Genomic DNA, 907,267 nt, shown 5'->3' on the forward strand with positions numbered 1-907,267 from the left:
GTCCTTGCTGCGGTAGATCGGCGTGTCGGCAAAGGTGTCGGTCGGACACAGGCCCGTCACGCTCTGGCCGGGGTACAGGCTTGCGCCATCGGGCGGACGGTTCATGTCGACCACGAAGCGCGAATGCGTCGCCACCAGGGTGGAGGCGCCGATCTCCTCGGCAAAGGCGTACAGGATGGGCAGGTGCCAGTCGGTGTCGTGCACCTCGCGCGCATCGGGCATGAAGCGCTCGGCCAGCGCAGGTGGCACGTAGGTGCCGACGTGCGGGAAGGAGATCAGGACAGGCGCGGTTCCCTGGCGGAATTCAAACGCCGGACGATCGGTTTCGAAATGCATATGTGGCTCCTTCTTTCTTTCCGTGCCTTGGCTGTTCATCAAAAAATGAGCTGTTGGCGCTTATCTGTATTAATTTTCAGAATGTTTTATATCTGAAAATCAATAAAACAATACGCCTAAAGCTATGCTTTTTACCTAGGCAAGCAGTTCGCTACGCGCAGCGACAAACGCCTGCTGCGCACTGCGGTGCAGGGCGTGGCGGCCTTGTTCCACCTGGCACTGCCCTGCCACCCAGACGCTGGCCACCGCGCTGCTGCGGCTGCTGGCAAAGACGTGCGAATCAAGTTGCTCGGCCACCGGCAGCCCGGCGAGTGCAAAGTGCTCGCCATCGAGCACAACGCAATCGGCCTGCTGCCCCACGGCAAGGCCCGCCACGTTGCGACCTGCGGCCTGCGCGCCCCCCTGCACGGCAGCGAGCATCATGTGGCTGGCCACGTGCGGCTGCTGCACACTGGCGGCCACATTGCGCTGCTGCGACTGCAGGCGTTGGCTGTATTCGAGCACCATCAATTCTTCCGCTGCATTCACACCGATGTGGCTGTCCGAGCCAATACCCCAGCGGCCCGCACCGGCTTGCCAGCGCGGCAGGTCGAAAATGCCGTCGCCCAGGTTGGCCTCGGTCAGCGGGCACAGGCCTGCCACGGCCTCGGAGGCGGCGGCGGCGGCGTATTCCGCATCGTCCATGTGCGTGGCATGCACCAGGCACCAGCGGGCGTCCACCGGCATGTGATCCAGCAGCCAGGCCACCGGGCGCTGGCCGCTCCACTGCAGGCAGGCATTCACCTCGGCCATCTGCTCGGCGATGTGGATATGAACAGGCGCCCGTGCATTCAATGCATGCAGGCCTTGCACGGCCTCTTTCAGGGCATCGGGTGCCACGGCGCGCAGCGAGTGCGGCGCCAGGCCCAGCGCGGCGCCCTGGGCAGTGCAGGCGGGTGCCAGGGCTTCGAGCAGGCGCAGCATGTTGTCGGTGCTGCGGATGAAGCGCTTCTGGCCGTCGCCGGGCGGCAAGCCGCCAAAGCCGCTGTTCTGGTAGAGCACGGGCAGCAAGGTGATGCCGATGCCCGCCGTTTGCGCGGCGCGCAGCAGGGCCAGGCTCAATTCGCTGTCTGGCGCATAGGGCTGGCCGTCCGGCTGGTGGTGCAGGTAGTGAAACTCGCACACGCTGGTGTAGCCCGCCTCCAGCATTTCGATATACAGCCAGGTGGCAATGGCCTCCAGGTGCTGCGGCGACAGGCGCGCGGCAAAGCGGTACATCAGGTTGCGCCAGCTCCAGAAGCTGTCCTGCGCCTGGCCACGAAACTCCGACAGGCCCGCAAATCCGCGCTGAAAGGCGTGCGAGTGCAGGTTGGGCATGCCCGGCAGTACCGGGCCTGCAGCCTGCATGGCACCCTGCGGCGCCTCTGCATCGGCCTGCACCAATGTGAAACGCCCTTGCGCATCCCAGCGCAGCAATACGTTCTGCGCCCAGCCGCCGGGCAGCAGCGCATGGGCGGCAAACAAACTGTTTTCTTGGTTCATGGTTCGCATGGCAGGCGCATCAGGCGCCGATTGCCACCTTGTTCAAAGCCACGGCAATCAGGATGGCGTCATCGCTTGCCGCGCTTGCCTCCACCGCCGCGCCGCTGTGCGCGGCCCAGTACACGCCATCGTGCACGCCGGCCTGCAGCGCAGCGCCCCCTTGTAGCTGCCATTGGCCAGCACGCGCCAGCAGCAGACCATGGGGCGACGCCAACTGCACGCTGCCACCGTGATGAATGCTGACCACGGCGTGCGCCACGCCACGGCGCGTCATCACATTGAAGTCGTACGAAGGGCCGCCCAGCAGGTCGCAGTCCAACGCCACATCGCCCGAAAAGGCAAAGGGCTGCAGGGCCTGGCCCAGCCGGTGGTTGATGGCGCCGTCCGGCGAATGCAGGTGCACGCCGTCGCCCGACAGCAGGGTGATCACGCGATCAATACCTGCAAAGGCCGAAAACGGCCCGCTCCTGGCAATCTGCGCGATGCTGATGCGCCACTCAAAGCTGTCGAGGCCCGCGCCCTGCGGCCAGCACACCACTTCCTGCGTGGTGCCGCCGCCGTTCTTCCATGGCGTAGCGGGCAGCGACTGGCTGCTGAAAAAATGCATGCTCATCCAGCGGCTCGCTTATTGCTTGGTCAGTACCGCCTGCAGGAAGCTGCGCGTGCGCTCCTTGGTCGGGTTGCTGAAGATGGTGTTGGGGTCGCCAGCTTCGATGATGCCGCCACCATCCATCACCACCACCACGTCGGCCACTTCCTTGGCAAAGCCCATTTCGTGGGTCACCACCATCATGGTCATGCCTTCGGAGGCAAGCATCTTCATCACCTGCAGCACCTCGCCCACCAGCTCGGGGTCCAACGCAGACGTTGGCTCGTCGAACAGCATGACCTTGGGGCGCATGGCCAGCGCGCGGGCAATCGCCACGCGCTGCTTCTGGCCGCCCGAGAGGCTTGCCGGCATGGCGTCGGCCTTGTGGCCCAGGCCCACTTTCTTGAGCAGGTCGTGCGCCAGGGCGTCTGCGTCCTTGCGGCTCATGCCGTGCAGCTTGCGCGGGCCGAGGGTGACGTTGTCGATCACCGACAGATGCGGAAACAGGTTGAAGGACTGGAACACCATGCCCACTTCTTCGCGCAGCGCGTTCAGCTCCTTGTCGGACAGCATGCGGCCTTCGTCGACCAGCGTGCGGCCGCAGATGTCGATGCGGCCACCCTGGGGCTCTTCCAGGCCGTTGCAGCAGCGCAGAAAGGTGCTTTTTCCCGAGCCGCTGGGGCCGATGACCACCACCACCTGCTGGGGCTTCACATCAAAATCGATGCCGTTGAGCACCACGTGATCGCCATAGGCCTTGCGCAGGCCGCGAATGCGGATCATCGATTCCGGGTTGGGGGTTGCAGCACTCATTGCACCATGCCTCCAGCGCGCATGCGCTTCTCAAAATGGCGCAGCAGCAAGGTCGTCACGCCCGTCAATACAAAATAGATCACGGCAATCGCCAGGTACACCTCCAGCGAACGGTAGGAGACGCTGATGATCTTCTGGCCTTCGTGCATCACGTCATGAATAGTGAGCAGCGACACCAGAGCCGAATTCTTGATCAGCGCGATGAATTCGTTGCCGAGCGGCGGAATCATGCGCACGATGGCTTGCGGCAGAATGACCGAGGTCATGGCCTGGCCGGACGACATGCCAATGGAGCGCGCCGCCTCCATCTGGCCCTTATCGATGGACTGGATGGCGCCGCGCACCACTTCGGAAACATACGCACCCGAGTAGATGCCCAGGCCCAGCACGCCGCAGGCAAAGGCCGGCAGCATGATGCCGAACTGCGGCAGGCCAAAGAACAGGATGAACAGCTGCACCAGCAGCGGCGTGCCACGTATGGCTGCCACATAGGCCGTGCAGATGCCATAGACAATTCTGCGCTTGGGGTTCAAGCGGCCAATACCGATCAGCAGGCCCATCACACAGCCCAGCAGCAGCGCGCAGGCGGTGATCTCCACCGTCACCGCAGCGCCACGCAGAAGCTCCGGCCATCCAGCCCAGACGGGCGAAAAATCCAATTCCATAATCTATCCTGTCGTGTCGGCACAGCACGCGGCACCCGCCACGCGCTGCGGACATCACTGCTTCACATTACTTGCTGGGGAACCACTTGTTGACGATGGCCTGGTAGCCGCCATCGGCCTTGAGCTGTTCCAGCGCCTTGTTGACGGCCACGGTCAGTTCGGGCGTGTCCTTGCGGATGGCCATGCCGTATTCCTCGGTCGTGAGCTGCTCGGGCAGCACCTTCATGCCGCCACGGGTGCGGATGTACTGGAATGCGGCGGGCTTGCCGGTGACGGCGGCATCGGCGCGGCCAATGTCCACCAGATTGAACATCTCCTGGTTCTTTTCCACCTCGACGCGCTGCACCTTGGGGTAGTGCTCGGTCAGAAAGCCCACCGACTTGGTGCCCACCTGCACCGACACCTTCTTGCCGTTCAGATCAGTCAGCTTGGCAATCGGGCTGCCTTCCTTGACCATGGCAACCAGGCCGCCGGCGTAGTACGGCTGGGTGAAATCCACCACCTTCTTGCGCTCTTCGGTGATGTAGATGGCCGATACCGCCATGTCGTAGCGCTTGGCGATGAGGCCGGGCACCAGGCCCTTGAAGTCGATATCGACCCATTCCACCTTCTTGCCCATCTTGGCGGCAACGGCTTCCACCAGCTCCACGTCAAATCCGGTCTTCTTGCCGTTTTCGACAAACTCCATGGGCGGGAAGGTGGCATCGGTGGCCACGCGCAACACATTCGACTGGGCAAACGCGCCTGCGCCTGCACCCAGGGCCATGGCAAGCACAGCGGTCTTCAAAACGATACGACGGAAGTTCATGGGGAAGTCCTTTCGGGGGGAAATTGGAAAAATGGAATCAATCACTCAGCCAGAATGCGGGAAATGCGCGCCGCAGCCGCCAGGGTGGCCTGCACCAGCTGCGCCTCCTGCTGCAGCACGCGCTGGTGCGGCGCCATCAGCGTGATCGCAGCCAACGCGCGGCGGCCGCTGCCAAAAAGCGGTGTGCTGCAGCCCCATACACCGGCATCGACTTCGCCGACGGTGGTGATGTAGCCCCGCTCGCGCAGCGCAGCCAGCTCGGCAGCCGCCTCGTTGTACGCCGCCGTGTCGCGGCCATGGTGCTGGCTGAGCAATGCGTCGCGCTGCACGGCGGGCAGGTAGGCCAGCACGCATTTGGCCGAAGCGCCCACCCGCAGGGGCACGCTGCTGCCCTTGACGAAAGAGCAGCGCAGCGACTGCGGGCTCTCCACCATGTCCAGACACACGGCCTGGCCATTGGCGGCGACCAGCAGGCCTGCGCTTTCGCGGGTCTGCTCGGTCAGCTGCACCAGAATAGGCCGTGCCACCTGCACCAGGTGCGAGCCGTCATCAAAACCACGGGCCAGCTGCAAACCCAGCGGCCCGGGCGCGTAGCTGCCACCATGCTCGACCACAAAGCCAAAGCGCTTGAGCCGCGCCAGTTGCCGGTACAGGCTGCTGCGCGGCAGGCCGGTGCGCTGCATCAGGTCTGCCGCAGACAACGCGCAGTCTGCACAGGCCAGCACTGCCAGCACCTGCAGCACACGGTCGGCAGCCGAAATCTCGGCAGCCGGTGCAGCAGGGTCTTGGGCAGTCGCAAAGCGCTCGGGGGCATTCATTCTTTAATTCCCATATTTTGGGATCGAAAAATCACAACCTGAAACAGGTTTCATGCCGGAATTTTCATTTCTCCCTCTGTAGAGGCTCTTAGTAAAAACCCTTGATTACGTCAGAATGCAAATTGCATATCCCATTTAATGGGAATTTAAATTGTAAAACTGGGATGGCTCTGCGGATTCACGCCACCCATGAGCGGTCTCAGAACGTGTTTACGATCTCTACGCAGCCGCGTTGGAGTGCAATCGGGATGAGTTCGAAGCGATAGGCCGCAGCTTGCACCGGGGTGCAAGCAAGGGTCAGCGCGCAGAAATCGCCCGATTTCACTCCAACCCATAGGGACAGTGGGTTTGCGGGCGGTCTGCGTCGTTGCAAATCCTCGCAATAGCATGGCTATTGCTGCGGTATTGCGCCTAGCAGCCCATCCCGCAAAGCCACTGTCGCGGCGCGAGGAGATCGTAAACACGTTCTCAACCGGCACGGCTGATGGCACAGACCTGCAGCCCGCCGCAGAAGATGAAAGCAAGGATGATGCCGCGTGCACGGCGGTGTACCGATGCGCACCAGGAGGCGCCAGAGGGCGCCCATGGAGTGAGCTTGCCGATCGGCTAGAGGGAGGCGCCCGCCAGGGCCTTGCCCTGCTCCACGCTCATCTCACGCGGCAGGGCGACACCGTTCTTGACGGCCAGTATCTCGGCCATGATGCTGACGGCGATCTCCGCCGGGGTCTTGCTGCCGATGTACAGGCCCACCGGGCCGTGCAGGCGCGCCAGGCTCGCCTCGGTCTCGCCGAAATGGGTTTTGAGCCGGTCCTTGCGGCTGTCGGTATTGCGGCGCGACCCAATGGCGCCCACATAGAACGCCGGGCTGCGCAGGGCTTCTAGCAGGGCGAGGTCATCGAGCTTGGGGTCGTGGCTCAGGGCCACGATACAGCTGCGCGGGTCAGGGGCAAAGGCCAGCACCGCGTCGTCGGGCATGTCGTGCCACAGCCGCACGCCGGGCAAGCTGAGCGCGCCCCAGTACTCTTCGCGCGGGTCGCACACCGTCACGGCAAAACCGGAAAACTGCGCCATCGTGGCCAGGTACTGCGCCATGGCGCCTGCCCCGATCAGCAACATGCGCCAGGCAGGGCCCAGCACATTGCGCATGGTGTCGCCGTCCCACTGCAGGTCGATGGCCTGGAGGGCAGGCGCCAGCGAGGTAACACCCGTGCGGCCATCGACAATCCGCTCCACCAGCAGGCCGCGCGAGAGGCGCTCCACCAGATCGCACAGCACCGGCAAGGGGGGTGCAAACTCCAGCAGCAACTCCAGGGTGCCGCCGCACGGCAGCCCGAAGCGATGCGCCTCATCGGCTGTGACCCCATAGCGCACCAGCTGGGTGGGCTGGCCACCCACGGCCGCGGCGCGCTGCGGCCCCGAAAAGCGCTGGATCAGGTCGTCCTCAATGCAACCACCCGATACCGAGCCGACCGCCTGGCCATCGCCGCGCAAGGCCATCATGGCCCCTTCCGGCCTGGGCGACGAGCCCCAGGTGCGTACCACCGTGGCCAGCAGCGCCGGGTGGCCGGCTTCGAGCCAGTCCTTCAGGGTTCGCAGCACCAGGGCGTCCATGTCTTCCATCGCAGCTCCTCACATCCTCATTCCATGGCAGCTGGCACCGCCGCAAGGCGCGCCAGCCGCTGCAGATCTTCGAGCGTATCCACGTCGCTCACCACGCCGGCATCCTGCACCGGCGCATCCTGCACCTGCCGCGCCGCGCGCAGGGCCTGCACCACACTGGCAGCCCCCTGCTCGCCGCTGAGCTGGCTCAGCGCCGGGTAGCAAAGGGCATCAAACACCACCGGATGGCCCCGCTGGCCGTCGTAATGGGGCACCACGCAGCGAATGCCCCGAGGCCTTGCATCTTGCAATTGCTGCGCCAAAGACACCAGGGTAGCGGCCTGCACCAGAGGCAGATCACCCGGCAGTACCAGCCAGGCACTGGCCTGCGACGTGGCGCGCACCCCGGCTGCAATGGAGTCGCCCATACCGGTGCCCGCTGGCATGGCATCCACCACATGCCAGGGCAGGCCGCTGGCCTGCACGGCAGCCAATACGTGGTCCAGCACGGCGCGCCCCTTGAGCTGTGCCTGCAGTTTGCTGCCGCTGCCACCCGATTGCACAAAACGACGCCCCTGCCCGGCTGCAAGCACGACGACAACGGCGTCTTCAAAGCGTTGATCGGAAGAAGGTGCGGCGGCAGGCATGTTCGTGAGCATCATTCGTCGCCGCTGCCTTCCATGTAGGACAGCAGGCCGTGATGCGCGCGAGACGTTGACGCGCCGGGCGTTTCTACGCAAATTCATGTGGCGCTTCCCTCCTCCCCACGATCCAAAACAGACAAGACCCCCATGGCGACACTATCCATCAACGGTACGCAGCAAACCGTGCAAGCTGCGGACGACACCCCACTGCTGTGGGTGCTGCGCGACGAACTGGGCATGACCGGCACCAAATTTGGCTGCGGCATGGCGATGTGCGGTGCCTGCACCGTGCATGTCGACGGCCAGCCGACCCGCTCGTGCGTCACCCCCATCTCTGCGCTGCAAGGCGTGCAGGTGGCAACGATCGAGCACCAGGAGGCCGATGCCATCGGCCGCGCGGTACAGGCCGCCTGGGTGGAACTGAGCGTGGCCCAGTGCGGTTATTGCCAGGCCGGGCAGATCATGTCGGCCATCGGCCTGCTCAAGAGCAACAAGAGCCCGTCGGACCAGGAGATCCGTGATGCGATGAGCGGCAACCTCTGCCGCTGCGGCGCTTATCTGCGCATCCATGCCGCCATCCAGCTGGCGGCCAAGAATCTGGCCAAGGCAGGGACGGGAGCTCCATCATGAATGCACGCGACAAGAACCTCAGCGGCCTCTCGCGCCGCCAGTTGCTGCAGGCCGGCGTTGCCGGGCTGACCCTGGCAGTCACCGCGCAAGGCAAGGTGTGGGCCGCCACACCGGCAGAAGCCAAGAAATACGGAGCCGATTCCATGCCTGGCGGCACGGTGGATGATCCGTTGGTCTTCGTCTCCATCGCGGACAGCGGAGTGGTCACCATCATCGCCCACCGCGTGGAAATGGGCACCGGCGTGCGCACCAGCCTTCCGATGGTCGTGGCCGACGAGATGGAAGCCAAGTGGGACATGGTGCAGGTGCAGCAGGCCGAAGCCAACGAAGCCCGCTATGGAAACCAGAACGTGGACGGCTCGCGCAGCATGCGCCACTTTTTCATGCCCATGCGCCGCGTGGGCGCCGCCGCACGCCAGATGCTGGAAGCGGCCGCTGCCGCCCAGTGGGGCGTGCCGGTGGCACAGGTGAAGGCCGTGCAGCACGAGGTGGTGCACAGCGCCAGCGGCAGGCGCCTGGGATACGGAGCGCTCGCACAGGCGGCAGCCAAGCTGGCAGTGCCATCCGAGAGCCAGCGCCGCCTCAAGAAGGAATCGGAGTTCCGCTACATCGGCAAGAGCCAGGTGCGCATGGTGGATCTGGAAGCCATCGGCAAGGGCCAGGCCAAATACGGCATGGACCAGCACATGCCGGGCATGGTGTACGCCGTGGTTGCGCGCCCTGGGGTGCTGGGCGTCAAGCTGCGCAGCTTCAATGGCGACAAGGCCATGCAGGTGCCGGGTGTTCTCAAGCTGGTCGAGATACCCATGTACCAGGGCGCCCCTGCGTTCAGCCCCCTGGGCGGGGTTGCCGTGGTGGCCTGCAATACCTGGGCGGCCATGCAGGGCCGCAAGGCGCTGGAGCTGACCTGGGAAGACAGCCCGCACACTCAGTATGACTCGACCAGCTACCGCCAGACCCTGGAGAAGGCGGCCCGCTCGCCCGGTAAATCGGTGCGCAACGAAGGCGATGTGGCCGCCGTGTGGGGCAAGGCCAAACCGGCGCAGCGCATCACCGCCGAGTACTACATCCCCACGCTGGCGCATGCGTCCATGGAACCCCCCGTGGCCACCGCCCTGGTCAAGGATGGTCAGTGCGAGATCTGGACATCCAGCCAGGACCCGCAGACCGCGCTGAACTACGTGGCCAAGGCCCTGGGCCTGCCGCCCGAGAAAGTGAAGGTCCAATGCGGGCTGCTGGGTGGCGGGTTTGGCCGCAAATCCAAGTGCGACTATGTGGTGGAAGCCGCGCTGGTGGCCAAGGCCATGCCCGGCACGCCGGTCAAGCTGGTATGGACGCGCGAGGACGACATCCAGCACGACTACTACCACGCCGTAGCGGTGGAGCACCTGGAAGCGGCCATCGGCAAGAAAGGCCTGCCGGACAGCTGGCTGCACCGCACGGTCTCGCCCACCATCAGCTCCCTGTTCGACCCCAATGCGCAAGGCGAAAGCCCGATGGAGTTGGGCATGGGCGCCATCAACATGCCCTACCGGATACCGAACGTGCGCATTGAAACGGGCAATGTGCCCGCCCACTCACGCATCGGCTGGTTCCGCTCGGTCTACAACATTCCGCATGCGTTCGCCACCCAGTGCTTCATTGCCGAGCTGGCCCACCATGCAGGCAAGGACCACAAGCAGTACGCGCTGGACCTGATCGGCCCGGCCAGAAAGCTCAATCCGGAAAAGGCCTTGGCCGACGCCTGGAACTACAGCGAAGACCCCGAACGCTACCCCTACGACACCGGGCGCCTGCGCGATGTGATCGAAGCGGCCACACGCGGCGCTGGCTGGGGGCGCAAGCGGCCCAAGGGACGCGGCCTGGGGCTGGCGTTTTCCTACAGCTTTGTGACCTATGCGGCCACCGTGGTCGAGGTCGAGGTGGATGACAAAGGCCAGGTCAAGGTGCTGGCCGTGGACATGGCGCTCGACTGCGGCCCGCAGGTCAACCCCGAACGCATCCGCTCACAGATGGAAGGCTCGGCCGTCATGGGCATCGGCATTGCGTTGATGAGCGAGATCAGCTTTGACAAGGGCCAATGCAGGCAAAGCAACTTCCACGACTACGAAGTGCTGCGCCACAACGCATCGCCGCCGGTCATCCGCACCCACCTGGTCAACAACCACCTGCTCACGCCCCCCGGCGGGGTGGGCGAGCCGCCGTTGCCCCCTGTGGCGCCTGCCGTGTGCAACGCCATCTTTGCGGCAACCGGCGTGCGCGTGCGGGATCTGCCGGTACGGCAAGTCAAGCGCAGCTGAGCGCCGAGCGCCGCGTTTACAGCGTTACAGCGCGGCGAGGTAGGCCAGCGCCGCCAGGGGAGCCGTCTCGGCGCGCAGCACCCGCGCGCCCAGGGTGACCGGGGCAAAGCCGTGGGTACGGGCCAACGCTTCTTCGGCGGGGCTCAGGCCCCCCTCGGGGCCGGAGAGGAACACCACTGGCTGCGTTGCCGCGCGTGCCTGCAAGGCCACGGGCAGCGGCTGTGTGCCCTCGGCCAGCGACAGCACCAGACGCTGGGCACCCGCCAGCGCATCTGCCCGGCTCCACTGCGCCAGATCGACCGGCGCATGGATGACCGGCACCTGGTTGCGACCGCACTGTTCGCAGGCGCTGGCCGCAATGGCCTGCCAGCGCTCCTGGCGCTTCGTCGCCCGGTCGCCCTTGAGGCGCGTCACGGAGCGCTCTGCCTCCAGCGGCGTGATGCTGGCTACGCCCAGTTCGGTGGCCTTTTCCACCAGCCACTCCATGCGCTCGCCTGCCGTGATACCAGCCAGCAGATGCACCGCCACAGCTGCCTCGCGCTCGACGGCGGCATGGCTGTCGATGCGTACGGTGACATGGTTGCGGCCCATCTGCATGATCGTGGCCGCATATTCACCCGCAGGCACCCCCGCCGTACCATTGAACAGGGTAATGCCGTCGCCCGGCTGCATGCGAAACACCTGCACATGGCGCGCAGCCTCGGCGGGGAGATCCAGCTCGGCGCCAGTGCGCAGTTCCACAGGGCAATAAAAACGGGGCATGTTTCAGGCCAGAAATACTATAATTTTAATAGCTGCTGGCGCTTGATGGTCGGGCGCCAGAGTTCGATTTCTCATTAATTGCTGCCGCGCATCAGCCGCGACCGATCACCCAACCGCCCTGCTCCTCGATGCCTTCGATCTCCTGCACCAGGCGCAGCAGGGGTTTGAGTTCGCGGTAACGCGCAGCCGTGGCGCAGATGTACTGGATGAAGCGCGGCGTGTCAGCCAGGTACCGGGGCTTGCCATCGCGCAAGGTCAGGCGGGCGAAGATGCCTGCCACTTTCAGGTGGCGCTGAATGCCCATCCACTCCACCGCACGGTAGAAATCGCCAAAATCCTCGCCAAATCCGCTGGCGCTCTGGGCGCCCAGCAGGCCGGCCTTGCGGGCCTTTTCCCAGTAGCGGATGGTGATGTCGATGACGAAATCCTCGTCCCAGCTGATGAAGGCATCGCGCAGCAGGCTGGCAATGTCATAGGTGATGGGGCCATGAAGTGCGTCCTGGAAATCCAGCACGCCCAGGGCGCCGACCGGCTGGGCTGACGCGGCCGCATCCCACGGCACCATCAGGTTGCGCATCATGAAGTCGCGGTGCACGAACACGCGCGGCACCGACAGGTTCTGTGCCACGATGGCGTCAAACGCGCCCTGCAGCACGGCCTGCTGCTTGTCGTTCAGCACCACGCCCCGGTGCTTGGCGATGTACCAGTCGGGAAACAGTTGCAGCTCGCGGCGCAGCACGGCTTCGTCGTACGGGGGCAGCACGCCTTCTTGCGATGCCTTCTGCCAGTCCACCAGAATATCGACGGCCTGCATATACCAGGCGTGGGCGGCATTGGGGTCCGCAGGGTTGAGCTTTTCAATCACCGTCTGCGTGCCCAGGTCCGACAGCAGCAGGAAGCCGTTGGCAGCATCCCAATCCAGGATCTGGGGCGCATTCAAGCCCGCCTGCGCCAGCAGGGCCTGCACCTTCACGAAAGGCTCGCTGTTTTCCTTGTCGGGCGGCGCGTCCATGATGATGCGCGTGCCACCTTGACTGTCATCAACTCTCAGGTAGCGGCGAAAGCTGGCGTCGGCAGAAGCCAGGCGCACGCTGGCTGGCAAGAGGCCATGCTTGTCCGCCACGGCCTGCAGCCAACCCGCAAACAGGGCTTCGCGGACAGGATCGGCCCAGGCGACAGCCGTAACGACCGGTAAAGATTGCGCGGCAGTGTCAGATGGAGCAGGCGCTGCAGAATTTGCAGCAATAAGGTCAGACATGGGGGAAATAGAATGGCTCATGGATAATGCAGATTCTACAAAGCCCCGCCGCCCCGACGGGGCGCAGACCCGCCTGCATGCGCTGCATGATGTACAGGCCAGTGGCAATTTCCCATGGATATTCACGTTTTGACCGATGTGGCACCCCGCTCATCCCGCCCTGCACGCCGCGCAGCCGGCGGTGCGCAGCGCATGGCAGCGGCATCCACACGCTTTTCCACCACGGCCATCGCCAGCCTGTGCATGGCCATGCTGTGGACGGCCCCGGCCATAGGCCAGACCGCGCCCGCAGCAGCCACTGACGATGCGGGCCTGGTGTTGCGCAGCAGCCCCCGCCTGCAAGAAGCCCTGAGCTCCAACCAGCGCGGTCAGATGCCGGTGTTCATAGAGGGCGACGATCTGACCGGGCAGACCGCCGATATGACCACCGTCACCGGAAATGCCATGCTGCGCCGCGCTGACACCATGATCCGCGCCGACCGCCTGCGCTACTACGAACCCACCGACACGGCCTATGCCGACGGCAACGTACACATCAACCGCGCAGGCAGCGTGTTCGATGGCACCGAGTTGCAACTGCAGCTCGATTCTTTCGAGGGCTACTTCAAGGACGCCAACTACCGCCTGCTCCAGAACAACGCCTATGGCGTGGCCTCGCAGGTGGATTTCATCGACCGCGACCGCTCGGTGGTGCACCAGGGCACCTACACCACCTGCCAGCGCAATGATGAAGCCACCTGGACGCCGGACTGGATGATCCGCGCCGACAAGATCAGCATCGACACCCTCGAAGAAGTGGGCGTGGCCGAAAACGCCGTGCTCGAATTCAAGGGCGTGCCGATCCTGCCCGTGCCGCGCATGAGCTTTCCGCTGTCGGAAAAGCGCAAGTCCGGCCTGCTGCCGCCCACCATGTCCCTGGACAGCGACAGCGGCTTCACCTATTCGCAGCCCTATTACTGGAACATCGCCCCCAACCGCGACGCTACCATCACGCCGACGGTCATGCTCAAGCGCGGCGCGGCGCTTGCCGGTGAGTTCCGCTACCTGGAGCCGACCTACAGAGGCACCTTGGCCGGTCTGTACATGCCCGGCGACAAGCTGCGCGACCGGGACCGCTGGTCGTGGCTGTGGCAGCACACCAGCAGCCTCGATTCGCCCATCGGCGGCCTGGGCCTGAACATCAACCTCAAGCGCGTCAGCGACTCGGACTACTGGCACGATTTCCAGAGCAATGGCTACAAGCTCAACGAGCGCCTGCTCAACAGCGAAGCCTCTGTCAGCTGGTCGCGCGACGACCACAGCCTGCTGCTGCGTGCGCAGAAGTGGCAGACGCTGCAGGATCCGCTCTCGCCGATCGTGCCGCCGTATGACCGCATGCCGCAGTTGCAGTACCGCTACACCCCGCAGAACCTGCCGTTCGGCCTGGAAGCCACCATCGAAGCCGATGCAACCCGTTTCCGCGCCGACGAAAACCTGCTGCGCCAGCCCAATGCCGACCGCGGCTACGTGCAGGCCGAAATCAGCCGCCCCTTCGTGGCGCCCCAGGGCTTCATCACGCCCAAGCTGATGCTCAACTCGCGCCACTACGGTTTCGACAACTCGCTCTACAGCACCGTGAGCAGCAAGAGCCTGACGATTCCCACCGTCAGCCTCGACAGCGGCCTGGTGTTCGAGCGCAATACGCAGCTGTTTGGCCGCAACCTGATCCAGACGCTGGAGCCCCGCGCCTTCTACACCTACACGCCCTACCGCGACCAGAGCATGGTGCCGGTGTACGACACGGCGCCGTACGACTTCAGCTTTGCCACCATCTTCAGCTCCAATTCGTTCAGCGGCTACGACCGCATTGCCGACAACAACATGCTGACCGTGGGTGCCACCACCCGCTTTCTGGACGCCGATACCGGCGCAGAAGCCGCGCGCTTCGGCATTGCCCAACGCCTGCGCTTTTCCGACCAGAAGGTTGTCATGCCCGGCGCCAGCCCTGCAAACGAGCGCTGGTCGGACATCATGCTGGGTGCCGGCATCAACTGGACGCCGAAATGGGGCTTTGACACCACCGTGCAGTTCAACCCGGATGATGGCCGCTCGGTGCGCTCCACGATGTCTGCCCGCTACAAGCCAGGCGATTACAAGACCCTGGCCGTGGCCTACCGCTTCCAGGCACAGACCAGCGAGCAGTGGGACGTTGGCTGGCAGTGGCCGGTCGACCAGATCTTCAGCGACGGCGGCAAAAAGGCCAAGGGCGAAGGCCGCTGGTACACTGTCGGCCGCCTGAACTACAGCATGCGCGACAAGAAGCTGGTGGATTCGGTCATCGGCCTGGAATATGCCGGTTGCTGCTGGAGCAGCCGTGTCGTGCTGCAGCGCCTGCAGAATTCGCTGGTGCAAGCCAACACCAAGCTGCTGTTCCAGATCGAGTTCACCGGCTTGACCCGTCTCACCCTGGGTTCCGACCCGCTGGTCAGCATGCGCGACAACGTGCCCGGCTACCAAATGCTGCCCACCGGCAAGGGAGCAGCCGTTCCCAGCCGCTTCAGCAATTACGATTGATGCATTCGAACATGAAACAACGCATTCTTACCTGGAGCGCAGCCTGCAGCCTGGCGCTGCTGGCCACGGCCACCTCGGCACAGGGGTTCAAGCAGGCCAATGACAAGGGAGCGGGCGGCATGCGCCTCAAGGAAACAGCAGGCGCCAGCGCGCCGGCAAGCTCCCGCAGCACGCAACTGACGCCCCGCTCGGCGGACTTCATCGTCGCCGTCGTCAATTCCGAGCCCATCACCAATGTCGAAGTGCAGCAGCAGTACGACCGCATGGTGGCGCAGGCCGACAGCAGCAACGCGCTCTCTCCTTCCGCCATGCGCCGCCAGGCCCTGGAAATGCTGATCGCGCAGAAGATCCAGCTGCAGATGGCTGCCGAGCGCAACATCTCGGTGGACAGCTTCGCCATCCAGCAGGCCGAGGAAAACGTCGCCCGCCAGAACAGCCTGACCATGCCGCAACTGCAGGAACGCCTGCAGCGCGAAGGCATCGCACCCGCCCAGTTCCGCGCCGATCTGAAGAAGCAGTTGACGATCCAGAAACTGCGCGAAGTGGAAGTTGACGCCAAGGTCAAGGTCAACGACCTGGAAGTGGACCAGTACCTGCGCGAACAGAAGGCCAAGGCCGGTGTGGCCGATTCGGCGGTGCAACTGAACCTGGGCCACATCCTGGTGGCGGTGCCGGAAAACGCCAGCCCCGATGAAGTGCAGAAGCTCCAGGCCAAAGCCCAGGCTGCAGTGGACAAGATTCGCGGCGGCGAAAGCTTTGACAGCGCCGTGCGCGAATTCTCGGACGTACCCGACGGCAAGGGCGGCGGCGCCATGGGCCTGCGCCCTGCCGACCGCTACCCCGAGCTGTTCGTCAACGCCACCAAGTCCACGGCTGTTGGCGGCATTGCCGGGCCGATACGCTCGCCTGCAGGTTTTCACGTGCTCAAGGTGCTGGAGAAGAACACTGGCGAAGTACCCGCCATCGTCACCCAGAGCCATGTCCGCCACATCCTGCTGCGCCCCGGCCCCAAGCTGACCGAAGCGCAGGCGGTGGAGCGCCTCGAAGACTATCGCCGCCGTGTGATGGACCGCCAGGACACGTTTGAAGAGCTGGCGCGCCGCTACTCGGAAGACGGCAGCGCCAAGAGCGGCGGCGACCTGGGCTGGACCAACCCACACCAGTTCGTGCCCGAGTTCGAAGAAGCCATGAATGCCTTGCAGCCCGGCGATATCAGCCAGCCCATCGCTTCACGCTTTGGCATCCACCTGATCCAGCTGGAAGGCCGCCGCGAAGCCAAGCTGAACCAGCGCGAGCAGCGCGACCTGGTACGCAACATCGTGCGCGAGAAAAAGCTGGAGCAATCCTTCAACACCTGGGCGCAGGAAGCGCGTGCCCGCGCCTATGTGGAATACCGCGATCCGCCACAGTAACCAGCCTGGATGACCCTGCCTGCTGCTGTGACAGTGCGGCGGTGTCATCATCGATAAAGGCCGCAGGTCTTCCCTTATTTTTCAGGCGGTGCTTTGGCACCGCTTTGTCATTGCATGAAACACATTCCCCGCAAACGCTTTGGCCAGAACTTCCTGACCGACGGCGGCATCATCGACTCCATCGTCCAGGCCATCCACCCGCAGCCCGGCCAGCCCATGGTCGAGATCGGCCCTGGCCTCATGGCGCTCACCCAGCCCCTCGTCGAACGCCTGGGCAAGCTCACCGTGATCGAGCTGGACCGCGATCTGGCCGTGCGTCTGCGCCTGCGGCCCGAGCTCGATGTCGTCGAATCCGACGTGCTCAAGGTAGACTTTCGCGCCATCGCCCAGCACCTGGGCGTGCCCAAGCTGCGCGTGGTTGGCAACCTGCCCTACAACATCTCCAGCCCCATCCTGTTTCACCTGCTCGAACAGGTGGATGTGGTGCAGGACCAGCACTTCATGCTGCAAAAAGAGGTGATCGACCGCATGGTGGCCCGGCCCGCTACATCCGACTACGGGCGCCTCACCGTGATGCTCCAATGGCGTTACGCCATGGAGAACGTGCTGTTTGTGCCGCCAGAGAGCTTTGACCCGCCCCCCAAGGTGGACAGTGCCGTGGTGCGCATGGTGCCGCGCGAGCAGCCTGCGCAGCTCAACCCCAAGGTGCTCGAAGAGATGGTACAGGTCGCCTTCAGCCAGCGGCGCAAGATTCTGCGCAACACCCTGGGCAAATGGCTGGAGCAAAAAGGCTTTGCTGGCGATTTCGACCTGCAGCGCCGTGCCGAAGAAGTACCCGTGGCCGAGTACGAAGCGCTGGCGGCCCATTTCTCGTGATTGAAAATGGATAGCAAAATGCGCTTGCCAGCTGTACGCTGGCAGCGTATTTCTCCCAAATAAAAACGCCCGGCTTGACCGGGCGTTCTTGCAGGTGAAATCGTACCGTTCTACAGAAACGAGTAAAAGCAGCGAAACGGAATCTTGCGCTCTGCCCAGTACTCGGCCGCGTCCATGAAAACGTCGAGCAGCTGTTCGCGCGCCTCCCGGTCAAACTTCATGGCGGTTGGAATCTGGTCCAGCACCACGACAAAGCCAGGTTGCGGGCCACTTTTGTGCAGCGGATCGGTCAGGCAGTCGTACAGCGCATCAAAGTTCTTGCCATAGTGCGGCGGGAAGTAGAACTGCATGCCGATCAGCTCCAGCACATCGGCCTTTGACAAGGCATGCGCCAGATTGGCATACAAAAAATGCTGGCCCAGTGCCTGGGCCGCATCCCGCAGATCTTCCAGGCGGTAGGCGCGGATGGCCTGCACGATGTTCGGTCGCACAAAGCGCAGCGGCGTATCCTGTACCTGACGAAGTGGAGCGTCCATCTCCGTAGCTCTTTCCATTAGCATCTTGAAAAACCATGCCCCATCAGGGGTTCCATTGGCATTGTTGACCTACCCGATCCCTCAGCGCAAGCCGTTTCTTGCGGAAAAGCGACATAGGACGGTTCTGACTCACTCATTCACAATACGGCGAAAGCTGCTGTAGTGGTCGCTGGTGTAATAGCAGGTGTCCGGCACCGTGGGCACCTGGCCGCCGCAGACAATGCGGCGCGCGCCTCGGTCACGTGAGCCAGGGGTTTTCACGGTGTATTCGCGGTAATAGCCCCGTTTTTGCCGGGGCAAAATACGTTCGCGGTTACCAAATACCACCCCATCCTTGTCGTGCGGAAAAGGGCCGCCGTCCAGAATCAATGCATAGGTCTTGCGGCCCTGAGCGGGCAGATCTGCCAGCACCACGGTATCCAGTCCATCACCGGAAAACATCCCACCGCGCGCCTGCGCCAAGCCCGGCGCCAGCATGACACCGGCGCTCGCCACACACACCATCACAGACCGGCGGGCTATCGAAGCCAGTGCATTCAGCATTCACGACACCTTTCAGAATTACGGGTTATCCCGAAAATTCAGCCAGCCAGTGTGACGGATTACCCCCCAAAATGCAAGAAGCCTGCCCAAAATTTGAGCAGGCATCTCAGACTTTCACCATTCAGCGGACCTGAGGCAGGCCACTGAGTGGTGTCAAATCGTTGCTATCAGCGTGCAAAATTCGCATCTGCCACTGCAATTGCCGTCATATTGACGATGCGGCGTACCGTGGCGCTTGGCGTCATGATGTGCACCGGCTGGGCAGCACCCAGCAGGATGGGGCCAATCGCGATATTGCCGCCAGCGGCCGTCTTGAGCAGGTTGTAACTGATGTTGGCCGCATCAATATTGGGCAGCACCAGCAGATTGGCGCTGCCTGTCAGCGGGCTGTTAGGCATCACGTTGGCGCGTTGCTTGGGGTCCAGCGCCACATCGCCATGCATTTCGCCATCCACTTCCAGCCAAGGCGCCTGTACCCGGAGCAGGTCCAGCACCTGGCGCATCTTGACGGCGCTGGGCTGGTTGGACGAGCCAAAGTTGCTGTGCGACAACAAGGCCGCCTTGGGCTTGATGCCAAAGCGCGTCAACTCCTCGGCCGCCATGATGGTGATTTCGGCCAGTTGCTCGGCAGTCGGGTCGTAGTTGACGTGCGTGTCCACCAGAAACACCTGACGGTCCGGCAGCAGCAGGCCATTCATGCAGGCAAAGGTGTCCACACCCGCGCGGCGGCCGATCACCTGCTCGATGTACTGCAGGTGATGCATGGTCTGGCCCCAGGTGCCGCAGATCAGGCCGTCCACTTCGCCCTTGTGCAGCATCATGCTGCCGATCAGGCTCAGGCGGCGGCGCATCTCGATCTTGGCAATCGGCACGGTCACGCCCTTGCGTTCCGTCATCTGATGGTAAGTTTGCCAAAAATCACGGTAACGGTGGTCTTGTTCCACGTTCACGATGTCGTAGTCCACGCCTTCCCGCAGGCGCAGACCGAATTTCTCGATGCGCTGGGCAATGATGGCGGGGCGACCGATCAGCGTGGGGCGGGCGACGCGCTCGTCCACCACGATCTGCGCTGCACGCAAGATACGCTCTTCCTCGCCTTCCGCGTAGGCAATGCGCTTTCTGGCGGCCTTCTTGGCTGCCATGAAGATGGGTTTCATGGCCGTGCCGGACGCGTAGACAAAGGTCTGCAGATGCTGGCGGTAGGCATCCATGTCCTGGATCGGGCGCTCCGCCACGCCACATGCAGCAGCGGCCTCGGCCACGGCCGGGGCGATCTTCATCATCAGGCGCGGGTCAAACGGCTTGGGGATCAGGTATTCTGGACCGAAGGACAGATCCTGGCCCGCATAGGCATTGGCCACTTCCTCGGTCTGCTCTGCCTGTGCCAGATCGGCAATGGCGTGCACCGTGGCAATTTCCATCTCGGTGGTGATGGTGGTGGCGCCGCAGTCGAGCGCACCACGGAAGATGTAGGGGAAGCACAGGACGTTGTTGACCTGGTTCGGGTAGTCCGAGCGACCGGTGGCCATGATGATGTCGTCGCGCACCGCCTTGGCGTCTTCTGGCGTGATTTCGGGGTTGGGGTTGGCCAGCGCAAAGATGATGGGGCGCGCTGCCATGCGCTGCACCATGTCCGGCTTGAGCACGCCGCCTGCAGACAGGCCCAGGAACACGTCTGCGCCGTCGATCACCTGCGACAGCGTGCGCTTGTCGGTATCTTGCGCAAAAAGCACCTTATCTTCATCCATCAGCTCGGTACGGCCCTTGTAGACCACGCCAGCGATGTCGGTGACCATAACGTTCTCACGCTTGAGACCGATCTCCAGCAGCAGGTTCAGACAAGCCAGCGCTGCAGCACCTGCTCCCGAAGCCACCAGCTTCACCTCGTCAATCTTCTTGCCCGCCACCTTGAGCGCGTTGACCATGGCCGCAGCCACGGTGATGGCTGTGCCATGCTGGTCGTCGTGGAAGACCGGGATGTTCAGGCGCTTGCGCAGTTCGCGCTCCACAAAGAAGCACTCGGGCGCCTTGATGTCTTCCAGGTTGATGGCGCCAAAGGTGGGTTCGAGCGCGGCAATCACATCCACCAGCTTTTGTGGGTCTTTTTCGTTGATTTCAATGTCAAAGACGTCAACACCAGCGAATTTCTTGAACAGAACGCCCTTGCCTTCCATCACCGGCTTGGAAGCCAAGGCGCCGATGTCGCCCAGGCCCAGCACTGCCGTGCCGTTGGAGATGACGGCCACCAGATTGCCTCGGCTGGTGTACTTGAAGGCCGCAGCGGGGTCCTTGACGATTTCCTCACAAGGGGCAGCGACGCCGGGCGAGTAGGCCAGCGCCAGATCGTGCTGGTTGGCCATGGGCTTGGTGGCCGCAATCGCCACCTTGCCGGGGCGGGGAAACTGGTGATACTCCAGTGCGGACTGGCGCAACAGGGCACGTTTATCCACCGCGGTCGGTGTTGAATTCTTATCAGTCATAGCGATCTCCGGCATCACTCAGCATTCAGCAATCACAAACAAGGCAGCTGACGGGGATATGCACTCAAGGCCGGAACAAGATGGAGCGATGCCGGCAGCACCGCCGTTACGAGGCAGGCATTCCCGGCAAACCATCCACCGACGGTTGAAGGCAAATCCGTAAACAGGCCGCAAAGCCTTGCGGTCTGTACACAGCGCCACTGCAGGCCATTGTAGGCGCAGGCCTCATCATGCCGCATTGCGAAAGCCGCCAAGTCCCATGAAAAAGAGTTATGACCTTTTGTGATGGACTCGCTGCACTGCAACAAAACGCAGTGCCTCCAGAGTGCGATTCCATTTCTTAAACCGCCACGAAACACATGCTAGGCCGCACGGCAGGAGCCTGCTGCCGATAGAATGCATATTTGCGCTATTTCTGGCCGCTTGGGCCCACCTGTCATGGATTTGTTGCTACTGGTTCTTCTTATTTTGGTCGTGAGCTTTGTGCTGCGCACCAAGGCCCAAAAGCAGCGTATTGCCGTGCTGGCGCATTTTTTGCGTAATTACGACATTGAAAAGCTGATGGAGCGCCTGGTGGGCAGCTACATGCGCGCGCTCGATGAAAAGGATCCCGCGCGCCAGCAGCAGATCTGGGAGCTGCAGCAGCCGGTGGAAAACAGCCTGGCAAGCCAGTTCGGCAATTTTGCCGACGCGCTGGCCAAGGCGCCCGAGCCTGCCAATGGCGCCACTTTCCGCATCGGCACCCAGGCGCTGGGCTTTCCGTTTGCCCGGCTGATCGAAAAACTGCAGGGCGACCGGGGCAGTTTTGACCTGCGCACGGCCATTCGCATCCATGCGGACGGCATTGCCGCCGTGGTGGCCAATGCCGAGGGGCGCAGCCCCAAGGAGCGCGCCTACACCTTGCTGGCCGAGATGTACCTAATGCAGCACACCTGCCACTGGTACTGCAAATCCAAGGCAGTAGCCTCCGCGCGCATGCAGCTGCGCAACCAGACCACCTACGAGCAGGTGGTGCAGAGCGTATCGCCCGCCACGCGCAATGCCTATCTGGCACTCACGGGCCAGCGTTAAGCATCCATCGAAAGCCCCGTTTCACCCGCAATCCTGCGTGCAATTGCCGCCATCGGCTGACAACGCAATGGCCCCCGCCCCTGCACAATGGCTCTACCAAGCGTTTGCCGCAGGCACGCCTGTTGACTGGAAAAAGGGGGAACACATGCCACTATCTTCGCAAACGGCCCTGGTGGCCCTGCTGCTGTCCAGCGCCGCACTGTTGAGCGCCTGCGACCAGGCGCATTCCGTCCATGCCTCGGCACCGCCGGGCACGGTGGCGGCACAGATACAGCCCGTACCTGACAAGCCCCTTTTCAACGACCCCATCGTCAAGTCGCACGACGTGCTTCCGCACGCCAAGGCCGATACCCAGGAGCCCTTGCCACCTGCGGTTGCACTGGCATCGGCCACGGCCCCCAGCGCGAGCGCAACCCCCACTGATGCACAGGGCGGAGGCGTCAACCCCGCCGCAGGCATGGGCGCTGCCATCACCGACAGCAAGGGCGCACAGCATGACGGGGACGGAAAATAGACCATGCGGCGCAACGCGGCGCGGCTGACCACACCAAAGGAAATAAAAGCTATTATTTTGATAGCTATAGGCGCTTAATGGGTAGGTGCTGAGAGCCAATAACACCATACCTGCATACCAGCACCATGGATCACAAATGTAAACCGATCACGCCTGCACCCACCATGACAAAGGGCGCCCATTGGCGCCCTTGTGGTTTCTTGCTGGGCCAGACGGCGATCAGCGGCTGCTGGGGAAACTGAACACCGCGCCTTCGCGCACACCTGCCGAGGGCCAGCGCTGGGTGATCGTCTTGCGCTTGGTGTAAAAGCGCACGGCATCGGGGCCGTAGGCGTGCAGATCGCCGAACAGGCTGCGCTTCCAGCCACCGAAGGAATGGTAGGCCACGGGCACTGGCAGGGGCACGTTCACGCCCACCATGCCAACCTGGATGTGGTCGGTGAAGTAGCGCGCAGCCTCGCCATCGCGGGTGAAGATGCAGGTGCCGTTGCCGTATTCGTGGTCGTCGATGAGCTGCATTGCTTCCTGCAGCGTCTTCACGCGCACGATGCCGAGCACGGGGCCAAAAATTTCCTCCTGGTAGATCTTCATGCCGGGCTTGACGCCATCAAACAGGCAGGGGCCGAGGAAGTAGCCTTCTTCGTGGCCCGCCACCTTGAGCGTGCGGCCGTCGATCAGCAGTTGCGCGCCCTCGGCAACACCGCTGTCTACATACGCCTTCACCTTCTCGAAATGCGGTTTGGTGACCAGCGGGCCCATGTCGTTGGCGTTGTCGGTGCCTGGGCCGACCTTCATCTTGGCGATTTCGGTCTTGAGGCCGGCAATCATCTTTTCGGCGACCTCGTCGCCCACACAGACGATCAGCGGCACCGCCATGCAGCGCTCGCCGCAGGAGCCATAGGCAGCACCCATCATGGCGTTCACCGCGTTGGCGACATCGGCATCGGGCATGACCACGGCGTGGTTCTTGGCGCCACCCAGGGCCTGCACGCGCTTGCCGCTCTTGCAGCCTTCGCCATAGATGTATTCGGCAATCGGGGTCGATCCGACAAAGCTCACGGCCTTGACGCGCGGGTCGTGCAGCAGCGTGTCCACCGCTTCCTTGTCGCCGTTGACCACGTTCAGCACGCCGGGCGGCAGGCCCGCTTCCAGCGCCAGCTGGGCAATGAACAGGGCGCTGGTGGGGTCGCGCTCGGAGGGCTTCAGGACAAAGCTGTTGCCGCAGGCCACGGCCATGGGCCACATCCACAGCGGCACCATGGCTGGAAAGTTGAATGGCGTGATGCCTGCCGTGACGCCCAGCGCCTGAAACTCGCTCCAGCTGTCGATATTGGGGCCCACGTTGCGGCTGTGTTCGCCCTTGAGCAGCTCAGGCGCGTAGCTGGCAAATTCCACGTTCTCGATACCGCGCTGCAGCTCGCCATGTGCGTCGGCCAGCACCTTGCCGTGTTCGGCGGTGATCATGGCGGCAATCTTGTCGGCGTTTTCTTCCAGCAGCACCTTGAGCTTGCTCATCACACGTGCGCGCTTGAGCGGCGGCGTATTGCGCCACGCAGGGAAAGCCTTTTCGCCCGAGGCGATGGCCGCTTCCACCGTGGCCTTGCTGGCCAGCTCGACGCTCACAGTCGACTGTCCAGTGGCGGGGTTGAACACGGGCTGGGTGCGGCCGCCATCGTGCACGATCTTGCCGTCGATCAAGTGGCCAACGGTGGCGGTCACATTCTTGTCGTGGTTCATCACAATCTCTCTTGGATTCAAATCAAAAACGGCGCCAGCGCCCTACACAAGAGCGCCAGCAGCTATTGGTTTTATAGTAATTTAGTTCACTTCCGCCAGCGCATCGCCCAGGGCGTTGATCAGGCGGTCGATTTCGGCCTTTTCGCTGATGAAGGGTGGCGCCAGCTGGATGGTGTCGCCGCCATAGCGCACGTAGAAGCCTTTTTCCCAGCACTTCATCGCGATCTCATAAGGGCGCTTGGCAGGCTCGCCTGGCACCGGCGCAATGGTAAAGCCCGCTGCCAGCCCATAGTTGCGGATGTCGACGATGTGCTTGGCACCCTTCAAGCTGTGCACGGCATTCTCGAAGTAAGGCGCCAGCGCCTTCACGCGGCCGGGCATGTCTTCCTTCTCCAGAATGTCCATCACCGCCACGCCCGCTGCGCAGGCCACAGGGTGGGCCGAGTAGGTGTAGCCGTGGGCAAACTCCAGCATGTATTCCGGCCCGCCAGCGGCCATGAAGGTGTCGTAGATTTCCTTGGTGACCACGCAGCCACCCAGCGGTTGCGCGCCGTTGGTCACCTGCTTGGCAAAGTTCAGGATATCGGGCACCACGCCAAAGGCTTCCGAACCCGTCCAGGCGCCGCAGCGGCCAAAACCGGTGATGACTTCATCAAAAATCAGCAGGATGTTGTTCTGCGTGCAGATCTCGCGGATACGCTCCAGATAGCCCTTGGGCGGAATCACCACGCCTGCCGAGCCGGAGAAGGGCTCGACGATCACGGCTGCGATGTTGCTCGCGTCGTGCAGGGCGATGACGTCGAGCAGCTTGTCGGCCAGCGCGCGGCCACCGTCTTCAGCCATGCCCTTCTGGAAGGTGCCTGCGGGTGGCTGGGTGTGGGGCAGATGGTCTGCCGCAATGCCCTGACCAAACATCTTGCGGTTGCCGCCGATACCGCCCACCGAGATGCCGCCGTAGTTGACGCCGTGGTAGCCCTTTTCGCGGCCGATCAGCACCGTCTTGCTGGCCTGCCCCTTGAGGCGCCAGTATGCGCGCACCATTTTCAGCGAGGTGTCGGCAGCTTCCGAGCCCGAGCCGGTGAAGAACACGTGATCCAGCCCGGCGGGCGTGTGTTCCTTGATCTTGTTGGCCAGTGCGAACGAGGCAGGATGGCCGAACTGGAAGGCGGGGGCGTAATCAAGCTGCAGCGCAGCCTTGCCGATGGCTTCTGCCACTTCCTTGCGGCCATGGCCAATGCCCGAACACCACAGGCCCGACAGCCCGTCAAAAATCTTGCGGCCTTCACCATCGGTGTAGTAGGCACCCTGGCCGCCCACGATCATGCGCGGCTTGGCCTTGAAGTTGCGGTTGCCGGTGAACGGCATCCAATGCGCCTCCAGCCAGGCGGCGTCGGTGCGCAGCGCGGCGCCTGCGGTCTTTTCGTCGATCTGCACAAAGCTCATGGGTTTCTCCTTGGAACGGCGGCGTCCTGTGTTTTCCAGTGTGGATGTGGCATTGTGGGCCGGTTTTTTTCTTATTCAAATATTGACATATCAAAGCTCACTTGCGGTTTTTTGCAAGTAAAAAAGGTGGCAAAACCGGCGAAAACGCCCCAGGGAGCCGCAGGCATGCGGCACCACTCGCACGTTTTTCAGCTATCAATAATGCAGCTATTAGTGTGCATGCAGAAAGCGCCAAAGCATTGTTTTATGCTTCATCACGGCGTCACACGGCAAGGCTAAGGTGGCGGCTTTGCTGCCACCGATAAAACCGACATGTCCTCCCACGATCCATCCGCCCGCCGCCGCTTTCTGCTCTCGTCCACCGCCATGGCAGGCACCAGCTTGCTGCCGGGCATTCTGCGCGCGCAGACGGCGCCTGCTGCCATTACACAGGATGCCGCACGGCCCCTGCTGCTGTCAGGCCTGCAAAGCGGCGATGTGCTGGCCAACAGCGCCATCGTCTGGGCCCGCGCCAGCCGCGAGGCGCGCATGCGGGTGGAATGGTCCACCACCAGCAGCTTTGCCCAGAGCACCCTGGTGCGCGGCCCCGACCTGCTGCCCGATACCGACGGCACCGGCCGCGTCGATCTGCAGGGCCTGCCCGCCGGGCAGGACATCTTCTACCGCGTGGTGCTCGATGACCTGGCAAGCAGCAACACCCGCGCACCTGCCGTGCAGGGGCATTTCCGCACGCCGCTCGCAAGCCAGGGTCCGGCCACGCGCCCTTTCCGTCTGGTGTGGAGCGGCGATACGGTGGGCCAGGGCTACGGCATCAATGAAGGCATTGGCGGAATGCGCATCTATGACGAAATGCGCAAGACCAACCCCGATGTCTTTCTGCACAGCGGCGACACCATCTACGCCGACGGCCCCATCTCCGAGACCGTCGCCCTGCCCGATGGCAGCACCTGGAAGAACCTGGTGACGCCCCAGGTGGCCAAGGTGGCCGAAACGCTCGACGAGTACCGGGGCCGTTACCGCTACAACCTGATGGACCGCAACGTGCGTGCGCTGGGCAGCGAGGTCGCACAGATCTGGCAGTGGGATGACCACGAGGTCACCAATAACTATTCGGACAGCAAGAGCGTTGCGAACGACAAGCGCTACACCGAAAAGAACGTGCACCTGCTCACCGCCCGGGGCCGCCGCGCCTTCATGGAATACGCCCCCATGCGCCCCTTCGGCGCCGCCGAGCAGCAGCGCGTATACCGCCACCTGCCCCAAGGCCCGCTGGCCGACCTCTTTGTGCTGGACATGCGCACCTACCGTGGCCCCAACACCCACAACCTGCAGACGGTGGAAAGCGCGGAGACCGACTTCCTCGGCCGGCCCCAGCTCGACTGGCTGCTGGCGGGCCTCAAGGCCAGCACCGCCACCTGGAAGCTGATTGCCGCCGATATGCCGATCGGCCTGTTCGTGCCCGATGGCAAGGACGCCGAAGGACGCGACCAGTGGGAGGCGATTGCCAACGGCGAGCACGGCGTGCCCAAGGGGCGCGAGCTGGAGATGGCGCGCCTCTTGAAGGGCATCAAGGACGCAGGCATTCACAACGTGGTGTGGCTCACGGCCGATGTGCACTACACCGCCGCCCACCACTACAGCCCCGAGCGCGCGCAGTTCAAGGATTTTGCGCCGTTCTGGGAGTTCGTCTCCGGCCCCCTCAATGCAGGCGGCTTTGGGCCAAACGAGGTGGACAAGACCTTCGGCCTTGATGTCGTCTTCCACAAGGCACCGCCCAAGGCCAACTCGGCCCCGAGCGAGGGCTTCCAGTTCTTCGGCCAGCTCGATATCGACCACAAAAGCCGTGCGCTCACCGTGGTGCTCAAGGATTTGAACGGTGCCTCGCTCTATACCAAGACGCTGGAGCCGCAGCAGGCCTGAGCGCCGCCCGCCCGCCACCGACACGCCTTTCAGGAAAGCCGCAGATGCCTCGGGCGCTGCGGCTTTTCCTTTTACGCCGCCGTCACCACAGGCACAACTTGCACGACTGGCGCCAGCACGCCAGTCGCTCAAACGACAAGCGCCGCGCCTGACCGTCTCTATTCTCGTCAGCATCCCCGCACAGGAGACAAGTCCATGGCAACTGCACAGCACACATCCGAGCATGTGGATGTGCTCATCATCGGCGCAGGCGTTTCGGGCATCGGCTCGGCCTACCACCTGAAGGAACAGCACCCCGGGCGCAGCTTTGCCGTGCTCGAGCGCAACCCCGGCCATGGCGGCACCTGGTGGACGCACCGCTACCCGGGCGCACGCTCGGACAGCGACCTCTTCACCTATGGCTACCGCTTCAAGCCCTGGCGCGGCACGGCCATCGCCACCGCTGATGAGATCCGAAAGTACTTGACCGATGTCATCGAAGAAAACCAGCTGGCGCCCTATATCCGCTACCGGCACCAGATGACGGCCGCCAGCTGGTCCGCGCAGGAGCAGCAGTGGACGGTGACGGTGCGGCTGCTGGACAGCGGCGCCGAAAAAACCATCACCACCCGGTTCCTCTGGCTGTGCCAGGGCTATTACGACCATGAAAAGCCTTTCACCCCGCACTGGCCGGGGCTGGAGAACTTCCAGGGCCGGATCGTGCACCCGCAGCTGTGGCCGCAGGACCTGGACTACCATGGCAAGCGCGTCGTGGTGATCGGCTCGGGGGCGACGGCGGCCACGCTGATTCCAGCCATGGCGCCCGATGCAGGCCATGTCACCATGCTGCAGCGCACACCGACCTTCTTCCTCTCGCGCCCGCGCAGCCACCCGCTGGAGGCGCCGCTGCGCGAGCTGGATCTCCCCGACGAGTGGGTGCACGAGATCCTGCGCCGCGCCCACATCTCCCAATCGACCAAGTTTGCGCACATGGGCAAGGAAGACCCCGAAGCCCTGCGCAAGCGCCTGCTCGACGACATCCGCGCACGCCTGCCCGACGGCTTTGATGTGGAAAAGCATTTCAACCCGGCCTACCGCCCCTGGCAGCAGCGCATCGCCGTGGTGCCCGACGGCGACATGTTCGACGCCATCAACACCGGCAAGGCCTCGGTGGTGACCGATGGCATCGAGAATTTCGACGCCCGGGGCATCGTGCTCACTTCGGGCGAGCGGCTCGATGCCGACATCGTCGTCAGCGCCACGGGCTTCAACCTCAAGCTGTTTGACGATGTGCCTTTCACCGTCGACGGCGAGCGCGTCGATTTCAGCCAGCGCGTGCCGTACCGGGGCGTCATGATCAATGGCCTGCCCAACATGGCCTACGTAATGGGCTACTTCCGCTTTGGCTGGACCTTGCGGGTCGAGCTGGTGAGCGACTGGGTATGCCGCATGCTCGCGCACCTCGACCGGACGGGCAAGCGCTCGGTCACCGCCACCCTGCGCCCGCAGGATGCGGACATGGCGCTGCAGCCCTGGTGCGATGCCAGCAACTTCAACCCCGGCTACATCACCCGCTCGCAGCATCTGATGCACCGCAGCGGAGACCGCGAGCCCTGGACGCACCTGCACGACTATGACCAGGACCGCGACACCCTGCCCCAGGTCAGCCTGCAGGAAGACGTGCTCGTCTACCGCTGAGCCCCCGCGCTCCCCCTCCACCGCCGACAAGGACACCCCAGCCATGCCCCTCGAACCCGGAATTGCCGCCATCGTGCAGATGGTCAAGGACGCCAATGCCAAACCCCGGTGGGAAGGCACGCCGCAGGAAGGCCGCGACAGCTACCTCGCCTTCACCCATGGCACCCGCACGCCCGAGCAGACCGTGCCCGTCTCCCGGGTGGAGGACATCCACATCCCCGGGCCAGCGGGTATCCTGAAGGCCCGCATCTACCGCCCCAGAGGCACCGGGCCTTTTCCGACCATTGCGTACTTTCACGGTGGCGGCTGGGTGATTGGCGATCTGGACACGCACGACAACATCTGCCGCTCGCTGTGCAAGGGCAGCGCTGCCGTGGTCGTCTCGGTGGACTACCGCCTGGCGCCGGAGCACCCCTTTCCCGCAGCGGTGGAAGATGCCGTGACCGCCACGCGGTGGATACAGGCCCAGACTGCTGGCCTGGGCGGCAACCGTGCCGTGGGCATTGCGGGCGACAGTGCAGGCGGCAACCTCGCAGCCGCCGTCTGCCAGTTGTTGCGCGGCACAGCGCCCGCCCTGCAGGCCCAGTTCCTGATCTACCCGGCGCTCGACCATCTGCAGGCAGGCCACCGCTCCATCGACGAGAACGGCACCGGCTACCTGCTCGAAAAACGCAGCATGGAATGGTTCTACGGCCACTATGCCGGGGACGGCACCAGCAGCGACGATGCGCGCCTGTTTCCGCTGCAGGCAAGAGATCTGTCAGGCCTGCCGCCTGCCCTGATCGTGACTGCCGAATACGACCCGCTGCGCGACGAGGGCGAAGCCTACGGCCGTGCCCTGCAGGCTGCCGGTGTGCCCGTGGACACGCGGCGCTATGACGGCATGATCCATGCATTCTTCGACATGGGCCGCTGGTCGACGGGCGCGCAACAGGCCATCGATGAAAGCACCGCGCAGTTTGGGCGCATGTTGCGGCCCTGAGAACGTAAACACGTTCTGAGTGAATTCCCAGAAGAAAACCGTATGCCCCCCACTACCGAAACCCTGGTCGACGCCATCGACCACCTGGTGCTCACCGTGCACAGTATCCCGCGCAGCATTGCCTTTTACGAGCGGGTTCTGGGCATGAGGGCGAGAGAGTTCAAGCCCGGCCGCCACGCGCTGCACTTTGGCAGGCAAAAGATCAACCTGCACGAAGTCGATAAGGTTGTCGACCCGAACGTGAAACATGCCACGCCAGGTTCTGCCGATCTGTGCTTTCTCACCCGCATGCCGCTGGCCGATTTCATCGCGCACCTGCAGCGCGAACAGGTTGCCGTCGTGCAGGGGCCGGTGCGTGCCACGGGCGCACAGGCAGTGCTGCAATCCGTCTATTTCTACGACCCCGATGAGAACCTGATCGAGGTGTCCAACGAAGTGGACTGAAAGCCGCTAACCCGAGAGCCTACGCCCGCCTGACGGCGGCATCGCACCAGCGCTGCACCACGGCGGGCGAGGTCATGCACACCACATCGAGCGTCTTGGTCGTCACCGCACGCTCCAGCAGCTGGATATCGGCCTCATGCTGGCGGGCCACATGCGGGTCTTCAAAAAAGATGGCGCGCTGGCAGCGGCCTTCCAGCACCAGATCGGCAATCTGCGCGTCGCCCCCCAGCGGGCCGCTGTTGTAGCGATCCACCCAGGGTGTGCCGGCGGGCCAGCCCTTGCTCCAGGCCATCTCGTTGAGCTTCTGGCCCGTGGTGCCCGTGCCCACGCGGCGGCTGTAGCGCGAGAGCAGTTCGAAATTCGCCGCCGCAAACTCCAGCATGGCGGGTTTCATCGCATCATGGGCAATCAGCGCCAGGGTCTGCGATGCATAGCTGTGCAGGCTGTCTGCATGGCGGTCACGCGGCAGGCCTGCGTGGATGCGCTCCATCTCCACCCAGTCGCGCGCACTCGCCACGGTCGAGATGAAGGGCTTGCCGTGGATCACGCACTGGCGCTTGAGGGCCAACGCCTCGGGGAAGATGGACGAGGGATCGACCGGATCGGTCAGGTAGATGGCGCCGTCCAGCACCCGGCCTTCGCCGGGCATGCCCACCACTTCGGCCACCAGCTTCATCAGCCCGCCTTCACGCCCGTAGGGGTAGCGCACCAGGCCTTTGTGGCCCTTGAGCATTTCGGCGGCAGCAATCGCGTCATAGGTGCGGCCCACGGCGTGAAAGCCGATATTCAGCTCGCGAATGCCCTGCTCGCAAGCGCGCAAAAAGGTGAACAGCGCCGCATCATCGCTGCGGTGGTGCAAACGGTTGGCAGCAAGGCCCAAAAGCATGGTCAGTCCCGTGGTGTGGCAAGTGAGGGGAAAGCATAGCGCCAAAACCACGCCAGGGCTGTGACGGCAGCAGCGGAGACGCCCTTCAATACTACTGAATTAATAGCTATATGCGCTTACCTGTATTGTGCAAAAAGGCATTTTTTATGGATTACTGGCTGCACTATTCGCCCACTGCTGCGCCGTCTGCAGGCGCGCACGCGGGCCAAAGCTGCTGGTGGTGCTGAGGGTGATGTTGTGGTGCGCAATCACCTGCTGCGGGGTGACGGCGGCATTGCCGCAGGTGGTGTGTGCATCTTCCACCAGCACCACCGGGTAGCCGTGGCGCAGCGCGGCGCGAGTGGTCACATCCACGCAGTACTCGGTGTGCATGCCGCAGATCACCAGCTCGTGCACACCCAGGCCCTGCAGCGTGGGCAGCAGATCGGTTTTCCAGAAGGCATCGCCCGTGGTCTTGTTGCTGCGCAGATCGGCGCCCTCCACCTGCAGGCCCAGCGCCAGCTGCCAGCCAAGCGTGCCGGCTTCAAGCCCCGGCTCTGCGTGCTGCACCCAGATGACGGGCATGCCAGCCGCCCGTGCCGCTGCGGTTACTTGGTTGATGCGGGCAATCAGGCCTGCGCAATCCCAGGCAGCCCCGGGGCCATCGCACAGCCCTTGCTGCACATCAATGACGAGAACGGCGGTGTGGGGCATGGCATTCCTATGGGTGGGTGGTACAAGCAGCCTGGATTCTAGGGATCCGCCGTAAACCCCTCGCCAGACGGGATGGACGCGGGCCTGCACCGCAAGCTGTTGCCCCGGCGCAAAGCCGCTAAGCTATGCACATGGCCGCCAACCCCCCTGTTTCCGCCCCCCTGCCCCATCCACCGGCAGCAGCGCGCCGCGCGCGCGCGGTGCTTGGGCAGCTTAGCGACATGGATCTGCGGCTGCTGCAGGTCTTCAAGAGCGTGGTGGAATGCGGCGGCATGTCGGCTGCCGAGCTGGAGCTGAACATCGGCACCTCCACCCTCAGCCGCCACATGAAAGACCTGGAGACCCGGCTGGGCATGGTGCTGTGCAGACGCGGGCGCGCAGGCTTTGCGCTCACCCCCGAGGGCCACCAGGTGTACGAAGCCACCTTGCAGCTGCTGGGCGGGGTTGATCTGTTTCGCAGCCGCATCGACGACATCCACGCGCGCATGGGCGGCAATCTGGAAATCGCCGTGTTCGACAAGACGGTGAGCAACCCGCAGGCGCAGATTCACCGCGCGATTGCCCGGTTTCGCACGGTGGCACCCGATGTGAACCTGCAGCTGCATGTCAGCTCCATCAACGCCATCGAACGCGGGCTGATGGATGGGCGCTTTCATGTTGGCATCATCCCCGCGCACCGCAGCTCGGCCAGCCTGGTGTACCGCGACCTGTTTGGCGAAACCATGCAGCTGTACTGCGCCGCCGGGCATGACCTGTGGCACAAGCCCCATGACCGCCTCGACTGGGAGGCCCTGCGCCACTACCCCTTTGCCGGACTGGGCTACCACTCGCCCAACATGGAGCTCTCGCACAGCGTGCGCCTGCCCCGCGCCGCCACGGGTTTTGACCAGGAATCGATTGCAACCCTGATTCTGTCCGGGTGTTTTCTGGGCTTTCTGCCCGACCACTACGCCGCCCGGTTTGAAGAGCAGGGCCTGATGCAGGCGGTGGGCCCCGACCGCTTCCACTACCAGTGCCAATTCGTCGCCATGTGGCGCCTCTCGCCCGCCCCCAGCCGCGTGGCGCAGGCCTTTATCGACTGCCTGCTCCAGGCCCACACAACGCCTGCGTAAGCTGCTATCAAATTAACTTATCCACAGAAGTGCGCTTCCCGGTGTGTATTTTTTTCTCCGAGGGAGATCAAAGGGAGTTGATCCCGCAACGGCCCGAACATTGCACAAAATTATCCACAGGCTGATTGCGCGTCTTGGGCTGCGCGAGGCTGGCCGTTTTTTGGGCCCTCATTGATGCAGCGAATATTCCCACTGTGGCACAGCAGTTGCATGAAGTTGGGAGCGTGGCCCGCAAATTGGGGATGGAGAGCACTTTTAGACTTCGGGGTGGGCATGGCTGCTTTCGGCCATGAGCGGTCGCTGATGAAATCAAAAAGCAGACATTCAACGTGTGACATAAGCTGCAAGATCCGGCTTGCTGGGGCATGTCAGCTCGATGGAAGGGTTAGGTATCATCGAACTCTGTACTTGAAGCTGTGACCGTATCGGCCCATCTGGGTGCCAGCAAAGAATTGTTCGCCGACATTGAATAGACGAGGAAGCTGGAGTAACTCGCCGTTCGCGGCTTCCTGCTCATAGAGATGCAACACCGCAACAAACAGCCCCCCAACTGCGTTAAGGCAGTTCTTCAGCGTGGCTCGCTTGAAATGTTGGTCGCGCTGATGCTTTACCTTGTTGTGATCTGACCACCAAAGTGGAGGTTGATTTGCTGTCCAGTTAACCCACGGCTGATGAGTTACGCCATAGCGAGGAAGCTGAGTCTCGAAGTCGATGAAGGTTGGGCAATTCGCACTCACCTCCGCGTGATACATGCCGATGGAAGAGGCAGCGCTGTTTGGATTGAATCTCTTACAAAGAAGCTTCAGAACAACATCGACCTCGGCGCTAGCGCCGAGTAGGAGGCGGGCAATCTCAAGTGAATAGGCGTCATCGTTTCCTGAGAAATCGACATATCTAGACAAACGGTCTAGATCCTCTTCTAACGCGAGGAAATAGTTCCAATGTACATAAGCCACGGCGCGATGAATTGTCACTATTTCTCCTGTGATGCTTAACGAACAAGGTAAGCGGCCGGCCGGAGGCCAGTCTGCTTAACCAGCCAGTTAGGTGCTTTCTCGCGGATCACGCTGGAACTCGCGTAAGAAAGTCTCGAATTCCAGCAATCATTAGCAATACTTGATCTGCTTTGAATTCGGAATACTTTCCGTGCGCGGCCTTGTTTCGTAGATCAAGCCATGCAGTAATGCTTTTTTGATCAAGCTTTGAATAAACATTTGCACTTGCGAGGTCAGAGTTCATTGCATCAGCCTTCTTTGGCACTAAGCCCCCATCGGGTTTAGTGAGTTCCGTTGGAACACCCGCCTTCACGCAAAGCATACGAATATGCGACTCAAGTGCCGAACCAGCAATGACACCTGCGGCGTCCTTATAGCCAGCATCAATCAGATGCTGGGCCATTTCCAAGAAGTCCGCGAAGGTGGCTGCATGAACAAGCTCAATAAGCGTCTGGAGGTGCCCAGCATTTACATCAGCCCGCAATGCTTTGACCACACCGATGATCGGAGCCAAGTGCAAATGAAGATGCGGAAGCTGTTTCAGGACACGCTTGACCTCATTGGCATATGAGGAGTTTTCTCCGGAGATCCGGGCAATCGCAGCGACCGCTCTAGTAACGACAGCTTGGCGAGAATATTCGGGAAGGTCACTGAGATCGCTGTGAATAGATCTATGCGTCAAAGTTTCGTATTCCAAAACGATGCCATCGAGTTGCTGGGCGAGCGATTGAATGTTCATACGTATTGAGGCGCCTAACGTAGTCTAGACCGCGCCATGTAGCAGACGATATCTGGCGCTTGCGGTCTAAATGGATACAAATGAAATGCGGCAAGGAGCTGGTAGCCTGCCTCGAAGGCGGGTATGCCGCATGAAATTACATTGCTAAATTCAGCCAAGAAACCCGCATCCCTTCCTGTGCTGTGCGCTAAACGGTTGCTGGACTAGGTCCGCGAGCGAAGTCGCTATAACACTATAGCCTACGCACTGAGAGGCTTACGTGCAATGGGCGCGCATGTTCGTGAAATGGCACGGCTTGCGGCATCTTCGAGACATGGAGCAATTGGAACGCGAGCGCTTTCTGGGTAGGTTTCCCTGGCACTAGTAGCCCGGCTGAATAACGGCTTTTGAGCGTTTACCTGTATGGCTGCTCTGGGTCGAAAGCAGCCTTTTGCCAAAGCCAACAATGGGCCCGCGCATGAGCCTATCCCTATTGATGGACTTGGCAAAACCAATGAGACCCCATCACTTTTGATGCGCGTGCCGCTCCCCGAGCCTCCTATTCGGCGCTACCATCGCAGCCGAGGCATACACCGTTGCCCCTCCGTCCCTTTTCGGGGTTTTGGCCGTTTATCAATCTAGGAGCTGTTGGCGCTTGCTGGTGTTGGGTTTTGGCTATTTTCTGGCTTTAAATTCAATAAGGATGTGCGCTGGCAGCTATGGTTTTTTTGGATACCGCTGTGTCTGATTCCGTGCAACGCCCCGCTTCGTCTCCGCCACGCCCCAAGGCCCGTGCCACGATTGCCGATGTGGCGCAGGCGGCGCAGGTCTCCAAGGCTTCGGTGTCGCGCTACCTCAATGGCCGCATCGACATCCTGGCACCCGACATGGCCGAGCGCGTGCAGCAGGCGATTGCCCAGCTCAATTACCGGCCCAGCCCCATGGCGCAGGCGCTCAAGCATGGGCGCACGCGCCTTATCGGGTTGGCGGTGGCCGATGTGACCAACCCGTTCTCGGTGGCGGTGCTGCAGGGGGCCGAGAAGGCCTGCCAGGCTGCGGGCTACCTGCTGGTGCTGTTCAACCTGGGCAATGAGGCTGGCCGCGAGCGCGATGCCATGCACGCGCTGTCGGCCTACCAGCTCGACGGCATGATCCTCAACCGCGTCGAAACCAGCGCCCAGCTGTGGCACGACGCGCAGCTGCACGGCAAACCCATCGTGCTGGTGGACCGTTTCATGGAAGGCATGGATGCCGATTTCGTGACGGTGGACAACCCCGGCGTCATCCAGCTCGCGCTCGACCATCTGCAGGCCCAGGGTTTTGACGAGGTTTTGCTGGTGACTGAGCCGATTGCAGGCGTCAGCTCCCGTACTGCCCGCCAGCAGGCGTTTTTGCGCTACTTAAGCCGTAGCAAGATGCTGCAGGGATCGGTGTGGGAGAGTACGGCCCACAATGGCCCACAACTGCAGCAGCAGCTGGCGCAATGGCGGCAGGCCGCTGTGCAGGCGGGCCGCAGGCCTGCGGTGCTGGCTGGCAATGGCGTTGCCAGCCTGCGGGCGGCGAGCGCCATCCATGCGCTGGGCTGGGTGCCCGGGCAGGAGCTGGGCGTGATCGGCATCGACGAAACCGACTGGGCACCGCTGGTGGGCCCGGGCCTCTCCACGGTGGCCCAGCCTACCGATGCGCTGGGCCAGGCCGCCGCCCAGTGCCTGATCGAGCGCATTCAGGGCAAGCACAGCCCCGCGAGGAAGATCGAGTTACCGGGCACCATCATTGTGCGCGGCTCCACCGCGTCACCAAAGCGTTGATTTTTATCAACTTCTGAAACTGTTACGTAGCATCCTAGGAAAAACCCTAGTAACCAAACCGTAACCTGCGATTACACTCCGCGCACTGAAACCGGTTTCAAAGCGACGCATCGCCATGAACTACACGTTCCAATTCGACCAGGTGCTGGCCGCCTGGCCCCAGCTTTTGCAGGGCACCTGGGTCACGATCCAGTTGTCCTTTCTGGCCATGGCCATGGGCCTCGCGGTCGCCATCGTCTGTGCGTGGGGCAAGACCTCGGGCCCGGCGCCGCTGCGCTTTGTGATCAACGCCTATATCGAGCTGATCCGCAACACGCCGTTTCTGGTGCAGCTGTTTTTCTTCTTCTTTGCGCTGCCCGCCATCGGCCTGCGCTGGTCGCCACAGACCGCCGCGCTCGTGGCGATGGTGGTGAACCTGGGCGCGTACGCGACCGAGATCATCCGCGCCGGTATCGAGTCGATTCCCAAGGGGCAGATTGAGGCAGGACTGGCGCTGGATCTCAAGCGCTGGGAGATTTTTCGCTTCGTCATCTTGAAGCCCGCGCTCAAGACGATCTACCCAGCGCTCACCAGCCAGTTCATTTTGCTGATGCTGAGCTCAGCCGTGGTGTCGGTGATCTCGGCGGATGACCTGACCTCGGTCGCCGCCAACATCCAGTCCGAAACCTTCCGCAGTTTCGAGGTGTACATCGTCGTCGCCATCATCTATCTGGCGCTGTCGCTGGCCTTCAACCTGCTGTTCAAGCTCATCTACCAGATGTTCCTGAACTACCCCGACCGTCGCTGAGGAATACAAACATGCGTACTTTTGGTTGGTCTGAGCTGTGGTTCATCGTGGAAGCGGCCAAGTGGACGGTTGCGCTGTCTGCCATCGCCTTCATCGGTGGGGCACTCGTGGGCCTTATCGTGGCGCTCTCGCGCACGTCTGACAACCGTCTGGCGCGCGGCGTCGCCACGTTCTTTACCCAGATTTTTCAGGGCACGCCGCTGCTGCTGCAGCTGTTTCTGGTGTTCTTCGGTGCGCCGATCCTGGGTTTTGAGATCAACCCCTGGGTGGCAGCTGCCGCCGCGCTGATTCTCAACAGCGGCGCGTTCCTGGGCGAAATCTGGCGCGGCTGTATCCAGGCTGTGCCGCGCGGCCAGTGGGAAGCGGCCGATGCGCTGTCCCTGTCGTACTACTGGCGCATGCGCGCCGTGGTGTTGCCGCAGGCCATGAAGATTGCCGTAGCGCCCACCGTGGGCTATCTGGTGCAGATCATCAAGGGCACGTCGCTCGCCGCCATCATCGGCTTTACCGAGGTGACGCGCGCCGGCCAGATCATCAACAACGCCACCTTCCAGCCGATGCTGGTGTTCGGGGTTGTAGGCGCCGTCTATTTCATTCTGTGCTGGCCCCTGTCGCTGTGGGCTGGCCGCCTGGAAAAGCGCCAGGCCAAGGCTCTGGCCCGGTGATTCTGCCTTCCCCTTTTTTCCTTTCCCGTTGCGTTATCCAACCCATAGGAGACATGAACATGCAACTCTCGCGCCGCACTTTCACCACCGCCGCTGCCGCCCTGGCTGCCAGCGCCCTCCTGCCCCTCAGCGCTTCGGCGCAGTCGCTGGCCGATCTCAAGAAAAAAGGCAAGATCACCATCGGCATGCTGGTGGATTTCCCTCCCTACGGCATTCTGAACAGCAGCAACCAGCCTGACGGCTACGACGCCGATGTGGCCAAGCTGCTGGCCAAGGAGTGGGGCGTGACGGCCGACATCGTGCCCGTGACCGGCCCCAACCGCATTCCCTTCCTGCTGACCAACAAGGTCGACATGCTGATCGCATCGCTGGCCATCACGCCCGAGCGCGCCAAGCAGGTGCTGTTCTCCAAGCCCTACTCGGCCGCCTCGATCGTGCTGTTCGGCAACACCAAGACCGCCATCAAGGGCCCGGAAAACCTCAAAGGCCTGCGCGTGGGCGTGGCCCGTGCCTCGACGCAGGACGTGGCCGTGACCAAGGTGGCCCCGGAAGGCACGCAGATCCGCCGCTTTGATGACGATGCCTCGGCCATGCAGGCGCTGCTGTCCGGCCAGGTGGATGCCATTGGCTGCTCCATCACCGTGGCGGCCCAGATCGCCAAGCGCGCGCCTGCTGGCCAGTTTGAGAGCAAGTTCCAGCTGCTGCAGCAGAACATGGCCGTTGCCCTGCGCCCCGGCCAGGACGAAGTGGCCAATGCCGTCAACGATTTCATCGCCAGGAACACCGCCAACGGCGAGCTGAACAAGCTGTACCAGAAGTGGCTGGGCGCTGACTTGCCAAAACTGGACTAACCCCAAAACGGACCACCCCCTGAGGCGCTGTGCGCCTTCCCCCCTGAAAGGGGGACGACAGCAACGCTGCGGGGCGGCCCTTGCTGGCTGTCTCTTATCTTGGGCGTGCCAGTGCCGCGATCATCTTAAAAAACGACTGCTTTATGACCACCTCGCAAGATCCCATCATTCGCCTGCAAGGCGTGGAGAAATGGTATGGCAACTTTCAGGTGTTGACCGATATCAACCTCGACGTGCGCGCCGGGGAACGTATCGTCATCTGCGGGCCTTCTGGGTCGGGCAAATCGACGATGATCCGCTGCATCAACCGGCTCGAAGCCATCCAGAAGGGCAGGATCACCGTTGACGGCACCGATCTGACCGGCGACAGCAAGGCGATCGACACCGTCCGCAAGGAAGTGGGCATGGTGTTCCAGCAGTTCAACCTGTTTCCACACCTGACCATTCTGGAAAACTGCATGCTGGCGCCGATGCGCTCGCGCGGCCTTTCCAAGGAGGAGGCGCAGGAGCGCGCGATGAAATACCTCACACGCGTGCGCATCCCCGACCAGGCAGGCAAGTACCCCAGCCAGCTCTCGGGCGGCCAGCAGCAGCGTGTGGCAATTGCCCGCGCGCTGTGCATGGCGCCCAAGATCATGCTGTTTGACGAGCCCACCTCGGCGCTCGACCCCGAAATGGTCAAGGAAGTGCTCGACACCATGATCGGCCTGGCCGACGACGGCATGACCATGCTGTGCGTCACCCACGAAATGGGCTTTGCCCGCAGCGTGGCCGACCGCGTGATCTTCATGGCCGACGGCAAGATCATCGAGCAGGGCCCGCCCGCCGAGTTCTTTGACAACCCCAAGCACCCCAAGACCCAGCAGTTCCTGGGCCAGATCCTCAGCAACCATTGACACCCCCTGTGGCGCTGCGGGGCGCCCTTGCCCGGTGTGCGCCGATGGGCCACGCCAGTGCCTGAGAACGTGCGAAGTTTCTGCCGACTTTTTGCTCACTTATAGATAGCTGCTAGCGCTTGATGGACGAGCGCAAACGGCCAAAATCACCAAAAACCATGGCCTTGTCTGTGCACAACGCTGGCGCGCCAGCCCTCATCTCCCTCACCTCATTCGGCAATGCCGAAGTGCGCCGCCACGGCCAGCTGTACTTTGCCCGGCTCTCCCACGCCGCTGGCGCGAGCGGGGTGGAGGTACGCGAAGAGCTGCTGATCGACGCCGCTGACGAGCTGCCCGCCATTGCCGTCTATGTGCGTGCGCAGGGCCTGGACGTCGTCTACTCCTGCCCGCAGCCGTTGTTTGCGATGGACGGCGCACTCGATACCGCCGTGCTGCAGCACGCCATTGCGGCCGCCCAGACCCTGGGCGCCAGCTGGCTCAAGATGTCGATTGGCGGCTTTGCCCGGCAATCGGTGGCGCATTCGGCCACCGGGTTTGCCGCGCTCAAAGCCGCCATTGCAGAGGCTGGCATCACCTTGCTGATCGAGAACGACCAGACCGTGGGCGCGGGCACCGTGCAGGCCTTGCAGCGCTTTTTTGCCGCTGCCGATGCGGCGGGCCTATCCCTGCCCATGACTTTTGACATGGGCAACTGGCACTACCTGGGCGAATGCGCCTTGCAAGCCGCCCAGCTGTTTGCCAGCCGCGTGGCCTATGTGCATGCCAAGGGCGTGCAGCGCCTGCCTGCGAAATGGGTGGCCGTGCCGCTGGCCGAATCAGCCGCCGCCTGGCGCGCCATTCTGCGCGCCCTGCCCGGCGATGTGCCGCGCGCCATCGAATACCCGCTGATCGGCGACGACCTGCAGGCCGTCACCCGGCACGAGTTGGCCGTGCTGCGCGACGCCACCGCCCTGCAAAACCACTGAACCGCGAAAAAACCACAAGAGACACGGCCATGACCACCAAAACCTTCGACATCGCGACCTTCGGCGAAGCCATGATGCTGCTGATTGCCGACCGCCCTGGCCCGCTGGAGCAGGCCGAGTTCTTTACCAAGCGCATTGCAGGCGCCGAGATCAATGTGGCCACCGGGCTGGCACGCCTGGGTTTCAACACCCACTGGGCCAGCCGCCTGGGCGCCGACTCGATGGCCCGCTACCTCATCAACCAGATGAAGGGCGAAGGTGTGCATTGCGAGCATGTGGTGCTGGACCCTGCGCAGAAAACCGGCTTTCAGATCAAGGGCCGCACCGACGACGGCAGCGACCCGCAGGTGGAATACCACCGCAAGGGCTCGGCCGCGAGCCTGATGACGCCTGCCGACATCGACGAGCCCTGGCTTGCCGCAGCGCGCCACCTGCATGCCACCGGCGTGTTTGCCGCCATCTCCGATACCAGCCTGGCCACGGCCAAGCGCACGCTGGAAGTTGCGCGCGCATCTGGCAGCACCATCTCGTTCGATCCCAACCTGCGCCCCACGTTGTGGAAGGACGAAGCCACGATGCGCCGCGAGATCAATGCACTGGCTGCAGGGGCCGACTGGGTCTTTCCGGGCCTGGCCGAAGGCGAGCTGCTCACCGGCCACAAGACACCCGAAGCCATTGCACAGTTCTACCGCAGCCAGGGCGCACGCCTCGTCGTCGTCAAACTCGGCGAAGCAGGCGCTTACTTTGATGATGCGAAAGCAGGCACCGGCTATGTGGAAGGTTGCCCGGTCGACAAGGTGGTGGACACCGTGGGCGCGGGCGACGCCTTTGCCGTGGGGGTGATCAGCGGTCTGCTCGATGGCCACACCGTGCCGCAAGCCGTCAAGCGCGGCTGCTGGATTGGCGCGCTGCAGGTGCAGGTGCTCGGTGATTCGGAGGGCCTGCCCACCCGCGCCGCGTTGACAGCCGCCGGTTACTGAACCCACTCCGACGCCCAGGAGCTGCCATGACCCCATCCACACGCCGCCAGGTACTGGCTTTCCGCGAACTGCCCGACGACCAGCTCGCCCGCCTGCAAGCCGCGCATGCGGTGACGGTTGCCAACCCCCGCGTACCGGGCGAGCGCGATGCCTTTTTTGACGCCCTGCCGCAGGCCGAGGCGCTGATCGGCTCCAGCTACCCCATCACCGATGCCCTGCTCGACAGCGCGCCGCATCTGCAGGCCATCTCCAGCATCTCGGTGGGTGTGGACAACTACCCCCTGGCCAGCCTGCAGCAACGCGGCATTGCGCTGTGCCACACGCCGGGCGTGCTCACCGAGACCACCGCCGACACCATCTTCGCGCTGCTGATGGCCACCAGCCGCCGCATCCCCGAGCTGGCGCTGTTCGTGCGCTCGGGGCAGTGGCAGCGCAATATCGGCGAAGACCTGTTTGGCTGGGACGTGCATGGCAAGACAGTGGGTATTCTGGGCATGGGCCGCATTGGCCTGGCCCTGGCCCGCCGCGCGGCGCTGGGCTTTGGCATGCCCGTCATCTACAACAACCGCAGCACCGTACCCGAAGCCGAGCTGGGCGCCCTCGCCGGCCATGTGCGCTTTGTGGAGCGCGAGGCACTGCTGCGCGAGGCCGATTTCATCGTCTCGATGCTGCCCTCCACCCCAGAGACCCGCCACCTGCTGAACGCCGACGCCTTTGCACTGATGAAGCCCAGCGCCATCGTCATCAACGGCTCTCGCGGCGCCATCATCGACGAAGCCGCCCTGCTGCACGCGCTGGATGCCGACCAGATCCGCGCCGCAGGCCTGGACGTATTCGCCACCGAGCCGCTGCCGGTGGAATCGCCCCTGCGCACCCACCCCAAGGTGGTGGCGCTGCCGCACATCGGCTCGGCCACCCACGAAACGCGCTACGCGATGGCAGAGATGGCAGTGACGAATCTGCTACAGGTGCTGGAGGGTGAAAAGCCCGCAGGATGGTTTGATTTGGGCAAAGCCTGAATCCGAACAGCGCTTACTGCCCCACAGGGTCGCAGCGCACCTGGTTCATGTAGATGCTGCAGTTGTACTTGTTGCCCTGAAATGTGGCCTGGTAGCGCGTTGACTCACGGCGGCGGTCAAAGCCAAACACCTGTACATGCGCCTCGGTACTGCTGAAATAATCGGCAGTCCTGTCGGCGATGGCCTGGTCCGACAGGACGGCGTTGCTGCTGATCGGGCCCACCACATCGCAGCCCGAAAGCGCCAGCACCAGGGCGCAGGCGGCAGCCAGGCAGCCCAGACGAAGGGATGTCGCACGCATGGGGTTTCCTTGGATCGAGTTCATGGCAGATGCGCAACTGTCGCACAAACCCCGGGCCAGCAGCTGCAAACAAAGGTATCCGGGGGCCGCTCGCATGCGGCCCCAATCCCCTACGCCACCTGTGCCATAACCGCCAGCCGTTGCAGCGCCCACGCCCGCCAGGCTGGCTGCCCGCCTGCAGGTGCCTGCTTACGCCGCATGGGACAGCCCTGCGTTGGTGGCTGCGGCCTGCTTGCGGACATTCCAGCGCTGCCAGGCCTTTTCGTGAAAGAAGAAGGCAAACGCCTGTACCGTGGGTTCGAGCAGACTGAGTGTGAGCGACGCAATCAGGTTGCCGGTGACGGCATAGGCCACCATGGCCGCCACCGTGATATGGATGACGTAATAGCTGGCGGTCTTGCTGAGCGTCTGGCGGTTGTTGTGGAGGAGGCTGCGGAACTTAGACATGGCGTGCTTTCTGGATGGGTGGGCTATCAGTGTTTTTTGATGATAATTATTCTTATTTGCACAGTCCAATGAATCATGGCTACGGCGCGCATAGCCGGACCTTATGGCGGTCGCAATACCGCTATGATGCTCGGCAGCCGGCCAGCCCTGTGAGGGACAGGGGCCTGCTGCAATAGATCCATTGCGCGCACCACATACACAACAAGCCATGACCACGGACCAGCAACGCAGCTACACCGCACCCTGCCCGGGTTGTGGCGCACCTGTCGAATTTGCCAGCGCGCAAGCGGCCTACGCGGTATGCCCGTACTGCCAAAGCTCCATCGTCCGCGAAGGCGATGTGCTCCAGCGCATCGGCAAGATGGCCGAAATCTTCAACGACTACAGCCCCCTGAAGCTGGGCCAGACCGGCCAGTTCCAGAAGGGCAAGGACGGCAAGCCCGAAGGCTTTCGCCTGATCGGGCGGCTGCAGTACAAGGGCGATACCGGAAGCTGGAACGAATGGCTGGCGCTGACCGACGGCAACGAGATGGCCGTGGTGAGCGAGGACAACGGCCAGTTTGTGCTCGCCCGCGCCAGCGACGTTCCCGCGCGCAACCTGCCCGACGAGAGCCGCTGGCGCCCGGGCCAGAACGTGGCCATCAGCGGCGTGCAGTACAGCGTGACCAGCGTGGTGCACGCCCAGTTGATGGCCGCCGAGGGCGAAATGCCCAAAAAGCCAGAGCTGGGCAAGCCCTTTACCGTGGTGGAGCTTCGCTCGCAGGACGACCGCGTGCTGTCCATCGACTACAGCGAAGCACCGCCCTCCATCTACCTGGGCGAGCCGGTCAGGCTGACAGATCTGAAGATTGCCGGGCTCAAGGACACCTCGGCCAAGAAGGACAAGGGGCGGCACTTCAACTGCCCGCGCTGCGCGGCGCGGGTCGAGATCAAGCTGCAAACCACGCAGAGCCTCACCTGCCCGAGCTGCGGCAGCATCATCGATGTGTCGCAGGGCATTGGTGGCGAGCTGCGCGCTGCGCTGCAGGACGAGCCGGTGCAGCCGCTCATCCCGCTGGGCAAGCTAGGCACCTTTGCGGGCAGCAAATGGCAGGTGGTGGGTTTTCAGCACCGCATGGGCGTGGAGCCGGGCGACGACGAACACTTTGGCTGGGACGAGTACCTGCTCTACCACAGCAAGCAGGGTTTCCAGTTTCTGGTGAACAGCAGCGACGGCTGGAGCCTGGTCAAGACCCTGACGGGCGCGCCCAACTACCGTGCAGGCGCCAGCACCGCCACCTGGAACAAGCAGACCTACGAAAAGCAGTACAGCTACCTGGCGGAAACCACTTATGTGCAGGGCGAGTTCTACTGGCCGGTGGTGCGCGGCGACAAGACCGACAATGTGGACTTCGCGCGCGGCCAGGATGGCGTGCAGCTGCTCAACCTGGAGCAGGGCCGGCGCGAGGTGAACTGGTCGATGGGCCGCAAGCTGGCACCCGAGACCGTGGCAGCCGCCTTCGGCATGACCGACCAGCTGGCGCTGTTCAAGCCGACGAGCAGCTCGTTTTCCATGCCCAAGCTCGGCTGCATGCCGATCATCATCGGCCTGATCATTCTGTTCTTTCTGCTGATCTGGCTGTGGCCCAGCGGCTGCAACGCCGCCGACGAGCGGCGCAAGCTGGCGGCCGACCCCACCTACGTCAGCAAGTGCAGCACGGGCAGCAGCAGGTCTTCGGGCGGATCGTGGGGCGGCTACAGCTCTGGCGGAAGCCACAAATAGCGGGGCGCGCCCAGCTCAGCCGCAGGGCAAGGGCAAGCGGGCCCCTGGTTTTGATACCGGCAGACCACGCCATGGTGCGCATGGCCTGCCTTGATAGAGGAGTGTTGTGATGAATCTCGATTGGTTTCACCCGAATGCGTTCTTTGGCTCCATCCTGTTTGCCCTGGTGGGCGTGGTGGTGTTCTGGATCTGCTTTCTCATCATCGACAAGCTCACCCCGGTGGACATGTGGGGCGAGATTGTCGAAAAGCAGAACCTCGCCCTGGGCGTGGTGGTAGCTGCCATGTGCCTGGGCATCAGCATCATCGTGGCGGCAGCCATCGGCTAGCCGCCATATTTACTATCAAATAAATAGCTATAGGCGCTTTCTAGTAGGGCGCCACTGGCTACTTCGACCTCTATCCCTGCAGCCCGCAGGCATCTCGCCCCGTGTCTTCTTCTCCCCCCGCCGAAACCGCCGCTACCGACCCGCACGACGCGCTGGACTTCGGCCCCGGCATCGCTGCCAATCCGCAGGATTTGCCCCGCCGCGCCAGCCCGCTGGAAATCGCCATGCTGTTCAGCGTGTTCGTCGTCGCAGCCTGCGGCCTGCTGTACGAGCTGGCTGCCGCCGCGCTGGCGTCTTACCTGCTGGGCGATTCGGTGCTGCAGTTCTCCACCATCATCGGCACCTACCTGTTTGCCATGGGCATCGGCTCGTGGCTCTCGCGCTACCTGGTGCGCGAGCTGCCGGCGCACTTTCTGCGCATCGAGCTGATGGTAGCCCTGGTGGGCGGCGCGCTGCCCGCCGTGCTTTCGCTCGTCAACGCCTACGTGCCCACGGCTTTCCACTGGATGCTGTACGGCACGGTGCTCGTGGTGGGTACGCTCGTGGGGCTGGAGATTCCGCTGGTCATGCGCATCTTGAAGCGCAACGTGGTGCTGCGCGATCTCGTCTCCAAGGTGCTGACCTTTGACTACCTGGGCGCGCTGGCCGTGTCGCTGGCGTTTCCGCTGCTGCTGGTGCCGCACCTGGGGCTGATCCGTACCGGCCTGGTGTTCGGCCTGCTGAATGCGCTGGTGGCTGTGTGGGCGCTGTTTCTCTTCAAGGATGAGCTGCGCCGCTTTGCCAGCCATGTGCTGGCGTGCCTGCTGGTGATCGGCGCGCTGATCGGCGGCCTGGCGGGTGCGGACAAGATCACCTCGCTCACCGAAGATCACTTCTACCAGGAACCCATCGTGCTGGCGCGCAGCACGCCCTACCAGCGCATCGTCGTCACCCAGGGCAAGCGCGGCACGCGCCTGTACCTCAACGGCAACCTCCAGTTTGCGCAGAGCGACGAATACCGCTATCACGAAGCCCTGGTGCACCCCGTGATGAGCCGTTTTGGCGCGCCGCGCAAGGTGGCCGTTCTGGGCGGCGGCGACGGCATGGCCGTGCGCGAAGTGCTCAAGTACCCCTCTGTCGAATCGGTGACCCTGGTGGAGCTGGACCCGGCCATGACCGACCTGTTCAAGAACGTGCCCAGCATGCAGGCACTCAACAGCAATGCGCTGAACAACCCCAAGGTCACCATCATCAACACCGACGCCTTTCAGTGGGCGCAGCAGACCGAAGAGGTGTTTGACGTCATCATCGTGGACTTTCCCGATCCCACCAACTTTGCCGTGGGCAAGCTGTTCACCAACAGCTTCTACTCCATGCTCAGCCAGCACCTGGCCGCCAGCGGCTTTGCAGTCATCCAGACCACCTCGCCGCTGATTGCGCGCCAGAGCTTCTGGACTGTGGTGAACACCGTCGAATCGGTAGGCCTGACAGCCACGCCCTACCACGCCCATGTGCCCAGCTTTGGCGAATGGGGCTTCGTGATTGCCAGCCGCCGCCCCTGGAGCCTGCCCTCTACCCTGCCCGTCGGCATGCGCTTTTTGAGCCTGCCCAGCCTGCCACTGCTGTTCGATTTTCCGCCCGACATGGCGCGTGTGCCGACCGAAGTCAACCGCCTCTCCAACCAGGTGCTGGTACACACCTACGAGCGCGAATGGGGGAAGGTGGCGCATTGATGGTGGAACACCCCCCTGAGGCGCTGCGGGGCGGATGGCCCGTATGACAGCCATGCAACGCCGCACCGTGTTGAAAGGCGCCGCCGCACTGGCGGCCAGCACGGCCCTGCCCGGCTGCAAACCCCTGGCGCCCTCCACCAGCGCCGCCCACATCACCGGTGGTTTTATCGGCCAATCGTGGGACCGAGGCCATGCCATGCGCGACCGCCTGCGGCAAGGCCTGCCCCTGCCCGCGCCCAGCCACACCCACCGCGTGCAGGTGCTGATTGCAGGCGGCGGCATTGCCGCACTGTCGGCGGCGCGCGCGCTGCGCCATGCAGGCGTGAGCGACGTGGCCCTGCTGGAGCTGGAAGACACTGCCGGTGGCAACAGCCGCGGTGGCAGCATGGAAGGCCTGCGCTGCCCGCTGGGCGCCCACTACCTGCCCGTACCTGGCGACGATGCCCCCGAAGTGCAGGATCTGCTCGAAGAACTCGGGGTGCGCGAACGCGTGGCGGGCCGCTGGCAGTACCGCGACGAATACCTGTGCTTCAGCCCCCAGGAGCGCCTGTTCATCCATGGCGAATGGGTCGAGGGCCTGCTGCCCACCCACGAAGTGCCCGCCAGCACCCTGGCCCAGTACCAGCGCTTTGCGCAACTGGTGGCCAGTGCCATGCAGGCGCAGCGCTTCACCATGCCGGTCGCGCATAGCTGGCAACAAAATAAAGGGCTAACGTCCGCCCATAAAGCGCTGGATGCTATTACTTTTGACGCATGGCTCGCCCAGCACCAATTGGACGACGCCCACCTGCGCTGGTACCTCGACTACGCCTGTCTGGACGACTTTGGTGCAGGCTGCAGGCATGTCTCCGCCTGGGCCGGCCTGCACTACTTTGCCAGCCGCCACGGCTTTCAGGCCCCCGGCCCCGCAGATACGGCCACCGAAGAGCAGCACGACGCCGTGCTCACCTGGCCGCAGGGCAACGGCTGGCTGGCCGAGCAACTGGCAGCGCCCACAGCGCAAGCGGGCTGGCTGCACACGGGCCATACCGTGCTGCGCATTGCCGAAGAACCTGGCGGCGTCACCATCGACAGCTACAACAGCGCCACGCAGAACATCGAGCGCTGGCAGGCGGCGCACTGCATCGTGGCGCTGCCCACCTTCATCGCCGCGCGCGTGGTGCGGAATGCGCCAGATTTTCTGCACGCCGCCGTGCAGGCGCTCGACTGGGCGCCCTGGCTCGTCACCAACATCCACATCCGCGAGCCGCTGGCCGACCGCCCCGGCGCCGAACTGGCCTGGGACAATGTTTTGTACGACGATGTGGCGCGCGGTGGCCTCGGCTACGTCAACGCCGGCCACCAGCGCCTCAATGCCCTGCAGCAGCTGCCCACGGTACTGACCTGCTACCGCGCCCTGGGCGGCATGGCAGCCGCAGACACCCCACGCGCCGCGCGCCAGCAACTGCTGGATGCACCATGGGAAAACGTGCGCGACCAGACCCTCGCCACCCTGGCCCGCGCCCATGCGGACATCTACGAAAAAGCCACCCGCATTGACGTGATGCGCTACGGCCACGCCATGGCCATCCCCAAGCCCGGCGCGCAAACCATTTTGAGCCAGATCGGCCACTGGCGCACAACAGGCGCGCGCCATTCGCTATCAAATGCAAAGTACCCCACCCCCAGCACCGCCCGCCTGCACTTCGCCCACAGCGACTGGTCGGGCTACTCGGTATTTGAAGAGGCTTTCACGCGTGGGTGGTATGCGGGGTTAGGCGCTGCCCTCGCATCCGGTTTGTAAGGTTCGCCCATCCATCCAGCGGCTGAAAGTTGGGGTTGGTGTCTTCCGTCACATTGCCCCAGACGTCATAGCTCAACTGCTGTTTGACTTCATTTGTGACAGTGGTACAAAACATTCTCGCTCTACTCAGTGAATTGAAATCATTTATTGAACACTATATAAAATATACATACGAGATAAATTATATAAATAATGGTTGAATATTTCAATATAGACAAAGATGATTTAATCTTCTCATTTTCAACTTTACCAAAGAAAACCATCTTCCAGAATTTCGGAACATTTTTCAAATTATCATTTGAAAATATAGAAAAATTACCAAAATTCATCCACAATGATAAATCCTCTTTCTTCATCAATCTCACAATATATTCTACATAGAAATTTAAAAACAATGCAAAGAAAAAGCCAATACTGGAAAGTATAAAGTCGGGGTCATTCATCTAAATTTTCTTCCAAATATAGTTCTTTGCAGTCGCTCTGTTCATCTCTATGCCTTAATCCTGAGCTTGAGCTAAGTAAGAGTTGTTGCTGGATGGCAGAGCCCTTCATGAAATTGAACTACCAAAAAATCAAGATCAGTTCACCGCTCTCTATGCACTAAGCATTTTCATTTTTAGACATTCTGGGCGTAACAAATCGACGAGCAATCCATACATCAAGCAGCCAAGCAGGGGGAATGAGCAACGCATATGAGATGATTCCCGTAGCATCATCCAACGCTAAGCGCAAAGTAGTTGCAAACAGCCAAAAAATGGGTGCGGCCAAACAAGCTTCAATTATTCTTATTGCCCGTATATCAGTGTATACATCAACATGGCATGCAGGGCATACTGAATGCGATTTGCTATACAAAGCTAAATACATAAGGCCACAGCCAGGGCACCCTGATGGTCTATAGCCTTTTTGAAATCGATCCTTCATATTTTTAGCATCCACATTGATACGCAATTGTCTATTTTTTGTAAAATTCGACAGTATTCAATTGAATTGAAGAATGAGCTCATGATTCAAAAATTTTCACCCATTGAAGAGTAGAAGCCAAATTGCAAATTAACATTATGTTGCACTAGCAATTCTGCAAGTTCCGATGTAATTAATGGGCCCCCACCAGTACCATTACTCTCCCAATAAAACTGCAATAGAAACTCAAAGCCTAGGTTTCGCAATCTAGTCAGAGAAAATTCAGGATTAATTTGATCCAGCACCCAAGAAATATGTTTGTAAACATCGAATCCATCAACAGCCCCTTCGCTGCTAAAAACCCAATGGTATTGAGGCAAATCTTTTCTTTTGAATACACCTTTGGTAGCCAAGCGATCAAAACTCGCTATTCGCTCTGGCGATTCATCGTCCGTGAAAATTATCTCCAATTTTCTCTTCAGAAAATTTCTTGGTAACTCAGATTTAATATCGGATCTGATATGAAGTGTGCAGTAATCTTTCATATCAAATTACTCCTCGCTACCGCCACGCATACCACCTCGTGCACCCCCGCGAAGTAACTCATTGGTTTTTGGTTTTCCTTTGGTTTGATCTCTGCGATTTGAGAATTCATTTTTGAATATTTTCTTATATAAATTCTTAATAAAAGCAATGTATCCAATTATAAATATTGGCAGCAAGGCCAACGTCCCCACAAATCTTGGAATATGACCCGAAGGATTTTGAATCATTAAAGAATCAGCTGAAGGATTAATTAGGATTGATACCAAACCCAAAACTGCCAGCAAGCCGATGACAAACGAAATAAGTAGAAATATTTCTCTCATAATTCATCGAAGCCCAATTATTATTTCACATAAAAAACACTCCTTACCCTTGTCGCAAACTCCTTTTCTTGTATTAATTTATTTTTCCTTTTCATAGATTTTTTTATTATTCTTTATTTTTTCTCTATATTTTTTAAATTCTTTATATATTCCAATTCCCCCTACAATAATTGCAACCAATAACACTGGAGCCATGCCCATAAGCACTACTACTGGAGATGTAGTTAGTACTTCTTTTGAATATGCATCAAAAGAGCAAATATAAAAAATAACGAATACGATAAAATTCATAGCTTTGACATAGATGGACCACAGTGAAGTCTGCACCCCTCATCTTTAGTGCACATGTTTTTCTCGCTTTTTCCCCAGCAAATAAATTGGCATGATTGCCCCGACAGGGGTGCTCCTGTTGGGCCCGCCAAAAAACCAGGGGCGCTTGTTTCTATAGAAGGATATCTATTCTGACCAGTTATAGAGTTTATTAAATTCCCTGCAGGCTCGCTTAATCCATTTACTATCTCTGTGGTTGAAGGCGATCTGATGACCGCACTCGGAGGGAGGGGATTTAGCTCAGGATTTCTTCTTAATTCACGACTGCTCGGAGTAGTCTGGGGACGCCCAAATGGTGATCCGAATGAAAGACCTCTTTGCAGTCCGTTCAAATCAATAAAATTAACCGGGTCCTGTAGTACATACCCGTACAAATTGGGATCCCCACCCTCGAAAAGAATCGGGTCTTTTGCAGTCCAACGCCCAGTCTCAGCATCGTAATCCCGAGCCCCGAATCGCGTCAGGCCCGTATCTGGGTCGTACAGCCCCCCAGCAAACCCAAAGGGCTGGAAGTTGGGGTTGGTGTCTTCCGTTACATGGCCCCAAGCCGCTGTCAACTCAATGTATCTGACCATCTTCCGGTCTTGGTCGTAGGCCATCCGCCAATATTTTCATTAACATTCAGTGCCCCCACCCCAACCGAGTAGGCATACCGCCATTCCTGAATAAATCAGCAGCATCACGCCGACTACAAGTATTAGGAAGCCAGCTAGCATTGCACCCCAGCCATTAAGATAAAAAGATGGTTCTCTTCCTTCAGTTCCCACCGGTACTGACCGTTGACACATCCACAATAGACCAGTTGCAATGCAAGCAACACCAAGCACTTTCACCGCTGCTTTTATACCGAACATAAAATGCGCGGCGATAAAGGCGATGAAAAAGGCAAGCCCCGTAAACCATTCAATTTGATGACGCTTTTCAGAGTTCATTTCTTGCCAGAATAAATGGTGATCTGCACACCGACGTGTCATTATTAAAGTTGCGCGCCCACTTTTGTGGCAAAAATATCAAAATCCTTCGATAAATATAATTAGCAAAAATAAAGCCATATATAGTATAGTCAAGTATTTGAGCATGAAAATCAATTTTTTCAACTTCTTATTTTTTATAGTCGACCCCAAAAATACGATTCTCCAGAAAATATATATTTTACCATTCTGACTATTTTCATATGAATTAACAGATGGCATTCCTATTTCCATCCACAGTAATGGATCTTCTTTTTTTATAATTGAAAAAATATACTCAGTAAAAATCAACATTAATGCGGCAAAAATTGCCATCATAATAATTATTGCTACTGAGTAATTCATTAATTTCTCCACCCAAATGTGACAGAGGCCGATTGCCCGATATTACCTACGCCAACATTGGCCGAACTAGTGCTTCCAGAAACACCATACGCAGATGTTCCGCTCAATCCATAAACACCATTACCAAATGATCCGTTAATTTGAACTACAGGTCCATGCGCGCCGTCACCTGTAGTGATTGTTGGCAAAGGTTTTGTGATGGTACATCTTAGTCCCGCCCCCACACCAAATCCCAAATAGGTTAAACCTTTTGTTGAGTTCACACTTATAGAAACCACCGGAGATAGGCCACTTTTGAATGGAATAGTAACCGACATGTTTACTCCGTCCCCCGTAAAAACTTCAGTTGTTGGCAAACTAAGTCTATTAGAAGGATCCGAATTCAATAAATTAATTTCATTAAATGGTATTTGACTTTGACCAAATCCCGATTTTCCATTTGGATCTATGTAATTTATCGGGTCAGAAAATGTATACCCATACAGATTCGTATCCCCGCCCTCGAATAGAATCGGATCCTTCGCAGTCCATCTCCCCGTCTCCGCATCGTAATCCCGAGCCCCGAATCGCGTCAGGCCCGTATCAGGGTCGTACAGCCCTCCAGCAAACCCAAAGGGCTGGAAGTTGGGGTTGGTGTCTTCCATCACATTGCCCCAGACGTCGTAGCTCAACTGCTGCTTGACTTCACCCGTTGCGGTGTCGATGACCACACGCACGCTGCCCAGGTGATCGGTAATGATCCGGTAGGTTTTGCCATCCTTGAGCATGGCCGATGAGGCGCTTGCTCTTTCTCCGTAAAGAAACACGCTGCGAATGGAGCCATCCGGCCCAGTCTGCGCAATAGGGCTGAGCTGGTTTTGGTAGATCAGCCCATATTGCATGACCCCATTCTTTTGCTTGCCGATGCGGTGGTTTTGCAATTCAATAATATATCCAGCAGAACTTCATAGAAGGAGAGATATTATCAACTAGCTTACCTAGCAATAAATATTACATTCGCAGAAATATTGATTACTATCCTATATGAAATCATTCCACCCTCTTCAATAATTCTTTAAATTTTGAAATATCTCTTTCGTCGTATATTTCAAATTTATTTGAAATACATTTTTCAATTCTTTTTTTGAAAATTTCTTCTATTGCACTCTTTCTTATTTGATTCATATTGAAATTAATTACATATTCTCCCGTGCGAAGAAGCAAGGTATATATGGAGTTATGCATATTTACAAAAATTGCTTCACCCTCTATCCCCAAACATTTATCTACTATATTCTCTTGAATTTCATATAATCCATCAATTGTATGGAGATTTTGCTCAAATTTAATAATCTTCATATCTATGACTGAAGGCCATTCTCGAATAGCTGCATGGAAAAAATCTTCAAAAGACAGTGTATTCATGATAATTATTTCCTAATTCTGCCATCAGGCCAAATACTATTTGGCGTATTACCCTTTTCCTATGATTTTTTATCGGGCCAGCTTACGCATTTAGAAGCAAGTTGCAAATAGTACCTTCTGACCCTATCTACGCTTTTGATAAGACTAACGACTCGGTAAAATCCACCTAGCGGAAATTCCTCAGCATAAGCCGATCTCACTGCATTTTCTTATTAAATTGATCATTCAATTACTCGAGCTTTTACAAAATAATTTACAACTATCAAGTGAAACAAAAAAGTGATCGGAGTTAATAATATATATGAAAATACACCCTCTTCATCATGAAGATAAATGCGCAACCAGGTGGCAAACAACCACAAAACTGGAGTTCCGATCAGCGACTCAACTAAACTCACAAATCTCAGATCAGTTTCAATATTAGAACTACAAAAGGGACATTTCGATCGAACTCGGAAATAAAGCCACGCATATTTATGACCACAGGCAGGGCATGCTAAATTGTGTGTTCTATTTTTCATTTGCATATTGATGAACAAATCTCTTTTTTCACATATATTCCCAAGCCAGTTCCAATTACCCCACCGCCCGCTATTGCATTACATGCAGCAACAGGAGGAGATAATACGATTGTGCAAATAAGCTTGCACTGACCATACTCAACTTCTTTTTGGCTTCTATTTTCACTTGGTGCTGGTAGTAAACCCGCAGCACATTCCGCTGTAGCACAGTTTCTGTTCGGCTGTTTAGGTTGTGCCCACTCAGGCCAACCCGGCCTTCTCGGACGAGCATCGCTTTGCAGTCCTTCAGGATCAATGTAATTCACTGGATCTTGCAAAACATAACCATAGAGATTCGTATCCCCACCCTCGAATAGGATCGGATCCTTGGCAGTCCATCTCCCCGTCTCCGCGTCATAATCCCGAGCCCCGAATCGCGTCAGGCCCGTATCTGGGTCGTACAGCCCGCCAGCAAACCCAAAGGGCTGGAAGTTGGGGTTGGTGTCTTCCGTCACATTGCCCCAGATGTCATAGCTCAACTGCTGCTTGACTTCACCTGTTGCGGTGTCGATGACCACACGCACGCTGCCCAGGTGATCGGAGATGATCCGGTAGGTTTTGCCATCCTTGAGCATGCCCGATGGGGCATTCGATCTCTCCCCATATAGAAACACGCTGCGAATGGTGCCATCCGGCCCTGTCTGCGCAATAGGCCTGAGCTGGTTTTGGTAGATCAGCCCATATTGCATGACACCGTTCTTTTGCTTGCCGATGCGGCGGTTTTGCGGATCGATCACATAGGCAATATTGACTCCGCCAGGCAGGCCCACACTGCGAAGATTGCCCAGGCTGTCGTATTGGTAGCTCGTTGCTCCTGCTGCCGTGGTCTTGGCCTGCAGATCACCTGCTGCGTTGTACTGGTAGGTGTTGCCCTTCCAGGTTTGCAGCCGGTCTTCGCTGTCGTAGGTGGCGATGAGGGTGCCGTTTTCATGGGTGCGATTGCCATTGGCGTCATAGCCCCACGCAGTGGAGGTTGTGCCGCTACCGCCTTCTTCTGCGGTGTGGGTGATAAGGCGCCCTGCGCTGTCGTACACATAGCTATGCGCGCGTGCAGCACCAAGAACACGTTCTTGCTGCTTGGCAATGCGGCCCAACAGATCCCGCTCGTAGCTGAATTTGGCAGGGAAGGCATAGCGGTAGTTGGCTTGCTGGAGGTCATCAAGCAGCTGTAGCACTTCAGCATACAGACCCGTGACCGCCGCAGTGTTGTAGCTGCTGCTATCAGTAATTACACCTGCATCTGGGCGATTGTTGCCAAGTGCAGATACTGCTACCGCCCCTGATGCTGTCGTCGTGCGCAGCGCAATGGTTTGGTCTTTGGCGCCGCTTGCCCAACTGTAGTTAGGACTGCTACTCGATGCTTGCGCCTCAATATCGGCAAGTTGACTGCGAACCACCTCCAGACAGTAATCAGGGTTGCGGGGTTGCGCCGCGCCATAGGTGGAGATCAACTCATTGCGCTTGGGGGCATCAAGCCCTGGGGTGTCATAGGTCCAGACCCATTCCCACACCTCTCCTCCATAGAAGGAGGTAAGGATCGGCCAGCCACGCAGACGGCAAGTATCACGCCGGGAGATTTCTGCCAGCAATTCGCCAGAGAGGCTGCGTATTTTTTGCAGCAGCAATACGCGGGTAGCATCGTCTTCGGGGCTGGAGGGCGCATTGCCGGTGTAGCTCATGCCCACAACTTCACCGAACGCGTTGTAGTCGAAGCTGCTAGCGTAGTTGCCTATATAGCCCCCTGCTACCTGGTTTTTTTCGCTGGCATGCACGATAGACAAGGGACCCATTGTCTTGATTCGGTTTGCCGTGTCATAAATGACTGGCACCGTGATAGGCGCCGCAGTTCCCGCGCTCAGGCTGATCTTGTTAGGCCTGCCGTAGCTATCTACGCTGGTCGAGTAGCTCGCATTGAGGCCGCCGCTCCACTCAAAGCCGGTCACAACCGAATCGGTACGCAGGTAGGTCAGGCGTGTCCCATTCGCCTCCTGACTGGCCAATTGACCCACTGTGTCGTATTGAACGGCGGTAGAGCCAGCATCACTGCCGATGGTGGACAACCGCGCAGCGGCGTCATACCCAAAGGTAATGGTTTGGCCGCCTGGCCTGCGGATTTGCGTGGGCTGCCTATCGCGGTTGTATGTCCAGGTGGTGCTGGTATCAGGGGCGTTGTAGTTGGCCAGTTGCTGAGCTGCCGTATAACCAAAGCGGTGGCTGGAGCCCGAAGGGGTGACCAGCTGTGTCAAATTGCCCATGGCGTCGTAGTTATACACGGCGCTACGGCCATCAGGCAGTGTGACCCGGCTTGCCCGGCCTGCTGCATCGTAGCTGTACAGCGTGGTTTGGCCCAAGGCATTGGTCATTTGCGATACCTGGCCTCCGCCGTTACTACCATAGGGGTGGTATTGCCATTTGGTGGTACGGGTGGGCTCGTTATAGGCGTAGGTGTTGATTTCCTGCAGCAGCCCCTTCTGGTTATATTCAAGATTGAAATCGGCACCAAATGGGACTGTTACGCGAACTGGCTGCATCAATTCGTTTAAATCTGCAAAGGTGCGATCGCCTGCGGGGCTGATGGAGGTTAATCTAGGGCCGTAACTCTGATTTTCAAATCGAGTCACCCACGAAATATTATTCTGTGTGCTGGTTGAGATCCAATTCTTGAAATTGCGGTCACCCCATATTCCTGCGCGCCGCTCTGAAAAACTGTTAAGCAGGTTTCCATTTTTAAGGGTGTAACTAGGCATCGAAGCCACTGAGCCAAACTGGTAGTCTGGGTAACTGCTTCCATCAATAGATGTTCCATTGGGAAGGTTTCTAACAGAGGCCCCAGTAATGAGATTATCCCTATATGAGGTCTGTCCTCCATCAAATCCAATGGAAGTTTTTTCTATCGTACTGCCTTGAGCCAGCTGCTTGACAGACTTGCTTCTACCCTCTGCCGTGGTTGCAGTAATGGTGTTGGTCTTATTGTCGCGCGTAAGCCGCCATCCGCTACCATCTGGCGCATTATTGGAAACCAATTTTCCAGTGCCATCGTAGCTGTATCGATCTACCCCGCCCGATGGATCGTGATACTCAGTCAGCAATCCTTGGCCGTTATAGACCATCTTATGGGTAGCGCCCCCAGGCTCCGTGACGCTCGCCAACTGCCCTTGGCTGTTGTATGCCAATAGCGTTTCTTGCCCATCCGTGCCGATGACTTTGGTCGCACGATCATTGCTGTCGCGCTGCCAAGTGGCTACATTGCCAAAACCATCAGTGACAGATGTCAGATAGCCCTGAGCGTTATATTGATATGTCGCCAAAGCCTCTCCAGTAAACGCACTGTTATAAGTTACTGGACGTCCATCGGCTTCAAAAATCTCATAACCTTTACCATCTGGCTTACCAACGCGATACACTCCCTGGTCCAAATATGGCATTCCCGCAGAGAGCCTTCCAATTCGCCCTTGGTAGTCCATACCCATTACGCCCAAATCCTGATTGAAGCCAATCATATTTGAGAAAAAATTGCCGCTAGAAGCATCTCTTTTGGAGATGAGGCGGATTTTCCCGTTTGGATCAAGAGTTGAGATTTCGTCATCCATCTGCATGAGCAAATTGGAAGCCGGTCCAGATGCTGCATTCAGATATGAAGGGAGTACGGCCACATACTCCAGTGCCCCCGCTTGGGTATATCGATAGACATTGATACTCGGGTTAGCTGTTACCAAGACCCATGCTTGCCCATTGGTTGATCCAACAACCTTGGCAGGACCCGACACATCCAGGCGAATCAACATCCCGCTAGGTGTCAGCCGCGCGAGTTCACCCAATCCGGTTGTCAGCAGCACACTCATATCTGGCAGTGGAGCCATGGACCGGACTGTGATCGCCGCGTCCACTGCCCGCACAGGTACACCCAATGGTAGGCTGACATCACTGCCTCCATTACCCGCAATGGTGTTGATGATTCCGTTTGGTGAAACGCGTCGCAACCGACGATTGCCAATATCTGCAATGTAAATGCTGCCGTCCGCTGCCTCAGCGGTCGCGCCAACGGAGTTGAATTTGGCATCAATAGCAGGCCCCCCATCGCCAGAGTATCCTGCCTCGCTCTGCCCCGCGAATACACTGGGCGGCGATGATGCATTGTTCAAATCGTGCTGCATCAATACCCGATGCCCTTCTGACATCAGAATGCCTCCATCACTCAACAGCCTCAGCTGCGAGCTATAGGGTAATTTGGTATCCGATACCGACTGAACAGCTACAGCCATCTTGGATGCAGCCTGCAACTGCCCCCCAGCTTCATGCAGTATCTGCTTGTCTGGGTCGTACAGCCGCAGTCCTCGCAAAGACCAGCCTCCCATGTTTGCCTGAGATACATCAAAACTATTTTCAGGAGGCGCCTTGATCGATTTCGCTGCCCTGGTGCTCTGGATCTCAATGGTCGGATCTTGTCCGCCTCCTCGAGAGAACGAAACACTAGATGCAGATTTAGCAGTATCAAATGCGCGAGCGAAGTCTGCAGGACTGCTGTAGTACACCGCCGCATAACCATATTTCACCAAGGACCGTAGAGTAGCTACCCCGCCGGTAACTCGACGACCATATATATCTTTTCCATCCCAACTGCTTTCGTCAAACTGTGGGGTAGAGGCAAACTCCGCAGCACTCCTCGCTCTGACGATCCTGCGGCCCGCAAAAGAAAAATCCGTCTGTGCATAGCGCAACGCAGAATTCGGCACCCACGCAGCCGATTTAATGCGCGTTCTAATCTTGGTTGGAGCAACAACGGGTTGCCCAATGTCAAGGCGCTTGTCACTCCGATAATAAAGATCAAAAGGTGTTCCGCGCAAGGCAATGGATTGCCCCACCGCACGCTGCTTTACATAGATGTCGCATCCGCATTCAATGTCTTCCTCCAATCCAGGCGGAGGCTCTTCATTGTCCGGATTGTCCGGATCTGGCGGATTGTCATCGGGCGGCGTGGTGGGCGGAGGACCATCACTTGGAGGCTCGTCATCAGGCGGAGGTGGCGCATCAGGTGGAGGGCCCCAGGGCCAGTTGCAATCCCATGGCGTGAAATGTGTCATGGGAGTACGCCACAACTGCGTGCCCACTGGATACATTTGCGCAAGCGCTTTCAGCTCGTCAGCAGTAATGCCAAGCTGCGCAAGTTCTGCGCTGGTGGCGGCACGATCAGCCTCGGTGATTCGAAGTACTGCCTGGCCTGCCTCGATGGACAGAATTTGAACTACACGTCCGTTATCCGAGCCAATCCACGCCGTACGCTCAAAGTCATACCAGCCCGCCGGAACCGCTGTACCGACAGGGGCTTGAATGAAGTTATTGGTGTATGTATGGACTGGTTGGTTGAAGCGGACATGCTTGGCACCAAGCGCCTGTGCCTCATCTGCCGAGAAGTTGGCTGCCCAGGTGTAGCCCACGGTGGTGGGCAATTCCCCTGGCATGGTTTGCGGGCCGTTTTCACCAATGGTGTATTCGGAAACGCGGACAGTGAGCTGCTCCAGATTCTGGGTTGAGCCATCCGCCATTTCTGCCACGGCCTTGGTGCCAGCGGGAAAGACGATGGTCGTGCGACGTGCGCCTCGGTAGTCCGTGTTCTCCCCTCCCCAATAGGTCTGCAGCTCGTTACGGGTGAGGTCAATCTGGCTGTACTGGTTATCAAAGGGGATAAGCACCACATCATCGGCAAAGGCCCAATCGCGCCACGGCGTGTTCACTTTGCGCTGTGCAGAGAGATAGCCCGTCTTTTCAACATGCACAGTGAGCCAGCCACCACCATTGACAGCCATGTCAAACCAGCCATCAACGCGGGTTTGCGTGTAGCCGTACTCTGGATGGCCCTGGATTTTGATGGTCGCCCCTGCCAGTGGGTTGCCATTCTTGTCCAATATTCTGCCGCGCAGGACCGCTGCCCGGATGGGGTCTATGGTTCCTGCAGCGACGTCCTTTTGAATGGGGTCTGTATCGTCATAGAGGAATTTGGTGCTGTCTTTAAAAGACGTCAGCACATTGGGCGGAAGTGGCGTGGCGCGTGTCTTGGGGTCTGGCGGAAGCTTGCCGTCGTCATTGACCCCCAAGAGAAACTGCTGGGTTTGTGTCTTGCCATTCCCGTCTCGCGCAAGCAGGGTAATGCGGTGCATACCTGTGTTGGAAGGTGCCCAACGTACCATTTGTTCAGGCGCCGCCCCCGAGATCGTGACACCCGCAGGGGTACTGGCACCGACAACTTCAACAGTGACGGGAGTTCCGTGGCTGTCCACAGCCCGCACCTGGTACTTCCAGTCAGCATTGACTTGCGCGGTCAAGCCGGGAACGCTCACAAAGCGTGGCAGGTCGGAGGCTTTCTCGAATGGAGACACGTCACGGTTGCCGGAGACTATGGGCCCGCCGCCATCCGTGCGCCCTGCATTGGCGTCAATTCGGATGAACAGCTGTCCATCGCTGATCACGCCGTAGAGTGCCATCAGATCCGGGGTGTTGAGAACATTGTCACCTTCGGAGTCAGTGGCGAGTGCCGATATACCGGCCCAGTCCGCAATGCTGGTGTCGTGGATGCTGAGTTTGGAGAGTGCATTGGCCGCGCTGACAACGCCGGTGACCAAGGCAGAAGATGCCAGCACGATGGTGCAGATCGCCACAACGGCGTTGCCTTTGATGCGGCCTGTTTTGATGCCCCACCACCCAGCCACAGCCATGGCGGCGGCAAGTGCCGCAATGAGTGCTGCGCTCATCAGTGGCACTGGTGTGGCGCTGCTGGCTTGAGGGTTTGGTACCGTGAGACCGATGGAGCCATTCCCCTGCCCGCTCACAGGGCTGATGAGGTAATCGCCCGAGGCACCCACGTTGAGCGTCAGGTACTGGCCTGGCTTGACGCCCAGTTGCGCCATGGGAATGGCCGCTTCAATGTGCTCGGTGACTTTTCCTGCAGCTGTTGTGCTGGGGAGCTTGCGGGCGCCGGACTCTACCGGAGCGGGGCTGCCCCAGGCATTGTTGCTGCAGGAGGCAAGGGTAACCGCGTTGACGGTTGCGCCCGCAGCGTCCTGGGTGGTGTCGATATGGACCTGGTAGTCAATGCCGGAGAGGCTTTGCGAGCCCGAGGCATCTTGAACCGTGGCAGAGCAGCCGGTAGTGCCACTATTTGCGCCACCATCCGTATCGATATACAAGGTGTAGCGCTGGCTTCCGATGGTTTGTGCAAAAGTAGTGGAGGGAAAGCATGCATAGAGCGCAATGGCAATCGCCAGAAGCTGCAAAACCCATAGGCGAATGAATCGTTCGCTTCTTTGGCCAATCCAATCAAGAATGGCGCTGATAGGGGTGGTCTGGCCTTGGGGCATTGCCGTCTCCTCTGATTTTTAAAATAGCTTTTGGCAAGTCAACTTCCTTAAACAATTGTTTGAAACTATTTCCAGGTCGTCATTGCGCTTTATCAAGTAGGTGTTCGCACCGCAGCCTCTATGCAACAAAGCGCGGGAATTGGAATAGGAATCTGGGCCTTGCCCCGTCTCCATCGCAGGTTCTGCCTCAACCAAGATGCCAAACGGATGCGGAGCGGCATATGTCACCTCACGGGGTGTTCCTGCCATGAATCTTTCGACTTCGCCTCATAGCGGGGGAGGCGAATCTCTCTGCGAAAAATGACGCCATGACCATTCTTCTCATGGGGGTGAAACGGCTTGCCCGAAGACAATAATAATTCTCATTTATTATTAAGATATATCTTAATTACCCAATGAGCTGTCCATGACCTTGCAACTGAGCCTGCCTCCCCCGCCTTCTGCCGAGCTGCTGGCTGCCCGTGCGCCGCAGCGCGTGCGCCATGACATTCAACTGCGCCGCACCACGGTTCAATCCGTTCGTCGCATCACGCCACACATGCTGCGCATCACCCTCCAGGGCAGCGATCTGGCCGGGTTTGCCAGCCAGGGCTTTGACGACCACGTGAAGCTGCTTTTTCCCGATGCCAGCGGCCAGTTGCAGGTGCCGCCCATGGAATCCGACGGCCTGCCCCCGGCGTTGCGCGCCTCGATGCGCGATTACACGCCGCACTCGTATGACGCGGATGCCCAGCAGCTGTCCATCGACTTTGCCGTGCACGAGGCAGGCCCCGCCACTGCGTGGGCGCTGCAGGCCAGCCCTGGCCAGCAGTTGGGCATTGCCGGGCCGCGCGGCTCCTTCATCATTCCGGCTGCGTTTGACGGCCACCTGCTGATTGGCGACGACACCGCCCTGCCCGCCATTGCCCGCCGCCTGCAGGAGCTGCCCGCAGGCACGCGCGTGGTTGCGGTGGTGGAAGTGGACAGCGCCGCCGACGAGCAGGACCTGCCCAGTGCGGCCCAGGCGCAGATTCACTGGGTACACCGCAATGGCCGCCCTGCGGGCGACGCGGAAGGCATTTTGCAAGCCCTGTCGCAGCTGAATGCACCTGCAGGCGACTATTACTGCTGGGTGGCACTGGAGTCCACGGCTGCCAAGACGCTGCGCCACGCGCTCGTCACCCAGTACGGTGCCCACCCCAAATGGACCAAGGCGGCCGCCTACTGGAAGCGCGGCAGCCAGGGTGTGCATGAGGTGATCGAGGAATAAGCAGAGAACCTCACGCAAAGGGCGTAGCCCTGGCGCTGGGCTCCAGATACCGGGCGATGCGCCAGCACCCCGGCAAATGCCTCCGCAGACGCCCTAGCGAACCACTTCGCCCGCAGAAATACCGGCCTCGCCCGTCTGGGACTGGGGAAGCGGTTGTGCCGACGCGGGCGTAGCGCGGCGCCACACCACATCGCCGCCTGCCGAAGGCTGCTGCGCGGGCACCCCGGAGTTGACGGGAGACACGACCACGCCGCGCTCGATGGGCGGCGGGTTGCCGCGCGGGGCAGGGGCCGTGCCGCCGAGCGAGGGCGCGGGAGCCGCCTGTGCGCCGTCATTGCCGCCCGCTGCACCCGGCCCGGGTACCACCACGCCCGGCTGGGGGCGTACCGGGTCATTGGGGCGCGGAGCCTGGGGCTGCACCACTTCGCCATTGAAGGCGGGGTAATCGCCTTCGCCGCTGGGGCCCCGAGTGCCGTAGTCGGGCTGGGCAGGCGTGCCAATAGGGCGCGCTTCCGGGTCGTCCACCACAGGCGGGCGGTGGTCGCCACCGTTGTTTGCAGGGCCTTGCACGGCGGGAGGCTGCTCGAAGGGGTCCACCGGCTCCTTGCTGGTGCCAAAGCCCAGCATCCAGCTGCGCAGGCGCTGTACAAAGGTGTTGTTCTCGGCTGGCTGCTCAAAGCGGGCTGCGGCATCGACCAGTTTGGTTCGCTGCGCGGCAGCGGCAATGTCGGCCACGATGGGCAGTGCGCTGTGCGCGCCTTGGCCCCAGTAGTCGTTCAAGGTGACGCGGCTGTCGTTGAAGCCGACCCAGGCCCCGGCCACGAGGTCGGAATGCATGAGCATGAACCAGCCATCGGCGTTGTCCTGTGTGGTGCCGGTCTTGCCAGCCCAGTCGCCTGTTACACTGTAGCGCGCCACGCCTCTGCCAGTGCCTTTGCTGATGACGCCGCGCATCATGTCCACCAGCGCATAGGTCACACCGCTGTCAAGTGCCAGCTCGGTCGGCTGTGGCTCGAACTCGGCCAGCACCTTGCCTTCGCGGTTGGTGATGCGGGTAACCATGACGGGGGCCCGGTAACCGCCGCCGTTGGCCAGCGTGGCATAGCTGGTCACCATTTCCTGCAGGGTCACGGGGCTGGTGCCCAGCGCCAGCGACATCACCTCGTCAAGCTTGCTGTCGCGCACGCCCAGCGCGCGGGCCAGTTTGGCTACCTTGGCGGGGCCGACCTTGGCCATCACCTGCGCGGTGATGGTGTTCTTGGAGTAGGCCAGGCCATCGGCCAGCGTCATCGGCTGGTTCGAAGGCGGGCCGCCGTCGGTGGGGCGCCAGTGCTGGCCGCCAGGCAAGGCAATGTCCACCGCTTCGTCCATCAATTGGTCGCTGGGCACGGCGCCGTTGAGCAAGGCCGCGCCATACACAAAGGGCTTGAAGGTGGAGCCGGGCTGGCGGCGCGCCTGGGAGACATGGTCAAACGGGTCGATGGCAAAGTCGCGGCTGCCCACCCAGGCCAGCACATGGGCGTTGCGCGGGTCCATGGCCATGAAACCGGCCTGCACGCGCACCTTGTCCTGGCGCAGGTCGGCCATGAAGTCGGCGTCGGCCAGCAGGCGCTTCAAGGCCTCGTCCTTGTCTTCGCCGCCCTCCACCGCCTGGCGGTAGGCCTTGCTTTCGCGCACAAAGCTTTGCACCAGCGGGTTCTTGGCCGAAAAGGCCGCGCGCGGGCTCCACAGCCCGTTGGCAGTCACCTGCAACTGGCGGCCATGGCGCGCAACAGCCTGGTTGGCCCATTGCTGGATGCGCGAGTCGATGGTGGTCTGCACCACCAGGCCGTCGGCATAGAGGTTGTAGTCGTTGGCGTCGGCCCAGTCGATGAGCCATTTGCGCAGCGCCTGGGCAAAGTGCGGCGCCATGCCAACGGCTTCGTCCTGGCGCTCGAAGTCGAGCTGAATGGGGCGCTTTTTCAGCGCCTCGAATTCCTTGTCGCCCAGCTTGTCGTGCTTGTGCATCTGCGCCAGCACGGTGTTGCGGCGCGATACGGCGCGCTCGGGGTTGCTGACCGGGTTGTAGTAGCTGGTGCCCTTGAGCATGCCCACCAGAGTGGCGGCCTCGATCACGCTGAGCTTGCTGGCCGGCTTGTCAAAGTACGTGCGGGCCGCCATCTCGATGCCAAACGCGTTGTAGAGAAACGGTACGGTGTTCAGGTAGGTCTCCAGGATCTCGTCCTTGGTGTAGGCCGATTCGATCTTGTAGGCGGTCACCGCCTCCTTGAGCTTGCGATTGAGCGAACGCGCACGGCCGATTTCTTCAGGGAACATATTGCGCGCCAGCTGCTGGGTGATCGTCGATCCGCCCTGTGGCCGCCCCATGGCCGTGTGGATGACCGAGCCGAAGGTGCGGCGCCAGTCCAGTCCCCCGTGCTCATAGAAACGGTGGTCTTCGGTAGAGATGAGCGCGTTGATGACGTTGGGCGAAATGTCCTTGAGCGCCACCCATTCGCGGTTGGACCGCTTGTACTGCGCCAGCACCTTCCCGTCCGCCGACATCAGCTGCGTGGGCGCCTCCACCTTGGCTTTTTGGATATCGCTGATCGACGGCGTCAGCGGTATCAGGAGCAGCACGTACAGCAGCAAGGCCACCGGCAGGGCCAGTACGGCCATCAGCCATTGCTTCCTGCTGCGGGAAGCCACCCAGGCGCGCAAGCGGGCAGCTTGGGGGGCAAGGGCATGGGCCACGCGGATGGCCGTATTTTTGAGTGCGGAAAAAAGAGGCATCGCCTGGGTATCTCATCTGCAGAACGGGGCTTGCCGGGGTGCTTCAATCTCGCATGCCCGCAAGCGAATCGCACATTGTCGGGCAGGAGCAGTGGTACGGTAGCCCCCTGTGCCAATACTGCCGCAGGCGCTGTAACAGGCACGCAAAGGGGTATCTACCCGCCCTTACTCTTGTTTTGATAGCTGCCTGCGCTTTACCTCTGTACACCAAAGGCGTTTTTCACCGCTGTTTTGGCAATGCATACCCTGCAATGGCCGCCCATGCAGTTGCAACGGCAGCACGAAGGCTTTACGTTTGGCCATAAAAGCCATGGCAGCGGGCTCTTTGGCGGCCATACCGCTGCGGGCCCCGAAGCGGCCCACGCATCAACGCATGGAGGCAGGGAAAACAGGGCGCTTTGCGCCCTGTTGCGATCCAGCCATTTGCCGGGTTACTGCATGAACCAGCCGTGGCTCACCACCATCGACTGGCCGGTCAGCGCATTGGTCGGGAAGGCTGCAAAAAACAGCGCCACGCGCGCCACATCGTCCAGCGTGGTGAACTCACCGTCCACCGTCTCCTTCAGCATCACGTTCTTGATCACTTCCTCTTCAGAAATCCCCAGCTCCTGGGCCTGCTCCGGAATCTGCTTGTCCACCAGCGGCGTGCGCACATAGCCCGGGCAGATGACGTTGGCCCGCACACCCTGCGGCCCGCCCTCTTTCGCCACCACCTTGGCCAGACCTTCGAGCCCGTGCTTGGCCGTGACATACGGTGCTTTCAGCCGCGAGGCCTCCTTGGAATGCACCGAACCGGTGTAGATGATGCTGCCGCCCCGCCCCTGTGCATACATATGCTTGATGCAGGCGCGCGTTGTGAGGAAGGCGCCATCCAGCTGGATCGCCAGCATCTTCTGCCATTCGCCCAGCGAAAAATCCTGCACCGGCTTGACGATCTGGATCCCTGCATTGCTGACCAGGATGTCGATGCCGCCATAGGCCCGGACCGCCGCCTCCACCGAGGCGTCGACTTGCGCCTCCTGCGTCACATCCACAGCCACGCCCATTGCCGTGCCGCCCCTGCTTTGGATATCCTGGGCCGCGGCATCGGCCGCTTCCTGCTTCAGATCTGCAATCACCACCTTGGCACCTTCCTGTGCATACAGATCGGCAATTGCCTTGCCAATGCCACTGGCGGCGCCTGTCACATACGCCACCTTGCCTGCGAGTTGCTGAGCCATTGTTCATGTCCTTTCGATAGAAAACAGATATCGCCGGGCCATGCTGCGCCGGCCGGGGTGCACCTGTCGTAGGAGCACAGGCCATTTGCACAAGTACACAGAGCCGGACTTGCAGCGGATGGGCAGTTGAGACCGCCATCGCTTTATCAGCCAATCTGCTGCGCTTCAAAATCAGGATGGCGACCGACGCCCTGGTTCGCAGACGCCAGCAGCGCGGCAATGCGTTGTGCAAGGCTTCGCACCAGCCTCTACACTTGCACTTTTGCCAGATTGCATGACACCACCATGAACATCACCAAAGACAGCGCCGTCACCATCCAGTACAAAGTGACCGACGACAAGGGCAAGCCGCTCGACAGCGGCAACCTGGCCTACCTGCACGGCGGCTATGAAAACATCTTCCCCAAGGTGGAAGCTGCTTTTGAAGGCCAGTCCGCAGGCTTCAGCACCACCGTCGATCTGGCCGTGGAAGACGCCTTTGGCGCCCGCGACGAAAGCCTGGTGCGAACCATCCCCAAGGCCGAGTTCCCGCCCGGAGTGAAGGTGGGTGGCCAGTTGCAGGGTGCCAACGACAAGGGCGAACCCCAGGTCTATTACGTCAAGAAAATCAAGGGCCCCGAGGTGCACCTGGATGGCAATCACCCGTTGGCAGGGCTTGCACTGCGCTTCAGCGGCAAGGTGATCGATGTGCGCGCCGCCAGCGCAGAAGAAATTGCCCATCGCCACGTGCATGGCGCGCACGGCCACCACCATTGAAGCCCTCGGGGGCGCTGACATCCGGTGCGGGCGCCCCTGCACCTGAAGCAAACAAGCGGCTGGCGCGCATCCTTTTGTGCACCAGCCGCTCTTTTTTGGATAGCAAAACCATGTCAACTGCGCTGATCGAACCCCGCACCGCCCGCCTGCAGCTGCGCCAGTGGCGTGCACAGGACCGCGAGGCATTCGCTGCCATGGTCGTCGACCCGGAAGTGATGCGCTATTTTCCGGCCCCGCTGACGCGCGCGCAAAGCGATGCCATGGCAGACAAATGCGAGGCACTGATCGCCGAACGCGGCTGGGGCATATGGGCGGTGGAGCGTCTGGCCGACCAGCAGTTCATCGGCTTGGTGGGCCTGCATGTGCCGCAGCCCGATCTGCCGTTTTCGCCCTGTGTGGAAATCGCCTGGCGTCTTGTACAGCACGCCTGGCACCAAGGTTTTGCCACGGAAGCCGCGCGGGCGGCTCTCACCGTCGGCTTTGGCCCGCTGCAACTGGCCGAAATCGTCGCCTTCACCACGCAAACCAACACCCCGTCACAGGCGGTGATGCAGCGCCTGGGAATGGAACGCGACAGCGCTGGCGATTTTGACCACCCTGCCCTGCCTGCGGGCCATCCCCTGCGCCCCCATGTGCTCTATCGACTGCGTGCGGCACATTTTGGCGAGCCGGCCGAGCGCCAAGCGCCTCTAGCGCCCCTGTAGGACGATTGATATTTCTCAGGGCTTTTACCGATAAGCCGAGGTATACGGTCAACGCTCCACATTTGCGCGCTACGATGGTACGCAACCTGGTGTAGCAATGCATCGCCATTGCGCCACCCCGTTGCAATGGCCGGGCGGGGGCCCGGCAGGTTCGAGAAAGGAGCACATCTATGCAAGTTCAAGTGCACGCTGGCGACAATGTCCAAGGCGGTGAATCCCTGGCGCAATGGGCGCAGACCGAAGTACAGGACAAGCTCTCACGCTTTCGCGAATATGTGACACGCGTCGAGGTCTACCTGACCGATGTGGATGCACTGAAAGACGGCGGCAAAGGCAAGCGCTGCGTGATGGAAACCCGTGCCACTGGCCGCCAGCCCCTGGCTGTGAACGCCGAAGCCGAGAAAGTGGCGGAAGCATTCAACGCTGCCCTTGAAAAATTGCACCGCGCGCTGGACACCGACATCGCCAAGATGCGCGACAAGAGCAACCGCGACACCATCCGCTCCGGCAATGAACTGGACAGCGAAGCCTGATTCCAGCCTCTCCATTCAGCTTCCAGCAAAAGCACCGCCCAGCGGTGCTTTTTTATTGCCAATGGGCTGGCAAAGCTGCTTCAGGCAGCAACCACTGCGCCACCACCACTGGGTTCCTTCATGGGCTGCCTACATGCAAACGCCCATGACAAGGACAGAACCTGCCCCCCAGGGACTTGCGGCGATTCCTGCAGGCACTGAAGAGCAATGCCACCCTGCACCCGTACCAGATAGCCATCAGTTCTGGTCCTTTCACTGACAGGGCAAACGTTTTTACGAACCCTCTGCCCTGCGCTCCATTGCGCCATATGCCTGTGCCGTGAAGCTGCCCGGTCTCCGGTGGCCAGCCCGCTGCGCCGATAAACACCGCTCCACACGGTCAGGCCCCGCAGATCACATGCGCTGGTGCTTCTTCAGCCGATCAGCGTTCATGTCCATCCGAGCCATCAAAACATGTATCCACAAGTCTCTATGGGCCACGGCATCCGCCTGCCGCTCACGGAGGTCACGCGTCCCGGAAATGGCTCGTCAACGCGCCACGGGCAAGGCATCGCCGCTTCTTTGCGAAAAACCTCTATTTAATAACAGGTTATCAACTTATCAACACCAAGGCGCACAAACGTTAGATTTCATCAATGTTATCAACAGATGCATGAACACTATGATTTCCATCAAAAGCCTCTGAAATTCCATCAAATACTGCCTATCTGTCGACTTTGTCTATAATTTTTTCACTTTTTCATTGCCGTTGATAGAGTTTTTATCCACTGAAATTTTCTTTTAAACTCAACAGCATGTGCATAACATGGTGTGTCATATTGACCATCATGCTTATCATCTTTTTTTGTTGATATCTTTGTATATCATTGGTTCAACTAAAAAATTTCGAAGTACGCTGTTGAAAACATAGGTTCATCGCATGCCGGAAGGACGTTCTGGCGCTTATTCACATAGCAAATTGGGAAATTGTGCATAAACGATATGGCTGTTACACCTGCTCATTTTTTTGTTGATAACCTCTACATAACTTCTGCAAGATTGCCAAACTTCATTTGAGAGCCCTTGTGGTTTCATTGTGAATAAAATTGAATTTGCTCGGACGCTTCCATTTGGCATTTTTTGTGGAATGAAAGTTATCCACTGATAGCCATGGTATAAATTGTGCATGAATCAGGCCCATCCATTGGTAAAAAATGCTTGTTTTTTAAGCATTCAGTGGCTGTCCGTGGTTCTAATCCATTCATCCAGAATTGCATATGACTTCCACCTTAATTCAATTTTTTTGAATTCTATTTTCAAAAAAATGCCTTTCCAGGCTCGAAGCTGAATTGTCGATTTTGAAAAAAGGCGGCGACAAGAGAGAGCGCAAGCACACTTTCCTGCGTAGCCAGCGAATACCGATGGCCCTGACTTGTGCAGCATTTCGTTGCGAAATGGGAAATCGCCCAATGACGAGAAGCTGCGCACCGATGGGTGGATGAGAGGCGATAGCAGGAGTCACCAGCGTGGCTCCTCATGGCCGAATCCCGTTCCACGCGCCATACAGATACTTACGGATAACCAGGTGGCAAGTTCGTGCAACTGAAGGCCGATGGCCTCGTCGAAGTCCGCTCCACTTGTGCCCCCCAAGGCGCCAACCCCGAGGCACGCGAGAGGCCTCTGCAACACCTGGTACACAAGCCGCATTCGGCCAGGTCAAGCCACACCAAATTCCTTTGAAGACTTGCTCTGGATCCTTCCTGCAAAGGTTGCGGTGCAGCTTTCCATCCATCGAAACAAGAGATCCGGCGCCCTCCTCCCTCATTCTCACCAAGGAAGACACGTGCGCGCGTAGGCTTCTGTTCTGTTGTGAATATTTCTGTGCATAAGTCCCCTCTGCAGAAAGATTGCCCACACCAATGAGAGACTGCACATTGTTGTCCCGGCCTATCCCTTGTACCTGGCGGGCCAGCCCACATGCCTATTTATTCTTATCTGTTTGATTTTTATAGAAAAATGGATTTATGCACAGGCATGCCTCATTTTTTAAGCCATTTCTTTTGTGGGTAACTCTCATGGCCGCCGTGGAATATCTGCTGCGGAAAGTGAAGCATGCACTCACTCCTTGTCGAAACATAGCTTCAATTGATTAATAATTAAGCAATAGATCTGCTGCTCAATAAATTTTCACGAAATATCATAAGGTTATACTTCGCCGCACCGCTGGCGTTATCTGTGGGTAACCATATGGTCCACAATAACTTATTCACAGAGGCGGAGCTTCCAGGCTACTTATCCACTTTGGAGTGACAGCAGCAGCAGTGACCCACACACAGGGTTGAAGAAAACGGAAGCCATTGAGAAAAAATGCGAATTGCAAGTTATCCACAAAAAGAAGCGCCTTCTACTACTACCTACTATTCTTTTAAACCTCTTAAAAGAAAAACAAAAAAGCAGTTTGGCAAGATTTCAAGATGCGGAAAATTTCACAATGCAGAAGAGAAATACAGATCTCGCTGCTTCGTGAATCCATGGAAGACGGAACCACACAGCAGTCAGCACCCTGGTTTCATCCACTGCACTGGCAGGCATTCCCATTTCTGTGGAAAACCATGTCTGTGTTCATGCGCTGTAGGTACTGGTCACCATGCTGCAGTTGTGCAAACATGCACATTCACGCATAGGATGTGCCTATGCTCCGGTTCGGCCAAAAGGCCGGACGCCCTCCTGTTGGCTTTCGGGTCTGTTCAATGTGTCCGTGCACAAGGCTTTCGCTGGCAATAAGGGGGAAGAGGCGGTATATGCGATGCCCAGCCCATGCACTGCTTGGAAGGTATTCACGACGGCATCTGCATTGGAGCGGAGCATGCGGAGGCACGACGGGCCAGACAAGGCTCTGGCATACGCCTATGGGCCCTTCAGGCCGCTTTGCAGGGCCTGGGAAGGTCGTCCCCCTGGGATGGGGTGCCGAGGGTTGCGGAGGCGATTGCAGCAGGCTGCAAGCAAGGGTGAGTGCGAAGAGATCGCCCGATTTCACTCCAACCCACTGTTGCAGCGCGAGGCGCTCGTAAACACGTTCTTAGGTGGCAAAGAGGCGTGAACCTGCATGCCCAAGGATTGCGGATAAAAAAACCGCCAGGCAGTGCTGGCGGCATGTTTTGAGAGAAGGGCTTGAGGGCAGGGGCCTTGTGCCTAGAAATGGCGCGCATAGCGCAGCTGTATGAAGTTTTCTCCAGGGTTGGGCCGTTTGATTGAAGCATTGGAGAAGTGCTCGATGCGCAGCATCCATTCGTTTTCACGCTTCATGCCGGTGAAATAGCCCAGGCCCAGATGCGAGCCGAAGTTGAACGCCGTGGAGAACCGCTTGTCGCGATTCTCGTAGAGGTGGTTGGAAACATAGCCACCAATGCCTGCTTCCACGAACCAGGGATACTGGCTTTTGCTGTGGAATCGCAGAACGGGCGTGAGGCCAAGGACAGCGATGTTGCGCCGGCCAGCCTGGTTGTCGCGTTCGGCATTCCACATACCCACGCTCAGATCCCAGTGGGCCGTGACCGCGTTGCCCCACCAGTAGGTGCGCCATTGCATGGGAATGGTGGAGCCAACGGTCACGGAGCGTCCATTGCTCTCGGCCAGGCCACCTTGCAGGTAGAGGGTTGGGCTTTGGCGCATGTCAGCAAACTGCGCATGCGCTGCTGCACTGGCACCGAAAAGGGCGCATGCACCCATAACAGAGATCAAGGTTCGATATGACATGACGTTGATGTTACATGCTGTCAAGCGAGCTGCCTGTCAGTGGAAGCTGTGTGTTGGCGGCGGTGTACGAGCCAGGCAACAGGCGCAGATGGAAGGCGCAGAAAAACGCCCTCCGGCCGTGGGGCGAGAGGGCGTTCCAGTGCCTGCGCAGGCCCGTGCCTGTTGGCTGGCAGCGCAGAGGAAGAGGGTGTGGTTCTATTTGCTGTCGGCTGCTGGAACAGTCTGTTCTGCATTTGCACCTTGACGATGGCCACGCCGCTCGTGCTGGCCTTTGCCACCAGGGCCATGGCGGTCGTGCATCTTCAGCGTTTCGGCATCAAATGTCTTTTGCTGCTCGGGCGTCAGTGCGGCATAGAAAGTCTTGGTGGCCTGGTGGCGCTGGTCCATCGCTGCCTGGCGTTTGGCGTGCATGGCCTGCATGGCGTCGATGCGCTCGGGGGTCGTCATGGCGGCAAAGGCCTTGCGGTCCGGATGGGCCGGGCGCTCTCCATGCATGGGGGGCTGCAAGGCTGCCACGTAGCTGTTCCACGCGCCTTCCTGGCTGGCGTTGAGCTTGAGCGCGGTTTTGAGTGCCTGCATGCGCTGCTCCATGCGCGCTTTGCGGGCCTGTGGGTCAGGGCGGTGGTGCTTTCCATGGGGCGCAGCCTGGGCGGTGGTGGCCGCCGGTGCATCGGCAGGGGAGGGTTGCGCGAACGCGGGTACCGACAAGGCGGCAAACATGGCGGTCACGATGGCGCTGCGTTGCAGGAGGGACATGGTGGTTTCCTTTCTTGTTGGGAAGGGCGGTGGCGGCGCCACTGCGATGGATGCAGTGTCCCGTGCAGATGTAAGAGTGCCGTGCCTGCTTGGTATGGCTGTGTAAAGAATTGCCAATTTGTTTGATGTCTCAGCACCGCTGCGTTTCAGTAAAAATGGCCGATAGCGCCCGTCAGGTGGGCGGTAATCTATCAAAAAACATAGCAATTGAGCCGCTTAGCAATGCTTCCCGGAGCCACACCCACGCACGCAGGCCGGAGCCTGTCGGATTCGCGGCACAATGGGTGGCAGATGAATGCGGCTGGTGACGGCCGCTTGTGTTTTTCAAGGCTGGCGCCTGCAGGCGGTCAGTCTCCCGAACAAAGGAATTGCATGTTCAAGAACATGATCTTCTACCGCATCTCCGAAGCCTGGCAGCCGGACTGGACCCAGCTGGATGAAGCGCTAGCCAAGCAGCAGTTTGAAGAGTGCGGCGCGACGCAGGAAAAATCTGTGGGCTGGGTGCCTCCGCGCGGCGAGGACAACGGTGCCATGGTCGAATCCGTAGGCGGCCAATGGATCATGCGACTGATGAGCGAGAGCAAGATGCTGCCCGCCAGCGTGCTCAACCGCAAGCTGGGTGACAAGCTGGCCCAGATCGAGGCCAAGGAAGGCCGCAAGCCAGGCAAGAAGGAAAAGCAGGAGCTCAAGGACGAATGCAAGCTCGACCTGCTGCCCATGGCTTTCACCAAGCAGGGCGGCCTGTGGGTCTGGATCGATCCGCAAGCGCGTCTGTTGGTGCTGGATACCGGCAGCCAGGGCAGGGCGGATGAGGTGGTGACCATGCTGGTGGAGGCGTCACCTGGCTTTGCAGTGGCTCTGATCGATACGCAGACCAGCCCGCAGGCGGCCATGGCAGGCTGGTTGCACAGCCATGATGCGCCAGCAGGCTTCACCATCGACCGTGAGTGCGAACTCAAGAGCGCCGATGAATCCAAGGCTGTGGTGCGCTATGCGCGCCATCCGCTCGATATCGACGAGATCCGCGAGCACATCGACCAGGGAAAGATGCCCACCAAGCTGGCCATGACCTGGGATGACCGTGTGAGCTTTGTGCTGACCGAAGGCCTGCAGCTCAAGAAGGTGGCCTTGCTGGATGTGGTGATGGAAGGCCAGGGCCAGGACGATGCGGGCTTTGACGCCGATGTAGCGATTGCCACGGGCGAGTTCAGCCAGCTGATTCCAGACCTGATCCAGGCGTTGGGCGGAGAAGGCCGTACCGAGCTTGGCCAGTTGCCCGATCGAGGTGACCGGGGAGATGCCAAAGGCCCGGTAGGCGGCGAAAACAGCGCTACAGCGGCTGAAAAGGCGGCAGGGCAGGGTGCAGGTGCCACGCAGACCAATAATGCGTCTGGCAACGATTTTGCGCGCCGTGCAGCCAGTGGTGGTGCCCATACAGGGCCGAGGCAGGCGCCGGTCGATGAAGACCCGGCCACTGCGCCGTTCTGATTCCCTGGGCCACTCCTGCACGCTGTAGGGCCCGGATGTGAGCACCTGGCGAAGAGGGAGTGACATTTCCCTGGTTGTCTGCCAAAGTGACTCGTCCTGTCATAGGTTGACACCTATTCGCGACTAATCTCCAGCCCAAGCTGGTTGGCGAGAGACGCCCGATGTACTGCATCGGGCGTTTTGTATTTTAGGGACAGGTGCGGCCGACGCTCGTTGTACAGCCGTACCGATTCGCCCACCATGGTGCGGGCTTGCGAGAGATCGGCAGGTCGTTGCAACAAGTATTCCATCTTGAGGATTCCATTGACCCGCTCAGCCAGAGCGTTTTGGTAGCAATCGTAGCCATCGGTCATGGAGCAGGTGATGCGGTTGCGTGCATGGATGCGCTGGTATTGAGCCGAGCAGTACTGAACACCTCTATCAGAGTGGTGTACGAGCGGCTGATCTGTTCGCCGCTGACGCAGTGCCATCTTCAACGCTTGGCTGACCTGCTTGGTCTCCAGACTATCGTGCACGTGCCAGCCCACGATCTTGCGCGAGTAGGCATCGGTCACCAGGCTCAGATAGGCAGTCTTCTCCTTGGTGGGTAGATACGTGATGTCAGCGACCCATAGCTGCTCACAACCACTTGCCACTGTTTTGGTCGGGCCCTCCTTGAGTAGATTGGGGTGCCTGCGGTAGTGATGATGGCTATTGGTGGTCTTGTGGTACGCATGCCGTGGCAGTACCAGCATGCGTGCTTGGCGCAGGACAATGAACAGTGCATCGCGCCCGATCTGGATTCCCGCCTGTTCAAGCGGCGGCTTGAGCAAGTGCAGCAGTTTGCGCGTGCCAATGCGTGGCTGATGGCGCCTCTCTTCACTGGCCAACTCCACCACCGCCTTGTCCCGCTCGCTGCGTGCACGCTGGCAGACCAGGCGCTTGTAGTGCGCTTGGCGGCTGATTCCCATGTAGCGGCAAGCCCTCGTGACGCTTAACCCTTTGACGAGCTTTTGCGTGAGGACTTGCCCGCAGGCTTTTTTGTGACTTGGACTCCGTAGTCGCGCTTGAGCACGTTCACTACCGCTTCAAAGAAGGCCGCTTTCTCGCGGGCTTCTTTCAGCTGCACTTCCAGCTCCTTGATGCGCTGCTCTGGAGTCAGCAGCTTGGGCGATTCAGGCATCTTCTGTAATCCTTTGCCCCTTGATGATGCAGCTTTCCAGTCCTGCCGTCCGTGCTTGCGAAGCCACACCAGTACAGTTGAGGCGCCCTGGATTCCGTACCGCTCATGGGCCTGCCGGTAGGTCAGCTCACCTCTTTCGACTTGATCGACTACCGCGAGTTTAAAAGCCAGCGTGTAGTCCCGTTGCGTTCTCTTAACCCACTGTTCCATTTGACTTTCCTTTCTGTTCTTCAGAAAGGTGTCAACCCAATTCAGGACGGGTCAAAGAAAAGAAAAAGAGCATCACGATGGATGCTCTTTTTTTATGAGCGCAGACAGTGCTTTCAATGGCAGCAGCCGGAGCTACCGTCAGTGGCGGGATCGGCCAGATTGTCCAGGATCGGGCAGTCGGGCCGGTGATCGCCATGGCAACTGTGTACCAGCTGCTGCAGCGATCGCTGCATGGACTGCATGGCAGCAATCCGTTCGCTGAGGACCTCGATATGCTTTTGCGCAATCTCCTTGACGGAACTGCTGGCGCGCTGCTTGTCGTTCCACAGGTTCAGCAGGGTTTCGATCTCCTCCATGGAAAAACCCAGATCGCGACTGCGGCGAATGAAGCGCAGCGTATGCACATCTGCTTCGCTGTAGAGCCGGTAGCCGCTGTCGGTGCGGCCCACATGGGGCAGCAGGTTCAACGATTCGTAGTGCCGCGCCATGCGGGCAGAAATACCTGCCAGCTGCGCAGCCTTGCTGATGGACACGGGCCATGCAATCGATGCGGCACCGGTTGCCTTGTGCAAACCAGATGCCAGTGGTGCTGCGCTGCTGTGAGCCATGTTCATTGCACCTGGTAGCCTTCAGCAGCAATGGCTGCTGCGATGGAATTGGCGGGCTGCACGGAATCCACGACCACCTTGCCCTGGGCGCGATCGATCTGCACCTTGGCGTTGGCATCCAGCGCTTTGACCGCATTGGTCACGGAACGCTCGCAGTGGCCGCAGGTCATGCCCTGTACGTGGAAGGTGTTCTGCATGGTGTTTCCTTTCAGTGGAAGTTGTTGATGTGCTTATGTTGAAAGTTAACACGATGTGAAGGTCAAGCGTGGGGGCATCTTTTTGATGGAGGTCAGAAACAAGGCTGCCCGCCCAAGAAAAAAAGCCTGTTTCACGTGAAACAGGCCTTGTGATGGGTGGAAGAAAAGCAGTTATTGCTTTTCGTCGGCAATCGCCTTTTGCACGGATGGGCGGGCACCCACACGTTCCAGGAACTTGCCAAGATTGGCCAGGCCCGAAACATCGACGCCTACGAACTTGGTCCAGCCGCACACCGTGAACAGATAACCATCGGCCACGGTGAACTGGGCACCCGTCAGATAGTCCTTGCCGGCGAGCTGCGAATCCACCCACGTCAGGCGCTTGAGGATCTGCGCACGGAACAGCTCCTTGGCGGCATCCGGCATGTTGGGGTTGAAGAGGGGCGAGAAGGTCTTGTGGATCTCCGTGCCGATGAAGGTCAGCCATTCCTGCAACTGGTAGCGCTCCCAGGTACCGTTGGCAGGTGCAAGCTTGGAGGCTGGCGCCTGATCGGCAATGTATTGCACGATGGCAGGGCCTTCGCGCAGCCGCTGACCGTTGTCCAGTTCCAGCACCGGCACATAGCCCAAGGGGTTGATGGTGTAGAAATCGGTGCCATCTTTGAGCTGGTGCGTTTTGGTGCTGGCCAACTCCAGGGTGAAGGGCAGGCCGGATTCCAGCAATGCGATGTGGGGCGACAGCGAGCAGGCGCCGGGAGAGAAATACAGCTTCATCTACATTCTCCTGTACAGGGTAAAAAGCCAAATGATGCTAGCGTGTTTCATAAAGCTTTGCAGGCCGGGTTCATCGGCACTGTTTCACGTGAAACAGCAATAACACGGCCCGCAGCGTGAAAACCCTCAAGTCATTAAAATACCAAGCCAATCCCCGCATATTCGCCACTTTTGCCCAAGGGCTGCAGAAGGGCATGAAACTGGCAGAGCGCATGCTTTGCGAGCCCTGGAATGAGGCTGTATGAGCCAGACCCCCTCTTATATCTATCCGCAAGAATTTGATGTCATCGTCGTTGGCGGCGGTCATGCCGGCACCGAAGCTGCGCTGGCTGCTGCACGCATGGGTTGCAAGACGCTGCTGCTGTCCCACAATATCGAAACCCTGGGGCAGATGAGCTGCAACCCTTCCATTGGCGGTATTGGCAAGGGCCACCTGGTCAAGGAAGTGGATGCGCTGGGCGGAGCCATGGCATTGGCTACCGACAAGGGTGGAATCCAGTTCCGTACGCTCAATAGCTCCAAGGGGCCCGCCGTGCGTGCCACGCGTGCCCAGGCAGACCGCATTCTCTACAAGGCCGCCATTCGCGAGGTGTTGGAGAACCAGCCCAACCTGTGGCTGTTTCAGCAGGCAGTGGATGACTTGATGGTGGAGGGCGACCGCGTGGTCGGCGCCGTCACCCAGGTTGGCATCCGTTTTCGCAGCCGTACCGTGGTGCTGACTGCAGGGACGTTCCTCGACGGCAAGATCCATGTGGGACTGAACAACTATGCGGCTGGCCGCGCGGGAGACCCGCCAGCAGTCAGCCTGTCTGGTCGCCTCAAGGAACTGAAGCTGCCGCAAGGACGCCTGAAGACCGGCACGCCGCCGCGTATCGATGGCCGCAGCATTGATTTCAGCCAGTGCGAAGAGCAACCCGGTGACGGCATGCCCGGTGGTGTGAACGAGGGCCATGTGCCAGTGTTCAGCTTCATGGGCAACACCGCCATGCACCCACGCCAGGTTCCGTGCTGGATCACGCACACCAATGCACGCACCCACGAGATCATCCGCAGCGGCTTTGACCGCAGCCCCATGTTCACAGGCAAGATCGAGGGTGTGGGGCCGCGATACTGCCCCAGTGTGGAAGACAAGATCAACCGCTTTGCCGACAAGGAAAGCCACCAGATCTTCCTGGAGCCCGAAGGCCTGACCACCCACGAGTTCTACCCCAACGGCATCTCTACCAGCTTGCCGTTCGATATTCAGTACGAACTGGTGCGCTCGATGAAAGGCTTGGAGAACGCCCACATCCTGCGTCCCGGCTACGCCATTGAATACGACTACTTCGATCCACGCTCGCTCAAGAGCAGCTTCGAGACCAAACAGATCCAGGGCCTGTTCTTTGCCGGACAGATCAACGGTACGACGGGCTATGAAGAGGCGGCGGCCCAGGGCCTGTTTGCGGGCCTGAATGCTGCCCTGCAATGCCGGGGCGAAGGCCCCTGGATGCCGGGGCGCGACGAGGCGTATCTGGGTGTTCTGGTGGACGATCTGATCACCAAGGGCGTGACCGAGCCCTACCGCATGTTCACCAGCCGCGCGGAGTTCCGCCTGCAGTTGCGTGAAGACAATGCCGATATGCGCCTGACCGAAGTGGGTCGCAAGATGGGCCTGATAGATGATGCGCGTTGGGATGCCTTCAGCCGCAAGCGCGATGCTGTTTCACGTGAAACAGAACGCCTGAAGACTACCTGGGTGAATCCGCGCATCGTGGCTGCCCAAGAAGCAGAGCGTGTACTGGGCAAGGCCATGGAACGTGAATACAACCTGTTTGACCTGCTCCGCCGCCCGGGGGTGGATTACGCCACGTTGATGAGCATGAACGAGGGGGCCTACCGCTCGGACGCTGTTTCACGTGAAACACTGGGCGAGCTGGGTGATTCGGTGGTGGAGCAGGTGGAGATCGGTGCCAAGTACTCGGGCTATATCGACCGCCAGAAGGACGAGGTGGAACGTGCGGCCCATTACGAGAAACTGCGCCTCCCGGCTGAACTGGACTATATGCAGGTGACGGCCTTGTCCTTTGAAGTGCGCCAGAAGCTTCAGACACACCGGCCCGAAACACTGGGTCAGGCATCGCGTATTTCCGGTGTCACGCCTGCCGCCATTTCTCTGTTGATGGTGCACTTGAAGAAGGGCGGCTTCAAAGGATTCTCAGCAACCGAAGAGGCAAGCATCGCATGAGCGCCGCATTGGAAAACAAGCTGCGTGACGGAGTGCTGCAGCTGGGATTGGCGCTGGATGATGGCCAGATCGGGCTGCTGATGGCTTTTCTGGACTTGCTGCAGAAATGGAACAAGGTCTACAACCTGACCTCGGTGCGAGATCCGCAGGAGATGCTGACCCACCATTTGCTCGACAGCCTGGCAGCCGTTGTGCCCTTGCAGCGTTATCTGGCAGGCAAGGCATTGGTGGAACCCAAGCTGCTGGATGTGGGCTCGGGCGGTGGATTGCCGGCCGTGGTGTTTGCGATCTGCCTGCCGCAGCTCGATGTGAGCTGTGTGGACACCGTGGGCAAGAAGATCGCTTTCATTCAGCAGGTGGCAGCCAATCTGCGGCTGCGCAATCTGCGCGGTATCCAGTCGCGAGTCGAGAACCTGGCGCAGCAGTACGACGTGGTCAGCTGCCGTGCCTTTGCTGCGCTGCAGGATTTCACGGCCTGGTCGCAGCAGACCTTGAAGGCTTCCGGCATCTGGCTGGCCATGAAGGCCAAGCGTCCCGATGATGAACTGGCATTGCTGCCTGCCGGTGTGCAGGTGCTGCAGATCGAGCCACTCGTGGTGCCGGGACTCGATGCCGAACGCTGCATTGTATGGATGCAGAAAACGCCAGCTGCTGCATAAGCCGCTGAAAACCAATGTGAACAAGGCCCCGGTTTCGGGGCTTTTTGCTGACGTTTCGGGCCGTAACGGCGCGCTTTTGCTGGCTGGAAGGCGAGGGTGTCGTTTACACTCAGGGTTTCATCGCAGCAGGTGGGATATGTTTGGCATTTCCGACTACGGTGCATTCGTGGTGGCCGTAATCCTTTTCTTGATGATTCCGGGACCGGGCAATCTGGCGCTGATCACCTCCACCGGCAAGGGTGGAATCTGGGCTGGGATGGCCGTATGCCTGGGCTGCATGGCCGCCGATCAGGTGCTGATGTGGCTGGCAGTGGCCGGTGTGGCTGCAGTGATGACGGCCTACCCTGCGGCTTTCCAGGCTGTGCAGTGGATAGGGGCGGTCTACCTGGCATGGATCGGCTACAAGCTGATCACCGCCAAGCCAGGCGATCAGCCGGTCATCAGGATTGAGCCGCGCCACTATTTCAAGCAAGGCTTCCTCATCACCTTGATGAACCCCAAGGCCATTGTTTTTTACATGGCGTTCTTTCCGCTGTTTGTCGATCCGGCAACGCATCGCGGCATTCCGACGTTTGCCCTGATGGCGGCGACGGTGGCGGTGATCAGTCTGGTGTACTGCACGATCGTTGTGGTGATCACCAAGACCCTGGCCGAACGTTTGCGCGCCAATCCGTCGGTCGTCAAATGGCTGGAGAAGACCGCCGGTGTGTTTTTGATTGGTTTCGGCCTGAAGCTGGCCCTCACCAAGTAAGTATTGGATTGAAGCGAACTTTCATGGCAAAAATCTTTTGTATCGCCAACCAGAAGGGCGGCGTGGGCAAGACGACCACGGCAGTCAATCTGGCTGCAGGCCTGGCCAAGGTGAAGCAGCGGGTGCTGCTGGTGGATCTCGATCCGCAGGGCAATGCCACCATGGGTTCGGGCATTGACAAGCGCGCACTCGAAACCTCGGTCTACGATGTGCTGCTGGAGTCGAACACCATCAAGGAAGCGGCAGTGTACTCAGACAAGTGCGGCTACTGGGTGCTGGGAGCCAACCGTGAGCTGTCAGGTGCCGAGGTGGAACTGGTGGAGCTGGAGCGCCGTGAAAAGCGCCTGAAGGCTGCGCTTGACGCCGCCAATGGTGACTTTGATTTCGTGCTGATCGATTGCCCGCCCAGCCTGTCGATGCTGACCCTGAACGGCCTTTGCTCGGCCCATGGCGTGATCGTTCCGATGCAGTGCGAGTACTTCGCGCTCGAAGGCCTGACCGATCTGGTCAACACCATCAAGCAGGTGCATGCCAACCTCAACAAAGATCTGGAGATCATCGGCCTGCTGCGCGTGATGTTTGATCCGCGCATCACCTTGCAGCAGCAGGTGAGCGACCAGCTCAAGGACCATTTTGGCGACAAGGTGTTCGACACCGTCATTCCGCGCAATGTACGCCTGGCCGAGGCACCCAGCTATGGCCTGCCCGGTGTGGTATTTGACCCGTCTGCCAAGGGCAGCAAGGCATTCGTCGAGTTTGCCAAAGAGATGGTCAAGCGCATCAAATCGATGAAATGAGCCAGCCCTGCTTGCCAGGGAAACGGGCCTCCACATGCATCGCATGGGAGGCCTTTTTGTTGGCAAGTGTGGCGGCGCATTGCAGCGGGCAGACAATCAGGCACAATAAGCGCTTGATATTTTGAAAGAAATTGGCCTGTAGCGCATATCTGTAAAGCGCTGATAGCTATAAAAAAGAGAGTATGCAATTCTTGTCCGTCAAACTGCTGCCAGGCTGGCAAAACAGCGGCCCGGGCCACTGGCAAACCGTGTGGGAAGAAGAATTTGGCTACGAACGCGTACAGCAGCACGATTGGATGCGCCCCAAGCGCGGGGATTGGACCGCACGGCTGCAGGAAGTGATCGTGGATGCGCCAGAGCCCGTGGTGCTGGTGGCGCACAGCCTGGGCTGCATTCTGACCGCTTGGTGGGCCGCGCATTCGCCGCAGGCGGCGCACAAGGTGCGTGGCGCACTGCTGGTGGCGCCTGGTGATGTAGATCGGCCGGATCTGGCCGAGTTGATTCCCGGTTGGTCGCCCATTGCACTGCAAAGGCTGCCGTTCCCCTCCATCCTGGTGGGCAGCCAGAACGATCCGTACTGCAGCGCAGAGCGCGCCAGGCTGCTGGCAGACAGCTGGGGTGCCCGCTGGGTGGACCAGGGCAACTGCGGCCACATCAACGCGGAATCCGAGCTGGGCAACTGGCCACTGGGGCAAGGCCTGCTGGCCGAACTGAGCGCCGTTGCGGCAGCCAAAAACCAAAGGTGAACAAAACCATGGCAACCAAAAAACCCAAGGGCCTGGGACGCGGCCTCGAAGCATTGCTCGGCCCCAAGGTGGAAGCAGCGCCGCAGACCACAGAAGACAAGGGCCACAACCCCCACCAGCTCGCGCTGGAAGACATGGTGCCCGGCATCTACCAGCCGCGCACGCGCATGGATGAAGGGGCGCTGTACGAGCTGGCCGAAAGCATCAAGGCCCAGGGCATCATGCAGCCGATTCTGGTGCGCAGGCTCACGCAGGGCGAGCATGCGGGCAAGTACGAAATCATTGCTGGCGAGCGGCGCTTTCGTGCGGCGCGCATTGCAGGCCTCGCTGAGGTGCCGGTGCTGGTGCGCGAAGTGCCTGACGAGGCAGCCGCTGCCATGGCACTGATTGAAAACATCCAGCGCGAAGACCTCAATCCGCTGGAAGAAGCACAAGGCCTCTCGCGTCTGGTGGGCGAATTCAACATGACGCATGAGCAGGCCGCGCAAGCCGTTGGCCGCTCGCGTTCGGCTGCATCCAACCTGCTGCGCCTCTTGAATCTGGCCGAGCCGGTGCAGACCATGCTGATGGCTGGTGACCTGGACATGGGCCATGCCCGTGCCCTGCTGGTGCTGGACCGTGCCGCGCAGATCACTGCAGCCAACCAGATCAATGCGCGCAAGCTGAGTGTGCGCGAGGCTGAGAGTCTGGTCAAAAAGGTGAGCGCAGAGTTCTCGGGAGAAACCCCGGTCAAGGCCAAACCAGCCAAATCGCGCGATTTGAAGCGTGTGGAAGAAGAGCTCTCCGACCTATTGATGGCAGAGGTGGAGGTGCGCGTGAAAAAGCGCGTCAAACGTGCTGGCAAGGTGGAGGAGATGGGGGAGCTCGTGATCCAGTTCGGCTCGCTCGATGCCCTTAATGGATTAATTGATAAATTACGCGGATAATTCTGGCTCTGCGTAATTTGCAAAATTGTTTGTCTTTGCAACATTTTGTCGCAATTTACGCGCCGTTGCCACCTTGATCGAGAGCAAATCTTGATGCCATTTGGCGAGGGATTTTCTACAATTGACGGCGTTTATCGGACCGATAGTGGTGGTTTGAACCCAGGCAGTGCTCCTGGGTTTCTTTGTAAAAGTAATTGAAAACTTGCGGGAGCTACACATGAAGAAACTGGCATTGGCGGCACTGGCCGTATTGGCATTGGCAGGCTGCGAATCCACGGGCATGAAGCTGGGCGGCGGCACCAACAACACCGTGACCGGTGGCGCCGCAGGCGGCAGCAGCCAGGGCGAGAACAGCCAGTTGGAAAAGTGCGACTCTCCCGTGGGCACCGTCTCGCTGGTGGAGAACCAGCAAGCGGGCTGGTACACCATCCTGCGCAACGAATACCGCCTGCCTCCCACCGCCAATCTGCTGCGCGTGCTGATCCAGCAATCGAACTGCTTCGTAGTGGTGGAGCGCAGCGCTGCCGGCATGAACGCGATGAACCGCGAGCGCGCCATGATGGACAACGGCGAAATGCGCAAGGGCAGCAACTTCGGCAAGGGCCAGGTGGTGGCTTCGGACTACGGTCTGACGCCTGAAGTGACCTTCAGCGAAGACAACGCAGGTGGCTTTGGTGCTGCCCTGGGCGGTATTCTGGGTGGCCGTGGTGGCAGCGCCCTGGGTGGCGTTGCCGCCAACAGCAAGACGCGCGAGGCCTCGGCCATGTTGACCCTGGTGGACAACCGCTCGGGCGTGCAGGTGTCGTCCTCCACCGGTAACGCCAGCAACACCGACTGGGGTGGCTTTGGCACCCTGTTCGGTGGCTCGGCGGGCGCCAGCATCGGCGGTTACTCCAACACCTCGCAAGGCAAGGTGGTGTCGGCCGCGTTTGTCGACGCCTACAACCAGATGGTGCGCGCGCTGCGCAACTACAAGGCACAGGCTGTCAAGGGTCAGGGCCTGGGCGGCGGCGGCCGCCTGTCGGTGGACGGCTCGGCAGCGCCCAGCCAGACGTCGGCCCCCGGCGCCAAGACCAATGTGCGCATGACCATGAAGCAGGCCCAGCAGCGTTTGAACGAATTGGGCTTTGATGTGGGCACGCCCGATGGCGCCGCAGGCCCGCGTACGCAGAATGCACTGCGCACCTTCCAGCAGGATCAGGGTCTGCCCGTGACCGGCCGCCTGGATCAGGCCACGATGCGTCAACTGTCGGAATAACATTTTCCGCGCCTGCAGACACAGGCCTCCAAAACCCGCTCAGGCGGGTTTTTTCACGTCTGGGCTACCCATGGGTGCATTTGGACGCTGAGGCGCACCAAGTAACTTCTGGAGCGCTTGGCGAGGCATGGAATGGTGGGAGAGTGGGGAGAGGGTAGCAGCAGCAATCTCGCACCCTTTGCGTGCGAATTGTGCGCTGGGCTACCCTCAATGGCTTTGTCATTGGAGCGGCCAGACACAGGCCGCGCACAAGGAGAGAGAGCCATGCTGACCGCTATGCCGCCCTTCTGGGCATCCTGGCTGTACCGGCCGGTGGAATTGCGCATCGATGTGAGCCCGATTCCACCCAAGCAACTGGAAGGCGAATGCGCCTCCATCCATGATCGCATCAACACCCCGGGTGATTGCCTGCACGGGATTGCTGAAATTCCGCTGTCCGATCCCCGTTTCGCCATCCGCTACCGCGCGGCCGATGGTGAGTTTTACGTCTACGTTGAAGACCTGCAGGCGCACCGTATTGCAGGTTTCACCGTGTTCAACCGCCTGATCGAGCTGGACAAGCGCGCCGACCGCATCATTCGCGGCCCCCATTCCAAATTCGATGTGGCCTACCAGCGCAAGGGACTGGCATCGTGCATCTACCGCTGGGCCCTGGATGCCGGGCTGTGCCTCGTCACCGGTGCCCGCCAGTCGCCTGGCGCCCACGCGCTGTGGCATAAGCTGGCGCGCGATTACCGGCTCGGCTATGTCGATATCGCCGACAAGAAAATGCGGTACCTGGGCAACAGCGTCGAGCCGCAGGTGCTGAACCACCTGAACACCCGCATGTTCCTGCTGGGCAAGGGCTGGAGCCTGGGCAGTTTTGCCGCTGCTGCACGCATGCAGATCGACTGAATTCGATGCGCCTTCAGGCGCGCCATGCATGCCGAAGCAGTACCGGTAGGAGGCGCATCAGCGTGGCCGCATCATCACCCGCTTGCCTGCTTCGCTGATCGTGAAATAGTCGCCCGGCCCGCCGCCGCGCAGCAGGGGCTGGCCTGCGGCCGTCTGGTAGATGCCATCCTTTAGCAGCCGCTCGTCGATATGCACCATCACTACCTCGCCCAACACCAGCCAAGTGGGTACCTGCACGCCATCGGCGCCCTGCAGCTGGATGATCTGCGTGCAGCGGCATTCCATGGACACCGGACTGGCCTGCACGCGCGGCGGCTTCACCTTGACGGAAGACTCGGCCGCAAGCCCCGCCAGTTCAAACTCGTCGACCTCTGGTGCCACGGCGGCGCAGCTCTGGTTCATGGGCACGGCCAGCGGCTCGCTCGCCAGGTTCCAGACGAATTCGCGTGTGGCTTCGATGTTGGCCAGGGTGTCCTTGCGGCCAATGCTGGCAAAGCCGACGATGGGCGGAACATAGTTGAACGCGTTGAAAAAGCTGTAAGGCGCCAGATTGCGCACGCCAGTGCTGCTCAGGCTGGAGATCCAGCCAATCGGGCGCGGGCCGACAATCGCGTTGAAAGGGTCATGCGGCAGGCGGTGGCCCAGGCGGGGATCGTAGCTGTGGAGTGGCATGGATTTGCTATAAAAAATAGAGCTATCTGCGCAATATGGATGAGCGCAAAGGGCCGGTTATTTCATAAATTCTGCAGGCAGGATAACGCAGCAGGGCATTTCTACTGCCAGCCTGCACAAGTACTTGCGCGGCCATCAGCGGCGTTGCATGCCCAGAAAACGCGCAGGCGGCAGACCGACGGCGCGTTGCACCATGGCACTGAAGGCGCTGGGCGTGTAGCCCAGCTCCACGGCAATCTGCCCCATGGCCAGGCCACTGGCGCCCAGTTGCACAGCCTTGGCCAGAATCACCTGCTGGCGCCATTGCTGGTAGGTACAACCCAGCTCCTGCCGAAAGAGGCGCGCCACGGTGCGCAGGCTGGCGCCGCTGTTGCTGGCAAATGCCTGCAGGCTGTCATGCGCCAGCGGATCCCGCAGAACGGTCTGGCACAGGGTGTGCAGGCGTTTGTCGCGCGGCATGTCGATGCGCAGGTCCAGTTGCGTGGCGCGCCCCAGCTCATCGAGCAGCAGGGCGCTGACATGGCGCTCGCGTGCCAACTGCGCCGGGGTGGGTGGCTCGCCTGCGTCGGAGTTCGTGGACAGGTCACGCACCAGCGCCTGCAGCAGATCCGATACTTCGAGCACGCGGCAGCGCTGCCAGCGTGCACTGGACGCATCGTCTGCAATGGGCCCGCACTGGCCTGGTGCCTGGTAGATGTAGAGCGTGCGCAGCTCGGCCGTCTCCACCATGGTGACGGCGTGCTCCACCTGGGGCGGAATCCACAGCGCCCGCCCGGGCGGCACCACAAAGGTGGCGTGGGGCACGCGCAGATGCAGGGTTCCGGTGGTGGATACCGCCAGCTGCGCCCACTGGTGGTGGTGCGGCAGTACCTGCGTATCGCGCTGCAGCACCCGCTGCTTGGCGCGCACAGGCCGCTGTGGTGTGGGCACGAACAGATGCGGGGTGAGCGAATCCACGTACTCCCAGGCACGCGCGCCGGTGGCCAGCGATACCGCTGGCACCGCGGTGATTAGCGGCCCGCTGGCGCGGCGGCGCGAGGAGGGTATGGCTTGGCTTGGCATGTTGGCGATAGTAATTGGCTTGCTATCGCATACAAGACGGCAGGGCTTTGGCTACCATGCCGGGTATGACAACGAATACCAATGCCTCCGCTGCTGGTGCCGACCAGATCGGCAGCCTGCGCCAGGACAGCCGCACCATCGGTCTCATCGGCCTTGCCCATGGCTCGTCCCACTTCTTTCATCTGTTGCTGCCGCCGCTGTTTCCGTGGCTGATCCAGGATTTCGGCTTCAGCTACTCGGAGCTGAGCGTGCTGGTGTCGGTGTTCTTCATCGTCTCCGGCGTTGGTCAGGCCCTGGCGGGCTTTGTGGTGGATCGCTTCGGTGCCCGTCCCATCCTCTTTGCGGCGCTCGGCAGCTTTGCCGTGGCCGGGGTGATTGCGGGCACGGCGCACAGCTATGTGCAGCTGATGCTGGCCGCCGTCTTTGCGGGTCTGGGCAATGCGCCTTTCCATCCGGTGGATTTCACCATCCTCAACAAGCGCCTGTCGCCACAGCGTCTGGGCCATGGTTTCTCGGTGCATGGCCTGTCGGGCAACCTGGGGTGGGCGGCTGCACCGGTGTTCATGGCGGGTATCACCTCGGCCACCGGTTCTTGGCGCCTGGCCTGTCTGTGCGGCGCTGCGCTGGCAGCCATCATTCTGGCCATCATGGTCATCAACCGCGATGCGCTGGACGACCGCGTGACGGTAGCGGGCGCCGCCAATGGCCCGGCAAAGGCGGCTACCGCATCTGCAGCGCTGGAGCACCCGCTGGCTTTCCTGAAGCTGCCATCGGTGTGGCTGTGCTTCTCGTTCTTCTTCTGGACCACCTGCGCCATGAGCGCCATCCAGTCCTTTGCCAGCCCGGCATTGCAGCAACTGTATGGCCTGCCCGCCAGCATCACCGCCTATGTGGTGACGGGGTACATGCTGTTTGGCGCGGCGGGCATGGTGGTGGGCGGCTTTCTGGTCGGCCGGGTGGAGCGCCTGGAGAAAACGATTTCCGCCTGCCTGCTGTTCTCTGGTGGGCTGCTGGCGCTGGTGGCCACTGGGTGGCTGCCCGGCTATGCAGCGCTGGGCGTGGCGGCGCTGGCGGGTGTGGGAACCGGCCTGGCAGGCCCGTCGCGCGACATGCTGGTCAAGCGCGCAGCACCGCCCGGTGCCACGGGCCGGGTGTACGGCATGGTGTATTCGGGGCTGGATCTGGGTTTCTGCCTGGCCGCACCGGTGTTTGGCTACATGCTCGATCACCACATGAACGCAGGCGTGTTCTATGGGGCTGCAGTGGGCATGGTGCTCAGCGTGGTCTCTGCCGGCTTTGTGGGTGCAGGCGTGGCGGCGCGCAAGGCACAACTGGGGGCTGCCAAGCCGGCCTGATGGAGCCATGGCCGAGGGGCGCAATTGCAGCTCCTCACCAACAAAGCCCGCGCAGCATGGCTCGCGGGCTTTGTCTTTGGTGCGGCGCGCTACACGGCCAACTGAAAGATCTTGCCCGGGTTCAGAATGTTCTTTGGGTCCAGTGCCTGCTTGATGGCTCTCATCATGGCCACCCCGCCGTCACCTGCTTCTTCCGCGAGAAAGCCTTGCTTGTGGATGCCGATGCCATGCTCACCGGTGCAGGTGCCACCCAGGGCGATGGCGCGCTCCACAAGCTGGTGGTTCAATTGCTCGGCCTGCTGGCGCTGGATGTCATTGTCGGGGTCGATCAGGTAGCCGAAGTGAAAGTTGCCGTCGCCCACATGGCCCACCAGGAAGTAGGGAATCCCGCTGGCGTCGGCCTCGTTCACGCAGTCGAGCAGCGCATCGGCCAGGCGGCTGATGGGCACGCACGCATCGGTGGTGATGCAGCGGCAGCCGGGCACGCTCGCCACGGCGGCAAAGTAGGCGTTGTGGCGCGCGGTAAACAGGCGGGTGCGGTCCTCGGGGCGCTCGGCCCACTCAAAGGCATTGCCGCCAAACTCGCTGGCGATGTCCTGCACCATCTCGGCCTGCTCCTTCACGCCGGTAGGCGATCCGTGGAATTCCATCAGCAGCATGGGCTCCTCGCGCAGGCTGAGCTTGCTGTAGGCATTGACCATGCGGATGGCGTTCACATCGATCAGTTCCACGCGGGCGATGGGAACACCCATCTGGATGGTCTGGATCACGGTGCGAACGGCGGCCTCGATGCTGGGGAAGGAACAGATGGCAGCGCTCACCGCTTCGGGCAGTGGGTAGATGCGCAGCGTGATCTCGGTAAAGATGCCCAGCGTGCCCTCGCTGCCCACGAGCAGGCGTGTCAGGTCGTAGCCCGCCGCGCTCTTCTTGGCCCGGTTGCCGGTGCGCATGCGCTCGCCACTGGCGGTCACCACCTCCAGTGCCAGCACGTTTTCGCGCATGGTGCCATAACGCACGGCATTGGTGCCGCTGGCGCGGGTGGAGGCCATGCCGCCGATCGACGCATCCGCGCCGGGGTCGATGGGAAAGAAGAAACCGGTGTCCTTGATCGCCTCATTGAGTGCCTTGCGCGTGATGCCCGGCTGCACGGTGATGGTCAGGTCTTCGGTATTGACCGAGAGTACCTGGTTCATGCGGCTCACATCCAGCGTGATGCCGCCCTGCACGGCCAGCAGGTGGCCTTCCAGCGACGAGCCCGCGCCATAGGCAATCACCGGCACGCTGTATTCGGCGCACAGCCACACGGCATCCTGCACGTCCTCGGCGGATTCGGCAAACACCACGGCGGCGGGTGGCGGCGCAGCAATGGAGCCTTCGTCGCGGCCATGCTGTTCACGCACGGCCTGCGCGGTGGAACACTGCGCGTCAAAGCGGGCTGCGAGTTTTTGCAGGAAGGCGTCGGGAACAGACCGCAGTTCGGCCTGCAACTGGTGGGTGGATACAGGTGCATTCATGAGGAGTCTCCAGACTGAACTTCAGAATAGCACCGCATCTGTACCAGCGCTGTCTGCTGCGCGAAGCCAAAAAAAACCCGCCGAGGCGGGGAGGGGGAGAGTCCGGAGAGAGGAAAAGGGCGTTACATGTTCTTTTTGACCGGCTGGCGCACCTGGTGGCGGCGAGGGTCGCTGGCGCTCAGGTTGCGTTCGGCCTGGACAATACGGTGCGCGCTGGCGCCTTGGGTCAGGCGTTGCGCTGCGCTGCCTGTCGCAGGCTGGGCGTGGGCCATGGCCGATGTCACGGCGATGGATGCAAACAGCATCACGCTGCGGGCATCAAAGGGATGGGTGAAAAATTTTGCAGGCATCTGCACCTCCTTATAGGATTCAGACATGGGGCCTATTGCACCCCATATGACTGCCAAGCGCTATCATTTTTGCTTGCTGTTGCTTCCGCTACAAATTACGGGAGGCAGGTAACAGAAAATAGGCCCCAGTACACAAGCTTCACAAGGATTACCAATGGGCAACCGACTCTCCCAGATTGCGACCAGAACCGGTGATGATGGCACCACCGGCCTGGGCGACAACAGCCGCGTCTCCAAGGCCAGCGGCCGGCCTCACGCGATGGGGGATGTGGACGAACTCAATTCGCACATCGGCCTGCTGCTGTGCGAGCCGCTGCCCTCGGATGTGCGCGAGCTGCTGATCGATATCCAGCACCAGCTGTTCAACCTGGGAGGCGAGCTGTCGATGCCTGGCTACGAACTGCTCAAGGACGATGCCCTGCTGCAGCTGGACGATGCGCTCGTGCGCTACAACGCGCAACTGCCCCGGCTGGCTGAGTTCATCCTGCCCGCAGGTACGCGCGCGGCATCGCAGGCCCATGTGTGCCGCACTGTTGCACGCCGTGCAGAGCGCATGGTGGTGGCCCTGCAGGAAGCAGAGGCCATGCGCCCTGCGCCGCGCCAGTACCTCAACCGCCTGTCCGATCTGCTGTTCGTTCTGGCGCGGGTGCTCAATCGCGTGGATGGCGGTGACGATGTGTACTGGAAGAGCGAGCGCCTCGCGCGCATGCAGGCCGAAGATGCCGGCCAGTGACGTGGCGAAGGGCTGAGCAATGCGGTTGCGCCATATCGAAGTGTTCAATGCGGTGATGCATACGGGCAGCGTGAGCGCGGCCGCGCGGCTCATCAACATCTCGCAGCCCGCTGTCAGCCGCACCTTGCAGCATGCAGAGCTGCAGCTGGGCTTTGCGCTCTTTCAGCGCAGCAAGGGGCGCCTTGCACCGACCAGTGAAGCGCTGGCCCTGCTGCCCCACATGGAAAAGCTGTTTGCCCAGCTTGAAGACGTACAGCGCCTGGCAGACAGCCTGCGCAAGGGCCGTGCCACTGATGAGTTGCGCATTGCCAGCGTGCTGGCGCTCAGCCACGAAGTGTTGCCACGCGCACTGGCGCAGTTCAAGCAGAAACACCCCAATGTCACTGTCACTCTGCAGTCGCTGCACTCTCCGCAGATCGTGTCGGCGCTCATGATGCAGGAAGCTGATGTGGGTTTTGTACTGAGCAATGTGCAGCAGCCCACCTTGCTGCAGGAAAACCTGGCCCGCGTGCCCATGATGTGCATCGTGCCCAAGGGCATGCTGCCCCCGTTCAAGCTGCGCGCGGGCACTCTGTCGCAGGAAGATCTGGCGGGCGTGCCCCTCATCTGCCTGGATGCGCAGGACCCTGTGGGTATGCTGCTGAACCAGCTGGGCCGCGAATCAGGCGCAGGCCAGAACCATTTTGTGACGGTGCAGACCTATCACACGGCCCTGGCCATGGCCCACCATGGTTTGGGCGTGGCGATGGTGGATGGCTGCACGGCCTTGTCGGCCGACCGGAGCAAGGTGGAAGTGCTGCCGCTGGCCCCCGAGTTGCAGGTGCCGGTCAATGCCATCCGCGCGGCCGCGCAGCCGCATTCACTGCTGGTCAAAGCCATCACGCGCGAAATGCAGAAGGTGCTGGCGGCGCAGCGCTAGCCAGGAGCTGCACTGGCTGTTCTCAGAACTGGTTCAAAGTCTCTGCAATCCTTGCGATAAGATGGATGGCGTGCGCGGCCCGCGCCTCCTCCCTCCGTTTGGGGAAGCATTGTTTGTGCAGGGCATACCTTTAGCCCAACCTGCTTGTTGGCGATGTGCATAAGGAGGGATTGCTCAGCTGCCTTGAACAGGAGGTTGACCATGGGATCCATTCCCCTTTCCGCGCCGTTGTACGCGCTCAAACGCCAGGCGAGGCTGAGGGCTCGCCAGCACGGCATGCCCCTGCATGAAGCGCTCGATGACATCGCCAGGGAAAACGGCTTTGCGCAATGGAGCCTGCTGATGGCCCGGCACGCTTCACCAGATGCGCTGACCCAGTTGTCTCGCCAGCTGCGGCCAGGCCAATTGCTGCTGCTCGCCGCACGCCCCCTGCAGGGCAAAACCCGCCTGGGTTTTGCATTGATGGCACGCGCCTTGCGAGCGGGACAACATGCGGCTTTCTTCTCGCTCGATTGCACTCCTGCACAGGTACGCACCATGGCGGCTGCAGCCGATACCGATGGGGCGCTGTGGGGCACCCGTTTTCGGTGGGATTGTTCGGACGATGTGTGCGCCGCGCATGTGGCCGCACAGCTGCACGATGCACCACCGGCGACCGTCGTCGTCATCGACTATCTGCAGCTGCTGGATCAGCGGCGCGACCTGCCCCCGGTCATGCAGCAGGTGCAGGTTTTGCGAAACCTTGCGCGCGAGCGGCAATTCACTGTGGTGGTGATTGCGCAGATCCAGCGTCGGTTTGACGAAGCCCGGCGGGGCATGCCGGGCTGGAGCGATGTACGCCTGCCCAACCCCTTGGATGCGAGCCTTTTTGACCACCGGTGTTTCGTACACCAGGGCCAGATAGCCATTCAGTAGATAAACGCCTTCCGGTGCTCATGGATTAGGCGATAAATGCTATTGATTTTGTAGTAAATCAGGCAACCTTGCCCAACTGCTGCGCAAGTTGTGCGGCGGTGCCAAAGGCCAGGGTGAACCCGAGCGCGCCATGACCGGTGTTGAGCCAGAGATTGCTGGCGCCGGCCTGCCTTGCAATGGGGACTGCCGTGGGCGTGGCGGGGCGCAGGCCGGCCCAGGGGTTCACTGCGGCGAAATCGCTGCAGCCCGGGAAGACGGCCTGCGTGGAATCGCACAGGCTCCGGATCTTGTCCTGTGGAATGCGCAGATCGTTGCCCACCAACTCCACCATGCCTGCCACGCGCAGGCGATTGCCAAGGCGGGCAAAGACGACTTTGCGCGCACTGTCGGTAATGCTGACGCGCGGCGCCTTGTCGCTGGCGGCTGCGACATCCAGGGTGAGGCTGTAGCCTTTGAGCGGATACACCGGCAGGTCGATGCCCAGGGGCTTGCACAGCGCCACACTGTCAAAGGCAAGGGCGACCATGTAGTGGTCGGCGGTGATATCGCCCTGGCTCGTGCGCACGGCAACGATTCTGCCGCCTTCGCGGCGCAAGCTTTGAACGGCGGTGTTCATGACGAACTTCACCCCATTGCGCTGCAGCCAGGCCTGCAGCTGCTGCGCCACCTGGTAGCAATCGGCGGCGCACTCGCTCGGGGTGTGCACGGCGCCTGCAAACTGCGGCTGGTACGCCGCAAGGGCGGGCTCCAGTGCCACGGCTTCGTCGGGCGATACGATGCGCTGCGGCGCGCTGCCGAGTCTGCTTTGCACATCGAGCTGGTTGCGGGCCGACTCCACCCCCGCCTGGGTGGGGTAGAGCACCAGTTTCCCGGTAGTGGAGTAATCCCATTGGCCCTGCACATGCTGCTGCATGGCTTCAAAGTGCTGGCGACTGGTGGCGGCCAATTGCAGCAATTCGCGCGTACTGGTGGCTGAGCGCTTGGCATTGCAGGCGGCCAGAAACTGCAGGCCCCATTTCCACTGGTGCGGATCGGCCTGCAGGCGAAACTTGAGCGGCGAGTCTTCATTGAACAGCAGCTTGGGCAGCTGCTTCCAGATCGAGGGGTCGGCCAGCGGCTGCACGTAGCTGTAGCTCAGCTGCGCGCCATTGCCCATGCTGGTGCCCATGCCGGCGTGCGATGCCTTGTCGATGACGGTGACCTCGTGTCCCGCTTGTTGCAGCTCATACGCCGCTGCCAAACCCACAATACCTGCGCCGAGAATGCAAACGTGCATAGCCACCCCCTGAAAACCCTTAAATATAGGCGCTTGCATTGCGGCTGAGGCATAGCAATATACGCATCAGGCATACCGTTTGCTTATAGGGGGTGCGGGTACGCACAATCCCTGTGCACCTGGTGCCATAACCGGGCGTTATGGGTTTGTCCCAAAAAGGCATTGTTGGGACAAATCATCGGTTTCTACACTGTCAACATCGATTGATTCAAGGAGGTTTCGATATGAAGTTTGTTACGTCGCTGGTCTGCGCTGCCGCCGCCATTGCCTGCCTGCCTGCCGCGCACGCCGATGTGCTGGCCAAGGCCAAGGAATCGGGCGAGATCACCTTCGCCTACCGCGAATCGTCGGTGCCATTCAGCTACCTGGCTGGTGGCCAGAACGCCATCGGCTTCTCGGTCGATATCTCCAACGCGGTGGCCGATGTCGTGCGCAAGGAAATCGGCAAGCCCGACCTGAAGGTGAAGTGGCAGCCGGTCACCTCGGCCAACCGCATTCCGCTGATCCAGAACGGTACCGTGGCGCTGGAGTGCGGCTCCACCACCAACAACTCTGCTCGCAACAAGGATGTGGATTTCGCGATCAACTACTTCTACACCGGCACCCGCGTGGCAGTGAAGAAGAGCGCCGGCATCAAGAACTGGGCCGATCTGAAGGGCAAGACGCTGGCAATCACCACCGGTACGACCAACCTGCCCGTGGTGCGCAAGTACAGCGCCGACCAGAAGCTAGACATCAACATCACCCTGGCCAAGGACCATGCGGACGGTTTCCTGCTGATGGAAAACGACCGTGCATCGGGCTTTGCAATGGATGACATTCTGCTGTTCGGCCTGAAGGCCAACTCCAAGGATCCTGCGGCCTACGAAGTGGTGGCCGATGCCCTGCAGGTGGAGCCCTATGCCTGCATGCTGCCCAAGGGAGATGCAGCATTCAAGAAGATCGTCGACGGCGTGATCGGCGGCATGATGAAATCGGGCGAATTCACCAAGCTGTACGACAAGTGGTTCATGCAGCCCATTCCGCCGAAGAACCAGGCGCTGGGTCTGCCGATGAACCAGGAGCTGAAGGATAATCTGGGCGCGCAAAGCGACAAGCCAGCTATCTAAAGCATCGCTGTCTGCGTTTTGGCATGGCCCGGTAACGGGCCATTTTCTATTGCCATGGAGCCTTCCATGGCGAAGGGGGCCGGCGCTGGCAGCGAGGTACGCAATCGCTTGGCAAGGTTTTTTAGATGGGAAAATGGGCAATGAGCACGAAAACCGTAGGCATCCTGGGCGGCATGGGACCGGCAGCGGGCGCTGATTTTGCACGTCTGTTTGTGCAGGCCTGTGCAGAGCAACTCAAGGCCGGCGGTGCAGCCGTGGCTGACCAGGCTTATCCAGAGCACTGGCTGGCGCAACTGCCCATTCCTGACCGCAGTGCAGCATTGCTGGCGCCTGAAGCTGCCGAAGACCCCTTTCCGATGATGTGCACCGCAATGGACAAATTGCAGGCCGTGGGCTCCACCGCTGTGGCCATGGCCTGCAATACCGCCCATGCCTGGCATGAGCGCCTGCAGCAGGCCTACCCACGCCTGCAGTTGCTGCACATTGCCCGCGTGGTGGCAGAGAGCCTGCAACAACAAGGCCACCGCGCCTGTGTGTTGCTGGCCACGCAAGGCACCTACCGCATCGGCCTGTACGACGAGGCACTGGCGGCCTGCGGCATCACCGTGCACCTGCCGCAAGACGCCGAGCGAGAGCTGCTGATGCAAGGCATCTACCAAGGGGTGAAAGCGGACAGGCTGGACTTGGCACGCGCCTGCTTCTCTCAGGTGGCGCGCGCCATGCGGCTGCGCCATGGCGATGTGCCGTTGATCATGGGATGCACCGAAATCCCGCTGGCGCTGCCGGGCGCTCCGGAGGTGGAAGGTCTGCCCCTTGTGGACCCGGCCTGGGAGCTGGCCCAAGCCTTGGCGCGTGTGGCTTACGGCCGGTAATTAGAGAAAAAGAACCGCCAGCGCAAGCCCGCCAAGCGCTGGGATATCAAAAACAATAGCGTCTGAGCGCTGGTCAGAGCAGTCAGGGCATCTTGTCCATGACCAGCAGACAGGCTTCACCCACCACCCTGCTGCGATGGGACATGCCGGGTTCTACACGGTAGAACATCCCTGGTGTGAGCGTGACAGGGCCTGCCTCGGTATCCACCACCACTTCGCCACTGAGTACAAGAAAGCACTCTGGCGAATCGTCGTGCACGTGAAAAGACGCAACGGTGTCGCGTATCACCCGATAGCGCAGGTTCACACCGTCAATGGAAGTCAGCGTCTGTGCGAACCATGGCTGCGGATGCGAGACCTTGATTTCGTTGGTATCCAGTGCCTGGAGAGGTGTCATGAGGGCTTTGGAATCACGGATTGGCGAGACTCAGCCTTCCTGCAGCATTGCCATGGTGATGCGCGACACGCAAGTCAGCTTGCCTTCGTCGTTCACCATGTCGATCTGCCAGACCTGGGTGGTGCGGCCAATGTGCACCGGGCGTGCCGTACCGGTGACCCAGCCGCTTTTCACGCCACGAATATGGTTGGCATTGATGTCGAGGCCCACGCAGCGCCAATCAGGCGGTGAGGAGAACATGGCACCGACGGAGCCCAGGGTCTCGGCCAGTACCACGCTCACGCCGCCGTGCAGCAAGCCATAGGGTTGGTGCGTGCGGTGGTCCACAGGCACACGGCCCACAAGATAGTCGTCACCGATTTCCAGGTATTCGATGCCCAGGTGCTCGATCGCGGTGTTGCGCGCGGCGGCACGCAGGGCGTCCAATGAGAAGGGCTTTTTCCAGATGGCAGTCATGGCAGGCTTTCAGCGTTCATGCGGGGTATGAGGCACAGCATAGCGGCGCCCGGCTGGGCTGGCTACCGCCTGCAAGACTGTGCTTTGATGGTTCACACGGTTGCGACCAGATTGGCAGCTTTGGCAACGCCCAGCCTTGCTCTTCATGGTGTGCCGCCACGATGCACCGTCAGTTGCTGGTGGGGATGTCGTTATCCAGACCATCTGCATCGTCGGCGACGATACCGTCTTCAACCAGCAGCTCGACCAGCTCACGGGCAAACGAAGGCAGCGATTCGAGGTTGCGCACCACGATCTGCATTTCGCGGTTGGACCATTCGTCGGACAGCTGGATGATGCGGATGTCCATGATCTTGGCATGGCGCCGTGCGGCCGATTCCGGCAGGATGCCGATGCCCACGCCTGCTTCGATCATGCGGCAGGCCGCTTCAAAATTGCCTACCTGGATACGCTGCTTGATCGGGCGGTGCAGCAAGTCGCTGTGCTGGCGCAGGAAAGCGTGGATGGCGCTGGATTCGTGCAGGCCCACATAGTCGAAATCCAGCGTGTCGCCAAAGGCGACGGATTTGCGCTTGGCCAGCGGATGCTCGGGGTTGACGACGAGGATCAGGTGATCGCGGCGGTAGGGCATCGAGACCAGGCTTTCGGTACGCACCTGACCGGCCACGATGCCAATGTCGGTCTGGCCTTCGCCCACAGCACGGATGATGTCGTTGGACAGGCGCTCGCGCAGGTCGATGTCCACATCCGGGTGCTTGCGCAGGTAGGTGCGCAGAACGGGTGGCAAAAACTCGCCCAGCGCCGTGGTGTTGGCAAACACACGTACGTGGCCCTTGATGCCGCGGGCGTATTCCTGCATGTCGCCGCGCAGGTGCTCGATCTGGCCGAGAACGGTGCGGGCATGCTGTACAAAGGCCTGTCCGGGCAGGGTCAGGGTCACGCCCTGGCTGGTGCGATAGAGCAGCTTCACGCCCATGCTCTCTTCGAGGTTCTTGATGCGGGTGCTGGCGGCGGGCAGGGAGATGAACGACAGTTCGGCCCCTCGCGTCATGCTGTTCGCGTCTGCCACGTGCACCATCAGGCGCAGGTCTACCAAATCAAAATGCATTGCCATGGCGAGGATTGTAGAGGGTAGGCTGGTTGCACATGGGTGCGGTGGTTCAGCACTCGACGATGTGCACGGCCAGCCCACCCAGCGATGTTTCCTTGTACTTGCTCATCATGTCGGCACCTGTGGCACGCATGGTCTCGATCACCTTGTCCAGGCTCACGACATGCGATCCATCTCCGCGCAGTGCCATGCGGGCCGCGTTGATGGCCTTGACGGCGGCCAGCGCATTGCGCTCGATGCAGGGCACCTGCACCAGGCCTGCCACAGGGTCGCAGGTCAGGCCCAGGTGGTGCTCCATGCCAATCTCGGCGGCGTTTTCAACCTGCTCCGGTGTACCGCCCATCACGGCACACAGGCCCGCAGCCGCCATGGAGCAGGCCACGCCCACCTCGCCCTGGCAGCCCACTTCGGCACCGGAGATGGAGGCGTTTTCCTTGTACAGAATACCGATCGCTCCCGCAGTCAGTAGGAAGTCGATGATGCCCGCTTCGGTAGCGCCTGGCACAAAGCGCCAGTAGTAGTGCAGCACGGCGGGTACGATGCCTGCCGCACCATTGGTGGGCGCGGTCACCACGCGCCCGCCAGCGGCGTTTTCTTCGTTGACGGCCAGCGCGAACAGGTTCACCCAGTCGATCACCTGCAGCGGATCGGTGGAGGGGCTGTCCGCATGCTGGGTGAGACCCTCGTAAAAGCCAGCAGCGCGGCGCTTGACATTCAGGCCCCCCGGCAAACGGCCTTGCGTGGTGCAGCCGCGCTGCACGCAATCCTGCATGGCCTGCCAGATCTTGAGCAGGCCACTGTCGATGTCGGCATCGCTGCGCCAATGGCGCTCGTTGGTGCGCATGATCTGTGCAATGGGCTGCTGGTGGTCATGTGCCTGTTGCAGCAGCTGTGCGGCGCTGTGAAATGGCAGGGGAAGCACCTCGGTATCCGGTGCAATCACTTGCTGGCGCTCGGCATCGTGGGCCGCCTCTTCGCTGACGATGAAGCCGCCGCCGACCGAGTAGTAGGCCTGTGCGTCCAGCAGTTCATGCTGCGCATCCCAGGCTTCGAAACGCATGCCATTGGGGTGGAACGGCAGGCTCACATCGCCGATCAGCAGCAGATCGATAGCAGGCTCAAACACAATGGTGTGTTCGCCATTCAGCGGCAGTTGTTGCGTGCTGTGTACCTGCGCGATGATGGCTTCGACGGCGTTCACATCCACTGTATCGGGCGCATGGCCCGCGAGGCCCTGCATGACGGCGCGGTCGCTGGCGTGACCAATGCCGGTGGCACCCAAGGAGCCAAACAGCTGGCAGCGCAAGCGTGCCACCTTTGCCAGCATGCCTTGCCGTTGCAGGCGCTGCACAAAGGCATGTGCAGCGCGCATGGGCCCTACGGTGTGCGAGCTGCTGGGCCCGATACCGATCTTGAACAAATCAAACACGCTGACTGCCATGGCTGCCTTCCATTCATTCCTGCAGATGCAAACTGGCGCCGAGGATAGCGGCGATCTGCGCCTTGGCAAGGGGAGAAGCACCAATCACACCCATGCTGCAGTCCGCGCTGAGGCGGCTGGCCACAAAGGCATCGGCGCGGGTACTGTCCGCATACTGCCGCATGAGGCCCGCCTGTGTCACCAGCACGAGCTGCTGCACCCATTGGCGTGCCTGCGCCTGCTGTGCCCAGGCGTCGTGCTCGAAGGTGTGCCACTGGCGTTGCAAGCGCTGCAGGGCCTGTTGAACAGGTACGTCATCCGCTGCCATGGTCTGCAATGCATTCCATAGCGCATCGCGCTGATCGGGTGAGCGCTGCAGGGCTTTGAGCACATCCAGGCACATCACATTGCCCGAGCCTTCCCAGATCGAATTGACCGGTGTTTCGCGGTAGAGGCGTGCCAGCGCGGAGCTTTCGATATAGCCGTTGCCGCCCAGTACTTCCATGGCCTCGGCGCTGCAGGTGATGGCGCGTTTGCAGACCCAGAACTTGGCCGCTGGCGTCATGATGCGCTGCCAGGCCTGCGCGGCTGGTTTGTCGGGGACGCTGCTGTCTTCAAATGCCTGCGCCAGTTGCATGGCCAGCAGCAGCGCGGCTTCGCTCTCCAGCGCCAGGTCTGCCAGCACCGATTGCATCAACGGCTGCTCGACCAGCGCCGCGCCAAATGCCTGCCTGTGCCGGGTGGACCACAGCGCCTGCGCCGTGGCCTGGCGCAGCAGGGCGCTGCTGCCCAGAACGCAGCACAGCCGTGTGATCGTGGCCATCTCCATGATGGTGGCAATGCCTCGGCCTTCCTCACCCACCAGCACCCCATAGGCATCGTCAAACACCACTTCGCTGCTGGCGTTGCTGCGGTTGCCCACCTTGTCTTTAAGGCGTTGCACCAGCACGATGTTGCGCGTGCCATCAGGCCGCCAGCGCGGTACCCAGAAACAGGCCAGCGGCGCGTGCAGGGCACCGGCATCGCCCGGGCCGTCTGCCATGCGCGCCACCACCAGGTGCGCATCGGCCGTCGGGACCGAATAGAACCATTTGTGGCCCTGCAGCCGGTACGCCGCACCACGTCCGCCGTGCCCCGATTCATTCATGGGGTAGGCGACTGTGGTGTTGCTGCGCACGTCCGAACCGCCTTGCTTTTCGGTCATGCCCATGCCCACCCACAGCGCGGTCTTCTCGGCCAGTGGCGCATCGCGTTCGTCATGGCGGGTGCTGGTGATGCCGCGCTCTATCTGAGCCCATAGCGCTGGCTCTTTGCGCAGCACGGGGATGGCGGCTGTCGTCATGGTGGCGGGGCACAGGCTGCCGGCTTCGGCCTGGCCGTGCAGGTAAAAGCCTGCGGCCCAGGCACTCCAGCGGCCGCGCAGCCCATCAGCGGACGACTCGCCGGAAAACGGCATGTCGATCAGCTGTTGCGATCGGTAGTGGGCCAGCACACGGTGCCATGCGGGGTGGAACTCCACCTGATCAATCCGCCGTCCACGTGCATCCCACTGCTGCAATTGCGGTGTGTGGCGGTTGGCCTGGCTGGCCCATTGTGCAAACTCCGTGCTGCCCACGGTACGTGCGTGCTGCTGCAGGCCCGGCAGCCAGGCTTGTGCCTGAGCGCGCTCCAGGGCAGCTTGCAACGCAGGATCGCTGCCCAGCGGATCGTAGTCGACCAGCTCATCTACCAGGTTGTCCGTGTCGCGCTGTGCCATGGCTGCTCTCCAGATGCGATGACCCCATTCTAGGAACCACGTTGCCTTATGGCAAAGCGCAAAGCCCGTCAGGCGTTGGGGTGCAGGCGGTCCAGGCGCAGACGCTGGCGGTCATCGCCCAGGGGGCGTGTGGCAAGCAGCACACTCCCTGCCGCTGCCAAACCGCCCGCAAAGGTCAGCAGAAACAGAAGCAAGATCTGGTACTTGGCGGCTTCCAGCGGGTCCATGCCGCCCAGAATCTGGCCCGTCATGATGCCGGGCAAGGTGATCAGGCCAGCAGCCGTCATCTGGTTGATGATGGGAATCAGCCCCCGGCGAATGGCGGCACGGGTATGTGGCGCCATGGCGCGGCGAAACGGCACGCCTAGCGCGAGCTGCGCTTCAATGGAAGCACGGCCCTGGCGCACGCCATCGAAAAAACTGTCCAGCCCCAGGCTTGCCGCGTTGAGTACGCTGCCCAGCACGATGCCCATCAGCGGAATGGCATAGCGCGCATCGAACCAGGGTTCGGGTCGCACTGCCGTCAGCAGCGCGAGGATGACGGTGGACAGGCTCGACAACGCCACCACAAGCCCGGCAATCTGGTAGTTGCCACCTCGGGACAGTCGCTGGTGCGGGCGCACGGCCACTTCACGCGCCGCTGCGGCAATCATCACGCAGACCACCACCAAGGTCGCGGCAGGCGACGCGTGCTGGAACACGAGGCGCAGCACATAGCCCACCAGCAGCAACTGCACCACCATGCGCAGCGAGGCCCACATTACCTGACGCTCCAGCTGCAGCCGCATGGCCCATGATGCACCGGTGGCCAGTAGCACCAGCAACGCTCCCACCAGCAGATCGGTGGCTTGCAATTGGATTGCCTGGTTCATTGGACAGTCTCCATGGGCGTCAGCTGCCGCTCATGCAGTCGCAGGCAGCGGCTTGCCACCCGTGATGCCTGGGGATGCGAGTGCGTCACCCATACTACGCTCAGGCCTTGTTGTTGGTGGCTGCGCAGCAGTTGCTCGACGGCGAGGATGGAATCTTCGTCCAGTGCTGCGGTGGGCTCATCCAGCAGCAGCACCTGCGGTTTGCGCACCAGCCCGCGCAGCAGCGCCAGCCGTTGGCGCTCGCCGGTCGAGAGTTGCGCAACAGGAATGTCGATGAACCCATGGCGCAGACCCAACTGCGCCGCCAGTTGCAGCAATTGTGCTTGGCTATCTGGCGGAAAATGCGCCATCACAGATTCCGCCCACCAGGCGGGCTCTGCTGCCAGATACATCACCTGCTGGCGCCAGGCCGGTCCGCTGAACTGGCTGCGAGGCTGTCCATTGAGCAGCACCTGCCCGCTACCAGGATCCAGATCGGCAATCAGCCGCAGCAGGACCGACTTGCCAGCGCCCGATGCGCCCATGATGGCGAGGCATTCCCCGGCTTGCAGATCCAGTGTGCAGGGGCCTGCGATGGGGCTTTGCAGTGCCCGCAGTGACAGTCGGGGCGGTATGAGGGCATAACCAGTAGGCATGGTTACTGAGTGTATGCCTAGCTTTGCACTACCTTCAACACAGCCTCTCCATACGCTTCCAGCTTTTTCACACCAATGCCGCTGATACCATGCAGTTCGTCCAGGGATTGCGGGTTGCGCTGGGCAATGGCGGCCAGCGTGGCGTCGGCGAAAACGACGTAGGCCGGAACATTGTGTTCCTTGGCGATTTCAGTGCGCCAGGCCTTGAGGTTGATGAAGCGCACCTGCTCATCGGGCCCCAGGTTCTGGGCTGCGGCGGCGGGGTTGGTGCTGCGCGTGCGGCTGCGGCTGGTCTTGGCGGCACTGGCTTCGCGCAGTTGCACGGCTTGCTCGCCGCGCAGCACGGCGCGTGAGCCGTCGCACAGGGTCAGGGTTTCAAAGCTGTAGCCGGCGTCGGTGTGCACCTTCTGGGTGGCGAGGGCGCCAACCGCCAGCAGCTGGCGCAGCACGCCTCGCAGCTGGCTTTCGCTGTACATGTCGCCCAGGCCGTAGGTCGACAGTTTGTCGTGGCCGAACTGGCGCACCTTGTCGGTGTCCTTGCCGCGCACGATGTCGATGATGTGGCTGGTGCCGAAGGTGATGTCACTGGCCTCGTGTGCGCGGTAGATGGTGGACAGCAGCTTGCGTGCGGCGTCGGTGCCGTCCCAGGTCTTGGGTGGCTGGATGCAGTTGTCGCAACTGCCACACGTGTAGCGCGGTGCCTTGTCCGAGGTGGCAGCAGCCAGTTCCGGATGCGCGGAATCGCGGTCACCGCCGGTGCCGTACTGTTCTCCGAAATAGGCGAGCAGGCGCACACGGCGGCAGTCGGTGGCTTCGGCCAGGGCGAGCAGGGCATCGAGTTTGCCGCGCATCACCTGCTTGAAGGTGTCATCTGCCGGGCTGTCGTCGATCATGCGACGCTGGTTGACCACATCCTGCAGGCCATAGGCCATCCAGGCGTCTGCTGGCAGGCCGTCGCGGCCGCCGCGACCGGTTTCCTGGTAATAGCTTTCGATGTTCTTGGGCATGTCCACATGGGCCACAAACCGCACATCGGGCTTGTTGATGCCCATGCCGAAGGCGATGGTGGCCACCATGACGATGCCGTCTTCGCGCAGAAAGCGGTGCTGGTGCAGTTGGCGCGTTTCGGGTGGCAGGCCGGCATGGTAGGGCAGGGCGCTGATGCCCGCCTGGTTCAATGCGTCTGCCAGCTCTTCCACCTTGCGGCGCGACTGGCAGTACACCACACCGGCTTCTCCGTCGTGCTCATGCTCGATGAAGCGCAGCAGCTGTGTCGTCGCGTCCTTTTTTTCGACGATGGTGTAGCGGATGTTGGGCCGGTCAAAGCTGCTGATGAACTGCCGGGCGTCTTCGAGCTGCAGGCGCTCGACGATATCGGCACGCGTCAGCGAATCGGCGGTGGCGGTAAGCGCGATGCGCGGCACACCGGCATAGCGCTCGTGCAGCACCGTGAGTTCGCGGTATTCGGGGCGAAAGTCGTGGCCCCACTGGCTCACGCAATGCGCTTCGTCGATGGCAAACAGTGCCAGCTTGCCCATGGCGTGCAGCTCGTCCAGCAGGCCCAAAAAGCGCGGTGTGTTCAGGCGTTCGGGCGCCACGTACAGCAAGGTATAGCCGCCCGACAGCAACTGCATCTCGACATCGCGTGTCTGGTCGTAATCCAGCGTGGAATTGAGGAAGGCAGCCTCCACTCCCACCTCGTGCATGCTGCTGACCTGGTCCTGCATCAGCGCAATCAGCGGCGAGATGACGATGGTCGTGCCCTGGTCCTTCTGCTGGCGCACGATGGCCGGAATCTGGTAGCACAGGCTTTTGCCGCCGCCCGTGGGCATCAGCACCAGCGCATCACCACCACCGATCACGTGCTCGACGATGGCCTGCTGTGATCCACGGAAATGCTCATAACCAAAGGCGTCCTGCAGGACGGTGTGGGCAAGGGACAAGGTATTCTCAAAAATGATAGCTACTTGCGCTTACCAGTTGTGCGCCAAATGCTAAAAAGACTCAGATTCTGGCGATCATGCCAGCCACCGGCATTGTAGGTGCTTGGACCCGATGGCCTGCGGCGCGAGAAGGCCAACCGTACAATTGCTGCCATGCAACAGCCAGCCTACACCCGCGCAAAAGAACTGCCCGCCACCCTTGCCAAGCGCCTTGTCATCCTCGACGGCGCGATGGGAACCATGATTCAGCGTTTCAAGCTGGGTGAAGTACAGTACCGAGGTGAAGGCTACCGCGGCGCTGAAGGTGCAGGTGAGCGCTTCCAGGACTTTGCCCACGATGTGAAGGGCAACAATGAGCTGCTGTCGATCACCCGCCCCGATGTGATTCGTGACATCCACGAAAAGTACCTGGCCGCTGGTGCCGACCTGATTGAGACCAACACCTTTGGCGCAACCACGATTGCGCAAGAGGATTACCACATGGCCGATCTGGCCTATGAGATGAATCTCAAGAGCGCCCGGCTGGCGCGGGCCGCCTGCGACAAATACAGCACGCCAGACCATCCGCGATACGTGGCAGGTGCCCTGGGCCCTACGCCCAAGACGGCGTCGATCAGCCCCGATGTAAACGACCCCGGTGCGCGCAACGTTACCTTCGAAGCCCTGCGCCAGGCCTATCTCGAGCAGACACTGGCGCTGATCGAAGGCGGTGCCGATGTGATCCTGGTCGAGACGATTTTCGACACCCTCAACGCCAAGGCCGCGCTGTTTGCGGTGGACGAAGCGTTTGAGCAGACCGGCGAGCGCCTACCCATCATGATCAGCGGCACGGTGACCGATGCCTCGGGCCGAATTCTCTCCGGGCAGACCGTGACGGCCTTCTGGCACAGCGTGCGTCACGCCAATCCGCTTTCGGTGGGCCTGAACTGCGCATTGGGTGCCACCTTGATGCGCCCCTACGTGCAAGAGCTGGCCAAGGCTGCGCCTGATACCTTCATCAGCTGCTATCCCAATGCAGGCCTGCCCAACCCCATGAGCGACACCGGCTTTGACGAAACGCCGGAGATCACGAGCCGCCTGGTGCACGAGTTTGCTGCTGAAGGCCTGGTCAACATCGTGGGTGGCTGCTGCGGCACTACGCCTGACCACATTGGCGCCATTGCCAAGGCGGTACAGGCAACGACTACGCGCCGCCTGTTTTATCCGGCAGAGGCTTGATCAGCGTGCGCTGCCACTGACCGGCGCATATTCCGCAGGTACCCAGCGGTAGGCCTTGCCGTCACGGCCCACGTGCCCGATGCCGGGGAAGGGCAGGTGCGCGCCTGCCAGCCACCAACGGTGTGCGGCAGCCTGCTCCAGGAGCTGGCGGCGGCTGCGCACGGACTGCGCGTAGTTCTGGTCCGGCTCATAGGTGGCCTGGGGATCGGCAAACTGCACCGCGTGGTAGTGCACCACATCACCCCACAGCAGCAACTGCTGGCGAGGGTCGGTTGCGCCAGGGGCATTGCCGTCCACTACAAATGCGCTGTGACCTACGGTATGGCCCGCGGCAGGCAGGTAGCGCACGCCATCGGGCAGCGCATCGCTGCTGCCAAAGGTGCGGACACGCCCCGCTTGCTGGTACGGCGCCAGCGCGCGATGCGCCATGCCAAACAATGGTTTGAAGAAGTCCGTGGCTTTGGCCTCGACCGCAGGGTCCTGCCAGTAGGCCAGTTCTTCCTGCTGGATCCAGACCCGGGCATTGGGGTAGGCCATCTGGCCATCCGCATCGAGCAGACCGCACAGATGGTCGGGGTGCGCATGCGTCAGCAGAACGTCCTGCACTGCAGCGGGTGATATGCCTGCTGCCTTCATATGGGTCAGCACCTGGCCCAATTGGGGCCCGAAGCATTGCGCGGTGCCGGTATCTACCAGCAAGGTTTGCGTGCCACGTTGCACCAGATAGGCGTTGACGGCAGTCTGCAGGCCCTCGGGGGCTTCCGGTACATAGTGCTGCTGCAGCAACCGGTTTGCCCGTGCTGGCGCAATCTGCTTGAGCTGCTGCCGGGGCAGTGGGACGACTCCGTCGAACAGCGCCAGCACCTGCATCTGGCCGATATTCTGCACATAGTAGCCCGGTGCCTGTGCAAGCGGTGGTGCGGCTTGGGCCCATGTGCAGGCACCGCCACCGGCCAGGGCGGTCCATAGAGCGGCGTTGCGCAGTGTGCGAGAGAAGGGAGAAAGGAATGGCATCAATGGCTCCTGATAAGCCTTGATGGTGCCCGGTGCGGCGTATTTCAGGCGCTCAAGCTGTGGCGCATGGCGCTCACGCAAACCAATCCTGAACGGCCGCTGCAGGTGTTGCTGGGCCAAGGCATGCGCCTGCGGCTCAACACCTCAGTGGTTGCCGATATCTGCAGGACGCAACTGGTAACGCGCCTCAAATTGGCGGCTGAAGCTTTGCACGGACTGGTAGCCCGCACGCGCCGCCACGGCCTTGATAGGCAAGGCTGTGGTGTAGAGCAACTCCAGCGCATGGCCCATGCGCGCGTCGCGCAGCACTTGCGATAGCGATGTTCCTTCGGCTGCCAGATGGCGGCGCAGACTGGCGCCACTGAGGTGAAGCGCGGTCTCCACATCTCTAGACAGCCAGGGGCGGGCCGGAGCCGCTGCGATCAACTGGCGCACGCTATCGGCAAGGCGAGGTGGGGGCGGCGCGAGCAAGGCATGGTGGCCCTGGCGGCACAGCCAGATCACCATCTGCACCAGGGCGGCGCGGGCCTGTTCATAGTGCCCCTGGAGCAGCGCGTTGCTCCAGGCATGCAGCGCATCGGCCAGAGAGCCGGCTGGCAGCGCAATCAGCTGTGTATCGTCAGACCGCAAAGGCTGCGCCCACAGGATGCGGGCCGCATGCAGCACCTCGTCGCACAGGTTCAAGGTGATGGCCAGATAGCGCTGGCTGACCGGGTCTGGCGCGTTGTGGGCATCGATATGGCAGCGGCCCGTCACCAGGAACACATCTCCCGCTTGCAACTGCACGGTTTGCCGAGTGGTCGACAGGCGTTTGGCGCCATGCAGCACCAGCCCGAAAATGGGACGATCCACCTGCACGGATTTGACCGTGTGCGGCAATTGGGCCTTGATATGCAGGCATTCACCGGCAAGCGGACAGTCAGCCAGGGCCTCCAGCTGAGCCATCAGGGCGGCGGATGCTGCCGTGCTATCCATGACGGGCTTACAGCTCCATCCCTGCATCGCTCATGCGCCGTGCATATACGCTCAGCACCACGCGCTCGGAATGGGTGAGGTAGTCATGCATCATTTCCGCGGCACGCTTCATGTCGCCGGCTTCAAAACGCTCCAGCATGGAGGCATTCATGTCGATATAGGGGGCGTGCAGAAACTCGGCATCGCTCAACATGCCAAAAGCCAGGCGCAGCTCCACCAACAGGTGCGAGAACAGCGTGTTGAGCCGCTCGCTGTCGGCCAGGGCCACCACGCCTTTGTGAAAGCGCATGTTTGCGGTGCCCACTTCCACCCACTTGCCTGCGGCCCGCAGTGCGCGCTGCGCATCCACTGCCTCGCGCATTTCCTTGCGCGCCGGGTGCTGCGGAATCGCCTGCGCCAATGCCTGGCATTCGATCATGCGGCGCACGCGGTAGATGTCCATGATCGATGCCATGGAGGGGATGGCCACGAACACGCCCCGGTTGGGCACATGGCGCAGCAGGCCTTCCTTGCTCAACAGGCGGAAGACTTCGCGCAAAGTGTTGCGCGAGATATCGAGGCTCTCGCTCAGCGCCACCTCGGACAGCCTGGCTCCGGGCTGGAATTCGCCGCGCACGATGCGCTCTCGGATCTGGTCCGCAACGCGGTCGTTGAGCGACAGGGAAGGCGCAGCAGTGGTCATGGCAGGGCGAGGGTTGGTAGAAGTCGTTGCCAATGATGATAGCGGCGCCAGGGCGGGTGAAACGGCTTGAGGGACCGGAGCTGGATGTCGCCGGTATGCACAAAGGCGTGTAAATCCTCTCAATGAGGCCATGCTGTCACACAAAGATACGGGTTTACCCGGTCAATGGTCTGTGTTTTGTTTGGCTAAACTTTTAAATTGTTCAACAAACATGAATTTGGTAATGCCTATGTTCTTTGGTTGTTGAACAAAAAAGTGGTGCCCATTTGATGCTTCAGGCGGGTGCCGAACACATAACAAATCTGTGGGTTCTCTATGGACAGCACTATCGTCAACCTCTGGCCCCTTCTCGGGGTGGCCGTCATCATCGCGGGATTCATCCTGCGGTTCAATCCCTTCGTCGTGGTCGTGGTGACTGCGCTGGTCACGGCCGCAGTGGCCGGATTTCCGGTGCAGAAAATCCTGGCGGCTCTGGGGTCGGGTTTTGTCAAAACCCGCAATCTGCCGCTCATCCTGGTATTGCCGCTGGCAGTGATCGGTTTGCTGGAGCGCCATGGCCTGCGCCAGCACGCACAGAACTGGATCAGTCGCATCAAGTCGGCCACCGCAGGCCGTCTGCTGATCGTCTACCTGGCAGCGCGTGAGCTGACGGCTGCCGCAGGTCTGACGAGCCTGGGTGGTCATCCGCAGATGGTGCGCCCGCTTCTGGCGCCCATGGCTGAAGGTGCGACCGAAACACGCTATGGCAAGCTGCCCGAAACCCTGCGCCATCGCTTGCGTGCCTTCAGTGCGGCGACGGACAACGTCGGATTGTTCTTTGGCGAAGACATTTTCGTGGCCTTCGGCGCCATTGTGCTGATGACCACTTTCCTGCATGAAGCTGGCATCGATGTAGAGCCCATCCATGTGGCACTGTGGGGCATTCCTACTGCCATCTGCGCCTTCATCATCCACTCCTACCGTCTGTACCGCCTTGACCATTCGATTGCCAGGGAAATGGCGGGTGCAGGTGCTGCCCAGGCTGGCAATGCCCAGTCCCAAGGAGGTGCAGCATGATTTTCAGCATCACCCAGGTGTACTGGCTGGCCGGTCTCATCATGGCCTGTGCCGCCGTCTTCAACTTTCTCGATGCCTCCAACCCCAAGCGTTGGACGACAGGCCTGTTCTGGGGCGTGTATGCCATCATGTTCCTGCTGGGCGACAAGATGCCGCCCGAGGTGGTGGGGGTGGGCGTGATCGTGCTGGCGCTGATCGTGCTGGTCAAGGGCGTAGGCGGTGGCAAGCCGCAGATGCGTACCGAGGCGCAGAACCAGGAAAGCGCACTGCGTCTGGGCAACAAGCTGTTCATTCCGGCGCTGGCAATCCCTGTCGTCACCGTGATCGGCAGTGTGCTGCTCAAGGATTTCAAGATCGCCGGTGATTTTCTGATCGACCCGAAAAATGCCACCCTGGTGAGCCTGGCGCTGGGCTGCATCATCGGCCTTGTGCTGGTGTGCTGGATGACACGTGAGACGCCCGCCCAGGGCCTGCGCGAATCGCGCCGCCTGATCGACGCCATGGGCTGGGCCCTGGTGCTGCCGCAGATGCTGGGCATGCTGGGTCTGGTGTTCTCCGATGCAGGTGTGGGCAAGGCTGTGGCACACGTCACCACCACCTACATCAACATGGATTTGCGCTTTGTGGCCGTAGCGGTGTACGTGCTGGGCATGGCTTTGTTCACCATCATCATGGGCAACGGATTTGCCGCCTTCCCGGTGATGACGGGTGGTGTGGGCGTTCCGATCCTGGTGAATGTGTACCACGGCGATCCCGCCGTGATGGCGGCCATCGGCATGTTCTCGGGTTACTGCGGCACCTTGATGACGCCAATGGCGGCTAACTTCAATATCGTGCCTGCTGCGCTGCTGGAGCTGCCCGACCGCAATGCCGTGATCAAGGCCCAGATTCCTACCGCCCTGGGCATCCTGATTTGCAACGTCTTCTTGCTCTATTTCCTGATGTTCCGTTAAAAGAGCATGGTTTACAGAACCTGGCGCATGATCCCCACGGGCAGGACCTGCTGATCGGCGCCGGTCAACCTCCAATAAAAGACTGAAAGGAAACGCGATGTCCCTGACCATGGATTTGAACAGTGACCTGGGAGAGAGCCTTGGCGCCTGGACCATGGGCGATGATGCTGCCATGCTCTCCATCGTCAGCAGCGCCAACGTGGCCTGTGGCTTTCATGCAGGCGACGCCGCCGGTATTCTGGAAACCCTGAAGAAGGCCAAGGCCAACAACGTGGTGGTGGGCGCGCACGTTGCCTACCGCGATCTGGTAGGCTTTGGCCGCCGCAACATGGATGTGGCCCATGCCGATCTGGTGGCCGATGTGATCTACCAGATTGGCGCCCTGCAAGGCCTTGCAGCCGCCGCAGGCACCACGGTGCGCTACGTCAAGCCACACGGCGCCCTCTACAACACCATTGCACAGGACAGAAAGCAGGCTGCTGCCGTCATCGAGGCCATGCAAGCCGTCGGCGACCACCTGGCGCTGGTGGTGCTGGCGGGATCGCCCCTGACCCAGTGGGCACAGGACGCGGGGCTCACCACGATTGCCGAAGCCTTTGCCGACCGTGGCTACACGCCGCAAGGCACGCTGGTGTCTCGCCGTGAACCCGGTGCCGTGCTGCACGATCCTACGCTGGTGGCGCAACGCATGCTGCAACTGGTGCAGCAAGGCACCGTGCAGGCCAACGATGGCTCGGTGGTGCAGGTGCAGGCAGATTCGATCTGTGTGCACGGCGACAGCCCGGGCGCTGTGGCCATGGCGCGCGCGGTGCGAGAGCGCCTCGAAGCATCCGGCGTGCAGATTCGCTCCTTCATGGAAAAGGCGGCCGCATGAGCGTATCGGCCATTGCCACGCGCAGCATGCGCTTTCTGCCGGTGAGCGATCAGAGCCTGCTGGTGGAGTTGCAGGACCTGGCGCACACCCTCGATCTGTTGGCTGCACTGCAGGCTCAGGTGCCCGCTGGCGTGCGGGAACTGGTGCCCGCCGCGCGCACCATCCTGATCGAGTTTGACCGGTGGCAGACCAGCGCCGCGGCGCTGCGCCACCATATCGATGCGCTTCAGCTGGGCCAGCAGGATCTGGTGGCCGGCCGACGCGTTGAAATTCCCGTGCATTACGACGGCGAAGACCTTGCCGAAGTTGCCCAATTGCTGGGCATTGACGTGCCCGAGCTGATTCGCCGCCACAGCGGTGAAGACTACAGCGTAGCCTTCTGCGGCTTCGCCCCCGGCTTTGCCTACCTGACCGGTGGCGATGCCAGTCTTCAAGTGCCGCGCCGCAGTACGCCTCGCACCAAGGTGCCAGCGGGCTCGGTGGCCATTGCGGGCACGTTCAGCGCTGTATACCCCAACGACACGCCAGGCGGCTGGCAGTTGCTGGGTCGCACCGAGGTGCCGATGTGGGATCTGCAGCGCGATCCACCCGCGCTTCTTCAGCCCGGCATGCGCGTTCGCTTCGTCGATGCCGCTACACAAAATGAAGCTGGTGGCGCACCATCTGCAAACCATGCAGATAAAAAGACCTCTGATGAGGGCGCTGGGAAAGCGCTCGCTGCCAGCAAAAGCCATGCAGCCATGCAGGTGCGCGCAGCGGGGTTGCAGACCCTGGTGCAAGACGCAGGCCGTGCTGGCCAGGCGGGCCAGGGCGTGTCGGCCGCAGGTGCTCTGGACCAGGGCGCCATGCGCCGTGCCAACCGCTTGCTGGGCAATGATGCCCGTCTGCCCGTGCTCGAATCCGTGGCCGGTGGCCTGCAATTGCAGAGCGTTGGCGCCACTGTGCTTGCCGTGACGGGCGCGACCGGACCGCTCACCGTCAAGCCCCGCGACGGCTCGGCATGGCAGGCTGCGCGCAATGCGGCCATTGCCTTGAACGACGGCGATGTGATCCACCTGGGCGAGCCCGACACCGGTCTGCGCAGCTATGTGGCCGTGCGCGGTGGCTGGCTGGTGGAGCAGGTGCTTGGCAGTGCCAGTACGGACACCCTGGCCCGCATTGGTCCGCCTGCGCTGGCCACCAGCATGCAACTGGCCATTGGCGATGCGCAGCACAACGATGTGGTACAGGTACCCGATATGGCACCGCCCATGCTGCCTCAAAGCGGCGACACCGTCGTGCTGGATGTGGTGATGGGTCCGCGCACCGACTGGTTCACCGCAGAGGCGGTAGCGCGCTTTGCGGCGCAACGCTGGCAGGTCACACCGCAGTCCAACCGCGTGGGCTTGCGCCTTGCTGGCGATGAAGCGCTCGCCCGCAGCATTACGCAGGAACTGCCCAGCGAAGGCACGGCACTCGGCGCGATCCAGGTACCCGCCAGTGGCCAACCGGTGCTGTTTCTGGCAGACCATCCGTTGACAGGCGGCTACCCCGTGATCGCCTGCGTAGCCTCGCACCATCTCGACCTGGCAGGCCAGGTACCCGTGGGTGCATGGCTGCAGTTCAATGTGCTGCAGCCATTTGAAGAAATACAAGGATAAAGCCATGAAGAAAGTTTTGATTGCCAACCGTGGCGAAAACAATCGCGTAGCGGACGTTTCTGCAAATTGCAGTGTCTGCGTAGCAGGCAACGGCGATTTCGCCCTCCCTTGCTCGCTTGGTGCGAAAGGCTGAAGCCATGAAAAAAGTTCTGATTGCCAACCGTGGCGAAATCGCCGTCCGCATCATCCGTGCCTGTGCCGACCACGGCCTGCAAAGTGTGGCCGTGTATGCCGACGACGATATCGATGCGCTGCATGTGCGTATGGCCGATGAAGCCTATGCACTGCAAGGCCAACGCCCGGCAGATACCTATCTCGACATTGCCAAGCTCATCGCCGTGGCCCGCCAAAGCGGGGCAGACGCTGTGCACCCCGGCTATGGCTTTCTGTCCGAAAACGCAGGCTTTGCCCGCGCCGTGATCGATGCGGGCCTGACCTGGGTGGGCCCACCGCCTTCGGCCATCGAACAGCTGGGCGACAAGGTGCAGGCCCGCAAGCTGGCGCTCAGCGTAGGCGCTCCACTGGTGGCTGGCACGCCTGAGCCCGTCAAGGATGTGGCGGAGGTGCATGCCTTTGCGCGCGAGCACGGTCTGCCGATTGCCGTCAAGGCGGCGTTTGGCGGCGGCGGCCGTGGCCTCAAGGTGGTGTGGAAGGCCGAAGACATTGATGAGCTGTACGGCGCTGCCGTGCGTGAGGCGGTGACAGCCTTTGGCCGTGGCGAATGCTTTGTCGAGCAGTTCCTCGACAAGCCGCGCCATATCGAAGCCCAGGTGATGGCCGACCAGCATGGCAATGTGCGGGTGCTGGGTACGCGCGATTGCTCGCTGCAGCGCCGCAACCAGAAGCTGGTGGAGGAGGCCCCCGCGCCGTTTCTGACCGACGCGCAACGCGAACGTATCCACCAGTCGGCACGCGAGATCTGCCAGGCCGCAGGCTATGTAGGTGCGGGCACGGTGGAATACCTGCTCAGCCAGAACGGCGCCATCTCCTTCCTCGAAGTCAACACCCGTCTGCAGGTGGAGCACCCCGTGACGGAGGAGACCACCGGCACCGACCTGGTGCGCCTGCAGTTCCGCGTGGCCGAAGGCGAGGTGCTGGCAGACACCAGCGTGCCTGTTCCCTATGGGCATGCGTTTGAGTTTCGCATCAACGCTGAAGACGTGGGCCGCGGCTTCTTGCCCGCGCCTGGCCTGGTGACGCGCTTTGATGCCCCCTCGGGGCCTGGCGTGCGGGTGGACAGTGGCGTGCAAAGCGGATCGATGGTGGCAGGCCAGTTTGATTCCATGCTGGCCAAGCTCATCGTCTGGGGGCCGACGCGTGAAGTGGCCGTGCAGCGTGCGCGCCGCGCGCTCAAGGAGTTCAAGATCGAGGGCGTGCCCACGGTGCTTCCTTTCCACGAGGCGGTGATGGCACACGACGATTTCGTGAATGGCCAGCACATGGGCGTGCACACCCGTTGGATCGAAACCCAGCTGATGCCACAGTGGGATGCCCAGCCCGAGTCGCGGCCACAGCCCGTGCAAAGCAGCGGTCTGCAGCGCATGGCGATCGAGCTGGATGGCCGCCGCGTGATGCTGGGTCTGCCTGCATCACTGCTGTCGGGTCTGTCTGCTGCCGGACATGCTGCAGCCGCCTCGCCTGCCCAACAGGAAGAGGCCGATGCCAATGCGGTGACCGCTGTCTCTGCTGGCACCTTGACGGCCTGGAAGGTCGCCGATGGTGCCACCGTGCAGCAAGGCGATCTGATCGCGGTGATGGAAGCGATGAAGATGGAAATGCAGGTCAACGCACCTCGCGCGGGCCGCATCAGCCTCAAGACCGAGGCGGGCAGCTACCAGGCGGCTGGCGCGGTCATTGCGCGCATCGACTGAGCGCTAGCCTGATGGTTGGGCCTGTTCACACAGAGGGTGTGGACAGGCCCTTGTTTTTGGAAAGCACCTGCGTCAGTCGGTGGCGCTGGATGTGGCGATGGTGGGGGTGGAGCGACTGAAGCACGGCGAACCGGCAGCCTCAGACCCATGGCCGTTGCATTGGGCTAGTGCTGCCCGATTGCTGCGCCGCTTGGCAAGCCACGCCACCTGCGGGTGGTCTTACCGCGAGCGCTGCACCAGCCGTGCCTTGACTGTTGCGGTGTAGGTGCGGCCGACCCGCACCATGGTGCCGTCGGATAGCACGACGGTCAGCGATGAGAAGGGGCCTACGCCCACGCGGGTGACAGCATCGATGCGCACCATGGTGCTGCGATGGACGCGGATGAAATCCTGTTGTGGCAATTCGCGTTCCAGCTCGGTCAGGCTGGCGTTGTACAAAAACTCCCGCCCATCCGCATGGATGCGGGAATAGTCCCGCTCGGCCTGTATCCGCAGGATGCTGGCCGCCGCTATCCGCACATACTGGCCCTGGGTCTTGACCCAGAGCTCGGTCAGGCCCTGCGGAGGAGGGGCGGCTGCCCGGCGAAGGTTTGCAATGACTTCTTCCAGCTCTGCAATTCTTTGCGCACTGCTGCGCAATTCGCTCGCCTTGCGGGCGCGTTCCATTGCAAGGTGAAAACGCCCCGGCTCAATGGGCTTGGTGACATAGTCGATCGCGCTGGCATCAAAGGCCCGGCAGGCCTGGTCATCAAAGGCGGTGACGAAGACAACGGCCGGCGGCGGATCGATCTCGTCGGGCAACTGCCGCAGCAAGTCGAATCCGCTGCCGCCAGGCATCTGGATATCGAGCAACACGATATGCGCCGGTGCCTGCGCCAGGCGATCCAGGGCCTGGGAAACGGAGGCCGCTTCCTCGATGGTTCCGACCCACGACAACTGACGCAGCATGCGCTGGAGCCGGCGTCGGGCCAGTGGCTCGTCGTCCACTACCAGTACATCAAACTGCCTCATGCGACTCTCCAGGGCAGTTCAATCTCGACGCGAAAGCGCGTGCTATCGGCGGTGTCAATGCGGAAAGCGCCTTCCTTGCCGAAACGCATCCGGATGCGCTCGGCCACATTGCGCAGCCCGATCCCGAACCCGGTTGTTGTTTGCCGGCATGCAGTGCCGGGATGCACGTCATTTTCCACAGCCAGCCAAAGATTTTCCTGGCGGCGCCGAGCCACGATATGGATCCGTGTGTGCTCGAGTGTCTGGCCGACGCCGTGCTTGATGGCGTTTTCGATCAGCGGCTGTATCAGCAGGCTGGGAACCAGGGCCTGTCGCAGATCGAAGGGAACGTCGACGGTGAAATCCATCCGGTCGGCATACCGTTCGCGTTCGATGGCGAGATAGTCCTGCTGCAGGCGCAACTCTTCTGCCAGTGCCACGTCATGCATCGGGTCCAACGCCAGTGTGGTGCGCAGAAAGGTGGAAAGCGACAGCACCATGCGCTCGGCCCGTGTCGCAGCCCCTTCCTCGATCAGGCCGGCGATGGAGTTGAGAGTGTTGAAAAGGAAGTGCGGATTCACCTGGTAGCGCAACGCACGCATCTGCGCCATCAAGGCCTCCTCCCGCACCAGTGCCAGACGCCGTTCGCGGTCGCGGACTTCGAAGTTATAGAGCAGTGCCATGAACAGGCAACTCCATCCAAACAGCATGGAAGCGCCTTCGAGCAGCATGTAGCCGGCGTACAGCGGATCGAAGGATACCGGCTCGGGGTACTCGCAGAGCATGTAGTTCAGAAAGTCGATGGCGGTGAAGACGGGCGCTGCCACCGCCGTCATGCCAAAGCACAGCAATGCCTTGTGCGTGAACGAGAGGTGCCGAAGGCGGAACAGCACTCGCGACATGCCATAGGTCATCAGCGCGCTGGCGCCGAACAACACGAACTTGAGTGGAGCGGATTCGACCGGATCGATACGGATGAAATAGCCCAGCACACTGTCTGCCACGAACATGCAGCTCCAGTACAACAGGCTCAGGCGCAACGTGGCCTGCCGCAGAGCCTTGCCAAAACGCTCTCTCAGATGGTTTGCCGGGTCCATGTCTTTCCTTTGCAAAAGTATGACAAGGCGATGCAACGACGGATGAAGGGCCTCTGGAACGCTTTGGCCTAGGGACGCACGCTAAAGATTGCCATTGTGTGAATGTCAAGCGTTGAATGGCTCGTGGTCATCGGGCCGTGCCAGAGCTGGATATACCCAGATGCATCCAGCAGTTGACGGAGTGATGAAGTGATCGAGAAGCCAAATTAGAAGATACGTCACAGGGCGCTCGTCGGCGTTTTTCAGTCGTTCGTCGAAATCACTTGCCCTCCATCACCCTGCGTCAGCGGCTGGCATATCGGGTGCCCCATGCACCTGGCAAAGCCTCCTATGCTTTCGGAGAACACCCATTTTCGAGCCATTTTTGGAGACACAGCCTGTGCGCCTTTCGATCCCCTTTTCTCGACCCATTTTCGCCGTCCTGCGGCCCAGTACGAGGCCGGCTCTGAGGTCCCCGGAAAAACGCGCGGCAGACTCGCTCACTGTGCGGAGCGCCTATCCTCATGCCCTGGCGTCGCTTGCGCGCCGTTCTGTAGCGGGTGTGCTGCTGCTCGCACCGACCCTGTTGCCAGCTCTTGCCACTGCCGCAGCGACACCGTCGGTCACCATTGCCGGCTCGCCACTGCAGATCAGGGTGGGTGAAGACAACTCGTTCCAGGTCACCAGCAGCGAGATACCGGGAAGAGGTCTGGTTCAGCCGTACACCGTAGTGGACGGAACGGCCGACATGGGCTTCATCGTTGCGTGGCCTGACGCGCTGTTCAAGCCGGACTTCGCACAACATCTGGCTTCGCACATCACCGATTTCACGCTCACAGGGACTCCCTACACGCCGAAATCATTGAGCGGGGTCTCCGGTAGCGGTACAGTCGCCGATCCGTTCACTGTGACCGTGAAAAGCGCCCTGGGCAATACCGGCGTCACGGCAACGCTCACTGTGCAGTATGTCAATGGCAGCCGCCAGTTCACCAAGGCCTTCACGCTCGACAATGCGGCCGGCATTGGCACTACGCGGGCTGCGCAGATCATGTTGGGGGCGGCCCTGGCATCGCCAACGGGCGAAGGCAAGACGAAACCTTATTTTGAAGCCGCCACCACCAGCGCTGGCGGGCAGGGCGCAAGCACGGCTGGCGGCGCCAGTGGCTGCCCCGTAGCGAGTGCCGCACCGCATACGATGGTGCTGACACCGCAAACGGCGCCTGATGCCTATTTTGCAGGCTATTTCAATTCCATATGGCGGCAGATCGATCGCGCGCAACTCGAAAACCGTGTGGATACCAACTGTGATGAAAACGGTGGCGCACTGCAATGGTCGCGGGCCCTGGCTCCCGGCAATTCCGTTACCGTCAGTACGAGCATGTCGGTCGGCGAGATCGCAGCGCCAAGCCGCTACACCCTGGGGGGATCCGTCTCCGGCCTGACGGGCACCGGCCTGGTGCTGGGTGAGAGCCACAGTGCGCAAACCTTGCCTGTCAGCGCCAATGGCAGCATCGCCTTTGCAGCTCCGCTTGCCGACGCTGCTGCCTATGCGGTCACCGTATTGGCGCAGCCCACGTCACCAGCGCAGACATGCACGGTGGCCCAAGGCAGTGGTACGGTCAGCGGTGCGAATGTCACGAACATCGCTGTGTCCTGCTCCGCTGTTGCCCAGGCACCCACCATGCTGACGTTGGCCGCAACGCCCAATCCGGTCGTCGTGGGCCAGCCTCTGACCTTGAGCGCCACGGTTGCAGCCAAGCCCAAGAACGCGCTGGCAGCCGAAAACAAGGCAGCTGAAATTAAAGCAACTGCCACCGGCACAGTCACTTTCATGGACAACGGCACGCCAATCGGCAGCGTGCCGCTGGGAGCCGACGGCTCTGCGAACCTGGCGATCAGCAGTTTGACCGTGGGCGCCCATGCACTGACCGCACGCTATGCAGGCGACACGGAGAATGCACCCAGCGAAACACTGACGCCTTTGAGCGTGGTGGTGCAGGATGGCTCTGCGCAGCCTGCGCCAGTGGGCGTTCCAGCGCTATCTGCATGGGCTCTTGCGGTACTGAGCGTGATCGCAGGCCTCATGGGGCTGGGGGCGTGGCGCCGCAGAACCTGAGTATTTGAGCAAGCTATGGCCGATTGCTGACACGGCAGAGCAGGGCTGTCGCGTCAGAATCGGGGGATGCACGATTCGTCCCCAACGGCCTGGCAGCAATTTTCCAGGCGCTTTCATCCGCTTCAGCCTTTCTACAATGCAGTCCAACTTTGGCTGGGGGCCGATGGCCTGCGCATGAGTGCGGCCATGTCGTTTTACGGCATGCTCAGCCTGGCACCGCTGCTGTTGCTGATCGTGGGTTTGCTGGGCTGGTGGCTGGACCGCTCGTACATCGAATCCACGCTGATCCACCAGGTGGAATCGGTCATGGGCACCCAGGTGGCTGGGGTGGTGCGTGGCGCACTGCAGAGCGCACAGACCAAATCGCAGGGCCTCATCGCATCGGCGGTGGGCTTTGTGATGCTGCTTTCAGGCGCCACTGGTGTGTTTGTAGAGTTGCAGACATCGCTGGAGCGCCTGTGGAACCATGGGCAGGATGTGGACAAGAGCGGCACGCCCTGGTGGTATTCGCTGATGCAGCGGTTGCGTGGCCTGGGCTACATCCTGGTGCTGGGCTTCTTGATGCTGATTTCGCTGGTGATCACCACCATGCTCAGCGTCACCACCAAATGGGCAGGCACGGTGCTGCACATGCAGGCGCCCAGCCTGCTGATGGGGGTGGTCAATGAGGCGGTGTCGTTCGTCATCACCGTCACCCTGTTCGTTGGCATGATGCGCATTGGCACGGGCGACAAACCCAGGTTGCGTTACCTGATTGCAGGCGCAGGCATAGGCGCGCTCCTGTTCACCGTTGGCAAGCAGGTATTGGCATGGTACTTGTCCACTGCCGCAGTGGTGTCTGCGTACGGTGCGGCCGGTTCGTTGGTGGTGTTGCTGATGTGGATCTATTTTTCATCCGCGATCCTGCTGTTCGGGGCCAGCTGCGCGCGTGCCTTGGACAACGCGGATATTGCACTGCATGGTAAGGCGGGCGCTGCGGACGATACCCCAGGTGTCTTGCGTCCACCCGCCGGTCAGGCAGCGACCGTGGACTTTCAGATCTAGAACTGCTCCGTGCATGAAAAGGCCCCGCGTTAAGCACACGGGGCCTGTTGGACCAGGAAGCAGGGTCAGGCTGCTTTCATCGTTCCTGTGTCCAGATAACGCTGGTGCCACGACAGGGCCTCGGTCAGGATGTGCGGCGTGTGCAGGCCGGCCGACTGCTTCATGGCGCGGTCGAGATAGTCGTGCAGCATGGGGCGGTAGTCCGGGTGGGCGCACTGGTCGATGATGACCTTGGCGCGTTGCTTGGGCGAGAGGCCGCGCAGGTCGGCAAGGCCCTGCTCGGTAACGATGATCTGCGTGTCGTGCTCGGTGTGGTCCACATGAGAGCACATGGGTACGATGCAGGAGATGCTGCCGTCCTTGGCGACCGATGGTGTCACGAAGAACGAAAGGTAGCCATTGCGGGCAAAGTCACCGCTGCCGCCGATGCCGTTCATCATGCTTGAGCCCATCACATGGGTCGAGTTGATGTTGCCGTAGATGTCGGCCTCGATCATCGAATTCATGGCAATCACCCCCAGGCGGCGCACCAGTTCTGGGTGGTTGGAGATTTCCTGGGGACGCAGGATGATGCGGTCCCGGTAGAAATCGATGTTGTCCTCGAAATCCTGGTACGCGCTGCTCGACAGGGAAATCGCCGTGGCGGAGGCCCGGCTCATCTTGCCGGCACGCAGAAGGTCCAGCATGCCGTCCTGCAGCACCTCGGTAAAGCCCAGCAAGTTGTCGAAAGGCCCCGTGAGCAGTCCTGCCAGAACGGCATTGGCCACATTGCCGACACCGGACTGGATGGGCAGCATCTCCTTGGGCAGCCGGCCCATCTTCATCTCGTGGGAAAGAAAATCGATGATGGAAGCGGCAATGGTGTTGGAGTTGACATCGGGCGCGGCAAACACGTTGTCGCGGTCTCCCTTGTGCGTTTCCACCACGGCGATCACCTTGTCCGGGTCCACCTTCAGATAGGGCTGGCCAATGCGGTCATCCGCATGCGTCATGTTGATCGGCACGCGGCGCGGCGGAATGGCCGTGCCGTAATAGACATCGTGCATGCCTTCCATCCTGGCAGACGGCTTGGTGTTCACTTCCAGGATCACCTTGTCTGCAATCTCCAGCCAGGTCTTGTTGTTGCCTATCGCAGTGGACGGAATCAGCAGGCCATCGGCGGTGATACCCAGTACTTCGACCACGGCGACATCCATGTGCCCCAGAAAGCCGAACCATGCATGCTGCGCCACATGCGAAAGATGCATATCGATGAAGTCGATTTCCCCGGCGTTGATGGCCTTTCGCGCGGTCGGATCGGTGTTGAATGGCAGGCGCTGGCCCAGTGCATGGGCGCTGGCCAAAGCTCCATCGCATTCGGCAGCGGTGGAGGCGCCTGTCCATACATTGAGCTTGTAGGGCCTGCCAGCCGCATGCTCGGCCTTGGCGTGGGCGGCGATGGCCTGTGGCAGTGCCTTGGGGTAGCCTGCGCCGGTGAAGCCGCTCATGCCCACATTGGCTCCTGCGGGTATCAGGGCGGCTGCCTGTTCGGCCGACATGATGCGGGCATGCAGGGCGCCGTAGCGCACACGGTCATTCAACGACATGGGATCTCCAATGCGGTGTTTTAGTTTTCTGGGTATATCACGGGCAAGGTGCCGCGAAAAACGCGCAAATCTTAGCAGTCGTTGCCTATGAAACGATTATTCGGGCAAATACCCGACTGCTAAAAATGCGATAACTGGGGTGTGGCGATAGCTGCCTGCCTTGCTCGGCTGCAACCTCGGCGATGCACGATGCATGAATCCCATAAAAAAGAAGCCCGGGCATGACCGGGCTTCCTGGAACACGAATTCATGGAGCAGCGCACTATCAGCGCTTGCTTCCCAGATTGAGCAATTGGTAGAGGATGATGGCGCCAAAGGTTGCGGTACCGATACCACCCAGGGCAAAGCTGCCGAACTTGAGCGTGAAGTCACCGGTGCCGATGATCAGGGTAATGGCCGCCACGATCAGGTTCTGGTTCTGCGAGAAATCGACCCGGTTGTCGACCCAGATCTTGGCACCCGCCACCGCAATCAGACCGAACACCACAATCGACACGCCACCCATGATGGGCAACGGAATGGCCTGGATGAGCGCACCGAACTTGGGCGAGAAGCCCAGCAGCAGTGCGATGACGCCAGCCACCATGAAGACGGCGGTCGAGTAGATGCGGGTGGCGGCCATCACGCCGATATTCTCTGCATAGGTGGTGACGCCGGTGCCTCCCACGCTGCCGCTGACCATGGTGGCAACACCGTCGCCGATGAAGGCACGGCCCATGTAGCGGTCCAGATCCTTGCCGGTCATGGCGGTGACGGCCTTGATATGGCCCAGGTTTTCCACCACCAGGATGATCACGACGGGAACGATCATGAAAACTGCCTGCGCACTGAACTGCGGCGCCGCAAAGTTCGGCATACCGATCCACGCCGCATTGGCAACGCCGGATAGGTCGACCGGCTTGCCCATTCCCATGCCGTTGGTGAGCACGGCGTAGATGATAGATGCCGCGATCAGCCCTACCAGTATCAACAGGCGCTGCACCATGCCGCGCGTCACGACAGCCACCATGCCTACGCAGACAAAGGTCAGTGCCTGCATCCAGCTTTCGAAGTTGTTGGAGGCCATGTTCTTGATGGGCACGGCCGCCAGGTTCAAGCCGATTACCGCAACAATGGCGCCAGTGACGACAGGGGGCATGAAGCGCTCGATCCAGCGGGTGCCGATGGCCTGGACCAGAAAGCCGACCAGGGTATAGACCAGACCGCAGGCAATGATGCCCCCCAAGGCCATGCCGATGTTGGCATTGGGGCCGGAGCCGCCATAGCCGGTTGCCGCAATCACCACCCCGATGAAGGCAAAGCTGGAGCCCAGGTAGCTGGGCACCCGCCCTCCAGTCAATAGGAAAAAGATGAGCGTGCCCACGCCGCTCATCAAAATGGCGACATTCGGGTCAAAGCCCATCAGGATCGGCGCCAGAATGGTGGAGCCGAACATGGCGATGACATGCTGCACACCCATGACCGAGGTCTGCGGCCAGGGCAGACGCTCGTCGGGCGCGACAACATCATCGGTGCCAGGACGCACTTCGCGCCAGCGGGGGAGAAAGGATTCGGACATGGTCGATGAAGAGGCAGCCCGCTGCACAAGCCATGCCTGCACGCTGCCAAAAGTAAAAAAGGTGCTGCATCATAGTGAATTTGGCAGCGCCTGTAGAGAGAGGGAAACTCTTTAAAAGCTGCAGCAGGGCATATCCTTGCGCCAGACCGAGACCGCCTTTGCAACTGTGGATCTACCCAGTAGCGGGCCCTGCCTTTGCCCGCATGCGCGGCCACTGCTGGCATCATGCGGTCTGGGAATGGATAATGAAACTGACATTGAAAACTAATATGGTGTGCCGTTTGCAACGGCATACCGGTTTTGGAGGGCGTACCCATGGACTGTGTGCAATGCGGAGAAGAATTGCCGGCAAGTGCCAAATTCTGCAAAAAATGCGGCTGCAAGATAGAGGCAGCTGTACCTACTTCTGCGCCAGCAGCAGTGAGCAGAGGCATGCCTGCTGCTCCTGCCCCGGCATACACCACCTGTCCCGATTGCGGGGCACTGTGCAAGGGCGATGCCCGGTTTTGCGGCAAGTGCGGCTGCCGGTTTGAGCAGGCTCCCAACTTTGAAGAGACCCGGCGTGACAATGAAGACCCTCTATCGCCAGAAGAGGAAAAGGCCATCCTGGTATTTGGCAATGTGCAGGACAGCAGCGAGCCTGCGCCCGAACGCAATGGCGAGCGCATCGATACCAGCCCGGCCATGGTGATTGGCGGCAGCGCCGCCAGTGCGGTTGCCGCCGCTCCCAGCCTGCGCACGGCTGCAACCGACGAAGGCAAGCTGGGCAATGACTGGCTGGTGACCGGCAAGGCGACAGCGCCTGCTGCGACCGTTGTAACGGCGCCACCGGCCCAGCCTGTCGAGAAGACTGTCAAACCTGCTGCCAACAGCACCCCGGAGGCCCGGCCCCGCAGAACTGCCACGGAACGCAACCCCATGCCACAGGCGCCTGAGGCCGGTGGTGGAGCAGGCAAGTGGATTGCCTTGGGAGGGTTGGCGCTGGCTTTGCTGGCTGGCGGTGGTGCCTGGTGGTGGAAGAGTCAGCAGCAGCGCAAGGCGGTCCCTGTGGACAAACCCGCCATCAGTGCGCCAGCTGCTGCACCGATCGAGCCTACCCCCGCTCCGGCTGCGCTGCCCGTTGAGGCCGTACTGGCCCCGAACGAATCCATTGCCCCGCCACAGGCGGAGGCCGTGCCCGCAGCAGATGCAGCCGTCGCCATGCCGACAGAAGCAGCTCCTGCCACCATGGCGGAGCCGGCGCCCGCGCGTTCTGCACCGCGCAAGCCTGCGCGCAAGCAGACCCTGGATGATTTGTTGAATTGAAGGAGAGAGTTGTGAAGTTCATGTTCAAAATTTCCGCATTGATGTCTGCCGTGCTGCTGGCAGGCTGTGTAGCTCCGCCACAGGAAGCGCCGCCGTCAGCAACCCAGGGCGCTGTTCAGGTGGAGTGCGGCGTGGCGTCGCCCCCTGGCTGCCGGGAACCGGCTGTACCACCGGTGTTTACCGAGTGGGAGCAGAAGATGCAGGCGGAGACTTCCAGCGCCGATGAATTGCGTCAACGTGCGGTGGAGGCCATGGCTACCTTGCCCGTCAAGCAGCGCATCGGTGCGAGTGAGACGGTGACGACCGAGCAGGTTTTCAAGTCCAGCCAGACGAGTGGCACCCGCAATATCAAGGTGCTCGACTCGGTGGTGATCGATCTTCCCTGGGCTGCCAAGGCTACCCAGGAGCACAAGGATGCGATGACGGCCATCAAGGACATTGCCACGTTGATGGCGGACAACCGTGGGGGCGCCACGATATATGTCACCGTCTCCCCCCGTGACCTGCGGGCCAAGAAGGTGAACCTGAAGTCCGGCACTGCGCCCACCGAAGCCGGCAACCCGGTGGAAGTGAAGAAATCGGCTGACAAAAACGTGCCGGCAGGGATTGAGCATTTCGTGATCCAGGCCAGGCCCTGGGTCAGCACGATCAACTGACGCTCGCTTTGCATGAATGGCCTGGCCGCGCGTGTGCGGCCTGCCATGGATACAGTTCGCAGCAGTGCTGCATAGCAGGAGGCCGCAGTGCGCATGGCACGGTGGCCGCTCAAGTAGAAAAAGGAGAATTGCATGTCTTCCACCAAATCCATGCTCAAGTCGATTGACTTTGGCCAATTGATGCGGGCGGCCGAGGGGCTGACGCAATGGCGCGTGCTCGGTCTGTCGTTTCTGACCTGGCTGGCCGGCGGGCTGGTGCTGATGGGCGGCCAGATGCTGGCCACCCGCATGGGCAGCGTGTTCCTGGCTTTCCTCTTTTTTGTTGCGGCCCTCATTGTGTTCTGGGCAGGTACATCGGCGGTGGGCATCCTGCTGCAGGACAAGGCCAAGGATGTGGAAGAGCGCAGCATTGCCGACGCCTTGAGGGCGGGGCTGTTGTGCGTACCCAAATTCATCCTGTTTGGTCTGCTGGTGCTGGCCCTGGTGCTGGCGCTGTGTCTGGTGGGGGCTCTGGTCTACTTCATCTGCAAGATACCCTTCATCGGGCCGATCCTGCTGTTCTTTGCCCATCCGGCAATGGTCATCATTGCATCGGTGTTCTTCATCGCCTTGTACTGGGTGGCTGCGCCTTTGTTGGCCCCAGCCATCTGGGATGGCCGCAGCCTCAAGGGCGCGGTGTCGCTGGTGGTGTCGGTGGTGCGTACACGCCTGGTGCCGCTGGTGCTGATGCTGCTGGCGCTGTATGTGGTGGTCGGCATCATTGCGCTGGTGCTGTTCAGCGGCTTCGTGCCGGGCTTTGCATACATGACGGCCCTGGCCAGCGGCATCATCGGCCCTACCATGCTGGGCGGTTTTGGCGGAGGTGCATTTGGCCCGATGGCATTCAATGGCCATCTGGTCGCGGGCACCCTGTCCACCGTCATCCTGTTTGCAGTGCTGATGGCCCTGACCATGCAGGTCATGATCATGGGCATGAACATCATCTACCTGATGGTGACGGATGGCCTGGATGAAAAGGCCACCGAAGAAAGCCTGCAGGCCGGCATTGCCCTGGCGCGCGAAAAGGCCCGCCAGGCGCAGGACATGGCCCGTGAAGCCGCCGACAAGGTGCGCCATGCCACCCATACGGAGACACATGCTCCTCAAGCAGGAGCACCATCCACCGGTATGCCGGGTACTGCTGGTCAGAACAGCAGGCCATCATCTGCCGCCAACCCGGCGGACATCTTTGCCGCAAGTCCCGCAGCAACACCGGCTGCCAACAGTGCGGCGGCTGGCCTGGGGGCTACCGTGGCAACCGCCGCCCATGTGGCAGTGCAGGCAGCGCATGCCCCGACGGCTCAAGGCTCTCAAGGTCCGGCAGTGACCCCTGTCGCCCCGGCCGCCACGGAGGCATCTGCGCCAGCGCCGCAACCAGCCAAGGCCGCCGTGGAATCCGTACCGCCGGTGCAAGCACTAGCACCTGTGGCGCCCGTCTCGCCGCCAGCCCCGGTAGCCACGCCTTCTGGCGCTGCTGTACCCGGGGCGACGTCCACGGCAACGCCAGCACAGTCAGCCACCCAGGCGCCTTTGCCGCGCTGCAGCAACTGCTTTGAAGTGGTTGCCGACGACGACATGTTCTGCGGGCACTGTGGACACAAGCTGCACTGAGCGTATAAAACGCAGCAAGAGGCGCCTTGGCGCCTCTTTTTTTATTCAAATGCTGGTAATTAGCGGTAATTGACCGTGTTTGGTCTGCAGGATTGGTAAAAGAGTGTTGCCGCAATGGCGCTTTGGCCTTAAAACCGGTGGGACGCAGCGGCGATTCGCTGCATGGCAGGTTACACTTTGCCGATTCATGTCCAGTCCATAGATCGGCTACTACATCCATGTCAGGTGAAACGACGCAGCGCAGCGGTTTTGATATGAAAAGCGCCCAGTTGCCGGTGGTCGCATTTGCGTTGCGGTCGACAGATGCCGAGCAGCTGGCGCGCGAGTTTTCTGAGCGCTTCGGCAGTGACTCGGAGCTGTTCGACAACGATCCCGTGCTGATTGACCTGGTGCAGGTGCGCGATGCAGAGACGCCCATCGACTTCGAGGCGCTGATGGCCTTGCTGCGCCAGTACCGCACCATGCCGGTGGCCGTGCGCGGCGGCAATGCGCAGCAGATGCAGGCCGCCCGTGCGGCTGGCCTCACTGCCGCGCCCGAGGCGCCACCGGTGCGCGCAACCGCTGCGGAAGAGCCCGCAGTGCGCGAGGTGATCCACGAGGTGGAAGTGGTCAAGGAAGTGCAATTGCCGGCCAAGACCACGGTGCGGGTGGACAAACCCATGCGCTCGGGCCAGCAGGTCTATGCGGCAGGCAGCGATGTGGTGGTCAATGCGGTTGTCAGTTTTGGTGCCGAAGTGATTGCCGACGGAAATGTGCACGTGTATGGCCCATTGCGCGGACGGGCCGTGGCCGGTGCGCGGGGCGATACGTCGGCCCGCATCTATTGCACCTGTTTTGAGCCGCAACTGGTATCGATTGCCGGTATCTACCGTACGGTTGAATCGGACTTGCCGCCGGATGTGGCGGGCAAGCCTGCGATGGTGCGCCTGGATGGCGAAAAACTGCTGATTGAGCCGCTATAGGCGGCCTGGAATGGTGAGCTCTGGAGACGGCCCACCGGGGCATTGAACAATTGAGGACGTAAAGAGAACGGATCATAAGATGGCAAAAATCGTCGTTGTAACTTCCGGCAAAGGCGGAGTTGGCAAAACCACCACCAGTGCAAGCTTTGCGGCTGGTCTGGCATTGCAGGGCCACAAAACGGCCGTGATCGACTTTGACGTCGGCCTGCGCAATCTCGATCTGATCATGGGTTGCGAGCGCCGCGTGGTGTACGACCTGATCAATGTGATCCAGGGCGAGGCCAACCTGAACCAGGCATTGATCAAGGACAAGCAGCTGGAAAACCTCTACATCCTGGCAGCGTCGCAGACCCGTGACAAGGATGCGCTGACGCAGGATGGCGTCGAGAAGATTCTCAAGGATCTGGCGGAGATGGATTTTGACTACATCGTCTGCGATTCGCCCGCCGGTATCGAAAGCGGTGCCTTGATGGCCATGCACTTTGCAGACGAAGCGCTGGTGGTGACCAACCCCGAGGTCTCATCCGTGCGAGATTCCGACCGCATCCTGGGCATGCTCAGCTCCAAGACGAAACGTGCCATCGACGGTGGCGACCCGATCAAGGAACACCTGCTCATCACCCGCTACAACCCCAACCGTGTACAGGATGGCCAGATGCTGTCGCTGGAGGACATCCAGGACATTCTGCGCATCAAGCTGATTGGCGTGATCCCCGAGTCCGAATCGGTGCTGCAGGCATCCAACCAGGGTACGCCTGCGATCAACCTGCCTGAAACGGATGTGTCGGAAGCCTACAAGGATGTGGTGTCGCGCTTTCTGGGCGAAGACAAGCCGATGCGCTTCATCGAAGCGCAAAAGCCTGGCTTCTTCAAACGTATTTTCGGGAGGTAAGCGCCATGTCCTTGCTGTCCCTGTTCCTGGGTGAAAAGAAGAAGACGGCCTCGGTTGCGAAAGAGCGCCTGCAGATCATTCTGGCGCACGAGCGCACCGGCCGCAGCAACAACCAGCCCGACTACCTGCCTGCGCTGCAAAAAGAGCTGATGGCCGTGATCGCCAAGTACGTTTCGGTCAATCCAGACGATGTCCGCGTCAATCTGGAGCGCCAGGACAACCTGGAAGTGCTGGAAGTCAAGATCGAGCTGCCAGACGCCAAGTAAGCCCGGCGCCAATAGGTCAGGTAGCCTGTGAATAAACGAACGCGACCCAAGGGTCGCGTTTTTCATGTGGATAACGATGGTTTCAATCGCTGCTGCCGCAAGATGGATAAGTGCTGGCGGCCTATTTATCCACAAATCCTTGCTTTATGCACTGCTTTCGGAGGACTTGTCATAGGCATGCGCCTTCCAGTACTTGAAGGTGCCCTGTGCGGTGGCCAGAATGCGGCGCTCCGAATCATAGATATTGGCCTGGCACGTGCACAGCGAGCGGCCCTGGTTGATGACCCAGCCTTCAGCCACCAACGGGCCGCGCCCTGGATAGATGAAGCGTGACGACATCTCCACCGTCACTGCGGTGCTCGATGGCGCTCCGGGCGCCAGTACGGCCGCACGTGACATGGCTACATCCAGCAAGGTCATCAGAATGCCGCCATGCGCGGCGGGTAGTTGATTGCACAGGTCCTCGCGCAGATCCGACAGGTGCACGCGCACAATGCCGTCCTCAAAGTTCGGGTCTTGCCTGGCGCCAATGAGGCGCAGGAAAGGCACGCGGCTGTTCATGTCCTCGATGCTCATGTGATGGCGATCTACCGTGCTCATCGGGCCGTCTCCATGATTGGCGCCACCAAGTGCAGCTCGAACTCGCCGGTCATGCGTTGGCCCTCGCTTCGCGCACCATGTTGCGCGCGATGATGATCTGCTGGATCTGCGTGGTGCCCTCGTATAGGCGGAACAGACGCACATCGCGGTAGAAGCGCTCGATGCCGTATTCGGCCATGTAGCCCGCTCCGCCGAGGATCTGCACAGCACGGTCGGCCACGCAGCCACACATTTCGGTGGCAAACATCTTGGCGCTCGACGCCTCGGTGGACACGTTCTGGCCATCGTCACGCCGACGGGCTGCGTCGATGGTCATGCACTCGGCGGCATACAGCTCTGCCTGGCTGTCGGCCAGCATGGCCTGCACCAGCTGAAAATCGCAGATCGCCTGGCCGAACTGCTTGCGCTCCAGCGAATACTGCAACGCATCGCGCAGAATGCGCTTGGCGCAGCCCACGGCCACGGCGGCAATGTGGATGCGGCCCTTTTCCAGCACCTTCATCGCGGTCTTGAAGCCCCGGCCCTCCTGCAGGCCAATCAGGTTTGCGGCAGGCACTTTCACGTTGTCAAAGATCACGTCGCAGGTGTGCGCGCCCCGCTGGCCCATCTTCTTGTCGTATTTGCCAAAGCTGATGCCGGGCGTCTTTGCGTCAACGATGAAGGACGACACGCCGCCCGCGCCCTTGTCGGCCGGGTTGGTGCGCGCCATCAGCGTGAACATTCCGGCGTGCGGTGCATTGGTGATGAAGCGCTTGGTGCCGTTGACGATGTAGTGGTCGCCTTGCTTGATGGCTGTGGTGCGCAGCGATGCGGCATCCGATCCAGCTTCGGGCTCGGTCAGTGCAAACGAGGCGATCACCTCGCCGGTGGCCAGCTTGGGCAGCCACTGGGCCTTCTGCGTATCGGTGCCGTCCATCAGAATGCCTTGCGAGCCGATGCCCACGGTGGTGCCAATCACCGAGCGGAAGGCGGGCGAGGTCTGGCACAGTTCCAGCAGCACGCGCACCTCCTCTTCCATCGTCAGCTCCAGGCCACCGAACTGCTCGGGGATAGTGAGGCCGAACAAGCCCAGCTCGCGCATTTCCTGCACGATGGACTCGGGGATCTCATCGGTCTCGGCCACTTCGTTTTCGGCCGGTACCAGGCGCTCACGCACAAAGCGTCGTACGCTGTCGAGCAGCGCTTCCAGGGTTTCGTTATCGCGGATCATGTCTGCAGTCCTGTCACAAAGTTGCGGCCGTGCCGAGGATCGCCGTGGCCTGGCTGGACAGCGTGCCGCCGTTGCCATGGGCCAGGGCCAGCTGGGCGCCTGCGATCTGGCGTTCGCCACAATTGCCGCGCAATTGGCGCACGGCTTCGATCAATGCAAAGATGCCATACATGCCCGGGTGCACGCACGACAGTCCCCCACCGTTGGTGTTGACCGGCAGGCTGCCGCCGGGCGCAATCGCGCCGCTGGCAACAAAGGCACCGGCCTCACCCTTTCTGACAAAGCCCAGGTCCTCCAGAAAGAGCAGGGTGTTGATCGTGAAGGCGTCATACAGCTCCACGACATCCATGTCCGCAGCCTGCAATCCGGCCATTGCAAAGGCCTGCGCGCCCGATTGGCTGGCGGCGGTCACCGTCAGGTCGGGCATCGACGAGATCTGGCGGTTCCAGCAGGCCGTGGCGTTGCCCAGCACATAGATGGGGGCGTTCGGGGCGTTTTTGGCGTCTTCGGCGCGGCTCAGCACAAAGGCGCCGGCGCCGTCGGTGACCAGGCAGCAATCGCGCACGGTGAACGGGTCTGCAATCATGCGAGCGCCCAATACCTCTTCAATGGTCAGCGGGTCGCGCATGAAGGCTTCGGGGTTCTTCTGTGCCCATTGGCGGGCTGACACCGCCACGGCGGCCAGCTGCTCGCGCGTGGTGCCGTACTGGTGCATATGGCGCGCAGCGGCCATGGCATAGGCGGCCACCGGCATCACGGGCTCGAAGGGGTGTTCGAAAAGCTGCGGATCCATGAACTTGCGTGCGGCAGTCGATTCCTTGCGGCCAAAGGCGGCAGAGCGCTGCGCGCTGCCGTAGCACACCAGCACATGCTTGCACTGGCCCGCTTCAAGCGCCATGATCGAGGGCAGCAGGTGAGCGATGAAGCTCGACCCACCCACCATGGTGCCATTGATGTAATTGGGGTTGATACCCAGGTGTTCGATGACCGGCATGGGCCACATGGTGGCATTGACGCTGCAGGTCGCCAGTCCGTCGATGTCCTGCATGGTCAGGCCTGCATCGGCCACGGCCGCATGCGCGGCGCGCGCCAGCAGCATCATGTCGTCAGAGCCGGGAGTCTCGCCGCAGCCGTAGGTGGCAACGCCGGTGATGGCCGCCTTGCCGCGCAGCGCGCGCAGGCCGGAGCTGGTGTGTACTTGTGCCATGTGCTTGTCCTTTTCGTTCTTATGCGGCCTTGAATACCACCAAGCCCTTGCCGTTGTGCTGCACCACTTGTGCGCGCACCGCCATGCCGATCTTCACATCGGCTGGCGCCATGCCTTCGACGCGGCTCATCATGCGCGGGCCTTCGGCCAGATCGACCAGTGCCACGTTGTAGTCGCCCCCGGCCTCGGCCTTGCGGCGGATGACCGTGGTCGAGTACACCGTACCCTGGCCGGAGGGCTGTTCCCAGGCCAGTTGGTCACTGCCGCAATGCGGACACAGTTCGCGAGGATAGAAGATGGCCTTGTGGCAGGCCGTGCAGCGCTGGATCTGGAAGCTGCCTGCATCGAGCGCGGCCTGGTATTGGCTTGACATCGAAGGTGTCATTGCGTTGTCTTTCTCGGTATTGCGGTATCGGGCGGATGGTGGAGCATGGGCGATTTCATCCCGGCACGCAATTATTGGTTGCGGAAGAGGGGGTTTGGCGCGACTTGATCAACGCAGGCGACAACCTGAAACAGACGCCAGATCACAAACACGTTCTTTGAGCAGGTTCTTAGGGTTTTCAAGGCTTTGGCACAGGCTAAGGCACGGCTTTGCAAAGGCAAAAGCTGCTGCGCCATAAAGCTCTAGCATCAGGGGCTCAATAAGAATCGGAGACAAGAACATGAGGAAAACCACACTGGGGCTGGCTGCCGCATTGGCGTGCCTTGCAGCGCAGGCGCAGGGCATCTCGGGAGATGTCGTGAAGATCGCAGTGCTCAGCGACATGTCGAGCCTGTATGCCGACACGGCGGGAAAAGGTTCGGTGGAAGCCGCCAGGATGGCCATCGCCGACTTCGGCGGCACCGTGCTGGGCAAGAAGATCGAGCTGGTCTCGGCTGACCACCAGAACAAGGCAGACGTGGCTGCGACCAAGGCGCGCCAGTGGTTCGACAGCGACGGTGTGGACATGGTCATGAACATGAACAACTCCGCAGTCGCCATCGCGGTCAACGGCCTGGCACGCGAGCGGAACAAGATGGTGATGAACACCGGCGCCGTCTCGACTGCATTGACCAATGAGCATTGCGGCGCCACCCTGGTGCACTACACCTATGACACCTACGCCATGACCAACGCCGCAGTCAAAGGCGTGCTGGCGCAAGGCAAGAAGGACTGGTTCATCATTTCGGTCGACTACGCAGCAGGCAAGGCCATGGCGGCCACGGCGACAGAGTTTGTGGAAGCGGGCGGTGGCAAGATCACCGGTCAGGTGGCGCACCCGCTCAATGCCAGCGATTTCTCCTCATACGTCACGCAGGCGCAGGCCTCCAAGGCGCAGGTGGTGACGCTGGCCAATGCAACCAACGACACGGTCAACACCATCAAGGCGGCGTACGACTTTGGCCTGACGAAGAACCAGGTACTGGTGCCGCAGCTGATGTTCATCAACGACATCCATGGCCTGGGTCTCAAATACGGTCAGGGCATGACCTTCGCCACCGCCTTCTATTGGGACCGCACGCCCGAATCGCGGGCATGGGCCAAGCGTTATTTCGAACGCATGAAGAAGATGCCGTCGATGGTGCAGGCGGGTGATTATTCCGCCGTGATGACTTACCTGCAGGCCATCAAGGAGGCGGGTACCGACGATGGAGTGGCCGTGGCGGCGCAGCTCAGGAAGATGAAGATCAACGACGCCTTCTCGCAGAACGGCTACGTGCGTGAGGACGGCCGCATGGTGCACGACATGTATGTGGTGCAGGTGAAAAAGCCCGAGGAATCGAAGGCGCCCTGGGATTACTACAAGGTCGTGTCCACCATTCCCGGCGAAGAGGCCTTCCGTCCTCTGTCCAAGAGCACCTGCTCGCTGGTGAAGAAATCCTGATCACAGACCGCTGATTCATTGCCGACATCCAGGAGACAAGCCATGAAACATTTGACAGCCATCGCCACACTTGCAGCCACTGTTACCGCAGCCGCACTACCCGTTCAGGCCCAGGCCATCTCGGGTGATGTGGTGAAGATCGCAGTGCTCAGCGATATGTCCGGCCCCTATGCCGACACGGCCGGACGAGGTTCGGTCGAGGCCACGAAGATGGCGGTCGAGGATTTTGGTGGGACGGTGGCAGGAAAGAAGATCGAGGTGGTCTTTGCCGACCACCAGGGCAAGGCCGACGTGGGGGCGAGCCGCGCGCGCACCTGGTTCGACACCGAAGGTGTGGACGTGGTGGTGGACCTGAACAACTCTGCCGTCGCCATGGCGGTCTACAACCTCGCCAAGGAACGTAACAAGCTCATCCTCACCTCGGGAGGCGCTTCGGACGCGCTGACCAGCGAGGCTTGCATTCCCACCGCCATTCACTACACCTACGATACCTATGCAATGGCCAGCGGCGTGGCACATGCCATGCTGGAAAAGGGCAAGAAGGACTGGTACATCATGGCGGTGGACTATGCCTTTGGGAAAGCAGGGGCCGAGACGGTGACCAACATCGTCAGCAAGGGCGGAGGCAAGATCGTAGGACGCACCAACTTCCCACTCAATGCCAGCGACTTCTCCTCGTTTGTATTGCAGGCGCAGGAGTCCAAGGCACCTGTCGTTACGCTGGTGAGTGCGGGCAACGACACCATCAACGCGATCAAGTCGGCCAACCAGTTCGGGCTGATGAAGAACCAGACCGTGGCGCCGCAGTTCATGTTCATCCAGGATGTGCACTCCCTCGGCCTCAAGACCGCCCAGGGCCTGACATTTGCCACCGCCTTCTACTGGGACCGCACCCCCGAGACGCGCGCCTTCTCGCAGCGCTTTTTTGAGCGCATGGGCAAGAAAACCATGCCGTCCATGGTGCATGCAGGCACATATTCGGCGGTAACCCAATACCTGAAGGCGGTTGCAGCTATCAATTCTGATGATGGACCGGCGGTAACCAAGTACCTCAAGTCCAACAAGCTCGAAGACTTCTTCAGCCAGAACGGCCATGTGCGAGAAGATGGTCGCATGGTGCACGACCTGTACCTGGCCCAGGTCAAGTCGCCCGATGAATCGAAGGGCCCGTGGGATTACTACAAGATCCTTGCCACCATCCCCGGCGACAAGGCCTTCCGCCCCATGGCCGATGGCAAATGTGCACTGGTGAAGAAATAGGCACAGGCTTATCCACAACACAGCGCGGTCTTCCTTTTTGGATGGATCGTCTCATGCACTAAAGACACCCGCAGGAGCCAACCATGTCCCATGCTTATCCACAATTGCAGCTGTTTATCAACGGCCAATGGCTACCCCCCGAGGGGCGCAAGAGCGAGCCGGTGTTCAACCCTGTGGACGAATCGGTGTTGGGCGATCTTCCCCACGCCAGCCAGGCCGATCTGCAGGCTGCATTGCAGGCTGCCAGTGCTGCCTTTGAAGGCTGGAAACGCATATCGCCGCTTGCGCGCTCCGACATCCTGCGCAAGGCTGCCAGCCTGATCCGCGAACGTGCCACCCATATTGCCACCTGCATGACGCTGGAGCAGGGCAAGCCTTTGCGCGAAGCAAGGCTCGAAGTACTGGCCGCCGCCGACACCTATGACTGGTACGCCGAAGAAGGCCGCCGCAACTATGGTCGACTGGTACCCGGCAAGACGCCTACCCAGCGCATTGCCGTGCACCATGAGCCGGTCGGTGTCTGCGCCGCCTTTGCACCATGGAATTTTCCCGCCATCACTCCCGCTCGCAAGATCGCAGGGGCGCTGGCTGCGGGCTGTACGCTGATCCTCAAACCTGCAGAAGAAACCCCGGCCACTGCGCAGGAGCTGGTGCGCGTGCTGCACGACGCCGGGCTGCCCGCTGGTGTGCTGAACATGGTGTTTGGCGTGCCAGCAGAAGTATCAGGCTACCTGCTCGATCAGCCCGAAGTTGCAAAATTCTCGTTCACCGGCTCCACTGCGGTGGGCAAGATGCTTGCCTCGCAGGCCGCCAGGAGCATGAAGCGCGCCACGCTGGAGCTGGGTGGCCACGCACCCGTCATTGTCTGGAAGGACGCAGACGTGGCCAAGGCCGCTGATACGCTGGTTGCGGGCAAGTTCCGTAATGCAGGGCAGGTCTGCATTTCGCCCACGCGCTTTTATGTGCACCGCGAGGTGTTCGACAGCTTTGTAGAGGCGTTTGTGGGGCGCACAAAGCAGCTCAAGGTGGGCAATGGCCTGGAAGAGGCCAGCACCATGGGGCCTTTGGCCAACCCGCGTCGCATTGAAGCATTGACGCGCCTGATCGCCGACGCGCAAAAACGCGGAGCCACCTTGCATACAGGCGGCAAGCGCATGCCGGGCGCGGGCTTCTTCTGGGAGCCCACGGTGCTCAGCCATGTCGATGAAGACGCAGGCCTGATGAACGAGGAACCGTTTGGCCCGGTGGCGCTCATCAATCCTGTGGACAACATGGAAGAGGCACTGCGCCGCGCCAACCGCCTGCAGTATGGCCTGGCGGCCTACGCCTTCACGCAGGACAGCGGCGTGCGCCAGCAGCTGGCCAACGGCGTGCAAACCGGCATGCTGGGCATCAACACCTTGAACATCTCGATGGCCGAGGCGCCGTTCGGTGGCATCAAGGAAAGCGGCTGGGGATCCGAGTGTGGCATTGAAGGGCTGCAGGCGTATTGCAACATCAAGCTGGTGAGCGAGGACCAGTAAGCCAGCTGCCATTGATGGAAAGATGAGCTGGTGATGCCTGGGACGGCTTTATCCGGGCATCACCAAAGGGCTACCCGGCGGCCGAAGCTCTCAAGGCTGCGTTGAAGCGGCTCAACGCGGCTTCACAAATTGCGCGATCCGGACTCTGTGCGACATCCATCTGCATTCCATCAGCGGTGGTCAGTCTGATGGAGTAGTACAGATCGCCCTCTGAATCTTTGGTCTCCACAAGCGCTGCTCCGGCAAGGTCTGCCGCGTGAATGATCTGGGATTCTGTCCTGAGTGGATAGCGCCTGAGAATATGCACGGACCCGGAAGTGTCAACCCTTGCCTCGATACAAGGGATGCCCATCAGATACCAGGCTGCGCCAAGCCCGGCAGCCCAGAACACCGCAAGTACGGTTGGCATGAGCCATGGCAGGGCGTGGTCGAATGCGGATGGTGAATCAGTCTGCACATGCGAGAGGCCATCGCGAATGAGGATGTATGTAAACATGGCGCACATCAGCAAAAAGCATGCAGAGAACCACCATCCGAATCGAGCTGCCTTGTTGCTGAGCTTCATGATTTCTGTGCTCCATTCAATGGACGATGGGTCGGGCCCCTGCCCGCTGCTTTGGCAAATGAGTCTGCACACTATATATGGCCGCCGAACATGGTGAAATCCTGGGGCAGCTAGTTACTTGCGCTGCGCTTGCGGGGAACCAATGGCGGGCCGGGCACTCCGACAGTGGATACACAGGTGCTGCAGATGACCTCTGCAGCCCTTTTTTTCTGATTGGAAAGAGAACATTCATGAGCGCCAGTTTGCAGGTTGGGCCGTTTGCGCTGCCCTGGGGTTTGCTGGTCTTGCTGCTGGCGTTTCTGGCGGCTGACCAGTTGTATACGCGTTGGGCACGCAAGCTAGGGTTGACCATCGCACCCCATGTCTGGCTGTTGCCGCTGTTGGCCCTGGTGGCCGCACGCGCAGGTTTTGTGGCTCGCTATGCCGACGAATACCTGGCGCAGCCGCTGTCCATCATCAATATCCGTGACGGTGGCTGGGAGCCCTGGGCCGCATTGGCGGTGGCGATCATATACATCTGGTGGCTGTGGTTGCGCAAGCAGGCCGTCTTTCAGCCATTGGCCGGTGCTGCGGTTCTGTTTGGCGCAGTATGGCTGGGCGGCAATGCGCTGGTGCAGCAATTGTCGGGCAGCGACAAGGCCCTGCCGACACTGCAACTGGTAGCGCTGGACGCGAAGACGCACGCACTCGATCAGTTCAAAGGCAAGCCCGTGGTAATCAATCTGTGGGCCAGCTGGTGCACGCCTTGCGTGCGTGAAATGCCTGCGCTGCTTGAAGCACAGCGGCGTTATCCGCAGGTGCAGTTCCTGTGGGTCAACCAGCAGGAAAAGCCCGAGGTGGCACTGGCTGCCGCACGCGGCTTTGGTTTGCCGGAAGCGCAGGTGCTGCTGGATCCGAGGAATGCCATGACCGAGGTGGCTGGCAGCCGCGCCTTGCCGACGACCCTGTTCTACGATGCCAATGGCCGGTTGCAGGGCATGCGTGTGGGCGAACTGTCGGCAGCGAGCCTGAATGAATTCATGGAAAAAATAGCGCCCGCGCCCCGTTAGAAAGCACAAAATGCTATTTTTTTGATAGTTCAGGATGACTCCAGGCGAGCCTGCAGTTCGCGCTTCATGACCTTGCCGTTGGCGTTGACGGGCAGGTCGTCGATGGCAATGATGCGCGCAGGGCGCTTGTAGGGCGCCAGGTGTTCGCGCAGGTGCGCCTGCAGCGCATCGGCATCTGGCGGATGCCTGGCATCCTGCACGATGAAGGCGATCACCGCCTCGTTGCCGTCAGCCTCTTTCTGGCCCACTACGGCGGCGCGCTGGATACCGGGGAAGCTGTTCAGCGCATGCTCGACCTCGCTGGGGTAGACGTTGAAGCCCGAGCGGATGATCATCTCCTTGAGGCGCCCCACCACAAACAGTGCGCCATCAGCATGCAGCTCGCCCAGGTCGCCTGTGGCGTACCAGCCGCCGTCGCGCAGTGCGGTCGCTGTGGCCTCGGCATCGCGGAAATAGCCGGGCATCAGGCCTGTGCCGCGAACCCATATTTCACCCCGCTCACCGCATGGCTGGGTGGCGCCGGTGTTCGGATCCACAATCTTCAGTTCGGCCCCTTCGATGCAATAGCCTGCGCTGGTGTCGCTGCGGGCTTCTTCCATGCGTGTCAGGTGCAGCGAGCCCGCGTATTCGCTCATGGCATAGCCATGGTGCAGCGTCTGGCCGAACAGGGCTTCCACCTTCTGCTTGAGGGCCAGATCAAGCGGCCCCGCACCGGTGTACAGATAGCGCAGTTGGGGGGCTGCGGGGCGGGTGATTCCCTGCTGCTCGCAATACTGCAGCAGGCGTGCAAACAGAGTGGGTGGGCCTTGCAGCTGGGTGATACCGTGGTGGGCCAGCGCATCCATCAGGTCGGCGGGCTCGAACTGGCTGCGCATCTCAAGCGCCGCGCCTGCATGCAGCGACGCCAGCAGCACGGTGCCCAGGCCAAAGATATGCGTCATCGGCACAAAGGCGTAGACCTTGTCCTGTGGCCCCAGCTGGCGCGATTGCGCCGATACGCGCGCGAAGTGCGCCACGCCACGGTGGCTCATCATCACGCCCTTGGGCGCGCCGGTGGTGCCGGATGTGAAGATGATGGCCGCCACCGGGTTGCCCATTGGCTCGGGCTCAGGCCGGGCATCGGCAAACACGGCGCTGTGCGCCAGACCCGGCACGCACGAAGGCGTGGCGCCAAAGCGCTCGCCATGCGCGGCTGCGGCTTTGGAGACGCGGTCGGTAAAGTAGATGATGCGGGCGTCGGCCTTGTCGGCAAAGGCGCGCACCTCACCCGGTGCCATGCGCGCATTCACGCCGCAGGCCCAGGCACCCACGCGGCTGGCAGCCAGCAGCAGGGCGGCATGCTCGGGGCAGTTTTCCGCCACAACCAGAACGCGGTCACCAGGGCGTACCTGCTGGCTGCGCAGCTCGGCTTCCAGCGCGTCCACCAGTTTGCCGAGATCGGCGTAGCTCAGGACACGATCAGGCAGATGGATGAAAGGGCGGTCGGGCGCCTCCTGCAGCCAGCGGTCCAGCAGTTCGTGAATACGGTCAACCATCAGTTCTTCTCATTTCTCTCAGCGTCTGCAAGGGGCCGCACGGCCCGCAATTGAAAGCACGACAGTGCCCTGCAAAGCGCGATCAGTCAATCACAATGCCCTGGGTTACGGTGGACCACATCTGGCGCTCCTGCGCGGCGCGCTCGGCCAGCTTTTGCGGGCTGCCCACCCACTCGTCATAGCCCAGCTCCTTGTACTTGGCCTTGAGCTCGGGCTGCGCCAGCGCTGCGTTGATGGACTTGTTGAGCTTGGCGGTCAGATCCGCAGGCATGTTCTTGGGGCCATATACCCCGTACCAGCCGCCCACATCAAAGCCTTTGAGGCCCTCGATGCCGCTCTCGGCAAACGTGGGAACGTTGGGGAGCGAGGGGTTGCGCTGCGGCGAGGTGACGGCAATGGCGCGCACCTTGCCGCTGTGGATGTAGGTGCTGGCGGTGCTGATGATGTCGAGCATCATGTTGATCTGGCCGCCGATCACATCAGTCATCGCGGGGGCATTGCCTTTGTAGGGCACGTGGTTCATCTCAATGCCGCTGCGCTTGGCAAACAGCAGCGCGCCCAGGTGGTTGGAGCCGCCAACGCCGGCCGACGCATAGTTGAGCTTGCCGGGGTGGGACTTGGCATACGCAACCAGCTCCTGCGTATTCTTGAAAGGTTGGTCGTTGTTGACGACGAGCACGTTGTAGTAGCTCAGAACCGGCGCAATAGGCGTCAGATCCTTGGCAGGATCGAACTGCATCTTGCTCATCACATTGGGGCTGATGGTGATGGTGGGGCTGGCGGCAAACCACAGGGTCAGGCCGTCAGGCTTGGCGCGCACCACTTCGCTGCCTGCCAGGGTGGCGTTGGCGCCAGTCTTGTTCTCGACGACCACGGTCTGGCCGAGCTCCTTGGACAGCGCAATGGCAAAAAGGCGAGCCCCCTGGTCCACCGGTCCGCCCGCAGAGTAGCCTACGAGCAGGCGCACGGGCGCCCCCGAGCCTTGGGCGCGCGCAACGCCACAGACGGCAAATGCAGCACAGGCGATAGCGGTAGCGGCCAGCAGGCTGCGGCGATTGAAAGTGGTCATGTTTTGTCTCCTAAAGTCTGCTCCCTCGTGCAAGGCTGGTATCGCACCGGGTCTTGAACGCTGGTCTGTTTTGCGAAAGAGGCGTGCTGCGCCGCAGGGTCAATACCTCTCGAACACTGCAGCAATGCCCTGGCCGCCGCCGATGCACATGGTCTCGAGCCCGTAGCGGCCCTTGCGGCGTTCCAGTTCATGCAGCAAGGTGGCCAGAATGCGCACACCTGTTGCACCGATGGGGTGGCCCAGCGAGATGCCTGAGCCATTCACGTTCAGGCGTTCGGGGTCATCCCATTCCAGTCCTTGCAGCACGGCCAGCACCTGGCAGGCAAAGGCTTCGTTGATCTCGACCAGGTCCATGTCGTGCATGGACAGCCCCAGTTTGGCCAGCAGTTTCTTGACGGCAGGCACCGGGCCAATGCCCATGCGCGATGGCTCGCAACCTGCGGCGGCCCAACCCACCAGGCTGGCCATGGGGGTCAGGTTCAGTTCCTTGAGCTTGTCTTCCGCCACGATCAGGCAGGCCGCAGAAGCATCGTTCTGCTGGCTGGCATTGCCCGCAGTGACGGTGCCGCCCTTCATCAGTGCGCGCAGTTTGCCCAGGCTGTCCATCGATGCGTCTGCACGGAAGCCCTCATCGCATTCAAACAGCGTGGGATCGCCTTTTTTCTGCGGCACGCTCACGGCAACCACCTCGGCGTTGAAGCGGCCCGCTTCCCAGGCAGCTGCGGCGCGCTGGTGGCTGCGCACGGCAAACGCATCGGCGGCCTCCCGGCTGATGCCATAGTCGCGCGCCAGATTCTCGGCGGTTTCGATCATGCCGGAGATGACACCGAAGCGTTCTGTCGGCTGCGAGCGTTCGCGGCCCCGGTCCAGGCGGTCATACATGGTCACACTGCCCGCGCGCTTGCCCCAGCGCAGGTCGGTGGTGTAGTACTCGATGTTGCTCATGCTTTCCACACCGCCCGCAATCACCACATCGGCAGTGCCACTCTGCACCATCATGCAGGCGGTCACCACGGCCTGCAGGCCGCCGCCGCATCGGCGGTCCAGCTGCATGCCCGGCACCTCTACCGGCAGGCCTGCCTGCAATGCGGCCCAGCGGCCCACGCAGGGCGTTTCGCTGCTCGCGTACGACTGGGCAAACACCACGTCATCGATACGGCTGGGGTCGATACCGCTTCTGTTCACCACGGCGCGCACCGTAGTGGCGGCTAGTTCTTCCACCGATACGGGGCGCAGACTGCCGCCGTAGGTGCCGACGGGGGTTCGCAAGGGGGTCACGATGGCTGCTCTGCGCATGCTTGTCTCCTCAATTCTGATAGCGTTAGGCGTAATACTGTCGAGCGCTCGCGCTCAATGTGTCTCTGTGTTCTGGCGCTGCAATGGCCAGCATGGCCTGCATGCGCCCGGAAAGGCTCAGGCCGCGCAGATCGGCCACGCCGTGCTCGGTGACGATCAAGCCGGCATCGGCGCGTGGCGTCGATACCGGACCGGATAGCCGAGCGACGATGCGCGACTGCCCACGTGCAGTGGCAGGCAGTGCCACGATGGGCAACCCGCCGGGGCTGATGGCGGCAGCGCGCAAGAAATCCATGGCGCCGCCCACGGCACCCAGGTACTGGCCAGCTACCACCTCGGCGTTGATCTGACCGGTCAGGTCCACCTCGATCGCGGCGTTGATGGCCACCAGCTTGTTGAGCTGCCCCAGCACGCGGGCACTGTGGGTGTATTCGGTACCGGCAATGCGCAGCGCGGGATTGCGGTGGGCCCAGCGGCGGGTGCGTGCGGTCCCCATCAGCAGCCCGGTCACACTCACACCGGCGTCGATGCCCTTGTGGGTGTTGGTAATGACGCCAGCCTCTGCCAGGTCAGCCGCGCGGTCACCGATGATGCCGCTGTGCAGGCCCAGGTTGCGGTGCCCATGCAGCGCCTGCAGCACCGCATCGGGCAGGTTGCCAATGCCAAGCTGCAGGGTAGCTCCGTCCTCAATGCGGCTGGCGATATGCCGGGCAATGGCGGTTTCGGCGTCACCGGATTTGCCTGCGGGCACGTCCACCACGGGCTGGTCGCTCTGAACCCAGGCATCGACCTCATCGAGGCGCAACGTTGCGCCATGCACCCAGGGTACATCGGCATTGACCTCGGCAATCACGCAGCGAGCACTGCGCATGGCTGCAGCCATGTAGTCGTGTGCCAGGCCCAGACTGCACTCGCCAGCATCGTTGGGGGGCGATACCTGTACAAATACGACATCCACCGCAATACTGCGGCTGGCGATCAGAAGCGGAATCTGCGAGTAGTGGCAGGGCACGGGATCGAGCACGCCCGCCATGCCCAGGGGACGGTGCGAGCCGCCTGCGGCATAGCCTGTCATGTCGATGGCATCGGCATGCTCGGGATGCAGGGTGGCGCTGCCGCCAATGCCCAGAAACACCCGTGTTCGGGCAAAGCGATGGCGCTGTGCAACATAGGCCTGCATCAGCGACAGCGGCTCGGCGGCCGACTGTCCCCAGACGATGGTGTCTCCGGCGCGGATGAACTGCGCCAGATCCAGGTCTGCCAGCGCAAGGTGCCGACCTTGGGCAGAGGGCGACGAGAGCATCAGGCCACGCTGCCATTGCCATGGCTGAGCACAACGATGTTGCGCTCCACCACCAGCGCGCGGAACTGCAATGACTTGCCGTTCTGCCAGATCTCGGTGCGCAGTGTCTCGCCCGGGTAGACGGGGGACGAGAAGCGTGCATGGATGCTGCGCAACTGGCTGGCATCGCCGCCGCAGGCGGTCATCACCAGGGCGTGGCCAACCATGCCGTAGGTGGCCAGGCCGTGCAGAATCGGTTTTTCAAACCCTGCGGCCTGGGCCACGCGGGGATCGGCGTGCAACGGGTTGTAGTCGCCCATCAGGCGGTAGAGCAGGGCCGCTTCTGGGCGGATGCGGTGCTCGAACGTCCACTGTGCAGCGGTATCAGGCGTGGCTGCAAGGGCGGGCAGCGATTCGTCGCTGGGCTGGCCACCCAATTCCTGGCTGTAGCCGCCGTCACCACGGCAGAAGGTAACCTGCTCCAGCGTAGCGTAGCGTGTGCCGTCCTCGCCTTCGAGGCTGCGCTCGCTCACCACGATGGCACCCTTGCCAGCGCCCTTGTCGATGATGCGTGTGACCCGCGTCCTGCCTACCACCTTGGCTTCCACCGGTACGGGCTGGTGGATGGTGGTGCGCTGCTCGCCATGCACCAGCTTGACCCAGTCGATGCCGCTGTCCTCCTGCTTCATCCAGAAGCCGGGGTAGCCCAGTACCGAGCTCATCGTGGGTAGGGCTTGCAGTGGCTGGTCCATGCCTTCGTATACCAGCAGCAGATTTTTCGTGTCGAGCGGGTGGTTGCCTACGCCCAGGCTCAGTGCGTAGAGCATGGTGTCGCGCTGGGTGTAGTTCTGGCGCACTGGCTCGAACGCCCGGCTCTTGAGTTGCTGGTAGTGGATGGCCATGGTGCTTGTCTCTCTGGTTGTTATGGTGCGTTACACCGACGGGAGCGGTGCAACGTGGCTGGAGCGAGGGGGCTCAGATGGGATCCCAGCTGAAGACTTCCGGCGAACGCTCCATGGGCACAAAGGACGATTTCAGCGCAGGTATGGCGTGGCTGGCGATGTCTTCGGGTGTCCAGCCCTCGCCCTGGTGCACCGAACGCAACGGGCGCGGCTGGCTCATCAGGAAGATTTCGTTATTGCGCACGGCAAATACCTGCGCGTTCACGTCCCTGGCATGGTCGCTCAGCAGGTACACGGCCAGCGGCGCGATCTTGTTGGGCGTCATCTGCTTCAACTTGTCCACACGGGCCTGCTGCTCTGGCGTGTCGGTGGGGATCGAGCCGATCATGCGGCTCCAGGCAAAGGGCGAGATGCAATTGCTGCGCACGTTGAACTTGGCCATGTCGAGCGCAATGCTCTTGGACAGTGCCACGATGCCCAGCTTGGCGGCTGCATAGTTGGACTGCCCCAGGTTGCCGATGAGGCCCGAGGTGGACGTCATGTGCACCATGGCGCCGCTTTCCTGTTCCTTGAAGTGGTTGGCCGCAGCGCGTGCCACGTAGTAGCTGCCGTACAGGTGCACCTTGATCACGGCGTCCCATTCATCGACGCTCATCTTGTGAAAGAAGCGGTCGCGCAGAATGCCGGCGTTGTTGACGATGCCGTCCACCCTGCCAAAGGTGTCGACCGCGCACTGCACGATGCGGGCTGCGGCGTTGGCGTCGGAGACGCTGTCGGTGTTAGCCACGGCCTCGCCACCAGCGGCCTTGATCTCGTTGACCACCTTTTGCGCGGGGCCGTCGTCATGGCCTTCGCCACTGGTCGAGGTGCCGATGTCGTTGATCACGACCTTCGCGCCTTCCTTGGCCATGGCCAGAGCCATATCGCGACCAATGCCGCCGCCGGAGCCGGTGACGATGACGACTTTGCCTTCGAGCATTTGGGACATGTCTGTTTCCTTGGATCTGTGTTTATGGAGTGCCTCCGAGGATGCTCTCCAAAAACCGACTTGCCAATTCGCAAATCCAGAGGAAGCCCTTAGGCAAACTGAAACCGTGGGCTCGAAAATGAGCGGACGCGCTCGCGCACGGTATGACGGTGTGCAGCGGCTGTCTTTCGAGAGCGGCTCTTCCACCTGGGGCTGGCAGGTGAGGCGAATGCGGGCTAACCCTTCGTCTTCGTGGCCGCAAAAGGATGCGTTTCAATTTCTGTGATTGCTTTGGCCCGCAGAGCCTGCGACAGTGCCACCATGTCGCAAACCCTCTCATCCGCTGCCGCGCTGACGCCTGCGCAGGTGGCGCACCTGCAAAGCTGGATTGGTAAATCCGAATCCCTGCACGACCTGATTGCTGCCGTACCGGTGGCTGGCCTGTCGGCCACCCTGGACCGCGATGACGCGGCGCCCCAGGCCGGCGACCCTCTGCCGCCGCTGTGGCACTGGGCGAATTTTCTGCCCATGGCCCGACAAAGCCTGCTCGGGCCCGACGGCCACCCGGCGCGCGGCGGCTTTCTGCCACCGGTGCCGCTGCCGCGCCGCATGTGGGCGGGCGGGCGCTTGCAGTGGAATGCCGACAACCCGATCCAGATTGGCCAGAACGTGGAGCGCATCTCGCGCATTGCATCGGTGGACCACAAGGTGGGCCGCTCCGGGGAGCTGCTGTTCGTGCTGGTGCAGCACGAATACCGCAATGAACGCGGTGTGGCGCTGACCGAAGCGCATGACATCGTCTACCGTGCAGCGGCACTGCCGACCGATCCGGTGCCGCAACCTACCGTTGCCGAAACCGTAGCGGCCTGGAAGCGCGAGATCAACACCGATCCGGTGATGCTGTTCCGCTATTCGGCGCTCACCTTCAACGGCCACCGCATCCATTACGACCGCTCTTATGTGACGCAGGAGGAAGGCTATCCCGGTCTCATCGTGCATGGCCCGCTGATTGCAACCTTGCTGGTTGATCTGCTGCGCCGCAATGCGCCTGACGCAGTATTGACCGATTTTTCATTCAAGGCGGTCCGCCCGACCTTTGACCTGCACCCCTTCACCGTGCTGGGCCAGCCGCAGCCCGATGGCAAGACCATCAAGCTGTGGGCGCATGACCACGAAGGATGGCTCACCATGCAGGCGACCGCCACGGTCCGCTGACGAAGATGTTTCGCAAACACTCCTGAAAAAAGAGCTGCCAGCGCTTGCTGGTAGCACACAGAAGGCCTTTTTGATTCAAAAGATTGATTCCATGATCGAACACACCAGCTCCAACAATTTTCACGAAATCCGCGATGCCATCCGTGCGCTGTGTGCCGAGTTTCCCGATGAATATTTCCGCAAGGTGGACGAGGCGCGCGCCTACCCAGAGGCGTTTGTGGACGCACTCACCAAGGCGGGCTGGCTGGCGGCGCTGATTCCGCAGGAATACGGTGGCTCGGGCCTGGGCCTTACCGAGGCTTCGGTCATCATGGAAGAGATCAACCGCTGTGGCGGCAACTCGGGCGCGTGCCACGGCCAGATGTACAACATGGGCACCCTGCTGCGCCACGGCAGCGCTACGCAAAAGGAGAAGTACCTGCCCAAGATTGCCAGCGGTGAATGGCGCCTGCAATCGATGGGTGTGACCGAGCCCACCACGGGCACCGATACCACCAAGATCAAGACCACGGCGGTGAAGAAGGGCGACAAGTACGTCATCAACGGCCAGAAGGTGTGGATCAGCCGCATCCAGCACAGCGACTTCATGATCCTGCTGGCGCGTACCACGCCGCTGGCCGAGGTCAGGAAGAAGAGCGAAGGCATGTCGATCTTCATGGTGGACCTGCGCGAGGCCGAGAAGAAGGGCCTGACGGTGCGCCCGATCCTGAACATGGTCAACCACGAGACCAATGAGCTGTTCTTCGAGAACCTGGAGATACCCGAAGAGAACCTGATCGGGGAGGAAGGCAAGGGCTTCAAGTACATCCTCGATGGTCTGAATGCAGAGCGCACCTTGATTGCAGCCGAGTGCATTGGCGATGGCTACTGGTTCCTCGATCGCGTGACCAAGTACGTGAGCGAGCGCGAGGTGTTTGGCCGCCCGATTGGCCAGAACCAGGGCGTGCAGTTTCCGATTGCCGATGCCTTCATCGAGGTGGAAGCCGCCAACCTGATGCGCTGGAAGGCCTGCGAGCTGTTCGACCAGCACGAACCCATGGGCACCCAGGCCAACATGGCCAAGTACCTAGCGGCCAAGGCGAGCTGGGAGGCAGCCAATGCCTGCCTGCAGTTCCATGGCGGTTTTGGCTTTGCCTGTGAATACGACGTGGAACGCAAGTTCCGCGAGACGCGCCTGTACCAGGTGGCGCCGATTTCGACCAACCTGATTTACTCGTATGTGGCCGAGCACATCCTGGGCCTGCCACGTTCGTTCTGATTTAAAAAAGTGAGCTGATTGCGCGCACCACACAAGCATTTCAAACAAATTTTGTACTGAATTCTTGTGAGGCCAGCGCCGCTGGCTATTCAATGGACACTGAATCAAGAAACCCCGCCATGACACGACCTTTGGATGGGATCACCGTCGTCTCGCTGGAACACGCGGTTGCAGCGCCTTTCTGCGCGCGCCAACTGGCCGACCTGGGTGCCCGCGTCATCAAGGTGGAGCGGCCCGGCAGCGGCGATTTTGCACGCGGCTACGACAGCCGGGTGCGCGGCCAGTCATCGCACTTCACCTGGCTCAACCGCAACAAGGAGAGCCTGGCGCTCGATCTGAAGGACGCGGCATCGCTCGCCGCGCTGAAACAACTGCTGGGCTCGGCCGATGTATTGCTGCAGAACCTGGCGCCCGGCGCGGCCGCGCGCATGGGGCTGTCGTACGAGGCGCTGCATGCCGAGTTTCCGCAACTCATCGTCTGCGATATCAGCGGTTATGGAGAAGACGGCCCGTACCGCGACAAAAAGGCCTATGACCTGCTGATCCAGAGCGAGGCGGGATTTCTCTCCGTCACCGGTACACCCGAGACGCCGAGCAAATCAGGTATCTCGGTGGCTGATATCGCCGCTGGCATGTACGCCTACACCAACATCCTGTCCGCCTTGCTGCTGCGGGGCAAGACGGGCGAGGGCAGCCACATTGACGTATCCATGCTCGAAGCGCTGGGCGAATGGATGGGCTACCCGCTGTATTACGCATTCGAAGGCGCTGCGCCGCCGCCGCGCACCGGCGCATCGCACGCGAGCATCTACCCCTACGGCCCGTTTGTGGCGGGTGATGGCGGCACGGTGATGCTGGGTTTGCAGAACGAGCGCGAATGGAAGATTTTCTGTGATCAGGTGCTGCTTGCGCCGCAACTGGCCACCGATCCGCGCTTTGACAGCAATGCCCGGCGCAACACCAACCGCGAAGCATTGCAGGCCGAGATCCTGCGCATCTTCGGCGCCCTCAAGGCGAATGAGGTCGTGCAGCGACTGGACGATGCCGGTATCGCCAACGCGCACGTCAACGACATGGCGGGCCTGTGGACGCACCCGCAGCTTATCGCCCGTCAGCGCTTTGCCGATGTGGCAACACCTGTGGGCGCCGTGCCCGCCTTGCTGCCGCCCGGCCGCAACAACCAGTACAGCTACCGCATGGACCCGGTGCCTGCAGTAGGCGAACACACCGCAGCGATTCTGCAGGAGTTGCAATTGACACCCGATGCACTGGCTGCAGTGCACAAGGCATCCGGCATCTGATGCCCGTTGGAGATACAAGAACCATGACAACAACACCCGCAACACCTACCCCCGCAGCCCAGTTGGCGCACTTTGCCGCCGAGTTGAAATACAGCGACATTCCCGAGGCAGTCATCCAGAAGACTGAAGACCTGTGGGTGGACTGGTTTGGCTCTGCGGTTGCAGGTCACAATGCGCGGCCGGTGGCCAGCATCACCCGCTTTGCACTGGCCATGGGCCCGCAGCAAGGGCCGTCTGAAGTGATCGGCCCGCAAGGCGCCACCAGCAGCCCCTACCTGGCCGCCATGGCCAATGCGGCTGCATCGCACGTGGCAGAGCAGGATGATGTGCACAACGGCTCGGTGTTCCATCCGGCGGCCGTGGTGTTTCCGCCTGCAGTGGCCGTTGCGCAGGCGCTGGGAAAATCGGGCAAGGATCTGCTCACTGCCTGCGTGGCGGGGTACGAGGTGGGCATCCGTGTGGGCGAGTTTCTGGGCCGCTCGCACTACAAGATCTTTCACACCACGGGCACGGCGGGCACCCTGGCGGCTGCGGCGGCCGTTGGCCATCTGCTGGGGCTCAATGCGGCGCAGATGCTGCACGCCTTCGGCTCTGCAGGTACGCAGTCGGCGGGCTTGTGGGAATTTCTGCGCACGGCGGCCGACAGCAAGCAGCTGCACACTGCGCATGCGGCTGGCGCGGGCCTGATGGCGGCCTATCTGGCACGCGATGGCTTTACGGGCGCGGCAGACATTTTCTGCGGGCCGCAGGGCATGGCAGCGGGCATGTCCACCGATAGCGACCCGGCCCGGCTGATCGACGGCCTGGGAACACGCTGGGCCACGGCGGAGACATCGTTCAAGTGGCATGCGTCCTGCCGCCATACCCACCCTGCCGCAGACGCGCTGCTGCAGGTGATGCGTGAGCACCAGCTGAAGGTGCCCGACATTGCGGGCGTGGTGACCCATGTGCACCAGGCTGCCATCGATGTGCTGGGGCCCGTGGTTGATCCGAGCACGGTGCACCAGAGCAAATTCTCGATGGGAACGGTGTTGGCCCTGGCTGCGCGCCATGGCTTTGCGGGCCTGACCGAATTCGACAACGACTACCGCGCGCAGGACACCATGGCGCTGCGCGACAAGGTCAGCATGGTGCTGGATACCGAAGTGGACTCCGCCTACCCCCGGCGCTGGATCGGCAAGGTGACGGTGACCACCGCCGATGGCCGCACGCTGCACGGCCGTGTCGACGAGCCCAAGGGCGACCCGGGCAATACCCTGAGCCGCGAGGAACTGACCGACAAGGCGCTGCGCCTGGGCGCGTTCTGCAAGGAGGTGCCTGCTGCAAAGATGCAAAACGCCGTACACAAATTGTGGAAAGTACGGGATTGGACCAGGGTCGAAACCTTGCTGCAAGCCGTATAAGACAACAAGCAGGCCATGTACCTGCCACACCCGATAACCGAGGAGACAAGATGCGCTATTCGTTGCTGAAGAAAACTGCAGGCGCGGCCCTGCTGGCCTGTGCGGGCCTTGCCATTCACAGTCAGGCCCTGGCCGAAGACTGGCCGACCAAGCCGGTGGTGATGGTGGTGCCGTATTCCGCCGGGGGCCCGACCGATGTGGTGGCGCGCATGCTGGCCATTCCCATGGGCAAATCGCTGGGCCAGACGGTGGTGGTGGAAAACACCGTGGGTGCAGGTGGCACGATTGCCCCCGCCCGTGTGGCCCGTGCCAAGAACGACGGCTATACCATCCTGATTCACCACATGGGCATGGCTACGGCGCCTGCGCTGTACAAGAAGCTGCCCTATGACCCGCTCAAGGATTTCGAATACATCGGGCAGGTGCTCGATGTGCCGATGACCTTGCTCTCGCGCAAGGACTTTCCGGCCAGCAACTTCCAGGAACTGCTCGCTTACGTGAAAGCCAACCAGGACAAGGTCTCCCTGGCCAATGCGGGCATCGGAGCCGTCTCACAGTTGTGCGGTATGTTGTTCATGCACCAGATCGGTGTGAAGCTCACCACCGTGCCCTACAAGGGAGCCGGCCCCGCGATGAATGACCTGATGGGCGGGCAGGTGGATTTGCTGTGCGACCAGACCACGCAGACTGCCCCCGTCATCAAGGATGGCAATCGCGTCAAGGTGTTCGGCGTGACCACGCCGCAACGGCTGTCGACGATGCCCAATGTTCCCACGCTGGACGAGCAAGGCCTCAAAGGCTTTGATGTGAAGGTGTGGCACGGCATGTATGCGCCCAAGGGCACGCCTGCCGAAGTGATCAAGAAGATCAATGCGGCGCTCAATGTGGCCTTGAAGGATCCGGTGGTGGTGCAGCGCATTGCTGACCTGAGCAGCGAACTGGTGACACCCGACCGCGCTATGCCGCAGAGCCTGAAAACCTTGCTCGAATCCGAAGTGAAGCGCTGGAACACGGTGATCCGCGCTGCAGGGGTGACTGCGGAGTGAGCGGATTTTGATCGCCAGTCGCCGGGGTAGCCTGGGGCTGCCTCTTCGATCCGAATCTGCGTATGGTGCGGGTTGTGAAATGTTGGTTTGCTATGAAATTTGAGAATCACCCCTTGGCCAGTGCCACATCGTGGCTGTTCGTTCCGGCCAGCCGTCCCGAACGTATTGGCAAGGCCCTGGCCAGCGGTGCCGATGCCGTGATCGTAGATCTGGAGGATGCGGTGGCGCCTGCCGACAAGGATGCGGCACGGGATGCATTGCTGGGAGCGATGCAGACCTTGGCTGCTCCGCAGCGTGCGCGGGTGCTGGTACGCATCAACGCGCCAGGTACCCAGTGGTTTGATGGCGATGTACGGGCGCTGCGCGAGCTATGCCAGCAGGGTTGTGCAGGCGTCGTGCTGCCCAAAGCCGAGGAGGCTGCTGCACTGGAGTTGCTGGCTGATGCGGTGGGCGATGGTGGCGTGGTGGTGCCCATCATCGAATCGGTGTGGGGGTTGCATTGCATCGACACCATCGCACAGGCGCCCAAGGTGCTGCGGCTGGCATTTGGTCATCTGGATTTTCAGGTGGACGCAGGCATGGCCTGTGCCGCTGATGAAACCGAGTTGGTGCCAGTGCGGCTTGCGGTGGTGCTGGCATCGCGCCGTGCGCAATTGCCCGCGCCGATCGATGGTGTCACGGTCAACACGCAGGACGGCAGCGTGGTGCGGACTGACGCCGAGCGCGCCGTGCGCGGCGGTTTTGGTGGCAAGTTATGTATCCATCCGATGCAGGTGGCCGAAGTGAATGCCGCCTATACCCCAAGCGGCGCACAGCTGCAATCGGCGCAACAGGTGCTGGCCGCGGCAGAGGCTGCGCAAGGCGGCGTCTGTGTAGTGAATGGCCGCATGGTGGATGCGCCGGTGATTGCACTGGCTCGCAAGACGGTTCTTCGTCACCAACTGGCGACACGCCGCGCTGAAACGGTCTGACACGTTCTGCCTGCAACCCGCCGATATACTCGCTGCAAGATGGCACTGTGACTTGGCAGTGCCGAAAACGCAGGAGTGAAACATGTTCAAACACACCATTACCGCTGCCGCACTGGCTGTGACCGGCATGGCCCATGCATTTGTGCCCCAGGGAGGCACCTGGATCATCAGTGATGAGTTGAACGGTGCACCTGGCCGAGGTTTTGCCATCGATGTGCAAAACGACACGGTGGTGATGCAGGTCTATGCATACGAACGCAACGGCCAGCCGACGTTCTACATGGCTACTGGCCATCTGGGCGATAACAATATCGTGGACGCCCGCCTGGGCCGCTATGAAGGTGGCCGTCATCTGGGTAGCGGCCCGCAAAGCGGCGTTGAGCGAGGGAGCCCGGGCAATGTGCGTATCCGTTTCATCAGCGGTACCCAAGGCTTCATCACCCTGCCGGGTGAGCCTGAAAAGGAACTGAAGCGCTTTCAGTTTGGCTATGACAACAGCCCGGAGGCATTGTTGGGCCTGTGGAGCGCCGTCTATGCCAACACGGCAGGGCTGATCGAGCATGACCCCATTGAGCTGACGCGTGTGACGCAGGGTTCGTCGTACAGCACCGGGATGGCCGTGTCGTATAACGGCTTGTTTGCCTGCGAGCAGATGATCCGGGGCACCGATGCTGGCAAGACGCAGTGCGTCAAATTCCGCAGCAGCACATCGAGCGATACAGTGCGCTCGTTTGTGATGACCTGGAGCGTGAACCAGGGAGAAGGCAGCTGGCGCTTCAGCAATGGCTCGGACGAGGGCGCAGTCTATGCCAACCGTCTGACGCAGGGATCGGGGCGCATCACCGGTATTGTGCGCAAGGTGTCTGTCGAGGCCGCGCCAGAGCAGGCAAACAATGACGCCGCACTGCGCGCAGCACTGGAAGCGTTGGCCGCTTCGCGCTGAAAATCGCCTTCCATGCCAAGCCCCAGCCCTGCCGGGGCTTTTTTCATGGTGCGGTGGTTCTGCCTGGGGCAGCTACGCAGCGGCCGCCGTCGGTCGCGCTGAGTGCGATGCGGGGAATAGTCCTGGCCGCTACAATAACGGCCTCATTATTTGTCGTCCCAATGGGTTCCCTCACCCCCATTCACCAAAAAGGATTGTCATGACACCCGTTCAGGCATCGCCATCGCGCATGCCGCATTATCTTCCCCTCCTGGTGGCGTTCCATATCGCCATCGTCATCGCCAGCAACTACCTGGTGCAGTTGCCCATCACGCTGCTGGGATTTCACAGCACCTGGGGAGCATTCAGCTTTCCATTCATCTTTCTCGCGACGGATCTGACCGTGCGCCTCATTGGCAAGGGGCCGGCACGGCGCGTCATCGCGCAGGCCATGCTGCCTGCGTTGGTGGTTTCCTACGTTGTCGGTGTGCTGTTTCATGAGGGGCGCTTCAACGGAATGGATGCCCTTTTCGATTTCAACAGCTTTGTCTTTCGGATTGCGTTTGCCAGCTTTGCCGCCTATGTGTTGGGGCAACTGATGGACATTCAGGTATTTGACCGCATCCGCCAGCAAAGCCGTGCTTGGTGGCTGGCGCCTGCTGCTGCTTCGGTGTTCGGGCAGGCGCTGGATACGGTGGCGTTTTTCTTCATCGCTTTCTGGCGCAGTGACAACGCTTTCATGGCGGCCAACTGGGTGGAGATCGCCATGGTCGACTACGTCATCAAGCTTGCCGTGAGCCTGCTGCTTTTCGTGCCTGCCTACGGCGTGCTGCTGGCGGCCATCGTCCGCAACATGCGGCAGGGTACCGTACCTGCGGTGGCAGCGCCATGAATTCGTCACGACGAGCGCTGGTGCTGTTTTCGGGCGGGCAGGATTCGGCCACCTGCCTCGCATGGGCTTTGTCGCGCTATGGGCATGTGGAAACCCTGGGCTTCGATTACGGCCAGCGCCATCGTGTCGAGCTGGACTGCCGCACCAAGCTGCGCGAGGGGTTGCTGGCCATGCAGGCACAGTGGACAGGGCGACTGGGCGATGACCATCTGCTGCATGTGGATGTGCTGGGCCAACTGGGCGCCAGTGCCATGACGGATGACGTGGCCATCGCCATGCAGGCCGACGGTCTGCCCAACACCTTTGTACCAGGGCGCAATCTGCTGTTCTTCACCCTGGCTGCGGCACTGGCGTATCGACGTGGGCTGGACGTACTGGTCGGCGGTATGTCGCAGACGGATTATTCGGGCTATCCGGATTGCCGCGACAACACCCTCAAGGCGCTGCAGGTGGCATTGAGCCTGGGCGTGGACCGGCCGTTGACCCTGGAAACCCCGCTGATGTGGATCGACAAGGCGGAGACCTGGGCGCTCACGCACGCGCTGGGTGGCAATGCACTGGTGGAACTGGTGCGACGCGACTCGCATTCCTGCTACCTGGGGCAGCGAGAGCAGCTGCACAGCTGGGGTTATGGTTGTGGTGCGTGCCCCGCCTGCCAGTTGCGCGCCCGGGGGTGGGAGCAGTGGAGCGAGCTGTCTTGAGCGGGAAGCTGCGAGGCGGAAATCTGCAGTTTTCTGTGCCTGCTGTGAATGGATGCAAAGACGCCCTGTGTAGAAACAGGGCGTTTTTCTTTTGCGGGATACGCAGTCGTTCAGTCGACCCGCGCGCCCGTGGCCTTGACCACGGCTGCCCACCGGTCGATTTCGCGCTGAATGTGTGCGTCCAGCTCCTGCGGCGTGGAGCCCACAGGCTCATAGCCGCTGGCCGCCAGCTGCGTCTGTACCTGCGGGTTCTTCAGCGCCTTGGCAATTTCCTGGCTCAGTTTGGCAGTGATGTCGGCGGGTGTACCCGCAGGGGCAATCACGGCATACCAGCCGGTGATATCGAAGTCCTTCAGGCCCTGCTCCTGCACCGTCGGCACTTCGGGTGCCAGCACAGACCGCTTGGCACTGGTGACTGCCAAGGCATGCAGCTTGCCGCTGCGTACATGCGGAATGGAGGTGGAGATGCTGTCGAAGGTCAGGTCGATATCGCCCGCCAGCATGGCGTTGACCACGCCGGCGCTGCCCTTGTAGGGCACATGCGTCATCTTGATGCCTGCGGCGCTGGCAAAAAGCTCACCCGCCAGATGCCCCGTATTGCCGTTGCCAGCCGAGCCGAAGGTCAGCTTTCCTGGTGCTGCCTGCGCGGCCTGGATCAGCGCAGGGATGTTCTTTGCTGGCAGTTTGCTGCTGCCCACCACGATCATCGGCAGATTGGCAACCAGCGAGACCGGTGCAAAATCCTTGCGCGTGTCGTACGGCAGTTTGGGGTAGAGGCTGTCGTTGATGGCATGGGCGGCCAGCACCATCAGCACGGTGTAGCCGTCAGGCTTGGCACGCGCCACATACTGCGATGCCAGGGTGCCGCCTGCGCCAGGTTTGTATTCCAGCACCACCGACTGACCCAGCTGCTGCTGCAATTGCATGGCCAACGGCCGACCCAGCAGGTCGGCGCTGCCGCCGGGCGGATAGGGAATGACCAGCTGTATGGGCTTGCTGGGCCAGTCCGCAGCATGGCCCAGGCCGGGCTGCAGCGAGCAGGCGGCGAATGCCAGGCTGGCGAGCAGTGCGCGGCGCATGGTGGAAGGGCGGGGGTGGTGCATCCGTGTCTCCTGGGCCATCATCAATTAAGGGGTCATGCAGCGCTGGTGTGCGTGCGGGCGTACAGGTCACGCAACTCGCGCTTCAGTACTTTGCCGATCTCGCTGCGGGGCAGTTGTTCGGCCAGTACCACGTCAGCCACACGCTGGGTCTTGCCGACGCGGCTGTTGAGCCAATCCTGCAGCGCCTGTGCCGCAGGCACTGTGCCTGGCTGCGCCACCACATAGGCCACGGGCGTCTCACCCCAGGCGTCCGAAGGCACGCCGACCACGGCGCATTCGCGTACCTCGGGGTGCTGCAGCAGTACGCTTTCGATGTCGCTTGGGTAGACGTTGAAGCCGCCAGTGATGATCATGTCCTTCTTGCGGTCGCCCAGCACGATGAAGCCGTCTTCATCCAGCTGGCCCACGTCGCCGCTGCGTATGAAGCGCTCGCCGCTGGCGCTGAACCACTCGGCTTCGCGGGTCTTGTCCGGCAGGCGGTAGTAGCCCGTCATCATGCCCGCAGAGGCGCCGACGATTTCTCCCTGAGCGCCGGGCGGGAGCTCGTTGCCTTGCTCGTCGATGAAGCGGATATCGGCACCGGGGCCGGCGCGCCCCACGGTGTGCAGCTTGTCCGGAAAATCGTGGCAATGCAGCTCGCAGCGCACGCCGCCTTCGGTCATGCCGTAGTACTCGATCAGCTTGCCAGGCCAGCGGCGCAGCACCTCGGCCTTGAGTGTTGCCTTGAACGGCGCACTGGTGCAGAACTTGCTCTGCAGGCGGCTCAGATCGGCTGCATCGAATGCCGGGCAATCGAGCAGGCGTTGGTACTGCACCGGAACCAGCATGGTGTGGGTGGCATGGTGCTGCTGGGCCAGTTGCAGGTACTGGGTCGCGTCAAACTTGCGCATCAGCACCAGGGTGCCGCCCAATGCGAGCGTGGGCAGCGCTGCCACCAGCGTGGTGTTGGAATACAGTGGCGTGGCGCACAGCGAGATGGCGTCAGGCCCGTAGCCGTTGGTGACGGCGCGCTGCACATGCGACCAGCGCATGCCCCAGCTTTGCACGATGCCCTTGGGCACACCGGTAGTGCCCGATGAGTAAATCAGGTTGAAGGGCCAGTCTGGTTGCGGCGCAATGGTTGCGGGCTGTGCATCGGCGGCAATGCCATGGAGCCATGCAGACCAGGGCGTGCCTGCCTCTGGCGCATCGTCCAGCGCAATGCACTGCACCTGGGCATTTTCCTGCACGGGCCATTGCGCTGCCACTTCGGCATCGCGAAGCACCAGCCGGGCCTCAGAGTTGGCGAGCATCGCGCTCAGATGCGCAGCCGTGGCGGAAGGCGCCAGCGGCGCCACGACCACACCGGCGCACAGGGCTCCCAGGTAGGCCAGCACATAGCGGGGTGAGCTGCTGGCGCAGATGGCGACGACATCGCCCGGCTGCAGGCCCTGGCGTTGCAAGGCGCATGCCACTTGGCGCATGCCTTGCGTCACCTGCGCGTAGTTGAGCTGGGTGTCGCCCAGGACCAGGGCGGTATGGTTCGGGCGCTCTTTGGCGTTGGCCTCCACCATGGCGGGAATGGAGCCAAAGGCCTGGGCCAGTTGTTCGGATACGGAAGCAGTCATGACAGCAGAAGAAGAATAGAGGGAAGGGTCAGTCCAGCGAGAGGTTGGCGGCCTTGACGATCTGCGCCCAGTTCTTGCGCTCCTGCGCAATGAAGGCGTCATGCTCGGCAGCGCTTTCGCCGCCGGGAACACCGCCCAGCTCGGCAAACTTGCTGCGGATCTCTACGGTCTGCATGGCGTCGTGTGCCACCTGCTGGATGCGGTGAACGATAGCGTCCGGCGTCCCTGCGGGTGCCAGCAGGTCGAACCACGCCGTCACGTCCATCGGCACCCCGGCTTCGCGCATGGTGGGAACATCTGGCAACTGGGGCGAGCGCTCCTTGCTGGTGATGGCCAAGGCGCGGAACCTGCCCGATTTGATGTGCGGGATGGAGCTGGGCATGTTGTCGATCATGAAATCCGTCTGCTTGCCCAGCAGAGCGGTCACAGCAGGTGCTGCGCCGCTGTGTGGCACCAGGGTCACGTCCAGCCCGGCTTTCTGACGGAACATTTCCGTGGACATGTGTGGTGACTGCCCGATACCCGAAGTGGCCGCGGTCAGTGGCTTTTGCTTGCCCCAGGCAATCAGCTCCTGCACGTTCTTGACGGGCGTGTCAGCGTTGACGACCAGGATGTTGGGCACCGAGATCACATTGGTGATGCCACGCAGGTCCGTCTCCTTGTACTGCAGCTTCTTGTACAGGCTGAAATTGATGGCCACCGGGCCGATATTGCCCATCAGCAGAGTGTAGCCATCGGGCTTGGCGCGGGCGACGAATGCAGTGCCGATGCTGCCACCGCCGCCGGCCTTGTTTTCCACGATCACACTGGTTTTGAGGGCAGAGCCCATCTTCTCTGCCAACACGCGGGCAGCGATGTCGGTCGTGCCGCCTGCGGCTGCCGGCACGACGATGGTGATGGGGCGTTCGGGCCAACTGGCCGCCAGGGCCATCAGTGGCGACAGCAGCAGGGCTCCAAGGGCGTGGCGGCGCAGTATGCGCATGGCAGTCTCCATAATTCTCGGTATGGACTCACCATACGGAACCTGGCACTGATGCGTGATGGGGTTTGCCTGCAAAACCACACCCAGAGGCTTCGCACTTGCGAAAGCCATGCTTCAAGCGACTGGAAGCAGCGCTTGAGTTCAGCTGTAGCAAGCTCTCATTTCTGTGGGCTGCATGGCTGCAACGAAAAAGCGGCCCGAAGGCCGCTCTGCTGTATTGGAAAACCCCTTGCTTTATGGGTACAGGCCGCGCATTTCGCGTGCGTGCAGAATGCGGCGGCAGGCGATGATGAAGGTCGCAGTACGCAGCGATACCTTGTTCTCCTGGGCCACTTGCCACACGGCGGCGAATGCCTCCTGCATGATGCGTACCAGGCGCGCGTTGATCTCGTCCTCGCTCCAGAAGAAGCTGGAGAAATCCTGCACCCATTCAAAGTAGCTCACCGTCACGCCACCGGCGTTGGCGATCACGTCCGGCAGCACCAGCACGCCCTTGTCGGTCAGGATGTCGTCGGCCTCGGGGGTCGTCGGGCCGTTGGCGCCTTCGATCACCAGTTTGGCTTTGATCTTGCCTGCGTTTTTGGCGTTGATCTGGCCTTCCAGTGCGGCGGGGATCAGGATTTCGCAGTCCACGGCCCAGAAATCTTCATTGGCCATCTTGTCGGCGCCCTTGAAGCCGCCCACGCCGCCGGTATTGGCCACGTGCTCCAGCACGGCTGGCACATCCAGGCCCTTGGCGTTGAAGATGGTACCGGTATGGTCCTGCACGGCCACCACGATGGCGCCAGCTTCGGCAAACAGCTTGCCTGCGGTGCCACCCACGTTACCAAAGCCCTGCACGGCAACACGAGCGCCCTGCAGTGCCAGGCCGGAGAGCTTGGCGGCTTCCACGCCTACGGTGAACACGCCACGGCCGGTCGCTTCTACGCGGCCGAGCGAGCCGCCCAGGTCGATGGGCTTGCCGGTGACCACGCCGGTTGCGGTGGCGCCGGTGTTCATCGAGTAGGTGTCCATCATCCAGGCCATGATCTGGCCGTTGGTGTTCACGTCTGGCGCAGGAATGTCCTTGGAGGGGCCAATGAACAGACCAATTTCGCTGGTGTAGCGGCGGGTCAGGCGTTCGAGTTCGCCCTTAGACAAGGTCTTGGGATCGACACGGATGCCGCCCTTGGCACCGCCGTAAGGCACGTTCACGGCGGCGTTCTTGATCGACATCCAGGCAGACAGGGCCATCACTTCGGACAACGTCACATCCTGGTGGAAGCGCACGCCACCCTTGCCAGGACCACGGCTGAGGTTGTGCTGCACGCGGTAGCCTTCAAAGTGTGCAATGGTGCCGTTGTCCATTTCAATCGGCACATCCACGATCAACGCGCGCTTGGGGCGCTTGAGGGTTTCGACCCAGCGGGCCAGCGAGCCCAGGTAAGGAGTGACGCGATCGACCTGTTGCAGGTAGATGCCCCAGGGGCCCAGGTGCTTGGGATCCAGGTACGAAGGCAGCGGATGGTTGGATGCTGCTGCGGGGGTGCTGTTGGATGTCATACGATCCATGCGGTTGAAAAGGTATGCATAGCTTAAATTCTCTCCCCCGGTCTTGTCCAAGGCCGGATGATAGGCATGAAATGCAACATATGCATAACTATGATTAAAAAATAATCATCAAAAACAAGAGCTATCAGTCCCTACGATATATGGGATTGAAGCCTGTTTGATTGATATTTCAAAGTGGCGTTCGCAACCATATAGTTTTGAAAGCTTTCCTCACCATGCCGCACTTCGATTCGCCTCTCGCTTTTGTACCGACCGATCTGGCGCATGCCTTGCAACATGCTACCGCCTCGGGCCTTGCGCTGGATGCTGCCGTATGGCCGCAGGTACAGTCCGCTGCCGATGTGCTGGGCGTGCACCAGGCGCGGGCGCATATGTGGGGTGACGCGGAGCGTGCGCCTCTGCACTGGAAGAGCGGCGGTGCAAACCGCAGCCAGCCGTTGACTCATGCACCGCTGCCTCCTCAAGGCGTACGTGGCACGGGCGTGGATCTCGGAGACATCCCTTTCCTGCTGCGTGGGGTGGAAGCGGAGATAGCTCTGCGCATAGGCTGCGATGTGGATGCCGACGCTGCAGCGCGCCTGGGCGAAGCAGACGCCGATGCGCTGGTGGATGCAATGGCGGTCAGCATCGAGATCGTCGATTCGCGCTGGCAACAGCAATTGCAGGCGCCCGAAGCACTCAAGGCGGCCGATCTGCTATGCCATGGTGCCCTGGTGCTGGGCGAATGGCAGCCCTATCGCGCGCGGAATTGGGCGTTGCAGCGCTGCTCCGTGCAGGTGGGCAGACAGCCACTGGTGGAGCGCCAGGGCAGCCATTCGCTGCAGGACCCTGCCTGGCTGCTTTCGCAGTGGCTGCGTCATGCCACCCGCCATTTTGGAACCGTGCAGGCTGGCACGGTGGTGACGACCGGCAGTTGGTGCGGTTTGCTGCTGGCGGCAAAAGGGGATGCCATCCGCGTGCGCTTTGATGGCATTGGCGAAGCGGCCTTACAGCTATGAAAAAGCACGGATTACCGAAGCGGTCTGAGGGGCTGTACCTGGATTGGTAGCTTCGGGTGCTGAATGCGCTGGTCCGTTGCAGCGGGGTGCTCAATAGTCCGGCGAGGGTGCGAGGCTCATGAACAGTCCGTAAATGCCCAACTGCCCCACAATCTGCGGCAGAAAGCTGAACAGCATGTACAAAGGCACCGCCACCAGCAGACTGCATTGCTGTGCCAGCCAGGCCAGGGAGGCTGCCTGCAGCGGAATACTGACGACCAGGAACAGCATCCCTGCGAGCGTGGCACCTATCTTGTACAGCACCGGCATCGGAAAGATATACAGCACCAGGGCATGCACGGCCGGCAACAGCCACAGCATGGCCAGGCCCATGTCCAGGATGTTGTCTGCCAGCAGGCGATTGACATCACTCACGGCGAGGGCCGGGAAGAACTCATAGGACAACAGGCCGACGATGGCCAGAACGGCAACGATGCGCAGGCCGTAGATCAGTGGCAGGCGCTCTCGGGACAGGAGCAGCGATATGGCCATCAGGGCGGCGGATATACCGGCCCCCAGCCACCATTGCAGGAGACTGGGCGGCGGCACATAGAAACGCGTGCGCACCACTTCGACGGACAGCCCCAGGAAGGACACGACAGAGGCCTGCACATCTCTCGCATCCCCCAGACCCAGGTGCGGCCACGCCCATGCCAACACCTGCGACCACACCTGCACCGCCAGCGACGCACCCCACCACAGCACCAGCCAGAAAACGGCCAGCAGCAGCACAAGCTGGATGGCGTGCTGCCAGGTCCAGATATAGCTTCTGAGCCCGCGATGCTGACGGGTCATGCGAAGGTGTGGCACGTTGCTGGGTCCTAGAAATCAAAGAAAAGCGCGGCGCTCAGTCCCTTGCGGTTGTAGTAGGGATTGCGATAGAACTGCCCGCCCACGACGTATCCCCAATCCTTTGCCAGCCACTGGCGCCACTGCAGGCTGAGTTCGGTGGATTGAAAGCCGACATGGTTGCCGCTGTCGGCGATGGCGCCGGTGGGCAGATAGCCTTCCTTGCCATGGTCGATGCGCGCCGTGAAATAGTGCTGCTTCTCGGTGCCCAGGGTCAGCGCTGCAAAGCCGCGAAAGCCATCGACCGCACCGGGGTTGGACTTGTTGTAGACCACGCCGCCTTCGGCAACCCATGCATTGGTGGAGTAGTACGCCACCGATGCGGTGACGCCGGTGTCGCGATGGACGCCGTCGCGGCTGGCAGATTTCATCAACGCCAGGCCGGTAACCCACTGCTGGGTGTCGGTCCATTTGCGGTAGATGGCAATGTCGCCCCGGTACTTGTTCTGAAAATCGGCAGAGCCCGCGCTGGCGCCGACGGACATGTACCACCAGGGCGACAGGGTATGGGTCAGTGACAGGGCGCCGACTGTGCCACGCTCGTCGAAGTGGCGCTGGCTGGACAGATCCCAGTTCAAGGTGGTTCCGGGCTTGAGTCCTATATGGCCACGGACGAACTGGTCGTTCCAATTGCTGTTGCCACCCGTCAGCGTGGAATACCCCATGCCGACGTCCATCCGGCCACGGCGCCCGGGCTCGAAATCAGCGGATGGTGCTGGCGCTGGCGCCGCTTCGGGCGCCGTGGCTGTGGGCGCCGCAGCTTCGCCTTCTGCGGTCTGGGCGGATGAGATGCCGGGCATCCACAGACTGGCTGCGCTCAGTCCCACGAATGCAAGGGTGGTGAGATGCTTCATAGTGATCGGGTGTTGGGGGTTGCGGCAGGAACGTCGTGCAGATGTCTGTGCAGGACGGCGGCAATCTGGGCACCGCTGGTTCCGTCGCCAAAGGGGTTGGCCTGCCCATGGGTGGAGGCAAGGCCGGGCAGGCGGCCATCGGCCAGAACGCTGGTTGCAGCCGATACGATGCGCTGCGGGTCGGTACCGACCAGCAATCCGCCGCCACAGGTAATGACTTCCGGGCGCTCAGTGACATCGCGCATAACCAGCAAGGGCTTGTGCAGAGACAGCCCTTCCTCCTGGATGCCTCCCGAGTCGGTGAGCAGCAGGTCGGCAGCATCCATGATTTCCACCATGGGGGGATAGTCGAGCGGCGCGGCGAGGCGCCAGCGTTGCTGAATATCGGGCGTGCTGGCGGCATGGACGGCGCGCACGCTCTGCTGTACCAGAGGGTTCAGGTGCAGGGGCCAGATGACGGCGGCATCCGGGCATTGCTGGAGCAGAGTGGCCACCGCACTGGCGATCTGTTCCATGGGCGCGCCCCAGTTTTCGCGCCGGTGGGCGGTGACCAGAACGAGCTTGCGCAAGCCGCTGTCCAGAAACCACTGGAAGTCCGGGTTGGCGATGGGCTGGCCCGCCAGACGCTGGGCACGTACATGCTGTGCCGCCAGCAGCACGGCATCTACCACGGTGTTGCCGACAATGGAGATCGTGCCCGGTACATTTTCCTTTTCCAGGTTGCTGCTGGCCTGGGCAGTAGGTGCAAAGTGCCAGTGGCTGACGCGGCCGATCAGGCTGCGGTTGATTTCTTCGGGAAAGGGCTCATCCATGCGTCCCGAACGCAGACCCGCTTCCACATGGCCCACGGGAATCTGTAAGAACGCGGCGGCCAGCGCCCCCATGGCAGCGCTGCTGGTGTCACCGTGGACCAAGGCAGCTGCGGGCTGCAGGCGGGAGAGCTGGGTGCCGATGGCCGACATCAACTCGCTTGCCAGGGCCGGCAAGGTGGGTACTTCGCGCTTGAGACGGATGATTTCCTCCGGCTGGATACCGAAGAATTCATACAGCGGCCAGGCCATCTCTTCGTGCTGCCCGGTATGCAGCACATGGGTCAGTATGCCCTGTTCGCGCAGTGCGAGGACAACAGGTGCCATCTTGATGATTTCAGGGCGGGTGCCCATGATGGCGACAACGGATGAACGGGTGGATGATGTCATGGACGACGGTGCAATACCATTATGAGTTGTTGGCCGGCTTTTGCGCGCACCAGCCAGGTCTGGTCTGTGCCTTGCACATTCGCCTCCCCGGACTGTATCTGGACGCCGGAATACCGGGCTTTGGGAATCGACCAGGCCATGGAGGCGAGGGATTGGGGGTGGGAGGCTGTCAGGACGTCGTCGTCGCCCTGCTCCTGCAATGACCACTGCACCTGCGCCCGGCTGCTGAGAAAGTCGGCGGCCTCGGTCATCGATATGAACTGGCATTGCGCGCGGTCCGCACAGCCTTGCATGGTCTCTATATACGCCTTGACGGCCGGCAGGTAGCTGACGGCGCCGATGGGGTGAAAATAACTCAGCCGGATGGTTCGTGTCTGTTCAATGAACCGGGCAAGCTGCTGCAGCCATTGCCCGAATTCATCGACGGACATGTGCTGGAATGAGGCCTCTTCGGCTGACGCCACCTGGCCATAGGTCAGCACGGGGAATGCCCAGGCATCGGCGACCTGTCGAAACCCCAGCCACAGGCGTGTCGGAGGCATGCCCACGCTGCCGGAGGTGTAGTAGGCCTTCACCCCATGTGCAGACATCCAGTCATACACCCACAGGGGCTGGTTGCCTGTTGGTGCAGAGTATTCCTTGGGCTCCTGGCCGCCGTTGGCTTTGGTCACGGCCTGGTTGTTCAGATCCAGATATTGTTCGAAGTCGTCACCATTGCTGTCGTTGGCATTGGCGCCGAAATAGTTGTGGATCCATCCGCCATGGTTGCCGATGGTGTGGCCCTGGCTGCGCAACTTCTGAACCATCTCCTGCGCGTCAGGGTTGTGATCGAGGTCCATGCCCAGCCCGTCGCCTTCACGGTTCACATCGGGGCCGGCAGTGAAATGCATGGACTGGTGGCCATGGTCAAAGATGCCTTCGTCCTGCAGGGTATGCAGAAAGCCGATGGCCTTGCGGTCATCGTTGTGCCAGTTCAGGACCAGGGCGCCGATGCCATCGGGCGTAGCCAGCAGTGACGGCTGCCTGACCATCTCGCTGGAGAAGTAGGCCAGGAATCCATGAAGAAAAATACCGTCGGTACGTTCGAGCAGGTAGGTGAGGGGAAGGTTGACGAACATCGCCTCGCCCTGGCCCCAGCGGTGGATGCTTGCCACCACGTTGCCGTCGGCAGACTGGAGCAGGATGCGTGGTGTCGCAGGGCGGTCTGTCTTCAGGACCGCAAAGCGCTGGGAATCCTTGGTATAGCCCGCCACAAAGCTGTCGAACTCCGGGTTGGCGCGCGCCAGGTCGGATGCGGCAATCGATGTCAGGCTGGCCGCCGCCTTGGCATTGAGATAGCGGCCTGGCGGTATACCCAGGGCTTCCATGGTGGAGGCAGAGCCCATGATTTCGTCGTAGTCGGACAGGTTCTCCTTGTACTGGTCGTAGTCGCCATAGCGCACGCCCAGCATGGCGGAAAAGCGCGCCTGCCCAGGGCTGTAGTAACCGCGTTCGTCCAGCAGGCCTCCATCCTGCACCACCATGGCCTTGCCACCGGCGTGCACCACGTCCATCAGCGTCTGCGCGGCGGCGTCGGATATGCGGCGGTGGAATGTATCCGGAATGATGACGGCTTGCTGAGCGGCCTTGGCGCCATAGTTCACCCCACGCATCCAGGTGCTGATGGACAGCGGTGTCAGAAGCACGCCGCGCTCTGCGGCCGCCTGTGTCCAGATGCTGACTTCGGGCGCATCCATGGCCATGGAGTCGGGGATCAGCAGGGTGAGGCTGCCATAGCGCTCACTGGCATGGCGGCTGGACATCTGGTGCCAGGCAATCGCTGCCAGTACACAGAGCACGGCGACGGAGGCTGCCAGCCATTGTTTCCAGGACAGGGATTTCGTCATCGGCTATGCGCTCATGGAGCAGCTGCAGGCAGCGCACTGGCGCATTGCTTGGCAATGCCCAGGTGTGCCAGGGACAGATCGACCATCGCATCCAGAACGGTCCAGCCGGTCTTTTCCTGAAACGGCCGCAGGGACGCGCGCCAGCATGCGGCTTGCAGAGGTGCAGACTGGCGCATGTTCCATGCAACCAACCCCCAGGCATAGCGATCACCGCTGCGTGCAAGCCAGGTATCGCGGTGCTGAGCCAGCCACTGGGCGGTTGCGTTGTCGGATTCCCTGACGGACAGGATGCCGGTGTTCCACAGGTAGGCGCTGGCCAGCGTATGGGGATAGAACTGGACCTGGGCATATTCCGGAATGGCGGGCTTCCATTGCTGGCCTGTCCAGAACTGCTTGCGGATGGCCGCCGCAAGCTGGTTGGCAGGCCCTGCGGCGTGAATGTCCGACCGCAATGCCTCATACACCTCGATGTTGTCCATCAGGTAGTACAGCTCGGTACCCGGGAAGACCCTGTATAGCTGGCTCTGCGGGTTGCGCAGGCTGGCCAGCAGCCGCTGGCTGGCCGCAATGGCCTGAGCTGCTGCCCGTCGCTGGAGGGCTGGAACCCACGCCTTTTGCAACCCCATGTTCAACATCTGGATCGTGGTGGCTGCCATGGAGTCGTCGGCATCGGCCGCCATGCAGTTGCGCCATGTCTTGTCCGCCTCGCGGCAGAAACGGTCAAAGCCGCCATCCTTGCGCTGCCTGGGAAGCAGCCATTGAATCCATTGCGCAAATTCGGCCTGCAGCGGCGCGCTGGCCTGCATGGAAATGATGAAGCTCTTGTTGATGAAGTAGGGGTCTACCACCGGGCTGCCCAGTGTGGTGTAGTAGGCACCGTCACCGGTCGCAAAGGCGCAGAGGGCCGGTGGCTCCTCCGCGCAGGCCATGCCTGCCGCCCCCATGGCAATGCCAAGAGCGACGGAAGTGCGGGCGAACAATGCATGCAACGGCTTCATAACACCACCTGACCTGAGCGTACGGCAGACATGCTGCCATAGACGCGAACGGATGCCAGCAGCGCAATCGACCATGCGGACACACTGCATGGCACCTGCTTGCTGCCGACCTGGCTGTTGGGCCCCAGTTGCAGGTGCTTGCCTGCACACAACGGGCCCTCGATATAGTTGTTGCCCAGCGTATCAATGTTGTCCAGTGCGAACAAGGCACCTTTGACGCAAGCTCCTTTGGCCAGGGTGACGCTTCCATGCACCTTGACATGGCCCGTCACCACCGCCATTTCCTCGACCCGCAGGTTGCCGGTGACCACCAGTCCGCCTTGAACCACGGTGCCCGCCGGTATCTGCAGGTCGCCATGGTGGCGTTGCTGAACGACAGTCAGGGGCATGCCATCGCCCAGGCTGTCCAGCGGAAAACCTAGGGACCGCTTCAGCGGCCAGGTGAAGATGCAGGTGGCCGACAGGCGCTGGAAGCGGCTGCCGGGCGAGAGAACGATATTGCGTACGGCGCTGCTCAGGCGTGCCAGATGCACCGGCCCCAGGCAATGGATGTTGTTGGCATGGAGAAAGTGCAGCACCATGCTGTTGGCCTGCAGCTCCACCGTATCGCTGGAGACCAGCGCCTTGATCTGAGCGCGAAACCCCAGTACCACCGAGCGCATGGTTTTTGCCATCAGGCGCGTCTGCCCGCGCGGAATGACCAGTTGCCCACGGTCGTCCTGCTGCCACTGCGCAGTGCGTGGCATCTCTTCCAGCACAGGCAGTTGATCGACCATGCGCAACGCAGCATAGTCGGTGCGGCCATTGTCGAGATGGTCGATTTCCAGAGCGCCGGCGTCGCTGCGCGAATACAACTCCCGCAGCGCGGGGTACAGCGGAATCAGGAAGACCGCCGCTGTAACGAGTAGCCATGTGACGCCAAACAGCCAGGAGTACGGAACCTCACTCACTGGTTGCCTCTTGCAGCGGCGTTGGCGAGGTTTGTCGGTAGCGCACGGTCTTGTCCCATTTGAACTGCCGCTTCAAGAGTCTGTCGAGCACCAGCCCGTCGAGCGTGGCCTTGGACACTGCAATCATGCTGACGACAAAGCCGGTCAGCAGCAGGGGCAGCAGGCGCAGGCGCCGCTGATGGCCATCCAGGTGCACGGCGGCGGCCACTTCGAAAAAGGCCGCAAAATTACCCACGCATGCAAAGCCGGTGGTGATCAGCAGCATCAGCAAGGCGATATTGACATTGGCATTGATGCTGTAGCCCGTGACCGTCACGATCAACGCCAGTACCCAGCCGATCAGCAGGATGGGCGACATCAGGAACACCCCGAGCAAAGCCAGGCCGTCGACGCGCTCCATCATCGTCAGGCTCTTGCGTGTGACCATCTGCTGCCAGAATTTGGCCAGCACCTGGTTGTGGCCCTTGGCCCAGCGGCCAATCTGACGAAATCGCACCGCCCAGCTCTCCGGTACTTCCTCGTAACATTCGGCATAGCCCAGGTACGCGGTTTGCCAGCCTTTGAGCAGCAGGCGGTAGGTGAGATCGGTGTCCTCGGCCAGCACATTGGGCGTCCAGCCGCCAACCTCTTTCAGCGCACTGAGGCGGATGCCGCCGACGGTGCCGCCATACTGTGCGACCGCGCCAATGTTGTAGCGCGCCTGCTGATCGACCTGGTAGCCGCCGGAGCGCTCCAGATCGAGCAACCGCGTCAGCAGGTTGACACCTGCATTCTGTGGCACCACCCGGCCCATGACGGCGCCGATTTCGGGGTCCAGGAAAGGGGCGACCAGCTGCTTGATGATCTTCTTGCCGGGCAGATAGTCCGCATCGAAGATCACGATCAGCTCGGACTGGCCCTGGGCCTGAACGATGCTGGTGGCATCGGCCAGCGCTGCCGCCTTGCCGGGGGGGCCGTCCTGGCGGTGGAAAAGCTGCAGGCGGCCTGGGTTGCGGTCTGCATAGCTGTCGATGATCTGGCGCGTTCCATCGGTGGAGCGGTCGTTGACCGGCATGATGGTCAGGCGATCGCGCGGGTAGTCCACGTTCAGCAGCGCCTCGATGCAGCCGGAGATGACGGCTTCTTCGTTGTGCGCAGCAATGAAAACGGTGATGTGCGGCCAGTTGGCCTGCTCGATCCCGGCGTAGATGGGTCGCTGACGCGCGAACAAGCGGTTCAGTGTGAAGGCGTAGTGCCGAAAGGTGTAGAGCGCCTCCAGCGCCACGATGACGAACAGTGCGGCCAGGCACAGGCCCAGCACCCACCCCAGCCAGTCGTAGCTTTGACCCGCTGCCCAAGGTTGGGCGTGGGCCAGTACCGGCAGCCCTCCCACGGCAAATGCGAGGACTTTGCCTACTTCAAATTTTGTTGCTTGATGTTTCAGCACGGCATTGATAGATTAAATCACTTCAAACGAGTGAGTCAATTCTATCAATCGAATGTTAAAAATAAATAGCTATTTCCTAAATTCCATAGGAAGTTTGCTTTTATTGACATTAGTTCTCTGCAAAAAACATCCGCAAAAGGTGTTCGAATATTGTTACAGTTTGATTCCTGCCTGTGCAATGATCTTCGCGTTGGCCGTGCTTTCCTTGCGCAGCAGCTCCGTGAACTCGGCGGGGCTCATCTTGAGTGGCACGTTGTCGGTGCTGCGCATCAGCTCCTGGATGCCGGGCTCGTCGAGCTGGGTCTGTATGGCCCTGGCGAGCTGGGCCACGATGGCAGGCGGCGTCTTGCCGGGCGCCATGAAGCCGAACAGCGATGTCAGATTGGCCTCGGGCACGCCCAGTTCCGCCAATGTCCTGGCCTGGGGCTGGTTGGGTGCGCGCTGGGGCCCGGTGGTGGCCAGCAGACGCAGGGTGCCTTGCTGGAGCAGGCCGTTGATGGTGCCAAAGGGATTGCCCAGCATGATCTCGAAGTGCCCGCCCACGGCATCGTTCACGGTCTGGCCTACACCTTTGTAAGGTACATGGATCATCTTTGCGCCTGTCCGAGCCTGGATCTGCTCGAGCATGATGTGGCCTACCGAGCCGATGCCGGACGTGGCAAAGCGGATCGTTTCCGGCTTGGCCTTGGCCTGCGCGATCAGGTCTTCCCAGCTTTTGCCGCTGAAGGCCGGCGTAGCCAGCACGTAGACGGGCGAGTACATCATGGGTGCCACGGCGGCGATCGAGGTGGCCGGGTCATAGGCCAGCTTCATCAGATGCGGCGACAAGGTGAGCGGGCTGATGGCCGACAGCGCCAGGGTGTAGCCGTCGGCTGGCGCACGGGCCACATCGCCCATGCCCAGAGTGCCGCCGGCGCCGGCCTTGTTGTCCACCACCAAGGCCTGGCCCAGGGCCTTGCCCAGGTTTTCGCACAGTTTGCGGCCCACGCTGTCGGTCACGCCGCCTGCGGCGTAGGGAATGACCACGCGGATCGGCTTGGTGGGGTAGGCATCGACAGCGAAGCCAAGGCTTGGCGCTGCGCCAAAGGCGCCGAGCGCGGAGAGGGAGAGAAAGTGGCGGCGTTGCATGGATCGTCCTTTCGGGAAAGCAAAAACCTGCGCGGCAATGCGCTGCGCAGGTTTTCGTGGTGGTTGTGTTGAAATGCTATTGTTTGTATAGCTACTTGCGCAATCCGTGTTTGCGCTAGTGCGATATTGAGCGTTAGTGTTTGCCGCCAAAACTCGCCATGTAGGCCTGGGGCTCGCCGGTCTTGAAGGCATTGGCGAACTCCTGCACGCTGTCGTCAATGGCTGCGTCGATGGACTGTTTTTCCCATGCGCGCAACATGCGCTTTTGCTGGCGCAGGGCCTGGGGGCCATAGCCAGCCAGTTGCCTGGCAAGGCGCTCCACTTCTTCGTCCAGGCGATCGGGCGCCACCACATGGTCGAGCAGGCCCCACTGCAGCGATTGCGCGGCATCGATGTTGTCGCCGGTCAGCAGCAGCCACTGCGTGCGGGCAGCGCCAATCAGGCGGGGCAGCAATGCTGCGTGGATGACGGAAGGAATGCCCACCTTCACCTCGGGCATGCCGCATTGCACCCGGTTGCTGGCCACGCGGATGTCGCAGGCGCAGGCGAGTTCCAGCCCGCCGCCCAGCGTCCAACCCGGAAGGCGTGCAATGACGGGTGTGGGAAACTGGCGTGCGGCCTCGCACACCGTGCGCAGGCGCGTGATGAAGGCGGCTGCGTTGTCGGCATTCAGGCTGCGCATCTCCTTGATGTCGGCTCCGGCGACAAAGGCCTTGTCGCCGCTGCCACGCAGCACCAGCACGCGGATTCGCTCATCTTTTGATAGCGCTTCGAAAGCTTGCGCCAGATCGGTCAACACCGGTGACGACAGGATGTTGAGGCTGCCCGCATTGCGGAAGGTGAGGGTGGCAACGCCATTGTCCTCAAGGGTGGCGTGGGCGTGGTGGAGATCGATCAGGCTCATGCTGGCATTGTGCAAATGCAGCGAGCCAGCGGCCGTCCCGCCAGGGACATGGGAGTACTCACCACGTACGGGCTGCTCGAAGGGGAGATACTTCAATGCTCAGATCCGGTGCATTGATTTTCATGAAGTCAATGCAAAGCGCTGCGGGGTGATTTCCACTTCACCGCTGCTGGTGCAGGCTGCCAAACGATTCAGGATACCAAGGGATGCGAGGTCGCCCGCCACCGGCCGCAGGCGGCTCCTGAATCCCTGGCGAAAAGCCGGTGGCTTACCGATACACTGTGCCGATGCGAGCTCCCTTTCCGTCGATTCCAGCCCGATTGCGTCTGCCGCACACTGCAACGCGCCGCTCATGGGTACTGTATGTGCTGCTGGTGCTGTGCACATGGCTGCTGCCCCTGTCTGGCGGCTCGGCGCAAACCTTGCCTTCACTGGGAGGGTTGGCCATGGGCAAGGCAGGCAGCAGTGGCTCGGAGGAGGAGCGCGCCATCCAGGCCCAGCGGGATGCGACCAAGACCGCCGAGCAGGAAGCCGATGCGCTGGCACAGTCATTGGAGCGCCTGCGCAGCCGTGTACAGGCACCCGCCCCGGCGTTGCCAGCGCCGCTGAGCGACATGGAGCTGGGCCAGATGCTGGCGCGTTGGGAAGAGCGTGTTCCTGCCAACGCCAGCCAGGAAGTGCTGGAGCGCCTGCTGACCGACGAGCGGGAAGCCATTGCTGCGCTCAAGACCGGCATCGAGAAAACGGCAGCCGAGCAGGCCAACCTGGTGACGCAACCTGGCACGGGCCGCACCGATCTGGCCACATTGCAGCAGCGGGTGCAGGACAGCGCCCTTCCCGTGACGGCTGAACCCGGCGAATCGCCTGCGCTGACCCAGGCGCGCCAGCTTCGGCGCAGTGCCGAGCACCGGCGTGACACGCAGGAGCTGGCCTTGCGCCAGGAGGAACAGGCCACCATCGAGACCCGGCAGCGCCTGCTGGATGCACAACTGCAGGCGCAGCGCCGGGAGCTGCTGGAGCGCACGCCGCGCGTGGCCTGGCTGAACCAGCGCATTGCCGAGCGCAGTCGCCAGCAGCTGGAGCAGCAGGTGCAGCAAGCGCAGGCAGCCGAAAGCAATGCCGCAGATGCAGCGCCTGCCATCCGCGAACTGGCCCAGCAAAACAGCAGCCTGGCGGCCCAGATTCTGGAGCACACCAACAGCCTGGTGCAGGAGCGCCAGGCACTGGCCGCCGACGAATACCGCCAAGGCCAGCTGGCATCGGCGCTGCGCGATACGCAGGCGCGGCTGCGCCTGGGCGGTAGCGCATCGGTGGGGCAGTGGTTGTGGAAGCAACGGGTAGCACTGCCTACGGCCAACACCATCCAGGCGCGGCGCAAGGCCACGCAGCGGGAGCTGGCCGAGTTACGCCTGTCGCTGTTCAATGCGAGCGAGTGGCGCTTCAATCTCAATGGCATGGCGGCCAGTTCTGGCGGCGCTGGCGCGGGTGCGAGCGCAGGCAGCATTGCCCAGCGTTCGGCCCTGTGGATCAAGCAGGCGGCGCTGATCGACCAGCTTCAGCCGCTGCTGTTGCGGCGCATTGCGGTACTGGAGCAGACCGACGCCGCGCTGCAGGCCACGCTGCGCAGCGGCAGTGCGCTGCGGCAGGTCATGGACAAGGAGCTGTTGTGGTTTCCGAGCCATCAGGCCATGGACCGTGCCTGGCTGGGGGAATGGCGCACCGTGCTGCGGGGCGCGGAAGACGTTGGCGTGGACCAGGCGGGAAGCGCGTCACCGTGGAATACGGCGCGCGTGCTGGGCGCAAGCATTCTCCGCAATCTCTGGGTGTACGCCGGTATCTTTGCGGGCGTGCTGGCGCTGCTGGGCCTGCGCCGCTATGCGTTGCGGCAGCTGCAGGCCATTGCGCTGCGGGTGGACGATTTCTCGCAGGACCATTTCGGACTGACCTTGATTGCGCTGGGCTGGAGCCTGCTGTACGCGCTGCCCTGGAGTTTTGCCACTGCCGCGCTGGGCGTGCTGCTGCAGTCGGCTGGCGCGCCGGTGGCGCTGGAGCCACTGGGCCAGGCGCTGGAGCAGTTGAGCGATTTCGTCTTTCTGGTCACCTTGCTCCATGTGCTGTTCCGTCCCGGCGGGCTGGCGCTGGCGCACTTTGGCTGGCATCGGGAGCGCGTGCAGGATTTGCGCCAGATGGTTTTGCGGGCCACCTGGCTGATTGTGCCGATCGAGCTGCTGGGCGGCATGGCATTCTTCAGCCACGACGATTCGGCCATCAGTACCTGGGGGCGGCTGTGCCTGCTGGTGCTGACAGTGGGGCTGGCGTGGATTGCCTTCCGGTACCTGCGGCAAAGCATCCGGAAGCGGCGTACGGGCCTGCGCTGGGGTCAGGTGGTGAGTGTCGCGGTGCTGCTGGTGCTGGCGGGCACGCTGGCCGGGCTGGTGCTGGGTTACGTCTACACCGCCACGGAAGTCATCCAGGCCTTGCTGAGCAGCTTTGTGTTCCTGGCTGCGGCGGAAGTGCTGGTCAGTCTGCTGCGGCGCTGGCTGCTGCTGGGCGAGCGGCGGCTGGCGCTGAACCGGCTGCGTGCCGCGGCCGTCCAGACACACGCGGGCGGCACGGTGACTGCGGCCGACACTCCGGGCAAGGCGCCTTCCGATGAGCAAAGCCAGATGGCCCTGGTCACGGTGAGCACGCAGGCGCATCGGCTGCTGGGCCTGCTGCAGCGGGTGCTGGTGGCGCTCAGCCTGGTATACGCCTGGTCGCCGGTGCTGCCCGCGCTGCTGCGGTTCGAAGGCGTGGTGCTCTGGTACACCACCAACACCGAGGCGGGCGGTGTCACCCGCTCCGCTCCCGTGAGTTTGATGGATCTGCTGCTCGGCATGCTGATCCTGCTGTTGACGTTCAGCCTGACGCGCAACCTCCCAGGCCTGGTGGAAGTGGCGTTCTCGGCCTCGCTGCGCCTCAGCAGCTCCGCCCGCTACACCATGGCCACGCTGGCGCGCTATGCCATCACCATTGCAGGGACGGTCAGTGCGCTGACATTGCTGGGGCTGCGCTGGAGCCAGCTGCAGTGGATGGCCGCCGCGTTGACCGTGGGCCTGGGTTTCGGCCTGCAGGAGATCTTTGCCAACTTTGTCTCGGGGCTCATTCTGCTGGTGGAGCGGCCTTTCCGCGTGGGCGACATCATCACCATCAACCAGCACACCGGCACGGTGACGCGCATCCGCACCCGGGCCACCACGGTGCTGGATTTCGACAACCAGGAAATCGTCATTCCCAACAAGACCTTCATCACCGGCCAGGTGACGAACTGGACGCTCAGCGACGATGTGACACGCCTGGTCATCGATGTGGGTGTGGCCCACGGCAGCGACCCGGCCCAGGTGCAGAGCCTGCTGCTGTCCATCGCGGCCGAGCACTCCCTGGTGCTGCGCGAGCCGGAGCCCAACTGCTGGTTCATGGCGCTGGAAGGGCAGGGCCAGAAGTTCGAGCTGCGTGTCTACGTGGGCGCGGTGGGCGACCGGTTGCAGGTGCGCAACGACCTCAACCGCAGCATCAATACCAAGCTGGCGGCAGCAGGCATTGCGATTGCATTTCCGCAGATGGACATCCATGTACGCGACGTACCTCCAGGGGCCGTGGAGGGCGCGAAAGGGGCGTAGCGATTCGTTGGCTGGCCTGTTCCACCTGGTCTCTTAAAAAAGAATAGCTGTCTGCGCTGATCGTTATTGGGTTGAAGGCATAAAACCCATGAAATCCATGACCATTCCGCGCTGACTGCTCACTTTTTTGAAGCCCATCTCAGGCATCCGCAAGAGCTGCCGCCTGCACCAGGGCCACAAAGCGTTTGGCAGCAAGGCCCAGGGGGTGCTCTTTGGACCAGACCACATCCACACATAGCTGGTTGCCATTGCTCAGGTTGGCAAATTCCATCGCTACCAGCGCACCCGACTGCAGCTGCGGCGCCACCAGCTTGCGTGGCAGCCAGCCCCAGCCGATACCGGCGCTGATCATGCGCAGCGCGGCCACATGGTTGTCCGTGCGCCATACATCGCGGGCATAGACCAGACGCTCGTCGTTCAGGCTCCAGTCGCGGCTGGCCACGACGATCTGGCGTGTGTTGGTGAGGTGGTGCTCGCGCAGCTGCGGCGCCTTCTGGTCCTTTTCGTGGCGCGCTGTCTGCATCACCGGGTGGGCGGGTGCGATCACCGCCAGCAGGGTCTCGCTGGCCACTTCCTGAAAGCCTTCACGGCCATCCAGGCTGGGGCGTTCAAACACCAGCGCCAGCTGCGCGCGGCCGGTGTGCAGCATGGTCAGCGCATCGGCCTGCGGAGCTGTCAGCACCTCGACCGCCAATTGCGGATATTCCTGCGCCAAGGTGGCCAGCGGTTCTGCCCACGGGGCCGACAGCAACTCGGGTGCGATGGCTACCGTCAGGCGTGTCTCCAGGCCCCGTTCCAGAGCGAGCGCATGGGCATTGAGCTGCTGCAACTGGGCGGCCAGCAGGCGTGCCTGAGGTTCGAGCGCCAGCGCAGCGGGCAGTGGTGTGGGCTCGCGCCCGCTGCGGGCAAACAGCGGCATGTTCAGTGCCGCTTCCAGCTGCGCAATCTGCATGCTGACAGCGGACGGCACCTTGCCCAGTGCGCGGGCGGCGGCAGAAAAGCTGCCGTGGTCCAGCACCGCCAGCAAGGTCTGGATGGCGTCGGAATCAAAAGGGGCAAAGGTGGCTGGCGACTCGGTCATGGGCAAATCGATGGCGGCGCCGGCAGGTGCAGCCCGGCTGGAGGTTCAGGTTTCGTGTCTTTTTACAGTGACCTGTCATTTTTTCTGAAAGATTCTGACTTATGTTATCAGTACAAGGCACATACCATGGCGACCCATATGTCAGTTCAAAAAATTCAAAGCAGCCCCTGGTCGCTGCAAGGGCCGTTGCGCCGCGTCACGTATGTGGGTTTGTATGAGGCCATTGCCATCGTTGCGGCAACGGCGGGCCTGTCCGCACTGTCGGGCCAGGGAGCTGCACATTCGGGTGTGGTGGCGGTGGTCTCGTCGGTCATCGCCATCTGCTGGAACGTGGTGTGGAACCACCTGTTCGAGATGTGGGAGGCGCGGCAGGCCACGCGCGGCCGAGGCATTGGCCGCCGCATTGCCCATGCCATCGGCATGGAGGGGGGCCTGGTCTTCATGCTGGTGCCGCTGTTTGCCTGGTGGTTCAAGGTCAGCCTGTGGGAAGCGCTGGTGATGGACATCGGCCTGCTGCTGTTCTTCCTGGTCTACACCTTCGTCTTCAACTGGAGCTTTGACCGCATCTTTGGCCTGCCGCGCTCCGCGCAGTGAGGGTCTGAAGCGATACTGCAGACAAGCATTCAAAAAGGCATTGACTCGTCCTGTCATAGGTTGACACCTATTCGCGACTAATCTCCAGCCCAAGCTGGTTGGCGAGAGACGCCCGATGTACTGCATCGGGCGTTTTGTATTTTAGGGACAGGTGCGGCCGGCGCTCGTTGTACAGCCGTACCGATTCGCCCACCATGGTGCGGGCCTGCGAGAGATCGGCAGGTCGTTGCAACAAGTATTCCATCTTGAGGATTCCATTGACCCGCTCAGCCAGAGCGTTTTGGTAGCAATCGTAGCCATCGGTCATGGAGCAGGTGATGCGGTGGCGTGCATGGATGCGCTGGTATTGAGCCGAGCAGTACTGAACACCTCTATCAGAGTGGTGTACGAGCGGCTGATCTGTTCGCCGCTGACGCAGTGCCATCTTCAACGCTTGGCTGACCTGCTTGGTCTCCAGACTATCGTGCACGTGCCAGCCCACGATCTTGCGCGAGTAGGCATCGGTCACCAGGCTCAGATAGGCAGTCTTCTCCTTGGTGGGTAGATACGTGATGTCAGCGACCCATAGCTGCTCACAACCACTTGCCACTGTTTTGGTCGGGCCCTCCTTGAGTAGATTGGGGTGCCTGCGGTAGTGATGATGGCTATTGGTGGTCTTGTGGTACGCATGCCGTGGCAGCACCAGCATGCGTGCTTGGCGCAGGACAACGAACAGTGCATCGCGCCCGATCTGGATTCCCGCCTGTTCAAGCGGCGGCTTGAGCAAGTGCAGCAGTTTGCGCGTGCCAATGCGTGGCTGATGGCGCCTCTCTTCACTGGCCAACTCCACCACCGCCTTGTCCCGCTCGCTGCGTGCACGCTGGCAGACCAGGCGCTTGTAGTGCGCTTGGCGGCTGATTCCCATGTAGCGGCAAGCCCTCGTGACGCTTAACCCTTTGACGAGCTTTTGCGTGAGGACTTGCCCGCAGGCTTTTTTGTGACTTGGACTCCGTAGTCGCGCTTGAGCACGTTCACTACCGCTTCAAAGAAGGCCGCTTTCTCGCGGGCTTCTTTCAGTTGCACTTCCAGCTCCTTGATGCGCTGCTCTGGAGTCAGCAGCTTGGGCGATTCAGGCATCTTCTGTAATCCTTTGCCCCTTGATGATGCAGCTTTCCAGTCCTGCCGTCCGTGCTTGCGAAGCCACACCAGTACAGTTGAGGCGCCCTGGATTCCGTACCGCTCATGGGCCTGCCGGTAGGTCAGCTCACCTCTTTCTACTTGATCGACTACTGCGAGTTTAAAAGCCAGCGTGTAGTCCCGTTGCGTTCTCTTAACCCACTGTTCCATTTGACTTTCCTTTCTGTTCTTCAGAAAGGTGTCAACCCAATTCAGGACGGGTCACATTCAAAAAAAGAAGCTGCCAGCGCCTGATGGACGGGGTTTTCAGAAGAAAAATGATCTGAAACCTTTATCCATCAAGCGCTGGCAGCTATTTATTTTTTAGATACCTCAGCGCAGCAGGGCAATCATCATCTGCAGCACAAAGGCGTTGATGATGTCGATGAAAAAGGCGCCCACCAACGGAACGATGAGAAAAGCCTTGTGCGACGGACCGTACTGGTTGGTGATGGCCTGCATGTTGGCCACGGCCGTGGGCGTGGCGCCCATGCCGAAGCCACAGTGGCCGGCCGCCAGCACGGCAGCGTCGTAATTGCGGCCCATGACGCGGAAGGTCACAAAGGCCGCAAACAGCGCCAGTGTCAGGGTCTGCGCCGCCAGGATGATCATCAGAGGGCCCGCCAGGTCGGTCAGCTCCCAGAGCTTGAGCGAGAGCAAGGCGATCGCCAGATAGATCGACAGGCCAGCGTTGCCGAACACGTCGATGGCGCGGTCGAACACCTTGAAGCCAAAGGCATAGTCCAGCACGTTGCGGATGACCACGCCGCCACCCAGCGCCCAGACGAAGGTCGGCAACTGTACGGCGGTGCCCTGGGTGACGCCGGTCATGAACTCGGCAAAGGCCAGGCACCCGGCAAACAGGGCCAGGGTTTCGATGGCGGCCTCGGCGGTGATCAGGCGCGGCGCTGTGTTGGGCGATTCGAAATTGGCCACATCGCTGCCTTCGCTCACGGTGGCGCGGTCGCTTTGCTGCTGCTCTGCATTGGTGCGCGGGCGTGCCAGCTGGTGGCGGGTGATCAGGCGCTTGGCCAGCGGCCCGCCCAGCAGGCCGCCAATGACGAGGCCGAAGGTGGCGCAGGCAATGCCCAGGGCGGTGGCGCCGCTCAGGCCATATTGCTGCTCCAGCACCGCACCCCAGGCGCCGGCCGTGCCGTGGCCGCCCAGCAAGGTGATGGAGCCGGCCACGAGGCCAATCAGCGGATCCAGCCCCAGCAGGGTGGCCAGGCCCACGCCCACGCCGTTCTGCACGACGATGAACGCCACGATCACGCCCAGGAAGATGATGAGCCCCATGCCGCCTTCGCGCAGCTTGGCAAAGTTGGCACTGAGGCCAATGGACGAGAAGAACACCAGCATGAAGGCCGACTGCAGCCCGGATTCAAAGGACAGGGTGAGCCCGGTGAGCTGGTGCAGCGCAAAGATCACGGCCGCCACGACCAACCCGCCCGAGACAGGCTCGGGGATGTTGAAATCGCGCAGGAAACGGATGTGCCGGGTCAGCAATTTGCCCAGCAACAGCACGAGAACGGCCATGATCAGGGTGTAATAAGCACTGAAGCTCAGGTGCAAGGTTTTCTCCTCAGGTGCAGGCCTTGGGCCTGATTGGATACAAAAGTGCAGGTGTTCTCTGCTGATCGGCATATTTTGCCGACAAAACCGCGCAATATGCTCGAAATGCGATGGCAGCGTTCTCGAACGGCGATATAACCCGGGCGGGTAGCGGCATTTGCGGCTGCCATGGCCCTCATGCGTGCTATAGAGCAGCGCTTGGCGTACTGGCTTAAAATGGCTGGCCTTGTCCCAAGGAGCGCTGCAGCAGGCCGGTGGTATGACCATCTCGGGCCTGTCAGGCTTGGGCAGGTGGCTGGGTATGCTTTGCGCTGCCCGCAGCAACGGCGCTCACCTGTTCTATCGTGTGTTTCTGGTTTTCACAGGTGAGCCCCATGTCCGCGTCTGCTTCTCCCATTTCCGTCCCACCCATGCGCCTGTCGGGCCTGGAGCCCGTCTTCATCGGCGAGGGCACGCTGTTCGTCAACGTGGGCGAGCGCACCAACGTCACCGGCTCCAAGGCTTTCGCGCGCATGATCCTCAATGAGCAGTATGAGGAGGCGCTGTCGGTGGCACGCCAGCAGGTGGAAAACGGCGCCCAGGTCATCGATGTGAACATGGACGAGGCCATGCTCGACAGCAAGGCCGCCATGGTGCGCTTTCTGAACCTGATTGCTTCCGAACCCGACATTGCCAAGGTGCCGGTGATGGTCGATTCGTCCAAGTGGGAGGTCATCGAGGCCGGCCTGCGCTGCCTGCAGGGCAAGGGCATCGTCAATTCCATCTCCATGAAGGAGGGGGTGGACAAGTTCAAGCACGAGGCCAAGCTCATCAAGCGCTACGGCGCAGCCGCCGTGGTCATGGCCTTCGATGAGAAAGGCCAGGCAGACACCTACCAGCGCAAGGTCGAGATCTGCGAGCGCGCCTACCGCGTGCTGGTCGATGAAGTGGGATTTCCGCCTGAAGACATCATCTTCGACCCCAATATCTTTGCCGTCGCCACCGGGATCGAGGAGCACAACAACTACGCGGTCGAGTTCATCGAGGCCACGCGCTGGATCAAGCAGAACCTGCCTGGCGCCAAGGTGAGCGGTGGCGTGTCCAACGTGAGCTTTTCCTTCCGCGGCAATGACCCGGTGCGCGAGGCCATCCACACTGTGTTCCTCTACCACGCCATCCAGGCGGGCATGGACATGGGCATCGTCAATGCCGGCATGGTGGGCGTCTACGACGACCTGGAGCCGCAACTGCGCGAGCGCGTGGAAGACGTGGTGCTCAACCGCCGCCCCGACGCCGCCGAGCGCCTGCTGGAGATCGCCGAAGCCGCCAAGGGCGCAGCCAAGGACGATAGCAAGAAGCTCGAATGGCGCGGCACGCCCGAGCACCCCAAGACCGTGGGCGAGCGCCTGTCGCATGCGCTGGTGCACGGCATCACCGATTTCATCGTCGCCGATACCGAAGAGGCCTACCAGCAGATCGTGGTGCAAGGGGGCGGACGCCCGCTGCACGTGATCGAAGGCCCGCTGATGGACGGCATGAACATCGTGGGCGACCTCTTCGGCGCGGGCAAGATGTTCCTGCCCCAGGTGGTCAAGAGTGCGCGGGTGATGAAACAGGCCGTGGCCCACCTCATTCCCTATATCGAAGAAGAAAAGCGCCAGCAGGAAGCAGCGGGCCTGGACGTATCGAGCAAGGGCAAGATCGTCATCGCCACCGTCAAGGGCGATGTGCACGACATCGGCAAGAACATCGTCACCGTGGTGTTGCAGTGCAACAACTTCGAGGTCATCAACATGGGCGTGATGGTGCCCTGCCACGAGATCCTGGCCCGCGCCAAGGCCGAGGGCGCAGACATCATCGGCCTGTCAGGCCTGATCACCCCCAGCCTCGAAGAGATGCAGTACGTGGCGGGCGAGATGGACAAGGACGACTACTTCCGCATCAAGAAGATTCCGCTCCTGATCGGCGGGGCCACCTGCTCGCGCGTGCACACGGCCGTCAAGATTGCGCCCAAGTACGACGGCCCCGTGGTCTACGTGCCTGATGCCTCGCGCAGCGTGAGCGTGGCGCAAAGCCTGCTGGGCGAAGGCAAGCAGGCCTACCTGAGCGAGCTGGAGGCCGATTACGACAAGGTGCGCCACCAGCACGCCAACAAGAAGAAGACGCCACTGTGGCCCCTGGAGAAGGCACGCGCCAACGCCACGCCCATGGATTTTGCCGCCCACCCGCCTGTGGTGCCGCGCGCACTGGGCCGCCGCGTGTTCAAGAATTTCGACCTGGCCGAGATCGCCCGCTATATCGACTGGGCACCGTTCTTCCAGACCTGGGACCTGGCTGGGTCCTACCCCGCCATTCTTGACGACGAGGTGGTGGGCGAGGAAGCGCGCAAGGTGCTGGCCGATGCGCAGGCCATGCTCAAGAAGATCATCGAGGGCCGCTGGCTCACCGCCAATGGCGTGATGGCGCTGTACCCCGCCAACCGCGTGGGCGATGACATCGTGTTCTACAGCGATGAATCGCGCACGGCGGAACTGATGACCTGGTATGGCATGCGCCAGCAGACCGAAAAGCAGGTGATCGATGGCCCGGATGGCCGGCCCCTGATGCGCCCCAGCCGCTGCCTGTCGGATTTCGTAGCCACCAAGGAATCGGGCATTGCAGACTACGCGGGCCTGTTTGCCGTGACGGCCGGCATCGGCGCCGAGAAGAAGGACAAGGAGTTCCAGGACGCGCTGGACGACTACTCGGGCATCATGTTCAAGGCCCTGGCCGACCGCCTGGCCGAGGCCTTTGCCGAATGCCTGCACGAGCGCGTGCGCAAGGACCTGTGGGGTTACGCCGCAGATGAGGCCTTGAGCAACGAGCAGCTCATCAAGGAGCAGTACAAGGGCATCCGCCCCGCGCCCGGTTACCCGGCCTGCCCCGATCACACGGCCAAGATCGACCTGTTCCAGCTGCTGGACGCCAAGGACATCGGCATGGAGCTGACCGACAGCCTGGCCATGTTCCCCGCATCGAGCGTGAGCGGCTTCTACCTGGGAAGCCCCGAGGCCACCTACTTCAACGTGGGCCAGATCGGCGAAGACCAGCTGGCCGACATGGCCGAGCGCCGGGGCATGGACATCGAGGAGCTGCGGCGCAAGCTGGCGCCCAATCTGGGGTGATGGCATAGCGGACAAAACGCTGGTTGTACATGCGAAATCTACATATCGATTGAATGAAAACGTCGTTGCCTGACGACGGTTCGGCTTTCTACACTGACTTCACTGTGCTGCGGCCCGAGGGGCTGCACACGGGTTTGTTCAAGAAAGCATCGATATGAAAAACAAGACACTGGCGCTGGTCGCCACCGCTGCGCTGGCAGCACTGGCATCGGGCGCCGCCTGGGCGGATCGCCTGCAGGACATCAAGCAGGCAGGGGTGCTGCGCGTGGCGGCGTTTGATGCCAATCCGCCCTTCGGCTTCGTCGACCCCAAGACCCGCAAGATCGTGGGCCTGGACGTGGACTATGCGCAGGAGTTCGCCAAACGCCTGGGCGTGAAGCTGCAACTGGTGCCGACCAATCCGGCCAACCGCGTGCCGCTTTTGCTGGCGGGCAAGGTTGATCTGGTGTTGGCCAACTTCACCATCACCGAAGAGCGCGCCAGGCAGGTGGGCTTCAGCATTCCGTACTTTGCTTCGGGCACGCAGTTCATCGCACCCAAGGGCACATTGACCACGCCGCAGCAATTGAGTGCGCTGCGCATTGGCGTGGACAAGGGCACGACCAACGAGATCGTGCTGCGCGAAAAGTATCCCCAGGCCACCCTGGTGGCCTATGACGACACGCCGTTTGCCTTTACCGCGTTGCGCAATGGCAATGTGCAGGCCATTTCGCAGGATGGCCCCAAGCTGGTGGGCCTGCTGGCCACCATCAAGGACAAGCAGGAGCGCGACAAGTGGGAGGTTCCGGCCTTCACGATCTCCAGCGACTACATCGGCGTGGGCATTCCCAGGGGCGAGGCTGCTCTGACCGATTTCGTCAACACTGCCTTGCAGGAGCTGGAAGTCAATGGCGGGGCCGGCAAGATCTACGACACCTGGTTCGGTCCGCAAAGCGCGACACCACTGGTGCGCAATTTCAAGATTGGCGACAAGCGCTGAGGCCTGCCATCGGCCATAGCCATCGCCATGGCACCTGCCTGATCCCGGCCTGCGCCGGGACTCGGGTTTTGTGCGCTGACAGACATGCATCCTCTTCTTCTCTGGCTCGATCCGATCTGGCAGCACCTGCTGGCCGGTAAATACTGGCACTGGCTGCTCGGCGGCTGGTGCGTCACCATGCTGACCTCGCTGCTGGTCATTGCCGCAGCCACGGTGCTGGGCATTGGTTTTGCCCTGGCACGCAATTCCGGGCTGGCGCCGGTGCGCGGGCTGGCCCTGGCCTATCTGTCGGTGTTCCGCAATACGCCGCTGCTGGTTCAGCTGTTCTTCTGGTACTTCGGGGCGCCCAGCCTGCTGCCAGCCGAGTGGATGGCCTGGCTCAACAGGCCGCACCCGCTGGGCGGAGGCTGGTTCAGCCTGGGCTGGCCTTCCTTCGAGTTCATCTCGGCAGCGGTCGGCCTGGTGTTCTATTCCACGGCCTATGTGGGCGAGGAGGTGCGTGCAGGCATCCGTAGTGTGGCGCCCAACCAGGTTCAGGCAGCGCGCTCGCTGGGCATGACGGGCTGGCAGGTGCAGCGCCACATTGTGCTGCCGCAGGCGCTGGCCACCATTACCTCGCCGCTGCTGGGGCAGTACATGAACATCATCAAGAACACGTCGCTGGGCATGACCATAGGCTTGGTCGAGCTGTCCTACCGCGCGCGCCAGGCCGAGGCGGAGACCTTCCAGTCCTTCCAAGTGTATGGCATCACCACACTGCTGTACATCATGCTGATTCTCGCGCTGGAAGTGCTTGGCCAGCACCTGGAACGTCGGCGCCGCTGGGGCCGGGTACAGCCGGGGCGGGCATGAACTTTTCCGCATTGGAAGACGATTGGCTCTACCTGCTGGTGGGGACCTTCCCCGAGGGGCCGCCTGGCGGCGCGCTGCTGACACTGATTCTGAGCGCCAGCTCGGGCCTGCTGTCCGCCGTGCTGGGCCTGGTGCTTGGTGTGGCCCTGGTGATGGGAGTCGGGCCGTGGGCCCGGTGGTTGCGCACTGTGCTGGGTTTTTTGCGCGCGATTCCGGTGCTGCTGCTGATCTTCTGGATCTACTTTCTGCTGCCGGTGCTCTTCCATATGGATGTGCCCGGCAGCGTCTCGGTGGTCTGCGCGCTGTCGCTGGTCAGCGGTGCCTACCTGGCGCACGGGGTGGCAGCGGGCATCGGCGCGGTCGGGCAAGGCCAGTGGGATGCGGGGGCCGCGCTGGGCCTGACACGCTGGCAGGTGCTGCGCAGCCTGATCCTGCCCCAGGCCTTGCCGGTGATGCTGCCGTCGTTCGTGAACCAGTGGGTCACCTTGATCAAGGACAGCTCGCTCGCCTACATCGTCGGAGTGGGCGAGCTGTCCTTTCTGTCCACCCAGGTCAATGCGCGGCTGATGGTGCATCCTGCCGAGGTGTTTTTGCTGGTGGGCGCCATCTACTGGTTGCTGTGCTCGCTGCTCAACCTGCTGGCCTGGGCGGTGGAGCGCAGGGGCAGGGCGGGCTGGGCCCATGCGTAGGCAACAAAAAAGGACGCATGGCGTCCTTTTGCACTTTGAAGGTGAGGGCTTGCGGGCTTACTTGCCCTTCAGCTCGGCAATGTAGGCGTCGCGCGCCTTCACGCCGGTCGGGGTGAAGTCGGTGAAAACGCCATCGATGCCCAGGCGGTAGTAGGCGAGGAACTCCTGTACCGGGTCTCCCTTGTAGATACCGGCAAGGCGCCCTGCCTCGTTGCGGAAGGTGAAGCTGTGCACCACCAGGCCAGCCTTGTGCGCGTTGGCAATCAGGCCGGTGTCCTTGAGGGTGTTCACGTCCTTGAGGCCCGCGCCTTCCTTGTACGGCACCACCGAGTGGGCCAGCACCTGGGGTTTCCAGGGGCCGATGCCGTCGGCATAGGTCTTGATTTCGGCGAGGCCCGCCGGGGTCTGCATGACGGCGAAGGTGCGCGCATCACCGGCCAGCGTCCAGCTGTAGGGGCGGCCGCTGATGAAGGTCCACTCATCGGTGGTGATGTAGACCATCGAGCCATCCTTGAGGTCGAAATCGTTGCCGTCGATCAGCTGCACGCCCTTGGCCTTCATGCCGGCTTTGCGCAGGTATTTCAGGCTTTCGGGGTCAAAGCTCTGGATGTAGATGGGGGCATCCTTGCTGTTGAGCTTGTTCTTCTCCAGCAGGGCCAGGGTGGCGTCTTCCAGTGGGTGGCTGCCGGGCGCGCCGCAGCCGTTGGCGATGGCCTGCTGGTTGTTCCAGTAGGGGTTCTTGGTTTCGGCATAGACCGGGATGGTGCGGCCCACCGCCTTGCCCTTGGCCGTGGCGATGTCGATTACATCCTGCGCGCTGATGAGCGGCAGCTTGCCGTTCCATTCGGTGGGGCGGTCGGCACGGTTGTCCAGGGTGGTGCCGCCGATCCAGTCGCGCAGCTCCTGCATTGTGAAGTCGCTGATCGACCAGTCGTTGCTGTGGTCTTCGCCGTCGACCACCAGGGCCTTGAGCACCGACTTGGGGTCGCTGGGGTTGATCTGGTCGCTCAGGTATTGCGCGGGGCCGTTGGCGGGAATGGCGGGGTATTTCACATCCACCAGCACGCCCTTGGCCGTGCGCTTGCGGGCGGCTACGGCGGCGTTGGTCTTGGCAACGTCGGCGATGTTGGTGCTGTCCCCCAGCCACGCATTGTGGCGTGCCACCAGCTGGCAGTCGCGCGTCAGGTGCATGTCCAGCTCGATCATGTCGGCACCGGCGTCGATGGCCTTCTCATAGGCCATGCGTGTCTGCTCGGGATACATGCCGGAGTAGCCGCGGTGCGCGATCACCTGGGGCTGGTAGCCGTCCAGGGTGAGGAAGCGCACACCATCATCGCCGCCGCCACCGCCGCAGGCAGTCAGCAGCAGGGCGCCGCACAGGGCCGTGCCCAGCGCTGTCAGGTGGAACTTGGGGGTACGTGTTGTCATAGGAATCGACCAAGGGTTGAGAAAGCGAAAGGTGGGTGGATGCTGCGGGCGCCGTATGACTGTGGTGTGACAGTGTGCCCGGCCGTCAGCCTGCGCCAACGGCAACGCCGCCATGTGGCAGTCCGCTTGCGCAAACTGCTGCATGGCAGCGTACGGGATTGCGTGCGCTTTACCCAGAACTTTCGATATTGCGGCGCAGCAAATGTGGCGTAAACACTTTCTCGACTTTCTCAGGCGCGTTGCAGCAGCCAGACCAGCACCAGCGCCAGCGCAGCGGGCACGGCAAAGTTGAGCAGCAGGATGGGCAGCTCCTGCGCCACGGTGTAGCCTGCCTTGCTCACACCCACCCACATATTGGCCAGGGTCATCGCCAGCCATACAGGGATGAACGCCTTGGCGCCGGTCGCCATGCTGGCTGCATCGGCCCCCCACAGCTTGCCCAGCAGCACGAAAACGGCGAGCTGCAGCACGCCCGTCACCATCACCAGCAGCATGTGCATGGCGGTCTCCTCTTGGTTGAAAACAATGCGGCCTGCCGCTGGTGCAGGCCGTGTCTGCTTATTTTGTCGTGTAGCCGCCGTTGATCAAGATGGTTTGTCCGGTAATCCACCAGCCGTCGCTCACCAGGTGGCGCACAAAGGGCACCACGTCTTCGATATCGGTGAGCCCTGTCTGGCTGAAGGGCGAGAGGGCCGCTGCGCTCTTGTGGTAGGCCTGGGCATCGGTGCTTTCCTGGCCGTAGAAGAACGGCGTATCCATCGGGCCGGGGCCCACGGCGGTCACCGAGATGCCGCGTGCGCCGAATTCCTTGGCGGCGGCGCGGGTGTAGTGTTCGACCGGTGCCTTGGTGCCGGCGTACGACGAATAGAACGGCGTAAACGCTCCGAGCAGCGACGTCACCAGTGTGCAGACCTTGCCACCATCGTTCACATGCTTGCCCGCTTCCTTCAGAAAGAAGAAGGCAGCCTTGTTGTTGACGGCATCCATTTCGTCAAATTCGGCCTCGCTGATCTCGGCCATGGGTTTCTTAAGCACCTTGCCCACGGTGTTGATGGCGATGTCCGGGCGGCCCACGGCGGCAACGGCGTCGGCAAACAGCTTTTCCACCGCCGCTGCCGTCGTCAGGTCGCCCTGCAGGATGACAGCCTTGGCGCCGAGCTTTTGCACGGCAGCCAGGGTCTGTTCGGCATCGGCCTTGCTGGCCGCGCTGTTGTAGTGAATGGCAATGGCCTTGGCGCCGTGCTGGGCGAAATCCGTGGCGAGCAGGCCGCCCAGGTTCTTGGCGCCGCCAGCGATCAATACGGTCTTGCCCTGCAGGCTGTGTTTGGAGGAAGAAGACATGAACGAATACTCCTGTGCATGAATCAGAGGTGCCCAGCGTAATTGGTTATAAATCAAAGATAAATATAGAATTTAGTCCATATTTATTCAGAATTTACTAACAATCTACGCCTGCTCTGCGCACCATGGACCGTATTGACCTGCTCCAGATTTTTCTGCGCGTGGCCGCAACTGGCAGCTTTTCGCAAGCGGCCGATCAGCTGTCGCTGCCCCGGCCCACGGTGTCGCTCGCCGTGCAGCAGCTGGAGGCGCGTCTGGGCACACGGTTGCTGCATCGCACCACGCGCAAGGTGGCGCTCACACTCGATGGCCATGCCCTGGTGGAGCGCGCCAGCAGCCTGGTGGACGAGATGCAGGACCTGGAGCAGCGCTTTCGCCCCAACCACCATGCGGTGGCGGGTCGGCTGCGCATCGATGTGCCCAGCCGCGTGGCACGCCTGCTCATCGCGCCGGCCCTGCCTGACTTGCTGGCGCAGCACCCGGGGCTGGAGGTGGATCTGGGCTCCAGCGACCGCGCGGTCGATCTGGTGCTCGAACACGTGGACTGCGCGCTGCGCGTGGGGCCGCTTGCCGACAGCAGCCTGGTGGCCAAGCCCCTGGGCAGCATGCGTCTCATCAATTGCGCAAGCCCCGCCTATCTGGCGCAGCATGGCACCCCCCAGGCCCCGGCCGATCTGGTGGCGCACCAGGTGGTGCGCTACAACTCGCCTACCACTGGCCGCGCCGCGCCCTGGGAATGGGTGGAGGGCGGGAGCGAACACAGCCGGGTGGTGCCAGGCGCCGTGGGCGCCAACCATGTGGAGAGCTATATCGCCTGCGCCCTGGCCGGGCTGGGGCTCATCCAGATTCCGCAGTACGACGTGCGCGGCCACCTGCAAGCGGGTGAGCTGGTGGAGGTGCTGCACGATTACCCACCACCTGCCTTGCCGGTGCATGTGCTCTACCCGCACCGCACGCACCTCTCGCGCCGGGTGCGTGTGTTCATCGACTGGGTGGCGCAGCTGCTGGCGCAGGCGGGGGCAGTGGAAGATGCTATTTAATAAATGTCTTGAAAATCAACGCGCGCCAGCGGCGGTCAGCATTTTTTCCATGGCCTGGTAGCCCCGCTGCCTGGCATGGGTCAACGGCGTCACGCCGTCCTTGTCGGCCAGGTTCACATGGGCCTTGGCATCGATCAGCAATTGCACGATCTGCTGGTGGCGCGGGCCACCGTCCGACAGGATGATGGCTTCGAGCAGGCCCGTCCATCCCAGGCGGTTGACATGGTTCACGTCGGCGCCTGCGGCGATGAGGGTACGCACGGTCTCGACATGGCCGCGCTCGCAGGCGGGGATGAGCGCGGTGCCACCGTAGCGGTTGGTGCTGCGCAGATCGGCCCCATGGGCCAGGGTCATTTTCAGAATTTCCAGATGGCCGCGCGCACCGGCGTACAGGTACGGACTGTCCTGCATGTCGTCCTTGGCGTTCACATCGGCACCCGCCTCGATCAGCGCCCTGGCCGCATCCACATGGTTGCCATGGGTGGCCACCAGCAAGGCAGTGCGGCCCTGCGCGTCACGGGCGTCAATGGCGGCACCTTCCCTGATGCGCTGGCGGATCGTGGAGACATCATTGGCCGCAGCGGCCTGGTGCAAGCGGAGGCTGGTCATGGCAGGGGGGGATGGACGGGTTTGTGCGTTTGTGGTGGCCTGGGCATGGGCCGTTACTGCCCATGGCGCGCTGAGAGCGCCCATCAGGCAGAGTGCGAGAAAACGGTGCAAGGCTTTCCTCCTGGTCGTAGGGCGTGAGGAGATCATGTGGTGAAAGCGAAAGGTCTTGGAGATCGTAGCATTGCCCGAACCCATATACTCACAAATTAATAGCTGCTGGCGCACAACTGGTGAGCGCCAGCAGGTGATTTATATCGATATCGATGCTGACCGAATAAGGTGCGGCGACCTGTCATCCCTCCAAAACATGCTGAAAAATGCCGCACGCGCACACCGTTGCCGCGCAAAGTGCTATCAAAAACAAAGTGGAAACGCAGCGCTGCTGGGCCTGGGCTGGTGCGTGATGGCGGTGCTGGCGCTGGTGATGCTGTGGCTGCTGGCGCCGCTGCTCATCGGTATCGTGGTGGGCCTGGGGGTGACCGTGCTGCTGTGCCAGAGCATTCGCATCGGACGGGCGTGGCAGGCCAAGTCGCTCGGGAGTGCAGAGGCTGCCGAGGTGGCGGCGCGCACGCCGCGCTGGGTGCCGTTTGCGGCAATGCTGTTCACGTTGATCGGCGGCGCAACGGGCTGGCTCACCCTGTTCTGGCTGCCCGAGGGCCTGCATCCGGAACAGGTGCTCCCCCTGGGCACGGCGCTGCTTTGCGCGCTGGTGGTGTTCGTGCTGGTGTGGCTGGTGGGCCAGTTGTCCACCGGCTGGGGCCATCTGCGACAGGGCGAGGCCTGGAATGCAGCCCCCATGTCTTCGGATTGGTGGGTCTGGGCGCTGTTGTGGGCCCTGCCTACCGGGGTGGTGGTGGGGCTTGCGGCGCCGAACCAGGCAAGCCAGAAGGCCTGGGGTGAACAATGGCGTGGGTACTACAGCGTGCCCATTCGCATTGCGCTGGCACCTGTGGGCAACAGCGCATCACGCCAGCAACGCGATGCTGCCCTGCTGCAATTGGTGGGCCCCTTGCTGGAACAAGGCAGCCGCCGGGTGGAGGCCCGCCTTCGCACCCGCAACGGCACTACGGTCATGACAGCTGCCATTCCGGCGCGCTACCGTTGGACGGATGATGCGCTGGAGATTCGGCTGGCTGGCGAGCTGGAACCCCAAGCGCTGGCCTTGCACATGCAGGCGATGCAAGGGGCCACCCATGGCGATGCGGGAGCGTGGATGCTGCTGGGCATGGCGCAATGCCAGCCAGTTCCCAGCGCGCTGGCAGCGCTGAGCATGGCGCACCGCCGCACGCAGTGGCAGCGCACGCAGGCCTGCGCGAGGGAGCGGGGCGCTGAAATTCAGCGCCTGGCGGCTGTATTGCAGGGCCAGATCAGCGCCGTTGAGGTGTTGCCGGGCGTTCGCTTTCGCCCCTGGCCGCTGCGGCGTGGCTGGCGTGCGGTGGATTTACCCTCTGGCCAAGCGCTGGAAGCAGTACCTTTGCTGGCACGTTAACCCGTTTTTGAGAGACCCTGGGCCAAAGGCTGCAGGCAGTCTGCCCATTCACCCGGGTGCAAGCCATCCAGCGTATAAGGCCCGATGGCCATGCGTACCAGCCGCAAGGTAGGGTGGCCGATGGCAGCAGTCATGCGGCGCACCTGGCGGTTCTTGCCTTCGCGGATGATGAGCTCGATCCAGCAATCGGGAATGCTCTGCCGCACCCGGATCGGCGGGTTGCGCGGCCACATATCGGGTTGCGGGTCGAGCAGGCGCACCTGCGCGGGCAGCGTCTTGCCGTCTTTGAGCACCACGCCCTCGCGCAGTTGCTGCAATGCAGCATCGGTGGGAATACCTTCCACCTGCACCCAGTAGGTCTTGGCCATCTTGTGGCGCGGGTCCGCGATGCGTGCCTGCAGTCCGCCGTCATTGGTCAGCAGCAGCAGGCCTTCGCTGTCGGCGTCCAGGCGGCCTGCCACGTACACACCGGGCACGTCGATCCAGTCCTTGAGCGCCGTCCAACGCCCTTCGGGGGTGAACTGGCTGAGCACGCCATAGGGCTTGTGAAAGCGCAGCAGGCGCGGCGCGGCGGCTGGCGGGGGCTGGCGCCTGTTCATCGCAGCACCGGAGCCAGGGTGGCACGCAGGCGTTCGCTGGGTGCGGGTTCCGGCTCAGGCGGGGGCGGTGCGATCTCCAGCGCCTCTTCCACCTGGCCGATGTGCGCCAGCATCAGGGCGCGGGCCTGGGCGGTATCGCCGCGCTCCAGCGCCGCAACAATGCTGGCATGGTCGGTGCAGGATTGCTCGGCGCTGTGCTGCGACTGGTAGAGCGTGGCGGCCAGCGTGGTGCGGGCGGTCAGGTCGCGCAGGGTATTGGCCAGCAGGCGGTGGCCCATCTGCTCGGCCAGGCACACGTGAAAGTCGGCCAGCAAAAAGGCGCGGGTGGCGGCATCGGCGCCCCGAATGGCGCGCTCTTCCTCGCCGATGTGCTGGCGCAGCTGCCCGATCACCTTCTGCATCGGGCGCCCGGCCGCATCGATGATGCCCGATTCGATGATGCGGCGCGCGGCAAAGGCATCGCGCGCATCTTCGGCGCTGGGTTGCACCACATACCAGCCGCGTCGCGGCTGCACCTGCACGAAGCCACGCGCCTGCAACTGCATCAGGGCTTCGCGCACCACGGTGCGGCTCACGGCAAAGTTATCCGCCAGTTCCTGCTCCCCCAGCCGTTCTCCGGGCGAGAGCTTCTGCGCCAGGATGGCTTCGACAACGCGCTCGGCGATGGAGGTGGGGGTGACAGGAGACATGGACTCAGGCGTGGGATTTGGACGTACCCGATTGTGCCGCCGATTGGGGTGCATCTTCGGCGATGCGCTCGCCATTGAGCACGCGATGGGCACGTTCGCGGTCGATATCGCCTTCCCAGGCGGCGATGGCTACCGTGGCCACGCAGTTGCCGATCAGGTTGCCCAGCGCACGGGCGATACCCATGAACCAGTCCACCGACAGCACCAGCACCAGCCCAATGGCGGGAATCGCGGGGATCGCATGCAAGGTGGCTGCCAGCACCACGATGGCCGAGCCCGGCACGCCGTGTGCGCCCTTGGATGTGACCAGCGCAATGGCCAGTATGGTCAGCAGGTCGGACATGCTGATGGGCGTGTTGGTGGCCTGGGCGATGAAGACCGCCGCCAGCGTGATGTAGATGGAGAATGCATCGAGGTTGAACGAGTAGCCGGTGGGAATCACCAGGCCCACGGTGGAATCGCGCACGCCCATGTTGCGCAGCTTGGCCATCACCTGCGGCAGCACGCTGTCGGACGAGGTGGTGGCGAACACGATGGTCAGCTCTTCACGCAGGTAGCGCAGCAGCTTGATGAGGCTGAAGCCGGACAGGCGCATCACCAGGCCCAGCACCACGAATACGAAGAACAGCACCGCCACGTAGAACAGGCCCACCAGCATGCCCAGCTGCTTGAGCGAGCCGATGCCGTACTTGCCCACGGTGAAGGCAATGGCGCCCAGCACGCCCAGCGGTGCCAGCTTGATGATGATGCCCATGATCTTGAACAGCGCGAGTGCCGTCATGTCCACCAGATCGGCCAGCGGCTTGACGCGGTCGCCCAACAGCGTGAGCGCACAGCCGAACAGCACCGCAAACAGCAGCACCTGCAGCACATCGCCCTTGGCAAAGGCGTCCACCACTGTTGTGGGGATGAGTTTCATCAGGAAATCCACCGTGCCGCCGCTGGTCAGCTTGTCGGCGTTGCTGGCGTAAGCCGCCATGGCCGCCGGATCGAGCTGGCTGACATCCACGTTCATGCCCACGCCAGGCTCGAACACAAAGGCCAGCACCAGCCCCATGGCCAGCGCGATGGTTGTGAGCACTTCAAAGTAGATCAGCGATTTGACCCCCACGCGGCCCACGCGCTTCAAGTCGCCCGCCCCGGCAATGCCGTGCACGACCACGCAGAACACCAACACGGGGATGATCATCTTGATCAGCTTGATGAAGCCGTCGCCCAGCGGCTTGAGCTTGACGGCGTATTCAGGCGTCAGCAGGCCAACGATCACACCCACAATGAGTGCGATCACCACCTGCCCGAAGAGGGATTTGACAAAGCGGCGCATGGAATGGATTCCTTGAAATGTATTTGCATACAAGATTTATTCATCTTGTGCACAAGAATGTACTCAAGGAGTTTGCGGCGCATGCAGCGGGTATTCCCGGTATGCGCGGCAGGTGCCTCAAAAGCCAAAAGGCATGCCCATGGAGCGTTTCCATGGACATGCCTTTCGGTGGACGGCGCTTTGGCGGCCTGCAGGCCTGCGCCTGCGCATAACAGTTATTCCGGGCGAGGAATGGTTCAGCGGGCCGATTCCACAGCCGCCACCACCACCACCTCGATCTTGTAGGCGGGGTTGGCCAGCTGGGCCTGCACGGTGGCCCGGGGCGGGGTGTGGCCAGCGGCGACCCAGGCGTCCCAGACTTCGTTCATCTGGCCGATTTCGCTGATATCGGTCAGGTAGATCTGGCATTGCAGGATGCTTTGCTTGCTGGAGCCGGCTTCGCCCAGCAGGCGGTCAATGTGGCCCAGCACCTCCTGCGTCTGTGTCTTGATGTCCGCGCCGGGGCTGTTTTCCGGAATCTGGCCTGCCAGATACACGGTGCCGTTGTAGATGGCGGTTTCGGACAGGCGGGCGCCCACATGGCGGCGGTCAATGGCAGAGGTCATGCGTGTCTTTCTGTGGAGGAAACGGTTTTCAAAAATCATAGCGCATGGCGCCCACTGGTGGAGCGCCTAGGGCTGTTTTGGTGCAGATGCGGCACAATGGTGTTCTTACCGCGCAGAAGCCTGCGCCCACGAGACCATGCCATGAGCCAACGATTTTCCGAGTCCCTCAAAGAACTGAACCGCACGCCGTGGCAGGCCTGCACCCAGCACCGCTTCATCAACGAAATGTTCGCAGGAACCCTGGACGACGCCGTGCTGCACCGCTACCTCGTGCAGGATTACCAGTTCATCAACCAGTTTGTCGCCCTGCTGGGCGCGGCCATTGCCAGTGCCGACCACTTTGCGCCGCGCGTCACCCTGTCGCAGTTTGTGGCCATGATCACGAGCGACGAAAACACCTATTTCATCCGCAGCTTTGACGCGCTGGGCGTGGCCGAATCCGACCGCCACCTGCCGCAGCTGAGCCTGCCCACGGTACAGTTCCAGGCGCTGATGCTGGAGGCCGCGCGCAGCCAGAAATACGCCAACTGCCTGGCCGTGCTGTGCGTGGCAGAAGGCCTGTACCTGGATGCATTCGACCGCGATGGCGCTGTACTGCCGCCCCGCTTCGAGCATGCCGAATGGATCCATCTGCACGCCAATGACTTCTTCCGCGGCTTTGTTGGCTGGCTGCGCGCCGAGCTGGACCGCGTGGGCGAGGGCCTCGATCCGCAGGCCCGGGCCGACGCGGCAGATTTTTTTGCCCGCGCCGTTGCGCTGGAGCAGAACTTCTTCGACCATGTTTATGCCGTCTAGCGCTTACTGACAGGGCAACACACTATCAAAAAAAAGAGCAAAACGGCCCGTGCCTCATGACACGCATATCGCTTGCAGGCGCGCCCCTTCTTCCTGACAATGCCATCCACCATGCTCAGCATCCAAGACATTCGCGCTGCCGCGCAGCGCATCCAAGGCAAGGTTGAACGCACGCCTTGCCTGTATTCACACACCCTGTCGAACATCGTCGGCGCCAAGGTGTACCTCAAGTTCGAGAACCTGCAGTTCACGGCGGCCTTCAAGGAGCGCGGTGCCTGCAACAAGCTGATGCAGCTGACCGGCGAGCAGCGTTTGCGTGGCGTGATCGCCATGAGCGCAGGCAACCATGCGCAGGGCGTGGCCTACCACGCCCAGCAGCTGGGCATCCGCGCCGTCATCGTGATGCCGCGCTTCACGCCTGGGGTGAAGGTGGAGCGCACGCGCAGCTTTGGGGCGGAAGTCGTGCTGCATGGCGACACGCTGGAGGAAGCACGCATCCACGCCTACGCGTTGGCCGACGCGCAGCAACTGGTGTTTGTGCACCCGTTTGACGATGAGGACATTGCCGCCGGCCAGGGAACGCTGGCGCTGGAGATGCTCGAAGACCATCCCGATCTGGACGCCCTGCTGGTGGCCGTGGGTGGCGGCGGCTTGATTGCCGGGATTGCCACGGCGGCCAAGGCCATCCAACCCGGGATCGAGGTGGTGGGGGTGCAGACATCACGCTTTCCCAGCATGCTCAACGCCGTGCAGCATAAGGACTTGCCCGTCGGCGTCTCCACCATGGCAGAAGGCATTGCAGTGGCGACGGCAGGCATGATCACCCGCCAGATCGTGGCCGAGACAGTGGACGATCTGGTGCTGGTGGAAGAGGGCGATATCGAGCAGGCCGTGCTGATGCTGCTGGAGATCGAGAAGACCCTGGTGGAAGGCGCGGGCTCGGTGGGCCTGGCAGCGCTGCTGCGCTATCCGGACCGCTTCAAGGGCAAGAAGGTGGGACTGATCCTCTCGGGCGGCAACATCGATCCGCTGCTGCTCGCCTCCATCATCCAGCGGGGCATGGTGCGTTCCGGGCGGCTGGCGCGCTTGCGCATCAGCTCGCGCGACGTGCCGGGCATGCTGGCGCGCATCACGGCCATCGTTGCCGAGGCGGGTGCCAATATCGAAGAGGTGCACCACCAGCGCGCCTTCACCAAACTGGCCGCACAGAACACCGAGATTGACATCGTGCTGCAGACCCGCAGCAATGTGCATATCCAGGAAGTGATGGACAAGCTGCGCGCAGCAGGCATGCAGGTCGAGCTGGCCTGATGCAACGCTGGCGCTGACGACGCCCCATACGGGCGCCGTCGGCACGCCGCATGGGTCAAGGGCGTTTTCCGCGCAGAGCGGCTCTGCCAAAGTGGCGAAAAACCTTTCACTTTGCTTGCTAGATGGCACTGTGCATTTGACGCAGATCATGCATTTGAAGGGTTTATGGCGCAGTAGTTCTTCAGAACGATGGCATGGCGGCGGCCATCGTTCTTCTGGCGCGGCGTGATGCACTAACAGGTGGATGGTGCAGCGCGGCCTGGCGCGCGACAGTGGGGGCAGATTCAACAACATCTGCCCCACCATGGATTCCGCCTCTGCACCACCCGCTGTCTCCCGCCAGGCCTGGAGCGTTCTCGCCGTCAGCACGCTGGCCTTCACCGTCTGCTTCATGGTGTGGATGATGTTTGGCGTCATCGGCATTCCGCTCAAGAAGCAGCTGGGCCTGAATGCCACCGAGTTCGGCCTGCTCACCGCCATGCCTGTGCTCTCGGGCTCGCTGGTGCGGGTGCCGCTGGGCATCTGGACGGACCGCTATGGCGGCCGCATTGTGATGACCATATTGATGGCCGTCACTGTGCCAGCCATCTGGCTCATGGCCTATGCCACGCAGTACTGGCAGTTTCTGGTCATCGGCCTGTTTGTCGGTCTGGCTGGCGGCTCGTTCTCGGTAGGCACGCCTTACGTTGCACGCTGGTTCCCCAAGAGCCGCCAGGGCATGGCGATGGGTGTGTACGGCGCCGGCAACTCGGGCTCGGCGGTCAACAAGTTCCTCGCACCCGCACTGCTGGTGGTGGGCGGCTGGGTGCTGGTGCCCCAGGTCTATGCCGCCATCCTGGCGGGCACCGTGGTGCTGTTCTGGATGTTCAGTTCGCACGATCCACGGCATCTGGTGGCCAGCAATGTGCGTTTTGTCGACCAGCTCAAGGCGTTGAAAGACCCGCGTGTGCTCAAGTACTGCCAGTACTACAGCATCGTGTTCGGTGGCTATGTGGCGCTCGCACTGTGGATGGTGCAGTACTACGTGGGCGAATACGGCCTCGATATCCGCGTGGCTGCGCTCCTGGCGGCCTGCTTTTCGTTGCCTGGCGGTGTGCTGCGCGCCATCGGCGGCGTGCTGTCAGACAAATATGGCGCCCACAAGGTCACCTGGTGGGTGATGTGGGTGAGCTGGATCTGCCTGTTCCTGCTGAGCTATCCGCAAACCGATTTCACCATTGCCACCATCAACGGCCCCAGGACATTCCACATCGGGCTGAACGTCTACACCTTCACTGCGCTGATGGGCGTGCTGGGCGTGGCTTTCGCCTTCGGCAAGGCCAGTGTCTTCAAGTACATCGGCGACGACTACCCCGACAACATCGGCGCCATCAGCGGCATCGTCGGACTGGCTGGCGGCCTGGGTGGCTTTGTGCTGCCCATCATGTTCGGCGCCTTGCTGGATATGACCGGCGTGCGCGCCAGCGCTTTCATGCTGCTGTACGGCGTGGTCTGGGTTTCTCTCATCTGGATGTACTGGACCGAGGTGCGCCACACCGACCTGATGGGCAGCACCCCCGCCAAGAAGGCTTGAAGGCCGCGTGAATATCTTCTGGAAAGAATCTCCATGAACACTACAACCACCACTGCGCCGCGCCGCGGCAGCACCTTGAAAATCTGGACCCCGGAGGACAAGGCCTTCTGGGAAAAAGAGGGCGAAGCCATCGCCAAGCTCAATCTGTGGATTTCGGTACCCGCCCTCTTTCTGGCCTTTGCTGTCTGGCAGGTCTGGAGTGTGGTTGCCGTCAGCCTGCCGAGTCTGGGCTTCCAGTACTCGACCAACCAGCTCTTCTGGCTGGCGGCGGCGCCCGCGCTGTCCGGCGCCACGCTGCGCATCTTCTACTCCTTCATGGTGCCCCTGGTCGGCGGACGCCGCTGGACGGCGATCTCCACCGCCAGCCTGCTGATCCCGGCCATCGGCATCGGTATTGCGGTGCAGGACCCGAGCACGCCCTATCCCACGATGCTGATCCTGGCCCTGCTGTGCGGGCTGGGAGGCGGCAATTTCAGCTCCAGCATGGCCAATATCAGCTACTTCTTCCCCAAGGACCGCAAAGGCTCGGCGCTGGGCGTGAACGCTGGCCTGGGCAACCTGGGGGTGTCGGTGGTGCAATTCCTCAGTCCCATCGTCGTCACGGCAGGGCTGCTGGGTGTGTTCGGTGGCGATCCGCAGACCATCACCAAGGGCGGCGCCCAGGTGCAGGTCTGGATGCAGAACGCCGCCTTCATCTGGGTGCCATGGATCGTGCTTGCCTCGGTTGCAGCGTGGTTCGGCATGAATGATGTGGCCGACGCCAAGGCCTCGGTGGCAGCACAGGCGGCCATCTTCGTGCAGCCGCACAACTGGATCATGTGTGTGCTGTACCTGGGCACCTTCGGCTCCTTCATCGGCTTTGCTGCGGGCTTTCCCCTGCTGATCAAGAGCCAGTTTCCCGCCGTCAACCCCTTGACCTATGCGTGGCTTGGCCCGCTGGTGGGCGCCGTGATCCGTCCCTTTGGCGGCTGGCTTGCCGACAAGGTCGGCGGTGGCGTGGTCACTATGTGGAACTTCCTGGTGATGGCTTTGGCCGTGCTGGGCGTGCTGTATTTCCTGCCCAAGGGCGCGAGTGCGCTGGCGCTTTCAATCGGGCCTGCCGAGGGCAATTTCACTGGCTTCTTTCTGATGTTCCTGCTGCTGTTTGTCACCACCGGCATCGGCAATGGATCGACCTTCCGGATGATTCCCATCATCTTCAACCAGCTCGCCCTGCGCCAGGCCGGCAAGGACGCAGCGGCGCAGGCTTCCGCAATCAAGGAAGGCAATGTGCTGGGCGCTGCTGCGGTCGGCTTTGCCGGTGCGTTTGGCGCCTACGGCGGCTTCTTCATTCCCAAGAGCTACGGCACTTCCATCGCTGCCACCGGCGGCCCGGAGGCAGCGCTGTGGGTCTTTGCCGCCTTCTACCTGCTGTGTGTGGTCATCACCTGGTGGTGCTATGGGCGCCGCCAAGCCTCCATGCCCTGCTGAACCTTCACGAGAAAACGAGAACCACCATGAGTCATTTCCTCGACCGCCTCACCCACTTTCGCCTGCCCAAGGAAAGCTTTGCCGACGGCCACGGCCGTACCACGGGCGAAGACCGCACCTGGGAAGACGCCTACCGCGCCCGCTGGTCGCATGACAAGATCGTGCGCAGCACGCATGGCGTGAACTGCACCGGCTCGTGCTCCTGGAAGATCTATGTCAAGGGCGGCATCGTCACCTGGGAAACCCAGCAGACCGACTACCCCCGCACCCGCTGGGACATGCCCAACCACGAGCCACGTGGCTGCGCGCGCGGCGCCAGCTACAGCTGGTACCTGTACAGCGCCAACCGCGTGAAATATCCGATGGTGCGCGGCCGGCTGCTGGAGCGCTGGCGCGCTGCGCTGGCCGTGGCCAAAACACCCGTGGATGCCTGGGCCCTGATCGTGCAGGACGATGCTGCGCGGCGCGACTACCAGAGCGTGCGCGGCATGGGCGGATTCGTGCGCAGCAGCTGGGACGAGGTCAACCAGCTGGTAGCTGCAGCCAACGTCTACACCATCAAGCAACACGGGCCCGACCGCATCATCGGCTTCTCGCCCATTCCTGCGATGAGCATGGTCAGCTATGCGGCGGGCAGCCGCTACCTGAGCCTGATTGGCGGCGTGTGCATGAGCTTCTACGACTGGTACTGCGACCTGCCGCCAGCCAGCCCGCAGGTATGGGGCGAGCAGACCGACGTGCCTGAATCGGCCGACTGGTACAACAGCAGCTACATCATCGCCTGGGGCTCCAACGTGCCGCAGACGCGCACACCCGATGCCCACTTCTTCACCGAGGTGCGCTACAAGGGTGCAAAGACCGTTGCCGTGACGCCCGACTACAGCGAGGTGGCCAAGCTCTCCGATGTCTGGCTGCATCCCACGCAGGGCACCGACGCGGCGCTGGCCATGGCCATGGGCCATGTGGCGTTCAAGGAGTTCTACTTCGACCGGCGCAGCGAATACTTCGACGACTACGCACGCCGCTACACCGATCTGCCCATGCTGGTGCTGCTGGAAAGCCAAACCCTGCCCGACGGCAGCGTGGTGCAAGTTCCGGGCCGCTACCTGCGCGCCAGCGACTTCAACGGCAAGCTCGGGCAGCAGAACAACCCGGAGTGGAAGACCATGGCCTTCGACAGCGATGGCCGCGCCGTGCTGCCGCACGGCTCCATCGGTTTCCGCTGGGGGGCCGAGGACCGCGACGACGCCGGCAAATGGAACCTGGAGGCCAAGGAGGCACGCCACGGCGCCGAGGTGAAACTCAAGCTCTCGGTGCTGGAAGACGGCAGCCAGGCGCATGAGGTTGTCGATGTGGGCTTTCCTTACTTTGGCGGCATTGCCACGCCGCATTTCACGGCCAACGAACAGCAGGGCAATGTGAACCGCGCCCGTGTGCCGGCTGTGCGCCTGCGCCTGGATTGTGATGGTGAATACAGCGAGGCGCTGGTTGCCACCGTGTTCGACCTGCAGGCCGCGCAGTACGGCATCGACCGTGGTTTGGGCAGTGGTGCTGCCAGCTACGACGACAACGCACCGTACACCCCGGCATGGGCCGAGCAGATCACCGGCGTGCCGCGCCAGCAGATCATCACCGTGGCGCGCGAATTTGCAGACAACGCGGACAAGACGCGCGGCAAGTCCATGGTCATCATCGGTGCGGCGATGAACCACTGGTACCACTGCGACATGAACTACCGTGGCGTCATCAATCTGCTGATGCTGTGCGGCTGCATTGGCCAGAGCGGCGGCGGCTGGTCGCACTACGTGGGCCAGGAAAAGCTGCGCCCGCAGACCGGATGGACGGCGCTGGCCTTCGCACTCGATTGGGCACGGCCACCACGCCAGCAGAACAGCACCAGCTTTTTCTACGCGCACACCGACCAGTGGCGCTACGAGAAACTGGGCATGGAAGAAATCGTCAGCCCCTTGGCCGATCGGAGCCAGTACGGTGGCAGCATGATCGACTACAACGTGCGCGCCGAGCGCATGGGCTGGTTGCCGAGCGCCCCGCAGCTCAAGACCAATCCGCTGTCGATTGCTGCGCAGGCCGATACGGCGGGCTTGGCGCCACGCGATTATGTGGCCCAGGGCCTCAAGAGCGGCAGCCTCACGATGAGCTGCGAAGACCCGGACGCCCCCGAGAACTGGCCGCGCAACCTTTTCGTGTGGCGCAGCAACCTGCTGGGCTCCAGCGGCAAGGGGCACGAGTACTTCTGCAAACACCTGCTGGGCACCGACAACGGCGTGCAAGGTAAGGACCTCGGCCCGCAGGATGCCAAGCCCGAAGAGGTGACCTGGCATGCCCAGGCGCCCCAGGGCAAGCTGGATCTGCTGGTTACGCTCGACTTCCGCATGAGTACCACCTGCCTCTACTCCGATGTGGTGCTGCCCACGGCCAGCTGGTACGAGAAAAACGATCTCAACACCAGTGACATGCATCCCTTTATCCACCCACTGTCGGCTGCGGTCGATCCGGTGTGGGAGTCGCGTTCCGACTGGGAAATCTACAAGGGCTTTGCCAAGGCTTTCAGTGAGGTCTGCGTGGGCCATCTGGGCGTGGAGCGCGATACCGTGCTCACGCCGCTGATGCACGACACCCCCGCCGAGCTGGCGCAGCCCTACGGCGTGGCCGAGTGGAAAAAAGGCGAGTGCGACCTTATCCCCGGCAAGACGGCGCCACAGGTCACGGTGGTGGAGCGCGACTACCCCAACACCTACAAGCGCTTTACCGCGCTGGGCCCGCTGATGGACAAGCTGGGCAACGGCGGCAAGGGCATCAACTGGAAAACCGGCACCGAGGTGGAACAACTGGGCCAGTTGAATGGCCTGACCACCGAGCCCGGCGTGACCGAAGGCCGCCCACGCATCGTCAGCGACATCGACGCCTGCGAAGTCATCCTGCAGCTGGCTCCCGAGACCAATGGCCACGTGGCTGTGAAGGCATGGGAGGCGCTGGAAAAAGCCACGGGCCGCGAACACAAACACCTGGCCCTGTACCGCGAGGACGAAAAGATCCGCTATCGCGACATTCAGGCGCAGCCGCGCAAGATCATCAGCTCGCCCACCTGGAGCGGCATCGAGAGCGAAACGGTGAGCTACAACGCGGGCTATACCAATGTGCACGAGCTGATTCCATGGCGCACGCTCACCGGCCGCCAGCAGTTCTACCAGGATCACCCCTGGATGGTGGCCTTCGGCGAGGGCTTCTCCAGCTACCGTCCGCCGGTCGACATGAAGGCCACGGCTGGCATGCAGGGCATCAAACCCAATGGGCACCCCGAGATCCAGCTCAACTTCATCACGCCGCACCAGAAGTGGGGCATCCACAGCACGTACACCGACAACCTGCTGATGCTTACGCTCAACCGTGGCGGCCCTGTGGCGTGGATCAGCGAGGAGGACGCCAAGCGCGCCGGTATCGAAGACAACGACTGGATGGAGATGTTCAACCTCAATGGTGCAGTCGCCGTGCGCGCGGTGGTAAGCCAGCGCGTCAATCCCGGCATGGTGCTGATGTACCACGCGCAGGAAAAGATCATCAACACACCCGGCAGTGAGATCACCGGCGTGCGTGGTGGTATCCACAACTCGGTCACGCGCATCGTGCTCAAACCCACGCACATGATCGGTGGCTACGCGCAGTACAGCTACGGCTTCAACTACTACGGAACCATCGGCACCAACCGCGACGAATTCGTCGTCGTGCGCAAGATGGCCAAGGTGGACTGGCTGGACACGCCGCGCGATGACCACCTGGCTGGTGCTTACCAGTCGCAGGGCGAGAACCCCTGATTCCGATCAGAAAGAACAAGGAAACCGCGATGAAAGTACGTGCACAGATCGGCATGGTGCTGAACCTGGACAAATGCATCGGCTGCCATACCTGCAGCGTGACCTGCAAGAACGTCTGGACCAGCCGCCCCGGCGTGGAATACGCCTGGTTCAACAACGTCGAGACCAAGCCCGGCATTGGCTACCCCAAGGAGTGGGAAAACCAGGAGCGCTGGAATGGCGGCTGGACCCGCAAGGCTGATGGCTCCATCGTGCCGCGCCAGGGCGGCAAATGGCAGCTGCTGATGAAGATCTTCGCCAACCCCAACCTGCCGGAGATCGACGACTACTACGAGCCCTTCACCTTCGACTACGACCACCTGCAGAGTGCCAAGGAGATGAAGGCAGCGCCTACGGCCCGTCCGCGCAGCCTCATTACCGGCCAGCGCATGGAGAAGATCGAGTGGGGCCCGAACTGGGAGGAAATTCTGGGCGGTGAATTCAGCAAGCGCAGCCGGGACAAGAATTTTGACGAGGTGCAGAAGGACATCTATGGCCAGTTCGAGAACACCTTCATGATGTACCTGCCGCGTCTGTGCGAGCACTGCCTCAACCCCGCCTGCGTGGCAAGCTGCCCGAGCGGTTCGATCTACAAGCGCGAGGAAGACGGCATCGTGCTGATCGACCAGGACAAGTGCCGCGGCTGGCGCATGTGCGTCTCGGGCTGCCCCTACAAGAAGATTTACTACAACTGGAAGAGCGGCAAGGCCGAAAAGTGCATCTTCTGCTACCCACGCATCGAAGCCGGGCAGCCCACCGTGTGCTCGGAAACCTGCGTCGGCCGTATCCGTTATCTGGGTGTGCTGCTCTACGATGCCGACCGCATCGAACAGGCTGCCAGCGTCGAAAAGGACAAGGACCTGTACCAGGCCCAGCTGGACGTCTTCCTCGACCCGAACGACCCGGCGGTGATCGAGCAGGCCCGCCGCGACGGTATCCCCGAGGCCTGGCTGATCGCTGCGCGCAACAGCCCCGTCTACAAGATGGCGGTGGACTGGAAGGTTGCACTGCCGCTGCATCCCGAGTACCGCACGCTGCCCATGGTCTGGTACGTGCCACCGCTGTCGCCCATTACTGCAGCGGCCCAGGCCGGCCACGTGAGCGCCAACGGCGAGTTGCCGGATGTGAACCAGCTGCGCATTCCTGTCAAATACCTGGCCAACCTGCTCACCGCAGGCGACACCGTGCCGGTGGTGCGGGCGCTGGAACGTATGCTGGCCATGCGCGCCTACCAGCGCGGCAAACATGTGGAAGGTATGCCCAACCAAGCGGCACTGCAACAGGCGCAGCTGTCTGTGGCCGAAGCTGAAGAGATGTACCGGATCATGGCCATTGCCAATTACGAAGACCGCTTTGTGATCCCTACCACGCACCGCGAATACGCCGAAAACGCCTTCAATGTGCGCGGCGGCTGCGGGTTCTCCTTTGGCAACGGCTGCAGCGAGGGCGAGACCGAAACCAGCCTGTTTGGCAGCGAGAAGAAGCGCACCATCCCCATCAAGGCGACGCTGTGAGGAGAGAAGACATGAAAGACAGTATCAGCTTCACCCTGCGCGCACTGGCCCACCTGCTGCGCTACCCGGATGCCGACATGCGTGGCCACCTGGTGGACATCCATACCGCGTTGAACGCCGAAAACGCGCTGGGCAATGTGCGCCGCACTGAACTCGACGCCCTGATGGATCGCCTGCTGGCAGAAGGCATGGATGCCGAAGCCAGCTATGTAGACCTGTTTGACCGTGGACGCGGCACTGCACTGCACTTATTCGAGCATGTGCACGGCGATTCGCGTGACCGCGGGCCGGCGATGGTCGATCTGGTGAAAACCTACGAGCGGGCTGGCCTGCTGCTGGACCCTGCCGAACTGCCAGACCACCTGACTGTGCTGCTGGAGTTCGCCTCCACCCAGCCGACGCAGGAGGCGCGTGCCTTCATTGGAGAGTTTGCGCACATTCTGCAATCCATCGCCGCTGCCCTGGTGCGCCGCCAAAGCGACTATGCCGCCGTGGTGTCTGCCGTGCTTGACCTGGCAGGCCAGCCGGTGGTGGCAGATGCGCCAGCCGCTTCCTTGCCCGCTGATGAGTCATTGGATGCAAGCTGGGAAGAGCCAGCAGCATTTGGCGGCTGCAACAGCCAAGGGCAGGCAGCACCCGGCACCCCGCAACCCATCCACATCATGCGGCGCCAGCCACCGGCCGGCGCCGCCCGCTGAATCCCGAGGAGCCCGCCATGCCACTTGCATTGCACAACTTCCTGTTTGTCGTCTACCCCTACATTTGCCTGGCCGTCTTCCTGATGGGCAGCCTCGCGCGCTTCGACCGCGACCAGTACACCTGGAAAAGCGATTCGTCGCAGCTGCTGCGCTCCGGCCAGCTGCGCTGGGGCAGCAACCTGTTCCATATCGGCATTCTGTTTCTGCTGTTCGGCCATACCGTGGGCCTGCTCACGCCGCATTTCATGTACGAGTGGCTGATCACCGCGCCACAAAAGCAGATGCTGGCCATCGTCTCCGGTGGCGTTGCCGGTGTGGTGTGCTTCATCGGCCTGACGTTGCTGCTGCACCGGCGCATTGCCGATCCGCGCATCCGCCGCACCAGCCACCGCACCGATCTGGCCATCCTCATCATCCTGTGGGTGCAACTGGTGCTGGGCCTGGCGACTTTGCCGGCATCGTTTTCGCACCGGGCTGACGCCAGCGCCATGCTGGTGCTGGCCGACTGGGCGCAGCGCATCGTCACCTTCCGCCCCGACGCTGCAGGTCTGGTGGCGCTGGACTGGCCGTTCAAGGTGCACATGGTGCTGGGCATGACCATCTTCCTGCTGTTCCCCTTCAGCCGTCTGGTGCATGTATGGAGCGGTCTGGCTTCGGTGGCCTACCTGGCGCGCCCCTACCAATTGGTGCGCTCGCGCCGATTGAACCTGCCAGAAAACCGTGAAGGAGGCCGGTCATGAGCGACCACCTGCACGTTGGCGCAGGTGGCTGCGGCAGCCACGCCTGCACTTGTCAGGAGAGTGAGACAACCGGCATGCCGCGTATCGAGGCGCCGTTGGATGCTCCGCGCTCCACCTTTCCTGTTCCGCAGGTGAACGGCATTGCCTTGTGCGACACAAATGAGCTGCTGGATGCGATGGAACTGCGCCAGCGTGCCTGCACTGAGTTGCTGCGCCAGGCTGCGATGGAGCAAGGGCTCTTGGCGGCTGATGACCCAGTGCCCAGCGCCGGCGCGATCAGCGAAGCAGCGGGAGATGCCATTGAGCACCTGCTGGACAGGGAACTCCACTTGCCAGAACCCGGCGACGAGGCGGGTCGCCGCCACTATCAGGCGCATGCGGCGCGCTATGCCTGTGGAGCGCGGGTATTGGCGCGCCACGTGCTTTTTGCCGTGACGCCCGGGGTGGATGTGAATGCACTGCGTCAGCGCGCCGAAGCCTGCCTGCTTGATGTGCGCAGCGCCACGCCGGAAGAACAGGCTGCGGGCGACCGCTTTGCTGCCGCCGCACGGGCCAGCAGCAATTGCCCCAGCGGAGCGGATGGCGGAAAGCTGGGATGGTTAAGCGCCGAGGACTGTGCGCCCGAGTTCGGCCGAGAGTTGTTCGGCCACTCAGAGATTGGTGTGCTGCCGCGCCTGGTGCACAGCCGCTTCGGCCTGCATGTTGTTGAAGTGCTGGAGCGCGAGAGTGGCACCGTTCCCCCTTACGAGCAGGTGCGCGCTGCGGTACTGCAACAACTGCACCAGCAAAGCTATGCAACAGCCCTGTCGCAGTATTTGCGTTTGCTGGCCGGGCGTGCACGCGTGGTTGGTGTGGATCTGGATGCTGTGCAGACGCCGCTGGTGCAGTGAATGCCAGACGACGACCTGCTCCAGCGCCTGCGCCGCTTCCGCGACCATGCCTTTCCGCTGCATGAAGAGCAGTTTCGTGTGTTGGTGGACCATGGCCAGCATCCCGCTACGCTGTTCATCGGTTGCAGCGACTCGCGGTTGGTGCCGTACATGCTGACCGGCACCGGGCCGGGAGAATTGTTTCTGGTGCGCAATGTGGGGGCCTTCGTGCCTCCCTATGACGGGAGCTGGGGCTACCACGGGACTTCGGCTGCCATCGAGTTTGCAGTCCTGAATCTGCAGGTGCGTCGCATCATCGTCTGTGGCCACAGCCATTGCGGCGGTATTCGTGCGCTGTATGGCGGCGTGCCGGATGCGGCACGCAATCTGGCAGCCTGGCTGGAGCTGGGCCGTGAAGCGGCACTGCCGGTGGCGGAGCCGGGAGCCGATGTGCTGCGCCGTACGGAGCAGCGGGCCGTGGTTCTGCAGCTGGAGCGGCTGATGGATTACCCCATGGTGCGCGAACAGGTCGAGGCAGGCACGCTCAGCCTGCATGGATGGCACTACGTGATCGAAGACGGCGAAGTGCATGTTTTCGATGTGGCAAGCGATAGCTTCATTGCCGCTGCCGAGGCGAGCCATGCGGGAACCGGGCCTTACGAGCCCTATGCAGAGTCTCCGGCTTGATGCGGAGGAGGCTCTGGCTTGGTCTTCTCCTCCTTAAGCTCCAACGCATTCCATTGCGACCAGTTAGGTCCAAAAAGCTCAGCGGGGTGTTGCGACCGCTCCGACCCATTGCCACAGGCCATGTCGGATGCAGCACAGTAACGGTCGCAGCCCCAGCAGGTGCGCTCAGGATGTGCAGGGTTGTTCGGAAAGCGTTTGGCCATGAATGCGAGGGGGAGGACAATTCCACTATGTGCGACAACTTGACACAAGAAATTGACATAAATCATTAACAGCGCGCACCATGCGGTGACGCCATCGACCGGCAGCGACAATTCATGGCTGTGACCCTGCAATTGCACACCCTCCCTTCAGCAGGCTTCGACGAGCCGTTTGGCATGCTGCATGCTTGCCACGGCCGGGTGGAGCGCACGTTGGCGCTGCTTTCCCGTTTGGGCGAGTACCTCGCCGCGCAGGGGGGCGGGGTGCCCGATGAGCAGGCTCGCGATGCAGCCGCCGATGTACAACGCTATTTCGACCTGGCCGCGCCATTGCACCACCAGGATGAAGAGTTGCATGTGTTCCCGGTGCTGCGCGCATCGGGGGCGAAGGCGCTGGCCGATGCCCTGCAAGCCGAGCATGAAAGGATGGAGACTTTGTGGCAGCCTATTCGGGCGGATTTGCAGGCCGTGCACGCTGGAAACGCTCTGAGCAGTGAGGAAATGGCCGAGGCGCGCGTTCGCTGGGCTGATTTTGCGGCTTTGTATGCACGTCACATCGCGGCGGAAGAGGAACTGGCCTATCCTCAGGCCCAAACGTGCCTTGGTTTGCATGAACAGTTCGCCATGGGCAGAGACATGGCGCAGCGCCGCGGCGTTCGCTATCCGGATTCCACGACATGAATCCGCCCACTGAAGCTGCCCAAAGTGGATCGCGCCGCGATGCACAGCAAGGAGGTGATCGCATGAATCAGGAGGGCGCGGAGGCATCGGGCCGCCCGCTGGCCGTCAAGATTGGCGCCATTGGCTGCGCGTTGCTGTTGATGGCACTCATTGCCATCGGACTGACGCTGCGGCTTACCTGGTCACTTGAAGGAGGGGCTGCCGCGATCAACGAAGCTGGGCGCATGCGCATGCAGACCTGGCGGTTGGCGCAGGCTTTGCCTGGTGCCGATTCACAGCGGGTTGCCTTGCTGATGGGGCAGTTTGACGCGAGCCTGGCTTTGTTGCAGCGAGGCGATGCCACCCGTCCGCTGTCTGTGCCGCGCAATGAGGATTCTCGCGCGGCATTGAAGGTTGTACAGCAAAGCTGGCAGGAGCTTCGCAAGGAGTGGCAGCAGCCGCTTGCGGACGGCAATGCAGCACAGAATACTGTCATTGCGCGGCAGGCCGAGGACTTCGTTGGTGGCGTTGATCGCCTGGTGGGCACCATTGAGCAGCAACTTGCGCGCTGGACCACCCTGCTCAACGTAGCGCAGTTTGTAATGATGGCATTGGCCATCGCTGCGGCACTGGCGCTCATGTATTCTGCGCAACTGCTGGTGTTCGGTCCGCTTTCACGGCTGCAGGCCGCGTTGGCAAGCGTCGAGGCGGGCGATTTGTCGGCCCGGGTGGCTAGCGAAGGTGGCGATGAATTCGGTGCCGTGGCCCGGGGCTTCAACCGCATGGCAGTGCGGCTGCAGGATTTGTACTCCAGCCTGGAGCGCCGTGTGCAGCAGAAGACCGAACATTTGCAGACCGAGCGCGCACGGTTGGCGGCCCTGTACGAAGGCGCGGCTCTGGTCGCCCAGGCTGATTCATTGCAGGCGCTGGCCCAGGGCTTTGCAGCCCAGACGCGCAAGATCGTGCAAGCCGATGCCGTGGCAGTGCGCTGGTCGGATGAAGACAATCGTCGCTATGTGCTGCTCGCCTCGGAGGGATTGCCCGACGAAATGGTCGATGCCGAACACTGTGTCCCCACGGGAGACTGTTTCTGTGGCCAACCCAAGGCCCAGGCGGAGACGCAACTGGTGGTGCTGCAGGACTGGCGCGGAGGCGCTTCCTCGCGGGCAGGCCGGGTGGATGCCGGACAGTGCAGCCGGGCTGGATTTGCCTATGTGCTGAGTGTCCCCGTGCGGCTGCATGAACGCATGGTCGGCGAGGTTGACCTGTTCTTCCGCCATCCAACCGAGCTCGGTGCTGACGACCAGGCACTGCTGGATGCATTGGCAAGCCACCTGGCGGGTGGCATGGAGGGGTTGCGCGCCGATGCGCTTCAGCGAGAGGCTGCAGTTGCGGATGAGCGCGGTCTATTGGCGCGCGAGCTGCATGATTCCATTGCGCAGAGCCTGGCATTTCTGAAGATTCAGGCAGCATTGCTGCGCGACGAAATCGCTCGGGAGCCGCCGGATGGCGACCGTGTGCAAGCAACCTTGGCGGAATTGGATGCGGGCATACGCGAAAGCCTGTCTGATGTGCGCGAGTTGCTGGTGCATTTCCGTACCCGAACCAACGCAGAGGATATTGGACCCGCGCTGCGTACCACGTTGACCAAGTTCGAGCACCAGACGGGCCTGCCCGCACATCTGAGTATCGAGGGCGAAGGCATGGCGCTGCCGCCTGATGTGCAGGTGCAGGTGCTGCACGTGGTGCAGGAAGCGTTGTCCAATGTGCGCAAGCATGCGCAGGCACATGCCGTATGGGTAGATGTACAACAGGCGCCGCAGTGGGTGGTGGAAGTGCGCGACGATGGCCGAGGTATGGAGAATGCGTCGCCTGCGCTGGACGAGACGCATGTCGGCCTGCGCATCATGCGCGAGCGTGCTGCAAGCATCGGCGCAACACTGGAGATCACCTCCGTAGTGGGGGCGGGCACCTGCGTGGCGCTGACCTTGCCGCGCCTACTGCCCACAACCGAAACATTTGAAGCGGAAAGGAGCCTGCCATGAGCGCGGAGCAAACCCAGCGCACCCCGATTCGGTTGCTGGTGGTCGATGACCATCCGCTTTTCCGGCGAGGCGTCACAGCGCTTTTGGCGACCCAGCCGCAGCTGCAGGTGGTGGGCGAAGCTGCAGATGCTGGAGAGGCGCTGCGCCGTGCAGAGCAATTGCAGCCCGATGTGGTGCTGCTGGACCACCACATGCCCGGTGTCAGCGGCGTGGATCTGCTGCCCGGTTTGCGAGAGGCTGCACCATCGGCGCGGGTGCTGATGCTTACCGTCAGTGAGGATGCAGACACGCTGGCGCTGGCATTGCAGCGTGGAGCGCATGGCTACCTGCTCAAAACGGCGGACAGTGAGGTGCTGGTTGCGGCCATTGAGCGCGCGCTGCGCGGCCAATCCACGGTGAGCATGGAAATGACGGACAAGCTTGTGAGCGCATTGCAAGCCCAGCAGCCGCGGATGCCTGCACCGTCTGTGCCACCCGTTGTTGTCGGGCCGGTTGATCCGCTCGAGCAGTTGTCACCACGCGAGTTCGAGATTCTGCGCGAGATTGCGGCGGGGGCCAGCAACAAGGAAATTGCACGCAGCCTGGCAATTGCCGAAACTACGGTGAAGATTCATGTTCAGCACATTCTGCGCAAGCTGGGCCTTTCATCAAGGGTGCAGGCAGCAGTGCTGTTGACTGAGGGGCGTGGGCGCGCCAGTGGGTGATGGGGTGTACCGGCGCGCCGTGATGCCTTTGCCGTGAGAGGGGAACGTTACTTGGCCAGGGCGAGAGTGCCCTTCATGATTCCGGAATGGCCGGGGAACGAGCAGAACCAGGCATAGCTCTCGCCGCTTTTGAGTTTGGCTACGTCAAAGGTCACAGATGTGGATTCACCGCCGCCAATGACCTTGGTGTATGCGACCACGCGGCTGTCGCCAGGTTTCACATAGTCCTTGTCCGCTCCGGCGGAGATGCCATCGGTCGCTGCCGCTTGCAGGTCGGCAGCCTTGCTCAGCACCCAGTTATGCCCCATGGCAGTCTTGGGCAGTTTGCCCGTGTGCTTGAGGTTCACGGTGAACTGCTTGCAGCTGGCAGGTACGGCAATGCTGGACTTGTTGAACTGCATGGCGTCGTTGGCTTCGATGGCGATATCGCAGCCAGCGGCAGCCATGGCCGGTGCAGCGATCAGGGTACCGAGCAGCAGGGCAAGTTTGGTTCGAGCTTTCATCATTTTCTCCGAGGTTGAAAAACAAGCTGAGAAGCAGTTTGCCAAGCTGCAGATGAAAGGGATTCGATGTGGATCAAAGCCGCGCGCCTTCGGCCCGCAGAGCGCCCGCCGTACCGGGTTTCGCAGGCAATGGCCGTTGTACAAAAGCTGAAACAGGCGCCCCTCGGCAAGCTCCAGCCATGTCGGCCTTGGATTGCGTGGGGCGCCGTGGCCTGAGCGGCGCGCGTCAGGCGAAGGTGTTCACACCCTTGGCGTGCATGCGCTGCTGAAGCTCGTCAAATTGTCCCGCCCAGAAGCATTCGGCGAAATCGGCCATGTCGCCAACAGCATGCAGTTCGGTGCTCAGGCCGACCATTTTCTTCTTGAACAGGCCTGCCTTGATCCGCTGAAAGAACATCAGCTGGTAGTAATCCACATCATCGTGGCAAATGCGGCTCACGCTCAAGGTGGCGCTGTTTTTGGTGTGTTGCAGCACGTAGGCGGGAAGAGGTGCCTCCTGCGTCTCCAGCCAGCGGCCCATGATGGTCGTCCAGTCCGTGGCCTCCAGAACTTCAAGGAATGCCTGCACGGTCGGTGCGGACTGCGGTTGATCGTCATGGGCGCCGATCTTGATGCTGGTGTATGCGTACACGTCGAGGGTCCTGGTTCTGTCTGATCTTCGGTGGACGAACTTGTACCATGGATCGACAATTTCTAATATGGTTAGTTATTGAGGGAGGCGCACTGGCTGCCGATCAAACAGGACGGTGGCGTCTGAGCAGCAACGCCAGCGTCTGCCACGCCGCAGGTTGTTCTGCCATGGCTACCGAGATCCGCAGCAGGGTCGAGGGTGCCTGGCGTGGTGAGAACAGCACGCCTGGCGCCAGCAGCAGCCCGTACTCTGCCGCCTGGCGGGCCAGCAGCTCGGAATCCATGCCGCAGTCCACCCAGGCAAAGGTTCCTGCCACGGGCTCGTGCACGGCCTGGCAGCCCAGTGCTTCCAGCTGGCGCAGGCAGCGGTGGCGCGCCTTGTCCACGCGCTCGCGCAGCCGGTCTACATGCTTGCGGTAGCTGCCATCGGCCAGGATGCGGTGCACGATCTGCTCGCTGGGCAGGGCCGATGTCAGGCCGCCCAGTAGTTTCAGGTCGGTGAGGCGGTGGATGAATTCGGGGCGCGCTGCCACATAGCCCACGCGCAGCCCGCCCGAGAGGGTCTTGGAGTAGCCGCCGACCAGCAGCACGCGCTGCAACCGGTCCATGGCGGCCAGGCGCAGCGGCATGTTGCCCAGGTACTCGGAGTAGGTGTCGTCCTCCACCAGCAGGAAATCGTGCCGCTCGGCGATGCGCAGCACTTCGTGTGCCACGCCGGCCGACAGGCTCAGGCCGGTAGGGTTGTGCACGGCGGTGTTCAGGATGAAGAGCTTGGGCCGGTGCTGTTCTGCCAGGGCTTGCAGTGCCTGCACGTCAGGGCCGCCCGGCAGACGCGGTACGCCCACGACATTGACGCCCATGGTGTTGAGGCGGCCGAAGATCAGGAACCAGCCCGGGTCCTCGACCAGCACCGTGTCACCGGGTTGCAGAAAGCCGCGCACGATCAGATCGAGCCCATGGGTGACGCCGCTCACCGTCATCAGGTGCGTCTCGGGGTGGGCTGGTACCTCCTGCGCCTGCAGGGTGGATGCGATCTGCCGGCGCAGCGGTGCAAAACCCTGGGGTAGGCCATAGCCCAGCAGGCCCAGCTCCGCACGCGCGCCCTGCTTGAGGATGGCGCGCATCGCACCGCTGATCAAGCCCTCGTCCATCCAGCTGGCGGGCAGGCAGCCCGCGCTGCCGGTGTGGCCAGAGCCATCAGCATCCTCGCGGAAGATGCCGCGCAGCAGGTAGGTGGTGTCGAAGGCCACACCCTGAGCCAGCGCAGCTGCAGGTGCAGGCGGGGTGGCTGACACCGCGCGCCGGGCGCAGACGAAAAAGCCCGCACCACGGCGCGACTGCACCAGGCCCTGGGCGGCCAGCCGGTCGTAGGCCTGCACCACGGTGTCGCGGCTCACGCCGGCCTGCTCGGCCAGCGCGCGCACGGACGGCAGACGCATGCCGGCGCGCAGCCCATGGTTGCGGATGCGGTTTCCAAAATGCTCCACCAGTTGCTCGACCAGGGATGCGCTGCCGGTGCGCACCGGCTGCCACCCCCAAGTGGCGGCAGAGACCTGGGCGGAGAACGCAATGTCAGGGGCGGGTGAAAGTGTCTGGGTCATGGAGGCAGGCCAATTCTTGAAGTGGCCAGATAAAGTGTACTGGCACTGTACTGATTTTCAAAGCTAGCATGTTCGTACATCTCCTTTTTTGCTTTTCTTCTCTCCTTTCCTGCCCGCTGCCATGTCCTTTCTGCCTGAAACATCCGCCTTTGTTCTGCCGCTGGCCTTGTTCACCTTCGTCAGCTCCGTCACGCCGGGCCCCAACAATGTGATGCTCACAGCTTCCGGTGCCACTTTCGGCTATCGCCGCACCGTGCCGCATATGCTGGGCATCAGCCTGGGCGTGGTGGTCATGCTGCTGCTGGTGGGGCTCGGGTTGGGTGCGGCGTTCGAGCGCGAGCCCCGGCTGTACACCTTGCTCAAGTACCTGGGCGCGGCCTACCTGCTGTGGTTGGCCTGGAAGATAGCCCGCTCGGGGCAGGTGGACGCGGGCCAGGCGGGGCCCCGGCCTTTTGGCTTCTGGCAGGCAGCGGCCTTCCAGTGGGTCAATCCCAAAGCCTGGATCATGGCCATCGGCATTGTTGCTACCTACACGCCGCGCGATGGCTATGCGGGCAACCTGCTGCTGGCGGCACTGGTGCTGGGCCTCGTGAACTACCCCAGTGTCAGCGTCTGGACGCTGTTCGGCAGTGCAGTGGGACGCGCCCTGCGCACGCCCCGGGCCCTGCAGCGCTTCAACTGGGGCATGGCGGCACTGCTGGTGCTGTCGCTCTACCCGGTGCTGGAAGGCTGAATATCTCAATGAAAATGGCCTGCAGTGCAGGCCATGAAATCGCCATAAGCTATATTATTTATAGCAATCCGAGGCGATTCGAGGCAATTCAGGATGGCTCCTGCCCCATGGCCGGGTCGCTGATCGAGTGCTCGCCGGTCTCCACCCGTCCGGCAAAGCGGCGCCGGTAGCTGGCATCGGCATTGCTCGTTACCTCAAAGTCGTACCAGCAGCCGCTGTCGTCGAGCTTCCAGTGCTTCTTGCGGCTCTGGCCGCGCTTGAGCTTGAACGACCATACGTCGTCGCCCAGGTAGGCCAGGGGCTTGACGGTGATCACACATTCGCCGCGTCCCTGGTTGTTCACTTCCAGTTCCACGCGGCCGTGCTTGGTGTCGTAGCCCACGCTGATCTCCGGCAGCGGCGTACCGGCTGCGCCTTGCAGGCGCATGTCACCGGCAAAGTGGCGGTGAAAGCCGTTGGGGCCGAGCACCCACAGGTCGTAACGGTCTTGGCTGTCCTGGGTGCTCCACACGTCATCCAGCGACAGGCCCGGCTGCACCATGTAGCGGCGCGGCAGGCGATCGAGGTGCAACTTGTCGTACACATGGAACACCGCAGCAGCACGGCCAGTGTTGCTGAACTCCAGGCGCACGGTATGGCCATTGGCATCGGCCGATGCGTTCACATGCAGCGCATACGGCAGTGCGCGTGATGGGCGCACGCCCGCTTCCTGAACAGGAAAAACGCGGTCTGTAGCGGGCACCACCTGGGGCAGGGCCTGCTGCTGGGCGCGCAGCGCATCGGCCTGGGCCTTGTTGATGCGGCCGGCGAGCGGCGGCAGGGCTTCGTTGTTGGGCCGGGCAAAGTTGAAGGCGCTGGTCAGGTCTCCGCAGACCGCACGGCGGAAGGGCGAGATGTTCGTCTCCGGCACACCAAAGCGCGCTTCAATGAAGCGCAGCACCGAGGTGTGATCGAACACCTGCGAGTTGACCCAGCCGCCCCGGCTCCAGGGCGAGATCACGTACATGGGCACGCGCACGCCCGGGCCGTACACGCGGCCATCGGGCTGGGGCTGGCTGGAGGTGCCAGGCGGCTTGGGGTGGGTGAAGCGCTCCACCGCCAGATCGGCCTGCGGCAAGGTGGTCTTGCCCGCCCAGGTTCCGTCAGGGTTGATGGAGGGCGCAGCCGGCGAGGGAACATGATCGAAGTAGCCGTCGTTCTCGTCAAAGTTGACGATGAACACCGTCTTGCTCCACACATCGGGGCGGGCGGTCAGGGCGTCCAGCACTTCCTGCGTGTACCAGGCGCCCTGCACGGGGCTGGATGGCCCGGGGTGCTCGGAATACACCTGCGGCGCCACGATCCACGACACCTGCGGCAGCTTGCCGCCCAGCACATCCTGCTTGAAGCTGGCCAGAAAGCCGTCGTCGGCCATGGTGTTGGCAATGCCTTTGTAGAGCGGATTGCCTGCATCGTCGGCCTCGTCGTAGGCGGGGGAGGGCACATGCTCGTCGTGGCTGACCGGCTTGCCCGATGCTTCGTTGGCCTTGCGGTACTGCTTGAAGCCGGCCAAAGGGTTGTCGGTGTAGTTGTCGGGCATGTTCTGGTACACCTTCCAGCGCACGCCGGCTGCCTGCAGACGCTCTGGGTAGGTGGTCCAACTGTAGCCGGTGGCGGATGGCCCGATGCCGTCCCATTCGTTGACGACGGCTGCCACGCCCGCACCGGTGGGGCCGTTGGTGCCCGTCCAGTGGAACATGCGGTTGGGGTTGGTGCCCGCGTGCATGGCGCAGTGGTAGGCATCGCACAGGGTGAATGCATTGGCCAGGGCAAACTGGAAAGGCAGCTCCTGTGCCTTGAAGTAGCCCATTGAGGCCGTGGTCTTGTAGCGCGGCCACTGGTAGAGGCGCCCGCCGTCCCAGGCGTTCTGGCCATCGTTCCACGAGTGCGGCGTGCCGTTCACGCGCTGGGCGTTGCCCTTCTGGCTGTCCAGGTGGTAGGGCAGCACGGTGGTGCCGGTGGCATTGCGTTGCTCCCAGACGGATCTGCCCTCTGGCAGTGGAATGGTGAAGCGGTCTCCAAAGCCGCGCACGCCGTGCAGAGTACCGAAGTAGTTGTCGAATGAGCGGTTTTCCTGCATCAGGATCACGATGTGCTCCACATCACGGATCGTGCCTGTCTGGTTGTTGGCAGGAATGGCCAGCGCCCGGCGGATGCTGGGCGGAAAGGCTGCCAGCGTGGCCGCGGCGATGCCGGTGGTCACCGTGCCTTGCAGAAATTGGCGGCGTGAGTTCATGGGGATTTTCGGATGTTGTGGATGGGAGGTGCTGGCGCAACCAGCCAGAGGACTCTAAAAATCCGCCATGACAGACCCATGAAACATGAGGAATCGCAATGCCCAAAGGCAGGTAAGCGATGTAAGAAACTGTGCTGGTCTGCGGGTGTTACGCCCTGCGCCTGGGGCAATGGCGGGCTCAGGGTTTTTGCCCGGGGCCGGGAGTTGGAGGCTGTGGCTACAATGGATTCACTGCCTTATCCCGCGATTTTTCGGAGAACCCCATGTCCAGCCATCACGACGACAGCGAACACCAGCCCAACGATGCCGTGGAAGCGATTGTTCCGCTCGTGCCCGTGGTGCTGCCGGTGGTCGGCGCGCTGATGATGTTCTTGCTGGCATTCATTGCAGTCCACATGGCCTGACGGAGCACTGCCCTCCACACAACCAGCCCGCTTGCAGCGGGCTTTTTTGTTGCCTTTTGCGGCTGTTGGAGCGGGGGGCTGTCATCTGCATGGCGGCCTGCAACCCTGGTGACAGTGCTTTTCGCAAAGAAACCGGTATCAAATAATAAATGCATATATCAATGCATCAAATGCATAGATATTGGATGGACGCATCGCCGTTTTGGGGGCCGACTGCTAAAATTGCGCTCCCGACACGCTGTATTCATGCGGGCTCAAAGGCCAAGCCACTGAGTGCAGCGTAGCGAGGAAACGGTTTTTCAAAGCCCGCAGCTTTTTGAACAGGTTCTTGGGAGCAGCGGTTTTTGATGAACCGTTTTACAACTTTAGAAAGTCCTCCCATGAACGCAAACGTCAATACCGGCGTGGCCATTCAGGCTCCCGACTACGTCAAGAACCCCAAGCTCATCGCCTGGGTGGCCGATATGGCTGCACTGTGCAAGCCCGATCGCGTCTACTGGTGCGACGGCAGCCAGGAAGAATACGACCGCCTGTGCCAGCAACTGGTCGATGCAGGCACTTTCAAGAAGCTCAATCCCGCCAAGCGCCCCGGCAGCTACCTGGCCTGGTCCGACCCATCGGACGTGGCCCGCGTGGAAGACCGTACCTACATCTGCTCGGCCAACAAGGACGACGCCGGCCCCACCAACAACTGGATGGAGCCTGCCGAGATGCGTTCGACTCTACAGCCGCTCTTTGACGGTTGTATGAAGGGCCGCACCATGTATGTGGTGCCATTCAGCATGGGTCCGCTGGGCTCGCCGATCGCCCATGTGGGCATCGAGCTGTCCGACAGCGCCTATGTTGCCGTCAACATGAAGATCATGACCCGCATGGGCAAGGCCGTGTACGACGTGATCGGCACCGACGGCGAATTCGTACCCTGCGTGCACACCATCGGCGCACCGCTGCAGCCCGGCGAAAAGGACACCACCAGCTGGCCTTGCAACAAGACCAAGTACATCGTGCACTACCCCGAGACGCGCGAAATCTGGTCGTACGGCTCTGGCTACGGTGGCAATGCGCTGCTGGGCAAGAAATGCTTTGCGCTGCGTATCGCCTCCACCATGGGCAAGGACCAGGGCTGGCTGGCCGAGCACATGCTCATCCTGGGCGTGCAGAACCCCGAAGGCCGCAAGTACCACGTGGCCGCCGCTTTCCCATCGGCCTGCGGCAAGACCAACTTCTCGATGCTGGTGCCGCCTACTGGCTTTGATGGCTGGAAAGTCACCACCATCGGCGACGACATCGCCTGGATCAAGCCACAAGCTGACGGCAGCCTGCGCGCCATCAACCCCGAAGCGGGCTACTTTGGCGTGGCACCTGGCACCAACTACCACACCAACCCCAACTGCATGGCCAGCCTCGACAAGGACGTGATCTTCACGAACGTCGCACTGACCGATGACGGCGACGTCTGGTGGGAAGGCATGGAAAAGGACAGCGGCAAGCTGCCCGATCACCTGATCGACTGGCAAGGCAAGGACTGGACGCCACAGATCGCCAAGGAAACAGGCGCCAAGGCCGCGCACCCCAACGCCCGCTTCACCGTGGCAGCCACCAACAACCCGGCGCTGGACGACGCCTGGGACGACCCCAAGGGCGTGAAGATCGATGCCTTCATCTTCGGTGGCCGCCGCTCCACCACTGTGCCGCTGGTGACCGAGGCGCGCAACTGGAACGAAGGCGTCTACATGGCTGCCACCATGGGCTCGGAAACCACCGCCGCCGCCTTTGGCGCGCAAGGCGTGGTGCGCCGCGATCCGTTTGCCATGCTGCCCTTCATGGGCTACAACATGAGCGACTATTTCGGCCACTGGCTGAACCTGGGCAAGAAGCTGCAGGCCTCGGGCGCGACCCTGCCCAAGATCTACACCACCAACTGGTTTCGCAAGGACGAAGCGGGCAAGTTCGTCTGGCCCGGCTATGGAGAGAACATGCGTGTGCTCAAGTGGATGCTGGACCGCCTCGAAGGCAAGGCCCAGGGCGAGCAGACTGCCTTTGGCGTGGCACCGCAGTACGCCGAAATCAACTGGACCGGCCTGCAGTTCAGCGCTGACCAGTTCAAGACCGTCACCAACATCGACACCAAGATCTGGACCGAAGAGCTGGCCTCGCACCAGGCGCACTTCGACAAGCTGGCCCAACGCCTGCCGCAAGAATTGCTCGACATCAAGGCCGATCTGGAAAAGCGCCTCGTCGAAGCCTGACCATCGCATTGCCCGGCTTGCTGCCGGGCAGGCTGAAACAGCAAGCCCCGCATGCCTTGGCACGCGGGGTTTTTTGTTTTTGATGTGACTCGTTCTGAATAGGGACAGGACGGGCCATGCTCGACATCCGGCAGCTGAAAGTCAGGGGTAGCCGCCTTGGGGCCGCTTGATCCTTGGCTTCATCTCACCTGCCTTTCTTTGGAAGTTCTTGGCGCCAACGCTATTCAGGATGGGCCACTCCCATGAAAAAAGCCACGGCATGCCGTGGCTTTTTTGTTATTTTGATAGCTGCTGGCGCTTATTGGGTGTACGCTAAGGGCTGTTTTTATCAGTAGTTCTTGTGGTAGAACGACACAGCGGCGTCGCTCATTGCACGGTTCAGGTCGGCCATGACGCGGCTGTCGCGCAGGGCAGCTTCCCAAGTCTTTTCGTCTTCTGCTGCGCGGCGGTGCTCTTGCGACCATGTGGTGCCGAGGGCACGCAGGCTGCTGCTCAGGTTGCGGGCAGGAGCGGCCAGCAGGGCGATGGCGACGAAGGCCACAGCCCACAGCAGGGCCCAGCCAGCAATCCAGTGGCTGCCGCCGGCGACGGAGTCGATCAGACGGTTGGCGCCCACCAGCACGGCAGCCACGATGGCGGCCAGCACCAGCGACTGGCCTACGCCCTTGCCGCTGAAGGTGGATTTCAGATTCTCAGCAGCTGCTTCCACACGCAGAACGCCCGTGTGTTCGGTAGCCATGTCGGTGTGCACAAAACTGTTGGTCATGATGGATGTCTTTGTTTTCCAATGCTTCTTTGAAGCGATGGATGAAGTATAGGGTTTACCCCAGGGTCTCTCAAATTTATATTTTGAATCTGTATCATTCATGCCAGTGATGTATTGCCGGCCCCTCGCTGGCGCAGGAGGGCCGCATGCAGGCACACCAATTTCGCCACTTGGATCTGAACCTGCTCCGCGTATTTGACGAGGTGATGACGGAGCGCAGCCTGACGCGGGCGGCCGACAAGCTGGCCATCACGCAGCCGGCTGTAAGCAACGCCATGCGCCGCCTGCGCGAGGCGCTGGGTGATGAGCTGCTGGTGCGCAGCGGCCAGGGCGTGGAGCCTACGCCGCTGGCCCAGGCCCTGTGGCCAGCGGTGCGCGAATCGCTGGCGCGATTGCAGAACACCTTTGCCCCCGAACGCTTTGACGCCGCCAAGGCCACCCAGGCCTTTGTGGTGGCCATGGCCGATGCGACGGCAGCCACCTTGCTGCCCAGCCTGATGCACATTCTGGAAACCGAGGCTCCCGGCGTCTCAGTGCATGTGCAACCGCTCACTACGCGTGATCCGCGCGAGGTGCTGGACGACGAGACTGCCGATCTGGCCGTTGGTTACTTTCCCTTTGTAGTGGCCGAGATGACGGCGCGTGCGCAGTCGGGCGCATTGGTGGATTTTGAGAGCCGACGCCTCTATGACGGCGAATACCTGTGCGTGATGCGCAAGGGTCATCCCCTGAGTGAGAGCTTGCTCACATTGGACAGGTACTGCGAAGCGCGGCACATGCTGGTCAGCTTCTCGGGCCAGCCATTCGGCTTTCTGGACGAGGCGCTGGCGTCTATCGGCCGCAAGCGCCGGGTGGTGCTGACGGTGAACCAGTACTTCACCGCCGCGCGCGTGGTGGCGCGCACCGATCTGCTGACCGTGCTGCCGCGCCACTTTGTTCCTGCCACGGGCATCGAGGATCAGCTCGCCTTTCAGCCGCTGCCGCTGCGGGTGGAGTCGGTGCATGTGGATGCGCTCTGGCCCAGCCGTGCGGGGCATATTCCACATTCGGCGCTGGAGTGGCTGCTGCATGCACTGGAGCGTTCGGCTCGCGCGGCTTTTCCTGACCAGGAATTGCCGCTGTAATGCGAGAGGGTGCTTACCGGTGGAGCGCATGGTAGGCTTTGGCCATGCACCTGCAAATTCTTTCCGATCTGCACCTGGAGACCCACCCGAATTTCCACGCCCAGCCCGCGCCTGGCGCCAAACTGCTGGTGCTGGCGGGCGATATCGGCTCATACCAGAATGGATCCATGCTGCCAGACGAGGACTTCGGCCTTGCCCAGTTCAGCCCGCAGCAAGCGGGCGGGCACTGGCCGGAGCCGGTGATCCTGGTGCCCGGCAACCATGAATTCGACGCGCAGGATTTTGATACCGCCCGCGCCCGGCTGCGCGCCAGCTGCAACCGGCTGGGCATTGTCATGCTGGACTGCGAGACCGTGGTGATGGACAGCGTGCGCTTTGTCGGCACCACCTTGTGGACCGATTACGACGCCATTGCCTTGCACAACGGCGTGACCGAATTGGGCGCGCTGATGAAACAGCGCGAAAAGGCCTACAAGGCAGCCAATTTCTACCTCACCAAGGCGGAGATGATGCGGGATGGCCAGCCCTTTCTGGCCGCCGAAATGCGTGAAGAAGCCCTGCGCTGTCAGGCTTGGCTGCGTGCTGCATTGGCCGAGCCTTTTGATGGCAAGACTGTCGTCATCACCCACTTTGCCCCGAGTCTCAGAAGCGCCGATCCGCGCTACGGTCTCACCCCGGGCACTGCTGGCTTTTGCAATGCGCTCGATGATCTGCTGCCCTGTGCAGACCTGTGGATCCACGGCCACCTGCACGCGCCCAGTGATTACATGGCAAGCGGTACGCATGCCGACGGCAGGGCCTGGCAGTGCCGCGTGGTAGCCAACCCTCTGGGCTATGCCCGCAAAGGGGAACAGGAGACATTCAATCCGCACTGTGTGGTGGCAGTCTGAGAGCGGTGGCCGGAACTTTGGTGGCGCTCTGGCGTCAAGCCATGACATAAGTCAATACTTGTTGCGCAGTAAACCTCTACAGTGGCGTGTAGGGGCGGTTTGAACGCGTTTCCCGCGTATGCCCGGTTGGCATGCCTCTTGAGCGTGAATACGTTCTTATTTCAGGAGTTCAGATATGCGGATTCTATTGGCCGTCGATGGCAGCCCCTTTACCCAGAAGATGCTGGATTACCTGGCTACGCACGCGGAGTGGCTCGGGGCTTCGCACAGCTACACCGCCCTCACCGTACAGCCACTGCTGCCCCCCCGCGCGGCCAAGGCGCTGGGCAAGGAACTCGTGAGCGACTATTACGCAGAGGAAGCGCAGAAGGTGCTCAACCCGGTGCACCAGTTTCTGGACCAGCACAAGGTCAATGCGCAGCTCGAAAGCAAGACCGGCCATATCGCCGAAACCATTGCCGAGACCGCCGATAGCGGTGGCTACGACCTTCTGATCATGGGCACTCGCGGACATGGCGCACTGGCCAAGCTGGTGATGGGTTCGGTGGCGACGCAGGTGCTGGCGCAAAGCAGGATTCCGGTGCTGCTGATCCGTTGATCGCAGCCAGGTCGGTCGGGTGGTTACCACTATGACCGCTCTGTCATTTGCTATTCACACCATAGCAATACTTGGCGCAGACAATGCGCCAATGCCTCATCAGGCTAGCAAGGGAGGGAGGCGGCTGGCAATACAGATGCCAGTGAGGCTCCAGGAGCTGCTTGCATTCCGTGCGCGGAATGCAAGCAGCTTTTTTCTTTCTTCCTCATTCTTTCTCTTTCGCCTTCCTCCTTCGTCCTTTTCACGAGGCAGCCCATTGCAGGAGGCAAGGGCAGTGCGCCTCATGCCGAAGCAGTGGCGCGCGCCGCAGGGGTGGCTGGCGCCAGGCTGGCCTTGGCGGTGCGCAGCATGGCATCCGTCAACTGGCTCAGCAGGGCGGACTGCAGGTTCCAGCAGTGCCAGTACAGGTCGACACGCAGCACCTGCGATTCGGCGACGTTGACGAGGCGCCCATCCGCGAGAAAGGGACGTGCCAGCAGCTCGGGCACCACGCCGATGCCCCAGCCGGCTGCCACCGCGCGCACCTGGGCTTCCGAATTGGGTACGAACAGCTGGTGCAGGCCCACCGTCTTGAGACCCATGGCTCTTGCGACGAACACGCGCTGCATGTCGTCCTTGCGGTTGTAGCTGAGAAACGGCAGGTTCTTGAAATTGCTGCGGTTCAGGCCCGAGGGCACGTGCTGCTGGGCAAAACCGGGTGCGGCCACCGCCATGTAGTGCATGGCCCCCAGCGCCGCCACGCGGCAGCCGCGCAGGGCCTGCGGCATGGTGGTGACACAGCCGAGCACTTCGCCCGTGCGCAGCAGCTCCAGCGTGTGGTCCTGGTCGTCGGTGATGATTTCCAGCGGCAACTGCTGCAGGGCAATGTCCTGCAGGGCATCGATGGCCCAGGTGGCAATGCTGTCGGCGTTGATGGCGATGCTGATGGCCTCGTCATGCGCCGTGCGGCGCGCAGAATGTGGCATCAGGCTGTGCAGTTCCTGCTCCAGGTCGGTGCGCAGCAGGCGCAGCTGCTGGGTGTGCTTGAGGAGCAACTGCCCGGCCGCCGTGGGCCGCAGCGGCCGGCTGCGCACCACCAGCACCGAGCCCACCTGCGCTTCCAGCGCACGCAGGCGCTGCGAGACGGCCGATTGCGTCACGTTCAGGCGGGTGGCGGCTTTTTCGAAGCCACCCTCTTCAATCACTGCGGCAAGGCACTCCAGCGCGATCGGGTCCAGGTTGTTCATGGCAGCAAGGGGCTTGTATTAGTAAATCTGATGATTCTTGAAGAAGTTTAATTGCACTTTATGTAACAGCCAAACTGGCAGACACTGCAAGGCATGAAAATCATCATCCTCGGCGCCGGCATCATCGGCACCAGCACAGCCTGGCATCTGCTGCAACTGGGTCACGACGTCACCGTGGTGGACCGCCAACCCGATGCTGCGCTGGAGACCAGCTATGCCAATGCGGCGCAGATCTCGGTCAGCTATTGCGAGCCCTGGGCCAACAAGCACGCACCGATGAAGGCGCTCAAGTGGATGTTCGACAAGGAAGCGCCGCTGCTGCTGCGCCCGCACGTCGATCCGCAGCAGTGGAGCTGGCTGACCAAGTTCCTAGCCGAGTGCAACGACCGCTCCTTTGCCCGCAACGTGCAGCAGATCGTGGCGCTGGGCGCCTACAGCCACACAGCGCTGAAAGACGTGGTGGCGCAGACCGGCATCCAGTTCAACCGCCTCGAACGCGGCATTGCCCATTTCTTCACCAGCGACGCGGCGGTGGAAGACGCGCAGCAGGCTGTTGACTTGATGCGCCAGTACGGCGTGAACCGCCGCATGGTCAGCACCGAAGAGTTCCTCCAGATCGAGCCCGCCTTCAAGCCCTATGCTGCGCAGATCAAGGGTGGCACCTTCACCGAAAGCGATGAGAGCGGCGATGCCCGCGTCTTCACGCAAAAGCTCGCCCAGCTGTGCGCCCAGGGCGGCGTCCAGTTTCTCTACAACCACAGCGTCCAGCGCTTGAACATGGCGGGTGGCGCTATTGAATCCGTAGCTGTTCGCGCGCATTCATCGGGCATTGCAGCCGGTTTTGATGCACAAGAGCAGGTGCTGAAGGGCGACGCCGTCATCGTTGCCTGCGGCAGCTACACCGCGCCGCTGTTGCGCACCGTGGGCGTGAACGTGGCCATCTATCCTGGCAAGGGCTACAGCGCCACCTTGCCGATCCTGCGGCCCGAGGCGGCGCCTTTCGTCAGCTGCATCGACGACGGCAACAAGCTGGCCATGAGCCGCCTGGGCAACCAGCTGCGCGTGGCGGGCACCATCGAACTCAACGGTTTCGATACATCGCTGGATTCTCCGCTCGCCAAGGCGCGGTGCCACATGCTGGCGCGCCGCGTCGAAGAGTTGATGCCCGGCGTGTGCGACACCCGCCTGCCCGAGCAAGGCGGCAACCCGCAGTTCTGGACGGGCCTGCGCCCCGCAACACCCACCAACATCCCCTACATCGGTCGTACCAAGGTGGGCAAGCTGTGGATCAACGCGGGCCACGGCACCCTGGGTTGGACCCATGGCGCCGGCAGCGGCAAGGCCATGGCCGAGCTGATCAGCGGCCGCATGCCCGAGATGCCGTTTGGCTTCTACGGCTTTGAAGGCACCGGTGCCCGGCAGGCGGCATTCGCATCCTGAGCCCTGGTGGAGCGAAAAAGGCCGCACAGTGTGCGGCCTTTTTGCTGGAGCGGTGGGAATCAGGCGAGGCGAACCAGCCAGCCGTGGCGGTCTGGCGCGCGGCCATACTGGATGTCGGTCAGCTCCTTGCGCAGGGCCAGCGTGATTTCGCCAGCCGGTGCATTGAGGTCGCCCACCGAGAAGCCGTTGCCCTTGAGCTGGCCGATCGGTGTGATGACGGCCGCCGTGCCGCAGGCAAAGATTTCGGTGATGTCGCCCGAGGCCACGCCCTGCTTCCATTCGTCTGCCGAGACCTTGCGCTCTTCCACCACCATGCCGCGGTCGCGCGCCAGTTGCAGGATGGAGTCACGCGTGATGCCTTCCAGAATACTGCCCGACAACGCGGGCGTCACCAGCTTGTTTTCCTTGCCGTACACCAGGAAGACGTTCATGCCGCCCAGCTCTTCGAGGTATTTGCCCTCGGCAGGGTCGAGGAACAGCACCTGCGAGCAGCCATTGGCGTAGGCCTGCTCCTGGGGCAGCAGCGACGCGGCATAGTTGCCGCCGCACTTGGCAGCGCCCGTGCCGCCCTTGGCTGCGCGCGCGTAGTCGGTCGACAGCCAGATGGCAACCGGTGCCACGCCCTTGGCAAAGTAGGGGCCGGCGGGGCTGGCGATGACGTAGTAGCTGGCCTTGTGGGCGCTGCGCACGCCGAGGAAAACTTCATCGCCAATGATGAAGGGGCGCAGGTACAGGCTGGCTTCTTCGCCGCCGGGAACCCATTCCTGATCCACGGCGATCAGCTGCTTGAGCGATTCCACGAAGATCTCGACCGGCAGCTCGGGCAGGGCCAGGCGACGGGCAGAGCGCTGCATGCGCTCGGCGTTGGCGGTGGGGCGGAAGGTCCAGACCGAGCCATCGGCGTGGCGGTAGGCCTTGATGCCTTCAAAGATTTCCTGGCCGTAGTGCAGCACGGCAGCGGCCGGGTCCAGCGAAATCGGGCCGTAGGGCATGACCTGCGCGTCGTGCCAGCCGGTGTCCTTTTCCCAGCGCACGGCCACCATGTGGTCGGTGAAATGCAGGCCAAATCCGGGCTTTTCCAGGATTTTGGCGCGGTCTTCAGCGCTGCGTGGGTGGCTCGAACGGGTGAGCGCAAAGCTTGGGGAAGAGGGGGACACGGGACTTTCCTTCCAGATGGCAACAGGGAGCCGGCGGATCAGGCCGCCAGGCTGTACGTGGGGGCTGCCACAGTGGCGCAAATGCCGCTGTGCTGCATGCCAGACCCCGTAGCATGCCATTTTTTTGGCCCGGTGTGCCGCAAATCCGACATTCAGCCCAAGCCAATGGTCAGGCACCAGGCCGTGTTTCGCGAAGGGAAGGGGCGCTGCGCGCAGCGTTTTCTCAATGCACCGTGGCGCGCTGCTGGGCCAGAAAATCCAGCAGCAGGGACTCGAAGGCATCCGGGCTCTCCAGCTGGGGCCAGTGGCCGACACCGGGCAGGCTGTGGTGTACGGCATGTGGCAGCAGGTCGGCGAGGGCCTGCATGCGCTGCGGCGGCATGCATACGTCCTGCGCGCCGCTCACCAGCAGGCTGCGCTGGCCCAGGTGTGGCAGTCGCTCGGCCAGGGTATTGGGACCGGCCAGCATGTCCAGGGCGCGGCCATAGGCCAGCGGCTGAACCTGCGTGATCGCATGGCGCGCCAGCTGCAATCCTTCGGGCAAGGCATTTTGGCCCGCCTGCAGCTGCACCAGCTGCTGGGCAAAGCGCTGCAGTTGCACGGGCTCCGGGCAGGCTTGTTGCTGGCATTCGGCCAGCAGGCGCTGGCGTGTTGCCACCCAGTGCTCCTGCTCACCAGCACCCAGCGCAGGGCCGCCAGCCACCAGGGTCAGGCTGCGCACGCGGGTGGGGTTGCGCAGGGCGATTTCGGCCGCCACCATGGCACCCAGGCCGTGGCCTACGATGTGGGCACGGCCGATCTTCATGACCTCGAGCAGGCGGTCGGCAGTCGCTGCCAGCGCTGCCAGACTGTAGCCGCCGTAGGGGGGCGGGTTGCCGTGGTAGCCCGGCATGTCCCAGGCAATGGCACGGTAGCCCTGGCTGGCCAGCAGCTCCACCTGCGGGGCAAAGCCGAGGTGATCGGTGTCGGCATCGTGCAGCATCAGCACCGAGGGGCCGCTGCCGAGCATGGCGAAATTGGGGATCAGGGACATACCTTGGAGTTACCTGCGCTGATGTTTCACGTTATCCACAAGATGCGGGCGGCCGTGCGAAAAATCAACGCCTGCGCGGCCCGCATTGCATCTTCCATGAAAAAGGCCAGCGCAAGGCTGGCCCGGGCAGTGGTTGGGGAACACGATTCTTAATCGGCCGCACGCGCCTTGCGGCGGCGCGTGGCAATCGCCAGTGCGCCCAGGGCGGCAGACAGCGCTGCCAGCGCACCGGCGCCCAGGGTGGGTACGGGCGCGGCGCCATTGACGGGCGGCACTGACCCCTGCGCGGTGATGCTGGTTTGCGCGGTGTTGTTGAGCAGCGCAGCGTCCACCTCACCGGTCACGCCCGTTACGACTGCATCCACGCTGTAGGTGCCAGGCGCTGAAACGGTCACGGGGATGTTCAATGGTCCCAGGCTGGCGCCGGGTGCAACCGGGCCGCCCGCAAGCGCCAGGTTACAGGCAATCTGCTGGGGCGTTGTCGCCGTGCAGCCAGCAGGCAGGCTGGCGCCTCCGGTCACCTGCACATTGGCGGGTAGCGTGACGGTAAGCGTGCCATCAGTCACATCGCCAGCAGCGCCGTTGTTGGCGACCTGTACCGCCAGCACCTGGGGTGTGCCCACGCCAAAGGGCGCTGCAGGCCCGCTGATGGCAGGGACGGCGTCCGGCGCCAGGGCCAGCGCGGTGATGCTGGTCTGGGCCGTGTTGTTGAGCAAGGCGGCGCCGGTCTCGCCGGTCACGCCCGCCACGGTCACATCCACGTTGTAGGTGCCGGGGGCCGAAACAGTGACGGGAATGCTCAGCGGTCCCAGGTTGGCGCCAGGGGCAACCGGGCCCATGCCTGCGGCAGCCAGGTCGCAATTGATCTGCTGTGGTGATACGGCGGTACAGGCGGCTGGCAGGCCGCTGCCCGCCTGCACATTGGCAGGCAGGGTGATGGTGAGTGTGCCGTCGGCCACATTGCCGCTGCCGCCCTGGTTGGACAGGTTGACCGCCAGTGTCTGCGGGGTGCCTACATAGAAGGGGGCAGTAGGTCCGCTGACTGCGGGAACGGCGTCGGGTGCCAGCGGTTTGGCGCAGCCGGCCACGGTCTGGGGCAGGCCCCATACGCTGTTTGCGCCTGCGGGTAGCGTGATGTTGCCCAGGGCAAAGCCGATGTTGGCAACCAGGGCTTCTTCCGGCGCCGCAATGCGGGTGAGGGAGTTGCCGGTGGTGTTGTCGCGATTGGCGACCCACATGGCACCATCTGCGCCTCGGCGCACGTGGCCGCCTCCGTTGGAGCCGCCGGTTATGCCAATGTACTGCTCACTGGCCTTGATGGTTGTCGCATCGCCAGAGCTCACGTCATACCGGTACAGCTGGCCAGGATAGATGTTGGAGACGTACAGGTATTTGCCGCTGGGCGAAAAATCCGCAGCGTACGCGGAGCCTAGCGCTCCCCCGCGCCAGCTGGCGATTTCGGTGGCCTGCCCGGTCTGTGCGTTGAAGCGCATCGTCCGGATGACGTTGCTGGCGTTGGAGCCCTGGACACTGGTGGCCACAGCGAACTGTGTCAGATCCTTGTTGAAATAGATGCTGCCAAAGAGGTTGCCGACGTTTTCGGACAGCGTGGATATTACCGGGGCGCCGACCGGGCCATTGCTGTCGAACTGCTGCGCAACCAGGTTCCTGGTGCCATAGCTGGTGGTGAGCACCCAGTAGCCGGTGCCGTCGTTATTGGGCACGGCAGAAAGGGTTTCGTTGCTGGAGATGCCGCCGGGAACGGTGATGTTCTTGCTGGTGACCGCACCCAGGCCGCCATTGGCGGTCATGTCCACCACCGAGTACAGCAAGGTGCCCGGGTTACCGGCTGCCAGCCCCGACGTAGACACCACGAAGTATTTACCGGGCACATCAGGGGCCGCAAAGGCCACCACGACTTGCACAGCACTTTGGTTGCCGACGATGCCATTGCCATTGCTCATGACGACCTGGTCACGGTTGTAGACGTTGCCCTGACCTACCCAGAACTGCAAGGTGCCATTGCTGTCCGTGACAACCGTGGTTCCTTCATCCACCCAGGGGATGGTTGCCGGATTTGCCGTGATGGTGGGCAGCGCAGTGCCGGACACACCGAAATCCATTGCGATCTTGTTGCCGGCAAACCAGTAGCGCTCTGTTGCGCGCACCTGGGTGGGCGTGCAGTTCTGCAAGGGGTTGGTGTTGGTCTGGGCCCATGCCTGCGTGGCGGCCAGGCCCAGCAGCGCCAGTGGCAGGACTTTGTGCAAAAGCTTCATCGGATTCCTCTCTCTCGTTGTGTGGTGCACCTGCGCCAGGGACGCAATGCGGGCAGCGCTTCCTTTGTTGGGCAAAGTATTGGATCGCTTAATAATTTTAACTTATCAATCAATAATAGCAATTTAATTGATTATTTGTATTGAGATGTCCGATGCCCCACCCACCGGCGTGAGCCCAGGCGCCATGCACCTACGCAGGCAGGGGTCGCATGGGCTGGCCGATAATTGATGCAGTTGCCTTATGCATGCATGCCGTTTCCCGGCCATGCAGCCTGTCTGTCCCGTGAACCGCTCCTTGTCGCCTGAACACTTCCACCCCGCTGCTGCGCCGTTTTCCGAGCGCGACTTTCGTGACGCGCTGGGTCGCTTTGCCACCGGCGTGGCGGTAGTGACGGCGCTGGCGCCTGACGGCGCGAAGGTGGGGCTGACGATCAGTTCGTTCAACTCGGCATCGCTGACACCGCCCCTGGTGCTGTGGAGCCTGATGAAGACGGCCACCTCGATGCCGGTGTTCGAGGCCGTGAGCCACTATGTGGTGAATGTGCTGGGCGCACCGCAAAAGGAGTTGGCGCTGCAGTTCAGCCGCAAGGGTGTGGACCGCTGGGCGGGTGTGGACTGGCAGCAGGGCGCCAGCGGCCTGCCCTTGCTCGATGGCGCCATTGCCACGTTTGAATGCAGAAGCCGCAGCCGCCACGATGCGGGCGACCATGTGATTCTGGTGGGCGAAGTCGAGCACTGCAGCTACCGGACCGGTGTGGCGCCGCTGCTCTACCATGGCGGGCAGTTCTATACCGAGCAGCTGCTCTGACGATTCCGCATCTAGGCATTTCAAAAACAAAACCCGCAGGCGGTGACCGCTGCGGGTTTTGGTGTTTTTGGCCTCTGGTGCTCTACTAGTGGGCGCTATGCGCTACCAAAACGATAGTTATTTTTCGACAAAGGCGCGTTCGACGACGAAGTCGCCAGGGGTGGAGGTGTTGCCTTCCTTGAAGCCGCGCGACTCGAGCAGTTCCTTGAGCTCGGCCAGCATGGCAGGGCTGCCGCAGAGCATGACGCGGTCGGTGTCGGGGTTCAACTCGGGCAGGCCGATGTTCTGGGGGAAGGTGCCAGCATTGATCTGGTTGGAGATGCGGCCCTGGTTGCGGAAAGGCTCGCGCGTGACCGTGGGGTAGTAGATGAGCTTGTCCTTGACGATTTCGCCCAGGAATTCGTGGTTGGGCAGCTCTTCCTCCAGCAGCTGCTGGTAGGCGAGCTCCTGCACCTGGCGCACGCCGTGCACGACGACCACTTTCTCGAAGCGCTCATAGGTTTCGGGGTCGCGCGCCACCGACAGCCAGGGCGCCAGGCCTGTGCCCGTGCCGATCAGGTACAGATTCTTGCCGGGCAGCAGGTAATCCACCAGCAGGGTGCCGGTGGGCTTCTTGCCGACGATGATGGTGTCGCCCACCTGGATGTGCTGCAGCTTGCTGGTGAGTGGGCCGTTGTCCACCTTGATCGACAGGAACTCGAGGTGCTCTTCGTAGTTGGGGCTGGCGATGGAGTAGGCGCGCAGCAGGTTCTTGCCGTCGACCTTGAGGCCGATCATGGTGAAGTGGCCGCTGGAGAAGCGCAGCGCCGGGTCGCGCGTGGTGGTGAAGGAAAAGAGGCGATCGGTCCAGTGGTGGACGGAGAGGACACGTTCTTCGAGAAAAGCGCTCATGACAATGCAGGTTCAAAAATGGCTGCTGCAAAGGGCGCGGAAATGGCGCTGCGGCAGTCTGGGTTGGTCTTGGAGCGTGCGGAAGATCTTCTGGCGCCAATGCTGAGATCGAAAACACGCTCCTGTATATCTATAAACGCTATTGTTCACTATTCATACAACTTAAACGTCATATGGGCATATCGTCGTGTTCATATCAGGGGTATCGGCCCTCTGGGCACGGGGGATGCGCAGCTGTCTGCGGGCCGTGCAGGGGTGCTTGGCTGTGGAATTTTCCGCACACCCCGCCGCTGGCTGGCACTTGCGGCGAAAATAGCCCGCCAAAGGCGTGCCCGACGTAAACACGTTCTAAGAGCCGCTAACACAACCCAGCAAATCGTAGATTTGCGGTTGAGACGAGGCGCGAAGCCGCAGGCAGTACAGACGTACGACAAGGCGAAGCAACGACGTATCAAGGGTTGTGTTAACGGCTCTAAGAGGTGGCACAGGACCGGTTCTTTGAGTTCAGGAGACTTATCCCATGACAACCCGTTTGGCAATGCGTGCTGTGGCCTGGTCAGCAGCCCTGGTGTGTTCGGCTGGTGCCCATGCAGAAGGCACCATCAAGATCGGCGAGATCAACAGCTACAAGAGTCAGCCTGCGTTTCTGGAGCCCTACAAGCGCGGCATGGAGCTGGCGATTGACGAGGTGAACAAGGCAGGCGGCGTAGGTGGCAAAAAGCTGGAGCTGATCACCCGTGACGACAACGCCAACCCCGGCGATACCGTGCGCGTGGCCGAGGAGCTGATCGCGCGTGAGAAGGTCGATGTGCTGGCGGGCGGCTTTCTGTCGAACACCGGCATGGCGCTGACCGATTTCGCCAAGCAGAAGAAGTTCTTCTACCTGGCCACCGAGCCGCTCACCGACAAGATGGTGTGGAGCAACGGCAATGCCTATACCTTCCGCCTGCGGCCATCGACCTATATGCAGGTGTCGATGCTGGTGGAGGAGGCCTTGAAGCTGAAGAAGAAGCGCTGGGCACTGGTCTACCCCAACTACGAATACGGCCAGTCGTCGGTCGCCACCTTCAAGGCCAAGATGAAGGCGGCGCAGCCCGATATTGAATTCGTGACCGAGCAGGCCACGGTGCAGGGCAAGGTCGACGCGGGCAGCGTGGTGCAGGCGCTGGCCGACGCCAAGCCCGACGCCATCTTCAACGTGCTGTTTGCCACCGACCTGACCAAGTTCGTGCGCGAAGGCAATACGCGCGGCCTGTTCAAGGGCCGCCCGGTGGTGAGCGTGCTGAGCGGCGAGCCTGAGTACCTGGATGCCTTGAAGAGTGAAACGCCCGATGGCTGGATCGTGACGGGCTACCCGGTGCACACGCTCAAGACGCCCGAGCACAAGGCTTTCTTCGACGCCTACCAGGCCAGGTACAAGGATTACCCGCGCCAGGGATCGGTGGTGGGCTACGCGGGCATCAAGTCGCTGGCCGAAGGCATCAAAAAAGCGGGTAGCACCGAGACCGAAGCGCTGGTCAAGGCCTTTGAGGGGCTGGAGGTGGTTTCGCCCTTTGGCAAGATCACCTGGCGCGCCCAGGATCACCAGTCGACCATGGGCGCCTTTGTGGGCCGGCTCAAGAAAGTCAAGGGCAAGGGCGAGCTGGTGGACTATGTGTACCGCGATGGCAAGGATTACCTGCCCTCGGATGATGAGGTGAAAAAGCTGCGGCCGAATCCATGACGCACCCCCTGTGCCGCTGCGCGGCGGCGCTTCTTCGCCGTCTCGCAGAGCGTGAAATATCCTCCCCCTGTGGCGCTGCACGCCTTCCTGCCCCTGCGCCGCACAGCGTTGCGCGGAAACGGACGCCATGAGTTTTTCCGGCCTGTTGGTTCAACTGCTGGGGGGCCTGGCGGGGGCTTCGTCGCTGTTTCTGGTGGCGGCGGGTCTGTCGCTGATCTTTGGCGTGTGCCGCATCGTCAACTTTGCCCATGGCTCGTTCTACATGGTGGGGCTGTATGCGGCCTATGCCATTGCCGAGGCGTTGCTGCCGCTGGCAACCTGGGGCGAAGGCTGGGCGTTCTGGCTGTCGATTCCGCTCGCCGCCCTCGGTGTGGGGATGCTGGGTGCGGTGGTGGAGGTGCTGCTGCTGCGCCGCATCTACAAGGCGCCAGAGCTTTTTCAGCTGCTGGCCACGTTTGCGCTGGTGCTGGTCATCAAGGACGCGGTGCTGTGGCTGTGCGGGCCTGATGAACTGCTGGGCCCGCGCGCGCCGGGGCTGGGCGGCGCGGTCGATATCCTGGGGCGCGCGTTTCCTTCTTATGATCTATTTTTGATAGCAGCTGGCCCTCTGGTGTTGGGCGCTACCTGGCTTTTATTGCACAAGACACGCTTTGGCATGCTGGTGCGCGCTGCCACCCAGGACCGCGAGATGGTGGGCGCGCTGGGCGTGCGCCAGGCCTGGCTGTTCACCGCAGTGTTTGCCTTGGGCGCGGCGCTGGCAGGCCTGGGCGGCGCGCTGCAACTGCCGCGCGAGCCCGCCACGCTGGAGCTGGATCTGCAGACCATCGGCTCGGCCTTCGTCGTGGTGGTGGTGGGCGGCATGGGGTCGCTCACCGGCGCCTTCGTGGCCGCGCTCCTGGTGTCGGTGGTCAAGGCCGTCTGCGTGTGGCTGGGCGTGGTACAGATTGCCGGGGTGGATGTGGCCTTTCCGCAGCTGACCCTGATGGTGGATTTTCTGGTGATGGCCGTGGTGCTGGTGGTACGGCCCTGGGGCCTCTTTGGCAAGCCGCAGGCGGCCAGCCGCACGCAGGGCCTGCGCGAACAACCCCTGCACCCGCTGCAGCCGGCGTTCTGGGCCGCGGGCGGGGTGCTGCTGCTGGGCTTGCTGGCGCTGCCGTGGGTGGTGGGGGCCGATTCGTACACGCTGGTGCTGCTGGTCGATCTGCTGATTGCAGCGCTGTTTGCCGCGAGCCTGCATTTCCTCATGGGTCCTGCGGGTCTGTATTCGTTTGGCCACGCGGCCTACTTTGGCCTGGGCGCCTATGGCGCGGCCCTGCTGCTGTCGGCGCTGCATTTGCCCATGGAACTGGCGCTGCTGCTGGCGCCCCTGGCCGCTGCCGCGGGCGGCCTGTTGTTTGGCTGGTTTGCCGTGCGGCTGACCGGGGTGTACTTTTCCATGCTGACCCTGGCCTTTGCGCAGATCACCTGGGCCACCACCTTCCAGTGGGATTCCGTCACTGGCGGCAGCAATGGCCTGACGGGTGTGTGGCCTGCCGCCTGGCTGGAAGACAAGCGCTGGTTCTACCTGCTGACACTGGCGCTGGTGACCGCAGGCGTGCTGTGGCTGTGGCGCGTGCTGTACGCCCCGCTGGGCTATGCACTGCGGGCCGGGCGCGATTCACCACTGCGGGCCGAGGCGATCGGTATTCCGGTTGCCAAGGTGCAATGGCTGGGCTTTGTGCTGGCGTCCGGGGTGGCCGGTCTGGCGGGCGCGCTGTTTGCTTTTTCCAAGGGCAGCATTTCGCCGGAAACCATGTCGGTGGCCAAATCCGTTGATGGGCTGGTGATGGTGCTGCTCGGGGGTGTGCAGACCCTGGTGGGCCCGGTGGTGGGCGCGTTCAGCTTCACCTGGCTGCACGATGCGCTGGCGCGCAATACCGATTACTGGCGCGCGGCGCTGGGCGGCGTGATTTTGCTGCTGGTGCTGATCTTCCCGCAGGGCATTGCAGGCTACGCCGCGCAGTGGAGCGCCTGGTGGAAAGCGCGGGGCGAGGCCCGGCTTCCCCGTTAGCTAGCGGGGCTGAAGCTTCACCAGGGCCAGATTGGCGATACCCGCAGCCGCTGGCGTAGCCCGGCCATGGGCCACCTGGGCGAACAGCTCTGTAGCCATCCGCCCCACGCAGCGGCCCGCTTGCCATACGGGCATGGCAAGCGGCAGCAAGGTGATGTTCTGCCGCGCCTGCGCCATGAAGGGGTCGGCCGACGCGACGCGCTCCACGCGCCATTGCGCATCCACGTACACGGCGTCGGCGGCAGCGGGCTCCACTGGGATGACATCCGTCAATTGCAGCATCTGGTAGCGGGCAGGGTGCCCCGTTTGGTCCAGCACGGCGCGCAGCATGCTTTGCACACATTCCGCCACCGCCGGTGCGGGCTGGATGGCATTGTGCAGAAATGCAAAGCCAGCCTGCGCCTCATCCGTGCTGTGCCATAGGCCTGCGCCTGTATCGCCGCGCTGCTGCACGCGCGCACTGTTGCCGCAGCCGATCTGGCCCAGTGCATTGATGGCGATCAAGCCTGCATCGGCCTGGGGGTGGGCGGCCAGCACCTGATCGACGGCTGCCTGGGGGGGTATGCCGGTGGCCAGCAGGGCGAGCACGCGCTGGTTCAGCGGCTCCTGGTGAATGGCGCCGGGGCGGTTGGGCAGGCGGTGGCCGGTGACCAGGCCCACACCGTCGCGCCCCGGCAGAAATTGCATGAGTGGCTCGGGCCGCTCGGGCCCGCTGGTGATGACTGCGGCGTGCGTGGCTGCCAGCCATACAGGTGGAATCTGCAGCGCCGTGATGCCGCCCTGCTGGCCCCAGCAATGGTGCACCTGGCCAGCTGCATCGATGACTGCAAACACCGCAAAGCCGCCGATCTCGCCCCGGCCCAGCAGTTCCGCCGCGATCACCGCCTGGCGCACGGCGGCGCCCGCCTGTGGCCCGTGGGCCGCGATTCCTAAAGTCATTCCACCCCTGCTCTGGTGTGTGCAAAGCGCAGATCATCGCAAAGAACGGCGGGGCTGAACAGCAGGCGCTGCCCTTAGAACGTGTTTACATGTGCCGAGGCCAGAAAAAACGCCCTGGGCGTATGGCCGCAGGGCGCTGGTGGGGTTCGGGAAGGGGGAGCCGGGAGCGACTCAGGCGCTGCAGGCCTTGCTGCCCTTGGCAGCGTGCATGCCCTTGGCCTTGGCGTCGGCCTCGCTCATGTATTCGCCATTCTTGGTGGTGCCGTAGTAGCGGTCGCCCTGGCAGTGGTAGACCTTGGTGTTGTTGTTGGCCCAGACCTTGCCTGCGCCGCCGCCAGGGGCTGCGGTCTTGGCGGGCGCCGGTACTGCTCCTGCTTTGGGAGCGGCTGCCGCAGGTGCAGCGGCTGCTGGTACTGCTTTTGACTCTGCTGCGGGTGCAGCGCTGGCGCCGCCGCTCTTGTCAATGCCCTTGTGGCCCTTGCATGCGCCCTTGGAGGTTTCTGCCTGCACGCTGGTGCCATCCTTGCACAGGAAGGTCTGCATGGCAGCAGCGGGTTTGGCGGCGGCGGGCGCCGCAGCGGCGGCTGGGGTTTGTGCAAAGGCGGCGGCGGTGCCGCACAGGGCGACGGTGGCGATCCAAGCTTTCCATGTATTGCGCATAAAGCACTCCTGTTATCGGTGTGAAGGCTGTTAATTGCCAGGTGCTGGGCAACTGCTGCACCCAAAGGCCATGCCATGCTGCGCCTGCGGCATGCAAAAAACAAGTGCAAGCGCGGTGTGCGTCGACAGGCGGCTGTCAGTTGTTTGCACTTGGCGACACCGGGGGCACGTCGGCAAGGCCTGGATACAGGGTCTGCAGCGCCTGCTGCAGGCATTCGCCCAGCAGGAGCTGCAGCGATTGAAGGTGAGCGTTGCGGGTGGCATCGGCCATGGGCGCATCCTTTTCCTGCGCGCCGATGGCCGCCCACAGCGCCTGCCACTGGCTGGCATGGGCCTGCACGGCAGCCTGCACAGCGTCGTTCCACTGCACGGGTGCGCCGGGGCTGGTATAGCGACCACGCCCCCGGCCAAAATGCGATATCACCACGTACTTGAGTAGCGCCTGGTTGGCCAGCGCCGTCAGATAGTCGGGCGACAGGCGAAAGCGCTGCTCCTCCTGGTCAAATACCTTGTTGGCGCCCCAGGCGGCGCCAGCAAAGGTGATGGCGCCCACCAGCGCGCCAACGAGTGCACCGGCGCCCAGCGTCATGCCGCCGGCCACCATGTCGGCGCCCAGGCCGGTGGCAGCACCCGCCGTGACTGCGCCCCACAGGCTGGCGCTTTGCGGGTCGATGGGCGTGCTGATCTTGAGTTGGTCCTTGAGCTGCTGCTGGATCTGGCTGGCGGCCTGGCCGTCGAGGTGGTGCAGTGCAAGCAGGGTTTGCGTGCTGGCAATGTCGGCCTGCTGCAGGGATTGCGTGAGCCGCTGCATGGCAGCAGCCTGCTGCGGGCTGATGGCGTCGTCGGCGGCGGGTTTGCCGCGCACCGCTTGGGTGACCTGGGTCAAGGTATTGCCGAGCTTGCCCCAGGCCCGCTGCCACAGCTTGCTGTCTTCGGCCTCGGCCACTTCCTGCGCGGTTGCGGCATGCAGCAATTGTTCGGCCAGCGCCTGCAGGCTGGCGGATTCGCGCTGTCGCTGGGCGCTGGCGCGCTCGTGCAGCAGGCGCAGGTAGGCGGGTTGCTTGGCATCGGGCAGCAGCGGTGTGATCCGCTCCAGCACCTGCTTTTCGTGCCACCAGCTGCGGGTGAAGGCGTCGAGCACCTGCACGCCTTTGACGGTGCCTGCAAACTCGGTCGTCGCCGCGCGCCAGCGTTGCAGGTCGGCGGCCGTCTGCGTGGCAGAGGTGTCGCTGCCGATCTGGTTGAGCAGCACCAGCACGGGTTTGTCCATCCACTGAAGGATGCGCATTTCGCTGGCCCAGTAGCCGGCGTCCTGCGGGTCCTCGGCAGCATTCACCAGGTAGAGCATCACATCGGCATGGTCGCGCGCGGCCAGCAGGGCGCGCTGGCTCATGTAGAAGGGCTTGTCGCGCCAGCGGTCCCACACATTCGACAGGAACCAGCCCAGCGGGTTGCCTTGCTGGCGCAGGCGGTTGTAGAGGCGCAGAGAATCGCCAAAGCCCGGCGTGTCCCACAGCCACAGCGTGTCGCCTTGGGCCGTGCGCTGCAGCAGGTAGCGCTGCGATTCGCTGGTGACGTGGGCGGCATCCTGGATTTCGCCCACATCGCCTTCCACCAACGTGCGGGCGAGCGTGGTCTTGCCAATGTTGGTGTGCGACAGCAGGCACCACTGGATGGACTGATCGTTGTTGGCGGAGGAGGGCGTTGCGGTATCTGCTGTCATGGATGAATACTACAAAATCAGGAGCTGGCGGCGCTTACCAGGTGCGCGGTAAAGCCGTTCTGGCTTGCAAAATCGTGCCACAGGGCTTCGCGCTCCTGCAGGCGCCGGGGAGCGCCGCTGTTGCGCGCGGCGAAGTCGGCGGTCCACAGCCATAGCTGGCTGCTGCTGCCATGCCGCTTATGCAGCTGGGCCAGCAGCTCGGCGTGGATTTCGGCCTCGGGCGTGGCGGCCAGGTTGACCAGCAGCACCGTTTGGGCGGGTGATACTGCGGCCATGTCGGGCAGCGCAGCGCCGTAGGCGAGGCTGGGGCGCCAGGTGATGCCGGCCCCTGCTCCGTAAAGCGTTGCGGCATGGTGTTCCACGGCAGCCTTGCGCTCGGGGGTGATCTCCATGCTGTAGGGCACGATCACCAGTTGCGTGGCCAGGCCGCCAAAATCACGCTGCAGGCTGGCAAAGTAGGGCTGGTTCAGCGGCAATGCCATGTGGCTGACCAGCCAGCGCCAGCGCAGGCCCTGCCACAGCGCCAGCAAGAGGCGCGGCACGATCACCAGCACGGCCAGCAGCGCGGTATAGGCCCAGACCCAGCGCTCGCCAACGCCCATGGCTGGCAGCTGTGCCCCGGTGGCAGCCGGGCGGTCATTGGCCACCCAGCCCTGCAGGGGCTGGATATCGGACAGGCTCCAGGGGCTGGTCAGCTGCAGCCATTGCGTAGGGGCAAACAGAGCGTTCAGCCATTGCTGCACCTGGCCGGCAGACAGGAAAGTGCTCTCCCAGCCCACCTGGTACTCCCGCGTCAGCCCGGTGATCCACAGCGATGCGAGCGCCCCTGCGGCCATGGCCGCCGCACCCAGGTGCAGCCACAGCAGCCACTGCGCATGGCGTGCGGGCCGACTGATCTGCCACCAGTTGCGCTCAAAGGCCAGCGCCATCAGGCGCAGGGCTGTGCCGCGCAGCCCCGGCATGGCCTTGCCGCGCAGGCGCTGCAGCCAGCCGGGCGGGCCGTCGCCGGGCGTGTCAGTGGCTGCAGGGGCGCTTTGAGAGGGCTGCAGAACCGCGATCGCCTGGCGGCGCGGCCGGGCCAGGCGCAGCGTGCCGTGCAGCACCGTCCACAGATACACCAGCAGATTCCACAGCACGATGCCCAGGAGCGAGAGCGACAGCAGATCGACCCGGTGCGGATCGGTGATGCGGTGGCTGACGAAACCCGCCACCAGCGCCCCCATCAGGATGGCGGCAGGCGCCCAGCGCGCCATGGCGGGAGGCGCCTGCCACAACTGCCGTACATCGGCGGGCAGGTTGCTGGCGGCAATGATGTGCGCTGCCCGCGTCTGCAGGAACTGCCCGAACGCGGCCTGGCCGGCCCGGCCTTCGGTGGCGGGCTGGCCCAGCGCATGCAGCACCTCCTGCGTGATGGCCTCGCGCCGTGCGGCATCGGGCAGGGCGTCGCTTGGGGCAGCGGTTTCCATGGCGTGGGCAAAAACGATGTCGCGAACGGCGTCAGCTTTCATGGGCCTATTGTGGCATCGGGAAAACCTGCAAGGTTTTGGCCTTTGCGCTGTGGTATCAACGATGGTTAACCCAGCCATTTCCACCAACGAGAGAGACAAAGGATGACGACCATGCAATTTGCGCCCATGCCCGATGCAGACGGTTTTTTTGGCAACTACGGCGGCCAGTTGGTGCCGCCGCACCTGAAGCAGGCGATGGACGACATCTCCCAGGCCTACGACAAGATCGTGCAGCGCCAGGATTTTCAGGATGAGCTGCAGCACCTGTTCCAGGATTACGTGGGCCGGCCCAGCCCCATCTTCCACGCCCGGCGCATGTCCGAGCAGCTGGGTGGCGCGCAGATCCACTTGAAGCGCGAAGACCTCAACCACACCGGCGCCCACAAGATCAACCATTGCCTGGGCGAGGCGCTGCTGGCCAGGTTCATGGGCAAGACCAAGGTGATTGCCGAAACCGGCGCGGGCCAGCATGGCGTGGCGCTGGCCACTGCCTGCGCGCTGGTCGGCATTCCATGCGAAATCCACATGGGGCAGGTCGATATCGAAAAAGAGCACCCCAATGTCACCAAGATGCGCATCCTGGGCTGCAAGCTGGTGGCGGTAACGCGTGGGCAGGCCACCTTGAAGGACGCGGTGGACAGCGCGTTTGAAGAGTACCTGAAGGACCCGACCAACTTTCTGTATGCGATCGGCTCGGTCGTCGGCCCGCACCCCTTTCCCAAGATGGTGCGCGATTTCCAGTCTATTGTGGGCCGCGAGGCGCGCGAGCAGTTCCAGGCCAGGCACGGCAAGCTGCCTGATTATGTGGCGGCCTGCGTGGGCGGAGGCTCCAACGCCATGGGTATCTTCACCGCGTTCCTCGATGACGCGGAGGTTCAGCTCGTTGGCGTGGAGCCTGCAGGCGAGGGTGTGGACAAGCCCGGCAAGCATGCCGCCACCCTGTCGGTGGGCAAGCCCGGCGAAATCCACGGCATGAAATGCTACGTGCTGGAAAACGCCGACGGCTCGCCCGCTGCCGTGCACAGCATTGCCTCGGGCCTCGATTACCCGGGTGTCGGGCCGCAGCACAGCTACCTCAAGGACATTGGTCGTGTCGACTACCAGGCGGTGGACGACAAGGAGTGCCTGAATGCCTTCATGACACTCTCCCGCGTCGAAGGCATCATTCCTGCGCTGGAAAGCTCCCACGCGGTGGCCTGGGCCATGCGCATGGCGCCCACGCTGGGCAAGGGCGCGAACATCCTGGTCAACCTGTCCGGGCGGGGTGACAAGGACGCGGACTACGTCGCCCAGAAGCTGGGGTTGTAACGGCGGCAGCGCAGAGCGCTGTATACAGAACACCGATGATGGGGAGCCGAAAGGCTCCCTTTTTCATGGCCCGTCTGTCGCGGACGCTACAGCAAATACACAAGAGGTATTTGGATATGTGAAATTAGTATTTGTATTATGCATACTGAAGGCTTCAAAATTCATTTTTTGCATTCAACACGATGGAACTCCGTCAGCTCGAGGCTTTTGCAGCCGTGATCTCCACCGGTAGCGTGACTGCCGCAGGGCGCTTGCTGGGTCGCTCGCAGCCCGCCATCAGCCGCCTGGTACAGGAGCTGGAGCAGGAGATCGGCTACGCACTTTTCAGCCGCAACGGCCCGCGCGTCACGCCGACCGAGCAGGGTTTTCTGCTGTATGAGGATGTTGCCCATGCGCTGCAGAGCCTGCAGCACATCCGCCAGCGCGCCAGCGAGATCGCGCAGGGCAGCCAGCGGCCCCTGAACCTTCTGGCCACGCCAGCCCTGGCTGCGGGCCTGGTGCCGCAAGCGCTGGCGCAGATGGAGGCAGAAGCTGCAGACAGCATCTCGCACATCCGGATGCGCAGCGCTTCGCCCGAGCAGGTGGCGCACGGCGTGCTCACTGGTGCTGCCCAGATGGGCGTGAGCAGCCTGCCACTGGAGCATCGCGGTCTGCAGGTGCACTGGATCGGCCGTGCCGCCTGCGTGGCCGTGCTCCCGCAGGACGACCCGCTGGCAGACTTGGCGGTGGTGCCTCTGGCGGCCCTGGCCGAGCGCCGGCTCATCACCATGACCAACCCCTACCGCTTGCGCGGCCGGCTGGACGATGCCTTTGCGGCAGCGCGCCCGGGCGAGCAGCGCGGCAAGACCCAGTTCATGGAAACCAATGCCTCGGTCAACGCCATTGCTGCCGTGCGTGCGGGCCTGGGCGTATCGGTGCTGGAGCCGGTCACTGCGCTGGGCCTGCCGCTGCAAGGCGTGGTGGTACGCCCGCTCGATACCGAGATTCCCTTTCTATTCGGCGTGGTCACCCAGCAGGCCGCGCCCTGCACACCGGCGATGGATGCGCTCTGCCAGACCCTGACCGATGTGGCGCAGCGCCTGCTGCCGGGTTTTGTATTGCACGACGCGCGCGATCACGCAGCGCTGCTGGAAGAAATGCTGCCGCCCGGCCAGCCGCCAGCGCCTGCCGCCCACGAATCCTCTGAGAACCACGAATGACCCACGACACCATACTGCCGCCCCAGGGGCTGGACGCGCTCGAAGCCCGGGTGCGTCAGGACCTGGCCTGGCTTGACCTGCCCGCCAAGGACTGGGTGCCCGAGACCACGTTGAATGGCGAACCCGTACTGCCCGTAGCCATCATCGGCGGCGGCATGTCCGGCATGGCTGCCTGCGCGGCGCTGCGCTTCATGGGCGTGCAGGCTGAGATATTCGACCAGTCGCCTGCAGGCTTTGAAGGCCCCTGGGCCATCACGGCGCGCATGGAAACCCTGCGCTCGCCCAAGCAGCTCACCGGCCCGGCGCTGGGCAAGCCTTCGCTCACCTTCCGCGCCTGGTTCGAGTCGCAGTTCGGGTTGGAGGCCTGGGACGCGCTCGACAAGATTCCGCGCCTGCAGTGGATGGACTACCTGCGCTGGTTCCGCAAGGTGCTGGCGCTGCCCGTGCACAACGAGCACCGCGTGCTGGCCGTGCGCCCGCGCGGTGATGGCGTGGTGCAGCTCGATCTGCACAGCCCCGAAGGTGAGCGCACTGTGTTTGCCCGCCACGTGGTGCTGGCCACCGGGCGCGACGGCCTGGGCGGTGCCTATGTGCCTGCGTTTGCAGGCGACCTGCCGCGCGAGCGCTGGGCGCATTCGTCCGACACGATGGACTACCACCAGCTCGCCGGCAAGCGCGTGGGCGTGGTGGGGGCGGGTGCCTCGGCCATGGACAGCGCCGCCACGGCGCTGGAGAGCGGTGCAGCCAGTGTGGAACTGCTGATCCGCCGCAGCGACATTCCGCGCGTGAACAAGGGCAAGGGTGCGGGCAGTCCCGGCCTCACCCACGGCCACCTGCGCCTGCCAGACGCATGGAAATGGAAGATTCGCCACTACATCAATGTGCAGCAGGTGCCTCCGCCACGTGGCAGCACGCTGCGCGTATCCCGCAACGCCCATGCCCACTTCAACCTGGGTACAGCCATTGAGCGCATGGAGTGGACAGGCGAGGAGATTCGCGTGCACACCTCCAAGGGGGTGTTCCACCTGGATTTCGTGATCTTTTCCACCGGATTTCGCATCGACTGGACATCGCGCAGCGAATTTGCGCCGTTTGCCGCCCATGTGCGTAACTGGAGCGACCGCTTCGAGCACCCGCAAGGGGAAGACGACCAGGAACTGGCCGACTCGCCCGACCTCGGGTCTGCCTTCGAGCTGCAGCCCAAAACGCCAGGCGCCTGCCCGGGCCTGGAACGCATCCACGCGTTCTCTTACCCTGCTGCGCTCACGCACGGCACGGTCTCGGGAGACATTCCGGCCATCAGCGTGGGCGCAGAGCGCCTCGCGCAAGGCATTGCGAGCACGCTCTACGCCGAGGATGTGGAGTGGCACTTCGAAAAGCTGCAGGCTTTCAGTGAGCCGGAGGTGTTTGGCGACGAGTGGACGGCCGCACTGCCGCCCGCGCAGCGCACCGTGGAAGAGAGCGCGTCATGATCGGCTGGCTGCTGCGCCGTGTTGCGCAGGCCCTGGTGGTGGTGCTGTTGATGACGGTGATCGTCTTTGTGGGCCTGCACGCCATCGGCAACCCGGTGGACATCCTCATCGGCCAGGATGTGGACCAGGTCGAGCGCGCGCGCATCATTGCCGAGCTCGGTTTTGACCAGCCGTTGTGGCGCCAGTACCTGGGCTTTCTGAATGGTGCGCTGCACGGCAATCTGGGCGCGAGCTTCGTCTACAGCGTGCCGGCCATCGAACTCATCCTGCAGCGCCTGCCCGCTACGCTGGAGCTGGCCGTTGCGGCGCTGATACTGGCCGTGCTGCTGGGCGTGCCACTCGGCCTCTTCGCCGGGCTGTATCCGGAGAACTGGTTTTCCAAATCCGTCATGGCGGGCAGCATCGTGGGCTTTTCGCTGCCCACGTTCTGGGTCGGCCTGATGCTGATCATGACCTTCAGCGTGTCGCTGGGCATGCTGCCCTCCAGCGGGCGCGGCCAGACCGTGGAGTTTCTGGGTGCGCAGTGGTCGTTCCTCACGCTCGATGGCCTGCGGCACATGCTGCTGCCGGCCATCAACCTGTCGCTGTTCAAGATTTCGCTGGTGATCCGCCTCACACGCGCCGGCGTGCGCGAAGTGCTGCCGCAGGACTGGGTGAAGTTTGCGCGCGCCAAAGGCCTCTCGCCGATGCGCGTGGTGGGCATGCACGTGCTGCGCAACACGCTGATTCCGCTGGTGACGGTGCTGGGCCTGGAGTTGGGCTCCACCATCGCCTTTGCCGTGGTCACCGAAAACATCTTTTCCTGGCCCGGGGCCGGCAAGCTCATTCTCGACAGCATCAACGCACTGGACCGCCCCGTGATCGTTTCCTACCTCGTGGTGGTGGTGTGCCTCTTTGTCACGCTCAACCTGATCGTGGACATCCTCTACAAGGTGCTCGACCCGCGCGTGCGCCTGGAGACCGTCGCATGAGCCGCAGTGCCAACCTCTCTTCTGCTGCCGCCCCCGTGCGCCAGCCCTCGCCGTGGCGCGAGCACATGGCCGATTTCATGGCATCGCGCCTGGCGGTGTTCGGCCTGGTGGTGGCTGTGGTGCTGATTCTGGCTGCGCTCGTGGCGCCCTGGATCACGCCGCAGAACCCCTATGACCTGCAGCAGCTCGATGTGCTCGACGCCCGCCTGCCACCGGGCTCGCCCAACGGCCTGGACACCTTCCGCTACATGCTGGGAACCGACGGCCAGGGCCGCGATCTGTATTCCGCCATTCTGTACGGCCTGCGCATCAGCCTGATGGTGGGCGTGGGCTCCGCGCTCATCGCGGGCGTCGTGGGCACGCTGCTGGGCCTGCTGGCCGCCTACGCCGGCGGGCGGACGGACACCATCATCATGCGGCTGGTCGACCTGATCCTCTCGTTCCCCTCCATACTGGTGGCGATGATGATCCTGGCCTACCTCGGCAAGGGCGTGGGCAACGTGGTGCTCACGCTGGTGATCCTGGAGTGGGCCTACTATGCCCGCACGGCACGCGGTCAGGCGTTGGTGGAGCGCAGGCGCGAATATGTGGAAGCCGCGCGCTGCCAGGACATTCCCGGCTGGCGCATCATGGTGCGCCACATTCTGCCCAACTGCCTGCCGCCGCTGATCGTCATCGGCACGCTGCAGATTGCCCGCGCCATCACGCTGGAGGCCACGCTGAGCTTTCTGGGCCTGGGCGTTCCGGTGACCGAACCCTCGCTCGGCCTGCTCATCTCCAACGGCTACCAGTTCATGCTGTCGGGCCAGTACTGGATCAGCTTCTATCCGGGCATTGCCCTGCTGGTCACCATCGTCGCCATCAACCTGGTGGGTGACCGCCTGCGCGACGTGCTCAACCCGAGGAACACACGATGAGCAGCACGCCCACCCTGCAGGTGCGCAACCTGCGCACCGAATTCGACACCCGCGCCGGGGTGCTGCGCGCGGTGAACGATGTGTCGTTCACGCTGGAGCGTGGCCGTATCCTGGGCCTTGTGGGCGAGTCCGGCTCGGGCAAGTCCGTGACGGGCTTTTCCATCATGGGCCTGGTCGATGCCCCGGGCCGCGTGAGCGGTGGCGAGGTGCTCTTTCAAGGCCGCGACATCACCAGGCTGCCTGCACGCGAACTGCGCGCCCTGCAGGGCAATCGCATCGCGATGATCTTTCAGGACCCGATGATGACGCTCAACCCCGTGTTGCGCGTGGACACGCAGATGATCGAGGCCGTACGCGCGCACACCAGCGTGAGCCGGGCGCAGGCCCGCGAGCGCGCCCGCGAGACGCTGGCCATGATGGGCATTCCCAGCCCCGATGAGCGCTTGCAGGCCTACCCGCACCAGCTCTCAGGCGGCATGCGCCAGCGCGTGGCCATTGCGATTGCCATGCTGCACCGGCCGGATCTGATCATTGCGGACGAACCCACCACGGCGCTGGATGTGACCATTCAGGCACAGATACTCTCTGAAGTGCAGAAGCTCGCGCGCCAGCACGGCACCTCGCTGATCTGGATCACGCACGACCTGTCGGTGGTGGCGGGCCTTGCCGACGAAGTGGCTGTGATGTACGCAGGCCGCATTGTTGAGCAGGGCGATGTGGACGCGGTACTCGACCGGCCTCTGCACCCTTACACCGCAGGCCTCATCGGCAGCCTGCCTGCCAACAACCGGCGCGGCACACGCCTGCAGCAGATCCCTGGCATGACCCCCAACCTGTTGCATCTACCGCCCGGCTGTGCATTCGCCGCCCGCTGTGCAAGGGCCACCGGTGCCTGCACGGTGCAGCCCGAGCAGACCGAGCCGGTCGCAGGCCGCCTGGTGCGCTGCTTCCATCCGGCGCTGGAGCAGCACGCATGAATACCACTGTGACGAACTCCCCCCTACCTGCCACTGCGCCCGTGGTGGAGCTGCGCCAGATCAGCAAGCGCTTTGGCGAGCAGCCACCGGGCTTGGCAGGGCGCGTGCTGCAAGGCCTGGGGCTGGAAAAGCCCCACCCTGTGACGCGTGCGGTCGACCATGTCGACCTCATCGTGCGCCCTGGCGAAGTGGTAGGCCTCGTTGGTGAATCGGGTTGTGGCAAATCCACGCTGGGCCGCATTGCGGCGGGCCTGCTGCCCGCTTCGGATGGCGAGGTGCTGTTCGATGGCAAACCCATCAGCAGCATGAGTGCGCAGGAGCGCCACGCGGTGCGTCTGAAGATCCAGATGATTTTTCAGGACCCCTATGCCAGCCTCAACCCGCGCCTGCGTGTGGACGAGATCGTGGGCGAGGGCGCGCGTATTCACGGCCTGGTCGACAAGGCGGGCTTTGATGACTATGTGTGCGCGCAAATGGAGCGCGCCGGGCTCGACCCGGCCCTGCGCAGCCGCTATCCGCACCAGTTCAGCGGTGGCCAGCGTCAGCGCATCGGCATTGCACGCGCGCTGGCCGTGCAGCCCACCATGCTGGTGTGCGACGAGGCCGTGGCCGCGCTGGATGTGTCGATCCAGGCGCAGATCCTGAACCTGTTCATGGATCTGCGCGAGCAGCTGCATCTCACCTATCTGTTCATCAGCCACGATCTGGGCGTGGTCGAGCATATCTCCGACCGCGTGGTGGTGATGTACCTCGGCCGTGTGATCGAGTCGGCGCCCGTCGAAGAACTCTTTGCGCGGCCCAACCATCCGTACACCCAGGCCCTGCTGGCGGAGGTGCCCAACATGAATGCGCGGCATCGCACCTATTCGGCCATCCAGGGAGAAATCCCCAGCCCGCTCAACCCGCCCGGTGGCTGCCACTTTCACCCCCGCTGCCCGCGCGCCATGGCGCGCTGCAAGGTGGAGGCGCCGCAGCTCAAGGGCGTTGCCATCCAGCACCTGAGCGCCTGCCACCTCAACGACGCGGCCTGAAGGCCGCCTGCAGCGCCCCTCGCCATTCCGTTCCACACCGCCAACGCCTTTTTCCGATTTCAACAGGAGCCCGCCATGAAACGCATCGTCCTCTCCTCCCTCACCGCTGCCTTGCTGTCTGCAGGCCTGGCCGTCCATGCACAGACCCTGAACATCGGCTTTGCCGACCCGGTCTCGTCGATGGACCCGCAACTCAACAACCACGCGGGCGACCGCTCGGTGGACCTGCACTTCTGGGATCTGCTGGTGCAGAACAACCACAACAAGCTGCAGCCAGGCCTGGCCGCCAGCTGGAAGAACCTCGACCCCAAGACCTGGGAGTTCAAGCTGCGCACCGATGTGAAATGGCAGGACGGCAAGCCTTTCACCGCCGATGACGTGATCTTCTCCTACCAGCGCGCGCGCTCGGTGCCCGGCAGCGTGGCTACGTTCGCGGGCTACCTTCGCACCGTGGAATCGGTGACGGCCAAGGATGCGCACACGCTCGTCATCAAGACCAACATCCCCAACCCCGATCTGCCGCTGAACCTGGCTTCCGTGCACATCGTGAGCAAGCATGTGGGCGAGAAGGCCTCCACCGAAGACTACAACTCCGGCAAGGCAATGGTGGGCTCGGGCCCGTACAAATGGGTCTCCTACACACCGGGCGACCGCGTCGTGATGCAGCGCAGCGAAGGCTACTGGGGCGACAAGCCCCAGTGGGAAAAGGTGAACTACCGCTACATCAACAACGCCGCATCGCGCACCGCTGCGCTGCTGGCGGGCGATGTGGATGTAATCGACAAGGTCTCCGTCTCTGACCTGGCACGCCTCAAGAGCGCGCCCAATGTCACGGTCTACCCTTACGACGGCCTGCGCGTGATGCTGCTGCAGCCGAGCTTCAACCCGGCACCCAACCCCTTCATCACCGACAACGCGGGCAAGCCCCTGGCCAAGAACCCGCTGCTCGACCAGCGCGTGCGCCAGGCCTTGAACCTGGCCATCAACCGCGGGGCCATCGTGGACCGCATCCTGCAGGACGCCGCCACCGAAGCCAACCAGTGGATGCCCAAGAACACCTATGGCTACAACCCGGATATCAAGAACATCCCGTTCGATGCCGCGCGCGCCAAGAAGCTGCTGGCCGATGCCGGTTTCCCCGAGGGCTTCAAGCTCACCATGCATGTGCCCAACGACCGTTATCCGCAGGGCCCGGAAACCGCGCAGGTGGTGGCGCAGTTCTGGACGCGTATTGGCGTGAAGACCCAGGTGGAGGTGGTGCCATGGGCAGTCTACTCCGGCCGCGCCAACAAGAACGAGTACGCCATGAGCATGCTCGCCTGGGGCAATGGCACGGGTGAGGCCAGCTATGCGCTGGTGAATGTGCTGGCTTCGGTGGACATCAAGAAGGGTCTGGGCGCCTCGAACTGGGGCCACTACAGCAACCCCGCTGTGGACAAGGCGCTCACCGATTCCACCGAGGAGTTCGACACGGCCAAGCGCGAGGCGATCCTGCGCCAGTCGGCCAAGACTGTCTCTGACGATGTGGGCATCATTCCGCTCTTCCACTATCGCAACATCTGGGCGGCGAAGAAGGGCCTGAAGGTCACGCCGGTGAGCAGCGACCGCACCACGGCTGCCATGGTCACCAAGGCAGACAAGTGATGCCTGCGCTGCAAGTCACGGTAGACGAGGCCGATGGCCTCATCGATCTGCCCCGGCGCATCGCGGTCCGGCACGCAGCACCTGGCGAAGCGGTGGAGATCACCGCCGAAACATTGCGCAGCGGCGTGCTGTGGCGCGCGAGCGCGGTTTTTCTGGCGGATACTGACGGAACGGTCGACCTCTCTCGCGATGCGCCGCAATCGGGCAGCTATGCGGGTGCGGACGGCATGGGCCTGATCTGGTCGCAAAGCCCGGCGGATTCCAGCAGCCGCGAGCTGTTCAACCAGCCTGTGGCCGAGCCGCTGGTCACGCAGCTCATGGCACGCACCGCTGGAGCGCAGGCGCAGGCCGCGTTTACCCAGCAGCTCGCCGGTCCGGGGGTGACGCGCCGCGAGGTGCGCGAAGAAGGCCTGGTGGGCACGCTGTACCTGCCCGCAGGCCTGGGGCCGCATCCGGCGGTGCTGATTCTCAACGGCTCGGGCGGCGGCATCAACGAGCCGCGTGCGGCGCTGTACGCATCGCACGGCTATGCGGCCTTGGCGCTCGCGTACTTCAAGGCGCCAGGTCTGTCGGATTACATCTCCAACACGCCGCTGGAATACTTTCAGCGCGGCCTGCAATGGCTGCGCCGCACGGTGCGGCCCGCGCATGATTTTGTGGCGCTGAGCGGCCAGTCGCGTGGCGGTGAGCTGGTGCTGCTGCTGGGTGCAACCTTCCCGCAGGAGGTCTCAGCTGTTGTGGGCTATGTACCCAGTGCCTTTGTGCACAGCGGCCAGAATGCCTGCGACCCGAAGATCGGCCGCGAGGGCCCGACATGGCTTCTGGGCGGCAAGCCGCTCACGCATCTGTGGGAGAACAACCGCAGTGCCAGTTGGGCACCGTACGACGATGGCCCCGAGCCGCGCCGCCATGACCTGGCCATGCGCACCGCGCTGCAAGACCCGGAGGCGCTGGCGCGTGCACGCATTCACGTGGAAGACATCGCGGGGCCGGTGATGCTGCTGTCGGGCACCGACGACGGCTCCTGGCCTTCGAGCATCTACGCAGGCATCGTGCGCGACAAGCTCGCCGAGGTGCAGCATCCGCACGATGTGCAGTGGCTGGATTTCGAGCGCGCCGGCCACGCAATTCTCTTTCCCTATGTGCCGACCACGCAGCTGGTCTACGCCCACCCGGTGTCGGGCAAGGTCAGCACCGGCGGCGGCAACCCGGCCGATAACGCCCATGCCGATGCGGCGTCGTGGCAAGGGGTGCTCCGCTTTCTCGAACGCGCGGTGCAGGCACGTGCCAATGTTGCCCAAGCATCAGCCACCCATTCATAAATCCAAGGAGTCCTGTATGACCACCCCTGTCACCGATGACCTGATCGACCAGTTGGTTGGCCTGGCACCTGGCAGCCGTACCTATGCGGCGCGTCACCAGCGCGAGAAGGTTGCCGCCGCCACCCAGGGCAGCTACAACGCGTTGTTCGATCCGGCACTGCCCGATCTCACGCTCACCGAGCGTCTGCTGGTGGCGCTGTACGCCAGCCGCCTGACGCCTGCGCCCGAACTGGCCGCGCATTACCGGGAGCGCCTGCAGCAGGCGCAGGCCGATGCCGCACTCATCCAGGTGGCTGAGGCCGGCGAGCCGCAAGATGCCCAGCGCCTGAACCAGCCGCGGCTGGCCGCCATCCTCTCCTTCACCCGCACGCTGATCGAAAAGCCGGTGGAAGGCGACAAGGCCGTCTTGCTGGCTTTGCCTGCAGCGGGCATCAGCACACCCGCCGTGGTGGCGCTGTCGCAGCTGATTGCCTTTCTTTCCTACCAGGTGCGGCTCGTGGCCGGCCTCAAAGCCATGAAAGCATCCGAGGAGGCACACGCATGAGCACGCCCGCTACTTTCCAGCCCGCCACGGTCATCCGCTCCCACGGCTTCACCAACGAGTCGCTCGAATGGAAGGCCTGGCTGGATGTGGTTCAACTGGGCGAGGCCACGCCCGATCAGATGGCCGTTCTGGAAGAAAGCCATCCCAAGGCCAAGACTTCGGACTACTACCTCTTTCTGGTGCACCAGCCGCACATCCTGCGTGAGCGCTCCACCGCTTTCAACGCCATCATGTATGCACCGGGTGGCCTCTCGCGCGCCGAGCGGGAGCTGGGGGCCACGGTGGTCTCGCGCATCAATGGCTGCGTGTACTGCGGCTCGGTGCATGCCCAGCGTTTTGAGCAGCTTGCCAAGCGCAGCGACACCATTGCGCAGGTGTTTGAGCAACCTGAGACCGCAGGCACTACGGCCCGCGAAAAGGCGATCGTGCAGTTCTCCATCAAGATCACCGAGCAGCCCGCAGCGCTGGATGCGGGAGACATTGATGCGCTCCAGGCCGAAGGCCTGAACGAAGGCGAGATTCTTGACCTGCTGCATTCCGACGCCATCTTCGCCTGGGCCAACCGCCTGATGCTGAACCTGGGCGAGCCGCTGCTGCCTGCCTGAAGCGCATTTTTGATCGTGTAATCACCCGGCTGCGCTGAGCAAGGCGCGCCGGTACTGAATGGCTTCGGCCACATGGGCAGGAGTGACCGCCTTGGATTGCGCCAGGTCGGCAATCGAGCGGGCCACGCGCAGCGCGCGGTGCACGCCGCGTGCCGACCAGCCAAGCTTGGCTGCCGCGTTCTGCAGCAGTTGCAGTGCGGCTGGCTCGGCCTGGGCGTGTGCATCGAGTGCCTGGCCCTGCAGTTGCTGGTTGAGCGTGCCTTGCCGCGCAAGCGCCATGGCGCGGGCAGCCGCCACCCGCTCGCGGATGGCGGCCGAGGGCTCGGCGGGCGGGGCGGTCAGCAGTTCATCCGCAGGCAGCGGCGTCACCTCGATATGCAGGTCGATACGGTCGAGCAAAGGGCCACTGATGCGGGACTGGTAGCGGCTGACCTGATCGGGCGTGCAGCGGCAGGCGCGCTGGCGCGAGCCGCGAAACCCGCAGGGGCAGGGGTTCATCGCGGCAATCAGTGTGAATCGGGCGGGAAAGCTCGCCTGCTGCGCGGCCCGGGCAATGGTGATGTGGCCTGTCTCCAGCGGCTCGCGCAGGGCTTCGAGCGCGGCGCGCGGAAACTCCGGAAACTCGTCCAGAAAAAGAATTCCATGGTGCGCGAGAGAGATGGCGCCGGGTTTGGGTGGACTGCCGCCGCCCACCAGGGCAACTGCACTGGCAGTGTGGTGTGGCGCCATCGTGGTGCGCTGGCCCCAGTGGCGTGCATCAAAACGGCCCACCAGGCTGTGCAGGGCGGCGTTTTCCAGGGCTTCGGCAATCTGCAGCGGTGGCAGCAGCCCGGCAAAGCGCTGGGCCAGCATGGATTTGCCCGCGCCGGGAGACCCGAGCATCAGCACATTGTGTCCGCCGCTCGCTGCAATCTCAAGGGCGCGCTTGCTGGCCGCCTGGCCTTTGACGTCGCGCATGTCGAAGGCGTCCGCATCGGGCCGCTGGGTCTGCGGGGGCACGCGGCTCCACTGGCTGCGTGCTGCATCTTGCGCACCAGCGCTGGCCGGGGCAAAGTGCTGCACCACGTCCAGCAGGTGTTCGGCGCGGTAGACCTCGGCGTCAGGTACCAACGCAGCCTCTTCGGCACTGCCCGGCGGAAGGACCTGGCGCACCTGCTGGCCGCGCTGGTGCAGGTCCATGCTGGCGGCCAGGGCTCCGCGCACCGGGCGCAGCGCGCCGGACAGCGACAGCTCGCCGGCAAATTCGTAGTGTGCGAGCTGGCTGGCGTCGATCACGCCCGAGGCGGCGAGGATACCGACGGCAATTGCCAGATCGAAACGGCCCGATTCCTTGGGCAGATCGGCAGGCGCAAGGTTGACGGTGATGCGCTTGTTGTGGGGAAACTCCAGCCCACTGTTCTGCAGCGCCGAGCGCACGCGCTCGCGGGCTTCCTTCACTTCCAGGTCGGCCAGACCCACCAGCGTGAAGCTGGGCAGGCCATTGGCCAGATGCACTTCGACAGCAACGGCATGGGCGGTCAAACCCACCAGTGCACGGCTGTGCACCACGGCGAGACTCATGGGGATCATCCTTTGCACCAAATTGGTGCGATTTCCCGCCTCTGAGACGGACAGGGCTGCTTTGAGCATGGCGAAAGCCGTTATTTCGGGCAAGCGGTAGCCGCCAGGAGGTGCGGATGCGTCGCCCGGGCGATACAGGCGGCAGCCAACTGCCTGCCGGAAGGCGCCACACTTTCAAAAACCATAGCGCACGGCGCTTTCTGGATCAGCACAAGAGGGTGATGAACTTTGAAGCTGGCACGCTCTGTGCATTGCATCGGCCATACGAGATCACCAATAAGGAGTGTGGCAATGGCTGAAAGCAAGCGGGGTTGGGCGGTATGGATCGGGGCTGTGTGCGTGGTGCTGCCGATGGCAGCCAGTGCGCAGCTGACGGCCAATGTGGGTCTGACGACCAACTACAAGTTCCGTGGGCAGGATCAAAAGACATCGAGCGCCCGCTGGGTCAAGCCGGCGCTGCAGGGAGGGGTGGATTACACGTTCGGCGAATCCGGCTTCTACGTGGGTAACTGGAATTCGACCGTGCAATGGCTGGACGGCAACCGCGTGGAAATGGATTTCTACGGTGGCTACAAGTTCAAGGCGGCCGATGTGGATTGGGACGTGGGTCTGCTGACCTATGTGTACCCCGGCAATACCACCGGCAACACGACCGAACTGTATGGCGCGGGCACCTATGGTCCGGTGACGGTGAAATACTCGCACACCGTGTCGAAGGATTACTTTGGCTGGGCGGGCAACAAGATCGACGGATCGATGAAAGGCCGCAACACCGGCTACCTGAATGTGGCGTTTGCGCAGGAAGTGGCGCCCAAGACGACGCTGAAGGTGTCTGTGGGCTACACGCGGTTTTCCAGCGATATCAAGGACCTTGGGGTGCCCAACTACCTGGATTACAGCGTGGGCGGCAGCTATGACCTGGGAGATGGCCTGTCGCTCAGCGCCGCCTGGGTGGGGGCCAACAAGACCGGTGATTTCGGGTTCGTGAACAAGGGCCGTGCGATTGTCAGCCTGGCCAAGACGTTTTGATGCTGCACCGCTGCAGCGCATGAGAAGGAGTAGCTATGAACATGAAACTGGTAGTGGCGGTGATCAAGCCCTTCAAGCTCGATGAAGTGCGAGAGGCGCTGTCCGACATTGGGGTGCAAGGCATCACGGTCAGCGAAGTCAAGGGCTTTGGTCGCCAGAAAGGCCACACCGAGTTGTACCGCGGCGCCGAGTACGTGGTTGATTTCTTGCCCAAGGTCAAGCTGGAAATCGCGGTTGGCGAAGACCTGGTGGACCGGGTGATCGAAGCGATTGAAAACGCGGCGCGCACCGGCAAGATTGGCGACGGCAAGATTTTTGTGTCGCCGCTGGAGCAGGTGGTGCGCATCCGTACCGGCGAAACCGGAACGAATGCTCTCTAAAAGATAGCTAATTGCGCTTGATGGATAAGCGCTAGAGGCCAATTTATCTAAAAGGTGTGAATAACATGCGACGACTACTTTCTCTGGCAGGAGCAGCGGCAGCGGCGGTTGCCGCTGGCAGCGCCATGGCAGCCGATGCGGCGCCTGCACTCAACAGCGGCGATACGGCGTGGATGCTGACATCCACCATGCTGGTGATCCTGATGGTGATCCCGGGCCTGGCGCTGTTCTACGGCGGCCTGGTGCGCAGCAAGAACATGCTGTCGGTGCTGGCGCAGGTGTTCGTGATCTTTTCGCTGATCACGGTGCTGTGGGCGGTGTACGGCTACTCGCTCGCCTTTGCGGGAGAAGGCAACTTCTTCGGCGGCTTCGACAAGGCCTTCCTCGCGGGCATCAAGCCCGACACCTTGTCGGCGGCGCTGGCAACCATTCCTGAGTTCGTGTTCGTCTCGTTCCAGTCCACCTTCGCTGCCATCACCGTGGCGCTGATCGTGGGTGCATTTGCCGAGCGCATCAAGTTCTCTGCCGTTCTCCTGTTCTCGGTGCTGTGGTTCACCTTCAGCTACATCCCCATGGCGCACATGGTGTGGGGTGGTGGCCTGCTGGCCAAGGACGGCGCGCTCGACTTTGCGGGCGGCACCGTGGTGCACATCAACGCTGCCGTTGCTGGCCTGGTGGGTTCGTACATGGTGGGCAAGCGCATCGGCTTTGGCCGCGAAGCGCTGGCACCGCACAGCCTGACGCTGACCATGGTGGGCGCATCGCTGCTGTGGGTGGGCTGGTTTGGCTTCAATGCGGGCTCGGCGGGGGCTGCCAACGGCATTGCCGGTCTGGCGTTCATCAACACCATTTTGGCCACGGGCGCCGCAGCGATGGGCTGGATTGCCGCCGAAGCACTGCACAAGGGCAAGGCCTCGATGCTGGGCGCCGCATCGGGCGCAGTGGCCGGGCTGGTCTGCATCACGCCTGCTGCGGGTCTGGTGGGGCCCATGGGCTCGATCATCATGGGCGCCATCGCCGGGCCGCTGTGCCTGTGGGGCGTGTCGGGACTCAAGCGCATGCTCAAGGCCGACGACACCTGCGACGTGTTCGGCGTGCACGGCGTGGGCGGTATTCTGGGCGCGATCCTGACGGGGGTGTTCTGTGCATCCAGCCTGGGCGGTGTGGAGCCGGAAGGCTACAACATGGCCCACCAGGTGTGGGTGCAGGTCAAGAGCGTGCTGATGACCCTGGCGTGGTCTGGCGTGGTGGCAGCGGTGTCGTTTGCCGTCTGCAAGTACACCATCGGGCTGCGGGTGTCGGAAGAGGCCGAGCGCGAAGGCCTGGACATCAGCACGCACGGCGAGGTGGCCTACAGCCGCTGATCGTTCCTCATACTCCTTGGGAGGCCGGACGGGCGAAGAGCCTGGCCGGCTTTTTTTTACTTGCGCTGCTGGCGCTGCAGCTGTGCGGCACCGTGCCGAGGAAGGTGCTTATTCCGTTGCGGTTGCAGGCTCGGGCCACAGGGCCAGGCCTCCTGCCAAACTGAAGGCCTGGTGGTGCCCCAGGCGCCGCAGCGCACGGGCGGCTTGGGCGCTGCGGTTGCCGCTGCGGCAGTAGAACACCACGGGCGTCTCGGCAGGCAGTGCCAGCCATTGGGGCAGTGCATTGAGCAGGCCGGACAGCGGCACCGCCTGGACGCGGTCGTCTCCTTCCAGCCCGGGTGCGCTGCCCAGCTGCTGCTCATAGGGCTCGCGCACATCGACCAGCAGCGGTGGGGTGCCTGCCTGCCGCAATGCCTGGGCCTGCTCCATGGGCAGCTCGACATGCATCGACTGCGTACAGGCATCCACGCGGGCGCCGCAGGCCATGGTCTGGTACGCGGTAGGTGCCAGGTCGCGCTCCAGCGCCTCCTTGGCGGCGGCAAAGGCCGCTGCATCCAACTGGCCCTGCAACACGCCAGCCAGCAGCGGTTGGGCCGTGCATTCCACGCCCAGCGTGCAGGCAAAACGGTCTTCGTAGTCGTGCCCCGGCAGCAGCAGCGTGTGCGGGCCAACGGCCTGCTCCAGCGTGCGCAGCGAACTGGCGTAGGCGAGCGGCTCGCTCTGGGCAAAGTCGCTGCGGCCCAAGGCGCCGGGCATCACGGTGTCGCCCACGAAGGCAAGGCGCAGCGTATCGCCCTCGTGCAGCAGGTATGCGGTGGAATCGGCTGTGTGGCCCGGCAGCGCCAGGCGCGTGAGGCGATGAGCGCCCAGCGCGATCTGCGCAGCGCCCTCAGGCCAGCCCAGCGCATCTGTGGCGCCTTCTGCCTGCAACTGGTGTGGCAGGGCTGCGCGCAGCTCGGGTGCGGAGGATTGGTGGTCGCCGTGGCTGTGGGTGTCGACAACCGCAGCCACCGTGAATTCCCGGCAGCGCACCCATTGGGCGAGGCGGTCCACCAGCTCAGGCAGCGGATCAATCACCACGCAGCGCTGGCTGGCGGCGTCGGCCAGCAGATAGCAGCAGGCGCCGTCAACGACAAAGCGGGTCAGCAATGGAACAGCGCCATGTTCGGTAGCCTGTGGGGCTTCCATGATGCAGTTGGTGCGCAGTGCGGCGCCACAGGCGCGGATACGGGCGCAGGCTTCGTCGATCATCGCGGTGGAGTCTGCTGCGCCGAAGGACATGCGCACGGCAGCGGCCGTCTGCCATGCGGGCAGGCCCATGGCTTCGAGCACATAGCTGGGCTGCGCCTTGGATGCGCTGCAGGCCGAACCTCCGCTCACGCGCAGGCCTGCGGCGTCAAACAGATCGAGCAGCAGCTTGGAGCTGAGCCCGGGCACCGCAAAATTCAGCGTGGTGGGCAGGCTCAGCGCGGGCGGTGCGTTGAACACCAGGCCGGCAAACGCCTCGTTCAAGGCTGAAGCCAGCCGGCTGCGGTGATCGGCAAGTGTGGCGGAATTGGCAAACGTAGCGTCATCCTGCAGCGCCTGCAGCACTGCGCCCAGCGCCGCGATGCCGGCCATGTTCTCGGTGCCCGCGCGAAGTGCGCCTTCCTGGCCACCACCGGCCAGCAGCGGGGTAAATGGCGCGCCTTCACGCACATAGAGCATGCCCACGCCCTTGGGCGCATAGAGCTTGTGGCCGGAGAAGGGCGCGTAGTCGATGCCGCGCTCCAGGGGCTTGAGCGCCAGCTTGCCCAGTGCCTGCACACCATCCACCAGCCACAGTGCGGGGCTGCCCTGCAGTGCGCCTGCTATGGCGTCCAGGTCGCTCACAACACCTGTCTCGTTGTTGGCTGCCATGGTGCAGACCAGGCCTGCAGTGGGCGCTTGCGCGCGCAGCCAGTCCAGGTCATGGCGCCCATCCGTGCCCACCGGAATGGCCTGGATCGGCAGGTGCAGGCCCAGCACCGCGTTCCAGTGCTTGAGTGCCTCGGGTACGGCCTTGTGCTCGGTGGCGCCGTACAGCAATTGCAGCGTGGCCGTGTCGCCAGCATCCTTGCGCTGGCGCAGTGCGGTCAGCGCTGACAGCACGGCGGTCTGAATGCCCTCGGTCGCGCCGCTGGTGAACAGCAACTGTCCGGTGGGCACACCCAGCACGCGGCGCGCGGCAGCGCGCACTTCGTCCAGCAGTGCGCGGGCCTTGAGTCCGCTGCCGTGAATGCTGCTGGGGTTGCCGTAGGCATCGCCCATCACGGCCATGGCGGCGGCGCGGGCTTGCGGGAGCACGGGGGTGGTGGCGTTGGCGTCGAGGTAGATTTCCATACGCAAATTGTCGGGCCCAGCCCAGGGCATACATATGCGAATTCAGCTGTTTGTGGCACTATATTTGGAAGTAAATTCCAATAATCATGCAAAAGATAAAACTGGATTCCATTGATCGCAAGCTGCTGGAGTTGCTGCAGGCTGACGCCGAGATTCAGGTCGCCGATCTCGCAGCCCAGGTGGGCCTGTCGGCCACGCCATGCTGGCGCCGTGTTCAGCGGCTCAAGGAGGCCGGCGTCATCAAGCGCCAGGTGGTGCTGGTGGACCGCGAAAAGGTGAACGTGGGCGTCACCGTTTTCGTTGCGGTGCGCACCAGCACGCACAGCCAGGAATGGTTCGAGCGCTTTCGGGGCGCGGTGCAGGCCATTCCCGAGGTGGTGGAGTTCTACCGCATGAGCGGCGATGTGGATTACCTGCTGCGCGTGGTGGTACCCGACATTGCCGCCTATGACAAGGTCTACAAGCGACTGATTGCCGACACCCAGCTGTTCGATGTGTCGTCCAGCTTTGCGATGGAGGAGCTGAAGTTCACCACCGCGCTGCCGCTGTCCTATATTCCCTGAACAGGTGCGGTGGCACAGAAAATGCAAGGCAGGCCCATGTTTCAAGTTTTTTCCGAAGGAACGCCATGATCTGGCATACCGTGATCAGCCAGCCGTTTGCGTTGGGAGAATCTCCTTTCTGGCAGGCCAGTGGGGGTGTGCTGTATGGGGTGGATGTGGCGGGCAGAAAGCTGTGGCGTACCATGCCCGGATCGGGCTACCTTGACCGCTGGGACATGCCCGCCGAGCCCGGCTGCATTGCCCCGGCGCGCAGCGGTGGCGTGCTCGATGGCTGGATCGTGGTGCTGCGCGACCGCATCTGCCGCGCCACCGACTGGGGTGGCACCCTGCACGACATTGCCCGCCTGCCGATCGACCAGGCTACCGAGCGCGGCAATGATGGCCGCTGCGATGCGCAAGGCCGCCTGTGGGTGGGCACCATCCACGAGCCAGCCAGCGGCCCGCGCCAACCGGTGGGGGCGCTGTACTGTGTGGATGCCAGTGGAGGCACCACAACGGTGCGCAAGGTGCTGGGTGGTGTGGCCAACGCCAATGGCCTGGCATGGTCGCCCGACCGGCGCACCATGTACTGGGCCGATACGCCCACGCACACCGTCAGGCGCTACGCCTGCGACGTGAACGGCAACCCGCAAGGAGAAGGGGAGGTATTCATCCAGTTCGATGGCAAACCCGAAGGCTGGACGCCAGGCGAGCCCGGCTACGGCGGGCGGCCCGATGGCGCTGCAGTGGATGTGGAAGGCAATTACTGGTGCGCCATGTACGAAGGCGGGCGTGTGCTGCAGATATCGCCGCGCGGCGACATTCTGGCCAGCCACACCACGCCCATGCTCTGCCCCACCATGCCCTGCTTTGGCGGCAGTGACGGTCGCACGCTCTACCTGACATCGGCGCGCCATGGCCGCAGCCCGCAGGAGCTGGCCCAACTGCCGCTGTCGGGCTGCGTGTTTGCCATGCGCGTGGGCGTGGCTGGGTTGCCTGCACAGCCTTGGCGCGAGCTGGAGCACGGCTTTTAGGCGAATTTCCGCTGCTGCGCTTTCTTGAGCGGGCGACAGCCCTTGCAACTGCGGCTACCATCGGGCCATGGACCAAGCTGTGGCTGCCTCTCATCACCCCACCGTGCTCGACTGGCAGGAGCGCGTTCGATCTGCCCATGCCCACAAGGCACCGCTGCGCATCCGTGGCGGCGGCAGCAAGGATTTTTACGGCGTTCGCCTGGGTGGCGAGCTGCTGGATACGCGCAGCTATGGCGGCATCGTCAGCTACGAGCCGAGCGAGCTGGTCGTCACCGTGCGCAGCGGCACGCCGCTGGCCGAGCTGGAACAGGTGCTGGCCGAACGTGGCCAATGCCTCGCGTTCGAGCCCCCGCACCTGGGTGCCGGTGTCACCCAGGCTACAGTGGGCGGCATGGTGGCGGCAGGCCTGTCGGGGCCTGCGCGCGTGTCGGCCGGTGCCGTGCGCGACTACATCCTCGGCCTGTCGATGATCAACGGCGTGGGCGAACACCTCACCTTTGGCGGTCAGGTGATGAAGAACGTAGCGGGCTACGACGTATCGCGCCTCATGGCGGGCGCCTGGGGCACGCTGGGCCTGCTCACCGACATCAGCATCAAGGTGCTGCCCATGCAGCGGGCCCAGGCCACCCTGTATTACGAATGCAGCCAGCAGCAGGCCATCGACATGCTGGCGGGCTGGCGTGCACAGCCGTTGCCGATCAACGCCAGCCTGTGGCAGTCGGACGGCAGCAGCGACAGCGGCCACCTGCTGGTGCGCCTGCGCGGCGCCATGGCCGCCGTCGAGGCCGCGCTCAGCCACATGGGCGGCACCATGCTCGACCACGCCCAGGCCGATGGCGCCTGGCTGGCCTGCCGCGAGCAGCAGCTGCCCTGGTTCACGCAGATGGAAGCCGACCACGCGCTGTGGCGGTTGTCGGTGCCGGCCACCACACCGGCGCTGCCCTGCACCGAACAGGCCATTCAACCGCTGATGGAGTGGGGCGGTGCGCTGCGCTGGGTGCAGGCACCCATGCAGCATGCCGCTGCCTTGCACGCCATGGCAGCCAGCGTAGGCGGCAGCGCGGTGTGCTTTCGGCCCGGCGAGGCCGTGCGCTGGGCGTCGTCCGACGATTTTGGCTACACGCCCACGTCCCCGGCGCTGCGCCAGGTGCAGCAGCGGCTCAAGCAGGCGTTTGATCCGAACGGCATCTTCAACCCCGGCCGCCTGGGCGACTGGGCCATCAGCTGAATCCGCTAATCCAGGTACCCCTGCACCATGCAAACCCAATTAGCCCCCGAGTTCAAGAACACGCCCGAAGGCCAGGAGGCCGAAGCCATCCTGCGCAAGTGCGTGCACTGCGGCTTCTGCACCGCCACCTGCCCCACCTACCAATTGCTGGGCGACGAGCTGGACGGCCCGCGCGGCCGCATCTACCTGATCAAGCAGGTGCTCGAAGGCCAGGAGCCCACCCGCAAGACGCAGGAGCACCTGGACAGGTGCCTGACCTGCCGCAACTGCGAATCCACCTGCCCCAGCGGCGTGCAATACGGAAAGCTGCTGGACATCGGTCGCCACATCGTCGATGAGAAGGTGGAGCGCCCACTGGGCGAGCGCGCCGCCCGCTGGGCGCTGCGCACAGGCATGACATCGAAGGCCTTTGGCGCGGCAGTGGCGCTGGGCCGCATCGCCAGGCCCCTGCTGCCTGGCGGCTTGAAGGACAAGCTGCCCAAGGCACCGAGCGCGGGCCGTTGGCCGTCGCGCGAGCATGACCGTAAGGTGATGATGCTGGCCGGCTGTGTGCAGCCTGCCATGTTGCCCAACATCAATGCCGCCACCGCGCGCGTGCTCGATGCCGTAGGCATCCAGACGCTGGTGACGCCCGCTGCCAAATGCTGCGGCGCCGTGCAGCAACACCTGAGCGACCCACAGGGCGCACTGGAGCAGGCGCGCGCCAATATCGACGCCTGGTGGCCCTGGGTGGCCAAACAGCAGATCGAAGCCATCATCAGCACGGCTTCGGGCTGCGGTGTCATGGTCAAGGACTACGGCCATCTGCTGCGGCATGACAAGGAATACGCTGAGCGCGCCGTCACCATCAGCGCGCTGGCGCGCGATTTGAGCGAGCTGCTGCCCGCCATGCTGCCGGAGCTGGAGCAGCGCCTGCAAGGCAGGCTGCAGGTGCCCGATGCCCCGCTGGCCTACCATCCGCCCTGCACCCTGCAGCACGGCCAGAAGCTGCGCGGTGGCGTCGAATCCAGCCTGCGGGCCCTGGGGTTCGATATTCGCGTCTCGCGCGTCGAATCGCACCTGTGCTGTGGCTCGGCGGGCACCTACTCGCTGCTGCAGCCCGAAATTTCGCACCAGCTGCGCGATCGCAAGATCAATACCCTGAACGAGGCCTGCAGCCAGGAAACACCGCCTGCCGCCATTCTGTCGGCCAACATCGGCTGCATCACCCACCTGCAGGCGGGCACCGAGGTGCCGGTGCGCCACTGGATCGAGGTGATCGACGATGCGCTGCAGGCGGCGCAGACCGCTCGCTAACCAATAACCGTACCTGCGGTCGCCGCCTCAGGGCTTGGCCCTTGCGAAGGGGTCGCAAATACAGGTTGCGCTACTGCCGGTCAACGGCCAGGGCCATGCCGTCCTTGCGCGGGTCGGAGGCGCCGCAAAGCCGCCCATCCGGCAGACGGACGATGCACTGCGCGCCGCCAAAATCGCTGCGCCCGCCCAGCTCACCCTCGCTGCCCGGTTCGCGGTAGCCTGCTGCGCGCAGGGCGGCGGTGACTGCTTCTGGCGTGCCGGCCTCCACGGCCAATACCCGCTGCCCTTCCAGTCGCCAGCGTGACCGGTTCAGTGCAGCCTGCGGGGCTTCGCCACCCGCCAGCATGCGGGCGAGCAATTGCACCTGGCCTTGCGGCTGCATGGCGCCGCCCACCACGCCGATGACGGCGAGGAACTGGCCGTTACGGGTCACCGCGCCCGGCACCACTGTGTGGTAGGGGCGTTTGCCCGGCGCAGGCCCATTGATATGGCCGGGTTGCGCAAAGCCATGGCCCCGGTTTTGCAGCACAAAGCCACCTTCTGCCACGGCAAGGCCGGATCCAAAGCGTTTGAAGATGCTGCTCATCAAGGTGATGGCAAAGCCGTCGCCATCGACCACGGTGGTACAGACGGTGTTGCCCGCCGGGTCGGCCACGGTCTGCTTGGCATATTCCATGGCCGCTTCCATGGCCTGCACCATGCGCACGGCGTCTTCGGGCTGGTCGGCCTGTGGTGGCTGGCTCTCCAGGGCCTGCAGGGCATGGAGCACGGCCACGCCATGGGTGTTGGGCGGGCATTCATGCACCCGGGCGCCGCAGAAATCGGTGCTGACCGGCGTGCAGAAGTGGCCATGGTGCGCCGCAAAGTCGGCAGCGGTCAGCACGCCGCCGTGGTGCTGCATGGCGCGCTCGGCGGCCTGGGGAATGCGGCCCTGGTAGAAGGCGCTGGGCCCCTGCGCGGCAATCTCGTCCAGCAACCGGGCCAGTGCAGGGTTCTCAAAACGCTCACCGGCCTGGGGCGGGTGCTGCGCGCGGTAGAGTGCGGCGCTGGCGGGGTCGCTGGCGATCACCTGCTGAAACAGGGTCCACTCGCGTGCAGCCACGGGCGCCACCGCAAAGCCATGGCGCGCAGCATCGACGGCTGCATCGAACAGGCTGGCCCAGGGGCGCTTGCCATAGCGTTGGTGCAGATCCCACCAGCCCTGCACGGCGCCGGGCGTGGTGACGGAGAGCGGATGGCGCTCGGGAATCTTCTGGCCGGGCAAGGCCTCGACCATGGCTGCAGTCAGGCCGAGCGGTGCGCGGCCCGTGCCGTTATAGCTGATGGGCGCCTGCCCTGGGGGCACCAGCATGGCAAGCAGGTCGCCGCCCACGCCGGTGGCCATGGGCTCGACCACGCCAAGCACCGCATCGGCAGCAATGGCGGCGTCCACTGCCGAGCCGCCCGCCAGCAACTGGGCCTGCGCGGCCTGGGCGGCGAGCGGGTGGCCGGTCGCCACCATGGCGCCGCTGCCCACCACCCCCAGCAATGATTCGCCAGCCATCTCAGGCACCCCAGAGCGCCACGGCGGTGAACACGGCGGCAATCAGGCCCAGCACCACCGGGATGAGCAGGGCGCGGGCCAGCTCCAGCACATTGACCCGCGCAAACCCGGCCACGGCGATCAGTGACGACCAGGCGATCAAGGTGCCGCCGCCCGTCCATACCGCGCCCATCTGGCCCAGGGCCGCCAGGGCAGAGACATCCATGCCCGAGGCCGGGCCCAGCGCGCCGGACAGGGTGCCGGTCAGCGGCAGGCCCGCGAAGCCGGAGCCGTCGATTCCGGTAATCATGCCCATGATCAGCACACCAAACGACACCAGCAACTGGCTGTCGGGAATCAGGTGCTGGCTCGCCTTCACCAGCTCGAACAGCAGGTCTGGCACCGGCTGACCGGGCGCAATGCCCAGGATGGGGCCTGCGGTCTCGTGCGAACCGATGAAGAAGAAGCCGGCAATCGGCAGCACTGCGCCCATGGCCTTGAAGGCAAAGACGAAGCCGTCGGTGATGTGGTCGGCGGCGGTGTCGAGCATTTTGCGAAAACCGTTACGTGCCGTGGTGGCCCAGATCATCAGCAAGGCCGCCACGCCGCCGATCAGCATGGCCGCATCGCCGCCTTTGAGGTCAGGTGCACCCTGGATGAACTTGGGGCCGAGCATGACCAGAATCACGATGAGGAAGGCGAGCGGTGTGATGACCGCAAACAATTTGGAGGCACCCTCGGTACTCCTGGTCTTCTTGAGGGCTGCTTCCAGCTCCGAATTGGTGCCCAGGTCGGTGTCGTGTGCCGTGCCCTGGGCGATCTCGGCCTTGTTGAAGGTGCCACCGCCTTCCACCTGGGCGTTGATGCCGACGGGGTTCAGCTCCCAGCGCTCCAGCAAGGCGTTGTTGCCCGGCACGATGTATTTGCGGATCTTGAAGTACGACAGGAAGAGGGCGATCATGCCCACCACCCAGGACAGCAGCAGCGCCTTGTCGCCCACGGCCACCGCGCTGATGCCGCCTGCAGCCTTGGCGCTGATGCCGGGCGCCACGCCGATCACATAGTCGGACGACAGTGCCATGCCCTGGCCGGCAATGGCGATAGCCATGGCCCCTGCTATCGGTGGCAGGCCTGCGGCAATGGCAGCGGGCAGCAGCACGGCGGCCACCAGCGGCACGGCCGGGGTGGGCCAGAAGAACAGCGAGATCAGGTAGGTGACCAGTGCCAGTATGAAATAGGCCGTGTGGCCGTTTTTCATGACTGCGCGAAACGGCTTGACCATGCGGATGTCCGAGCCCAGATCCTTGAGGGAATTGAGCAGCGCCGTCATCAGCGCAATGATCAGGAAGATGTTGAACAGCTCTTTGGCTGCAACCATGCTGGCACTGAAAATGCTACCAATGCCGGTGATGGCACTGCCGCTCCAGGCAAAGGCCACCACGATGGTGGCAATCAGCGAAGGCACCACCACGTTTGCGCGGAAGGCCATGGTAAGAATGATGACCAGCACCCCGGCCAGATAGGCCCAGTGCGCGGCACCGATTGAAACTGACGGATCCATCGTGGCTACTCCTTGGTATGATTCAACAGCCAATTTGTATACTAAATACAAAAAAGCAAAAAATCATCAGGGAATACCAGAGATGTTGCGCTGCATCATGGAATTAGCCCGGGTTTAAATGCTGTTTCTTGCATTCTTGGTATACAAAATTGAATGATTGGCACGGTGCTTCATTCCACCCAAAGCCTTGTATGTGCCATGCCTTGTGATTTAGCTGAAAAATTTGTCTTGGAAATTTTCTTTAAAAACAATGCATTGATTGTTCATGCAAGCAAGCATGGATAGGAAGGGGTTATTGCCGTGGCCGTTGTTCTTGTATTCGTACATTGGATACACTAGGGTTAACACCAGGAACACAAGGGCATCGAGCTATGAAATCCGCATCTCTTCCCATCACCTCCCGCGAAGCCGCCATGCAACAGCTGACCGCTGTGGTGCAGCCAGCGCTGCCTGCCTCGGTGTCGCTGCTCTCGCGCATCGAGACTGCTTTCGTCAACTGGCAGGCCAAGCGCCTGGCCGAGATACCTGCTGAGCGCCTGTGGGCACAGGCCATGCAGGACACCCGTTCGTTCGCAGAAATTCGCCGCTCTGCCCGCTGATCCGGCGAAGGCAGCAGGCAGCACATCGCGCGAGTTTCTGAATCTTCGTCAAAACGAGGTGGTTGAGTTGTATCCAAAGCCGGTGGAGTGCCGCCCGGGCATGTAAACTGATGCGCGGCCTCAGCCTCGGCGGTGGCGCGCTGCCGGTGTATCGTGCCGGGTGCGTGCGCCGTGCTGCTGCCATCGGCCTGCCATGGCGGATGCACACCTGCCTGCCCTACCAGGGCTGGCGGGGGCTGGGGAACACCACGTATCGATCGGACCGACTTTCATGCCCATTGCCACCGGAGACAAAAAAACAGGACTCAACCACTCGCCGCTGACGCAGCAGTTGGTGGAAGCGCTGCGCGAAAAGATCATGTCGGGCGAGCTGGCCTCGGGCGAGCGCCTGGTGGAGGAGCGCCTGTCTGAGGAATTTGCGGTATCGCGCATGCCCGTGCGCGAAGCGCTGCGCCAGCTGGCCTCCAGCGGCCTGGTGATCATCGAGCCGCGCCGGGGTGCTTCGGTGGCCCAATTCCATGGCGATCTGCTGCGTGAACTGGTCGAGGTGCGCGCCACGCTTGAAGCGCTCAATGCGCGCCTGGCCGCCAAGCGCCACGACCCCCAGCAGATTGCGGAGCTGGAGGCCCTGCTCGCCGAAGGCGTGAAAAACGCCCATTCCGGCGACGACGAGGTGCTGGCCACACTGAACCAGAAATTTCACTCCGCGCTGGGCAAGGTGGCAGCCAATTCGGTGCTGCAAGAGGTGATGCTGTCCCTGCGCGACCGCACTGCCGTGCTGTTTGCACCGCGCAGCCGCGAGCGTGCGCCGCAGAACTGGGAAGAGCATGCCGCCATCCTGCGCGCCGTGATCAAGGGCGACCCCGAGCTGGCGGGCCTGCTGGCCGCGCGCCATATCTACAACGCGGCGGGCATCGAGCCTTGATATAGTTTTGTAGAAAACTGGGCCTTGGCGCCCACCCAGAGCGCGCTAGGCGCTCTTTTTTTGATAGTTCTGGTGGTTTTGGTAGGCAAGACCGGCCAGCGCGATGTCTTCCAGACCCACGCCTACGGCCTTGTAGAGGCGAATGCCCGCGCCGCCGCGCGCGCTGGCCTGCTTGCCGCAGACGATATCGCCCAGCTCCACCACCTTGCTGGCCACCTGCAGCGCCGGGTCTGCCAGCACCAGGTCGCCCGCCTCGACCAGCGCCTGCTTTTTCCACTCCACGGCGATCTGTGAAGCGCGCGCCAGGGCGGCGTCGTCGAGCTCCCGCGTATGCGGCAGGCTGGAGCCAATCGCCGCCACAAAGGCGCCTTCTGCAATGCGCTCCCCGGCAAACAGCGGGTCCTTGGAGCGCGAGGCGGTGACGACGATCTCGGCATCGGCCACGCCATCGGTATCGTGCACGCGGGTGACCTGGGCTCCGGTCAGGTGCGCGAGGCGCTCAGCCAGGTCGTCTGCTGCATAAGGGTCGAACACCGCTATGCGCCGCAGGCCCAGGCGGCGCACCAGTTGCTGCGCATGGGCCATGCCCTGCACACCCGCGCCGCACAGAAACAGCTGCTGCGGTTGGGCAGGAGCCAGGTGCTCGGCTGCCAGCACCGTGGTTGCGGCGGTGCGCAGGCGGGTGATGGCATTGGCCTCCATCGTGGCAAGAGGCGCGCCGGTCTCGGTGGAGAACAGCAGGATCACAAAATTGAACTGGCCCGCGATCGTGGTGTAGACCTTGGCGCCGGTCACGCCCAGCGAGGGAATCACCGCCCCCAGCGTAGAGAGCTTGACGCCTCCGGCATCGGTGCGTTCGCGCGCCTGCATCGCAGCCTCGCCCTTGCCAAAGGCGGTAAAGGCGGTGCGCATGGCGGCAAGGGCTTCGTCGGCGGACACCAGTGTGTCCACCATGGCGTCGGTAATGTGCAGCATGGTGTGTATGGTTCAGAGTGGGAAAGAGGTGGGGTTGGCAGGCGTCTGGAGGTGCGTTCCTAGGGAACCTCTGCAAAACTCCCTGCCGTGGTCTGAACGCGGTCTCGGGCGATCCGCTGCGTTATCTTTCTCGGCAATAGCTACGGCTATTGCCTTCAAAAGACGCCTTGCGCCTCATCCCGATCCGCGTCCATTCCATCTGGCGAGGGTTTTGCAGAGGCTCCCTAGAGCCAGACCTTGAGCAGAATGACGCAGGCGCTTACCGCAGCCGTGCCTAACAGCCATTGGCGAATGGCGGTCTTGGAGACATGGCGCGCCAGCCGGTTGGATGCGAAAAATCCCACCAGCATCCACGGCAGCAGCACGGCGAAGTACAGCCACTCCTGCGCGCCCATCTTGCCGACCCAGGCGAGAGCCGTGATCGAGACGATGGTGCCTGCGAAAAACACCACGCCCAGCGTGGAGCGCATGGTGGGTGGCGCCAGGTGCTGCATCGCAATGGCAAACGGCGGGCCACCCGCTGCCGTTATCGTGCCCATGATGCCGCTGGCGACCCCGGCAATCGACAGGTTGGCCGTTGTGGGTTGCACCCGCCAGCCGATGGTGCTGAGGGTGACTGCTATCAAAATAAGAACGGCAAACAAGATGGAGAGGGCGCTGGCGCTGAAATACACCAACAGGCCCGTCGCCGCAAAGGTGCCGATGACGCGGCCTGCCAGCGTGGCAGCCGCCACATGGCCGTTGAGCGCATCGCGCTCGCGCAGGTAGGCCAGCAGGGCCAGCGGCGCGCCCACGGCCAGCAGCGGGCCGGGCACCAGCTCCGGAAAGAAAATGGCAGCCAGCGGCGCGCAGAACATCGCGTAGCCCAGGCCGCCCACGCCCTGCATGGCGGCACCGGCCAGCACCATCAGGCCCATGGCCAGGTAGCGGCCTGCGCCCAGCTGCTCGGCAAAGCTTGCCCAGGCCATCATGCGGGCAGCTGCCAGCTCACGCTGATGTCGCCATTCACAAAGGTCTGGCAGGCCAGCCGGTGGCCTTGGGCGAACTGCTCTTCAGTGAAGTGCTTGCGCTCCTTGGGCTTGACGGCGTCGGTGTTGGCCAGGCCTTCGACGATCCTGCACTTGCAGGTGCCGCACAGGCCGCCGCCGCATTTGAAGGGGATGCCGCCTTTTTCGCGCAGCGATACGCGCAGCAGATTGCTGTTGTCCGGGGCCTCGACGGCCTTGTTGTCATTGGTGACGAAGGTGATGGTGGGCATGTGTGGATTCCGGCAGTCAGGCAGAGGTTGCGGCTTGCGGCAGGGGAACGGAGATCAGCTGGGCGTCGAGCGAGCCGAAGTTGCACAGGTGCTGCAACTCGGCGTGCGCCTGTGCAAGCGTGTCAAAACGCTCCAGAAACTTGGAGGGCACGGCGTTGACGGTGCCCGAGGCATCCTCTTCAATCACCTGCACCTTGGTCTCGCGCAGGAGTCTGCCGAGCACGAACTGGGCCAGCACGCGGCCATAGAACTGGTAGTTCCAGGCTTCCAGCAATTCAATGTCGGCGCTTGGCACGGTGCGGTACTGGCCGGGCTTGCTGGTGAGGATGACAAACATGGTGCGGGCTCCTCGGTTCAGGCGGCAGATACGGCAGGGGCGGCAGCCAGCGGGATCTGCTCCAGCTCCAGGTCATGTTCCAGCCACAGCTGGCAGGCCAGGCGGTAGCCCTGGTCCAGACGGTCGCCGAGCTGTTTCTTTTCCTTCCAGTTCGGGGGCGGCAGGTTTTCGGCGCCCGCAATGATCCTGCAGGCGCAGGTGGCGCACTTGCCCATGCCGCACTGGTAGGCCAGGTGGGGATACGGGTACTGCTTGATGCCTGCGCGCACCACCAGGTTGGAGCCGGCCTTGACCTCGTCCTGGAAGGTCTGGCCGTTCTTGTGAAACGTGATCAGGGGCATGGGACATCCTCGTTAGTTCTATTGCGTATACTGTATACAAATAAGAAATTTTGAGCAATAGGGATAACGTGAGGAGCGCATTGGCGCAAGCGTTCTGCTGGAGTGTCTGTTTTTCATTCTGCAGAGGAGAAATACAGAATTCCAGTGAGGTGATCGGGGTGAATTGGCTGTGCCAGTCAGGGAAACTACCGGGGTGAGAAATTTCTGGAAATGGTTGACCTGGTATGTTGTATACAGTATTCTAACTCCGTCGCTTGGCTCGGTTTGATTCAGCGACGCACCCACCATCCATAGAGGAGTCGCCATGACGAACAAACTGCTGAACCGCGACGAATTCCGCGCCGCACTGGAAAACGCCATCAAGGGCAAGAGCGCCAACAAGGCCCCTTTCAGCGTGGCCTGGGCCACCGGTCGCCTGAGCCGCGAGCATCTGGCTCGCTGGGCCGAGAACCATTACCACTACGTCGGCCCATTTGCCGATTACCTGGGCTACCTGTATGCCCGCACGCCAGACCACATGACCGAGGCCAAGGACTTCCTGCTGGCCAACATGTATGAAGAGGAAATCGGTGGCGACCGCCATACCGATCTGCTGATCCGCTTTGCCGAGGCCTGTGGCACCACCCGCGAGCGCGTGGTCAACCCCGACAACATGTCGCCCACTACCCGTGGCCTGCAGTCATGGTGCTATGCCGTGGCGATGCGCGAAGACCCGGTAGTGGCGGTTGCGGGCCTCGTGGTCGGCCTCGAATCGCAGGTGCCCTCCATCTACCGCAAGCAGACCCCGACGCTGCGCGAGAAATACGGCTTCTCCGACGAGGATGTCGAGTTCTTCGACCTGCACATCGTCTCGGACGAAATCCATGGCGAGCGTGGCTACCAGATCGTGCTGGAGCACGCCAATACGCCGGAGCTGCAAGCCAAGTGCCTGCGCATCTGCGAAATCGGCGCCCAGATGCGCTTGCTCTACACCACGGCGCTCTACCACGACTACGTGGCCAAGGATCTGCAGATTCCCGCAGAAGAGCTGCTGGCTGCCTGATTCGTCTCTTTCTCCATCTGACTGCAACCCTTCCGGCCGCGCAGCACCTGCGCGTGCCCGGCGGATGGAGAGACGGCATGCACCTTGGCCATCGGCGGGCCCAGGCCCGAACTCCACTGCCTGCAGTGGCCCACTTCTCCACATCACACAAAAACAACCACCATGGCTGACACAGTCCACACGTTTTTGAACTACATCGACGGCGCCTGGGTGCCTTGCCTTCTGGGCAGCACCTTTGACAACCTCAACCCTGCCGATACCCGTGATGTGGTCGGCCGCTTCCAGGCTTCGGGCCCCGCCGACGCCGAAGCTGCCGTTCAGGCTGCGCAAAAGGCCTTTGATGGCTGGCGCAGGACGCCGATTGGCAAACGCGCCAAGATCCTCAATGACGCGGCGGCCTACCTGGAGCAGAACGCCGTGCAGTTCGCCAAGGACCTGACGCGCGAGGAAGGCAAGCAGTTTGCCCAGGCCAAGGACGAGTTTCTGCGCAGCGCGCAGACCTTCCGCTTCTACGCCACCGAAGGCCAGACTTACGGCGGCGAGACCTACCCGCAGGACGACCCGAACATGCATGTGTTCAGCCACCGCGAGCCGCTGGGCGTGGTCACGGTCATCTCGCCGTGGAACTTTCCCGCCTCGATTCCTGCGCGCAAGCTGGCTCCGGCGCTGATCACCGGCAATACCGTGGTGTTCAAGCCTTCGTCCGATGCGCCGCTCTCGGGCATCCGCCTGGTGGAAGCGCTGGAGAAGGCGGGCATTCCTGCAGGCGTGGTCAACTGCGTCACCGGGCGCGCTGGCGAGGTGGGGCCGGTCATCACCAATTCCAGCAATATCCGCGCGATCTCGTTCACGGGCTCGACCACGGCGGGCGCGCAGATCCACCGCACCGTGCACCTGACGACCCGCCTGCAAATGGAGCTGGGCGGCAAGAACCCGCTGCTCGTGATGGAAGACGCCGATCTGGACCTGGCCGTTGACCTGGCGGTCAAGGGCGGTTTCTCGCTCACCGGCCAGGCCTGCACCGGCACCAGCCGCATTCTGGTGGTGCCCAGCGTCAAGGCGGCCTTTACCGAGAAACTGCTCGCCCGCGTGGCGGCGCTCAAGATCGGTGACGGCATGGAGTCGGGCATGGACCTGGGGCCGCTGGCGACCGAAAAGCAGTTGCAGACCGTACTCCGGTACATCGCCATCGGCAAGGGCGAAGCGCGCCTGCTGTGCGGCGGCGATCGCCTGACGGGCCCGGCGTTCGAGCATGGCTACTACGTCTCGCCTGCCGTGTTCACCGATGTGAAAAACAGCATGCGCATCGCCCAGGAAGAAATCTTCGGCCCGGTGCTGGCCATCATCGAGGTGGCCGATTTCAATGAAGCCCTGGCCACGGCCAATGACACCGAATACGGCCTGTCGGCCAGCATCGTGACGAACAACCCGCGCTATATGCACGTGTTCACGAACGAGATCCAGTCCGGCACCGTCAAGATCAACCGCACCACCACCGGCAACCTGGTGAATGCGCCCTTTGGCGGGCTGAAGAACTCCAGCACATCGACCTTCCGCGAGTCGGGCCGTGCCGGGCTGGAGTTCTTCACCCAGGTCAAGACCGTGTACCGCGGCGTCTGAGCGGCGCGACAGCCATCCCAAGAAAAGGAATACACCCATGAAATCCGCACTGAAACTCGAACTGGAAGAAGCCCGCGTGATGGCCCGCGCAGCCCTGGCCAAGGCCCAGGAGATCGGCGTGCCCGAATCCGTCTGCATCACCGATGAAGGCGGCTTTCCGCTGGTGCTCGAACGCATGGACGGCGCCCGTGTCACCGGCCCGCAGATTGCGTGGAACAAGGCCTTCACCGCTGCCGGCCACAAGCGCTCGACGCATCTGTTCAACACGGCACCCAACGGCCCCGCCCTGCCGGGCAACGAAGCCTTCGGCATTCAGTGGAGCTTTGAAGGCAAGTTTGCGGTCTTTGTCGGGGGCTACCCCATCGTCGTCAATGGCGAAGTGATCGGCGGCGTGGGCCTGTCGGGCGGCAACGGCGAGCAGGACACCGCCTGCGGTGTGGCGGCCTTGCAGGCGCTGCGCGAGCACCTGGGCGCCGCTGCCGACGTGGTGGTACAGGCTGATATCAAAAAGTGAGCTAATAGCGCTTGCCAGTTGGGCGCTAGAGCCATATTGAACCAATGGAGCGCGGGGTGTGCAATGAACTACCACGTACTGTGGCTGCAGACGCAGCAATCGTTTGAGGTGGGCGCGGACGAGTCGGTGCTGGACGCCGCCACGCGCCAGGGCGTGAGCCTGCCGCACGACTGCACCTTTGGCGGCTGCGGCACCTGTCGCATGAAGGTGGAAGAGGGCCGTTTTGCCTATGCCGACGGCGAATTGCCGCTGGCCATGGCGGAGGAAGAGCATGCGCAGGGCTACGCACTGGCCTGCCAGGCGCGTGCGCAGTCGGACCTGGTCATCAGCGTGGAAACCGGCCCGGCCTGCTCGCCGCCGACTATGCTGCGCGCCACGGTGGCCGAGCTGCGCATGCACACGCCCGATATCTACCACCTGGCGCTCGACCTTCCCGAAGGCCATGGTGTGCAGTATGCGGCCGGGCAGTACCTCAACATCTGCCTAGCTGATGGCGAGCACCGCAGCTTTTCGATGGCGACGCCGCCGCAGGGCAACCGCGTCACGCTGCAGATACGCAAGATTGCGGGTGGCCGCTTTACCGAAGGCGTGCTGGCCAGCGCCCAGCCCGGCGATGTGTTCGATGTAGAGCTGCCGCACGGCACCTTCTGCTACCACGCAAGCGACTACCAGCCCATGGTGTTTGCCGCCACCGGCACCGGCTTTGCGCCGATCAAGGCCATACTGGAGTCGCTGCTGGACGATGAGGATTGCCCGCCTATCCACTTCTACTGGGGCATGCGCTGTGAAGCCGATCTGTACCTCCTGGATGAAATCGAGGCCTGGGCGGGCCGCCTGTACGAGTTCACGTTTGTACCCGTGCTCTCGCGGGCATCGGACCGTTGGACGGGTCGCCGGGGCTATGTGCAGGATGCGATTGCCGAAGATTTCGGCGACCTGTCCGAGCATTCGATCTACCTGTGCGGATCGCCCCACATGATCGCTGACGCCAAGGCCGTGGTGGCGCTGTCGGGGGCGGCCATGGACAGGATATACAGCGACAGCTTCATCTTCCAGAACGAAGCGGCCACGGTGGCTGAAATGAACGAGGAGTGAGCATGGATCTGGGACTGAGCGGTAAATCCGCACTGGTATGGGGCGGCAGCAAGGGCATGGGCTATGCGGCAGCGCGCCGCCTTGCGTTGGAAGGGGCGGATGTGGTGATTGCTGCGCGCACCGAGGCCACCTTGCAGGGCGCTGCGCAGGCGCTGTCGCAGGATTGCGGGCGCACCGTGCGCTACGTGGTGGCAGACATCACCAGCAACGCCGGGCGCGAAGCCGCGCTGGCAGCCTGCCCGCAGCCCGATATCCTGGTGAACAACTCCGACGGCTACCCGCCCGGGGATTTTCGCGAATGGACGCAGGAGACCTGGCACCAGGCGCTGGACATGATGATGGTCGGCCCCATCGACATGATCCGCCGCGTGGTTGATGGCATGCAGGAGCGCCGCTATGGCCGCATCATCAACATCGTCTCGCGCAGCGTGAAGGCCGCGCATGCGGAGCTGGGCCTGTCCAACGGCGCGCGTTCGGGCCTGGTGGGCTTCGTGGCGGGCCTGGCGCGCCAGACGGTGCGCCACAACGTCACCATTAATAACGTGCTGCCCGGTGCATTCGATACCGATGCCCAGGCGCGCCACATCGACAAGCTCGCCCGGCAGACCGGAAAACCAGCGGAAGAGGTGCGCAGAAGCCGCGAGGCCGGCAACCCCGCAGGCCGCTTTGGCAGGCCCGACGAGGTGGGCGCGCTGATTGCCTACCTCGCATCCGCCCATACCGGGTACATCACCGGCCAAAGCTGGCTGATCGACGGCGGAGAGTACCCGGGCACGTATTGACGCGCCGACGGCCCGCTGGCGGGTCGCCACAAACCCCTCTCAAGTTTGCAGCTGCTTACTTGGTGACAATAGTGATTCGTTATACTTGCAGTCCTGCCTTGGGTGACCAAGGCGTTTTGCTTTAGAACGTGTTTACGATCTTATACCAGTGCAGCCGCTGATGGCGGGTCTGCACTTTTTTCTGTGCAAGCCCTGTTGATATGACCGAACCGACCTCCAACACCCCTTCTGATGCCTCCGCACCGGCGCAAGCAGCTCCGGCGGCGCCCGCAGCGGGCGGTGATACGCGTCACCAGGGCCAACGCAAACAAGAGCGCCGCGAGCCGCGCGCCGACCGCCCCGCAGGTGGCAAGCAACTGCTGAATTCCGCCATGGCAGATGCGCTGCGCGCTGCCACCAAGGGCCATGCCCTCGAAGTGGCAGAAGCGCCTGCAGAGGCTGAAGCCCCCGCTGCGGCCCCCCGCCAGGAGCGCGCTGCAGGCGAGCGCCCTGCGCGCACCGGCCAACGCCACGAGCAGCCACGCCGCAGCAACAAGCCCGGCAACGGTGCCCGCCGCGATGGCGCAGGCCAAGGCCCCCGTGGCCCACGCCGCGATGCGGCCCCTGCCGCGCCCAAGGCGCCTCCCCGCCCACGCCACCCGGTGGTCGAAAAGCTGGCTGGCATGTACCCGGCGCTCTTTGGCGAGCAGCCGCTGCCGCTCAAGCGCGGCATCTTTCAGGATCTGATGGCTGCCCACCCCGACGCGTTCGACAAGAACGAGCTGAAGGTGGCGCTGGGCCTGCACACGCGCTCCACGCGCTACCTGAACGCCGTGGCCATGGGCCAGCCGCGCCACGATCTGCAAGGCAATGTGGTGGAAGCCATGGCGCCAGAGCACGTGTTCCACGCGCTGGTCGAGGCTTTCCGCCGCCGCAAGCCGCGTGACGGTGAAGACCTGCAGGTCAAGCTGCGTCGCCGTATGGGCATGGCCTACATCGCCTCCAACCTGTCGCGCGATGCCTTCCTGGAGCGTGTGCAGGTGAAGGACGAAGCCACCCAGGCTCTGCTTGGCGCTGCCATGCAGGAAGTGGCCGAATTCGATGCCAAGGCCGAGGCGCTGGCTACTGCCCACGCTGCCAGCGGCAAGAGCGTGGCCGAGTTTGCCGACATGTACGGCATGCACCCAGCCGCTGCCGAGCGCCACCTGCAACGCGCTGCCCAGATCAAGGCCATTGCCGCGGCGCCTGCTGCAGCCCCTGTGGCAGCCGAGCCCGCAGAAGACGGCGAAGCCGCTGCCGAATAAGCAGCACACACAATAGACAGCAAAGCGTCTATTGCTCCAAAAATAATAGCTGCTGGCGCTCTACCAATGAGCACCAGCAGCTATTTTCATATCAAAAACACGCTTGATGCAGTGGTTGCTGCCGCGTACACTGGCAGCAACCAGGAGAAGCCTATGTCCCCCACCCCCTCCCGTCGCCGTTGGCTGCGCAAGTTCTGGGGCGCGGTGTGCGTGATTGTCGGCCTCGTCAGTATCGCGGCAGGCCTGGAGTCGGTGATTCTGGAATAGAGGCCAGACACAGGGCGCTTTCGCGCCTTGTGCTTCATGTCGTGCCTCAGCGGGCCGACAGCGCCCGCTCAATCGCCGCCTGCAGCCTGGCGGGTTTGGTCATTGGTGCAAAGCGCTGCACAGTGCGGCCATCGCGTCCCACCAGAAACTTGGTGAAGTTCCACAGAATGCGGCCACCCAGCACCCCCGGCGCCTGGGCCTTGAGCCAGGCAAACAGTGCATCGGTGTGCGGGCCATTCACTTCCACCTTGGCCAGGCTGGGAAAGCTGGTTGCAAAGCGAACCTCGCAAAACTGCGCAATCTCGGCATTGCTGCCCGGCGCCTGTGCGCCAAACTGGTTGCACGGCACACCCAATACCTGCAGGCCCTGGGCGCCGTATTGCTGCTGCAGCGCCTCCAGCCCCGCCAGTTGCGGCGTGAAGCCGCAGGCTGTGGCAGTGTTGACGATCAGCAGGACCTGATTTTGATAGCGCGACAGCGGCACAGGCTGTGCGCTGGCATCATGCAGAACAAAATCTTTGACGGAGTGGGTGGTGTTGGGCGCCATGCCCGCATGTTACGGCAGCTTGGATTCAATGGCTGCAATCAGCGATGCCGACAGCACCAGCGCGCCGCCCAGCAGCAGGCGGCCCGAGAGCACGGCGCCTTCGATCAGCACGTTCGACGCGCTGGCAAATACCACTTCGGACAGCATCACCACGGCCGCCGTGGTGGCAGCAAGGCGCGAAGCGCCGTATTGCAGCGTCCAGTTGCTGAGCATGATGAGCACGGCCACCACCAGCACCATCAGCGGCCAGCCCCATTGCAACGCAGGCAGAGGCGAAATGCGGCCCAGGTAGAGACCCAGGAGCGACATCAGCCCGGCCGCGATCACGCCGCCAAAGAACATGGCAAGCATGCGCGCCTCACCCGGCACCTTGTACTGGCTGCGCAGGACGACATTGGTTCCGGCAAAGGTAAAGCCGCCTGCAATGGCCAGCAGGTCGGGCAGGGAGAGGTTGGCCGTCAGGCTCGCCCAGGTGGCGCCGGGCGGAATCATCACGATCAGCACGCCGCTGAAGGCAAGGAAGAGGCGCAGGATAGAGTACTTGTTGGGTTTTTCACCCAGAAAGTACCAGGCCAGCAAGACCGACCAGGCGGGCATCAGATAGAACAGCAGCACCACGCGCACCACATCGCCCGTGGTGGCCGCCCAGTTGAACAGCACATTGGTGGTGCCCGAGGTGAAGGCGAGCAGCAGCAGCAAGGGGTGGCGTCGCGCAATGCCTGCCGCATGGGGCTTGAGCAGCAGCAGGCCGCAGAACAGGATGAGATACACCAGCGCCGTGCCCAGCACCGGGTGCACGCCCAGCGCTTGCAGCTGGCGGAAGGGCCACCAGATCGTGCCCCAGATCAGGGCATTGGTCATCAGGGCGAGAAAGGGCAGCGCAGTTTGCATGAAAAACGGTGCTTGCGCCCGTCTGTCAAGCGCTATTAGCTATATATTTTGTAGTGGTAATGGCCCGTGGCCACGGTATGGCAGTGCATGGCAATGCCTGCGGCCTGCCGTTTTCCGCCTCTCGCCTGCTAGTGGCAGTGGTCGTTGCGGGCGATATCAAGCAGCCGCTCGACCTCTTGCGTGTGCTGCTTGCAATTATGCCGGTGCCACAGGCCAATCAGCCACATGATGCCCGCGACCAGCAGGCCGAAGCAGGTGATGGCGCCATAGGCCGACAGGCCCATCTTGGTGAATAGGCTGTAGACCACGCCCAGCGCCAGGATGCAGGCCTGCTCGTTGAAGTTCTGCACGGCAATCGAGCGGCCCGATCCCATCAGGTTGTGGCCGCGGTGCTGTAGCAGGGCATTCATTGGAACCACGAGGAACCCGCCCAGGCCACCCAGCACGATGAGGAAGGGTACGGCCAGCCAGATGTTGTGGATGAAGTTCATGCACACCACCAGCAAGCCCATGGCGATGCCCAGCGGGATGACCTTGGTGGCGCCATCGAGCTTCATGCGCATCGATGCCAGCACCGCGCCCACGGCCGTGCCGATGGCGACCACGCCCACCAGCGCAGACGCCTTGGTGGTGCTGTAGCCCAGGGCCACGGCGCTCCAGGCCAGCACGATGTAGCGCAGGTTGCCGGAAACCCCCCAGAACAAGGTGGTGGTGGCGAGCGAGATCTGGCCGAGCTTGTCTCGCCACAGGCGACCATTGCACTGCCAGAAGTCCGGCAGCAGGTCCATGATGTTGGAGGCCATGCTGCGCGACGCATCCTGGCGCAGCGGCACCAGCTCGGTGTTGGTGCGCGGAATGCGGGTGTTGAACCAGGCGGCGATGGCGTACAGAAGGCCGATCACGCAGATGGCCGCTTCCGACGGTGTGTCGATGGGGGTATCGATCAGCGGTAGATCGAACGACAGCAGCCAGCTCGACACCTGCACACCCACCAGTTGCCCGCCCAGCAGCACGCCCAGGATGATGGAGGTGATCGTCAGCCCCTCGATCCAGCCATTGGCACGCACCAGCTGGCTGGGGGGCAGCAGCTCGGTCAGGATGCCGTACTTGGCGGGAGAGTAAGCGGCCGCTCCCAGGCCCACCACGGCGTAGGCCATCAGCGGATGGGAGCCGAACAGCATCAGAAAGCATCCCACCACCTTGATGGCGTTGCTGACAAACATGACCTTGCCCTTGGGATACGCATCGGCAAATGCACCCACAAAAGGCGCCAGCACCACGTAGAACAGGGCAAACATGGGCACCAGGGCGGCGCGCTGCCACTCGGGAGCGCCGGCATTGATCAACAGGTCAACCGCCGCCACGAACAGTGCATTGTCGGCCAGCGAGCTGAAAAACTGCGCCGACATGATGGTGTAGAAACCGCGCTTCATTCGATAGGAGAAAGATAAGGTGGGCTAATGGCGCGAGAAATATATGCAAGCTGCGGGCAAGCAGGCGTGGTTATAGCACGCAGGGTGGCCGGCAAGGTGCCAGAATATCAAGGCGTTTTCACTTAGATCCGCTAACACAACCCTTGTATGTCGTTGCTACGTCGGGGGCGCCTGGCCTTTTCGTACGGTTTTGTACTGCCTGCGGCTTCGCCTGACGCTGCCCGGCCTGACGTGGCCCGGCGCTTGGTCTCAACCGCAAATCTGCGATTTGCTGGCTTGTGTCAGCGGACGATCTCTTCGCGCCGCTGCAGGGCACCGGTGACAACGCCCCTGAGGTTTTCCATTGTCTTGTTGTGAGTCTTCTCCATGCCGCGTCCCATTCTAGCCACCATTCATACCGCTGCTGTGCAACATAACCTGGCGCGCGCCAGACAGGCCGCACATGACGCCAGATTATGGTGCGTGGTGAAAGCGAACGCTTACGGTCATGGTATTGAAAACGTGTTTGAGGGCATGCGCGCCGCCGATGGTTTTGCGCTGCTGGAGCCTTCGGAGGCTGAACGCATCCGCAATCTGGGCTGGCGCGGGCCTATTTTGCTGCTTGAAGGCGTTTTTGACGCGCGCGATCTGGAACTGTGCTCGCGCCTGAACCTGTGGCACGCCGTGCACTGCGACCAGCAGATCGACTGGCTGGCCGCCCACAAGACGCAGCAGCCGCACCGCGTCTTCCTGAAGATGAACTCGGGCATGAACCGCCTGGGCTTCACGCCCGAGCGCTACCGCTCGGCCTGGGCGCGCCTCAATGCGCTGCCCCAGGTGGACGAAATCTCGTTCATGACCCATTTCAGCGATGCCGATTCCGCCAAGGGCATCGGCCCCCAGCTTGCCGTGTTTGAAGAAACCACCCGCGATCTGCCCGGTGAGCGCTCCATCTGCAACAGCGCTGCCATGCTGCGCTACCCCGACATGCCCGCCCAGGCACGCGGCGACTGGGTGCGCGGCGGCATTTTGCTGTACGGCAGCGCGCCGGATTTCCCCGAAAAAACCGTGGATGACTGGGGCCTGCAGCCGACGATGACCCTGTCCACCAAGGTGATCGGGGTGCAGAACCTCCAGCCGGGGGACACCGTGGGCTATGGCTCGCGCTTTACCGCCGAGCAGCCCATGCGCATCGGCGTTGTCGCCTGCGGCTATGCCGACGGCTACCCGCGCCACTGCGGCACCGGCACGCCGGTGCTGGTGAATGGCCAGCGCTCGCGCCTCGTGGGCCGTGTCAGCATGGACATGATCACGGTGGACCTGACAGGCATTGCCGATGCGGGCTTTGGCAGCGAGGTCACGATGTGGGGCCGTGCCTCGAATGGCGCCGTGCTTCCCATCGACGAAGTGGCGCAGGCGGCAGGCACCGTGGGCTACGAACTGATGTGTGCAGTGGCCCCGCGCGTGCCGATGGTGGTCGACGGCCGCTAGCCTCCATTCATCCTAGCCATAAAGCTGCCTGGCGCCCAATGAGTGGGCGCCGGCAGCTATTTTTTTGATAGTTGCTGAAGCCTTTGAATGAATGCGGGTTTTCCCTGGCTGCAACAGGGTTAGTGCAGAGATATGCCGTTTAACGTACAGTTTTGTACGGATAAACCATTTGCATACCTATGAACACCCGAGAACGCCAACCCCGCAGCGATGCGCTGGCCCACCGCAGCCAGCTGCTGGAAGCGGCCCTGCACGTATTCACCGAGCAGGGTGTGACCGTGGCGCTGGACGTGGTGGCCGAGCGCGCCGGCGTCAGTCGCACCACGCTCTACCGCAATTTTGCGGACCGTACCGCCTTGATTGCTGCGCTGCTGTGGCACATCGTGGACCGTCTGGACGAAAAGGCCCGGCGGCTGCAGGTCAGTGAAGGCGACGGCGCGCTGTTCGAATTTCTGCGCCTGTGGGCGCGCGAAGCGGTGCTGACCGTGCCGGTGACGGATTACTGGCGCTCGCTGCCGCAGGACAACCCGCTGGTGCAGGACCTGCGCGAACGCCTGCTGGGCGTCGTCGAGCCGCTGCTCTCGCGCGCCGTGCAGGCGGGCCTGTGCCGGGCCGATCTGCAGCCCGCCGACCTGCTGTTGATCGTGGGCATGTTCAGCGCCGCGCGGCGCGGCCAGACGCCGCAGGAGCGCCTGGCGCTGAGCGACCGTGCCTGGCTCCTGATCACCGAAGGGCTGCGGCCCGCCGCGCAAGAGGCGCGCTAACCATGCAATACCGTTACGTGGAGCAGCCCCCCGACTGGGAAGAGCACGAGCGCCCTGCGATGCCCGGCTCTCCCGCGCGCCTGCAGCACTCGCTGGCGCGGCGTCTGGCCTATGTGGCGGTGGGTCTGTTTGTGGGCCTCGTGGGGGGGCTGGGCAATGGCCTGGTGACTGCCAACCTCACGGCCATTCAGGGCCAATTGGGGCTCACCCAGGTCGAGGCCGCCTGGTTGCCCGCTGCCTATGTGATGGTGAACGTGACAGCCAATCTGCTCGTCTTCAAATCGCGCCAGCAACTGGGCCTGCGCGTTTTTGCCGAATGGGGGCTGGGCATCTATGCCATGCTGGCGCTGGCCCACGTATTTGTCGAGGGCTACACCATGTCGCTGGTGGTGCGAGGTGTCAGCGGCTTTGCAGGCGCCACCACCACGTCGCTCGCCGTGATGTATGTGATGCAGGGCCTGCCGATGGCGCGTATTCCGGCGGCGCTGATTCTGGCGATGAACATGTCGTCGGTGGCCGTGCCTCTGGCCTGGGTGCTTTCGCCAGCGTTGGTCACCATCAATCCCTGGCCCCATCTCTATGCCTTTGAAGCGGGCCTGGCCCTGCTGGCGTTTGCGGCGGTGGTGCTGCTCAAGCTGCCCAAGGGCATGCAGATCCATGTGTTCGAGCCGCTTGATCTACTGACCTTCGCCCTGGTGGCGCCCGCCGTGGCCCTGCTGTGCGCGGTGCTGGCCCAGGGCGTGAATGCCTGGTGGCTGAATGCGCCCTGGCTGGCCTATGCCTTGATTGCATCGATCGTGCTGTTCACGCTGGCGGGCATTCTGGAGTACAGCCGACGCACGCCGCTGATTCAGCTGCGCTGGCTGCTGCATCCTTCCACATTGATGTTCATGGCCGGTGCGCTATTGATGCGCTTCATGATTTCGGAGCAGAACTATGGCGTGGTCGGCCTGCTGCGGGCCATGGGCCTCACCCCGGATCAGCTTCAACCCCTGTACGGCGTGATTCTGACGGGCATGCTGGTGGGCGTGGTCGCCGGGGCGCTCACCTTCAGCGCCAATACCATCCTGCCGCAGATTCTGGTGTCCATCCTGCTGATCTGCATTGGCGGCTATCTGGATCTGCATTCCACCAGCCAGAGCCGTCCGCACGATTTCTTCTTCAGCCAGTTTCTGGTGTCCTGCGCTGCAGCACTGTTCATGGGGCCGCTGATGATGATCGGCTTCAAGCATGCCATGAGCCAGGGCGCAGACCACATGATCACCTTCATTGTGCTGTTCTCCGTCACCCAGAGCGTGGGCGGGCTGATGGGCTCTGCCCTGCTGGGCACCATCCAGCAGGCGCGTGCCCAGGTGTATACCCAGGCCATTGCGCGCGAAATGCCTGCCACCGACGCGCTGGTCAACCAGCGCCTGGCCCAAACCCAGGCCAGCTACAGCAAGCTCATCACCGACCCCGTGCAGCGCAACGCCCAAAGCCGTGCGCAATTGGCGCAGACCGTCAAGCGCGAGGCGGCTGTGCTGGCCTTCAACGACGTGTTCCGCGTGATCGGCACCATGGCGCTCAGCTTTCTGGGCTGGGCCCTTTACCGCGCGCTGCGCCTGCGCTTTCTGGCCTGGCTGGGCCGCCGCCGCGCGGCGCGGGCTGTTGCTGAGGCCTCCTTTTGAATCCGTGCGTCCAAAGCAAATAAAACAATGACAAATCCTGTATCCACACCCTCTACCCCATCGGCAGCCCCTGCCGCTCCTGCTCCTGCCGCACCTGTGGCGGAGCCTTCCCCCACCGCCAAGCTGATCCGTCCCAGCTTCAAGGCTATCGGCCTGATGCTGCTGGTGGCGGTGGTTGGCATTCTGCTGGTGCTCTGGGCCTGGAAACTGCCGCCCTTCGCGTCTTCCACCATGCGCACCGACAACGCCTACGTGCGGGGCCAGATCACCGTGCTGGCACCGCAGGTGAGTGGTTATGTGAATGAAGTGAACGTGGCCGATTTCGGCCATGTGAAGCAGGGCGATGTACTGCTGCGCATTGACGACCGTATCTACCAGGAGAAGGTGGCACAGGCCCGGGCGCAGCTCGACAACGCCCGCGCGCAGCTGGCCAATTCCGACCAGACCCAGGCGCAGAACCGCGCCAATCTGGGCGCGCGCAAGGCCAGCCTGTCGGCTGTTGCCGCAGAGTCGCGCCGCGCCGCCGCCGATCTGCAGCGCGTGGAAGAGCTGGCCGCCAAGGGCTCGGTGTCGTTGCGCGAGCGCGACCAGTCGCGTGCCACCTCGCAGCTGGCCAAGGCCAATGTGGAAAAAGCCGAGGCCGACATCCATATCGGCGAGCAGTCCATCAAATCCACCCAGGTGGCGCGCGCCAGCCTGGAGGCGCAGGTCAAGGCCGCCGAAGCCCAGCTGGGGCTGGCCCAGATCGATCTGGACAACACCGTGGTGCGTGCGCCGCGCGATGGGCAGGTGAGCGAGTCGTCGGTGCGCACCGGCCAGTATGTGGCGGCGGGCTCGCAGCTGCTGTTTCTGGTGCCCGACAAGCTGTGGGTGGTGGCCAATTTCAAGGAAACGCAGACCGCGCACATGCACGTCGGCCAGCGGGCCAGCTTCACGGTCGATGCCTTGGAGGGTGGGAAGCTGAACGGCTACATCGAACAGATTGCACCCGCAACGGGTTCGGAGTTCAGCGTGATCAAGGCTGACAACGCTTCGGGCAACTTCATCAAGATCGTGCAGCGCCTGCCTATCCGCATTGCGATCGATGCCGATCAGGAGCTGGCCGCGCGCCTGCGCCCGGGCATGTCGGTGGAGGTATCCGTCGACACCCGTGCCGCCGAGCAGGCCGCCAAGGAAAATGCTGCAAAAACAGGAGCCGCAAAGTGATCAGCAGCAAGCGCACGCTCTTCTTTTTTAGCCCCCTCATAGCTGCGGCCTTGCTCAGCGGCTGCGCGCCTGCACTGCGCCAGGCGCCGCCAGACAGCCGTGCAGGCCTGCCCACCCGCTGGGCCTACCAGGGCGAAGGCGATCAGGGCGAAGGCGATCAGGGCGCATCGACCCCCATTGTGGCGCAGTGGTGGCAGGCGCTGGGCGATGCCGAGTTGAGCCGCCATGTGGAGGCAGCGCTGGCACGCAACGCCAACCTGCAGGTGGCCGGTACGCGCGTGGCAGCGGCGCGCGCGCAGTTGCAGGCGGCCGACGCTGCGCTGCTGCCCAACCTCAACCTGGGCGCCAGCGCCGGGGTGACGCATACCTTGACGCCCGTAGGTATCACCACCTCGCGCAGCCTGCAGCCGCAACTGCAGGCGAGCTGGGAGCCTGATCTGTGGGGGCGCCTTGCGGACAGAGCCAGCACCGCCGATCTGCAGTACCGTGCCACCCAGGCCGACCGCGATGCTGTGGCACTGACGGTGGCCGCCACCACGGCGCAGACCTATGTGGACCTGCTGGCGCGCGAAGCCCAGCTGGCCCAGACACGCCAAACCCTGCATACCCGGCGCCAGGCCTTGCAGCTGGCGCAGGACCAGGAATCGGTCGGCTACATCTCCAAACTGCAGGTAACGCAGGCGCAGGCCGAGATGGAATCGGTGCAGCAGCAGATTCCCGCGCTGGAGATGGCCATTGCGCGCCAGTTCAATGCCTTGCAACTGCTGGCAGGCGATGTGCCTGCGCGGCGCGATACAGCGCAGGCCGATGGCAAGGCCTTTGCCGCCCTGGCGGTGCCTGCGGTACCGGCCAGCCTGCCGTCCGAGCTGCTGCGCCGCCGGCCTGACCTGGTGCAGGCGGAACTGGCCCTGGCCGCCAGCGATGCCAATCTGCGCGCCAGCCGCGCGGCCTACCTGCCGCAGGTCAGCCTCAGCGCCAGTGCGGGGCGCCTGTTTGTCAATGCCATCGGCTACAACCCGATCAATGTCTGGAGCCTGGGCGCAAGTGCGCTCGCCCCATTGTTCGATGGGGGGCGGCTCGACGCGCAGTACGGCACGGCCACTGCGCAGCGCGACCAGGCGGCCTACGCCTACCGGGGCGCGGTTCTGTCAGCTTTGGGCGATGTGGAAAACGCCCTCGTGGGTGTGGATCGACTGGATGTGCAATTGCAGACGGCCAAGCGCCGCCGCGCCGTGCTGGCGCAAACCTATGGCTATGCCAAGGACCGCTATGGCGCAGGCTACGCGTCGTACCTGGAGCAGATCGATGCCCAGCGCAACCTGTTTCAGGCGGAGATCGAAGTCATCAACCTGCGCCAAAGCCAGATGGACAACCTGATTGCCCTGTACCGGGCACTGGGTGGCGGGTGGTCGGCTGCGCAAGTGTTGCCCGCAGAGCCTGGCACACATTAAACAGCGCTTAATGTGTGCTGGTCTAGCCAGACCCAGCGTTGCGCCAAATCCTCAGCATTGCAAGCAATCTGTGATCGGAAGGCTGCTTGAAGGTCAGGTACTCTGCCGTCGTTCCATAATGCGCAATGCCCCATTTTTGGGCGTTCTTGCAGACCACGAAGGCGCACGGTTGCGCCTGTGCAGGCGCCTGGCATTGCTTTCATGTCCGAGACCGTTGTTTTGCGTGGGCCCGAGCGGCCCGATCTGTTGCGCCACGAAGTGCTGGCCGACCTGTTTGAAGCCACCGCCTATGCCCACCCGGAAACCACGGCGCTGATCGCTGGCGGCCAGCAGTTGAGCTACGCACAGCTCGATGCCGACGCCAGCCGCGCCGCGCACCGGCTGATCGAGGCGGGTATCGGCCCCGGCGACATGGTGGGGCTGTGGCTGCCGCGCGGCATTGCGCTGCTCACCCTGCAGTTGGCCATCGCCAAGACAGGGGCTGCCTGGCTGCCGTTCGACAGCGAAACCCCACCCGAGCGCATTGCCACCTGCCTGGATGACGCGCAGGCCAAAGCGCTATTGATTGCAGAGCAGACACCGCGCGACGGACTTGCGCAAGCGGGTGTTCTGGCCTTGATGCTGGATGATGCGCAACTGCTGGCGCCGCTGCCGGGCGGTACCGTGCTGCGCCGCCGCAGCCATGCGCAGCCAGGCGACCCTGCCTATGTCATCTACACCAGCGGATCGACGGGCAAGCCCAAGGGCATTGCCATCACGCAGGGCAGCATCTGCCATTTTCTGCGCAGCGAAAACGCGCGTCTGGGCGTGCGCCTGGGCGACAAGGTCTACCAGGGTTTCTCGGTCGCGTTCGACATGTCGTTCGAGGAAATCTGGATCAGCTACCTGGTGGGCGCCACCTTGTGGATCGCGCCGCGCGAGATTGCGGGTGACCCCGAAGCCCTTCCCGCTGCGCTGGTCGAGCAGCAGGTGACGGTACTGCATGCGGTGCCCACGCTGCTGGCCTTGTTTGCCCACGATGTGCCCAACCTGCGCATCATCAACCTGGGCGGCGAAATGTGCCCCGAGGCGCTGGTGGCGCGCTGGGCGCAGTCCAGCACCGGGTCGCCGCGCCAGATGTTCAACACCTATGGGCCGACCGAAGCCACGGTGTCGGCGAGCCTTGCCGAGTTGAAGGCGGGCGAGCCCGTCACCATTGGCACACCCCTGCCCAACTACAGCATGGTGGTGGTGCAGGTGATCGATGCGGACAGCTTTCCCGCAGGCACGGCGCCCACCCTGGTGGGCCTGCCAGCGGGCGAGACGGGCGAGCTGTGCATCACCGGCCCCGGCGTGGCTGCCGGTTACCTGGGCCGCCCCGAGTTGACGGCCGAGAAGTTTCTGGACAACCCCTGGACCGCCGGGCCGCACGACATGCGTCTGTACCGCACGGGCGATCTGGCGCGCATTGACGAACACGGCCAGATGCAATGCCTGGGCCGGGCCGATGACCAGGTGAAGATCCGGGGCTTTCGCGTGGAGCTGGGCGAGATTGAAGCCGTACTGGCCCAGCAGCCGGGCGTGGGCACCACGGCGGTGCTGCTGCGCTGTGACGATGGCATGGACCAGCTTGTCGCCTTCTATGTACCCACGGATGTGCCGGGCACCGCGGTGCCGCCCACGCACACTACCTTGCGCAATGCCCTGGCCGAGCGTCTGCCTCCCTACATGGTGCCCGCGCGCTTCGAGGCACTGGCAGAGATGCCGCGGCTGACCTCCGGCAAGATCGACCGCAAGGCACTCAAGGCCATGGAACTGGCGGCAGCGGTGAACAGCACCGATTCCGACACCGCCCAGACGCCTGCGGAAGAAGTGCTGTTTGCCGCGCTCGCCAAGCTGTTCCCGGGGCAACCGATACGCCGGTCGCTGGATTTCTTCAGCGATCTGGGCGGCCACTCCTTGTTCGCCGCGCGGCTGACATCGCAGCTGCGTGCCGACCCGCGCTTTGCGCAGGCCACGGTCAGCACCATTTACCAGCAGCGCCAGATTGGCCGCATCGCCGACGCCTTGCAGTCTGCGATGGCCGATGAAAGCGCTCCTGCAGCCGAGCGGCCGTTTCGCACGCACTCTGCGCTGCGCCGCTGGCGCTGTGGCGCGGCGCAGGCGGCAGCCATACCATTTCTGGTGCTGATCAAGATGGCGCAGTGGCTTGCACCGTTCTTCACCTACCATTTCTTCACAGGCGACGAAAATGACTCGGTGCCGTTTGCCATCGCCATCTCGGTGCTGGCATTTGCCATTGCCACGGTGCTGGAATTTGCCGTGGCCTGGGCAGGCAAATGGCTGGTGGCTGGCCGCCTCAAGGCAGGGCGTTATCCGCTGTGGGGGGTGACGTACTTCCGCTGGTGGTTTGCTGACCGGCTGGTGGAGGCCGTGCCGGTGGCGATGATCACCGGCTCCTCGCTCTTCCCGCTATGGCTGCGCGCGCTGGGCGCCAGGGTGGGCAAGGAGGTGGTGCTGGGTTCGCTCACGGTGCGTGCACCCGATCTGCTGACCATTGGCGACGGTGCCAGCGTGGGCAATGCCGTCAACCTGGAAAACGCTCGCGTCGAAGGCGGCTGGCTGCTGCTGGGCCGCATCGACATCGGCGCCAACGCCTGCATCGGCTCTTACGTGGTGCTGGAAGGCAACACCGACCTGGGCGACTGGGCCCACCTGGAAGGGCAGTCTGCCCTGACCGATGGGCAGGCACAACCCGCGCGCACCGTGTGGGCAGGCTCGCCTGCGCAGCACGTATCGGCTTTTGACGAAACGGCCATGCCCGAGCGCATCTCGCCCAGTGCGGCCTGGCGCAGCTGGGAGATGCTGGTGTTTGCCATGGGCGGGTTGCTGATTGCCACCCTGTTCTTCATGCCGGTGTTCCCTACCTTCCTGCTGATCGACTGGCTGGATGTGGATTCGATCTCGGTACGCCCCTTGATCGAAGACGGCACGGTCGATGCGCTGGGCGCGTTCATCTTGCGCTTCTTCAAATTCTTCGTGCTGGCGCTGCCCGCCAGCCTGGTGCTGGTGGTCTGCACCATGCTGGTGGCCGCGCTGATCCGCTACCTGCTGCTGCCTCGGCTGCGGCCGGGCACCTGGTCGGTGCACAGCAAGCGCTACCTGGGCAAGTGGCTCACCAACCAGATCCAGGAGGCCAGCCTGGGAACCCTCCACGGCATTTATGCCACCGTGTATTCGGCCACCTGGTACCGCATGCTGGGCGCCAAGGTGGGCAAGCGCACCGAGCTGTCCACCGCCCTGGGCGTGGTGCCCGACATGCTGACCCTGGGGGATGAATGCTTTGTGGCCGATGCAGTGATGCTGGGCGACGAGCGCATCGACGGCGGCTACATGACGGTGCAGCCAACGGTGGTGTCGCGCCGCAGTTTCATTGGCAACGGCGCCTATGTACCTGATGGTTCCACCATTCCTGAAGGCGTGCTGATCGGTGTGATGTCGGCCGTGCCGCGCAATGCCGACATGCAGGACGGCCAGACCTGGATCGGCTCGCCTGCGATGAATCTGCCTGCGCGCGAAGTGGTGCAGGGCTACCCCGATCACCTGACCTTTGCACCTTCGCGCAAGCGCATCCTGGGGCGGGGCCTTGTCGAGGCCTTCCGCATTGGCGCGCCGCACGCACTGGTGATTGCTGCGGGCTACGCCATCGTGCTCGATGCCATGCCGCTCGCGTCTGCAGGCCGCTGGGGTGCGGTGGTGGTGGATCTGGCCATGGCAGGCATCGTGTTTGGCCTGGGGGCTTTCCTTGCGGTGGCCTTGTTCAAATGGCTGCTGGTGGGGCGCTACAGCAAAAAGGCGGTGCCGATGTGGACGCCCTTTGTGTGGCTGTCCGAAGCGGCAACCAGCATGTATGAAGGTATCGCCATTCCCAATTTCCTGCGTTACCTGCGCGGCACACCCTGGCTCAATCTGGCCATGAACGCCATGGGCAGCAGGATTGCCACGAGCGCCTACCTGGACACGACCGACATCACCGAGCACGATTGCGTGACCGTGGGTGCGCACAGCGAGCTGAACGCGCTTGCATGCCCGCAGACCCATTTGTTTGAAGACCGGGTGATGAAGATCGACCATGTGGTCATCGGCGAGCGAGTGACGATTGGCGCGCGCTGCACCGTGCTGTACAGCGCCCAGGTGGGCGATGGCGTGCAGCTGGGACCCATGACCCTGGTGATGAAGGGCGAAAACCTGCCTGCTGGCACCCGCTGGCACGGCGCCCCTGCAGCGCCATGGCGGGCCTGAACGCGGTGCAGCAGGCGGTATCGCTGCCTGCTGCCTGCCAGGGCACGGCGCAGGTGTTTGCGGTTTGCCTGGCGCACGTTGCGGGGCCGCCTGCACCCTTGCGTGAAAGCCTGCGCCATGCAGTGCACCAGTCCATTTGCAGTGCGTTGGCGGAGGTGCTGCAGTGCGATGCGCGGCAATTGTCTGTGCAGCGCATGCCCGGCCAGGCACCGATGCTGCTGCTGGGCGGCAGCGTGCATGCTGCCATTCGCCTCTCGGTGGCCTATGCCGGTGCGTCTGCACTGTGGGCATGGTCGGATCGTGCTGCCATTGGCGTGGATGTGCAGGCGGTGCCCGCCGATGGCGATGACGCTGAATGGCACGCCGTGGCGCGGCAGTTCATCGGGCCTGCTGCACAAGAGCTGGCACCGCTGCAAGGCACGGCCCTGCGCGCTGCCTTTGCCCAACAGTGGGCGCAGCTGGAGGCGCGGCTCAAATGTGCTGGCCTGCCGCTTGCGGAGGCGGATGCCCGCCTTTCCGGCTGGGATGCCGGCGTGCAGTGCGCGCCACTGCCCTGGCGCACGTCTGGGGGTGTTGCCGCAGTGGCCCTGGCCTGGCGTTCTTGAGGGGTTGAGCCCGGCAGCGGCACTGCTACACTGCGGGCGTCTTCACTCCCTCCCTCAAGCCGTTGGCACCAACACCCAAACGCCGCCCCGGCCACCATGCACGGCGCTATTCGAGCTGGTGGGCGCTGCGCATGCAGCCCCAGCGCATGGCGGCAGCCTTGCAGCAAAAGCACTGGTTGCGCATGCATGGCCTGTGCATGGGCTTGCTGGTGCTGCTGGTGATGTGGGTGGTAACCGCTGCCATGCTGAAGACAGGGGTGGAATCGATGGCGGTGCGCTACGCCGTCAGCCTGGGCGTGGGTTATGCCGTGTACCTGGCGGTGCTGCGGCTGTGGGCGGCCTATCTGGTGCGCAACGCATACGAGCGCAGGCGCGAAGATTCCTCGGCAGACGGCGCAGATGTTCTCGATGGGTTCCCTGATCTGCACCACCACCATGGCCCGGCTGATGTGCAGGCGGGTGGCGGCGGCGATTTTGGCGGCGGTGGCGCATCGGGCAACTGGAGCAGCGCGGCAGATGTGCCCCAGGGCGGCAGCGGCTCCTGGGTTGACAGCGTGGACATTGGCGATATCGGCGGCGGTGATGAAGGCATCGTGATCGTGCCGATCCTGGCCGTCTTTGCGGGCCTGGTGCTGGCCTTTTTTGGCCTCGGTGCCCTGCTGTGGCTGTACTTCGGGGTGGATGTGCTGCTGACCGTGGCAGTCGAGCTGGCTTTTTCGATGATGACGGCGCGTGCACTGGTGCGTGTGGAGCGCGCAGGCTGGCTGGCCTCTGCGGTGAAGCTGACCTGGAAGCCGCTGCTGGGCGCCCTGGTATGCGCTGTGGCTGTCGGAGCGCTGGCCGACTGGTGGGTGCCCGACGCAGACACCTTGCGCGAGGTGGTCACCCATGTCCGGGGCCCGCGCTGACGGGCAGATGCCGACCATATGGATACAACCAAAGGTTTGTTGGTAACCCGCGGTTTCGCTGCCATAGTACGGGTTTGGTTTTGGTATGAATAAGAAGGAATCTGTGATGTATCCCACCACATTCTTGCAGCACCGAGCGGCCCTGACCCGGGCGGCATCGGCACTGGCGGTTGCCGGCGCGCTTGCAGCCATGGCGCTGCCCGCTCAGGCGTCCACCTTCCGCTGGACGCGCTCTGCCGATCTGTCGTCGTGGGACATCCATGCGCAGAATGTCGGCGTCAACAATTCGGTGCACCGTGCGGTGTATGAGGCGCTGGTCGAATACAACAGCCAGACCCAGAAGCCAGAGCCGTCGCTGGCCGCCAAATGGGAGCGCATCAACCCCAAGCAGCTGCGCGTCACCTTGCGCGAAGGCGTCACCTTCAGCGACGGATCGCCGCTGACGGCCGATGACGTGAAGTTTTCGCTGGAGCGCGCGAAGGCCAAGACCTCGGGCTTCGTGGTCTATACGCAGGGCATCGACCGCGTGGAAGTGGTGAACCCAACCACCGTCGATATCTTTTCGGAGGTGCCCAACCCGGTGCTGGTGAACCAGCTGACCGAGCTGCGCATCATGAGCAAACCCTGGGCCGAGAAAAACAACTCTACCGTGCCCAAGGACATCAAGGCCAAGGATGAGAACTATGCCCACCGCCATGCCCTGGGCACCGGGCCACTCGTGCTCGATTCATGGTCGCCCGACTCGCGCCTGGTCCTCAAGGCCAACCCACACTGGTGGGGCAAGGGCAAGTACCCCACCAATGTGACCGAGGCGGTGTACACGCCCATCAAATCGGATGCCACGCGCACGGCAGCGCTGCTGTCGGGCGAAGTCGATTTCATCATCGACCCGAGCATGAACGATCTGCAGCGCATCAAGCAGGCGCCCAATCTGCAGGTGCTCGAATCGGCAGCGGACCGCACCATGTTCCTGGGGATGGACCAGTACCGCGATGAGCTGGAGCATTCCAGCGTCAAGGGCAAGAACCCGTTCAAGGACGTGCGCGTGCGCCAGGCGCTCTACCAGGCGATTGACATGGGCACCATCCAGCGCGTGGTGATGCGCGGCCTCGCCCAGCCCACCGGCACCTTGATCGCCCACCATGTGAACGGCTGGACCCCGCAGGTCGACAAGCGCCTGGCATTCAACCCGGAGGCATCGAAGAAGCTACTTGCGCAGGCAGGCTATCCCGATGGCTTCGAAGTGGAATTCTCGTGCCCTGCGGGCCGTTACCCGAGCGACGAGGCGCTGTGCCAGGCCATCAGCGCGCAATGGGCAAAGGTGGGTATCAGGGCCAAGCTGCGCACGCAGCCGTTTGCCACCTATTTTCCGATGATCCAGCGCTACGAGGCCAGTGTCTACCTGCTGGGCTGGTCGGTACCCACGTTTGATGCCTACTACAGCCTGCAGGCGCTGATCCGCTCGCCAGGCGGCGGTGGTGACGGCAACTTCAACCTGGGCCGTGCATCCAACCCGCAGCAGGACGCGATGATCGAGCGGGTCAAGACCGAAACCGATCTGAAGCTGCGCAACCAGCTGATTGAAAAGGTGCTCCTGAACGAACACCAGGCCATCTCGCACATCCCACTGTTCAACCTGATCACGCCCTGGGCCACGGCCAAGAAAGTGCAGATTCCGACGCGCGCGGACAACTATATTGACTGGCGTGCGCTGAAGGTCAATTGACCGGCATCCGCATTGGCTGGCTACGGGCTTGGAGGTCTGGGAGCGTCGAAGCGCACTCCAGATTCGCCAAGCCCCATTTTTTCAGATCGCCATACAGTCCACCCATAATCAACGCATGCCATCCATGCACCGCCGCCGCTCTTTCCTGCTCTGTCTGGCCGCTGCCGTGCTGGCGGGCTGTGCGTCTGATGGGCCGGGTGTTCAGCGAACGCCGGATGACGAGGCGCTCGCCAGCCTGCCCGTCAAGGTACTGATGGTTCAGGGCTTTGCCGGTGTGCATCGGGCGTTGGCGGCGCGGCTCATCATTCCCACGCAGATCCAGACCGAGACGGGTTACGGCACCATTCCAGCCATTGCGCTGGCCATGGCGCCGCATCTGCAGGAAGGCGACTCGGTGGATGTGGTGGTGGCGCCGGTTGCGGTGCTGGAGCAATTACAGGCCCAGGGGCTGGTGCGGCGGGGCAGCCTGCTGCCGGTGGTGCAGACGCCGCTGGCGGCTGCCGTAGCGGCGGGTCGAACGCTCCCGCCACTGCAGAGCGAGCAGGATGTGCGCGCGCTGTTGCAGTCGGCCCGGGCGATTGCCTACCCGTCTTCAGAAGGCAGCGCCTTCATCGAAAAGCAGTTGCTGCCCCAACTGGGCATGGCGGATACCGTGCTGCCCAAGAGCATCAAGGTGTTCGGCCCGCAGGTGGCGCAATTGGTGGCGCGGGGGGATGCCGAGCTGGGCCTGCAATTGCGCAGCGAGCTGCAGCAGTCAGGCGGTATTCGCATCGTCGGTGACCTGCCAGCGCCACTGGCCTATGCTGCCGTGTATGGCGTGGCCATTGCGGCGCACGCGCCCAGCGCAGCCGGTGCGCAGGCGCTGGCCCGCTTCTACCAGCGCGAAGCTGCGCAGCACGACTGGGCAGGAACGGGCTGGGAGGCTCCCGCAGCAGGGCGCCAGGAGCGTTGATCGGTTTATCGGTCGGGTGTTGAAAGCTGTTGTTCTGATCGCATTCACCCGCCACCAGACGTCTGGCTCAAGCCAGCGCCCGCTGCACCGCAGGCCGGGCCTTGACGCGCTCGAAATGCGCAGCCACACGCGGGAACTCCTGGATATCGACGCCGTCGCTCTTGAGCCAACCGGCCATGGTGAACAAGTAAGGGTCGGCGACGGAGTACTCGTCGCCCAGTACCCAGGTCTGGTCGCCCAGGTAGTGTTGTTCGATGAGGGTGAAGGCATCGCGCATGTTCTGCGGCACCTTGGCCTGCATGGCTTTGTGCGCGGCCTCGTCGTCTGCCCAGCGTGCGGCACGGGGGCGGTGGGCGTGGTTGATATGCACGGTCGAGGCGAGAAAGCTGTTGAATTCCTGCATATGCGCGAGGCGGAAGGGGTCGTCCAGCGGCGCCAGCTTGGCCTGTGGGTGGGTTTGCGCCACGTACAGAAGCAGTGCCAGGGTTTCCGACAGCACGCCCTGCGGTGTGCGCAGCGCAGGCACTCGGCCCTTGGGGTTGATGGCCAGATAGGCGGCGCTGCGCTGTTCGCCTTCGGCCATGTTCAGCCGCTTGGCTTCAAAGTCGGCGCCGGCTTCGTGCAGCGCAATCAGCACGGCCTGGGCGCAGGTGCCGGGGGCGTAGTATAGGGTCAGGGGGGCGCTCATTACAATCTCCTTGGGTAAAAATCAATGGTTGGCGCCCATCCATCAAGCGCCATCAGCTATGGTTTTCATACTAAACCAAGCCTTCAAACCAGGGTGTCGCGTGCCGGTCCGCCAGCACGTATACCATTGGCGGCAGTATCAGCAATCGCGGTGACATGGCCAAAGACAAATCGATTTATACCTGCAACGAATGCGGCGGCACGAGCCCGCGCTGGCTGGGCAAGTGCCCGAGCTGCGGTGCCTGGAACAGCCTGGTGGAGACGGCGGCCGAGCCTGCAGGCGGTGGCAAGAACCGCCTGAGCCAGACCGGGCGCACCGGTTATGCCGGCCAAGCGCAGGCGGTCACCCCGCTGTCGGCGATCGAAGCCACGGATGTGGCGCGCACGCCCAGCGGCATCAGCGAACTGGACCGGGTGCTGGGCGGCGGCATTGTCGAAGGTGGCGTGGTGCTGATTGGCGGAGATCCGGGCATTGGAAAGTCCACCTTGCTGCTGCAGGCAGTCGATGCGCTGCAGCGTGAGGGTTTGCCTGCGCTGTATGTGACGGGGGAGGAGAGTGGCGCGCAGGTGGCGTTGCGCTCGCGGCGCCTGGGGCTCGACAACAGCCAGGTCAATGTGCTGTCCGAAATCCAGCTGGAAAAGATTCTGGCCACTTGCGAGAGCACGCAGCCCGCTGTGGTGGTGATCGATTCGATCCAGACCATGTACTCCGACCAACTCAGCTCGGCACCCGGCTCGGTGGCCCAGGTGCGCGAATGCGCGGCGCACCTCACGCGCATGGCCAAAAGCACCGGCATTGCCGTCGTCCTGGTCGGCCATGTGACCAAGGAAGGGGCACTGGCCGGCCCGCGCGTGCTGGAGCACATGGTGGACACCGTGCTGTATTTTGAGGGTGACACGCACAGCAGCTTCCGCCTCGTGCGCGCCATCAAGAACCGCTTTGGCGCGGTCAACGAGATCGGCGTGTTCGCGATGACGGAAAAAGGCCTCAAGGGCGTTTCCAACCCGAGCGCTATTTTCTTGTCGCACCACACCGATCCGGTACCCGGCAGCTGTGTGCTGGTGACCCTGGAAGGCTCGCGCCCGCTGCTGGTCGAGATTCAGGCGCTGGTCGATGACGGTGGCCCCAGCCCGCGTCGCCTCTCCGTGGGCCTGGACCGCGACCGCCTCGCCATGCTGCTGGCCGTGCTCAACCGCCATGCTGGCGTGGCCTGCGCTGATCAGGATGTTTTCGTCAATGCCGTTGGCGGCGTGCGCATTGGCGAGCCTGCGGCTGACCTGGCGGTGATGCTGGCCATTACCAGCAGCCTGCGCGGCAAGGCGCTGCCCAAGGGCTTCATCGCATTCGGCGAAGTGGGTCTCGCCGGCGAGGTGCGCCCCGCCACGCGCGGACAGGAGCGCCTGAAGGAAGCCGCCAAGCTGGGCTTTACCGTCGCCGTCGTCCCCAAGGCCAATGCCCCCAAGAAGCCGATCGAAGGGCTGACCATCCATGCGGTGGAGCGGGTGGACGATGCGATGCAGATTGTTCGGGGGCTGGAGTAGGGCATGCAGGCATGTCCTGACGCATGCGCTCATGCATGGTGGCTTTGTGACTGCTTGCCATCCTCGCCTCAGAAATTCGAAATCATGGGTGCACTCTATGATGATGAGTATCTGTAATTTACTATATTCAGAAAATATAAATATATTATCTTTTTGATAAAAAAGCGATTTTCTTAAAAATCTACATCAAGGTGGATGTGAAATCACGTAATTCGAACTACAGCAGATAGAGAGTAGCCGGTTTTGTGCATGGCGCGGATAGCAGGTGCACTGGCGCCTGCTACCAGTAATTTACGCCGAAGCCTGACCATGCGCTGGTCAAGGTTGTTTCGGTGAATGCTTTCAATGTTCGCCCCAATCAATTCCGCTATTTGCCATCGTTCCAGTTGACTATTGCGAGATCTGGCAAACGCTCCAATGATTCGTGCCTCATGAATATAGAGTTCGACTGAGTCATTGGGACCCATCAAGGTCATCGTTTTCAAGCATAAAGTCAGATGGGTATCTGCCCCTGTTGAAGGTACTGTGCGAAGGCGACGTCCAAGCGACCCAAGGCAAGCTAGTAGTTCAAGAAAGTCAACAGGTTTCGATAACGTGATATCTGCGCCAGACTCATAGCCATGAGTTCTTTCATGTGCAGTACCTTCTCCCGTCATCATGATGATTCCAGCAAATGGCTCTGCTGCACGAAGCCTTCTGGAAAGCTCAAATCCCTCCTTGCTCGGTGGGCTCAAGCCCAGAATGTAGACATCTATAGCAGAGTGCTGGCCATTCTCCTCCAACTCCTCCGCATGACTGATCCCAATGGCATGGTGACCAGCTTGACCAAGAATGCCAACGATCGCCTCGCGCAGAGCGTCATTCCCATCAAGAATTAATATATTTAGAGATTCTATCATTTGATTTTTTCTTGAAAAAGAACGTATCAAGATAGGTATATTGCTGCTATTTTTGAATAGCTGTGATAACTCTAATGCAATAATTAATATGCATTCATGGAATTAATAAGATAATTATATCTATGGGGGGCATGGTGAACTATTTTTAACTATGAAACAGTTTTTTGCCATATGAGAGCATTATTGTTGCATTCTCTACACTAGAGGTGTTTGCTTGTCATATTGAGTCAGATTTGAAGCTGGCTGCACATGTATCCTCGGGGCAAATCTAATGCTAAAGGTCCCAGATGCTTATATCAAAGTTGATGGCGAGGAAAGATGCTGTCTGCGATAGCAGAATAAACCCTGTAGAAAATAACCTGAGCCGATGGGCTTCCCATGTATTCGGATTGGTTGCGATTTGCCTGCTGTCGGGTGGTATTGGTTTTTCCAATGCCCAGTCGACCAATAACACATTCCTTGTCAACAAGAAATTTGTGAACCAGACGGGTGTGCCCAATACCCAGGTGAACAGCCTCGCGCCCAATCAAACAGCGTATCTGGAGTTCAACCTCTTCAGTGCGCAGGCTCCAGCCAATGGCAACCTGTTGGTCAACTTTATTGACAACATGCCTCCTGGGCTGTTGGTGGATACCAGCTTTGCCCCCTTGATGACCGATGGGGCTGGTGTTGTCGGCGGAAGTGGGTGCTCGGCAGGCTCGGGCTCCATCACCACCACGGCCACCTCGGTTACGGTGACCAATGTAACGCTGCCCAATCCATCGTCCACAGGACCGGATTGCCGGGTTGTGATTCGTGTCAAACCTGATCCTGCGGCGATCCCTTCTACGCAGAGCAATGTCACCAATTCCGTGCCATCCAGCCAGACTTCGGCGACTGGTGTGGGTGGGCCTTATCAAAGTGATCCATTCTCGGCTACGGTGCTTGTTTATCAGCCGACAGAGCCTACTGTCTCTAAGAGCTTCCAATTCCCCAACATCGGCGAAGGCGCTGGCAGTCAGCTCACCATTACGATCAGGAACAATTCCACCACCTACCCGCTCACCGGGGTAAATCTGACCGATGCGCTCCCTGTAGGGCTATTGCCTCTCGCCTCTCCTATACCCACTGCTGTGGGTTGTGGTTCGGGCGCAATCGCTATCAGTGGGCAGAACGTTAGTCTCAGCAACGGAACGGTTGCCGTGGGGGAACTTGTACTATCACGGTCACCGTGCAGGGCAGTGTTGCAGGTTCCTATACCAATACCATTCCGGCAAACGGACTTATCACTTCTGAGGGGTTGACCAATCCTAGCCCGGCAACGGCGCCGATCAATGTGTTGAATGACTTGCGTTTGGACAAGACGTTAATCATCAGTGATCAGGATCAAGTTTCCTCCACAGATGGTGTGGCTGTGGGCACGACTTTTACTGTGCATCTGAAACTCACCAACTGGAGCACTGCGGCGCGTACCAATGCCAGCATTACTGATAACTTGCCGTCGTCGCTCGTAGTTGCTTCCGTGCCAAATGTGCATACTACCTGCGGAGGAAGCTCAACGGCGGCGCCCGGAAACAGCAACGTAACGGTTACTGGGATGACTGTGCCGGCGGCCAATCCAACAATCGGTGAATTGGGGATCTGTGACATTTATTTCAATGTGACGGTGACCTCCGCAGCACTAGGTCAGCCTATTGTGAACTATGTGCCACGCACCAATGTTCATAACGACCAGAACGTTCTACCCACTTTTTCCGCGTCTGCATCTACAGGTCCTACCTATGATCCAGGCCCCAATGGTGATTTGGAAGCGCACAAGGCATTTATGACGGAAACGGCATACTGGTACAACAGTACGCCGCCTGCTCCCTTCCCTGCGGTTGGGCAGCCTGTTTATCTGGAGATTGGCGTATTAAACCGGTTTGACCGAAACATCACCGGTGGCACTGTTACTGACGTTCTGCCTTTGGGTATTCAGGTCGCGGCAAATCTGACGCCAGGGGTGCCGTATACATTGGTGAACAATGTAGATGTTCAGTACAACAGCAGCAACTGGGTTCCGCCTCTGACTGGTTACGGGCCCAATGCAAACGCAACACCTGCCTCAACATGTTCCAACACGGGGGTGGCGACTGTTACCCGCTCTGCTACTGGGCAAGACACTATTACTTATTCGGGTTGGGATATCGACTCGCCCGCTACGTTGCCATCGGTGCCGACATTGACAAATGGATTGCGATGCTTTGTCAGTGTAAAGGTTGTCGCCGTTGCGCCCGGCAATTACGTGGCCGCACCAAACACTAATCCGGTTCCGCCTAACAAGCCCTATAACCTCATTCCGGCCAATACGGTAGCCACTGATCAGGGCGTGACCAACAACAGTCCGAAAAGTGACACCTTGGTCGTGCCCAGCAATGTCAGTGTAGTAAAGGCGTTCAATTCGGCCACGGTGACCTCGGGTACACACACCGCGCGGTTGACCATCTGGTTGAGAAACACCTCAGCCACGCCAGAGACTGGAGCATCACTTACTGATACGTTGCCTGTAGCTAGCGGATGGACGCTAGCCATAGCAAGTCCGGCCAATGCTTTTACAAATTGCGCGAACGGGGTTGTTACCAACACTTCCAACAGCGTAACCATCACCGGTGCAACCATACCGGGTGGCAGCACCGCAACTCCCGGAGTCTGCTACGTTGCGATAGACGTAACTGCCACTGGAACGGCGGGTGCAACTCCAATTATCAACACGATTCCTGCGGGAGCCTTGACCACCAGCAATCCTGGGGTCACCAACACTGCACCTGCAACGGCTTCGCTGAGTTACCTGGCTACAGGCCTTACTTTGAATAAAACTTTTGGTAATGGCGGTACTGCGTTGGGCGGACAAGCCGTGCCAATGATTATTCAGGTTGATGTGGGCGCGGATTCGAAAACCAATATAGCCTTTACAGATAACTTTCCCGCAGGCCTGGTGGTAGCGCCTACGCCTAACGTGTCCACCACATGTGTGACGGCGGATTATGCTCGCGCGCCCTATGCATGGACGGATGGATCGCAGATCCCCTACATGTCCACAACACCGGCCACCGTTACAGCGTCGCCAGGTGCTGCCTCCATTTCTCTGTCGGATGCTTACCTGATTGGTTTCACGTACGCCAGCACGATAGGGGGTAATTCCAGCAGCGTCTGCACGATTTCCGTCGATGTAGTGCCTCTCACAACGGGTAACAAGACCAATACGATTCCTGCAGGTGCAGTGAGCTCCTCTTCAGGGGATACCAATGCCAGCCCCACATCGGCCACGTTGACTTTGCAGGCCAATGCCAATGTCATGAAGGTATTCAACCCATCACAAGTGCGAGTGAATCAGCCCTACACACTGACATTTAATATCATCAATGCCAGTGCTGCATCGCTGAGCGACTTTATCGTGCAGGACGCATTGCCCGCAGGCACCACTGCTACCTCGATAGTTGCTGGTTCCAATACCTGTGGAGGTAATCTCTCTATTACCGGCGGAGGCACGGGCGTTTCTCTCGTTGGCCCTGGCACGAATGTGAATGCCAACAGCCAATGCAGCTTTGTTGTCAACATGGTCAGCAGCACACCAGGTGTGTATACCAACAACAGTAGTAACCTGACAACTACACCAAACACGTTGACGCACGACACGACCACCACAGTTACGGTCACTGATGCGATTGATCTCTCCGTGGAAAAGAGTGTGGATTCCAGTACGCCTGCACCCTATCTGTCGGGTACCAGCCAGGTTAGGCTCAATTTGTTGGCGACCAATAATGGCCCGGCTGCAGCCCAGGAGTCCATCGTTGTCAAAGACTGTTTGCCTCAGGGACTCACTTACGTAAATGCCAGCGGTGCTGGTTGGAGCTGCGTGAGCCAAAGCGGCCCCACGATATTTGGTGCGCTCACTTGTTCGGCGCAAGTTGTCTGTACGCGTAATAGCGGAACCGGAGTACTTGCAGCGGGTGCTGCAGCCTCTCCTATCCAGGTGACCGCCAGCGTCGATAGTGGTGCCAGTGGCCTGTTGACCAACTACACGCAGGTCAACCCTGCGAGCAATGAAACCCTTCTCGAATCCAATCCATTGGGTACGACCAATGGAGGCTATGAGGATGGCAACCCTGCAGCTGACTCCAACAACGATGCCAAGGCGTCTATCACTCCTGGAGCACCCGCCACTATTACGGTGACCAAAGCCTATAGCGGCGATAGCACCAAGATCACTGTAGAACCATCGATCACGGTAACGGCTACCTGCGATTCGAGTGGTGTCCACACCACCACTTTCACCCCTCCATCCGGTGGCAGCCTGAGTGGCATGATTGCTGGTGAAAACTGCACATTCGCCGAGGCCTACAGTGGTCAGGTACTCAGCGGTGGTTACACCATGACTGGCAGCGGTACGTTCAACCCAAGCAGCCTTGCCTTGGTGGCAGGCAGCAATGCATTGAGCGTGACCAACACCATCACGGCTCCAGCGCAGATGGATCTGAAGCTTGTTAAAACCATTACCAGTAGCGGCCCCTACAAGGCAGGCAGCACGGTGACGTTCCAGTTGGTGGCAACGAACACTGGCCCGGGCGTGGCGCAAGCGGCGATTGTGGTCAAGGATCAGTTGCCAACAGGACTGACTGCTGTGGGTGCAACGGGCCCGAACTGGACCTGCTCGCCTCAAACTGGAGCAGCGGTGGAGATCACCTGCACCCGCTCTGGCGCGGCTGGCACCTTGGCTGCGGGCGCGAATGCAGAGCCCATTACTGTGACTGCCACCATTGACAACAACGTAGACGCGAACACTACGACCAGCCTTAAAAACCTGGCCAAAGTGCAGCCTGCTGCCAATGAGACGCTGACCGAAACCAATCCTGTTGGTACCACCAACAATGGCTATGAGGACGGCAACTCGGCCACAGGCTCGAACAACGACACTGGCGTAGATGTCAACTTGGCCCCCGTGTACTCGCTGGGTAACCGTGTGTGGTTTGACACCAGTAACAACGGTGTTGTTGATGGCACTGAGTTTGGCATTGATGGTGTAACTGTCCAGTTGTGGGCGGCAGATGCCAGTGGCAACCCCACCGGTACAGCGCCCGTAGCGACTGATACCACCCAAAGCAGCGGCTACTACCTGTTCAAGAATCAGTTTGCAGGTGATTACGTGGTCATCATTCCAAGCAGCAACTTCGGTGCAGGCCAAGTGCTGTCAGGTCTCTATTCCAGTGGCACCAGTCAAGATGCCACAGGAGCACTGACTGACACCATCGCCAGCACTGACACCACTGCTGCAGGTACGAACCATGACCACGGTACTCTGATGATTGCTGCCTCTGGCAGTGTTCCGGCAGCCAGCATCAAGAGTGGCTTGTATACCTTGGGTGCAGGCCAGCCAACGGGCGAAGACGGCAACGTGACGCCCGGACGCACCGACACCACGCTCGACAACCAGTCCAACCTGACGGCTGACTTCGGCTTCTACAGCATGGCAATTGGCAATAAGGTATTTATGGACAGTGGTGCTGGAGGAGGCGTTGCCAATAACGGCGTCCTGGACGGAACCGAGCCACCGGTCATCGGTGCAACGGTGAACCTGTACGTAGATGCCAATGACGATGGCGTGCCCGACAGCACAACCGCGCTGGCGACTACCACGACAGATGCCAACGGTAACTACCTGTTCACAGGTCTGCCAGCTGGCAAATACATTGTGGGTGTCGTGCCTCCTGCAGGCAGCCAGCCCTCAAGCCCAGTCACTGCATCCGGTAACTCGGCAGCGGACGACGGTAAAAACCATGGCAACCCAGCGGTCGGTGGCACTGTTTACAGCACCACCATCACCCTTGTGCCAGGAGCAAGTCCTACGGGTGAAGCGAATGCGACCGCGACTGCGGCAGCGATAGCGCAGCCTGGAGGCATTGCTGCCGGCGGTCTGTCGAGTAATCTGCCTGATGCCAATATCAACTCCACCATTGATTTTGGTTTCGTGAGCAATACCATTGACCTGACACTTGCCAAGAGCGTGACCAGCACAGGCTCGTACAGCCTGGGTAGCACCGTGACCTTTAACCTCGTTGCCACAAATCTTGGCCCTCAAGCGGCACAAGCGGCGATCGTGGTGAAGGACCAGCTGCCAGCAGGTCTGACTTTTGTGAGCGCAAGCGGCACCAATTGGACGTGTTTGGCTGGTGGTCAAGTCATCACCTGCACCCGTTCGGGAACTGCTGGCACATTGGCGGCAGGCGTGGCAGCAGAAGCGATCACTGTCACGGCCACGGTCAACACCAGTACTCCGGGTAGCTTGGTCAACTATGCCCAGGTAAACACGGCTGCCAATGAGACGCTGGTGGAAAGCAATCCGCTTGGCACGACCAACGGCGGTTATGAAGACGGCAACTCGGCCACAGGCTCGAACAATGATGCAAGTGCCCCTATTACTGTCGACATTCCTAACACCATCGATCTGAAGCTTGTTAAAACCATTACCAGCAGCGGCCCCTACAAGGCTGGCAGCACGGTGACGTTCCAGCTGGTGGCAACGAACACTGGCCCGGGCGTGGCGCAAGCGGCGATTGTGGTCAAGGATCAGCTGCCAACAGGGCTGACTGCTGTGAGTGCAACGGGCCCGAACTGGACCTGCTCGCCTCAAACTGGAGCTGCGGTGGAGATCACCTGCACTCGCTCTGGCGCGGCTGGCACCTTGGCTGCAGGCGCGAATGCAGAGCCCATTACTGTGACTGCGACTATTGATGCTGGTATCAGGGGTGGAAATAGCCTCCAGAACTTCGCAAAGGTATCGCCTGCTGCCAATGAAGTCCTTGCCGAAATCAATCCCGTTGGTACAACCAACAATGGTTATGAAGACGGCAATCCTCAGGCAGGCTCCAACAATGACGCCAGTGCAACCGTAACGGTTGGGTCTGACGTGCCCGTTGCTCCAGTTCCAGTGCTCAATGCATGGCAATTGATCGCATTGGCTTTGTCGCTCGGCTTCCTGGCAACTGCATTGCAGCGTCGTCGGTGATCATGGGTTGAGATTTTTTGGTGCGAACGCTTTCGATAAGTTTTCTTAGCGGGGCGTTCGCATTAATTATCTGTCTTGCCATTGGAGCGTACGGATAAACCTATGACTTGCTGGGCTGTGTTGGCCGCTCTAAGAGCAGGTACAACAGGTTCTAAGTCGTTATATTTCACTGTTGATTTTAAATTATGCATTATTTGAAAAATAAATTCCTCATCCCCCAGATGATAGTTCTTGCATTCGCCACAAATGCGTGGTCAAACACATCCACAAAAGACTATTGGGCATCATTTCCTACAAATGGGATTGCAGGCAATACAGTAACCGGAACATTTGCCAATGGGAATAGTGTTGTTTTTCAAGATTCAGGAAGCGCAAACACAATATTCGGGACAACATCTACCAGCGCGCAGGGCTATATCGTTTGGGATACCAGCTACAATACAGCAAGCAATCCTAGCACCACGGGCTATACCAATGCTGCTATCTGGCCTGCATCGATAAACTCAATTTCTTCTCAATTGGTGAGTAGGGAAAACTCATCCGGCTATGCCATTAAATTCACGCAGCCGGTCAATCAGCCTCGCTTGGCAATCTATAGTCTAGATATTACAGATGTAAATTTCTCAGGTACCTATAAGGTGGGTGGCACACCTATTACCGGGAGTGACGTTGCTGCCGTTACCAATACCGCTGGGTATTTCAATCTAACCACACTCAGCAGTATTCGCAGCCCGATTGCTGGGGCTGGAAGACCGTCTGAGGGGTGCTTTAATGATTCAACTCGAATGTGCATGTATTTGCAATTCAGTGGGCAGTACTCAGAAATTGATTATGTTTCCACCCCCGCTGGTTGGAGCGACGGGGTAGGTTGGCAGGTTGGATATGCGATTACATTAGTATCGAGCGATTACGTAGGCGCTGCCCTGGCTGGCACTGCTGCCACACCTATCGCCAGTGTCTTTGCCAACAACACAGTGGCCGGAGTGGTGGCAACCGCGACCAATGCTACGCTTGCTCCGGTTGGAATCTGGCCTACTGGTATTACGCTCAATCCAGATGGATCTGTCAGTACTACGGCTACCGTGCCTGCAGGCAGCTATCCATTGCAATATCAAATGTGCGACGCGTCTGATCCCACGCACTGTGTGACCTCCAACATCACTTTGAACATTGCGCAAATATCAGCACAGCTCGATACGGGAACTGTTCCTGCGGGCGCGGCATCGGTAGCCATTGCCAATGTGCTGTCCAACGATACGACTGATGGGCAGCCATCGACATTGGTTAATTCGACATTGACTGTGGTCACGGCTGCGTCCAATCCGGGGGTTGTGCTGGATCCAACCACGGGCAAGGTGACTGTTGCAGCCACAGTTCCACCAGGGATCTACACGATTACCTACCAATTGTGCGACCAAGGATCTCCGGCAGCTTGCTCTATGACGACAGCTACAGTTACTGTTACAGGCGCAGCCAACCCACTAGCCGATACAGCGAGTGTCCCCGCCGGCGTAGCCTCTACGCCAATTGCTAATGTGTTGGTCAATGACACGACGGACGGCCAGCCATCGACGCTGACGAACTCGACGCTGACGGTGGTAACGCCCGCCTCCCATCCTGGCGTGGTGCTGGATTCGGCAACGGGTATGGTCACCACGACGGCGGCAGTTCCTGCAGGTACCTATACCATCGTTTACCAGCTGTGCGACAAGGCGAACCCTCCGGTGTGCGCCACTGCCACGGTGACCGTGACGGTAACGGACAAGAGCGGAGGAAAGGCAACGAATGTGCCAACCCTCTCTGAGTATGGCCTGATGATCATGGGCGGCTTGCTGATGGTGTTCGGCATTCCATATATGCGGCGCCGTCGCAAATAAAATCTGCCGAGAAAATCCGCTGATTGAAAGGCCAGTCTCTCGACTGGCCTTCTTCATTTCGGACCATGGCTTCGTTCACCCATGTTGCGAATTCTTTGCTTCAGGCCATGGATTTTCTGTTGCAGCGTACTGTGCAATGCAGCCGCGTGCGGGGGGAGTCTGGCATGCCCCGGATCACGCGATGGCTGCGCTCTTTGCGCAGTGCATTGCCCGTGTGATCATGTGCTAGGCCCGCCGCCCCTGCGGCCACAGGTGCGCAGGATCGTTGTACCCGGGCGTTGATGGATGGCCTGGGCTGACCAGCCTGCTGATGAGGCGTTCGTCTTCCACCGTTATCTGGTAATCCAGCGCGGGCAGGTAGTCCTGCCACTGCTGCAGGGTACGCGGGCCGGCGATGACGGCGCTGATGGCCTGGTGGGCCAGCACCCAGGCGGTGGCAAACTGTGCGGCGCTGATGCCTTGATGCTGGGCGTGCTGCTGCACCTGCTGCGCGATCAGCAGGGATTCGGGGCGGAACTCGGTCTGCATGATGCGCGTATCGTTGCGACCGGCACGGCTGTCCTTGGGCGGCTCCATGCCCGGCTGGTACTTGCCGCTGAGCACGCCGCGCGCAATTGGGCTGAAGGGCACGACGCCGATGCCGAAATGCTGGCATGCGGGCAGGATGTCGGTCTCGGGCATGCGGTTGAGCAGGTTGTAGTATGGCTGGCACACCACGGGCGGCGGCAGGCCGATCTGGCGGGCGATGAACACGGCCTCTGCAATGCGCCAGCCGCGGAAGTTGGATATGCCCCAGTAGAGAATCTTGCCGCTGTCGATCAGGTGTTTGAGGGCGTACAGGGGCTCTTCCAGATTCAGCCCGGCGCGGTCGCGGTGCAGGTAGAGGATGTCGATGCGGTCGGTCTGCAGGCGCTGCAGGCTGGCCTCTACTTCGCGCAGCATCCAGGCGCGCGAGTAGTAGCCCTGGTTGGGCTTATCGCCCATGGTGTTGCCCAGTTTGGTGGCCAGCACCCAGTCATCGCGCTGGCCTTGCAGCAGGCGGCCCACCATGCTTTCGGAGGCGCCCTTGCTGTAGATGTCGGCAGTGTCGATGAAGTTGACGCCGCGTTCGCGCGCATCGGCCACGATGGCGGCAGCCTCCTGCGCATCGATCTGGTCGGCAAACATCATGGTGCCCAGGCACAGGGCAGAAACCTGAAGCGGGCTGGCGCCGAGTTGGCGGTAGTGCATGGCAATCCCTTTGGCAAATGGTGGGACTATCGTAGCCATGCACGGCGCCCCTGTCTGTCGCTTGGGGTGTGCAGGCAGTACGTCTCAGAACGTGTTCACGATCTCCTCGCGCCGCGACCGTGCTGCGTAGAGATCGTAAACGCGTTCTCAGTCGAGGCCGCTGTCTTCCTCCGCGCCATCTTCGTCTTCGTCCTTTTCCAGCTGGCTGCGGGTCTGCAACTGCTGGCGGATGGAATCCGTGTCCTGCACGAAGCGGTCCACCGGTACAGTGGGCGCCATGCGCCACTGCGGCGGCATGAGGTTGGACATGTACAGTCCGTCACCCAGGCGCTTTTGCGATTGCCATTGCAGGCCCAGCTTGGCGCCCACGCCCAGCACCAGCAGGCTCAGCATGGCGATGGCAAGCGTGCGGCTGCCCACCTGGGTTGCCGCGCGCAGGTGGAACCACAGCACTACCACCAGCAAGGCGATGGCCACGCTGGAGTCAAACCGCGACAGCAGCGGCATCGACAATGCAAATGCGCCGGCTGACAGCAGCTTGCCCACCAGCGCCGTGGTCACCATGCCGACCGAGGCGATGCAGACATGGCGCCAGAAGGCGGTGGCTCCCGTGAACAGCTTGCCCATCAGCGACCAGAGAAGAGACCACACCAGCAGGCCGCCAAACAGCCACAGCAGCATGGATGGCAACTGGCGCGCCATGGTTCCGGTCTCGGTGGCGCCCAGCCAGGTCTCCAGCGCTGCCAGCAGGGCAAGCGCTACCAGCGCAAAGGCCGTGAGCATGCCTTGCGCGCGCGAGAAGGGCCGCCAGCGCTGCGTGGGTGCCAATGGTTGCGCCGCGGTGCGCAGCGCCAGTTGTACGCCGCGACCCAGAACGAGGCGGGTGCCCGGCGTCCAGGTGCAGCGCTCCCCCGCGCTGTAATGGCGCTTGCCCAGCCAGATGCCGTTGACGCTGTCGAGCACTTCGATTTCGTACTGGCCATCGCCGCTGCGGTGCAGGCGCACATGCTCGGGCGCGATGCTGGTGTCGGTCAGCACCAGATCGGCGGTGGCGGCGCGGCCAATGGTGCAGGGCCAGGCAAACACCGGCAGCGCGAGCGCCAGGCGGTGGCCGCGTTCCACCAGTTCCAGCACGGCGCCTTCGGGCGGCGCAGCGGCGGGCTGCGCGGGGGCTGCGGCATCCAGGGCCGCCATTTCGGTATCGGGCGCGACTTCGGTCAGCTCGGGGTAATCGTGTTCGCTCATCGCGCACTCTCACTGGAAAAACCTTGCAGGAAATGGCTGGCCAGGCGCTGGGCGTTGTCAAAACTGACGGCGCTCACGTTCAGCCTGCCCAGTACGCCCTGGCGCGGCTGGTCTACCGAGACGGCCAGCACGGTCAGGTCGTACAGGCCGCTGAACTTGCGGTAGGCCGACATGCAGACCACGGCGCGCAGTGGCAGTTTGGCGTCGCCCGCGACAAAGTCTTCGCGGCATTCAAAGCCGGTGCGCACGCGGTTGCCGCGCTTGCGCATGGGCTCGTTGGCAAAGCTCTGGCTATAGGTGTTGGCAAACTGCCAGGGATTCAGGCGCGGGGCGTCGTAGGCCTCGTAGCGCAGCCCCAGGCCGCCCACATCGCCGTCGCCGGTAAAGACTTCGCTGTCGATGCGGCACTGGCTGCGCTCGAAATCGAACAGCGATTCGCTGCGTCGCTCGCGGCCATCGCCCCAGCAGCGGGCCAGGCTCTCCGATGGCACAGGCACGCGGTAAGGGCCGTAGCGCTCGGTGCGCGCCGGGCCTGCGAGCAGCCGGTCGGTCAGGGCCTGCTGGTGTTCGGTGAGCTGGCGGGTCAGCTCGGCATGCAGCGCGCCTTTGACGGGTTCTGCACCGCGGCTGCGCGCGAGCAGCTGCTCGACAAATTCCACCGGTACCAGAAAGCTCACCTGCTCGGCGCCCAGGCGCTTGGCCACGTTCACGCCCACCACGCGGCCCTGGGTGTCGATGGCGGGGCCGCCGCTCATGCCGGGGTTGAGCGTGCCGCCAAAGAAGATGCGGGGGTAGAAGCTGCGCTGCACCAGGCCGTTGTAGGTGCCTTCGGTGATGGCAAAGCCCACATCGAGCGGGTTGCCCAGCGAAAAGATGCGCTCGCCGCCGTTCAGCGGGTTGTTGGCGGGCCGCAGCGAAAGTGCGCCGTGGTGGGGAGCGTTGCCGTCCTTGTCTGCCTTGGCAATGCGCAGCAGGGCGAGGTCGTGCAGGGCATCCACGGCCAGCAGCTGCACGGGGGCTTCCTTGCCATCGACGGCCACCAGCACGGCCCGGTGGCGTTCGGGCTCCAGCGCCAGCTGGCTGATCACATGGTAGTTGGTGATGAGCAGGCCATCGGCTGATACGAAAAAGCCCGATCCGGTGCTGCTTTGCGTGTTGGTCTGGCGCCGCAGGGTGCGGATCTGCACGAGTTTGTCGCGCGCGGCCATGTAGGCCTGCTGGGCGTCGGGCGAGGGCGGCGGCAACGGTGCATCAGCGACCGAAACGGCCGGGCGAGATGGTGGCTGGGCGGTTGCTGCAGCTGCCGCGTCCGCAGGCGCAGCCTGCGGGTGGGCGGCGGTAGGGGCCGGTTGCGCGGTGTTGGCCAGCGGCGTGGCGGCTTCGGCCTGGGGCTGCGCCATGGTGGGGCCTGCCAGCAGCGCAGCCAGTATACCGGCCAAGCAGTTGATTCGGGTCAAGGATGTCATGGTTCGGGGCGTTCCCAGTCGGCAATCGGGCCGGGGCCCGGCTGCAGCAAAGGATGGCATTGCGGATCGGTGGTGTGGCGCCATTGCTCCCACAGCGCCGGGTTGCGTGCCTGCAGCTTGCGCAGCAGATGTTCCCATTCGTAGGCCATCTGGCCGCTGGTGACGGCAATGGGCGCCACTACGGAGTTGGGGCCGAGCTTGCTGCTGTCAAAACGGTAGCCGCGCTCGGTGGCCTGCTGCTGCACGGCCCACAGGTAGGCATCGATGGCCAGCTGCGGCGTGGCGTGGGCTTTGAAGCGGTTCAGCTGGGGATGGTTGCGATAGCCCTTGGTGAGGCCATGGAGCACATGGCGCGCGAGCAAGCCCTCGCGCCACAGCGCAACCAGGCCCTGCGGATCAAGGTACCGGGGGTGCAAAGACCAAAGACGCATGGGTGAATGCTATCAAAATAAAAGTGCTTGCGCGCATGGTACGGACGCCAGTGCTGAAATTGCTTCAAAACCACTGTGTGCCACGGCTTCAGCTGCGCAGCTTGTAGGCCTCGGTCACGCCGTGTTCGATGGCGTCGCTGATCAGGTTGCCCAGGCCGCTCCAGGCAATCTGTATGCCCAGGCACAGCAGGATGAAGGCCGAGATGCGCAGGAAGACGATGGTACCGGTCTCGCCCAGCGGCTTGAGCAGCTTGTCCGCATAGCGGTTGCACACCAGCAGGATGACGCCCACCACAATGCTGCCGACCGTGGCGCCGATGACGTTGACGACGGTGAGTGCGGGCGAGCTGCGGTCCAGCAGGCTGACACCGATGGTGATGGTGGCGGCCAGGCTGCCGGGCCCATAGGTGAGGGGAAAGGTCAGCGGGTAGAAGGCGCGGCGGCGTGCCATCTCGGGGGTGAAGGCCTCGGCCAGCTTCTCGGTCCGGCCTTCGGAGGAGTTGGTGTTGATCATGTTCCAGCCGATCACTGCCACCAGAAGGCCCCCGCCCAGGCGCACGATGTCGATCGACAGGCCGAACATTTCCAGCATGTACGAGCCGATCAGCATGAAGAAGATGATCAGCAAGGTGACATTGATGGCAATGCGCGTGGCAATGGCCCGCCGGGTTTCGTGTGATGCGCCCTCGGTCAGGGTCAGAAAGATCGCAGACACGCTGACCGGGTTGAGGATGGGCAGCATGGTGGCGACCACCAGCAGAAAACTCTTGCTGAAGGCGGCAAAGGCGATGGCGAAACTCAGAGACATGAAAGCGGTTCAAAAAGATATAGCGCGCAAGCATGCCAGCCAATGCCTGTGCGCGCCAGAGGCAGATACCGGGTTGTAGGGACAAACCAGAAGAGGACACGTTGCCCGCAGGTCGAAATTTGCAGTGCCCGCTGTAGCTACCTTCGGCAGCTACCCAACGGAGCCCGGTCAATTGGCCCCTGGCGTTGGCACTGCCCGCCCGGCAGTGGACAATAGCGCCCCATGAACTGGAGAAACATACTGATTCCCATTGGTTTGCTGGTGCTGCTGGGGGCTGCTTACCAAAATTACAAATGGATGGGGGTGCTGGCCGTGGGCGGCGGCATCGTGATGTGGCTGATGCTGCATTTCACCCGCTTGATGACGATCATGAAGCGCGCTTCCGAGCGCCCGCTGGGCTATGTGGCCAGTGCCGTCATGCTCAACGCCAAGCTCAAGCCGCAGATGCCGCTGGTGCACGTGGTGGCGATGACGCGCTCGCTCGGTCTGCGCCAGTCCAAGGACCTGGAGCAGCCCGAAGTCTTTGTGTGGCGCGACAACACGGACTCGACCGTGACCTGTGAATTTGTGGGCGGACGGCTGCGCACATGGACGCTGGAGCGTCCTGCAGTGGCGGAGCCCGCACCCATTGCAGGCCCTGGCAACCTGAATTGAGTGCGCGTAATTTGTAACAAAAGTGCCTTGCCAGCGTCCAACGCAGGGCAGGCGGCTGCCTTGGTCAGGTACTCCGGGGGGGTAGGCAATCCCTCATATTGTGTAAAGCGGGCTCCCGTCCACGTAAAATCTCAGCCCAGCACGAAGACGGGTGCCAGATACCGGGCCACTCGTCTCGCACAATCATTGATCGTTGCCAGAGCACAGGGGCGCCTGGCAAGCACAGGAAAGTTTGAACACCATGACGCAGGCAGTTGTTGAGTTGCTGGCCAAAGATCTGAACGCGCAGGGCGGCGTGTTCTGTCCCAATCCCAAGGCGGATATGAAGCTGTGGAACGGCCACCCCCGCGTCTTTCTGGACGTGGGCCACTCCGGCGAGGCCAAGTGCCCGTACTGCGGCACCGTGTATCGACTCAAGGCAGGTGAAACCTTCCACGGCGGCCATTGAGTGACAAACTCTCCATTGGGCGGTGCTGCAGCTTCCCGCAAGCTGACGCTGACCATTGGCATCCTGACGCTGAACGAGGAAGACAACATCAAGGCCTGCATCAGCAGCGCCTCGTTTGCAGACCAGGTGATCGTGGTGGACAGCGGCAGTACGGACCGCACCACCGCCATCGCCTGCGAGCAGGGAGCCCAGGTCTACCGCTATGACGACTGGCAGGGCTTTGCCGTGCAGCGCAACCGCCTGCTCGCGCATGCCACGGGCGACTACGTCTTCTTTCTGGACGCGGATGAGGTCATTTCGCCCGCGTTCCGCGAAGAACTGCAGGCTATCGTGCAATCGGGCACCGAAGCCATCTGGATGGTGCGCTGGCGCATGGTGGCCTTTGGCAAGGAACTGAAGTACCTGCGCTCCACCGCCAAGGTCGAGCGCCTGTTCTGGCGTGGCCTGCTGCGCGAATACACCGGCGTGGTGCACGAAGAGGCGCAGCTCTCGCGCGGCGATGTGCCGCGCCATCTGATGAAGACGCCGCTGCTGCATTACTCGCGCAATACCGTGCATTCCAGCCTGGAAAAACTCACCCAGTACGCCATGCTCGGCGCTGCCAAGCGTGCGCAGGAAGGCGCGAGCGGTGGCATCTGGCGGGGCATGGCCTCGTCGGTGGCGATGTTTCTGCGCCTCTATATCCTGCATTTCGGCTTTCTGTGCGGCGGCGCGGGCTTTCTGTACTGCGTGTTCGTCGCGCTGGAGAGCTTTTTCCGCTATGTGGCGCTGGCCTACGACCGACCTTACCTGAGCGGAGACGTACGCCGATGACGCGCGCGGCGGCCGTGCCGCCTGCATCCACGCTGGCCTTGCGGGCCAGCCAGCTGGCCGCTTTCCTGGTGCCGGGCGTGGCACTGTCCGTGCCTTCGGGCTATTCGGTCGGGGCTGCGGTGCTGGCGCTGGCCGCGCTGGTGTTCGTGCGCCAGTGGTGGGGCCAGCCCTGGGACCGGCGGGCCGTGCTGCTGGGCAGCCTGATTGCTGTCATGGGCGTGTTGTGGTCATTGAGCTTTGATGGCTGGTCGCTCAAGCCGCGCAACGACCAGTTCTACAAGTACCTCTTCGCCATTGCCGGCCTGGGCTTCCTGCAACTGTATGCGCCCAAGGTACGCCCGCTGGGCTGGGGCATGCTGGCCGGTGCCCTGGGCGCAGGCCTGGTGGCCGCCTGGCAGGCGGGATGGACCGACGCGCACCGGGCCAATGGCTTTACCAATGCAATCCAGTTCAGCGGTCTGGCGCTCATTCTGGCGCTGGGCTGCTGCTTTGGCGTATTGCTGCTGTGGCGCTCGCTGGCGGCCTGGCAGCGCGCGCTGGGACTGGTGTGCAGCCTGTTTGGCCTGCTGGCGGTTGTTCTGTCGGATACGCGCGGCAGCTGGATCGTGCTGCCCGTGGTGCTGCTGATGGGGGCGTTGATGCTGTGGCGCTGCGGCCTGCGCAAACCCGTGAGCCTGGGGCTGGTGGCTGCAGTCATCGGCATCGGTGGGTTGGTGGCCGTCAAGGGCGCAGAGATGGCGCAGCGCTACCACACGGCAGTGACCGAGGTGGAGCAGTACCAGGAGCAGCACCAGGGCGCCGCGCAGACCTCGGTGGGCCAGCGGCTGGCGCACTGGCAGCTGGCCTGGGAGATGGGGCGCGACAAGCCGCTGACCGGCTGGGGTTTGCAGGGTTATATCGATGAAAAGGAGCGCCGCGTGCAGGCGGGGCGTGCCAGCGCGTCGGTGCTGGGCTACGACCATGCGCACAATGAGGTGCTGGACATGTTTGCCAAGCGCGGGCTCATTGGCGTGGTGCTGCTTCTGGTTTTCTATGCAGTGCCGCTGGCCATCTTCTGGCCCACGCAGCGGCGCATGGCCCAGTGCCCTGGCACGCCGATGGATCGCCAGATTCTCTATCTGCGCATGCTGGGCACGATGGTGCCGCTGTGCTACATGGGTTTCGGCCTGACCCAGGTCTTCTTTGCCCATAACAGCGGGCATATGTTCTATGTATACATGCTGGTGGTGTTGCTGGGTGCGCTGATTGGGCGTGAGCGCGCACTATCTTTGGCGTGCGGTCCTCAAAAGCCCTGAGGGCTGATCGCTCACGACGCAATCCTCACGGTGCAATTGCCTGTGCAGCAAAGTGCGCGGCAGGCTCCACCAGTTGCATCTGCTCGGCAATCAGTGGCAGATCGCGCGAGCCGGGTGTTGTGGCCTTCACCAGCGAATACAGGGTGGCCGTTGCCAGCTCCAGGGCCTGTGGCAGGGCTTTCCCGTCCACCAGCCGGCCCAGCAGGGTGGCGGCAAACACATCGCCCATGCCATTGGGCAGCGGATGCAGGTCGATGCGGGGCGTGGTCACCAGCCAGGCGCCTGTGCCGTTGACGGCCAGCGTGCCAAGCTGGTCGGCCGCGATGTCGGGTGTGGCCAGGCTGGTGATGATGATGGTGTCCGGCCCACGGCCACGCAACTGGCGGGCCACGGCGACGGCTTCGCCAACGCTGGCGAGCTTGGCGCCGGTCAGCAACTCGAATTCAAACTGGTTGGGCGTGATGATGTTGGCAAACGGAATGGCCTGGTCGCGCAGGAAATTGGGGATGGCAGGGTTCACGAACAGGCCGCGCCCGACATCACCCATCACCGGATCGCACAGGTAGCGCAGTTGCGGGTTGGCGTGCCGGATGTCGCCCACCGCGTCGAGAATGACGCTGCCGGTTTCCGCATTGCCCAGGTAGCCCGACAGCACCGCGCTCACCTTGTGCAGCACGCCACGCTCGCGCAGGCCGGTCAGGATGCTCTGGATGTGCTCTGCGCTCAGGATCTGGCCGCGAAACTGGCCATAGCCCGTGTGGTTGGAAAACAGCACCGTGTGCACCTGCAGCACCTCAAAACCCAGGCGCTGCAGCGCGAACACCGCCGCCGAGTTGCCCACATAGCCCCAGGCCACGTGGGATTGGATGGACAGGATGATGGGTTTGGCAGGGGTGCTCACAGCGGCAATCCTTGTAAAAAAGAGAGCGCCTATTGTCCGCCAGCGGCGCGCCACTCGTCTTGCAGGTGCTGTAAAAGCTGTGCGGCAGGCAGGGCGCGCGCCTGCGCCACGCCCTGCCCGGCCCAAAGCGACAGGTATTGCGCATCGCCCGCTGCACCAGCGAGCTTGCGCAGTGCGCCTGTCAGCGCGTTCTGGACCGGGTAGGCCGGAATATCGGCTTCGTCGGGCTCCAGCGCGCTGATCATGGCATTGCGGACACCGCGTGCCGGGCGGCCCGAGATGGTGCGCGTGGTGACGGTGTCCGTCGCATGGGCTCCGGCCAGTGCGGCGCGGTATGCGGCGTTGATGGCCGATTCCGGGCAGACGAGGAAGGCCGTGCCCATTTGCACGGCCTGCGCGCCCAGCGCGAGCGCAGCGGCAATGCCCGCGCCATCCATGATGCCGCCTGCGGCAATCACCGGCACTTGCAACTGCAGCACGCAATCGCGCACCAGCGGCAGTGTGGCGACCATCGACGAGGCGTAGTCGGCCAGGAAGGTGCCTCGGTGGCCACCAGCTTCGAGGCCGCTGGCGATCACCGCATCGGCGCCCACGGCCTGCCAGGCCAGCGCCTCGGCCACCGTGGTGGCGGTGCCCCATACGGCAATGCCTGCGGCATGCAGGCGCTGCACCTGGGCTGCCTCCAGAATCCCGAAAGTGAAACTGGCCACGGCGGGGCGCAACTCGATCAGGGTGTCCAGCTGCTGTGCAAAATCCTCGCACCACTGCACGGGCAGTGTGGGCTCGGTGCCAAAGCGCGCATAGAACGGCGCCAGGCGTTGCATGGCGCGCTGCACCTGTGCGGGATCGGGTGTAGGCGTGGCCTGCACGAACAGATTCATCGCAAAGGGTTGCTGCGTCTGCGCGCGCACGGCAGCAGCGGCCTCGCGCATGGCCTGGGGCGAGCGCATGCCGCAGCCGAGCGAACCCAGCCCGCCGCAGGCGGAGACGGCAGCCGCCAGCGCGGGGCTGTCGGACCCGGTCATCGGGCCCTGCACCACCGGCAGGTGCAGGCCCAGTTGTTGCATCAGTGCAGTTGGCATGGCGTCATCCTTCAAGGTCAAAACGATCGCTATCGCGCATCTGGCGAGCGGTGTGATTTCAAAACAGATAGCAATTGCTGCACCGCCGGTGTGCGATAACCACTGCGGGTGATGAACATGGTGGTGCAGGGGGGCAGCGGCAAGGTGGTGATGGGCAAGGGGTCGCGTTGCAGGTCGAGCACAGCCTGTGGCGCCACGGCTACCGCGCTGCCAGCGGCTACGCTGGCGAGAATGGCGTAGTACGAATGCAGCTGCAGCACCTGCGCAGGAGGCGCACCACGCGTCTTTTGCATCCAGTCCTCGCCAATGCGGCGGTACGTGCAACCATCGGTGAAGGCGGCCAGGGTCGACGGGGCGTCGCGCTCCGTGCTACCGGCAGGCAACAGCAGGCGCAGCGGCTCTTCGTACAGGGGCTCCAGCGTCAGCGGCAGTGGCTCGCCCAGGTCGGGGGCCGGCCAGGCCACCAGGGCGGCGTCCAGCGCGTGGTCCAGCAACTGCTCCACCAGCTGGCGCGAGGGCGCGGTTGACAGCACCAGTTGCACATCGGGATGGCTGCGGTGGAACTGCGCCAGCGGCTGCGGCAGGCGCACGGCGGCGGTGCTTTCCATCGAGCCCAGGCGCAGCCGGCCGCTCGGCGCATCGGCGCGCAGGTTCTGCTCGGCCTCTTCGGCCAGCGACAGCAACTGCCCGGCGTAGCGCTGCAGGCGCAGGCCTTCGGGAGTCAGCACCATGCGCCGGGCCTCGCGCACAAAGAGCGGCACGCCCAGGGATTCCTCCAACTGCTGGATGCGCGTCGTCACATTGGACTGCACGCGCCCCAACTGCTGCGCGGCACGCGTGATGCTGCCCGCTTCGGCAACCTGCAGAAAAATGGAGAGCGAGGCAAGATCGAGCATGGCTGGTAAAAATATCTATCTTTTTATGGAATGGTAATTTATCATTTAATCTCAAAAAAAGATAGATAGAGCCATGTCCATCTCTGCACCCGCATCTTCTGCCGTGTCTTCGGCATCGGTATCCACTGCTTCCGCCCTGAGTCAGCGGCCCTGGCTGGTGGCCATTGCCGGCATGATTGCCATGGCATCGGCCATGGGCATCGGGCGTTTTGCCTTCACGCCGCTGCTGCCGATGATGCTGCACGATGGCACTGTCACCCTGGCCCAGGGCAGCTGGCTGGCGATGAGCAACTATATCGGCTACTTTGTCGGCTCGCTCGTGTGCATGGCACTGCCCTGGGTGGCCAGGGGTGTGGTGCAGCGCTGGCACCCGGCGCGCATGGTGCGCTGGTGGCTGTTTTTCACCGCAGTGCTGACGGCTGCCATGGCGCTGCAATGGCCAGCCGCCTGGGCCAGCCTGCGGTTTGTGTCGGGTGTGGCAAGTGCCGTGGTGTTCCTCAACATCACCTTGTGGTGCATGTCGCAACTGGCGCATCTGGGCAGGCCTGCGCTGGGCGGGCTGGTGTTCTGCGGGCCGGGCCTGGGCATCCTGGTGACGGGCCTGGCCACCAGCGGCATGGTGACGGCAGGCTGGCATGCGGTCAGCGGCTGGCTGGTGTTTGCGCTGCTGGCAGGGCTCTTCTGGCTGCTCGTACTGCCTGTGGTGCGGGGTGCGCTTGCGCCGCTGCCCGCCGCGCAGCCGGGTGCAGCAGTGGCGCCTGCAGCCGAAGGGCCGCTCGACCGGGCCCTGCTCACCGCAGCCTACAGCTTTGCCGGGCTGGGCTATATCGTCACTGCCACCTACCTGCCAGTGATTGCCCGTGGCGCATTGCCGCAAGGCTCCGTCTGGCCCGATCTGTTCTGGCCCATGTTTGGCGGTGGCGTGGCACTGGGTGCCTACCTGTCGACCCATGTGCCCATGCAGTGGGACAGGCGCAAGCTGCTGATGGCAGGCTATGGCATTCAGGCGCTGTCGATTGTCATCAGCTTTGTCTGGCCCACGCCCGTGGGTTTTGCACTGGGCAGCCTCTTGCTGGGGCTGCCGTTCACCACCATTACCTTCTTTGCACTGCAGGAGGCACGGCGCATATGGCCCGCTGCCATCAGCAGCTTTCCAGGCCTGCTCACCGCCGCCTATGGCCTGGGGCAGATCCTGGGCCCGCCCATGGTGGCCTACATGCTCGCCCACACCGCCAATACCCAGACCGGCTTTGCCTACGGGCTGGCGGTGGCCGCAGGTGCGCTGGTGCTGGGCATGCTGCTGTATGCCTGGATGATGGCGCGCCATCCGCAGCGCAGCATGTGACGGCAGTCCGGGCAATTCCACGCGCCTCGCGGCTTTGTCTCGGCGGAGAAATATGCTGTCCGCATTTCACTGACAAGCGCTGGCAGCTATCAAAAACAGAGTCGGTGGATTTTGGTAACCGGGGTGTAACCTTGGGGTAAACTCCGGTGCGCAAACGTTTGCGTCATGCAAACATGCGGCTTCTTGCGGTAACTGCCATGGTTGTACTTTTGCAGAGCCGCATTTGCATACCTATTTTTCTGGAGACTCTCATGCGCTTTTCCCGCCGTACCCTGACTGCTGCGCTGGCCCTGGCTGCCGTGGCTGGTTTCTCCCATAACGCTGCTGCAGCTGACAAGCCCAAGGTGGCGCTGGTGATGAAGTCGCTGGCCAATGAATTCTTCCGCACCATGGAAGATGGCGCCAAGGCGCACCAGAAGGCGCATGCCTCCGAGTACACCCTGCTGGCCAATGGCATCAAGGACGAGACCGATACCGCAGCCCAGATCAAGATGGTCGAGCAGATGGTGGCGCAGCGCGTCAACGCCATCGTGATTGCACCGGCTGACTCCAAGGCGCTGGTGCCGACGCTCAAGGCCGCGGCCGACAAGGGCGTGCTGGTGATCAATATCGACAACAAGCTGGACGCCGATGCCTTGAAGAGCAAGGAGCTGAGTGTGCCCTTCGTCGGCCCCGACAACCGTGCGGGCGCAAAGCTGGTGGGTGATTTCCTGGGCAAGCAGCTCAAATCCGGCGACAAGGTGGCGATTGTGGAAGGCGTGTCGACCACCTTCAACGCACAGCAGCGCACGCTGGGCTTTCAGGACGCGATGAAGGCCGCAGGCATCAACGTGGTGAGCGTGCAGTCCGGCCAGTGGGAAATCGACAAGGGCAACACCGTGGCAGCCGGCATGCTGCGCGAAAACCCCGACCTCAAGGCCATCTTGGCAGGCAACGACAGCATGGCGCTGGGCGTGGTCGCAGCCGTGAAGGCCTCGGGCCGCACCGGCAAGGTGGACGTGGTGGGTTACGACAACATCGCCGCCATCAAGCCCATGCTCAAGGACGGCCGTGTACTCGCCACTGCCGACCAGTTTGCCGCCAAACAGGCCGTATTCGGTATCGAGATTGCACTGAAGGCCCTGGCCGAGAAGAAAAAGCAGAACGACATGCCCACCGAGGTAAAGACCGATGTGGTGCTGGTTACCAAGAACACCAAATAAGCGCTGCGCAAACGGTACAACGGCCATGAATGCGATGGAAAACCCAGGCACGCCGCGCGTTCGCCTGCAAGACATTGGCAAAGCCTATTCCGGCACCACAGTGCTGCAGGGCGTGAGCCTGGATCTGCATGCGGGCGAAGTGCTGGCGCTGACCGGCGAGAACGGGGCGGGCAAGAGCACCTTGTCCAAGATCCTGTGCGGTCTGACCGATCCGTCGCAGGGCAGCATGCAGCTCGATGGCCAGCCCTTTGCACCCGCGTCGCGGCGCGATGCAGAGCACCACGGCGTGCGCATGGTGATGCAGGAGCTGGGCCTGATCCCGACGCTGTCGGTGGCGGAAAACCTGCTGCTGGGCCGCCTGCCCCACCATATGGGCTGGCTGGATCACACCGCCATGCGCGCCCTGGCTGTGGAGCAACTGGCCAAGATTGGCATGACTGGCATCGACCCCGACACACCGGTGTCGCAGCTGGGTATTGGCCAGCAGCAGATGGTGGAAATTGCCCGCAATCTGCGGGACGGCACGCGCGTTCTGGTGCTCGACGAGCCCACCGCCATGCTCACGCCCAAGGAAACCGAGCACCTGTTCGAGCAGATTGCGCTGCTCAAGGCGCGCGGTGTGGCGCTGGTCTATGTGTCGCACCGGCTCGAAGAGCTGCAGCGCATTGCTGACCGTGTGGCGGTGCTGCGCGATGGCCGACTGGTGGATGTGCGCCCCATGGCAGGTGTGCAGGAGCACGAGCTGGTGGAGCGCATGGTGGGCCACGCCGTGCAGGACAACGAAGGCCGCCCGCGCCGTGCGCGCGGCGCGCTGCGCCTGTCGGCCAGAAACATGCAGCGCGGCAGGCTGGTGCGCGGTGTGAGCCTGGATCTGTATGCGGGCGAGATCATGGGCCTGGCTGGTCTCGTGGGCTCGGGCCGTACCGAACTGGCGCGCCTGCTGTTTGGTGCCGACCGTGCCGATGCGGGCGAGATCACCGTGCATGCCGGGCCAGCGGGTGCGGCAGGTGCTCGCACGTCTGCAAGCGTTACGCCCAACTGGCGCAATCCGGTCGATGCCATCCGAGCGGGCATTGGCCTGGTGACGGAAGACCGCAAGTCGCAAGGCCTGCTGCTGTCGCAATCCATACGCGCCAACACCACGCTCGCAGGCATGCGCAAGGTGGCTCGCGCAGGCTGGCTGCAGCGCGCGCAGGAGAGCGCAGTGGCGCAGCACTTCATCGAGCGGCTGCGCATCCGTTCGCGCGGGCCGGAGCAGGCCGTTTCCACCTTGAGTGGCGGCAACCAGCAGAAGGTGGTGTTTGCCCGCTGGCTGCACCAGCCCTGCGATGTGCTGCTGCTGGACGAACCCACACGCGGCGTGGATGTGGGCGCGCGCGCTGATATCTACCACGAGGTGGATCGCATGTGCGACGACGGCAAGGCCGTGCTGATGGTGTCGAGCGATCTGCGGGAGCTGATGGCCATGTGCGACCGCATCGGTGTGATGCACAACGGCCAGTTGGTGGCCGTATTTGAACGTGGCGAGTGGACGGACCAGCAACTGCTGGCCGCGGCATTTGGCAATACCGGCACCGCCGGCGCAACCCTGGCGGCGTGAGCCGCTGCATTGATTGATCTAGACAGAGCAGGCGAGGACGAGAAGCCATGACAACACAACCCAACGCGCAGCAAGGCGGAGCCGCAGGGGCGGCTGCGCCCGCAGGCTTCATGCAGGCCTGGGGAACCTATGTGGGCCTGCTGGTGGTGCTGGTCGGCATGATCGCGCTGTTCAGCTTTCTCTCCGAGTATTTCTGGAGCAAGGAAACCTTTGTCACCATCGCCAACGAAATCCCCGCGCTTGCGGTAATGGCGGTGGGTATGACCTTTGTGCTGATCCTGGCGGGCATCGACCTGTCGGTGGGATCGGTGCTGGCGCTGTCAGCGGCAGTGGCTGCGCAGGCCATCCTGGTGTGGGGGCTGGGTCCCTGGGCAGCAGGCCTGCTGGGGCTGATCACCGGCCTGCTGTGCGGCGCGGTGACGGGCGCTGTGTCGGTCGCCTGGCGGTTGCCCAGCTTCATCGTGTCGCTGGGCATGCTGGAGGCGTTGCGTGGTGGTGCCTATCTGGTGACCGATTCGCGCACCCAGTATGTTGGGGACGCGATCTCCGGCCTGGCCGCGCCCATTGTCGATGGGGTCTCCGCAGCCTTTCTGATCGCGCTGGCGATTGTCGTCCTTGGCCAGATCGTGCTGACGCGCACGGTGTTTGGCCGCTACGTGATCGGTATCGGCACCAATGAAGAAGCCATGCATCTGGCGGGTATCGATCCGCGCCCGATCCGCATCATCGTGTTCGCGCTCACCGGCCTGCTCGCGGGTCTGGCGGGCCTGATGCAGTCTGCACGCCTGGAGGCTGCCGACCCGAATGCAGGCACCGGCATGGAGCTGCAGGTGATCGCTGCCGTGGTGATTGGCGGCACCAGCCTGATGGGCGGCCGCGGCTCGGTGATTGCCACCTTCTTTGGCGTGCTCATCATTGCCGTGCTTGAAGCCGGCCTGGCCCAGGTGGGCGCGAGCGAACCGGCCAAGCGCATCATCACCGGCGTGGTGATCGTGGTGGCGGTAATCATTGATACCGTGCGTCAGCGCCGTGCGGCGCGCCGCGCATGATTGGGCGGTGATGACAAGCATTAAGGATGTAGCGCGTGTTGCTGGGGTGTCGGTCACCACGGTGTCGCATGTGCTCAACAAGACGCGGGCGGTATTGCCCAGCACGCAGGAGCGCGTGCTGGACGCGGTGCAAAGCCTGGGATACGTGCCCAGCGCCGTGGCACGCAGCCTCAAGATGAACGCCACGCACACCATCGGCATGCTGGTGCCAAATAACTCCAACCCCTATTTCGCCGAATTGGTGCGCGCGGTGGAAGACGCCTGCTTTGCAACGGGTTATGCGCTGTTGCTGTGCAACACCGATGACAACGCCGACCGCCAGAAGGTCTACCTGGATGTGCTGTCGCAAAAGCGGGTGGATGGCCTCATCGTGGCCTCGACCAGCGATGACGAGACCATGTCGCGCCACCTGGCACACACTGCCATCCCGATGGTGCTGATCGACCGCGCAATTGCCGGGCTGGAGCGCCCCTGCGTGCAGACCGACCATGTGCAGGGCGGCTTGCTGGCGACCGAGTACCTGCTGGGCCTGGGCCACCAGCGCATTGCCTGCATTGGCGGGCCCGAGCATCTGCTTTCCAGCGCGCAGCGCGTGCAGGGCTGGCGCCAGACCTTGCAGCGGATGGGCCATGGCACAGACCTGCTGGTGCATGCCGATTTCAGCGTCAACGGCGGCTATCTGGCCATGCAGACTTTGCTGCAGGGCCCGGCCAGCGCTCGGCCCACGGCAGTGCTGGCCTGCAACGACCTGATGGCCATGGGCGCCCTGCGGGCGGTGCATGAATACGGTCTGCAGGTGCCGCAGGACGTGGCCGTGGTGGGTTACGACGATATCGAACTGGCCAGCTACACGCAGCCGCCGCTCAGCACAGTGGCGCAACCGGTCAAGGCCATGGCGCACCAGGCGCTGGCATTGCTGCGGGAGGATATGCAGGCAGGCAAGTTGGCACAGCGGCAGTCTTCGGCCACCGTGCAGATGCTTGCGCCCGCGCTGGTCAAACGGGCGAGCAGCAAGCCTGCGGGCCATCGTGCAATGCAAACTTTGGGTGGAGGAATGGTGTGAGTGCACCGATTTTGAGCCAGGCACCGCGCATCGTGGTGCTGGGCAGTCTGAACATGGATCTGGTGCTGCGCGTGCCGCACATGCCGCGGGCGGGTGAAACCATGCTGGGCCACTCGCTTACGCAGGTGCCAGGCGGCAAGGGCGGCAACCAGGCGGTCAGCTGTGCGCGCCAAGGCGCGGCGGTGACGCTGCTGTCCTGTGTGGGCGAAGATGCCTACGCCGAGCAACTGCTGGCGGGCCTGGTGGCAGACCATATCAACGCGCAGCATGTGCAGCGCACTGCGCTGGCAGGAACAGGTGTGGCCGTCATCAGTGTGGACGACGCGGCGCAGAACCAGATCGTGGTGGTGCCCGGCGCCAATGAGCTGCTGCGGGTGCCGCAGGCACTGCTGCAGGCGCAATTGCAGGGTGCAGATTACGTGGTGCTGCAGCTGGAGACACCGCTGGCCGAGGTGGAGCAGGCGCTACGCCTGGCGCGCCAGACGGGCTGCAAAACGGCTCTCAACCCATCGCCCATGCAAGCTTTGCCAGAACACTGGTGGCCGATGGTAGACCTGCTGGTTGTCAATGAAAGCGAAGCGGCGCAGCTGTGCGGCCGGCCGGTGGATACGCCACAGGCTGCCGCCGCTGCTGCACGCCAGCTGCAGGGCCGTGGCGTGGCGCAGGTGGTGGTGACGCTTGGCGCCCTTGGCGCCGTGGCGTGTGATGCGACCATTGCCAATGATGACGGCACGGAGGCAATCCCAGGTGTTGCCCACTGGCACGAGGCGGCGCAGGTGCAGGCGGTGGATACCACGGCTGCGGGGGATACCTTTCTGGGCGCACTCACCGTGCAACTGGCGCGGGGCCTGGGCCTGAACGATGCCACCCAATGGGCCATGCGCGCGGCCAGCATTTGCGTGACCCGTGCGGGTGCGCAGCCTTCCATCCCTTATTTTGCCGAAGTCGAAACTCTGACCGGCGCTACCCGTTGGATTCTCGTATGAAGCGCAGCCCCTTGCTCAATATCGAGCTGTCCCAGGTCATTGCCGGCATGGGCCATGGCGATGTGCTGGTGATTGGCGATGCTGGCCTTCCGGTGCCGCCCGGCGTGCGGCGCATTGATCTGGCGGTAGCCCAGGGCGTGCCAACGGTCAAGCAGGTGCTCGCTGCCGTTCTGAGTGAGCTGCAGGTGGAGCGCGCCGTGGTGGCGAGCGAATGCCTGTCTGCCAATGATGGCAACGGCGCCAAGGGCGCGTTGCCTGACTGGTATGCCTGCCAGGGCGACCGGTTGCCCGTTGCACCGCAATCGATCTCGCACGAAGATTTCAAGGCCTTGACTGCCCGGGCTGTGGCCGTGGTGCGCACGGGCGAGTTCACGCCCTATGCCAATGTGGCACTGGTATCGGGCGTGGTTTTCTAGAGCTTGGTAGCGGGCCCGGGCCCGCTGGTGGGCGCCCGCGATGCCATGGGCGCCAGCGGCAGGCGCAGCACGAACACCGCGCCACCGCCTTCGCGGGCTTCGCAGTGCACATGGCCATCGTGCCGCTCGGCAATCGAGCGTACCAGCGCCAGGCCCAGGCCCACGCCGCCATGGCGCTCGCTGGCGCCGGGCATGCGGTAAAAGGGTTCGAAAATGCGGTCGCGCTGGTCTTCGGGAACCCCCGGGCCGCGGTCTGCGACCCGGATTTCTGCATAGGCACCCTGTTTGCCCAGGAAGAGGGTGATCGGCCCCTGCGTATAGCGGCGGGCATTTTCCAGCAGGTTGCGAATGGCGCGGCGCAGCAGCTTGGCAATGCCGCGCACTTCGATGTCTGCATCGGCATGTACATCCAGCTCGGCGTCGATGCGGGCGCATTCCTCGGCGCACAGGCCCATCAGGTCGATCAGTTCGGACGTGCCCACGTCGGCCTCGCGTGCATCCAGCCGGCTGGCCAGCAGGATTTCGTCCACCAGTTGGTCCAGTTCGGCAATGTTGCGCTGGATTTCCTGCTTGAACGTGGGCGAAGGCTTGTCGCCCATCAACTCCACCCCCATGCGGATGCGAGTGAGCGGGCTGCGCAACTCATGCGATGAGTTGGCAAGCAGTGATTTGTGCGACTGCACCAGGGTTTCGATACGCGCCGCTGCGGCATTGAACTGCTGGGCCAGCTCGCCCACCTCGTCGTTGCCACGTACATCAACGCGCACCGACAGATCGCCATCGCCAAACTGCTTGACGCCGTTGCGCAGGCGCTCCAGCCGCCCCATCAGGCGGCGGATGATGGGGAACACCCCCACGATCACGACGACGCCGATGAGGCCCAGCATCCACAGAAAACCGAATGGAGGCTTGACCCAGAACCACCAGGGGCCCAGGTTGGGCGGCGGCCGGTGCGGGCCGCCCCGGTCGCTGCGGCGCTGCAGTTCCATCTCGAAGCTGCGGCCCGTGTCGTCCTCGATCAGGTAGAGCACCTTGTCGCCCGGCTCGCCCGGCTGGCGCACGGCTTCGCCGTGCAGCAACACAGAGCCATCCGTCCCCCGGATGTACAGCTCGCGCGCAGGCGGCTGCATGGGGGTTGCGTTCTTTTCTGCCGCCACCTGCCAGGCCCAGCCGATCACCAGAATCAGCACCGCCACGCCGCCGACCACGGTGAGCCAGATGCGGAGGTAGAGCCGTTCGGCGAAGTACTTGTACAGCTGCATTTCTATGAGAAGGCTTCTGGCGCCCGATGGTCGAGCGCTATCTGCTATTGATTCTGTAGTCTAGTCCTGCTGCTTGGCAAACACGTAGCCCACGCCTCGTACGGTGAGGATGCGGCGCGGGTTTTTCGCGTCGGCTTCGATGGCTGCCCGGATGCGGCCCATGTGCACGTCGATGGAACGGTCAAAGGCTTCGAGTTCGCGGCCGCGTACGGCTTCCATGATCTGGTCGCGCGAGAGCACGCGGCCCGCACGTTCGGCCAGGGTGACGAGCAGGTCAAACTGGTAGCTGGTGAGGTCGGCCGGTTTGCCGCCCACGGTCACGGTGCGTGCATCGCGGTCGATCTCCAGGCTGCCAAAGCGCAGTACCTGGGCGGGCTGGGCAGCGGCGGCGCCTCCGTCGCCCCGGCGGCGCAGGATGGCGCGGATGCGGGCAAGCAGCTCGCGCGGCTCAAACGGCTTGGGCAGGTAGTCGTCGGCGCCCACTTCCAGGCCGATCACGCGGTCCATTGGGTCTCCCTTGGCGGTCAGCATCAGGATGGGCACCTGGGCGGCCGGGCTGCTCAAGGTGCGGATGCGGCGGCAGACTTCCAGACCGTCGATATCCGGCAGCATCAGGTCGAGGATGACCAGATCGGCCGGCTGGCCACTGGCAGGCTCCTGCAGTGCCTGGAGGCCGCTGGCGCCATCGGCCATGTGCGTGACTTGCAGGCCCGACTGGTTCAGATACTCGGTCACCATGTTGGCCAGGCGCTCGTCATCTTCGATCATCAACAGTTGGTGGGTATGCATCGCAGTCATGGTGGTGGGCGGGCGGGCCCGCGGATTTCAACAGTGGAACATGCTGGCACGCCGCCATGGCGCAGGCTTGTCCCGTCCGTAAAGTTTGGTAAACCGGCTCTCTGTGGCTCCTACTGGCTTTCGGGTGGTGCGCTGTGCACCGCATGCACGCGCGAGGCAAGCCACACCAGCACCAGCACCGGCAAGCCCAAAAGCGCGGTCGAGACGAAAAACTGCGCATAACCGAAATGGTCGACATACAGCCCGGAGAAACCGGCGATCCATTTTGGCAGCAGCACCATCATCGAACTGAACAGCGCGTACTGCGTGGCCGAGTAGTTCACGTTGGTCAGGCTTGAAAGATAGGCGATGAACGCCGCCGATGCAATGCCACCGGCCAGATTGTCGGCCGAAACCACAACGATCAGGCCCGTCAGATCGTGGCCGCGCGTGCTGAGCCAGGCAAACAGCAGGTTGCTGGCGGCCGATAACACCGCACCGAGCATCAGCACCCGCATCACGCCGATGCGCATGCTGATGATGCCGCCGACAAAGGCGCCAACCAGGGTCATGATCACACCGAACACTTTGCTGACCGAAGCCACTTCGGCCTCGGTATAGCCCATGTCCACATAGAAAGGATTGGCCATGATGCCCATCACCACATCCGAGATGCGGTAGACGGCAATCAGCGCGAGAATCAGAGCCGCGTGCCATCCGTAGCGCTGCAGAAAGTCGGCAAACGGTGCCACCAGGGTCGATTGCAGCCACTCCCGGGCATTGCGCGCGGCAGGCAGGGCCTTGGCCTGCGGCTCGGGTGACAGCAGCACGGTGAGCACGCCCACGGCCATCGAAGCTGCCATCACGCAATAGGCCATGCGCCAGGCCTGCGGCTGGTAGTCTCCGGCACCGGACTGCAGGGCAGCTGCCACCAGCCACAGCACGCCAGCCCCGGCCCAGATCATGGCGATGCGGTAACCCGTCTGGTAGGTGGCTGCCAGCGCAGCCTGCTTGTCGCTACTGGCCGATTCGATGCGGTAGGCATCGAGCGCGATATCCTGCGTAGCCGAGCCAAAGGCCGTCAGAACGGCAAAAGCCACCATGGTGTTCAGGTGCTGCTGCGGATCGGTGAAGGCCATGCCCAGAATGCCGCCCATCACCAAGCACTGCGCCAGCAGCAGCCAGCTGCGGCGCCGGCCCAGCAGACGGTACAGGCCGGGCAGGGGCAGGCGATCCACCAGCGGCGACCAGACCCACTTGAAGGCGTACGCCAGACCCACCCAGCTGATGAAACCGATGGTGGCGCGCTCGATACCGGCCTTGCGCAGCCAGAACGACAAGGTGCCCATCACCAGCAGGAACGGCAGCCCGGCGCTGAAACCCAGCGCCAGCATGCGCAGGCTGGCTGGCTCGGTGTAGACGCGGAATGTCTCGCCCCAGGAGCGGCGAGCGGGTGTGTCGGTAGAGGTTGCGGAATCCGCCATGGATAAGCTGTGCCAAAACGTGGTGCGATTGTGACAAACCGAAGGCGTTGCGGGCGTTTTCCTGGGAAAAACTCCCCGCATGTGCCCGGCTCGCGTCCACCGCACCTGAATCAATTGCGGCGCAACGCTGTGCGGGGCCGCAGACTGCTGCCAATATACGCTGTTTGGACAGTGCTTTTGGCGGCCGCTGGTTGTGGGGCGCGGCGGGTAAGATAGGCATTCTTCTCAGCCGCATCGCCATGTCGGATCCGCACCTGCATTCACCGCTGCTTGCCCCGGATTACTCTGTGCGCCACTACAGCGGCGAACAGCAGGCGCACAGCCACGGCCATGTGCAGCTGCTGTATGCACTGGCAGGGCGTATGGAGCTGGAGGTGGACGGCAAGGCTGCCTATGTGGATACGGCCAGTGGTGTCGTCATTCCCGCTGGGGCCACGCATGCCTACCTGGCCCAGCATGGCAGTGCGATTGCCGTGGTGGATGCTCCGGTGCAGGCGGGCCTGGCCCAGTTGCGCCGCTTTGCTGCGCCCACGGCAGCATGGCTGGGCACGCATGCCTCGCAAGGCACCATGGCCGAAGCCTATCTCGCCTGGGTGCTGCAGTCACCCGTGCTGCTGCAGCGCCGCGCGCTCGATGTGCAGGCCATCACCAAAGCGGTGCAGGCCGATCTGGCGGCTGACTGGTCAACGGCGCGGCTTGCGGCGCTCGCGCACCTGAGTGCTCAGCGCTTTCATGTGCGCTGGCAGGAGTTGACCGGCCGCACGCCGCAGCAATGGCTGCGCGATCTGCGCCAGGATGTCGCAAGCCGGGCACTGGCTGCTGGCGAGCCGTTGGAGACCACCGCCTTGCGCTGCGGTTACAGCAGTGCCAGCGCGCTGGCCTATGCGCTCAAGCGCGACCGTGGCGTGGGCAGCCGCAGCCTGCGCAGGCAAGCGTCTTCAGGCCGATGATTTCTATCTTTTTGATAGCTGATCGCGCTTGTTGAAAGGGCGTTGAAGCCATTTTTGATATAAAAATTCGGTGCAAGCGTTTCTCGACATTTGCAGGCCGCTTGCAGGCGCACCATAGCGGCATGAATCCTTCTGCCATGTCCTCTCCATCGTCTGCGGCTGTTTCTTCGTTGAAGGCAGGCCCTGGCGTGCCATCTTCGTCGGTGCAAGGCATTGCGCTGGTGGCGCTGGCTGGGGTGCTGTGGGGCACCAGCGGCACTGCCCAGTATCTGGGCGCTGCAGGCCTTTCGCCTTTCTGGGTGGGGGCGGCGCAGCTGGCGGCGGCCAGCGTGTTTTTGGGGCTGGCCCTGTGGTGGGCGCTGCAGCGCAGGCCGGGCAGTCTGGTACTGCGCCCGCGCGCGGCGGGGTTGCGCTGGTCGTGGTTTTTCTGGGCATCGCTTGGCATTGGCGGCTACAGCGTGTTCTTCTACGAAGGGCTGCAGCTGGCGGGCGTGGGCGTGGGCACGGCGGTCGCCATAGGCAGCAGCCCCATCTGGGCGGGCCTGTTGCAGGCGCTCGTACTGCGCGCGCCGTTGTCTGCACTTTGGTGGCTGGGTACGCTGGTGAGCGTGGCGGGCGGCGCCGCCATGGTGCTGGGCAAGGGCGCAGGAGGCAGTGCTTCGTGGCAGGGTTTGGTGATGTGTCTGCTGGCGGGGTTGTCTTATGCAGGCTATGCGCTCATCAACAAGCGCCTGGTGAGCCACATGGCGCCCAAGGTGGTGAACTTCTATGTGTTCACGGGCGCCGCGCTGCTGGCAGCTCCCGTGGCCTGGGCGCAGGCGGGCCAGCCACAGTGGAGTCTGCCCTCCGTGCTCGTCGTCATCTACCTGGGGGCGGTGGTCTCGGGCATTGCGCACATGCTGTTTTCGATTGGCTTGCGCCATATCTCCGGGCCCACTGGGGTGGCGCTGAGCTTGATCGAGCCTGTTGCCGCTTTCGTTCTGGCGGTGTGGGTGGTGGGCGAGCACCAGCCGCTGGTGGCCTGGCTGGGGTTGGCGGCCGTGCTGGTGGGCCTGTTGGTGGTGGTGCGCGCCGAGATGGCGGTGGCTGCGCCTTCTGCCGTTTGATGGAGCAGGCATTGGCAAGGGCGTTCTCTCTCGACGGCCTCCTTGCCTGCTTTCATAATGGAGGCCATGCACCTCACCAACGCATTCCTTTCCTCTCTGCAACAACCCAGGCGCCTGCTGCACGGGCTGACCATGGGTGCTGCAATGCTCGTCATGGCCACACCTGTAGTGGCGCAGGTGGAGGTCGGCAAGTCATCGGCCATGCGCAACCTGGTGCCTGCCGAAACACTGGAGCAGGCTGCTGTTCAGCAGTATGGTGAGCTGCTTGCGCAGGCCCGGCAGCAAGGCGCGCTGGCGCAGCCCGGCAATCCGCAGCTGCAGCGCCTGCAGACGATTGCCCAGAGGCTGATTCCGCAGGCGCTGGTATGGAACGACCGTGCCAAGGGCTGGAAGTGGGAGGTCAACCTGATCGGCAGCAAGCAGATCAACGCTTTTTGCATGCCTGGCGGCAAGATCGTGTTCTTCACCGGCCTGATCGACCAGCTGCAGCTGACCGACGACGAAATCGCCATGGTGATGGGCCACGAGATGGCGCATGCGCTGCGCGAGCATTCGCGAGAACAACTGGCCAAGACACAGGCTACCGATCTGGGCATCCGTCTGGGGGCGGCGATTTTCGGGCTGGGAGACATGGGCACGGCCGCCGCCAACCTGGGCGGCAAGCTGCTCACGCTCAAATTCAGCCGCTCGGATGAATCGGACGCCGATCTGGTGGGGCTGGAGATGGCTGCGCGTGCGGGCTACAACCCGCAGGCATCTGTCACCCTGTGGGAGAAGATGGGCCAGGCCAACGGCGGCGGTGGTATCGGCTTTTTGTCCACCCACCCCACGGGCCCGGATCGCATCGCCAAGCTGCAGGCCAATGTGCCCAAGGTGGCAGGCCTGTACGAACAGGCGCGCAAGCGCTGACAGCCGCCATGCGATGGCCGGCGGCAACCCCTTTGATGGCGCTGGCTGCTGCTGTTGCACTGCCACCAACTGCCCATGCCGGGGATCCAAAGCCCCCATTGCCGCCGGGGCGCTACACCTTTGAACACCGCTTTGCCGAGCAGCCCAGCCTGCTGCATGCCAAGGTGCTGGTCATCATCCGCAAGCGAACCATCCAGGTGATCAACACGCAGGCGCACCCGCCTTTTCCCAAGGGTGTGATCGCGCAGGGCCCGCTGGTGTGGAACCGGCCGACCGCGCAGTGGATCATTGGCGAGGGAGCAGGCGACCGTATGGCGACCGAAGTAGGCGGTTGCAGCGACGGGCCCGAGGTGGTTGATCTGGTGAAAAGGATCTATTGGACCTGCTGACCATGGAAAACCATTTGCTATTATTTATGTAGCGAAAGGCACTTTTCTGTAAAGCGCTGATGTCACTTTTATCAGGTGCCAGATACATACGGATTCATCTTGCGCTCGCGGCCAAATGTGCTCTCGGGCCCGTGGCCGGGGATGAAAACCGTCTGGTCGCCCATCGGCCACAGGCGCTGGGTGATGGAGTCGATCAGTTGTTGGTGGTTGCCCTGGGGGAAATCCGTGCGGCCAATGCTGCCGGCAAACAGCACATCGCCCACAAAGCAGCGATCGATCTGCGGCGCATGGAAGACCACATGGCCCGGCGTATGGCCCGGGCAGTGGCGTACGTTCAGGGTTTCCTGGCCAATCGCTACCGTATCGCCATCGTGCAGCCAGCGCGTTGGCGTGAAAGGCTGCACGGGTGGAAAACCGAACATCTGGCTTTGCTGGGGCAGTCCGTCAATCCAGAACTGGTCGCCTTCCTGCGGGCCGATGATGGGCAGCTGCATTTTTTCGGCCAACTCGCCCGTGCCGCCCGCGTGGTCGATATGCGCATGGGTCAGCCAGATGGCTTTGAGCGTGAGGCCCAGGCGTTCGATTTCCCAGCCGATTTGCTCCAGATCACCGCCCGGGTCGATGACGGCGGCCTCCATGGTCTGGTCGCACCACACCAGCGAACAGTTTTGCTGGAACTGGGTAACGGGAACGGTGTGGTAGTGGAGCATGGCAGGCAGAGGTGATGAAAGGCAGGGCCGTATTATCGGCGCTCTGCCCATGCGCGCACTCAAGCCTGCTGACGCAGCGGATCGCGATAGGCGAGCAGGCGCAGTGCGTTGATCACCACCAGCAGCGTCGAGCCCTCATGCACCGCCACGGCGGCGCCGATACCCAGCCCCATGATGGTGGCTGGCACCAGAAACGCCACAATGCCCAGGCTGACAAAAACGTTCTGGCGAATCACGCCGCGCGTGTGGCGGCTCAACCCCACGGCAAACGGCAGGTGGCGCAGGTCGTCGGCCATGAGCGCCACATCGGCGGTCTCCAGGGCAACGTCCGAGCCCGCCGCGCCCATGGCAATCCCGACCGAGGCATTCGCCATGGCGGGCGCGTCGTTCACACCGTCGCCCACCATGGCCACCGGTGCTTGCGCGCGCAGCTTGCGAATGGCGCTGACCTTGTCTTCGGGCATCAGGTTGCCCCAGGCTTCGTCCAGCCCTACATCCTTGGCCACGGCTTGGGCCACCGTGGTGTGGTCGCCCGAGATCATGACCATGCGGGTGATGCCCAGTTCCCGCAATTGCTGGAGTGCCTCGCGGGCGCCGGCGCGCGGTGTGTCCATCAGCCCGATGACGCCCAGATCGCGGTTGCCGCGCCGTACCACCATGGTGGTGCGGCCTGCCTCGCGCAACTGCGCGACAGCCGCAGTGGCTGCCTGCCCGAGCGGGCCAGCGTCGCCGCTGCCAAACATTTCGGCCTTGCCGATCCATACCGTCTCGCCCGCGATGGTCGCAACCACGCCTTGCCCCGTGAGGCTGCGCAAATCGGTGGCTGCAGGCAACTCCACGCCGGTTTCGAGGCGTTCGCGCCCATCGCGCACGATGGCTGCCGCCAGCGGATGGTCGCTCAGCGCCTCGACAGCCACAGCCACCGACAGCAACTCCTGCGGATCAATACCGTCCCCTGGAACCACATCGGTGATACGGGGGCGGCCCTCAGTCAGCGTGCCGGTCTTGTCGAAAGCCATGGCTTGCAGAGCGCCCAGTTCCTCAAGCGGCGCGCCGCCCTTGATCAGGACACCGCTGCGCGCGGCGCGGGCAATGCCCGAGAGCACGGCACTGGGCGTGGCGATGGCCAGCGCACAAGGGCTGGCTGCGACGAGCACGGCCATCGAGCGGTAAAAGCTGTCACGGAACGGCTCGTCCACCACCACCCAGGCAAACAACAGCACCACTGCCAGCAGCAGCACGAGCGGAACGAAGATGCGCTCGAATTTGTCGGTAAAGCGCTGCGTGGCGGACTGGCGGGTTTCCGCCTCGCTCACAAGGCGCACCACACGGGCCAGCGCAGAGTCGCCCGAGCGGCGTGTGACTTCGATCTCGATCGCGCCAGCACCGTTGATGGTGCCGGCAAACACCCGCGATGCCGCATCGACCCCCGCATCAGGCCGCGCGCGGGCCAGCGCGACATCGGGCACCGGCCGCTTGTCCACCGGGATGCTCTCCCCCGTGACCGGGGCCTGGTTGATGCTGGAAGTGCCCAGCACCACGAACCCGTCGGCGGGCAGGCGCTCATTGGGGCGCACCAGCACGACGTCGCCCGGGATCAGCTGCTCGACGGGGATCTCCACGGGCTGTCCGTCGCGGCGCACCACGGCCGTGGTGGGGGCCAGCTCAGCCAGTGCCTCGATGGCACGTTTGGCGCGGCCCATGGCGTAGTGCTCAAGCGCATGCCCCAGGCTGAACAGAAACAGCAGCAGCGCCCCTTCGCCCCATGAGCCCAACGCTGCCGCTCCCGCCGCGGCCACCAGCATCAGGGTGTCGATCTCGAAGCGCTTTTTTCGCAGGTTGCCGATGGCTTCGCGCAAGGTGAAAAAGCCGCCAAAAAAGTAGGCTGCTACGTAGCATGCCAGCGGCAGCCATGCAGGAGCGCCTGCCACCCACTTGCCGATGGCTGCGCCTGCTGCAAGCAGCAGCCCGCAGATCAGCGCAAAGGCCATTTCGGTATTTGCGCCAAACAGACCTGCGTGGCTGTGCCCGTCATCCTTGCCACCTTCGGTGTGGCGGTGGCCGGGGCTGCCGTGGCCTGGGTCAACGGCTGGGACAGTGGACTGCTCGGTATTGGTTGGTTTGTCGTCCATGGGGGTCGCTTTCTTTCACTGCCCTGCCGATCAGCCTGCAGTGGATTTGCCGCATTGATCGCAGAATCGCGCGCCTGCAGATAGCCCGGCGCCGCACTGGAGGCAGGCGGCTGGCACCAAGGACTGGCCGCATTGCGGACAGAAGCGCGTGCCAGCAGCCACAGCGGTGCGGCAGCCGGGGCAGGTGCTGGCGGTTGGCGCCGACCCGCCCGAAGGGGTGTAGTAGGGCCTTGCACCATGGCCGCCACCATGGTGCCCGCCATAGCCGTGGGATTGAAAAAGCCGACTCAGTATTCCCATGATGATTTCTCCTGTTGCTACACCATTCACTGTCGTGTTGACGTCAGTTATATAGCTTCAAGAGCCGGGCAGGTGGCCCTGGTTCCATTCATGACCCAAATGTAATCTGTGCGTCATGTGTTCAGCGGGTGGGCGTGCACAGGCGGCCGCATGCCAGGCCGGTATTGGGGCTTTGGGGTATCTGGGTCACCTTGTTGCTGTGTCTTGCGCTGGAATAAGGCATAGGCACAGACGCGCATAGCCCAAACAGGGCGATCATGCTACAACCCGTGTGAAATGCGCCTGCGCGCCATGAATGCAACACGATAGGAGATGAGCCATGTCCAGCAACGAGAGCCCGGCCTCCGTGGGAGGAGGTGCCCTGCCAGGTGATGTCCCGCGCGATGGCGCCCAACCCAGTGCCGCCCAACGCATTGGCGTCCTGAAGGAGACTTTTCCGCTGGAAAAGCGTGTGGCCACCGTGCCCGAGGTGGTGGAAAAGCTCACCAAGCTGGGCTTTGGCGTCTGCATTGAAGCTGGTGCCGGTGAAGCCGCCAACTGCAGCGACGACGCCTACCGTGCGGCCGGGGCGGAAGTGCTGCCCGATGCGGCCTCTGTCTGGGCCGCAGCCGACGTCATTTTCAAGGTGCGCCCGCCCAGCAGCGAAGAAGTGGCGCAGATGCGCGCAGGGCAGATATTGATCGACTTCATCTGGCCCGCGCAGAACCCCGAGCTGATGGAGCAGCTTGCTGCCAGAAAGGCGACGGTGCTGGCCATCGACTGCCTGCCGCGCACCCTCTCGCGTGCGCAGAAGATGGACGCGCTGACGTCGATGGCCGGGGTTTCCGGCTACCGGGCCGTGGTGGAGGCGGCCAACGCCTTTGGCCGCTATTTCAATGGCCAGATCACGGCGGCAGGCAAGGTTCCCCCGGCCAAGGTCTTCATCGCGGGCGCCGGTGTGGCGGGCCTTGCGGCCATTGGTACGGCAGCCAACCTGGGCGCCATCGTGCGCGCCAACGACACGCGCGCCGAGGTGGCCGATCAGGTCAAATCATTGGGCGGCGAGTTTGTGGCAGTGGATTATGAGGAGGAGGGCTCGGGTGGCGGCGGCTATGCCAAGGTGATGAGCGAAGGCTTCCAGGCCGCGCAGCGCAAGATGTATGCCGAGCAGGCCAGGGACGCCGACATCATCATCACCACCGCCTTGATCCCCGGCAAGCCCGCGCCCAAGCTCATCACGGCCGAGATGGTGCAGAGCATGAAGCCCGGCAGCGTGATCGTCGACATGGCGGCCGAGCAGGGCGGCAATTGCGAGCTGACGGTGCCCGGCCAGGCCGTGGTGCGCCATGGCGTCACCATCATTGGCTATACCGATCTTGCCTCGCGGCTGGCCAAGCAGTCGTCCACCCTGTACGCCACCAATTTGCTGCGCCTGACCGAGGAGTTGTGCAAGGCCAAGGACGGCGTGGCAGTGGTCAATATGCAGGATGACGCGATCCGGGGCTTGACCGTCATCAAGGACGGCACTGTCATCTGGCCCGCACCGCCACTCCCGCAGGCTCCGGCCCCAGCACCCAAGGCGGCGGCGCCCGTAGCCGAGAAAAAGAGCGGCCACGGCCATGGCGCGGGCGCGCCCATGTCCGCCAAGGCGCTGGCCATCCTCTTTGCCGTGGCGGCTGTGCTGTTCTGGCTGATCGGTGCCTATGCGCCGGCGGCCTTCCTGGGGCATTTCACGGTGTTCGTGCTCGCCTGCTTCATCGGCTACATGGTGGTGTGGAACGTGACGCCAGCCCTGCACACGCCGCTGATGAGCGTGACCAACGCCATCTCCAGCATCATCGCCATCGGGGCGCTGGTGCAGATCGCCCCACCCGAGGCTGGAGCGAACGGACGGCCTGACGGGCTGATCATGTGGCTGGCCTTTGCTGCGCTTGTATTGACGGCTGTCAATATGTTCGGCGGCTTTGCCGTGACCCGCCGCATGCTCGCCATGTTCCGCAAGTAACAACTACAACAAGAAGGAAGACGAACATGTCCCAAAGCATGGCTACAGTGGCCTATCTCGGTGCCGCCATTCTCTTTGTTCTGAGCCTGGGTGGCCTGTCCAACCCGGAAACTTCGCGCCGCGGCAACCTGTTTGGCATGATCGGTATGGCGCTGGCGGTGCTGGCCACGGTCTTCGGCCCACGGGTCAGCCCCTCGGGCATCGCCTGGATCGTGATCGCACTGGTCATCGGCGGGGGTATCGGCCTCTATGCAGCCAAGGTTGTGAAGATGACCCAGATGCCCGAGCTGGTGGCGCTGATGCACAGCCTGGTGGGCCTGGCGGCCTGCCTGGTGGGTTATGCCAGCTACGTGGATACGTCCGTTCAGTTCACGGGTGCAGAAAAGGCGATCCACGAGGTGGAAATCTACGTCGGCATCCTGATTGGCGCGGTCACCTTCTCGGGCTCGCTCATCGCCTTTGGCAAGCTCAATGGCCGTATCGGCGGCAAGCCGCTCCTGCTGCCGGGGCGCCACTGGCTCAACCTGGTCGCGCTCCTGCTGGTGATCTGGCTGGGCCAACGGTTCCTGGGCGCCCACGATGTGCAGGCGGGCATGCTGCCGCTGGTGGTGATGACGGTCATTGCGCTGCTGTTTGGCGTGCACATGGTGATGGCCATCGGTGGTGCCGACATGCCGGTGGTGGTGTCCATGCTCAACAGCTATTCGGGCTGGGCGGCGGCGGCAACCGGCTTCATGCTCAGCAACGACCTGCTGATCGTCACTGGCGCACTGGTGGGCTCGTCCGGCGCCATCTTGAGCTACATCATGTGCCAGGCGATGAATCGCAACTTCATCAGCGTGATCGCGGGTGGTTTTGGCTCTGGCGCAGGTGCGCCAGCCAAGAAGGGCGATGCGGCGGAGCCGCAGGGCGAAGTGGTGCCCGTGACAGCGGCCGATACGGCCGAGTTGCTGCGCGAGGCCAAGAGCGTGGTCATCGTGCCCGGCTATGGCATGGCCGTGGCGCAGGCGCAGCACACGGTCAACGAGATCGTCAAGACGCTGCGCGAGCGCGGTGTCAATGTGCGCTTTGCCATCCACCCTGTGGCGGGCCGCATGCCGGGCCACATGAACGTGCTGCTGGCCGAGGCCAAGGTGCCTTACGACATCGTGCTGGAGATGGACGAAATCAACGAGGACTTTCCGGACACCGACGTGGCGATGGTGATTGGCGCCAACGACATCGTGAACCCTGCTGCGCAGGACGACCCGGCCAGCCCCATCGCCGGCATGCCGGTGCTGGAGGTGTGGAAGGCCCGGCATTCCATCGTGATGAAGCGCTCGATGGCGTCGGGCTACGCCGGTGTAGACAACCCGTTGTTCTACAAGGAAAACAACCGCATGCTCTTTGGCGATGCGAAGAAGATGCTCGATGAGGTGCTGGCAGCACTTCGGGCGTGAGGATGCTCTGAAAAAAGGAGCGGTTGGCGCTTGGTGGTTGTCCTATTCAAACCAAAACAGCTTGAATCGGGCTTGTGCAAGGTGCCAACTGCTCTCTTTTTTGCGAGAACTGGTTTACAGGGGCTTCCACATTCAGCCCCTGCGCATGTCAGGCTGCGCTTGCTTTCGCCGCCTTGGACAGTTGCACGAATTCATGGAAGCCGTTCAGGTAAGCGCTCAGGCTTTTGCGGGCGGCCTCGTCTGCCAAAGCACCTTCAGGGGTGAAGGCATTCTGCGCACGCGACACCAGCACCGAGCCACCGCTGTACAGCGTAACGCCCAGCAGCTTGAGCGTGGGCAGCCAGGCGGCCTGGGAGGAGACGGTGCCAAATCCGCTCATCGAGGCGCCGATGATCCCCGTGGGCCGCTTGGCAAAGATGGCCTTCATGTCTGCGCGCGAGAGCCAGTCGATGCCGTTCTTGAAGACACCGGGCACACCGTTGTTGTATTCGGGGGTCACCATCAGCAGGGCGTCGGCTTTCAGAATCTGTGCCTTCAATTGCAGCACGGCAGCGGGGATGCCCTCGCCCGCTTCCGTGTCGCCGTCATACAGCGGAATACCATGCAGCGTCGCCACTTCGATCTCCATGCCCTGGGGTGCCATGGATTGCGCTGCGCGGGCAAGCGCCGTGTTGAAGGACGCATGGCGCAGGCTGCCCGATAGCGCCAGCACCCGGCATGCGTTGCGGATATCGGGCGTCTCGCGCAGTGCCTCGCTCAGCTGGTCGATCAACTGCGTCCATTCGGGCGCATCCTGCAGCTTCTTCTCGCGAATGAACTGCGCCTGCGCCTCGTCCCAGAAAGGAGCGTCGGCCAGCAGCGTGTCATTGGGCAGGGGGCGGTGCTGCGCGAGGAAGGCGGCAATGGCCTCAGGCGAATTGGGAAGGCCCAATTGCGCAAACAGATCATGAAAACGGAAGAAGTTATCGGACATGAAGATCGCTCCTGATGACTGAAGGAAGAGGGCGGCAGTGCGCGTGGGTGCGGTGGCGGGCCCTGCCGGGCAAGCTGGCGAGGCAGGCCGCTGCAACGGAATGCAGCATTCCGGCTGGGCCTGCCACCGGCCGGATTACAGCTTGTACTCGTAGTCGATGGTGATGGGCGCGTGGTCGGAGAACTTCTGGTCTTTGTAGATATGTTCACGGCGCGCCAGGGCTGCGATGGCGGGGGTGGCCAGGTGGTAGTCCAGACGCCATCCCACATTGTTGGCATAGGCCTGGCCTCGGTTGCTCCACCAGGTGTAGCAAGCGTCGGTGGTATCGGGTTGGAGCACGCGGTAGACATCCACCAGGCCACCGGCCTCGGTCTCCTTTTCCAGGATCTGCGTCATCCAGGCGCGCTCTTCGGGCAGAAAACCGCTGTTCTTCTGGTTGCTGCGCCAGTTCTTGATGTCGGCATTGGTGTGGGCGATGTTCACATCTCCGCACAGGATGAAGTCGCGCTCGGCCTTGAGGCGCATCAAGTGTGGATGCAGCTCGGCCAGAAAGCGGTACTTGGCGGCCTGGCGCTCCTCGCCCGAGCTGCCGCTTGGAAAGTAGCAGCTGATGATGGAGAACTTGCGCTGCGGGGTGTCAAAGCGCAGTTCCACATAACGGCCTTCGGCATCGAATTCACCCGGAGAGAAACCGATCACGACGTCGCTGGGCTCATGCCGCGTGTAGACGCCGACGCCGGAGTAGCCCTTTTTCTGCGCAAACTGGAAGTACCCGCGCATCTCGTCGATGATCTCGAACTTGTCCAGCATATCCGCTTGCTGTGCCTTGACTTCCTGCACGCAAATACAATCGGGCCGGGTCGCTTCGATCCAGGGAATCACACCCTTGGTGGCGGCAGAGCGGATGCCGTTGAGGTTGAGGCTGGTTAATTTGAACAAGGATTGGGTCATGGCAGAGAGTCTCCCACAGTCGGGTGAAGCGGCACAGATGGTGCAGGATTTGGCGCAGGATTTTGTACGCTTCGCCGTCGATGCAGGCGTGCTGCGGTTTGGAGAATTCAAAACCAAGGCCGGCCGCATGAGCCCGTATTTCTTCAACGCCGGGCTGTTTGACGACGGCGCCAAAATGGCGCAACTGTCCGAATTCTATGCAAAAGCGATCCTTGCCAGCGGCATCGAGTTCGACATGGTGTTCGGCCCGGCCTACAAGGGCATTCCACTGGCTGCCACGGTGGCGGTGGAGCTGGCGCGCCAGGGCAGGAACGTGCCCTTTGCCTACAACCGCAAGGAAGCCAAGGACCATGGCGAAGGCGGCTCGCTGGTCGGCGCTCCGCTCAAAGGCAAGGTCTTGATCATTGACGACGTGATGAGCGCGGGCACCGCCGCCCGCGAATCCATTGCGCTGATCCAGGGCGCTGGCGCCACGCCACATGCCATGGCCATTGCGCTCGACCGGCAGGAAAAGGCCACCGAGAACGGGCAGGACGTGCCCCATAGCGCCGTACAGTATGTGCGCGATCACCTCGGCCTGAAGGTTGCAACCATTGCCAAGCTCGAAGACCTGCTGGCCTTCCTTGACCAGGGAGACGCGGCCCAAGAGATGCGTGAACACCACACTCGCGTGCTGGCTTACCGACGGCAGTATGGCGTGCGCGATTGATGTTTAGAATGCCATAGCTTGTTTCGTTTTGAAGAGGTATATGGATGCGTAAGGTGGCTTGTGTCGTGGCTATCGCTTCGGTGATGACTGTCCTCACCAGTGCCTGCTATGCGCAAAATACCGGCGCGGCCACTGCGGTGTACAGCTGTGTGGACGCCATGGGGCGCCGCCTGACGGCAGACCGCCCCATTGCCGCCTGCGCAGACCGGGAGCAGCGCGTCACCATGCCGGGTGGCGCGGTGCGCACCATCGGCCCCACGTATTCCGAACGCGAAAAAGCAGAGCAGGCCGCCCAGAACCGCAAGGAAGCGGAAGAGCGTTATCGCGCAAGCGATGGCAAACGCCGCGAACGCGCGCTGGCCGTGCGGTTTCCAAACAAGGCGGCCCACGACGCCGAGCGCGCAGAGGCCGTCGAGACCCTGATGACGCAGATCAAGGTTGTGCAGGAGCGCAAGGTGTCCCTGTTGGAAGACCGCAAGAAGATCGATGGGGAAATGGAGTTCTACAAGAAGGACCCCGGCAAAGCACCGCAATCGCTGCAGTCTCGCCTCAAGTACAACCGCGAAGACATCAAAGAGGTAGACGAGCAGGTGGCCTCGATCAACGAAGAAATCAAGCGCACCAACCAGCGCTTCGACGAAGAGGCCCAGACGCTCAAGCAGTATTGGGTGCCCGCACCCGCCAGCAAGTAAGCAGAAGGCAGAGACTTCCATGAAAGCACTGGCCCCGGGCCTGGCCCAGGCAGAAGACGGTATTGTGCGTTGCGCCTGGTGCATGGCCACCCCGCACTACCAGCACTACCACGACCACGAATGGGGCTTTGCGGTGCATGACGACCGCCGGCTGTTCGAGAAAATCTGCCTGGAGGGCTTTCAGGCGGGGCTGAGCTGGCTCACCATCCTGAACAAGCGGGAAGGCTTTCGCGCCGGATTTGCCAATTTCGATGCCGAACAGATCGCCCGCTTTGGCGAGCCGGACATCCTGCGCCTGCTGGCCGATCCGGGCATCGTGCGCCACCGTGGCAAGATCGAGGCGGTGATCAACAATGCCCAGCGTCTGCTGGAGCTCAAGGGCGAATTCGGCAGCTTTGACGCCTATCTGTGGCAGTTCGCACCCGCTGCCAACAGCAGACCCAAACGCGTGACCCTCGAATCCGTGCGCGAGATGGGTGTGCCTCCACAGGCGCATGCACTGTCCAAGGACTTGAAAAAGCGCGGCTGGAAGTTCGTGGGCCCCACCACCATGTACGCCTTCATGCAGGCCATGGGCATGGTCAACGACCATCTGCACGGCTGCCATACCCTGCAGGCCAGGGCGTAGGCCTAGGCGCCAAGCTCACTGGCCAGCAGAGAATAGCGCTGCAGCGACACATAGCGCCCCTTGCGTCTCGTGCAATCGCGCAGCAGGCCTTCCAGCGTGAACCCGGCCTGGCTCAGCAGGCGGCTGGAGGCGGAGTTGTCCGGCTCCACATAGGCCACCACGCTGTGCAAGGCCAGGCGGCGAAAGGCGCCTGGCAACCATTGGCGCAGAGCATTTTTCATGATGCCCTGGCCCCAGTGGCCCGGCTGCAGCCAGTAGCCCAGTTCGGCGCTGTCGCCATCGTCATCACGGTCATACAGGCCTATGCCGCCAAGGGCTTCTGCGCCGCTCGCACCCATGCAGATGGCTTGCCACCAGCCTTCGCCGTCTGCCCCCAGTTGGCGGTACCAATCGAGCTGTTCGCGCGCAATGGCGTGTGCATCGGTGTGGCGGGTCTCCAGACCGTAGAACTGCGTGACGCGGGCATCGCCCATGGCCTGCGCCAGAACGGGCAGGTCGGGTTCGCGAAAATCACGGAAAGTGAGGGGAGCGGTTGCAGTCTGCATGCGGACAGCCTAGCACCGTTGCAGGGTGTGCAGCGCCGCAAAGAGAATAGAGGTATTCATGAAACAAGCTGTCAGCACATGTGGGTTATGCGCTGACAGCTCTTGTTTTGATAGCAATTACTACTGCATGGCGTGCCAGCGCATGGGTTGGGTGGCGCTGACTTCCTGAATCCCCAGCAGCGCCGCATTGCGCTGCAGCAATGCTTCAAACTGATCGCGGCTTGCGGCAATCTGGTCGGTCGCACCGTCCCAGTAATCGGCGGCGATCTGCGCTGCGGTGAAATCGCTGTGCGCAAACTTCTGCACAATATTGCGCAGCTTGTCGAGGTTGATGCTGTGGATGTCGGTCATGGCAAGCCTCCTGTGCATGCACCCAGTGTGGCGCAAATAGCCGGGCTGTCAATGGGCATAAATCACCAAGTCAGGACGGACGGGCCGCCCGCAGCAAACGCACCGCCAGCAAGGCCGCCGCCCAGGCAATGCCGCCGATCCACAGCGGCACCGTCACGTAGCTGCTGGCACGCGCCCATTGCGCAAACTCATCAAGCCCGTGCAGGGGCCAGAGGGCGAGAACAAAGCCGAACAGCCACCACAGCAGGGCGAAGGCGGAAAATAGCAGTGTGGTGGCAGGCACCAGCCGCTTTCTGGCCCATAGCATGGCGGCCACCACCAGCACGGCAGACAGGGCCACGGCCGCCGGCCACCACAGTGGCACCGGCAAAAAGAAAAGAGACAGCGTGTTCATGGCTCGGCTCTGGCAACAGCGCCTATTCCTTCTGGCACAGCATCTCGTCTGCCAGGCTGCCTGCGACCACGCGCATGTTCCGGCCCTGGTGGGCCTGCACAGTCCAGGTGTCGCTCAGGTCCTCGGGCACCAGGTCCTTGTCGTTGACCAGTTCGGGGTGCTTGATCTCGGAGCGGTCCTGCTTGACGACCTTGGGCACGATCAAGGTGATGGTGTTGCCTTCGATGCGCCAGTTTCCCTCGCCCTGCACGACAAAGCTGTATTTCTGCTTGGTGCTGGGCATGTCGTAGACCAGATAGGCCTGGGCCTTGAGCGTGCCGTCGGGGTTGAACTGGTCGGTATAGGTGAAGTGGGCGCTGTCTTCCCCCATCTTGACTTGGAAATTGCACTCCCACACACCGTGCAGGCTGGCGGGGCTGATGCTGCCGCTGCCTGCCGCCGGCGCCTGAGGCGCCGCTTTGCTGCTGGTGGATGGATTGGCTGCACTGCTGCTTTGCGGCGCTGGCGCGGTTTCTTCCTTTTTCTTGCCGCCAAAGGGCCACAGGCTGGAGCAGCCTGCCAGCGCCGGAATCAACAGCAGACACAGGGTGGAGCGGAGCAGAGATTGGTATTGCATGGCCTGCACTCTAGCAAATCCGGCCGCGCCCCTGTGTCAGCCATTTCAGCCAACACAGGCGATCAACGGTGATCACCGATGATCGCGAGGAGCGGTGGGTCAGCCCGCCAGGGCGGGGTAGTCGGTGTAGCCCTTTTCGCCGCCGCCGTAGTAGGTGCTGGTGTCGCCCTCGTTGAGCGCGGCCTGCTTGCGCAGGCGGTCTACCAGATCGGGGTTGGCGATGAAGGCCTTGCCAAAGGCCACCATGTCGGCCTCCTGGCTGGCCACCACCTCCTGGGCCATGGCGCGGGTGTAGCTGTTGTTCACCATCCACGCTGCCTTGCCACCGGCCTGGCGGTAGGCTGCCTTGAAATCCACATAGTCGAACGGGCGGCCTTCCACTTCGCGCGGGCCGCCGGTGGCGCCTTCGATCACGTGGATGTACGCCAGGCCCAGGGGCGCGAGCTGGCGCACCAGGTATTCGAACAGCGACTGCGGATCGCTGTCTTCAATACCGTTGGCAGGAGTGACGGGCGAGAGGCGGATACCCACCTTGCCCCTGCCGACGGCATCGACTACGGCGCGCACCACCTCCAGCGTCAGGCGGCAACGGTTTTCGATGGAGCCGCCGTAGTCGTCGGTGCGCGCATTGGCGCCGGTCTTCAGGAACTGGTCGAGCAGGTAGCCATTGGCGGCATGGATTTCCACACCATCAAAGCCGGCCGATTGCACCGCGTTGCGTGCTGCGGTGGCATAGGTGTGCACGATGCCGGGCAGTTCTGCGGCATCAAGCGCGCGCGGCACGGACGTGGGCACGAACTGGCCCTGGCCTGTGGCGTGGTCGATCAGGTAGGTCTTGGTCTTGGCCACGATGGCCGAAGGCGCCACCGGCGGCTGGTTGCCCGGCTGCAGGCTGTTGTGCGACACGCGCCCCACATGCCACAGCTGGCAGACGATCTTGCCGCCAGCTGCATGCACGGCGTCCGTCACCCGGGCCCAGCCTTCGATCTGGTCTTCCCCGTACAGCCCCGGCACATCGGAGTAGCCCTGGCCCTGGTGGCTGATGGCGGTTGCCTCGGTGATGAGCAGGCCCGCGGTGGCGCGCTGGGCGTAGTAGGTGGCCGTCATGGGCCGGGGTACGGCGTTGGGAGAGCGGTTGCGCGTGAGCGGCGCCATGGCGATGCGGTTGGCCAGTTGCATATCCCCGACCTGGATGGCATCAAACAGGCTGTGGGCGTGGGATTGGGTCATGCAGAACTCCTTGGCTGCGTGGAGAACGCTGTGAACGTTGGCACGTTCTCCGGTTTGCGAATGGCATTTTTTTACCATGCAGGATTGGCCTGTGCAGCGAAAGGTTTAACGTATCAACTCACTAATTGATAGCTGAATCTGCAGTGAATATGGGCATAGATGGCGGTTTTTTACATTCTTTCCTTGCATGGCCACCTTCTTGGCGGACCTGCGCGCATGGGCCTGGGTTGCGCCATCTCAACCCGATAAGCCGTAATGGCAAAGCTTCTGCGCCATCATCAAAAGGCTATTTGTGAAACAGGAAGCGCGCATCCATGACCAAGACATCGCTGGACAAATCGAAGATCAAGTTTTTGCTGCTCGAAGGCATTCACCCCTCAGCCCTTAAGGTGCTGCAGGCGGCGGGCTATACCAATGTGGAAGCGTTGACGGGGGCGCTGGACGGCGAAGAGCTCAAGCGCAAGATCGCCGACGTGCATTTTGTCGGCATCCGCTCGCGCACGCAGCTCACCGCCGATGTGTTTGCCGCCGCCCAAAAGCTCGTGGCCGTGGGGTGCTTTTGCATCGGCACCAACCAGGTGGACCTGAGCGCGGCCCGCGAGCGCGGTGTGGTGGTGTTCAACGCACCGTTCTCCAACACGCGCTCCGTGGCCGAGCTGGTGCTGGCCGAGGCCATCCTGCTGCTGCGTGGCATTCCGGAGAAGAACGCCGTTGCCCACCGTGGCGGCTGGAAGAAAAGCGCTGACAACTCCTTCGAGATCCGCGGCAAGACGCTGGGCATCGTGGGCTATGGCTCCATCGGCACGCAGCTGTCGGTACTGGCCGAAGGCCTGGGCATGAAGGTGGTCTTCCATGACGTGGTCACCAAGCTGCCGCTGGGCAATGCCCAGCAGGCCGCCAACCTGAACGAGCTGCTGGGCCAGGCCGATATCGTGACCCTGCATGTGCCGGAGCTCCCGTCCACCCACGGCATGATGGGCGCGGCCCAGATCGCGGCGATGAAGCCGGGCAGCATCCTCATCAATGCCTCGCGCGGCACGGTGGTCGATATCGAGGCACTGGCCGGGGCGCTGCAGGCGGGCCAGCTGCTGGGCGCGGCGATCGATGTGTTCCCCACCGAGCCCAAGAGCAACAAGGACGAGTTCCAGTCGCCGCTGCGTGGCATGGACAACGTTATCCTCACACCGCACATCGGCGGCTCCACCATGGAAGCGCAAGCCAACATCGGCCTGGAGGTGGCGGAAAAGCTCGTCAAGTACAGCGACAACGGCACCACGACATCGGCCGTCAACTTCCCCGAAGTGGCGCTGCCCGAGCACCCCGGCAACAACCGCATCCTGCACGTGCACGAAAACCGCCCCGGTATCCTGTCGGCCATCAACCAGGTGTTTGCCGACAACGGCATCAATATTGCGGGCCAGTACCTGCGCACCGACGAGAAGGTGGGCTACGTGGTGATCGACATCGACGCGCAATCGTCGAAGCTGGCACTGGAAAAGCTCTCGCAGATTGCGGGTACCATCCGCTGCCGCGTACTGTTCTGAGGCGGCCCACCCATGAAAAAGGCTCCGAAAGGAGCCTTTTTTGTGCGCTGCAGCGTGCCGGGCGATCAGGCCAGGGGGCCGGCGCTCAGAATCTCAGACAGCGGCTTGCGGGGCGAGGGCACTTCGCGCTCGGCCAGATCGGCAGGCAGGCTGGACTTGTCGCCGCGCTCGCCAATGGCCACCAGGCACTCGACCTTCCAGTTGTCGTCCAGCTGCAACACCTGACGGGCAGCATCGAGCTCGATGCCGGCCATGGCATGCGTGGCCAGGCCCATGGCGTGTGCCTGCAGCGCCAGGTAACCCCAGGCGCAGCCGGTATCGAAGCTGTGCGTGGCCGATTGCTTGTCGGACAGCACCACCAGCAGTGCTCCTGCGTTCAGGCACCAGCGGCGGTTGAACTCGTTGGGGATGGTGGAAAACGCCTCCCAGTTGGCATCGCCGTTGATCGAGTAGGCAAAGTGCCAGGGCTGCTTGTTGCTGGCCGAGGGCGCCCAGCGCGCGCCTTCAACAATGGTTTCGATGTCCTGGGCCGTCAGCTTCCTGCCGGAAAAGGCGCGGGGCGACGAGCGGTCCAGAAACTGGGAGGCAACAGGGTGGGTGGATTGACGGGTGGTCATGGTCAATAGGTCGTTGGGTAAGCAAACAGGCCGCCAGCATGCCATATCTGAGGCGCCCTTTTGCAGGCAGCCCTTTTAGAACGTCTTTACGATCTCCTCGCGCCGCGACCGTGGCTTTGCGGGATGGGATGCGAGACGCAATACCGCAGCAATAGCCATGCTATTGCGAGGATTTGCAACGACGCAGACCGCCCGCAAACCCACTGTCCCTCCGGGTTGGAGTGAAATCGGGCGATTTCTGCGCGCTGACCCTTGCTTGCACCCCGGTGCAAGCTGCGGCCCATCGCTTCGAACTCATCCCGATTGCACTCCAACGCGGCTGCGTAGAGATCGTAAACACGTTCTTAGCCACCTGCTATTTGCGCTCTACCAGCTTGAAGGTGCCGGTGGCCATGCCCAGCAGCTCGCCCGCTTCGCTTCGCAGCTCTCCGCGCACAAAGCTCAGGCTTCTGCCGCGCTTTTCGCAGACCGAGGTGCAGATCACATCGCCCGCAGCCGGTGCCATGAAGTGGATGGTCAGGTCGACCGTGACCACGCCATAGCGCAGCGGATCGTGGGCCCGCGCCGCGCATGACAGGCCCACGTCCAGCAAGGTGGCAATGGCGCCGCCGTGCATGTCGCCCCGGCTGTTGGTGTATTGCTTCTGGTAGGGCATGCGTACGCGGGCGCGGTCGTTGCCAATGGCTTCGCCATGGAGCCGGAAGGACTCGGCCATGGCCATGGGCAGCCCGAATATGGTGTCTGCGGGCTCGCTGGCGGTATAGGGCGGGATGGTGGCCGGGCTGGCAATGGGGTCGTGCATAGGGGTGGGGCGCAGGCGCTTTGAACAGGTGCTGGGGCCGATGGTAGCGGCTGGCACTGCTGGTTGCACCCTGCAGCTGACGCACAGGCGCTAGCTGCCTGCAAGGTAGAGTGCGGTGTCTGTACAAAAATACCGAGGCACACCATACAGGCGGGCGCAGCCGTTAAGCTGTGCGCCAGTTCCGGTTTGCTGAATTTCCGATATGTCACCCTGGTCGTCCCCTTATTGCCCGCGTTGCGGCGCTGCAGATTGCCGCAGTGCCGGGCCGCGCAATGCCTTTGCCTGTCTGCAGTGTGGCGCGCAGTTCAGCGTCGACCATGGCCAGGGGCTGCCGCAGGTTCGCATGCACACCCCGGCGTCTGGCCTGGCACGGCTGCAAAGCCATATGCGGTGGTTGTTTCCACTGCTCGTGGTGCTGATGGTGTTGCCATGGCTGGTGCCGCATGTGCAGCAGTTTTTCAAAAGCGATATGAAGCCTTACGAGCTGCGCCAGGCCTTGGGCCGCAGCGAGGGCGCCACCATCGTGGAGCGCAATGGACAGCGCCTGCTGGTGCAGCTGTTCGAGAACCGTGAGCAGGACCAGACGGTCTACCGGGCGGTGATCAGCGACATGGTCAGCGGCAAGCCACTGGCCGAGCCGCAGCGCTTTTCCATGCACTGGGCGAGCGGCTCCGGTCGCGCCGAGCTGCGGTTCTTCTCGGATGGACAGCTGTATCTCACGCTGCAGGAACGTGGCTTGTGGCGGCTGGACCCGGCGACCCTGCGCTTTGTCGATCTGCTGCCCCAACTGGGCGAGCGTTTTGGCCCCCAACTGGGCGCGGGCGTGGTGGGCGTTGCCATCCAGCGCCGGGGCCGGCCCGACAGCCTGGAGGTGACCAGCAGCACGGGCAGCAAATACCTGGTGTACTGGCTGCTGGGCCAGATCGTGCCTGCCGCAGAAAGCAGCAGCCTGTACCAAAAGGCCCAGGCCAGCTACAGCGAGCGCATCCCTTACTACCGCTACGAGCGGCTGCCACGCCCGACCGGAGAGGAGGATCGGGCGTTGCTGGTGCGATCCTGGTGGCGCTACGAGCCCGGCCAGCCAATCTTCTTTGACTACTTCGACCTGCTGCCCACCGATAGCCAGGCGGTGCGCGGCTGGCCTCATCACTACATCGCCATCGGTGGCGGGTTTTCAACGAGTGCCTATGCGGTCAAGGACCGGGGCCTGCTGCGCATCGATGTGGTGCAGCCAGCGGTACCCCGCTTTCACGCCGATATCCTGGCTGAAAACACCACCCGCGTGCTGCTGACCTATACGCCGACGCCTGTGCGCCAGGAGGGCCGGGTCATCCAGCTGCTGGACAAGGCCACGGGCCAGGTGGTGTGGAGCCGCACGGTCGACCAGCTGCCGCAACTGGGCAGCCGCGAAGGCGGCCTTTATGTGACGGGCCAGGCCGTCAATGGCGGTTTTCTGCTTTTCAACGACCTGCAGCAGCCCGCGTCGCTGATCGGCGACGACGGCCAGACCGTGCACGACTTCAGCCCTCCGGCCAAAACTGCCCGATGATCAAGCGCATCCCACCCCTCTACCAGATGGCGGGCGCACTCGTGCTGCTGTTTTTTGTGCTGCCTTACGGGTTGACATGGCTGCAGGCGCTGCGACAGTCGGGGCAGTCGAAGGAGCTGCCGCTGGGCGACGTCGAAGCCTCGGCGGTCTACCAGGCCGACGACGGCAGCCTGCGCATGCTGCGGGTGATGAAGCACACCACCGAGCGTGAGGATGTGTTCCAGATCCTGCACAACGACCTGCAGGCGCGGCAGTTGATCGGTGAGCCCCAGCGGGTGACCCTGCCGCGTGATGCCTATGCCAAGTCTGCGCAGATGCGGGTGCAGGCCGATGGCCAGATCGCCCTGGTGCTCAATGGCCGGGACTGGTGGCTGTGGAGCGGGGAGCGCAGCCTGTTCGAGCCCATGAACGCCGCGCTGAGCCAGCGTTTTGCCGGGCAACTGGCCACCGGTGTGGCCAAGATGGCCTTTGGTGGCCAGCGTGAACCCGACCTGCTCGACATTACCAGCAACACCGGCGACCGCTACGCCGTGTACTGGCGCACGGGCGAAATCTATCCCTGGGGCGAGCAGCAGCAACGCCTGCTCCAGCGCCCCTGGGGCCAGTACCGGAACACCGTGGAGCGGATCGACTACGCCGACTTCAGAACCGATGTGGCCCGCTATGGCCTGCCCAGCACCCTGGTGCACTACCGGCAGAAGCTCAGTGAGAATGAGTTCCAGCAATTGCCGCTGCTGACCGTGCATTCCACCTCCGACGCGGTGGTGCGCGCCGCGCCCAGGCGCTACCAGGCCGTGAGCGATGGCTTTGTGGTGGCGCGCCAAAGCCTGCAAGAAGCGGGTGTTACCGACATTGCGCAGGTGGCCAGCGTGCCGGTGCAGTTCAGCGGCGAAGTGCTGGCGCGCAATGCCGACCGGGTGCTGATGCGCTACGAGGCTACGCCCACCACGCCCGCAGAGGTGGTGCTGCAGATGGTGGACGTGCACAGCCTGCAGCTGGTCTGGAGCCAGTCGACGCGTGCCATGCCGCAGTTACTGTCCGATGGTTACTACCTGATGGCGCAGCCCTGGAAGGGCGGCTTCTACCTCGTCACCACGCAGAACCTGCCGGCCCTGGTGATCGACAACGCAGGCAAGACGCTTTTTGACTTCCAGCCGCAAAAGCGCGAGCAGTTCTAGCAGGTGACCAGTGTGGCGCGCGCAGGCTTGATGCGCGTCAATGCTGCGCGGGCACGCCTTCCACAAAACTGCGCAGGCGCGCTGCAAGGCCTGGCGCCTCCAGAATGTCGATGTGGTCGGCAGCAGCAAAGTTTTCAACCTCTACCGCTGGCCCCTGGCGATTGGCCAGCGCCCGCTCCAACGCATCGGTACGGGCAGGCAGCACCAGTGCGTCGCGGCCTGCGCGCAGCACGAGCAGGGGGCCGCCGTAGTGTTGCAGCCGCTCATCCGACGGGTAGCGGTCGCGCAGCAGCAGGCCCACGGGCAGCCAGCCATAGTGGTCGCGCACGGTGGCGGTCATGCTGTCAAACGGCGTGATCAGCACCAGGTGTGCGGGCTGGCGCTGTGCGGCTACGGCGGCTGCCACACCGGTTCCCAGGCTGCGGCCCACTACGGTGATGCGGCCCTGCGGGTGGCGTTGCTGCACGGCGTCAAACAAGGCCATGGCATCGCGCTCCAGGTCTGCGCCCGTGGGCATGCCGTCGCTCGCGCCATAGCCGCGGTAGGCGAGGGCGTAGACGCTGTGCGCCGGCAGCCACTGGCGCAGCAGCGGAACCGCCTGCTCCACCCGCTCGGCATTGCCGCCCAGGTAGATGACTGCGTCGCGTGCGGGGGCTGTCGCCGCTGCGAGGCCCGGCGCGCCCGCGGTATCCGTTCTGGCCGTTGGCCCTGCCTGCGGGTGGCTTTGCCAGCCGCGCAGGGTCACGCCCGCCTGCTGCAGCGAGAAATTGGTGTGCGCAGCCTCCACCCGCGTCATCTGCGGAAAATACATCAGCCTGCGCTGCTGAAAGAACATCACCACGCACAGCGCCGCATACAGCACGGCGATCACCGCCAGGCCCCACAGAGCCACTTTGGCAAACAGATTGGTCATGGCATGTTTATAGCGGATGGCGGTAACCCTGCAGTCTGGGCTTGCGCGCTTTAAATTTGATAGCGCAATGCGCTTGATGGGTAAGCGGTAGAGGCCAAAAGCACTGAAATGGGTGTACCCAGGCCTATTGTCACCAGACGCAAGCAAATGTGCGCTGGCAGGTAGCGGCGCTTGCAAAACGTGTCCTGATTCACGTCTTGATGCACGGCGTCTGGCATCTCCTACAGCCAAGGCGTGCATGAGGCGCGACCATGAACCCATGGCAGGCACGGGGCCTCGCCAGTACCACTGAAGGAGTTATCGCCATGACACAGCAGAACCACCAACAGAAACCCAGCAGCAACCAGGTGAACCAGCAGCCGGGCCAGCAGCCCGGGCAGAAGAAGGACCAGCAGCACGAGCAGCAATCGCCGCAGCAAAAGCAGCCTGGCCAGCAAGACCGGCAGCAGCAGCAGCGCTAGCCGCCAGCGCTGGTCCGGACTGCAGGAGCGCGCCATGAAACAGCACACTGCCATTCCGAACCCAACGCCCTGGCCCTTGCAGCTGGGGCAACCATTGCGAGAGAAGAAGTACAGCCAGCAGCAAAGCAAATGCAACCATCGTCAACTTGGGTCGGAGCCCAAGACGCCGGACAACACGCAGATGCATTGATGCCCTGCCACTTCTGAGTGCTCCCTTGGCCCGCAAACGCGGGCCTTTTTGGACTTGCTATTGATTGGATAGCTGTTGGCGGTCCCGGCATACGAAGCCAGGCCGGATTTCAACCAAAACTTGAATAAAAAAACCGCTACACCCCCGGGGCATAGCGGCCTTTGCGTGTCTGCGCCTTTGCAGTTTTCGCTTTTGGGGCGAGGGTTTCAGAACGAACCGAACATGGTGCCCAGCGCGATCACCACCGACAGCGCAATCAGCGGCACCACGATCGTCATCGCCGCGATGTTGCCGTAGGACTGCTTGTGCGTCAGCTTGCAGATCGACAGCAAGGTGATGATGGCGCCGCAGTGCGGCAGCGTATCGAACACGCCAGCCGACATCACCGCCACGCGGTGCAGCAGATCGGGGCTGATGCCTGCCGCATTGGCCATGCGCAGATAGTCGGCGCCCAGGGTCTGCAGGGCAATCGACATGCCGCCCGATGACGAGCCGGTGATACCGGCCAGCACATTCATCGCCACCGCCTCGGAGATCAGCGGGTTGCTCGACACATTCAGCACCGCGTCGCGGATGATGGCAAAGCCTGCCAGGCTGGCGATCACCGCGCCGTAGCCCACTTCCGATGCGGTGTTGAAGATCGGCAGCATCGAGCCCAGTACGCCCTTGTTGATGGTCTGCTGCAGATTGGCCCAGCGGCCCAGGCTGATGAGGATCAAGGTCACGCAGGCCACTGCCAGCGCAATGATCAGCGCCCACATGCCGGTCTGCTTGCTGGCATCCATGGTCGGGAAGCGCTGCTTGAGAAAATACCACTCCATGTTCGGGAAAATGCCGTACGTGAACAGCGCATTGATCCCGATCACCAGCACCAGCGGCAGCAGGGCCAGCAGCAAGGGCATGGTGCGGCTCGCATCGCCGCTCATATCGGCTTCGCCCACCTGGCCGCGCGGGCCGGTGTCGCTGTCGTCATGGTCGCCATAGCCTTCGCCGCTGGCGCGGGCCGCCTTCTCGCGCGAGCGCAGCCACGCAATGCCCAGGCTGAACATGATGGCTGCGCCAATCAACCCCAGGCCGGGCGCTGCAAAGGTGTTGGTGCCAAAGTAGGCGATCGGGATCGCGTTCTGGATCGCAGGCGTGCCCGGCAGCGCCGTCATCGTGAAGGTGAACGAGCCCAGCGCAATGGCCGGCGCCACCAGGCGCTTGGGAATGTCGGCATCGCGAAACAGCGTCTTGGCAATCGGGTAGATCGCAAACGCCACCACAAACAGCGACACCCCGCCATAGGTCAGGATGCCGCAGGCCAGCACCACCGTCAGAATGGCGTGCTTCGAGCCCAGGGTGCGCTCAATCCATTTGGCAATCGCCGTGGCGGCACCCGAATCGGCCATCAACTGGCCAAACAGCGCCCCCAGCAGAAAGATCGGGAAGAACGCCAGCATGTAATTGCCTAGCGCCCGCATGAACGTCTCGGTATAGATGGGCAGCATCTGGCTCACATCGCCAGACAGAATGACCGCCAGCGCCGCCATCACCGGGGCCAGCAGCAAAACCGTATAGCCCCGGTAGGCCAGATACATCAGCAGAGCAAGGGATAAAACAATAGCTAAGGTACTCAACACACTCTCCGCAAAAACACCACACAGGGGGGAATGAACGACGGACTGGCGCGCAGGCGCCTTCTTGGAACAGCTTCTTCGTGCAGAAAGCTGCATACATCCCGGTGCGGGATGGAATGGCGCATCACATGGGGCGCTTGCGGCATGCATGGATGCCTGCAGCGCGCATTGTTATGGTTTGGTATGCAACCATGATGAAAGCCGCCGCCACCATAACGGAAGGGGCCGCCGCCGTCCAGTCCGTGGAACTACGTTGGCTGTTGGTTGCTGAGCTGCGCAGGGCGATGCTGAAGGGCGAAGGCCCTAGGCTCAGTGATTGACACCTTGTAAGAATCTGTCTTGTGGCGCATTGCAAACTATGGAAAGAACGGAGCTTCAAGCACTTTGAACAGGTTCTTCGATGTCTATGCAATGCGTGTGTGTGAGAAATACTGGTTCAAATCTAGAGTTGCTAGGCTGTGTTAGCCAATTTTATGCTGCCCATTTGAATAATTTCTGATTAAGCCAGATTTTTATTATTCCTTTTAAAGGAAGCTCCACATTTTCGAATATGAAGTGACTCAGCAATAATACTATTGCAATATAAAAGAAGAAAAAAATTGGTGTTTTAGCAATATCGATTCTGTTGATTAAAAATAAATCAGCCACTGTCATGAAGGCAACCTGGATAGGTACATGTATCAGATAAGAAGCATATGTTGTGTTGCCAATCACTTCGCTTATCCTTCCGGAAGATAAGCCGATGGTCTCTACCGAGGCTGCGAGCCAAATCAGACTGGGAAATAATGCAAAAACCACTGCCGTTGGGTTCCATACTCCTTTTACATACAAGTAAACGAGCAGTGAGGTAGTTAGTGTGATGGCTCCCAAAGGACTGATCCATTTTGGCGCTCTGGAATTGATCCAGAAATGCAATTCATGAACCAACCCACCCAACGCAAACAGAATGGTACATTGGGCAAAAGAACTGGTATCAGGCCCTTGAAAGGCCACATAGATCACAGCAAGCCACACCAAGGCTGAACATAAACGTATGCCAGAAGTCTTGAGGTAGGCAAAGAAAAGAATATATGTGATTATTTCTATCGATACCGACCAGATGGGGGCATTGAACGAATAGCCTTTTTGAAACCCCCAGTGAGACGCTAAAAATATATTCAGTATAAAATGATAAAAATCATTGAATGGATATATTTGCTGATGGCCTACTGCATATTGACTAAAAATCTGAAGCAAGGCAATCAGCAAGAGCGTAATAAAATGAAGCGGGTATAGTCTGCTGAAACGATTGATGAAAAATTTCTTGAAGGAAATATTCTCTCGTGAACGATAGGCGTGAAAAAAGACAAAGCCTGATAGCACCCAGAAAAACTGGACCCCATTGGCACCATAGTCATAAAGCCAACGCAATGATGGGTAGAACGGCTGCAGCGGGCGATCAGCAACTGCGAGGGAATCACCCGCACTCGGGTAGAAAAAATGCTGGTAGTGCCAAACAAGAACCGCCAGCGCGGCGATACCCCGCAGGAAGTCCACATTGAAGATCGTGGTGGCGGTTCTTGTATGGCTCAAGGAGGTCTTTCAGTCGCTCTAAGGAATTAAGCCAACTTCGCCTTCAACAACTCATTGACCTGCCCCGGGTTCGCCTTCCCCTTGGAGGCCTTCATCACCTGGCCCACCAGGGCGTTGAATGCCTTGTCCTTGCCGGCCTTGTATTGCTCCACGTTGGCCGGGTTGGCGGCGATCACCTCGTCGATGATGGCTTCGAGGGCGCCGGTGTCGTTCGATTGCTTGAGGTCCTTGGCGTCGATGATGGCGTCGACATCCTTGCCTTCGCCGGTCCACAGCGCCTCGAACACCTGCTTGGCAGAGTTGTTGCTGATGACGTTGCCGTGGATGCGTGCGATGAGTGTGCCCAATTGCTCGGCGCTGACCTTGACCTGGTCCATGCCGATCTCTTCCATGTTCAGGCGGCGCGAGATTTCGCCCATGACCCAGTTGCTGGCCAGCTTGGGCTGGCCGCTTTGCCTGGCGGCAGCTTCAAAGTAGTCGGCCATGGCCTGGCTTTGGGTCAGGGTGGTGGCGTCGTACTCGGGCAGGCCGTAATCGGCCACAAAGCGGTCGGCGCGCTGGCGAGGCAGCTCGGGCATGTCGGCCTTCACGGCCTGTACCCAGCTGTCTGCAATGACGAGCGGCGGCAGGTCGGGGTCGGGGAAGTAGCGGTAGTCGGCCGCGTCTTCCTTGGTGCGCATGGCGCGGGTTTCGCCCGTGTCGGGGTTGAAGAGCACGGTGGCCTGCTGGATGGCGCGACCGTCTTCGATTTCTTCGATCTGCCAGCGGATTTCGTAATCGATGGCGATCTGCATGTTGCGGAACGAGTTCAGGTTCTTGATCTCGCGGCGCGTGCCCAGCGGCGCCCCGGGCTTGCGCACGGAGACGTTGGCGTCGCAGCGGAAGCTGCCTTCCTGCATGTTGCCGTCGCAGATGCCGATCCAGGTGACGATCTTGTGCAGTTCCTTGGCGTAGGCCACGGCTTCTTCGGTGCTGCGGATGTCGGGCTCGGTCACGATTTCCAGCAGCGGCGTGCCAGCGCGGTTGAGGTCGATGCCCGACTGGCCGATGAATTCGTCGTGCACGGATTTGCCGGCGTCTTCTTCGAGGTGGGCGCGCACCAGGCGCACGGTCTTCTTGGTGTCGCCAACGAAGAAGCTCACTTCACCGCCTTGCACCACCGGAATCTCGAATTGCGAGATCTGGTAGCCCTTGGGCAGGTCGGGGTAGAAGTAGTTCTTGCGGGCAAAGATGCTGAGTGGCGCAATGTGGGAGCCCAGTGCCAGTCCTAATTTGATAGCGCACTCGACGGCCTTCTTGTTCATCACCGGCAGGGTACCGGGCAGGGCCAGGTCCACGGCGCAGGCCTGGGTGTTGGGCTCGGCGCCGAAGGCGGTGCTGGCGCGGCTGAAGATTTTGCTGTTGGCAGCGAGCTGGGTGTGGGTTTCAAAGCCAATCACCACTTCGTAGCCGTTGATGAGCTTGACGGTTGTTTCGGTCATGTTCTGTGTTCCTCCCCGCGTTATTTCGCAAGGCCAGTGGGCTGGCGCAGGTGGTGGTCGGTGGCTTGTTGCAGCTGGTGCGCGGCGTTGAGGAGCTTGGCCTCGCCATAGTAGTTGCCGATGAGCTGCAGGCCTACGGGCATGCCGCCTTCGCCAAACCCGGCGGGCACCGAGAGGCCCGGCAGGCCGGCGAGCGATGCGGGCAGGGTATAGATGTCGGCCAGGTAGTTGGCGAGCGGGTCGCTCTTGCCGCCCAGGGCCCAGGCCACGGTGGGTGCGGCAGGCCCGGCGATCAGATCGCAGTCCTTGAAGGCGGCCTGGAAGTCGTCCGCGATCATGCGGCGGATTTTTTGCGCCTGCAGGTAGTAGGCGTCGTAGTAGCCGTGCGAGAGCACGTAGGCGCCGGTCATGATGCGGCGCTTGACTTCGTCGCCAAAGCCTTCGGCGCGGGTCTTCTTGTACATGTCGACCAGGTCGGTGTAGTCCTTGGCGCGGTGGCCGAACTTCACGCCGTCAAAGCGGCTGAGGTTGGACGAGGCTTCGGCCGGGGCGATGATGTAGTACACGGGGATGGAGAGTTCGGTGCGCGGCAGGCTGATGGGCACGAGCCTGGCGCCGAGCTTTTCGTATTCCTTGAGGGCGCCGTCCACGGCAGCGCGCACGTCGTCCGACAGGCCATCGCCGAAGAATTCGGCCGGAATACCGATGCGCAGGCCGTCCAGCTTGTCGCCCAGGCTGCGGGTGAAGTCTTCTGCAGGGCGGTCCAGGCTGGTGGAGTCGCGGTCGAGGTCGGGGCCGCACATCTCGCTCAGCAGGATGGCGCAGTCTTCGGCGGTGCGGGCCATGGGGCCGGCCTGGTCGAGGCTCGACGCAAAGGCGATCATGCCGTAGCGGCTGGCGCGGCCATAGGTGGGCTTGATGCCGGTGATGCCGCAGAACGACGCGGGCTGACGGATGGAGCCGCCGGTATCGGTGCCGGTGGCAGCCGGGGCCAGGCGCGCAGCCACAGCGGCGGCCGAGCCGCCCGACGAGCCGCCGGGCACGCGGGACACATCCCAGGGGTTGCTCACCTTGCCGATGGCGGAGTTTTCGTTGGCTGAGCCCATGGCGAACTCGTCCATGTTCAGCTTGCCCAGTGTGACGGCGCCTGCGCCCGCCAGCCGGGCGACCATGGTGGCATCAAACGGCGACTGGTAGCCGGTGAGTATCTTGCTGCCCGCCGTGGTGGGGAAGTCCTTGGTGACGAACAGGTCCTTGTGGCCAATGGGCACGCCAGCCAGCTTGCCCGAGGTGCCTGCGGCAATCGCGGCATCGGCGGCCCGGGCCTGGGCCAGGGTCACTTCTTCGTTGATATGGACAAAGGCGCCCAGGCTCTCGTGGGCCTTGGCGCGGTCCAGAAAGTGCTGGGCGGCCTCGACGGAGGACACTTCGCGGCTTTTGAGCTTGGCGGCCAGCTGGGCCACGCTCAGGTCGTGCAATTGGGTAGGAGTGCTCATGCAAATCTCGCGTTCAGAGCGATCTCTCGATCTTGGTGAAAAGACGGGGCGCTGCCAGAGTGGTGATGGTTATATTGCTATATTTATGATAGCTATTGCCGCTCACCAGGTGGGCGCTGAGGCCTCAAAAGGCCGAAACCTGAAAATGCTGTGAATTACTCGATGACCCTGGGCACCAGGAAGTAGCCCTTTTCCACGGCCGGAGCGCTCTTCTGGTTGGCCTCGCGGTTGTCGGGCTCGCTCACCACGTCCTCACGCAGTCGCAGCGTGATTTCCTCGATGGCCGCCACAGGGTGCGACAGTGGCGTGACGCCGGTGGTATCCACAGCCTGCATCTTCTCCACAATGCCAAAAAAGTTATTCATCTGCGAGAGCATGCGCTCACTCTCGGAGTCTGATAATTCGAGCCGCGCCAGGTTGGCGATGCGGGCAATGTCATCTTTTGTCAGTGCCATAGATCTTTGTATGTAAACCAGTCGTAAAAAAACGGCGCTGGAAAGCGTTGCCCTGTAAGTTATTCACAGGGGATGCGGTATTATCCCGTCTTTGACGCAATATCACTGCAACGTCGGTCATTGCGCATCAAAACCCCATCAGTCATCTCACCACACCCCAATGACGGGCGATGGAAGGCCGAAGCGCTGCCCATGCCCTAGAGGAATCTTGCATGTTCGGAGCGTTCCGTCGCTATTTTTCCACCGACCTGGCCATTGACCTGGGCACGGCCAACACCCTGATTTTTGCGCGCGACAAGGGCATTGTGCTCGATGAGCCCTCGGTGGTTGCCATCCGCCATGAAGGCGGCACGCATGGCCGCAAGGTGATCCAGGCCGTGGGCCGCGAGGCCAAGGCCATGTTGGGCAAGGTGCCCGGCAACATCGAAGCCATCCGCCCGATGAAGGACGGCGTGATCGCCGACTTCCTGATCACCGAACAGATGATCAAGCAGTTCATCAAGATGGTGCACCCCCGCACCCTGCTGTCGCCCAGCCCGCGCATCATCATCTGCGTGCCCTGCGGCTCGACGCAGGTCGAGCGCCGCGCGATCAAGGACGCGGCTCTCAAGGCCGGTGCCACCCAGGTGGAGCTGATCGAAGAGCCGATGGCCGCCGGTATCGGCGCGGGCCTGCCGGTGTCCGAAGCCTCGGGCTCGATGGTGGTGGACATTGGTGGCGGCACGACCGAAGTGGGCGTGATCTCGCTGGGCGGCATGGTCTACAAGGGCAGTGTGCGCGTGGGCGGCGACAAGTTCGACGAAGCCATCATCAACTACATCCGCCGCAATTACGGCATGATGATCGGCGAGCCTACGGCCGAGCTGATCAAGAAGAGCATCGGCTCTGCCTTCCCCGGCAGCGAAGTGCGCGAGATCGAAGTCAAGGGCCGCAACCTCTCTGAAGGCGTGCCGCGCAGCTTCACCATCAGCTCCAACGAAGTGCTGGAAGCCCTGACCGAGCCGCTCAACCAGATCGTCTCCGCCGTGAAGAATGCGCTGGAGCAGACCCCGCCCGAGTTGGGTGCCGACATTGCCGAGCGCGGCATGATGCTGACCGGCGGCGGCGCGCTGCTGCGTGACCTGGACCGCCTGCTGGCCGAGGAAACCGGCCTGCCTGTACTGGTGGCCGAAGAGCCGCTCACCTGCGTGGTGCGTGGTTGCGGCATGGCGCTCGAAACACTCGACCGCAAGGGCGTCACCATCTTCACCAGCGAATAACAGTGCCCCATGCTTGCCCACCGTGCATGGCCGCTTCCCGCCTGGGGAACGATCAGTGCCGGGAGGCAGCCCGGCGGCGATAAATACGTCCACATACCGGTTTGCGTAATAATGGCGAGCGCCAGCTACTATGTTTAGCATAGCAAGCTGCATGCTCGCCATTGGCGTCTGGGCCGATGGCGGGCGCTTTTTGATCCGGTTTCAGCATGTCCAGCAACTCCTTCGATAGCGGCGTACCGACGTTCCGCCCACAAGGCCCCAGCCCCAATGTGCGCCTGGCCTTGTGCGTGGCGCTGGCCGTTTTCCTGATGGTGGCGGACGTGCGCTTCAAGCTGACCGAGCCGCTGCGCAAGGCGGTGGCCACGGTGCTCTACCCGCTGCAGTGGGTGATGCTGCAACCGGTGCAACTGGTGCACCAGGGCGCCACCTACTTTGAAGACCTGCACACCGCACAGACAACGGCTGCCGACGCCGAGAAGAAATCGGTGCAGATGGCCCAGCGCGCCACCCTGGTGGAGACGCTGGACCATGAAAACCAGCGCCTGCGCCAACTGCTGAACCTGTTGCCGCGCCTGAGCACCAAGGGTACGGCTGCGCAGGTGGTGTATGAAACCGCCGATGCCTATACCCGCCGTGTGGTGATCGACAAGGGCGAGCTGGCCAACATCCAGCGCGGCTCGCCGGTGATGGACGAGATGGGTGTGCTGGGCCAGGTGACGCGGGTGTTTCCGATGTCGGCGGAAGTGACCCTGCTGACCGACCGCGACCAGGCGATCCCCGTGCTCAATCCGCGCACCGGCGCGCGCGCCGTGGCCTATGGCGATCCGACCACGGCCTACGGCGGCGGCATCGAGCTGCGCTTCATGCCGAGCAATGCCGATATCCAGGAAGGCGACCTGCTCACCACCAGTGGCGTGGACGGCGTATACCCGCCGGGCCTGCCGATTGCGCGCATCATCAAGATCGAGCGCCGTGCCGATTCGCCGTTCTCTCGCGTGTACTGCGAGCCGCTGGCGCAGATGTACGGCACGCAGTTCGTGATGGTGATCGACCCGCTGCCCGAAGACGCACTGCCGCCGCGCCCCACGCCAGATGTGAAGAAGCAGGAAGGCCCGTCCTCCACCCCCCGAAAGGGCAAGCGCGGATGAAGCGCCATCACCACCACCAGCCAGGAGCGCCACGATGATCATGCCGCGTGGGCAGCCGCTGCTGCTTCCTGTCAACCCCTGGTTCATTGCGCTTTCCATTCTGCTGGCGCTGATGATCAACCTGCTGCCGCTGGGCCGCGGCATATGGATGCCCGATGTGCTGCTGCTGGTACTGGTGTTTTGGGGCGTGCACGAGCCGCGCAAGGTGGGCATGGCCTGGGCGTTTGTATTGGGTCTGTGCATGGACGTGCACCAGTCGTCGCTGCTGGGCCAGCATGCGCTGATCTATTCGGCCGTGATGTATGGCGTGGCCATGCTGCGCCGGCGTATTACCTGGCTGAGCGTGCTGGCGCAGGCGGTGCAGGTGCTGCCCCTTTTCATGGCGGCCGATGTGGTGCAGATGCTGATGCGCATGCTGCTGCGTGGCGGTTTTCCGGGGTGGGGCTTCATCACGCCGGGCCTGTGGTGTGTGCTGTTGTGGCCGGTGGTGAGCTGGCTGCTGCTGCTGCCCCAGCGCCAGCCGCCCAGCGATGACGAAAACCGACCGCTCTAGTGCCGTATAGCGCAGCCCTTGCCCGATGACCGAAATCCACAATTCCGAACGCGACCTCAGCCAGTTCAAGCTGCGGGTGGTGGTGATCGGCCTGGTGGTGCTGCTGTGCTTTTCGCTCCTCGTCACGCGCCTGTATGTGCTGCAGGTGGAGCGCCACGATGACCTGCTGGCCCAGGCCGAGAGCAACCGCACGGCGGTGGTGCCCATCGTGCCCAACCGGGGGCAGATCTACGACCGCAATGGCGTGCTGCTGGCCACCAACTACTCGGCCTACACGCTGGAGATCACGCCCTACAAGGTGGCAGACATCGACGAAACCATCGATGCGCTGTCCGAGATCATCGACATCACGCCGCGCGACCGGCGCCGCTTCAAGCGCCTGCGCGAGGACTCGCGCAACTTCGATTCGCTGCCGATCCGCTCACGCCTGACAGACCAGGAGGTGGCCAAGTTCACCGCCCAGCGCTACCGCTTCCCGGGCGTGGATGTGAAGGCGCGCCTGTTCCGCAACTACCCGATGGGCGAGGTGGGTGCGCACATCATTGGCTACATCGGCCGCATCAACCAGCGCGAGAAGGAGCGCATCGACGATTCGGAAGATGCTGCCAACTACCGCGGCACCGAATACATCGGCAAGACCGGCGTCGAAGCCAGCTACGAGAAGGAATTGCACGGCCAGACCGGCGTGGAGCGCATGGAGACATCGGCTGGCGGCCACGCCGTGCGCAAGCTCGGCAGCGCGCCGGCCACGCCTGGCGAGAGCGTGGTGCTGTCCATCGATATCAAGCTGCAGAAGATGGTGGAAGACCTGTATGGCGAGCGCCGAGGCGTGGCGATTGCCATCGACCCGCGCTCGGGCGAACTGCTGACCATGGTGAGCAAGCCCACCTACGACCCGAATCTGTTCGTGGAAGGCATCGACCAGGAAAGCTGGAAGGCGCTGAACGAGTCCATTGACCGCCCGCTGCTCAACCGCGCACTGCGCGGCACCTACCCCACCGGCTCCACCTACAAGCCCTTCATGGGGCTGGCCGGGCTGGAAACAGGCAGGCGCACGCCTTCCACCATTATCCAGGACGGCGGCAGCTGGACTTTTGGCGGCCATACCTTCCGCTCGGGCCATGCCCTGGGGCCGGTAGATCTGAACCGCGCCATCCAGCACTCCAGCAATGTGTACTTCTACACCCTGGCCAATGAAATGGGCGTGGATGCGATCCACGACTTCATGAAGCCGCTGGGATTTGGCCAGATCACCGGCATCGACCTGCCCGGCGAGGTGCGCGGCGTGCTGCCCAGCACGACCTGGAAGCGCGAAACCTACAAGCGCCCCGAGCAGAAGAAGTGGTTTGCCGGAGAAACCATTTCACTGGGCATCGGCCAGGGTTACAACAACTTCACCATCCTGCAACTGACGCACGCGCTGGCCACCCTGGTCGACAACGGCAACAGCCGCGTGCCGCATGTGGGCCGAGCCCTGATCGACCCGGTGACCAATACCCGCCATCCGATTGAGCAACCCGAGTCGGTCAACCTGGGCTACAAGCAGAGCAATGTGGATGCCGTCAAGCGGGGCATGGTGTCGGTGGTTACGGGCGGTACGGGCCGGGGATCATTTGGCAGCGCGCGCTACAGCGCTGGCGGCAAGACCGGTACGGCGCAGGCCATCACCATCGGCCAGAAAGAGAAATACAACGCAGCCAAGCTGGCCGAGCGCCAGCGCGACCATGCACTGTATGTGGCATTTGCCCCGGCGGACAACCCCAAGATTGCCGTGGGCGTGATCGTCGAGAACGCAGGTTTTGGTGCGGGCAGTGCAGCGCCCATTGCCCGCCGGATCATCGATTACTGGCTGCTGGGCGATTACCCCAGTGATGCCGACATGGCCGCCATGCAGCGCGGGCAGGCCACGGCACCGATTGGCACGCCGCGTCGCGTGGAAGAAGTGAGCATTCAGCCACAGGCCGAAACACTACGCTGAAGCAGCGTACTGTTAGCTATCAAAACAATAGCAAATGGCGCACGCTGCTTGAGCGCCACCAGCCTTTTGGGCCAGATGGTTTTGCGCCCGCCCGTCAGCTGCGGTTGACGGCCTTGAGCAACGCGTCCTGCGCCGCATTGACGGCCTGGCCCTTGCTGTTCAGGTCATTGAGCAGGGCTTGCAGCTCTGCCTGCAGCTTGGGGTCGCTCACTTCCAGCATGGCGCCGGAGACCTTGATCTGGTCGCGGTGGGCGTCGAGATAAGCTACCACCTTGCCGACGCTGCCGAACATGGCATCGATGGCGGGGAACGTGTCTTTGAACGCATTGGCGGGTACAGTCACGGTCTTGGCGTAGGCCTTGTCGAACACGGCCTTGAGGTCTTCGGGCTGCTTCATGGCTGCGTGCGCAGCATCGGCCTTGGCCAGATTTTCGTCCAAGGCCTTGCGCAATTGCTGCACGCCTTCCTGCATGGTTTTGATGTCTTCGCGGCGCTTCATGATGTCGCCCACGGAGTGAAAGCTGCCTTTGCTCAGCAGCGCACGCGCAGGTTTGCTGACCGAGTCGTTGAGCGCTTCGTGGAAGGTCTGAATCACGGCGTACTGGCTGGCGTAATCGTCACCCAGCTGCTCTCTGTCTTCCTTGCCCAGGAGCGGAATCGTGGCGCCGGGGCGATCCAGAATGCGGGTCTGCAGGAAGCTGATGAAAGCGGCGCGCTGCTTGGGCTCCTGCGAGCATCCCGCCAGCAGGGCGGCTGCCAGCCAGACCAACGCCAGCAGGCGGAGCAGAGAGTTTCGGTGAGAGAGGGGTGGACGCATGGCCGCTCCGGTAGCTGCAATGCAGCCATCGTAACGGCACAGGCTGACAACAGGCCAACAATGCCGCTGCTGGTGCTACGCGCTCAGCGCACAAAGGCGTCGTAGCCGGTCTTCAGGATGAGGGCGCTGACAACCACAATGAACATGCCGCGCACGAAGCCAGAGCCTTTTTTCAGCGCCATCCAGGTGCCCAGCATGCTGCCCACCACATTGGCAACGGCCAGCGGAATCGCAAAGTGCCACCAGACATGGCCCTTGGCGGTGAAGAGGATCAGCGCCGCGATATTGGTGGCCAGATTCAGGATCTTGGCACTGGCCGAGGCGTTCAGAAAGTCGTAGCCCAGCCAGCGTACGAACAGAAAGACGAAGAAACTGCCTGCGCCGGGGCCGAAGAACCCGTCATAAAAGCCGATGCAGACGCCGATTGCGCAGGCCACCCAGGCCTCGGCGCGGCCACTGTAGCGCGGCTCATGCGTCTGCCCCAACTGCTTTTTGTACAAGGTGTAGGCCAGCACGGCGACCAGAATCAGTGGCAGGGCCTTGCGCAGCATGCTCGGGTCGACCACGGTGACCGTCCACGCCCCGAGCAGCGACGCCGCAAAGCCGGCAAGTGCTGCGGGCGCGATGGCGGCCCAGCGCATGTCCACGCGCCGGCTGAACTGGCGCGCTGCAATCAAGGTGCCCCAGACGCTGGCACTCTTGTTGGTGCCCAGCAGGGTTGCCGGCGGTGCGGCCGGAAATGCGCCAAAGAGCGCAGGCACCAAAATGAGGCCACCGCCCCCCACCACTGCATCCACAAACCCCGCGAACATCGACGCCAGGGTGACAAAAATCCATTCCATGGCCGGGATTGTCGCACTGCAACAGGGCAGCGCGCACCGGATCACAGCGGGTAAATGCGCTGCTGCATACAGAACAGTGTTGCGGGGTGGAGACGCCGGGGGAAAAACAAAAAAGCGCCCGTAGGCGCTTTGGAAGGGGCATCTCTTTTTGTGATGCTTTATAAGATATTCGAGTTATCGAGATGTCTCCTCGGTCCTCTCGCAGAGCACTGTTTGAGTGCCTCGAGTGCCTCTACTATAGGGGATCGCACCGCCATGGTGCATCAGGATTTACCCCCACTGGCGCCGCACGGATGTAAAGTCGGCCGCCGCCTTGTTTGGGGCGGCGGCCTGTCCTGCAGTGGTGCATGCGCAGGGGTGGGGGCACTCTCAGGCGGTTTGGTCACGGCCGGTGGCTGGCCAGAATCCATTCCGCAGCGCGTTCGGCAATCATGAGCGTGGGGGAGTTGGTGTTGCCGCTGGTGATGGTGGGCATGGCGCCGGCGTCCACCACCCGCAGCCCGCGCACGCCGCGCACCCGCAGTTCGCTGTCGAGTACGGCCATGGGGTCGCTGTCTGCCCCCATCTTGGTGGTACCCACCGGGTGGAAGATGGTGGTGGCAATGTCGCCTGCAAGGCGGGCAAGCTCTTCATCGCTTTGGTATTGCGCGCCAGGCTTCCACTCCACGGGCCGGTATTTGGCCAGTGCAGGCTGGGCCGCGATGGTGCGGGTGATGCGCAGGCTGTCGGCCGCCACCTTGCGGTCTTCTTCGGTTGAGAGGTAAAGCGGCGCAATGGCGGGCGCAGACCTGAAATCGGCGTTCTTGATCTGCACCGTGCCCCGGCTGGTGGGGTTGAGATTGCACACGCTGGCGGTGAAGGCAGGAAAGGTGTGCAGCGGGTCGCCAAAGGCATCGAGCGACAGCGGCTGCACGTGGTACTGGATATTGGGATAGGTGTGGTCTGCGCTGCTGCGGGTAAAGGCGCCCAGTTGCGAAGGGGCCATGCTCATCGGGCCGCTGCGCTTGGCCAGGTACTCCAGCCCGATCTTGGCCTTGCCCCACAGGCTGCCTGCCATCATGTTGAGTGTGGGCGCGCCATCGATCTTGAACACGGCGCGGATCTGCAGATGGTCCTGCAGGTTGGCGCCCACACCCGGCAGATCGCGCTGCACGCCGATGCCATGTTGCTGGAGCAGCTCGCCCGGGCCGATGCCCGAGAGCTGCAGAATCTGCGGCGAGTTGACGGCGCCGGCGCTCAGGATGACTTCCTTGCTGGCGCGTGCGGTCACCATTTCGGCTCCGGTCCAGACTTCGGCGCCGGTGCAGGCCAGTTGCCCGTCTGCCTGGCGCTCCAGCAGCAGGCGGCTGACGTGGGCGTTGTTCCAGATCTCGACATTGGGGCGGCCGTAGCAGGTAGGACGCAAAAAGGCCTTGGCCGTGTTCCAGCGCCAGCCGGCTTTCTGGTTGACTTCGAAGTAGCCGACGCCTTCGTTGGTGCCGCGGTTGAAGTCATCGGTGGCAGGGATGCCCGCCTGCTGCGCAGCCTGGGCAAAGGCGTCCAGAATGTCCCAGCGCAGGCGCTGCTTCTCGACGCGCCACTCGCCGCTGCTGCCAGTGCGGCGATTGCCGTGCAGTTGCGCAAAACTGGGGCTGGCATCGCCTTCGTGGTCCAGTCGCCAATGGTCTTCATGGCGCTTGAAGTAGCCCAGGGTTTCATTCCAGCGCCACCGGGCGTCGCCCGTCAGCTCGGCCCAATGGTCGTAATCGCGCGATTGGCCGCGCATGTAGATCATGCCGTTGATGCTGGAGCAGCCGCCCAGGGTCTTGCCGCGCGGGTACAGCAGGCTGCGGCCGTTGAGGCCGGGCTCGGGCTCGGTCTTGTAGAGCCAGTCGGTGCGCGGGTTGCCAATGCAGTACAGATAGCCCACGGGAATATGAATCCAATGGTAATCGTCGCGCCTGCCCGCTTCGATCAACAGCACGCGGTTGCGCGGATTGGCCGAGAGGCGGTTGCACAGCAGCGCGCCTGCCGTACCTGCGCCGATCACGATATAGTCGAAGGAAGTGTTGTCTCCGGGTGTCGTCATGCTTTTGGGGGTTTGGTGACTCGGGCCGCGAATGCTGCCCATATCTGGTAAAAACAGCCTGCAGTGTGCAAACAGTGTGCCGCGTTGCCAACAGGGAATCAACCGATGGAGACGGCGCCACTGTGTTCAACGCCACTGTGCCGGGCAGATGTGCACTGCATGCGCCTGGGCGACACTCAGGCTATAGTGCGTAATCCATATTCGTATTGCGCGCGCAACAAGAACCAGCTCGCTTTTCCATTCATGGCGGATTCCTCTCCTCACATTACCGATGCCAACGACGGCGGTCAGCGCTGGGCACAGTTGCGCGGGCGCTGGGGTGCGGCAGAGCTGGGGGACCGGAGCATCTGGAAGTCCGTGCGCGAGCAATTGCGCAAGCACCCGCCCGGCGAGGGCCAGGCCTGGGATTTGACCGCAGCAGACTGGCTGGACCATGTGGGAGCCCAACTGCTGTGGGATCACTGGCGCCAGCAGAGGCCGCAGCAATTGCGCATGACGGACATGCAGCGCCAGATGATGGAGCGCGTGGCCTCGCTCACGATTGCCTGCCCGCCCGAAAAGCAGGTCAACTGGTGGGGCTGGCTGATTCAGCTGGGCCTGGTGCTGCTGGGCTTTCTGGCCCATGCGCGGGCCATGGTCGAGATGGTGGGCCAGTTGCTGATCGATGTGCTGCGCCTGCTGCGCAACCCGGCGCGCGGGCCGTGGCGCGATTTTTCCGGCAATCTGTACTCGGTAGGAACCACGGCCTTGCCGATCACGGCGCTGGTGGGGTTTCTGATCGGCGTGGTGCTGGCCTACCTGATGTCGTTGCAACTGCGTCAGTTCGGCGCCGATGCCTTCATCGTCAATATTCTGGGTATCTCGCTGGTGCGCGAGCTGGGGCCGCTCCTGGGGGCCATTCTGGTGGCGGGCCGCTCGGGCTCGGCCATTACGGCGCAGATCGGCGTGATGCGGGTGAACGAAGAGCTGGACGCCATGCAGGTGATGGGTATTTCGCACGGCTTTCGCCTGGTGATGCCGCGTGCATTGGCACTGGCTGCGGCCATGCCGCTGGTGGCGATCTGGACCACTATGTGCGCCCTGGTCGGCGGCATGCTGGCAGCCGATGCGGCCATGGGCGTGTCGCCCGCCTATTTCGTGCAGGCCATGCCCGGTGCCGTGGATATTGCCAATCTGTTTCTGGCGCTGGCCAAATCGGTCACGTTCGGCGTGGCCATTGCCCTGATTGCGTGCCATTTCGGGCTGCAGGTGGAGCCCAATACGCAGAGCCTTGGTAGAGGCACCACTTCTTCGGTCGTGATCTCGATCACGGCGGTCATCGTGCTGGATGCGATCTTTGCGATTGCATTCCGCAACGTGGGGTTCTAGCCATGGCAATGACAGCCCCAACAGCAACAAACGCTCAAGCCGCTGACCAGCCTGTGGTGCAGATCCGCAAGCTGTGGACGGTGTTCGGCCGCGGGGACCATGCATTCGCCATCCACCAGGATCTGGACCTGGATGTGCGTCGCGGTGAAATCCTGACCCTGGTGGGAGGCTCGGGAACGGGCAAGTCCGTGCTGTTGCGGCAGATCCTCGGCCTGCTGCATCCGGCCAAGGGCGAGGTGCTGATCGAGGGCAAGCCCGTGGACGAGCTCAGCCGCCACGGCGCAGCCTCGCGCATCGGTATGCTGTTTCAGCAAGGCGCGTTGTTCTCGGCCTTCAATGTGCTGGAGAACATCGCCTTTCCATTGAACGAGCAGGGCACGATGCCCAAGTCCGTGGTGCGCGATGCGGCCATGGTCAAGCTGCAGATGGTGGGCCTCAAGCCCGAACATGCCACCCGCATGCCTTCTGATCTGTCGGGCGGCATGATCAAGCGCGTGGCACTGGCACGCTCGCTCATCATGGACCCGCCATTGCTGTTGCTCGACGAGCCCACGGCGGGGCTGGACCCGAACAGCTCCGACGAGTTCTGCGATCTGCTCAAGGACCTGCACGAGGCGCTGGGCCTGACGGTGGTGATGGTCACGCACGATCTGGACACGCTGTTTGCCCTGTCCACCCGTGTGGCGGTGCTGGCCGAGAAAAAAGTGATCGTGACGGGAGCGCCGCAAGAGGTGGTGCATTTCCCGCATCCGTTTATCGAACATTTCTTCCTGGGTGAGCGGGGGCGGCGCGCGTTGGCGCCGGTCAGCGCAGCAGCCCCCGGAGGAGCGCTCGCTGGAGCAAAGGAGTAGCTATGGAAAACAAATCGCATGCATTGGCGGCGGGCTTGTTTGTGGTGGTGCTCACAGCCCTGGTCATCGGCATCAGCCTGTGGCTGGGCCGGGACAACACCACCTATACCAAGTACGAGCTGGCAACGGCCGAGAGCGTGAGCGGCCTGCAGCTGCAGGCGCCGGTGCGCTACAAGGGGGTGCCGGTTGGCAAGGTGCGCTCGATTGAATTCGATCCCGAGAAGAACGGCAATGTGCTGATCGTGATTGCCGTCAACGCCGAAGCTCCGGTCACGCAGACCACCTATGCCATGCTCGGTTTCCAGGGCGTCACGGGCCTCGCGCACATCCAGCTCGATGATGACAACATGAACACCACGCCGCTGCCCGCCGGGCCAGATGGCCTGCCGCGCCTGCCGATGCGTCCATCGCCCTTTGGCCAGATTGCCGAGCAGGGCCCGATCATCATGCAGCAGGTGGAAGACGCTACCCGCAAGGTGAACGACCTGCTCAGCATCGACAACCAGCGGGCGCTGATGGCGTCGGTGCAAAGCATGGGCCAGGCCGCGCAGAGCCTGGATGCATTGAGCAAGCGCCTGCAGGTGACAGTGGATACCAAGCTCGACCCGGCGCTGGCCTCGCTGCCAGCCGTTGCGCAGGATGCGCGCAAGACGCTGGCCGGCATCGACAAGACCTCGCGCGATGTGAGCAAAGCTGTGTCGGGTCTGTCGTCGAAAGACGGCGTGGTGGGCCAGATGGCGACGGCGGTCGACCAGGTCACCAATGCGGCAGACAACTTCAACCGTGGCACCCTGCCCAATCTGGGCCGTACCATGAGCGATGTGGGCTCGGCTGCGCGCCGCATGGGCGATACCGCCGATGCGTTCAAGAACAATCCGCAATCATTGATCTATGGCACGTCCAACGCCTTGCCAGGCCCGGGCGAACAGGGCTTTGTCGCGCCCGCTGCCGCAGGTGCATCGCGATAGAAAGGCTGAGTCCACCATGTCCACACTGAATCCGCATGCATTGATGGGCCACGCACGGCGCGCGCTGATGGCAGTTGGCGTACTGGCGCTGCTCGCAGGCTGCTCGGCGTTGCCCCAGAAACCGGCCCCCGTAGCGCGCTATGATTTTGGACTGCAGGCTCCGCAGACGGCGGGCGCTGCGGTGTCAAAGGCCTCTGTCCAGGCGCCGCTGGTACTGGCCAAGGTTCGGGCTTCGGGCATGCCGGAGGCAAGCGCCTCCATTCTGTACCGCCTTGCCTATGCCAATGACCGTGAACTGAGGCCCTACACCCAGGCCCGCTGGACGGCGCCTGCCGAGCAATTGATCCAGCAACGGGTGCGAGATACCCTGGCACAGCAGCGCGCCGTGCTGCTCGACGATGACGGCGCAACCCAGGCCCTGCAACTGCCAGCGCTCCCAGCCATGCTGCGGCTGGAGGTCGAGGAGTTCAGCCAGGTGTTTGACTCCAGCACCAGCAGCCGGGGTGTGCTGCGTATGCGTGCCACCTTGACCGAAGTCACGCCACGCGGCGAAAAATGGCTGGGCCAGCAGGTGTTCAGCCTGAGCCAGCCAGCAGCTTCCGCCGACGCTGCTGGCGGTACAGCAGCGCTCGCCACGGCCGTCACCGAGGCGGCCCAGCAGCTGGACGCATGGCTGCGCCAACAGGGTCGCTGAGTGCCTTGCATGCCCATCCCTGTGCACGACGCCGCGCGTAACCTGTTGCTGGCAGTTGCCTTGGGTGCTGCATGTAGTATGGGGCTGGTGCATGCTGCCGAGCAGCGTATGTCACGTGAAGCCTATGCTGCGGCCAAGGACGCGATCAACGAACGTCACAGCAAGGCATTGGCCCATTGCAAGACGGTGGATGGTGGCGCGCAGAGCCGCTGTCGCATGCAGGCCGATGGTCGGCGCAAGATCGATCTGGCCACATTGGAGTTGCGCTGGCACCCCAGCGCCAACAACAGTTTCAAGGCCAGCATGGCGGAGGTCGATCTGGCCTATGCCCTGGCCATGGACCAGTGCAAGAAACAGCACACCGGCAGCGACAAGGAATCCAAGGCAGCGCTCAAATCCTGCAGTGACAAGGCCAAGGGCAAGCGCGTGGCGGGCGAGCAGGCAGCACACCAGCAGGCAGCATTGCAGGCTTCGGTAGGCGCGCCGCCCAAGAGCGAGGCAGAACGCCAGCGCGAGGCCGATCTGGACACCGCCATCCGCAAGTGCGACAGCCTGTTGGGCGATGCCAATTTGCAATGCATGAACGCGCTGTCACCCCAGGCACGCCAGCGCGCTGCCGACCGCAGCAGCGGAGCCGCGCGCCAGGATTGACGCAGGGCCTGCTCTTTGAACATGAACAGGCCCCGAAAACACGACTCAAAACCTGCGCTCGCGCAGCAGCAGGGAGCAGCGCAGCCGTAGCCACTGCAGGCGCCGTGCATTGGCGGGCAGGGGCAGGCCTTCGCCGCGTTCGAGCCAGCTGTGGCGCAGTTCGCGCAATTGCTGGCGTGTCAGCTGCTGCATGGCCTGGCGCCACTGCTGGCGCTGGCGGGTGATGGCGTCAGGTTTCACGGGTGTCTCGTGTTCGTGGTGGGCGGTGGCGCGGTTCATGCAGGCTCCTTGGGCAGAGGCCATGGCTGAGCGGGGGCCATGGGGGCGGGCGGGACAGGTGCAGTGCCGTCGCCCTTGCCAAAGGCATACCAGTCAACCTTGCGGGTTGCGACCATCACGATGGCGAGCACGGCAAACAGGGCCAGCGAGCCGACGACCAGCGCGGTCTGCTCCAGCTGCAGCAGCACGAACAGCAGGCCGTACATCACGGCAATCAGCGCTGCAAACGGCAGGCCGCGCCGTACGCTGCCCAGTATGTGGCTGGCGTAGTAGCCCAGCAGCAGCACACAGGCCGCAGCACCAATGGCGTAGGCTTTCTCAAAGCCCAGGTGTTCCGACAGGCTGATCAGCAGCAGAAAGAAGCTGCACAGCGCCGAGCCCACCAGCAGGTACTGCACCGGGTGCACGCGCAGCTTTTTCAGCACCTCGAACATGCCCACGGCCACAAAGGTCAGCACAACGAAGAGCAGGCCATATTTGGTGGCGCGGTCGCTCAAGGTGTAAGGGTTCACGGGGTCGATGAAATGCGTGCCGAACTGTTCCAGGCACTGGCTGCTTTCCTGCTCGAATCCGGCGTCCGGGTCGGCGGGCGAGCACAGGGGTTTGCCGGAGAGAAAGCCCTGGCGGGCGGATGAGGCAAGGGCCGAGATGTTCCAGGTGGCGTCAAAACTCGCATCCGTGATGTCGCGGCGCGACGGCAGGAAGTTGCCGCCAAACGAGGGGTGCGGCCAGTTGGCCTGCATGCTGACCTGGTTGGTGCCGCCCAGTGGCACAAAGCCCACGCGCTCGGTGCCCACCAGCTCCAGCGCCAGTTTCACCTCCATGGGGGCGTTGGCGTCTGCCGCTGCGGCAAGGGGCTTCGATTGCAGGCCGCGTGTGTATGTAGGATGGCCGGTGCCGGGTTCCAGCGCGACTTCCTGGTTGTTGATGCGCAGGCTGGCGGTGCGGATGCCGCGCGGGTCGCTCACCGGCAGCATCAGGCGCGGTGCGTCGCAGTGGCGCACATTGCTGGCCTCGGGCTTGCCCTGCAGCTGGTTGCCAGGGGCAAAACGGGCGGTGAGCTGGTCGGCCAGCACAAAGGTGTTGACCTGGTAGAGCCCGCGTGTGCGTGGCTGCATCTGCGCGCTGGCGCTGTGCTGGAGGCTGTCGGGCAGCGCGTAGCGCTGAAAGCTCACGAGCCGGGTTTCTGCGCGGCCTTCGCTGTCCTTGGCGATGGATTCGCGCGTGCATTGCTGCACCAGCACCGGCCCAAAGACGGTCTGCGATCCGGCCGTGCTGTTGACCACGCTCTGCACGGCGCGGTCTCGGTTGTAGATGCGGTCGCGCACCACGTCGCTGATCAGCATCAGCCCCACCATCAGCACGGCCACGGTGATGGCCAGGGTGATGGCCTTTTGTACCAGTCTGTTCTTCATGCACACCTCGTTGTTGGATTCAGGTGTGTGCAGTGTTCAAGCGGCCGGTGTGGCTGGCATGAAGTGTGTGAAGGCAGTGTGAAGTGTGTACATCTGCGGGCAGGGGCAGAGCCTGCCAAGCGCTCAATGCGACACTGGAAAATCCAGGCTTGCGCGCAGACCTGGGTGCGTATTGGCAAAGTGCAGCTGGCCGCCGTGCAGCTGCATGATGCGAAGCACGATCGACAGGCCCAGCCCCGTGCCGCTGCGCTCGCCATTGGGCCTGGGCGTGGTGAAGAAGCGCTCGCCCAGCTTGTGCATCAGCCCCTCGGGCACACCGGGGCCGCTGTCCTGCACCGTGATGCGGTGCGGCGCCAGTTGCACCACCACCTGGCTGCCGCCGGGCGAAAAATCCAGCGCATTGGCGACCAGGTTGCTGATAGCCAGCTGCACCAGCTGTGCATCCCAGGCGCCTGCACTGTCGTTGCCCTGCAGCGCCAGATGAATGCCCTTCTGCGCAGCCGTCGCCTGCAACTGGCCCAGCGCAAGCTCGGCGCAGTCGCGCAAGCTGGTGGTCGGGCGCAGGGCGGCCAGCGGCGGGCGCTGCTCCAGCTGGGTCAGCTGCATCAGCTGGTCCACCAGGTTCTGCAGGCGCTGGCTCTGGTCCATCACCTGCTGGGCAAACAGCTGGCGGTCGGCGGCAGGCAACTCGTCCTGCAGCAACTCGCCAGCTCCGCGAATGGCGGCGACCGGGCTTTTGAGCTCATGGGTAAGCGCACGCACATAGCCTTCGATGTAGTCCCGCCCTTCCAGGCGCCTTCGCATCGAGTCCATGGCGAGGGCCAGGTCGCCCAGTTCGCCCGGTACCTCGGGCACCGGCGGCGCAGCAGGCGCGGGCTGGCTGCCATCGCCTTCGTGCAGGGTAGGGCCCTGCACGTGCTGTGCATAGCTGCGCAGCTTGCGCACCTGCGCCACCAGCCACCAGGTGATGGCAAAACCCACGCCAGCCGAGAGCAGCAGGAAGAGCACACCGCCGCGCAGCATTTTCTGCTCGCTGCTGTCGATGATGTTCTGCACGGCACGCGCCGCCTTTGATACGGTCAGCACGCCCACCACCTGCTCGCCTGCCACGATGGGGGCGGAGACATACATCACGCTGGTGGCCTCGTCTTCGGCCACATCGCGCGTGGTGCGGGCGCCGTACTCGCCGCGCAAGGTGCGCGATATGTTGCGCCAACGCGAATAGTCGGCTCCCACGTCCTGGCCTGCCGAGTCGAACAGCACGCGGCCCTGTGCATCGGTGACGGTCACGCGCAGGTCCAGCGCTGCCTTGCGCGCGTCCCAGATCCAGATCTGCACCGGCTGCTCTGCCACTGCCTGCACATGCCGGGCGAAGCGGCTGGTGGAGGGCGATGCGGCGAGGTTTCCGTTGGCCATGTCATCGCTGGCAAACGCTGCCAGCAGGTAGGCGGTTTCCACCAGCGTGTCTTCGGTCACCTTGCGCACGCTGGGTTTGATCTCGACCATGAACACGCGCAGCACGAAGAAGGCCGCCAGGCCATTGATCAGGAAGAAGGCGAACAGCAGCCGCAACCCCAGGCGCATGGCTCAGCCCTTTGCGGCTGCACCGGGCAGGCGCAGGCTGTAGCCCATGCCGCGGTGGGTGGTGATGAAATCGCTGTCTGGCGCCGCAGCGCGCAGCTTGGCGCGCAGGGTCTTGATGTGGGTATCTACGGTGCGGTCAGAGCTGTCGCTGTCGATACCCCATACGGCATTGAGCAGATGGTCGCGGCTCAGAATGCGGCCTGAGGCGGCGAGCAAGGTGCAGAGCAATTGGTACTCGCGCCGCGTCAAATCCAGTAAGGTGCCTTGCAGGCGGATGCGCTGGCCTGCTTCATCCACTATGAAAAAAGGAGCGGCAAGCGCTTGATCAGTGGATGACAGGGCCGGATTTTGTTTGGAAAACTCCTGCGAACGGCGCAGCAGCGCGCGGGTTCGGGCCACCAGTTCACGCGGGCTGAAGGGCTTGGTCAGGTAGTCGTCGGCGCCCAGCTCCAGGCCCAGCACACGGTCCATTTCTTCGCCCCGGGCGCTCAGCACCAGCATGGGTGCGGTCGATCCGCCGGCCCGTAGCTGGCGGCACCAGTCCAGACCATTGCCGTCGGGCAGGCCCACATCCAGCAGCAGTGCATTGAATCGCTGGCTGGCCCATTGCTGGCGCGCGTCGGCAATCAGGAGGCTGTGCGTGCAGCGGATGCCATCGCGCTCCAGTGCATAGCACACGGTGCGGGCAATGGCCGGGTCGTCTTCCAGCAGCAGCACGTGGGGCGCGGGGTGCATGGCCTAGCGCCCACCCGACACGTCGATGATTGCGCCGGTCGAGTAGCTGCTTTTGTCCGACATCAGCCAGCAGATGGCTTCTGCCACCTCATCGGCTGTGCCGCCCCGGCCCATGGGCACGCCGGGCGCCAGGCGCGCAATGCGGTCGGGCTGGCCGCCGCTGGCGTGGATATCGGTTTCGATCAGACCGGGCCGCACCGCGTTGACGCGGATGCCCTGGCTGGCTACTTCGTGTGACAGGCCCAGGGTCATGGTGTCGATAGCCGATTTGGCGGCGGCGTAGTCCACGTACTGGTTGGCGGCGCCCAGGCAGGCGGCTCTGCTGGAGACGTTGACAATGCTGCCGCCCGCGCCACCTTCTGCCGAGCTCATGCGGCGTACGGCTTCGCGTGCACAGATGAAGCTGCCGATCACGTTGATGTCGAACATGCGGCGCCAGCGAGCCAGGTCCATGTCCTGCAGGCGCTGGGCGCGGTCCACCACACCCGCGTTGTTCACCAGGGCGCTGATGCGTCCCAGTTCGGCATCGACGCGTGCAAACATGGCCAGCACCTGCGCTTCGTCGGCCACATCGGCCTGCACGGCAATGGCACGGCGGCCCAGGGCCTGCACGGCCTGTACCACTTCGCGGGCGGCGCCTTCGTTGGCACTGTAATTCACGGCGACATCCCAGCCCTGGCGGGCAGCGAGCAGGGCGGTGGCGGCACCGATGCCACGGCTGGCTCCGGTGATGAGGGCGATGGAAGTCATGGCAGGCAAGGATGGCTCTGTGCCGGGTGTGGTTGGAGGCCTTATCTTATTAGGGTTTGCTCAAAACAGCACAGCCCGGCGGGGCCGGTTCAAGGCGCGGGCAGCAGGGCCAGCTGGTCCAGCGCCTGTGCATCGGCTTCCCCCACGGGCAGGTAGACCACCATGCGCATGCCGCTGCGCGGTGCGGACCACCAGTAGGTCTGGCGCAGGTGGATGAGGCCGAGTACGGGGTGATCGAAGGTCTTTTCCTGATTCTCGGGGCTGCGCACCTGGTAGCGCTCCCAGGCATTGCGGAAGGCGGGCGAGTGGGTGAGAAAGTAGTCCAGCCGCTCGGCAATGGCGCGGTCGCCGCTTTGCTGGGTGGATGCGGCCCGGAACATGGCGACCATGCGCTCGATGGTTTGCGGCTCATGGCGCACCACGCGCTGCCAGCGCGCATCGAACAGGCTCATGTGCAGGCAGTTGCGTTGCAGCGCGGGCAGGCTCTGCAGCGAGACGCCCATCAGGCGCTCGTAGGCGGCGTTGGCTGCCAGCAGGTCAAAGGCGGCGCTCTGCATCTGGGCCGGGTAGGGCAGCAGCTTATCGAGCAGTTGCATGTGCAGGCAGCCCGGCTCGTCGGCTGCGGAGGGCGGGGGCTGGTCGAGTTTGATGCCTGCCAGCACCAGCAGGTGGCGCACCTCGTCGTCGTTGCACTGCAGCGCCCGGGCGATGGACTCGATGGCCTGCCGCGAAGGCTGGACCTCGCGGCCCTGTTCCAGCTTGGTGTACCAGGTTACGCCGATGCCAGCGAGCTGTGCCACTTCCTCACGCCGAAGGCCGGGTGTGCGCACACGGCCATAACGGGCCAGCCCCATTCCCGTGGCAGACAGGCTTTCGCGGCGCGCACGCAGAAAGCGGCCCAATTCCTGCGGCTGGGCAGAGGTCGCAACAGCAGGCGGGGCATGGGGCAGGGGCGGTGCAGGCAAGGTCATGGGGCAGTACCTTAGCGGGATTGGTGCACCGCAGTATAGGCCTTTCAAGCCTAGGCTAAGTAGAATCTTGTACCAGTCTAAAAAACACAACACACTGGCGTCCTGTTCATTTCAGGCGCAGACCTCCATGCGAAGAATTACTGCTGACAACGCCTCGTTTGGCGTTTTCCTGGCCTTTTTGCTGATCCCGCTCTCGGGCATCGGCACCGACATCTACCTTCCCTCCATGCCAGCCATGGCCCAGAGCCTGGGCGGCACGGCAGCGCAGATCCAGCTCACGCTGACCTTGTTCATCGCCGGCTATGGGCTGGGGCAGCTGGTGGTGGGCGTGCTGCTCGACCGCTTTGGCCGCTGGCGGCCCATGCTGGTGGCGCTGGCATTGTTTGCGCTGTCGAGCGCGGCCATTGCCGCCAGCGACGATATCTGGCTTATCTGCGCGCTGCGCCTGCTGCAGGGCGTGCTGGGCGCCGTGGCCGTGGTGAGCAAGCGCACCTTCTTTGTGGATGTGTTCCGTGGGGCTGCGCTGCAGCGGTATCTCACCTGGATGACCGTGGTGTGGTCGCTCGGCCCCATCTGCGCGCCCTTCATTGGCGGCTTTGTGCAGACGCACTGGGGTTGGCGCGCCAACTTTGTCGTACTGGCGGCGTTTTCGGTGCTGGCGCTGGTGCTGGAATGCCTGGGCGGCGGCGAGACGCTGGCCAAGCCGCAACCAATCCGTCCGCGCGAAGTGGCCGCGCGGGCTTGGGAGATCGTGCGGCATCGCGCATTTGCGCGCGGCGTGCTGTGCGTGAGCGCAGCCTACGCCATGGTGATGGGCTGGAGCATGGCTTCGCCCTTCATCGTCGAGACGGTGTACCACCGTCCCCCCACCACCACCGGTGCGCTGGCGCTGCTGATGGGGCTGGCCTGGATGGCTGGCGGCCTGATAGCGCGCGCCGCCATGGCCCATTCGCTGGCAGTCAAGCACCAGGCGGCGGTGGTGGCCATGGCCTGCTTCATTGCACTCCTGGCGCTGACGGGATGGCTGCCGGCCTCGTGGCCTTCGCTGGAGGTGATGGCTGCCGTCGCTTTTTGCATCCACGTGGCGGCAGGGCTGGTGTTCAATATCCATTTCGCCAATGTGCTGTCCATGTTCCCGCAGAGCGCTGCGCTCTCGGGCGGGCTGGCAGGGGGGCTTGCCTTCTTGCTGACCTCGCTCTTCTCGTTGCTGGGCATCCACCTGGTGAATCCGCATTCGGCGCTGGGCATGGCGGTGGTGTATGGTGGGCTGGCCGTGGTTCTTGCGGCGGCCTGGTTTTCCATGGTGACGCGCCGGGCACCGGTCGTGCCGTGCACGGCGCCATAATCGGAAAGAACCCCGCCCCGAATCTGGAATCTGTTTAGCAAGGAGTGATCGCTATGGGTAATTTTGTAGATCTGAAGTCTGCCGACGGCCAGGTGTTTCCGGCCTACATTGCCGAGCCAGCGGGCAAGCCGCGTGGCGCCATCGTGGTGGTGCAGGAAATCTTCGGCGTCAACTCGCACATCCGCTCGGTGGCAGACCGCGTGGCGCAAAGCGGTTACCTGGCGATTGCTCCGGCTACCTTTGCGCGCGTCAAGTCGGGCGTGGAGCTGGGCTATACCGATGCCGACATGCAAGCGGGTTCTGCGCTGAAGGCGGCAGCCGAGCAGTTGCCGCCTCCTGGTGTGCTGCTGGATCTGCAGACTGCCATCGATGAAGGCGCCCGCCGCACCGGTGGCAAGGTGGGCATCACCGGTTTCTGCTGGGGTGGCCTGCTGGCATGGCGCGCGGCCTGCGAGCTGAACGGCCTGGCCGCTGCCGTGCCGTACTACGGCGGCGGCATGACGACGGCTGCTGAAATAGCACGCAAGCCCAAGTGCCCGGTGATGGCCCACTTTGGCGACAAGGACCACTGGATCTCGCTGGAATCGGTCGAGACCTTCAAGACCGCGCACTCCGAGGTGGAGGTGTATGTATATGCTGCCGACCATGGCTTCAACTGTGACCAGCGCGGCTCCTACGACGCGGCAGCGTCGGCGGCGGCCCGGGCCCGTACGCAGGCGTTCTTTGCCAAGCATGTAGGCTGACCCGCCCGCTGTTTCAACGCACAAAGCCTTGCAGGTGCCATGCCTGCAAGGCTTTGTTGCATCTTGCACGGCTGCTTGTAACACCTCCGTCATCGCTGCTGCCGATGATGCGCGCATCGCTTACTTTCAACCATAGCAATGATGCGACTCTCTTCTTTTGGCGCTGGCCGCCCGCAGGCTGCGCGCCGCTCCCGCCAGGCCTTGGCCGTTTTGGCAGCACTGGCTGCTGCGGCCATGCTCACCGCCTGTGGCGGCGGCTCGGGTGGTGACAAATCGGCCACTGCAACGCTGGCCGTTCTGGAAACTACCGATCTGCACTTCAACATCCGCAGCTACGACTACTTCAAGCTGGCGGACGATCCCTCGTACGGCTTTGAACGCACCGCCACCCTGATCCGTAAGGCACGCAGCGAGTTTGCCAATACCTTGCTGGTGGACAACGGCGACACCATCCAGGGCACGGCGCTGGCCGACTATGAGGCGCAGGTGGCCCCGATTGCCTGCGAGCAGCAGTTGTCCATGTACAAGGCTATGGGTGTGCTGCAGTTCGATGCGGGCACGCTCGGCAACCACGAGTTCAACTACGGTCTGCCATTCCTCAACCAGGTGTTGGGCGGAGGTCTGAAGGTTGACGGGGTGGATGCAAGCAAAAAATGCGCGGGCCCGGGCTTCCCGATGGCGTTGGCCAATGTGATCAGCACCCAGACCAATGCACCGCTGGTGGCGCCGTATGTGGTGCTGAACCGCGAAATCACCGGCGTAGACAGTGACGGAAAGGCCACCAGGCTGCCTATCAAGATCGGCGTGATCGGCTTTACCACGCCCGGCATCATGGGCTGGGACAAGCGCCACCTGGAAGGCAAGGTGCGGGTGACCGGCGCTGTTGAGGCGGCGCAGAAATATGTGCCCGAGCTGCGCAGCAAGGGCGCAGACATCGTGGTGGCGCTGCTGCACGGCGGGCTGGATGCCTCGGAATACCGCACCGACATGGAAAACCCCGGCCTGTACCTGAGCAAGGTGGCGGGCATCGACGCGATGGTGATGGGCCACCAGCACAGCGTGTTCCCTGATACGGCGGACAAGCCGGCCTTCAGCATGGCGGGGGTGGACAACAAGGCGGGCACCATCAATGGCGTGCCCGCGGTGATGGCCAGCTCCTGGGGCAAGGCCCTGGGTGTGGTGGCGCTGTCGCTGCGCTGGGACGGCAAGGCCTGGAGCGTGGACAAGGCCAAGAGCAAGTCGGAGTTGCGCAACACGGCAACCGGCAAGGATGCCGCAGGCAAGGCCATCTATGTGGCGGTTGATGGCAGCATCGCCCCGGTGGTGGAGGGCCAACACCAGGCTGCCATCCGCTATGTGAAGACGCCGGTGGGCCAGACTGACTTTCGCATGGGCACGCAGTTTGCCGATGTGGGCGATCCGGGGGCGATCCAGATCGTCAACCAGGCGCAGCAGGACTATGTGCAGCGCTATGTGGCAGCCAATCTGCCGCAGTATGCGCAGTTGCCGGTGCTGTCGGTGAGCGCGCCGTTCAAATCGGGCTTCCAGGGCGGTGCGGACTACACCGACGTGGCTGCTGGGCCGTTGGCCATCTCCAGCGCCGCCGACCTGTACCTGTACCCCAACACCGTGTATGCGGTGAAGGTGACGGGCGCGCAGGTCAAGAGCTGGCTGGAAGCGGCGGCCCAGCGCTTCAACCGCATCGATCCGGCAGCTACCGCAGACCAGTGGTTGATCAGCAGCTTTCCTGGTTACAACTTCGACATGTTCACCACGGCTGACGTGCAGTACCAGATCGACGTGACCCAGCCGGTGGGCAGCCGCATCGTGGGCCTGCAGTACAAGGGCCAGCCGATCAACACCGCGCAGGAGTTCGTGATCGCCACCAACAATTACCGCGCCACCAGCGGCAAGGGCTTTCTGCCGGAGCTCGATGGCCGCTCCACCATCTACGCGTCGCCCGACGCCAACCGCGATGTGGTGATTGCCTATATCAAGGCGCACCCACAGATCACGCGTGCGGCCAATGGCGCAGCGCAGAGTTGGCGCTTTGCCAAGACGCCGACTGCCGGCAAGGTGCTGTTTACCTCGGCAGCGAATGCCCTGTCGGTGGCGCAGGCGGCTGGCCTGGCCAATATCAGTGTGGACAAGGCAGACGACGGCACTGGCACGCAGCGCGCGGTCTACCGCATCGATCTAGGCCAGTAAGCGGCACCCCAAAAGGAGAGCGGCTGGCACGCCAGCCGCTTTCTCTTTGATGAAGCTGGGCTCATTTTCCTGTACGCGTCAGGTAGCGCTTGTACGAGAAAAAGCCAATCAGTGTCACCGTGATCAGCGCCATCACGCCCATGGCCCACCAGAAGCCGTCTTCCTTGTGGATCAGCGGAATGAATTCGAAATTCATGCCGAAGATGGCGGCGATCAGGTTCAACGGCAGGAAGATGGCGGTGATGGTGGTGAGCGTGCGCATGATGTCGTTGGCACGGTTGCTCTGCACGCTGAAATGCATCTGCACGGCGGTTTCGGTGCTTTGCTCCAGCCGGCGCACATGGTGCACCACGCGCTCGATGTGCTCCAGCACGTCGCGGCTGCGAACCTTGAGCGCTTCCAGCTCGCGCTGTGCGCTTGCCGATTCGGGCAGGGGCCAGGTTTCGACGGCATCCACCCAGTCCTGTACTGCAGCGCGCTGGTCCTCGCAGATTTCGTCGAGCTGGTGCAGAGTCAGGCGTGCTTCGAGCAGGGCCTGCCAGTTGGCAATGCGCTTGCGCGGGGCCAGCAGCGCGCTTTGCCACTGGTCCAGGTGTCGCGACAGCTCGCGTCGCAGGTCCAGGTAGTTGTCCACGATGATGTTGACGGTGCGCATCATCAGGTCGGCGGGCGATGTGGGCAGGCGAACTGGCTGCACGCCGCTTGCACCCGCAGCGGGTGCGGCCGCCGGTGCGCGGTAGGCCTTGTCTTCGCGCGCGAGCCGCTCCTGCGTGGCGTTGGAGAGCGGATCGGGCTCGGCAGGCGCGCTGCCGCTCGCGTCCGTCCGCGCAAACTGCAGCAGACGCCGCGCATAGGCATCGCGCACGGTGCAGTCTTCCGGGTGTACCGACAGCAGCACCCGTTCCCAGGCGGCAAAGCCAACCGGCGTAGTGCTGATGTGGGGCGCGTCATCCGTGGGTTTGGCCGCTGCCGTGCGGCGCGCGGCGGCCAGGGCGGCAGAGCCGGTCTTGGAGGGGGTGGATGCCAGGCGGCGGATCACCAGCAGGTCGTACTGCGAGGTGTAGTCATAGTGCGATGGCAGCTGGGGGTTGAGCAGGTCGGACACATGCAGGTCTACCAGCGGCGCGCCCGAGAGCTTTTGCAATGCCAGCTGCAGGCTGCCCAGCTGTTCGCTGAAATAGCTGCGCGCACAGGCCAGCCACAGAAAGCCCTTGTCGGGCAGCTGGTAGGGCACGGCGGCCAGCTCGGTCGCTTCGTTGCCTGCGATGTGGAAGATGCGGATGCTGCTGGGGTTACTCACCATCAATTCCTGGATAGACTTCGCCCGCCAGCATGGCAAAAAAAACAGGCCTGCGCAAGCTGCGCAGGCCCTGTTTGTTCGGAGTGCTATTGTTTTTATGCCTTGAGCAGGCGTGCAGCATCCAGCGAGAAATAGGTGAGGATGCCGTCGGCGCCCGCGCGCTTGAAGGCCAGCAAGGACTCCATCATCACCTTGTCGTGGTCCAGCCAGCCATTCTGGGCGGCAGCCTTGAGCATGGCGTACTCGCCCGATACCTGGTAGGCAAAGGTCGGCACCTTGAATTCGTCCTTGACGCGGCGCACCACATCCAGGTACGGCATGCCGGGCTTGACCATCACCATGTCGGCGCCTTCGGCCAGGTCCAGCGCCACCTCGCGCAGGGCTTCGTCGGTGTTGCCGGGGTCCATCTGGTAGACGTTCTTGTCGGCCTTGCCCAGAGCGCCGCGCGTGCCCACGGCATCGCGGAAGGGGCCGTAGAAGGCGCTGGCGTACTTGGCGCTGTAGGCCATGATGCGGGTGTAGATGTGGCCTTGGGCCTCGAATGCCTCGCGGATCGCGCCGATGCGGCCATCCATCATGTCGCTGGGCGCGACGATGTCGACACCGGCTTCGGCATGGTTGAGTGCCTGGCCGATCAGGATTTCCACCGTTTCGTCGTTCAGGATGTAGCCGGTCTCGTCCAGCACGCCATCCTGGCCGTGGCTGGTGTAAGGGTCGAGCGCCACGTCGGTCATCACGCCCAGATCGGGAAATTCCTTCTTCAGCGCGCGCACCACGCGCGGGATCAGGCCATCGGGGTTCAGCGCTTCCTTGCCGTCGGGGGTCTTGAGTGCCGCGTCGATTTGCGGGAACAGCGCCAGCACCGGAATGCCCAGCTTCACACATTCCTCGGCCACGGGCAGCAGCAGGTCCAGGCTGAGGCGATCTACGCCGGGCATGGAGCTGACGGCTTCGCGCTTGCCCTGTCCTTCATGCACGAACACCGGGTAGATGAAATCATGCGGCGTGAGCACATTCTCACGCACCAGGTTGCGGGTGAACGCATCACGGCGCAGGCGGCGCGGACGGTTGTGTGGAAATGGTGTAGGGCTGGACAGATGCATGCGCCGATTGTGCGCCAGATTGCCCGGGGCGGCTGTCGCCCGCTGCCAAAACTGCGTCGGCGGCTGCGGTTTGATTTACATCAAGATTGCGAGCGCATTTTTCTTCCGCAACGGTGATGGCGCCAGCTACTACACTTGGGGGGATGCTGTGGATCAAAGCCTTTCATATCGTGTTCGTGGCCAGCTGGTTTGCCGGCCTGTTCTATCTGCCGCGCATTTTTGTCAATCTGGCCATGGTTCCGGCCGATTCGCAGGCCGAACGTGAGCGCCTGCTGCTGATGGCGCGCAAGCTGCTGCGCTTCATGACGATGATTGCCGTGCTGGCGCTGGGTTTTGGTCTGTGGCTGTGGCTGGGCTGGTGGCGCGGTGCGGGGGGCTGGCTGCACGCCAAGCTGCTGATCGTGGCGCTCATCATCGGCTACCACCACGCCTGCGCGGTGCTGCTGCGCAAGATTGCCAATGGCACGGACAGGCACTCGCATGTCTGGTACCGCTGGTTCAACGAGGTGCCTGTGCTGCTGCTGATTGCCGCCGTCATCCTGGTGGTGGTCAAGCCCTTTTGATTTTTGACATGCGTCATTTCTGAAATGCAAGACCAGCTTGCTGCGCAGCAGCCCGCAGACAACCACCGAACCATTGCCTGGCCGCTGGTGCTGGTGTATGCGGTGCTGATCGTCTTTGCCAGCCTGTTTCCTTTTGAGGGCTGGCGCACGCAGGGCATTTCGCCTGCGGAGTTTCTGCTGGCGCGGATTCCCCCGCCGTACTGGACCTGGTTTGACGTGCTCGTCAACGTGGCGGGCTATGCGCCGCTGGGCTTTTTGCTCAGCCTGGGGTTCTGGCGCCATGGCTGGCGCAGATCGGGCTGGCTGTGGGCGTTGCTGCTGGGCGGTGCGCTCTCGCTTGCCATGGAGTTTCTGCAGATATTCCTGCCCCAGCGGGTGTCGAGCAACATGGACTGGATGCTCAACAGCATGGGCACGCTGGCGGGGGCATTGCTGGTGCCGCTGTTTGTATGGGTGGGTATTTTGCGACGCTGGAGCGATGTGCGCGACCGCTGGTTCATGCCCGATTCGCGCGGCGCCATCGTGCTGCTGCTGCTGTGGCCGCTGGCGCTGCTCTTTCCGCCGCCGCAGCCCTTTGGTCTGGGCCAGGTGTTCGACCGGCTGGAGAGCTGGCTGGTCGATATTTTGGTGAATACCGCGTTTGAAGAATGGATGCCGAACTTCATGCAGGCCAATGAGCCCTTGTCGCCCATCGGCCAACTGGTGGTGGTGATGCTGGGACTGCTGATACCGTGCTGGCTGGCGTTCAGCGTGATGACGCACCTCACGCGCCGCATGGTGATGGTGGGGCTCATTGTGGTGGTGGGGATTGCGGTTTCGGCCCTGTCGTCGGCGCTCAGCTACGGCCCGGCATTCGCCTGGGACTGGCTGGACCATACCGCGCGTCTGGGCATTGCGCTCGCACTGGCGCTGGCGCTGCTGCAGGTCGGCCTGCCGCGGCGCTATTGCGTGCTGCTGCTGTTGATGGGCGTCATGATCGATGTGAACCTGCTCAACCAGGCACCGCCCAGTCCGTACTACGCCACGGCGTTGCAATCGTGGGAGCAGGGCCGGTTCATCCGCTTTTTCGGGCTGGGCCAGTGGCTGGGCTGGCTGTGGCCGTTTGCGGTGATCGTGTACGTGTTGCTGCTCCTGGGGCGTGTGCCGCGCGATGTGGTGGCGCGCCGCCGGAGGCAAAGCGCCGGGCAGTGAAGCGCAACCGCGCTGCCGTCATGGGTGATGGCGGCCTGCCAAGCTGCCACAATAGCGCCATTGCATTTGACGAGAGCGAGCCATGAGTGAGCAGAACCCCGGCAACAAAGGCCAGTATTACCAACACCATGTGTTCTTCTGCCTGAACGACCGTGCCAATGGCGAAGACAGTTGCGCCCACCACGGCGCCCAGGCCATGTTTGACCACTGCAAGGCACGCGTCAAGGCCGAGGGCCTGAACGGCCCTGGCAAGGTGCGCATCAACAAGGCAGGCTGCATGGACCGCTGCGCAGGCGGCCCCATCATGGCCGTGTACCCCGAAGGGGTCTGGTACACCTATATCGACAACGACGATATCGATGAGATCATCGAGTCGCACCTGAAAAACGGCAAGGTGGTCGAGCGCCTCGTGACGCCGCCCGAAGTAGGGCGTTGATTCTTTAAATAAATTGCCTCTGGCGCTTATCTGATAAGCGCCAGTAGCTATGGAGTTGATAGCGTCATGAATGCGCAGACAGAACGATTCACCATCCACGGCCCGGCCGGAATCCTGGAGGTGGCCCGCGACGCGGCCGCTGCCTCCGACGGCGTCGTGCGCGGCACTGCCGTCATCGGCCATCCGCACCCGTTATTCGCAGGCACCATGGACAACAAGGTGGTGCAGACCCTGGCGCGCGCCTTTGTCGGCAGTGGCTGGAATGCACTGCGCTTCAACTTTCGCGGCGTAGGCCAGTCGGCCGGCACTTACGACGAGGGCCGGGGCGAGCGCGAGGATTTTCTGGCGGTGGTGGAGCAATTGGCACCGCAGGGGGCGCTGGCGCTGGCGGGCTTTTCGTTTGGCTCGTTCGTGATGAGCCACGCACTGGCGGAACTTTGGCCTCGGCGCCAGATCGAGAAAGTGGTGTTTGTGGGTACGGCCGCGTCGCGCTTCACCGTGGCTGCGGTACCGCCCGAGGCGCACGAGCGCACCCTGGTCATCCACGGAGAGGTGGACGACACCGTGCCGCTGTCTTCAGTGATGGATTGGGCGCGGCCACAGATACTTCCGGTTACGGTTGTGCCAGGGGGTGCTCACTTCTTCCACGGACAATTGCCGCTGCTCAAAGGCTTGGTCATGCGCCACCTGAGCGCTGCTGCGGCTTGACCGTGGTGTAGTATTGCTATTGGTTTTGATGGCCTGCCGCCCGCTGCATGGGCTTTGGCAGGCAAGTTGTAAAGTTGGACGACATGAAATCTTCTTTGATGCCCACCCTGCGCACCTGGGCTGCTGCGGCCTTGCTGGCCCCCACACTGGCCCTGGCCCAGCTGGCGGCACCTGTACCTCCCGAAATCGCCGCACGCAATTACCTGTTGTTCGATGCAACCACCGGCCAGGTACTGGCTGCCAAGGACATTGATGCGCCGGTGGAGCAGGCATCGCTCACGAAGCTGATGACCGGCTATGTGGTGTTTGACGCGCTTCGCGCCAAGAAAATCAGCCTGGAGCAGACCCTGCCGGTGAGCGAGCGGGCCTGGAAGATGCCGGGCTCCCGCATGTTCATCGATCCCAAGATGCAGGTGAAGGTAGACGACCTGCTGCACGGCATGATCGTGCAATCGGGCAATGACGCCACCATGGCGCTGGCCGAAGGTGTGGGCGGCACTGCCGAGAACTTTGTGCGTCTGATGAACGAGCAGGCCAAGGCCCTGGGCATGACGAACACGGCCTACAAGAACCCGGAAGGCCTGACCGAGCCCGGCCATACGACGACCGCTAAGGACCTGAGCATTCTGGCCAATCGCCTGATGAAGGACTTCCCGGAATACATGCACTACTACTCGACCAAGCAGTGGTACTACCCCGGCACACCCAAATCCAACGGCACCAATCGTAATACTTTGTTGTTCCGCGATCCCACGGTGGATGGCCTGAAAACCGGACACACCAATGCCGCGGGCTACTGCCTGGTATCCACGGCCAAGCGCCAGGTGCCCAATGCAGGCGACCGCCGCCTGATCTCGATCCTGCTGGGCGCTGCCAGCGACAAGGACCGCGCCAATGAAAGCCAGAAGCTCTTGAATTGGGGCTATACCGCGTTCGACACCGTCAAGCTGTTTGATGGCGGCCAGCCGGTGGCAACGCCCAAGGCCTGGAAGGGGGCGCAGGACACCGTCAAGATGGGCAGCGCCACGCCAATCATCGTCAACGTGCCTGCTGGTACCGGTGGCAAGCTGGAAACCCAGGTGGTCAGCCAGGAGCCATTGATCGCGCCTTTCACCAAGGGTCAGAAGCTGGGCAGCCTGAAAGTGATGGCTGGCGGCCAGCAAGTGGCGGAAGTGCCGCTGGTGGCGCTGGAGGATGTGGGCGAAGCCGGCATCTTCGGCCGTGCCTGGGATGCGATCCGCCTCTGGATCAAGTAAGCGGCTCTGGGCGCCAAAGCGCCCAGAAATCGAAAAAAAGCGTGCCTTGGCACGCTTTTGTCGTTTTGAATGCTCCAAAAACAGGAGCTGAGAGTGTTTGACTGGCGCGTGCCATTCCGTAAAAACCTGTCTTGTGCAGCGGGCACACTACGGGTTCCCCCGTAAACATTTGCCGATTTTGGCCTTCGGTGGTACATTAGAGGGCTTTTCGGAATTTCCGAAGGGATTCACGTTTTCGCTTTTCAAAGCAAATTCACGTTTAGGGACGTTTAATTAATGCCAACCATTAACCAACTCGTGCGTCAGGGCCGCACGGTAGAAGTTGTTAAATCCAAGAGCCCTGCTATGGAAAACTGCCCACAGCGCCGTGGCGTGTGCACCCGTGTGTACACCACGACGCCTAAGAAGCCTAACTCCGCTCTGCGTAAGGTGGCCAAGGTTCGTCTGACCAATGGTTTCGAAGTCATTTCGTACATTGGCGGTGAAGGCCACAACCTGCAAGAGCACAGCGTCGTGCTGGTGCGCGGCGGCCGTGTGAAGGACTTGCCAGGTGTGCGTTACCACATCGTGCGCGGTTCGCTTGACCTGCAAGGCGTCAAGGACCGTAAGCAAGCCCGTTCCAAGTACGGTGCAAAGCGTCCTAAGAAGGCTTAATCGCTTTTTTCAAGACATTCCCGGTGTTTGTCAGCCAGGCAGGCTGTGCAAACGTAGTGACCCCAAAGGCAAGTGTTTTGCCCGGGTCGAGTAAGTGGGAGTCCATGTATTGGCTCTCGCGGTGTCTGAAAAGATGCCAACTGAAGCAAAGATAGAGGTGAAGAAATGCCACGTCGTCGCGAAGTCCCCAAACGTGAAATTCTGCCGGATCCAAAGTTCGGCAATGTAGAGCTGTCCAAATTCATGAACGTGATCATGGAAGGCGGCAAGAAGGCAGTTGCAGAGCGCATCATTTACGGCGCTCTGGATCTGATCGAGAAGAAGCACCCAGGCAAGGATCCTCTGGAAGCTTTCGTTGTTGCCATCAACAACGTCAAGCCCATGGTCGAAGTGAAGTCCCGCCGTGTTGGCGGTGCCAACTACCAGGTGCCAGTGGAAGTGCGTCCTGTCCGTCGTCTGGCTCTGTCCATGCGCTGGATCAAGGAAGCTGCTCGCAAGCGTGGTGAAAAGTCGATGGCCCAACGTCTGGCCAACGAGCTGCTGGAAGCCACCGAAGGCCGTGGCGGCGCGATGAAGCGCCGTGACGAAGTGCACCGCATGGCCGAAGCGAACAAGGCATTCAGCCACTTCCGCTTCTAATCTGAGCGATCTCTCTCGATCCCCAAAGGCCGCCAGCAACAGATTTTTGCTTGCGGCCTTGCTTGGATTCAGACTGCCCTCATATCGTGGTTGATGTCTGTGCTACTCGCCAGTTTGCATCACCTCCTCCTCACTGATCAACAAAGGATCAATCATGGCTCGCAAGACCCCCATCGAGCGCTACCGCAATATCGGTATTTCTGCGCACATCGACGCAGGTAAAACCACCACGACCGAACGTATCCTGTTTTACACCGGCGTGACCCACAAGCTGGGTGAAGTGCACGACGGCGCTGCTACCACCGACTGGATGGAGCAGGAGCAAGAGCGCGGTATCACCATCACTTCCGCTGCAGTGACCTGCTTCTGGAAGGGTATGGACATGTCTTACCCAGAGCACCGCTTCAACATCATCGACACCCCCGGCCACGTGGACTTCACGATTGAAGTGGAGCGTTCCATGCGCGTGCTGGACGGTGCCTGCATGGTGTACTGCGCTGTGGGTGGCGTGCAGCCACAGTCCGAAACCGTGTGGCGTCAGGCCAATAAGTACAAGGTGCCTCGTCTGGCCTTTGTGAACAAGATGGACCGTACCGGTGCCAACTTCTACAAGGTCTATGACCAGATGAAGCTGCGCCTGAAGGCCAACCCTGTGCCTGTGGTGATCCCAATCGGCGCTGAAGAAAACTTCAAGGGCGTGGTTGATCTGGTCAAGATGAAGGCCATCATCTGGGACGAAGCTTCCCAGGGTATGAAGTTCGAATACCAGGACATTCCTGCCGATCTGGTGGAAACCGCCAACAAGTGGCGTGAAAACCTGGTGGAGTCGGCTGCCGAAGCGTCAGAAGACCTGATGAACAAGTACCTGGAAGAAGGTACCCTGTCGGAAGAAGAAGTGAAGGCCGGTATCCGTGCCCGCACGCTGTCGACCGAAATCCAGCCTATGCTGTGCGGCACCGCGTTCAAGAACAAGGGTGTGCAGCGCATGCTGGACGCTGTGATCGACTATCTGCCTTCGCCAGTGGACATCCCTGACGTGGCTGGTACCGATCCTGACGACGAAGAAAAGAAGCTGACCCGCAAGGCTGATGACAGCGAAAAATTCTCGGCTCTGGCGTTCAAGCTGATGACCGACCCATTCGTGGGCCAGTTGACCTTCGTGCGTGTGTACTCGGGCGTGCTCTCCAAGGGCGACACCGTGTTCAACTCGGTCAAGGGCAAGAAAGAGCGTATCGGCCGTATCGTGCAGATGATGGCGAATGACCGCATCGAAGTGGATGAAATCCGCGCCGGTGACATCGCCGCCTGCGTGGGCTTGAAGGACGTGACCACGGGTGAAACCCTGTGCGATGTCGGCGCCCCTATCGTGCTGGAACGCATGGTGTTCCCAGAGCCCGTGATTGCACAGGCTGTGGAGCCCAAGTCGAAGGCCGATCAGGAAAAGATGGGCATCGCCCTGTCGCGTCTGGCTGCAGAAGATCCATCCTTCCGCGTGCGTTCGGACGAAGAATCCGGTCAGACCATCATCGCCGGTATGGGCGAGCTGCACCTGGAAATCATCGTTGACCGCATGAAGCGTGAATTCGGTGTGGAAGCCAACGTGGGCAAGCCCCAGGTTGCCTACCGCGAAACCATCCGCAGCACGGTCAAGGACGTGGACGGCAAGTTCGTTCGTCAGTCTGGCGGTAAGGGTCAGTACGGCCACGTGGTTCTGACTCTGGAGCCTCAAGAAGCCGGCAAGGGCTTTGAATTCGTCGACGAAATCAAGGGCGGTGTGGTTCCTCGCGAATACATTCCTGCGGTGGAAAAGGGCGTGATCGAAGCACTGACCTCCGGTGTTCTGGCTGGCTACCCTGTGGTGGACGTCAAGGTTCGCCTGACCTTCGGTTCGTACCACGATGTGGACTCGAACGAAATGGCGTTCAAGATGGCTGCCATCTTCGGTTTCAAGGAGGGTGCCCGCAAGGCCAATCCCGTCATCCTCGAGCCAATGATGGCCGTGGAAGTGGAAACGCCTGAAGACTACGCCGGTACCGTGATGGGCGACCTGTCGTCCCGCCGCGGTATGGTGCAGGGCATGGAAGACATGGTTGGTGGCGGCAAGGCCATCAAGGCAGAAGTGCCACTGTCCGAAATGTTCGGCTACGCCACCTCGCTGCGTTCGCAAACGCAAGGTCGCGCTACGTACACGATGGAGTTCAAGCACTACGCTGAAGCTCCTCGCAACGTGGCAGAAGCCATTGTTGCAGCACGCGCCAAGGCCTAATGAAAGTAGCGCTTGCGCCCGTTGATTGGGTGCAAGCAGCTATCTTTTTAATAGTTTGTCTACGATCCGGTGCCGCTTTGTTTCCTGTGCGAAGCGACCAAGCAATCGGGTGTAGACGTTAAACCCAACACAGGTTTTGCTCTTTATTTGGAGAATTTCTCATGGCAAAAGGTAAGTTTGAACGTACCAAGCCCCACGTGAACGTGGGCACCATCGGTCACGTTGACCACGGCAAGACCACCCTGACGGCTGCTATCGCTACCGTTCTGTCCAAGAAGTTTGGCGGCGAAGCCAAGGCTTACGACCAGATTGACGCGGCTCCTGAAGAAAAGGCCCGTGGTATCACCATCAACACCGCTCACGTTGAGTACGAAACGGCTAACCGCCACTACGCTCACGTTGACTGCCCAGGCCACGCTGACTATGTGAAGAACATGATCACCGGCGCTGCCCAGATGGACGGTGCTATCTTGGTTTGCTCTGCCGCTGACGGCCCAATGCCACAAACCCGCGAGCACATCCTGCTGTCGCGTCAGGTGGGCGTGCCTTACATCATCGTCTTCCTGAACAAGGCTGACATGGTGGACGACGAAGAACTGCTGGAACTGGTGGAAATGGAAGTCCGCGAACTGCTGGACAAGTACGATTTCCCTGGCGACGACACCCCTATCATCCGCGGCTCTGCAAAGCTGGCTCTGGAAGGCGACCAATCCGACAAGGGTGAGCCTGCCATCATGCGCCTGGCTGAAGCCCTGGACACCTACATCCCAACGCCTGAGCGCGCTGTGGACGGCACCTTCCTGATGCCTGTGGAAGACGTGTTCTCGATCTCCGGTCGTGGTACCGTGGTGACGGGCCGTATCGAGCGCGGTATCGTCAAGGTCGGCGAAGAAATCGAAATCGTCGGTATCAAGGACACCCAGAAGACCACCGTCACTGGCGTGGAAATGTTCCGCAAGCTGCTGGACCAAGGTCAAGCTGGTGACAACGTTGGTCTGCTGCTGCGCGGCACCAAGCGTGAAGACGTGGAGCGCGGCCAAGTGCTGTGCAAGCCAGGCTCCATCAAGCCACACACCCACTTCACCGCTGAAGTGTATGTGCTGAGCAAGGATGAAGGCGGTCGCCACACCCCATTCTTCAACAACTACCGTCCTCAGTTCTACTTCCGTACGACCGACGTGACCGGTGCCATCGAGCTGCCAGCCGACAAGGAAATGGTCATGCCTGGTGACAACGTGTCCATCACCGTCAAGCTGATCGCTCCTATCGCTATGGAAGAAGGTCTGCGCTTCGCTATCCGCGAAGGTGGCCGTACCGTTGGCGCTGGCGTGGTTGCCAAGATCATTGCGTAATCCTTTACCTATAACAAGGAATACACAATGTCCAAGCAAAAAATCCGCATCCGCCTGAAGGCGTTTGATTACAAGCTGATCGACCAGTCGGCTGCCGAAATCGTGGAAACCGCGAAGCGCACCGGCGCTATCGTGAAGGGTCCAGTGCCACTGCCCACCCGCATGAAGCGTTTCGACATCCTGCGTTCGCCCCACGTGAACAAGACCTCGCGTGACCAGCTGGAAATCCGCACTCACCAACGTCTGATGGACATTGTCGATCCTACCGACAAGACTGTTGACGCTCTGATGAAGCTGGACCTAGCTGCCGGCGTGGACGTCGAGATCAAACTGCAATAAGGCCTGAAAACCACATCCCCGGATGTGGTTGCTAGCCCTTTCTGACGCGAACTTGCCTATTTGGGAAGTTCGCGTTAGAATTTATGGCTTCGCACTTTAGCTATCTAAATGATCTCTTCATTTGGGGTGTGAGCGCGAAGTTTTTATCAACCTTCTTTCGTGCAAGGGGCTTTTGGCCTTGCGCAACACCGAGCCAATTGCAGTTTCGGTGGCGGAAGTTTTGGAGCAACAAATGAGTCAAAGCAACTCCCTCGGGTTGCTGGGTCGTAAGGTAGGCATGATGCGCCTGTTCACGGATGACGGCGATGCAGTGCCTGTCACCGTGGTGGATGTATCTAACAACCGCGTGACCCAGGTCAAAACCCAAGAGAACGACGGCTATGTGGCCTTGCAGGTCACCTTTGGTCAACGCCGCGCTTCGCGCGTGACCAAGCCCGCCGCTGGCCACTTGGCCAAGGCTGGTGTGGAAGCCGGTGAAATCACCCAGGAATTCCGCGTTGGTGCAGACACTGCCGGCAAGTATGCCGCTGGTGCTTCCCTGCCAGTGACCGAGATCTTCGCCGTGGGCCAAAAGGTCGACGTGCAAGGTACCTCGATCGGTAAGGGCTACGCCGGTACCATCAAGCGTCACAACTTCAGCTCGCAGCGTGCTTCGCACGGTAACAGCCGTTCGCACAATGTTCCCGGCTCGATCGGTATGGCACAAGACCCAGGTCGCGTGTTCCCCGGCAAGCGCATGACCGGTCACATGGGCGATGAAACCGTGACTACCCAGAATCTCGACGTGGTTCGCATCGACGAAGCCCGTCAACTGCTGTTGATCAAGGGTGCGATCCCTGGCGCGAAGAATGGCTTCGTGACCGTGCGCCCCGCTGTCAAGGCAGCCGCTAAAGGAGCGAACTAATGAAGCTCGAACTCCTGAACGAACAAGGTAAGGCAGCATCCCAAGTGGACGCTCCTGAGACCGTGTTTGGTCGTGATTTCAACGAAGACCTGATTCACCAGATCGTCGTTGCTTATCGCGCCAATGGCCGTCAAGGCACACGTGCTCAGAAAGACCGTGAACAAGTAAGCCACACCACCGCCAAGCCTTTCAAGCAAAAGGGTACTGGCCGTGCACGTGCCGGTATGTCGTCGTCGCCTCTGTGGCGTGGCGGCGGTCGCATCTTCCCGAATCTGCCTGAAGAAAACTTCACGCAGAAGATCAACAAGAAGATGTACCGCGCCGGTATGGCTTCCATCCTGTCGCAGCTGGCCCGCGAAGGCCGTCTGGCCGTGGTGGAATCGCTGAAGGTGGACTCTCCAAAGACCAAGGCTCTGGCTGACAAGTTCAAGTCCATGAACCTGGACTCGGTGATGGTGATCGCTGAAGAAGTGGACGAAAACCTGTACCTGGCATCGCGCAACCTGAAGAACGTGTTCGTGGTCGAGCCACGCTACGCTGACCCAGTGTCGCTGGTGCATTTCAAGAAAGTGCTCGTCACCAAGGGCGCGATCGACAAACTCAAGGAGATGTTCGCATGAGCACGCTGAAGTTTGACGAAGGTCGTCTGATGCAAGTGTTGGTCGCTCCCATCGTGTCCGAAAAGGCCACCCTGGTTGCCGAAAAGTCCAACGCTGTGACGTTTAAGGTGCTGCAGAACGCTACCAAGCCAGAAATCAAGGCCGCTGTGGAATTGATGTTCAAGGTTGAGGTGCTGGGCGTGTCTGTGGTGAACACCAAGGGCAAGACCAAGCGCTTTGGCAAGACCATTGGCCGTCGCGACAACGTTCGCAAGGCTTATGTTCGCCTGAAGCCCGGTCAAGAGCTGAACCTCGGGGAGGCTGCTTAATCATGGCTGTTATCAAGCTCAAACCAACTTCCCCAGGCCAACGCCATGTGGTGAAGGTGACCCGCAGCCACCTGCACAAGGGTGAAGGTTTCGCCCCCCTGCTGGAGCCTCAGTTCCAGAAGGCCGGTCGCAACAACAACGGTCACATTACTACCCGTCACAAGGGCGGTGGTCACAAGCACCACTACCGCGTGGTGGACTTCAAGCGCAACAAGGACGGTATCCCCGCCAAGGTTGAGCGCATTGAATACGATCCAAACCGTACCGCTCACATCGCTCTGGTGTGCTATGCAGACGGCGAGCGTCGCTACGTCATTGCTCCTCGCAACCTGGAAGTTGGCGCAACCATCATCAGCGGCTCTGAAGCGCCGATCCGCGTGGGTAACACTCTGCCGATCCGCAACATCCCTGTGGGTTCGACCATCCACTGCATCGAACTGAAGATCGGCGCTGGTGCGCAGATCGCACGTTCTGCTGGTACGTCGGCAACCCTGCTGGCTCGTGAAGGCGTCTACGCTCAAGTGCGTATGCGTTCGGGCGAAGTTCGCAAGGTGCATATCGAATGCCGCGCAACCATTGGTGAAGTCGCCAACGAAGAACACAGCCTGCGCCAATTGGGCAAGGCCGGTGTCAAGCGTTGGATGGGTATCCGCCCAACCGTCCGCGGTGTGGTGATGAACCCTGTTGACCACCCACATGGCGGTGGTGAAGGCAAGACCGGTGAAGGCCGTCACGCAGTTGACCCATGGGGCAATCTGACGAAGGGCTACCGTACCCGTAACAACAAGCGCACACAGACCATGATCGTGTCGCGCCGTAAGAAGTAAGGGGTAACAAATGACTCGTTCTCTCAAAAAGGGCCCGTTTGTTGACCATCACTTGCTGGCCAAGGTCGAGAAGGCCATTGCCACCAAGGACAAGAAGCCAGTGAAGACCTGGTCGCGTCGCTCCATGGTTCTGCCCGATTTCATCGGTCTGACCATCGCTGTGCACAACGGCAAGCAACACGTGCCTGTGTATGTAACCGACCAGATGGTGGGCCACAAGCTGGGCGAATTCGCCCTGACGCGCACCTTCAAGGGTCACCCAGCTGATAAAAAAGCGAAGAAGTAAGGAGTAGACCATGTCTGAAACACGTGCAGTCCTCCGCGGCGTTCGCCTGTCGGTTGACAAAGGCCGTCTGGTTGCGGATCTGATTCGCGGCAAGAAGGTTGACCAAGCTCTGAACATTCTCGAATTCACGCAGAAAAAAGCTGCTGTGATCGTCAAGAAGGTTCTGGAGTCCGCTATCGCCAACGCTGAGCACAACGACGGCGCTGACATCGATGAATTGAAGGTCAAGACCATCTTCGTCGAGCAAGGCACGACGCTCAAGCGTTTCACCGCTCGCGCCAAGGGCCGCGGCAACCGCATCAGCAAGCCTACCTGCCACATTTATGTGACCGTGGGTAACTGAGGCCTAAAGGAAGAATATGGGACAGAAAATCCATCCTACCGGCTTCCGTCTGGCGGTGAGCCGCAACTGGGCTAGCCGCTGGTACGCAAGCAACCGTGACTTCGCCGGTATGCTGGCCGAAGACATCAAGGTTCGTGAGTACCTGAAAGAGAAGCTGAAGAACGCTGCCGTGGCACGCGTTCTGATCGAGCGTCCTGCCAAGAACGCCCGTATCACGATCTACTCGGCTCGTCCTGGTGTTGTGATCGGCAAGAAGGGTGAAGACATCGAGAACCTGAAGAAGGAACTCGCTGCTCGCCTGGGCGTGCCAGTCGCTGTGAACATCGAAGAAGTGCGCAAGCCTGAAATCGATGCCCAGCTGATTGCTGACTCGATCACCCAGCAGCTCGAAAAGCGTATCCAGTTCCGTCGCGCCATGAAGCGTGCGATGCAGAACGCGATGCGTCTGGGCGCTCAAGGTATCAAGATCATGTCGTCGGGCCGTCTGAACGGTATCGACATCGCACGTACCGAGTGGTACCGCGAAGGCCGCGTGCCTCTGCACACCCTGCGTGCCGACATCGACTATGGTTTCTCTGAAGCCAAGACCACCTACGGCATCATCGGTGTCAAGGTGTGGGTCTACAAGGGTGACACTCTGGGTCGTAACGATCTGCCAGCCGCAGAAACGCCACGTCCTGAAGAAGAGCGCCGTCCACGCGGCCCACGCCGTGACAACCGCAATGGCGATCGTCCATCGCGTGGTCCACGTCGTGCCGCTGGTGGTAATGTGGCTCCTGCAGACGGTAGCGATAAGCCTGCCGGCGCTGGTGCCGATTCCGTTAAGCGCGTTCGCAAGACTGACGCGCCCGCTACAGCAGCGGACGGTAAAGGAGAATAATTATGCTGCAACCTGCTCGCCGCAAATACCGCAAGGAGCAAAAGGGTCGCAACACCGGCATCGCAACGCGTGGTAACTCCGTTGCTTTCGGTGACTTCGGCCTGAAGTGCACGGACCGTGGCCGTCTGACGGCTCGCCAGATTGAGGCTGCACGTCGTGCAATCTCTCGTCACGTCAAGCGTGGTGGCCGTATCTGGATCCGCGTGTTCCCTGACAAGCCAATCTCGACCAAGCCAGCCGAAGTCCGTATGGGTAACGGTAAGGGCAACCCAGAGTACTACGTGGCTGAAATTCAGCCCGGTAAGATGGTGTTCGAAATCGTTGGCGTGCCCGAAGAACTGGCACGTGAAGCGTTCCGCCTGGCTGCCGCCAAGCTGCCGCTGCGCACCACGTTCGTGACCCGTCAACTTGGCGCTTAATCAGGAGAAATCGAAATGACGAAAGCTGCTGAACTGCGCCAAAAAGACGTTGCTGGCCTGGAAGCCGAGATCAAGTCCTTGCAAAAGGCTCACTTTGGTCTGCGCATGCAAAAGGCAACGCAACAACTGGGCAACACCGCTACGCTCAAGGCTACCCGCCGCGACGTGGCCCGTGCCAAGACCATTCTTGCTGAAAAGCAAGCCGCCAAGTAATAGGAGCCGACATGACGGAAGCTAAAAAATCCCTCAAGCGCACCTTGATTGGCAAGGTGGTTAGCGATAAGCGTGAAAAGACCGTGACCGTTCTGGTAGAACGCCGCGTGAAGCACCCTATCTACGACAAGATCATGATCAAGTCCAGCAAGTACCACGCCCATGATGAAAAGGGCGAGTACAAGACGGGCGATACCATCGAGATCACCGAGAGCCGTCCGCTCTCCAAGACCAAGAACTGGGTGGCTACCCGCTTGGTGCAAAAGGCTGCTCTGGTTTAAGTCTTTTCTGACTTGCGCCAACGCAACTTGAAAAACGACCCACAATCTGTGGGTCGTTTTTTTATGGCCGTTTTCCGAGGAAGACGGCTCAACTGCCAGATTGGCAATTTACAAGGAGTACACCATGATCAAAGTTGGCGATTCGCTGCCATCCGTAACGCTGAGCGAGTTTGTCGCTGTTGAAGGCAACGGCTGCAGCCTGGGCCCCAATGCATTCGACGTGACCAAGGAAGCTGCTGGCAAGACTGTGGCCGTGTTTGCCGTTCCCGGCGCATTCACGCCGACCTGCTCGGCCAAGCACCTGCCTGGCTATGTGGAAAAGGCTGCTGAATTCAAGGCTGCGGGCGTGGATGAAATCTGGTGCCTGTCGGTGAACGACGCCTTTGTGATGGGTGCCTGGGGCAAGGACCAGCACACCGAAGGCAAGGTGCGCATGATCGGTGACGGTGATGCTGCATTTGCCAAGGCCACCGGCCTGACGTTGGACCTCAATGGCAAGGGCCTGGGCCTGCGCAGCAACCGCTACTCGGCACTGGTCAAGGACGGCAAGATCGTGACCTTGAACGTGGAAGGCCCAGGCAAGTTCGAAGTCAGCGATGCGGACACCATCCTCAAGCAAGCCAAGGCTTGATACATGTCTTTTGGGCTGGTAGCGCTTGCCAGCCATGCGCTAGACGTCCTGAATCAATAGCAAAAGCACGCCTAGGCGTGCTTTTTTTGCGAGCCTGAAGGCGCAGTTGCCGCGCTGCATGCTGCAGAGAGGCCGCCTTGCGGTGTCTTGGGCTGCGCAAGGCGGGAGGCACGCGCGGTATCAGCGGTTGCGGAAATCGTCGTGGCAGGCCTTGCAGCTGGCTGCGGCCGGTCCGAAAGCGGCCTTGAGCTTGTCCAGGTCTCCGGTTTTGGCTGCGACTGCCAGTTTCACCGTCTCCGCTTGCATCTTGTCTGCCAGGTCCTTGAACTTGGCCTGCTCCTTCCATATTTCGGGCTTGGCCTTGCCGCCTTCGTGTGCCGCATCAAAGCCGGCCCAAGGCAGTTTGGCCATCTGGGCCACGATGTCGGCATTCTGCTCGGCAGCCTTGGCATCGAAGGGTACCTTGCCATTGGCCATCGCGCCTACACGGCCAAAGTGTTGGGCCATCACAAACAAGGCCGACTGGCGGTACTTGATAGCGTCTTCGGCCTTGGCAAACTGGGCAGAAGCGCCAGTGCTGAAGCCCGAGAGAGCGGCGGCACAAACCAGGGCGGCGAGCAGAGGGTGTTTTTTCATCATGGTGGGGACGTCCTTTTATCGGTATTGCGGGGGACTGTATGGCACGGCGATGGTGCATGGCGCGGAGCGCCTGGCCGGTTGCCAGCCTGCCAGAATGTGCTCCACAATGCGATCGCTGACCGATTTGTAGCACATCCCGCAGTCCAAGACCATGACAACTTCCACGACCCCCGTTGATGCCACTATCCGTGTGTGGGACCTTCCCACACGATTGTTCCACTGGCTTCTGGTGCTGTGCTTCATTGGCGCATTTGTCACCGTCAAGATCGGCGGCAATGCCATGCTATGGCACCAGCGCTGCGGGTACGCCATTGGGGCACTGTTGCTGTTCCGGCTGTTGTGGGGGGTGGCAGGGGGCTACTGGTCGCGCTTTGGACAGCTGGCTCTGTCGCCCCGCCGGGTGTTGGGCTATGTGGGTGGCAGGCCGGACGTGCGCGATGACGTGGGCCACAGCCCGACGGGGGCCTGGGCCGTTCTGGCCATGCTGGTGTTGCTGGCTGCGCAGGTGCTGAGCGGTTTGATGAGCGATGATGAAATTGCCTTTGCCGGGCCGCTGGCTCGCTTTGTATCAGGCGCTACCACCGGGCAGGCGACCTATTACCATGCCCACATCGGCCAGTGGCTGCTGCTGGGCCTGATTGGTCTGCATATCGCAGCCATCGTGTTCTATATCGTGCGGCTCAAAAAACCACTCGTTCGTCCGATGATCCATGGAGACAAGCAACTGGCTCGTGCATCGACTGCGCCTACGCCGCCAGCGTCCCGTGACACTGCGGGTTCGCGCCTGGTGGCGCTGGTACTGGCCCTGGTGTGCGCTGGAGTGATGTGGTGGGTATCCGGACTGTGAGCCCACTGGTTGCTTCATGCATCGGGAGTTACATGAAAATGGCATTCTGCGTACATACTCATTGCGCAGAATGCTATTATTTTTGATGATTCAGAGCCGGACTTCGGCCTTGAGATAGTGCGTGCCCGCAATGGGGTTGTGGTAGTACGGCGGAATCTCCTCGAACCCGAAATCTGCATACAGCGCGCGGGCGGATTCCATGCTGTCCAGAGTGTCGAGCAGTATGCAGTCGTACCCCAGCTGAGCCGCCATGGTCAAGGTGTGGTCCACCAGCTGGCGGCCCAGGCCAAAACCGCGAAAAGCCTTGCGCACATAGAGGCGCTTCATCTCGCAGGCGTTCGCGTAGTCGACATCGTCGATTGGTCGCAGGGCGCAGCAGCCGGCCACGGCGCCTTCGACAAGTGCCAGCACCAGATGACCGCGTGGCGCGGCGTATTCGCCGGGCAACTCGGCCAGTTCTTCCTCAAAACCCTGGAAATCCAGGTCCACATCCAAGCTGCCTGCGTATTCCACAAAAATCTCGCGCGTTGCTTCCAGCTCTTCTGGATTTGTTGGATGGATGAGCGTTATCTCAGGTCTGTCCACGGCCGGGGTACGTAATGAAGGAATGGGCAGTGTAGCGCCCCGCCAATGCTGCACCGCAATAGAAAGGCCCCACGCACTCTTGCCGCATGGGTTCATGGAGGGAGGCGATAGGCAGCAAAAAGCCGCCTGGACAAAGGCGGCTTTGGCGGCTCAAGGCGGGTCAGGCTTCTGCGAGCAGCTTTTCGATCAGCTTGTGCAGCTCGGCAAAATCAGGAGCGCCGACATAGCTTTTGACGATCTTGCCCTGCTTGTTGACGACGAACGTGGTCGGCGTCAGCTGAATGTCGCCCCAGTCCTTGGCGATCTTGCCGGTGTTGTCGATCGCAACCTTGAATGGCAGCTTGCGCGATTCTGCAAAATTGACCACATAGCTGGGCGGATCGTAGCTCATGGCCACGGCCAGCGTGTCGTAGCCTTGGTCCTTGTACTTGTCGTAGGTCTTGATGATTTCGGGCATCTCGGCCACACAGGTGGTGCAGCTGGTGGCCCAGAAGTTGACCAGCGTGACCTTGCCTCTCATGTCTGCCGTGGTCTTGGTGGCGCCATTGAGCAGCACGAACTGGCTCTCGGGCGCCGCTGCTTGCCCGGTGCCGTGGTACACGTAGGCACCCACGCCCACCGCCACTGCGATGACGAGGCCTGCGATCAATGAGGTGGAGGATTTGTTGGCCATTGCGGTCGGATCAAAAGCGGGGCAGAAAGTTCTGCACCGGATGCATTATGCGCGGTATGGCCGCATGTGACGGCCATCGCGGTCTTTGCCGGGGCGAGGGGGGGATGTGAGGTAATTTTGCCTTCTGGCGCTTGATAGGAGGGCGCTGGCAGCTCTCTTTTGGATAGCGAAACGTTTATCACTTCTTCGCAGGCCGCAGTCGCCGAAACCGGCAACTGGCGATAATGGCAGCATGTACCGCCTCCTTCGTGCCCTCATTGCAATGGCTCTGCTGGCCGCCTGCAGTCCTGTGCTCAACTGGCGTACGGTGTCGTTTGCCGACGCGCCGCTCACGGCGATGCTGCCCTGCAAGCCCGACCAGGCGGTTCGCGATGTGGACTGGGGCGCAGGCCGCATGCCATTGTCCATGGTGGGGTGCCAAGCGGGTGGCGCGACCTGGGCCGTGTCCCATGTGCTGCTCGGGCAGCCGCAGGACGCACCCATGGTGCTCGAACGCTGGCAGCAGGCGCTGCAAAAGCAATTGCAGCTTGCGTCCACCATTCCTGCAGGCACGCCATTTCTGATCAAGGGCGGGCTGGAATTGCCCCAGGCCATGCAGGTACAGTGGGAAGGGCGCGACGCAAAAGGAGGTGTCGTGGTGGCCGATGTGCGCTGGTTTGCAAGGCTCGAGGGCGCTGGCGTCCGCATCTACCAGGCACTGGTGCTGTCGCCTGGCCAACCTGTGGCGGCAACCGCGCGTGATACCTTTGTACAAGGTTTGCAATTGCGCTGAGGGTTTAGAACGTGTTTACGATCTCTACGCAGCCGCGTTGGAGTGCAATCGGGATGAGTTCGAAGCGATGGGGCGCAGCTTGCACCGGGGTGCAAGCAAGGGCCAGCGCGCAGAAATCGCCCGATTTCACTCCAACCCGTAGGGACAGTGGGTTTGGGGACGCCCGGTTAGGGGCGGTCTGCGTTGTTGCAAATCCTCGCAATAGCGGGGCTATTGCTGCGGTATTGCGCCTAGCAGTCCATCCCGCAACCCCACTGTCGCGGCGCGAGGAGATCGTAAACACGTTCTAAGCAACACTACCAATGTTGCGCTGCCGCATAACCGCTACACTGCAAGTATGTTGCAATGCACCAAGCTTGTGTGATGCATTGCTTCAAAACCGTTGATATTATTGTTTTTTCTCTGATGAACAACCGGATCCTGTTGATCGCCCACGCACCGCTGGCCCATGCGCTGGCGCAGTGTGCTGCGCACGTGTTCCCCGACAGTGGGGAGCACGTGTTGGCGTTTGACGTGGAGGCCAGCGCCGATCCAGTAGCGACCCTGCAGGAGGCGCAGGCACTGGTTGCCAAAGGCGGCAATGGCCCGCTTTTGGTGTTGAGCGACGTATTCGGCGCGACACCGCACAATGTGGCGCAGGAGTTGGCCAGGCTACGCACCGATACACGGCTGGTGACAGGTGTGAATCTGCCCATGCTGCTGCGCGCGCTGTGCTACCGGAAAGAAGAGTTGGACAGCCTGGTCGCGCGTGCTGTCGCTGGCGGCAGCCAGGGCATCATGCAAGTGACCCAGACCACGCCACAAAATCAAAATACCCGAGTCCATGATCACGACCACTGTCACCATCAGCAATAAACTGGGCCTGCATGCCCGTGCATCGGCCAAGCTCACCAAGTTGGCGGGTAGTTTTCCCTGCGAGGTCTGGATTACCCGGGGTGAGCGTCGCGTCAATGCCAAGAGCATCATGGGCGTGATGATGCTGGCAGCCGGCATTGGCACCGATGTGACGATCGAGACCGATGGTGCCGATGAGCAGCAGGCCATGGATGCGCTGCTTGCACTGATCAACGACAAGTTCGGCGAAGGCGAATAAGTCGCACTTCTGCGCACCTTGCGCAGCCGCGCTGGAGCGCATCCTGTGTTTTGTGCGCTGGTCAATGCCACCCCCAGGGGAGGCTCCATGCTTCGGAATCTGAATGCAGAGACGGTGCGTGCGTCGCCGCAACTCGCATCCATTGCTGCTGTGACACGGCAATCTCGCAAAAATATATGCCCTGCCTTGTGAACCGGGCTTGCGCAGGCGTATAAATGAAGCCATTGCCGAAAAGGCATGAGCGCCGAGCCAGAGAGAGAGGAAATCCAGCATGACATTTGCCATTCACGGAATTGCAGTGGCCCGGGGCATTGCCATTGGCCGGGCAGTGATGGCGGCGTCCAGCCATCTGGATGTGACCCACTACCTGATTGAGGCTGAGCAGATCGAGCGCGAGATCGAGCGTGTGCGCAAAGGGCGTCTGGCCGTCATTGAAGAATTGCAGCACCTGCGCAGTGACCTGGGGGTGGATGCGCCGCAAGAGCTGGCACCCTTGCTGGATGTGCACCTGATGCTGGTGCAGGACGACATGCTTTCGTTGGGTGTGCGCCAGCTGATCACCGAACGCCTGTACAACGCCGAATGGGCGCTGACCGCACAGCTGGAGTTGCTGTGTCGCCAGTTTGACGAAATGGATGATGAGTACCTGCGCGAGCGCAAAGGCGACCTGCAGCAGGTGGTGGAGCGGGTGCTGCGCCATATGCGGGGCGTCTCCAGCCCGGTAGAGGCGCCTGCCAGTGCACCTGCCGGTGATGGAGGCGAAAACCAGCAGGATTGGGTGGAAGGCGGCCGTGACGCGCCCATGGTGCTGATTGCCAACGACCTGTCGCCCGCTGACATGCTGCAGTTCAAGCAAAGCGTATTTGCCGGTTTTGTGACGGCGGTGGGAGGCAAGACCAGCCACACGGCCATTGTGGCGCGCAGCATGGACATTCCTGCGGTGGTGGGAGCCCGTACGGCCAGCCAGCTCATTCGGGCCGACGACTGGGTCATCATTGATGGCGATGCGGGCGAAGTCATTGTGGACCCTTCGCCCATCCTGTTGGAAGAGTATCGCTTCAAGCAGCGCCAGATTCGCCTGGAGCGTGAGCGCCTTTCGCGTCTGCGCGATACGCCGTCGATCACCATCGATGGCGAACGCATTGAGCTTCTGGCCAATATCGAGCAGCCGGGCGATGGCCCCGCAGCGGTCAATGCGGGTGCCGTGGGGGTGGGGCTCTTTCGTACCGAATTTCTGTTCATGGGCCGGGGCGGCAAGCTGCCCGGCGAAGAAGAGCAGTACCGTGCCTACCGGGAAGCACTTGAAGGCATGCAAGGCATGCCCGTCACCATCCGAACGCTGGATGTGGGTGCCGACAAGCCACTGGACAAGGCGCAGCCCAAGGATTACCACCTGAACCCGGCCCTGGGCCTGCGCGCCATCCGCTTCAGCCTGGCTGATCCGGACATGTTCCGCACGCAATTGCGCGCTGTGCTGCGTGCCGCCGCACATGGGCCGGTGCAGCTGTTGTTTCCGATGCTGGCACATGTCAGCGAGATACGTCAGACGCTGGCGCTGGTGGAGCAGGCGTCGGCAGAGCTGCGCGAACGCGGTATCCCGCAGGGCCACGTCAAACTGGGCGCGATGATCGAAATACCGGCCGCAGCGCTTGCTGTGCGCACCTTTCTCAAGTACTTCGATTTCTTGTCCATTGGCACCAACGATCTGATTCAGTACACGCTGGCCATTGACCGCGCAGACGAAGCCGTGGCCCAGCTCTATGATCCGCTGCACCCCGCGGTGCTGCGCCTCATTGCGGAAGTCATCCAGGCAGCGAAGGCTGCAGGCAAGGAAGTGTGTGTGTGCGGTGAGATGGCCGGGGATGTGGCTACCACCAAGCTGCTGCTGGGCCTGGGCCTGCGCAGCTTCTCCATGCAGCCTGCGCAGATTCTGGCCATCAAGCAGGAAGTGCTGCGCGCCAATACCCTGCAATTGGCCAAATGGGCGCAGCAGGTCATTGATGCGGAAGACCCGTCAGCGCTGCTGGAGAGTTGAGATCGTAGACACGTTTTGAGTCCGGGCCGCTGCTCAGTCCGCCTGGGTGCGAAAGCGGTTGCGGTATTCGGTGGGCGTAGTGCCCAGCTTGCGGCGAAATGCACGGTGCAAGGTATCGGTGGTGTGGAAGCCGCAGGTTTCGGCCACGCGCTCCAGCGAGGCATCGGTGGCCTCGAGCTGTTGGCGTGCCGCTTCGACGCGGGCCGCCTCCAGGTAGGCCGCGGGTGTCATGCCCAGCTCGGTCTTGAAGATGCGTGCCAATTGCCGGTCGCTGACATGCATCTGCTCTGCCAGGTCGAACATCGACAATGGCCGGGCCAGGTTCTGCGCGATGTACTGGCGCAAGGCGTCCATGCGGCGCGTGGAGGACAGTGGCTCCAGCATCACGCTGAACTGGCTTTGCCCGCCAGGCCTTTTGAGAAACATCACCAGGTGGCGAGCCACGCGCAGGGCCAGGGGATTGCCGAAATCCTCGGCCACCAGCGCCAATGCCAGATCCAGGCAGGTGGTCAGGCCTGCGCCAGTCCAGATATGGCCTTGCTGGATGTAGATGCGGTCTGCATCGACATCAATGTCGGGGTGATCATGGGCCAGTTGTGCGGCGGTGGACCAATGCGTGGTGGCCTGCTTGCCGCGCAGCAAGCCAGCGGCCGCCAGAATGTGTGCGCCTACGCAGACCGATGCCACGCGCCTGGACTGTGACGCCAGCGTCTTGACCCATTGCACAACTGTCGGATCGGCCAGTGCCTGCACCCGGCCCGTTTCGTCGACGGCCACCGAGCCGGGTACCACCAGCGTATCAATGGCCTGGTTGCGAAGGCCGGCAAAGTCGATATCCGGCAACACACGTACGCCAGCGGAGGTCGTGACGGGCTCCATGGTTTCGGCGGCGAGCAGCACGCGGTAGCCCGTGGGCTGTGTCATCTCGCGCTGCAGCAGGGCAAACACCTCGGGCGGGCCGGTCACATCGAGCAGATCCACGCGGTCAAACAGCACAATCACGATCCGGCGTTCAGGGGGAAGCATGTGGGTCTCTTCTGGGGCAAGGGCGGGTATGTCGGTTTCTGCGGCAAAGACGGCATTGCTGGGCAGGTGGCGGCTGCCTAAGATGCCTCACATCCCCCGCCACTGGGCGGTTCCTGCAACGAATAGAGCGAGAAACCATGAACACTGCCACTTTACGCGAACTCAATGGATTGAACCCACAGCCTGCCACCCTGGCGCAATCAACCCTGATTCTGGTGGACTACCAGAACACGTATACCCGGGGCGTGATGGAGCTCGAAGGCTGGCAGGCGGCGCTTGATGCGGCTGCGCAGCTTCTGGCGCAGGCGCGTGCGCAAGGCGCCAGGGTGATCCATGTCATGCATGATGGCGGCGAAGGCAGCCCCTACGATATTCGCACCGATATCGGCCAGATCCACGCCAGTGTGGCACCCCTGCTCGATGAGCCCGTGGTCATCAAAGGCGCACCCAATGCCTTTGTCAACACCACCTTGGGGCAAGAGGTGGATGCCGCTGGCAACAAGCAGGTGGTGATTGCCGGGTTCATGAGCCATATGTGCGTCACCTTCACTGCGGAAGGCGCCTTCCTGCGCGGCAATCAGCCCACGGTGGTGGCCAATGCCTGTGCTACAAGGCCCTTGCGGTCTGCTGCTGGCGCGGTGCCAGCAATGCAACTCCACCAGAGCGCCATGGCGACCATCGGCGATCTGTATGCCGTAGTGGTCAACAGCAGTGCCGAGTTGGGCTGAACCTGCCGACCTTGCCGACTGGGTGTTGCCTGCCAGCCTGCGCACTTGAGCAGCCTGTTTGTTCGGAAACCAAGAAAAAAGCGGCAGATGTCTGCCGCTTTTTGCTTTGCCAGTGGCTGGTGCCCTGAGTAGAGGCCGTAAATGCGCTCTTACACCCCAGCCGCATGGGCCTGCTGATCGGCGTGGTAGCTGGACCGTACCATGGCACCGACGGCCGCATGGGTGAATCCCATCTTGTAGGCTTCTTCCTCGAACATCTTGAAGGTGTCGGGGTGCACGTAACGGCGCACTGGGAGGTGGCTGTTGGATGGGGCCAGGTACTGACCGATCGTCAGCATGTCGATGTTGTGGGCGCGCATGTCGCGCATCACCTGCAGGATCTCTTCGTCCGTCTCGCCCAGGCCCACCATGATGCCGCTCTTGGTGGGTACGGTGGGGTGCAGTTCCTTGAACTTCTTGAGCAGATTCAGGCTGAATTGGTAATCGGAGCCTGGGCGCGCCTCCTTGTACAGGCGAGGCGCGGTTTCCAGGTTGTGGTTCATCACGTCAGGTGGCGCGGCTTTGAGGATCTCGAGCGCGCGGTCATCGCGACCACGGAAGTCGGGCACCAGGATCTCGATCTGCGTGGTGGGCGAGAGTTCGCGGATGTTCTTGATGCATTCGACAAAGTGGCCGGAGCCGCCGTCGCGCAAGTCGTCACGGTCCACGCTCGTAATCACCACGTACTTCAGCCGCAACTGTGCAATGGTCTTGGCGAGGTTCAGGGGCTCGTTCACATCGAGCGGATCGGGGCGGCCGTGACCCACGTCGCAGAACGGGCAGCGGCGCGTGCATTTGTCGCCCATGATCATGAAGGTGGCAGTACCTTTGCCGAAGCACTCCCCGATATTGGGGCAGCTGGCCTCTTCGCAGACGGTGTGCAACTTGTTCTCGCGCAGGATGTCCTTGATCTCGTAGAAACGCGTGGTGGGGCTGCCAGCCTTGACGCGGATCCATTCGGGCTTCTTGAGCAACGGTGCCTGCTCCACCTTGACAGGGATGCGCGACAGTTTGGCAGCCGCTTTTTGCTTGGCCAGCGGGTTGTAGTTGTCGGTAGTTTGCGCTTCGCGCACGACTTCGTTGGTACTCATGGCAGGTCTCACGGGGATAGGCGGGTGGACAGTTCGCTGGCCAAGATGGCGGCGACTTCATCCCACTTTGCATCGACGCCTATTGTAGAAAGATCGACGGTTTGAAGCCCTGCATAACCGCAAGGGTTGATGCGGCGGTAGGGTTCCAGGTCCATTTTCACGTTCAGCGCGACACCGTGGTAGGTGCAATGGCGACTGACCTTGATCCCTAAGGCCGCAATCTTGCCCAGACCCTCGAACACCGGCTCGGGCGCCGGTGTGCCCGGCACGCGCATTTGCGGGCGCTGGGGGAGTTGTGCATGCGAGAAGGGGTCATCGAGCCGTACATAGATGCCCGGGGCGCCTGCTACGCGGTGCCCAGTGACGCCGAGACGGGCAAGCGTGCGGATGACGGCTTCTTCCAGGCGGAAGACGTACTCTTTGACAAAGTAGCCAGCCTGCTGCAAGTCGATCAGCGGATAAGCCACGACCTGCCCGGGGCCGTGGTAAGTGACCTGGCCACCACGGTTGGTTTGTACAACCGGAATGTCGCCAGTGTGCAACAGGTGGCTGGGCAGGCCTGCCAGGCCTTGCGTGAATGTGGCGGGGTGCTCGCAAATCCATAGCTGATCGCGCTCGTCGGGCGCGCGCTGGGCCGTGAATTGCTGCATGGCTTCCACGGTTGCCGGGTAGTCGGCCAAGCCTAAAAAGCGGGTCTGCATGGGTAGAAAGCCGGCGGTAACGCGCCGGCAGGGTTCGCGCAGGTGACAGAACGCGCTTACAGCACGACCTTGACCATGGGGTTGGAGGTGAGTGCCATGTATAAATTGTCCAGTTGTTCGCGGCTGGTGGCAGTAACGGTAATGGTCACCCCCAGATACTTGTCTCCGGCACTGGGGCGCAACTCGATCTTGCTTGCATCAAAGAAGGGGTCGAACTGTTTGGCAATGGTGGTGACCGTGTGGACAAAGCCGTCCTGATTGAGCCCCATCACCTTAATCGGAAAGTCTGAGGGGTATTCGATCAGCGAATCCTTGTTCGGATCATCGCGAGTTTCTGGGGTGTTGGGTGGCGTTTCAGAAGAGGTCATTTTGCTATTAAAACAGAAGCTTGAAGAGTATGAGCAGTCAGGAAGAATGCCACCTTTGGCATCAGAATTCTGTAAGGCGAATCTTACAAAAAACAAGCTTGTGTAAACGCTCACGCGCAGCAAAAAACCAAGCGCATGCGAAAACGCTTTCCGATTCCAACGGGTTTATCCTTATAATCGCAGGCTTTGGCTAGTGTCGTTCCAGGGGCAAACTATATGACTACAAGTGCTCCGGAAGATAAACATGAGGCCGAAGAGCCGGACTTCAAGCCCCTGACTGCCGAAGAAGCAGCGGAGTGGCGCAGGCGCAATCCGTCGGTTTCGGTGGTGCGTGTCGTGAAGTGGCAGCTGGTGGTCGGGGTTGTGCTTGCCGTATTGGTGGGTCTGATCACGCAGCGGGCCGGGTGGTTGTGGTCGGTTGCATATGGTGCGGCGGCGGTAGTGATACCCGCTGCCCTTTTTGCACGTGGGCTACGATTGCAGCTAGGTGCCGGGCAGGAGAATCTTGCCATGGTCCGGTTCTTTGGTTTGGAGATCGCAAAATTGGTATTGACCGTGGTGCTGCTATTGCTGGCGCCGCTGGTGGTGCCGGGGCTCAACTGGTTGGCGCTGGTGTTGGGTCTGGTTGTGGTGATGAAGACGTACTGGTTGGCGCTGTGGCTGCTGACCAGATCCGAATAACAGTTTGTATTTGAGAAGAAGAGTTGTCCGATGGCAGCAGACGCGAATGCACCCACTGCAAGTGAATACATCGTTCACCATTTGCAGCATCTCCAGAACATCAAGCAAAAGTCGATCATCGACTTTTCGGTGGTCAACCTCGACTCGGTCACTGTCAGCGTGATCCTGGGCCTTCTGGGCATCTTCGTGATGTGGCTGGCAGCCCGCAAGGCCACGTCAGGCGTTCCCGGACGCTTTCAGGCGGCGGTGGAAATGCTGGTCGAAATGGTGGACAACCAGGCCAAGGCCAATATCCACAATGCGCAATCACGCAAGTTCATTGCTCCACTGGCACTCACGGTGTTCGTCTGGATTTTCCTGATGAATGCCATGGACATGCTGCCTGTGGATCTGCTGCCTTGGCTGTGGCAAGGCGCTACCGGCGACCACCACGCCTATCTGCGCGTAGTGCCGACGGCTGACCTCTCGACCACGCTGGGCCTGTCCACTGCCGTGCTGATCCTGTGCCTGTACTACAGCGTCAAGATCAAGGGTCTGGGCGGCTGGGCGCATGAGCTGGTGTCAGCACCATTCGGCACCTCCAAGAATCCTATCTTTGCCGTGATCCTCGGCATTGTCAATCTGCTCATGCAGATCATTGAATACGTTGCCAAGACTGTGTCGCATGGCATGCGACTGTTCGGCAACATGTACGCTGGTGAGTTGGTGTTCATGCTGATTGCCCTGATGGGTGGCGCAGCGGCTATGTCGCTCTCTGGTGTGTTGCTCCCTGTGGGGCACATCATTGCAGGTACGATCTGGGCGATCTTCCACATTCTGGTGATCACTCTGCAAGCCTTCATTTTCATGATGCTGACGCTGATTTATCTCGGCCAGGCGCATGAAGCTCACTAACTGTTCCCTTTCCTTTTTCTCTTAACCTTTCTTTTTTATCTCAGGAGTCATCATGGAAAACGTTCTCGGTCTCGTCGCTCTGGCTTGTGGTCTGATTGTTGGTCTGGGCGCTATCGGCGCTTCGATCGGTATTGCTCTGATGGGTGGCAAGTTCCTGGAATCGTCGGCACGTCAGCCTGAACTGATCAACGAACTGCAAACCAAGATGTTCATCTTGGCTGGTCTGATCGACGCCGCATTCCTGATCGGTGTTGCTATCGCCCTGCTGTTCGCTTTCGCCAACCCATTCCAACTGGCCTAAGCTCCGATCAACGCCGTAGATAGAAAGGTGTTGCCGTGAGTATTAACGCGACCCTGTTCGTTCAGGCCATTGTCTTCTTGATTCTGGTGCTCTTCACGATGAAATTCGTGTGGCCACCTATTGCCAAGGCGTTGGATGAGCGAGCAAAGAAAATCGCCGATGGTCTTGCTGCTGCCGATAAGGCAAAGTCCGAGTTGACAGCTGTGAACAAGCGCGTTGAGGAAGAGCTTTCCGCAACCCGCAATGAAACAGCGTCGCGTATCGCGGACGCAGACCGTCGTGCCCAAGCAATCGTCGAAGAGGCCAAGTCTCGTGCGACCGAAGAAGGCAACAAGATCATTGCAGCTGCACGCGCTGAAGCCGAGCAGCAAGTGATCCAGGCGCGCGAATCGTTGCGCGAACAAGTTGCCGCTTTGGCCGTCAAGGGTGCTGAGCAGATTCTCCGCAAGGAAGTCAATCCAGCGGTCCACAGTGATTTGCTCAATCGCCTGAAGACTGAGCTGTAAGGAAGCAACGAAATGGCAGAACTCGCCACCATTGCCCGTCCTTACGCTGAAGCCTTGTTCAAGGCTTGCACCGACAAAGGTGCAAGCCTGAGCGAAGCCCTGTCTTGGACGGACGAACTGGCGGCGATTGCCGCCGACCCGGAAATGCGCCAACTGGCCGACAATCCCAACGTCACCAATGATCAGGTGGTCGATGTGATGGCCGGTGTATCGCTGGCACGCGGCTGGGCCTTGTCAGACCTGGCTCGCAACTTCCTGCGCACGCTGGTGGAAAATCGTCGTCTGGAAGCCCTGCCAGAAGTGGCCAAGCAATTTCGCGCGCTGGTGAACCAAGGAAATGGTTCGTCGGATGCGCTGGTGTACAGTGCCTTTCCCATGGATGACTCCGCATTGAATGCGTTGGGCACCGTGCTGGAAAAACGCTTTGGCCGCAAACTGAATCTGAGCACCACGGTGGACGAATCGCTGATTGGCGGTGTTCGTGTCGTGGTGGGCGACGAGGTGCTGGACACTTCCGTCAAGGCCCGTCTGGAACAAATGAAAGCAACCCTCACTGCGTAACGCAGATCGAGGATTCGGCTAAACAATGAAAAGGAAAGAGTGATGCAACTCAATCCCGCAGAAATTTCTGAACTGATCAAGAGCCGCATTGAGGGTCTGTCAGGCAATACCGATATCCGTAACCAAGGTACGGTGGTGTCGGTGACCGACGGTATCGTGCGCGTGCATGGTCTGTCCGATGTGATGGCTGGCGAAATGCTGGAGTTCCCGGCAGGCGCCGATGGTCAACCTACCTACGGTCTGGCGCTGAACCTGGAGCGCGACTCCGTCGGTGCCGTGATTCTGGGTGAGTACACCCATATCTCGGAAGGCGACATCGTCAAGTGCACCGGCCGCATTCTGGAAGTGCCCGTGGGCCCTGAACTGGTGGGCCGCGTGGTGAACGCTCTGGGTCAGCCTATCGACGGCAAGGGCCCGATCAACGCCAAGATGACCGACGTGATCGAAAAGGTTGCTCCTGGTGTGATCGCACGTCAATCCGTGGATCAGCCTCTGCAATCGGGTATCAAGTCCATCGACGCCATGGTGCCCGTGGGCCGTGGTCAGCGCGAGCTGATCATTGGTGACCGCCAGACCGGCAAGACCGCTGTGGCGATCGACGCGATCATCAACCAGAAGGGCCAGGGCGTTGTCTGCGTGTACGTAGCCATCGGCCAAAAGGCTTCTTCGGTAAAGAACGTGGTGCGTGCTCTGGAGCAAGCAGGCGCGATGGAATACACCATCGTCGTGGCTGCTACTGCTTCCGAATCGGCCGCAATGCAGTACGTGTCGGCCTATTCTGGCTGCACGATGGGCGAGTACTTCCGCGATCGTGGCGAAGACGCGCTGATCGTGTATGACGATCTGTCCAAGCAGGCTGTGGCTTACCGCCAGGTTTCGCTGCTGCTGCGTCGCCCACCAGGCCGTGAAGCTTTCCCTGGCGACGTGTTCTATCTCCACAGCCGTCTGCTGGAGCGCGCCGCTCGCGTGAACGCTGATTACGTCGAAGCCTTCACCAAGGGTGAAGTCAAGGGCAAGACCGGTTCGCTGACCGCGCTGCCCATCATCGAAACCCAGGCGGGTGACGTGTCGGCCTTCGTGCCTACCAACGTGATTTCGATTACCGACGGCCAGATCTTCCTGGAAACCAGCCTGTTCAACGCCGGTATCCGTCCTGCTATCAACGCCGGTATCTCGGTGTCCCGCGTGGGTGGTGCTGCTCAGACGAAGCTGATCAAGGGTCTGTCCGGCGGTATCCGTACCGACCTGGCACAGTACCGTGAACTGGCTGCGTTCGCGCAGTTCGCTTCCGATCTGGACGATGCAACTCGCAAGCAACTGGACCGTGGTGCCCGTGTGACCGAGCTGCTCAAGCAGCCTCAGTACAGCCCACTGCCCGTCGCTTTGATGGCCGCTTCGCTGTTCGCCGTGAACAAGGGTTTCATGGACGATATCGAAGTCAAGAAGGTACTGCCTTTCGAGCACGGTCTGCACCAGTTCCTGAAGACCAGCTACGCTGCTTTGGTGGACCGCCTGAACGAGAAGAAGGCTTTCGACAAAGAAGGCAAGGACGAAGCTGAACTGACTGCAGCCATTACTGCATTCAAGAAGTCCTTCGCTTAAACCGGGCGAGGAATCATCATGGCAGCAGGCAAGGAAATACGCGGCAAGATCAAATCGGTGGAAAACACCAAGAAGATCACCAAGGCCATGGAAATGGTTGCCGCATCCAAAATGCGCAAGGCGCAGGAGCGGATGCTGGCAGCCCGTCCATACAGCGAGAAGATTCGCGCAATTGCAGCTCACCTGAGCCAGGCAAACCCTGAATATGTCCATCCCTTCATGGTGTCGCATGACTCCAAGAAGGTCGGCATGATCGTGGTGACGACTGACAAGGGCCTGTGCGGCGGCATGAACACCAACGTGCTGCGTGCCGTGACGAACAAGCTCAAGGATCTGCAATCCGCAGGTGTCAGTGCAGAAGCCGTCGCCATTGGCAGCAAGGGCCTGGGCTTTCTGACGCGCGTGGGCGCCAAGGTGGTGGCCAATGCCACCGCGCTGGGTGACACGCCGCATCTGGATGCGTTGATCGGCCCCGTCAAGGTATTGCTCGATCAGTACGCTGAAGGCAAGCTGAGCGCGGTCTATCTGTGCTACACCAAGTTCATCAATACGATGAAGCAAGACTCGGTCGTCGAGCAGTTGCTGCCCTTGTCGCAAGAAGCGATTCAGGGTTCGGCACCTGCTTCCCACGGCTGGGACTATATCTACGAGCCCGATGCGCAAAGTGTGATCGACGAGCTGCTCGTGCGTTATGTGGAATCGCTGATCTATTCAGCCGTTGCAGACAACATGGCTTCCGAGCAGTCTGCGCGCATGGTGGCCATGAAGGCTGCTACCGATAACGCCGGCAACGTCATCAACGAGTTGAAGCTGGTCTACAACAAGACGCGTCAGGCTGCGATTACGACCGAATTGTCGGAAATCGTCGCAGGCGCCGCGGCTGTGTAACGCAGCTCGACTGAAATCAATATTGGAGCAACGAAATGGCTCAAGTACAAGGCAAGATTGTTCAATGTATCGGCGCTGTGGTGGACGTTGAGTTCCCACACGGCCAGGTACCTAACGTGTTTGACGCACTCAAGCTCGAAGGCACTGCCCTGACGCTGGAAGTGCAGCAACAGCTGGGCGACGGCGTGGTGCGTACCATTGCACTGGGCTCGTCGGACGGTCTCAAGCGCGGCCTGATGGTGACCAACACCGGCAAGGCGATTACCGTGCCCGTGGGCAAGGCAACGCTGGGCCGCATCATGGACGTGCTGGGTAACCCCATCGACGAGCGCGGCCCTGTGGACCAGACGCTGACTGCTTCCATCCACCGCAAGGCTCCTGCATACGACGAACTGTCGCCTTCGCAGGAACTGCTGGAAACCGGCATCAAGGTGATTGACCTGGTGTGCCCGTTTGCAAAGGGCGGCAAGGTGGGTCTGTTCGGTGGCGCCGGTGTGGGCAAGACCGTGAACATGATGGAACTCATCAACAACATCGCCAAGGCGCACAGCGGTCTGTCCGTGTTCGCCGGTGTGGGTGAGCGTACCCGTGAAGGTAACGACTTCTACCACGAAATGTCGGACGCCGGTGTGGTGAATCAAGAGTCGCTGAATGACTCGAAGGTGGCCATGGTGTACGGCCAGATGAACGAGCCACCAGGCAACCGTCTGCGTGTGGCGCTGACCGGCCTGACCATGGCTGAAGCGTTCCGTGACGAAGGCAAGGACGTGCTGTTCTTCGTGGACAACATCTACCGCTACACCCTGGCCGGTACCGAAGTGTCGGCGCTGCTGGGCCGTATGCCTTCCGCCGTGGGCTACCAGCCTACGCTGGCCGAAGAAATGGGCCGTCTGCAAGAGCGTATCACCTCGACCAAGGTCGGCTCGATCACCTCGATCCAGGCTGTGTACGTGCCAGCTGACGACTTGACCGATCCGTCGCCTGCCACCACCTTTGCTCACTTGGACTCCACCGTCGTGCTGTCCCGTGACATCGCATCGCTGGGTATCTACCCCGCCGTGGACCCACTGGACTCGACCAGCCGCCAGCTGGACCCCCAAGTGGTGGGTGAAGAGCACTACGCCGTGGCCCGCCAGGTGCAGGGCACGCTGCAGCGCTACAAGGAACTGCGTGACATCATCGCGATTCTGGGTATGGACGAACTGGCTCCCGAAGACAAGCTCGTCGTGGCCCGCGCCCGCAAGATCCAGCGTTTCCTGTCGCAGCCTTTCCACGTGGCCGAAGTGTTCACGGGCGCTCCAGGCAAGTACGTTCCGCTGTCGGAAACCATCCGCGGCTTCAAGATGATCGTGAACGGCGAGTGCGACCACTTGCCAGAGCAGGCCTTCTACATGGTTGGCACGATCGACGAAGCCATCGAGAAGGCGAAGAAGATCTAAGGTCTGTGCCGGGCAGTGCTCGCAAGACTGCTGCCCGCACCGGACGTATTTCTTTTTCACTCTGAGGACCAAAGATGAACACCTTCCACGTTGATGTGGTCAGTGCTGAAGAATCCATCTTCTCTGGCGAAGCCCGCTTTGTGGCGCTGCCTGGTGAAATGGGCGAACTCGGTATCTATCCCCGCCACACGCCGTTGATCACCCGCATCAAGCCGGGATCGGTGCGCATTGAGAAGACCGACGGTGCCGAAGAGTTCATCTTCGTGGCCGGTGGCATTCTGGAAGTGCAACCTGATCGCGTGACCGTTCTGTCCGATACCGCTGTGCGCGGCAAGGATCTGGACGAGCAAAAGGCGGTTGAAGCCAAGCAAAAGGCCGAAGAAGCCGTCAAGAACGCCAAGGGCGAACTCGACCTGGCCAAGGCCCAATCTGAGCTGGCCGTCATGGCAGCACAGATTGCTGCACTGCAAAAGTACCGCAAGAAGCGTTGATCAGCGCCTTTGTTGCATCTACAAAAAACCACCGCATGCGGTGGTTTTTTTTCGCCTTTCCAGACTCCGCAAAGCAGTAAGGGCGAACCTGAAGCCGGCACATGTAGCGAGCCTATGGTTAAAGACTAAACCAAGGCAGCACGCTTATCCATCAAGCGCTAAATGCTATGAAAAATATAGTGCCTGGCAGAGTCAACGGACAATGGGAATATCTGGCAGTTCATTGTCTGCCGCTGCAGATTGGCGAGGAAAATCACGCTCCAGCAATTGCGACACTTGGGTGATAGCCTTTTTCAGGGCCTCTTCGTACAGACCGCTGCGCAGATCCTCTGCCAACCCTGCAATGACGCGGCCCCACTGGGCGGTGTCCACATGGCGTGCAACGGCCCGATCTGCGACGATCTCGATGGCGTGCTCGGTGAGCAGCAGATAAATCAATACGCCGTTGTTGTGCTCGGTGTCCCATACGCGTTGCTTGCTGAACTCCATCACAGCCCGCTCGCGCGCCGACGCGTCGCGGCGAATATAGCTCCAGGGCAGAGCGGTCTCGACATACACGCGAATCTGGCCCGTATGCCTAGCCTCTGATGCTGCAATGGCATGCGCAATGCGCTCGCGTGCCGCCTGCGGCAAAGCATAGGAGGCATCACGGTCCAGAATGCGGTGGCGCAACTGGCGGCCAAGACGCTGAAGCCAATTTCCCATCACCAGCTCCCCGACGCGCCGCCGCCGCCAAAGTTACCACCGCCGCCGGAGCTGAAGCCGCCACCACCCGAGCCGCCAAACCCTCCGCCTCCACCAAAGCCGCCGCCCCCCCCACCGCCGGTAATGACGCTGCCGGGGCGCAGGCCGCCTGTCAGAAGCACCATGAACAGGGCCACGACTCCCGCTCCTACGCCGATCAGCAGGCTGGTTGTGAGCATGGTCGCCACAACGCCCGCAATACCGCCGGTGACCAGGGAGCCAAAGCCACGACCGAGCAGGGCGCGCAGAAAGCCTCCGCCGATCATGACAACCACGAAAAAGAAGATCAGTAGCTCGCCCACATCCATGGATGGGGCTGCCGATGCGCCTTGGCGCTGCTGTGGCTGCCGGGCCGGTGCTGGCAGGGCCTCGCCTTTGATGAGGGCGCTGATCTGGCCTGCGGCTGCCGAAAGGCCTGCGCCATAGTTGCCGGCCTGAAAGGCTGGCTTCATGGCCTCGTCAATGATGCGTGCGGCACGCAGGTCGGGGATGGCGCCTTCCAGGGTCTTGGCGACTTCGATGCGCATGCGCCGGTCGTCTTTGGCAACAATGATCAGAAGCCCGTCGCCAACGTCCTTGCGGCCGATCTTCCAGGTGTTGGCCACCCGGTTCGCATAGGCTGCAATGTCCTCCGGAGCGGTGGTTGGCACCATCAATGCAATCACCTGAGAGCCGGTGTCCTGCTCCAGCTGTTTCAGCTGGGCTTCAAGGCTGGCGGTATCTTGCGCGCTCAGGGTTGCGGTCTGATCGATCACATGCGCAGTGAGCGCAGGAACCGGCAACACCGCCGCATGCCCGAGCCAAGGCAAGAGCGCTACTGTAAATATAGCTATAAAGCGTTGCAGAGCCCGCGCAATAAGCACTTTTTTCCTTGATTACTTCTTGTCTGTCGAGAAATCAACCTGGGGTGGCTGAGAAATCTGTGCCTCATTCTGCACGGTGAAGTTGGCCTTGGGCTGGTAGCCCATGACCTTGGCCGTCAGGTTGGTAGGAAACTGGCGGGCCAGCACGTTGTAGGCCTTGACAGTGCCGATATAGCGGTCGCGTGCCACGGCGATGCGGTTTTCGGTGCCTTCCAGGGTGACGCGCAGGTCGCGGAAGGCCTGGTTGGCTTTCAGGTCAGGGTAGCGCTCGGCCACCACCATCAGGCGCGACAACGCGCTGGAGAGCTCACCCTGCGCCTGCTGGAACTTGTTGAACGCTTCGGGATTGTTGACCAATTCGGGAGTGGCCTGGATTGAGGTGGCTTTGGAGCGCGCCTCAATCACCTTGGTGAGCGTATCCTGCTCAAAATTGGCTTCCCCCTTGACCGAGGCCACAATGTTGGGCACCAGATCGGCACGGCGCTGGTATTGGTTGAGAACTTCACTCCACGCGGCGGTGGATTCCTCGTCCAGTCGCTGGAAATCGTTATAGCCGCAGCCCGTCAGCACCACGGCTGCTGCCACCATGACCATCAGTCGCTTGATTGTGTTGATCGTATTCATTGTGCATTCCTTATTGGATGTGGCCTGATGTTCGCTGCAAGTTGATGCATTGACAAGGCGCCCATTGTGACAAAGATTGTCAGGCCGGTTTGTCAGCGATTATTGACTGGTCCCGCGCAGGAGCAGGGCCAAAAGCCAACCAGTGGCGCTACCATGGCTCTATGGAGCGTGATTGCAATGGATGACATCGTCAAACAGGCCATGGCCAAATGGCCCAACGTGCCCGCCTGCTATGGCTGGCTGGGGTTGGATGCGCGTGGCAACTGGTGGCTGCGTGATGCGGCGGCCCAGGCCGCTGGCAGCTTTGCCAGTGGAGTGCCAGGGGCCAAGGGCTCGCGGGTCGAGCATGTGAAGCTGGCCGAATTCATTGCTCGCAACTATCTGCACGATGCGCGTGGCTGCTGGTACTTTCAGAACGGGCCGCAGCAGGTGTTTGTGGAGTTGGAAGCCACCCCATGGATCTGGCGCATGCAAATGCAGGCGCGAGAGATACGTATCCACAGCCATACAGGCAGTGAATTGGCTCCCGCAGAAGTGCAGAAGGTGCTGGTGGATGAGGACGGGGCCGTGTACATGACGGTATCCATGGGGTTGGGCATGGTGCACACGCAGGATGTGCTGGATGTGTCCGCCGCGCTGGATGCGGGCCTGCTGCCTGCGCCGGAAGAGGTTCGACGCAATGCGTTGCCGCACTGCTATGGTTTTATAAGTTCTCCCGCGCAGCTGGCAAGCACTGGCAGCTAAAACAGCAAGAACTGTCAGACAAGAAAAAACCGGCCAGAGCCGGTTTTTGTATCTGATCGCGTAAAGGTATAAAGGCGCAGGGGTTTACTGTGCGTGGTCCACCATGTACTGCACGGCAGCACGGATTTCGTCGTCAGAGGCGGTTGATCCTCCGCGGGGGGGCATGGCGCCTTTGCCCGAGATGGCAATCTTGACCATGTTGTCGATGCCCTGAGCCACAAAGGGTGCCCACGCGGCCTTGTCGCCAAACTTGGGGGCGCCGGCCACACCTGCTGCATGGCAGGCAAAGCAGGCCTTGTCGTACAGACCCTTGCCGTCGGCCTGGGCGGTGGCTGCAGGAGCTGCCGCCTCCTGCGCTGCAGGCGTGGCTGGGGTTGCGGGAGCCGCAGGCGTTGCTGCTGCGGCTACGGGGGCGGCTGCAGCAACGGCTCCACCTTCTGCCGCGGCATTGCCAGCAGGGCGCTCGGGAACGGGAAACTTGGCTCCTGCGGCATTGGCCATGTAGACCACGCCACGGGCAATTTCGGTGTCGTCAAAATCACCGCCCCCTTGTGGTGCCATGGCACCCTTGCCGGCCAGCGACGAATGCACCAAGGCATCCAGCCCCGTCTTGATGCGAGGCGCCCAGGCTGCAGCATCTTCAAACTTGGGGGCACCGGCCGCGCCGGTGGCGTGGCAGGCTGCGCACTGTGCCTTGAACACTTCCTCGCCGGATTTGAGAGGGCGATTGGCGTCGCGGACTTCGACCATGCCCACCTTCTGGATGCGAGCGGCAACCAGTGCGGATTCATCGGCCGCACCAGCACCGGGTTTGTTGGCAGAGGTGACATACATCACCAGGCCGATAATGGCAAAAACGGGAATCACGAATGCAAAGATCACCGTCCACAAAAGCTGTTTGGGTGTCTTGATGGGGCCAGTGTGTGCTTCTTCGTGCTGGATGTCGCTCATTACGTCCTCAAATTCTTCGTGGCTTGTTGTTCATCGTGCAGAGGCCAAAATCATTATATAGAGGGGTCTTGTTTTGTGACCTCCGGGCTAGCCCCAGCGTTGTTTCGGCCACACCTTGCCTACGACCACCGCAAAAAAATGGCCTGCCAGGATGCTGGCAGGCCATTGTGCGGCAGGTGTGCTGCTGAGGGGCTTATGGTTTGCCAGCAGTGGGCGCCACCTGGGTGACAGCCGTTGTGGTATCCGCAGGGGCTTCATCCGTCCAGCCACCGCCCAAGGCCTTGTACAGGCCGACCTGGTTCTGCAGCTGCGCCAGTCGCACCTGCACCACACCTTGCTGCAGCGCAAACAGCGAGCGCTGTGCATCCAGCAGGTCCAGATAGCTTGCAACGCCATTGGTGTAACGCAGGTCCGACAGCTTCAGGCGGGCCGATTCGGCTTCGACCTGGGCTTCCTGCGATTGCAGCTGGTCGGCCAGCGTTTGGCGGCTGACCAGTGAGTCGGACACTTCGCGGAACGCCGTCTGGATGGATTTTTCGTACTGGGCGGCAGCAATCTTCTTCTGCGCCTCTGCCACTTCCAGGTTCGCCTGGTTGCGTCCTGCGTTGAAGATCGGCAGATACAGCGATGGGGCGATCGTGAATCCCTTGGACTTGGAGTCGAACAGATCGGACAGCTCGGAGCTGGCAAAGCCGGCATTGGCCGTCAGCGAGATACTGGGATAGAACAAGGCACGCGCTGCACCGATGTTGGCATTGGCCGCGATCATGCTTTGCTCGGCCTGGCGCACATCCGGGCGGCGGAGCATCAGGTCTGATGGCAGGCCTGCGGGCACGTCAGCCATCACGGGCAGATCGCTCAGGCGCTTGCCTTGCAGGCTGGCAAGCAGCTCCTGCGGTGGCGTCTGGCCCAGCAGCAAGGTGAGCGCGTTGGCATCCAGCGCGCGTTGACGCGTTTGCTGGGCCAGGGTGGCCTTGGCGTTTTCTGTCAGGGACTGCGCCTGTCGGTAATCGAGCTCCGAGGCCACGCCCGAGTCCAGGCGCAGCTTGGTCAGCTTGATCGACTCCTGGCGCGTCTCCAGCGTGCGACGCGAGAGGTCCATCAGCTCTTCATCGGCTTGCAGTGCCAGCCAGGCATTGGCCACCGAGGCCACCAGACTGATCTGCGCAGCCTTGCGGCCTTCTTCCGTTGCCAGATATTGCGCCAGGGCCTGTTCCTTCAGGCTGCTGATGCGGCCAAAGAAATCGATCTCCCAGTTCTGGATGCCGACGCCAACACTGAAAGCATTGCCATAGCTGCCAGTGATCTGGCTGCGCTGCCGGGTGGCAGCGGCAGACACACCGACTTCGGGGAACTGTTGCGAGCCCTGCACCTGATACAGCGCACGGGCCTGCTCGATGTTGAGCACGGCTACCCGAAGATCGCGGTTGTTATCCAGTGCGATCTGGATCAGCTGTTGCAGGCGCGGATCGGTGAAGTAGTTCTGCCACGGAATATCCGCAGCCGCCTGCTGGCCCTGCGTGGACGCCACGGGGTATTGGTCCGCCACGGGGGCGGCCGTCTTGTCCAGTGCAGGAATCAGCGAGCAACCGGAGGCCAGCAGCGCCGCTGCCAGCACGGTAGGAATGAGTTTCTTATTCAAAACGAGGTCCTTTCCCCGTTGCGGAGTTCATGTCTTCTTGGTTCATCACTGCGGAGTGCGAGACGGAGCCAGGAGCAGGTGCCGATGGCGAGGCGCCGCCATGGGGGCCAGAGCCGTCCTTGTCATTCTTGCGGCCGAACAACCGGAACACTTCCACAAAGAACACCGGCACCAGGAACACGGCCATGAAGGTGCCGATGATCATGCCCCAGAACACGCCTGTCCCGATTTCATGCTGGCTGACCGCGCTCGCACCCGAGGCGATGTAGAGCGGCACCACGCCAAGAATGAAAGCCAGCGAGGTCATCAGAATCGGGCGGAAGCGCAGGTGACCGGCTTCCAGTGCCGCGTCCAAAGCGCTCATGCCCTGGTCGTGCAGATCCTTGGCGAACTCCACGATCAGAATCGCGTTCTTCGCTGACAGACCAATCACGGTGATCAGCGCCACCTGGAAGTAGATGTCGTTGGGCATACCGCGCAGGTGCATACCTGCCACCGCACCCAGAACACCCAGAGGCACCACCAGCAGCACGGCCAGCGGGATGCTCCAGCTCTCGTAGAGTGCTGCCAGGCACAGGAACACTGCCAGGATCGAGAACGCGTACAGGATCATGCCCGACGAACCCGCCTTCTTCTCATCGAGCGACTGTCCGGTCCACTCATAGCCAAAGCCTTGTGGCAATTCGGCAGCGAGCTTTTCCATTTCGGCCATGGCCTGGCCGCTGGTGTAGCCGGGCTTGGCCTGGCCGGTGATGCTCATGGACGGATAGCCGTTGTAGCGCGACATCTGCATCGGACCGGTGACCCACTTGGCAGTTGCCAGCGTGGACAGCTCGACCAGCTTGCCATCGGCATTGGGCACCGTCAGCTTCATCACGTCTTCAGGTTGCATGCGAGTTGCGGCATCGGCCTGGATGGTGACGCGCTGCATGTATCCCTTGTTCGGGAAGTCGGTAGAGTTGGCAGAGCCCAGCGCGGTGGACAACGTGGTGGCAATGTCACCCATATTGACCTTTTGCGCATAGACAGCGTCGCGGTTGATATCGACCTGCCACTGCGGAGCGTCTTCCACGCCATCAAAACGCACACCGGTGAGGATAGGGCTCTGGCTGGCCTTGCCGATCAACTCGTTACGGGCCTGCAGCAGGGCTGCATGGCCGTTATTGCCACGATCCTGCAGTCGGAAGGTGAAGCCGTCACTGTTGCCCAGTTCTGGAATGGAAGGCGGCACCAGCGTGTAGATGAAGCCATCGCGCAGGCCCATCATGGCACCTAGCGCCTTGCCCGCAAACGAGGTCGCATCCGAGCCCGGAGCCGTGCGCTCCGACCAGTCCTTGAGCGTGGTGAAGGCCAGACCCATGTTCTGTGCCTGCCCCGAGAAACTGAAGCCCAGAATACTGACGATGTGCGCAGTTTCAGGCTGCTTGAGCACATAGTCTTCCAGTTGCGACATGGCGCCGCTCGTACGCTCCTGCGTAGCGCCTGGCGGCAGTTGCACCAGCGAGATCACGTAGCCCTGGTCTTCCGTTGGCAGGAAGGCGGTAGGCAGAGCCTTGAAGCCGAACACCACGCCAGCGATCACTGCGGCATACACCAGGAAAGCCAGAATGGTGCGCTTGACCACGCCAAGCAGCGTCTTCTGGTAGCCCTTGGTAGCCTTGCCGAACATGCGGTTGAACCAGTTGTAGAAGGGGCCCAGCAGACCGGTCTTCTTGTCGTGTGCATGGCCCTTGGGAATGGGCTTGAGCATGGTGGCGCACAGCGCAGGCGTCAGGGTCAGCGCAAAGAAGCCGGAGAAGAAGATCGAGATCGCCATCACCAGCGAGAACTGACGGTAGATGTTGCCGGTAGCGCCCGAGAACATGGCCAGCGGAATGAACACCGTCACCAGAATCACGGTAATACCGACCACGGCGCCCTGGATCTGGCCCATGGCCTTGATCGTCGCGTCCTTGGGGGATATGCCTTCTTCAGACATGATGCGCTCGACGTTCTCCACCACCACGATGGCATCGTCCACGACGATACCGATCACCAGCACCATGGCGAACATCGACAGAATGTTGATCGTCAGCCCCACGCTGTACATCACTGCAAATGCGCCCAGCAATGCGATGGGCACCACGATCGTCGGGATCAGGGTATAGCGGATGTTCTGCAGGAAGATCAGCATCACGATGAACACCAGCACGATGGCTTCGAGCAGCGTGTGGATCACCTTCTCGATGGAGATCTTGACGAACTTCGATGTGTCATACGGAGCAGACCATTTCACGCCAGCCGGCAGGAAGGACTCGAGCTCGCCCATCTTGCTGTAGACCTCTTTGGCCGTGGCCATGGCGTTTGCCGTGGAGGTGAGCTGAACCGCCAATGCAACAGCGGGCTTGCCATCAAGGCGCGAGTTGAAGCCATAGCTCTCGGCGCCCAGTTCCACCCGTGCCACATCCTTGATACGCACGGTGGAGCCATCAGAGTTGGAGCGCAGCACCACATTGCCAAACTCTTCTGGCGTGGTGAGCTGGCCAGGCACCACGATGGTGGCGTTCATGTTGGTGCCTGGCAGGCTGGGGGTGTCGCCCAGCGAACCACCCGAGATCTGCTGGTTCTGCGCGGCGATGGCAGCGTTGATCTGGGCGATCGACATGTTGTAGCCCTGCAGCTTGGTCGGATCGACCCACACACGCATGGCGCGGCCCGATGCAAACAGCTGCGCCTTGCCGACGCCGTTCAGACGCTGGATTTCGGGCAGGACATTGCGGTTGACGTAGTCCGAGATTTCATCGCGCGAGGTCTCTCCAGTCTCCGACTGGAAGGTCAGAATCATCAGGAAGTTGCTCATCGACTTGTCGACGCGCACACCCAGCGATTGCACGATGGTCGGCAGGCGCGGCGTGGCACGGGCCAGGCGGTTCTGCACGTCCACCTGGGCCAACTCCGGGTTGGTGCCGGGCGCGAACGTCACGGTCAGCGTGCCGCTGCCGGTGGCAGAGGCAGAGGATTCCATGTACATCAGGCCTTCGGCGCCATTGATTTCACGCTCGATGAGCTGCAAAACCGAATCGGTCAAGGTCTGTGCGGTGGCGCCGGGGTAGGCGGCCGTCACGGTAATCGTCGGAGGCGCAACCGATGGGAACTGCGCCACCGGCAGGCGGGTGATGGACACGATACCTGCGAGGACCACGAAAATCGCGATCACCCATGCAAAGATCGGTCGGTGAATAAAAAACTTTGACATGCAGCTGTGTCCTGTTTATTTGCTGGATGCAGCGTTGTTTCCGGCCTCGGTCGAGGCCGCTGGCTTGTCGGCAGGAGCTGCTGCATCGGCGGGCTTGCCGCCGGCCGCTTGCGCTGGCTGGCTGCCTGCTTCTTTCCATGGCACGGGGGTTACCTTCTTCGCGCCCATGCCCAGCTTGATGAAACCATCGATCATGACCTTGTCGCCCGACTTCAGGCCATCCGTCACGACCCAATTGGTTCCCTTGGACTGGCTGATCTGAACGGGGCGAGGTGCCACCGAACCATCTTCGGCCACCACCATCACGGTATTGCCCTTTTCATTGCGGGTGACAGCCTGTTGAGGAATCAGCACAGCGTTGTCCACCTGGGCTTCTTCGATATGTACGCGCACATACATGCCTGGCAGCAGCATGCCATCGGGGTTGGGCAACTCGGCGCGTACGCTGACCTGACCGGTCGTGGGATCCACGGTCAAATCGGTGAACAGCAGCTTGCCTTCCTGCGCATAGGGACGGCCATCATCGGTATACACCTTGACCTTGGCGGCATTGTCGCCCGCCTTGGCCAACTTGCCAGAGTTCAGCGCTTCACGCATGCGCATGATGTCAGAGGACGACTGCGTGATGTTGACGTACAGAGGGTTGATCTGCTGAATGACAGCCAACTCGGTCACCTGACCTTGGCCCACCAGTGCACCTTCGGTCACCAGGGCGCGACCAATGCGGCCGGAGATGGGGGCGGTCACCGAGGCATAGCCCAGGTTGATGCTGGCGTTGGTGACAGCTGCCTTGCCTGCTGCAACCTGTGCCTGAGCAGCTTTTTCGTTGGCGACTGCCACGTCATAGTCCTGCTTGCTGATGGCGTTGGCTTCCACCAGTGGCTTGTAGCGGCGTGCGGTAGAGGCCGCCTGTGCCAGCGTTGCCTGTGCCTGTGCCAGTGTCGCTTGGGCGCTTTCCAGACTGGCGCGGTAAGGCGCATTGTCGATCTGGAACAGGACCTGGCCCGCCTTCACGTCGGAGCCTTCCTTGAAGGTGCGCTTTTGCAGAATGCCTGCAACACGAGCGCCGACCTGCGCAACACGGAAGGGCTCCAGACGGCCTGGCAAATCCGACACGACGGGAATGCTCTCGAGCTTGACGGTCAGCACGCTGACTTCTGGTGGAGGGGGCGCGCCCTGTGCGGAGTGTTGTTCTTGTTTCTTGTCGCCACAGGCTGCCAAAGCAAGCGCTGCAGCCAGGGTGAGGGCAAAGGTACTGGATTTCATACGTTGGCGAGAGGTTTGCGGTCTTTTGTCAGCGGCTTGGTGTGCTTCATACATGGGCTGCATGAAAGTCCCTTCGGAAGGTGTGAAATGAATGAGGTGAACCGCGGAGGATTCGGCGGGGATTGCCTGTGGCTAGTGGAATGCTATCTTCAATCCCCAGAAAAATGCTCCGCAATTATACATACATGCAGAAATGTATAATAGAGCTTATTTGTTAAATCTTTCATTGCCTGCAGCGAGACACTGGGGCAATGCGCTACAGGAACGGACGAGCAGAGCATGGCCCGGCGCACAAAGGCAGAAGCGGACGAGACGCGCACCAAGCTGTTGGATGCGGCAGAAGAGGTTTTTTTCGAGAAAGGCGTGGCGCGCGCGTCGCTCAATGAAATCGCGCAACGCGCTGGCGCCACGCGTGGCGCGGTGTATTGGCATTTCAAGGACAAAGTGGATGTCTTCACTGCGGTGCTGTCACGCATATGCACTCCGTTTGAGGAAATCTGCGACGACAAGTACGGTGAACTCTCGCCGCTTGCGCGGATTCGGCACTCCATCTACGCAGTGTTCGACAGCATGGACTCAGACGAGCGGCGACGCAAGGTGTTTGATACAGCGCTTTTCAAGCTGGAATACGTTGGCGAGCTTGAGAGCGTTCGCGAAGGACATGTGGAGAGCTCGGAATGTTCTCAGCGCAAGTTTGCAGATGACCTGACGTTGGCTGCCATGGAGCAGGGCGTTGTAATGCCCATGACGCCGACGGAAGCAGCGCTTGGCCTGCATTCATTGTTTGTGGGGCTCATTCATGGCTGGGTGCTGAATGAAGGTAACTTCCCGTTGCGAAAAATTGGCGAGCTGTCTGTGGAGGCCTACCTCTCGGGTCTGGGCTTTCAGCGCCAGGCTTGAGGGAGTGGCACTGTTTGGCATTGAAGCCTCGCGGAGCTGCATCCCGTGCCATAATTGAAGGATTGCTGAAAGGCAATTGTGTATATGCGCGGCTGTAGCTCAGTGGATAGAGTATTGGCCTCCGAAGCCAAGGGTCGTGGGTTCGATCCCCGCCAGCCGCGCCATATGGCTATCTCGGATGGCCTCAGAAAATCCTGAAACCCGCACGCTCGTTGGCGTGGCGGGTTTTTTGATGTGCTAATTAGGCTATGGTTATCTCTGGACATACCAACAAATTGTTGGTACCTTTGTTGGTACTTGATATGCTATTCAAGACACATACCAACAATGCCACTCTCAGATACCTTCGTGAAGCAGACCAAGTTCTCAGGCAAGCCGGCCGGAGACAAGCATAGTGATGGCGGTGGGCTGTACTTGCATGTCATGGCGGCGGGCAAGTACTGGCGCTTGGCATACCGTTTCAGCGGCAAGCAGAAAACGCTGGCGTTGGGCGTTTACCCGGCCGTCTCCCTTGCCCAAGCGCGGCGGCGGCGCGACGAAGCACGACAACATCTGGCAGAAGGTACTGACCCGGCCATAGTCAAGCAAGCACAGAAGCTAGCTCAGGCCATGGCCGACGAAAGCACGTTTGAAGCCGTGGCTCGCGAATACCATGGTGTCAAAAAAGGTGGATGGAGCGATAAGTACGCCGTCAAGTGGCTGAGGGGGTTGGAGAAGGACATATTCCCGTTCGTTGGCCGTCTTCAGCTCCCTGATATCACGCCTCCCATGATGTTGAATGCGCTGCGTAGAGTGGAGAAGCGCGGCAATCGGGATGCTGCTCATACTCTTGCGCAGAATTCTGGGCAGGTTTTCCGCTATGGCGTCCAGACTGGCCGTTGCGAGCGCAACCCTATGCCTGATCTGCAAGGTGCACTGGAACCGGTGGTGGTCAAACACATGGCTGCTGTACTGGAGCCTGTGAAGGTCGGTGAGTTGTTGCGGGCTTTTGACAGCTACAACGGCCAACCTATCACAAAAGCCGCGCTGCAACTATCTGCGTTGCTATTCCAACGCCCCGCCAATATTCGTATGATGGAATGGAGTTGGGTGGACCTGGACAATGCCATGCTTACCATTCCATCTTCAGCGATGAAACGCACTGTAGCGCAGAAGTTGAATGGTAGACCACACTTTGTACCCTTGGCGCCTCAGGCAGTGGCGATCCTTAGGGAGATAAGACCGCTGACAGGTCACAGAGCGCACGTTTTTCCCTCTACCAGAGGAGAGGGAAGACCGATGTCTGATATGACCCTGACGGCTGCATTGCGTCGCTTGGGCTACTCCAGCGAGGAGATGACACCCCACGGCTTTCGTGCCATGGCTCGCACGTTGATGATTGAGCGCCTGCCAGGCATTCACGCTGACGTTATTGAGGCTCAACTCGCGCACGGTAAGTCCGGTCCGTTAGGCGCGGCCTATGACCGCGCCGAGTTCATGGAGCAGCGTCGAAAGATGATGAACGAGTGGGCAGACTACCTCGACAAGCTCAAGACCGGCTCTGAGCTAGTGCGGATGCAGGCATAAGACCCATCTTCAGATTCCCTAGACCGATGAGCCGCACCTCAACTAAATCCACTTCGACGTTGGGCCGAAAAGCCCAGACATCTCATCTGCCTGCCAAGGCCCGTGATTTGAAATTGACTGAGGCGAGAAAGTTACCGCTTGCCAAGCTCGACCATTGGGCCGAGCGCTTTGCTGTGCCGCGTGTAGATGTTGTTCAAGCAGCTGTGGATGGGCGCTTCGGGCTGTATTTCATGATCGATGGTTTTATTGCCGACCTACCTAACCCCAGTCCAGGTCATCCCCTGCAATTACGTCCCTATCGCGGTTATTTGCTTTCCGATCAGGCAACACTTGAGGCCATCTTGGATGGGGAAGCGTGCCACGTGCAGGAGGCATATGAGCCAGGTGGCGGACACGTATATGTGGAGTTGGCTCCAAATGGAACACTAGCGACGCCGCTCAATATTCGAATGGATGACCTTTTCGCTGCGGGAGATGACGTAGCTGCGCAAGCGTCGCCAGGTGCATTAAGGGATGCGGCCGTCTCCTCCCCTTGGTGTGCTCCGCGGCACCAGCATGCAACTGTAGCAATCGATCACGCCAAGCGGGCAACGCGACAGCAATTGATCGATGCTTTTGGCAAATTTACTAACATGGATATGTCTTGGTTCCTGAACTTGAAGGATGCCCCACGGCTACGGGATGCGCGGAAGGTCATTGGGGCCGGTGGCCACAAGCATACCGAGCCCCTGTTTTGTCCATTCGAAGTAATGCAATGGTTGATTGATCCCAGGCGCGGCAAAGGCCTCCCACTATCCAAAAATAAGGGGTGGGAGCTGCTGGCTAATTACTTTCCACGTGCGCATGCGCCTCGCTCCGTTCTTGATCCCCGCGAGGATGCTTGACCGGGGTAAAACGGGCTATTGACCGGGGTCAACGCTGTCGATTTGGCGGGGTTATCGAATGAAACTCGCCGGGGTGGGCTGGGCCCGAAATACCCCGGCATTGGAATTCACCTCAATCGCTGGCATGGTGCCACGCGGGATCGAACGAGGTGACTATGAGTCTCGCCCCCCAAACTGTCCGTCCCAAGGCAGCCGCCGAACTGTTGGGCATCGGTATCTCAACCCTCTGGCGCTGGGCCAAAGACCGCCCTGACTTTCCCAAGCCTCGCCACCTGAGCATGCGCTGCACCATCTTCGATGTAGCTGAGTTGCTCAATTGGCGCGACGCACAGGTAAAGGAGGGGGTGTAATGGCCTTCGATCGTAATCGTCTGCCTGATCCGGCGGCCTACTATGAAGGTCAAGGATTGAAATTCCATGAGCGCAAAGGCAAGTGGCGCACAACCGCCTGCACCTTCCACGGTGGAAGCGACAGCATGCGCATCAATACTGTCTCTGGCGCCTTCGTCTGCATGGCTGGTTGTGGTGCCCGCGGCGGTGATGTGCTGGCCTACCACATGGCGGCCTATGGCCAGGGCTTCGCTGCAGCAGCGAAGGAGCTGGGCGCATGGGTCGAGGGTGGCAAGCCCACAACACAGCGCCCGACGCCGATTAGCGCTCGTGCCGCGTTGGAAATCTTGCACGCCGAAGCCATGCTGGCTGCCATTGCGGCTGGCAACGTCGCGCATGGTGTGGCGTTGACCGATGCAGACCGCGCCCGCTTGATGACGGCGGCAGGCCGTATTACGCGCATCCTGGAGGTGTTCCCTTGATGCCTACAGCATTTGAACATTCGGTGGCGGCTTTGGATGCTGACATTAAGGCACGCCCTATTGCGCTGGTGCACGATCAGCCAGAACAAACCGAGTCGCTGATTCCCGGTGAGAACGAGCGCCCCTGCTTCCGGGTATTTGAGGGCTGGTTCAAGCATGACGGCGCCAAGTTGCGTCCGGGCGTTTGGTATTTCAGTATCACACCCTCCAAGAAAAAAGACGAACCCCCGGCTTTAACGCAACAATGGATCTGCAGTCCTCTGTACATCGAAGCGGTCACCACCGATGAGCATGGCAGCAACTTTGGGCGCCAATTGCGCTTCAAGACTACGTTGGGCCAGTGGCGCACCTGGGCCATGCCCATGGAGCTGCTGCGTGCAGACGGCGCTGATTTGCGCGGTGAGCTGTTGTACATGGGCTTGGAAATCGACCCAGGCCAGCATCAAATGCTGGGGCGCTATTTGCAGGCGCTTACCCCGGAAACGCGCATTCGCTGTGTCACGCAAACCGGCTGGGCCACCGAGCATGCATTTGTGCTGCCGGCCGAGGTGATCGGCCCCGATGCCAGCGGCGTGGTCTTCCAGTCTGGCGAGAGGCTCAGCGATGAATACGTAATCAAGGGCTTGCTTGCAGAATGGCAGCAGAACGTGGCAGCACTGGCGATCGGCAATCCCCTGCTGATGCTGGCCATCTGCGCGGCATTTGCTGGCCCGGTGCTGAGTCGCGTCAACGCCGATAGCGGAGGCATGCATTTGGTGGGTGACTCCTCCACTGGCAAGACTACGGCCATCGATGCTGCCTGCTCGGTATGGGGAGGCCCGGGCTTCCGGCGTTCCTGGAGGGCCACCAGCAACGGCATGGAGGGCGTGGCAGCGCTGTTCAATGATTCACTGCTGGCACTGGACGAAATCAGTGAATGCGATGCGAAGGAGGTGGGGGCCATTGTCTACAGCCTGGGCAATGGACGGGGCAAGCAACGAGCCTCGCGCACTGGCGCGGCCCGCGCGGTGAATCGCTGGCGCTGCAGCGTCCTGTCCACCGGTGAGCGCACTATCGGCACCAGCATGGCAGAGGGGGGTTACCGCCAGAAGGCGGGCCAGACGGTGCGTTTGCTGGATGTGCCTGCCCAGCGCACGTATGGAGCCTGGGATGATCTGCACGGCTATTCCTCCGGCGCAGCATTCAGCGATGCACTCAAAAATGCCTGTAAAGCACACCATGGCCACGCCGGGCCGCAGTTCCTGCGCGCGCTGACGGGTGATGCAGACACAGATTTTTCTGAAGCACTGCAAGCTATCAAGGCCGTGCCGCAGTTTGTGGCTGCGCCCGGCGATGGGCAGGCCGCACGTGCGGCAGAGCGTTTTGCCGTGCTGGCACTGGCCGGAGAGTTGGCTGCAGGCTACGGCGTGGCACCCTGGCGACCCGGTCAGCCCACCCAGGCCGCTGCTGAATGCTTCCGTGCCTGGTTGGCCCAGCGCGGCACGACGGACGGCAACCTGGAGCGCACGCAGGTGCTGGAGAAAATACAGGGCTTCATCGAACGCCACGGCGACAGCCGTTTTAGCGCGATTGACGCGGATCCCGAACGTGCCATGTTGATCCGCGATCGCGCTGGCTGGCATGAGCACACCACTGCTGGCCGAATCTACCTGTTTACGGCCAGCGGCATGAAGGAAGCATTGACTGGCTTTGACCTGAAACGGGGATTGGATGTGCTGGAGGATGTGGGGGCGTTGCCAAAACCTGGGGCGGACGGCAAACGCTCTATTTTGCGACGTATTAGTGGTGATCGTGTGCGCGTATACACCGTCAATACTGCCCTGTTGGGCACATAGTGACTGCAAGGCATGCCGTGAGCTTGGTTTTGGAGTGTTCCAGAGGTTCCGGGTGTCTAGCCCAATACCTATCCGGCTTTGCACTGGAACACCTTGCCTGATCGCCGGTGTTCCGGGTGTTCCCGAGGATAGGCCGTAATGAGTGGAACACCTGGAACCTCTCCAGCGATGCAGGGTGTTCTGTCGAACGACAATATTCGCGAGGGCTGGACACCCGGAACCTCTGGAACTCGCCAAAAGCCAATGTCGACAGTGAAAAGCGCTGGATAAAGAGGGGAGCGAAACATGGCATTTGGAAGAAGCCATTTGAGGTACTGGCAGGGGGATGAGGTTGCCGGTTCCCTTATGTCCTGTCGCCCTGGATGCTGGAGGATCCACATACGCGACTAAAGAACTGTTTCATGTGACCATGTATGCCTGCAATTACTGAAACGACAGTTCCCAAGGCAGAGAACAGATGAGAAAGGAAATCCTCGAATCCAAGCCAGAGCATCGTGCTGAGTTGCTGAAGATGTCTAGAGAGGACTATCGGTGAGCGAAGTCCGCGCTTGGTTCCTGCAGTGGTTCCTTTTGGGTTCCTGCCGCAGACTAAATGTTCTGAGCGATGAGTATTGTTTTGAGTCAGATATTGCACGCACGCACGCACGCGCATGCGGAGCACGGTTTGTATTGATGTGTCGCCAAGCTGACTGATGCCGCAGGAAGTTCCATGAGATTCGGGAACGGCTCCGGGAATCTGTTTCGCTGAAGCAGCATAACGATTCTGGTACCGACTTACCCTAGATTGGGCGCTCGTCGGCCGCAATGCGCCTCTTGGCGCGTGCCAAGCATCATGCTGTTGGATGAGGGGGCCTTGATCGGCCAGAACGGCGGACAGATAGGCAACACTAGCATGTGGTATCAGACATGGTTTCCTGCCTTGATGGGCATGCCTGAGATGGTGGAGGTCTTTAAGACTCAGCTAATGCTGCCTCCAATATCTTCTTTTTCGATGCTGGAGCCATTCGATAGAAGGCAACTAGCAACGTGGCCTCATCCTCTGCTTCTGCATAGAAGTAGGTGGTAGGGAAATTCAGTTCGGCGGCAATCCGGGTCATCAGGCCGAAATCCGGCGTTCTCTTGCCCAACTCGTATCTATTCATCCGCGTACTTGCTGACTCGGGCTCAAGTCCAATTCTGATTCCCAGCTGTTCCTGCGAAAGTCCAGCCTTCAACCGCGCTTCCTTGATTCTTTGGGGTAGTGGTGTCATGCCGGTCGTTTGAGCAAAGACTGGCATGCTCTTGTGTTAGCATCTATTGCGTACTACCGTTTTGGTAGTTTTTTTGAAATTCACCTTCTTGAAAATATGCGGATGCTCATGATCAGGTGCGGGGTCATCTTTGCGGTAGCCCTTTCTGTGGCCTGTACAGAAAAGTCCTCCAATGCGAAGTTGCAGTCTACGGAATCGCTGCTTAGCGAAGTTGATGCATTGAATGAGCAATGTAGAGGCGGTAGTGGCGATGATCCCAAAACACGGATAGCCTGCGATAGCCGTGAGGCCCAGTTCGCCGAGGTCTCCGCGCGAGGATGGTGTTGGGGCCCCAGAAGTGCCGTCAATGCGGACAAGCATTGGATGCGGTGTATTGATGACAAGACAACTGAAGCCCAAGCAGACAAAAAATGGTTTGGACGTACCGAATCCGGTCGATGTGTCCCTTTCACCGTTGACTTGGCGAAGCAAACCTTGACTAGCCGGGGGTACGACCAAATCAAAGTGGCTGAGAAGGACGATGGCACATTAGATGTCTATGCAGAGCTGGAAGGGGGGGAGTCTGCGCACACTACCTTGTATCCCAGATGCGACGATCCAGCACCAATTGCTGAAAAGCGAGCTGTACACCAGCAGTTGGATGCGGAGCAGGCTTCAGAAATAACATCTTCTTTTCCAAGCAATGTAAGGAAAAGCTGGTCATATAAACCGTTTTCCATCACCTCATCTCAGTTAAAGAAAGAGATGCCTGATTTTCAAGTCGCATCGATATTTATGTGTAAATCTCCTATGGCGGCGTTGGCAGCCACGATGGATTTGCTTCGAAGTTACGATGTTATCGGCTCCGATAAAACTGATGGTACGTTAACGTTCACATCGTTCGAAGGTCGTCAAGAGGGGCGAAAAGTGTCTGTTAGTTTGGTCGTTGATGAGCAATCCGCCCCAAGAATTGTGCGCTATGTTTTTGTTAATGGGCAGGTAGCGCTTAGCTGTAATTAAATCCTTGAAAATCAGCTCGAAATCATGACTGCTGTTTATCATCCTCGCCCTGACGAAAAAGGCAATTCGGTTCTCATTCGTCATCCGTCATTGGCGACGCCTTCATCCTCTTGGGCAGATCCTGTCATTACGGCGATTTTTGTTCCCGATGGTAAGGTGCCCTTGAAGCTGAATGGCATTGCAATGAATTCATGGGGCCCTTCAAAGGATTTTGGTGCGTGGGAAATACCCGCCGAGGGTATGGAAGATTATGCCGAGCCAGAATTCATTTGCTCCAAGAGCCTCCAGCCTGCTGCTGGAGCTGTCATCTTGGAACCGGATGGGCGCGTATGGCTCGTTGAGCCGACGAATAGATTTGGTGGCTATCAGTACACCATGCCCAAAGGCCGAACCGATGGTAAAAGCCTTAGAGCGACAGCTTTGGTGGAGGTATACGAAGAGACCGGCCTTGCCATCGAACTCACGCATTGGCTTTGTGATGTTGACCGTAGCATAACGCGCACGAGGTTCTATTTGGCAAAGCGTATTGGCGGTAGTCCAGCAGCATGCGGATGGGAGACGCAGGCCTGTGTATTGGCTCCAGTCACAGCGCTGAGTCAATTGCTTACGCATCCCGGAGACAGGCAGGTGTTGGATGCGTTAGTAGTAACGCTAGAAGGATAGGTGCAAATAGTTGAGAGCCGGCTCAGCACGAGCCTATCCCTTCATTTCACGTAATCGAGTTAAAGACGTCAAAGCGTGGGCGATGTCAGGCCAAATACTCTCGGAGGGCTTCACTCAGCCACCGTAAATCCATGCTTGGAAATCAACAGCCCACGACACATAGCCCTGCGGCTACAGCGTAAGCCAGCACGATACAGCGCTCTATCCAGCGCCATCCATCCCCGAACTCTTGCCTCAGGTTCTGTATGAAGTCTGGTTCTTGGTGCATTGTGTTCTCATTGGTTGAGCGTGTCAGTCTAGTCAATCAATCATTGAATGGTTCTATCGAGGTGGAGCCAGTGACCATAACGCTCGGGCATTTAAGGCTGTGCAAGTCAATGCGGTCGATATGTGTTGGTCCCCAGTTTCGCTGTACAGTCCACAGATCACTCCTCTGTCATAGCGCTGGCAATTTCTGGAAATGGCTCCCCTTCACAGCTTCTGCCAAAAGGGGCACCATCGGTCAGTCTTTTAGACCGCTTTCCAGAAAATATAGTCGGCTTGATACTGCACAACCTGTTTGCTGCCCAGATTGCTGGCGTCACAGGCCATGCTTGGTGCAACGCCCCCTTTGGTTGCTACGCGCTGGATATAGGTCACACCTTGCATGGCTCCCATGCCACTGGCCGGATTGGCCTTGACCAGCTGCAGTGGGATGTTGCCAGTACCAGCGGGAGCCACTGCAACCTGTGTCGCAGTGACTTTGGAGCCATCATGATTCTCCCAAGTGGCTGGTGGGCCCCAGTATTTGCCGATGACCGTGCCACTTCGCGTTTGCAGCTTGGCATCAGGGCCGACAAACACCCATTCGTGCTCGGTAGCCTTATCTTTCTTGGCTCGGCACTCATAGGTGATTTGGCCAACGCCGACGGTTTCCATGGCCACCTTGTGTCCAGCAGGCACCTGCACGGTGGCTGGGAGTTCGGCTTGTGAGTAGGTGGAATGCGTAGACATGGATGAGCAGGCAGTCAGGCCCAGCGCTGATACGCAAAGGGCGGCCAGAGAGCGGGTTGGTAGATGTTTCATGAGAATGTCCTCGACCAAAATGGAGAAGAAGCGTACCGAGCAGATGTGCTCGGTACCCGAAGCTAGTGCGCGTCAGGCCCCAAAGGACAAGGCGTTGCTGGGCAAAGTGCGGCCCAAAGCCGAAATCAGTGCGGTGTAGTGCATGGTTTCGTCGGCCGCCAGACGTCCTGCCACCTTGGCCAGGTCACGACTCTCAAAAGCGGGAATGACGCCGAGGTAAGCGTTGGTCGCCCCAAGCTCCAGCCTTGCTGCCAGCGCCAGTACATCGGCTTGGCTTTTGAGGGTGGCGGCCTTCAGAGACTCAGCGTAGGTCTGCATGGAGGCTTCGGCTATCGGTTTGCCTCCCATTTTCTGAATGGTCGCGATCAGGGCATCTCGGTGGGCTTTGTGGTGGCTCTGGAACAGCAAGGCCACATCCAGCACAGGCTTTTGCAGCAGACCGCTGCCAGCCCCCAGTTGGTAGGCATTGATGGCTTCGTGTTCCAGTCCCAGGGCCACGTTGAGGATAGAGACATCCTTGGCCGGATCGTTGCCCATACCCTGTGCCAGGGCCTCGTTGCCGGCGAGCATGGCAACTGCCACGGCTGACAAGGTGCCTGTGGTGCCCAGAAATCCACGACGCGAGGCCATGGGGGAAGAACGACCTTCAAACAGATTGATACTCATGACAACTCCTAATTAGCTGTGGGGCTGTGTCGACCATTTGCAGTGTCCGACGCTTGTAATACGCAGCCGCTGAGTCGATGGATTCAAGTTTTTGAAGATTTTTTCGGTAATTTATTGGGTGCTCACATCCAGTAGCCGAGATGCTGCGTACAGGTAAATAGGCAGGATGGGCAATACGCCTTGGCATTTATCCAACAGCACCGTATGAAGGAGGTGCTTCTGATCACAATGACTGCATGAGCGCCAATACACCGGACAGTGAACTGATGGAACTACTCGACCGCATAGCAGCCCGGGAGCAGGCCGCTCTCAAGCTTTTGTACGACCGGACCGCTTCGCGGCTGTATGGGCTTGCTTTGCGCATCGTTGGCAACAAGGAATGGGCCGAGGATGTGCTGCAAGACAGCTTTTTGGGTATCTGGCGCAGCGCGGGAACTTACCGGGACTCGCTCAGCCCGCCTCTGGCTTGGATGGGCATGCTGGTACGCAGCCGCGCGCTGGACTTTCTGCGCCGGCGTAGAGCCGAGCGCCTGCATCTCAATGTTCCGATCGATGACGTTGAAGAGTTGCTACAGGACAGGGAGGCGCAAAGCCCGATGCAATGGGTGGAGGCCAGTGAGCAAGCTGCAGTACTGCACCAGTGCCTACAAAAGCTGGAGCAGCCCCAGCGCCAAGTGGTGAGCTTGGCCTATCTGAGGGATTTAAGCCATAGTGAATTGGCCAGCCATCTGAAGTTGCCGCTGGGGACCGTCAAAACTTGGGTGCGCCGCAGCCTAGAGCAACTGCGCAAATGCATGGCGCGCCATGTTTGAGTGTCAGGAGTTTCCACCATGAATCTGACCCGAAACCCTGAACTGCTGGACCGCCTGGCTGCAGCCTACGCACTCGGTACGCTGCGCGCAGGGGCTCGTCGGCGCTTTGAGCAACTCGCTCGCGAGTTCCCCCAGGTGCGGGCTGCTGCCCTGTTGTGGCAAGGCCGCTGGTCTGCTTTCTCCGAGGTGCAAGAGCCGGTAGCGCCCGATGAGGCGGTCTGGATTCGCATCGACAATCTGCTGCAAGCCGAAAAGAACAACGCCAAGCTTGCGCAGCAACGCGATGCTGCGCCCAAGTCGCCAGGGCGCGCGCTGGCATGGTGGCGCGGATTGGCCTTGGCAGGTAGCTTGACCGCTGCGGGTGCTATATCGGTGGGCTTGTGGTCCCATCAAGGGCTTCAACAGGCCTCACAGCAGCAACTGGCTTCGCTGCAAACCCAACTTCAGATAGCGCAGACCGCATTGCAGGAGGTGCCCCAGATTCAATATGTAGCGGTGTTAGCCGATGGCAAAGCCGATGCGTCCATGCTGGTGACGTTCGACCCCCGGCACAGCCAGTTGGTTTTGCAGCGCGTGAGCGGTTTTAAGGAAGCAGAGAATAAATCTCTGCAACTGTGGGCATTGCCTCAACAAGGCGCGCCACGTTCTTTGGGCGTTATGGGGGAAGGCAAACTGGAGCAACTCACGGCGCAGGAAACCGATGTGAAAGCGATTCCAGTGCTGGCTATCAGTCTTGAGCCCAAAGGCGGCGTACCCAGCTCGATGGGGCCGACTGGTCCAGTGCTGTTCAAGGGGGCACTCATTCGCCGGGATCTTTAATTGGGGACTCCGCCAACTTTGCAGCAATCTGCGCTCGATCGCTTGATTGTTGATTTCCACGCAAACCTGATCCCCCACCCCATCGTTTGGATTGATGTCCAACTCTTGGGGTGCAGTTCACTGAGGCGGTTGTGTGGGGAAACCTGTACAACTTCTCCAAGCATGCGTCGATGCTGCGTTGGCGTCTTCCCGTATCGTGCGCGAAATGTGCGCGAAATGTGCCTGGTCCGAAACCTCCAGCGGTGTGCGATGTCGCCTATTGATAGCTCGCGCAGGCACGTCGCAATCAGTTCTTCGTATCAGTTCGTTGAGCTTGATTCAGTTGTACAGACTGCGCTGGCTCACGCCGATCCGTGCGGATACATGTGCTGATCATGCTCCGTGATCTGTTTGACCGCTTCAATCTTGAATTCTTCGGGGGGATGGTTGCTTATCAGTGATTGAGTTTATGGGAAGTCCCCGTAATGCACCAACACTGGGAGCTCCGACAGTCATTTAAAGCGGGCCCATTTTCACCAATCACGGGTTTACCCTCGGAGAAAAAATACAACAATCGTCTTCAAGCCTGCATCAATTGTTTCTAAAACTTGCATAAATGTACAATTTGCGCTAGAAATCAAAGTAGAGAAGATGCACTTGCTCTTTCTTTATTTGTGCGAAAAGAGGATGTTATGCAGAAAAAATATATTCGAATATTAATTATTTCGATTATCTCTTTTTTCAGTTTATTTGCATTCGAAGTAAATGCACAAACCCCGTTTGTCTGTGATTCGACAATGTACCTTGAGCAGGGGCAGCCCGGCGATCCAACGACATTGTATAGAATAAATACAAATTCTAATCCGTTTATATTTAGCCCTGTGGGGACATCATCGGTTACGTATAATGCTGTTGGTTATAATCCATTAGATAATTATCAATACGGAATACTTAATGCTAGCAACCGCTTGATGCGAATTGCCGCCGACGGAAGTACCGTCAATTTAGGGGCGGTCACGGGCTTGCCCTCTGCGACATATATTTCTGGTACTTTTAGCGACACTGGAGGGTTGCTGTACGTTAAAAACAATGTCGGAACTAGTACGGCAATGTATGTAGTTAATGTCAGCACAATGACGGCAAGCTTGCTGTCACTCACCTTTCCAGCTGGCTTGACAAACTTGTCTATTGCAGACATGGCTTGGGTGAATGGGTTATTGTATTCAGTTACTTCGGCCGGTCAACTTGTTTCTATTAATCCTACGACCGGCATAGTTACAGCTATTGGTGCTCCTAACGGGCTTCCGGCGGGCTTTATTGGTGCAATGTATGGGGCTCCTAATGGATTGTTTGGCTCAGGCAATAATCCTCCTAGCGGGTTTTATCAATTCAATCTAACTACAGGTGCTGCAACGCTGATTAGCGGTGCACCAGGCTCATCTTCAAATGATGGTTCAAATTGCGCCAGTCAGAACATTGTATTTGGTGCCGATTTATCAATTACCAAGACTGACAATCAAACCCAGTACATTGCAGGGTCTAATATCACCTACCAATTGCTTGTTAAAAATGCGGGTCCATTCGGGGCGCAGAGTGTTGCTGTGGCTGACCCTCTTCCTTCAGGCATCACTAGTGCCACATGGACATGTGGAGGCGCTACAGGTGGCGCTGTGTGTGGTGCCTCGAGCGGTAGTGGAGCGTTGAATGATGCCAGTGCATCACTACCCAATGGCAGCTCTCTTACATACACCATGACGCTGGCGGTGCCATCCGGTTTCACGGGCAATTTGACCAATGTTGCGACGGTTACGCCTGGCCCTGCAACAAGTAATATTGGCACTGCTTGTACGGCGGCAGGAAGTTCATTCAATGCTGCTACTGGGCGGTGCACAGCAAGTGATACAGATACAAGAACCCTGCCTATCATATCAATCACTAAAAGTACAAATATAGGCGGTGGAACGCTTGTCCCAAATGCAGCGGTTACCTATTTTGTAGATGTATCAAATACAGGTGTTGCATTAGCTGATGGTACCGCGATTAGCGATTCAATCCCAAGTGGTATTGCTAGCTTCAATTCATGGAGTTGTGCACCTACATCTGGGAGCGCAGTAATCTCTCCATCCGTTGGTAATGGTGCTCTATCTACGACAATCTCTTCATTTCCTGCTGGGGCTGTGGTTCGCTGTACCATCAATGCAACTGTAGCTGCAAGTCCGCCAGCCACTGTAGTGAATTCTGCGACTGCATCTCCAAATAACGGTGGATTTTGTGCACCTGGCAATACGCCTTCACCATGCTCGGCGAGTGCGAGTAATCCCACTGCTCCGCAGCTTAATATTACAAAGACTGCTTCACCAAATGGCACGTATTTGCCGGGCCAGCCATTGAACTACACGATTACTGTGACTAATGTGGGGGCAGTCACAGCGAGTGGGGTGGGCGTGACAGATACGGTGCCAACTCTGGTAACTGTCAGTGGTTGGAATTGTGTGGCTAGTGGGGGAGGGAATTGTGGATCTGTGGTGAGCGGAACTGGCAACGCCATTGCTCTGAGTGGCGCCTCAATACCTGCAGGAGGCGCCATTACCATCGCAGTAAGCGGTACTGCCCAAATAAGCGCGACTGGTAATATCGTGAATACGGCGACGGTAGCTTGCGGTTATGCATCATGTAATAAGAGTAGCACTGTAACCAATACAGATTCAGGCAAGCCACTGCTGAGCATAGCGAAGCAGGCGACACCGATGGCATTCGCCGTGGGAGCCAGCGGAACCTATACGCTGCAGGTGAGCAACAGCAATGCGCCAGGCTCGAGCAGCACTACGGGGGTGATAACGGTTAGCGACCCATTGCCTGTAGGCATAACAATGACGGGCTTGCCAACGGGCACGGGCTGGGATTGCTCGGCCAGCACGGCCACGCAAGTGACATGTACGACGAGCGCGGTGCTCACACCGGGCGCCAGTGCTCCGGTGATTAGCGTGCCTGTTGCGATCGCCCAGAGCGCTGCAAACCCGAGCGTGAACACAGCCACTGTCACTGGTGGTGGCGATGCTATCTGCACGGCTAGCGCCAATCCAGTGCCGGCGCAGTGCCAAGGCACGACCACCACTACGGTGAATGCACCTCAGTTGGATCTGGTCAAGACCTCGGGAGGAGCCTTTACTGTTGGTCAGATTGCAACTTACACCATTGTGGTGACCAATAATGGTCAGGCGGCAACGTCTGTTGCTGCTACCGTCACGGACACCATCCCTACGGGCTTGGTGATCGGCACGCCATTGCCTAATGGCTGCACGGCCAGCGGTCAGACAGTGAGCTGTACCATTCCTGCAGGGCTGGCGGTGGGCGCACAAGCCAGCTTCACGGTGTCGGTGACGCCGAACAGCAGTGTCAATGGACAGCAAGTGAGCAACACTGCCAGCGTGCAGGGTGGGGGCGATCCGACCTGCCCGGGCGCAGCACACTGCACCGGCACCACCACAAACACGGTGAGTGCACCACAACTTGGTTTGACAAAGACCTCCACGCCTAACGCATTCGTGGTTGGCCAAGCTGGAAGCTACACCCTCACAGTGCTCAACAGTGGAACTGCGCCAACCACTGGCAACACCGTGGTGAGCGACACTATTCCTGCTGGCCTGACAATTGGTACGCTGCCCAGCGGCTGCACGGCAACAGGCCAGCAGCTCAGCTGCACTATCGCTGCGGGCTTGGCTGTCAATGCCAGTGTTAACTTCACAATTCCAGTGACAGCCACGGCAGCTGTAGACGGGCAAACAGTGCAGAACGCAGCCACTGTCGCTGGTGGGGGTGATCCAGGCTGTACGGCTGCCACCAACCCACTGCCTGCGCGTTGTCAGGCGCAAGTGCCAGTGCCGGTGGAATCACCTGCGCTGCACGTGACCAAGACCGCTAGCGTTGCAAGCTTCTCAGTGGGGGTTGCGGCCAGTTATACCATCCAGGTGACCAACGTGGGCACAGCCGACACCTCGGGCAACTGGAGCGTGACGGACGTGATGCCTGGCGGGTTGACTATCGGCACGCTGCCCAGCGGATGCACGGCTTCTGGTCAGCAGGTGACCTGCAGCTCCAGCGCGGTAATCGTGGCTGGCGATGCCACGGGCGTGAGCTTCGTGATTCCTGTGACGCCAACTGCTGCGGCAGTGCCCAGTGTGACGAACACGGCCACGGTACAGGGCGGGGGTGATCCACATTGCCCGATGGCTAACAATGCCAACTGCACTAGCACGATTACTACATCTGTAAACGCGCCTAGTCTGCAGTTGACGAAGACAAGCAATGGTCCATGGGTGGTTGGTCAGAGTGGAGCTGCGTATACGCTAGCGGTCACAAATGCAAGCACGCAAACGGCGACCTCTGGCCAAATAACGGTGATGGACAGCCTACCGATGGGCATCAGCGCAGTCGGTGGTAACTATGGCAACTGGATTTGCTCCGTGAGCGGCCAGAGTGTTGCTTGCCAGAGTGCAATTGCTCTTCCTGCAAATGGCTCGGACAGTATTGTATTGCCGGTGTCCGTGGATGCCTCTGCTATAGGGGGCGGCACTGGTGCCAGCTTGACGAACAACGCCTCAGTAGGCGGCGGTGGTGATCCGTTTAACGGCGGGAACCCACCTGCGCCAGGTAGTTCCTGCACGGCGCTGGATGCAGCCGCACCGGGGCATTGTGCGACCAATATTACGACGGTGAACGCACCAGCAGCAATGGCGGTGAATAAAGGTGTACCGACCATCGCGGGCACGGCCACCCTGGGTCAATACACAGCCACCTACATTGTCACAGTCACCAATGGCGGCGGGGTTCCCAGCACATATACGTTGAGCGACACCCCGGGTTACCCGGCAGGGATTGTGCTCAATGGCTGGACAGTCACGGCGGCTGGCGGGGGGGCGGTGAACACGCCGTTGGCGGCTCCGGCTAGTGGAGTAGCGGCTCAGATCAGTGCGGCAAATGTAGCCATTGCTGCCGGAATCTCGCATACCTATACGGTGACAATCACGTTCACGACCAACGGGAGTCTGAGTGCAGCCGAGCTTGCCTGTACAGGCAGCACAGGAAATGGTGCATATAACGCTGCGTCCATCAATGCAGGGGCGAGCACGAGTGCCAACTGCAGCCCGCTGCCGGGTGTGCCAAGCCTGGGCCTTACCAAGACGAACAACGGTCCGTGGGCAGTAGCGCAGGCAAGCGCCAAATACACACTGACGGTGACGAACAATGGCAATGCCCCAACAGTGGGCACCATCACAATTGCCGATTTCATGCCTGTGGGTATCACTGTAGTCAGCGGCAGTTATGGCAACTGGAGCTGTACAGCGGCGGGGCAGAGTCTGGATTGCACTAGCACGACGTCGATCAATTCTGGTGGGCAGTCGGTGATTGATCTACCTGTGTTAATTGCTCCTACAGCAATATCTAACAGCGCAACGAATAAGGCTGGAGTCGGAGGCGGCGGCGATCCATTCAATGGAGGCAATCCGCCCGATCCGCAAAACTGCAATGATGCGCAGCACTGTGCAAGCTCTACCACGACCGTAACTACAAATGTCACCCCACAACCTAATTTAGGAGTGACCAAGACAAATAATGCCACTTCAGTTCCTTATGGTGGAACAACTACATATACGATCACAATTTCCAATTCTGGTCTGAGCAGCGCCACTGATGTTAGTTGGACCGACACTGTGGTTAACGGCCTTTCGGATGTAGTGCTGGTTAGCAAGGCAGGGGACGAGAAGGGCTCCGAACCAGGTACTTGTACAGGCCTGACGTGTACTGGAATTACGCTGGTAGTTGGTGGTAGTGTCACCTATGTGGTGTCTGGCAAAGTTACCGGCAAGGTAGGTGAGCGAGTGGTGAATACTGCATCGATCAGCGGAGGCCAATGTACCGCTCAAGCTTCGGGTGGGTCATGTACGTCAACTGACTCAGACGAAATCTTGGGTATGAATGTGGCTCCTGTCCCGGTGAATTCGCGCTATATGCTGCTGGCGTTGGGATTGTTGTTAATCTCTGGAGCAGCAAGAAAGGCAAGTAGAAGTATCAAACTGAAGTCACACAAAGTTCATTGAATGGATTTGACCGTAGAGCTCGACGTAGACCTGGTTGCCTGTTGCGTCCTGTAGGTCGAATGGCGGATGTCCAGGTAGTGAAAGCCAAGATGTAGGATGCAGTGCAGTATCCTGTGAGCACCAGCAGTGGTTTGGTGTTGAGCCCGGCTATGGAGTGTCAGTATGTAGTTTTCCTGAAGCATGGGCAGAACAGTGTCATTAGTGGACTAATTGGATCAGGGCGATGTATGAACCCAAATTAGCGCGCCTTGCTGGGCGAGCGGAAAGCAAAGGGTTGATATGAAATGGAGCTTGGGATTCAGTAACGGACAGCGCTGTGCCAACGGCGCGCGCTGGGCTATGGTTCTGACATTGCTACTGGCGGCGTGTCAGACACCACCTCCGTTAATATCGCAACGGGGGTTAACAGCTCAACAGCAACAGGTATTGCGCAGTCAGGGATTCTCCGAGGGAGACGGGGGCTGGGAATTGCAAATGTTGGGGAAGTTGCTCTTTGAATTTGATTCTGCTGACGTGGGAGAGGCGGCGCGCACTAGGCTTATCGAACTTGCGCAAGCGTTGATGAAAGAGGGTATCGACCGCCTTCGCGTGGAAGGCTATACCGACGATAGCGGCAGCGCCACCTATAACCTTAAGCTCTCTTTGCGAAGGGCCCAGGCCGTGAGGAATGTGCTGGTGGAAGTTGGTATGCCTAAGCAGAATATCGAAATCAAGGGCTTTGGCAATACATCGCCTGTGTTATCACATAACTCCGCAGAAAATCGCCGCGTTGCAATCGTAGTGCCTTTGCTCTAGCTCTTTGAATTGAGTGTAATGTTGGGCCTTGTTGCATTACAGGGACTTCCCATGAATGCAAGCACTGGCCGGAATTCTTTTGACAAACAGGCATGTCCCGTCAGTCAAGACGATCAAAGCGCGTAAAACGAGGAACAGACTGCACATCTACAGACGGGGTTCAGCACAGATGTGCGCCCCAAGAAACAAACCGCGCAGCAAGGCTCCATTCAAATCCCGTGATGTCTTGCGACTCACAATGCAACAATCGAGCTTGCTTGCTGCTGGTCTGACCTGTTCATTGCATCTTTGATTTCACGTCTGGCATGTTGAATCCATCGTTTGGCTTATGCGCCAGCAAATAGGGGTTGCGTTGGGCGCGTGCTGATATGTGCAGCCTCGTAAGGGCGCTCATGGACCATGAGAGCCCACAGGATACGAGCATTCTTGTTGGCCAATGCAACGACGGCCTTTTGCCAGCCGCTGCGCTGCCTCAGGGCAATAGCCCATTGTGAGATGGGGTCCTGATTGTGTTTGCCCGTGAGCACTGCAGCCTTTGCGCCTTGCACCAGCAAAGAGCGTAGATAACTGTCGCCGCGCTTGGTAACGCCTCCCAGGTTGGATTTCCCGCCACTGGAATGTTGGCGGGGAGTCAACCCCAGCCAGGCCGCAAACTGTGCACCATTTTTGAACTGCTTGAAGTCACCAACGGTTGCGACAATGGCTGATGCCGTGAGTGTGTTGATTTCCACGCAGAAATGACCCAGTAGCCCCCGGGAGGGGATGCGGATAAAAACTTGGACTGGTTTACGCCGCAAGTCCAAGGCTCGCCCGGTATTCAACAGGGCTGAGAGAGCCAAGGGATATCTTGATCCGCTTCTCGTTGTACCAGCGGATGTACGAGTCGACCACCTCAATGAACTGCTCGATGGTCGTGCCCTTCCAGTCCCGAGGATAGAACAACTCGTTCTTGAGGCGGCCGAAGAAGCCTTCGCAAGCCGCGTTGTCAGGAGAGCAGGCCTTGCGAGACATCGAGCGGGTGAGGTTCGCCTCGCTCATCCTAGAGAGCCAGCCTGGCCAACGGTAGTGGCCACCACGATCAGAGTGGACCACTGGACGATCGCTTGTGTCTGCCACTGTCTCAATAGCTGCATCCAGCATTGAGTTGACCAGCTCTGCGTCCGGGCTCGTTCCAATGGTCCAGCTCACCACCATGCCGTCGAAGCAATCGATGATGGGTGACAGGTACACCTTGCCTGCTGGGATCTGGAATTCTGTAATGTCCGTGAGCCACTTTTCATTTGGGGTGGCCGCCTGGAAGTCACGGTTGATGATGTTATCTGGTGCCGGGCTGATCTCGCCGAGGTAGGACGCGAACCTGCGCCGCTTGGGCTTTGCGACGACCAGATTCTCTTGCTTCATCAGCCGCTGCACCACTTTCTCGGAGATCGGGCCTTGCTCTCTGGCCAGAGAGGCTTGCAGCCTGCGGTAGCCGTAGCAGCGGTGGTTGGACTCAAAGATCTCGGTAAGGGACTGGCGCACCACAAGGTACTTGTCGCCGACCACTGTGCGGGACCGATGGTAGAAGTACGAGCTGCGTGCAAGACCCAACTGTGCGAGGAGCTCTGGCAGGCGGTAGTGCTCCTTGAGGGCGTCAATCAGCAGTGTCTTCTCCCGGTTGGACAGGAGCTGCAGATCGACGCCCAGACCTTTTTTTAACAGTTCATTGGCCTTGTTCAAGAGGTCCTGCTCAAGGCGCAGTTGCCTGACTTCGCGGCGCAGTATCTCAACCTGGCGCTCGAGTTCTTCGCGCTCTCGCTCCTGCGGTGATTGATCGGTGTGTTTCATTGATGCGGGTGCCTCACGTCCCAGCAGCTGGTTCTTCCAGTTGTACAACGTTGGCCGGCATACGCCGAACTTATCAGCCACTGTTTGCGCACTTTGCTGCCGAGTGCAAAGCTCCATGACTCCCGCTTGCTTCAAGCTCTCGGGATACCTTCGTTGACCCACACTGCTAACCAGAGCCCTTCTGGCCTCAGGGAATGCCTCACGCACCCATTTGGTAAGCGTTCCACGACCGGGGTAGCCCAGCGCCCTCATGGTGGCCGCGATGCATCGGTCATGGGTGAGGTAGTGCTCGATGGTTGCGGCCTTCTGCGCCTGCGAGAACTTCGGTTCACGGCCTGCGTAGCCAGCGGACAAGTCGAGCTTGAGTTGGTACTCGTTGTACCAACCCTTCAAAGAATTCTTCGTCGGATAGCCCAGCTGCCGGATGGTGGGCCTGACGCGCTTGCCCAGCTTGATGTAGAGCTCAACGGCTCGGATTCGATCTTCGTAGGAATACATGAACTACCTCCTGGTAGTCCAAGTTTTCGTCCGCATCCCCCAAGCTCGATTGTTGCATTGTGAGTCGCAAGACATCACGGGATTTGAATGGAGCCTTGCTGCGCGGTTTGTTTCTTGGGGCGCACATCTGTGCTGAACCCCGTCTGTAGATGTGCAGTCTGTTCCTCGTTTTACGCGCTTTGATCGTCTTGACTGACGGGACATGCCTGTTTGTCAAAAGAATTCCGGCCAGTGCTTGCATTCATGGGAAGTCCCTGTAATGCAACAAAGCCCATTGGAGATGTCGGAGGCTGAATTGCTAGGGCGTGCACGACTATGATGCGCGAAGGTCGTAAAAGCTGGGGTTGGAGAGCTTGTGGGTGCGGTGACGAGAGGCATACAATGCTCGTCGATGTGGTTTTTCGATCATGTGCACCTCTAGACCTCTAGGTATGACAGCTCGGTGAGCGGGCTGATTCTGGAGGTAGAGCGGTCGCACGATGATACTTTTTGATTTGTTGGTATTTTTGTTGGTATTTTCATGGAAAGCATATCGACAATCAAGAGTTTATGAGGGTCTGGTAATAAAGTTCGATCCCCGCCAGCGCCAAGTCTCATCCGCCTGTGCTGGTAAATCTGGATTGACTTGGGTGTAGTTTTGAATTTGTGTCCAAATCTACGCTACAATACGCAGCTTAGCGGCTGTAGCTCAGCTGGATAGAGTACTTGGCTACGAACCAAGGGGTCGTGGGTTCGATTCCTGCCAGCCGCACCAAAAAATGAAAAAGCCTCAAGTGTCATCTTGAGGCTTTTTTATAGGTTGAAGCACTGTTTCGGGTTTGTTGGGGTTGCGGCCCTTCAAGAAATTTGCGAGAAATCGGAATTTTCTAAAAACTGCCAAAAATGATGCTACAATCTAGTTCTTCTTCGGAGGGGTGCCCGAGTGGCTAAAGGGGGCAGACTGTAAATCTGTTGGCTTACGCCTACACTGGTTCGAATCCAGTCCCCTCCACCAGAAATGGTTGAAGAAGCAGCTTTGCAGCAATTGCGTTCATTCGCGATTGATGCGGGAGTAGTTCAATGGTAGAACCCTAGCCTTCCAAGCTAATGACGCGGGTTCGATTCCCGTCTCCCGCTCCAGTTTGCAGTAAAGCGATGCTGTTGCAATTTTAAAAATTGCCCATGTGGCTCAGTGGTAGAGCACTCCCTTGGTAAGGGAGAGGTCGGCAGTTCGATCCTGCCCATGGGCACCATATTTAAGTGCGCACGGTTCCGGTTGCGCTATATCCCTCTAGGTTTAGGTTTTTTCGGAGTCAAGAATGGCAAAAGGAAAATTCGAGCGCACCAAGCCCCACGTGAACGTGGGCACCATCGGTCACGTTGACCACGGCAAGACCACCCTGACGGCTGCTATCGCTACCGTTCTGTCCAAGAAGTTTGGCGGCGAAGCCAAGGCTTACGACCAGATTGACGCGGCTCCTGAAGAAAAGGCCCGTGGTATCACCATCAACACCGCTCACGTTGAGTACGAAACGGCTAACCGCCACTACGCTCACGTTGACTGCCCAGGCCACGCTGACTATGTGAAGAACATGATCACCGGCGCTGCCCAGATGGACGGTGCTATCTTGGTTTGCTCTGCCGCTGACGGCCCAATGCCACAAACCCGCGAGCACATCCTGCTGTCGCGTCAGGTGGGCGTGCCTTACATCATCGTCTTCCTGAACAAGGCTGACATGGTGGACGACGAAGAACTGCTGGAACTGGTGGAAATGGAAGTCCGCGAACTGCTGGACAAGTACGATTTCCCTGGCGACGACACCCCTATCATCCGCGGCTCTGCAAAGCTGGCTCTGGAAGGCGACCAATCCGACAAGGGTGAGCCTGCCATCATGCGCCTGGCTGAAGCCCTGGACACCTACATCCCAACGCCTGAGCGCGCTGTGGACGGCACCTTCCTGATGCCTGTGGAAGACGTGTTCTCGATCTCCGGTCGTGGTACCGTGGTGACGGGCCGTATCGAGCGCGGTATCGTCAAGGTCGGCGAAGAAATCGAAATCGTCGGTATCAAGGACACCCAGAAGACCACCGTCACTGGCGTGGAAATGTTCCGCAAGCTGCTGGACCAAGGTCAAGCTGGTGACAACGTTGGTCTGCTGCTGCGCGGCACCAAGCGTGAAGACGTGGAGCGCGGCCAAGTGCTGTGCAAGCCAGGCTCCATCAAGCCACACACCCACTTCACCGCTGAAGTGTATGTGCTGAGCAAGGATGAAGGCGGTCGCCACACCCCATTCTTCAACAACTACCGTCCTCAGTTCTACTTCCGTACGACCGACGTGACCGGTGCCATCGAGCTGCCAGCCGACAAGGAAATGGTCATGCCTGGTGACAACGTGTCCATCACCGTCAAGCTGATCGCTCCTATCGCTATGGAAGAAGGTCTGCGCTTCGCTATCCGCGAAGGTGGCCGTACCGTTGGCGCTGGCGTGGTTGCCAAGATCATTGCGTAATTTTGAGATCGTAGGGGTATAGCTCAATTGGCAGAGCGTCGGTCTCCAAAACCGAAGGTTGTAGGTTCGATTCCTACTGCCCCTGCCACTGAATAAGTGGAAAACCAAGCCCGCCAGATCATGGCGGGCTTCGGCGTCTTGAATGATGCCTATTTTTAAATCTGATTGTCGACATGGCTGCTACACAAGTTGAAACTGTTAGTTCTGGTGCGGACAAGCTCAAGCTGTTTGCCGTGGCAGTATTGGTCATTGCTGGTATTGCAGGTTTCTATCTGCTCTCCAAGCAAGGCTCAGTGGTGCAATGGGCTGTGTTGCTGGTGGGCTTGATTGCTGCTGCTGCAGTGTTCTTGGTGTCTGAGCCGGGTAAGCAGTTTGTTGGTTTTGCCAAGGATTCGTGGCGCGAAGTCAAGAAGGTTGTCTGGCCTTCGCGCAAAGAGACATTGCAGATGACGGCTTACGTGTTTGCGTTTGTTGTTGTCATGTCTTTGTTCTTGTGGATGACTGATAAAACGCTGGAGTGGGTTCTTTACGACCTGGTTCTGGGCTGGAGGAAGTAATGTCGAACGCAGACGAAACAATGAATACAGGCGCCGAGGCGCCTATCGGCGCTGTTAATCCAGATCTGCGTTGGTATATCGTTCACGCCTACTCGGGAATGGAAAAGGCGGTGGAGCGCAATATCCAGGAGCGCATCAATCGCTCGGACATGCAAAGCAAGTTTGGTCGCATCCTTGTGCCGACCGAAGAAGTGGTGGAAGTGCGCAATGGTCAGAAGAAGACCACGGAGCGCCGCCTGTTTCCGGGCTATGTGTTCGTCGAAATGGTGATGGATGACGACACCTGGCACTTGGTGAAGCACACCAGCAAGGTGACCGGCTTTGTGGGTGGTGCCAAGAATCGCCCGGCACCGATCTCTGAAGCGGAAGTGCAGAAGATCGTTCACCAGATGGAAGAGGGCTCCGAGAAGCCTCGTCACAAGATCGAGTTCATCGTTGGTGAACTGATCCGAGTGAAAGAGGGCCCTTTCACCGATTTCAATGGAACTGTGGAAGAAGTAAACTACGAAAAGAGTCGACTTCGCGTTTCTGTTATGATATTCGGCCGCTCAACTCCTGTTGAGCTCGAATTTGGTCAGGTTGAGAAGACGTAAGTCTTTTTTATTGAAAACCTGATTTCTTTTCAGGCACTTACGGACTCGGTGCCTAAACAGAGTCTTAACCCCGGGGAGCCTGTTCGATTGTTGTGCAGGCGTTTGTACCCGCAAGGAGCTAAAAATGGCAAAGAAAATTGTCGGCTTCATCAAGCTGCAAGTACCAGCTGGTAAGGCCAATCCATCGCCACCTATCGGTCCCGCACTGGGTCAGCGTGGTTTGAACATCATGGAATTCTGCAAGGCGTTCAACGCCCAGACCCAAGGTGTTGAACCAGGTCTGCCACTGCCTGTGGTGATCACCGCTTTTGCGGACAAGAGCTTCACCTTCGTGATCAAGACCCCACCTGCAACGGTGCTGATCAAGAAGGCTATCAAGCTGGACAAGGGTTCGTCCAATCCTCTGGCTAACAAGGTTGGTAAGATCACCCGCGCTCAGCTGGAAGAGATCGCCAAGACCAAGCTGAAGGACATGAACGCCGCTGATGTGGACGCAGCTGTGCGTACGCTGGCTGGTTCTGCCCGTTCCATGGGCGTTACGGTGGAGGGCCTCTGAGATGGCAAAGTTGACCAAGAAGCAAAAAGCCCTGCAAGGCAAGGTGGACACCACCAAGCTGTACGCATTCGCTGATGCAGTCGCTCTCGTCAAGGAAGCTGCGACGGCCAAGTTTGATGAATCCATCGACGTGGCAATTCAGTTGGGCGTGGATGCCAAGAAGTCGGACCAAGTGGTGCGTGGTGCCGTGGTGCTGCCTCACGGTACTGGCAAGACCACTCGCGTTGCCGTGTTTGCACAAGGCGCCAAGGCTGAAGAAGCCAAGGCTGCAGGTGCTGACGTGGTGGGTATGGACGACCTGGCTGCAGAAGTCAAGGCCGGCAACATGCCTTTCGACGTGGTGATCGCTGCTCCTGACGCCATGCGCGTTGTGGGTACCCTGGGTCAGATCCTGGGCCCACGTGGCCTGATGCCAAACCCCAAGGTTGGCACGGTAACCCCTGATGTGGCAACGGCTGTGAAGAACGCCAAGGCTGGTCAGGTGCAGTTCCGCGTTGACAAGGCTGGTATCGTTCACTCGACCATTGGCCGCCGTTCGTTCGAGAACGTCAAGCTGCAAGGCAATCTGGCTGCACTGGTTGATGCTCTGAACAAGGCCAAGCCTGCTTCGAGCAAGGGCCTGTACCTGCGCAAGGTGGCAGTGTCGTCCACGATGGGTGTGGGCGTCCGTGTTGACGCACAAACCATCGCAGCGTAATTGCTAAAAAATCGTCAGACTGGCGCTTGGCGCCCGTCTGGTGTGGTGGGCTGCTATGGATTTTGAATAAATTTCCATGGCGGGCCATCCAAGACCGTTGGTGTGATGCAAGATCACTTAAATCTCTGGCCAACGCAGATGGCGATCCCGCTGCAGATGGATGAATTTCCGAAACAGTTGGTCGCTGCAACAAGAGCGCGCATGAGGGGCTTGCCCCGATTTGCGCATTTGAAGGAGTAGACCTTGAGTCTGAATCGCAGTGAGAAAGAAGCGGTCATCAATGAAGTGACCAGCCTCGCCGCTAAAGCTCAAACGCTTGTGTTCGCGGAATACCGCGGCATCACGGTCGCTGACATGACGAAGCTGCGTGTGGAAGCACGCAAGCAAGGCGTGACGCTGAGTGTTCTGAAGAACACCCTGGCTCGTCGCGCTGTTGCTGGTAGCAGCTTTGAAGTGGTGGCTGACCAGATGACCGGCCCGCTGATCTACGGTTTCTCTGAAGATGCAATCGCCGCTGCCAAGGTGGTGGCCGATTTCGCGAAGACCAACGACAAGTTGGTGATTCGCGGTGGTGCATTCGAAGGAAAGGCGTTGGACGCTAACAGCGTTAAGCAACTGGCAAGCGTGCCTTCCAAGGAAGTGCTGCTGGCCCAATTGTGTGGCTTGCTCATGTCGCCAATCTCGCGTACCGCCGTTGTGCTGGGCGCGCTGGCGGCCAAAAAGGGCGAAGGCGCCGAAGTTGCTGCAGCTTAAGCGCGGCAAAACCAACCGAAATATTTAGGAAATCAAAATGGCATTCGATAAAGACGCATTCCTGACCGCTCTGGACAGCATGACTGTTCTGGAACTGAACGACCTGGTCAAGGCAATTGAAGAGAAGTTTGGCGTGAGCGCTGCTGCTATGGCCGCTCCTGCTGCTGGTGGTGGTGGCGGTGCTGCTGCTGCTGAAGAAAAGACCGAGTTCAACCTGGTGCTGGCTGAAGCTGGCTCCAACAAGGTTGGCGTGATCAAGGCCGTGCGTGAAATCACCGGTCTGGGTCTGAAGGAAGCCAAGGACATGGTCGACGGCGCTCCTAAGGTTCTGAAGGAAGCTATGCCGAAGGCTGACGCCGAAGCTGCTGCCAAGAAGCTGACCGAAGCTGGTGCAAAGGCCGAACTCAAGTAATTGAGGGCTTTTTCAAGGCTGGAGTACCCGAAAAGGTGCTCCAGCCTTTGGTGCTTCTGGAAAAGCCTTTGTACAGAGGCCACCACAAAACATTCTGATCAGATTGTTTTGTAGTGTTTTCTAACATCCGACACTAGAAAACCCCTTGGTTCGGGTGGTGTGCAATGCACCACCGTCTGCCATGGTTGGTAGTGGCCAACCCGCCAAGCTGCAGCCCCTTTGAGGGGTTTGTCGTCGAAGACCCAGGACTCATGTCTTTGCCCGGAGATCTCATGGCCTATTCTTACACCGAACGCAAGCGAATTCGCAAAAGTTTCGGCAGCCGCGATAGCGTGCTCGAAGTGCCTTACCTGTTGCAAATGCAAAAAGATGCTTATACGGCATTCTTGCAATCAGGCACGGCCCCCAAAAAACGTACCGACGAAGGCCTGCAAGCGGCTTTCACTTCTGCCTTCCCGATTGTCTCCCACAACGGCTTCGTGGAAATGAAGTTTGTGGAGTACAACCTGGCCAAGCCAGCGTTCGACGTGCGCGAATGCCAGACCCGTGGTCTGACCTTCTCCTCGGCTGTGCGTGCTAAGGTGCAATTGATCATTTACGACCGTGAGTCCTCCACGCCGCAGTCCAAGGTGGTCAAGGAAGTGAAGGAGCAGGAAGTCTACATGGGCGAAGTGCCCCTGATGACCGACAAGGGCTCGTTCATTGTCAACGGTACCGAGCGTGTGATCGTCTCGCAGCTGCACCGCTCGCCAGGCGTGTTCTTCGAACACGACAAGGGCAAGACCCACAGCTCGGGCAAGCTGCTGTTCTCGGCGCGCATCATCCCTTACCGCGGTTCGTGGCTCGACTTCGAGTTCGATCCCAAGGACCTGCTGTACTTCCGCGTGGACCGTCGCCGCAAGATGCCGGTGTCGATCCTGCTGAAGGCCATTGGCATGACGCCTGAGTCTATCCTGGCGACCTTCTACGAAAACGACAATTTCCGTCTGATGGACAGCGGCGCGCAAATGGAGTTTGTGGCCGACCGTCTGAAGGGTGAAGTTGCGCGTTTCGACATCACCGACAAATCGGGCAAGGTGGTCGTGGCCAAGGACAAGCGCATTACCGCGCGCCACACCCGCGAACTGGAACAATCGGGCACCCAATTTGTCAGCGTGCCAGAAGACTTCCTGCTCGGTCGCGTGGTTGCCAAGAACATCGTTGACCCCGATACCGGCGAGATCATTGCCAAGGCCAACGAAGAGCTGACCGAAGCGCTGCTCAAGAAGCTGCGCAGCGCCGGCATCAAGGATCTGCCTTGCATCTACACGAATGAGCTGAGCCACGGCGCCTACATTTCGCAGACGCTGCGTACCGATGAAACCGTGGACGAGTTCGCTGCCCGCGTAGCCATCTATCGCATGATGCGCCCCGGCGAGCCGCCAACGGAAGATGCGGTGCAGGCGCTGTTCCAGCGTTTGTTCTACAACGAGGACACGTACGACCTGTCGCGCGTGGGCCGCATGAAGTTCAACGCCAAGATCGGCCGCAACACGCCGACGGGCCCGATGGTGCTGTCCAACGAAGACATCCTGGAAGTTGTGAAGATTCTGGTGGATCTGCGCAACGGCAATGGCGAAGTCGACGACATCGACCACCTGGGCAACCGTCGCGTGCGCTGCGTGGGCGAGCTGGCCGAAAACCAGTTCCGCACCGGCCTGGCGCGTATCGAGAAGGCTGTGAAGGAGCGTCTGGGCCAGGCTGAGCAAGAGCCGCTGATGCCTCACGACCTGATCAACAGCAAGCCGATTTCGGCCGCACTGAAGGAATTCTTCGGCGCTTCGCAGCTGTCGCAGTTCATGGACCAGACCAACCCGCTGGCAGAAATCACGCACAAGCGTCGTGTTTCCGCTCTGGGCCCAGGCGGTCTGACCCGCGAGCGTGCAGGCTTTGAAGTGCGTGACGTGCACGTGACCCACTACGGCCGCGTCTGCCCGATCGAAACGCCTGAAGGTCCGAACATCGGCCTGATCAACTCGCTGGCCCTGTACGCTCGCCTGAACGAATACGGTTTCATCGAAACGCCATACCGCCGCGTGGTGGACGGCAAGGTCACGAACGAGATCGATTACCTGTCTGCCATCGAAGAAGGCAAGTATGTGATCGCTCAGGCCAATGCCGAGCTGGACAAGGACGGTCGCCTGACGGGTGACCTGGTGTCTGCCCGTGAGAACGGGGATTCGACCCTGCTGTCGGCCGAGCGCGTGCAGTACATGGACGTGTCGCCTGCGCAGATCGTGTCGGTGGCTGCCTCGCTGATTCCTTTCCTGGAACACGATGACGCGAACCGCGCGTTGATGGGTGCCAACATGTCGCGCCAGGCCGTGCCTGTGCTGCGTCCTGAAAAGCCCATGGTCGGTACCGGTATCGAGCGCGTCGCTGCCGTGGACTCGGGTACGGTGGTGACCGCTACCCGTGGCGGTATCGTTGACTACGTGGATGCGACCCGTATCGTGATCCGCGTGAACGACGAAGAAGCGGTGGCCGGTGAAGTGGGTGTGGACATCTACAACCTCATCAAGTACCAGCGCTCCAACCAGAACACCAACATCCACCAGCGCCCTGTAGTCAAGCGTGGTGACACGCTGGCCAAGGGCGATGTGATCGCCGATGGTGCATCGACCGACCTGGGCGAAATCGCCATTGGTCAGAACATGCTGATCGCGTTCATGACCTGGAACGGCTACAACTTCGAAGACTCGATCCTGATCTCCGAACGCGTGGTCGCAGAAGACCGCTATACCTCGATCCACATTGAAGAACTCGTGGTGATGGCTCGCGACACCAAGCTGGGTGCCGAAGAAATCACGCGCGACATTCCGAACCTGTCCGAGCAGCAACTCAACCGTCTCGACGAGTCCGGCATCATTTACGTGGGTGCAGAAGTACAGCCTGGCGATGTGCTGGTGGGCAAGGTCACGCCAAAGGGCGAGACCACGCTGACGCCTGAAGAGAAGCTGCTGCGCGCTATCTTCGGCGAGAAGGCATCCGATGTGAAGGACACCTCACTGCGTGTGGATCAGGGCTCGCAAGGTACCGTGATCGACGTGCAGGTCTTCACCCGTGAAGGCATCCAGCGCGACAAGCGTGCTCAGCAGATCATCGACGATGAACTCAAGCGCTTCCGTCTGGACCTGAACGACCAGTTGCGTATCGTTGAAGCCGACGCGTTTGATCGTATTGCCAAGCTGCTGAACGGCCGCGTGGCCAACGGTGGTCCGCAAAAGCTGGCCAAGGGCACGAAGATCGACAAGGCGTATCTCGACAGCGTGGAGAAATTCCACTGGTTCGACATTCGCCCAGCCGAAGACGACGTGGCTGCACAACTGGAGTCCATCAAGAACTCCATCGAGCAGCAGCGCCATAACTTCGACCTGGCGTTCGAAGAAAAGCGCAAGAAGCTCACGCAAGGTGATGAGCTGCCTGCCGGCGTGCTCAAGATGGTCAAGGTGTACCTGGCCGTCAAGCGCCGCCTGCAGCCAGGCGACAAGATGGCCGGCCGCCACGGTAACAAGGGTGTGGTCTCCAAGATCGTGCCGGTGGAAGACATGCCATTCATGGCAGATGGCACCACCGCCGACATCGTGCTGAACCCGCTGGGCGTGCCATCGCGCATGAACATCGGCCAGGTGCTGGAAGTCCATCTGGGCTGGGCAGGCAAGGGTCTGGGTCAGCGTATCGGCGACATGCTGCAGGCCGAAGCCCGCGCTACCGAAGTGCGCTCCTTCCTGGAAGAGGTGTACAACAGCCGCGGCCGCAAGGAAGACCTCAAGCAGCTGTCCGACGAACAGGTCATGGCCATGGCCGAAAACCTGAAGAACGGTGTGCCATTCGCAACGCCAGTGTTCGACGGTGCTTCGGAACAGGAAATCAAGGACATGCTGAAGCTGGCATACCCTGATGACATCCAGGCACGCAAGGGCCTGACCGAGCCACGCACGCAGGCTTATCTGTATGACGGCCGCACCGGTGAGCGCTTCGAGCGCCCCACCACGATTGGCTACATGCACTATCTGAAGCTGCACCATCTGGTTGACGACAAGATGCATGCCCGCTCCACCGGTCCTTACTCGCTGGTGACGCAGCAACCTCTGGGCGGCAAGGCCCAGTTCGGTGGCCAGCGTTTCGGTGAAATGGAAGTGTGGGCGCTGGAAGCTTATGGCGCCGCCTATGTGCTGCAGGAAATGCTGACCGTGAAGTCCGATGACGTGCAAGGCCGTACCAAGGTGTACGAGTCCATCGTCAAGGGCGAACACGCCATCGAAGCCGGCATGCCGGAATCGTTCAATGTTCTGGTCAAGGAAATCCGTTCCTTGGGCCTGGACATCGAACTGGAACGTTCTTAATTTGAAGGGGGTAAGAGTCTATGAAATCGCTACTCGACCTGTTCAAGCAATTCACGCCTGATGAGCATTTCGATGCCATCAAGATCGGTCTGGCTTCGCCCGAAAAGATCCGTTCGTGGTCTTTCGGTGAAGTGAAGAAGCCCGAGACCATCAACTACCGTACCTTCAAGCCAGAGCGCGACGGTCTGTTCTGCGCCAAGATCTTTGGCCCGATCAAGGACTACGAGTGCCTGTGCGGCAAGTACAAGCGTCTGAAGCACCGCGGTGTGATCTGCGAGAAGTGCGGCGTTGAAGTCACCCAGACCAAGGTGCGCCGCGAACGCATGGGCCACATCGATCTGGCCGCGCCTTGCGCCCACATCTGGTTCCTGAAGTCGCTGCCTTCGCGTCTGGGCCTGGTGCTCGACATGACGCTGCGTGACATTGAGCGCGTGCTGTACTTCGAAGCGTATGTGGTGACCGACCCCGGCATGACCCCGCTGAAGAAGTTCAGCATCATGTCGGAAGACGAATACGACAAGAACGTCGAAGAGTACGGTGATGAGTTCGTTGCCAAGATGGGCGCCGAAGGTATCAAGGACCTGCTCGAAGGCATCGAAATCGATGCGGAAATCGAGCGTCTGCGCAATGACCTGACCGGCTCCGAAGTCAAGGTCAAGAAGAACGCCAAGCGCCTGAAGCTCCTGGAAGCGTTCAAGAAGTCCGGTATCAAGCCCGGCTGGATGGTGATGGAAGTGCTGCCTGTGCTGCCTCCCGATCTGCGTCCGCTGGTGCCGCTGGACGGCGGCCGCTTTGCGACCTCCGACCTGAACGACCTGTACCGCCGCGTCATCAACCGCAATTCGCGTCTGCGCCGCCTGCTGGAGCTGAAGGCTCCGGAAATCATCGCGCGCAACGAAAAGCGCATGCTGCAGGAAGCCGTCGACTCGCTGCTGGACAACGGCCGCCGTGGCAAGGCCATGACGGGCGCGAACAAGCGCGCGTTGAAGTCGCTGGCTGACATGATCAAGGGCAAGAGCGGCCGCTTCCGCCAGAATCTGCTGGGTAAGCGCGTCGACTACTCGGGTCGCTCGGTCATTACCGTGGGCCCAACGCTCAAGCTGCACCAGTGCGGTCTGCCCAAGCTGATGGCGCTGGAGCTGTTCAAGCCTTTCATCTTCGCGCAGCTCGAAGCGCGTGGCATTGCCACGACCATCAAGGCCGCCAAGAAGGAAGTGGAAACCGGCACACCGGTGGTGTGGGACATTCTGGAAGAGGTGATCCGCGAGCATCCGATCATGCTCAACCGCGCACCTACGCTGCACCGTTTGGGTATCCAGGCGTTCGAGCCTATCTTGATTGAAGGCAAGGCCCTGCAACTGCACCCGCTGGTCTGCGCGGCTTTCAACGCCGACTTCGACGGTGACCAGATGGCTGTGCACGTTCCCCTGTCGGTGGAAGCGCAGATGGAAGCCCGCACCCTGATGCTGGCCTCCAACAACGTGCTGTTCCCCGCTTCGGGCGAGCCTTCGATCGTTCCTTCTCAGGACGTGGTGCTGGGCCTGTACCAGGCGACCCGCGAGAAGATCAACGGCAAGGGCGAAGGCATGGTGTTCGCGGATCTGGGCGAAGTGCAGCGCGCACTGGACGCCGGTGAAGCCGAGCGCGCAGCCAAGATCAGCGTGCGTCTGACCGAGTGGAGCAAGAACAAGGCCACCGGTGAGTTCGAGCCATCGACCAAGCTGGTGGAAACCACCGTTGGCCGCGCACTGCTGTCCGAGATCCTGCCCAAGGGCATGCCCTTCTCGACGATCAACAAGACGTTGAAGAAGAAGGAAATCTCCAAGCTGATCAACATCTCGTTCCGCAAGTGCGGTCTGAAGGAAACCGTGGTGTTCGCCGACAAGCTGCTGCAAAACGGCTTCCGTCTGGCAACGCGCTCCGGTATCTCGATCGCCATCGGCGACATGCTGGTGCCTCCGCAGAAGGCGGAAATCATCGGTCGCGCCGAAGCCGAGGTCAAGGAGATCGAACAGCAATACGTCTCGGGTCTGGTGACCTCGGGCGAGCGCTACAACAAGGTCGTGGACATCTGGGGCAAGGCCGGTGACGAAGTCTCCAAGGTCATGATGGCTCAGTTGGCCAAGGAAAAGGTGGTGGACCGCCATGGTAAGGAAGTCGATCAGGAATCGTTCAACGCGATTTACATGATGGCCGACTCCGGTGCTCGTGGCTCTGCTGCCCAGATCCGTCAGCTGGCTGGTATGCGTGGTCTGATGGCCAAGCCTGATGGCTCCATCATCGAGACGCCGATTACCGCGAACTTCCGCGAAGGCCTGAACGTGTTGCAGTACTTCATCTCCACGCACGGCGCCCGTAAGGGTCTGGCCGACACGGCGTTGAAGACCGCAAACTCGGGTTACCTGACCCGTCGTCTGGTGGATGTGACGCAGGATCTGGTCATCACCGAGACCGACTGCGGTACGCACAACGGCACGCTGATGCGCGCTGTGGTGGAAGGTGGTGAAGTGATCGAGTCGCTGCGCGACCGTATCCTCGGCCGTACTGCGGCTGACGAAGTGCTGCACCCCGAAACCCGCGCAGTGCTGGCCAAGGCTGGCGATCTGCTGGACGAAGACTTGATCGAAGAGCTCGAAGCTGCTGGCGTCGATGAAGTGAAGGTGCGCACGGCGCTGACCTGCGAAACGCGCTTTGGCCTGTGCGCAACCTGCTATGGCCGCGACCTGGGCCGTGGCGGCATGATCAACCTCGGCGAAGCCGTCGGTGTGATCGCTGCCCAGTCCATCGGTGAACCAGGCACGCAGCTGACCATGCGTACCTTCCACATTGGTGGTGCCGCATCGCGTGCTGCCGTGGCATCGAGCGTGGAAGCCAAGTCCAATGGTGTGGTCGGCTTCAACGCCGCCATGCGCTACGTGACCAACAACAAGGGCGAGCTGGTGGTGATTTCGCGTTCGGGCGAGATCGTGATCCAGGACGAGTATGGCCGCGAGCGCGAGCGTCACAAGCTGCCTTATGGCGCAACGCTCACCGTCAAGCCTGATCAGCAGATCAAGGCCGGTACGATCCTGGCGAACTGGGACCCACTGACCCGACCCATCATTACCGAATACGCCGGCCAGGTGAAGTTCGAGAATGTGGAAGAAGGTCTGACGGTGGCCAAGCAGGTCGACGAAGTGACCGGTCTGTCCACGCTGGTGGTGATCGATCCGAAGCACCGTGGCTCTGCCAAGGTGGTGCGTCCACAGGTCAAGCTGGCCGATGCCAATGGCCAGGAAGTCAAGATCCCTGGTACCGACCATGCAGTGACGATCGGCTTCCAGGTCGGCGCTCTGTTGCAGGTGCGTGATGGCCAGGAAGTGGGCCCCGGCGAAGTGCTGGCACGTATCCCGATGGAAGGCCAGAAGACCCGCGACATTACCGGTGGTCTGCCACGCGTGGCCGAGCTGTTCGAGGCCCGTACGCCGAAGGACAAGGGTGCGCTGGCAGAAATGACCGGCACCATCTCCTACGGCAAGGAAACCAAGGGCAAGGTGCGCCTGCAGATCACCGATCTGGAAGGCAAGGTCTGGGAAGAGCTGGTTCCGAAGGAACGCAACATCCTGGTGCACGAAGGTCAGGTGGTGAACAAGGGCGAACTGATCGTCGACGGTCCAGCCGATCCGCAGGACATCCTGCGTCTGCTGGGCATCGAAGAGCTGTCGCGCTACATCGTTGACGAAGTGCAGGATGTGTACCGTCTGCAGGGTGTGAAGATCAATGACAAGCACATCGAGGTGATCGTTCGCCAGATGCTGCGCCGCGTCGTGATCGAAGCCCCAGGCGATACCACCTACATCCAGGGCGAGCAGGTGGAGCGTTCCGAGGTGCTCAACACCAACGAAGCAGCGCAGCGCGATGGCAAGATCCCTGCAACGTATTCGAACGTGTTGCTGGGTATCACCAAGGCTTCGCTGTCGACCGACTCCTTCATCTCGGCCGCTTCCTTCCAGGAAACGACCCGCGTGCTGACCGAGGCTGCCATCATGGGCAAGCGCGACGAGTTGCGTGGCCTGAAGGAAAACGTCATCGTCGGCCGTCTGATCCCCGCCGGTACCGGTCTGGCTTACCACCAGGCTCGCAAGGCCAAGGACGAGATGGACGAGGCCGAGCGCCGCGCCATCGCCGATGCGGAAGCTGCTGAGCTGGCTGCTGCGTCGGAAGAAGTCACGGCTTCTACCGATGGCGCTGCTGCAGACCCTGCAGCGGACTAAGGCGTCAAACATCTGGCAGGCGCAGCCTGCCAGATGCGGATCCCGGAAGACCCGTAATTTCGCGCAGCGGAGTTACGGGTTTTTTATGTTTTATGCGCATGACGCATGTCCGGAATCCATCCGGACTATTCAATAATCAGCAATTTCACGGGCAGATGGCAGCTTGCATCTGTTCCTTTATGGCATGAACCAGGCATCTCGCAAACCCCATCCCTCCCGTGCTGCAGACGCATCGACCCAGGGCCCCAGCTTGGCAGAGCAACTGGTGGCGGTGGCTCGCGCCTTGCAGGACGTGCGCCAAGGGCAGTCAGCCCGGGCTGTGCTCGCGGGCGTGGACGCACCTTTGCGTGCGGGAGTGCAGGCCTTGCTGATGGATGTGCTGCGCGTATTGGGCACAGCCGAGGCGGTACGCACCGAACTGGCTGCACGCAAGCCGACGGCTGCAGCCGATGCACTGCTGTGCACTGCGCTGGCGCTCCTGCTGCCTGATACGCCGCGCTATGACGGATTTACACTGGTGAACCAGGCGGTTGAAGCGGCGAAAAAACGCTCGGCCACCAGATCGCAATCGAACTTCATCAATGGCTGCCTGCGCACCTTTCTGCGAGAAAGAGACGATCTGCTCGGTGCCGTTGCTGCGGACCCGATCGCAAAATACAACCATCCGCAATGGTGGCTGGAGCGGCTGAAAAAAGACTATCCCAAGGACTGGCAGGCCATCATCACCGCCAACAACTCCCAGGCACCGATGGCATTGCGCGTCAACCTGCAGCGCAGCAGTCGGCCGAATTATCTGTCGCTGCTGGAGCAAGCCGGTGTCGCTGCGGTTGCAGGGGTGGGCGAAGCAGGCATCATTCTGGCCAAGGCCGTACCGGTGGAGTACTTGCCGCATTTTGCGGATGGCTGGGTATCGGTGCAAGACAGTGCAGCACAAATGGCCGCACCACTGCTGCTGAGCGGCCTGCTGCCGCTTGATGGCGCAACGCTGCACGTGCTCGACGCCTGTGCCGCGCCAGGTGGCAAGACGGCGCATCTGCTGGAATCCGCGCCAACGCCGAAGAGTTTGGATGTCGTGGCGCTGGAGATAGATGCAAAGCGCGCGGAGCGCATTGACGGCACCTTGCAGCGCCTGGGCCTGGTCGCCGATGTGATGGTCGCCAGTGCTGAAGATGTGGCAGCCTGGTTGCCTGTGGTACAGGCGCACCATGGTGTGAAACAGTTTGATGCCATTTTGCTGGACGCACCGTGCTCTGCCTCGGGCATTGTGCGGCGCCAGCCGGATGTGCGCTGGCTGCGCCGCAGTGGTGATATTGCGCAGTTGGCGACCATCCAGCGCCAGTTGCTCAATGCACTGTGGCCGCTGGTGGCACCGGGTGGACGGCTGCTGTATTGCACTTGCTCGGTGTTTCGCGAAGAAGGGGAAGACCAGATCGTGCGTTTCCTGCAGACCTGGCCAGAGGCCAAGCGCCTCATTGCGCCAGGGCATTTGTTGCCACAGCATTGGAATGCGGTGGACAATAGCCCGGGCATGCTCGCGCAAGACCATGATGGTTTCTACTACGCGCTGTTGCACAAGCCCCTGCGTTAAGCCCCAATGCGATTCATTCAACACCTCTTTCTGACGCTGATGCTGTGCTTTGCCACAGCCGCGCCAGGCATGGCGGCAGAGGCGGAGAAAAAGGTGGAGATGCAGTTGGTGCGCAATGCGGAAGGTGCATTTGCATCCGTTGCGCTGCAGTTTGCATTGCCCGAACAGATCGAAGACGCACTCTACAAGGGCGTGGCCCTGTATTTTGTGGAAGAGGCCGAAATCATCTCCGAGCGCTGGTACTGGCGTGACAAGACCGTGCAGAAGGCAGCCCGCTACTTGCGCCTGAGCTACCAACCTCTCACGCGCCGCTGGCGCCTGCATGTCTCCAGCAGCCCGCTCAATGAAGCTGGCATGGCGGCTTCGTTGGGCCAGAGCTTCGAGACGATGGATGAGGCGCTGGCTATCGTCAAGCGTGTGAGGAACTGGAAGATTGCCGATGCTGCAGACCTGTCGGACAGCGCCGATTATCTGGTCAAGTTCAGTTTCCGGCTCGACAGCTCCCTGCTGCCACGCATCTTTCAGTTTGCTCCCTTTGGCAACAGTGGTCTCAATCTGCAGATCAGGAGCCAGCTTCCGCTGCCCGAGGCAAGCACGTCATGAAGATCGAGAAAAGCTCGTCGATGCGTGTGGCCCATAGGCCCAGCCGGGCCCGCTGGCCGGTGATTGTCGGGTTGATGGCGATGATCGGCATTGGTCTGGTGCTGCTGTTCCTGCTATCGCTGGCCACCAACAATCGCATGCTCTACGAGCGATATTTTGGCGTGTTGCTGGGCATCAATATTGGGGTGGCAGGCCTTCTGGGCCTGGTAGTGCTGTGGGGCGTGGGCAGCCTGATGCGTCGCCTGATGGCCAAGCGCTTTGGCAGCAAGCTGCTGCTCAAGCTCGCGGCCACATTTGCTCTCGTGGGCGTGTTGCCGGGCGTGGTGATTTATTTTGTGTCCTACCAGTTTGTTTCGCGCTCGATCGAAAGCTGGTTTGATGTGAAGGTGGAAGGTGCGCTGGACGCGGGGGTGAATCTGGCGCGCATCACGCTCGACACGACTGCCAACGCCATGGCCGACAGGACGCGCACCGCAAGTTCGCAATTGTCCCAGGTGTCTGACGCCGCAGCGGGCCTGGTGCTTGAGCGCATCAAAGACCAATTGGGCGCCGATGATGTCGTGCTCTGGTCTGCCAGCGGGCAGGCGGTTGCCAGCACCGGCCAATCGCGCTTCGTGCTCAATCCCGAAAAGCCTTCGTCAGCCTTGCTGCGCACGGCAGGCCAACAGCAGCGCGCTTTTCAGATCGATGGGCTTGACGATCTGGCCGATATCAACGGCGTCATCAAGGGAGACGCATCCAAAGTCAGGGTCAAGACCCTGGTGCAGGTGGCCAACGGCGACCTGGGCGTGATCCCCGATGGCCGATTTCTGCAGGCCACGATGGTGCTGCCGTCTGCGCTGGTGACCAATGCCATCAAGGTGCAGGAGGCCAACCGCGAATACCAGGAGCGTGCCCTGGCGCGCGACAGCCTGCGCCGCATGTACATCGGTACCTTGACCCTGGCGCTGTTCCTGGCGGTATTTGGCGCGGTGGTACTGGCAGCCCTCTTGGGCAACCAGTTGGTGCGGCCACTTCTGGTATTGGCCGAGGGAGTGCGTGAAGTGGCGGCAGGCAATCTGCGGCCCAAGCCGGTGTTGCCGACCAAGGATGAACTCAGCGGCCTCACGCGGTCGTTTGCCGAGATGACGCAGCAACTGCTGGATGCACGCCGTGCGGTCGAGCGGGGCATGCGCCAGACCGACGAAGCGCGGCAAAGCCTGCAGACGATTCTGGACAACCTGACGGCCGGGGTGATCGTGCTCGATACCGATGGCGTCATTCGCTCCACCAATCCGGGTGCGACCCGCATCCTGCGCGCACCCCTGGCCGCCTACGAAGGCAAGCCGCTGCGCGACATGCCGGGGCTTGAGGCTTTTGCGGATGAAGTGGCCCAGCAGTTTCAGCGCCTGCATGATGCGACCAGTGAACACTACCTGGACCATTGGCAGCAATCGTTCGAACTGCACGGCGACAGCCACCTGCCCAACCAGAACAGCATCAACCTGATTGCCCGGGGTGCCACCTTGCCGGACAACCGCCGCCTGCTGGTGTTCGACGATATCTCCGAGATCGTCTCCGCCCAACGCGCGCAGGCCTGGGGTGAAGTGGCGCGCCGTCTGGCGCACGAGATCAAGAACCCGCTCACTCCGATCCAGCTATCTGCCGAGCGGCTTGAGATGAAACTGGGCAACAAGCTCGAAGGTGCCGACCAGGCAGTCTTGAAGAAATCCGTGACCACGATCGTGGACCAGGTCGATGCCATGAAGCGCCTGGTCAATGAATTTCGCGACTATGCCCGCCTGCCTGCGGCCATGCTGCAAGGGCTGGATCTCAATGCCTTGATCCACGATGTGCTGCACTTGTATGGCGAGGAAAATGCCGTTATACCTATTGAGGCCGACCTTGATGGAGCCGCGCCACGTATCCTCGGGGATGCGCAGCAGTTGCGACAGGTAATTCATAACCTGCTGCAAAATGCACAGGATGCGACCGAGCAAGCGTGGGCCGGAAAGAGCGAGCCTGCGCCCGCGGTGCGGATTTCTACCCGCTATGCGAGCAATAACAAGCGCGTTCGTTTGACAATTGCTGACTTCGGTTGCGGCTTTCCCGAACATATATTACAAAAGGCATTTGAGCCTTATGTCACGACCAAGCCGAGAGGGACTGGCTTGGGGTTGGCCGTAGTCAAGAAAATTGCAGATGAGCATGGTGCTCGTATAGAAATCTCAAACAAGACTGAGGGAGGAAAAATCCTGGGTGCCCAAGTGTCGCTATCATTCGCTATTGAAGAAGCAATGGCAATTTGAGCACTCTTTGCACTGGCAGCACTGGCAGCACTGGATTTTCAAGAAGATATGGCAAATATTCTGGTTGTCGATGACGAATTGGGAATTCGAGATCTCCTGTCGGAGATCCTGAACGACGAAGGGCACAGCGTGGATGTGGCGGAGAACGCCACCCAGGCGCGCGGATGCCGTGGTGAAAATCAGTATGACTTGGTGCTGCTGGATATCTGGATGCCCGACACCGACGGCGTCTCGCTGCTCAAGGAATGGTCGATGACCGGGCTGCTGACCATGCCCGTCATCATGATGAGCGGGCACGCGACCATCGACACCGCCGTGGAAGCAACGCGCATTGGCGCGTTTTCGTTTCTGGAAAAACCCATCACCATGCAAAAACTGCTCAAGGCCGTGGAGCAGGGCTTGCAGCGCAACGTGCCAGCGCCCACTGCAGCACCGGTCGCTGTGGCAGGCAAGCCGGTGGTGGCCAGTTATGCCGCTGGCTCCTACGTAGCGCCGGTGGCGGCTATCGCCACAGTGGCTGCGGTGGTGGATGCCATGCCCAATGCGCACCAGGGCTTTGATCTGGATCGTCCACTGCGCGAAGCGCGCGACGGCTTCGAGAAGGCTTACTTCGAATTCCATCTGGCACGCGAAGGCGGCTCGATGACCCGCGTGGCCGAGAAGACCGGCTTGGAGCGCACCCACCTGTACCGCAAGCTGCGGCAGCTGGGCGTGGACCTCACGCGCAATAAAAAGCATTAATTTTGGTTTTTCCAAAAAGGGCCGTTTTTTCACGCTATAATTCACTTCGTTGGCCCGGTAGCTCAGTTGGTAGAGCAGCGGATTGAAAATCCGCGTGTCCGTGGTTCGATTCCGCGCCAGGCCACCAGGAATCATAAGCCTCAGCATCTGCAAAGTTGCTGAGGCTTTTCTGTTTTGCCATGCGCAGTCCGACGATGCAGCGCGTGGCAGGGCCTTCAGCAGACATCCTGTTAGGGCCTGCCAGGGGCGGGTCTGCATTCTTTTTCGAGGCCATGCCTTTCTGCGTGGCACTTTCTTTTGTTCTTGCGCGCCGGGCATCGTGTAGCCGGGTCGTTTTTTCTATGTCTTTCGCTTCCTCGTCTGCCTTGCTGGGCATTGATTTCGGTACCTCCAACTCGGCCATGGCATTCAAGGGAAATGCGGCGGCAGGGCCCTCGCAGCTGCTGCAGGCAGAAGGTGCGTCGCTCGCCATGCCAACGGCCGTGTTCTTCAACACCGAGGAAAACAGTACCCACTTTGGCCGCGATGCAGTGGCGCGCTATCTGGAAGGTACGGAAGGCCGCCTGATGCGTTCGCTCAAAAGCCTGTTGGGTAGCGCGCTGATGCAGGAGAAAACGGCGGTGCATGGCAAGCTGGTGGCCTACCAGGACATCGTGGCCATGTTTGTGCAGCAACTGGCAGCAACGGCAAAGCGCCAGTTGGGCATGCTGCCCGCAACGGTGGTGATGGGGCGTCCGGTGCATTTTGTCGACGACGATGCCGCGCGTGATGCGCAGGCGCAGTCCGCACTGGAGCAGGCTGCACGCGCTGCGGGCTTTGCTGATGTGCGCTTTCAGCTGGAGCCGATTGCCGCTGCACTGGATTATGAGCAGCGCATCACGCGCGAATCGGTGGTGCTGGTGGTGGACATTGGTGGCGGTACCTCGGACTTCACCGTGGTGCGGCTGGGGCCGGACCGCATGCACCATGCCGACCGCGCGGGCGATATTCTGGCCACGACCGGCGTGCACATCGGCGGCACTGATTTTGACCGGCGCCTGAGCCTGCACGCGGCCATGCCCTTGCTGGGGCTGGACCATATGGGCCCCAGCGGCCGTGAAGTGCCCAGCGGCGTGTTCCACGATCTGTCCACCTGGCATCTGATCCAGTGGCTGTACACCGCACAGCGGCTGCGCGATGCGCAGGCATTGCGCAGCAACTACCGCGATACGGTTTTGCATGATCGGTTGATGCGTGTGCTGCACGAGCATTGGGGCCACCGGCTGGCCAACGCGGTGGAAGAGGCCAAGATTGCCGTCTCCAACCAGCAAAGCGCCCAGCGCCTGGATGTGGAGTGGCTGGAAGCCGCACTCAGTCCCGAGGTGGCGCCCGCCGATCTGCAGCACTGCCTGCAGGCCTTGCTGGTGCAGGTGGCCGATTGCGCCTCGCACTGCGTGCAGCTGGCTGGGTTGCAGCAGTCGCAGATTGATGCGATTTATCTGACCGGTGGCTCATCGGCGCTGCAACCTTTGCGCGCCGCATTGGCACTGGCGTTTCCAGACACACCACAGGTCGAGGGTGATCTGTTTGGTGGTGTGGCCGCAGGTCTGGTGCACGGTCAGGCCACCTGATGCTATTAATTAAATAGCAATCAGCGACTACTGGGTAAGCGCTGGCAGCCTATTTTCTTCAATATCAGTCCTCGCAGTCTTCGTCATCGCTGTCGGATTGCGCATTGCGTTTCATCTGCAGCGCAGCGTCATACAGGCTGTTGCGCGGCGCGCCGGTGATGTCGGCGGCCAGCTTGACGGCGGTCTTGGTCGGCAACTCGGCCAGCAGCAGGGCCAGCACGCGCAGAGCGTCGCCACCATCCTGCGCCACGGCCTGCGGGTGCAGCAGCACGGCAAATTCGCCTTTGCTGCGGTTGGCATCCTGCGCCAGCCAGTCGCTCAGCCCAGCCGCAGGCAGGGTGGCAATTTCTTCAAACTGCTTGGTCAGCTCACGCCCCAGGGTCACGGGGCGCTCGCCCAGCACTGCCAGGGCCTGGGCCAGGTCGGCAATGCGGTGCGGTGCCTCCAGCACGATGAGGGTGCGCGCATCCTCGGCCAGTCGGGCCACGGCCTGCTGGCGCTCCTGGGCCTTGGTGGGCAGAAAGCCAATGAAGGCAAAGCCGCTGCTGGCGTGATCAGCGGCCACCGCACCTGCGGCGCTGACCAGGGCGGTGACACTGCTGGCACCGGGCAGGGGGCTGACGCGCAGGCCTGCACGCGCCACGGCCGCTGCCAGGCGGGCGCCCGGGTCGCTCACGCCGGGCGTTCCGGCATCGCTCACATAGGCGATGCGCTGGCCTTGCTGCAGGCGGGCGATGACTTGTTCGGCGGCCTCGGCCTCATTGTGTTGGTGAACTGCAATCAACTGCGCGCCCGACTTGCCAATGCCGTAGGCGCGGAGCATGCTGTGCGTGTGGCGAGTGTCCTCGCAGGCGACGGCATCGGCCATCTCCAGTACGTGCAGCGCGCGCAGGGTGATGTCGGCGAGGTTGCCGATGGGCGTGGCCACGGTATAGAGCGTGGAGGCCGGATATTGCTGCTGGCCTGCAGCTTCTTTGGCGGCTGGCAGGGCAAGGGAGAATGATGCGGACACCGTGGAAAATCCTTGAAAAATGGCGCGTGCCGGGACGCACTGCCGCGCATCCTTCAGGGGCCGATGGGGCAGCGTTTGCTGCAGCAGCCACGACGACTGTACGCGGCCAGGCGGCCGAGGATGCAGCGCTCCATTATCTCCAACAACAGGGGCTCAAGTTGCTGGCGCGCAATTTCCGCACTCCCGGTCGCGGCGGTGGCGAGATTGATCTGGTGATGCAGGAGCGCGATGGCACGGTGGTGTTTGTGGAAGTGCGCCAGCGCGGGCGGGCGGATTTTGGCGGCGCAGCCGGCAGCATTGGTGCCGCCAAGCGGCGGCGCATCGTTCTGGCCGCACGCCACTATCTGGCCGCGCAACCGCGCCTGCCCGCGTGCCGCTTCGACGCGGTGCTGGTGGAGCCCGCCATCACCTGGCTGCAGGCGGCCTTTGATGCAGGCGAAGGCATTTGAGATAATTTGCTACAAAAATAAGAGCTATTGGCGCTTGATGCATATGCGCCAAGGGTTCAAAATGCCATAGAGTCTGCGCAGTGCCCGGTGCCGGGCGACCGCCGTCGCCAGAAAAGGCTGTCTCCAAACTGCTTTGCGGTGCGTGAGCGACTTTGGGCGGGTTCTTCACCAGGGGGAAATCTGCCAAGGGTATCATCGGGCCTCCATGCTTGAGCAACACATCCAACAGCACTTCATCGATAGCGCCGATCTCCACTACCAGGTGTCACAGGAGATCAGCGAAAGCGTCGCCAATGCGGTTTATGCCCTTCTGGCCTGCGTGACCAGCGGCAACAAGGTGATGTGCTGCGGCAACGGCCTGTCGTGGGCACAGGCGGCGCAGTTTGCTGCCATGTGCGTGTCTGGCCTGGACCGCGAACGTCCCGAGCTGGCAGCCCTGGTGATCGATGGCGGCCCGCTGGCGCAAGCGCAGTTGGGTGGCAACCTGACTGGCGACAAGCTCGCCCAGGTGGCTGCGCGCCAGGTGCGGACCTTGGGCCAGAGTGGGGATCTGCTCCTGGTGATCAGCGTCGACGGCAATGATCGCTCCCTGCTGGCGGCGGTACAGGCCGCGCATGAGCGCGATATGTCGGCCATTGTGCTGACCGGGCGCAGCGGCGGCAATCTGGCCGGTGTGCTCAGCGAAACCGATGTGCTGGTCTGTGTACCCCACGACCGCCCTACGCGCGTGCGTGAAGTGCACCAACTGGTGCTGCACTGCATGATGGACGGAATCGATACCCAGTTGTTAGGAGAAGAGGAATGATGCCTGTGTCTTGGAAGCGAGTGACCTTGGGCCTGGTGGCAGTTGGCGCCATGGCGGTGTCCGTGTCGGGCTGTGTGCCGCTGGTGCTGGGTGGCGCTGCCGTTGGCGGTACGGTAGTGGCGATCGACCGCCGCAGCACGGGTATTCAGGTGGAGGACGAGAGCATTGAGCTGCGTGTGGCCAGTGCAATCCGCGAAAAGGCGGGCAACGACGGCCACATCAACGTGACCAGCTACAACCGCCAGGTTTTGCTGACGGGCGAGGTACCCAACGAGGCTTACAAGCAAAAGGCCGAAGAGGCCGCCAAGGCCAGCCAGAATGTGAAGTCCGTCGTCAATGAGCTGGGCGTGATGTTCAACTCCAGCCTGTCGCAACGTTCGACGGACACCTTGATCACGGGCAAGGTCAAGGCAAGCATCGTGGATGCCAAGGATCTGTCGTCGAACTCGATCAAGGTCGTGACCGAACGCAACGTGGTGTACCTGATGGGCCGCGTGAGCGAGCGCGAATCCAAGCGTGCGGCCGAGACTGCGCGCGGGGTGAGCAATGTGCAGAAGGTGGTGCGCGTGTTCGAGGTGATCAGCGAAGACGAGCTCAAGTCGCTGAGCGTGAACCGCAGCACCGGCAATGCCGCGCCGGTGGTGAACGACGGCAGTGCAGCACCTGTCAGCACGCAGCCCGCCACCGTGGTGCCTGCCGCTGCACAAGCTCCGGCAGCCGCCAGCAGCACCACACCGGTCAGCACCGGTGTCACGACCTCGCCGGTGACCACCACGCCAGTGCAGCCGCTCAATGACGGCTTTACCACCAAGCCCTGATGGGATGGCAGATGGAGCTGTACAACAAAAAGGCCGCATATGCGGCCTTTTTTGCATCTGGCGCATGCTGGGTGCGCGCCAGTAGCTATCATTTTTTATGGAGGCGCGCGATCAGACTGGAGGTATCCCAGCGGTTGCCGCCCATCTGCTGCACATCGGCGTAGAACTGGTCGACCAGCGCTGTTACCGGCAGGCGCGAGCCATTGCGCTTGGCCTCGTCCAGCACCAGGCCCAGGTCCTTGCGCATCCAGTCCACAGCAAAGCCGAAGTCGAATTTGCCCTCCACCATGGTCTTGCCGCGGTTTTCCATCTGCCAGCTTTGCGCCGCGCCCTTGCTCACCACATCCAGCACCTGGGGCATGTTCAGGCCCGCATTCATGCCAAAGGCGATGGCTTCCGACAGGCCTTGCACCAGGCCGGCAATGCAGATCTGGTTGACCATCTTGGCCAACTGGCCTGAGCCGCTTTCGCCCAGGTAGGTGCATGCGCGCGAAAAGGCCATGGCCACCGGCTTGATGGTGTTGAACACCGTTTCATCGCCGCCGCACATCACCGTGAGCTGGCCATTGACGGCGCCCGCCTGCCCGCCGGAGACGGGAGCATCGATGAACTGCAGGCCCAGCGCCTGGGCCTGGGCGTAGAGTTCGCGGGCCACATCTGCCGATGCCGTGGTGTGGTCTACAAAGACCGATCCGCGCTGCATGCCGGCAAAGGCGCCATCTGCGCCGGTGGTAACCGAGCGCAGGTCATCGTCATTGCCCACGCAGCAGAACACGATATCGGCACCGGCAGCTGCCTCGCGCGGCGTGGGTGCGTGAGCCGGTGCCTTGCTGGCGGAAAATTCGGCCACCCAATCCTGGGCTTTCTTGGCGGTGCGGTTGTACACGGTGACCTGGTGGCCTGCCTGGGCGAGATGGCCAGCCATCGGGTAGCCCATGACGCCCAGGCCGATGAAGGCCACTTTCAACGCGGGGGTCGAGTCGTAGGAACGCGCTTGGATACTGCTGGGCATGGAATCTCCTGAAAAAGAAAAGGCGCGCATTGCATGGTGCATGGCAATGGCGCGCCGTGAATGCTGTGCAGCCCGCTGCGGCTGCTCTCCGCACACAGTCTAGACGATTGTGAGATGCTCGGTGCCTTCGGCCAGGTCGGTGCGCTTGGCGCGCTGGCTGCCCAGCTTGATCTGCAGGCGCAGGTCATTGACCGAGTCGGCATTGCGCAGCGCGTCTTCGTAGGTGATCATGTTGGCTTCATACAGGTCGAACAGCGACTGGTCAAAGGTCTGCATGCCCAAGTTGCGGCTCTTTTTCATGATCTCCTTGATCTCGCCCACCTCGCCCTTGAAGATCAGATCCGCAATCAGCGGCGTATTCAGCATCACTTCCACGGCGGCCACGCGGCCCTTGCTGTCCTGCTTGGGCAGCAGGCGCTGCGACACCATGCCGCGCAGATTCAGCGAAAGGTCCATCAGCAGCTGCGCGCGGCGCTCTTCAGGGAAGAAGTTGATGATGCGGTCCAGCGCCTGGTTGGCGCTGTTGGCGTGCAGAGTCGCCAGGCACAGGTGGCCGGTTTCGGCAAAGGCCACGGCGTGCTCCATGGTCTCGCGGTCACGGATTTCACCCATCAGGATCACATCGGGCGCCTGACGCAGCGTGTTCTTCAGTGCGGCTTCCCAGCTTTCGGTGTCCAGCCCCACTTCGCGCTGGGTCACGACGCAATTCTTGTGGGGGTGGACGAATTCCACCGGGTCTTCGACCGTGATGATGTGGCCGAAGGAGTTTTCGTTGCGCCAGTCCACCATGGCGGCCAGGGTGGTGGATTTGCCTGAACCCGTGGCGCCCACCATGATGCACAGCCCGCGCTTGGCCATGGCCACGTCCTTGAGCACCTGGGGCACACCCAGGCCATCGATGGTTGGCAGGGTCAGCGGAATGGTACGCAGCACCAGGCCTACACTGCCCTGCTGCACGAAGGCGTTGACTCGGAATCGCCCGATGCCTGCGGGCGAGATCGCGAAATTGCATTCCTTGGTCTTTTCGAACTCGGCAACCTGGCGGTCGCTCATGATCGAGCGCGCGAGCGTCAGCGTATGGTTGGGCGAGAGCGGCTGGCTGGATACCTTGGTGACCTTGCCGTCGATCTTGATGGCGGGCGGAAAATCGGCAGTGATAAACAAGTCACTGCCATTGCGCTGCACCATCAGCTTGAGCAAATCGTTGATGAATTTACTGGCCTGGTCCCGTTCCATGGTGATCCTCTCTGTGTGTCGCTTTGTACCGCTGTTGTTACTTGCGCAACAGCGACGGACACGGTCAGCAGGACAGGGAAGGTGTCAGGGCTCGATCCGGGCGGTCGTCTGGCGCAGTCGGGTGGATAGCTTGCGTGCAAACAGCGCCAGCAGGTAGGCGGCGGTGGATGCGTCCAGCTCCATCATGGCATCCAGTGTATCGGCCTTCAGCACGGCAAGGGCGCAGTCGGTGCTGCTGGTGCACGAAGAAAAGCGCGGACTGCTGTCAAACAGCGACATTTCTCCCAATACCTCACCGGCCTGGGTGTCTGCCAGGTGCGCCTGGCTGCCATCGGGCATGCGGCGGTCCACCGAAATCTGGCCACTCATCTGGATCAGCATGTAGTCGCCCAGCTCGCCCTGGGTGATGAGGGTTTGCTGCGCAGGCACATGGTAAAACTCCAGGTATTGCACCAGCTGGTCAATAAAGGGCGATTGCAGGTAGCGAAGGGAGGTGTCCTGTGACCAGACCAGCCGCAGTGCGGCAGCGGGGTCTGCCGGCGTCAGCAATTGCGCATGGACGGCTTTGCGTCTCTGGTTCCAGTGGACGAACGGGACATTGGCAGCGCCGGCCTGCTGAAAGCCGTGCAGGAAAAAGCCAGTCTCGGCTTCTTCCATGGCGTCTACGGGTGCGAGCAAGGGCTGGCTATTCATGGCGCTGCATCTCCTTATTCGGAAGGATAAAGGGCGCCAGCGGCGTGTGCAATCACCGCTGGCGCCCTTCGTGCAACCGTTTGTCAGCCAATTGTGAACGGCTGTGACAGGAGGCCTGGGCCCGCTGCACAGGCAATCACCTGACGCAGGGCTTCAACCCGGGAAGTTTTCCGGTGTCTTGGCCTTGCCGCGTGCCTCTGCCGGGCTGATCACGTTGCGGCGCACCAGGTCGGTCAGGTTCTGGTCCAGGGTCTGCATACCCACGGCATTGCTGGTCTGGATGGTGGAATACATCTGCGCCACCTTGGCTTCGCGGATCAGGTTGCGGATGGCGGGGGTGCCCAGCATGATTTCGTGCGCAGCCACGCGGCCCTGGCCGTCCTTGGTTTTGCACAGCGTCTGCGAGATCACGGCCTGCAGTGATTCGGACAGCATCGCACGCACCATTTCCTTTTCTTCGGCAGGGAACACGTCGATGATACGGTCGATGGTCTTGGCGGCCGACGAGGTGTGCAAGGTGCCGAAAACCAAGTGACCGGTTTCTGCCGCCGTCATGGCCAGGCGAATGGTTTCCAGGTCGCGCATTTCGCCCACCAGGATCGCGTCCGGGTCTTCACGCAGCGCGGAACGCAGCGCGGCACTGAAAGACAGGGTCTGCGGTCCCACTTCGCGCTGGTTGATGAGGCATTTCTTGGACTCGTGCACGAATTCGATGGGGTCCTCCACCGTGAGGATGTGGCCGTATTCGTTTTCGTTCAGGTAGTTCACCATGGCTGCCAGGGTGGTGGATTTGCCCGAACCAGTCGGGCCCGTCACCAGCACCAGACCGCGCGGCTTGAGCGACAACTCGGCAAAGATCTTCGGTGCGTTCAGCTGTTCCAGCGTGAGAATCTTGCTCGGAATGGTACGAAACACCGCGCCTGCGCCGCGGTTCTGGTTGAAAGCGTTGACGCGAAAGCGCGCCAGACCGTCGATCTCGAACGAAAAGTCGACTTCCAGGAACTCTTCATACTGCTTTCGCTGGGCATCGCTCATGATGTCGTAGACCATCGCGTGCACCTGCTTGTGGTCCAGCGGATCGACGTTGATGCGGCGTACATCGCCATGAACCCGGATCATTGGCGGCAGGCCGGCCGACAAGTGCAAGTCAGAAGCCTTGTTTTTGACGCTGAATGCCAGCAATTGCGTGATATCCACTGCAGTTCCCTCTTTGATTTGTTACTCTGCCAAGCATTATGAGCACGATTGTCGAAAAAATTCAGCACATACACCAGCAAATCGACGAGGCTTGCCGCGCTGCGGGGCGCCCCGTGGGCAGCGTAGCGCTGCTGGCTGTCTCGAAAACCTTCGGTGTGGACGCGATTGCAGACGCCATTGCCGCAGGGCAGCAAGCGTTTGGAGAAAACTACATTCAGGAAGGCGTGGAGAAGGTTGGCTACTTTGCCGAGCAGCCCGCCTACCGGGACAAGGGCCTCGTCTGGCACTGCATCGGCCCGGTGCAAAGCAACAAGACCCGACTGGTGGCCGAGCACTTTGACTGGGTGCACACCATCGACCGCCTCAAGATCGCGCAGCGCCTGTCGGAGCAGCGGCCCGAACACCGGGCGCCTCTGCAGGTCTGCATCCAGGTCAACGTGGATGGCGGCACCACCAAATCTGGCGTGGCGCCCGCCGACGTGGAAGCGCTGGTGCGCGAGGTGGCGCAACTGCCTCGCCTTGCCCTGCGTGGTGTGATGAGCATCCCTGACGCCGCGCCCGATTTCGAGGCGCAGCTCGCCTTGCATCAGCGCGCCAAGGCCGTTTTTGACGATATTGCGAGGCTGGGCCTGCCGCAGCTGGCGCAGTGGGACACCTTGTCGCTGGGCATGACGGCCGACCTGCAAGCCGCCGTGCAGGCCGGATCGACCATGGTGCGCGTGGGCAGCGGGATTTTCGGCAACCGCAACTATGCGACAGCAGGTTGATGATTTGCTATTATTTTTGAATGCTCTCTGATTGCTGGATAAGCGCCAGCGCAGCATTTTGGTCAAATGAATGCGGACTGCATGCTGCCGGGGCTGCGTGATAAGCTGACGCCCCGGTACCCTCTTACCTGCAAACCTTCCCAAGGAGACACCATGCCTGGATTGCTGCCTGACGTCGATCCCGATGGCCTGCTGGAGTTTTCGGTCGTCTACACCGACCGCGCGCTCAACCACATGTCCAAGAAATTCATTGGCGTGATGGGCGACATTCTCCACATCCTCAAGACCACCTACCACGCGCACACGGCCGTCATCGTGCCCGGCAGCGGCACCTTCGGCATGGAAGCCGTCGCCCGCCAGTTTGCCAACAAGGCCAAGGTGCTCATCGTGCGCAATGGCTGGTTCAGCTACCGCTGGACGCAGATTTTCGAAGAGGGCGGCCTCGGTGGCGGCGCCGTCATCTGCAAGGCACGCCCCTTGGGCAATGGCGCGCAGGATGCGTGGGCGCCGTGCCCCGCAGACGAAGTGGCCGCCACCATCCGCAAGGAAAAGCCCCAGGTCGTGTTTGCGCCGCATGTGGAAACGGCCAGCGGCATCATCCTGCCTGATGACTACCTGCAGACGATCAGTGCGGCTGCGCACGAAGTGGGCGCGCTCATGGTGCTCGACTGCGTGGCCAGCGGCGCCATGTGGGTTGATATGCAGAAAACCGGCGTGGATGTGCTCATCACCGCGCCGCAAAAAGGCTGGAGCGGCACGCCCTGCTGCGCCATGGTCATGCTCTCCGAGCGGGCGCGAAAGGCAATCGATGACACCAAGAGCAGCAGCTTCTCCTGCGACCTGAAGAAGTGGATGCAGATTGCCGAAGGCTACGAGAAAGGCCAGCACGCCTACCACGCCACCATGCCAACCGATGCCCTGGTGCATCTGCGCGATGTGATGAAGGAGGCCGAAGGCTACGGCTTTGACAAGCTGCGGCAGGAGCAGATGCTGCTGGGCCAGAAGGTGCGCGAACTGCTCGAATCGCGGGGCTTTTCCAGTGTGGCGGCGCAAGGCTTCAAGGCGCCGGGCGTGGTGGTGAGCTACACCACCGATCCAGACATCCAGAACAGCAAGAAATTCGCCAGCGTCGGCCTGCAAACGGCAGCTGGCGTGCCGCTCATGTGCGACGAAGGGCCGGATTTCAAGACCTTCCGCATCGGCCTCTTCGGCCTGGACAAGTGGCACAACGTCGACAGAACCGTCGGCCATTTGCGTAAAGGGCTGGACGATTTGGGTATCAAAGGTTAACTTCTGTTTTGATAGCTGCTGGCGCGCACCCGAAGCGCGCAAAATGCATTTTTTCTGGTTTTAGGAAACGGATTTTTCAGCATGAAAGCATTGACCGCCAGCGCCCTGTGCGCTGCCATCGCCCTGTCTGCCGGCTTCGCCCACGCCCAGACCAAGCCAGTCACCACCAAGAGCGGCTTGGTGTACGAGAGCGTGAAGGAAGGCACGGGCGCCAGCCCCAAAGCCAGCGACACCGTCAAGGTGCACTACAAGGGCACCTTCCCTGACAGTGGCAAGGAGTTCGACAGCTCCTACAAGCGCGGTGAGCCGATCGAATTTCCGTTGCAAGGCGTGATTCCTTGCTGGACCGAAGGCGTGCAGATGATGAAGGTGGGCGGCAAGGCCAAGCTGACCTGCCCACCCGGCATTGCCTACGGCGCGCGCGGTGCGGGCGGCGTGATTCCTCCCAATGCAACCTTGAACTTCGAGGTGGAACTGCTGGGCATCAAGGGCCAGTAAAACGCCCGTCATCCGATGCCGCATCGGTAGATGCGAGGCCTGGACGCGGAAACCCGTGTTCAGGCCTTTTTCATTGGACGGGCAGGGCGCCGCTGGTGGCCTCCGTCAATAGTCGCCCATATTTTCGGTATAGCCCAGCAGCAGGGTACGTTGCGTCTGCAGCAATTGCTCCAGGGTCTGCCACGCGGGGTGCTGCAGCACCTCATTGTCCTGGTCGCTGCCGTACAAGGTGCGCAACTCGTCCACCAGGTGACGTGCTTCGTCGCTGCCGAGCGGGGCTTGGCGCACAAAACCCATCCAGGCGGCGCCCATACCGAAAAATCGGTAGCTCCATTGCGCAGCCAGATGGCGGATGACGGCATGGTTCTGGAAGGTGTCCCAGTCGCAGCTGAAATAGCCATTGGGCTGGCCGGCGATCATCAGGTCATCTGACGGCACCGGCAGGCGCTGGATGTAGACCACCTCGTCCAGCAAGGCATCGGGGTCGGCGTTGACGGATACCAGCGAATCGATGTCCTCGGGGGCTGCATTGAGGCTGCCGCATACGTCGCTCCAGGTCTGCGCCAACTCCGGGCTGGCCAGTTGCTGCACGCGGTGCTGCAGGCAGGCCAGTTCCCAGGCGGTGAGCTCGGCGGGGGCATCCCAGTCCATGTTTTCGGGCGCATCTACCTCCAGCCGCTCGTCGCTGCGGGCATGGCCGCTGGTATAGCTGCACTGGGCGATGTCGTCCAGGGTGCACAGGTAGCGGTGTAATGGATCGGCCGCGCGAAGGCCATCCAGATGCGCGAGAAGCGCTTCCAGGCTGCCGGGCGCTTCCACCCATTCAAATGCAAAGTCGTAGTTCAGGCGGCGAAAGGGAATAGGGTCCGCCTGGTGCCCAGGGGGTGGAAAGCGACCAGTTTTCATAGGGTGTTCTGTGGCAGATGGCCCACATCCTGGGCGCTTGGAATGGAGGGGGAGGGCGGCACGTTCTTAGTGTCGCTCAATTCCCAGGCGCTTGGCCAGCCGCTGCAGGTTCGCTCGGTCCAGTTGAAGCTCGCGCGCCGCTGCGGCCCAGCTTCCGTTGTGGCGCGCAAGGCTCGCGCTGACCAGCTGGCGTTCATAGGCCTGCAGGCTGTCCCGCAGACCCTGGCTTGCCAAAGGCGTGCTGGCAGATTCGATGATCGGTGCGACAGCAGATGCAGGCAACGCCGCGCCCGCCAGCCCGGGCGGCATGGGCGCTGCTGCGGCGGCATCCCAGAGGTCTTCTTCGCCAATGCTCAGCATGCGCGGCCGCGCCCGGTCCTTGCCCTGGGGCAGGGTGCGGCTCAGGGCCTTGAGCACGGCGCGGCTGATGCAGTGCTCCAGCTCGCGCACATTGCCGGGCCAGGGGTAGCGCAGGAGCGCGGCCTGCGCGGCAGAATCCAGCCGCAACCCGCCCAGTTGCAGGCGTGAGCGGTTTTCTTCAAGAAAGCTGCCGGCCAGTACCAGCGTGTCGCTGTCGCGCTCGCGCAGCGGCGGCACCACCAGGGGGTAGACACACAGGCGGTGGTAGAAATCGGCGCGCATGCGACCGGCGCGCACCTCATCTGCGAGGTCGCGGTTGGTGGCGGCGATCACGCGCACGTCCACCTGGTGTTCGCGGTCCGATCCCAGGCGCTGCAACTGGCCGCTTTGCAGCACACGCAGCAGTTTGGCCTGCACGGGCAGCGACAGCTCACCCACTTCATCGAGAAACAGGGTGCCCTGGTGCGCCTGCTCGAATTTGCCGCGCCGCTCGGCCAGCGCGCCCGTGAATGCGCCGCGCACGTGGCCAAAAAGCTCGCTTTCCACCAGGTTGTCGGGCAGTGCAGCGCAGTTGATGCTGATGAGCGGGCGGTCTGCGCGCGCCGATTGCGCGTGCACGGCCTGGGCCACCAGTTCCTTGCCGGTGCCGGTCTCGCCGGTGATGAGCACGGCCAGGTCGCTGGCGGCGACCAGGGCAATGTGCTTTTGCAACTGGCGGATGGCGGGGCTCGAGCCCAGGATCTGCCGCATGCCGTGTGCGCCTTGGACGGGGCCGCGTGTGGCGGGCGCATTGGCGCTGCGGGCCACCTGGGATATTTGCTGAACACGCTCTGCCGTGGCAACCGTGGCTGCGGCCAGGTTGCTGAAGGCCTGCAGCAACTCCAGCGCCTGGCTGCCTTCAAAGCGGCCGGGCTGCAGCGCGTCAAGTGTGAGCAGGCCCCAGGCGAGGCCACCGGTCTGGAGCACACAGCCCATGCAGTCATGCACATGCAGCGGGCCCTGGTGCAGGCTGTGGGCGATCAGCCCGTCATAAGGGTCGGGCAGGGGGCTGTCGGGGGCAAAGCGCATGGCTTGGCCGGCGGCCAGCAATTGCGCCAGGCGCGGGTGCTCGGCCACTTTGAAGCGCCGGCCCAGGGCATCGGGCACCAGGCCGTCCATGGCGACGGGCCGCAGCCATTCGCCTTCGAGCCGCAGCAGGGCCACGGCATCTGCGGGCAACAGGGTGCGCAGCGCGGCCAGCAGGCGGCGCAGCCGTTCGCGCTCGGGCATCTCCTGTGCCAGATCGGCCACCAGGGGAATCACCGCGTTGAGGATTTTGGATGATGTCAAAACGACCTTTGATGTCAAAAACACTGCATTTTTGGGTTGTCAGTATGACTGCAATCATTGTGCAGCACATTGATATTCCTCAAGAATGGCGTTGGCACGCTATCTGCACTACAGAAGATGAATACACGCAAGGAGTAAGCATGCTGACTGACCGTCAAAAAGAGATCGTCAAATCCACCGTACCGCTACTGGAGACAGGCGGCGAGGCGCTGACCACGCATTTCTACAAGATCATGCTGGACGAATACGCCGAGGTGCGCCCGCTGTTCAACCAGGCCCACCAGCAAAGCGGCGCCCAGCCGCGCGCCTTGGCCAATAGTGTGTTGATGTATGCCAAGCACATCGACAAGCTGGAGAATCTGGGCGACCTGCCCGCGCAGATCGTGAACAAGCATGTGGCGCTGCAGGTGCAGGCCGAGCACTACCCCATCGTCGGCACCTGCCTGCTGCGCGCCATCCGCGAGGTACTGGGCGCTGAAATTGCCACCGACGAGGTGATCGCAGCCTGGGGTGCTGCCTACCAGCAGCTCGCCGATATCCTGATCGCTGCCGAGCGCAGCGTGTACGACCGTACGGCCGAGGCAGAAGGCGGCTGGCGCGGCGAGCGCGCCTTCAAGGTGGAGAAGAAGGTGGAGGAGAGCGCCGAGATCACCTCGTTCTACCTGGTGCCCGCCGATGGCGGTGCGGTGATCGCCCATCTGCCGGGCCAGTACATCGGTTTGCGTGCCATGGTGGACGGCGTGGAGCAGCGCCGCAACTATTCGCTCTCGGCCCCGGCCAACGGCAGGAGCCTGCGCATCAGCGTCAAGCGTGAGGCGGGTGGCAAGGTGTCCAACTTTCTGCACGACCAGGTGCAGGTGGGCGACACGCTGCAGCTCTTCCCTCCGGCAGGCCACTTCACGCTGCAGGAAAGCAGCAAGCCGCTGGTGTTGATCAGCGGCGGCGTCGGCATCACGCCTACGCTGCCCATGCTGGCCACCGCGCTGGCGGCCCAGCGCCCGGTCACGTTCATCCACTGCGCGCGAGATCGCTCGGTGCATGCCTTCCGCGAGCGCATCGACCAGTTGGCTGCCGAACACCCGCAGCTCACACGCTACTACTGCTATGACCGCGCGGTGCCGGAGGACGCGGTCGATGCCGAAGGCTATCTGACCGAGCAGCGCCTGGGCGAATGGCTGCCCGCTTCGCGCGATGCGGACGTGTACTTCCTCGGCCCGCGCCCGTTCATGCGCGTGCTCAAGCGCTCGCTCCACAGCCTGGGCGTGCCCGACAAGCAGGTGCGCTACGAGTTCTTCGGCCCCGCCGAAGCCCTGGCCTGATGCGGCCCATCTCCCACGCCGCTGCACAGCAATAAAAAAAGAGCTGCCTGCGCAGGTCTTCAGGGCACTTCAATGGAAATATCCGTTGAATGCCTTGAGGAGCAAGCGCAGGCAGCTCACTTTTTTGAAGGCTGGCGCGGCGGCGCTTGCAGCGTCATGCCGCTCGGTGCCGGCTGGCGTCAGTCTTTGTAATACGCCTCGACGAGGCCCTTGATCTTGATCAGCAGTGGGCGGCCCTTGCGGTCCACCGTCTTGCCGGCGGGCACCTTCACCCAGCCTTCGCTCACGCAGTATTCCTCGACATCATTGCGCTCGGTGCCGTTGAAGCGGATGCCGATGTCGTGGCTGAACACCTCGCGCACAAAGTGCGGGCTCTTGGGGTCGATGGACAGGTGGTCGGGCAGTACGGGGCGGTCGGTGTTGTTGGTATCGGTCATGCTTGGCCTTGAAAGTGGATGGCCGCCATTGTCCATACTTTGCAATTCCACCGGGAGCTGGGCCAATTCCGATGGCCAGAAATGGGCCGGAATTGAAACCGGCGCCCCGCGCCGTGTGGCAAAGGAGGGGGGCTGGCCGACTTGGCAACTGCCGACGCTTGCCGCTACAGTGGGCCCATGCCGATGCTTCTGACCGAAGAGCAGCAGAACCTGCTGCGCCGCGCCAAGCGTACCCCGCTGCTGCTGCTGGTTGCAGTGGCAATGTTGTTTGTGCTGGCCAGCTGGAGCCTGGGCCAGCCCTTTGCTCACTCTGAGCGCTGGCAGCTGGCGCTGCGCTGCCTGCGCGCGATGACCGAGGCGGGCATGGTGGGCGCGCTGGCCGACTGGTTTGCCGTGTCGGCGCTTTTCAAGCACATCCCCATTCCCTGGATTTCGCGCCACACCGCCATCATTCCGCGCAACAAGGACCGCATCGGCGAGAACCTGGCCGTGTTCGTGCGCGAACGCTTTCTTGACGGTGACTCGCTGGTGCAACTGGTGCGCACGCACCAGCCTGCCGACAAGATGGCGCAGTGGCTGCGCTCGCCCGCCAATGCCGAGCTGCTGGGCCACCAGGTGGCGCGCCTCGCGGCCGCTGCGCTGGCCACGGTGCAGGATGCGCAGGTGGAGCGCTTCATCAAGCTGGCGCTGCGCACGCTGCTGGGGCAGCTCGATCTGTCCAAGTCGCTGTCCAGGGTGTTGACTGTGCTGACCCATGAGGGCCGCCACCAGGTGCTGCTGGAGCAGGCGCTCGACAAGCTGGTGGAGCTGCTGCGCGAAGCCGAGACGCGGGAGCTGATGGCGCAGACGATTGCCCATTGGCTCAAGACCGAGCACCCGTTGAAGGAAAAGATGCTGCCCACCGGCTGGCTGAGCGACAAGGGCTCGGCCATGATCGCCAGCAGCCTGGAGCATCTGCTCGATGCCATTGCTGACAACCCCGGCCATGTGCTGCGCGCCAAGTTCGACGAAACCATGCAGGAATGGATCGCCCGCCTGGAGAACGACCCCGCATGGCACCAGAAGGGCGAGGAAGTGCGCCGCTACCTGCAGCACGACGCCGCCGTTGGCCAGTATGTGCAGGAGCTGTGGCAAAGCCTGCGCGCCAGCCTGCAGCGCGACCTGGCCAATGAGCATTCGGCCGTGGCGCGCAATGTGCGGGGCATGGGGCTGTGGCTGGGCAAATCGCTGTCCGCCGACGATGCCCTGCGCGCTTCGTTGAACGAGCGCATGGAGATCTGGGTGCGTGACCTGGCGCCCGAGATTTCGCAGTTCTTCGGCACCCACATTGCCGATACCGTCAAGCGCTGGGATGCGAAGGAGCTGAGCGATCTGATCGAGTGGAACATCGGCCGCGATCTGCAGTACATCCGCATCAATGGCACCTTGGTGGGCGGGCTGATCGGCTTTGTGCTGTTTTGGCTGGGGTGGCTTGCCGCGCGGCTGGGCGCAGGTTGAGTCTGCTATCAAGATTGAATCTGCTGCGCAGGACAGGCAAGCGCCAGCGGCTGTTTTTAGTGCTCCCAAGCCTGATTCCGAAGAAGCTGCAGCAGCTCGCCACCGTCCAATTTCTTCACATTCGGCAACACTTCTTCATTCATGTTTATAATGAGAATTGTTCGCATTACAATTCAGGCAATTCGCGTTTTCCCTTTGCCCAGCCATATGGCACTTGCCCTCGTGCAATCGCTGCCATTCTTCACGCCTCACTAGCGGGCGTGTGTAGCCAGGACGGACTCCCTCCGAGCACCGTGGCCGCAGCCCTCACAACAAGCGAATGTTCGCTGGTCCGTTGCCAGCTTCCAGGTTGATCGCGACTGGCTCGCGCAACCCGTGGAGCGCTGCCGCGTGACTGTTGTTTACCACTAGTTTTGAGCTTACCCATGTCCTCCTGCGCATTTGCTGCGGTGGGCGCTGCTTTGGCACGTCCGTTTTCTTCCACCTCTGTTTCGCCTTTGGCAACCGGCCAGCACCGACTGCGGGCCGTCGCGCTGGCGATGGCGGCGGCCGGCCTGCAAGGCGCGGCGCTGGCGCAGGCCGCCGAGCAGCAGCAAGCTGCTGTCACCGTGGCCCAGGCAGATACGGGCGGCGCGGCAGAAAGCACGCTGGCGACCATGGTGGTCACGGCCTCCGGCTTTGAGCAGGCGGTGGAAGACGCGCCTGCCTCGATCACCGTGATTCCGCGCCAGGAGCTGGAGAAAAAAGCCTACCGGGATGTGACCGATGCGCTCAAGGATGTGCCGGGTGTGGTGCTGACGGGCGGCGGCTCCTCCAGCGACATCAGCATTCGCGGCATGGGGGCCAACTACACGCTGATCCTGGTGGACGGCAAACCGCAGAACTCGCGCGAAACCCGCCCCAACAGCGATGGCGCCGGTATTGAGCAGGGCTGGCTGCCGCCGCTGTCTGCCATTGAGCGCATCGAAGTCGTGCGCGGGCCCATGTCGTCGCTCTACGGCTCCGATGCCATGGGCGGGGTGATCAACATCATCACCCGCAAGGTGGCCAAGCAATGGACCGGAACGGTGAGCGCGGAGACGACGCAGCAGGAATCATCCCGCTCGGGCGACATGTACCAGAGCAATTTCTACCTGGCCGGGCCGATCAAGAGCGACGTGCTGGGCCTGCAGATCTACGGCCAGAAATCGCGGCGCCTCGAAGATCGCTTTGTCAACGGATTCAACGAGCAGGACAGCACCTCCGGCACAGCCAAGCTCACGCTGACCCCGAACAAGGACCACGATCTGGCGCTGGAGTTGGGCCGCACCCTGCAGGATCGCTACTCCACCAAGGGCAAGACGGCCAGCAGCACCTCCAGCTACTCCGATTACACCCGCAACCACTTCGCGCTGTCGCACACCGGGCGCTGGGGATTCGGTACCTCGACCACCTACCTCCAGCATGAAGAGGTGGACAACCCTTCGCGCGAGATGAACGTGAAGAACACCGAATTCAACAGCCAGATCGTGATGCCGCTGGGCGAGCGCAACCTGACGACCGTGGGCGTCTTCTACAAGCAGGAAAAGTTGACGGACAACGGCAACCAACTGCGGGTGGCCAACCCGATCGACACGCTCAAGCGCTACCAGTGGGCGGTCTTCGCCGAGAACGAATGGCGGGCCACTGACCAGATTGCGCTGACAGCCGGCCTGCGCATGAACCACGACCAGAACTACGGCACCGACTGGACGCCGCGCATCTACGGCGTGTGGCACGCCACGCCGCAGTTGAGCGTCAAGGGCGGCATCTCCACCGGCTTCAAGGCGCCCAATCTGCGCGCGGCGGTGGCCGACTGGGGGCAGATTACCGGTGGCGGAGGCGATCCGGCCATCATCCGCGGCAACCCCAACCTCAAGCCCGAGAAAAGCACCAGCCAGGAGTTGGGCCTGATCTGGGACAACCGCCAGAACTTCAGCAGCAGCCTGACCTTGTTCAACACCAACTTCAAGGACAAGATCACCGAGGTGCGCAGCTGCGAAGACACCGAAGGCGGTGGCCGCGCCATCGTCACCGGCAACTGCAGCATCTATGGCACACCCTACAAGTTCATCAGCGACCGCGTGAACGTGGACGAGGCCACGATGCGCGGCATCGAAGCCACCGCCACCTGGAAGGCCTCCGACGACCTGCGCCTGGCCACCAACTACACCTTCACCCGTTCGGAGCAGAAGAGCGGTGCGTTTGCGGGCAAGCCTCTGAACAAGATGCCCAAGCACATGCTCAATGCCACGGTGGATTGGCAAGCCAGCAGCAAGCTGGGCGTATGGAGCCGTGTCAACTTCCGCGGCGCCGCATCGGATTACCTGAGTCGCACCTCCATGGCCAAGGGCACGCCGTCCTTCACCTTCATGGATCTGGGCGTGAACTACGCCCTGTCAAAGAACGTCAAGTTCAGCGCCGGTGTCTACAACCTGTTCGACAAGCGCGTCGATACCACCGACTTCGGCGCCGTGTATGACGGCCGCCGCTACTGGGCCAAGGTGACTGCGGGCTTCTGACCGGCCTTCAACCTTCTTGCCGTGGCGGCGCACAGGCGCGCTGCGGCGCCATCGCTTTTGAACCAATGAGGAAAGAACAATGACAGCGAACGCAATGCAAGTTGCGGGATCAAGCCACCTGCGACCCCTATGGAGCATCGCCCTGGGCCTGGCGATCTTGCCGACGGCAGGCCCGGCGCTGGCCCAGCAGCCAGCCACCATCACCGTGCAGCACGCCAAGGGCGCGGCCACGGTGCCGTATGCACCCCAGCGTGTGGTGGTGTATGACCTGGCATCGCTCGACACCATGCAGGCGCTGAAGCTGCCCGTGACGGGCCTGGCCAAGGCCAACTTCCCGGCCTACATGAAAGGCTATGCCGATGCGCGGTACACGGTGGCGGGCAGCCTGTTCGAGCCTGACTTTGATGCGCTCAGCCGCCTGCAGCCCGATCTGATCGTGATTGCCGGGCGCAGCGCAGGCAAGTTCGACATCCTGAGCAAGATCGCTCCAACGATCGATCTGACGGTGAACAACCAGCACCTGCTCGACGACATGCAGCGCAACGTCAATACGCTCGCCAGCCTGTGGGGCAAGCAGGCCGAAGGCCAGCAACTGATGCAGCGTGTGCGCGCCGAAGTGGACAGCGCCCGCGCCATCGCGCAGCAAAAGGATGCAGGCCTTCTGGTGCTGGCGGTGAGCAGGAACATGAACGGCCAGACGCCAGGCTCGCGCTTTGGCCTGCTGTATGACGTGCTGGGCGTCAAACCTGCACTGGCGGCAGACCCGGCCAAGCCGCGCGGCGTGCCGTTGAAGATGGACGACATCGCCAACATCAACCCCTCGTGGCTGTACGTGATCGACCGCAACGCCGGAACCGGCAGCACCACCGACCGTGAAGGCAAGCCCGTGGTGGCGAGCCAGGAGCTGTTTGACAACGACACGATCAGGAACACCGAGGCTGGCAAGAAAGGCCAGGTGGTGTTTCTGGACCCCCGAATCTGGTATCTGCTGGGCGTTGCAGGCCCGCAGGCCATGCTGCACAACGCTGCGCAGCTGAAGGAGGTGTGGGGCCGCCGCTAGGGCAGCGGGGCAACTCCGCATTCAGCGGACTTCGTGGTTTGACTCGTCCTGTCATAGGTTGACACCTATTCGCGACTAATCTCCAGCCCAAGCTGGTTGGCGAGAGACGCCCGATGTACTGCATCGGGCGTTTTGTATTTTAGGGACAGGTGCGGCCGACGCTCGTTGTACAGCCGTACCGATTCGCCCACCATGGTGCGGGCTTGCGAGAGATCGGCAGGTCGTTGCAACAAGTATTCCATCTTGAGGATTCCATTGACCCGCTCAGCCAGAGCGTTTTGGTAGCAATCGTAGCCATCGGTCATGGAGCAGGTGATGCGGTTGCGTGCATGGATGCGCTGGTATTGAGCCGAGCAGTACTGAACACCTCTATCAGAGTGGTGTACGAGCGGCTGATCTGTTCGCCGCTGACGCAGTGCCATCTTCAACGCTTGGCTGACCTGCTTGGTCTCCAGACTATCGTGCACGTGCCAGCCCACGATCTTGCGCGAGTAGGCATCGGTCACCAGGCTCAGATAGGCAGTCTTCTCCTTGGTGGGTAGATACGTGATGTCAGCGACCCATAGCTGCTCACAACCACTTGCCACTGTTTTGGTCGGGCCCTCCTTGAGTAGATTGGGGTGCCTGCGGTAGTGATGATGGCTATTGGTGGTCTTGTGGTACGCATGCCGTGGCAGTACCAGCATGCGTGCTTGGCGCAGGACAATGAACAGTGCATCGCGCCCGATCTGGATTCCCGCCTGTTCAAGCGGCGGCTTGAGCAAGTGCAGCAGTTTGCGCGTGCCAATGCGTGGCTGATGGCGCCTCTCTTCACTGGCCAACTCCACCACCGCCTTGTCCCGCTCGCTGCGTGCACGCTGGCAGACCAGGCGCTTGTAGTGCGCTTGGCGGCTGATTCCCATGTAGCGGCAAGCCCTCGTGACGCTTAACCCTTTGACGAGCTTTTGCGTGAGGACTTGCCCGCAGGCTTTTTTGTGACTTGGACTCCGTAGTCGCGCTTGAGCACGTTCACTACCGCTTCAAAGAAGGCCGCTTTCTCGCGGGCTTCTTTCAGCTGCACTTCCAGCTCCTTGATGCGCTGCTCTGGAGTCAGCAGCTTGGGCGATTCAGGCATCTTCTGTAATCCTTTGCCCCTTGATGATGCAGCTTTCCAGTCCTGCCGTCCGTGCTTGCGAAGCCACACCAGTACAGTTGAGGCGCCCTGGATTCCGTACCGCTCATGGGCCTGCCGGTAGGTCAGCTCACCTCTTTCGACTTGATCGACTACCGCGAGTTTAAAAGCCAGCGTGTAGTCCCGTTGCGTTCTCTTAACCCACTGTTCCATTTGACTTTCCTTTCTGTTCTTCAGAAAGGTGTCAACCCAATTCAGGACGGGTCAGTTTAACGAAAAAAGGAGTGCTGTGACGCACTCCTTTTTTCTTCGCAGGTTGCATACCTGCTTGGTGCTCGGGTCAGCTTTGCGCAGGGCCCGGCTCGGCCAGGTGCTTGCCAATCTGCATCCACGCATCGGCAGATTCATCGTCTCCTGCGAAGTGGTGGCAACTGGCTGCTGCCATGGCGACACGGGCGTTGGTGGGCTCTTGATCGAAAGCCAGTTCGCACTGGGCGGCAGCGTTTTGCCACATCACCTGGGCGTTGGGCGAGCCTTCCTTCTGCAATGCATGGGCTTCGGCCATCCAGGCCTGGGCCAGGCGGAATGCAGCCTCGGGCTGGCCGCGGTCGGCCTGGTGCGCGCGGTAGAAGGCCTGACCCGCCTGCTGCCACAGCGCGCGAGCGGCGGCGAAATCCGTGGTTGCCATTTGCTGCGCTTGAGCGACGAGTTGGTTGCCGGCGGCAAGTTCGGTGGAGTAGGTGTCAGCAGTCATGGCGCGGCAGCAAGTTCTTGGGCAGGGCTGCGATGGTAACAGGCCCTTTGTGCACCTGATCAAAGGCGAAGGCGGTGGCTCCGTATTTGCTATTGTTTCAGAAGCTGCTGGCGCTTCTGCAGAGCGCGCCAGCAGCCTGTTTCATCAAAAAACGTTCTCAGAACCTGTTCAAAGTCTTTTGAGCAGCAGAACCAAGAAGGCCAGATGGACAAACTGCAAGCTGGTATTGAGCAGCCGCTCGCAGTTCTTCCATAATCGCCTGTTCTTGTCCAGCCAGGCAAAGCTGCGCTCAACGATCCTGCGCTTGGGCATGACCTTGAAGGTGTGTAGCTCGCTCCTTTTGGCTATCTGCACCTTGATGTGCTCGCCCAGGATTTCCTGCGCGCTCTGCTCAAAGGGCCTGCCCACGTAGTCGCTGTCGCACAGCAGGCTTTGCACCTGCTTGAGCCCGCTCTTGCAACGCTGCAGTGCTTGCAGCGCTCCTTTGCGATCCGTCACATTAGCCGTGGTCACGGCTACTGCATGTGGCAAACCCTGCGTATCCACTGCAAGGTGGCGCTTGATGCCCGATACCTTCTTGCCCGCGTCATAACCTTTCAGGGCTGCCGTGTCCGTGTTCTTCACGCTCTGCGCGTCCACGATCAAGTGCGCGCTGCATGCGTTGCGCCCCTGTCTCTCTCGGGCCGCGCCAACCTGATTTTTTGAGTGCCTGCTCCAGCAGGCTGCCTCCTTCACGAGGCTCACTCCAGATCGCAAAGTACGAGTGCACCGTGCGCCACTTGGGAAACTCTTCCGGCAGCATGCGCCACTGGCAGCCGCTCCTGAGCAGGTACAGTACCGCACAGAACACCTCATACAGCTCCACTCTGCGCGGTGCCGTCTTCTTGCGCGCGCTCTCCAGCAACGGCCTGATGATCTCGAATTGTTCGCGACTGATGTCGCTTGGATAGCTTTTTCTCACCCTCCAAGCTTCTCACATATTCGAGAGACTTTGAACAGGTTCTCAGAGCTGGATGCGCGTGCCCAGCAACGCCAGAAACTGTGCGAGCCACTGCGGATGGGCGGGCCAGGCCGGTGCGCTCACCAGATTGCCTTCGGTATGGGCCTGGTCCACGGCAATGTCGGCATAGGTGCCTCCGGCCAGTTCCACCTCTGCCTTGCAGGCGGGGTAGGCCGAGCAGGTGCGTCCCTTGAGAACACCGGCGCCGGCCAGCAACTGCGCGCCATGGCACACGGCCGCCACTGGCTTGTTGGCATCGAAGAAATGGCGCACCGCAGCCAGAACGGCAGCGTTGTTGCGCAGGTACTCGGGCCCGCGTCCGCCGGGAATGACCAGGGCGTCATAGCTTTCGGCCTGGACGTCGGCAAATGTTGCGTTCAGGGTGAAATTGTGGCCTGGCTTTTCGCTGTAGGTCTGCGCGCCTTCAAAGTCGTGAATGGCGGTCTTGATCTGGTCGCCGGCTTTCTTGTCGGGGCAGACGGCATGCACGGTGTGGCCCACCGCCAGCAGCGTCTGGAAGGGCACCATGGTTTCATAGTCTTCGCAGTAGTCGCCGCAGATCATCAGGATTTTCTTCGCTGCCATGGGTAAGACTCCTCAGGTGAAAAAGAACAAGGGCCGAGCCATTGTGAACGAGGGCTGCCCGGCTGCACATTGAGGAAACTGCCCAGCTGGTGCGGGTACAAAGTCATCATGCCGACACGAAGATGGGCTTGCTGGCCCATGGCGGACGATGGCGCGCGCCATGAAAAAAGCGCCCGGCTTTGCAGCGGGGCGCACAAGGATGGCTTGGAGCCATCGCAAAACGTAAGGGCGCTTGAGCGGAGCGTCAGAACTTGTAGGTCACATACAGGAAGGGGACGATCGGGTCCAGCGTCACACGTGTCTTGGACACCGCCACTGTCTTGCCGCCCGCCTGCGTGGTCAGCGTAGCGTTGGTCTTCATCGGGATGTAGGACACCGAGAAGGTCACGCCCCAGTTCTTGTCGATGGCGTAGTTGGCACCCACGTTGAAAACAGGGGCCCACTTGCTGTCGATGCTGGCGGAGGTGGACGATGCGCCCGGTGGCAGCTTGAGTGCGCCGCCCAGCGTGTTCTGCAAGCCCTGGCTCAGGCGAATGCTGCGGAATGCGGAGTAGGTGACACCGGCACCCACCGATACGCGGAACTTGTCATCGGGGTTGCCGAAGAAATACTTGCCCAGCACCGATGGGGCATACAACTTGGCGCTGCCAAGCTCACCCAGTGGCGCCAGTGTGCCTGCGCCATCGAGCTTGATCTTGGGCGGAACACCAAGCACACCTTCGATGGCCCAGTTGTCGGTCAGGAAGTAGTGCACGTTCAGGCCCAGCGTGGTGGCATTTTTCACACTCGCCCCCGATCCCGGCAGTTCCCGCTCCACCGGGCTGACAAAGCGCAGTGGCGTGGTGCTGTCCTGCGGTGCATAGAGCAGCGCACCGCCGCCAATCACCCAATCGCCTGCCTTTTGCGCGTATGCGCTGCTGGCGAGCACGGCCGTGGCGGCCACCAACATCCATTTTTTTGCCTGACGAGTCATGGTTTGTCTCCTAGTCTGCTGCTTGAACGGGGTCGAAAAAGCGGTGGTAATGGATCAGAGCATACGAAGTGCGCCCGGCACTGTCGACGGGAGAACTGCCTAGTTTCAGCAAAAAAAGCACACTCGTTCTAATTTTTCAGGACCAAGGGAAAATGCGGGGACAAAAAAATGCCTGCCATCGTGTATATGGCAGGTGTCGGTTCTCCGTGAGATTTGAATTTTTCGCATTGAAGTTTGAACTCGGAGACGCTTTGCGATCGGCCAGCGGGGACCTAGGCGACTGCCAGCCTATCACTGGCCCATGTAGCTGCAGGACTGGCCGCTAGAGGGTCTGGTCAATTCGAGAGTAGGATGACGCCTAACGGCCAGGAATGGTCGTACAACTCAGTCAAGCGGAATGTCGCCTAAACCGGTGAGATTTCCATGGCGATCGCGAACCTGCAGCACATACATGCTGCGATTGCCGGGCTCCTGGAACATGTAGCCCCATGATGAAGTGCCATCTTTTTGCCAGGTGCATTCCGCTCTGCTGGGGACTTGCGGGTTAGTGCGCGCGCAACGGATCGAACCGTCTTCATTCCAGGCCTCGTCGCCTCGTATCTGGGTCAACATGACCAGTTGATGCACAGGAAATTTGTTTTTGAAACTGAATCTTAGCCACCATTGCCCCAGAAGGCCTTGTGCGGATGTGACACCGGTCTCAAGGGCCATGCGTACCATTCGTTTTTCTGTCTCGCGGGGAAACTGAATACTGGCTTCCACTCTATCTGCAGATGCTTGCCATGGTTCTGGCAAAGTAAACCGCATCTTCAACTCGCCGGCGGTATCTAGAAGCTGAGCACTGGTTGGCATGCCCCCAAGTGCACGACCTCCCTGGTATTGGTGAAGGGTCAGTTGTGCCTCATGCCCCTGATACTGGGCACTTCCCATGTGGAAAGTGGGTGCTCCATTCAACTGGTAGTTGAATACCTGGGTCATCACCATGCCGTTCTGCACATCCAAGGCAATTCCGCGACCAGGCTTGCCCGATAGCTCGTCTTTGACAACCCATGTACCACTGCTGGGAGTCAATGCCGGTCCGCAATTTCGAGCGTCTCCAACATAAAGATCGCCATAAAATGTGCAACCAGTAATTGCAGTGCCGGTTCCACCGGAGGTCGTAATGCCCATCATTCGCCGAGTCTGTACACCATCGTCAATCACCCCGGCCACGTCTATATTGGCAATGGTGAAGCGAATGGACTGAAAGCCAAACCCTTCATAACCTGCTGGCTGCGCTTCATCGCTGGTGCAGTGAAATGTATCGCGCTCTACCAGCTGCTCGCAATGAAACGTTTGCCTTGAATTCTCGCCCAGTCTAGTCATCATGAGGCCCCATATATTCTGTCTTTTTGAACCCATCAATGACATTGATACCGATTGCAGGGGTTGAAGATTGGCATCCAGCACAGTGACTAAAAATTGCCTAGAAAATCGTTCGTCCCAATATCGAGAGGCGAAATCAGGGCTCTGCATCTGAAATCGCTTGATAGCGCGCTCCGGTTCTCCAGGAAACTGAATTGCGCCCTGCAGCCCATTGGCAAAACTCACTGTCACGTTGCCCGGTGATCCAAGTTCCACAGCATTCCGCGCGTCGTCACCAAAGCTACGCCCGCCTTGGTACTGCATCAACGGTGCAGTGACAGTGTTGCCCTCCATCTGACCCGTTGCGGTGTAGAACGTCGCATCGCCGTTCTTCTCGTAGCCAAACACCTGCATGAAAAAGGTATTGCCTTGCACATCAATGGCCAGGCCGCGACCGGGCTTGCCGTCCAGCTCTTCGGTGATGACCCAGGTACCTGCTTGCGGTGTGAAGTCGCGTGCTGCCCAACTTGCAGCACATGAAAGAGCTATTACCGTGGCAGCGATGGCTGCGCGCAACGAACGATAGCGACTTGAGCTTTTCACTGTGTCTCCTGTTTTTGGGTCAGTATAGAGTGAAGTCCAGACATCCACTCCGATGAAGCTTGTTTGCATAAAAGCACCTCCAACAAAGACAATAGTCCTGTCGGGGTGCTGCTCCACCTACGTGCGTTGGCTTGTCTTCAGATAGGCAGTCACGCAGCCTGACGGCTGCGTGCTGCACAGTTCCTTATCGACGCTATGAGGTGGGGTGAGAGGGGTCTAACACGGTCGGTCTGCGCCAACAGCCGATAGCGGCTCTGGTCCCTCACCCCGATACCTGTAAACATACAAGCGGCTCTTAATTTCCTGAATCCTGATTGCACGGAGATTTGCACCTGGAGGCGACTACTCAGCCAGCCGGTCCAGCCTTCGTCGAATGCCATTCTTGGTGGAGCTGCCCTCTGACCTTTGAGAGCACATTCATTGCATGCTTGGAGTGAGCGACTTCTTCGGTTGTCCATAAGACTGGCAAGAAGCACCAAGGGCTCATCTGGAGCGCAAGATATGCCTTTCGCGTCGAGGTGCGTGGCCCAGGCACGGAACTATTCGATGTAGGGATCTCGTTGCTTGTTCATATCGCCCTCTTGCGGAAATGCTACATCGCAGACAATCGGGAAGCTACCCAAAATCGGATCGGTTGGCAGCTTTGGTTTTCTGCCCGGCTTCTTTCGTGCTGGCATGTACTGTTGCCATGGGAAGAGCGCCTTTTCAATGTCTCGCAGCGCAATCATTCCGAATCCTGGAAGTTTTAGAAGGCGGATAGGGTAGGCGTCCATCACTTGCTCCACGGTGGTGATGCCACTGCGAGCCAGCGTATTACGAGTACGGCTGGAGAGCTTTTCCGGCAGTGGCGTTGGACGAAGTGAGCCTGCGATGATCATGCAATGTTGATTAGTCTATTGACAAGGCTGACTACATCAAATCATGCAATTATCGAATCTAAGTACGTGCTGGGACAGGCTTGGGCGAAAAACCGATAAACGGTGGCATTCGCAAAAAAAGCCCGCATATGCGGGCCAAACACAATACCTCAATGGATCTTTGTGCCATGGTGCCTCTCTGCTCACAGGGGCAGGTTGATGGTAAGGCTGGGAGAGGGCGTGCGCTTTGTTCTGAATCAAGGTGTGGGGCACCCAATGGAATGGCAGGCGTTGTCCGGAAATAGCCCACCCAGCATTTGCTCTTGATGGACTTATTCTGGCGTTTGGTGGCATCTGCGACAGATGGCTCTGGCAGCTTCTGCCTTCGCTAACAGGTATTCGGTGGGCGGCATCTCATGACCGCTGAACCACCAAGACCTGATACCGGGGTTTTCGGGCCATTCCCTTTACGTCGCTTCGCCTACAAGTAACTGGCCCCCATCACCTTGTTACGGTTCATCTGCTGGCAAGAGGTTAGCCTTTGGCGCGCGTATCTGGCGGGAGCACTGTAACTAATAATACCAATGCCATCCCGGGCATGTTGCCTAAGAGGGATGCATTAATTGCTCCGGGCGTGTCTGTCTCTCCGTCGAGCGTTGTAGCAATGTCTGCTGGGCAGATGCGGAGCCTACATCAAGTCCCAAGAAAGCCAGGGTGATGCATACCCGCTTATTGGCAGAAAATAACTGCAAATATATTCTGGTAATGCTTCTGCATTTTGGCTTTGTTAAATATGAATACCAATCGATGTCCTACTAAAAATCCTTATAATTCACTTTATTTTATCAAATGGAAAATTCCATTTATTAAATATCTAACGTGTTGTGTTGTAAGAAATTTTCATAAAATCTTATGCATGAATTGATTTGATTTTGGTGTTGTTTTTTATTTCAAAAAGAGATGCGATGCTTGCCTTTTTGAATCATTGTTTGCCATAATTTTCAATGGCTATCTATTGATGAATAGCTATGATCAATTATTTGATTTGATTAATTGGAAAATAAATGCAGGCAATTGGTCAGGGAACAGGCATTGCGATTTCTCCCGGGCAGGCGTCGTGCTTGCGCGGCATGGCCCGGCGAAAACGTGACGGCATTTCGGCCAGAAGGATTGTGGGGCGCGACCGGGTGCACAGAATCCTGGGCCGCCTACCGTACAAAGTGCCTGTGCAGTCCAACCCGCGCGCTAGCCTCCGGCTGGCGGCCAGCAATCTCTTTTCTTGGATGGTGCACCGCTATGACTGACGATAAAGGCGCAAGGCGCAGCCGCCAGTATGGGCCAACGCCACGGCAGTTGGCGTACTTCAAGGAGGTGGCGCACCACCTCAGTTTCAGAAACGCCGCATCCGTGCTGTCGCTGAGCCAACCGGCGCTGACTTCCGCCATTCAGGAGCTGGAATCCCTCGTTGGTACCAGGCTGTTTGACCGGGGCACACGCTCGGTGCAATTGACGCCTTCCGGCAAGGCCATTCGCCCGCAGATGGAGTGGATGCTGAGCAACTATCTCCTGGGAGTCCAGGGCATTGAGCAGATGTTGCAGCGGGGTGAGGACATGTTGCGCATCGCGTATGTGCCCGCCGCCGCGCAGTTGGCGGCGGCTTCCATCATTCAGTGGCAAAGAGCTCGCCCCATGACCATGCTCCAGTGGACTGATATGGGAGACCACCTGTTGGCCGCTGCCGTTGAAGGTGGCGAGGTCGATATTGGCTTGGGGCTGGGCTTCACGGCTTCCGAGACGCTGGAGACGCAACTGATTGCGCAGGAGCAGGTTGTGGCCATTGTGGCGCCGCACCACGTGCTGGCCAAAAAGCAGTCCCCGCAATGGATCGAGTTGCGTAACCACCCCTTGGTGATGCTGTCCCACGGTCACCAGCAGCAGGCCATCATGCGTTCAATGGAGCAGAGCGATTCCGACATGGCCTTGGTCAAGTCGGTATCGCATATCGAGTCCCTGTATGCCATGGTGGAAACCGGCATGTACGTGGGCCTGGTGTCCAGCCTCTATGAGGCCTGTTATCGGGCCAGAGGGTTTGTGGCTGTCAAGGCGCAGTCGCCTGCATTGACCCGGTATGTGAGTCTGGTGACGCGCAAATGCCTGCCCGGCGCGCGCCGTCCGATTGTGCAGGATTGCTGGGAATACCTGTGCATGCACATGAAGAAGGTGGCGTAGAGCCCAACTCTCTCATGCCTTTCATGCCATTGATGAAAAGGCAACCCACACCCACACGGTGAGACGCAATGCGTTACTGCGCCCCTGTCGCATTTTGAAGGCGCACGGTGTCGTGCGCCATGCGTGATCAGGCGGTCAGGCGCTCCAGCGCTTCACGGTACTTGGCCGCAGTCTTGTCGATCACTTCCTGGGGCAGGCGAGGAGCGGGCGCGGTCTTGTCCCAGGGTTTGCCGTTCACCTTGGCCTGTTCCAGCCAGTCGCGCACAAACTGCTTGTCATAGCTGGGAGGGTTGGTGCCATGTGCCAGTGCATCGGCATAACCTTCCACGGGCCAGTAGCGCGAGCTGTCGGGCGTCAGCACTTCGTCCATCAGCACCAGCTTGCCGTTTTCGTCCAGGCCGAATTCGAACTTGGTGTCTGCAATGATCATGCCCTTTTCCAGGGCGATGGAGGCCGCCTTTTTGTAGATGGCAATGCTCAGGTCGCGAATCTGGGCGGCCAGTTCGGGGCCCACGATTTCGACGGTGCGCTCGAAGGTGATGTTTTCGTCGTGCTCACCCGCTTCAGCCTTGGCTGCAGGGGTGTAGATGGGTTCGGGCAACTTGGCGGAGTTGACCAGTCCTGCGGGCAACTGGACGCCGCACACCGCTTGCGATTCCTGGTATTCCTTCCAACCGCTGCCGGCCAGATAGCCGCGCACTACGGCCTCGATGGGCACGGGCTTGAGGCGCTTGACCAGCATGGAGCGCTGGGCAACCTGGGGCACTTCGTCAGGCTGCACCACGGATTCTGGTGCTTCACCTGTCAGATGGTTGGGGCAGATGTCTCCCAGCTTGTCGAACCAGTACAGCGCCATTTGCGTCAGCAGTGCGCCCTTGCCGGGGATCGGCTCGCCCATGATCACGTCAAAGGCGGAGAGGCGGTCCGACGCGACCATCAGGATGCGGTCGTTGCCGACAGCGTAGTTGTCGCGCACCTTGCCGCGGGCCAACAGAGGCAGGGAGTGGAGCTTGGAGGTATGCAGTGCAGAAGGTACGGACTGGGTCATGGTGATGCAAAACAATGGACGGGCACCCGCCGCGCGCATGGCAGGCGCGCAGGCTCGCTGCGGAGGGCAAGCTTGGAATTGTAGTCGCCATGCCTTGTGTGGCCTGATGTGGGCACCGTATGTCTTCTTTCCTGGTGCAGTATTGGTTTACCAGACGGTAAAACACGTAGGTGCCTACGTGCGCCTGCATGCTGCAGCATGTGTGGCGTTAAACATGCAACTGCCCGCAGCGCGCCAGCACATAGGGATGGGGGGCTGCAAATTTGGGAGCGGGAATGTCTTACCTGTAACAAAACAAGCGGAAATCGTTGTCAGCGAACAGAAAGAATCCTACTTCGACGGGTTGTCATAGGCTTGCAATTTTGTAGGTCAGGGCGCATCATGGTTTCTACGCATGCATGTGTTTCCCCCTTCGGGTGGCTTGGGTTGCAAGCAACCTGAGGCACTTTTCTCGATTTGCAGAAGGAGACTTATTCATGAACCTGACGATCAGCGGGCACCATTTGGAGGTGTCCCCGGCGTTGCGCGAATATGTAACCGCAAAGTTGACCCGCATCACGCGGCACTTTGACCAAGTGGTGGATGCCAAAGTTTTACTTTCGGTGGAAAAGCAGAAGGAAAAGGAGAAACGGCAGCGTGTAGTGTGCAATCTGCGGGTGAAGGGCGATGAACTGTGTGTACAGTGCTCCCACCATGATTTGTATGCTGCGGTAGATGCTTTGGTGGACCGGCTCGATCGCATGGTCGGTCGCCACAAGCAACGTGTTCAATCTCACTACAGCGATGCTTTGCGGCAAGCAATGGCGTAAACCCTCGGCTTTTGCCGAGGAAAAAAGGAATCTGTCTGAGTACTGACCGATAATACGTGCAGCAACACCTGCATCAAGGTGTTGCTGCGTTTGTTTGATCACGCTCCTGGTTGCCTGCCTTATTGCCGCACTTCACTATGAACTGTCTTGCCTCTATCTTGCCCCCAGCTCAAGTGCTAGTGAGCGTGGATGTCACCAGTAAAAAACGCGCGTTCGAAGAAGCCGGTCTGCTGTTTGAAAGCCTGCATGGGCTCTCGCGTGCCTTGGTCACCGACAGTCTGTTTGCACGTGAACGCCTGGGCTCCACCGGCCTGGGTCATGGTGTGGCCATTCCGCATGGCCGTATCAAAGGGCTCAAATCGCCGATGGCCGCCGTTTTCCAGCTGGAGCGTCCCATTGGTTTCGATGCCCCTGATGAACAACCTGTTCATTTGCTGATCTTTCTGCTGGTGCCTGAAGCAGCAACCCAGCAGCACCTTGAAATATTGGGCGAAATCGCCGAGCTGCTCTCCAACGCCAGCCTGCGCGAGCAGATGAAATCCACCACCAATGCAGAACAGTTGCACCAGCTGATCGACTCCTGGCAGTCATCGGCCCAATCGTCGACCACGGCGCACGCGTAAGCGAGCCTCCAGACGGCGGCTTTTCGCGCCACCGGTCTTTCAGTTTCCGTACCAAAGCGCACCCCCGGGTGCGCTTTGTGTTGCTGTTGCGGCTTTTCCTGCTACGCTTTCAAGTATGCAAGGTGCGCGCGCGGCGTGCCCGCCGCCTTGCATACAGGTTTTGAAAGGGCAGTACGGTGAAACCCAATGTCGTCAGCGCAGATGTGTTGTTTGAGGAGTTCCGCTCCTCGCTCCGGTGGGAGTGGCTGGCGGGCCTTGGCGCGTCCGAGCGGCGCTTTGACGAAGTGGCCGTGCGCAGCGCGCGCTCCAGTGCCGATCTGGTCGGCTATCTGAACTACATCCATCCGTACCGTGCGCAGGTGCTGGGTGAGCGCGAAATCGCCTATCTCACCAATTCCACCACCGAAGACTGCCGTCGCCGTATTGCGCGCATTGTCACGCTGGAGCCACCGGTGCTGGTGCTGGCCGATGGGCAGGGTGCGCCCGATGAGCTGCTGTCCATGTGCGAACGCGCGCACATTCCGATGTTCGCAACCAGGGAGTCGGCAGCGTTTGTGATCGATGTGCTGCGCGCCTACCTGTCCAAGCATTTTGCCGACCGGGCCACCATGCATGGCGTGTTCATGGACATTCTGGGCATGGGCGTGCTGATCACGGGCGAATCTGGCCTGGGCAAGAGCGAGCTGGGGCTGGAGCTGATCACGCGCGGCAATGGGCTGGTGGCCGACGACGCGGTCGATCTGTACCGCATCAACCAGACCACGATTGAAGGCAAGTGCCCGGACTTGCTGCAGAACCTGCTGGAAGTGCGGGGAATCGGCCTTCTGGATATCCGCGCCATCTTTGGAGAGACCGCCGTGCGCCGCAAGATGCGGCTCAAGCTCATTGTGCATCTGGTGCGCAAAGAGACCATGGAGCGTGATTACGAGCGTCTGCCCTCGGCGCCGCTGACGCAGGATGTGCTCGGCATTCCGGTGATGAAGGTGGTGATCCAGGTGGTGGCCGGCCGCAATATTGCCGTACTGGTGGAGGCGGCCGTGCGCAACACCATTCTGCAATTGCGCGGGATCGATACCTACCAGGAGTTTGTGGACCGGCACCGCAAGGCGATGGCCAGCGGGCGCGAACTGTAGGCCTTTTGCGGCCAGGCACGCGTTACACCCGCTATACCAGCCGCAAATCCTTGACCGTCGCCTGCGGAAACACCTGCTGCACCTGCGCGGGCGTCAGGCCGTACATGCGTGCAAACAGGCCACCCAGCACGCTGCGGTACTCGTTGAGCACGGGGTAGTCGCGGTTCTGGAACAGATTCGCTTCGCTCACCTCCATCTGCTCGCCTACGACATGGCCTCCTGCTTGCGCGGAGAGGCTGCCGCCCAGCAGCCAGTACGCGGTGCCGTGGCCATGGTCTGTGCCCTTGTTGCCGTTTTCGCGGAAGGTGCGGCCAAATTCGCTGATCACCGCCACCACGGTGTGGCGCCAGGGCTCAGGCCCCATCTCCTGCGCGAAAGCGGCCAGGCCGCGGCCCAGGTCGTCCAGCCGGTTGGCCAGGTTGCCGCTGGCGCCGCCCTGGTTCACGTGCGTGTCCCAGCCGCCCACGTCGACGAAACCCAGATCGAACTGGTCGCGCATCAAGGTAGCCATGCGCTGCGCCACGAGGCTGAAGCCCTTGGCGCTGATGGCATCGCGCCCGGCCTTGTCCATTTCTTCCTGCATGCCGCGCAACACGGCATCGCGCACGGCAAAGCCTTCGTTCACGGCGGGCGCCAACGGGGTGCCGGCATACATGGCGGCAATGGCGCGGCTGCGGTTGGCGTCGACGCCGCCTTTGCCGACATCTGCCAGGGCTGTATTGGCGATGCGTGCCGGGCCGCGCATGCACAGCGGCAGTTGCGCGGTGAATGCCATGGGCGCCATGCCGCTGCGCCCTTGCAGCAACTGGGCCAGGCGGTTCATGAAGCCGGTGCGAAAGCTCTGGTGGGCGTCCAGCGGCTGGCCCAGCTCGATGGAATCCTGGGTTTCGAAATGGCTGCGCGAGAGGTCATGGGTGCCTGCAAACGGCACAAAACAGGCCTGCCTGCCCTGAAAGAGCGGCAGCAGGCTGCCTTCCATTGCCGGGTGCAAGCCCCAGCGGGTATCCAGCGGCAATGCGCCATTGGCTTCTCCCGGGCGCGCGATGGCAATCGTGGGGCGCGCCGCGTAGTAGAAATCGCTGTGCGTGGGCACCAGCAGGTTGCTGCTGTCGTAGGCGCCGCGCAAGAACACGAGCAGAAGGCGCGGTGTGTCGCTACGCGGTGCGGCGGCGCGCGCACGCGCCAGGCTGAATGTGAGCGGCAGGCTGGCTGCAGCGGAGAGAAAGTGGCGTCTTTGCATGGCGAACCTCGTCAGCGAACCATCATCTCGGGGGCGGAGAGAAAGTAGGTGTTCCAATCGGGCACATTGCGTGCCTGCGCGAGCGCGGCGCGTGTTGCCGTGCTCCACTGGTCCATGCGGGCCTGGGCCGTGGCACGTTGCGCCAGGTCAGGGTAGGGCGGCTGCTCAAGCGGCGCCTTGGGGTCGGTGCGGAACAGGACTGCACTGCGTGCTGCAATCTGCCGGGCCACATCAAAGCGTGCGGCCATCTGGCCGGAGCTGGCCCAGTCCGACTGCGACATGGGATAACCGTCCGGCGTTTCGTGGCCGTAGATGGGCTGGCCCAGGCGGTTGATCCAGCCGATCACCGGGCGCACGTCGCTCGCCACGCGTTCGTCGTATCCCAGGCGCACGGCGCCCAGCACATAGTGCATTGGGTCCTTGAAGCGCTGGCCTTGCTGTGCCTGGGCCTGCGGCGCCGTCAGCAGGCTGCGCAGGGTCGCGGCGATATCGCCGTGGCTGCTGGTGAAGGCGGCTGCGGTGCGTTGCACCAGAGCGGGAGGCGGGTTGTCGCCGATGAAGAACACCGCCAGCTTGCGGGCGATGAAATGGGCCGTGGCAGGCGATGCAACGATGCGGTCCAGCGCCTCATCGACCGCTGCCAGGCCTTTGGCGCGCAGCGGCTGCCCCAGAAAGACCTGCGGCGCATAGTCGTGCCGGTTGGGGTTGAACTCGAAAAACCCCTGACGGCGGTAATCGGCCCGCAGCGCGGGCGGGAGCCGAGGTGGCGCATCGGCGTCGCGGGTGCTGAACCCCACGCCCGTCAGCACGTGTGCCATGGCCTGCACATCGGCCTGGGTGTAGCCGCTGCCCACGCCCATGGTGTGCAGCTCCAGCAACTCGCGGGCGTAGTTTTCGTTGATGTGGTCTTTGGCGTTGCTGGCGTTGTCCAGGTACAGCAGCATGGCGGGGTGGCGCATACTGGCTTCCAGCAAGGTGCGGAAGTTCCCCAGCGCATTGGGTCGAATGGCCTGCTCCTCGTAGTCGCCAATCCACAGCCGGGTTTCGCCTTTGCGGGTACTGACGTTGAAGTGGTTCATCCAGAACCAGGTCATCTGCTCCTGCAACTGGGCTGGCGAGTACAGGGCACGCAGCACCTGGCGCTGCTGGGCCTGGGCCGCAAGCTGGTTCAGGTGGCGCTGCACTTCCTGGCGCAGGCGCGTGCTCTCGCCTTCGTCAGTGGCGTTGCGTATGGCGAGGCGTTGCGAGGCTACATCGCGTTGTATGTCGGCCATGCCGCGCTGGCTGATTTCCATCTCTGCAATGCGTTGCTGCGCCTCGGCAGGCAGGGTTGGTTGCTGAGGATTGAGTTGCTCGTCCAGCCAACGGCGCAGCCCCAGGCGCTGCAAGCGCTGATCGGCACTGTCACTGGCGCCCCAGGTCACGCGGTCGAGCCACTGCAGGCGCTGGGCGGCGCTCAGCGGCGCGTCGGGCACCGCGGTCTGGCTGCTGACCACGCCTGGTGGCTCGTGAGAGGCGCAAGCGGTAAGCCAGAGGGCGCCCGCCAAGGCGGCAGCGCTGAGGGATAGCATTCGGTAGGCGCGCATGGCAAAGGGCTCTTGCTGCAGATATGCCATGGTGCCTTGCTGCCGTCGCGCTGCTGTAAAGCTATGTATGCAAAACGTAAAAAAGCGAAGCGTTTTGGGCGCTTCGCTTTGAATTTTTAAAAAGGTGAAAGAGTCTGCTTATTTGGCCTTGGTGGCGCAATCTGCACACTGGCCATAGAGGGCCATCGAATGGTCATGCACCACCCAGCCCTTGCTCTTGGCGATGGATTGCTGGCGCTTTTCGATCTCGGCGTCGTAGAACTCCTCGACCTTGCCGCAGCTGGTGCAGACGAAATGGTCGTGGTGCTGGCCTTCGTTCAGCTCGTAGACGGCCTTGCCGCTTTCAAAATTGCTGCGAATCAAGATACCAGCCTGCTCAAACTGGGTGAGCACGCGGTACACGGTGGCCAGGCCGATGTCGGAGCGCTCTTCCAGCAGCACGCGGAACACGTCTTCTGCCGTCATATGGCGCTGGGATCCGTTCTGGAAGATGTCCAGGATCTTGAGGCGTGGAAGGGTTGCCTTGAGGCCGGTGCTTTTGAGTTCGTCGATGTTCTTCATAACAAGGTCTTTCAAGTTTGCCCGCGCAGGATGCGGGCTTCTGGAGAAGGCCCGGAGACCAGCCGCTACAATGGCCGATCATATCGCTATGTCTATAACCATGCCTGAATTTGTTCGTTCCGGCGTCCGCATGGCGGCGCTGCTCGCCTTGGGCGCCAGTGTTGCTGCCTGCGGCTCATTCAATGAGGCCAGCCGCAAGTTTGCCGACTCCATCACGCCCTACAAGGTGGAGGTGGTGCAAGGCAATGTGATCACCAAGGAGCAGGTGGACGCCCTGCAAAAGGGCATGAGCCGCCAGCAGGTCCGAGACCTGTTGGGCACGCCGCTTCTGACCAGCGTGTTCCACTCCAACCGCTGGGATTACGTTTTCACCATCAAACGCAAGGGTGTGCCGGAGCAGGAGAGGCGCTTTACCGTCTTCTTTGATGACGCGGGCCTGGAGCGTTACGAAGGCGATGAGATGCCGAGCGAGCAGGAGTTCGTCGCATCGGTCACCACCTCGATCAAGAACCCCAAGGTGCCGCGCCTGGAGGCAACGCCTGAAGAGTTGGCCAAGTACCAGAAGGACGAGGCCAAGCCCGCCGATGCGGAACCCGCACCCGCCTCCAACACCAGCAACGCTACGGCACCCGACAGCTACCCGCCGCTCGAATCCGCACCGCGTTGATGCACCTGTTTTGATAGCTGCTGGCGCTTGCTGGTCGGGCGCTGGTGGCCAAAATTAATGATAATCAGGCGATGGAGCGGGCAGGCCGCCCGCGCCACAGGAACCGTTTCATGACTGCCACCGCTACCTCCGCACCATCCGCCATCCGCGTAGCCATTGCTGGCGCCAGTGGCCGCATGGGCCACATGCTGATCGAAGCCGTACTGGCCAGCCCCGACCTGCGACTGACCGGTGCGCTGGATGCCGCAGGCAACCCCAGCCTGAGCACCGATGCCGGTGCTTTTCTGGGCAAATCCACGGGGGTTGCCGTGACGGCCGATGTGGGCCAGGCGCTCGCCAATGCCGATGTGCTGATCGACTTCACCCGCCCCGAGGGTACGCTGGCCCATCTGGCCGTAGCGGCTGAAAAAGGCGTGGGCGTGGTCATTGGCACCACGGGCTTCAATGACGTGCAGAAGGCGCAGATTGCCCAGGCGGCCGAGAAGACCGCCGTCGTCTTCTCTCCGAACATGAGCGTGGGCGTCAACGTCACCTTCAAGCTGCTCGAGATGGCAGCCAAGGCGCTGCAGGACGGCGGCTATGACATCGAAATCATCGAAGCGCACCACAAGCACAAGGTGGATGCGCCTTCCGGTACGGCGCTGAAGATGGGCGAAGTGATTGCCGATGCCCAGGGCACCAAGCTCGCCGACCGCGCCGTGTACGAGCGCTATGGCGATACCGGCGCGCGCGTGGATGGCAGCATCGGTTTTGCCACCGTGCGCGGCGGCGATATCGTGGGCGACCATACCGTGCTGTTTGCCGGCGATGGCGAGCGCATCGAGATCGCCCACAAATCCAGCAGCCGTGCCGGTTACGCCAAGGGCAGCCTGCGTGCGGCGCGCTATCTGGCGCAGCACAAGCGCGGCCTGCACAGCATGTATGACGTGCTGGGCCTGAACCCATAAGCCTGCAGGGAGCGGCACATGACGACATGGCAATGGCTTTCGCAAGCGGACGGTGTGGCCCGTGGCACGGCCGTGGTGCTGCTCATCATGTCGGTCATCAGCTGGGTGCTGATTCTCTACAAGGCCTGGTGGCTGTCGCGCGCACAGCGCGATACCGCACGCGCCACCAGCGCTTTCTGGCAGGCCAGCAGCTGGGAGCAGGCGCGCACCCAGTTGCCGGGTTTTGACCGCGCAGCGCTCATCACACCAGCGGTGGATGCCATTGAAAACATTGTTGGCGGCATCCCCGCTGCGCAGCACAGTCTGGCAGTGGCCAGTGGCGCGCAGGTGCAGACCACGCGCCTGCTGCGCGAGGTGCTGCAATCGGCCAGCCACCGCCTGCAGTGGGGGCAGACAGTGCTCGCCACTATTGGCGCCACGGCACCCTTTGTCGGTTTGCTGGGCACGGTCTGGGGCATTCACCACGCGCTGGCGGCATTGGCCGGGGCCGATCATGTGAGCCTGGAGCAATTGGCTGGCCCGGTGGGGGAGGCCCTGGTGATGACGGCCGCAGGCCTTGCCGTGGCACTGCCAGCCGTGCTGGCCTACAACCTGCTGGGCCGCAAGGTGGCGCAGGTGGAAGAGCAGCTCGAAGGATTCGCCCTCGACATGCAAACCTGGGCCTTGCAGCAGGGGGTACAGCCCCATGCGGCGGTGGCAACCATCCCTACACCGCAAACGGCTATGGATTACATAGCAAACGTGGGTAGCCGCTGACGCGGCGCAGGCACGGCCATGGCATTCGGACGCTTCAGCAAACCCGCGAGCCACCCGCCCATCAGCGCCATCAATGTGACGCCGCTGGTCGATGTGATGCTGGTGCTGCTGGTGATCTTCATCATGGCGGCACCCCTGCTGGCCGCGTCCATTCGGCTGGATCTGCCCAAGGCTGCCAGTGCGACCGCCGACAACCCCCCTGCAGCCATCGCCGTGCAGATGAACGCGAAAGGCGAATTGTTTGCCGATGGCAAGGCGACGGATCTGGCCGCACTCAAGGCGCTGCTCAAACAGCAGGCCGAACGCAACCCGCAAACCGAGGTGCAACTGTCCATTGACCAGAGCCTGCCTTATGCGCGGGCGGTGGAATTGATGGACGCCGCGCAATCCGCTGGCCTCTCCCGCATGGGGTTTGTGGCGCAACCGGCGGCCGCTTCGCCCGCCGCGCAAAGCCGCTGATATTCTTGCCCGTGCAGGCAGCACCTGCGTCGCCTGCCGGTATCGCCTATCGATACTTGCCTGCGCCATGCGCGGGCAATGAATGGTATTGGCTACAGTGCTGCAGCATGATCGATGCATCCCCAAACGAGGAGAAGTGATGGATTCAAGCCTCTACCAAGCAGCCGCGCAGGCCGCGCCCGGCGACGGCAAGGCCGCCCGGCTGTACGCATTGGCGGTGTCGCCCGGTGCGCCGCAGGCCCTGGCACGGCGTGTGCGCTGGGGCTTGATGCTGGTGGCTGCGCTGCTGCTGGCCAGCGGGCTGATCTTCTGGGTGGCTGCCAACTGGCAGGGGCAGTCGCGCCTGTTCAAGCTGGGCCTGATCGAGGGAGCACTGGCGCTGTCGGTACTGGCGGCCTGTGCTTGGCCACGCGCCAGGGTGCCCGCGCTTCTGTGCGCCACATTGGCGCTGGGCGGGTTGCTGGCCTACGTGGGCCAGACCTACCAGACCGGCGCAGACGCCTGGCAGCTGTTTGCCGTGTGGGCGGCGTTGTCGCTGATCTGGGTGGGCCTTGCGCGCAGCGATGTGCTCTGGACGGTGTGGGTGCTGGTGCTGGCTACCGGTATCGTCACCTGGTCGGGCCGGGTGGATCTATGGAATGTGTTTTTTCTGGACCGGGAACAGCTGCCGCAACTGCTGCTGCGCATGGCGCTGTGGCTGGGCCTGGCGCTGGTACCTGCGGTGGTGTCGCTGATTCCGTGGCTGCGGGTGCAGGGGGGCGTAGCCTGGTGGTCGCACCGCATGGCACTCGGCCTGGCGCTGGCAGCCTGGGTGGGCATTGGGATAGTTCAGGTATTCGATTTTGGTGGCAAGCACACCGCGCTGGGCTGGGTGCTGCCGGCCGTGCTGGTGGCGGCCACCTTGCTGGTGTCGCTTTACGGGCGGTTTCAGGACTTTGTGGCGGCCAGCCTCGCGGCGCTTGCCGCCAATGTGCTGGTGCTGGCGCTGGTGGCGCGCTGGCTGGCAGACGGCAGCGATCTGGACGCATTGGTGGTGTTTGGCCTGATCGCCTTGGCCTGTCTGGGTGGCTCGGTGCGCGGCCTCATTGCAGTGCAGCAGCGCATGCGCGCTTTGCCTGCGGCAGAACGGGAGGTGGTGTGATGGCCGGTTTGCGATCTTCATCCGCATGGTGGGCGGTGGCCCGCCAGCAGGGTCTGGTGCACACCGATGCACCTGCTGACGATACCCATGAGCCCGGGCCGCTGCTGATCGGCCTGGCCATGCTGGGGGCGCTGGCCTGTCTGCTGCCTCTGGGTGTCTTTTTCGCACTGGCATTGGACGAGCGCTTTCTGGTGGGCCCTGGCGGCCTGGTGACAGGCACGCTGGCGCTGGCCATTGGCGGCTGGCTGCTGCGCGGCTACACGCAAGCCTTTGTCAATTGCGTGGCTCTGGTCCTGTGGGCACTGGGGGGTGGGCTGCTGGTTTTCTACCTGGGCGATTCGCTGTTCGATTCGCGCCCCGGAGCGCTTTTTCTGTGCGCCCTTGCGGCTGGCTGGGCCATCGGTGGGGCCTGGCTGGCGCAGGCGCGCTGGATCCAGTCGATCATGGGCGTGTGCTGGGCGGCGGCTGCATATGCATTTCTCAGCATCTTGGAGAGCTTTGTGCCGGTGCTGTGGAGTCTCCAACTGGGCAGTCTGCTACTGGCAGCCCTGTGGTGGTGGTGGCTGCGTTCCGAGCCCGCGCGGCTGGCAGGGCCGCATCAGTGGTGGTCGCATCCGCGCTGGGCGGCGTTTGCCGATGCTGCCGTGGTGGGCGTGCTGGGCTCTGCTCTGTGGGGTTTTGGCCGCTGGTGGTGGCTGACCAGTTGGGCGGGTGTCTCAGATGCGGATGCTCCGGGTTGGGGTGATGTGGTCACAAGCGCATGGATATTGAACCGGGGCATTGCTGCAGCGGTGACCTTGCTGGCCACGGTGCTGCTGGTGCAAACCTGGAAGTCGCGCGGCGTGGCGCAAGCCCGGGACCGTGCAGAGGGTGCGGACGCTTCTGGCGGCCGGTTGCAGGCCCTGTTGTACCTGGCGGGCGCGCTGCTGGCTGCGGCTGCCTGGTTCAGCACCAGTCTGGCCGCTGTGGCGTTGGTGGCCGCCGGCGCGCTGCTGGGTGCGCGCTGGCGCATTGCCGTGCTGTGCGCGGCCATTGCGCTGTTTCTGCTGGGCCAGTTTTACTACTACCTGGGCTGGCCCCTGGCCGTCAAAGGCCTGGGGTTGGCGGTGCTGGGGGCCGCATTGTTGCTGGGCCTGTGGCTGCTGCGCCGGGCAACGGCCACTGCGCCTGCAAGCCAGGGCGTGGCGGGCGGCGGGCCATCCGCCAAGGGCCAACTGGCATGGCTGCTGGCGGGGGCGGTGCTGGTGTTTGGCCTGGTGAACTGGGACGTGCGTGGCAAGGAGCAGGTGATCGCTTACGGCCAGCGCATTCTGGTGCCGCTTGTGCCGGTTGATCCGCGCTCGCTGATGCAGGGTGATTACATGGCACTCAATTTTTCGCTGCCGCAAGAGGTGAGCGAAGGCCTGGAAAACGTGCTGACCCCCGTGCAGCGGGTGCGTGCCAGTGTGGATGCACAGGGCGTTGCCACGGTGCTCTCTCTGGCAGACAGTGGTGCGCAGCCTGGGCGAGGCGAGGTGATTCTGCCGCTCAAGCAGCTCAAGGGCCGCTGGGTGCTGGTGACGGATGCCTACTTCTTCCCCGAAGGGCAGGGCGCGCATTTTGCACCCGCCAAGTTTGGCGATTTTCGTGTACTGCCCGATGGCCGTGCCTTGCTGGTGGGGTTGGCCGACAGCGAAGGCCGCGCGGTGGAGCCGCTGCCGGTGCGCTCCATCTGGGAGATCGCTCCCGTGCCAAGCAGCACGGAAGCCACCGAGGCAACGGAAGCCGAACTGACGCAGGCCCCTGCCGCCATGGATGCCGAGCCTGCCTCGGCAGAGGCGAAGTAGGGGGCGCCTGGAACTCAGCTGTCCAGTGCCCGTACCTCATTCTGGCGCAGCGCGATCTTCACATCGGAGCCTGATGGGTACTGGAAGGCGCGCAGGCCGAATTCCGGCAGGATGGCCATCAGGTGATCAAAGATGTCGCCCTGGATGGCTTCATATTCCTGCCAGGCCGTGGTGTCGGTGAAGGCATACACCTCCAGCGGCGTGCCTTCGGCGGTGGCCTCCATCATCCGGGCCATCAAGGTCATGTCCTTTCTGAGCTTGGGATGCGCGCGCAGGTACAGGTTGACATAGGCCCGGTAGGTGCCGATGTTGGTGAGCTGGCGCAGGTTGACCACTTCATCGGCCATGTCCGGCGCCCGGGTGGAAAAGTCGTGGTTGTAGGCGGTAATCTCCACCATCTTGCTGTGCAGGTAGGGCGCCAGCAGCTGGATGTGGCCAAGCTCCCCGATCTCGGTTTCGGAGAGAAAGCGGATGCTTTCCGTATCGATGCGCAGGCTGCGTTTGATGCGGCGGCCGCCGGATTCGGACATGCCGCGCCAGTTCTTGAAGCTGTCGCTCATCAGCCGCCATGTGGGGATGGTGGTGATGGTGTTGTCCCAGTTGCGGATCTTGACGGTGTTGAGCGCCATGTCTACCACCGCGCCGTCGGCACCCACCTGGTCCATCTGCAGCCAGTCGCCCACCCGCAGCATGTCGTTGCCCGAGAGTTGCACTCCGGCGGTGAAGGACAGGATCGTGTCCTTGAACACCAGCATCAGCACCGCCGACATGGCGCCCAGCCCGCTGAGCAGGATGAGGGGTGAGCGGTCGATCAGCACGGCCACCATTACGATACCGGCCACCAGCGTGATGAGCAGCTTGCCCAGTTGCACATAGCTCTTGATGGAGCGTGTGCTCTGGTCGACCTGCAGCCTGTCTTCGTTGCGCTGCAAAACACCATCGAGTACGGCCATCAAAAGGCGCGCCACCTGCAGCACGGTCACCGCAATGGCAACATTGCGCACCACGGTGGATACCATCAATGGCAGGTGCGGCACCGCGCCGATGCCGGTCTGGATGACCAGCGATGGCACGACCTGTGCAGCTTTGGTGAGCACGCGGTCGTCCAGCAATGTGCGCAGCCAGTTGGTTGCATTGGGGGCGTTGCGCAGGCGCGATACTGCTTTCAACAGGCCGAACCGCACTACGGCACGCAGCACATAGGCGAGCACCACCAGGGCGGCAAGGCCCGCCGCAGTCTGCATCCAGGGGTCGAGGTCGTTGATGGCATCCCAAGTCACAGGCAAGAATCCTTTCCGGCGCGGTTGACGCGGCCAGTTATCAAAACAGGAGCGGTTGGCGCAGTCTCGGCGCGCACCAGCCATGTATCTGCAGGGTATTTTTGCACGCAGTCCCAAAACCGCATGGCGGGCTGCGGCACTAGCAGCACACGGGGCTATGGCGATGCGCCTACAATCTTTGCCCAATTGTTGGCCCATTGAATCCCCGATGGGCATGGCCCCGCAAAACGCTGTGGGCAGCCGCTTGTTCCAGACCCGTTCCATGCAAGAGAAATACAACCATTCCGACGTTGAAGCCGCAGCACAGAGCCAGTGGCAAGCCCAAGATGCCTATCGCGTGAGCGAAGACGCAGGCAAGAAGAAGTTCTACGCTTGCTCCATGCTGCCCTACCCCAGCGGCAAGCTGCACATGGGCCATGTGCGCAACTACACCATCAACGACATGCTCACGCGCCAGCTGCGCATGCAGGGCTACAACGTCTTGATGCCCATGGGTTGGGATGCCTTCGGGCTGCCGGCCGAGAACGCCGCCATCAAGAACAAGGTGCCCCCTGCGCAGTGGACCTACGACAACATCGCCTACATGAAAAAGCAGATGCAGGCGATGGGTCTGGCCATCGACTGGAGCCGCGAAGTGGCCACCTGCGATCCGGATTACTACAAGTGGAACCAGTGGCTGTTCCTCAAGATGCTGGAAAAGGGCGTGGCCTACCGCAAGACCCAGACCGTGAACTGGGATCCGGTGGACCAGACCGTGCTCGCCAATGAACAGGTGATCGATGGCCGCGGCTGGCGTACCGGCGCGCTGGTGGAAAAGCGTGAGATCCCCGGCTACTACCTGGCGATCACCGATTACGCACAGGAGTTGCTTGACCACGTGCAAATGGGCAACCCCAAGGCGACCCTGACCGGCTGGCCCGACAAGGTGCGCCTGATGCAGGAAAACTGGATCGGCAAGAGCGCCGGCGTGCGCTTTGCGTTCACGCATGACGTCAAGGGCGCTGATGGCGCGCTGATCGGCGACGGCAAGATGTACGTCTTCACCACCCGTGCCGACACCATCATGGGCGTGACCTTCTGCGCTGTGGCGCCCGAGCACCCCTTGGCCTTGCACGCGGCAGCTGGCAAGCCCGAGCTGGCCGCCTTCATCGAGGAATGCAAGAAGGGCGGCACGACCGAGGCGGAGCTGGCCGTCAAGGAAAAGGAAGGCAAGCCCACGGGCCTGTTCGTCACCCACCCCATCACCGGCGCACAGGTCGAGGTGTGGATTGGCAACTACGTGCTGATGAGCTATGGCGATGGCGCCGTGATGGGCGTGCCTGCGCACGACGAGCGCGACTTTGCGTTTGCCAACAAGTACGGCCTGCCGATCCAGCAGGTGGTGGCGGTGGAAGGCGAAGGCCCCTACGACAGCAAGCAGTGGCATGACTGGTATGGCGACAAGGAGCGCGGTGTTCTCATCCACTCCGGCGCGTTTGACGGGCTCCATTACAAGGACGGCGTGCAAGCCGTGGCCAAGGCGCTCGAAGCCAAGGGCCTGGGCGAGCTCAAGACCACCTGGCGCCTGCGCGACTGGGGTATCAGCCGCCAGCGCTACTGGGGCACGCCGATCCCCATCATCCACTGCGAAGACTGCGGCCCGCAGCCCGTGCCCGAGAAGGACCTGCCGGTTGTACTGCCGCAAGATCTGGTGCCCGATGGTTCGGGCAATCCGCTGATCAAGAGCGAAGCCTTCCACGCGGGCGTGGTCTGCCCCTGCTGCGGCAAGAGCGCCCGCCGCGAGACCGACACCATGGACACCTTCGTGGATTCGTCCTGGTACTTCATGCGCTATTGCGACGCGAAGAACAGCGAGCACATGGTGGCCGACGGCGCCGACTACTGGATGCCGATGGACCAGTACATCGGTGGCATTGAACATGCCATCCTGCACCTGCTGTATGCGCGTTTCTGGACCAAGGTGATGCGCGACCTGGGCCTGGTGAAGATCGATGAGCCGTTCACCAAGCTGCTGACGCAGGGTATGGTGCTGCGTGGCGCGTTCTCGCAAAAACTGCCCACAGGCGCCAAGGCGTACTACTGGGAGCATGAAGTCGATCTCATCACCAACGACAATGGCGTGGTGATTGGCGGCACCCTGAAGGCCGATGGGTCGAAACTCGATTACGAGATGACGACCATGTCCAAGTCCAAGAACAACGGTGTCGATCCGCAGGATCTGATCGAGAAATACGGCGCTGATACCGCGCGCCTGTACACCATGTTCACCGCGCCACCCGAGTTGACGCTGGAGTGGAACGAATCGGCCGTGGAAGGCAGCTACCGTTTCCTGCGCCGCGTGTACAACTTCGGGGTCAAGCTGAATGCTCCTGAATTTGTAGCTATTCGCGCTAATGCATTGGGCGCTGATGGGCTCAAAGGCGTCCAATTCAGCAAGGAAGCCAAGGCACTGCGCCTGGAAATCCACACCGTGCTCAAGCAGGTGGAATACGACTACTCGCGCATGCAGTACAACACTGTGGTTTCCGGTGCGATGAAGATGATCAACGCGCTGGAAGACTTCAAGGCCCTGGACAGCCAAGGTGGCCGCGAAGCTGTTGTCGAAGGCTTCGGCATCCTGCTGCGCGCGCTGTACCCCGCTACGCCCCACCTCACGCAGATGCTGTGGAATGCGCTGGGCTACGACAAAGCCATGGGCGGCCTGCTGGATGCGGCCTGGCCGCAGGTCGATCCGCAGGCTCTGGTGCAGGACGAAATCCAGCTGATGCTGCAGGTCAATGGCAAGCTGCGCGGCTCCATCGTGGTGGCAGCCGGCGCCGACAAGGCCGCCATTGAAGCTGCCGCGCTGGCCAATGAGGAGTTCCAGAAGATCGCTGCGGGCGCGGTGCCCAAAAAGATCATCGTGGTGCCGGGCCGCCTGGTGAACGTGGTAGTCTAAGCGCATGAATAGACGCACGCTGCTCACTGCCCTTGCAAGCGCGCCGCTGCTCGCGGCGTGCGGTTTCAAGCTGCGCGGATCGGTCGATTTCGCCTTCAAGTCGCTGTACTTGAACGGTGCGGCCAATTCGCCCTTTCTCAAGGAACTGCAGCGCAACCTCGAAGGCGTAGGCGCGCTCAAGGTGCTGCGCGACCCGACCGAGGCCTTGCAGGCCGAAGCCATCTATGACGATCTGGGCCAGCGCCGTGAGCGTGTGGTGGTGTCGCGCAATGCCGCAGGCGAAGTGCGTGAACTGCAGATTCGCCTGTTCACGCGCTTTCGGGTGCGCGACCAGAAGGGCGGCTACTACGTGACCGAGGCGGAGCTGATGCAGTACCGCGAAATCAGCTACGTGGAAACCTATGCGCTCTCCAAGGCCAACGAGGAAGAGATGCTGTTCCGAGACATGCAGACCGATCTGGTGCAACAGATCGTGCGGCGCCTGTCCATCGTCAAGACAGTCACCACCACGGATTGATGGCACTGTGACATGGTGTCGATTGCTATTAGATATATAGCAATCAACGCTTGTGTGGAGGCCGCCAGCAGGCAGAAAACATGCAAATTGCCCTGAACCAGTTGACCGCCCAGCTCGGCAAGGGCCTGCGCACGCTCTACACCGTGCATGGCGATGAAGCCCTGCTGGTGCAGGAGGCCGTGGATGCGATCCGTGCCGCCGCCCGTGCGGCGGGGCATAGCGAACGCAACAGCTTCACCGTGGCCGGTGCGCATTTTGACTGGAGCGCCGTGCTCGCCGCAGGAGGCAGCCTCTCGCTCTTCGCGGACAAGCAGATCATCGAGGTCCGCATTCCCAGCGGCAAGCCGGGCAAGGACGGCAGCGCCGCCTTGCAGCAACTGGCTGAAAGCAGCGTGGGCAATGATGCCACGCTCACCATCGTCATCCTGCCCAGGCTCGACAAGGCGACCAAGACAGGCGCCTGGTTTGCCGCATTGGAGGCCAATGGCGCGACCATCCAGGTGGACAGCATCGAACGCGCGGTGCTGCCGCCTTGGATTGCCCAGCGCCTGCAATTGCAGGGCCAGCACGTCAAAAGCGGCGAAGAAGGCCAGCGCACCCTGGCTTTTTTTGCCGACCGTGTAGAGGGCAATCTGCTTGCCGCACACCAGGAAATCCAGAAGCTGGGCCTGCTCTATCCTCCGGGCGAGCTGGCATTCGAGCAGGTGGAGCAGGCCGTGCTGAACGTGGCGCGCTATGACGTGTTCAAGCTGTCGGACGCCGTGCTGTCCGGCCAGGTGCTGCGTACCGAGCGCATGCTCAGTGGCCTGCAGGCTGAGGGCGAGGCCGAGGTGCTGGTGCATTGGGCGCTGGCCGAGGACATTCGCGCGATGAAGCGCGTCAAGGACGCGTTGCGCAATGGCCGTCCCATGCCCATGGCGCTGCGCGAAAACCGTGTCTGGGGCAACAAGGAGCGCCATTTCGAGCGCGTGCTGCCGCGCATCAGCGACGCGGCCGTCGCCCGGCTGCTGCATTCGGCCCATGCCGTCGATGGCATTGTCAAAGGCCTGAAGGTGCCCGAGTGGCCCCAGGATGGCTGGCAGGCGCTGCACCGCCTCGCATTGCAGACCTGCAAGGCCTGTGCGCAGGGGCGCTGACTCCGATTGCCCGCTTTTTCACATGCACCCAAGCCCGCATCTGCGGGCTTTTTTCTTGGCCTCTGGCAGGTTCAAATGTAAAGCGAGCGAAGAAATTGCTCTGCTATGTAAAGTGATAGCACGATCATCCACCCACTCTATGAGCCCATATGTAACGTCTTTTTTGACTGTCATGTAAGGATTTCAGAGGGAGTGTTTCACAGAACATTCATTCAAGAATCTAGATGTTTCAAATGTCATTAATTTGACTTGAATCATTTGGTTGCAATCAGTCACCGCAGTGCCATTTTAGGCAGGTACAAATGCGACCTGAGACAAGATAGTTTGAATGCATATTTGTGAGGTGAAGATGAAATACCCGCAAAACATGGCCATACAGGCCATTTTCCGTTTTGGCGTGCAGAAGTGGATGGCTGCATTGGCGGTGGCTGCTTTTCTGCCTGCCGTGCAGGCGCAGAATAACCAGCAGGTCATCATCAGCGGCGGTGCGGTGAATATCTCTGGCCCCGGTGCGCATGCGGTGATGAATATCTCGTCCACCAAGAATATCTCTCATATTCGAGGAAATAATCAGGTGGCTGTGGTTAATGGCGCGGTGGTGAATTCTGCCATGTTTGGCGCGTACAGTGAGTTGAATATTGCGTCACGCAATGGGGGATCCGGTGCTGGCAACCAAGTGGTGTCCGTGGGCGGGCCTGTAGTCACCCAGGCTTCCGGCATGGGCGTGCGCAATGTGGTGAACATTGGTGGCCGCTGATAGCTGCAGCTGTCAGGGTCGTTGATGAAGTTCGGTTGCTCCGAAGTGGAGGGACTGATTGCAACAGTGCTCCTACAAGCACTCTTTTATTTCAGTAACGAGGAGTTTTTATGAAAAAAGTTATCGCTGTTCTGGTGTCTGGTATGGCAATCGCATTTGCCGCTCAAGCCGAGGTGAAAATCGGTGGAAATAATGACCAGAAGGTCACCGTGAAGAACGGCGCCGTGGCCAATATGGCTATTGGTGCTGGCGCAACGGCCAAGCAGAATCTGGCATCCAACAAGGGTAATGTCAATATTGGTGGCAACAACAAGCAAGAAGTTTCGGTGACCAATGGTGCGGTGGCCAATATGGCTATCGGTGCCATGACCAAGGCTGAGCAGAATCTGGCTTCGAACGACGGCAAGTAAATCGCCGGTATTGCTTTGATCAAAGAATGGGGTGATTGATTCACCCCAATTCAATTGCAAGGGAGGAGCATATGAAAACAGGTTTTATATGCGCTGCGGTATTGGGCCTGGCATGTGGTCTGGTGCAGGCACAGCAGAAACCACCAGCGGGTCGCAATGGGCTGGATCCTGCATCTCGTAACAAAGTGGTGAACGTCATGGCGCGCGACAACATGGGCGAAAAGGATGTACGCGCCAACATCGAACGCGAAATGGTCACCAGTCCGTCGGGCAAGAACTGCACCACCAATGTGGGCACCCAGCCCAAGGTGAACGAGGGCATCGCGGGTATCGGCAACCGGTACGGCGGCGGCAACACCGACCAGGTCACGGTAGTACGCGGCTCCGTCATCAATATTTGCAAGTAGGCATGGCGGCGCTGCTGCACAGATCCTGCGTCCGAGGGGTGCCGGGGCCGACGAGTACGGCGGCTGATACCGGACATACATAACGATTTTATAAATCATGCAAATTTCCTACCTCCGCCACGCCTTGTTGTGGCCTTGCGTGCTGGCGCTGTCGGCCTGTGCCATCGATCCGGGCCTGTCGGATCGCAAGGACATCATTGAAAAAGGCATCACCGAGCAGACTCCGCTGGTGACGCCTACGAAATCGGCATCTGCCATGCGTGAAGGGCTGGCCTGCATGGACCGCATGCTGGCGGCCGAGCAGGTGCCTGCAACCTTGATTGCCGTCAAATCAATTCCGGACCCTTCGGGGCTTTTCAGCACCGGCACCAAGGAAATGCTGATCACGGCCATCTCACGCATGTCGCGTACCAGCCAGGCTTTCCGCGTGGTCGATTACGAGGTGGATGCCTTGAAGCAGGACACGGTGCAGACCATGACCAGCCTGCTGCTCAACAATGGGCAGATCGAGCTGCGCAAGCCGCAGATCTATATATCGGGCGCCATCAGCTTCGGCGACAAGACGGTGGTATCCAAGCGCCGCAGCATTGGCGTTTCCACCGCGAATACCGATACCGGCTACAGCTGGGATGTGCTGGGATCGGTGGTCGGGCTCGATCTGCACCTGGGCGACATGAATTCGCGCACCTTGTACCCGGGCCTCGATTCCGCCAATGAGCTGGTGGTGGCTACCGGTGGCAAGGGGGTGGAGATTGGCGGGCGTGCAACGGGGTTGCCCAAGCACATCTACCGCATGGGCGTGCAGTACGAGGTGGCAGCAGACAACAACCAGGGCGCGGGCGCTGCGGTGCGTCTGCTGGTCGATCTGGCGGCCATCGAATTGGTGGGCAAATGGGCCAAGATTCCGTACTGGCAGTGCATTGATTACGAACAGAACCACCCCGAGTTCAAGCGCCAGATGCGCGCCTGGTACGAAGAGCAGACTGCAACGGACCGCATCAACCTGGCGCAACGGGTGCTCCAGGCGCAGGGTGTATGGAGCGGCCCTGTCGATGGCAATGATTCCACCGCATTGCGCAATGCATTGGCCACCTACCAGGCATCGCTGGACATGACCCCAGTGGGCACTGTGAACTTTGAAACCTACACCGGTCTGTTGCGCAATTACGTGGGCATGTCGGCAGAGGACAAGCTGGCATCGAGCTATTCGCCGCAAAGCAATGAACTCAAGCTGCGCGAGCATGCGCTGCCCATGAACGAGCCTGCGCACAACGGATTGACCGTGGCGTTGCTCGGCCAGAAGGAGCCCAGGCTGCAGATTGGCAACTCGGTCGTGCTGCGCATTGCGCCGGCGCGCTCCGGGTTCCTGTACTGCTACTACAAGGACGCGGCCAACGTGGTGTCCCAGATATATCCCAATCCGCAGCAGCAGGCGGTGGTGGCGCAGGGCAATATGGGGCTGATGGTGCCTGATGTGTCGCAGTCCAATTCGTTCCTGATCGAAACTGCACGGGCGGGAACCGAGCAGGTGTACTGCGCGATGACCGCCAAGCCCCTGACCGGGCGGGTACCGGCTGCCTTGACCAATGCCAAGCTGGAGCCGCTCGTTGGCGTAACCACCATCGAGACCGTGCAGCAGCAGGTGCAGGCGCAGGAGGGCGTGATCGCCCAATCGACCCTGCAGTGGGAAGTGGAAGGCCCTGTGGTGCTGGCGCCCGCCGTTCCTGAGAAAACGCCGCGCCGCGGAAAGCGCTCATGAAAGGGGCGATGCAACATTGGCGACGTTCGGTGTTTGCCACCGGCCTGGCGCTCTACGGCCTGAGTGCCATGGCGGCGATCGTGCTGCCTCATAGCGATGGCGGCGGCGATGCAGGGAGTGCTGCGGCGCCTGCAGCGCAATCCTCAGGTGGCGCAGGTGGCAGTGCATCCATCCGTGTGCCGGCACCCAGCCGCTCGGAGGCCAGCCTGCAGGTGCTGCGCCGTCAGGCCCAAGAAGGCGACAGCCGGGCGCAGGTGGAACTGGGCCTGTACTACTACCGCAATGCAGGCCTGCCGCAGGCGGGTGCGCAGGCGCGGCAGTGGTGGGGCATGGCCGCCGCCCAGGGTGATGCCCGTGCCATGGCGGGCCTGGGTTACATGCTGGGGACGGGCACCGGCGGGGTGCGTGATGTGCCCGCCGGTCGGCAATGGCTGCAGCGGGCATCGGAGGCGAGTCTGTCCAAGGCGAGCTACCTCCTGTCGCTGGTGGAGCGCCGCATGACCGGGCCCAAGGCTGCACAGCAGGCGCGCCTGCTGCTGGAGCAGGCGGCGCGGGAAGGCGATGCCATGGCCCTGAATGACTTGGGTGTGGAACGTGAACTTGATGGCCGCATGGCAGAAGCCAAGGAACTGTACGTGCAGGCCGTCGCCAAAGGGAGCCAGACGGCGCAGCAGAACCTGAATCGGCTGGCCAATTACCAGCGGGCCAGTGAATCGGAACAACTGGCTCGCTTGCGCGCCCGGGCCGACGACGGCAGTGCCGACGCGCTGCTGGAACTGGCCTACCGCTACCACCTGGGGCGGGGGGTGCAGCGCAATTTTGCGACTGCCATCCAGTATTACCGGCGCGCGGCGGATGCCGGATCGTCCAAGGCGCGTGAATTTCTGGGTCTGATTTTCAGCCGCAGCAACGAAAAGCAGGCGGTGATCGACGAGGCCTGGATGCAGGAGCTGGCTGCCCGCATCAACGCCGTGGCGCTGAAGGTGGAAGAAAAGGCGCCTGCACAGCTTCCCGACCGGCCGGTGCGGGTCGCAGATCCGCTGGCCGACCTGCTGCGCCAGGCCTTTGTGATGCCTGAGGCGCCAGCTGTGCCTCAGGCGGAGCAGCCATGGCCTGCCGAAAGTACAACCGATACCAACAGCCCGTCGCCCATCGCGGTGCAGACGGAGCCGACCGAGGGGCCGCAGGCACCTGCACGCCTTCCCGGCGCGCCGGTGTCTGATGATGCAAGCAATGCACTGCTGTCGCAGTAGTGAGAGAAAGGAAGAAAACCATGCAACAAACAACATGGGTACGCGGCGCGGCCGCATGCAGCGCCGCATTGGTGGCCACGCTGGCTGCGGGCAGCGTATGGGCGCAGGGCGCCGTCATATCGGCCCCCGGCGTGGATGTGCGCGGCGGAGCCAGTGGCGCGGCGGTCATCGTCAACGGCTCGGTGGTCAATGCAGCATCGGGCAAGGGCGCCGTGGCGGAGACGAATATTCCCGGTCGCAGCACCACGGTGCGGGGCTCGGGCTCCGGGGGCGCCGCCGTGGTGGTGGAATCTACCGGCAGCCAGACGGTGACCGTGCAGAGCAGAAGCCATGGCCGAAAGCCAGCAGGCAATGGGCGCGAGCATGTGAATGCCGACATGGCCAACTCCAACCTGGCCAATGCCAACTTTGCTGGCCATAGCTTCACCAATGTGGACATGTCCAACTCCAACCTGCAGGGCGCCAATTTCCAGGGCGCAGAGCTGGTCAATGTGGACCTGAGCAATTCCAACCTGTCGGGCGCCAACCTGTCAGGTGCATCGCTGGTGAATGTGAGTCTGGACGGCGCGCTCACGACGGGCGCCATCTGGACCAACGGCCGACGCCGCTGAAGCGCTTCTCCCATGCAAACGGGCCGCGCAATGCGGCCCGTTTGTCCCGGGCGGCGTTGCCTGCCGCCCGTCTACTGGCTGTCTGTGCCGGGTACCTGTTGCGCCTGGTGCTCGGTCAGTTTTTCCTCGATCACCTTCTCTCCCTCAAAGCCGGCCACTGCGGCCATGGCCTTCTTGAGAAAGCCGGCGTCTGCATCGGCTTTGGACAGTGCTTCTTCGGCAACCACGGCGCCAATCACTTCGTTGAGCAAGCCCATTTTGCGACCTCCACGCCCCTGGGGCGCTGTTGATGAGATCCTCAAGGTAGCATCGGCGCGATGCGGGTGCGAGTGCATTTGCAGGCCTTTACCTGCATTTATCTTTCTTTAAATGTGCGCGTATTGTTTGCAAATCTTTCGATATTGCTGTGTACTGCTTTAAGTCGGTAATAAGCTGGCGCGCGGCGAAAAGGCGCTTAGGCGGTCTCACCCAGCCTGGCGCTGGCCTTGTCCAGCCAGAGCTTCAGGCTGTCGGTCAGGTCCTTCTGGCTGAAGGAGCAGCTTTCTTCGTCAAACAGGGCGCTGGATTCCAGCCGGTCCAGCAACTGCAGCAACACCTCTTCAAACTTGGGCGGAAGAGCGCCCAGCAGATCGGTATAGGTACGGGCCTGCTGGCTGAGCGCCGAGGCATCCATGTGGCCGGCGCCAAAGTGCTCCAGCGCGTCCTGCAAGGCTCCCAACTGGCGTAGTGCGGTCGATTGCATGCGGGTCTCCTGGTGGCTGTTTATGGCCCGAGTGTAGAGCGCATTTGGCGCCCGCCAGCATGGGATTTGCCTGGGGCCGTTCACTGAGAACGTGCTCACCAGCGCTGCAATGCAGCAAATGCGACAATAGCGGCATGAACGCCCTGAACATCGCGGAATACATGCAGACCCTGGGTTTGCAGGCAAAACAAGCCTCTGCGCAGATGGCCAAAGCATCTGCTGCTACCAAAAACAAAGCCCTCCTGGCTTTGGCGCGCCTGCTGCGCGCGCAGACCGAGGCACTGCAGGCGGACAACGCCAAGGATCTGGAGCGCGCCGTCGCCAATGGGCTGTCCGCGCCGATGGTTGATCGCCTGCGTCTGAGCCCCAAGGTGCTGGAGACCTGCGCCCAAGGTTGCGAGCAGTTGGCGGCCATGCCCGATGTGATTGGCGAAGTGCTGGGCATGAAGCAGATGCCCAGTGGCATCCGTGTGGGGCAGATGCGTGTGCCCATCGGCGTGTTCGGCATGATCTATGAAAGCCGCCCGAACGTGACGATCGAGGCTGCCAGCCTGTCGATCAAGAGTGGCAACGCCTGCATTCTGCGCGGCGGCTCCGAGGCCATCGAGTCGAACAAGGCACTGGCTGCCCTGGTGGCGCAGGCGCTGGCAGAAGCGGGCCTGCCTGCCCAGGCGGTGCAACTGGTGCAGACCACGGACCGCGAGGCCGTGGGCCAGTTGATCGCCATGCCCGCCTTTGTGGATGTGATCATTCCGCGCGGCGGCAAGGGCCTGATCGAGCGCATCAGCCGCGACGCCAAGGTGCCCGTCATCAAGCACCTGGACGGCAATTGCCACACCTATGTCGATGATCCCTGCGATCTGGACATGGCGCTGAAAGTGGTGGAGAACGCCAAGACGCAAAAATACAGCCCCTGCAATGCCACCGAGAGCCTGTTGGTGGCGCGGGGCGTGGCCGCCGGTTTCCTGCCCTGCATTGGCGCGGTGTTTGCCGCCAAGGATGTGGAAATGCGCTGTGACGCCGAGTCGCTTGCGCTATTGAAAACGGTGCAAGGTGCGCGCACGGTGCAAGCGCAGGAGCAGGATTGGAGCGAAGAATATCTGGCGCCGATCATCTCCATCAAGATCGTGGCGGGGGTGGATGAAGCCATCGCCCACATCAACCAGTATTCCAGCCACCATACCGAGGCGATTCTGACGCGTGACCACATGCATGCGCAGCAATTCCTGCGCGAAGTCGATTCGGCAAGTGTCATGGTCAATGCCAGCACGCGCTTTGCCGACGGCTTCGAGTTTGGCCTGGGCGCCGAGATCGGCATCAGCACCGACAAATTCCACGCACGCGGCCCGGTGGGTATTGAGGGCTTGACTTCGCTCAAGTACATCGTGCTGGGTGAGGGCGAAGTGCGAGGCTGATGCTTCGGCGGATGCTGCATTGCTGACAATGGTTGGCAATGGCGCACCCGACAGCACACCGGCGTCGCCATTTGCCGACACGGCCGCTGCACGGCACCACGTTATGATGCGGCCGTTCAGGCGCGGCACTGGCGTGGTGCGCCGCTTTTAACACCGGATTGCCCCAGAGTGAAGGGCGGCCCCTGCAAGGGGTTGCCATAGACAGTGCGTTGAAGCGCAGGGGCATTTTTTATGAAAATTCTGATCTTGGGCGCGGGCCGCGTCGGCGAAAGCGTTGCGGAGAGCCTGCTGGGCGAAAAAAACGACATCACCGTCATTGACACGGATGGTGTGCGCCTGCGCGATCTGGAAACCCGCTTTGACCTGCGCGGCGTGGTGGGCAATGGCATCAGCCCGGATGTGCTGGCCGAGGCGGGTGCCGCCGACACCGACATGCTGATTGCCTGCACATCGCAGGATGAGACCAACCTGGTGGCTTGCAAGGTGGCGCAGGTTGTCTTCAATATTCCCACCCGCATCGTGCGCGTGCGGTCGATTGCATTGAAGAGCCACCCTGCCTTGCTGGAAGAGGGCGGTTTCGGCGTGACCCATGCCTTCTGCCCCGAAGAGGCCCTGATGGGCTACATCGGCAAGCTGGTGCGCTACCCCGAGGCCTTGCAGGTGCGGGAGTTTGCGCAGGGTTACGCGGCGCTGGCCTCGGTGCGCGCGCGCGGCGGTGCGCCGCTGGTGGGCCTGAGCGTGGCCGATGTGCAGCAGAACCTGCCGCAAGGCGCCGTGCGCGTGGTGGGTATCTACCGCCGCTTTCACCACGAGGCCGACCGCCTTGTCTCGGTGGAGGGCAGCACGCGCATCGAGCCGGGTGACGAGGTGTTCGTGCTGTCCGACAAGGAACACCTGGGCGATGTGCTGGCGGCGTTCAACCGCCAGGTGGGCGAGCTGGAGCAGCCCGTGCGCCGGGTGATGGTGGCTGGCGGCGGGCGTGTGGGCATGCGCCTGGCGCGCTCGCTCACCAAGGATTCCAAGCGCTTCCAGGTCAAGATCATCGAAAAGCACGAGAGCCGCTGCGTGTATCTGGCCTCGCGGCTGTCGTCGGATGTGCTCGTGCTGCGGGGCGATGCGACCGACGAGAATCTGATGGAAGAGGAAAACGTCGAGGACGTGGACCTGTTCATTGCCATCACCGACGATGACGAAGACAACATCATGTCGTGTCTGCTGGCCAAGAAGCTGGGCGCCACGCGTGTGCTGGCGCTGATCAACCGCCGCACCTATGCCGACCTGATGCACGGCACCCAGATCGACATTGCGCTGTCGCCCGCGCAGGCCACGCTGGGTGAGCTGCTGGCCTATGTGCGCCAAGGCGATGTGCAGGCCGTGCACAGCCTGCGCCGGGGGGTCGCCGAGGCCATTGAGATCGTGGCGCGCGGTGATGCGAAGACTTCGCGCGTAGTGGGCAAGCGTGTGGGCAGCCTGCGCTTGCCGCATGATGTGCACATCGGCATGATTGTGCGGGGCCTGCCCGAGCCCGATGCGCGCAACACCAATGGCAGTGAAGCGCCGGAGCGCGAAGGCCAGGCGACCGATGCGAAGGAGCCGCCCCAGGTGATCGTGCCCACCAGCGGCACCATCATCCAGAGCAATGACCACGTGATCCTGTTCCTGCCCAACAAGCGCCTGGTGCACGAGGTGGAATCGCTCTTCCGGGTCGGAGTCACCTTCTTTTAGGCGCCGCGATGACCGATCTGCGACCCGTCCTGCGCATCCTGGGTGTGCTGCTGCTCATGTTTGGCTGCACCATGGCCGTGCCAGCTGCTGCGTCGCTCGCCTTCGACGATGGTATTTTCAGCGTCTACCCCCGCGCCATGGGGCTGGCCTGGATCTGCGGCCTGCTGCTGTGGTGGAGCGCGCGCCACGAGCAGCGCGAACTGCAGGCCCGCCACGGCATCATCCTGGTCGCCTTTGTCTGGACTGCCTTTCCGCTTTTTGCCGCCTTGCCCCTGTACCTGGGCTATGGGCAGATCGGCCGGGCGCTGAGCTGGCAGCATGCCTACTTCGAGGCGGTCTCGGGGCTCACCACCACGGGCGCCACCGTGCTCAACCATGTGGACACCCTGCCGGTTTCCCTGAACATCTGGCGCACCTTTCTGCAATGGATGGGTGGCATGGGGATTCTGATTCTGGCGGTGGCCATTCTGCCCATGCTGGGCATGGGGGGCAGCCAGCTGTTTCGTGCAGAGGCGGCAGGCCCGGTCAAGGACACCAAGCTGACGCCCCGCATGGCTGAGACCGCCAAGGGGCTGTGGACCGTCTACGGCGTATTTTCTCTTGCTTGCGCGCTGGCCTACTGGCTGGCCGGCATGACGCCCCTGGATTCCATCATGCTGATGTTCACCACGGTCAGCCTGGGCGGGCTCACACCGCATGACGCCAGCTTTGCCTATTTCAACTCGCCGCTGATCGAGGGTATCTGCATCTTCTTCATGCTGCTGGCGAGCTGCAATTTCGCGCTTTATTTCGTCGCGTTGCGCAAACGCCGCATGTCGGTGCTCTACAAGGAGCCGGAGGTGTGCGCCACCTTGGGAACCCTGGTGGGCGCTGGTTTGGTGATCGGCATGATTCTGTGGGTCAAAGGGGTCTATGGGCCCGCTGAGGCAGTGCGCCATGCGGTGTTCAACACGGTCTCGGTGGCCACCACCACGGGGTACGCGACGGTGGACTTCGGCCTGTGGCCTCCCTTTGCACCGGTGCTGATGCTGCTGCTGTCGGGTGTAGCGACGAGCGCAGGCTCGACCGGAGGCGGCATCAAGATGATCCGCATGCTGCTGCTGCTCAAGCAGACGCGGCGCGAGATGCGGCGCCTGGTGCACCCCAATGCGGTGCAGCCCGTCACCATTGGCGGCAATGCCATCGACGAGCGCGTGATCTTCTCGGTACTGGCCTTCATGCTGGTGTACTGCGCCACGATTGCCGTGCTGACCATGGCCTTGCTGCTGACGGACATGGATTTCATGAATGCACTGGGTGCCGTGCTGGCAAGCGTGAACTGCGCGGGTGTCGGCTGGGGCGATCTGGGTCCCAGCAACAATTTTGCCGGTCTGACCAGCTTCCAGCTCAGCGTGACGACCCTGGGCATGCTGATGGGGCGCCTGGAAATTTTGAGCTTCCTTGCTCTACTGACGCCTGCTTTCTGGCGCAGGTGAGCATTCGCTTATGCCCATCACGTTACAACAGAGGGTGACTTTGGGCGTCAACTCTCTACAATTGACACGCAATTGTTTTTTGCTCGTTCTTTTTGAGCCCTCAAACAACCTTCATCTATGGTCCCGAATCTCATAACAGCCCTAACGGGGCCCATCAACGAACTGGAACAACGGATGCTCGACGCCATGCCCGCGATCGAGCGCTGGTTCCGCCTGGAGTGGATGGAACACACGCCGCCCCTGTACTCGTCGGTGGACATTCGCAACGCAGGCTTCAAGGTGGCACCGGTGGACACCAACCTGTTTCCCGGCGGCTGGAACAATCTGACCCCGGAAATGATTCCCCTGGCCGTGCAGTCTGCGATGGCTGCTATCGAAAAGATATGCCCCGAGGCACGCAACCTGCTGATCATTCCCGAGAACCAGACGCGTAACCCGCAATACCTGGCCAACCTGGCGCAACTGCAGAACATCTTCTCGATGGCGGGGCTCAATGTACGCATCGGCTCGATCGACCCGGACATCAAGGAAACCGTCAAGCTGAAGGTGGGCAACCAGGAGCTGGTGGTGGAGCCCGCATTGCGCCATGGCCGCCGCCTGGGGCTCAAGTACTTTGACCCCTGCACCATCTTGCTGAACAACGACCTCTCCAAGGGGGCCCCGGGCATTCTGGAAGAGGTGTACGAGCAGTTTGTGCTGCCGCCCCTGCATGCAGGCTGGAGCGTGCGCCGCAAGAGCCGCCATTTCCAGAGCTACGAGGAAGTGGCCAAGCGCTTTGGCAAGCTGATGGGCATCGATCCCTGGCTGATCAACCCGCTGTTTACCAGCCGCCAGGGGGTGGACTTCAACGACACCGGCGAGCACGCACTCGATGAACTGCGCGAAGATGTCGACGCCATGCTGACCAAGGTGCGCCGCAAGTACAAGGAATATGGCATCAAGGAGACGCCGTTTGTCGTCGTCAAGGCCGACAACGGCACCTATGGCATGGGCGTGATGACCGTGCACGATGCCAAGGAGCTGGGGCAGCTGCCTGCCAAGACCAAGAACCAGATGTCTCTCGTCAAGGACGGCCAGCTGGTGCACGACATGATCATTCAGGAAGGCGTGCAGACCGTCGAGCGCATGGATGGCGAAGCGGCCGAGCCCGTGGTCTACATGATCGATCGCTATGTGGTGGGCGGCTATTACCGCGCGCATTCGGACCGGGGCGCAGAAGAGAACCTGAATGTGCCTGGTGCACATTTCATTCCGCTCGCCTTTGAGCATGGCATCTCGCCCGGCGACTCGGTGGGCGCCAGTGCCCCCAATCGTTTCTACATGTATGGTGTGGTGGCGCGCCTTGCCATGTTGGCGGCAAGCTACGAACTGGAAGCCACCGACCCCGATGCCGAGATCTACGACTGACCGGTCGCTTCGGCAGAAACTCCTCTGGTGACTTGAAAGCAACTCCAAGCCCGGTGGCTCGCACCATTCGGGCTTGCCCTGATGCGCCGCAGCACTGCGGGCACAGCAACAAGCGCACAATGCAAACCAAATCATTACACGCATGCCCTGCGCGGCATGGCACAAAGGCTTGACGTGCAAAACAGCAAGAAATCATCGCTCTCCGCCCTGACGCTGGGAGCGGTTGGCGTAGTCTATGGCGATATCGGCACCAGCGTGCTGTATTCGCTCAAAGAGGTATTTGGCTCCGGCCATGTGCCTTTCACCCACGACAACGTCTATGGCGTGCTCTCCATCCTGTTCTGGACCTTGACGCTCATCGTCTCGCTCAAGTACGTGGTGCTGGTGCTGCGGGCAGACAACAACGGCGAAGGCGGTTTGATCGCCATGCTGGCGCTGGCCTCGCAGGCGGTCAAGGACAAACCGCGCCTGCGCTCCGTGCTCATGCTGATCGGCATCTTTGGCACCTGCCTGTTTTATGGCGATGGGGTGATCACACCGTCGATCTCGGTGCTTTCGGCGGTCGAAGGCCTGGAAGTTGTCTCGCCCGCGTTCAAATCCTGGGTGATACCGCTCACCCTGGTGGTGCTGCTGGCGCTGTTTCTGGTGCAAAAGCGGGGAACGGCGGGCATCGGCAAGTTCTTCGGGCCGATCATGGTGGTCTGGTTCCTCAGCATTGCAGCGCTGGGCCTGTGGAACATCGTGGACCATCCGCAGGTGCTGTGGGCGCTCAGCCCGCACTATGCGTTGCGCTTCATCATCGCCAACCCGGGCATCAGCTTCATCATTCTGGGTGCCGTGGTTCTGTGTGTGACGGGCGCCGAGGCCCTGTACGCCGATATGGGCCACTTCGGCAAGAAGCCGATCCGTCTCGCCTGGTTCGGCATCGCCATGCCATCGCTGGTGCTCAACTACTTTGGCCAGGGCGCTCTGGTGCTGGAAAACGCCGATGCGGTGAAGAACCCGTTTTTCATGCTGGCGCCGCAATGGGCCCTGCTGCCGGTGGTGGTGCTGGCCACCATGGCCACGGTGATTGCGTCGCAGGCGCTGATCACCGGCGCTTTCAGCGTCACCAAGCAGGTGATTCAGCTGGGCTACCTGCCGCGTATACAGATCCAGCACACCAGCGTGCGCGATACGGGGCAGATCTACATTCCCTTCGTCAACTGGGGCCTGTTCTGGGCCATTGTGCTGGCGGTGCTGCTGTTCAAATCCAGCAGCAACATGGCCGCAGCTTACGGTATTGCGGTCACCCTGGACATGACGATCACCACGGTGCTCACCTTCTTTGTGCTGCGCTTTGGCTGGAAGTATCCCCTGTGGGTGGCGCTGGCGCCCACGCTGTTCTTCTTCTGCATCGACTTCACCTTCTTCGCCTCCAATTTGCTCAAGTTGTTTGATGGCGGCTGGTTCCCGCTGGTGATCGGCCTGTCGATGTTCACCATGATGATGACTTGGAAGCGCGGGCGCGAGCTGGTTTACCAGTCGCTGCATGCCAATGGCATCGAACTCAAGGGCTTTTTGCAGATGGTGCTGCAGGCACCGCCGACGCGTGTGGCGGGCACAGCCGTCTTTCTCACCTCCGACCCGAACGTGGTGCCGACTGCGCTGCTGCACAACCTCAAGCACAACAAGGTGCTGCATGAGCAGAACATCTTCGTGACCATCGTCTACCACGAGGTGCCCTGGATTGGCATGGACAAGCGCACCGCGATCGAGCCCCTGGGCAGCGATTGCTGGCAGGTGCAGCTGAACTATGGGTTCAAGAACGACGTGGATGTGCCCCTGGCGCTGCAGCAGCTGCGCCTGCGTGGCTGCGACACCGAGCCGATGAGCACGAGCTACTTCCTCTCGCGCGACGTGTTCGTTCCCACCGACAAGGCGAGTGCCGGCATGGCGCCGTGGCGACAGAAACTGTTTGCGCAGATGCACCACAATGCAGCGGGCGCGGCAGAGTTTCTGCTGCTGCCCAGCAACAGCCTGGTGGAGCTGGGCTCCAAACTGGAAATCTAAGTCTTATGGGCTATCAGCGCCCTGCAGGTAAGCGCTGGTAGCTATTTATTTGATAGTGGCTACTGGCGGATGCACCGCGTGAGCGTTCACGATGTCATCCCGCCAGCCAGCCCCATGCACTATGCGGTTTTTCAAGGATCTGAGCGTATCGGCGCTCGTGGCAGGCTTTGTGACGGTGCTGGTGGGCCTTACCAGCTCCATTGCCGTGGTCTTTCAGGCGGCGCAAAGCTTTGGCGCCACGCCAGCGCAGCTGTCGTCCTGGGTATGGGCGCTGGGCATGGGCGTGGGCCTGTGCTGCTGGCTGCCCAGCATGTGGTGGCGCAAACCGGTCGTGGTGGCCTGGTCCACGCCCGGTGCCGCGGTGCTGGCAACGGCAGGCGCCACGGGCGCGTTCACCATGAACGAAGCCATTGGGGCCTTTGTACTGAGCGCTGCACTCATCACCCTGGTAGGCCTCACAGGGTGGTTCGAGCGTCTGATGAACCGCATCCCCATTGCCATTGCATCGGCCTTGCTGGCTGGCGTGCTGACCCGTTTCGGGCTGGATGCCTTTGCTGCGGCTCAGACCAATACCTGGCTGGTGGTTGCGATGCTGGTCGTGTATTTGGTGGGGCGCCGCTGGGTGCCGCGCTATGCCGTCATGCTGACCTTGGCGGCGGGTATCGTGGTGGCGCTGGCGCAGGGCAAAATCCAGTGGGCAGCCGTGCAACCGGGGCTCACTTTTCCCATTTTCACCATGCCGGCCTTCAGTCTGCAGGCGGCCATCAGCCTGGCGCTGCCGCTGTTTGTCGTCACCATGGCCTCGCAGAACCTGCCCGGCGTAGCCGTCATCCGTGGAACGGGCTACGACTTGCCCATCTCCAAGCTGATCTCCATCACAGGCCTGGCAACCCTGGTGCTGGCGCCATTTGGCGGTTATGCCATCAACCTGGCGGCCATCACCGCCGCCATCTGCATGGGGCCTGAAGCGCACCCCGACAAGGCTCGTCGCTATGCGGCCGCCGTGGTCTGCGGTGTCATCTATGTACTGATTGGCTGCTTTGGCGTGGTGATTGCAGGCTTGCTTACCGCCTTTCCGCACGAGTTGGTGGTTGCAATTGCCGGCATCGCGCTGTTGGGCACCATTGGCAACGGCCTGTTCATGGCGGTGCAAAGCGAGCAATACCGCGAAGCCGCGCTGATCACCTTCCTTGTCACCGTGAGCGGCGTGACAATAGCCGGAGTCGGATCAGCCTTTTGGGGCGTGGTGGCAGGCAGCCTCGCGCTTTTTGTGCAACATTATGGCAAGCGATGAGCGTTGCCTGGCTGTGCTTCATCGATTGTTTTGCCCGCTTGCGTCCACCCGATGGGCGCAGGCAGCTATTGAAAGAATAGTGGCTGTTGTGAGGCAGCCTGTCACACCATGCATATCCTCTTTGTTGCCGACCCGCTCGAATCCTTCAAGATCTACAAGGACAGCACCTTTGCCATGATGCGCAGTGCCCAGGCGCGGGGCCACCGCATCAGCGCCTGTGAGCCCCAGGACATGCACTGGATCAGTGGAGAAAAAGTCACCGCCCGCGTGCGCGACATCCTGCTGACCGGCAACGAATCTGCCTGGTTTGACGAAACCCAGAACCGCAGGGCAGAGCTGGCCAGCTTTGATGCCATCGTCATGCGCAAGGATCCGCCGTTTGACAGCGAATACTTCTACTCGACCCACTTGCTGGAGCAAGCCGAGCGCGAAGGCGCCAAGGTCTTCAACAAACCCGCCTCGCTGCGCGACCACCCTGAAAAGCTGGCCGTCATGGAATTCGCCCAGTACACGCCGCCCACCTTGGTGACACGCAGCGCGCAGGACATCCGCGACTTTCATGCCAAGCACCAGGACATCATCCTCAAGCCCCTCGATGGCATGGGGGGCATGGGCATCTTCCGCGTCGGTCCTGATGGCATGAACCTGGGCAGCATCATCGAAACCCTGAACCAGGGCGGCGCGCAAAGCGTCATGGTGCAGAAATACCTGCCGGAAATCGTCAAGGGTGACAAGCGCGTGCTCATCATTGGCGGCCAGCCCGTACCGTACTGCCTGGCGCGAATTCCGCAAGGCAACGAAGTGCGCGGCAACCTGGCTGCAGGTGGCAAAGGCGTTGCCCAGCCGCTGGAAGCTGAAGACCGAGCCATTGCCGAACGGGTCGGTGCCAAGCTGGCGCCGCGCGGATTGCTGTTGATCGGCCTCGACATCATCGGGCACAGCATCACCGAAATCAATGTCACCAGTCCCACCTGCTTCCAGGAAATCGAGCAGCAGGCTGGCTTCAAGGTGGGCGACATGTTTGTGGAAGCGCTCGAAAAGGCGGTTGCGGGAGCTGCCTGACAAATTTGTGAAGCTGAGGTGACAAATTGTCAAAACCTCAGGGGAAACTCCTATACAATACGCTTTATCGACAGCACAACGCCTTGCGAAGCTGCCAGACTCGAAAGAGCGCGGTTCGCAAGGTTTGTTTTTTGGTGGTGGCGACAAGTTGGGTGGCGGATGATTTCTTTCGCAACTTCTTCTGGTTGTCAAAACCTGTGCTACAATACAAGGCTTCGCTGATTGCAGCGAGTTGATCCAAGAGGGCTGGTGATATCGAGAGATGGTCGCTGGCTGGGTTGGATGGGTCTTTAAAAATTAACAGCCGATAAGCGTGGGCGTTTGGTGGCGATTGCCATATGTTCTTCGGAGCAAAACAAGCGCTCACTATAAACAGTAATGAAGAAGGCTTAGGCCTTCTTGATACCGTCAAGTGAGTGAGTAGTCGAGAGACTTTAAATTCAAGATCGAACTATAGAGTTTGATCCTGGCTCAGATTGAACGCTGGCGGCATGCTTTACACATGCAAGTCGAACGGCAGCATGGGCTTCGGCCTGATGGCGAGTGGCGAACGGGTGAGTAATACATCGGAACGTGCCTGGTAGTGGGGGATAACTACTCGAAAGAGTAGCTAATACCGCATGAGATCTAAGGATGAAAGCAGGGGACCTTCGGGCCTTGCGCTACTAGAGCGGCCGATGGCAGATTAGGTAGTTGGTGGGATAAAAGCTTACCAAGCCGACGATCTGTAGCTGGTCTGAGAGGACGACCAGCCACACTGGGACTGAGACACGGCCCAGACTCCTACGGGAGGCAGCAGTGGGGAATTTTGGACAATGGGCGCAAGCCTGATCCAGCAATGCCGCGTGCAGGATGAAGGCCTTCGGGTTGTAAACTGCTTTTGTACGGAACGAAAAGCTTCTGGTTAATACCTGGGAGTCATGACGGTACCGTAAGAATAAGCACCGGCTAACTACGTGCCAGCAGCCGCGGTAATACGTAGGGTGCGAGCGTTAATCGGAATTACTGGGCGTAAAGCGTGCGCAGGCGGTTATGTAAGACAGAGGTGAAATCCCCGGGCTCAACCTGGGAACTGCCTTTGTGACTGCATGGCTAGAGTGCGGCAGAGGGGGATGGAATTCCGCGTGTAGCAGTGAAATGCGTAGATATGCGGAGGAACACCGATGGCGAAGGCAATCCCCTGGGCCTGCACTGACGCTCATGCACGAAAGCGTGGGGAGCAAACAGGATTAGATACCCTGGTAGTCCACGCCCTAAACGATGTCAACTGGTTGTTGGGAATTAACTTTCTCAGTAACGAAGCTAACGCGTGAAGTTGACCGCCTGGGGAGTACGGCCGCAAGGTTGAAACTCAAAGGAATTGACGGGGACCCGCACAAGCGGTGGATGATGTGGTTTAATTCGATGCAACGCGAAAAACCTTACCCACCTTTGACATGGCAGGAACTTTCCAGAGATGGATTGGTGCTCGAAAGAGAACCTGCACACAGGTGCTGCATGGCTGTCGTCAGCTCGTGTCGTGAGATGTTGGGTTAAGTCCCGCAACGAGCGCAACCCTTGCCATTAGTTGCTACGAAAGGGCACTCTAATGGGACTGCCGGTGACAAACCGGAGGAAGGTGGGGATGACGTCAAGTCCTCATGGCCCTTATAGGTGGGGCTACACACGTCATACAATGGCTGGTACAAAGGGTTGCCAACCCGCGAGGGGAGCTAATCCCATAAAGCCAGTCGTAGTCCGGATCGCAGTCTGCAACTCGACTGCGTGAAGTCGGAATCGCTAGTAATCGTGGATCAGAATGTCACGGTGAATACGTTCCCGGGTCTTGTACACACCGCCCGTCACACCATGGGAGCGGGTCTCGCCAGAAGTAGGTAGCCTAACCGCAAGGAGGGCGCTTACCACGGCGGGGTTCGTGACTGGGGTGAAGTCGTAACAAGGTAGCCGTATCGGAAGGTGCGGCTGGATCACCTCCTTTCTGGAAAACAGCTTCGCTGTTTCGGTGGATGCTCACTTTGTGCAAACAAAGTGAAGTGCCATCGGCACGGCAGGAGCCAAAAAAGCAATCAAGATTGAACGCCCACACTTATCGGTTGTTGGAACACAAGCCAAGGCTTTGTAGAGACTGAGTCACACAAGACGCAGTAGCTACTAGGCATTGGAATGGGTCTGTAGCTCAGCTGGTTAGAGCACTGTGTTGATAACGCAGGGGTCGTTGGTTCGAGCCCAACTAGACCCACCAAAAGCTTCCAACGGATTAGAGGTTGAGCTTATGCCGCTTTGGTTGATCAGTGAAATGCTGATTGACTAGAGCCAAGCAGTGCGAGGCGTCTGATGCGAAGCACACTGATGTGTGTGAGCAGCAGGCAACGAAGCAATGCGCAGGCTATAGGCAATCAGGGGGATTAGCTCAGCTGGGAGAGCACCTGCTTTGCAAGCAGGGGGTCGTCGGTTCGATCCCGTCATCCTCCACCAATACCTGGTTGTCAAAACTAGCGTCCGATAGACACTTATCACTCAACACCAAAGCGGTTTCGCAAGAGACTGTTTTGTTGTTGATACCGGATTCCCGGATCAAGCGGCTGTTCTTTAAAAATTCATAGAGTCGAAATCAGCGTTGCTGGTGGAAACTGCACATTCGTAAAGGTTTAGTGCAGACCGTGCCACCAGCAACAATTTGATTGCGTCAAAACGAATGAAACTTTGCGATGAGCAATTTTTATTCAGTAATGACGAATATTCTTCAAGAATGTGGATCTGGGAGACCAGGTCTACGGCAAAGATATTCACATTACGGCATAACGCGCGAGGTGAGAGACCTCGCAAAGCAGTTGCTTGAGAGTGTAGCGATGTTCTCTAGAGATAGAGGTCAAAGTTATAGGGTCAAGTGACTAAGAGCATGTGGTGGATGCCTTGGCGATGATAGGCGACGAAAGACGTGATAGCCTGCGAAAAGCTTCGGGGAGCTGGCAAATAAGCATTGATCCGGAGGTATCTGAATGGGGAACCCACCTAGCAATAGTATCACTGATGATACATAGCTCAGTGAAGCGAACCTGGAGAACTGAAACATCTAAGTACCAGAGGAAAAGACATCAACCGAGATTCCGATAGTAGTGGCGAGCGAATTCGGAGAAGCCTTGCAGTGATAGTCAGTGTTTAACAAAACGGAATGGAAAGTCCGGCCATAGTGGGTGATAGCCCCGTATGTGAAAACGCATTGGTGGTACTAGCTGCAGACAAGTAGGGCGGGCACGAGAAACCCTGTCTGAACATGGGGGACCATCCTCCAAGGCTAAATACTCATCATCGACCGATAGTGAACAAGTACCGTGAGGAAAGGCGAAAAGAACCCGGGAGGGGAGTGAAATAGATCCTGAAACCGCATGCTTACAAAAAGTCGGAGCCCTTAGGGTGACGGCGTACCTTTTGTATAATGGGTCAGCGACTTACATTCAGTGGCAAGCTTAACCGAATAGGGAAGGCGTAGAGAAATCGAGTCCGAATAGGGCGACAAGTCGCTGGGTGTAGACCCGAAACCAAGTGATCTATCCATGGCCAGGATGAAGGTGCCGTAACAGGTACTGGAGGTCCGAACCCACTAGTGTTGCAAAACTAGGGATGAGCTGTGGATAGGGTGAAAGGCTAAACAAACTTGGAAATAGCTGGTTCTCTCCGAAAACTATTTAGGTAGTGCCTCAAGTATTACCTGCGGGGGTAGAGCACTGTTTAGGCTAGGGGTCATGGCGACTTACCAAACCTATGCAAACTCCGAATACCGCAGAGTACAGCTTGGGAGACAGAGCACCGGGTGCTAACGTCCGGACTCAAGAGGGAAACAACCCAGACCGCCAGCTAAGGTCCCTAAAACGGGCTAAGTGGGAAACGAAGTGGGAAGGCTAAAACAGTCAGGATGTTGGCTTAGAAGCAGCCATCATTTAAAGAAAGCGTAATAGCTCACTGATCGAGTCGTCCTGCGCGGAAGATGTAACGGGGCTAAGCCAGTTACCGAAGCTGCGGATGTGCAATTTATTGCACGTGGTAGGAGAGCGTTCTGTAAGCCTGAGAAGGTGTCTGGTAACGGATGCTGGAGGTATCAGAAGTGCGAATGCTGACATGAGTAGCGTTAAAGCGGGTGAAAAGCCCGCTCGCCGTAAGCGCAAGGTTTTCTACGCAACGTTCATCGGCGTAGAGTGAGTCGGCCCCTAAGGTGAGGCAGAGATGCGTAACTGATGGGAAACAGGTCAATATTCCTGTACCGATGTGTAGTGCGATGTGGGGACGAAGAAGGTTAGCTCAGCCAACTGTTGGATATGTTGGTTCAAGCCTGTAGTCGTGCTCGGTAGGCAAATCCGCCGGGCTAAGATGAGGGGTGATAACGGGTCTGCTTGCAGACGAAGTGAGTGATACCCAGCTTCCAGGAAAAGCCACTAAGCTTCAGCTACACACGACCGTACCGCAAACCGACACTGGTGCGCGAGATGAGTATTCTAAGGCGCTTGAGAGAACTCAGGAGAAGGAACTCGGCAAATTGACACCGTAACTTCGGGAGAAGGTGTGCCGCAAGTAGGTGAAGTTGAACAAATGGAGCCCAAAGCGGTTGCAAAGAATAGGTGGCTGCGACTGTTTAATAAAAACACAGCACTCTGCAAACACGAAAGTGGACGTATAGGGTGTGACGCCTGCCCGGTGCTGGAAGATTAAATGATGGGGTGCAAGCTCTTGATTGAAGTCCCAGTAAACGGCGGCCGTAACTATAACGGTCCTAAGGTAGCGAAATTCCTTGTCGGGTAAGTTCCGACCTGCACGAATGGCGTAACGATGGCCACACTGTCTCCTCCTGAGACTCAGCGAAGTTGAAATGTTTGTGATGATGCAATCTCCCCGCGGAAAGACGGAAAGACCCCATGAACCTTTACTGTAGCTTTGTATTGGACTTTGAACAGATCTGTGTAGGATAGGTGGGAGGCTTTGAAGGGTGGATGCTAGTTCACCTGGAGCCGACGTTGAAATACCACCCTGGTGTGTTTGAGGTTCTAACCTTGGTCCATGATCTGGATCGGGGACAGTGCATGGTAGGCAGTTTGACTGGGGCGGTCTCCTCCCAAAGCGTAACGGAGGAGTTCGAAGGTACGCTAGTTACGGTCGGACATCGTGACGATAGTGCAATGGCATAAGCGTGCTTAACTGCGAGACTGACAAGTCGAGCAGATGCGAAAGCAGGACATAGTGATCCGGTGGTTCTGTATGGAAGGGCCATCGCTCAACGGATAAAAGGTACTCTGGGGATAACAGGCTGATACCGCCCAAGAGTTCATATCGACGGCGGTGTTTGGCACCTCGATGTCGGCTCATCTCATCCTGGGGCTGTAGTCGGTCCCAAGGGTATGGCTGTTCGCCATTTAAAGAGGTACGTGAGCTGGGTTTAAAACGTCGTGAGACAGTTTGGTCCCTATCTTCCGTGGGCGCTGCAGATTTGAGAGAGCCTGCTCCTAGTACGAGAGGACCGGAGTGGACACACCTCTGGTGTATCGGTTGTCACGCCAGTGGCATTGCCGAGTAGCTAAGTGTGGAAGAGATAACCGCTGAAAGCATCTAAGCGGGAAACTCGTCTCAAGATGAGATCTGCCGGGGGCTTGACCCCCCTAAAGAGTCGTTCTAGACCAGGACGTTGATAGGTTGGGTGTGGAAGCGCAGCAATGCGTTAAGCTAACCAATACTAATTGCTCGTGCGGCTTGACCCTATAACTTTGATGATCCCTCCCTTAGATGGGATGCATGCAAAGACACTGCAACTGCAGTTATGCCCAAAGCGCAATCAAATTTAGCTGATAAGACTCTATGAATTCGCTGCGCTGCCTAACAAACCTGGCAGCAAAGCAAAAAGTTATGCCTGATGACCATAGCAAGTTGGTACCACTCCTTCCCATCCCGAACAGGACAGTGAAACGACTTCGCGCCGATGATAGTGCGGATTCCCGTGTGAAAGTAGGTCATCGTCAGGCTTTTATTCTGAGAACGTCCAGCAACTAGCTGGACGTTTTCTTCTCTGCTCTTAAGAGGGTGGTGCGCTAGGTTTGAAGCTAGCGAGCTGCTAGGCGGCCGTGGTGCTGGCTCAAGAGTTGAGAAGAAAGCGTGAAAACGTTTGAGAGCACAAAACCTGTGCTACAATACAAGGCTTCGCTGATTGCAGCGAGTTGATCCAAGAGGGCTGGTGATATCGAGAGATGGTCGCTGGCTGGGTTGGATGGGTCTTTAAAAATTAACAGCCGATAAGCGTGGGCGTTTGGTGGCGATTGCCATATGTTCTTCGGAGCAAAACAAGCGCTCACTATAAACAGTAATGAAGAAGGCTTAGGCCTTCTTGATACCGTCAAGTGAGTGAGTAGTCGAGAGACTTTAAATTCAAGATCGAACTATAGAGTTTGATCCTGGCTCAGATTGAACGCTGGCGGCATGCTTTACACATGCAAGTCGAACGGCAGCATGGGCTTCGGCCTGATGGCGAGTGGCGAACGGGTGAGTAATACATCGGAACGTGCCTGGTAGTGGGGGATAACTACTCGAAAGAGTAGCTAATACCGCATGAGATCTAAGGATGAAAGCAGGGGACCTTCGGGCCTTGCGCTACTAGAGCGGCCGATGGCAGATTAGGTAGTTGGTGGGATAAAAGCTTACCAAGCCGACGATCTGTAGCTGGTCTGAGAGGACGACCAGCCACACTGGGACTGAGACACGGCCCAGACTCCTACGGGAGGCAGCAGTGGGGAATTTTGGACAATGGGCGCAAGCCTGATCCAGCAATGCCGCGTGCAGGATGAAGGCCTTCGGGTTGTAAACTGCTTTTGTACGGAACGAAAAGCTTCTGGTTAATACCTGGGAGTCATGACGGTACCGTAAGAATAAGCACCGGCTAACTACGTGCCAGCAGCCGCGGTAATACGTAGGGTGCGAGCGTTAATCGGAATTACTGGGCGTAAAGCGTGCGCAGGCGGTTATGTAAGACAGAGGTGAAATCCCCGGGCTCAACCTGGGAACTGCCTTTGTGACTGCATGGCTAGAGTGCGGCAGAGGGGATGGAATTCCGCGTGTAGCAGTGAAATGCGTAGATATGCGGAGGAACACCGATGGCGAAGGCAATCCCCTGGGCCTGCACTGACGCTCATGCACGAAAGCGTGGGGAGCAAACAGGATTAGATACCCTGGTAGTCCACGCCCTAAACGATGTCAACTGGTTGTTGGGAATTAACTTTCTCAGTAACGAAGCTAACGCGTGAAGTTGACCGCCTGGGGAGTACGGCCGCAAGGTTGAAACTCAAAGGAATTGACGGGGACCCGCACAAGCGGTGGATGATGTGGTTTAATTCGATGCAACGCGAAAAACCTTACCCACCTTTGACATGGCAGGAACTTTCCAGAGATGGATTGGTGCTCGAAAGAGAACCTGCACACAGGTGCTGCATGGCTGTCGTCAGCTCGTGTCGTGAGATGTTGGGTTAAGTCCCGCAACGAGCGCAACCCTTGCCATTAGTTGCTACGAAAGGGCACTCTAATGGGACTGCCGGTGACAAACCGGAGGAAGGTGGGGATGACGTCAAGTCCTCATGGCCCTTATAGGTGGGGCTACACACGTCATACAATGGCTGGTACAAAGGGTTGCCAACCCGCGAGGGGGAGCTAATCCCATAAAGCCAGTCGTAGTCCGGATCGCAGTCTGCAACTCGACTGCGTGAAGTCGGAATCGCTAGTAATCGTGGATCAGAATGTCACGGTGAATACGTTCCCGGGTCTTGTACACACCGCCCGTCACACCATGGGAGCGGGTCTCGCCAGAAGTAGGTAGCCTAACCGCAAGGAGGGCGCTTACCACGGCGGGGTTCGTGACTGGGGTGAAGTCGTAACAAGGTAGCCGTATCGGAAGGTGCGGCTGGATCACCTCCTTTCTGGAAAACAGCTTCGCTGTTTCGGTGGATGCTCACTTTGTGCAAACAAAGTGAAGTGCCATCGGCACGGCAGGAGCCAAAAAAGCAATCAAGATTGAACGCCCACACTTATCGGTTGTTGGAACACAAGCCAAGGCTTTGTAGAGACTGAGTCACACAAGACGCAGTAGCTACTAGGCATTGGAATGGGTCTGTAGCTCAGCTGGTTAGAGCACTGTGTTGATAACGCAGGGGTCGTTGGTTCGAGCCCAACTAGACCCACCAAAAGCTTCCAACGGATTAGAGGTTGAGCTTATGCCGCTTTGGTTGATCAGTGAAATGCTGATTGACTAGAGCCAAGCAGTGCGAGGCGTCTGATGCGAAGCACACTGATGTGTGTGAGCAGCAGGCAACGAAGCAATGCGCAGGCTATAGGCAATCAGGGGGATTAGCTCAGCTGGGAGAGCACCTGCTTTGCAAGCAGGGGGTCGTCGGTTCGATCCCGTCATCCTCCACCAATACCTGGTTGTCAAAACTAGCGTCCGATAGACACTTATCACTCAACACCAAAGCGGTTTCGCAAGAGACTGTTTTGTTGTTGATACCGGATTCCCGGATCAAGCGGCTGTTCTTTAAAAATTCATAGAGTCGAAATCAGCGTTGCTGGTGGAAACTGCACATTCGTAAAGGTTTAGTGCAGACCGTGCCACCAGCAACAATTTGATTGCGTCAAAACGAATGAAACTTTGCGATGAGCAATTTTTATTCAGTAATGACGAATATTCTTCAAGAATGTGGATCTGGGAGACCAGGTCTACGGCAAAGATATTCACATTACGGCATAACGCGCGAGGTGAGAGACCTCGCAAAGCAGTTGCTTGAGAGTGTAGCGATGTTCTCTAGAGATAGAGGTCAAAGTTATAGGGTCAAGTGACTAAGAGCATGTGGTGGATGCCTTGGCGATGATAGGCGACGAAAGACGTGATAGCCTGCGAAAAGCTTCGGGGAGCTGGCAAATAAGCATTGATCCGGAGGTATCTGAATGGGGGAACCCACCTAGCAATAGGTATCACTGAGTGAATACATAGCTCAGTGAAGCGAACCTGGAGAACTGAAACATCTAAGTACCCAGAGGAAAAGACATCAACCGAGATTCCGATAGTAGTGGCGAGCGAATTCGGAGAAGCCTTGCAGTGATAGTCAGTGTGTTAACAAAACGGAATGGAAAGTCCGGCCATAGTGGGTGATAGCCCCGTATGTGAAAACGCATTGGTGGTACTAGGCTGCAGACAAGTAGGGCGGGGCACGAGAAACCCTGTCTGAACATGGGGGACCATCCTCCAAGGCTAAATACTCATCATCGACCGATAGTGAACAAGTACCGTGAGGGAAAGGCGAAAAGAACCCCGGGAGGGGAGTGAAATAGATCCTGAAACCGCATGCTTACAAAAAGTCGGAGCCCTTAGGGGTGACGGCGTACCTTTTGTATAATGGGTCAGCGACTTACATTCAGTGGCAAGCTTAACCGAATAGGGAAGGCGTAGAGAAATCGAGTCCGAATAGGGCGACAAGTCGCTGGGTGTAGACCCGAAACCAAGTGATCTATCCATGGCCAGGATGAAGGTGCCGTAACAGGTACTGGAGGTCCGAACCCACTAGTGTTGCAAAACTAGGGGATGAGCTGTGGATAGGGGTGAAAGGCTAAACAAACTTGGAAATAGCTGGTTCTCTCCGAAAACTATTTAGGTAGTGCCTCAAGTATTACCTGCGGGGGTAGAGCACTGTTTAGGCTAGGGGGTCATGGCGACTTACCAAACCTATGCAAACTCCGAATACCGCAGAGTACAGCTTGGGAGACAGAGCACCGGGTGCTAACGTCCGGACTCAAGAGGGAAACAACCCAGACCGCCAGCTAAGGTCCCTAAAACGGGCTAAGTGGGAAACGAAGTGGGAAGGCTAAAACAGTCAGGATGTTGGCTTAGAAGCAGCCATCATTTAAAGAAAGCGTAATAGCTCACTGATCGAGTCGTCCTGCGCGGAAGATGTAACGGGGCTAAGCCAGTTACCGAAGCTGCGGATGTGCAATTTATTGCACGTGGTAGGAGAGCGTTCTGTAAGCCTGAGAAGGTGTCTGGTAACGGATGCTGGAGGTATCAGAAGTGCGAATGCTGACATGAGTAGCGTTAAAGCGGGTGAAAAGCCCGCTCGCCGTAAGCGCAAGGTTTTCTACGCAACGTTCATCGGCGTAGAGTGAGTCGGCCCCTAAGGTGAGGCAGAGATGCGTAACTGATGGGAAACAGGTCAATATTCCTGTACCGATGTGTAGTGCGATGTGGGACGAAGAAGGTTAGCTCAGCCAACTGTTGGATATGTTGGTTCAAGCCTGTAGTCGTGCTCGGTAGGCAAATCCGCCGGGCTAAGATGAGGGGTGATAACGGGTCTGCTTGCAGACGAAGTGAGTGATACCCAGCTTCCAGGAAAAGCCACTAAGCTTCAGCTACACACGACCGTACCGCAAACCGACACTGGTGCGCGAGATGAGTATTCTAAGGCGCTTGAGAGAACTCAGGAGAAGGAACTCGGCAAATTGACACCGTAACTTCGGGAGAAGGTGTGCCGCAAGTAGGTGAAGTTGAACAAATGGAGCCCAAAGCGGTTGCAAAGAATAGGTGGCTGCGACTGTTTAATAAAAACACAGCACTCTGCAAACACGAAAGTGGACGTATAGGGTGTGACGCCTGCCCGGTGCTGGAAGATTAAATGATGGGGTGCAAGCTCTTGATTGAAGTCCCAGTAAACGGCGGCCGTAACTATAACGGTCCTAAGGTAGCGAAATTCCTTGTCGGGTAAGTTCCGACCTGCACGAATGGCGTAACGATGGCCACACTGTCTCCTCCTGAGACTCAGCGAAGTTGAAATGTTTGTGATGATGCAATCTCCCCGCGGAAAGACGGAAAGACCCCATGAACCTTTACTGTAGCTTTGTATTGGACTTTGAACAGATCTGTGTAGGATAGGTGGGAGGCTTTGAAGGGTGGATGCTAGTTCACCTGGAGCCGACGTTGAAATACCACCCTGGTGTGTTTGAGGTTCTAACCTTGGTCCATGATCTGGATCGGGGACAGTGCATGGTAGGCAGTTTGACTGGGGCGGTCTCCTCCCAAAGCGTAACGGAGGAGTTCGAAGGTACGCTAGTTACGGTCGGACATCGTGACGATAGTGCAATGGCATAAGCGTGCTTAACTGCGAGACTGACAAGTCGAGCAGATGCGAAAGCAGGACATAGTGATCCGGTGGTTCTGTATGGAAGGGCCATCGCTCAACGGATAAAAGGTACTCTGGGGATAACAGGCTGATACCGCCCAAGAGTTCATATCGACGGCGGTGTTTGGCACCTCGATGTCGGCTCATCTCATCCTGGGGCTGTAGTCGGTCCCAAGGGTATGGCTGTTCGCCATTTAAAGAGGTACGTGAGCTGGGTTTAAAACGTCGTGAGACAGTTTGGTCCCTATCTTCCGTGGGCGCTGCAGATTTGAGAGAGCCTGCTCCTAGTACGAGAGGACCGGAGTGGACACACCTCTGGTGTATCGGTTGTCACGCCAGTGGCATTGCCGAGTAGCTAAGTGTGGAAGAGATAACCGCTGAAAGCATCTAAGCGGGAAACTCGTCTCAAGATGAGATCTGCCGGGGGCTTGACCCCCCTAAAGAGTCGTTCTAGACCAGGACGTTGATAGGTTGGGTGTGGAAGCGCAGCAATGCGTTAAGCTAACCAATACTAATTGCTCGTGCGGCTTGACCCTATAACTTTGATGATCCCTCCCTTAGATGGGATGCATGCAAAGACACTGCAACTGCAGTTATGCCCAAAGCGCAATCAAATTTAGCTGATAAGACTCTATGAATTCGCTGCGCTGCCTAACAAACCTGGCAGCAAAGCAAAAAGTTATGCCTGATGACCATAGCAAGTTGGTACCACTCCTTCCCATCCCGAACAGGACAGTGAAACGACTTCGCGCCGATGATAGTGCGGATTCCCGTGTGAAAGTAGGTCATCGTCAGGCTTTTATTCCTAAACCCCCTCAGTCTTCGACTGCGGGGGTTTTGCTTTTTGGCGCTAGGCTTGTCGTTCAACACTTGTGTGACGCCTGCGCGCGCAACTCAGGCTCATAATGCAGACATAGCAACAGGGATACTGCATGGGGACAACTGCACTCACTTACACCATCAGCGATCTTGCAGCGGAGTTCGACCTCACGACGCGAGCCATTCGCTTCTATGAAGACATGGGTCTTCTGCATCCAGATCGGGCGGGAGCCAGTGGCAAGCAGCGCATATACTCCGCCAAGGATCGTACGCGCCTGCGTTTGACTTTGCGCGCGAAGCGCTTGGGCCTGAGTCTGCAGGAGGCCAAGGAGATTCTTGATCTCTATGAGTCACCACGCGATACACAGATGCAGTTGAATCGCTTTGTTCAAGTACTTTCGGCACAACGCGGGCGTTTGCTGGGGCAACTGGCAGATTTGCAGGCCAATTTGGCAGAAATTGATGAACATCTGAGAGAAGCGCAGGAGCTGCTGCAGATGCCAGCGGAAAAAAAATAGCTTATATTTGACGTTAACGTAAACGTAGTTGCCATCTGAAGCCATCAAGCTGGCAACTCGTTGACCATATGACAGCGAACCCAAGGAGACAAGCATATGTCCGGACTTCCAGGATTGAATTTCCAACTCGGTGAAGATATTGATGCGCTGCGCGATGCAGTGCGCGAGTTTGCACAGGCGGAGATTGCGCCGCGAGCTGCGGAGATTGATCGCAATGATCAGTTCCCCATGGATCTGTGGCGCAAGTTTGGTGATCTGGGCGTGCTGGGCATTACGGTGTCAGAGCAGTATGGCGGTGCCGACATGGGCTATCTGGCGCACATGGTGGCGATGGAGGAAATCTCGCGTGCCAGTGCGTCTGTGGGCCTGTCGTATGGCGCGCACAGCAACCTGTGCGTGAATCAGATCAACCGAAATGGCAATGAGGCGCAGAAGGCGAAATACCTGCCCAAGCTGATCAGCGGCGAGCACGTAGGTGCCTTGGCAATGAGCGAGCCTGGTGCGGGTTCCGACGTGATCAGCATGAAGCTGAAGGCCGAGGACAAGGGTGGCTATTACCTGCTCAATGGCAACAAGATGTGGATCACCAATGGCCCCGACGCGGATACGCTGGTGGTGTATGCCAAGACGGAGCCGGAACTCGGTGCGCGCGGCGTGACAGCCTTTTTGATCGAGAAGGGCATGAAGGGTTTCTCAATTGCACAGAAGCTCGACAAGCTGGGTATGCGAGGCAGCCACACGGGTGAGCTGGTGTTCCAGAGCGTGGAAGTGCCGGCTGAGAACGTGCTGGGTACAGTCAATGGCGGTGCCAAGGTGCTCATGAGCGGCCTGGACTATGAACGTGCCGTGTTGACCGGTGGTCCGCTGGGCATCATGCAGAGCGTGATGGACAATGTCGTGCCCTATATCCATGACCGCAAGCAGTTTGGCCAGAGCATTGGTGAGTTCCAGCTCATCCAGGGCAAGGTGGCGGATATGTACACCGTGCTGCAAGCGGGTCGCTCTTTTGCCTATACGGTTGCTAAAAATCTCGATCTCCTGGGATCTGACCACGTTCGCCAGGTGCGCAAGGACTGCGCGAGCGTCATTCTGTGGTGCGCAGAAAAGGCGACATGGATGGCTGGCGAAGGTGTGCAAATCTATGGCGGCAATGGGTATATCAACGAGTACCCGCTCGGTCGTCTGTGGAGAGATGCGAAACTCTATGAAATTGGCGCCGGCACCAGCGAGATCCGTCGCATGCTGATTGGCCGCGAGTTGTTTGCTGAAACCTGCTGAAAACTGCGGGCTGCTGGCGTCATCCTTGTAAAAACAACCTAAAGGATTGCTTATGTCCCAAACCTCCATCGAAGAATTGTTTGTCCACAACCGCGAGTGGGCGGACCAGATGGAGCGTGATCGCCCCGGATTCTTCACCGGACTGATGGCGCAGCAGAACCCCAAATACATGTGGATTGGCTGCTCCGACAGCCGCGTGCCGGCCAATCAGATCACCGGCCTGGCTCCGGGTGAAGTGTTTGTGCACCGCAATATCGCCAATGTGGTGGTGCCCAGCGACCTGAACTGTCTCTCCACCATCCAGTACGCCATCGACCAGTTGCAGGTGGAGCACCTGATGGTGGTGGGCCACTATGGCTGCGGTGGCGTGCTCGCTGCGCTGGAAGATGCCCGGGTCGGCCTGGCCGACAACTGGATCCGCCATGTGAAGGATGTCCGCGACAAGCACACCGAACTGCTGCAAAGCCTGTCGCCACAATGGCGCCATGATGCGCTGTGCGAACTCAATGCCATCGAGCAAGTGATGAATGTCGCGCAGAGCACCGTGATGCAGGATGCCTGGGCGCGCGGCCAGAAGGTGGTTCTGCACGGCTGGTGCTACAGCCTCAAGAACGGTCACATCACGAATCTGGAAATGACCGTGCCTGATGTGGGTGGCATCGCTGAAGTCCGCCGCCGTGCGGTAGAACTCGTGGCCAAGCGTGAGCGCAGCTGAATTCCATTGATTTAAAAACAATAGCGGCTACCGCTTGATGCACAACGGTTTCAATATCGCACGCATTTGAATCCATTGTGTATCAAGCGCAGGCTGCTCCTCTTTTGTTCCAGGAGACTCCCATGCAAGATTCCGTCGTCATCGTCAGCGCTGCCCGCACCCCCATGGGGGGCTTCATGGGTGATTTTGCCGAACTGTCTGCCAACGATCTGGGTGGCGCCGCCATCAAGGCAGCAGTGGAGCGTGCGGGCATTGCGCCTGAAAAGGTGGAGGAGGTGCTGTTCGGCAACTGCCTGATGGCTGGCCAGGGCCAGGCACCAGCGCGCCAGGCGCTGTTCAAGGGAGGCCTGCCCAAGAGCACGGGTGCTGTGACGCTCTCGAAGATGTGCGGCGCAGGCATGGAGGCCACCATTCTGGCCCATGACCAATTGGTGGCGCGCAGCCGCGATGTGATGGTTTCTGGCGGGATGGAAAGCATGACCAATGCGCCCTATCTGCTCAAGAAGGGCCGCGGCGGCTACCGCATGGGCCACGACAAGGTGTTTGACCACATGATGCTCGATGGCCTGGAGGATGCCTACGAGCCGGGTCGTTCCATGGGTACCTTTGGGGAGGACTGTGCGGCCAAGTACAACTTCACCCGTGAACAGCAAGACAAATTCGCCATTGCGAGCGTGGAGCGTGCGCAGGCTGCTACCAAATCAGGTGCTTTCAAGGAAGAAATCACGCCGGTGACGGTTTCCACTCGCAAGGGCGAGGTGACGATTTCTGAGGACGAGGGCCCCGCCAAGGCGCGTCTGGACAAGATTGCCGCACTCAAGCCTGCGTTCAAGAAGGACGGCACCATCACTGCCGCATCCAGCTCCAGCATCAACGACGGTGCTGCAGCCCTGGTGCTGATGCGCGAATCGACTGCCAAGGAACTGGGCTGCACGCCGCTGGCTCGCATTGTTGGTCATGCCACGTATGCACAAGAGCCGGAATGGTTCAGCACGGCTCCCGTGGGCGCGACCGAAAAGCTGCTCAAAAAGATCGGCTGGTCTGTGGCAGATGTGGATCTGTGGGAAATCAACGAGGCTTTTGCCGTGGTTCCCATGGCGCTGATGGCGGAGCTGAACATCTCGCACGACATCGTCAACGTGAATGGCGGCGCCTGCGCCTTGGGTCACCCGATTGGAGCGAGCGGCGCCCGCATTCTGGTCACGCTGCTGCATGCCTTGAAGGCTCGTGGCAAGAAGCGCGGCCTGGCAACCCTGTGCATCGGCGGGGGTGAAGCAACCGCCATGGCGATCGAAATCATCTAAATCTTGCACAATGGGCTGGTAAAGGAGGCTCCTCGCCATGAACGACGAAGCACATACCGACCAGCCCGTGTTGCTGGAGGCCGCAGCCATTGAAGGCTTCTGGCAGGCATTTGCCTACGACGAACGCAATCTCGCGCTTTTGCCCGAGCAGGAGTTTGTCACCAAGGCCAACGAGATTCTGGCGCGGTATGCCCCCGAACTGGCGCTGGAGCTGGAGCATGCCGATGGCAGCCTGTTCAAGCGCCTGGTGATCAGCGCCCACGGCAACACCGAGCAGTTCGAAAATGCCATGGCCCTCGTGCGCGCAGCCCCCAGCCTGCCGGGTTACAAGGTACAGGCTTTCCGTACGCGCACCTTGGGTAGCGATTTCAGCATGGGCATGGATGGCTTCGAGTTGGCCTGCTCGGATGTGCTCGTGGCGCACTACGATGCAGGTGGCGTGGTGGGGCTGGAGTTGTCGTTTGAAAAGATCATTCCGCAGGATATGCTGGACCATGCGCGGCACATGAGCTTCATCATGCTCGACCACGTGCTGGGCGAATGGGATTTTGCGGTGCGCGTGGGGCCGGTGGATTTTGTCGAGGCTTTCTCGCAAGGCGTCAGCGGTGCGGAGCCACTGTCGGTGTTTCCTGCCATATTCGATGCGTTCCTGCGCGACGAAATGGGGCGCAGCTACCGTTTCCCCAAGGGGGATGACGACCGATGGACGGTGTTTGAGGTGCGTCAGCGCGATGCACATGAGGCTGCGCCTGCCGATCTGCTGTCGCTGCGCATCGGCGCCAACGCGGTCGCCACGCGGGCTGATCTGGCGCATTACCTGGAGGTGGTCATGCCCGTGGGCACCCAGGACGAGCTGGACGCCGCCAAACAGGTGCAGGAAAGCCTGCAAACCCTCTGGGAGCCAATGGAGCAAGGCCTTCTGGCCTTCAGCCGCCTCAATGGCGAGGGCGAATTGGTGTCTGGCTACTACATCGAGAATCCACTGTCTGCCGTGCCGCAGGTGCATGCGGCTGCTCAGCAGTACGCTGAATCTCTGGATGTGGAGGTCAGTGCCATGTTCGATCCATCGTGGCAGGAGTTCTGCGCGCTTTATGCCGCCACGGGCCCGCGGCCCGAAGGGGGGGCTGCATGATCACCACACTCGAACAGCTGCGAGCCCTGTATGCCCAGCCGGCAGAGCGTGCCGTGCGCAAGGAACTGAACCATCTCGACGCGCACTGCCAGCGCTTTGTGGCATTGTCGCCCCTGTGCGTGATGGCCACGGCGGGCAAGGATGGCGCCATGCTGGACGCATCGCCGCGCGGCGGGCCGCCGGGCTTTGTCAAATGCACCGATGCGCAGCACCTGCTGTTGCCCGATGCGGGCGGTAACAACCGGCTTGATTCGCTGGATAACCTAGTGCGCGATCCGCGCATCGGGCTGCTTTTTCTGCTGCCAGGCGTGGACGAAACCCTGCGGGTCAATGGAGTAGCCCGGTTGCGCGACGAGGATGCGTTCATCCAGCAGTTTGCCGGTGAGCGGCAATTGCCCAGGCTTGTGATCGAGATCGAGGTGCACGAAGCCTATCTGCACTGTGCCAAGGCGCTGATGCGCTCGCGGCTGTGGAGTGCGCAGGCCCAGGTGGCGCGCAGTGTGCTGCCGTCGCTCAACCAGATGATCCACGACCAGATCGGCTTGCAGACGGCACCGGAGCCGCAGGCGGACATGGTGGCTCGTTATGAGGCGCTGATTGCGCAGGAGCAGGTGGGCCGATGACCACGGTTCTGATCATTGGCGCATCGCGCGGCATCGGGCTGGAGTTGGTGCGGCAGTACCGCACCGAAGGTTGCCGGGTGATTGCCACGGTTCGTGATGCGGGCGCACAGGCGCGTTTGACGGCGCTGGGTGCCGAAGTGCAACGGGTGGATGTGGCGCAGCCCGCCAGTGTCAGCGGCCTTGCATGGCTGCTGGATGGCGAGAAAATTGACCTGGCCATGTTCGTGGCAGGTGTCATCCGTCAGCCCGATGCGCGCACGCCGCCTACGCAACCGGATTTTGATGCCGTCATGCACACCAATGTGCTGGGTGCCATGCAGGTACTGCCCCAGGTTGCGCCCTTGGTCGAAGATGCGCGGGGCGTGTTTGCCTTTGTATCGTCTTCCATGTCGCAGATCGAGGGTGTGGACGGGAGTGACGCCTGGCTCTATCGCGTCAGCAAGGCGGCGCTCAACATGGCTGTGGCGGCCGCGCAGCATGACTATCCGCGCGCCAGGCTGATCACCATTGACCCCGGCTGGGTGCAGACGGAGATGGGTGGCGATGGTGCGCCACTGACCGTGCAAGAGAGCGTGGCGGGCATGCGCGAGACCCTGGCCTCCGTCACCGATGCTGACAAGGGCCGCCTGCTGCACCACGATGGCCGACGCGCCGCCCATTGGTAGCCCATTGAGCAATGTGTGGCGCAAAACCTCTTGCCAGCGTTGAATCTGCATACGCGCAAGCCCCATTTTTTATCGAAACCAAAAAAACACTGGAGACCGACACATGCTTCTGACCGATGATCAGAAAATGATACAAGACGCCGTGCGCGAGTTTGCGCAGGCCGAGCTGTGGCCCCATGCGCCGCAGTGGGACCGTGACCATAGCTTTCCCACGGCCGCACACCAGGGCTTGGCGCAATTGGGTGCATACGGTATTTGTGTGCCCGAAGCCCTGGGCGGAGCCGGGTTGGACTACATCAGCCTGGCATTGGTTCTGGAGGAGATTGCCGCTGGCGACGGCGGCACCAGCACGGCCATCAGCGTCACCAACTGCCCTGTCAATGCGATTTTGATGCGCTACGGCAGCGATGCGCAGAAAAAGCAGTGGCTTGCTCCATTGGCGCGGGGCGAAATGCTGGGCGCCTTCTGCCTGACGGAGCCGCACGTGGGCTCAGACGCCAGCGCACTGCGCACCACTGCCACCCGCCAGGGCGACAGCTATGTGATCAACGGCGTCAAGCAGTTCATCACCAGCGGCAAGAACGGACACATCGCCATCGTGATTGCAGTCACCGACAAAGGCGCCGGAAAAAAGGGCATGAGCGCATTCCTGGTGCCCACCAGCAACCCTGGCTACCAGGTGGCCCGCCTTGAAGACAAGCTCGGCCAGCACAGCAGTGATACGGCACAGATCAATTTTGACAACTGTGTGGTTCCTGCCGAGAACCTGATCGGCGCCGAAGGCGAAGGCTACAAGATTGCGCTGGGTGCGCTGGAAGGCGGCCGCATCGGCATTGCGGCGCAAAGCGTAGGTATGGCACGCAGTGCGTTTGATGTGGCGGTGCAATATGCCAAGGAGCGTGAGAGCTTTGGCACACCCATCATCAACCACCAGGCCGTCAGCTTTCGCCTGGCCGATTGCGCAGTGCAGATCGAGGCTGCGCGCCAGCTGATTTGGCATGCCGCCAGCTTGCGGGATGCCGGCTTGCCGTGCTTGAAGGAAGCCGCCATGGCCAAGCTGTTTGCCAGCGAGATGGCTGAGCGTGTCTGCAGTGCCGCCATACAGACCCTGGGCGGTTATGGCGTGGTGAATGACTTCCCTGTCGAGCGCATCTACCGCGATGTGCGGGTATGCCAGATCTACGAAGGCACCAGCGATGTGCAGAAAATCATCATCACCCGCGCGCTGATGTAACCGCTATCGGTTTTGATGCCATGCCCCGCTGTGGATGCGCGCAGCGGGGCATTTTTATTGAGATTGCTCGCCTTGGGCGGAGAGGAGCAATCCACTGGTCTTCATTCCAGAAAAGGGCAGCGTCTACCGTGCTCGCCTAGACCGGCAAAGGCTCAAGGGAGGGGGTTTCAGCTCTCCTCCTTGCCCGCATTTTGCCGGGCATCAATGGCCTTCATGTTGTCCAGCAGCTTGAGCAGGTAGTGCAAGGTGTGAACCATGTCGTTGCTCGAAAATCCCTCCAGCGCCTGCTCGTAGTAGCGGCCAATCGATTCGGCTGCATCGTGCTGCCATACCTGCTGGCCTGCCTCCGTCAACTGCACCAGGCGTGAGCGCTTGTCTGCAGGGTCGGGCACGCTGTGCACATAGCCTGAGGCCTCCATGCGCGAAAGCAGTCCGGTCAGGTTCTGGCGACTCATCAACAGGTAGCGCGCCAGGTCTCCCATGCCCATACCTGGTGCGGATTCGGGCCGCGACAGCGCTCCCATCACTGCCCACTGCTGCGTCGTCAGGCCTTGGGCCTCCACGGCCTTGGTACCGGTTTTGTGCAACATATTGGCGCATTGGTACAGCTTGAAGTACAGCCTGTTGGCCAGATCGGTGCGCAGTGGATTCGGGTTTTCTCCAATGCTATTTGCGGATTTGCTCATGATTTTCATATTGCCATGACAATGCATTTGTGTAAATATATTGTCTAATTAAACGATGCAATGCGCAAGAAAGGTCGAATCATGGCACGTTTTGATGGGCAACATGTTGTGGTAACGGGCGGTGGTGGTGGTATTGGCGGAGCCACCTGCAAACGATTTGCTGCCGAAGGCGCCCGGGTGACGGTGCTCGACAGGCAATTGGCTGCAGCCCAGGCAGTGGCCGATGCCATTGCGGCGGCGGGTGGCCGGGCGCAGGCAGTGTCGTGTGACATCACCGACAGAGCTGGCGTGGATGCCGCAGTGCAGCAGGCCGAACAGTGGGCTGCTATCGACGTGCTGGTCAACAACGCCGGCTGGGACGTGTTCAAGCCATTCACCAAGACGAACGAGAGTGAATGGCAGCAGCTCATTGCCATCAATCTGGTGGGCGCCTTGCATATGCACCATGCGGTGCTGCCGCGCATGGCAGAGCGCAAGAAGGGGCGCGTTGTCAATATCGCATCTGATGCAGCGCGTGTGGGTTCATCCGGTGAAGCGGTGTATGCCGCCTGCAAAGGCGGGCTGGTGGCGCTGTCCAAAACGCTGGCGCGCGAACATGCGCGCCACAACATCACCGTGAACGTGGTCTGCCCCGGCCCGACGGACACCGCCTTGTTCGCCAGCTACAAGGAAGGAGCAGCCAACCCTGAAAAACTGCTTGAAGCCTTTACCCGATCCATTCCACTGGGCCGCATCGGCCAGCCGGAAGACCTGCCAGGCGCGATTCTGTTCTTTGCCTCCGGTGATGCTGCCTACGTGACCGGCCAGGTCATCAGCGTATCCGGTGGCCTCACGATGGCCGGTTGAAGGCCCCATTCAAGAAGGAGACTCACATGGAATTCGAAGACATCCTGTACGAAGTGCGCAACCACGTGGCCTGGATCACCATCAACCGGCCCGAGAAGATGAATGCCTTTCGCGGCACCACCTGTGACGAGTTGATTCGTGCGTTGAACAAGGCGGGCTACGACACGCGTGTGGGCTGCATCGTGCTGGCGGGTGCTGGCGACAAGGCGTTCTGCACCGGAGGTGATCAATCGGCCCACGACGGCAATTACGATGGTCGTGGCACGATTGGCTTGCCGATGGAAGAGCTGCACGATGCGATCCGCAACGTGCCCAAGCCGGTGATCGCCCGCGTGCAAGGCTATGCCATTGGCGGCGGCAATGTGCTGTGCACGATCTGTGACCTGACCATCTGCTCCGACAAAGCCATCTTCGGCCAGGTGGGCCCCAAGATGGGATCGGTGGACCCCGGTTACGGCACCGCATTCCTGGCGCGTGTGGTGGGCGAGAAAAAGGCGCGCGAGATCTGGTACCTGAACAAACGCTATTCCGGCGAGGAGGCCGTGGCCATGGGCCTGGCAAACCTCTGCGTGGCGCCGGAGCAGCTCGATGCAACCGTACAGGAATGGGCCGAGACCATCTGCGAGCGTAGCCCCACCGCGATTGCCATCGCCAAGCGCAGCTTCAATATGGACACCGCGCACCAGGCGGGCATAGCGGGCATGGGCATGTACGCGCTCAAGCTGTATTACGACACCGACGAGTCGCGCGAAGGCGTGGCAGCGCTCAAGGAAAAGCGCAAGCCCGATTTCCGCAAACACGTCAAGTAAAGCGACTTGCAGCAAGAGGTGCCCATGAATCCGTACTTGAACGATGATTTGATGACCTTGGCCGAATCGGTGCGCAGGTTTGCCCAAGAGCGCGTGGCCCCCGGCTTTCTGGAGCGTGACCAGACCCGCGTTCTTGATCGCGGCCTGATGCGCGAGATGGGTGGCATGGGCCTGATTGCCCCGGAGTTGCCTGAGCATCTGGGCGGACAGGGAATGGGGTGTCTGGCAGCCGGAGTGGTGCATGAGGAGCTGGCGCGCGCGGATCTGAGCATGTCATACGTGCCGTTGCTGGCGTCGCTCAATGCACAAATTCTGTCCGCCTATGGCCAACCTGGTATTGCCGGGCCGTGGCTGCAGAAAATGGTGGCGGGCGAGGCGCTCTGCGCCATTGCGCTGACCGAACCCCGGGGCGGCTCTGACGCGGCCAACCTGCGCCTGCGGATCGAGCGCGATGGTGACTGCTATGTGGTCAATGGTGAGAAGACCTCCATCTCCGCTGCTGATCAATGCGATATTGCCGTGGTGTTTGGGCGCACTGGTACGGTGGAATCGGGAGCGCATGGCGTGACGGCTTTGCTGGTGCCGATGGACTTGCCGGGCATCACGCGCAGCCGCTTTGATTGCCATGGTCAGCGCGCCATCGGTCGGGGATCGCTGTTTTTCGACAATGTGCGGGTGCCGCTGTCGCATCGCCTGGGGGACGAGAGCAAGGGCTTTGTACAGGTGATGCAGGGCTTTGACTATTCGCGCGCGCTGATCGGCTTGCAGGTGCTGGCCGTGGCGCGTGCGGCGCTGGACGATGCCTGGCAATACGTCGCGCAGCGCCAGGCCTTCGGCAAGCCCTTGTCTGCCTTCCAGGGCGTGTCGCACCCGCTGGCCGACTTTGATACCCAGGTGAGTGCAGCGCGTCTGTTGTGCCTGCAGGCACTGTGGCTCAAGGACCAGGGCAAGCCCCACAGTGCGGAAGCCGCCATGTGCAAATGGTGGGCGCCCAAGCTCGCATATGACTGCATCCACCAGTGTCTGCTGATGTTCGGCCATGGCGGCTACGACCGGGGTGTGATGGAGCAGCGCCTGCGGGATGTGCTGGGCTTTCAGATCGGAGACGGAACAGCCCAGATCATGAAGACCATCATTGCCCGCGACCGAGCTGGCAGGCAAGCGGTGCCTGCATAGGCAGTACGGCCGCCATCGCGCGGTGACAGGTGCAGAGCTAGTCCATAACAGACAGGAGACACATATGCAGTTTGATGCCGTATTGCTGGCACCGCGCCGCGCGCAGATGCGAAGCCAAGGCTGGTGGCGGGACATCACCATCAACGATGCCCTGGACCACGCGGCACGGCAGTGGCCTGACCGGCTGGCGCTGGTAGGGCTGCGCGCCGGTGAAGAGACCGCGCAGCAATTTTGCTATGCGGAGCTGGCGCGCATGACTGACCGTGTGGCGGTGGGGCTGTGGCGACTGGGGGTGCGGCCCGCGGATGTGGTGGCCTGCCAGTTGCCCAATGTCTGGCAGTTTACGGTGCTGTACCTGGCATGCGCGCGCATTGGCGCTGTGCTCAATCCATTGATGCCAATCTTCCGTGAGCGCGAACTGCTGTTCATGCTTGGCCACGGTGAAGCCAAGGTGATCGTGGTGCTCAAGGACTTTCGCAATGTGGATTACGAGGCCATGCTCAAAGGCATTCAGCCGCAATTGCCGCACCTGCAGCATGTCGTGGCGATTGGCGGAGCGGGTGCTGACAGCTTTGAAGCCTTGCTTGCGCAGCCCGCGTGGGAAGAGGGCGCCGATGCGGCGCAGATTCTCAAACAAAATCGGGTACAGCCCGATGCCGTCACACAGCTCATCTATACCAGCGGCACCACGGGTGAGCCCAAGGGCGTCATGCACTCGTCCAATACCTTGATGGCCAACATCCACGCCTATGCAGAACGGCTGGCTTTGAACAGCGCCGACGTGGTGCTCATGGCGTCGCCCATGGCACACCAGACCGGCTTCATGTACGGGCTGATGATGCCGGTGATGCTGGGCGCGACGGCGGTGCTGCTGGATGTATGGAACGCGGCCACTGCTGCGCAGCTGATACGGCAATGGCATTGCACCTTCACAATGGCATCGACGCCGTTTCTGGCTGACCTGTCGCGCGAAGTGGCGGTGAGTGGCCCGGTGCCCAGCCTGCAAACTTTTCTGTGCGCGGGTGCGCCGATTCCCGGCCCTCTGGTCGAGCAGGCGCAGGCGGCGCTGGGGGCGCAGATCATCTCCGCCTGGGGCATGTCGGAAAATGGTGCTGTCACCACCACGCTCCTCAGTGATGGCGCGCAGCGTGCGGTAGACACCGACGGGCTGCCGTTGCCTGGCGCTGAGGTAAAGGTGGTGGACGATCTGGGCCGGGAGTTGCCGCGCGGTGAAATTGGGCAACTGTGGGTCAGGGCCAATTCCAATTTTGGCGGCTATCTGAAACGCCCGCATCTCAATGCCACCACGGATGATGGCTGGTTCGATACCGGCGACCAGGCGCGCATGGATGCGCAAGGCTATATCCGTATCACCGGCCGCAGCAAGGATGTGATCATCCGGGGTGGCGAGAACATTCCGGTGGTGGAGGTGGAATCTCTGCTCTACAAGCATCCGGCTGTCGCGCAAGCCGCCGTGGTGGCCTATCCGGACGAGCGCCTGGGCGAGCGCGCCTGTGCGGTGATCGTGCTCAAGCCGGGAGCAGCCGAGCCAGCGCTGAGTGATGTGACCGACTTTCTGCGAGCGCAGAAGGTGGCGCCGCACTACCTGCCCGAGCGCCTGGTGGTATTGGCGGAGATGCCCGCCACGCCATCGGGCAAGATCCAGAAGTTCAAGCTGCGCGAGCAGTTGAAGGCCGCACTTGCCTAGCTACACCCCGTCGGGTGCGTCCTCGGTGCTGTCGCGGTTGCGCAGCACAATCGTGATCTGGCCATTGGTTTCGATGGTGGCCTGCTCCACCTCGTAGGTGTGCAGGCAACCGGCGCCGCGAAGGGCGGCTTTCAGGTCATCGCTCGTAATGAGCTCGGCATCCATCACCTGCCGGTTGACCTGGCCATTGGAGATGAGCCGCTTGGGAATGCCATCGACCCAGCGCGATACCCTTCTGCTGCGGTAGCTCATCTGCGCCATGACGGAGTGGCAGGCAATCAGCGTCGTTGCCGAGATGAGGCCGCCGATCAGGGAATTGTCGCCCGCGTTCATCGAGTTCTGCACGGCGTTCGACAGAATCAACAACAAAATCAGATCGAACGGATCGTATTGCCCGATCTGGCGGCGTCCGGTCAGGCGCAGGAATACCAGCAGGAACGCATAGACCACAAAGCCGCGCACGACAAATTCCCACCACGGAACACTCATAGAAAACATGGCTGACTCCTTTGAACAGGTTCTTAGAGGCTCTTAGAACCTGTGGATGGGCGGCACTTGCATACGCATGCAATGTTCCCGCTGACCAGGCGATCATAGTCCGCAGTCTTCGTTGGGCGAGGCTTACCCCGTGCGCAGGCTGACTCTGGCATGGTTGTCCTTTTGCTATTGTTCCAGTAGCTACTTGCGTGCATTCTGTATGCACCAAAGGCATATTTGGCACAATACGGGCTTTGTCGCCAGTGTGACTCCGGCAAGGAGGCACCTCAGTGGCGGCCCAAACGGTGATCCCGTTGCAAATACTGAAAAGAGACAGAGCCATGGCCAAGAAGAAAGCGGCAGCAGGCACCGACGCTACTGCGTGCCCTTGTGGATCAGCGGTGGCGTACAGCGCATGCTGCGGCCGCTTCATCGACGACTTTCTGCACATTCCGGCGCCGGATGCCGAGCGGCTGATGCGCTCCCGCTATACCGCATTCGTTCTTGAGCGGGCGCCTTATCTGCTGGCCACATGGCACGCGCCGCAGCGCCCCCCCAGCCTGGATTTCGATCCGCAATGCGATTGGTTGGGACTGGAGGTGAAAGACTTTCAGGCGCACGACGGCACGCATGCAGAGGTTGAATTCGTCGCTCGCTATAAAGTACAGGGCCGCGCCGTGCGGTTGCATGAGCGCAGCCGCTTTGTGCAGGAAAACGGACGCTGGTTTTATGTGGATGGCGACCAGTTTTGACGGGTCGATGTTCTGCGCACACCCATGAGGATACGAAATGACAAGAATTGCCCGCTTTGACGCGGTACTGTTTGACTGCGACGGCGTGCTGGTGGACAGCGAAACGATTACCAACCGGGTGCTCTGTGCCATGCTCAATGAGGCGGGCTGGGCGCTCTCGAACGAAGCCTGCCTGCAGCTATTCATCGGTAAGATGGTGCGCAGCCAGAAGGACCTGATCGAGGCCAACACCGGCAAGCCGCTGACCGATGCCTGGATGGAGGAGTTCTATGAGCGCCGCAATACGGCGCTGGAGAAGGATGTGAAGGCGATTGACGGCGCCGTGGAAGCGGTGAAGGCACTCCATGCACAGATGGATGGACAGATCGCCTGTGCCTCGGGAGCAGATCGCAAGAAGGTGGAGATGCAGCTGCGGATTACCGGCTTGCTGCCGTACTTCGAGGGCCGCATCTTCAGTGGGCACGAGTTGCCGCGCACCAAGCCTTTTCCCGATGTGTACCTGGCGGCGGCAGCCGCACTGGGGGCCGATCCTCAACGCTGTCTGGTGGTTGAAGACAGCGTGACGGGCACGCAGGCGGGCGTGGCCGCGCAGGCCACGGTGTGGGCCTACCATCCGCCACTGCACGCCGTGTGCCCGGCGCACGAGTTGGAGGCCGCTGGTGCATCACGCTGCTTTGCGCACATGGGTGAACTGCCGCAACTGGTATGAGCGTGCAGCGGGCCTTCAGGAGCCTGGGCGCTGGTGTGCTCCTTGAACAGAGTGAACGGGGCGCTTACTGTCCGGCGCGCAATTGCGCCAGCACCTCCAGCGCGCGGTCGGTGCGCACATCGTGTTCTGCGGCCAGGCGCCGTGCCACCTGGTCGACCTCTTCACCTACGGCGCCTGCCACCAGCGCGATGTTGCGGGCATGCAGCGCCATGTGGCCGCGCTGAATGCCTTCGGTCGCAAGTGCGCGTAGCGCACCCAGGTTCTGGGCCAGGCCAACGGCGGCTGCAATCTCGCCCAGTTCCTGTGCAGATTGAACACCCATGATCTTGAGTGCCAGGCGCGCCACCGGGTGTGTCTTGGTCGCGCCGCCGACCAGGCCCACCGGCATGGGTAATTCGATGGTGCCTATCAGTGCACCGCCGTTGTCCTTTTCCCAGGTGGTGAGCGAGGTGTAGTGGCCGTTGCGGCAGGCATAGGCGTGCGCGCCTGCCTCCACCGCGCGCCAGTCATTGCCGGTGGCGACGATCACGGGATCGATCCCGTTCATGATGCCCTTGTTGTGCGTGGCGGCGCGGTAGGGGTCGACGGCGGCAAAGGTGTAGGCATCCAGAATGCCTTCGATGATTTCCTCGCCGCTGCGCTCCTGGGTGGCGAGGGTTTGAGGCGTGAGGCGCACACGGGCGCGGGCGAGGCGCAGGTCGGCCAGGTTCGACAGGATGCGCAGGCGCACTGAGCCCCCCGTCAGTTTTTCCACCAGCGGTGATACCGATTCAGCCATGGTATTGACTGTGTTTGCGCCCATGGCGTCGCGCACATCCACGATCAGGTGCATCACCACCATGGCGCCGCGCGGCGAACTGGGGAACACATGCACCTCAATGTCTTTGCAGCCACCCCCAAGGCCAATCAGCACCTTGTCGCGGCTGTTTGCGAGCGCAATGATCTCGTCTCGCGCCTGGAAGAGCGCAATCCGTGCTCCGTAAGGGTCGCCGAGCCCGACGATCTGTACCTGTGCACGCATCAGGGGCTGGGTGCTCGAGGTCTGGAAGCCGCCGCTGTCGCGTGCGAGCTTGGCCATGTACGACGCCGCAGCGATGATGGATGGCTCTTCCACAGCCAGCGGCACGAGCACGTCGCGACCATTGATCTGGAAGTTGCCGGCCACGCCGATGGGCAGCTCGAAAGTGCCGATCACATTCTCGATCATGCTGTCGGCCAGTGTGTGCGGAAGTGCACCGGGCCGGGCGATCAGTGCGCGCTCCTCGTCGCTCAGCTGGCAGGCCTGTGCAATATGTTCCCAGCGTTGTGCAGGGGTGAGGGCGCGGAAATTGGGGAGGCGGGAGTCGATGGCCATGTTCAAGGAGGGTCCAAAAAATTGCCGCTTCATTACCCATGCGGCGTCAAACAATGGCTCGAACTGTATGGAAGCTGTACCTTTCAAAAAAGGTACAGTTTGGGCAAACAGCATCGTTGCAGCGCAGCAATGCCTCCAATGGTGTACCGGAGCGGGCTTTTCTCGGACACACTTCGCACCACCATGTCTCGACGCTCTGCCCCCATTGCTGAAAAGCTGGCCGATCTGATCGGCCAGCAGATCGCCAACGGCATTTATCAGCCTGGCGACAAGCTGCCTTCGCTGCGGGAGTTGGCGCAGCTGCACCGCTATGCCAAGAACACGGTGGTGTCGGCGTTTGATCTGCTGGTGTCGCGCGGCATGGTGGAGCCACGGCGTGGCTCTGGCTTTTACGTGTCGCCGCAGGTGCGCAAGACCAAGCCCGTTGACGAGGACAACGGCCAGCTGGTGCGCGCGATGGACACGGTCTGGCTGGCGCGCGAGCAGCTCATTCGCCAGCCCGAGGTGGCTGCCGTGGGGGATGGTTTTCCGCCGATTGAATGGCTGGCGGACATGCGCATGGACCGTTACCACCAAAAGGTGGTGCGCACCGGTCTCGGCTCGCTGTTTCGTTACGGCAACCGCTTTGGCTATGCGCCGCTGCGCGACAGTCTGGTGCGCAAGCTGGGTGTGCTGGGCCTGTCGGTGACACAGAACCAGTTGCTACTCACCCAGGGAGCCAATGATGCGCTGGACCTGGTGATCCGCTACTTTGTGCCACCGGGCGCGACAGTGCTGGTGGATGAGCCGGGATACTACCTGCTGTTTGGCAAGCTCAAGCTGGCGGGCGCGCGGGTGATCGGTGTCCCCAGGCTGGCCGATGGGCCTGACCTTGCGGCGCTCGAAAGCATTCTGGAGACAGAACGCCCGCGCCTGTTCTTCACCCAGTCGCTGGCGCACAACCCGACGGGATCGGATCTCAGCCTGCACAAGGCCTACCGGCTGCTGCAACTGGCAGAAAAGCACAACCTGCTGCTTGTGGAAGACGATCCCTTTGCCGATTTCAAACCGACTTCGGCGGTGCGCCTGTCCATGCTCGATCAGCTGGAGCGCACGATCTACATCGGCAGCTTTTCCAAGTCATTCTCTGCGGCCCTGCGGGTGGGCTATGTGGCATGCAGCGCCGCGCTGGCCAGTGATTTGGCGGATCTCAAGACATTGATCCACGTGAGCGGATCGGAATACTGCGAGCGCATGGTGGATGTGATGCTGCGCGAGGGGCGGTACGAGCGCCATCTGGTCAAGCTGCGGCAGAAGCTGGGCGCAGCCACCATGCAGGCGCAGCAGTGGCTGGATGAACAAGGATGCACGGTGTTTGCCCGCAGTGCGCAGACGCTGTACCTGTGGGTTCGGTTTCCCGGTGTGGAAGACTCGCTGGAATGGGCGCAGGCACTGCTTGCACATGGCGTGAAGATGGCTCCGGGCCGCATATTCCATCTGGATTCTGCAGCGCCGTCGCCATGGTCGCGCTGCAATGTGGCCGCCATGTTGGATCCGCGCTTTCAGATTGCAGTGAAGTCGCAGTTGGCACTGCGAAAAAATCTGCCGCCCACGGCGGTTGACGGAAAAAATTCTCGATTGAACGTCTTGGGAAGCGAATCGAAAAGCGTACTTGGAGACGTCTTGGAAAACGCGCAGGGAAAGGGTTTGTTAAGCAATCCTACGTAGGCACAAGCCAGAAGAAGCTTTGAAAGAGGAAACACTATATTGAGCCGCACATCGCCACCGAATGGTGCGAAGTCCGGGGCCGGGAAATTGACAACGAAGCAAGGAGACAAGCATGAACAGAACCATCTATCGACTCACCAGAATCGCAGCGCTGGGCGCCAGTGTTTTTGCGCTCTCTGCGCAGGCGCAGGACATCAAGATCGGCTATACCGCTGACCAGTCGGCCAGTGGTGTGGCAGAACTTGGTATTGCAGGCCGTTGGGGGTTTGAGGCGGCCATTGAAGACATCAACAAAGCGGGTGGGATTCTGGGTCGAAAGGTCGTTGGCGTGGTCCGCGATGACCAGGGAACGCCGCCCAAGGCGATTCAGACCGTGCAGGAGCTGATCGACAGCGAGAAGGTCAGCGGCATCGTCGGTCCGGCCAATTCGGGCAATGCGCTTGCATGGCTGCATATTCCGCAGCAGAAGAAGGTACCCGTGGTGGTGCCAATTGGTACCGCAACTGAGATCACCACACGTTACGCCAAGGAGCCGCAGAACTACCTCTACCGCATCTCCATGGTGGACCGCGAGCAGGTGGCACTGCTGGGCGCCTATGCGGTAAAGGCCTCCAAGGACAAGAAGATCGCGATTCTTGCGGATTCGACCGGTTATGGCCAGGGCGGCATCAAGGATGCGACCGATATTCTGGCGCTGCATGGCGTGAAACCCGTGGCGGTCGAGAAGTACGGCCCCAAGGACACCGACATGACCTCGCAGCTCAACAAGATCAAGGCGGCGGGAGCAGATACCGTGATCATCTACGGTATTGCCGATGGTGCGGCGCAGGTGCTGCGCAGCATGGAGAAGATCAACTACATGCCGATCACCCTGGGAACCTGGGGCAACCTGAGCTCGCTCCTGCCCAAGATGGCTGGCACCAAGCTCGCAGAGCACCTGATCATGGCGGCATCCACCACCGAAGACACTTCGGACAAGACCAAGTCGCTGGGCAAGCGTGTGCGCGTGAACTTCCCGACGCTCACCACCTTCCCGTGCTCTGCGCAGGCCTACGATTCGGTGATGCTGCTGGCTGCCGCCATGAAGCAGGCAGGCAGCACCGATGGCGAAAAGGTGGCTGCCGCACTGGAGAACCTCTCCAAGACCGAAGGCGTGATCAAGACCTACGACAAGCCATTCAGCAAGGCCAACCACGAAGGCCTGAGCGTGAGTGACTTCTACTTGGCGCGCTGGAAGGGCAGCGAAGTGGTGCGTTTTGAGGACGATGTCTACAAATCGCTCAAGCCTGCCGACCTGAAGAAGTAAGCCGTTCAGGGCCGCGGCGGTCATGGGGCCGCCCGGCGGCCTTGTCATTTGCAGCATGTGCGTGGGGCGAGTATGTTTGATTCAATACTGCAGGCTGTCTTCAGCGGGCTTGCGTTGGGCAGTATCTATGCCCTGGTGGCGGTGGGCTTCAACATCACCTTCAATACCACCAAGACCCTGAACTTCGGCCAGGGCGAGTTTCTGGTAGCTGGCGCGTTTGTCGCGGTTTCGGTGCTGTTGCTGCTGGTGGGCAAGAACATTACCGATACCCTGGTTCCTGCCGATGTGACGCTGGGCCGTTACCTGCTCAGTCTCGTTGGCACGATGGCGGTGCTGGGTGTGCTGGGCGTGATCCTCTATTACGCAGCAGTGCGCCCGTTTGTGGGGCGTGGCGGCATGGCCTGGGTCATGAGCACCATCGGGTTCGGCATCATCATTCAGAACACGGCACTGGCCATCTGGGGGCCGTCACCCATGGTGATGCCTTCGCCCCTGGGCAGCGATGTGATCCGCATTGGCGGTGCAGGCGTGCTGCCGCAGGAAGTGCTGGTGCTGGTCGCCAGTGTGGCCGTGCTGCTCAGCCTTGATTTCATCATGCGGCGTACCCGGATCGGCAAGGCCGTGCGCGCCGTTGCACAAAGCGGCAGCGCCGCAACCCTCATGGGCATCAATGTGTCTGCGATCGTCGTGCTTGCTTTTGTCATCAGCTCCAGCCTGGCGGGTCTGGCAGGCTTGCTGATTGCACCCATCACCACGGCGTCGGTGTTCATGGGCATGTCGCTGGCGCTCAAGGCGTTTTCTTCGGCCATTCTGGGTGGATTGACCAGCCCGCGCGGTTGCATGCTTGGCGGTTTCATTCTGGGGCTGATCGAGGCGCTGGTGGGGCTGTGGCAGGCAGAGTTGCGCGAGATCAGCATTTTCGTGCTCATCATCGTGGTTCTGGTGGTGCGCCCACAGGGGCTGCTGGGCCAGAAGATCGTGGAGAAAGTCTGATGATGCGCAGCGAGTTCAAGCATTACCTGTGGCTGCTTGTGGTGGCCGTGCTGGTGGCGGCCATTCCGCTGGCGACCAGCAATGATTTCCATCTGCGCATTGTGTTTCTGATTGGGGTGAACTACATCGCAGCATCGGGGCTGAATGTGCTGGTGAACTACACCGGCCAAAAGTCGCTCGGCCATGCCGGCCTGTTTGCTGTGGGCGCATATGCTGTTTCTCTGCTGACTGCTCGATGGGGGTGGAATCCATGGGCAGCATTTGCGGCGGCTGGTGTACTCGCGGGTCTGTTCGGCGTGGTCATTGCATTGCCAGCCTTGCGCGTGAAAGGCCCGGCGCTGGCGATGGTGACGATTGGCTTTGGCATCGTGGTGGAGAAGATCGTCTCTGAGTGGCAGGACGTGTTCGCAGGCCAGCAGGGCATATACGGTGTGGTGCCGCTGCAGGTCGGTGGGCAGATGTTCAGCACCCAGCATTGGGTCTGGTTCGTGCTGGCGCTGTGTGTGCTGCTGCATGTGATGTTCCGCCATCTGCTAAGGGGTCGGTTCGGCCGCGCGTTTCTGGCGGTGAACACGGCCGAGGTCGCCGCGGAAAGCGTGGGCGTGAGCGTGTACAAGTTCAAGGTGCTGGCCTTTGTGATTAGTGCGTTCACCTGTGGCATCGCCGGAGCGCTGATTGCGCAGCAGAACCAGTACATCAACTCCGATTTCATCACCTTCAATCTGTCGATCTTCTTCCTGCTGATCGTGCTGTTCGGGGGTAACTCGGTCTACGGCCCGCTGCTGGGCGCAGTGGTGCTCACCTTGCTGGATTCGTTGCTGTCCCGTTGGCCGGACGTGCAGCATTTCACCTATGGCGCCCTGCTGCTTTTTGCGCTTTACGCCATGCCCAATGGGCTGGCGGGGTTTGTGCGCAGCTTTGCGCGCAGGTTCACGCCAGGGCTGGTGCCCAAGGAGCAATTGCCGACGGATCTGCCTGCATGGCAACTGAAGCCTTCTGCGGGCGCTGGCACCACAGGTGTTCTGCTGGACGGTGAAGGTCTGTACAAGGCCTATGGCGGCGTGGTTCCGACCAACAATGTCGATATCCGGATTCGGCCCGGGCATGTGCATTCGCTCATCGGCCCTAACGGCGCGGGCAAGACGACGCTGCTCAATATCCTCTCGGGGATCGTGACGCCGGAGCGAGGAACGATTCAGTTCGCGGGGCAAGGCATTGTCGGGGTGTCGCCCAACCGGATTGCGCGCATGGGCCTGGGGCGTACCTTTCAGAATCTGCGTCTGTTCAGCGACATGACGGTGCTCGACAACGTCAAGGTGGGCCTGCATTCGCATATCAAGGCCGGCTTTTTTGCCAGCTTGCTGGGAGTGGGAAAGGCACATCGCGCGGAGTTGGCTGCGCGAGAAGAGGCGCTGCAGATTCTGGACCGGTTGCACTTGCGCGACAAAGCGCTTCACATTGCTGGCAGCCTGCCCTATGGACTGCAGCGGCGCTTGGAACTGGCGCGCGCCCTGGCCACGCACCCGCAACTGCTGCTGCTGGATGAACCTGCCGCAGGTCTGAACCCGCAGGAGACGCAGGAGCTGGTGCAGGTGATCGCCCGTATTCGGGACCTCGGCATCACCGTGCTGCTGATCGAGCACCATATGGATCTGGTGATGGCGGTCTCTGACCATGTGATCGTGCTGGATTACGGCCAGAAGATCGCAGAAGGCACGCCTGCCGAAGTGCAGAGCAACCCGCGCGTGATCGCCGCCTATCTGGGAAGCGATGAGGAAGAAGATGGCAACGATGCGACAGGAGGCTCCCATGTCTGACCAGGCAACTGCATTGCTGCGCGTGGAATCGCTGCAGGTGCACTATGGGGCCGTGCAGGCGCTCAAAGGCGTTTCGCTGCATGTAAATGCCGGTGAGGTGGTGACGATCATTGGTGGCAATGGCGCCGGCAAAAGCACGCTCATGAAAGCCATATCGGGTCTGGAGCCCGCGGCAGGGGGCTCGATTGCATTCCTCGGACAGGACATCACGCGCATGCCCGGTCATCTGCGCGTACCGTTGGGCATTGCCCAAAGCCCGGAAGGCCGCCAGGTGTTCGCAGACCAGACCGTGCATGACAATCTGCTGCTCGGGGCCTACCACCGCAAAGACGGGGCTGCGGCCATCGCGGCAGACATCGAGCGGCAGTTCGCCACTTTCCCGCGCCTGAGTGAGCGGCGCGGGCAGTTGGCAGGCACCATGTCGGGCGGCGAGCAGCAGATGCTGGCAATTGCGCGGGCGCTGATGGCCAGACCCCAGTTGCTGTTGCTCGATGAGCCTTCGTTGGGTCTCGCTCCGCTGATCGTCAAGGAGATATTTGCCATTGTGCGGCAGCTCAAGCAGCAGGGTGTCACCATCCTGCTGGTGGAGCAGATGGCCAATCAGGCGCTGGTGGTGGCGGATCGCGCCTATGTGCTGGAAACGGGGCGATTCACGCTGGAAGGCAGTGCTGCCGATCTTCGGCGCGACCCCAAGGTGCGTGCGGCCTACCTGGGGGCGCATGCATGACAGCCGCAGGCGACAGCGAAGCATTCGATTATGTGGTGGTGGGCAGTGGCGCTGCAGGCGCGATTGTTGCTGCGCGGCTGAGTGAAGATTCGGGTGTCAGTGTCTGTGTGCTGGAGGCTGGCGGGGCTGACTGGCACCCCTACCTCAAGCTGCCTGCGGGGTTCATCAAGGTGATCTTCAACCCGGAGCGGGCATGGCAGTTCAGCTCCGAGCCCTCTGCGCGTACCGCAGGCCGACGTATTCCTCTGCCTCAGGGCAAGACCTTGGGGGGATCCACGTCGATCAACGGGCTGGTGTACAACCGGGGCCAAAGGGAAGACTTTGACGGTTGGGCCGCGCGTGGCAATCCAGGGTGGAGCTATGACGAGGTGCTGCCATATTTCAAGCGCAGTGAAACTTTTGTTGATGGTGGAGACCCGGCATTGCGCGGACACTCGGGCAGCTTGAAGGTGACCCTTCCGCACTGGCCGCACCCGGTCTGCGAAGCCTTTTTGCAAGGCGCGCAAGAGCTGGGCATGCCGCTCAACCCGGATTACAACGGTGCCAGCCAGCAAGGCGCCGGCTATTTTCAACGCACGATCAACCGGGGCTGGCGCGTCAGCACATCCGCTGCATTTCTGCGGCCTGCCCAGCGGCGCAGCAATCTCCGGGTGGTGACAGGTGCGCAGGTTCAGCGCATACGGATTGCAGACGCAGCAGCGACGGGAGTGGAGTATGTGCAGGCGGGCGTGCAGCGGATGGTTCACGCCCGGCGCGAGGTGATTGTCTGTGCAGGGGCGATCAATACGCCCAAGCTGCTGATGCTCTCGGGCATTGGCGATGGCCATCGGCTGCGCGAGCTGGGCATGGAGACGCATGCGCATCTGCCGGGCGTGGGTCAGCATTTGAAGGACCATTTCTCGATTCGCCTGGTGGCTCGCGTCAGGAACGCCGTCACCATCAATGAGCTGGCGCGCGCTCCGCGCCTGTGGGGGCAGGCGGCTGACTGGCTGCGCGGCAAGCCCAATATTCTGGCGCTCAGCCCTTCCGTGGTGCATTGGTTCTGGCAGTCGCAGCCAGGGCTGAAGCGGCCGGATCTGCAGGGTGTTTTCTCTCCCGCCAGCTACCGCGAAGGCTATGTGGGCATGCTCGACCGGTTTCCCGGCATGACCTGTGGCGTGTGGCAGCACCGCCCAAAAAGCATGGGCAGTGTTTCGCTGGCCTGCGCCAACCCCTGGGCCGATCCGGTGGTGCAGCCCCACTATCTGGACGACGAAGAGGATCGGCAGACCTTGGTGCGCGGTGTGCGCATTGCCCGCACCCTGCTGCAGACCCAGGCGCTGGCGCCGTTTCGCGAGTCGGAAACTATGCCTGGTGCGCAGGTGCAGTCCGATGACGAGATTCTGGACTTCATCTATCGCTACGGTGTCTCGTCCTACCACGTCAATGGCACGGCGCGTATGGGGCCACGTAGCGAGGCAGGTGCTGTGGTGGACGCACAGTTGCGCGTGCACGGCGTTCGCAATCTGCGCGTGGTGGATGCGTCGGTGATGCCCGAGATTCCGTCGGCCAACACTTGCGCCACCACGATGATGATCGGGGAGAAGGGCGCCGAGATGATCCGCAGCGCCCGCTGATGCAGGGCGCTACGGACATCAGCGCTTCTTGCGCGCCCGCATGTCCAGCACATTGGGCAGGGTCTGCGCGCTCTGCCCCGTGGCCAGAATGCGGTGCTTCTGGATTTTTTGTGTTCCGGTGGTCGGGATCTCGTTGGTGAACCACCACCAGCCCGGTACCTTGTAGTAAGCCATCTCCTGCTGGCAGAAGGCAAACAGTTCCTGGCAGATGGCGGTGCCAGCTTCCACACCCGGAGACAGCACGATGCTGGCCAGCACTTCCTCTTCGCGGATATCGTCCGGGGCAGCCAACACGGCCACCTGGTGTACCTTGGGGTGAGACAGCAGCACGGCTTCCACTTCGGCGGCGGCAATGTTCTCGCCGCTGCGGCGGATGATGTTCTTGCGCCGGTCCATGAAGTGCAGCAAGCCGTCCGGGTCTTGCACGACTACGTCGCCGGTGTGGAACCAGCCGCCTTCCCAGGCCTTGGCTGTGGCTTCGGGGTTGTCCAGGTACTCGCTGAAGAAGTGCTTGCGCGGCGTTTGGGCGGAGTAGCGCACCAGCATCTCGCCAGGCGTACCGGGTGCCACGGACTGCCCGCTTTCATCGGCCACCATCACTTCCAGGCCTGGTGCGCTTCTGCCAAAGGATCGTGTGCCAACCTGGCGATCTGCGCCATGGTCGGAGATGGTGCGCACCACCTCGGTCATCCCCCACAGCTCGACGAGGGGAAAGCCAAAGCGCGCTTCAAATGCCGCGTGCAACTGCGGCTCTACGCCGGCGCCATAGCCAAAGCGCACGCAGTGCCTGTGCTCCCACTCGGTCGGAGCCTGTTTGAGCAGCAGCGGAATGATCACTCCCAGGTAGTGCACGATGGTGGCGCGTGTACTGGCCACTTCTTCCCACCAGCGGCTGGGAGCAAAGCGGTCGGTCTGGATCTGGCAACCGCCCGACAGGAGCATGCAGTAGAAGGACAGGATCGACGCGTTCACATGAAAGAGTGGCAGCGGATTGAAAAGGCGCTCCTTGCCTTCCTGCACCGATACGTAGCCGGGGTGGGACGCATACCATTTGCCGGCCGCCAGCTCGTAGGCATGCGACAGCACGCAGCCCTTGGGTTGGCCAGTGGTTCCGGAGGTGTAGAGGATGCTGGCGGGCGTATCGGCAGTGACTGCGCCTTGCGACGGGCTGCGCGCCGGGGGCAGGGTGAGTGCGGTGTAACCCTCTGGATCGGTGGTGACGACGCCGGGCTGGGTGCGCGTGTCCTGCAGCGATTCCTGCACGGCCGCGAGGCGTGTGGGCAGGCAGACGATCATATCCAGCTGCGCGTGGTCGATGAGGTAGTTCAGCTCGCGCCGCTTGTAGTCAGGGTTGATGGGCACACAGCAGATGCCCAGGCTGTTCATCGCCAGCTTGTGCAGCATGTGCTCGGGTCTGCTTTCCAGAAGCAGTCCCACGCGGTGGCCTGCGCCATAGCCTGCTGCCTGGTAAAGCGTCTTGAGCGCATCGATCAGCCTGCCTGCTTCGGCGTAGCTGAACTCGCGGCCCTCGGGCAGATAGCTGCGCCCTGGGTTGGCGGGGACCGCCAGCAGGCTGAGGTCGGCGTATCTGGCAATGGCTGCTGCCAGCGCTTCGCCGATAGTGGTGTGGTCGTGGATGTCAATCATGTGGAGCCCCCTCGTCAAGGCCTGATCAGCGGTGACGGTATCGGATCGACGCCCTGGGCCAAGGCGGCCTGCTTTTCGACCTCCAGGCTGCGCAGGAACGCAGTGCGCTGCTGCAGACACATCCAGTAGTGCTGGGTTGCCGGGCCCCATTGGGCGCTCATGCCCAGGTAGTCGGACAGCATCAGTGCATAGCCGATGGCCACATCGGCTGCCGTGAAGCGTCCCGCGCAAAGATAAGGCTGGTCTGCGGGCAAGGACTGCGCGGCCACCTCCACCGCGCGCAGGCGGCCGAGAAACCAGCGCTCATAGTCTTCGGCCACCTGGGGTTGGCGCCGCACGGCGGGTTCAAAAAAGCAGTAGCGCAGCACCAGGGTTTGTGGGAAGGTGAGCGTGGCATCTGCCATGTGCAGCCAGTTCAGATAGCTGCCATAGGCGGCATCATCAGGAGCAACATTCATCTGCTGCGTTGGCACCTTGCTCGCCAGGTATTGGCAGATGGCGCTGGACTCGGTCATGCGTGCCGCGCCATCGATCAGCAGAGGTACCGTGCCCAGCGGGTTGAGGGCCAGATAGTCCTTGGCCAGCGCGCGCGGCGGAAAGGGCAGCATGTGCAATTGGTAGGGAAGACCCAGTTCCTCCAGCATCCACAGCGCGCGAAACGAGCGCGCGCTGACACAGTGGTAAAGCTCCATCACGGCAATGTCTCCTGTTGAGGACCCGCGCAAACCATGGCGCGCAGCGGATATGTCCACCGGCTGCCGATTTGGCCCGGATTGATTTGCGCAAGTCATGCAATTGTTATCGCACCATCTTGGCATGGATGGGGCGTTGCAGGGTTCTTCTAGGTGTCAGCCAGGTTGCACTTCATGCCGCATGCTTCATGCCGGTGGCCGGGTGCTCTTGCGGTATTCGGCGGGGGACATGCCCATCCAGGTGCGAAATGCGCGAATGAAGCTCTTGTCGTTGCTGAAACCCGCAAGTTGAGCAATCTGCTTGATGGGGCGGTTGGTGCGGTGCAGCAGGGTGAGCGAGCGTTCGCGCCGCACTTCGTCCTTCAGGGCCTGCAGGGAAGCGCCTTCGTCCTTGAGCTGGCGGTGCAGGGTACGCAGCGACAGATGCAGTTTCTTTGACAGGGTTTCAGCGCTGTGCATGGCCGATGGGTCGGCGGCCAGCAACTGGCGCACGCGCTGCACCATCAGCCGGTCGCGGCGGTAGGGGCGCACCGTCAGCGGCAACGCGCGCTGCAGCATGCGCTGCAAGGCGGCTTCGTCGCGCGCAATGGGCAAGGCGAGGTAGCGGGCATCGAACTGCATGCTGGTGACTGGCGCGTCAAACTGCACTTCGCCGGGAAAGAGCAGTGAATACACATCGGCATGCCCGGGGGCGGCAAACGGCAGAGCCACCTTGAAGAGCGGCAGCGACGAATCCACATACCAGCTCGACAGGCCGTGGATGTTGCGCAGCATCGATACCAGGCAGAACTCGCGCAGCTCGCCCAGGCCAGCGTGCTCGACGATCTCCAGCGTGGCCGTGTTGCCATGCACCTGCAGGCTGAGCTGCAGGTCATCCGTCAACAGGCCATGGTGGCGGCACCAGCGCTTGAGGGCCACACCCAGGTCCGGGCTGGTCAGGGATGCGCGTGCCAGCATGCCGTAGCTGCCCCAGGGCAGTCGGCGGCTGAACCAGCCCAGGGCCTCGTCGTCCAGTTCCTGCATGGCGGCATCGGACAGGGTCTCGAACTGCAAGGCGGTGATGCCAACGGTATCTTGTTCGACCGCAAAGGGATCAATTTGCGCCAGATGCAAGGCTTTGTCCGGATTCAGGCCCCGATGCTGGTAGGCCCGTGCAATCGCGCGCACAAATGCCATGGGCGTAACAGCGGGATGATGGATAACTGCGGATGACGGAAGCGGCTTGTTCATGGATGGGACGAAAATCTGCCAGCAAACGTTGATTGTACTGGCGACTTTTGCAACCTGCCTGCCACCATTTGCGCGGCCCGCTGGCGTATGCTGGTGCGCAATCTCAAGATATACCAGATACGCGGGCGCGCGCAGCGCTTTGCAGACAGGAGACAAGCATGAGCGACATCGCTTTGACGACCAGCTACGCGCGCGGCGCCACAGAGCCCCGCCTGCTGGACAAAACCATCGGGCAGCAACTGGTGGATACCGCTGCCCGCTTTGGCGACCGCGATGCGCTGATCAGCCGCCACCAGAATATCCGCCTGAGCTACCGCCAACTGCTGGCGCAGTCCTTTCAGTTGGCGAGCGCGCTGTTGCGCGCCGGCATCCAGAAGGGCGACCGCGTGGGTATCTGGTCGCACAACAATGTGGAATGGGTTTTGCTGCAATTCGCCACAGCCCATGTCGGCATCATCCTGGTCAACATCAACCCGGCCTACCGTACTTCCGAGCTGGAATATGCGCTGAACAAGGTGCAGTGCAAGGCCCTGTTCGTGATGGAGCGCTTCAAGACCAGCGATTACCTGGGAATGGTGCGCGAGTTGGCCCCTGAACTGGCAACCAGCCCACCCGGCCAATTGCAAAGTGCCAAGCTCGCCGACCTGCGTTGGGTGGTGTGGATTGGCGCGGTCGGCTTAGACGCTGCCGGCTCAGGTGCGGTCGGCTCAGGTGTGCCCCAAGGTAGCGAGCAGCCCGGCATGGAGCGCTTCTCGCGCTTTATCGCCATGGGTGATGTTCAGGACCCGCAGATTGCAGAGATCGCCAGGACGCTGACGCCCTACGATCCGGTCAATATTCAGTTCACCAGTGGCACCACGGGTTTTCCGAAAGGCGCAACGCTCACCCATCGCAACATCGTCAACAACGGCTATTTCATTGGCGAAGCGATGAAGCTGACGGAGCAAGACCGGCTCTGCATTCCCGTGCCGCTCTACCACTGCTTTGGCATGGTGCTGGGCAACATGGCATGCATGACGCATGGCTCGGCCATCGTCTATCCGAACGATGGTTTTGACCCGGTCACTGTTCTGGAAGCGGTGCAGGCCGAGCGCTGCACGGGCCTGCACGGCGTACCCACGATGTTCATTGCCGAGCTGGACCACCCGCGTTTCTCGGAGTTTGACCTGTCCACCCTGCGCACCGGCATCATGGCTGGTTCGCCTTGCCCGATCGAGGTGATGAAGCGTGTGGTCAGCGAAATGAACTTGTCCGAGATCACCATCGCCTACGGGATGACGGAGACCAGCCCGGTCAGTTGCCAAAGCTCCACCGATACCCCGCTGGACAAGCGCGTTTCCACGGTGGGCAAGGTGCAACCGCATCTGGAGGTGAAGATCATCAACCCAGAAACCGGTGAGACGGCTCCCAATGGCCAGTCAGGCGAGCTGTGCACGCGCGGCTACTCGGTGATGCATGGCTACTGGGGCGACGAAGCCAAGACGCGGGAAGCCATTGATGCGGAAGGCTGGATGCATACCGGCGATCTGGCCACGATGGACACGGAGGGTTACGTCAACATCGTCGGTCGCATGAAGGACATGGTGATCCGCGGCGGTGAGAACATCTATCCGCGCGAGATTGAAGAATTCCTCTACACCCATCCCCAGGTGCAGGATGTGCAGGTGGTGGGCGTGCCCGACAGCCGCTTTGGTGAAGAGCTGTGTGCCTGGGTGATCGCCAAGGCAGGGCAGTCGCTCTCCGAGGACGATGTGCGTGACTACTGCAAGGGTCGCATTGCGCACTACAAGGTGCCACGCTACATCCGTTTCGTCGACGCATTTCCGATGACGGTCACCGGCAAGATCCAGAAGTTCAAGATCCGCGAGGCGATGATCGAGTCGCTGAAGCTGGAAATTGCCAAGACGGCCTGAAGGCCTGATTGCTACTAAAAGGTGAGCTTGTGGCGCGCGTCAATCCATATTCTCAGACTGGGGTAAGCCTGAAAATGGCTTGCCATGCGCGCCAGCAGCTACGTTTTTCAGGAGCTCTCTCGCTTGGCGGCTTGTTTGGCGGCGGCACGGCGGGCCACATCCAGGCGTTTGCGCAGGGTGATTTCACTCAGATCGAGCTCCTGCACCAGGCTGCGCAGGGATTCGTCATTGATGCGGTTGTGCTGGCGTTCGGCATAGATCGTGTGCCGCTCCACCTTGATGCACTTGAGCCGCATCTCCAACTCCATCACATAGCGTTCACGCCGCTGCTGCACCGCTTCGGGACTGGCGGCATCGGGTGCATCGGCGGCGTCGGGCGAACGGTCTTCGTCCAGCATGTCGATACGGTTGCGGTATTCGCGGGCGATGCGGCCTTCGATCTCATGCTGCTGGGCCTGCCACTCGGTGGGCTGCTGGACGGAGCTTTCGTCATTGATGGCCAGGCTGTTGATGGCTGCACGGCAGGCCGTGAGGCGCGCCTGGCGCTCTTCGATCACCGACTCGGGCTCGCTGGCCTTGGGCACGCGGCGCAGTACCAGCGGCAGGCCGATGCTGCCGATCACCAGGGTGAACAGGATGGTGCCGGTGGCCAGGAAGATCAGCATGTCGCGTGCCGGAAAAGGCTGGCCATTGTTCAGGAGCAAGGGCACGGACAGCGCGCCAGCCAGGGTGACCGCGCCGCGAATACCGGCCAGGGTGGTGGCCAGGTTCAGCCACATGTCGGGCTTTTCCACCAGCTTGCCAGCCCTGTGCGCCTTGTGCAGACTGCGGCGTACGCCCAGCATCAGCCAGATCCAGCGCAGCACCAGGAGTGCCACCGAGATGATGGCTACATAGCCCACCAGAATCCACCAGTCATGGCCCGCATCCCGCAGGGTGACACCGATGATGGATGGAAGCTGCAATCCGAGAAGCAGGAAGATGGCGCCATTGAAAGCCGATTCGACCATGGCCCAGGTGCCAGCCGTCTGCATGCGCTCGGAGATGTAGTCGGCGCGGTTCAGGTCACCAAAATTGGTCGCCACGCCCGCCGCCACGGCGGCCAGAATGCCGGATACGCCAATTTCTTCGCCCAGCAGGTAGGCGGCAAAGGGCAGCAACACCAGCAGCAGCACCATCTGCGTGGCGGCCACATCGCCCAGGCGGCGGGTCACGGTTTCGCGCAGGTAGCTGAATCCCCAGCCCGCGACTGCGCCAACGCCCAGGCCGCCCAGGGCAATCCACAGAAATTCCTGCGTCACCTTGGCCCACGAGAACAGGCCCGTCAGGGTGGCGGCAACGGCAAACTTCAAGGCCACCAGGCCCGATGCGTCGTTCAACAGCGATTCGCCTTCGAGCACATGCATGGTGTGTGCTGGCATACCCAGATTGCGGGTGATGGCCGATACCGCCACTGCGTCGGTCGGCGAGATGACGGCCGCCAGTGCAAAGGCGACGGTGAGCGGCATCTCCGGAATCATCCAGTGGATCAGGTAGCCCAGACCGATCACCGTAAACAGCACCAACCCGAATGCCAATTTCAAAATAGGCTGGTACAACGCAAAGAACTCGCGCTTGGGAATGCGCCAGCCGTCGGCAAACAGCAGCGGCGGAATGAACAGCAGCATGAACAGGCCGGGATCGAAATCAATGTGCAGGCCATTCTGGGGCCACGACAGCACAGCTCCCAGCATGATCTGTATCAGCGGCAGCGGAATGGCTCGGATGTAGCGCGCAATGATGCCGGTGACGGCACCAATCATCAGCACGAGCAGGACAGTTTCAACGGTATGCATGGTCTGTGGTTTTTATAGTTACAGACTATTCTGAAAGAAAACGCGATTCTGAAGAGAACGCTGGAACATTAGACTAGAAAAGAGGACAAGCATGAGCAAACTTGGTACACAGCTGAACGCCAGATCAGCAGATTTTCAGGCCAACGCACAAGCCATGCGGGCCGTGGTGGATGATCTGCGTGCCCAGGCTGCAAAGATAGCCCAGGGCGGTGGCGAGGCTGCGCGGGCCAAGCATGTGGGCCGTGGCAAGCTCCTGCCGCGTGACCGCGTGCAGATGCTGCTCGATCCCGGTACGCCTTTTCTGGAGCTGGCGCCGCTGGCGGCTCTCAACATGTACAACAACGATGCGCCCGGCGCAGGCTTGATTGCCGGCGTGGGCCGCGTCAGTGGCGTGGACTGCATGATCGTGTGCAATGATGCCACGGTCAAAGGGGGAACGTACTACCCGATGACGGTAAAAAAGCATTTGCGGGCGCAAGAAATTGCTGCGCAAAATCGCCTGCCCTGCATCTACCTCGTCGACTCGGGTGGCGCCAACCTGCCCAACCAGGACGACGTCTTCCCCGACCGCGAGCATTTCGGCCGCATCTTCTTCAACCAGGCCAACATGTCGGCCCAGGGCATTGCGCAGATCGCCGTGGTGATGGGCAGCTGCACGGCTGGTGGCGCCTATGTGCCGGCGATGAGCGATGAGTCCATCATCGTCAAGAAACAGGGCACCATCTTCCTGGGCGGTCCGCCGTTGGTGAAGGCCGCCACGGGCGAAGTGGTGAGCGCAGAAGACCTGGGCGGCGGCGATGTGCATACGCGCCTCTCGGGTGTGGCCGACCATCTGGCCGACAATGACACCCATGCGCTGGCGCTGGCGCGCAAGGCCGTCAGCCACCTCAACAAGGCCAAGGCCACCAATCCGGCGGACCGGGCGCCGCAGGCACCGGCCTATCCGGCCGAAGAGCTGTACGGTGTGATTCCGGTCGACACCCGCAAGCCCTTTGATGTGCGGGAGATCATTGCCCGCGTGGTTGACGGCAGCGACTTCGACGAGTTCAAGAGCCGCTTCGGCTCCACCCTGGTGTGCGGCTTTGCCCGCATCGAAGGCATGGAGGTGGGCATCATCGCCAACAACGGCATTCTGTTCAGCGAATCGGCGGTCAAGGGTGCGCACTTCATCGAGTTGTGCTGCCAGCGCAAGATTCCGCTGGTGTTCCTGCAGAACATCACCGGCTTCATGGTCGGCCGCAAATACGAAAATGAAGGCATTGCCCGCCATGGCGCCAAGCTGGTGACAGCCGTGGCCACGGCAAGTGTCCCCAAGTTCACCATCATCATTGGTGGCAGCTTTGGTGCCGGTAACTACGGCATGTGCGGCCGTGCGTATTCGCCGCGCTTCCTGTGGATGTGGCCCAACGCGCGCATCAGCGTGATGGGCGGGGAGCAGGCCGCCAGTGTGCTGGCAACCGTCAAGCGCGACGGCATCGAAGCCAAGGGGGGCCAGTGGAGTGCAGAGGAGGAAGAGGCTTTCAAAGCACCGATCCGCCAGCAGTACGAAGACCAGGGCCACCCCTATTACGCATCGGCCCGCCTGTGGGATGACGGGGTGATCGACCCCGCCGACACCCGCCGTGTGCTGGCGCTGGGTCTGGCTGCTACGCGCAACGCGCCGATTGAAGACACCCGGTTCGGCGTGTTCCGCATGTAAATTTTGGATGTTTCAGGCTGTTGGCACACGGCAGGTGTGCGCAGACGGTCCTGAAGCCATAGCAATTTTCTTGCAGATGTGAGACAGGCGCTGCCGCGAGGCAGCAGCGAGGACAACCATGAAAAGCACGTTTTTGACCGTGGAAGCCACCGGGCAGGTCGCCACCATCACCCTGACCCAGCCCGATGTGCGCAATGCCTTCAGCGATGCCGTCATCGCCGACATCACCAAGGCCTTCCAACTGGTGGGCCAGCAGGAGCATGTGCGCGCCGTGGTGCTGGCGGCCGAAGGCCCAGCTTTCTGCGCAGGTGCCAACCTGAACTGGATGCGCGCCATGGCCGACTACACGCGCGAGGAAAACCTGGTGGACGCCGGCAAGCTGGCCGAGATGCTGCGCGTGATCTACGAATGCGAAAAACCCACCATTGCCCGCGTGCAAGGCGATGTCTATGCCGGTGGCATGGGCCTGGTCGCCTGCTGCGACATGGCGGTGGCTTCCTCCAATGCAGGTTTCTGCCTCAGCGAGGTCAAGATTGGCCTGATTCCCGCCACCATCAGCCCCTACGTGATCCGTGCCATGGGTCCGCGCGCCTCGCACCGCTATTTTCTGACGGGCGAGCGTTTTGATGCCGCAGAGGCCCTGCGCATTGGCTTTGTGCACCAGGTGGTCGAGAGCGATGCGCTCGATGGCGCGGTGGACGGCCTGCTCAAGCACCTGCTGAGCGCGGGGCCCGCAGCAGTGCGAGCCTGCAAGAAGCTGGTGCTGGATGTGGCCGAACGCGAGATCAATGCTGGCTTGATCCAGGCCACGGTCGAAGGCATTGCCGACATCCGTGCCAGCGCTGAAGGCAAGGAAGGCGTGCAGGCATTCTTGAACAAACGCAAACCCGGATGGCTGGGAGGCTGATTCAGCAACAAATCGACCTTGGATGGCAGGCAGCAGGCGGTCGTTGGCGCTATAACCAGCGCGTTTGCTGATTCGATTTGAGGAGCCCGAACCATGGACATCTGGAACACCATCGTCAACTGGCTGCACGGCATTGGCGTGCATCTGGACAAGGACACGGCGCAAACCGTGGGGCAGGCGGCCGACCAGGTCGGCCAGGTGGCGAACCAGATGGGCCACGCCATGGCGCAGTGGGACTGGGGCCAGTTGATGGCACTGGCCGCAGCACTGGGCTGGGCCAGTGGTTTCCGGCTGTACGCCGTGGTTTTTGTGACGGGCATGCTGGGTGCAACGGGCTGGCTGCCGCTGCCCGGAGCTCTGACGGTGCTGCAGCAGCCAGTGATCCTGGTCATCAGCGGTGCGCTGCTGTTCGTCGAGTTCTTTGCCGACAAGATTCCGGGTGTGGATTCGGTGTGGGATGCGGTGCAAAGCGTGATTCGTGTACCCGCAGGTGCCGCATTGGCGGCCAGCGTTTTCGGTGCGGACAACGCCACCATGGCCACGGCCGCGGCGCTGATGGGCGGAACTCTGGCATTGAGCAGCCAGGTGGCCAAGACCACCACGCGCGCGGCCATCAATACCAGTCCGGAGCCCTTTTCCAACTGGGGTGCCAGCCTGGTGGAAGACGGCGCATCCATCGGCGCGGTGTGGCTGGCCATCAACCACCCGGTGGTGTTTGCCGTGGCGCTGGCCGTGGTGCTGGTGGTGATGTGGATTGTGACCTGGACGCTGTGGAAATTCTTGAAGGCCGTCATCCGCCGGGTGCGGCGCTGGATGGGCTATGACGAACCGGTGGTGCCGGCGACGAGCACCGATATGCAACGCTTTTGATGGTGCATGGCTGCCCCCCGAGGGCAAGCACATGTGGCTAAGAAATACTGAGGAGATTTTTTATGTTTACCAAGATTTTGATCGCCAACCGCGGTGAAATCGCCTGCCGCGTGGCGGCAACCGCCCGCCGCGTGGGCATCAAGACCGTGGCTGTGTATTCGGATGCCGATGCGCAGGCCAAGCATGTGGCCGCCTGCGATGAATCAGTGCATATCGGCGGCTCGGCCCCCAAGGACAGTTACCTGCGCTGGGAACGGATCATCGAAGCGGCCAAGGCCACGGGTGCGCAGGCCATCCACCCCGGCTACGGTTTTCTGAGCGAGAACGAAGACTTTGCTGCCGCGTGTGCGGGCGCTGGCCTGGTGTTCATCGGCCCACCCGCTAACGCCATCCGCGCAATGGGCTTGAAGGCCGAATCCAAGCAGTTGATGGAAAAGGCGGGCGTGCCATTGGTGCCCGGCTACCACGGCGCGGGCCAGGATCCGGCCATGCTGCACAAGGAGGCAGACCGCATTGGTTACCCCGTGCTGATCAAGGCAAGTGCTGGCGGTGGTGGCAAGGGCATGCGCCTGGTGGAAAAGACCGAAGACTTTGCGGCGGCGCTGGAATCGTGCAAGCGCGAAGCCATCAACAGCTTTGGCAACGATGCCGTGCTGATCGAGAAATACGTGCTGCGCCCACGCCATATTGAAATCCAGGTATTTGGCGATACCCATGGCAACTGTGTCTACCTGTTCGAGCGCGACTGCTCGGTGCAGCGCCGCCACCAGAAGGTGCTGGAAGAGGCGCCCGCGCCTGGCATGACCGAAGCCCTCCGCAAGCAGATGGGCGAGGCGGCTGTTGCCGCTGCCAAGGCCGTGGGCTATGTGGGAGCTGGCACGGTGGAGTTCATCGTCGAGCAGCCCGGTGGCTACGACCAGCCAGAAGCCATGAAGTTCTACTTCATGGAGATGAACACCCGCCTGCAGGTGGAGCACCCGGTGACCGAGGCCATCACGGGCGAAGACCTGGTGCAGTGGCAACTGTTGGTGGCCAATGGCCAGCCGCTGCCCAAGCAGCAGGGGGATCTGAAGATCATCGGCCACGCCATCGAAGCGCGTATCTGCGCTGAAAACCCCGAAAACAATTTCCTGCCCGCCACCGGCACCTTGCATGTCTATCGCAAGCCCGTGTGCAGCAGTTTTGCCATCAGCGATGTGCGCATCGACGATGGTGTGCGCGAAGGCGATGCGATCAGCCCGTTCTACGACAGCATGATCGCCAAACTCATCGTGCATGGACAGGACCGCGCGCAGGCATTGGCGCGCCTGGACGCAGCGCTGGCGGCGGTGCGCATCGTGGGCCTGCAGACCAACGTGCAGTTCCTGCGCCATATTCTGGCCACGCCGTCGTTTGCACAGGCCAAGCTCGATACTGCGCTGATCCAGCGCGAAGAGGCACGCCTCTTCAAGCGCCGCACCCTGGGCGTGGACACGGCCGCAGCTGCCGCTGTGGTGGCGGAGCTGTTGCTGGAGCGCGCTGACGAAACCGCAGACCCATTCAGCCGTCGCGATGGGTGGCAGTCGCACGGTGTGACCGAGCGCCGCTTTGATTTCGAGTTTGGCGGCGACAAGCTGCAGGCCGCATTGCGCTATGAGCCCAGCGGCCTGGTGCTGACGGTGGGTGATGCCAGCGGTCCGCTGCAATTCACGCCGAATGGCGAACTGGTGGAGTTGCAGTTCAACGGACATCGCGACCAGATCCAGACCTGGCAGCAAGGCGAAGTGGTGCATGTGTTTGCACCGCGTGGCGCTGCCGAGATCACTGCCATCGATGCGCTGGCCCACGCGGGAGACGCAGGCAGCGAAGGCGGGCGCCTCACCGCTCCGATGCCCGGCAAGGTTGTATCGTTTGCCGTGAAGGCGGGCGACAAGGTGAGCAAGGGCCAGCCCCTGGCCGTGATGGAGGCCATGAAGATGGAGCACACCATTGCCGCGCCTGCCGACGGCGAAGTGGTGGAGTTGTTGTTCGTTCCCGGCGACCAGGTGACCGAAGGCGCCGAGTTGCTCAAGCTCAAGGCTGCTGAGTAAGAGCGGCGTGCCTCCTGCCTCGTGGATGACGGGGCAGGGCGCTTTTCTATGCTGAAATGCAGGCCATGAAGATCGTCGTCTATTCCGAAGGGGGCAACCCCGCAGCCTGGCTGGCTGCCATTGCCCAGCATATTCCGAACTCGCAGGCCTGGGCCTGGGCTCCTGGCGCACCGCAGGCCGATTACGCGCTGGTGTGGCGCCCGCCGCAGCAAATGCTGGATGAGCAGGGCGCAGGGCTCAAGGCACTTTTCAACATGGGTGCCGGCGTGGATGGCTTGCTGCAGTTGCAGCTGCCCGCGAATGTGCCCGTGGTGCGGCTGGAGGACGCAGGCATGGCGGTGCAGATGGCCGAGTATGTGTGCCACGCGGTGATCGACCATTTCCGAAGCCTCGGCCAATACCGCGCGCAACAGCTGGCCGGCGAGTGGAAACTGGCCCCACTTCGCATGCGCAGCGATTTCCCGGTGGGCATCATGGGCCTGGGCGTGTTGGGTGACCGCGTTGCCAAGGCGGTGGCACAGTTTGGCTTTCCGGTGCTCGGCTGGAGCCGTTCTGCCAAGCAGATCGACGGTGTACAGACGTTTAGCGGCGCGGAGCAATTTGCGGATTTTCTGGGGGGCACGCGCATCCTGGTCAATCTGCTGCCGTTGACGCCAGAGACAGAAAACATCATCGACAGCCAACTGCTGGGGCAACTGCAGCGCGGCGCGTATGTCATCAATGTGGCTCGTGGCGGGCATTTGGTGGAGGCGGATCTGTTGGCCGCTATCGACAGCGGTCAGGTGGCCGGGGCGATGCTCGATGTGTTCCGCACGGAACCATTGCCGGCGGACCATCCATTCTGGCGCTGCCCGCAGATCAGCATCACGCCGCATGGCTCCGCCCGCACCTTGCCGGAGGAGACCTTGCAGCAGATTTTGCGCAAGCTCCAGGCTTTTGCTGCGGGAGAGCGTGTGACCGGTGTGGTGTATGCCGACCGTGGATATTGAACGCAATTGTCTGAACCTGATGGAAAAGAAACAAGGAGCACCCATGGCTACCTATCCCAAGCAAGTCAAGATCATCGATGTGGGCCCCCGCGACGGCCTGCAGAACGAGAAATCACCCGTGCCTGCCTCGGTCAAGATCGAGCTGGTGCACCGCCTGCAGGATGCCGGTCTCAAGGAGATCGAGGTCACCAGCTTTGTGTCGCCCAAATGGGTGCCGCAGATGGGCGACAACGCCGAGGTGATGGCTGGTGTGCAGCGGAGGGCGGACGTGCAGTATTCGGTGCTCACGCCCAACATGAAGGGGTACGAGGCCTCCGTCGATTCCCAACCTGACGAGATCGTGGTGTTTGGTGCGGCGAGCGAGGCCTTTAGCCAGAAGAACATCAACTGCAGCATTGCCGAGAGCATTGAGCGCTTTGCGCCGGTGGTGGCTGCAGCCAAGGCCGCAGGCATTGCGGTGCGAGGCGCCATGAGCTGCACTGTGGGCTGCCCTTATGAAGGCGAGATCGCTCCATCGCGCGTCGCCTACCTCGCAGAGCTGATGAAGGGCATCGGCGTGGAACGGGTCGATGTGGCCGATACGATTGGCGTGGGCACGCCGCTGAAAGTGCAAAAGGCAATCGAGGCGACCCTGCCGTATTTTGATGTGGACCATGTCTCTGGACACTTCCACGACACCTACGGTCAGGCGCTGTCCAACACCTTGGCGGCATTGCAGATGGGTGTCTGGAACTTCCAGTCGTCCATTGCAGGCCTGGGCGGTTGCCCTTATGCCAAGGGCGCCACGGGCAATGTGGCAACCGAGGATGTGGTCTACATGCTGCACGGCATGGGCATCGAGACCGGCATTGATCTGGACAAGCTGGTCGATGCTGGCATCTTCATCAGTGATTTCCTGCAGCGCAAGCCCAATTCGCGCGTGGCGGTGGCGCTGATCAACAAGCGGGCTGGCTGATGTGGCCTTGGCCGCAAAGGTGTAACGCAAAGCCCGCCCTGTGCAGTGCGGGCTTTGTTTTGAACGAAATGCGGTTGCAGTGCTTCATCAATGGGTGCTGATAGCTATCAAAAATGAAGTGTATTGCCATGGTCGCTGCGGCAGTGAAGGCAGGGCGGCACAATCTGGGCATCAAGACCAAGGAGCAAGAACCATGTGTGGAGCGGAGTTGAAGAGCCTGCCTGAAGGCGTGCAGCGTGTCGCCAGGGTGCTGCAGGACAAGGGCCATCCGCATGCGCCACAGATGCTCAATGACGCGGCGCGCACGGCACAGGAAGCCGCCGATGCACTGGGTATCGTGGTGGGGCAGATCGCCAAGAGCATCATCTTCCGGCGCAAGAGCGATGACGCCTGTGTGCTGGTGATTGCCTCCGGCGACCGGCGCGTGGACGAAAAGAAGGTGGAGGCGCTGATTGGCAAGGTAGGCAAGGCCGACGCCGACTTTGTGAGGGAACGCACGGGGTTTGTGATTGGCGGAGTGTCGCCCGTAGGGCACGCCAGCGAACCTGTCACCCTGATCGACCGCGATCTGTACCGCTTTGCTCAGGTATGGGCTGCCGCAGGCCACCCTTATGGCGTATTTCCGCTCGCTCCTCAGGATCTGGAGAAACTGACCGGCGCGCCGGTGGCTGACGTGGTGAAGGATGCGGCATGACCGAGTTGGATGACAAACTGGCCGAGCCGGTATATACCAATGCGCCTTTGGCGGCGCGGACCAAGCTGGTCCGGGCGAGCGGCGCATTTGCGGCGGGGTATGACGATGTGGTGCCTTCGCCGTGCGTGTCGGTCTGCAAAATGAATGCAGACCGCAGCCTGTGCCTGGGATGCTACCGCTCGATTGACGAGATCCGTGCGTGGTCCAAATCCGATAACGCAGGCCGCTTGCAGATGTGGCAGCAACTGCTGGCGCGCGCAGGCCTGGGCCACGATGGGCGTGCCCTGCCGAAGGACGAATAGACCCAGTAGGCGCGCAATGGCGCAGCCAAACAAAGTCGTGTTGTGACTGTGATGGTAGAGAGAATCGTATGAAGACCATTGATTTCTATCTGGATTTTGTCTCACCCTACGCATGGCTGGCGTTTCATGCGCTGCCCAAGGCGTTGCAAGGCCACAGCGTGCACGTGCGTTATACCCCAGTGTTGCTGGGGGCCTTGCTGCAGCAGCACAACAACCCTGGTCCTGCAGGTATCGCAGGCAAGCGTGAATGGACCTATCGCCATGTCAGCTGGCTGGGGCACTCGCTCGGCTGTGGCCTGGATATGCCTGCGCAACACCCATTCAACCCTTTGCCGCTGCTGCGTCTGGCACTGCGTACCAGCCACGACGGCCATATCAACCGCTTTACCGCCGACGCCATCTTTCGCCATGTGTGGCTGGGTGGCGCTGCTGCACTGGATGCCGACCGTCTGCAGGCGCTGGAGTTGCAGTTGGCAGAGCAGATCAAGAAGGATGAGGGCGCTGATCAACGCGCCAAGGACCTGTTGCGTCGCAATACCGATGCTGCTGTGGCGGCTGGCGTTTTTGGGGTGCCCGCCGTGGCTGTGGATGGCAAGCAGTTCTGGGGGCTGGATGGACTGCCAATGCTGACGGCCTACCTGAATGGCGACGCCTGGTTTGCGGGCAATGAATGGGACAGCGTCGCGAACCGGCCATCGGGGCTCAAGCCCGCCTGATCCGGCCCTTAGATGTTCAGTCCCGGCATTTGATGGATCGGATCTATCTTGAACCGTTCAGGTTCGGATGTCCACTGTTTGCAGATGAATTCGTAGGGTGTCAGGCCTTTGAGGGTCTTGAGCCTGCGGCCGAAGTTGTATGCATCGATGAAGTTGGCGAGGTGCTGCCGCAACTGCGCGTGATCGTCATAGTGGAAGCGCTTGACGGTGGCTTCCTTGATGGTCCGGTTCATTCGCTCGACCTGCCCATTGGTCCACGGATGCTTGACCTTTGTGAGGCGATGTTCGATACCGTGTTCCTCGCAGACTCGACCAAAGATGTGCTGGAAGGCGTACCGGTCTGAACTGCGGTTGGCAAACTGAATGCCGTTATCGGTGAGCACCGTATGGAGGGTGTACGGCACCGCTGCGATCACATTGCGCAAGAACTGCGCCGCAGTCATCTTGTCAGCCGAGGGATGGAGTTCGGTGAGTGCGAACTTGGACGTCCTGTCGATGGCCACGAAGAGATAGAGCTTGCCCTCGACTGTCTGCACTTCGGCGATGTCGACATGGAAGTAGCCAATGGGGTAGCTCTTGAACCGCTTCTTGGCTGGCTTATCGCCCTGCACCTCGGGCAGCCGCGAGATACCGTGCCGCTGCAAGCAGCGGTGCAGAGACGAGCGCGTCAGATGCGGGATAGTCGGCTGCAGCGCGTAGAGACAGTCATCCAGCGGCAGCATGGTATGCCTGCGAAAGGCGACGATCGCTGCCTCATCCTCAACGGACAAAACGGTGGAGCGCGGCTGCCTGGGCCCTGTCGGCAGATCGGTGACCGAAGGCCGATTCTTCCACTTCGCCACCGTCTTCTGATTGATGCCATAGCGTGCAGAAAGCGCTCTCAGGCTCTCTTGACTATGTTGTATCGCTCGACGGATCGCCTCCGTCGTTGTGGCGCTGCCGTGCAGAACCTGGCCCATAGTGCTTCCTTCCATTCATGAGAGAAGATTGCACCATTAAAATCTGGGACCATACATCTTATTGCCAAAGATCAGACATGAAAAAACCGGGCGAGCCCGGTTTTTTGTGGATCGATGGTTGCCATCAGTGCCCGGAGGCACCCGCTGCACCCAGGCCGGTTTCGGAGCGCACCTGCTGCGCGGCGAATGCATCGCGTTCCTTGGCTGCCTGGGCGCTCTTGTCCAGCACCGAGAACAGCCAGACGCCGACGAAGCCGATGGTCATCGAGAAGAGTGCGGGCGAGGTGTAGGGGAACCAGGCCGAGCCCTTGGGGTAGCCCAGCGTTGCTTCCCACACCGAGGGCGAGACGATGGTGAGCGCCACTGATGAGATCAAGCCCAGAAAGCCGCCGATCACCGCACCACGGGTGGTGCAGCCCTTCCACAGCACCGACAGCAGCAGTACCGGGAAGTTGGCCGAAGCCGCCACCGCGAAGGCCAGTGACACCATGAAGGCGATGTTCTGCTTTTCGAACACGATGCCCAGCAGCACCGCGATGATGCCCAGGGCCAGGGTGGTGATGCGGGAGACGCGCAGCTCCGAAGCGCTGTCAGCCTTGCCATGCTTGAATACGGTGGCATACAGGTCGTGCGAGACGGCAGAGGCGCCCGACAGCGTCAGGCCAGCAACGACCGCCAGGATGGTGGCGAAGGCAACGGCCGAGATGAAGCCGTAGAACACATCGCCGCCCACGCTCTTGGCTACCAGCACGGCTGCCATGTTGGCGGTGCCGGCGCCGCCCTTGATCACACCCTTGGCGGTATCGGCCAATTCAGGGTTGGTCAGTACCATGGTGATGGCGCCGAAGCCGATGATGAAGATGACGATGTAGAAATAGCCGATCCAGGTGGTGGCCCAGAACACACTCTTGCGCGCTTCCTTGGCATCAGGCACGGTGAAGAAGCGCATCAGAATGTGGGGCAGGCCCAGCGTGCCGAACATCAATGCCATGCCGAAGCTGATGGCAGAGATCGGGTCCTTGATGAAGCCGCCCGGCCCCATGATCGACAGGCCCAGCTTGGCAGCCAGATCGGGCGCCGCGCCGCCATTGGTGGCAATCTCGGTCTTGACGCGCACGCCGTCGGCAAACAGCTTTTCGAGGCTGAAGCCATAGTGGGCCATGATCATGAAGGCCATGAAGGTGACGCCCGCCAGCAGCAGGCAGGCCTTGATGATCTGCACCCAGGTCGTGGCCGTCATGCCGCCGAACAGTACGTAGATCATCATCAGCGCGCCTACCAGCACTACGGCGATCCAGTAGTCCAGGCCGAACAGCAGCTTGATCAGCTGGCCGGCGCCCACCATCTGGGCAATCAGGTAGAAGGCCACCACCACCAGCGTGCCGCTGGCCGCAAAGGCGCGGAACGGGCCTTGCGCAAAGCGATAGCCCGCCACATCGGCAAAGGTGAATTTTCCCAGGTTGCGCAGCCGCTCGGCCAGCAGGAAGGTCAGGATCGGCCAGCCCACCAGAAATCCGATGGAGTAGATCAGTCCGTCATAGCCGCTGGCCATGACCGATGCCGAAATGCCCAGAAAGGATGCGGCCGACATGTAGTCACCTGCGATGGCGAGGCCATTCTGGAAGCCGGTGATGCCGCCGCCAGCGGTGTAGAAGTCAGCTGCCGACCGCGTCTTGGACGCTGCCCACTTGGTGATCCACAGCGTTCCTGCTACGAAGGCCACGAAGAGGATGATGGCCGTCCAGTTGGTGGCCTGTTTGGCGGTTTCGCCGACATCGCCGCCAGCGGCATGTGCGGCACCTGCCATGGCCAGTGCAGCGGGAAGAATGAGATTGCGGATGTTCATTGGGCGACGTCCTTGAGGATTTGCTGCGTCATGGCGTCGTACTCGGTGTTGGCGCGCCGCACATAGATGCCGGTGATGAGGACGGTGAAGATGATCACGCCCAGGGCAATGGGGATGCCCAAGGTAGTGACGCCTGTGCCCAGGGGCTTGGCGAGGAATTCCTTGTCAAAGGCGATGAGCCCGATATAGCCGTAGTAGACGACCAGCATCAGGATGGTGAGCGTCCAGCCGAAGGCATTGCGCTTGCGCTTGAGTTCCTGGTACCGGGGATTGGCTTGGATTTTGGCAACGACGGGGTCGTTCATGTTGTGTCTCCAATGAGTGGACCGCATGGGGCGCAGCAATTGAATTGCTGCGTCCATTGGATTCTGGAAAGTACAACTGACGAACCGCTTACGAACCTGCCCGGGTTCGCCCCTGCAACAGGTGGGCTGCGGGTAAGTCCTGATGAAAAAAGAATGTTTGTAACTGGGTGTGAGATGTTTTTGTAAGGAGTTAGTCAGCAATCGTCCGGATAGTGCATCTCGGGCGATGCCCCGTTGCGTTGTCCACCCTAGCGACAGAAAAATTCAGGAGACATCTATGGCAACCAGTGCAGCAGCACGGCCGATGACGAAGGAAGAGCGCAAGGTCATCTTCGCCTCGTCACTCGGTACCGTTTTTGAGTGGTACGACTTCTATCTCTACGGTTCACTGGCGGCCATCATCGCCAAGCAGTTCTTTTCGGGGCTCGATCCTACTTCTGCCTTCATTTTTGCGCTGCTGGCATTCGCCGCAGGCTTTATCGTGCGGCCGTTCGGCGCGCTGGTGTTTGGCCGCCTGGGGGACATGATCGGTCGCAAGTACACCTTTCTGGTCACCATCCTGCTGATGGGCGCCTCGACCTTCATCGTCGGTATCCTGCCCAACTACGCCAGCATTGGCGTAGCCGCTCCCATCATCCTGATCGTGCTGCGCATGCTGCAAGGTCTGGCATTGGGTGGCGAGTATGGCGGCGCGGCAACCTATGTGGCCGAGCATGCGCCGCATGGCAAACGGGGCGCCTACACCTCATGGATTCAGACCACGGCAACGCTGGGCCTGTTCATGTCGCTGCTGGTGATTCTGGGCACACGCACTGCAATGGGCGAGCCTGCCTTCAATGACTGGGGCTGGCGCATTCCGTTCCTGGTGTCGATCGTCCTGCTGGGTGTGTCGGTGTGGATTCGCATGACCTTGTCGGAGTCGCCCGCGTTCCAGCGCATGAAGGCGGAAGGCAAGACCTCCAAGGCACCTCTGAAGGAATCCTTTGGCCAGTGGAAGAACCTGAAGATCGTGATCCTGGCGTTGGTGGGGCTGACTGCTGGCCAGGCGGTGGTTTGGTACTCCGGTCAGTTCTACTCGCTGTTCTTCCTGACGCAGCAACTGAAGGTGGATGCAGTGACCGCCAATCTGATGATTGCCGTGGCCCTGCTGATCGCTACGCCGTTCTTCGTGATCTTTGGTTCGCTGTCCGACAGGATCGGCCGCAAGCCCATCATCATGGCTGGCTGTCTGCTGGCGGTGCTGACCTATTTCCCCGTGTTCAAGATGCTGACCGAAGCGGCCAATCCGGATCTGGCAGCGGCGCAGGCGAGGAACAAGGTGGTGGTGGTGGCCAATCCGGCCGAATGCTCCTTCCAGTTCAACCCCACAGGCACCTCCAAGTTCACCAGCTCCTGCGACGTGGCCAAGCAGTTGCTGGCTGCCAACTCGGTGAGCTATGAAACCGAAGCGGCGCCTGCTGGCACGGCTGCGGTCATCAAGATCGGCAACGATGTGATTCCGAGCTACAGCGCAGCGGGCCTCCCAGGCGATGAGCTGAAAGCCAAGGACGCGGCTTTCAAGAAGGCCGTGGCGGAAACCCTGGCCAAGGACGGCTACCCCACCAAGGCAGACCCTGCCAAGATGAACAAAGTGCTGATGGTGGTGCTGCTGACCTACCTGGTGATTCTGGTAACCATGGTGTACGGGCCGATTGCAGCCATGCTGGTGGAAATGTTCCCGACCCGCATCCGCTACACCTCCATGTCGCTGCCCTATCACATCGGCAATGGCTGGTTTGGCGGGCTGTTGCCTACCACGGCGTTCGCCATCGTGGCGCAGACTGGCAATATGTACAACGGGCTGTGGTACCCGATCATCATTGCCGGTATCACCTTCGTGATCGGAACGCTCTTCATCCGCGAAACCAAGGATGTGGATATTTACGCAGACGACTGATCTGCTTTCAAACAGGCGGTATTGGGAAGGCGCGAGAAGTGCCTCCTGATGCATACAAGAACAGCGCCTTCGGGCGCTGTTTTCATTGCGGCACCTTGCTGAGGACGTTTCTAATGGTTAATACTAGGAATGTCATCAAACTGTGGTAGCAACGCGTCACTCTTCCAAAAACACTCTGACAAATCACTGGCTTCCTCAGGCCTCCCGCCTAAAATTTGCAAGCTATGCAAAGCAATGCGTCAATCTGTATCTACAGTTGCCGCCTGTGCGATGCACAAAAATTCAATAACCCATCTCCCGAGGACTCTATGCGCACCCTGAACCGTTTGATGATTGCAGGCCTGGCAATTGCCGGCTCCACCGCCGCTCTGGCTCAAAGCAGCGTACAAGTGTATGGCCGTATCAACACCACAGTGGAACGCCAAAAGGCGGGTGACGAAACGACCACGGGTCTGTACAACAACTCGTCGCGTATCGGTTTCATGGGCACGGAAGACCTGGGTGGCGGCCTGAAGGCTGGCTTCGTGCTGGAATCGGGTTTTGCCTCGGATACCGGCGCTGGCAACTCGGGCGGCGGCATGAGCTTCAACCGTCAGAGCGAAGTGAATCTGTCGGGCAACTTCGGTCAGATCCGTCTGGGCCACTGGACGCCTTCTTCGTACTTCGCTACGGCCGACTACATCAGCATGCACAACCACGACACGGGTTCGTCGGCTGATGCCTTCTACGCCTATGTGTCGAACGACGGCAAGTCGCCTTCCTACATCTCCAACGGTGTTGCGTACAAGACGCCTACCTTCGGCGGCTTCAACGTGGAAGTGGCGACGGGCCTGTACGAAAAGAACGCGCAGTTCGGCAACAAGAACCTGTACGACGTGGCCGCCAACTATGAAAACGGCCCTCTGGCACTGGGCGCTGGCTACACCAAGCTCGACAACTCGCAGCAGTTCGCGATCCGCGGCTTCTACAAGATTGGCTCCAACATCCTGCTGGGCGGCTACGTGCAGCGCAGCAAGAACATGGGCTTTGACCAGGTCTTTGGTGCCGACACCGGTACCCGCACTGCATATCGCCTGTCGGGTGCCTACCTGCTGGGCAACAACGAGTTCCACCTGAACGTGGGCAAGGCCGGCAAGATGAAGAACGTGGAAGACAGCTCCGCGCTGCAGTACACCCTGGGCTACAACTACAACCTGAGCAAGCGCACCAAGGTGTATGGCTACTACACCAAGGTCAACAACAAGGCTGGTGCTTCGTACATGACCGGCACTGCCGGTGCCGATTTCAGCTCCTTCGCTGTCGGCGTGCGCCACAACTTCTAAGTTGCCTGGGCGGCAGAAAGCCGATCCCCAAAAAACCCGCATTCTCAGGAGTGCGGGTTTTTTTATGTCCCGGTGTTCAGTGGCTCAGTGGGGATTACTCTCTGAATCTGTAAATATGTACAGTGGTTTTTAGGGCTTTGGTACAGGTCTGCTGCGCGTGCCGGTGAACTCCCTAGAATGGTTGCTCTTGGCTTTTTTGGTCTTGTACAGCCGTGCATTCCGATCTGCCTCCGCGTTGCTGCACGCTGCTTTTTCAGGTGGATGGCCAGCACGGGTGTCGGGTTGCTTGTGGGAGGCTGTGCTCCGTATTACTGGGTAAATCATCGGTATGGCACAGGAAAATATTCGCATCCGTGGTGCGCGTCAGCACAACCTCAAGAATCTGGATCTGGACATTCGCACGGGTGAATTGACGGTGGTGACGGGCCCGAGTGGCTCGGGCAAATCGAGCCTGGTGTTCGACACTCTGTATGCCGAAGGCCAGCGCCGCTATGTCGAGACTTTCAGTGCCTATGCGCGCCAGTTTCTCGACCGCATGGACAAGCCCGCTGTAGACAAGGTCGAGGGCGTTCCCCCCGCCATTGCCATCGACCAGACCAACCCCGTGCGCAGCTCCCGCTCCACTGTGGGCACGATGACGGAGCTGAACGACCACCTGAAGTTGCTCGTGGCGCGTGCAGGCCATCTGTTTGATCTGCAGACCGCGCTACCGGTGCAGCATGACAGGCCGGAGAGCATCTATGAACAGCTGGTGGCGCGCACGCAGGCCGATGATCCGCGCATCGTGATCACCTTCCCGGTCGAGCTGCCTGCCAATACCAGTGCCGAGCAAGTGGAACAGTGGTTGTCCGCCAGCGGTTTTACGAAGGTGCAGGCTGAGCGTGAAATAGATGCTCCAGCACACAATAGCCAAGCGCAGGATGCTATCAAAAAGAAAGCAAGCGCCGTCAAGACCAAAGTGGCCAAGGCTGGCAAGGGAGACGCAGCGCCGGAGCGCGTCAAGGTGCTGGATGTGGTGGCCGACCGGTTCCGCATCAGCAAGGCAGAGAAGGCGCGGGTGATCGAAGCCATTGAAGTGGCGCTCAAGCGCGGCAGCGGCGTGATGACGGTGTACACGATGCCGGATGCCGAAGAGGTGGCCGAAGCCCGGGAGCCCGTGCTGTGGAAGTTTTCCTCCGGCCTGCATTGCCCGGAAAGCGGTCTGCGCTACCGCGAGCCGATCCCGTCGATGTTCTCGTTCAACTCCGCCGTGGGTGCCTGCGAGGCCTGCCGGGGATTTGGCCGGGTGATTGGTGTGGACTGGGGTTTGGTCATCCCGAACGAAAAGTTGACGCTACGCACCGGTGCCATCAAGCCGATCCAGACCCCGGCCTGGAAGGAGATCCAGGACGATCTGATGCGCCATGCCGAAGCGCACGGAATACCGCGCGACACTGCGTGGGCCAAGATGACGGCCGAGCAGAAGGACTGGGTCATCAACGGCGAAGCGAGCTACAAGGAAGGCAACTGGAGCCGCCAGTGGTACGGTATCCGCCGCTACTTCGAATACCTGGAAACCAAGGCCTACAAGATGCATATCCGCGTCTTGCTGTCCAAATACCGCAGCTATACGCCATGTCCCACCTGCGGCGGTGCCCGCCTCAAGACGGAGAGCCTGCTGTGGCGGGTGGGCAGCAAGCAGGATGCCGATGTTGCCTTGCCGCCCGCCAAGCGCTTCATGCCGCGCGGTGTGGGCTGGACGCGTGCGCAGTTGGAGAATTTGCCGGGCCTGAGCCTGCACGACCTGATGCTGCTGCCCATCGAGCGTCTGCGCGATTTCTTTGCGAGCATGGACATTCGTCGCAGCAATGATGGTGATGCGCAAGCTCTGAAGCTATTGCACGAAGAAATCACCAACCGCCTCAAATACCTGTGCGATGTGGGCATCGGCTACCTGACGCTGGATCGCCAAAGCCGTACCCTCAGCGGTGGCGAGGTGCAGCGCATCAACCTGACGACGGCGCTGGGCACATCGCTGGTCAACACCTTGTTCGTGCTTGATGAGCCTTCCATCGGGCTGCACCCGCGTGACATGGAGCGCATTACCGTGGCCATGCGGCGCCTGCGCGACGCGGGCAACACCTTGGTGGTGGTCGAGCACGACCCCGCTGTGATGTTTGCCGCCGACCGCATGATCGACATGGGCCCGGGCCCTGGCGAAAAAGGCGGCCAGATTGTTTTTGATGGCACCACCGCCGAGCTGCGCCGGGCCGATACCTTGACCGGCGCTTACCTGGGTGGCCGCAAGCAGGTTGGCATGGGTGCCAAGCGGATGGTGACCGAGAGCACGCCGCGCCTGATTCTGGAAGGCGCGACCGAGCACAACCTGCAGAACGTGTCGGTGGATTTTCCCCTGCAGCGCATGGTCGTCGTGACGGGAGTGTCAGGCTCGGGCAAGTCCACGCTGATCCAGGACGTGCTGGCGCCTGCGTTGATGCGCCATTTTGGCAAGCCGACCGAATCGGCTGGCGCGCATGAGCGCCTGCTTGGTGCTGATCATCTGGCCGATGTGGTGTTTGTAGACCAATCCCCCATTGGCAAGACTGCGCGCTCCAACTCCGTCAGCTATGTAGGCGCATGGGACGCCATGCGCGAGCTGTTTGCCACGGCACCCCTGTCGCAGCAGCGCGGCTACACCGCATCCAAGTTCAGCTTCAACAGTGGCGATGGGCGCTGCCCAACGTGTGGCGGCTCGGGTTTCGAACATGTGGAGATGCAGTTCCTGTCGGACGTGTACCTGCGCTGCCCCGATTGCAATGGCCAGCGCTACCGGCCCGAGATTCTGGAGGTGCGCATCGAGCGGGATGGTCGACTTATGACCGTGGCCGATGTGCTGGAGCTGACCGTGAGCGAAGCTGCCACCCTGTTTGCCAAGGACCGCGACGTGATCCGTGCGCTGCAGCCGATTGTGGATGTGGGGCTGGAGTATGTGAAGCTCGGCCAGCCCGTGCCTACGCTCAGCGGCGGTGAGGCACAGCGCCTCAAACTTGCCGGTTTTCTGGCAGAAGCCGCGAAGAGTGCATCCAAATCCAGGCAACCGGTGGCCAAGAAGGGTACGCTGTTCCTGTTCGATGAGCCCACCACGGGTCTGCACTTTGAAGACATCGCCAAGCTGATGCGCGCACTGCGCAAGCTGCTGGAGGCGGGCCACTCGCTGATCGTGATCGAACACAATCTGGACGTGATCCGTGCCAGCGACTGGCTGATTGACCTGGGCCCGGACGCGGGCGACAAGGGTGGCCTGGTGGTGGCCGAGGGCACGCCCGAAGAGGTGCGCAAATCCGGCACCTCGCACACGGCGCAGGCCTTGCGCGACTACGAGATTGCCATGGCGGGCGGCACCGCAGCCGCCGCGCTGGAGAAATCGCACAGCGTGCAGGAGGCCAAGGCGCTCTATAAAGTAGAGCGGGAAATGCATGCCAGCGGCGCGCAGACGGCCAAGAATGCCATCGAAATCGTCAACGCCAAGGAGCACAACCTCAAGCACCTCTCTGTCGATATTCCGCGTGGCAAGTTCAATGTGGTGACGGGCGTGTCCGGCTCGGGTAAATCCACCCTGGCTTTCGACATCCTGTTCAACGAAGGCCAGCGCCGCTATCTGGAGTCGCTGAACGCCTATGCGCGCTCCATCGTGCAGCCCGCAGGGCGGCCCGAGGTGGATGCGGTCTACGGCATTCCGCCGACCGTGGCCATCGAGCAGCGGCTCTCGCGCGGAGGACGTAAATCCACGGTGGGCACGACGACCGAGGTCTGGCATTTTCTGCGGCTTCTGTATGTCAAGCTCGGCATCCAGCATTGCACCAAGGACGGTGCCGCCGTGCAACCGCAAACCCCGGAAAGCATTGCCGCGCAGCTGATGTCGCAGTATCGCGGTCAACTCATTGGCCTGCTGGCGCCGCTGGTGGTGGCGCGCAAGGGTGTGTATACCGAGCTGGCGGATTGGGCGCGCCCACGCGGCTACACGCATTTGCGTGTGGACGGCCAGTTCCTGCCGACCACGGGCTTTCCACGGCTGGACCGCTTCAAGGAGCATACGGTGGAGCTGCCGGTGGCCAGCATCAAGGTCACGCCGGATAACGAAGCGCTGCTGCGCGAAAAGCTCACCGCTGCACTGGAGCTTGGCAAGGGCGTGCTGCACGTGCTCTCGGCCATCGATACGCTCGAATCCGCCATGCAGGCCGGTAGCGATACAGCGGCGATTGGTAAGCTACAGGTGTTTTCCACCAAGCGGGCCTGCCCGGTGTGCGCCACAAGCTACGCTGAGCTGGATCCGCGCCTGTTCTCATACAACAGCAAGCATGGCTGGTGCCCCGATTGCGTGGGCACCGGAGTCAAACTCACCAAAGAGCAGCGCAAGGTGTATGACGATTCAGTCATGGCCGAAGACAACCGGGGCCGCGAGCAGAGCTTTGAAGAACCCGAGGCCGAAGATGTGGGCGAAACCGTCTGCCCCACTTGCCAGGGTACGCGCCTCAATGCCACAGCGCGTGCAGTGCTGTTTCATGGCAAATCCATTGCCGACATTGCGCAGCTGTCGGTGACCGATGTGCGCCTGTGGGTGGAGAGCCTGCAGTCGGCAGGGCGCATGACCCAGCGAGAAAGCGATATCGCGCGCGATCTGGTGCCTGAAATCCACAGCCGCCTGGCGTTCCTGGAAGAAGTCGGCCTGGGCTACCTGACGCTTGACCGTGGCGCACCCACGCTTTCCGGCGGCGAGGCGCAACGCATCCGGCTGGCCGCGCAACTGGGCAGCAATCTGCAAGGCGTGTGCTATGTGCTCGATGAGCCCACTATCGGCCTGCACGCCCGTGACAACCATATCCTGCTCAATGCCCTGCACAAGCTGGGTGACAAGGGCAATACGCTGGTCGTTGTGGAGCACGACGAAGACACCATCCGGCGCGCTGACCACATCATCGACATCGGGCCCAGCGCGGGCAAGCGCGGCGGCCACCTGGTGGCGCAAGGCTCTGCTGCCGATGTGATGGCGGCAGCCGATTCGCAAACCGGCCGCTATCTGCTGCATGCGATGCGGCATCCGTTCCAGCCGCGCAGGCTGGTGGCGGGGGTGGTAGAGGCAACGCCTGCCTTGATGGCTGCAGGCGCAGGCGAAGCAGGCGCAAAGCCCAAAAAACGCACGAAAAAGCAGATGGCCGCGGACGCTGCAGCCGCGTTGGCTGCCGACAGCGCACAGGCCAACGCAGCGCTGGCAGCACCGGCGCGCGCGGATGATTCCGCGCCGCTGCACTGGCTGACGGTGCTGGGCGCCAAGCTGCACAACTTGCAGAACGTCCAGGTTCGCGTGCCGCTCAAGCGGCTGGTGGCGGTTACGGGCGTATCGGGTTCGGGCAAATCCACACTGGCGCGCGATGTGCTTCTCAGCAATGTGGCGGCCTGGGTGGGCCAGCGCTCCACCAAGGCCGGGCGCGATGAAATGGATGCCGGCAAGGCGCCAGCGCTGGTAGGCTGTACGGGCCTGCAAGGCTTTGAAGGCATCGACCGTGTCCTGGAAGTGGACCAGACCCCGATCGGCAAGACGCCGCGCAGTTGCCCGGCGACCTACATCGGCTTTTGGGACACCATCCGCAAGCTCTTTGCCGAGACCTTGGAGGCCAAGGCCCGTGGCTATGCTGCCGGGCGCTTCAGCTTCAATACCGGAGAAGGCCGTTGCCCCGGCTGCGAAGGCCAAGGCATGCGCACCATCGAGATGAGCTTTTTGCCCGATGTGAAAGTGCCTTGTGAAATCTGCCACGGCGCGCGCTTCAACCCTGAGACGCTGGCCGTCACCTGGCGGGGCAAGAGCATTGGCGAGGTGCTGCAGATGGAAGTTGACGAGGCGGTGGAGTTTTTTGCCAGCATGCCGAGCATTGCGCACCCGCTGCAACTGCTCAAGGATGTGGGCCTGGGCTACCTGACGCTGGGACAGCCTTCGCCCACCTTGAGCGGCGGCGAAGCCCAGCGCATCAAGCTGGTGACCGAGCTCACCAAGGTGCGTGACGACATCACCCGGCGTGGCAACAAGGTGCCGCATACGCTGTACGTGCTGGACGAACCCACCGTCGGTCTGCACATGGCAGATGTGGACAAGCTCATCAAGGTGCTGCACCGCCTGGTCGATGGCGGCCACAGCGTGGTGGTGATCGAACACGATCTGGATGTGATCGCCGAAGCCGACTGGGTGATCGACCTGGGCCCGGAAGGCGGCAAGGACGGTGGCCGCATTGTGGCCACGGGCACTCCGGAAGATCTGGTTCAGATTGGTACGCACACTGGCAAGGCGTTGGCTCCCGTGCTGGCTCGCACCTAGAGCGCACAGGGCACGGATGGCAGGTTTTCAGGCTGCGCTCCTGGCTGACAGGGCGCAGCGCTGTATTGTGGGCACAATGGGGAGCCCTTTTGCGATGCAGCCGAGGTACGTATCATGACCATAGACCCGAAGCACCCGGGCCAGCCGCCCATACAAGACCCGCCACCGCAGCCCGTGCCGCCGCCGGTTCCTGTTCCCGGGGTGCCGGAGCCCATCGCGGATTGATGCGGGTGGGCGCCGCCGTATGATGCGGTGGTTATTCGATCTCCCCGGAAATCTACAACACCACCATGCGCATACTGCTGATTGAAGACGAGCTGGAAATGGCGAACTGGCTGGGGCGGGCGCTCAGGCAGTCCAATATTGGCGTAGAGCATGCGCACAATGCAGCGGTGGCCACCACACTGCTGCAGGATGGCAGCTTCGATGTGGTGGTGCTGGATCTGCAACTGCCAGACCAGCACGGCTTTGACTGGCTGTCTGCCGTGCGTGCCCGTGGCAACCGTGTGCCGGTGCTGGTGTTGACTGCCCAGGGAGCGGTGCAAGACCGCGTGGAAGGCCTGCACCGTGGTGCGGATGACTATCTGACCAAGCCCTTTGAACTGGCCGAACTGGAAGCGCGGCTTGCTGCGTTGCACCGGCGCAGCCAGGGCCGGGCGCAACCACAGGTGGAATGTGGATCGCTGCGGTATGACGGCAACCATGGCACTTTCTGGTTGGCCAATGCCGTGCTCAGCCTGACGCCGCGCGAACATGCGGCGCTGGAAGGCTTGGTGGCGCGCATCGGCGCGCCTGTGGGCAAGGCACGGCTGGCGGCCAAGGTATTTCCGCAGGAGAGCGCGGTTGGCCCCGATGCCATTGAGCAGGTGCTGCACCGACTGCGCCGTAAACTGGCGGGCAGCGATGTGCACATCGTGACGGTGCGCGGGCTGGGCTATATGCTGGAGCCTACCCAGAATCTGCTGAGTGGCCCGCTTGCACCATGAACTGGCGTGGGCTGCGTTGGCGGCTGCTGTGGGTGCTGGTGCCGGTGCTGGTCGCCCTGTTTGTATTCGACAGTTGGCGTGATTCGGCCAGCCTCAGGCGCGAGCTTGACAGGGCCTATGACCAGAGCCTGCTGGAGCCCGCGCAGGCATTGGCCGACAGTCTGGGATGGGACGAAGAGGGGGCTGTCACGCTTACGGCACCATTTCATATCATCTCGATGTTCGAAGCCGTCAACGGCCAGCACAAGTATCTGCGCGTGGCAATGCAGGCGTCCGACGGCAGCCGTCAGCGCGTGCTGATGGGAGCGGCTTCGTTTCCGCCACCCCCCGATACCAGCGGCTCGCCTCCGCATGATTTCACGCACGGGGCCGATGGAGACCGCCGCTTCTACAACGCCAATGTCAGAGGCCAGCCGGTGCGCGTCGCAGCATTGTTGCGGGTGGTGCATGACCGTAATGGCCAGGAGTGGCGTGTGCTGATCCAGACGGCGCAAGACACCAAGCGCGTGAGCGGCGTGTTGCAAGACCTTTTGTGGGAGACGCTGTGGCGTGACGCGCGCACCCTGGCGGTGCTGGTACTCGTCGTGTGGTTTGGCATCGGCTGGGGGCTTCGCCCTCTGCGGGCCTTGCGCCGCACCATCCGCGAGCGCGGCAGCGATGATCTGCAGCCGCTGGATACGAGCCATGTACCTGCCGAGGTGCGGCCGCTGGTCGACGCGATGAACGAACACCTGGCCCAGCAGCGCGAGGCCTTGCAGGCGCAGCGCCAGTTTCTGGCAGATGCCTCGCACCAATTGCGCACGCCGCTGGCCATCATGACCACACAGGCTGGCTATGCGTTGCGTGAGAGCGACCCCGCCGCCATTCGCACCAGCCTGCTGAGTATGCGGCAGCAACTGCAGCGCAGCCGCCGGGTTGCGGAGCAACTGCTGTCCCTGGCCAATGCCAGCCAGCCTGCGCAGGAGGCGCTGCAGCTGCAGTACTGCGATGTCAATGCAGTCGCCCGCGAGGTGGTGCTGGCGCATTTGCCGCTGGCGCTGGAAAAGCAGCAGGATCTGGGCTTTGTCGATGCGCGCGGCGAAGATTTTGACCCGGACGATGCGCCACAGGGCGCTCCTGGGCTAGTGGCGCCTGTCGCAGCCAGCGGCAATGCCTTGTACGAGTTGCTGGCCAATATCGTGCATAACGCGATTCTCTATACCCCGGCAGGCGGCCGGATCAGTGTGCTGGTACAGGTGCAGGCCGAGCAGGTGCGGGTGCTGGTGCAGGACAACGGCCCGGGAATTGCCGCTGCGGACCGTGAGCGTGCGTTTGCACGCTTTGAGCGATTGCCGTCCAGTGCCGCAGGTGTGCAGACGACCGGCTCTGGCCTTGGACTGGCCATTGCGCGCACCTATGCGCGGCGCATGCATGGTGATGTGTTGCTGGCCGACGGCGAGGGTGGTCGCGGGCTCGGCGTTTGCGTGCTTTTGCCACTGGCTCGGCCTGTCATGGGCAAGCTTTCATGAAACTGACAATTTCTACGTAGATATACGTATTTTGGGGATCGGCTCCGCATTTGGCAGCAGTTTGGAAGGTTCGTTTTCTAGACTTTCCAACGAAATTGCAACAAAAAGGAGACGAAGATGCTGCATGCATGGTCTGCGCCCCACGCGGCGCAACTGCGGGGCTTGCCCGCCAGGGGGCTGCTATGAGCTCCGGTGGAAAAAGCTACAACAAGGATTACTACGGCGGTGCCTTGATGGTGCTGGTCGGCGGGTGCGCAGCCTACGCCGCACGCAGCTATAACATCGGCACACTGGACCACATGGGGCCTGGCTACTTCCCCTTTGCGGTGGGTATTCTGCTGGCGCTGACGGGTGTGCTGATTGCCCTCACGGCCAAGAAGAAGCCGAGCGGAGGCGAGGCCGCCCTGGTGGGCCATAACCACGACATTCCGGATTTTCGCGGCGCGGCCTGCATCATCCTGGGCACGGTGGCGTTTTACTTCTGCGGAGAGTACCTGGGCCTGTTGCCCGCAACCTTCGCCATTGTCTTCATCAGTGCGCTGGGCGACCGCAACAACAGCGTGATGGCGAGCTTCGTACTGGCGATGTCGATGATGATCGTTGCCGTGGTGATCTTCTGGTGGGCACTGCAGGTGCAGATGCCGCTCTTCAAGTGGGGGATGTAAGCCATGGGACAAGCACTGCAAGACCTCTGGTTCGGCTTTGGCATCGCCTTTCAGGGCCATAACCTGATGTGGTCCTTCTTCGGTGTGCTGGTGGGTAACCTGATCGGCGTGCTGCCGGGCATGGGCGCGCTGTCGGCCATCTCGATCCTGCTGCCACTCACCTACACCATGCATCCTGTGCCGGCCATTCTGATGCTGGCGGGGATTTTCTATGGTTCGCAGTACGGCGGTGCCATTGGTGCCATCCTGCTGAACCTGCCTTCGCATCCGCCGCATGCGGTGACCTGCCTGGACGGCTACCCGATGACCAAGAAAGGCAAGGGCGGAACGGCGCTGGGCATCACGATGATCTGCTCGTTCTTTGCAGCGTCGGTCGGCATCATCGTGATGATCTTCGCGTCTCCGCTGCTGACGACGATTGCCTTCAAGTTTGGCCCGGCAGAACTGTTCTCGATCATGTTGCTGGGCCTGCTGGCTGGCTCGACCATGTCGCGCGGCTCTCCACTCAAGGGCGTGGCAATGACCTTGTTCGGCCTGTTGTGCGGTGTGGTCGGCACGGACGTGAACAGCGGCACTTTCCGCTTTGCGTTCGATATTCCAGATCTCAGCGATGGCCTGGAGATGGTGGCCGTGGCCATGGGATTGTTCGGCATTGCCGACTTTCTGCTGAACGTGAACAAGATGAAAGCGATCACCAGCAACACCAAGATGCGCATCCGCGACATGCGCCCTTCGATGGCAGAGCTGAAGGAGGCCTTCTGGCCCATGGTGCGCGGCACGGCAGTGGGCACGCTGTTTGGTGCCATGCCTGGTACGGGCCCCACGATCACCACCTTCATCGCCTATGCGCTGGAGCAGAAAGTGGCCAAGGACCCGAACCAATTCGGCACGGGCATGATTGCAGGCGTGGCGGCTCCCGAGGCGTCGGCCCATTCGAAGACGCAGGTGGATTTCATCCCCACGATGAGCCTGGGCATCCCGGGCGATGCCGTGATGGCGCTGCTGTTGGGCGCGCTGCTGATCCAGGGCATCCAGCCCGGCCCGCAACTGATCACCGAGCATCCGGATATCTTCTGGGGCCTGATTGCCAGCTTCTGGATTGGCAATGTGATCCTGATGATCCTGAATGTGCCGTTGATCGGTGTGTGGGTGAAGATGCTGGCCGTACCTTACAAGTATCTGTTCCCGTCGGCCGTGTTCTTCATTGCGGTTGGGGTGTTCACCACCCAGAACAGCCTGTTCCATATCTGGGAGGTGCTGGCTTTCGGCATCATCGGTGCCATTTTGATGGTGCTCGATTTCTCGGTGGCGCCCATCATGCTGGGCTTTGTGCTGGGGCCGATGATGGAAGAGAATTTCCGCCGCGCACTCCTGCTGTCGCGTGGTGACATGCTGATCTTCATGCAGCGGCCGATCAGTGCCACCTTCGTCTGCATCAGCGCATTGCTGCTGCTGGCGGTGACCTGGTCTGCCTGGCGCAAGAAGTCGCGTGTACGCCAAGTGGAAGCGGCGGTGGAGGAAGAGACGGCCGCTGGCGGCGTTGCAATTGCGAAGTAAGCCGCTTCCTGCTTCAAAAAACCAAAAGCCGCTCTCAAGAGCGGCTTTTTCATGCGGAGCCTGGTGGGGGCATGTCAGGCGGGCAGAAAGCCTTCCACGGACAGGTAGCGCTCGCCGGTGTCATACGCAAAGCCCAGCACCTTGGCCCCAGCAGGCAGCTCCGGCAGCTTCTGCGCAATGGCTGCCAGTGTGGCGCCGGACGAGATACCGACAAACAGGCCTTCCTCGCGTGCGGCGCGGCGGGCATATTCGCGTGCGGGTTCGGCGTCGACCTGGATGACGCCGTCCAGCACACTGGTATCGAGGTTGCGCGGAATGAAGCCCGCACCGATGCCCTGGATCGGGTGCGGGGCTGGAGCGCCGCCCGAGATGACAGGGGAGGCAGTTGGCTCCACTGCAAATACTTTCAGCTGGGGGAACTTGGCCTTGAGCACGTGGGCAACGCCCGACAGGTGGCCGCCGGTGCCCACGCCGGTGATGATGGCGTCGAGGCCATCGGGAAAGTCCGCCAGGATCTCCTGCGCGGTAGTGCGTTCGTGCACGGCAACGTTGGCGGGGTTCTCGAACTGCTGGGGAATCCAGGAGCCTGGGGTGCTGGCAGCCAGTTCTTCGGCGCGTGCGATGGCCCCTTTCATGCCTTTTTCCTTGGGCGTCAGGTCAAAGGTGGCGCCGTAGGCCAGCATCAGGCGGCGGCGCTCGATGGACATGCTTTCCGGCATCACCAGGATCAGTTTGTAGCCCTTGACGGCCGCCACCAGGGCCAGGCCCACGCCGGTATTGCCGCTGGTAGGTTCGATGATGGTGCCTCCGGGCTTGAGGGCACCGGATTTTTCCGCGTCTTCCACCATGGCGAGTGCAATGCGGTCCTTGATGGAGCCGCCGGGATTGCTGCGCTCGGATTTGATCCAGACATTCGCATTGGTGCCAAACAGGCGGTTGATGTGGATCGATGGCGTGTTGCCGATGGTTTGCAAAATGTTGTCGAACTTCATGGAACCTCCTGCGCAAGTCGGTGAGACGAAAAACCGGAGACCATTGTGAACGAGTTCATGTTTCCGTATGGAATATCAATATTCCTTGATGCTCTGTTGGCCTGTGTCAGGGCCATCTGCCGCACTGCCGATTAACATGCAATGATGTGATTGCTGAAGGAGGGGAATGGCATGCTCACATTTCAACAAACCATGGTGGCGCTTTTTGTCTGCTGTGTGGCGCTGCTGGTGGGTTTTTCGTGGCGGTCCCGGCGATGGGCGCCGTGGTTGATGCTGGTGGCGGTTGTCTGCCTGCTCATGCTGATGAGCTACAGCATCCTCAACCTGATGTAGTGCGCGCGGTGGCAGACCGGGCCAGCCGCACCGGTGTTTTCCAGCGCTCTGCGAGTACCACGCCCAGGATGGTGAGCGCGCCGCCAATCCATAGATAAGTCTGCAGTTGCTCCTTGGCCCAGGCGGCTGCAATCAAGGCTGTGAACAGCGGTGTCAGGTTGAAGAACATGATCGATCGGCTGGGCCCCAGGCGCACCACGGCCGTCATCCACATCCATGACGCCACGATGGACGCCATGGTGCCCGCATAGGCCACCATGTACCAGTTGTGTGCATTGATGCCAATCTTGGGCGAAGCCAGATAGATCGGCAGTTGCGCAACCATGGCCACCACCATCTGCAGGTACAGCAGTTGCCAGCTGCTGATGGCAGGCATGTGCCAGCGTTTGAGCAGCACGTTGTAGACCGCATAGGCCGCACAGGCCAGCAGCATCAGCAGGTCGCCGCGGTTCAGGCCTTGCTCCAGCAACTGACCGGGATGCCCCTCGCTGACGACCAGCAGCACACCGCCGAAGGCCAGAACAGCGCCCAGCGCGCCGCCCATGGTCAGCGGCTGGCCCAGCAGGCCTACGCAGATGGCCAACACCAGCATGGGAGAGAGGGTGAGGATGATGCCCATGTGTGTGGCCGTCGTGTAGCCTGCGGCAAAGTAGGCGCAGCTTTGGTAGATGACCATGCCCAAAAGGCCCAGCACCAGAATCTGCAAGGCATGCTGGCGAACGGCGGCGCGGTTACGCCACACAGCCGGGAGCAGCAACGGGGTGACGATCAGCACTGCCAGCACCCAGCGCAGGAAGCCGATTTCCGTAGGCGCAATGACGCCGGCCGATTGTTTGCTGACGACGGTATTGGCCGACCAGATCAGCACGGCTAGAAGAGGGTAGAGATAGTTCATTGTTTGCTTTCCACTGTCCCTATCATCGCTGTGGCTGATTTGAGAGGTATAGCTGCATTCGGACAAACCATGCCATGCTTCAGACAAGCTCCTGCACCGCGCTCATTTCGACCATGTCCTCCTCTGCCAGCTCTGCCCGTTCTTTGCCGATTTTTGACGTGGAAAGCGTCACCAGCCCGTATCTGGTGCGCTATGACGAATTTGCGGCAGGCAGCTTTGCTGCGCCGCACAGCCACCGTCTGGGCCACCTCAACTACACCGCTTGCGGCACCATGGCCATCGATACTGCCGGCCAGCATCTGGTGGCGCCGCCGCAGTACGGGGTGTGGATTCCGCCGGCGCAGGAGCATTGCTGCTATGTGCAGCACGCTGCGGTCTACCGCTCTTTCTATGTGCAGCCCCAGCTGTGCGATGTGTTGCCCCAGCAGGCCTGCATTCTGCGCATCAGCCCCATAGGGCGCAGCATCCTGGCGGACTTTGCCGAGCGCCAGGTGCAGGTGCCGGGCTCTCCGCAAGACCTGCGGCTCGCACAGGTGCTGGTCGATCAGCTGTGTCAGGCGCGCTTTGAAGGCAGCTTTCTGCCCTCGCCCAACAGCACGGCGCTGGCGGGCGTGTTGGATGCCCTGCGCGCGGATCCGGGAAGCCGCCGTTCGGTGGCCGAATGGGCGCAGCAGGCCCATATGACCGAGCGTACCCTGGCGCGCCATTGTCAGCGCGAACTGGGCATGGCATTGGGCGAATGGCGCCAGCGTCTGCGCCACCTGTGTGCGGTGGAGGCATTGGGCCATGGCCGTACCGTGCAGGAGATCGCCTTTGATCTGGGCTACAGCACGGCGTCTGCTTTCATTGCCATGTTCCACCGGGAGACCGGTATGACGCCTGAACAATTCCGACGCGAATTGGTTGCGGATGCCTGAATTTTTCTGATTTGTTTGTATGTGCTCACATTCTTGTTTTGTGAGGATGAACAATGGTTCAATGCTGCAGGGCGTTCTTTTGGATGGGCCCCGTTAGTACATTTGGACTATTTACCAAATGTTTCTGAAGGGGCAGTATCGGGGCTCAGACCATGCGCCCCATACGCCGGCGCTGGCAAGGAGAGACAGCGCATGCCAGCCCCTGCAGAAATTCCCCGCCTTCACCCGTTCCGCTCCACGTTGCGCAAGGGTCTGCTCCGTGGCCTTCTGCTGGTTTGCGTGCAGCCCGTGTGGGCGCAAGGTACTGTGGCCAGCGATGCAACTGCAGGTTCTGTCGGTCTGCAGCCGCATGGCGCGCTCAGCGTGCAATACCGTGGAGCCGCGAAGCGGTTGAGTGCGGAGCAAATCGCGGCGCTGCCACAAAGCACCACGGTCACTGCAACGCCCTGGACGGATGGCGTATCGCGCTTCACCGGGCCGTTGGCGCGCGATGTCCTGCAAGCGGCAGGGGTGCGCATCACTCCAGGAATGACGGTGCAAGCCCAGGCTCTCAATGGCTACACCGTGAGTATTCCTGCCCAGGATTTTCAGCGCTGGCCCGTGGTGCTGGCTTTCAGCATGGATGGCAAGGCGCTGACACGGCGCGACAAGGGGCCGCTGTGGATCATCTATCCACGGGACAGCGACACCGTGCTGCAGGACGCCAAGTATGACCACCGCTGGGCCTGGCAGCTGAGCCAATTGCTTGTCAGTGATGCCCCGTAAGCGCTACCAGAAAGAGTCAGGCATGCTCAAAGCTATTCGCCGTCCGCTGATCCTGTGTGTAGAGGACGAGCCCTTGCTGCTGCGTGATCTGTGCGACGAACTGGAAGAGGCCGGTTACCAGCCCATCGGCGTTCCCGATGTTCCTGCCGCGCTGCTGGTTCTGTCGCGGATGAAGCCTTCGCTCATTCTGTGCGATGTTGGTCTGCCCGGCCAGAGCGGCCTGGATCTGCTGGCGGAGTTGCGCGAGACGGATGCACATTCCAGCGTTCCATTCCTGCTGCTGACGGCGCTCAGCGATCGCGAGCATGTGCTGCGGGGCGCGCGCGCGGGTGCGGACGACTACCTGATCAAGCCGGTCGATTACGACCTGCTGCTGGCCACCGTGGACGCCCGGCTCGCCAAGGTGCAGCGTCTTCAGCGTCTGCAACGCGATGCCTTGCAGCGCAGCCTGGACGAGGTGCACAGGCACTGGCACGGGGTGCTTGACAGCCTGGGCCACTGCGCCCTGGTCTGTGACGGTCAGCTGTCGATCCAGTTTGCCAACCGGCAGGCCTATGCGCAGTGCCATGGCCAAGCACAGCAAGACAGCCCGCTGGTTGTCGATGCAGCGGGGCAGATGGTCCTGCGTCAGGTGTTGGCCCAGCATCCCGGGGTGCGTCAATTTCTGCGCAGCCAGCAGGAGTCGGCCAGCTTCGATGTGCCAGCTGTTCCTGGCGGCCCGCCCTATTGGTGCCTGGCCATCCAGTCACTCTCGGGCAAGGACGGTGGCGACGAGGAGGAGCGCGGGGACGGGGCACCGGATGCGCGCGGCCAGCGCTTCGCGCTTTTCATCAATAGCCTGCAGCAATCCGTCAAACCCAGCGCCGAAGCCCTGGCGCGCCGTTTTGCACTGACGCCTGCTGAAACGCAGGTGGCCCGGCTGCTGGTGGATGGCATGAGCAAGCAGCAGATGTGCGCGCAACTGCAGGTCAGTGCCAGCACCATGGCCTTTCATCTGCGCAACATGTTTGCCAAAACCCAGACAGGCCGCCAGGCCGAACTGGTGGCCGTATTGCTGACGGCGGCGTTGGGCGCATCCGCGCCGGCGTCGCACTGACACGGGGCCTGCCATGCCTGATCTGCCCATCCGTCGCGGCCTGCAGTACCGGTTGACGCTGGCTGCAACGGTGTTGTTTTTCGCGGGCAGCCTCGTGGTGGTCTGGCAGCTGCTGGTTTTGCACCGGGAGCTGAGCCAGCGCGAAGGCGAAAACATGGTCTGGGCACTGGCACAGGCCCAGCACCAAGCAACGCTGCTGGAACGCGATCTGGCCCGCCTGCGCTTGCAGCAAAGCGATGCGGAAGATATTCATTTGCAGGCGGATCTGCTGCACAGCCGCTTGTCCTTGCTGACGGATGGCCCGCAGCGCCGCATTTTGCGGCATTACGGGCAGCTTGATGCGCTGCTGCCCGCCATGGCCGCATTCGAGCAGGTGGATCTGCTGCAGCTTTTGATCGGCACGGACAACCCCGTTGCCCAGCAGGAGCTGCGCACGCTGATTGCTGCGCTGGCGGCGGCGGGCAACCAGGTCATGGTGCGCGAGAGAGAAGAGAAGAGCCGGCGCCTGGACCAGCTGGAGCAATGGATCAAGGCGGCTTTTGCTGCCATAGGCATGGTGGCCCTGTGCGGCGGTTGGTTGATGTGGCAACTGGTGGCTGCCTTGCAGCGCCAGCGCACCAATGCCCGCACCATTGCCGCGCAGCGCGATGCGCTGCAGCAGACGATCCATGATCTGCACCGCGCCCAGAGCGCGACCGAGACCTACCGCAACTTCGTCTCGCTGGTGTCTCACCAGTTCCGCACACCGCTGGCGGTGATCGACTCCACCGCGCAGCGGCTGATGCGCCAGGCCAGGCGCAGCGGTGGTGAACAGTCCGAGCAGGTGCTGGAGCGCATGGGCGAGACCCGCCATACGGTCGAGGGGCTGACGCGTCTGCTCGACAGCGTGCTCACCAGCGTCAAGCTCGACGGTGGCGGTATCCAGTTGCAGGCCCGGCCCGTCAATCTGGCAGAGCTGGCCAGCCATGTGGTGGAAGGCAATAAACCCATGCTGGGCGAGCGCCAGGTGAGCAGTGAGTGCCAGGGCCCGCCTGCGGACTACGTTTGTGCGGGTGATGCACAGCTGTTGATTCACCTGCTTCACAACCTGCTGGCCAATGCCTGCAAGTACACGCCAGCTGGCAGCCCGCTGGACCTGCGTCTGGAACGTGCCGGGGACCGGCTGCATTGCTCGGTGCGTGACCATGGCTCGGGCGTTGCTGCAGAAGAGCTGCCGCTGCTCTTTGAACGCTTCTACCGCAGCGCGCGCAGCCATGGAAGCGAAGGCACGGGGCTGGGCTTGTACCTGGCGCGGGCCATTGCCCGGCTGCACGGCGGTGATCTGAACGCCTTCCTCCCCCCGGATGGCGGCCTTGCCTTCACCTTGAGTCTGCCGGTGCTCAATAAAAATAGGGATGGTGTCTCCCTAGACAACGCGCAAGCTTGCAGCACTGCCGAAAGCGAACGGTAGCCGGATGCGGCGAGGCACCGTTTGAAAACATGCCCGTAATTCCAATGCTCTCGTGAAATTTCAGACCACTGTTACAAATTAATCTGCCCACCCTGTCCAAACGGACGGGGTTTAAAAATTCAATATTTTTTACATTTATTGAAATTTTTATACAGATGCAATGTTTGGTTTGCATCGAGGAAGAGGCATGTTGAAAAATAAACCAAGGAGACGAGGACGCGAGGTCCTCAAGCCAGGCATCGCCATCATGGCCACCGGCCTGGCGCTTGCGGCACAGGCAGCTGGCATCCAATTGCCCGCCGGTACCAGCATTACCACCGGCGCAGGCACTTCCATCCTGCTGGGGTGCGGCGATCTGAACGTTGGCGGCACCTACACCCAGCAAGGCGATGCGGCACTGGGCGGGTTGGGGCAGCTTGGTCTGCAGCAAGGCGGGGTATTCACCGCGGGTGCGGGCGCCGTGGCCTTGTCAGGCTCTCTGGATGTGGCTGCGGGCACCTTCAATGCGGGGGCCAGTACAGTGACCATGGGGCCGGGCGATTCCGGCTGTGGCATTGCACAGGGCCAGATCAAAGGGTCTCCTAGCTTTTACAAGTGGAAAGTCATCGGCTCCGTTGCACCGGACGCGCCCAGCTACACCGTTGTCATGCCCGTGGCGCAGACCACCACGGTCACGGCCCTGCTGGAACTCAGTGGTGTCAATCTCGTCTCGGGAAGCGCGGCCAACCCCTCCATGCAAGCCAAGGCCACGCCAGAGCCCGCACGCGCTCCGGTCGGTACGCAGGCGTGGCTGAAATACACCGGCGCTGCACCACCCAGTATCAGCAATGTAGGTGTCAACGGTGTGCAGTCACTGGACACCTGGCTGGCGGAAGACCAGACCAACAAGATCGCGGGCGGCATTGCCTACAACTGGTTTGCGCGCGCCTTGGTGTCTGATCCCGAGCCGGGTGGCGTGGCCCAGCCGGCACCCGTTCCCGCGCTGGGTCTGGGCGGCCTGCTGGCGCTCAGCGCACTGGTAGGAGCTGCGGCAGTCGCGAGCCGGCGCCGCTTCAGGTACTGATCCACCGAAAGTCTTTCTTTCCTGGCCTGCGTTTCCATTCGCATGGCAGGCACCCACCCAAGAATATTCAAGGACACAACATGACATCCAACCGGTTTTCCCTGCAGGCGCTGAGCATGGCCTGCGCGGCCCTGTTCAGCCTGGGCAATGCAAATGCTGCCAACGACATCATTGTGGATGGCGGTGAAGGTGGCGCCGTCATCATCAAGAACAATGGCCAGGCCACGGCAAGCTTCGCCAGCGGCGGCATGATCGTTCCCAGTGTGGCCTCCAGTGAAACGAAGAAGTACGTGTGCGCCACCCCGGACGGCACCTTGGAGAGCTGTGCTGGTGGCACAGGGCCGCAGGGGCCTGCAGGTGAAGCGGGTTCCGCCGGCGCGGTAGGCCCGGTGGGGCCAGCTGGCCCTCAAGGCCTGGAGGGCCCCCAAGGCCCGCAAGGTGCTCCAGGGCCGCAAGGCATTCAAGGGCTCAAGGGCGATACCGGCACTGCGGATGCCTCGGTGGTTTTTATTACCTACAAGAGCGGCAGGATTGTTCAGGGCCGGGGTGATATCAAGATCACTTGCCCGGTGGGACATATTGCGCTGAACGGCTGGGCCACGTACACCAAAGACGGTGGCATTTCGGCCAATGCCCGTACTGAATCAAGCTTTCTGGAGACAACAGACCAGAGCAGCAAGATGCAGACCTGGTACATCATCTCCCAGCGGGATGGTCTTTTTGGCTACTTCTATAACGCCTACGCAGTTTGCATGAAGGTTGACCTGCAGGCCGCTGTGTCGCAATAACGAACAAGTAGCTGGAGCAGCGTCCGCGCGTGGGATAATGCACACCGTGAAGCCTGCCAGACCGCCGCTGGTGCAAGTGCCGAAAGGCCGCACTGGAGGAACGTCCGGACTGCACAGGACAGCGTAGCAGCTAACGGCTGCCCACCGTGAGGTGAGGATCAGAGCAACAGAGACGAGTCCGGGGGGCGTACCGCAAGGTAAACCACCCGGGGTGAAACGGGCAATCTCTACGCGCAGCAATACCAAGTAGGCCAGCGTTGATGTGGTTCCGCAGAGTTGGCGGGTAGGTAGCGTCGAGCCGTGGTGGCGACACCCGGCCCAGAGTAATGGCGGTCACGCCCGGGGCAACCCGGGTGCACAGAATCCGGCTTATCGGCAGACTTCACACTTCTTGCAAAGAAAAGCGGCCCTGGTGGAAACCGGGGCCGCTTTTCTTTTTTCAAATAAAAATAGCCGCTGGCACTGGTTGGAGGTGCGCAGCATGCGCCTGAATTCATGGGCATCGATGTCCGCAGACCTCTGCCAGCACAAGAAGATCAGACGGGGGCTATCGCTCGGAATGCAGCGCCTGCCCAATGCCGCTCACGCCTTTTTGACGTAGGCCGATTTGAGCTGCATGTTGCCGATGCCATCGATGCGGCAGTCGATATCGTGGTCGCCATCCACCAGTTTGATGTTGCGCACCTTGGTGCCGACCTTCACCACCAGCGACGATCCCTTGAGTTTGAGATCCTTGATGACGGTGACGCTGTCGCCGTCCTGCAGCACATTGCCTACCGCATCCTTGATGACAGCCCTGGCTTCTTCTTCAGGCTCCGGGCTGGCAGCTGCCGGCCATTCATGGGCACATTCTGGGCAGATCAGCAAGGGGCCGTCGGCATAGACGAATTCGGACTGGCACTGGGGGCAGGGTGGAAGAACAGAAGACATGAATAGATATATTTATTAAAAATACAAACAATTTTAAGAATTTGTTCAAATTCTCCGCACGGGATTGCTGGGCAATTGAATTGGCAACTTGAAGGTACGGAGGTGCGCTAAAACCGCTCATACCCCTGTAGATACCGCCACTGCCCCTCCGGCAGCTTGCCTAGGGAGATCCGTCCCAGGCGCAGGCGCTTGAGGGCTACAAGCTCCAGACCCAGTGCGGTGCAGACGGGTGCAACCCATTCGGGCGCCACGCGCTTCAGGGCAAAGCGCAGATGGGTTTCGTTTTGCCAGCTGGCCTTGATGGGAGGAAGCCGGTCGCCTTCCACATACAGGCCCTTGGCCAGCAGTGCGAGGCCGTCTTCCACCATCTGGCCGCGCACCTCGGCAAGGCATTCCTGCTCCACCAGGTCGGCATCTTCCGTCAGGCGGCGAATGATGCGCGGATCCTGGCTGAACACCACGAGGCCGCTGGCAGCCCGTGGCAGCGGCAGCAGAAACTGCTGGTGGCGAAAGTGGCGCGGCAGCGGGTGCACGGGTTGCGGCGTATCCACATCTGCCAGATTGCCGGGGGTGAGCAGGCTCGCGGCGCTGGGCGTATCGCGCCCGGGTTGCGGCAGGTGCAGGCTGTACCCCGCCGGTTTGTGCAGCAGCAGCGTGACCGGCTGGATGGGTTTGAGGTTGGCGCCGGGCTGCAGTGCCACCGCTTGTTCCGGCCGCACGCGGGCGCCTGGCGTGTCCTGCACCTGGCCATCCACGGTGACAAAACCCGCGTCGATGTAGTGCTCGGCCTCGGCGCGCGAGCAGCCGATCTCGTTGGCCAGGCGTTTGGACAGGCGGATGGAGTGCGGATCGGGGTCCTGGTCGTGGAGGGGCATGGTGCAGCAGTGTGCAAGACGGCGTGTGAAGCCGTTTGCTATATAAAAAGGAGCTATCTGCGCTTGATGGATAAGCGCAACCGCTTATTTTAAAGGCTATGCAATGTGGAAGGCGCAGGCTCGGGCATTGGCGGGTGCTGCATGCTGGCCGTGTGGGGTCTTTTCCTACGAGCTGTGTCTTCGCATGGCTTTAGATTCAAAACTGAAGTTCAACCCTAGCAAGGAAATGTTTATGCGCATGGATGTTTTTCGCCGCAGCGAAGCCGATGGCAAGTTCTCTCATCTCGCCGTGCCGCATGGCCGCGTGCTGCCTGGCGAAGTCACCAATTACGACTGGCACGACGAAGCTCGCGATGTGGAGCTTGATGAATCGCTCGCCAGTTGGCCGCAGTACGGCATTGAGGAGCCGGGCCGCCAGCTCAAGGAAAAGGGCTATGCAATCACGGCGGTGGCTGAAATGACCGACGGCGACGAAGCCTGATTGCGGCCGCAGCGCACCGCAGTGCTTTCATAATGCAGTGATGACGAGTCCTGTAAAACGTTTTTCAATGATCCGCGAGTTCCATCTGGCGGACTGGTTCACCCTGGGCAATGCAGTCTGTGGCGTGGGCGCGCTGTTTTCCGCCATGAGCTATCTGGAGACCGGCGACCGGCGCCACATCTACTTTGCTGCGGCACTGGTGCTGGCGGCGCTGATCTTTGACGTGCTGGATGGGCGCATCGCCCGCTGGCGTCAGAAGTCATCGGCGATGGGGCGCGAGCTCGATTCGCTCGCCGATGTGATTTCATTCGGCGTGGCGCCAGCCATCATTGCCTACGCCTGCGGCATGCAGGGCCTGTGGGACCGCGTGGTGCTGGGCTTTTTTGTGGCCTGCGGGGTCTCGCGCCTTGCGCGCTACAACGTGACGGCCGAGGAACTGGCTGAGGGGCCGTCCGGCAAGGTGAAGTATTTCGAAGGCACGCCCATCCCGACCTCGATCGTGCTGGTGGCCATGCTGGCAGTGGCTGCCGCCATGAGCGCCGTACGCGCCGATCTGTGGCTGGGCGCGGTCAAGATTGCGGGCTTTACCTTGCATCCGCTGGTGCTGCTGTTTGCGCTGTCGGGCTCGCTGATGATCAGCCGGATCAGGATTCCCAAGCTGTAGCCACTGGGGGCGCCGTTCTTGCGGCACATCAAAAAAGAGAGCTGTTTGCGCTTATCGGTATTGGGTTTCAGGTATGAAAAATATCGAAACCGAATACAGAAAAGTGCTCGCCGCTATGCTTTTAAGCGCTGGTGTTTACAGCCCTCGGAGATGCTCCACATGTGCCAGCAGGGAACGCTTGGCCACCGGCCACAGTGCCTGTGGCGTATCGGCATAGGCAAGGGCCACCCAGTCTTCCGGGGTGCCGTCGGGGCTGTGCGCCATGGCGGCCTTCACCTTGGCTTCGCGTGCCATGCGGTGCGCGTGCAGTTTTTCTATCACCTGCAGCGGATGCGCGAGCGCATAGCCATGGGCGGGCAGGATGAAACCTACATCGCCCGCCTGACAGGCATCTGCCAGCTTTTTCAGCGACGCGAGGTACAGGCGCATGTTGCCATCGGGCGGATCAACCACGGTGGTGCTGCCGTTGAGGATGTGATCGCCGCTCAGCAGCAGGCCGTCTTCTTCCAGCACCAGGCACATATGGTTGGCCGCATGGCCGGGGGTATGGACGGCGCGCAGGGTATGGCTGTGGGCGGCGCCATCCGGGTGGCTCAGCACCAGTGTGGCTCCGTCGGGCAGCTCCTGGTCTGGTGTGAACTGGCTGCCCGCGCGTGCCGTGGGGGCCGACGGCAGCCCCCAGATCACAGGGGGGGCAAAACCCGCCTGGGTCACCAGCGCCTGCAGCGGGGCAGCGCCGGGAGAATGGTCTGGGTGTGAATGGGTGCAGACGATGGCGCGAATGTCGCCGCCCGTGGCCGCCATGATGCGCGCCAGATGCGGGTCACCATGCGCCTGGGGTTTGGGGCCGGGATCAACGACGATATAGCCCGTAGCCGCCTCACCGATGAGGTAGGTATTGGTGCCAGGGCCGGTCATGGTGCCGCCGTTGTCGGCGGTAAGACGCATCACATTCTTCAAAAGCGGCACGGGCTGCTCGCTTTGCCAGTCCACGGCATGGTGCAACTGGCCATCCGGGCAGACCAGGGCCAGCTCGCCGTATACGGTATGGTGCTCCATGAAGCGCTGCACCTTGCCATTCACCAGGCCTCCGCGCGGCAGGGTCTCCCACAGCATCTGCCCGGGCGGCAAGGCTTGCAGCACATCCAGCAGCGCCTGTACTGTGGGGTATCGGGTCAGATGCTCCAGTGTGGTCTGCGTGGGGAACATCAAGGTCATCTCGCCCCGCGCAGCGCGTTGCAGGGCATCTGCCGGGTGGCACCACAGCGGCTCGAACTGCTCGGCGTCGTCAGTAACCGGCGTCTGGCCCTCGGGCATGCGGGCAACGAGAAAGGGGACGTCAAAGCGGATGGGGATCTCCAGCGCGGCCGTCCAGCGCGCCAGCGGCCACAGCGCGTCCGCCGCCAGGGTCAGCCCCAGCCGGGCGCATTGCGGCAAGAGCGGTTGGGTGCGGTCAATCTGCGCCACTTCGGCCTGTGTAGCCCAGCGGCCGTCGGCATGGCGCGCCAGCAGCACGCCCATTTCTTCCAGGCTTTCGCGAATGGCGGCCTGGGCGTAGGTGAGCGCATCGGCCGTCTGCGTGGGACGGCGGGCCAACTGGTCGTGGTGCTGCCGGTCTTCGGCGTCCAGCGAGCCGCCGGGAAAGACATAGTGGTTGGCCGCAAAGCGGGCTTTGTCGGATCGGCGCGACATCAGCACTTCCAGCCGGGTGGTGCCTGGCGCGCCTTGCGGGTCTGGCCCATCGCGCAAAAACAGGACGGTCGAGGCGGTACGCGCAGGCACGGGCTCGCGCTGCGCGTGGAGAAGCTGGCTGGTGCGGGTCATGGGGGCATTATCAAACCTGGCTGCGGCCCCAGGTGTCACACGCATTGCGCAAAAGCGCCGCATCGGTACCGAAGTGCGCCAGACAGCGATAATGGCTGCATGGAAATCCGCTTCACCAAGATGCAAGGCGCCGGCAACGACTTTGTCGTGCTGGACGAGACTGCCGGCCCGCTGGGCCTGCGCGCTGACCAGTACCGTTTCCTGGCCGACCGCCACTTCGGCGTGGGGGCGGACCAGATCCTGACCGTGCGCCCCGCGCCCGCGCCGGAGGTTGATTTTGAATACATCATCCACAACGCCGATGGCGGCGAGGTGGAGCAGTGCGGCAACGGTGCGCGCTGTTTTGCCCGTTTTGTGTATGACAAGGGGCTGACCGGCAAGAAAGCCATTCGTGTACAGACAAAAAAGGGCGTGATTGCCCCCGAACTGATGCCCGATGGACGCGTCACCGTCAACATGGGGCGGCCGCGCCTCGATCCTGCCGACGTGCCTTTCGATACCAGCGGCCTGACGCCGGTGGTGCAGCACCATGCAAAGAAATGGTCTGTGGCGCTGGATGATCAAGCGCAGGATGCTACAGTTTTTGCAGTTCCCGTGTCCATGGGCAATCCCCATGGTGTCCTGCTGGTGGATGATGTTGACACGGCACCTGTGCAGGCATGGGGACCGCTGCTGGAGTCGCATCCACGTTTTCCGCAGAGGGTGAACGTAGGGTTCTTGCAAGTGCAGGATGCGCAGCATGTGCGCCTGCGCGTATACGAGCGCGGCGTGGGCGAGACCCTGGCATGCGGCACTGGCGCCTGCGCGGCGGTGGTGGCAGGTATCGAGCAAGGTCTGCTGCAGAGCCCGGTTGATGTACAGACCCGTGGCGGCTTGCTGACGATTGCCTGGAGCGGTGATGCCAGCGACCCGGTCATGATGACCGGTCCGGCGACGACGGTATTTGAAGGGCGCATCACCATTCCGGACTGAACGGTTTGGGTTGCACCCGCAAGCAATTGACGGTGTGGTGGCGCCTGCAGCCACTGCAAACACGTTCCACGAGAGACGAGAGACACCATGACGACCGACAACCAGGTTCCCCCGATCACCGAAGAAGACATTGCGGAATTTCTGATCCAGACGCCTGATTTCTTTGAACGCCAGGCCCAGGTACTGGCGGGCGTGCAGATCATCAGCCCCTATGGAAACCGCACCGTCAGCCTGCAGGAGCGCCAGGCCGAAATGTTGCGCGACAAGATCAAGGGCCTGGAGCACCGCATTATGGACATGATGCGCAATGGCAGCCAGAACCACCACACCATCGATCGCATCCACCACTGGAGCTGCGATGTGGTCAAGACCCGCAACCCGGTGCAGCTGCCCGAGGCCATTGCCGATGGCCTGGCGCGCCATTTTGATGTGCCTCAGGTCGCCATCCGGTTGTGGGACGTGGCCGAGACCTATCTGAACGAAGCTTTTGCCCAGGGCATCAGTGCCGATGCGCGCAGCTTTGCGGGTTCGCTCTCCACCCCTTACTGCGGCCCCAATGTGGGTGTGGAGCCCGCCGGCTGGCTGCCGGACAGTGCCCAGGCGCAATCGGTGGTGCTGCTGCCCTTGCGCGACGGCGCCATTAATGGTGATGCGCCAGCCTGGGGGTTGCTGGTGCTAGGCTCGCCTGACCCGATGCGCTTCGACGCGGACATGAGCACCGATCTGCTCGAACGCATTGGCGAGATTGCAGCCAGCGTGCTGTCGCGCCTGCGCTGAAGGATTGCATGGCTTCCGGTCGCAGAGAGTCAGAGCAGGCGCAGCAGACGCTGGCGCCCGAGATGCTACGCTATCTGGAGCATGTTCGCGTGCAAAAGCGCCTGGCTGCGCGCACGCAGACCCTGTATCTGCTTGATCTGCAGCGCCTGCAGGCCATGGCGGCAGATGCTGCAACGCCTGCGCTGCAGCTCACCTCCGGCCATATTCGCCGCTTTGTCGCGCAGATGCATTCGGCAGGCCGCAGCGGGCGCGGCATCGCGCTGATCCTCTCCGGCTGGCGCGGTTTTTACACCTGGGCCGGGCGCGAGGGCCTGATCGCCCACAACCCTGTTCAGGATGTGCGCGCTCCCAGGTCACCCAAGCCGCTGCCCAAGGCGCTGTCGGTGGACGATGCGGTGCGTTTTGCCGAAAGCGCCAATGCCCAGGGCGACCCGTGGGTGCAGGCACGCGATACCGCCATGGTGGAGCTGATGTACGGCAGCGGCCTGCGCGTGGGCGAGCTGGTCGGGCTGGATGTGGTTGCCAGCGACCATGCACGCGGCTGGGTGGACCTGCAGGCAGCGGAAGCCCATGTGCTGGGCAAAGGCAGCAAGCGCCGCACCGTGCCCGTCGGCAAGGAGGCGCTGGCCGCCTTGCATGCATGGCTTCAACTGCGCACCCAGGGGATACCGGCGGCCGGACAGTGCGATCCGGCCCTCTTCATTGGAGTGCGTGGCGCACGCCTCTCGTCAGCCAGTGTCTGGCAGCGCCTGCGCGAGCGCAGTGTGGCTGCAGGCATGACGACGCCGGTGCATCCGCACATGCTGCGCCATTCCTTTGCCAGCCATGTGCTGCAGTCCAGCCAGGATCTGCGTGCCGTGCAGGAGCTGCTGGGCCATGCCAGCATTACCACCACGCAGGTCTATACTCGGCTGGACTTCCAGCATCTGGCGCAGGTCTACGACCAGGCACATCCTCGGGCGCGCAAGAAGGACTGAATTTCAGAATGGCCGGGGCCGCGAGCCTCCCAAAAGGGGGGGGCCTCCATGGCTAATGAACTGGTAGTTCCTGTGCAATAGTGGCTCTCGCCTGGTCTGCAGAAGTGAAGGCTGGCATCCACGGTTGGCTTGCTATCTATTAAATAGCAAATTCCGTTTTGTCCGCAAGTGCTGGAGGCTAGAAACAGTCCAAATCCCCCCATCGGGCAAACCATGCCACAATAGCCCGCTTTCTCTTCCTCCCACCTTGATACGGTGCGGAATGGTGCTATATAGATGTGTTTGGAGCGACGGCTCAATCGGTCGGTCCGCAACCGCCCCGTCCTGGATGGCGAGCAGACGCAGCCACAACCGCCGCCCCGCGTGTAACTTTCGGGTGTTTTATGTCTCTCATTCCAGTCACCATCCTCACGGGCTTTCTTGGCTCGGGCAAAACCACGCTGCTCAAGCGCGTGCTGCATGAATCGCACGGCATGAAGATTGCCGTGATCGAGAACGAGTTCGGCGAAGAGAATATCGACACTGATATCCTCAAGACCGAGTCCAAGGAGCAGATTCTGCAGATGAGCAATGGCTGTATCTGCTGCACCATCCGTGAAGACCTGCGCGAAGCCCTGCAATTGCTGGCTGCCAAGCGTCGCAAGGGTCTTTTGGACTTTGACCGCATCGTGATCGAGACCACGGGCCTTGCAGATCCCGGCCCTGTGGCGCAGACCTTCTTCATGGATGAAGAGATCGCGGAAACCTGCCTGATCGACTCCATCATCACGCTGGTGGATGCCAAGCATGCAAACCAGCAGCTGGATACGCGCCAGGAGGCACGCCGCCAGGTGGGCTTTGCCGATCAGATTTTCCTGTCCAAGACCGACCTGGTGACGGAAGCCGAGAAAGACGCGCTCATTCACCGCCTCAAGCACATGAACCCGCGTGCGCCCATTCGTGCAGTGCACTTTGGCGACGTGCCGCTCAAGGAGGTGTTCGACCTGTTCGGCTTCAACCTGAATGCGAAACTGGACATCGATCCCGATTTCCTCAAGGAAGACGATCATGACCACAGCCATTGCGACCACGACCATGGCAAGTGCGATCACGACCATGATCACCATGCCCACGGCGAAGACTGCGGCCACGACCATACCCATGACCACGAACATGGTGAGCATTGCAACCATCCGCACCACCATCACCATGACGATGATGTGAAAAGCTTCGTCTACCGGACGGACAAGGTCTTCGATCCGGCAAAGCTGGAGGATTTTCTCGGTGCCATTGTGAACATTTATGGCCCCCGCATGCTGCGCTATAAAGGCGTCTTGGCAATGAAGGGCACCAATCGTAAAGTGATTTTCCAGGGCGTGCACCAGCTGATGGGCAGTGATCTGGGGCCTGAGTGGACTGCGGATGAGGCGCGCCAGAGCAGGATGGTGTTCATTGGCATCGATCTGCCGCAGGACATCTTCAAGCAAGGTCTGGATCAGTGTGTGGTGACGGCCTGAGTTCGTAAACGTCTGCGATCGGGCGTGCCTCAGGGCAAACCCGGCGTTGTACGAGGGCCGCAATCCCTTGTTGGCAGGCGTCAATGGCATATACAATCGCGGCCCTAAATGCAGCAAAGCGGAAGACACGGTATCCGCAGCTTGCAAGGGCGGGACTGGATCGGTGACATGGCTGCAGCCTGAAGAATACCGGCAGCCGTGGTGACGACAGAGAAGGAGGCTTGTGCATGCAAGGCCTGCGCTGCTGGAGTGCCGGTGGCGAGAACTTGTACAAAGCGAAGTCGTGGCCTTGCGGCGCGTCTTCAAAGCGGCCCGGTTTCCGGATCGGCCAGAGAGTAGGGCGCTGAACCTGTGTCATTTGGCGCCTTTTGTAACCCGGCGGACGTCCGCCGCATGGATGAACTGCACTAGCCAGTCAAGAGAACTATGCCAACCACAACGCAAACCACCCCTAAACGCGACACCAAGCTGGCCAATGCCTGGAAGTCGAAGCCGGCAGATGCGCTCACGGACGATGAAGTGCTGGCCATGCCCGAGAGCGAGTACATGAATGATGTGCAGCTCGCGTTCTTCCGCAACAAGCTCGTGGAGTTGAAGAAGGGCATCCACCTGAATGCGGATGCAACCACTGAGAACCTGCGCGAGGACACCGTGGTGGTGCCTGACCCCGCTGACCGTGCCACCATTGAAGAAGAGCACGCCCTGGTCTTGCGCACTCGCGATCGGGAGCGTAAGCTTCTCAAGAAGATTGACCAGTCGATCGCACGCATCGATTCTGGCGATTACGGCTATTGCGACGAAACTGGCGAGCCGATCGGCGTGGGCCGACTGTTGGCGCGCCCGACAGCCACACTGTCGCTGGAAGCACAGCAGCGCCGTGAGCTGAAACAAAAAATGTTTGGCGATTGAGGCTGGAGGGCCAACGCCGGACACACCAAAGAGAGGGAGTAGCCATGAGTGAGGCCAATAAGCCGCCCAAGGGTTTGTTGTCCAAGGTCGTGCGCTTTGTGACCAAACCGACCACCCAGTGGTCGGAGCTGGACAAGGCGCCCGAACCAGAGAATCCGGAAGAGCAGTACTCCAAGCAGGCGCTCAAAGAAATCATGGAGCGCAAGCGCCGTAACGATTTCGTGCGCAAGCTCGAGTTTGACCAGTTGCGCAAGATCCGGCGCGAGGCCAACAAATCCACCGCACCTGCTGCAGACAGCCTGGGGCCACGCAATTCCGCTGCCATGCTCGAAGCCGCCATGGCCGAAGGCGCAGCTGCCAAGGGAGCCAAGCTGACCCGGCCGGCCAATACGCTCGAAAAGATCAACGAAATCGAGCAGCAGATGTCCAAACAGTGGTGGTCGGGTGATGGGACTCCTGCCGCCTCTGCTCCAGCCAGCATCTCCAGCCCGGCGCCTGCGCCAGAGCCCGGCACTGCCCCTGTTCCTCCGGAATCCGTGGTATCTGCCCCCACGCCGCTTGTGTCGCAGGCGGAATCCGTGATGACCGCACCGCTGGCACCTGGCGTATTTGACGAGCAGGTGGAATCGGGCCGTTTCATCCACGATGTGGATCTGGAAGAGGCCGCAGTGCTGTATGCCAATGGTGACAGCGCTGGCGCGGAATCATCTCTGCTTGCCTTGGTGCAGCAGCGCAATGGTGATCTGATGGGCCAGTTGGTCGTGTGGCTCACCTTGTTTGACCTGTACCGCGCCACTGGCGACCAGACCAAGTTCGATTTCCACGCCATTGAATTCGCCAGCAAGTATGGCCGCTCGGCGCCGGTGTGGTTTTCCATGCCTGACGAACTGGGGGCCAAGGCACAGTCTGCCGATGCGGGTGATGCGGATGTGCGCCTGCTCAACTGGCAGGCACCGCCATCGCTCAGTGCAGCGGCATTGTCGGGGCTGCAGGGCAATCTCAAGCGCTTTGCGCCGCCGTGGACCCTGAACTGGTCCCGCGTGGGAGAGGTGCGCGACGAAGTGGTCACGCCACTGCTCACCTTGTTCCGTTTCTGGGCCGAGCAGCGGGAGGCCCGTGTGGTATTTGCCGGTACTGACAAGCTGCTGGCGGTGCTGGAACAGGAAACACCGGTGGGCGACAAGGCCGTGTTGGAAGACCGCTGGCTGCTGCGCATGGCCTTGCTGCGGCTCATGGGGCTGGAGCAGGATTTTGAAGCGGCGGCGCTGGACTACTGCGTCACCTATGAAGTCTCGCCGCCTTCCTGGGTGGCTCCGAAGCTGGAATTTGCGAGCGACAGCAGTCGCAGCAGCGCCAAACCGGTGGTGGATTCGCTGCTGATCTCCGAATTGCAGAACGACAGCAGAAAGCATGCGGCCACGGATGGCCCGCAGGCGGTGCTGGAAGGCGTCATTGAAGGCGATGCATCGCAGATGCTGGATGCGTTCACGCCGATGGTCGAGCCCGGCCAACCCTTCACCGTGCGTTGTGATCGTCTGATGCGCATCGATTTTGTTGCCGCTGGCTCGGTGTTGAATTGGGTGGCTGAGTGCCAGCAGAAGAATGCACTGGTGCGTTTTGGCAACCTGCACCGGCTCAATGCCGTGTTCTTTAACTTGATCGGCATCAACGAACATTCCATCGTCAACCAACGCGAAAATTAAAGAATTTCGCAAGGGTCGGTATAAAAAAGAGAGCTTGCTGCGCTTGTCCTTCTTGATATTCAGGCATGAAATAAGCTGAATTTCAGAGAGCACGTGCGCAGCAAGCTCTCTTTTTTGCGTAGGGAATGCACTTTCTGCCGCCGGGCATGGCTGAAATTCAGCCCCGAGGGACTTGGAATGCAAGGTGAGGGCTCCATATACCGGAGACTATGGAACAGTATCACGGCACAACCATTCTCAGCGTGCGGCGCGAAACGCCGCAAGGCATCCAGGTCGCCATTGGCGGCGACGGCCAGGTCACTCTGGGCAATATCGTCGTCAAGGGCACGGCACGCAAGGTGCGCAAGCTCTACGGCGGCAAGGTTCTGGCAGGGTTTGCCGGCGCAACGGCCGATGCATTCACGCTGTTTGAACGCTTCGAGGCCAAGCTGGACAAGCACCAGGGTCAGTTGACCCGTGCAGCCATCGAGCTGACCAAGGATTGGCGCACCGACCGCGTGCTGCGCCGTCTGGAGGCCATGTTGGCGGTGGCCGACCATACCGCCTCTCTCATCATCACCGGCAACGGGGATGTGCTGGAGCCCGAGCAAGGCATCGTGGCCATCGGCTCGGGTGGAGCCTACGCCCATTCTGCTGCCAAGGCCTTGCTGAACAATACCGACCTGTCTGCAGAAGACGTGGTGCGCAAGTCGCTCGGCATCGCGGGTGAACTGTGTATCTACACCAACATGCACCACACCATCGAGACACTGTAACCCTCTCTCTTCATCAGGCGATTGCCTTCCCGGCCACTTTCTGCGCGCGGGATGGATGCGGGAAGCAGATGCAGACTAAATACTACTGAATTGATAGCTATCGGCGCTTTTCAGTGAAGCGCTAAACGGGATTTTTGCCATATGTCATCGATGACGCCTCAGGAAATCGTTTCCGAACTCGACAACCACATCGTCGGCCAGGCCAAGGCCAAGCGCGCCGTGGCCATTGCGCTGCGCAACCGCTGGCGCCGCCAGCAGGTGGCAGATGGGCTGCGCCAGGAGATCACGCCCAAGAACATTCTGATGATCGGCCCCACCGGCGTGGGCAAGACCGAGATTGCCCGCCGTCTGGCCAAGCTGGCCGATGCGCCGTTCATCAAGGTGGAGGCGACCAAGTTCACCGAGGTGGGCTATGTGGGCAAGGATGTGGATGCCATCATCCGCGATCTGGCCGAAGTGGCCATCAAGCAGACGCGCGCCACGGACATGAAGAAGGTGCGGGCCCGCGCCGAAGATGCGGCCGAAGAGCGGGTTCTGGATGTACTGCTGCCGCCGGCACGCACTGGCGAAGCGGCGCCTGATACAGGCACGCGCCAGGTGTTCCGCAAAAAGCTGCGCCAGGGCGAGCTGAACGACAAGGAAATCGAAATCGACCTGGCCGAGGCCAAGCAGCAGATCGAGATCATGGGCCCGCAGGGCATGGAAGAAATGGCCGAGCAACTGCGCGGCATGTTCAACCAGATGGGGCAGGAAAAGCGCAAGACCCGCAAGCTCAAGATCGGCGAGGCATTGCAGCTGATTGCCGATGAAGAGGCGGCCAAGCTGGTCAATGAGGACGATGTGAAGACCCGGGCAATCGACAACCTGGAGCAGAACGGCATCGTTTTCATCGATGAAATCGACAAGGTTGCCGCGCGCCAGGAAAGCAGCGGCGCCGATGTGTCGCGCCAGGGCGTGCAGCGCGACCTGCTGCCGCTGGTCGAAGGAACCACGGTTTCCACCAAGTACGGCATGGTCAAGACCGACCATATCCTGTTCATCGCCTCGGGTGCCTTCCATCTGGCCAAGCCCAGCGACCTGATTCCCGAGCTGCAGGGGCGTTTCCCGATCCGGGTGGAGCTGGAATCGCTGTCGGTGCAGGATTTTGAAGCCATCCTGACGCAGACCCACGCCTCGCTGGTCAAGCAGTACCAGGCGTTGCTGGCGACCGAAGGGGTGACGCTCGATTTTCGTCCCGATGGCATCACCCGCCTTGCCTACATCGCCTTCGATGTGAACGAGCGCACCGAGAACATCGGTGCCCGCCGTCTGGCAACGGTGATGGAGCGGCTGCTGGAGGAGATTAGCTTCGATGCCACCCGTCTGGGGGGGCAGACCATCACCATCGACGCTGCCTATGTGGACGGCAAGCTGGGCTCACTCAGCCAGAACGAAGACCTGTCGCGTTACATCCTATAAGAACGTGTTTAGGATCTCTACGCAGCCGCGCTGGAATGCAATCGGGATGAGCTCGAAGCGATGGGCCGCGGCCTGCGCGGGTGCATGCAAGCAAGGGCCAGCGTGCAGAAATCGCCTGATTTCACTCCAACCCGAAGGGGCAGTGGTTCTGCGGGCGCCCGGCCTGGCTGTTGGCTACGCACTGCGCCCCTCGCCAGGCGCCCCGCAGAGCGGCTGTCGCGGCGCGAGGATATCGTAAACACGTTCTAAGGTAGATCGGCCCCTCCATCAGCGTATGATGCACAGCGCGCTCGCCACATGTTGGCGGGCGCTTGCTTTTGTGCCATGCATCGTTTTGCAGGTTGTCATGCAGATTGTTTATTTGTAACCAAAAGAATCTGAAACGACGCCCATTTTCGCCGAAAAGTGCTCAGAGTCTGGATCTAGAGGCGATCCTAAGTGCTTATGAATTAACGGAAATTTTTTCAGCGTTTTGGCGATGATGCGGATATAAGTTATTGATTTATTTGTGTTTTCATTGCAAATGATTGTGTGAGGTTTTGGTGTGCTGGGTAAATCCTGATACAGTGGGGAAAAGTGCAATTTTGTGGGAGAAAGTGCACTTTCCAACCATCGGAACCCATCACCAAAGACCACACCGTGTTTCAGGGAGCCTCTTCACTCAGCCTCGATGCCAAGGGTCGGTTGTCCATACCGACCCGGCATCGTGACGCGCTGGTGCAGGCTGGTGGCTCGATCACCATCACGCGCCATCCGCATGGCTGTCTGATGGTGTTTCCCCGCGATGAGTGGGAGGTGTTCAGTTCCAAGATCGCCAAGCTGCCGCTGGATGCCCAGTGGTACAAGCGCATGTTTCTTGGCAATGCGATGGAAGTGGAAATGGATGCGACCGGCCGTGTGCTGGTGTCGCCTGAATTGCGCGCGGCTGTCGGCATCACCAAGGAAGCGATCCTGATGGGCATGGGCAGCCATTTCGAACTATGGGACAAGGCTACCTACGAAGCGAAGGAAGCCGAAGCCCTGGAAAAGATGACGCCCGAGGCGTTGAAAGACTTTGCATTCTGAGGTGCGTGTGGAAAACAAGAACTATCAACACACCACCGTCCTGCTGAACGAGGCGGTTGACGCCTTGCTGCAGGCATCTGTGGACCAGGACCCCATCTTTGTCGATGGCACCTTCGGGCGCGGCGGGCATTCGCGCCTGGTGCTGTCCCAACTGCCGCCCAATGGGCGGTTGATTGCTTTTGACAAGGATGTGGAGGCCATTGCCGAGGCGGCGCGCATCAGTGACGCCCGGTTTTCCATTCGCCACCAAGGCTTCAGCCACATGGCGGAACTCCCGGCTGCATCGGTTGCCGGAGTGTTGCTGGATCTGGGTGTGAGCTCGCCCCAGATCGACAGTCCTGAGCGCGGGTTCAGTTTCCGCTTCGACGGCCCGCTCGACATGCGCATGGACACCACTCGCGGCCAAAGCGTGGCCGAGTGGTTGCAAGAGGCGGAAATGCAGCAGATTGCGGAGGTGATACGTGACTTCGGTGAAGAACGGTTTGCTGGCCCCATTGCAAAGGCGATTGTTGCGCGGCGGGAGGCTGGCTCGCCAGTCGCCACCACTGCCGATCTGGCCGAGCTCGTGGCTGGCGCAGTCAAGACCCGCGAGGCTGGGCAAAACCCTGCCACGCGCACATTCCAGGCTCTTCGGATTTTCATCAATGCCGAGCTTGAGGAGCTCGAGCAGGCGCTAGAGGCCAGCCTGCGGGTGCTGGCGCCTGGCGGCCGGCTGGTGGTGATCAGCTTCCATTCGCTGGAAGACCGCATCGTCAAGCAATTCATTGCCAGGCATTCCAAAGAGGTCTATGACCGCCGCGCGCCCTTTGCGGCGCCGCAGCCCATGCGCCTCAAGGCTCTGGAGCGTGTCAAGCCCAGCGAGGCGGAAGTTGCGGCCAATGCACGTGCCCGCAGTGCCGTGATGCGCGTGGCAGAGCGTACGGAGGTGCCAGCATGAGCGCGCTGTACCTGCCCGCATTCAAGACGAAAGGATATCTGTGCTGCTGCGCCTGAATATCCTTTTGCTGATTCTGTCGATCCTCAGCGCCATGGCGCTGGTGCAGTCACAGTATGAAGCGCGCAAGCTGTTCACCGAGCTGGACCGCACGGTGGCGCAGTCGCGCCAGTTGGAAACCGACCACCAGCGCCTGCAGGTGGAAAAGCGTGCCCAGGCCACGCCGCTGCGCCTGGAGCAGTTGGCGCGCGACAAGATGGGAATGCAGACGGCAACGCCTGCGGTGACTGTGTATGTGCCCGAGCCTGGCGTGGGAGCTGCGCAATGAGCCGCGACATGCGTTACTCCACCAGCCCGCTGCTTGCCGAGCGTACGCCCATGTGGCGCAGCCGCTTCGTCATGCTGGCGCTCGCACTGGGTTTTTTCTGCCTGATCGGGCGCGCAGCCTACGTGCAGGTGATCGGCAATGACTTCTTCCTGCGGCAGGGCGAAGTGCGCTTTGCGCGCACTATCGAATTGCCCGCCAATCGTGGCAGGTTGCTGGATCGCAATGGCCTGATCCTAGCTTCCAGCGTGCCGGCCGCCAGCATCTGGGCGATTCCCGAGGATGTGGACCAGGACGATGCGGCCACCCAATCCAAGCTGCGCGAGATCGCCAAGCTGATGGGTATGCCCTACACCCAGCTCAATGCCAAACTGGCTGACGAAGACAAGAGCTTTGTCTGGATCAAGCGGCAGCTGGATTGGGACATCGGCCAGAAGATCAAGACGCTGGATGTCAAGGGCATCTACCTGCGCAAGGAATACAAGCGCCAATACCCGGAAGGTGAATCTGCAGCCCACGTCGTGGGCTTCACCAATGTGGAAGACCATGGCCAGGAAGGCATGGAGCTGGCCTTCGACAAGGAACTGGGTGGCAAGGCCGGCTCGCGCCGTGTCATCAAGGACCGCCTGGGGCGCGTGGTGGAAGGCGTGGGCGTCGAAACTCCGCCACAGGAAGGCCAGGACATCCAGCTCTCCATTGACAGCAAGGTGCAGTTCTTCGCCTACCAGAAGCTGCGCGACCAGGTTGCCGCCTTCAAGGCCAAGGCAGGTAGCGTGGTGGTGATGGATGCGCACACGGGCGAAGTGCTGGCGCTGGCCAACTACCCCAGCTATGACCCGAACAACCGCCTGCGGCTGACCGGCGAACAGCTGCGCAACCGCGCCATCACCGATACCTTCGAGCCAGGCTCGACCATGAAGCCGATCACCGTGGGAACCGCGCTGGAGCTGGGGCGTGTCAAGAACACCACCATCATCGACACCACGCCGGGTCGCTATGCCATTGGCGGCTTCACGATCACCGACACCCACAACTATGGTGCGCTGACCGTGGACGGCGTGATCCAGAAGTCGAGCAACGTGGGCGCGCTCAAGGTGGCGCAGAAAATGTCGGCGCAGGAAATGTGGAATGTGCACTCCGCCCTGGGTTATGGGCAGAAGCCGCAGATCGCCTTCCCCGGCGCGGCCAGTGGCCGCCTGCGTCCCTGGAAGAGCTGGAAGCCTGTGGAGCAGGCCACCATCTCCTATGGCTATGGCCTGTCGGCTTCGCTGTTCCAGATGGCCCGCTCGTACACGGTCTTCTCCAATGACGGCAACGTGATTCCGGCCACCATGCTCAAGAGTGTGGGCCGCCCGGCAGGCACACCCGTGTTTTCGAAGAAAACGGCAGAGCAAGTGCGTCACATGCTGTGGCTGGCGGCAGGGCCTGGTGGCACCGGCCAGAAGGCGCAGACCGTGGGCTACTCGATCGGCGGCAAATCCGGTACCGCGCGCAAGCAGCAAGGCAAGGGCTATGCAGCGGGCAAGTACCGCGCGTGGTTCACTGGCATCGCTCCAATCGAGAATCCGCGCATCATTGTCGCGGTGATGATCGACGAGCCATCGCAAGGCAGCTTCTATGGCGGTACGGTGGCAGGCCCTGTGTTCAGTGAAGTCGTGCAGCAGACCTTGCGCCTGATGGGTGTGCAGCCTGATATGACCGTCAAGCCGCAAATCGTTGCCAACGAAGTGGAGGAGCCGCTATGAATGCGACTCCTCAACTGCTGCGCAGCGTGGATGAAGCCATGGCTTGGCTCAAGGCTCGTGTTACCGGTGGTACCTTGCAGACCGACAGCCGCAAGGTGCAGCCCGGCGATGCCTTCATTGCCTGGCCTGGCGGCGTCACCGATGGCCGTGCCTACGTGGCGCAAGCCGTGCAGCGTGGCGCTGCTGCGTGCCTGGTCGAGCAAGCTGGCATGGAGCAATTCGATTTCGCGGGCATGCCTGTGGCGGCCATGCCTGAACTCAAGGCGGCAACGGGCAAAATTGCCAACGCATGGTTTGGTGAGCCCAGCCAGTCGCTGGACGTGCTGGCGATCACCGGCACCAATGGCAAGACCAGCATCAGCTGGTGGCTGGCACAAGCCGTGGCGCATCTGGCCGAAGCAGGGGTGTTGCCGCACCGCGGCAGTGCGCTGGTGGGGACCCTGGGCGTCGGCATCCCACCACACCAGCTGGATGTGACGGGGATGACCACCCCCGACCCCGTATTGCTGCAGCGCGCATTCCGCAATTTTGTGGATGCGGGTTACGGCGCCTGCGCCATCGAAGCTTCGTCCATTGGCATCGAGGAGCACCGGCTTGCTGGTACGCGCATCAAGGCTGCGATCTTCACCAACTTCACCCAGGACCACCTGGATTACCACGGCAACATGGACGCCTATTGGGCAGCCAAGCGTGCGCTTTTCGCGTGGCCTGGCTTGCAGGCTGCGGTGGTGAATGTGGACGACCCCAAGGGGGCGCAACTGGCGACCGAATTGGCGGCTGAGGCGCTCGACTTGTGGACGGTCTCGATCGCTGACGACTCGGCTGCGCGTCTGTCGGCGCGAGACATCCGTGCTGGCGAGCGGGGCCTGGTGTTTGAGGTGGTGGAAGGCGGCAAGCCCGTCACGCTTCACAGCCAGGTGATCGGTCAGTACAACGTGCTCAACCTGCTGGAGGTGATTGCCTGCGTGCGAGCGCTGGGCGTGGGCCTGCAGCAGGCAGTGGATGCATGCGCTGGAATGGCCGCTGTGCCTGGCCGCATGGAGCAGGTAACCGAAGCCGGAGCGCCTCTGATTGCGGTCGACTACTCGCACACGCCCGATGCACTGGAGAAAGCCTTGCAGGCCTTGCGACCGCTTGCAGCGCAACGCGCTGGCAAGCTCTGGTGCGTATTCGGCTGCGGCGGCAACCGTGATGCCACCAAGCGCCCACAGATGGGGCGCATTGCGCAAACCCAGGCAGATGAAGTGATCGTGACCAGTGACAACCCCCGCGGCGAGGCGCCATTGGCCATCATTGAGGACATCGTGCAAGGCATGTCGAAAAGCGCGCATTGGCATGTGCAGGCCGACCGTGCTGCCGCAATCGGCGAAGCCGTGTGCCGGGCCGCCAGCGAGGACGTGATCCTGGTGGCAGGCAAGGGGCATGAAGACTATCAGGAGATTGCAGGTGTGAAGCACCCGTTTCTCGACACAGCGCAGGCGAAGGCGGCGCTGGCCAAGCGGAAAGAACAACTATGACGATGATGACCCTGCACCAGGCGCTGGGGTTCATCCAGCAGCACATCCCACAGGCAAGGCTTGTGGGTGACGGTGCAGTGCCGCTGCTGCGTGTGCACTCCGATTCGCGCAGCCTGCAGCTTGGTGATTTGTTTGTGGCGCTCAAGGGTGAGCGCTTTGACGGAAACGTGTTTCTGGCGCAAGCCAGGTCGGCGGGCGCGGTCGCCGCATTGTGCAGCGTCGATCCTGTCAGCGCAGGCCTGCCCGGCATTGTGGTGCCGGATACCCTCAAGGCCTTGGGGGCGCTGGCTACCGCATGGCGTGCGCAGTTTGCCTTGCCTATGGTGGCGGTCACGGGCAGCAACGGCAAGACCACGGTCACGCAAATGATTGCGTCCATCCTGCGGGCGCATGCAGGTGACGCTGCGTTTGCCACCCGCGGCAATTTGAACAATGAAATCGGCGTACCACTCACCTTGCTGGGTATGACTGCAGACCACCGCATCGGTGTGGTGGAGCTGGGCATGAACCATCCCGGTGAAATTGCGCTGCTGGCCGCCATGGCGCAGCCGACGGTGGCTCTGGTCAACAACGCACAGCGTGAACACCAGGAATTCATGCATACCGTTGAGGCGGTGGCGCGTGAAAACGGAAGCGTGCTGTCTGCATTGCCTGTCAACGGCGTGGCGGTTTTCCCGGCAGGCGATTTGTACACGTCGCTGTGGCAAGGCTTGGCTGGCGCCCGCACCAGTTTGCTGTTTGGCGACGAGGCTGACGGTGCCCAGGTATTTGCCCGCAATGTGGCCTGGGGCGACGGCGCCTGGACGCTGGAGCTGTACACACCATCCGGCAGTGCGGCCGTTGCGCTGCAAATAGCAGGCCGGCACAACGTGCGCAATGCGCTGGCTGCTGCTGCATGCGCGCATGCAGCGGGTGTACCAATCGCTGCCATTGCGCAAGGATTGACTGCGTTCGAGCCAGTCAAGGGCCGGTCGCGTGCGCTGTCGGTGGCAACGCCCGCGGGTAAGGTCACCGTGGTGGATGACACCTACAACGCCAATCCCGATTCGGTCGAGGCCGCCATTGAGGTGCTGCGCGAGTTGCCTGCACCGCAACTGCTGGTGCTCGGCGATATGGGTGAGGTCGGCGACAACGGTCCGCAATTCCATGCGGAAGCAGGCACGCTGGCACAGCAGAAAGGCATTCCGCAATTGTTTGCGCTGGGTGCACAGAGTGCATTTGCTGCCTCAGCGTTTGGTGCAGGCGCTCGGCATTTTGAGAGCATGCAGGCCTTGCAAGAGGCGGTATGTGCGGTGATGCCTCATGTAGGCAGTGTGTTGGTCAAGGGTTCGCGGTTCATGAAGATGGAGCAAGTGGTGCAGGCGATGCAAGCCTGTGCAGGCAAGACAGACAATGCGCAGGGCACCTGCAAGGAGGCAGCATGCTGATACTGCTCGCCAGTTGGTTGCAAAGCTTGTCGCCGGAGTTCAGCTTTCTGCGGATCTTCCAGTACCTGACGTTCCGCGCCGTGATGGCGGCGCTGACCGCCTTGATCATCGGGCTTGTGGCTGGCCCCAAGGTGATCCGCACCTTGAGCGCCCTGAAGATCGGCCAGCCCATTCGGGGCTATGCCATGCAGTCTCATTTGAGCAAGAGCGGCACGCCGACCATGGGTGGCGTGCTGATCCTGCTGTCGATCCTGATTTCGACCCTGCTGTGGTTCGATCTCTCCAACCGCTTCGTCTGGGTCGTTCTTGCGGTGACCTTTGGCTTTGGCGCCATTGGCTGGGTGGACGATTGGCGCAAGGTGGTCAACAAAGACCCCGAAGGCATGCGCTCGCGCGAGAAATACATGTGGCAGTCGATCATCGGCCTGGGCGCTGCCTTGTATCTGGTGTTCTGTATTTCCGAGAACACCAATACCGAGGTGTGGAGCCTCTTTGTCAGCTGGGTCAAATCCGGGTTTTCGCTTGATCTGCCGCCCAAGGCTGGGTTGATGGTTCCCTTCTTCAAGGAGGTGAGCTATCCGCTGGGCGTGCTTGGCTTTGTGATCCTGACATACCTGGTGATCGTTGGCTCCAGCAATGCCGTCAATCTGACCGATGGCCTGGATGGCCTGGCCATCATGCCGGTGGTGATGGTGGGTTCGGCCCTGGGTGTGTTCGCCTACGTCACAGGCTCTGTCAATTTCTCGCGTTACCTGCTCTTTCCGCACATTGGTGGCGCAGGTGAGCTGCTCATTTTCTGCTGTGCCATGCTTGGCGCGGGTCTGGCCTTCCTGTGGTTCAACACCCATCCAGCGCAGGTCTTCATGGGGGATGTGGGCGCATTGGCGCTGGGCGGTGCGCTGGGCACCATCGCCGTCATCGTGCGCCAGGAAATTGTGCTGGCCATCATGGGCGGGGTATTCGTGGCCGAGGCCGTGTCGGTGATGATGCAGGTGGTGTGGTTCAAGTACACCAAAAAGCGTTATGGCGAAGGCCGCCGGCTGCTGAAGATGGCGCCGCTCCACCACCATTTCGAAAAGAGTGGCTGGAAGGAGACGCAGGTTGTGGTGCGCTTCTGGATCATCACCATGCTGCTGTGCCTGATTGGCCTGTCCACCCTGAAGCTGAGGTAAACACCATGTCTGCCGAAGCCTTCAAACCCCTCACCGACAACCCTGCGATGGCGCCGGGTGGCACTGCGCCGGTGGCTGATTCTGCGCCGCACGCAGCGGATGAAAATGCGACGCTGGTGCAAGGAATGCAGGCACCAATTGCTTCTGAGCCCGTGGCAGCCTTTGCTGTCGAAGATGGAGCTGCGCCGCCAGTGCCGCAAGGTGATGTGGTGGAGGGGGACGCATCTGCAGCGCCCAGTGCCGATGAGGGAAATGCTGCCGCGCCTGTGGCACCTGATGCAGTCGTTGAGCTTGCCGCGCCTGTTGCAGAGCCCATTCCTGATGTATCCACACTGACGGCGGCCAAGGATGCTGCCGCCTTTGTGGCGCAGATTTTTGCAGACCCCAGCATCTCCGATGCCGCCAGTGGTGAAGTGACGGCAGTAGCCGCACAGCCTGCCGAGCAGGCGGTGGAATACCCACCGGTGCCAGTGCAGTGGCCGCAAGGTCAAGTACAGCACCTGCAGGGGCAGCGGGTGCTGGTGCTGGGCTTGGGCGCCTCTGGCCTCGCCATGGCACGCTGGTGCGTGCGCGCAGGCGCGGAAGTGACTGTGGCAGACACGCGCGAAGCGCCGCCCCAGCTTGCCCAATTGCAGACGGAGTTGCCTGCGGTACGCTTTGTGGCGGGCGACTTGTCTGCTGCCTTGATTGATGGCCAGAGTATGGGCGCGGTATACCGCTCTCCAGGCCTGAGTCCTGCTGTCGTAGCCCCGGTTGTGGAGGCCGCGCGAGCCATTGGCCTGCCCGTCAGTGGCGAGCTCGACCTTTTCTCAATGGCGCTGGGCGGCCTCGCGCAAGCGCATGGCTACCAACCCAAGGTGCTGGCCATCACTGGCACCAATGGCAAGACCACAGTCACCTCGCTTACGGGGCAACTGCTTGAGCACGCCGGTATCCGCACTGCGGTGGCTGGCAACATCGGCCCGACCTTGCTTGATACCTTGTCTGAACGCATCGATGCCGAAGACCTGCCGCAGGCCTGGGTGCTGGAGCTGTCCAGCTTTCAGCTCGAAGACGCGCATGCATTCGAGCCGACGGCCGCCACGGTGCTCAACATCACGCAGGATCACCTGGACTGGCACGGCAGCATGCAGGCCTATGCCGCCGCCAAGGCCCGAATCTTTGGCAAGAGCGCCTTGATGGTGCTCAACCGTGATGATTCGATGGTGATGGAAATGCTGCCGCCACCCGTACGCATCAAGCTCCAACGCCCTCAATTGCGCGCGCACATCAGCTTTGGGTTGGATATGCCCAGCCAGCCTGGCGATTTCGGGCTGGAAGTGGTCAATGGCATGGCATGGCTGGTGCGGGCGCAAGATGATGGCAACAGTGCCAGCAACAAGCGCAACCAGGCTGCGAGCGACGAAATTTTTGTACAGCGCCTGATGCCGGCCGATGCCTTGCGCATTCGCGGTCGCCACAACGCCATGAACGCACTGGCTGCGCTGGCGCTGGGCCATGCCGCGGGCGCAGCGTTCGGCCCGATGCTGTTTGGCCTGCGCGAGTACCGGGGCGAACGCCACCGTGTCGAGCCCATTGGCGTGGTGGATGACATCGAGTACTTCGACGACAGCAAGGGCACCAATGTCGGTGCAACGGTTGCGGCCCTGATGGGGCTGGGCGCGGACCGCAAAATTGTTCTGATCCTGGGTGGCGACGGCAAAGGCCAGGACTTCTCGCCGCTGGCAGATCCTGTGTTGCGCTATGCGCGCACGGTGGTATTGATTGGCCGCGATGCGCCGCTGATCGAAGAAGCGCTGGCCGACACGCATGTGCCGATGCAGCATGCGCAGACCATGGAAGAGGCGGTGCAGCTATGCAGCCAGCAGGCCCGCGCGGGTGATGCGGTGCTGATGTCTCCGGCCTGTGCCAGTCTGGATATGTTCAGGAACTATGCCCACCGTGCCGAGGTGTTCTGCCAGGCGGTCGCCACACTGGCCGAAGAAAAAGGCAGCAGCCTGGAGGTGCAGCCATGAGCGCAACCACAGCACTGCGTGACAAGTTTGGTGGCTGGTTCAAGCCGGCAGGTGAGAAGCCTGTCGACATTCTGCCGGTGCGCGTGGGTGGCAATGAGTACCGCCAGATGCCTACCAACACAGCCAGTTTCTTTGGTGCCGACCAGGTGCTGATCTGGCTGGTGGTGGCAATTCTGTCGTGGGGCATCGTCATGGTGTTCTCTGCCTCGATTGCCATGCCGGACAACCCTCGCTTCGGCAAGATTGCGCATTACTATTTCTTCCAGCGCCACCTGCTGAGCGTGGGGCTGGGCTTTGTGGCTGCGGTGCTGGCATTCCAGATTCCCATGAAGGTCTGGGAGCGCTGGGCGCCCTGGCTCTTCATCGGCTCCATTCTCATGCTGATTGCGGTGCTGATTCCGCATGTGGGCACGGTGGTAAACGGCGCGCGCCGCTGGCTGTCGCTGGGTATCATGAACTTCCAGCCGTCCGAGCTGGCCAAGATCGCCGTCATCATGTACGCGGCTGATTACATGGTCCGAAAGATGGAGGTGAAGGAGCGCTTCTTCCGTGCCGTGCTGCCCATGGGCCTGGCGGTAGGCATTGTCGGCGCACTGCTGCTCGCCGAGCCTGACATGGGGGCGTTCATGGTGATTGCCGTGATCGCCATGGGCATCCTGTTTCTGGGCGGCGTCAATGCACGCATGTTCTTCATCATCGCGCTCATTCTGGTGGCAGCCTTTGCCATGATCGTGATGACATCCGAATGGCGCCGCGAACGTATCTTTGCCTACCTGGACCCATGGAGCGAAAAGCATGCCCTGGGCAAAGGCTACCAGTTGTCGCATTCGCTGATTGCAATCGGGCGGGGTGAGATTTTTGGTGTGGGCCTGGGCGGCAGTGTGGAAAAGCTCCACTGGCTGCCCGAAGCGCATACTGACTTCCTGCTGGCCGTGATTGGGGAGGAACTGGGGCTGGTGGGCATTGTGATCCTGCTGGGCCTGTTCTTCTTCATGATCCGCCGCATTGTCGAGATCGGCCGCCAGGCCATCCGAATGGACCGGATCTTCTCGGGCCTAGTGGCCCAGGGGGTTGCCATCTGGATCGGTTTCCAGACCTTCATCAACGTGGGGGTGAACCTGGGTGCCCTGCCAACCAAAGGCTTGACGCTGCCGTTGATGAGCTTTGGCGGCTCGGCCATCTTGATGAACCTGGTTGCCATCGCCATCGTGCTACGCATTGATTGCGAGAACAAGGCGATGAGTGCGGGAGGTGCGCGCTCATGAGCAAGACCGCACTCATCATGGCTGGTGGTACAGGGGGACACATTTTCCCGGGGCTGGCCGTGGCGCAAGAGCTGCGCGACCGCGGCTGGACCGTGCATTGGCTGGGTGCTCCCGGCAGCATGGAAGAGCGCCTCGTTCCACCACGGGGTTTTCCGCTGGAGAGGGTGGAGTTTTCCGGTGTGCGCGGCAAGGGGGCTGCATCCTTGCTGGACCTGCCCCTGCGCATGGCCAAGGCGCTGTCGCAGGCGCGTGCCGTGCTGCGCAGTGTGAAGCCCGATGTGGTGGTCGGCATGGGTGGTTACATCACCGTTCCTGGTGGGCTCGCTGCAGTATTGAGCGGGGTGCCCATGGTGCTGCATGAGCAGAACTCGGTTGCCGGCATGGCCAACAAGTTGCTGGCGCGTTTTGCCAAGCGCGTGTTCAGCGCCTTCCCTGAGGCGATTGCTGGCGCCGAATGGGTAGGCAACCCTTTGCGAGCAGAGTTCACGCAGCAACCCGAGCCAGCAGTCCGCTTTGCGGGCCGCACGGGCCCTCTGCATTTGCTGGTGGTGGGCGGCAGCCTGGGCGCCAAGGCGCTGAACGAGGTGGTCCCCCAGGCGCTGGCCCTGATGCCTGAGGCCTCTCGGCCACGGGTCACTCACCAAAGCGGCGCCAAGCAGATCGACGCGCTGCAGGCCAACTATGCGGCAGCAGGTGTGCAAGCCACCTTGACCCCGTTCATTGACGACGCCGCCAAGGCCTATGCCGACGCGGACATCATCGTCTGCCGCGCGGGTGCCAGCACGGTGACGGAGCTGGCCGCCGTGGGTGCCGCTGCGGTGTTCGTTCCTTTCCCTGCCGCAGTGGATGACCACCAGACGGCCAATGCGCGTTTCCTGGTGGATTGCGGTGCAGGGTGGTTGGTGCAACAAAGCGTTCTAAGCGCACAAAATCTGGCTGAAATGCTAGAAAATATAGAGCGCTCCACGTTGGTGGAGAAAGCGCAAAAGGCAAAAACAATGCAGAAACTGGAAGCCGCACAACGTGTGGCTCAAGCTTGCGAGGAGGTGGCACGATGAAGCACGCCATCCAGCGCATTCACTTCGTGGGTATCGGTGGCGCCGGCATGAGCGGCATTGCCGAGGTGCTGCACAACCTGGGCTATGTGGTGTCGGGTTCGGATCTGTCCGACGGTGCCACCTTGCAGCACCTGCGCGACGCAGGCATCACCACCTTTGTCGGCCATGATGCGGCGCATATCGCCAACGCACAGGCCGTGGTTACCTCCACGGCGGTACAGGCTGACAACCCCGAGGTGCTGGCCGCACGCGCCAAGAACATTCCTGTGGTGCCCCGCGCGCAGATGCTGGCAGAGTTGATGCGTCTGCGCAAAGGCATCGCCATTGCCGGGACACACGGCAAGACCACCACCACCAGCCTGGTCACGAGCGTGCTGGCCGAAGCGGGCTGGGACCCGACCTTTGTGATTGGCGGCAAGCTCAACAGTGCAGGTGCCAATGCGCGGCTGGGCAGCGGTGAGTACATCGTGGTCGAGGCCGATGAGTCGGATGCGTCGTTCCTGAATCTGCTACCCGTAATGGCGGTGGTCACCAACATCGATGCCGACCACATGGACACCTATGGCCACGACTTCGGCCGTCTTAAATCGGCGTTCGTCGATTTCCTCAACCGCATGCCGTTCTACGGCAACGCCATCGTCTGCACCGACAGCCCTGCCGTGGCCGAGATTGTGGACCGCGTAGCCTGCACGGTCACGACCTACGGATTGAACGAGGCTGCACAGATCCGTGCGGTCGATGTACACGCCGACAACGGCCAGATGCGCTTCACCGTGCAGCGCCGTACTGCCGAAGGCCTGCCAGATCTGGATGTGGTGCTCAACCTGCCTGGCGAACACAACGTGCTCAATGCGCTGTCTGTCATTGGTGTGGCCATGGCGTTGGGACTGGATGACGCAGCCCTGCTGCGTGGACTGGCAGGTTTCAAGGGTGTGGGCCGCCGTTTTCAGCGCTATGGCGAAGCAAGCCTGGCAGATGGTGGAAAGTTCACCGTTATTGACGATTACGGCCATCACCCCGTCGAAATGGCTGCCACCATTGCGGCCGCGCGCGGCGCGTTCCCGGGCCGTCGTCTGGTGCTGGCCTTCCAGCCCCATCGCTACACCCGCACACGCGATTGCTTCGAGGATTTCGTCAAGGTGATCGGTGGCGCCGACGCCGTGTTGCTGGCCGAGGTGTATGCCGCTGGCGAAGCACCGATTGTGGCGGCCGATGGCCGGGCACTGGCGCGCGCGGTGCGCGTGGCAGGCAAGGTCGAGCCCATCTTTGTAGAACAGATTGCCGAGCTGCCGCAAGCGATTGTGGACCATGCCAAGGATGGCGATGTGCTGTTGTGCATGGGCGCAGGATCGATCGGTTCCGTGGCCGGTAAAGTAATGGATTTGCTATCAAATAATGAGCGTATTGCGCAGAAGGAGAGCGCGGTATGAGTGAAAAAATGATGAATATCGATGTGAAGGCGCTGGGCAAGGTTGCGGTGCTGATGGGCGGCAGCTCTGCCGAGCGCGAAGTCTCGCTGATGTCCGGCAAGGGCGTTCTGGCAGCGTTGCAATCCAAGGGCGTCGATGCGCATGCGTTCGATCCTTCCGTGCAAGACCTGGGCGAACTGCGCAAGCAGGGCTTTGCGCGCTGCTTCATCGCGCTCCATGGTCGCCATGGAGAGGATGGCACGGTGCAAGGCGCGCTGGAGCTGCTCGGCATTCCCTACACGGGCCCAGGCGTCATGGCATCAAGCATTGCGATGGACAAGATCATGACCAAGCGCATCTGGCGCTTTGAAGGACTGTCCACCCCGGAGTGGCGCATGGCTGCCAGCGAGCAGGATACGCGTGATGCGCTCGTAGCGCTGGGCTCGCCCATGATCGTGAAGCCGGCCCGCGAAGGCTCGACCATCGGCCTGTCCAAGATCAGCACGCCCGAAGAATGCGCCAAGGCCTACGAACTGGCATCGCGCTATGACCCGGAAGTGCTGTGCGAGCAGTTCATTGAAGGCCTGGAGACTACCTGTGCGGTGCTGGGCCAGGGGCGCAATGCGAAGGCATTGCCGGTGATCAAGATCGTGGCGCCCGAAGGCAACTACGACTACCAGAACAAGTACTTCACCGACACCACGCAGTATTTCTGCCCCAGCGGCCTGCCTGCCGACATGGAGGCTGCCATTGGTGATCTGGCGGAAAAGGCCTTCCGCACCCTGGGGTGCCGTGGCTGGTCGCGTGCCGATGTGATGGTGCGTGCCTCCGACAACAAGCCTTTCCTGCTGGAGATCAACACATCTCCCGGCATGACCGGCCATTCGCTGGTGCCGATGGCTGCTCGCGCCACCGGCATGAGCTACGAAGACCTGTGCCTGCACCTGCTGGCATCGGCATCCACCGACGCGGCGCAAGGCGCCGAGGTTTGAAAGAAGGACAGACACACCATGGAACAGACCATGCCAGTCCCCTTTGACGTCAGACTCATGAACATGCTGGCAACGGCATTGTTCGTGGGTTGCGGCGCCATGGTGCTGGCAGCCGGTGCGCGCTGGGCCATCCACCACCCTGCGCTCAGCATTGCCCGCATCGTGGTGCAAGGCGAGATGGAGCACAACAGTGCCGTTTCGTTACAGGCCAATGTGATGCCAGCGCTCAAGGGCAACTTCTTCACCATGGATCTGGACGAGACACGCAAGATTTTCGAGCAGGCGCCGTGGGTGCGTCAGGCTCAGGTGCGGCGCGAGTTTCCGCACACCCTGTCGGTCACGATCACCGAACAGGATGCGGCGGCCGTCTGGGGAGCAGAGGGCGAATCGCGCCTGCTCAACAGCGATGGCCAGATGTTTGAAGGAGATTCCACAGACCCGGATCTGCACAACCTGCCTCACCTGTCTGGCCGCGCTGGCAGGTCGATGGAGGTGCTGGGCATGTTCCGGGCACTTGCCCCGATCTACGCCAAGCTCGACAACCCGCTGGTTGCGCTGGACGAAAGCAGCAGCGGCAGCTGGAAGGCTACCTTGCAATCGGGTGCGGTGATAGAGATGGGCCAAGGCACAGAAACAGAAGTGCGCCAGCGTGTGAGCAAGTTTGCCGAGTCCCTGCCGGAGGTGACGGGCATGTACAAGCGGAGCGTTGCTTCGCTGACGTCTGCCGACCTGCGCCATGCTGGCGGTTATGCCGTTCGCATGCAGGGTGTGAGCACGGGCTCAACCTCGGCGGCCAGACCTGCACCCAAAAAGTAGAACATTCAGAGATGCGAAACATGAACCATACCAATCACCCAATCATCGAGGGCAACTGACCATGGCACGAGACAGCAAAGATGTAGTGGTAGGCCTTGATATCGGCACGGCCAAAGTCATGGTGGTTGTGGCTGAAGTGCTGGGCAATGGTGAGCTGAAGCTGGCCGGGCTGGGCGTGGCGCCTAGCAATGGTTTGAAGCGCGGTGTGGTGGTGAATATCGATGCCACGGTGCAAAGCATTCAGCAGGCTTTGAAGGAGGCCGAGCTGATGGCCGACCTGAACATCCAGCGCGTCTACACCGGCATCACGGGCAGCCACATCCGCGGCATCAATTCCAGCGGCATGGTGGCAGTCAAGGACAAGGAAGTGTCGGCCGCCGATGTGGCGCGTGTGCTGGATACGGCCAAGGCCATCAATATTCCGTCGGACCAGCGCCTGCTGCTGGTGGAGCCGCAGGAGTTTGCGATTGACGGCCAGGATGTGCGCGAACCCATCGGCATGAGCGGCCTGCGCCTGGAGTCGAAGATCCATATCGTGACCGGCGCGCAAAGTGCGGCCGAGAACATCATCAAGTGCGTGCGTCGCTGTGGCCTGGAAGTGGAGCAGCTGCTGCTGAATCCCCTGGCGTCGAGCCAGGCCGTGTTGACCGATGACGAGCGTGAGCTGGGCGTTGCCGTGGTCGACATCGGTGCAGGCACCACCGATGTGTCGATCTTCACTGGTGGCGCCATTCGCCACACGGCGGTGATCCCTATTGCCGGCGACCTGATCACCAGCGATATCGCCATGGCGCTGCGTACGCCCACCAAGGATGCGGAAGACATCAAGGTTGAGAGCGGCTGTGCCAAGCAGCTGCTGGCCGATCCGGACACGCAGGTCGATGTACCAGGCCTGGGCGATCGCGGCCCGCGCCTGTTGTCCAAGCAGGCATTGGCCGGTGTGATCGAGCCGCGTGTGGAAGAGATTTTCTCGCTGGTGCAGCAAGTCATCCGCGAGTCAGGTTATGAGGAGGTGCTGTCGTCGGGCATTGTGCTGACGGGCGGCAGCGCCGTGATGCCGGGCATGGTCGAGTTGGGGGAGGACATCTTCCTCAAGCCCGTGCGCCGCGGCATTCCCAAGTATTCCGGCACTCTGGCCGAGATGGTGGCCCAGCCCCGCGCTGCCACCGTCATGGGCCTGCTGGAAGAAGCCCGCATGGCACGCATGCGTGGCTACAAGGTGGCCCAGAAAACCGGTTCGGTGAAATCGGCTTTTGGGCGTTTGAAGGACTTTATTGTGGGGAACTTTTAACCATGCATGACAGCACTTGTTGGCTGGCGCAAAGCAGCCCTTCAGTGCCCAAGGTTCACGACCCTTGGCGACCGATAGGGCCACCAGCAACCATTTGTTCATTAAAGAGTGAATTATCCGTAACCCAATTTTTTCATGTTGACGCGCGAGCGAGAGGAGCAGGCAATGACCATCGAAATGTATGAAGGCAACACATTCAACCAGGGCACCCAGATCAAGGTGATCGGCGTGGGCGGCGGCGGCGGCAACGCTGTCGAGCACATGATCGCCAACAGTGTTCAGGGTGTCGAGTTCATTTCGGCCAACACCGATGCGCAGGCATTGGAGCGCTGCCATGCCCATCGCGTGATCCAGTTGGGTGAAACCGGCTTGGGCGCTGGCAGCAAGCCTGAAAACGGCCGTGAGGCAGCCGAATCCGCCATCGAAGATATCCGCTCCGCTATCGCTGGCTCGCACATGCTCTTCATTACCGCAGGCATGGGTGGTGGCACGGGCACGGGCGCTGCACCAGTGATCGCACGCGTAGCCAAGGAGATGGGCATCCTCACCGTGGGCGTGGTGACCAAGCCGTTCGAGTGGGAAGGCAAGCGTCGCATGTCCAACGCCGACGGGGGCCTCACCGAGCTGGAAGCCAACGTGGATTCGCTGATCGTGGTGCTCAACGAGAAGCTGCTGGACGTGTTGGGTGACGACATCACCCAGGACCAGGCGTTTGCGCACGCCAACGACGTGCTGAAGAATGCGGTTGGCGGCATCTCCGAAATCATCAACGACCACGGCTACATCAACGTCGACTTTGCCGACGTGAAGACCGTGATGAGCGAGCCAGGCAAGGCCATGATGGGCACGGCCACTGCCAGCGGCCCGGACCGTGCACGCATTGCTGCAGAGCAAGCGGTGGCATGCCCGCTGCTGGAAGGTATCGACCTGTCGGGTGCCAAGGGCATTCTGGTGCTGGTGACGGCGACCAAGGGCAGCCTGAAGCTGGCCGAATCGCGCCAGGCCATGAGCACGATCAATGCCTACGCATCGCCTGAATCGCATGTGATCTTCGGCGCAGCTTACGATGAAACCCTGGGTGACGAGATCCGTGTGACCGTGCTGGCCACCGGCCTGTCGCGCCCTGTGGCCAAGCGCCAGCCCATCTCGGTGATTCAGGGCAGCGCCGGCCTGCGTACGGGCACGGACGACATTGCCTACACACCACAATCGGTGAACGCACCAGTGACTGGCCTGGCCGCGCAAACCGCCATGCCCATGGGCACCGGTTTTGCGAACGACTTTGCCGACAAGAAGACCCCATCGGTCTGGCGCACCGGGCGCAACGCGGCTTCGGCTCGTGTTGACGCCATGTCGTCGAGCGGCATGGAAGATCTGGAAATCCCTGCCTTCCTGCGCAAGCAGGCAGACTGAGTGGTGTAAAGGCCCCATCCATTGCCCGGGGCACATGGATGAATCAAACTGCAACGCGCTGCAACCTTTGGGGTTGTCAGCGCGTTGTTATTAGAACGTGTTGACGATCTCCTCGCGCTGGCCCCTCGAACTCATCCCGATGGCACTCCAACGCGGCTGCGTAGAGATCGTCAACGCGTTCTCAGAGACGTGCCTGGCACGTGTCTGCGATCTCTCCGCATCTGCTTTGCGCACAGATTGGCAAAATCTGCAAGCAAATGGGCAACAGACCTTCGCTATCCGGGCGATTGGTATTTTGTGCAGTCTCACAGGCTGGCACGGCGTAAAATCAACAGGTTATGCTTCAGCAACGTACCATCAAATCCCTGACCCGCGCCGTAGGCGTGGGCTTGCACAGCGGCCAGCGTGTGGAGTTGACCCTGCGTCCCGCGCAGGCCAATACCGGCATCGTGTTTCGCCGTGTCGATCTGCCCGAGCCGGTGGATATTCCGGTGAATGCGGACGCGGTGGTGGACACCCGCATGGCCTCGACCCTGGGCAAGGGCGATGTGCGTATCCACACGGTGGAGCATGTGATGTCCGCTTGCGCTGGCCTGGGCATCGACAACCTGTACATCGATGTGACGGCTGAAGAAATACCGATCCTCGATGGCTCGTCCGCCTCGTTCGTTTTTCTGCTGCAAAGCGCGGGCATCGAGTTGCAGAACGCGCACAAGCGTTTTCTGCGCCTGCTCAAGCCGGTGGAGATCCGGCAGGGCGAGGGCAATAATCTCAAGTGGGCCCGACTGGATCCCTACCATGGCTACAAGCTGCGCTTCGAGATCGATTTTGCGCATCCGGCTGTGGACTCGACCGGCCAGATGTTCGAGTTCGATCTGGGTGCTGGCAACTACACCCGCGACATCGCCCGTGCGCGTACTTTCGGCTTCACCAAAGATGTGGAAATGCTGCGCTCCAATGGCCTGGCACTGGGCGGCGGTCTGGACAACGCCATCGTGATGGACGATTACAAAGTCCTCAACAGCGATGGGCTGCGCTATGACGATGAGTTCGTCAAGCACAAAATTCTGGATGCCATGGGCGATCTGTATATCGTGGGCTACCCGCTGCTGGCGGCCTACAGTGCCTTCCGCTCCGGCCACGGGCTCAACAACCTGCTGCTGCGCGAGTTGATGCAGCAGCGCGATGCCTGGGATATCGTCACCTTCGAGCATGTGCGTGAAGCGCCTCAGGGCTTTGCCCAGGCAGCACTTGCCTGGTAGGCCCGCGGCATGGTGATGTTCCGCTGGATCTTCATGCTGCTGGTGTTGATGTCGGCCATCAGCTTCTGTGTCTATTTGGGTACCGGCCAGCACCGGTATCGCCAATGGTCTGTGCTGCTGATCAAGTGGACCGTGATTGCGGCGCTGGCGTTCTTTGCGGTATTGTTTGTGGGCCGCATGGTCTGAAGGTAAAAATTCCGTAAACAGGCCCATGCTTTTGGCGCCCGCTGCTGCCCCGAAATGGCATGTACAGGGCTTTTGCGGCAGATTTGATGCTCCTGAGGCGCTTTACACAAGGCATACAGAGGGTAACCCTGGGTCTGAGGGGTAAACCGCAGGTCTCTGCCTCACGTTAAAGAGTCATGCACAGCGGTAATGGGTGAACCCGGCGCCGCCTCGTTTTTCGAAAGGAAACAGGTCATGAAGAAACTGAGCAGCACGATCTCCACCATCGCAGGCAGCCTGGGCATTGCCCTGGCATGCGCCATGGTCGTGAGTACACCAGTACAAGCCCAGCCCAATGGCCGTGGCCCTGATGGCTATGGCCCCCCCGGCCAGCAGCGCCATTGGGACCGTGATCGTGGCCATGACAGGCGCTATGACGATCATCGTCGTGACTACCGGCATGACCACCGTCCTCCCCCTCGTGTCGTCGTGGTGCCCGATCGGAGGCGCGGCGTGGGTCCGCGCAACGACTGGTACCGCGGCGGCTACGTACCCGCGCCCTATCGTGGATACAGCTATGTGGTGGGCGACTGGCGAATGCACCGCCTCGCGCCGCCGCCAAGAGGTTACCAATGGATTCAATACGGAGGTGACTATCTGCTCATCGCCGTCGGTACCGGGCTGATTGCCAATATTGTCTTCAATGCGAACTGATACTGTCTGTATGCGGCCATAATTCGGGGTTTGTCCGCGCTCTGGGTTGAACCTTTGGGCGCTGACCCCATCCAAAGCTTACTTTGGTGGCTGCACCTGATGCCGAGCACTGCTTCACGGGGTGCCCGGATCCACGCATGAGGAGTCCTGCAGCCGGCCAGACCTGTGCGCCTACGAAGTGCACAGGTTTTTTTTTGTCCAGCCAGTCCGCAAGCTTGGTAATGCACGCCATCGCTTGCAGGGCAAGCCAATGAATCGATGGAGCTAGTGCAGCCGGATGGAGGCTCGTGGTGCTACGAGAGCCTGCTTCGGCTTGGATTCTCAGTAACTGCGGCCAGCCTTGTACATGGCGTGCTGTTTGCGTTGCAGCGGGCTTGCCTCGGACATGCGCGCCATGGCGAGGCCCGCATGCGCATGGGTGATCGCCAGGCCCAGGGCATCGGCGGCGTCGGTGCCGGGCAGGCCGGGAAGGTGCAACAGGCGCTTGACCATTTCCTGGATCTGGTTCTTGGCGGCGCGGCCATGGCCCACCACGGCCTTCTTCATCTGCAGTGCGGTGTACTCGGCCACCGGCAGGTTTTGCGACACCAGAGCTGTCAGCGCACAGCCACGCGCCTGGCCCAGCAGCAAGGTCGATTGCGGATTGACGTTGACAAAGACGATTTCGACCGAAGCCATATGGGGTTCGTAGCGCTGACAGACTTCGGAGATGCCATCAAAAATCATCTTCAACCGGCCGGGGAGATCTCCCAGATCCAGGGTAGTGGTGCGGATGGTGCCGCTGGCCACATAGGACAGACGTTGCCCATTGACGTCGATCACGCCAAAGCCGGTGGTCTGCAGGCCGGGGTCAATACCAAGAATTCTCATGCAATGGAAATGATAGCTACTTGTGCCTGTCGGTTCTGCGCCAGAGGCCTGTTCTGCTCAAAATGGCAACGGGCCTTCATGGCAGCTCAGCATAGCGCATGCGTGCCGCGATCGTGGCGGTGCGGCGGTTCAGATAAGCAGTTTGCGGATTTTTTTCGGCTCCCTTGGGATTGGGCAGCATGATGGCCAGGCGCGCTGCCTCGTGTGGCGCCAGCTGCGCTGCTGGTTTGCCAAAGTAATGCTGTGCAGCAGCCTCGGCGCCAAAGATGCCATTGCCCCATTCGGCGTGGTTCAAATACAGCTCCAGAATGCGCTGCTTGGGCAGCAGGTACTCCAGCATGTAGGTAAGGGCCAGTTCCTGCCCTTTGCGCAACAGGCTGCGCTCGGAGGAGAGCAGCAGGTTCTTGGCCAGTTGCTGGGTGATGGTGGAGCCGCCCATGAGCTTGACCGGCCTCGTGGGCACTGTGCTCGGGTCAAAGGCTTCGCCGCGTTTTTTGGCCTGGGCCTCCGCACGGGCAACGGCCTGCTCCTGCTGCTGCTCTGCACGTTCCATGGCCCGGGCATTGCGTGCGCGGGCTTTTTCAATCGCATCCCACTGCACACCGTCGTGGTTCGCAAAATCATCGTCTTCAGAAGCAATGACGGCGCGCTTCAAATGGTCGGAGATGCGGTTGTAGGGCATCCACTGCTGGCTCCACCGCAGATGGCCTTCGTGCTGTACCTGGCGCCAGGCCTCACTGCGCTCGAACGCGGTGGATGCGGGGTCGATGGATGCCATCAGCGCTATGCGACCTACAAAGAACAGCTGCAGGCCCAGTGCCACCAGCAGTGCCCAACCCAACCAGCGTGCGATGCTCTTCATGACAGTATCAGTACGCTCAATGCGGCGCCAGTTCGGCCCGCACCTGTGCCAGCACAGGCTGCGATGGCGGACGCACGCCCCGCCACAGCCAGAAGGCTTCAGCAGCCTGTTCCACCAGCATGCCCAGGCCGTCGCGCCCGGTTGCACCGTGCTGTGCCGCCCATTGCAGGAATGGCTCGGCAGCAGGGCCGTACATCATGTCGTACACCAGCGTGCCGGCACGCAGCACATGGGGTGGCACCGGGATGGCCGCGCCCTGCATGCTGCTGGCAGTGGCGTTGATGATGACATCGAAAACACCTGTCAGTGCACTGCTGTCAAGCGCCAATAGATCTGTTTTGTATAGCTTTGCAACGTAGGTGTGTTGCTCCGTCAGGTCTTGCGCCTTGCTGTGTGTGCGGTTGCACACCACCAGTTGGGCCGGGGCTTGTTCCAGCAGCGGCGCCAGTGCGCCGGCTGCAGCACCGCCCGCGCCCAGCAGCAGCACGCGCTGGCCGCGCAGGGCCACGCCAGCATTGCGGGTGATGTCGGCGACAAGGCCCAGGCCATCGGTGTTGTCGGCGTGGATGCGGCCATCTGCGCCCACCACCAAGGTGTTGGCAGCGCCACAGAGCGCCACGCGGTCGCTGCGCGTATCGGCCAGGCGTGCTGCATCAAGTTTGAACGGGACGGTGACGTTCATGCCCCTGGTGCCACTTTGTACAAGCTGGCGCAGGTGTGTTTCAAATGCATCCAGCGGCACCAGTTCGCGCTCGTACACCAGGGATTGGCCTGTCAGTTCGGCAAACAGGCTGTGGATGCGGGGTGAGCGGCTGTGGGCGATGGGGTTGCCCATGACGCAGTAGCGGTCGGCGGTAGACATGGTGGTGCGCGTGGAAAAACGGGCACCAAAGTGCCCGCTGCATGAAAATCTGCTCCACTTTACTGCAAATTGGCCGTTTCCAGCGTCTGCTCGCGGGTGAAGCGGAATTTGGAGACCACGGCAATTTGGTCGGCCTTGGCGCGCAGCGCCGGGCCGAAGTGGCCAAATGGCCCACTGCTGACTGCAATGGCTTCGGCACGGCGATCCAATTGCTGGTTGCCCGAGCTCTTGTACACCTCGGTGCCCAGCACGCGGCCGTCATGGTTCACCGTCATGATCATGATCAATTCGCCATACAACTTCTTGCCACCGGCTTCGGGGAAGTTGGCCGTGCCGCGGTCTTCCACTTTGCGGCGCAGTTCGTCGTAGTACAGCGCAAACACTTCTTCGCGGGTGGCGGGGCTGATGTAGCGCTTTTTGGGACGGGCGTTTTCCTCGTGGATGCGCTTTTCGATCTCGGCCAGCATCTTCAGGAGCTGTTTGTGCTTTTCTTCCTGCTCCATGTCGGACTGCGAAGCAGTGGCCTTGCGCGTATCGGGCGGGCGGTACTGCGCCAGCTGGTTGCGCAGGTCGGCGAGCAATTGCATCTGCTGCGTCTGCATGGCGTCGATCTGGCGCTGGCGCTCCTCGAAGTCATCGCCCATGTTGGTGATGGCCGAGTAGGGCATGGGGCTGGTGGCGCGCTCTGCGGTGTTGGCAGACTCGCCGCCGCCTGCCAGATTGGCCTGGGCCACGGCCTGGGCCTTGTCAGGCTTGGCATCGTCCGACTTGGCATTGACCAGGATCACCTCCAGCGGCGTGTCCTCGAACACGCGGTCGAAGGCTTCAGGGTCGACAAAGCGGATGCTGAGCACCACGGCGTGCACCAGAACCGAGATCAGCAGCGCCAGCTGCAGTGTGGAAAGCGAACGAAGAAATTGCAGAAACTTCACGGTTCCGGTTAATCGGTTTTTGTTGTCGCCGCGTCCTCGCCGTCGCTCATGTCCACCGCAATCGCGATGGGCCCGGCTACGGCCTCCTCCTCATCTTCTGGCGAGTCCTCGCTGGCCTGTTCGGCCCCGGTATCGTCCAGTCTCTCCAGCACGGTTCCAGTCACATCGAGCGTGATCTCGTCGATCTCCCCCAGTTTGACCCGGACCTGGGCGCCACGCGGCAAATTCTGCGCGCCCAGTACCGGAAACACCAATGGTAGTGCATCTGCGCGCACCATCATGCTGCCGGCGGCGCCTTCCTTCATGACTGTTGCAGTTAGCTCACTGATCTGGTGCTGTTCCAGGTATTTCAGGGTCCAGAAGCGCTCCATGCCTGCCTGGTAGCCGTTGTAGGCACTGTAGGCGGCGTCAAACCCGCTGATGATGGAGAACATCTCCGCATCCTTGGGCTTGAACGGGGCCACCAGCGCTGCCGTTGCGCCGTTGCGCGCGCAGGCAATGATCTGCCACTGGTTGACCAGGTCGGTATAGCGGCGCAGCGGTGAGGTGGCCCAGACATAGCTTTTGACGCCAATGCCTGCGTGCGGCAGCGCCTTGGTGGACATGCGCACCTTGACGCCGGGCGCCAGGCTCGCCTGGCTGCGGTAGATGCCGGGCACGCCATAGTCGGCCAGCAACTGGCCCCAGCTGCTGTTGGCCACGATGGCAGCCTCGGCCACGATCAGGTCGAGTGGCGCGCCACGCTTGCGCACGCTGATCTCCACTGTCTCGGAGCCAGTGGGCACTGCACCATCGTTGCCGACGAGGCGGAAGTTGTAGTCGGGGCGGTTGAAGTTTTCCGGCTTGCCGCGCACCACTTCCCGACCCGCCTTCAAGTGGCGCGAGAGGCGGTATAAAAATGTGAGCTCTTCGCGTTTTTCCAGCAAGGGCTGAGGCGTGTTTTCTACCTGCAAGCTGCTGTCCGTCAGCCACTCTTCTGTCGCAATGTGGTCGAGCTTGTCGTAGCGGAAGTTGACCACCACCGGCACGCGTTCCAGCTTGGTTTCCTTGGCGATGACTTCGAGCGTCTCTTCGTTGTAGGTGACATACAGCGACACGGCCGGATTGGCGCGCCCTTCGTCCAGCGTGTAGATCTGCACCACCTCGTCGGGCAGCATGGTGACCTTGTAGCCAGGCATGTAGACCGTGGAATAGCGGTTGCGGCCCAGATGATCGAGCGCCGAGCCGGGCTCGATCGCGAGGCCGGGCGCGGCAATATGCACGCCCACCGTCACCTGGCCTGTTCCCAGGCCGCGCACCGACAGTGCATCGTCGATTTCGGTGGTCTGCGAATCGTCGATGGAATAGGCCTGTACGTCGGCCAGCGGCAGATCAGTGGGGGGCTGGGGCGCCGTGACCGCTGGAAAGCCCGTGCCCTTGGGGAAATTGTCGAACAGGAAGCGCTGCCAGTGGAACTGGTAGGACGAATTGATGGCACCGGCCTTCTGCAGCAGCGCAAGCGGGGCCAATTGCGCCTTGCGGCTGGCTTCCACCACGGCCTTGTACTCGGGCGCGTTCTTGTCCGGACGGAACAGAATCTTGTAGAGCTGTTGCTGCACTGGCTCGGGGGTGGTGCCGGCTACCAGCTCCTCCGCCCAGGCGTCGATCTGGGCCTGGATCTGTTTTTTCTTCTCGATGGCGGCCAGCGCCTGCTGCACGATCTCGGCGGGCGCCTTCTTGAAGCGGCCCTTGCCTGCGCGGCGGAAGTAGTGCGGCGCCTCGAACAGCTTGAAGAGCGCGGCCACCTGCTCGATGGTCGATGCGCTCTCGGAGAAATAGTCGCGCGCCAGATCGGCAAAGCCGAACTCCTCGTCGGAGGCGAACTCCCAGGCGAGCTGCGGGTCGATGTCCGCCGACAGGGCCTGCGCCTGCGCAGTCAGCTCGGCGGGCGTGGGCTTGTCGAATTTGAGAAGCACATTCGCTGCTTTGACCTTGACCCGTTTCCCGGAGTCCAATTCAATCTGGGCAGAGCTTTCAGCTTCGGAGAGGATACGGCCGGCCAGAAATTTGCCAGCGTCGTCAAACAGTGCATACATAGGCGCGCATTTTCCCATGGCATGCGGCCACGGGGCGACACTGCAGGGTTTTTTGAATTTTTTGTATCAAATTGGTAGCTGGCGCTTTATGGGTAAGCGCGAGCAGCTATGAAATTTGTAGTTTTTAGGTGGGGAGGTATCGATTTTGTCCCCTAGTAGCAGAAGCACGGTGCTATGCCGCTTCTTAAAAACCAAAGGCGATAGCTATCAGACTCTCGCTGAAATCAGCGGTTTTGTCTCAGGGTAGGCCCGAATGAAACGCAGCTCTGCCTCTTTGGAAAGTCCTATAAAAATGGTTGCACTGCTATCCCAGGCTGCTATCTCGAAAAGAGCATTTTCTAGCTGTGGGCCATGCTCTTCACCATCCCAGTATGAGGGATTCCCATCTACATATGGCGGGACACTAATCTCGAATCGGCACCCTTTGGGAAATGCGCTGAATACAGCCCAAATAAATTGCACCTCTTGTGACCTGATGATTTGTTCTAGACACTCCCCTTGGATCCATTGATCCTCATTGGAAAGGCCAGGAACACGAATGTTGGTCTCAATGTCACTGATAAACCAGTCATAGTCACTCGCTTGCAAACCCAGTGCATCGAATACTCGACACATCTCGGTGTAAAAGGGGACTGATTCTGAGCGTTCAAGAATGAGGTTCATGGCCTACCACCCCAAAAACCGGTCAATCTTGGGCAGATAGTCGTCAAAGTTGCTGAGCGCATGGTCGCCGCCTTCCTCCAGCAGTACCTCTGCGGCCGGGTAGCGCGCCACCATGTCGCGCCAATCCAGCACTTCGTCGCCCTTGGCGGCAATCAGAAGTTGCGGGGCGGTGGGCGGCTTGTCCGTCACATCCAGGGCCTTGAGTTCATCCAGGTATTCGGGGCGGAAGAAGAAGCTTTCCTGCGGGTTGTGCCATGCGGTCTGCTCGCCCAGGTGCTTTTCCAGGGTGATCCAGGGCGTGGTCGACGGGTTGATCATCACGCTCTTGCAACCCAGTTGCCGGGCGATCCAGCTGGCGTAGAAGCCGCCCAGCGACGAGCCGATGACCGCCAGGCTCTGTGCGGGCAGGCCTGCCCAGTTGCGCGTGGCCTGCAGCATGGCATCTGCCGCCTCCCTGGGTGATGGTGGCAGTTGTGGCGATGCCCAGACGATGTGTTGGCGCAGGCCTTCCACATGGCGCTGCATGCGTTGGGATTTTGCCGATTGGGGTGACGAGCGAAAGCCGTGCAGGTAGAGCAAATGGGTGGTCATGCAGAAAATGATAGTGGACTGATCAATGGCCTGCAGCGGCATATGTCAGACAACGCCGATAATGGCGGCCATGTCCGAAGTTCTAGACAAACCGAATGTGCTGCAGCGCCTGCTGCCAATGGTGCGCGGCTACGATTGGCCGCTGATCTTCATCATTGGAGCGCTGGCTGCCATTGGGTTGACGGCCATGTACTCCGCAGGGTTCGACCACGGCACGCGCTTTATCGACCACGGCCGCAACATGCTGCTGGCACTGGGCATTCTGCTGGTGGTGTCGCAGATCCCGCCGCACCGGCTGGCCAGCTTTGCGCTGCCCCTGTATGGGCTGGGGGTGGCGCTGCTGGTGGCGGTGGCGCTGTTTGGCATTACCAAAAAAGGGGCGCAGCGCTGGGTCAACATCGGCATCGTCATCCAGCCAAGCGAGCTGCTCAAGATTGCCATGCCGTTGATGCTGGCCTGGTGGTTCCAGCGCCGTGAAGGCGCATTGCGGGCGACCGACTTTCTGATGGCGTTTGCTATCTTGGCGGTTCCCGTGGGGCTGATCATGAAGCAGCCTGACCTGGGCACCTCGCTCCTGGTGATGGCATCGGGCCTGGCTGTGATCTATTTCGCAGGCCTGTCGTGGAAACTGATTCTGCCGCCGGTGCTGATTGGGGCGGTAGGTTTAATCTTGATCGCCATATACGGCCACCACCTGTGCGAGGACGGCATGGATCTGGTGGTGCTGCACGAGTACCAGCGCCAGCGTATTTGTACCTTGCTGGACCCGACGCGCGACCCGTTGGGCAAGGGCTTTCACATCATCCAGGGCATGATCGCGATTGGCTCGGGCGGCTTCATGGGCAAGGGGTTCATGGCAGGCACGCAGACCCACCTGGAATTCATTCCCGAGCGCACCACCGACTTCATCTTCGCCGCATTCTCCGAGGAGTTTGGCCTCGCGGGCAACCTGCTTTTGATCTTCTTCTTTCTGATGCTGGTGTGGCGCGGGCTGGTGATCGCCATGCGAGCGCCCACCTTGTTTGGCCGCCTGATGGCGGGTGCGGTGGCGATGATCTTTTTCACCTACGCCTTTGTCAACATGGGCATGGTCAGCGGCATTCTGCCGGTGGTGGGGGTGCCGCTGCCGTTTGTCAGCTATGGCGGAACGGCCATGGTGACGCTGGGGCTGGCGCTGGGCATTCTGATGTCGGTGGCGCGCTCACAACGTCAACTAGTGCAAGATCAGCCGCCAAGACTTTGATTCCTGTGCCTTTTCTTGGTACAACGGCAGTGTTCCACTTCAAAAGGAGTTTGCATGGCTGCCAAGTTTGAACTGAAGAAGTCCAAGAACGGGAAGTTCTTTTTCAACCTGCTCGCCACCAATGGGCAGATCATCCTGACGAGCGAGATGTATGAAGCCAAGGCCAGCGCGGTCAATGGCATCGAGTCGGTGAAGAAGAACGCCGCAGACGATGGCCGCTATGAGCGCCTGACGGGCAAGGATGGTGCGCCGTACTTCACGCTCAAGGCAGGCAATGGCCAGGTCATCGGGCAAAGCCAGATGTATTCCGGCGAGAAGGCGCGTGATGGCGGTATCGACTCGGTCAAGGCCAACGGGCCGACAGCCACGATTGACGACCAGGCCATCTGAAAGAAAATAGGCTCAGGGCGTGCTTCCTGATTCAATCTGAACTTTGTTTTTGATAGCAATCAGGGCCGACCTCAGGCCGTGGCTGACAAGCTGCACCGCAGTGTTTTGACGAGCACTGCGGTTTTTTATTGCTTGTATCCGTGTGAACTGGCCGCATCTGCATGACACCAGACTGCGGCGGCCATTGCGCTGCCTCTAAAATCAATCCCATGAATGCACCTTTTGATCTTGCCATGGCCAAGCCGCTGACGGCTTCCACCGAACAACGTTTGGACATCGCGCGAAGCCTGCTGCTTGCCCCGTTCGGCTTGGATGACAGCCACCTCGCGCGTGCGCTGGCCGATATCCGTGCCCACAAGGTTGACGATGCGGACTTGTATTTCCAGTACACCCGTGCCGAAGGCTGGAGCCTGGAAGAGGGCATCGTCAAAACTGGATCGTTTGCCATCGACCAGGGTGTGGGCGTGCGTGCCGTGGCGGGCGAGAAAACCGCATTTGCCTATTCGGACGACATCTCGCTCGATTCGCTGCTCGATGCAGCCCATACCGTGCGCGCAATCGGCGCCCACAACCAGTCCCGCCAGGTGCGTGTGCCCGCCAGGAAGATCGCGCCCAGCCGTTCGCTCTACCCCGATCTGGACCCGATCGCCACCCTGGACAGCACCGCCAAGGTGAAACTGCTGGAAAAGGTGGAAGCCCTGGCACGTGCCAAGGACCCGCGCGTCAAACAGGTGATGGCCGGTTTGGCAGCCGAGCACGATGTGGTGCTGATTGCCCGGGCCGACGGCACGCTGGCCGCCGACGTGCGCCCGCTGGTGCGCCTGTCCGTCACCGTGATTGCCGAGAGCAAGAACCGCCGCGAAGTCGGGTCAGCTGGCGGCGGTGGCCGCTTCGGCCTGGCCTATTTTGACGACATGCTGATCCAGCAATATGTGGATGAAGCAGTGAAAGCTGCGTTGGTCAACCTCGATTCACGCCCCGCGCCTGCTGGCGAGATGACCGTAGTGCTGGGCCCGGGCTGGCCTGGTGTGCTGCTGCATGAGGCGGTCGGCCATGGTTTGGAAGGTGACTTCAACCGCAAGGGCTCCAGTGCCTTCAGCGGCATGATCGGCCAGCGCGTGGCGGCCAAGGGCGTGACGGTGCTGGACGATGGCACCATTGCCGACCGCCGCGGATCACTGAATGTGGATGACGAGGGCCAGCCCACCCAGCGCAATGTGCTGATCGAGGATGGCATCTTGAAGGGCTACATCCAGGATGCGATGAATGCCCGCTTGATGAAGGTCAAGCCCACGGGCAATGGCCGCCGTGAGAGCTATGCGCACATTCCCATGCCGCGCATGACCAACACCTACATGCTGAGCGGCGACAAGGACCCGCAGGAAATCATTGCGTCCATCAAGAAGGGTTTGTATGCCACCAATTTCGGAGGCGGGCAGGTGGACATCACCAGCGGCAAGTTCGTCTTCTCGGCCAGTGAAGCCTACTGGGTGGAAAACGGCAAGATCCAGTACCCCGTGAAGGGCGCCACCATTGTGGGCAGTGGGCCTGAATGTCTCAAGCACGTGACCATGATCGGCAACGACATGCGCCTGGACAGCGGTGTGGGCACCTGCGGCAAGGAAGGCCAGAGCGTGCCGGTCGGGGTGGGCCAGCCCACCATGCGCATTGACGGCCTGACCGTCGGAGGCACCGCCTGATTCTCCCCCGCTGACAGACACTTTCCTTCAACGCCTGCATGACAACCGCCATGCAGGCGTTTGTTTTTTGCACCTTAAATGCGGCACTGCAGCATTTGTAGTTGATGATTTATTGCGTAAATTTGATATTTGTTGAATAAAAAATGCAAATTTTCTAAATTAATCTATTTATGTGCAGTTTTTGTGCGTTTGCAACAAGTGGCGTGCCCGAAACGAAGACGAATGTGGTACATTGAAAAACATGCAAGCACGTAGCGCTTTTTATTTTTACTTTTGGTTCTCGGTCCCAGGCGGACGAGAGGCATAAGCGCGCGAGCACCTAAACCTCCCAGACAACCGCCGAAGCTGCAAAGCCCGGCGGTTTTTTGTTGCATACCCCCCACAACTTTAGGAACGTCAGATGACTCAGCAAGCCCACCCCGCAAGCGATGCTTGGTATCGCGGTGTCGAGAAAACCAGCCAAACCGACGACCAACGTATCAAGGACATCACCGTGCTGCCGCCTCCAGAGCATCTGATCCGCTTCTTCCCGATCCACGGAACGCCCGTGGAAGCATTGATCAACAATACCCGCCAGAACATCCACAACATCATGTCTGGCGACGACGACCGTCTGCTGGTCATCATCGGGCCTTGTTCCATCCACGATCCACAGGCCGCGCTGGAATACGCACGCCGACTGAAAGCCGTGCGCAAGGAGTACGAAGACACGCTGGAGATCGTGATGCGCGTCTACTTCGAAAAGCCCCGCACCACAGTGGGCTGGAAGGGGCTGATCAACGACCCTTACCTCGACGAAAGCTACCGCATTGACGAAGGCCTGCGCATCGCACGCCAGTTGTTGATTGAAATCAACCGCCAAGGGGTGCCTGCGGGCAGCGAATTCCTCGACATGATCTCGCCCCAGTACATTGGCGACCTGATCAGCTGGGGGGCCATTGGCGCGCGCACCACCGAGAGCCAGGTGCACCGCGAGCTGGCTTCGGGCATCTCGGCGCCCGTGGGCTTCAAGAACGGCACCGATGGCAATATCCGTATTGCGACCGATGCTATCCAGTCGGCCAGTCGCCCGCACCATTTCCTGTCGGTGCACAAGAATGGCCAGGTAGCCATTGTGCACACCAAGGGCAACGCCAACTGCCACGTCATTCTGCGCGGTGGCAAGACCCCGAACTACGATGCCGCCCACGTTGCCGCAGCGTGCAAGGACCTGGAGGCCGCACACCTGCCCGCCACCCTGATGATCGACTGCAGCCATGCCAACAGCAGCAAGCAACATGAAAAGCAGAAGGATGTCGCGCACGATATCGCTCAGCAGATCGAAAGCGGCTCGCGCAGCGTGTTCGGTGTAATGATCGAGAGCCATCTGCAAGCCGGTGCCCAGAAGTTCACCCCGGGCAAGAACGACCCTGCGGCGCTGGAGTACGGCAAGAGCATCACCGATGCCTGCCTGGGCTGGGACGATTCGCTGGCCAGCCTGGCGGAGCTGTCCAATGCCGTCAAGGCACGCCGCGTGCGCGCAAACACCGAGGAAGCCAGCGTCGCAACCGTGTAAGCTGGCGGCTTTAAAACGTGTTTACGATCTCCAACGCTGCTGCGTAGAGATCGCAGACACGTTCTTAGGGCTGTACTGCCGCAGGCGCGCAGCCTTCCTCAATCACCAAGCAGGAATTTTTCATGCGCAACGAAGTACGGGTGCTGCTGGATGGCGGCGCGGAGTTTTTCCACGATTTTGACAATGCAGAGGCCATGTCCAATGAGGAGGGGCGCCGCTGGCTGGATCAGGAGTTCATCCGCATGGATTGCGAGCCGCTGCGTGCCAGCGGCAAGGTGTTGATTGCGGACAAGATCGTTGTCGTGGCTCAAGCTGCTGGTGCAGCGCTGCTGGGCGATCCAGAATGGCTGGCCCAGTTTGCCAAAGCCAGTGTGGGTGCCGTTGGGAGGCCCACCGTGCTGGTCAATACGAAAGCCATGACCGTGAGCTTCTGACTGGGCAAGCGGCCATGCAACAAAAGCGAGACTTCGGTCTCGCTTTTGTTTATGAAAACTGCCGATGGCGGCCAGCGGGAGGGCGCTGATAGCTATGTTTTTTGTAGTTCAGCGTGGCTACGCCAAGGCCTTCAGCAGCTTGTCATGGATGCCGCCGAAGCCGCCATTGCTCATGCACACCACTACGTCCCCTGGGCGCGCTGCATGCACCACCTGGGTGACAAGGTCTTCCACATTGCTCGCGGTATGCGCATTGGTGCCCATGGGGGCCAGTGCCTGGACGGCGTCCCAATCCAGGCCAGCGGTATGGCAGAACACCAGATCGGCGGACTCCAGCGACCAGGGCAGCTGCGCCTTCATGGCACCCAGCTTCATGGTGTTGCTGCGTGGCTCGAACACGGCCAGGATGCGTTTGTCAGCACCCACTTGCTTTCGAAGGCCATCGAGCGTAGTGCGAATGGCGGTTGGGTGGTGGGCAAAATCGTCGTAGACGGCGATATCCTGCACCGTGCCGCGCAGTTCCATGCGGCGCTTGACGTTCTTGAACCGGGACAGGGCCTGCGCGGCCACCGCTGGCGTCACCCCCACATGCTGGGCCGCAGCGATGGCGGCCAGGGCATTCATCTGGTTATGGACGCCCGAAAGCGACCATTCCACGCGGGCTACAGGCGCATCTTTGTAGAGCACATCAAAGGCCGACGGGTCGCCTTCGGCGCGGAAGTCATCCACAGCCGCGCCAAAGCGCACCACCTCGCTCCAGCAACCCTGGTGCAAGACGCGCGTCAGGCTCTCTTCCACGCCATTGGCCACGATGCGGCCGGAAGCAGGCACTGTACGCACCAGGTGGTGGAATTGGCGCTCAATGGCCGCCAGATCATCAAAGATGTCGGCATGGTCGAACTCCAGATTGTTGAGCACAGCCGTGCGCGGGCGGTAGTGGACAAACTTGCTGCGCTTGTCGAAAAAGGCGGTATCGTACTCATCGGCTTCAATGACGAACAGCGGGCGCTTGTCTCCCGTGCCTGGGCGCTCTGCTGCGCCCAGGCGGGCGGAGACGCCAAAATCCAGCGGCACGCCGCCCACCAGAAACCCGGGCTGCAGACCGGCTGCTTCCAGAATCCAGGTGAGCATCGACGTTGTGGTGGTCTTGCCATGCGTGCCCGCCACGGCCAGCACATGGCGGCCTTGCAAAACGTTCTCCGCCAGCCACTGCGGGCCGCTGATGTAGGGCGCGCCAGCATCCAGAATCGCTTCCATCAGCGGATACTTGGGAGAGCCGTCGGGCAGGCGCACGCGGCTGACCACATTGCCGATCACATACATGTCAGGCTTCAGCGCCATCTGGTCGGGGCTGTAGCCCTCGATCAGTTCAATGCCCAGGGCACGCAACTGATCACTCATGGGCGGATACACGCCCGCATCGCAACCCGTGACTTTGTGATCGGCTTCGCGCGCCAAAGCTGCCACACCACCCATGAAGGTGCCGCAAATACCCAAGATATGAATGTGCATGGAGACTGATTCTAAGGCGGGGCACTGGCCAGGATGACAAGATATGGGGTGGGGATGCGGTCTGATGCAGGCGGCTAACAGAAGGTGCAGCTGGAGCGCTGAACACTGAAGAGGTTGCGGTGCCCTTGAGCACTGCTACTTTCAGTGACATCAAAATAGGAGATGAAGAAGGCGATTCACGGCAGATGCGCCGGGTAAATAGCCTTGAATTTCCTTGTAATTTCAAGATTTCATTGAGAAAAGCTGTCAAGCATCTGTCAAAATGAAATCGAAAGATTTTTTATAGATGAATTGAACTATCGGTTGAAATTGTTGCTGAATATTGTTTGATTTTAAATGAAATAAACCATGATTTTATTTTCGATGAAATTAAGAAAAAGAATGATGAAATGCTGGTCGGAAAATATTTTTCTTTTATTTTATATGCTGACGCTACTTTTTGCTGGCGTCACCATTATGGCAATTACCCCACCTTGGGAGGGCTTTGATGAAACAGCACATTACTCAAGTGTGAGATATGTTGCGGAGTTGAAGCAAATTCCTTTGTATGGCAGCGCAAATATGGATGCCGAGGTAGAAAATTACGAAGGCCCTAAGCCGTATGGAACACTGAATCCTCCTTTTGATCTGGGAATTACCTATTTGAAATTCTTTCAAAGTAAAAATGACCAAGAAAAATATGTGGAAAGATATAACAACAAAAACGAAATGCCACGCTTTAGAGAAGGGGTTTCGTTGAACTGGCAAACTCAGCATCCGCCATTGTATTATGTGATTATTTCCCCTGTTCTGAAAATGGTGTCGCACAAGCCATTGGTTGATCAATTATTTGTATTGAGATTTGTCAGTTTTCTGATGGCGTTGGCAGGAATTTCATTTGCATACAAGGCATTTAGAAATAAATTGTTGCCTTTGAAGAAGGATCCTGTTGTTATTGGTTTTTTGTTGTATCCGTTGCTTCTGCCCATGCTTTTTTTTGAATTTGCACGACTGGGAAATGATGCTTTGTGCCTGTTTTTAGCTGGAGGGCTCGCATGGGGCATGGAGAAGGTGCAAAGAACTGGATGCAAATACTACTATGTGCTTGCGTGTGGAGTGATTCTAGGGTTGGGTCTGTTGACGAAAGCTTTTTTTATTCCTATTGGAATGGCTGTTGCATTGTGGGTTTTCTTTGATTTTTTCAAAAACAGACGCAATGGTGCTGCGATCGAGCGGGTGCATCTTTTTGCAAAGTTAAGCATTTTTCTTCTGGCTTTCTTGGTAGGGGGATGGTGGTATTTTTATAAATTGATATCGGTTGGATCTTTGTCTGGGAGTTTTGATGGAATTGTGCTAGATGCGCAGGGCGGTTTTTGGGTGAATTTTTTTCAAAATGCAAGTCTGTTTGGAATTTTAAGAGGAATGGTAGCGACATTTGTAACCTATGTTTGGTCTGGAAGTTGGTCTCTTGCTCGGTTGCCCAATATGGTTTATCTTCCTCAAATACTTTTAGTGCTAGGGGTTTTTGGGGGCTATGTTTGGTTTCTTTTTGAAAAACGTCCAAAAACTTTTTCTCAGATTTGGCTTCCGGTATGGCTTTCTGGGATGTTTGGCATTGGCATGCTGCATCACATCTTAATAAGTGTCGCCATCAACGGCAATGGAAACACGCCTGGATGGTATATGCATATTTTATTGCCATGGATTGCTCCTGCCATTGGGGCGGGTATTTTGGTGATTTTTTCGCACAAATTGTTGCGACGAATAATGGTAGGGCTGATGGGTTATGCGATATTTTTCGTAATTGCAGCAATGTGGTCTCAGTTTTCTATGTTTATGGGTTGTGCCAGCAAGGCGCCAACCAAAATGTATGAATTTCATGGTTCTTATTTTTGTGTGGCAGATTTCTTGAACATGTACTCACATTTGAAGGTCATAGGCTCGCCTGCAATGGCAGGCTTCGGATTGGCGGGGTTTTTCTGCTGCATGTTGTTGATGTGCGTGGCATGGAGGCGCGCCAAGGAGTAGTTTCATCAAATTCGAGTCAAGTACCAGCCGTGGCGATAGGAATTCCTGTCTTGCAGTCTTGCTTGCACTTGTTTGCCCTGACCCTCATAAAATGAATCATGGAAAACGATCTGATGCTGGAAATTGCCAACACCGCCGCGCGCATGGTGGTGGAAGAAGGCCTGGAGTGGGGGCCGGCCAAGAAGCGGGCCGTCAAGCAACTGGGCCTGCCCGCGCGCACGGCCTTGCCTGACAACGATGTGCTGGAAGCGGCAGTGCGCGAATACCTCACGCTGTTTTGTGCCGATACGCAGCCTGCCGAACTGCGTGCGCTGCGTGAATGGGCGCTGCTGTGGATGGAGCGCATGGAGGCGTTTCGCCCGCATCTGACGGGCGCCGTCTGGAACGGCACGGCGACACGCCTGTCCGATATTTATATACAGCTCTTCTGTGATGACTCCAAATCAGCGGAGATTGCGCTGATTGACCGTGATGTGCGCTACGACGTCTCATCGGTGAATGGTTTTCACGGCGAGCAGGTGGATGCCCTGTCCATCAGCAGCCTGTGCAAGCCCTTGGGCGAGGCAGTGGGTGTGCACTACCTGATTTATGATGCCGACGACCTGCGCGGCGCCCTGAAGCCCGATGCCAGTGGCCGCATACTTCGCGGCTCGGTGGACGCGGTGCGCCGCCTGCTGGCTGAGCCTGTGTCAGCGAAAGACTGAAAGAGTGCCATGCGTACAGAGACAGATTCTCCTCCTTCAATTCCGTCGTCCCTGATGCGCCGACGCTGGCTGACCGGTGCAGTTGCAACTGGTGCTGTTGCTGCCGGCGCAGGTTGGGCATGGTGGCGCCATAGCGTGGGCGAGATGGCACCTGGGGCGAACGAAGCCATCTGGAGCCAGACGTTTCCGGGCCTTGCGGGGCAGCCTGCCATCGAGATGGCGGCATTCAAAGGAAAGCCGCTGTTGCTGAACTTTTGGGCGACTTGGTGCCCGCCCTGTGTGGAAGAGCTGCCCATGCTGAACCAGTTTTACCAGGCGCAACGCGCCAAGGGCTGGACAGTGCTGGGTCTGGCGGTGGACAAGGAAGAGGCGGTTGCCCGTTTTCTGCAGCGCCTGCCGCTCACTTTCCCCGTTGCCATTGCCGGCATGCAGGGTACCGCCCTCAGCCGCGATCTGGGCAATTCTGCAGGGGGCCTGCCGTTTTCAGTGATATATGACAAGCACAGTCGCGTTCAACATCGTAAAATGGGGCAACTTCTGGCATCTGACTTGCAAAATTGGGCAAGTCTGTAAGTGATGCCTGCTGTGTGCGACAGTGCTGTCGTAGTTCGAAAATCAGAGATTTTGAAATGAATAGGGCGAATTTCGAGTAAATTTGCGCCCTGTTTGAATTTTTAGCCGTTGGAGCTCCCATGGATTTACGCAAACTGAAAACCCTGATCGATCTCGTGTCTGAGTCGAATGTGTCGGAGTTGGAAATCACCGAAGCAGAAGGCAAGGTCCGCATTGTGAAGGGTGGTGGTGCCGTGGTGCAGCAAATCATGGCTGCCCCTGTGATGCCGGCCGTTGCAGCCCCTGCCGCCGCTGTGCCTGCTGCGCCAGCTGCCGAAGCTGCCGCTGCACCTGCCGTTGCTCAGGGCCATACGGTCAAGTCGCCAATGGTTGGCACGTTCTATCGCTCGTCCGCCCCTGGCGCCAAGGCTTTTGTCGAAATCGGCAGCCAGGTCAAGGAAGGCGACACGCTGTGCATCATTGAAGCCATGAAGATTCTCAACGAGATCGAAGCCGACAAGTCCGGTACGGTCACGCAGATCCTGGGTGAAAACGGCCAGGCCGTAGAGTTTGGACAGCCCCTGTTCATTATTGGATAAGGCCCCGCATGTTTAAAAAGATCCTGGTTGCCAACCGCGGCGAGATCGCGCTGCGTGTGCAGCGTGCATGCCGCGAGCTGGGCATCAAGGCGGTGATGGTCTACTCCGAAGCGGACCGTGATGCCAAATACGTGAAGCTGGCTGACGAAGCGGTCTGCATTGGCCCGGCGCCTTCGCCCCAAAGCTACCTGAACATGCCTGCCATCATCTCAGCGGCAGAAGTGACGGATGCCGAAGCGATTCACCCGGGCTATGGCTTTCTGTCCGAGAACGCCGACTTTGCCGAACGCGTGGAGAAGAGCGGCTTCCAGTTCATCGGCCCTACGCCCGAGTCGATCCGCATCATGGGCGACAAGGTCTCGGCCAAGCAGGCCATGATCAAGGCAGGTGTGCCCTGCGTGCCGGGGTCGGATGGCGAACTGCCGGATGATCCTGCATTGATCCGCCGCATTGCCAAGGCGATTGGCTATCCGGTCATCATCAAGGCAGCAGGTGGCGGCGGTGGCCGCGGCATGCGTGTGGTCCACACGGAGGCCGCGCTGGTCAATGCCGTGCAGATGACCAAGGCAGAAGCCGGTGCCGCCTTCGGCAATCCTGCCGTGTACATGGAAAAGTACCTGCAAAACCCGCGTCACATTGAAATCCAGATCCTGGCCGACAAGTTCAAGAACGCCGTGTATCTGGGCGAGCGCGACTGCTCCATGCAGCGCCGCCACCAGAAGGTGATCGAGGAAGCGCCTGCACCAGGCATTCCACGCCGCCTGATCGAAAAGATCGGTGAGCGTTGCGTGGCCGCCTGCAAGAAGATCGGCTACCGCGGTGCGGGTACCTTCGAGTTCCTGTACGAGAATGGCGAGTTCTACTTCATCGAGATGAACACCCGCGTGCAGGTGGAACACCCGGTCACCGAGTGGATCACGGGCGTGGATATCGTCAAGACGCAGATCATGGTGGCGGCTGGCGAGAAGCTGCCGTTCACGCAGCGCCAGATCAATGGCCAGATGCGTGGTCACGCGATCGAATGCCGCATCAATGCGGAAGACCCTTACAAGTTCATCCCCTCGCCCGGCCGCGTCACCACCTGGCACATGCCTGGTGGCCCAGGTGTGCGCGTGGATTCGCATGTGTATGCCAACTACTTCGTGCCGCCCAACTACGACTCGATGATCGGCAAGCTGATCGTCTATGGCGATACGCGCGAACAAGCCATTGCCCGCATGCGCACTGCATTGTTGGAGACGGCGGTGGAGGGTATCTCCACCAATATTCCGCTGCACTCGGAGTTGATGGTGGACGCCAAGTTCAACGCTGGCGGCACCAATATCCATTACCTGGAAGAGTGGCTTGCGGCGCGCAAGCGCTAAAAATATGGCTGTTGGCGTGCACCCCAGAAGCACTTGCAGTTGAAAACAACTTGAATGCTTGATAAGGTATGCACAGGCAGCTCTGAAATCGATAGTCATGCATGCTGGCATTTCCTAGGGAATGCCAGCTTTTTGCTTTAAGGAATCTTGCCATGTACGAACTGTGCCTGATGTGCCCGGAAGACCGGGTGGAGAGCGTGAGCGATGCGCTGGACGCACTCGATGCGCTCAGCGTATCGGTGGAAGATGCCGACGCGCAGACCGATGCCGAACAGGCGCTGTTTGGTGAACCCGGCATGCCGCCGCCCAAGGAGGGCTGGCAGCGTAGCCGTATCGTGGCGCTGTTTCAGGAACGCGCAGCCGCAGACGAAGCGCAGAAACTGTTGCAACTGCAGGATTTCTTTGAAGGCTGCGCCGTGCTGGGGGTACGCGAGGTGGCGCAGCAGGATTGGGTGCGTCTGACGCAGTCGCAGTTTGCGCCGGTCGACATCATGCCCCAATTCTGGATCGTGCCGACCTGGCATGCGTTGCCCGCTGCAGCCACGCGCAGCATCCGCCTCGATCCGGGCCTTGCCTTTGGAACCGGCACCCACCCCACCACCCGCATGTGCCTGCGCTGGATCGCTAGCCGTGGCGATGCGGGCCATGATTTTGGCCGTGTGCTGGACTACGGTTGCGGCTCCGGCATCCTGGCCATTGGCGCTGCCAAGTTTGGGGCGACCGATATCGACGCGGTGGACATCGATACCGCAGCCGTGGAGTCGACCGAGTACAACGCGCAGGCGAACAATGTCAAACTGCGTGCAGGCCTGCCCGATGCCGCGCAGGGCGAGTACCGCACGGTGCTCGCCAACATCCTGGCAACGCCCCTCAAGGTGCTGGCTCCATTGCTGTGCGGCCATGTCGCCGAAGGCGGAGATCTGGTGCTGGCAGGCATCCTGGAGCGTCAGACCGACGAATTGAAGGAAGCCTACGCACCTTATCTGCAACTGGAGGTGGCCGACACCGAAGACGGATGGGTGCTGATGACCGCGCATCGCCATGGCGAAGGTGCAACACCGCCTGCAGGCGCCTGAGCTTCTGCTTCTACAATCAACAGCGATGAGCCAGATTACGCGTTGCCCCCAATGCCAGACACGATTCAAGGTCGTGGATGACCAATTGCGCATCTCCGATGGCTGGGTACGCTGCGGCAAATGCAAATCGGTGTTCGATGCACTCACCCATCTGGTGCAACGGCCGGAGGCACCGGCTGCATCGACTGATGCAGCACCGACAACTGCAGGCGCTCCCGTGGCATCGTCGACTGCTGGCTCCTCCGCACAATCTGGGGCTGCTGCGCCCCTTCCGGATACCACCGCACGCGCTGCCTTAGTCGCGCCAGGAGGGCAGTCCACGGCTCCAGTCAGGCCAGCGGATGCTGTCGCAAGCCAGGATGCAGCCGTACTGGTCACCGGCAACTCGATGGCCGTCGACCCACATGCCAATGCGCCTGAGCTGTCTGTACTGGTGTTTCCACGCCGGGGTAATTTTGGCGAATCGGGCTATGTCGATTCGTCGTGGATGTCCGCGTACGAGGACGATGGTTCGGCAGAGGCCGCAAAAGCCGTTGTTGCGGCGCCTGCGGCTGTAGGAACTGGCAAGGCTGCCGTGGTTGCATCGTCGGTTGTCGAGCTTGCCCCCGCGTTGGAGAGCGAATGGAGTCCTGCCGGTCAGCGCCCCGATGCCCTGCGCCAAGGCCCGGTGGGCTTTTCCGCTCAGGACGATCTGGCGGAGTTGCAAGCGCGTGAAAGCCGGTTAATGGAGGCCATTGCAGAGCAGAGGTCGCGTACGGAAACCAAGGTCGTGGCCTTGCAGGACGCTGGCATCGACCCTGGCAGAGCCGTGTCGCAACCTGCGCCTGCCCCTGCCAGAGTGGATGCGTCACCTGCACCGGTAACGCCCCAGGAGGAAGTAGTACCCGATACTGCCGAAGAAGTATGGAGTGCCCCTGCAAAGGACGCGAAAGAACCAGATCTGCATACCGGTCCTGCGCACGGTGGGGAGGCACCGCTGTCCGCTGTCCCTGAAATGGCGGACCGGCTGGTGACGTCTGCAAAGGTGGAGCCCTCTTTGGTGGCTGCGCCCAATTTTGTAGCCGAGATGGACGCGGTGGCAATGCCTGCTGCTGACGCACAGGCGGAGCCGGGCTTTGTCCGTGACGCTAAACGCCGGGCCTTTTGGGGGCAGCCGTGGGTTCTGGCAGTGTCCGGCCTGTGCGCGGTACTGCTCTTGGCAGTGTTGCTGATCCAGGTAGGGATCGCGCAACGCGATCGTCTGGCCATGCTGTATCCACAATGGCGTCCGGCGCTGGAGAAGATCTGCCAGACGGCGGGTTGCCAGATTGGGCTGCCGCGCCAGTTGCAAAGTGTCTCCATTGACAGCACCACCTTCAATCCGATGGGCCCCGGCCAGTTCAGGCTGACCGTGGTGCTGCGCAACGCGGCAGATCATGCCGTGGCCATGCCGGCGCTGGAGCTGAGCCTGAACGATGCCGCAGAAAAGCTGGTGCTGCGCCGCGTGCTGAGCGCTGCAGATCTGCAGGCCCCCGCACAGTTGCCCGCCCATGGTGAATGGACGGGAGTGGTCGCCCTCGGGGTGGCGGATCGCGGCCAGGAAGTGGTAGGTTACCGTGTGCAGGCCTTCTACCCCTGAAAACGACACCTGCGCGCATGACCTGTGTGCACGCTCCGTGCGCTACCTATTTGTTTGATTGAAAAGGATTGGATTTACATGGCCTCGCTGATTTGCGGTTCGCTTGCGTTTGACAACATCATGACCTTTGATGGCCGTTTTGCCGACCAGATCATGCCCGAGCAGATCCACATTCTGAACGTATCGTTCCTGGTGCCCACCTTGCGCCGCGACTTTGGCGGCTGCGCCGGCAATATTGCCTACGCCCTGCAACTACTGGGTGGCAAGCCGCTGCCCATGGCCATGCTGGGCGATGATGGCGATGGTTATCTGGCGCACATGCAACACCTGGGTATCGATACCCGCTTTGTGAAGAAGCTGGAAGATACCTACACCGCCCAATGCATGATCACTACCGACCTGGACAACAACCAGATCACTGCCTTTCACCCTGGGGCGATGATGCAGGCGCATCAAAACCAGATCACCAAGGATTGCGGTGCAGCCATTGGCATCGTGGCGCCTGATGGGCGCGATGCCATGCTGCAGCATGCCGAGCAACTGCATGCCGCAGGCATCCCTTTTGTATTCGATCCTGGTCAGGGTCTGCCGATGTTCAATGGCGAGGAGCTGTGCCACTTCATCAGCCTGGCGACCTGGGTGACGGTGAATGACTACGAAGGCAAGATGCTGAGCGATCGTACCGGGCTGTCGTTCGAAGAGATTTCCAAACAGGTCAAGGGGCTTATGGTGACCTTGGCAGCCGAAGGCTGCGCGCTTTGGGAAAACGGCGTGCAGACCCATGTGCCAGGCACCCAGGCCAAGACCGTGGTCGATCCCACCGGTTGTGGCGATGCCTGGCGCGGTGGGCTGCTGTGGGGCCTGGAAAACGGCCGCACCTTGCACGATTGCGTGGTATTGGGCAATCGCATGGGGGCGCTCAAGATCGCATCGCGCGGCCCGCAGAACTACACGCTCGATTTCGATCCGGCAGCGGTGTAAGAATGATCCAGAGCTCCTGAAGGGGTTGGGTCCGCATTGGATACCGCGTTGCAACGGCCCATGTCAAAACAACCCCAGGAGTTGCCAGCTTGCAGGTGGGCATTGGGTTGACTCCATGCCTGCAAATGCAAGACAGCTGAGGCTGGTACTTGCACCACGTGGCTGATATCTGATGCAGCAAAAACAAAACCGGCTTGAAGCCGGTTTTGTTTTGAGAAGCCGCGTGCTCTTATTGAGGGCGGTTGCTGGTTGGGAAGGGCCAGGCTGCGTTGGTGCTCAGCACGGTCTTCACAGGCTCTGCGGATGCAGCAGCAGCAGGCGCTGCAGCAGGGGCAGGCTTTGCGGAAGCCTTCTTGGCAGGAGCAGCCTTCTTTGCAGCAGGCTTGGCGGCAGCTTTTGCTGCGGGCTTTGCTGCAACTGCCTTCTTGGCTGGAGCCGCCTTCTTTGCCGCAGGCTTTGCAACTGGCTTGGCTGCAGGCTTTGCAGCAGGTTTAGCTGCAGCAGCCTTCTTGGCTGGAGCTGCCTTCACTGCGGCCTTTTTGGCCACCACTTTGACGGCGGCCTTCTTTGCAGGAGCCTTGGCAGCAACAGCCTTCTTGGCGGGTGCTGCCTTCTTCACTGCTGGCTTGGCAGCGGTCTTTTTGGCGACGGCCTTGGTTGCAGCCTTTTTCGCTGCAGGCTTGGCTGCTGCCTTCTTTGCTGGAGCCGCTGCCTTCTTGGCAGGTGCTGCAGCCTTCTTGGCTACGGCCTTGGTGGCAGCCTTCTTTGCTGCTGGCTTGGCGGCGGCCTTGCTTGCAGAAGCCTTCTTGGCAGGTGCTGCAGCTTTCTTGGCTACCGGCTTAGCGGCGGCCTTTTTGGCTGCTGGCTTGGCAGCAGCTTTTTTGGTGCTTGCTGCCTTGGCTGCAGGTTTGGCTGCTGCCTTGGTTGCAGTCTTCTTGGCCGCTGGCTTGGCAGCGGCGGCCTTGACGGCCTTGGGCTTTGCTGCGGCCTTGGGGGCAGCAGCCTTGGTAGTTGCAGCCTTCTTAGCAGTTGCCTTGGTGTCTGCAGACTTCTTGCTTGCTTTGGACGTTGCCATGCTCTTCTCCTTCGGTCAATTTAGAAAGCAGACTTCATGCCTGATTGAATTCGACACGAAGTTTTGATAGCAAACTGAATTGTGCATCAGCTGCTAGCAACTGTCATAGTGCAAACCTCAATAAAGACGCCAAATTTCACAGTTTTCTATCAGGAAAACCACATTTTTCTTGGGTTCGCACTTTCAATGCTCTTCAATCCCACGACAACGCACCACCAGACTGGTATTCGATGACGCGTGTTTCGAAGAAATTTCTTTCCTTTTTCAGATCGATCATCTCGCTCATCCATGGGAACGGATTCTCTTCGTTGGGGAACAATGCCTCCAATCCGATCTGCGTGGCCCGGCGGTTCGCGATGTAGCGCAGGTAGCCTTTGAACATCGAGGCATTCATGCCCAGCACGCCGCGCGGCATGGTGTCTTCGGCGTACGCATATTCGAGGTCGACGGCCTTGAGGAACAGTGCCTTGATTTCGTCCTTGAACGCGGGCGTCCACAGGTGCGGGTTCTCCAGCTTGAGCTGGTTGATGAGGTCGATGCCGAAGTTGCAGTGCATCGATTCATCGCGCAGGATGTACTGGTACTGCTCGGCGGCACCGGTCATCTTGTTCTGCCGGCCCAGTGCCAGAATCTGCGTGAAGCCCACGTAGAAGAAGAGGCCCTCCATGAGGCAGGCGAAGACGACCAGGCTCTTGAGCAGGGTCTGGTCGGTCTCGGGCGTGCCGGTATGGAAGTCCGGGTCCATGATCGCTTCGATGAACGGGATCAGGAACTCGTCCTTGTCGCGGATCGATTTGACTTCGTTGTAGGCGTTGAAAATCTCGCCTTCGTCCAGGCCCAGGGACTCGACGATGTATTGGTAGGCGTGCGTGTGGATCGCTTCCTCGAATGCCTGGCGCAGCAGGAACTGGCGGCATTCGGGGGCGGTGATGTGGCGGTAGGTGCCCAGCACGATATTGTTGGCCGCAAGCGAGTCGGCGGTGACAAAGAAGCCCAGGTTGCGCTTGACGATGCGGCGCTCGTCTTCCGTCAGGCCATCGGGCGACTTCCACAGCGCGATGTCGCGCGTCATGTTCACTTCCTGCGGCATCCAGTGGTTGGCGCAGGTGGCGAGGTACTTTTCCCAAGCCCATTTGTACTTGAACGGAACGAGCTGGTTCACGTCGGTCTTGGCGTTGATGATGCGCTTGTCGGCGGCATTGACACGCTTGTGGGTACTGGCAGTACCGCTGCCTGCCTGGGGCATGGCTGCGGTGGCTTGCGATTCTTCTTCAAAACTCAGCATTTAGTTCTCTCCATCTGCGTTGCTGGCTGACGCACGGGCCACGGATTATTGGGATGGCGCGTGCGTGGATGGCTAAAGGTTTACTGGCAGGCTTCGCAGCCGGGGTCGTCAATCGCGCAGAACTTGACGTCGGTGGCCGGGGCCTGCGAACGGGCCGCTGCGGCAGCGGCATCCAGTGCGCTCACGGTGGCAGCGGGCGCGGCGCCCGCGCTGGGCACTGCATTGAGCACACGACTTTGCACGGTGGACTTTTCGACTTGTGTGGCGCTGGTGGTGCGCAGGTAGTAGGTGGTCTTGAGGCCACGTACCCAGGCGAGCTTGTAGGTGTCGTCCAGTTTCTTGCCGGATGCGCCTGCAATATAGATATTGAGGCTCTGGGCCTGGTCGATCCATTTCTGGCGGCGCGACGCGGCTTCCACCAGCCAGACGGGCTCGACTTCGAATGCGGTGGCGTACAGAGCCTTGAGCTCGTGCGGAACGCGATCGATCGGGCGCAGTGATCCATCAAAGTGTTTCAGGTCCATCACCATCACTTCGTCCCACAGACCCAGGCGCTTGAGGTCGCGCACCAGGTACTGGTTGATGACGGTGAATTCACCCGACAGGTTGGATTTGACGGACAGGTTGCCGAAGGATGGCTCGATCGATGCGTCGACGCCGACGATGTTCGAGATGGTCGCCGTGGGCGCGATGGCAACGCAGTTGGAGTTGCGCATGCCGTCCTTGGCAATTTTCTTACGCAGGGCTTCCCAGTCCAGGCGTGCGCTGCGGTCCACCTGTACATAGTCTGCATTGCCACGGGTCTGGGCCAGCATGTCCAGCGTATCGGGCGGCAGGATGCCCTGGCTCCAGAGCGAGCCCTGGTAGCTGGAGTACACGCCGCGCTCCTTGGCCAGCTCGGTCGACGCCCAGTAGGCGTAGTAGCACACGGCTTCCATCGATTCGTCGGCAAATTGCACGGCGGCATCACTGGCATAGGGAATGTGCAACTGGTACAGGCTGTCTTGGAAAGCCATGATGCCAAGGCCGACCGGGCGGTGGCGCATGTTGGAGTCACGCGCCTTGTCCACGGCGTAGTAGTTGATGTCGATGACGTTGTCGAGCATGCGCATGGCGGTATTGACCGTCTTTTTCAGCTTGTCCTGGTCCAGCTGCTTGCCGCCGTTGCCATCGTCCTTGATATGGCGGGCCAGGTTGACCGAGCCCAGGTTGCAGACAGCGGTTTCGGTGTCACTGGTATTGAGCGTGATCTCGGTGCACAGATTGGAGGAGTGCACCACGCCGGCGTGCTGCTGGGGTGAACGCACGTTGCAGGCATCTTTGAAGGTGATCCAGGGATGGCCGGTCTCGAACAGCATCGACAGCATCTTGCGCCACAGGTCGACAGCAGGCAGGGTTTTGGAGAGTGCAATTTCTCCGGTGGCAGCCTTGGCTTCGTAGGCGGTGTAGGCCTTCTCGAACGCGGCGCCGAACAGGTCATGCAGATCCGGCACATCGGATGGCGAGAACAGGGTCCAGCTGCCTTTTTCCATCACACGCTTCATGAACAAGTCGGGAATCCAGTTGGCCGTGTTCATGTCATGGGTGCGGCGGCGGTCATCGCCGGTGTTCTTGCGCAACTCCAGGAATTCTTCGATGTCCAGGTGCCAGGTTTCCAGGTAGGTGCAGACCGCGCCCTTGCGCTTGCCGCCCTGGTTCACGGCCACGGCCGTGTCATTGACCACCTTGAGGAAAGGCACCACGCCCTGCGATTCGCCATTGGTGCCCTTGATGCGGGCACCCAGGGCCCGCACGCGCGTCCAGTCGTTGCCCAGGCCGCCAGCAAACTTGGACAGCAGTGCGTTCTCACGGATGGCGTCATAGATGCCGCCCAGATCGTCGGGGACCGTGGTCAGGTAGCAGGAGGAGAGCTGCGAGCGTTGCGTGCCGCTGTTGAACAGCGTAGGCGTGGAAGACATGAAGTCGAACGACGACAGCAGCTCATAGAACTCGATGGCGCGCGCATTGCGGTCCTTCTCGTTGAGCGCCAGGCCCATGGCCACGCGCATGAAGAAGGCCTGGGGCAGCTCGATGCGCTGCTTTTTGACGTGCAGGAAATAGCGGTCATACAGCGTCTGCAGGCCCAGGTAGTCGAACTGCTGGTCACGCTCGGCGTTCAGGGCCGAGGCGAGGCGCGGCAGGTCGAAATTCAGCATGTCGGGGTTGAGCAGGTCGTGCTCTACGCCCTTGGCGATGTAGCCTGGGAAGTAGGCAGCATAGGCCGCGCCCATGTCGGAGGCTGCCACATCCTGGCCCAGGATTTCGCGCGTGATGGTGTGCAGCAGCAGCCGAGCGGTCACAAAGGTGTAGTCAGGCTCTTTTTCGATCAGGGTGCGGGCGGCCAGGATGGAGGCTTTGAAAACCTCGTCCATGTTCATGCCATCGTACAGATTGCGCAGGGTCTCGCTGAGCACCGGCGCAGGGTCCACATCCTGGCCCAGGCCCTGACAGGCAGCGGTGATGCGGTCGTGCAGCTTTTTCACATCCAGCACCACGCGCTGGCCCTTGTCCAGCACGTGGAGCTCCGGTTGGGCGGGCGCGTGCTCGGCGTGCAACTGTGCGCGTTCCTGGTTGCGGCGCTCGCGGTACAGCACATAGGCGCGCGCCACTTCATGGTTGCCGCTGCGCATCAGGCCCAGTTCCACCTGGTCCTGCACATCCTCAATATGGAAGGTACCGCCGCCAGGGCGTGAGCGCATCAGGGCGCGAACCACAGTGTGAGTGAGGTTCTCCACCACTTCGCGCACGCTGGCTGATGCGGAGCCCTGGGTGCCATGCACCGCCAAAAAGGCTTTCATCATGGCGGTGGTGATCTTTGGCGGCTCGAAAGGAACGACGGCACCGTTCCGGCGAATGATCTGGTAGTCGGGAAGAACGGTGAAACCGTCAATCGTGCGCTTGCTGGAGTCCTGTTGTGTCAGTTCGGCGGAAAGCGAGTCGGCGTTCATGTTGTCCTCTCTGAAACTCTTGAAAAAAACCGGTAGAAAATCGAAAAAAGCGACGTCAGCAGGAACCCGCAGGAAAGGGCTGGGAACGCTCGGGACACTACATATAGTGTCTGGCGGCCTGTTGAACACTACCTATAGTGTACTTCGCAATATATGGAAATGAGTCGTGACAAATTGTGATAAAGCTGTCTGCGTTGCATCGCAGCATGCGCGGCAATGCGCGCCGATGCATGTTTTCGGTGTGCGAATGCAGCGCTGGTGCGTGCTTGCAGGGAAAAGCGGGCCTCACATCGGGCAATGCATGGCCTGCATGCGATTGAAAAAAATGTTGGCCGCGAGTGGCAACGACAGACGGCGTGTGGCGTCCATGCCAAGCGTGCAGTTATGCACGCGTTCCTGATGGGGCGGGTGCCGCCAAGGGCTTTGAAAATGCAGAAGGAGCGTAGCTAGACGGTACCTGGCGGAAACATGGCCCGGGGCCAGTTCAGCATCTGTTGCAACTGAGGCCAGACGAAGCCGCTGCCCGGATCCTGCTTGCGTCCCGGGGCCACATGTTCATGCCCCGCAATCTGACGGATTGAGTATTCATCTTCGACATGCTGGCAGACCTGAGCCAAGGCCGCATATTGCGCTGCCTCGAAAGGCAGGCCCTCCAGGCCCTCCAGTTCAATGCCGATGGAGTAGTCGTTGCAGCGCTCACGCCCCTGCCAACTGGACGCACCTGCATGCCAGGCTCGGTCATTGCAGCTTACAAACTGCCAGACGGTGCCAACTCGGGTGATAAAGAAGTGCGAAGACACCTTCAGCCCGCGGATGCCTTGAAAATAAGGATGTGCGTCCCAGTCCAGCTGGTTCACAAAAAGGCGCTGTACGTCTCCGGTGCCATAGATGCCGGGGGGCAGGCTGATCGAATGCAGTACCAGCAGGTCAATGTCCGTGGCTGCAGGCCGAGGGCCGAAATTGGGTGACGGACAGTGGGTGGCCATTTGTAGCCATCCGGCATCCCAGGCTGATGGCAATTGCGATGCGCGTGGGGCGGGCGTCACTGGTGAGGAACTCCGTCATGCGTATCTGCGATGTGCAGCCGCTCCATCCGGTAGCGGATTTGCCGCAGGCTGATGCCCAGGCGCGCTGCCGCCGCTGTGCGGTTGAAGCCGAATTCGCGCAGTGCCCGCACCAGTATGTCTCGCTCCAGCTCGTCCATCCAGGTTTGCAGATCCTGGGGCAGGTCTTGGTCGCAAGGGTAGGTATTGCCGGGGATGGGCGGCGCAGTTGCTGCGCCAACGGCCAAAGGCAGAGAGGCCGGTGTTGCGGAGGGTTCTGGCAACCGGAATGCCGCTTGCGCAGCGGGTGGCGGGGCTGCATTGGCCGGGTCTGGCTGCCAGGCTTTTGCTGGCTGGTCTATTTTCAGCAGTGATCCGTCGCTCAAGGCGACCGAGCGCAGCAATAGGTTCTCCAGCTCGCGCACATTGCCAGCCAGCGGGTAGGCCGCAATGGTGGCGAGGGCCTCTTCCGTCAGCTGGTAGGCGGGCTGGCCGTGGTCTTGCGCAATGCGCTGCAGCAACACGGTGCACAACTGAGGCAGGTCCTCACGCCGCTCGCGCAGAGGCGGAATCACGATCTCGATGACATTGAGTCGGTAGTACAAGTCCTGGCGAAAGCGCCCTTGCGCCACATCGGCCGCCAGGTCACGGTGCGTGGCGCTGACGATGCGGACATCGACAGCTTCTTCCTGCTGACCACCGAGGGGGCGGATTTTTCGCTCCTGAATCGCCCGCAGCAATTTGGCTTGCATGGCCAGCGGCAGTTCGCCGATCTCGTCAAGAAACAGGGTACCTCCATGCGCGGCCTGGAAAAAACCTTCCCGGTCCTGGGCTGCGCCGGTGTAGGAGCCCTTCTTGGCGCCAAAGAATTCGGCTTCCAGCAGCGCTTCCGGGATCGCACCGCAGTTGACGGCCACCATCGGGCCCGCAGCGCGCTGGCTGTGGGAGTGCAGGGCCTGGGCGACCAGTTCCTTTCCAGTACCGGATTCGCCGCGCACCAGAATGGGCGCCATGCTGCTGGCCACCTTGGCGATTCGCTCACGCACCTGCTGCATGGCTGGTGACTGGCCCACCAGCTCCTTGGCTGGAGCTGTTGCCGCTGCCGGGGATCGGGCACTGCTGTCGCCTGCCGGTGCTTGTTGCACGGGAGAGGGACTGGGCAGGCCCTGGCGCGCGGATGCGACAACCTGGCGGAATTGTTTGAGATCGACCGGTTTGGTGAGGTAGTCGAAGGCGCCTTCCCGCAAGGCGGCGATGGCATTTTCGGCCGAGCCATAGGCGGTGATGACGATGGCGCGCTCACTGCGCCCCTGGCTGCGCAGCGTCTGCAGCAGCTCCATGCCCAGGCCATCGGGCAGTCGCATGTCGGTGATCAGGATATCGAACTGCTGCTGCTGCAATTGGGACTGCGCTTCCTGCACCGAGCCAGCCGTATGCACGCGGTAGCCCTCACGCAGCAGCGTCAGTTCATACAGCGTGCGCAGGTCGGGCTCATCGTCCACGACCAGAACGGAGGTATTTTCAAAACTCATATCGGCAGCAGGCGCTCAAGAGATGGTTGTGCAACGGAGTTGGCAGCCCTGCGGAACTGCACGATGAAAGCATTCCCATCGCGTATATTCGAGTGACGGGCGCTTTGTCTTTCATAGCGGATCATAGCGCCGTGGCGGGTGCACAGCTCCCGGCAGATGTACAGACCAAGTCCGCTCGAGCGGCTCTCCGACGAGAAAAAGGGCTCGAACAAGTGCTTCTCGATGGTCGGCTCGATGGGCTGACCGTCGCTCCACACTACCATGGTGGCCGTGCCGGCCAGGGTGCTGGAGGTGGTTACCTGCAAGGCATCGGCATGGTCGCTGCGGTAGCGTTGCGCATTGTTGAGCAGGTTGTACAGCAGTTGGCGCAGATGCCCTGTGTCAAATGCCACCAGACTGCCCTCGGCATGCAGGGACAGCGCCACTTGGTGCGCGGCTGGCGCGAGCGCCATCCAGTCATTGCAGATTTCGTAGACGGTGTCGTCCAGCAGTACGGCTTCGCCTTCTCCGGGCTGTATCTGGTTATGCACCCGAGCGATGTCCAGAATGTCTTCCGCAATCCTTCCAAGGCGTTGGGCGTTCTGTTCGACCATATAGGTGAGGCGCTTGAGGTTGGGGTCGGTCAGGTCTTCGTCCAGCAACGCATTGGCCTGGGTAATGGCTGCGAGCGGGTTGCGGATTTCGTGTGCCACAGCAGCCGACATACGCCCCATGGCAGCCAGCTTTTCGGTGCGCAGGCGCGCTTCCATTTCACGCAGGTCATGGAGGAAAACGAGGCACAACGGGTCATTGTCCGCGCTGTCGATGGTGCCCAATCCCGGTAGCGGGTGGGTCAGCCAGGTTCGGACGTGCAGGCCGACGGGGGCGGAGCCTGGCGCGATCAAGGCCTGATCGCTGGAGATGGCTTCGCCATTGCGAAAGGTGTCGTTGATCTGGTGCACCACGCCTTGCCATGCCGGCAGTAGCCCCAGCTGCTGCAATGGCACGGGAGTGGTGAGCTGCTGCAGCAGTGCCATGGCAGCGGGGTTGGCGCTGTGCACCTGAAGCTGCTGGTCCACCACCAGAACGCCGTCTGGCAGGTTCTGCAGGATCAATGCATTGACCTGCTCCTGCTGATTGGCTGCGGCTGCGGCGCGCAGACCCTGCCGTGTCTCGCGCTCCACACGTGCTGCCAGCAGGCGGACCAGGATACCCACCAGGAAGTAGGCCGCACCCGCCAGGCCCGCTTGCACGGTATTCTGCGTAACTTCGAGATCCAGCACCGATGCTGTTGCCGTGAGGGTCTCCATCAGCAGAAAAATCGTGATGTAGGCGCAGGTGCCCAGAACCACCAGCCAGCCGCCCAGTGTGCCGGCAAACAAAACGGTCAGCCCGAACAGCGGTGTAAGCGTGTAACTGCCGGTCTTTGTCACTTCCAGCAGCGATATCAGCAACAGATCGAGCCCGATGGTCGGCAGCCAGGCATAGACCTTGCGTTGTGGCGGTGGCTGCTGGCTGATGACGGCATACAGGATGGCAAGCGCGCCATAGATGGCCAGTATGGCCAATTGGGGGAGCAACTGCCGCGCGTGAACAGGAGCCAGCAAAACAGAGCCGATGGCCAGCAGCACGGCCACCACCACACGGGCAGCCAGGTACACCCGCCATAGGCGCCGAAAGGGGGTGTCCAGCGGCGTTGCAGCAGGGGTCATGGCGACGGCGTCGTATTGCTGGCGGCGGCCAGGTGCGCTTGCGAGCAGTACTGCTTGCCGCGGTGGCTGATGGCATCCGATTGCGGGAAATGCACGCCGCAGTGGGCGCAATGCACCATGGGCTCGGGTTGAGCCAGCGTCTTTTTAGGTGCTGGCCGAGCGTTTTGCACGCGTTTGCCACGCCAGATGTGCCAGGCGATCACCACCAGCAGTAAAACCAGCAAATACTTCATGGTTGCTCAGCGCTCCAAGATCACTTCCAGTACAAAGCGCGAGCCCACATAGGCCAGCAGCAGCAGCAGGGCACCTGCGTAGAGGATGTTCACCGCCTGTCTCCCTCGCCAGCCAAAGCGCCTGCGGCCAAACAGGAGGATGGCAAAAGTCAGCCAGGACAATACGCTGAAGACCGACTTGTGATTCCATATCCAGGCTTTGCCGTACAGTGCCTCGCCAAAGAACCAGCCCGCCGCCAGAGTGGCGGTGAGCAGAGCGAACCCGGCACCTACAAAGCGGAATGTCAATCGCTCAAGCGTCAGCAGCGGCAAGCCACCGTCGTGGTCGCCATGCTGGCGCATCTGGCGTTCTGCGCGCGTCATCAGCGCAGCATGTACGACCGCGGCAGCGAACAGACCGTAGGATGCAATGCCGAGCGCCAGGTGCAGCGGCAGCCACGGCGACGCATCGACATGCAATGGGGTTCCGGGGAAAATCACGGCCAGCAGTACCGCTACGCTGCCGAGTGCAGCCAGTGGCCAGCGTGAACGCAATTGCGGGTACAACTGCTGCTCGACCACATACACGGTCAGCACCAGCCAGGCCGTGACGGACAAGGCCGGCGCAAATCCGAACCGGGGCTCATGCCCGGCCAGTCCCCACACCAGGCTGGCGGCATGCAAGGCCCAGGCGACGAGGAGCGAGCGCTTGGCGCCGCGCTCCTGCAGGCGTTGGGTGGCAAGCGCCGGCAGGGCATAGGCAAGCGCCGCAGCCAGGGCCAGTATCCAGCCGACAAGACCGGCTCCGGCCACTGTGGAAGAAGAAAAGGGCATGTGCCTATGATAGCTGCCGTCAGCAGCATGCTGCTTTACTTGGAGGGTCCTTTCATGTGGCAGCCTGCAGGCGGCGCGCAGACCCGCAGGATCACGGGCTGCGGGCAGGCAGATGGGTAAGGGTTAAAATGGTCTTTTGCCTGCAGCAAGCCGCACCGCGGCCTGGCGCTGTAGCGCCGCTTGCCACTCCAACTACCTATCACTGCCCATGGCTTCCGCATTGACCGATAAACTGTCGCGCCTCGTCAAGGAGATGCGCGGACAGGCCCGTATTACCGAATCGAACGTGCAGGACATGTTGCGCGAAGTGCGCATGGCTTTGCTGGAGGCAGATGTTGCCTTGCCTGTGGTGCGGGATTTCATTGCCCGCGTCAAGGAAAAGGCCCTGGGGCAGGAGGTGCTTGGTAGCCTCAAGCCCGGGCAGACCCTGGTCTCGATTGTCAACAAGGAACTTGCCGTCACCATGGGCGAGGGCGTGGCGGACATCAACCTCAACGCCCAGCCACCCGCCGTCATCCTGATGGCTGGCCTGCAGGGTGCGGGCAAGACCACCACCACTGCCAAGCTGGCCAAGCACCTGATTGAAAAGCGCAAGAAAAAGGTGCTGACGGTGTCGGGAGACGTCTACCGCCCGGCAGCTATCGAGCAGCTCAAAACGGTCACCAAGCAGGCCGGTGCTGAATGGTTTCCCAGCACGCCTGACCAGAACCCGCTGGATATCGCCAATGCTGCGCTGGACTACGCCAAGAAGCACTATTTTGACGTGTTGCTGGTCGATACGGCCGGGCGCCTCGCCATCGACGAAGTGTTGATGCAGGAAATCCAGCAATTGCACGGAGCGCTCAAGCCTGTCGAGACCTTGTTCGTCGTCGATGCCATGCAGGGCCAGGATGCCATCAACACTGCCAAGGCATTCAAGGAAGCGCTGCCGCTGACCGGTATCGTCCTGACCAAGCTCGATGGCGATTCGCGTGGCGGCGCTGCGCTGTCGGTGCGCCAGATCACGGGTGCGCCCATCAAGTTTGCCGGTGTCTCCGAAAAGATCGATGGCCTGGAGGTGTTCGATGCCGAGCGTCATGCGCAGCGCGTGCTGGGCATGGGCGATATCGTGGCCTTGGTCGAGCAGGTCACCAAGGGCGTGGACATGGAGGCCGCGCAGAAGATGGCCGAAAAGATCAAATCCGGCGACGGCTTTGATCTGAACGATTTTCTGGGCCAGCTGCAGCAGATGAAGCAGATGGGTGGCCTGTCCACACTGATGGACAAGCTGCCGACCGAGCTGGCGGGCAAGGCCGGTCAGGTGGACATGGACAAGGCGGAGCGCGAAATTCGCCGCAAGGAAGGCATCATCTGCTCGATGACGCCGTATGAGCGGGCCAAGCCCGAACAGATCAAGGCCACTCGCAAAAAGCGCATTGCCGCAGGTGCCGGAGTGCAAGTACAGGAGGTCAATCGCCTGTTGAACGAGTTCGGCCAGATGCAGCAGATGATGAAGAAGATGAAGGGCGGCGGCCTGATGAAGATGATGAAGAAAATGGGTGGCATGAAGGGAATGAAAGGCATGATGGGCGGCGGAGGTATGCCCAAGCTGCCGTTCTGAAGGAGAGCGTCTGCCCAAAAGTAAAAACGCCTGCAGTTCACCGCAGGCGTTTTTTGTTTTTGTCATCAAGGAACGGGGCTGCCCGGGCAGTCGATGATGGCTATTTGTGATATTTACTTAGAAATATCAAGAAATTAGGCTTCTGGCAGCGGCCACTTTACAGTCGGCAATGGCAGAGCCAGGCGCATCTGGTGCGGTCGGGAATGCGCCTATTTCACCGCCACCTTGGCATCTCCGGGCAGCATGCGGCCAATGACGCTCGCATCGGAGAATCCATGGCCCTTGAAGGTCTCCAGCACCTGCTGGATGGCTCCGGGCTGGCACGACACCAGCAGGCCGCCTGAGGTTTGCGGGTCCGTCAGCAGGCTGCGCATGGCGTCGGACACGTTTTCGCCCAGCTCCACATCTGTACCGTAGGATGCCCAGTTGCGGCCCGAGGCTCCTGTTGCAATGCCTTGTTCGGCCAGTTCGCGCACGCCGGGCAGCAGGGGCACCAGGTCGCTGTCGATGTTGGCCGTCAATCCGGCGCCGCGCGCCAGCTCCAGCGTGTGGCCCAGCAGGCCAAAGCCGGTGACATCGGTGAGTGCATGCACTCCTTCGATCTGCGCCAGCACGGTTCCGGGGCGGTTGAGCTGGGTGGTGGTGTGTACCATGGCTGCGTAGCCTGCGTGGTCCAGCAGGCTTTTTTTCAGCGCTGCAGACTGGATGCCGACTCCTAGTGGTTTACCCAGAATCAATACGTCACCCGATTGCGCATCGCTGTTGCGCTTGAGGTTCTTGGGGTTGACCACGCCGATGCCGACCAGGCCGTAGATGGGTTCCACGGAATCAATGGAATGGCCACCGGCCAGGGGAATACCGGCATCACGGCAGACCGATTCACCGCCTTCCAGAATCTTGGCAATCACATCATGCGGCAGCACATTGATGGGCATGCCGACAATTGCCAGAGCCATCACCGGCGTGCCGCCCATGGCATAGATGTCAGACAGCGCATTGGTGGCGGCAATTCGGCCGAAATCATAGGGGTCGTCGACGATCGGCATGAAAAAATCCGTTGTCGCAACAATGGCCTGCTCGTCGTTGATCTGATAGACGGCCGCATCGTCCGCCGTCTCGGTGCCCACCAGCAATTGGGCGTAGAACTGCTTGGGCAGCGCGCTGCGGCTCATCAGGTCAGCCAGCACGCCCGGGGCAATCTTGCAGCCACAGCCGCCGCCATGGGACAAGGAAGTGAGTCGAGGGGTCTGGGTGAGGTCGGTAGTCATGGATCAGAGTCTGGCGGGCAGGAGGAGCTACCCCTATTATCGACAGCTTGCGCATTCCCTGCGCCTTGATGGGGAGCAATTGCAACCAGCCGTGAGCAAGGGATTGGCGGTACAGCAATTTTTACATTGCTAATTGTAAATATATGGAAGAATGCCAGGGGATTGACGGGGGAGATGCATGGCGCAATGTGTCTCCAGGCAGTTGTCACTGAAGTCATGGAGCTGTTGTTGTCATATTGGAGGCCAGGTCGAGGCAATCGAACATGGTCCCGCCGCTTCAGCGGCTGGGCGTGGCTCTTTGCTGCCTGTTTAAGCTGGTCGGCGGTTGCGTCAGAGGCTACCGATGCAGAGGTAGCCGCTGAAACCAATGTGCAAGCGGTAACGCGCACCGTGATCGGGATACTGGGCTATACGCGCTGGCCCCATGAAAGCGAAGAGTTGCGGCTGTGCGCAGTGGGCGCCACGGAATATGGAGCAGGGTTGCTGCAAAGCTCCGGGCTGGCGGTCGCTGGTCGGCGTCTCAGTGTCAAACAGGTGGATTCCGCACAGCTGAAAGCCTCCGAGTGCGATGGCCTCTATGTGGGAGACATGGGCGAGCAGCAGTGGCGCAAGCTGATGCAGCAAGAAAGCGGCCGCCCCCTGTTGACGATCAGTGAGCGCAGTGCGCTGTGCCGCATCGGTGCCATGTTCTGCCTCAGCCGCCAAGGTGAAGGCCCGGGCTTTGAAGTCAATCTGGACTCGATTGCCCGCAGTGGCCTGCGCATCAGTCCCAAGATACTGCAGCTGGCGCGGTCCAAGGCGGTGCCATGAGCCTTTTCATGGACAGCCAGGCATCGTTGCACGCAGTGATCCGGCGGGCCCATCTGCGCATGGCCGCCATGGCCATCTCGCTGGCAGGCGTCCTGCTGCTCGTGGTCGGGGTGGTGGTGCTGCGTTTCTACCTGCTCAACAACTTGCAATTGATGGCCCGATCTCTGGCCTATACGGTCGAAGCGTCGTTGGTGTTCAACGACCATGGCGAGGCCAGCAGGGTACTGGATCAATTGCTGCGAAACGAGGATGTAGCCCGCAGCCAGGTGTTTGACGCCCAGGGGCAGGTATTTGTGCAGTGGAGTTCTGCCAAAACCAGCTCGGGTGGCACCGGTGAGTTGCTGGCGGCAGTCATGGGAATGCGCCCTGCCGAAGCGCCGGTGAGCCAGGATGGCAGGCAGATCGGGCGTGTGGTGCTCTACAGCGACGGCGCAGGGTTCATTCGATTTCTCAGCTCCGGCTTGGCGGTGCTGTTGCTGTGCGTGGGGGTCAGCGGATTTATCGGCATGCGCCAGTCACGCCGCATGCTGGCCGATATTGCCGAGCCGTTGCAGCAACTGGCCAGAGTGGCTCGCGCGGTGCGGCATGATCGATCCATGGGGCAACGCGTGCCTCCCGCCCGGATTGCGGAGCTGCATGAACTGGGCGATGACTTCAATGCGCTGCTGTCTGAATTGCAAATGCGGCAGGAGCGGCTGCGGCAGCAGAACTCGCAATTGGAGCTGCAGGCATCGCGCGACGGCCTGACGGGGCTGGCCAATCGCTCACATTTCGAGCAGCGCCTTCAGCAGGCGCTGCTCGATGCGGAGGCCATGGGGCGCAAGCTCGCCGTACTTTTTATCGATAATGACCGCTTCAAGCAGGTCAACGATATTCATGGCCATGCGGCCGGAGACGCGCTGCTCAGGGCGGTAGGGCTCCGCCTTCATTCCGTGGTGCGCGAGGCAGACCTGGTTGCCAGGCTGGGCGGCGATGAATTTGCCATTCTGCTCTACCCCATTGGCGGCATGGCGGATGCCCAGGTGGTGGAGCACAAGATCCAGGAGGCGATGCAGTGCCCTGTGGTGACCAGTAGCGGTGTAGCACTCAGGCCCTCCGTGAGCGTCGGTATTGCAGTCTTCCCGCAGCACGGGCAGGATATGGAGGAATTGATGGGCCACGCAGACCAAGCCATGTACGAAGCCAAGGTGGTACGCCATGCCGGAAGTGCTGCGAACAAGGAGTAAATAATGGAGTGGAGCCAGAGAGCCGGGGAGAAGTCACGTATTGCCCATGGAATGCGTTGGGCCATGGCCATGGTATTGGCTGTGGTGCTGGCCGCGTGCCAGACTCCGCCACCGCCGCCAGTACAGCAAAGCGGACTGACGGCGCAACAGCAACAGGTGCTGCGCAACCAGGGGTTCTCGGAAGGAGATCAAGGCTGGGAGTTGCAGATGTCCGGCAAGCTGCTTTTCGAGTTTGATTCTGCCGAGGTGGGCGAGGCTGCGCGCACCAAGGTCGTGGAGCTCGCGCGGGCCTTGCTGAAAGAGGGCATCGACCGGCTACGCGTGGAAGGCTATACCGACGACCGAGGCAGTGCGGCCTACAACCTGAAACTGTCATTGCGCAGAGCTCAGGCTGTGAGCGATGTGTTGGTAGAGGCTGGCATGCCCAGGCAGAACATCGAGGTCAAGGGGCTTGGCAATGCCTTGCCTGTCATATCGGGCAATGCCGCAGAAAATCGCCGTGTCGCCATTGTGGTGCCCTTGTTCTAGATGTGCAGCTGCCAAGGCACTTCTTCTTGATGCTGCGGCTTTACGAAGGCTCGGTGTTGGGGCGCAGGACTGTCCGTTGCGTGAGCGGAGTTGCTGCACCGCTTTCTGGCATGCAGGTGGTTTCAGCAGTTCTGTCATCCTGTAGGACGGGTATGGGCAAGAGATGGAAAGCGCTGGCGCTGGTGCCCTGGGTTTTCTTGGTGGGCTGTACCCCGGCATCGAATCTGGATCACAAAGCGGATCGCACACAAAACCCTGCCAAGGACGCACGCTGGCTGACCTTGATCGTCAAGGCCGGGGACGGCATCGAGCCCCAGCCGGTCACGCTGGAATACGAATCAGAAAAATGCGAGGAGCCGAGGAGCTACGGCGTCGGTGGGCAGTCGCAAAGCGGCGTTGCCCTGATGCGGGCTTCTCACTACGAAAAGATCAGCCTTGATCGAGCGCCGGAGAACCATGTCTACAAGGCGCGCTTTGCGATCGATGCCGGAGGAAGCTGCCAGTGGAAGCTGGTGTCTCTGGAGACCTCGTTCAAATATCGGAGCCATCATCCCCTGGCCCAAGGCAAGGAAGCGATTTCGAACAGGGAGAAGTTCGCTTTCAGAAGTGAAAAGGACTCTGTTCGCACACCCAACGTGAGAGTCAATTTTGAGTATTTCCCAGTGGTTTATCTCCACGACCACCCATCGGAGAACAGGTTTCGGTTGCAGAAAAAGTCCATGTTCTTCCCGCCGAGTCTGGATCCGTCGGAGTCGGGGACCATGACCCTAGAGCCCAAGGTGTTTGGCGACATGGCGATGACGGTCGGCGAAGACCCCCAGAGCAGACGAAATTATGTCGTAGCCTATCCCGACGGCGCAAAGGGCACGAGCTGGTCCAGGGATGTAGTGGGAGTTGAGGACAAAAGAATGCAGTGCTTGCTCTCCCCTGCAAAACAGAATTGCGCCCGGTTCAGCCCTATAAAGCGCTGATACGTCTGTCGGAGTGCATGGGATGGCGGAGGGCAGCTGGAGTCGAACCAACCCAGGAGTGGCTGACACCCCTCACCGGGTTTGAAGCCCGGCCGCACCACCGGGCACGATTGCCTTCCATCAGAAAGTGCGCCGATTGTAGCCATTCCCGTTGCCCGTTGAGCCGGAGTGGATCATGCCCCTCAAAATGGAGTCAGGCGTGGCATGCGGCGCCCCGAGGCGCAAACGAAGTGCCTGTTCGGCACTTCTTCCAGGTCGCCTGTTCCCCTCGCAGACGTTTCATGGCTGGCTGGCCTGCCAGCGCACACCGGGGCGCAGCATGTGGGCGTCGCGCACACGGCGGGTGTAGCCCACGCGGTCGAAGAACTCGAGGATCTGGATGGCGCGCTTGCGCCCGAGGCCTGTTGCATCTCGAAAGGCCGCAGCCTCCACCGCGCCCCGCTCGGCCTGCAAGGCCAGATCGGCGACCAATGCGGCCAGAGCATCGGTTTGCTCGGCTGCATAAAAGAGATCCTTGACAACCTGAAACACCAAGCCTTGCCGGGCCAATTTCTTGAGCAGTTGGCGTACCATTTCCTCGCCACTGCCGTGGTCCCGCGCGAGATCGCGAATCCAGGGCGGATCGAAACGGCCAGCGCCAATGGCGGGCAGCAGGCGCTCGGCCAAGGCCTGTTCAGCATTGCTCAACTGCACGCTGTGGCCTGGCAGATGCAGCCATGCACCGGTGGTGCTGATGTGCTGTGCCTGCAGCAAAGCCTCAATGAGGCTGGTGTAGAGCGCGTCGTGCATGCCATGCTGCAGGCTGGGCAATGCCATGCGGCGAAGGCGCGCAGCGTTGATGCCGGGCTCATCGGGCGCCACGCTGTGAAAACGTTCCAGGGCCTCAAGCACCTGGGTCTGCAGCGTCAGCCAAGCCCCATTGCTCAGCAAGAGCGCATCGCCATCCGTGGTGGGAAGTACGATGGCTTGGGCGGGGACCGGCGGCTGCGCCAGGCCTGTCAGCCGCACCAACTGGGATCGGGCGATGCCATAAGAGGCCTCGGCCAACAGTGGTGCAGTGTCATGGCTTGTGACCCAGTGCTCCAGTGCTGCAAGGAACGCCAGCCGTGCCTCACTGCGGCGCTTGCGCGCTGGCGCATACGGGTCCAGCACCGTGGCCCCTGCAATGGTGCGGCTGGCCTGGGCATTGCGGATGATGATGCGATCACCCGGTTGTACAACGGCCGGCGCATCCAGCACCAGCTGGGCCAGGCATTCGGCTTCAGGCGGCAGTTCGCCGTCTTGCAGCAGGGCCACATGGCCGGTGCAGTGCATGGTGCCCAGGTGCATATGCACGGGCGCCCAGGGTTTGAGCGCTGGCGCACCGGCCAGCAACTGCAGTCGCACGTCGATACGTTGGGTGGTGTGCAGCAGGCGTGCATCCAGCAGCCAGTCGCCGCGCGCGATATCTTCCTTGGCAATGCCTGCAAGGTTGAGCGCACAGCGCTGTCCGGCCACGCCCTGGTTGCTCGCCCGGTTCTGCGCGTGGATGCTGCGCACCCGCACTGTCTTTCCGGTGGCCGAATGCACCAGGCTGTCGCCCACGGCAGCACTGCCATTGAAAACCGTACCCGTGACCACGGTCCCCTGTCCTGCCAGGCTGAACACGCGGTCGACGGCCAGGCGAAACAGGCCTTGCTGCGCGCGCTGGGGCATGGCCTGTGCAACGGCGTGCAGGTGCTGGCGCAGCGCATGCACGCCCTGGTCGCCCGGCAGTGCAGCCGCAGTCTCGAAAACAGGGGCATTGGCGAGAGGGCCATCTGCGAGAAGCGCGCGTATCGCATCCTTTACTATCGTCATGCGCTCGGGTGTTACGCGATCAACCTTGGTGAGCGCGACAGTGCCTTGTCGGACACCCAGCAGCTGCAGAATTTCCAGATGTTCGCGTGTCTGCGGCATCACCCCGTCATCGGCCGCCACCACCAGGAGTGCGTGGTCGATGCCCACGGCGCCTGCGGCCATGGTGTGAATGAACTTCTCATGCCCTGGCACATCGATGATGCCCAGTACATCACCATTGGACAGGGGGGCGTAGGCATAACCCAGCTCGATGGAGATACCGCGCGCCTTCTCTTCCTTGAGGCGGTCGGTTTCCACGCCCGTCAAGGCGCGTACCAGGGTGGTTTTGCCATGGTCAATATGGCCTGCGGTTCCAATGATCATTTGGAAATGCTCTGTTTTTTATAGCTCTTGGCGATTTTCAGACGGGCGCCAGAATAAGTTTCTTCCAGTTGTCGATGAACGCGGCCTGGTCTGTGGCTTCAAGGCAGCGCAGATCCAGCCACAGGGCATCCTGGCGCAGGCGGCCAATGACCGGGCGTGGCAGCCGACGAAGCGCAGCTTCGAGCTGCTGCAGCAACTGGCCGGCGCGCCTGGGGTCTGCGGAGCGGATCACCAGGCCATGGCTGGGCAGGCTTTCCACAGGCAGCGCGCCGCTGCCGATCTGGCTGGACATGGCAGCCGGCTCCACCACATACGCGGTGCCCAGCGCGCTTTGCACAGGGGCTTGCAGAACTTCGGCCTGCTGCTGCATGTCGGATGCAGCGCGGGTGAACAGGCGCAAGGTGGTGAGGCGAAGGGCCAATTGCTCGGGGTGCAGGTACAGGCTCAGGGTGGGCTCCAGCGCGGCCAGCGTCAGCTTGCCTACGCGCAATGCACGTTTGAGCGGGTTCTTCTTGATCTGTGCAATCAGTGTCTTCTTGCCGACGATGATGCCCGCCTGTGGGCCACCCAGCAATTTGTCGCCGCTGAAGGTGACGATGTCGGCGCCGGCTTCGACGGTTTCTCGCACCGTCACCTCGTACGGCAAGCCCCAGGCCCGCATGTCGACCAAGGTGCCACTGCCCAGGTCCACGATCATTGGCAGTTGGTGGGTGTGTGCAATATTCGCCACGGCGGCATCCGAAACAGACTTGGTGAACCCCGAGATGGCGTAGTTGCTGCAATGCACCTTCATCAGCGCCGCCGTCTGGCCGGAGATGGCTTCGGCATAGTCCTTTTCATGTGTGCGGTTGGTGGTGCCGACTTCGACCAGGGTGGCGCCCGCGCGCGTCATCACATCGGGGATACGGAAGGCGCCGCCAATCTCCACCAGTTCACCGCGGGAGACGATAACCTCCCTGTTCGATGCCAGAGTGGACAGCACCAGCAGCACCGCCGCTGCGTTGTTGTTGACGATGGTGGCGGCTTCCGCGCCGGTCAGGCGGCAGATCAGGTCCTCTACCAGATCGTCGCGGTCGCCGCGGCCCCCATCGGCCAGGTCATATTCCAGGTTGCTGGGTGTGGCCAGCGCCTGCACCACGGCGTCCATGGCCTCCTGCGGCAGCAGTGCGCGGCCTAGGTTGGTGTGCAGCACGGTTCCGGTCAGGTTGTAGACGGCCCGCAGGCGAGGGGCAAATAGCCGCTGCAGCGCATGCTCGGCAGCATCCAGCAGGGCGTCGGCACTGGGCGCGGTCTGGCTGTCCTTGGCTGCCAACCACTGGGCGCGAGCGTCTGCAAGCGCTGCGCGAATGGCATCGGTGCATTGCGTTTTGCCATAGTGCGCAAGCAGCCCGGCAGTACGGGGATGCTGCAGCAACTTGTCGACGGAGGGCAGGTGAGAGGCAGTGCGCATGGGTGAAACGTCTAAAAACGAAAAACGATGGTGCGGGTAAGCAACCATCGTTCTAGTATGGCATGGTGGCACGGCGCGCATCATTGCGCCTTGCCATCAGCAGCCGGCGGGCCGCCGTCAGTGCAGGTCGGGCACGGAAGCGCTGTCGTCCGCCTGGGGTTCCGCCACGGCAACAAACAGCAACGGGTTGCCGCTGGCGCGCTGGAACCGGGTCTCTTCGCTCATCAGCAGATCGAGCATCAGGCTGGCCAGATCATCGGCCAGCGGCTCGGCCAACGGGTCCTTTTCCTGGTTGACGATCTTGCGGTAGCTGCCGCACGCGTCACAGGTTTCGGCGAGCACCACATCCTTGCCACCTTCCAGGCCCTGGTAGTGAATGCCTTTGGTCGATTCGCAGTGCGAGCACTTGACGCGCACCATATGCCATTCGGTGCTGCAGCAGCCGCAGTGCAGATAACGGTGACCGGCCATCTTGCCGCCAATGCGCACCACGCTGGCCACCGGCTCGGCGGCGCATACGGGGCAGATGGTGGCGGGATCGGTGTAGGGCACGTCGCCGGCCCGCAACTGGCTTGCGCGGCGGGCAAACACCACCTGCAGCGCGGCCATGGCAAAGGGGGCCATACCCACATCGCGTGCAGCCAATTCCTTGGTGAGCAGGCGCTTTGCCAGGGCGTTGCGCTCCTCGGCACTTGTTGCCTGCAGCTCTGCAATCAGTGGTTGCAGTGGCGCGGGCAGCCCGCCTGCGCCGGAGAGATCGGCCAGCATGCCATCCAACACCTGGTGCCAGACGGGGTCGAGATGGTCTGCGGCCGGCAGCAGTGGCGACGAAAATTCCTGCGCCTGTGCAATGGCCGCTGCATCGGGCTCTGCCACACGCAAGTTCTGCACGGCGCGGTGCTGGGCCTGCACCAGACTGGCGATGAAGTTCAGGTAGTCGGCAATCGGGTTGCCTTCGGCCAGCTGGCGGATGCGATTGGCGCGTTCCAGAAACAGGCTGCTGGTATCGGGCAGCAGCACGCGCGGAAAGCTGGTGTGGTCCAGCGACTCGATCTCGCCGGGTTGAAGAATGCGTTGCATACGGGGATTTTCTCAAGTATCAACGCCGATAGACCTGGTAGGGCTATCGGCGTCTTTGGAGGGCCGGGGTGAGGCCAAAGCCTCTGCCGGCAAGGGCTGGCTCAGTCCTTCTCGCCCGTCATGCGGCGGTACCACAGCGGGTGGTGGAACCGGGCCCAGGCGCGGGTCACGGTACCACGTGTCATGGCGCGGATGGTGCCCTTGGTCCAGATGGCAGCGTAGATGTGCGCAATGATGAGTCCGATCAGGCCGAAAGCCGAGATGGCATGGATCAGGCTGGCGGCACGCACCACGTTCACAGGCAGATTCCACCAGGCACGCCACATCAGCACGCCGGTGACGACGAGGCCGAGCATGCACAGCACCAGCATCCAGAACAGCACCTTCTGGCCGCCGTTGTACTTTTCAGCGGGTGGGATCTTGTCATGCTCACCCTTGACGAGGGCCGGCACATTCTTGAGCCACTCCACATCGCGCTCCTTGATGATGTTCAGCTGCCAGAAGCGGAAGAACATCAGCAGGAAGCCAAAGGCCATGACCAGGCCGATGTAGGGGTGCAGAATGCGCGTCCAGGGCCCGCCGCCAAACAGGTTCGTCATGAAGAAGAACGACGGGTGGAAGAACGCCAGACCGGACAGCGCCAGCAGCACAAAGCTGATGGCAACAACCCAGTGGTTGGCACGCTCCGCAGCGCTGTAGCGTTGGATGTCTCGGTTGGTGCGGCTCATCGTCCTGCCTCCTTGTGGTTGTCGGCATCGGCCTTGCGGGCCTCTTCCTCCTCCAGCTCCTCGGGCACTTCAAGCGGACCCTTGGTGATGTAGTGGAAGAAGCTGCCGACTGCTGCGGCGCCCAATGCGGCCAGTGCCAGCGGCTTGGCCACGCCTTTCCACAGGCTGACCATGGGGCTGATCTTGGGATCGTCGGGCAGGCCGTGGTAGAGCGATGGCTGGTCTGCATGGTGCAGCACATACATCACATGCGTGCCGCCCACGCCTTGCGGATCGTACAGGCCAGCCTTGGCAAAACCGCGTTCCTTCAGGTCGGCGATCCGCTCGTCGGCGCGCTCCTGCATGCCCTGCTTGGTGCCGAACATGATGGCGCCCGTGGGGCAGGTCTTGACGCAGGCTGGCTCCTGGCCCACCGCAACGCGGTCAGAGCACAGCGTGCACTTGTAGGCCTTGTGGTCCTTTTGCGAGATGCGAGGAATGTTGAACGGGCAGCCGGTGACGCAGTAGCCGCAGCCCACGCAGTTTTCCTCCTGGAAATCCACGATGCCGTTGGCGTATTGCACGATCGCGCCGGGCGAAGGGCAGGCCTTCAGGCAACCTGGGTCTTCGCAGTGCATGCAGCCGTCCTTGCGGATCAGCCATTCCAGATTGCCGGTGGCCTCGTTCTCGTATTCGGAGAACCGCATCACGGTCCACGAGTTGGCGCTCAGGTCGGTCGGGTTGTCATACACCCCGGCCGCAGCGGTGCCCACGTCGTCACGCAGATCGTTCCACTCCATGCAGGCGGTCTGGCAGGCTTTGCAGCCGATGCACTTGGAGACATCGATCAGCTTGGCCACCTCGCCGCCATGCGCGTCGCGCACGCTGGGCGATGGGGTGGTGGTAGCGGAGCGGCGCTTGATATCCAATGATTGTAGAGATGACATCGCTGCTCCTTAGACCTTCTCGACCTTCACCAGGAAGGTCTTGAACTCGGGCGTGTTGCTGTTACCGTCGCCCACGAACGGGGTGAGGGTATTGGCCAGGAAGCCCGGCTTGGTCAGGCCCTTGAAGCCCCAGTGGATGGGAATACCCACGTGGTGCACCGTCTTGCCTTCAATCTGCATGGGCTTGATGCGCTTGGTAACCACTGCCGCTGCCTTGATGTAGCCGCGCTTGGAGCTGACCTTCACCATGGAGCCGGTGGTGATGCCGATCTCCTTGGCCAGGGCTTCGCCGATCTCGACGAACTGCTCTGGCTGGATGATGGAGTTCAGCAGCGCATGCTTGGTCCAGTAGTGGAAATGCTCGGTCAGGCGGTACGTGGTGCCCACGTGCGGGAACTCCGAAGCCTTGCCGAAGGTTTCCCAGATGGCCGGGAAGACACGGGCTGCCGGGTTGCTGACGGCCTTGTCGTTCTTCGGGTACATCGGGTTGTAGCCCAGCGGATTGTCGAACGCCTCGTAGTGCGTCGGGAACGGTCCTTCGTTCATGCCCTTGCGCGCAAAGAAGCGCGCCACCCCTTCGGGGTTCATGATGAACGGGCCGGTACCGGCCTCCGGCTTGATCGCCACGCCATAGTCGGGCACATCCGCGCCACCCCAGGCCTTGCCGTTCCATTTGACCAGCATGCGGTTGGGGTTGAAAGGCTTGCCTTCCAGGTCGGCAGACGCTCGGTTGTACAGCACCCGGCGGTTGGCCGGCCAGGCCCAGGCCCAGTTCAGCGTGTTACCGATACCGGTGGGGTCGCTGTTGTCGCGGCGGCCCATCTGGTTGCCCGCTTCCGTCCAGCAGCCGGTGTAAATCCAGCAGCCGCTCATGGTGGTGCCGTCGTCACGCAGCTCGCCAAAGCCCGACAGCTGCTGGCCTGCAGGGCGCAGCACTTTGCCATCGGCATCGGTCAGGTCGGCCAGTGCGCGGCCGTTGTACTCCTTGGCCAGCTCTTCCGAAGACGGATGGGCTGGCTGGGCGTAGGGCCACCACAGGTTGACGATCGGGTCGGGGAACTTGCCGCCGTCCTTCTGGTAGGCAGCCTTCATGCGCAGGTGCAGTGCCGACATGATGGCGACGTCGGTCTTGGCTTCTCCAGGAGGCTCCGACGCCTTCCAGTGCCACTGCAGCACACGCGACGAACTCACGACCGCGCCATCCTCTTCTGCGAAGCAGGTGGTGGGCAGGCGGAACACCTCGGTCTGTACCGATGCCGTGTCGATGTCGTTGTACTCGCCGTAGTTCTTCCAGAACTCCGAAGTCTCGGTGGCCAGCGGATCCATGATGACCAGGAACTTCAGCTTGGCCAGGCCCGCACGGGTGCGGTCCTTGTTCGACAACGCCGCCAGCGGGTTGAAGCCCTGGGCGATGTAGCCGTTGACCTTGCCTTCGTTCATCAGCTCGAAGATCTGCAGCATGTCGTACTGCTTGTCGAGCTTGGGCAGGTAGTCATAGGCCCAGTTGTTGTCCTTGGTGGCCGCAGGGCCCCACAAGGCCTTCATCAGGCTGACGTGGAACTTGGGGTAGTTCTGCCAGTAGCTCATCTGGTTGGCGCGCAAAGGCTTTTGCGTGCGTGCTTCGATGTACTTCTGGTAGTCCTGCTCGCCCTGGTTCGCCAAGGTCAGGTAGCCAGGCAGTGCGTTGGACAGCAGGCCCAGGTCGGTCAGGCCCTGGATGTTGGAGTGGCCGCGCAGCGCGTTCATGCCGCCGCCTGCAACACCGATATTGCCCAGCAGCAACTGCACCATGGCGCCGGTACGCAGAATCTGCGCGCCGATCGAGTGCTGTGTCCAGCCGAGGGCGTACAGAATGGTCGCAGCGCGGCCAGCCTGTGCGGTGGATGCGAGCTTTTCGCACACGTGCAGGAACTTGTCCTTGGGCGTGCCGCAGGCGCTCTCCACTTTCTCAGGCGTGTAGCTGGCGTAATGGCGTTTGAGCCACTGGTAGACGCAACGCGGGTGCTGCAGGCTCGGGTCGGTCTTGACGTAGCCGTCCTCGCCCAGCTCGTAATCCCAGCTGGCCTTGTCGTAGGTGCGCTTTTCGGGGTTGTAGCCCGAGAAGATGCCTTCGTCGAACGCGAAATCCTCACGCACGATGAAGGTGAAGTCCGTGTAATTGCGCACGTACTCGTGGTGGATCTTGTCGTTCGTCAGCAGGTAGTTGATCACACCGCCGAGGAAAACAATGTCCGAACCTGAACGGATAGGGGCGTAGAAATCCGCCACCGAAGCCGAACGGTTGAAGCGCGGGTCGACTACCATGAAGTGAGCCTTGTTGTGCTCCTTCGCCTCGGTCACCCATTTGAAGCCGCAGGGGTGGGCTTCAGCGGCATTGCCGCCCATGATCAAAATAACGTCCGCGTTCTTGATGTCGACCCAATGGTTCGTCATCGCTCCACGGCCAAACGTCGGGGCAAGACCTGCCACCGTCGGGCCGTGTCAGACACGGGCTTGGTTATCGAACGCCAACATGCCCCATGAGCGGGCCACTTTGTAGGTGATGTATCCGGCTTCGTTGCTGGCAGCCGATGCGGCCAGCATGCCGGTCGTCGTCCAGCGGTTCACCGTCAGACCGTCATCGGTCTTCTCCAGAAAGTTCGCGTCGCGGTCTTCCTTGATCAGCTTGGTGATGCGGGTCAGCGCCTCGTCCCACGACAGGCGCTTCCACTCGTTGGAGCCGGGCGCACGGTATTCGGGGTAGAGCAGGCGGTTGGGGCTCTTGACGATGTCGAGCAGCGATGCACCCTTGGGGCATAGCGTGCCGCGGTTGACCGGATGGTCCGGATCACCTTCGACGTGCATGATCGACAGCTTGGCATTCTTGCCACCGTCGCCAAGGGAATACATCAAAATACCGCAGCCGACAGAACAGTAGGTACACGTCTGGCGTGTCACCGTGCTGCCGACCAGTTTGTACTGGCGGACTTCAGCCAAGGCGGTGGCGGGCGAGAAGCCCATCACGGCCAAGCTGGATCCTGCCAGGGTAGAGCCAGTCACTTTCATGAACTGGCGCCTGGAGAATTGCACCATGGGTTGTCCTTTCAATGAAGGATGCTTGTTTTTACTGGGATCGCAACCCAAATTGTAGACCGCTAGTTCTAAAAAACCTCAATAGTCGGCCATTGGCGCATTGCCAGACATTTGACGGAGGGGTAAAGGTCTTCGTTGATGCTTATTGATTTGGTAAAAATCAATATGATTCACAAGCTTGCGAAAAACAGTGAATAATATGCTTCATGAATACGATGCACTTCGTCACTGCATTCCGCACTTTGAAACCAGAGGATGAGCCCGCTTCTGCGTCCGCTGCCATGCGTCGGCGCATGCTGCTGCTCGGGGTGCCGGCGGCAGTGCTGCTGGCAGGTTGCGCCTCCAGACCGGCATCCAACGGCTCGCAGGCGTCGGCAGATCCAACGCGCCGCAGGCCGGCGGGCGCTCCGGATGGCGGTGTGGTGCCCATCAACCTGGGCCTGAGCGGCGAGTTGCGCGACACCCTGTATGCGCGTGTGATGATGGTGGTCAATACCCCCTACACCTACGGCGGCAACACCCCTGAGGGTGGCTTTGACTGCAGCGGCCTGATCCAGTATGCGATGGCTGGCATCACCACCCGCAAGCTGCCCCGCACCACATCGCAGTGGGCGGGGGTGAGCGCGCCGATTGACCGCAGCGATCTGCAACGCGGCGATTTCGTTTTCTTCAACACCCTGGGCGGGCGCTATTCGCACATGGGCATCTATGCGGGCAGCAACCAGTTCGTGCACGCGCCATCGAGCGGTGGCGTGGTCCGAACGGTCAGCATGACCAACCCCTACTTTGCCAAGCGCTTTACCGAGGCCCGGACGGTGTTTGACGCCTAATGCTCCTTTGGGCTCGCGTCGCCGCGGAGCAAGCGGCGGTAGCGCGTATGCAGCAGGTAGTGCTTGTACGGCCCTTCGATGCGGGTGTGCAGGTCGAAATGCGTATCGTCCAATAGCACATAGCGGCCGTCGTAGCGATCCAGATTGCACAGGTGGGTTTGCACCGGCGTCAGCGCCCGTTGGCGTGGGTCGTAGCGGTAACGCTGGTAGGGCTGCCCGGCCTGCAGGCCGTCTGCAAAATCAACCTGCACGGTGTCGCCATCCATCCGGTAGTCGAAGCGCCGGGTGAAGGAAAGCGGCCGCTCCCCGGTCACCAGGCGCAACTGTCCACTCTCTTGGTAGTGCAGCTGGTTGGCATCGCCCGGCTGAAACAGGGCCTCGCCCTCGGCTTCCCCAATGGCGAGCGCATCCAGGCCCTGCATGGTGCGTGTGAAGCACCATGGACCACTGAAATAGCGCAAGAGCGCTGCCTGCAGGTCTTCCGCTGCATCCGGCAAGCGCGGAGCGGCCTCCCTCACAGCTTCAGCGCCAGGCATAGGCGCACCACGGGTGGGCAGGGTCGAGCAGCCACTGGTGCAGCTCGTCGCTGCTGATGGCCCGCCCCATGGCATCGGCCCGGCCCCTGGCTACCCATTGCGCACGGCCTTGTGCATAGGCCTGGCCATAATCCTGCCAGCTGGCAAAGCAGTCGCGGGCGCGGGCGGCGTTCAATTGCAAAAGCTGCCACTGCTGGTCGGCTGGCAGCCAGCCCAGCATGGCGGCGGTACGCACAAAAAAGCTGATGCGTGCGCACGCAAAGGCCATGGCTGCGCGCGGGTCGTCGCCGGGCTGCAGTTTGTCGAGGTCAAAGCACCACCAGCGCGTGCGCAGCAGATCGGGCAGTTGCTGGCGCACGCTGGCGTTGTCCAGGTCGGTGCGCAGGCCAAATTCGTGCAGTGCCATGGGGCGCAGCGATGCGGCCAGGCCATCGGTGGGCTCGGGCATGTCGCTGTCGGCAAAGCCGCCCTTGATGGCGTGAAAGGCCATGGGGTGCGCCAGCGCCAGGGCCCAGTTGTGCTCCGGTGCCAACTGGTAGGTTTTTTGCAGGCTGCTGCTGCGTGGTGCGCTGCTGCCGAACTGGCGGCTGAAGGCCTGGATGCACTTCCACACCAGCCACACGGCCACGACCAGAATCGTGAGCTGGATCATGGTGTTGTCACCTTCGCTGCAGGCACTGGCTTGCCTGCCTGCTGCAAGGCATAGGCCAGTGCGGGGCTGATGGCATGGCCCGCCAGAACGCTGCTGTCGCGTGCGGCGGCCAGCCATTGCACCAGAGGCGTGGGCTGGTGCAGGTGCTGTAGCAGGCCGGGCTGGCGCTGCCACAGCTGCAGTTGGTCGGATTCCTGCGTCAGCGCTTCGACCTCATGCCAGCGGGAAGCCACCCGTACCAGGCGCATGCCCAGTGCATCGTCGGGCGTGTCGTCGCTGGTCGGCAGCTGGTTCAGAAAGCCGAGTACATCGGCGCGGTAGCGGTCGATTGGCGGCCGGTTCTGCTTGCCCTTGATCTGGTCGATGCGCAGGCGGCCATCGTCCTGTACCCAGGCGCTGATGGTGATGCGGGGCTGCTGCAGGCCGGTGCGGTAGCTGAAGATGCGCATGCGGCCCTGCTCGCAGCTTTCGGCGTAGTGTTCACCATAGCCGCCTGTCAGCAGGCGACGGTTGGCAAACTGGCCCAGGCAATGGCGCATCATCTGGCTCTCGTAGGCCATTTCTTCGCGCAAGGCAGCGCCTGAGGGCAGCAGCTCGACAAACTCTCCATTGCTGCCTTGCCACAGCGGTGTTACCGCTTGCGGGTTGTGGCTGCGCCAACCTGCCAGTTGCCGGGTTTCGAACGCACGGTGCTCCTGCTCCCAGCGCTCCAGGGCCTGAGGGCAGTTGATGCGCATGAGTTTGCCTTCCAGCGATGTGCCCACGCGCGAATGCAGAAATTCCAGCAGCCGTGTCTCCAGCGCCAGGATGGCATCGCTCTCGGGGTTGATCCACCACAGCGCGGGTTCGGCGCCATCCCTGTGGGAGGCGGCAGCGCGTGCCACAACGGCCATGGCCCAGGCGGGAGGGCCGTTGCGGTAGCGCTGCTGCAGGTCATCGGTGGTGTAGAGGGGCTGCACGGCAGGCGGCGGGGCCAGCAGGTTGCCCACCACGTAGCGGTAGAAGTGGTTTTGCAGCCAGGTGGCAATCTCGTTGCTGTCGCCCCGTTGCTGGCTGCGTTCGGTAATGCGAATCTTGATCTCGGGCGCGTTGACCACGTTGCGCGCCAGGTACGTTGCCTGGTGGCTCATGGCGTTACCAGAACTTCCACCAGGGCTTGCTGCTGGCTGCGGCGCTGCTGCCCGTGCCTTTGCCCAGCTTGGGGGCCAGCTCGGCAATGCTGTCTTCCAGGCGCTTGCGCTCGTCGGGGTGGCTGTCTTCGGAAAAGCGCTGCGCGTCCTGGTAGATCTGCATGGCTTCCTGCCGTGTTCCAGATGTCTGCATGGCATCGCCTGCCCGGCGCAGCAGGTAGGCGTTCTTGCGCTCGCGCAGTTCGGGCAGCAGGGCCTGCAGGCGCGGCAGCACCTCGGCGCCATGGGTGTCCGAGTAGTAGTCGAGCTGGTTGAGCAGGCTGCTCAAGTAGTCGTGGCGGGACTCGCGCTGGTCGTCATCGTCCAGCGCATTCCACCATTCGTCCAGGCGCTCCAGCCAGATGCTGTTTTCCACGTTGCGGCTCTGCTGGTAGAGCGCATAGGCCACCTTGGGAAAGTAGTCGGACGGGCTGTGCCGGCTGTAGCCATTCTCCCGGCTGTAGTGCCACAGCTGCTCGCCTGCGGCGATGATCTGGGGGTAGTTGTCGGTATCGATGTAGGTGGAGAGGATGCCGTTGTAATGCTCGGCAAACGGGCTGGTGGCGATGCCCTTGGCGTGCAGGGCCAGCGCAGCGTCGTAGTTTTCGTCGTTGTAGCGGTACTTGATGGCCAGGTTGTTGCACAGCATCGAGTAGTCGTGGATGTCGCCATCCTTGTAGCTGCCCTGGCCGGTGGCAAACCAGTGCTCAAAACGCGCCTGACCGGCTTCGTAGTAGTGCTTGGTCCAGCGCAGCAGCTCGTCATAGGGCCAGTCGCCGGGCAGGGCGTCGCCGGCAATGTTCAGGGCTTCCTTCAGCGGCCAGTCGTCGTCCATGCGCACGCCCATGGCGTAGTTCCAACTGCCTGCGTCGGTGCGGATGTAGGGCGTTTTCAGCGCCGCCTGCAGGCCCATGCTGCGCGCGCGTGCGATGAACAGCCGGTACGTCAGCTCGCCATTGGCGTACTGGGGCAGCTCGCTCAGCGCTTCCAGCAACGGCAGCGCTTCGGCATGGCGGTCGGCTTCGAACAGGTGGTTGCCTTGCAGCAGGCGCCAGAGTGGATGGTTGGGCGTTTGCTGCTGCACGATGGCGCCATAGTGCGCAAAGGCCTCCTCGGGCTCCATGCCTTCGGGCAGAAACTCTGTCAGCTCGGCCTCGCTGCTGGCGGCCATCAGGGTCAGGGCCCAGTAGGGGGCGCCCGCCGATTCGCCCAGGTGGGCGAGTGCCTGTCGGCAGCCTGCTTCGCGCGATGTGCCACGGCTGTGCAGCGCGCTTTCGAACGCCATGTGCGCGGCCTCGGGCAGACGGCCCGCCTGCACCAGCCACTCGATCAAGCTGGCGCTCATGGCGTCGTCGCTGTCCTGCACCAGCGCAAAGCGGCCTTCCAGGCCTTTGGCAATGGCGGCATCGAGCTGGCCCTGGCGGTACAGACTGTGCGCATGCAGGCGCGCCAGTTGGGCCAGGGTGTCGCGTCGGGTGCCGGGTGAGGCATCGGCGGGCAGGCTCGCCAGGGTCCATTCGCTGTAGGAGGCCACGGTATCGGGCGCCAGGGAGATGATGTCATCGGCCAGGCGCAGCCAGTCGTTGGTGTCGATGTCCTGCCCGGCTCCAGGCTGCTGCAGCTTGGCGAAGGCGTAGTGGCCGAAATCGCGCGCCGATGTGGGGTTGCCTTTGGCCGCTTCGATGGCGCCCAGGCGGGTGGCAAGGACGGCGTCGTCCCAGGCGCGGTAGCTCGCGCGCTCGGCCTGCTGGCTTTTGTACTGGTGCTGTTTGCGGAAGATCTGCTCCTGCAGATCGAAAGCCTGGGCCTGCTGCGCATGGCGGGCGAGAAAGCCCCAGGCACGGTCGGGATCGCCCTGCGCGCCCCATTGGTCTACGGCCTGCATGGCATGGCGCACCACGCTGTGGTACTGCTCGCGCGGCAGTTCGCGGATGTCTTCGGCCGCATCGGCCTGCATCATGCCCATGGTGACTGCGGCGTCACGCTGGGCGGTGTGGCTCAGGTCGCCGAGCAGGCGCTCCTGGTGCTGCTGCACGGCGGCCAGGGCGCGTGCAGGCTGGCCGCTCATCGACCACAGGCGGTAGATGCGTCGCAACTGGTCGAGGTCGTCGGGCTGCATGGCCTGCTGGCCCAGGCGCTCGCTGGCAGCCGTCTGGCGCGCAGGCCATTCAAGCGGCTGGGCTTCGTCGTCATCGCTGTCGAAAATGGTTTCCACATGGTCGAGATAGGCATCGAGCGCATCGCCGTGCAATGCGGTGGAAGGATCGGCAACGGAAGCCATGGTGCAAGCTCGCTTTCTGTGGAGTGTCTCTCTGTGCGAAGCCCACATGCTACCGACCCTGGCCCGGCTTCCGGCAGGGTAACCGCCAGGCGCCTGCTGGATTTGAGGTGAAAGACGGTCGCCGCGCTTGTCTGTTGAGCGTTTGTAGCTATTAAAAGATGAGTATTCTTGTTTTCGTTATTTGTAATAAATTGTTGATTCTTCTGTGCATGAGGCGATGGTCATCGAGCCACGGAGCCACCAGCCCGCTGCAAACGCGCCCATCCGAAGCAGTGCAACAATGAAAAAGCCGCCTGTGCAGGCGGCTCGGGTCATGCTGTAGCGGAGCGCCTTACTGCGCAATCACCACTTCGCCGCGCAAGGTGTAGGCCATGGCTTCGGTGATCTTTACATCGACCATCTGGCCAATCAGGCGGTCCTGGCCGGGGAAGTTGACCACGCGGTTGCATTCGGTGCGGCCCATCAGCTCGCCGTTGTCGCGCTTGGATTTGCCTTCCACCAGGAGTCGCTGCACCGTGCCCAGGCGTTCTTCGCTGATTTCCTTGATGTTGTTGTTGATGACGGCTTGCAGCTCCTGCAGGCGGCGCAGCTTCACGTCGTAAGGCGTCTCGTCGGGCAGGTTGGCTGCAGGGGTGCCGGGGCGTGGGCTGAAGATGAAGCTGAAGCTGTTGTCAAAGCGCACATCGTGGATGAGCTTCATCATCTTCTGGAAGTCTTCCTCCGTCTCGCCGGGGAAGCCCACGATGAAGTCGCTGCTCATGGCCAGATCGGGCCGGATGGCGCGCAGCTTGCGGATGGTGCTCTTGTATTCCATAGCGGTATAGCCGCGCTTCATCGCCATCAGGATCTTGTCCGAGCCGTGCTGCACGGGCAGGTGCAGGTGGCTGACCAGCTTGGGCAGCTTGGCATAGGCTTCGATCAGGCGCGGCGTGAATTCATTGGGGTGGCTCGTGGTGTAGCGAATGCGCTCGATACCGGGAATCTCCGACACGTATTCGAGCAGCAGCGCAAAGTCGGCGATCTCGGCCGTATCGCCCATCTTGCCCAGGTAGGCGTTCACGTTCTGGCCCAGCAGCGTGATCTCCTTCACGCCCTGGTCGGCCAGGCCAGCAACCTCGACCAGTACGTCCTCGAAGGGGCGGCTGACCTCCTCGCCCCGTGTATAGGGCACCACGCAGTAGCTGCAGTACTTGGAGCAGCCTTCCATGATTGATACAAAAGCCGATGCGCCTTCAACCCGGGCGGGCGGCAGGTGGTCGAACTTCTCGATCTCGGGGAAGGAGATGTCGACCTGCGGCTTGGCCTTGGCCTGGCGGGCGTTCAAAAGCTCGGGCAGGCGGTGCAGGGTCTGCGGGCCGAACACCACGTCCACATAGGGGGCGCGCTTGATGATCTCGTTGCCTTCCTGGCTGGCCACGCAGCCGCCCACGCCAATGAGCACACCCTTTTCCTTGAGGTGCTTGACGCGGCCGAGGTCGCTGAACACCTTCTCCTGCGCCTTCTCGCGCACCGAGCAGGTGTTGAACAGGATCAGGTCGGCTTGCTCCGGGTCGTCGGTGGGTTCGTACCCCTGGGCGGCGCCCAGTACGTCGGCCATCTTGTCCGAGTCGTACTCGTTCATCTGGCAGCCAAAGGTTTTGATGAAGACTTTTTTAGACATGGTGCAAATCCATAGCGCCACGGCCTCGGCAGGCGAGGCTATGGTCAAAGCAGCCATTGGCGCTTATCCAGAAAGCGCCAGCAGCTATGAAAAGAGTAGTTTTTACTGAGGCCTGTTTACCGGAACAGGCTGCTCCAGAAGCTGTTGTCGGCCCGGTCGCGCTTGAGCTGGGCTTCTGCGCCATTCAGGATCCAGGCAGCGTGCAGGCGGCCCGAGGCTTTTTCGATCACGTAGTTCACGTTCAGCTCCTGGCCCTGCACGGTGCCGGGGCGGATCGTGGCGTTTTGCGGGTTGTAGAGCTTGAATGCCGGAGCCAGCAGGAGCTGCTTGCCATCGACCGTGGCCTGGCTGGCGCTGCTCACCACCAGGGTGCCGCGCAGGGCCTGCGGAGGAAAGGCGCGAACCTGGCCTTGCACAGGGGCGAAGGTGGCGGTCTGGGCTTGTGCGGGCACGGCGGCCAGCAATCCCAGGCCCAGGGTGAGAGCCGTTGCCATGGCGGCGGAGTGGCGGCGCAGGCGTGTCGTGTGTGGGGTTGGTGTTGTGCAGCGTTGCATGGTGTATATCCAGGGGCTGAAGGCCGCATTCTACAAAAGGGCATGGTGCCAGAGTCCGGCGCTGGGGCTTGGCGTGCGGGGCCCTTTGTTTATGGCCGGGCGCCCTTGGTGGTGGCGATCAGGCCTGCCATCACCAGGGCCATGGCCGCCAGCAGGGCAGGCGAGGGCATGCGCTGGTACATAACCAACTCCAGCGCGGCGGCGGTGACGGGCCCCAGGGTCTGGAATGCGATCACGAGCGATGCATCGAGGCGGCCCAGTGCCCACAGCAGGCAAAAATAGCCCAGCCCGCTCGACAGGCCGATGAAGACCACGTGCCCCCACTGCACCACAGAAAACACCGGCACCAGGGGCTGGCCCTGCAGCGCGCAGTACAGCGCCAGAAACAACACCGCTGCGCCCATGGCAAGGTTGCTGGTGGGAAGCGCCGGATACCGCCGCATATAGGGGCCGTACAGAATGCTGGTGGCTGCCCCCACCAGGGTGGCCGCCAGCAGGGCCGCCATGCCAGAACGATCCAGCGTGCCGGCGCTGCCAGCGTGGCGCCCCGAGCCCATCAGCAAAACCGCCACCCCGCCCACGGCCAGCAGCACGCCAGCGAGTTTACGGAGGCTGAAGGATTCGCGCCCCGCGAGGGCCGCCAGGCACAGGGTGAACAGCGGCATGGTCGCAAACACCAGCGCGCAGGTCGATGCGGGCAGGCGTGCCAGCGCGTGGTTGAGCAAGAGAATCAGCACTGCAAACTGCGCTACGCCCAGCAGGGCAACGGCCAGCGCATCGCGGGCGCGGTACCGGGGCCAGGCTGCGATCAGGGCGGGGCCCGCCAGAATCGCCAGCCCGATGGCATAGCGCAGAAAGGCCAGGCTGGCGGGCGAGGCTGCGGGCGATACCGCGCTGGTGGACACCATGGCCGCCCCCACCAGCATGCCGGTGGTGGCTGCTGCCCACAGCGCGGGCTGGCGAGACTGCATGTGCCGCCTAGGCGCCGTGCAGGCGGCGGGTGAACTGCTGCTCCACCACCTTGGAGCCCCATTGCTGGCCAGCTTCTTCATGCACCAGCGCAAAGCCAAAGGATTCGTAGAGCCTGCGCGCCGCATCCAGGCCCTGAAACGTCCACAGCTGCGTGCGCGCAAAGCCGCGCTGGTCGCAAAAGGCCATGGCCTGCGCCATCAGCTGGCGGCCCACGCCACTGCCGCGGCAGCCGTCATCAAGAATGAACCAGCGCAGGTGGGCCTGGTTGTCGCCCAGGTCCTGGCCGTCAATGGCAACGGAGCCGACGATGCGGTCGTTCTGCACGGCGGTCCAGATCTGATTGCCCGGCTCGGCCAGGCGCCCGGCGAATTCGGCAACACCGGTGGCGACCTTGCTTTCAAAGAACTGGCCAAAGCCCCAATCCCGGGCGTAGAAGGCCGCATGCATCTCCGCCACGCGGCCAATCACGCCCGGCCGGTAGCCGCTGTGCACGGTGATGGCGCCGGTACTGGTGTTGGCCGTGGGCTGGCCTGCCTTGGCACCCAGCCGGTGCGCCTGCAGTGCCCCTGCATAGGCCGACAGCCCCTGGGCAACAGCTTGCTGCTGCGATGGGTTGAGCTGGGCCATGGCAGAGCGCACCTGCATCTGGCCATAGGCGTGGATGTCTGCCACCGTGCGGCTGCCGTGTGCGGTCAGCAGCAGTTGCTTGGCACGCGCATCATCGGTACAGGGCTGCTCGTTCACTTCGCCGTTCTTTACGAGCTTGGCCACCATCCGGCTCACGCTGGATTTGTCCAGCCCCAGAAACTCCGCCAATTGCGCTGCCGTGATGCTGCCGCGCGCCTCAATCTCCAACAGGGCATGGACTGCCGATGCAGAATACTGGGTGGCCGCCAGCGTGCTGGCCATGAAGCCCAATTCCCGTACCATGCAGCGCGATGCTGCGCGGATGTCGTTGACCAAGGTCGCGTCTGCTGTCATACGGATCTCCTGTAGATGGTTGCAATATACAACTTTTAGGTTGTATGTTGCAACTTTTTTGAAGATCGATCACCGAGACAGATGGGCGAGGGCGGGTTTTTGGAGGGGCAGGGCGGAGGATGCCGCCTTGTCCACCTTTCCATTCCGTCGGTGAGTCCCGTCGCGCTGCCGTTTACGCGTCCAGACGATAGCTCGACACCGCCAGCCCGCCCATGAAAGCGTCTTCATGGTACACCCGCACCGCTTGGTCGCCCTCGGCTGCGCCCACGGCCACCATCAGCGGGAGCAGATGCTCTTCGCGCGGGTGGGCCAGCCGGGCCGCAGGGGCAGTTTCCCAGTCGATCAGGCGCTGCGAGCGCTCGGCAGGGGTGCTGTCGAGCATGGTGTCGGCCAGCCAGTCATCAAAGGCTTTTGCTGGCGCGTGCGCTTGCGGGCCAAAGGCACGCAGGTTGTGGTACGAGAGGCCGCTGGCAATGATCAGCACATCCTCATCGCGCAAGGCCGCCAGTGCGCGGCCCAGCGCCAGATGCTCGGCGGGGTCGAGCCCGCGCCGCAGCGACAGCTGCACCACCGGCACATTCGCCTCCGGGTAGATGGCGCGCATTGGCGAGAACATGCCATGGTCGTAGCCACGCTCGGCGTCTGCCTCGACCGCAATGCCCGCCTGCGCGAGCAGCCCTGCCACACGTTGCGCCAGTGCGGGTGAGCCGGGCGAGCGGTAATGGATCTGGTAGGTTTCGGGCGGAAAGCCGCCGTAGTCGTAGATCATGCCGGGCTGCGGCGTGGCCTGCACGGTGAAGGTGGGCTCTTCCCAGTGGGCCGACACCATCAGCACGGCCTTGGGCGTGCGGCCGATCTGGCGCGGCATGTCAGCCAGCGACGTGGCGAGGTTCGCATAGGCCGGAGCCATCTGCGGCATCCACGGCCAGGGGCCGCCGCCGTGCGAGATGAAGTACACGGGCAGCCGTTGGGGGTGCGCAGGGGCGGGAGAAACAGCGGGGGCAGTCACAGTGGTGGTCATGGAAAAAACTCCTTGCCATGAATGTAGAGGTGCTTATCCAGGAAACCAAGAGCCTAAAATGCATGGATCAATTTCTTGATAAGAAACTATGGACCAGCTCACCAGCATGCAAGTGTTCCGACAGGTGGTGGACAGCGGCAGTTTTGCGCTGGCCGCGCAGCGGCTCGATATCTCGGCGCCCATGGCCAGCAAGCATGTGGCTCAGCTGGAAAAGCGCCTGGGTGCACGCCTGCTCAACCGCAGCAGCCGCCACCTGAGCCTGACCGAAGCGGGCCAGCGCTGGTATGCGCAAAGCAGCCAGGCGCTGGAGATGCTCGACGCCGCAGCGCAGGAAATCGGCCAGCACCACCAGGCGCCGCGCGGCCAGCTCAAGATCAGCGCGCCGGTGTGGTGTGCCACGCCCCGCATGGCCCAGATACTGGCGAGCTACCGTGCCCGCTACCCCGAGGTGCTGGTGGACATTCACCTCGACAACCACAAGATCGATCTGGCCACCGCAGGCTACGACATGGCCCTGCGCGCCGCCACCGAGCCCGCGCCGCACCTGATTGCCCGCCCGCTGTGCGAGGTGCCTTTCTACCTGGTGGCAGCGCCTGCCTACCTGCAGCGCACGGGCCTTCCGCAGCAGCCCGCAGACCTGATGCGCCACGCCGCCGTGGTACCCAGCTATGTGGCCACGGGCCCTTTGCAACTGAGCCAGGGCGGGCGCAGCGTGCCCCTGCATCTGCCACCGGCACTGCTGTCCGATGATTCCAACCTGAGCCTGCACGCCGTGCGCGCGGGCATGGGCATCGGCTTTCTGCCCGGCTGGCTGGTGGATGCGGATGTGGCCCAGGGGCAACTGGTGCGCGTGCTGCCGCAATGGAGTGCGCTTACCGTGACCCTGTACGCGATCTACACCAGCCGCCGCTACCTGGCACCCAAGGTGCGCAGTTTCATCGACTGGCTCTCGCAGGAGCTTGCCGGTGGTGGCGAAAGTTCACCGCCCGAAAAGGGCTGATGGACTCACGCCGCCTGCAGGCTGCCCATGCGCACGCGCTGCGCCAGGCGCAGGCGGCTGATGAAGCCGATCTGGCGTAGGGCTTCGGCAAATTCTTGCTCGGTGTCGCGCTCGGTGCGTGAGGCCAACTCGGCAAAGAGGCCCATGCGTGTGTAGTGGCGCACGCAGGCAATGAATGGAAAGCCGTGGCGCGTGCGGTAGGTCTGGTTCAGTGTTGCCAGGCGCTCGCCCTGTTCCTTTTCCAGATCGCCCAGCCCGGCGCTTTGCTGCTCCAGCTGGGAGTCGCTGGTCAGCGTGCCGGAGCGTACCGCGCTGGCCGACAGCTCCGGGTGGCCGCAGAGAAAGCGCACCGCCTGCTCGCGCGGGCTGGCGTGCACGGCAGCCAGCATGGCGGCGTGCAATGCGTCAATGTCCGCAAACGGGCGCTGGCGCGCAGCAGACTCCGCAACCCAGGGGGCATATTCGAACACTTCGCCAAGCGCGGCCACGAAATCGCCGTGCGCCATGGTGTTGAGTTCGTCGAGCGAAGGGGTAGGGTGGGTGGAGGTGGTAGTCATGGAGCCAGTGTAGAAAGCGCGTTTCCCGCCTCACAGTCCTGGCTTGTTATAGCCCGTATAGCATCCGGCTACGCCCGCTCTGCCAAGGCCTGCGATGCCTGGCCCAACAGGCCGCGCAGCCAGATATGGGAGGCATCGCGGTGCCGCGACGAATGCCACAGCTGGTAGAAGCGCATGGTGCGGTTGCCCACCGGCAGCGGCAGCATGGCCAGGGGCAGGCGCCTGGCGTGGTAGGCGGCGAAGTGGCGGCTGGTGGTCAGCAGCAGGTCGGTACCCACCAGCAGATCGGGGGCCTGCGAGAAGTAGGTGCATTGCACGCGGCCGTCGCGGCTCACCCGCATGGTGCCCAGGCTCGATTCCACCACCCCGCGCTGGTCGGGCGAGTAGGGCGTGAACACCACATGCGCCGCCTGCAGGTAGCGCTCTGCCGTGAGCTCTTCCGGCGCGGCCAGCGGGTGGCTGGCATCCATGAGGCAGACCACCTCGTCCTCAATCAGCATGGAGATGTGCAGGTGCTCCGGCGGACTGGGCCAGTTGCCGATGACGATGTCCACCTCGGCATTCTGCAGGGCCTGCTCGTAGTCGAAGTTCTGCCCCAGCGGAAGTATGGCAAGCCGCGCCCCGGGCGCCTGGGCGCGCATGAGCTGGACGACGCGCGCCATGAAGGGCGGCGCCAGGTAGTCGGGCGTGGCAATGGTAAAGCGCTGCTGTGTGGTCTCGGCAGCGAACTCCTTGCCCGAGGTGAGTAGCCCATCGATCAGGCCCAGCGCAGCGCGCGCCTGCTCCACCGCCTGCAGCGCCCGCGCCGTGGGCACCATGCGGTTCTTGTCACGCACCAGCAGCGGATCGTTGAAGATGGCCCGCAGCCGCCGCAGCGCGGCACTGATGGCCGGTTGCGACTGGTTCAGCCGTATGGCGGCGCGCGACACACTCTTTTCATGGATCAATGTGCATAGCACACGCAGCAGGTAGGTATCGAATGGATCTTCGCTGCGAGACACGTGTTTTCCCTATGAATATGCGTTTTGCTATGCGGCTCATAGCAGCTGGCTAGTTTCGCATATTGCCGCAAGCCGCGACCATGCAAGCGTTCGCAAACCCCAACTACAAATTCCCGAGACAAGGACTTGCAATGAACGCTCAAAGTGTGCCCCTCAGTGGTGCGGCGTCCTCCATCGACGAGGTCGACGCCACCTATTCCAAGATCTCCTGGCGGCTGTTGCCCTTTCTGGGTGTGCTGTGGGTGCTGGCCTGGCTGGACCGCGTCAACATCGGTTTTGCCAAGCTGCAGATGCTCGATGACCTGAAGTTCAGCGAAGCCGTCTACGGCCTGGGCGCGGGCATCTTCTTCATCGGCTACTTCCTGTTCGAGGTGCCCTCCAACATGCTGCTGCAGAAGATCGGCGCCAAGAAGACGGTGATGCGCATCACCATCGGCTGGGGCATCATCTGCATTCTGCAGGCCTGGGTGACGACGCCCACGCAGTTCTACATCCTGCGCTTTCTGCTGGGCGCCTTCGAGGCAGGGTTCTACCCCGGCGTCATCCTGTACCTGACCTACTGGTATCCATCGAAGCGCCGCGCCAAGGCGTTTGGCACCTTCATGTCGGCCTCGGCCATTGCCGGTGTGCTGGGCGGCCCGCTGGCGGGCGGCATCATGACCTGGACGGCCGGTGCCCACGGCATGCACGGGTGGCAGTGGCTGTTCATCATCGAAGGCATTCCTTCGGTCCTGGCAGGTGTCGTGGCCTATTTCTACATGACCGACCGCCCCGAGCAGGCCAAGTGGCTGACCGACGCGGACCGCGCCATCGTACGCCAGCAGCTGGAGCTTGACCAGAAAGCCCAGGGCGAGCGCGACAGCGATTGGCGCACCCTGTTCGGCAACCCCATGGTGTGGCTGCTGATTGCCGTGTTCTTCTGCCTGCTGTGCGCCAATTCCACGCTGACCTTCTGGATGCCGACCGTCATTCGAGAAGCGGGCTTTACCACCCCCATGGAAGTGGGCTGGATCGCAGGCGCCGCCTATCTGCTGGGCGCTGCGGGCATGGTGCTCAATGGCCGCCATTCGGACCAGCGCGGCGAGGTGCGCTGGCATTTTGCGGGCTCGGCCCTGCTGGGCGCTGCCGGTATGCTGGCGCTCGCCATCACCATGGGCATGGCCAGCATTCCGGTGGTGCTGGCGCTCACGGCCATGGTGCTGGCCCTCATCGGCACGATGAGCGCGATTCCCGTGTTCTGGCAGATGCCCAACATGCTGCTGAGCGGAGGCGCCGCAGCCGTGGGTGTGGCGCTGATCAATTCGGTGGCCAATCTGGCAGGTTTTGGCGCACCTTACCTGATGGGCCTGATCAAGACATCCACCGGCAAGGTGGCGCCGGGCTTGTACCTGGTGGCGATTGTGGAAGCGCTCGCAGCGGTTCTTGCCATTGCCTTCATTGCCCGCATGCAGCGCCGCAAAGGCCAGGGCCGCTGAGGCCGCACCCGAGGAGACCGGTTCATGACCCAGACATTACATTCCTCCACGCCACAGTGCGCCCAGCCCCAGGGTGGCCTGCCCCAGGTTGGCCTGCCCCAGGTTGGCCTGCCCCAGGTTGGCCTGCCCCAGGCTCCGGCGCGCCGTCAGTTTGCCCTGGGTAGCCTTGCCTTGGGCGCCTCGGCCCTGGTGGCTGCGCGGGGTGCGTTGGCAGCCGATGCGCCTGCAGCGCCTGCTGCGCCCGCGCAGGGCACCGGCCCCATCGTGCTGCATGGTGCAAGCCCGCGGCTGACGGTGCACACCATCGACACCTACCACGGCATGGCCGCCACCGGCCTGCGCATCGATTTTTCGCGCTGGGATGGAGATGCTTATGTGCTGGTGCGCAGCTTCACCATCAACGCCAATGGCCGTGCTGATGAGCCGCTTTTGATCGACGACAGCTACCGCACCGGCCGCTACGAGCTGCTGCTGCATGTGGATGCGTATTTCGCAGCCAAGGGCGCCCAGTTGCCGCGGCCGCCGTTCCTCTCCAAGCTGCCGGTGCGCTTTCAGATCACCAATGCCGCAGAGCGCATCCACCTGCCGATCCAGTTCGGCCCCTGGAGCTACACCTACTCGCGCGGCAGTTGAGCCGCCGCAACGCTACTTGATCGAAAGGAACGCCATGGCAGGCATCAGCACCCATGTACTCAACCTCACCACCGGCCGCCCCATCAGCGGCATGCGGGTGGAGTTGTATGACCTTGCGCACACCCCGGCGCAGCGCCTCACCAGCACGCGAACCAACGCCGATGGCCGCACCGATGCGCCCATGATGGCAGCCGCCGCCGCGCGCACCGGTGATTTCGAGCTGCGCTTTTACGTTGGCGAGCATTTCAAGGAGCCCACGGCCCTGTCGGACGAGGTGCTGGTGCGCTTTTCCATCTTTGACGCGGCCCAGCACTACCACGTACCCATGCTGTGCTCGCCATGGTTCTTCAACACCTACCGAGGCAGCTGATCCTTGTTTTTCCATCCGAGGGAATGATTTCATGAGCAACGACCACAACAATGACACCGGCAAGTACCTGATCGAATCCATACGACTGGCCATGGGCAACGTCAAGGGCCGCAAGCAGCCGACCTGGCCCTTTGGCGCCGTGCTGGTCAAGGACGGCCGGGTGCTGGCCCGGGCCGTGAACCAGGTGGACGAGCTGTGCGACCCGTCCGCCCACGCAGAAATGCAGGCGGTGCGCATGGCTGCCAAGGCCCAGGGCAACACCGATCTATCGGGCGCGGTGGTGTACGCCAGCGGCTACCCCTGTACCATGTGCTACACGGCCATGCTGCTGGCTGGCGTGAAGACGGTGTACTACGCCTACTCCAACGAAGACGGCGAGCCCTACGACCTGTCTGCCGCGCGCGGCTACGAGCAACTGGCCAAACCAGAGGGCGAGCGCGAGATGGCGCTGGTCAGCCACCGGGTGCGCGATGAGGGCGAAGACCTGTACGACGCGTGGCAGAAGGCCGTTTCTGCCGGCTGACCCTGTTCTGCAGATTGCCAGGCTCCTGTTGCCCCGCGTGCACCGCGCGCGGGGCTTTTTTGTTGGCCCGCGCGCCGGGTCAGCCCGCGCGGCGGAAGGTCAGGTTGATCCGTTGCCCCGCCAGCAGCGGATGCGCCACGGGGCTCGCCCCGTCCTTGACCGGCATCACGCCGTGGTAGCGCATGCGGTCCTCGCCTCCCCACACCACCACGTCGCCATGCTGCAGCGGCAGCTTTTGCGTGGCATCGCCACGCTCATGGCCTCCCCACAGAAAAATGGCGGGCAGGCCCAGCGAGACAGAGACGATCGGCTCGCTGGCATCGCCTTCGTCCTGGTGCAGCGTGAGGCGCGTGCCCACCGTGTAGCGGTTGATGAGGCAGGCATTGGGCGCAAAGGAGGGTAGCGCCGCTGCGTCGGCGGCCTGCGCGGCCAGTTCGATGAAGCTCGATGGCATGGCAGGCCAGGGCTGGCCGCTCAGCGGATCGGCTTGCACATAGCGGTAGCCCTGGCGGTCGCTGTACCAGCCAAAATGGCCGCAATTGGTCATCGCCACCTGCATGTGGCGCCCGCCGGGGGTGACGAGGTGACGGAACGGCGCCAGGCTGATGATGTGCGTCAATTCATCGAGGAGGGCCTGTTGCCAGCGCAGCGCAAAACCGCGCAGCACGCAGGCCTGCTTGCCGATGGCAATGCGCTCCCACGCTGGGCTGTCAATGGTGTCGTCAGTGCTGAACAGGTCTTGCATTACTATGATTTTGATAGCGCTCTATGCCTATGGGGTGAAAGCTCTAGCGGTTTTGATCAGATCAGCTCTTTTTGCTGCGTCTGGGCGGCAAACCCCTCGGTGGCGAGCAAGGCATGCTTGCGCTCCAGCCCCCAGCGGTAGCCGGTGAGCGAGCCGTTCTTGCCAATCACCCGATGGCAGGGCACTAGTAGCGAGATTTCATTGGCGCCATTGGCCCGGCCCACGGCCCGCACCGCCTTGGGGTCACCCAGAAGCGTCGTCAGTTCGCTGTAGCTGCGGGTCTGGCCCGGCGGAATCTGGCACAGGGCCTGCCACACCTTCTGCTGGAACGCCGTGCCCCCCAGCACCAGGGGCACCTGCGCTGCCAGCGCAGGCGTCTGCAGCGCCGCTTGCACGGCCTGCGCCAGTGCGGCGAGGCCCGCGTCGTCGTGCACCAGGGCGGATTTGGGGTAGCACTGCGCCAGCTCTGCCACCAGGGGCGCTGCTTCGTCGCCAAAGTACAGCACGGCCAGGGGCGGCAGTCGCTGGCCAGGGGCGGTGGGCGCATCGCTGCGGGTAGCGATCAACACCAACCCCAGCGAACAGGGCACCACGCTGTAGTGCAACTGCGCTGGCGCGCGTGGCGGGGTAGGGAGCAGAGTGATGTGTTGCATGGCAAGCTTCCGTCAGATGGAATGCTTGCACTGTAACGCCGCAGCTTTTTCCGTGCCTCGACATTCTTGCGCTGCAATTGCTGGCGATCTGGTGGAGGCAGGCGGCGTTGCCGCGCAACACCAAAAGCAAAAGCCGCAGTGTTCTGTGCAAACACTGCGGCTTTGTTGTCTGGTGGTCGTAGTGGGACTTGAACCTACGACATCAGCATTATGAATGCTGCGCTCTAACCAACTGAGCTATACGACCAGGAGGGCGCATTGTAGGGGCAAAGTCGGCACGCTGCGGCACAATTGCGCTCTTTTTCGCCACAGGTGCAGGGTGCACGCGCACGGCAAGGTACCAGCGAACGGCATTTTTGAGGCCTGAAATGCATCTGCACAAAGAAAAACCGCAGTGCTCTTGCGAACACTGCGGTTTGTTGTCTGGTGGTCGTAGTGGGACTTGAACCTACGACATCAGCATTATGAATGCTGCGCTCTAACCAACTGAGCTATACGACCGGCAGAGCGCCATTATATATCGAAATTTCAGCCCGAAGAAATTTCGCGGCACTTTTGCAGGCAGCCGTATGGATCATCCATGCGGATTCGCATAGCCCCGGATATTCATCAATAACGACAAACCCGAGTGTGTAAAAGATCATGCGCGCATATGTAATTTTTGTTGACAATATGTAGGCTTTTCCCAATAGTGGCGCCTGCTTTATCGACCGCTGGGACGGAAATAGCCCACGGTTCCGCAAGAAACCACTCAAGGAGAAGGCGCCATGCAGACGCCAGAAAAGAACAAGGTAGCCGGGCAGCGGCAATGGTCGCGCCGCCAGTGGCTCCAGACATCCGGGGCGCTGATTGCCGGCGCGCCGTACATTGCGCGCTCGCAGTCCGCACCCATTCGCGTGGCAGCCACCTTTGCCAACAGCGGTGTGGAAAAGCCCAACGGCCAAGGTCTGTTCCAGGGGGCGCAGGCCTGCTTCAATGCCATCAACCGCGCAGGCGGCATCAATGGCCGCCAGATTGAGCTGGTGATGGCAGACGACGAGTTCAACCCCGCCAAGGCCAAGGAAAACGCGGTCAAGTTCGCCTCGGATGCAGGCGTGGTGGCATTGCTGCATCCCCAGGGCACGCGCCAGACGGCCGAGGTGATGAGCGCCGTGCGCACGGTACCCATCGTGGGGCCCAACTCAGGCACCACTGCGCTGCACAAGCGCGGGGCGAACAATGTGTTCTGGGTGCGCACCAACTACGACGTGGAGCTGGAGCGCCTGGTGCGCTTTGCCGACACCCTCAATCTCAAGCAGATCGCCTTGGTCTATCCCAATGATCCGTTTGGCCTGTCGGTGCTCGATGGCTTCAATGCGGCGCTTGCGCGGCGCAACATCAAGGCCGTGGGCATTGCCAGCACGCCCGGTACGGCCAGCCTCGAAGTCGGCCCTGCTGCCAAGGCGCTGGCTGCTGTGCCCGCGCAGGTGCTGATCATGAGTCTGGTGGGCACGCTCCCTGCCTTTCACGAGGCCTACCGCGCAGCGGGCGGCACGGCAATTTCGTTTGCACTGTCCCTGGGCGGCAGCGCTCCCAATCTGGCAGCCATGGCCAAGCAGCCCGAGCGGCCGATTTTCTCGGTGATCGTGCCGCCACCCAATGCGGAGCGGTTCGAGCTGGCACGCAGGTACCGCGCGGACATGCGCGCATCCAATTTCAGCGGCGATTCGCTGGTCAGCCTGGAGGGCTATGCCGATGCCCGGGTGCTGGCCGAAGGCATTCGCCGAGCGGGTGCAAGGATCGACCGCGACAGCGTGATGGCAGGTCTGGAAAGCATGAACGATTTCGACCTGGGCGGCCTGCGCATCCGCTACGGCAAGGACGCACGCGAGGGCAATACCTATACCGATATCGTGACAGTGGCGCAGAATGGCCAGATTCTGAGTTGAGGACTGAGTTGAGGAGAGACGGAGTGAGGAGAAGCAAAAACGCCGCGTCATGCGGCGTTTTTCTTGGGAGTCTGCAAGGATGCCCGAGCGGCTATCGGTCGGTTGTCAGGCAGCTATCCATCAACTGTGCGTGAACTTGGCGTCGCGCTTGTTCACGAAGGCATCCATGCCTTCCTTCTGGTCGTTGGTGGCAAACAGCGCGTGGAACAGGCGGCGCTCAAACATCACGCCATCGTTGAGGCTGCCTTCGAAGGCGCGGTTGACCGATTCCTTGGCGGCCATTACGGCCAGCTGCGAGAAGCCGCTGATGATGATGGCCGCGCCCAGGGCTTCTTCCATCAGCTTGTCCAGCGGCACCACGCGGCTGACCAGGCTGGCGCGCTCGGCTTCTTCGGCATTCATCATGCGGCCGGTCAGGGTCATGTCCATGGCCTTGGCCTTGCCCACGGCACGCGGCAGGCGCTGCGTGCCGCCGGCGCCGGGAATCACGCCCAGCTTGATTTCGGGCTGGCCAAAGCGAGCGTTGTCGGCTGCGATGATGAAGTCGCACATCATGGCGAGCTCGCAGCCACCGCCTAGCGCATAGCCGGACACTGCTGCAATCACCGGCTTGCGGATGGAGCGGATGGTTTCCCAGTTGCGGGTGATGTAGTCGCCGCCATAGGCGTCGGCAAAGCTGTACTTGGCCATGGCGCCGATGTCGGCACCTGCGGCAAATGCCTTTTCGCTGCCGGTGATGATCATGCAGCCAATGCGCTTGTCGGCGTCAAACTGCTTGAGCGCATCGCCCAGCTCGTTCATCAGCTGGTCGTTCAGCGCATTCAGTGCCTTGGGGCGGTTGAGCGTGATGACGCCGACCTTCTCGGCTTCGACACGCACTTCGATCATTTCATAGGCCACGGTCTGTCTCCTTGGTTGGTCTGGCACCAGCGGCCCGCTGGCACCTGCATAGTTCGTCAGGCATCCTACACCAAGCCCGCTGCTGCGGTGCAGCAGGTGGTGCAACTTGGCACATCAGGGTACCTGTTCAGTGAAAGCTGTCGCTGTCTAGCGCCCATCCAGCCAGCAGTTGACCGATTTCTCATCGGCGACAGAGAGTGTGACGGTATCTGCAGGTGTGGCGGTTTTTGTGGTGGGTTTGCGACCTTTTGTCGCTGCCTTTTCTGCCATTTTTGGAGCGGTGGCGGCAGGCAACTGCAGCGGCAGGCGCAGCAGGCGCTTGTCGCGGGCGACGAGGGCGAGCACTTGGCTGGCGTCTCCTGCGTAGAGCAGCAGGTCGTCGAGCTTGCCCAGCCGCCAGCCAGCCGCCTGGGCGGTGGCTTGCACGGGCTCGATGCCAATCCATTCGTCACCGGCCATCATGCCGGCGGCTTCGGCGGGGCTGCCGCGCAGCACGACCTTGATGCCGATGCCGGCAGCGCCTTCGCTCACGCGCAGGCCCAGCTGCTGGGCGATCTGGGGTGTGTCGCCCTTGCATTGAACGCCGTGCGCTTGCAAAAGTGTAGCAACAGGCAGGTCAAATCTGCCATGCACCCAGGCGGCGATATCGGTGGTCCAACTGCGGGCTGTCAGGGTGTGCAGCACATCCAACAGGTCCTGCTCGCGCATCGGGCCGCCCTTGCATTGCTTGTAGAGCGCGCGCATCACCTGATCGAGCGTGGTGCTGCCTTCGCGGCGCAGGCTCAAGTCGAGGCACAGCGCCACCAGCGAGCCCTTGGTGTAGTAGCTGACGGTGGCGTTGGGCGTGTTTTCGTCCTGGCGGTAGTACTTGACCCAGGCGTCGTAGCTGGCCTCGGCCACGCTTTGCACATGGCGGCCGGGGGTCTGCAGCACCTGGTTGATGGTCTTGTTCAGGAGTTTCAGGTATTCGGCATTGTCCAGCAGGCCCGCGCGGCGCAGGATCAGGTCGTCGTAGTAGCTGGTAAAGCCTTCAAAGAACCACAGCAGCTCGGTGTAGTTCTCGCGCTCGTAGTCGTAGCTGGCCAGCTCGATGGGGCGCAGGCGCTTGACGTTCCAGGTATGGAAGTATTCATGGCTGATCAGGCCGAGCAAGGTGGTGTAGCCGCTGCCGGCCTTGTTGCCATCGGACGCCTGGCCCTTGCGCGGCAGGTCGCGTCGGCCGCAGATGAGGGCTGTGGAGTTGCGGTGCTCCAGCCCGCCATAGTTGTCGTCCATCACATTGAGCATGAACACATAGCGCTCGAACGGCGGCTTGCCCTTGGGGTGCCACAGGCGGATTTCGGTCTCGCAGATCTTCTTGGTGTCGGCAATCAAGCGCTCGCCATCAAAGCTTGCCGCTGCGCCCGCCACCACAAAGCGGTGGGGCACGCCGTGGGCGGTGAACTCCGCGCTCCAGAACGCGCCCATCTCTACCGGGCAGTCCACCAACTCGTCGTAGCTGGCAGCGTGGTAGCGGCCAAATCCGTTCTTGTGGGTCTTGATGGCAGTCAGACCGGTGACCACTTGCCAGCGCGGCTGGCTGGCGGGGGCTTCGATGTGCAGCACCTGCAGCCGCTGCTCGGCACCGTGCACGCGCACAAACACGCTGGTGCCGTTGAAAAAGCCGCGGCTCGCATCCAGCCACGCGGTGCGCACCGAGCTGTCGTAGGCGCAAATCTGGTAGCTCAGGGTAAGTGGCACGCCTGCGCTGGCGTCGATTTGCCAGGTGTTCTTGTTCTGCTGCACGGCATCGACCATCTGCCCGCCCTGGCTGGCCGTCATGTCCTGCAGGTTTTTGGAGAATTCGCGCACCAGGTAGCTGCCAGGTATCCACACTGGCAGCGATACGGTCTGCTGCGGCTGGGGCTCGGGAATATTGACCACCACCTCGTACAGGTGGGCGTTCAGATCCACCGGCGTGATGGTGTACTGGATGGCATTGGCGGCTGCAACGGGAATGCTTTTTTTCATGGACTGGGCCGGATGGCTGAGAGTATTTGCGCAGTATAGGCAGGGTATGGGTGGGCCAAGGGGCGCCTGCCGCCTTCCCTTGTCGGGATGGTGCTTTTCATCTGGGGGCGGCGCGGCCATAAAAAAAGGCTATGTCTCCGTTAAGTGTTGAACTCTGCAGGCTTGCGCCCGGTCTAATTAACATCCATGTAGGACCGTTTGGAGACTTCAATGGACTCACGCACCTTCGGATGGCTGCTCACTCGATTGCAGCACCTCACGCCCGAGCAACGCATGGCGATTGAGCGCGCGCTGCATCAGCAGTGCGGCCCTGAGCAAGCGCACGAGATCATCCAGTCTCGTCTGGAGGGCGACGCCCATCAATGTCCGCACTGCGCGGGCACCGAACTGTACCGCCATAGTCAGGCGCACGGCTTGCCGCGCTACCGTTGTGTGGCTTGCGGCAAGACCTTCAATGCACTGACGGGTACGCCCTTGGCACGCTTGAGACTCAAATCCAAGTGGCTGGACTATCTGCAATGCATGCTCCAATCCCAGACCATCCGGCAGGCGGCGCGCACCACCGGTGTGCATCGCAATACCAGCTTTCGCTGGCGTCACCGCTTCCTGCAATGGCTCAAGGATGACCGCCCCGCCCACCTGAGCGGTATTACCGAGGTCGATGAGACGTATCTGCTCGAATCCCACAAGGGGAGCGCTCGTTGAGGAGAGCCGCTCGCAGGCGCGGTGGATCGGCGAGCAAGCGGGGGCTGTCCAAGGAGCACGTGTGCGTGCTGATCGCACGTGATCGCATGGGTCAAACGCTGGATTTTGTGACTGGCAATGGCTCGGTGAGCAAGGCACAGTTGCGTGAACATCTGCAGCCGGTGCTCTATGAGGACGCACTGCTGGTTAGCGACTCCAATGCGGCGTATCGCTACTTCGCGGCAGACGCCAGCATCACGCATGAAGCGGTCAACCTGTCCGCAGGGGTTCGCACCAGGGGCGCATTCCATGTGCAGAACGTCAATGCGTATCACAGCCGCCTGCGCCAATGGCTCTACAGATTCCACGGTGTGGCCACCCGTTATCTGCCCAACTACCTGGGCTGGCGCCGCGCACTGGACGCCCATCGCCTGTCAACCCCGCAAGCCATGCTCCTCGCGGCTATCGGCGTTTTTCCACACTCAACGGAGACATAGCCTAAAAAAAGGCCCCGCAGGGCCTTGTTGTCGCATGTTCTCCTGGCGGAGCACGTGCTTACTTGATGGTCTTCAAGCGTTTTTCCAGGTCTTCTGCACCAATGGCGCCGGGTACGCGCGAGCCGTCGGCAAAGAAGATCGTGGGCGTGCCGGTGATCTTGTACTTGCGGCCAAACTCCATGTTGCGCTGCAGGGCGGTCACGTCGCAGCTGGCAGCAGCAGCAGGGGCTTCGGTACCCTTGAGCATGTGGCTGGCCCATTCCTTGGCGGAGTCTTTGGCGCACCAGATGTTGCGCGACTTTTCGACCGAATCGGGGCTCAGGATCGGGTAGAGGAAGGTGTAGACCGTCACGTCCTTGACGTTCTGCAGGTCCTTTTCAAAGCGCTTGCAGTAGCCGCAGTTCGGGTCTTCGAACACCGCAATCTTGCGCGAGCCATTGCCCTTGACGGTCTTGATCGCGTCCTTCAGGTTCAGGCTGTTGAAATCCACTGCCGTGAGCTTGTTGATGCGGTCTTCGGTGAGGTTGCGGTGGGCCTGGGTGTCGATCAGCTCGCCCTGGATCAGGTAGTTGCCCTTGGCATCGCTGTAGAACACATCGGTGCCAATGCGCACTTCGTACAGGCCTTGCATGGGTGTGGCGCTGACTTCCTCAATCTTCTGCAGCTGGGGAATGCGTTCTGCCAGGGTCTTGCGGATCACGTCTTCTTGCGCGCTGGCGCTGAAACTGGCCGCCATGGCAGCACTGGCCAACACGGTAGAGAGAAATCGCATGAGAGTCTTTCTGTAAGTTCAAACAATCCAAAGGCCCTGGTGAGCGGGCCAACCCAGGTTTGTACCGCAAGGGCTCTAAAAGTTCACACCCATAGCCTGGCGGGTCACCCAGGCCTTGAGCGGGCCACTGCGCTCAAAGCCGCTCATGCCCCAGTTGCGCAGGTTGGCCAGTGGCAGTTCGGCCCGTGTAAACAATTGTTGGATACCGTCCATGGCCAGGCCAATGGGGGTGAGGCGTGCCTTGCGCTCACGTTCGTAGCGGCGCAGCAGGCGCAGATCGCCCAGGTGGCGCCAGCGGGCGTCTTCACCGGTCAGCAGCCGGGCAAGCGCTGCCACATCGGCCATGCCCAGGTTCAGGCCCTGGCCTGCCAGCGGGTGCACGGCATGGGCGCTGTCTCCGGCCAGCACCCAGCTGGCGGGCTCGCGCAGGGCGTCGCTGCCGGGCATGGGGCCGCACCATTGGCGCGCCACCGATTGCTGCAGCGGCCAGGCGGCGCGCTCGGCCACCACCGTCAGGCGCCCAAGCGCCCCCTGGCTGGCTGATTGCAGCGCATCGGCAAATTCGGCATCGGCCAGCGCCTTGAGGGCGGGTACCTGCTTTTCGGGCAGCGACCAGACCACGGCGACTTCGCTGGCGCCCACACCGCCCAGCGGCAAGAAGGCGAGAATGTCGCCTGCTGGCGAGAACCACTGGCGCGCGGCCTGGCCGTGCGGCACCTCGCACTGAACGCGGGTGGCAATGGCCGTCTGGTGGTAGGGCATGGTGGCAAATTCAACGCCAAACTCCTCGCGGGTGCGGCTGTGCCTGCCTTCGCACACCACCGTGAGGCTGGCGTTCACCGGGCTTGCCACCACTTCCACCATGGGCTGGTAGCGCACGGCGGCGGCGAGCTGGGCTTCCAGCGCGGGTACATCCACAATCCAGTTGAGGGCATCGACGCCCTGGCGCTCGGCTTCGAAATGCACTTCGCCGCCCGCGTCGCCATACACATCCATGCGGGTGACGGGGGTGGCGTAGGCGTTTTCGGGCCAGCTGCGCACCGATTGCAGCACTTCGCGCGAGAGCTGGTTGAGCGCATAGGCCCGCACATCGCCATGGCCGCTGTTGCCGGGGGAGGGGGCGGTATCGACCAGCGCCACACGCATGCGCTCGCGCGCCAGCAGCAAGGCCAGAGTGCGACCCACAATGCCGGCGCCGCGAATACAAACATCGAATTCAGAAGCCATAGGCGGACTATTGTAGTAGGCGTGGAGCGCGGGGCATTTACTCGTTACAGTGTGGTTTGCCAAGAATCAAACAAGAGTACGACCATGGTAGACACTGATTTCTTCGACGTGACCGGCCAGATTGGCCAGTTGTGGATTTTCCCGATCAAGTCCTGCGCGGGCATTGCGGTGCAAAGTGCGCGCCTGCTGCCGACCGGTCTGGAGCACGACCGTGCCTTCATGCTGGTGGATGCGCGTGGCGAATTCATCACGCAGCGCGAAATCGCCCGCATGGTGCTGGTGCAGCCTGCGATCGAAGGTGGCGTGATGACGGTGACGGCCCCCGGCATGGAGCCCTTGACTGTGGACATGGCGTTCACCGGCCCCGAGCGCAGCGTGCGCGTGTGGGACGACCACGTGCCCGCGCTGCAGGCGCCAGACGCCATCAACGCCTGGTTCAGCCAGTTTCTGCAGAAGGAATGCGCACTGGTGCGCATGGCGCCGCAGGCGCAGCGCCTGGCCAGCAAGAAGTGGACGCGCGGCGCCGATGCGCCCACGCAGTTTGCTGATGGTTATCCGATCCTCGTGGTCAGCCAGGCCTCGGTGGATGAGCTGAACGACCGGTTGACGCAGGGCGGCCACAGCGCGGTGGCGGCACACCGCTTTCGCGCCAACATCGTGGTGCAGGGCTTCCAGTCGCACGACGAAGACCGCATCGAGGCGCTGGCGGTGCACCAGGGCAATGCAGACAGCCGCCAGTGGCTGGATTTGCCGCTGGTCAAGCCCTGCGCGCGCTGCCCCATTCCCGATATCGACCCGGCCACATCGCAAAGCGGCACGAGCGTGACCGACACCCTGCAGACCTACCGCCACGACGACCGGCTCGATGGCGCCGTCACCTTTGGCATGAACGCCATCGTGCCTGCGGGCGCAGGCGGCCTGCTGCGGGTGGGCGACCGGGTCGGCGGCGCGCTGCAGTTTGATTGAGCAACGGATTTAGTGAAAAAAACAGCTGCAGCGGCCAGAGGGTGAGCGCCTGCCGCTATTGTTTTTGAATTGCTGCCGCCTGCGCTGCGGGTGGCGGTGAAGCGTCTGAATATGCCCCAGTACCGCCCGCAAAACCGCTTCGGCTTAAAATGCCGGGTTTGTCCGAAAGAATAGAGAAAGCACTGCCATGAGCCTCAAATGCGGCATCGTCGGTTTGCCAAACGTTGGCAAGTCCACCCTTTTTAATGCGTTGACCAAGGCTGGAATTGCCGCCGAGAACTATCCTTTCTGCACCATCGAACCCAATACTGGCGTGGTGGAAGTGCCCGACCCGCGCCTGGACGAGCTCTCGAAGATCGTCGAGCCCGAGCGTGTCGTTCCCGCCATCGTCGAGTTTGTGGACATTGCAGGCCTAGTGGCTGGCGCCTCCAAGGGCGAAGGCCTGGGCAACCAGTTTCTGGCCCACATCCGCGAAACCGACGCGATCGTGAACGTGGTGCGCTGCTTTGAAGACCCCAACGTGATCCACGTGGCCAACAAGGTCGACCCGATTGCCGATATCGAAGTCATCCAGACCGAGCTGTGCCTGGCAGACCTTGCCACCGTCGAAAAAGCGCTCAACCGCTACAGCAAGGCAGCCAAGTCGGGCAACGACAAGGAAGCGGCCAAGCTGGTCTCGCTGCTCACGCCCATCCAGGCTGTGCTCAACGAAGGCAAGCCTGCCCGCATCGTGCCCGTGTCCAAAGAGGACGCGCCCCTGCTCAAGCAGTTCTGCCTGATCACCGCCAAGCCTGCCATGTTTGTGGGCAACGTCAGCGAAGACGGTTTTGAGAACAACCCGCTGCTCGACAGCCTCAAAGCCTACGCCGAAGCCCAGGGCGCGCCCGTGGTGGCGATCTGCGCCAAGATCGAGGCCGAAATGTCGGAAATGAGCGACGAAGACCGCGACATGTTCCTCGAAGAAATGGGCCTGGAAGAGCCCGGCCTCAACCGCCTGATCCGCGCGGGCTTCAAGCTGCTGGGCCTGCAGACCTACTTCACCGCCGGTGTGAAGGAAGTGCGCGCCTGGACCGTGCCCGTGGGCGCCACCGCCCCGCAGGCTGCTGGCGTGATCCACGGCGACTTCGAGCGCGGCTTCATCCGTGCGCAGACCATCTCGTTTGACGACTATATCCAGTACAAGGGCGAGCAAGGCGCCAAGGAAGCGGGCAAGATGCGCGCCGAAGGCAAGGAATACATCGTCAAGGACGGCGATGTGCTGAACTTCCTGTTCAATGTTTGATTGACCCCGTTGTTGGATTGCCAGCGTGTTGCCCATGCGCTGGCAGCGCAAAAACTGCCCGAGCCCGCTGCATTGCCAGCGGGCTTTTTTGTTGCCGGATAGCGCGGCGCAATGCCGCTGCAAGCCGTTATAAGATAGCCGGTAATCGCGCGCAGCGGAGCCTGATCGCAACCTCCGCGACCTCTGCGCCATCGCGCGGTCCGAGCCATCCCAACGAATTCCTCAGAAAGTATTGCCTGGTGACCCCATCCGCCGCCGCCATGAATGCCGTTGCCCCCACTGCGCCAAGCGCTGCCGAGCGCGAGCAGCATTCGGTGCAGGCCGATCTGGTGGCAGTGCTGGTGGCGGTGACGGGCGGCGAGCCGCGCATCCTGACCACGCATGGCGGTGACGCCCTGCCTGCGGGGCCGTTCACCGCCAACCACCGCTCGCTGCAGGCCAGTCTGCGGGCCTGGGTGGAGACGCAAACCCACCACCCGCTGGGCTTTGTCGAGCAACTCTATACCTTTGCCGACCGCGACCGCTCGCAGGAGGTGGGCATGCGCGCCATCTCCATCAGCTACCTGGCGCTGACGCGCGAGCTGGATGACGCGGGGGATGCCCAGCCGGGCTGGCAGGACTGGTACCGCTATTTCCCCTGGGAGGACTGGCGCAGCGGCGCGCCCGACATTCTCAGCCAGTGCATTGCGCCCGCCTTGCGCGCATGGAGTAATGATGCTCCTGAAAATATAGCTAAAAGCGCGCGATGGGAGCGCGCCAGCGTCACTTTTGGCCTGGAGGGCAGCGATTGGAACGAAGAACTGGTGCTGCAGCGCTACGAACTGCTTTTTGAAGCTGGCCTGGTGGCCGAAGCCTGGCGCGACGGCGTGGCCGCCCCCGCAGGCCGCCAACTGCTGGGTGCCGCCATGCGCAACGACCACCGCCGCATTCTGGCCACTGGCATGGCGCGCCTGCGGGCCAAGATCAAGTACCGCCCCGTGGTTTTCGAGCTGATGGCGGACAGCTTTTCGCTGCTGCAACTGCAGCAGACCGTGGAGGCCCTGGCCGGGCGCAGCCTGCACAAGCAGAACTTTCGCCGTTTGATCGAGCAGCAGGCCCTGGTGGAAGACACCGGCCACATGAGCACGGTGGGCGCGGGCCGGCCCGCCAAACTGTTCCGCTTTCGTCGCAATGTGCTGATGGAGCGGGCCATTGCCGGAAACAAGCTGCCTCTAGCGCGCAGCTGATCACTATTTTTATTCAAAAAAGATAGCTTCTAGCGCATGCTGGTTGGCATCTGAAGCCATATTTCACTGCATTTTTTTGCACCTGCGCTGCAGGCAGGTGCTGTAGATGCGCGCCTGCAGTTGCCAAAACGGTCTTCCGCAGGGTATGGGTTCGGATGCGCCCCAAGGGACAAGCCTTGACAATATTTATGCTCATATTTAGCATAAATGAATGCGCAACGAACAAGGCTCGTTCCGTCCCTTTTTTACCCTTTAAATACTCAAAATGAGCATTAATAAGACAGCAGCACTGCCCGTACCTCCCTTGCCTGATGTGATGCTGGAGCCGATGGTGCGCATGGCCCTGCTCGAAGACCTGGGCCGCGCTGGCGATCTGACGACCGACACCATTGTGCCCGCCGACGCCAAGGACAGCCTGCGCCTCGTGGCGCGGCAGGAGGGCGTATTGGCGGGGCTGGATCTGGCGCGGCTGGCCTTTCATCTGCTCGACAGTGGCCTTGTGTTCGAGCCGCTATGCGGCGACGGCACGGTGCTGGCGCCGGGCCAGGAGATCGCCCGCATCAGCGGCAAGAGCCGCGCCATTCTGACGGCCGAGCGCACGGCGCTGAACTATCTGTGCCACCTGAGCGGCGTGGCCAGCGCTACCTATTCGATTGCCCAGGCCATTCGGCCCTACGGCACGCGGGTCACCTGCACGCGCAAGACCATGCCGGGCCTGCGCGCGCTGCAGAAATACGCGGTGCGCGTGGGTGGCGGCAGCAACCACCGCTTCGGTCTGGACGACGCCGTGCTCATCAAGGACAACCACATTGCCCTGGCAGGCGATGTGGCCACCGCCGTGGGCCGCGCGCGGGCGGGCGTGGGCCACATGGTGAAGATCGAGCTGGAAGTGGACACGCTCGCGCAGCTGGAATCCGCCCTGCAACTGAGCGTTGACGTGGTGCTGTTGGACAACATGGACCTGGAGACGCTGCGCACGGCTGTGGCCATGTGCAAAGGCAAGGCGGTGACCGAGGCCTCGGGCCGCATCACGCCCGAGACCGCGCCGCATGTGGCCGCAACCGGGGTGGACCAGATCGCCGTGGGCTGGCTGACGCACAGCGCCAAGGTGCTGGATATCGGCCTCGACGCCTGAACCTGCCGCAGCGCAGCACACCAACCTTGCAAGGAGGCGCACCATGCCCCGATTTCCCAAACGCATTTCCTGGTGGTGGGCCGCAGCCGCCACGGCGGCCTGCATGGCCGCAGGCCTGTGGCTGGGCGGCAGCACCATGGCGGCGGCCCGTTTTGACCGGCCGATCACCATCGTCGTGACCTTTCCGCCCGGTGGGGGCACCGATCTGCTGGCACGCAAGCTGGGCGCCGCCCTGCAGCAGCGCATTGGCCAGAGCGTGGTGGTGGAAAACCGGCCCGGTGCCAGCGGCAACATTGGCGCACGCCATGTGGCCGAAGCGGCGGGCGACGGCGCCACATTGTTGATGGTGAACAGCTCGTTTGCCATCAACCCGGCGGTCTACCAGCAGCTCGATTTTGACCCGCGACAAGATTTCAAGGCGGTATTCAACGTGGGCACGATTGCCTCGGTGCTGGTGGTGCCGCAGGCAAGCGCGCTGCACAGCCTGGCCGATGCGCGGGCCGCTGCGCAAGTGCAGGATCTGCCGTTTGCATCGTGCGGCAACGGCACGCCGCAGCACATGGCTGGCGAAATGCTGGCGCAGGCCGCGCAAGTGCATTTGCAGCATGTGCCCTACAAGGGCTGCGGGCCAGCCATCACGGCGATTGCGGCAGGCCAGGTGCCCCTGGGCGTGGTGACGGCCAGCAGCGCCGCGCCGCTGATCGAAGCGGGCCGCGTGCGGGCCATTGCCATCACCGCGCCTCAGCGCCTTGCGCAGTGGCCGCTGGTGCCCACGGTGGCCGAGCAAGGCGTGGCCGGGTTTGCCGTGGAGCAGTGGCACGGCCTGCTCGCGCCCGCCGCTACTGGCGATGCCCTGGTGCAGCGCATGCACGCCGTGCTCGCGCAGATTCTGGCGGAGCCCGCCATGCGGCAATCGCTGCGGGAGCAGGGCTATACGCCGGTGCAGCAAAGCGCGGCGCAGTTTGGCCAGGTCATCGCGGCCGATATCGACCGCTATGGTGCTGTGGCACGGCAGTTGGGCTTGCGGGTGGATTAGGCGGGCGTTGACGCGGAAGGCCTTTGTGGCGGGACGGTTCGGCATCGCCATTCCCCGCCCTACGCCAGGAATGTGTCATCCGTATGGCATGTGGGTGGCATCTGAGTGGAGGGGCTGGCGCTGTTGCTGTTTGGTGCCATGCGTCTGCAGACGCTGCAGAAACCTGTACGCGCTCCCTATAATCCGCGCCAAATCAATCAAGGAATCACGCGTGCGGCGCGGTGCGTGACTGGTGGGCGGACGGGCCGGGCACGCTGGCTGCAGATGCGCGAAGGAGTTTGTATGCGTTGGATCCCCTGGATGCATGGCCTGGTGGCTGCTGTGTGCGCCGCCCCGTTGATGGCCCATGCGGCCCGCCCGATGAACACGGACGATGCGCGGGTGGTGGATGACAAGTCGTGCCAGCTGGAGAGCTGGGCCAAGCGCACCGATGGCCGTACCGAGCTGTGGGCGCAGCCCGCCTGCAACTTCACAGGTAACCTGGAGGTGACGCTGGGCGGCGCGTGGACGCGCGAGGATGGTGGCACGCGGCGCAGTGCGCAATTGATCCAGGGCAAGACCCTGTTCAAACCGCTGGAAACCAATGGCTGGGGCTATGGCTTGGCCGCTGGTGTGTCGCGCGATCCGCGCCCGGGTTCGGGTGGCGGCCACGATACCTATGCCTATGTGCCTGTCAGCTTTTCGTTTGCCGACGACAAGCTGGTGCTGCACACCAATGTGGGCTGGCTGCGGGAGCAGGGCACGCACAACAACCGCCTCACCTGGGGCCTGGGCTCCGAGACGCAGCTGTCGGGCAGCAACTGGCTGGTGGCAGAGACCTACCGCCAGGGCGTGGGCAAGCCGTATTACCAGGTGGGCCTGCGCCACTGGCTGGTGCCCGACCGGGTGCAGGTGGACGCCACCTACGGCAACCGCTTTGGCGGCGAGGGCGGCCACTGGGTCTCCATCGGCCTGCGCCTGCTTTCGCCGAAGTTTCTGCCCTGATCAGCCAGTGAGCGAGCCTGCGGGCCAGAAGTGCAGGATGGTGGCGGTCATGACGAGGTAGCGCAGGAATTTGCCGATGGCCATATAGAAGACGCAGGGCCAGAACGGCAGGCGCAGCCAGCCTGCAACGGCGCAGATCGGATCGCCCACCACCGGCAGCCAGCTCAGCAGGCAGGCCTTGGCGCCAAACTTGCGCAGCCAGACGCGCGCCATGCGCTGGTGGCGGCTGCGCTGATGCGGGGCTTGGGCGGACGCGCCGTCGTCACCCACTTGCACGGGGTTGTTCGCATGGCGCAGGCTGCGCGCCTTGCGCCATGCCTTGTGTGCCAGCATGCCGGTCCACCAGCTGATGGCGCCACCCAGGGTGTTGCCCGCCGTCGCCACCAGAATGGCCTGCCAGAACAGATCGGGGTTGAGCTGCAGCAGGCCCGCCACGGCAGGCTCGGACCCCAGCGGCAGCAGCGTTGCCGATACCAGCGCCACGATAAAGACGGTGCTGAGTCCGAACTGGGGCAGGGCCAGCCATTGCAGCAGTTGATGCATCCACACTTCCATGCGCGCCAGTGTAGCCCGCAGCTCTGGCGTGAGGGCTTTTCATGCTACCGAGGTCCTGCAACGAAAAAATAACAGGACGAATACGGTGTCAACCGGGTTGATTTGGTGCTTGCTGATTTTTTGAGCAGGTACAATCGCTCTCTTCCCCAAACCATTCAAGCTACGGCGCCCCTGTTTTTGGAGCGCGCTTTTGTCTTTTCCCCATGTCCGTGCGCATCGGTTCCTATCAATTGGCCAACAACGTGTTTGTGGCACCCATGGCGGGTGTGACGGACCGGCCCTTCCGCCAGCTGTGCAAGGCGCTGGGGGCAGGCTATGCGGTCAGCGAGATGGTGACGAGCCGCAAGGACCTGTGGGACAGCTTGAAGACCAGCCGCCGCGCCAACCACGCGGGCGAGCCGGGGCCGATCTCGGTGCAGATCGCTGGCACCGATGCGCTCATGATGGCCGAGGCGGCGGTCTACAACATCGAGCGCGGCGCGCAGATCATCGACATCAACATGGGTTGCCCGGCCAAGAAGGTGTGCAACAAATGGGCGGGCTCGGCGCTGATGCAGAACGAGCCGCTGGCGGTGGAGATCGCCGCCGCGGTGGTGGAGGCGGCAGCGCCGTTCAAGGTGCCTGTCACCCTCAAGATGCGCACCGGCTGGAGCGATGAGCACAGGAACGCCATCACGCTGGCGCAGCAGTTCGAGCAGGTCGGCATCCAGATGCTGACTGTGCATGGCCGCACGCGCGAGCAGGGCTACAAAGGTTTTGCCGAGTACGACACGATCCGCGCCGTCAAGGCGGCCGTGGGCGTGCCCGTGGTGGCCAATGGCGACATCACCAGCCCCGAAAAGGCGCGCGATGTGCTCGCCTACACCGGTGCGGATGCCGTGATGGTGGGGCGGGCTGCCCAGGGGCGGCCCTGGATTTTTCGGGAAATCGTGCACTTTCTGCAGACGGGCGAGCACCTGGCACCGCCCTTGGTGGCCGAGCTGCGCAGGCACCTGCTGGCGCACCTGCAGCACCACTATGCGCTGTACGGCGAGAGCACAGGTGTGCGCTCTGCGCGCAAGCACATCGCATGGTATGTGCGCGATCTGCCCGGAGGGGACGCGTTTCGGCGCGAGATGAATCTAATAGAGAACAGCGCTGCGCAATGGCAGGCGGTGGCCGATTATCTGGATGCCCTGGGGCAGCAGATGGATCGCCTGCCTGTCAGTGCGGCAGCGCCAGTGGCCGGCGAGGGAGCCGATGCCCCAGCAACAACGAGTGATTGTGTATGAGCAAGACGACGATTGAGCAGTCCGTGCGCGAAAGCCTGCAGACGTATTTTCATGATCTGGAAGGCGAAGTGCCGGACCGCGTGTACGAGATGGTGGTGCGCATGGTGGAGCGCCCCATGCTGGAAGTGGTGATGAACCACGCAGACAACAACCAGTCGCGCGCGGCCGAATGGCTGGGCCTGAACCGCAACACCCTGCGCAAGAAGCTGGTTGAGCACAAGATGCTTTGAAATCTATCAAATTTATAGCGGCTTGCGCAATCAGTGCAAGCGCTAGAGCCTGTTTTTATCTATAGAGTGATTGCCATGAAAGCACTGATTTCCGTTTCTGACAAGACCGGCATTGTGGAGTTTGCGCAGGCGCTGCACGGCCTGGGCGTGCAACTGCTGTCCACCGGCGGCACGGCCAAGCTGCTGGCGGGTGTGGGCCTGCCGGTGACCGAGGTGGCTGAGGTGACCCAGTTCCCCGAGATGCTGGATGGCCGCGTCAAGACCCTGCACCCCAAGGTGCATGGCGGTCTGCTGGCGCGCCGCGAGTTGCCCGAGCACATGGCAGCCCTGAAGGAACATGGCATCGAGACCATCGATCTGCTGGTGGTGAACCTCTATCCGTTCGAGGCCACTGTGGCCAAGGCAGGCTGCACGCTGGCCGACGCCATCGAGAACATCGACATTGGTGGCCCGGCCATGGTGCGCTCTGCCGCCAAGAACTGGAAGGATGTGGGCGTGGTCACGGCTGCCGACCAGTACGACGCCGTGCTGGCTGAGTTGAAGGGCACGGGTAAGCTGTCCGACAAGCTGCGCTTTGCGCTGTCCGTGGCTGCCTTCAACCGCATCGCCCAGTACGATGGTGCGATCAGCGATTACTTGTCGAGCGTCAAGTTTGAAGAAGAGAAGCTGAGCGAAGCATATGTGCCCGAGCGCGCACTGTTCGCTGGCCAGAGCAATGGCCACTTCATCAAGGTGCAGGATCTGCGCTACGGCGAAAACAGCCACCAGCAGGCGGCGCTGTACCGCGACCTGTATCCCGCCCCCGGCTCGCTGGTGACCGGCGTGCAGTTGCAGGGCAAGGAGCTCTCTTACAACAACATCGCCGACGCCGATGCGGCCTGGGAATGCGTCAAGAGCTTTGACGTGCCCGCCTGCGTGATCGTCAAGCACGCCAACCCCTGCGGCGTGGCCATCGGCAAGGATGCGCACGAAGCCTATGCCAAGGCCTTCCAGACCGACCCCACCAGTGCGTTTGGCGGCATCATCGCCTTCAACCGCACTGTGGACAAGGCTGCGGCCGAAGCCGTCTCCAAGCAGTTCGTTGAAGTGCTGATGGCGCCTGACTTCAGCGCCGAGGCGCTGGAAATCTTCAAGGCCAAGGTCAATGTGCGGCTGATGAAGATCGCCTTGCCCGCCGGCGGCGAGCGCGCCTGGGACCAGGGCCGCAACGCCGTCGAATCCAAGCGCGTGGGCTCGGGCCTGCTGCTGCAGACCGCAGACAACCATGAACTGCAGCTGGCCGAGCTGAAGGTGGTGACCGTCAAACAGCCCACCCCTGAAGAGCTGAACGACCTGCTGTTCGCCTGGAAGGTGGCCAAGTACGTCAAGTCCAACGCCATCGTGTTCTGCAAGAACGGCATGACCATGGGCGTGGGCGCGGGCCAGATGTCGCGCCTGGATTCGGCACGCATCGCCTCTATCAAGGCCGATGCCGCCAAGCTGTCGCTGCAGAACACCGTGGTGGCGAGCGATGCCTTCTTCCCGTTCCGCGACGGCCTGGATGTGGTGGTGGATGCGGGCGCAACCTGTGTGGCCCAGCCCGGCGGCTCCATGCGCGACCAGGAAGTGATCGACGCCGCCAATGAGCGCGGCGTGGCCATGGTGTTCACCGGCGTGCGCCACTTCCGGCATTGATTGATCGTGCGCCGCTGGGCGGTCTTCCTGATGGAGGGCTGCCTCGTGGCGGTTCGGCGTATCAATTGAGGAAGCCATGAGCGATACACGAGAAGAGAGAGACGAACAGCCCCGCCGCTCGCGCTGGTGGGGCGTGGTGATTGTGGGTTTTGCGCTGGTGGTGGGGCTGGGGATGTTCAACATCGGGCGCCTGATCCTGCGGCCCAAGGCGGAGGTGGTGGCGGTCGAGCAAACCATTGCGGCCAGCCCTGCTCTGCAGCGGGGGCGCGATCTGGTGACGAAAAGCAGTGACTGCATGCGTTGCCACACCATGGATCTGGATGTGGTGGGCCCTGGTTTCATGACCATTGCCAAACGCTACGGCGACCGGCCCGACGGGGTTCAGTACCTGGCGGGCAAGATCCGCGAGGGCAGCGTGGGGGAGTGGGGCCGTGTGGTGATGCCCCGCCACCCGCAGATCACGCAGGAGCAGGCCGAGTTGATGGCCGGCTGGTTGATGGCGCTCAAGCCATCAGCCAAGCCGGAGGCTGGCAAGCCTTGAGACCCCCGATCCCGCCCACAGGCCCGCAAGATGCGGGCTTTTTTTCTGCGTGCCGGTCCATGCAGGCAGCAATGCCCGTACGGCATGGCTGAAAAGCCTGTACTTTTGTAAAGCAAATCTGCGATACTGCGGCGCACAAGGGGGCAACGATCGGTGCCCCCTGCAACGCAGAGAAACCGAAGGAGGACGCATGAACTTTCCCGAATACGCCGGCCACGGCGGTGGAGTGCCCGAGGCGCAGACCCGCGGCCAATTTATCAAGGCTGCCTACAGCTATCTGGCTGTTGCCGTGCTGCTGTTTGCCGTACTGTCGTTTGGCCTGTATGCGAGCGGCGCATCGTTTGCCATGCTCAAGATGCTGGGCGCCAGCAAGTGGGCCTGGCTGGGTGTGATGGGTGCATTCATGGTGGTGGGCTGGCTTGCCACCAATGCGGCTGACAATTCCGAGAGCAACAGCGTGCAGATGCTGGCGCTGGGTGGCTATGTGGTCGCAGAGTCGCTGATTTTTGCGCCGATGCTGGCCATGGCAAGCATCATCGCTCCCGGCGCCATTCAGGCAGCAGCCATCGCCACCCTGGCCTTGGTGGCGGGCCTGACCTTCACCGCTTTCACCAGCAAGACCGATTTCTCCTTCCTGGGCGGTTTTCTGAAGATTGGCGGCCTGGTGGCGATTGGCGTCATCATCGCGGGCGTGCTGTTCGGCTTCAAGCTGGGCGTGTGGTTCTCCGGCGCCATGGTCCTGTTCGCTGGCGCCTGCGTGCTGTATGACACCTCGCAGATCATCCACCACTACCCCGCAGACCGTCCTGCAGGCGCTGCATTGCACCTGTTCGCATCGGTGGCGCTGCTGTTCTGGTACGTGCTGCGCCTGATCATGTCCCTCACCGGCAACGACGACTGAGCGGCGTTTTCCCCATGAACAAAGCCCCGGCATGCCGGGGCTTTTGTTTTAAGAGCTATTGGCGCTTGCCAGAAAAGCGCCAAGGCCAGATTTTTATAGTGTCTTGAACACTTCGCGGGCGGCTTCCACCGTCGATGCGATGTCCGCATCGGTGTGCGCGCTGCTGACAAAGCCGGCTTCGTACAGCGCGGGCGCAAAGTAGTGGCCGCGCTCTAGCATGCCGTGGAAGAATTTGTTGAACAGCGGCTTGTCGCTCTTCATCACCGCGTCGTAGTTGCTGGGCAGCTCGGGCAGCAGGAAGAAGCCGAACAGGCCGCCCTGGTGGTCCACGCAGAAAGGAACGCCGGCGGCATCGGCTTCGGCCTTGATACCGGCCATCAGCTTGCCGGTCTGGGCGTGCAGGCGGTCATGAAAGCCCGGCTGGCTGATCAGCTCCAGCGTCTTGAGGCCGCAGGCCGTGGCAATTGGGTTGCCTGAGAGGGTGCCTGCCTGGTAGACCGGGCCCAGGGGCGAGAGTTTTTCCATGATTTCGCGGCGCGCGCCGAAGGCGGCCATCGGCATGCCGCCGCCGATCACCTTGCCCATGACCGTGATATCAGGCCGGAAGCCGGGGATCTGCTGCGCGTAGATGCTTTGCGCGCCGCCTAATGCCACGCGGAAGCCCGTCATCACCTCGTCGTAGATCATCAGCGCGCCGTGTGCGTCGCACAACTGGCGGATGCGCAGGGTGAATTCGGGCGTGGCGCGCACGAAATTCATGTTGCCCGCAATCGGCTCCATCATCACGCAGGCAATCTGGCCCTCATACTTGGCAAAGGCCTCTTCGAGCTGGGCGATGTCGTTGTATTCCAGTACGACGGTGTCCTGCACCACCTCGGCCGGCACACCGGCCGACGACGAGGCGCCAAAGGTGGCCAGGCCCGAGCCCGCCTTGACGAGCAGCGCATCGGCGTGGCCGTGGTAGCAGCCGTTGAACTTGATGAGCTTGTTGCGGCCGGTGTAACCCCGCGCCAGGCGGATGGCACTCATGCCGGCTTCGGTGCCGGAGCTGACCAGGCGCACCATGTCCATCGACGGAATGAGCTTGAGAATGGCCTCGGACAGCGCCACTTCGCGCTCGGTCGGGGCGCCGAAGGAGAAACCATCCAGCAGGGCGGCCTGCACGGCCTGCACTACATCGGCCTGGCCATGGCCCAGGATCATCGGCCCCCAGGAGCCGATGTAGTCCACATACTGTTTGCCGTTGGCATCCCACAGGTAGGCGCCTTGGGCGCGTGCAATGAAGGGCGGGGTACCGCCCACGGCATTGAAGGCGCGCACGGGCGAGTTGACGCCGCCGGGAATCACCTGGCGTGCGCGTTCAAACAATTGGGCGTTTTTATCGATGGTCATAGCGGGTCAGAGGAGAGTTCGCCGCTGATTGTCGGCCAACCAGCGGAGAGGGGCTGTCAAACCGGGGGTACCGCAGCGGGATGCATTGTTTTACCCCCGGCGGGGTGACGGCAACAGACGCCACCCGATGCCAACAGATGACATCAGGTGGTAACAATCAGACAATCAGGTCGCGCTGGCAGCGTCGTCCGGGTCCGCGTCTTCGTCATCATCGGCATGTACCCAGAACAGGCGATCCGGAATCGTCTTGCCCATGCCGGGGCGCAAGCCCCCTTCCAGGCATTTGTCGAGGTAGGTCATCGCTTCTGCCGTGGCGTCGCTCAATGGGACTTCGGTGGCCAGGAGGGCGGTCAGCGCGGCGCTCAGGGTGTCGCCAGCGCCCAGGTACTCGGTTTCGAACAGCTCGAATTCGCCGCTGCCGTAGATGGTGTCGGAGGAAGCCAGCACGTTTTCCACATGCTGGTCCTTGCGGGGAATGCCGGTAACCAGCACAAAGGGCACCCCGTGTTCGGCGGCGGCCCGGGCAATGTCACGCGGCGTGGGCGGGTGCTCGGAGGTGCGCTCCGGCAGCAGCCAGCGCCACAGCAAGCCATAGGCGCCCACCAGCACGGTCACCTGGGGCAGCAGCAGCTCTTCATAGGCATCCAGGTAATCCTCGATCAGCGCGCCATCCCACCAGGCCATGCTGGAGACATAGGCAACCACCGGAATATCCGGATAGTCATTGGTCACTTCTGCGCAAACCCGCACATTTCCTATCGATCCTAGAAAACCGATCTTGATGGCGCGGATGGGGATGTCCTGCAGAACCGTCTGGGCCTGATGTTGCACTGCATCATCAGGCAGCGCGTAGAAATCGAGGGTATCGAGGGTGTCGCGCACCAGGGTGCCCGTCGCCACGGTGCAGGGGTGCCCTCCCATGGAGGCTACGGCGAGGCTGTCGCCGTTGATGCCGCCAGCGCCAATCGGGTCGTTGGCGTTGACGCACAGGATGCTGACGGTGTCGATGGAGGCGGCGAGGGTGCTGTCACTGGCGCTGGATTCGGGCACAGATGTCAAAGGAGATGTCATAGGTCAATAGGGTATGGCACAGTGCCGCAAGAACCACAACCAACCGTGTTGAAAAGCTACAATCGTTGCATTCTATTTAAAGGCTATGTAAGCTTTTCAAGATTAAGAGCAGGGGCGACGGGTCCAGTGTACGCGTTGTGGTGCAAAATGCGCCAAAACGGGCGCCGTTCCGTCGAAAGAAAAATCGCATACATGCGATTCACATTTATGCGAGCCGGGTGGGAGGGGTGTTGTCAGCCTTCGCTGCCGTGTGCATTTGCATTTCACACTTTAGGTGAGGAGAGTGGCCGGTGACAGCATCCGCAGAAAATTTCAAGGTCCTGGTGGTTGACGACAGCAACACCATTCGCCGCAGTGCCGAGATATTCCTCAAGCAGGGTGGCTATGAAGTGCTGCTGGCGGAAGACGGCTTTGATGCACTCTCCAAGATCAACGATTTCAAGCCGGACATGGTGTTTTGCGACATCCTGATGCCCAAGCTGGATGGCTACCAGACCTGCGCCATCGTCAAGCGCAATGAATCCTTTGCCTCCACGCCTGTGGTCATGCTGTCGTCCAAGGACGGCGTGTTCGACAAGGCCCGGGGCCGCATGGTGGGTTGCGAAGACTATCTCACCAAACCATTTACCAAAGACCAATTGCTGGAAACCGTCGGGCGCTTCGTCGCTGTGCGGTAAGGAGGGGCTGTGCCTATTCAAAAAGTTTTAATCGTCGACGACTCCAAAACCGAGTTGATGTTCCTGAGCGACCTGTTGATGCGCCACGGCATGGTGGTGCGCACGGCCCAGAACTCGGATGAGGCGATGCAGCGCCTGGCAGAAGAGCGCCCTGACCTGATCCTGATGGATGTGGTCATGCCCGGGCAAAATGGCTTCCAGCTCACGCGCTCGATCACGCGCAACCCGGACTACGCGGACATTCCGATCATCATGTGCACCAGCAAGAACCAGGAAACCGACCGCGTCTGGGGCATGCGCCAGGGCGCACGCGGCTACGTGACCAAACCGGTGGACCCGGCCGAGCTCAAGGCCAAGATCGAGGCATTGGGTTAAGGCATGACACAACGCGAAGACCTACGGGATTTGCAGGCCCGCCTGGCAGATCGCCTGAGCCAGGCGCGTACACAGACCGCTGTGGGAGCGTCGTGGCTGGCCGTCAAGATCAGCAACAGGAATTTTCTGCTACCCCTGAGCCAGTCTGGCGAAGTGGTAGGCTGGAGCGGCGTCGAGCCGGTTCCCTACACCAAGCCCTGGATGCTGGGAGTCACCAGCATCCGGGGCATTTTATTGACCGTGGTCGACCTCGCGCGCATGCTGGGCCTGCCCGTTGCGCGCAGCGAACAGGTATTTGCAGAGGCCTCGGTCGTGGCACTCAATCCCATGATGGGGGTCAATGCGGCGCTGTTCGTGGAGGACCTGGGAGGTCTGCGGGGCATTGCCGATTTCCAGCATTCCAGCGATGCGGCTCCCGATGCGCCTGAGTTCTTTGGCGCCCTCTATACGACGACCACCGGCGAACAATGGCAGGAGTTGAATCTGCAGCTGTTGGCCAATGCCCCCGATTTTCTCGATATCACGGCATAGCGCAGAACGCCTGCCACCCTCTGACCATAACCACTCTGTATGTTTAGCAAACTATTCAAACGCAAAGAAGATGCGGCAGCGCCAGAACCCGGTGTCAGCATTTTCCCGGATGGCGACCAGGTCATGCTGTCCGAAGGCTCCACCGGTGATGCTGTTGCGGCTCCCTCTGAGTCGACATTGGCCACCAGCAATGCATACATGGAGCAATTGGTCGAGGGCAACGTGAGCGGTGATGATCCGATCACCCTGCCCGTATTGGGAACCGCTCCGGCGTCCAAGCACCAGAAAACCCTGCTGGCGATCGTGATCGGCGGCCTGGTGGTGTTCTTTGCGCTGGCAGTGTGGGCGATTCTTCAGTCGCGCACGGTGACGGGGCAGTTGTCTGCCACCGGCCAGGCGCTGACCCAGTCCCAACGTCTGGCCAAGGCCGTGGGCCAGGCGCTCAATGGCCATGAGCAATCCTTTGCCGATGTGGCCGAGAGCTCGACCGTTCTCAAACAGAACGTGCTGGGCCTGAAGTCCGGCGATGACGAACTGGGCATCAAGGCCTTGTCGGACTCGTATGCCGAAACGCTCGATCCTCTGGTGGAGGATGCCAACCGCACGGCTGCCAAGAGCGATGTGATCATCAAGCAAAAGGATGCGCTCATCTCGATGAGCAAGGCCTTGCAGGCCATCCACAGAAACACGCAGAACCTGCTGGAGTTGAGCGAAGCCGTCGTCAGCCTGAAGCTGCAACAGGGCGCGCCCACTGCAGAAATCGCTGCAGCCAGCCAGTTGACCATGCTGACCCAGCGTATTGCCAAGTCCTCCAGCGATTTCCAGTCTGGCGCCGGCGCCAGTGCGGAAGCCGTTTTCCTGCTGGGCAAGGATCTGAACACCTTCAAGGAACTGGTGGGCGGCTTGCTCAATGGCAGCAGCGAACTGCGCCTGGGTGCTGCCCGTGATGGTGCAGTGCGCGAAAAGCTGCAGGCACTCAGCGCTCAGTACGAGACAACCCTGAAAGACGGCTCGGCCGTTCTGGGCAACCTCAAGGGCATTTCGGAAGCCCGCGAGGCCGAAGTGTCGATCCAGTCGGCCAGTGAGCCGATGCGCCAGCGCCTCAATACCCTGCAGGCGGATCTGAACAGCGGCTCCAACCGGGTCTGGTTGTACCTGGTCGGCATTGTGCTGGCTGCTCTGCTGGTGGGCCTGGGAGGCTGGGGCCTCGTGCGTCTGCAGCTGATTGATTCTGCCAACCGCCGCCGCGCTGCAGAAATCCTGCAGCAGGATGCGACCCGCCAGGAGCAGGAAGCCAAGCGACTGAACGATGCCAACCAGGCGGCCATTCTGCGTCTGATGAACGAATTGCAATCGGTGGCTGAAGGTGACCTGACGCAGGAAGCTACCGTGACGGAAGACATCACGGGCGCCATCGCCGACTCCGTGAACTACACCGTGGAAGAGTTGCGCATGCTGGTGGGCAGCGTGCAGAACACGGCGACCCGGGTGGCGCACACCACCTCGACCGTGGATTCCACGTCGACCGAGCTGCTGGCCGCCTCGACCGAGCAACTGCGCGAGATTCGTGAAACCGGCAAGTCCATTCTGGACATGGCAACGCGTATTAACCAGGTGTCGTCGCAGGCGCAGGAATCGGCTGCGGTGGCGCGTCAATCGCTGTTGGCTGCTGAATCGGGTTTGAAGGCGGTGGAAAACTCCATCGGCGGCATGAACTCCATCCGTGACCAGATTCAGGACACTTCCAAGCGCATCAAGCGCCTGGGTGAGTCTTCGCAGGAAATTGGCGAAATCACGGACCTGATTTCGGACATTACCGAGCAGACCAACGTTCTGGCGCTCAATGCCGCCATTCAGGCTGCGTCGGCCGGTGAAGCGGGCCGGGGCTTCTCGGTGGTGGCCGAAGAAGTGCAGCGTCTGGCGGAGCGCTCTGCCGACGCAACGCGCCAGATCTCGGTGCTGGTGAAGGCGATTCAGACCGACACGCAGGACGCCGTGGCCGCTATGGAGCGCTCCACCCAGGGTGTGGTGGAGGGTGCACGTCTGTCTGACAGCGCGGGTACGGCACTGGCCGAGATTGACCGTGTGTCGCGCCGCCTGGCAGAGCTGATCTTGCAGATTTCCCGCTCGGCATCGGATGAAGCCGTGCAGGCCAATGAAGTGGCCGAGAATATCCAGCACATTTTTGCAGTGACGGAGCAGACCAGTGATGGCACCCGCACTACGGCGCAGCAGGTGCGCGAACTGTCGCAGATGGCTGAGGAGCTGCGTCAGTCCGTGGCGCGATTCAAGATTGCTTGACCGCGCCTGTTGTTCATTTTTGACCCGCAATCGGGGACTGTTGCATGTCTATGGCTATCGAAAATAAAGCGGAAAACGCAGTGCAAACAGAAGAGAGGGATCTTGGGCCATTGGCGTGGATCAGTGATGAGGTTCGCCGCTCGCTGGAATCCATGGTCAAGGCGCTCAATCGCTATGTTCGTGATGTAGAGGTCGCCAAGGCCTCCGATCTGGAGGCCATTGATTCCACGGGCATCCGTATTGCTCGGCAGAACCTGCACCAGGTGCAGGGCGCTCTGCAGATGGTGGGTGTGGAGCAGCCGGCGCAGCTGGTCGGTCTGATGGAGACAGCTGCCCAGCGTTTCGCGCAAAAGCCGCACCTGTGCACCGAAAAGGCGGTTGCGCTGATGGAGCGCTCTTCGTTTGCGCTGCTGGAATACCTGGGCCATGTGCTCAAGGGCCGAGCCGTGCCGTTTGTGGCACTGTTTCCTCAGTACAAGGAAATGCAGGAACTGGTGGGGCAGGACCGTGTGCACCCTGCTGACCTTTGGCATGGAGATGCGAGCCAGCAGGAGCCGCAGACCGAGGCCGTTGCGCCACTGGCCCTGGATCGCGGTGCCCGTGAGCGCCTGGATGCAGGCATGCTCCACATCATCAAATCAGCGGACACCAACGCTGCCCGCGATTTGACGGCGGTGTGCCTGGGCATTGCGCAAGGGCAGTCGAAAGCACCACTGCGTCTGTTCTGGAAGGTTGCATCGGGCTTTTTTGATGGCTTGGCACACAAGCTGCTGGTGCCTGACCTGTATGTCAAACGCTCGGCATCGCGCGTCATCATGCAGTTTGCCCTGCAGGCCAAAGGCAGTTCTGATGTAGATCAGGCCTTGCTGCATGAACTCAATTTCTTCTGCGCAGTAGCGCAAGGCGCTGATGAGTCCCAGGCCAGAATCCTGCAGGCGGTGCGCGCAGGCCTGCAAGGCGGCGACCTGCAGGGTGTCAACTACACGCAGGAACGTTTTGGGCTGTTTGACCCGGCGGTGCTGGCGCAGGCGCGCAAGCGCATCGAGTCGGCCGCCGAGCTGTGGTCTTCGCTGGCAGATGGCGACCGTTACAAGATCAAGCCCGTGGCGGATCAGTTCCACCTGATCCGTGAATCCCTGCACAAGCTGCATGTCGGCGCTGATGAACTGGGCGCGGCGCTGGGCCGCGTTGCCGAGCGCTTGCAGGCGACGAGCACGGTGCCTTCGGCGCCGCTGTCCATGGAGGTGGCAACCTCCATCCTGTACCTGCAGGCCAATCTGGAATCGCTGGACGTCAAGCCGGTGCTGATGCGCGAGCGGGCGAGCCGGCTGGCACAGCGCCTGGACCACGTGCTCTCCGGTGCGGCGCCCGAGCCGCTGGAGCCCTGGGTGGAAGAGCTGTACCGCAAGGTCAGCGACCACCAGACGATGGGCAGTGTGGTGGATGAGCTGCGCTCGACCCTGGCCGAAGTCGAAAAGCACCTTGACCAGTATTTCCGCAATCCGGAGGATGTGTCGATGCTGGGCTCGGTCACGGGCTCCATGTCGCAGATGCGTGGGGTTTTGTCGGTGCTGGGCCTCGATCAGGCCGCCGCTGCCACCCAGCATTTCCGCTCTGTGGTCGAGCAGCTGGCTGTGGGCCAGATTGCCGACGAAGACAAGCCAGCTGTTTTTGAAAAGCTGGGCAACAGCCTGGGCGCGCTAGGCTTCCTGCTCGACATGCTGGGTTACCAGCGCACCTTGGCCCGCAAGCTGTTCCTGTTTGATGCGGCAAGCGGTGAATTGCGCATCGTCATGGGTTCCCAAAAGGCCGGCCACGTCGCACAACCATCGGTGCCTGCAGTCTCCGCGGCGAGAGACGACGATTCGGTGCATTTTGCGCCGACCATTCCAGCGCCGCTGTTTGACCTGACCCCTGCACCCCCCGCTGCACCCGCCGTTCTGGCCCCGGATCTGCAGATGTTTGCACCAGCAGTACAGGCCATACCTGCTGCTCCTGTGCAGCAGGAGGAGCTGGATGACGAGCTGCTTGGCATCTTCCTGGAAGAGGCGCAGACCGTGGTGCAGACAGGCGGGCAGGCCTTGCAGGCGCTGCGCCGCGATTCCACCGATACGGAAGCGCTGACCACATTGCGCCGGGCCTTCCACACGCTCAAGGGCAGCTCCCGCATGGTGGGGCTGATGCAGTTTGGCGAAGCCGCCTGGTCCATGGAGCAGGTGCTCAACACCTGGCTGGCGGAACACAGGCCCGTGAATGGCGCGTTGCTCGCACTGAGCACCGAGGCCCTGCATGGATTTGGCCGTTGGGCGGAAGACATTGGCGCCGAGCGAAACTCTACCTGGAACCCCGACATCTTCCGCATCTCTGCCGATGCCATGCGTCTGGACGGTACCCATATTCCGTTAGTCACGCCAGCGCAAGCCGGTGATGCAACTGTGGCCGAGGCCGAGGATTCGCAGCCGCAAGAGCTTCGCTCCGACATGGCTGCTGCCGATCCGGAGCAGACCATGGTGCTGCCGCTGGAGTTGCCTGAACTGTCGCTGGACAGCGCTTTCGAAGCCAACCAGGAACTCGACGCAGAGGTAGCGGCAGAGGGCGCGAGCGAAGCTGCGCAGGATGCACAGTCAGCTTTCGATCGGGAAGCGCTGGACGCCGCCACGGCGAAGCCCCAGGAGCCCGCTTCGCCTCTGGAGTGGCCGCTGGAAGGCCTTGACTTGAATCTGGAGCCTGCAGTCGATGCACCAGACCTTGCAGTCCCCCATCATGATGTGGTGTCTGCATCGGCCCCTGAAAGTGCCGAAGAGGTCGATTTCGCTGAGTTTGCGCAGGCCATGGCAGCAGAGCAGGCACCGCCGGTGGCTGAAGCCCCGCAAGAGCCGCAGGATTTGCAGGACTCTGGCGTCGGCTTTGTGTCCATGGACGAGAGCATCGAGTTTGTCGATGCGCCGCCTGTGGTCGCTGCCCCGGAAAAGCTGCCCCTGGATCTGCCATCGCTGGAGCTGGGCAGTTTTGCCGCGCTCACGACCCCGGCGGCAGAGCCTGCCACGGCCATCGAAGAAGCGGTCGTTGCTGCAGAACCGCAGAGCAACGCAGTCGTTGAATCCAGCGAAGAAACAGTGAACGTGCTGGGTGTCAGCACGGCGCTCTTCAATGTATACCTCGCAGAAGCAGAGGAGTGGTCCCACAGCCTGGAGAAGGTGCTGTACACCTGGGCGCAGAATCCCAGCCGGCATTTCCCCGACGATGCCATCGCCTACGCCCATTCGCTGGCTGGCAGTTCGTCCACCGTGGGTTTCCATTCGCTGTCGGAGCTGGGGCGTGCGCTGGAGCATGCATTGGCGCATGTGCAAAATGCATCGCAGCCCGAAGTCGCCTGGCTCAATACCTTCCAGGCGGCAGGCTCCGAGATCCGCAAGCTGCTGCACCAGGTGGCCGCTGGTTTTGTCAAACCTGCCAACGACATCGTGCTCAAGGATCTGCATGGCATCGCCAACCAGGAGATCGATTCCGCGCTGCATCCACCCTATGAAATGCAGGACAGCCCGGCCAGCGATCTGGCCGAACTGTCAGAGGTGGAGCCCGCCGCCCATGCACCAGCGCCGCTGATCGGCGAGGTGCGGCCTGCGATGGGCCTGGTCATGGACGACTCGATGGACGTTCATGACGTCATCGATCCCGACCTGTTCCTGATATTTGAAGAAGAAGCCCAGGAGTTGCTGCCAAGGCTGGGCACGGCGCTGCGCGAGTGGTCCGCAGATCCGAACTATCTGCCTCCGCGCGGAGAGGTGCTGCGCCACCTGCACACGCTCAAGGGCAGCGCGCGCCTTGCCGGAGCCATGCGTCTGGGCGAAATGTCGCACCGCATGGAATCCGAGGTCGAAGACATCGGTACGGAGAATCTGACCACGCAGGACATTGAAGCCTTGCTGGCTCGCTACGATGGCCTGCAGCACGAATTTGTCGGTCTGCAGCAGCGCGGCAACCAGGTGCTGGCCGAAGGTACCTTGCCGCAGCATGCAGCGCCTGCCTCCGACATGAGCGCCGTGGTGGCGGAAGTCGTCGCCAGCGCGCCTGCACCGCAAGACGAAGAGTCCGAAGCTCTGGCGAGCGAGCCGTCTGCAGACGCGGGCCAGGGCGTGCACCACAAGCCGCTGGTATTGCGGATGGCCCCTGTGCGTGTGGCGGCCGGGCAGTCGGTACGCGTGCGCTCCCAGCTGCTGGACCGGCTGGTGAACGAGGCCGGTGAGGTGCTGATTGCCCGCTCCCGCCTGGACATGCGTCTGTCCAACATCCGTTCGTCGATCAAGGACATGTCGGCCAACCTGGAGCGTTTGCGCAGTCTGCTGCGTGACGTGGAAGTGCAGGCCGAGTCGCAGATGCAGTCGCGCATGGCGCAGGCCAAGGATACGGACTCGGGCTTCGATCCACTGGAGTTTGACCGCTTCACCCGCGTGCAGGAACTCACCCGCATGATGGCCGAATCGGTCAATGACGTGGGTACCGTGCAGCGCAACCTGCAGCGCACTGCCGAAGGGGCAGAAGACGATCTGATCGCCCAGGGGCGTCAGGCCCGCGAGCTGCAGCGCGATCTGCTGCGCACGCGCATGGTGGAGTTCGACTCGATTTCCGAGCGGCTGTATGCCATCGTGCGGCAGATTTCCAAGGAGCTGGGCAAGCAGGTCAAGCTGGACATTGCCGGTGGTGCGATTGAAATCGACCGCGGCGTGCTCGATCGTGTGACGCCTGCCTTCGAACACTTGCTGCGCAACAGCGTGGCCCACGGCATTGAGTCGCCCGAGCTGCGCAAGCGCCAGGGCAAGCCGGCCATCGGTACCATCACGGTTGATGTGAAGCAGGAAGGCAACGACATTGCGGTCTCCTTCAAGGACGATGGCGCAGGTCTGCAACTTGAAAAGATCCGCCAGAAGGCTGTGCAGCAGGGCCTGGTCACCGTGGAAGAAGCGGTCGATGTGCAAAAGGCGGCGCAACTGATCTTCGCGCCCGGCTTCTCCACGGCGGCATCGGTGTCCGACATTTCGGGCCGCGGCATCGGCATGGATGTGGTGCGCACCGAGATCCAGTCGCTGGGTGGCCATATCGTCACCACATCGGACCAGGGCCGTGGCACCACCTTCCAGATGGTGATGCCCTTGACCACGGCGGTGACGCAGGTGGTGATGATGCGTGCTGGCAGCATCAAGTTTGGCGTGCCGGCCAACCTGGTGGAGTATGTCCGCCGGGTATCGCAGGACACGATAGACCAGGGCCATTCCAGCGGCGTCTACCAGGACAACGCCGACGCACTGCCGTACTACTATGCCGGCGCACTGCTGCAAGGCGATCTGCGCAGCACCGAAGTGCCGGAAAAGACCAGTGCGGTGGTCATCCTGCGCTCGGCCGCCAAGCGCGTGGCGGTGCATGTGGACGAAGTGCTGGGCAACCAGGAAGTGGTGGTGAAGAACCTCGGGCCGCAACTGGCGCGTCTGCCGGGTCTCGCGGGCATGTCGGTACTGGCATCGGGCGCGATCGTGCTGATCTACAACCCCGTGGCGCTGTACACCGTGTATGGCGACCAGGTGGCAGAGCGCATCGCCAAGGCTGCAGTCCATCCTGAAGTGGCCAAGGCGCCAGTGCGGGCGCTGGCAGAGCAGGTGGTGCAGACGCCTCTGGTGCTGGTGGTGGACGACTCGATCACCGTGCGCCGCGTGACGCAGCGCCTGCTGCAGCGCGAAGGCTACCGGGTGGCTCTGGCCGCCGATGGCCTGCAGGCCCTGGATCGGCTGCGGGAAGAGCGGCCTGTCATGGTGCTGTCCGACATCGAAATGCCGCGCATGGATGGCTTCGAGTTGGTGCGCGAGATTCGCGCCGATGACGCGCTCAAGGACCTGCCCGTGGTGATGATCACATCACGCATTGCCGACAAGCACCGCGAGCACGCGGCCAGCCTGGGCGTTGACCACTACCTGGGCAAGCCCTACGCCGACGAAGTGCTGCTGTCATTGGTACGCCAGTATGTGCTCGACAGTGAAATCAAGGCCGCCGATGCTGCAGAAGGCTCAGCCCACCACGGTGGCTGACGGTGCCTTCCGAGGCTGACGCCATCCACAGGGGCCGCAGCAATGCGGCCCTTTTTTTGGGCCATCCGCTCCTGGGCGCGGTTGGGCGGGGCTTCGTCAGTGGTGGTAGCACCGTTCGGGCAGATCGGACCGGGGGCAGAGAGCTTGCCGCTTCAGGGCCGACGGCCTGCCCGTACAATGGCGGCATGAGCGCCGAGACCGAGACTTCCGAGACCCTGAACCTGACACACCATTTCCTGATTGCCATGCCTGGCATGCAGGATGAGATGTTCAACCGCAGTGTGGTCTATGTCTGCGAGCACAGCGACAAGGGGGCACTGGGCATCATCATCAACAAGCCCTCGGATATCACCATGGGAAAATTATTCGACAAGGTGGATCTGCTGCTGCGCCGTGATGATCTGCACCAGGAGCCGGTGTTCCAGGGCGGGCCGGTGCATACCGAACGCGGTTTTGTGCTGCATGACCGTATCGTGCTGGACGCCAGCGCGGGCGATGAATCGGCTTACGCTTCCACCCTGACGATCCCCGGCGGGCTGGAGATGACCACCTCGAGGGACGTACTGGAAGCCTTGTCCACGGGAGCCGGCCCCCGGCGCGTGCTCGTGTCGCTGGGCTATTCGTCATGGGGTGAGGGCCAACTGGAGTCCGAGATCACCGAGAACGCCTGGTTGACGGTGAATGCCGACACCCAGGTCATCTTCGATACACCGATTGACCAGCGCTATGACACGGCGCTGGGCCTGCTGGGCATTCAGCCCTGGGCGCTGTCGGCTGCGGCGGGGCGCGCATGAGCGACGCCGCCAGCCTGGCTGCAGCCCGGCAGATGCAGAGCTTTATCGCCTTTGACTACGGAATGAAGCGCACGGGAGCTGCTTACGGTACCCGCATGCTTGGCACGGCGCGGCCGCTGCCCACCATCCAGGCGGAAGGCAAGGCGCGTTTTACCCCCATGGAAAGCCTGATCCGCCAGTGGCAGCCCGACGCGTTGGTGGTGGGTGTGCCTTACCACCCGGATGGTGCGGCGCACGAGAACACCGTCAACGCCCTGCGTTTTGCCCGCCAGCTGCGTGGCCGCTTCGGGCTGCAGGTGTTCGAAGTGGATGAGCGCTACAGCACCACCGAGGCCCTGGCCAATGGTGCACGCGATGCCGATGCTGCCTCGGCATGCATCATTCTGGAGCAGTTCATGCGCAGCCTGGATACGGCTGCAGCACTGCCTGCATCAGATACCTCTAACGATTGACGGGACGGACAGGCATGGCAGGTTGGCGTCGCAAGGTGGTTGGGGTGGTTCGCCTGGGGCGGCTGGGTGTGCACATCGTCTCCGGGGTCTTCACCATCTGGAGTCGCTTTGACAGGCTGAGCCACGCAGAGCGCAACCGGGAGGTGGAGCGCTGGGCCGGCCAGATGTTGCGGCATGCGGGGGTGGAACTGCAGGTGCTGGGCCAGGTGCCCAGCCAGGGGCCGCTGCTGCTGGTGGCCAACCATCTGTCGTGGCTTGATATTCCGGCCATCCATGCCAGCAAGCATTGCCGTTTTGTGTCCAAGTCGGATGTCAAGGCCTGGCCTGTCATTGGCAGCCTGGCAAGTGCGGCAGGTACTCTGTTCATTGAGCGTACTTCGCGCCGCGACGCCATGCGCACCGTGACCCGCATGGAAGAGGCCATTCGCAGTGGCGACATGGTGGCGATCTTTCCCGAAGGCACCACGGGCGATGGTTCCGAGTTGCTGCCGTTTCACGCCAATCTGCTGCAGGCGGCCATTGCTGCCGAGTCAGCCGTTCAGCCCCTGGGCCTGTGCTTCTATGACAAGCGCACCGGTCAGATGAGCCGTGCGCCGAGCTATGTGGGCGACGAAAGCCTGCTGGGCTCGATCTGGCGCACCGTGACTGCGCCGCCGCTGGTGGCGCAACTGCGCTATGGCGTGCCGCAGGATGCGCAAGGCCGCAATCGCCGCGACTGGTCAGACGCCTTGCATGGCGAGGTCGACCGGCTTCGACAGGTACAGGTGCGGCGCTGATTGCTCTCTATTTTGAATGCCTGGCGCGCGCCAGCTATGCCTTGCAAGCATTTTTTCAGGTAGTTTCCAGATATCTTTCAGATACCTTCCAGGTGCTTTCTAAGTGTTGCTGGGAAAGCGCACCAGGTTGATGGGCCGTGCCTGCAAGCCAACGCGTGTGCCAATGGGGTGGTCGATCTGGCTGGACACCTGGGCATACACCTGTAGATCGTCCGTCAGCGCCAGGGTGTACAGGTACTGAGAGCCGCGAAAGGATTTGCGCAGCAATGTGCCCTGGTAGGGTGAGCTGGCATCCAGCACCACCTCGCTGGCGCGCAGCAGCACATCACAAGGTGCTTCGGGTTGCGCTGTCTGGCCAGTGGTGATGGGCCCCAGCGGCGTTTGCAGGAGCCAGCCTTGCGGCCCTTGCACCGGCGTGGCAGGTACAAACGCGCCATGGCCGATGAAGTCGGCTACAAAGCGGCTCGTGGGTTGCCGGTACAAGGTGGAGGCGCCAGCCCATTGGTGCAGGCGGCCATGCTCCATGACGCCAATCTGGTCTCCAATGGCAAAGGCTTCCAGCTGGTCGTGCGTCACGAACAGTGCGGTGGCGCCTGCAGCCTTCAGAATGTCGCGCAGCTCATACGCCAGGCGTTCACGCAGATCGACGTCCAGGTTGGAGAACGGCTCGTCGAGCAGCATCAGCTGTGGGCGCGGAGCCAGGGCGCGCGCCAGCGCCACGCGCTGCTGCTGGCCGCCCGAGAGTTCATGCGGGTAACGCATGGCACTGCCTTCGAGGCCCACCAGGCTCAGCACCTCATGCACGCGCTGCAGTTGCTCTGCCTTGGGCAGGTGGTGAATGCCAAACGCCACGTTCTTGCCCACGCTCAGGTGCGGAAAGAGGGCGTAATCCTGGAACACCATGCCGATGCGGCGCTTTTCAGGCGGCAGGCTACCCGCACTGGAGCTGACGATCGCGCCATTCAGCCGAATCTCGCCATGGCTAATGGGCTCCAGCCCTGCCACCGCTCGCAACAAGGTGGTCTTGCCGCAGCCCGAGGGCCCGATCAACACACCAATGTCGCCAGCCTGCAGCTGTAGCGACACCTGACTGACAGCGGCCTGCGCGCGGCCGGCATAACGCACATCGAGTTGAGAGACCTCTAGAAACATGGTTTGCATTGTAGGGGGCGGCCACCATGGGCGATTGCCGGCGGGTAGAATCGCCAGCTTTTATTCAGGTTGATTCGCATTTGCAAAACCTCGCCCGCATCCGCCGCCAGTGTCTGCTGCTCGTCATCGCATTTGCGCTGGTGTTGCCGGTCGTCACCGTTTTCAGTGCGTGGCTGCCCGGAATCGGCAATGACGCCGATGCCTTTGCCATCGTGCGCGAGATGTTTGCCACGGTATTGCCGGGCTATCTGCAGACCACCGTGGCCTTGGGCTTGATGGTGGCGGTGGGCGCGGCACTGGTGGGTACGGTGTGCGCGGCAGTCGTCACCCTGTTTGATTTTCGGGGCCGCAAGACCTTTGAATGGCTGCTGCTGCTGCCGCTGGCCATGCCGGCGTACGTTACCGCCTACGCCTATACCGACTTTTTGCAGTTCAGTGGCCCGTTGCAAAGTGGCCTGCGCAGCAGTTTTGGGCTGGAAGGGCGCCTTCTGCCTGAAATTCGTTCGCTGGGCGGTGCGGTGCTGGTGTTCGTGGTGGCGCTCTACCCCTATGTGTATCTGCTAGCGCGCACTGCATTGTCCGAGCGCGCCGCGCACCTGATGGAGGCGGCGCGCCTGCTGGGCGCCCCCATGGGCAGGCGCATCCGCACCGTGGCCTTGCCGATGGCGCGGCCTGCAGTGGTGGCGGGGGTTGCTCTGGTGGTGATGGAAACACTGGCCGATTTTGGCGTGGTCAGCTATTTCGGTATCCAAACCTTTACCACGGGCATCTACAAGGCCTGGCTGTCGATGGAAAACCGCACAGCTGCCGCGCAACTGGCCACCATGCTGCTGGTGCTCGTGCTGGTGGTGCTGCAGCTGGAGTTGCGCGCCCAGCGCCGCATGCGCTTTGTGACAAGCGGTGTGGGGCGGGCATCGTCAGCAGAGGCGCAGCCCCAGAAGCTGACGGGCATGCGCAGTGCGCTTGCATGGCTGGTGTGCGGGCTGCCGGTACTCCTGGGTTTTGTGGCGCCGGTGTTGTTCATGCTGCGGCCACTGGCGGCCGACTGGTCAGTCATCCCATTTGGCCGCTTCCTGCAATGGGCGGGCAACAGCATTCGCTTTGGTGCCATCACCGCCGTGCTGGCCGTGGCGATTGCGTTGCTGGCGGCATTTTCGGCGCGGCGCAGCCGCGATTGGTTCACGCGCGGACTGGTTGCACTCATCAGCCTGGGCTACGCTGTGCCGGGCGCCGTCATCGTGGTGGGTTTGCTGCTGCCCGTTGGATGGGTGCAGCAATGGGCGCCGCAGTGGGGCTTTCCAGCCTGGATCACGGCCACCGCCGCGGGCATCGTCTGGGCCTACCTGGTGCGATTCACGGCGATAGCACTGCAGTCGCTGCAAAGCGGTTACACCCGCATCCCCAACAGTCTGGACGAATCGGCGCGCATGCTGGGAACCAGCAGCCTGAGCCTGCTCACAAGGGTGCACTGGCCGCTGCTGCGCCGCTCGGCCTTCACGGCTGCGCTTCTGGTGTTTGTCGATGTGATGAAGGAGCTGCCCGCCACCATGGTGCTGCGGCCCTTCAACAGCGACACCCTGGCAGTGGTGGCCTACCAGCTGGCACGCGATGAGCGGCTGGGCGAGGCGGCCCTGCCGTCGCTCGCACTGGTCCTGGTGGGGCTGGTGCCGGTGGTTCTGCTGATCCGCACGATCCGTACCGAAAAAAGAGGATGAAACTTGATATACATCAAGTGATGCTCATAAAAAATCTCCATTTGTTTGTTTTGTAACTATTTACTTTTTAAAAGAGTATCAAGATACTCTTTTTGTTGTTTCTGCTTTCTATAATCCGGGGAAATTCAGCGGCTGGTGCTCGGCGGGCGGTACCGGTTTTCATGCTCTGTGCCCGGTGGACCAAGAAAGCGCCGCCCTGCGGCATAGCACGCGTGTCTGAACAAATACCTGTTCTGGAAACAGACAACTGGGGCGTGGCCTATGGAGACAAGGTCATCCTCTCGGCGTTGAACCTGCAGATGGCGCCACGCACGATCACGGCATTGATGGGGCCCGTGGGCGGCGGCAAATCGAGCCTGTTGCGCAGCCTGGCCGGGGTGAACGACGACAATCCGCGTTTTCGCCAGTGGGGTGGTGTGCGCTATGCGGGCCAGCCCCTCACGGAAGCGCATCGCCCGCGCATGGTACGCCAGCACGCACGGCTGATGCTGGCGAGCGTGCAGGATTCACTCACCGAGTTCCGGCGCGCAGGCGCGCAATCCATGCAGGAGCGCCGCCAGTGGTGCAATGATTTTCTGGATGGGATGGGGTTTTCGGAGTTGAAAACCCAATTGGCCACTCCCGCCGTGGAACTGCCTGCCGTACAGCAGCGTGCCATCGCCATTTTGCGCGAGGTGGCCGCAGACCCTGATTTGCTGATGGTGGATGAGCCCACAGCCGATCTGGACGAGTACGACGCCTACCTGCTGCTGGAACTGCTCAAACGCATAGGGCAGGAGCGGGCCGTCTTGTTCGTCACCCACAACCAGCGCCACGCCGCAGCCGTGGCGGACCGGGTGCTGCTGCTGGCTGGCGGAACGGTGCAGGAGTCGAATGCGGCCGAGGCTTTTTTTGCCGCACCGTATTCGCCAGCGGGCCAGCAGTTTGTGCGTAGCGGCAGCTGCTCGGTGCTGGTGCCGGAGATCACGGTGGAGCAGGCGATGCAGGCGGAAGCGGTGCAGACGCCCCCTGTGCCAGCAGCTGCAACGGCGGAGCAGGCTGCGCGCCTGAGCCAGCGCGCTGTACTGCCCGACCTGGCATTGGCCAACCCGGTTTTGGCTGCGGAAACCTTTGTACCGGTGTCGCGCGGCCCGCGCGGATTTGCCTGGCTGGTGCCCGGCAAGCTGGCGGGCACACCGTTGCCGGGCGTTGTCAATGCCATCGACATCGACCTGCAGGCGCTCAAGCGCTGTGGCGTGACCGTGTTGGTTTCGTTGACCGAAAAGGATGTGGACCAGGCCGCGCTCGCACGCAATGGGCTGCGAAACATCCATCTGCCCGTGTATGACCGCGAGCCGCCCACGGTTGCGCAACTGCAGATGCTGATGCTCAAGATGAAGCGCCTGCTGCTGGGCGGCGATGTGCTGGCGGTGCACTGCCTGGCGGGCCTGGGCCGCACGGGCACGGTGCTGGCGGCCTGGCTGGTGTTTGAAGGCATCACTGCAGAAGAGTCGTTGCGCCGCGTGCGCGCCGTTGAATCGCAGTTCGTGCAGTCGGAGCTGCAGGAGAACATTCTGTTCGCCTACGAAGCCATGCTGCTGGAAAAAATGGGTTAACGCATAGAGGCGAGGGTGCAGCGCTGGCAGGGGCTGGCGGCATGCACGCGCCGTGTTTTACGAGAAGGAAAGCTATATGTCGATGGATGCAGTTCTACAGAAGGTCGCATCGTTTGTACCGGAGTGCCTGGCCGCGGGCTATGTGGACGTGGCCAGTGGCATGCTGCTGGCAATCCGCACCGTGGATTCGCACCCGCGTGAGGTCATTGATCTGGTTGCGGCTGCAACGGCAGACCTGTTCAATGGCCCCAACGTCTCGATGATCGAGCGCATGTTCAAGAAGTCGCGCGGTCTGCCCGATGACGGCCACCATTACTTCCAGGAAATCATCGTCAACAGCGACAACCTGCTGCACATCTTCATCCGGGGCAAGACCAACGAAGAGTATGTGGCCGTCTTTGTGTGCCGCCGCACGGCCAACCTGGGCATGGCACTCACCAAGGCGCGCATCATCATGCCGGAGCTGGAAGCCTCCCTGTAATAAGATGGGGCCATGTCCCCAACTACCACCACCATCTATCACAATGCGCGCTGCAGCAATTCGCGCGGCGCGCTCGCCCTTCTGCAAGAACGCGGCATCACGCCGCAGGTGGTGGATTACCTCCAGCAGCCTCTGGATGCACAGCAATTGGCGCAATTGATTGCGCAACTGGGCGTGCCCGTGCGCGATGTCATGCGCAGCAAAGAGGCCGTCTACCAGGAGCTGGGCCTGGACGATCCCACGTGGAGTGATGCGCAGCTCATCGACCACATCGCGGCGCACCCGATCTTGCTCAACCGCCCCATCGTGGTGACTGGCAAGGGCGCCCGCCTGTGCCGTCCACCGGAGCTGGTGCTGGAACTGCTATAGCAATAGGGTTTGTAGAAACAGAAAGACCGCTTTGAAGCGGTCTTTTTTTGCGTCGATCAATCTTGGCGTCTGCGCATGCGTAGGAATCCGAACATGGCAATGAGCGACGAAAGACCTATCACCCCCCATTCGCCAAGGGTTGGCACATTGGCCGGGGCTGCAGGGGTTGGTGGTATTGGCGGTGTCGGCTTATCGACGACCGGGCCCGATGCTGCAGTACATACCTCCACACCGGGTGACGCTCCGGTTTGGGCCGCGGGCGTGACGCAGTAATAGATATACATATTCAAATCCGCCCCCGAAAGCGTATAGGGCACGCTGGCCGAGGCTCCACCGGTGGTTCCACTTGCAACCGTCGTGCCTTCGCTGGAGCTTGCGATGCTGGCATTGGGACTGCTGACGAACTTATACGTTGTGCCAGCTGGGTTCTCCGCATCGGATTCGTTGTCCGCATAGGCATATGAGCCCGTTACGACGGATCCCACCTGCATGGTGCCAGCGATGGCTGGAACGGCGGTTGGCACAACATTGGGTGGTGAGCCCAGGAAGTAATTGACACTGCCACCGGTGCCAGCAGGGCGGGTGCCTGATATATCGATACGGCAAACATTATTCGCCTTGATCGAAATGCCACTTACCGTATTGGGATCATTGGCCACGACCGCCGATGCTGTCCAATACCGATTGGGTGCACTTCCTTGCACGGAGTGGCTGGGTGTATTGATGGTGGATATTTTCAGAAAATCAAAATCACCCGCATCCACCTGGCTGCCGGCACAGTCATAGAAGTGATATTCTGCTGTTTCAGTATTGTCAAAATCCTGAAAGAAGAATGTTGTGCCTGGTGCAAATGGCTTGGTAGTGCTGAACTGTCCAATACCTCTGTTCAGAAAACCCTGACCAGGATTGGGTGTGGGAGCAGCGCCAAATAAGCCTGGCGGGAGATTGGTGCCGAAAACATTACGATTGGTGGTAAAAACCCCCGCAGTGATTTTTGCTGCATCCTGTTCTGGAACCGTCCATGTCAAGGGGTTGCCAGCCAGAGTTCCTACATTTTGCCCGCCACCAGCCGGTAAAGCGTAGGTTCCTCTGTTTCCTGCGCCGTCATAATAGTACTGGGTTTGGGCAGGCGGCTGAAAATCGCTAAAACTCCAATTGGCGAAATAATTGGAATTGGCAGCTACCGTAATTTCAGCACTATGTGCGTGAAATGTTGCGAAAAAAATGGCGCCAATTGCGAAGTTATTATATTTTCTCATTATGAATATCCCTCACCTCAAATGATTGATGAGGTATTATATAGAATCATTAGACATTTGAATTCATCTTGACTTTTGTTTGCAATCAATAGATTTTTTATTATCTCTATCTTTTTTGCTGCAGCCGTTCCCGGGACTGGTACAACATTTTTCACTCCCTGCGCAGCCCTTGAAGAGTCTCTGATACTGCTCGCGGGTGATCGGGTCACGATCCCGCAGCAAGGTTCTCTTTTCGCAGCATTGCGTCTGAACAGGAAAGCCCGCTTCAGGGGAGCTTCCGCCTACATTCCAGACAACCCCTGATCAGTCCAGTCTGTTGATTTAGCGAAATTTATTGCTGTTCCCGCGTAAACCCTACCAAATGTATTTAGATGTGAGTATATGCTTCTGCGCCGGCAATCGATTTTGATGTACCGGCTGCTTTCCCTCGTAAAGGTGCAATGATGGCTAGTAGTTCTTCCTGGCGCGGGCGTGCCTGCTTTGTCTTGGGTGCGTTGGTCGCCATGCTTGGTACCTCGTCTGCCAAGGCCGACATATTGATCGGGCAGACCACGGCCGTCACCGGGCCCGTGGCGGCCAGCGTGGGCGAGACACTGCAAGGCGTGAACCTGTACCTGAACAGCGTCAATGAAAAAGGTGGCGTGAATGGCGAAAAGATCAAATTGATCACGCTGGACGACAAGTTTGAGCCAAAGCTGGCAGGAGAGAATGCCCAGCGGCTGATTGAGCGCGACAACGTGGTTGCGCTATTCATGAGCCGTGCCACGCCCCACACGCAGACTATCCTGCTCCACCTGGCAAAGCATGGTGTTGCCCTGGTGGCCCCATCCACGGGGGCAATGGTGTTTCATCAGCCTGTGAATCCATTGGTATTCAATGTACGGTCCAGTTACCAGGCAGAGACAAAAAAGGCGGTAGAGGCACTCCATACGATGGGCTACCTGCGCGTTGCCATGGTGCATGTGGACGACAGCTTTGGTGAAGACTGTCTTGCGGGAGCGATGCAGGGGTTCAAAAAGACCAACTGGGAACCGGCAATCGTCATCAAGGCCGACCGCAACACGCCAGATTACGAAGCCATCGTCCCGCAACTCGTGAAGGCAAACATTCAAGCCGTCATCTGGATTGGCTCCAGTGTGGCCGTGAGTGATGGCGTCAAGGCGCTGCGCAAGACGGACGCTGCCAAGCACATGCAGGTGGTGACGGTGTCCAACAACGCGTCGTCAGGCTTCATCAAGCAGTTGGGCGACGCAAGGCGCGGAGTGATCGTGACGCAGGTTTTTCCCAGTGAACGGGCCATGGGCTATGCAATCAACCGAGAGGCTGCCGCACTGGCCAAAGCCAATGGAGATGTTGCGCTCTCGCCTTCGGTGATGGAGGGCTTTGCATCGGCAAAAGTGCTTGTGGAAGGCCTGCGCCGTGCGGGCCCCAAGCCTACGCGCGAAAAACTGGTTGCTGCACTTGCCGGCATGGAATACTTCGATCTGGGGGGCCTCGAAGTTGGCTACGGCCCGAATGACCGCACTGGCCTGAGTTTTGTGGATCTGTCCATCATTGATGCCAGCGGGCAGTTCATGAGGTAGGCTTGGGTACCGCTGCCACGGCCTTCTTGCATTGTTTTCTTGCATTGTTGTTTCGCAGTAAGAACGCCTGGTTGGGGCCGCCGGGACGACTCTCATTGGGCATTTGATGCGACCATTTTTCTGCACTTTCGCGGTTTTTTATTTTTTTAGCCTGCTTGGCGCAGAGCAGGCATATGCGGCTGCATTGGATAAAAATGCAGATTCTTCTGCGCACGATGCGCAAACACTGCGCACTTTCGACTGGGTGTTGCTGGAAGCGTACGATGCCGAGGGCGAGGACCAGTCCAATCTGCAGGCTGCAGGATATGGAAGCCCAAAGTTCAGTTTTTCGAGCGAGGGGTCGCTGGTAGTAGATCAAGGGTGCACTTCCATTGGAGGAGACTACCAAATCACCAAGCACAACCAGCTTAGCTATAGAGGCTACTCCATCGCCGGTTCCCTTTGCGTGGTTGAGCAAAGGTGGCAAAACGATCGATTGGCCAAATCTCTTTCGCAGTTAAGCAGTTTTCAAATTACACCGAACAAAAATAAGTTCAAAGCGCGGCTTCTACTGCATTTCAAAGATGGTAGCCACTGGGTGCTGGCGCCCACTAACAAGCTATTAATAATCAATTGACAAAGAAAAGTCGTGAGATTCTTTTTGCAGGTGCAAACGTTTCTTGGATGGCCGCAACCGATCAAGGTTTCCGGAAAGTCTTCACGGTCCTCTGTCGAAAAAGCAGGGAGGGATCAGAATGCCACAGGGTTGAGGCGGTTTCACCTTTCCCATGGGCACCAGTAAAAAAGCCACCCCAAGGGTGGCTCATTTCATTGCGGATTCACTGTCTATACATACCGCATCCATGCCCCTGGCATGTTTCCGGAGAGCCTGAAAAAACATAGGCCAATTGATTTCGTTGCGAAATCCTGGTCCCCCCGACAGGAATCGAACCTGATTCCAGCCTATTTAGACCGAATTCCACTGATGATCCATACAGTTTTCACTGTAGGACAACCGTTAAATCCCGCCTAATTCGGCCTTCATGTCCCCGCTTTCCGCTGAAATGTAACCGTCCAATTTGCGGCGCTCTGCACCCTTGTCGGCATGGTCGATCCAGCGGCTGTATACACGGTAGAACATTTCAACCGAGTGCCCCATTTGCCGGGCTGCCCATGCGGGTTTGATGCCAGCCATCAGGCAGATGGTCGCAAAGGTGTGGCGCGTCTGCCTGGCGTCACGCTGGCGCATGCTGGACAAGCGCATGGCGGGTTTCCACCATCGATCCAGCGGGGCATCGGTCGATGTGAATGGCTGCCCGTCATCCCCCACAAACACCACACCTCCGGCCAACTGGGTTAGCTTGCGCTGGCGCTCCAGCACGCGCAGGGCACGGCTTGTCAGCTCGATCTCTCGGGCGGCTGATGTTTTGGTGCCCTTCACCTTTCCCCTGGTGAGTGCCGCATCCACCAGCACCGAGCCCGCGCGCAGGTCAACATTGGCCCATTTCAGGGCCAGCATTTCAGATGGGCGCATGCCGCTGAAAAAGGCGAACTCGTAATAGTCCCGGCCCCGGTCGCTGGCGAACTTGGTGAGCAGGTGTTCGACCTCCTCCAGTGTGAAAGGGTCAGGCCCAGGCTTTTGGTGCTTGCGCATGACAACCTGCAGGTGCAGCGGCTCAGCGATGAACTTGGCATTGTGGCCATACTCAAGCGCCATGCTGAGAACGCTGGCCACGTTGTTGAAGGTCTTCGGGTGCTGAGGCATCGAGGCCAGCAGCAGCTTCAATTCACGGAATGTGAAGGCGTCCGCAGTGGTCTTACGCACGGTGTCGAAGTGATAGCTGTCGATGGTCTGCTGATAGTGGTGGGCGGTGCTGTGCTGCACCTCGGGGCGCTTGACCTTGAGCCACTCATTGAAAACATCACCCAGGGTAGGAGACTCGGACGGCTCGGGCGCGGTCTTCACGACCCGGGGGCTATCCGGGAAGTAGTCGGCCAGCACGAATGTGCCGCGCTCGATCTTGCCCAGGATCTCCAAGCGCAGCCGCTCGGCATAGCGCACGTTTGCAGGCGTAGGCGACAGGGTGAGCGGCTCTTTGCCGTACCCATGGGCGCGCAGATCGATCTGTATGGCGTTTTTGCGGATGATTACGCCGGGCATGATTGATCCGCCTTCTTCCTGCCGCGCGTGCTGGGCGGGCTTGAATCGCTATCAATGAACTCATCGAGCGCGGTGCTGTCGATCATCTTGCGGCCCTCGAACCACTTCCAGACAACACCCTCCGGCCAGCGGCCTGATTTCCCGGTGCGCTCATCAAAGAATGTCACTGCCAAGCCCGTCAGCTCGGATGCTTTTTTCAGTGTCACCCAACGGCTTTGCATGTTTTTTGTTCCTTCCGTAGCTGGTTGACCTTGCGCAGCGCCTGCTTGGCGGTGGTGAGGTGCTGGCGCTGCACCTCATGCTGCGCTTGGTCCTGGTCATCTTTGAACCCGTCGCGCTTCCATTCGCGCAATACAACCTCCATCCAGTTGACGGCATGCCAAAGGGCGACTGTCTCAACCTTGGCCAACTTGGTCGGGCCTGCAGCTTTCTGGTCGGCCTGCGGCTTTGTGGTTGTCTTGCTGGTCATCCTTCGCCCTCCAGTTGTGGTGCTCGAATCCGAGCTGCACAGACAGACAGCAGGTGTGCTGCTGCTCGGTTCGATGAGCATGTGTCGCTGTCACCCTCCTCAATTGCGGCTTCTGCCTCCTGGGCCAGTCTGCGAGATTTCTCGTCATTGATTCGTGCGCATTCCTCGCGCACCTGGGCCTCGATGGTGCGGGCAAACGCCACTACCTCTACCGCCATGCCGGGATGCGTGCGCTCCATGCCAGCGGCTCGGGCGTGGGTTAGGATTTCGTCGCGGGTCATCTTTTCGCCTTCTTCTTCTGCTCGGCCTGGCTGGCCAGCGTGGAGGGGGACGCCGCGAGCTGGGCCCGGCGCTCCGCAATCTCCTTGAGAATGTCGAACGCGGAGCCGGTGCGCTGCGGCGGCTTGGGTGGTGGTGGGGCGTAGTGCCTGGTCATCTTGGCCACAGCGCTTTCATACTGTCGGCTCGGGCCTCTTCCACAGCATTTGCGATGTTCATAGCAAGCCGCAGGGCTGCAGAGATAACTTTGAAAACCGGGACGCTTGACGGCTCTGGCAATCGCTCAATGACAGCGACAACAGAAACTATGTCGGCCTGAACGATGCCTAACAAACTCACAGCTTCGGATGGATCGTTCTTGATCAAACCAATCTCGGACTCGCATTTCTCATAAAGCCAATCCGTGAGGTGATGCAAGCCAAACACATAGTCCTCACCTGAATCGGAGGCTACAAGATGCATCGTTATGGATGCTGATTCAACCAGCGATAGGATCTCAGCGCCAGCCTTTCTCGCCATGGCGGTTTTTGGTGCTCCAGCAGGGGAGCGCTTGCGTCTAGCTGGCTTGGTAGTAGGCGCATGATTGCCTTGCTCTGGGGCCGTCACATTGCTGTCGAGGCTTGGGGTGACGGTGGCTGCTGGCGCCAATGCGCGCGTCTCTCCCTTAGCCGCGCGGCGCGGCTTTTCAATAACTGCTTCCATGATTTACCTCCGCAGCTTGCTAAGCGGCTTGTAGACTTCCCGGACCATGCCGAAAACTTCGATGTTGGCGAGCATTTCAGGGGTGACAATCCGCCATGTCTGCCCCTCCCCGTGAATGGTCGGGTCAGCAATCCACAGCTCCCCATCGAGGCGGAACTGAAAGCGGCGCACGCCGTACCAGCTGTAATCGTCGGTGTGGCGGAAGGCAATCAGGTATTCAGCATCGCCCTTGATGCTGCGGCGATCAAAATCCACCTCAATCACATCATGTGCAGCGATCCAGTCCCCGAAGAGGCTGGAATGGGTCTGCAGCAGATGCAGGCCCCGGCACTGCCCGAGCTGGCCACGGCTACCCATGGGTTGCACTGCCGTTGCTTGGATGGATGGGCCCGGTGCTGTATTGCGCCTGGCTGGCGCTTTGCACTCTACGACCGCGCTCATGGCTGTTCACCTGCTTTGCGCTCGGCTGCTGCCTTGCGAATGGCCTGCTTGCGGGGCTTGTACTCCGCCAAGTAGTGATCCAGCGATTCTTTGCCGCGCTTGGTCAGTCGGTCATATACCTGGTGCTGGCGCAGCGTAGAAGCCTTTACGGACACCTGGCGCCCGGTTTCGTCTTGGACGGTGTACTCGTCCTCATCGTCGGCAAAGGCAGTGCCGATGTGGTCGACACGCCCAATCAGGGTGTCCAGCAGAGCGGGATTCAGGGCCTGGCCAAAAGGCGGGCCAGAGAGCACATGAACCCGTGCAATGAATGCCTCTGGATGCTCAGGCTTGAGTCGGTCCAGCACTTCTGCGGCCTCTGCCAAGGACTCATGACGAATCGACAGGCGGGCGCCTTTGTTCGTCCACACCTCATAGCGATATTGCGACCCATCACCAACGGCAAGGTGGAGCCAGTCTTTCAAGAGGCGATCTGCCTGGGAAAACTCCGCCTCACTGCTGTTGTGGCGCCCTTGGTCTTTGAGGCGATCAACTGCCCACTGCGGCAGTGGCTCCAGCGGCTGAGGGTGGACATGCTCACGATGCTCATGGGAGCTGAGAACGCTATCAATGATCGACCACCAGTGAATGCCGATTTCATGGGCTCGAATCCGCAGGTCCTGGGCGTCGATGGGTTCGGGCAGTGCTGGCGCTGGAGCAGCGCAGCGCATGAGAGGCTGGGGGCGCGGGTTGCGGCCTTGTTTCGGGTTCGCGCGGGCTTGCTTTGTGGTTTCGGGCGAACGCGGGATAATGCTGGTCATGATCTGAACTCCGAGGTATGGTTTTTTGATCTAGAAACCCCTGGGCGCTCTCACCTGCTCAGGGGTTTCGTCTTTGGGTCTAGGCGGCTTTCTTGGCTCCCATGGGGATGATTTCTTGCAAAACGGATTCGTGATAGCTGTGGACGTTGCCAAAGCGCGGGTCTTTCACGTCTCCGATCACAAGGCCTTTCTGGCGCGACAATGAGGCGCAGCGCTTACCCAGGGTTGCCGCTGTGCGTGTGTCAACACTCATGCCAATCAAATTGGCATAGCCCATAACAGTGAAATGCTTGTTCTCGGGCTGTGTGCGCGCTTCGATCACTGCGACGTTTTCAGCGATCTTGGCCAACTCTTCAGCCTGGCGCTTTTGCTCCTGTTCGACCGCATCAACACGGGTCAGAGCAAAGATCACCGCGGCGATCTGTGGGTCCTTGACCGAGGGGATTCCTTTGGCCTTCTTTTCGCAATCGAGGAAGTAGTCCCGCACTTCCGAGCCGCGCTGTGTGCCGCTCATCATTGCGATGTGCTTGCCCGCGTCGATGGAAAAGTGGTACTCCGAGCGCCATTTGGTGCCACTTGGGAGCTGCTCCCCCTCTTGGGTGAGCAGGTAGTCGCGGTTTTCAACCAAGCGGGCCCGCTTTATCTGCGCTTTGGCCCAGGTGGTGTAGTCCTTCGTGACGCCAAGTTCATCGCGCAACTCGCGGCCAGAGCAGGTTTTGATGAGTTCGCCTTCAATCTGGCGCTCACTGATTGGAAGATTCACCTTCATTGCTGGTTTCCTTTCTGCGCGACCTGGCGCTGATCATGGATGCGGCTTTGCTGGAGGCGAAACAGCACCTCCTTATTGACTGACCTGCAGGATTGCGCTGCCATTTGGCGGAGGTACGCCTCCAACTCATCGTCAGGCCTTACCTGTATGGGTGGCTTCTGTTTGGGTTTCGACATAGAATCATCATTGGTAGTGATTGATACTGAACAGTCTTGAGTAGTAGTTTAAATACTATCCGCTACTTGTCAATACTGTTAATGACTATTTTTAGAGTTATGAATGAAGATTTCCAACATCGCCTTGTAAAGGCACGATCCGGACACGGCTGGAGTCAGGCGGAGCTGGCCGAAGTGAGCGGTATCGCGCCAGCTCAAATCTCTCGCTACGAGCAGGGAAAGAGCAAGCCGCGCACCGAGGTAATTGCAAAATTGGCCAAGGCGTTGGCAGTGGGCTTTGACTGGCTTGCCTATGGAAAGGGTGAAATTGAGGCGGGGTTTGATGTTCCAGAATACCCATCGGGTCGGAAATTCTTCAGCTCCATAGACCTAGATGAAGCGCTATACAGTCGGCTGAAGCTCATTGCTGAAAGTCGAGGCATTACAGTTGAGATGGCATTGCACACATTGCTCTCTGAAGCACTTGATGACATGGGCAAAGGGGAGTAAACAAATCTCCGGGTGCATGGGATCGCCAAACGCTACCCCATCACACCGCTCTCCCTGCTAAGCGCTCCATCAGAGGGGCCTCGCGGTACTCGCCAAAAGCACCGTCAAAGAACTCATTGGAAATGTCATGGATCGCCTTGCCCAATTTTTCGTTGGTCTGCATGGCGTTCATGAATGCCATCGTGTGACACCATTTCAACGGGCGGATCTCAATCTCATCGTCCAGAGTGGCGGAGTTTTCGAGGTCTAGGATGCAGATCAGATGGTGTGATTTCTCACCATACTTGCGTACCTCCTCTGAATTCCGGTCTGCCTTGCTGGTGTTGATCGCTTCAAAGATCAACTCTCGCGGCGCCTTCTTGTCCAGCTCATGACAGAGGTGCATGAGGTATTGGCCAATTTCAATCTCATGAAACCGGCAGTTGAGTCCGTTTTCTTCCAGCGCTGAAATGAGATGCCCTGACAAAGCCCAGTCTTCCGAATCTTGAGCAGCAGCCGCTTGCTTGTCTCGGTACTGCTGGGTCAGTGCTTCAGCTTTCTTGCGCGTCAAGATGGTCTGACGGGCCAGCAGGCGAAGGCACACCAACTGCTTGATAAGGTCAGTGGCCGATTCTTGGCCTGTGATTTCAAGTGCTTTCACAGCTGGACGCCTTTCGAGATGGCCCGGTGCAGTCGATTCATGGCGTTTCGTTCCTTGCTCTTGGCGGCCTGTTCCAGCTGGTACTCAGGATCGGTTGCAATCATCATCCTGTTCCATTCGTCGCTGTCACGGTCAAAATGATGAAAGGTGCCCGTGTTGTGGGCCCAGCGGCGATAGGCATCCTTGAGGCTATCGCTAGCAGCCTTCCGGTTCTTGGTGCAAACATGCAGCTCGACGGCCATCAGGCCGATTTCTTTGAGGGTCTTGAGTTGTGCCATGTGTGGACTCCATTCCTAGGCGTGGTTTAAATTCGATCTACAGGCGCTGACGCGCAGCGCGCTCAACTTCTTCGCGGCGATCCAGTCGGGCGCGGCGCTCAGCCCATTCGTTGCGTGTGTTGCGCCATACGAGGCTGCAGGCCCAGCGCGCGGCGGTGGACCACTTGGCACCAGCCCAGCGGCGCATCTTGAAGAGGCGGTATGCAAGGGAAAGTTGTTCAGCCATTGAGGGCCTCCGTTCATCTCAGTGGGTTGATCAATGACCGCATGGCAGGCCTTCGCATGGTGCTGGTTCGCGTTCTACGGGAGCGCCGCAGCTTCCGCAGCGCTTGGGAGGGGTAGGGGTAGGTTCAGGCATGGCTTTGTTTCTGCTTTTGGACAATAAAAAAGCCACCCTTAGGTGGCCTGCAATGCGTGACTAACGCGGTGCGCTAGTCAGACGCTATGCATCTCGGTTGATTTTTTGATCTTGCTCATGATCCTTGTTCTCTTGATCACTGAGAAGAGTATCTTCCTGGTCGAGAGGGTCGGGCAGAGGGCCTGCCCAAGGAAAAGTCCAGTTTTTGAGGCTGGCCCAAAAAGAACCTCCCGTTAAAAGTGGAAATACAAACATATTCATCTCCTAAAACAACTAGCTCGTTGCTTTGTTTGCAGCGGCCTGCTGCAAGAGGCGCACAATTTTTGTGTGGTAGATGCTTTTTGGCAAATCTTGCGTTGGCTCAGCCACTGTGCGAAATGGCTGATGAAAGATGTAGTCGTCATCAGAGACGTTACGGCTGTCCACATCTTCCTTGGGGATCGCGTTTCTTTCGCGAATGTTGAAGATGGTTTTGTCTGTGAAAGACATATAGACCTCCGGTCTAGTGTGACGGGTCGGGATGACCCGTCGGTTCACAGCGTGACCCGCATCTGTGAACATTTGCCTTCTTTGTACAAAGTCTTGCTCAAATTTCAGGAAGGCAGAGATGCCTATCACACGGCTTGGGTTTTGCCCTTGATTTCGCTGAAGGGCGGGCGCCGATTTCTCGGATACTGAAACCGCCTCAATGGCGCTCTCTGCATCTGTTCACTGTTCGGTTTTCCGTTTTTTGTTTCGCGCCCGATCATCCTTTGGCTGCTGTTTTTGAGGACTCTTAACTTCAGCAAAGAGAGGTTCCATTTTGTCGATGGGCGTCGTGAAGATTTCGCGCATGTCGCGCCAGAACTCCATCTGTCGTTTGTAAGCAAGAAGCGAGAACATATAGACCTCCGGTCTATTGCGGCAGATCAAGATGGATCGCCTAGTTCCACAGTACTCCTTTTAATGACCTTAAACGGCACACTTGAGCTGTTTTCGAATGTATCTGATCAGCGGCCGCAAGAGAGCCAGCCAAGTTCGGAGGAGGGGGCGCTTGGATCTGTGGGGCCGATACAAGTATGAACGTCTAGACAAACTGGTGTTTGTCGCGCCTACCTTGCGCCCATAAGAACTATCGAAAGTGTTTCAACTTCAGGCTTGAGTTAACACACGGCTCGAGACTGAGAGTCTTCTTAAATTCGTAACAAGGGCTAGCGTTAGTCCTTGCAGGCTGGTTATGCGCAGGAACTGGTGTAGCCTACCTAGGACTGCATCAAATAAGGAGCGAGGATGGACACCGGTCAAATTTTGCTGGCGGCCTTCTTCGGTTGGCTGATCTATGAGGCCATAAGGAGATTTTTGCGAAGGACGCCAGCAAAGAGCTCCACAAAAAATAAGCTTGTGGTGCAAGCTAGGAATTTGAAGAATCTGAACACCAGGAAACATTGGCCAAGTGGCATAGCGGTCGCAGTGGTTGGAGAGGGAAGCTACACGGCCAATATTTTTCGAGTTGCCCAGAATTCATTTGGTGAACAAGCAGATCGAAATTGCATTGCGTTTCTTGTTCCTGAGGAAGGGAACAAACATGACAAAAATGCAGTGATGGTAGCCATTGAGGGTGAGCACGTTGGCTACCTGTCGCGTGATGACGCAGTAGATTTTCGGCTTGCTTTGAAAAATGCTGCCCTGGGGATTTCAGTGACTTCGTGCTATGCACATATAGGGTGGGGCGGAGTAGGGGCAGAAGGAAAGAGGCTTAACTACTCAATATCACTCGATGTTGATTGGTTTGAAGCCTAAGCCCTCTGGCTTGGGTTTCCCGCCCGGATGCGTGCTGAGTTCAAGGGACGCCCTGAGTAAGGCGCTTGGGGGTTAGAGTTTTTGCTTGGCCTTGCGCCGGACTTCTTCGTCAGTGTCCAGTCGCTGCGGTTTTCCTGCTTGCTTCCGCTGCTCTTGCTTGGGAGTGAGTGCGTCGAAAGCTGCCAGCACCATGTCTTTGTACTTGGTGCGCTCGGCCTGTTTGCGCAAATCATTGAGCTTGACGATGCTCATGCGACCACCAAGTGAGATGGTCGCCATCCGTTGCGCTGCTTCCAAGCTTCCGAAGCACTTGCCGCTTTCCCCATCGAGAGCACTGCATCAGGGCTGACCTTATGGCGCTTGCCCCTGTACATCTGGCGCAACAGCTTCGACGCGCAGATGCAGCCGACATTGAACTCTTCAGCTTCCTCATTGCGGACGATGACAGCGCGGATCAGATTCGTTTTGCCGCAGCAGTCGCACACCGGGTAGTCGCTCGAACCGGCAACGGTGAATGTATGACCTTGCATGATCACTCCTTGTAAAAAACAAAAGGCGCCTCGTTTGAAGCGCCTTGTGTTTTCCCTCTGATGTCGCCCAGAGGGCGCACTGATTGCTCTACGAACTGTTAAGCGTGACGATGGTTTTCTGTGCTTGGCCTCTGTAAGACAATTCATTGCCAACATAAGCTGGCCTGCCAATCCATGTCAGATGTGTATCTGGCTTCCCATCTGGGTAGGAGATGTGTTCTTTGTCATATCGCGCCTGTGCCTCTTCTTTGCTCAGGGCGTTAGGGTGCTGTGGCTTGGAAGTGTGCCCCATGGCTTTCTGCTCCTTAAATCAAGGGTGGAAGGATATTTGACACAAGGTCCGTTGCCTCAAAGTCCTACGCAGTATGCGCCACTCGTCATGATTGAAGGGAAAGACCCTGCTGGGCTTACGTTTGCAAACCAAAACGCCCTCGTGGGAAAGCGCTTTGGTTTCGCCCCTGCCTTGTCGCCAAGGGCTTGCCACGATTCCAAGTGGCATGACCGTCTTTGTTCTCGGGCGTCTTCCCCTCACCAAATTCAACCTTGCAGGGTTACGGCTGGGCACCGCACAGAGCTGCGGCCATGCCCGCAGATGCATTGAGCCGGACGAATGCCCCACAGGTAGGGCAAGCAACATCGGCAGGGCAGACTTTTAAAGACCTTGAGGAGTGCTGGCGCGATCACTGGCATCCATCGCCTGGTGCAACTACCTGCTGCTGGAAAGAGCCAGAACATCTGGGTTTCCTGCATCACCGGCTCTGCTAGAGCCTTGAACCACTTTCGGCACGCCTTCCTTCCAGTAGAGTGATCGCGGTTGTTGCTGCGACGGGTGTAATGTACAGCATTGCTGTATTAAATCAAGCGATACACGATTCTTGACTAAAAAATACAGCATTGCTTGATTTTGTGAAAAAAGAAAAGCCGCCTGGGTTGGCGGCTGTTTTGAAGGCTGGAGTGATGCTTATGCCGGGACAAATGCGTCTGGTGGAACGCTTCCTGCAACACGGTGAATGCTCTCAATCTCATCCTTGGAGATGGTCATGGGCGCATATCCGTTGTTGATGCTCAGTAGCTGAATCTCCTCATCGCGTATCCAGTTCAATTGTTTGAGGAGCTTGCGACCATCAGCGAGCTTCACCACAACGTCTCGACCAGGATACGCCTCAATTCCTGGCGTAACCACAATGAACTCACCGGCTCGGTAACGTGGGTGCATGGAGTCGCCTTTCACACGTACAGCATAGGCCGTTTGGTCTTTGACCCAGTATTCAACAAACCCCTCCCCATGGCCAACAGGGTACTGCAGCTCTTCTAGGAATCCGTCCGGTCCGGCCTTTACATGCCCAACAACAGGGATCAGGCGTGATGGGGCCAGCGCTGGCGCCAAGGCAACATTGGTTGTCTCAACTGGTGATTCTGTAGAACGTCCTGTCAGCAGGTCCACGCCGAAGATGGAAGCCAGCACTGGTATCCACTTCTTATCCATGCGGCCGGTAGAAAACCAGCCCTGAACAGTCTGTGGCGAACATGTCTGCAGAGATATTTCCTCGCAGAGTTCTGCTAAGTGCTTTTTGGTCTTCTTCCCGCTGGTGGGGCTCCATGCTGCAAAAGCAATAGCAAGCCTTGTCCGCACCAATTCAGAGGTGGATTTGTCGGATGGTGGTGAATCAAGCATCACTGTATTCTCGTTTGCATAGCGTCGATCAGCCAATGCTTGATTTAATACAGCAATGCTGTATCATAAGCGCATCATGGCGAAAGCACCTAACCCTCATTTTCTAAAAGCCATTGCTGTTTTTGGCAGCGAGGCCGCTCTGGCGCGGGCAATCGATAAGCCTGCGCAGTTCATCAACCAGATCAAAAAGGGAGAGCGCCCCATGCCTGATTCCTGGGCTCCTTTGATTGAACTGGCCACTGCAGAGAAGGGCAACAAGATTCTTTGTGAAGACCTTGCGCCTAGTTTTCCCTGGCACGGCGTGCGCCAGCAGCCCGCTCACGCCTAGCGACTTGCCTTCACAAGTTGAACCTCACTAGCCCGGCAGCGTATGTCGATCTCCCCACCTATCCAGCGCAGCTCAAGCGTCGAAGTGCGCAGCGAGCGATTTGTCTTGCCTGCTTCGTCGATGTTGATGCTCAAGGCTGATCGCGTGCTGGTGTGGAACGGAGTGCCAAGCAGTTGCTGGCGGCGGGCGGTAGAGGTGGTTTGCGTTTTCATGGAGAGCAGTTTGCCAACGAAGGCTCTGCGCTTCCATACCTATAACAACTTTGGAGCAATGTTGTGTTGATTTCCACGCAGAAATGACCCAGTAGCCCCCGGGAGGGGATGCGGATAAAAACTTGGACTGGTTTACGCCGCAAGTCCAAGGCTCGCCCGGTATTCAACAGGGCTGAGAGAGCCAAGGGATATCTTGATCCGCTTCTCGTTGTACCAGCGGATGTACGAGTCGACCACCTCAATGAACTGCTCGATGGTCGTGCCCTTCCAGTCCCGAGGATAGAACAACTCGTTCTTGAGGCGGCCGAAGAAGCCTTCGCAAGCCGCGTTGTCAGGAGAGCAGGCCTTGCGAGACATCGAGCGGGTGAGGTTCGCCTCGCTCATCCTAGAGAGCCAGCCTGGCCAACGGTAGTGGCCACCACGATCAGAGTGGACCACTGGACGATCGCTTGTGTCTGCCACTGTCTCAATAGCTGCATCCAGCATTGAGTTGACCAGCTCTGCGTCCGGGCTCGTTCCAATGGTCCAGCTCACCACCATGCCGTCGAAGCAATCGATGATGGGTGACAGGTACACCTTGCCTGCTGGGATCTGGAATTCTGTAATGTCCGTGAGCCACTTTTCATTTGGGGTGGCCGCCTGGAAGTCACGGTTGATGATGTTATCTGGTGCCGGGCTGATCTCGCCGAGGTAGGACGCGAACCTGCGCCGCTTGGGCTTTGCGACGACCAGATTCTCTTGCTTCATCAGCCGCTGCACCACTTTCTCGGAGATCGGGCCTTGCTCTCTGGCCAGAGAGGCTTGCAGCCTGCGGTAGCCGTAGCAGCGGTGGTTGGACTCAAAGATCTCGGTAAGGGACTGGCGCACCACAAGGTACTTGTCGCCGACCACTGTGCGGGACCGATGGTAGAAGTACGAGCTGCGTGCAAGACCCAACTGTGCGAGGAGCTCTGGCAGGCGGTAGTGCTCCTTGAGGGCGTCAATCAGCAGTGTCTTCTCCCGGTTGGACAGGAGCTGCAGATCGACGCCCAGACCTTTTTTTAACAGTTCATTGGCCTTGTTCAAGAGGTCCTGCTCAAGGCGCAGTTGCCTGACTTCGCGGCGCAGTATCTCAACCTGGCGCTCGAGTTCTTCGCGCTCTCGCTCCTGCGGTGATTGATCGGTGTGTTTCATTGATGCGGGTGCCTCACGTCCCAGCAGCTGGTTCTTCCAGTTGTACAACGTTGGCCGGCATACGCCGAACTTATCAGCCACTGTTTGCGCACTTTGCTGCCGAGTGCAAAGCTCCATGACTCCCGCTTGCTTCAAGCTCTCGGGATACCTTCGTTGACCCACACTGCTAACCAGAGCCCTTCTGGCCTCAGGGAATGCCTCACGCACCCATTTGGTAAGCGTTCCACGACCGGGGTAGCCCAGCGCCCTCATGGTGGCCGCGATGCATCGGTCATGGGTGAGGTAGTGCTCGATGGCTGCGGCCTTCTGCGCCTGCGAGAACTTCGGTTCACGGCCTGCGTAGCCAGCGGACAAGTCGAGCTTGAGTTGGTACTCGTTGTACCAACCCTTCAAAGAATTCTTCGTCGGATAGCCCAGCTGCCGGATGGTGGGCCTGACGCGCTTGCCCAGCTTGATGTAGAGCTCAACGGCTCGGATTCGATCTTCGTAGGAATACATGAACTACCTCCTGGTAGTCCAAGTTTTCGTCCGCATCCCCGGTGGGTCAGGTTTGCGTGGAAATCAACACCCTTGGCTCGTCCTGCAACTGTGCAGCACAACAACAGCGTATGGCTGCTTATGCGCGATGTGTCCAACGTCGCAGCAGAAGTTCCGGGAGTGAGCACGGCTTGGGTCAACCAGACTGCCCGAGTTAGCTCCGTCAACGGTCGCACTGGGGATGTTGTCGGACTCGTAGAGGCATCAGGCCCTACCTACACCAAGGCTACGCCAATGTCCGCGGCTCCCATTGGGTGGGCGACATTTGCTGATGCAACTGGAGCGGGTACAGACTGGCCGACTACGCTTGCAAGTTCATGCTGGAACGTGTTCACATACGGCACATCAATCCGCAAGACGCAGCGCGCCTCACAGGTTTTGGCAGGTGGTCAGCAGGGATGGGTGTTTGAGCGTCAACTGCAAGATTCCACTTGGAGCCCATGGCAGCGTTTGTTCAGTGATCGGGCTTTGATCGAGTTTCATGCGCTGTTTGAGGCGCGCTCTGCTACAACCAATATCAGCTTTAGCAACGGATCGATCCAGACGATCACTCTGTATCAGAACACCAGCATAGTGATGCCAGCGCCGAGAGATATTGGCGATCAGCTCACATTGCGGATTATTCCCACTGGTGCGTTCAGTGCAAGCTTCTCTGGCACCCCAATTCGTCTGCCGATTGGCGCTTCGTTGCCGACAGTTGGGCCGTTCCAGCGTCTGACCCTGACATTTGTCCCGAGATATGACGGAGCTGTGTGGGACGCATTCATTGGCGGGGTACATGAATCATGATGGCAAGAAACCTCATGATGAGCAGCGGCAGTGTGGGGATAACCATTGCGGCGACAGTGCGCAGTCCCGACATTGCGGCTCTGGCCCGTGCGCGTGGCTGGAATGGTTATGGCCTGATAACTTGCACGATCAATGCCGGGGTGGACGTAGCCAATTTGAGCATTTCCGGCATTCCACATGATTGCCTGACGATCATCAACAAGGGCCGGATCGGCGGGGTCATCAACAGCGGAACTGGACTCTACACCCGTACCCGCATCCGCATCGACAACAGTTCTGGCACGATCTTCGGCGGCGGAGGCAAAGGCGGTACGGGTGGTGGAGCAAGTGTCTGGCTGACATACGACCCAATTAACTATAAAGCGGATGCCTTCGGGGGCAGTGGTGGTAATGGTCAGGGCTTTTCTACGTCTGGGTCTGTCACGCTAGTTGGCGCAACTGGCGGCGCGGCTGGTACGACTGGCTATACAGAACGATCAGGATCGGGGACTGCTACCGCTTACGGCGGCACCGGAGGCACTGGCGGGGCAGTCGGCCAGGCAGGTGGCCCAGGAAGTTCGGGGTCGTACACCGGCACTGGTGGCTATGGAGGTAACTACCTCGCTGGCGGCGCTGGCATAGCGGCTGGAGCCTATGTTGACGGCAATAGCTATGTGACTTGGGTAGCAAACGGCACGCGCCAAGGCAGTGCAATCAATTAAGGATCAATATGTTCTACAACACTGAAACTGGCGACTTTGGCCTGACCGAGGGGGATGTGCGCTCATATTTTGCGCAGTCAGAGTTCCTTATTGTCTGGCCTGAGCCCTTTGCGCCGCATGAACCATTTGTCGCTGTCATCGCCACAGAGAAGCCAGCGCACAGCCCGGCGACTCACAAAGCAGTCGAGATTGCGCCTAAGGACACGTCAGACGGCTGGTTGCAGCAATGGAAAGTGGTCAAGCTCAGCAAGGCGGAGTTGGATCAGATCGAGGCCGAGCGTCTGGCAGCTGAGCAGGCAGCAAAGGATGCGGCGCGGATCACGGTCACCAAGCGGCAGGCCCTATTAGCGTTGTTCGACTTGAAGGGCATCAAAGGCGATCAGATCGACGCAATGATTGGAGCCATTCCTGACGAGGACGCGCGCTACCGGGCAAAAGTGGATTGGGATGGATCAGCGGCCATCGAATCGGATAGCCCAACCATGCTGATGCTCGCTGCTGGGCTGGGGCTCAGTGAAGCCGATCTAGAGCTTCTCTTTGGTTACGCCCAGGCGCTCTGACCTGCAACACACAACACACCCCCGCTTCGGCGGGTTTTTTCATTTCTGGAGGGTCAAAGAATGAACTCTACCGAGGCGAGGGACATTTTGATGGGACTGGCTGGACAAGTACCTGGGCAGGCGGTGTTTATGTTGACTGGCCAATGGATCATCATGGCGCTAACTATCGTGTTGCTTCTGGTGCAGATCGGCTACTACGCGCGCAAGTGGATGCGGGAAGAAACGGAGCTGGGCCGCAAGCTCTGCCGGATGCTGTGCCGTTGGCGCTGGGGCAAGTGGTTTTGCCAGTTTGGAGGCTGCGATGAGCAAAATTCCTGAACCGCTGCGCAATGGCCTCCTGGCGCTGATGCTGCTGGGTGTCGGCGGGGGCGGTGGCTATGTGCTGGGCGAGCGCGAAGAGGCTGCAGCAATCGCACAAGCTGCGCGCAATGAGTACATCCAGGCAGTGGCCGTAGACCCTGGCAACAGCGATGCTGTGAAGGTGGCCATGGTCATGGGCAGCTACTACGAGAGCAGCTACCGCCACATTGGCACGCCCTACGTGGACAAGGTGGGCAAAGGCCAGCCGCTGACCGTGTGCAACGGCATCACCGGGCCGGAGGTGGTTGCAGGGCGGTATTACTCGCCCGGAGACTGCTACCGGCTTGAAAAGGCCCGTTACCTCAAATCCGAAGCCGCTGCAAAGCGGCTTTTCCAATTATGGGGCGGCTACACAGTCTGGCAGCAGGCAGTCTTCATCGACTTCATCCATAACAAGGGCGAGGCAGCGCTGGCCGGATCTTCGCTACTGCGCAAGGCCAATGCCGGTGATGTGGTGGCCGCATGCCGGGAGAACACCCGCTGGAATGTGGGCACGGTCAATGGGGTGAAAACCGTTCTGCCTGGGCTCAAGACCCGAGGCGACGCGAACGGCGAGATCTGCGAGGAGGGTCTGTAATGCTCCTGTTCTTCGCATTCATAGCCTGTCTTGCTGGCGCGCCCGGGTGGGGTGCGTTCTGGCTTTTCTTCCATTTCATCATGAGCTGAGCCATGCCACTACAGATTCAACTAGCGATAGCGGCCCTGGTGGCCGCTTTGTCATTTGGCGGAGGCTGGGTAGTCAACGGCTGGCGCGGCGCATCCAACGTGGCCGAGTGCAAGACCGAGCAGGCCCAGGAAGTGGCAGCCCGCGCCGAAGCCGTCCGCACCGACGAAGCCAAAACCGCCCAACTGGAGAGCAAACATGCACAAGACACGATCTACAACGCTGACCGCCTGGCAGCACTCAAGACTGGCATTGCTGTTGATGTGCGCTCTGAGCTTGAGCGCGCTCACCGGCTGCAGCTCAGCGCCGACAGCAGAGCCGCCACTTATCGCGCGCAAGCCAAAGCCGACTCCACTGCCCGCAGCGCTCTTGCAGATAAGGCCTCAGCCCTCGACCGCCAGCTTGCAGAAGGCGTCGGAGTGGTCGCGGAACTCGGAGGCGCTCTTAAGCAGCGAGACGCCGAAGTAGCAGCGCTGTGCGACCAGGTGAACATTGAGCGCGGGTTGAGCGGTGATGCGGATGATCAGGCGTGCAGAGGACAATAAAAAACCGCCCGGAGGCGGTATAAGGAGTGTGTTGGAGCGCGTTTAAGCAAGCTTGAATGCCAAGGAAGGAGAGACTTGCTGACCTTGCTCCTGATCCTGCTTCTCCTTGTCTGAGGGCGGTTTTTTGTCCTGCTCCTGCGGGGATGGGATGCCAGTCATCTTGAACATCATCTTGGTTTTGTCCCAAAAAGATGCAGGAGGGTAGGCTGAGAATTTGAACATGTAGACCTCCGGTCTATTGCGGCGAATCGAGATGGATTGCCTAGGCCCACAGTACTCTCTTTAATCCCCTAAATCCTGATTACACAAAGACTTACGTCTGGAGGCTATTTCTCAGCCAGGCGATCCAGTCTTCGTCGCATGCCTTCTCGGTAGAGTTGCCCCCCGATCTCCGTAAGCACATTCATTGCATGCTCGGAGAGGGCGCCTTCCTCATTGCCCATGAGGCTGGCCAGTAATACCAGGGGTTCATCTGGATCACTAGGTGCGCCTTCCGCGTCGAGGTGCTCGGCCCGAGCACGGAACAGTTTGATGTAGGGGTCTAGTTGCTCGATCATGTCGTCCTCCTGCGGAAATGCTACATCACAGGCAAAAAAATGCCACCTTGAGGGCAGCAAAGTTCGCGGGATAAAAAGCCGACCTTGAGGGAGCAAGGATCTCGTGCAAGTTATGAGAGAGGGAGGGAGGAGAGCACGAACTCGGCGTAAAGCACTGACGTAATAGTAGCGTGAAGCTATGTGTCTGGGGTTTGCGTTTGTCACCTCTGTGCCACCGCTAGGCGAAAAAAAAGCCCGCATGATGCGGGCTGTAGCGTGGACTTCGCCAAATTGCTTCTCCATCTCACCTCTCGAAGCAATGTAATCATAAATCAAATATATCAACAATCAATCCTTGATTGTTGATATATTGTAAGTTGTGTGTAAGGCAGTCCTAGGCCTCATCAAGACGAAGGCGAAAAAAAGCCCGCGTGCAGCGGGCTAAGCACTTACAGCATGGTGCCTCCGCTCCCAGAGGCAAGGCGATGGTAGGGCAAGGCTGGGGAGGGCGCTTTGCTCTGGGTCAAGGTCGGCAATACTCAGGCCGAATGCTCTGGAGTAGTGGGTGCAAGGAGGCGAAAACGCTGGAAGCGAACACCATCGAACTCAACCTCGCCATCGGGCTGAAATCCCAGTCTTCCTACCCCTTTGATTCTTGTTCTTGAGTGCGGCAGAAGAATGGTTATGGACCCCAACCTCATGGTTGTGAATGCGCGTTTGACGATCTCCTCGTAGATAACTTTGCCGCTTCCCCAGAAGTGCGGGTGAAGTACAAGTGCGAGATCAGCATCGCCTTCCTCGTATTGCAATCCGCCCCAGCCTGCAAACTGATGATCAATGAAAAATGCCCAAGGGCCATAGCCGTGATTGTCCCACTGAGCATCCTTCTGTTTCACCCATACCTTCGCCTTCACTTCATCAAAATCTGGGCTGCCAAGAGGCATTTGGCGCAACACGTCAGGGTGGTTGTTGAGCGAGATGATGTCTTGCAGACTGACTTCGGTGAGTCGCTTGAACTCTAGGTCCATTGTTCTAAATTGAGTGATTGTTTTGCTTAAGGCGGTAGGCTATCAGACGAATAGCGGTCGGTGTGTGGCGCCATATCCCAATGAAGGGGCAAAAAGACCTCGCATCTCAGCGGCTATCGCAGCATAGCGAGCCCGCACTCAAAGCCACCCCAGCCTAAGCGTGCAGAACAGCCCAACCCAGAGCATCACAAAGGCAACGAACACAGCCTTGATGTAGCTGGGCCAGCTCAAGAACACCTGCCAGAAGTTTTTGTTCTTCCATGTCATGTTCGGTCGTTGGTTCGCTTCTAGGGCTTGTGCTGAGCAGAGGGGGCCGATTGAGCGGCGAGGACAGTAACCAAGCCTGCATGGGCAAATAGCCGATAGGAATTCCAGTCTATCGCAGCTCAATGCTCCTGGTCTGGTGCCCACCAAGGAATAGCCTCGAATCCCTGTTCAACTTCACCAGTCGCAACCGGTTCAAGAATGAGTTCCGCAGCTGGGTCTACGCCGTCTTCGTAGCTTAGAGCGAATTGCCGCAGGGTAACTTGATAAACGCCAGATGGGATGGGCAGAGCTAGATGGGTGTTAGCTGCTGGCGGCTCTTCAGCGAACTGTGCTGCCATAGTTAGCTGCGTGTAGTCCGTTAATTGAGCTCCAGCCTGGCCAACCTTGATGAGAGAGGATGCCTCTCTCAAGGCGGTCGAATCAGAACGGGTTGTCGAAATGCGCAGAGGTTCATTGGCTAGATCAGGGCCTGGATGAACAATGAAGAGAGAGCCAATGTTCAAATTCTTTAGCAAACACGGAATCAATTGATCCAATGTCCAGTCTTCGCCAATGAATCCGCGATAAGAATCAGGGGATACCAGTGCGACGAATCCATCTTCATCTATCTCTGCCCATAGTTCGAAGTTCAAATCAGCCATTGAAACCCTCTTTTCGGTAAGTGGCAATGACGCTTTATACCTCGCACAAAGAAATATGCCTCCCCGGCGCCACTACGGCACTGGGGAGGCTCTTTTTTCGTTTGTGCAGTCAGATTGCTGGAATCACTGCAATGGACAGCTCGGAATCCATGGCATGGAAAGCGGCGGCCAAGGTGTCAATCTTGGTCGCGTGGTGCAGATCGAGGATGCGCGTCACCTCCTGGGGCTTGATCCCCATGGCGCGCGCAATGTCGGCTGGCCGTGCATTCTTCTGGATCCGCAGATTGAGCAGTTGCACCTTTGCCCATACCGAAAGGGGGAGGGCAACAAGCTCCTCCCCGGCTTCGGGTGCAGATGGATCGGGTACGGCTCGCCCGTCCTCGAAATAGAAGTCCATGGCGGTCAGCAATGCATCTGCTGCCATCTCGCGCGCCTCTTCAAGAGTCTGGCCCTCGGTGATTGCTTCGGGAATGTCCCGGAATGTCACGGTATAGCCACCCTCTGGCGCTTCAGTAAAAAGTGCTGGGTATTTCATTCTGTCTCTCGGTAGGTGGTCGCAAAGCTCAGGAATTCAGGCTAGGCCCTTTCGGGCCTGCCTCCTATTCGTTGATTCCTAACTGCTTCAGGATTGCTTTTCTGGTGCCTTCCATCAGCTCTCTGCTTGGGTGTCTTGGCATCACTGTTTGCTTGCCGTTGAGGTAGACCTTTGTGTGTCTGGCTCCCTCTTGGAACGTAGCGCCTAGCGATGCTAGATACCGTCTGAATTCGCTTTGCTTCACGACCACCTTTCCGTTGTTTCGATGGAATGAAGTATAAACATTAATGCGTAAACATGCAAGCAAAAATGCTTACTTTCTCAAATTATTTATACTGTTCTTTTATCCAGTGATTCGGGGTGTGCCTATGCAGATAGATCAGATCGCCATTGCTGTGCTCGGGGCTGCTGCTGCCTGGCTGTCTCAGGCGCGCTCGGAGGCGTTCAGGCGGTGGGCCTGCATCTTCGGCATGCTTGGGCAGCCGTTCTGGTTCTATGCCTCATGGAAGGCTGAGCAGTGGGGCATATTCGCCGTGAGCGTGCTCTACGCCCTGGCCTGGATGAAAGGGCTCTGGATTCATTGGTTGCAGCCTGGGCGCGATGGCTTGAGCAGTGATGATGTGCGGACTATCGAGCTGACGCCAGACACAAGGCGGTGAAATTTCCAGCGAAAAATATTCTAGAAATTATTCCGGCTGGAAGGGGGTAGCGTTTGGCGATCCCCCTGCAGCTTGCGAAATTTCGCAATTTGGAAACTTTCCCTGTCGAGCCCTAGTCGACACCTCATGTTGATTTTTCGGGCCTATGAGCGAGGCGTGTCGCCCAGTTGCGCCTTGAGCGCTGCAATCTCGTTGTCTTTGACCTGGAGCGCGCCTGCCACCAACCCCAGGAATGAATCGAATAGCTCGCGCTCGGCTTGATTCATAGTCTCCATGAGCATGGCAGCTCCATGTTTGAGGCTGTCGGCCAGTTCAATTTCGTTGGTGTTCATGCATCAATTCTCCAGAAAAAAGCCACCTCAAGGGTGGCTAATTTCGTTGCGGATTCACTGTGTATGTATACAGCATCCATGTCCCCGGCATGTCCCCGGAGGGCCTGGAAAAAGACAGGCCAATTGATTTCATTAAGAAAAATTGGCCCCCCCGACAGGAATCGAACCTGTATCTAGCGCTTAGGAGGCACTCGTTCTATCCATTGAACTACAGGGAGGGTGACCAAGCAGCTATTGTAGGTGGTGTTCGGCAGGTGCCGGGCAAACTCCGTTGTGTGTTGTGGCTGTCCTAGTCAAAACGCAGCGTGTAGATCAGGTCCAGCGCGCTGGTCACGCCTGCCGATCCGCGTAGTTGCAGGTTGCGGGTGAAATCGTAGAAGATGTAGAGCGCGCCCAGGGTGCCGCCCAGACCGGCTTCGTAGGTCACATACAAGTCCTTGGAGAGGCGCTTGCCCAGCGACAGGCCGGCAGAGCCGTTGTCGCCCCCCAGGCCGATTTCATCCAGGCCCAGGCCCTTGGCGATGTTGCCAGTCAGGCTCTCACCTGATCCGCCACCCAGCAGGGCGAGGGCGGCCTGTTGCATCATGGCGCTGCTGGCGCCGCCGCCGGCGGGGTCGCGGCCCATGACCACCCATGATATTTTCTCGGCATCGGGCATTTCCGGGTCGGAGTACAGGCGCACGCGCGGAGCCATGGCTGAGCCGCTGACCTGCACGCCGGCCTTGACCGAGATGTTGGGGCGCAGCGCCAGAATTTCGAGCGATGGGTTGTTGTAGGGGCCGTTGAACCGGATCTGGCCGGTTTCCACATTCAGCACCTGCCCCCAGGCACGGTATCGGCCTTCCTCTGTGGTGATGACGCCGGTGATGCGGGGCATGCCGATGCCGTTGCCGCCTGCGTTCTGCACATTGAGCGTGCCGCGCAGGCGCGTGGTGATGCCATAGCCTTGCAGCGCAAAATCGTTGCCCAGATCCAGCTTCACATCCAGCAGCATGGGCTTGGCGGGGGTGATGCCGCCGGCGGGTTCGTTGGCCTTGCCTTCGGCGGCTTGGGCCGCCTCCTGTTTGGCCTTTTCGGCAGCGGCGGCACGGCTCGCCTTGGTATGCACCACCACATCGCTGCCCAGGGTGGGCGAGGATTCGTTGGCCAGCATGATGCTGGCGCGGTCCACGCGCAGGTCGCCGGTGATGCGCATCTGGCCTTGTTGCAGCTGGCTGCGCACATCGCCTGAGATGCTGACCTGCCGGTCGGCGCGCACCAGTACCTGCAGGGCCTTGGCCTGGGTTCGGATGTCCATGGTGATGTCGGGCTTGCCGCCATCTTCGGGCATGCTCCAGCGGATCGTGCCTGTTGCATCCAGGGTGCCGCCGTCGACGGGGGCTTCAGTCAGGTTGCCGCTGTAGCCGATGATGCGGGCGCGGCTGCCTTCACCGCCGTCAAAGTGCAGGCGCTGCAGTGCCAGTTCATTGCCATTGAGCTGGGCACGCAGGGTGCCGTTGCGCAGATCCACGCCATCGAGCTGCGACTGGATATGCATTTTGTCGGCCGACAGGCTCCCACTCCAGCGCGGATCGCGCAGGTTGCCGGCCAGCTGCACGTCTGCGCCCAGGCTGCCCGCCACGCGCCATCCAGGCGGGGCGAAGCTGGCCCAGATGCCCAGGTCAGGCATCTGGGCCTTGATGGTGCCGCTGAGCGGGGCGTCGGGCGCGACGGTTGCAGCCAGATAGTCTTTGCCTTCGAACTGCAGCGCGGTCTGCAGATCGGCATTGAGCTCGCCCGCGTTGGCAGAATCCCAGCGCACATTGGCGCGTACCTGGCGGTCCTGCACGGTCAGGGCAACGGTTGCGGTACGGATGCCGGCGGTGATGGTTTCCTTTTGTTCGGCAAACGCCTTGGCAAGGCTGCCCTGTTTGCCGCTGGAGTGGAAGGTGACGCTCTTGGGTCGGCTGCCCTGCACATGCAGGCGCAAGTCGCCGCTCGCCCGTTCCACTTCCAGCCTGGCGTTGAGGCCGTTGGTGGTGCTGATGTCCCACCGGCCTTGCACGACGAGGTCCGAATCGAGCGGGCTGGTGCCCTGGTTCTGGTTGGCGTCAGGCTTTTGGAAGGCGCGCGCCCAGCGCAGTGGCAGGCCTTGCACGCTGCCGGTGCTTTGCAATTGCACGGATTTGTCCGCGCCCTGGCTGAACTGAAGCGGGTTCCACTGCAGCACGACGGTGCCAGCCTGCGGGCCAGTGAGGTGCAGCTGTCCTGTTCCGGTACTGGCGGTCAGTGCTTGTTTGCCTTGGGGCAATTGCAGCTTGAAATCGAGCGGCTGCTGCAGCGCCAACTGCCATGGCTCCTTGTTGGGCGGGAGCGTGGCGCGGGCCTGCAGCTGGCTCAGGCTGCCCGTCCACTGCTGCTGTGCATTGCTGCTGGCCGCCAGCTTGATCTGGCCACCAAACTGCTGCTCGCCATGGCGCGCTTCGGTTTGCAGATCGGCCTGCACCTTGGCGAGGTTGCCGGTCAGCGTCAGCTGGGTGTTGCGTAGTTGCCAGCTGTCCTCGGCATTGTTGCTGGTGCGCACGGTGAGCTGCGGGGTGTTGACGGTTGCCTCCAGCGCAAATGGTTGTGCGCCTTTGGTTGCCATGCCTTCGGGAAGTTTGGCGAGGAGGCCGGCCTGCTGCAGTTGGCGCAATGCATCGCCATAGCCACCGCTGTAATGCAGCTTGGCCTCCAGGCTGCCTTGTGCGCTGAAGTCTGCAGGCAGCGCCTCGGCAACGCCGGGCACCTTGCGCAGCCATTGCATCAACTGTTCTGCACTGGCCAGCTTCAGGCTCGCTTCGCCCTTGCCCTGGGTCGGCGTGGCCTGGGCCTGGATGTCCAGGTTGGCGCCGGGCACCTGTGCGCTTACGCGGCCTGCACCGCTTCTCTTTTCGATATTGGCAACCAGCTGCTCGGCACTGAGGTGCGCGCCCAGCGCGTCGATCTGCGCACTCTGCAGTTGCAGCTCGGGCGCTTTCCAGCGGCCTTTGGCGATGATGCGGTCGATGGGCAGGCGGGCCGTGGTTTTTGGATTCTTGGTGCTTCGTGCTTCTGGCGCACGGTTGGAGCGTATGTCGCTGTCAAAAACAATAGCGTCGTCCTGCGACTGGGCGGTCAGCTTGCCGGAGAGCGGTGCGCTGTCCACGCGGGTGTCGATAAGCGCCGGGTTCAGCGCCTGCAGCTCGGCTTGCAGCGCAGCATGGTGGTCTGTCAGCCGGTAGTGGCCTGCGGTTTGCAGGCGGCCGTCGCCCAGTTGCACGGTGGTGCCATCCAGCACATCGATACGCTGGCCATCAAACAAGGCCTGGGCTTGCAGGTGTTGAATGGGCAGGCGCTGCGTGTCCAGCGGGCCGGGCAGGGCATTGTCGATATCGACGGCGATGTCGAGGGGCACAGGCAGCAGGGCAGGTGCAACGGCATCTGCTGGCGGGGCGGCCAGGGCGGGCGCAGGGCTGTCTGCCTGTGCCTTGGCCAGTGCATCGGCCTGGGCTTCGGTCACCGCGATTTTGCCGTTGAGCAGGGTGGTGGGCAGGCCAGGCATAAACGCTGCCAGGTTGATGCTTTGTACGGTGGCCTGCGTGGGGCCCACCGGCCAGGGTTTCCAGGGGTAGATGGTGGCATCCACATCGGCCTGCATGGGGGGGGCTTTGGCCAGGGCCTGCGCGGTCTGGTCCTGGCCATGGCGCGGCGTATTGCCTGCGGCTTTGGCTGGGGCGTTCTTCGGCGCGGCAGTTGTACTGTCTGTCGGCGATGGCGGCGCAATCTGGGGCTTGAGCTGGGCCACCACACGCAGGCTGGCGTCGGCACCTGCCAGGTTGCCGGTGACGTTAGCAGTGGCATCGGCCAACATGGCTGGCAGCTGTGCGGTAGCCGGTTGGTCTACATGGGCGCGCAGCTCGCCATCGAGTTCCATCGGCGCCAGTGCACCCAGGGTAAGCTGGGCCTGGTAGCTGCCGTTGAAGGCCTGCACGCTGGTGACCTGCAGACGGTGCTCGTCGCTCTGATACAGGTAGTGGCCCTGCAGTCCGGCGATGGTGATGGGCTGGGCGGCCGCCCAGACGATTTGATCCACGGAGAAGGGAATATCGAGCACACGCAGCGGCAGCGGCAACTGCTCCAGCGGTTGGGTAGGCTCCTTGGGTTGCTCGATGCCGGATGGCGTGATGGTGAGCTGGGCAATGTGGATCGGTGCCAGGCGCACTTCACGATCCCAGATATTGTCGAGGGTCCAGCCAATGGTGGCGTCGCTCATGTCGACGCTGATGGAGGGGTTGCTCCACTGCAGATTGCCGATGCTGCCGCCTTGTCGCAGGCTGCCGCGCACATCGGTGGCCTGCAGCTTCTGGTCTGCTGGCAGGAAGCGCTGCGCGATGGCGATGACGCGTGCGAGTGAGTCATCCTGCCCGCTCCACCACCAGGCACCGCCCAGCAATGCAGCGATTGCGACGAAGATCAATACAAAAAACCATAGCAGCCAGCGCACAATGCGTCTGCCCCAGCTTGCTTTCTTACGAAGAGGCGGATGCGTTGGTTGGCTGCCCTGCGGCGTGGAGAGAGAGGTATCTGCCATGGTCAAAAGCTGTATCCCAGGCGCAAATGCAGGCGAAAGCGCTGGTCTTTCAGTCCGTAGGCCACATCGGCCTGCAGTGCGCCCACCGGGCTGCGCCAGCGCAGGCCCGTACCAATGCCCCAGTAGGGGGTCATGTCGCCGACCTTGTCGGCTACCGAGCCCACATCGGCAAACACGGCCGATTCCCAGTCGCTGACTTCGCCATTGCGCACCAGAGGGCGCTGGTATTCAACGCTGCCCACGTACATGTAGCGGCCGCCGTAGACCTTGTCGCCGGCAACGCTGGCGCCAATCTGCTTGTAGCCATAGCCACGCACAGTGGTGTCGCCACCGGTGATGAAAAGCTGCGTGGCAGGAATGACTGCAGAATCCTTGGCCAGAATTGCGCCCCCTTCGGCCCGCAGGGCGAGACGCGCTCCGCGCGAGCTGCCATTGGGCGCGGTCACCGTACCGGCCGGTACAAATCCTTGCCAGCGCAGCAGGGCGCGCATGAATGGGTCCCGCTGAGGCGTGAGGGTGAAGCCTGCGCCCAGTTCTGCCGCAATGCCGTAGCCCCGCGTGGGATTGGTGTTGTTGTTGAAGTAGCGGCCTGTCCAGCCGTAATTGGCGCTGATGGCGCTACTGGATGGAATCTTTTCCAGGCCCTGTACGGAAGACGAGAAGTCGTACTGCAGGAATGCGCTGCGGTCGATGTGGTCGGTGCTTTTCTTGTGACCACCGCGAATCTGGGCCGAGTTGATGGTGAAGTCGCCGTTGATTTCGCGCTTGACTTCGCCGCCTGCAAAGTCCGCCCAGCCGTCTTCGCCGGGCAGGTCGGTCCACTCCGTGCTGATCAGTTTCTTGTCGCGCTCGAACGAGAGCTTGCTCACCGCGCGCCAGCCCAGCAGGGGCATCTTGTTGTGGATATGGTCGAGGCTCAGGCGCGGGCCGGTATCGGTGGACATACCGATACCGAAGACCACCTTTTGCAATTTGGCCTCGCGCACCTGGGCAATCACGGGCGCCGCCTCGGGTGTCTGGGTGTTGGTGTCCAGCGTCAGAAAGACAGAATCGTAGTAGCCGCTTGCGGCCAGCCGCGTCTGCGCATCGAGCATGGCGGTTTCGCTGTAGTCGCGGCCGGTAGGCAAGCGCGCAATGCGGGCAGTACCGACCGGGTCGTAACGCTCGGCGCCTTCAATCGACAGGGGGCCAAACTTGTACAGCGGCCCGCTGTCGTAGTGCACCGACAGCCGGGCCTGGTTGGTGTCGCCGTCAATATCGGCCTTGCTGGACTCGATCTTTGCGGTGGGGTAGCGGCGGCGCTGCAGAGTGCGAAGGCCTTCGGACTTTGCACTGTCCCAGCCTTTCTGGGTGAACCCGGTGCCGGGCGGCAGGTCCCAGTTGCGCAGCAGTCGCTCGCGCCGGCTGGCGAAGTTCTTCTCCTCCGTCACGGCGCCGGTGTAGTCCAGTGCCACATCGGCCACCTTGGTCTGTACGCCGGGAGTGACTGAGATGATGATCTGCGGGCGGGCTTCGCTGTCTGCCGCAGATATTCCGCTGCCCGCAGGCGCTGCACCTGTATCGAATACATCAATTTGTATCTCGGGGCTGAAATAGCCCAGCGTGCCCAGCAGCTCGCGCACGTTCTCGTCCGCACTGCCCAAAAGCCGCGTCAACTCGGTCAGCTGCAGGCCAGGAAAGCTGCGGTAGCGCTTGAGGTCGATGTATTGCTCCAGGTACTTTCTGACATCATCGGGCGCTTTCACGGTCAGGTCGAACGCGGGCTGGTCATTGTCGGCATCGTGGCCGTCGGAATTTCCGTCTGCCGCGGTTTCGGTGCCCTTGGCACTGCTCTGTGCATCCTCGCCATTGGCGCGCGGTGTGCTGCTGCAGCCAGTCAGCAAGGCGGAAAAAACAATAAAAAACGCCGGCAGGACCGGCGTCGTCAGGCGATATCGCATGGTCACTTTGACAGCAACCGCATTGTGTCCTCCAGGCCTTTCAATGACAGGGGAAACATACGGTCGCCTACGAGTTGTTGTATCAGGCTGATGCTCTGGCGGTATTGCCAGACACCTTGCGGTTCGGGGTTGATCCAAGCGTGCTTGGGAAAAGCGTTGGTCAGGCGCTTGATCCATTCGGCACCCGGTTCTTCATTGTTATATTCAACCGAGCCGCCCGGTTGTAGGATTTCGTAAGGACTCATTGTGGCATCCCCCACAAAGATCAGTTTGTAATCCTTGTTATATTTTCTGATGATGTCCCAGGTCGGAAATTTTTCGGCATAGCGGCGCTTGTTGTTTTTCCACATGTAGTCGTAGACGCAATTGTGGAAGTAATAGAACTCCAGGTGCTTGAACTCGCTCTTGACGGCGGAAAACAGCTCCTCGACGCGCTGGATGTGGTCGTCCATCGTGCCGCCCACATCCATCAGCAGCAGCACTTTCACATTGTTGTGCCGCTCGGGGATCATCTTGATGTCCAGATAGCCCGCGTTGGCGGCGGTGGCCCGGATGGTGTTGGGCAGATCGAGTTCGAGTTCGTTGCCGTCGCGGGCGAACTTGCGCAGGCGGCGCAGCGCCACCTTGATGTTGCGCGTGCCCAGCTCCTGCGTGTCGTCGTAGTCGCGGTAGGCACGCTGCTCCCACACCTTGACCGCGCTTCGGCTTTTACCGGGGCCGCCAATGCGGATGCCTGCGGGGTTGTAGCCGCCGTGGCCAAACGGGCTGGTGCCGCCGGTACCGATCCACTTGCTGCCGCCTTCGTGGCGCTCCTTCTGCTCTTCGAGGCGCTTTTTCAAGGTTTCCATCAACTCATCCCAGCCCATGGCCTCGATCGCCGCCTTTTCCTCGGGGCTCAGTTCCCGCTCCAGCACCTGTTTGAGCCAGTCTTCCGGCAGTTCCTTCTTCCAGTCGGTGAGCAGCTCCATGCCTTTGAAATAGGCGGAGAAAGCCTGGTCGAACTTGTCGAACAGCTTTTCATCCTTGACCAGGCAGGTGCGGGCCAGAAAGTAGAAATCGTCCAGGCTCCAGGCATCTTCCGATCGTGGACCGGCCAGGCCTTTGTCCAGTGCCTCCAGCAGGGTGAGCAGTTCCTTGACCGAAACTGGCAGCTTGGCCGCGCGCAAGGTGTAGAAAAAGTCGATCAGCATGGAGTTGTAAACAATTGGTAACAGAAGCGAGCTAGTCTTTCCAGTCTAACGGGACTTGGGGGAGCATGCTGCCATGGTGATGATCAAAACGGACAAGGCCAGGCAGGCGTTGCGCAACCGTGCCAGCCTGTCGGTGCAGGAGCGGCAGATCCTTATCTTGTGCGATGGCATCCGCTCCCGTCAAGAGATTGCGGGTTGGCTCGGTGACACCGCCCTGGCATTGATGGACAGCCTGCTGGCCCAGGGGTATCTGGTGCAGCGTCCGGTGGAAGGGCAGGCCTGGACGACTCGCGACTCCCATGACGCGTTGCGCCAGGCATCGCTGGCGCCTTTCCCGGCAGCAGAGCAGCGCGAATCCACGCTGCTGCCAGCGGGCATCGACCTGCAGCCCTCGCGCCCGGCGCCTTTGGCACCTGCGTTGGCGCCTGCACGGGAGGCGCTGTCGTCTTCCGCTGCCAAACGCTCTCTGGCCGCATGCAAGATGTATGCATCCGGCATCCTGCAGATGCAGCGCGGCGGCGATGCCCAGCACATGTTGGCGCAGCTCAATGCCAGCCAGAACGAGAGCGATCTGGTGGTCAATCTGCTCAAGGTGCTTCAATTTCTGAAGCAAAAGACCAACGCCAGTTATGCGGACAACGTGAAAAAGCACATGAGCAATATTCTGCCCGAGCAGCACCTGCCTGCGCTGCAGGAAAGCCTGCTGAGTAGGCTGTGAACGGCGCTCACCGGGGCTCAGGCGCAGATGGAGGCCGTGCTAGCATGAACCATCTGTATTGGCGTGTCCGTCGAATCTCATGCACAGCAATCTGCTTCCCCAACTGTGGACAGGCTCTGTTTTCATCTTGCATCTGCTGGTCGCGGCCCGCGCGCTGACGCGGGCCAACCGTTCGCCTGCCTCGCGTGCCGCATGGGTGGCAGTCATCATGCTGGTGCCGCTGGTGGGTATAGCGGCCTATCTGTTGCTGGGCGAGACCAGCATCGGGCGCTCGCGCGCGCGGCGGCTGCGCCGGGTGCAGACCACTTTGCAGCGGCCGGTGCAGACGCCTGCGCAGGTGTCGGGGGCGGCAGCATCCCTGGTGGCATTGGCGCATTCCATCACCGGCTTTGATGCAGTTGCGGGCAACCGCGTCGTGCTGCTGGGCGACGCGACGGCGGTACCGGCCCAGCCCATGGTCAATTCCAAGGCGGCCATCCACCATCTGATCGACGACATCGCGCAGGCGCATCAGCAGGTACACATCGCCTTCTACATCTGGCTGGCCGACGATACCGGCCAGCGCCTGGCGCAGGCGGTGGCGGCTGCTGCACGCCGTGGCGTGCGGTGCCGGGTGATGGTGGATGCGCTTGGTTCGCGCGCCTTTCATGATGGCGCCCTGTGGCGGGAGCTGGCGCAGGCTGGCGTGCAATTGCTGGCTACGCTGGATGATGTGAGCCGCCTGCGCCACATGGCGCTCAGCCGCGTGGATTTGCGCGACCACCGCAAGCTGGTGGTGATCGACAACCGCATCGCCTATTGCGGCAGCCAGAATTGCGCGGACCCCGAGTTCCGCATAAAAGCAAGGTACGCGCCCTGGATCGATGTGCTGCTGCGCTGTGAGGGGCCGGTGGTACGGCAGATGCAGACGCTGTTCTTGAGCGGCTGGATTCCGGAGACCAACGAAGCCGGGCTGGACGACCTGCCCAATGCGCCGGTGGCCGCGGCGGATGCCGCGCCGGGCAACTGCGTGGCGCAGGCGGTGGAAACAGGCCCCACGGCGCGGCACAACGGCATGTCCGATCTGTTTGTGGCCAGCATGTACGCAGCGCGCCACGAACTGCTGATCACCACGCCATACTTTGTACCGGACGAGGCCTTGTTGCGCGCCCTGTGCGCCGCGCCCCGGCGTGGGGTGGCCACCACCCTGATCGTGCCCGCACGCAATGATTCATGGCTGGTGGCGCAGGCCTGCCGCAGCTGCTATGCCGACCTGCTGAGCAACGGGGTGGCGCTCTACGAGTATCCGCTGGGTGTGCTGCACGCGAAGACCTTGACCCTGGACGGCGAGATCAGCCTGGTGGGGTCGGCCAACATGGACCGCCGCAGCCTGGAGCTGAACTACGAGAACAACCTGTTGATCAGCGACTGCGAGGTGACGGGCAGCATACGCGCGCGGCAACTGGGCTACCTGTCCGTGTCAAAGCCCGTGGATGTGGCAACGGTGCGCGCCTGGCCATTTCATACCCGGCTGGTACACAACGTGGTGGGCATGATGGCGCCGGTGCTGTAGTTTCGCAGCCATTGCGTCTGGCGCCCATCAGGCGCCAGGCCACTTGACGAACATCAGCGTGGCTTGTTCAGCAGGTACAGCAGCTGCGCCTTGGCTTCGGGCCACTCGCCAGCGAGCATGCTGTACATCACGGTGTCGCGCACGGTGCCATCGCGGCGGGGCGCGTGGTGGCGGATCACGCCGTCCTTCCTGGCTCCCAGGCGCTCAATCGCCCGCTGGCTGGCAAAGTTGAAGTTATCGGTTCGCCAGCCCACCACGGCAGCGCCCAGGGTTTCGAATGCATGCGTCAGCAAGGTCAGCTTGCAGGTGGTGTTGACATGGCTGCGCTGCACGCTCTGCGCATACCAGGTGTAGCCAATTTCCACGCGCTTCAAGGCGGGCACGATGTCGTGGTAGCTGGTGCTGCCCAGCACCTTGCCCGTGGCTTCATCGATGACGGCAAATGGCATGCGGTTGCCCGCTGCGCGCATGTTCATGGCCTGCTCGATGTAGAGCCTGGTGTTTTCCGGCTCGGGAACGGAGGTGACGCGGATCTTCCAGAGTTCGCCATCCTGCGCAGCGGCACGCAGGCCGTCTTCATGCGCAAAGTCCAGGGGCGTGAGCAGCACGCCGTTGCGGCGCAGATCGATGGGTTCCACAAAAGCCATGGTGTTCCTGAATGTGATGAATTGGATAGCGGATTGTGCTTAACCGAGGGGCATTTCAGCGTGTTTCTATCTGGACTTTCGCCAGAGCCTGGCCAGTTGAAGGCCCGCCCCGCCGCCCAGGCCCACCAGCGCAATCGCGGCAATGCTGCCCGCGCTGTAGCCTTCTTCAAACAGCGGCCAGCCCAGCAGGTGCGAAATGCCCCAGCCTGCCAGCGCACCGGCCAGAAAGCCGATGGCGTCTGTCAATCCTTCGGCCAACAGTTGCTGCGGTGTGGCCATGCGCTGGCTAGCGGTTGCGCTGGCTCATGAAGACCAGCTTCTCAAAGAGGCTCACGTCCTGCTCGTTCTTCAAAAGCGCGCCTACCAGGGGTGGCACGGCAATCTTCTGGTCGGCGGTCTGCAGCACCTCGGGCGGAATGTCTTCGGCAACCAGCAGCTTGAGCCAGTCGATGAGCTCGCTGGTCGATGGTTTTTTCTTGAGGCCTGGCAGGTTGCGGATTTCGAAGAACACCTTCATGGCCGCCGACAGTAGCTCCTGCTTGAGCGTCGGGAAATGCACCTCGACGATCTGCTTCATCGTCTCCGCGTCTGGGAACTTGATGTAGTGAAAGAAGCAGCGGCGCAGGAAGGCATCGGGCAGCTCCTTCTCGTTGTTGGAGGTGATGAACACCAGCGGGCGGTGCTTGGCGCGGATCATCTCGTGCGTCTCGTAGCAATAGAACTCCATGCGGTCGAGTTCGCGCAGCAGATCATTGGGGAATTCGATGTCGGCCTTGTCGATTTCATCGATCAGCAGGGCCACGGGCCGGTCTGCGGTGAAGGCCTGCCACAGCACGCCCTTGACGATGTAGTTGTGGATGTCATGCACACGGGCCGCACCTTCCACATCGGCAAGCTGGCTGTCCCGCAGACGACTGACCGCATCGTACTCATACAAGCCTTGTTGCGCCTTGGTGGTGGACTTGATGTGCCACTGCAGCAGCGGCATGTCTAGCGCCTGCGACACTTCTTCCGCCAGCATGGTTTTCCCTGTGCCGGGTTCCCCCTTGACGAGAAGCGGTCTTTGAAGGGTAATTGCCGCATTGACCGCGAGCATCAGGTCATTGGTCGCAACGTAGTTCTGTGTGCCTTGGAATTTCATGAAAGAGAATGCAGAATCGAGGTGACAGGGTCTGTTTCAGCGTTGACTATAAACTTAGACACCGCCTAGACGCGGTAGCTTTTCCACACGATTGTGCGCGCAAAATGAATAAAACATTGACCACGGTATTTGCATTGGCTGTCGCGTCTGTGACGGGTTGGGCGGCGGCCCAGGAGGTGAAGGGTGATGCCAAGGCAGCCGAAGGAAAAATTGCCATGTGCATTGGCTGCCACGGTATCGTGGGCTACAAGGCCAGTTTTCCTGAGGTGTACCAGGTACCGAAGATCTCGGGGCAGAACGGCAAGTACATCGAGGCAGCGTTGCATGCATACAAAAAAGGCGACCGCAAACACCCCACCATGCGCGCCATTGCCGACTCGCTGACCGACCAGGACATTGCTGATCTGGCCGCGTATTACGAAAAGCACACCACCGGTGATGTGACGGTAGCTGAAAAGCCTTCGAGAGAGCCGAGCACCAAGACCGCTGAGCTGCTGAAGAAAGGCACCTGCGCATCGTGCCATGGCGACAATTTCTCCAAGGCCATCGATCCCACCTATCCCAAGCTGGCTGGCCAGAATGCCGACTATCTGTATGCAGCCCTCAAGTCCTACACCGTGGAGAAGAACGGATACATCGGCCGTTCGAACCCGGTGATGGGGGCCATGGCCAAGCAGTTCAACCATGCGGAGATGAAAGAGCTGGCAGACTACATCGGCAGCCTGCAGGGCGGCTTGCAGACCGTGCCGGAATCGCGCTTCCGCAGCAAATAAGGCAGCAATGGCGGGCAACGCAGCAGTTGCTACAGCAAAAACGCCCGGCAATGCCGGGCGTTCTGCTTTGTTAGGGGGAGAGAGCGGCGCTCAGTCCTTGGTGGCGTTGCGCTGCACGGCTGCCACGTAGGCGTCTCCATCAGGGGGGCGGCCCGAGCGCTGGCTCTCCCACAGCATGGTGCCCAGGCACTCCATCGCAACATGATGTGCATCATGCAGCGAGCCCAGGCGCTTGGCGAGCAACTCCACCGCCTGGCGGATGCCACGTGGCTGGTCGATGCTGCATTGCTCGCTGATCGACAGGTGCATGGACAGATGCAGAAACGGGTTGGTCTTGTCGGGTGTCAGGTCGTAGTTGCGGGCGATGGCCGCATCCACGTCGCTCAGGTCTTCGCGGTATTCGGGGTGCTCGGCAATCCACAGGCCTGCCAGGGTTTCGATGGCTTCCATGGGCTGGCCGGCTTGCTGCTTGGCATGTGCAGCGCAGAAAAAACGCCGCACATCGGCTTGGGAGGGGTTGAACATAGGGCGCAAAGCGTAGCACGCAGCCGGTGGGCTGCGCGTGCCTACGGTCAAATGTGGGATTGCGGGTCGTCCGGCTGGTGGGGGTAGGGGCTGCTGGGGGCCTGCTCGGCTTCCTGCGCCTGCGTCTGGCGCTCCTGGCGCTCTCGCATCATCTGCTCGACCAGCTGATCGCGGCCCTGGCGGCCCACGGCCAGCATGGTTTCGCGGTCGTTGCGGTGTTCGTACATCTTGTTGGTCAACTCGATGTTGTGGGCACGGAACACCGTGACCACATATTGCGCGTCCTCAGGGGTGTAGCCCATCAGCTCCAGCGTTTTCTCGGCCGTCTGCAGGCTGGAATCGAACAGTTCACGGTCCACATACTGCACGCCCATGTCACGCAGGGCAAACCAGTGCGCCACATCCTTGGCCCGCGTCACGATCTTGAGGTGCGGAAAATGCTGCTGCACCAGCTTGACGATCTGGTTGGTCTGGCTCTCGTCGTCGACCGCGATCACCATGACCTCGGCTTTCTCTGCCCCGGCGATGCGCAGCAGATCCTGTCGGGTGGCATCGCCATAGAACACACGGTAGCCGAAGTTCTGCGCGACCTGGAGCATCTCGACGCTGTGGTCCAGAATGACGGCCTTGATGCCCTGGCTTAGCAGCACACGGGTCACGATCTGGCCATAGCGTCCAAATCCTGCGATCAACACGGATGCTTCCTGCTGCTCGTGCAGCTCTTCCGGCGCATCTTCGCCGGTGGCGAGGTTGGCAAACCGTGGCATGAGCCAGCGGTCCATGGCGGCCACCATCAGTGGCGTAGCCACCATGGAGATGGCCACTGCGCCGATCAGCAGCGAAGAGTGCTGCGGACTCACAATACCCTGCGCCTGCGCGGCACTGAACACCACGAACGCAAACTCTCCGCCTTGCGCCAGCAGCAGCGTGAACAGCGGGCGCTCCTGCAGCGGCATGCGCAGCACGGTGGCGAGGCTGTAGATAACGACGGATTTGATGAGCAGAAAAATCACCACCAGCGCCAGCATGGCCAGGGGAGACGACAGGATCACCGAAAAATCGATGCTCATGCCCACGGCGATGAAGAACAATCCGAGCAGCAGGCCCTTGAAAGGCTCGATGTCGGTCTCCAGTTCGGCGCGGAATTCGCTGTCGGCCAGCAGCACGCCAGCCAGAAAGGCACCGAGAGCCATGGACAGGCCGATCTGCAGCATCAGGTAGGCAATGCCCACCACCAGCAGCAGGGCGGTGGCGGTAGAGATTTCGCGGGAATCACTTTGCGCAATCCAACGCAGCACGGGGCGCAGCAGGTAGCGCCCTCCCACGATGACGGCGGCAATGATGGCAAGGGTTCTGCCAATTTCCAGCAGCATGTTGCCGTCGTTCTGCGCGGCCTGCTGGCCCACGGCCAGCAGGGGCACGAGCGCCAGGATCGGGATGGCCGCCACGTCCTGGAACAGCAGGATGGCAAAGCTCGTCTTGCCGCTGTTGGTAGACATGAGGTTACGCTCTGCAATGCTTTGCAACGCAATTGCGGTGGAAGACAGTGCCAGGCCCAGGGCTGCAATCAGGGCCATATGCCAGTCAAACCCGAGCAGCCAGCCTGCGGCAAACAGACCTGCGGTGCACAGCAGCATTTGCGCGCTGCCCACGCCGAAAATGGGGCGGCGCATGCTCCACAGGCGGCTGGGCTGCAGCTCCAGCCCGATCAGGAACAGCATCAGCACTACGCCGAACTCGGAAAAATGCAGGATGTCCTGCACATTGCTGACCAGCTTGAGGCCGCTGGGGCCGATGATCATGCCGGCCACCAGGTAGCCGATGATGGTGCCAAGGCCGAGGGCGCGCGAAATCGGCACGGCGATGACAGCGGCTGCCAGGTACAAAAAGGTGTAGGTCAGCCAGAGAGGGGCGTGCGCTTCCATGCGTGCAAAAAATGGTGTTGTTGTAGGTACTTTGGGGACGAGGTTACGTTTTTTTTGTGATTTGTGGGAATTTATTGCAATTTTTTGCGTTCTGCGTATGCCCAGCAAGCGCAGGCTGCTATGAAAAATATGTGACAGTCCCCCACGGGCGGTGCTGGCAATGGAGAGCAGCCTGGCGCGATAATGGCGGCTTTGCCCGTTGTGCCGGGCCTACAAACTGCGGCCTGCCAGGCGCCAATGCGCACATGGCAGGGCGATGTGATGCATGGGCGTTGGCATGGTGAGGCCGTTTCTGGATCGATCATGGAATTTCACACCTGGCTGGCCTATCTGGTGGCGGCCATCATCATTGCTGTATCTCCGGGCTCGGGCGCGGTGCTGTCGATGAGCCACGGCCTTTCCTACGGCGTGCGCAAGACCAGCGCCACCATTTTTGGGCTGCAGCTGGGCTTGCTGCTCATCCTGCTGATTGCGGGTGCGGGTGTGGGCTCGCTGCTGATCGCGTCCGAGACCGCGTTCAACATCGTCAAGATCGTGGGCGCCTGCTACCTGATCTACATCGGTTTTCAGCAGTGGCGCTCGACTGGAGGCCTGGTGAGCGACACGGCCACGCAGCAGCCCGAAGGCAGCTGGAAAAAGCGTACCTTGAGTGGTTTTCTGACCAATGCCACCAATCCCAAGGGCATCATCTTCATGGTGGCGGTGCTGCCGCAGTTCATGACGGCTGCTCGTCCGTTGTGGCTGCAACTGTTGATTCTGTCCGTCACGACCTTGGCAGTGGACACCATCGTGATGCACGGCTATGCCGCAAGCGCCAGTGTGCTGCGCCGCCTGCTGCGTGACAGCAAGGCCATGCGTATCCAGAACAAGGTGTTTGGTGGCCTGCTGATGCTGGTCGGCATGGGCTTGTTCTTCGTCAAGCGCTCACAAAACGCCTGAGCCCCGGCGGCACATCTATTTGCTATTTAAATGAGAGCTATTGGCGCGCATCTGTTGTGCGCCAATGGCCATTTTTCTCAAATCTTGGTTATTGGGCGATACCACCGTCAGGCATGGCAAAGCCGTTCTGGCGCCAGGCTTCAAAGACGGTCACTGCCACGGCGTTGGACAGATTGAGGCTGCGCTGGCCTGCCACCATGGGCAGGCGCACACGCTGGGTGAGGGGAAAGCTCTCGCGCAAGGCAGGGGGCAGGCCACGGGTTTCGCAGCCAAATACCAGCCAATCGCCCGGGTGAAATTGAATGTCAAACGCAGGGCTGCTGCCATGCGTGGTCATGGCGAACATGCGGTCTGCCGCTGGCTGCATGGTGTCGACAAAGGCCTGCCAGCTGGCATGGCGCTGCGTGGCGGCGTACTCGTGGTAATCGAGGCCTGCGCGGCGCATGTAGCGGTCTTCCATGGAAAACCCCAGCGGCTCAATCAGGTGCAGGCGGCTGCCGGTATTGGCGCACAGGCGGATCACATTGCCGGTATTGGGGGGGATTTCTGGCTCGACCAGGACGACGTTGAACATGGGATGCAGTGATGGGAAGATGCGCGCGGCACGGGCCGCCAAGGCGTGCCAGTGTAGTGATGCATCAAAGCGCCTGCATGGCGCTGCGTTTTATTCCGGCGACGGAGTTCTTGCAAAAACCATAGCATCTACCGCAGATGCACCGTGCGCCAGCAGCATGTTTGCCACTGCAGCCAATGTGGCGCCCGTGGTCATTACATCGTCTACCAACAACACCTGCCTGCCGCAAATCGCTGCTGCATGGCGCGGTTCGACGGCAAAAGCGTGGCGCAGATTGCGCAAGCGCGCAGCGCGGCCCAACTGCGCCTGCGCCGGGGTATCGGCCAGGCGCAATAGCCAGCCAGAATGAAGCACGGCGTTGCCCGGTGCCTGGCGCTGCAGGGCGCGGGCCAGTTGCAGGGCCTGGTTGTAGCCCCGCTCGCGCAGCCGCGCGGCCGAGAGCGGTACCGCAAGCACGAGATCTGCCTGTTGCAGCCATTGCCGCGCGTGCGGCGCCTGCAGCATCAACTGCGCCATGGGCCTTGCCCATGCCAGATGCTGGTGATATTTGAACTGCTGCACCATGCCGCTCCAAGGCGGGCTATAGTCCACCGCTGCATGGCAGTGCCTCAGCGGCAGCGGGTCGAGCAGGCAAGCCGGGCAGACCCGGCTGGTGCCGGGCAAAGGCAGCGCGCAGCGGTCGCAGCGCCCTGTGGCAGAAGGCGCGCAGATGGCTGCGCAGTCACTGCACAGCTGCGGGCTGGGCCAGCGCTGGCACACCAGGCAGGTGCCGGGCAGGTGCTCACCCAGGCAGTTTGCAAACCGGATTGGCCACTGTTGCCACCATTGCCAATGGTGCCAACGTGGAGCCGAAACACCGCTTTCGCTGCTGACTATTGCCATGCCGTTTCTTTCAGAAGACATTTAACCCACGCCCTTACTGCGTAGCGGGCTTCCCCATGGCCGAATTTTCCACTCCCCCGACGATTGACCCGATAGCCGCCACGCGCTGGCAGAGGCAGGCGCCTGCGCACAGCCCCTGGCTGCATGATGAAGTAGGGCGGCGCATGGAGGAGCGTCTGGCGTGGATTATGCAAAAGCCCGCTGCCTGGTGCAGCTGGCAGCCGCTGTACGGTGGCCTGGCAGCGCATCAGCGTGTGGCCGAGCGTTATCCACAGTCGGCGCTGAGCGTTGTCGAAACCCAGCCTGGACACGAAGCCGTGCTGCGCGAACACCTCTCCAACCCCTGGTGGAGCATGAGCCGGTGGCGCCAGCCCAGGCTGCACTGGGGCCAGCCGGAAGCGGGCAGCGTGAACATGCTCTGGGCCAACATGGCCCTGCACAACCATCCCAATCCACAGCAACTGCTGCAGACCTGGCACCAGTTGCTGGCTGTGGATGGGTTTGTGATGTTTTCCTGCCTGGGGCCGGACACATTGGCAGAAGTTCGGGCCGTCTATGCACAGCAGGGCTGGCCGGCTGCGAGCCACGAGTTCACTGATATGCATGACTGGGGCGACATGCTTGTGCAGGCTGGTTTTGCCGAGCCGGTGATGGACATGGAGCGCATCACACTGTCGTATTCCAGTGCGCAGAAATTGCGCGCGGAACTGCGCGAGCTGGGGCGAAACCTGCACCCCCGCCGCTTTGGCGCCCTGCGGGGGCGCAGCTGGCTTGAACAGCTCGACCTATCGCTTGCGCGACAGCTGGCCCGCGCCGATGAGGAAGGGCGGCTGGTTGTCACCTTCGAGATCATCTACGGCCACGCCTTCAAGCCGACTCCGCGCATCAAGCTGCAGGGCGAGAGTGTCATCAGCGTGCAAGACATGCAGCAGATGCTGCGTCAGGGGCGCATGCAGGGGTAAGTGACCGCTGCCGCGCAAGGCGCTGCCGATATGGGCAACCGGTGATACACCGCCAAGGGCTCGGGCCACGCCGGAGACAAGCCCGGTACCAGGGCTTGGCGTGGAACGCCAATTGCGACGGCTGTCTAGTGCCTGAAGGGCTTCTGTTGTGAAAGCCCTATGATCCCGGGATTGCATGGGTTGCAATATTGCGCAGTTCACGCCATGCTCGGTTTGATGACAAAGTGGCATGAGTGCAACCGCAGGTGCGCTCGGCCAAAGGTGCACCACGCGGCTCCATGTTTCCCCCACATGGTGCCTTGCACTTCATAACGATGAGACGTTGAGAAGTAAGTGACAACTATGAAAAGTGTTTCTCAAAAACTGGCTTCTTTGCTGTTGGTGGCTGGCGTAGGTTTGGCAACTGCAGCGCACGCAGTGCAGAGCCTGCCGGGCGGCCCTGCAGTCGGGCAGATGAACCTGCCTCCCCCGGTTACCAAGATTGCCGAAGAACAGCACACCCTGCACTGGATGATGCTGTGGATCTGCACCATCATCTTCGTTGGTGTGTTTGCGGTGATGTTCTATTCGATCTGGAAGCACCGCAAATCCAAAGGGGCCAAGGCCGCGGATTTCCATGAATCGGTCACAGTGGAAGTTGCCTGGACGGTTCTGCCTTTTGTCATCGTCATCCTGATGGCCTTGCCTGCCACCAAGGTGCTGGTGGCGCAAAAAGACACCACCAATGCGGACCTGACTGTCAAGGTGACCGGCTACCAGTGGAAATGGGGCTATGACTACCTGACGGGCGAAGGTGAAGGCCTGAGCTTTGTCTCCACCCTGGACAGCAGCCAGCGCGCCATGTCCAACAGTGGCGATGTCTCCAAGGCGCCCAATGACTATCTGCTGCGCGTCGACAACCCGCTGGTGGTGCCCGTCAACAAAAAGGTGCGCGTCATCACCACGGCTGCGGACGTGATCCACTCCTTCATGGTGCCTGCCTTTGGCATCAAGCAGGATGCGATCCCCGGCTTCGTGCGCGATACCTGGTTCCGTGCCGAGAAAACGGGCGATTACTACGGCCAGTGCGCAGAGCTGTGCGGCAAGGAGCATGCCTACATGCCTATCCACGTGAAGGTGCTGTCGGCTGATGACTATTCCGCATGGGTGGCAGACCAGAAGAAGAAGCTGGCTGCCAAGGCGGACGATCCGAACAAGGTCTGGGTGCTGGCCGATCTGGTGGCCCGTGGCGAAAAGGTCTATGCGGCCAATTGCGCGGCCTGCCACCAGGCCAATGGCAAGGGCGCAGGCCCTATCAAGGCACTTGACGGCAGCCCCGTGGTGCTGGGCCCCACGGCAGACATGATGCACGCCGTGCTGGAAGGCCGCGCCAATGGCGCCATGCCCGCCTGGAAGCAGTTGAGCGATACCGATCTGGCCGCTGTGGTGACCTTTGCCAAGAACCACTGGAGCAACAAGACCGGCACCATGGTGCAACCCGCCGAGTTCGTGGCTGCACGCGGTGGCAAGTTCCCTGAGGGCGGGGGCTCCGCAGCGCCTGCTGCTGGTACTGCAGCCCCCGCACCCGCTGCGCCGGTTGCCGATGCACAAGCGGCCCCTGCTGCTGCCGCACCGGCTGCAGAAGCGGGTCCATTCCAGGTGTTTTTCGGCAGCGGCAAGAGCGATCTGGACAGTGACGCACAGGCCACCGTCAAGAAGGCGGCGGGCGCCCTGGCCGCTCAGGCTGGCAAGGTGGTACTGTCCGGTTATGTCGATTCCACCGGCAATGCCGATCAGAACGCCGAACTCGCCAAGCTGCGCGCCCAGGCAGTGGCCAAGATGCTGACAGACAACGGCGTAGCCGATGGGCGCATCGAGATGCGCAAGCCAGAAACCATTACTGCAGGACAGGGCGCTGACAGCCAGGCGCGCCGCGTAGACATTGTTGCTGCGCCATAAAGCCCCACCAGTCCAGCACACGAAGAGCTATCGGAGTCAAGAACTATGAGCGCCGTTCTCCCTACAGACCACAGCCACACTGGCCACGGCCATGATGCGCATGGCCACGATGACCACCACCATGGCGCGCCCACCGGTTGGCGCCGCTGGGTGTTTGCCACCAATCACAAGGATATCGGCACGCTGTACCTGCTGTTCTCGTTCACCATGCTGATGGTGGGCGGCGTGCTGGCGCTGCTGATCCGCGCCGAGCTGTTCCAGCCCGGCCTGCAGCTGGTCAACCCTGAGCTGTTCAACCAGCTCACCACCATGCATGGCCTGATCATGGTGTTTGGCGCCATCATGCCGGCCTTTGTGGGCTTTGCGAACTGGATGATTCCGTTGCAGATCGGTGCATCCGACATGGCCTTTGCGCGCATGAACAACTTCAGCTTCTGGCTGATGATTCCTGCAGGCCTGATGCTGGTGGGCTCGTTCTTCATGCCTGGCGGCGCGCCCGCTGCGGGCTGGACCCTGTACGCACCGCTCACGCTGCAGATGGGTCCGTCCATGGACACCAGCATCTTCGCCATGCACGTGATGGGTGCTTCGTCGATCATGGGGTCGATCAACATCATCGTCACCATCCTGAACATGCGCGCCCCCGGCATGACGCTGATGAAGATGCCCATGTTCTGCTGGACCTGGCTGATCACCGCATACCTGCTGATTGCCGTGATGCCCGTGCTGGCCGGCGCCATCACCATGACCCTGACCGACCGTCACTTTGGCACGAGCTTTTTCAACCCTGCGGGCGGCGGCGACCCGGTCATGTACCAACACATCTTCTGGTTCTTCGGCCACCCCGAGGTCTACATCATGATTTTGCCGGCCTTCGGCATCGTGAGCCAGATCGTTCCGGCCTTCAGCCGCAAGAAGCTGTTTGGCTATGCATCGATGGTGTATGCCGTGGCGGCCATTGCCATTCTGTCCTTCATCGTGTGGGCGCACCACATGTTCACCACCGGCATGCCGGTGACTGGCCAGCTGTTCTTCATGTACGCGACCATGCTGATCTCGGTGCCGACGGCTGTGAAGATCTTCAACTGGGTGGCCACGATGTGGCGCGGCTCGATGACCTTCGAGACACCGATGCTGTTTGCCGTGGGCTTCATCTTCGTGTTCACGATGGGCGGCTTCACCGGCCTGATTCTGTCGATGGCCCCCATCGACATCCAGTTGCAGGATACCTATTACGTGGTGGCGCATTTCCACTACGTGCTGGTGGCTGGCTCGCTGTTTTCGATGTTTGCCGGTTATTACTACTGGGCGCCCAAGTGGACTGGCGTGATGTATTCCGAAGCGCGCGGTCGCATCCACTTCTGGGGCTCGCTCATCACCTTCAACATCACCTTCTTCCCCATGCACTTCCTGGGTCTGGCCGGCATGCCGCGTCGCTATGCCGACTACCCCATGCAGTTCGCCGATTTCAACATGATCGCGTCGATCGGTGCATTCGGCTTCGGCCTGATGCAGGTGTACTTCTTTGTGTTCGTGGTGTGGCCCGGCATGCGTCGCCGTGGCGAAAAGGCCCCGCAAAAGCCATGGGAAGGCGCTGAAGGTCTGGAGTGGGAAGTGCCCTCGCCAGCACCATTCCATACTTTCGAGAACCCTCCCAAGCTGGACGCCACGGCCACCAAGGTCATTGGCTGATTGGATCTGTAGATGACAACGCCTGAACAACGCAAGGCAAACACCCGGCTGGCGCTGATTCTGGCGTCGGTGGCGCTGGTCTTCTTCATCGGGTTTCTGGTGAAGATGACGGTGCTGTAAGCAGTACGGCGAGCAAACAGGAGCAAGCAAGAGTGCGACACGCAGACAACGTCAAGATGGTGGGCAAGCTGGCCGTCGTAGCCTTGGGTATGTTTGCCTTTGGCTATGCGCTGATCCCGCTGTACAAGCGCATCTGCGAAGTCACCGGAATCAACATTCTGGCCTTGACCGAGCGCGATGTGCCGGGCAACGGCACCGCGGGGAAAAACGTCAAGCTCAATACCCAGGTGGACGAGAGTCGCACCATCACGGTGGAGTTCGATGCCAATGCGCGTGGCCCCTGGAGCTTCAAGCCCGCTGTGGCGTCGATGAAGGTGCACCCAGGAGAGTTGAGCACGGTGATGTACGAGTTTCGCAACGAGCAGAACCACCGCATGGCGGCGCAGGCGATTCCCAGCTATGCGCCCAAGCAGGCCGCTCCCTACTTCAACAAGCTGGAGTGCTTCTGCTTCAACCAGTACACGCTGGACCCGGGTGAGAGAAAGGAGTGGCCGGTGGCTTTCGTCATCGATCCCAAACTCTCCAAGGATGTGACGACGATCACCTTGTCCTATACCTTCTTTGAAGTGGGCGGCAAGACACCGGGTGCTCCGGTGGTCGTACCCACGGCGGCCGCTGCGGCAGCGGAACCAGGGTCATCGTGATGCCAGCACCCAGCCCGACACCGCAACCCGGACAGCGCAAAGGCAGCGTGTGGCGCACGGTGCAGGCGGTGCTGTGGTCTTTGCTGGGCGTTCGCAAGGGATCGGAGTGGCAGCAGGATGGCGCGCAGATCACGCCGCTGCAAGTCATCGCCGTAGGTCTGGTGGCCCTGGCTTTGTTTGTGCTGGGCCTGATGGCCCTGGTGCATTGGTTGGTTTGAGTAGAGTGTTTCAGTAGCAAGAAAACGAGATATCAGGAGCTGAGATGAGTGCGACACCCCATGGCGCTACGCCGTACTACTTCGTTCCCGCAGAATCGCGGCATCCGGTGATGGCGGCCATCGGCCTGGGCCTGATGATCGTCGGGGCAGGCAATTGGGTCAACGGCCATGACTGGGCCAAGTACGTGCTGCTCCTGGGCACGGTCTGGTGGCTGTTTGTGCTGTACCAGTGGTTTGGCGATGCCATCCATGAGAGCCAGGCAGGCAAGTATAGCCACCGCATCGACATGTCCTACCGCTGGAGCATGAGCTGGTTCATCTTCTCCGAAGTCATGTTCTTTGGCGCATTCTTCACGGCACTGTGGTGGGCGCGCGCGCATTCGGTGCCTACGCTGGGCAGCCTGGACAACGCCTTGCTGTGGCCTGATTTCAAGGCGGCTTGGCCCAGCGTGTCGCCTGGTGCGACCGCGTCACCCGCAGGCACAGTCGATCCGTTCCAGACGGTGGGGCCTTTCTGGCTGCCTACGATCAATACAGCGTTGCTGCTGACTTCGGGCGTCACCCTCACCATTGCCCACCATGCGCTGCGGGACGACCACCGTGCCAAGTGCATCAAGTTCATGTGGATGACGGTGCTGCTGGGCGTGATCTTCCTGTTCGTGCAGGGCTACGAGTACCACCACCTCTACACCGAGCTGAATCTCAAGCTCAATTCGGGCGTGTACGGCTCCACCTTCTACATGCTTACGGGCTTTCATGGTTTGCACGTGTTTGTCGGCATGTTGATGCTGCTGGTCATCACCTTGCGGCTGCAAAAAGGCCATTTCACCACCAAGAAGCACTTTGGCTTTGAAGGGGCTGCCTGGTATTGGCACTTTGTGGACGTGGTCTGGCTGGGCCTGTACATACTGGTGTATTGGATGTAAGTTGCATCCAGCTCAGCAAAAAAGCGCCTCACGGCGCTTTTTTGCTGTTGGGTCGGTGGTGGTTCAGGAGCCCGCAGGAATTCCATGGGGCTGGATATAGCCCAGCTTCCAGGCAATCAGAATGCACAGGAACACCAGCACCGAGATCCCGATCCGTACCGTGAGCGCCCAGGCCATGCGCTTGTTGCCGGCGCCATCCTCCCGACTGCCGCGCATCATGAAGATGAGGGCAGATGCCAGGCTGGCAATGATGACGACAAAGGCGAGTGCGATGATGATCTTCATGGAAAACTCCGGGTGTTGTCGCGCAATGCGCTTTTGTTTTGATAGCAAAAGCGCATATCCCTCGGGCGCCAATAAGCAGTCAGGCATCCATTCTTGCGCAGATGCAGCACCTGCGCCATCCGCTATCACCCGTGCTACCGATTCGGTGCGTGGGGCAGGGTATAACCATGGGAATGAAAGCCAGTCGCACGTTTTTGTCTCGGAATTTGCAGGAAGCGTTTGCATGAACAGCGCATTGCGGGGTGCCGCCAGCCATGGCTGATGTAGCGGATTCCACTGTTGCCAGCGGCGCCCGCAAGGTGCGCCTGCGTTTTGCCATCATCACCATGGCGGCAGTGATCGCCATGCTGGTGACGGCATCGCTCGGACGCTGGCAACTGCGCCGCGCTGCAGAGAAGGAAGCCTACCAGACGCACTTTGATGCGCGTGTTGCCATGCCTGCGCTGGATGGTCACAGCCTGCTGGTGCCACTGGCGCTTTCTGCGCAAGAAGAATTGCTGCACCGACAGGTGGTTTTACAAGGCGAATGGCTGCCACAGCATACGGTCTATCTGGACAATCGCCAGATGCAGGGCAGGCCTGGTTTCTATGTGCTGACACCGCTGCGCCTGGCAGGGCCAACTGGACCTGTTGGGTCGAACCTGCCGCAGACCGTACTGGTGCAGCGCGGCTGGGTGCCCCGTAATTTTGAGAACAGAGCTGCGTTGCCAACGGTACAGACGCCTTCCGGCCGTGTGCAGGTGCAGGGGCGCATTGCCAGCCAGCCTGCGCGCCTGTTGGAGTTGCAGACGCCAGCCAATGCCTCAGGGGTATCCCAGATCCGTCAGAATCTCGACACTGCGAGTTTCTCCCGAGAGATCGGCGTGCCCCTGGCCGCATTGACGGTGGTGGAAACCGGCGCTGCCTCCGATGGCCTTGCACGCGACTGGCCTGTGGTAGGCAGCGGCGTGGAAAAGCATTATGGTTATGCGTTTCAATGGTTTGGCCTGTGTAGCCTGATTGCCATCCTTTATGTCTGGTTCCAAATTGTCCAAAGTGTCCGCAGGCGCCGCCGCCACCCAAGCCCCGCCACCGGCGGATGAGGAATTGCTGGGCCTGACCGTGCACAGCTTGCCCGCCGCCCAGGCGGGCGATGCCATCGATGCCGCAGAGCGCTCGCGCAGTGGCCGCATCAAGATGTTCCTGGTGCTGCTGGTGTGCGCAGCGCCGGTGATCGCTTCGTACTTCACCTACTATGTGATCCGCCCCGAAGGCCGCCGTAATTTTGGTGAGTTGGTTGTCCAGCAGCCCACCCTTCCTGCCATGCAGGTGCAGACGCTGGATGGCAAGGCGTTCGATCTGCAGAGTCTCAAGGGGCAATGGCTGCTGGTGAGCGCATCGCCCGCCGCCTGCGACGACATCTGTCAGAACAATCTTTACCTTCAGCGCCAGTTGCGCGAGAGCATGGGGCGAGAGAAGGAGCGGGTGGACTGGGTATGGTTGATCACCGATGGTGGCACACCAGCCGAAACCATGCTCCCAGCGCTTTCACAGGCCACCGTGCTGCGCATGCCGCAGGCGGCGGTGGCGCAATGGCTGGCACCGGCTGCTGGTGCACAACTGGCAGATCACTTATACGTGGTGGACCCGCTGGGCCACTGGATGATGCGCTTTCCCGCCAGATTGGGCCAGGGTGGTGCAGCCAAGGCCCGCAAGGATCTGGAAAGACTGCTGCGCGCCTCCTCCAGCTGGGACAAGGAGGGGCGTTAGCGTGCCCATGGCCCCTTCTCTTGCTGATTGGCCTCCGGGCCAGGCGGGTTGCTGGCCTGCGCTCCAACCCGCTGCGGCTGTTTTCCGTTCGATGCATGAAGTGCATCCCTGAGTTTTTGAGAGTATGACTTCGCAGGATCTGTACGATTTCGCACCGCTGGCGCGGGTATTGCTTACGGGCGCCATCATTGCGCTGGGGCCTGTTGCCTGGATCTGGTGGCGGCACCGGGGCGCAACGCCGCTCAAGCGCCTGCAGGTGCTGGCGGTGCTCACCCTGTTCCTGTCTTTTGATCTGGTGATGTTTGGCGCCTTCACGCGCCTGACTGATTCGGGTCTGGGTTGCCCCGATTGGCCGGGTTGCTACGGCAATGCCAGCCCGATTGGCGCGCACGCCGAAATATCGGCAGCGCAGCAGGCCATGCCCACTGGCCCGGTCACGCACGGCAAGGCCTGGGTGGAGATGATTCACCGCTATCTGGCGACAGCGGTCGGGGGTCTCATCATCGTGCTCACTGCCAGCGCATGGGTGCGCCGCAGGCGCCAGGAGCACGAACCCATCAGCCCCTGGTGGCCCACGGCAACCCTGGTGTGGGTGCTGATACAGGGGGCGTTTGGCGCGTTGACGGTGACGATGAAGCTCTTTCCGGCCATCGTCACCTTGCATCTGCTGGGTGGCACGGTGCTGTTGATGCTATTAACCGTGCAGGCAACGCGCCAGACGCAATTTGCCGATAATCTCGGGTTAGTCCCAGTGCCGCAGGTGCTGCGCTGGGTGATCGCGGCTGCCGCAGCGCTGGTGTTCGTGCAGGTCACCTTGGGTGGCTGGGTGAGCACCAATTACGCGGTGCTGGCCTGCACCACCTTTCCGCAGTGCAATGGTGCCTGGTGGCCAGCGATGAATTTCGATGGCTTCCAGATCTGGCGCCCTCTGGGCTTCTTGGCCGATGGCTCGCACATCAGCTATGAAGCGCTGGTTGCCATCCACTATGTGCACCGGCTGTTTGCCTACCTGGTGATTGCGGCGCTGCTCTGGCTGGGCTGGCGTTTGCACACCGTGCCGCAACTGGCCTCGCAGCGGCGGTGGCTGATCGGGTTGACCGTGTTGCAGTTTGCCACCGGGCTGTCGAATGTGGTGCTGGACTGGCCCATCGTGGCCGCCGTGTTGCACACCGGCGGCGCTGCGGCCATCATGGTGGTGCTGACCTGGATGTGGTGCAGCACGCACCGTGAAATCCGCCGTGGCGAAGCTGCGGCCTGAATTGCTGTATGGAACAAAGACTGAGTGCTCCGATGACCGAACTTGCCGCTGCCCCGATGCCGAACCGCTTTGCGCAGTTCTATGCATTGACCAAACCCAAGGTAGTGCAGTTGATCGTGTTTTGCGCATTGATCGGCATGGTGCTGGCAGTGCCGGGTCTGCCTTCGGCGTCCGAGCTGTCGCTGATGGCGATTGCCTGCGCCGGTATCTGGCTGGTGGCCGGCGCTGCTGCGGCCTTCAACTGCCTGGTGGAGCAGAGCATCGACGCGCGCATGAAGCGTACGGCCTGGCGCCCCACGGCGCGTGGTGAACTCTCCAACAGCCAGACCTTGCTGTTTTCTGCGGCCCTGTGCGCGGCGGGTTCGGCCATTCTGTATTTCTGGGTCAATGCGTTGACCATGTGGCTCACCTTTGCCACCTTCGTGGGATACGCCATCATCTACACGGTGATTCTCAAGCCCCTGACGCCACAGAACATCGTGATTGGCGGTGCATCCGGTGCAATGCCGCCTGTGTTGGGCTGGGCTGCGATGACCGGCGATGTCGCGCCGCAGTCGCTGCTGCTGTTTCTCATCATCTTCCTGTGGACACCCCCACACTTCTGGGCCCTGGCACTGTACCGGGTGGAGGATTACCGCAAATCGGGCCTGCCCATGCTGCCCGTGACGCACGGGAACTATTACACCCGTGTGCAGGTCGTGCTCTATACGGTGGTGTTGTTCGCAGCGAGCCTTTTGCCTTTCATCATTCAGATGAGCTCGTGGATCTATCTGGTGGCTGCCGTGGTACTGGGTGCAGGCTTCTTTGGCTACGCTGTCGCGTTGTGGCGCAGCTATTCCGACGCTCTGGCCCGCAAGACCTTCCGCTTTTCGCTGGTCTACCTGAGCGTGCTGTTTGCCGCCTTGCTGGTCGACCACTATGTAACCTGGTGATATGTGATGAAAAAGCGTGATGCTCTTCGATGGATGGCTGCTGGCGCCCTGGTGGCGGGCGCTGCAGGTACCCTGACTGCATGCAAACAAAGCCAGCCCAAGGCCAGCTTCAATGCGATCGACCTGACAGGCAGCAAGGAATACGCACAGGATTTTGCGATGCCCGACCAGAATGGCCAGCGCCGCACCATGGCCGATTTCCAGGGCAAGGTGACCTTGTTGTTCTTTGGCTATACGCAGTGCCCGGACGTGTGTCCCACGACCTTGAGCGATCTGGCGGCTGTCAAGCAAAAGCTGGGCGCCAAGGGCGACAAGCTGCAAGTGGTCTTTGTCTCGGTGGATCCGGCCCGCGATACGCCTGAAATGCTCAAGTCCTACATTGCCAACTTTGACCCGAGCTTTCTGGCGCTGCGTGGCAGCGACGAGGAACTGGCGAAGATGGCCAAGGACTTCAAGATCTACTACAAGAAGGTGGATGGCCAGACACCGGCCAGCTACACCATGGACCACACCGCTGGTGATTACATCTTCGATCCGCAAGGGCGTCTACGCCTCTACAGCCGGTATGGCACACCGGTGGACACCTTGGCCAAGGATATCGAACTCCTGATCGACGGCGCCTGATTCCTTCAGCGCGCCAGGTTCGACAGGCCGCCAAGGACAGAGAGACAGTGCTACATCGACCAGATGCGGGGCGTTGTGCCGGGCAGACTCCACAGCTCGCTGCGCCAATGCGCCCACACGGTCTTCCACACCTGCATGAGCGGCTCCACCACAGGCGCGAGGCCGCGCAGCACCAGCATATGCGCGTTGGGCGCGGTAACGCCGCAGACGGTGCTTTGGGGCGCTGCCTGCAGCAGCCCGTGTGTGCTCTCCAGCAGCGCTTCGCGCTGGGGGCGGGCAAGCGGTGTGCCGCTTGCAAAAATCAGGCTGCCCATGCAGCGTTGTCCAGACAAACCCAGAGCTCCGTCGAGCAACAGATGGTCTTGCGCACTGATGAGGCCGCGCTCCAGAAAGAGGCAGGGCCATTCCATATGCTGGGTGAAGCGCCCGCATGCAAAAGGCTGGTTCGCCATGGGCAGGCCCAATGCCGTCACATCCCAGGTCAGCAGTTGGGCGCCTTCGGCAAGCTCGAACTGCAGGTGGTTGGCGGCATCGCAGGCGTTGTAGGCAATGGCTTCCAGCGGCAGCCATTCCAGCCTTGCCCCAGCCTCTAGCACGAGCCGGGTGCGCTGCAGCGCGGACTGGCCATTGCTTTTGTAGAAACGTGTGGCGCCTGGGGTGGTCACCAGGGCATGCGCGCCTTCCCGCACCTGTACGTTGATATCAAGCACATCGCCACCAACCAGTCCTCCAGGAGGATGTACCAGCACGTTGTGGCAGATGCTGGCGCCTTCGGGGTAGAGGCTCTTGAGAATGCGCAGCGGGCCGTCGTGCGTGAAGTGCAGGGCGGTCTTGTCTTGCTGCTTGCGGTAATCAAGCGCCAATTGCGCATGCCAGGCCATGGGTCAGATTGCCACCAGTTTCCGGATGTCCTTTTGCTGCATTTCATTGCCGGGACCTGCGGCAATCACTTCGCCGCGTTCCATCACCACATAGTGATCGGCAAGTTCTTCGGCAAAGTCATAGTACTGCTCGCACAGCAGAATGGCCATATCGCCGCGGTCGGCCAGCATGCGGATCACGCGGCCGATGTCCTTGATGATGCTGGGCTGTATGCCCTCGGTAGGCTCATCGAGAATCAGTATCTGGGGCTGTGGCGCCAGCGCGCGTGCGATGGCAAGCTGCTGCTGCTGGCCGCCCGAGAGATCGCCGCCGCGCCGGTGCAGCATCTGCTTCAATACCGGGAAAAGCTCGTACAGCTCGCCCGGTATACGGGTACGCGCAGGGCAGTATGACAATCCCATGCGCAGATTGTCTTCTACCGACAGGCGCGAAAAAATCTCGCGCCCTTGCGGCACATAGCCGATGCCGCTGCGCGCACGCTCGTAGGGCGTCTTGCGCGCAATGTCCCGACCCTGCCATTCAATGAGGCCGCTCTTGATCGGCACCAGACCCATCAGGCTCTTGAGCAGCGTGGTCTTGCCAACGCCGTTGCGGCCCAGCAGGACCGTGATCTTGCCGATCTCGGCTTTCACGCTGACATTGCGCAGAATGTGCGAGCCGCCGTAGTACTGGTGCAGGTTGTGAACTTCAAGCATTTTTTGCGTCCTGCGCCCGGCTATCCAATGCGGGCAGCGACTGTTTTACAGAAATCAGCGGCCAAGGTACACCTCGATCACGCGCTCGTCGGCCTGCACCTGGGCGAGGGTGCCTTCGGCCAGCACAGCGCCATCACAAAGCACCGTGACTTTCTCGCTGATGGTGCCGATGAAGCCCATGTCGTGCTCCACCACCATCAGTGAATGCCTGCCTTTGAGGGTGAGAAACAGCTCCGCCGTGCGCGCTGTTTCCTCGTCCGTCATACCGGCAACGGGTTCGTCCAACAGCAGCAACTGGGGCTCTTGCACCAGCAGCATGCCAATTTCCAGCCACTGCTTCTGGCCATGGCTCAAAAGGCCTGCCTGCCGGTTCACGCTGCCTGCCAGATGAATGGTGTGCAGTACTTCGGCAATGCGGTCCTTCTGGGCGCCATGGAGGGCAAAGCGCATGGATGCCGCAACACCTTTGTGTGTCTTGAGTGCCAGCTCCAGGTTCTCGAACACGGAGAGCTGCTCGAACACCGTGGGCTTCTGGAACTTGCGGCCAATCCCCATGGCGGCAATTTCGGGCTCGTTGTAGCGCAGCAGATCGATGGTAGAGCCGAAGAACACGGTGCCGCTGTCAGGCCGGGTCTTGCCAGTGATGATGTCCATCATGGTGGTCTTGCCTGCGCCATTGGGGCCGATGATGCAGCGCAGCTCGCCAGGGGCAATGTCGAGGTTCAATCCATTGATGGCCTTGAAACCATCAAAGCTCACATGCACATCTTCCAGGTAGAGGATGCGGCCGTGGGTGGTATCCACCTCACCAGCGACCACGGGCCGCGCCATGCTGGCGCTGCGCCCGCCTGATTCGGTGCGGCCTTCGCTGGGGTGTTCTCTGCGGTACTGCTGCAGGCGCTCGCTGCCCGATTGCATCAGGTCGGGGGTCATGCCTGTACTCCTTGCTGCGAGGCAGATGGCTGCGCCAGTGCGCGGCGCTTGTCCTGCCATTCGCGGATCTGCGCGGGCAGGCGGATCAGGCCGCCCGGCATGAGCAGCGTCACCACGATGAACAATGCGCCCAGCACATACAACCAGTATTCGGGAGCCGCGACGGTGAGCCAGCTCTTGCCACCGTTGACGGCGAAAGCACCAATGATGGGGCCTGCCAGACTTGCGCGGCCACCCACAGCCGTCCACACAGCCATTTCGATCGAGTTGCCCACGCTCATCTCGCTGGGGTTGATGATGCCAACCTGGGGCACATACAGCGCACCGGCCAGGCCGCACATCATGGCCGAGATGATCCAGATCGACAGCTTGTAGGGCAAGGGGTTGTAGCCGCAGAACATGGTGCGCGATTCGGCATCACGCACGGCCTGCAGCACGCGGCCGTATTTGCTGCGAATCAGCCAGCGCGAGAAGAGAATGCAGCCCAGCAACGCCAGCCCCGACAGCGCAAACAGCAGCACATGCATGGCTTGCGTGTTCAGCGAATAGCCCAGCAGGGTCTTGAAGCCCGTGAAGCCGTTGTTGCCGCCAAAGCCAGTCTCGTTGCGAAAGAACAGCAGCATGGCCGCATAGGTAAGCGCCTGGGTGATGATGGAAAAATACACGCCCTTGATGCGCGAGCGGAAGGCGAAATAGCCGAATACGCCACCGATCACGCCCGGAACCAGAACCACCATCAGCACGGTGGCCACAAAGCTGCCCGACAGCGCCCAGTGCCAGGGCAGTTCCTTCCAATCCAGAAAACCCATGAACGCCGGCAGCGCATCGGGGCCTGCGGCTTCGCGCATGAGGTACATGCCCATCACATAGCCACCCAATGCAAAGAACAGGCCATGGCCCAGGCTCAGGATGCCGGTGTAGCCCCAGATCAGGTCGATGGCCAGGGCCACGATGGCATAGCACATGAATTTTCCCATCAGGCCCACCAGATAGTCGGACAGATGCAGCGCACTGCCCTCGGGCACCAGCAGGTTGAGGGCGGGCGCCACGGCGCATACCGCGATGAGTGCAGCCAGAAAGATGGCCCAGCCCCGAGTGCCGAGCAGAGGCTCGGGCCTGGGTAGTTGCATGGATGTTGGCAGATCGGTTGTCATAGGTATGGTCAGGCTTCGGCGCTTCGGCCCTTGAGGGCAAAGATGCCTTGCGGGCGCTTCTGGATGAACACGACGATGAACAGCAGCACGGCAATCTTGGCGAGTACTGCACCGGCCCAGCCTTCGAGCAGCTTGGACAGCACGCCCAGCCCCAGCGCAGCGTATACCGTGCCCGCCAACTGGCCCACACCGCCCAGTACCACGACCAGGAAGGAGTCGACGATGTAGTTCTGGCCCAGGTCGGGGCCCACATTGCCGATCTGGCTCAAGGCGCAGCCGGCGAGACCGGCAATGCCGGAGCCCAGTGCGAATGCATAGGTGTCGGTGCGGGCAGTGTTCACGCCGACGCACGAGGCCATGGCGCGGTTCTGCGTGACGCCGCGTACGAAAAGGCCCAGCCGCGTTCGGGCGATCATGAAGGCCACGGCGCCCAGCACTGCAAAGGCAAACAAGATGATGGCAATGCGGTTGAACGGCAGCGTGAGATTGGGCAACAGTGAAACGCCACCGCTCATCCAGGCGGGGTTTTCGACCCCTACGTTCTGCGCTCCGAACAGGCTGCGTACCGTCTGCTGCAATACCAGGCTGATGCCGAAGGTGGCCAGTAGCGTCTCCAGCGGACGGCCATAGAGAAAACGGATCACGCCACGCTCCAGCACAGCGCCTACCAGCGCGGCGACGATGAAGGACACTGGCATGGCCACGACCAGATACCAGCCGAAGGCGGACTCAGGCATCCAGCGCTGGAACAACACCTGTACCAGGTACGTGGCATAGGCACCGATCATGATCAGCTCGCCATGCGCCATGTTGATCACGCCCATGAGCCCGTAGGTGATGGCCAGGCCCAGCGCTGCCAGCAGCAGCACGGAGCCCAGGCTCAGGCCGCTGAAGATGGCGCCCAGCCGTTCGCCCCAGGCCAGCGATTCGGCAATGGATGACAGCGCAGAGCGGATTGCCTTCTGCACCGCTGGATCGCTCTCGTCGGCCAGCCTTTGGTTCAGCAGCAGCTGTGTCTCTGGGGTGTGGATCTGCGCCAGTTGTTGTACAGCCTGCAGACGCTCGGCAGAATCCTCGCTGCCCAGCAGGCTGGCAGCCTTGGCGCGCTCCAGCATGGCTTTGACCTGTGCATCCTGTTCACCTGCCAGCACCTTGTCGATCAGCGGCAGGCGAGCGGCATCGGGTTCTGCCGCCAGCTTTTGCGCCGCTGCACGGCGGGCCTGCACATCGGCGCTGTTCAGCGCCAGTGCAGCCTGAGCGGATTCGATCACGCCGCGCAGGTAGTTGTTGTTGACGATCTCCTCGGCATCAGCGGGCGGTGTGGTGACTGCACCGGTGGTGGGATCGATGGCACGCTCGCCCTGGATGACAAAGACCTTGCCACCGGCTGTGCGTACAGCGTCATCGGCAAGCGCCTGCAGATAGGCGGCCAGCCTGCCGCCGTCGTCAGGCTCCAGCACGGCGGCGTTGATGGCCGCAGCGCGCGCATCATTGTCTTCGGCAGCCGCCATGGCAAAGGTCTGTTCGGCGGTCAGCGCGTGGCAGGATAGGGACAGCAGCAAGCCCAAGGCTGCGGCCATGGCTTTGTGCAGGATGTTCATGGTTGAATCAACCTTCAGCGCTTATCCATTAAGCGCCATTAGCTATTGTTTTGATACTTGATATTGCCCGGTCGGCATTGCGCAGACCGGGCAGCATGCAATCAGGAACTGCTCTTGCCGTCCGGCTCGTCCTTCTTCTTGTCATTGCCTTCGATATAGGGGCTCCAGGGCTGTGCCTTGATTGGGCCCTTGGTTTTCCAGACCACATTGAACTGGCCATCGGCCTTGATCTCACCCACCATCACGGGCTTGTGCAGGTGGTGGTTCTTCTCGTCCATCTTCACGGTGAAGCCGTCTGGTGCAGCGAAGGTCTGGCCAGCCATGGCAGCGATGACCTTGTCGGTATCCGTGCTCTTGGCTTTTTCGACGGCCTGCTTCCACATGTGGATGCCGATCCAGGTGGCTTCCATCGGGTCGTTGGTCAGCGGTTTGTCCTTGTGGCCCGCAATGTTCTTGGCCTTGGCGTAATCGCTCCACTGTTTGATGAAAGCGGTGTTGGTGGGGTTCTTCACGCTCATGAAGTAGTTCCACGCTGCCAGGTGCCCCACCAGTGGCTTGGTGTCCACGCCGCGCAGCTCTTCCTCGCCCACGCTGAAGGCCACCACGGGCACATCCTTGGCTTTGAGGCCTGCATTGCCCAGCTCCTTGTAGAAGGGCACGTTGGAGTCGCCATTGATGGTGGAGATCACAGCGGTCTTGCCGCCGGTGGAGAATTTCTTCACATCTGCGACGATGGTCTGGTAGTCGCTGTGGCCAAAGGGGGTGTAGGTTTCCATGATATCGGAATCCTTCACGCCCTTGGATTTGAGGAAGGCGCGCAGGATCTTGTTGGTGGTGCGGGGGTAGACATAATCAGTGCCCAGCAGCACGAAACGCTTGGCACCACCGCCTTCCTTGCTCATCAGATACTCGACCGCAGGAATTGCCTGCTGGTTGGGGGCAGCGCCGGTGTAGAAGACATTCTTGGACAGCTCTTCGCCTTCGTACTGCACAGGGTAGAACAGCAGGCCATTGTTCTGCTCGAACACGGGCAGCACCGATTTGCGCGATACGCTGGTCCAGCAGCCGAAGACCACGGCTACCTTGTCCTGCGTGATCAACTGCTTGGCTTTTTCAGCGAACAGCGGCCAGTTGGAGGCAGGGTCCACCACCACGGGCTCCAGCTTCTTGCCCAGCACACCGCCCTTGGCGTTGATGTCGTCGATGGCCATCAGCACCGTATCCTTGAGCACGGTCTCCGAAATGGCCATGGTGCCTGACAGGCTGTGCAGCACGCCGACCTTGATGGTGTCCTGTGCTTGCGCAGGAGACGAGAAGAAGTAAGCCAGGGAGACCGAGGCTGCCAGTACGTTCAGGGTTCCACGACGATTCATTGCACCACTCCAACAAAAGGGTTCGGTCACGATTGACCGTGCGTGCTGCAGTGCAATAGGCGTGCCAGTTTTGAAATCTACTCGCAGGATGGCTGCTCGGTTCGCATTCGCTGCGGTGAGATGGGGCGCGGCTTCGCACTGCTGTAGTGCGCGTGCACCAATTGGGGGTCGTGCGGGGATCTCTTGCTGGTTTTGGTGCGCCACAATCCCCCGGAACGCCTGTCTCTGGTGCCTGTGCTCCAAGGGTGTGCACGGTTGGCCCGAATATTGCACTGTGTCATTCCATATGTTTGGCACCGGCGCGCGATGGCGTGTACCGGCAAATACTTCAGGATACGGAATCAAGCCTCCATGGAACTCACTCCACGCGAAAAAGACAAGCTGCTGATCTTTACGGCGGCTCTGCTGGCCGAGCGTCGCATGGCCCGGGGCCTCAAACTCAACTACCCGGAAGCGGTGGCGCTCATCAGTGCCTTTGTGATGGAAGGTGCGCGGGATGGCAAGACCGTAGCCCAGTTGATGAGCGAAGGCCGCACGGTACTGACGCGCGCGGATGTGATGGAAGGGATTGCCGAGATGATCCCGGACATCCAGATCGAAGCCACCTTTCCCGATGGAACCAAGCTCGTCACCGTGCACGAACCCATCATCTGAAATCCCTCGAGTCACCTAGCCATCCAATCCAAATCGTTATGAAAAAAGTAACTTCCATCACCCTTGCGGCACTGCCCATGCTGCCTGCCATTGCACTGGCACATGGCGGAGATCACTCGCACACACATGGCCTGGCGGACAGCTTTGTGCAGGGCCTGGTGCACCCGTTCACTGGTATTGACCATCTGGCAGCCATGCTGGCCGTGGGCGTTTGGAGTGTGTTGGCCTTTCCTCGGCTCCAGGCGGCCTGGCGTGTACCGGTCGCTTTTGTTGCCATGCTGGTGGCAGGTGCAGTTGCGGGTTTTGCCGGGCTGCGGGTGCCGGGGGTGGAGCCCATGATTGCTGCCTCGGTATTGGCGCTGGGCCTGCTGGTGGCGGTGCAAAGCAAGATGCCTTGGGTTGCGGCGGCGGCGCTGGCAGGAGGCTTTGCATTCTTTCATGGTGCAGCGCATGGGTATGAGCTGGCAGGCGATGGCGGCCTTGCGGCCCTGGGTGCGCTGGCAGGCATGGCGTTGGGGTCGGCCATTCTGCACATCACAGGCATGGGGTTGGGCCATGGGTTGATGCAGCGCCACCAATGGCTGGCTCGGCTGGGTGGCGTGGGTACTGCGCTGCTCGGCGCTTTCCTGCTGATTCGTTTGGCCTGACAGGAGACGCCATGATTCCCGGTGAACTCTTGATCGACGAGGGTGCGCACGCCCTCAACAGTGGCCGCCGCACCGTGACGCTGGTGGTGCACAACGCCAGCGACCGGCCCATCCAGGTAGGCTCCCATTACCATTTTGCCGAAACAAATGCGGGTCTGGCATTCGACCGCGCTGTAGCGCGCGGCATGCGGCTGAACATTGCCAGCGGCATGGCGGTGCGCTTTGAGCCGGGGCAACAGCGCACGGTTGAACTGGTGGATATTGGTGGCAGCCGAGAGGTGTATGGCTTTCGCGGCCTGGTGCAAGGAGTGCTCTGATGGCTACGATGGAAAAGCGCGCCTACGCTGAAACCTATGGCCCCACGGTCGGTGACCGCGTGCGCCTTGCCGATACCGATCTGGTGATTGAAGTGGAGCAGGACTTCACGCTGCGCGCGGGCGGTTATGGCGAGGAAGTGAAGTTCGGCGGCGGCAAGACCATTCGTGATGGCATGGCACAGAGCCAGCGCAGCCGCGCGCAAGGCGCCATGGACACGGTGCTCACCAATGCCTTGATCATCGACCACTGGGGTATCGTCAAAGCCGACATCGGCCTCAAAGATGGACGCATTGCCGCCATTGGCAAGGCCGGAAACCCCGATACGCAACCGGGTGTGGACATCATCATCGGCCCGGGCACCGAGATCATCAGTTGCGAAGGCAGCATTGTCACGGCTGGCGGCATTGACACCCACATCCATTTCATCGCTCCGCAGCAGATCGAGGAGGCCCTGACCAGTGGCGTCACCACCATGATTGGAGGGGGAACAGGCCCTGCCACAGGTACCTTTGCCACCACCTGCACCCCCGGCCCCTGGAACATGGAGCGCATGCTGCAGGCGGCTGATGCCTTTCCCATGAACCTGGGCTTTCTGGGCAAAGGCAACGCGAGCCTGCCGCAGGGGCTGCATGAACAGATTGCTGCAGGCGCCATCGGTCTGAAGCTGCACGAGGACTGGGGCAGTACGCCCGCAGCCATCGACAACTGCCTCACCGTGGCCGAAGACACCGACACGCAGGTCGCCATCCATACCGATACCCTCAACGAAAGCGGCTTCGTGGAAGACACGGTGGCCGCTTTCAGGGGCCGTACCATCCACACTTTCCACACCGAGGGCGCGGGTGGCGGCCACGCACCCGATATCCTCAAGGTGGTGGGCGAGGCCAATGTGCTGCCCAGTTCCACCAACCCTACGCGCCCCTACACAGTGAATACGCTGGACGAGCATGTGGACATGCTCATGGTCTGCCACCACCTGGATGCGGGCATTGCCGAAGATCTGGCTTTTGCCGAAAGCCGCATCCGCAAGGAGACCATCGCGGCGGAAGACATCCTGCACGACATTGGCGCCATCAGCATGTTCAGCTCTGACAGCCAGGCCATGGGTCGCGTGGGCGAGGTGATCTTGCGCACCTGGCAGACCGCGCACAAGATGAAGCTGCAGCGCGGTGCCCTCGCGGGGGACGGCACGCGCAACGACAATTTCCGCATCAAGCGCTATATCGCCAAGTACACCATCAATCCTGCGATTGCCCATGGCATCAGCCACGAAGTAGGCAGCCTGGAAGTGGACAAGTGGGCCGATATCGTGATCTGGAAGCCAGCCTTCTTCGGCGTCAAGCCCACGTGCATTCTCAAAGGCGGCTTCATTGCCATGGCCGCCATGGGTGACCCCAACGCCTCCATCCCCACGCCGCAGCCCGTGCACTACCGGCCCATGTTCGGCAGCTTTGGCGGCGCGATTGCAAGGACATCGCTTACCTTTGTTTCGCAAGCCGGGCTGGCCGCCGATATTGGCCAGCGCTTTGGCCTGCACAAGACGCTGTCTGCCGTCAAAGGCATACGCGGTGTGAAAAAGAGCGATATGGTGCATAACGATCTGGCACCGCACATGGAGGTCGATGCCCAGACCTACGCGGTGCGGGCCAACGGCCAGTTGCTGACCTGTGAGCCTGCGGCCTGCCTTCCGATGGCGCAGCGGTACTTTTTATTCTGAGTACGTGAATGATGCAGCTTTATTTCGTTCTGGATCCCGCGACCGATCCACTGGTCATCTGCTTTTTGCAAGAGCATCTCGACGACATGCGCAAGGTATCGCCACCTGAAAGCGTACATGCACTGGATGTGGAGAAACTGCGCCAGCCGGATATTCGGTTCTGGACTGCATGGATGCAGCAGCCGGAAGGCCCGGCGCTGGTAGGCACCTGCGCGCTCAAGCAACTGGACGCCGCCCATGTCGAGCTCAAGACCATGCGGGTGCAGGGCGCATACCGCGGCAGTGATGCAGCACAACGTATTCTTGCGCATGTCTTGGATGAGGCACGCGCCAGTGGCGTGGAACGCATCAGCCTGGAAACCGGTACTGAGCCGTTTTTCACGCCAGCGCGCAGGTTTTATGCACGCAACGGCTTTGAGCTGTGCGAACCGTTTGGGAGCTACCAGCTCGATCCCCATAGTTGCTTCATGACGCGAGCCATCCGATGAGGCAAGGCATGCTGCAGGTATCCAAATGCATTGTGTCGGGCAACGGGCTGGCGGCGGTGTTGCTCAAGCGCGCGGCCACGGTGGAGCTTGACTGGGATGTGCGCCAGAAATCACGTTTTTCTGCGGTTGATAGCCAGGGGCGCGAGCTGGGCGTTTTCTTGCCGCGCGGACAGGCGGTGCGCGGCGGCGATGTGCTCGTGACTGAAGATGGATCGTTGATCCGGGTGCTGGCTGCACCGCAGAAGGTGCTGCGCATCACGGCCTGCGTTGTGCACGGAACTCCCTTTGATCTGATGCGCGCCGCGTACCACCTGGGCAACCGCCATGTGCCGATCGAGCTGCAACCCGATCACCTCAAGATCGAGCCCGACCATGTGCTGGCCGACATGCTGCGCAGCATGCACATGGAGGTGGCGCAGGCCGACCTGCCTTTTGAGCCCGAAGGGGGCGCTTATGGCGGGCATGTCACCCATGACGGGCACAGCCACCATCACGCTCACCACCATGGCAACGATCACGGGCACAACCACTGAAGTGCAGCCTGCACTGCTGGCACACAGCTTTCTGCAGCTGATGTGGCTGGCATCGCCGGCGCTGCCGATTGGCGGATTTTCGTACTCCGAGGGCCTGGAGGCTGCCATCAACGCGTCGCTGGTCACAACGGAAAGCGAAGCGGGCGACTGGCTGGCGCAGCAGCTGCACCTGAGCCAGTCGCGCGGCGAGATGGCCGTGATCGCCCAGGCTGCAAGCGCCTGGCAAGCCACAGACCTGCCGCGCATTGCCGAACTGAACCAATGGGTGCGCACCACGCGCGAGAGCAGCGAGTTGCGGCTGCAGACCGAGCAAATGGGGCGCTCCTTGGTGGAGTGGCTCCGGAACCGCCATGCCGGTCAGGTATCGATTCTGGACACAGTCACCTGGCTGGCCGCGCAGGATGCGAGCTACCCAATTGCCTTTTCGTTTGCCGCGCATTGCGCGGGCGCATCGGCCCATGATGCGTTGCTGGCCTACGCCTTTGGCTGGGCAGAGAACCTGGTGCAGGCAGCGGTCAAAGCGGTGCCTTTGGGCCAGAGTGCAGGGCAGCGCATTCTCGCGCGGCTTGCGCAGGAAATTCCGCAGGCCGTTGCCTGTGCACTGGCGCTGCCAGACGACGCACGGCAGGCGTTTTCACCCATGCTGGCGATTCTCTCTGCCCAGCATGAACACCAGTATTCAAGGCTCTTCAGATCATGAACACATCCGCATTGCACCATATTCCCCATCGCAGCAAGAAGCTGCCGCCGCTGCGTGTCGGCATTGGTGGGCCCGTGGGTTCAGGCAAGACCACGATCCTTGAAATGCTCTGCAAGGCTATGCGTGACAGGTGGGATCTGATTGCGATCACCAACGACATCTACACCAAGGAAGACCAGCGCCTGCTGACCATCAGCGGCGCGCTGCCCGCTGAACGCATCATGGGGGTAGAGACCGGAGGTTGTCCGCACACCGCCATCCGCGAGGATGCGTCGATCAATCTGGAAGCCATCGACCGGATGCTCAAGGATTTTCCCGATGCCGACATCGTCTTCATCGAATCGGGTGGAGACAACCTGGCTGCCACCTTCAGCCCTGAGCTGAGTGACCTGACGATCTATGTGATCGATGTGGCTGCAGGCGAGAAGATTCCGCGCAAGGGCGGCCCCGGTATCACCAAGAGCGATCTGTTCGTCATCAACAAGACCGACCTTGCGCCGCATGTGGGCGCGAATCTGGACATCATGCGCAGTGACACCGTGAAGCAGCGCACAACCGCCAAAGGACTCAAGCCGTTTGTCATGACCAATCTTAAAACGCTGGAAGGGCTGGATGAGGTGGTGGCTTTCATCGAGAAGCAGGGGCTGCTGGCGGTCTGACCGATCCTTGTTCCAGGTTTTTGTCAAGACCTCTGCGTATTGAGCGCAAAGCTGTTGCCGGGATAGGTGCGCCCCTGGCTCCGGTACCAGGCGAGCCAGTCGCGCACGGCCAGTATTGGTTTGCCAGATACGGTAGGTGGCAGGGCTTCATAGACCAGTACATTCAGGGTGCGCTGGCTGCCATCCGCGCAATGCACCACCAGGCGCTGCACCTGCTTGGTGTACTCGCCCACATCCTCGGGCCAGATGCCTTCGATGCGGTCCATGGCCTGTTCCAATGCCTCGTCGATGGGGTAGACCTCGGCCAACACCTGCTGGGTGCCCTGCAACTGTAGGCCGGGATACCAGTCCAGGTCATACAAGGTGCCGGTGAGTGTGGTGTGGCCCAAGCAAATGATATCGGGGTCCAGGCGCGCAATGTCGTTGATGCCGCCAGCGCGCAGGGTGCCGTACACGGCCACATGGCGGGCGCCACAGGTGGCCCAGTGAGCGGGGGGCGAGAAGGGCTTCGGCATGGAGATCACAGATGCGTGAGTGGGTTTGTCATGGCTAGGGCTTCAAGCAAAAACCCTGCCATTCAGAACAGATTCAATCACGGTGCTCCATTACGCGCTCGGCAGCTTGCTTCACCTTGGCCATCTCACGGCTGGGCAGGGGCGTCTCTCCGGTCGCCATGCGCATCAGCAGGCAGTGCAGCATTTCGGTGGAGAGGCCATGCAATACCAGCCGATGGCCCGCACGCAAGGTGGAAAGCGGTACCAGCGGGTGCTTGTTGTTCAGCATGACCAGATGCTCGGGCGAAGACAGGATCTTGGCGGCATAGATGGCCACGGTTTCGTCCAGCTGTAACGAGTTGCTGGCGCGCCAGAAATCGTTGTCGGTCAGCAGCAGCTGGTACACAGGGGTGTAGACCTCGATGGCGCTTTGCAGGTCGAGGATGTTGAAGGTACCGTGCGGCATGTCTTCCAGCCGCAGTGGTGGCTCGCGCAGCATCGCAAAATCGGGCTCGGGCACGGGCCCGATGTGCTGGCCGTGGGCACGCAATGTCTTGTTCAGACGAATGACAAAGTTGAAAAGGTTCAGGTCGTGCTTGAGGAACAACTCGTCCTTGATGTCGTCGATCGATTCCGGCTCCAACGGGTTGGTCGCCACCTTGGTGGGCGCGTTGCCGCCGATGAAGGCGAGGATCTGTGAGCCCAGATGGAAGTGCCGCATGATGAGCCAGTTGGCCTCGGGCGAGACAAAGCGGTTCATGCTGAAAGCGAGGGTGCGGTGCAGCAGCCTGGAATGCGCCCAGGTCTTGGGCAGCAGCACTTTGAGGATCTGGATCAAGATGATGCTGGTACGCGCCAGTGGCCGCAGAAACGGCAGCAGAAACTGGCGTGAGCGGCTGCTGGAATCCTTGAGCCATGCGGCCTTCACATGGTCTGGCACCGGCGTGCTGTCGTCCAGGTACAGGGCCAGCCATGGGCTGGGATCGCGTTCGTCGTGTGGAATGTCGCGGAAATCGGTCATAGCGGGTCCGTGGCCGCCCGGTTTGGGGCAGCGTCTTCCAGAATATGCGCAAACTGCATCAGGTACAGCTGGGCCGTGTGGCGTGCCGTAGCGGCAATGGCGCGCGGGGCATCGCCCGTGGTGTCCAGCGCCACCACCATCTGCACGGCCGTCAGCCAGCGCTCCAGGTGGTTTTCGTCATTGGCGCCGTGGTATTCCAGAAAGCGGAAGCACTCCGGCCCGAGGTCGAGACTTTGGCGCAGCAGCGGCAGCAAGCTGGGCACGATGCGCTGGCCTGTGCCTTCGATGATGTAGATGGCCCCCAGCAAGCCAATCGGATTGGTGGTGGCTGCCAGGCTGTGCAGGTAGCTGTTGAGCGCCTGGCCGCCCGGGTTGCGCTGCAACTGGTCGATGTTGGTGATGGTGCCGCCCGCATTCAGATAGTCCTGGTGCAGGATCTTGAAGTCGTTCTGTTCTTCGCCCGCATGCACGCCCATCAGTGCGGCAAGCATTGCGTAGTCGCCGGTGAGCGAGGCTGCGCCCTCGCGCATCCACAGGCTGCCTTCACGCACCTGCGGAATCCACTGGCGCATCCAGCAGAGGTAGTCGTCCGTCTCCATGTGGCCGCTGCGAATGCGCCGCACCAGTGGCGTGCGCCAGACCTGCGAGCGGTAGTCGTGCCAGATGCTGGCCAGCTCGGTGAGCAGCGGCGCCAGGGCCTGCGGCGCGCTGGCAGGGTCGTGGGGTGGTGCGATCAGCGCAGAGTCAACGGCAGAGGCGATGGCATCTGGCGCAGATGCAATTTTTTGAACGGAACTGCTGGATGGCGCTTGACTGGATTGCGCAGCATGCTCCAATTCCAATAGCATGTAGCCTGCAGTGAAACGGCCCGATTCGGGCACAAAGCACAGCATGGTGTCGCCGGCTTTGAGCTGGTCGTGGTGGGTCTGCAGGTACTCGGCCAGCATCACGAAGATGGAAGCTGCACCGGTGTTGCCGCGCCAGGCCAGGTTGCTCCACCAGCGCTCACGCGGGATGGACAGCTGTGCCTTGTTCAGCAGCTCATCGACCACGGGAATGAATTTTTCCGACGAGTAGTGGCACAGGAAATGATCAATGCCACGCTCTGGTAGCCAGCCCTGGTGGGCAATGCGGGCGTACTCGTGGATACAGACGTCAAACAGGTGCGGCAGCAGGCGAATGTCCTGCCGCAGCGCCAGCGCGCCTGCGGCCTCGGCGTCCGTCCATGATGGGAAATCGAGATGGCTGCGCGCGCGGTCGTGCGTCAGCCCCAGCTGCATGCACACCGGGTAGTCGCCAGCAAAGCTGCGTTGGTGCGTCCAGTGCAGTTTCAAGCACAGATCGGGCCGCTGCGGAATGGGCGCTGCGCGGCCCAGCAGCACGGCACCGGCACCGTCGCTCAGCATCCAACGCAGAAAGTGGGCGTCGAAATCCGTGTCATAGCCCTGCGCGGCGTAGCGCGAGCGCTTGAAGAGACGCGAAGGCATCTCGCTGGCCACGGCCATGGCATGGGCGTGTTGGCCGTGCTCCACAGCCAGGGCGGCTCCCTGCAGTGCGCCCACACTGGCCGCGCATACGCCGTGTACGCTGAGCAACTCCATCGGGGGGGCTGCCATCTCGCCCTGAATCATGCTGGCAAAGCCGGGCATCAGTGCATCGCCACCAGAGGAGCCGCTGGCCAGAAAACCGATGTCTTCCAGGCTGCGTCCTGCTTGCTGGAGCGCAGACTCAATGGCGGCCTTGGCCATTTGCGCATTGCTGAACACGGTGCTGCCGTCGGGTGCAATGGCGTAGTAACGCTTCTGAATGCCGTTTTCAGCCAGAATGCGGCGTTTGATGCGTTCCGACAGCCGGTTGAGGGGCGCCACATAGGCGTCCATGCCGTCGTTGGTAACGGGCTCCCCGGGCATGAAGAGACCGGCAGACTGGACATAGACCTGTGAATAGGAAACTGGCATAGACGACTACTTTTTCTCCATCGGTGGCATCAACGACCGGCTACGTGCCGGCCGCCATACAAGCCCACCCACAAACACCCGCGCCATATAGGGCAGCAGGCCGCCTTCATTCAGCGCTGGATCAACCCGGTTGCGGTAGATGCGGTCATGCAGCCCCGTCAGTTCCGACCAATGGGCGTGCGGGCATTCATGGTGAGCCGTATGCAGGCCAATGTTAAACAGCAAAGGATTGACCAGGCCTTCGAAATTGCGCGCGTAGTTCAGCATGCTCCCTTCGGTATCACGCTGCGCCCGGCTGAGACGCCTGCCGTCGGCATGGGCGTGCTGCAGATAATTGGTGGCCAGCAGCCAGTGCAGGCCATGCAGTTGCGGAATGATGACCAGGATCAGCGCCTTTTTCCAGTCGATGAGCAGCAGCGCCGCCCAACTGCCAAGCCACAGCGCATATTGACCCATGCAATAGCGAAAGGCACCGGGCCAGTGGCGCCGTAAGTTGCCCAGCCACCGGATGAACAGCGGATACAGCACCCAGGCCGCTTGCGCCGGGTGGGCCAGGTAGCCCCACAGGTGGTTGGTATCCCCGCCAAAACGGTAGGTGCGGGCAATGTCGCGCTCACTGTGCCGGTAACGGTGGTGGTTACCCACATGGGCCGGCCAGAACACAAACGTGGGGTGACCCTGCAGCAGGGTGAGCCAGTAGTCGGTAGCGCGATTGGCCCAGCGGCTGTGTCTGCCGCGCCACATGCGCAGATGCGTGTGGTTGTGGTGGATCACGCCCACGCCCAGGGTCAGGAACAGCTCCACGGCATAGAGCCACCAGACCCAGCCGTGCTGCCACTGCCACAGCACGATCAGCGGCAGGGTGGCAAGGTAAAGCAGCGATTGCCAATCGCGCCAATGGCGCAGGCGCAGAGGGGGGGACGGGGGCGGAATGCTGGCGCTGGGCGGCATGCAGAGTCGTCAGGGCGCAGATTGCGTGGAGCGCGCCGGTGCCGGACGCACAGGCAGCGGATCGGCTTCGCTGCGCATCCAGCGGTCCATGAACGCAAAGGCAAAGCCGTAATTGCCTGCAGGGCGCGCATGGTGGAGATGGTGACGGCGACTGGCGGCGAGCGGGTGGCGCGGGCCGACGGAGGGGAAGAATTCGTAGTTGGAGTGGCCAATGGCATTCAGCACCAGACTGAAGACGGGCACCGACGCCAGAGACCAGAAGGCAAAGTCATGCACCACCATGGGCAGCAGAATCACATTGCCCATCATCATGGCCTCCACCGGATGGAAGCTGTAGGTGGACCACGGCGTGACCACCACGGAGCGATGGTGATCGCCATGAAAGCGCTTGAGCCAGCGCGTGTGCAGCAGCCGGTGGTTGATCCAGAAGTGCACATCGTTCCAGATCAGCAGCACCCAGATCTCGATGGCGATCTGCCAGGCCGATGGGTTGACGGCAAAGCGTGCCCAGCCCAGCTGTACGAAGCCCCAGGGCACGATCATGCCCAGGCCGAAGATGAGGATTGAATGGAAGGACTGGCGCCACTCGCGCTGCAGCTGGTCGGGTTTGAGCGGCCGCGTATCCAGCACCTTGCCGATGCCAAGTCTTTGCAGAAAGCGGGTGAGGGCGGTCATGCCGAAGCCGCCTGCCAGGTACAGAACCGTGAAAAACAGCAAGCCCCAAGCCATCACCTGCCAGGCGCTGAGGTTGGTAAAGACTTGGGCTGCGGTCATGGGCGTTTATTGTGCGCGGATGTTCTGTTCCTTGATGATAGTGCCAAGGGCCTTCACATCGGCATCAATGCGGTTGGTAAGCCCTTCGGGCGAGCTGCCCACGGCCTGCCAGCCCTGCGCGGCGAGCCTGGCGCGCATCTCAGGGCTTCGCACGATCTCCCCCACTGCAGCAGCCAACTTTTCGACATGGGCTTTGGCCATGGATTTGGGCGCAGCAACGGCGTTCCAGATTTCCAGGTCGTAATTGTTCACGCCCAGCTCCTTGAGGCTGGGCAGGCCTGGGGCGAGCGGGCTGCGGGCGGCAGAGGTCACGCCAATGCCGCGTAGCTTGCCTGCCTGGATCTGCGCCATGGCCAGCGCCGGGGGCAGCATGGACAGCTGCAGGTCGCCGCCCTGGATGCCGTTGAACACCTGAGGGTAGCCTGCGTACGGAATGTGCTCGGGCTTGAGCTTGGAACGGCTCTTGAGCAATTCCATACCCAGATGGCCGACGGTGCCCACGCCGGGTGAGCCATAGCTCCACTTGCTGCCAGCCTTGGCTGCGGCGTCAAAGAACGCCTTGCCTTCGGGGGCTGAAGCGGGCGCCACCAGCACCAGCGGCGCCACGCCGATCAGGCTGACCGGCTGCAGGTCGGTCAGCGGGTTGTAGCGCACGGCCGGGTTCAACAGCTTGGCAATGGTCATGTTGCCGTTGATCATCACGCTGAAGGTGTGGTCGTCGGCCTTGGCCACGTATTCGCCGGCAATGTTGCCGCCAGCGCCCACCTTGTTTTCCACGATGATGGTCTGGCCCAGGGCTTTTTCCAGCGGCTCGGCCAGGGCACGTGCCGTCAGGTCAGGTGACGATCCTGCGGGAAAGCCTACGATCAGGTGCAGGGGCTTGCTGGGCCAGTTGTCAGCAGCAAAGGCGCTGGTAGCCATGCAGGTGGCAGCCAGGGCTGCGGTCAGCATGCTGCGGCGGGGCAAGGTGAAAGTCATCGAAAACTCCATAGGTAAACCGGCTTGCTGAGGTGGAGGTTTATGCGCTTATACGTCCGCCGAATCCGCAGCAGGCCACAAAAAAGCGCACAGGCCTGGCAGCCTGTGCGCTTTCGATTATCGCCAATTGCGGCACATTTGTGCGCCGCCGCTTTGAGGCTTACGCGTACTCGGCCAGAGCCTTGCGCATTTTCTTCATCGCAGCCGATTCGATCTGGCGGATGCGCTCGGCGCTTACGCCATAGACGGCAGCGAGGTCGTGCAGCGTCATGCCGCCCGAGCCGTCGTCGTTTACCTTGAGCCAGCGCTCTTCCACAATGTGGCGGCTGCGCTCGTCCAGGGTGGCCAATGCCTCCTGGATGCCATCGGTGGCCAGGTAATCGCGCTGGCGCGATTCGAGCATGGCGGTGGGCTCATGCGAAGCGTCGGCCAGGTAGGCAATGGGGCCAAAGGCCTGCTCGCCATCGTCCGAAGGACTGGGGTCCAGCAGCACGTCGCCGCCCGACAGGCGGGTTTCCATCTCGATCACGTCTTCACGCTTGACGTTGAGCTGCTCGGCCATCTGGTCGATCTCGCACTCGGACAGGGTTTCGCGGTGCATGACACCGTCTTCCATGCCGGCGTCGGCTTTGAATCCTTGCTTCATCGAGCGCAGGTTGAAGAACAGCTTGCGCTGGCTCTTGGTGGTGGCCACCTTGACCATGCGCCAGTTCTTCAGGATGTACTCGTGGATCTCTGCCTTGATCCAGTGCATGGCGTAGCTCACCAGGCGCACGCCCTGGTCGGGGTCGAAGCGCTTGACGGCTTTCATGAGGCCCACGTTGCCTTCCTGGATCAGGTCGCCATGTGGCAGGCCGTAACCCATGTACTGGCGGGCAATGGATACGACGAGGCGCAGGTGCGAGAGCACCAGACGGCCAGCGGCATCCACATCGCCAGTGGCTTTGAGCTTTTTGGCGTAATTGAGTTCTTCCTCTGCAGTCAGCATGGGAATGCGGTTGGCTGCAGAGATGTATGCGTCCAGATTACCCAGGGGAGGTACCAACGACCATGGGTTTGCAGGAGCCAATGCGGTAGAGGTGATGGCGGCTCCAGTATGAGTTGTCACGCTAGAAGTCCTTTCGTCTATGCGATGCATAGTAACACCGGTGAGATTCCCTGAATTTGGTGGGAGTTCCCGCCGCAAGGATGGATTTCGCCATCCTTTGATATGGATGAAAGATCAGTTTTACGCTTGCCCATCAAGCGTAGAAAGCTATGGTTTCGGGAGTGCTTTATAGTTCTTTACCAGGCGCCGTTGCCATGTGTTGTCCTATGGCTGGCCTGGCCTGGCCTGTCGGTCATGGCTTACACGGGCGACGCGAAGCCTGGCCGATGGAGGGTAAGCGATGTATTTTCATGGCGGGTTGGAGCCGGTTCGTGGCCTGAAAGTTCCGGGTCGGACTACAAAATAACTGGAAATTTTTCCAGTAGCCTCCAATAAACCGAATATAGGGGAAAAGGGCAGTTGGTGCTTATGGGTTAAGCGTAAATAGCTCTTTTATTGATAGCAATTGGGTGCCAACCGCTTCCTGTACTATGCCTGCCATGCAGATTTCCAACCCCCACCCCTCCACCATTGCCTGGCTGTGTACGACCGTGGATAGCGAAGCCGCCGCCCAGCGACTGGCCGCCGCAGGTGTGCATGCCCGACTGGCGGCGTGCGCCCAGGTGGAGGCGATCCAGTCGTACTACTGGTGGAACGGTGAGTTGCAGAACAGTGCCGAATGGCGCATCACCTGGAAAACCACGCTGGCGCAGCAGCTGGCGCTGCAAAAATTGCTCAAGCCTCTGCATCCTTACCAGTTGCCCCAGTGGCTGTGGGGCGACAGCCAGGCAAGTCCCGGCTATGCAGCCTGGGTCGCCGCAGAGGTGACGGCGCCGGTGCAGGCGTGAAGGCTCACACCTCCACCACCTGCACGCCCTGTGCACGCAGGGCAGCCAAGGCCGCCGCATTGGGTGCCGATGCATTGGTCACCAGGGTTTGACTTTCGGGCGTGGCGGCCACGGCATAGCGCCCACGCACGCCGATCTTGCTGTCGTCGGCCAGCACGCAGAAGGCGGATGACTGGGCCACCATGGCAGTGGCAAGGCTGGCTTCGTGTTCGTTGGCAAAGGTCACACCGTCCTGCGCACTGATGCCGACCGGCGAGACCATGGCCACATCCGCCCGGTAGCGGCGTATTTCGTTGAGGGTGACTTCGCCATAGGTGCTGGGGATTTCCGGGTTGGTGTCGCCCCCCAGCAGAATCACCCGTCTGCCCTTGCCGTACCCGCCATTGGGCAGCGAAGGCGCCAGCTTGAGTGCCACAGTGATCGAATTGGTGACGACTACCAAGTGAGAGAGCAGGCTCAGTTCTTCGGCAAGGATGGCCGTGGTGGTGCCGGCGTCGATGAACACCATCTGCCCCGGCTGCAGACGCTTGACGGCTGCCTTGGCAATGGCGCGTTTCTCGGCCACGCGCATGGCCTGGCGCTGCACAAAGGGCGGCTCCTGCTGGGTGACCCCGGCCACGCCACCATGCACGCGCCGCACCAGACCCATGGATTCGAGGGCCAGCAGATCCTGCCGAACGGTTTCACGCGATACCTGCATGTCCTGAATCAAGTGTTCGGTACTCAGCCGACCTGCAGCGCTCAGCAGCGATTGGATTCTGGTAAATCTGTCTTCTTGCAGCATGGGAGACGACCCTCAGAGGTGGCAACTGGCGCCGATTCTGCGCCCGGGTGATTGTAAAAAAAAGTGGCCCATCAGGGCCACGGTAGCACGGATAGAAAGGCAGAGGCAGCCAGCGCAGTGCGCTGGCTGTGCATGCCGGTCAGCGTTTGCGGCGCTGGCGCCAGCCTGCGGCCCCTGCCAGCAGGGCAGATGCGAGCAGCAGGGCCACAGGGTGGCCTACCGGCACAGGGGTGGGCTGGCCTGTTCCGGGGTTGGGATCAGGATCGACGGCTGCAGGTGTGGCTACCAGCACCGGATCAAGAATCGCGCCGTTGGTCTTGCCATCCTCATCCAGCGCGCCACCGTCGGTGATGGTGTAGCTCACGGCATTGCCGGAGATGCTCGCCTGGCCCGTGATATCGGTGGCCACAGGCTTGCCGTCTGCGCCTGTGCTCACCTTCATCACGCGGCTGTCGGCAGGCAGGTCTTTGGGCAGGGTGAGCTTGATCTGGGCACTGAAGCCCTGCTGGTTGCAGTCAGCGATGGCAAAGGACACCAGGCCGGAGGCCGCCTGCAGGTTGCGCGGCAGCAGGCCTGCGGGCACGGCGGCGGTGCTGGATTGGGTGCTCTGGCAAGTGGCGGAAGCCTGTACCTGCAAACCAACGGCGGGCTGGCCGCCTGCGGAGCCGGGGAGTTGTACGTTGATCAGGTCCTTGACCGGTGGCTCGGGCTCTGGTGCCGGGTTGCCAAGCTCGAAGGATCCGGCAGCGCTCCAGTCCGACCAGTTCAGGTGCTCGTCGCGTACGCGAACGCGCCAGTACCAGCGCTCGTCGGTGCCCAGCTTCAGCACTTCGGGTGCCTTGCCGCCAAAGGGGTCGAAGGCCGAACCTTTGCTGCCATCGCCTTGCAACAGGCGTGCAAAGCACTGTCGACCGCCCTGGCGATCCGGCCCGATATCGCCGTTGTCGTCCCATTTGTAGGCACAGCTCCAGCGGTCAAGCAGGCTGTTGCCGCCGGCAACCACGGCGGTCATGACCTTGGCGCGCGAGGTGGCAGCGCCCACGTTCGGGTACACGCGCTTGGGGTTGGCCAGCAACTGGCCCAGGGCCAGGGTCGAGATGTCCGCGCCGTTCTGGGTGTTGGTGCGCACACCGTTGATATAGCTCCAGTTTTCGCGGCGCGTGTCGTTGCCCCACACGTCGTACACCGGCTGCGCCTTGCCAAACTGTGAGTCTTTGGACAACTGCCATTGGGCTTCGTACACACCGGAAACGCCGGCGGTGTTGTAGGACAGCTGGACCGATGCCGGATCGACCTTGCCCAGCTTGGCCTGCGCCAGTTGCGGCGCCACAGCCCACTTTTCGCTGGTGATGGAGATGGCGTCGTCGGGGGTGGTGCTGGTGGTCGACGCACCCAGGTCATAGCGCTTCCACGCCAGTGCGGGCGCCGCACCGCCAAAGCGCGCTTCAAGCGTGCCGTAGCCGAAGGTGAGCTTGGTGTTGGCGATGACATCGAGGTCGCTGTCGTCTTCCTGCCTGGCGCTTTCCAGGTTGCCACTGCCTGACGCGACGTTCAGCCACAGGTGGCGACTGTCCATCGAGTTGCCGCGTTCATAGAAATGCACATGGCCGTTGAGGTTGACGGTGATGGCGCCGGTGCTGCGGCCATAGTCTTCCATCTGCGAGATGAAATCGCAGGCCGCCATGACCTCGCCCTGGCGCCATTTCTCGCTCAGGCAAGGGTGGTGGTTGAGCAGCACCATGTAGGGCTTCCTGTCCTGGCGGGTCTTCTGCATCAGGCCGGTGAACCAATCCAGGTGCTCGCGCATGTAGTCGGCGCGGAACAGGCCGCGGCCGTTGTCGTAGCTGTTCCAGCCGCCGGTGTTGTGCATGGCCGACGCCGGGTTGAAGTCGCTGCCCACGATGCGCATGCCCAGATAGTCGAGCGAATACCAGTGCAGCGGGTGCCTGGTCGATCCATTGGTCGGCATGCGGTTGAAGTACTTGCGGTAGGTCTTTGCCCAGTTCTTCTCGGCGCCTTCGCTGGCCTGCTCGTTGGCAAAATACTCGTGGTTGCCGGGGGCGGGAATCAGCGGTACGTAGGCGGAGATGGCGCTGAGCGGGCCGAAGAACTGGCTGGCCCATTGGCTGCGGGTTCCGCCCGAGTTGACCAGATCGCCCGGCACCATGAAGCCGGCCACGGTCTGTGCGCACTGCGCGGCAACGCCTGTGCAATCGTTGTTGATCACGCTCTGGGTGATGTTCTTGAAGCGGTTGGCCAGGCCGTCCTGGGTGTCGGAGACGACGGCAAACTTGGCGCTGGTGACGCCATCGCCTTCCTTGGGCCAGGTCTTGAACTGGAACGGCCCTGCCAATTTGGGCGCTGCGCTGGTGCCGGTCACCACGGCGTATTCATACAGCGTGTTCGACTGCAGCCCCTGCAGATCGGCAAAAAAGATGCTGTTGTCGGCAAAATCTCCTACCGGATTGATGGCGGGCACCAATGTGTACGGGCCCGTGCTGCCGGCCTTGCGCAGCCAGACGGTGGGGGCGGGTTCGGTGGTTTCCAACATCACCGCCATGCGGTCGGGGCCCGGGTTCTGCAGGGTGGGGCCGACGCTCAGCGTGGGCCTGGCTGCTGTATCGGGCAGCTTGGCAGGGTCGAAAGGCGCGGGGGGCGCGCTGGTGTCTTCGTCCAGCAGCACATCGTCCACGGCCCAGTACCAGTTGTTGGCGGTGCTGCGGTAGTTCCAGCTGATCTTTGCGGTAGTGGCATCGGCAGGCACGGTCAGCGTTTTTTGAAAGGCCTGGTTCAGCGTATCGGCGGTCAGGGCAAAAGTCTGGGCGATGCCCTTGTCGAAGCTGACGACCACGTCGGCGGTCTGCGGCGCCTGGCCCTGGCGGTAGTGGGTGTTGAAGCTCAGCTGGTACTTCTTGCCAGCAGCCACGTTGACGGCAGGGGTCTCCAGCGTTGCGCTGTAGACCTTGGCTGCCCGCAAGCCGTCTGACTCGATCAGCGCAATGCCGTTCGATCCCAGGGCGAAATCACCACGTTTGGTGGTGGCGTTGGTGGTTTTCTGGGCGACCCAGGTGCTCTTGTTCAGAAATTTCCAGCCCAGCCAGGTGGCAGAGCCCGTGGTCACCTCCACCGGGCCTTCCGATCCATCGCTGTAGTAGGTGCGCGCCGTCCAGCCTGCGGGTGGGGTGGAACCGACCGTATTGTCGACGGCCGCCGCGTCGAAGTTCTGGGACAGCGTGGGTGCTGCCTGTGCGCCGCCCAGGCTGGCAATGGCCCAGAGCCCGCCGGTACACAGTAATTGCCATCTTGATTTCATGCATCCTCCTGCCCGCAGGCATTGTTTTGGGAACCAATTGGCTTTTGCCAAGAAAGTACAAAAAATAGCAAATTTGCATGAAATTACAATGACAAGGTGCCACGGAAATGCGCTTGCATGGAGCAATGGTGAGCGCCTGCTTTCAGTGCCCTCTGCGATTGGGGCGGCTGCGCTTGGTTCGCGTGTCGGCACGGCTTTGCATGCGGCAACGAAAAAGCCCCGCAGTGCGGGGCTTGGATGTTCGGTGTCTGCCGTGTATTCAGGTCAGCAGGGCCTGGGCAAATTCCTTGGCGCTGAAGGTTTCCAGGTCTTCGACCTTTTCGCCCACGCCGATGAAGTACACGGGAATGGGGCGTTCCTGCGCAATGGCGGCCAGCACGCCGCCCTTGGCGGTGCCGTCGAGCTTGGTCACGATCAGGCCCGTCAGTTGCAGGGCGTCGTCAAACGCCCGCACCTGGTTGAGCGCGTTCTGGCCGGTATTGCCGTCGATCACCAGCAGCACCTCGTGCGGCGCCGTGCCATCGGCCTTGCTCACCACGCGCTTGATCTTCTTGAGCTCTTCCATCAGGTGCAGTTGTGTGGGCAGGCGGCCTGCGGTGTCGACCAGCACCACATCCTTGTTGCGCGCCTTGCCGGCGGTCACTGCGTCAAAGCTGACGGCTGCCGGGTCGCCGCCTTCCTGGCTGATGATTTCGACCGTGTTACGCGTGGCCCAGACGCCCAACTGCTCGCGCGCGGCGGCGCGGAAGGTGTCGGCCGCCGCCAGCAGCACGCTCTGCCCTGCATCGGCCAGGTGCTTGGTCAGCTTGCCGATGGATGTGGTCTTGCCCGCGCCATTGACGCCTGCGACCATGATGACCGTGGGGCTGTGCTCGCCAATGACCAACGGCTTTTCCAGCGGTGCCAGAAGATCGGCCAGTGCATCAGCCAGCAGCCCCTTGACGGCTGCGGGATCGGTGGTCTTGCTGTCCTTGACGCGCTGTTTCAGATCGTCCAGCAGGTGTTGCGTGGCCTTGACGCCGGTATCGGCCATCAGCAAGGCCTCTTCCAGCTCCTCGTACAGCTGCTCGTCGATCTTGGTGCCGGTAAAGACGGTGGCAATGCTCGAACCCGTCTTGCGCAGGCCGCTTTTGAGCCGGTTCATCCAGCTGCCACGGTCGCTCGCAGGTTCGGGTGCTATAGTGATAGGAGCTATTGGCGCTTGCTGGACGGGCGCTGATGGCGTATTTTGCTCTAAGACCGTAGGTGCCTCGGCCTTGCCGCCCATGCCCAGGGCATTGCGCAGCCAGCCGGGCTTGGCTGGTTCTGCCGCAGGGGGAGATACTGGCAGGGGCGCAGGTGCGGGCGTGGGTGCCGGGGTGGGCTCGGCAACGGGCGCTGCATCAGCTGTGGCAGGTGCTGCGTCGGCAGCAGGAGATTTTTTCTTGAAAAAACTGAACATTGTTGGCTACGTAGAATCAGCCTATTCTATGAAACGTTCCTTCACTTTGCTGGCCGTGATGGCCTCCTTGGGCAGCGGGGCATCGCTCGCGCTGGCCACGTCGCCGCCTCCGGTGCCCGTGATCACCCAGAACGCCGCCGGTGCGCAGCAGTTCACCCTCTCCAACGGCATGACGCTGATCGTGCAGCCGGACAAGCGCGCGCCGACGGCCGTGCACATGGTCTGGGTGCGTGTGGGCAGCATGGACGAGGTCGATGGCCGCTCGGGTCTCGCCCACGTGCTGGAGCACATGATGTTCAAGGGCACGCCCACGGTGCCGCCGGGAGATTTCTCGCGCAAGGTGGCGGCGCTGGGCGGGCAGGAAAATGCCTTCACCAACCGCGACTACACCGGTTACTACCAGCAGATTCCGGCTGGCAAGCTCGAAGACGTGATGCGCCTCGAATCCGACCGGTTTGCCCATAACCAGTGGCCCGACAGCGAATTCAAGAAAGAGATCGAAGTCATCAAGGAAGAGCGCCGCATGCGCACCGATGACAACCCGCGCTCCAGCCTGATGGAGCAGCTCAACGCCGCCACCTGGCAGGCATCGCCCTACCACCGCCCCGTGGTGGGCTGGATGGGTGACCTCGATTCGATGCAACCCGATGACGCCCGTGATTTCCACAAGGCCTGGTATGTGCCGGAGAACGCGGCGGTTGTGATCGCAGGCGATGTGGATGTCGAAAAAGTGCGCCAGCTGGCCGAAAAATACTACGGCAGCATCCCCAAGCAGGCCCTGCCAGAGCGCAAGCCCCGCCCCGAGCCACTGCAAAAAGGCATGCGCCGGGTCGATTTCAAGGCGCCCGCCGAGCAGGCCTATGTGCTGATGAGCTTCAAGGTGCCCGATCTGCGCAATATCGTGGCGCCCCAGGCAAGCGACAAGGATGCGATGGCGCTGCTGATGCTGTCGTCGGTGCTGAGTGGCTACGACGGCGCGCGTCTCGACCGCCGCCTGACGCAAGGCCCGGCGCGTGTGGCGGATGCCGCCTTCAGCGGCGCGAGCGTGGTGGCGCGCGGGCCGTCCACCTTCATGCTGGGTGGTGTGCCATCGCAGGGCAAGACTGCCAAGGAGGTGGAAGATGCGCTGCGCGCCGAAGTGGCGCGCGTGGCCAAGGAAGGCGTAAGCGAGGCCGAGCTGGCGCGCGTGCGCACGCAATGGCAGGCATCGACCGTGTATGAGCGCGACTCCGTGTTCGGCCAGGCCAATGACCTGGGCTCGAACTGGGTCCTGGGCCTGCCGCTCGACACCAATGACCGCCTACTCGCCCTGCTCAAGACGGTGACCCCCGCGCAGGTCAAGGATGTGGCGGCGCGTTACTTTGGCGACGACCAGATGACCGTGGCCACCTTGCTGCCCCAGCCCTTGACCGATGCCGACCGCGCTGCCCAGAAGCGCAGCGCCGGGCAAGGCAAGGATGGTGCGGTGCACTGACCGGGAACGATGGAACATGGCTTGCGCAAGCCGCGATCGGACAGCATGCTTCTCCAAAGGAGCAGCCTCGCAGATCGCAGTTGGTGCAGTTACTACTGAATTGATAGCGTATGGCGTGCACCAGTTGTGCGCCTCAGGCTCAAAGCAATGATATTTTGCCGTGCATGCCCTGGCAGCACGGCTCTGGCAGGTGAGAAACCCATGCACAAAGCTTTTTACAAAACTCTGATCGGCGGCGCCGTTGCGCTGCTGGCTTCGCACTCCGCCTGGGCACTGCTGCCCATCGAGCACTGGACGCAGGACAGCGGTGCCCAGGTCTGGCTGGTGAACAGCCCGACGATCCCGATGGTGGATGTGCAGATCAATTTTGACGCGGGCAGCCGCCGCGACCCAGCCGCCCAGGCAGGCCTGGCCAGTGCAGCCGCCATGATGGTAGCCAAGGGCGTGAAGGCTGATGGTGCCCAGCCCGCGCTGGACGAAAATGCCGTCGGTGAAGCATGGGCAGACCTGGGCGCCACCTTCGAAGCTGCGGCCAGCAACGATGCGCTGAGTTTTTCGCTGCGCTCGCTGACGGATACCAGCCTGCTGGGCAAGGCGGCAGACATGGCGGCACGCCAGATGGCCCAGCCCAGCTATGACGAGACCGTCTGGCAACGCGAACGCGAACGCTGGAATGCATCGATCAAGGAAGGCAACACGCGCCCGCCCGTGGTGGCGGCACGCGCCTTTGGCAAGGCCGTGTTTGGCTCGCACCCCTACGGCCAGCGCGCAACGGAAGCAACCCTCACCCAGATCGACCCTACTGCCATGCGCCAGTACCTGGCACGCTCGGTGGATGCCTGCCGCGCCAAGGTGACCCTGGTGGGTGCGCTTGACAAGGCGCAGGCCGATGCGCTCGTCAAGCGCCTGCTGGCCAAGATGCCTGCAACGCCTCGGGCGCAGTGCGCGCCGCCTCCTGTGGTTCCCGCTGTGCAGCCCCTGGCCAAGGCGGAGGAAATCCAGATTGCATTCGATTCAGCCCAGGCGCAGGTGCTGATCGGGCAGCCCGGCATCCGCCGTGCGGACCCCGATTTTCTGGCCGTGATGCTGGGCAACCAGATTCTGGGCGGCGGCGGTTTTGCATCGCGCCTGATGGAAGAGGTGCGCGAAAAGCGTGGCCTGGTCTATGGCGTGTATTCCACCTTCAACCCGGGGCTGGATGCTGGCGCCTTCCAGATCGGCCTGCAAACCCGGCCCGACCAGGCTGCCCAGGCGCTGGAGGTAACGCGCGAAGTGCTGGCCACCTACATTGCCGAGGGGCCGACCGACAAGGAACTGCGCGACGCCAAGGACAACCTCATCGGCGGCTTTGCGCTGCGCGTGGACAGCAATGCCAAGCTGCTGGGCAACGTCACCAACATTGCTTGGAACGGACTGCCACTCGATTACCTGGACCACTGGACCGACCGTGTCGAGGCCCTGAGCAAGGATGATGTGCGCAAGGCCATGGCTCGCATGGTGCAACCGGACAAGGAAGTGACCGTGGTGCTCGGAGCCAAAGCCGGTACCAAGACAGAAGCCAAGGCAGAAGCAGCTGCCGCAGGCGTGCAGCCAGGAGCCAAGCAGTAATGGGACGCAGCACCATCAAGGACGAGCGCAGCCTGCGTGCGCTGCAGGCGTTGGCCAGCCAACCTGCCGCCGCCACTGCAGCGCCTGGCAGCAAAGCCTCGGGCGCAAGCCGCTCGGCGCGCGTGGCTGCGTCGGCAGCGGGCGAGATACGCATCATCGGCGGCCAGTGGCGCCGCACCAAGCTGGCCGTGCTGACCAAGCCCGATCTGCGGCCTACGCCTGATCGCGTGCGCGAGACGCTCTTCAACTGGCTGGGGCAGGATCTGGCGGGCTGGCGCTGCCTGGACGCCTTTGCCGGTACCGGCGCGCTGGGGCTGGAGGCCGCATCGCGCGGCGCGGTACAGGTGCGCATGGTCGAATCCGATCTGCAGCTGGCTGCGCAGCTCAAGCAACTGGTGCAGAAGCTGGGCGCTACGACGGTCGAGGTGTCGCGTGGAGATGCGCTGGCGGCCTTGCAATCGGGCAGCGGCCGCTGGGATGTGATCTTTCTCGATCCGCCGTTCTCCGGCGCCTTGTTCGAGCCCGCGCTCAAAGCCGCGCACCAGGCGCTGGCCGAGGAAGGTTTTGTCTACCTGGAGGCCCCCGAAGCCTGGAGCGACGAGCGCCTGGCACCGCTGGGGTTCATGCTGCAGCGCAGTATGAAGGCGGGTGCAGTGCATGCTCACTTGCTGCGAAAGCGCATGCTGTAGCCTGACTGATGGGCATTCGCCTGCGTGACAGCTTTGCCGCGCAGAACTTGAGCGAACGCCAAAATCGTTTATGCTGCGCTGCAATGCACCGGGTGGCCCGGTGCCGCTTTGCAGTGACAGCAGGAGACAAGCATGACCCTGGCCATCTACCCCGGCACTTTTGATCCCATGACCCTGGGCCACGAAGATGTGGTGCGCCGCGCCTACCAGTTGTTTGGCAACGTGATCGTGGCGGTGGCCGAAGGCCACCACAAGAAAACCATGTTCTCCCTCAAGGAGCGGTTGGAGATGGCGCGCGAGGCGGTCAAGCACTATCCCAGCGTGCAGGTAGCCAGTTATTCGGGCCTGCTGCGCGACTTTGTGGTGGCCAACGGCGGCAATGCCATCGTGCGCGGCCTGCGCGCCGTGACGGACTTCGACTACGAGTTCCAGCTGGCAGGCATGAACCGCTCGCTGATGCCCGATGTGGAGGCGGTGTTTCTGACGCCAAGCACGCGCTACCAGTTCATCAGCAGCACCTTTGTGCGGGAGATTGCGATGCTCAGCGGTGAAGTGGATAAATTCGTCTCGCCTTATGTGGCCGAGCAACTGCTGCGCAAGGTGGCGCAGCGCAAGGCAGAAGAGCAGGAGCCGCGCTGATTTTTTGCGGTTGATTCCGTCGCTCTTGCCGCTTTCTGGCAGCGACGCGGCGCCAGTATCTATTGCGTTTTTCCCACCCCGTAGTGCTGTGCGAGCCACTGCGTGATGCTGGCGCCCACGGCCTGCGGATGCTCCATGGTCAGCATGTGGCCGCAGCGGCCGACCCACTGCAGCTGGGCGTGCGGCACCAGGTCGGCAATTTCCTGCGCGCATTCGGGGGGCGTCAACTGGTCGCTGTCGCCACACAATAGCAGCACGGGGCAGGCGCATTGGGGCAGATGCAGGCGTGCATCGGGGCGCTCGGTGATGGCGCGGTTCTGGCGGGCCAACTGCGCACCGCCTGCGCCAAGCACCATGTCCAGATAGGCGCGTACCAGGGCTGGATCGGCTGCGCTGTCGGCATGGAATGCCATGGCAACGTTGGCGCGAATGAGGTCTTCAAAATCTCCAGCCTCGAACATTTCGATGGCGCTTTCGCGCAGCGCACGCATTTCGGCGCTTTCGGGCCGGGCATTGGTGCCGCACAGCACCAGTCCTGCAATGCGGTCTGGCGCTTGCCGCAATGCTTCCATGGCAATGATGCCGCCCATTGACGCACCACACAGCACCAGCTGCCCCGGATTGCCTGCCAGCAGGCGGGCGGCCATGGCTTCGATGCTGCGCTCCGCCGGGTCCATATGGGGCAAGCTGATGGTGACCTGTATGCCACGCGGCAGATGTGCCGCTACCGGCAGCCACAGCCGCTCATCGCAGCCCAGGCCCGGAACCAGAACGAGGCTGGGTTGGTTCATGGCGCCTGCAGCGGAGGGGAGATGGGTGACAGCACGCCTGCTCCTGAGGCGTGGAGCGGGTGCGGGCGGCGCACCAGTTCATGTACGTAGCGTAGCTTGAGCAGCGCCCCTCCGGAGAGGGCGAAAGGGTATGCATCAAGCTGGCCCAGGCTGCGGTTGAGGCTGTTGAGCAGCAGGGTCACCGGCACCCACTGGGCCACCATGGTTTCAAACGAGGGCGGGGGTTGCGAAAACGGGTCTTCCACCTGTACGGCAGGAGGGGCAGCGGTTTCAGGCACGCACAGCTGCGTGCTGTAGCTGGCTGCGGTCTCCAGCAGATCAACCAGATGCAGATAGTGCGCCCAGGATTCTGCCCAATCTTCCCACGGGTGGGCGCTGGCATAGGCGCTGGCGAAATGCGGGCTCCACTGCGCATAGCTGGGTGGGTTGGCGTAGTAGTTTTGCAGCGCTTGATGGTAGTCCTGCCGTTCGTCGCCAAACAACTGGCGAAAGCTCTCCAGCTCGCCCCCATCGCGCACCAGCTTGTCCCAGAAGAAGTGCCCGGATTCATGCCGCAGGTGACCGAGCAGGGTGCGGTAGGGTTCGTGCAAGGCCACCCTGCGGCGCACACGTTCGTCATCATCCGCTTCAGCGATATTGATCGTGATCAAGCCACTGGCATGGCCGGTGATGACGGGCGACCCAGGCACATCGGCCAGAAACTGGTAATGCGGCGACCAGCCAGGCTCCTGCGGATGCAGGCCCAGCCGTGCCAGCGTGTAGTACAACTGGCGCTTGGCAGCTTCCAGTTTGCGCCAGCGCAGGGTATTGCCATCCACCGACAGATCGGGCAGCACCAGCGTCTGCCGGCAGGCACTGCACAGGGCGTGCGGATCTTCGGCCGGAATCGCGAAGTTGCAGGCCTGGTACTGCAGACGGTTGGCGCACATGCGGTAGTGCTGGGTCTTCTCGGGCACTCCAGGCTGGGCCGTGGCTGGGGCGGCCAGGTTGCGATAGCGCTGGTAAGGGCCGGTCGTGGCATCTGCTGCTGAATCCACCTGCAAGGCTGCGACGGTATTGCTGTCGGGCAGATAGGCCAGTACTGCGCCGCAATGCACGCATTGCTCGCTTTCAAAAAAAACAAGGTGACCGCATTGGTCGCAATGAAACATGCGCATGGATCAAGCTTAACCGAGATGGCCCATGACACCAAGGGAATGCGGGGGTGAGGTGTGGCACGGAGCTGCACCCAGGCGGCAATAAAAAAACAGGCCCGAGGGCCTGTTTCTTGAAGGTGATGACCGCTTATTGCTTGACGATCAGGCTGTTGCGCACTTCGGTCACGCCCTTGACGGAGCGGGCCAGTTCGCCTGCGCGATCCTTTTCAGCTTGCGACTTGGCAAAGCCGGACAGTTGCACGATGCCGCCGTCGATGGTCTTGACGTTGATGCTGGAGGCCGAGGTGCCTGCATCATTGGCCAGCTTGGCCTTCACGGCGGTGGTTACGGCCGATCCGTCGATGTACTCACCCACGGTTTCCTGCTTGCGGGCTACGGAGCAGCCAGTAGCCATGACCACGGTTGCACCAGCCAGAGCGGCGATAGCGATAGCACGGGACAGATTCATACGATTTCCTCGGTTAGATAGGTGCTTTGACAATCAATCGGCATGTGCACCCTTTGTAATTCAGTGCCGACAGATAACTTGACAGGCGCGGAGCAGGGCTCAGTCGCGGCGGCGGGTTGCCATGATGACCAGGGTTGCCAGCGCAGCGCCTGCAGCCATGGCGATGGCCATCGACTTGCCGGGCTGATCCGAGACATACTCATTGGCGCGCTCTTGCGCACGGTAGAACTGTTCGCGGGCACGGTGGGAGGTGTCGGCAGCATGGCGAATGCCACGTTCGGCGAAATGCTGGGCGCGGGACGCAATGTTGTCGATGGAGTGGCGCTTTTCATTGCCGAACTCATCAATGGCGCGCTCTGCCTTGTGTGCAGCCGAATGAACCGCCTTGCGGGTGGAGTGCACTGCGCTTTCTGCACCGTCCAACACGTCATTGGCAACGTCGTGTGCTTTGTCTACGGCTTCCTGTGCAATTTTCTCAGTACTCATGTGAGCCCCTTTCTTTGTATTCAATGGTGATGGTGCAGTGTAGGTTGACCTGCGGCAGCATCTCAAATGTATCCGGAGGTGAGCCGGGCTTCAAGCGCTGCCGCTGCTTACTTCTTTAACAAGCCTGCCAGGAACGAAATCACGGCCAATACGATGAAGACGAAGAACAGGATCTTCGCGATACCCACGGCACCAGCGGCGATGCCACCAAAGCCGAACACGGCAGCAATCAGTGCAATCACCAGAAATACAACAGCGTAATGCAGCATTGTCTTCTCCTTTTTCTCTGCGCTATTTCTACAAAAGAGCGATGGATTGATTGTGCAAAGGTGTTGTGATGGCCTGTGCCGGTCAGGGCGGGGTTAGGGTGTAGGAGGAATCTTGCAGTTTTGCAGCATGCCGTATGCGCCCGCCTGTGCTTTGGCTTGGGAATGGAGCAAGAACGCGCCTTGCAAGAAGCCCCGTGGCCTTTTCATCAAAGCCTATGACACGCTGATCTGGTTGGTTTTTTCCCGGTGGCCGCCTGGCTGCGGCAGCACGGCTTCCACCAAAGTCCCTCGCTGCGGGGCTGATCGGATGTTGAGCCTGCCGCCCAGCGCCTCGACCCGGTGCCGCATGCCCGCCAGACCGTGCGATGACGGATTGACGGACAGAGGATCAAAACCCACGCCGTTGTCCTGCACCTGAATGGCAATGTGAGAGGGGTGGTTCTGCAGATGTACCTGCACCTGCGTGGCCTTGGCGTATTTGCCGATATTGGTGAGCGATTCCTGCACCAGGCGGTAGATGGTCAGCTGCGTGGTCTCCGGAACATGGACGGTCTCCAGATCCAGATCCACGGCGATGTTGGAACTGTCCGAGAACTCCTTGCCCAGAATCTCCAGAGAAGGCGTCAGGCCCAGGTTCGAGAGTGAGGAGGGGCGCAGGTTTTCGATGATGCGGCGCTTGAGGGCGATGCCGCTGTTGAGCGTCTCGATCAGATGCTGGATGCGTTCCTGCACATCCGGCATCGACATGTCGATCTTGGACTTGAGCCGCGCGACATCGAGCTTGGCTGCGGTGAGCAGGGCCCCGAGTTCGTCGTGCAGCTCACGCGCCAGGTGGGCGCGCTCGTCCTCACGCACCTGCTGCAGGTGCGTGGCCAGTTCGGTCAGCGAGGCGGTGCGCTGACGCACCTGTTTTTCCAGTTGATCGCGCTCGTCCTGCAACAGCTTCTGCTCGCGCAGCATCAGGTCGGTCAGGCGGTTGGATTGGCGCAGATACAGGTAGAACGCAATCAGGCCAATGACGCTGACCACGGCAATGCCGATGCGCGACAGCGCCAGAGACCGGACGATCTCCGCTTCATTGTGGGCACGTCGTTCATTGCTGTGGGTCACCAGTTCAGCCCCCAGGCTGCGCACCCTGTCCATCGACGCCTTGCCATCGGGGCTGTTGATGAGGTGGCGCCAGGCGCTGTCAAAGCCTCCCTTGCGCAATTGCACGCTCAGATCCATTTCGTTGATGCGCTTGGCCACTTCTCGGCCCAGCAGCGACGAGATCTGCAGGTCTTCTGGAAACAGGCTGTAAATGGCGCGCAGTTCGTCGACGGCGTTGTCCACATTGGTGGACGCCTGCTGGTAGGTGTCGAGGTAGCGCTCTTCGCCGGTCAGCAGATAGCCGCGCACACTGGTTTCGGCATCGGCCATCTGCTGCATCAGCTTGTCCAGCGTGGTACGAGTCTGGAAGGTGATGCTGAGGTTCTGCAGCGAGTCGTTGGAGCGGTAGTAGCCGACTTCGTTAATGCCGATCAGAACCAGCGCGGCCAGGAAGGCCGCAGGCAGGCTGATGGCCCATTTGCGCAAGTGCGACCAACGCATGAGCATCCTTTTCTTTCTAGTTTGGGTATATGCTATTCATAATAGAGCAATTGCTCTGCTGTGTACGCATGGCAGCGATTCGTAATACCTGTTGCCGTGCGCAATACAAGGAGGCTTATGATCAAAGTTGGAATCGTGGACGACCACGCCATTGTCCGTTCAGGCCTGAAGCAGTTTCTGGCTGAGCATGTGGACCTGCGTGTGGTGGGCGAGGCCGCCAATGGCCGTGAAGCCATTGACCTGGTCCGCAATGAAGAAATCGACGTGCTGATCATGGACCTGTCGATGCCCGGGCAAAGCGGTATTGATGCCCTGGCCATGCTGCGTGCCAAGGCGCCAGACATGGGCATCCTGATCCTGAGCGGTTATCCGGAAGAGCACTATGCGATCAATCTGATCCGGCAGGGCGCAAGCGGCTATCTGAACAAGGAATGCGATCCCGCCGAGATCGTCGAAGCCCTGCGCACCATCTCTCTGGGCAAGCGCTATCTGACCCCCACGGTGGCGGATCTGCTGGCGCAGCAACTGCACCGCAAGGACGATGTGCCGCCGCATGAACAATTGTCGGAGCGCGAGTTCCAGGTGTTCCTGAAGCTGGCGCGGGGCGAGACGGCAGGCAATATTGCCGATCAGCTCTCGCTGAGTGTCAAGACCGTGAGCACCTACCGCACGCGCCTGATGGAAAAGATGGGCTTGTCGTCCAACAGCGACCTGACCTATTACGCGCTCAAGAATGGCCTGATCGACTGAGCGCGAAAGTCTTGAATCAAAAAATGCGGCAATTGCCGCATTTTTTGATGAGGAAAGGTTGTTGTCAGCGGATGTTGGACGAGCGCTCCATGCAGTAATCGATCAGCGCATCAATGTCCTGTGATTTGTCGAACACACGGTTGGCACCCAACTGCGTGCAGCGCTCGCGCATATTGGGTGTCGCGTAGTTGCTCAGAACCACCAGGTGTTTTGCTGGCTCGCGCTTGCGCAACTTCTCCAGCACGCCCAGGCCACTGCCTTCCTGCAGGAAGATGTCGACGATGGCCAGGTCCCAATCGGCAGTATTGTCCTGCAGCCAGGATGTAGCAGCGGACTCGGTACTGGCATGGCCTACCGTTTCCACATCCGCCAGATCTTCCAGGGTGGCGATCAGGTTTTCGCGGATCGTCTTGTTGTCTTCTACTAAATAGGTTCTCAATCGGCGTGGCATTGTTCTGGGACACAGGTTTGTGACGTGCTGTAACAATGATACCAAGGCCAGCGGCTCATGCCATCGGTGTGCAGGGCAGGTGCGAGTAGGACAACTTCGACAAAAGCCGGTTTGGCGTGGACTTTGACACGGTCTGGCGGCTTGCCGCGCGGTCTTTGCGCGTGTTTACCCTGCATCCGTATGCTGTGCCTTGCATACGGGGCATTGCGGGTTGGCGCGGACATGCATGGTGTTCCATTCCATGTGCCGAGCGTCCAGCATCATCAGCCGGCCGTCGAGTGTGGTGCCTATGTCCGCAATCAGCTTGAGCGCTTCGGCAGCCTGCATTGTGCCGATGATGCCCACCAGCGGCGAGAACACGCCCATGGTGGAGCAGCTGATTTCCTCGAACTGCTCATCGGGCGAGAAGATGCACGCATAGCAGGCCGCGTGGGCATGGCGGCGGTCAAATACGCTGATCTGGCCGTCAAAACGGATGGCGGCGCCGCTCACCAGGGGCTTGCCATGCGCCACGCAGGCCTGGTTGATGGCCTGGCGCGTACGGTAGTTGTCCGTGCAGTCCAGCACGACGGTGGCGTTGCCGATATGGTGTCCCAGCGTCTGCGCATCCACGCGCTCGGCCACCGTATGCACGGTGATGCCAGGATTGATTTCCGCCAGGGCCACAGCGCATGACGAGACCTTGGGCTGGCCGATGCGTGCGGTGGTGTGGGCGATCTGGCGCTGCAGGTTGGTCAGGTCCACGCTGTCGTCGTCGATCAGGGTGATGGTGCCCACGCCAGCGGATGCCAGGTAGAGCGCTGCGGGGCTTCCCAGGCCGCCCGCACCCACGATCACGGCGTGGGCGGCCAGAAATCTCTCCTGCCCTTCGATGCCGATGTCATCCAGCATGATGTGGCGGGAATAGCGCAGCAGTTGGTCGTCGTTCATAAGTGGCTATTGTCGGTAAAAACAAAGGCCGGAGCAGGGTATCTGCTTCCGGCCTCGATGGACCTTCAGGTTTTGCTGTCCCGGATTTACTCCTTGGGCTTGCCGTCTTCCTTCTTGGCGTCGGGCTTGTCCGATTCGCTCTTGTCGCCGTCCTTCTTCTCTTCGGGGCGCTCGGTCTTGGTCTTGCTCACCTGCACGGGTTCGCCCTTCAGCTTGTGCAGGGCCTGCTGCAGCTGGAAGTCCTTGTCCGAGCCAAACTCCGGTGGGCGGCGCTCGGATGCGGGCTTCTTGCTTTCTTCGTCCAGGCGCTTCAAGGCTTCCTCGCGCGCCTTTTCACGGGCCGCATCCTTTGTCTCGGGGCCCTGGCCACTGGCCAGATGCTTGTCCAGATCGGCTTCGCGTGTGCGCAGTGCTGCAAACAGGTCGCCTTCTGCGGTTTCGTCCACCATGATGTCGGGCACGATGCCCTTGGCCTGGATGGACTTGCCGCTTGGCGTGTAGTAGCGCGCCGTGGTCAGCTTGATGCCGGTATCGGGGCCGAGCGGACGCACGGTCTGCACCGAACCCTTGCCAAAGGTCTGCGCACCCATGATGGCGGCACGCTTGTGGTCCTGCAGCGCGCCGGAGACGATCTCGGACGCAGAGGCAGAGCCTTCGTTGACCAGTACCACCAGCGGAATCTTCTTGATGGCGGGCGGCAGCGACTTGATCGGATCACTGCCACGGCGGGCATAGAACTCGGGCGATGCGCGGAAGGTGGCCTTGCTTTCGGCCAGTTGGCCGTTGGTCGAGACCACCGTGACATCGGGCGGCAGGAAGGCAGCCGAAATGGCCACCGCTGCATCGAGCAGGCCGCCCGGGTCGTTGCGCAGATCCAGAACCAGGCCCTTCATGTTCGGGTCCTGCTTGAACAGCTCGTCCACCTTGCGCACGAAGTCGTCCACCGTGCGTTCCTGGAACTGCGACACGCGCACCCAGCCATAACCCGGCTCGACCATCTTGGCCTTCACGGACTGGGTCTTGATTTCGGCACGGGTGATGGTGACGGGGAAGCTGCGGCTTTCATCCTTGCGCAGGATGGTCAAGGTCACCTTGGTGTTCGGTTCGCCGCGCATCTTCTTGACGGCTTCATTCAACGACAGGCCCTTGACGGCGGTGTCGTCAATCTTGGTGATCAGGTCGTTGGTCTTGATGCCGGCCTTGTCGGCAGGCGAGCCTTCGATTGGCGAGACGATGCGGATCAACCCGTCTTCCTGGGTGATCTCGATGCCCACGCCGACGAATTTGCCGCTCGTGCCTTCCTGGAATTCCTTGAACGACTTCTTGTCGAAGTACTGGGAATGCGGATCGAGGCCAGAAACCATGCCGGAGATGGCATCGGTGATCAGCTTTTTGTCGTCAGCCGGCTCGACGTAATCGGTCTTGATGAGGCCAAACACGGCAGACAGCTGCTGGATTTCCTCCAGCGGCATCGGGGACATCACGCCCCGCGCCACGGTCTGCAACGAGACGGTTGTGAGCGCGCCGGCGACCACGCCCAGTGAAACCCAGCCGGCAATCTTCAATTTTTGGCCCATATGCTCAAAACTTTCTATAGCGCGCCAATATACACCGAAGCGCTTAGGCGGGGCTTAGCCCTGCGGGCTTTCGCAGTGGTGTGACAAGTCTTTACTTTCCACATGACACGCGGCGACCTGATCGGCTTGCGGCAGGAATTCAGTGAAATATGGGTTTATCCATTACAAGACGGACGCCATATGCTATCAAAAATGAAAGAGGCCGTCTTCCTGGAAGAAGACAGCCTGCCGATGGGGGAAAGAGCGAATGTCGCGGGTCGTGTCGCGGACGCTGTTTATGCCTTGCCCTGCGATGCCACGGCAGCAGCGGCCTTGGCAGCGGCTTCGGCATCGCCCAGGTAATAGTGGCGGATGGGCTGGAGGTTCTCATCCAGCTCGTACACCAGTGGAATACCATTGGGAATGTTCAGGCCCACGATGTCGTTGTCGGAGACGCCGTCGAGGTACTTGATCAGCGCACGGATCGAGTTGCCGTGCGCGGCGATCACCACGCGCTGGCCGCTCTTGATGGTGGGGGCAATCGTCTCGTTCCAGAACGGCACCACGCGCTCGACCGTGTCCTTGAGGCATTCGGTCAGCGGCACATGGCTTTCGGCGCCGGCATAGCGGCGGTCGCTCTTTTCGCTGCGCGGGTCACCAGCTTCCAGCGCGGGTGGTGGGGTGTCGTAGCTGCGGCGCCAGACCAGTACCTGCTCGTCGCCAAACTTCTTGGCCGTTTCGGCCTTGTTCAGGCCTTGCAGGGCGCCATAGTGGCGTTCGTTGAGCTGCCAGCATTTCTGCACGGGCAGCCAGGTGCGATCCATTTCGTCCAGGGTGTGCCACAGGGTGCGGATGGCGCGCTTGAGCACGCTGGTATAGCAGATGTCGAAGTCATAGCCGTCGGCCTTCAGCAGCTGGCCAGCTTGCTTGGCCTGGGCAACGCCGGTGTCGGTCAGGTCCACATCGGTCCAGCCGGTAAAGCGGTTTTCCAGGTTCCAGGTCGATTCGCCGTGGCGGATCAGTACGAGCTTGTACATGGTGTCCTCATGCAATGATAAAAACTAGGGTTGCGCCCGCCATAAAAGGATCTGCTGCTATGCTTTTGATTGTCTTATCGGCACAGCCAGCAAGCGGGGCACACAAACATTGGGGCCGATTGTAGGGCGCAAGCGAATGCCCGCAGTGCGCAGTCTGTCAGTGCGGCACGCCGGACAAAAGGCTATTGCCTCCCACTGGCATGGCAGCGCTTTTAAAATGGTCGGCTGTTCTCAATTCAAGAAGACAAGGGTTTGGTGTGAACTTTATTCTCGACAACTGGTATCTGATCGTGCTGGCGCTGGGTTCTGGGGCGTTGCTGGCGATGCCTGCCATGAAAAGCGTGGGCGGCGGAACGCTGGCGCCCAGCAATGCAGTGCAACTGATCAACCGTGAAAAAGCCGTGGTGGTAGATGTCTCCGAGCCCGATGAGTACGCGGCGGGCCATGTGACCGGCTCCAAGAACATTCCGTTCGCGCAACTGGATGAGCGCCTGCCCGCCACCGTCAAGAACAAGGCTCTGCCATTGATTCTGGTGTGCGCACAGGGCAAGCGCGCGCAAGGTGCCGTGGCCGCCGCAACCAAGCTGGGTTACACCAATGTGCAGGCCCTGGCCGGTGGCATGAAGGCCTGGCGCGCTGCGGACCTGCCCGTGGAAAAGGCCTGAAACCCGGGCACGATCCGGGGCAGGCCAGGGCTCTTCCTGGCGGCTTCGGGCTTGTTTTTCGGGCTGCAGACCCCATCTGCCACGTATTGAGGGTGCTGGCCGGTCTGGCTCAGCACCTTTGTTTTTATCTGCGTGCAGCATCTGCTGCGGCGCGCCAAGCGCAAGGACTTTCCCATGCAAGCCGTCAAGATGTATACCACCGCCGTCTGCCCCTATTGCATTCGTGCCAAGCAGGTGCTCAAGTCCAAGGGCGTGGAGAACATTGAAGAAATCCGCATCGACACCGATCCCGCGCAGCGCGAGGTGATGATGCAGGTCACGGGCCGTCGCACAGTGCCGCAGATCTTCATTGGCGACACCCATGTGGGCGGATGTGATGACCTGATTGCGCTGGACCAGCGGGGCGGGCTGATGCCGCTGCTGGGCGCCTGAGCGGGCCTACCTTCAACCGCCCGGAAACACAAGCCTGGGCATTTTTCTCACGGCAGCCAGCCATTGCATAATGGCAGGCTGCATGCGAGAGGGGCGCACACCGTGCGGTGCTCGTACAGCATTGCACGTTCACCCGATTCACTTTTTCAAGCGAAAGACAGACCACCATGGCGGATCAAGAAAATCCAGTGTTCCAGATTCAACGCGTGTACCTGAAGGACGCATCGCTGGAGCAACCCAATTCTCCAGGCATCCTGCTGGAACAAACCCAGCCAAGCGTGGACATCCAGCTGGGCGTGGAGGCCACTCCTGTGGCTGAAGGCATCTTCGAAGTGGCCGTGACTGCCACCGTGCAGACCAAGATCGAAGACAAGACCGTGTTCCTGGTGGAAGCCAAGCAAGCCGGTATCTTTGAAATCCGTGGCATCCCCGAAGAGCAGATGGGCGCCGTGATCGGCGTGGCCTGCCCACAAATCGTCTACCCCTACCTGCGTGGCAATGTGGCAGACATCGTGACCCGCGCTGGCTTCCCGCCCGTGCACCTGGCAGAAATCAACTTCCAGGCCATGTACGAGCAGCAGCAGGCCCAGGCCGCTGGCGCTGGCGACGCAACCGTTCAGTAATTGACCCCAATGGAGCAGGTCTGCACAGCAGCCTGCGTCACGAAAAGGCCTTGCCACCCCCGGGTGCAAGGCCTTTGCCATATCTGCCTGTGGTAAAAATGATCAATCTCCCTTGATCGGTATCAGTAGTTTGCTATGAAAATTCTAGTTATCGGCGCTGGCGCCTGGGGTACGGCCCTGGCCATGAATGCGGCCGCTCGCCACACGGTGCACTTGTGGGCACGCGATGCTGCGCAGGCCGCCCAGATGCAGGCGGCTGGAGAGAATACCCGCTATCTGCCCGGCATCCCCTTTCCGGCAGGTCTGCAGGTAGCCAGCGGCGATGTGCAGCCGCTGGTGGCTTGCGCCGATCTGATCGTGCTGGGAACCCCCATGGCCGCGTTGCGAAGTGGCCTCGCCATGCTGCACGACAGTCTGCAGGGCCGCCAGGTGCCGGTGGCATGGCTCAGCAAGGGCTTTGAAGCCGTGCCGGAGGGCGCGCCAGCAGGCAGCCACGGTCTGCTGGGCAACGAGGTCTGCGCCCAGGTGGCAGCGCAACTGCACGCCGGCGTATTGAGCGGCCCCAGTTTTGCGCAGGAGGTGGCGCGCCACCAGCCAACCGCCCTGGTGGCCGCCAGCAGGCATGCGGATGTGCGCGAGGCCCTGGTGGCGGCCTTTCATGGCAACAACCTGCGGGTCTACGCCAATGACGACATCACAGGTGTGGAAGTGGGGGGCGCTGTGAAGAACGTGCTGGCCATTGCCACCGGCCTGTGCGACGGGCTGAACCTGGGCCTCAATGCGCGCGCGGCGCTGGTGACACGCGGCCTGGCTGAAATGACACGCCTGGGCGTGGCTCTGGGCGCACAACAAGACACCTTCATGGGCCTGTCGGGGCTGGGGGATCTGGTGCTGACGGCGACAGGCGATCTGTCGCGCAACCGCAAGATAGGCTTGCTGCTCGCACAGGGCAAAAGCCTGCACGATGCAGTGCAGTCGCTCGGCCATGTGGCTGAAGGCGTGTACAGCGCGCGCACCGTGCTGCAGCGCGCGCAGAAGCTGGGCGTGGAAATGCCCATCACCGAAACCACCGTGGCGTTGCTGGACGGCAGCATGCCGGTGCGCGATGTGGTGCAGGCACTGATGGGGCGTGAGCCGCGCGCTGAATAGCTTTTTTACTATCAAAAGAAGAGCTGCTGGCGCACACGGAATGGTCGCTTACGGCTTTTTTCATGCAAACTTCCAAGGCTGGAGGCAGTCTCGCCATGGCCTGTGTCGGTGCGTAGGCTGCATGCGCATTATTGGAATGAAAAATGGAACAATAAATTCTGATTTGGCATATTTATCCGAAATGGTCTCGTGCATACACTGAATACATCGATCAACGAGAAACATACACGGTGATACCACCGCCCCGTTGAGCGAACCGGCCTGCCGCAGGGGCCCGCCGGAACCTCTCAAAGGAATCAAGATGAAGAACGCACGTAACTTTTCGATGGCCGCAATGGCTGCTGCCCTGGTGATGGGCGCTGGCGTGGCACAGGCCAACCCATTCGAAGGCGATCAGGCCATTGCACCCAAAGCCGTGGCCAGCACACTGAGCCGCGCCCAGGTGCAGGCAGAACTGGTTGCCGCGCAGCGCGACGGCTCCATGCCTCTGGTGGGCGACCGCATCAATACATACAGAGGTGAGCGCCAGACCTCGGCCCTGAGCCGCGCCGAAGTGCAGGCCCAGGCCCACCAGGCCTTGATCGCTGGCAAGCTGCCCCAGGGCAATGGCTCCTTCGGCGAGTAAGCTGCACCGCCGGGCCCATGCCCGGCCTCAACAAAAAACGCCCACCATGCAAATGGTGGGCGTTTTGCTATGCAAACAGGAGTTGCTGCGCGCTTGTAGCCTGCGCTGGCAGCCAGTTCTTCGTTAATCCATCATTATCATTGCCGGGCCAGAAAGCCGATCAGCTCTGGCAGCATGGCGTCGCCGTGCTGGGCTTCCACCTGGCCTTTGAGGGTGGCAGACGCGGCGTCGGCCACCTTGCTGGCGGCCCGGGCGTCGTGCGCCATCGTGGCGTAGTAGCTCAGGTCCTTGGCGGCGTTGGAGATGGAGAAGGCAATGCCCGAGGGGTCGTCTGCGAGGATGAAGGACTTGAGGCGCTCGAGCGCCACACCCGCACCGCCGCCGCCTGCAAGCACATCGCAGAAGGCCTGCATGTCCATGCCCTCCTTGCGGGCGCAGGCGGTGGCTTCGGCTAGCAAGGTCATCTGGCCGACCGAGACAAAGTTGTGCAGCAGCTTCATGCGATGGCCATCGCCCAATGCGCCCACATGGGTGACTTTTTCGGTGAAGGTTGCGAGCACTGGCTGCACCTTGGCCAGCACGGCAGCGTCTCCGCCCACCAGCAGGTTCAGGGTGCCGTCATGCGCGGCCTTGGAGGTCTTGGTCATCGGCGCGTCGATGAACTGGCCACCTGCAGCATGTACGGCCTGCGCCATGCGCACCGTGGAGGCAGGAACGGCGGTGGAGCAATCCACCACCACGGCTGCAGGTCGGATGGCCGACAGCACGCCATTGTCTCCCGTGAGCACGGCTTCCACCTGGGGCGATCCGGTCACGCACAGAATGATCACATCGCACTGGCGCGCCAATTCTGCAGGTGTCTGGCAGGTGGTAGCGCCCAACTGCAACAGTTCGGTCAGCGGCTGGTTGCCAGGGTGCTCCAGCACCACCAGCGGAAAGCCTTTGGCCGCCACATTGCGGGCAATGCCGTGGCCCATCAGGCCCACGCCGATCAGGCCGACCGTCGGTGTTGTTGCTTGCGAAGCCATGCCAATCTCCAAGTTTGTTCAATGCCGCACAGCGTAGCGCATTGCCTGTGCAAGGGTGCCGTGGCGGGTAGGGCACCAGTCAAATAGGTGACGGGTCGCGCTACGCAATGGCGGCCGCCATCCGCAGAATGCAGTGGTGATGGCGTCGATTTGCAGCTTTGGTATGCAAATTGACGGCGTCCCGTGACCGAAAGACACACCAAGGAGATAAAAACATGGCCTTTTCCAAACGCGCGCTCGCTGTTGCTGCCTGCGCCTTGCTTGCCACTGGTGCCCAGGCCCAGGTTGGCGCCAAAACGCCCGAGCAAAAGCGCTTCTACACCATCTACAAGGAACTGGTGGAGATCAACACTACCAACTCGGTGGGCAACAACACCGAAGCGGCGCAGGCCATGCAAAAGCGTCTGGCGGAAGACGGCATTGCCGCAGCGGACATGCAGATCTTCGAGCCCTTCCCCAAGAAGGGCAATCTGGTCGTCAAGTACAAGGGCAGCGGCCAGGGCAAGCCGCTCCTCCTGATGGCGCACATCGATGTGGTGGAGGCCAAGCGCGAAGACTGGAAGAGCGACCCGTTCAAGCTCAAGGAAGACGATGGCTACTTCACCGCGCGTGGCTCTTCGGACGACAAGGCCATGGCTGCTGCCTTCGTCTCGATCCTGGGCCAGCTCAAGCGCGAAGGCTTTACCCCGAGCCGCGACATCGTGCTGACCCTGACTGCCGATGAAGAGCAGGGCGACGTGCCCAGCAATGGTGCTTTCTGGCTCGTCAACAACCAGCGCCCATTGATCGATGCCGAATACGGTATCAACGAAGGCGCTGGCGGTCAGCTGGAAAATGGCAAGCCCGTGCTCAACCGTATCCAGGTGGCCGAAAAAATGTACGCCACCTACCAGCTTGAAGCCACCGACAAGGGCGGCCACAGCTCGGTACCCACCGCCACCAACCCCGTGTATGCCTTGAGCGCTTCGCTGACCGCGCTGGGCAACTACCATTTCCCGGTCAAGCTCTCGGAGGTGACCAAGACCTATTTTGCGCGCAGCGCTGGCTTTGCCCAGGGCCAGCAGGCCGACGACATGAAGGCCGTCGCGGGCGGCAGCCCTTCGGCAGAGGCCGTGCAGCGCCTGTCGGCATCGCCGCTCTACAACGCCACCATGCGCACCACCTGCGTAGCCACCGAGGTGAACGGCGGCCATGCGGCCAACGCCTTGCCGCAGGCCGCGCGCGCCACCATCAACTGCCGCATCCTGCCGCACGATGATCCGGCAGAAGTCGAGGCACAGCTGCGCAAGCTGGCCGAGAACGATCGTGTCAAGCTCAAGGTCATCAACCAGCCGCTGCGCAGCCCGGCCTCCCCCATGCGCCCCGATGTGATGAAGACCGTGGAGGGCCTGACCGAGAAAATGTGGCCGGGCGTGCCTGTGGTGCCGGTGATGAGCACGGGAGCCACCGACAGCCGCTTCATGCGCAATGCAGGCATTCCGATGTATGGCGTCTCGGGCATCTTCACCGAGCCGAGCGACGCGCGCGCCCATGGCCTGGACGAGCGCGTGGCGATTCCGCGCCTGTACGACGGGCGCGAGTTCCTCTACCAGCTGGTCAAGGAGCTGTCGAAATAAGGGTTTTGCCTGCCGGCCTTTCCAGTGGCCCTATCATCTGCACATCGGCCTGTGGCAGGCCGGTGCCTCTGTGCAGCATGCGCAGAGCCGCTGCTGATGGAAAGGAAATTTCTGGCAATGAAGCGTAAATACCATTGGGGCTGGGATATTGCCCTCAGTCTGGTGCTTGTGGCGCTGCTGTTTGCTGGTGTGCCTGGCGTCCTTCTGGGCATCCTGGGCCTGGGTGTGGTGACATTCCAGTTGCTCGCAGCCATCCTGACAGGCAAACAAAGCAACGACGGCATGCGCTGACAGCCTGACAGCCACAGACCGGCGCTCTCCAACAAAAACAGCACCTTTGCGGTGCTGTTTTGCTTTGTTTTTAATAGCTGCTGGCGCTTTTGAAGTCTGCGCCAGAGCCGGTTTTAAAGGCCCAGCTCCAAGGCCAGCAATTCATCCACCGTCTGGCGGCGGCGGATCAGGCGGGCGTTGCCGCCATCGACCAGCACCTCGGCCGCCAGCGGGCGGGTGTTGTAGTTGCTGGACATGGAGGCGCCGTACGCGCCGGTGTCGTGGATGACGAGCAGGTCGCCCACTTGTGCATCGCCCAGCGAGCGCGGCAGCACCACGCCGCCGTCGCCTTGGGTGAATACGTCGCCCGATTCGCACAGCGGGCCCGCCACCACGGCGTCGCGCGCGCCACTGCCTGTGTTGGGCAGCACGCCCACGCCACGGCGCTGGATGTGCATGCCGTGGTAGCTGCCATACATGCTGGGGCGCATCAGTTCGTTGAAGCCGGTGTCGACCAGCACGAAGTGGTTGCTGCCCGCATTCTTGGTGGCGCGCACCGTGCCCAGCAGCACCCCCGCTTCGGCCACCAGAAAGCGGCCGGGCTCCAGCTCCAGCCCCAGGTGGTGGCCAACAATGGCCTCGGCCTGTTTGCGCGCGGCATCCCACAGGCCAAAGTAGTGATCGGTGTCGATGGTGGCATCGCCTTCGCGGTAGGGAATGGACAGACCTCCCCCTGCCGAGATGGCTTGCAGGTCGTGGCCCGCAGCCTTGGTGCGTTCCACCAGCTGCACCATGGCGCCGCACACTTCCTGCAGGTGGCCGTAGTCCACGCCTGAGCCGATGTGCATGTGCAGGCCCGCAAGCCGGAGGCCGCGCTCGGCAATCACGGCCAGCGCCATGGTCAGGTCGGTGTGCCAGATACCGTGCTTGCTGTGTTCGCCGCCGGTGTTGGTCTTGTTGCTGTGCCCATGGCCAAAGCCGGGGTTGATGCGCAGCCACACCACGTGGCCTGGCGAAGCCTGGCCCAGCTGGTGCAGCATGTCGATGGAGCCCGCGTTGACAGGCACCTGGTGCTGCACCACGGTGGCCAGCGTGGCTTCGTCCATCACGTCGGCGGTGAAGACGATTTCGGCAGGCTCACCAAAACCGGGCTGAAAGCCCGCCGCGATGGCGCGCAGCACCTCGCCGCGCGAGACGGCATCCACTTTCACGCCTTGCTGGCGCATCAACTGCAGGATGTGGATGTTGGAGCAGGCCTTTTGCGCAAAGCGCACCGTGTCAAACGCCTGGAGCTGGGCAATGCGGTGGCGGATGGTGGCGGCGTCATACACCCACAGCGGCGTGCCGAATTCATCGGCCAGTTGCCACAGCAGATCGGGGGCGAAAGGATTGCTCATGATGTTGTTTGCTATAGAAATAAGAGCTTTAAGCGATTGCAAGGTAAGCGCTGGAAGCCGGAATTCTTGAATATCTGAAGCACCAACGGACTCTGCCATGGCGCCAGAAAACTGCAGTGTGCCTGCACTTATTCATTCAGTCGAATACTTGTTTTTGAATGAGTCATTCATAATAGATATGGATTCAATCCCACTGACATGATCATGCCTCGCCATTTCCAGGCCGACTCCACTGCCGAGCCCTCCATCGACACCGCCAACTCCACGCCCGAGGTGCCACGTATCCAGCATCGCCACATCGAGGTGTTCCGCGCCATCATGCTGGCCGGGGGGGTAACGGGTGCTGCAGGCCTGCTCTTCACATCGCAACCCACGGTGAGCCGTGAGCTGGCGCGGCTGGAGCAATTGCTGGGCTACGCGCTGTTCGAGCGTGTGCATGGGCGCCTGCGGCCCACGGCGCGCGCGCTGGCGCTGTGGGACGAGGTACAGCGCTCATGGCAGGGGCTGGACCGGGTGATCGAGCGCGCCGCTGCGCTGGGCAGGCCGCAGGGCGCGCGCATCAGCGTGCTCAGCATGCCTGCACTCAGCCACGCCCTGCTGCCCCTGGCATTGGCCCGCATGCAGGCTGCGCATGGGCCAGTAGCCGTCAGCGTGGCGACCCAGGAGGCGCCGCTCCTGCAGGAGTGGATGGCCGCGCAGCGCTACGACCTGGGCTTGACCGAGCAGGGCGAGGTGCCGCCCGGTGTGCGCGTGGTGGCGCTGCCTGCGGTCGATGAGGTGGCCGTGCTGCCAGCAGGGCACGCGCTGGCCCGCAAGACACGGCTGCAGCCGGTGGATTTTGCGGACCAGCCTTTTGTCAGCCTGGCCGAAGGCGATCCCTACCGTATGCAGATCGACCGGGTATTTGCCGAGGCAGGTGTGGCGCGCCAGATGCTGCTGGAGGCGCACAGCGCCATTGCGGTCTGCGCCATGGTGCAGCAGGGGTTGGGCGTGGCCGTCGTCAATCCGCTCACGGCGCGGGCCTGCGCCGGGGCTGGCATGGTGATTCGGCCGCTGACGTTTTCGATTCCGTTCGAACTGCAGGCCTTGCTGCCGCTGCACCGCGCCGCCGTGCAGGAAGTGGAATGGCTGGTGGAGGCGCTCAGGCAGTCGATGGCGCCAGAGCCTGCCTGAACGGCTGCTGCACACCTACAATCTGCGCATTTGCCCGTCGGAGATATCCATGCGCTTTCGCTCCTCTTTTCTGGCCCCGGTGGTGACTGCGGCCTTGCTGGCCGGTTGCGCCAGCACAGACCGTCCCTCCCAGGCCGCCAGCGCCACCAGCGCCGCCCCGCAGGTCCAGCCTGTGCAGGTCAAGGTGTTTGTAGCCGCCATGTTCGAGATCGGCCAGAACACGGGCGACCGGGCGGGCGAGTTCCAGCACTGGTACGAGCGCTACTTTCGCAGTGCCAAGCCCATCACTGTTCCTGGTGCGCTGAACCCGGTGTACTGCAATGCCGATGGCGTGTGCGGCAGCGTGCTGGGTATGGGTAAGGTCAACTCGTCGGCATCGATGCAGGCGATCGTGCTCAATCCGCAGTTCAATTTTGACAAGGCCTACTACGTCATCAGCGGCGTGGCGGGCACGCCCCCGTCGCGCGGCACGATTGGCGATGTGACCTGGGGCAGCTGGCTGGTCGACTACGACCTGGGCCACCGCTGGGCCCCCGAAGAAGGCCAGCCCGGTGCCCCCGTCTTCGTGCCGCGCAAGGGCTACGAAGACTACCGCCGCTTTGCGCTGAACCCGGCCCTGGTGCAGGCAGCATACGCAATGACACGCGCCGTGCCGCTGCAGGACAGTGAATCGGCCCAGCGCTACCGCATGCGCTACCCGGATGCTGCCGCGCGCAAGGCGCCCAGCGTGCATGTCGGCACGCACATCACGGGCGACACCTTCTTCCATGGGCCGGGCCTGTCGAAAGAAGCCCAGTACATCGCCAAGCTGTACGGCGCAGACGACTACGTCGCCACCGAGATGGAGGCAGCGGCAATTGCGCTGGTGCTGAAGCGCACGCATGGCACCGACCGCATCCTGAGCCTGCGCGGTTCGGTCAATTTCGATCAGGGCAACCCCAAGGAAACCACGCAGGCACACCTGGACCCCAAGCCGGGTGAAACCGCTGGCGGTTTTGCCGAGACTGTGGCCAATGTGGCGGTAGTAGGCGGCACCTTTGTCGATACCGTGGTGAAAAACTGGCCGCAGTGGCAAAACGGCGTGCCAGCGCAACGCTGATCCGGCAGCGCAGCCCATAAGCACACGCCAGAAGCGTAAAGAGCCGCAGATACTGCGGCTCTTTTGCTGATGGTCAGCCCGTTGGGGGCAGGCAGTACTGCCAGTCCTTACTGCCAGGGTTGGGTCAGGATGTAGGTCAGACTCTTGATGCCGTCGAAATAGTTGCCCAGGCGCATGTTCTCGTTCTTGCTGTGCTGGTTGTTGTCGGCGTTGACCATGGGAACAATCACGAAGGGTACTTTCAACGCCTGCACCGCAGCGCCCGTGGGTACGGTACCGCCCATCATGCGGATCTGCACAGGCGTTTCACCCCAAGCCTGCTGCATGCCCTGGCGCAGCCAGTTGCCGATGGGCGCGCCCAGATCGGTGCGCACGGCGGTAGACGATGCGGATACGCCACCCATCTTCAGGCTGGCCAGCTTGGGGTATTGCGCGCGCTGCGCTGCGGTTGGCTCGCCATCCACCAGTTGAAAGCCCTGCGCTTCGATGTGGGCCTTGAGCAACTGCTGCAGGCGCTCGGGAGGTGTTTCGGGCACGGTGCGCAGGTCGAGTTCTGCAACGGCCTGTGCCGGCACCACGGTACGGGCCTTGGCGCCCACGTCGGCAATCTGCAGGCCGCGCACATTGAGCGAGGGGTACTGCATGGCCTCCTGGTAGTTGGCGCCTACCTTTTCCGCCTGCGCAATGCCCAGGCGCTTGCGCAGGGCGGCTTCGTCGTCGGGCACCGCCTTCATTACCGCCTGGGTCTGCGCATCCAGCGTGATACCGTCGTAGTAGCCCTTGACCAGTACGCGACCATCAGGTGCCTTCATCGAGGTGAGCAGCTGTGCCATCGTGAACGCGGGGTTGGCGGCGTAGTTGCCATAGTGGCCGCTGTGCAGGTCCTGGCTGGGGCCGTAGACCGTGAGCGTGGCCTGCGCAATGCCGCGATTGCCAAACACCAGGGTCGGGCGATTGCTGGCGTGCATGGGGCCGTCGAGCACCAGCAGGGCATCGGCCTGCAGATCGGCCAGATGTTCCTGGATGACTTGGCCCAGTGTGGGCGAGCCCTTTTCTTCTTCCGAATCGAGAAGGATCTTGATATTGGTGGCGGGAGGCAGGCCCTGCTGCTTCAGGGCATCGAGTGCGGCCATCAGCATGATGATGGGAGCCTTGTCGTCTGACGAAGACCTGCCGAATACGCGCCACTCGGGGTTGGGCTGCGCGCCATACAGCTGGTCGAGTGCGATCTCCTTCCAGGCACCATCGGCCTGGCGCTCCTTGAGCACGGGCTTCCAGGGGCTCTCCTGCTGCCATTCGGCGGGGGTGACGGCCTGGCCATCCATGTGGGCATAGAAAAGCACGGTCTTGGTGGCGCCCGGCACCGGCGGCAGCGTGGCCAGCACCATGGGCTTGCCCTGGTTGGGCAGCAGCTTGGCGGTCATGCCGCGCTTTTCCAGCGCTGCCTTGAACCAGTCCGCGTTTTTCTGGATATCGGCGGGCACGTTGGAATCATTGGGCAGCGCCAACACATCGATCCATTCGCGCAGGCTGGCTTGGCTGGCCTGTTGTATGGCTGATACAGATGGGGCGGCTGCCTGGGCCAGGCCTGCGGCGCACAGGGCGGCTGTGGCCAGCGAGAGGGTGGAAAACTGCATGCAAAAGCTCCGAAAACAGGGGGGGAAACAGGGGGCTATGCGGCGCAGTATCCCTGAGTGCTTGCTTGCATACGCGCTGTGCTTGTCGCGTGGGAGGCAGGTCGCGCCAGTCAGCGTGGGGCCCGCAACCGCTGGTGTTGCGCAATCAGCCCGGCAAAGGATTGCTGCAGTGCCTGGAGCTGCCACGCCTGCGCAGGCCAGCCCTCCAGTGCTTGCAGGGCATGTGTTGCGGCCTCCATGGTGGACAGCTGTCCCTCCCGCTGCGCCTTGCGGATGGTGTAGGCGGCCGGCCCCGTATCGGTCAGCGTCAGGCGCGGCAGCTGTGCCAGCAGTGGGTTGGCATACAGCATCTTGCGGCTTTTCCGCCACGTACCGTCGATGACGACCAGGCGCAATGGCATGGCCCGCGCTTGTGCGTCTTCGGGGGAGAAGCTGGCAACGGGCTCGCCGGGCGTCTGCGGATAGAGCAATACCGCCTGGCGCGGCGCATCGCTGGCGTCCCAGGGCTGGTGCAGCCAGCGCTGCAGCTCGGTCTCGTCAAACCTTTCCGCCACCACCAACTGGCTGGCGGGAAGGCTCAGGTGCAAGAGGCGCGCCGTACCTTTGGCTTCATGCACTTCCAACGGGTGTTGCAGGATCAGCACTTGCGTATCTGTAGGCACCGATGGGGCCAGCGCGCAGATGCAGGCACTCCGGGGGCGCAGGCATCGGGGGCAAACGGCACGGCGGGTGGACACGCGGATGAGGGGGGTGAGAGCAGAAGGAGCGCTATTGTGACGCAAGCGCGTGTGGGCAGCGCTGTGCATAGACCATGAACACGCTCTAGGTGTATGGTCCCAGATTTTAATGGTGCAATCTTCTCTCATGAATGGAAGGAAGCACTATGGGCCAGGTTCTGCACGGCAGCGCCACAACGACGGAGGCGATCCGTCGAGCGATACAACATAGTCAAGAGAGCCTGAGAGCGCTTTCTGCACGCTATGGCATCAATCAGAAGACGGTGGCGAAGTGGAAGAATCGGCCTTCGGTCACCGATCTGCCGACAGGGCCCAGGCAGCCGCGCTCCACCGTTTTGTCCGTTGAGGATGAGGCAGCGATCGTCGCCTTTCGCAGGCATACCATGCTGCCGCTGGATGACTGTCTCTACGCGCTGCAGCCGACTATCCCGCATCTGACGCGCTCGTCTCTGCACCGCTGCTTGCAGCGGCACGGTATCTCGCGGCTGCCCGAGGTGCAGGGCGATAAGCCAGCCAAGAAGCGGTTCAAGAGCTACCCCATTGGCTACTTCCATGTCGACATCGCCGAAGTGCAGACAGTCGAGGGCAAGCTCTATCTCTTCGTGGCCATCGACAGGACGTCCAAGTTCGCACTCACCGAACTCCATCCCTCGGCTGACAAGATGACTGCGGCGCAGTTCTTGCGCAATGTGATCGCAGCGGTGCCGTACACCCTCCATACGGTGCTCACCGATAACGGCATTCAGTTTGCCAACCGCAGTTCAGACCGGTACGCCTTCCAGCACATCTTTGGTCGAGTCTGCGAGGAACACGGTATCGAACATCGCCTCACAAAGGTCAAGCATCCGTGGACCAATGGGCAGGTCGAGCGAATGAACCGGACCATCAAGGAAGCCACCGTCAAGCGCTTCCACTATGACGATCACGCGCAGTTGCGGCAGCACCTCGCCAACTTCATCGATGCATACAACTTCGGCCGCAGGCTCAAGACCCTCAAAGGCCTGACACCCTACGAATTCATCTGCAAACAGTGGACATCCGAACCTGAACGGTTCAAGATAGATCCGATCCATCAAATGCCGGGACTGAACATCTAGGGACATGGCTGCGCCGCTATGCTGGCGCCACCATGGAACAGAGCCTTTCGTTTTTTGCCCAGATCGATATGGGCCAGCCCCTGCATGGCGATGCAGAGCGTCTGCAGGCAGCCTTTCGCACACCTTTGCAGGTGCTGAGCGCGCACGACGCGGATTCGCTGCGCGCCGTATTGCATGCAGTGGAACAGGCCGCGCTGGCGGGCTGCTGGTGTGTTGGCGGCTTGCGCTATGAGGCGGCCGGCGCCCTCGATCCCCACCTGCCCACTCAAGCCCCGGCTGGGTCCGGGCCCCTGGCCTGGTTTGCCGTTTGCGATGCGGCCAGCGTGCAGACGGCGCAGGAGCCCCATAGTTCGGCAGCTATGCCGCCGCTGTCGCCGTTGCATTGGCACAACCCGCTGGCGCGCGATGCGTTTGGTGCGCGCATCGCCGATATCCACCGCGACATTGCAGATGGGCGCTACTACCAGATCAACTACACGCAGCAGCTGCAAGGCCACAGCGACGCAGCTTGCGATGGCGCTGCGCTGTTTGCCGCCTTGCAGCGCGCCCAGCCAGGCGGCTATGCCCTGCATATCGACATGGGCGGCGAGCAGGTGCTGTCGGTATCGCCCGAATTGTTCTTTGACTGGCACCGGCCTGCAGGCGGTGCGAGCGATATCCTGACCCGGCCGATGAAGGGTACGGCCCCGCGCGGCCCGACGCCGCAGCAGGATGCGGCGCAGTCTGAGGCGCTGCGCAGCTCCGTCAAGGAGCGGGCCGAGAATGTGATGATTGTTGACCTGTTGCGCAACGACCTGGGGCGCTTGGCCGAAGTGGGCTCTGTGCGGGTGCCGCAGCTGTTTGCGCTGCAGGCCCTGCCCACGGTGTGGCAGATGACATCGGATGTGCGGGCGCGCCTGCCAGAGGGAACGCGCCTGCTCGATGTGTTCACGGCGCTCTTTCCCTGTGGCTCGGTCACCGGCGCGCCCAAGCGGGCGGCGATGCAGGCGATTGCCGATATGGAGAGTGGGCCGCGCGGATGGTACTGCGGCGCGCTGGGCGTGGTGCGCCCCGATGGCGCAGGCGGAATCCGCGCGACGTTCAATGTACCGATTCGCACGGTGGTGCTCGATGGCGGGCAGCTGCAATGCGGCATTGGCAGCGCCATCACGGCAGACGCCACTGCCGAGGGCGAATGGCGGGAATGGCGGCACAAACGGGCTTTTCTGGAGCGGGCCAGCATGGCATTTGATCTGATTGAGACCCTGGCGCTGGAAGCGGGCGAACTGCGCCACCAGGAGCGCCACCTGCAGCGCATGGCAGGCGCTGCCGCGCATTTTGGTTGCCCATGGACGCTGGCAGAGGCGCAGACCACGTTGCAAGCTGTGGCGCAAGCGCATCCGCAAGGGCTGTGGCGGGTGCGCCTGCTGCTGGGCGCGCAGGGCATTTTCACCTGCGAAGCCTTTGCCTGCCCGCCACCCGCCGCGCAGGTGCAACTGCAGTGGGCGGGTGCTCCTCTGGCTGAGGCGCACAGTGAATGGGTGCGCTTCAAGACCAGCCGCCGTGCGCACTACGAACGCTGGGCTCCGCAGGACAGCGCGGTGTTTGATACCGTGCTGTGGAACGAGGCGGGCGAGGTCACCGAAACCACGCGTGGCAACATCGCTGCACAGATCGATGGGCGCTGGATCACGCCGCCGCTGCACTGTGGCCTGCTGCCGGGGGTGGGGCGGGCCGTGGCGCTGGAGGCGGGCCGCGTGGAGGAGGGCGTGATCCGCCTTGCGGATGTGCCGCGTGTACAGGCCTGGGCGTTCATCAACAGCCTGCGGGGCTGGATACCGGCGCAGGTGAAGGGCGAGGTACCTGGAGCGCCTGTTCTGTAACGGGTCGCAAAAAAGGCCGCTTGTGCGGCCTTGGCAGGTGTGCGCAGAGGCCTGCTTACAGCGTGCCTTTGTAATAGGCGGCACGGTCCATGTCGACAATGTCCACGCTCAATTGCACCAGCATGCCCTCAGGGTGGGGCGTGAGCTTGCGCAGCACGGCGGCAATGCGCTCGGACAGGTCGCGCTTCACTTCGGGCGTGCGACCTGCCAGCAGGCGCAGTTCGGCATGCACAAAACCACGCAGGGCGGTCGGGTCGTTGCCGATGACGAAGTGCTCGGTACGGATGGTGCGGCTTTTCAGATCCTGCTCGTACTGCACCTGGCCGGTGGCGATGATGGTGGCATTGAGCGCGTCGAGCGCATGCGCCTCGGGAAAGCCTTCCAGATTGCTGCTGTACTCAACGATCAGATGGGGCATGGTGGTATCTCCGTAATGTACTTAAAAAGTATAGCGGTCAGCGCTTTTGTAATGGGCGCTACAGGGTGTTTTTATACAAAAACGCGCATGGCTCACACAGGCGTGTACGACAGGCGCACATAGATGGGCGCAAAGGCCTCCGCTTGCGTGATCTCGATCAATGTCTCTTTGGCCAGCTCCAGCAGCGCGATGAAGGTCACCACCAGCACGGTACTGCCCTTTTCGGGTTCGAAGATGTCTTCAAATTCGACAAAGCGGCGGCCTTGCAGGCGTTTGAGAATGGCGCTCATGTATTCGCGCACCGACAGCTCTTCGCGTGTGATCTTGTGGCTTTGCACCAGCTTGGCGCGCTTGAGGATGTCGCGCCACGCCGCCTGCAGTTCGTCGATCTGTACATCGGGAAAGCGCGGCTGCAGGGCCTGCTCAATGAACACCTGCGCCTTGATGAAATCGCGCCCGTACTGCGGGGCAGCGCCCAGGCCCTGGGCGGCCAGTTTCATCTGCTCGTATTCCAGCAGGCGCCGCACCAGCTCGGCACGGGGGTCTTCCGCTTCGTCGCTGCCTTCCTGCTTCTTGGGCGGCAGCAACATGCGCGATTTGATCTCAATCAACATCGCGGCCATCAACAGGTATTCGGCTGCCAGCTCCAGGTTGCGGCTGCGGATTTCGTCCACATAGCTCAGGTACTGGCGCGTGACACCCACCATCGGAATGTCAAGAATGTTGAAATTCTGCTTGCGAATCAGGTACAGCAGCAGGTCGAGCGGGCCTTCAAAGGCCTCCAGAAAGACCTCCAGCGCGTCGGGCGGAATGTACAGATCGGTGGGCAGCGCAAACAACGGCTCACCGTACAGGCGTGCCAGGGCAACCTGATCCACCACCTCGGGCATGGCACTGGCAGAGGCCGCGGCGGTGGCCGAATCAGCAGTGTCCAGATCGCCGGAAGTTGACATGCGAGATGTTGTTTGCTATCGAAACGGGAGCTGATTGCAGTTGCCAGTCTTGCGCTGGCTGCTGTCTGGCATGCAATGCTGCAGCCGACAGCCTGCGCTGATCAGTCGTGATTGGTCTGGTAGACGTAGGGCTTCTGGGCCACGCGGCTGGCCTTGAAATCGGCCTGCTCTTCGCGGTCGAGGTCCTTGTCCCACAACAGCGAACGGCCTTCGCGTTGGCCGGCTTCCAGGTAAGGCTTTTGCTCTTTGAGCGTGTTGATGAACTGGGTGACTTCGGATTGGTAGTCGGGGCGGCGGAAGAATGACATGGCTTATATTTACCTCTTTCCCTCGATTCTACCGAACCTGACCATGTCCCTCGTCACCAAGCTTGCAATGGCCGCTGCTGCGGTGGCCGCTACCGTGTTTTTGGTGGGCTGTGACCAACAGCGCATCAAGGAACTGGAGGAGTTCGTCTCGACCGAACAGGATGTGCGCGAAAAATTCGGGCCGCCCAACCAGATCTGGGACGAAGCCGACGGCTCGCACACGCTCGAGTACACCCGCCAGCCCATGGGCGCGCAGAACTACATGATCACCATCGGCAAGGATGGCAAGATGACTGCGCTGCGCCAGGTGCTGGCGCCGGACTATTTTGCCAAAGTGCGCCCCGGCATGGACCAGCAGGAAATCCGTCGCCTGCTGGGCCAGCCCGCCAAGCGCGCCAGCTATCCGCTCAAGAACGAGGCCGAGTGGGACTGGAACTGGATCGATCCGCCCAATACCAAGATGCTGTTCACCGTGGTGTTTGATGCGCAGGGCAGGGTAGTGCGCAGCGGCAGCACGGTGGTGCTGCAGGATCGTTGAGTTTTCGCTCCCCACTGGGACAGACCAGGTGGGGATAACCTGACGCCTTTGCCAGTGCGCTGCTTCAGGTCGCCGCGGCAGCGGCCGTGGCGCTTGCCACATCGGGTTGCAGATCGGCCTGCAACCGCTCGTACAGGCCGGTGCGCCGGGCGATATCGAGCGGTTGGCCGACCAGGCCCGAGACGATGAGCCGTACCTGCCGCGTCTCGCAGGTCTTGCTGAGCGCCTCCAGCGCCTCGGCGCCGGTCGAGTCCACGTAGATCACGTTCTTCAGGTCCAACACCAATGCTCGCGTGGGCAGCTGGTCTTCGAGCGACTCGATCAGCTTGGTGGCGCCAAAGAAAATGGCGCCATGGAGCCGCCAGACCTGAACCTGTTCATCGAGCCCCGCCAGCAAAGGCTGCTCGGCAGCCGTCAGACGCTCGGCACGCGAGAGGCTGGAGATACGGTAGACGAAGGTGATGCAGGCCGCGAAGATGCCGAACTCCACGGCAACCGTCAGGTCGAACACCACGGTCAGCAGGAAGACCGACACCAGCGTGATGCGATAAGGCAGGCGATAGGTCTTGAGCCGCGCGAACTCGCGCCATTCGCCCATGTTCCAGGCCACGAACATCAGGATGGCGGCCAGCGTGGCCAACGGAATGGATGCGGCCAGCGGTGCTGCCACCAGGATTACCAACAGCAGAACCAGCGCATGCACCATGCCGGAGACGGGGCTGGTGGCGCCGCTTTTCACATTGGTCACCGTTCGCGCAATGGTGCCGGTGGCGGGCATGCCGCCGAAGAAGGGCGTGATGAAATTGGCAATGCCCTGGGCCATCAACTCCTGGTTGGGGTCGTGTCGGTCGCCGATCATGCCGTCGGCCACACGGGCGCACAGCAGCGACTCGATGGCACCCAGCAGGGCCAGCGTGATGGTGGGCATCAGCAGAAAGCGTGCCGATTCCCAGCTGAAGGCAGGCAGGGTGAATGCGGGCAGCGCCGCCGGTATGCCGCCAAAACGGCTGCCGATGGTTTCCACCGGCAATCCAAAGCCAGCCACCACGCCCGTGGCGAGCACCAACGCAACAATGGAGCCGGGCACCCGGGCAAGCCGTGCGGCCCATCGCTGCACCACAGCATTCCTGCCTGCCGCCGCTGGCAGCCAACGCTGCCAGCCCACGACCACGGCGAGCGACACCACGGCCACACTGGTCGCCCACGGGTTGATGGTGGACAGATGGTTGCCCAGCGCTCCCAGGATGCCGAAGAAATCTCCTGGCATCTTGGGAATGGAAAGACCGAGGAAATCCTTGACCTGCGACAGTGCAATCAGCACCGCAATGCCGTTGGTGAAGCCGATGATGACGGCCACCGGGATGAAACGCACCAGGGTTCCCAGCCGCAGCAACCCCATCACGAACAGCAGCACGCCAGACAGTGCGGTGGCAATGATCAGATTGGCCACACCGTACTGTTGCACGATGCCATAGACGATGACGATGAAGGCGCCCGCGGGCCCGCCGATCTGCACCCGGCTGCCGCCAAGCAGCGCAATCAGGAAGCCCGCAATGATGGCGGTAAAGAGGCCCGCTTCGGGTTTGAGGCCCGAGGCGATGGCAAAGGCCATGGCCAGTGGCAGGGCCACTACGGCGACGGTGAGACCGGCGCCCAGGTCCTGCAGGAAACGGGCGCGGTCATAGCCGCGCAATGCCGCATGGAGGCGCGGCCTGAATGAAAAGGGAACGTGCAATCTGAACTCCGGAGAAGTGGAACTGAAACGCAGGGGTTCAGAACTTCGCCGGAGGGCCGCAATGGTGCAGCCGGGTGATGAAACGCCTGCGGCGCGACAGCGGCAGGATCGGTGCGTGAGACATGGCTGAATCAGTGTACACCGCTGGACGGATCGAAGCATTTCGCAGATCGATAGCCGAAATTCGCGTTTGTGCGGAGGCCCTGGCCTTCGTAGCATGACGGCTTTCGTAGGAGGATCTGCCTTTCATGCTGCAACGCCGCCATTTGCTGACGGGCGCCCTGGCCGCGCTGCCCGCCCTGCGCATCGTGCACGCTGCCGAGACCGGGTGGCCGCGCAAGCCGATCCGGCTGGTCGTGACATTTCCGCCCGGCGGCGCCAGCGACATCGCCGCGCGTCTGCTGGCGCCTCTGTTGTCGGCCCAGCTCGGCCAGCCGGTGGTCATCGACAACCGGCCCGGTGCGGGCTCCACGCTCGGCGCACAGGCCGTGGCGCGCAGTGCGCCTGATGGCTATACGCTGCTGTTGTCCAATTCGGCGGCGCTGTCGATTTCGCCACACCTGCTGGCGCGGTCCCCTTACGATGCCGCGCGCAGCTTCACGCATCTGGGCTACATCGGCTCGGTGCCCACGGCATTGGTGGTTCGGCAGGAGCTACCGGTGCACAGCTTTGCCGAGTTGGTGCAATGGTTGCGCAGCCAGCCGCAGGCCGTGCCCTATGGCAGTGGCGGGGCGGCATCGGTGGGGCATCTGGTGGGGGCGGAGCTCGCACGCTTGCAGGGTTTGCAATTGGCGCATGTGCCCTACCGGGGCGCAGGGCCCATGCGCTCGGACCTGCTGGCGGGCCACATTCCGTTGGCCATTGATGCATTGCCGCAGAACCTGCCGCTCGCCCGCGAGGGTCGCGTGCGGCTGCTGGCGGTAACGACGGTGCAGCGCGTGCCGCAGGCAAGCGAAGTGCCCACGGTGGCTGAGTTGGGCTTGCCGCAGTTGGTGGCCGACAACTATGTGGGGCTGTCGGCACCGGCAGGCCTGTCCGAGCCGGTGGCGCAGCGCCTGGGGGCAGCGCTGCAGCGGGCGCTGGCCGATACCGCCGTGCGCCAGAGCCTCGCCGCTCAGGGTTTTGTACAACCGCCGCTGGACGCACAGGCGTTTGCCCGCCTTGTGCAGGATCAATCACAGGCCTGGGGCAGTGTGGCCCGGGCGACGGGAGCGACGTTATGAACTTTCTGGCTCGCCGCCCCCGCGTGGCCGTTGCCTTGTTCGGCCCGCAGGGGCAAGGCAGTTTCAACGAAGCCGGTTTGCAAGGTGTGCAGCGCGCCCTGGCTGCCGGCCACGATGTCACGCCTTTCTGGATTGCGCCGCGCGACGAAGCTGCGCGTACGGCGGCGGTGGAGCAGCTGTGCGAGCAAGGGTTCGATCTGATCGTGGCCCATGGCGGACAGGGTGATGCGCCGGTGTCACACACGCTGCAACGCTGGCCAAGCCAGCGTTTTGCCATCACCCAGGGCAGCCTGCAGGCGCCGCAGGTGGCGCGCTACGAGGTGCAGCAGGAGCAGTCGGCGTTTCTGGCGGGCGTGCTGGCGGCGCTGTACAGCCGCTCTGGCGTGGCCGCGCATTTCTCGGGCGAGCGCGTGCGCCCCGGCCTCCAGGGCCGTGCAGCCTATGCACATGGCCTGCGCGTCGTAGGCTGGCAGGGGCGGCTGTTGACGCAGTTCTGCGGCCACCAGCACCAGCCGCAACTGGCCGAGCTGTGTATCCACACCATGGCAGATGCGGGTGCTGATGTGCTGTTTGCCATGATTGACGGCGGTCGCAGCGGCGCAACGGCAGCCTGCCGTGCGCGCGGTGTGGCGCAGATCGGCAATGTGCTCGATTGGGTGGCGCGCGACCCGCAGGTGTTCGTGGCCTCGGCGGTGGCCGATTCGGGCGAGGCCATTTTTCGTGCGGTGGCCGACTTTGCGCGCGGCGAGTTGGCGCTGGGCAGGCGTCGGCGTTTTGGTCTGGAAGAGCCCGCCCTGGTGCGCCTGCAACTGCGCGGTGACCTGGCCGCGTCGGTGCGCGTACAGATCGAGACCTGGAGCCACCGGCTGTGCACCGGAGAGGTAGTGCCGGACAACGAGTACGCCGGAGAGGAATGGCCGGTTCCGCAGGAGGCAGTTCCTTACGGCAATGCCTCTTCGGGTGAGCGCGAATTGCTCGCGCCGGGGCCGGGCTGGTAAGGGTGGTTGGGGTCGCTTTCGCGGTATTTGATGGAGATGCCGCTGTTGTCCGGCTTGTCATCGGTCATTGCGCCATAGGCGGCGCCTACGCCCTTGCCAGCCAGCTTGGCCGTGCCGATTGCCACATCCGCTGCCACGCCTACTGCAGCGGCTCCCACCGCCACTACCGTACAGCCAGACAATGCCGTGCACAGAAGAAGAGCCCCCAGGCATGTCCGCCGCGCAGCGCCGCAGGCTCTCCGACAGCTGCTTTCTGCGTTGGGGCGAGGCGGCATTGAAAAAGCCTCTGCAGCCGCATGGCGCAGAGGCTTGGCCGGTGAACGGTGCTGCGTCATCAATGGATGCGCATGCCGGGTGTGGCGCCAGGGAATGGCTCTAGCACATAGATGCCGGGGTTGGCCTTTTCATCTGCATGGCTGGCCGCCAGCACCATGCCTTCGGACAGGCCGAACTTCATCTTGCGCGGCGCGAGGTTGGCAACCATCACCGTCAGCTTGCCGACCAGTTGTTCGGGCTGGTACATGCTGCTGATGCCGCTGAACACATTGCGCGTCCTGGGCTGGCCGTTTTCGTCCTTTTCGCCCACATCCAGCGTCAGTTGCAGCAGCTTGGTCGAGCCTTCCACTGTCTTGCATTCCAGAATCCTGGCAATGCGCAGGTCAATCTTGGCAAAGTCGTCGATGCCGATGGTTTCGGCCAGCGGCTCTCCACCGGGGGCGTTGGGGTCGATCACGGCTTCGGCCTTTTTCTCGGCCTTCTTGGCTTTGGCTGGGGCCTCGGCAACCGGAGCGGCCTGACCGGCTGGTGCCTCAAACAGTGCTTCGAGCTGCTTGGGGTCGACGCGCTGCATCAGGTGCTTGTACTCGCCAATCTGGTGGCCCTGGCCAAGCGGCTTGGCCACATCGGCAAAGGTCTCGGGTGGCACGATGAGGAAGTTGGCCACTTCGGCAGCCACGCCGGGCAGGATGGGCTTGAGGTAGATGGTCAGAATGCGGAAGGCCTCGATACAGGTCGTGCACACATCGTGCAGGCGAGCCTCCATGCCTTCCTTCTTGGCCAGCTCCCAGGGCTTGTTGGCATCGACATAGCTGTTGACCTTGTCGCACAGCAGCATGATTTCACGCGCGGCGCGGGCGGTATCCCGGGCTTCGTAGGCCGCCACGATGGCGTCTTTTTGTTCCCGCAGAGCCGCGAGCAGGGCCACGCCGTCTTCGCTGACGGTGCCCAGCTTGCCTTCGAAGCGCTTGGTCAGGAAGCCTGCAGCGCGGCTGGCAATGTTCACGTACTTGCCGATCAGGTCGGAGTTGACGCGCAGCATGAAGTCTTCGGGGTTGAAGTCGATGTCTTCATTGCGACCATTGAGCTTGGCGCCCAGGTAGTAGCGCAGCCACTCGGGGTTCATCTGCAGGCTCAAATACTTGAGTGGATCGAGGCCGGTGCCCCGGCTCTTGCTCATCTTCTCGCCGTTGTTGACGGTCATGAATCCGTGCACGCAGATCCTGGTCGGCGTCTTGCGGCCGCTGAACTTGAGCATGGCGGGCCAGAACAGCGTGTGGAAGGTGATGATGTCCTTGCCAATGAAGTGGTACTGCTCCAGATCAGGGTCAGCCATGTAGGCGTCGTAGTCTTCGCCCCGCTGGTTCAGAAGGTTCTTGAGCGAGGCGAGGTAGCCCACGGGCGCGTCCAACCACACATAGAAGTACTTGCCGGGTGCATCGGGAATCTCGATGCCGAAGTAAGGTGCATCGCGGCTGATGTCCCAGTCGTCCAGGCCTTCGCTGGTCGTGCCGTCCGGATTGGTGCGCACGCCGAACCATTCCTTGATCTTGGCGGCCACCTCGGGCTGCACATGCTGGCCGTCCTGCGTCCATTCGGTCAGGAACGCAACGGCGCGCGGGTCGGAGAGCTTGAAGAAGAAATGCTCAGAGCTCTTCATTACGGGCTTGGCGCCCGAGAGTGCGGAGTAGGGGTTGATCAGGTCGGTGGGCGCATAGACCGAGCTGCAGACCTCGCAGTTGTCGCCGTACTGGTCCTTGGCATGGCAGCGCGGGCACTCGCCCTTGATGAAGCGGTCGGGCAGGAACATGTTCTTCTCGGGGTCGAAGAACTGCTCGATGGTGCGCGTCTCGATGAACCCGGCCTTCTTCAGGTCGAGGTAGATCTGCTTGGACAGCTCGTGGTTTTCGGGGCTGTCGGTGTTGCTCCAGTTGTCGAAGGCGATGTGAAAACCGTCGAGATACTGCTTGCGGCCGGCGGCGATGTCGGCCACGAACTGCTGGGGCGTCTTGCCCGCCTTTTCAGCGGCAATCATGATGGGAGCGCCATGGGCGTCATCGGCCCCGACAAAGTTGACCGCATTGCCCTGCATTCGTTGCGCACGCACCCAGGTGTCGGCCTGGATGTACTCCATGATGTGGCCGATGTGGAAGTTGCCGTTGGCGTACGGCAGGGCGGTGGTGACGAAGAGCTTTCGTTGAGACATAGGGTTGCGGAACTTTCTGATCACTGAGAGGCACGCGGCGAAGGCCGGGCACCGGTTCTGGCCATGTGAACGGCGAACAAGCGCCGCCTGCGCCCGACGGCGCACCAGAACCGAGGGATTTTAGGCGTTTGTGGTGCCGGGGGGGATTCCTGCGGTTAAGAAAGGCGACTAGCCCTGCAAAACCGCAGCCAGCTGTGCCTGGGCACGGGCGCCCAACCAGTCGATTTCACCCACGTGCCAGAGGCGGATCTGGCCTTGGGCATCGAGCACGAAGCTGGTCGGCAGGGCAATGCCGCCCCAGGCGGGCAACTGCGTCTGGCTGCGGTCGAGCAGCACATCGCCATGAAAAGGCACGGTTTGTAGAAACTGCAGCACGCGCGCAGGCATTTCGCCGTGGTTGACGGCCAGCACGCGCAGCCCTTGGGGGCGGTACTTTTCCAGCAAACGGTTGAACTGCGCCATCTCCAGGCGGCAGGGCGCGCAGTAGCTGGCCCAGAAGTTCAGGATGAGCGGCGCTCCTGCATAGCTGGCCAGGCTGCGCAACTGGCCGTCCAGGGCCAGCGCCTTCAGCTCCGGCCTGGCCTTGCCAGGGGGCCAGGGGGTCAATTGGCCTACTGCACGCGGGTCCAGATCCTGCGCCGCCTGCACCTGGCGGCCCACCAGTGTGGCCGAGAGCCAGGCAGCAGCGCCGCCCAGTTGCTGCAGGCAGCGGCGGCGGTGCAGCAGGGCGGGAGCCATGGCCTCAGGCCAGTTTGGCGGAGGTGATGCGGTAGGCGAAATGCGCGGGGTCCAGGCTGTCCAGGCGCCCCTGGGCCGTTTCACCCTGCGGGTACATGAAGAAATCCACGGTCTTGCCAGCGCCGGGCAGGCGCACATCGGCTGCCGTGTTGTAGGCCATCCAGTTGCCTTCCCAGCCGCCAAACAGCATGGCGCGGGCGGCGCGTACCTTGGGGGCATCCTTCGGCAGGCCACCGGGCTGTTCTTCCAGTGCAACCTTGGCCACATCGGCAGGGTCAACAGGAATCCATCCATAGCCATCGGCGTAGAACTCGGCGCGGCAGTGCTGGGCCTTGGAGATGTCGCCGCTCTTGCCCAGGCTCTTGAAGCCGTGCACCGAGTCGTCGACGCGCACGCCATACACATCACGGGCAGGCACGCCACTGGCGCGCGAGAGGGCCGTGAACAGGCCGTTGAGGTCGGCGCACTTGCCCGACAGATTGCCGCTGGTCAAGGTGTAGCGCACATCACCGGTACCACAGCCGGCCACCGAGCCGTCGCGGGTGCAGTTGGCCACCATCCAGTCATAAATAGCGCGGGCCTTGCCAATGGCATCCTGCGGCTTGCCTGCTTCGGCCTGGATTTTGTCGGCTGTCTCTTTCACGATGCCATCCAGTGGTGCCAGCGATGTGGGCTGCAGGTAGGGGCGCAGTTGTGCTGTAGGCAGCTTGCGGGCGGTACCGGCAGCGCCCAGGTCGGTGGCACGGTCCAGCACGGCGATGCGGCTCTTGACTTCTACCGTGTGGGCGCTGCTGGCGTCTGCCCACTGCACGGCAATCATGCGGACATCGGTGCCGGGCACGGCAAACAGCTCGGCCTTGGTAGCACCGGGGGCGCTGAAGGACACATCCAGGGTGCGCTGGTAGCCCGGCAGTTCGGCGGCGGGTACCGGAATCCAGACCTTGGACTGCGCGGTTTTTTCACTCAGGTCGACCAAGGTGGTGACTTCGAACTGGCGCCAGTTGGCCGCCGCAGCGGGAATGGCTGCAAAGACGGAGCCGAAGCTGCCTGCAGATGCAGCGATGCTGGAGAGTTGGAGAAAGTGGCGACGTTGCATGATAACCCCTTGCAAAAATAGGTGGGCTTGCAAGGCTGCAACGTAGCTGGCGGCGCAATCACGCGCACGAACGGCGCACGCTATGCGCAGAGGATTCACAGACGGCACCGCAGGACCTGCAAGAGACGGCTTATCGTAACAGGTCTGCCTGGCTGCCACCTGGTTGTGAGTGGTTCCTCAGCGCCGGCTGGGCCAGTCGAAAAAGGCGCGCACCTCCTCCTGGCGCGCCATGGTGTCGGCGCGCCCCAGCGCGATCAGCGCGCGTGTGTAGCCGGGCTCGAACAGCAAATAGCTGGCCAGTGCTGCGCTGCCGATGCTGTGGTTGTGTACGGAGACGCCCATGGCCCCCAAGAGCGCGCGTACCGGGGTAGGAAGCTCTTGCAGGTGGGCCAGCGCGATGGCGTCCAGCGACTGCGAAGGCGTGAAGACCAGCAGATCCACGGGCCGCAATGCGCTGCGTGCCTGCTCCAGTGGCGGAATCAGGCTGAGGGTGTGGTTGATGCGCTGGGCCCGCTCCACGTCCAGTGAAAGGGCATCCAGAAAGATGGTGGACAGGGCGTGGCCTGCCACCTGTGCCAGGCTGGGAAAGGGCGGGTGCTCGCCTTGTGGCAGGTTCACCACTTCGTGCGAACGGCCTACGCCCACCACCACGATGCGTTGGGCGCCAAGGTGTACCGCAGGCGCCAGTGGGGCAGTCTGGCGCATGGCGCCGTCGCCCAGGTAGTTGTATTGGCCGCGCACGTCCAGCTCGGTGGGCGGAAAGATGAATGGAATGGATGACGATGCCATCAGGTGCTGGTGTGTGATGCGGTCCTGGATGGCGCGGCGCTGCAGGCGCGACCAGCCGGGCACATGCGGGCCGGTCTCGTAGAAGGTGATGTGCTCTCCCGTGGTGTAGCTGGAGGCGGTGATGGCAAGGGCCGCCAACTGACCGTTGTGCAGCAGGTGTGGGATTTTTTCGAGCGGCAGCTCGGCCTGCAGCAATTGCAGCAGCGGCGTGTTGTCCAGCAGCGAGCGCGGCTTGCTGTGGTGCCAGCGGGTCAGCGCCCACCCCAGGGTCAGCAGGCTGAGCCAGCGCGCGCCGCTGCGCGCAACACCAAAGGCATCGGCGCGGTAGACCTGGCTGGTCGAGAAATTGCGCCATACGCGCGAGAGGCGCTGCACGGCCCGGTCGAAGTGGTCGGCGCCGCAGGCGAGGCCTGCGGCATTGATGGCCCCGGCAGATGTGCCCACCGCAATCGGGAAGGGGGTGGGCGCATGGTCCTCCCCGGCGTTTTGCCGCAGGCGCGACAAGGCCTGGAGCACTCCCACCTGATAAGCGGCTCGGGCGCCGCCGCCAGACAGGACAATCGCGGTGAGGGCGTCATGCGGACTGTGGTGCAATGCGGTCGACATGGCGCCACGATAGCCGAAGTGCGAGAGCGGTGCTGGCAAGCACTGTCTTTTAGGTGCACCGGCTGATACAACTGCGGTCCTGGAGTAAAAAAACGCCTCTGGTTGAGGCGTTTTGAAGTGCATGCAATGGCTAGGGTCGGGACGCTTTATGCAAAAGTGCCGCAAGATCGTTGTTCTGTAGCACGGTAATTTTTTGATCACGCGCAAACAAGCGTGCGTTTTCACTCAAATTGCCCTGCAGCAAAACGTATGCGCAGGAGGCATCTGCCTTTTGGGCGGCATCGTGCAGGGCGCGCAGGGGCTCGATGCCGTGCACACCGGCTTTGCTGCGTTTGGTTTGTACCAGGGTCAGTTGGCCATTGCGAGCGAGCTGAATGTCGGCATCGGCCTGCTGGCGCGTGGTGACGGTATAGCCTTCCGCCTGCCAGGCGCGCGTGAGCCAGGCCTGAAGGTCACGAGCAGGCAGGCTGGCGGCCTGGGCCAGCAGGGCCTCTGTAGCTGCGCTGCTGGGGGCGTTCCACTGCCGTTTGGCAGCCATGGCGCCGATCACGAAGAATGGCAGGCTGCCGGCAGCGCCTACAAATCGGATGTCCTTGGGCAGCAGCGCCAGGCACAGCAACACGATGATGGCCCCCACCACCACACTGATCCACCACGACGAACGCAGCAAAATCGCAAATACGGAGTTTTCGGCCATCTTCAGTTTCACGGGTGCAGCTCTTTCCATTCACAGACAGTGGTTTTCCGCACGGGCGGGCGAGGCTGTGATTGTCGCTGCTTAGCTATACTGATTGCTGTTTCAGGAATAGAAATTACGATGGCAGTTACACAACAGGCGCTGCTGGCCGCTTTGGCCAGTGTGCAGGATCCGCAAACAGGCAAGGATTTGGTGGCCACGCGCGCTGTGCGCAATGTGCAGATTGAGGGCGGCGATGTGGCTTTTGATGTGGAATTGGGCTATCCCGCGCAAACCCTGTTTGCCGGTCTGCGCACCCGGCTGATTGCCGCTGCCCGGTCCGTGGAAGGTGTCGAGAACGTCTCCGTCTCGATCTCCAGCAAGGTGGTGGCGCATGCTGCGCAGCGTGGCGTGCCGCTGCTGCCCGGGGTCAAAAACATCATCGCAGTCGCATCGGGCAAGGGTGGCGTGGGCAAAAGCACCACCACCGCCAACCTGGCGTTGGCGCTCGCAGCCGAAGGCGCGCGGGTGGGCGTTCTCGATGCCGACATCTACGGCCCCAGCCAGACAATGATGCTGGGCGTATCGGGCAAGCCCGAGAGCACCGATGGCAAGACCATGGAGCCCAAGCTGAACCACGGCGTGCAGGTCATGTCGATCGGCCTGCTGGTGGACCAGGACCAGGCCATGATCTGGCGCGGCCCAATGGCTGTGCAGGCGCTGGAGCAGATGCTGCGCCAGACCAACTGGAACGATCTGGACTATCTGCTGATCGATCTGCCACCCGGTACCGGCGATATCCAGCTGACCCTGAGCCAGCGTGTGCCGGTGACGGGCGCCGTCATCGTCACCACGCCGCAGGACATTGCCTTGCTCGATGCGAAGAAGGGCATCAAGATGTTCGAGAAGGTGGGCGTGCCCATTCTCGGCGTGATCGAGAACATGGCCATGCATGTCTGCAGCCATTGCGGCCATGTGGAACATATTTTTGGCGCCGATGGCGGCAAAAATATGGCGGCAGACTTCCAGCTCGATTACCTGGGCGCACTGCCGCTGTCGCTGCAGATCCGCGAGCAGGCTGACAGCGGAACGCCGACCGTGGTGGCGGCGCCCACCAGTGAGGCAGCCGGCATCTACCGCCAGGTGGCACGCAGCATTGCCGTCAAGATTGCGCAACAGGCCAAGGACTTTTCCAGCAAGTTCCCCACCATCACCGTCAGCAGCAATACCTGATGAACCTTCTGGCGGCCATGCGCTATCTGGCTGCGCTCAACGCGCATGGCCATTTTGCGCGGGCGGCCGAGGCCTGCCACATCACGCAGCCCGCGCTGTCCAACGCGCTGCGTGCGCTGGAGCAGGAGTTTGGTGTGGCGATCGTCCGCCGTGGTCGTGTCTTTGCCGGGCTGACGCCCCAAGGCGAGCAGGTGTTGCAGACCGGGCTCGATATGCTACAAAAAGAAGAGCTGCTGCGGCAGTCCTTGAGTGCGCAGGCGGGGCACTTGCAAGGCCTCCTGCGCATGGCAGCGGTACCCACTGCAATGCCCATGCTGGTGCGCTTTGCCACCATGCTGCGCAGCCAGCACCCGGGCGTGTTGCCGGTGCTGCATTCGATGAGTTCGCCAGATATCGAGCGAGGGCTGGAAGCGCTGAGCCTGGATCTGGCGCTGGGCTACAGCGACCGCATCAGCAGCCCGCGTACCCAGTGCCTGCCGCAATACCAGGAGCACTATTACCTGCTGCGCAGGCTGGATGGCGATCAGGTTGGCCTGCACTGGGATGAGTCCATGCCCTGGGCGCAGGCAGGCCAGCAGGCGCTGTGCCTGTTGACCCCCGACATGCATAACCGGCAGATCGTGCAGCGCGCATTTGCCACCGTGGGTGTGCAGCCGCACCCGGTACTGGAGACCAATTCTGTGCAGGCGCTGCTGCAGGCGGTGCTGGAAGGCGGGCTGGCCAGCATTGTGCCGGGAGCCGTACTGGCCACGGTGCGCCACATGCCTGGTGTGCATGCTGCACCGCTGGTAGAGCCCGTGGTGCACAGCGAGGTCGCTTTCATCTACCAGCAGGCCCAGGTGGCGATGCCTGCTTTGCAGGCCGCGCTGGCGCTGATGGCACTGCCAGCCTGGCACACGCTGTGCCAGCACCATGCGGGCGCATTGCAACATTCTTGAGGAAATCGGCCGCAGGTGCTTATCCATAAAGCGCTGGTAGCTCACATTTTTATATTGAATGTCGGCATTGCAATAAAAAATTTGACCGTGGTCAAGCCTGCGGCTGAAATGCGAGCATTCATTTGCCGATCTCGTTCGGCGGGATGTCTGCCATGCATGAACAGAAAATTGCCTTCTACCCGGGCCCCGCAGGGGGGTGGGGCGCTCTCAACAGCGTAAAAAATGCGCTGCTGCACCAGAACATTGCGCTCAAGGGAGCCAAGACCCTGCTGTCTGCCAACCAGCCCGACGGTTTTGACTGCCCGGGTTGTGCATGGCCCGACCGCAACCATGCATCGACATTCGAGTTCTGCGAGAACGGCGTCAAGGCCGTGGCGGCAGAAGCCACCGCCCGCCGTGCAGGCCCCGAGCTTTTTGACCGGTATACCGTGCAGGAACTGGCCGCGCACAGCGATTACTGGCTCGAAGACCAGGGCCGCCTCACGCATCCGATGGTGTATGACGCGGCAAGCGACAAATACCGGCCGATTGCCTGGGACGATGCCTTTGCCATTATTGCCCGGCACCTGAACGCGCTGCCGGATCCGAACCAGGCGATCTTCTACACATCGGGCCGGGCCAGCAACGAGGCGGCGTTTCTGTACCAGTTGTTTGTGCGCCAATACGGCACCAACAACTTTCCTGATTGCTCCAACATGTGCCATGAGCCCAGCGGCACGGCGATGCGCGAGCAGATCGGGGTTGGCAAGGGAACGGTTGAGCTGGCTGATTTTGAGAAAGCGGACGCCATCTTCATCTTTGGCCAGAACCCTGGCACCAACCACCCGCGCATGCTGGGCGAGTTGCGCGCGGCGCACAAGCGCGGTGCACGCATCGTCAGCTTCAACCCGCTGCGTGAGCGCGGGCTGGAGCGTTTTGCCGATCCACAGGACAAGCTGGAGATGGCAACACTGGGCTCCACGCCCATCAGCACGCATTATTTTCAGCTGCGCATCGGTGGCGATCTGGCGGCGGTCACCGGCATGGTCAAGCATGTGCTGGAGCAAGAGGCGACTGCGCGCGCAAGTGGCCGAGATGGTGTGCTGGACCATGCCTTCATTGCCGAACACACCACGGGCCTGGAAGCGCTGGCCGGCAGTGTGCAGGGCGCAAGCTGGGCAGAGCTGGAAGCGATGGCGGGCCTGACCGAAGCGCAGATGCGCGCTGCTGCAGACGTGTACCTTGGGGCGCCTGGCGTCATTGCCTGCTGGGGCATGGGCATTACCCAGCACGCGCATTCGGTGGCCACCATCCAGATGATCACCAACCTGCTGCTGTTGCGCGGCCACATCGGCCGGCCTGGCGCGGGGCCCTGTCCCGTGCGGGGCCACAGCAATGTGCAGGGCGACCGAACCATGGGCATCTGGGAAAAGCCGTCTGCCGATCTGCTGAACCGGCTGCACGATGTCTACGGGTTCGAGCCGCCGCGTGCGCACGGCGTCGATGCGGTGGAAGCCATTTCCCATATGCGAGATGGCAAAGGCAAGGTGTTTTTTGCGCTGGGTGGTAACTTTGCGGCCGCGACGCCCGACACGGTTGCCACCTGGCAGGCGCTGCAGCGCTGCGATCTGACGGTGCATGTCACCACCAAGCTCAACCGCAGCCATGTGGTGCACGGGAGAGCGGCGCTGATCCTGCCATGCCTAGGGCGCACCGAAATCGATCTGCAAAACGGCGAGGCGCAGGGCGTGACGGTGGAAGACTCGATGAGCATGGTGCACATCTCGAAGGGCATCAACCCGCCAGCGTCCGAACACCTGCTTTCCGAGCCTGCGATCATCGCCCGCCTGGCACATGCCACCCTGGGCGCGCGCAGCCACGTGGACTGGCTGGCGCTGGCGCAGGATTACTCCCTGATCCGCGACGAGATCGAAAAGGCTTTTCCGGATTTTGCCGGCTTCAACCAGCGCGTGGCGGTGCCCGGAGGTTTCCGCCTGCGCAATACGGCCAGCGAGCGGGTATGGGCCACAGCCTCGGGCAAGGCGGCCTTCCAGGCGCATGCCTTGCCCCGCAATACCCCGCTGCAGCGTGCCCGCGAGCGCTCACCGGGGCAGCGCGTTTTCACCTTGCAGAGCACGCGCTCGCACGACCAGTACAACACCACGGTCTATGGCATGGATGACCGCTACCGTGGCGTGTTCGGCCAGCGCCGCGTGCTGTTCATCCATGCAGAAGACATCCGCGAGCTGGGCATGCGTGACGGCGACTGGGTCAATATCCGCACCGTGTGGGACGACGGCGTGGAGCGCCGGGCCGACGGGTTCAGGCTGGTGGCCTACGATACGCCGCGCGGCAACCTGGCGGCCTACTACCCGGAGACGAATCCGCTGGTGCCCTTGACGGCGGTGGCAGAGCGTGCGGGCACGCCCACTTCCAAGTCGATTCCAGTGGTTCTGGAGCGCGCCGCGATTGCCCATGACGCAGCCTGACGCCTTGCCCCTGGCCGCCCACATCCTGTTGGCCTTGGCCGAGTTGCAGGATGCTCCCGGGGCAGAGGTCTCGCTGCCGCGTCTTGCCAAGCATCTGGGGGTCAGTGCCAGTGTGCTGATGCGGGAGTTGAGCCTGATGGGCGACGTGGCCCTGGGCGCGAATGCCAGTGCCGGGCCGGGTTGGGTGAAGGTGCGGCAGGCCGACAGCCGTTGGCTGGTGAGCCTGGCGCTTTCGGGCAGTGCGCTGGCAGAAGGGTTGCAGCAGGCGGGATAGTCAGGGCCTGTTCAAGGCCAGACGAACGTTGCTGGTCAGTGTGAACGCACTGAATTTTTCATCAAGCAGCCATTGCCTGCCGGGCATCAGCAGAAAGTCTTCGCAGTTGGGCGCATTGCAGCGCTGGCTGTCCACCAGTTCCAGCACCACGGCGTCTTCCGTAGCCTTGTCGGTGGAGCGGCCATTGACCCGTACCGCAGCCACACGACCTTGCTCATCCCATTCCGAGATGGCCCCGCGCAGCAGCACGCGCGACCAGTCGCCACGCGTGCGTCTGGCCGGTTGCACCACGGCTTCAGTGGCAGTGCGAGCGGCCGCCATGCGCACAGCCACCAGAATGATCTGCTTGTCGAAGCGGAAAGGGTTCTTTTCCAAGGCTTCCAGCGACACCAGCTGGCTTGCGCCGGTCTTCCTGGCGAAAGTCTGGATACGGTCTCGATTGGCCTGCAGGTCTTTGGCTTCCTGCTGGTCCTGCTGCAGACGGGCCTGTTGTTGCGAGGCTTCATTGCGATAGCTGGACCATTCGGGAGGCTGCTTGCGCAATTGCTTCGTGGCTTGAACCACGCCGCTGGGAATATTGCCATTGGAATCCGGCGACCAGTCGCTGCCCCGCTGCAGGCTGACACGCAGAAAGCCACCCTTGATGCTGCCTGCAGCGCCATCCGGACACAAGGATTGCCAGTGTGCATAGGCCCGATCCAGCCAGTCCTTGGCGAGCGCATCGTCTGCCAGATTGCCGTTGGCCGATACCTGCAGCCCCAGAGGCAGGCAGGCCGGTGCAGGCAGCTTGCCGTCCACGCGGCTTTCCACCCACAAGCGGCCGGGCTGTGCACCTTTGGGCGCGGGCAGGGGGCCCATGTCGAGCAATACACGGGTGTTGTCCACGCGGCGGGCGCCAACGGTGTTTTTGTTCTCCAGAAACACGCCCTGGTTGAACCGGCCCCTCCAGGTGGTGGGCGGCGCATCAGGCGCGTGGCGAAGCTGCCAACTGGCGGTGCCCTGGCCTTCGGCAACGCCTCCCTTGCAACCGCCTTCGTAATGGTAGAGGTAGTCGCTGGTGCGCATGATGCCCGCAACCACGACTTCGCAACTGCCGCTGCTGACACCTTCGGGCGCGGCGTGCGCAGATGGCACTGCACAGGCGGCGGCCAGACACAGGGCCTTCCATTGTGGCGCGCAAAGCTGACCAAGTCTGGCGGTGCGGGCGGTTCTCATACGTGTTCCTTGCGTGATTGATGGGCCGGGGGCATGCCGTATCCCTTCGCTTCGGTCGATAGGGGCAAGGTAAGCCGGCTCGCACTGTGTGCGTTTTGCAGTTTTTCCAGCATGGAGCGGGCCAGATCCTTGCGCTTGTATGCTTGAGAGACAGGCTGTGTCCATTGCGAAAGCAGTGTATTCGTGGCATGAAAATCGAGACGGCAAGCGTGCCGCATATCGTAACTGGCTCGCGTCCCGGCTCCAAGGCACTGCATTCATCACTCATGCATGGGATTGCAGTTTCCCAAGGGGAGCGCTTTTACCCGTGGGCAAGCAGGTGCGGAGTGATCGTTCATTGTGGATATCCACCGGCTGCTGGGGATTAGCGCGCATCAGTTATGTTTCAGCCATGGGACACAAGATTTTCGGAATCGGATGGCGAAACTTGGTGCGTGACTGGCGCGCGGGTGAGCTGCGTTTGCTGCTGGTTGCCGTTGCATTGGCGGTGGCAGCATTGACTTCGGTCAGTTTTTTTTCGGACCGATTGCAGGCGGGGTTGCAGCGCGACGCCAGCCAGCTGCTGGGGGGCGATGTGGTCATCGTCAGCGACAACCCGACGCCTGCGGCGTTCTCCCAGAAGGTGGAGCAGCTAGGCCTTCAGGGAGTGGCGACGGTGAGCTTTCCCACCATGGGGCGGGCTGCTGACGCGGATGGCGGAGAGACCCGCCTGGTAGGGCTCAAGGCCGTGCAGGATGGTTATCCATTGCGAGGCCGGGTGCGCGTTGCGCAGGCGGTCGATGGGGCCGACGCAACTGCAGAGGGGATTCCCGCGCAAGGCGAGGTCTGGGTGGATGCCAGCCTGCTGGAGGCATTGGGCCTGCGCATGGGTGCATCGCTGTGGCTGGGGGACCAGGCATTCAGGATTGGCCGCATCATCACCATTGAGCCAGACCGGGGCGCCGGGTTTCTGGGATTCGCGCCGCGCGTGATGATGCGCTGGAGTGACCTGCAGGCCACGGGCCTGGTGCAGCCGGCCAGCCGTCTGGTGTATCGCTATGCCGTGGCTGGAGCACCGGAGGCGTCGGCGCAGTTCCTGCAGTGGGCGGAGCAGCAGGTGGCGGCGCCGGACAGCCATGGCGTGCGCGTGGAATCACTGCAAAGCGGCCGCCCGGAGATGGAGCAGACGCTCAACCGCGCGCAGAAATTCCTGAACCTGGTGGCCCTGCTCGCCGCCTTGCTGTCCGCCGTGGCGGTGGCATTGGCAGCACGCACCTTTGCCAATGCGCACCTGGGCAGTGCTGCATTGATGCGGGTGCTGGGCCTTTCGCAGCGGGACATTGCCGGAGCCTACCTGGTGGAGTTCCTGGCGGTCGGGCTGGCAGCCAGCCTGATCGGTGTCGCACTGGGCTTTGCCATGCACTATCTGTTCATCGGCTTGATGGCGGGGCTGTTGGCGGTGGAGTTGCCCGCAGCCAGCGCCTGGCCGATCGGCATCGGCCTGGGCATGGGCATGACCTTGCTGCTGGCCTTCGGCTTGCCGCCGGTATTGCAATTGGCCAGGGTTCCGCCGCTGCGGGTGCTGCGGCGAGAGCTGGGTGCCATGCGGCCGGCGTCGGCCTCGGTGCTGCTGGTGGGGATGGCTGGTTTTGCTGCACTGTTGATGCTGGTGAGCGGCGATTGGGCGCTGGGCGGCATTGCAGTTGGCGGCTTTGCCGCCGCCGTGCTGGTGTTTGCGCTGCTGAGCGCTGCAGCAATTGCCGTGTTGCGCCGCGGTGTGCATGAGGCAACTGCGCCACAGTGGCTGGTGCTGGCGACACGCCAGGTGGCAGCACGGCCCGCATTTGCGGTGGTGCAGATCAGCAGCCTGGCCGTGGGCCTGATGGCACTGGTGCTGCTGGTGCTGCTGCGCACCGACCTGATCCAGACCTGGCGCCAGACCACGCCGCCCGATGCGATGAACCGTTTTGTCATCAACATCATGCCGGACCAGTCCGACGCCTTTCGGGCCGCGCTGGAGCGGGCTGGCATCAGCAAGGTGGATTGGTACCCGATGATTCGTGGCCGGCTCATCCAGATCAACGGCAAGGCCGTGGGACCGCAGGACTATACCGAGGACCGCGCCAAGCGCCTGGTGGACCGGGAGTTCAATATCTCGAACAGCACCGAGCTGCAAGAACACAACCAGGTGGTACAGGGCCGCTGGGTGGCGGGCGACGCCCAGGGCATCAGCGTGGAAGAAGGCATTGCCAAGACCCTGGGCCTCCAGTTGGGCGACCGCCTGCTGTTTGACATGGGCGGCGTGCAGCGCGAAAGCACCATCACCAGCTTGCGCAAGGTGGACTGGGGGTCGATGCGGGCCAATTTCTTCGTCATGTATCCGGTGGGTCACCTCGATGATGTGGCCGTGACCTATCTGGCCGCCTACCGGGCTCCCGATGTGGCGGGCTTTGACAATGCGCTGGTGCGCGAGTTTCCCAACATCACCAACGTCGATCTGCGTGCCACGGTGGCGCAGTTGCAGCGGGTGCTGGACCAGGTCATCCGGGCGGTGGAGTTCCTCTTTGGATTCACGCTGGCTGCGGGTCTGGTGGTGCTGTTTGCGGCAATCACCGCAACGCGGGAAGAGCGAGCGCGGGAGTTCGCCATCATGCGTGCGGTGGGGGCTCGCGCGCAATTGTTGCGCCAGGTGCAGCGTGCCGAGCTGGCTGGCGTGGGCCTGCTGGCGGGCGTCCTGGCCAGTGTGGTGGCCGTGGCCATCGGCTGGGCGCTGGCCCGCTACGTGTTCGACTTTGCCTGGACGCCCCGCTGGTGGGTGCCTCTGGCAGGAGGAGCCTGTGGTGCAGTACTGGCCCTGATGGCTGGCTGGTGGGGGCTGCGTGAGGTGCTGCGCCGACCGGTGGTGGTCACCTTGCGCGAAGCCTCCGAATAGACATTGCGCAGTATCGGATTGATAGCGGCCAGCGTGCATCCATCAAGCGCTGGCGGTATATTTCGCCTCAAACTGACATTGAATTGACCGTGGTATGCAAATTGAAGAAAAGCCCCCTTTTGATACGCCGTTTGAATGGATTGGCGGTGAGTCCCGGGTACGCGCCCTGGTGGATCGCTTTTACGACCTGATGGATCTGGAGCCAGGCTATCGGGAACTGCGGGCTGCCCATGGCAGCAGTCTCGACGATGCGCGTGTCAAGCTGTTCTGGTTTTTATGCGGCTGGCTGGGTGGGCCCGACCACTACATCAGCCGCTTTGGCCATCCGCGCCTGCGGATGCGGCACATGCCGTTTTCCATTGGCATTGCCGAGCGTGACCAGTGGCTGGCATGCATGGACCAGGCCATGGGCGACGTGGGTGTTGACCAAAAACTGCGAACGCGCCTGCAGCAGAGCTTCTTTCAGACAGCAGACTGGATGCGCAACCGGGGTGTTTGACGCCTCGTTTGCATGTTCCAAAGCGTTTGCCTTTTGAATAGGTTCTTGGGGGGCGATGAAGGCATAAATGCAACAAAATGCAGGTAAAACCTGATGTACATCAAGTGCGAATGTTCTTGCTTCGCTCAAGCAAGGCTCCATAATGGCCCCACCAAAAATAGAGAGAGGATGGGTGAGGGAACATGAACACAACCTGGATGGTGGTGGCAGCCGTATTTGCAGTGCTGATCGTGTGGGGCATCGTGGTGTACAACCGATTGATGGAGTTGCGCAACCGCACTGTCAATGCACTGGCGCAGATCGATGTGCAGCTCAAACGCCGGTACGACCTGATTCCCAATCTGGTATCGGTTGCCAAGAAGTATCTTGAACACGAATCGCAGACGCTGGAGGCGGTGATCCGCGCGCGTGGCCAGGCCCAGGCCGCAGCCACCGCGTTGCGCACGGCGCCCGGCAAACCCGAGGTGGCACAGGCCATGGTGGCCGCCGAGGGCGTATTGGGCGGGGCATTGAGCCGCCTGATGGTGGTGAGCGAGAGCTATCCGGAACTGAAGGCCGATGCCACCATGCGTTCTCTCAGCGAAGAACTCAACAGTACGGAAAACCGCATCGGCTACGCGCGCCAGGCTTACAACGACCAGGTGCTGGAGTTCAACAACGCGTCCAAGGCGTTTCCGGCAATTGTGGTTGCGGCTCTCCTGGGCTTTCCCGCGCTGCCCATGCTGCAGTCCACGCAGAATGCACAAGAACGTGAAGCCATACGTGTTCAATTTTGATAGCTGTCGGCGCGCATCAGCTGTGCGCCATGGCCAGAAAAGCTTTCAATTTTTACCGTGATGAAGTTCTGGGATTTCCAGGCCGATGCACGGCGCAGCACCAAAGGCCTCCTCGGGGCCTTTTTGCTATTGGTGCTGGGTATCGTGGTATCGGTGCACCTGGCTCTGGCGCTGGTGTTCTGGATTCCGGCGCTCCTCATGGTGGCAACCACGCCGCTGACGCTGGGGCAGGCTGCAGTCACATACCCCACCGGCTTTCTGGCAACCAATGTGGGATTGGTCACCCTGATGGTTCTGGGTGGCGCCTGGATCAAGCGCGATAACCTCAAGCAGGGTGGCCTGCATCTGGCAAGGCAGTTGGGCGCGCGTGAAGTGCGGCCTGCACTGTCGCATGCGGAGCAGCAATACGCCAATATCGTGCAGGAACTGTGTATTGCCGCCGGTGCCCAGTTACCGCAGGCCATGGTGCTTCCGCGTGACATGTCCCTCAATGCCTTCGCCGCCAGCTGGGAGGCCAGGGATGCGGTCATTGTGGTGTCCATGGGGGCTCTGGAGTATCTGAGCCGGGACGAGTTGAAAGGCGTGGTGGCGCATGAGCTGTCGCACCTGCGCGAAGGGGACACGCGGCTCAACATGGAACTGGCCGGTTATGTGTTTGGCCTGGAGATGCTGTTCAACTATGGCGAGGAATGGTCCGAACGCGGTATGCCTGTTTTTGGCTGGCCGCTGATGGCCGTGGGTTGGCTGGGCTGGTTGGCCGGTCAGGCGCTGAAAGCGGCCGTGTCGCGACAGCGCGAGTATCTGGCCGATGCCCATGCGGTGCAGTGGACGCGCAACCCGGATGGCCTGGGCCGCGCGCTGCGCAAGGCGCTGTGGTTGCAGGACCATGCGCACGAAGCGGCCGCCATGCAAAGCTCGCCAGGCTTGCGCGGCGGCTCCGGCCTGCGGTCGCCACTGGTTGCGCACATGTTGCTGGTGGATGTGGAGGACAGCGATGCGCTGCATGATGCCTGGCACTTGGGTGGCGTGAACTGGCTGGCATCGCACCCCAGCCTGGAAGAGCGCATCGCCCGCATCTACGGGCAGGAGCAGGATGCATTGCCATTGCAGGAGGGTGAGCAGCGCTGGGTGAATCCGTTTGCAGCCGCCTTGCCGCAAGCCCGGCCCGAGGCCTGAGCCGCCGGGTTTAGAGTTTCTTCGGGCTGCGAAATTGAGCGGCCCAGAGTGCAACCTGTTCTGCCACCGGATCGGGTGCTGGCAGCTGTTGCGACGCGTCCGCCAGCTTCTGCATCTGCAACAAGGCATCGGCCGCTGCTGCTGCACCCGTACCGGTTTGCGTGGGCCGCAGCAGTACCACCAGGGCGCCCGCACCTCCTTCTGCAGGACGGGCCTGCACAAAGGCCAGCACTTCATTTTTCTGCACCAGCCAGCTGTGGACGCGACCCTTGAGCACCGGCATGCGTCCTGGCGATCCCAGGCCCTTGCCGTGTACAACGCGCACACAGCGCAAGCCCTGGCGGTGCGACAGACGGATGAAACTGCCCAGCGCCTCGCGCGCTTCGTCGGTTCGCAGACCATGCAGGTCAATCTGGCGCTGGATGCTCCAATGTCCTGCGCGCAGCTTGTGCACCACATCGCGGCCAATGCCTTTGCGGCGAAAGCTCAGCTGTTCGTCGGTATCGAGCAGCGTGCTGGCATCGAATTCGTCGCTCATGGCCTCGATCAGCACACGCTCCTCATCCGCCCAGTGCTGCAGCGGTAGTGGGTCAGGCGGGGCATTGTCCTGAATGACGTGGTTATGGCGTGGCAGGGGGCGTACGGCGCCCACTGCCCTGCGAAAGAGCTCCCGGTCGCGCTCAGCCTGGCGAAGTGACAGTTGACGCGCCTGCTCCTCGGCCTTGCGCTCCGCCGCCTGTTCGCCTGCCAATGCGGCCAGGGCCTTGCGCAGTTGTTTCAAATCCCTGAGAGATGCAGCCGCTGCTGCTTTCTCCTGTTTGCTCACATCTCACCTTCCTCGGCCATGGACAGCGCGGCGCCGGGCGCAACGATGATATGGTCCAGTACATTCACATCCACCAGCGCCAACGCGGCCTTCAGGGTGTGCGTCAGCTGCCGGTCGGCCTGGCTGGATGCCACCTGGCCGCTGGGGTGATTGTGCGCCAAAATCACGGCTGAACAGTGGTGGTGCAGTGCGCGCAGCACCACTTCGCGTGGATAGACGCTGGTCTGGCTCAGCGTGCCCCGAAAGAGTTCTTCCAGCGCAATCAGCTGGTGGTGGCAATCCAGAAACAGCACGGCAAACACTTCGTGCTGCTTGTGGGCCAGATGCAACTGCAGAAACGCTTTGACGGTGGCTGCGCCGTCCAGCACGGTGCGTTGCTGCAGCTGTTGGGCCATGGCGCGGCGTGCCAGCTCCAGCACTGCCATCAGCTCGGCCCGCTTGGCAGGGCCCAGTCCTTTGACTTCGCGCAAATCGGCGTCGCTGGCTTGCAGCAACCCTGACAATCCGCCAAAACTGTTCCTGGACTGGGGAGTACAGGGGGCCAGCAGTTCATCGGCCCATTGAAGAACGCCTTTGCCCGCCATGCCGGTGCGCAGCACGATGGCCAGCAACTCGGCATCCGTCAAGGCATTGGGGCCGCGTGCCAGCAGCTTTTCGCGTGGCAGGCTGTCGGGGGGCAGGTCTTTCATGGGCAGGCGGAGTTGGTTTTGGTGCAGGGTTTCACCCTACAACCTACAATACGAACCAGTTTATAGGGATTTGCATGACTACTCCGATGGCCCCCGTGACGCCGCTGCCTGCCGATGCGCCAGTGGTACAACCCGGATCGTTTCTGACCTTGCACTACCGCCTGGCTGGCCCGGCGGGCGATGTGATCAATACTTTCGAGGGCAAGCCTGCCACTTTGTCGCTGGGTATGGGCGAGCTCTCGCCCGAGGTTGAAAACCTGTTGCTGGGTCTGCCCGAAGGGGCGCACACCACGTTCCATGTGCCTGCCGGTATTGCCTTCGGAGAGCGTAATGCCGACATGGTGCAGTGGGTGGCTCGCAAGCTGCTCAATGAACTGGGCGATCCGATGGAGCAGTACACCCAGGGCGATGTGGTGCAGTTTCCTACGCCCGATGGCAGCGGCACATACGCTGGCGTGGCTCTGCAGGTACGCGATGATGGCGCCGTGCAATTTGACTTCAACCACCCGTTGGCGAGCCAGCCGGTGACGTTTGAGGTCAAGCTGATCGGGGTGCTTTGAGCATGCTGCGACCGCAAGAAATCGTTCTGGCCGAGCCGCGCGGCTTCTGCGCGGGGGTGGACCGGGCCATCGAAATCGTTGAGCGTGCAATCGAAAAATTTGGTGCGCCCATCTATGTGCGCCATGAGATCGTGCACAACACCTACGTGGTGAACGATCTGAAGGCCAAGGGCGCCATCTTCATCGAAGAGCTGGACGATGTGCCACCGGGCGCCACCCTGATCTTCTCTGCCCACGGCGTCAGCAAGGCGGTGCAGCAGGAAGCCGAGCGTCGCGGTTTCAGCATCTTTGACGCGACCTGCCCGCTGGTGACCAAGGTGCATGTCGAAGTTGCCAAGCTTGCCAAGGAGGGCTATGAGTTCATCATGATCGGCCACAAGGGGCATCCCGAGGTCGAAGGCACGATGGGGCAGCTGTCCGAAGGCATTCATCTGGTGGAAGACGTGGCGGATGTGGCCAGGGTCAACCCCGGGCAGACCGAAAAGCTGGCCGTGGTGACGCAGACGACACTGAGCGTGGACGACGCTGCCGAGATCACTGCTGCCGTCAAGGCGCGCTTCCCGCAGATCCGCGAGCCCAAGCAGCAGGACATCTGCTATGCAACGCAGAACCGGCAGGATGCCATCAAGGTGATGAGCCAGCAGGTCGATCTGGTGATCGTGGTGGGCAGTCCCACCAGTTCCAACAGCAACCGCCTGCGGGAGCTGGCCGTCAAGCTCGGAACACCCGGCTACATGGTGGATAACGCCGATGAGTTGAAGCCGGAATGGTTTGACGGCGTTGCCCGCGTGGGCCTCACTGCCGGTGCTTCGGCGCCCGAAGTGCTGGTGGGGCAGGTGATCGACCGGATCAAGGAACTGGGCGCCGTCAGCGTGCGCAAGATGGATGGTATCCAGGAGACCGTCAAGTTTCCGCTTCCCAAGGGCTTGAAAATCGATGTGGGTGGGCTCGAAATCTCCGCCCGATCCCCGGAGACGGGGCACTAAATACTATCAAATTCGTAGCTGCCAGCGCTCTTTGACAGGGCGATAGCGGCCAAAAAACTAAAAGAATTCCCGGTCAAAGGCTGCCCACCGGCCCTCCACCGCGAATTGCCAAGAATTCCAAGAGGACACCATGCTCGATATTCAGCTACTTCGCAAAGACCTGGACGCGGTCGTCGCACGCCTGCAGACCCGCAAGAACCCCCAGGCATTTTTGAACGTTGACGCTTTCAAGACGCTGGAGGCGGAGCGCAAGACCATCCAGACCCGTACCGAAGAGCTGCAAAGCAAGCGCAACCAGCTGTCCAAGCAGATCGGCATGCTGATGGGCAAGGGCGAGAAGGATGCTGCCGAAGCCGCCAAGGCCGAAGTGGCCGCCATGAAGACCGAGCTGGAGCAATCGGCTGCGCGCCTTGACCAGATTCAGGCCGAGTTGCAGGCCATGCTGGTGGCGGTGCCTAATCTGCCGCACGAATCGGTGCCTGTAGGCGCCGATGAGGAGGGCAATGTGGAAGTGCGCCGCTGGGGTACGCCCAAGGCCTTTGATTTCGAGATCAAGGACCATGTGGACCTGGGCACGCCGCTGGGGCTGGATTTTGAATCGGGCGTCAAGCTGGCCGGTTCGCGCTTTACGGTGATGAAGGGCCAGATCGCTCGCCTGCACCGTGCGCTGGCGCAGTTCATGCTCGATACGCAGACCGGCGACCATGGCTATACCGAGTGCTATGTGCCCTATATCGTCAACAGCGATTCGCTCAAGGGTACTGGCCAGTTGCCTAAGTTCGAGCAAGACCTGTTTGCTGCCAAGAAGGGCGGCCAGGATGCAGAGCCGGTGCCAGATACCTCGGCGCTGTACCTGATCCCGACCTCCGAAGTGCCGCTCACCAACCTGGTGCGCGACGAAGTGCTGGCCGAAGACCAGTTGCCCATCAAGCTGACCGCGCACAGCCCGTGCTTCCGCTCGGAAGCAGGATCGGCCGGTCGCGACACGCGCGGCCTGATTCGCCAGCACCAGTTCGACAAGGTGGAGATGGTGCAAATCGTCCATCCCGACAAGAGCTATGAGGCTCTGGAAGAGATGACCACCCACGCCGAGCATGTGCTGCAGAAGCTCGGCCTGCCTTACCGGGTGATGAGCCTGTGCACCGGCGACATGGGCTTTGGCGCCGCCAAGACCTATGACCTGGAAGTGTGGGTGCCTGCACAGAATACCTACCGGGAAATCAGCTCGGTGAGCAACTGTGAAGCCTTCCAGGCGCGTCGCATGCAGGCCCGCTTCAAGAATGCGCAAGGCAAGAACGAGCTGGTGCACACCTTGAACGGATCGGGACTGGCCGTGGGCCGCACCCTGGTAGCTGTGCTGGAGAACTGCCAGAACGCCGACGGTTCGATCACCGTGCCGGAAGTCCTGCGTTCGTACATGGGTGGTGTGGCCGTACTGAAGGTGTAAGCCTTTTTCGGCCCACCCATCTGTAAAGCCGGTGCAGCGATGCACCGGCTTTTGCTTTGTGTGATGTTGGCCAGAGGGCCGGTGCGGTGGCGTCGAAGGGGGGGCCAGGCGCAGCAGCCTTCCATGCTCATGCCAGCGCCAGACGTGCCGCTCCCCACATGGGCGTGAAAAACAGGCGAGGGCGCTGCAACTGTGCAGTCCAGGCGCTGTAGGTACGCTCTGCGATCTGGTGCAATTGGTCGATATGCGTGGGCAACTGCGCCAGTATCTGCGTCCTGGTCTGCACGGCTGGGCCACCCGCTTCGCGTAGCTCGGGCGCTCCTTCATTGCACCAGTCGCGCACGCTCTGGGCTGTGACCTCCAGATGGCCTTGAAAAGCCCAGTGCGGGCCATGCACAAAGCCTTTGTTCAGGCAGTGGCTGCCGTACATGGTGCGGGTGGCGCCTTGCGGGATCTCAAAGGTGTCGTAGTGCCAGTTGAAGATGGTGGCCTGTGCGGGCAAATCCATGCGTGCCTGCGCGTGCGGCGTGATCCAGACGCGGCTCCACCCGATATTGGCGCAGGGGTTGCGCCACACGCGCGCGCCCATGGCACGGGCCAGCATCTGCGCGCCAAAGCAGTGGCCGAGCACGGGCACGTCACCGGCCAGCGCGTTTTGCAGCAGGCAGCGCTCTTGCTCGATCCAGCGCAGCTGCTCATTGGCGCAGTGGTTGCTGCCCAGCACGACGATGCCACGGTAGTCACGCGCACGCATGGGAGTTTTGCCCTCATCGCAGGGGGCGATCAGCTCGTAGGAGATACCGCGCTGCCGCAGATGATCGAGCAATACGCCGGGGCCTTGCGAGGTTTCATGCTGGAGGATGGCGACAGGTTTCATACATGGAGGCTTGGTATGCAAGCCCTTGGTGGAGAGGCCTCCAATGTAGGAACACTGCCATTTAGCGCGTATCTAGACTGCGCAGGGTGCTATCAAGATTGCATCAAGGTACCGAGACTGAGGTACTGGCTGTGAGGCACGCCTTGCGTTGCAGGTGAAGTGCATTGCGGTCAATGCTGGCGTGCAGCAGCTCCATGTCTGCTGCGCACACGCCGGACTGCTCAAAATGCGCGTGCCATCCATCCACCACTTGGGCTACCTGCTGAACCAGTGCTATGGCGCGCTGCCTTTTGATGCCGAAATCGTTGATTTCGGTCAATGCGTTTTCGAAGGAGGACTCCGAGCCCATGCGGCCCACGGTCATCGCTTGGTAGCCCAGGTTCTGCAGGCTGGGCACTACGTCATAGGCGGGTGTCAGGTCATAGTAGCCATCGGCCAGGTTCAGGCTGATGCTGTGGTTGCGTTCGTGGTCGTCGGTGTTGTCCATCAGGATATTGAACACCATGCGTTTGAACAGCTCTTCGCGCATGGCCACCTGCCGCTCAGGATGGCCCAGGCGAAGCAAGATGGTGGCCAGGGCGCTGTAGCTTTCAGGCAGGCTGGCGGCTCGCAGCGCGGTTTTGGCAGACAGGCAGTGCACGCGGTACGGGGCTGCGCGGTCAAAACGTTCAATGGTGAGTGCATGCCGTGCCTTGCCATGGCGCGAAGGCAGCGGCAGTACACCGGTGGCTGCAGCCCGAATGCCTGCCTTGGCGGCGAGTGTCATGGTGGCGTGCTCGATCAGGGGCGTGTCTACCGGGTCGTCCAGCTCGCTGAACTTGATGACGCAGGTGCCTTGCTCCGTCTGCAGCAAAGCCTTGGGGCGCGCACCACCCAGGGTGACACCGGGCTGCACCAGGCGCCGAATGTCGGGCGTGATGGGGGCCTGGGCCTGCACATCTTCGACTGCAGCTGCCAGCTGAGCCACATCCTGCAGGCGGGGGTAAGGGCCGAGAGCGCGTGGAATGTATTGGTCTGCCGAGACGGAAACACCCAAGGCGCCAAAACGGTCGTCGCCAGCAAACAGCAGCATTTCCAGAATCGACAGGCGGGCAGGCCGGTCGATATGCCGGATGATGCGCTCGCCCCAGCGGTCGGGGCGGGCGTCATCTATCGCCCCGGGGGCGCTGGCTGGCTCTCCGGCGCTGAAAAGCTGGTTGGCTACGATGGGCAGGTCTTCGCTGAGCGGAAAGTTCCACCACGGCGGTGCGTAGACGAAGGTGGCGCAATCAGGCACCAGTTGTGACAGGCCCAGCGTACCTACCAGCACAGGTGCTGCAGGGTTCACCAAGGCCCATACATACAACTGGTCCTGCGGCAGGTAGCTGCGGGCATTGATGCTGGGTTCAGCCATCGTGCTTCTTGCTGGTGGATCCGGCCATCAGGGCGGCCAGGCCCTGGGCCGTGGACCAGGCTTTGGCGGGTTCGGCCACTCGGGGTGGGTGTTGGCCCGTGACCGGGTTGGCTGCGGGGGGCTTGCGTGCCCCGGGCGCGGAGTATGGCGAGTTTGCAGGCCTGCGTTTGGCGCGAACCTTGGCCACTTCCTTCTCCAGCGCCGCGTGGTCGTTCAGGGGGGCTACCAGATCGGCCAGGCCCTGGGCCCGGTTGATCAGCCACATGCACATCACGTACGAGGCCATGGCAACAGAGGGGTCCCCGCGCTCGATGCGAGCCATGGTGGGCTGGGAGATGCCGAGTTTCTTCGCCCATTGCGCCTGCGATTCCCCGCGGCGCTTTCGCGCGATGGCGATATTGTGCGCCAGCTGTTCAATCTGCTGGAGCACCGCTTGGGGATAGTCGGCAGGCGATGTGTTCTGACGCGGCATTCATAGATAGTACTATTTTTCTTACTTTATGTATATCTATGAATATTTTATCGGAGGATATCGCTGGATGCCTGGCGCGATAAAATATGCTTGGAAATATTCATAAAAGATGAAATTTTGAATGAATTAATTCTTCTATGAATAAATTGAGGCTGCAGTACTCTATATGGATGCAGGTGCACGATGCGTTTCGGCAATTCTTCATGAACGGGTCAATGGCTTGCCTGCATCTGCTACAGCAGCCCAAAATACCAGCAAGCAGCGGCCGCCAGCCCTGCCATCACCAGTCCGATCAACGCAAGCTGGACTGCTGATGTGCCTTGTGTGCGTCCGGGTTCGTAACCCGGTTGTTGCCATGCGGCGCCGGGCGCAGAGTGCGCGTCGCCGGCGGGGCGGGCAGCATGGGTTTCGAGGCCGGTGGCCTGCCACTGCTGCGGATCACCGGATTCAACGCGGTCCTTGGCTTCTTTCAGACCGATACCGGTCGCGTCCTTGAGCAATTTGATCGCCGCGAGCTTGTCGCCCCGGGCCAGTGCTGCTTCGATCGCGGGCGCCAGTTGCTGGCGTGTCGCGCTGTCCACTGCGAGTTGCTCGCCATCCAGCATATCCTCCAGCATGGCCTTGGCTTCTGCCAGACCCAGGCCGGTCGCTTCGCGCAGTTGCTTGATGGCTTGCACTTTGTCTCCACGTCGCCAGGTGGCTTCGATGTCAGGCTGGATGGGTAATGTCATGATCGGTTTTGCTATTAAATAAGGAGCTATTGCAGCCATAGGGTGTGCGCTGCAGGCCGGTTTCATCAAGAAGTCTTGCCGTTCGCAGGTCTGGAAGGCTTGTAAAAATATACACAGACTCTTGTCATCCTGCAGCCAGCCCGCACGTTAGAGTCTCGTCCGTTTCATTTTGAAGGAGTCTGCGCCATGTGGAAGCTCGGTCGCCTGCTGACAATGTTTCGCAAAGAATTGCTGCTTGCCTGGGCCGTGCTGCGGGATCCGCGTGCGCCCAAGGTCGCCAAGCTAGTGACGGTACTGGCGGCGTTGTACGTGATCAGCCCCATTGATCTGGTCTCGGACTTCATTCCCGTGCTTGGCTGGCTGGATGACGGCGTGATCGCATATCTGCTGCTGCAACTGGCCTTGCGGTTTTTGCCGGAGGAGTTGCTGGCTTCGCTGCGTGCACGTGTGGACGCGCGGACCGCGGCCGCGCGCTGAATGCTCTCCGTTCGCAATCCTGTCAATTGATAGCTCATTGCGTCCGCCAGTAAAGCGCAAAGGCCTGCAGAGTGACTCAGCAGGCCTTTTTAATGGGGTTTCCATCTGTGCAGGTTCAACCCGGTGTCCAGCCTTTGGGAACCCGCGGCTTGTCGATCCGGGCCAGCTCGCACACCACATCGGCCATTCCGGAGAAATCGATGCTGCCGTGCTGGCTGGCGCGCGCCAGGCTGTAGCTTTCGTGCACGGCAGCGGCCACCGGCATGGGTACCTTCGTGGCGTGCGCGGCATTCACCACCAGCGACATGTCCTTGTGTGCCAGGTCGATCGTAAATCCGGGCGTGGTGTCACCCACCAGCACCTTGTTGGCAAAGTTCATGCGCAACTGCCCGTTGGTGGCGGAGGTACCCAGCAGCACTTGCAGGGTTTTGGTGATGTCCAGCCCAAAGCGCTGCGACAGGGCCAGCGCCTCGGCGTTCACCTGCGTCAGGCTGACGGCCACATAGTTGTTGACCAGCTTGGTGCGGCCTCCCGTACCTACCGGGCCGCAATGGTGTGTGGTGGTGCCCATGGCGTCCAGCAGGGGTTTGACCCGTGCAAAATCTGCATCGCTTGCGCCTACCATGAAGAGGGATTCTCCCCGATCCGCATGCTCGGCAAGGCGCCCCACAGGCGCGTCCACCACCGACAGGCCCTTGGCAGCAGCAAGACGGGCCAGCTTGTCGGTTGCCAGTGGATCGATGGTGCTCATGTCCATCAGGATGGCGCCTGGCCTTGCATTGGCAAATATGCCGTCGGCTGCCAGTGCCAGCAGCTCCACTTCGACGGACGAGGGCAACATGGTGATGACAATGGCGCAATCCCGCGCAATATCGGCCACCGACGCGGCCTCGGCACCCATGGCCGTCAGATCGTTCACGGCGGTCTGGTTCAGGTCATGGACCTTCAGCGCAAATCCCTTTTTCACCAAATTGGCCGCCATGGACTTGCCCATGCGCCCCAAGCCGATAAAGCCGATCCTGTCTGCCATTGTGTATCTCCTTGTTGCTATGGGCGGATGATGCGGGAGCGGGATAGCTTGCCCCTGTCAAAAACAAGACAGCGCACAGAAACGCCTGGCGGGTTGCATGCATGGATGTGCCGTGAAGCGTGGGGGCCTACAGGTTCTTACACGCTGGTGTGGGGTTTGCAAACTTCCACATTTGCAGCGCCCACCTTCGTGCTACGGTAATCCCCTCGGGCGGAAACAGGCCGCCAACGTACTGGGAAAGGACCAACACCATGAAGAAACTTGCAACCTCCGCCTTTTTGCTGGCTGCCCTGGGCAGCGTCGGATTTGCGGCCCAGGCTTCGGGGCTGGGCGATGCGGTCAAGGGGCAGTTGAGCGGTGCCACGGGTTCCAGCGGCAGTTCGTCATCGGCGGCCTCTGCGCTGAGCGGTGCACTGGGTGGTGGCGACGCATCGTCGCTCTCGGCCCTGGGTCTGACAGGTTCTGGCACGGCAAGCAATGCTGCAGGCGTGATTACCTACTGCATGAAGAACAACTACCTGAATGCCGACAAGGCTGCGCAGATGAAGAACCAGTTGCTTGGCAAGATCGGCCTGGGCCAGAAGGAAGAGCCCAAGGATGAGGGCTATGCCAGCGGGCTGGCAGGCATGATCAAGGGTGCCAATGGCCAGTCGTTCAGTCTCGACAGCATCAAGGGCAAGGCCAAGGAAAAGGCCTGTGATCTTGTGCTCGACAACGCCAAGTCGCTGCTGTAAGCAGGGATCAACCGGGCGCAGGCCACTGAGAAAAGCAGCCAGCAGGTCGAAAACCGTGCTGGCTTTTTTCATGGGGCGGTCGCGTGGAGGACCAGCGCACCGGCCATGCAGTTTCTGCATGAAGATCAGCACGCTGGAAATGCATCGGGGTGGAGAAGCTTGCGCGTTGATGCAAAGGCGGTGATGCTGGTGGCTATCCAGACAGGCGGTACCTATGAAATTCGAATCGGTCTCTCCCATCTTTTCGGTCACAGATCTGCAGCAGTCGATGGACTTCTATCGGGATGTGCTTGGATTTGACGTAGCCTGGTCCTGGGGTGACCCACCAGATATTGCCGCTGTGTGCCGGGACTGCGTAGAAATCACGCTGATACAGCGCGCAGGAGCCAGTCCAGCTGGTGCTTCGCACGCCTGTTTGCGGGTCTCGGAAGTAGATGCCTACTACCAGGGGCTTGTGGAAGCTGGCGCCAGGATTGTCGTTCCCATTGGAGACCGTCCGTATGGCATGCGCGATTTCCGTATGGCCGACCCCAGTGGCAATGAGTTGTCAATTGGGCAGATCATTGCCGGAGAACATCAGGCCTAGAAGTGTGGAGCCACAGGGCTAGGCAGGGCGAGGTCCTTTTCCGGATCGTGAAAATGCGGTTGCCGTGCCAGCAGGCTTGGGGTGCTTTGCTTTTTGCCTACAATGCTTGCTTTCGGCTGGCTTTGCCCGCCGCTTTGGCGTGCCCGCCGTTGGGAAGCAACTGCTTCTCCGGCCTTTCTATTGTTGTTAGTTGATGCAGCACATTCGTAATTTTTCCATCATTGCCCACATTGACCATGGCAAATCCACTTTGGCGGATCGCTTGATCCAGCGCTGCGGGGGCCTGGCCGAACGCGAGATGGAGGCCCAGGTGCTGGACTCGATGGACATCGAGAAAGAGCGCGGTATCACCATCAAGGCCCAGACAGCCGCGCTACAGTACAAGGCCAAGGATGGTCAGGTCTACAACCTGAACCTGATCGACACCCCCGGCCACGTGGACTTTTCCTACGAAGTGAGCCGTTCCCTGTCTGCCTGCGAAGGTGCGCTGCTGGTAGTGGATGCCTCGCAGGGCGTTGAAGCGCAGACCGTGGCCAACTGCTACACCGCGCTCGATCTGGGCGTGGAAGTGATGGCCGTGCTCAACAAGATGGACCTGCCCCAGGCCGATCCGGACAATGCCAAGGCCGAAATCGAGGATGTGATCGGTATCGACGCGAGCGATGCCATTCCTTGCTCGGCCAAGACCGGCATGGGCGTCGACGAGATCCTGGAGGCGGTCGTAGCCAAGGTGCCACCACCCAAGGGCAAGCCTGATGCCCCGCTGCGTGCGATGATCATCGACAGCTGGTTCGACACCTACGTCGGCGTGGTGATGCTGGTGCGCGTGGTCGATGGGGAACTGAAAAAGGGTGAGCGCTTCAAGATGATGGCCAGCGGCGCCGCTTATGAGGCCAACAACGTCGGCGTGTTCACCCCCGCCAACCAGCCGCGCGAGTCGCTCAGGGCGGGGGAGGTGGGCTACATCATTGCCGGCATCAAGGAATTGAAGGCTGCCAAGGTGGGTGACACCATCACGCTGGAAAAGAAGCTGCCCAACAATCTGGGCCCTGCCAGCGAGGCGCTGCCGGGCTTCAAGGAAATCAAGCCCCAGGTGTTTGCGGGGCTCTACCCGACCGAAGCGTCCGAATACGACCAGCTTCGTGATGCGCTGGAAAAGCTGCAGCTCAACGATTCGTCGCTGCAGTTCGAGCCCGAAGTCTCGCAGGCGCTGGGCTTTGGCTTTCGCTGCGGCTTTCTGGGCCTGCTGCACATGGAAATCGTGCAGGAGCGCCTGGAGCGCGAGTTCGACCAGGATCTGATCACCACCGCGCCCAGCGTGGTCTACCAGGTGGTCAAGGGCGATGGCGAGGTCATCGATGTGGAAAACCCATCGAAGATGCCCGAAACCGGCCGCATCGAAGAGGTGCGCGAACCCATCGTGACGGTGCACTTGTACATGCCGCAGGATTACGTGGGCCCGGTCATGACCCTGGCCAACCAGAAGCGCGGCGTGCAGATGAACATGCAGTACCACGGCCGTCAGGTCATGCTGACCTACGAGATGCCGCTGGGCGAGATCGTGCTCGACTTCTTCGACAAGCTCAAGTCGGTGTCGCGCGGGTATGCGTCCATGGACTACGAGTTCAAGGAGTACCGTGCCTCCGATGTGGTCAAGGTCGATATCCTGCTCAATGGCGACAAGGTCGACGCGCTGTCCATCATCGTGCACCGCTCGCAGTCGGTGTACCGGGGCCGGGCCGTGGTGGCAAAGATGCGTGAAATCATCAGCCGCCAGCAGTTCGACGTGGCCATCCAGGCTGCCATCGGCGCCAACATCATTGCGCGGGAGACCGTCAAGGCGCTGCGCAAGAACGTGCTGGCCAAGTGCTATGGCGGCGACATCACGCGTAAGCGCAAGCTGCTCGAAAAGCAGAAGGCGGGTAAGAAACGCATGAAGCAGATCGGCTCGGTGGAAGTGCCGCAAGAGGCATTCCTCGCGATTTTGCAAGTGGAAGAATAATTCAGAAGAACTATGCCAATCCTGACGACACTGATCCTGGCCGCTTTCGTGGGCTATATGGGCGCCTGGTATTCGGGTGCCATTGAAGGCAATTTTGCACTTTTGCTGTTCCTGGCCACTGTGGTGACGGGTGCCTACTGGCTGGCGGAGCGCTTCTACTTTCTGCCCAAGCGCCGCGCTGCGGCGGCCGCGCTCGAGGCATCTGCGGCAGAGCGCAGCTCGCAACTGGCTGCGCAGGGCATTCAGAAAGTGGATGGCCCGGATGTGGCAGAGGCCAAGACGCGTCTCCTGATGCAGCCCTGGTGGCTGGATTGGACCGCAGGCCTGTTCCCGGTCATTGCCGTGGTGTTCATTCTGCGCTCTTTCCTGTTCGAGCCGTTCAAGATTCCATCGGGCTCGATGATTCCCACCCTGCAGGTTGGGGACTTGATTTTGGTCAATAAATTCACCTACGGAGTGCGCCTGCCGGTACTCAACAAGAAAATCACCGAAGGCAATGCCCCCCAGCGTGGGGACGTGATGGTGTTCCGCTACCCACCGCAGCCCAGCATGGATTACATCAAGCGTGTGGTGGGGGTGCCGGGTGATGAGGTTGCCTATATCAACAAGCGCCTGACGATCAACGGCAAGCCCGTGCCCACGACCAACCAGCCCGATTATTTTGAGCAGGATGCAATGCGCTACTTCAAGCAGATTGAAGAGCAGCTGGGCGAGAAGACGCACAGGTCCATCATCAATCCCGATGTGCCCAATTTCGTGCAGGGCGTGACGGACTTCAAGTACAAGGAAAACTGCCGTTACTCGGTGGAAGGCGTGGTCTGCAAGGTGCCTGAGGGGCATTACTTCATGATGGGCGACAACCGCGACAATTCGTTGGATTCCCGTTACTGGGGCTTTGTGCCAGACGCCAATATTGTGGGCAAAGCCTTTTTTGTCTGGATGAATTTCGGTAACATCAAGCGAATTGGGTCATTTAACTAGAACAGCTTTTTGAGAGGGAATGTCTATGCGAGCCAACCAACCCACAACCCGTAGCCGCCAGCGCGGAATGTCCTTCATCGGCCTGGTGCTCTGGGGTTTCATCATTGTGGCGTTGGCAATTGTGGGCAGCAAGGCCGTTCCCATCGTGATCGAGAACATGAACATCAAGAAGGCTGCCATCAAGGCCGCCCGGCAAGGAACGACTGTTCAGGAAGTGCGTGCCATTTATGCACGGGCACAGGCCATTGATGACATGACTTCGGTCAATGACAAGGATCTGGAAGTGACCAAGGACCAGGAAGGCAAGATTGTGGTGTCGTACAGCTATGAGCGCGACATTCCGCTGTACGGGCCGGTGTACTTGGTCTTCCGTTTTAACGATAGTGTGAAATAGGTGGAATCAGAACTCAGCCGATTGCAGGAACGCCTGCAGTACTCTTTCTCGAACGGTGCGTTGCTGCAGCGAGCGGTAACGCACCGTAGTTTTTGTGCAGAGCATAATGAGCGCCTCGAATTTTTGGGCGACTCGGTTCTGGGCCTGGCGGTATCGACCATGCTGTTCCAGAAGCTCAAGACCACGCCGGAAGGCGATCTCTCGCGTATCCGCGCCAACCTCGTCAAGCAAGATACCCTGCACCAGATCGCCCTGCGGCTGGAGCTGGCCAAGGTATTGCGTCTTGGAGAAGGGGAGGCCAAATCCGGCGGGCGCGAGCGGCCTTCGATCCTGGCGGATGCCGTAGAAGCCATCATCGGCGCAGTGTATCTGGATGCCGGTTATACCCAGGCCGAAGAAATCGTGCACCATCTGTACGAGCGCGTCGAGATTTCGCAGCACATGCCAGCTGCCTCCAAAGATGCCAAGACGGCACTTCAGGAGTGGCTGCAGGCGCGCAAGCAGCCGGTGCCTCTGTATGAGGTGACCGGTACCACGGGGGCAGCCCATGCGCAGACTTTCCATGTGGACTGCACCGTGCCGGCCTTCAAGGCCAAGAGCCAGGGCGCGGGCCCGTCGCGCCGCGCAGCAGAGCAGGCGGCTGCCGCCATCATGCTGCAACAATTGCAAACCCAGCACCGCTGAGCTTTTATGACGTCCAAGAAAACACCACCGCAAGTCACCGGCGCAGCGGATGCCTCCCAATTGCCATCGGGCCAGACCATGGCCGACCTCGATGCCATGCTCGCTGCAGCCAAGCCTGGTTCGGCCGTGGCGCGTGCTGCAGATGAACCGGAATCTGCAGAAGTTGCACCCACGGGCCCCCAGCGTTGCGGCCTGATCGCCATCGTCGGCAAGCCCAATGTGGGCAAGTCCACCCTGATGAATGCGCTGGTGGGCCAGAAGATATCGATCACCTCGCGCAAGGCGCAGACCACGCGGCACCGCATCACGGGCATCCGCAGCCGGGACAATACCCAGTTTGTGTTTGTCGACACGCCTGGATTCCAGACCAAGCACTCCACGGCACTGAACAAATCGCTGAACAAGACCGTCATGGGCGCGATTGGCGATGTGGATCTGATCCTGTTCGTGGTGGAGGCGGGCAGCTTCACGCTGGCTGACGCCAAGGTGCTGGGCCTGTTCAAGCCCGGCATTCCCACCTTGCTGATTGCCAACAAGCTCGATAACGTGCACCGCCGCCACGAGATCGCGCCCTGGCTGCAGGGCATGCAGGAGCGCCATCCGTTTGCCGAGTTCGTGCCCATGTCGGCCAAGAACAAGGGTGATATCGAGCGCCTGTTTGGCATCTGTGAGAAATACCTGCCTGAGCAGGCCTGGTTCTATGGCGCAGATGAGCTGACCGACCGCAGCGAAAAGTTTCTGGCGGCCGAGACTGTCCGCGAAAAGCTCTTCCGCTTTACCGGCGACGAGCTGCCCTATACCTCTACCGTGGTCATCGACAAGTTCGACGAAGAACCGAGCAAGGCGCACGGCCGCTTCATGCGCATTGCCGCGACGATTGTGGTGGAGCGCGACGGCCACAAGGCCATGGTGATCGGCGAAAAGGGTGAAAAGCTCAAGCGCATCAGTACCGAAGCACGGCAGGAACTGGAAAAGCTCATGGGTGCCAAGGTGTTCCTCGAAGTCTGGGTCAAGGTCAAATCCGGCTGGGCAGACGATGAGGCACGCGTCAAATCCTTTGGCTACGAGTAAGCAATGCAGTGTGTCCGTGGCTTCTGCCCGGTAAAAACCATATCTGTTTGCGCGCGCTCCTACTGGGTTTGAAGTAGAAAATACTTTGAAACCCAATATGGGTGTGCACTGATAGCTCTTACTTTTGAAAGGCTGCCAAACAGCAGCACCCAGTGAAGGCGCCCGCGCCGTCTGCCTTTGCATGGAACCCGCACGCAGCCCGCAAGCCCATGGCCGTCAAACGCGTCAACGACGAACCCGCCTTCATCCTCCATCGCTATGACTGGAGCGAATCCAGTCTGATCCTGGAGTGCTTCACACGCCACCGCGGGCGTGTGGCTCTGGTGGCCAAGGGGGTGAAAAAGCCGACCTCCAGCTTTCGTCCCGTGTTGCTGGCGCTGCAGCCGCTCAAGCTCTCGTGGGGCATTGGCGGTGACGGTGCGTCCGACATTCACACGCTCAAAAGCGCGGAATGGGTGGGTGGCCATACCATGCCAGTGGCCGAAGGCCTGCTGTCCGGCTTGTACCTGAATGAACTCCTGATGCGCCTTCTGGCACGTGAAGACCCGTTTGCCGACCTGTTCGACATGTATGCCGGGGTGGTGCGGGTGTTGGCTACAGACCACGGAGAAGTGCTTGAGCCTGTGCTGCGCGCCTTCGAGTTGCTGCTGCTGCGTGAACTGGGCCATCTGCCTTCGTTGGCGGTGCAGACCCTCTCCCTGCAGCCCGTGCAGGAGAAGGCGCACTACGTACTGGTGCCAGAGGGAGGGCTGCGGGCCGCCACCCCGCATGACCGGGCCAGCCTCTGCGGTAGCCAGTGGCTGCAGCTGGAGGCTGCGCTGCACACTGCAAATCCATACCCGCATGTGTTGAGGGCTTGCGTGTTGTGTGCGGGCGAGTTAAAAGCACAATTGCGTGCTGTGCTGCAACACCATTGCGGCCAGCCGGTACTGCGTACCCGCCAGTTGATGATGGACATCCAATCGCTATGACCACCCCCGTGAAAACCGCCTTGTCGGTCAACCTCAACAAGGTTGCCTTGATCCGTAACACCCGCCATCTGGGCATTCCCAGTGTCACCCGTGCCGCGCGTCTGTGCCTGGAAGCGGGCGCCCAGGGCATCACCGTGCATCCGCGCCCGGACGAGCGCCATATCCGCGCCGATGATGTGGAAAAACTGGCCGAGGTCGTGGCCACCTGGCCTGTGGCCCGCGAGTTCAACATCGAAGGCAACCCTTTTCACAACCTGATGGAGTTCGTGCGCAAGTACCGCCCGCACCAGGCCACCTTTGTGCCCGATGGCGAAGACCAGTTCACCAGTGACCACGGCTGGAGCTTTCCGCAGGATGCCGAGCGCCTCAAGCCCCTGATTGCTGAATGCAAGGCGCTGGGCGTACGCGTGAGCCTGTTCATGGATCCCATCCCCGAGCAGATGGCTGCGGTCAAGGCCGTCGGTGCCGACCGGGTGGAGCTGTACACCGAGCCCTATGCCGCAGCCTTTGGCACGCCAGAGCAAAGTACGCAGATTCGGCGATACGCTGCAGCCGCGCAGGCAGCGCAGGCAGCAGGCCTCGGTGTGAACGCCGGGCACGACCTGAGTCTGCGCAACCTCACACCGTTTGTAGCCAATGTGCCGGGCGTGCTCGAAGTCTCCATTGGCCATGCTTTCGTGACCGATGCGCTGGAGCTGGGCTACGCCGAAGCCGTGCGCGCCTATTTGCGCTCCCTTGCGGCGCGGCCGGATGGAGTGCTCCTGTAATCATAGCTATCTGCGCGCAATGGATGGGCGCTAGCGGCTGATTTTCTTCAAGATCATGATCTACGGCATTGGTACCGACATCTGCGATATCCGCCGCATTCGCGCCACCCTGGAACGCCAGGGCGAGCGTTTTGCCCACAAAGTGCTGGCAGAGGGCGAGTTGGCGACATGGCGGCGCCGTTCCGAGCGCTGGCCAGACCGTGGCGTGCGCTACCTTGCCACGCGCTTTTCCGCCAAGGAAGCCTTCAGCAAGGCG

827 protein-coding genes, 15 tRNA genes, 6 rRNA genes, 1 other RNA gene, 4 pseudogenes and 1 riboswitch (2 of these 854 cut by a window edge) are annotated in these 907,267 nt (G+C 61.5%); of the genes and pseudogenes, 498 read left to right on the forward strand and 355 right to left on the reverse strand.

Going from position 1 to position 907,267, the window contains the following annotated elements; all coding sequences use genetic code 11:
* The 9 genes from hutG to LAD35_RS00290 all read right to left on the reverse strand — a co-directional run.
* Positions 1-336, reverse strand: the 5' end (the start) of a protein-coding gene (gene hutG / locus LAD35_RS00250; RefSeq protein WP_224150779.1) for an N-formylglutamate deformylase. It extends 492 nt beyond the left edge of the window; the window shows 336 of its 828 coding nt (coding positions 1-336); its start codon is at positions 334-336; its stop codon lies off the left edge, out of view.
* Between the two features lie 135 nt (positions 337-471).
* Positions 472-1,857 (reverse strand): formimidoylglutamate deiminase, encoded by a 1,386-nt coding sequence (locus tag LAD35_RS00255; protein WP_224150780.1) that lies wholly within the window; start codon positions 1,855-1,857, stop codon positions 472-474.
* A gap of 19 nt (positions 1,858-1,876) precedes the next feature.
* A complete protein-coding gene (locus LAD35_RS00260) occupies positions 1,877-2,464 on the reverse strand; it encodes a HutD family protein (protein WP_396022794.1) in 588 nt (195 codons plus the stop codon).
* Positions 2,465-2,482: 18 nt separating this feature from the next.
* The gene (locus tag LAD35_RS00265) at positions 2,483-3,259 is read right to left on the reverse strand and encodes an amino acid ABC transporter ATP-binding protein (protein WP_317986723.1); all 777 of its coding nucleotides are present in this window, start codon (positions 3,257-3,259) and stop codon (positions 2,483-2,485) included.
* Complete coding sequence (locus LAD35_RS00270; RefSeq protein WP_224150782.1) at positions 3,256-3,924, reverse strand: amino acid ABC transporter permease; 669 nt, start codon at positions 3,922-3,924, stop codon at positions 3,256-3,258. Before LAD35_RS00270 ends, LAD35_RS00265 begins: the two co-directional genes overlap by 4 nt.
* A gap of 67 nt (positions 3,925-3,991) precedes the next feature.
* On the reverse strand, positions 3,992-4,732 hold the full coding sequence (locus LAD35_RS00275) for a transporter substrate-binding domain-containing protein (protein WP_224150783.1): 741 nt from the start codon (positions 4,730-4,732) through the stop codon (positions 3,992-3,994).
* Positions 4,733-4,773: 41 nt separating this feature from the next.
* A complete protein-coding gene (locus LAD35_RS00280; protein WP_224150784.1) occupies positions 4,774-5,550 on the reverse strand; it encodes an IclR family transcriptional regulator in 777 nt (258 codons plus the stop codon).
* Positions 5,551-6,156: 606 nt separating this feature from the next.
* A complete protein-coding gene (locus tag LAD35_RS00285; protein ID WP_224150785.1) occupies positions 6,157-7,170 on the reverse strand; it encodes an XdhC family protein in 1,014 nt (337 codons plus the stop codon).
* Between the two features lie 17 nt (positions 7,171-7,187).
* Complete coding sequence (locus LAD35_RS00290; RefSeq protein WP_224150786.1) at positions 7,188-7,796, reverse strand: nucleotidyltransferase family protein; 609 nt, start codon at positions 7,794-7,796, stop codon at positions 7,188-7,190.
* 144 nt (positions 7,797-7,940) lie between these two features.
* Between LAD35_RS00290 and LAD35_RS00295 the strand changes: the two genes are divergently transcribed.
* Both LAD35_RS00295 and LAD35_RS00300 read left to right on the forward strand, forming a co-directional pair.
* Positions 7,941-8,423 (forward strand): (2Fe-2S)-binding protein, encoded by a 483-nt coding sequence (locus LAD35_RS00295; protein ID WP_224150787.1) that lies wholly within the window; start codon positions 7,941-7,943, stop codon positions 8,421-8,423.
* Positions 8,420-10,723 carry a xanthine dehydrogenase family protein molybdopterin-binding subunit gene (locus tag LAD35_RS00300; RefSeq protein ID WP_224150788.1) on the forward strand — a complete coding sequence of 768 codons (2,304 nt, stop codon included), beginning with the start codon at positions 8,420-8,422 and terminating at the stop codon, positions 10,721-10,723. Before LAD35_RS00295 ends, LAD35_RS00300 begins: the two co-directional genes overlap by 4 nt.
* Positions 10,724-10,747: 24 nt before the next feature.
* Here LAD35_RS00300 and LAD35_RS00305 read toward each other — a convergent pair whose 3' ends face one another.
* On the reverse strand, positions 10,748-11,485 hold the full coding sequence (locus tag LAD35_RS00305) for a 16S rRNA (uracil(1498)-N(3))-methyltransferase (RefSeq protein WP_224150789.1): 738 nt from the start codon (positions 11,483-11,485) through the stop codon (positions 10,748-10,750).
* Positions 11,486-11,576: 91 nt separating this feature from the next.
* Entirely contained in the window at positions 11,577-12,743 is a 1,167-nt protein-coding gene (locus LAD35_RS00310) for an aminoglycoside phosphotransferase family protein (RefSeq protein WP_224150790.1), read from the reverse strand.
* A 114-nt stretch (positions 12,744-12,857) separates the two neighbouring features.
* Here LAD35_RS00310 and LAD35_RS00315 point away from each other — a divergent pair, with 114 nt between their 5' ends.
* The 3 genes from LAD35_RS00315 (at position 12,858) to rsmA (ending at position 17,584) form a co-directional block, all read left to right on the forward strand.
* Positions 12,858-15,296, forward strand: a complete 2,439-nt coding sequence (locus LAD35_RS00315; RefSeq protein WP_224150791.1) for an LPS-assembly protein LptD — start codon at positions 12,858-12,860, stop codon at positions 15,294-15,296.
* A gap of 11 nt (positions 15,297-15,307) precedes the next feature.
* Positions 15,308-16,708 (forward strand): peptidylprolyl isomerase, encoded by a 1,401-nt coding sequence (locus tag LAD35_RS00320; RefSeq protein WP_224150792.1) that lies wholly within the window; start codon positions 15,308-15,310, stop codon positions 16,706-16,708.
* A 114-nt stretch (positions 16,709-16,822) separates the two neighbouring features.
* Positions 16,823-17,584, forward strand: coding sequence for a 16S rRNA (adenine(1518)-N(6)/adenine(1519)-N(6))-dimethyltransferase RsmA (gene rsmA, locus LAD35_RS00325; RefSeq protein WP_224150793.1), 762 nt, complete (start codon positions 16,823-16,825; stop codon positions 17,582-17,584).
* Between the two features lie 110 nt (positions 17,585-17,694).
* Here the strand turns inward: rsmA and LAD35_RS00330 are convergent, their stop codons facing one another.
* The 3 genes from LAD35_RS00330 to LAD35_RS00340 all read right to left on the reverse strand — a co-directional run bounded on the left by LAD35_RS00330 (position 17,695) and on the right by LAD35_RS00340 (position 21,143).
* Positions 17,695-18,120 carry a barstar family protein gene (locus LAD35_RS00330; RefSeq protein ID WP_184711584.1) on the reverse strand — a complete coding sequence of 142 codons (426 nt, stop codon included), beginning with the start codon at positions 18,118-18,120 and terminating at the stop codon, positions 17,695-17,697.
* Positions 18,121-18,249: 129 nt separating this feature from the next.
* Positions 18,250-18,663 carry a ribonuclease domain-containing protein gene (locus tag LAD35_RS00335; RefSeq protein ID WP_224150794.1) on the reverse strand — a complete coding sequence of 138 codons (414 nt, stop codon included), beginning with the start codon at positions 18,661-18,663 and terminating at the stop codon, positions 18,250-18,252.
* Positions 18,664-18,830: 167 nt separating this feature from the next.
* Complete coding sequence (locus tag LAD35_RS00340) at positions 18,831-21,143, reverse strand: NADP-dependent malic enzyme (RefSeq protein WP_224150795.1); 2,313 nt, start codon at positions 21,141-21,143, stop codon at positions 18,831-18,833.
* 438 nt (positions 21,144-21,581) lie between these two features.
* Between LAD35_RS00340 and LAD35_RS00345 the strand changes: the two genes are divergently transcribed.
* On the forward strand, positions 21,582-22,214 hold the full coding sequence (locus LAD35_RS00345; RefSeq protein WP_224150796.1) for a hypothetical protein: 633 nt from the start codon (positions 21,582-21,584) through the stop codon (positions 22,212-22,214).
* Between the two features lie 67 nt (positions 22,215-22,281).
* Positions 22,282-22,728, forward strand: coding sequence for a hypothetical protein (locus LAD35_RS00350; RefSeq protein WP_224150797.1), 447 nt, complete (start codon positions 22,282-22,284; stop codon positions 22,726-22,728).
* A 219-nt stretch (positions 22,729-22,947) separates the two neighbouring features.
* On the opposite strand, the gene LAD35_RS00355 is transcribed toward LAD35_RS00350, so the two are convergent.
* On the reverse strand, positions 22,948-24,465 hold the full coding sequence (locus LAD35_RS00355; RefSeq protein ID WP_184711579.1) for a CoA-acylating methylmalonate-semialdehyde dehydrogenase: 1,518 nt from the start codon (positions 24,463-24,465) through the stop codon (positions 22,948-22,950).
* 81 nt (positions 24,466-24,546) lie between these two features.
* A complete protein-coding gene (locus LAD35_RS00360) occupies positions 24,547-25,908 on the reverse strand; it encodes an aspartate aminotransferase family protein (RefSeq protein ID WP_224150798.1) in 1,362 nt (453 codons plus the stop codon).
* A gap of 312 nt (positions 25,909-26,220) precedes the next feature.
* Between LAD35_RS00360 and LAD35_RS00365 the strand changes: the two genes are divergently transcribed.
* From LAD35_RS00365 to LAD35_RS00380, 4 genes are all read left to right on the forward strand, one after another.
* The gene (locus tag LAD35_RS00365; RefSeq protein WP_224150799.1) at positions 26,221-27,828 is read left to right on the forward strand and encodes an alkaline phosphatase D family protein; all 1,608 of its coding nucleotides are present in this window, start codon (positions 26,221-26,223) and stop codon (positions 27,826-27,828) included.
* Between the two features lie 195 nt (positions 27,829-28,023).
* Positions 28,024-29,505: a flavin-containing monooxygenase gene (locus LAD35_RS00370; protein ID WP_224150800.1), complete on the forward strand. Its 1,482-nt coding sequence runs from the start codon at positions 28,024-28,026 to the stop codon at positions 29,503-29,505.
* Between the two features lie 43 nt (positions 29,506-29,548).
* On the forward strand, positions 29,549-30,487 hold the full coding sequence (locus LAD35_RS00375; RefSeq protein ID WP_224150801.1) for an alpha/beta hydrolase: 939 nt from the start codon (positions 29,549-29,551) through the stop codon (positions 30,485-30,487).
* 42 nt (positions 30,488-30,529) lie between these two features.
* Positions 30,530-30,931, forward strand: a complete 402-nt coding sequence (locus LAD35_RS00380) for a VOC family protein (RefSeq protein WP_224150802.1) — start codon at positions 30,530-30,532, stop codon at positions 30,929-30,931.
* Between the two features lie 19 nt (positions 30,932-30,950).
* On the opposite strand, the gene LAD35_RS00385 is transcribed toward LAD35_RS00380, so the two are convergent.
* Positions 30,951-31,817 carry a methylglyoxal synthase gene (locus LAD35_RS00385; RefSeq protein ID WP_224150803.1) on the reverse strand — a complete coding sequence of 289 codons (867 nt, stop codon included), beginning with the start codon at positions 31,815-31,817 and terminating at the stop codon, positions 30,951-30,953.
* Between the two features lie 144 nt (positions 31,818-31,961).
* Positions 31,962-32,510: a cysteine hydrolase family protein gene (locus LAD35_RS00390; protein ID WP_224150804.1), complete on the reverse strand. Its 549-nt coding sequence runs from the start codon at positions 32,508-32,510 to the stop codon at positions 31,962-31,964.
* A 131-nt stretch (positions 32,511-32,641) separates the two neighbouring features.
* On the opposite strand from LAD35_RS00390, the gene LAD35_RS00395 reads away from it, so the two are divergent.
* Positions 32,642-33,622 (forward strand): LysR family transcriptional regulator, encoded by a 981-nt coding sequence (locus tag LAD35_RS00395; RefSeq protein WP_377779680.1) that lies wholly within the window; start codon positions 32,642-32,644, stop codon positions 33,620-33,622.
* Positions 33,623-34,014: 392 nt separating this feature from the next.
* On the opposite strand, the gene LAD35_RS00400 is transcribed toward LAD35_RS00395, so the two are convergent.
* Together LAD35_RS00400 and LAD35_RS00405 are read right to left on the reverse strand one after the other, a co-directional pair.
* A complete protein-coding gene (locus tag LAD35_RS00400; protein ID WP_224150806.1) occupies positions 34,015-34,596 on the reverse strand; it encodes a hypothetical protein in 582 nt (193 codons plus the stop codon).
* Positions 34,597-34,684: 88 nt separating this feature from the next.
* Positions 34,685-35,356 (reverse strand): hypothetical protein, encoded by a 672-nt coding sequence (locus tag LAD35_RS00405; RefSeq protein ID WP_224150807.1) that lies wholly within the window; start codon positions 35,354-35,356, stop codon positions 34,685-34,687.
* 719 nt (positions 35,357-36,075) lie between these two features.
* Here LAD35_RS00405 and LAD35_RS00410 point away from each other — a divergent pair.
* The 8 genes from LAD35_RS00410 to LAD35_RS00445 all read left to right on the forward strand — a co-directional run bounded on the left by LAD35_RS00410 (position 36,076) and on the right by LAD35_RS00445 (position 43,306).
* Entirely contained in the window at positions 36,076-37,143 is a 1,068-nt protein-coding gene (locus LAD35_RS00410; protein ID WP_224150808.1) for a LacI family DNA-binding transcriptional regulator, read from the forward strand.
* Positions 37,144-37,258: 115 nt separating this feature from the next.
* Complete coding sequence (locus LAD35_RS00415; protein ID WP_184710744.1) at positions 37,259-37,930, forward strand: amino acid ABC transporter permease; 672 nt, start codon at positions 37,259-37,261, stop codon at positions 37,928-37,930.
* Positions 37,931-37,941: 11 nt separating this feature from the next.
* A complete protein-coding gene (locus LAD35_RS00420; protein WP_224150809.1) occupies positions 37,942-38,595 on the forward strand; it encodes an amino acid ABC transporter permease in 654 nt (217 codons plus the stop codon).
* 53 nt (positions 38,596-38,648) lie between these two features.
* Complete coding sequence (locus LAD35_RS00425) at positions 38,649-39,446, forward strand: transporter substrate-binding domain-containing protein (RefSeq protein ID WP_224150810.1); 798 nt, start codon at positions 38,649-38,651, stop codon at positions 39,444-39,446.
* 143 nt (positions 39,447-39,589) lie between these two features.
* Positions 39,590-40,342: an amino acid ABC transporter ATP-binding protein gene (locus LAD35_RS00430; protein ID WP_317986724.1), complete on the forward strand. Its 753-nt coding sequence runs from the start codon at positions 39,590-39,592 to the stop codon at positions 40,340-40,342.
* 158 nt (positions 40,343-40,500) lie between these two features.
* On the forward strand, positions 40,501-41,307 hold the full coding sequence (locus LAD35_RS00435) for a sugar phosphate isomerase/epimerase family protein (protein ID WP_224150811.1): 807 nt from the start codon (positions 40,501-40,503) through the stop codon (positions 41,305-41,307).
* Positions 41,308-41,336: 29 nt separating this feature from the next.
* On the forward strand, positions 41,337-42,287 hold the full coding sequence (locus LAD35_RS00440; protein ID WP_224150812.1) for a sugar kinase: 951 nt from the start codon (positions 41,337-41,339) through the stop codon (positions 42,285-42,287).
* Between the two features lie 26 nt (positions 42,288-42,313).
* Positions 42,314-43,306 (forward strand): 2-hydroxyacid dehydrogenase, encoded by a 993-nt coding sequence (locus tag LAD35_RS00445; protein WP_224150813.1) that lies wholly within the window; start codon positions 42,314-42,316, stop codon positions 43,304-43,306.
* Between the two features lie 13 nt (positions 43,307-43,319).
* Here the strand turns inward: LAD35_RS00445 and LAD35_RS00450 are convergent, their stop codons facing one another.
* Entirely contained in the window at positions 43,320-43,607 is a 288-nt protein-coding gene (locus LAD35_RS00450) for a hypothetical protein (RefSeq protein ID WP_224150814.1), read from the reverse strand.
* Between the two features lie 189 nt (positions 43,608-43,796).
* On the reverse strand, positions 43,797-44,054 hold the full coding sequence (locus tag LAD35_RS00455) for a DUF2061 domain-containing protein (protein WP_224150815.1): 258 nt from the start codon (positions 44,052-44,054) through the stop codon (positions 43,797-43,799).
* Positions 44,055-44,262: 208 nt separating this feature from the next.
* Between LAD35_RS00455 and LAD35_RS00460 the strand changes: the two genes are divergently transcribed.
* The 4 genes from LAD35_RS00460 (at position 44,263) to LAD35_RS00475 (ending at position 49,639) form a co-directional block, all read left to right on the forward strand.
* A complete protein-coding gene (locus LAD35_RS00460) occupies positions 44,263-45,816 on the forward strand; it encodes a DUF4178 domain-containing protein (protein ID WP_224150816.1) in 1,554 nt (517 codons plus the stop codon).
* 109 nt (positions 45,817-45,925) lie between these two features.
* Positions 45,926-46,144 carry a DUF350 domain-containing protein gene (locus tag LAD35_RS00465; protein ID WP_184710764.1) on the forward strand — a complete coding sequence of 73 codons (219 nt, stop codon included), beginning with the start codon at positions 45,926-45,928 and terminating at the stop codon, positions 46,142-46,144.
* A gap of 224 nt (positions 46,145-46,368) precedes the next feature.
* On the forward strand, positions 46,369-47,856 hold the full coding sequence (locus LAD35_RS00470) for a polyamine aminopropyltransferase (RefSeq protein WP_224152852.1): 1,488 nt from the start codon (positions 46,369-46,371) through the stop codon (positions 47,854-47,856).
* 43 nt (positions 47,857-47,899) lie between these two features.
* Positions 47,900-49,639: an FAD-dependent oxidoreductase gene (locus LAD35_RS00475; protein ID WP_224150817.1), complete on the forward strand. Its 1,740-nt coding sequence runs from the start codon at positions 47,900-47,902 to the stop codon at positions 49,637-49,639.
* A 1,010-nt stretch (positions 49,640-50,649) separates the two neighbouring features.
* On the opposite strand, the gene LAD35_RS00480 is transcribed toward LAD35_RS00475, so the two are convergent.
* The 9 genes from LAD35_RS00480 to LAD35_RS00520 all read right to left on the reverse strand — a co-directional run bounded on the left by LAD35_RS00480 (position 50,650) and on the right by LAD35_RS00520 (position 62,373).
* Positions 50,650-51,087, reverse strand: coding sequence for a hypothetical protein (locus tag LAD35_RS00480; protein WP_224150818.1), 438 nt, complete (start codon positions 51,085-51,087; stop codon positions 50,650-50,652).
* Between the two features lie 6 nt (positions 51,088-51,093).
* Complete coding sequence (locus tag LAD35_RS00485) at positions 51,094-51,411, reverse strand: hypothetical protein (RefSeq protein ID WP_224150819.1); 318 nt, start codon at positions 51,409-51,411, stop codon at positions 51,094-51,096.
* Between the two features lie 78 nt (positions 51,412-51,489).
* Positions 51,490-51,702, reverse strand: a complete 213-nt coding sequence (locus tag LAD35_RS00490; RefSeq protein WP_224150820.1) for a hypothetical protein — start codon at positions 51,700-51,702, stop codon at positions 51,490-51,492.
* Positions 51,699-52,340, reverse strand: coding sequence for an RHS repeat-associated core domain-containing protein (locus LAD35_RS22360; protein WP_396022765.1), 642 nt, complete (start codon positions 52,338-52,340; stop codon positions 51,699-51,701). Before LAD35_RS22360 ends, LAD35_RS00490 begins: the two co-directional genes overlap by 4 nt.
* A 15-nt stretch (positions 52,341-52,355) precedes the next feature.
* Positions 52,356-52,673, reverse strand: a complete 318-nt coding sequence (locus LAD35_RS00500; RefSeq protein ID WP_224150821.1) for a hypothetical protein — start codon at positions 52,671-52,673, stop codon at positions 52,356-52,358.
* Positions 52,674-52,751: 78 nt separating this feature from the next.
* Positions 52,752-53,057, reverse strand: a complete 306-nt coding sequence (locus tag LAD35_RS00505; RefSeq protein ID WP_224150822.1) for a hypothetical protein — start codon at positions 53,055-53,057, stop codon at positions 52,752-52,754.
* Positions 53,057-53,977, reverse strand: coding sequence for an RHS repeat-associated core domain-containing protein (locus tag LAD35_RS00510; RefSeq protein WP_224150823.1), 921 nt, complete (start codon positions 53,975-53,977; stop codon positions 53,057-53,059). Before LAD35_RS00510 ends, LAD35_RS00505 begins: the two co-directional genes overlap by 1 nt.
* 109 nt (positions 53,978-54,086) lie before the next feature.
* Positions 54,087-54,461, reverse strand: coding sequence for a hypothetical protein (locus LAD35_RS00515; RefSeq protein ID WP_224150824.1), 375 nt, complete (start codon positions 54,459-54,461; stop codon positions 54,087-54,089).
* A 517-nt stretch (positions 54,462-54,978) separates the two neighbouring features.
* Complete coding sequence (locus LAD35_RS00520) at positions 54,979-62,373, reverse strand: RHS repeat-associated core domain-containing protein (RefSeq protein WP_224150825.1); 7,395 nt, start codon at positions 62,371-62,373, stop codon at positions 54,979-54,981.
* A gap of 406 nt (positions 62,374-62,779) precedes the next feature.
* Between LAD35_RS00520 and LAD35_RS00525 the strand changes: the two genes are divergently transcribed.
* A complete protein-coding gene (locus LAD35_RS00525) occupies positions 62,780-63,622 on the forward strand; it encodes a siderophore-interacting protein (RefSeq protein WP_224150826.1) in 843 nt (280 codons plus the stop codon).
* Between the two features lie 93 nt (positions 63,623-63,715).
* On the opposite strand, the gene LAD35_RS00530 is transcribed toward LAD35_RS00525, so the two are convergent.
* Positions 63,716-66,394, reverse strand: a complete 2,679-nt coding sequence (locus LAD35_RS00530) for a transglycosylase domain-containing protein (RefSeq protein ID WP_377779537.1) — start codon at positions 66,392-66,394, stop codon at positions 63,716-63,718.
* A gap of 431 nt (positions 66,395-66,825) precedes the next feature.
* Positions 66,826-67,614, reverse strand: a complete 789-nt coding sequence (locus LAD35_RS00535) for a 3-hydroxybutyrate dehydrogenase (RefSeq protein WP_224150827.1) — start codon at positions 67,612-67,614, stop codon at positions 66,826-66,828.
* Between the two features lie 285 nt (positions 67,615-67,899).
* Here LAD35_RS00535 and LAD35_RS00540 point away from each other — a divergent pair, with 285 nt between their 5' ends.
* The 3 genes from LAD35_RS00540 to LAD35_RS00550 all read left to right on the forward strand — a co-directional run bounded on the left by LAD35_RS00540 (position 67,900) and on the right by LAD35_RS00550 (position 69,607).
* Positions 67,900-68,370, forward strand: coding sequence for an FKBP-type peptidyl-prolyl cis-trans isomerase (locus LAD35_RS00540; RefSeq protein WP_224150828.1), 471 nt, complete (start codon positions 67,900-67,902; stop codon positions 68,368-68,370).
* Positions 68,371-68,480: 110 nt separating this feature from the next.
* On the forward strand, positions 68,481-69,074 hold the full coding sequence (locus tag LAD35_RS00545) for a GNAT family N-acetyltransferase (RefSeq protein ID WP_224150829.1): 594 nt from the start codon (positions 68,481-68,483) through the stop codon (positions 69,072-69,074).
* Positions 69,075-69,244: 170 nt separating this feature from the next.
* Positions 69,245-69,607 carry an HPF/RaiA family ribosome-associated protein gene (locus LAD35_RS00550; RefSeq protein ID WP_224150830.1) on the forward strand — a complete coding sequence of 121 codons (363 nt, stop codon included), beginning with the start codon at positions 69,245-69,247 and terminating at the stop codon, positions 69,605-69,607.
* Positions 69,608-72,778: 3,171 nt separating this feature from the next.
* Here the strand turns inward: LAD35_RS00550 and LAD35_RS00555 are convergent.
* A complete protein-coding gene (locus tag LAD35_RS00555) occupies positions 72,779-73,258 on the reverse strand; it encodes an acyloxyacyl hydrolase (RefSeq protein ID WP_224150831.1) in 480 nt (159 codons plus the stop codon).
* A 279-nt stretch (positions 73,259-73,537) separates the two neighbouring features.
* Positions 73,538-74,098, reverse strand: coding sequence for a Spy/CpxP family protein refolding chaperone (locus LAD35_RS00560; RefSeq protein WP_224150832.1), 561 nt, complete (start codon positions 74,096-74,098; stop codon positions 73,538-73,540).
* A gap of 372 nt (positions 74,099-74,470) precedes the next feature.
* On the opposite strand from LAD35_RS00560, the gene LAD35_RS00565 reads away from it, so the two are divergent.
* Complete coding sequence (locus tag LAD35_RS00565) at positions 74,471-75,586, forward strand: recombination-associated protein RdgC (protein ID WP_224150833.1); 1,116 nt, start codon at positions 74,471-74,473, stop codon at positions 75,584-75,586.
* A 113-nt stretch (positions 75,587-75,699) separates the two neighbouring features.
* Here the strand turns inward: LAD35_RS00565 and LAD35_RS00570 are convergent.
* From LAD35_RS00570 to gstA, 4 genes are all read right to left on the reverse strand, one after another.
* A protein-coding gene (locus LAD35_RS00570; protein WP_396022766.1) for an IS3 family transposase occupies positions 75,700-76,958 on the reverse strand; the annotation gives its coding sequence in 2 pieces (ribosomal slippage) (positions 75,700-76,610 and positions 76,610-76,958; 1,260 coding nt in all).
* A gap of 113 nt (positions 76,959-77,071) precedes the next feature.
* Positions 77,072-77,566 carry a Cu(I)-responsive transcriptional regulator gene (cueR, locus tag LAD35_RS00575; RefSeq protein ID WP_224150835.1) on the reverse strand — a complete coding sequence of 165 codons (495 nt, stop codon included), beginning with the start codon at positions 77,564-77,566 and terminating at the stop codon, positions 77,072-77,074.
* Between the two features lie 2 nt (positions 77,567-77,568).
* Positions 77,569-77,763: a heavy-metal-associated domain-containing protein gene (locus LAD35_RS00580; protein WP_224150836.1), complete on the reverse strand. Its 195-nt coding sequence runs from the start codon at positions 77,761-77,763 to the stop codon at positions 77,569-77,571.
* 171 nt (positions 77,764-77,934) lie between these two features.
* Positions 77,935-78,537 carry a glutathione transferase GstA gene (gene gstA, locus LAD35_RS00585; protein ID WP_224150837.1) on the reverse strand — a complete coding sequence of 201 codons (603 nt, stop codon included), beginning with the start codon at positions 78,535-78,537 and terminating at the stop codon, positions 77,935-77,937.
* A 241-nt stretch (positions 78,538-78,778) separates the two neighbouring features.
* Between gstA and mnmG the strand changes: the two genes are divergently transcribed.
* The 8 genes from mnmG (at position 78,779) to LAD35_RS00625 (ending at position 86,792) form a co-directional block, all read left to right on the forward strand.
* Positions 78,779-80,761 carry a tRNA uridine-5-carboxymethylaminomethyl(34) synthesis enzyme MnmG gene (gene mnmG / locus LAD35_RS00590; RefSeq protein WP_224150838.1) on the forward strand — a complete coding sequence of 661 codons (1,983 nt, stop codon included), beginning with the start codon at positions 78,779-78,781 and terminating at the stop codon, positions 80,759-80,761.
* Positions 80,758-81,420, forward strand: a complete 663-nt coding sequence (rsmG, locus tag LAD35_RS00595) for a 16S rRNA (guanine(527)-N(7))-methyltransferase RsmG (protein WP_224150839.1) — start codon at positions 80,758-80,760, stop codon at positions 81,418-81,420. The genes mnmG and rsmG overlap by 4 nt, the downstream gene beginning before the upstream one ends.
* Before the next feature lie 136 nt (positions 81,421-81,556).
* On the forward strand, positions 81,557-82,171 hold the full coding sequence (locus LAD35_RS00600) for a LysE family translocator (RefSeq protein WP_224150840.1): 615 nt from the start codon (positions 81,557-81,559) through the stop codon (positions 82,169-82,171).
* Positions 82,172-82,194: 23 nt separating this feature from the next.
* On the forward strand, positions 82,195-82,968 hold the full coding sequence (locus LAD35_RS00605; RefSeq protein WP_224150841.1) for a ParA family protein: 774 nt from the start codon (positions 82,195-82,197) through the stop codon (positions 82,966-82,968).
* 182 nt (positions 82,969-83,150) lie between these two features.
* Positions 83,151-83,714, forward strand: coding sequence for an RBBP9/YdeN family alpha/beta hydrolase (locus LAD35_RS00610; RefSeq protein WP_224150842.1), 564 nt, complete (start codon positions 83,151-83,153; stop codon positions 83,712-83,714).
* An 8-nt stretch (positions 83,715-83,722) separates the two neighbouring features.
* Positions 83,723-84,640, forward strand: coding sequence for a ParB/RepB/Spo0J family partition protein (locus LAD35_RS00615; protein WP_224150843.1), 918 nt, complete (start codon positions 83,723-83,725; stop codon positions 84,638-84,640).
* Between the two features lie 217 nt (positions 84,641-84,857).
* The gene (locus tag LAD35_RS00620; RefSeq protein WP_224150844.1) at positions 84,858-85,898 is read left to right on the forward strand and encodes a peptidoglycan-binding protein; all 1,041 of its coding nucleotides are present in this window, start codon (positions 84,858-84,860) and stop codon (positions 85,896-85,898) included.
* Between the two features lie 264 nt (positions 85,899-86,162).
* Entirely contained in the window at positions 86,163-86,792 is a 630-nt protein-coding gene (locus tag LAD35_RS00625; RefSeq protein ID WP_224150845.1) for an N-acetyltransferase, read from the forward strand.
* Positions 86,793-86,849: 57 nt separating this feature from the next.
* Here LAD35_RS00625 and LAD35_RS00630 read toward each other — a convergent pair whose 3' ends face one another.
* Both LAD35_RS00630 and LAD35_RS00635 read right to left on the reverse strand, forming a co-directional pair.
* Positions 86,850-87,464 carry a flavin reductase family protein gene (locus LAD35_RS00630; protein ID WP_224150846.1) on the reverse strand — a complete coding sequence of 205 codons (615 nt, stop codon included), beginning with the start codon at positions 87,462-87,464 and terminating at the stop codon, positions 86,850-86,852.
* Positions 87,465-87,599: 135 nt separating this feature from the next.
* Positions 87,600-88,526: an AraC family transcriptional regulator gene (locus tag LAD35_RS00635; RefSeq protein WP_224150847.1), complete on the reverse strand. Its 927-nt coding sequence runs from the start codon at positions 88,524-88,526 to the stop codon at positions 87,600-87,602.
* A gap of 65 nt (positions 88,527-88,591) precedes the next feature.
* On the opposite strand from LAD35_RS00635, the gene LAD35_RS00640 reads away from it, so the two are divergent.
* Entirely contained in the window at positions 88,592-89,881 is a 1,290-nt protein-coding gene (locus tag LAD35_RS00640) for an MFS transporter (RefSeq protein WP_224150848.1), read from the forward strand.
* A gap of 89 nt (positions 89,882-89,970) precedes the next feature.
* On the opposite strand, the gene LAD35_RS00645 is transcribed toward LAD35_RS00640, so the two are convergent.
* Complete coding sequence (locus LAD35_RS00645; RefSeq protein WP_224150849.1) at positions 89,971-91,395, reverse strand: FAD-binding oxidoreductase; 1,425 nt, start codon at positions 91,393-91,395, stop codon at positions 89,971-89,973.
* 122 nt (positions 91,396-91,517) lie between these two features.
* Positions 91,518-91,745 (reverse strand): hypothetical protein, encoded by a 228-nt coding sequence (locus tag LAD35_RS00650; RefSeq protein ID WP_224150850.1) that lies wholly within the window; start codon positions 91,743-91,745, stop codon positions 91,518-91,520.
* A 154-nt stretch (positions 91,746-91,899) separates the two neighbouring features.
* On the opposite strand from LAD35_RS00650, the gene LAD35_RS00655 reads away from it, so the two are divergent.
* The 3 genes from LAD35_RS00655 to LAD35_RS00665 all read left to right on the forward strand — a co-directional run bounded on the left by LAD35_RS00655 (position 91,900) and on the right by LAD35_RS00665 (position 94,312).
* Positions 91,900-92,478 (forward strand): cob(I)yrinic acid a,c-diamide adenosyltransferase, encoded by a 579-nt coding sequence (locus tag LAD35_RS00655; RefSeq protein WP_224150851.1) that lies wholly within the window; start codon positions 91,900-91,902, stop codon positions 92,476-92,478.
* Between the two features lie 19 nt (positions 92,479-92,497).
* The gene (locus tag LAD35_RS00660; protein ID WP_224150852.1) at positions 92,498-93,397 is read left to right on the forward strand and encodes a LysR family transcriptional regulator; all 900 of its coding nucleotides are present in this window, start codon (positions 92,498-92,500) and stop codon (positions 93,395-93,397) included.
* 201 nt (positions 93,398-93,598) lie between these two features.
* On the forward strand, positions 93,599-94,312 hold the full coding sequence (locus tag LAD35_RS00665) for a DNA helicase (RefSeq protein ID WP_224150853.1): 714 nt from the start codon (positions 93,599-93,601) through the stop codon (positions 94,310-94,312).
* A gap of 58 nt (positions 94,313-94,370) precedes the next feature.
* On the opposite strand, the gene LAD35_RS00670 is transcribed toward LAD35_RS00665, so the two are convergent.
* Positions 94,371-95,588 (reverse strand): D-amino acid dehydrogenase, encoded by a 1,218-nt coding sequence (locus LAD35_RS00670; RefSeq protein WP_224150854.1) that lies wholly within the window; start codon positions 95,586-95,588, stop codon positions 94,371-94,373.
* A 224-nt stretch (positions 95,589-95,812) separates the two neighbouring features.
* Between LAD35_RS00670 and LAD35_RS00675 the strand changes: the two genes are divergently transcribed.
* Positions 95,813-96,697, forward strand: coding sequence for an amino acid ABC transporter substrate-binding protein (locus tag LAD35_RS00675; RefSeq protein WP_224150855.1), 885 nt, complete (start codon positions 95,813-95,815; stop codon positions 96,695-96,697).
* 140 nt (positions 96,698-96,837) lie between these two features.
* Positions 96,838-97,569: an aspartate/glutamate racemase family protein gene (locus LAD35_RS00680; RefSeq protein WP_224150856.1), complete on the forward strand. Its 732-nt coding sequence runs from the start codon at positions 96,838-96,840 to the stop codon at positions 97,567-97,569.
* 82 nt (positions 97,570-97,651) lie between these two features.
* Here LAD35_RS00680 and LAD35_RS00685 read toward each other — a convergent pair whose 3' ends face one another.
* The 8 genes from LAD35_RS00685 to LAD35_RS00720 all read right to left on the reverse strand — a co-directional run bounded on the left by LAD35_RS00685 (position 97,652) and on the right by LAD35_RS00720 (position 106,159).
* Positions 97,652-97,966 (reverse strand): cupin domain-containing protein, encoded by a 315-nt coding sequence (locus tag LAD35_RS00685; protein WP_224150857.1) that lies wholly within the window; start codon positions 97,964-97,966, stop codon positions 97,652-97,654.
* 30 nt (positions 97,967-97,996) lie between these two features.
* A complete protein-coding gene (locus LAD35_RS00690) occupies positions 97,997-98,422 on the reverse strand; it encodes a hotdog fold thioesterase (RefSeq protein WP_184705208.1) in 426 nt (141 codons plus the stop codon).
* Positions 98,423-98,591: 169 nt separating this feature from the next.
* Complete coding sequence (locus tag LAD35_RS00695; RefSeq protein WP_224150858.1) at positions 98,592-99,536, reverse strand: LysR family transcriptional regulator; 945 nt, start codon at positions 99,534-99,536, stop codon at positions 98,592-98,594.
* Between the two features lie 46 nt (positions 99,537-99,582).
* The gene (locus tag LAD35_RS00700) at positions 99,583-100,974 is read right to left on the reverse strand and encodes an L-serine ammonia-lyase (RefSeq protein ID WP_224150859.1); all 1,392 of its coding nucleotides are present in this window, start codon (positions 100,972-100,974) and stop codon (positions 99,583-99,585) included.
* Between the two features lie 13 nt (positions 100,975-100,987).
* Positions 100,988-102,709 carry an acyl-CoA dehydrogenase family protein gene (locus LAD35_RS00705; RefSeq protein ID WP_224150860.1) on the reverse strand — a complete coding sequence of 574 codons (1,722 nt, stop codon included), beginning with the start codon at positions 102,707-102,709 and terminating at the stop codon, positions 100,988-100,990.
* Between the two features lie 68 nt (positions 102,710-102,777).
* Positions 102,778-103,581, reverse strand: a complete 804-nt coding sequence (locus tag LAD35_RS00710) for an ABC transporter permease (protein ID WP_224150861.1) — start codon at positions 103,579-103,581, stop codon at positions 102,778-102,780.
* Positions 103,578-104,216: an ABC transporter ATP-binding protein gene (locus tag LAD35_RS00715; protein WP_224150862.1), complete on the reverse strand. Its 639-nt coding sequence runs from the start codon at positions 104,214-104,216 to the stop codon at positions 103,578-103,580. The genes LAD35_RS00710 and LAD35_RS00715 overlap by 4 nt, the downstream gene beginning before the upstream one ends.
* Positions 104,217-104,233: 17 nt before the next feature.
* Positions 104,234-106,159 (reverse strand): RecQ family ATP-dependent DNA helicase, encoded by a 1,926-nt coding sequence (locus tag LAD35_RS00720; protein WP_224150863.1) that lies wholly within the window; start codon positions 106,157-106,159, stop codon positions 104,234-104,236.
* Between the two features lie 153 nt (positions 106,160-106,312).
* Here LAD35_RS00720 and LAD35_RS00725 point away from each other — a divergent pair, with 153 nt between their 5' ends.
* Positions 106,313-107,377, forward strand: a complete 1,065-nt coding sequence (locus LAD35_RS00725) for a homocysteine S-methyltransferase family protein (RefSeq protein WP_224150864.1) — start codon at positions 106,313-106,315, stop codon at positions 107,375-107,377.
* On the opposite strand, the gene LAD35_RS00730 is transcribed toward LAD35_RS00725, so the two are convergent.
* From LAD35_RS00730 to LAD35_RS00740, 3 genes are read right to left on the reverse strand one after another with little or no spacing between them, the layout of a single operon-like run.
* Positions 107,378-108,511, reverse strand: coding sequence for an MBL fold metallo-hydrolase (locus LAD35_RS00730; RefSeq protein ID WP_224150865.1), 1,134 nt, complete (start codon positions 108,509-108,511; stop codon positions 107,378-107,380).
* A gap of 24 nt (positions 108,512-108,535) precedes the next feature.
* Entirely contained in the window at positions 108,536-109,366 is an 831-nt protein-coding gene (locus LAD35_RS00735) for a helix-turn-helix transcriptional regulator (protein ID WP_224150866.1), read from the reverse strand.
* Positions 109,367-109,373: 7 nt separating this feature from the next.
* A complete protein-coding gene (locus tag LAD35_RS00740; protein ID WP_224150867.1) occupies positions 109,374-110,048 on the reverse strand; it encodes a GntR family transcriptional regulator in 675 nt (224 codons plus the stop codon).
* A gap of 315 nt (positions 110,049-110,363) precedes the next feature.
* On the opposite strand from LAD35_RS00740, the gene LAD35_RS00745 reads away from it, so the two are divergent.
* The 6 genes from LAD35_RS00745 (at position 110,364) to LAD35_RS00765 (ending at position 116,442) form a co-directional block, all read left to right on the forward strand.
* Positions 110,364-111,104 (forward strand): DUF969 domain-containing protein, encoded by a 741-nt coding sequence (locus tag LAD35_RS00745; RefSeq protein WP_224150868.1) that lies wholly within the window; start codon positions 110,364-110,366, stop codon positions 111,102-111,104.
* A complete protein-coding gene (locus LAD35_RS00750) occupies positions 111,101-112,057 on the forward strand; it encodes a DUF979 domain-containing protein (RefSeq protein ID WP_224150869.1) in 957 nt (318 codons plus the stop codon). The genes LAD35_RS00745 and LAD35_RS00750 overlap by 4 nt, the downstream gene beginning before the upstream one ends.
* Positions 112,058-112,160: 103 nt before the next feature.
* On the forward strand, positions 112,161-112,931 hold the full coding sequence (locus LAD35_RS00755; RefSeq protein ID WP_224152858.1) for a LamB/YcsF family protein: 771 nt from the start codon (positions 112,161-112,163) through the stop codon (positions 112,929-112,931).
* A 26-nt stretch (positions 112,932-112,957) separates the two neighbouring features.
* Positions 112,958-114,571 carry a 5-oxoprolinase subunit B/C family protein gene (locus LAD35_RS00760; RefSeq protein ID WP_224152859.1) on the forward strand — a complete coding sequence of 538 codons (1,614 nt, stop codon included), beginning with the start codon at positions 112,958-112,960 and terminating at the stop codon, positions 114,569-114,571.
* Between the two features lie 4 nt (positions 114,572-114,575).
* Positions 114,576-114,704, forward strand: coding sequence for a hypothetical protein (locus LAD35_RS22270; RefSeq protein WP_263434664.1), 129 nt, complete (start codon positions 114,576-114,578; stop codon positions 114,702-114,704).
* Positions 114,705-114,708: 4 nt separating this feature from the next.
* The gene (locus LAD35_RS00765) at positions 114,709-116,442 is read left to right on the forward strand and encodes an acetyl/propionyl/methylcrotonyl-CoA carboxylase subunit alpha (protein WP_224150870.1); all 1,734 of its coding nucleotides are present in this window, start codon (positions 114,709-114,711) and stop codon (positions 116,440-116,442) included.
* A 219-nt stretch (positions 116,443-116,661) separates the two neighbouring features.
* On the opposite strand, the gene LAD35_RS00770 is transcribed toward LAD35_RS00765, so the two are convergent.
* Positions 116,662-117,453: a LytR/AlgR family response regulator transcription factor gene (locus LAD35_RS00770; RefSeq protein ID WP_224150871.1), complete on the reverse strand. Its 792-nt coding sequence runs from the start codon at positions 117,451-117,453 to the stop codon at positions 116,662-116,664.
* Positions 117,450-118,529 carry a sensor histidine kinase gene (locus LAD35_RS00775; protein ID WP_224150872.1) on the reverse strand — a complete coding sequence of 360 codons (1,080 nt, stop codon included), beginning with the start codon at positions 118,527-118,529 and terminating at the stop codon, positions 117,450-117,452. Before LAD35_RS00775 ends, LAD35_RS00770 begins: the two co-directional genes overlap by 4 nt.
* A 484-nt stretch (positions 118,530-119,013) precedes the next feature.
* Here LAD35_RS00775 and LAD35_RS00780 point away from each other — a divergent pair, with 484 nt between their 5' ends.
* Together LAD35_RS00780 and LAD35_RS00785 are read left to right on the forward strand one after the other, a co-directional pair.
* Positions 119,014-120,624, forward strand: coding sequence for an IPTL-CTERM sorting domain-containing protein (locus tag LAD35_RS00780; protein WP_224150873.1), 1,611 nt, complete (start codon positions 119,014-119,016; stop codon positions 120,622-120,624).
* Between the two features lie 66 nt (positions 120,625-120,690).
* Positions 120,691-121,668 carry a YihY/virulence factor BrkB family protein gene (locus tag LAD35_RS00785; protein WP_224150874.1) on the forward strand — a complete coding sequence of 326 codons (978 nt, stop codon included), beginning with the start codon at positions 120,691-120,693 and terminating at the stop codon, positions 121,666-121,668.
* Positions 121,669-121,733: 65 nt separating this feature from the next.
* Here LAD35_RS00785 and LAD35_RS00790 read toward each other — a convergent pair whose 3' ends face one another.
* Positions 121,734-123,254, reverse strand: coding sequence for an acetyl-CoA hydrolase/transferase family protein (locus tag LAD35_RS00790; RefSeq protein ID WP_224150875.1), 1,521 nt, complete (start codon positions 123,252-123,254; stop codon positions 121,734-121,736).
* A gap of 265 nt (positions 123,255-123,519) precedes the next feature.
* Complete coding sequence (locus tag LAD35_RS00795) at positions 123,520-124,812, reverse strand: solute carrier family 23 protein (protein ID WP_224150876.1); 1,293 nt, start codon at positions 124,810-124,812, stop codon at positions 123,520-123,522.
* A 315-nt stretch (positions 124,813-125,127) separates the two neighbouring features.
* Between LAD35_RS00795 and LAD35_RS00800 the strand changes: the two genes are divergently transcribed.
* The 6 genes from LAD35_RS00800 (at position 125,128) to minE (ending at position 130,543) form a co-directional block, all read left to right on the forward strand.
* On the forward strand, positions 125,128-126,117 hold the full coding sequence (locus tag LAD35_RS00800; RefSeq protein ID WP_224150877.1) for a zinc ribbon domain-containing protein: 990 nt from the start codon (positions 125,128-125,130) through the stop codon (positions 126,115-126,117).
* A 20-nt stretch (positions 126,118-126,137) separates the two neighbouring features.
* Positions 126,138-126,773, forward strand: coding sequence for a hypothetical protein (locus LAD35_RS00805; protein ID WP_224150878.1), 636 nt, complete (start codon positions 126,138-126,140; stop codon positions 126,771-126,773).
* 132 nt (positions 126,774-126,905) lie between these two features.
* Positions 126,906-128,423 (forward strand): zinc ribbon domain-containing protein, encoded by a 1,518-nt coding sequence (locus tag LAD35_RS00810; RefSeq protein WP_224150879.1) that lies wholly within the window; start codon positions 126,906-126,908, stop codon positions 128,421-128,423.
* A gap of 218 nt (positions 128,424-128,641) precedes the next feature.
* Positions 128,642-129,385 carry a septum site-determining protein MinC gene (minC, locus tag LAD35_RS00815; protein ID WP_224150880.1) on the forward strand — a complete coding sequence of 248 codons (744 nt, stop codon included), beginning with the start codon at positions 128,642-128,644 and terminating at the stop codon, positions 129,383-129,385.
* Between the two features lie 79 nt (positions 129,386-129,464).
* Positions 129,465-130,277: a septum site-determining protein MinD gene (minD, locus tag LAD35_RS00820; protein ID WP_224150881.1), complete on the forward strand. Its 813-nt coding sequence runs from the start codon at positions 129,465-129,467 to the stop codon at positions 130,275-130,277.
* Positions 130,278-130,282: 5 nt separating this feature from the next.
* Positions 130,283-130,543 (forward strand): cell division topological specificity factor MinE, encoded by a 261-nt coding sequence (gene minE, locus LAD35_RS00825; protein ID WP_184705154.1) that lies wholly within the window; start codon positions 130,283-130,285, stop codon positions 130,541-130,543.
* 144 nt (positions 130,544-130,687) lie between these two features.
* On the opposite strand, the gene LAD35_RS00830 is transcribed toward minE, so the two are convergent.
* From LAD35_RS00830 to LAD35_RS00845, 4 genes are read right to left on the reverse strand one after another with little or no spacing between them, the layout of a single operon-like run.
* A complete protein-coding gene (locus tag LAD35_RS00830) occupies positions 130,688-131,143 on the reverse strand; it encodes a PaaI family thioesterase (RefSeq protein WP_224150882.1) in 456 nt (151 codons plus the stop codon).
* A gap of 49 nt (positions 131,144-131,192) precedes the next feature.
* A complete protein-coding gene (locus tag LAD35_RS00835; RefSeq protein WP_224150883.1) occupies positions 131,193-132,353 on the reverse strand; it encodes an acyl-CoA dehydrogenase family protein in 1,161 nt (386 codons plus the stop codon).
* A gap of 13 nt (positions 132,354-132,366) precedes the next feature.
* Entirely contained in the window at positions 132,367-133,560 is a 1,194-nt protein-coding gene (locus tag LAD35_RS00840) for a thiolase (protein ID WP_224150884.1), read from the reverse strand.
* A 19-nt stretch (positions 133,561-133,579) separates the two neighbouring features.
* Positions 133,580-133,945 (reverse strand): Zn-ribbon domain-containing OB-fold protein, encoded by a 366-nt coding sequence (locus LAD35_RS00845; protein WP_224150885.1) that lies wholly within the window; start codon positions 133,943-133,945, stop codon positions 133,580-133,582.
* 280 nt (positions 133,946-134,225) lie between these two features.
* Here LAD35_RS00845 and LAD35_RS00850 point away from each other — a divergent pair, with 280 nt between their 5' ends.
* The 3 genes from LAD35_RS00850 to LAD35_RS00860 all read left to right on the forward strand — a co-directional run bounded on the left by LAD35_RS00850 (position 134,226) and on the right by LAD35_RS00860 (position 138,211).
* The gene (locus LAD35_RS00850) at positions 134,226-135,428 is read left to right on the forward strand and encodes an ABC transporter substrate-binding protein (protein WP_224150886.1); all 1,203 of its coding nucleotides are present in this window, start codon (positions 134,226-134,228) and stop codon (positions 135,426-135,428) included.
* 42 nt (positions 135,429-135,470) lie between these two features.
* On the forward strand, positions 135,471-136,688 hold the full coding sequence (locus tag LAD35_RS00855; protein ID WP_224150887.1) for an ABC transporter substrate-binding protein: 1,218 nt from the start codon (positions 135,471-135,473) through the stop codon (positions 136,686-136,688).
* An 83-nt stretch (positions 136,689-136,771) separates the two neighbouring features.
* On the forward strand, positions 136,772-138,211 hold the full coding sequence (locus tag LAD35_RS00860) for an NAD-dependent succinate-semialdehyde dehydrogenase (RefSeq protein WP_224150888.1): 1,440 nt from the start codon (positions 136,772-136,774) through the stop codon (positions 138,209-138,211).
* A gap of 70 nt (positions 138,212-138,281) precedes the next feature.
* On the opposite strand, the gene LAD35_RS00865 is transcribed toward LAD35_RS00860, so the two are convergent.
* Positions 138,282-138,776 (reverse strand): hypothetical protein, encoded by a 495-nt coding sequence (locus tag LAD35_RS00865; protein ID WP_224150889.1) that lies wholly within the window; start codon positions 138,774-138,776, stop codon positions 138,282-138,284.
* Between the two features lie 230 nt (positions 138,777-139,006).
* Between LAD35_RS00865 and LAD35_RS00870 the strand changes: the two genes are divergently transcribed.
* Complete coding sequence (locus tag LAD35_RS00870) at positions 139,007-139,825, forward strand: TlpA family protein disulfide reductase (protein ID WP_224150890.1); 819 nt, start codon at positions 139,007-139,009, stop codon at positions 139,823-139,825.
* A gap of 29 nt (positions 139,826-139,854) precedes the next feature.
* Here LAD35_RS00870 and LAD35_RS00875 read toward each other — a convergent pair whose 3' ends face one another.
* The 6 genes from LAD35_RS00875 to LAD35_RS00900 form a co-directional block, all read right to left on the reverse strand.
* A complete protein-coding gene (locus LAD35_RS00875) occupies positions 139,855-141,360 on the reverse strand; it encodes a class I adenylate-forming enzyme family protein (RefSeq protein ID WP_224150891.1) in 1,506 nt (501 codons plus the stop codon).
* An 82-nt stretch (positions 141,361-141,442) separates the two neighbouring features.
* Complete coding sequence (locus LAD35_RS00880) at positions 141,443-142,429, reverse strand: Bug family tripartite tricarboxylate transporter substrate binding protein (RefSeq protein WP_224150892.1); 987 nt, start codon at positions 142,427-142,429, stop codon at positions 141,443-141,445.
* A 99-nt stretch (positions 142,430-142,528) separates the two neighbouring features.
* A complete protein-coding gene (locus LAD35_RS00885) occupies positions 142,529-143,725 on the reverse strand; it encodes an acetyl-CoA C-acetyltransferase (RefSeq protein ID WP_224150893.1) in 1,197 nt (398 codons plus the stop codon).
* A gap of 25 nt (positions 143,726-143,750) precedes the next feature.
* Complete coding sequence (locus LAD35_RS00890; protein WP_224150894.1) at positions 143,751-145,028, reverse strand: acetyl-CoA hydrolase/transferase family protein; 1,278 nt, start codon at positions 145,026-145,028, stop codon at positions 143,751-143,753.
* Entirely contained in the window at positions 145,028-145,909 is an 882-nt protein-coding gene (locus tag LAD35_RS00895) for a MaoC/PaaZ C-terminal domain-containing protein (protein WP_224150895.1), read from the reverse strand. Before LAD35_RS00895 ends, LAD35_RS00890 begins: the two co-directional genes overlap by 1 nt.
* A 73-nt stretch (positions 145,910-145,982) precedes the next feature.
* Positions 145,983-146,888 carry an SDR family NAD(P)-dependent oxidoreductase gene (locus LAD35_RS00900; protein ID WP_377779539.1) on the reverse strand — a complete coding sequence of 302 codons (906 nt, stop codon included), beginning with the start codon at positions 146,886-146,888 and terminating at the stop codon, positions 145,983-145,985.
* 309 nt (positions 146,889-147,197) lie between these two features.
* Between LAD35_RS00900 and LAD35_RS00905 the strand changes: the two genes are divergently transcribed.
* The 9 genes from LAD35_RS00905 (at position 147,198) to queC (ending at position 156,585) form a co-directional block, all read left to right on the forward strand.
* Entirely contained in the window at positions 147,198-148,091 is an 894-nt protein-coding gene (locus LAD35_RS00905) for an FAS1-like dehydratase domain-containing protein (protein WP_224150897.1), read from the forward strand.
* Positions 148,092-148,182: 91 nt separating this feature from the next.
* Positions 148,183-149,349 carry an acyl-CoA dehydrogenase family protein gene (locus LAD35_RS00910; RefSeq protein ID WP_224150898.1) on the forward strand — a complete coding sequence of 389 codons (1,167 nt, stop codon included), beginning with the start codon at positions 148,183-148,185 and terminating at the stop codon, positions 149,347-149,349.
* Positions 149,350-149,468: 119 nt separating this feature from the next.
* Entirely contained in the window at positions 149,469-150,650 is a 1,182-nt protein-coding gene (locus LAD35_RS00915) for a CaiB/BaiF CoA transferase family protein (RefSeq protein ID WP_224150899.1), read from the forward strand.
* A gap of 23 nt (positions 150,651-150,673) precedes the next feature.
* Positions 150,674-152,053 carry an MmgE/PrpD family protein gene (locus LAD35_RS00920; protein ID WP_224150900.1) on the forward strand — a complete coding sequence of 460 codons (1,380 nt, stop codon included), beginning with the start codon at positions 150,674-150,676 and terminating at the stop codon, positions 152,051-152,053.
* A 50-nt stretch (positions 152,054-152,103) separates the two neighbouring features.
* Positions 152,104-153,099, forward strand: coding sequence for a tripartite tricarboxylate transporter substrate-binding protein (locus LAD35_RS00925; protein ID WP_224150901.1), 996 nt, complete (start codon positions 152,104-152,106; stop codon positions 153,097-153,099).
* Between the two features lie 92 nt (positions 153,100-153,191).
* Positions 153,192-154,070 carry an HpcH/HpaI aldolase/citrate lyase family protein gene (locus LAD35_RS00930; RefSeq protein WP_224150902.1) on the forward strand — a complete coding sequence of 293 codons (879 nt, stop codon included), beginning with the start codon at positions 153,192-153,194 and terminating at the stop codon, positions 154,068-154,070.
* A gap of 82 nt (positions 154,071-154,152) precedes the next feature.
* A complete protein-coding gene (locus LAD35_RS00935; RefSeq protein ID WP_224150903.1) occupies positions 154,153-155,013 on the forward strand; it encodes a hypothetical protein in 861 nt (286 codons plus the stop codon).
* A 199-nt stretch (positions 155,014-155,212) separates the two neighbouring features.
* Positions 155,213-155,884, forward strand: coding sequence for a 7-cyano-7-deazaguanine/7-aminomethyl-7-deazaguanine transporter (locus tag LAD35_RS00940; protein ID WP_224150904.1), 672 nt, complete (start codon positions 155,213-155,215; stop codon positions 155,882-155,884).
* Positions 155,881-156,585, forward strand: coding sequence for a 7-cyano-7-deazaguanine synthase QueC (queC, locus tag LAD35_RS00945; RefSeq protein WP_224150905.1), 705 nt, complete (start codon positions 155,881-155,883; stop codon positions 156,583-156,585). The genes LAD35_RS00940 and queC overlap by 4 nt, the downstream gene beginning before the upstream one ends.
* Before the next feature lie 110 nt (positions 156,586-156,695).
* Here the strand turns inward: queC and LAD35_RS00950 are convergent, their stop codons facing one another.
* The 4 genes from LAD35_RS00950 to LAD35_RS00965 form a co-directional block, all read right to left on the reverse strand.
* A complete protein-coding gene (locus tag LAD35_RS00950; protein ID WP_224150906.1) occupies positions 156,696-157,688 on the reverse strand; it encodes a tripartite tricarboxylate transporter substrate binding protein in 993 nt (330 codons plus the stop codon).
* A 32-nt stretch (positions 157,689-157,720) separates the two neighbouring features.
* On the reverse strand, positions 157,721-159,295 hold the full coding sequence (locus LAD35_RS00955; protein WP_224150907.1) for a class I adenylate-forming enzyme family protein: 1,575 nt from the start codon (positions 159,293-159,295) through the stop codon (positions 157,721-157,723).
* 28 nt (positions 159,296-159,323) lie between these two features.
* On the reverse strand, positions 159,324-160,277 hold the full coding sequence (locus LAD35_RS00960; RefSeq protein WP_377779520.1) for a Bug family tripartite tricarboxylate transporter substrate binding protein: 954 nt from the start codon (positions 160,275-160,277) through the stop codon (positions 159,324-159,326).
* A 234-nt stretch (positions 160,278-160,511) separates the two neighbouring features.
* Positions 160,512-161,819: a Glu/Leu/Phe/Val family dehydrogenase gene (locus tag LAD35_RS00965; protein WP_224150908.1), complete on the reverse strand. Its 1,308-nt coding sequence runs from the start codon at positions 161,817-161,819 to the stop codon at positions 160,512-160,514.
* 224 nt (positions 161,820-162,043) lie between these two features.
* Here LAD35_RS00965 and LAD35_RS00970 point away from each other — a divergent pair, with 224 nt between their 5' ends.
* Complete coding sequence (locus LAD35_RS00970; protein WP_224150909.1) at positions 162,044-162,826, forward strand: fumarylacetoacetate hydrolase family protein; 783 nt, start codon at positions 162,044-162,046, stop codon at positions 162,824-162,826.
* Positions 162,827-162,916: 90 nt separating this feature from the next.
* On the opposite strand, the gene LAD35_RS00975 is transcribed toward LAD35_RS00970, so the two are convergent.
* From LAD35_RS00975 to LAD35_RS01015, 9 genes are all read right to left on the reverse strand, one after another.
* Positions 162,917-163,660, reverse strand: coding sequence for a hypothetical protein (locus LAD35_RS00975; RefSeq protein ID WP_224150910.1), 744 nt, complete (start codon positions 163,658-163,660; stop codon positions 162,917-162,919).
* A 26-nt stretch (positions 163,661-163,686) separates the two neighbouring features.
* On the reverse strand, positions 163,687-164,568 hold the full coding sequence (locus LAD35_RS00980) for a YaiO family outer membrane beta-barrel protein (RefSeq protein WP_224150911.1): 882 nt from the start codon (positions 164,566-164,568) through the stop codon (positions 163,687-163,689).
* Entirely contained in the window at positions 164,565-165,767 is a 1,203-nt protein-coding gene (wecB, locus tag LAD35_RS00985) for a non-hydrolyzing UDP-N-acetylglucosamine 2-epimerase (protein WP_224150912.1), read from the reverse strand. The genes LAD35_RS00980 and wecB overlap by 4 nt, the downstream gene beginning before the upstream one ends.
* Positions 165,764-167,653, reverse strand: coding sequence for a polysaccharide deacetylase family protein (locus LAD35_RS00990; RefSeq protein ID WP_224150913.1), 1,890 nt, complete (start codon positions 167,651-167,653; stop codon positions 165,764-165,766). Before LAD35_RS00990 ends, wecB begins: the two co-directional genes overlap by 4 nt.
* Positions 167,654-167,664: 11 nt before the next feature.
* Entirely contained in the window at positions 167,665-168,651 is a 987-nt protein-coding gene (locus LAD35_RS00995) for a hypothetical protein (protein ID WP_224150914.1), read from the reverse strand.
* Entirely contained in the window at positions 168,648-169,601 is a 954-nt protein-coding gene (locus LAD35_RS01000) for a bactofilin family protein (protein ID WP_224150915.1), read from the reverse strand. The genes LAD35_RS00995 and LAD35_RS01000 overlap by 4 nt, the downstream gene beginning before the upstream one ends.
* Complete coding sequence (locus LAD35_RS01005; RefSeq protein ID WP_224150916.1) at positions 169,594-171,027, reverse strand: glycosyltransferase family 2 protein; 1,434 nt, start codon at positions 171,025-171,027, stop codon at positions 169,594-169,596. Before LAD35_RS01005 ends, LAD35_RS01000 begins: the two co-directional genes overlap by 8 nt.
* Before the next feature lie 153 nt (positions 171,028-171,180).
* Positions 171,181-172,155, reverse strand: coding sequence for a Bug family tripartite tricarboxylate transporter substrate binding protein (locus LAD35_RS01010; protein WP_224150917.1), 975 nt, complete (start codon positions 172,153-172,155; stop codon positions 171,181-171,183).
* 133 nt (positions 172,156-172,288) lie between these two features.
* Positions 172,289-173,059, reverse strand: a complete 771-nt coding sequence (locus LAD35_RS01015; protein ID WP_224152863.1) for an enoyl-CoA hydratase — start codon at positions 173,057-173,059, stop codon at positions 172,289-172,291.
* 287 nt (positions 173,060-173,346) lie between these two features.
* Here LAD35_RS01015 and LAD35_RS01020 point away from each other — a divergent pair, with 287 nt between their 5' ends.
* Positions 173,347-176,718, forward strand: a complete 3,372-nt coding sequence (locus LAD35_RS01020; RefSeq protein WP_224150918.1) for a mechanosensitive ion channel domain-containing protein — start codon at positions 173,347-173,349, stop codon at positions 176,716-176,718.
* Positions 176,719-176,857: 139 nt separating this feature from the next.
* Here the strand turns inward: LAD35_RS01020 and LAD35_RS01025 are convergent, their stop codons facing one another.
* A complete protein-coding gene (locus LAD35_RS01025) occupies positions 176,858-177,799 on the reverse strand; it encodes a LysR family transcriptional regulator (RefSeq protein ID WP_224150919.1) in 942 nt (313 codons plus the stop codon).
* A 138-nt stretch (positions 177,800-177,937) separates the two neighbouring features.
* Between LAD35_RS01025 and LAD35_RS01030 the strand changes: the two genes are divergently transcribed.
* On the forward strand, positions 177,938-178,393 hold the full coding sequence (locus LAD35_RS01030) for a PACE efflux transporter (RefSeq protein ID WP_224150920.1): 456 nt from the start codon (positions 177,938-177,940) through the stop codon (positions 178,391-178,393).
* A 67-nt stretch (positions 178,394-178,460) separates the two neighbouring features.
* Here the strand turns inward: LAD35_RS01030 and LAD35_RS01035 are convergent.
* Together LAD35_RS01035 and gltS are read right to left on the reverse strand one after the other, a co-directional pair.
* A protein-coding gene (locus LAD35_RS01035; protein WP_396022749.1) for an IS3 family transposase occupies positions 178,461-179,719 on the reverse strand; the annotation gives its coding sequence in 2 pieces (ribosomal slippage) (positions 178,461-179,371 and positions 179,371-179,719; 1,260 coding nt in all).
* Positions 179,720-179,881: 162 nt separating this feature from the next.
* Positions 179,882-181,120 (reverse strand): sodium/glutamate symporter, encoded by a 1,239-nt coding sequence (gene gltS, locus LAD35_RS01040; protein WP_224150921.1) that lies wholly within the window; start codon positions 181,118-181,120, stop codon positions 179,882-179,884.
* Between the two features lie 227 nt (positions 181,121-181,347).
* A riboswitch (S-adenosyl-L-homocysteine riboswitch) is annotated at positions 181,348-181,459 on the forward strand.
* Positions 181,460-181,494: 35 nt separating this feature from the next.
* Here gltS and metH point away from each other — a divergent pair.
* From metH to LAD35_RS01060, 4 genes are all read left to right on the forward strand, one after another.
* Positions 181,495-184,263, forward strand: coding sequence for a methionine synthase (gene metH / locus LAD35_RS01045; protein WP_224150922.1), 2,769 nt, complete (start codon positions 181,495-181,497; stop codon positions 184,261-184,263).
* A 154-nt stretch (positions 184,264-184,417) separates the two neighbouring features.
* On the forward strand, positions 184,418-185,242 hold the full coding sequence (locus LAD35_RS01050) for an ABC transporter substrate-binding protein (protein ID WP_224150923.1): 825 nt from the start codon (positions 184,418-184,420) through the stop codon (positions 185,240-185,242).
* Between the two features lie 84 nt (positions 185,243-185,326).
* Positions 185,327-186,094, forward strand: coding sequence for an amino acid ABC transporter permease (locus tag LAD35_RS01055; protein ID WP_224150924.1), 768 nt, complete (start codon positions 185,327-185,329; stop codon positions 186,092-186,094).
* A complete protein-coding gene (locus LAD35_RS01060; protein ID WP_224150925.1) occupies positions 186,091-186,783 on the forward strand; it encodes an amino acid ABC transporter permease in 693 nt (230 codons plus the stop codon). Before LAD35_RS01055 ends, LAD35_RS01060 begins: the two co-directional genes overlap by 4 nt.
* A gap of 57 nt (positions 186,784-186,840) precedes the next feature.
* On the opposite strand, the gene LAD35_RS01065 is transcribed toward LAD35_RS01060, so the two are convergent.
* The 3 genes from LAD35_RS01065 to LAD35_RS01075 form a co-directional block, all read right to left on the reverse strand.
* A complete protein-coding gene (locus LAD35_RS01065) occupies positions 186,841-188,211 on the reverse strand; it encodes a glycerophosphodiester phosphodiesterase family protein (protein WP_224150926.1) in 1,371 nt (456 codons plus the stop codon).
* A 230-nt stretch (positions 188,212-188,441) separates the two neighbouring features.
* Entirely contained in the window at positions 188,442-188,711 is a 270-nt protein-coding gene (locus tag LAD35_RS01070) for a hypothetical protein (protein WP_224150927.1), read from the reverse strand.
* 58 nt (positions 188,712-188,769) lie between these two features.
* Positions 188,770-189,552, reverse strand: a complete 783-nt coding sequence (locus tag LAD35_RS01075) for an SDR family oxidoreductase (protein WP_224150928.1) — start codon at positions 189,550-189,552, stop codon at positions 188,770-188,772.
* 125 nt (positions 189,553-189,677) lie between these two features.
* Here LAD35_RS01075 and LAD35_RS01080 point away from each other — a divergent pair, with 125 nt between their 5' ends.
* Positions 189,678-190,592 carry a LysR family transcriptional regulator gene (locus LAD35_RS01080; RefSeq protein WP_224150929.1) on the forward strand — a complete coding sequence of 305 codons (915 nt, stop codon included), beginning with the start codon at positions 189,678-189,680 and terminating at the stop codon, positions 190,590-190,592.
* Positions 190,593-190,607: 15 nt separating this feature from the next.
* Here the strand turns inward: LAD35_RS01080 and LAD35_RS01085 are convergent, their stop codons facing one another.
* Entirely contained in the window at positions 190,608-191,285 is a 678-nt protein-coding gene (locus tag LAD35_RS01085) for an ankyrin repeat domain-containing protein (protein ID WP_377779855.1), read from the reverse strand.
* 223 nt (positions 191,286-191,508) lie between these two features.
* On the opposite strand from LAD35_RS01085, the gene LAD35_RS01090 reads away from it, so the two are divergent.
* Entirely contained in the window at positions 191,509-192,690 is a 1,182-nt protein-coding gene (locus tag LAD35_RS01090) for a hypothetical protein (RefSeq protein ID WP_224150931.1), read from the forward strand.
* On the opposite strand, the gene LAD35_RS01095 is transcribed toward LAD35_RS01090, so the two are convergent.
* The 4 genes from LAD35_RS01095 to LAD35_RS01110 all read right to left on the reverse strand — a co-directional run bounded on the left by LAD35_RS01095 (position 192,687) and on the right by LAD35_RS01110 (position 195,907).
* Positions 192,687-193,289: a pseudouridine synthase gene (locus tag LAD35_RS01095; protein WP_224150932.1), complete on the reverse strand. Its 603-nt coding sequence runs from the start codon at positions 193,287-193,289 to the stop codon at positions 192,687-192,689. The two genes, LAD35_RS01090 and LAD35_RS01095, sit on opposite strands and share 4 nt — an antisense overlap.
* Positions 193,286-193,978 carry a GntR family transcriptional regulator gene (locus tag LAD35_RS01100; RefSeq protein WP_224150933.1) on the reverse strand — a complete coding sequence of 231 codons (693 nt, stop codon included), beginning with the start codon at positions 193,976-193,978 and terminating at the stop codon, positions 193,286-193,288. Before LAD35_RS01100 ends, LAD35_RS01095 begins: the two co-directional genes overlap by 4 nt.
* Positions 193,979-193,982: 4 nt before the next feature.
* Entirely contained in the window at positions 193,983-195,302 is a 1,320-nt protein-coding gene (locus LAD35_RS01105; protein WP_224150934.1) for a C4-dicarboxylate transporter DctA, read from the reverse strand.
* Positions 195,303-195,538: 236 nt separating this feature from the next.
* Positions 195,539-195,907 carry a RidA family protein gene (locus LAD35_RS01110; protein ID WP_184705051.1) on the reverse strand — a complete coding sequence of 123 codons (369 nt, stop codon included), beginning with the start codon at positions 195,905-195,907 and terminating at the stop codon, positions 195,539-195,541.
* Positions 195,908-196,048: 141 nt separating this feature from the next.
* Here LAD35_RS01110 and LAD35_RS01115 point away from each other — a divergent pair, with 141 nt between their 5' ends.
* From LAD35_RS01115 to LAD35_RS01160, 10 genes are all read left to right on the forward strand, one after another.
* Positions 196,049-196,702, forward strand: coding sequence for a TenA family protein (locus LAD35_RS01115; protein WP_224150935.1), 654 nt, complete (start codon positions 196,049-196,051; stop codon positions 196,700-196,702).
* Between the two features lie 111 nt (positions 196,703-196,813).
* Positions 196,814-198,013: a threonine ammonia-lyase gene (locus tag LAD35_RS01120; RefSeq protein WP_224150936.1), complete on the forward strand. Its 1,200-nt coding sequence runs from the start codon at positions 196,814-196,816 to the stop codon at positions 198,011-198,013.
* A 304-nt stretch (positions 198,014-198,317) separates the two neighbouring features.
* Entirely contained in the window at positions 198,318-199,586 is a 1,269-nt protein-coding gene (locus LAD35_RS01125; protein ID WP_224150937.1) for an MFS transporter, read from the forward strand.
* Between the two features lie 33 nt (positions 199,587-199,619).
* Positions 199,620-201,056: an MFS transporter gene (locus LAD35_RS01130; protein ID WP_224150938.1), complete on the forward strand. Its 1,437-nt coding sequence runs from the start codon at positions 199,620-199,622 to the stop codon at positions 201,054-201,056.
* A 26-nt stretch (positions 201,057-201,082) separates the two neighbouring features.
* Positions 201,083-204,889 (forward strand): nitrate reductase subunit alpha, encoded by a 3,807-nt coding sequence (locus LAD35_RS01135; protein WP_224150939.1) that lies wholly within the window; start codon positions 201,083-201,085, stop codon positions 204,887-204,889.
* 29 nt (positions 204,890-204,918) lie between these two features.
* Entirely contained in the window at positions 204,919-206,442 is a 1,524-nt protein-coding gene (gene narH, locus LAD35_RS01140) for a nitrate reductase subunit beta (protein WP_224150940.1), read from the forward strand.
* 11 nt (positions 206,443-206,453) lie between these two features.
* A complete protein-coding gene (gene narJ / locus LAD35_RS01145; protein ID WP_224150941.1) occupies positions 206,454-207,140 on the forward strand; it encodes a nitrate reductase molybdenum cofactor assembly chaperone in 687 nt (228 codons plus the stop codon).
* Positions 207,141-207,157: 17 nt separating this feature from the next.
* Positions 207,158-207,880: a respiratory nitrate reductase subunit gamma gene (narI, locus tag LAD35_RS01150; RefSeq protein WP_224150942.1), complete on the forward strand. Its 723-nt coding sequence runs from the start codon at positions 207,158-207,160 to the stop codon at positions 207,878-207,880.
* Positions 207,877-208,770: a peptidylprolyl isomerase gene (locus LAD35_RS01155; protein ID WP_396022767.1), complete on the forward strand. Its 894-nt coding sequence runs from the start codon at positions 207,877-207,879 to the stop codon at positions 208,768-208,770. Before narI ends, LAD35_RS01155 begins: the two co-directional genes overlap by 4 nt.
* Positions 208,771-209,436 carry a carbonic anhydrase gene (locus tag LAD35_RS01160; protein ID WP_224150943.1) on the forward strand — a complete coding sequence of 222 codons (666 nt, stop codon included), beginning with the start codon at positions 208,771-208,773 and terminating at the stop codon, positions 209,434-209,436.
* Here LAD35_RS01160 and LAD35_RS01165 read toward each other — a convergent pair.
* A complete protein-coding gene (locus tag LAD35_RS01165; protein ID WP_224152553.1) occupies positions 209,415-209,639 on the reverse strand; it encodes a DUF3079 domain-containing protein in 225 nt (74 codons plus the stop codon). The genes LAD35_RS01160 and LAD35_RS01165 overlap by 22 nt on opposite strands.
* A 114-nt stretch (positions 209,640-209,753) precedes the next feature.
* Between LAD35_RS01165 and LAD35_RS01170 the strand changes: the two genes are divergently transcribed.
* Genes LAD35_RS01170 through LAD35_RS01180 form a run of 3 tightly spaced genes read left to right on the forward strand, consistent with a single transcriptional unit; the run spans position 209,754 to position 213,045 of the window.
* Positions 209,754-210,317: a hemerythrin domain-containing protein gene (locus tag LAD35_RS01170; protein ID WP_224150944.1), complete on the forward strand. Its 564-nt coding sequence runs from the start codon at positions 209,754-209,756 to the stop codon at positions 210,315-210,317.
* Positions 210,314-212,341: a type IV pili methyl-accepting chemotaxis transducer N-terminal domain-containing protein gene (locus LAD35_RS01175; protein WP_224150945.1), complete on the forward strand. Its 2,028-nt coding sequence runs from the start codon at positions 210,314-210,316 to the stop codon at positions 212,339-212,341. The genes LAD35_RS01170 and LAD35_RS01175 overlap by 4 nt, the downstream gene beginning before the upstream one ends.
* Positions 212,338-213,045: a response regulator gene (locus LAD35_RS01180; RefSeq protein ID WP_224150946.1), complete on the forward strand. Its 708-nt coding sequence runs from the start codon at positions 212,338-212,340 to the stop codon at positions 213,043-213,045. Before LAD35_RS01175 ends, LAD35_RS01180 begins: the two co-directional genes overlap by 4 nt.
* Positions 213,046-213,092: 47 nt before the next feature.
* Here the strand turns inward: LAD35_RS01180 and azu are convergent, their stop codons facing one another.
* The 3 genes from azu to LAD35_RS01195 form a co-directional block, all read right to left on the reverse strand.
* Entirely contained in the window at positions 213,093-213,548 is a 456-nt protein-coding gene (azu, locus tag LAD35_RS01185; protein ID WP_377779842.1) for an azurin, read from the reverse strand.
* Between the two features lie 226 nt (positions 213,549-213,774).
* Positions 213,775-214,179, reverse strand: a complete 405-nt coding sequence (locus LAD35_RS01190) for a hypothetical protein (RefSeq protein ID WP_224150948.1) — start codon at positions 214,177-214,179, stop codon at positions 213,775-213,777.
* Between the two features lie 103 nt (positions 214,180-214,282).
* Positions 214,283-215,779 carry an aminotransferase-like domain-containing protein gene (locus LAD35_RS01195; protein WP_224150949.1) on the reverse strand — a complete coding sequence of 499 codons (1,497 nt, stop codon included), beginning with the start codon at positions 215,777-215,779 and terminating at the stop codon, positions 214,283-214,285.
* Positions 215,780-215,900: 121 nt separating this feature from the next.
* On the opposite strand from LAD35_RS01195, the gene LAD35_RS01200 reads away from it, so the two are divergent.
* Entirely contained in the window at positions 215,901-216,512 is a 612-nt protein-coding gene (locus LAD35_RS01200) for a LysE family translocator (RefSeq protein WP_224150950.1), read from the forward strand.
* An 88-nt stretch (positions 216,513-216,600) separates the two neighbouring features.
* Here the strand turns inward: LAD35_RS01200 and LAD35_RS01205 are convergent, their stop codons facing one another.
* Positions 216,601-218,787: a phosphocholine-specific phospholipase C gene (locus tag LAD35_RS01205; protein ID WP_224150951.1), complete on the reverse strand. Its 2,187-nt coding sequence runs from the start codon at positions 218,785-218,787 to the stop codon at positions 216,601-216,603.
* Between the two features lie 263 nt (positions 218,788-219,050).
* On the opposite strand from LAD35_RS01205, the gene LAD35_RS01210 reads away from it, so the two are divergent.
* Together LAD35_RS01210 and LAD35_RS01215 are read left to right on the forward strand one after the other, a co-directional pair.
* Positions 219,051-219,191, forward strand: a complete 141-nt coding sequence (locus LAD35_RS01210) for a hypothetical protein (protein WP_224150952.1) — start codon at positions 219,051-219,053, stop codon at positions 219,189-219,191.
* Between the two features lie 380 nt (positions 219,192-219,571).
* Positions 219,572-221,440, forward strand: coding sequence for a phosphoenolpyruvate carboxykinase (GTP) (locus LAD35_RS01215; protein ID WP_224150953.1), 1,869 nt, complete (start codon positions 219,572-219,574; stop codon positions 221,438-221,440).
* A gap of 328 nt (positions 221,441-221,768) precedes the next feature.
* Here the strand turns inward: LAD35_RS01215 and LAD35_RS01220 are convergent, their stop codons facing one another.
* Entirely contained in the window at positions 221,769-222,206 is a 438-nt protein-coding gene (locus LAD35_RS01220) for a hypothetical protein (protein ID WP_224150954.1), read from the reverse strand.
* A gap of 146 nt (positions 222,207-222,352) precedes the next feature.
* On the opposite strand from LAD35_RS01220, the gene LAD35_RS01225 reads away from it, so the two are divergent.
* The 3 genes from LAD35_RS01225 (at position 222,353) to LAD35_RS01235 (ending at position 224,818) form a co-directional block, all read left to right on the forward strand.
* A complete protein-coding gene (locus LAD35_RS01225; protein ID WP_224150955.1) occupies positions 222,353-223,330 on the forward strand; it encodes a LysR family transcriptional regulator in 978 nt (325 codons plus the stop codon).
* Between the two features lie 44 nt (positions 223,331-223,374).
* The gene (locus LAD35_RS01230; RefSeq protein ID WP_224150956.1) at positions 223,375-224,220 is read left to right on the forward strand and encodes a metallophosphoesterase; all 846 of its coding nucleotides are present in this window, start codon (positions 223,375-223,377) and stop codon (positions 224,218-224,220) included.
* A 175-nt stretch (positions 224,221-224,395) separates the two neighbouring features.
* Positions 224,396-224,818 (forward strand): universal stress protein, encoded by a 423-nt coding sequence (locus LAD35_RS01235; protein ID WP_224150957.1) that lies wholly within the window; start codon positions 224,396-224,398, stop codon positions 224,816-224,818.
* Positions 224,819-225,099: 281 nt separating this feature from the next.
* On the opposite strand, the gene LAD35_RS01240 is transcribed toward LAD35_RS01235, so the two are convergent.
* Positions 225,100-226,044, reverse strand: a complete 945-nt coding sequence (locus tag LAD35_RS01240; protein WP_224150958.1) for a LysR family transcriptional regulator ArgP — start codon at positions 226,042-226,044, stop codon at positions 225,100-225,102.
* 93 nt (positions 226,045-226,137) lie between these two features.
* Between LAD35_RS01240 and LAD35_RS01245 the strand changes: the two genes are divergently transcribed.
* Positions 226,138-227,484 carry a D-amino acid dehydrogenase gene (locus LAD35_RS01245; protein ID WP_224150959.1) on the forward strand — a complete coding sequence of 449 codons (1,347 nt, stop codon included), beginning with the start codon at positions 226,138-226,140 and terminating at the stop codon, positions 227,482-227,484.
* 59 nt (positions 227,485-227,543) lie between these two features.
* Here the strand turns inward: LAD35_RS01245 and LAD35_RS01250 are convergent, their stop codons facing one another.
* The 3 genes from LAD35_RS01250 to LAD35_RS01260 form a co-directional block, all read right to left on the reverse strand.
* On the reverse strand, positions 227,544-228,641 hold the full coding sequence (locus LAD35_RS01250; RefSeq protein ID WP_224150960.1) for a branched-chain amino acid aminotransferase: 1,098 nt from the start codon (positions 228,639-228,641) through the stop codon (positions 227,544-227,546).
* 223 nt (positions 228,642-228,864) lie between these two features.
* On the reverse strand, positions 228,865-229,674 hold the full coding sequence (locus tag LAD35_RS01255) for an alpha/beta fold hydrolase (protein WP_224150961.1): 810 nt from the start codon (positions 229,672-229,674) through the stop codon (positions 228,865-228,867).
* A 149-nt stretch (positions 229,675-229,823) separates the two neighbouring features.
* Positions 229,824-231,950 (reverse strand): IPTL-CTERM sorting domain-containing protein, encoded by a 2,127-nt coding sequence (locus tag LAD35_RS01260; RefSeq protein ID WP_224150962.1) that lies wholly within the window; start codon positions 231,948-231,950, stop codon positions 229,824-229,826.
* A 265-nt stretch (positions 231,951-232,215) separates the two neighbouring features.
* Between LAD35_RS01260 and LAD35_RS01265 the strand changes: the two genes are divergently transcribed.
* Positions 232,216-232,758: a flavin reductase family protein gene (locus LAD35_RS01265; protein WP_377779854.1), complete on the forward strand. Its 543-nt coding sequence runs from the start codon at positions 232,216-232,218 to the stop codon at positions 232,756-232,758.
* A 117-nt stretch (positions 232,759-232,875) separates the two neighbouring features.
* Here the strand turns inward: LAD35_RS01265 and LAD35_RS01270 are convergent, their stop codons facing one another.
* Positions 232,876-233,649: a ferredoxin--NADP reductase gene (locus LAD35_RS01270; protein WP_224150964.1), complete on the reverse strand. Its 774-nt coding sequence runs from the start codon at positions 233,647-233,649 to the stop codon at positions 232,876-232,878.
* Positions 233,650-234,169: 520 nt separating this feature from the next.
* Here LAD35_RS01270 and LAD35_RS01275 point away from each other — a divergent pair.
* Positions 234,170-235,372, forward strand: a complete 1,203-nt coding sequence (locus LAD35_RS01275; RefSeq protein ID WP_377779840.1) for an ABC transporter substrate-binding protein — start codon at positions 234,170-234,172, stop codon at positions 235,370-235,372.
* Positions 235,373-235,499: 127 nt separating this feature from the next.
* Positions 235,500-237,422 carry an ABC transporter permease gene (locus LAD35_RS01280; RefSeq protein WP_224150965.1) on the forward strand — a complete coding sequence of 641 codons (1,923 nt, stop codon included), beginning with the start codon at positions 235,500-235,502 and terminating at the stop codon, positions 237,420-237,422.
* Here the strand turns inward: LAD35_RS01280 and LAD35_RS01285 are convergent, their stop codons facing one another.
* The 4 genes from LAD35_RS01285 to LAD35_RS01300 all read right to left on the reverse strand — a co-directional run bounded on the left by LAD35_RS01285 (position 237,423) and on the right by LAD35_RS01300 (position 242,252).
* Positions 237,423-238,361, reverse strand: a complete 939-nt coding sequence (locus tag LAD35_RS01285) for a DUF6963 family protein (protein WP_224150966.1) — start codon at positions 238,359-238,361, stop codon at positions 237,423-237,425.
* A gap of 171 nt (positions 238,362-238,532) precedes the next feature.
* Entirely contained in the window at positions 238,533-239,021 is a 489-nt protein-coding gene (locus LAD35_RS01290) for a hypothetical protein (protein WP_224150967.1), read from the reverse strand.
* A 136-nt stretch (positions 239,022-239,157) separates the two neighbouring features.
* Positions 239,158-240,744: a DUF3482 domain-containing protein gene (locus tag LAD35_RS01295; protein ID WP_224150968.1), complete on the reverse strand. Its 1,587-nt coding sequence runs from the start codon at positions 240,742-240,744 to the stop codon at positions 239,158-239,160.
* A gap of 17 nt (positions 240,745-240,761) precedes the next feature.
* The gene (locus tag LAD35_RS01300; RefSeq protein ID WP_224150969.1) at positions 240,762-242,252 is read right to left on the reverse strand and encodes a DUF2868 domain-containing protein; all 1,491 of its coding nucleotides are present in this window, start codon (positions 242,250-242,252) and stop codon (positions 240,762-240,764) included.
* 102 nt (positions 242,253-242,354) lie between these two features.
* Here LAD35_RS01300 and trpB point away from each other — a divergent pair, with 102 nt between their 5' ends.
* The 11 genes from trpB (at position 242,355) to LAD35_RS01355 (ending at position 254,242) form a co-directional block, all read left to right on the forward strand.
* Positions 242,355-243,560: a tryptophan synthase subunit beta gene (gene trpB, locus LAD35_RS01305; RefSeq protein WP_224150970.1), complete on the forward strand. Its 1,206-nt coding sequence runs from the start codon at positions 242,355-242,357 to the stop codon at positions 243,558-243,560.
* A 182-nt stretch (positions 243,561-243,742) separates the two neighbouring features.
* A complete protein-coding gene (locus LAD35_RS01310) occupies positions 243,743-244,759 on the forward strand; it encodes a LysR family transcriptional regulator (RefSeq protein ID WP_224150971.1) in 1,017 nt (338 codons plus the stop codon).
* A complete protein-coding gene (locus LAD35_RS01315) occupies positions 244,756-246,231 on the forward strand; it encodes an NAD(P)-binding domain-containing protein (RefSeq protein ID WP_224150972.1) in 1,476 nt (491 codons plus the stop codon). The genes LAD35_RS01310 and LAD35_RS01315 overlap by 4 nt, the downstream gene beginning before the upstream one ends.
* Positions 246,228-247,202: an ABC transporter permease gene (locus LAD35_RS01320; RefSeq protein ID WP_224150973.1), complete on the forward strand. Its 975-nt coding sequence runs from the start codon at positions 246,228-246,230 to the stop codon at positions 247,200-247,202. Before LAD35_RS01315 ends, LAD35_RS01320 begins: the two co-directional genes overlap by 4 nt.
* A complete protein-coding gene (locus LAD35_RS01325) occupies positions 247,199-248,119 on the forward strand; it encodes an ABC transporter permease (protein WP_224150974.1) in 921 nt (306 codons plus the stop codon). The genes LAD35_RS01320 and LAD35_RS01325 overlap by 4 nt, the downstream gene beginning before the upstream one ends.
* A complete protein-coding gene (locus LAD35_RS01330) occupies positions 248,116-249,096 on the forward strand; it encodes an ABC transporter ATP-binding protein (RefSeq protein ID WP_224150975.1) in 981 nt (326 codons plus the stop codon). Before LAD35_RS01325 ends, LAD35_RS01330 begins: the two co-directional genes overlap by 4 nt.
* Positions 249,093-250,127 carry an ABC transporter ATP-binding protein gene (locus LAD35_RS01335; RefSeq protein WP_224150976.1) on the forward strand — a complete coding sequence of 345 codons (1,035 nt, stop codon included), beginning with the start codon at positions 249,093-249,095 and terminating at the stop codon, positions 250,125-250,127. The genes LAD35_RS01330 and LAD35_RS01335 overlap by 4 nt, the downstream gene beginning before the upstream one ends.
* A gap of 75 nt (positions 250,128-250,202) precedes the next feature.
* Positions 250,203-251,771 (forward strand): ABC transporter substrate-binding protein, encoded by a 1,569-nt coding sequence (locus LAD35_RS01340; protein ID WP_224150977.1) that lies wholly within the window; start codon positions 250,203-250,205, stop codon positions 251,769-251,771.
* A complete protein-coding gene (locus LAD35_RS01345) occupies positions 251,771-253,093 on the forward strand; it encodes an acyl-CoA thioesterase/bile acid-CoA:amino acid N-acyltransferase family protein (RefSeq protein WP_224150978.1) in 1,323 nt (440 codons plus the stop codon). The genes LAD35_RS01340 and LAD35_RS01345 overlap by 1 nt, the downstream gene beginning before the upstream one ends.
* Positions 253,094-253,109: 16 nt before the next feature.
* A complete protein-coding gene (locus tag LAD35_RS01350) occupies positions 253,110-253,637 on the forward strand; it encodes a CMD domain protein (RefSeq protein WP_224150979.1) in 528 nt (175 codons plus the stop codon).
* Positions 253,634-254,242, forward strand: a complete 609-nt coding sequence (locus LAD35_RS01355) for a peroxidase-related enzyme (RefSeq protein ID WP_224150980.1) — start codon at positions 253,634-253,636, stop codon at positions 254,240-254,242. The genes LAD35_RS01350 and LAD35_RS01355 overlap by 4 nt, the downstream gene beginning before the upstream one ends.
* Positions 254,243-254,263: 21 nt before the next feature.
* Here the strand turns inward: LAD35_RS01355 and LAD35_RS01360 are convergent, their stop codons facing one another.
* On the reverse strand, positions 254,264-255,802 hold the full coding sequence (locus tag LAD35_RS01360; RefSeq protein WP_224150981.1) for a YifB family Mg chelatase-like AAA ATPase: 1,539 nt from the start codon (positions 255,800-255,802) through the stop codon (positions 254,264-254,266).
* Positions 255,803-256,093: 291 nt separating this feature from the next.
* Here LAD35_RS01360 and LAD35_RS01365 point away from each other — a divergent pair, with 291 nt between their 5' ends.
* The 3 genes from LAD35_RS01365 to LAD35_RS01375 all read left to right on the forward strand — a co-directional run bounded on the left by LAD35_RS01365 (position 256,094) and on the right by LAD35_RS01375 (position 258,575).
* Positions 256,094-256,831, forward strand: a complete 738-nt coding sequence (locus LAD35_RS01365; protein WP_224150982.1) for a TorF family putative porin — start codon at positions 256,094-256,096, stop codon at positions 256,829-256,831.
* 41 nt (positions 256,832-256,872) lie between these two features.
* Positions 256,873-257,211, forward strand: a complete 339-nt coding sequence (locus LAD35_RS01370) for a P-II family nitrogen regulator (protein WP_184705250.1) — start codon at positions 256,873-256,875, stop codon at positions 257,209-257,211.
* A gap of 65 nt (positions 257,212-257,276) precedes the next feature.
* Positions 257,277-258,575, forward strand: coding sequence for an ammonium transporter (locus tag LAD35_RS01375; protein ID WP_377779967.1), 1,299 nt, complete (start codon positions 257,277-257,279; stop codon positions 258,573-258,575).
* 108 nt (positions 258,576-258,683) lie between these two features.
* On the opposite strand, the gene LAD35_RS01380 is transcribed toward LAD35_RS01375, so the two are convergent.
* The gene (locus tag LAD35_RS01380) at positions 258,684-260,936 is read right to left on the reverse strand and encodes an aminotransferase class V-fold PLP-dependent enzyme (protein ID WP_224150983.1); all 2,253 of its coding nucleotides are present in this window, start codon (positions 260,934-260,936) and stop codon (positions 258,684-258,686) included.
* An 86-nt stretch (positions 260,937-261,022) separates the two neighbouring features.
* Here LAD35_RS01380 and LAD35_RS01385 point away from each other — a divergent pair, with 86 nt between their 5' ends.
* From LAD35_RS01385 to glcF, 4 genes are all read left to right on the forward strand, one after another.
* On the forward strand, positions 261,023-261,499 hold the full coding sequence (locus tag LAD35_RS01385; RefSeq protein WP_224150984.1) for an Lrp/AsnC family transcriptional regulator: 477 nt from the start codon (positions 261,023-261,025) through the stop codon (positions 261,497-261,499).
* Between the two features lie 65 nt (positions 261,500-261,564).
* Positions 261,565-262,512 carry an SMP-30/gluconolactonase/LRE family protein gene (locus tag LAD35_RS01390; RefSeq protein WP_224150985.1) on the forward strand — a complete coding sequence of 316 codons (948 nt, stop codon included), beginning with the start codon at positions 261,565-261,567 and terminating at the stop codon, positions 262,510-262,512.
* A gap of 67 nt (positions 262,513-262,579) precedes the next feature.
* Positions 262,580-263,740, forward strand: coding sequence for a glycolate oxidase subunit GlcE (glcE, locus tag LAD35_RS01395; RefSeq protein ID WP_224150986.1), 1,161 nt, complete (start codon positions 262,580-262,582; stop codon positions 263,738-263,740).
* 27 nt (positions 263,741-263,767) lie between these two features.
* Positions 263,768-265,036, forward strand: a complete 1,269-nt coding sequence (gene glcF, locus LAD35_RS01400; protein ID WP_224150987.1) for a glycolate oxidase subunit GlcF — start codon at positions 263,768-263,770, stop codon at positions 265,034-265,036.
* 70 nt (positions 265,037-265,106) lie between these two features.
* Here glcF and LAD35_RS01405 read toward each other — a convergent pair whose 3' ends face one another.
* Positions 265,107-266,579, reverse strand: a complete 1,473-nt coding sequence (locus tag LAD35_RS01405; RefSeq protein WP_224150988.1) for a gamma-glutamyltransferase family protein — start codon at positions 266,577-266,579, stop codon at positions 265,107-265,109.
* 1 nt (position 266,580) lies between these two features.
* Positions 266,581-268,119 (reverse strand): hypothetical protein, encoded by a 1,539-nt coding sequence (locus LAD35_RS01410; RefSeq protein WP_224150989.1) that lies wholly within the window; start codon positions 268,117-268,119, stop codon positions 266,581-266,583.
* A gap of 371 nt (positions 268,120-268,490) precedes the next feature.
* On the opposite strand from LAD35_RS01410, the gene LAD35_RS01415 reads away from it, so the two are divergent.
* Both LAD35_RS01415 and LAD35_RS01420 read left to right on the forward strand, forming a co-directional pair.
* The gene (locus LAD35_RS01415) at positions 268,491-268,718 is read left to right on the forward strand and encodes a hypothetical protein (RefSeq protein ID WP_224150990.1); all 228 of its coding nucleotides are present in this window, start codon (positions 268,491-268,493) and stop codon (positions 268,716-268,718) included.
* Positions 268,719-268,989: 271 nt separating this feature from the next.
* Positions 268,990-269,643, forward strand: coding sequence for a GntR family transcriptional regulator (locus LAD35_RS01420; RefSeq protein WP_184705248.1), 654 nt, complete (start codon positions 268,990-268,992; stop codon positions 269,641-269,643).
* 45 nt (positions 269,644-269,688) lie between these two features.
* On the opposite strand, the gene LAD35_RS01425 is transcribed toward LAD35_RS01420, so the two are convergent.
* The 5 genes from LAD35_RS01425 to LAD35_RS01445 all read right to left on the reverse strand — a co-directional run bounded on the left by LAD35_RS01425 (position 269,689) and on the right by LAD35_RS01445 (position 272,554).
* On the reverse strand, positions 269,689-270,618 hold the full coding sequence (locus LAD35_RS01425; RefSeq protein ID WP_224150991.1) for an ornithine cyclodeaminase family protein: 930 nt from the start codon (positions 270,616-270,618) through the stop codon (positions 269,689-269,691).
* 224 nt (positions 270,619-270,842) lie between these two features.
* Complete coding sequence (locus LAD35_RS01430; protein ID WP_224150992.1) at positions 270,843-271,589, reverse strand: sulfite exporter TauE/SafE family protein; 747 nt, start codon at positions 271,587-271,589, stop codon at positions 270,843-270,845.
* Positions 271,586-271,876, reverse strand: coding sequence for a 2Fe-2S iron-sulfur cluster-binding protein (locus tag LAD35_RS01435; RefSeq protein ID WP_184704942.1), 291 nt, complete (start codon positions 271,874-271,876; stop codon positions 271,586-271,588). The genes LAD35_RS01430 and LAD35_RS01435 overlap by 4 nt, the downstream gene beginning before the upstream one ends.
* A gap of 16 nt (positions 271,877-271,892) precedes the next feature.
* A complete protein-coding gene (locus tag LAD35_RS01440; protein WP_224150993.1) occupies positions 271,893-272,213 on the reverse strand; it encodes a ferredoxin in 321 nt (106 codons plus the stop codon).
* A gap of 17 nt (positions 272,214-272,230) precedes the next feature.
* Positions 272,231-272,554 (reverse strand): 2Fe-2S iron-sulfur cluster-binding protein, encoded by a 324-nt coding sequence (locus tag LAD35_RS01445; RefSeq protein WP_224150994.1) that lies wholly within the window; start codon positions 272,552-272,554, stop codon positions 272,231-272,233.
* Positions 272,555-272,858: 304 nt separating this feature from the next.
* Between LAD35_RS01445 and LAD35_RS01450 the strand changes: the two genes are divergently transcribed.
* From LAD35_RS01450 to LAD35_RS01475, 6 genes are all read left to right on the forward strand, one after another.
* Positions 272,859-273,596, forward strand: coding sequence for a TenA family transcriptional regulator (locus LAD35_RS01450; RefSeq protein WP_184704936.1), 738 nt, complete (start codon positions 272,859-272,861; stop codon positions 273,594-273,596).
* Positions 273,597-273,758: 162 nt separating this feature from the next.
* Complete coding sequence (locus tag LAD35_RS01455) at positions 273,759-275,216, forward strand: aldehyde dehydrogenase family protein (protein WP_224150995.1); 1,458 nt, start codon at positions 273,759-273,761, stop codon at positions 275,214-275,216.
* A 37-nt stretch (positions 275,217-275,253) separates the two neighbouring features.
* The gene (locus tag LAD35_RS01460; protein ID WP_184704932.1) at positions 275,254-275,730 is read left to right on the forward strand and encodes a GlcG/HbpS family heme-binding protein; all 477 of its coding nucleotides are present in this window, start codon (positions 275,254-275,256) and stop codon (positions 275,728-275,730) included.
* Positions 275,731-275,793: 63 nt separating this feature from the next.
* Positions 275,794-276,825 (forward strand): 2Fe-2S iron-sulfur cluster-binding protein, encoded by a 1,032-nt coding sequence (locus LAD35_RS01465; protein WP_224150996.1) that lies wholly within the window; start codon positions 275,794-275,796, stop codon positions 276,823-276,825.
* Between the two features lie 2 nt (positions 276,826-276,827).
* Positions 276,828-277,607 carry an SDR family oxidoreductase gene (locus LAD35_RS01470; protein ID WP_224150997.1) on the forward strand — a complete coding sequence of 260 codons (780 nt, stop codon included), beginning with the start codon at positions 276,828-276,830 and terminating at the stop codon, positions 277,605-277,607.
* Positions 277,608-277,807: 200 nt separating this feature from the next.
* Positions 277,808-278,890 (forward strand): ProQ/FINO family protein, encoded by a 1,083-nt coding sequence (locus tag LAD35_RS01475; protein ID WP_224150998.1) that lies wholly within the window; start codon positions 277,808-277,810, stop codon positions 278,888-278,890.
* A 313-nt stretch (positions 278,891-279,203) separates the two neighbouring features.
* Here LAD35_RS01475 and LAD35_RS01480 read toward each other — a convergent pair whose 3' ends face one another.
* The 3 genes from LAD35_RS01480 to lplT all read right to left on the reverse strand — a co-directional run bounded on the left by LAD35_RS01480 (position 279,204) and on the right by lplT (position 282,028).
* Positions 279,204-279,704, reverse strand: coding sequence for a glutathione peroxidase (locus LAD35_RS01480; protein ID WP_224150999.1), 501 nt, complete (start codon positions 279,702-279,704; stop codon positions 279,204-279,206).
* A 9-nt stretch (positions 279,705-279,713) separates the two neighbouring features.
* Entirely contained in the window at positions 279,714-280,595 is an 882-nt protein-coding gene (locus tag LAD35_RS01485) for a DMT family transporter (protein ID WP_224151000.1), read from the reverse strand.
* A gap of 128 nt (positions 280,596-280,723) precedes the next feature.
* The gene (gene lplT, locus LAD35_RS01490) at positions 280,724-282,028 is read right to left on the reverse strand and encodes a lysophospholipid transporter LplT (protein ID WP_224151001.1); all 1,305 of its coding nucleotides are present in this window, start codon (positions 282,026-282,028) and stop codon (positions 280,724-280,726) included.
* 366 nt (positions 282,029-282,394) lie between these two features.
* Here lplT and alr point away from each other — a divergent pair, with 366 nt between their 5' ends.
* The 10 genes from alr (at position 282,395) to LAD35_RS01540 (ending at position 297,058) form a co-directional block, all read left to right on the forward strand.
* Positions 282,395-283,498 carry an alanine racemase gene (gene alr, locus LAD35_RS01495; RefSeq protein ID WP_224151002.1) on the forward strand — a complete coding sequence of 368 codons (1,104 nt, stop codon included), beginning with the start codon at positions 282,395-282,397 and terminating at the stop codon, positions 283,496-283,498.
* Between the two features lie 179 nt (positions 283,499-283,677).
* Positions 283,678-284,262, forward strand: coding sequence for a TetR/AcrR family transcriptional regulator (locus tag LAD35_RS01500; protein ID WP_224151003.1), 585 nt, complete (start codon positions 283,678-283,680; stop codon positions 284,260-284,262).
* A gap of 2 nt (positions 284,263-284,264) precedes the next feature.
* On the forward strand, positions 284,265-285,929 hold the full coding sequence (locus tag LAD35_RS01505; RefSeq protein WP_224151004.1) for an MFS transporter: 1,665 nt from the start codon (positions 284,265-284,267) through the stop codon (positions 285,927-285,929).
* A 27-nt stretch (positions 285,930-285,956) separates the two neighbouring features.
* Positions 285,957-287,135 (forward strand): HlyD family secretion protein, encoded by a 1,179-nt coding sequence (locus LAD35_RS01510; RefSeq protein ID WP_224151005.1) that lies wholly within the window; start codon positions 285,957-285,959, stop codon positions 287,133-287,135.
* Entirely contained in the window at positions 287,132-288,586 is a 1,455-nt protein-coding gene (locus LAD35_RS01515; RefSeq protein WP_224151006.1) for an efflux transporter outer membrane subunit, read from the forward strand. The genes LAD35_RS01510 and LAD35_RS01515 overlap by 4 nt, the downstream gene beginning before the upstream one ends.
* Before the next feature lie 201 nt (positions 288,587-288,787).
* Positions 288,788-292,867, forward strand: a complete 4,080-nt coding sequence (locus LAD35_RS01520) for a Pls/PosA family non-ribosomal peptide synthetase (RefSeq protein WP_224151007.1) — start codon at positions 288,788-288,790, stop codon at positions 292,865-292,867.
* Positions 292,855-293,472 (forward strand): hypothetical protein, encoded by a 618-nt coding sequence (locus LAD35_RS01525; protein WP_224151008.1) that lies wholly within the window; start codon positions 292,855-292,857, stop codon positions 293,470-293,472. Before LAD35_RS01520 ends, LAD35_RS01525 begins: the two co-directional genes overlap by 13 nt.
* Before the next feature lie 62 nt (positions 293,473-293,534).
* The gene (locus LAD35_RS01530) at positions 293,535-294,380 is read left to right on the forward strand and encodes a hypothetical protein (protein WP_224151009.1); all 846 of its coding nucleotides are present in this window, start codon (positions 293,535-293,537) and stop codon (positions 294,378-294,380) included.
* A 190-nt stretch (positions 294,381-294,570) separates the two neighbouring features.
* Positions 294,571-296,106 carry an ABC transporter substrate-binding protein gene (locus LAD35_RS01535; protein WP_224152556.1) on the forward strand — a complete coding sequence of 512 codons (1,536 nt, stop codon included), beginning with the start codon at positions 294,571-294,573 and terminating at the stop codon, positions 296,104-296,106.
* A 115-nt stretch (positions 296,107-296,221) separates the two neighbouring features.
* Positions 296,222-297,058 (forward strand): substrate-binding domain-containing protein, encoded by an 837-nt coding sequence (locus tag LAD35_RS01540; RefSeq protein WP_224151010.1) that lies wholly within the window; start codon positions 296,222-296,224, stop codon positions 297,056-297,058.
* A 67-nt stretch (positions 297,059-297,125) separates the two neighbouring features.
* On the opposite strand, the gene LAD35_RS01545 is transcribed toward LAD35_RS01540, so the two are convergent.
* The gene (locus tag LAD35_RS01545) at positions 297,126-297,746 is read right to left on the reverse strand and encodes a glutathione S-transferase family protein (protein WP_224151011.1); all 621 of its coding nucleotides are present in this window, start codon (positions 297,744-297,746) and stop codon (positions 297,126-297,128) included.
* A 155-nt stretch (positions 297,747-297,901) separates the two neighbouring features.
* On the opposite strand from LAD35_RS01545, the gene radA reads away from it, so the two are divergent.
* Complete coding sequence (gene radA, locus LAD35_RS01550; protein ID WP_224151012.1) at positions 297,902-299,287, forward strand: DNA repair protein RadA; 1,386 nt, start codon at positions 297,902-297,904, stop codon at positions 299,285-299,287.
* 203 nt (positions 299,288-299,490) lie between these two features.
* Here radA and LAD35_RS01555 read toward each other — a convergent pair whose 3' ends face one another.
* Entirely contained in the window at positions 299,491-300,186 is a 696-nt protein-coding gene (locus LAD35_RS01555; RefSeq protein WP_224151013.1) for a response regulator transcription factor, read from the reverse strand.
* Between the two features lie 305 nt (positions 300,187-300,491).
* Between LAD35_RS01555 and LAD35_RS01560 the strand changes: the two genes are divergently transcribed.
* The 3 genes from LAD35_RS01560 to LAD35_RS01570 all read left to right on the forward strand — a co-directional run bounded on the left by LAD35_RS01560 (position 300,492) and on the right by LAD35_RS01570 (position 309,084).
* Positions 300,492-301,469, forward strand: coding sequence for a DUF7933 domain-containing protein (locus LAD35_RS01560; RefSeq protein ID WP_224151014.1), 978 nt, complete (start codon positions 300,492-300,494; stop codon positions 301,467-301,469).
* Positions 301,397-307,207 (forward strand): DUF7933 domain-containing protein, encoded by a 5,811-nt coding sequence (locus tag LAD35_RS01565; RefSeq protein WP_224151015.1) that lies wholly within the window; start codon positions 301,397-301,399, stop codon positions 307,205-307,207. Before LAD35_RS01560 ends, LAD35_RS01565 begins: the two co-directional genes overlap by 73 nt.
* 185 nt (positions 307,208-307,392) lie before the next feature.
* Positions 307,393-309,084 (forward strand): IPTL-CTERM sorting domain-containing protein, encoded by a 1,692-nt coding sequence (locus LAD35_RS01570; RefSeq protein ID WP_224151016.1) that lies wholly within the window; start codon positions 307,393-307,395, stop codon positions 309,082-309,084.
* Positions 309,085-309,309: 225 nt separating this feature from the next.
* On the opposite strand, the gene LAD35_RS01575 is transcribed toward LAD35_RS01570, so the two are convergent.
* The 5 genes from LAD35_RS01575 to LAD35_RS01595 all read right to left on the reverse strand — a co-directional run bounded on the left by LAD35_RS01575 (position 309,310) and on the right by LAD35_RS01595 (position 314,264).
* Positions 309,310-310,314, reverse strand: coding sequence for an aldo/keto reductase (locus tag LAD35_RS01575; protein WP_224151017.1), 1,005 nt, complete (start codon positions 310,312-310,314; stop codon positions 309,310-309,312).
* 147 nt (positions 310,315-310,461) lie between these two features.
* Entirely contained in the window at positions 310,462-311,559 is a 1,098-nt protein-coding gene (locus tag LAD35_RS01580; RefSeq protein ID WP_224151018.1) for an FHA domain-containing protein, read from the reverse strand.
* On the reverse strand, positions 311,556-313,025 hold the full coding sequence (locus LAD35_RS01585) for a S1 family peptidase (protein WP_224151019.1): 1,470 nt from the start codon (positions 313,023-313,025) through the stop codon (positions 311,556-311,558). Before LAD35_RS01585 ends, LAD35_RS01580 begins: the two co-directional genes overlap by 4 nt.
* On the reverse strand, positions 313,022-313,456 hold the full coding sequence (locus LAD35_RS01590; RefSeq protein WP_224151020.1) for a pyrimidine dimer DNA glycosylase/endonuclease V: 435 nt from the start codon (positions 313,454-313,456) through the stop codon (positions 313,022-313,024). The genes LAD35_RS01585 and LAD35_RS01590 overlap by 4 nt, the downstream gene beginning before the upstream one ends.
* A gap of 88 nt (positions 313,457-313,544) precedes the next feature.
* Positions 313,545-314,264 carry a MarC family protein gene (locus tag LAD35_RS01595; RefSeq protein WP_224151021.1) on the reverse strand — a complete coding sequence of 240 codons (720 nt, stop codon included), beginning with the start codon at positions 314,262-314,264 and terminating at the stop codon, positions 313,545-313,547.
* Between the two features lie 222 nt (positions 314,265-314,486).
* On the opposite strand from LAD35_RS01595, the gene LAD35_RS01600 reads away from it, so the two are divergent.
* The 4 genes from LAD35_RS01600 to LAD35_RS01615 all read left to right on the forward strand — a co-directional run bounded on the left by LAD35_RS01600 (position 314,487) and on the right by LAD35_RS01615 (position 317,474).
* On the forward strand, positions 314,487-314,918 hold the full coding sequence (locus LAD35_RS01600) for a glycerate kinase (RefSeq protein WP_224151022.1): 432 nt from the start codon (positions 314,487-314,489) through the stop codon (positions 314,916-314,918).
* 241 nt (positions 314,919-315,159) lie between these two features.
* On the forward strand, positions 315,160-315,366 hold the full coding sequence (locus LAD35_RS01605; RefSeq protein WP_224151023.1) for a zinc-finger domain-containing protein: 207 nt from the start codon (positions 315,160-315,162) through the stop codon (positions 315,364-315,366).
* Complete coding sequence (locus LAD35_RS01610) at positions 315,367-316,179, forward strand: glycosyltransferase family 2 protein (protein WP_224151024.1); 813 nt, start codon at positions 315,367-315,369, stop codon at positions 316,177-316,179.
* Entirely contained in the window at positions 316,176-317,474 is a 1,299-nt protein-coding gene (locus tag LAD35_RS01615; RefSeq protein ID WP_224151025.1) for an O-antigen ligase family protein, read from the forward strand. Before LAD35_RS01610 ends, LAD35_RS01615 begins: the two co-directional genes overlap by 4 nt.
* A gap of 25 nt (positions 317,475-317,499) precedes the next feature.
* Here LAD35_RS01615 and pdxY read toward each other — a convergent pair whose 3' ends face one another.
* The 3 genes from pdxY to LAD35_RS01630 are packed head-to-tail and all read right to left on the reverse strand — an operon-like array spanning position 317,500 to position 320,353.
* Complete coding sequence (gene pdxY, locus LAD35_RS01620; RefSeq protein WP_224151026.1) at positions 317,500-318,375, reverse strand: pyridoxal kinase PdxY; 876 nt, start codon at positions 318,373-318,375, stop codon at positions 317,500-317,502.
* A 29-nt stretch (positions 318,376-318,404) separates the two neighbouring features.
* Positions 318,405-319,457, reverse strand: coding sequence for an NAD(P)H-dependent flavin oxidoreductase (locus LAD35_RS01625; RefSeq protein WP_224151027.1), 1,053 nt, complete (start codon positions 319,455-319,457; stop codon positions 318,405-318,407).
* 29 nt (positions 319,458-319,486) lie between these two features.
* Positions 319,487-320,353 carry a LysR family transcriptional regulator gene (locus LAD35_RS01630; protein ID WP_224151028.1) on the reverse strand — a complete coding sequence of 289 codons (867 nt, stop codon included), beginning with the start codon at positions 320,351-320,353 and terminating at the stop codon, positions 319,487-319,489.
* Between the two features lie 73 nt (positions 320,354-320,426).
* Here LAD35_RS01630 and LAD35_RS01635 point away from each other — a divergent pair, with 73 nt between their 5' ends.
* From LAD35_RS01635 to rbsD, 7 genes are all read left to right on the forward strand, one after another.
* On the forward strand, positions 320,427-321,698 hold the full coding sequence (locus LAD35_RS01635) for a YbfB/YjiJ family MFS transporter (RefSeq protein WP_224151029.1): 1,272 nt from the start codon (positions 320,427-320,429) through the stop codon (positions 321,696-321,698).
* Between the two features lie 251 nt (positions 321,699-321,949).
* Positions 321,950-322,900: a sugar ABC transporter substrate-binding protein gene (locus tag LAD35_RS01640; protein WP_224151030.1), complete on the forward strand. Its 951-nt coding sequence runs from the start codon at positions 321,950-321,952 to the stop codon at positions 322,898-322,900.
* A gap of 25 nt (positions 322,901-322,925) precedes the next feature.
* On the forward strand, positions 322,926-324,500 hold the full coding sequence (locus LAD35_RS01645; protein WP_224151031.1) for a sugar ABC transporter ATP-binding protein: 1,575 nt from the start codon (positions 322,926-322,928) through the stop codon (positions 324,498-324,500).
* Positions 324,501-324,610: 110 nt separating this feature from the next.
* On the forward strand, positions 324,611-325,549 hold the full coding sequence (locus tag LAD35_RS01650; RefSeq protein ID WP_224152557.1) for an ABC transporter permease: 939 nt from the start codon (positions 324,611-324,613) through the stop codon (positions 325,547-325,549).
* A 10-nt stretch (positions 325,550-325,559) separates the two neighbouring features.
* Positions 325,560-326,612, forward strand: a complete 1,053-nt coding sequence (locus tag LAD35_RS01655; protein WP_224151032.1) for a LacI family DNA-binding transcriptional regulator — start codon at positions 325,560-325,562, stop codon at positions 326,610-326,612.
* Positions 326,609-327,598, forward strand: a complete 990-nt coding sequence (gene rbsK, locus LAD35_RS01660; RefSeq protein ID WP_224151033.1) for a ribokinase — start codon at positions 326,609-326,611, stop codon at positions 327,596-327,598. Before LAD35_RS01655 ends, rbsK begins: the two co-directional genes overlap by 4 nt.
* A complete protein-coding gene (gene rbsD, locus LAD35_RS01665; RefSeq protein ID WP_184704880.1) occupies positions 327,595-328,014 on the forward strand; it encodes a D-ribose pyranase in 420 nt (139 codons plus the stop codon). The genes rbsK and rbsD overlap by 4 nt, the downstream gene beginning before the upstream one ends.
* Here rbsD and LAD35_RS01670 read toward each other — a convergent pair.
* From LAD35_RS01670 to LAD35_RS01680, 3 genes are all read right to left on the reverse strand, one after another.
* Positions 328,011-329,276 carry a sensor histidine kinase gene (locus LAD35_RS01670; RefSeq protein WP_224151034.1) on the reverse strand — a complete coding sequence of 422 codons (1,266 nt, stop codon included), beginning with the start codon at positions 329,274-329,276 and terminating at the stop codon, positions 328,011-328,013. The two genes, rbsD and LAD35_RS01670, sit on opposite strands and share 4 nt — an antisense overlap.
* A 60-nt stretch (positions 329,277-329,336) precedes the next feature.
* Positions 329,337-330,065 carry a response regulator transcription factor gene (locus tag LAD35_RS01675; RefSeq protein ID WP_224152558.1) on the reverse strand — a complete coding sequence of 243 codons (729 nt, stop codon included), beginning with the start codon at positions 330,063-330,065 and terminating at the stop codon, positions 329,337-329,339.
* A 119-nt stretch (positions 330,066-330,184) separates the two neighbouring features.
* Complete coding sequence (locus LAD35_RS01680) at positions 330,185-331,537, reverse strand: AmpG family muropeptide MFS transporter (protein ID WP_224151035.1); 1,353 nt, start codon at positions 331,535-331,537, stop codon at positions 330,185-330,187.
* Positions 331,538-331,776: 239 nt separating this feature from the next.
* Here LAD35_RS01680 and LAD35_RS01685 point away from each other — a divergent pair, with 239 nt between their 5' ends.
* From LAD35_RS01685 to LAD35_RS01700, 4 genes are all read left to right on the forward strand, one after another.
* Positions 331,777-332,487, forward strand: a complete 711-nt coding sequence (locus LAD35_RS01685; protein WP_224151036.1) for a helix-turn-helix domain-containing protein — start codon at positions 331,777-331,779, stop codon at positions 332,485-332,487.
* 137 nt (positions 332,488-332,624) lie between these two features.
* A complete protein-coding gene (locus LAD35_RS01690) occupies positions 332,625-333,593 on the forward strand; it encodes a DMT family transporter (protein WP_224151037.1) in 969 nt (322 codons plus the stop codon).
* 132 nt (positions 333,594-333,725) lie between these two features.
* Positions 333,726-334,502: a M48 family metallopeptidase gene (locus LAD35_RS01695; RefSeq protein WP_224152559.1), complete on the forward strand. Its 777-nt coding sequence runs from the start codon at positions 333,726-333,728 to the stop codon at positions 334,500-334,502.
* Positions 334,503-334,510: 8 nt separating this feature from the next.
* Positions 334,511-334,891 (forward strand): hypothetical protein, encoded by a 381-nt coding sequence (locus LAD35_RS01700; protein ID WP_224151038.1) that lies wholly within the window; start codon positions 334,511-334,513, stop codon positions 334,889-334,891.
* Between the two features lie 71 nt (positions 334,892-334,962).
* Here LAD35_RS01700 and LAD35_RS01705 read toward each other — a convergent pair whose 3' ends face one another.
* The 3 genes from LAD35_RS01705 to LAD35_RS01715 are packed head-to-tail and all read right to left on the reverse strand — an operon-like array spanning position 334,963 to position 338,033.
* The gene (locus tag LAD35_RS01705; RefSeq protein WP_224151039.1) at positions 334,963-335,601 is read right to left on the reverse strand and encodes an MBL fold metallo-hydrolase; all 639 of its coding nucleotides are present in this window, start codon (positions 335,599-335,601) and stop codon (positions 334,963-334,965) included.
* Between the two features lie 59 nt (positions 335,602-335,660).
* A complete protein-coding gene (locus LAD35_RS01710; protein WP_224151040.1) occupies positions 335,661-337,733 on the reverse strand; it encodes a heavy metal translocating P-type ATPase in 2,073 nt (690 codons plus the stop codon).
* A gap of 30 nt (positions 337,734-337,763) precedes the next feature.
* Positions 337,764-338,033, reverse strand: a complete 270-nt coding sequence (locus LAD35_RS01715; protein WP_224151041.1) for a zinc ribbon domain-containing protein — start codon at positions 338,031-338,033, stop codon at positions 337,764-337,766.
* A gap of 319 nt (positions 338,034-338,352) precedes the next feature.
* Here LAD35_RS01715 and LAD35_RS01720 point away from each other — a divergent pair, with 319 nt between their 5' ends.
* Both LAD35_RS01720 and pntB read left to right on the forward strand, forming a co-directional pair.
* Positions 338,353-340,017: a Re/Si-specific NAD(P)(+) transhydrogenase subunit alpha gene (locus LAD35_RS01720; RefSeq protein ID WP_224151042.1), complete on the forward strand. Its 1,665-nt coding sequence runs from the start codon at positions 338,353-338,355 to the stop codon at positions 340,015-340,017.
* Positions 340,018-340,043: 26 nt separating this feature from the next.
* Positions 340,044-341,456 (forward strand): Re/Si-specific NAD(P)(+) transhydrogenase subunit beta, encoded by a 1,413-nt coding sequence (pntB, locus tag LAD35_RS01725; protein ID WP_224151043.1) that lies wholly within the window; start codon positions 340,044-340,046, stop codon positions 341,454-341,456.
* A 148-nt stretch (positions 341,457-341,604) separates the two neighbouring features.
* Here pntB and LAD35_RS01730 read toward each other — a convergent pair whose 3' ends face one another.
* Both LAD35_RS01730 and LAD35_RS01735 read right to left on the reverse strand, forming a co-directional pair.
* A complete protein-coding gene (locus tag LAD35_RS01730; RefSeq protein ID WP_224151044.1) occupies positions 341,605-342,429 on the reverse strand; it encodes a DUF2789 family protein in 825 nt (274 codons plus the stop codon).
* A gap of 135 nt (positions 342,430-342,564) precedes the next feature.
* Positions 342,565-343,368: an exodeoxyribonuclease III gene (locus LAD35_RS01735; RefSeq protein ID WP_224152560.1), complete on the reverse strand. Its 804-nt coding sequence runs from the start codon at positions 343,366-343,368 to the stop codon at positions 342,565-342,567.
* 10 nt (positions 343,369-343,378) lie between these two features.
* Between LAD35_RS01735 and pyrE the strand changes: the two genes are divergently transcribed.
* The 3 genes from pyrE (at position 343,379) to LAD35_RS01750 (ending at position 345,409) form a co-directional block, all read left to right on the forward strand.
* Positions 343,379-344,089, forward strand: coding sequence for an orotate phosphoribosyltransferase (gene pyrE / locus LAD35_RS01740; RefSeq protein ID WP_224151045.1), 711 nt, complete (start codon positions 343,379-343,381; stop codon positions 344,087-344,089).
* Between the two features lie 65 nt (positions 344,090-344,154).
* Entirely contained in the window at positions 344,155-344,781 is a 627-nt protein-coding gene (locus tag LAD35_RS01745) for a DUF4124 domain-containing protein (RefSeq protein ID WP_224151046.1), read from the forward strand.
* Positions 344,782-344,800: 19 nt separating this feature from the next.
* Entirely contained in the window at positions 344,801-345,409 is a 609-nt protein-coding gene (locus LAD35_RS01750) for a DNA-3-methyladenine glycosylase I (RefSeq protein ID WP_224151047.1), read from the forward strand.
* Positions 345,410-345,411: 2 nt separating this feature from the next.
* Here the strand turns inward: LAD35_RS01750 and LAD35_RS01755 are convergent, their stop codons facing one another.
* The 5 genes from LAD35_RS01755 to LAD35_RS01775 all read right to left on the reverse strand — a co-directional run bounded on the left by LAD35_RS01755 (position 345,412) and on the right by LAD35_RS01775 (position 348,545).
* Positions 345,412-345,954: a GNAT family N-acetyltransferase gene (locus LAD35_RS01755; RefSeq protein ID WP_224151048.1), complete on the reverse strand. Its 543-nt coding sequence runs from the start codon at positions 345,952-345,954 to the stop codon at positions 345,412-345,414.
* Between the two features lie 120 nt (positions 345,955-346,074).
* The gene (locus LAD35_RS01760; protein ID WP_224151049.1) at positions 346,075-346,305 is read right to left on the reverse strand and encodes a hypothetical protein; all 231 of its coding nucleotides are present in this window, start codon (positions 346,303-346,305) and stop codon (positions 346,075-346,077) included.
* Between the two features lie 70 nt (positions 346,306-346,375).
* Positions 346,376-346,699, reverse strand: coding sequence for a hypothetical protein (locus LAD35_RS01765; protein WP_224151050.1), 324 nt, complete (start codon positions 346,697-346,699; stop codon positions 346,376-346,378).
* A gap of 22 nt (positions 346,700-346,721) precedes the next feature.
* Positions 346,722-347,315: a hypothetical protein gene (locus LAD35_RS01770; RefSeq protein WP_224151051.1), complete on the reverse strand. Its 594-nt coding sequence runs from the start codon at positions 347,313-347,315 to the stop codon at positions 346,722-346,724.
* Between the two features lie 99 nt (positions 347,316-347,414).
* Entirely contained in the window at positions 347,415-348,545 is a 1,131-nt protein-coding gene (locus tag LAD35_RS01775) for an alkene reductase (RefSeq protein WP_224151052.1), read from the reverse strand.
* Between the two features lie 314 nt (positions 348,546-348,859).
* Between LAD35_RS01775 and serA the strand changes: the two genes are divergently transcribed.
* Positions 348,860-350,089 carry a phosphoglycerate dehydrogenase gene (serA, locus tag LAD35_RS01780; RefSeq protein ID WP_224151053.1) on the forward strand — a complete coding sequence of 410 codons (1,230 nt, stop codon included), beginning with the start codon at positions 348,860-348,862 and terminating at the stop codon, positions 350,087-350,089.
* Positions 350,090-350,154: 65 nt separating this feature from the next.
* On the opposite strand, the gene LAD35_RS01785 is transcribed toward serA, so the two are convergent.
* Both LAD35_RS01785 and LAD35_RS01790 read right to left on the reverse strand, forming a co-directional pair.
* Positions 350,155-350,706 (reverse strand): nitroreductase family protein, encoded by a 552-nt coding sequence (locus LAD35_RS01785; RefSeq protein WP_224151054.1) that lies wholly within the window; start codon positions 350,704-350,706, stop codon positions 350,155-350,157.
* A 355-nt stretch (positions 350,707-351,061) separates the two neighbouring features.
* On the reverse strand, positions 351,062-351,508 hold the full coding sequence (locus tag LAD35_RS01790; RefSeq protein ID WP_224151055.1) for a PaaI family thioesterase: 447 nt from the start codon (positions 351,506-351,508) through the stop codon (positions 351,062-351,064).
* A 202-nt stretch (positions 351,509-351,710) separates the two neighbouring features.
* On the opposite strand from LAD35_RS01790, the gene LAD35_RS01795 reads away from it, so the two are divergent.
* Entirely contained in the window at positions 351,711-353,057 is a 1,347-nt protein-coding gene (locus LAD35_RS01795; protein ID WP_224151056.1) for a hypothetical protein, read from the forward strand.
* Entirely contained in the window at positions 353,054-354,235 is a 1,182-nt protein-coding gene (locus LAD35_RS01800; RefSeq protein ID WP_224151057.1) for a hypothetical protein, read from the forward strand. The genes LAD35_RS01795 and LAD35_RS01800 overlap by 4 nt, the downstream gene beginning before the upstream one ends.
* Positions 354,236-354,272: 37 nt before the next feature.
* Here LAD35_RS01800 and LAD35_RS01805 read toward each other — a convergent pair whose 3' ends face one another.
* Positions 354,273-355,148 (reverse strand): alpha/beta hydrolase, encoded by an 876-nt coding sequence (locus LAD35_RS01805; protein ID WP_224151058.1) that lies wholly within the window; start codon positions 355,146-355,148, stop codon positions 354,273-354,275.
* A 305-nt stretch (positions 355,149-355,453) separates the two neighbouring features.
* Between LAD35_RS01805 and LAD35_RS01810 the strand changes: the two genes are divergently transcribed.
* Both LAD35_RS01810 and LAD35_RS01815 read left to right on the forward strand, forming a co-directional pair.
* Entirely contained in the window at positions 355,454-355,609 is a 156-nt protein-coding gene (locus LAD35_RS01810; RefSeq protein WP_224151059.1) for a transcription initiation factor TFIID subunit D10, read from the forward strand.
* Between the two features lie 34 nt (positions 355,610-355,643).
* Positions 355,644-355,799: a hypothetical protein gene (locus tag LAD35_RS01815; protein ID WP_224151060.1), complete on the forward strand. Its 156-nt coding sequence runs from the start codon at positions 355,644-355,646 to the stop codon at positions 355,797-355,799.
* Between the two features lie 206 nt (positions 355,800-356,005).
* Here the strand turns inward: LAD35_RS01815 and LAD35_RS01820 are convergent, their stop codons facing one another.
* The 4 genes from LAD35_RS01820 to gatA all read right to left on the reverse strand — a co-directional run bounded on the left by LAD35_RS01820 (position 356,006) and on the right by gatA (position 361,967).
* Positions 356,006-357,418, reverse strand: coding sequence for a GntP family permease (locus LAD35_RS01820; RefSeq protein WP_224151061.1), 1,413 nt, complete (start codon positions 357,416-357,418; stop codon positions 356,006-356,008).
* Between the two features lie 471 nt (positions 357,419-357,889).
* Positions 357,890-358,990 carry an acyltransferase family protein gene (locus LAD35_RS01825; RefSeq protein ID WP_224151062.1) on the reverse strand — a complete coding sequence of 367 codons (1,101 nt, stop codon included), beginning with the start codon at positions 358,988-358,990 and terminating at the stop codon, positions 357,890-357,892.
* Between the two features lie 26 nt (positions 358,991-359,016).
* The gene (gene gatB / locus LAD35_RS01830; RefSeq protein ID WP_224151063.1) at positions 359,017-360,471 is read right to left on the reverse strand and encodes an Asp-tRNA(Asn)/Glu-tRNA(Gln) amidotransferase subunit GatB; all 1,455 of its coding nucleotides are present in this window, start codon (positions 360,469-360,471) and stop codon (positions 359,017-359,019) included.
* 20 nt (positions 360,472-360,491) lie between these two features.
* Positions 360,492-361,967 carry an Asp-tRNA(Asn)/Glu-tRNA(Gln) amidotransferase subunit GatA gene (gene gatA / locus LAD35_RS01835; protein WP_224151064.1) on the reverse strand — a complete coding sequence of 492 codons (1,476 nt, stop codon included), beginning with the start codon at positions 361,965-361,967 and terminating at the stop codon, positions 360,492-360,494.
* Between gatA and LAD35_RS01840 the strand changes: the two genes are divergently transcribed.
* Positions 361,966-362,121, forward strand: coding sequence for a hypothetical protein (locus tag LAD35_RS01840; RefSeq protein ID WP_224151065.1), 156 nt, complete (start codon positions 361,966-361,968; stop codon positions 362,119-362,121). The two genes, gatA and LAD35_RS01840, sit on opposite strands and share 2 nt — an antisense overlap.
* A 1-nt stretch (position 362,122) precedes the next feature.
* Here the strand turns inward: LAD35_RS01840 and gatC are convergent, their stop codons facing one another.
* Complete coding sequence (gene gatC, locus LAD35_RS01845; protein ID WP_224151066.1) at positions 362,123-362,422, reverse strand: Asp-tRNA(Asn)/Glu-tRNA(Gln) amidotransferase subunit GatC; 300 nt, start codon at positions 362,420-362,422, stop codon at positions 362,123-362,125.
* Positions 362,423-362,634: 212 nt separating this feature from the next.
* Here gatC and LAD35_RS01850 point away from each other — a divergent pair, with 212 nt between their 5' ends.
* The 4 genes from LAD35_RS01850 to mrdA all read left to right on the forward strand — a co-directional run bounded on the left by LAD35_RS01850 (position 362,635) and on the right by mrdA (position 367,360).
* The gene (locus tag LAD35_RS01850; protein ID WP_184704823.1) at positions 362,635-363,681 is read left to right on the forward strand and encodes a rod shape-determining protein; all 1,047 of its coding nucleotides are present in this window, start codon (positions 362,635-362,637) and stop codon (positions 363,679-363,681) included.
* A 206-nt stretch (positions 363,682-363,887) separates the two neighbouring features.
* A complete protein-coding gene (gene mreC, locus LAD35_RS01855) occupies positions 363,888-364,829 on the forward strand; it encodes a rod shape-determining protein MreC (RefSeq protein ID WP_224151067.1) in 942 nt (313 codons plus the stop codon).
* A 34-nt stretch (positions 364,830-364,863) separates the two neighbouring features.
* Positions 364,864-365,382, forward strand: coding sequence for a rod shape-determining protein MreD (gene mreD / locus LAD35_RS01860; RefSeq protein WP_224151068.1), 519 nt, complete (start codon positions 364,864-364,866; stop codon positions 365,380-365,382).
* A gap of 25 nt (positions 365,383-365,407) precedes the next feature.
* On the forward strand, positions 365,408-367,360 hold the full coding sequence (mrdA, locus tag LAD35_RS01865) for a penicillin-binding protein 2 (protein WP_224151069.1): 1,953 nt from the start codon (positions 365,408-365,410) through the stop codon (positions 367,358-367,360).
* 94 nt (positions 367,361-367,454) lie between these two features.
* On the opposite strand, the gene LAD35_RS01870 is transcribed toward mrdA, so the two are convergent.
* From LAD35_RS01870 to LAD35_RS01880, 3 genes are all read right to left on the reverse strand, one after another.
* On the reverse strand, positions 367,455-368,177 hold the full coding sequence (locus tag LAD35_RS01870) for a DUF3053 family protein (protein WP_224151070.1): 723 nt from the start codon (positions 368,175-368,177) through the stop codon (positions 367,455-367,457).
* A gap of 83 nt (positions 368,178-368,260) precedes the next feature.
* Positions 368,261-369,019: a TSUP family transporter gene (locus tag LAD35_RS01875; RefSeq protein WP_224151071.1), complete on the reverse strand. Its 759-nt coding sequence runs from the start codon at positions 369,017-369,019 to the stop codon at positions 368,261-368,263.
* 382 nt (positions 369,020-369,401) lie between these two features.
* Complete coding sequence (locus LAD35_RS01880) at positions 369,402-371,087, reverse strand: GMC family oxidoreductase (RefSeq protein WP_224151072.1); 1,686 nt, start codon at positions 371,085-371,087, stop codon at positions 369,402-369,404.
* 243 nt (positions 371,088-371,330) lie between these two features.
* Here LAD35_RS01880 and LAD35_RS01885 point away from each other — a divergent pair, with 243 nt between their 5' ends.
* Genes LAD35_RS01885 through LAD35_RS01905 form a run of 5 tightly spaced genes read left to right on the forward strand, consistent with a single transcriptional unit; the run spans position 371,331 to position 375,619 of the window.
* A complete protein-coding gene (locus LAD35_RS01885) occupies positions 371,331-372,455 on the forward strand; it encodes an MlaE family ABC transporter permease (RefSeq protein WP_224151073.1) in 1,125 nt (374 codons plus the stop codon).
* Between the two features lie 2 nt (positions 372,456-372,457).
* Complete coding sequence (locus LAD35_RS01890) at positions 372,458-373,306, forward strand: ABC transporter ATP-binding protein (RefSeq protein ID WP_224151074.1); 849 nt, start codon at positions 372,458-372,460, stop codon at positions 373,304-373,306.
* A gap of 2 nt (positions 373,307-373,308) precedes the next feature.
* Positions 373,309-374,274: an MlaD family protein gene (locus LAD35_RS01895; protein WP_224151075.1), complete on the forward strand. Its 966-nt coding sequence runs from the start codon at positions 373,309-373,311 to the stop codon at positions 374,272-374,274.
* 16 nt (positions 374,275-374,290) lie between these two features.
* Entirely contained in the window at positions 374,291-374,968 is a 678-nt protein-coding gene (locus tag LAD35_RS01900) for an ABC-type transport auxiliary lipoprotein family protein (protein ID WP_224151076.1), read from the forward strand.
* 9 nt (positions 374,969-374,977) lie between these two features.
* The gene (locus tag LAD35_RS01905; protein WP_224151077.1) at positions 374,978-375,619 is read left to right on the forward strand and encodes a hypothetical protein; all 642 of its coding nucleotides are present in this window, start codon (positions 374,978-374,980) and stop codon (positions 375,617-375,619) included.
* A gap of 45 nt (positions 375,620-375,664) precedes the next feature.
* Here LAD35_RS01905 and LAD35_RS01910 read toward each other — a convergent pair whose 3' ends face one another.
* The 6 genes from LAD35_RS01910 to LAD35_RS01935 form a co-directional block, all read right to left on the reverse strand.
* The gene (locus LAD35_RS01910) at positions 375,665-375,898 is read right to left on the reverse strand and encodes a hypothetical protein (protein WP_224151078.1); all 234 of its coding nucleotides are present in this window, start codon (positions 375,896-375,898) and stop codon (positions 375,665-375,667) included.
* Entirely contained in the window at positions 375,895-377,313 is a 1,419-nt protein-coding gene (gene creD, locus LAD35_RS01915) for a cell envelope integrity protein CreD (protein WP_224151079.1), read from the reverse strand. Before creD ends, LAD35_RS01910 begins: the two co-directional genes overlap by 4 nt.
* 123 nt (positions 377,314-377,436) lie before the next feature.
* Positions 377,437-378,897 (reverse strand): two-component system sensor histidine kinase CreC, encoded by a 1,461-nt coding sequence (creC, locus tag LAD35_RS01920; RefSeq protein WP_224151080.1) that lies wholly within the window; start codon positions 378,895-378,897, stop codon positions 377,437-377,439.
* Positions 378,898-378,900: 3 nt separating this feature from the next.
* Positions 378,901-379,632, reverse strand: coding sequence for a two-component system response regulator CreB (gene creB, locus LAD35_RS01925; protein ID WP_224151081.1), 732 nt, complete (start codon positions 379,630-379,632; stop codon positions 378,901-378,903).
* Positions 379,633-379,635: 3 nt separating this feature from the next.
* Positions 379,636-380,382: an SDR family oxidoreductase gene (locus LAD35_RS01930; RefSeq protein ID WP_224151082.1), complete on the reverse strand. Its 747-nt coding sequence runs from the start codon at positions 380,380-380,382 to the stop codon at positions 379,636-379,638.
* Between the two features lie 89 nt (positions 380,383-380,471).
* On the reverse strand, positions 380,472-381,353 hold the full coding sequence (locus tag LAD35_RS01935) for a helix-turn-helix transcriptional regulator (protein ID WP_224151083.1): 882 nt from the start codon (positions 381,351-381,353) through the stop codon (positions 380,472-380,474).
* Positions 381,354-381,480: 127 nt separating this feature from the next.
* Between LAD35_RS01935 and LAD35_RS01940 the strand changes: the two genes are divergently transcribed.
* The 3 genes from LAD35_RS01940 to LAD35_RS01950 all read left to right on the forward strand — a co-directional run bounded on the left by LAD35_RS01940 (position 381,481) and on the right by LAD35_RS01950 (position 385,649).
* Positions 381,481-382,698 (forward strand): MFS transporter, encoded by a 1,218-nt coding sequence (locus LAD35_RS01940; protein WP_224151084.1) that lies wholly within the window; start codon positions 381,481-381,483, stop codon positions 382,696-382,698.
* A 53-nt stretch (positions 382,699-382,751) separates the two neighbouring features.
* Positions 382,752-383,441 (forward strand): dienelactone hydrolase family protein, encoded by a 690-nt coding sequence (locus LAD35_RS01945; RefSeq protein WP_224151085.1) that lies wholly within the window; start codon positions 382,752-382,754, stop codon positions 383,439-383,441.
* Between the two features lie 138 nt (positions 383,442-383,579).
* A complete protein-coding gene (locus tag LAD35_RS01950) occupies positions 383,580-385,649 on the forward strand; it encodes a bifunctional 2',3'-cyclic-nucleotide 2'-phosphodiesterase/3'-nucleotidase (RefSeq protein WP_224151086.1) in 2,070 nt (689 codons plus the stop codon).
* A 61-nt stretch (positions 385,650-385,710) separates the two neighbouring features.
* Here the strand turns inward: LAD35_RS01950 and LAD35_RS01955 are convergent, their stop codons facing one another.
* Together LAD35_RS01955 and hemB are read right to left on the reverse strand one after the other, a co-directional pair.
* Positions 385,711-386,952, reverse strand: a complete 1,242-nt coding sequence (locus LAD35_RS01955; RefSeq protein ID WP_224151087.1) for a magnesium transporter CorA family protein — start codon at positions 386,950-386,952, stop codon at positions 385,711-385,713.
* A 92-nt stretch (positions 386,953-387,044) separates the two neighbouring features.
* Positions 387,045-388,052: a porphobilinogen synthase gene (gene hemB, locus LAD35_RS01960; RefSeq protein ID WP_224151088.1), complete on the reverse strand. Its 1,008-nt coding sequence runs from the start codon at positions 388,050-388,052 to the stop codon at positions 387,045-387,047.
* Between the two features lie 143 nt (positions 388,053-388,195).
* Here hemB and LAD35_RS01965 point away from each other — a divergent pair, with 143 nt between their 5' ends.
* From LAD35_RS01965 to LAD35_RS02065, 21 genes are all read left to right on the forward strand, one after another.
* A complete protein-coding gene (locus LAD35_RS01965; RefSeq protein WP_224151089.1) occupies positions 388,196-388,615 on the forward strand; it encodes a CopD family protein in 420 nt (139 codons plus the stop codon).
* Between the two features lie 24 nt (positions 388,616-388,639).
* Positions 388,640-389,806 (forward strand): VanZ family protein, encoded by a 1,167-nt coding sequence (locus LAD35_RS01970; protein WP_224151090.1) that lies wholly within the window; start codon positions 388,640-388,642, stop codon positions 389,804-389,806.
* Positions 389,807-389,888: 82 nt separating this feature from the next.
* A complete protein-coding gene (locus LAD35_RS01975) occupies positions 389,889-390,242 on the forward strand; it encodes a (2Fe-2S) ferredoxin domain-containing protein (RefSeq protein WP_224151091.1) in 354 nt (117 codons plus the stop codon).
* A 66-nt stretch (positions 390,243-390,308) separates the two neighbouring features.
* Positions 390,309-390,950: an alpha/beta hydrolase gene (locus LAD35_RS01980; RefSeq protein WP_224151092.1), complete on the forward strand. Its 642-nt coding sequence runs from the start codon at positions 390,309-390,311 to the stop codon at positions 390,948-390,950.
* A gap of 83 nt (positions 390,951-391,033) precedes the next feature.
* Positions 391,034-392,206, forward strand: a complete 1,173-nt coding sequence (locus LAD35_RS01985; RefSeq protein WP_224151093.1) for a D-alanyl-D-alanine carboxypeptidase family protein — start codon at positions 391,034-391,036, stop codon at positions 392,204-392,206.
* A 276-nt stretch (positions 392,207-392,482) separates the two neighbouring features.
* The gene (gene rpsL, locus LAD35_RS01990; protein ID WP_013517317.1) at positions 392,483-392,860 is read left to right on the forward strand and encodes a 30S ribosomal protein S12; all 378 of its coding nucleotides are present in this window, start codon (positions 392,483-392,485) and stop codon (positions 392,858-392,860) included.
* 165 nt (positions 392,861-393,025) lie between these two features.
* Positions 393,026-393,499, forward strand: coding sequence for a 30S ribosomal protein S7 (gene rpsG / locus LAD35_RS01995; protein ID WP_184704770.1), 474 nt, complete (start codon positions 393,026-393,028; stop codon positions 393,497-393,499).
* Positions 393,500-393,653: 154 nt separating this feature from the next.
* Complete coding sequence (gene fusA, locus LAD35_RS02000; RefSeq protein WP_224151094.1) at positions 393,654-395,765, forward strand: elongation factor G; 2,112 nt, start codon at positions 393,654-393,656, stop codon at positions 395,763-395,765.
* Between the two features lie 161 nt (positions 395,766-395,926).
* Positions 395,927-397,117: an elongation factor Tu gene (tuf, locus tag LAD35_RS02005; protein ID WP_224151095.1), complete on the forward strand. Its 1,191-nt coding sequence runs from the start codon at positions 395,927-395,929 to the stop codon at positions 397,115-397,117.
* Between the two features lie 27 nt (positions 397,118-397,144).
* Complete coding sequence (gene rpsJ / locus LAD35_RS02010) at positions 397,145-397,456, forward strand: 30S ribosomal protein S10 (protein WP_021025591.1); 312 nt, start codon at positions 397,145-397,147, stop codon at positions 397,454-397,456.
* A 232-nt stretch (positions 397,457-397,688) separates the two neighbouring features.
* Positions 397,689-398,360 (forward strand): 50S ribosomal protein L3, encoded by a 672-nt coding sequence (rplC, locus tag LAD35_RS02015; RefSeq protein WP_184711651.1) that lies wholly within the window; start codon positions 397,689-397,691, stop codon positions 398,358-398,360.
* Positions 398,360-398,980 (forward strand): 50S ribosomal protein L4, encoded by a 621-nt coding sequence (gene rplD, locus LAD35_RS02020; protein ID WP_184711652.1) that lies wholly within the window; start codon positions 398,360-398,362, stop codon positions 398,978-398,980. The genes rplC and rplD overlap by 1 nt, the downstream gene beginning before the upstream one ends.
* Entirely contained in the window at positions 398,977-399,288 is a 312-nt protein-coding gene (rplW, locus tag LAD35_RS02025; RefSeq protein ID WP_184711653.1) for a 50S ribosomal protein L23, read from the forward strand. Before rplD ends, rplW begins: the two co-directional genes overlap by 4 nt.
* A 2-nt stretch (positions 399,289-399,290) precedes the next feature.
* Positions 399,291-400,115, forward strand: a complete 825-nt coding sequence (gene rplB / locus LAD35_RS02030; protein WP_184711654.1) for a 50S ribosomal protein L2 — start codon at positions 399,291-399,293, stop codon at positions 400,113-400,115.
* Between the two features lie 10 nt (positions 400,116-400,125).
* On the forward strand, positions 400,126-400,401 hold the full coding sequence (gene rpsS / locus LAD35_RS02035) for a 30S ribosomal protein S19 (protein ID WP_024001800.1): 276 nt from the start codon (positions 400,126-400,128) through the stop codon (positions 400,399-400,401).
* A 10-nt stretch (positions 400,402-400,411) separates the two neighbouring features.
* Positions 400,412-400,744 carry a 50S ribosomal protein L22 gene (gene rplV / locus LAD35_RS02040; RefSeq protein ID WP_021025597.1) on the forward strand — a complete coding sequence of 111 codons (333 nt, stop codon included), beginning with the start codon at positions 400,412-400,414 and terminating at the stop codon, positions 400,742-400,744.
* 16 nt (positions 400,745-400,760) lie between these two features.
* Entirely contained in the window at positions 400,761-401,624 is an 864-nt protein-coding gene (gene rpsC / locus LAD35_RS02045) for a 30S ribosomal protein S3 (protein ID WP_184711655.1), read from the forward strand.
* A gap of 2 nt (positions 401,625-401,626) precedes the next feature.
* Positions 401,627-402,043, forward strand: a complete 417-nt coding sequence (gene rplP, locus LAD35_RS02050; protein ID WP_184711656.1) for a 50S ribosomal protein L16 — start codon at positions 401,627-401,629, stop codon at positions 402,041-402,043.
* A gap of 15 nt (positions 402,044-402,058) precedes the next feature.
* Complete coding sequence (gene rpmC, locus LAD35_RS02055) at positions 402,059-402,256, forward strand: 50S ribosomal protein L29 (protein ID WP_184711657.1); 198 nt, start codon at positions 402,059-402,061, stop codon at positions 402,254-402,256.
* 11 nt (positions 402,257-402,267) lie between these two features.
* On the forward strand, positions 402,268-402,537 hold the full coding sequence (gene rpsQ, locus LAD35_RS02060) for a 30S ribosomal protein S17 (protein ID WP_224151096.1): 270 nt from the start codon (positions 402,268-402,270) through the stop codon (positions 402,535-402,537).
* A gap of 124 nt (positions 402,538-402,661) precedes the next feature.
* On the forward strand, positions 402,662-403,168 hold the full coding sequence (locus LAD35_RS02065; protein ID WP_224151097.1) for a peroxiredoxin: 507 nt from the start codon (positions 402,662-402,664) through the stop codon (positions 403,166-403,168).
* A 180-nt stretch (positions 403,169-403,348) separates the two neighbouring features.
* Here the strand turns inward: LAD35_RS02065 and LAD35_RS02070 are convergent, their stop codons facing one another.
* A complete protein-coding gene (locus LAD35_RS02070; protein WP_396022768.1) occupies positions 403,349-403,807 on the reverse strand; it encodes a c-type cytochrome in 459 nt (152 codons plus the stop codon).
* A gap of 151 nt (positions 403,808-403,958) precedes the next feature.
* On the opposite strand from LAD35_RS02070, the gene LAD35_RS02075 reads away from it, so the two are divergent.
* Positions 403,959-404,654, forward strand: coding sequence for a cytochrome b/b6 domain-containing protein (locus tag LAD35_RS02075; protein WP_224151098.1), 696 nt, complete (start codon positions 403,959-403,961; stop codon positions 404,652-404,654).
* Positions 404,655-404,744: 90 nt separating this feature from the next.
* Here LAD35_RS02075 and LAD35_RS02080 read toward each other — a convergent pair whose 3' ends face one another.
* Positions 404,745-405,239: a GNAT family N-acetyltransferase gene (locus LAD35_RS02080; RefSeq protein ID WP_224151099.1), complete on the reverse strand. Its 495-nt coding sequence runs from the start codon at positions 405,237-405,239 to the stop codon at positions 404,745-404,747.
* Between the two features lie 160 nt (positions 405,240-405,399).
* Positions 405,400-405,912 (reverse strand): TlpA disulfide reductase family protein, encoded by a 513-nt coding sequence (locus LAD35_RS02085; protein ID WP_224151100.1) that lies wholly within the window; start codon positions 405,910-405,912, stop codon positions 405,400-405,402.
* A gap of 232 nt (positions 405,913-406,144) precedes the next feature.
* Between LAD35_RS02085 and LAD35_RS02090 the strand changes: the two genes are divergently transcribed.
* The 4 genes from LAD35_RS02090 (at position 406,145) to ptsP (ending at position 409,812) form a co-directional block, all read left to right on the forward strand.
* Positions 406,145-406,684, forward strand: a complete 540-nt coding sequence (locus tag LAD35_RS02090; RefSeq protein WP_224151101.1) for a hypothetical protein — start codon at positions 406,145-406,147, stop codon at positions 406,682-406,684.
* A gap of 405 nt (positions 406,685-407,089) precedes the next feature.
* On the forward strand, positions 407,090-407,539 hold the full coding sequence (locus tag LAD35_RS02095) for a PTS sugar transporter subunit IIA (RefSeq protein WP_224152562.1): 450 nt from the start codon (positions 407,090-407,092) through the stop codon (positions 407,537-407,539).
* Positions 407,508-407,777: an HPr family phosphocarrier protein gene (locus LAD35_RS02100; protein ID WP_224151102.1), complete on the forward strand. Its 270-nt coding sequence runs from the start codon at positions 407,508-407,510 to the stop codon at positions 407,775-407,777. Before LAD35_RS02095 ends, LAD35_RS02100 begins: the two co-directional genes overlap by 32 nt.
* A 271-nt stretch (positions 407,778-408,048) precedes the next feature.
* Positions 408,049-409,812, forward strand: a complete 1,764-nt coding sequence (gene ptsP / locus LAD35_RS02105) for a phosphoenolpyruvate--protein phosphotransferase (protein ID WP_224151103.1) — start codon at positions 408,049-408,051, stop codon at positions 409,810-409,812.
* A gap of 33 nt (positions 409,813-409,845) precedes the next feature.
* On the opposite strand, the gene LAD35_RS02110 is transcribed toward ptsP, so the two are convergent.
* The gene (locus LAD35_RS02110) at positions 409,846-410,838 is read right to left on the reverse strand and encodes a GlxA family transcriptional regulator (protein WP_224151104.1); all 993 of its coding nucleotides are present in this window, start codon (positions 410,836-410,838) and stop codon (positions 409,846-409,848) included.
* A gap of 137 nt (positions 410,839-410,975) precedes the next feature.
* Between LAD35_RS02110 and LAD35_RS02115 the strand changes: the two genes are divergently transcribed.
* On the forward strand, positions 410,976-411,566 hold the full coding sequence (locus LAD35_RS02115) for an isochorismatase family protein (RefSeq protein WP_224151105.1): 591 nt from the start codon (positions 410,976-410,978) through the stop codon (positions 411,564-411,566).
* A gap of 149 nt (positions 411,567-411,715) precedes the next feature.
* Here the strand turns inward: LAD35_RS02115 and lipA are convergent, their stop codons facing one another.
* Genes lipA through LAD35_RS02130 form a run of 3 tightly spaced genes read right to left on the reverse strand, consistent with a single transcriptional unit; the run spans position 411,716 to position 413,765 of the window.
* The gene (lipA, locus tag LAD35_RS02120) at positions 411,716-412,696 is read right to left on the reverse strand and encodes a lipoyl synthase (RefSeq protein WP_224151106.1); all 981 of its coding nucleotides are present in this window, start codon (positions 412,694-412,696) and stop codon (positions 411,716-411,718) included.
* 8 nt (positions 412,697-412,704) lie between these two features.
* The gene (gene lipB, locus LAD35_RS02125) at positions 412,705-413,397 is read right to left on the reverse strand and encodes a lipoyl(octanoyl) transferase LipB (RefSeq protein WP_224151107.1); all 693 of its coding nucleotides are present in this window, start codon (positions 413,395-413,397) and stop codon (positions 412,705-412,707) included.
* A 56-nt stretch (positions 413,398-413,453) separates the two neighbouring features.
* The gene (locus tag LAD35_RS02130; protein WP_224151108.1) at positions 413,454-413,765 is read right to left on the reverse strand and encodes a YbeD family protein; all 312 of its coding nucleotides are present in this window, start codon (positions 413,763-413,765) and stop codon (positions 413,454-413,456) included.
* A 216-nt stretch (positions 413,766-413,981) separates the two neighbouring features.
* On the opposite strand from LAD35_RS02130, the gene LAD35_RS02135 reads away from it, so the two are divergent.
* The 9 genes from LAD35_RS02135 (at position 413,982) to LAD35_RS02175 (ending at position 421,128) form a co-directional block, all read left to right on the forward strand.
* Entirely contained in the window at positions 413,982-414,446 is a 465-nt protein-coding gene (locus LAD35_RS02135; protein WP_224151109.1) for an ATP synthase subunit I, read from the forward strand.
* A 30-nt stretch (positions 414,447-414,476) separates the two neighbouring features.
* Positions 414,477-415,340, forward strand: a complete 864-nt coding sequence (gene atpB, locus LAD35_RS02140; protein WP_224151110.1) for a F0F1 ATP synthase subunit A — start codon at positions 414,477-414,479, stop codon at positions 415,338-415,340.
* A 52-nt stretch (positions 415,341-415,392) separates the two neighbouring features.
* Positions 415,393-415,641: a F0F1 ATP synthase subunit C gene (gene atpE, locus LAD35_RS02145; protein ID WP_021025615.1), complete on the forward strand. Its 249-nt coding sequence runs from the start codon at positions 415,393-415,395 to the stop codon at positions 415,639-415,641.
* 35 nt (positions 415,642-415,676) lie between these two features.
* A complete protein-coding gene (locus tag LAD35_RS02150; RefSeq protein WP_184711542.1) occupies positions 415,677-416,147 on the forward strand; it encodes a F0F1 ATP synthase subunit B in 471 nt (156 codons plus the stop codon).
* A 12-nt stretch (positions 416,148-416,159) separates the two neighbouring features.
* Positions 416,160-416,708 carry a F0F1 ATP synthase subunit delta gene (locus LAD35_RS02155; protein ID WP_224151111.1) on the forward strand — a complete coding sequence of 183 codons (549 nt, stop codon included), beginning with the start codon at positions 416,160-416,162 and terminating at the stop codon, positions 416,706-416,708.
* Positions 416,709-416,750: 42 nt separating this feature from the next.
* Positions 416,751-418,310, forward strand: a complete 1,560-nt coding sequence (gene atpA, locus LAD35_RS02160) for a F0F1 ATP synthase subunit alpha (protein ID WP_224151112.1) — start codon at positions 416,751-416,753, stop codon at positions 418,308-418,310.
* Between the two features lie 18 nt (positions 418,311-418,328).
* A complete protein-coding gene (atpG, locus tag LAD35_RS02165; RefSeq protein ID WP_224151113.1) occupies positions 418,329-419,198 on the forward strand; it encodes a F0F1 ATP synthase subunit gamma in 870 nt (289 codons plus the stop codon).
* 35 nt (positions 419,199-419,233) lie between these two features.
* Positions 419,234-420,637, forward strand: a complete 1,404-nt coding sequence (atpD, locus tag LAD35_RS02170; protein ID WP_184711538.1) for a F0F1 ATP synthase subunit beta — start codon at positions 419,234-419,236, stop codon at positions 420,635-420,637.
* Positions 420,638-420,711: 74 nt separating this feature from the next.
* The gene (locus tag LAD35_RS02175; RefSeq protein WP_224151114.1) at positions 420,712-421,128 is read left to right on the forward strand and encodes a F0F1 ATP synthase subunit epsilon; all 417 of its coding nucleotides are present in this window, start codon (positions 420,712-420,714) and stop codon (positions 421,126-421,128) included.
* A 192-nt stretch (positions 421,129-421,320) separates the two neighbouring features.
* Here LAD35_RS02175 and LAD35_RS02180 read toward each other — a convergent pair whose 3' ends face one another.
* Genes LAD35_RS02180 through LAD35_RS02190 form a run of 3 tightly spaced genes read right to left on the reverse strand, consistent with a single transcriptional unit; the run spans position 421,321 to position 423,359 of the window.
* Positions 421,321-421,833 (reverse strand): TPM domain-containing protein, encoded by a 513-nt coding sequence (locus LAD35_RS02180; protein WP_224151115.1) that lies wholly within the window; start codon positions 421,831-421,833, stop codon positions 421,321-421,323.
* Positions 421,833-422,735 (reverse strand): TPM domain-containing protein, encoded by a 903-nt coding sequence (locus LAD35_RS02185; RefSeq protein ID WP_377780209.1) that lies wholly within the window; start codon positions 422,733-422,735, stop codon positions 421,833-421,835. Before LAD35_RS02185 ends, LAD35_RS02180 begins: the two co-directional genes overlap by 1 nt.
* A gap of 12 nt (positions 422,736-422,747) precedes the next feature.
* A complete protein-coding gene (locus LAD35_RS02190) occupies positions 422,748-423,359 on the reverse strand; it encodes a LemA family protein (RefSeq protein WP_377780210.1) in 612 nt (203 codons plus the stop codon).
* Between the two features lie 177 nt (positions 423,360-423,536).
* Here LAD35_RS02190 and LAD35_RS02195 point away from each other — a divergent pair, with 177 nt between their 5' ends.
* Positions 423,537-424,103: a DUF2946 family protein gene (locus tag LAD35_RS02195; protein ID WP_224152565.1), complete on the forward strand. Its 567-nt coding sequence runs from the start codon at positions 423,537-423,539 to the stop codon at positions 424,101-424,103.
* Between the two features lie 84 nt (positions 424,104-424,187).
* On the opposite strand, the gene LAD35_RS02200 is transcribed toward LAD35_RS02195, so the two are convergent.
* From LAD35_RS02200 to LAD35_RS02215, 4 genes are all read right to left on the reverse strand, one after another.
* A complete protein-coding gene (locus LAD35_RS02200; RefSeq protein ID WP_224151116.1) occupies positions 424,188-425,054 on the reverse strand; it encodes a c-type cytochrome in 867 nt (288 codons plus the stop codon).
* 193 nt (positions 425,055-425,247) lie between these two features.
* Positions 425,248-426,696, reverse strand: a complete 1,449-nt coding sequence (locus LAD35_RS02205; RefSeq protein ID WP_224151117.1) for an efflux transporter outer membrane subunit — start codon at positions 426,694-426,696, stop codon at positions 425,248-425,250.
* On the reverse strand, positions 426,689-429,931 hold the full coding sequence (locus tag LAD35_RS02210) for an efflux RND transporter permease subunit (protein WP_224151118.1): 3,243 nt from the start codon (positions 429,929-429,931) through the stop codon (positions 426,689-426,691). Before LAD35_RS02210 ends, LAD35_RS02205 begins: the two co-directional genes overlap by 8 nt.
* Before the next feature lie 15 nt (positions 429,932-429,946).
* Positions 429,947-431,251 carry an efflux RND transporter periplasmic adaptor subunit gene (locus LAD35_RS02215; RefSeq protein WP_224152566.1) on the reverse strand — a complete coding sequence of 435 codons (1,305 nt, stop codon included), beginning with the start codon at positions 431,249-431,251 and terminating at the stop codon, positions 429,947-429,949.
* Between the two features lie 225 nt (positions 431,252-431,476).
* On the opposite strand from LAD35_RS02215, the gene LAD35_RS02220 reads away from it, so the two are divergent.
* The 7 genes from LAD35_RS02220 (at position 431,477) to LAD35_RS02250 (ending at position 437,193) form a co-directional block, all read left to right on the forward strand.
* On the forward strand, positions 431,477-432,097 hold the full coding sequence (locus LAD35_RS02220; protein ID WP_224151119.1) for a TetR family transcriptional regulator: 621 nt from the start codon (positions 431,477-431,479) through the stop codon (positions 432,095-432,097).
* Positions 432,098-432,185: 88 nt separating this feature from the next.
* Positions 432,186-432,261: transfer RNA gene (locus LAD35_RS02225), tRNA-Arg, on the forward strand.
* 163 nt (positions 432,262-432,424) lie between these two features.
* Entirely contained in the window at positions 432,425-433,663 is a 1,239-nt protein-coding gene (locus LAD35_RS02230; protein ID WP_224151120.1) for a tyrosine-type recombinase/integrase, read from the forward strand.
* Positions 433,664-433,689: 26 nt separating this feature from the next.
* Complete coding sequence (locus LAD35_RS02235; RefSeq protein ID WP_224151121.1) at positions 433,690-434,547, forward strand: hypothetical protein; 858 nt, start codon at positions 433,690-433,692, stop codon at positions 434,545-434,547.
* 155 nt (positions 434,548-434,702) lie between these two features.
* Positions 434,703-434,897: a helix-turn-helix transcriptional regulator gene (locus tag LAD35_RS02240; RefSeq protein WP_224151122.1), complete on the forward strand. Its 195-nt coding sequence runs from the start codon at positions 434,703-434,705 to the stop codon at positions 434,895-434,897.
* Positions 434,897-435,358 (forward strand): hypothetical protein, encoded by a 462-nt coding sequence (locus LAD35_RS02245; RefSeq protein WP_224151123.1) that lies wholly within the window; start codon positions 434,897-434,899, stop codon positions 435,356-435,358. The genes LAD35_RS02240 and LAD35_RS02245 overlap by 1 nt, the downstream gene beginning before the upstream one ends.
* A gap of 32 nt (positions 435,359-435,390) precedes the next feature.
* Positions 435,391-437,193, forward strand: a complete 1,803-nt coding sequence (locus tag LAD35_RS02250) for a DUF927 domain-containing protein (protein WP_224151124.1) — start codon at positions 435,391-435,393, stop codon at positions 437,191-437,193.
* Positions 437,194-438,143: 950 nt separating this feature from the next.
* Here LAD35_RS02250 and LAD35_RS02255 read toward each other — a convergent pair.
* The gene (locus LAD35_RS02255) at positions 438,144-438,443 is read right to left on the reverse strand and encodes a helix-turn-helix domain-containing protein (RefSeq protein WP_224151125.1); all 300 of its coding nucleotides are present in this window, start codon (positions 438,441-438,443) and stop codon (positions 438,144-438,146) included.
* A gap of 9 nt (positions 438,444-438,452) precedes the next feature.
* On the opposite strand from LAD35_RS02255, the gene LAD35_RS02260 reads away from it, so the two are divergent.
* A complete protein-coding gene (locus LAD35_RS02260; protein ID WP_224151126.1) occupies positions 438,453-439,442 on the forward strand; it encodes a hypothetical protein in 990 nt (329 codons plus the stop codon).
* A 24-nt stretch (positions 439,443-439,466) separates the two neighbouring features.
* Positions 439,467-440,105 (forward strand): NUDIX hydrolase, encoded by a 639-nt coding sequence (locus LAD35_RS02265; RefSeq protein WP_224151127.1) that lies wholly within the window; start codon positions 439,467-439,469, stop codon positions 440,103-440,105.
* 510 nt (positions 440,106-440,615) lie between these two features.
* Here LAD35_RS02265 and LAD35_RS02270 read toward each other — a convergent pair.
* Positions 440,616-441,170 carry a DUF3455 domain-containing protein gene (locus tag LAD35_RS02270; RefSeq protein ID WP_224151128.1) on the reverse strand — a complete coding sequence of 185 codons (555 nt, stop codon included), beginning with the start codon at positions 441,168-441,170 and terminating at the stop codon, positions 440,616-440,618.
* A 72-nt stretch (positions 441,171-441,242) separates the two neighbouring features.
* Positions 441,243-441,836 (reverse strand): ferritin-like domain-containing protein, encoded by a 594-nt coding sequence (locus LAD35_RS02275; RefSeq protein WP_184704253.1) that lies wholly within the window; start codon positions 441,834-441,836, stop codon positions 441,243-441,245.
* Positions 441,837-442,072: 236 nt separating this feature from the next.
* On the opposite strand from LAD35_RS02275, the gene LAD35_RS02280 reads away from it, so the two are divergent.
* Together LAD35_RS02280 and LAD35_RS02285 are read left to right on the forward strand one after the other, a co-directional pair.
* On the forward strand, positions 442,073-442,648 hold the full coding sequence (locus LAD35_RS02280) for an RNA polymerase sigma factor (RefSeq protein WP_184704255.1): 576 nt from the start codon (positions 442,073-442,075) through the stop codon (positions 442,646-442,648).
* An 18-nt stretch (positions 442,649-442,666) separates the two neighbouring features.
* Entirely contained in the window at positions 442,667-443,467 is an 801-nt protein-coding gene (locus tag LAD35_RS02285; protein WP_224151129.1) for an anti-sigma factor, read from the forward strand.
* Here LAD35_RS02285 and LAD35_RS22365 read toward each other — a convergent pair.
* Positions 443,464-443,757, reverse strand: a complete 294-nt coding sequence (locus LAD35_RS22365; protein WP_396022784.1) for a helix-turn-helix transcriptional regulator — start codon at positions 443,755-443,757, stop codon at positions 443,464-443,466. The two genes, LAD35_RS02285 and LAD35_RS22365, sit on opposite strands and share 4 nt — an antisense overlap.
* 381 nt (positions 443,758-444,138) lie before the next feature.
* On the opposite strand from LAD35_RS22365, the gene LAD35_RS02295 reads away from it, so the two are divergent.
* Positions 444,139-449,544, forward strand: coding sequence for a beta strand repeat-containing protein (locus LAD35_RS02295; protein ID WP_224151130.1), 5,406 nt, complete (start codon positions 444,139-444,141; stop codon positions 449,542-449,544).
* Between the two features lie 279 nt (positions 449,545-449,823).
* Entirely contained in the window at positions 449,824-450,339 is a 516-nt protein-coding gene (locus tag LAD35_RS02300) for an OmpA family protein (protein ID WP_224151131.1), read from the forward strand.
* A 326-nt stretch (positions 450,340-450,665) separates the two neighbouring features.
* Here LAD35_RS02300 and LAD35_RS02305 read toward each other — a convergent pair.
* Positions 450,666-451,064, reverse strand: a pseudogene (locus LAD35_RS02305) (transposase); the annotation flags it as partial.
* A gap of 61 nt (positions 451,065-451,125) precedes the next feature.
* Positions 451,126-452,664 (reverse strand): IS3 family transposase, encoded by a 1,539-nt coding sequence (locus tag LAD35_RS02310; protein ID WP_224151132.1) that lies wholly within the window; start codon positions 452,662-452,664, stop codon positions 451,126-451,128.
* Between the two features lie 677 nt (positions 452,665-453,341).
* Here LAD35_RS02310 and LAD35_RS02315 point away from each other — a divergent pair.
* The 20 genes from LAD35_RS02315 (at position 453,342) to LAD35_RS02410 (ending at position 474,189) form a co-directional block, all read left to right on the forward strand.
* Positions 453,342-453,418: transfer RNA gene (locus tag LAD35_RS02315), tRNA-Arg, on the forward strand.
* Between the two features lie 154 nt (positions 453,419-453,572).
* Positions 453,573-453,658: transfer RNA gene (locus LAD35_RS02320), tRNA-Tyr, on the forward strand.
* A 51-nt stretch (positions 453,659-453,709) separates the two neighbouring features.
* Positions 453,710-453,783, forward strand: a tRNA-Gly gene (locus tag LAD35_RS02325).
* Positions 453,784-453,821: 38 nt separating this feature from the next.
* Positions 453,822-453,896, forward strand: a tRNA-Thr gene (locus LAD35_RS02330).
* A 66-nt stretch (positions 453,897-453,962) separates the two neighbouring features.
* Entirely contained in the window at positions 453,963-455,153 is a 1,191-nt protein-coding gene (gene tuf / locus LAD35_RS02335; protein ID WP_224151095.1) for an elongation factor Tu, read from the forward strand.
* A 12-nt stretch (positions 455,154-455,165) separates the two neighbouring features.
* Positions 455,166-455,241 (forward strand) — tRNA-Trp (locus tag LAD35_RS02340).
* Positions 455,242-455,326: 85 nt separating this feature from the next.
* Positions 455,327-455,710 (forward strand): preprotein translocase subunit SecE, encoded by a 384-nt coding sequence (gene secE / locus LAD35_RS02345; RefSeq protein ID WP_224151133.1) that lies wholly within the window; start codon positions 455,327-455,329, stop codon positions 455,708-455,710.
* On the forward strand, positions 455,710-456,303 hold the full coding sequence (gene nusG / locus LAD35_RS02350; RefSeq protein ID WP_224151134.1) for a transcription termination/antitermination protein NusG: 594 nt from the start codon (positions 455,710-455,712) through the stop codon (positions 456,301-456,303). The genes secE and nusG overlap by 1 nt, the downstream gene beginning before the upstream one ends.
* Positions 456,304-456,427: 124 nt before the next feature.
* Positions 456,428-456,859, forward strand: a complete 432-nt coding sequence (rplK, locus tag LAD35_RS02355; RefSeq protein ID WP_184710530.1) for a 50S ribosomal protein L11 — start codon at positions 456,428-456,430, stop codon at positions 456,857-456,859.
* A 1-nt stretch (position 456,860) separates the two neighbouring features.
* Positions 456,861-457,556, forward strand: a complete 696-nt coding sequence (rplA, locus tag LAD35_RS02360; protein ID WP_224151135.1) for a 50S ribosomal protein L1 — start codon at positions 456,861-456,863, stop codon at positions 457,554-457,556.
* Between the two features lie 243 nt (positions 457,557-457,799).
* Positions 457,800-458,309: a 50S ribosomal protein L10 gene (rplJ, locus tag LAD35_RS02365; protein ID WP_224151136.1), complete on the forward strand. Its 510-nt coding sequence runs from the start codon at positions 457,800-457,802 to the stop codon at positions 458,307-458,309.
* Between the two features lie 37 nt (positions 458,310-458,346).
* Entirely contained in the window at positions 458,347-458,721 is a 375-nt protein-coding gene (gene rplL, locus LAD35_RS02370) for a 50S ribosomal protein L7/L12 (RefSeq protein WP_224151137.1), read from the forward strand.
* A gap of 272 nt (positions 458,722-458,993) precedes the next feature.
* Positions 458,994-463,106 (forward strand): DNA-directed RNA polymerase subunit beta, encoded by a 4,113-nt coding sequence (rpoB, locus tag LAD35_RS02375; RefSeq protein ID WP_224151138.1) that lies wholly within the window; start codon positions 458,994-458,996, stop codon positions 463,104-463,106.
* A gap of 20 nt (positions 463,107-463,126) precedes the next feature.
* Positions 463,127-467,359, forward strand: coding sequence for a DNA-directed RNA polymerase subunit beta' (rpoC, locus tag LAD35_RS02380; RefSeq protein WP_224151139.1), 4,233 nt, complete (start codon positions 463,127-463,129; stop codon positions 467,357-467,359).
* A gap of 184 nt (positions 467,360-467,543) precedes the next feature.
* Complete coding sequence (rsmB, locus tag LAD35_RS02385) at positions 467,544-468,947, forward strand: 16S rRNA (cytosine(967)-C(5))-methyltransferase RsmB (RefSeq protein ID WP_224151140.1); 1,404 nt, start codon at positions 467,544-467,546, stop codon at positions 468,945-468,947.
* A gap of 6 nt (positions 468,948-468,953) precedes the next feature.
* Positions 468,954-469,550: a DUF4390 domain-containing protein gene (locus LAD35_RS02390; protein ID WP_224151141.1), complete on the forward strand. Its 597-nt coding sequence runs from the start codon at positions 468,954-468,956 to the stop codon at positions 469,548-469,550.
* A complete protein-coding gene (locus tag LAD35_RS02395) occupies positions 469,547-471,838 on the forward strand; it encodes a sensor histidine kinase (protein WP_224151142.1) in 2,292 nt (763 codons plus the stop codon). Before LAD35_RS02390 ends, LAD35_RS02395 begins: the two co-directional genes overlap by 4 nt.
* 48 nt (positions 471,839-471,886) lie before the next feature.
* Positions 471,887-472,579 carry a response regulator gene (locus LAD35_RS02400; RefSeq protein ID WP_224151143.1) on the forward strand — a complete coding sequence of 231 codons (693 nt, stop codon included), beginning with the start codon at positions 471,887-471,889 and terminating at the stop codon, positions 472,577-472,579.
* 51 nt (positions 472,580-472,630) lie between these two features.
* Positions 472,631-472,706: transfer RNA gene (locus LAD35_RS02405), tRNA-Phe, on the forward strand.
* A gap of 214 nt (positions 472,707-472,920) precedes the next feature.
* The gene (locus tag LAD35_RS02410; protein WP_224151144.1) at positions 472,921-474,189 is read left to right on the forward strand and encodes an Hsp70 family protein; all 1,269 of its coding nucleotides are present in this window, start codon (positions 472,921-472,923) and stop codon (positions 474,187-474,189) included.
* A 64-nt stretch (positions 474,190-474,253) separates the two neighbouring features.
* Here LAD35_RS02410 and rsmI read toward each other — a convergent pair whose 3' ends face one another.
* On the reverse strand, positions 474,254-475,201 hold the full coding sequence (gene rsmI / locus LAD35_RS02415; protein ID WP_224151145.1) for a 16S rRNA (cytidine(1402)-2'-O)-methyltransferase: 948 nt from the start codon (positions 475,199-475,201) through the stop codon (positions 474,254-474,256).
* Positions 475,202-475,227: 26 nt separating this feature from the next.
* Between rsmI and LAD35_RS02420 the strand changes: the two genes are divergently transcribed.
* The 3 genes from LAD35_RS02420 (at position 475,228) to LAD35_RS02430 (ending at position 477,273) form a co-directional block, all read left to right on the forward strand.
* Entirely contained in the window at positions 475,228-475,650 is a 423-nt protein-coding gene (locus LAD35_RS02420; RefSeq protein WP_224151146.1) for a YraN family protein, read from the forward strand.
* 205 nt (positions 475,651-475,855) lie between these two features.
* Entirely contained in the window at positions 475,856-476,455 is a 600-nt protein-coding gene (locus tag LAD35_RS02425) for an SIS domain-containing protein (RefSeq protein WP_224151147.1), read from the forward strand.
* Positions 476,455-477,273, forward strand: coding sequence for a BON domain-containing protein (locus LAD35_RS02430; RefSeq protein WP_396022785.1), 819 nt, complete (start codon positions 476,455-476,457; stop codon positions 477,271-477,273). The genes LAD35_RS02425 and LAD35_RS02430 overlap by 1 nt, the downstream gene beginning before the upstream one ends.
* An 88-nt stretch (positions 477,274-477,361) precedes the next feature.
* On the opposite strand, the gene LAD35_RS02435 is transcribed toward LAD35_RS02430, so the two are convergent.
* From LAD35_RS02435 to LAD35_RS02450, 4 genes are all read right to left on the reverse strand, one after another.
* Entirely contained in the window at positions 477,362-478,381 is a 1,020-nt protein-coding gene (locus LAD35_RS02435) for an NAD(P)-dependent oxidoreductase (RefSeq protein ID WP_224151148.1), read from the reverse strand.
* 3 nt (positions 478,382-478,384) lie between these two features.
* A complete protein-coding gene (locus LAD35_RS02440; RefSeq protein WP_224151149.1) occupies positions 478,385-479,521 on the reverse strand; it encodes a PilT/PilU family type 4a pilus ATPase in 1,137 nt (378 codons plus the stop codon).
* 84 nt (positions 479,522-479,605) lie between these two features.
* Positions 479,606-480,214, reverse strand: coding sequence for a cyclic nucleotide-binding domain-containing protein (locus LAD35_RS02445; RefSeq protein ID WP_224151150.1), 609 nt, complete (start codon positions 480,212-480,214; stop codon positions 479,606-479,608).
* A 153-nt stretch (positions 480,215-480,367) separates the two neighbouring features.
* The gene (locus tag LAD35_RS02450) at positions 480,368-481,411 is read right to left on the reverse strand and encodes a type IV pilus twitching motility protein PilT (RefSeq protein ID WP_224151151.1); all 1,044 of its coding nucleotides are present in this window, start codon (positions 481,409-481,411) and stop codon (positions 480,368-480,370) included.
* Positions 481,412-481,449: 38 nt separating this feature from the next.
* Here LAD35_RS02450 and LAD35_RS02455 point away from each other — a divergent pair, with 38 nt between their 5' ends.
* From LAD35_RS02455 to LAD35_RS02465, 3 genes are all read left to right on the forward strand, one after another.
* The gene (locus tag LAD35_RS02455) at positions 481,450-482,178 is read left to right on the forward strand and encodes a YggS family pyridoxal phosphate-dependent enzyme (protein WP_224151152.1); all 729 of its coding nucleotides are present in this window, start codon (positions 481,450-481,452) and stop codon (positions 482,176-482,178) included.
* A 153-nt stretch (positions 482,179-482,331) separates the two neighbouring features.
* Entirely contained in the window at positions 482,332-483,468 is a 1,137-nt protein-coding gene (locus LAD35_RS02460; RefSeq protein WP_224151153.1) for an aminotransferase class V-fold PLP-dependent enzyme, read from the forward strand.
* An 81-nt stretch (positions 483,469-483,549) separates the two neighbouring features.
* Positions 483,550-483,966 carry an FKBP-type peptidyl-prolyl cis-trans isomerase gene (locus LAD35_RS02465; RefSeq protein ID WP_224151154.1) on the forward strand — a complete coding sequence of 139 codons (417 nt, stop codon included), beginning with the start codon at positions 483,550-483,552 and terminating at the stop codon, positions 483,964-483,966.
* Positions 483,967-484,071: 105 nt separating this feature from the next.
* On the opposite strand, the gene LAD35_RS02470 is transcribed toward LAD35_RS02465, so the two are convergent.
* Positions 484,072-484,872, reverse strand: a complete 801-nt coding sequence (locus LAD35_RS02470) for a hypothetical protein (protein ID WP_224151155.1) — start codon at positions 484,870-484,872, stop codon at positions 484,072-484,074.
* 66 nt (positions 484,873-484,938) lie between these two features.
* Positions 484,939-486,561: a nitric oxide reductase transcriptional regulator NorR gene (gene norR / locus LAD35_RS02475; RefSeq protein WP_224151156.1), complete on the reverse strand. Its 1,623-nt coding sequence runs from the start codon at positions 486,559-486,561 to the stop codon at positions 484,939-484,941.
* A 140-nt stretch (positions 486,562-486,701) separates the two neighbouring features.
* On the opposite strand from norR, the gene hmpA reads away from it, so the two are divergent.
* Positions 486,702-487,880, forward strand: a complete 1,179-nt coding sequence (gene hmpA / locus LAD35_RS02480; protein WP_224151157.1) for an NO-inducible flavohemoprotein — start codon at positions 486,702-486,704, stop codon at positions 487,878-487,880.
* 179 nt (positions 487,881-488,059) lie between these two features.
* Here the strand turns inward: hmpA and LAD35_RS02485 are convergent, their stop codons facing one another.
* Positions 488,060-488,317, reverse strand: coding sequence for a DUF3297 family protein (locus tag LAD35_RS02485; protein WP_224151158.1), 258 nt, complete (start codon positions 488,315-488,317; stop codon positions 488,060-488,062).
* A 177-nt stretch (positions 488,318-488,494) separates the two neighbouring features.
* On the opposite strand from LAD35_RS02485, the gene LAD35_RS02490 reads away from it, so the two are divergent.
* From LAD35_RS02490 to LAD35_RS02500, 3 genes are all read left to right on the forward strand, one after another.
* Positions 488,495-489,814: a DUF445 domain-containing protein gene (locus tag LAD35_RS02490; protein WP_224151159.1), complete on the forward strand. Its 1,320-nt coding sequence runs from the start codon at positions 488,495-488,497 to the stop codon at positions 489,812-489,814.
* 425 nt (positions 489,815-490,239) lie between these two features.
* A complete protein-coding gene (locus LAD35_RS02495) occupies positions 490,240-492,354 on the forward strand; it encodes a ligand-gated channel protein (protein ID WP_224151160.1) in 2,115 nt (704 codons plus the stop codon).
* Between the two features lie 79 nt (positions 492,355-492,433).
* A complete protein-coding gene (locus LAD35_RS02500; RefSeq protein WP_224151161.1) occupies positions 492,434-493,414 on the forward strand; it encodes a siderophore ABC transporter substrate-binding protein in 981 nt (326 codons plus the stop codon).
* A 65-nt stretch (positions 493,415-493,479) separates the two neighbouring features.
* Here LAD35_RS02500 and LAD35_RS02505 read toward each other — a convergent pair.
* The 7 genes from LAD35_RS02505 to LAD35_RS02535 all read right to left on the reverse strand — a co-directional run bounded on the left by LAD35_RS02505 (position 493,480) and on the right by LAD35_RS02535 (position 500,662).
* Positions 493,480-494,738, reverse strand: a protein-coding gene (locus LAD35_RS02505) for an IS3 family transposase (protein ID WP_396022766.1) whose coding sequence is annotated in 2 segments (ribosomal slippage) — positions 493,480-494,390 and positions 494,390-494,738 — 1,260 coding nt in all. Because the reading frame shifts where the segments join, the coding sequence is not laid out codon by codon here.
* 127 nt (positions 494,739-494,865) lie between these two features.
* On the reverse strand, positions 494,866-495,279 hold the full coding sequence (locus LAD35_RS02510; protein WP_224151162.1) for a hypothetical protein: 414 nt from the start codon (positions 495,277-495,279) through the stop codon (positions 494,866-494,868).
* A gap of 168 nt (positions 495,280-495,447) precedes the next feature.
* A protein-coding gene (locus tag LAD35_RS02515) for an IS5 family transposase (protein ID WP_224151163.1) occupies positions 495,448-496,240 on the reverse strand; the annotation gives its coding sequence in 2 pieces (ribosomal slippage) (positions 495,448-495,982 and positions 495,981-496,240; 795 coding nt in all).
* 42 nt (positions 496,241-496,282) lie between these two features.
* On the reverse strand, positions 496,283-496,864 hold the full coding sequence (locus LAD35_RS02520) for a DJ-1/PfpI family protein (protein WP_224151164.1): 582 nt from the start codon (positions 496,862-496,864) through the stop codon (positions 496,283-496,285).
* Positions 496,865-497,108: 244 nt separating this feature from the next.
* Entirely contained in the window at positions 497,109-497,837 is a 729-nt protein-coding gene (locus LAD35_RS02525) for an OmpW/AlkL family protein (protein ID WP_224151165.1), read from the reverse strand.
* A gap of 384 nt (positions 497,838-498,221) precedes the next feature.
* Positions 498,222-499,853, reverse strand: a complete 1,632-nt coding sequence (locus tag LAD35_RS02530; protein ID WP_224151166.1) for a hypothetical protein — start codon at positions 499,851-499,853, stop codon at positions 498,222-498,224.
* 470 nt (positions 499,854-500,323) lie between these two features.
* Positions 500,324-500,662 (reverse strand): DNA-directed RNA polymerase subunit alpha C-terminal domain-containing protein, encoded by a 339-nt coding sequence (locus tag LAD35_RS02535; protein WP_224151167.1) that lies wholly within the window; start codon positions 500,660-500,662, stop codon positions 500,324-500,326.
* A gap of 1,275 nt (positions 500,663-501,937) precedes the next feature.
* Between LAD35_RS02535 and LAD35_RS02540 the strand changes: the two genes are divergently transcribed.
* Positions 501,938-502,870 (forward strand): LysR family transcriptional regulator, encoded by a 933-nt coding sequence (locus tag LAD35_RS02540; RefSeq protein ID WP_224151168.1) that lies wholly within the window; start codon positions 501,938-501,940, stop codon positions 502,868-502,870.
* A 127-nt stretch (positions 502,871-502,997) separates the two neighbouring features.
* Here LAD35_RS02540 and LAD35_RS02545 read toward each other — a convergent pair whose 3' ends face one another.
* Positions 502,998-503,918, reverse strand: a complete 921-nt coding sequence (locus LAD35_RS02545) for a phosphoribosylaminoimidazolesuccinocarboxamide synthase (protein ID WP_224151169.1) — start codon at positions 503,916-503,918, stop codon at positions 502,998-503,000.
* Between LAD35_RS02545 and LAD35_RS02550 the strand changes: the two genes are divergently transcribed.
* From LAD35_RS02550 to hprK, 4 genes are all read left to right on the forward strand, one after another.
* The gene (locus tag LAD35_RS02550; protein WP_224151170.1) at positions 503,917-504,270 is read left to right on the forward strand and encodes a hypothetical protein; all 354 of its coding nucleotides are present in this window, start codon (positions 503,917-503,919) and stop codon (positions 504,268-504,270) included. The two genes, LAD35_RS02545 and LAD35_RS02550, sit on opposite strands and share 2 nt — an antisense overlap.
* 124 nt (positions 504,271-504,394) lie before the next feature.
* Positions 504,395-504,727, forward strand: coding sequence for a ribosome hibernation-promoting factor, HPF/YfiA family (gene hpf, locus LAD35_RS02555; protein WP_224151171.1), 333 nt, complete (start codon positions 504,395-504,397; stop codon positions 504,725-504,727).
* A gap of 137 nt (positions 504,728-504,864) precedes the next feature.
* Positions 504,865-505,350, forward strand: a complete 486-nt coding sequence (locus LAD35_RS02560) for a PTS sugar transporter subunit IIA (RefSeq protein ID WP_224151172.1) — start codon at positions 504,865-504,867, stop codon at positions 505,348-505,350.
* 176 nt (positions 505,351-505,526) lie between these two features.
* Positions 505,527-506,483: an HPr(Ser) kinase/phosphatase gene (gene hprK, locus LAD35_RS02565; protein WP_224151173.1), complete on the forward strand. Its 957-nt coding sequence runs from the start codon at positions 505,527-505,529 to the stop codon at positions 506,481-506,483.
* Positions 506,484-506,514: 31 nt separating this feature from the next.
* Here the strand turns inward: hprK and LAD35_RS02570 are convergent, their stop codons facing one another.
* The 3 genes from LAD35_RS02570 to fur all read right to left on the reverse strand — a co-directional run bounded on the left by LAD35_RS02570 (position 506,515) and on the right by fur (position 509,870).
* Positions 506,515-507,723 carry a DUF1501 domain-containing protein gene (locus tag LAD35_RS02570; protein WP_224151174.1) on the reverse strand — a complete coding sequence of 403 codons (1,209 nt, stop codon included), beginning with the start codon at positions 507,721-507,723 and terminating at the stop codon, positions 506,515-506,517.
* Positions 507,724-507,734: 11 nt separating this feature from the next.
* Positions 507,735-509,339 carry a DUF1800 domain-containing protein gene (locus tag LAD35_RS02575; RefSeq protein ID WP_224151175.1) on the reverse strand — a complete coding sequence of 535 codons (1,605 nt, stop codon included), beginning with the start codon at positions 509,337-509,339 and terminating at the stop codon, positions 507,735-507,737.
* A gap of 108 nt (positions 509,340-509,447) precedes the next feature.
* Positions 509,448-509,870, reverse strand: coding sequence for a ferric iron uptake transcriptional regulator (gene fur / locus LAD35_RS02580; RefSeq protein ID WP_184711297.1), 423 nt, complete (start codon positions 509,868-509,870; stop codon positions 509,448-509,450).
* A gap of 100 nt (positions 509,871-509,970) precedes the next feature.
* On the opposite strand from fur, the gene LAD35_RS02585 reads away from it, so the two are divergent.
* The 6 genes from LAD35_RS02585 (at position 509,971) to LAD35_RS02610 (ending at position 515,666) form a co-directional block, all read left to right on the forward strand.
* Positions 509,971-510,537 carry an outer membrane protein assembly factor BamE gene (locus LAD35_RS02585; RefSeq protein ID WP_224151176.1) on the forward strand — a complete coding sequence of 189 codons (567 nt, stop codon included), beginning with the start codon at positions 509,971-509,973 and terminating at the stop codon, positions 510,535-510,537.
* A gap of 110 nt (positions 510,538-510,647) precedes the next feature.
* On the forward strand, positions 510,648-511,484 hold the full coding sequence (dapB, locus tag LAD35_RS02590) for a 4-hydroxy-tetrahydrodipicolinate reductase (RefSeq protein WP_224151177.1): 837 nt from the start codon (positions 510,648-510,650) through the stop codon (positions 511,482-511,484).
* 18 nt (positions 511,485-511,502) lie between these two features.
* Positions 511,503-512,240, forward strand: coding sequence for a MotA/TolQ/ExbB proton channel family protein (locus LAD35_RS02595; RefSeq protein ID WP_224151178.1), 738 nt, complete (start codon positions 511,503-511,505; stop codon positions 512,238-512,240).
* 18 nt (positions 512,241-512,258) lie between these two features.
* Entirely contained in the window at positions 512,259-512,699 is a 441-nt protein-coding gene (locus LAD35_RS02600) for an ExbD/TolR family protein (protein WP_224151179.1), read from the forward strand.
* Between the two features lie 139 nt (positions 512,700-512,838).
* Positions 512,839-513,840 (forward strand): DUF2157 domain-containing protein, encoded by a 1,002-nt coding sequence (locus LAD35_RS02605; RefSeq protein WP_224151180.1) that lies wholly within the window; start codon positions 512,839-512,841, stop codon positions 513,838-513,840.
* Entirely contained in the window at positions 513,840-515,666 is a 1,827-nt protein-coding gene (locus LAD35_RS02610) for a GDYXXLXY domain-containing protein (RefSeq protein ID WP_224151181.1), read from the forward strand. Before LAD35_RS02605 ends, LAD35_RS02610 begins: the two co-directional genes overlap by 1 nt.
* A 14-nt stretch (positions 515,667-515,680) precedes the next feature.
* On the opposite strand, the gene LAD35_RS02615 is transcribed toward LAD35_RS02610, so the two are convergent.
* On the reverse strand, positions 515,681-516,910 hold the full coding sequence (locus LAD35_RS02615) for a mechanosensitive ion channel family protein (protein ID WP_377780157.1): 1,230 nt from the start codon (positions 516,908-516,910) through the stop codon (positions 515,681-515,683).
* Positions 516,911-517,208: 298 nt separating this feature from the next.
* Between LAD35_RS02615 and leuS the strand changes: the two genes are divergently transcribed.
* From leuS to LAD35_RS02660, 9 genes are all read left to right on the forward strand, one after another.
* Entirely contained in the window at positions 517,209-519,884 is a 2,676-nt protein-coding gene (leuS, locus tag LAD35_RS02620; protein ID WP_224152568.1) for a leucine--tRNA ligase, read from the forward strand.
* A gap of 4 nt (positions 519,885-519,888) precedes the next feature.
* Positions 519,889-520,401, forward strand: coding sequence for an LPS-assembly lipoprotein LptE (locus LAD35_RS02625; RefSeq protein WP_224151183.1), 513 nt, complete (start codon positions 519,889-519,891; stop codon positions 520,399-520,401).
* 80 nt (positions 520,402-520,481) lie between these two features.
* On the forward strand, positions 520,482-521,537 hold the full coding sequence (gene holA, locus LAD35_RS02630; protein ID WP_224151184.1) for a DNA polymerase III subunit delta: 1,056 nt from the start codon (positions 520,482-520,484) through the stop codon (positions 521,535-521,537).
* A 349-nt stretch (positions 521,538-521,886) separates the two neighbouring features.
* On the forward strand, positions 521,887-522,294 hold the full coding sequence (locus tag LAD35_RS02635) for a hypothetical protein (RefSeq protein WP_224151185.1): 408 nt from the start codon (positions 521,887-521,889) through the stop codon (positions 522,292-522,294).
* 110 nt (positions 522,295-522,404) lie between these two features.
* On the forward strand, positions 522,405-522,704 hold the full coding sequence (locus LAD35_RS02640; RefSeq protein ID WP_224151186.1) for a hypothetical protein: 300 nt from the start codon (positions 522,405-522,407) through the stop codon (positions 522,702-522,704).
* 71 nt (positions 522,705-522,775) lie between these two features.
* Positions 522,776-523,111 carry a hypothetical protein gene (locus tag LAD35_RS02645; RefSeq protein ID WP_224151187.1) on the forward strand — a complete coding sequence of 112 codons (336 nt, stop codon included), beginning with the start codon at positions 522,776-522,778 and terminating at the stop codon, positions 523,109-523,111.
* A gap of 97 nt (positions 523,112-523,208) precedes the next feature.
* On the forward strand, positions 523,209-524,870 hold the full coding sequence (locus LAD35_RS02650) for a DUF4384 domain-containing protein (protein ID WP_224151188.1): 1,662 nt from the start codon (positions 523,209-523,211) through the stop codon (positions 524,868-524,870).
* An 8-nt stretch (positions 524,871-524,878) separates the two neighbouring features.
* A complete protein-coding gene (locus tag LAD35_RS02655; protein WP_224151189.1) occupies positions 524,879-526,123 on the forward strand; it encodes a tetratricopeptide repeat protein in 1,245 nt (414 codons plus the stop codon).
* Positions 526,124-526,143: 20 nt separating this feature from the next.
* Complete coding sequence (locus LAD35_RS02660) at positions 526,144-526,734, forward strand: pentapeptide repeat-containing protein (protein WP_224151190.1); 591 nt, start codon at positions 526,144-526,146, stop codon at positions 526,732-526,734.
* A 71-nt stretch (positions 526,735-526,805) separates the two neighbouring features.
* On the opposite strand, the gene LAD35_RS02665 is transcribed toward LAD35_RS02660, so the two are convergent.
* Together LAD35_RS02665 and LAD35_RS02670 are read right to left on the reverse strand one after the other, a co-directional pair.
* Positions 526,806-526,991 carry a hypothetical protein gene (locus tag LAD35_RS02665; RefSeq protein ID WP_224151191.1) on the reverse strand — a complete coding sequence of 62 codons (186 nt, stop codon included), beginning with the start codon at positions 526,989-526,991 and terminating at the stop codon, positions 526,806-526,808.
* A 197-nt stretch (positions 526,992-527,188) separates the two neighbouring features.
* The gene (locus LAD35_RS02670; RefSeq protein ID WP_224151192.1) at positions 527,189-527,476 is read right to left on the reverse strand and encodes a hypothetical protein; all 288 of its coding nucleotides are present in this window, start codon (positions 527,474-527,476) and stop codon (positions 527,189-527,191) included.
* A 134-nt stretch (positions 527,477-527,610) separates the two neighbouring features.
* On the opposite strand from LAD35_RS02670, the gene LAD35_RS02675 reads away from it, so the two are divergent.
* The 25 genes from LAD35_RS02675 to LAD35_RS02795 all read left to right on the forward strand — a co-directional run bounded on the left by LAD35_RS02675 (position 527,611) and on the right by LAD35_RS02795 (position 557,380).
* Positions 527,611-528,891, forward strand: a complete 1,281-nt coding sequence (locus LAD35_RS02675; RefSeq protein WP_224151193.1) for a glutamate-5-semialdehyde dehydrogenase — start codon at positions 527,611-527,613, stop codon at positions 528,889-528,891.
* A gap of 231 nt (positions 528,892-529,122) precedes the next feature.
* Positions 529,123-530,616: a Trk system potassium transporter TrkA gene (trkA, locus tag LAD35_RS02680; protein ID WP_224151194.1), complete on the forward strand. Its 1,494-nt coding sequence runs from the start codon at positions 529,123-529,125 to the stop codon at positions 530,614-530,616.
* An 8-nt stretch (positions 530,617-530,624) separates the two neighbouring features.
* The gene (locus LAD35_RS02685) at positions 530,625-532,091 is read left to right on the forward strand and encodes a TrkH family potassium uptake protein (RefSeq protein ID WP_224151195.1); all 1,467 of its coding nucleotides are present in this window, start codon (positions 530,625-530,627) and stop codon (positions 532,089-532,091) included.
* A gap of 117 nt (positions 532,092-532,208) precedes the next feature.
* A complete protein-coding gene (gene gshA / locus LAD35_RS02690) occupies positions 532,209-533,498 on the forward strand; it encodes a glutamate--cysteine ligase (protein WP_224151196.1) in 1,290 nt (429 codons plus the stop codon).
* 156 nt (positions 533,499-533,654) lie between these two features.
* A complete protein-coding gene (locus tag LAD35_RS02695; protein ID WP_224151197.1) occupies positions 533,655-535,550 on the forward strand; it encodes a potassium transporter Kup in 1,896 nt (631 codons plus the stop codon).
* 121 nt (positions 535,551-535,671) lie between these two features.
* Positions 535,672-536,844, forward strand: coding sequence for a benzoate/H(+) symporter BenE family transporter (locus LAD35_RS02700; RefSeq protein ID WP_224151198.1), 1,173 nt, complete (start codon positions 535,672-535,674; stop codon positions 536,842-536,844).
* A gap of 108 nt (positions 536,845-536,952) precedes the next feature.
* Positions 536,953-537,906 carry a glutathione synthase gene (gene gshB / locus LAD35_RS02705; protein WP_224151199.1) on the forward strand — a complete coding sequence of 318 codons (954 nt, stop codon included), beginning with the start codon at positions 536,953-536,955 and terminating at the stop codon, positions 537,904-537,906.
* 448 nt (positions 537,907-538,354) lie between these two features.
* Positions 538,355-539,884, forward strand: a 16S ribosomal RNA gene (locus LAD35_RS02710).
* A gap of 187 nt (positions 539,885-540,071) precedes the next feature.
* Positions 540,072-540,148 (forward strand) — tRNA-Ile (locus tag LAD35_RS02715).
* A gap of 157 nt (positions 540,149-540,305) precedes the next feature.
* A tRNA-Ala gene (locus LAD35_RS02720) sits at positions 540,306-540,381 on the forward strand.
* A 406-nt stretch (positions 540,382-540,787) separates the two neighbouring features.
* Positions 540,788-543,650: ribosomal RNA gene (locus tag LAD35_RS02725) — 23S ribosomal RNA — on the forward strand.
* Positions 543,651-543,798: 148 nt separating this feature from the next.
* Positions 543,799-543,911, forward strand: a 5S ribosomal RNA gene (gene rrf, locus LAD35_RS02730).
* A 408-nt stretch (positions 543,912-544,319) separates the two neighbouring features.
* Positions 544,320-545,849, forward strand: a 16S ribosomal RNA gene (locus tag LAD35_RS02735).
* 187 nt (positions 545,850-546,036) lie between these two features.
* Positions 546,037-546,113, forward strand: a tRNA-Ile gene (locus tag LAD35_RS02740).
* A 157-nt stretch (positions 546,114-546,270) separates the two neighbouring features.
* Positions 546,271-546,346, forward strand: a tRNA-Ala gene (locus LAD35_RS02745).
* Between the two features lie 406 nt (positions 546,347-546,752).
* A 23S ribosomal RNA gene (locus LAD35_RS02750) occupies positions 546,753-549,628 on the forward strand.
* Positions 549,629-549,776: 148 nt separating this feature from the next.
* Positions 549,777-549,889: ribosomal RNA gene (gene rrf / locus LAD35_RS02755) — 5S ribosomal RNA — on the forward strand.
* Together the 16S, 23S and 5S rRNA genes with 4 tRNA genes alongside form the textbook arrangement of a ribosomal RNA operon.
* Positions 549,890-550,024: 135 nt before the next feature.
* Positions 550,025-550,429, forward strand: coding sequence for a MerR family transcriptional regulator (locus LAD35_RS02760; RefSeq protein WP_224151200.1), 405 nt, complete (start codon positions 550,025-550,027; stop codon positions 550,427-550,429).
* A gap of 96 nt (positions 550,430-550,525) precedes the next feature.
* A complete protein-coding gene (locus tag LAD35_RS02765) occupies positions 550,526-551,707 on the forward strand; it encodes an isovaleryl-CoA dehydrogenase (RefSeq protein ID WP_224151201.1) in 1,182 nt (393 codons plus the stop codon).
* Between the two features lie 52 nt (positions 551,708-551,759).
* A complete protein-coding gene (can, locus tag LAD35_RS02770; RefSeq protein WP_224151202.1) occupies positions 551,760-552,422 on the forward strand; it encodes a carbonate dehydratase in 663 nt (220 codons plus the stop codon).
* 122 nt (positions 552,423-552,544) lie between these two features.
* Positions 552,545-553,726, forward strand: a complete 1,182-nt coding sequence (locus LAD35_RS02775; RefSeq protein ID WP_224151203.1) for an acetyl-CoA C-acyltransferase — start codon at positions 552,545-552,547, stop codon at positions 553,724-553,726.
* A gap of 37 nt (positions 553,727-553,763) precedes the next feature.
* Positions 553,764-554,858, forward strand: a complete 1,095-nt coding sequence (locus LAD35_RS02780; RefSeq protein ID WP_224151204.1) for a hypothetical protein — start codon at positions 553,764-553,766, stop codon at positions 554,856-554,858.
* Positions 554,855-555,481, forward strand: coding sequence for a pyridoxamine 5'-phosphate oxidase family protein (locus LAD35_RS02785; protein WP_224151205.1), 627 nt, complete (start codon positions 554,855-554,857; stop codon positions 555,479-555,481). Before LAD35_RS02780 ends, LAD35_RS02785 begins: the two co-directional genes overlap by 4 nt.
* The gene (locus tag LAD35_RS02790) at positions 555,478-556,146 is read left to right on the forward strand and encodes an SDR family oxidoreductase (protein ID WP_224151206.1); all 669 of its coding nucleotides are present in this window, start codon (positions 555,478-555,480) and stop codon (positions 556,144-556,146) included. The genes LAD35_RS02785 and LAD35_RS02790 overlap by 4 nt, the downstream gene beginning before the upstream one ends.
* Before the next feature lie 103 nt (positions 556,147-556,249).
* On the forward strand, positions 556,250-557,380 hold the full coding sequence (locus LAD35_RS02795) for an acyl-CoA dehydrogenase family protein (protein ID WP_224151207.1): 1,131 nt from the start codon (positions 556,250-556,252) through the stop codon (positions 557,378-557,380).
* A gap of 167 nt (positions 557,381-557,547) precedes the next feature.
* Here the strand turns inward: LAD35_RS02795 and LAD35_RS02800 are convergent, their stop codons facing one another.
* Positions 557,548-558,066 (reverse strand): MarR family winged helix-turn-helix transcriptional regulator, encoded by a 519-nt coding sequence (locus LAD35_RS02800; protein WP_224151208.1) that lies wholly within the window; start codon positions 558,064-558,066, stop codon positions 557,548-557,550.
* A gap of 81 nt (positions 558,067-558,147) precedes the next feature.
* Between LAD35_RS02800 and LAD35_RS02805 the strand changes: the two genes are divergently transcribed.
* From LAD35_RS02805 to aliA, 4 genes are all read left to right on the forward strand, one after another.
* Entirely contained in the window at positions 558,148-558,912 is a 765-nt protein-coding gene (locus tag LAD35_RS02805) for a glucose 1-dehydrogenase (protein ID WP_224151209.1), read from the forward strand.
* A gap of 26 nt (positions 558,913-558,938) precedes the next feature.
* Positions 558,939-559,721: a 2-ketocyclohexanecarboxyl-CoA hydrolase gene (gene badI, locus LAD35_RS02810; RefSeq protein ID WP_224151210.1), complete on the forward strand. Its 783-nt coding sequence runs from the start codon at positions 558,939-558,941 to the stop codon at positions 559,719-559,721.
* Positions 559,722-559,745: 24 nt separating this feature from the next.
* Positions 559,746-560,897, forward strand: a complete 1,152-nt coding sequence (gene aliB, locus LAD35_RS02815; protein ID WP_224151211.1) for a cyclohexanecarboxyl-CoA dehydrogenase — start codon at positions 559,746-559,748, stop codon at positions 560,895-560,897.
* Between the two features lie 64 nt (positions 560,898-560,961).
* Complete coding sequence (gene aliA, locus LAD35_RS02820) at positions 560,962-562,605, forward strand: cyclohexanecarboxylate-CoA ligase (RefSeq protein ID WP_224151212.1); 1,644 nt, start codon at positions 560,962-560,964, stop codon at positions 562,603-562,605.
* Here aliA and LAD35_RS02825 read toward each other — a convergent pair whose 3' ends face one another.
* Positions 562,606-563,103: a DUF421 domain-containing protein gene (locus tag LAD35_RS02825; protein WP_224151213.1), complete on the reverse strand. Its 498-nt coding sequence runs from the start codon at positions 563,101-563,103 to the stop codon at positions 562,606-562,608.
* A gap of 320 nt (positions 563,104-563,423) precedes the next feature.
* On the opposite strand from LAD35_RS02825, the gene LAD35_RS02830 reads away from it, so the two are divergent.
* Both LAD35_RS02830 and LAD35_RS02835 read left to right on the forward strand, forming a co-directional pair.
* Positions 563,424-563,834, forward strand: a complete 411-nt coding sequence (locus tag LAD35_RS02830) for a YchJ family protein (RefSeq protein WP_224151214.1) — start codon at positions 563,424-563,426, stop codon at positions 563,832-563,834.
* Positions 563,835-563,880: 46 nt separating this feature from the next.
* The gene (locus LAD35_RS02835) at positions 563,881-564,543 is read left to right on the forward strand and encodes an HAD family hydrolase (RefSeq protein WP_224152569.1); all 663 of its coding nucleotides are present in this window, start codon (positions 563,881-563,883) and stop codon (positions 564,541-564,543) included.
* A 64-nt stretch (positions 564,544-564,607) separates the two neighbouring features.
* On the opposite strand, the gene LAD35_RS02840 is transcribed toward LAD35_RS02835, so the two are convergent.
* Entirely contained in the window at positions 564,608-565,897 is a 1,290-nt protein-coding gene (locus LAD35_RS02840; RefSeq protein WP_224151215.1) for a hydroxymethylglutaryl-CoA reductase, degradative, read from the reverse strand.
* Between the two features lie 183 nt (positions 565,898-566,080).
* Between LAD35_RS02840 and LAD35_RS02845 the strand changes: the two genes are divergently transcribed.
* The 6 genes from LAD35_RS02845 to LAD35_RS02870 all read left to right on the forward strand — a co-directional run bounded on the left by LAD35_RS02845 (position 566,081) and on the right by LAD35_RS02870 (position 574,063).
* Positions 566,081-567,604: an aminotransferase-like domain-containing protein gene (locus LAD35_RS02845; protein WP_224151216.1), complete on the forward strand. Its 1,524-nt coding sequence runs from the start codon at positions 566,081-566,083 to the stop codon at positions 567,602-567,604.
* A gap of 112 nt (positions 567,605-567,716) precedes the next feature.
* Entirely contained in the window at positions 567,717-568,910 is a 1,194-nt protein-coding gene (locus tag LAD35_RS02850; protein ID WP_224151217.1) for an ABC transporter substrate-binding protein, read from the forward strand.
* A gap of 72 nt (positions 568,911-568,982) precedes the next feature.
* Positions 568,983-569,903, forward strand: coding sequence for a branched-chain amino acid ABC transporter permease (locus LAD35_RS02855; RefSeq protein ID WP_224151218.1), 921 nt, complete (start codon positions 568,983-568,985; stop codon positions 569,901-569,903).
* 2 nt (positions 569,904-569,905) lie between these two features.
* Positions 569,906-571,720, forward strand: a complete 1,815-nt coding sequence (locus LAD35_RS02860; protein ID WP_224152570.1) for a branched-chain amino acid ABC transporter ATP-binding protein/permease — start codon at positions 569,906-569,908, stop codon at positions 571,718-571,720.
* Positions 571,713-572,447: an ABC transporter ATP-binding protein gene (locus LAD35_RS02865; RefSeq protein WP_224151219.1), complete on the forward strand. Its 735-nt coding sequence runs from the start codon at positions 571,713-571,715 to the stop codon at positions 572,445-572,447. The genes LAD35_RS02860 and LAD35_RS02865 overlap by 8 nt, the downstream gene beginning before the upstream one ends.
* The gene (locus LAD35_RS02870; RefSeq protein WP_224151220.1) at positions 572,444-574,063 is read left to right on the forward strand and encodes a GMC family oxidoreductase; all 1,620 of its coding nucleotides are present in this window, start codon (positions 572,444-572,446) and stop codon (positions 574,061-574,063) included. The genes LAD35_RS02865 and LAD35_RS02870 overlap by 4 nt, the downstream gene beginning before the upstream one ends.
* 18 nt (positions 574,064-574,081) lie before the next feature.
* Here the strand turns inward: LAD35_RS02870 and LAD35_RS02875 are convergent, their stop codons facing one another.
* From LAD35_RS02875 to LAD35_RS02885, 3 genes are all read right to left on the reverse strand, one after another.
* On the reverse strand, positions 574,082-575,710 hold the full coding sequence (locus LAD35_RS02875) for an AMP-binding protein (protein WP_224151221.1): 1,629 nt from the start codon (positions 575,708-575,710) through the stop codon (positions 574,082-574,084).
* Between the two features lie 14 nt (positions 575,711-575,724).
* Positions 575,725-576,405: a glutathione S-transferase family protein gene (locus LAD35_RS02880; RefSeq protein WP_224151222.1), complete on the reverse strand. Its 681-nt coding sequence runs from the start codon at positions 576,403-576,405 to the stop codon at positions 575,725-575,727.
* 183 nt (positions 576,406-576,588) lie between these two features.
* Positions 576,589-577,647: an AraC family transcriptional regulator gene (locus LAD35_RS02885; RefSeq protein ID WP_224152571.1), complete on the reverse strand. Its 1,059-nt coding sequence runs from the start codon at positions 577,645-577,647 to the stop codon at positions 576,589-576,591.
* A 143-nt stretch (positions 577,648-577,790) separates the two neighbouring features.
* Here LAD35_RS02885 and LAD35_RS02890 point away from each other — a divergent pair, with 143 nt between their 5' ends.
* Positions 577,791-579,545 carry an AMP-binding protein gene (locus tag LAD35_RS02890; protein ID WP_224151223.1) on the forward strand — a complete coding sequence of 585 codons (1,755 nt, stop codon included), beginning with the start codon at positions 577,791-577,793 and terminating at the stop codon, positions 579,543-579,545.
* A 107-nt stretch (positions 579,546-579,652) separates the two neighbouring features.
* Here LAD35_RS02890 and LAD35_RS02895 read toward each other — a convergent pair whose 3' ends face one another.
* Positions 579,653-581,380, reverse strand: a complete 1,728-nt coding sequence (locus LAD35_RS02895) for a Na+/H+ antiporter (protein WP_224151224.1) — start codon at positions 581,378-581,380, stop codon at positions 579,653-579,655.
* 91 nt (positions 581,381-581,471) lie between these two features.
* Between LAD35_RS02895 and LAD35_RS02900 the strand changes: the two genes are divergently transcribed.
* The 9 genes from LAD35_RS02900 (at position 581,472) to LAD35_RS02940 (ending at position 590,581) form a co-directional block, all read left to right on the forward strand.
* Complete coding sequence (locus LAD35_RS02900; protein WP_224151225.1) at positions 581,472-583,079, forward strand: carboxyl transferase domain-containing protein; 1,608 nt, start codon at positions 581,472-581,474, stop codon at positions 583,077-583,079.
* Positions 583,080-583,197: 118 nt separating this feature from the next.
* Positions 583,198-583,986: an enoyl-CoA hydratase/isomerase family protein gene (locus LAD35_RS02905; RefSeq protein ID WP_224151226.1), complete on the forward strand. Its 789-nt coding sequence runs from the start codon at positions 583,198-583,200 to the stop codon at positions 583,984-583,986.
* A gap of 93 nt (positions 583,987-584,079) precedes the next feature.
* On the forward strand, positions 584,080-584,856 hold the full coding sequence (locus LAD35_RS02910; RefSeq protein ID WP_224151227.1) for a DUF4126 domain-containing protein: 777 nt from the start codon (positions 584,080-584,082) through the stop codon (positions 584,854-584,856).
* A gap of 62 nt (positions 584,857-584,918) precedes the next feature.
* Positions 584,919-586,925 (forward strand): acetyl-CoA carboxylase biotin carboxylase subunit, encoded by a 2,007-nt coding sequence (locus LAD35_RS02915; protein ID WP_224151228.1) that lies wholly within the window; start codon positions 584,919-584,921, stop codon positions 586,923-586,925.
* Positions 586,926-586,990: 65 nt separating this feature from the next.
* Positions 586,991-587,914 carry a 2-hydroxyacid dehydrogenase gene (locus LAD35_RS02920; RefSeq protein ID WP_224151229.1) on the forward strand — a complete coding sequence of 308 codons (924 nt, stop codon included), beginning with the start codon at positions 586,991-586,993 and terminating at the stop codon, positions 587,912-587,914.
* 43 nt (positions 587,915-587,957) lie between these two features.
* Complete coding sequence (locus tag LAD35_RS02925) at positions 587,958-588,869, forward strand: hydroxymethylglutaryl-CoA lyase (protein WP_224151230.1); 912 nt, start codon at positions 587,958-587,960, stop codon at positions 588,867-588,869.
* Between the two features lie 193 nt (positions 588,870-589,062).
* Positions 589,063-589,563 (forward strand): YbaK/EbsC family protein, encoded by a 501-nt coding sequence (locus tag LAD35_RS02930; RefSeq protein WP_224151231.1) that lies wholly within the window; start codon positions 589,063-589,065, stop codon positions 589,561-589,563.
* Positions 589,560-589,865: a DUF1289 domain-containing protein gene (locus LAD35_RS02935; protein WP_224151232.1), complete on the forward strand. Its 306-nt coding sequence runs from the start codon at positions 589,560-589,562 to the stop codon at positions 589,863-589,865. Before LAD35_RS02930 ends, LAD35_RS02935 begins: the two co-directional genes overlap by 4 nt.
* 68 nt (positions 589,866-589,933) lie before the next feature.
* Positions 589,934-590,581 (forward strand): DsbA family protein, encoded by a 648-nt coding sequence (locus LAD35_RS02940; protein WP_224151233.1) that lies wholly within the window; start codon positions 589,934-589,936, stop codon positions 590,579-590,581.
* Positions 590,582-590,589: 8 nt separating this feature from the next.
* Here the strand turns inward: LAD35_RS02940 and LAD35_RS02945 are convergent, their stop codons facing one another.
* From LAD35_RS02945 to LAD35_RS02955, 3 genes are all read right to left on the reverse strand, one after another.
* Complete coding sequence (locus LAD35_RS02945) at positions 590,590-591,540, reverse strand: IS481 family transposase (protein ID WP_224151234.1); 951 nt, start codon at positions 591,538-591,540, stop codon at positions 590,590-590,592.
* Positions 591,541-591,664: 124 nt separating this feature from the next.
* Positions 591,665-593,386: a cation acetate symporter gene (locus LAD35_RS02950; RefSeq protein WP_224151235.1), complete on the reverse strand. Its 1,722-nt coding sequence runs from the start codon at positions 593,384-593,386 to the stop codon at positions 591,665-591,667.
* Complete coding sequence (locus LAD35_RS02955; RefSeq protein WP_224151236.1) at positions 593,383-593,691, reverse strand: DUF485 domain-containing protein; 309 nt, start codon at positions 593,689-593,691, stop codon at positions 593,383-593,385. Before LAD35_RS02955 ends, LAD35_RS02950 begins: the two co-directional genes overlap by 4 nt.
* A 277-nt stretch (positions 593,692-593,968) precedes the next feature.
* On the opposite strand from LAD35_RS02955, the gene LAD35_RS02960 reads away from it, so the two are divergent.
* From LAD35_RS02960 to LAD35_RS02990, 7 genes are all read left to right on the forward strand, one after another.
* On the forward strand, positions 593,969-595,627 hold the full coding sequence (locus LAD35_RS02960) for an MFS transporter (protein WP_224151237.1): 1,659 nt from the start codon (positions 593,969-593,971) through the stop codon (positions 595,625-595,627).
* Between the two features lie 308 nt (positions 595,628-595,935).
* Positions 595,936-596,949 carry a porin gene (locus LAD35_RS02965; protein ID WP_224151238.1) on the forward strand — a complete coding sequence of 338 codons (1,014 nt, stop codon included), beginning with the start codon at positions 595,936-595,938 and terminating at the stop codon, positions 596,947-596,949.
* Between the two features lie 328 nt (positions 596,950-597,277).
* Positions 597,278-603,295, forward strand: coding sequence for an excinuclease ABC subunit UvrA (gene uvrA / locus LAD35_RS02970; protein WP_224151239.1), 6,018 nt, complete (start codon positions 597,278-597,280; stop codon positions 603,293-603,295).
* A 290-nt stretch (positions 603,296-603,585) separates the two neighbouring features.
* Complete coding sequence (locus tag LAD35_RS02975) at positions 603,586-604,281, forward strand: response regulator (protein WP_224151240.1); 696 nt, start codon at positions 603,586-603,588, stop codon at positions 604,279-604,281.
* Positions 604,278-605,789, forward strand: coding sequence for a sensor histidine kinase (locus LAD35_RS02980; RefSeq protein WP_224151241.1), 1,512 nt, complete (start codon positions 604,278-604,280; stop codon positions 605,787-605,789). Before LAD35_RS02975 ends, LAD35_RS02980 begins: the two co-directional genes overlap by 4 nt.
* 182 nt (positions 605,790-605,971) lie before the next feature.
* A complete protein-coding gene (locus tag LAD35_RS02985) occupies positions 605,972-606,454 on the forward strand; it encodes a tripartite tricarboxylate transporter TctB family protein (RefSeq protein WP_224151242.1) in 483 nt (160 codons plus the stop codon).
* A 3-nt stretch (positions 606,455-606,457) separates the two neighbouring features.
* Positions 606,458-608,011: a tripartite tricarboxylate transporter permease gene (locus tag LAD35_RS02990; protein ID WP_224151243.1), complete on the forward strand. Its 1,554-nt coding sequence runs from the start codon at positions 606,458-606,460 to the stop codon at positions 608,009-608,011.
* A 74-nt stretch (positions 608,012-608,085) separates the two neighbouring features.
* On the opposite strand, the gene cysK is transcribed toward LAD35_RS02990, so the two are convergent.
* A complete protein-coding gene (gene cysK, locus LAD35_RS02995; RefSeq protein WP_224151244.1) occupies positions 608,086-609,003 on the reverse strand; it encodes a cysteine synthase A in 918 nt (305 codons plus the stop codon).
* 171 nt (positions 609,004-609,174) lie between these two features.
* On the opposite strand from cysK, the gene LAD35_RS03000 reads away from it, so the two are divergent.
* Positions 609,175-609,336: a hypothetical protein gene (locus LAD35_RS03000; protein ID WP_184706371.1), complete on the forward strand. Its 162-nt coding sequence runs from the start codon at positions 609,175-609,177 to the stop codon at positions 609,334-609,336.
* On the opposite strand, the gene LAD35_RS03005 is transcribed toward LAD35_RS03000, so the two are convergent.
* Positions 609,323-610,231 (reverse strand): DMT family transporter, encoded by a 909-nt coding sequence (locus tag LAD35_RS03005; protein ID WP_224151245.1) that lies wholly within the window; start codon positions 610,229-610,231, stop codon positions 609,323-609,325. The two genes, LAD35_RS03000 and LAD35_RS03005, sit on opposite strands and share 14 nt — an antisense overlap.
* A gap of 113 nt (positions 610,232-610,344) precedes the next feature.
* Between LAD35_RS03005 and LAD35_RS03010 the strand changes: the two genes are divergently transcribed.
* From LAD35_RS03010 to rnpB, 7 genes are all read left to right on the forward strand, one after another.
* Positions 610,345-611,148 (forward strand): AraC family transcriptional regulator, encoded by an 804-nt coding sequence (locus LAD35_RS03010; protein ID WP_224151246.1) that lies wholly within the window; start codon positions 610,345-610,347, stop codon positions 611,146-611,148.
* A gap of 192 nt (positions 611,149-611,340) precedes the next feature.
* The gene (locus LAD35_RS03015; RefSeq protein ID WP_224151247.1) at positions 611,341-611,913 is read left to right on the forward strand and encodes a molybdopterin-dependent oxidoreductase; all 573 of its coding nucleotides are present in this window, start codon (positions 611,341-611,343) and stop codon (positions 611,911-611,913) included.
* A gap of 22 nt (positions 611,914-611,935) precedes the next feature.
* Positions 611,936-613,009 (forward strand): response regulator, encoded by a 1,074-nt coding sequence (locus LAD35_RS03020; RefSeq protein WP_224151248.1) that lies wholly within the window; start codon positions 611,936-611,938, stop codon positions 613,007-613,009.
* 13 nt (positions 613,010-613,022) lie between these two features.
* Positions 613,023-614,459, forward strand: coding sequence for a sensor histidine kinase (locus LAD35_RS03025; RefSeq protein WP_224151249.1), 1,437 nt, complete (start codon positions 613,023-613,025; stop codon positions 614,457-614,459).
* 187 nt (positions 614,460-614,646) lie between these two features.
* Positions 614,647-615,522 (forward strand): hypothetical protein, encoded by an 876-nt coding sequence (locus LAD35_RS03030; RefSeq protein ID WP_224151250.1) that lies wholly within the window; start codon positions 614,647-614,649, stop codon positions 615,520-615,522.
* An 80-nt stretch (positions 615,523-615,602) separates the two neighbouring features.
* Positions 615,603-616,310, forward strand: a complete 708-nt coding sequence (locus LAD35_RS03035) for a collagen-like protein (RefSeq protein ID WP_224151251.1) — start codon at positions 615,603-615,605, stop codon at positions 616,308-616,310.
* A 48-nt stretch (positions 616,311-616,358) separates the two neighbouring features.
* An RNA gene (gene rnpB, locus LAD35_RS03040) (RNase P RNA component class A) lies at positions 616,359-616,698 on the forward strand.
* A gap of 194 nt (positions 616,699-616,892) precedes the next feature.
* Here the strand turns inward: rnpB and LAD35_RS03045 are convergent.
* Both LAD35_RS03045 and LAD35_RS03050 read right to left on the reverse strand, forming a co-directional pair.
* Positions 616,893-617,240, reverse strand: a complete 348-nt coding sequence (locus LAD35_RS03045) for a zinc ribbon domain-containing protein YjdM (protein WP_224151252.1) — start codon at positions 617,238-617,240, stop codon at positions 616,893-616,895.
* 107 nt (positions 617,241-617,347) lie between these two features.
* Entirely contained in the window at positions 617,348-618,115 is a 768-nt protein-coding gene (locus LAD35_RS03050; protein WP_224151253.1) for an RNA pseudouridine synthase, read from the reverse strand.
* Between the two features lie 232 nt (positions 618,116-618,347).
* Here LAD35_RS03050 and LAD35_RS03055 point away from each other — a divergent pair, with 232 nt between their 5' ends.
* On the forward strand, positions 618,348-618,596 hold the full coding sequence (locus tag LAD35_RS03055; RefSeq protein WP_224151254.1) for a DUF6139 family protein: 249 nt from the start codon (positions 618,348-618,350) through the stop codon (positions 618,594-618,596).
* A gap of 40 nt (positions 618,597-618,636) precedes the next feature.
* Entirely contained in the window at positions 618,637-619,260 is a 624-nt protein-coding gene (gene pssA, locus LAD35_RS03060; protein WP_224151255.1) for a CDP-diacylglycerol--serine O-phosphatidyltransferase, read from the forward strand.
* 135 nt (positions 619,261-619,395) lie between these two features.
* Here the strand turns inward: pssA and LAD35_RS03065 are convergent, their stop codons facing one another.
* Entirely contained in the window at positions 619,396-621,084 is a 1,689-nt protein-coding gene (locus LAD35_RS03065) for an MBL fold metallo-hydrolase (RefSeq protein WP_224151256.1), read from the reverse strand.
* Between the two features lie 99 nt (positions 621,085-621,183).
* On the opposite strand from LAD35_RS03065, the gene dapF reads away from it, so the two are divergent.
* From dapF to LAD35_RS03195, 26 genes and pseudogenes are all read left to right on the forward strand, one after another.
* Positions 621,184-622,056, forward strand: coding sequence for a diaminopimelate epimerase (gene dapF / locus LAD35_RS03070; protein ID WP_224151257.1), 873 nt, complete (start codon positions 621,184-621,186; stop codon positions 622,054-622,056).
* An 87-nt stretch (positions 622,057-622,143) separates the two neighbouring features.
* The gene (locus tag LAD35_RS03075) at positions 622,144-622,833 is read left to right on the forward strand and encodes a DUF484 family protein (protein ID WP_224151258.1); all 690 of its coding nucleotides are present in this window, start codon (positions 622,144-622,146) and stop codon (positions 622,831-622,833) included.
* A gap of 8 nt (positions 622,834-622,841) precedes the next feature.
* Positions 622,842-623,810, forward strand: a complete 969-nt coding sequence (locus LAD35_RS03080; RefSeq protein WP_224151259.1) for a tyrosine recombinase XerC — start codon at positions 622,842-622,844, stop codon at positions 623,808-623,810.
* 383 nt (positions 623,811-624,193) lie between these two features.
* Positions 624,194-625,306, forward strand: a complete 1,113-nt coding sequence (locus LAD35_RS03085) for a CobW family GTP-binding protein (protein WP_224151260.1) — start codon at positions 624,194-624,196, stop codon at positions 625,304-625,306.
* 423 nt (positions 625,307-625,729) lie between these two features.
* Positions 625,730-626,215, forward strand: a pseudogene (dksA, locus tag LAD35_RS03090) (RNA polymerase-binding protein DksA); the annotation flags it as partial.
* A gap of 44 nt (positions 626,216-626,259) precedes the next feature.
* Entirely contained in the window at positions 626,260-627,918 is a 1,659-nt protein-coding gene (locus tag LAD35_RS03095; RefSeq protein ID WP_224151262.1) for a hypothetical protein, read from the forward strand.
* Between the two features lie 209 nt (positions 627,919-628,127).
* Entirely contained in the window at positions 628,128-628,673 is a 546-nt protein-coding gene (hslV, locus tag LAD35_RS03100) for an ATP-dependent protease subunit HslV (protein WP_224151263.1), read from the forward strand.
* A 141-nt stretch (positions 628,674-628,814) separates the two neighbouring features.
* Positions 628,815-630,131, forward strand: coding sequence for an ATP-dependent protease ATPase subunit HslU (gene hslU / locus LAD35_RS03105; protein WP_224151264.1), 1,317 nt, complete (start codon positions 628,815-628,817; stop codon positions 630,129-630,131).
* Between the two features lie 639 nt (positions 630,132-630,770).
* Entirely contained in the window at positions 630,771-631,196 is a 426-nt protein-coding gene (mraZ, locus tag LAD35_RS03110) for a division/cell wall cluster transcriptional repressor MraZ (RefSeq protein ID WP_224151265.1), read from the forward strand.
* Between the two features lie 7 nt (positions 631,197-631,203).
* Entirely contained in the window at positions 631,204-632,133 is a 930-nt protein-coding gene (gene rsmH / locus LAD35_RS03115) for a 16S rRNA (cytosine(1402)-N(4))-methyltransferase RsmH (RefSeq protein ID WP_224151266.1), read from the forward strand.
* Positions 632,134-632,176: 43 nt separating this feature from the next.
* A complete protein-coding gene (gene ftsL, locus LAD35_RS03120; RefSeq protein ID WP_224152572.1) occupies positions 632,177-632,458 on the forward strand; it encodes a cell division protein FtsL in 282 nt (93 codons plus the stop codon).
* A complete protein-coding gene (locus LAD35_RS03125) occupies positions 632,455-634,200 on the forward strand; it encodes a peptidoglycan D,D-transpeptidase FtsI family protein (protein ID WP_224151267.1) in 1,746 nt (581 codons plus the stop codon). The genes ftsL and LAD35_RS03125 overlap by 4 nt, the downstream gene beginning before the upstream one ends.
* Positions 634,197-635,717, forward strand: coding sequence for a UDP-N-acetylmuramoyl-L-alanyl-D-glutamate--2,6-diaminopimelate ligase (locus LAD35_RS03130; RefSeq protein WP_224151268.1), 1,521 nt, complete (start codon positions 634,197-634,199; stop codon positions 635,715-635,717). Before LAD35_RS03125 ends, LAD35_RS03130 begins: the two co-directional genes overlap by 4 nt.
* Before the next feature lie 2 nt (positions 635,718-635,719).
* Positions 635,720-637,144, forward strand: coding sequence for a UDP-N-acetylmuramoyl-tripeptide--D-alanyl-D-alanine ligase (locus tag LAD35_RS03135; protein WP_224152573.1), 1,425 nt, complete (start codon positions 635,720-635,722; stop codon positions 637,142-637,144).
* The gene (gene mraY / locus LAD35_RS03140) at positions 637,138-638,316 is read left to right on the forward strand and encodes a phospho-N-acetylmuramoyl-pentapeptide-transferase (RefSeq protein WP_224151269.1); all 1,179 of its coding nucleotides are present in this window, start codon (positions 637,138-637,140) and stop codon (positions 638,314-638,316) included. The genes LAD35_RS03135 and mraY overlap by 7 nt, the downstream gene beginning before the upstream one ends.
* A gap of 5 nt (positions 638,317-638,321) precedes the next feature.
* A complete protein-coding gene (gene murD, locus LAD35_RS03145) occupies positions 638,322-640,331 on the forward strand; it encodes a UDP-N-acetylmuramoyl-L-alanine--D-glutamate ligase (protein ID WP_224151270.1) in 2,010 nt (669 codons plus the stop codon).
* On the forward strand, positions 640,328-641,596 hold the full coding sequence (ftsW, locus tag LAD35_RS03150) for a putative lipid II flippase FtsW (protein ID WP_224151271.1): 1,269 nt from the start codon (positions 640,328-640,330) through the stop codon (positions 641,594-641,596). Before murD ends, ftsW begins: the two co-directional genes overlap by 4 nt.
* Positions 641,593-642,654 carry an undecaprenyldiphospho-muramoylpentapeptide beta-N-acetylglucosaminyltransferase gene (gene murG, locus LAD35_RS03155; protein WP_224151272.1) on the forward strand — a complete coding sequence of 354 codons (1,062 nt, stop codon included), beginning with the start codon at positions 641,593-641,595 and terminating at the stop codon, positions 642,652-642,654. Before ftsW ends, murG begins: the two co-directional genes overlap by 4 nt.
* Complete coding sequence (murC, locus tag LAD35_RS03160) at positions 642,651-644,084, forward strand: UDP-N-acetylmuramate--L-alanine ligase (RefSeq protein WP_224151273.1); 1,434 nt, start codon at positions 642,651-642,653, stop codon at positions 644,082-644,084. Before murG ends, murC begins: the two co-directional genes overlap by 4 nt.
* The gene (locus tag LAD35_RS03165; RefSeq protein WP_224151274.1) at positions 644,081-645,055 is read left to right on the forward strand and encodes a D-alanine--D-alanine ligase; all 975 of its coding nucleotides are present in this window, start codon (positions 644,081-644,083) and stop codon (positions 645,053-645,055) included. The genes murC and LAD35_RS03165 overlap by 4 nt, the downstream gene beginning before the upstream one ends.
* An 18-nt stretch (positions 645,056-645,073) precedes the next feature.
* Complete coding sequence (locus tag LAD35_RS03170) at positions 645,074-645,871, forward strand: cell division protein FtsQ/DivIB (protein ID WP_224151275.1); 798 nt, start codon at positions 645,074-645,076, stop codon at positions 645,869-645,871.
* A 61-nt stretch (positions 645,872-645,932) separates the two neighbouring features.
* A complete protein-coding gene (gene ftsA, locus LAD35_RS03175; protein WP_184706309.1) occupies positions 645,933-647,162 on the forward strand; it encodes a cell division protein FtsA in 1,230 nt (409 codons plus the stop codon).
* Between the two features lie 165 nt (positions 647,163-647,327).
* Positions 647,328-648,575, forward strand: coding sequence for a cell division protein FtsZ (gene ftsZ, locus LAD35_RS03180; protein WP_184706307.1), 1,248 nt, complete (start codon positions 647,328-647,330; stop codon positions 648,573-648,575).
* A 338-nt stretch (positions 648,576-648,913) separates the two neighbouring features.
* The gene (gene lpxC, locus LAD35_RS03185) at positions 648,914-649,837 is read left to right on the forward strand and encodes a UDP-3-O-acyl-N-acetylglucosamine deacetylase (protein WP_224151276.1); all 924 of its coding nucleotides are present in this window, start codon (positions 648,914-648,916) and stop codon (positions 649,835-649,837) included.
* 9 nt (positions 649,838-649,846) lie between these two features.
* Positions 649,847-650,023 carry a hypothetical protein gene (locus LAD35_RS03190; protein WP_224151277.1) on the forward strand — a complete coding sequence of 59 codons (177 nt, stop codon included), beginning with the start codon at positions 649,847-649,849 and terminating at the stop codon, positions 650,021-650,023.
* Positions 650,024-650,257: 234 nt separating this feature from the next.
* Positions 650,258-650,716, forward strand: a complete 459-nt coding sequence (locus LAD35_RS03195; protein WP_224151278.1) for an RcnB family protein — start codon at positions 650,258-650,260, stop codon at positions 650,714-650,716.
* Positions 650,717-651,037: 321 nt separating this feature from the next.
* Here the strand turns inward: LAD35_RS03195 and ruvC are convergent, their stop codons facing one another.
* From ruvC to LAD35_RS03230, 7 genes are all read right to left on the reverse strand, one after another.
* A complete protein-coding gene (ruvC, locus tag LAD35_RS03200) occupies positions 651,038-651,586 on the reverse strand; it encodes a crossover junction endodeoxyribonuclease RuvC (protein ID WP_184706299.1) in 549 nt (182 codons plus the stop codon).
* A gap of 76 nt (positions 651,587-651,662) precedes the next feature.
* A complete protein-coding gene (locus LAD35_RS03205; protein WP_224151279.1) occupies positions 651,663-652,448 on the reverse strand; it encodes a transglycosylase domain-containing protein in 786 nt (261 codons plus the stop codon).
* A 16-nt stretch (positions 652,449-652,464) separates the two neighbouring features.
* Positions 652,465-653,310 (reverse strand): shikimate dehydrogenase, encoded by an 846-nt coding sequence (gene aroE, locus LAD35_RS03210; RefSeq protein WP_224151280.1) that lies wholly within the window; start codon positions 653,308-653,310, stop codon positions 652,465-652,467.
* Positions 653,311-653,369: 59 nt separating this feature from the next.
* On the reverse strand, positions 653,370-654,242 hold the full coding sequence (locus tag LAD35_RS03215; RefSeq protein WP_224151281.1) for an energy transducer TonB: 873 nt from the start codon (positions 654,240-654,242) through the stop codon (positions 653,370-653,372).
* 8 nt (positions 654,243-654,250) lie between these two features.
* Positions 654,251-656,317 (reverse strand): ribonuclease catalytic domain-containing protein, encoded by a 2,067-nt coding sequence (locus tag LAD35_RS03220; RefSeq protein ID WP_224151282.1) that lies wholly within the window; start codon positions 656,315-656,317, stop codon positions 654,251-654,253.
* A 207-nt stretch (positions 656,318-656,524) separates the two neighbouring features.
* Complete coding sequence (locus tag LAD35_RS03225; protein ID WP_224151283.1) at positions 656,525-656,980, reverse strand: hypothetical protein; 456 nt, start codon at positions 656,978-656,980, stop codon at positions 656,525-656,527.
* A gap of 3 nt (positions 656,981-656,983) precedes the next feature.
* Complete coding sequence (locus LAD35_RS03230; RefSeq protein ID WP_224151284.1) at positions 656,984-657,571, reverse strand: YqiA/YcfP family alpha/beta fold hydrolase; 588 nt, start codon at positions 657,569-657,571, stop codon at positions 656,984-656,986.
* Between the two features lie 70 nt (positions 657,572-657,641).
* Here LAD35_RS03230 and rodA point away from each other — a divergent pair, with 70 nt between their 5' ends.
* The 5 genes from rodA to LAD35_RS03255 all read left to right on the forward strand — a co-directional run bounded on the left by rodA (position 657,642) and on the right by LAD35_RS03255 (position 662,893).
* Positions 657,642-658,814, forward strand: a complete 1,173-nt coding sequence (gene rodA / locus LAD35_RS03235) for a rod shape-determining protein RodA (RefSeq protein WP_224151285.1) — start codon at positions 657,642-657,644, stop codon at positions 658,812-658,814.
* 54 nt (positions 658,815-658,868) lie between these two features.
* Positions 658,869-659,204, forward strand: coding sequence for a YegP family protein (locus LAD35_RS03240; RefSeq protein ID WP_224151286.1), 336 nt, complete (start codon positions 658,869-658,871; stop codon positions 659,202-659,204).
* A gap of 233 nt (positions 659,205-659,437) precedes the next feature.
* On the forward strand, positions 659,438-660,904 hold the full coding sequence (tldD, locus tag LAD35_RS03245) for a metalloprotease TldD (protein ID WP_224152574.1): 1,467 nt from the start codon (positions 659,438-659,440) through the stop codon (positions 660,902-660,904).
* Between the two features lie 400 nt (positions 660,905-661,304).
* Entirely contained in the window at positions 661,305-662,459 is a 1,155-nt protein-coding gene (locus LAD35_RS03250; protein ID WP_224151287.1) for a 3-deoxy-7-phosphoheptulonate synthase, read from the forward strand.
* 122 nt (positions 662,460-662,581) lie between these two features.
* On the forward strand, positions 662,582-662,893 hold the full coding sequence (locus tag LAD35_RS03255; RefSeq protein ID WP_224151288.1) for a hypothetical protein: 312 nt from the start codon (positions 662,582-662,584) through the stop codon (positions 662,891-662,893).
* A gap of 117 nt (positions 662,894-663,010) precedes the next feature.
* Here LAD35_RS03255 and mpl read toward each other — a convergent pair whose 3' ends face one another.
* Positions 663,011-664,405 (reverse strand): UDP-N-acetylmuramate:L-alanyl-gamma-D-glutamyl-meso-diaminopimelate ligase, encoded by a 1,395-nt coding sequence (gene mpl / locus LAD35_RS03260; RefSeq protein ID WP_224151289.1) that lies wholly within the window; start codon positions 664,403-664,405, stop codon positions 663,011-663,013.
* A 348-nt stretch (positions 664,406-664,753) separates the two neighbouring features.
* Between mpl and LAD35_RS03265 the strand changes: the two genes are divergently transcribed.
* From LAD35_RS03265 to LAD35_RS03300, 8 genes are all read left to right on the forward strand, one after another.
* Positions 664,754-666,412, forward strand: coding sequence for a glycosyltransferase family 39 protein (locus LAD35_RS03265; RefSeq protein ID WP_224151290.1), 1,659 nt, complete (start codon positions 664,754-664,756; stop codon positions 666,410-666,412).
* Positions 666,413-666,510: 98 nt separating this feature from the next.
* Positions 666,511-667,116, forward strand: a complete 606-nt coding sequence (locus LAD35_RS03270) for a hypothetical protein (RefSeq protein ID WP_224151291.1) — start codon at positions 666,511-666,513, stop codon at positions 667,114-667,116.
* A 9-nt stretch (positions 667,117-667,125) separates the two neighbouring features.
* Entirely contained in the window at positions 667,126-667,689 is a 564-nt protein-coding gene (locus LAD35_RS03275) for a TlpA disulfide reductase family protein (protein ID WP_224151292.1), read from the forward strand.
* Between the two features lie 119 nt (positions 667,690-667,808).
* A complete protein-coding gene (accB, locus tag LAD35_RS03280) occupies positions 667,809-668,267 on the forward strand; it encodes an acetyl-CoA carboxylase biotin carboxyl carrier protein (protein WP_224151293.1) in 459 nt (152 codons plus the stop codon).
* Positions 668,268-668,275: 8 nt separating this feature from the next.
* Positions 668,276-669,631, forward strand: coding sequence for an acetyl-CoA carboxylase biotin carboxylase subunit (accC, locus tag LAD35_RS03285; RefSeq protein ID WP_224151294.1), 1,356 nt, complete (start codon positions 668,276-668,278; stop codon positions 669,629-669,631).
* A 152-nt stretch (positions 669,632-669,783) separates the two neighbouring features.
* On the forward strand, positions 669,784-670,707 hold the full coding sequence (gene prmA / locus LAD35_RS03290; protein WP_224151295.1) for a 50S ribosomal protein L11 methyltransferase: 924 nt from the start codon (positions 669,784-669,786) through the stop codon (positions 670,705-670,707).
* 25 nt (positions 670,708-670,732) lie between these two features.
* Positions 670,733-672,325, forward strand: a complete 1,593-nt coding sequence (locus tag LAD35_RS03295) for a DUF3426 domain-containing protein (RefSeq protein ID WP_224151296.1) — start codon at positions 670,733-670,735, stop codon at positions 672,323-672,325.
* Between the two features lie 78 nt (positions 672,326-672,403).
* Positions 672,404-673,306 carry a carbohydrate kinase family protein gene (locus LAD35_RS03300; RefSeq protein ID WP_224151297.1) on the forward strand — a complete coding sequence of 301 codons (903 nt, stop codon included), beginning with the start codon at positions 672,404-672,406 and terminating at the stop codon, positions 673,304-673,306.
* A 229-nt stretch (positions 673,307-673,535) separates the two neighbouring features.
* Here LAD35_RS03300 and LAD35_RS03305 read toward each other — a convergent pair whose 3' ends face one another.
* The 8 genes from LAD35_RS03305 to LAD35_RS03340 all read right to left on the reverse strand — a co-directional run bounded on the left by LAD35_RS03305 (position 673,536) and on the right by LAD35_RS03340 (position 683,965).
* Complete coding sequence (locus tag LAD35_RS03305) at positions 673,536-674,381, reverse strand: hypothetical protein (RefSeq protein WP_224151298.1); 846 nt, start codon at positions 674,379-674,381, stop codon at positions 673,536-673,538.
* Between the two features lie 193 nt (positions 674,382-674,574).
* Positions 674,575-675,627, reverse strand: a complete 1,053-nt coding sequence (locus tag LAD35_RS03310) for a ribonucleotide-diphosphate reductase subunit beta (RefSeq protein WP_377779381.1) — start codon at positions 675,625-675,627, stop codon at positions 674,575-674,577.
* A gap of 119 nt (positions 675,628-675,746) precedes the next feature.
* On the reverse strand, positions 675,747-678,653 hold the full coding sequence (locus tag LAD35_RS03315; RefSeq protein WP_224151300.1) for a ribonucleoside-diphosphate reductase subunit alpha: 2,907 nt from the start codon (positions 678,651-678,653) through the stop codon (positions 675,747-675,749).
* A gap of 446 nt (positions 678,654-679,099) precedes the next feature.
* The gene (gene ampD, locus LAD35_RS03320) at positions 679,100-679,699 is read right to left on the reverse strand and encodes a 1,6-anhydro-N-acetylmuramyl-L-alanine amidase AmpD (RefSeq protein ID WP_224151301.1); all 600 of its coding nucleotides are present in this window, start codon (positions 679,697-679,699) and stop codon (positions 679,100-679,102) included.
* A complete protein-coding gene (locus LAD35_RS03325) occupies positions 679,696-681,228 on the reverse strand; it encodes a sigma-54-dependent transcriptional regulator (RefSeq protein ID WP_224151302.1) in 1,533 nt (510 codons plus the stop codon). The genes ampD and LAD35_RS03325 overlap by 4 nt, the downstream gene beginning before the upstream one ends.
* On the reverse strand, positions 681,225-682,919 hold the full coding sequence (locus LAD35_RS03330) for an ATP-binding protein (RefSeq protein WP_224151303.1): 1,695 nt from the start codon (positions 682,917-682,919) through the stop codon (positions 681,225-681,227). The genes LAD35_RS03325 and LAD35_RS03330 overlap by 4 nt, the downstream gene beginning before the upstream one ends.
* Positions 682,916-683,152 carry a PP0621 family protein gene (locus LAD35_RS03335; protein ID WP_224151304.1) on the reverse strand — a complete coding sequence of 79 codons (237 nt, stop codon included), beginning with the start codon at positions 683,150-683,152 and terminating at the stop codon, positions 682,916-682,918. The genes LAD35_RS03330 and LAD35_RS03335 overlap by 4 nt, the downstream gene beginning before the upstream one ends.
* 6 nt (positions 683,153-683,158) lie before the next feature.
* Positions 683,159-683,965: a cytochrome C assembly family protein gene (locus tag LAD35_RS03340; protein WP_224151305.1), complete on the reverse strand. Its 807-nt coding sequence runs from the start codon at positions 683,963-683,965 to the stop codon at positions 683,159-683,161.
* Between the two features lie 208 nt (positions 683,966-684,173).
* Here LAD35_RS03340 and ffh point away from each other — a divergent pair, with 208 nt between their 5' ends.
* A complete protein-coding gene (ffh, locus tag LAD35_RS03345) occupies positions 684,174-685,565 on the forward strand; it encodes a signal recognition particle protein (protein ID WP_224151306.1) in 1,392 nt (463 codons plus the stop codon).
* 209 nt (positions 685,566-685,774) lie between these two features.
* Here ffh and selD read toward each other — a convergent pair whose 3' ends face one another.
* Positions 685,775-686,833 (reverse strand): selenide, water dikinase SelD, encoded by a 1,059-nt coding sequence (gene selD / locus LAD35_RS03350; RefSeq protein ID WP_224151307.1) that lies wholly within the window; start codon positions 686,831-686,833, stop codon positions 685,775-685,777.
* A gap of 369 nt (positions 686,834-687,202) precedes the next feature.
* Between selD and LAD35_RS03355 the strand changes: the two genes are divergently transcribed.
* The 4 genes from LAD35_RS03355 (at position 687,203) to LAD35_RS03370 (ending at position 690,368) form a co-directional block, all read left to right on the forward strand.
* Positions 687,203-687,643: a YfiR family protein gene (locus LAD35_RS03355; protein WP_224151308.1), complete on the forward strand. Its 441-nt coding sequence runs from the start codon at positions 687,203-687,205 to the stop codon at positions 687,641-687,643.
* Positions 687,640-688,869, forward strand: coding sequence for a diguanylate cyclase domain-containing protein (locus LAD35_RS03360; protein ID WP_224151309.1), 1,230 nt, complete (start codon positions 687,640-687,642; stop codon positions 688,867-688,869). Before LAD35_RS03355 ends, LAD35_RS03360 begins: the two co-directional genes overlap by 4 nt.
* A 63-nt stretch (positions 688,870-688,932) precedes the next feature.
* Positions 688,933-689,397 (forward strand): OmpA family protein, encoded by a 465-nt coding sequence (locus tag LAD35_RS03365; RefSeq protein ID WP_224151310.1) that lies wholly within the window; start codon positions 688,933-688,935, stop codon positions 689,395-689,397.
* A 152-nt stretch (positions 689,398-689,549) separates the two neighbouring features.
* Positions 689,550-690,368 (forward strand): hypothetical protein, encoded by an 819-nt coding sequence (locus tag LAD35_RS03370; protein ID WP_224151311.1) that lies wholly within the window; start codon positions 689,550-689,552, stop codon positions 690,366-690,368.
* 23 nt (positions 690,369-690,391) lie between these two features.
* Here LAD35_RS03370 and LAD35_RS03375 read toward each other — a convergent pair.
* The 7 genes from LAD35_RS03375 to fdnG form a co-directional block, all read right to left on the reverse strand.
* Positions 690,392-690,487 (reverse strand) — tRNA-Sec (locus LAD35_RS03375).
* 160 nt (positions 690,488-690,647) lie between these two features.
* Positions 690,648-692,570, reverse strand: coding sequence for a selenocysteine-specific translation elongation factor (gene selB / locus LAD35_RS03380; protein WP_224151312.1), 1,923 nt, complete (start codon positions 692,568-692,570; stop codon positions 690,648-690,650).
* A gap of 37 nt (positions 692,571-692,607) precedes the next feature.
* A complete protein-coding gene (gene selA, locus LAD35_RS03385) occupies positions 692,608-694,020 on the reverse strand; it encodes an L-seryl-tRNA(Sec) selenium transferase (protein ID WP_224151313.1) in 1,413 nt (470 codons plus the stop codon).
* Between the two features lie 117 nt (positions 694,021-694,137).
* Positions 694,138-695,100 (reverse strand): formate dehydrogenase accessory protein FdhE, encoded by a 963-nt coding sequence (gene fdhE / locus LAD35_RS03390; protein WP_224151314.1) that lies wholly within the window; start codon positions 695,098-695,100, stop codon positions 694,138-694,140.
* A gap of 101 nt (positions 695,101-695,201) precedes the next feature.
* Positions 695,202-695,828 (reverse strand): formate dehydrogenase subunit gamma, encoded by a 627-nt coding sequence (locus LAD35_RS03395; protein ID WP_224151315.1) that lies wholly within the window; start codon positions 695,826-695,828, stop codon positions 695,202-695,204.
* Positions 695,825-696,754 carry a formate dehydrogenase subunit beta gene (gene fdxH, locus LAD35_RS03400; RefSeq protein ID WP_224151316.1) on the reverse strand — a complete coding sequence of 310 codons (930 nt, stop codon included), beginning with the start codon at positions 696,752-696,754 and terminating at the stop codon, positions 695,825-695,827. The genes LAD35_RS03395 and fdxH overlap by 4 nt, the downstream gene beginning before the upstream one ends.
* Positions 696,755-696,763: 9 nt before the next feature.
* Entirely contained in the window at positions 696,764-699,826 is a 3,063-nt protein-coding gene (fdnG, locus tag LAD35_RS03405) for a formate dehydrogenase-N subunit alpha (protein WP_224151317.1), read from the reverse strand.
* A 206-nt stretch (positions 699,827-700,032) separates the two neighbouring features.
* On the opposite strand from fdnG, the gene LAD35_RS03410 reads away from it, so the two are divergent.
* Positions 700,033-700,656: a C40 family peptidase gene (locus tag LAD35_RS03410; RefSeq protein ID WP_224151318.1), complete on the forward strand. Its 624-nt coding sequence runs from the start codon at positions 700,033-700,035 to the stop codon at positions 700,654-700,656.
* On the opposite strand, the gene LAD35_RS03415 is transcribed toward LAD35_RS03410, so the two are convergent.
* The 9 genes from LAD35_RS03415 to LAD35_RS03455 all read right to left on the reverse strand — a co-directional run bounded on the left by LAD35_RS03415 (position 700,653) and on the right by LAD35_RS03455 (position 710,482).
* Complete coding sequence (locus LAD35_RS03415; protein WP_224151319.1) at positions 700,653-701,192, reverse strand: DUF6314 family protein; 540 nt, start codon at positions 701,190-701,192, stop codon at positions 700,653-700,655. The genes LAD35_RS03410 and LAD35_RS03415 overlap by 4 nt on opposite strands.
* The gene (locus LAD35_RS03420; protein WP_224151320.1) at positions 701,179-701,844 is read right to left on the reverse strand and encodes a DUF1266 domain-containing protein; all 666 of its coding nucleotides are present in this window, start codon (positions 701,842-701,844) and stop codon (positions 701,179-701,181) included. The genes LAD35_RS03415 and LAD35_RS03420 overlap by 14 nt, the downstream gene beginning before the upstream one ends.
* Positions 701,841-702,974 carry a hypothetical protein gene (locus LAD35_RS03425; RefSeq protein WP_224151321.1) on the reverse strand — a complete coding sequence of 378 codons (1,134 nt, stop codon included), beginning with the start codon at positions 702,972-702,974 and terminating at the stop codon, positions 701,841-701,843. Before LAD35_RS03425 ends, LAD35_RS03420 begins: the two co-directional genes overlap by 4 nt.
* Positions 702,975-702,978: 4 nt before the next feature.
* Positions 702,979-705,294, reverse strand: a complete 2,316-nt coding sequence (locus LAD35_RS03430; RefSeq protein ID WP_224151322.1) for a hypothetical protein — start codon at positions 705,292-705,294, stop codon at positions 702,979-702,981.
* Positions 705,295-705,625: 331 nt separating this feature from the next.
* A complete protein-coding gene (gene miaB, locus LAD35_RS03435; protein ID WP_224151323.1) occupies positions 705,626-706,954 on the reverse strand; it encodes a tRNA (N6-isopentenyl adenosine(37)-C2)-methylthiotransferase MiaB in 1,329 nt (442 codons plus the stop codon).
* Positions 706,955-707,070: 116 nt separating this feature from the next.
* On the reverse strand, positions 707,071-707,508 hold the full coding sequence (locus LAD35_RS03440) for a hypothetical protein (protein WP_224151324.1): 438 nt from the start codon (positions 707,506-707,508) through the stop codon (positions 707,071-707,073).
* An 89-nt stretch (positions 707,509-707,597) separates the two neighbouring features.
* Positions 707,598-708,479, reverse strand: a complete 882-nt coding sequence (locus tag LAD35_RS03445) for a DMT family transporter (protein ID WP_224151325.1) — start codon at positions 708,477-708,479, stop codon at positions 707,598-707,600.
* A gap of 7 nt (positions 708,480-708,486) precedes the next feature.
* Positions 708,487-709,461, reverse strand: a complete 975-nt coding sequence (locus LAD35_RS03450; RefSeq protein ID WP_184706196.1) for a bifunctional helix-turn-helix transcriptional regulator/GNAT family N-acetyltransferase — start codon at positions 709,459-709,461, stop codon at positions 708,487-708,489.
* Between the two features lie 172 nt (positions 709,462-709,633).
* Positions 709,634-710,482 (reverse strand): DODA-type extradiol aromatic ring-opening family dioxygenase, encoded by an 849-nt coding sequence (locus tag LAD35_RS03455; protein ID WP_224151326.1) that lies wholly within the window; start codon positions 710,480-710,482, stop codon positions 709,634-709,636.
* 88 nt (positions 710,483-710,570) lie between these two features.
* On the opposite strand from LAD35_RS03455, the gene LAD35_RS03460 reads away from it, so the two are divergent.
* A complete protein-coding gene (locus LAD35_RS03460; RefSeq protein WP_224151327.1) occupies positions 710,571-711,482 on the forward strand; it encodes a LysR family transcriptional regulator in 912 nt (303 codons plus the stop codon).
* A 5-nt stretch (positions 711,483-711,487) separates the two neighbouring features.
* Here LAD35_RS03460 and uraD read toward each other — a convergent pair whose 3' ends face one another.
* On the reverse strand, positions 711,488-712,039 hold the full coding sequence (gene uraD / locus LAD35_RS03465; protein WP_224151328.1) for a 2-oxo-4-hydroxy-4-carboxy-5-ureidoimidazoline decarboxylase: 552 nt from the start codon (positions 712,037-712,039) through the stop codon (positions 711,488-711,490).
* A 68-nt stretch (positions 712,040-712,107) separates the two neighbouring features.
* Positions 712,108-713,040 carry a LysR family transcriptional regulator gene (locus LAD35_RS03470; protein ID WP_224151329.1) on the reverse strand — a complete coding sequence of 311 codons (933 nt, stop codon included), beginning with the start codon at positions 713,038-713,040 and terminating at the stop codon, positions 712,108-712,110.
* A 131-nt stretch (positions 713,041-713,171) separates the two neighbouring features.
* Here LAD35_RS03470 and LAD35_RS03475 point away from each other — a divergent pair, with 131 nt between their 5' ends.
* The 4 genes from LAD35_RS03475 to LAD35_RS03490 are packed head-to-tail and all read left to right on the forward strand — an operon-like array spanning position 713,172 to position 716,041.
* On the forward strand, positions 713,172-714,515 hold the full coding sequence (locus LAD35_RS03475) for an MFS transporter (RefSeq protein ID WP_224151330.1): 1,344 nt from the start codon (positions 713,172-713,174) through the stop codon (positions 714,513-714,515).
* Positions 714,516-714,539: 24 nt separating this feature from the next.
* Positions 714,540-715,148: a hydroxyisourate hydrolase gene (locus LAD35_RS03480; RefSeq protein WP_224151331.1), complete on the forward strand. Its 609-nt coding sequence runs from the start codon at positions 714,540-714,542 to the stop codon at positions 715,146-715,148.
* Positions 715,149-715,182: 34 nt separating this feature from the next.
* A complete protein-coding gene (gene uraH / locus LAD35_RS03485) occupies positions 715,183-715,518 on the forward strand; it encodes a hydroxyisourate hydrolase (RefSeq protein ID WP_184706181.1) in 336 nt (111 codons plus the stop codon).
* A gap of 31 nt (positions 715,519-715,549) precedes the next feature.
* The gene (locus tag LAD35_RS03490; RefSeq protein WP_224151332.1) at positions 715,550-716,041 is read left to right on the forward strand and encodes a nucleoside deaminase; all 492 of its coding nucleotides are present in this window, start codon (positions 715,550-715,552) and stop codon (positions 716,039-716,041) included.
* Positions 716,042-716,120: 79 nt separating this feature from the next.
* Here LAD35_RS03490 and alkB read toward each other — a convergent pair whose 3' ends face one another.
* The 4 genes from alkB to LAD35_RS03510 form a co-directional block, all read right to left on the reverse strand.
* Positions 716,121-716,792, reverse strand: a complete 672-nt coding sequence (gene alkB, locus LAD35_RS03495) for a DNA oxidative demethylase AlkB (RefSeq protein WP_377779382.1) — start codon at positions 716,790-716,792, stop codon at positions 716,121-716,123.
* Positions 716,793-716,842: 50 nt separating this feature from the next.
* Complete coding sequence (locus tag LAD35_RS22345; RefSeq protein ID WP_317986728.1) at positions 716,843-717,439, reverse strand: methylated-DNA--[protein]-cysteine S-methyltransferase; 597 nt, start codon at positions 717,437-717,439, stop codon at positions 716,843-716,845.
* Between the two features lie 170 nt (positions 717,440-717,609).
* Positions 717,610-717,686 (reverse strand) — tRNA-Met (locus tag LAD35_RS03505).
* Positions 717,687-717,863: 177 nt separating this feature from the next.
* Positions 717,864-717,940 (reverse strand) — tRNA-Met (locus LAD35_RS03510).
* Between the two features lie 266 nt (positions 717,941-718,206).
* Here LAD35_RS03510 and LAD35_RS03515 point away from each other — a divergent pair.
* Positions 718,207-719,367 carry an ABC transporter substrate-binding protein gene (locus tag LAD35_RS03515; RefSeq protein ID WP_224151334.1) on the forward strand — a complete coding sequence of 387 codons (1,161 nt, stop codon included), beginning with the start codon at positions 718,207-718,209 and terminating at the stop codon, positions 719,365-719,367.
* Positions 719,368-719,487: 120 nt separating this feature from the next.
* Here the strand turns inward: LAD35_RS03515 and LAD35_RS03520 are convergent, their stop codons facing one another.
* Together LAD35_RS03520 and LAD35_RS03525 are read right to left on the reverse strand one after the other, a co-directional pair.
* Entirely contained in the window at positions 719,488-720,267 is a 780-nt protein-coding gene (locus tag LAD35_RS03520; protein WP_224151335.1) for an enoyl-CoA hydratase, read from the reverse strand.
* Between the two features lie 147 nt (positions 720,268-720,414).
* Positions 720,415-722,277 carry a M61 family metallopeptidase gene (locus tag LAD35_RS03525; RefSeq protein ID WP_224151336.1) on the reverse strand — a complete coding sequence of 621 codons (1,863 nt, stop codon included), beginning with the start codon at positions 722,275-722,277 and terminating at the stop codon, positions 720,415-720,417.
* A 210-nt stretch (positions 722,278-722,487) separates the two neighbouring features.
* Between LAD35_RS03525 and LAD35_RS03530 the strand changes: the two are divergent.
* A pseudogene (locus tag LAD35_RS03530) lies at positions 722,488-723,458 on the forward strand (IS1595 family transposase).
* A gap of 58 nt (positions 723,459-723,516) precedes the next feature.
* On the opposite strand, the gene LAD35_RS03535 reads toward LAD35_RS03530, so the two are convergent.
* Together LAD35_RS03535 and LAD35_RS03540 are read right to left on the reverse strand one after the other, a co-directional pair.
* Positions 723,517-724,230 (reverse strand): DsbC family protein, encoded by a 714-nt coding sequence (locus LAD35_RS03535; RefSeq protein ID WP_184706167.1) that lies wholly within the window; start codon positions 724,228-724,230, stop codon positions 723,517-723,519.
* A gap of 75 nt (positions 724,231-724,305) precedes the next feature.
* Complete coding sequence (locus LAD35_RS03540) at positions 724,306-725,457, reverse strand: FAD-dependent monooxygenase (RefSeq protein WP_224151337.1); 1,152 nt, start codon at positions 725,455-725,457, stop codon at positions 724,306-724,308.
* An 84-nt stretch (positions 725,458-725,541) separates the two neighbouring features.
* Here LAD35_RS03540 and LAD35_RS03545 point away from each other — a divergent pair, with 84 nt between their 5' ends.
* From LAD35_RS03545 to LAD35_RS03570, 6 genes are all read left to right on the forward strand, one after another.
* Positions 725,542-726,423, forward strand: a complete 882-nt coding sequence (locus tag LAD35_RS03545; protein ID WP_224151338.1) for an MOSC domain-containing protein — start codon at positions 725,542-725,544, stop codon at positions 726,421-726,423.
* Between the two features lie 187 nt (positions 726,424-726,610).
* Complete coding sequence (ychF, locus tag LAD35_RS03550) at positions 726,611-727,705, forward strand: redox-regulated ATPase YchF (RefSeq protein WP_224151339.1); 1,095 nt, start codon at positions 726,611-726,613, stop codon at positions 727,703-727,705.
* Positions 727,706-727,965: 260 nt separating this feature from the next.
* The gene (locus LAD35_RS03555; protein WP_224151340.1) at positions 727,966-728,931 is read left to right on the forward strand and encodes an NUDIX hydrolase; all 966 of its coding nucleotides are present in this window, start codon (positions 727,966-727,968) and stop codon (positions 728,929-728,931) included.
* Between the two features lie 265 nt (positions 728,932-729,196).
* Complete coding sequence (gene nadC / locus LAD35_RS03560; protein ID WP_224151341.1) at positions 729,197-730,066, forward strand: carboxylating nicotinate-nucleotide diphosphorylase; 870 nt, start codon at positions 729,197-729,199, stop codon at positions 730,064-730,066.
* Positions 730,067-730,109: 43 nt separating this feature from the next.
* Positions 730,110-731,102 carry a tripartite tricarboxylate transporter substrate binding protein gene (locus LAD35_RS03565; protein WP_377779377.1) on the forward strand — a complete coding sequence of 331 codons (993 nt, stop codon included), beginning with the start codon at positions 730,110-730,112 and terminating at the stop codon, positions 731,100-731,102.
* Positions 731,103-731,384: 282 nt separating this feature from the next.
* Positions 731,385-732,086: a hypothetical protein gene (locus tag LAD35_RS03570; RefSeq protein WP_224151342.1), complete on the forward strand. Its 702-nt coding sequence runs from the start codon at positions 731,385-731,387 to the stop codon at positions 732,084-732,086.
* Here LAD35_RS03570 and LAD35_RS03575 read toward each other — a convergent pair whose 3' ends face one another.
* Positions 732,087-732,629 (reverse strand): YqaA family protein, encoded by a 543-nt coding sequence (locus LAD35_RS03575; protein ID WP_224151343.1) that lies wholly within the window; start codon positions 732,627-732,629, stop codon positions 732,087-732,089.
* 215 nt (positions 732,630-732,844) lie between these two features.
* Between LAD35_RS03575 and dusB the strand changes: the two genes are divergently transcribed.
* From dusB to LAD35_RS03600, 5 genes are all read left to right on the forward strand, one after another.
* Positions 732,845-733,912 carry a tRNA dihydrouridine synthase DusB gene (dusB, locus tag LAD35_RS03580; protein ID WP_224151344.1) on the forward strand — a complete coding sequence of 356 codons (1,068 nt, stop codon included), beginning with the start codon at positions 732,845-732,847 and terminating at the stop codon, positions 733,910-733,912.
* Positions 733,909-734,142 carry a helix-turn-helix domain-containing protein gene (locus tag LAD35_RS03585; RefSeq protein WP_224151345.1) on the forward strand — a complete coding sequence of 78 codons (234 nt, stop codon included), beginning with the start codon at positions 733,909-733,911 and terminating at the stop codon, positions 734,140-734,142. The genes dusB and LAD35_RS03585 overlap by 4 nt, the downstream gene beginning before the upstream one ends.
* Positions 734,143-734,217: 75 nt before the next feature.
* Positions 734,218-735,816: a bifunctional phosphoribosylaminoimidazolecarboxamide formyltransferase/IMP cyclohydrolase gene (gene purH / locus LAD35_RS03590; RefSeq protein ID WP_224151346.1), complete on the forward strand. Its 1,599-nt coding sequence runs from the start codon at positions 734,218-734,220 to the stop codon at positions 735,814-735,816.
* Positions 735,817-735,892: 76 nt separating this feature from the next.
* Positions 735,893-736,357 (forward strand): c-type cytochrome, encoded by a 465-nt coding sequence (locus LAD35_RS03595; protein WP_224151347.1) that lies wholly within the window; start codon positions 735,893-735,895, stop codon positions 736,355-736,357.
* A 190-nt stretch (positions 736,358-736,547) separates the two neighbouring features.
* Positions 736,548-737,258: a Bax inhibitor-1/YccA family protein gene (locus LAD35_RS03600; RefSeq protein ID WP_224151348.1), complete on the forward strand. Its 711-nt coding sequence runs from the start codon at positions 736,548-736,550 to the stop codon at positions 737,256-737,258.
* Between the two features lie 93 nt (positions 737,259-737,351).
* Here the strand turns inward: LAD35_RS03600 and hemL are convergent, their stop codons facing one another.
* Both hemL and thiD read right to left on the reverse strand, forming a co-directional pair.
* Entirely contained in the window at positions 737,352-738,650 is a 1,299-nt protein-coding gene (gene hemL, locus LAD35_RS03605) for a glutamate-1-semialdehyde 2,1-aminomutase (RefSeq protein ID WP_224151349.1), read from the reverse strand.
* Positions 738,651-738,815: 165 nt separating this feature from the next.
* Positions 738,816-739,721 carry a bifunctional hydroxymethylpyrimidine kinase/phosphomethylpyrimidine kinase gene (thiD, locus tag LAD35_RS03610; RefSeq protein ID WP_224151350.1) on the reverse strand — a complete coding sequence of 302 codons (906 nt, stop codon included), beginning with the start codon at positions 739,719-739,721 and terminating at the stop codon, positions 738,816-738,818.
* Between the two features lie 290 nt (positions 739,722-740,011).
* Between thiD and LAD35_RS03615 the strand changes: the two genes are divergently transcribed.
* The 8 genes from LAD35_RS03615 (at position 740,012) to LAD35_RS03650 (ending at position 751,704) form a co-directional block, all read left to right on the forward strand.
* Positions 740,012-740,398: a response regulator gene (locus tag LAD35_RS03615; RefSeq protein WP_184706139.1), complete on the forward strand. Its 387-nt coding sequence runs from the start codon at positions 740,012-740,014 to the stop codon at positions 740,396-740,398.
* A 9-nt stretch (positions 740,399-740,407) separates the two neighbouring features.
* The gene (locus tag LAD35_RS03620) at positions 740,408-740,773 is read left to right on the forward strand and encodes a response regulator (protein WP_263434665.1); all 366 of its coding nucleotides are present in this window, start codon (positions 740,408-740,410) and stop codon (positions 740,771-740,773) included.
* A 3-nt stretch (positions 740,774-740,776) separates the two neighbouring features.
* Positions 740,777-741,304 carry a chemotaxis protein CheW gene (locus LAD35_RS03625; protein ID WP_224151351.1) on the forward strand — a complete coding sequence of 176 codons (528 nt, stop codon included), beginning with the start codon at positions 740,777-740,779 and terminating at the stop codon, positions 741,302-741,304.
* A 39-nt stretch (positions 741,305-741,343) separates the two neighbouring features.
* Positions 741,344-743,605, forward strand: coding sequence for a methyl-accepting chemotaxis protein (locus LAD35_RS03630; protein ID WP_224151352.1), 2,262 nt, complete (start codon positions 741,344-741,346; stop codon positions 743,603-743,605).
* Between the two features lie 44 nt (positions 743,606-743,649).
* On the forward strand, positions 743,650-749,682 hold the full coding sequence (locus LAD35_RS03635) for an Hpt domain-containing protein (protein ID WP_449720087.1): 6,033 nt from the start codon (positions 743,650-743,652) through the stop codon (positions 749,680-749,682).
* Between the two features lie 185 nt (positions 749,683-749,867).
* Positions 749,868-750,476 carry a YqgE/AlgH family protein gene (locus LAD35_RS03640; RefSeq protein ID WP_224151354.1) on the forward strand — a complete coding sequence of 203 codons (609 nt, stop codon included), beginning with the start codon at positions 749,868-749,870 and terminating at the stop codon, positions 750,474-750,476.
* Positions 750,473-750,928 carry a Holliday junction resolvase RuvX gene (gene ruvX, locus LAD35_RS03645; protein ID WP_224151355.1) on the forward strand — a complete coding sequence of 152 codons (456 nt, stop codon included), beginning with the start codon at positions 750,473-750,475 and terminating at the stop codon, positions 750,926-750,928. Before LAD35_RS03640 ends, ruvX begins: the two co-directional genes overlap by 4 nt.
* A 14-nt stretch (positions 750,929-750,942) precedes the next feature.
* Entirely contained in the window at positions 750,943-751,704 is a 762-nt protein-coding gene (locus tag LAD35_RS03650) for a lysophospholipid acyltransferase family protein (RefSeq protein ID WP_224151356.1), read from the forward strand.
* Positions 751,705-751,803: 99 nt separating this feature from the next.
* Here LAD35_RS03650 and LAD35_RS03655 read toward each other — a convergent pair whose 3' ends face one another.
* The gene (locus LAD35_RS03655) at positions 751,804-752,856 is read right to left on the reverse strand and encodes an ABC transporter ATP-binding protein (RefSeq protein ID WP_224151357.1); all 1,053 of its coding nucleotides are present in this window, start codon (positions 752,854-752,856) and stop codon (positions 751,804-751,806) included.
* 80 nt (positions 752,857-752,936) lie between these two features.
* Between LAD35_RS03655 and LAD35_RS03660 the strand changes: the two genes are divergently transcribed.
* The 4 genes from LAD35_RS03660 to arsC all read left to right on the forward strand — a co-directional run bounded on the left by LAD35_RS03660 (position 752,937) and on the right by arsC (position 757,016).
* Entirely contained in the window at positions 752,937-754,571 is a 1,635-nt protein-coding gene (locus tag LAD35_RS03660; protein WP_224151358.1) for an ABC transporter permease, read from the forward strand.
* A gap of 212 nt (positions 754,572-754,783) precedes the next feature.
* Positions 754,784-756,166, forward strand: a complete 1,383-nt coding sequence (locus LAD35_RS03665) for a phosphatase domain-containing putative toxin (RefSeq protein ID WP_224151359.1) — start codon at positions 754,784-754,786, stop codon at positions 756,164-756,166.
* Between the two features lie 76 nt (positions 756,167-756,242).
* The gene (locus tag LAD35_RS03670; RefSeq protein WP_224151360.1) at positions 756,243-756,647 is read left to right on the forward strand and encodes a hypothetical protein; all 405 of its coding nucleotides are present in this window, start codon (positions 756,243-756,245) and stop codon (positions 756,645-756,647) included.
* 12 nt (positions 756,648-756,659) lie between these two features.
* Positions 756,660-757,016, forward strand: a complete 357-nt coding sequence (gene arsC, locus LAD35_RS03675) for an arsenate reductase (glutaredoxin) (protein WP_224151361.1) — start codon at positions 756,660-756,662, stop codon at positions 757,014-757,016.
* A 56-nt stretch (positions 757,017-757,072) separates the two neighbouring features.
* On the opposite strand, the gene LAD35_RS03680 is transcribed toward arsC, so the two are convergent.
* On the reverse strand, positions 757,073-758,275 hold the full coding sequence (locus LAD35_RS03680; protein WP_224151362.1) for an IPTL-CTERM sorting domain-containing protein: 1,203 nt from the start codon (positions 758,273-758,275) through the stop codon (positions 757,073-757,075).
* 503 nt (positions 758,276-758,778) lie between these two features.
* Between LAD35_RS03680 and LAD35_RS03685 the strand changes: the two genes are divergently transcribed.
* The gene (locus LAD35_RS03685; RefSeq protein ID WP_224151363.1) at positions 758,779-759,858 is read left to right on the forward strand and encodes an ABC transporter substrate-binding protein; all 1,080 of its coding nucleotides are present in this window, start codon (positions 758,779-758,781) and stop codon (positions 759,856-759,858) included.
* A 106-nt stretch (positions 759,859-759,964) separates the two neighbouring features.
* Entirely contained in the window at positions 759,965-760,474 is a 510-nt protein-coding gene (locus tag LAD35_RS03690) for an META domain-containing protein (RefSeq protein WP_224151364.1), read from the forward strand.
* A 381-nt stretch (positions 760,475-760,855) separates the two neighbouring features.
* On the opposite strand, the gene LAD35_RS03695 is transcribed toward LAD35_RS03690, so the two are convergent.
* From LAD35_RS03695 to LAD35_RS03735, 9 genes are all read right to left on the reverse strand, one after another.
* Positions 760,856-761,998: a tyrosine-type recombinase/integrase gene (locus LAD35_RS03695; RefSeq protein WP_224151365.1), complete on the reverse strand. Its 1,143-nt coding sequence runs from the start codon at positions 761,996-761,998 to the stop codon at positions 760,856-760,858.
* Positions 761,986-762,219 (reverse strand): hypothetical protein, encoded by a 234-nt coding sequence (locus LAD35_RS03700; RefSeq protein WP_224151366.1) that lies wholly within the window; start codon positions 762,217-762,219, stop codon positions 761,986-761,988. The genes LAD35_RS03695 and LAD35_RS03700 overlap by 13 nt, the downstream gene beginning before the upstream one ends.
* A complete protein-coding gene (locus LAD35_RS03705; protein WP_224151367.1) occupies positions 762,201-762,467 on the reverse strand; it encodes a hypothetical protein in 267 nt (88 codons plus the stop codon). The genes LAD35_RS03700 and LAD35_RS03705 overlap by 19 nt, the downstream gene beginning before the upstream one ends.
* Positions 762,464-762,748, reverse strand: coding sequence for a hypothetical protein (locus LAD35_RS03710; protein ID WP_224151368.1), 285 nt, complete (start codon positions 762,746-762,748; stop codon positions 762,464-762,466). The genes LAD35_RS03705 and LAD35_RS03710 overlap by 4 nt, the downstream gene beginning before the upstream one ends.
* The gene (locus tag LAD35_RS03715) at positions 762,745-762,912 is read right to left on the reverse strand and encodes a hypothetical protein (protein ID WP_224151369.1); all 168 of its coding nucleotides are present in this window, start codon (positions 762,910-762,912) and stop codon (positions 762,745-762,747) included. The genes LAD35_RS03710 and LAD35_RS03715 overlap by 4 nt, the downstream gene beginning before the upstream one ends.
* On the reverse strand, positions 762,900-763,448 hold the full coding sequence (locus LAD35_RS03720; protein ID WP_224151370.1) for a hypothetical protein: 549 nt from the start codon (positions 763,446-763,448) through the stop codon (positions 762,900-762,902). The genes LAD35_RS03715 and LAD35_RS03720 overlap by 13 nt, the downstream gene beginning before the upstream one ends.
* Before the next feature lie 3 nt (positions 763,449-763,451).
* Positions 763,452-763,805: a hypothetical protein gene (locus tag LAD35_RS03725; RefSeq protein WP_224151371.1), complete on the reverse strand. Its 354-nt coding sequence runs from the start codon at positions 763,803-763,805 to the stop codon at positions 763,452-763,454.
* Positions 763,806-763,885: 80 nt separating this feature from the next.
* A complete protein-coding gene (locus LAD35_RS03730) occupies positions 763,886-764,689 on the reverse strand; it encodes a hypothetical protein (RefSeq protein WP_224151372.1) in 804 nt (267 codons plus the stop codon).
* 79 nt (positions 764,690-764,768) lie between these two features.
* Positions 764,769-765,458: an antA/AntB antirepressor family protein gene (locus LAD35_RS03735; RefSeq protein ID WP_224151373.1), complete on the reverse strand. Its 690-nt coding sequence runs from the start codon at positions 765,456-765,458 to the stop codon at positions 764,769-764,771.
* Positions 765,459-765,733: 275 nt separating this feature from the next.
* On the opposite strand from LAD35_RS03735, the gene LAD35_RS03740 reads away from it, so the two are divergent.
* Complete coding sequence (locus tag LAD35_RS03740; protein ID WP_224151374.1) at positions 765,734-766,123, forward strand: helix-turn-helix domain-containing protein; 390 nt, start codon at positions 765,734-765,736, stop codon at positions 766,121-766,123.
* Between the two features lie 40 nt (positions 766,124-766,163).
* Here the strand turns inward: LAD35_RS03740 and LAD35_RS03745 are convergent, their stop codons facing one another.
* The 6 genes from LAD35_RS03745 to LAD35_RS03770 form a co-directional block, all read right to left on the reverse strand.
* The gene (locus LAD35_RS03745) at positions 766,164-766,763 is read right to left on the reverse strand and encodes a hypothetical protein (protein ID WP_224151375.1); all 600 of its coding nucleotides are present in this window, start codon (positions 766,761-766,763) and stop codon (positions 766,164-766,166) included.
* A complete protein-coding gene (locus LAD35_RS03750; protein WP_224151376.1) occupies positions 766,760-767,041 on the reverse strand; it encodes a hypothetical protein in 282 nt (93 codons plus the stop codon). Before LAD35_RS03750 ends, LAD35_RS03745 begins: the two co-directional genes overlap by 4 nt.
* Positions 767,042-767,078: 37 nt before the next feature.
* Positions 767,079-767,267, reverse strand: a complete 189-nt coding sequence (locus LAD35_RS03755) for a hypothetical protein (protein WP_224151377.1) — start codon at positions 767,265-767,267, stop codon at positions 767,079-767,081.
* 216 nt (positions 767,268-767,483) lie between these two features.
* The gene (locus tag LAD35_RS03760; protein ID WP_224151378.1) at positions 767,484-767,654 is read right to left on the reverse strand and encodes a hypothetical protein; all 171 of its coding nucleotides are present in this window, start codon (positions 767,652-767,654) and stop codon (positions 767,484-767,486) included.
* Between the two features lie 18 nt (positions 767,655-767,672).
* Positions 767,673-767,888, reverse strand: a complete 216-nt coding sequence (locus LAD35_RS03765; RefSeq protein WP_224151379.1) for a hypothetical protein — start codon at positions 767,886-767,888, stop codon at positions 767,673-767,675.
* Positions 767,889-768,107: 219 nt separating this feature from the next.
* Entirely contained in the window at positions 768,108-768,281 is a 174-nt protein-coding gene (locus LAD35_RS03770; RefSeq protein WP_224151380.1) for a hypothetical protein, read from the reverse strand.
* A 387-nt stretch (positions 768,282-768,668) separates the two neighbouring features.
* Here LAD35_RS03770 and LAD35_RS03775 point away from each other — a divergent pair, with 387 nt between their 5' ends.
* The gene (locus LAD35_RS03775; RefSeq protein WP_224151381.1) at positions 768,669-769,178 is read left to right on the forward strand and encodes a hypothetical protein; all 510 of its coding nucleotides are present in this window, start codon (positions 768,669-768,671) and stop codon (positions 769,176-769,178) included.
* 72 nt (positions 769,179-769,250) lie between these two features.
* Here the strand turns inward: LAD35_RS03775 and LAD35_RS03780 are convergent, their stop codons facing one another.
* From LAD35_RS03780 to LAD35_RS03790, 3 genes are all read right to left on the reverse strand, one after another.
* Positions 769,251-769,430, reverse strand: a complete 180-nt coding sequence (locus LAD35_RS03780; protein WP_224151382.1) for a hypothetical protein — start codon at positions 769,428-769,430, stop codon at positions 769,251-769,253.
* On the reverse strand, positions 769,427-769,708 hold the full coding sequence (locus LAD35_RS03785) for a hypothetical protein (RefSeq protein WP_224151383.1): 282 nt from the start codon (positions 769,706-769,708) through the stop codon (positions 769,427-769,429). Before LAD35_RS03785 ends, LAD35_RS03780 begins: the two co-directional genes overlap by 4 nt.
* Positions 769,709-770,669: 961 nt before the next feature.
* Entirely contained in the window at positions 770,670-771,383 is a 714-nt protein-coding gene (locus LAD35_RS03790) for a S24 family peptidase (protein ID WP_224151384.1), read from the reverse strand.
* 55 nt (positions 771,384-771,438) lie between these two features.
* On the opposite strand from LAD35_RS03790, the gene LAD35_RS03795 reads away from it, so the two are divergent.
* Positions 771,439-771,711, forward strand: a complete 273-nt coding sequence (locus LAD35_RS03795) for a transcriptional regulator (protein WP_224151385.1) — start codon at positions 771,439-771,441, stop codon at positions 771,709-771,711.
* On the opposite strand, the gene LAD35_RS03800 is transcribed toward LAD35_RS03795, so the two are convergent.
* Positions 771,708-771,923 (reverse strand): hypothetical protein, encoded by a 216-nt coding sequence (locus LAD35_RS03800; RefSeq protein WP_224151386.1) that lies wholly within the window; start codon positions 771,921-771,923, stop codon positions 771,708-771,710. The genes LAD35_RS03795 and LAD35_RS03800 overlap by 4 nt on opposite strands.
* 132 nt (positions 771,924-772,055) lie before the next feature.
* Positions 772,056-773,594, reverse strand: a complete 1,539-nt coding sequence (locus LAD35_RS03805) for an IS3 family transposase (protein WP_224148987.1) — start codon at positions 773,592-773,594, stop codon at positions 772,056-772,058.
* 273 nt (positions 773,595-773,867) lie between these two features.
* Between LAD35_RS03805 and LAD35_RS03810 the strand changes: the two genes are divergently transcribed.
* The 6 genes from LAD35_RS03810 (at position 773,868) to LAD35_RS03835 (ending at position 777,252) form a co-directional block, all read left to right on the forward strand.
* Positions 773,868-774,422, forward strand: a complete 555-nt coding sequence (locus LAD35_RS03810; RefSeq protein ID WP_224151387.1) for a hypothetical protein — start codon at positions 773,868-773,870, stop codon at positions 774,420-774,422.
* Positions 774,423-774,454: 32 nt separating this feature from the next.
* The gene (locus LAD35_RS03815; RefSeq protein WP_224151388.1) at positions 774,455-775,123 is read left to right on the forward strand and encodes a hypothetical protein; all 669 of its coding nucleotides are present in this window, start codon (positions 774,455-774,457) and stop codon (positions 775,121-775,123) included.
* Positions 775,124-775,131: 8 nt separating this feature from the next.
* Positions 775,132-775,683: a hypothetical protein gene (locus LAD35_RS03820; RefSeq protein WP_224151389.1), complete on the forward strand. Its 552-nt coding sequence runs from the start codon at positions 775,132-775,134 to the stop codon at positions 775,681-775,683.
* A 60-nt stretch (positions 775,684-775,743) separates the two neighbouring features.
* Positions 775,744-776,001: a hypothetical protein gene (locus LAD35_RS03825; protein WP_224151390.1), complete on the forward strand. Its 258-nt coding sequence runs from the start codon at positions 775,744-775,746 to the stop codon at positions 775,999-776,001.
* Positions 775,985-776,620 carry a lysozyme gene (locus tag LAD35_RS03830; protein WP_224151391.1) on the forward strand — a complete coding sequence of 212 codons (636 nt, stop codon included), beginning with the start codon at positions 775,985-775,987 and terminating at the stop codon, positions 776,618-776,620. The genes LAD35_RS03825 and LAD35_RS03830 overlap by 17 nt, the downstream gene beginning before the upstream one ends.
* Positions 776,621-776,712: 92 nt before the next feature.
* A complete protein-coding gene (locus LAD35_RS03835) occupies positions 776,713-777,252 on the forward strand; it encodes a hypothetical protein (protein ID WP_224151392.1) in 540 nt (179 codons plus the stop codon).
* 42 nt (positions 777,253-777,294) lie between these two features.
* Here LAD35_RS03835 and LAD35_RS03840 read toward each other — a convergent pair whose 3' ends face one another.
* From LAD35_RS03840 to LAD35_RS03865, 6 genes are all read right to left on the reverse strand, one after another.
* Positions 777,295-777,474: a hypothetical protein gene (locus LAD35_RS03840; RefSeq protein ID WP_224151393.1), complete on the reverse strand. Its 180-nt coding sequence runs from the start codon at positions 777,472-777,474 to the stop codon at positions 777,295-777,297.
* A 104-nt stretch (positions 777,475-777,578) separates the two neighbouring features.
* Positions 777,579-777,809 (reverse strand): hypothetical protein, encoded by a 231-nt coding sequence (locus LAD35_RS03845; RefSeq protein WP_224151394.1) that lies wholly within the window; start codon positions 777,807-777,809, stop codon positions 777,579-777,581.
* A 518-nt stretch (positions 777,810-778,327) separates the two neighbouring features.
* Positions 778,328-778,816, reverse strand: a complete 489-nt coding sequence (locus LAD35_RS03850; protein ID WP_224151395.1) for a GNAT family N-acetyltransferase — start codon at positions 778,814-778,816, stop codon at positions 778,328-778,330.
* 386 nt (positions 778,817-779,202) lie between these two features.
* Positions 779,203-779,724: a hypothetical protein gene (locus LAD35_RS03855; protein WP_224151396.1), complete on the reverse strand. Its 522-nt coding sequence runs from the start codon at positions 779,722-779,724 to the stop codon at positions 779,203-779,205.
* A gap of 109 nt (positions 779,725-779,833) precedes the next feature.
* Complete coding sequence (locus LAD35_RS03860; protein ID WP_224151397.1) at positions 779,834-780,259, reverse strand: type II toxin-antitoxin system HicB family antitoxin; 426 nt, start codon at positions 780,257-780,259, stop codon at positions 779,834-779,836.
* A gap of 64 nt (positions 780,260-780,323) precedes the next feature.
* Positions 780,324-780,509, reverse strand: coding sequence for a type II toxin-antitoxin system HicA family toxin (locus tag LAD35_RS03865; RefSeq protein ID WP_317986729.1), 186 nt, complete (start codon positions 780,507-780,509; stop codon positions 780,324-780,326).
* A 118-nt stretch (positions 780,510-780,627) separates the two neighbouring features.
* On the opposite strand from LAD35_RS03865, the gene LAD35_RS03870 reads away from it, so the two are divergent.
* Positions 780,628-780,918, forward strand: a complete 291-nt coding sequence (locus tag LAD35_RS03870; RefSeq protein ID WP_224152576.1) for a hypothetical protein — start codon at positions 780,628-780,630, stop codon at positions 780,916-780,918.
* 143 nt (positions 780,919-781,061) lie between these two features.
* Here the strand turns inward: LAD35_RS03870 and LAD35_RS03875 are convergent, their stop codons facing one another.
* The 5 genes from LAD35_RS03875 to LAD35_RS03895 all read right to left on the reverse strand — a co-directional run bounded on the left by LAD35_RS03875 (position 781,062) and on the right by LAD35_RS03895 (position 788,971).
* A complete protein-coding gene (locus LAD35_RS03875; RefSeq protein WP_224151399.1) occupies positions 781,062-781,250 on the reverse strand; it encodes a hypothetical protein in 189 nt (62 codons plus the stop codon).
* A 143-nt stretch (positions 781,251-781,393) separates the two neighbouring features.
* A tRNA-Arg gene (locus LAD35_RS03880) sits at positions 781,394-781,468 on the reverse strand.
* A 71-nt stretch (positions 781,469-781,539) separates the two neighbouring features.
* On the reverse strand, positions 781,540-785,841 hold the full coding sequence (locus LAD35_RS03885) for a translocation/assembly module TamB domain-containing protein (RefSeq protein WP_224151400.1): 4,302 nt from the start codon (positions 785,839-785,841) through the stop codon (positions 781,540-781,542).
* 2 nt (positions 785,842-785,843) lie between these two features.
* Positions 785,844-787,781: a BamA/TamA family outer membrane protein gene (locus tag LAD35_RS03890; protein WP_224151401.1), complete on the reverse strand. Its 1,938-nt coding sequence runs from the start codon at positions 787,779-787,781 to the stop codon at positions 785,844-785,846.
* A gap of 2 nt (positions 787,782-787,783) precedes the next feature.
* The gene (locus tag LAD35_RS03895) at positions 787,784-788,971 is read right to left on the reverse strand and encodes a vWA domain-containing protein (RefSeq protein WP_224151402.1); all 1,188 of its coding nucleotides are present in this window, start codon (positions 788,969-788,971) and stop codon (positions 787,784-787,786) included.
* A 73-nt stretch (positions 788,972-789,044) separates the two neighbouring features.
* On the opposite strand from LAD35_RS03895, the gene LAD35_RS03900 reads away from it, so the two are divergent.
* Together LAD35_RS03900 and cls are read left to right on the forward strand one after the other, a co-directional pair.
* Positions 789,045-789,689: a hypothetical protein gene (locus LAD35_RS03900; protein WP_224151403.1), complete on the forward strand. Its 645-nt coding sequence runs from the start codon at positions 789,045-789,047 to the stop codon at positions 789,687-789,689.
* Between the two features lie 79 nt (positions 789,690-789,768).
* Positions 789,769-791,241 carry a cardiolipin synthase gene (gene cls / locus LAD35_RS03905; RefSeq protein ID WP_224151404.1) on the forward strand — a complete coding sequence of 491 codons (1,473 nt, stop codon included), beginning with the start codon at positions 789,769-789,771 and terminating at the stop codon, positions 791,239-791,241.
* 53 nt (positions 791,242-791,294) lie between these two features.
* On the opposite strand, the gene LAD35_RS03910 is transcribed toward cls, so the two are convergent.
* The 3 genes from LAD35_RS03910 to LAD35_RS03920 form a co-directional block, all read right to left on the reverse strand.
* A complete protein-coding gene (locus LAD35_RS03910; RefSeq protein WP_224151405.1) occupies positions 791,295-791,888 on the reverse strand; it encodes a GNAT family N-acetyltransferase in 594 nt (197 codons plus the stop codon).
* Between the two features lie 66 nt (positions 791,889-791,954).
* Positions 791,955-792,167, reverse strand: coding sequence for a hypothetical protein (locus LAD35_RS03915; RefSeq protein ID WP_224151406.1), 213 nt, complete (start codon positions 792,165-792,167; stop codon positions 791,955-791,957).
* Positions 792,168-792,174: 7 nt separating this feature from the next.
* Positions 792,175-793,029 carry an AAA family ATPase gene (locus LAD35_RS03920; protein ID WP_224151407.1) on the reverse strand — a complete coding sequence of 285 codons (855 nt, stop codon included), beginning with the start codon at positions 793,027-793,029 and terminating at the stop codon, positions 792,175-792,177.
* A 104-nt stretch (positions 793,030-793,133) separates the two neighbouring features.
* On the opposite strand from LAD35_RS03920, the gene LAD35_RS03925 reads away from it, so the two are divergent.
* Positions 793,134-793,802, forward strand: coding sequence for a c-type cytochrome (locus LAD35_RS03925; RefSeq protein ID WP_224151408.1), 669 nt, complete (start codon positions 793,134-793,136; stop codon positions 793,800-793,802).
* Between the two features lie 90 nt (positions 793,803-793,892).
* On the opposite strand, the gene LAD35_RS03930 is transcribed toward LAD35_RS03925, so the two are convergent.
* Positions 793,893-794,327, reverse strand: a complete 435-nt coding sequence (locus tag LAD35_RS03930; protein ID WP_224151409.1) for a DUF1841 family protein — start codon at positions 794,325-794,327, stop codon at positions 793,893-793,895.
* Positions 794,328-794,374: 47 nt separating this feature from the next.
* The gene (gene kefC, locus LAD35_RS03935; RefSeq protein WP_224151410.1) at positions 794,375-796,252 is read right to left on the reverse strand and encodes a glutathione-regulated potassium-efflux system protein KefC; all 1,878 of its coding nucleotides are present in this window, start codon (positions 796,250-796,252) and stop codon (positions 794,375-794,377) included.
* A gap of 303 nt (positions 796,253-796,555) precedes the next feature.
* Here kefC and LAD35_RS03940 point away from each other — a divergent pair, with 303 nt between their 5' ends.
* Positions 796,556-797,191, forward strand: coding sequence for a LysE family transporter (locus LAD35_RS03940; protein ID WP_224151411.1), 636 nt, complete (start codon positions 796,556-796,558; stop codon positions 797,189-797,191).
* Positions 797,192-797,279: 88 nt separating this feature from the next.
* Here the strand turns inward: LAD35_RS03940 and trmL are convergent, their stop codons facing one another.
* Complete coding sequence (trmL, locus tag LAD35_RS03945) at positions 797,280-797,765, reverse strand: tRNA (uridine(34)/cytosine(34)/5-carboxymethylaminomethyluridine(34)-2'-O)-methyltransferase TrmL (protein ID WP_224151412.1); 486 nt, start codon at positions 797,763-797,765, stop codon at positions 797,280-797,282.
* 90 nt (positions 797,766-797,855) lie between these two features.
* The gene (locus LAD35_RS03950; protein WP_224151413.1) at positions 797,856-798,668 is read right to left on the reverse strand and encodes a ComF family protein; all 813 of its coding nucleotides are present in this window, start codon (positions 798,666-798,668) and stop codon (positions 797,856-797,858) included.
* A 35-nt stretch (positions 798,669-798,703) separates the two neighbouring features.
* Between LAD35_RS03950 and LAD35_RS03955 the strand changes: the two genes are divergently transcribed.
* The 7 genes from LAD35_RS03955 (at position 798,704) to LAD35_RS03985 (ending at position 805,147) form a co-directional block, all read left to right on the forward strand.
* Positions 798,704-799,609 carry a class I SAM-dependent methyltransferase gene (locus LAD35_RS03955; protein ID WP_224151414.1) on the forward strand — a complete coding sequence of 302 codons (906 nt, stop codon included), beginning with the start codon at positions 798,704-798,706 and terminating at the stop codon, positions 799,607-799,609.
* A gap of 342 nt (positions 799,610-799,951) precedes the next feature.
* A complete protein-coding gene (gene coxB, locus LAD35_RS03960; RefSeq protein ID WP_224151415.1) occupies positions 799,952-801,547 on the forward strand; it encodes a cytochrome c oxidase subunit II in 1,596 nt (531 codons plus the stop codon).
* Positions 801,548-801,592: 45 nt separating this feature from the next.
* Positions 801,593-803,239, forward strand: a complete 1,647-nt coding sequence (ctaD, locus tag LAD35_RS03965) for a cytochrome c oxidase subunit I (protein WP_224151416.1) — start codon at positions 801,593-801,595, stop codon at positions 803,237-803,239.
* A 12-nt stretch (positions 803,240-803,251) separates the two neighbouring features.
* A complete protein-coding gene (locus tag LAD35_RS03970) occupies positions 803,252-803,359 on the forward strand; it encodes a cytochrome oxidase small assembly protein (RefSeq protein ID WP_224151417.1) in 108 nt (35 codons plus the stop codon).
* 32 nt (positions 803,360-803,391) lie between these two features.
* Positions 803,392-804,003 carry a cytochrome c oxidase assembly protein gene (locus tag LAD35_RS03975; protein WP_224151418.1) on the forward strand — a complete coding sequence of 204 codons (612 nt, stop codon included), beginning with the start codon at positions 803,392-803,394 and terminating at the stop codon, positions 804,001-804,003.
* Entirely contained in the window at positions 804,003-804,221 is a 219-nt protein-coding gene (locus LAD35_RS03980; protein ID WP_224151419.1) for a DUF2970 domain-containing protein, read from the forward strand. Before LAD35_RS03975 ends, LAD35_RS03980 begins: the two co-directional genes overlap by 1 nt.
* 44 nt (positions 804,222-804,265) lie before the next feature.
* A complete protein-coding gene (locus LAD35_RS03985; RefSeq protein WP_224151420.1) occupies positions 804,266-805,147 on the forward strand; it encodes a cytochrome c oxidase subunit 3 in 882 nt (293 codons plus the stop codon).
* A gap of 63 nt (positions 805,148-805,210) precedes the next feature.
* Here the strand turns inward: LAD35_RS03985 and LAD35_RS03990 are convergent, their stop codons facing one another.
* Complete coding sequence (locus LAD35_RS03990; RefSeq protein ID WP_224151421.1) at positions 805,211-805,432, reverse strand: twin transmembrane helix small protein; 222 nt, start codon at positions 805,430-805,432, stop codon at positions 805,211-805,213.
* 254 nt (positions 805,433-805,686) lie between these two features.
* Here LAD35_RS03990 and LAD35_RS03995 point away from each other — a divergent pair, with 254 nt between their 5' ends.
* The 5 genes from LAD35_RS03995 to LAD35_RS04015 all read left to right on the forward strand — a co-directional run bounded on the left by LAD35_RS03995 (position 805,687) and on the right by LAD35_RS04015 (position 809,995).
* Positions 805,687-806,514, forward strand: a complete 828-nt coding sequence (locus LAD35_RS03995) for an SURF1 family protein (RefSeq protein ID WP_224151422.1) — start codon at positions 805,687-805,689, stop codon at positions 806,512-806,514.
* Entirely contained in the window at positions 806,444-807,181 is a 738-nt protein-coding gene (locus tag LAD35_RS04000) for an SCO family protein (protein WP_224151423.1), read from the forward strand. Before LAD35_RS03995 ends, LAD35_RS04000 begins: the two co-directional genes overlap by 71 nt.
* A 124-nt stretch (positions 807,182-807,305) precedes the next feature.
* Positions 807,306-808,439: a COX15/CtaA family protein gene (locus LAD35_RS04005; RefSeq protein ID WP_224151424.1), complete on the forward strand. Its 1,134-nt coding sequence runs from the start codon at positions 807,306-807,308 to the stop codon at positions 808,437-808,439.
* 32 nt (positions 808,440-808,471) lie between these two features.
* Positions 808,472-809,371: a heme o synthase gene (cyoE, locus tag LAD35_RS04010; protein ID WP_224151425.1), complete on the forward strand. Its 900-nt coding sequence runs from the start codon at positions 808,472-808,474 to the stop codon at positions 809,369-809,371.
* Positions 809,372-809,377: 6 nt separating this feature from the next.
* Positions 809,378-809,995 carry an SCO family protein gene (locus tag LAD35_RS04015; RefSeq protein ID WP_224151426.1) on the forward strand — a complete coding sequence of 206 codons (618 nt, stop codon included), beginning with the start codon at positions 809,378-809,380 and terminating at the stop codon, positions 809,993-809,995.
* 50 nt (positions 809,996-810,045) lie between these two features.
* Here the strand turns inward: LAD35_RS04015 and LAD35_RS04020 are convergent, their stop codons facing one another.
* From LAD35_RS04020 to urtA, 6 genes are all read right to left on the reverse strand, one after another.
* The gene (locus LAD35_RS04020) at positions 810,046-810,876 is read right to left on the reverse strand and encodes an urease accessory protein UreD (protein WP_224151427.1); all 831 of its coding nucleotides are present in this window, start codon (positions 810,874-810,876) and stop codon (positions 810,046-810,048) included.
* A 3-nt stretch (positions 810,877-810,879) separates the two neighbouring features.
* Complete coding sequence (gene urtE / locus LAD35_RS04025) at positions 810,880-811,572, reverse strand: urea ABC transporter ATP-binding subunit UrtE (protein WP_224151428.1); 693 nt, start codon at positions 811,570-811,572, stop codon at positions 810,880-810,882.
* A gap of 54 nt (positions 811,573-811,626) precedes the next feature.
* On the reverse strand, positions 811,627-812,505 hold the full coding sequence (gene urtD / locus LAD35_RS04030) for an urea ABC transporter ATP-binding protein UrtD (RefSeq protein WP_224151429.1): 879 nt from the start codon (positions 812,503-812,505) through the stop codon (positions 811,627-811,629).
* Positions 812,502-813,659: an urea ABC transporter permease subunit UrtC gene (gene urtC / locus LAD35_RS04035; RefSeq protein WP_224151430.1), complete on the reverse strand. Its 1,158-nt coding sequence runs from the start codon at positions 813,657-813,659 to the stop codon at positions 812,502-812,504. The genes urtD and urtC overlap by 4 nt, the downstream gene beginning before the upstream one ends.
* 8 nt (positions 813,660-813,667) lie before the next feature.
* Positions 813,668-815,260, reverse strand: a complete 1,593-nt coding sequence (urtB, locus tag LAD35_RS04040; RefSeq protein ID WP_224151431.1) for an urea ABC transporter permease subunit UrtB — start codon at positions 815,258-815,260, stop codon at positions 813,668-813,670.
* A 101-nt stretch (positions 815,261-815,361) separates the two neighbouring features.
* On the reverse strand, positions 815,362-816,633 hold the full coding sequence (gene urtA, locus LAD35_RS04045) for an urea ABC transporter substrate-binding protein (RefSeq protein WP_224151432.1): 1,272 nt from the start codon (positions 816,631-816,633) through the stop codon (positions 815,362-815,364).
* Positions 816,634-816,984: 351 nt separating this feature from the next.
* Here urtA and LAD35_RS04050 point away from each other — a divergent pair, with 351 nt between their 5' ends.
* The 8 genes from LAD35_RS04050 to ureG are packed head-to-tail and all read left to right on the forward strand — an operon-like array spanning position 816,985 to position 822,349.
* Positions 816,985-817,287 carry an urease subunit gamma gene (locus tag LAD35_RS04050; protein ID WP_224151433.1) on the forward strand — a complete coding sequence of 101 codons (303 nt, stop codon included), beginning with the start codon at positions 816,985-816,987 and terminating at the stop codon, positions 817,285-817,287.
* A 38-nt stretch (positions 817,288-817,325) separates the two neighbouring features.
* A complete protein-coding gene (locus LAD35_RS04055) occupies positions 817,326-817,934 on the forward strand; it encodes a HupE/UreJ family protein (RefSeq protein ID WP_224151434.1) in 609 nt (202 codons plus the stop codon).
* Between the two features lie 11 nt (positions 817,935-817,945).
* Positions 817,946-818,251, forward strand: a complete 306-nt coding sequence (locus LAD35_RS04060) for an urease subunit beta (protein ID WP_224151435.1) — start codon at positions 817,946-817,948, stop codon at positions 818,249-818,251.
* Positions 818,251-819,969, forward strand: coding sequence for an urease subunit alpha (gene ureC / locus LAD35_RS04065; RefSeq protein WP_224151436.1), 1,719 nt, complete (start codon positions 818,251-818,253; stop codon positions 819,967-819,969). The genes LAD35_RS04060 and ureC overlap by 1 nt, the downstream gene beginning before the upstream one ends.
* Before the next feature lie 8 nt (positions 819,970-819,977).
* Positions 819,978-820,457, forward strand: a complete 480-nt coding sequence (locus tag LAD35_RS04070; RefSeq protein WP_224151437.1) for a GNAT family N-acetyltransferase — start codon at positions 819,978-819,980, stop codon at positions 820,455-820,457.
* Positions 820,458-820,465: 8 nt separating this feature from the next.
* Positions 820,466-820,990 carry an urease accessory protein UreE gene (ureE, locus tag LAD35_RS04075; protein ID WP_224151438.1) on the forward strand — a complete coding sequence of 175 codons (525 nt, stop codon included), beginning with the start codon at positions 820,466-820,468 and terminating at the stop codon, positions 820,988-820,990.
* Positions 820,929-821,690 carry an urease accessory protein UreF gene (locus LAD35_RS04080; RefSeq protein ID WP_224151439.1) on the forward strand — a complete coding sequence of 254 codons (762 nt, stop codon included), beginning with the start codon at positions 820,929-820,931 and terminating at the stop codon, positions 821,688-821,690. The genes ureE and LAD35_RS04080 overlap by 62 nt, the downstream gene beginning before the upstream one ends.
* Positions 821,687-822,349, forward strand: a complete 663-nt coding sequence (ureG, locus tag LAD35_RS04085) for an urease accessory protein UreG (RefSeq protein ID WP_224151440.1) — start codon at positions 821,687-821,689, stop codon at positions 822,347-822,349. The genes LAD35_RS04080 and ureG overlap by 4 nt, the downstream gene beginning before the upstream one ends.
* A 23-nt stretch (positions 822,350-822,372) precedes the next feature.
* Here ureG and LAD35_RS04090 read toward each other — a convergent pair whose 3' ends face one another.
* From LAD35_RS04090 to rpoH, 7 genes are all read right to left on the reverse strand, one after another.
* Positions 822,373-822,864, reverse strand: coding sequence for a gamma-glutamylcyclotransferase family protein (locus LAD35_RS04090; RefSeq protein ID WP_224151441.1), 492 nt, complete (start codon positions 822,862-822,864; stop codon positions 822,373-822,375).
* A 73-nt stretch (positions 822,865-822,937) separates the two neighbouring features.
* On the reverse strand, positions 822,938-823,864 hold the full coding sequence (locus LAD35_RS04095) for a DUF6999 family protein (RefSeq protein WP_224151442.1): 927 nt from the start codon (positions 823,862-823,864) through the stop codon (positions 822,938-822,940).
* Entirely contained in the window at positions 823,861-825,822 is a 1,962-nt protein-coding gene (locus tag LAD35_RS04100) for an iron-containing redox enzyme family protein (RefSeq protein ID WP_224151443.1), read from the reverse strand. The genes LAD35_RS04095 and LAD35_RS04100 overlap by 4 nt, the downstream gene beginning before the upstream one ends.
* Positions 825,823-825,828: 6 nt before the next feature.
* On the reverse strand, positions 825,829-826,773 hold the full coding sequence (locus tag LAD35_RS04105) for a fatty acid desaturase (protein ID WP_224151444.1): 945 nt from the start codon (positions 826,771-826,773) through the stop codon (positions 825,829-825,831).
* 9 nt (positions 826,774-826,782) lie between these two features.
* Positions 826,783-827,547 (reverse strand): sterol desaturase family protein, encoded by a 765-nt coding sequence (locus LAD35_RS04110; RefSeq protein WP_224151445.1) that lies wholly within the window; start codon positions 827,545-827,547, stop codon positions 826,783-826,785.
* A 6-nt stretch (positions 827,548-827,553) separates the two neighbouring features.
* Positions 827,554-828,525, reverse strand: a complete 972-nt coding sequence (locus LAD35_RS04115; protein WP_224151446.1) for a Bug family tripartite tricarboxylate transporter substrate binding protein — start codon at positions 828,523-828,525, stop codon at positions 827,554-827,556.
* A 160-nt stretch (positions 828,526-828,685) separates the two neighbouring features.
* Positions 828,686-829,663: an RNA polymerase sigma factor RpoH gene (gene rpoH / locus LAD35_RS04120; protein WP_377779718.1), complete on the reverse strand. Its 978-nt coding sequence runs from the start codon at positions 829,661-829,663 to the stop codon at positions 828,686-828,688.
* 449 nt (positions 829,664-830,112) lie between these two features.
* Between rpoH and cutA the strand changes: the two genes are divergently transcribed.
* Positions 830,113-830,460, forward strand: a complete 348-nt coding sequence (cutA, locus tag LAD35_RS04125; RefSeq protein WP_224151448.1) for a divalent-cation tolerance protein CutA — start codon at positions 830,113-830,115, stop codon at positions 830,458-830,460.
* A 4-nt stretch (positions 830,461-830,464) separates the two neighbouring features.
* Here the strand turns inward: cutA and LAD35_RS04130 are convergent, their stop codons facing one another.
* The 3 genes from LAD35_RS04130 to ftsY all read right to left on the reverse strand — a co-directional run bounded on the left by LAD35_RS04130 (position 830,465) and on the right by ftsY (position 835,998).
* Positions 830,465-831,244: a DeoR/GlpR family DNA-binding transcription regulator gene (locus LAD35_RS04130; RefSeq protein ID WP_224151449.1), complete on the reverse strand. Its 780-nt coding sequence runs from the start codon at positions 831,242-831,244 to the stop codon at positions 830,465-830,467.
* Positions 831,245-831,383: 139 nt separating this feature from the next.
* A complete protein-coding gene (locus tag LAD35_RS04135) occupies positions 831,384-834,557 on the reverse strand; it encodes a metallophosphoesterase family protein (protein WP_224151450.1) in 3,174 nt (1,057 codons plus the stop codon).
* A gap of 259 nt (positions 834,558-834,816) precedes the next feature.
* Positions 834,817-835,998 carry a signal recognition particle-docking protein FtsY gene (ftsY, locus tag LAD35_RS04140; RefSeq protein ID WP_224151451.1) on the reverse strand — a complete coding sequence of 394 codons (1,182 nt, stop codon included), beginning with the start codon at positions 835,996-835,998 and terminating at the stop codon, positions 834,817-834,819.
* Between the two features lie 28 nt (positions 835,999-836,026).
* Between ftsY and LAD35_RS04145 the strand changes: the two genes are divergently transcribed.
* The 4 genes from LAD35_RS04145 to coaD all read left to right on the forward strand — a co-directional run bounded on the left by LAD35_RS04145 (position 836,027) and on the right by coaD (position 840,408).
* A complete protein-coding gene (locus LAD35_RS04145) occupies positions 836,027-837,472 on the forward strand; it encodes a M16 family metallopeptidase (protein ID WP_224151452.1) in 1,446 nt (481 codons plus the stop codon).
* A gap of 201 nt (positions 837,473-837,673) precedes the next feature.
* Entirely contained in the window at positions 837,674-839,080 is a 1,407-nt protein-coding gene (locus LAD35_RS04150) for a M16 family metallopeptidase (protein ID WP_224151453.1), read from the forward strand.
* The gene (gene rsmD, locus LAD35_RS04155; protein ID WP_224151454.1) at positions 839,080-839,769 is read left to right on the forward strand and encodes a 16S rRNA (guanine(966)-N(2))-methyltransferase RsmD; all 690 of its coding nucleotides are present in this window, start codon (positions 839,080-839,082) and stop codon (positions 839,767-839,769) included. The genes LAD35_RS04150 and rsmD overlap by 1 nt, the downstream gene beginning before the upstream one ends.
* A 132-nt stretch (positions 839,770-839,901) precedes the next feature.
* Positions 839,902-840,408: a pantetheine-phosphate adenylyltransferase gene (gene coaD / locus LAD35_RS04160; protein WP_224151455.1), complete on the forward strand. Its 507-nt coding sequence runs from the start codon at positions 839,902-839,904 to the stop codon at positions 840,406-840,408.
* 59 nt (positions 840,409-840,467) lie between these two features.
* Here the strand turns inward: coaD and LAD35_RS04165 are convergent, their stop codons facing one another.
* From LAD35_RS04165 to LAD35_RS04190, 6 genes are all read right to left on the reverse strand, one after another.
* A complete protein-coding gene (locus LAD35_RS04165) occupies positions 840,468-841,199 on the reverse strand; it encodes an alpha/beta fold hydrolase (RefSeq protein ID WP_224151456.1) in 732 nt (243 codons plus the stop codon).
* Positions 841,196-842,356 (reverse strand): zinc-binding metallopeptidase family protein, encoded by a 1,161-nt coding sequence (locus LAD35_RS04170; protein WP_224151457.1) that lies wholly within the window; start codon positions 842,354-842,356, stop codon positions 841,196-841,198. Before LAD35_RS04170 ends, LAD35_RS04165 begins: the two co-directional genes overlap by 4 nt.
* Before the next feature lie 127 nt (positions 842,357-842,483).
* On the reverse strand, positions 842,484-842,804 hold the full coding sequence (locus LAD35_RS04175; protein WP_224151458.1) for a BON domain-containing protein: 321 nt from the start codon (positions 842,802-842,804) through the stop codon (positions 842,484-842,486).
* 99 nt (positions 842,805-842,903) lie between these two features.
* Positions 842,904-843,290, reverse strand: coding sequence for a hypothetical protein (locus LAD35_RS04180; RefSeq protein ID WP_224151459.1), 387 nt, complete (start codon positions 843,288-843,290; stop codon positions 842,904-842,906).
* 107 nt (positions 843,291-843,397) lie between these two features.
* Positions 843,398-843,559, reverse strand: coding sequence for a DUF1328 domain-containing protein (locus LAD35_RS04185; protein ID WP_224151460.1), 162 nt, complete (start codon positions 843,557-843,559; stop codon positions 843,398-843,400).
* 213 nt (positions 843,560-843,772) lie between these two features.
* Positions 843,773-845,149 (reverse strand): CHASE3 domain-containing protein, encoded by a 1,377-nt coding sequence (locus LAD35_RS04190; RefSeq protein ID WP_224151461.1) that lies wholly within the window; start codon positions 845,147-845,149, stop codon positions 843,773-843,775.
* 117 nt (positions 845,150-845,266) lie between these two features.
* Here LAD35_RS04190 and LAD35_RS04195 point away from each other — a divergent pair, with 117 nt between their 5' ends.
* On the forward strand, positions 845,267-845,899 hold the full coding sequence (locus tag LAD35_RS04195; RefSeq protein ID WP_224151462.1) for a response regulator: 633 nt from the start codon (positions 845,267-845,269) through the stop codon (positions 845,897-845,899).
* A 64-nt stretch (positions 845,900-845,963) separates the two neighbouring features.
* Here the strand turns inward: LAD35_RS04195 and LAD35_RS04200 are convergent, their stop codons facing one another.
* From LAD35_RS04200 to gpmA, 4 genes are all read right to left on the reverse strand, one after another.
* Positions 845,964-846,350: a response regulator transcription factor gene (locus tag LAD35_RS04200; RefSeq protein WP_224151463.1), complete on the reverse strand. Its 387-nt coding sequence runs from the start codon at positions 846,348-846,350 to the stop codon at positions 845,964-845,966.
* A gap of 165 nt (positions 846,351-846,515) precedes the next feature.
* A complete protein-coding gene (locus LAD35_RS04205) occupies positions 846,516-847,280 on the reverse strand; it encodes a HesA/MoeB/ThiF family protein (protein ID WP_224151464.1) in 765 nt (254 codons plus the stop codon).
* Between the two features lie 86 nt (positions 847,281-847,366).
* Positions 847,367-848,857, reverse strand: coding sequence for a S41 family peptidase (locus tag LAD35_RS04210; protein WP_224151465.1), 1,491 nt, complete (start codon positions 848,855-848,857; stop codon positions 847,367-847,369).
* A gap of 275 nt (positions 848,858-849,132) precedes the next feature.
* Positions 849,133-849,873, reverse strand: coding sequence for a 2,3-diphosphoglycerate-dependent phosphoglycerate mutase (gene gpmA / locus LAD35_RS04215; protein ID WP_224151466.1), 741 nt, complete (start codon positions 849,871-849,873; stop codon positions 849,133-849,135).
* A 257-nt stretch (positions 849,874-850,130) separates the two neighbouring features.
* Between gpmA and LAD35_RS04220 the strand changes: the two genes are divergently transcribed.
* From LAD35_RS04220 to LAD35_RS04240, 5 genes are all read left to right on the forward strand, one after another.
* Positions 850,131-850,538, forward strand: a complete 408-nt coding sequence (locus LAD35_RS04220; RefSeq protein WP_224151467.1) for a rhodanese-like domain-containing protein — start codon at positions 850,131-850,133, stop codon at positions 850,536-850,538.
* A gap of 174 nt (positions 850,539-850,712) precedes the next feature.
* Positions 850,713-850,970, forward strand: a complete 258-nt coding sequence (gene grxC / locus LAD35_RS04225; RefSeq protein WP_224151468.1) for a glutaredoxin 3 — start codon at positions 850,713-850,715, stop codon at positions 850,968-850,970.
* Positions 850,971-851,137: 167 nt separating this feature from the next.
* Positions 851,138-851,593 carry a protein-export chaperone SecB gene (gene secB / locus LAD35_RS04230; protein WP_184706618.1) on the forward strand — a complete coding sequence of 152 codons (456 nt, stop codon included), beginning with the start codon at positions 851,138-851,140 and terminating at the stop codon, positions 851,591-851,593.
* A 135-nt stretch (positions 851,594-851,728) separates the two neighbouring features.
* Positions 851,729-852,742, forward strand: a complete 1,014-nt coding sequence (locus LAD35_RS04235; protein ID WP_224151469.1) for an NAD(P)H-dependent glycerol-3-phosphate dehydrogenase — start codon at positions 851,729-851,731, stop codon at positions 852,740-852,742.
* A gap of 301 nt (positions 852,743-853,043) precedes the next feature.
* A complete protein-coding gene (locus LAD35_RS04240; protein WP_224151470.1) occupies positions 853,044-853,367 on the forward strand; it encodes a DUF4148 domain-containing protein in 324 nt (107 codons plus the stop codon).
* A 137-nt stretch (positions 853,368-853,504) separates the two neighbouring features.
* On the opposite strand, the gene LAD35_RS04245 is transcribed toward LAD35_RS04240, so the two are convergent.
* Positions 853,505-854,395, reverse strand: a complete 891-nt coding sequence (locus LAD35_RS04245) for an NAD(P)-dependent oxidoreductase (protein WP_224151471.1) — start codon at positions 854,393-854,395, stop codon at positions 853,505-853,507.
* A gap of 215 nt (positions 854,396-854,610) precedes the next feature.
* On the opposite strand from LAD35_RS04245, the gene LAD35_RS04250 reads away from it, so the two are divergent.
* Both LAD35_RS04250 and LAD35_RS04255 read left to right on the forward strand, forming a co-directional pair.
* Positions 854,611-856,011, forward strand: a complete 1,401-nt coding sequence (locus tag LAD35_RS04250; protein ID WP_224151472.1) for a M20/M25/M40 family metallo-hydrolase — start codon at positions 854,611-854,613, stop codon at positions 856,009-856,011.
* A gap of 117 nt (positions 856,012-856,128) precedes the next feature.
* Positions 856,129-856,302, forward strand: coding sequence for a hypothetical protein (locus LAD35_RS04255; RefSeq protein ID WP_224151473.1), 174 nt, complete (start codon positions 856,129-856,131; stop codon positions 856,300-856,302).
* Between the two features lie 113 nt (positions 856,303-856,415).
* Here LAD35_RS04255 and lysA read toward each other — a convergent pair whose 3' ends face one another.
* Positions 856,416-857,678: a diaminopimelate decarboxylase gene (gene lysA, locus LAD35_RS04260; RefSeq protein ID WP_224151474.1), complete on the reverse strand. Its 1,263-nt coding sequence runs from the start codon at positions 857,676-857,678 to the stop codon at positions 856,416-856,418.
* 204 nt (positions 857,679-857,882) lie between these two features.
* On the opposite strand from lysA, the gene LAD35_RS04265 reads away from it, so the two are divergent.
* Both LAD35_RS04265 and LAD35_RS04270 read left to right on the forward strand, forming a co-directional pair.
* Positions 857,883-858,851, forward strand: a complete 969-nt coding sequence (locus LAD35_RS04265) for a LysR family transcriptional regulator (RefSeq protein ID WP_224151475.1) — start codon at positions 857,883-857,885, stop codon at positions 858,849-858,851.
* Positions 858,852-858,900: 49 nt separating this feature from the next.
* Positions 858,901-859,950 carry a purine-nucleoside phosphorylase gene (locus tag LAD35_RS04270; RefSeq protein WP_224151476.1) on the forward strand — a complete coding sequence of 350 codons (1,050 nt, stop codon included), beginning with the start codon at positions 858,901-858,903 and terminating at the stop codon, positions 859,948-859,950.
* Between the two features lie 107 nt (positions 859,951-860,057).
* Here the strand turns inward: LAD35_RS04270 and LAD35_RS04275 are convergent, their stop codons facing one another.
* Complete coding sequence (locus tag LAD35_RS04275) at positions 860,058-861,587, reverse strand: M20/M25/M40 family metallo-hydrolase (protein ID WP_224151477.1); 1,530 nt, start codon at positions 861,585-861,587, stop codon at positions 860,058-860,060.
* Between the two features lie 110 nt (positions 861,588-861,697).
* Complete coding sequence (locus tag LAD35_RS04280) at positions 861,698-862,393, reverse strand: tRNA-uridine aminocarboxypropyltransferase (protein WP_224151478.1); 696 nt, start codon at positions 862,391-862,393, stop codon at positions 861,698-861,700.
* Between the two features lie 77 nt (positions 862,394-862,470).
* Between LAD35_RS04280 and LAD35_RS04285 the strand changes: the two genes are divergently transcribed.
* Complete coding sequence (locus tag LAD35_RS04285; protein WP_224151234.1) at positions 862,471-863,421, forward strand: IS481 family transposase; 951 nt, start codon at positions 862,471-862,473, stop codon at positions 863,419-863,421.
* Between the two features lie 32 nt (positions 863,422-863,453).
* The gene (locus LAD35_RS04290) at positions 863,454-865,283 is read left to right on the forward strand and encodes a chorismate-binding protein (RefSeq protein ID WP_224151479.1); all 1,830 of its coding nucleotides are present in this window, start codon (positions 863,454-863,456) and stop codon (positions 865,281-865,283) included.
* Positions 865,284-865,338: 55 nt separating this feature from the next.
* Here LAD35_RS04290 and LAD35_RS04295 read toward each other — a convergent pair whose 3' ends face one another.
* The 3 genes from LAD35_RS04295 to LAD35_RS04305 form a co-directional block, all read right to left on the reverse strand.
* Entirely contained in the window at positions 865,339-865,701 is a 363-nt protein-coding gene (locus tag LAD35_RS04295; RefSeq protein ID WP_224151480.1) for a 5-carboxymethyl-2-hydroxymuconate Delta-isomerase, read from the reverse strand.
* A gap of 92 nt (positions 865,702-865,793) precedes the next feature.
* Positions 865,794-866,591, reverse strand: a complete 798-nt coding sequence (locus LAD35_RS04300; protein WP_224152577.1) for a segregation and condensation protein A — start codon at positions 866,589-866,591, stop codon at positions 865,794-865,796.
* Between the two features lie 164 nt (positions 866,592-866,755).
* Positions 866,756-866,962: a DUF3460 family protein gene (locus LAD35_RS04305; RefSeq protein WP_224151481.1), complete on the reverse strand. Its 207-nt coding sequence runs from the start codon at positions 866,960-866,962 to the stop codon at positions 866,756-866,758.
* Positions 866,963-867,005: 43 nt separating this feature from the next.
* Between LAD35_RS04305 and LAD35_RS04310 the strand changes: the two genes are divergently transcribed.
* Positions 867,006-867,500 carry an outer membrane protein assembly factor BamE gene (locus LAD35_RS04310; RefSeq protein ID WP_224151482.1) on the forward strand — a complete coding sequence of 165 codons (495 nt, stop codon included), beginning with the start codon at positions 867,006-867,008 and terminating at the stop codon, positions 867,498-867,500.
* A gap of 64 nt (positions 867,501-867,564) precedes the next feature.
* Here LAD35_RS04310 and LAD35_RS04315 read toward each other — a convergent pair whose 3' ends face one another.
* A complete protein-coding gene (locus LAD35_RS04315) occupies positions 867,565-869,235 on the reverse strand; it encodes a SulP family inorganic anion transporter (RefSeq protein WP_224151483.1) in 1,671 nt (556 codons plus the stop codon).
* A 248-nt stretch (positions 869,236-869,483) separates the two neighbouring features.
* Between LAD35_RS04315 and LAD35_RS04320 the strand changes: the two genes are divergently transcribed.
* Together LAD35_RS04320 and LAD35_RS04325 are read left to right on the forward strand one after the other, a co-directional pair.
* Complete coding sequence (locus tag LAD35_RS04320) at positions 869,484-870,458, forward strand: Bug family tripartite tricarboxylate transporter substrate binding protein (protein WP_224151484.1); 975 nt, start codon at positions 869,484-869,486, stop codon at positions 870,456-870,458.
* Positions 870,455-871,456, forward strand: coding sequence for a BMP family ABC transporter substrate-binding protein (locus tag LAD35_RS04325; protein ID WP_224151485.1), 1,002 nt, complete (start codon positions 870,455-870,457; stop codon positions 871,454-871,456). The genes LAD35_RS04320 and LAD35_RS04325 overlap by 4 nt, the downstream gene beginning before the upstream one ends.
* Here LAD35_RS04325 and LAD35_RS04330 read toward each other — a convergent pair.
* The 6 genes from LAD35_RS04330 to LAD35_RS04355 all read right to left on the reverse strand — a co-directional run bounded on the left by LAD35_RS04330 (position 871,399) and on the right by LAD35_RS04355 (position 877,876).
* A complete protein-coding gene (locus LAD35_RS04330) occupies positions 871,399-871,638 on the reverse strand; it encodes a hypothetical protein (RefSeq protein WP_377779453.1) in 240 nt (79 codons plus the stop codon). The genes LAD35_RS04325 and LAD35_RS04330 overlap by 58 nt on opposite strands.
* 152 nt (positions 871,639-871,790) lie before the next feature.
* Positions 871,791-873,938 (reverse strand): methionine--tRNA ligase, encoded by a 2,148-nt coding sequence (metG, locus tag LAD35_RS04335; protein ID WP_224151486.1) that lies wholly within the window; start codon positions 873,936-873,938, stop codon positions 871,791-871,793.
* A 168-nt stretch (positions 873,939-874,106) separates the two neighbouring features.
* Positions 874,107-874,676, reverse strand: coding sequence for a TlpA disulfide reductase family protein (locus LAD35_RS04340; RefSeq protein ID WP_224151487.1), 570 nt, complete (start codon positions 874,674-874,676; stop codon positions 874,107-874,109).
* Positions 874,677-874,680: 4 nt separating this feature from the next.
* A complete protein-coding gene (locus LAD35_RS04345) occupies positions 874,681-875,772 on the reverse strand; it encodes a transglutaminase-like domain-containing protein (protein ID WP_224151488.1) in 1,092 nt (363 codons plus the stop codon).
* A 177-nt stretch (positions 875,773-875,949) separates the two neighbouring features.
* Complete coding sequence (locus LAD35_RS04350; protein ID WP_224151489.1) at positions 875,950-877,167, reverse strand: patatin-like phospholipase family protein; 1,218 nt, start codon at positions 877,165-877,167, stop codon at positions 875,950-875,952.
* A 130-nt stretch (positions 877,168-877,297) separates the two neighbouring features.
* On the reverse strand, positions 877,298-877,876 hold the full coding sequence (locus LAD35_RS04355; protein WP_224151490.1) for a restriction endonuclease: 579 nt from the start codon (positions 877,874-877,876) through the stop codon (positions 877,298-877,300).
* Between the two features lie 108 nt (positions 877,877-877,984).
* On the opposite strand from LAD35_RS04355, the gene apbC reads away from it, so the two are divergent.
* From apbC to LAD35_RS04375, 4 genes are all read left to right on the forward strand, one after another.
* Positions 877,985-879,076, forward strand: a complete 1,092-nt coding sequence (gene apbC / locus LAD35_RS04360) for an iron-sulfur cluster carrier protein ApbC (RefSeq protein WP_224151491.1) — start codon at positions 877,985-877,987, stop codon at positions 879,074-879,076.
* The gene (locus LAD35_RS04365) at positions 879,076-880,014 is read left to right on the forward strand and encodes a LysR family transcriptional regulator (RefSeq protein WP_224151492.1); all 939 of its coding nucleotides are present in this window, start codon (positions 879,076-879,078) and stop codon (positions 880,012-880,014) included. The genes apbC and LAD35_RS04365 overlap by 1 nt, the downstream gene beginning before the upstream one ends.
* Positions 880,015-880,166: 152 nt before the next feature.
* A complete protein-coding gene (locus LAD35_RS04370; protein WP_224151493.1) occupies positions 880,167-882,482 on the forward strand; it encodes an FdhF/YdeP family oxidoreductase in 2,316 nt (771 codons plus the stop codon).
* Entirely contained in the window at positions 882,469-882,756 is a 288-nt protein-coding gene (locus tag LAD35_RS04375) for a hypothetical protein (RefSeq protein WP_224151494.1), read from the forward strand. Before LAD35_RS04370 ends, LAD35_RS04375 begins: the two co-directional genes overlap by 14 nt.
* Here LAD35_RS04375 and LAD35_RS04380 read toward each other — a convergent pair whose 3' ends face one another.
* Positions 882,757-883,971: a hypothetical protein gene (locus LAD35_RS04380; protein ID WP_224151495.1), complete on the reverse strand. Its 1,215-nt coding sequence runs from the start codon at positions 883,969-883,971 to the stop codon at positions 882,757-882,759.
* A 391-nt stretch (positions 883,972-884,362) separates the two neighbouring features.
* On the opposite strand from LAD35_RS04380, the gene LAD35_RS04385 reads away from it, so the two are divergent.
* The 4 genes from LAD35_RS04385 (at position 884,363) to LAD35_RS04400 (ending at position 889,333) form a co-directional block, all read left to right on the forward strand.
* A complete protein-coding gene (locus LAD35_RS04385; RefSeq protein WP_224151496.1) occupies positions 884,363-886,882 on the forward strand; it encodes an ABC transporter permease in 2,520 nt (839 codons plus the stop codon).
* A 94-nt stretch (positions 886,883-886,976) separates the two neighbouring features.
* On the forward strand, positions 886,977-887,381 hold the full coding sequence (locus LAD35_RS04390) for a group II truncated hemoglobin (RefSeq protein WP_224151497.1): 405 nt from the start codon (positions 886,977-886,979) through the stop codon (positions 887,379-887,381).
* A 182-nt stretch (positions 887,382-887,563) separates the two neighbouring features.
* The gene (locus tag LAD35_RS04395; protein WP_224151498.1) at positions 887,564-888,157 is read left to right on the forward strand and encodes a LemA family protein; all 594 of its coding nucleotides are present in this window, start codon (positions 887,564-887,566) and stop codon (positions 888,155-888,157) included.
* Positions 888,158-888,217: 60 nt separating this feature from the next.
* On the forward strand, positions 888,218-889,333 hold the full coding sequence (locus tag LAD35_RS04400) for a M48 family metalloprotease (protein WP_224151499.1): 1,116 nt from the start codon (positions 888,218-888,220) through the stop codon (positions 889,331-889,333).
* A gap of 163 nt (positions 889,334-889,496) precedes the next feature.
* Here LAD35_RS04400 and LAD35_RS04405 read toward each other — a convergent pair.
* Positions 889,497-890,159 (reverse strand): annotated as a pseudogene (locus LAD35_RS04405) (Smr/MutS family protein); the annotation flags it as partial.
* Entirely contained in the window at positions 890,156-890,854 is a 699-nt protein-coding gene (radC, locus tag LAD35_RS04410) for a RadC family protein (RefSeq protein ID WP_224152579.1), read from the reverse strand. The pseudogene LAD35_RS04405 and the gene radC, both read right to left, overlap by 4 nt.
* A 68-nt stretch (positions 890,855-890,922) precedes the next feature.
* Between radC and LAD35_RS04415 the strand changes: the two genes are divergently transcribed.
* From LAD35_RS04415 to serS, 3 genes are all read left to right on the forward strand, one after another.
* Positions 890,923-891,408 (forward strand): FKBP-type peptidyl-prolyl cis-trans isomerase, encoded by a 486-nt coding sequence (locus LAD35_RS04415; protein WP_224151500.1) that lies wholly within the window; start codon positions 890,923-890,925, stop codon positions 891,406-891,408.
* Positions 891,409-891,410: 2 nt separating this feature from the next.
* On the forward strand, positions 891,411-892,394 hold the full coding sequence (ispH, locus tag LAD35_RS04420; RefSeq protein WP_224151501.1) for a 4-hydroxy-3-methylbut-2-enyl diphosphate reductase: 984 nt from the start codon (positions 891,411-891,413) through the stop codon (positions 892,392-892,394).
* Between the two features lie 130 nt (positions 892,395-892,524).
* Positions 892,525-893,841 carry a serine--tRNA ligase gene (gene serS, locus LAD35_RS04425; protein ID WP_224151502.1) on the forward strand — a complete coding sequence of 439 codons (1,317 nt, stop codon included), beginning with the start codon at positions 892,525-892,527 and terminating at the stop codon, positions 893,839-893,841.
* Between the two features lie 127 nt (positions 893,842-893,968).
* On the opposite strand, the gene LAD35_RS04430 is transcribed toward serS, so the two are convergent.
* The 4 genes from LAD35_RS04430 to LAD35_RS04445 form a co-directional block, all read right to left on the reverse strand.
* The gene (locus tag LAD35_RS04430; protein WP_224151503.1) at positions 893,969-894,718 is read right to left on the reverse strand and encodes a type 1 glutamine amidotransferase; all 750 of its coding nucleotides are present in this window, start codon (positions 894,716-894,718) and stop codon (positions 893,969-893,971) included.
* A gap of 103 nt (positions 894,719-894,821) precedes the next feature.
* Positions 894,822-896,111 carry a type II toxin-antitoxin system HipA family toxin gene (locus LAD35_RS04435; RefSeq protein WP_224151504.1) on the reverse strand — a complete coding sequence of 430 codons (1,290 nt, stop codon included), beginning with the start codon at positions 896,109-896,111 and terminating at the stop codon, positions 894,822-894,824.
* Positions 896,104-896,583, reverse strand: coding sequence for a helix-turn-helix transcriptional regulator (locus tag LAD35_RS04440; RefSeq protein ID WP_224151505.1), 480 nt, complete (start codon positions 896,581-896,583; stop codon positions 896,104-896,106). The genes LAD35_RS04435 and LAD35_RS04440 overlap by 8 nt, the downstream gene beginning before the upstream one ends.
* A 233-nt stretch (positions 896,584-896,816) precedes the next feature.
* Positions 896,817-897,314: a ribosomal protein L7/L12 gene (locus LAD35_RS04445; RefSeq protein WP_224151506.1), complete on the reverse strand. Its 498-nt coding sequence runs from the start codon at positions 897,312-897,314 to the stop codon at positions 896,817-896,819.
* 186 nt (positions 897,315-897,500) lie between these two features.
* On the opposite strand from LAD35_RS04445, the gene LAD35_RS04450 reads away from it, so the two are divergent.
* A complete protein-coding gene (locus tag LAD35_RS04450) occupies positions 897,501-897,791 on the forward strand; it encodes a YkvA family protein (RefSeq protein ID WP_224151507.1) in 291 nt (96 codons plus the stop codon).
* Positions 897,792-897,906: 115 nt separating this feature from the next.
* On the opposite strand, the gene LAD35_RS04455 is transcribed toward LAD35_RS04450, so the two are convergent.
* Entirely contained in the window at positions 897,907-898,821 is a 915-nt protein-coding gene (locus tag LAD35_RS04455; RefSeq protein WP_224151508.1) for an NAD(P)-dependent oxidoreductase, read from the reverse strand.
* 251 nt (positions 898,822-899,072) lie between these two features.
* Between LAD35_RS04455 and LAD35_RS04460 the strand changes: the two genes are divergently transcribed.
* From LAD35_RS04460 to acpS, 10 genes are all read left to right on the forward strand, one after another.
* Positions 899,073-899,555: a DUF2501 domain-containing protein gene (locus LAD35_RS04460; RefSeq protein WP_224151509.1), complete on the forward strand. Its 483-nt coding sequence runs from the start codon at positions 899,073-899,075 to the stop codon at positions 899,553-899,555.
* A gap of 214 nt (positions 899,556-899,769) precedes the next feature.
* A complete protein-coding gene (locus LAD35_RS04465) occupies positions 899,770-900,141 on the forward strand; it encodes a VOC family protein (protein WP_224151510.1) in 372 nt (123 codons plus the stop codon).
* Between the two features lie 193 nt (positions 900,142-900,334).
* Entirely contained in the window at positions 900,335-902,143 is a 1,809-nt protein-coding gene (gene lepA / locus LAD35_RS04470) for a translation elongation factor 4 (protein ID WP_224151511.1), read from the forward strand.
* Between the two features lie 12 nt (positions 902,144-902,155).
* Positions 902,156-903,124, forward strand: coding sequence for a signal peptidase I (lepB, locus tag LAD35_RS04475; RefSeq protein ID WP_224151512.1), 969 nt, complete (start codon positions 902,156-902,158; stop codon positions 903,122-903,124).
* A gap of 25 nt (positions 903,125-903,149) precedes the next feature.
* A complete protein-coding gene (locus LAD35_RS04480; RefSeq protein WP_224151513.1) occupies positions 903,150-903,518 on the forward strand; it encodes a DUF4845 domain-containing protein in 369 nt (122 codons plus the stop codon).
* A complete protein-coding gene (gene rnc, locus LAD35_RS04485) occupies positions 903,519-904,202 on the forward strand; it encodes a ribonuclease III (protein ID WP_224151514.1) in 684 nt (227 codons plus the stop codon).
* A 78-nt stretch (positions 904,203-904,280) separates the two neighbouring features.
* Positions 904,281-905,273, forward strand: coding sequence for a GTPase Era (gene era, locus LAD35_RS04490; protein WP_317986742.1), 993 nt, complete (start codon positions 904,281-904,283; stop codon positions 905,271-905,273).
* 209 nt (positions 905,274-905,482) lie between these two features.
* Positions 905,483-906,244 carry a DNA repair protein RecO gene (recO, locus tag LAD35_RS04495; protein WP_224152581.1) on the forward strand — a complete coding sequence of 254 codons (762 nt, stop codon included), beginning with the start codon at positions 905,483-905,485 and terminating at the stop codon, positions 906,242-906,244.
* Positions 906,241-907,011: a pyridoxine 5'-phosphate synthase gene (locus LAD35_RS04500; RefSeq protein WP_224151515.1), complete on the forward strand. Its 771-nt coding sequence runs from the start codon at positions 906,241-906,243 to the stop codon at positions 907,009-907,011. Before recO ends, LAD35_RS04500 begins: the two co-directional genes overlap by 4 nt.
* Positions 907,012-907,066: 55 nt before the next feature.
* Positions 907,067-907,267, forward strand: the 5' portion of a protein-coding gene (gene acpS, locus LAD35_RS04505; protein ID WP_224151516.1) for a holo-ACP synthase. 192 nt of this gene lie beyond the right edge of the window; 201 of the gene's 393 nt are visible here — the first part of the coding sequence; it begins with the start codon at positions 907,067-907,069; its stop codon lies beyond the right edge, outside the window.

The organism is Comamonas odontotermitis, assembly GCF_020080045.1.
Classification (GTDB): domain Bacteria; phylum Pseudomonadota; class Gammaproteobacteria; order Burkholderiales; family Burkholderiaceae_C; genus Comamonas; species Comamonas odontotermitis.

Coding starts and splice junctions, on each gene's coding strand:
- LAD35_RS00255 (WP_224150780.1), bottom strand. CDS start 1,857: ATGAACCAAGAAAACAGTTTGTTTGCCGCCCATGCGCTGCTGCCCGGC.
- LAD35_RS00260 (WP_396022794.1), bottom strand. CDS start 2,464: ATGCATTTTTTCAGCAGCCAGTCGCTGCCCGCTACGCCATGGAAGAAC.
- LAD35_RS00265 (WP_317986723.1), bottom strand. CDS start 3,259: ATGAGTGCTGCAACCCCCAACCCGGAATCGATGATCCGCATTCGCGGC.
- LAD35_RS00270 (WP_224150782.1), bottom strand. CDS start 3,924: ATGGAATTGGATTTTTCGCCCGTCTGGGCTGGATGGCCGGAGCTTCTG.
- LAD35_RS00275 (WP_224150783.1), bottom strand. CDS start 4,732: ATGAACTTCCGTCGTATCGTTTTGAAGACCGCTGTGCTTGCCATGGCC.
- LAD35_RS00280 (WP_224150784.1), bottom strand. CDS start 5,550: ATGAATGCCCCCGAGCGCTTTGCGACTGCCCAAGACCCTGCTGCACCG.
- LAD35_RS00285 (WP_224150785.1), bottom strand. CDS start 7,170: ATGGAAGACATGGACGCCCTGGTGCTGCGAACCCTGAAGGACTGGCTC.
- LAD35_RS00290 (WP_224150786.1), bottom strand. CDS start 7,796: ATGCCTGCCGCCGCACCTTCTTCCGATCAACGCTTTGAAGACGCCGTT.
- LAD35_RS00295 (WP_224150787.1), top strand. CDS start 7,941: ATGGCGACACTATCCATCAACGGTACGCAGCAAACCGTGCAAGCTGCG.
- LAD35_RS00300 (WP_224150788.1), top strand. CDS start 8,420: ATGAATGCACGCGACAAGAACCTCAGCGGCCTCTCGCGCCGCCAGTTG.
- LAD35_RS00305 (WP_224150789.1), bottom strand. CDS start 11,485: ATGCCCCGTTTTTATTGCCCTGTGGAACTGCGCACTGGCGCCGAGCTG.
- LAD35_RS00310 (WP_224150790.1), bottom strand. CDS start 12,743: ATGTCTGACCTTATTGCTGCAAATTCTGCAGCGCCTGCTCCATCTGAC.
- LAD35_RS00315 (WP_224150791.1), top strand. CDS start 12,858: ATGGATATTCACGTTTTGACCGATGTGGCACCCCGCTCATCCCGCCCT.
- LAD35_RS00320 (WP_224150792.1), top strand. CDS start 15,308: ATGAAACAACGCATTCTTACCTGGAGCGCAGCCTGCAGCCTGGCGCTG.
- rsmA (WP_224150793.1), top strand. CDS start 16,823: ATGAAACACATTCCCCGCAAACGCTTTGGCCAGAACTTCCTGACCGAC.
- LAD35_RS00330 (WP_184711584.1), bottom strand. CDS start 18,120: ATGGACGCTCCACTTCGTCAGGTACAGGATACGCCGCTGCGCTTTGTG.
- LAD35_RS00335 (WP_224150794.1), bottom strand. CDS start 18,663: ATGCTGAATGCACTGGCTTCGATAGCCCGCCGGTCTGTGATGGTGTGT.
- LAD35_RS00340 (WP_224150795.1), bottom strand. CDS start 21,143: ATGACTGATAAGAATTCAACACCGACCGCGGTGGATAAACGTGCCCTG.
- LAD35_RS00345 (WP_224150796.1), top strand. CDS start 21,582: ATGGATTTGTTGCTACTGGTTCTTCTTATTTTGGTCGTGAGCTTTGTG.
- LAD35_RS00350 (WP_224150797.1), top strand. CDS start 22,282: ATGGCCCCCGCCCCTGCACAATGGCTCTACCAAGCGTTTGCCGCAGGC.
- LAD35_RS00355 (WP_184711579.1), bottom strand. CDS start 24,465: ATGAACCACGACAAGAATGTGACCGCCACCGTTGGCCACTTGATCGAC.
- LAD35_RS00360 (WP_224150798.1), bottom strand. CDS start 25,908: ATGAGCTTTGTGCAGATCGACGAAAAGACCGCAGGCGCCGCGCTGCGC.
- LAD35_RS00365 (WP_224150799.1), top strand. CDS start 26,221: ATGTCCTCCCACGATCCATCCGCCCGCCGCCGCTTTCTGCTCTCGTCC.
- LAD35_RS00370 (WP_224150800.1), top strand. CDS start 28,024: ATGGCAACTGCACAGCACACATCCGAGCATGTGGATGTGCTCATCATC.
- LAD35_RS00375 (WP_224150801.1), top strand. CDS start 29,549: ATGCCCCTCGAACCCGGAATTGCCGCCATCGTGCAGATGGTCAAGGAC.
- LAD35_RS00380 (WP_224150802.1), top strand. CDS start 30,530: ATGCCCCCCACTACCGAAACCCTGGTCGACGCCATCGACCACCTGGTG.
- LAD35_RS00385 (WP_224150803.1), bottom strand. CDS start 31,817: ATGCTTTTGGGCCTTGCTGCCAACCGTTTGCACCACCGCAGCGATGAT.
- LAD35_RS00390 (WP_224150804.1), bottom strand. CDS start 32,510: ATGCCCCACACCGCCGTTCTCGTCATTGATGTGCAGCAAGGGCTGTGC.
- LAD35_RS00395 (WP_377779680.1), top strand. CDS start 32,642: ATGGCCGCCAACCCCCCTGTTTCCGCCCCCCTGCCCCATCCACCGGCA.
- LAD35_RS00405 (WP_224150807.1), bottom strand. CDS start 35,356: ATGAACATTCAATCGCTCGCCCAGCAACTCGATGGCATCGTTTTGGAA.
- LAD35_RS00415 (WP_184710744.1), top strand. CDS start 37,259: ATGAACTACACGTTCCAATTCGACCAGGTGCTGGCCGCCTGGCCCCAG.
- LAD35_RS00420 (WP_224150809.1), top strand. CDS start 37,942: ATGCGTACTTTTGGTTGGTCTGAGCTGTGGTTCATCGTGGAAGCGGCC.
- LAD35_RS00425 (WP_224150810.1), top strand. CDS start 38,649: ATGAACATGCAACTCTCGCGCCGCACTTTCACCACCGCCGCTGCCGCC.
- LAD35_RS00430 (WP_317986724.1), top strand. CDS start 39,590: ATGACCACCTCGCAAGATCCCATCATTCGCCTGCAAGGCGTGGAGAAA.
- LAD35_RS00435 (WP_224150811.1), top strand. CDS start 40,501: ATGGCCTTGTCTGTGCACAACGCTGGCGCGCCAGCCCTCATCTCCCTC.
- LAD35_RS00440 (WP_224150812.1), top strand. CDS start 41,337: ATGACCACCAAAACCTTCGACATCGCGACCTTCGGCGAAGCCATGATG.
- LAD35_RS00445 (WP_224150813.1), top strand. CDS start 42,314: ATGACCCCATCCACACGCCGCCAGGTACTGGCTTTCCGCGAACTGCCC.
- LAD35_RS00450 (WP_224150814.1), bottom strand. CDS start 43,607: ATGCGTGCGACATCCCTTCGTCTGGGCTGCCTGGCTGCCGCCTGCGCC.
- LAD35_RS00455 (WP_224150815.1), bottom strand. CDS start 44,054: ATGTCTAAGTTCCGCAGCCTCCTCCACAACAACCGCCAGACGCTCAGC.
- LAD35_RS00460 (WP_224150816.1), top strand. CDS start 44,263: ATGACCACGGACCAGCAACGCAGCTACACCGCACCCTGCCCGGGTTGT.
- LAD35_RS00465 (WP_184710764.1), top strand. CDS start 45,926: ATGAATCTCGATTGGTTTCACCCGAATGCGTTCTTTGGCTCCATCCTG.
- LAD35_RS00470 (WP_224152852.1), top strand. CDS start 46,369: ATGCTGTTCAGCGTGTTCGTCGTCGCAGCCTGCGGCCTGCTGTACGAG.
- LAD35_RS00475 (WP_224150817.1), top strand. CDS start 47,900: ATGACAGCCATGCAACGCCGCACCGTGTTGAAAGGCGCCGCCGCACTG.
- LAD35_RS00480 (WP_224150818.1), bottom strand. CDS start 51,087: ATGAAAGATTACTGCACACTTCATATCAGATCCGATATTAAATCTGAG.
- LAD35_RS00485 (WP_224150819.1), bottom strand. CDS start 51,411: ATGAGAGAAATATTTCTACTTATTTCGTTTGTCATCGGCTTGCTGGCA.
- LAD35_RS00490 (WP_224150820.1), bottom strand. CDS start 51,702: ATGAATTTTATCGTATTCGTTATTTTTTATATTTGCTCTTTTGATGCA.
- LAD35_RS22360 (WP_396022765.1), bottom strand. CDS start 52,340: ATGGCCTACGACCAAGACCGGAAGATGGTCAGATACATTGAGTTGACA.
- LAD35_RS00500 (WP_224150821.1), bottom strand. CDS start 52,673: ATGAACTCTGAAAAGCGTCATCAAATTGAATGGTTTACGGGGCTTGCC.
- LAD35_RS00505 (WP_224150822.1), bottom strand. CDS start 53,057: ATGAATTACTCAGTAGCAATAATTATTATGATGGCAATTTTTGCCGCA.
- LAD35_RS00515 (WP_224150824.1), bottom strand. CDS start 54,461: ATGAATACACTGTCTTTTGAAGATTTTTTCCATGCAGCTATTCGAGAA.
- LAD35_RS00520 (WP_224150825.1), bottom strand. CDS start 62,373: ATGCCCCAAGGCCAGACCACCCCTATCAGCGCCATTCTTGATTGGATT.
- LAD35_RS00525 (WP_224150826.1), top strand. CDS start 62,780: ATGACCTTGCAACTGAGCCTGCCTCCCCCGCCTTCTGCCGAGCTGCTG.
- LAD35_RS00530 (WP_377779537.1), bottom strand. CDS start 66,394: ATGCCTCTTTTTTCCGCACTCAAAAATACGGCCATCCGCGTGGCCCAT.
- LAD35_RS00535 (WP_224150827.1), bottom strand. CDS start 67,614: ATGGCTCAGCAACTCGCAGGCAAGGTGGCGTATGTGACAGGCGCCGCC.
- LAD35_RS00540 (WP_224150828.1), top strand. CDS start 67,900: ATGAACATCACCAAAGACAGCGCCGTCACCATCCAGTACAAAGTGACC.
- LAD35_RS00545 (WP_224150829.1), top strand. CDS start 68,481: ATGTCAACTGCGCTGATCGAACCCCGCACCGCCCGCCTGCAGCTGCGC.
- LAD35_RS00550 (WP_224150830.1), top strand. CDS start 69,245: ATGCAAGTTCAAGTGCACGCTGGCGACAATGTCCAAGGCGGTGAATCC.
- LAD35_RS00555 (WP_224150831.1), bottom strand. CDS start 73,258: ATGCGCCAAAGCCCAACCCTCTACCTGCAAGGTGGCCTGGCCGAGAGC.
- LAD35_RS00560 (WP_224150832.1), bottom strand. CDS start 74,098: ATGTCCCTCCTGCAACGCAGCGCCATCGTGACCGCCATGTTTGCCGCC.
- LAD35_RS00565 (WP_224150833.1), top strand. CDS start 74,471: ATGTTCAAGAACATGATCTTCTACCGCATCTCCGAAGCCTGGCAGCCG.
- cueR (WP_224150835.1), bottom strand. CDS start 77,566: ATGGCTCACAGCAGCGCAGCACCACTGGCATCTGGTTTGCACAAGGCA.
- LAD35_RS00580 (WP_224150836.1), bottom strand. CDS start 77,763: ATGCAGAACACCTTCCACGTACAGGGCATGACCTGCGGCCACTGCGAG.
- gstA (WP_224150837.1), bottom strand. CDS start 78,537: ATGAAGCTGTATTTCTCTCCCGGCGCCTGCTCGCTGTCGCCCCACATC.
- mnmG (WP_224150838.1), top strand. CDS start 78,779: ATGAGCCAGACCCCCTCTTATATCTATCCGCAAGAATTTGATGTCATC.
- rsmG (WP_224150839.1), top strand. CDS start 80,758: ATGAGCGCCGCATTGGAAAACAAGCTGCGTGACGGAGTGCTGCAGCTG.
- LAD35_RS00600 (WP_224150840.1), top strand. CDS start 81,557: ATGTTTGGCATTTCCGACTACGGTGCATTCGTGGTGGCCGTAATCCTT.
- LAD35_RS00605 (WP_224150841.1), top strand. CDS start 82,195: ATGGCAAAAATCTTTTGTATCGCCAACCAGAAGGGCGGCGTGGGCAAG.
- LAD35_RS00610 (WP_224150842.1), top strand. CDS start 83,151: ATGCAATTCTTGTCCGTCAAACTGCTGCCAGGCTGGCAAAACAGCGGC.
- LAD35_RS00615 (WP_224150843.1), top strand. CDS start 83,723: ATGGCAACCAAAAAACCCAAGGGCCTGGGACGCGGCCTCGAAGCATTG.
- LAD35_RS00620 (WP_224150844.1), top strand. CDS start 84,858: ATGAAGAAACTGGCATTGGCGGCACTGGCCGTATTGGCATTGGCAGGC.
- LAD35_RS00625 (WP_224150845.1), top strand. CDS start 86,163: ATGCTGACCGCTATGCCGCCCTTCTGGGCATCCTGGCTGTACCGGCCG.
- LAD35_RS00630 (WP_224150846.1), bottom strand. CDS start 87,464: ATGCCACTCCACAGCTACGATCCCCGCCTGGGCCACCGCCTGCCGCAT.
- LAD35_RS00635 (WP_224150847.1), bottom strand. CDS start 88,526: ATGCCAAGCCAAGCCATACCCTCCTCGCGCCGCCGCGCCAGCGGGCCG.
- LAD35_RS00640 (WP_224150848.1), top strand. CDS start 88,592: ATGACAACGAATACCAATGCCTCCGCTGCTGGTGCCGACCAGATCGGC.
- LAD35_RS00645 (WP_224150849.1), bottom strand. CDS start 91,395: ATGAATGCACCTGTATCCACCCACCAGTTGCAGGCCGAACTGCGGTCT.
- LAD35_RS00650 (WP_224150850.1), bottom strand. CDS start 91,745: ATGCCTGCAAAATTTTTCACCCATCCCTTTGATGCCCGCAGCGTGATG.
- LAD35_RS00655 (WP_224150851.1), top strand. CDS start 91,900: ATGGGCAACCGACTCTCCCAGATTGCGACCAGAACCGGTGATGATGGC.
- LAD35_RS00660 (WP_224150852.1), top strand. CDS start 92,498: ATGCGGTTGCGCCATATCGAAGTGTTCAATGCGGTGATGCATACGGGC.
- LAD35_RS00665 (WP_224150853.1), top strand. CDS start 93,599: ATGGGATCCATTCCCCTTTCCGCGCCGTTGTACGCGCTCAAACGCCAG.
- LAD35_RS00670 (WP_224150854.1), bottom strand. CDS start 95,588: ATGCACGTTTGCATTCTCGGCGCAGGTATTGTGGGTTTGGCAGCGGCG.
- LAD35_RS00675 (WP_224150855.1), top strand. CDS start 95,813: ATGAAGTTTGTTACGTCGCTGGTCTGCGCTGCCGCCGCCATTGCCTGC.
- LAD35_RS00680 (WP_224150856.1), top strand. CDS start 96,838: ATGAGCACGAAAACCGTAGGCATCCTGGGCGGCATGGGACCGGCAGCG.
- LAD35_RS00685 (WP_224150857.1), bottom strand. CDS start 97,966: ATGACACCTCTCCAGGCACTGGATACCAACGAAATCAAGGTCTCGCAT.
- LAD35_RS00690 (WP_184705208.1), bottom strand. CDS start 98,422: ATGACTGCCATCTGGAAAAAGCCCTTCTCATTGGACGCCCTGCGTGCC.
- LAD35_RS00695 (WP_224150858.1), bottom strand. CDS start 99,536: ATGGCAATGCATTTTGATTTGGTAGACCTGCGCCTGATGGTGCACGTG.
- LAD35_RS00700 (WP_224150859.1), bottom strand. CDS start 100,974: ATGGCAGTCAGCGTGTTTGATTTGTTCAAGATCGGTATCGGGCCCAGC.
- LAD35_RS00705 (WP_224150860.1), bottom strand. CDS start 102,709: ATGGCACAGCGCGACACGGACAACCTGGTAGATGAGCTGGTCGACTAC.
- LAD35_RS00710 (WP_224150861.1), bottom strand. CDS start 103,581: ATGAACCAGGCAATCCAATTGCAAGCCACCGATCTGCTGGTGGGAGCG.
- LAD35_RS00715 (WP_224150862.1), bottom strand. CDS start 104,216: ATGCCTACTGGTTATGCCCTCATACCGCCCCGACTGTCACTGCGGGCA.
- LAD35_RS00725 (WP_224150864.1), top strand. CDS start 106,313: ATGCAACAGCCAGCCTACACCCGCGCAAAAGAACTGCCCGCCACCCTT.
- LAD35_RS00735 (WP_224150866.1), bottom strand. CDS start 109,366: ATGGATAGCACGGCAGCATCCGCCGCCCTGATGGCTCAGCTGGAGGCC.
- LAD35_RS00740 (WP_224150867.1), bottom strand. CDS start 110,048: ATGACCACTGCTGCGCCTTCCCTGTCGCTCAACGACCGCGTTGCGGAC.
- LAD35_RS00745 (WP_224150868.1), top strand. CDS start 110,364: ATGGACAGCACTATCGTCAACCTCTGGCCCCTTCTCGGGGTGGCCGTC.
- LAD35_RS00750 (WP_224150869.1), top strand. CDS start 111,101: ATGATTTTCAGCATCACCCAGGTGTACTGGCTGGCCGGTCTCATCATG.
- LAD35_RS00760 (WP_224152859.1), top strand. CDS start 112,958: ATGCGCTTTCTGCCGGTGAGCGATCAGAGCCTGCTGGTGGAGTTGCAG.
- LAD35_RS22270 (WP_263434664.1), top strand. CDS start 114,576: ATGAAGAAAGTTTTGATTGCCAACCGTGGCGAAAACAATCGCGTAGCG.
- LAD35_RS00765 (WP_224150870.1), top strand. CDS start 114,709: ATGAAAAAAGTTCTGATTGCCAACCGTGGCGAAATCGCCGTCCGCATC.
- LAD35_RS00770 (WP_224150871.1), bottom strand. CDS start 117,453: ATGAGGCAGTTTGATGTACTGGTAGTGGACGACGAGCCACTGGCCCGA.
- LAD35_RS00775 (WP_224150872.1), bottom strand. CDS start 118,529: ATGGACCCGGCAAACCATCTGAGAGAGCGTTTTGGCAAGGCTCTGCGG.
- LAD35_RS00785 (WP_224150874.1), top strand. CDS start 120,691: ATGCACGATTCGTCCCCAACGGCCTGGCAGCAATTTTCCAGGCGCTTT.
- LAD35_RS00790 (WP_224150875.1), bottom strand. CDS start 123,254: ATGTCGTTGAATGACCGTGTGCGCTACGGCGCCCTGCATGCCCGCATC.
- LAD35_RS00795 (WP_224150876.1), bottom strand. CDS start 124,812: ATGTCCGAATCCTTTCTCCCCCGCTGGCGCGAAGTGCGTCCTGGCACC.
- LAD35_RS00800 (WP_224150877.1), top strand. CDS start 125,128: ATGGACTGTGTGCAATGCGGAGAAGAATTGCCGGCAAGTGCCAAATTC.
- LAD35_RS00805 (WP_224150878.1), top strand. CDS start 126,138: ATGTTCAAAATTTCCGCATTGATGTCTGCCGTGCTGCTGGCAGGCTGT.
- LAD35_RS00810 (WP_224150879.1), top strand. CDS start 126,906: ATGTCTTCCACCAAATCCATGCTCAAGTCGATTGACTTTGGCCAATTG.
- minC (WP_224150880.1), top strand. CDS start 128,642: ATGTCAGGTGAAACGACGCAGCGCAGCGGTTTTGATATGAAAAGCGCC.
- minD (WP_224150881.1), top strand. CDS start 129,465: ATGGCAAAAATCGTCGTTGTAACTTCCGGCAAAGGCGGAGTTGGCAAA.
- minE (WP_184705154.1), top strand. CDS start 130,283: ATGTCCTTGCTGTCCCTGTTCCTGGGTGAAAAGAAGAAGACGGCCTCG.
- LAD35_RS00830 (WP_224150882.1), bottom strand. CDS start 131,143: ATGAGCACGGTAGATCGCCATCACATGAGCATCGAGGACATGAACAGC.
- LAD35_RS00835 (WP_224150883.1), bottom strand. CDS start 132,353: ATGATCCGCGATAACGAAACCCTGGAAGCGCTGCTCGACAGCGTACGA.
- LAD35_RS00840 (WP_224150884.1), bottom strand. CDS start 133,560: ATGGCACAAGTACACACCAGCTCCGGCCTGCGCGCGCTGCGCGGCAAG.
- LAD35_RS00845 (WP_224150885.1), bottom strand. CDS start 133,945: ATGACACCTTCGATGTCAAGCCAATACCAGGCCGCGCTCGATGCAGGC.
- LAD35_RS00850 (WP_224150886.1), top strand. CDS start 134,226: ATGAGGAAAACCACACTGGGGCTGGCTGCCGCATTGGCGTGCCTTGCA.
- LAD35_RS00855 (WP_224150887.1), top strand. CDS start 135,471: ATGAAACATTTGACAGCCATCGCCACACTTGCAGCCACTGTTACCGCA.
- LAD35_RS00860 (WP_224150888.1), top strand. CDS start 136,772: ATGTCCCATGCTTATCCACAATTGCAGCTGTTTATCAACGGCCAATGG.
- LAD35_RS00865 (WP_224150889.1), bottom strand. CDS start 138,776: ATGAAGCTCAGCAACAAGGCAGCTCGATTCGGATGGTGGTTCTCTGCA.
- LAD35_RS00870 (WP_224150890.1), top strand. CDS start 139,007: ATGAGCGCCAGTTTGCAGGTTGGGCCGTTTGCGCTGCCCTGGGGTTTG.
- LAD35_RS00875 (WP_224150891.1), bottom strand. CDS start 141,360: ATGGTTGACCGTATTCACGAACTGCTGGACCGCTGGCTGCAGGAGGCG.
- LAD35_RS00880 (WP_224150892.1), bottom strand. CDS start 142,429: ATGACCACTTTCAATCGCCGCAGCCTGCTGGCCGCTACCGCTATCGCC.
- LAD35_RS00885 (WP_224150893.1), bottom strand. CDS start 143,725: ATGCGCAGAGCAGCCATCGTGACCCCCTTGCGAACCCCCGTCGGCACC.
- LAD35_RS00890 (WP_224150894.1), bottom strand. CDS start 145,028: ATGCTCTCGTCGCCCTCTGCCCAAGGTCGGCACCTTGCGCTGGCAGAC.
- LAD35_RS00895 (WP_224150895.1), bottom strand. CDS start 145,909: ATGGCCATCCACTACCAGCAACTCAAGAGCCGGGCGTTCGAGCCAGTG.
- LAD35_RS00900 (WP_377779539.1), bottom strand. CDS start 146,888: ATGCTCGAAGGCAAAGTCGTCATCGTCACCGGCTCCGGCGGCGGCATT.
- LAD35_RS00905 (WP_224150897.1), top strand. CDS start 147,198: ATGTCGCAAACCCTCTCATCCGCTGCCGCGCTGACGCCTGCGCAGGTG.
- LAD35_RS00910 (WP_224150898.1), top strand. CDS start 148,183: ATGATCGAACACACCAGCTCCAACAATTTTCACGAAATCCGCGATGCC.
- LAD35_RS00915 (WP_224150899.1), top strand. CDS start 149,469: ATGACACGACCTTTGGATGGGATCACCGTCGTCTCGCTGGAACACGCG.
- LAD35_RS00920 (WP_224150900.1), top strand. CDS start 150,674: ATGACAACAACACCCGCAACACCTACCCCCGCAGCCCAGTTGGCGCAC.
- LAD35_RS00925 (WP_224150901.1), top strand. CDS start 152,104: ATGCGCTATTCGTTGCTGAAGAAAACTGCAGGCGCGGCCCTGCTGGCC.
- LAD35_RS00930 (WP_224150902.1), top strand. CDS start 153,192: ATGAAATTTGAGAATCACCCCTTGGCCAGTGCCACATCGTGGCTGTTC.
- LAD35_RS00935 (WP_224150903.1), top strand. CDS start 154,153: ATGTTCAAACACACCATTACCGCTGCCGCACTGGCTGTGACCGGCATG.
- LAD35_RS00940 (WP_224150904.1), top strand. CDS start 155,213: ATGACACCCGTTCAGGCATCGCCATCGCGCATGCCGCATTATCTTCCC.
- queC (WP_224150905.1), top strand. CDS start 155,881: ATGAATTCGTCACGACGAGCGCTGGTGCTGTTTTCGGGCGGGCAGGAT.
- LAD35_RS00950 (WP_224150906.1), bottom strand. CDS start 157,688: ATGCACCACCCCCGCCCTTCCACCATGCGCCGCGCACTGCTCGCCAGC.
- LAD35_RS00955 (WP_224150907.1), bottom strand. CDS start 159,295: ATGACTGCTTCCGTATCCGAACAACTGGCCCAGGCCTTTGGCTCCATT.
- LAD35_RS00960 (WP_377779520.1), bottom strand. CDS start 160,277: ATGCGCATACTGCGCCGCCACGCCCTTGGAGCCCTGCTGCTGTCGCCA.
- LAD35_RS00965 (WP_224150908.1), bottom strand. CDS start 161,819: ATGACATCCAACAGCACCCCCGCAGCAGCATCCAACCATCCGCTGCCT.
- LAD35_RS00970 (WP_224150909.1), top strand. CDS start 162,044: ATGCCGCACTTCGATTCGCCTCTCGCTTTTGTACCGACCGATCTGGCG.
- LAD35_RS00975 (WP_224150910.1), bottom strand. CDS start 163,660: ATGACCCGTCAGCATCGCGGGCTCAGAAGCTATATCTGGACCTGGCAG.
- LAD35_RS00980 (WP_224150911.1), bottom strand. CDS start 164,568: ATGAAGCATCTCACCACCCTTGCATTCGTGGGACTGAGCGCAGCCAGT.
- wecB (WP_224150912.1), bottom strand. CDS start 165,767: ATGACATCATCCACCCGTTCATCCGTTGTCGCCATCATGGGCACCCGC.
- LAD35_RS00990 (WP_224150913.1), bottom strand. CDS start 167,653: ATGACGAAATCCCTGTCCTGGAAACAATGGCTGGCAGCCTCCGTCGCC.
- LAD35_RS00995 (WP_224150914.1), bottom strand. CDS start 168,651: ATGAAGCCGTTGCATGCATTGTTCGCCCGCACTTCCGTCGCTCTTGGC.
- LAD35_RS01010 (WP_224150917.1), bottom strand. CDS start 172,155: ATGCAACGCCGCCACTTTCTCTCCCTCTCCGCGCTCGGCGCCTTTGGC.
- LAD35_RS01015 (WP_224152863.1), bottom strand. CDS start 173,059: ATGAGCCTGATCGATCTCCACCACGCCCACGCCACCCTTGAGGACAAT.
- LAD35_RS01020 (WP_224150918.1), top strand. CDS start 173,347: ATGCGAGCTCCCTTTCCGTCGATTCCAGCCCGATTGCGTCTGCCGCAC.
- LAD35_RS01025 (WP_224150919.1), bottom strand. CDS start 177,799: ATGACCGAGTCGCCAGCCACCTTTGCCCCTTTTGATTCCGACGCCATC.
- LAD35_RS01030 (WP_224150920.1), top strand. CDS start 177,938: ATGTCAGTTCAAAAAATTCAAAGCAGCCCCTGGTCGCTGCAAGGGCCG.
- metH (WP_224150922.1), top strand. CDS start 181,495: ATGTCCGCGTCTGCTTCTCCCATTTCCGTCCCACCCATGCGCCTGTCG.
- LAD35_RS01050 (WP_224150923.1), top strand. CDS start 184,418: ATGAAAAACAAGACACTGGCGCTGGTCGCCACCGCTGCGCTGGCAGCA.
- LAD35_RS01055 (WP_224150924.1), top strand. CDS start 185,327: ATGCATCCTCTTCTTCTCTGGCTCGATCCGATCTGGCAGCACCTGCTG.
- LAD35_RS01060 (WP_224150925.1), top strand. CDS start 186,091: ATGAACTTTTCCGCATTGGAAGACGATTGGCTCTACCTGCTGGTGGGG.
- LAD35_RS01065 (WP_224150926.1), bottom strand. CDS start 188,211: ATGACAACACGTACCCCCAAGTTCCACCTGACAGCGCTGGGCACGGCC.
- LAD35_RS01070 (WP_224150927.1), bottom strand. CDS start 188,711: ATGCACATGCTGCTGGTGATGGTGACGGGCGTGCTGCAGCTCGCCGTT.
- LAD35_RS01075 (WP_224150928.1), bottom strand. CDS start 189,552: ATGTCTTCTTCCTCCAAACACAGCCTGCAGGGCAAGACCGTATTGATC.
- LAD35_RS01080 (WP_224150929.1), top strand. CDS start 189,678: ATGGACCGTATTGACCTGCTCCAGATTTTTCTGCGCGTGGCCGCAACT.
- LAD35_RS01085 (WP_377779855.1), bottom strand. CDS start 191,285: ATGGGCGCTCTCAGCGCGCCATGGGCAGTAACGGCCCATGCCCAGGCC.
- LAD35_RS01090 (WP_224150931.1), top strand. CDS start 191,509: ATGCTGAAAAATGCCGCACGCGCACACCGTTGCCGCGCAAAGTGCTAT.
- LAD35_RS01095 (WP_224150932.1), bottom strand. CDS start 193,289: ATGAACAGGCGCCAGCCCCCGCCAGCCGCCGCGCCGCGCCTGCTGCGC.
- LAD35_RS01100 (WP_224150933.1), bottom strand. CDS start 193,978: ATGTCTCCTGTCACCCCCACCTCCATCGCCGAGCGCGTTGTCGAAGCC.
- LAD35_RS01105 (WP_224150934.1), bottom strand. CDS start 195,302: ATGCGCCGCTTTGTCAAATCCCTCTTCGGGCAGGTGGTGATCGCACTC.
- LAD35_RS01110 (WP_184705051.1), bottom strand. CDS start 195,907: ATGACCTCTGCCATTGACCGCCGCCATGTGGGCGCCCGCCTGTCCGAA.
- LAD35_RS01115 (WP_224150935.1), top strand. CDS start 196,049: ATGAGCCAACGATTTTCCGAGTCCCTCAAAGAACTGAACCGCACGCCG.
- LAD35_RS01120 (WP_224150936.1), top strand. CDS start 196,814: ATGCTCAGCATCCAAGACATTCGCGCTGCCGCGCAGCGCATCCAAGGC.
- LAD35_RS01125 (WP_224150937.1), top strand. CDS start 198,318: ATGGATTCCGCCTCTGCACCACCCGCTGTCTCCCGCCAGGCCTGGAGC.
- LAD35_RS01130 (WP_224150938.1), top strand. CDS start 199,620: ATGAACACTACAACCACCACTGCGCCGCGCCGCGGCAGCACCTTGAAA.
- LAD35_RS01135 (WP_224150939.1), top strand. CDS start 201,083: ATGAGTCATTTCCTCGACCGCCTCACCCACTTTCGCCTGCCCAAGGAA.
- narH (WP_224150940.1), top strand. CDS start 204,919: ATGAAAGTACGTGCACAGATCGGCATGGTGCTGAACCTGGACAAATGC.
- narJ (WP_224150941.1), top strand. CDS start 206,454: ATGAAAGACAGTATCAGCTTCACCCTGCGCGCACTGGCCCACCTGCTG.
- narI (WP_224150942.1), top strand. CDS start 207,158: ATGCCACTTGCATTGCACAACTTCCTGTTTGTCGTCTACCCCTACATT.
- LAD35_RS01155 (WP_396022767.1), top strand. CDS start 207,877: ATGAGCGACCACCTGCACGTTGGCGCAGGTGGCTGCGGCAGCCACGCC.
- LAD35_RS01160 (WP_224150943.1), top strand. CDS start 208,771: ATGCCAGACGACGACCTGCTCCAGCGCCTGCGCCGCTTCCGCGACCAT.
- LAD35_RS01165 (WP_224152553.1), bottom strand. CDS start 209,639: ATGGCCAAACGCTTTCCGAACAACCCTGCACATCCTGAGCGCACCTGC.
- LAD35_RS01170 (WP_224150944.1), top strand. CDS start 209,754: ATGGCTGTGACCCTGCAATTGCACACCCTCCCTTCAGCAGGCTTCGAC.
- LAD35_RS01175 (WP_224150945.1), top strand. CDS start 210,314: ATGAATCCGCCCACTGAAGCTGCCCAAAGTGGATCGCGCCGCGATGCA.
- LAD35_RS01180 (WP_224150946.1), top strand. CDS start 212,338: ATGAGCGCGGAGCAAACCCAGCGCACCCCGATTCGGTTGCTGGTGGTC.
- azu (WP_377779842.1), bottom strand. CDS start 213,548: ATGAAAGCTCGAACCAAACTTGCCCTGCTGCTCGGTACCCTGATCGCT.
- LAD35_RS01195 (WP_224150949.1), bottom strand. CDS start 215,779: ATGACCCAGACACTTTCACCCGCCCCTGACATTGCGTTCTCCGCCCAG.
- LAD35_RS01200 (WP_224150950.1), top strand. CDS start 215,901: ATGTCCTTTCTGCCTGAAACATCCGCCTTTGTTCTGCCGCTGGCCTTG.
- LAD35_RS01205 (WP_224150951.1), bottom strand. CDS start 218,787: ATGAACTCACGCCGCCAATTTCTGCAAGGCACGGTGACCACCGGCATC.
- LAD35_RS01210 (WP_224150952.1), top strand. CDS start 219,051: ATGTCCAGCCATCACGACGACAGCGAACACCAGCCCAACGATGCCGTG.
- LAD35_RS01215 (WP_224150953.1), top strand. CDS start 219,572: ATGAACGCAAACGTCAATACCGGCGTGGCCATTCAGGCTCCCGACTAC.
- LAD35_RS01220 (WP_224150954.1), bottom strand. CDS start 222,206: ATGACCAACAGTTTTGTGCACACCGACATGGCTACCGAACACACGGGC.
- LAD35_RS01225 (WP_224150955.1), top strand. CDS start 222,353: ATGCAGGCACACCAATTTCGCCACTTGGATCTGAACCTGCTCCGCGTA.
- LAD35_RS01230 (WP_224150956.1), top strand. CDS start 223,375: ATGCACCTGCAAATTCTTTCCGATCTGCACCTGGAGACCCACCCGAAT.
- LAD35_RS01235 (WP_224150957.1), top strand. CDS start 224,396: ATGCGGATTCTATTGGCCGTCGATGGCAGCCCCTTTACCCAGAAGATG.
- LAD35_RS01240 (WP_224150958.1), bottom strand. CDS start 226,044: ATGAACAACCTGGACCCGATCGCGCTGGAGTGCCTTGCCGCAGTGATT.
- LAD35_RS01245 (WP_224150959.1), top strand. CDS start 226,138: ATGAAAATCATCATCCTCGGCGCCGGCATCATCGGCACCAGCACAGCC.
- LAD35_RS01255 (WP_224150961.1), bottom strand. CDS start 229,674: ATGTCCCTGATCCCCAATTTCGCCATGCTCGGCAGCGGCCCCTCGGTG.
- LAD35_RS01260 (WP_224150962.1), bottom strand. CDS start 231,950: ATGAAGCTTTTGCACAAAGTCCTGCCACTGGCGCTGCTGGGCCTGGCC.
- LAD35_RS01265 (WP_377779854.1), top strand. CDS start 232,216: ATGCAGCCTGTCTGTCCCGTGAACCGCTCCTTGTCGCCTGAACACTTC.
- LAD35_RS01270 (WP_224150964.1), bottom strand. CDS start 233,649: ATGAGCGCTTTTCTCGAAGAACGTGTCCTCTCCGTCCACCACTGGACC.
- LAD35_RS01275 (WP_377779840.1), top strand. CDS start 234,170: ATGACAACCCGTTTGGCAATGCGTGCTGTGGCCTGGTCAGCAGCCCTG.
- LAD35_RS01280 (WP_224150965.1), top strand. CDS start 235,500: ATGAGTTTTTCCGGCCTGTTGGTTCAACTGCTGGGGGGCCTGGCGGGG.
- LAD35_RS01285 (WP_224150966.1), bottom strand. CDS start 238,361: ATGACTTTAGGAATCGCGGCCCACGGGCCACAGGCGGGCGCCGCCGTG.
- LAD35_RS01290 (WP_224150967.1), bottom strand. CDS start 239,021: ATGCGCAATACATGGAAAGCTTGGATCGCCACCGTCGCCCTGTGCGGC.
- LAD35_RS01295 (WP_224150968.1), bottom strand. CDS start 240,744: ATGACAGCAGATACCGCAACGCCCTCCTCCGCCAACAACGATCAGTCC.
- LAD35_RS01300 (WP_224150969.1), bottom strand. CDS start 242,252: ATGAAAGCTGACGCCGTTCGCGACATCGTTTTTGCCCACGCCATGGAA.
- trpB (WP_224150970.1), top strand. CDS start 242,355: ATGACGACCATGCAATTTGCGCCCATGCCCGATGCAGACGGTTTTTTT.
- LAD35_RS01310 (WP_224150971.1), top strand. CDS start 243,743: ATGGAACTCCGTCAGCTCGAGGCTTTTGCAGCCGTGATCTCCACCGGT.
- LAD35_RS01315 (WP_224150972.1), top strand. CDS start 244,756: ATGACCCACGACACCATACTGCCGCCCCAGGGGCTGGACGCGCTCGAA.
- LAD35_RS01320 (WP_224150973.1), top strand. CDS start 246,228: ATGATCGGCTGGCTGCTGCGCCGTGTTGCGCAGGCCCTGGTGGTGGTG.
- LAD35_RS01325 (WP_224150974.1), top strand. CDS start 247,199: ATGAGCCGCAGTGCCAACCTCTCTTCTGCTGCCGCCCCCGTGCGCCAG.
- LAD35_RS01330 (WP_224150975.1), top strand. CDS start 248,116: ATGAGCAGCACGCCCACCCTGCAGGTGCGCAACCTGCGCACCGAATTC.
- LAD35_RS01335 (WP_224150976.1), top strand. CDS start 249,093: ATGAATACCACTGTGACGAACTCCCCCCTACCTGCCACTGCGCCCGTG.
- LAD35_RS01340 (WP_224150977.1), top strand. CDS start 250,203: ATGAAACGCATCGTCCTCTCCTCCCTCACCGCTGCCTTGCTGTCTGCA.
- LAD35_RS01345 (WP_224150978.1), top strand. CDS start 251,771: ATGCCTGCGCTGCAAGTCACGGTAGACGAGGCCGATGGCCTCATCGAT.
- LAD35_RS01350 (WP_224150979.1), top strand. CDS start 253,110: ATGACCACCCCTGTCACCGATGACCTGATCGACCAGTTGGTTGGCCTG.
- LAD35_RS01355 (WP_224150980.1), top strand. CDS start 253,634: ATGAGCACGCCCGCTACTTTCCAGCCCGCCACGGTCATCCGCTCCCAC.
- LAD35_RS01360 (WP_224150981.1), bottom strand. CDS start 255,802: ATGAGTCTCGCCGTGGTGCACAGCCGTGCACTGGTGGGTTTGACCGCC.
- LAD35_RS01365 (WP_224150982.1), top strand. CDS start 256,094: ATGGCTGAAAGCAAGCGGGGTTGGGCGGTATGGATCGGGGCTGTGTGC.
- LAD35_RS01370 (WP_184705250.1), top strand. CDS start 256,873: ATGAAACTGGTAGTGGCGGTGATCAAGCCCTTCAAGCTCGATGAAGTG.
- LAD35_RS01375 (WP_377779967.1), top strand. CDS start 257,277: ATGCGACGACTACTTTCTCTGGCAGGAGCAGCGGCAGCGGCGGTTGCC.
- LAD35_RS01380 (WP_224150983.1), bottom strand. CDS start 260,936: ATGGAAATCTACCTCGACGCCAACGCCACCACCCCCGTGCTCCCGCAA.
- LAD35_RS01385 (WP_224150984.1), top strand. CDS start 261,023: ATGCAAAAGATAAAACTGGATTCCATTGATCGCAAGCTGCTGGAGTTG.
- LAD35_RS01390 (WP_224150985.1), top strand. CDS start 261,565: ATGATCTGGCATACCGTGATCAGCCAGCCGTTTGCGTTGGGAGAATCT.
- glcE (WP_224150986.1), top strand. CDS start 262,580: ATGGACCAAGCTGTGGCTGCCTCTCATCACCCCACCGTGCTCGACTGG.
- glcF (WP_224150987.1), top strand. CDS start 263,768: ATGCAAACCCAATTAGCCCCCGAGTTCAAGAACACGCCCGAAGGCCAG.
- LAD35_RS01405 (WP_224150988.1), bottom strand. CDS start 266,579: ATGGCTGGCGAATCATTGCTGGGGGTGGTGGGCAGCGGCGCCATGGTG.
- LAD35_RS01410 (WP_224150989.1), bottom strand. CDS start 268,119: ATGGATCCGTCAGTTTCAATCGGTGCCGCGCACTGGGCCTATCTGGCC.
- LAD35_RS01415 (WP_224150990.1), top strand. CDS start 268,491: ATGAAATCCGCATCTCTTCCCATCACCTCCCGCGAAGCCGCCATGCAA.
- LAD35_RS01420 (WP_184705248.1), top strand. CDS start 268,990: ATGCCCATTGCCACCGGAGACAAAAAAACAGGACTCAACCACTCGCCG.
- LAD35_RS01425 (WP_224150991.1), bottom strand. CDS start 270,618: ATGCTGCACATTACCGACGCCATGGTGGACACACTGGTGTCCGCCGAC.
- LAD35_RS01430 (WP_224150992.1), bottom strand. CDS start 271,589: ATGATGGCCTGGGCAAGCTTTGCCGAGCAGCTGGGCGCAGGCCGCTAC.
- LAD35_RS01435 (WP_184704942.1), bottom strand. CDS start 271,876: ATGCCCACCATCACCTTCGTCACCAATGACAACAAGGCCGTCGAGGCC.
- LAD35_RS01440 (WP_224150993.1), bottom strand. CDS start 272,213: ATGTTTGTCATCCTCACCAGCAAGCCCGGCCAGTACCGCACCGTGCCA.
- LAD35_RS01445 (WP_224150994.1), bottom strand. CDS start 272,554: ATGCCCCTGATCACGTTTCACAAGAACGGCCAGACCTTCCAGGACGAG.
- LAD35_RS01450 (WP_184704936.1), top strand. CDS start 272,859: ATGACGAACAAACTGCTGAACCGCGACGAATTCCGCGCCGCACTGGAA.
- LAD35_RS01455 (WP_224150995.1), top strand. CDS start 273,759: ATGGCTGACACAGTCCACACGTTTTTGAACTACATCGACGGCGCCTGG.
- LAD35_RS01460 (WP_184704932.1), top strand. CDS start 275,254: ATGAAATCCGCACTGAAACTCGAACTGGAAGAAGCCCGCGTGATGGCC.
- LAD35_RS01465 (WP_224150996.1), top strand. CDS start 275,794: ATGAACTACCACGTACTGTGGCTGCAGACGCAGCAATCGTTTGAGGTG.
- LAD35_RS01470 (WP_224150997.1), top strand. CDS start 276,828: ATGGATCTGGGACTGAGCGGTAAATCCGCACTGGTATGGGGCGGCAGC.
- LAD35_RS01475 (WP_224150998.1), top strand. CDS start 277,808: ATGACCGAACCGACCTCCAACACCCCTTCTGATGCCTCCGCACCGGCG.
- LAD35_RS01480 (WP_224150999.1), bottom strand. CDS start 279,704: ATGGCGCCCAACACCACCCACTCCGTCAAAGATTTTGTTCTGCATGAT.
- LAD35_RS01485 (WP_224151000.1), bottom strand. CDS start 280,595: ATGCAAACTGCGCTGCCCTTTCTCGCCCTGATGACCAATGCCCTGATC.
- lplT (WP_224151001.1), bottom strand. CDS start 282,028: ATGAAGCGCGGTTTCTACACCATCATGTCGGCGCAGTTTTTCAGCTCG.
- alr (WP_224151002.1), top strand. CDS start 282,395: ATGCCGCGTCCCATTCTAGCCACCATTCATACCGCTGCTGTGCAACAT.
- LAD35_RS01500 (WP_224151003.1), top strand. CDS start 283,678: ATGAACACCCGAGAACGCCAACCCCGCAGCGATGCGCTGGCCCACCGC.
- LAD35_RS01505 (WP_224151004.1), top strand. CDS start 284,265: ATGCAATACCGTTACGTGGAGCAGCCCCCCGACTGGGAAGAGCACGAG.
- LAD35_RS01510 (WP_224151005.1), top strand. CDS start 285,957: ATGACAAATCCTGTATCCACACCCTCTACCCCATCGGCAGCCCCTGCC.
- LAD35_RS01520 (WP_224151007.1), top strand. CDS start 288,788: ATGTCCGAGACCGTTGTTTTGCGTGGGCCCGAGCGGCCCGATCTGTTG.
- LAD35_RS01525 (WP_224151008.1), top strand. CDS start 292,855: ATGGCGGGCCTGAACGCGGTGCAGCAGGCGGTATCGCTGCCTGCTGCC.
- LAD35_RS01535 (WP_224152556.1), top strand. CDS start 294,571: ATGGCGCTGCCCGCTCAGGCGTCCACCTTCCGCTGGACGCGCTCTGCC.
- LAD35_RS01540 (WP_224151010.1), top strand. CDS start 296,222: ATGCCATCCATGCACCGCCGCCGCTCTTTCCTGCTCTGTCTGGCCGCT.
- LAD35_RS01545 (WP_224151011.1), bottom strand. CDS start 297,746: ATGAGCGCCCCCCTGACCCTATACTACGCCCCCGGCACCTGCGCCCAG.
- radA (WP_224151012.1), top strand. CDS start 297,902: ATGGCCAAAGACAAATCGATTTATACCTGCAACGAATGCGGCGGCACG.
- LAD35_RS01555 (WP_224151013.1), bottom strand. CDS start 300,186: ATGATAGAATCTCTAAATATATTAATTCTTGATGGGAATGACGCTCTG.
- LAD35_RS01560 (WP_224151014.1), top strand. CDS start 300,492: ATGGCGAGGAAAGATGCTGTCTGCGATAGCAGAATAAACCCTGTAGAA.
- LAD35_RS01570 (WP_224151016.1), top strand. CDS start 307,393: ATGCATTATTTGAAAAATAAATTCCTCATCCCCCAGATGATAGTTCTT.
- LAD35_RS01575 (WP_224151017.1), bottom strand. CDS start 310,314: ATGCACTACCGCCAACTCGGCGCCAGCCCGCTTCAGGTTTCTGCCCTG.
- LAD35_RS01580 (WP_224151018.1), bottom strand. CDS start 311,559: ATGAGCGAACACGATTACCCCGAGCTGACCGAAGTCGCGCCCGATACC.
- LAD35_RS01585 (WP_224151019.1), bottom strand. CDS start 313,025: ATGACATCCTTGACCCGAATCAACTGCTTGGCCGGTATACTGGCTGCG.
- LAD35_RS01590 (WP_224151020.1), bottom strand. CDS start 313,456: ATGCGTCTTTGGTCTTTGCACCCCCGGTACCTTGATCCGCAGGGCCTG.
- LAD35_RS01595 (WP_224151021.1), bottom strand. CDS start 314,264: ATGTCTCTGAGTTTCGCCATCGCCTTTGCCGCCTTCAGCAAGAGTTTT.
- LAD35_RS01600 (WP_224151022.1), top strand. CDS start 314,487: ATGAACTGGAGAAACATACTGATTCCCATTGGTTTGCTGGTGCTGCTG.
- LAD35_RS01605 (WP_224151023.1), top strand. CDS start 315,160: ATGACGCAGGCAGTTGTTGAGTTGCTGGCCAAAGATCTGAACGCGCAG.
- LAD35_RS01615 (WP_224151025.1), top strand. CDS start 316,176: ATGACGCGCGCGGCGGCCGTGCCGCCTGCATCCACGCTGGCCTTGCGG.
- LAD35_RS01625 (WP_224151027.1), bottom strand. CDS start 319,457: ATGCCAACTGCACTGATGCAACAACTGGGCCTGCACCTGCCGGTGGTG.
- LAD35_RS01630 (WP_224151028.1), bottom strand. CDS start 320,353: ATGCTCGATCTTGCCTCGCTCTCCATTTTTCTGCAGGTTGCCGAAGCG.
- LAD35_RS01635 (WP_224151029.1), top strand. CDS start 320,427: ATGTCCATCTCTGCACCCGCATCTTCTGCCGTGTCTTCGGCATCGGTA.
- LAD35_RS01640 (WP_224151030.1), top strand. CDS start 321,950: ATGCGCTTTTCCCGCCGTACCCTGACTGCTGCGCTGGCCCTGGCTGCC.
- LAD35_RS01645 (WP_224151031.1), top strand. CDS start 322,926: ATGAATGCGATGGAAAACCCAGGCACGCCGCGCGTTCGCCTGCAAGAC.
- LAD35_RS01650 (WP_224152557.1), top strand. CDS start 324,611: ATGCAGGCCTGGGGAACCTATGTGGGCCTGCTGGTGGTGCTGGTCGGC.
- LAD35_RS01655 (WP_224151032.1), top strand. CDS start 325,560: ATGACAAGCATTAAGGATGTAGCGCGTGTTGCTGGGGTGTCGGTCACC.
- rbsD (WP_184704880.1), top strand. CDS start 327,595: ATGAAGCGCAGCCCCTTGCTCAATATCGAGCTGTCCCAGGTCATTGCC.
- LAD35_RS01670 (WP_224151034.1), bottom strand. CDS start 329,276: ATGCAGCTGTACAAGTACTTCGCCGAACGGCTCTACCTCCGCATCTGG.
- LAD35_RS01675 (WP_224152558.1), bottom strand. CDS start 330,065: ATGCATACCCACCAACTGTTGATGATCGAAGATGACGAGCGCCTGGCC.
- LAD35_RS01680 (WP_224151035.1), bottom strand. CDS start 331,537: ATGGCGGATTCCGCAACCTCTACCGACACACCCGCTCGCCGCTCCTGG.
- LAD35_RS01685 (WP_224151036.1), top strand. CDS start 331,777: ATGTCGGATCCGCACCTGCATTCACCGCTGCTTGCCCCGGATTACTCT.
- LAD35_RS01690 (WP_224151037.1), top strand. CDS start 332,625: ATGTCCTCTCCATCGTCTGCGGCTGTTTCTTCGTTGAAGGCAGGCCCT.
- LAD35_RS01695 (WP_224152559.1), top strand. CDS start 333,726: ATGGGTGCTGCAATGCTCGTCATGGCCACACCTGTAGTGGCGCAGGTG.
- LAD35_RS01700 (WP_224151038.1), top strand. CDS start 334,511: ATGCGATGGCCGGCGGCAACCCCTTTGATGGCGCTGGCTGCTGCTGTT.
- LAD35_RS01705 (WP_224151039.1), bottom strand. CDS start 335,601: ATGCTCCACTACCACACCGTTCCCGTTACCCAGTTCCAGCAAAACTGT.
- LAD35_RS01710 (WP_224151040.1), bottom strand. CDS start 337,733: ATGGACGACAAACCAACCAATACCGAGCAGTCCACTGTCCCAGCCGTT.
- LAD35_RS01715 (WP_224151041.1), bottom strand. CDS start 338,033: ATGGGAATACTGAGTCGGCTTTTTCAATCCCACGGCTATGGCGGGCAC.
- LAD35_RS01720 (WP_224151042.1), top strand. CDS start 338,353: ATGTCCAGCAACGAGAGCCCGGCCTCCGTGGGAGGAGGTGCCCTGCCA.
- pntB (WP_224151043.1), top strand. CDS start 340,044: ATGTCCCAAAGCATGGCTACAGTGGCCTATCTCGGTGCCGCCATTCTC.
- LAD35_RS01730 (WP_224151044.1), bottom strand. CDS start 342,429: ATGTCCGATAACTTCTTCCGTTTTCATGATCTGTTTGCGCAATTGGGC.
- pyrE (WP_224151045.1), top strand. CDS start 343,379: ATGGCAGAGAGTCTCCCACAGTCGGGTGAAGCGGCACAGATGGTGCAG.
- LAD35_RS01750 (WP_224151047.1), top strand. CDS start 344,801: ATGAAAGCACTGGCCCCGGGCCTGGCCCAGGCAGAAGACGGTATTGTG.
- LAD35_RS01755 (WP_224151048.1), bottom strand. CDS start 345,954: ATGCAGACTGCAACCGCTCCCCTCACTTTCCGTGATTTTCGCGAACCC.
- LAD35_RS01760 (WP_224151049.1), bottom strand. CDS start 346,305: ATGACCGACATCCACAGCATCAACCTCGACAAGCTGCGCAATATTGTG.
- LAD35_RS01765 (WP_224151050.1), bottom strand. CDS start 346,699: ATGAACACGCTGTCTCTTTTCTTTTTGCCGGTGCCACTGTGGTGGCCG.
- LAD35_RS01770 (WP_224151051.1), bottom strand. CDS start 347,315: ATGCAATACCAATCTCTGCTCCGCTCCACCCTGTGTCTGCTGTTGATT.
- LAD35_RS01775 (WP_224151052.1), bottom strand. CDS start 348,545: ATGACCCAATCCCACGCCCACAGCCTGTTTGATGCCATCCAGGTCGGG.
- serA (WP_224151053.1), top strand. CDS start 348,860: ATGACCAAGACATCGCTGGACAAATCGAAGATCAAGTTTTTGCTGCTC.
- LAD35_RS01785 (WP_224151054.1), bottom strand. CDS start 350,706: ATGACCACCCGTCAATCCACCCACCCTGTTGCCTCCCAGTTTCTGGAC.
- LAD35_RS01790 (WP_224151055.1), bottom strand. CDS start 351,508: ATGCACGACCCCATTGCCAGCCCGGCCACCATCCCGCCCTATACCGCC.
- LAD35_RS01795 (WP_224151056.1), top strand. CDS start 351,711: ATGTCACCCTGGTCGTCCCCTTATTGCCCGCGTTGCGGCGCTGCAGAT.
- LAD35_RS01800 (WP_224151057.1), top strand. CDS start 353,054: ATGATCAAGCGCATCCCACCCCTCTACCAGATGGCGGGCGCACTCGTG.
- LAD35_RS01805 (WP_224151058.1), bottom strand. CDS start 355,148: ATGACCAATCTGTTTGCCAAAGTGGCTCTGTGGGGCCTGGCGGTGATC.
- LAD35_RS01810 (WP_224151059.1), top strand. CDS start 355,454: ATGACACAGCAGAACCACCAACAGAAACCCAGCAGCAACCAGGTGAAC.
- LAD35_RS01815 (WP_224151060.1), top strand. CDS start 355,644: ATGAAACAGCACACTGCCATTCCGAACCCAACGCCCTGGCCCTTGCAG.
- gatB (WP_224151063.1), bottom strand. CDS start 360,471: ATGACCGAAACAACCGTCAAGCTCATCAACGGCTACGAAGTGGTGATT.
- LAD35_RS01840 (WP_224151065.1), top strand. CDS start 361,966: ATGCAAATCTCGCGTTCAGAGCGATCTCTCGATCTTGGTGAAAAGACG.
- gatA (WP_224151064.1), bottom strand. CDS start 361,967: ATGAGCACTCCTACCCAATTGCACGACCTGAGCGTGGCCCAGCTGGCC.
- gatC (WP_224151066.1), bottom strand. CDS start 362,422: ATGGCACTGACAAAAGATGACATTGCCCGCATCGCCAACCTGGCGCGG.
- LAD35_RS01850 (WP_184704823.1), top strand. CDS start 362,635: ATGTTCGGAGCGTTCCGTCGCTATTTTTCCACCGACCTGGCCATTGAC.
- mreC (WP_224151067.1), top strand. CDS start 363,888: ATGTCCAGCAACTCCTTCGATAGCGGCGTACCGACGTTCCGCCCACAA.
- mreD (WP_224151068.1), top strand. CDS start 364,864: ATGATCATGCCGCGTGGGCAGCCGCTGCTGCTTCCTGTCAACCCCTGG.
- mrdA (WP_224151069.1), top strand. CDS start 365,408: ATGACCGAAATCCACAATTCCGAACGCGACCTCAGCCAGTTCAAGCTG.
- LAD35_RS01870 (WP_224151070.1), bottom strand. CDS start 368,177: ATGCGTCCACCCCTCTCTCACCGAAACTCTCTGCTCCGCCTGCTGGCG.
- LAD35_RS01875 (WP_224151071.1), bottom strand. CDS start 369,019: ATGGAATGGATTTTTGTCACCCTGGCGTCGATGTTCGCGGGGTTTGTG.
- LAD35_RS01880 (WP_224151072.1), bottom strand. CDS start 371,087: ATGACGACACCCGGAGACAACACTTCCTTCGACTATATCGTGATCGGC.
- LAD35_RS01885 (WP_224151073.1), top strand. CDS start 371,331: ATGGCGGATTCCTCTCCTCACATTACCGATGCCAACGACGGCGGTCAG.
- LAD35_RS01890 (WP_224151074.1), top strand. CDS start 372,458: ATGGCAATGACAGCCCCAACAGCAACAAACGCTCAAGCCGCTGACCAG.
- LAD35_RS01895 (WP_224151075.1), top strand. CDS start 373,309: ATGGAAAACAAATCGCATGCATTGGCGGCGGGCTTGTTTGTGGTGGTG.
- LAD35_RS01900 (WP_224151076.1), top strand. CDS start 374,291: ATGTCCACACTGAATCCGCATGCATTGATGGGCCACGCACGGCGCGCG.
- LAD35_RS01905 (WP_224151077.1), top strand. CDS start 374,978: ATGCCCATCCCTGTGCACGACGCCGCGCGTAACCTGTTGCTGGCAGTT.
- LAD35_RS01910 (WP_224151078.1), bottom strand. CDS start 375,898: ATGAACCGCGCCACCGCCCACCACGAACACGAGACACCCGTGAAACCT.
- creD (WP_224151079.1), bottom strand. CDS start 377,313: ATGAAGAACAGACTGGTACAAAAGGCCATCACCCTGGCCATCACCGTG.
- creC (WP_224151080.1), bottom strand. CDS start 378,897: ATGCGCCTGGGGTTGCGGCTGCTGTTCGCCTTCTTCCTGATCAATGGC.
- creB (WP_224151081.1), bottom strand. CDS start 379,632: ATGCACCCCGCGCCCCACGTGCTGCTGCTGGAAGACGACCCGGCCATT.
- LAD35_RS01930 (WP_224151082.1), bottom strand. CDS start 380,382: ATGACTTCCATCGCCCTCATCACCGGAGCCAGCCGTGGCATCGGTGCC.
- LAD35_RS01935 (WP_224151083.1), bottom strand. CDS start 381,353: ATGACCTTGCCTGCACCGCCCCTGCCCCATGCCCCGCCTGCTGTTGCG.
- LAD35_RS01940 (WP_224151084.1), top strand. CDS start 381,481: ATGCGAAGAATTACTGCTGACAACGCCTCGTTTGGCGTTTTCCTGGCC.
- LAD35_RS01945 (WP_224151085.1), top strand. CDS start 382,752: ATGGGTAATTTTGTAGATCTGAAGTCTGCCGACGGCCAGGTGTTTCCG.
- LAD35_RS01950 (WP_224151086.1), top strand. CDS start 383,580: ATGATGCGACTCTCTTCTTTTGGCGCTGGCCGCCCGCAGGCTGCGCGC.
- LAD35_RS01955 (WP_224151087.1), bottom strand. CDS start 386,952: ATGGTGAGTAACCCCAGCAGCATCCGCATCTTCCACATCGCAGGCAAC.
- hemB (WP_224151088.1), bottom strand. CDS start 388,052: ATGCATCTGTCCAGCCCTACACCATTTCCACACAACCGTCCGCGCCGC.
- LAD35_RS01965 (WP_224151089.1), top strand. CDS start 388,196: ATGCTGTGGATCAAAGCCTTTCATATCGTGTTCGTGGCCAGCTGGTTT.
- LAD35_RS01970 (WP_224151090.1), top strand. CDS start 388,640: ATGCAAGACCAGCTTGCTGCGCAGCAGCCCGCAGACAACCACCGAACC.
- LAD35_RS01975 (WP_224151091.1), top strand. CDS start 389,889: ATGAGTGAGCAGAACCCCGGCAACAAAGGCCAGTATTACCAACACCAT.
- LAD35_RS01980 (WP_224151092.1), top strand. CDS start 390,309: ATGAATGCGCAGACAGAACGATTCACCATCCACGGCCCGGCCGGAATC.
- LAD35_RS01985 (WP_224151093.1), top strand. CDS start 391,034: ATGAAATCTTCTTTGATGCCCACCCTGCGCACCTGGGCTGCTGCGGCC.
- rpsL (WP_013517317.1), top strand. CDS start 392,483: ATGCCAACCATTAACCAACTCGTGCGTCAGGGCCGCACGGTAGAAGTT.
- rpsG (WP_184704770.1), top strand. CDS start 393,026: ATGCCACGTCGTCGCGAAGTCCCCAAACGTGAAATTCTGCCGGATCCA.
- fusA (WP_224151094.1), top strand. CDS start 393,654: ATGGCTCGCAAGACCCCCATCGAGCGCTACCGCAATATCGGTATTTCT.
- tuf (WP_224151095.1), top strand. CDS start 395,927: ATGGCAAAAGGTAAGTTTGAACGTACCAAGCCCCACGTGAACGTGGGC.
- rpsJ (WP_021025591.1), top strand. CDS start 397,145: ATGTCCAAGCAAAAAATCCGCATCCGCCTGAAGGCGTTTGATTACAAG.
- rplC (WP_184711651.1), top strand. CDS start 397,689: ATGAGTCAAAGCAACTCCCTCGGGTTGCTGGGTCGTAAGGTAGGCATG.
- rplD (WP_184711652.1), top strand. CDS start 398,360: ATGAAGCTCGAACTCCTGAACGAACAAGGTAAGGCAGCATCCCAAGTG.
- rplW (WP_184711653.1), top strand. CDS start 398,977: ATGAGCACGCTGAAGTTTGACGAAGGTCGTCTGATGCAAGTGTTGGTC.
- rplB (WP_184711654.1), top strand. CDS start 399,291: ATGGCTGTTATCAAGCTCAAACCAACTTCCCCAGGCCAACGCCATGTG.
- rpsS (WP_024001800.1), top strand. CDS start 400,126: ATGACTCGTTCTCTCAAAAAGGGCCCGTTTGTTGACCATCACTTGCTG.
- rplV (WP_021025597.1), top strand. CDS start 400,412: ATGTCTGAAACACGTGCAGTCCTCCGCGGCGTTCGCCTGTCGGTTGAC.
- rpsC (WP_184711655.1), top strand. CDS start 400,761: ATGGGACAGAAAATCCATCCTACCGGCTTCCGTCTGGCGGTGAGCCGC.
- rplP (WP_184711656.1), top strand. CDS start 401,627: ATGCTGCAACCTGCTCGCCGCAAATACCGCAAGGAGCAAAAGGGTCGC.
- rpmC (WP_184711657.1), top strand. CDS start 402,059: ATGACGAAAGCTGCTGAACTGCGCCAAAAAGACGTTGCTGGCCTGGAA.
- rpsQ (WP_224151096.1), top strand. CDS start 402,268: ATGACGGAAGCTAAAAAATCCCTCAAGCGCACCTTGATTGGCAAGGTG.
- LAD35_RS02065 (WP_224151097.1), top strand. CDS start 402,662: ATGATCAAAGTTGGCGATTCGCTGCCATCCGTAACGCTGAGCGAGTTT.
- LAD35_RS02070 (WP_396022768.1), bottom strand. CDS start 403,807: ATGATGAAAAAACACCCTCTGCTCGCCGCCCTGGTTTGTGCCGCCGCT.
- LAD35_RS02075 (WP_224151098.1), top strand. CDS start 403,959: ATGACAACTTCCACGACCCCCGTTGATGCCACTATCCGTGTGTGGGAC.
- LAD35_RS02085 (WP_224151100.1), bottom strand. CDS start 405,912: ATGGCCAACAAATCCTCCACCTCATTGATCGCAGGCCTCGTCATCGCA.
- LAD35_RS02090 (WP_224151101.1), top strand. CDS start 406,145: ATGTACCGCCTCCTTCGTGCCCTCATTGCAATGGCTCTGCTGGCCGCC.
- LAD35_RS02095 (WP_224152562.1), top strand. CDS start 407,090: ATGAACAACCGGATCCTGTTGATCGCCCACGCACCGCTGGCCCATGCG.
- LAD35_RS02100 (WP_224151102.1), top strand. CDS start 407,508: ATGATCACGACCACTGTCACCATCAGCAATAAACTGGGCCTGCATGCC.
- ptsP (WP_224151103.1), top strand. CDS start 408,049: ATGACATTTGCCATTCACGGAATTGCAGTGGCCCGGGGCATTGCCATT.
- LAD35_RS02110 (WP_224151104.1), bottom strand. CDS start 410,838: ATGCTTCCCCCTGAACGCCGGATCGTGATTGTGCTGTTTGACCGCGTG.
- LAD35_RS02115 (WP_224151105.1), top strand. CDS start 410,976: ATGAACACTGCCACTTTACGCGAACTCAATGGATTGAACCCACAGCCT.
- lipA (WP_224151106.1), bottom strand. CDS start 412,696: ATGAGTACCAACGAAGTCGTGCGCGAAGCGCAAACTACCGACAACTAC.
- lipB (WP_224151107.1), bottom strand. CDS start 413,397: ATGCAGACCCGCTTTTTAGGCTTGGCCGACTACCCGGCAACCGTGGAA.
- LAD35_RS02130 (WP_224151108.1), bottom strand. CDS start 413,765: ATGACCTCTTCTGAAACGCCACCCAACACCCCAGAAACTCGCGATGAT.
- LAD35_RS02135 (WP_224151109.1), top strand. CDS start 413,982: ATGACTACAAGTGCTCCGGAAGATAAACATGAGGCCGAAGAGCCGGAC.
- atpB (WP_224151110.1), top strand. CDS start 414,477: ATGGCAGCAGACGCGAATGCACCCACTGCAAGTGAATACATCGTTCAC.
- atpE (WP_021025615.1), top strand. CDS start 415,393: ATGGAAAACGTTCTCGGTCTCGTCGCTCTGGCTTGTGGTCTGATTGTT.
- LAD35_RS02155 (WP_224151111.1), top strand. CDS start 416,160: ATGGCAGAACTCGCCACCATTGCCCGTCCTTACGCTGAAGCCTTGTTC.
- atpA (WP_224151112.1), top strand. CDS start 416,751: ATGCAACTCAATCCCGCAGAAATTTCTGAACTGATCAAGAGCCGCATT.
- atpG (WP_224151113.1), top strand. CDS start 418,329: ATGGCAGCAGGCAAGGAAATACGCGGCAAGATCAAATCGGTGGAAAAC.
- atpD (WP_184711538.1), top strand. CDS start 419,234: ATGGCTCAAGTACAAGGCAAGATTGTTCAATGTATCGGCGCTGTGGTG.
- LAD35_RS02175 (WP_224151114.1), top strand. CDS start 420,712: ATGAACACCTTCCACGTTGATGTGGTCAGTGCTGAAGAATCCATCTTC.
- LAD35_RS02180 (WP_224151115.1), bottom strand. CDS start 421,833: ATGGGAAATTGGCTTCAGCGTCTTGGCCGCCAGTTGCGCCACCGCATT.
- LAD35_RS02190 (WP_377780210.1), bottom strand. CDS start 423,359: ATGAATACGATCAACACAATCAAGCGACTGATGGTCATGGTGGCAGCA.
- LAD35_RS02195 (WP_224152565.1), top strand. CDS start 423,537: ATGGATGACATCGTCAAACAGGCCATGGCCAAATGGCCCAACGTGCCC.
- LAD35_RS02200 (WP_224151116.1), bottom strand. CDS start 425,054: ATGAGCGACATCCAGCACGAAGAAGCACACACTGGCCCCATCAAGACA.
- LAD35_RS02210 (WP_224151118.1), bottom strand. CDS start 429,931: ATGTCAAAGTTTTTTATTCACCGACCGATCTTTGCATGGGTGATCGCG.
- LAD35_RS02215 (WP_224152566.1), bottom strand. CDS start 431,251: ATGTATGAAGCACACCAAGCCGCTGACAAAAGACCGCAAACCTCTCGC.
- LAD35_RS02220 (WP_224151119.1), top strand. CDS start 431,477: ATGGCCCGGCGCACAAAGGCAGAAGCGGACGAGACGCGCACCAAGCTG.
- LAD35_RS02230 (WP_224151120.1), top strand. CDS start 432,425: ATGCCACTCTCAGATACCTTCGTGAAGCAGACCAAGTTCTCAGGCAAG.
- LAD35_RS02235 (WP_224151121.1), top strand. CDS start 433,690: ATGAGCCGCACCTCAACTAAATCCACTTCGACGTTGGGCCGAAAAGCC.
- LAD35_RS02240 (WP_224151122.1), top strand. CDS start 434,703: ATGAGTCTCGCCCCCCAAACTGTCCGTCCCAAGGCAGCCGCCGAACTG.
- LAD35_RS02245 (WP_224151123.1), top strand. CDS start 434,897: ATGGCCTTCGATCGTAATCGTCTGCCTGATCCGGCGGCCTACTATGAA.
- LAD35_RS02255 (WP_224151125.1), bottom strand. CDS start 438,443: ATGACACCACTACCCCAAAGAATCAAGGAAGCGCGGTTGAAGGCTGGA.
- LAD35_RS02265 (WP_224151127.1), top strand. CDS start 439,467: ATGACTGCTGTTTATCATCCTCGCCCTGACGAAAAAGGCAATTCGGTT.
- LAD35_RS02270 (WP_224151128.1), bottom strand. CDS start 441,170: ATGAAACATCTACCAACCCGCTCTCTGGCCGCCCTTTGCGTATCAGCG.
- LAD35_RS02275 (WP_184704253.1), bottom strand. CDS start 441,836: ATGAGTATCAATCTGTTTGAAGGTCGTTCTTCCCCCATGGCCTCGCGT.
- LAD35_RS02280 (WP_184704255.1), top strand. CDS start 442,073: ATGAGCGCCAATACACCGGACAGTGAACTGATGGAACTACTCGACCGC.
- LAD35_RS02285 (WP_224151129.1), top strand. CDS start 442,667: ATGAATCTGACCCGAAACCCTGAACTGCTGGACCGCCTGGCTGCAGCC.
- LAD35_RS02295 (WP_224151130.1), top strand. CDS start 444,139: ATGCAGAAAAAATATATTCGAATATTAATTATTTCGATTATCTCTTTT.
- LAD35_RS02300 (WP_224151131.1), top strand. CDS start 449,824: ATGAAATGGAGCTTGGGATTCAGTAACGGACAGCGCTGTGCCAACGGC.
- LAD35_RS02310 (WP_224151132.1), bottom strand. CDS start 452,664: ATGTATTCCTACGAAGATCGAATCCGAGCCGTTGAGCTCTACATCAAG.
- tuf (WP_224151095.1), top strand. CDS start 453,963: ATGGCAAAAGGAAAATTCGAGCGCACCAAGCCCCACGTGAACGTGGGC.
- secE (WP_224151133.1), top strand. CDS start 455,327: ATGGCTGCTACACAAGTTGAAACTGTTAGTTCTGGTGCGGACAAGCTC.
- nusG (WP_224151134.1), top strand. CDS start 455,710: ATGTCGAACGCAGACGAAACAATGAATACAGGCGCCGAGGCGCCTATC.
- rplK (WP_184710530.1), top strand. CDS start 456,428: ATGGCAAAGAAAATTGTCGGCTTCATCAAGCTGCAAGTACCAGCTGGT.
- rplA (WP_224151135.1), top strand. CDS start 456,861: ATGGCAAAGTTGACCAAGAAGCAAAAAGCCCTGCAAGGCAAGGTGGAC.
- rplL (WP_224151137.1), top strand. CDS start 458,347: ATGGCATTCGATAAAGACGCATTCCTGACCGCTCTGGACAGCATGACT.
- rpoB (WP_224151138.1), top strand. CDS start 458,994: ATGGCCTATTCTTACACCGAACGCAAGCGAATTCGCAAAAGTTTCGGC.
- rpoC (WP_224151139.1), top strand. CDS start 463,127: ATGAAATCGCTACTCGACCTGTTCAAGCAATTCACGCCTGATGAGCAT.
- rsmB (WP_224151140.1), top strand. CDS start 467,544: ATGAACCAGGCATCTCGCAAACCCCATCCCTCCCGTGCTGCAGACGCA.
- LAD35_RS02390 (WP_224151141.1), top strand. CDS start 468,954: ATGCGATTCATTCAACACCTCTTTCTGACGCTGATGCTGTGCTTTGCC.
- LAD35_RS02395 (WP_224151142.1), top strand. CDS start 469,547: ATGAAGATCGAGAAAAGCTCGTCGATGCGTGTGGCCCATAGGCCCAGC.
- LAD35_RS02400 (WP_224151143.1), top strand. CDS start 471,887: ATGGCAAATATTCTGGTTGTCGATGACGAATTGGGAATTCGAGATCTC.
- LAD35_RS02410 (WP_224151144.1), top strand. CDS start 472,921: ATGTCTTTCGCTTCCTCGTCTGCCTTGCTGGGCATTGATTTCGGTACC.
- LAD35_RS02425 (WP_224151147.1), top strand. CDS start 475,856: ATGCTTGAGCAACACATCCAACAGCACTTCATCGATAGCGCCGATCTC.
- LAD35_RS02430 (WP_396022785.1), top strand. CDS start 476,455: ATGCCTGTGTCTTGGAAGCGAGTGACCTTGGGCCTGGTGGCAGTTGGC.
- LAD35_RS02440 (WP_224151149.1), bottom strand. CDS start 479,521: ATGGAACGGGACCAGGCCAGTAAATTCATCAACGATTTGCTCAAGCTG.
- LAD35_RS02445 (WP_224151150.1), bottom strand. CDS start 480,214: ATGAATAGCCAGCCCTTGCTCGCACCCGTAGACGCCATGGAAGAAGCC.
- LAD35_RS02455 (WP_224151152.1), top strand. CDS start 481,450: ATGAGCACGATTGTCGAAAAAATTCAGCACATACACCAGCAAATCGAC.
- LAD35_RS02460 (WP_224151153.1), top strand. CDS start 482,332: ATGCCTGGATTGCTGCCTGACGTCGATCCCGATGGCCTGCTGGAGTTT.
- LAD35_RS02465 (WP_224151154.1), top strand. CDS start 483,550: ATGAAAGCATTGACCGCCAGCGCCCTGTGCGCTGCCATCGCCCTGTCT.
- LAD35_RS02470 (WP_224151155.1), bottom strand. CDS start 484,872: ATGAAAACTGGTCGCTTTCCACCCCCTGGGCACCAGGCGGACCCTATT.
- hmpA (WP_224151157.1), top strand. CDS start 486,702: ATGCTGACTGACCGTCAAAAAGAGATCGTCAAATCCACCGTACCGCTA.
- LAD35_RS02485 (WP_224151158.1), bottom strand. CDS start 488,317: ATGACCGATACCAACAACACCGACCGCCCCGTACTGCCCGACCACCTG.
- LAD35_RS02490 (WP_224151159.1), top strand. CDS start 488,495: ATGCCGATGCTTCTGACCGAAGAGCAGCAGAACCTGCTGCGCCGCGCC.
- LAD35_RS02495 (WP_224151160.1), top strand. CDS start 490,240: ATGTCCTCCTGCGCATTTGCTGCGGTGGGCGCTGCTTTGGCACGTCCG.
- LAD35_RS02500 (WP_224151161.1), top strand. CDS start 492,434: ATGACAGCGAACGCAATGCAAGTTGCGGGATCAAGCCACCTGCGACCC.
- LAD35_RS02510 (WP_224151162.1), bottom strand. CDS start 495,279: ATGACTGCTGACACCTACTCCACCGAACTTGCCGCCGGCAACCAACTC.
- LAD35_RS02520 (WP_224151164.1), bottom strand. CDS start 496,864: ATGGCAGCGAAGAAAATCCTGATGATCTGCGGCGACTACTGCGAAGAC.
- LAD35_RS02525 (WP_224151165.1), bottom strand. CDS start 497,837: ATGACTCGTCAGGCAAAAAAATGGATGTTGGTGGCCGCCACGGCCGTG.
- LAD35_RS02530 (WP_224151166.1), bottom strand. CDS start 499,853: ATGCAAACAAGCTTCATCGGAGTGGATGTCTGGACTTCACTCTATACT.
- LAD35_RS02535 (WP_224151167.1), bottom strand. CDS start 500,662: ATGATCATCGCAGGCTCACTTCGTCCAACGCCACTGCCGGAAAAGCTC.
- LAD35_RS02540 (WP_224151168.1), top strand. CDS start 501,938: ATGACTGACGATAAAGGCGCAAGGCGCAGCCGCCAGTATGGGCCAACG.
- LAD35_RS02550 (WP_224151170.1), top strand. CDS start 503,917: ATGGTGATGCAAAACAATGGACGGGCACCCGCCGCGCGCATGGCAGGC.
- LAD35_RS02545 (WP_224151169.1), bottom strand. CDS start 503,918: ATGACCCAGTCCGTACCTTCTGCACTGCATACCTCCAAGCTCCACTCC.
- hpf (WP_224151171.1), top strand. CDS start 504,395: ATGAACCTGACGATCAGCGGGCACCATTTGGAGGTGTCCCCGGCGTTG.
- LAD35_RS02560 (WP_224151172.1), top strand. CDS start 504,865: ATGAACTGTCTTGCCTCTATCTTGCCCCCAGCTCAAGTGCTAGTGAGC.
- LAD35_RS02570 (WP_224151174.1), bottom strand. CDS start 507,723: ATGCAAAGACGCCACTTTCTCTCCGCTGCAGCCAGCCTGCCGCTCACA.
- LAD35_RS02575 (WP_224151175.1), bottom strand. CDS start 509,339: ATGGCATATCTGCAGCAAGAGCCCTTTGCCATGCGCGCCTACCGAATG.
- fur (WP_184711297.1), bottom strand. CDS start 509,870: ATGAAGAACATCGACGAACTCAAAAGCACCGGCCTCAAGGCAACCCTT.
- LAD35_RS02585 (WP_224151176.1), top strand. CDS start 509,971: ATGCCTGAATTTGTTCGTTCCGGCGTCCGCATGGCGGCGCTGCTCGCC.
- dapB (WP_224151177.1), top strand. CDS start 510,648: ATGACTGCCACCGCTACCTCCGCACCATCCGCCATCCGCGTAGCCATT.
- LAD35_RS02595 (WP_224151178.1), top strand. CDS start 511,503: ATGACGACATGGCAATGGCTTTCGCAAGCGGACGGTGTGGCCCGTGGC.
- LAD35_RS02600 (WP_224151179.1), top strand. CDS start 512,259: ATGGCATTCGGACGCTTCAGCAAACCCGCGAGCCACCCGCCCATCAGC.
- LAD35_RS02605 (WP_224151180.1), top strand. CDS start 512,839: ATGGATTCAAGCCTCTACCAAGCAGCCGCGCAGGCCGCGCCCGGCGAC.
- LAD35_RS02610 (WP_224151181.1), top strand. CDS start 513,840: ATGGCCGGTTTGCGATCTTCATCCGCATGGTGGGCGGTGGCCCGCCAG.
- LAD35_RS02615 (WP_377780157.1), bottom strand. CDS start 516,910: ATGCAGACTGCGGCGGGCCTTGCCGCCCTGGTGGTGCTCGCCTATGTG.
- leuS (WP_224152568.1), top strand. CDS start 517,209: ATGCAAGAGAAATACAACCATTCCGACGTTGAAGCCGCAGCACAGAGC.
- LAD35_RS02625 (WP_224151183.1), top strand. CDS start 519,889: ATGAATAGACGCACGCTGCTCACTGCCCTTGCAAGCGCGCCGCTGCTC.
- holA (WP_224151184.1), top strand. CDS start 520,482: ATGCAAATTGCCCTGAACCAGTTGACCGCCCAGCTCGGCAAGGGCCTG.
- LAD35_RS02635 (WP_224151185.1), top strand. CDS start 521,887: ATGAAATACCCGCAAAACATGGCCATACAGGCCATTTTCCGTTTTGGC.
- LAD35_RS02640 (WP_224151186.1), top strand. CDS start 522,405: ATGAAAAAAGTTATCGCTGTTCTGGTGTCTGGTATGGCAATCGCATTT.
- LAD35_RS02645 (WP_224151187.1), top strand. CDS start 522,776: ATGAAAACAGGTTTTATATGCGCTGCGGTATTGGGCCTGGCATGTGGT.
- LAD35_RS02650 (WP_224151188.1), top strand. CDS start 523,209: ATGCAAATTTCCTACCTCCGCCACGCCTTGTTGTGGCCTTGCGTGCTG.
- LAD35_RS02655 (WP_224151189.1), top strand. CDS start 524,879: ATGCAACATTGGCGACGTTCGGTGTTTGCCACCGGCCTGGCGCTCTAC.
- LAD35_RS02660 (WP_224151190.1), top strand. CDS start 526,144: ATGCAACAAACAACATGGGTACGCGGCGCGGCCGCATGCAGCGCCGCA.
- LAD35_RS02665 (WP_224151191.1), bottom strand. CDS start 526,991: ATGGGCTTGCTCAACGAAGTGATTGGCGCCGTGGTTGCCGAAGAAGCA.
- LAD35_RS02670 (WP_224151192.1), bottom strand. CDS start 527,476: ATGCAATCGACCGCACTACGCCAGTTGGGAGCCTTGCAGGACGCGCTG.
- LAD35_RS02675 (WP_224151193.1), top strand. CDS start 527,611: ATGAACGCCCTGAACATCGCGGAATACATGCAGACCCTGGGTTTGCAG.
- trkA (WP_224151194.1), top strand. CDS start 529,123: ATGAAAATTCTGATCTTGGGCGCGGGCCGCGTCGGCGAAAGCGTTGCG.
- LAD35_RS02685 (WP_224151195.1), top strand. CDS start 530,625: ATGACCGATCTGCGACCCGTCCTGCGCATCCTGGGTGTGCTGCTGCTC.
- gshA (WP_224151196.1), top strand. CDS start 532,209: ATGGTCCCGAATCTCATAACAGCCCTAACGGGGCCCATCAACGAACTG.
- LAD35_RS02695 (WP_224151197.1), top strand. CDS start 533,655: ATGGCACAAAGGCTTGACGTGCAAAACAGCAAGAAATCATCGCTCTCC.
- LAD35_RS02700 (WP_224151198.1), top strand. CDS start 535,672: ATGCGGTTTTTCAAGGATCTGAGCGTATCGGCGCTCGTGGCAGGCTTT.
- gshB (WP_224151199.1), top strand. CDS start 536,953: ATGCATATCCTCTTTGTTGCCGACCCGCTCGAATCCTTCAAGATCTAC.
- LAD35_RS02760 (WP_224151200.1), top strand. CDS start 550,025: ATGGGGACAACTGCACTCACTTACACCATCAGCGATCTTGCAGCGGAG.
- LAD35_RS02765 (WP_224151201.1), top strand. CDS start 550,526: ATGTCCGGACTTCCAGGATTGAATTTCCAACTCGGTGAAGATATTGAT.
- can (WP_224151202.1), top strand. CDS start 551,760: ATGTCCCAAACCTCCATCGAAGAATTGTTTGTCCACAACCGCGAGTGG.
- LAD35_RS02775 (WP_224151203.1), top strand. CDS start 552,545: ATGCAAGATTCCGTCGTCATCGTCAGCGCTGCCCGCACCCCCATGGGG.
- LAD35_RS02780 (WP_224151204.1), top strand. CDS start 553,764: ATGAACGACGAAGCACATACCGACCAGCCCGTGTTGCTGGAGGCCGCA.
- LAD35_RS02785 (WP_224151205.1), top strand. CDS start 554,855: ATGATCACCACACTCGAACAGCTGCGAGCCCTGTATGCCCAGCCGGCA.
- LAD35_RS02790 (WP_224151206.1), top strand. CDS start 555,478: ATGACCACGGTTCTGATCATTGGCGCATCGCGCGGCATCGGGCTGGAG.
- LAD35_RS02795 (WP_224151207.1), top strand. CDS start 556,250: ATGCTTCTGACCGATGATCAGAAAATGATACAAGACGCCGTGCGCGAG.
- LAD35_RS02800 (WP_224151208.1), bottom strand. CDS start 558,066: ATGAGCAAATCCGCAAATAGCATTGGAGAAAACCCGAATCCACTGCGC.
- LAD35_RS02805 (WP_224151209.1), top strand. CDS start 558,148: ATGGCACGTTTTGATGGGCAACATGTTGTGGTAACGGGCGGTGGTGGT.
- badI (WP_224151210.1), top strand. CDS start 558,939: ATGGAATTCGAAGACATCCTGTACGAAGTGCGCAACCACGTGGCCTGG.
- aliB (WP_224151211.1), top strand. CDS start 559,746: ATGAATCCGTACTTGAACGATGATTTGATGACCTTGGCCGAATCGGTG.
- aliA (WP_224151212.1), top strand. CDS start 560,962: ATGCAGTTTGATGCCGTATTGCTGGCACCGCGCCGCGCGCAGATGCGA.
- LAD35_RS02825 (WP_224151213.1), bottom strand. CDS start 563,103: ATGTTTTCTATGAGTGTTCCGTGGTGGGAATTTGTCGTGCGCGGCTTT.
- LAD35_RS02830 (WP_224151214.1), top strand. CDS start 563,424: ATGGCCAAGAAGAAAGCGGCAGCAGGCACCGACGCTACTGCGTGCCCT.
- LAD35_RS02840 (WP_224151215.1), bottom strand. CDS start 565,897: ATGGCCATCGACTCCCGCCTCCCCAATTTCCGCGCCCTCACCCCTGCA.
- LAD35_RS02845 (WP_224151216.1), top strand. CDS start 566,081: ATGTCTCGACGCTCTGCCCCCATTGCTGAAAAGCTGGCCGATCTGATC.
- LAD35_RS02850 (WP_224151217.1), top strand. CDS start 567,717: ATGAACAGAACCATCTATCGACTCACCAGAATCGCAGCGCTGGGCGCC.
- LAD35_RS02855 (WP_224151218.1), top strand. CDS start 568,983: ATGTTTGATTCAATACTGCAGGCTGTCTTCAGCGGGCTTGCGTTGGGC.
- LAD35_RS02860 (WP_224152570.1), top strand. CDS start 569,906: ATGCGCAGCGAGTTCAAGCATTACCTGTGGCTGCTTGTGGTGGCCGTG.
- LAD35_RS02865 (WP_224151219.1), top strand. CDS start 571,713: ATGTCTGACCAGGCAACTGCATTGCTGCGCGTGGAATCGCTGCAGGTG.
- LAD35_RS02870 (WP_224151220.1), top strand. CDS start 572,444: ATGACAGCCGCAGGCGACAGCGAAGCATTCGATTATGTGGTGGTGGGC.
- LAD35_RS02875 (WP_224151221.1), bottom strand. CDS start 575,710: ATGATTGACATCCACGACCACACCACTATCGGCGAAGCGCTGGCAGCA.
- LAD35_RS02890 (WP_224151223.1), top strand. CDS start 577,791: ATGAGCGACATCGCTTTGACGACCAGCTACGCGCGCGGCGCCACAGAG.
- LAD35_RS02895 (WP_224151224.1), bottom strand. CDS start 581,380: ATGCATACCGTTGAAACTGTCCTGCTCGTGCTGATGATTGGTGCCGTC.
- LAD35_RS02900 (WP_224151225.1), top strand. CDS start 581,472: ATGAGCAAACTTGGTACACAGCTGAACGCCAGATCAGCAGATTTTCAG.
- LAD35_RS02905 (WP_224151226.1), top strand. CDS start 583,198: ATGAAAAGCACGTTTTTGACCGTGGAAGCCACCGGGCAGGTCGCCACC.
- LAD35_RS02910 (WP_224151227.1), top strand. CDS start 584,080: ATGGACATCTGGAACACCATCGTCAACTGGCTGCACGGCATTGGCGTG.
- LAD35_RS02915 (WP_224151228.1), top strand. CDS start 584,919: ATGTTTACCAAGATTTTGATCGCCAACCGCGGTGAAATCGCCTGCCGC.
- LAD35_RS02920 (WP_224151229.1), top strand. CDS start 586,991: ATGAAGATCGTCGTCTATTCCGAAGGGGGCAACCCCGCAGCCTGGCTG.
- LAD35_RS02925 (WP_224151230.1), top strand. CDS start 587,958: ATGGCTACCTATCCCAAGCAAGTCAAGATCATCGATGTGGGCCCCCGC.
- LAD35_RS02930 (WP_224151231.1), top strand. CDS start 589,063: ATGTGTGGAGCGGAGTTGAAGAGCCTGCCTGAAGGCGTGCAGCGTGTC.
- LAD35_RS02935 (WP_224151232.1), top strand. CDS start 589,560: ATGACCGAGTTGGATGACAAACTGGCCGAGCCGGTATATACCAATGCG.
- LAD35_RS02940 (WP_224151233.1), top strand. CDS start 589,934: ATGAAGACCATTGATTTCTATCTGGATTTTGTCTCACCCTACGCATGG.
- LAD35_RS02945 (WP_224151234.1), bottom strand. CDS start 591,540: ATGGGCCAGGTTCTGCACGGCAGCGCCACAACGACGGAGGCGATCCGT.
- LAD35_RS02950 (WP_224151235.1), bottom strand. CDS start 593,386: ATGAACATCCGCAATCTCATTCTTCCCGCTGCACTGGCCATGGCAGGT.
- LAD35_RS02955 (WP_224151236.1), bottom strand. CDS start 593,691: ATGAACGACCCCGTCGTTGCCAAAATCCAAGCCAATCCCCGGTACCAG.
- LAD35_RS02960 (WP_224151237.1), top strand. CDS start 593,969: ATGGCAACCAGTGCAGCAGCACGGCCGATGACGAAGGAAGAGCGCAAG.
- LAD35_RS02965 (WP_224151238.1), top strand. CDS start 595,936: ATGCGCACCCTGAACCGTTTGATGATTGCAGGCCTGGCAATTGCCGGC.
- uvrA (WP_224151239.1), top strand. CDS start 597,278: ATGGCACAGGAAAATATTCGCATCCGTGGTGCGCGTCAGCACAACCTC.
- LAD35_RS02975 (WP_224151240.1), top strand. CDS start 603,586: ATGCGCATACTGCTGATTGAAGACGAGCTGGAAATGGCGAACTGGCTG.
- LAD35_RS02980 (WP_224151241.1), top strand. CDS start 604,278: ATGAACTGGCGTGGGCTGCGTTGGCGGCTGCTGTGGGTGCTGGTGCCG.
- LAD35_RS02985 (WP_224151242.1), top strand. CDS start 605,972: ATGAGCTCCGGTGGAAAAAGCTACAACAAGGATTACTACGGCGGTGCC.
- LAD35_RS02990 (WP_224151243.1), top strand. CDS start 606,458: ATGGGACAAGCACTGCAAGACCTCTGGTTCGGCTTTGGCATCGCCTTT.
- cysK (WP_224151244.1), bottom strand. CDS start 609,003: ATGAAGTTCGACAACATTTTGCAAACCATCGGCAACACGCCATCGATC.
- LAD35_RS03000 (WP_184706371.1), top strand. CDS start 609,175: ATGCTCACATTTCAACAAACCATGGTGGCGCTTTTTGTCTGCTGTGTG.
- LAD35_RS03005 (WP_224151245.1), bottom strand. CDS start 610,231: ATGAACTATCTCTACCCTCTTCTAGCCGTGCTGATCTGGTCGGCCAAT.
- LAD35_RS03010 (WP_224151246.1), top strand. CDS start 610,345: ATGTCCTCCTCTGCCAGCTCTGCCCGTTCTTTGCCGATTTTTGACGTG.
- LAD35_RS03015 (WP_224151247.1), top strand. CDS start 611,341: ATGCCAGCCCCTGCAGAAATTCCCCGCCTTCACCCGTTCCGCTCCACG.
- LAD35_RS03020 (WP_224151248.1), top strand. CDS start 611,936: ATGCTCAAAGCTATTCGCCGTCCGCTGATCCTGTGTGTAGAGGACGAG.
- LAD35_RS03025 (WP_224151249.1), top strand. CDS start 613,023: ATGCCTGATCTGCCCATCCGTCGCGGCCTGCAGTACCGGTTGACGCTG.
- LAD35_RS03030 (WP_224151250.1), top strand. CDS start 614,647: ATGTTGAAAAATAAACCAAGGAGACGAGGACGCGAGGTCCTCAAGCCA.
- LAD35_RS03035 (WP_224151251.1), top strand. CDS start 615,603: ATGACATCCAACCGGTTTTCCCTGCAGGCGCTGAGCATGGCCTGCGCG.
- LAD35_RS03045 (WP_224151252.1), bottom strand. CDS start 617,240: ATGTCTTCTGTTCTTCCACCCTGCCCCCAGTGCCAGTCCGAATTCGTC.
- LAD35_RS03050 (WP_224151253.1), bottom strand. CDS start 618,115: ATGCCCCTCCACGACCAGGACCCCGATCCGCACTCCATCCGCCTGTCC.
- LAD35_RS03055 (WP_224151254.1), top strand. CDS start 618,348: ATGCGCATGGATGTTTTTCGCCGCAGCGAAGCCGATGGCAAGTTCTCT.
- pssA (WP_224151255.1), top strand. CDS start 618,637: ATGACGAGTCCTGTAAAACGTTTTTCAATGATCCGCGAGTTCCATCTG.
- LAD35_RS03065 (WP_224151256.1), bottom strand. CDS start 621,084: ATGACCCGCACCAGCCAGCTTCTCCACGCGCAGCGCGAGCCCGTGCCT.
- dapF (WP_224151257.1), top strand. CDS start 621,184: ATGGAAATCCGCTTCACCAAGATGCAAGGCGCCGGCAACGACTTTGTC.
- LAD35_RS03075 (WP_224151258.1), top strand. CDS start 622,144: ATGACGACCGACAACCAGGTTCCCCCGATCACCGAAGAAGACATTGCG.
- LAD35_RS03080 (WP_224151259.1), top strand. CDS start 622,842: ATGGCTTCCGGTCGCAGAGAGTCAGAGCAGGCGCAGCAGACGCTGGCG.
- LAD35_RS03085 (WP_224151260.1), top strand. CDS start 624,194: ATGTCTCTCATTCCAGTCACCATCCTCACGGGCTTTCTTGGCTCGGGC.
- LAD35_RS03095 (WP_224151262.1), top strand. CDS start 626,260: ATGAGTGAGGCCAATAAGCCGCCCAAGGGTTTGTTGTCCAAGGTCGTG.
- hslV (WP_224151263.1), top strand. CDS start 628,128: ATGGAACAGTATCACGGCACAACCATTCTCAGCGTGCGGCGCGAAACG.
- hslU (WP_224151264.1), top strand. CDS start 628,815: ATGTCATCGATGACGCCTCAGGAAATCGTTTCCGAACTCGACAACCAC.
- LAD35_RS03125 (WP_224151267.1), top strand. CDS start 632,455: ATGAGCCGCGACATGCGTTACTCCACCAGCCCGCTGCTTGCCGAGCGT.
- LAD35_RS03130 (WP_224151268.1), top strand. CDS start 634,197: ATGAATGCGACTCCTCAACTGCTGCGCAGCGTGGATGAAGCCATGGCT.
- LAD35_RS03135 (WP_224152573.1), top strand. CDS start 635,720: ATGATGACCCTGCACCAGGCGCTGGGGTTCATCCAGCAGCACATCCCA.
- mraY (WP_224151269.1), top strand. CDS start 637,138: ATGCTGATACTGCTCGCCAGTTGGTTGCAAAGCTTGTCGCCGGAGTTC.
- murD (WP_224151270.1), top strand. CDS start 638,322: ATGTCTGCCGAAGCCTTCAAACCCCTCACCGACAACCCTGCGATGGCG.
- ftsW (WP_224151271.1), top strand. CDS start 640,328: ATGAGCGCAACCACAGCACTGCGTGACAAGTTTGGTGGCTGGTTCAAG.
- murG (WP_224151272.1), top strand. CDS start 641,593: ATGAGCAAGACCGCACTCATCATGGCTGGTGGTACAGGGGGACACATT.
- murC (WP_224151273.1), top strand. CDS start 642,651: ATGAAGCACGCCATCCAGCGCATTCACTTCGTGGGTATCGGTGGCGCC.
- LAD35_RS03165 (WP_224151274.1), top strand. CDS start 644,081: ATGAGTGAAAAAATGATGAATATCGATGTGAAGGCGCTGGGCAAGGTT.
- LAD35_RS03170 (WP_224151275.1), top strand. CDS start 645,074: ATGGAACAGACCATGCCAGTCCCCTTTGACGTCAGACTCATGAACATG.
- ftsA (WP_184706309.1), top strand. CDS start 645,933: ATGGCACGAGACAGCAAAGATGTAGTGGTAGGCCTTGATATCGGCACG.
- ftsZ (WP_184706307.1), top strand. CDS start 647,328: ATGACCATCGAAATGTATGAAGGCAACACATTCAACCAGGGCACCCAG.
- lpxC (WP_224151276.1), top strand. CDS start 648,914: ATGCTTCAGCAACGTACCATCAAATCCCTGACCCGCGCCGTAGGCGTG.
- LAD35_RS03190 (WP_224151277.1), top strand. CDS start 649,847: ATGGTGATGTTCCGCTGGATCTTCATGCTGCTGGTGTTGATGTCGGCC.
- LAD35_RS03195 (WP_224151278.1), top strand. CDS start 650,258: ATGAAGAAACTGAGCAGCACGATCTCCACCATCGCAGGCAGCCTGGGC.
- ruvC (WP_184706299.1), bottom strand. CDS start 651,586: ATGAGAATTCTTGGTATTGACCCCGGCCTGCAGACCACCGGCTTTGGC.
- LAD35_RS03205 (WP_224151279.1), bottom strand. CDS start 652,448: ATGAAGAGCATCGCACGCTGGTTGGGTTGGGCACTGCTGGTGGCACTG.
- aroE (WP_224151280.1), bottom strand. CDS start 653,310: ATGTCTACCGCCGACCGCTACTGCGTCATGGGCAACCCCATCGCCCAC.
- LAD35_RS03220 (WP_224151282.1), bottom strand. CDS start 656,317: ATGTATGCACTGTTTGACGACGCTGGCAAATTTCTGGCCGGCCGTATC.
- LAD35_RS03225 (WP_224151283.1), bottom strand. CDS start 656,980: ATGAACCTCATTCTTGAACGCTCAGAATCAGTCCCCTTTTACACCGAG.
- LAD35_RS03230 (WP_224151284.1), bottom strand. CDS start 657,571: ATGACCACCCATTTGCTCTACCTGCACGGCTTTCGCTCGTCACCCCAA.
- rodA (WP_224151285.1), top strand. CDS start 657,642: ATGTCCGAAGTTCTAGACAAACCGAATGTGCTGCAGCGCCTGCTGCCA.
- LAD35_RS03240 (WP_224151286.1), top strand. CDS start 658,869: ATGGCTGCCAAGTTTGAACTGAAGAAGTCCAAGAACGGGAAGTTCTTT.
- tldD (WP_224152574.1), top strand. CDS start 659,438: ATGGCCAAGCCGCTGACGGCTTCCACCGAACAACGTTTGGACATCGCG.
- LAD35_RS03250 (WP_224151287.1), top strand. CDS start 661,305: ATGACTCAGCAAGCCCACCCCGCAAGCGATGCTTGGTATCGCGGTGTC.
- LAD35_RS03255 (WP_224151288.1), top strand. CDS start 662,582: ATGCGCAACGAAGTACGGGTGCTGCTGGATGGCGGCGCGGAGTTTTTC.
- mpl (WP_224151289.1), bottom strand. CDS start 664,405: ATGCACATTCATATCTTGGGTATTTGCGGCACCTTCATGGGTGGTGTG.
- LAD35_RS03265 (WP_224151290.1), top strand. CDS start 664,754: ATGATTTTATTTTCGATGAAATTAAGAAAAAGAATGATGAAATGCTGG.
- LAD35_RS03270 (WP_224151291.1), top strand. CDS start 666,511: ATGGAAAACGATCTGATGCTGGAAATTGCCAACACCGCCGCGCGCATG.
- LAD35_RS03275 (WP_224151292.1), top strand. CDS start 667,126: ATGCGTACAGAGACAGATTCTCCTCCTTCAATTCCGTCGTCCCTGATG.
- accB (WP_224151293.1), top strand. CDS start 667,809: ATGGATTTACGCAAACTGAAAACCCTGATCGATCTCGTGTCTGAGTCG.
- accC (WP_224151294.1), top strand. CDS start 668,276: ATGTTTAAAAAGATCCTGGTTGCCAACCGCGGCGAGATCGCGCTGCGT.
- prmA (WP_224151295.1), top strand. CDS start 669,784: ATGTACGAACTGTGCCTGATGTGCCCGGAAGACCGGGTGGAGAGCGTG.
- LAD35_RS03295 (WP_224151296.1), top strand. CDS start 670,733: ATGAGCCAGATTACGCGTTGCCCCCAATGCCAGACACGATTCAAGGTC.
- LAD35_RS03300 (WP_224151297.1), top strand. CDS start 672,404: ATGGCCTCGCTGATTTGCGGTTCGCTTGCGTTTGACAACATCATGACC.
- LAD35_RS03305 (WP_224151298.1), bottom strand. CDS start 674,381: ATGGCAACGTCCAAAGCAAGCAAGAAGTCTGCAGACACCAAGGCAACT.
- LAD35_RS03310 (WP_377779381.1), bottom strand. CDS start 675,627: ATGCCCCAGGCAGGCAGCGGTACTGCCAGTACCCACAAGCGTGTCAAT.
- LAD35_RS03315 (WP_224151300.1), bottom strand. CDS start 678,653: ATGAACGCCGACTCGCTTTCCGCCGAACTGACACAACAGGACTCCAGC.
- LAD35_RS03325 (WP_224151302.1), bottom strand. CDS start 681,228: ATGAGTTTTGAAAATACCTCCGTTCTGGTCGTGGACGATGAGCCCGAC.
- LAD35_RS03330 (WP_224151303.1), bottom strand. CDS start 682,919: ATGACCCCTGCTGCAACGCCGCTGGACACCCCCTTTCGGCGCCTATGG.
- LAD35_RS03335 (WP_224151304.1), bottom strand. CDS start 683,152: ATGAAGTATTTGCTGGTTTTACTGCTGGTGGTGATCGCCTGGCACATC.
- LAD35_RS03340 (WP_224151305.1), bottom strand. CDS start 683,965: ATGCCCTTTTCTTCTTCCACAGTGGCCGGAGCCGGTCTTGTCGGCTGG.
- ffh (WP_224151306.1), top strand. CDS start 684,174: ATGGCTTCCGCATTGACCGATAAACTGTCGCGCCTCGTCAAGGAGATG.
- selD (WP_224151307.1), bottom strand. CDS start 686,833: ATGACTACCGACCTCACCCAGACCCCTCGACTCACTTCCTTGTCCCAT.
- LAD35_RS03360 (WP_224151309.1), top strand. CDS start 687,640: ATGAGCCTTTTCATGGACAGCCAGGCATCGTTGCACGCAGTGATCCGG.
- LAD35_RS03365 (WP_224151310.1), top strand. CDS start 688,933: ATGGCCATGGTATTGGCTGTGGTGCTGGCCGCGTGCCAGACTCCGCCA.
- LAD35_RS03370 (WP_224151311.1), top strand. CDS start 689,550: ATGGGCAAGAGATGGAAAGCGCTGGCGCTGGTGCCCTGGGTTTTCTTG.
- selB (WP_224151312.1), bottom strand. CDS start 692,570: ATGATCATTGGAACCGCAGGCCATATTGACCATGGCAAAACCACCCTG.
- selA (WP_224151313.1), bottom strand. CDS start 694,020: ATGCGCACTGCCTCTCACCTGCCCTCCGTCGACAAGTTGCTGCAGCAT.
- fdhE (WP_224151314.1), bottom strand. CDS start 695,100: ATGCAACGCATTCTTCAACCCGGCGAGATCGAGTCGCTGGACCACACC.
- LAD35_RS03395 (WP_224151315.1), bottom strand. CDS start 695,828: ATGAGCCGCACCAACCGAGACATCCAACGCTACAGCGCTGCGGAGCGT.
- fdxH (WP_224151316.1), bottom strand. CDS start 696,754: ATGTCATCTCTACAATCATTGGATATCAAGCGCCGCTCCGCTACCACC.
- LAD35_RS03410 (WP_224151318.1), top strand. CDS start 700,033: ATGAATACGATGCACTTCGTCACTGCATTCCGCACTTTGAAACCAGAG.
- LAD35_RS03415 (WP_224151319.1), bottom strand. CDS start 701,192: ATGCCTGGCGCTGAAGCTGTGAGGGAGGCCGCTCCGCGCTTGCCGGAT.
- LAD35_RS03420 (WP_224151320.1), bottom strand. CDS start 701,844: ATGATCCAGCTCACGATTCTGGTCGTGGCCGTGTGGCTGGTGTGGAAG.
- LAD35_RS03425 (WP_224151321.1), bottom strand. CDS start 702,974: ATGAGCCACCAGGCAACGTACCTGGCGCGCAACGTGGTCAACGCGCCC.
- LAD35_RS03430 (WP_224151322.1), bottom strand. CDS start 705,294: ATGGCTTCCGTTGCCGATCCTTCCACCGCATTGCACGGCGATGCGCTC.
- miaB (WP_224151323.1), bottom strand. CDS start 706,954: ATGTCTAAAAAAGTCTTCATCAAAACCTTTGGCTGCCAGATGAACGAG.
- LAD35_RS03440 (WP_224151324.1), bottom strand. CDS start 707,508: ATGCAACGCTGCACAACACCAACCCCACACACGACACGCCTGCGCCGC.
- LAD35_RS03445 (WP_224151325.1), bottom strand. CDS start 708,479: ATGCAGTCTCGCCAGCCCGCGCTGTGGGCAGCAGCCACCACCGGCATG.
- LAD35_RS03450 (WP_184706196.1), bottom strand. CDS start 709,461: ATGACAGCAGACGCGACCTTGGTCAACGACATCCGCGCAGCATCGCGC.
- LAD35_RS03455 (WP_224151326.1), bottom strand. CDS start 710,482: ATGACCACCACTGTGACTGCCCCCGCTGTTTCTCCCGCCCCTGCGCAC.
- LAD35_RS03460 (WP_224151327.1), top strand. CDS start 710,571: ATGGACCAGCTCACCAGCATGCAAGTGTTCCGACAGGTGGTGGACAGC.
- uraD (WP_224151328.1), bottom strand. CDS start 712,039: ATGACTACCACCTCCACCCACCCTACCCCTTCGCTCGACGAACTCAAC.
- LAD35_RS03475 (WP_224151330.1), top strand. CDS start 713,172: ATGAACGCTCAAAGTGTGCCCCTCAGTGGTGCGGCGTCCTCCATCGAC.
- LAD35_RS03480 (WP_224151331.1), top strand. CDS start 714,540: ATGACCCAGACATTACATTCCTCCACGCCACAGTGCGCCCAGCCCCAG.
- uraH (WP_184706181.1), top strand. CDS start 715,183: ATGGCAGGCATCAGCACCCATGTACTCAACCTCACCACCGGCCGCCCC.
- LAD35_RS03490 (WP_224151332.1), top strand. CDS start 715,550: ATGAGCAACGACCACAACAATGACACCGGCAAGTACCTGATCGAATCC.
- LAD35_RS22345 (WP_317986728.1), bottom strand. CDS start 717,439: ATGCAACACATCACTCTGCTCCCTACCCCGCCACGCGCGCCAGCGCAG.
- LAD35_RS03515 (WP_224151334.1), top strand. CDS start 718,207: ATGCAGACGCCAGAAAAGAACAAGGTAGCCGGGCAGCGGCAATGGTCG.
- LAD35_RS03525 (WP_224151336.1), bottom strand. CDS start 722,277: ATGAAAAAAAGCATTCCCGTTGCAGCCGCCAATGCCATCCAGTACACC.
- LAD35_RS03535 (WP_184706167.1), bottom strand. CDS start 724,230: ATGCGATTTCTCTCTACCGTGTTGGCCAGTGCTGCCATGGCGGCCAGT.
- LAD35_RS03540 (WP_224151337.1), bottom strand. CDS start 725,457: ATGGCTTCTGAATTCGATGTTTGTATTCGCGGCGCCGGCATTGTGGGT.
- LAD35_RS03545 (WP_224151338.1), top strand. CDS start 725,542: ATGGTAGACACTGATTTCTTCGACGTGACCGGCCAGATTGGCCAGTTG.
- ychF (WP_224151339.1), top strand. CDS start 726,611: ATGAGCCTCAAATGCGGCATCGTCGGTTTGCCAAACGTTGGCAAGTCC.
- LAD35_RS03555 (WP_224151340.1), top strand. CDS start 727,966: ATGAATGCCGTTGCCCCCACTGCGCCAAGCGCTGCCGAGCGCGAGCAG.
- nadC (WP_224151341.1), top strand. CDS start 729,197: ATGAGCATTAATAAGACAGCAGCACTGCCCGTACCTCCCTTGCCTGAT.
- LAD35_RS03565 (WP_377779377.1), top strand. CDS start 730,110: ATGCCCCGATTTCCCAAACGCATTTCCTGGTGGTGGGCCGCAGCCGCC.
- LAD35_RS03570 (WP_224151342.1), top strand. CDS start 731,385: ATGCGTTGGATCCCCTGGATGCATGGCCTGGTGGCTGCTGTGTGCGCC.
- LAD35_RS03575 (WP_224151343.1), bottom strand. CDS start 732,629: ATGCATCAACTGCTGCAATGGCTGGCCCTGCCCCAGTTCGGACTCAGC.
- dusB (WP_224151344.1), top strand. CDS start 732,845: ATGTCCGTGCGCATCGGTTCCTATCAATTGGCCAACAACGTGTTTGTG.
- LAD35_RS03585 (WP_224151345.1), top strand. CDS start 733,909: ATGAGCAAGACGACGATTGAGCAGTCCGTGCGCGAAAGCCTGCAGACG.
- purH (WP_224151346.1), top strand. CDS start 734,218: ATGAAAGCACTGATTTCCGTTTCTGACAAGACCGGCATTGTGGAGTTT.
- LAD35_RS03595 (WP_224151347.1), top strand. CDS start 735,893: ATGAGCGATACACGAGAAGAGAGAGACGAACAGCCCCGCCGCTCGCGC.
- LAD35_RS03600 (WP_224151348.1), top strand. CDS start 736,548: ATGAACTTTCCCGAATACGCCGGCCACGGCGGTGGAGTGCCCGAGGCG.
- hemL (WP_224151349.1), bottom strand. CDS start 738,650: ATGACCATCGATAAAAACGCCCAATTGTTTGAACGCGCACGCCAGGTG.
- thiD (WP_224151350.1), bottom strand. CDS start 739,721: ATGACATCTCCTTTGACATCTGTGCCCGAATCCAGCGCCAGTGACAGC.
- LAD35_RS03625 (WP_224151351.1), top strand. CDS start 740,777: ATGACACAACGCGAAGACCTACGGGATTTGCAGGCCCGCCTGGCAGAT.
- LAD35_RS03630 (WP_224151352.1), top strand. CDS start 741,344: ATGTTTAGCAAACTATTCAAACGCAAAGAAGATGCGGCAGCGCCAGAA.
- LAD35_RS03635 (WP_449720087.1), top strand. CDS start 743,650: ATGTCTATGGCTATCGAAAATAAAGCGGAAAACGCAGTGCAAACAGAA.
- LAD35_RS03640 (WP_224151354.1), top strand. CDS start 749,868: ATGAGCGCCGAGACCGAGACTTCCGAGACCCTGAACCTGACACACCAT.
- ruvX (WP_224151355.1), top strand. CDS start 750,473: ATGAGCGACGCCGCCAGCCTGGCTGCAGCCCGGCAGATGCAGAGCTTT.
- LAD35_RS03650 (WP_224151356.1), top strand. CDS start 750,943: ATGGCAGGTTGGCGTCGCAAGGTGGTTGGGGTGGTTCGCCTGGGGCGG.
- LAD35_RS03655 (WP_224151357.1), bottom strand. CDS start 752,856: ATGTTTCTAGAGGTCTCTCAACTCGATGTGCGTTATGCCGGCCGCGCG.
- LAD35_RS03670 (WP_224151360.1), top strand. CDS start 756,243: ATGTCGATGGATGCAGTTCTACAGAAGGTCGCATCGTTTGTACCGGAG.
- arsC (WP_224151361.1), top strand. CDS start 756,660: ATGTCCCCAACTACCACCACCATCTATCACAATGCGCGCTGCAGCAAT.
- LAD35_RS03680 (WP_224151362.1), bottom strand. CDS start 758,275: ATGAGAAAATATAATAACTTCGCAATTGGCGCCATTTTTTTCGCAACA.
- LAD35_RS03685 (WP_224151363.1), top strand. CDS start 758,779: ATGCTTGGTACCTCGTCTGCCAAGGCCGACATATTGATCGGGCAGACC.
- LAD35_RS03690 (WP_224151364.1), top strand. CDS start 759,965: ATGCGACCATTTTTCTGCACTTTCGCGGTTTTTTATTTTTTTAGCCTG.
- LAD35_RS03695 (WP_224151365.1), bottom strand. CDS start 761,998: ATGCCCGGCGTAATCATCCGCAAAAACGCCATACAGATCGATCTGCGC.
- LAD35_RS03700 (WP_224151366.1), bottom strand. CDS start 762,219: ATGCAAAGCCGTTGGGTGACACTGAAAAAAGCATCCGAGCTGACGGGC.
- LAD35_RS03705 (WP_224151367.1), bottom strand. CDS start 762,467: ATGACCAGCAAGACAACCACAAAGCCGCAGGCCGACCAGAAAGCTGCA.
- LAD35_RS03710 (WP_224151368.1), bottom strand. CDS start 762,748: ATGACCCGCGACGAAATCCTAACCCACGCCCGAGCCGCTGGCATGGAG.
- LAD35_RS03720 (WP_224151370.1), bottom strand. CDS start 763,448: ATGGAAGCAGTTATTGAAAAGCCGCGCCGCGCGGCTAAGGGAGAGACG.
- LAD35_RS03725 (WP_224151371.1), bottom strand. CDS start 763,805: ATGGGTAGCCGTGGCCAGCTCGGGCAGTGCCGGGGCCTGCATCTGCTG.
- LAD35_RS03730 (WP_224151372.1), bottom strand. CDS start 764,689: ATGACCAGCATTATCCCGCGTTCGCCCGAAACCACAAAGCAAGCCCGC.
- LAD35_RS03735 (WP_224151373.1), bottom strand. CDS start 765,458: ATGAAGGTGAATCTTCCAATCAGTGAGCGCCAGATTGAAGGCGAACTC.
- LAD35_RS03740 (WP_224151374.1), top strand. CDS start 765,734: ATGAATGAAGATTTCCAACATCGCCTTGTAAAGGCACGATCCGGACAC.
- LAD35_RS03750 (WP_224151376.1), bottom strand. CDS start 767,041: ATGGCACAACTCAAGACCCTCAAAGAAATCGGCCTGATGGCCGTCGAG.
- LAD35_RS03755 (WP_224151377.1), bottom strand. CDS start 767,267: ATGGCTGAACAACTTTCCCTTGCATACCGCCTCTTCAAGATGCGCCGC.
- LAD35_RS03760 (WP_224151378.1), bottom strand. CDS start 767,654: ATGTTTGTATTTCCACTTTTAACGGGAGGTTCTTTTTGGGCCAGCCTC.
- LAD35_RS03765 (WP_224151379.1), bottom strand. CDS start 767,888: ATGTCTTTCACAGACAAAACCATCTTCAACATTCGCGAAAGAAACGCG.
- LAD35_RS03770 (WP_224151380.1), bottom strand. CDS start 768,281: ATGTTCTCGCTTCTTGCTTACAAACGACAGATGGAGTTCTGGCGCGAC.
- LAD35_RS03775 (WP_224151381.1), top strand. CDS start 768,669: ATGGACACCGGTCAAATTTTGCTGGCGGCCTTCTTCGGTTGGCTGATC.
- LAD35_RS03780 (WP_224151382.1), bottom strand. CDS start 769,430: ATGAGCATCGTCAAGCTCAATGATTTGCGCAAACAGGCCGAGCGCACC.
- LAD35_RS03785 (WP_224151383.1), bottom strand. CDS start 769,708: ATGCAAGGTCATACATTCACCGTTGCCGGTTCGAGCGACTACCCGGTG.
- LAD35_RS03790 (WP_224151384.1), bottom strand. CDS start 771,383: ATGCTTGATTCACCACCATCCGACAAATCCACCTCTGAATTGGTGCGG.
- LAD35_RS03795 (WP_224151385.1), top strand. CDS start 771,439: ATGCTGTATCATAAGCGCATCATGGCGAAAGCACCTAACCCTCATTTT.
- LAD35_RS03800 (WP_224151386.1), bottom strand. CDS start 771,923: ATGAAAACGCAAACCACCTCTACCGCCCGCCGCCAGCAACTGCTTGGC.
- LAD35_RS03805 (WP_224148987.1), bottom strand. CDS start 773,594: ATGTATTCCTACGAAGATCGAATCCGAGCCGTTGAGCTCTACATCAAG.
- LAD35_RS03810 (WP_224151387.1), top strand. CDS start 773,868: ATGTCCGCGGCTCCCATTGGGTGGGCGACATTTGCTGATGCAACTGGA.
- LAD35_RS03820 (WP_224151389.1), top strand. CDS start 775,132: ATGTTCTACAACACTGAAACTGGCGACTTTGGCCTGACCGAGGGGGAT.
- LAD35_RS03825 (WP_224151390.1), top strand. CDS start 775,744: ATGAACTCTACCGAGGCGAGGGACATTTTGATGGGACTGGCTGGACAA.
- LAD35_RS03830 (WP_224151391.1), top strand. CDS start 775,985: ATGAGCAAAATTCCTGAACCGCTGCGCAATGGCCTCCTGGCGCTGATG.
- LAD35_RS03835 (WP_224151392.1), top strand. CDS start 776,713: ATGCCACTACAGATTCAACTAGCGATAGCGGCCCTGGTGGCCGCTTTG.
- LAD35_RS03840 (WP_224151393.1), bottom strand. CDS start 777,474: ATGTTCAAATTCTCAGCCTACCCTCCTGCATCTTTTTGGGACAAAACC.
- LAD35_RS03845 (WP_224151394.1), bottom strand. CDS start 777,809: ATGATCGAGCAACTAGACCCCTACATCAAACTGTTCCGTGCTCGGGCC.
- LAD35_RS03850 (WP_224151395.1), bottom strand. CDS start 778,816: ATGGACCTAGAGTTCAAGCGACTCACCGAAGTCAGTCTGCAAGACATC.
- LAD35_RS03855 (WP_224151396.1), bottom strand. CDS start 779,724: ATGGCTGATTTGAACTTCGAACTATGGGCAGAGATAGATGAAGATGGA.
- LAD35_RS03860 (WP_224151397.1), bottom strand. CDS start 780,259: ATGAAATACCCAGCACTTTTTACTGAAGCGCCAGAGGGTGGCTATACC.
- LAD35_RS03870 (WP_224152576.1), top strand. CDS start 780,628: ATGCAGATAGATCAGATCGCCATTGCTGTGCTCGGGGCTGCTGCTGCC.
- LAD35_RS03875 (WP_224151399.1), bottom strand. CDS start 781,250: ATGAACACCAACGAAATTGAACTGGCCGACAGCCTCAAACATGGAGCT.
- LAD35_RS03885 (WP_224151400.1), bottom strand. CDS start 785,841: ATGGCAGATACCTCTCTCTCCACGCCGCAGGGCAGCCAACCAACGCAT.
- LAD35_RS03890 (WP_224151401.1), bottom strand. CDS start 787,781: ATGCGATATCGCCTGACGACGCCGGTCCTGCCGGCGTTTTTTATTGTT.
- LAD35_RS03895 (WP_224151402.1), bottom strand. CDS start 788,971: ATGCTGATCGACTTTTTCTACACCTTGCGCGCGGCCAAGCTGCCAGTT.
- LAD35_RS03900 (WP_224151403.1), top strand. CDS start 789,045: ATGGTGATGATCAAAACGGACAAGGCCAGGCAGGCGTTGCGCAACCGT.
- cls (WP_224151404.1), top strand. CDS start 789,769: ATGCACAGCAATCTGCTTCCCCAACTGTGGACAGGCTCTGTTTTCATC.
- LAD35_RS03910 (WP_224151405.1), bottom strand. CDS start 791,888: ATGGCTTTTGTGGAACCCATCGATCTGCGCCGCAACGGCGTGCTGCTC.
- LAD35_RS03915 (WP_224151406.1), bottom strand. CDS start 792,167: ATGGCCACACCGCAGCAACTGTTGGCCGAAGGATTGACAGACGCCATC.
- LAD35_RS03920 (WP_224151407.1), bottom strand. CDS start 793,029: ATGAAATTCCAAGGCACACAGAACTACGTTGCGACCAATGACCTGATG.
- LAD35_RS03925 (WP_224151408.1), top strand. CDS start 793,134: ATGAATAAAACATTGACCACGGTATTTGCATTGGCTGTCGCGTCTGTG.
- LAD35_RS03930 (WP_224151409.1), bottom strand. CDS start 794,327: ATGTTCAACCCCTCCCAAGCCGATGTGCGGCGTTTTTTCTGCGCTGCA.
- kefC (WP_224151410.1), bottom strand. CDS start 796,252: ATGGAAGCGCACGCCCCTCTCTGGCTGACCTACACCTTTTTGTACCTG.
- LAD35_RS03940 (WP_224151411.1), top strand. CDS start 796,556: ATGGAATTTCACACCTGGCTGGCCTATCTGGTGGCGGCCATCATCATT.
- trmL (WP_224151412.1), bottom strand. CDS start 797,765: ATGTTCAACGTCGTCCTGGTCGAGCCAGAAATCCCCCCCAATACCGGC.
- LAD35_RS03950 (WP_224151413.1), bottom strand. CDS start 798,668: ATGTCTTCTGAAAGAAACGGCATGGCAATAGTCAGCAGCGAAAGCGGT.
- LAD35_RS03955 (WP_224151414.1), top strand. CDS start 798,704: ATGGCCGAATTTTCCACTCCCCCGACGATTGACCCGATAGCCGCCACG.
- coxB (WP_224151415.1), top strand. CDS start 799,952: ATGAAAAGTGTTTCTCAAAAACTGGCTTCTTTGCTGTTGGTGGCTGGC.
- ctaD (WP_224151416.1), top strand. CDS start 801,593: ATGAGCGCCGTTCTCCCTACAGACCACAGCCACACTGGCCACGGCCAT.
- LAD35_RS03970 (WP_224151417.1), top strand. CDS start 803,252: ATGACAACGCCTGAACAACGCAAGGCAAACACCCGGCTGGCGCTGATT.
- LAD35_RS03980 (WP_224151419.1), top strand. CDS start 804,003: ATGCCAGCACCCAGCCCGACACCGCAACCCGGACAGCGCAAAGGCAGC.
- LAD35_RS03985 (WP_224151420.1), top strand. CDS start 804,266: ATGAGTGCGACACCCCATGGCGCTACGCCGTACTACTTCGTTCCCGCA.
- LAD35_RS03990 (WP_224151421.1), bottom strand. CDS start 805,432: ATGAAGATCATCATCGCACTCGCCTTTGTCGTCATCATTGCCAGCCTG.
- LAD35_RS03995 (WP_224151422.1), top strand. CDS start 805,687: ATGGCTGATGTAGCGGATTCCACTGTTGCCAGCGGCGCCCGCAAGGTG.
- LAD35_RS04000 (WP_224151423.1), top strand. CDS start 806,444: ATGTCTGGTTCCAAATTGTCCAAAGTGTCCGCAGGCGCCGCCGCCACC.
- LAD35_RS04005 (WP_224151424.1), top strand. CDS start 807,306: ATGACTTCGCAGGATCTGTACGATTTCGCACCGCTGGCGCGGGTATTG.
- cyoE (WP_224151425.1), top strand. CDS start 808,472: ATGACCGAACTTGCCGCTGCCCCGATGCCGAACCGCTTTGCGCAGTTC.
- LAD35_RS04015 (WP_224151426.1), top strand. CDS start 809,378: ATGAAAAAGCGTGATGCTCTTCGATGGATGGCTGCTGGCGCCCTGGTG.
- LAD35_RS04020 (WP_224151427.1), bottom strand. CDS start 810,876: ATGGCCTGGCATGCGCAATTGGCGCTTGATTACCGCAAGCAGCAAGAC.
- urtE (WP_224151428.1), bottom strand. CDS start 811,572: ATGCTTGAAGTTCACAACCTGCACCAGTACTACGGCGGCTCGCACATT.
- urtD (WP_224151429.1), bottom strand. CDS start 812,505: ATGACCCCCGACCTGATGCAATCGGGCAGCGAGCGCCTGCAGCAGTAC.
- urtC (WP_224151430.1), bottom strand. CDS start 813,659: ATGACAACCGATCTGCCAACATCCATGCAACTACCCAGGCCCGAGCCT.
- urtB (WP_224151431.1), bottom strand. CDS start 815,260: ATGAACATCCTGCACAAAGCCATGGCCGCAGCCTTGGGCTTGCTGCTG.
- urtA (WP_224151432.1), bottom strand. CDS start 816,633: ATGAATCGTCGTGGAACCCTGAACGTACTGGCAGCCTCGGTCTCCCTG.
- LAD35_RS04050 (WP_224151433.1), top strand. CDS start 816,985: ATGGAACTCACTCCACGCGAAAAAGACAAGCTGCTGATCTTTACGGCG.
- LAD35_RS04055 (WP_224151434.1), top strand. CDS start 817,326: ATGAAAAAAGTAACTTCCATCACCCTTGCGGCACTGCCCATGCTGCCT.
- LAD35_RS04060 (WP_224151435.1), top strand. CDS start 817,946: ATGATTCCCGGTGAACTCTTGATCGACGAGGGTGCGCACGCCCTCAAC.
- ureC (WP_224151436.1), top strand. CDS start 818,251: ATGGCTACGATGGAAAAGCGCGCCTACGCTGAAACCTATGGCCCCACG.
- LAD35_RS04070 (WP_224151437.1), top strand. CDS start 819,978: ATGATGCAGCTTTATTTCGTTCTGGATCCCGCGACCGATCCACTGGTC.
- ureE (WP_224151438.1), top strand. CDS start 820,466: ATGCTGCAGGTATCCAAATGCATTGTGTCGGGCAACGGGCTGGCGGCG.
- LAD35_RS04080 (WP_224151439.1), top strand. CDS start 820,929: ATGACGGGCACAGCCACCATCACGCTCACCACCATGGCAACGATCACG.
- ureG (WP_224151440.1), top strand. CDS start 821,687: ATGAACACATCCGCATTGCACCATATTCCCCATCGCAGCAAGAAGCTG.
- LAD35_RS04090 (WP_224151441.1), bottom strand. CDS start 822,864: ATGCCGAAGCCCTTCTCGCCCCCCGCTCACTGGGCCACCTGTGGCGCC.
- LAD35_RS04095 (WP_224151442.1), bottom strand. CDS start 823,864: ATGACCGATTTCCGCGACATTCCACACGACGAACGCGATCCCAGCCCA.
- LAD35_RS04100 (WP_224151443.1), bottom strand. CDS start 825,822: ATGCCAGTTTCCTATTCACAGGTCTATGTCCAGTCTGCCGGTCTCTTC.
- LAD35_RS04105 (WP_224151444.1), bottom strand. CDS start 826,773: ATGCCGCCCAGCGCCAGCATTCCGCCCCCGTCCCCCCCTCTGCGCCTG.
- LAD35_RS04110 (WP_224151445.1), bottom strand. CDS start 827,547: ATGACCGCAGCCCAAGTCTTTACCAACCTCAGCGCCTGGCAGGTGATG.
- LAD35_RS04115 (WP_224151446.1), bottom strand. CDS start 828,525: ATGACTTTCACCTTGCCCCGCCGCAGCATGCTGACCGCAGCCCTGGCT.
- rpoH (WP_377779718.1), bottom strand. CDS start 829,663: ATGCATCGCATAGACGAAAGGACTTCTAGCGTGACAACTCATACTGGA.
- cutA (WP_224151448.1), top strand. CDS start 830,113: ATGCAGATTTCCAACCCCCACCCCTCCACCATTGCCTGGCTGTGTACG.
- LAD35_RS04130 (WP_224151449.1), bottom strand. CDS start 831,244: ATGCTGCAAGAAGACAGATTTACCAGAATCCAATCGCTGCTGAGCGCT.
- LAD35_RS04135 (WP_224151450.1), bottom strand. CDS start 834,557: ATGAAATCAAGATGGCAATTACTGTGTACCGGCGGGCTCTGGGCCATT.
- ftsY (WP_224151451.1), bottom strand. CDS start 835,998: ATGTTCAGTTTTTTCAAGAAAAAATCTCCTGCTGCCGACGCAGCACCT.
- LAD35_RS04145 (WP_224151452.1), top strand. CDS start 836,027: ATGAAACGTTCCTTCACTTTGCTGGCCGTGATGGCCTCCTTGGGCAGC.
- LAD35_RS04150 (WP_224151453.1), top strand. CDS start 837,674: ATGCACAAAGCTTTTTACAAAACTCTGATCGGCGGCGCCGTTGCGCTG.
- rsmD (WP_224151454.1), top strand. CDS start 839,080: ATGGGACGCAGCACCATCAAGGACGAGCGCAGCCTGCGTGCGCTGCAG.
- coaD (WP_224151455.1), top strand. CDS start 839,902: ATGACCCTGGCCATCTACCCCGGCACTTTTGATCCCATGACCCTGGGC.
- LAD35_RS04165 (WP_224151456.1), bottom strand. CDS start 841,199: ATGAACCAACCCAGCCTCGTTCTGGTTCCGGGCCTGGGCTGCGATGAG.
- LAD35_RS04170 (WP_224151457.1), bottom strand. CDS start 842,356: ATGCGCATGTTTCATTGCGACCAATGCGGTCACCTTGTTTTTTTTGAA.
- LAD35_RS04175 (WP_224151458.1), bottom strand. CDS start 842,804: ATGAATCTGTCCCGTGCTATCGCTATCGCCGCTCTGGCTGGTGCAACC.
- LAD35_RS04180 (WP_224151459.1), bottom strand. CDS start 843,290: ATGAGTACTGAGAAAATTGCACAGGAAGCCGTAGACAAAGCACACGAC.
- LAD35_RS04185 (WP_224151460.1), bottom strand. CDS start 843,559: ATGCTGCATTACGCTGTTGTATTTCTGGTGATTGCACTGATTGCTGCC.
- LAD35_RS04190 (WP_224151461.1), bottom strand. CDS start 845,149: ATGCGTTGGTCGCACTTGCGCAAATGGGCCATCAGCCTGCCTGCGGCC.
- LAD35_RS04195 (WP_224151462.1), top strand. CDS start 845,267: ATGATCAAAGTTGGAATCGTGGACGACCACGCCATTGTCCGTTCAGGC.
- LAD35_RS04200 (WP_224151463.1), bottom strand. CDS start 846,350: ATGCCACGCCGATTGAGAACCTATTTAGTAGAAGACAACAAGACGATC.
- LAD35_RS04205 (WP_224151464.1), bottom strand. CDS start 847,280: ATGAACGACGACCAACTGCTGCGCTATTCCCGCCACATCATGCTGGAT.
- LAD35_RS04210 (WP_224151465.1), bottom strand. CDS start 848,857: ATGGGCCAAAAATTGAAGATTGCCGGCTGGGTTTCACTGGGCGTGGTC.
- gpmA (WP_224151466.1), bottom strand. CDS start 849,873: ATGTACAAGCTCGTACTGATCCGCCACGGCGAATCGACCTGGAACCTG.
- grxC (WP_224151468.1), top strand. CDS start 850,713: ATGCAAGCCGTCAAGATGTATACCACCGCCGTCTGCCCCTATTGCATT.
- secB (WP_184706618.1), top strand. CDS start 851,138: ATGGCGGATCAAGAAAATCCAGTGTTCCAGATTCAACGCGTGTACCTG.
- LAD35_RS04235 (WP_224151469.1), top strand. CDS start 851,729: ATGAAAATTCTAGTTATCGGCGCTGGCGCCTGGGGTACGGCCCTGGCC.
- LAD35_RS04240 (WP_224151470.1), top strand. CDS start 853,044: ATGAAGAACGCACGTAACTTTTCGATGGCCGCAATGGCTGCTGCCCTG.
- LAD35_RS04245 (WP_224151471.1), bottom strand. CDS start 854,395: ATGGCTTCGCAAGCAACAACACCGACGGTCGGCCTGATCGGCGTGGGC.
- LAD35_RS04250 (WP_224151472.1), top strand. CDS start 854,611: ATGGCCTTTTCCAAACGCGCGCTCGCTGTTGCTGCCTGCGCCTTGCTT.
- LAD35_RS04255 (WP_224151473.1), top strand. CDS start 856,129: ATGAAGCGTAAATACCATTGGGGCTGGGATATTGCCCTCAGTCTGGTG.
- lysA (WP_224151474.1), bottom strand. CDS start 857,678: ATGAGCAATCCTTTCGCCCCCGATCTGCTGTGGCAACTGGCCGATGAA.
- LAD35_RS04265 (WP_224151475.1), top strand. CDS start 857,883: ATGCCTCGCCATTTCCAGGCCGACTCCACTGCCGAGCCCTCCATCGAC.
- LAD35_RS04270 (WP_224151476.1), top strand. CDS start 858,901: ATGCGCTTTCGCTCCTCTTTTCTGGCCCCGGTGGTGACTGCGGCCTTG.
- LAD35_RS04275 (WP_224151477.1), bottom strand. CDS start 861,587: ATGCAGTTTTCCACCCTCTCGCTGGCCACAGCCGCCCTGTGCGCCGCA.
- LAD35_RS04280 (WP_224151478.1), bottom strand. CDS start 862,393: ATGCACAGCGCTGCCCACACGCGCTTGCGTCACAATAGCGCTCCTTCT.
- LAD35_RS04285 (WP_224151234.1), top strand. CDS start 862,471: ATGGGCCAGGTTCTGCACGGCAGCGCCACAACGACGGAGGCGATCCGT.
- LAD35_RS04290 (WP_224151479.1), top strand. CDS start 863,454: ATGGAACAGAGCCTTTCGTTTTTTGCCCAGATCGATATGGGCCAGCCC.
- LAD35_RS04295 (WP_224151480.1), bottom strand. CDS start 865,701: ATGCCCCATCTGATCGTTGAGTACAGCAGCAATCTGGAAGGCTTTCCC.
- LAD35_RS04300 (WP_224152577.1), bottom strand. CDS start 866,591: ATGCCCGAGGTGGTGGATCAGGTTGCCCTGGCACGCCTGTACGGTGAG.
- LAD35_RS04305 (WP_224151481.1), bottom strand. CDS start 866,962: ATGTCATTCTTCCGCCGCCCCGACTACCAATCCGAAGTCACCCAGTTC.
- LAD35_RS04310 (WP_224151482.1), top strand. CDS start 867,006: ATGTCCCTCGTCACCAAGCTTGCAATGGCCGCTGCTGCGGTGGCCGCT.
- LAD35_RS04320 (WP_224151484.1), top strand. CDS start 869,484: ATGCTGCAACGCCGCCATTTGCTGACGGGCGCCCTGGCCGCGCTGCCC.
- LAD35_RS04325 (WP_224151485.1), top strand. CDS start 870,455: ATGAACTTTCTGGCTCGCCGCCCCCGCGTGGCCGTTGCCTTGTTCGGC.
- metG (WP_224151486.1), bottom strand. CDS start 873,938: ATGTCTCAACGAAAGCTCTTCGTCACCACCGCCCTGCCGTACGCCAAC.
- LAD35_RS04340 (WP_224151487.1), bottom strand. CDS start 874,676: ATGGCTCCCGCCCTGCTGCACCGCCGCCGCTGCCTGCAGCAACTGGGC.
- LAD35_RS04345 (WP_224151488.1), bottom strand. CDS start 875,772: ATGCAACGTCGCCACTTTCTCCAACTCTCCAGCATCGCTGCATCTGCA.
- LAD35_RS04350 (WP_224151489.1), bottom strand. CDS start 877,167: ATGTCGACCGCATTGCACCACAGTCCGCATGACGCCCTCACCGCGATT.
- apbC (WP_224151491.1), top strand. CDS start 877,985: ATGGCAGTTACACAACAGGCGCTGCTGGCCGCTTTGGCCAGTGTGCAG.
- LAD35_RS04365 (WP_224151492.1), top strand. CDS start 879,076: ATGAACCTTCTGGCGGCCATGCGCTATCTGGCTGCGCTCAACGCGCAT.
- LAD35_RS04370 (WP_224151493.1), top strand. CDS start 880,167: ATGCATGAACAGAAAATTGCCTTCTACCCGGGCCCCGCAGGGGGGTGG.
- LAD35_RS04375 (WP_224151494.1), top strand. CDS start 882,469: ATGACGCAGCCTGACGCCTTGCCCCTGGCCGCCCACATCCTGTTGGCC.
- LAD35_RS04380 (WP_224151495.1), bottom strand. CDS start 883,971: ATGAGAACCGCCCGCACCGCCAGACTTGGTCAGCTTTGCGCGCCACAA.
- LAD35_RS04385 (WP_224151496.1), top strand. CDS start 884,363: ATGGGACACAAGATTTTCGGAATCGGATGGCGAAACTTGGTGCGTGAC.
- LAD35_RS04390 (WP_224151497.1), top strand. CDS start 886,977: ATGCAAATTGAAGAAAAGCCCCCTTTTGATACGCCGTTTGAATGGATT.
- LAD35_RS04395 (WP_224151498.1), top strand. CDS start 887,564: ATGAACACAACCTGGATGGTGGTGGCAGCCGTATTTGCAGTGCTGATC.
- LAD35_RS04400 (WP_224151499.1), top strand. CDS start 888,218: ATGAAGTTCTGGGATTTCCAGGCCGATGCACGGCGCAGCACCAAAGGC.
- LAD35_RS04415 (WP_224151500.1), top strand. CDS start 890,923: ATGACTACTCCGATGGCCCCCGTGACGCCGCTGCCTGCCGATGCGCCA.
- ispH (WP_224151501.1), top strand. CDS start 891,411: ATGCTGCGACCGCAAGAAATCGTTCTGGCCGAGCCGCGCGGCTTCTGC.
- serS (WP_224151502.1), top strand. CDS start 892,525: ATGCTCGATATTCAGCTACTTCGCAAAGACCTGGACGCGGTCGTCGCA.
- LAD35_RS04430 (WP_224151503.1), bottom strand. CDS start 894,718: ATGAAACCTGTCGCCATCCTCCAGCATGAAACCTCGCAAGGCCCCGGC.
- LAD35_RS04435 (WP_224151504.1), bottom strand. CDS start 896,111: ATGGCTGAACCCAGCATCAATGCCCGCAGCTACCTGCCGCAGGACCAG.
- LAD35_RS04440 (WP_224151505.1), bottom strand. CDS start 896,583: ATGCCGCGTCAGAACACATCGCCTGCCGACTATCCCCAAGCGGTGCTC.
- LAD35_RS04445 (WP_224151506.1), bottom strand. CDS start 897,314: ATGACATTACCCATCCAGCCTGACATCGAAGCCACCTGGCGACGTGGA.
- LAD35_RS04450 (WP_224151507.1), top strand. CDS start 897,501: ATGTGGAAGCTCGGTCGCCTGCTGACAATGTTTCGCAAAGAATTGCTG.
- LAD35_RS04455 (WP_224151508.1), bottom strand. CDS start 898,821: ATGGCAGACAGGATCGGCTTTATCGGCTTGGGGCGCATGGGCAAGTCC.
- LAD35_RS04460 (WP_224151509.1), top strand. CDS start 899,073: ATGAAGAAACTTGCAACCTCCGCCTTTTTGCTGGCTGCCCTGGGCAGC.
- LAD35_RS04465 (WP_224151510.1), top strand. CDS start 899,770: ATGAAATTCGAATCGGTCTCTCCCATCTTTTCGGTCACAGATCTGCAG.
- lepA (WP_224151511.1), top strand. CDS start 900,335: ATGCAGCACATTCGTAATTTTTCCATCATTGCCCACATTGACCATGGC.
- lepB (WP_224151512.1), top strand. CDS start 902,156: ATGCCAATCCTGACGACACTGATCCTGGCCGCTTTCGTGGGCTATATG.
- LAD35_RS04480 (WP_224151513.1), top strand. CDS start 903,150: ATGCGAGCCAACCAACCCACAACCCGTAGCCGCCAGCGCGGAATGTCC.
- era (WP_317986742.1), top strand. CDS start 904,281: ATGGCCGACCTCGATGCCATGCTCGCTGCAGCCAAGCCTGGTTCGGCC.
- recO (WP_224152581.1), top strand. CDS start 905,483: ATGGCCGTCAAACGCGTCAACGACGAACCCGCCTTCATCCTCCATCGC.
- LAD35_RS04500 (WP_224151515.1), top strand. CDS start 906,241: ATGACCACCCCCGTGAAAACCGCCTTGTCGGTCAACCTCAACAAGGTT.